The organism is Acinetobacter sp. FDAARGOS_558, from assembly GCF_003937785.1.
GTDB classification, from domain to species: domain Bacteria; phylum Pseudomonadota; class Gammaproteobacteria; order Pseudomonadales; family Moraxellaceae; genus Acinetobacter; species Acinetobacter baumannii.
The window spans coordinates 980,417-1,903,162 of the sequence record NZ_RKJH01000001.1 but is presented as its reverse complement, the minus strand read 5'-3'; the positions used below and the strand labels follow the sequence as shown (position 1 = coordinate 1,903,162).

Below are 922,746 nucleotides of genomic sequence, written 5' to 3'. Positions count from 1 at the left end.
TTCTTTTTACGAAAAGCAGAGCTATGACATTATGGTGGCAAAAATACGCAATCAATATGTTCGCTCCGGTTATTACGATGCCTACTTTGTGGAGCTAATGAAACGCTTACGTTGTATTGATGATCCGCGTTACTTTGAATGTCCAATGAGTAGATAAAATAAAAGGCAACTTAAGTTGCCTTTTATTTTGCATGAAGATTTTAAGCTTTTTTACGTTTTAAACGGCGTTTAGCTTGCTGAGAAGCCATTGCTTCAAGAGCTTCTTTTAACTCTTCATCAGTAAAGGTTGTGATGTGTTGCAACATTTGTAATGTCACTTCATCAAGCACCAACTGTGCGCCTGCTGCCATTTGACGGAAATTATCATCAAACTCGATTTGGCCTTGGTCATTCGTTCGAATGTAGTTTTGTTGAGTTAAAACTTTGATAAAGCTTTGGAACAATGCTTTGTCAAAGAATTCAGGAGAGTTAAACTCATAAAGAACTGATAAACGTTGTCCTAATAAATGACTTAATTCTTCAACTTGTTTTGCTGAAATATTGCCTGAACCACGCTGAGTGATTAAAGCTAAAGTCATGTAATAACGTTCAAGGCTTTGTTTAACAGGTGTTGCTAATACAACAAGCTGATTATGCTCTTCAGTATTTGGTGCAGAGCTAATTAAATTGCCTTCGTCATCTTGTTGAATAAGATTTGATTGAACCAATGCATCTGCATATTGCTCAATCTGTTCTTTAAGTTCGTTACTTTTCCATTTAAGGAATAGTTCGGCTTTTAAGAATGGATAAAGCGTATAGATGACATTGCTTAAATCAGCACGGCTAATTTTCCCGTTATGTTCAACAAGAGATGCAATCAATGAAGGTAAAACGAATGCATGCAAAATGTTATTACGGAAATAGGTGAGGAGAACTGCTTGGTTATCTTCAATCGCAATAATGTCACCAAGGGCATGCTGTACACGCTTAATCAATTTAAGCTTTAAGCCATAAGCAATAATTTCCTTACCAGAGAGCGGCGTCACTTCTGTACGCTGATCGTAAGGGAAATTTGATGCTAAATTGCGGTAAGCTTCAAGCTGCTTAATACAGATTTCTTCATCAAGAGTATGCTTTGGTGTTGCAAGCAAAATAATTGAGAGTAAAGAAACCGGATTAATCACTACCGCACGGTTAATATTTTCTAAAATCGCATTTGCAGAACTGTTTACTGCTTCTGAAACAGCCGGTGGCACTGGGTCATCGTTCTTTTCAATATAAACGTTCTCAGCATTATGCTGTTTAAGCAAGTCATCTAGAAAAACAGGTTCACCAAAGTTAACGTGTACTTTACCGAAAATACGTTCAATTTTTCGGAGTGTTTTTAAAATACCAAAAATAGACTCGGCTTCTTTTGGCTTACCTTGCATTTCGCCTACATAGGTTGAACCTTCCATAAGGCGCTCATAACCAATGTAAGTTGGCACAAATACAATCGGCTTGGCACGGCCACGTAAATGACTATGGACTGTCATTGCGAGCATGCCGGTTTTCGGGGGTAATAAGCGGCCTGTACGCGAACGTCCACCTTCAATAAAGTATTCAAGTGGTGTGTTGCGAGAAAGAATACTATATAAATATTCTTTAAATACAGAAGTATAAAGACCATTGCCACGGAAAGAGCGGCGAATAAAGAAGGCACCGCCACCACGTAAAAGCTGACCAACGAAAGGTAAGTTTAGGTTGTCGCCTGCAGCAATATACGGAACCATCAAGCCACGTTTATAAATCACATAAGACAGTAGTAAGTAGTCAATGTGGCTACGGTGACATGGTGTGTAAACAATTTCATAGTCTTTTGCAAGCTCTCGGACAGTACTGAAGTTATGAACTTCTACGCCGTCATAAAGCTGAGTCCATAGACGTGTTAACGCCAAATCTGCAAAACGTACTGCTGAGTGAGAATAATCAGATACGATTTCATTCACATAACCAATCGCACGACGCTCTGCTTCAAGCATGCTGATTTTACCGCGAATACTTTCGCGTCGAATGGCTTCTTGAACATCACGAGACTTTAATACCGACTGCATGACATTGCGGCGGTCTGATAAGTCAGGGCCTAAAACAACTTCACGTTGGCGATCAAGGTAGTCATTTAAAGTGCTAACAATATAAGTTGCTGGCGAAAGGTTTGGATAATGCTTCTGAGCATATTCAACGAGGTCACGTAAAGACTGTGGTTCATGGAATTCCAAATAAGATTGGCGACCATGCAAACCAATATTTACAAGCTGTTTAACTGTACTTGGAGTTGCCCATGTATCTGAGAATAACAACTTAAACCAAGAGTCTTCTTTATCTGGAGAACGACCCCATAAAACGGTTACCGGAACCAGTTCTATGTCGAGTTCAGGATTTGCTTGTAAAACTTCGATCAGTTTAATTAAACGTGGCGGAAAAGCATGAGGAGGGGGATTCAGTAGGTTATTTTCATCATTGTGTTGTAAAAATAAAACTGAAGCTTTTTCCTGATGAGTACCGATGACTAATGGATCTAGCGCTGGCTTTAAATTTAAGCGACGAGTTTCTCCATCCACCACTAAAGCATTACTGCGAGAATGATTTTGCAAGACATAGCACACTACTTTTTGGCGCTCAGTCTTTGCTTCTGTTTCTGTTGTTGCTGATACTGGTTCAGTAGGAACTTCCCCAAGAACATGTGGTGTTACCACGAGGTCAAGTAGTTTACTCGAAAGCCGACGATACATTTGACCAAACCCACTCTTGGACATAAGAACTCCTACTTCTTAAAGACAAATCCCGGCACCAAAGGCAGAGGGTAAATATTTTGCGGTATTTATTAAAAAAAACAATATGCTGTTTTCTGATAAATTATAATTCTTTTGGCATTTTTTATCGTTAAAAATCGTATTTTTAGCTGTTTTAAAGGCAATGTTTGTCAGAAGTTGACTGATTGTTCCATGTACAAATAGTTTTTTATGGCACAATAGATTCTACACATCTGTCCTTTAATACCAATTTTGCCTGCAATATGAAGGTATCTCTCATGAATGCGTTAACCCAAGAACTGGTTGAGCTGCTCACTTTAGAAAAGCTTGAAGAAAATATTTACCGTGGAATTAGCCGTAATTTGGTCGGTAAACGTGTTTTTGGAGGTCAGGTTCTCGGTCAAGCATTACGTGCTGCTTCTTACACAACTGATCGTCCTGCGCATTCTCTGCATGCCTACTTTTTATATGGTGGTGATATTAATGCTCCAATCATCTATGAAGTAGACCGTTTGCGTGATGGCAAAAGCTTTGTCAGCCGTCAAGTTCGGGCAATTCAGCATGGACGAGTTATTTTCTCGGCAATGGTGTCTTTTGCTAACCCTGAAGAAGGCTTGAACTATCAGCATCCAGAACCAGATTACCCAGCTCCTGAAGCGCTAAAATCGGAAAGTGAGTTGAAAGAAGGTATCCTGAATTTTGTACCGGAAAATGTTCGTGCAAGTTTTATGCGTGAGCGTCATGTTGAAATCCGTCCGATTGATCCAGTCAATCCATTTCAACCACAACCGGAAGCGCCTTTTAATGCGCACTATATCCGTACCCATGACCGTATTCCAAAACAGCTGGATGACATTTCATTGCATCAAGCAATTGTAGCGTTTTACTCAGACTTTACTTTGATGACAACAGCTTTAAGACCACATGGCTTAAGTTATATTTCTCCAAGTTTGCAATGTGCCAGTATTGATCATGCGATTTATTTCCATCGCCCACTTCGTGCTGATGAATGGATGCTCTATGACATGGAAGCTACAGTTAGTGCGGCTTCTCGCGGTTTAAACTTTGGCCGTATGTGGCAAAATGGCCAACTCGTATGTAGTACGGTGCAAGAGGGTTTGATGCGTTTACGGGAAATTGAAACTCAATAAATAACGATGAGCCATCTGAAAAGATGGCTTTTTTTATTTTTAATTGAAACGATGTGACAAAAAATTGCTCGAATGAAAAGCAAGCTCATGTCATATTTACAAAAGGATTGCCTACTGAAAAAAATAATGTTGATATGAACTTAAATACACAAATTCTGATTGCTGCCATTTTAGGTTTAGCCTTTGGCTTCCTACTTACCATGTATCCGGACACTGCTTTTGTAAAGCACAGTTTATATGGATTAGGTATATTAAGTAGTGTTTTTATTGGGCTACTTAAAATGTTGTTGGTGCCATTAATTTTTAGCTCCATTGTGGTTGGAGTTTCAAATTTGCAGGCAGGTGGACAATTAGGCCCAGTTTGGAAAATCACATTCTTGTGTTGTATCACCACCACCACCTTGGCCTTAATTTTAGGTATTAGCTGTGCTCATTTGTTTGAGGTCGGGCGAGGTGTAGATATTTCAATTTTTCAGGCATCTATGCAAAGCTATCAAACACCAGATAGTTTAAACCCGGCAACTTTCTTCACTAATTTTATTCAAAATACTTTAATTAACCCATTTAAAGCTTTTAGTGACGGGAATGTTTTAGCTGTCGTCGTGTTTGCTCTATTTGTGGGTGTCGCTTTAGTTCATGGTGGCGAACGTTTTAAAAGTATTCGGGTATTGAGTCATCAGTTTTTTGAAATGATGATGATGCTAGTAGGCTGGGTAATGAAATTGGCGCCGTTAGGTATTTTTGCCTTACTCGCTAAATTAATGGCTACCGAAGACATTTCAGTATTAAGCCGATTGGCGGAGTTTGCTGCTGTGGTAACAGGTACTACTATTTTTCATGGCGCTGTTGTTTTACCGCTACTGCTTTGGATTTTTGGTCGTATGAGTCCTTGGACTTTCTTCAAAGGCACACGTACAGCTTTAATTACCGCATTCGCAACGAGCTCTAGCTCTGCCACTATGCCGCTGAGTATGAAATGCGCACAGGAAAACTTGGGTGTCCGTCCTCAAACCGCGGGTTTTGTGATTCCATTGGGTACACAGCTCAACATGGATGGCACAGCTTTATATGAAGCTGCTGCCGCGCTCTTTGTGGCAAATCTAGTTGGACTAGACTTAAACCTGACACAACAAATTGTAGTGTGCCTAACCGCAATGATCGCATCACTTGGAGCACCAGGAATTCCAAGTGCGGGTATGGTTACCATGATTATGGTATTACAGTCTGTGGGTTTACCTGCCGAAGCAATTGCGATTTTACTTCCAATCGATCGTTTACTCGATACGGTAAGAACGGTTGTAAATGTGCAGGGAGATATGATGATTAGTGTGGTAGTAGATCGATATACCAAAGATAAAGATATCAGTATCTAATCTCTAAATAAAAAAGCAGGATTTATATCCTGCTTTTTTATTTTAAGCTGCTTGTAATTCAGCTCTTTTGGCTGCTGGCGACTGCGATAAATAACTTACCGCATCTTCAGTGCTACCTTCTTTAACTGGATCATACCACGGCATGAGGTAGTCAATTTGCTGAGCAATAAGCCAGATTGGGTTTGGTAAAACCTGATTATCTTTTCGGCTAATTTTATACCATTCTAGAGCAACCCAAGCTGCGAAAAATCTAGATTTGGCAGCATCAGCAAAACGTGGATCTTGCTTCATAATATGTGCAGCGCCGTCTACCCATAGTCCTAACACAAGCACAATCACCGCAAGACTTAAATAATAGCGTGGAATATAACCGCCTCCTAAATGGCGATATAAATCGAAAGCAACAGTGCGGTGTTCAATTTCTTCCGAACCATGCCATTTTACCAAGTCTACCATTTCTGGATCTGCGCCTAACTCTTCCCAGCGTTTGTTATAAAGCGCATATTTACCTAGAACACATGTCATGTGCTCAACTGTCGCGATAACACCTAAACGGAATAAATCCCATTGCTCTTGCAAGAATTGCGGAACTTCTTTGTCAAAAGGTTTATCTGCCAAAGCAGTGGTAAATAGATAATTCATAATGTCCAGATTTCTCTGGATATCAATATTGCGTGCACTTAAATATTCTTTATTGGCAGAAGTGTGGGCGTTTGCATGCATTGCTTCTTGGCGAATAAATGCTTGTACATCCTGTTTAAGTTTTTCATCAGTAATACGCGGTAAAACCTTGTTATAGAGTCGGCAGAACCAGAACTCTCCAGCAGGCAAGATATTGTTAATTTCATTAATAAAATAACTTGCAAACGGTTGGTTTGGAATCCAGTCTATAGGGGTATCTTTCCAGTCAAATTTTACCTTGCGTGGAAGAATCTTATAATCAATAGAAGAACCTAAAGCCTTATTCTTCAAAAAAGATAGCAATTTCATCATTTAGTCCTGATTTTTAACTCGATGAAGTTATGATGAGTATAAAAAAAGCCCCTACATTTGTGTTTAGCAATAGGGGCCAATTGAATATAAATTTAATAAAGAAATTGTATCTGTTTTGACGATTTACTCTTCTGCATCCTCAGCGCTCGCTTCTGGGATTGCATCAACGTCAAATTCTGGCTGTTGTTCAAGCGTAAAGTGCAATCGTCCAGCCATCACACTTGCTAGCTCTTCTAAACCTAGTTTGTTTAATGAAGAAAAAAGCTGAATCGAGAAATCAAGCTTCATTTTTTTCAGTTGTTGTTTAACTTCGAGCAAGACTTTGTTCGCTGGACCGCGGTTCAGTTTATCTGCTTTGGTTAAAAGAATATGAACAAATAAATGGCGTGAATAAGCCCACTCTAGCATCATCATGTCAAAGTGCTGTAAAGGGTGGCGAATATCCATAAGTAAAACCAAACCTTGTAAGCTTTTACGATGAATTAGATAGTTTTCTAATTCTTTTTGCCATACACGTTTCATATCTTCTGGTACGGCTGCATAACCATAACCAGGAAGGTCAACTAAGCGTTGATCTGGATTACCTAGGCTGAAAAAGTTAATCATTTGCGTGCGCCCAGGTTTTTTGGAGGCACGTGCAAGCTGTTTCTGGTTTGTTAATGCATTAATTGCGCTAGATTTTCCTGCATTTGAACGTCCGGCAAACGCAATCTCGTAGCCGCTATCTTCAACACATAGTGCCAATTTAGGAGCACTCATTAAAAATTCAGCTTGGCGTAACCAGTTTAGAGATTGCACAGCATAGGCTGTAATCGCTGGATCCGGTTTCTTTTCATAACTGATCTTTTGTTTGGGTGCGAGTCTGGCTTTGGTGTCTTTCGATTTTTCACTACGACGCATAAAAAATAACTTTTTAAATGAGAGGGCTCGCGCCTAGTATAAAGGAGCTTGGTTATTCTTGCTAATTTTCAGTAAGCTTGCTTAAAAAGATAAATAGAATTACGGGCTCTAGAGTTGTAAAAAGGCGATAGGGGAATGATCTGAAGCAGATTTTGGCTGTTGTAAAACTTCACCTAACGTATATTGATCTAAACTTTGATAAAAGCTTTCCAAAGCTTGATCAAGAATACCTTTCAAACCGCAATGGGAGCGTAAAACACAAGGTGGTGTATTGCATTCAACAATTTGGTGGTCACCTTGTAAAATTCGGACAATTGTTCCAAGTTTTAAATCTAAAGCTTTTGGATTTAATCGAATTCCACCACCTTTGCCGCGAATGGTAATAATCCACTCTTGTTTACCCATAAAATGGACGACCTTCACAAGATGATTTTGCGAAACATATAAATCTTGAGCGATTTCTGCAATCGTGTACGGCGCATCACTTGGACGAGCGACATACATTAATATTCGCAAAGCATAATCGGTAAATTTATTAAGTTGCATGATCACCAAAAACTAAAGGTTAAGAGGTTGATCATCTTAGCCTGAAAGTCTAAAGAATAAAACTTTCAGGCCAGAGCTTTTTAAGTTACAGCGTTAAAGGAGCTGAAACTTGTACTTGATCACCAACTCTATAGTGCTCAAGCAAAATGTTTGAAACAGAGAACTCTGTATGGTCTTCTTCTGGTTGAACATCAAAATGATAAGTATTGTCCTCTTGAGCCTCTGTGAACTTAAATGCTTTTGGTTGTTCAAGCTGTTGGTTAGGTACTTGAACCTTTACAGAAATAAAAGCATTTGCTGGGCTGGTGAGTACATCTTCATGATCAGTTGCCTTTAAAGTAAAGCGTTTGCCAGACTCAAGTGGGTCAATTTGCGTAATTTCAAATGAACGCCAGCCAGCCCATCCACCTTTCAAGCTTTCAAGTTGTTCATATTTTTGTTTTTCAACACCAATTAAGATATCTGCCAACTGTAAATAAGCTTGTTTCCACGCTTCAATGAGTTCTGATTCAAATGGAACATTTAAAACTTCACTAATTGAATGAAGCAAGTTGTCGCCCACAATTGCATATTGATCTGGTTGAATATCTAAGCTCACGTGTTTAGTGGTAATACGTTCAACCGCTTTGGCAAGCACCGTAGGATTCTCAATATTTTCAGCATACGCGAGTACAGCTGCTGCAAGAGCACGAGGTTGGCGCAGGCTGGTCTGATCATCAAGATTAAAAACATTTTTTAATTCTGGGTTGTTATTCAACATACGCTTATAGAAGTATGTAGTTAGAGTAACACCATGTTCACGCAATACAGGTACAGTAGATTTAACGAGTTCAATTTGTTGTGGAGTCATGGCTAGACCTTAATTATCTGGCTATATAAGATGTATTTAAAATACATCTTTAAAATAATTGTAGCAATAGCTTTTTAATAAAAACCTTAAAAAATTTAAGGGATATAAAATCCCCTAAATTAATATACTGATTTAAAAATAAATTTTATTTTCCAAATAATGAGCCGAGTAGCCCCCGTACTAATTTTTGGCCAGTACTACCACCTAAGCTGCGAGCAGCACTTTTTGCAAAAGTTCCGACAATATCTTGAGTAAGTTTAGCTCTTTCACGCGCCGCACGTTCCTCTTCTTTTTGCTGTTCACGTGCTAGACGCTCTTGTTCTTTGGCTTGTTGTTTCGCTAAGGTTTCCTGTTCTTTCGCTTGCTGTTTTGCGAGTTCTGCATCTTGTTTTTGCTGTTCCCGTTCAGCCACTTTGTTTTGGAGCATTTCATAGGCACTATCACGATCTACAGCTTGTTCATAAACCCCGGCAATAATACTTTGCGAAATTAAGGTCTGACGCTCTTCTGGAGTGATAGGCGTAAATGAAGAGTAAGGAGGCATAACCCAACCACGTTCTACAATTTGAGGTGTACCTTGTTCATCTAGACAACTAATCAGTGCTTCACCTACACCGAGCTCGGTAATTGCTTCATCTACTTTAAAATCGGGATTAGAGCGGAATGTGTCTGCTGCTGTTTTTACTGCTTTTTGATCTTTAGGAGTAAAGGCACGTAAAGCATGTTGTACACGGTTGCCGAGTTGCCCTAAAACACTTTCTGGTAAGTCGAGCGGGTTTTGGGTAATAAAATAAATTCCCACACCTTTAGAACGAATTAAACGTACAACTTGTTCAATTTTTTCTTGTAAAGCTTGACTGGCGTTGTCGAATAACAGGTGAGCTTCATCAAAGAAAAACACGAGTTTAGGTTTATCCATATCACCAACTTCTGGAAGCTGTTCAAATAATTCTGAAAGCATCCATAACAGGAAAGTAGCATATAGCTTAGGTGTATTCATGAGCTTGTCAGCCGCAAGAATATTGATATAACCATGCCCATTTGCGTCGGTTTGTATAAAGTCCAGAATATTTAAAGCTGGCTCTCCGAAAAACTGTTCTCCACCTTGGTCGGCAAGAGCAAGGAGATTACGTTGAATAGCGCCTAAGCTGGCTGGAGATAAGTTGCCATATTCGGCTTTAAACTCAGCTGCATGTTCACTTACAAAAGTGATCATGGCTTTTAAATCTTTAAAGTCGACCAGAAGTAACCCTTGGTCGTCTGCAATACGGAATACGGCAGATAAAACACCTTCTTGGGTGTCATTTAAGTTGAGTATACGTGCTAATAAAATTGGTCCAATTTCAGAAATAGTGGTTCGAATAGGGTGGCCTTGCTGACCAAATAAATCCCAGAAAACAACTGGATTGGCTGCAAATGGAACACTGTCGATCTGTAAAAGCTTTAAGCGTTCATTAAATTTATCCGAAGCTTCACCAGCTTTTGCGAGGCTTGAAACATCACCTTTTGCGTCGGCAAGAAAGACGGGAACGCCGATTCGAGAAAAACTCTCTGCGAGCACCTTTAGGGTGACTGTTTTACCTGTACCGGTCGCACCTGCAATCAGGCCGTGCCGGTTGGCAAATTGGGAAAGTAAAACAATTTCTTTTGATGTGTTGTTAATATTTTTTGCAATAACAATCGGTGTACCCATATATTTTTATCCCTTAGTGTGAGCCACTATTGATGTTGTCGTTTTACATTTGTTTCAGAGCATTTTGGATATCTTGAATTAAATCTTGTGGATCTTCTAGCCCTATACAGAAGCGAACCAACAAACCTTGTTGTAAATGTGTATTTTCAAGTTTTCTCATCATTTTTAAATCATAAAGCATGACGAGACTCACTGGTCCTCCCCAACTAAAACCAAGTTTGAATAGCTTAAGAGCATCACAAAAACGGCGTACTGCTGAAATATCATAATCAGATTTGAACACAACACTCACTAAGCCTGCACTTCTACCTGTTGAGCAAATTTCTTGCCAGTATTGATGACCAGGTGAAGCTTTATCGCTTGGATGTAGAACTTGTGCAAACTGAGGTTGTTCTTTTAACCATGTCAGTAGGGTTTTAGCATTATTTGATTGTTGCTCATACCTTAATGACATATGCGCAAGACTGCGTTGAATTTGGGCAGTATCATCACCAGATACCGAAATCCCTAAAATGGCATGCATTCGGAACAAACGGTGATGTAACTTCTCATCACGAGTTACCACACTTCCCATTAAAATATCGCCACCACCACTTGGATATTTGGTAAGCGCATGAATGGTTAAATCCACTGATAAATGCTCATCGGAAAAATCAAAAGCATTAAAGGCGAGGCCAGCTCCCCAAGTATTATCTAGTGCAGTTAAAACGCCATGTGCTTTTGCTTTTTTTACTAGCGCTTTGAGATCTGGAAATTCAAGAGTGACAGAACCTGCTGCTTCTAACCATAGCAACTTGGTTTTATCAGAAGGCTGGAAACTTGAGACATCGATCGGGTTATAAACTTGAACATTAATTCCATATTGATCTTTTAAGTAGTTTAGGTGTTCCAGATTCGGACCATATATATTGTCTGGCACCCAAACCTCATCACCTGTTGCTAACACAGCAGAATTTACGAGATTAATCGCAGATAACCCGCTTGGAGCAAGTAGGCAGTATAAACCACCCTCAATTTGAGCAATATTGTCGCCTAGTGTAAATGTCGTAGGCGTACCATGGGTGCCATAACTATAGTCATAAGGATCGGTCCAGTGACGATCAAAAAGGTGCGAAGTCGATTTAAAAATAATAGTTGATGCACGAAATAAGGGAGGTTGCACGGTTTCAATAAATTGAGGTGCTTTTCGTGGTGCATGAATGAGTTGGGTTTGGAAATTGTTATGCTTTTTCATGGGGCGCTATACTTTACATAATGAGATTAGATTAAGAGAAAACTTACTTAACTGCTAGATTTTTGATTATTTCTAAGATGTTTCGTTACTAGTGTAACATTCACTAAAACTTGGCTTTATTTTTGCAAAGATCAAACCAACATTCTAACAACAATAGGTTTAAGCGCATGAAGTCGCATTTACGTGTTCACTATTTTCAACATATTGCTGGCGAAGGTTTTGGAAGCTGCTATTCATTCTTAAAAGCACACCATGCAACGATAACAGCTACAGAGTTTTTTGCACTTCCAGTTGATCTCCCTTTGGAAATAGAAGCATTGCCACACATTGAAGATGTGGATTTGCTACTTATTATGGGGGGAACCATGAGTGTAAATGATGAGGCAAATTATCCATGGTTAAAAATAGAAAAAAGATGGATACGTCGTTATTTGGCGGCGGGAAAGCCTGCGATAGGACTTTGTCTCGGAGGGCAACTTATTGCCAATGCACTAGGAGCCGCCGTTAGTAGAAACCGTTATCAAGAATTGGGATGGTCGACCGTACAAAGGGTGCCGAATTTACCTAAAGAAAGCTTTTTATTACCAGAAAAAATAAATGTAATGCAGTGGCATAGTGAAACTTTTGAGATTCCTAAAGGTGCGATTCATTTAGCAGAGAACTCAGTTTGTCGTAACCAGATGTACCAAATTGGTTCAAATGTTCTTGGTTTTCAATTTCATCCAGAAATGACACCGAAGGTATTAAATCTTCTTTTAGAGAACGAACAAGAGCTTTCTATTTTTAAAGGTGAGTATGTCCAATCTTTAGATGAACTACATCATTGCGACATCCAAAAGTTTGAACAAGGCAATCAACTTTTAAACAGGGCAATAGAGTTCGTGGTCAATCAATAAAAATATAGAGTTGACGAGAAAAAGGATGAATTGAGCAGAAAATAGAAAAAGAGAATTGCATAAGACTTAAACAATCGTTATAATGAGCGACCCTCAAGAAGAGGGCATTTACTGCGAAGAAAGTAGTAAATGTGCATTACAGTCGTGGCATCGATCACGACCTTGGTGATTATCACTGCCTTTGACACTTACCAGATAGGTGAGATGCGTCAAAGGTGATTCTTTATATATTTGGCTTGGAGTTTACTGGTATGTCTAACCAGAGAATTCGTATCCGTCTTAAGTCTTTTGATCATCGTCTGATTGATCAATCTGCTCAAGAGATCGTAGAAACCGCTAAGCGTACCGGCGCACAAGTGTGTGGTCCAATTCCGATGCCTACTCGCATCGAACGCTTCAACGTTCTTACTTCACCGCACGTTAACAAAGATGCGCGTGACCAGTACGAAATCCGCACCTACAAACGTTTGATCGACATCGTTCAACCTACAGATAAAACTGTTGATGCATTGATGAAGTTAGATCTTGCAGCTGGTGTTGATGTTCAGATCGCTTTGGGTTAAGGCTTTCGGTTAATTAACGATTAGTTAATTAGGCCGCTTTTTTAGAGGTTTATGCACATGGCTATTGGTTTAGTCGGTCGCAAATGTGGTATGACTCGCATCTTTACAGATGCTGGTGTTTCTGTACCTGTTACAGTCATCGAAGTCGATCCAAACCGCATTACGCAAATCAAAACACTTGAAACTGATGGTTATCAAGCTGTTCAAGTAACTACTGGTGAACGTCGCGAGTCTCGCGTAACTAACGCTCAAAAAGGTCACTTCGCTAAAGCGGGTGTTGCTGCTGGTCGTTTAGTTAAAGAGTTTCGTGTTACTGAAGCTGAGCTTGAAGGCCGTGAAGTTGGCGGTACTATTGGCGTTGATTTGTTCACAGTTGGTCAAATTGTTGACGTAACTGGTCAATCAAAAGGTAAAGGTTTCCAAGGTGGTGTTAAACGTTGGAATTTCCGTACCCAAGATGCTACTCACGGTAACTCTGTTTCTCACCGTGTTTTAGGTTCTACAGGTCAAAACCAAACTCCTGGACGCGTGTTCAAAGGCAAAAAAATGGCTGGTCACTTAGGTGATGAACGCGTAACAGTACAAGGTCTTGAAATCGTATCTGTTGACACTGAACGTTCAGTTTTGGTTGTTAAGGGTGCAATTCCTGGTGCAACTGGCGGTGACGTTATCGTACGTCCTACCATCAAGGCCTGAGGGGAAATACCGTGAATTTAAAAACTGTTTCCGGCTCTGCTGTTGAATTGTCTGAAGTAGCTTTCGGACGTGAATTTAACGAAGCTCTTGTACACCAAGTTGTTACTGCTTACTTAGCAGGTGGTCGTCAAGGTACTCGTGCTCACAAATCACGTGCAGACGTTTCTGGCGGTGGTAAAAAACCATTCCGTCAAAAAGGTACTGGTCGCGCTCGTGCGGGTTCTATTCGTAGCCCAATCTGGGTTGGTGGTGGTAAAACTTTTGCTGCTCGTCCACAAGATTGGTCTCAAAAAGTAAACCGTAAAATGTATCGCGGTGCAATGCAATGTATCTTAGCTGAACTTGTTCGCCAAGATCGCCTTGTTTTAGTTGAAGAGTTTGCTGTTGCTGCTCCAAAAACTAAAGAATTGCTTGCAAAACTTAACGATTTAAATGCAGCTCGTGCTTTGATCGTTACAGATGCTGTAGATGAGAACTTATATCTTGCAGCGCGCAACCTTCCACACGTTGATGTGGTAGATGCAACTGCAATCGATCCTGTAAGCTTGATCGCGTTTGATAAAGTTGTGATGTCTGTAGCTGCTGCTAAGAAAATTGAGGTAGAACTCGGATGAACAACGAACGTATCTATCAAGTCCTAAAAGGACCAGTCTTCTCAGAAAAGGCACAAGTTTTAGGTGATACTGCTGGTGTTCAAGTATTTAAAGTAGATATCAACGCTACTAAACTTGAAATCAAAAAAGCAGTTGAAAAACTTTTTGGTGTAGAAGTTGTTAAAGTTAACACAACTATTACTAAAGGTAAGACTAAGCGCTTTGGTCGTACATTAGGACGTCGTTCTGATGTTAAAAAAGCATACGTCACCCTGAAAGCCGGCCAAGATGTTGAAATGGCTGACTTGGGCGATACCGCTGAAAGCGCAGCGGAATAAGGACGAAAATTATGCCGATTCAAAAATGTAAGCCAACGTCTCCAGGACGTCGCTTTGTAGAGAAAGTGGTTCATGACCATCTTCACAAAGGCGCGCCTTATGCACCGTTGGTAGAAGCAAAAAAACGTACTGGTGGTCGTAATAACAACGGTCACATTACTACTCGTCACGTTGGTGGTGGTCATAAGCAACATTACCGTATCGTTGACTTCAAACGTAACAAAGATGGCGTACCTGCTGTTGTAGAACGTATTGAATACGATCCAAACCGTACAGCGCATATTGCATTATTGAAATATGCTGACGGTGAGCGTCGTTATATCATTGCGCCTAAAGGCTTGCGTGCTGGTGATAAAGTACAATCTGGTAACGATGCTCCAATTCGTCCAGGTAACTGTTTACCACTTCGTAACATGCCAATCGGTTCTACACTTCATAACGTTGAACTTAAAATCGGTAAAGGTGCTCAATTAGCACGTTCTGCTGGTGCTTCTGTTCAATTGTTGGGTCGTGATGGTTCTTACGCAATCATTCGTCTTCGTTCAGGCGAAATGCGTAAAGTACACGTTGAATGCCGCGCTGTAATTGGTGAAGTTTCTAACCAAGAAAACAACCTTCGCTCATTAGGTAAAGCTGGTGCTGCACGCTGGCGTGGTGTTCGTCCTACCGTACGTGGTATGGCGATGAACCCGATTGATCACCCACACGGTGGTGGTGAAGGGCGTAACAAAGGTATTCAACCTGTAAGCCCATGGGGTCAAAAAGCTAAAGGGTACAAGACACGTACCAACAAGCGTACGACTAAGATGATTATTCGCGACCGTCGCGTCAAGTAAAGGAATCTGACTAATGCCTCGTTCTCTGAAAAAAGGCCCATTCGTCGATGCGCACTTGTTCGCTAAGGTTGAAGCGGCTGTTGCTAGTAACTCTCGCAAGCCGATCAAAACTTGGTCTCGTCGTTCGATGATCCTTCCAGACTTTGTTGGTTTAACAATTTCTGTTCACAATGGCCGTAACCACGTTCCAGTAATTGTTACTGAGCATATGGTTGGTCATAAACTCGGTGAATTCGCGCCAACTCGTACCTATCGTGGTCACGGTGTTGACAAGAAGTCTAAACGTTAATAGGTGTCATGATGGAAGTAACTGCTAAATTACGCGGTGCCGCTATCTCGGCACAAAAAGCACGTTTGGTTGCGGACTTAATCCGTGGCAAGTCTGTTGCACATGCTTTAAACATCTTGAACTTCAGCAACAAAAAAGCTGCAGTTTTAGTTAAAAAAGCATTGGAATCTGCAATTGCAAACGCTGAACACAATAACAGTTTAGATGTTGACGACCTTAAAGTTTCTACGATTTACGTTGACGAAGGCATGAGCCTTAAACGTATTATGCCACGTGCTAAAGGCCGTGCAGATCGTATTACTAAGCGTACTTGTCACATCACCGTTAAGGTAGGGGTTTGATATGGGTCAGAAGGTTCATCCAATCGGTATCCGCCTAGGTGTTGTGAAACGTCATAACGCTAACTGGTATGCGAATCCGAAACAATACGCTGAATACTTGCTTAAAGATCTTCAAGTTCGTGAGTTTTTAACTAAAAAACTTAAGAATGCGATGGTTAGCAATATTCTTATCGAACGTCCATCAGGTGCTGCTAAAGTAACAATTAGCACAGCTCGTCCTGGTATCGTAATCGGTAAAAAAGGCGAAGACATTGAAAAATTACAGCGCGAACTTACCAACATCATGGGTGTTCCAGCGCAAGTAAGCATCAACGAAATTGATCGCCCAGACTTGGACGCGCGTTTAGTTGCTGAAGCAATCGCTTCTCAATTAGAAAAACGTGTAATGTTCCGTCGTGCTATGAAGCGTGCGGTTCAAAACACTATGCGTGCTGGTGCTAAAGGTATCAAAGTTGAAGTTTCTGGCCGTTTAGGTGGTGCAGAGATCGCTCGTACAGAATGGTATCGTGAAGGTCGTGTACCTTTGCACACTCTTCGTGCGGACATCGACTATGCAACTATGCGTGCTGAAACTACTTACGGTACGATTGGTGTTAAAGTTTGGATTTTCCGTGGTGAGATTTTAGGTGGCATGAAACAAGTCATGAACCCTGCTCCTGCTGAAGAACGTCCAGCTAAACGCGGTCGTGGTCGTGGTGAAGGTCAAGAGCGTCGTGGTCGTCGCGGTGACCGTGCTGCTGACAAGGGAGAATAATCCATGTTGCAACCTAAACGTACCAAATTCCGTAAAGTGCACAAAGGCCGTAACACTGGTCTAGCACATCGTGGTAGTACAGTATCATTTGGTTCGATTGCAATTAAAGCAACTGAGCGTGGTCGTATGACTGCACGTCAGATTGAAGCTGCACGTCGTACCATTAGCCGTCGTATTAAACGTGGTGGTAAAATCTTCATTCGCGTATTCCCGGACAAACCAATTACCGAAAAACCATTAGAAGTTCGTATGGGTAACGGTAAAGGTAACGTGGAATATTGGGTTTGTGAGATCAAACCAGGTAAGATCCTGTACGAAATTGAAGGTGTGAACGAAGACTTGGCACGTGAAGCTTTTGCTTTAGCTGCTGCTAAACTTCCGTTTAAAACCACTATCGTGACTCGGACGGTAATGTAATGAAAACTAAAGATCTACGTGAAAAATCGGTAGAAGAGTTGAAAGCTTTGCTTGATGAGCAACAGCTTAACCAATTCCGTCTTCGTATGGCGAAAGCAACTGGTCAGTTGGGTAAATCGCACGAAGTGCAAGTTGCTCGTAAGACAATTGCTCGTATTAAGACACTCCTTACCGAAAAACAGGGGAACGGACAATGAGTGAAAAAACAGTCCGCACGTTAACCGGCAAAGTAGTAAGCGACAAAATGGACAAATCTATTGTTGTCCTTATCGAACGCCGCGTTCAACACCCGTTGTATGGCAAATCAATTCGCCGTTCAACTAAGTTACACGCTCATGATGAGAACAACGTTGCTAAAATTGGCGATGTTGTAACCATTAAAGAAAGCCGCCCAATTTCTAAAACTAAAGCTTGGACTTTAGTGGAAGTAGTTGAAGCAGCTGCTGAGTAATTCGACGTTCTTGTTGCATCATCGGTCAATTTCGAGTACTCTTTGAGCCTTTCGAAATTGTGACCGGTGATGCTCGGTTTTGGAGTAGGGCAATGATTCAAACCGAAACTATGCTCGACGTAGCAGACAACAGTGGTGCTCGCCGCGTACAATGTATTAAAGTACTTGGTGGTTCACATCGTCGTTATGCTTCTGTTGGCGACATTATTAAAGTTACTGTAAAAGAAGCTATTCCACGCGCACGTGTTAAAAAAGGTGACGTGATGAATGCAGTTGTAGTTCGTACTAAGTTCGGCATTCGTCGTCCAGATGGTTCTGTGATCCGTTTTGATGATAACGCTGCAGTTATTTTGAACAACAACAAAGCTCCGATTGCGACTCGTATCTTCGGACCAGTGACTCGTGAACTTCGTACTGAACAGTTCATGAAAATCATTTCATTGGCTCCTGAAGTTCTATAAGAGGCAATCATGGCTAAGATTAAAAAAGGCGATCAGGTTATCGTGATCGCAGGTAAAGAAAAAGGCAAACAGGGTACTGTTTTGTCTGTTTCTGAAGACCGCGTTAAGGTTGAAGGCCTTAACTTAGTGAAGAAGCATCAAAAGCCGAATCGTGTAACTGGCGCTGAAGGCGGTATCGTTACTCAAGAAGCTTCGCTTCATATCTCAAACGTGGCAATTTTAAATGCTACAACCCAGAAGGCTGACCGTGTTGGTTACCAAGTGATTGATGGCGTGAAAACTCGCGTTTACAAATCAACTGGTGAATCAGTGGCGGTAGCGAAGTAATAGGTTGAAAAGGCAATGGCCAGACTTAAAGCACGTTACAACGACGAACTTAAAGCGAAGTTACAAGAAGAACTTAGCATTAAGAATGTGATGGAAATTCCTCGCATCACAAAAATCACTCTTAACATGGGTGTAGGCGCAGCAGCTACTGATAAGAAATTATTAGACGGCGCTGTAGCTGACATGCAATTAATTGCTGGTCAAAAACCAGTAGTTACTCTTGCACGTAAATCTATCGCTGGTTTCAAAATCCGTGATGGTTGGCCAATTGGTTGTAAAGTTACTTTACGTGGCGACCAAATGTACGAATTCTTGGACCGTTTGATCTCTATCGCAATCCCTCGTATCCGTGACTTCCGTGGTTTCTCAGCGAAATCTTTCGACGGTCGTGGTAACTACTCAATGGGTTTGAAAGAGCAAATCGTTTTCCCTGAAATCGATTTCGACAAGATTGATCGTATTCGTGGTATGGATATTACTATTACTACGACTGCTCGCACCGATGACGAAGGCCGTGCGCTTATGCGTGCATTCGGCTTCCCGTTCAAATAAGAGGTCGATATGGCTAAGAAAGGTATGATTAATCGCGAATTGAAACGCGAAAAAACTGTTGCTAAATACGCTGCAAAACGTGCTGAATTAAAAGCTACTATTGCAAATGTAAATGCGAGCGACGAAGAACGTTTCGAAGCGATGTTAAAGTTACAAGCATTGCCACGTAATGCATCTCCGGTACGTCTTCGTAACCGTTGTGGTTTAACTGGTCGTCCTCATGGTTACTTCCGTAAGTTCGGTTTAAGCCGTAACAAATTACGTGACACAGTAATGCAAGGTGATGTGCCAGGCGTTGTTAAGGCAAGCTGGTAAGGAGCGACTAAATGAGTATGCAAGATACCGTTGCCGACATGCTAACACGTGTTCGTAACGCACAAATGGCTAAGAAACAAACTGTTTCTATGCCGTCTTCTAAGTTGAAAGTTGCTATTGCAAATGTACTTCAACAAGAAGGTTATATTTCAAACGTAGAAGTTGCTCAAGAAGAGACAAAATCTACTTTGACTATTACTTTAAAATATTTCGAAGGCAAACCAGTTATCGAAATGGTTAAGCGCGTAAGCCGTCCAGGCCTTCGCCAATACCGTGGCAAAGATAAACTTCCAAGCGTTAAGCAAGGTTTAGGTATTGCAATTGTTTCTACAAGCAAAGGCATCATGACTGATCGCGCTGCACGTGCTGCGGGCATCGGTGGTGAAGTTATTGCTTTTGTTTCTTAATAGGTGATTCCTCATGTCTCGTGTGGCTAAAGCCCCAGTAACTGTACCAAATGGTGTAACAGTTACTCAGAACGGCCGGCAGGTCGAAGTGAAAGGCAGCAAAGGTACATTGTCTTTCAACCTGCATGCGCTGGTCGAGCTAAAACAGGAAGAAGGTAAACTTCAACTTGCTCCAGCTAAAGAATCGAAAGATGCTTGGATGCAAGCTGGTACTGCTCGCGCTGTATTGAACAACCTTGTTAAAGGTGTTAGCGAAGGCTTCGAACGTAAGTTGCAGCTAGTTGGTGTTGGTTATAAAGCTGCGGTTAAAGGTACAGTTGTAAACCTTAACCTTGGTTACTCACACCCAATTGACTACGCTTTACCAGAAGGTGTAACAGCGGAAACTCCAACTGCTACTGAAATCATTTTGAAATCAGCAAACAAGCAGTTGTTAGGTCAAGTAGCGGCAGAAATCCGTGCATATCGTTCTCCTGAACCATATAAAGGTAAAGGTGTTCGTTATTCGGATGAAGTCATTCTTCGTAAAGAAGCTAAGAAGAAATAAGGCGCGAGGTTCTTATGAACGAAAAGAAACAATCCCGTTTGCGTCGTGCGAAAAGCACACGCTTGCACATCCGTGCATTGGGTGCGACTCGTTTGTGTGTAAACCGCACTCCGCGTCACATCTATGCTCAAGTTATTTCAGCAGATGGTGGCAAAGTTTTAGCGCAAGCTTCAACTTTAGATGCATCTTTACGTAGTGGTACTACTGGTAATATTGAAGCTGCGACGAAAGTTGGTGCTTTAATCGCAGAACGTGCTAAAGCAGCTGGCGTTACTAAAGTTGCATTTGACCGTTCTGGTTTTAAATATCATGGTCGTATCAAAGCCTTGGCTGATGCTGCTCGTGAAGGCGGCTTGGAGTTCTAATCATGGCAAAAGTTGAACAAAACGAAGGTCTCGTTGAAAAGCTGGTTGCCGTTGATCGTGTAGCCAAGGTTGTTAAGGGTGGTCGTATCTTCTCTTTCACAGCATTAACTGTTGTGGGCGATGGTAATGGTCGCGTAGGTTTTGGTCGTGGTAAAGCTCGTGAAGTTCCAGCTGCTATTTCTAAAGCACTTGAAGCTGCACGTCGTAACATGATCACTGTAGACCTTGCTGGTACTACTTTACAACACCCTGTGAATGCTCGTCATGGTGCAAGCCGTGTATACATGCAACCTGCTTCAGAAGGTACTGGCGTAATCGCTGGTGGTGCAATGCGTGCCGTTCTTGAAGCTGCAGGTGTACATAACGTACTTGCTAAATGTTATGGTTCTACTAACGCTGCTAACGTAGTAAACGCAACTTTTAAAGGTTTGCGTGATATGACTTCTCCTGAGAAAGTCGCTGCGAAACGTGGTAAATCAGTAGAAGAAATTCAAGGGTAATCAATCATGAAAACGATTAAAGTTACCCAGACTAAATCTTCTTCACATCGCTTGAAAAATCACAAGCTTTGCTTACAAGGTTTAGGTCTGCGTCGTATTGGTCATACTGTAGAAGTGCAAGATACGCCTTCTAACCGTGGTATGATCAACAAAGTCTACTATATGGTTAGTGTAGAGGAATAAGCCATGACTCTGCGTTTAAATGAGCTTGCACCTGCAGAAGGTGCAAAACGTGAACACCGTCGTTTAGGCCGTGGTATCGGTTCTGGCGTTGGTAAGACTGGTGGTCGTGGTATCAAAGGTCAAAAATCACGTAAAAGTGGTGGCGTTCGTCCAGGTTTCGAAGGCGGTCAAACAGCGATTTATCGTCGTTTACCTAAATTCGGTTTCACTAGCCAAATCGCTTTAAAAACTGCTGAAGTACGTTTGTCTGAGTTAAGTAAAGTGGAAGGCGACATCGTTAGCCTTGAAACTTTAAAAGCTGCGAATGTTGTTCGTCGCGATCAAATTCGCGCTCGTATCGTGCTTTCTGGTGAAATCACTCGTGCATTCACTGTTCAAGGTGTTGCATTGACTAAAGGCGCTAAAGCTGCAATTGAAGCAGCTGGCGGCAAAGTCGAGGAGTAATCTCGAGTGTCTATGTCTCCTAGTTCTTCAGGTCATGTCAACATGATGAAAGGTCAGCCATTTCACGTGAAATATCGTGAAATTATTCGCCGGATGAGTTTTCTAATCGGTGCATTGCTGGTCTTTCGACTAGGAGCGCATATTCCAGTACCAGGCATTAATAATGCTGCGTTAGAAAATTTATTTCATGCAAACCAAGGAACTATTCTTGGGCTATTCAATATGTTTTCTGGCGGTGCTTTAGAGCGAATGTCGATTCTTGCTTTGGGAATCATGCCTTATATTTCTGCATCAATTATTGTGCAGTTAATGTCTACAGTGATTCCTTCTCTCGAAGCCTTGAAAAAGGAAGGGGAGCAAGGTAAACGTAAAATTAATCAATATACGCGTCAGGGTACATTATTACTTGCAGTGGTTCAGGCAGTGGGTATGTGTGCAGGTCTTATTGGACAGGGTATTACTCTATCTAGTGGTCTTGCTTTTTATATACCTGCAGTTACATCACTTGTCGCAGGAACTATGTTCTTAATGTGGCTAGGTGAACAAATCACTGAAAGAGGTATCGGTAATGGTATCTCAATGATTATTTTTGCAGGTATTGTTGCTGGTTTGCCTAAATTAATTATGCAATCAGTATCATCTGTCGATAATGGTCAAACAAGTTTAATTGGTCTTGTTATCTTTGGTCTTTTGTCTCTTGGTGTATTGGCAGCGATTGTGTTTATTGAAAAAGCACAGCGTCGTATTCCAGTAAACTATGCACAGAAGCAGCAAGGGCGTCGTATATTTACAGCTCAGCAAACACATCTACCGTTGAAAATTAATATGGCTGGTGTGATTCCTGCGATTTTTGCGAGCTCTTTACTCTTGTTCCCAGCTAGTTTGGGTCAATGGGTAGGAAGTGCAGATCCGAATGCTGGTTTAATTAAACGTAGTTTACAAGATTTAGCTTTAGTATTGTCGCCTGGACAGCCTTTGTATTTGGTGCTCTTTGGTGCGTTAATTATCTTTTTCTGTTACTTTTATACGGCTTTAGTATTTAGCCCTAAGGAAGTATCAGAAAATCTAAAACGCAGCGGAGCTTATGTGCCTGGTATTCGCCCAGGTGAGCAAACTGCTCGTTACTTAGATCATATTCTTAATCGTTTGACGTTTATTGGTGCGATTTATATTACAGTCATTTGTTTGATGCCAATGATTCTACAAAGTTCTTTTGGTATTCCATTCTATTTGGGTGGTACCTCATTACTCATTGTAGTCGTTGTTGTTATGGACTTTATGGCTCAGCTACAAGCGCATTTAACTTCTCATCAATATGACAATCAAACATTAATGAGAAAAACGACTGCTCATCCTAAGGGATAAGCGCACTTAGAGGTTTCATCATGAAAGTACAAGCTTCTGTAAAGAAAATTTGTGGTAGCTGTAAAGTTATCCGTCGTAATGGGGTTATTCGCGTGATTTGTAGCGCAGAACCTCGTCATAAGCAGCGTCAAGGTTAATCTAATCAAGACCTGTTGATTTCAGTAGGCGAATTGGGTTAATATCCGCCCCTCAAGATTTTTGTGGGGCGGTTGATTATCTCTACTGCCTTTTTGGAGAAAAGTGAATGGCTCGTATTGCCGGTGTAAACATTCCGGATAACAAGCATGCTGTTATCTCCCTCACTTACATCTTTGGTATCGGTCGCCACACTGCTAAGAACATCTTAGCTGCAGTTGGTATTACTGAGACTACTAAGATCCGTGAGTTGGACGATGCACAGCTTGATGCGATTCGTGCAGAAGTTGCTAAGGTTCCTACCGAAGGTGACTTACGTCGCGAAATTTCCATGAACATTAAACGTTTAATGGATTTAGGTTGCTATCGTGGCCTTCGTCATCGTCGCAGCTTGCCTGTCCGTGGTCAACGCACCAAAACTAACGCACGTACCCGTAAAGGTCCGCGCAAACCGATTAAAAAGTAAGATTTCTGGAAGCTAAAAGATGGCTAAAGATACTCGCACACGCAAGAAGGTCACTCGTACCGTCTCTGAAGGTGTTGCACACATTCACGCGTCTTTTAATAACACCATTGTTACGATTACCGATCGTCAAGGTAATGCATTGGCTTGGGCCACCTCAGGTGGACAAGGCTTCCGTGGTTCACGTAAATCAACTCCGTTTGCTGCTCAGGTAGCTGCTGAAGTTGCTGGTAAAGCAGCTTTAGATTACGGTTTGAAAAACCTTGACGTCCTTGTAAAAGGTCCTGGTCCAGGTCGTGAGTCTGCGGTTCGTGCATTAGGCGCAGTGGGTTATAAGATTAACAGCATTACCGATGTGACTCCAATTCCTCACAACGGTTGCCGTCCACCTAAAAAACGTCGCGTGTAAGGAGAAACATTCATGGCTCGTTATATTGGTCCAAAATGCAAACTCTCTCGCCGCGAAGGGACAGACCTGCAACTTAAATCTGGCGTTAAACCATTTGACGTCAAAACTAAAAAAGCTAACAAAGCACCTGGTCAGCATGGTCAGGCTCGCGGTGGTAAGCAATCTGAGTATTCACTACAATTACGTGAAAAACAAAAAGTCCGTCGTATTTACGGTGTGTTAGAGCGTCAATTTAGTAACTACTATAAAGAAGCAGCTCGTGTTAAAGGCGCAACTGGTGAGAACTTGTTGAAATTGCTTGAAAGCCGTCTTGATAACGTTGTTTATCGCATGGGTTTTGGTTCTACACGTGCAGAAGCTCGTCAGTTAGTAAGTCACCGTAGCATTACTTTGAATGGTCGTCGTGTAAACATCGCATCTATTCAAGTTAAAGCTGGTGATGTAATTGCGGTTCACGAAGGTGCTAAACAACAATTGCGTATTAAAAATGCGATTGAATTGGCTGCTCAACGTGGTATTCCAGCTTGGATCGAAGTTGATCACTCTAAGCTTGAAGGTACGTTTAAAGCTGCACCAGATCGTTCTGATTTACCTGCTGAAATCAACGAAAGCTTGATTGTAGAATTGTATTCTAAATAATCCTTGAGGTAGCAATAATGACGCGTACTGCAAACGAGTTTCTAACTCCGCAAGCGATCAAGGTCGAAGCGGTAAGCGGGACCTCGGCAAAAGTGATTCTGGAACCTTTAGAGCGTGGTTTTGGCCATACTCTAGGTAATGCTTTACGTCGCATTCTATTGTCTTCTTTGCCAGGCGCTGCTGTGGTTGAAGTAGAGATAGAAGGTGTCGAGCACGAGTACAGTACTTTAGAAGGCTTGCAGCAGGACATCGTCGAGCTCTTGCTGAACCTAAAAGGATTGTCTATTAAGCTGTTCGATCAAAATGAAGCTTATTTAACATTAGAAAAACAAGGTCCTGGTGACATTACTGCTGCCGACCTTCGTTTACCTCATAATGTTGAAGTGGTTAACCCAGAACATTTAATTGGTACTTTGAGTGCTACAGGCTCATTAAAAATGCGCTTGAAAGTTTCTCAAGGTCGTGGTTATGAAACATCTGACTCTCGTTTCCCTGAAGGCGAAACACGTCCTGTAGGTCGTTTACAGTTAGATGCTTCTTATAGCCCAATTAAGCGTGTTTCTTACACCGTAGAAAATGCGCGTGTAGAACAACGTACCGATTTAGATAAACTGGTAATCGATCTTGAGACCAACGGTACGGTTGATCCTGAAGAAGCAATCCGCAAAGCGGCAACAATCTTGCAACAACAAATTGCAATTTTTGTTGATCTTCAGAAAGACCAAACTCCTGTTGCTCAAGAACCTCGTGAAGAAGTTGACCCAATCTTGCTTCGCCCAGTAGATGATCTAGAGCTTACTGTTCGTTCTGCTAACTGTTTGAAAGCAGAAAATATTTACTACATTGGTGATCTTGTTCAACGTACTGAAGTTGAGTTGTTAAAAACTCCTAACCTTGGTAAAAAATCGTTAACAGAGATCAAAGATGTTTTGGCATCGAAAGGTTTACAACTCGGTATGCGTCTTGAGAACTGGCCACCAGCTAGTCTTCGTATGGACGACCGTTTTGCCTATCGTAGCCGTTAATTAAGTAGGACTATCACCATGCGTCATCGTAATAGTGGTGTGAAATTAGGCCGTACAAGCAGCCATCGTAAAGCGATGTTCCAAAACTTGGCTAATTCTTTATTTGAACATGAGTTGATCAAAACAACTTTGCCTAAAGCTAAAGAATTACGTCGTGTTGCTGAGCCTTTAATCACTCTAGCAAAAAACGATACTGTAGCAAATCGTCGTTTAGCATTTGCTCGTACTCGTAATGCTGCAACTGTTGGTAAATTATTTACCGTACTCGGCCCTCGTTACAAAGAACGTAACGGCGGTTATCTACGTGTTCTTAAAGCGGGCTTCCGTGCTGGTGATGCAGCACCGATGGCTTACGTTGAGCTTGTAGATCGTGAAGTGAACACTTCAGCTGAATAATTGATATTATTCAAAAAAGACCGGCTTTATGCCGGTCTTTTTTATTTTCCAAAAAACATAAAATTAAAAATTTGTCCCCAAGTGACATAAAAAAACGGATAAACGGTCAAACTTGACATTGTGTATTGTCAAAATTGTGATTTAATAAAGTCATATTCTCAACAATGGGTATAAAAATAAAATGGAAAAGCAAGTTGATGTATTAATCATTGGTGCAGGCATATCAGGAATAGGAGTTGCTGCCCATTTATCTAAAAACTCTCCACAACGTCAGTTTGAAATTTTGGAGCGTCGTGAATCGTTCGGTGGAACTTGGGATCTTTTCCGCTATCCTGGTATCCGTTCTGATTCGGATATGTCTACTTTTGGTTTTAACTTTAAACCATGGCGCAAAGCCAATGTTCTCGCTGATGGTGCCTCTATTAAAGGATATCTAGGGGAAGTGATTGATGAGTTTAAGCTAAAAGAAAAAATTCATTTTGGCCATCGTGTCCTTTCTGCGAATTATGATTCTGCCTCGAAAAAGTGGCATGTTATTGTCGAGGACAATAAGAAAAAACAGCAGACTTGGGTTGCTAACTTCGTTGTAGGTTGTACTGGTTATTATAATTATGACCAAGGTTACGCGCCGACTTTCCCAAATCAAGAAGCTTTCAAAGGTCAACTCATTCATCCACAACATTGGCCGGAAAATTTGGATTATAAGGGTAAAAAAGTAGTAATTATTGGTAGTGGAGCTACAGCAATTACACTGGTGCCTGCAATGTCAAAAGGTGGAGCAGGTCATGTAACGATGTTGCAACGTTCACCAACTTATATTGCTTCTGTTCCGTCTATTGATTTCATCTATGAAAAAACTCGTAGATTTATGTCCGAAGAAGCAGCTTATAAATTTACGCGTGCTCGTAATATTGGTATGCAACGAGCAATTTATGCATTGTCTCAAAAGCATCCTAAAACAGTTCGTCGTTTACTCTTAAAAGCAATTGAAATGCAACTTAAGGGTAAAGTTGATATGAAACATTTTACACCTTCATATAACCCTTGGGATCAGCGTCTTTGCGTAGTTCCTGATGGTGATTTATTCAAAATTCTTCGTGAAGGTAAGGCGAGTGTTGAGACTGATCAAATTGAAAAATTTACTGAGACTGGTATTCAATTAAAATCAGGCAAGCATCTTGATGCCGATATTATCGTATCTGCAACAGGTTTGCAGGTTCAAATCATGGGCGGTGTGCAGGCAACTATTGATGGGGAGCCAGTTAAATCATCTGAACACATGCTTTATAACGGCGTGATGCTCAGCGATGTACCAAACATGGCGATGATTATTGGCTATGTAAATGCTTCATGGACATTAAAAGTTGATATTGCAGCAGATTATATCTGCCGTTTATTAAATTACATGGATAAGAATAATTATGATGAAGTCATTCCATCTGGTGATAAGAGCGTGATGGAAGAAGACACAGTCATGGGTAGCTTATCATCTGGTTATATTAGTCGTGCTGCTGACGTGATTCCTAAACAAGGGAAACAAGCTCCATGGCAGGTAACCAATAATTATCTTGAAGACCGAAAATCATTAAAAAATGCAAAATTTGATGATGGTGTTCTACGTTTTCATAAGCATTCAGAAGTTTCTACACGTAAACCAAAATTAGTGTCTTGATATTCGAAAATAAAAAAGGAGGCTATAAGCCTCCTTTTTATAATGAAGATTAAAGAGTTCTAGAGATTAATTCTTTCATAATTTCATTGGTGCCTGCATAAATACGGTTTGCTCGGTGATCGATATAAGCGCGTGCAATTGGATATTCCATCATATAGCCATAACCACCATGTAATTGAAGACATTCATCTACAACTTTTGAAAACATATCTGAAATTTTATATTTTGCAGCCGCTGCAGCTTCAATACTCAATTTTTCATCGAGTTGTAATTCCATACAACGATCTAAATAGGTACGGCAGAAATCTATCTCTGTTCTAAGTTCGGCAAGTTTAAAACGAGTATTTTGGAATGCTCCAATTGGTTTGCCAAATGCTTTACGATCTTTTGTATATTGAACAGTATGTGCAAATGCCGCTTCTGCCCCAGCTTGGCAGATAATAGCAACTAGCATACGCTCCCACGCTAATTCTTTCATAAGCATGATAAAGCCCATGCCTTCCATACCTAAAAGATTTTCTTTAGGAACACGAACGTTATCAAAGAAGAGTTCACAGGTATCTTGGCCTTTCATACCAATTTTGTTAAGTGGTTTGCCCTTAGTAAAACCAGCACGGTTAGCTTCGACAATAATGAGTGATAAATTGGCAGATCCTTTATCGCTATTCCCCGTTTTACAAACGACAATTGCCATATCGCATAAATAGCCATTGGTAATAAATATTTTTGAACCATTAATGACATATTCATCGCCATCAAGAACGGCTGTTGTTCGAACCGCTTGCAAGTCTGAACCTGTTCCCGGCTCGGTCATGGCAATTGCGGTAACCGTCTCACCAGTAGCCATTTTAGGGAGCCATTTCTGTTTTTGCTCTTCATTACCGAAGTTATTGATATAGTTGGCTACAATGTCGGAATGCAGTGAGAAACCTGTACTTGAGTCCATCGCATAGGCTTGTTCTTCAATAAGAATCATGCTGTATAGGCGATCGACACCTGAACCACCATATTGTTCTGGCATGGTGGTACAGAGTAAACCTAATGCACCAGCTTTATTCCAAAGATCTCGGTCAACATGTTGTTGTTTTTCATATTTTTCAATATTAGATACAACTTCTTTCTCATAGAATTTACGTACCGTTTCCCGAAAAGCTTCATGTTCTTCGCTAAATAAATGGCGAGGTAACATATTTGGAATGGGACGAATAGCACCAGATTGCATTGTATTTCTTCCTTGGTTTGGGCTGGATGTTATGAGCTAAACATAAGGGAAGCGACTATACCTAACAATGTGATGAATGCTCATTTATGGCGATGAAGTGATAAGTTTGGTCAATTTGATATTTTTAGCGAACTTTCTCATGTGATCAGGTAAACTAAGCGCACTATCAACGCAGATGGGGAAATAAATGTCTGAAGAAATGACCTTGGAAGAACGTAAAGTAATCTATCGCGCACGTCGTGGTTTAAAGGAAATTGATGTCTATTTTGACCCTTATGTGAAAAATTATTATTTAAAGGCAGACCCGGCAGAAAAAGCGTTGTTTGCTGAGTTGGTAGAACAGGAAGATCCTGATTTACTCGATTGGTTTATGGAAGTATCAGAACCACCACGTACCGAATTACGTGACTTTATCTATAAATTAAAACACTATGTTCATGGTTAATTTATTTTGCTCAACCATTTGAATTTTAAGCTGAAATATAGTCGTTTTTCGATTATATTTCAGTTTTTTATTGGCTTAAGCTTAGCAATTCTATTTTATCAATTAATGCCGTTACTATGGTGGTTAGTTGTAATCAGCTTACTATTTATAAGCTTTATTTTCTTTTTAAAGCGTCCGCAGCTTGCGCAAATTGCTTATTTAGATAAAAAACTATGGTCGCTTGCTTATCACTCACAGAACACCATTTCTCGCGTCAAAATTTTAAAAGTAATTGATTATCAGATTTTCATAGTGATCTATTTTGAAGGTCATAAAACACTAACTTCTATCATTTGGTTTGATCAAATGTCATTAGCAGAGTGGAAAAAGCTTAAAACTTTAGAAAAACTCTATTAATTGTTAGACAATTCTACATTTGTATATTTATTTAAAATTATTATTAATCAATATCTTATATTTTATTTCTTTTTGGAAAATTGAAATTGTCTAGTTAAAATACAGAAAAAACAGCAAGAAAGTTAATTGTCGGACAATTTCTCAATATGGTTACTATTCTATCGGTTAAAGTACAAACACCAACGTAAAGTGTGTCGGAGGTCTCAAATGGAGATGCCAACATGGTCGTTCTTGGTCATTGCCATAATTATGGCGGTGGTGATAGGAAGAGCAGGAACTTTACTCAGGGAACATCTTAACCGAGTTAATCTTAGCAAAGTTAAGAGACAGAGGATGCAAAGGTCATCGATCAGTCAATAGTCTAATTGGTTAATCGATTAATTTCATCAAGTGTCCAGTTTTTAACTGGGTGCGAACGTAGTAAGGAGGTCTCTCATGGAGATTTCAATGTGGATGTTTCTGTTGATTGCAGTAATTATGGCTGTAGTAGTAGGAAGAGCAGGAACTTTACTTAAGGATTATCTAGAACAACAATAATATAAGCCGTTAAAAGCTTATCCCAGTTAATAAGTAGCATGTGCTGAACCGTCGCAATGCTACTTTTTTTTGCCTAAAATTTTTGTTTCCCTGAAAAACTGTCAATTTTATCTGCTGTGAAGTGTGTCAAAGTATAAGCGCTACAATTAGAGTAATTACTCTTTTATTCAAGATATGCATCTGCTAATGTACATCTGAAAAGGAAAAAACAAATTACATCGAGGACAGGAAGATGTCTAAAGTCCAAAAAATATGCCAAGGTTTGGCGGTAAGTTTTCTTGCAGCTTCAGTTTTATCAGGTTGTTCATACGTTGTGAAGAGTGGAGCAAATGTTGCTTTAGGTTTTACTGAAAAGCACGTCGTTCCACCTATTTTGGCAATGCAAGATGCTGAAATGGTCTGTAATACTGGTAGTGCCTTAACTCCTGCAATCATGTCGACTAAGGGTATGGGTGCAGATCCAACTCGTGTTGCTGTTTTAATGTATGCGGCTTCAGGTGTATGTGCAGAAAATCAGGCTTTAGAGGCTGAATTACGTTATTTACGTGCTTCAAAAGCAGGGCAGGTAACAGAAGCTCAAGATGCACGTATTGCACAGAAGCGTTGGGCTGCAATTGCTGCTGAGCGACAATACGCAGGCTATAAGCTCTTTGCTGATCGTTGGGAATCTAAATATAAATATCATTTAGGTGATTCTTGTCCAACAATGCGTAGTGATATTGACCAAACTGTATATTTACTTGGGATGATTAGTGGCCTTCAAGCTGTGACCAACGACATTAACTCTGGCGGTTCTGTCAATGTTCCGAAAGATATTGCTGCTATTGTAGAGCGCGGTATGGTCTGCCTTGATAACCAAAAATTCTGGGGCGCACCAAATGCAACCCGTGCAGTGATCTGGACTTTATTACCAGGCGCTAATGAAGGGAAGCCTGATCCATATGAGACTTTAAAACAGTCCGTGCAAATTGGTGAACAAAAAGGTGTTCGTTTATCTCATGCATTATATGCCGTAGCTGCTCAAGCGAGTGGTGACGATGCCAAAATCCGTGATGCATTAAAAACTTATGCCGCATCTCAAGCAGATGACAAACCTGTCAATCCGAACTTTAAATTAATCGATAGTATGGCTGGTTTAATTGTGCGCGGTATTTCTGACCGTTACTGGACTGAGCATACTGGTGTTCGTACCGGTGATGACGGTATGTCTCATTTCTGGGATGAGAAAAACGAAGGCTCAGCTGAATTGGATGAGTTGTTTGATGGTGGAGCTGCATCGGAAGCCCCAGCTGACACAAAAACTGCACCTGCACAGTAAATAGATCTGAAGGAACTCACTCCTTAGGGTTACTAACTCTAGTAATCGTAAGGAGCCTGGTTTAAAAGGAGTGTGCTATGAAAGATCATGTACTCAATAAAAAAGTGCTTTTGGTCGCAGGGTGCATTTCTGTTTCTGCATGTTTACAGGTGTTTCCGGATTATTTTATCTATTGGCGTGAAAGCTTACTCGGCGAGTTCTGGCGTTTATGGACAGCGCACTGGGTACATGTCGGATGGATTCACTTTCTTTTAAATATGATGGCATTTGCGTGTTTGCCTTTCATATTTCCCCATACCAAAGTGTGGCACATTTTAAGTCTTCTTTTTCTTTTACCACCTTTTATTAGCTTGGTGTTCTATTTTTATTTGCCCAATATCGATGCATATGCCGGCCTTTCTGGTGTACTCCATGGGTTATATACCGCAGTTGCTTTGGTTTACTTGCAATACCGTAAAGAGAGGAATTTTGCATTTCTGGTCTTAGGTTTAATTGTTGCAAAGTTAATTTGGGAAAATACATTTGGGCAAACAGGAACAGCCCAGCTCATTGGTAGTCCAGTTTTAACTGAAGCTCATCTATATGGGGCGATTGGTGGTGCAATCTTTGGAGGATGCTATTGGCTCATACAAAGATTCAAATAGAAAGATTGACAATACAAACTGTTAAAAAAGTGATTTTAGTCATTCTTTATTGATAAAGTTTGATGCAAATTTGATCGTTGAATAAAGGGATTGGTAGAAGGGGGATGGACGATACCCCTGACCAAGGAAATTGCATGACTCAAAGCCTTTGTTATGAGGGATTTGAGAGAACAAAATTGGAATATTTATGCAAGAATATCAAGAAAAAAGATCTGGATTAGGTCTGCTGGGTTATATCTGGAATGAATGGATCTCAACATTCATTATCCTCATTTTACTATTGATGACGCTCATAATTGGTACCGGGGAAATGATCCACGGTCAATTATTACGTATCGGGGAACGTCTTTATGGTGACCCTGCTACAGGCATGCAATATTCATTCTTGCGTGCTGAGCCTGAAAAGCCGACTTGTGATCGACATCCGAATATTGATGCTCAAGTAAAAGAGCAGATGAAAGCAAATGCATCTGATGATTTTGCGAGCTTCTTTGGTGCTGCATCGGAAAGTGATGTCCGTGCGTCCTTACTAGCAGCACAGCAGCAATGTGAAGAAAAATATCAGGCTTACGACAAAACTATTAAATATATCGAAGCAAACCCGGGCGTACGTACTTATCGTGCGATCGAAACAGGTTTCTTTGGTATTTTTAAATTCGGTACAGAGAACCGTGCCATTTTACTGGTCTTTATGGTACTGATTTCAGCGATTACTGCATCATTGAAATATCACCATATTGGCTTGCGTAATCCAGCAACAAAAATAGATTACAAAGTGTATTCTCTATTTATGTTGATTGGTAATGCGCTACTGAGCTTCTCGGTCATTAGTCAGTATCGTTCAGTCATTAATTCCGGGGTAACACCTACTTATGAAACAGTAACGATTTACTGGATATGGATGATTCTGTTTGTTGTTCTGACCTTAATTAGTCTGTATCAACTATTTGTTTCACCTCCACCAAAACGTGAAGGCGGTAATATAGGTTTAGCCTTACTTTCTGTACCTTTATATGCCTATATGGCACTAATTACAGGTATTGTATTTACGTTCTTTATGGATTATCCAATGGGGCAAGGGATTTACCTTGGTTTATTGGTTGAGTTCTCGGGTATCTTCTTAAATCTTGCCTTATTTATTTGGGCGGGTATGTTACTCACGCAAACCCGTGTTATGGATTTGTTCTTAAATGTACTTCGTCCATGGAACTTGGCGCCAGAAACCTTAACTTGGTTAATTCTGATTGCTGCTGCTGTACCGACTGCTTATACCGGTGCTTCGGGGATTTTCGTTATCGCGGCTGGTGCGATTATTTATAAGGAAGTTTGGAACGCAGGCGCTCGCCGTCAATATGCATTAGCTGTATCTGCAATGTCCGGCTCCCTAGGGGTGGTTGTACGTCCATGTCTATTGGTCGTTCTAATTGCGATGTTGGATAGTCGTCATGTTACATCTGACGAATTATTCGGACATGGTATTTATGTCTTCTGGCTAACAGCATTTATTTTCTTGGGTGTATCTCTTTTATTGGCCGAAGAAAAGTTCCGTGTGAACTCGCCAAAAGTGGCACTACCAGGTATGGCACGAGCTTTTGTACCGGTTATTCCATATATCCTAATTACTGTAGTTGTCCTTGCATTTTATAAATATGCATTAGATACAGGAATGAATTTACTGCACCAGTGATTCTGCCACTCGTGCTTATTGCGATGATTCTGTACGATAAAATGGTTATGCCTAAAGAGGCACCAGCTTTAAATATTCATGAGGCGATTGTTCGTGAGCATGAAAAGAAATCACCGTTCTTACAGACTCATGATCCGCATAGTTCACAGTTCCGTCTTGGTTTTGGTGGTGCATTACGTTTTGCGACATCAGAAACAGTGGGACATATCGGTGCCTTAATTATTTTGATGGCATTGTCTGCAAGTGTAGGTGGTTTAATTGAACGCTCTGAAGTGGTCGAATTATTACCAACTCATTTAGGCAGTATCTATATATCACTGGCATGTATTGCACTGTTACTTGCAATTATTGGTATGTGTACAGATCCATTTGGTGCCGTAATTTTAGTGGCAGCAACTATTGCTCCTGTAGCTTACGAAAATGGTATTCATCCAATTCACTTCTGGATGATTGTATTGGTCGCATTCGAATTTGGTTATGTAACGCCGCCAGTTGCCTTGAACCATCTATTAACGCGGTTATCCGTTGGTGATGATGAGGTGAATGCTGCCGATGCAGAAGCGAAAGAGAAGTACACAAGTTTCTACTACCGATATGAACGTTGGTTATTACCAATTATTGTCTTGTTCTCATCATTGGTATTGGTAACTTATGCACCACTAATACTGAAACTATTTGGTTGGTACAAATAATTTAAATATATAAGCCGAGCAAAAACACTCTCTTTAAGAGGGTGTTTTTTATGTGGTAGTTATTTTGAACATATAAATTTTTAGTAAATAAAAAAGCTAGCTCAGAGTGAACTAGCTTTTTGCATCATATCTAGAGTTAAACAAATACTATTGTTGTTTAACTTGGGCCTCAAGAAGCTTCACTTGCTCTTCTTTTAGCTTAATAAGTTGATCTGCATCAGCATGTTGAGCTTTTAGTGTCGCTTCCTGATCTTGCAATTGACGATGAATGTCATTGAGTTTAGATACTTCTTCTTTAGCTAAAGATTCTTGAGCAGGGATTGGCTGCTTGAGCACATCTTCATTCACAAGTTGCTGTGAGTTAGCGGTTTGTGTTTGAACTACGGGTTCCGAGCTTTCAGAAGGTTTTGTAGTTTTTTCAGGAGCTGGTACCGAGGCTGGTTGTGGATCAACCATTGGCGCTGACGTTTCAGTTTTTTTGAAAAACCATTGTGCTGCGAAAAAAAGCACGACGAGAATGCTTAAGCCCCCAATTAAAATCCACAATAGTTTTGAGTTTTGTTTTCTTTGTAGTGGCATGTGTAAGACCTTTAGTCAGAACGACGAGGCTTGAACTGTATTACCCCAATTTCATCAGGTATAGCGGGCGTTTCAGGCTCATCAATATGAGTCGGACGATTTTCGCTATAACCGCATTCGATACATTCAATCCATTCGTCTTCAGCGGTGGTTAGCATGACAATCCGATCTATGGCTTCACATTTTGGACATTTAGCCCCAGCAATGAAACGTTTCTTCATCTTTATCACCCTAACCACACGATCAATTTAGGCCCATAGTTTAAGCGGTTTTGTTATCGTTCGTCCAACCTTGATGACGTAACAATGCATCAATTTTTGGCTCACGACCGCGGAAATTCACAAATGCTTCAAGAGCAGTATCTTTCCCACCCACCGCTAAAATTGCCTGACGGAATTCTTTACCCGTTTGAGTATTGAAAATACCTTCATTTTCAAAACGGTCAAAGGCATCACTTGCTAAAACTTCTGCCCATTTGTAAGAGTAGTAACCTGCTGCATAGCCGCCTGCAAAAATATGACTAAAGCTATGTTGGAAACGGTTGTAGTCGACGGTTGGAACTACCGCATATTGTTTGCGAATATCATTTAAGGTCTGCTGAATTTGCTCACTATTCAACGCAGGAGTTTTGGTGTGAATAGTTAAGTCAAATAAGGCAAATTCAAGCTGACGTAAAGTTTGCATACCAGACTGGAAGAAACGTGCATTTAATAAAGCATCAAGTAACTCTTGAGGTAAGGTCTGCTTGCTCTCAATATGCTCACTTAAAACATCAAGACTTTCTTTATCCCATGACCAGAATTCCATAAACTGACTTGGTAACTCGACTGCATCCCAAGCAACGCCGTGAGTACCTGCAACTGAGATATTATCTACTTCAGTAAGCATATGATGTAAGCCATGACCAAACTCGTGGAATAAGGTAATGACTTCATCATGGGTGAGTAAGGCTGGTTGGTTGCCTACAGGTGGAGTGAAGTTACACACCATATAGCAAATTGGTTTTTGTAAACCATGAACAGTTTGCATACGTGAGCGGAAACCACTCATCCATGCTCCACCACGTTTACCTGTACGCGCATATAAATCAAAGAAGAAGCCGCCAACAACTTCACCTTGGTCTTCTAACTCAAAATAACGTGCATCTGGATGCCAAACCGGAGCTTCACGTTCAAAAATATTAATACAATATAAACGCTGTACGATCTGGAATAATCCCTGAATCACTTTTGGTGCAGGGAAGTAAGGTTTTAAAGCTTCCTGTGATAAGTTGAACTGTCGTTGTTTAAGCTTTTCAGAATAGTAAGTGGTATCCCAAGGTTTAAGCTCCTCAATACCATCTTGTTTGGCAATAGCTTGGAGTTCGGCAACTTCCTGAAGTGCAGGGGTACGTGCATGCTCAGCTAGGTCGACCAAAAAGTCATGAACTGTTTTGACATCAGGAGCCATTTTGCTGGCAAGAGAATATTCAGCATAGTTATTAAAACCGAGTAGTTTTGCCATTTCTTGGCGAAGACTCAGGATTTCTTCCATAATTTTGCTGTTGTCAAATTCTGTTTGCTCAGACTGATCTGATGCACGTGTGACATAAGCTTTATAAAGCTCTTCTCGCAAGGCACGATCATCGGCATAGGTCATGATGGCAAAATAAGCTGGGAAATCTAAAGTTGCGACCGCTTGATCAAGCTCACGCTGTTTGCCGTACTGTTTTAATAACTCAACATTACTTTCCGGAAGGCCTTTTAATTGGTCTTCTGTCAGTGGTTTAAAATAAGCCTGTGTCGCATCAAGTACATGGTTTGAGAAGTCAGAAGAAAGCTGTGAAAGACGTGCAGAAATTTCAGCGTAACGTTTTTTCTCTTCACCCTCTAAAGCGACACCAGAAAGTTTAAAATCACGTAAAGCGAGACGGATGGCACTTTGTTGCGCAGGGCTTAGCGTTGAATAGCTCTGACTATCATGTATGAGTTGATAGGTCTGATATAACGCCGTGTGTTGGCCAAGCTGAGTGTAATATTCACTTAAAGCGGGTAATAGTGATTGATAGACTTCTCTAGTTTCAGCATTGTTCATCACAGCATTTAAATGTGACAACACTCCCCACGATTCACTGAGGTTATTTTCAAGTGCATCAATTTGTTCAAGCACGGCAAGTTGCTGGTCTGTCTCGGATGGTGCAGCCGTAAGGGTGTTTAAAAACTCTTGTCCTGCTTGGATCGCCTGTTGAATATCTTGTTTTAAATTATCTAATGTAATTTGATCAAAGCGGGGAGTAGGTAGAGTCGCTTGCTGTAAAGTCATTGCTAATAGCCACATTATTTTTTAAACATAGTATTAGATGTAGGTATTGTTAGGCAGGAAATCAAGCTTAATTTTAAAAATAAACGTTTTAAAAACATTAAGCCCCCATTTTGGGAGCTTAATCATAATTAATGCAAATACCTATAAATTAGTCAGCCTTAGACTTGGCGTTTGACTTTTTCTTTTTAGGTTTCGCTTTTTTCTTTACTTTTTCTGGTTTGGCTTCTGTTTTTGTAGAGGTTTTCTTACCAGACTTTTTACTATATGAACTTGGTTTGCCTTTTTCCTTCTTTTTACGGACAGGTTTTTCACCATCAGTTGATACAGATGGTTTACCAAAAACTTCTTCTGTTGCTTGAGTGCTTGTTTTGGTTGTGCGTGGAGCACGACTACGAACTACACGCCCAGCATGAGTAACTTGTTTAATGAGTTGGAAATCGATTTTACGCTCTTCTAGATTTACACCAGCAACTTGAATTTTAACTTCATCGCCTAAACCGAAGACTTGACCACGATTTTGTCCAATGAGGTTTTGACTAGCTTGATCGTAAATAAAGAAATCATCGCCAAGTTGGCTAATGTGAATCATGCCATCAACATAAAGATCTTTAAGAGTAACAAATAGACCAAATTCAGTTACCGCACTCACAATACCAATGAACTCATCACCTAAATGTTGTTGCATATAGTGACATTTCAACCAAGTCGTTACGCTGCGGGATGCTTCATCGGCACGGCGTTCTGTTTGAGAGAAATGTTCACCTGCATCATCTAAAGCTGCACCGGAAAGTGGGTAAGGCTTTTGTTTTAGATGAGCTTTAATTGCACGATGTAACAATAAGTCCGGGTAGCGGCGAATTGGTGAAGTGAAATGTGTATAAGCTTCATAAGCTAGACCATAGTGACCTGCATTTTTGGCACCATAGTAAGCTTGCATCATTGAGCGTAATAACACGGCGTGAATGCTTGGCGCATCAACACGGTCTTTAGTTGCCTCAATAACTTTTTGATAATCTGCCTGAGTTGGTTGGTCTGGGAAAGGTAAACCCAATAGTTTTACAAAATCTTTTACTTTTTGAATACGTGAGAATTCAGGTGCCTCATGTACACGATACAACATCGGAATATCATGTTCTAAGGCATATTCTGCTGCTGCTACATTGGCAAGCAACATACACTCTTCAATAAGCTTATGAGCATCATTACGTGTACGAGGTAAAATTTCTTTAATTCCACCTAACTCGTCAAAGGTCATATAAGTTTCAATGGTTTCAAACTCCATTGCATGACGATCAACACGTAAGTTTTTCAAAATCTGGTAAAGCTGGAAAAGTGTATTTAGCGATTTATGAATATCACGATCTTTTGGAATTGCATCAGTTGCACCTTCAAAATATTGTCCTACTTGTGTATAGGTCAAACGTGCTTTTGAATGCATGACTGCCGGATAAAATTCATAACCTGTAACACGACCCGTACGAGAAAGTTTTAGGTCACAGACCATGCATAGACGATCTACGTGTGGGTTAAGTGAGCACAATCCATTTGATAATGCTTCTGGTAGCATTGGTAAAACAAAATGTGGGAAATAAACTGAAGTGCCGCGCTCTTCAGCTTCTTCATTTAATGCCGAATCTAAACGTACATAATGGCTCACATCGGCAATTGCAACGACAACTCGGTAACCACCACCAGGACGTTTTTCCGCATATACTGCATCATCGAAATCTCGCGCATCTTCACCATCGATTGTGACAAGTGCCAAGTCTCTTAAATCAACTCGACCTTCGCGATCTTGTTCAGCAGGTTCTTTGAAACTTTCAGCTTCTTTTATAACTTCATCTGGAAATTCGTAAGGCAAACCAAACTCTAAAATGGTTTGCGGAATAATAATTTCAGTATCGGCTTTATCTGCCATAGACTGAATAATATGTGCCGTTGCAAATTCTTCCCGGGTTGGATAAGTGTCTATAGCAACACGAAGCATATCGCCGACATTTGCTTTAGCATGTTCAACCAATTCTTTTTCTAGTGGGATAGGTTGATGCTGATTTGGATTGTTAGGCTGAATAAAATATTCGCCCTCATGTACCGACAATTTACCAATTAACTGTTTTACTCGATGCTGTATAACTTCGGTAATGAAACCCCATGGTTTACCTTTGCGATCTACCGATGTCTGCCGAACACGGACCCGATCACCATTAAAGACTAAACGTAACTCGCGCTCAGGTAATAACAAATCATCTTGACCATCAATATGTGCTGTACCCAAACCTTTACTATTAATATAGACAGTTGCTTCATAGGTAGGTTGGTCTGCCACCAACTGAAACTTAAAACCATCCTTCATAAGTTGGCCATCACGAACCATAGCACTTAAGCGATGACTTAAGGCTTCAATACTTTTCTGATCTTGAATATGAAAATGGTCAACAAGTTCTGCATGAGATTGCGATGTTTGCAATTGTTCCAACGTATCTAAAATAAGAGTACGGCTTGGAATAGGATTGTCATAACGTTCAGCTTCGGCTTTTGCTTCGGGGTCAACCCAGTTTTTTGTCATGTCGTTTGGTTTCATGCTTGGCAGATAGGTTTAGCATAAGACATGCAGACCAGAACTGCACGTTCAGGTTTGCAATAATGTGTTATGCACTACTGTGTTGAAATAAAGAAATAATATCTATCTTAACAAGCGTTTGATTGAAAAAGGCGAAAAGAATACGAAAATTGTTTAAAAAATATTTAATTGAACGAAAAAACAAGAAAATTTCAGTATCATGACTTGAACAATGTAGTTTTAGTTTGTATTATGGCGGCTCGTTCCGGTGAGGTGGATGAGTGGCTGAAATCACTTCCCTGCTAAGGAAGCATACCTATTACTGGTATCGAGGGTTCGAATCCCTCTCTCACCGCCATTTACTTAATGCGCTCATAGCTCAGCTGGATAGAGCACTTGGCTACGAACTAAGGGGTCGGGAGTTCGAATCTCTCTGAGCGCACCAAGTAAAATCGAACGAATCGCTGAAAAGCACACAAGTTACGCGCTCATAGCTCAGCTGGATAGAGCACTTGGCTACGAACTAAGGGGTCGGGAGTTCGAATCTCTCTGAGCGCACCAACTTGAAGAATTAACCGCTTTTATAGCGGTTTTTTTGTATCTGCTATTTATTAATTTTTAAAAATCTAAATTTTATAACTTTTTAATTATATTAGAGATAACGATAAATGAATCTGGCTTTATTCGATTTTGATGGCACGATCACCCATAATGATACCTTCAGTTTATTCCTTAAATTTTCTTTGAGTAAAAAAACTCAAATATTAGGTGGCATCCGTCTTGCACCTTATATAGCGGGTTATAAGCTTGGGTGGGTAACGGATAAAACGATCCGTACTAAGCTCTGCCAAGTGGGATATATCGGCTATGATGCAGCTTCTTTGATATACAAAGGACAAGAGTTTGCTAAAAAAGTAATTCCTAACTGTATTCGTGAAAATGCTTTAGAACGCATTCTCTGGCATAAACAACAGGGAGATCAGGTTGTTGTTGTATCTGCTTCATTAAGTGTTTACTTGGAAAGTTGGTGTAAATCTTTAGATCTGGATGTTATCTGTAATCAACTTGAAATAGATAATGGTATTTTGACAGGTTATTTTATTGATGGTGATTGTGGTTATTTAGAAAAAGTAAATAGAATAAAAAATAAATATGACTTAACTCAATATCCTATAATCTATGCTTATGGTGATACACCTAATGATTATGCAATGTTGGAGTTAGCTCATAGAAAATATTATAAATGGCAAGAGATTAATTAATATTTAAAAATATATTAAAAAAGAAAGCCACTTATATAAAGTGGCTTTCTTTGTAATTATTAAACAGTATTGAATGAGTTTTCTAGGAAGTTATCAGTAAGTAATGATGTCGGTACGATCGTATGTGTTGTATTTGTTACGCTAGATACTGTAGAAGTTACACCACCGAGCAAGCTACCACCAGTTAATCCGCCTAGCAAATTAGAAATAACATCTAAACTGCCTTCACCAGTAACACCACCCGTTAAGCTTCCAACGATATCCGTTACGATACCGATAGGGTTGTCTGTACCGCCAGTAACACCACCAGTTAAACCGCCGAGCAGATCAGTGACTACGCCAAGCGGACTGTCGCCACCTACGCTACCAGTTAAACCGCCGAGCAGATCAGTGACTACGCCAAGCGGACTGTCGCCACCTACGCTACCAGTTAAACCGCCGAGAAGGTCAGTGACTACACCAAGCGGACTGTCGCCGCCTACGCTACCAGTTAAACCACCAAGTAAATCAGTTACTAATCCTAGTGGGCTATCTCCGCCAGTTACGCCACCAATAGTTCCTGTTACTCCACCAATGATTTCAGTTACTAAACCAGTTGCAGTTGTACCATTTGTAATAAGCGTATCGAGAATACCGGTAGCCGATTCAGTAGCGCCTTGAATATCACCGCCGACTAAATCAGAAACAACTTCAAGAGCACCATTGACTGTGTCACGAGACGTTTCGAAAGTTAATGTGCCAAGGTCTGCAATTTCAGAAACTGGATGTTCTGCTTGAGGTAATACACCAATAATAGTGTCGGCTACTGTATCAATACCAGTGTTAATAATTTCAGTTTTCAGGCTTTCAACGCCTTGAAGAATATCGATGCCGCCTTGAACAACATCGATTACTGGAGAAATAGGAGATGTACCGCCACCAATAATGCCACCGGTTACGCCGCCGATAATGTCAGTTACTACACCAAGCGGATTGTCACCACCGATACCGCCAGTAACACCGCCGATAATATCTGTAATCACTTCAAGTGGGTTGCCATCAACACCGCCAGTTACACCACCAATAATATCAGTTACTACGCCAAGAGGATTGTCACCGCCGATACCACCAGTAACACCACCGATAATATCAGTTACTACGCCAAGAGGATTGTCACCGCCGATACCGCCAGTAACACCGCCGATAATGTCAGTTACTACACCAAGAGGATTGTCACCGCCAATACCGCCAGTAACACCACCGATAATGTCAGTCACTACACCAAGAGGATTATCACCACCGATACCGCCAGTAACACCACCAATAATATCAGTTACTACGCCAAGAGGGTTATCACCGCCGATACCGCCAGTTACGCCGCCGATAGTACCTGTCACGCCACCAAGGATATCAGTCACAATACCAGTCGCTGTTGAACCATTCTGAATAAGTGTTCCTAAAATACCGGTTGCATTTTCAGTAGCGCCTTGAATATCACCACCGACTAAATCAGAAACAACTTCAAGAGCGCCGTTGACCGTGTCACGAGACGTTTCGAAAGTTAATGTGCCAAGGTCTGCAATTTCAGAAACTGGATGCTCAGCTTGAGGTAATACACCAATAATAGTGTCGGCTACTGTATCAATACCCGTGTTAATAATTTCAGTTTTTAGACTTTCAACACCTTGAAGAATATCGATACCGCCTTGAACAACATCAATAACTGGAGAAATAGGAGATGTACCGCCACCAATAATGCCACCGGTTATGCCGCCGATAATATCAGTTACTACGCCAAGAGGGTTATCACCACCAACACCACCAGTTACACCGCCAATAATATCTGTAATCACTTCAAGTGGGTTGCCATCAACACCGCCAGTTACACCACCGATAATATCTGTAATCACTTCAAGTGGGTTGCCATCAACACCACCAGTTACGCCACCAATAACATCAGTAACACTTCCAACCACACCAGTGACAATACCTGTAGCAGTTGTGCCATTTGTAATAAGCGTATCGAGAATACCGGTCGCTGATTCAGTAGCGCCTTGAATATCACCACCGACTAAATCAGAAACAACTTCAAGAGCACCATTGACTGTGTCACGAGAAGTTTCAAAAGTTAATGTGCCAAGGTCTGCAATTTCAGAAACTGGATGCTCAGCTTGAGGTAATACACCAATAACTGCATCAGCTACAGTTTCAATGCCTGTATTAATAATTTCAGTTTTTAAGCTTTCAACGCCTTGAAGAATATCAATGCCGCCTTGAACAACATCGATTACTGGAGAGAGTGGAGAAGTTCCGCCGACAACACCACCCGTTACTCCGCCGATAATGTCAGTAACAACTTCAAGAGGGTTGCCTGTAACGCCACCCGTTACGCCGCCAATAATATTGGTTACAGTATCAATTGGGTTTGTAGACCCTACAGTACCTGTTACGGTACCAACTACATTAGAAACTAAGTCTGTGGTTGTATGTGAAACTGTATCGGTTACAGTTGAAATCACATTAGAAAGTAAGCCTGTTGTTGAAACATTAGCAATGTTGATATCAGAAACATTTACATTAACAGAGGAACCTGTGTTTACTACAGGGGTTATCGATACAATATTACCCAGGTCCTGAGTAACTTTTGATATTGAAGAGACGAGATTTTTCAGTAAGAACATGGTGGTCTATTTCCTGTGTATTTATGTATTTTTAAGTAAGTATTTATATATTGCGTTACGCAATTATTGAGATATGTATCGCAATAATTAAAAATTAGTATTGTGTAGATCTCAAAAAGTGTCAATGCATATTTCTACTCAAATAAATTGATACTTATAATATTTTGACAATTAGTTATTCTTGAGATTTAGACATAAAAATAATAATTTTTTTTATAATATATTCTTTATAGATGAATACATTTTTTCTTTATTTTTTTATTATTTTTTATGAATATTAAAGCTAACTAATTTTATTTATAAAAAGACTTTTGCATAAGTAGAAATATTTTATTTATATAATCCTGACTAAAAAACTAGACTTTTGTTTCTGCCAATTTGGCCAAAATGCCCAAATTAGATACGAGAAATAGAGAACTTTAATTGAAAAAAAATATTTCAAATACATTTTATAGGCAATCATCTCGACTTTTTTGAAGCTAATCTACTTAAATATTTCATTATGGCTAAGAACTAGACGCTTGATGACAAAAAGATGAAAAATGTCTTTCTAAAATGAAAAAACTGCGTATAATGCCCTCCATCAAGTACGCGCTCATAGCTCAGCTGGATAGAGCACTTGGCTACGAACTAAGGGGTCGGGAGTTCGAATCTCTCTGAGCGCACCACTTGAAGAATTAACCGCTATATATAGCGGTTTTTTTGTGCCTGTTTTTTATAATTTTTTAATAAAGAAAGCTGGTACTTGTGATAACCAGCTTTAAAAAATCTAAATTCGAACCTATTTATTAGCCGAATGTTTTGAAGCGGCTTTCATCATCAATAAAAGCTTTTTCGCCTGCTGCGCCTTCAATAGAACCAAAAACTAGCTGAGCTCTTAGTTTCCATTCTGCTGGAATATTAAATGAGGTATTAATTTTCTCATCAATAATTGGATTGTAGTGTTGCAATGAAGCACCAATATTTTGTTCAGCTAATACATTCCAAACTGCAAATTGAGCAATGGCTGTTGAATGTTCTGACCAGATCGGAAAATTATCGGCATAAAGTTCAAATTGCTCTTGTAAGCTTTTAATAACGCTCTGGTCTTCATAAAACAGAACTGTACCTGCGCCTGCTGCAAAGCTTTGAATTTTTTGTTCTGTTCCAGATACCGCTTCAGCTGGGATAATGGTTTTTAAAACTTCTAGAACTGTATTCCAGAATTTATGATGTGATTGTCCAAATAAGATCACAGCGCGAGATGATTGAGAGTTAAAAGCTGAAGGGCTGTGTCTTATTGCTTCTTGAATTAACTTTTCAATCTCATCATTTGATTGGCTTAAGTTATTGCCAATTGCATAAATAGAGCGGCGGTTTTTAATGAGTTCTATAAAAGAGGTTTCATTTGAAGGTTCTAGCTCTTGAGCAGCTTTCAAAGCCACATCTTCTTGAGCTGTTGTTTTTTGTTTGAAGCCAAATAGTTTTGCAAAGAAAGACATGACGAATTCCACGAAAAGAGACAATAGAAGCATTCTATAAATTTAAAAATATGAAATAAGCCTTATAAATATGAATCTACGTTCTATATATGAAACGCATAAGTAGCTTGTACTAATAAAAGCTTTACAGTTAAAGCAAAAATAAAAAATCACTTTTGATTCATTTTAAAGCGTAGATGAATATGCTCTAATAGTTTCGATTTATTCAATATTGATACATTGTGATGACCGAGCAAAAAAGCGCTTTATCTTTACGTTATTATTTAAATTTAGAAGAGTCTCAAGACGGATTTGGCTTGGTGACATTCGGAAAGAAGCAATTCACACGGTTTTTGACACCTGTTATTAGTATTGCAATTATTATTTGGGGCTTATATTTAGGCTTTTCAGGTGTTGGCCGCTACTATGTTGCTTTAGGTGTTTTCTTCTTGGTTATGCAAGGTCTAATGCGCTATTGGCTTTTACCTATGATGTTTAAACGTCAATTTGTACGTTATCAATTTGGTAAGAGCGAGCAAGGAATCGATTTATATCAAGATTATTTTGAGCTCTATGCTGCTGGGCGTAAACAAGCTGTACAGTATAGTGAAGTGCAGACTTTTGCTAAAGGCAAGCTGACTTATATGCTTGAGCTTAAAAATAAAACGGTCATCATTGTACCGAAACGTGCATTTGCTCAGGCTTCAGATCAAACTATATTTGAAAATACATTTAAGAAATAAGTTATTGGAATTATTAGCCGCAACAATAAAGGAAGCTTCATGAAAACACGTCCTTCAAAAATCGTTTGTGTGGGCAGAAGTTATGCTGATCATGTAAAAGAACTGAACAATGCAATGCCAGGACGTCCGGTGTTATTTATCAAACCACCAAGTAGTTTGATTGGTTTAGATGAAGGCATTTCATGGAATCCTGCATGGGGTAGTTGTCATTTCGAATGTGAATTTGTTTTACGCATTGATCAGCCACTAAAAGGAGAAACTGATCCGCAAAAAGTATTGCAGGCTATTGGTGCAGTGACTTTAGGGTTGGATTTAACATTACGTGACTTACAAAATGAGTTAAAAGATAAAGGCCAACCTTGGGAAAGAGCAAAGGCTTTTGATGGTTCGTGTGTGCTTGCAGACTGGGTAGATGTAAGTGAAATCACGAACTGGGAAGAGACTAGATTTACTTTCCATATTAATGATGAATTACGTCAAGACGGTAATACTGCTTTGCTCATGTTTAATATTGCTTATCTTTTAGTAGATATTAATCAGGTGTTCTCACTTGAGCCAGGCGATATCATTATGACGGGTACACCCGCAGGTGTAGGGCCATTAAATGCTGGCGATCAGCTAAAAATGACTTTGAAAGGTGCTACTCAAGATTTTGTTTGGGAAACATTTGTTAAAGCATAATTTTATTTAAGTTATTAAACTTTAAACCCTATTATTAAACGGATAATAGGGTTTTTTATTATACTCAAAATTAATTTATTGATAGAGCTTTCGGAACTGGTCTGGGGTAAAACCCATCCAACGCTTAAACATATAAATAAATGCCGATGCGCTGGCATAGCCCAAATCAAAAGCGATACTTTCTATGGTTTTTCCTTGATTAAGCATGGTCATTGCTTTCATTACTTTTAATCGTTGCCTCCATTCATGTAAAGACATTCCCAACTCTTTTTGACTGTAACGTGCCAACGTTCTTTCAGTCATATTTATTCGTTCAGCTAATTCTTGCAAGGTGCTGTTATCGGCAGGGCATTGGTGTAAATCATTTAGAATTTTTGCTAAAGCTGGATGATCTGTTGAAGGTGCTAAATGGAAGAGCGCAAAAATCTGGATACTAGAGCTTCGGCTTTAATGGTGCTTTTATGTATGGTCTTAGGGCTGCAACAGGTGGTTCTGAAAATAGCAGCACCAGATATTTCGCCGATTATGCAAATTGCTTTACGTTCCGGCTTATCTGCTGTTCTAGTTTTACCTTTATTGTGGCGAGATCATTCGATTCATCTATTTTCTTATAGACAATGCAAAGCTGGCGCTCTTGTTGCTTTATTTTTTTCATTAGAATTTTATTTCGTCACCCAAGCCTTAAAGTTTACCTCTACCTCTCATACAGTAGTTTTACTGTATACCGCTCCAATTTTTGTTGCATTAGGGCTTCATTGGAAATTTCCTACTGAACGTCTGAATCGAGTGCAATGGGGTGGTATTGTTCTGGCTTTTATGGGGATCATTCTTACATTTTACCCAACAACCACAGCTACAAATGCGCCAGCTCTAGCACAAGTTTTGTTAGGCGATTTATATGCACTTATGGCTGGGCTTGCATGGGCACTCAGTACAATTATTGTTCGTTTATCTCCTTTAGCTCAAGCGCCGGCAACTCAAACATTGTTTTATCAACTATTTGGCTGTTTTGTTCTACTCTTATTAATTGCTTTTTTAACAAATCAAACAACAATTCATTTCACCACTTTAACGATCTTAAGCTTAAGCTTTCAAACTTTAATCGTATCTTTTGCAAGTTTACTATTATGGTTTTGGTTATTAAGAAATTATCTTGCATCACGATTAGGGGTATTTTCTTTTTTAACCCCGTTATTTGGTGTGTTATTTAGTATTTTATTATTAGAGGAAAAACTAGAAATTAAATTTATTTTTGGAAGTATTTTCGTGTTGTCAGGAATTGTCATCATGAGTCTAAAGCAGGGCAAAGCTAAAAGCAGCTAAGCCCTGACTTTAGTTGAATATTATTTCTCTTCAAAAATTGTTGAAAGTGGAATAGAGAGCTTTGCAGCTAAATAATCATTAGACTCTACTAAAGCTGGACCAATTTTTTCCATCCATTCGTCATCATCATGAACATTTGATACATCCTGACGTAAAGGTAATGGATAAGGCAGTGCAGTGAAGAAGCTCCAAAAGTCGACTTGAGATAAATTGCGGACCAAAACATATTCATCTTTATCGGTACGTTTAACTAGATTTTGCTCTTCTAGTAAGAGAACATAAGCAGGCCAACGACCAACTTCACCACGACCTAAAATTTCTAATGCTTCTTTATCACTTACGCTTTCACCAAGTTTTTGCTTTTTATAGAACAATTCCAAAATGTCGAGTAGCATTAAAACCGGATGTCTTTTTTGCTCTTTGCCTGAATGAAAAGCGGTAAGAGCAAAACTTACCTCGACACCAAGCAATACAATATTCCAAGATAAGAAGACCCATAATAGGAAAATAGGTACTGCTGCAAACGCACCATATATGATTTCATAACTGGTGAAATTTGACATAACAAAGCTAAATAAATTTTTGAGTGTCTCAAATAATGCAGCACTTAAGCATGCAGCAATTGCTGCTGCATATAGGGGAACTGTGCGGTTGGGAATAGTCCAATATAAAATAAAAAAACCTAAAATTGTGAGAACAAAAGAAATAAGCCAGAGTAAAAATGCGCCATCAAGTTGATAACCTGTGAAGTTATTGCTCAATAAATTCATGGAAGCAACAGTTGATGAAATAACAAATGCACTGCCTAAAATAATTGGACCAAGTGAAATAATGGTCCAGTAACGCATAAAGCCTACAATACCGCTACGGGTTTCTTTTACTCGCCATATTCGGTTAAAAACGGTTTCAATTGAAGTAAGCATTAAAACTGTTGTGACAAAGAGGAATAGCACACCAATTACAGTTAAATTACTGGACTTTTCGGTAAAAGCATTAAGAGCTTTATCAAAAGCAATCGTACTTTTAGGCAAAAAATTACTGTAGATTAAGTGCTGTAACTGTTGTCTGGCAGGTTCCAATGCCTTAATTGAAGAAATAATAACTAAAAATACCGTTAACATAGGTACAACGGCAAAAAGTGTCGTATAGGTGAGGGAGCCGGCTTGTTCACGGCAACGATCCGCTTCAAAACGCTTAATTACGAATAAAATAAATTGAAACCAGGTCTTGTTATAAAAAGGAAGCTTCTTCAAAAAACGTTCTAACATGCGTCATCTATCCCGATTTTTTTAATCATGATGTGGGTGATTGATATTCACCAGTGTATTCGGTTGAGAACACTATCGTTGATGTGGGTAAACTTTAACCTAAAGAATAAAAAAGTATTCTGAAAGTTCTGTATGTATCATCGTAACAAAAGGTAGTAAAAAGCTTTTACCGATATTTGTTACTGTGCCCTTAAAAATCAATCACCTCTAGAATTTCATAAAATTGGCTACGCCAAAAAAACAAAAAATACCGTATAGTGTTCTTTTTAACAAAATTCGTGAAACCGATGCAACCTTACATTCTTGTGCTTTATTACAGTAAATATGGTTCAACTAAAGAAATGGCGCACCTTATTGCGAATGGTGTTGAATCGGCAGGTATGAATGTAAAAATTCGCACAGTACCTAATATTGCAACAGTAGTAACAGAAGCTGAGCCAAGCATTCCTGAAGAAGGTGATATTTATTGTACTTTAGAGGAACTGGCCAATTGTGCAGGCTTAGCGCTAGGGTCTCCAACTCGCTTTGGTAATATGGCAAGCGAAATGAAATATTTTTGGGATCAGACTACAAGCCTTTGGTTAAATGGTGCTTTACATAATAAGCCAGCATGCGTTTTTACTTCTTCTGGTTCAATGCATGGTGGGCAAGAAAGTACGTTATTAACAATGTTACCTCCATTATTTCATCACGGTATGATGATTTTAGGATTACCAAACTCTATTCCGGCTTTGTCGAATACTAAAACAGGTGGGACTCCCTATGGCGCAAGCCACGTGAGTGGTCCAAGACATGATCAAAGTTTAAGCCAAGATGAAAAAATTTTATGTGAAGCACAAGGGAAGCGCTTAGGCGAAATCGTAAAAAAACTTCATTCTTAAATTTATGGCAATAAAAAAGAGCGGGTTTCCGCTCTTTTTTATTTAAACTATTTTATTCTTTTACAAAAGTTACTGTGCCATCAGCAAGTGATTGAACGCGCGCTAATGACTCAACGCGGTAACCTTTTTCAAGTAATAAATCACGGCCTGGTTGGAATGATTTTTCAATCACAATACCCACACCTACAACTTCTGCATTTGCTTGATGAATTAAGTCAATCAAACCAAGCGCAGCTTGACCATTTGCTAAGAAGTCATCAATCACTAAGGCTTTGTCGCTTGAGTTGATGTGCTTATTTGAAATGGCAATGGTACTTTCTGTCTGTTTAGTGAAACTAAACACTTTAGCGCGGTATAAATCGTCTTTTAAAGTAAGCGATTGATATTTGCGAGCAAAAATCACAGGTACACCAAGTTCTAAACCTGCCATGATTGCTGGCGCAATACCTGAAGCTTCAATGGTAATAATCTTGGTAATCCCTGCATCTTTAAAGCGAGCGGCAAATTCTTTACCAATCTGCTGCATGAGTACAGGGTCAATTTGGTGATTTAAGAAAGCGTCGACTTTCAACACTTGATCAGATAGAACGATACCTTCTGTTAAGATTTTCTGTTCTAGTGCGTGCACGGGAGAATCCTCTAGACGGATGCTTTTTAAAGCAAATGCGTATTTTAAAAAGCATCCGAAAAAATGCAAGCTTTAATTCGTTTTACCTGTATAACTTGTTAATAACAAACCATAAGATGTTTTTCCATCAATATGACTTACCTTGACTGGAAGGTAATCTAATTTCGGTGCTAGCCAGAAAATTGTGCTGCGCTCAGGTTTCTTATGTTGTAAAACAACTTTCACGGTATCGAATGTGCCATAAGAGGTCTTAATTTTCTCGTTGCCTTGTTTAACAAAACGACGATTTTCAACTTCTTTTGCATCGGCTAGAGGGTAAGACGATTTAAGTGAACCATTTTTTAAATCTTCACGAATCTGTAATTCTGCATTCAGCTCATCAAGTACACCTGCTTGCCAAGCGAATGAGCGCGCTTTATCGTCTTTTTTCGTGCTAATAGTCTTATTGCCAGGATTAAAATTAATACTCATTGTGTTGTTATGGATCAAAATTTTACTGGTACGACTAAAGCTTTGTGAACCAATTTTACCGTTTGCAAAACTAAATTTACTTGTTTCACTTGCAGAAGCGATTCCACCTGCTTTTGCTGTGAATTGATAAGTCCAATTATTGCCTTGTTGACTCAATGCACGTGTCGCTGAACCCATACCTTTATTATTGTAGGTAAACTGATAATTTGCCTGAAATGGGCTCATGGCAAGTGCATGGCTAGAGAAACCTGCAATAAGCAAAGTTGTCGAAATACCAGTTGCGATGCTGAATGATTTCAGAAATTTTGTTGCCATAAGTAAATATCCTTGTACAGACTGATAGGTCAGTGCTGATGCATCTATGACTTTTGCATATTATGCCTGTTGATCATGGAGAAAAAATCAGGATTTATGCTAAATATGTAATCTCTTTGTGTTTTTTAACAGTGAATTTCTTTAGTTCATACCGTTGTTATGCATCTTTTTGCTGTATTGGCGTAATTTCAGTGTCTCCAAGTTCATCTTCAAAATCATCATCTTGATCACGGGAAAGTAAAGCAGCGAGATTAACATTACCAAAGACAACTAATTCTGCTTCACGTACTCGTGCATAGTTGATATGAACCTTGCCTAAAGTTTCAATAATACTGGCCTTTTTAGCAAACCAACGGTTAAGGTCTAAGAAGATCAGGTCATCTTTTTCTTGGGCTACATCAAATCGCTCCAGAATCATGCCTAATGGATCTTTTTTTAGAATTTTGTGATAGTAAAAAATAGCCGCTTTTACAGCAATTTTTTGCCAGAAATTTTTATATTTAGCTTCTACAATTTGCGTGTTACTAATTTGCTCAAAAACAATAAGTTGTTGTTCTTTATTAAATTCCATCTGGATAAGTTTTAAGTCGACCGACAAAGTGGTCTCTAAACCTTTAACATGCATTGTGGCATAGAGTCTTAACCAGTCATGATAAAGATCTGCATGTAGATCATCTAAAAACTCGACATTATTAGTCACGTAGCGTTCTAAGGTCGCATTTAGAAAAGTTTGCGATAATGTAAAATCTCTTTCTTCCTCAATGAAGGCTTCAGCTTTTCGGTAGACTTTATGAAGACGTTTGACTAATGAGGAAAATAGCGTTTGCATAAAAGAACTTCCAGAAGATGATTTACTAAAGAATCCACACAATCTTTATTATGATAAAAAACAGGTTTTGATATTGCAGTGTAACAAATTTAATTGATACATTTTGACAAAATGAAAATGGATAAATATCAATATTTGAAGTGAATCACACTTTTATCCATATTTGAATATCAGTTTATGTTTTATTCGGTAATACCGTGGGGAAAAGGCATCTATATGCTTTTAAGATTATGTTGAAAAAAAGAAGTCTATCCATAGAGCCTTTTTATTATTGGTGGCAAGACCGAATCTTTATTGTCGCGATAATACTCGCAATCTTACTGCATATTTTTGTGTTGCTCATCCATTTTGCGATGCCTGCGCCGTCAGAACAATCGACTAAAGAAATTGCAATATCGATTCGTCCTACTGAAGATGTGATCAAGCATGCAGACTTCTTAGCTCAAGCCGATCAACAAGGTTCAGGGGCTTTTCGGGAAGCTCATCGGATGTCGAGTAACTCTCCAGCGCCTATGCCAAGTGATGCTTCAACAGGAGAAGCTCAGCTAGAAACTTTAGAAAAAGTGCAGCAACAAAGAGAACTTAAATTTGAAGAAAAAGTACTCATGACTGTATTGAGTTGGCAGAAACAAGCAGAGGAGAGCCAAAGAAAAAAAGCACTTGAACAATTACAAAGTCAGTTTCAGGCAAAAGCTGCCATGGTAGCGAGTCTTGAAGCTCAGTATTTACAACGTCAGCAAGATTTTAGTCGCCAACAAAAAATAAAAACAGTAGATGGTATTCAAGCCAAGAAAGATGCGTCGGCAGCTTATCTAGATAAATTTCGTGAAAAAGTAGAGCTTTATGGCAACCGTTATTATCCAGAAGAAGCGAAACAGCAACAGTTAAAAGGTGAAGTTCGCCTTATGGTAATTTTGAATGCTCAAGGGGGAATTCGTGCAATTCGTTTGCTTGAAAGCTCAGGTCATCCAGTTCTAGATGAAGCAGCAAAGGCATCGGTACGGCGTGGAGCGCCGTTTGGCCGTTTTGATGCAAATATGAAAGATATTTCGGAGCTTCGTATTATTCGTACATGGCGTTTTGATCCAGCTGAAGCTGAATTTGAAGTTCATTAATGAAAAAATGTGGATAACTTTTAGGATATCCACATTTTTAAAATGTATTAAGAAGCTGACTGCGTTCTTAATCGTGTGAGGGAATTTGATTATTCCTGATACGGGTTAGCAATATTGAGTTTAGCTAAGATTTCGATCTCTAAACCTTCCATTTCTTCAGCATCTTCATCACTTGTTTCATGGTCATAACCAAGTAAATGTAGGACCCCATGAACTAAAAGATGCGCAAAATGATTTTGTGCAGTTTTCTTTTGTTCAAAAGCCTCTTGTAATACCACTGGAATACAAATTACTAAATCACCCAACGGTAATGCGTCGAGCATTGGTAAAACTTCTTCTGGAATATCACTTGGAAACGATAGAACGTTAGTTGGCTTATCTTTCTCTCGATATTGCAAGTTAAGTTGATGGCTTTCTTCCAAATCAACACATGCGATACCAATTTCGCAATCTTCTTTATAGCCAACGTGGCGTAAAGTTGTCTCAATAATTTTTTTGAGTTGAGCTCGTTTGAGCTCTAACTCAGGAGATTGAAAGTCTTGTTGTAAACTTAAACTGATTTTCAAAATGAATCCTTAAGCATCCTGATGTTGCAAGTCTGCTGCTGTATCGTTTTCAGCAATTAATGCTTCTTGGCGTGCTTTACGTTCGGCACGTGCTTCAGCATTAAGACGCTGTTGTTCACCATCCCAACCCTCATAAGCTTCAACAATTTTTTGAACAAGTTGATGGCGTACTACATCGCGGGAATGGAAACGGGTAATATGAATTTCTTTAATGTTCTCAAGTACGCGAAGAGCGTGTGCCAAACCAGATTGTTGGCCTCGAGGTAAATCTACTTGGGTAATGTCACCTGTAATCACTGCACGAGAGCCAAAACCTAAACGGGTCAAGAACATTTTCATTTGTTCTGGTGTAGTGTTTTGAGCTTCATCCAAAATCACAAATGAATGGTTAAGAGTACGACCACGCATATAAGCAAGTGGTGCAACTTCAATCACTTGACGTTCGATTAACTTGGCGACTTTTTCGAAGCCCAGCATTTCGTAGAGGGCATCGTAAAGAGGACGTAGATATGGGTCGATTTTCTGGGTTAAATCACCAGGTAAGAAACCGAGCTTTTCTCCTGCCTCTACCGCAGGGCGGACAAGTAAAATTCGCTGGATTTCATTACGTTCTAACATGTCCACTGCGGCAGCAACTGCTAAATAAGTTTTACCTGTACCAGCAGGGCCTACACCAAAAGAAATATCGCTTTGTAAAATACGTTGTACATAGCGTTTTTGATTGGCACCACGTGGATTAATGCGACCTTTTCGAGTCTGGAAATAGACATCCATTGGCGCATCATGCTCATCCATTTCTTCGCCAACTAGTTCGAAGTTTCGTTCAGTTTGCGAAGATTGAATCAAGAGGTGTAACAGGTCAGCACTGATTTGTTGGGACGCCTCTGTTTCTTCGTAGAGTCGTTGCAATAACGCTTCGGCTCTCCCAACAGCATCTATCTCACCATCTATGTAAAAAACATCTCCACGATGAGTAATTTTGACATCTAAACGCTGTTCAATTTGCTTAAGGTGCCCATTATAGGCACCCAAGATGCTCTTTAAACGTTCCATTGAAATTTCAGGAAATGTTACGGTACGTCGAATCGCTGCAGTCAAGAGAAAACCTTTCAGTAGACTTTAGAATACCTCTACATTACGCCACGTCAGGCTCAAGATTCAAGAGTTCACCGTAAACTAAATTTAAAGTTTTAATTTCAGTAATCTCAATCTCTGCAAAACGACCAACCCACGATGCATCGCCTACAAAAGTCACTAAACGTGTATTGTCTGCTGTACCTACTAAAATATTAGGGTCTTGATCAGATACTTTTTCAATAAGTACACGTTCAATTTTGCCAAGCATTGCGTCAGTTTTTTCAATACTAGATTGCTTAATGACTTGTTGAACTTGTGCTAAACGTTCTTTTTTAACGTGTTCAGGGGTTGTATCTGGTAAGTCAGATGCTGGTGTACCTGGGCGTTTTGAGTAAACAAAGCTATAAGAATGATCAAAGTCTAAGTCTTTGATAAATTGCAATGTTTCTGCAAAATTTTCATCCGTTTCACCAGGGAAACCAATGATAAAATCGCTCGATAAATGCATATCAGGGCGTATTTTGCGTAACTTGGCAATCTTATCGATGTATACATCAATCGTGTGATTTCGCTTCATTGCTTTGAGTACATCGTTAGATCCACTTTGTACTGGCAAATGTAAGTGTGAAACCATTTGAGGTAAATCTTCATAACACTGAATAAGTTCATCAGAGAACTCAAGTGGATGTGAAGTTGTATAACGTAAACGGCCAATACCTGGAATTTCTGCAACGAGTCGTAACAATTCAGGGAAGGTACAAATGCCACCTTCGAATGTTTCGCCACGATATCCGTTCACATTTTGACCAAGCAAGCTGATTTCACGGACACCTTTTTCAGCAAGGCCTGCGATTTCTGCAAGAACATCATCAAGTGGACGTGAAACTTCTTCACCACGAGTGTATGGAACAACACAGAAAGAGCAGTATTTAGAGCAACCTTCCATAATAGAAACGAATGCTTTGAAACCTTCTACGCGTGGTTCAGGTAAGAAGTCGAATTTTTCAATATCAGGGAATGAAATATCAACGAGCTTAATTTTTTCTTTTTTCGGCTTTTCCACTTGTGCGTGATGTTGATCAAGCATTTGCGGTAAACGGTGTAAGGTTTGTGGACCAAAAATCATGTCGACATAAGGTGCACGTTTTTGAATATTGTCACCCTCTTGAGAAGCAACACATCCACCCACACCAATAACAAGATCAGGATTTTGTTCTTTTAATTTGCGCCAACGACCTAATTCACTAAATACTTTCTCTTGTGCTTTTTCACGAATAGAGCAAGTATTCATGAGCAGAATGTCTGCTTCATTAGGGTTGTTCGTTAACACATAACCATGAGAATCCCCCAAAAGGTCTGCCATACGGTGACTGTCATACTCATTCATCTGACACCCTTGAGTTTCAATATATAGTTTCTTTATTGAAACGTCAGTGGTGTGCGTTGGCTGGGTAACAGTGTTTTCTGAGGCAGCTTTGGCACCATTGGGAATGAAGGTTTGAACCGTCATGCAGGCTCCTAACAGATCGATCTAGTTAAATAATAAAATGACCCAAAACGGGTCAAACCAATCATTATAGCAGTATTTTGAGCAGAACAGATAACAATAAACTCCCATAAGCTACACATGATTTATGGAGACAAATGTCATGAATTTTAATGATGTTGAATCAGATAGTTACATAACACAACAAAAGAAAGCATGAAGAATAATTAAACTATGCCTAAAGGTGGATAGTCAGGATTTAACGCATTTATGAGACCAGGTAAAAAGAGCTCATCAAACAAGAGTCGTGTGATGAAAAATAAATATGCACATCGTAGCTGGTTAGGAGCTGTGTGTTTACTTGGTTGTTCATTATCTTATGCCGCAGAAGAACAATTTAACGATGCACTAAATGCCGCCAATAGTGGTAATACTGCATTGTTAGATCAATATCAGCTTGCAATGCAAAATGATGTGTTGGGCTACTATCCTGAATATTGGAAATTAAACACAAATTTAGGCTTTCAATCTCCGACATCAATTGTAAGCTTCGCACAGCGCTATCCACAGTCTGCTATGGCAGAAAAGCTGGCCGCGGATTATGTCGAAGAAAAAGTTAAACAAGCTGACTTTGCGTCTGCACAACCAATCTTGCCTTATGTTTCGAATCCTGACCAGGCCGAAAATTGTGCTTTAGCGCAGGTGAGAGCTAAAAGTGGTGATGCATTAGTTTTTGCTGAATATAAAGATGTATGGTTAGCCACTGAATCGCAACCAGAATCATGTATTGGACTCGGCCGTATGATGCTGTCTAGTCCATTAATGAGTACACAAGACAAGCAGCAGCGCCTGTGGGTACAGTTACGTGCAGGTTTATCTGGACAGGCGCTTGCTACAGCACAGACTTTGGGTTTGAATTTGTCTTTGGCTCAGCTCAATCAGATTCAGGCGAATCCACTGAATTACTTATGGTCAGCACCAAAAACCAATGACGTAGATTACGCCTATTTGATTTTTGCACTAGGCCGATTAGCAAATAATGATTTAGGAAATGCTTTTGCAAATGTACAGCGAGTAGCGCAAGGTACTCCAGAGAGCGTGCAAAAGTATCTCTATCGAACCGTAGCCTATATTGGTGGAACTACGGTAATGAAGAACAACTTTAACCGTGAAGTCCTTCAATATTTTGACGCAAGTTATGGCTATCCGTTAAGTCCTGAAGAAGCTGAAATTTATGCACGACAAGCTATTCGTTTTAGTGCATGGGAAAGTTTAATTCGTGCAATTGATAGTATGTCGGTTTCACAAAAACAAGAAGATCGCTGGCAGTATTGGTTAGCGCGTGCGACAGAGCAACGTGGCGATAGTAATTCTAAGAATACGGCACAACGTATTTATAAAAAATTAGCTGAAAGTGGGGATGATTATCACAACCTTCTTGCAAAAGACCGTTTAGGCGTACGATATAATCATCAGCCGTATAATGATGAGCCAACTGCAAGTGATTTACGCCGTCTAGATCAAAATATTCACTTTAATCGTGCATTTACTTTAAGACGAATTAATGCCAACCCAACCTATACTAACCGAGAGTGGAACTGGGCTGTTCGTCAAGCATATCTACAGCATGATGATGGATTACTATTAGCGGCGGCAAAACGTGCTCATGATATGGGATGGTATGACCGCGCGATTTATGCGGCAGATCGTACAACGAATAAACATAATGATACGTATCGTTATGTGACCCCGCATAAGACCAATGTCGTAAGCCATAGTTACAATGCTGGAATTGATCCTGCTTGGGCTTATGGTTTAATGCGTCAAGAAAGCCGATTTGTTACCTCGGCACGCTCTCATGTAGGTGCTGGTGGACTTATGCAAATTATGCCGGATACGGCAAAGTTGATTGCTCGCCAGATGGGAGAAACATATAATCCGGCAGCGTTAAGTGAAATGAACACCAATATTCGTTATGGGACATTTTATTTATCGATGATTCAAGGGCAGTTAAGTAATAACCCTGTTTTAGCAACGGCAGGTTATAATGCTGGGCCGAATCGGGCAAGACGTTGGCAACCTGATTACCAACCGATTGAGGCTGATCAATATACAGAAACCATTCCATTGCTTGAGACCAGAGATTATGTCAAGCATGTCATGACGAATGCGACGCATTATGGAGTGATATTAGGTCAAGGTGCTCAATCATTAATACAACGTATGAAAGTCATTCCAACGCGATCATCACCTTAGTTTTAGATGATGAATGATGGAACATTCTTTTAATTGGCATAACCAAGTTTTAATTAAATGAAATATAGAGACCTAGGACTTCAATCAATATCGCAACTTGCATGGTGGATCATCTGTGCAAGCGTTGGTTTGTTGAGTTCTGTTTTACATGCGGAACCTGTTAACGTGCAAGGTTATGTTATGCATGTACAGATGACGCCTGCTGTTTGTGCGCTAGATCCTTCTAAACAAAAGCAGCGTAAATGTCTTGAAGGATATTCGCTTACGATTACTGGTTTAATGCCTGAAACCACCAGAACTGACTGTTCAACACAAAGCTCAGCTACACTCTCACCACTGCAAGCTAAGGTGGTCGCTCGGGTGATGCCAGATAATAATGCTCGTGTGCAACTCTGGAGAAGTGTGGGTGGCTGTGTGCCTATGAATGCAAGTCAATATTTCCGTACGATTATTAACTTCGCTGAACGTTTAAAAATACCTGCTAATCTAACCAGTTCTACTAATGTGGAAATGCAGCAATCTACATTACGTCAACAATTTACCAAGCTTAATCCGAGCTTACCTCAAAATGGTATTCGCTTCACTTGTCAGCTCTCACGCTCTGATGTCGTACTAACAGAAGTTAAAGTTTGTTACACGGTAAATGGTCAATATAAGCAATGCTCAAATCACGTTGTCTCTAATTGCCCAAGTGAAATTACCATTAAAGGCAGTTATTAAGAGCAATAACCATTTCATAAAAAAATGCTGACCATACATTGAATCTATTTGTAAAGGTTAATTTGTATTTTCTATCAGACTTTTGGTGAAAATGAGTCGCTTTTACATGCATCTGCCACTTCTTTAGAGTACAATCTTTGCCGTTTATGATGATTTGGTTAAGTAGAATCGCTACTTAACCCGATTAAGGACACTCATTGGAGACAATTACATGAAGCAACCCGTTCGTGTTGCCGTGACTGGCGCTGCAGGTCAAATTGGTTACAGCTTATTATTCCGTATCGCAAGCGGTGAAATGCTAGGTAAAGATCAACCTGTTATTTTACAATTGCTTGAAGTTCCAGTTGAAAAAGCACAACAAGCGCTTAAAGGCGTAATGATGGAACTTGATGACTGTGCTTTCCCTTTATTGGCTGGCATGATCGGGACTGATGATCCTAAAGTTGCATTTAAAGATGCTGACTATGCGTTATTGGTAGGTTCTCGTCCACGTGGTCCTGGTATGGAACGTGCTGACTTGTTAAAAGTTAACGGCGAAATCTTCATTGGCCAAGGTCAAGCATTAAACGAAGTTGCTAGCCGTGACGTTAAAGTATTAGTTGTAGGTAACCCTGCAAACACGAATGCTTACATTGCGATGAAATCTGCTCCAGATCTTCCAGCGAAAAACTTCACAGCAATGTTGCGTCTTGACCACAACCGTGCGTTGACTCAAGTTGCTCAAAAAGCTGGTGTTGCTGTAGCTGACATCGAAAAATTAACAGTTTGGGGTAACCACTCTCCAACGATGTATGCTGACTACCGTTTTGCAACTGCAAATGGTGAAAGCTTAAAAGACAAGATCAACGATCCAGCTTGGAACAAAGACGTATTCCTTCCAACTGTTGGTAAACGTGGTGCTGCGATTATCGAAGCACGTGGTTTGTCTTCTGCTGCTTCTGCTGCTAACGCTGCAATCGACCATATGCGTGATTGGGCACTTGGTACAAACGGCAAGTGGGTAACTATGGGTGTTCCTTCTGACGGTTCTTATGGTATTCCTGAAGGCGTTATGTTCGGTTTCCCTGTAACAACTGAAAACGGTGAATACAAAATCGTTCAAGGTTTAGAAATCGATGAATTCAGCCGTGAGCGTATCAACTTCACTCTAAACGAGCTTGAAGAAGAACGTGCAGCAATTGCTGACATGGTAAAATAATTCATCAGTTTGATGAGTTGGAAAGCACTCTCTTGTAGGGTGCTTTTTTATATGTGTAATTTAATAAGAACACACAAAAAACAACAAGAAAATATAGGCATAGATATGCAACTCACATCTATTGTTGTTAGATTATTGAAAAGAAGCCATGGGAGAATAACAATGTTTGAACAACAACCGACATTACAACTTTTATTTGAGCAATTGGGTTTAGAGTCTGATGATGCAAGTATTGAAAATTTTATCAGAACGCATCAATTGCCGGCTGAACAGAAGTTACATGAGGCCTCTTTCTGGTCCCAAGGCCAAAGTGATTTTTTAAAAAGTCATTGGGAAAAAGATGATGAGTGGATTGTAGTTATTGATGAGCTGAATGAGCAATTACATGAAGATAGTGTAAAAAAATAACAAATAAAAAAGGCCTGTTATAGTTAACAGGCCTTTTTTATTAATAAGTTAGTGAGTTCTTAACTTAATTAAATTTTTATACCATAGTTCATGACGTACCGGATTGAATATAGGATGTTCATGAAGCAACTCAAGATCACATTGAGCAGTTGATAAATATTTTGTGAGCCAATGACGAGTTAGTGCAGACTCTTGCTGTGCTGCTGACGCATAAGCCAAGAAGAAATATATATCGCCATGTTGATGATGAGCTAGAGGTTTCAAAATTTGCTGAGCAATCAGCGCAAAGCGTTTTTCCTTATTTAACTCAAAATAAAGCATATAAGCTTTAGCTAAATGCAGCGATAGGTTTAAATACAAACTCATTGGCATTTCTTCATATTCCATACGAGCTTGTTCCAGCAAAACAATGGCTTCTTGCAAGAAGTGAATTTGTTCTTGGCGAACACGGCTTAACGTAACGAGCTGCATACGTAATTCTGCACGCTCCAAAGCAAGCTCGGGCGTATTCTCAGTTAAATAGAGTTGGTCTGTTTCACCAATTCTGGACACAATCGCTTTCGTTTCAATAGACATACGCCTTCGCCTTTTTAATCAATATCTTTTATATCGGGTCCATTTAAGAAATTTAAAGAGCTTTCTTTCAAACCCAAATTGAGTTTCCGCTACGAAGCCAAGCAGTAATAGAGAGGCGCTGCTGTTTAGAAACTAAAACCTCATGAAGCAAATTGCTCTGGAATATAACTAAGCGATTAGGCTCTGGTGTAATAATGTGCCAAATATTGTTTTTATCTTGTAAGCGTAATTGGCCACCCCAGTCATCTTGCCATTGAGGGTGTAAATAATAAACGGTAGACATAATACGATCATTTTTTTGCTGAGGATTATCTCGATGTAATGCGTAGAATTCACCTGGGTTATAACAGGCAAAATGTGCTTCTACTTCTTTAATCCCTAAAAAGAAAGCTTGATTTAGATGCTGGCAAAATGAAGTTAATGTTTCTACATGCTGCTCAGCAACAGGAAGAGATTCGTTAATCCATAAAATATGATCGCTTCGGATCGTACTCACCACACCATTTTGAATACCCGCTTCTCGAAACTCATCAAAGTGATGGCTACACTCTTTGGCAACTTGAGTATGATATTCAGCAGAATAAGCGTGGTTCACAATTGCGAAACCATGGACATTTAAGTCATCTAAAATCTGGTCCAGATTCCAGCAGTCAGGAAGCGGTTGAGAGTGCATATAACCTCATATCGATCGTAAGAAAATCAAGCAGCCTTATTTTAGATGATCACAACCTTACGAAAGAATATTTTTTTCATGTTAAACTAATCGTTGAATTGAGGAATTAAAGTCAACATGAATTACCGTCACCATTTCCATGCGGGCAACTTTGCAGATGTTATGAAGCATGTGCTTTTGCTACAGCTTCTCAACCGTTTAAATGCTAAAGATAAACCTTATCGTTATATCGATACGCATGGAGGTGCAGGAAAATATGATCTATCTCAGGCACCTGCACAAAAGTCAGGAGAATTCCTAACAGGTATTCATCGTCTTGTACAGCTTTCTGACATGGAAAAGCGCCAAGCTCCTGAAGCCATCCAGCAATACCTAAAACTTGTAGAAGAATTACGTGCTCAAGAAGGTAAGGGAAGTTATCCGGGCTCTCCGTGGTTTGCTTTGCAAGGTATGCGTGAAATTGATAAGGCTACAATATTTGAAATGCAGCGTGATGTATTTCAGCAATTACGCCATAACATTCATGATAAACGTGCAGGTTTGCATGAGCGTGATGCATATGAAGGCTTGCTTGCCGTAATTCCACCAAAGGAAAAGCGCGGTTTAGTGATGATTGATCCGCCTTACGAATTAGAGCGTAAGGATTTCCCGCAATTGGTTGAACTTTTACAAAGCGCTTATAAAAAATGGCCAACAGGTGTCTTCGCGGTTTGGTATCCAATTAAAGATCGCGCAATGATTGAACGTTTTGAAAAGAAAATGTTTAAAACTGGAATTCGCCGTCAATTAATCTGTGAAATTTGTGTTTGGCCAGATGACACACCTGTAGGTTTGAATGGTTGTGGATTATTAGTAATTAACCCACCTTGGCAGTTCTCCGAACAAGCAGATCAAGCCCTACAATGGTTATTCCCTCACTTACGTATGCAAGAAACAGGTGGTCATGCCGCTGTACGCTGGTTAGTGGGTGAGTAACAATTAATCTAAATCAATGCACATGTTTGGAATAGAAAATAATGACAAATGCGCCTAAACCAGAGCAAGATTTAACTCATAATGAACATTCTTTTGATGGGATTACGTTCGAAGTGGTTGAAGAAGAAGATAATCCGGAAGGACAAAAAGTGAAGCGCAGAGGTATTTACCTTTGGCCTAACTTAATCACGACAGCCGCTTTGTTGTCTGGTTTCTATTCCATTATCGCAAGTATGAATGGCGAATTTGCTCAAGCGATTTATGCCATTTTTCTTGCAGCATTATTTGATGGGTTAGATGGACGCGTTGCCAGAGCTATTGGTGCCCAAAGTGCTTTTGGTGAGCAATATGACTCTTTATCAGATTTGTTAGCATTTGGTGTAGCGCCAGCAATGCTAATGTATAGCTGGAGTCTACATGACTTAGGCCGTATCGGTTTGGCATGCTGTTTTGTTTATACCGCTTGTGCCGCGTTCCGTTTAGCACGATTTAATGTTCAGATTGGAGTGGTTGATAAGCGCTATTTTATTGGTATTGCTAGTCCACTCGCCGCGATTATCATTATTTCACTCGTATGGGTAGCTCGTGATTATCCGTTCATTTTTGATTTACGCGATATTGCTATTCAAACCATTAACGCGGTCATCATGGTGGTTGTAGGACTACTTATGATTTCTAATATTAAATATTATTCATTTAAGCAAATGGATCGTAAGCGTGTTCCTTTTGTAGTTATGTTGCCAGTAGTACTGATTTTTGCAGCAATCACTTATAATATTCCAATGGGTATTTTGATTGTATCAATCATCTATGCTCTATCAGGTTTTGTTACCACACTTTTAGCTAAAAAAAATAACGAGACCATCAAAACATAAAATTAGATGAGGTTCGGTATGCGTAAGTTGATAAGTGAAAAAAATCAATTACAGCAACTGAGCCTCAACTCAAATGGGGGAGTTGTCTATCAGCCCGCCAGAGGTTTTTTTAAAGTTGTCTATCAAGGCTTAATTCTTCCTAACCTGCCTGCACCACTTCGTTACTTTAATTACATTAGTCTGATCGGACAGCCTAGAATCCCTCTTTGCTATAACGCAAATGGTATTGTGACTTCTGCAGTTGATACAGCAACTGTACTGGTTAGCAATAGCTTACATAGTGTAGGGCACTTAAAAACTTATTCCATTCGACGCCAATGTCAGCTTAATCCTAGTCGGTATCAATTCGATAAAACTGATCTTATTGAGTGGCAAATCCCAAGAGTTCAGCTTAGACGAATCGATTCTGAAATGAGCTGTGATTTAATCGTCCAAACTCCTTCCGACATTTCGAATTCATCAGCATTGCAGTGGGGAATATCTGACTACTGGTCTATTTTGTGCCACTGTGAAGGTGAGATTTTATATAAAGGACAGAAATATGAGGTCAATGGATTAGGCCGATTTAAACATGCTCGAGCCTTACATTTACCTTTTTTATCTTTATGTTTTTATACCTGTCAAATTATTAATTTGAATGAAACCACTCAAGTCACACTTTCTCAAATAAGAAATCAGTGGAATATCATTCTATTTTCACGTTTAGATATTCAAGAACTAGGAAAGCAACCCCTCACGTTTACCGAAGATGTTAATTTCCACATTCACCGGGTTTATCCAAAAGTTGAAACACCGCATGGGCGAGAAATGTATTTACCACGAGAGTTTTCGTGGCAATGTAAAAAAAATGGAAAAGTTATTTTTGAACTCTATGGTGAAAGTCGTGGTGATTACAAATTTGGGTTAGCTGCTGGATACATAGGAAGTTTCCGTTATCAATTAAGTTGGAATGATCAATGTCTTCAAGGAGAAGGTGGGTATTGTGAATACATTGATTGTCGACCTTTAAGATGGCAAGAAAAGAATCAAAACGAAAAAATGCTCGATAAATTGCTACTTTTACAACCGTGTTTATATAAAAAATGAATATTTTTATCATTTTTGGGTAAAAAACGACCGCTTGATATGAAATGCTAGAAAAAGGGGTTGCAAAGGGAATGAGATGGTCTATAATGCACATCCATCGGCGGTGATGCAGATAGAAACTTGTTGAAAAACAGTTACTTGTGATTAGATTGATTGCTTTAAGTGATGAATTTGATGGTAAGTTGGTTTGGAGAATAAGTTTTAAAAATATCGAAATTACCTGTTGACTTTTAAGAGATTAAGAGTAATATAGCCGACCTAGCTTGCTGGTGACGAACTAGTAAGAAGATCATTAAGAGAATTGAAGAACAACTTGTGTGGATTTTTACTGATTGATTAATCGAAATAATTTTCATTGATTGATTGGTTTAAATTACTCGAAGTTTATTTGAGCGAAATTTAAGTCAGTAATTGATGAGCCAGAATTGGCACCTTGTCTATAAATAAGGTGCAAAATGATTTTAACTGAAGAGTTTGATCATGGCTCAGATTGAACGCTGGCGGCAGGCTTAACACATGCAAGTCGAGCGGGGGAAGGTAGCTTGCTACTGGACCTAGCGGCGGACGGGTGAGTAATGCTTAGGAATCTGCCTATTAGTGGGGGACAACATCTCGAAAGGGATGCTAATACCGCATACGTCCTACGGGAGAAAGCAGGGGATCTTCGGACCTTGCGCTAATAGATGAGCCTAAGTCGGATTAGCTAGTTGGTGGGGTAAAGGCCTACCAAGGCGACGATCTGTAGCGGGTCTGAGAGGATGATCCGCCACACTGGGACTGAGACACGGCCCAGACTCCTACGGGAGGCAGCAGTGGGGAATATTGGACAATGGGGGGAACCCTGATCCAGCCATGCCGCGTGTGTGAAGAAGGCCTTATGGTTGTAAAGCACTTTAAGCGAGGAGGAGGCTACTTTAGTTAATACCTAGAGATAGTGGACGTTACTCGCAGAATAAGCACCGGCTAACTCTGTGCCAGCAGCCGCGGTAATACAGAGGGTGCGAGCGTTAATCGGATTTACTGGGCGTAAAGCGTGCGTAGGCGGCTTATTAAGTCGGATGTGAAATCCCCGAGCTTAACTTGGGAATTGCATTCGATACTGGTGAGCTAGAGTATGGGAGAGGATGGTAGAATTCCAGGTGTAGCGGTGAAATGCGTAGAGATCTGGAGGAATACCGATGGCGAAGGCAGCCATCTGGCCTAATACTGACGCTGAGGTACGAAAGCATGGGGAGCAAACAGGATTAGATACCCTGGTAGTCCATGCCGTAAACGATGTCTACTAGCCGTTGGGGCCTTTGAGGCTTTAGTGGCGCAGCTAACGCGATAAGTAGACCGCCTGGGGAGTACGGTCGCAAGACTAAAACTCAAATGAATTGACGGGGGCCCGCACAAGCGGTGGAGCATGTGGTTTAATTCGATGCAACGCGAAGAACCTTACCTGGCCTTGACATACTAGAAACTTTCCAGAGATGGATTGGTGCCTTCGGGAATCTAGATACAGGTGCTGCATGGCTGTCGTCAGCTCGTGTCGTGAGATGTTGGGTTAAGTCCCGCAACGAGCGCAACCCTTTTCCTTACTTGCCAGCATTTCGGATGGGAACTTTAAGGATACTGCCAGTGACAAACTGGAGGAAGGCGGGGACGACGTCAAGTCATCATGGCCCTTACGGCCAGGGCTACACACGTGCTACAATGGTCGGTACAAAGGGTTGCTACACAGCGATGTGATGCTAATCTCAAAAAGCCGATCGTAGTCCGGATTGGAGTCTGCAACTCGACTCCATGAAGTCGGAATCGCTAGTAATCGCGGATCAGAATGCCGCGGTGAATACGTTCCCGGGCCTTGTACACACCGCCCGTCACACCATGGGAGTTTGTTGCACCAGAAGTAGCTAGCCTAACTGCAAAGAGGGCGGTTACCACGGTGTGGCCGATGACTGGGGTGAAGTCGTAACAAGGTAGCCGTAGGGGAACCTGCGGCTGGATCACCTCCTTAACGAAAGATTGACGATTGGTAAGAATCCACAACAAGTTGTTCTTCATAGATGTATCTGAGGGTCTGTAGCTCAGTTGGTTAGAGCACACGCTTGATAAGCGTGGGGTCACAAGTTCAAGTCTTGTCAGACCCACCATGACTTTGACTGGTTGAAGTTATAGATAAAAGATACATGATTGATGATGTAAGCTGGGGACTTAGCTTAGTTGGTAGAGCGCCTGCTTTGCACGCAGGAGGTCAGGAGTTCGACTCTCCTAGTCTCCACCAGAACTTAAGATAAGTTCGGATTACAGAAATTAGTAAATAAAGATTGAGATCTTGGTTTATTAACTTCTGTGATTTCATTATCACGGTAATTAGTGTGATCTGACGAAGACACATTAACTCATTAACAGATTGGCAAAATTGAGTCTGAAATAAATTGTTCACTCAAGAGTTTAGGTTAAGCAATTAATCTAGATGAATTGAGAACTAGCAAATTAACTGAATCAAGCGTTTTGGTATGTGAATTTAGATTGAAGCTGTACGGTGCTTAAGTGCACAGTGCTCTAAACTGAAATGTTGAAGTTACTAACTTGTAGGTAACATCGACTGTTTGGGGTTGTATAGTCAAGTAATTAAGTGCATGTGGTGGATGCCTTGGCAGTCAGAGGCGATGAAAGACGTGATAGCCTGCGAAAAGCTCCGGGGAGGCGGCAAATATCCTTTGATCCGGAGATGTCTGAATGGGGGAACCCACCTACTTTAAGGTAGGTATTGCAACATGAATACATAGTGTTGCAAGGCGAACGAGGGGAAGTGAAACATCTCAGTACCCTTAGGAAAAGAAATCAATTGAGATTCCCTCAGTAGCGGCGAGCGAACGGGGATCAGCCCATTAAGTTATGTGTGTTTTAGTGGAACGCTCTGGGAAGTGCGAACGTAGAGGGTGATATTCCCGTACACGAAAGGGCACACATAATGATGACGAGTAGGGCGAGGCACGTGAAACCTTGTCTGAATATGGGGGACCATCCTCCAAGGCTAAATACTCCTGACTGACCGATAGTGAACCAGTACCGTGAGGGAAAGGCGAAAAGAACCCCTGTGAGGGGAGTGAAATAGATCCTGAAACCGCATGCATACAAGCAGTGGGAGCACCTTCGTGGTGTGACTGCGTACCTTTTGTATAATGGGTCAGCGACTTATATTCAGTAGCGAGGTTAACCGTATAGGGGAGCCGTAGAGAAATCGAGTCTTAATAGGGCGTTTAGTTGCTGGGTATAGACCCGAAACCAGGCGATCTATCCATGAGCAGGTTGAAGGTTGGGTAACACTAACTGGAGGACCGAACCCACTGTCGTTGAAAAGCCAGGGGATGACTTGTGGATAGGGGTGAAAGGCTAATCAAGCCTGGTGATAGCTGGTTCTCCCCGAAAGCTATTTAGGTAGCGCCTCGGACGAATACCATAGGGGTAGAGCACTGTTTCGGCTAGGGGGTCATCCCGACTTACCAAACCGATGCAAACTCCGAATACCTATGAGTACTATCCGGGAGACAGACTGCGGGTGCTAACGTCCGTAGTCAAGAGGAAAACAATCCAGACCGCCAGCTAAGGCCCCAAAATCATAGTTAAGTGGGAAACGATGTGGGAAGGCATAGACAGCTAGGAGGTTGGCTTAGAAGCAGCCACCCTTTAAAGAAAGCGTAATAGCTCACTAGTCGAGTCGGCCTGCGCGGAAGATGTAACGGGGCTAAAACTATGTGCCGAAGCTGCGGATGTATACTTTGTATACGTGGTAGGGGAGCGTTCTGTAAGCCGATGAAGGTGTGTTGAGAAGCATGCTGGAGGTATCAGAAGTGCGAATGCTGACGTGAGTAACGACAAAACGGGTGAAAAACCCGTTCGCCGAAAGACCAAGGGTTCCAGTCCAACGTTAATCGGGGCTGGGTGAGTCGACCCCTAAGGCGAGGCCGAAAGGCGTAGTCGATGGGAAAATGGTTAATATTCCATTACTTCTGTGTAATGCGATGAGAGGACGGAGAAGGCTAAATCAGCCTGGCGTTGGTTGTCCAGGTGAAAGGATGTAGGCATGTATCTTAGGCAAATCCGGGGTACTCTATGCTGAGATCTGATAGCAAGCTGTACTTGTACAGCGAAGTGGTTGATGCCATGCTTCCAGGAAAAGTCTCTAAGCTTCAGTTACACAGGAATCGTACCCGAAACCGACACAGGTGGTCAGGTCGAGTAGACCAAGGCGCTTGAGAGAACTCTGCTGAAGGAACTAGGCAAAATGGTACCGTAACTTCGGGAGAAGGTACGCTGTTGTTGGTGATGGAACTCGCTTCCTGAGCTGACGACAGCCGCAGAAACCAGGCCGCTGCAACTGTTTATTAAAAACATAGCACTCTGCAAACACGAAAGTGGACGTATAGGGTGTGATGCCTGCCCGGTGCTGGAAGGTTAATTGATGGGGTTAGCGTAAGCGAAGCTCTTGATCGAAGCCCCAGTAAACGGCGGCCGTAACTATAACGGTCCTAAGGTAGCGAAATTCCTTGTCGGGTAAGTTCCGACCTGCACGAATGGCATAATGATGGCGGCGCTGTCTCCAGCAGAGGCTCAGTGAAATCGAAATCGCTGTGAAGATGCAGTGTACCCGCGGCTAGACGGAAAGACCCCGTGAACCTTTACTGCAGCTTGACACTGAACTTTGACCTTACTTGTGTAGGATAGGTGGGAGGCTTTGAAGCTGGAACGCTAGTTCCAGTGGAGCCGTCCTTGAAATACCACCCTGGTAATGTTGAGGTTCTAACTCTGTCCCGTGATCCGGGACGAGGACCGTGTCTGGTGGGTAGTTTGACTGGGGCGGTCTCCTCCTAAAGAGTAACGGAGGAGTACGAAGGTGCGCTCAGCGTGGTCGGAAATCACGCGTAGAGTATAAAGGCAAAAGCGCGCTTAACTGCGAGACCCACAAGTCGAGCAGGTACGAAAGTAGGTCTTAGTGATCCGGTGGTTCTGTATGGAAGGGCCATCGCTCAACGGATAAAAGGTACTCTGGGGATAACAGGCTGATACCGCCCAAGAGTTCATATCGACGGCGGTGTTTGGCACCTCGATGTCGGCTCATCTCATCCTGGGGCTGAAGCAGGTCCCAAGGGTATGGCTGTTCGCCATTTAAAGAGGTACGCGAGCTGGGTTTAGAACGTCGTGAGACAGTTCGGTCCCTATCTACCGTGGGCGCTGGAAATTTGAGAGGATCTGCTCCTAGTACGAGAGGACCAGAGTGGACGAACCTCTGGTGTACCGGTTGTGACGCCAGTCGCATCGCCGGGTAGCTATGTTCGGAAGGGATAACCGCTGAAAGCATCTAAGCGGGAAGCCTACCTCAAGATAAGATTTCCCTAGGACTTTATGTCCTCTAAAGAGCCGTTCGAGACTAGGACGTTGATAGGTTGGATGTGGAAGCATAGTGATATGTGAAGCTGACCAATACTAATTGCTCGTGAGGCTTGACTATACAACACCCAAGCAGTTGTATATGAAGCATCAATCGATTCTTAAATATGCAAGACAACTTGATTTAGTTATACCTCTAGCTAAAATGAACAGATAAAGTAAGATTCAATTCAGCCCAGTCTGTTACAGATTTGGAAAACGCTTCGGCATTAAATAAGACCCAAGCAAGTATCCATAAACAGTTGTGCTGGCGACCATAGCAAGAGTGAACCACCTGATCCCTTCCCGAACTCAGAAGTGAAACCTCTTAGCGCTGATGGTAGTGTGGGATTACCCATGTGAGAGTAAGTCATCGCCAGCTCATTATTCTAAACACCCCAAGCTCAAAAGAGGTTGGGGTGTTTTTTTATATGGGAAAGCAATCAATAAAGAATTATTTAAATATAGAATTACAAATCATTTTTGGATGCTTACATGGTTCTATTAGATTGAAAATTGAACTAAACGGCAGAATATTATAAAACTATAAAAATTAGAAATAGGAAAAATGAAATGGAATATAAAGGAAGTTGTCATTGTGGTCAGGTAAAGTTTGCCGCGGAAGGTGAGCTAACAGAAGCCTTATCTTGTAATTGTTCTATCTGCCAAAAGAAAGGGTCTTTACTTTGGTTCCTGCCGGCTAATCAGGTTACCGTTACTTTAGATTCTTCTGATATTTTAGCGAATTACAGTTTTAACAAGCATGTGATTAATCATTATTTCTGTAAAAATTGCGGTATTCCTCCCTATGCTCAAGGTATAGATGCCCAAGGTAATTCGATCTTTGCGATTAATGTTCGATGTATAGATGATATTGATTTAGAAAAGATAAAAATAAATTATTTTGATGGGCGTTCTGTTTAATAACTATAAGGTTTATTCAATGATGACTAAAAAACAATTAACTTCAAAACAAATAGATATGTTGCTTGAATTATTAAAAAATAGATTTGAAAAGAATATACATCGACATAAAGAAATTGATTGGACGAATGTGCGAGCTAAACTCATTAAGTCTCCAGACAAACTATGGGCATTGCAGGAAATGGAAAATACAGGAGGAGAGCCGGATGTTATTGCTTATGACCAGCAGAAAGATGAATATTTGTTTATAGATTGCTCTGTTGAGTCACCGAAAGGTCGTAGAAGCCTTTGCTATGACCGAGAGGCCTTAGAATCTAGAAAAGATCAACCTCCTAAAAATAGCGCAATAGACTTAGTCCAAGAAATAGGGGCTGAACTCCTAACAGAAGAGCAATATCACCAATTACAACAGCTCGGGGAGTTTGATCTAAAAACATCAAGCTGGCTTGCTACTCCAGAGGAAATCCGAAAATTAGGAGGAGCTCTTTTTGCGGACCGTCGCTATGGTCGAGTCTTCATCTATCACAACGGAGCCCAGTCATATTATGCAGCTCGTGGTTTTCGCTGCTGTTTAAGGGTATAGGTCTTGCGAATCAACTCGATCGTTTGGATTTGATATTTTATGCCAAGAAAATGGAGATTCTTGCAACTTTTGACTCATGGTAAACATGACAAGATATGTTCTGGAATTAAATAAAAACATCAGGACATTTCTAAAAATGCAGCTCAATCCAATTTACTATAATGAACAACATATAGCTTTTGCCGATAATGTTCGTAGATTTGTACAAAAAGAAATGACACCTTTCGTTAATGAATGGGATGAGGCTGAGACATTCCCAAGAGAACTTTATAAAAAGGCTGCCGAAATTGGATTATTGGGTCTAGGTTTTTCAGAAGAATATGGTGGTATTCCAGATGCAGATCCATTCTATTCATTACTGGCTGGTATCGAAATGGCAAAGGCGGGTTCAGGTGGGGTACATATCTCGCTCATGGTCCATACCATTGGCGCCCCTCCCATTCAGCACTTTGGGAGTGAGGAGTTAAAGGCTAGAGTTCTGCCAGGTATTATTTCCGGTGAGAAAATTTCGGCTTTAGCGATTACAGAACCTGGTGGCGGTTCAGATGTTGCTGCATTACAGACTAAAGCTGTCAGAGATGGGGATTATTATATTGTTTCGGGCGAGAAAACATTTATTACATCGGGAATTCGTGCAGACTATTATACAGTTGCAGTGCGTACTGATCCGACAAAAACGGGTGCAGAAGGCATTTCAATGTTACTCATTGATGCACATAGTGAAGGTATTACTAAAACGCCTTTGAAGAAAATGGGATGGTGGGCATCAGATACGGCACATTTGCATTTTGATCAAGTACGAGTACCTGCATCAAATCTACTTGGCAAAGAAAATGCTGGTTTTAAAGTTATTATGAATAACTTTAATATGGAGCGGTTTTTCTTGGGAGTAGTCGCTTATGGGTATGCATTAGTCTGTTATGAAGAAGCTTTAGAGTGGGCACAGCAACGTAAAACTTTTGGTAAGCGATTAATAGATCATCAAGTAGTACGCCATAAATTGGTAGATATGGCAACCCAACTGACCTCAACGCGGGCATTACTTGAAGAAACAGCATGGAAAATGACTCAGCCGAAGTTACAAGGACCTGAGTTGGTGGCGCAAATTTCAATGCTTAAAAATGTTGCGACTCGCACTATGCAATTTTGTGCTGATGCGGCTGTACAAACATTAGGTGGTATGGGCTTTATGCGAGGTACCAAGTCAGAACGTATTTACCGTGAAGTGAAGGTCAATATGATTGGCGGTGGTGCTGAAGAAATTATGAAAGATTTGATTAGTAAACAGCTTGGTTATTAATTCTTATAAGGTGGACTTTGAGCCACCTTTTTTATTTCAAAGCCATTTCCCAAACCATTTCCGTTAACTCATCAATTTTGACTTTACCCTCAGATTTATACCAAGTTACAGTCCATGAAATTGCACCGCCAATTAAGCGTCGCCAAATAAAAGCATCGTGTTTGACTTTACCTTGTGTGCGTAACTTTTCTATAACGTCGAGCCAGATTTGTTCATATTCATTACGCATTTTTAAAAGATAATCTTGCTTTTCTTTTGATAGGGCGAACCATTCGTACACCAACACAGCCATGGCTGCACCAGTATCTCCAGTAATTGAGATCAGTTCGGCTTTAATAAGAGCACGTAATTGTTGTTCTGGGTCTGTAGATTGAGTTGCTGCATCATTTAAACGGGCAAGATTATAGATAATGGTCTGTTCCATCACATGAGCGAGGATATCATCTTTACTTTTGAAATGATGAAATAAGCTTCCCGATTGGATTCCAATAAACTGAGCAAGTTCACGAACAGTGGTTTTATCATAGCCTTGCTTATGAAAAAGATAGGCAGCACCGTGCAATAAACGGCCACGTGGACTGTCATCAAAGCAGGGAATATTTGGAATCTGTTCAATTGAGGTGGCAATCATGTGCTCAGTTTGTTCCTTTATCTAAAAGTCTATAGTGGAAATTTTCACTAAATTTCATCGCATTTCAGGTTATTTGCTGAATTTGGAAGATTTGGTCAACATCACAATAACATTTTGCGCTTTACAAACCAAGCGCTTGCTTGGTAATGTTGAGGCTGATTTTTAGACAAAATAATGAGAAATAGAATGGCAAATAATCAGCAGGATGATCATCGAGTCGTAAAAATAGGGTGTGCCTCTGGGTTTTGGGGAGATACCAATACTGCCGCTTTTCAGTTAGTGCATTTGACCGATATTAATTATTTGGTTTTTGATTATTTGTCCGAGATTACCATGTCGATTATGGCAAAAGCGAAGATGGTAGAACCGAAACATGGTTACGCTTTAGATTTTGTCAGTCGTGTTATGGCACCCTTACTAAAAAAAATTGCTGAAAAAAAGATTAAAGTGATTAGTAATGCGGGTGGTGTTAATCCATTAGCTTGTCGGGATGCCTTGCAAAAAATTATTAAAGAGTATGGTCTAGATCTGAAAGTAGCTGTGGTGTTAGGTGATGATCTTTTGCCAAAACATGAGCAGCTAAAATCACAGAATATTCAAGAAATGTTTAGCGGAGAAGCGTTGCCAGAACAGGTGGCAAGCAGTAATGCTTATTTAGGCGCGGTTGCTATTCGTGACGCCTTAGACTTAGGTGCAGATATTGTGATTACGGGTCGTGTAGTTGACTCTGCTGTGGTACTTGCACCCTTACTTCATGAATATCAGTGGTCGCTCGATGATTATGACAAATTGGCACAAGGTTCGTTGGCAGGGTATGTGATTGAATGTGGAGCCCAATGTACGGGTGGTAATTTTACCGATTGGCAATTGGTACAGGGCTTCGACAACATGGGCTTTCCAGTGGTTGAAGTGAGTGAAGATGGCTCATTTGTTGTAACTAAGCCTCAAGGTACAGGTGGTCTGGTTTCTACTGCTACAGTTGCAGAGCAAATTGTTTATGAAATAGGCAATCCTCAAGCATATTTACTACCCGATGTCATTGCTGATTTCAGCCACGTGCATTTAGAGCAAGTCGGGGAGCACCGAGTTCGTGTGATGGGTGCAAAAGGACAAGCACCAACTACACAATATAAAGTCAGCGCGACTTACCCAGATGGATATCGGGTTTTAGTGAGTTTCCTCATTGCAGGACGTGAGGCACCACAAAAAGCACAAGTCATTGCTGATGCGATTTTGACTAAGTGTGAACGTGTTTTAGCAATGCGCTCAGTGCCGCCATTTAGTGAAAAGTCTGTTGAAATTTTAGGTATTGAAAGTACCTATGGCGACCATGCCCAAACATTAAATAGTCGTGAAGTTGTGGTCAAAATAGCTGTAAAACACATGTTTAAAGAAGCATGTATGTTCTTTGCATCTGAAATTGCACAAGCTTCAACAGGTATGGCTCCAGCCTTGGCAGGAATTGTTGGAGGCCGACCCAAAGCATCTCCAGTGATCAAATTATTTTCATTTTTAATTGATAAAAATCAGGTGAATGTTGAAATCGATTTTGATGGCCAACGTCACGCGGTTGAAATTCCACAAGGGGTTTCTACAGAGCAATTGCTTACATTGACGGCAGGTGAAAATGCAGTTTATCAAGGAGATGAAATTGAAGTTCCTTTGATTGAAATTGCGCATGCCCGCAGTGGTGATAAAGGCAATCATAGCAATATTGGCGTGATTGCACGTAAAGCAGACTATTTACCATGGATTCGTGCAGCACTAACTGAACAGTCTGTTGCAAGCTATATGCAACATGTCTTGGATGCTGAGAAAGGGCGAGTAATTCGTTATGAGTTACCGGGTTTAAATGCACTGAATTTTATGTTGGAGAATGCCTTAGGTGGTGGTGGTGTTGCCAGCTTACGTATTGATCCGCAAGGTAAAGCCTTTGCCCAACAGTTATTGGATATGCCTGTTAAAGTTCCGGCACATCTTTTAGAAAAATAAAATGAATGGATGAAACAAAGATGAGTTATCAATCAATATTTAGACCAGGTGCTTTCGCCAATAAAGTCATTATTGTGACAGGTGGTGGCTCAGGAATTGGACGCTGTACTGCACATGAGCTTGCAGCCCTCGGCGCTCAAGTAGTGATTACAGGACGCAAAATTGAAAAATTAGAGAAAGTAAGCCAAGAAATAATAGAAGATGGGGGCTTAGTTCATTTCATTGTTTGTGATAACCGTGAAGAAGAACAAGTGAAAAATATGATTGCCGAAGTGATTGAAAAATTCGGCAAACTCGATGGTTTGGTAAATAATGCAGGCGGGCAGTTCCCCTCAGCTTTAGAGAATATTTCGGCGAATGGTTTCGATGCAGTCGTGCGTAATAATTTACACGCAACTTTCTATCTAATGCGTGAAGCTTATAACCAATGGATGGCTAAACATGGTGGCAGTATTGTCAATATGACTGCTGATATGTGGGGCGGTATGCCGGGAATGGGACATTCTGGTGCTGCGCGTTCAGGAGTTGATAACTTAACTAAAACAGCATCGGTTGAGTGGGGCAAATCAGGCGTTCGTGTAAATGCGGTTGCACCGGGGTGGATTGTGTCATCCGGTATGGATAATTATAGCGGTGATTTTGCCAAAGTGATTATTCCAAGTCTTGCTGGCAATGTACCGCTAAAACGTATGGGAACTGAATCAGAAGTTTCATCGGCGATTTGTTATTTACTGTCCGATGCTGCGGCTTTTGTGTCAGGTGTAACTTTGCGTATTGATGGCGCTGCATCGCAAGGGACACGCATGTACCCACTAGCCGAAGCGACAAATAGTCAGTCTTATAATGGTTTCCATCGCGCGTTTATTCCTGAAATTTTTAAAAAAGATAAGACTGAGAAAGTCGAGCACAACAATAATTCAGGCTCGGAGTGAGGAATAAAAAATGACCATTCTTCAATCCGAAATTACTGTTGGTAGTGAACAGTATCAAAAGAATAAAGAGGCACTACTTGCTCAACTGAGTGAAGTCCGTGCAATTCAGCAAAAAAGCATTGATAAATCGTATGCTGCTAAACCGAAATTCGATAAAAAGGGCAAGATTCTGCCGCATGAGCGTATACGGTTATTGCTCGATGCTGATTCGCCTTTTGTCGAGCTTTGTGGTTTGGTTGGCTACAACATGCATGATGACAAGGATGGCTCCGAAGCTGGTGGTGGTGTAATTGCTGGCATTGGTTTTGTCAGTGGTGTGCGTTGTCTGGTCTCTGCAAGTAATAGCGCGATTAAAGGCGGGACCATGTCTCCTATGGGGGTACAGAAAACTTTGCGTTTGCAAAAAATTGCCTTAGAACAAAAACTCCCGCTGATTACGCTGACCGAAAGTGGCGGTGCTAACTTAAATTATGCAGCTGAAGTATTTACCTATGGTGGTATGACTTTTGCCAATCAGGCACGTTTGTCTGCAGCAGGTATTCCACAACTTGCAGTGGTACATGGGAATGCAACGGCAGGAGGAGCTTATCAACCAGGTCTTTCGGATTATGTCATTGTAGTACGCAAACAAACAGAGATGCTTCTTGCAGGTCCACCTTTACTTCTGGCTGCCACGGGTGAAGTCGCCACAGCGGAGGAATTGGGTGGGGCTGAAATGCATGCACAGGTTGCTGGAACAGCAGAATATTTGGCCGAAAATGATGCTGACGGTATTCGGCTTGCACGTGAAATTTTTGAACACCTCAACTGGAAAGAGCAAATCAAACCAGTTGATGTGACTTATAAAGAGCCTCGTTACGATACCGAGGAACTGTTGGGTGTTATTCCAAGTGATCCTAAACAACCATTTGATATGAAAGAAGTGGTTGCCCGTATTATTGACGATTCAGATTTTCTAGAATTTAAGCAGGAATATGATGATTTAACGGTATGTGGCTGGGCAAAAATTGGAGGCTTGCATATCGGTATTATTACCAATAATGGCCCGATTACGCCTCAAGGAGCAGCGAAAGCAGCTCAGTTTATTCACTTATGTGAACAGACCAACCGTCCGTTATTATTCTTACATAACACTACTGGCTTTATGGTGGGAACCGATGCCGAGCAAAATGGCATTATTAAGCATGGCTCAAAACTGATTCAAGCGGTTGCCAATTGTACTGTACCTAAAATTTCAATCGTTGTGGCAGGGTCATATGGTGCTGGTAACTACGCAATGTGTGGTCGGAGTTTATCGCCAGATTTTATTTTTGCTTGGCCGAACTCGCATGTTGCTGTAATGGGAGCTGCACAGGCCGGAAAGGTACTACGTATTGTTGCTGAAGGGAAACAAAAAGCTTCCGGGCAGGAACCGAATCCGCAAATGCTCGATTTTCTTGAGCAAAGTACAGCCATGAAATTAGAGCAGCAATCTACCGCGCTTTTCAATACGGCCATGCTACATGATGACGGCATTATTGACCCGCGAGATACCCGAAAATTACTTATTTTCCTTTTAGAAACTATTTATGAAGCACAGCAACGCGAACTAAATCCGACCCGTTTTGGTGTGTCTCGTTTTTAATCAATCTTTACCGTAATTAAAAAAATTAATAGGAACAACGCCATGAAATTTACTGCCGAACATGAAGCATTACGTCGCACAGCGCGTCAATTTGTTGAAAATGAACTGAATCCGAATATTCCGGAATGGGAAGAAGCTGGACGTTTCCCGATCCACGAAGTATTTAAAAAGATGGGTGATCTTGGCCTATTGGGGATTTGTAAGCCTGAGGAAAATGGTGGTCTGGCTTTAGATTACTCTTATAACTTAGTTGTGGCTGAAGAAATTGGACGCGCAGCTTGCGGCGGTGTGCCTTTAGCCATTGGTGTACAAACCGATATGGCAACACCTGCTTTGGCGCGTTTTGGTAGCAAAGAATTACGTGATGAGTTTTTAACACCAGCCATTGCTGGAGAATATGTTGCCTCAATTGCGGTATCGGAAGTACATGCTGGTTCGGATGTTGCTGCTATTAAAACAACTGCTAAAAAAGATGGAGATGACTATGTCATTAACGGCAGCAAGATGTGGATCACCAACTCACTACAGGCTGATTTCTTCTGTCTTTTAGCCAACACATCTGACGATAAACCTCACGTCAACAAGTCGATGATTATTGTACCGGCAAAAACTAAAGGGATTAGTTTTTCAGAGCCGTTAAATAAATTAGGGATGCGTTCAACGACCACAGCGCAGGTTTATTTAGACAATGTACGTGTACCACAGCGTAACTTGGTTGGCGTTGAAGGTATGGGCTTCATGATGCAGATGATGCAATTTCAGGAAGAGCGTTTATGGGCTTGTGCTAATGCAATTGGTGGTTTGGAAAATTTAATTCAAAAGACTATCGCCTATACCAAAGAGCGGACGACGTTTGGTCAACCACTCATTAATAACCAATATATCCATTTTCGTTTTGCCGAACTCATGACTGAAGTAGAAGCGCTTAAAGCCTTAACCTACCAAGCGTGTGAACAGCATATTGCTGGTGAAGATGTGACCAAACTGGCATCTATGGCAAAGCTCAAAGCAGGCCGTTTAAGCCGTGAAGTTGCCGATAGCTGTCTACAATATTGGGGTGGCAATGGCTTTATGTGGGATAACCCTGCATCCCAGCTATATCGTGATGGTCGTTTAGGCTCTATTGGTGGTGGAGCAGATGAGATTATGTTGGTGATTATCTGTAAGTTGATGGATATCTTGCCAAAAAAACAAAAATAAGGAATCAACCATGACACTTTCAGCATCGCTTCAAGCTTTAGATATTGATGACAGTATTCAATTAGAACAAGACGGCAGTGTTTTATATCTTTGGTTAAACCGACCAGAGAGCCGTAATGCCATGAACTTGAATATGGTCAATGCGATTCAACAAGTTTTTACTGCCATTCGTGATGATCTTTCAATTCGTGCAGTCATCTTTCGTGGTGAAGGTGGGACTTTCTGCGCAGGTGGTGATATTAAGGACATGGCTGCTTTACGCGTTGAAGCAACTAACATTGGTAGTCTACAACCTTATACTGACTTTAACCGCCGTTTTGGTGCCATGCTTGAGCAAGTTGAAGCTGCACCACAGACTGTTGTGGTCATTTTAGAAGGTGCGGTGTTAGGTGGAGGTTTTGGGCTGGCATGTGTTTCTGATGTTGCCATTAGCCGTGATAATGCGCAGTTTGGTTTACCTGAAACTGGGCTTGGTGTGATTCCTGCTCAAATTGCTCCTTTTGTGGTGAAACGTATTGGCCTGACTCAGGCACGTAGGCTGGCTTTACTCGGCATGCGTTTTGAAGGGCATACAGCACTGAGTGTCGGTGTGGTTCATCAAATTGCACATAATGAAATTGAACTTGAACAAGCTTTACAAGAAACAATTCAGCAAATTAAACGAGCAGCTCCTCAAGCTTCACGTGTGACTAAAGCACTGTTACATCGAACACTCAATGAACCTTTAAATAAGTTGCTAGATGATGCTGCACAGCAGTTTGCTCAAGCGGTTGGTAGTGCTGAAGGACAAGAAGGAACGATGGCTTTTATCCAGAAACGGTTACCAAATTGGGCCGATGAAACATAAGAGATAAGGATAAAAATAATGAAATTTTCAAAAATACTGGTTGCCAATCGTGGTGAAATTGCAGTTCGAGTTATGCAAACAGCCAAGGCAATGGGTTACCAAACCGTCGCAGTTTATTCCGATGCAGACCGTAATGCTCGCCATGTGCAAGAGGCTGATGAAGCTGTTTATATTGGTGCGTCAAAAGTATCTGAGTCATATCTTTCAATTACCAAGATAATAGACGCATGCAAAAAAACTGGGGCGGATGCAGTTCACCCCGGCTATGGTTTTTTGTCAGAAAATACTGATTTTGCTCAGGCATGTATCGACAACCAGATTACCTTTATTGGGCCTACCGCTTCTGCAATTGAGTTAATGGGCAGTAAACGCCTTTCAAAAATCGCCATGATTGAGGCGGGTGTCCCTTGTGTGCCGGGCTATGAAGGTGACCGACAAGATCTCGAATATTTAGCAACTCAAGCTGAGCAGATTGGCTTTCCAATTATGGTCAAAGCTTCTGCAGGTGGTGGCGGTCGTGGCATGCGTTTGGTACAGCAAGCATCCGCGTTGTTTGAGGCATTACAAACCGCACGTTCAGAAGCTGAAAATGCTTTTGGTTCTGGCGAGCTCATTTTAGAAAAAGAAGTTATTGCTCCGCGTCATGTCGAAATTCAGGTTTTTGGTGATACACATGGTAACTATGTGTATTTGTTTGAGCGCGATTGTTCAATCCAGCGCCGTCATCAGAAGGTTGTTGAAGAAGCTCCATGTCCGGTGATGACGCCTGGACTACGTCAGCAAATGGGTGAGGCAGCTGTAGCAGCGGCAAAAGCATGTGCTTATGTCGGGGCAGGTACAGTTGAGTTTTTGCTAGATGCATCGGGTGCATTCTACTTTTTGGAGATGAATACCCGTTTGCAGGTAGAACATCCGGTCACTGAGCTTATTACAGGGTTAGATTTAGTTGAATGGCAGTTACGTGTGGCGAATGGTGAGCAGTTACCTTTAAAGCAACAGGAATTGACCTTAAATGGACATGCTATTGAAGTGCGCTTGTATGCAGAAGACCCACGTCAGGATTTCTTACCACAAACAGGAAAAGTTTTACGCTGGAAGCCTGCAGCTTTGCCAAATGTGCGAATTGATCATGGCATGTTAGCAACTGATGAAGTCAGTCCATTTTACGATCCGATGGTAGCAAAGGTGATTGCCTATGGGAAAACCCGTGAGGATGCGATTCGCTTACTGGCTCGTGCAGTCGATGATAGTGTTTTACTTGGAGTGAATAGTAATAAACAGTTCTTGGTCAATTTACTGCGCCATCCAGTTGTTGTCGCAGGGGATACCAATACTGCATTCATCCAACAGCATTTCAAAAATGATCCGAGCTTACACTATCAAGTTTTATCTTTAGAAACCTTAGCGATTGCTGCAGCACTATTTAGCCAAAGTAAAGGTACTGCAGTGTGGCAAACTGGGCTTGGTGTGCCATTACCGTTAAAATTACAAACTGCCGATCAGCAAATTCAATTGCAGCTTTCATCTGTAAATAACACATTCACGGTAAAGTTCTGTGAACAAGTAGTTTGTATTGATGTGCTTGAGAAAACGCCAGAGCAACTAGTTTACTTAATTGATGGTGTACGTCGCCGTGTTCAATATGTATTGGATGATGATCAGCTTTATCTAGATCGGGGTAATGGCAATGTTTTGATACGCAATATGACTTACGCTGCACCAGAAGCTACCGATGTAGCGGGAGATGGCAAAATTCGAGCACCGATGGATGGGGCTGTGGTGAATATTCTGGTCAATGAAGGCGATCAAGTAGTGAAGGGACAAACATTATTGATTCTTGAAGCCATGAAAATTCAGCAACAGATTAAATCTGATGTGGATGGTGTAGTCGCTGAAATTTTAGGTCAACAAGGTCAACAAGTGAAAAAACGGCAAATGCTGTTTAGTATCCAAATTTAAGAGAAGAGCAATTGTGGTTACTAGTAATCACTATTGATTTATAGAAGATGATTATTTAAATCAAAAAAGGGAACATACGTTCCCTTTAATTATAAAAAACAAAATTATACAAGCTGTGTATACATACAATAGAGATAGCCTAAAATAGCTAAAGCAACAAGAGGAGCGATAACTTTTGACCATGCAGGAATAAAAGTTTCGATAGGTTGCTCTTCAACATGTAAATCTTCATGATGTGGTTGGGCTTGGTGAACCATTTGGTTGAACTCCTTCATTGTTGCATCCAATGATAGCTCTTCTTGTTCAACAGGTTTAGAACCAATGAGCTCTGTTAGATGGTTTGTTGACCAAACCCAATCTTCAGCTTGGCCAGATAAATGTTCAACTTGCCCTAAAATGAGCTCTTTTAAACCACTTTGGCCGAAACCACCAGTCTCATCAAGTTGATTAAGTTCTGTTAACTGTAATGCCAGAATCTCAGAAATACTTTGCTCAAGTTCAGTATTTTTTAAAACTGACTTATTGTGTTTTGACGTAGTTAGATGACGTGCAACTTCTTGAATATACAATGGATCGGCAGTTTTGATTTCATGATAAATTTTATTGTCGTCCTGACGCCATAAGCTGATTAATTTACCAAGCGTCAATATATTCACTTCGTCAATCAGCTTATTTTTCTCATTGGCTGGATATTGATTTAAAAGCTGAGGCTTTTGAATTTTTATTTGCTCAGCAAAGTATTGGACTAAATCAAATGCCATACTTTATTCCTCTAAAATTAATCTAAAATTCTTAATGTTGGCTTTTTCTTGGTTGGTTCAGATGTTTCTTGTGTTTCTGAGTCTAACTTATCTTCTACAGGCGCTACATTGGCATATTCTTCAGGGTCAAAGAATAAACCTTGTCCATTTTCACGTGCATAAATACCTAAAACTGCTTGAATAGGTACGTAAATATCTTTGGAAACGCCGCCAAAACGTGCTGAAAATGTAATCGCATCATTGCTAATGAGTAGTTGATGTATCGCATGAGGCACAATGTTTAAAACAATTTGTCCATCTTTCACAAACTGTTGTGGTACATCAGTGTGCGGTTGTGTTGCATCAACGAGTAAATAAGGTGTGAGTTGATTGTCACAAATCCATTCATAGATTGCACGAGCAAGATAAGGACGTGTAGGGGTTAATTCAATAGTTTGCTCAGACATATCACACTATTCCATATTTAATAGTTCATTGTAACGGGTTTTCTCTTGGGGCGTCATTGATTTAACAAAAGAAGGGCGGCTAAAGATACGTTTACAATACAAAAATATAGGTCGACACTGCTGCTTTGGTAAATCAATTCCCATGCTATTAAGTCTCACAAAAATTGGAGCAAGCATACAGTCCAGGATTGAAAAATTTTCGGACATAAAATAAGGGAAATGCTGAAATAAAGGGGTAAGTGATATTAAGGTGTCACGCAATTCTTTTTGTGCTTTTTGTTTTTGTTCTATATTTAACGTATCTGCATGTCTGAGCATATGATCGGCCAACTTAAACCAATCATTTTCAAGACGCCAAATATATTGGCGTTGCTCTGCACGTGCCATAGGGGCATCGGCATATAGTTTATTCTGACGATATCGATCATCTAGATACTCAGCAATGATAGGTGCTGAAAATAATTTAAGATTTTGCTCAACCAGCATTGGCAATTGATTATAAGGATTTAGGCTTGCCAGATCTTCATCTTCGTGATCAGTTACGATTAATTGATATTTAATTTGTTTTTCTGCCAATAAAAAACGGATCCAGTGTGAACGGAAATCATCAGCATGGCTGTAAAGGGTAATTCCCTGAATTGAGGTGTTTTCGACCGACATATCACAAGGTATGGTTGTGTGAATCGGTTAGAATACTAAAAATATGCGTGGAAATCACGGTGACAAAGATAGAGTTTCATATATTTATCTGTTTCAATCATCTACAAAATGAATATGCAATAAAAAAGCCTTGGGAAAACCAAGGCTTTTTGTCCGATTCGGTAAACGAATTAACGTTTAGAGAATTGAGGACGTTTACGAGCTTTACGTAAACCAAGTTTCTTACGTTCAACTTCACGAGCATCACGAGTAACGAAACCAGCTTGACGAAGAACAGGTTTTAAAGTTTCGTCAGCAGCGATAAGTGCACGAGTAATACCGTGACGGATCGCACCAGCTTGACCACCGATACCACCACCTTTAACAGTGATGTAAAGGTCATATTTTTCAGTAGCTTCTAAAAGCTCTAAAGGTTGACGAACAACCATACGAGCAGTTTCACGACCGAAATATTGCTCTAAAGTACGGTTGTTAATAACGAGTTTGCCTGTACCAGCTGACAAGAAAACACGTGCAGTTGCGGTCTTACGGCGACCTGTACCATAATTAGTAGCCATGTGCTGTATCCCTTAGATGTCCAAAACTTGTGGCTGTTGAGCAGCGTGTGGATGCTCGCTACCAGCGTACACTTTCATCTTCTTGATCATTGCATAACCAAGAGGACCTTTTGGCAACATGCCTTTAACAGCACGTTCAAAGATTTCTTCAGGTTTGTGAGCAACTAATTTTTCGAAATTAGTTTCTTTTAAACCGCCTGGGAATTCAGTGTGGCGATAGTATTTCTTGTCAAGCGCTTTGTTACCAGTCACTTGAACTTGTTCAGCATTGATAACGATGATGTAGTCACCAGTGTCAACGTGAGGAGTATAAGAAGTTTTGTGCTTACCGCGTAAACGACGTGCAATTTCAGTCGCTAAACGACCAAGAGTTTTACCTGTAGCATCAACAACGAACCAATCGTGTTGTACTTCAGCAGGCTTTGCGCTGAGAGTTTTCATTCAAACACTACCTATTATAGTTGGTTTGAGCTAGACATCGCTCAAACAAAAAGGAGACGAGATTCTAAACGAGTTTGTTGTCAATCACAAGAAAAATCCCATATAAGCTACATAATTTTATCCCTAATCCGATGAATGTAGGATATGTTAAAATAATTCAAATTTTAGAGATGTGTCGGGGGTGATTGTGCTGCCTTTATATGTCACTTCTGGTGAACCTGCCGGTATTGGTCCAGATATTTGTTTAAGTCTGGCAAAACGGGTTGATGAACGTCCTGTTGTGGTTTTGGCTGATCGAAATCTATTACAACAACGCGCTCAAAAGCTTGGTCTAGACATTAAATTTTTAGAGTATAGCGGACAAGCTGAATCGTCTTTGCAAGGCGAGCTTTATATAGAACATGTACCCCTAGAAACTATAGTCGTTGATGGACAGCTTAATGCTGCTAATGCCGCTTATGTATTAGAGCAATTACGTCGCTCAGCTGATTATGCTATGTCTGGTAAGAGCGTCGGTGTAGCCACTGCTCCTGTTCAAAAGTCGGTGATTAATGATGCAGGGATTTTATTTAGTGGACATACTGAATATTATCAAGAATTTGCAGGGGTAGAGCGTGTTGTTATGATGCTGGCAACGAAAACGTTGCGGGTGGCTCTGGCGACAACTCATTTACCATTAAGAGATGTTGCAGATGCAATTACCAAAGAACGCTTGCATCAAGTGATTGGTATTTTACTTCACGACTTAAAGACCAAATTTAAAATTAATGATCCTCGAGTCTTAGTATGTGGGTTAAATCCTCATGCAGGCGAAGATGGTTATTTGGGACGTGAAGAGATTGATACGATCAATCCGGTACTTGAGAGCTACCGATCACAGGGAGTTAAATTAAGTTTAAGTTTGCCAGCTGATACTTTATTTACGCCTGAACATCTTAAAAATGCTGACGCTGTTCTTGCGATGTACCATGATCAAGGCTTACCTGTGTTAAAATCACAGGGTTTTGGTGAAGCAATCAATATCACATTGGGCTTACCATTTATTCGGACCTCGGTCGATCATGGTACTGCTCTGTCTTTAGCTGGGACAGGATTGGCAAAAAGCTCAAGTTTAAATGTCGCTGTCGATTTAGCTTTATCCTTGGCAGCGAGTTAAATTTTTCATGTTGGAAATGTTCTATGTATCAAATTAATGCCCTAAACCCGAAAGATGAAGGGCATAAAGCTCGTAAACGTTTTGGTCAAAACTTCTTACATGATCAACGAGTCATTGCCAAAATTGTACGCTCAGTCAATCCGCGTACGGGTGATAATATTGTCGAAATTGGTCCAGGTTTAGCTGCTTTAACTTCTCCTTTAATTGGAGAATGTGATGCATTAACTGTAGTTGAATTAGACCGTGATTTAGCTGCCGGCTTACCTGAACGCGTGCCACATCCAGAACGTTTAACTATCGTAGAAGCTGATGCATTAAAATATGATTTTAGTCAGCTTGTAAAAGATGGGCGTCCATTACGCGTTGTCGGCAATTTGCCTTATAACATTTCTACACCATTACTTTTTCATCTCTTGGAATTTGGTAGCCAAGTTAAAGACATGCACTTCATGTTGCAAAAAGAAGTGGTAGAACGTATTACTGCTGAACCGAATACAAAAGAATATGGCCGTTTATCAGTCATGATCCAATATTATTGTCAGCCTACCTTTTTATTTGAAGTTCCAGCAGGCGCATTTAACCCGCCACCAAAAGTGACAAGTGCAGTATTTCGCTTAGTTCCTTACGAACAAAAACCAATTACGGCGAAAGATGAAAAAGCTTTAGCTCGCTTGGTTGCCCACGTCTTTACTCAGCGCCGTAAAACGCTAAGAAACAGTCTTAAAGGTATGTTAGCAGAAGATGGTTTCGAGAAAGCAGGAGTCGACCCAATGGCTCGTCCAGAAACTTTAACTCTTGCAGAGTTTGTGGCTTTGGCAGATCAAATGGTGGCATAAATGACTAAGCGCTATAACTATGTAATTGGAGATGTGCAAGGTTGTTTTGAGGCACTCAAAGCGCTATTAAAAGAAATACGTTTTGACCCTGATCAAGATTTTATCTGGTTTGCTGGTGACTTGGTTGCACGTGGTGAAAACTCTGTAGGTGCTCTACGTTTTATTAAAAAACTAGCTGATCGAGGGGCTGCTGCTACCGTATTAGGTAATCATGATTTAACCCTGATTGCCGGTGCTCGTGGTCTTAAGGAAATTAAAGAAAAAGATCGCACGCAGGATGTTATCGACGCCGTGGATGGTGATGATCTTATCGATTGGTTACGTAAACAGCCGTTATGTTTATTTCCAAATGAGCAAACAATACTGACGCACGCAGGTGTACCTTGTATTTGGGATGCACAAAAAACTGCTGCATTGGCAAAAGAAGTTGAGGCTATATTGGCGCATGATGATTTATCTGTGCTAGATGCATTTTTAGCTGAAATGTATGGTTCAAAACCCGATCTTTGGACAGATGATTTGACAGGCAATGAACGTTTACGCTGTATTACCAATTACTTAACTCGTATGCGTTTAACTAATGCAGAAGGGGCTTTGGAGTTTAGTTTTAAAGATACTTTAGATGCACCAATGCCAGAAGGTTATTTACCGTGGTTTGAATTTCCAAGTAAGGCTGCACAAACCCATCAAATATTTTTTGGACATTGGGCTGCTTTAGAGGGTAGAACTATTAGTGAACACATCCAAAATGTTGATGGCGGTTGTGTATGGGGTAAAAACTTAATTGCTTATCGTCTTGAAGATCAACAAGCTTTTTCTGTGAGCAACCCTGTTATGTAATAAAAAAAGCCGCTGAAGCGGCTTTTTTTATTTTTAAGATATTTATTCTAGGCGAATCCAGATCTGATTACGGCCTAAAGCAGATACCCCAAGGTAACCGCGCATATGTAGACGTTTACCATTTGCACTGAGTTTTGCTTTTAATCCGTAAACTTTACCCGTATTTGGGTCTAGAATTTTTCCACCTGTATAGGTTGAATTATCAGTTTGCTTGAGCCCGGTTGCGATATCTAAGCCTAAAATAGGCTTATTGGTATAAGGTGCAGGACAGTTATCACAAATTTCTTTTGGTGTATAACCTGGGCGCGGTGTAATTTTTACGATTTTACCTGCATAAGTACCATTTGCCTCTTTCCGTATTTCTACATGTGCTTTAGGTGTACCTGTTTTATCGTCAATCGTTTGCCAAAGACCTGTAATATCAGCTGCAAAAGTAGCTGTATTTATTCCCACTAGGAGCAAAGCTCCAACAAAAAATTTCCCCATAATCAAAAAATCCTTTTAGATTTGAAAGATCCATCTTATTTGTAATTAATAACGGGTTCAATGTTTATTTAAACTACTTTTTAATCAGTGTGTTCCAAAAGATAACATAAAGGTTGGTAGCCAAATAGCAGTAAATACACCGTTTAATGCCATGCCAAATGCCGCATAACGGCCTGCTACAGGTCCACGTTGCCAAGCCTGAGCAGTTCCAATTGCGTGTGCAGCTAAGCCTAGAGCTAAACCTGAGGCTCTTTCATCGTGTATATGCTTAAGTAAAAATGGTGAAAATGCTGCACCAATAACTCCGGATAAAATTACAATGAGAGTGACTAATGTCTCTGGAGCATGTAATAAGGTCGCGATGTTTAAAGCAATTGGGGTGGTTACTGCACGTGTAGCAAAAGCCAAAATAGTCGGCTCAGACATATGTAGTAGGTAAGCAAGACTCATTGGTAAAGCAACGGCACTAATGCTGGCAAAGCACAAAATGCCAATCACCGATTTAAGAGGTAAATCGTCATAACGCATTGCAGCCAAAGGTATAGCTAAAGCAACCGTGACATATCCTAATAAATGGCTAAATAAATCATTTACGTAAAGCCGGTATTCTTCATAGGGAACTTTCAAGATTGATAATAGCCCAATGACAATGAACATGCCGAAAACTAAAAGAGGAACTTGAGGAAAGCGGCGGTTTAATGGTTTTGCACAAAGGTAGCCAACTAAAGTGATCAAAAATCCATAAAGAATCATAAACATTTTATTCTCCTTATAACCAATGTTTTGCCATTTTTGCATAGACCCACAAGGGTATAAGGGTGCTTACTACCAAAACAAAAAGAAATAATGGAATTTCTTTACCCATATGCACCAGCATAATTAAGGAGCCTGCACAAATAGGTAAAAAAGCAAAACCACTTTCTTTCATGACTTTATTATTAGTATCGACAAGTCTTAGCGGGATTTTCTTAAATTTACGCCAAATGAGTAAAACGATAAGTAAACTAATTAAACCTACCAGATTGCCTAACTCTGGATGACCAAAAGCACGCATAACGACGACTGAGCCTTCGCGAAAACCGATAATAAGTAGTAAGGTTCCTACCCATGCTGCCCAGTCTATACTTTTGATCTTATCCATATTTTTTATCTCTAAAAGTTTACTTATCAAGTTTTAACTGATCTAGTGCTTGATTTCAAACTCTTCCAGCGGTCTTTTAAACTGACTTGCGCGTTCACCTAATATCTCATCTATAGGGAGTTTGGCTTGGCGAATTAACTGCTCAAGCTTATGAGGTGCAATTCGTATATCGATATGTAATAGCCCTTCATCGTCATAATGCTCAGATTGAATGACATTTAAAGCATAAAGTTGAGTACGCAATTTGCCATAAGCAGGTTTAAGTACCAATGAGAAGTGTTGAAGTTGTCCCATTAGACATTCTTGTACGGCTTGGCGTAGTAAATCTAGTCCTAACCCTGAGTGTGCAGATACATAAACACGATCTGGAACATGAGGCTCTGAATAAATAATTTTTGCCTCTTCGCCACTCAAATCAATTTTGTTATAAACACGAAGTACGGGTGCATCCGCTCCAATTTCCTTCAATACACCTTCAACGGCTTCAATCTGGTCAAGCATGTCATGACTACTACTATCGATGACATGTAAAAGCAGGGTAGCTTCAAGCGTTTCTTCTAAAGTTGCTTTAAATGATTCGACCAAATCATGTTGTAAGTTTCGTACGAACCCTACAGTATCTGCTAGAACCACCGTACCAATTCCATCCCATTCTAGGCGACGTAAGGTTGGATCAAGTGTTGCAAATAGTTGGTCGGCTGCATACACATCGCTTTTTGCTAGAATATTAAATAAGGTTGATTTACCCGCGTTGGTATAACCGACTAATGAAACAGTTGGGATCGAAGCTTTTTGTCTTGCAGCTCGTCCTTGCATACGGGTTTGATGGACTTTCTCTAACTTATCTTTTAACTGGGTAATACGAACACGAATGAGACGACGGTCTGTTTCGAGTTGTGATTCACCGGGACCGCGTAAACCAATACCACCTTTTTGTTGTTCAAAATCAGCAGACCAACCACGGATTAAACGGGTTGATAAATGTTTTAACTGAGCAAGTTCAACTTGTAATTTACCTTCATGGGTCCGCGCGCGCTGGGCAAAAATATCTAAGATGAGACCGGTGCGGTCAATAACGCGGCATTTTAAAATCTTTTCTAAATTACGCTCTTGGGCAGGGGTTAATGCATGATCAAAAATAACAAGACTTGCTTCTAATTCCTGAACTTGTTCTGCAATCTCATCAACTTTACCTGAACCAATAAAAAACTTAGGGTCCGGTTTATTACGTTGAACTTTAATGTGCTCAAGAATATCTGCACCAGCTGACTGTGCAAGTAGAGCAAATTCTTCGGCATCCAGATCATCTAATAATTGTACAGACACACTCACTAATATTGTGCGTTCACCGCCTTGATGCCGATCAACATATTCCACGTGGCTAAAAATCCTGAATAAGGTAAAACTTTATTCTAGAGGAAACTTGGACAAAAGGGGAAAGGGTTTACTCTTATTCTTTAGATTAACTACAGCGCATTTTATTTTTATTTGTGTCTATCACACAGCGATGCAAGTTTATTCCGAAACGTATAGAATGGCTCGAGATGGGTATAACAATGATTGATCGTTAGTGAAATTTTATGACTCAAACGCAAAGTATAGTGAATTCAACGTTAAAGAAATTTTCAAAAATAGGTTTATACGGAAAAAAAGTTACTTCAGCGACTGCGGCAATCAGTGAAGGTTTTTACTTAGTTTATCGTCATGGACTTTATAAAGATCCAAATAACCCTGTTAACACTCGATATGTTCAATATTTCTGTCGTCGTTTATGCCAAGTATTTAATCTTGAAGTTCAAGTACATGGCACAATCCCTAGAGAGCCCGCTTTATGGGTGAGTAACCATATTTCTTGGCTTGATATCGCCGTTTTAGGTTCAGGTGCACGTGTCTTCTTCTTAGCTAAAGCCGAGATAGAAAAGTGGCCTATTCTTGGCAATTTGGCGAAAGGTGGGGGCACCTTATTTATTAAACGTGGATCAGGTGACTCCATTAAAATTCGAGAGCAAATTACCGAATTTTTAAAGCAAAATATTCCGGTTTTATTTTTCCCTGAAGCGACTACTACAGATGGCCATTCTGTTAAGCGGGTTCATGGTCGTTTACTCGGAGCTGCTATCGAAGCTCAGCGTCCGGTACAGGTATGTTTAATCTGTTACGTAAACCGTCATGGTGAGTTAGATACCGTTGCACCATTTATTGGTGAGATGTCATTCGTTGAGCATATTCAACGTGTGCTAGAAATGCCGAAAGTAACAGCCCATTTACTTACACTTCCTCCTATTTCGGTAGAAGGCCATGATGTAAAAAGTTTGACTCAAGAAGTACAAGAAAAAATGGTTGAAGGATTGGCTCAATTACATAAAAAAGTACTTAAGCCAAAAAGTTAATTACATAAAACCTTCGAGTGGCAGCCATGATAGTAGTTTCATGCCTGCCTTTTGCCACCATTTCATTTCTGGTTCTTTTTTATAAATTACAGGGCCTTTTGAAGTTTCTTGTTGCCAGTAAATATGATTGTTTGGGTCGAGCTTTAATTTATAAGCATATTTGTTTAAGTTTTCATCCATCGTATGATGAATTGTTTTGGCCAGTGATGGACTATCTAAAATTACGCCAATTTCAGTATTTAAATACGCCGAACGTGGGTCAAAGTTAAATGAACCGATAAAAACCTGTTCATCTAATGCCATAAGTTTGGTGTGTAAACTTGAGCGGCTTAAACCTTTCATGTTTACTTTCGCTTTGGTTGCCAACTCATCCGTATTTTTATTTAAATCGCGTTTATCTGGAGTTGGTAAAAACTCATAAAGTTGAACGCCGTTTTTCAAAAGTTCTTTACGATATTTTCCATAAAACGCATGAACAACAGCTACGTCATTTGCTTTGAATGAGTTTGTTAAAACTCGAACTTCTACACCTTCTTTAGCAAGCGTACTTAAAATTTTAGCGCCTTGCTTTTCTGGAATAAAATAAGCCGAAATCAGGTCGACATTGCTTTCTGGTTTTTCCAAATGGTTAATCAATTGGAAATTTAAATGTTCTTCTTTTTTCGCTTTTGATCTAATTTTATCAGGTGAGTCTTTCACAACCTCTGCTTTAACCCAATCAAATTTAATATTACGGTCTAACCATTTATCAAAAGCATGTGATCTAGAGGTTAAGTCAAGGAAGTTCTGAACGGTGGCTTGTTGATAATGAGCATCAAGTTGTTGTTTTAAGCTTTCATAGCGCAAACGGTGTTGTTGAGCACTGACGATACTTTGGACTGAATATGCATATTCATGATTCCAGTAGTCATCAAAAGAATTCACGATATCATCAACGGCAGCACCAACCAACATGACATCGACGTCAGAAAATTGATAACTGTCGCTGACGTTGTAATACTGATTTGTCATATTGCGCCCACCAATAAGCGCAACCTGATTATCAGCAATAAAGCTCTTGTTATGCATACGACGATTGATACGTTTTAAGTCTAAAATCATATCCATCGCGCGATATTTGCGGAAACGGTAGGGATTAAATAATTTAACTTCAATATTTTTATGTTGAGAAAGCGCGAGTAACACGCCTTCCATCTTTTTAGCATTATTATCGTCAATTAATAAACGTACTTTAACACCACGATCAGCAGCACGAATAATTGCATGTAAAGCTAAAGCACCGACTTTATCGTTATCCCAAATATAGTATTGTAAATCTAAAGTCTTTTCGGCTTTATCAATCAGCCTTAAGCGAGCCGCGAGTGCTTCTAAGGGATCATTTAAAAGATGATAACCCGTTAAATTCGGATTTTTTTCACGTAAAGGCGTAATAATTTTTGAAAGAGAAGTTTGAGATGTATCGATATCTCGTGCGTATTGGATTGGTTCAGGGCTATGTTTGGGTAATGTGCTACAACCTGTCAAAGCCACAGCGAAACTTGAACATACGACTATAGAAGCTTTAATCAAAAAGCCTTTAGCCAGTTGATGAGTTTGAAGCTGTTTGGAATGAAAGGATTGTGCCATAATCAATACATACGATAAGGTGAGCTAGAGTATAATTCGTGCATATTGAAAGATAAATATTGAATTTGATTACTAGCAATCAATATAAGATAAGTCGAGAATCGTAATGTGGAACCCAAATTCAATCATCTTTTGTTTTTACCTTATTTTTTCAATACTTGCTCTCTGGGGAATTATTGAAGCCTGGGTTCATCAATCACGTACTGAAACGATTCATCCATTTAAAGCTTTTGTTCACTTACTTGCTTTTTATCTATCTTATCTTCTTGTTCCACTTTGGTTCTTTAATTTATACGCTGGTTGGATAGGTTATTACTCAATTCATGAAACCATTTTTATCTTTTTATTAAGCGGTATTCTCATTTACGCACGTTTTATAGAGCCACATATGGTACGTGTCGATGTTCACCAATATCGTTTAAATCCAGATCGCCATTTTGCTAAACCTGTAAAAGTCGCTTTAATTGCAGACTTACATATAGGCCTATTCTCTGGGCATGAACGTCAACTCAAAATCATTGTGAAAAAGCTTAATGAACAACAGCCAGACTTAGTAGTTGTGGCAGGAGACTGGACTTATGAGCCAGAAGATAAGCTAGTACAGGAACTGAGTGTACTTAAAGATATTAAAGCTCCAGTTTATTCAGTTCCAGGGAACCATGACGAGCAATATCCAGGTCCGCCTATTCAACAATTATTAAAAGATGCACTTCACTACAATGATGTAATGGATATTGAAGGAAAAATTGTTGAGTTTGATGAGTTCCGTTTAATCGGGATTGGTGACTTATGGGCAGGGAAAACCGATATGCGTTCAATGCCAGACTTACCTCAAGATAAACCATGGTTAATTCTTTCCCATAACCCTGATACGGTAGATATGGTCCCTAAATTACCTAATCGCCCTTTAATGTTGTCAGGTCATACACATGGAGGGCAGGTCGAACTTCCGTGGGTAACCAACTATATTATGAAAAAAGTATCAATTTTAGGCCATAAACGTGGTTTCTATTCGCATGAACACGCCGATGTATTTGTTACCGTAGGAACAGGTATGGTTGGAATACCATTAAGATTTCGTGTACCGCCTACTATTGATATTATTGAACTTGTATAAAACAAAAAAGCCAATCACAAAGGATTGGCTTTTTTATAATGAGAAATTTAAGGAATAATTACGATAGCAACACGACGATTAATTGCCCGATTTTCATTGGTTGTATTCGGGACATACGGTTGAGTTGAACCACGTCCAATAACGTAAATATTTTCCTTTTTAAAACCGTGAGTCAAGAAGAGGTTCGCAACACTTTGTGCACGTTCTTCAGATAACTTCTGGTTGTATTCAGGATTACCTACATCGTCAGTGTGACCAACGATTTTTAATTTATTCAAATCATATTTATTTAATTGATTTGCTAAACGTGTAAGCTCTGCTTCATGACTTTGTTTTAATGTTGCGTCATTAAAATCAAATAATAAGCGTTCCGGTAAACCTAGAGTCCAGCCTTCATTAGTAAGTACAAACCCCTCTTTTTTTAGCATTTTTACTTGACGATATTTCAAAGGACCAAAACTCAAGCAGCCTGCAAGCGCGATGCACAGCAATGCAATAAAGGAGAGTTTCAAAGATCTTGTATTCATAAATTAGCCTAAATTTAATTCTCTGGTTTATAAATAAACCAATGTTGCTCAGAAGTCTTAGCCTTATACATCGCTTGATCTGCTTGCATAATAAAATCTTCTGGACTAGACGCAAATTGGGATAAAGCAATCCCTACACTAAAACTGAAATAAATCGTTTGATCATTTAGATGCAAAGGTTCTTTACAGCTTTCGAGTAAATTTTCAGCAATAGATATTAAATGATCAGCATGCGTAATGGAATGCAAAATAACCGCAAATTCATCACCACCTAAACGGGCAATAAAATCTTGATGACGTAAACGCGTTTGTAACCTTTTCGCCATCTCTTTTAAAACCTCATCACCAGCTAAATGTCCGAACTGATCATTAATTGATTTGAAGTTATTGTTATCTATAAACAATAAGGCTGACTTATTATCAAAATCCTTATCTTCAAACATATCTAATAGTATTTGATAAAAATAATGTCTATTCGGTAATAGGGTCAGCTGGTCATGATGAGCTTGAAACGATAATTTACGATTTTCCTTTTGCAGCTGATTATCCCAAATCTGAATTTCTTCAAGTAACTCATTAAAAACTGTATTTAGATCTTGAAACTCTTTTATTCGGTTATAAGGAAAACGAAGGTTATAAGCTTTTTGTTCACTTACGATTTGAGCAATATTTGTGAGTGGATAAATCGCTTGCATAATTTGACGATAAGTCAAATTCACTGACCACCACAATGCACAAACAATAAACAGCATCGCAATAGCAAGGCCGACCATAATCATCTTTAAAAATTGCAATATTTTTTCAGAACTACCAAAAAGGGTGAGTTCACCTACATTCTGTTGATGATGATAAATCGTTAAATGTACCGGCTCATTTAAAAACCAGTGATCAAACCATTTCTCTAATACCGAAGTTTGACTCGACAACTTAAAACTTTGAGCAATCAGGTGATGTTCAGAGTCATAAATATGAATCGCTCGAATAGAGTGATCATTTGTGTATTCATTTAAGATTTGTTCGATCGTGATCTTATCGTTAAACACAACGGCAGGCTGAATACGCTCAAGAAGAGTATGGCTAAGTAATTGCAAATTTTGTTTTGCATAAGTTTCCATCGTAAAAACGGAAATTGATACAAATGTAAAAGAGCAAATAAAAAAAGTTATAGCAAAAATCGTAAATTGAGACTTTCTAAAAAGTGCATGTAGCGAAGTGGATTGATACAACTTAGATATCATAATCCTTACTCCGCGTTCTTAGCCAAGAGTAAAACCCTTGGATCAATATGGACCTTGGAATGGCTTAATGCATCTAAGTTAACTTTAAAAGTGGTGTAATTATTTTGATTATATAAACAAAAGATACTACCAACTTCACATTCTGGATTATTAATACTTAAAGAAAGCAAAGAACGATATGGATAATTCTGAATTAAGTTTTGCTGCTGCTGAGGTGGTGTGGTAGAGAAATAAACAGCTTGGCAATGCGATTTAGAAAAATCTTTAGCATTAACGGTTTGTACACGATAATTATAAGATAATTGTTGAATATAAGACTGGAAGGTAGAAGTAATTGATGCATTATCAATTACACAAAGAGTAGGCGTGCTTACATTCTCCCATTTGCTATAACTTAAAATAGATAAAGTGAGCACATAAAAGTTATGTTTTGAATTGGCATAAGCAGGCCCACTCGTAGCAAACACTACAAGTATGCAAAATAATACTTTCTTAGCGGAGTGCCACATGGTGAGTTAATGCCAAATCAATTGCACGAATAATCTATTCTACATGAAGTTGAATAACTAAAAAAAGTTTAATATCTCATCTAATATCCAGTGAAAAGCCTAAAAAATGTACGCTTGATATGAAATGCTAGAAAAAGGGGTTGCAAAGGGAATGAGATGGTCTATAATGCACATCCATCGGCGGTGATGCAGATAGAAACTTGTTGAAAAACAGTTACTTGTGATTAGATTGATTGCTTTAAGTGATGAATTTGATGGTAAGTTGGTTTGGAGAATAAGTTTTAAAAATATCGAAATTACCTGTTGACTTTTAAGAGATTAAGAGTAATATAGCCGACCTAGCTTGCTGGTGACGAACTAGTAAGAAGATCATTAAGAGAATTGAAGAACAACTTGTGTGGATTTTTACTGATTGATTAATCGAAATAATTTTCATTGATTGATTGGTTTAAATTACTCGAAGTTTATTTGAGCGAAATTTAAGTCAGTAATTGATGAGCCAGAATTGGCACCTTGTCTATAAATAAGGTGCAAAATGATTTTAACTGAAGAGTTTGATCATGGCTCAGATTGAACGCTGGCGGCAGGCTTAACACATGCAAGTCGAGCGGGGGAAGGTAGCTTGCTACTGGACCTAGCGGCGGACGGGTGAGTAATGCTTAGGAATCTGCCTATTAGTGGGGGACAACATCTCGAAAGGGATGCTAATACCGCATACGTCCTACGGGAGAAAGCAGGGGATCTTCGGACCTTGCGCTAATAGATGAGCCTAAGTCGGATTAGCTAGTTGGTGGGGTAAAGGCCTACCAAGGCGACGATCTGTAGCGGGTCTGAGAGGATGATCCGCCACACTGGGACTGAGACACGGCCCAGACTCCTACGGGAGGCAGCAGTGGGGAATATTGGACAATGGGGGAACCCTGATCCAGCCATGCCGCGTGTGTGAAGAAGGCCTTATGGTTGTAAAGCACTTTAAGCGAGGAGGAGGCTACTTTAGTTAATACCTAGAGATAGTGGACGTTACTCGCAGAATAAGCACCGGCTAACTCTGTGCCAGCAGCCGCGGTAATACAGAGGGTGCGAGCGTTAATCGGATTTACTGGGCGTAAAGCGTGCGTAGGCGGCTTATTAAGTCGGATGTGAAATCCCCGAGCTTAACTTGGGAATTGCATTCGATACTGGTGAGCTAGAGTATGGAGAGGATGGTAGAATTCCAGGTGTAGCGGTGAAATGCGTAGAGATCTGGAGGAATACCGATGGCGAAGGCAGCCATCTGGCCTAATACTGACGCTGAGGTACGAAAGCATGGGGAGCAAACAGGATTAGATACCCTGGTAGTCCATGCCGTAAACGATGTCTACTAGCCGTTGGGGCCTTTGAGGCTTTAGTGGCGCAGCTAACGCGATAAGTAGACCGCCTGGGGAGTACGGTCGCAAGACTAAAACTCAAATGAATTGACGGGGGCCCGCACAAGCGGTGGAGCATGTGGTTTAATTCGATGCAACGCGAAGAACCTTACCTGGCCTTGACATACTAGAAACTTTCCAGAGATGGATTGGTGCCTTCGGGAATCTAGATACAGGTGCTGCATGGCTGTCGTCAGCTCGTGTCGTGAGATGTTGGGTTAAGTCCCGCAACGAGCGCAACCCTTTTCCTTACTTGCCAGCATTTCGGATGGGAACTTTAAGGATACTGCCAGTGACAAACTGGAGGAAGGTGGGGACGACGTCAAGTCATCATGGCCCTTACGGCCAGGGCTACACACGTGCTACAATGGTCGGTACAAAGGGTTGCTACACAGCGATGTGATGCTAATCTCAAAAGCCGATCGTAGTCCGGATTGGAGTCTGCAACTCGACTCCATGAAGTCGGAATCGCTAGTAATCGCGGATCAGAATGCCGCGGTGAATACGTTCCCGGGCCTTGTACACACCGCCCGTCACACCATGGGAGTTTGTTGCACCAGAAGTAGCTAGCCTAACTGCAAAGAGGGCGGTTACCACGGTGTGGCCGATGACTGGGGTGAAGTCGTAACAAGGTAGCCGTAGGGGAACCTGCGGCTGGATCACCTCCTTAACGAAAGATTGACGATTGGTAAGAATCCACAACAAGTTGTTCTTCATAGATGTATCTGAGGGTCTGTAGCTCAGTTGGTTAGAGCACACGCTTGATAAGCGTGGGGTCACAAGTTCAAGTCTTGTCAGACCCACCATGACTTTGACTGGTTGAAGTTATAGATAAAAGATACATGATTGATGATGTAAGCTGGGGACTTAGCTTAGTTGGTAGAGCGCCTGCTTTGCACGCAGGAGGTCAGGAGTTCGACTCTCCTAGTCTCCACCAGAACTTAAGATAAGTTCGGATTACAGAAATTAGTAAATAAAGATTGAGATCTTGGTTTATTAACTTCTGTGATTTCATTATCACGGTAATTAGTGTGATCTGACGAAGACACATTAACTCATTAACAGATTGGCAAAATTGAGTCTGAAATAAATTGTTCACTCAAGAGTTTAGGTTAAGCAATTAATCTAGATGAATTGAGAACTAGCAAATTAACTGAATCAAGCGTTTTGGTATGTGAATTTAGATTGAAGCTGTACGGTGCTTAAGTGCACAGTGCTCTAAACTGAAATGTTGAAGTTACTAACTTGTAGGTAACATCGACTGTTTGGGGTTGTATAGTCAAGTAATTAAGTGCATGTGGTGGATGCCTTGGCAGTCAGAGGCGATGAAAGACGTGATAGCCTGCGAAAAGCTCCGGGGAGGCGGCAAATATCCTTTGATCCGGAGATGTCTGAATGGGGGAACCCACCTACTTTAAGGTAGGTATTGCAACATGAATACATAGTGTTGCAAGGCGAACGAGGGGAAGTGAAACATCTCAGTACCCTTAGGAAAAGAAATCAATTGAGATTCCCTCAGTAGCGGCGAGCGAACGGGGATCAGCCCATTAAGTTATGTGTGTTTTAGTGGAACGCTCTGGGAAGTGCGAACGTAGAGGGTGATATTCCCGTACACGAAAGGGCACACATAATGATGACGAGTAGGGCGAGGCACGTGAAACCTTGTCTGAATATGGGGGACCATCCTCCAAGGCTAAATACTCCTGACTGACCGATAGTGAACCAGTACCGTGAGGGAAAGGCGAAAAGAACCCCTGTGAGGGGAGTGAAATAGATCCTGAAACCGCATGCATACAAGCAGTGGGAGCACCTTCGTGGTGTGACTGCGTACCTTTTGTATAATGGGTCAGCGACTTATATTCAGTAGCGAGGTTAACCGTATAGGGGAGCCGTAGAGAAATCGAGTCTTAATAGGGCGTTTAGTTGCTGGGTATAGACCCGAAACCAGGCGATCTATCCATGAGCAGGTTGAAGGTTGGGTAACACTAACTGGAGGACCGAACCCACTGTCGTTGAAAAGCCAGGGGATGACTTGTGGATAGGGGTGAAAGGCTAATCAAGCCTGGTGATAGCTGGTTCTCCCCGAAAGCTATTTAGGTAGCGCCTCGGACGAATACCATAGGGGTAGAGCACTGTTTCGGCTAGGGGGTCATCCCGACTTACCAAACCGATGCAAACTCCGAATACCTATGAGTACTATCCGGGAGACAGACTGCGGGTGCTAACGTCCGTAGTCAAGAGGAAAACAATCCAGACCGCCAGCTAAGGCCCCAAATCATAGTTAAGTGGGAAACGATGTGGGAAGGCATAGACAGCTAGGAGGTTGGCTTAGAAGCAGCCACCCTTTAAAGAAAGCGTAATAGCTCACTAGTCGAGTCGGCCTGCGCGGAAGATGTAACGGGGCTAAAACTATGTGCCGAAGCTGCGGATGTATACTTTGTATACGTGGTAGGGGAGCGTTCTGTAAGCCGATGAAGGTGTGTTGAGAAGCATGCTGGAGGTATCAGAAGTGCGAATGCTGACGTGAGTAACGACAAAACGGGTGAAAAACCCGTTCGCCGAAAGACCAAGGGTTCCAGTCCAACGTTAATCGGGGCTGGGTGAGTCGACCCCTAAGGCGAGGCCGAAAGGCGTAGTCGATGGGAAAATGGTTAATATTCCATTACTTCTGTGTAATGCGATGAGAGGACGGAGAAGGCTAAATCAGCCTGGCGTTGGTTGTCCAGGTGAAAGGATGTAGGCATGTATCTTAGGCAAATCCGGGGTACTCTATGCTGAGATCTGATAGCAAGCTGTACTTGTACAGCGAAGTGGTTGATGCCATGCTTCCAGGAAAAGTCTCTAAGCTTCAGTTACACAGGAATCGTACCCGAAACCGACACAGGTGGTCAGGTCGAGTAGACCAAGGCGCTTGAGAGAACTCTGCTGAAGGAACTAGGCAAAATGGTACCGTAACTTCGGGAGAAGGTACGCTGTTGTTGGTGATGGAACTCGCTTCCTGAGCTGACGACAGCCGCAGAAACCAGGCCGCTGCAACTGTTTATTAAAAACATAGCACTCTGCAAACACGAAAGTGGACGTATAGGGTGTGATGCCTGCCCGGTGCTGGAAGGTTAATTGATGGGGTTAGCGTAAGCGAAGCTCTTGATCGAAGCCCCAGTAAACGGCGGCCGTAACTATAACGGTCCTAAGGTAGCGAAATTCCTTGTCGGGTAAGTTCCGACCTGCACGAATGGCATAATGATGGCGGCGCTGTCTCCAGCAGAGGCTCAGTGAAATCGAAATCGCTGTGAAGATGCAGTGTACCCGCGGCTAGACGGAAAGACCCCGTGAACCTTTACTGCAGCTTGACACTGAACTTTGACCTTACTTGTGTAGGATAGGTGGGAGGCTTTGAAGCTGGAACGCTAGTTCCAGTGGAGCCGTCCTTGAAATACCACCCTGGTAATGTTGAGGTTCTAACTCTGTCCCGTGATCCGGGACGAGGACCGTGTCTGGTGGGTAGTTTGACTGGGGCGGTCTCCTCCTAAAGAGTAACGGAGGAGTACGAAGGTGCGCTCAGCGTGGTCGGAAATCACGCGTAGAGTATAAAGGCAAAAGCGCGCTTAACTGCGAGACCCACAAGTCGAGCAGGTACGAAAGTAGGTCTTAGTGATCCGGTGGTTCTGTATGGAAGGGCCATCGCTCAACGGATAAAAGGTACTCTGGGGATAACAGGCTGATACCGCCCAAGAGTTCATATCGACGGCGGTGTTTGGCACCTCGATGTCGGCTCATCTCATCCTGGGGCTGAAGCAGGTCCCAAGGGTATGGCTGTTCGCCATTTAAAGAGGTACGCGAGCTGGGTTTAGAACGTCGTGAGACAGTTCGGTCCCTATCTACCGTGGGCGCTGGAAATTTGAGAGGATCTGCTCCTAGTACGAGAGGACCAGAGTGGACGAACCTCTGGTGTACCGGTTGTGACGCCAGTCGCATCGCCGGGTAGCTATGTTCGGAAGGGATAACCGCTGAAAGCATCTAAGCGGGAAGCCTACCTCAAGATAAGATTTCCCTAGGACTTTATGTCCTCTAAAGAGCCGTTCGAGACTAGGACGTTGATAGGTTGGATGTGGAAGCATAGTGATATGTGAAGCTGACCAATACTAATTGCTCGTGAGGCTTGACTATACAACACCCAAGCAGTTGTATATGAAGCATCAATCGATTCTTAAATATGCAAGACAACTTGATTTAGTTATACCTCTAGCTAAAATGAACAGATAAAGTAAGATTCAATTCAGCCCAGTCTGTTACAGATTTGGAAAACGCTTCGGCATTAAATAAGACCCAAGCAAGTATCCATAAACAGTTGTGCTGGCGACCATAGCAAGAGTGAACCACCTGATCCCTTCCCGAACTCAGAAGTGAAACCTCTTAGCGCTGATGGTAGTGTGGGATTACCCATGTGAGAGTAAGTCATCGCCAGCTCATTATTCTAAACACCCCAATCTCAAAAGAGGTTGGGGTGTTTTTTTATATAGAAAATCAAAATATTAAAGTGGCTAGGTAATAAAAATAAATCGTGTGTTATCTAGCTGAACAAATTTAGCCTCAGTTTAATCAAACAGAAAATTAGTACTCAAAAGAAGAAGGCTACTTGAAGTATAGAGAGCTAACTTCTCAAGAGAGTTCCGTTCTAATAATAACTATTTCAACTGTCTGCGAGCATGTTTAAGAGCAGTACGAAGGCCTTCTTCTAGTGTTGGATGATAGAAAGGTTTCTCTAAAATATCATTTAAAGTTAGCTTTTCTCCAATAATCCAGCTTAATAGATGGGCCATATGTTCTGTAGCTTCGGTAAATAACTCTGCACCAAGCAATTTCTGACTTTCCCGCTCTATATAAACTTCAATAGCACCCTTATTTTTCCCGAGTACGATAGCTCTACCTTGTCTTTCATAAGATGCTTCACCTGTAACAAAATCTACTCCATTATCTTTAAGTTGTTTATAACTTTGTCCCACAATTGCCATTTCTGGATGACTAAATACAATTCCTAAGGGAGGGAGGGTCTTAACTGAATTAAGCTGTGGATAATTTAAACAGTTATGAACAACTTTTTTGCCTTCATGGGCAGCTTCATGTTGTAAAGGCGTAGAGGTGTACGCATCACCAGCAATAAAAATTGGATAGTTATCTAATTGTTTAGTTTTTGCATTTATAGGTAGTAATTTAATATCTTTAAAAGATTTATCAATATTTTCTAGCTTTAGCGTGTCAAGTAAGCTCGAACGACCTGTTGCAGATAATACATACTCAACTTGAATAGACTTTTCTTTTTCATCAATTTTATAATTCAATATAACGCCATCAGAAGTAGACTTAACCTCATGAGGCAATGTCTCGAATAAAAAATTTAACTCTTTACTCAGTTCTTCTTGAGCGAGCTGTTGTAGCTTAGGACTAGTAAATATCCCGATTCTTTTACTACGAGCAAATATAGTGGTTTCTACACCCAAACGATGCATGGCTTGGGCAATCTCTAAGGCAATTACTCCACTTCCAATAATAGCGATAGACTTGGGTAGGGTGTTTAATTCAAATATTTGATCTGTAGTAATAAGACGATCATCTAATTCTTGTTTCCAACTTTGATCATAATTGGGTGTAGAGCCTACTGCTAAAATAAAACTTTTTGACTGATATCGTTTACCATTTACTTCAACAGTTTTTGCATCAATAAAATGAGCTTTACCCGAAATTTTATGTTCAGTGGGCCATTGTTCGACATCTTTTACTGTGGCCTTAGTAAAACGATCACGTAAGGTTCTCACATGCTCCATAACCTGATCAGTATTAATATCTGCTGAAGCACTCAGCCCAACCTCTTGAGCATTTTGTATATCATGCATACGGTTTGCAGTAGAGATTAAGACTTTACTTGGCATACATCCTACACGTGCGCAAGTGGTATCCCAAGGGCCATCATTTATAATTAAAAGATTATTAGTGTATTTTACTGCTTCTTTATAAGCGCTAATACCAGCCGTACCCGCGCCAATGATAATAAGATCGAACATTATGAATCCTAATAACTATAAATTTTTCGTATAATAAGCTACATAATAAAACTCAATGTAATTTATGTTTACAGAGTGCATCCAATATGATTACACTAATAATATAAATAATTAAAAAATCTTATACCTTTAGGAAAGATTGGGGAAATGAAAAGTATGTATAAAAAACAACTTACCTTGAAGTTGTCGGCTATTGCTGTGTCAATTATTTTAGCAAGTTGTGGCGGGGGAGGCGATGATGGCTATTACCAAAATGGTTCATCAAATAGTAACTCATCATCTGGAAGTAATAATAGTGGAGCTCAGCCAGCGGCTGCTACAGCTTTAAAGATAGAACTAGATAAATTATCAGTTGCTGCAACGAATGATACTTTAACTGTTACTGTTAGAGCTTTAGATAAGAATAAAGGCGGTGTTGCTGGTGCTAATGTCACTTTGGAATTAGATGATCCAACAAATAACGTATCTATAGAAGGCGTATCTACTCAAACTACTGATGCGGCAGGTAATGCTATATACATTATAAAAACACCAAAAACATCGAGTTCGATAAATGAGTTGGTGAAAAATGGTTTCAAATTAAAAGTCTCTACGAATAATGGTACGCTTACTCAAGAACAGACAGTGACAGTAACAGGTAGCAACAGTACTGTCGAAGCTGATACTACGAGTATTGTATTGTTTGATGCTACAAAAACCTCTCTAAATGTTAGAGGTGATCAAACAACCGTCACATTAACAGCTGTAGATGCAAATGGTGCAACTTTAGCAAACCAAGCGATTACACTTAAAGTTAGAAATTCAGTTTTAAATGGTGTCAAATTTACTCCTAATGCGACACAAACTGATGTAAATGGTCAGATCAGCTATACTTTATCTTTTAGTGAAAATCAAAGAACTTCATCATATAGTGCTGGTCAGTTCGTAACAGATGATCTTGTTTTAGAAGCAAACTTTGGCCAATCTACAAAAATTTATACTTATAAACTTGATGTGGTTAATTCTGATGTACCAGTAGCAGTAGGCGCTATTGCCGTAGCATATAATCCGACCACAATGGAAGATTCAAGTGATGGAGTCTACTACTATAAAAATATTTCAGTACAAGTGACTGATGTGGATGGTAAACCGATACCCAATCAAGATGTAGTCATGGGCGTTAATGCTCTTGCGTATTATAAGGGCCGATATGGGTTTGTTGATACTTCTAATCCAACTGATGGTAAACCAGATGAATATCTTCCTGTTATTAGAACAGCCTGTACATCACCAGTCCAAGCTGTAAATGTGAATGGGGACGTTATTAATCAATTAAAGCCGCTTAAAGAAAATTCTACAGTCCAAGTTGTATCGTATATCAACAGTGCAGGTACCGCTGCAACCAATAATAAATATACGACAGATGCAAATGGACGTTTTGATCTTAAAATTCAATATCCTAAAATTTATGCATCATGGTTAACTGTTCAGTTAACGGCTAAATCTACAGTTTCGGGAAGTTTAATTAAAGGTTCTACATCCTTAACTTTAGGTTATTTAACTAAAGATGTCAGCCTTACGGATCTTAATGGCCCAAATATGGAAAGTCCATATGGAATAGATCCAAACTGTTCAAATGGTAATTAATATAAAAAGAAGCAGCCTTTGAGCTGCTTCTTTTTTAGAGTTGTGTTCCCATACTTACCCCGACAGTAGGGCGTACTTGCATAGATGAACACGCGCTGAGAATAAGGCAGCTTACTAATAACAAAATCAATTTATTCATAAAATAACTAAGTAAATAAAAAGTGATTTAACAACTTTAGCTGAAGACTGTTTGTATATCTGTTGAATTGATGCAGTTGTATATATTTTTTTATTAAAAAAGCTCTATCTTTAAATAAAAATAGAGCTTATGAATTTATTTAATCATCTAACAAATCCATTTGTTTGGCTAATTGATAAAGATTGTTTGAACGGTTTCCAGTACGGCAGAACATGAGAACTGGTTTTGGGAGTTCATTATAGTGATTTGCAAAAGTACGAACATCAAGTTCAGTAATTTGGCCAGCTACAACAGGCTGATAAACATAATCTAGACCAGCTTGGCGTGCTGCTTCTTCAATTTGAGCACTGGTTGGTTGTTCTGGACCACCTTCCATGTCAGGACGGTTATTAATAATAGATTTAAAGCCTTTTTCTACAACTTGACCCACATGTTCTGGGCCAATTTGACCTGCGAAACCAACATTCTCTGACATTTCGTCACTCCAAAATTTAATAAAACCTCTTATGCTGTATCATAGCATTAAGCTTAACCTGAGATACAAGACACTAAAACGTTGTTCCTACATAGATAAAATTTATGTAAAAGAATAACTCTAGATTTTAAAAGGCGATCAGGATGTTTTTTGTAAATTCATTACTTCGACCATAATGCCACGGAGCACATATGCACGCTTATACGGTTGAGCCTTTATATGTTCCATGTGATCAGGAAATGATCGCAGCTGACTTTTATATTCCAAAAACAAATAATAAATCTGCGGTAATTATCATGGCACATGGTTTTGCCGGATTGCGTCAATTCAAACTCATCCAATATGCCCAGCGTTTTGCTCAAGCTGGCTATGCGGTTATTTTATTTGATTACCGATATTGGGGTGGAAGTACAGGTAAGCCCCGAGAGATGATTTCTATCAACTCTCAACTAGAAGACTGGAAGACCATGATCCAATATGCTTCTACGTGTAAATTTATAGATAACCGAAGAATTGTATTGTGGGGAACATCCTTAAGTGGGGGATATGCTTTAAGCCTAGCTTCTGAATTAAAGAATATTCAGGCCATTATGGTACAAATTCCATATGTTGATGGTGCGGAAACAGCAAAATTATATCCACTGCAGCGTTATCCCCAAGCTTTAAAGTTGTCGAGCCAAGATTATATGGGTTCAAAAATGGGCCTTAACCCTAAAAGGTTACCTGTTGTAGATCAATATAAATTGTGCTTTATGCCAACAGCAGATAGCTATTATGGTTATTTATCGATTGTGAATCCGGATTATTACTGGAGTGGAGAAGTCCCGGCACGCGTGTTTTTTAATTTGATGCGTTATCGCCCAATTCAACTTGTACGTCAAATTAATATTCCAGTTTTATTTATTGCGGCTCAGCATGATTCTTTGATTCCAATTGAGTCTAGTCGTGAAGCTGCGACTAATATTGCGCCTTTCGTGAGTTATCATGAATGGGATATGAAACATTTTGATATCTATCACGGTTCATGGTTTGAAAAAGCAGTGACGACCCAATTAGAATTTTTACATCAGCATATAGGAGTGATGTAAATGATTATTGTATGTGCATCGTGCGGTGCAAAAAATAGAGTACCAGAGGAAAAACTTACCGCTCAACCGAGTTGTGGACAATGTCATCAGCCATTACTCCCGCTTGCGCCAATTGAGTTAAATGAACAAAACTTTAGCAACTACATCACAAATAGTGATCTGCCTATTTTGATAGATTTATGGGCAGAATGGTGTGGACCTTGTAAAATGATGGCGCCACATTTTGCACAAGTTGCAAAACAAAATCCACGTGTCATTTTTGCCAAGATTAATACCGAAGAGTCTCCTCGCTTAAGCCAAGCATTTAATGTGAGAAGTATTCCTACCCTTGTATTAATGAATAAAACCACAGAAGTTGCTCGAATGAGCGGCGCATTACGCGCGCCTGAATTGCAGCAGTGGCTAGATCAACAACTTCAAACGAATTTCGGGAGCTAAGGTGTCAGAAGCTTATACCAAACCAGAAGGAATTTTATCCTTACAAACGATTGCCATGCCAGCAGATACTAACTGGAGTGGTGATGTGTTTGGTGGGTGGATCGTGTCACAAATGGACTTGGCTGGAGCAATTCACGCGGAGCGTTTTAGTCGTGGTCGCTGTGCTACGATTTCCATTAATCAGATGACCTTTTTGGTTCCGGTAAAAGTAGGCTTTGTCATTAGCTGCTATACCAAAATCCTAAAAGTGGGTAATACCTCTATTCAAATGCAAATTGAAGTTTGGGATAGCCATGATGACTCTCGTGCCCCAATTCGTATTACTGAAGGGGTCTTTACCTTTGTTGCAGTAGATGTAAAAGGCAACAAACGTCAGATTCCTGAGGAAGCGAAACAGAAATTTCTTGCCTCTCAAGAATCGTAATAAAAAAGCCCAAATTTGAATTTGGGCTTTTTTATATCTTTATTTCTTACGTTTCGGTAACCATGCCCATAACATTTGGCATTGAATCGGTTCATTACCTGCATCATCAATGACCGTAACTGGAATAACAAGTTCACCTTTCTCATGATCAGCAATATATTTTTGCTGTTCGGTAGAGAGAGTCGCTGTTGCTGTTAAACCACCTTCAACCACTTTTAAATAATCAACATGTAATGATTTGATTAATAAAATACGGTTATCTGGAATATGTAAACCCGTTAGAAAACCTGTTGCAGTTTCTGCTAAAAGTGCCATAGCCGCAGCATGGACTCCTTTAATATGGTTCTGCATATTTTTTTGATTCTCTAAGCGAACCATCACATGGTTTACATCTACTTCCAGATAGCGAATGTTTGCTGTACCCACCATTGGCACAATGCGGCCAAATGCCTTGCTCCAAAGCGTACTCCGAATACCTTTAGGGAATTTTGAAGTTGCTTTTACCAGTTTTAATAGACGATTGGATTGAGACATGGGATTACCTTAATTGGGAATGTCATGCTAAGACATTAATCTTTAAAGTTATTAAATTGTAATGGCAGACCAAATTGTTGTTCACGTAAAAAAGCCATCACTTGTTGTAAAGTGTCACGCTTTTTATCAGTTACACGGATTTTGTCGCCTTGAATAGATGATTGCACTTTGATACCACTTTCTTTAATGGCTTTATTAATTTTTTTTGCTGTATCAGAGTCAAGGCCATCTTTTAGTTTAATCACTTGTACAAAATTTTTGCCTGAAGCTGTTGCTTTCTGAGGGTCAAGCGCTTGCACATCAATTTTACGTTTATAAAAGTGATTTTCTAACATGTTATAAACTTGTTCACACTGGAAATCACTTTCTGTACTGATTTTTATCTCTTTATTTTTTTCATTTAATTCGATAGAAACATCATGACCACGGAAGTCAAAACGTGTTGCAATCTCTTTTTGGGTGTTTTGTACAGCGTGATTAACTTCAAATAACTCTAATTCAGAAACAATATCGAAAGAAGGCATAGTTTAGACCTTTACAAAGTGAAAGAATATTTGAGATGCTAAGAGGGTTTTCTTCATTTGCCAAGTGTTGTTTACATCAAAGGAGTGCACAATGATCCGTAAACAAGAAATTACAACATTTGAGTTCCCAGAAAATGCTGTTATCTGGGATGTCCGTGATTCAAGTGCTTATGCAGAAGGGCATGTTAAAGGTGCGGTAAGCCGCCCAATTAATGATTTAAATGCTGATATTTTGAACCAGGTCGCTGCGGATCAGCCGATTTATATTTTATGTGGTGGTGGTAGCAAAGCTCCTCGTGCAGCTGAGAAACTAGAAGGCTTAGATGCCTCGCGTGAATATGTCGTGCTGATGGGAGGGACGCGTGCAGCTCGTGACGCAGGTTTACCTCTAGAGCAGGGCGCATAAAAAAAGCACCTTCGGGTGCTTTTTTATTGGGACTAAATTTTCTCAAGTGCACTATTGAGATTTAAAATAAGGTTTCTTAGGTTTAACTTTCTTTTGAAAACGTTGGGCATCTAATTTCTGTAATAGGCTTTTGGGAACAGGACAAGCTTCACCTAAAATTTGGGCCACTAAAACTTCACTACAAAGCGGCGCAAATAAAAAGCCCTTTGAGCCTAAACCTGCAAAAGTAGAAATACGGCTTTCATTCTGCATTTTTCCCACAACTGGAAAATAATCTGGACTTTGAGCGCGAACTGATGCTCGTCCTTGCCATTGTTCGACTGGCGGTAATTGTTTTGCATAATGAGGAAAAACGCTGTGGATTAATTCAAAGTTATGCACATGGTCATCAAGCAGTACTTCTTGATCGTCTCGGTTTGGGTAGAAAGAAGCCCCTAGAATAAGTTCAGACGTATTCAGTTGCATACAATAACCACCATAGCTATAGGCTTCGTTTAAAGGTAAAGTTGCAAAAGAATTATCAACCCAGCTCACCTGTCCACGTATAGGTTTTAATAGCGGATAATTTTCAAATAAAGCAGCACTTTCTCTGGCGCAGCACACCACGACATGATCAGCTTCTAAAGTAGTTTCATTACCACTTTTTAATTGAACTTTATTTTCAAAAGAATCAAGTGTCGTAATATTGGCAATTTTCAGTTCAATACTTGGATGTTGCAAAATTTCAGCACGTAATTGGTGCGGAGAAACTGCTCCAGCTTCGGTCAACAAAATATGTGGATAGTCTGATTCAAGTGAGCTTGTTTGCTGCGTGACAATATCAGCAGGATATTGATCAGCAAGATCGAGAAGATCTTGTGCATTCTTTAAAGCCATTTGCTGTATTTGAATCGGGTGAAAAGCTTGAAAATTTTTATAGAAATTTAACGCATGTTGCCAGCTTAAAGTCATGAGATGCTCATGGCTTTGTTCAATTGGGCATAGTTTCGGATTAAGCAATGCCAACGGATTGCCAGAAGCACCTGATAACGGCGCTGTACGCTCAAATAGAGTGACCTGATGCCCACGTTGAGCAAATGCCCAAGCTGTGCTTAAACCTGCAATCCCAGCGCCAATTACGGCGATATGCTGCTGAGTAAAATGGAGAGTATCGCTAACTGGTTCTAATAAAATTTCTTCACTTACAGGTGCTTTCCAAACGGCTTTAAGCATTTCCCGTTTATGCCCAAAACCGCGGGGACGAGAAATATCGATTCCGTGAGCCTTTAGCCCACGTTTGAGGACACCAGCTACACTAAATGAGGCAAAGGTAGTGCCATAGTCGGAAAGCCGAACAATATTATTTAAAACATTTTGTTCCCACATGTCCGGATTACAAGAAGGCGCAAAACCATCTAGAAACCAAGCATTCACTGCCTTCGTTTTTACCATACTTGGAAAAATATCTTGTGCATCTCCTAACCATAGGTCGATGCTGAAGCGCTCTTCTGGAAAACTTAAACGATGGCAGCCTGCAAGAGGTAAGGGATATTGCTCAATAAGTTGTTTGGAAAGCGGTTTAAGTTCATCCCATACATTTAAAGCACGAATGAGATCAGCTTTGCTTAAAGGAAACTTTTCGACGCTAATTGCATGTAAATGACTGTGGTTATTTGGACGAACTTGTTGCCATAGTTGCCAGAGCGCAAGAATATTTAAACCAGTGCCAAACCCGGTTTCTCCTACACTGAAATATTCAAAATCTTGTAAATTAGCTAATCGTTCTGCTAGGTCATTGCCATTTAAAAATACATGCCGTGTTTCAAGCAGACCATTATCTTTAGAAAAATAGACATCACCAAATTGTTTGGAAATGGGAACTTCAATACCATCAATAGATTCCCAATCCAGCTCAGCAGTTTGTATACGGTTTGATTTGTTCATTCGGTTTAATAAGTCGCTCAGGATTACCACTGACGTCGACGTTTGGTGTAAACATAACTCGCAATAAAGAAGCCAAGCAGTACGCCACCTGCAAGAGTTACTGCGCCATATAAGAACATTTGAGCACTACGTTCACTTTGTAAAACTTGTACCTGAACAGACAAGTTATCGTTCTTTAGCTGCAATTCTTGGTTTTGTGCTAGCGCTTCAAGGTTTGCATGTTCTAGCTGTTTTAGACGAGATGCTTGATCTTGAACTAAAGCCTTAATTTTTGCATCTTGCTGTTGCTTGTTCTTTGCGATTTGTTCTGCTGTAAGCGGTTGTGTTGAGGTTGGTGCTGTTGTAGTCGCGGGTTTAGCTACAGTTGCAGAAGTAGGTGCTGGTTTAGCATTCTGTGTTGACGCTGCAGTTGGAGGCGTTGCTGGTGTCGCAGCAGGTTCAACTGCTCCGGCAGTTGAACATATCAAACACAAGCCAAGAAAGCTTTTGGTTGCAAGCTGCATGCGTTTACCCTTTTGGAAATGCTTTATTAAATGGTTTGACATCAACATGACTATAGATGCCTTCTTTCAAAAATGGTTCTTCTTTCAACCATTCATCTAAAGCTTCACGTGTATCAAACTCTACAATCATGGTGCTGCCATAAAAACCAGCTTGCGGGTCATTAGGGTCTTTTGGCATCGCTCCAGCAGCAACTAGACGACCTTCATCATCAAGTTTTTGCAAACGTTCGATATGTTGAGGACGTACTGCTAAACGTTTCTCTAGAGTTCCTTCGTTATCGGTACAGCTTAGAACAAAAAAAGGCATGTCATCGTATCTCTATAATCAATCCGAAATCACATTAAGCATCTGGTGACTTAAAATGTTTACGTAAAATAATGAACTGAATAATGATAAATGAAAACATGACAATCATGTCACCAAATGCAGTAAATTCGCCCCAATATTTTCCGCCATGGAATAAAAACGCAAAGAAAACATGTAAACCAGACATCACGACAAACATAGCTGCCCAAGCAAAGTTTAAATTTTTCCAACCTTTTTCGCTTAAGGCTAAAATCGGATCAAATAAACGTTGAATAAGAGGCTTACGGTCTTTACCAAACCAAGGTGAAACTAAGAAAGCACCTGCAAAAACTAGATTTAAAATAGCGGCTTTTAAGCGGATGTAAAAATCATCGCTCAACATAAGGGTAATACCACCAAAAATGACTGTCATGAACAGCACAATCCATTGCTGTTTATCTAGACGGAACTTTTGCATGATGAACAACGCACCATACACTACCAGCATTGAAATAATTAAACCGGTAGTAGCGACAAGAATATTATTATTATCAACACCGCCAGCAGACCCGATCAGTTTGAGTAAAGGATGCTGTGTATCGGCTGGATCAACTGTCTTATATAAATAAAAGAAAATAATTAATGGAACAAAGTCCAGTAGTGCTTTCATGTTAGAGTATCTGATCAGGTTTGGTGAATGGCATAGTATAAAAGATGCAAGGCATAGATTTACATACACATAGCAATATTTCTGATGGAACTTTGTCTCCGGAATTGCTAGTGCAAGCTGCTGTCGATGTGAAGTTGCATACTTTAGCGCTAACCGATCACGATACGATGGATGGATTGCAGCGTGCAAGAAATGCTGCACAACCCCATGATTTGCAAATTATTTCTGGTGTGGAGATTTCAAGCCAGTGGTCACGACCAAGCACGAAAAAAAGCTATGGCGTGCATATTGTGGCTTTAAATATGCGAGATGAAGCCCCAATTTTAGAAGCATTAGAACAACAAAAAAGAATTAGGGCACAAAGAGCAGAAGTTATTTGTGAACTATTAAAAAAGTGTATTGGCTTTGATATTTATCAAGATGTCCTCGATAAAGTTGAAAATCAACCAGACCGGATTACCAGAACCCATATTGCTAAAACCTTAGTTGAAAAGAATGTAGTAAGTCGTCCTCAACAAGCTTTTGATCGTTTTTTAAAAGAAGGGAAGCGTGCTTTTGTAAAGTTTGAAGGATTGGGTTTGAAAGAGACCATTGAGGTTATTCATAACAGTAAAGGATTTGCAGTTTTAGCTCATCCAACCCGTTATGATTTATCGGCTACAAATACCCGGTATTTGATTGAGTTATTTGCAAGTTGTGGTGGAGATGCGGTGGAGTTGCCGCCTCCAGTAGATCCTTTATCTACTCGCCAAATGATTGATCGTATGATTGACCAGCATCATTTGGCTATTTCAATTGGTAGCGATTTTCATGGTGAAAATATGCCGTGGATTAAATTAGGAAATACCCCTAAACCAACGAGTAACCAGCAAGGCATTTGGGAGCGCTTTATCTAATCGCATTTTAGAGCAAGTTGTTATCTTGAGCTTGAATTGGAGGAGGCGTGGGCTTACCAAGTGTCCCTAAAAGCTCAATTTCGATACTACGTACCATCGCATCTAAAGGTAAATCATTACTTTGCGTACCAAATGGTTCCTCAATTTCGGTACTTAAAGCATCAAGTCCTAAAAATGTATAAGCCAGAATTCCAACGAGTAAAGGCGTTGCTAAACCAAGCAAAGATCCTAAGCTAAATGGCAACATAAAACAGAAAAAATAAACAGTACGGTTAAGCAGAACTGAATAAGCAAAAGGAATAGGAGTATTTGCAATACGGTCACAGCCAGTTTGTACGACACTTAGATCTGCAACATTCTTATTCATTTGAGCATAAATAATATCTGAAATTTCCCCTTCTTTAAGCGCTTGTAATAATTCCCATTGAATAAGGCTAAGCGTATATTGCGGCGCGTTATTTTGTTGGTAAAGTTGGGTAAGTGCTTGTTGGCTCATGCCACTGGTTTGTATTAGCTCGGTGGGGTTGGCTGTTTGACGGCGTAAACGGTCACGTAACACATTGGCAAATACAATAACGTGCTGAATGACACGTTCACGGCGGGCTTGAGTTAAAATCCGGCAGTCACGGTCGAAATGTCGCGAAGTCGCAATCAGGACCCCCCATAATTTTCGGGCTTCCCACCAGCGGTCATAACATGCAGTATTCTTAAAACCTAAAAAAATAGAAAGTACGACACCAATTAAAGTAAAGCCAACTAAAGGAATTTCTGGAAAACGATAGAGGTTAATATATTCAACCCCACCAATGATTGCCGAAATCAGCATTACTACCCCTAAAGAGGGCAAAATTTTAGGTAAAATCGTCCCTCGCCAAGAGAATAAAACTTTAAAAATACTGGGCTGTTCACGAACAATCATTTTATTTTAAACGTCGCTATTTTTGTTTTGATATTCTAAGCTTAGTGAAGCTTTGTCAATATCATTGAACGGCTATTGAGGTAGGGTTGAGCAGTTGTTGTTCAGCAAATGAAAAGCTACCTTCAGGCGAGATAATAAAATGGTCCAGCAGACGAATTTCGACAAGCTGACAGGCCTGTTCAAGTTGCTGTGTGAGTTTAATATCTTCGAGAGAGGGCTGTGGGGAACCAAATGGGTGGTTATGTGCTATTACTAATTGGCAAGCGTGCTGTTGTAAGGCATAACGTAAGGTTTGATTCACTGAAACAGCGCAGTGTTGAACTGAACCAAAAAATAACTTTTTAAAATGTAGTTTTCTCAACTCGGCATCTAAGCAAAGTACGGCAAAGACTTCTTGTTTTTCACCTTTTAATTCGTAACGCAAATAATCTAGAACTAAATGAGAAGAATGAAGGCTTAGCTCAGTCTGACTAAAATGATAGTCGAGATAACGCCGTCCAAGCTCTTTTACGGCCAGTAATTGAGAATACTTGGTAGCTCCAATACCATTAAATTGAGCCAATTCATTGAAAGATGCATCAAAAACAGCGTTTAGACTACCAAACTGTTGAATCAGTAAACGTGCGAGCTCTACTGCTGAATGTTGACGTGAACCTGAGCGAAGAAAGATCGCGAGTAGTTCAGAGTCAGAAAGGCTTTGAGGGCCTTGTTGTAATAACCGTTCTCTTGGCCGTTCTTGTTCTGGCCAATTTTTAATAGAAGTATTCATATTCCCCAGCAATATTATGCTTAAAAATTTATTTTGTTTGCCCAATCAATCTTGGGTCTGCGCGTATTTAATGCTATTGTGAGCGCCACTGCAACAGAAAGGTATCCTGTTCGTGAGCTTTGATTTAAGTGTTATTCCTCATAAAAACATTGTTTTAGCTGTTACAGGTGGGATTGCTGCCTATAAGAGTGCCATTTTGGTCCGTCGTCTTAAAGATTATGGTTTTGACGTTCGGGTTGTGATGACACACGGGGCTCAAGCATTTATTACACCTCTAACCTTTCAGGCTCTTTCAGGAAATCCTGTACATACCGAGCTTTTAGACCCTGAGGCTGAAGCTGGAATGGGCCATATTGAATTGGCTCGTTGGGCTGATTTATTACTGGTTGCTCCAGCAAGCTGTGACACATTGGCTAAGTTTGCTAATGGTTTGGCAGATGACTTACTCAGTACTTTATTTTTAGCAACTAAAGCGCCTGTGTGGGTCGCTCCTGCGATGAACCAGCAAATGTGGGCTGCAAAAGCAACTCAGCGTAATTTGCAAACTCTGGTTGAAGATGGCGTGCATGTAATTATGCCAGATGCAGGGGAGCAGGCGTGCGGTGATGTAGGCTTAGGCCGTATGCCAGAACCAGAAGAAATTGCAAGGCAAGTGGCGGGTTATTTCCATCAAGCCCAACGTGCAATTGCTGAAAAATTTGGGTTGTTGGCAGGTAAGCGAGTTGTAATTACTGCCGGACCAACCCGTGAGGCGATTGACCCTGTCCGTTATATCTCAAATCATAGTACTGGAAAAATGGGCTTTGCTTTAGCTGCGGCATGTTATGCAGCAGGCGCAAAAGTTACGTTAATTGCTGGTCCCGTAAGTTTAGATACTCCAAACGGTGTTCAACGTGTAAATGTTGCTTCGGCTCGACAAATGTTAGATGTCAGTATGGAGTCGCTTGAGACTGGCTGTGACATCTTTATTGCGACGGCGGCTGTAGCTGATTATCGCGTCGCCGAAGTGGCAGAGCATAAAATTAAGAAAGCAGGGGATGAGCTGAATGTTTCCCTTGTAAAAAATCCGGATATTGTGGCAACGATTGCAGCTCAGGAAAAACGTCCATTTATGGTGGGCTTTGCTGCCGAAACGCAGAATGTTGAAGAATATGCAGCAGGGAAACTCGTTGCTAAAAAGCTAGATATGATTGCATGTAACGATGTTTCTCGTGCTGATATTGGCTTTGCTTCTGATGAAAATGCGATGACAGTATTTTTTGCTGAAAGTTACCATATGAAAAAACGTGAGTTAGAGAAAGCATCTAAGCAAGAAATTTCTCAGCAATTGGTTGAAGCTATTTCGGATGCGTTACGCCGTAAATAATTTTTGAACCAAATAAAAAAACCGCGAATAAATCGCGGTTTTTTTATAGTCTTATTTAGACAATCAAGGGATTTCATCTTCAAATTCAGGTTTGACCTGAACAATGAAGTCTTGACGGTTAAGACCACGCCATAAGGCAAATGCTGTACCGATATAAATCGAAGAGTAAGTACCGACAAAGACACCGACAAACATTGCAACAGAGAACCAGTGTAAACCATCACCACCCAAGAACATCATTGCAAGTACTACGAGCAATAAGGTCATTGAGGTATGGATGGTACGGCGTAAAGTCTCAGTTAATGCAATATCAACGATTTCACGTGGAGTTGCACCGCGAATTTTACGGAAATTTTCACGGATACGGTCTGAAACAACGATGTTATCGTTAAGCGAGAAACCAATCACCGCAAGTACCGCAGCTAAAACTGTTAGGTCAAATGGCCATTGGAATAAAGCAAATGCACCAATAATGATGATGATGTCATGGAATAAAGACATCACGGCGCCCATTGCGAGTTTGAACTCAAAGCGAATGGTGACATAGATCAACATTAGAATCAGCGCAAGTGCAACAGCGCCAGCCGAACGAACATAAAGCTCGTTACCTACCTGACCACCTACAGAGTCCACTTTATGAACTTCTGCTGCGTTGTTTGGCAATTGCACAGCTTTGGTAATCGCATTATTAAGATCTTCAACCTTAATATCTTGTACTGGCATACGGACAAGTAAGTCTTTATTACTACCTAAAGTTTGTACTACAGCATCTTTAAAACCAGCTTTATCGAGAGCCTGAATAACTTCTGCCTGATTTGCTGGCTGAGCATAGTTAAGCTCGGCTGAAACACCACCTGTAAAATCCAAACCTAAGTTAAGACCTTTGGTCGCAATAAAGAAAATGCTCGCTAAAGTAATAAGGATCGAGAAGATTGCTGCAGGTTTAGCAATCTTCATGAACGGGATGATTTTTGCATCATCCGGACGACCATATTGTTTTGAAGGCTGTTGAGTCACTTTAGTCATCATAGATCTCCTTAAATGCTCAACTTTTTCAAGTTACGGCGTTTACCATAAATGATTTGTACAATCGCACGCGTTACTGTAATTGCAGTAAACATTGAGCAAATAATACCGATCATTAATGTCACGGCGAAACCTTTAATCGGGCCAGTACCGATTGCAAACAAAATGAATGCAACAAGGAACGTTGTTAAGTTCGAGTCGAAAATGGTGTTATAGGCTCGATCATAACCCGCCACAATGGCCTGTTTAGGTGAGGCCCCCCAGAGCATTTCTTCTCGAATACGTTCACATATCAGTACGTTGGCATCGACGGCCATACCAATAGTAATGACGATACCCGCAATACCCGGTAAGGTGAGGGAAGCACCTATCCAAGACATAATGGTTAAAATCATTGCCAAGTTAAATACAAGTGCAAAGTTCGCGATTAAACCAAATAGACGGAAGAATACGACCATCCAGATTGCAACAAGCAAGAAACCGATTTGCGTTGATAGTACACCTTTATCAATGTTTTCTTGACCAAGGCTTGGACCAACAACACGCTCTTCAACGAAGTACATTGGCGCAGCTAAAGCACCGGCACGAAGCATTAACGCAAGTTCAGATGCTTCTTGAGGTGAACTTAAACCAGTAATACGGAAAGTTGAACCTAAAACGGCTTGAACAGTTGCAGCATTAATCACGACAGACTCGGTATATGGTGTACGAACTTCTGTTTGAGCACCAGTTTTTGGATCTGTAACGTAGCTAATCTTTTGTTTATTTTCGATGAACAATACCGCCATGCGTTTTCCAACTGCATTACGGGTTGCATCTGACATCAGCTTACCGCCAGCACTGTCGAGCGTAATATTTACTTCGGCACCACCAGAGTCTTGGCTAAAGCCAGAACTTGCATTTTGAACGCGTTCACCAGTCAAGATACGGTTACGTTGCAACAACAGTTGGCGACCACTATCTAAAGACTGATAAGCAAAAACTTCCGTACCCGGAGGTAACGGTTGACCATTATATTTACCCGTATATGGATCAATATATTGATCATTTAAGTCAGATACCAAACGGAATTCGAGGTTAGCAGTACGGCCTAAAACACGTTTAGCTTCTGCTGTATCTTGAACACCCGGTAATTCAACGACAATACGGTTGCTACCCTGACTTTGTACTAAAGCTTCTGCAACACCAAGTTCGTTAATACGGTTACGTAGTGTTGTTAAGTTCTGATTAACTGCATAAGCCTGAATTTCTTGACGACGTACATCAGTATAAGTGAGCTTTAAGATTGAACCTGTCGTGCTCGCTAATGCCTGTTGGGTATATTCATTACCATTACGGCGTAAAAAATCCATTGCTGCATCACGATCCGCATTGTCAGCAAACTGAACAGTGATCACATTATTATTTAACGCAAGATTGTTAAATTTAATTTTGTTTTCACGGAACTGACGACGCAAATCAGTGGCAGAGGTTTCCATACGTTGGGAAATGGCTTTGTCCATATCTACTTCAAGCAAGAAGTGGACACCACCACGTAAGTCCAAACCAAGTTTCATTGGTTTCGCCCCAATTTTTTGCAACCATTCTGGAGTTGTTGGTGCAAGGTTTAGGGCTACAACATATTGATCACCTAAGTCACGGCGTAATACTTCTTTTGCTTTCAATTGCGCTTCAGAAGAGCTGACACGCAAGAGAGCAGCATTATTTGTAAAAGTATTATCGTGGCTTGCAATATTTGCTGTTTTTAAAATTTGCTCTGCTTTTTGCACCACACTTTGATCAATTTGGGTACCAGCTTTGGCACCGGAAATTTGAACGGCGGGCTCATCCGGATATAGACTAGGCAGTGCGTATAATGTACTGACTACCAGAACAACCAGAATCAGTAAATATTTCCATGCAGGGTAACGCATTCGCTTTCTTCTTAAATGAAAAAGCCGTGCTAAAGCACGACTGTTTTATGATTAAAGGTTATTTAGAGTGCCTTCTGGTAATACAGAAATTACGCTGGCACGCTGAATTTTTACTTCTACACCACGGTTAAGTTCAACAACCGCATAGTCACCTTCAAGTTTAGTTACTTTGCCCATTAAACCGCCAGCAAAGACAACTTCGCTACCAACACCCAAGCTTTCGATTAAAGAACGGTGTTCTTTTGCACGTTTTGCTTGAGGACGCCAAATTAAGAAATAGAAGATTGCAACGAATACAACAATCATCAAAATGTTTGGTAAAAGGCCAGGGCTTTGGGCTGCTGCTGGAGCTGCATGTGCAGTAGAAATGAACAAGCTCATTTTAATTTCCTAAAGTTAAAAAATATGAGTCAGATACCTGACATAATCCTAATTCGTTTTGCAATTTACCTTGTCTTGAGGTTGAGCGCAAATCTCGCTTATTCATCGACAGGGCATGGTGGAACTTCTAATCCACGACGGGCATAAAAGTCCTGAACAAATTCATCAAAAGTGCCATTGTCTAATGCATCACGCATACCTTCAGTTAAACGTTGGTAATAACGTAAGTTATGAATGGTACCAAGCATAGACGCCAACATCTCTCCACACTTCTCAAGGTGGAACAGGTAAGCACGAGTAAAGTTCTTACAGGTATAGCAATCGCAGTGTGGGTCAAGTGGTCCTTGGTCATGACGATATTTACTATTACGAATACGTACCAGACCATCAGTGACAAAATAATGACCATTACGTGCGTTACGTGTTGGCATTACGCAGTCAAACATATCGACACCACGGCGCACCGCTTCAACGATATCTTCAGGTTTACCTACACCCATCAGGTAACGTGGTTTGTCGTGCGGCATTTTGTTTGGAAGATAATCTAAAACCTTGATCATCTCTTCTTTCGGTTCACCAACTGACAAACCGCCAATTGCGTAACCGTCAAAGCCGATTTCAAGTAAGCCATTTAAAGACTCATCACGTAAGTCTTCATACATGCCGCCTTGAATAATGCCAAATAACGCATTTTTATTTTTAAGTTCATCGTGGTGATGAGTCTTACAGCGTTTTGCCCAGCGCAAAGAAAGCTGTAATGATTTTTGTGCTTCTTCATGTGTCGCAGGATAAGGCGTACATTCATCGAAAATCATGACGATGTCAGAGTTCAATACATGCTGAATTTCCATTGAAATTTCAGGCGATAAAAAGACTTTTGAACCATCAATTGGAGAGCGGAAAGTAACACCTTCTTCCTTAATTTTACGCATAGCGCCAAGACTAAATACTTGGAAGCCGCCAGAGTCAGTCAAAATTGGCTTATTCCATTTAATAAAGTCGTGCAAGCCGCCGTGTTGCTTGATCACTTCAAGGCCCGGACGCAAATATAAATGGAAGGTATTACCTAAAATAATTTGTGCCTGAATATCTTCAATATCACGTGGCAGCATGCCTTTGACTGTACCGTAAGTCCCCACCGGCATAAAAACAGGGGTTTCAACAACACCATGTTCTAAAGTTAAACGACCACGACGGGCACGACCCGACTGACCTAATTTTTCAAACTTCATTTAAAAATCCTGAACAATAGCAAGCAATGCCTTAGGGCAGTGCAAGGGCGAAAAAACAGTTCGCTGCTAAAAAGAGGGCTATTTTCCTTGATTCTGCGACGTAGTTCTACTACTAAATGTAGCTGACTATAAAATCGGTCAAATTTCCGGTTGACCGATTGCTTTTTTACCTCGACTAAAAGTTCGGTTTATAGTCAAAATTGTCAGTAGCCAAATTATCTCGAAAAGGACGAATTGTTTTTTTAGATAAAGTCATCGTATTGATAATATTATTTGGGAACACTTCAATCTGATTATTAAATACTTCGACGTTGCGGTTAAAAATGCTGATTGCCGCGCCGACATTTTCGTTTTGTTCCTGAATATCATCCATCATTTTGCCATAGAGCGTATCTGCTTTTAGTTCAGGATAGTTTTCAACCACCACATTTAGGCTACGGATTAGCTCCTTACTCATTTTTTCAATCTGTTGTAATTGAGCAATATCAGTATGATCGACATTCAAACTTAGAATTTGCTGACGTAAAGCAGTTACTTGTTCTAAAGTTGACTTCTCGAACTGAGTATATTGATTGAGTGTGGTTTCTAGTGCTTCAAGTGTTTTTACTTTCTGGCGTTCGAAATTGGCAACCTCAGCCCAAGCGCGTTTGGTCGCATTGAAATAACGCACAATGTTATTGCGAATGTGGATGCCCCAAGCAATCAGTACAACGAAAATCCCCAAGAAAATGAATAAGCCTGTCATTTTTACTTCTCTTATTGTTATTCCCTCATTATGCCCTCTAACTTCTTATTTTTTTAATAAGTTGCCAGTTCAGCAGTACGAGAGATTTATTTAATTAAATTAAGCATGAATTGCTGAAATTTTTCATATTGCGGCATAGTCATGGTACGTAAGTGACCACGTAATGCGGGAATATCATGAATTTCACTACGTTTACTGGTGGTTTGAAAAAGATCTTGCTCACCGAGATAACATAATATTTGCTCTTCATGATGATAAATTAAATCCCCGCTAAAATGTTGAAAAAAATCATGAAGTTTTAAAGTTAGACTTGGACTCATTTCTTTAGCTAACTGGTGCTGGTCGGTTCCGAAAATACTCAGTTCTTGGTTAATGAGAATGTCGCTACTTTGCCATTCGCTTAAGTAAGGCTCAAAAAAGCGAGAATGTTGATTACTTACAGCAATACCTAAAGCTGGAATTTGAAAAATAAAAGCGCCCCATAAGTCTTTATGAATCTCTTTTACTATTTTTTTATCGCTGTTTTGGTCTTGAAGAATAGGTAAATTATTTACATAGTGGTATTTAAATAGCAGGACTTGATGATCTGTAATGCCGTCATTCCATGTTACTGAAGCAAACTCGGTAATTTCATTCGCTTCATTGCCTCGGTTAAAAAGTGGAAAGTGTTGTTTTAATTTGCTTAAGACTAAAATGGGTTGGGCTTGTATTGGAAGATAAGCTGGTAACTGCTGAAACTTTAGGCCATAACGTAAAGCAGTCATACGCTGTTCTAAATAATGAATAACTTCAGTTAAAGGTTTTTGCGGTTCATAGAGCAAATAGGCGAGGAAACCAGTTAAAAATGCCCATAATAGACTCCAAATATATTGAATATGAGGATGAAAAAAATATCCAAACAATAGCGTCGTAATACTGCAAATACTTAATAAATACGACAGGGTATTCACAAAACGAAGGTTATGATCTTCACGCCATGGATGTAATGCGTTTAAGAGTTCTTGATCTGTTTGTGACTTTTGTCCAGCATCCCAAAGTCGGGCAATATTACGAAAGACTTGTGTATTTTTTTTACGTCTTATATGAAGTGCTTGTTGTATGGTATCAATCGGCATGAAAGTAATGAGTTGATTATCATAAAGTGCTAACTCTAGATTATCTTTTAAATTGAAAGAGATAAATAGAAATACTAAGACTATTTTTATTTTAATTATAGATGCTGGGTTAAACCTCGAATTAACTTATAAGATTTAACCCAGCTTTAGTTTTTAAACTTCTAATTTATCAATCAGCATTGCATCGCCATAACTAAAGAAGCGATAGCGATCTTTAACGGCATGTTCGTAAGCAGCCAAAATATTTTCTCTATTTGACAATGCTGAAACTAACATGAGCAGGGTAGACTCAGGTAAATGGAAGTTAGTAATTAATCGGTCTACGATGCAGAACTCATAACCTGGATAAATAAAGATTTGCGTATCACCAGTCCATGCTGCGATTTTTCCGCCATGCGCTTGAGCTGCACTTTCTAAAGCACGTGTTGCAGTTGTACCGACAGCAATCACTTTATTACCGCGTGCTTTAGTTGCCAAAATTAAATCAATAGTTTCTTGAGGAACATCACACCATTCACTGTGCATGACATGATTCGTAATGTCATCAGTACGTACAGGCATAAAAGTACCTGCACCGACGTGAAGAGTCACAAACGTTTTCTTAACGCCTTTTTGGTCTAACTTTGCTAACAACTCTTCATCAAAATGCAAGCTTGCTGTTGGGGCAGCCACACTGGCAATTTTTTCTGGATTATGGAAAACCGTTTGATAGCGTTCAGTGTCAATTTCTTCTGCTTCACGATTGAAGTAAGGCGGAATAGGTAACTGACCATATTGCTCGAGTACTGGCAAAATTGGTTGTGAAAACTCAACGACAAATAAGTTTTCGTGACGGCCACGCACAATCACAGGAATATTGTCTGCACCGACAAAAAGCTCAGCCCCTGCTTTAGGTGAATTACTCGCTTTAATATGGCAATACGCTGTGGTGTGATTCAGCATACGCTCAACCAAAATTTCAATCGCCCCACCTGTGGCACGTTTTCCTTTCAGTCGAGCCTTCATGACTTTGGTATCGTTGAGTACCAATAAATCGCCTTCTTCGAACAGATCAATAATATCTGTGAACATATGATCGTGATATTGGCCCTTAGCATCTAAATGCAATAAACGCGAAGCACTACGTGTTTCGAGTGGGTAACGGGCAATAAGTTCATCGGGTAGTTCAAAGGAAAAGTCAGACAGTTGCATATTTGAGAAAAAACACCGCAAAAATTGCGCCTAGTATAAACTTTTTCGCTTTTTAATGGCTGTGCTTCTGGCCTAAATCATGAAAAATGTTTAAATGATCTAAAAGTGAACGATAATATTCACTTAGGGTTTGACAAGTTTTGCAAACGCGCTAATATACGCAACACAAACATACTTCCTCTCCCGAGGTGGTGAAATTGGTAGACGCGGCGGACTCAAAATCCGCTGTCAGAGATGACGTGTCGGTTCGAGTCCGACCCTCGGGACCAAGATTCAGAATCTTATGATTCTACGAAAACCCCTAAGCTAACGGCTTAGGGGTTTTTTGTTGGTCTAATTTTTATTGTAGAAAGTTTAGAAAAGCTTAGATACTATTACGTGTCAAGACTTTATAATAATTTTTGGGGTGTGGGATGAGTGATAGTGGATTAAGTGATAAATTTAATCAAACTTATAAATCTTTTAATAAATTATTTACATATATAGATAATTATCGTGCCTCTGAGTTTAATAGCTATGCATCAAATAGATTAATTGTTTTAGGCGACTTAAAAAAAGAAATAAATAATTTATTTGAACAGTTCCTAAAAAATAGTAGTCTTGATTCAATAAATTTTAATATTATTAATTTTTATATCAGTGATTTAGAAAATGTCGTTGAGGGTATTAGAGTAAATGAAGATCCTAGGAGAGTCGAAAAATTTTATGGAGAACTTGTTGATATAGTAGAAAAAATTCACAAAGAGTTAAGGGCGAATTATTCAAATAGAGAAATAAATAAAAAAATTGAGTATTTAGATACAAGTATTAAAGATGTAAATGAGTTAAAAGAGCAGATCAAGAATAAAGATACGCATGATATTTATGAAATAGCTGCAAATGAAAATCAGGATAGGGCTGATAATTCTAGAATGGCTTTTATAATTTTAATTATTTTTTCAATAATAATAGTTTGGTTTTGTTCAGTTACTAAAACTTATTTTGGATTAAAGGATTATGATTATTGGTTTTTTAAAGGAACTTTAATCTTAACTTCTGTGACCTTGATTACTTACTTTTTAAAGCAATCAGTTAAATATCAAAAAATTGCGGACCAATGCCGACAAACTAAAATGGAATTAGAAGCTTTTCCAAGTTTTGTTGCAAGTTTTACTACAGAGGATCCACAAATTATTGAGATTAGGAAAGAGCTTGCACTTAAATATTTTGGTAGAGAGCTTGATAATAAAACAAATGATGAAACAAGTAATATTCTGCAAGATCAAATGAAAAACACGACTGAAATGGTTAAAACAGCTATGGAAGTACTTAAAAAGACGGGGAATTCATGAAAATTTGGGAACGTTGTTACGTTGAGCAATAATAAAAAATATTAAAGTTCGATAAATTTTTTAGCCGGTTTTTGATTGTTATACTTTAGTTACTTAGATACTATTAGAGTATCTAAGTTTTATAAAATTGTTAAGAGGTATGTGGTAATGTCAGATAAAAATACTATTAATATTCATGCCGCCATTATTCATAGAATTTTAAAAGAACAAGATCAAAAGCGGGAGGATGCAACCCCACCTGTAATTAGATCAAATTTACATACCAACAATGAACAAACAGTAAAGTTAATTCAATTTTTAGATCGTGAGCTTAGTAAGTATGGTCTTGCACATTCAATTTCTTCAACATTTGAGCAAAGCACAACACTGAGCAAAAATATTAATGATTATTTGTTTAATGAGGGTGACTTACAGGTTGAAGATGATGAAAGTGAAACATTAATTGAGTTTGAGACAGAATTACAAACTAGATATAGACGATTAACTAATAAGCTTACACATGCTTTACATTATTGGATTTATAGTGAATTAAAAACTAATGGAGATCATTTGCCAATTATTTTCTATGAAGAGAATAATACTAATTTCCTTTATATGGCATTATTAAGTTTAAGGCCATCTATTACAATAAATGAATCAACTGGTGAAATTATTGATACTTCATTAATAGATACCCAAGCTTTGAAAGTTGCTTTTAAAATAGATTTAGATGCAATGAAGCTTCATTCAAATTCGGATGCAAGTATTAAACCTAGTAATTATATATCTTGGATACAAAAGGGTAATGATGATATTCCCAAATATATCCAAAAATATATTCCAATTATGTACAGTATCGATGATAAAATTTCAACTCGAAAATTAATGGACACCTTAGGAGAATATTTAGCCCAAAGTGATTTTTCCAATGAAATTTCTAGTTTAATTCATGAGGAAGTACTTACTCTTCTAAAAACAAAAGCTGCTCAGAAAAAGCCAATTAATATTATTGAAGATATTGATCCGATTATTGAAAATAAAGCTCAAGTCCATGGAGTCGACATAACAGAGAATAACTTTAAATCTTTCCGGGCAACCAATGGATATGGGGAGCATGATCTAGATGCTAGTAATATATTTTCCCCAGCAAGTGCAACATTAACAAGTTTTGAAAAATTTACTTTATCTATTGGTAATCAAAAACAAATTAAAATTTCTGGTAGAAAGGCCGATATAGAGCATACAATAGTCCTTCATGATCAAGATGAAAATACGCCTTATATTAAGGTTGATCTTAAGAAGGAAGAGTTGCCTGAAGCCCGAAAAGTTTTAAAGAAAAGAAAGCCTTATGAATCAGACAAAAGTGAGGATTGAGTCTCTACTCAAAATTAGTCATGATGTAACCTTTGATGAACAAAACATCAAAGGTTACGCTTGTCTTAAAACTGAAGAAGATCTTGCCCTTTTAAATGAGTTTAATGATGGTTTGATTGCTGATTTAAGCTGTAAGCTTGAGGTTTACAGATTTAATATTGGGGATGAAGTTAATTACACACTATCTTTATACCATACAGGTCAACAGTTCGCTTCTTATGAAAATTTTATATTACATCAAATGAATTTTACTAATAATACTATTTTATCTGATGAATATGTTATTTATGAAGAAAAATATAAAGTAGATCATGGTGAAAAAGCAATTTCTAATATTTTGAAGTTGTTTTCTGATTTTATCAAAATTTTATCAGAAAAGTACTTCTATCGTGATAATCAAATTGTCCTGTTTTCTAAAACACATTGTGAAATTAGTGTCCAACCACGTTACTATGAAAAGTATCTTGATCTTGCAAAAGTTTATAATGATTTAAGTTTAGATCAGTCATTGAAAAATTTTATAGATTGGCTATCGATTGAAAGTAGTAGTAATGACCAAGGTTTAACTAATGCTTTGGAAGTGCATAAAAGTGAACGCTATTCTATTGCTGCTTCTGAATTTGTAGATCATTTAATTACATTTGAAAAAAATGAACGCGTTTTCTCTCTGTTGAAGAATATAGACACTATTTATCAATCAACTCTTTCTAAATATTCACTATATTTGGAAGATTTTAAATATTCTAAATTCACAGATAAAATTACAAAACATTCTGAAGAATTTTTAAATAGAGTAAATAAAGTTATTTCTGACTTACAAAGTCAAATTTTGGCAATACCTCTTGCTATATCTCTTATTACTGTTTTTAAAGAAAATGAGAAGGTCAATGTTTATATATATGCTGGTTTTTTAATTTATTTAATAATGGTGTTTTATGCTTGTTGCCAACAAGCATATAATTTGATTCATATTAAAGCTCAAATTAACCAGTTTAATGAATATGCTAATTTACCTAAGGATTTATCACCAGAATGGAAAAAGGAGATTAAACCTGTTAAGACGAAAATATTCTGGCATGAATCTTTTTTAGTATTAGTAGCTTTATTTATTGGCTTTTTAATTGGTATTTGTATTATTAATATACCCTATCTATATGAAATTATTTTATTTTTAATTTCTTTGAAAACATTTTCTTTTGTATTGGTTTTTTATTCTTTTATTAAATTCTTCTTTTATTAAATTTTATTCTTTTTGAGAGTGTTATTTGTTAATAAAGCCCCATTGAAGGGGCTTGGCGTTATGCGACAAGGTATAAGAACATGGAACTACTTAAAATAATGCCCATGATCATGCCGATTAAGATTGGGTATAGCCACATTTATTGCTCCCATAGTGGAACGGTTGATTAAGTTTAAGTACGTTTTTGTTTTGGAGATCTTCTTCCTTATAAAAAGCCTTCATTTCACGGATGTATCGAGTAAATTGATAATCCAGAATCAACCAAAAAATAATGAGGGCTAAAACAAGAATAACGATGAAAAAGATTAGGAAATTTGTCATTTAAAAGTACCTTTTTGAAAGTTTTTCTTGTGTATTTTTACATTCAACACAAAGGTTTACAGAACCATAGCGCTGACGCTCAACAGGAATATTATTTCCGCATTCTTCACATTCAGTTAGGGAAGGGCGGCTAAAGTCTTTTGCTTGAACTCGAACCTGTTTAAATTGTACTTCTTAAAAATTTAAAATTAATTTTTATCTCTTTTTTAGCTAATTTTGACTTCCTATTTCTTATTACTTACAACTCTTTCTTCCAAAAAAATTGTTGTATTTTTCTAAAGCATACCCACTTTATGTATCTGAAAACCTTTAATTGAAACTTCACATTTCTATTTCGAAAAGAAAGTTGCTCTTTTAATGTACTGTGTTAAAGTTTGTAGTAGATCATAATGATTATAAGTACATTCTTCAAAAGAGCGGTTCCGACCGACAATGACAAAATCTGTGAGGCGGGCATGACACAGCGATTAGAACTACATCAGGTAGAGCAGTTAACAGCTTGTAAAATATCACTATTACTTGGATTAAATGCCGAGCAGAATTATATTGAGCAATTTTTCCGGTTTAGTCTTCGCCTGTTGAAGTGTCAAAAAGCTTTGCTTACTTTTAATCAGGAACCTTATTTTTGGCATCATTGCCCAGATGGCATGACTGCAATTTCCTTTAAACCTTCAAGACACCTAAAACAATGTTTTGCTAAACAACAGGTGATTCATCACAATCATCCTTCTTATCAAAATTTAATCAACTATTTAAAAGAGCTAAATATTGAATGTGGGCGTGCCTTAGCTGTCCATTTGGTGCAGCCTGACCAGACCTCTATGGGATTTGCAGTTTTCTTCGATGACGATGAAAATTGTTTTGAAGATGATCAAATTCAGTTGCTTCTCGATTACTGTTCTAGTTTTATGCAACAAGTCGAGTTGAAGTTTAATTATGAAGAATTAAATGAACTCTATGAGCAGCAAGTCGCACTGAACTCGAGTAAAACAAAGTTCTTTTCCATTATTTCGCATGACTTGCGGGCACCATTTCATGGCTTGTTAGGTTTCTCCGAAGTGTTAGCTAAAGAACGTGAAACACTGGATGAATCGAGTATTCAAAACATTGCCGATTATTTATACGACACTTCTCAATCGACCTATAACTTACTTGAAAGTTTGCTGACATGGGCAATGGCCGAAGGTGGTCGCTTTGTTTATCACCCAATTAATTTTAAGCTTAGACAAGTGAGCAATATTGTTTGTGATGTGCTGCATACTTTGGCTTTAAAGAAAAATATTGAATTGGTAAATGCGGTTTCCGAAGATTTAAAAATCTATGCCGATATCAATATGATGACTTCCGTGATCCAAAACTTGGTGTCAAATGCATTGAAATTTACCGATGTTGACGGTTCTGGAAAAGTGTTTATTGAAGCGAAGCAGGTGGGTGCAAATGTCGAAATCACTGTACGTGATACAGGGCTTGGCATGACTGAACAGCAAATGGCAAATTTATTTCATCCGCGTATTACAGCAAGCTTTAAAGGCACCGCTGGGGAAAAAGGTGCGGGTTTAGGTTTGAGCTTATGTAAGCGTTTTGTCGAGATTAATCAGGGGAAAATTAGTGTAACTTCCCAAAAAGGAGTGGGAACGACATTTAAAGTTTTATTACCCTCTGCTCAAGAAGTTCCTGAACATCATGTAGAACAACAAAATACATCTGAAGCAAAATTGGTTTAATCCCTTTTCCTACTACTACTTGAACTGCTATAACTAAAAAGAGAGTCTGAGGAAAAGAGCTTTTTTATATGAATGCGGAGCAGTTACAAAAAACATTGCGTGCCAGCCAATATGCTGAACAAGTTTTAGGGTTACATCAGGCTGTTTTAGAACAAGATTATCAAATAGATCAATTTGCTGCACCGCTCTCAACAGAACAAATTTACCAACTTGTAGACACCACCCTTGACGGAATTGGCGATGAAATAACGTGGATGCGTGCGCTTCGTATACTGCGCAGTCGTTTAATGTTTCGCTGGATCTGGCAAGATGCCAATCAACTGACGGATGTCGTTACACTTACTCGTGAACTTTCAGACTTTGCCGATGCAAGTATTTGTGCCGCAAAGGCTTTTGCTCGTGTTGCATTGGTTGCTAAACACGGCGAACCATTAAGTTATTCAGGCAAAGTTCAAGATTTGATTGTGGTTGCCATGGGTAAGCTTGGGGCACAGGAATTAAATCTATCAAGTGATATCGACCTGATTTTTGCCTTTGATGAGCAAGGCGAAACCAACGGTCGTAAATGTATTGATGTACAGCAGTTTTGTATTTTGTGGGGACAAAAACTTATTTATTTACTTGAACATATCACCGCAGATGGTTTTGTGTTTCGAGTAGACATGCGCTTACGGCCTTGGGGAGATGGCTCTGCATTAGCGATTAGTCATGCAGCTTTAGAAAAATATTTAAGTCAGCATGGCCGTGAATGGGAACGTTACGCATGGATTAAGGCACGCGTTGTCACTGGGGGTAAAGAAGGGCAAGACTTATTAGAAATGACACGTCCTTTTGTATTCCGCCGTTATGTCGATTACACCGCTTTTGCTGCCATGCGCGATATGAAAGCGATGATTGAGCGCGAAGTATTACGCCGGCATATTGAAGATGACATTAAACTCGGGGCAGGCGGTATACGCGAAATTGAGTTTATTGTTCAGGTGTTCCAGCTTATTTACGGCGGTTCTAAACGTGAGCTGCAAGACCGTCAATGTTTAGTTAGTCTTGAACATATTGGTGAGGCAGGCTTGTTAGAAAAACAGGCCGTACTAGAGCTTGAAGATGCTTACCTATTCTTACGCCGTGTTGAACATGCAATTCAAGCCTTGAATGATCAACAAACGCAACTATTACCAGAAGAAGCAGATTTACGACAACGCATTATAGATACTTTGGGTTTTACGAGTTGGAATGAATTTATTGATGTTCTTAACGAGAAACGCCAAAAAGTAAAAGTTCAGTTTAAGCAGCTCATTGAAGACACAAGTTCCAATGCAGCTACCGAGAACTTTGGACAGTTAGAGCAGCAGCTAGATGAAGTGTTAGATGATAATGCAAAAAATCTGATTCATGAGTTCTGGCATGGTCATGCACTTAAAAAACTTCCTTCCAATGCCGTGCAGCGTTTAAAAACATTTTGGCCCCATTTAATTGAAGCCATTTTACAGTCTGAACAACCACAAACTGCATTATTACGTTTAATGCCACTGATTGAATCAGTCATGCGTCGAACCGTCTATTTGGTAATGCTGATTGAAAGTAAAGGGGCATTACAACGCTTAGTAAAAATGGCGACAGTGAGCCCGTGGATTTGTGAAGAGTTAACGCAATATCCGGTATTGCTGGATGAGTTCTTGTCGATGGACTTTGAATTACCAAAACGTAAGGACTTGGAAGACTCATTACGTCAGCAATTACTTCGTATCGAAATTGATCAGGTTGAAGATCAAATGCGGGTACTTCGCCTGTTTAAAAAGAGTAATGTGTTAACGGTCGCTGCAAGTGATGTGTTAGCTGAAAGCCCTCTTATGAAGGTATCTGATGCTTTGACAGATATTGCAGAAGTCAGTGTTAATGCAACTCTTAATTTAGCTTATCAGACCGTAGCAAAGCGTCATGGTTACCCAAAAGATGTCGAGGGAAAACGTTGTTCACTCGATTATAAAGCTTTTGCTGTCATTGGTTATGGCAAGGTGGGTGGCATTGAACTGGGCTATGGTTCGGACTTAGATCTTGTCTTTATTCACTATCTAGATGAACAAGCCGACACGGATGGTACTAAGTCAATAACTGGTTTTGAATTTGCTATGCGTGTCGCTCAAAAGTTTATGTCTTTAATGACCACTCAAACGCTTGATGGCCGCGTTTATGAAATTGATACACGTTTAAGACCTTCAGGTGAGGCTGGTTTATTAGTGACAAGCCTGAAAGCCTATGAGCATTATCAGTTGAAAAGTGCATGGCTTTGGGAGCATCAGGCATTAGTTCGTGCGCGTTCTATTGCAGGTGATGAAGCGCTTTGCCAAAAATTTGAAATATTTCGCCGCGAGATATTGACTCAATCTAGAGATGAGGCTTATGTTCGTGAGGAAGTGCTGAAAATGCGTCAGAAAATGAAAGACCACTTAGGTTCATCTTCTGAACAAAAAAAACATGGTATTTTTCATTTAAAACAGGACGCAGGTGGTATCGTAGATATCGAATTTATGGCACAGTATGCTGTACTTGCATGGAGCGGGACGAAACCCGATCTCGCCCATTATTCTGATAATGTAAGAATATTAGAAGATGCTGCTAAAGCAGACTGCTTATCCAGTGAAGATGCCACAGCATTAATTCGAGCCTATCTTAGTGAACGTGCCGAAAGCCACCGCTTAGCCCTTGCGAATCAATCCATGCAAGTAAGCGCAGCGGACTGGCGTAGTACCCGTGCGGTCGTTTGCAATTTATGGCAAAGATTAATAGACCCAACCGCCTCGGTTGAGTTGGATAGTGAATGATTTTATAACAATTTGGAGTGTTCCATGAATTTGGCTGATCGTGATGGTTTTATTTGGCAAGATGGACAATTAATTGATTGGCGTGATGCAAAGATTCACGTTTTAACCCATACTTTACACTACAGTATGGGCGTATTTGAGGGTGTTCGTGCTTATGAAACTCCTAAAGGTACTGCAATTTTCCGTCTTCAAGACCACACAAAACGTTTGTTAAATTCAGCAAAAATTTATCAAATGAAAGTGCCGTATGATCAAGCAGCGCTTGAACAAGCACAAATCGATGTTGTTCGTGAAAATAAATTAGCTTCTTGCTATTTACGTCCACTGATCTGGATCGGTTCAGAGAAACTTGGTATTGCAGCAACAAATAACACTATTCATGCCGCTGTTGCAGCATGGGCATGGGGTGCATATCTTGGTGATGAAGCAATGGCGAAAGGTATTCGCGTTAAAACTTCATCATTTACTCACCATCATCCAAACGTGACCATGTGTAAAGCAAAAGCATCTGGTAACTACACGTTGTCAATTCTTGCTCACCAAGAAGTTGCACATTCGGGTTACGATGAAGCAATGCTTATGGACCCACAAGGTTATGTATGCCAAGGTTCTGGTGAAAACGTATTCTTGATTAAAGATGGTGTTTTACACACTCCAGATATTGCGGGTGGCGCACTTGACGGTATTACACGCCAAACAGTGATGACGATTGCTAAAGATCTTGGTTATGAAGTTGTTGAGCGTCGTATTACGCGTGACGAATTCTATATTGCCGATGAAGCATTCTTCACAGGTACTGCTGCTGAAGTAACACCAATTCGTGAATACGATGACCGTCAAATCGGTGCGGGTTGCCGTGGCCCAATTACCACTGAAATCCAAAAGACTTTCTTTGATGCAGTTCAAGGTAAAAATCCAAAATATGAACACTGGTTAACTTACGTAAAATAAGTTAATCCGTTAACATGAAAAGGCGAACGTTGGTTTCGCCTTTTTATTTTTGGGTTTGGGAGCTTTTATGCATATTGTCTATGTCTCTGATGGTAAAGCAGGGCATCGCTCACAAGCTTTAGGCTTGTTTCAGGCGATGCAAAGACAGCAGGCAAATGCAACTTTTGAAGAAGTCTCTATTAATGACTTGCCTGTTATGTCCTTAATCAAAGCGCTTTTTTCTTCAAAAAAATCTCTATTTCAACAGGCACCCGATTTTATATTTGGTGTTGGAAGTCATACGCATTTTCGTGTCTGGTTGCTCGGTAAAATTTTCAAAAAGGCTAAGACCATTATTTTAATGAAGCCAAATTTACCGACGGTTTGGTTTAATTATGCTGTGATTCCAGAGCACGACGGTATTCCTGCGAATAATCGAGTGATTGTTACGCGTGGGGCATTAAATCCCATTCGTAATGAAAAACGCCATCAAGCTTCTAGAATTTTAATTGCATTAGGTGGTTCATCAAAACGGCATCAATGGAACCAAGAAAAAGTATTATTAAGCGTGCAAAAGATTGTTGAGAATAATCCGGATGCCGAAATCATTCTAACGACTTCACGTCGAACACCAGCAGAGTTTATTGATATTTTAAGACAACAAAGTTTTGCCCAGCATTTACAAATATTTCCGGTTGAGCAAACACCTCAAGGCTGGATTTTTGAAGAGATGCAAAAAGCAGAAGCTGTATGGGTAACAGAAGATAGCGTTTCTATGGTTTTTGAAGCACTTACTGCGGGTTGTCGCGTAGGGGTCATAGCAATCGATCGGTTGAAAGACGATAGAATTACGCACTCGATTGATCAAATGATAGAATCACAACTAATTTCACAGAATACTTGTGTCGTACAGTTACCACAACCTTATGCTTTTAAAGAAGCAGACCGTGTGGCAACATATCTTTTAGCGAAAAATTAAATTTTTTATTTTGAGTAAATAAATGAAAATATTGCATATTGCAAATTTTGGCTTTAATAAACAAGGCGCACATTTTTACTGCACAGACCGTAAAATTTCTGCCGGATTAATTGAAAATGGCCATTTCGTTTATGATTTTAGTTTCCGTGACATGGCGCGAATGGGGACAATCTTTAAAACCAAAAAATTAGGGGCAAAGTGGGCCAATAAAGAAGTACTCAAGGTTGTTAATAATATTGAGCCTGATTTGGTGCTGATTGGTCATAGCGACTTGATGAGTCCAGATGTTTTAAGACAGATTAAAGAATCTTATCCCAATACTAAAATTGCATTTTGGTATGTTGACCCGCTTTATCTTGAAAACAAACTCGACTTTGTAAAAGCATTTTCACCTTATCTAGATGCTATTTTCTGCACAACAGGTGGAGAATATCTCCAAAAGTTAAAACAGCCCCATTTAAGTGTGGCTTATATGCCGAATGTGGGTCACCGCAATGTAGAAACACTACAGCAATTTTCAAACTCAAAGACTGACAAAACTTTTATTTTCTGCGGTGTTGTTTATAAAGAGCCTGAGCGCGAGAAATTCTTAAAGGATTTGGCAGAGGCTTTGCAACAAGGCCATGTAAATTATCAATATTATGGTTGTTTTGAACAGCCAGGTGTATATGGTAAGGCTTATTATAAGGTTCTATCTGAAACAAAAATGGGGCTCAATTACTCACGCCGTAATGATGTAACCTTATATAGCTCTGATCGTATTGTTCAGCTGACTGGTAATGGTTTACTTACCTTTAGCCCAAGAATTCCAGGCTTTGAGAAACTCTATACTGAGCAGGAAGTGGTTTACTTTGATGATCAGTTTGACTTGGCTAAGAAGATACAATTCTTTGATCAAAACCCAGAGCAGGCTGAAAAAATAGCGAAAGAGGGCTGGGAGAAAACGCGTAAGTCTTTCAATGCTAAACGCATCACCCAGTTTATGGTTGAAGTGACATTTAAGCAGCCCCTTTCAGAAGATTATGAATGGTCACATGAGGTTTATGCATGATGTGGTTTTTGTACGTTGCGGTAGGCCTGCTCGCACTTGCTGCACTGTTATATGTGCTGGGTAATTATACATTCTGGCTTCCGTTTCGTTCGAGTAAACTACCTCGCATTGTGATGTTACATCAGGTCACTCCTAAAGATGCTGCTTCTGGCATGAATATGCCTCCTGAAAAGTTTGAACAACTCTTAACGTTGTTAACGCGTAAAGGGGCTATCTTTTGCTTTGTTTCTGAGCTTGAACAATATCGTAATCAAAAGAATGTGGTTGCTTTAAGTTTTGATGATGGATTTATGGATAATTATCTTTATGCCTATCCACTACTCAAAAAATATAACGCGAAAGCAACTATTTATTTAGCAACGCAAATTGAAGGTATTGAAAAGCTTACTCATGAGCAAATCCATGAAATGGCTAACTCTGGTTTAATTGAATTTGGTGCGCATACTCAACATCATGTGAACTTACTTAAACTTGATGACCAAACCGCTTATGACGAAATGCTTCAGTCTAAGCGTGATGTTGAAGCATTAGTTGGGAAGTGCCCGAGTTTTGCTTATCCATTTGGTCGATTTAACGAAAAGCACCAGAAAATGGCCCAAGAAATTGGCTTTAAAAATGCAGTATCGACTCGTAAAAAAATCGAAGCATATGAAGCTGTTAACCAATTTAATATTCCACGTGTCAGCACACATGGCGCCATGAATGCTTTACAGATGCGTATCGCCCTTGCTAAAGGACGTTATAAGTTATGAATAAAATTCCATGTAGTGTTTATATTGTCACTTTAAACTGTGGTGCTTGGTTAGAGCGAACTTTACAAAGTGTCAGTGAGTTTGATGAAGTCATTATTTTAGACTCTGGCAGTACTGATAATACTTATGAAATTGCAAAGCGCTTTGAAAATACGCAAATTTCTCACCAAGATTGGCAAGGTTATGCTGGACAAAAAAGCTTGGCTTTAGCAAAGTGCCGTAATGATTGGGTGCTCAATCTAGATGGTGATGAAGTCTTATCTAATGAATTAAAACAAGAAATTGTTGAGACCATTCAACAGAACAAGCTTGATGCATTAATCACCCCAATTAATGATGTATTTTTAGGTGTTCCGAACAGTAAACATATTAAAAAACATGCAAAAGTGCGTTTTTTCCGTAGGTCTAAAGGGCATTATGACCTTGCCAATAAAGTCCATGAAAATGTGATCGTAGATGGTGAATCTCAACGTGCTCAACACGATATTTACCATTATGGTGAGTCGAGCATTTTCGTTAAGGTCGAAAAAAATAACCAATATTCCGACCTTAAAGCATTAGAGAAATTCCAAAAAGGAAAGTCTCCAAGCATTGTAAAATTGGTTTTGGTGATGCCAGTGACTTTTATGAAATCTTATTTTATTCGCCGTAGTTTCTTAAATGGTTGGCGTGGTTTCGTAAATAGTATGATTAATGCATTTTATGCATTTCTAAAAGAAGCTAAGCTTTTTGAACAGACCATGAATAAAGATAAAAATAAGTAGGCAAGCTATGAAAATTGTTCAGGTATTGGCAACTAGCGGTGGAGTTGGTGGATTAGAGCAGCACACATTTAACCTTGTTAATGAGCTTGCTTTAAACCATGAAGTACATGTGATTGCACATCCTTGCTATGTAGACAAGTTTAGCCAACAAGTACATTTTCATGCTATCGATTTTGCCCGTAGTCGTTGGAATATTTTTTTACTTTGGCAACTTAAAAATCTTATTCAGCAGATCCAACCCGCTATTGTTCATGCACAAGCAGGAAAAGCGGCTGAGCTGATTGCCCGCATTAAGCCATTTTTATCTGGTCCAAAGTTTGTAACGACTGTTCATGGTACTAAAAAGAATAAGTCTGCTTATTTAGCAGGTGATGCAGTTATTGCGGTGAGCCAAGCGCTCACGCAAGGCATTCCAGTGTCTAAAGCACACGTAGTTTATAACGGGGTATATCCTCAGCCCGTACTTACAACTGAAAATAAAGAAAAATTGCTTCAATCGATTCAAAAAGATTTTACTGAGCTAGACACAAGCAAAAAAGTTGTTATGTGTATTGGACGTCTAGAACCAGTAAAAAATATCAGCTTATTGATTGATTCGATGCAACAGATTGATGCCAATTTATGGATTGTTGGTGACGGTTCACTTCGAGCAAGTTTGGAAAAGCAAGTCAGCGAATTGAACATGCAAAATCGGGTCGCTTTCCTTGGGTTTAGAACTGATGCGCGTGATCTGGTACAACTGGCTGATATCGTGGTTTTATCATCAGATCGTGAAGGTTTTCCACTTGTTATGGTCGAGGCTTTACAGGCCGATAAAGCAATGGCTTCAACTAAAGTGAACGGTGTGATCGAGTGGTTGCCAGAGCAATATCTAGCCAAAATTGGAGATACTCAAGGTTTAGCAAAAGCGATTGAATATGCCCTTCAACCTGAGGCTCAAAATGACTTCAGCCCACTATATACAAAGGCCAAGGCTGAACTGACTGTACCAGCCATGGCTGAGCAGACGCTTAATATTTATAAAGGCCTGCTGAAAACTTAATTATTTTTTGGTGTAAGGCGGATGGCATCAAGTACCACGAAATTATCTTCGACATTAATGGTATGGCAACCATCATCAGCCTGATTCCAGTCTGGTAAAACTACTTCTAGTAATTTTTCTTCATAAGCTGCTGGACTAAGCTGAGTAATCGCTTTTAATTCGATATTGCCGCCATACCGTTTTAAAGAATCTTGGCTTGGCCGAACCAGTTGCCCTTTGTAAACAAAAGGTTTGCCCGCCATACGGAACTGCTGACTTCCTCGGCACACTGGGTTCATTGGGTGCTCTTGCCAGTTAGGATTTAAAATATCTTCGGTAAAGAACAAATCTAAACGGTCACCAAACTTTTTACAATCACGACGCGTTGAGGTAAAAAGATACCATAAGCCCTCATGATAGAAAGGGGTGCTGTCGACTGCTTCGATATTCTCTATCAGATTAGAATGTTTTTCCCATTTCAATGGAAATTCGGTACATTTCCAAAGTTCAATTGTCTTGTTGGCAGAAGTTTCTGGGATCATGTACCAAGTGTCTTCTAACTTAAATACACAAGGATAAGAAAGGTGATAGTCGAGCTTTAAGATTGTCTCTGGTGGTGTGTAGGTGCCATCTTTAAAGACTTCTAAAACAGAAAGAAAACCTACTGGATGTTGATCATCCACCTCTTCAAAGAAAATAAAATGTCGTCCATTTTCATGAGCATAAAAGCTATCGGCAAAGGTAAACTTTCTAGGAGAATGAATTTCAAAGAGAGAATCTAATTGCTCAAGTGTAGAAAAAGGTTGCTCTAACCAGCCAAAACGCATATACCAATGGGAGTCAAAAGTTTTCGCTTTTTTTGCTTGTTGGTACTTGTACCATTTTTTTTGAATCAGGCGATTTAGCATTAAATTTTACACTCGATATAACTATAATTAGATAGACTATCCCTGACTCATTTTAACATTTGAATGAAATGAAAAAATATTTAATCAGTATTGAATCTGCTAATAGTGAACGTCTAAAAAAGTTGTACTCTCAAGCAACATTTTACAAATATCACGATGAATTTAAACAATTTGGGGTTATAGGAAAAAATTTAAGTGTTAGTGAGTATTTTCAACAGGGTGTAGCAGGTAAGAAGAAACCGATGACACCGGGTGAACTTGGTTGTACCATGTCACATATTGCTGCATTAAAAGATTTTTTGAGCTCTGACGATGAATATGCCATTATTTTCGAAGATGATGTGATCGAACGTTTTGAAGTTGATTTTAATCAATTAGAAGAACAGGTCAAAAGGATAGGGCTGACTACTCCCTTATTTTTGAGTCTCGGTGGCATCCAGATGAAAATCTGTCGTAAAGTAAAAGGAAAATATCAGCCAAATTTTTTATTAGATCAGCATGTTCTAAAAGTTGATCCTTTCTTTTATGAAAATTTAGCATATGCATATGCATATATTGTAGATCGCGAGATGGCTAAAATATTAATTGATTTCCATCGCTCCCCAAGAGTTTATGATCAATGGGCTGATCTAATAATATCCAAACAATCAATTAATATTTATGTTTCATATATATTTGATCACCCTGAAATCGAAAATGAAAAAGATAAGAGTTATCTAGAAAATGAAAGAGATATGTTAACTAAAATAACAAAAAATAAATTAGACTTTGATTTTTCTTATATAGTAAAAAAAATCAAAGGTTTTTTTCTTCAGAATTACAAATTAAATACTTAACTAAATAGGCGGTTTGTTTTGAAAAAATATCTTATTAGCATTGAAGCAGATAATAGTCCAAGGTTACAAAATTTTTTTTCTCAAAGTAATTTTCAGCCATATAAGGATGACTTTAAAAAAATAGGCATCAAGGGTAAAGAGCTTACAGTAAAAGAATATTTTGACTTGGCCGTCGCTACACAAAAGCAACCATTAAGCCCAGGAGAGTTAGGTTGTACTTTATCCCATATGCAGGCACTTCGAGATTTTATTACAAGTAATGAAAAATATGCATTAGTATTAGAAGATGATGCTATTCAAATTATGGATATTGATTTAAATCAATTTAAGTCAGAAGTAGTAAATTTGAATTTACAGAGTTGCTTCTTTATGAGTTTGGGTGGTATTCAACTTAAAGTAAATGATCGTATTTATGGAAAAATTCAGCCCAAAAAAATTTATAATAAAAATATTTTAAAATTGCATCCCTATAGTATTGCTGATTTATCTTACACTTATGCTTATGTGGTAGATAAAGAAATGGCTAAAGTTCTATTAGATTATCATCATAAACCACATGTATGCGATCATTGGGATGAGTTGTATCAGTTCTATCCCAAAATTAATTTTTATGCGACATTCTTATTTGATCATCCTGAAATCATATTTCATACTCATTCCACTAGCAGTATAGAGTTAGAACGGAAACTGCTTTCAGAAAAAAGTAAAGTAGAAAGAAACATCTTCGAAAAGTTCAATCGATCCTTTAAAAAAAGGTGGTTAAAATTATTTTATGAGCAATATCGTGAATTTTAAATTAAGTGTTAAAATATAGTTAGAGTAATTTATGAAGAATTTAATTGTTGTAAGATGTGGTGATAAATCGCTGCATGAAAAATGGGTTTCAACTGAAGCAAATTATGATATTGCATTAAGTTATTTTGGAGATAATCCAAAATTTGATATAGAGAAAATTAAATTTTTTCATCCTTATAAGGGCTCAAAGTGGGAAGGGTTATATAATTTTTTTACTACTACTGACTTTTGGAAAGAATATGACGCAATATGGTTGCCAGATGATGATATAGATACAGATACACAAACTATTAATCAATTTTTTGATTTATTTCACTATTATAAATTTGATTTGGCTCAACCTTCCCTTGATGAAAGAAGTTATTATTCATGGGGAATTTTATTAAATAATAAATCATTTAAGTATCGTGAAACAAACTTTGTAGAAGTTATGATTCCTTGTTTTAATAGAAAGTCTTTTGAGTCTTTATATCTCACCTTCAAAGAAAATAAGTCAGGGTGGGGATTAGATAACTTATGGCCAAAACAATTAGGAGATTCTTCTAAAATTGGTATTATTGATGAAGTAAAAGTCTTTCATACTCGACCTGTAGGCTCTGCTGGTAATGGAGTTGGTAAACAGAGTTTTAAAAAATCGTCCCTTTTTTCAAAAGCGAAATTAACTACCCCACTCGATGAACTAAATACCCTACTAAAAAAATACGATTTGAGTCAGGAAACAATTTGTAAAGGTGGCTTAGATCAACAGAATATTTATCTAAATACTGAGAATGTTGAATTTATAAAAAAAATAATTGCTGGATGTGATAGTCGTTTATTAAACGGAACATCAATTTCTTTTGGATTAGATAAAGTTGGACTAAGTAAATGAAATTTTTAATCGTAGGATGTGGATTTACAGGTGCTGTTATTGGAAGGGAGCTTGCAGAGAAAGGACACTCTATTGTTATTATTGATCAACGGCACCATGTAGGTGGAAACTGCTATACGGAACGTGACAGTCAAACAGGAATCATGGAACATGTTTATGGGCCGCATATTTTCCATACAGATGATGAGCAAGTGTGGAAATATGTCAATTCACATGGAAATTTTAAACCCTTTACGAATAGGGTTAAGTCAATTGTAAATAATGAAGTTTATTCACTTCCAGTTAATTTACACACAATTAATCAATTTTTTAAGACTAGATTTTCTCCTGATGAAGCAAAGGAATTTATTAAAAAACAGGGAAATAGTAGTATTGTTGAGCCAGAAAATTTTGAAGAGCAAGCTTTAAAATTTATTGGCAAAGATCTATATGAAGCGTTTTTTAAAGGATATACAAAAAAGCAATGGGGACTAGAACCTAAATTATTGCCAGCAAGTATCTTGAAAAGATTACCTGTCCGATTTAATTATGATGATAACTATTTTTCACATAAGTATCAGGGAATGCCTGAAAATGGATATACCTCAATTATTGAGTCTATTTTAAATCATAATAATATCTCAGTAGAGCTAAATAAAAGTTTTTCTAAAGATTTGGTAGCTGAATATGATCATATTGTTTGGACCGGAAAATTGGATCAATGGTTCGATTATTCCGAAGGAAAGTTAAATTATCGTACTTTAAAATTTGAAAAAAATTATTCGGAGGGTGATTATCAAGGAAATGCTGTCATCAATTATGGTGATGAACATGTACCTTATACTAGAATTTCTGAACATAAACATTTTGCTCCTTGGGAAACACATGAGCAAACTATTTATTTCAAAGAATATAGTGCAGATTGTACCGATGATGATATCCCTTACTATCCTGTACGATTAGCTGATGATAAAACAGTTTTAGATAAATATTTGGCCTTGGCAAAGGTAGAAAAGAAAGTAACATTTGCTGGTCGCTTAGGAACTTATAGTTATATGGATATGGATGTGACTATCAGACAGGCTTTAGATATATCAAAAGAGCTTATTAATAAAGCTCATTCTTTTGATCATTCCTAATGATTAAAAAGGCAACATTATTTATCTAAATATTGATGTTGCCTTTAAAATTATTTATCCGCATTTCCTTTTAAGACCATATAAATCAGCGCAACAAAAATAAGTAATGCGCCGACTAAACTACTTACGCAGAAATAAAGAATACGTTGATTTGTTGTAAGGTTAAATAATTCATTCGCAAGGATATAGCGCATGAAAAACCATTGTGCGAGAGAAAATACAATCACGACTAAAGCATGTCGACGAACGTCAGGACGCATTGCCATAATCAATTACCATGGGAGAAAGAGAACAGTTATTATGCCATTTGCCTACTATCATCTCAATAGAGCCTTAATTAAGCTAATTGCATAAAAAAATTAAAATTATGGAGGAATTGTGAAGTTCTATTAACATTAATAAACCATGATTTCCTTTTTTATCGAATTTTATCTAGTAAATTACTGCATTTATTTGGATAGATGTTTAATGCAGCCGATCGATTTTGTAATGATTTGGGTGGACTCAACCGATACGAAATGGCAGCAGCAATATATATATTATAAATCCAAAGAAACAAAAACCAAGATTGATGAGCTCGTTGATCAATGTCGTTATCGTGACTGGAATAATCTTCATTACTGGTTTAGATCTGTTGAGAAATTCTGTCCTTGGGTAAGGAAAATTCATCTTGTAACCTGTGGTCATTTTCCCGAATTTTTAGTCAAAAATCATCCCAAATTAAATTTAGTTACTCATGATCAAATTATAGAACCTCATTGTTTGCCTACGTTTAATTCACATGCGATTGAAATCAATATTCATAAAATAGAAGGCTTGGCAGAACACTTTGTTTATTTTAATGATGACACCTTTATTAATAGCCCTTTAGAACCAGAGTTCTTTTTTAAAAATGGTTTACCTTGTGATGGTATTCAATTACAACCTTTGATGGTGGTGGGGGAAGAGAACTTTTTAGGCGCAGTTGCTTTGACGGATGTCGCAATTATTAATAAATATTTTGATAAGAGAAAACTCTTTCAGAGTAATCCTTCTGCACTTTTTAATCATCGATATTCGATAAGTAATAATTTGGGCAATTTTTTAAGCTTATATAATCGAAAATTCTCAAGCTTTTATAGTACTCATTTACCCCAACCGTTTCTAAAGTCGGTGTTTGAAGAAGTTTGGAGGAACGAAGAGAGCTACTTAAAAGAAGTATCAAGTCATCGATTTAGACAACCTTTAGACGTTAACCAATACCTATTTCGATTATGGCAGTTATGTTCGGCTCGTTTTTACCCAGTAAATATATTTCAGCGTGGACAGAACTTTAATTTAAGAATACAAAATCTTCCTGAAATTAATCATGTTATTAAGAATGAGCAACTTCCACAGATTTGTTTAAATGACGATGAACACGTGGTCGATTTTGAAAAATTAAAAACAGAAATTATCCAAATTTTTGAGCAAAAATTTAATACGGTTTCAAGTTTTGAGAAAAAGATAACACATTAAAATTTTCTTAATAAAAAACCCTGCAATTGCAGGGTTTTTTATTAAAGAGCAATTAAGCTTCTTTCTTTTGTTGTTCACGTAAGCGGATGCCCAAGTCACGAAGCTGGTTTGCTTCAACAGGAGCCGGTGCTTGAGTAAGTGGACATTCAGCAGTTTTCGTTTTAGGGAACGCAATAACATCACGAATTGAAGTCGCGCCAGTCATAAGCATTACTAAACGGTCAAGACCAAATGCCAAACCACCGTGAGGAGGTGCACCGTAACGAAGCGCATTGAGTAAGAAGCTGAATTTTTCTTCTGCTTCTTCATCGGAAATACCAAGCGCTTCAAAAATCGCTTTTTGCATTTCTAATGTGTAAATACGAAGTGAACCACCACCAACTTCAGTACCGTTCAATACCATGTCGTAAGCAACAGAAAGTGCTTCGCCTGGGTTGCTCTTCACGTCTTCTACGCTAGATTTAGGTAATGTGAATGGATGGTGTACAGAAGTCCATTTGCCATCGTCAGTTTCTTCAAACATTGGGAAGTCAACAACCCAAAGTGGAGCCCACTCACAAGTCGCAAGGTTCAAGTCATGACCGATCTTGACACGAAGTGCACCCATTGCATCATTTACAATTTTAGCTTTGTCCGCACCAAAGAATACGATATCACCATTTTCAGCGCCAACACGTTCAAGCAATTGCATTACGATTGGTTCGATGAATTTAACGATAGGAGATTGAAGACCTTCAATTCCTTTTTCGATTTCATTGACTTTAATGTACGCTAAGCCTTTCGCACCGTAGATACCGACAAATTTAGTGTATTCGTCAATCTGACTACGTGTTAATGAACCTGCGCCCGGTACACGAAGTGCTGCAATACGGCCTTTAGGGTCTTTAGCTGGACCTGCAAATACTTTGAACTCAACTTCTTGCATTAAGTCTGCAACATCAACGAGTTTTAACGGAATACGCAAGTCTGGTTTGTCAGATGCATAATCACGCATTGCTTCGCTATATGGCATACGGCGGAATTTTTCAAATTTTACGCCAAGCAAGTCGTTAAATAATTTAACAGTCATGCCTTCCATCAAATCCATAATATCATCGTCGTTTAAGAACGATGTTTCAATGTCGATTTGAGTGAATTCAGGCTGACGGTCAGCACGTAAGTCTTCATCACGGAAACATTTCGCGATTTGGTAGTAGCGATCAATACCACCAACCATCAACAATTGTTTGAATAATTGTGGTGATTGTGGAAGTGCATAGAAGCTACCATTTTGTACACGGCTTGGTACTAAATAGTCACGCGCACCTTCAGGGGTTGCACGAGTTAAAATCGGAGTTTCAACGTCTAAGAAACCATGATCGTCTAAATAGTTACGAATCAAGTTGGTTACTTTAGAACGGAAGCGTAAACGCTCTAACATTTCTGGACGACGGATGTCCAAGAAACGATATTTTAAACGGTGTTCTTCAGACACATTAATTGTGTCGTCATTTAATGGGAATGGTGGAGTTTCAGATGCAGCAAGAACTTCGATTTCTTTGCCTAAAACTTCGATTTGACCACTCACCATATTTGGGTTTTCAGTACCTTCATAACGGCGACGAACACGACCTGTAATTTTTAATACATATTCAGAACGTGCTTTATCTGCAGTTGCAAATGCTTCTGGAGTATCTGGGTCAATAACCACTTGAACGAGACCATCACGGTCACGCATATCAAGGAAAATAACACCGCCATGGTCACGGCGACGATGTACCCAACCGCATAATGTAACGGTCTGGTCGATTTGGGCTTCAGTTAAAGAGCCACAGTAATGAGTTCGCATCATGATGAAGATTATCCAAACTATATTGGCTGAAAAGACGGATGCGTAAACCGCGCACCGTCAAAAAAATAAGTTTTCGATTATGCCCTGTTGAATGGCATGCCACAAGAACTAGATCAAAAAACAGCTATAATTTAGCTAAAAATGAGCAATTTGGCAGCAAGTTTAGCTATTTAACCCATTCTTTGTTGTCGATCTAAAAATAAGAATAATAGACATCCCAAACTAAACGTACTTAACCAACCTTGCATAAACTCATTAATAGAGCGGCCAGTAAAATAATAGGTATCAGAATGCCAAACCTCATGGGGAATATAACGGGCATAGTCCCAAAATGAAAATAAGCCTAAAAGTGTAGATAAAGCAAATAAACACCAAGCAAAAATTTTAATTTTATAATTTACTTTCCAATGCTGTTTATGGCGCTGATAGTAATGAATACTCATCCAGCCTAAAAAAGGTAATGCCAGAGCAGAAGAACCGAGTTGAAGAAGGCGATGCAATGGATAAGGGCGGCCAAACAAGTGAACAGTTTGCGATAAAAAGTCTTGAAATATAAAAGTTCTAAAGTCTGAGTGGGTAAGCCCATCCCAAATGAGATGTGTTGCTATACCAATGAGTAGAGCAATTATGATTCCAATAAAAAAGCTAAAAAAATGTCTAAAAGAATCTAGTTTTAAATCGTGTTGGATACCAAAAAAACGGTAAACCACAGGTCGGTAAAGTAAATACCAAATGGCAGAGAATAATAGCCCTAATGCAAGGTTAGGGTAGAAAAGCCCCTTCCATTGATGAGTCAGCATACCTGATTGCATTGTAAATAAGCGGTAAAGATCGGGCGTCATACTGCCAATTGCTAAGGCGGCAATGGGTAACGTATTTCGGCTCAATTTAGCAAGTGGAGTGGCGATAACTGCATGGGAGATTGTAAAAGGCATTAGAAAAGAAAGCTTCTCACATCATCAAAAAGTTGAGTCTATCGAAACATGTCATTAGCGAATGTTTTTTATTGCAAAACAACTGAAATGTTATAATATAACAAAACAAAAGGCGTACGATTAGAGACTCACCTCATGTTGTTCTATAAAAATATTTTGACCTTATCCATTTTGGCTGCCATATCTATACCTGTATTTGCAGCAGAAAATGAAAATGTTGAGAAGTTAGAAACTATCCGCATCAAGGCGCACCCCCTTGAGCAAACTTCAAAAGATTTTGCAGTCGCTGATACTGTAGTTGACCAAAAGCATTTGACTGAAGGGGCCGCCACTATTGGGGATGCGCTCAATAGTGAGGTGGGGATTTATGCGAATCAGTTTGGGGCTGGTTCAAGTCGTCCGGTGATTCGTGGCCAAGATGGACCACGTGTTAAAGTTCTTCAAAATTCATCTGAAAATGTGGATGTCTCAACTTTGTCTCCTGATCATGCTGTAACAGTAGATCCAGTTCTTGCAAAACAAGTTGAAGTGATTCGTGGACCTTCTACTTTATTGTTTGGTGCGGGAACTGTTGGTGGTTTAGTCAACGTTATTGATAACAAGATCCCTACACAAATGCCTGAAAATGGTTATGAAGGACAAGTTGGCTTACGTTACAACACTGGAAGTGATGAAAAACTGGCGAGTGCTGGTGTAACTGTAGGGTTGGGAAGCCAAGTTGCATTACGTGTTGAGGGGTTAACACGTGATGCGAATAACTATATTGCACCAAACTATATTCATGAAGGTGAAAAAGAGCGCCGTGTAGACAATACCTTTGCACAAGGTGATTCAGTGAATGTGGGGTTGTCTTGGATTTATGATCGCGGTTATACGGGTATTTCGTATAGTAACCGTCGAGACCAGTATGGTTTACCGGGGCATAGCCATGAATATGAAACCTGTAGCGCTCATTTAACAGGTAGACCACATTTACATTGTGATGCTCATGAGCATGATCATGAAGAGGGTGAAGAGGCTCATGCCCATGAAGAACATGAGCACGAACATGGCGGCCCATGGATTGACTTAAAATCTGAGCGTTATGATTTTAAAACCGAGTTAAACGATCCATTTGCAGGCTTCCAAAAGTTACGTGCCCAAGCGAGCTATACAGATTATCAGCATGATGAAATTGAAGAAGGGACAATCGCGACTCGATTCCAAAACAAAGGTTATGATGGGCGTATTGAGTTAGTCCATAACCCTATTGCTGATTGGGAAGGGGTAATTGGTACCCAGTTAGGCCAACAAAAACTAAATTTAACTGGTGAAGAAGCATTTATGGCACCAACCACTACCAAAAAGTGGAGTGTTTTTGCTTTAGAACATAAACAATGGAAAGATGTTCATTTTGAACTTTCTGCTCGTGCAGATCAGCAAGAAATCGATGTAGATGATAACTCTAAACAAGATTTTGATGGTTCTGCTTTTTCCTATGCAGGTGCTGCCAACTGGGAGTTTGCGCCAAATTATAAGCTTTCATTTGTAGCATCACACCAAGAGCGTCTACCTCTTGCTCAAGAGTTATATGCAAATGGTGCCCATTTTGCGACCAATACTTATGAGTTAGGAAATGATCAACTCAGTAAGGAAAAATCAAATAATGTTGAGTTAGGTTTGCATTTTGATCATGACAAACTTGATTATCATCTTCATGTTTACCATAACTGGTTTGATGACTACATCTATGCGCAAACCCTTGACCGTTATAAAGACTTCCGTTTAGTTCAATACACTCAAGATAAAGCTCGTTTCTATGGTGCAGAGGGTGAAATTGGTTATCAAATTACGCCAATGTACAAGATCAGTGCTTTTGGCGATTACGTGCGCGGTAAGATTGATGCCGAGGGCAATGCTCCACGTATTCCGGCTGGGCGTTTAGGTACTAAAGTTGATGCAGATTTTGGTGACGGTTTTAGTGGTTCTGCCGAGTACTATCATGTCTTTAATCAAGATAAGATTGCGGCTTATGAAACCGAAACAGAAGGCTACAACATGCTCAATTTAGGGGTAGCATACTCTGGACAATATGGTGCAAAAACAGATTATCGCGTTTATTTAAAAGCGAATAACTTGTTAGATGACACGGTTTATCAACATGCGTCGTTCTTATCAAATATCCCGCAAGTTGGACGTAACTTTACCGTCGGTGTAGATTTTAGTTTCTAAGGCTTCAACACGAAACTAAACTTGAAAAATCAAGCCAAAAGACCTAATTTGAAACTATCAAGTTAGGTCTTTTTTATGCGTATTTTTCAGCGAATTCATCAAAAGTTAAATTGGTCAGGACGTCGTTATATGGCGGTCATACTTTGCGTTGTTGCTATTGCATATCTTGCATCGGCAATTTATCACACAGTGAAACCATTGCCGCAAGGAATTAACTTTAGTGGCAAGCTCAGACATGCCGATGTTAAATTTTTAGCCGATAAAACGTATATTGATGCGAATGGGCAACAACAGGTTGATCAGCACATCTTTGATGAAATCTTGAAAATGATTGATGAGGCAAAAACCACAATTGTGGTGGATATGTTCTTATTTAATTCAGAAGTAGGCGATTCAAAACTAAAGCAACGACCATTGATGCAAGAGCTCACTGATGCATTAGTGAGTAAAAAAAGACAAAACCCTCAAATTCAGGTTGTTATGATTACCGACCCGATTAATTCGGTATATGGTGGACTAAGCCCTGAACACTACCGTCAATTACGCCAAGCTGGTGTTGATGTCATCGAAACGAATCTGGCACCTTTACGTGCTTCTAACCCATTCTGGTCAGGGTTTTGGTACATCTGTTGCCAAAATATTGACAATAATCCAGAGAAAGGCTGGTTACCCAACCCATTTGGCGATGAAAAAATTACGCTACGTAGTTATTTGAACTTATTTAACTTTAAAGCAAACCATCGTAAAACTGTTGTCGTTGATACCGATGCGGGTTGGAAGTCATTGGTGACCTCAGCAAATCCGCATGATGGTAGTTCGCGCCATTCTAATGTGGCATTGGTGGTAAATGGAGCCACAGCTGCTGATGTACTCCAAACCGAAGCTGCTGTTGCGCAAATGTCAGGAAGTAGTTCACCATCACTTATATTAGGCGATTTTGAAAAAGACGTTAGCAAGCCTCAAGTTCAAGTGCTAACTGAAGGGGCAATCTATGAAGCCGTATTAAAATTAATTAATACGGCTAAACCTAAAGAACATCTTGATTTAAGTATGTTCTATTTGTCTGAACGTAAGATTATTAAAGCTCTAAAAAGTGCCCAAGAACGTGGCGTTATTGTTCGTGTTTTACTCGATCCAAATAAAGATGCGTTTGGTAGACAAAAGAATGGTATCCCAAACCGTCAGGTAGCTTCAGAGTTACATGCTGCTGGCATTCCAATTCGTTGGTGTGATACCCATGGTGAGCAGAACCATAGCAAAATGATCTTGAAATATAATGCTCAACAAGCTGAGTTAATTGTAGGATCTGCCAATTTTACAGCCCGTAATTTAAAAAATTATAACCTTGAAACGGATATGTTGGTCATTGGTAAAGTTCAAGATCAAGTCTTTAAAGATGCTCAGAATTACTTCAATACTTCGTGGTCAAACCTACAAGGTAGACAGATGAGCGTGGACTATGCGAAGTATGCCGATGAGTCTAAAGTGAAGTATTGGATTTATCGTTTTATGGAATGGTCAGGATTATCGACTTTTTAATTACTATCTTGAAGTTTTCCAAAAAGTAGCAAGGTGATTGGCGACATGGATGTCGCCGTTTCACTGTGTTGCATGGAAGCAACATCAGTGAAACAAAGGTTTTTGTCACTTTTGACCTCTCAAAAGTGAGGCATTAGCTTATATAAAAGACATTCAAATATTATTGTAAGTAAGGGCTGTGCCATAAGTCCGAGTTAAGCAGTAGGCGGAATCAACTGATCCAACGCTTTATCATCTAACTTCTCTATTTCACTCAAATCCGTCTTAATTTTCCACTGCGACTCATCATCTACAGGATTCGGCAAACGCGCTTCAAGCCAATCACAAACCACATCTGGAGAAAACTCAGGGTGATTACACTGAATAACCCATGATAAAAAATCTTTTGCTTCACCATTCATGTAAGGTGGTGGAGATACAGGAAAGAATAAAGTAGGTAAACGCTCATTCGTCGACAGGTAATTTAAAACATGCCCTAGTTCTTGAACGGTTTGCCATGCGAGAGGGTGTTCTACATCAATACTGAACTTAAACCACCAAGCGTGTTCGCCATCTGCTCCATGAGCCATGATACGGGCTTCTTGTACACTTGGAACTTTGCAGAAAAATTGATGAAGACGTTCAAAACTGATTTCAGACACAGCAATTGACCTAGCTTGAAAAATGCTAATGGTAGCACAGATACAGATTCTTCATATTTTCTTTATAGTCATTACAAACAATATCAATCAAAGCCATTTTATTCATGGTTTCTCCTTGACTCTCTCTTAATCTAGCTTCAGATCAAGATAAAAAGGAATACTCCATGAAAAAGCCTATTGTTCTCGTACTTTCAACATTAATGTTGGGTATGTCGGCAACTGCGATGGCCGATTCAAATCATCGTTGGGATAACTATCACGGTAAAGACCATAATCGCTATGAACAGCGTCATGATTATCGTTATGACCACCGCAATGATCATAGAGCTCCTGTTTGGTCACACTCTGAGCGTGGCAACCATTATGGCCGATATGTAGCCTTTAAGCGCGGTGATCGTATTCCTGTGGAATACCGTAATAGCCGTTATTATGTCTCAGACTGGCGTGCACATCGCTTATATGCACCGCCACGTGGATACCACTGGGTGAAGACTCCTAACCAATACTTATTGGTTGACTCGAAACATCACATTTATCGAGTTCGTTAAACGTAAAATAAAAAATGGCCCGCTTGAGGCCATTTTTTATGCCAACTCGTCATCTTGCGGTTGGGGCGTTTTTAACGAAGTAGGCGTTTTTGAATGTTTTTCTTTCATAACAGATGGGTAGTGCCAAGAAGCAAAACGGACAACTAAAATAGATAAGGCTAAAATAAGAATTGAGCCAGTAATAATGACTTGATCAAGGTCAGCTTTATGGTCATGTTGGATATCAGAAATCAGTAAACGTGTTAGGGCTGTAATGGCGACATAAATAAGAAAACGTACAGGCATATGATTGGTTTTAAAGTAAATTCCAACCATTGCCCCAAGTTCTAGGTAAATAAATAATAATAAAATATCATCGATTGATGCATATTTTTTGACGGTCAGAATTTCAAAAACGGTATGAGCAGCAGACCAAGCAATCATACAGCCTATGATAAATAAGGCTAAATAATGAAAAGCCTCAACAGCATAATGTCCAAACCGATCAAGGGTTCTTTCAAACTTTTTGGGATCAGGCATAGTAAAATCTCTTTTAATATGAGAATGTTTAGAAATTAAACAAATTTTGTGCCAATGGAAATAGTAAATACAAAATAAAAAACGCCTGATTTTTCAGGCGCTTTTATAAAAAATTTAATTACGCTTGGTTTGTAAAGTAATCTTCACTAAAGCCCATAATTAAGTCTGAACCTGCTTTGATTTTAGCAATACGTGCATCAATATCTGGCAAGATACGTTCAACAAAGTATTGAGCCAATGCAAGTTTGTTTTGGTAGAAATCACCAGACTTGTCTTTAGCAGCGGCAGCAATTTTTGCAAACATATAAGAGAAGCTGAGTAGACCCACTGCATGTAAGTAATCAACAGCAGCAGAGTTCGGGAACTCTACGTTCTCTGCAGCTTGCTCAATAATAAACTGAGTGATTGCTTCGATTTCAGTGGCAGCATCTAAAGTTGCATCTTTAATGAAGTTCAAGTCAGTGTCTAAGTCATTTGCAAAGTCACGAATTTCAGTGATGTATTCAGCAATGAATGCACCGCCACATTTAATGGTTTTACGACCAATTAAATCTTGAGATTGAACGCCGTTAGTTCCTTCGTAGATTTGAGCAATACGAAGATCACGGATACATTGTTCCATACCCCATTCACGAATATAACCGTGACCACCAAATACCATTTGAGCATCTAATGTCGCTTGGAAGGCTGTATCTGTGAGGTAAGCTTTTGCAATTGGGGTTAAAAGCGCAACACGGTCATTGGCTTTTTTCACGGCTTCTGCATCAGTTGAGAATTTAGTGATATCGAGCTGCTGGCCTACATAAACTGCAAAGGCACGAGAAGCTTCGTTGTTTGCACGTACGTTTAACAACATACGACGTACATCGCCGTGGACTAAAATGCTGTCAGCAGGTTTGCTTGGTGATTGAACACCAGCTGCACTACGACCTTGTAAACGGTCAGTCGCGTATTGAGCAGCATTTTGATATGCAAATTCAGATGCACCTAAACCTTGAATACCCATTGATAAACGTTCGTAGTTCATCATAACGAACATGGCAGCAAGGCCTTCGTTTTCTTTACCAACGAGGTAACCTTTTGCGCCATCAAAGTTCATCACACAAGTAGCAGATGCTTTGATACCCATTTTATGTTCAATTGAACCTGGGCCAACATGGTTACGTTCGCCTAAAGAACCATCTTCATTTACAAGGTATTTCGGTACGATAAATAACGAGATACCACGTGAACCAGCAGGAGCATCTGGAGTTTTAGCAAGTACTAAGTGAATGATGTTTTCTGCTAAATCGTTGTCACCGCCAGTGATGAAGATTTTAGTACCTGTAATATTATAAGTACCATCTTCATTGCGCTCGGCTTTAGTTTTGATAATACCTAAGTCAGTACCGGCATGTGGTTCAGTCAAACACATGGTACCTGACCATTCACCTGAATAAATCTTAGGTAAATACGTTTCTTTTTGTTCTTGAGATGCGTAGCTGCTTAAAGCCATACCTGCACCCACTGAAAGAAGCGGGTAGAGCATGAAAGATGGGTTAGTCGCGAATAACATTTCATCGGCAAGAACGGTAAGCATTTTTGGCATGCCTTGACCGCCCCATTCTTCATCTGCACCTAAGCCAATCCAACCACCTTCTGCATATTGACGAAATGCATCTTTAAAGCCAGCAGGAGTAAAGACTTCGCCGTTTTCGTAGCGAGCGCCTTCTTCATCACCAGTACGGTTTAATGGATGAGTCACGTTCTGAGCAAATTTAGCCATTTCTTCTAAAATTGCTTCAGCTGTTGCAGCATCTACATGAGCGAGTTTCTCATTAGCCTGCCAAAATTGTTCTGCTTTAAATACATCATTTAAGATGAATTTCATATCAGCTAAAGGAGCATTGTAAATTGGCATAATCGTTCACCTTTTTTGTGCACATCGGCCTGTGCTAGATATCCTGTAAAACGAAATGGATATTGAATTTAAAATCTAAATTTATCATTGATTTTATAAAAAAAGGACCGTCAAAACTGAGCAGTCCTTTTTTGGTTTTTAACATTGCATATCGCAACTAACTATGATTAGAAAGCGAAATGTTCAGCATCTAATGCCATCAATGGGTCTAAACCACCTGCGATAACATCTACATGAGAGCGTACACGCGGTAAAATTTTCTTGAAGTAGAAGCGAGCAGTAGTTACTTTCGCATTGTAGAAATCAACATCGGTTGTACCCGCAGCTAATTTCTCTTGTGCTACAAGCGCCATACGAGCCCATAGATAAGCTAAAGTAACGTAACCAGAGAAGTAGAGGTAATCTACAGCCGCTGCACCCACTTCATCCGGATTTTGCATTGCACGCATACCGATTTGCATAGTGAGGTCGCCCCATTCTTTGTTCAGCGCAGCAAGTGGCTCAACAAATTCTTTCATGGCAGCATTGTCTTTATTTGCTTCTACAAACTTGTGAACAATCTTAGTGAAATCACGAAGCATTGCACCTTGAGTTTGTAAAACTTTACGGCCTAACAAGTCCAGTGCCTGAATTTCAGTTGTACCTTCATACAAGCAAGCAATACGTGTATCACGTACGATTTGCTCCATGCCATGCTCAGAAATGAAGCCATGACCACCGAACACTTGAACACCGTGCTTAGCAGATTCAGAACCTGTTTCAGTTAAGAATGCTTTTGCAATTGGAGTTAATAAAGACAAGATGTTGTCAGCAAACTTACGCTCTTCTTCAGTTTCGCCTTTTTCAACGATATCTGCATATTGAGCAAGTAAGTACACAAGTGCACGACCACCTTCAGCAAACGCTTTTTGAGTTAAAAGCATGTTACGAACGGCAGGGTGAACGATAATTGGATCTGCTTCTTTTTCTGGAGCTTTAGGACCAGAAAGTGAACGCATAGCTAAACGTTCTTTCGCGTAAGTTAAAGCACCTTGGAAAGAAGACTCAGATGCAGATAAACCTTGAACCGCAGTGCCAATACGTGCTGTGTTCATGAAGGTGAACATACAGTTCAAACCACGGTTTTCAGGGCCAATTAAATAACCTTTTGCTTGGTCAAAGTTAATGACACAAGTCGCGTTACCGTGAATACCCATTTTGTGTTCGATTGAACCACAACGTACGGCATTACGTTCGCCTAGAGTTCCGTCTGCATTGACATTGAACTTAGGAACGATGAATAACGAAATCCCTTTAGTTCCTTTTGGTGCGCCTGGTAGACGAGCAAGAACGATATGGATAATGTTTTCAGCCATGTCGTGTTCACCAGCAGAGATAAAGATTTTCTCGCCAGAGATTGCATAGCTACCATCTGCATTTGGTTCTGCTTTAGTACGGATAATACCTAAGTCTGAACCTGCATGAGATTCAGTTAAACACATCGTACCTGTCCAAACACCTGAAACAAGGTTTGGTAAGTAAGTATTTTTTTGCTCTTCAGAACCGTGATGTTCTAATGTACGTACTGCACCGTGAGACAAACCAGGGTACATACCCCATGCCCAGTTAGAGCTACCTACCATTTCTGAAATTGCGATACCTAAAGAGTTAGGTAAGCCTTGACCACCGTATTGTTCTTCTGCTGATAAAGACGGGAAGCCAAGTTCGATGTATTTTTGATAAGCTTCTTTAAAGCCTGTTGGTGTAGTTACAACACCATCATTCCAAGTACAACCTTCACGGTCGCCAACTTGGTTTAAAGGAGAAAGTTCATTTTCACAGAAGTCTGCCGCAGCTTCTAAATATTGATCAACCAATTCACGGCTTACGTTACCTTGAAAGTCAGGTAATTTTGCATAGTGTTCTTCAGCATTTAATAATTCATGCAAAACGAATTGCATATCACGTAAGGGCGCTTTGTATTGTGGCATATCGGGTTCCTCAATACTGGTGAAACCAGAGTTATAATCCTAATCTACGATAATGTGCCATAAGGCACCTTGAACTATTACATCGTGCAACAACTTGCATAACTGTACAAGCACCTCGGGGCCTTTACTTTGTGACTGCAAAGTCAAGAAAAAAATACTTGAACTATGTAAGTGCTTTGAGTGTAAACACTTTTGATGAAGTTTAGATGAGACAAATAGTCAAAATCGTAAATAGTTATGTATAAACAAAAGGCGCCTTCTGGCGCCTTTTGTTTTACTGTTTTTAGAATTATTTTGCTTGAGACGCTACTGGAGCAGGGGCATTGACTGGTGGTTGAGGACGTTTTGGCTCAAAGCGGAGGTTACATGTACCTTCAAGTGTTTTATCTCCAACTTGAACATTGACAGTTTGTCCAACAGCTTTACCTTCACATGCTTTTTGAATTTGCTCAAAACGAGCTTTACGCTCTGCACGGTGTTGTTCCCATGCTGCTTTTTGTTCAGGCGTAAATTCACGGTGTTTCATACGATGGTGGTGACCATCACGTGGGCTATCTTGCATCATGCCATGTTCTGGCTTAGGTGGTTGAGTTGTTGATTGACAAGCAGCCAAACTACCCATAGTTACAATTGCTGCACTGAATAATGCAATTTTAGCCGTCATTTTCATGGTTAAAACCCTTTAATGTTTGTTTTAAGATGGCTTAAAGATTAGATAATAAAGATGAAGAAACAATGGAGAGTTTTTCTTTTCGTTGTTGGTTACAATGCAAAATATAGAGTAAAAATGAGAGAGTGCTTTTGAACGTTCTACGTGTTCCCATAGCCTTGCGGTTATTTTTAACGGTCTTGCTTACCACGCTGTTAATTGCAACTGCAAGTTTGAGTGTTCTGCACTGGACGATGCAAAAGAACTTTGCCAAATATGTAGCCGATGTTGAAATGCAAAAGCTAGATCGGCTCATTACTAATCTGGGAAATGTATATACCGTTTATCATGATTGGGGGAATGCGATTCAGGCGCAAATCTTACAAATTGAAGGAACGGCAGCACCAGATGATTATGACCGACTTTCCCAGTGGTGGTTACGCCGCCAATATGATATTGCCATTCAGCAGCATTCTTTCGATGAACACACTCTCATTAATATTTCTCCAGATGCGGGAACGGTAAATAAAAACTCTATTTTTAGTGATGAAGAACTACGTACACTTGAGCAAAACTTACCTTCGGAATATCAACCATTTGAAGGTTTAAGATTCCCGCTAAGTGCAAACCAGTTTCGTCCAAGCGATGATAAAAACAAATCAAAAAAAGGAAGCCTCAAAGACATTGAGACGCAAAATGGTAAGAAGCGTTTTATTGCTTTACCAGACCGGCTGGGCTTAAGTTCTCGTTTATCTTTATATGATGCCAAACACCAGTTCGTAGTGGGTGAACCGCCATCTTCGGATCAGATGTCTTATCGCCCGATTATGGTCAATAGTCAGGTCGTAGGTTATTTAGGTCTAAAACCAGTTTTAGATAAAGAAGATGCATTAAGTATTAATTTCTTCAGTAATCAAAAGCGCTATTTACTTTTAATTTATGCCTTAACATTACTGTCGAGTTTAGTTGCAGCACTTTTAATGGCAACTTATTTTAAAAAGCCAATTCAGCGTCTATTAAATGCAACAAATGAGTTAACAAAAGGTAATTATCAACACCAAGTTGTGATTAAACGAAATGATGAGTTAGGTGATTTATCTACTCAATTAAATCATTTAGCTGAAATTTTACATCAGCATGAAGAATCACGACGTCAATGGGTTGCAGATACCTCTCATGAATTGAAAACTCCATTGGCTGTTTTGCAAGCGCAGATTGAAGCGATGCAAGACGGTATCCGAAAGGCAACACCTGAACATCTTGATGCCATGATGCGACAAGTTTCGAGTTTAAAGAAATTGACACAAGATTTGGCAGACTTGGCTCAGGCTGATGCTCAACAACTTAAATGTTATTTGAGTTCGGTTAATCCTTGGGAAGTTATACTGCAAGAAGTCGAAAATTTCAGACCTAAACTCGAACAAGCAGGGTTAGAAATTGAGGTGGAAGGTGAAGGTGCTTCTTTATTGTTAGACCGCGATCGATTTAAACAAATTATTGTTAATTTGATTGGTAATAGTATTCGCTATACCGAAACAGGTGGAAAGATTCATATTCATACAAGTCAAACGCCTCAGGAGTGGACTTTATATGTTGATGACAGTCCATTTGGTTTAAGTGATGAGCAATTATCACGTTTAGGTGAACGTTTTTATCGTGTCGATGATTCGCGTACGCGTAGTACAGGTGGAACAGGACTAGGCTTAGCTTTATCTTGTAAAATTGCGCAGGCGCTTGGTGGTACACTCAGTTTTGAACACTCACCATTAGGTGGTTTACGTTGTGTACTGACCTTTAAAAAGCAGAGTTAAATAAAAGGAAAAATGGCCCATGAAACATATTATGTTGGTTGAGGATGAAGTCGAGTTAGCGCATCTGGTGCGTGATTATCTTGAGGCTGCTGGATTCGAAGTAAGCATGTTTCATGATGGTCAGGATGCTTACACGAGCTTTCAACAACGTAAACCTAATTTAATGATTCTGGACTTAATGGTTCCAAGAATGGATGGTTTAACGATTTGCCGTAAGGTACGTGAACAGTCAGATTTACCGATTATTATGGTGACGGCACGTACTGAAGAAATTGATCGTGTCTTGGGTCTAAACATGGGGGCAGATGATTATGTGTGCAAACCTTTTAGTCCAAAAGAACTGGTTGCTCGTGTGCAGGCCGTTTTACGCCGTTTAGAACGTAAGGCTGAGCCAGAGCAAAATGATTCTTTCCGTATTGATAAAGCACAGCAAAGAATTTGGTATCAACAAAAATCTTTAAGTTTAACGCCAACAGAATTTCGCCTACTTGAGTTATTTTTAGAACATGTGGGGCAAGTTTATTCACGTGCACAATTATTAGATCATATTAATCCGGACAGCTTTGATGTTGCCGACCGAGTTATTGATAGCCATATTAAAAACTTGCGTCGAAAAATCACGGAAGTGGCCGAAACTGGTAACCGTCATGAGTGGATTCAAGCTGTTTATGGAGTAGGTTATCGCTTCGAATATCCAGAAGAATAATTGCTTAGAAAAGTTATGCTGTGGATAACCACAATGTTATCCACAGAAAATGTGGATAAAAAATTAAGAAGAACAGCTCACCGCTACATCAGGTACATCGCTTGGTAACGGACCTAAATCTTCCGCTTTTTCCAAATCTGGTTGCCTTGTATAGGGATGGTTGAGTAGCTTGAATAAGCGGTCAACCTCACTAAAATCATCTCGTTCCGCTGCCTCAATAGCTCGCTGTGCCATATGGTTACGTAAGATATAAATTGGATTTACCTGCTGCATGTTTGCATCAAGCTCATCAATATCTTGATATTCACGGATGTTTTGATACTGCGTAAGGAATGCATCAAATTGTCGAATATCAAGGCAGTCATCACGTAAGGCTTTGTATTCTTTATTTTGAAGGCGAATGAAGCTTTGGGTGTAATCGAGCTGCTCCGCTTGCAGAATACGCAAAAAGCTTAAGCCGCATTCAGTACTGTCTTTATGAAAATGAGGAAGCCCCATTTTTTGACATAACCCAGTGGTGTAATGCTCAATAAAAGTCGGCTCAAATTCTTCTAGGCAAGCGGCCAGCGCTTCTTTGAACTGTTCTTTATGCTCAGGTTCGGCAAGTGGAATAAGATTATTTAACCAAGTCCATAAGTTCCAGTGCGCAATACTCGGCTGGTTTTGATAGGTGTAACGCCCTTGGTAATCGGAATGGTTGTTAATCCAATTTGGTCGGAAACGTTCCATAAAACCGTATGGACCAAAATCGAGTGTAGAACCCGTAATATTTAAGTTATCGGTATTCATCACACCATGAGCAAAACCGACCAGCTGCCATTTGGCGATCATAATGGCTGTATTTCTAATCACAGCTTTAGCAAAAGCTAAAATAGGTTGCTCTTCTTGTTGACATTCTGGATAGTGCCATTCAATACATTTTTGAGTGAACTCGGCCAATAGCTCAGGTGCATATTGATTGATCCATTCAAAATGGCCTAAACGGATATGACATTCAGATGTTCTAAGTAACATTGCGCCAAGTTCTAGCTTTTCACGCTGTACACCTTGAGTGGAGCTTGTAAAACCTACTGCGTGACTAGAAGCCACCCCTAAAGCATTTAAAGCATGTCCTGCTAAATATTCACGAATAACAGAGCGTAAAACTGCTCGCCCATCTCCCATACGCGAATAGGGCGTAGGGCCTGCACCTTTTAAATGTAAATCTATGGTTTGGCCTTTTTTATTAAGAATCTGCGCAATGAGTAAGCCACGTCCGTCGCCTAGTTGACCGGCCCATTGTCCAAACTGATGGCCTGCATACACCATAGCCAAAGGCGGGAATTCCGAGAAGGTACGCTGACCACTGCAAATTTCTACCCAAGCCTGTTTTTCTTCATCTGTCCATTGTAACTCTTCGGCTAAAGCTAAATTAAAGTGTCCAGCCTTTGCACCACGAAGCGGAGAAGGTTGCTGGATATGAAAAAGCTTAGGATTGAGCGATGAATAAAGCGGATTAAATTGCATAGGCTGGACTAAATATTTGAGGCAAAATTCACTATACCATAGTTAAAAACAAGCCAAAAAAATAGCACCTGCAAAGTATGGCTCTACAGGTGCTATTTCGGGATAAACACGTATTAGTCTGGTACGACGTTTGTGTTCTTTTTAATGTTACGCATTAAAGTTTCTAAACACTCACGGTGATGACTCAAACGATGTTCAAGCAATTGGAAATCAACTTTTAACTTGTGATCCATTTTGTGAATCTTTTCAGCCATTGCTGCTTTCTTTGCTTGTAACTCTTGTTCTTTGAGTTTCGCCCAGTCATTTAAAGTATGTGTAAATGCTTCATACTCTTGAGCAATACGTTGCTTCATTTGACTAATGTCGGCATTTACATCATGACCATAAATAGCCAAGTCTTGTTCAGCATATTTAAACTTCATTGCCAATTCTGCTTTTTTAATATTAAAGCTTGGAATACGACGTAGGTTCTTTGCTAAACCAATCTTAGAGCATGTCCAGATTAGCCATTTTGTTGGATCATATTGCCACCATTTCACACCATTACGATAGTCGTACTGGAAAATATGGTGATAGTTGTGGTAACCCTCACCCCAAGTTGCAATCGCTAACCAGAAGTTATCGCGTGCTGAGTTTTCATCGGTATAAGGGCGTTTACCGAACATGTGGCAAAGTGAGTTGATGAAGAATGTAACTTGATGGCTAATGATTAAACGTAATAGACCACCAAGAAGTACAACACCCCATAAATCGCCAGTTGCCCAGCCAACCAAACCTAAAATACCAACGTGAACCGCTACGACCATCAAGGCGTAGTATTTATGTTGGAACATCACCAGTTTGTCATTGAGTAAGTCTGGTGCATTTTTAAAATCTGGTTCAGATGGAGAATGATCGCGGATCATCCAACCCATATGGGCATACCAAAAGCCACGTTCAATTGAATATGGATCTTCATCTACATCGTCGACATGACGGTGATGGGTACGGTGACCAGATGCCCAAAACAGAATACTGTTTTGTACAGCAAATGTGCCGCCAATCATTAAAAGAATTTTAAGTGGTAACGACGCTTCATAAGCACGATGTGCCCAAAGACGATGGTAACCAGCAGTAATCCCCATGCTACTTAAAGCTAAAAGAAAAAATAAGCTTACCCATGCGCTTACACTAAAATCATAATAATACGCATAAATCGGGATTATGATTGCAGCAAGAATTGGTAAACCAATTAAGGTAATGCTAGCGGTCCAGTTAATTGGGGCCTTGAGTGGGGCGGAAGTCATATCCGGCAGCGCTCCTAGAAACCTTGTCATACAAGGTAAAAAGACAAATCGACATAGCAAAACCAATCTTCAAGATATATTGCTATTTTGCACATCATATTAGCACGTGCTTAGTGAGAATCACTAGCATTATTGTACAGATGTATTGAAAGAACCGTAACAGAATTAAACCATGCCTGACAACATTTCAGATAGGAGAAGTTGTGTAATGAAAATACAGCGATTGAGAAAAAAGAATAGCATTGATATTGCAAGTAAATTGCCATTGAAATGTCTTTTCATCGCAATCAGCCTTGTATTGGCAGCATGTCAAAGCACGCCGCAACCAAATAATCACAAAGGCCAAGTAAAACCAACACATCGTGTACAAACGCCAGTTGTGAAAAAGAAAGTGAGTCCAGATGGTGTTCAAGATATAGATTGGCAAATTACCCAGATAAATGGTCATAAGGCAAAATTCTTTAACCAGTGGCCGACTCTTTCATTGAACTCTACAGTCAAAACAGTAACTGGTCATACAGGATGTAATCGTGTTTTTGGACGATATACTTTTGATTTCAGCCAAAAGAAACTTGATATGGAAGTTAACGCAGGTCATTCGAGTTGTGATGGCGCGTTGGCTCAAGAAGCAGAATTGGTCGATTCTTTACAACGTATTAAACGCTTCCAGTTGGTAGGTAATACCTTATATCTACTTGATCAAAGCGGTCAGCGTTTGATTCAGGCCGAGAAAAAATAAAAGGTGGTCAGTACCACCTTTTTTATATTTAAAGAGCTTCAAGCATTGTGGTTGGAATATCTGTAATTAAGCCCTGAATATCTAAATCCCGTAGTCTTTTTGCTCTTTCTACATCGTTCACTGTCCAGACACTAATGTTCAAACCAGCTTGATGCGACAATTGAATCATTTCATCTGTTGCAAGTTGATCATGCCAGCCAATATGACAGCACCCATATTGATGAGCAAGTTCAATCGCCGTTGCTCCAACCGGAAGTTCAACTAACAATCCGCGTTTAAATTGAGAGTTGATATCACGTAAAGCGGTTAGAATTTGAAGATCAAAACTTGTGATGGTTACGACTTTCTCGAAACCTTGTAACTCAGTCTCAAGCTTTTGAACTAACTTTTCTGCTAATGCCATATCTCTTACAGCTTTAACTTCAACTTCAATATGATCAAAGTTATCAAGTAAATTTAAAACGCCTGTAAGAGTAGGGGTTGGTTCAGAGGTTGGCCAGTTAGGCCAATTTTGACGATGATCAAATGTTAATGCTTGAGCCAATGTTGATTGCTCTACAATTTGGTCGACACCTGCCGTGCGCAAAAAACTATTATCATGAATGACGACCAACTCTTGATCTTGCAGCTGACGAATATCAAATTCGACACCACGAATACCTAAATTTTTAATGTGCTGAAAACCACCTAATGTATTTTCAGGAGCTTCTCGGCGTGCACCACGATGACCAATAATGCGCATAGATTTCTATTGTCCGTTCTTTTTGATAATGATCTCTTTAAACGTAGAGATCTTTCTTAACTTAATCTATTTTTAAATCATCTCATTAATATTTTTTTGCCAAAGGACTTCTTGTCCACCTTCAGCACGCTGTAAAGCACGCGATGCGACAAATAACCAGTCAGATAGACGATTTAAAAGTTGAAGGGCAGTGGCTTGAATATTTTGATCGCGAGTTTGTACTGACATGAGCGATCGCTCTGCACGACGACAAACGGCACGGGCTTGATGGGCATAACTGCAAGATAAAGAACCAGATGGCAGAATAAATTCTTTTAGCATAGGCAAATCTTCATTCATACGGTCAATTTCTTTTTCAAGAAATTCAATACAAACGGGCTGAAGCAAATTGTAATTTGGAATACAAACTTCGCCGCCTAAGTCAAAAAGCCAGTGTTGAATCAGACTCAAGCTTTTGTCCCAATCAGCTTTATTAGCCACTTGGCTATCTGTGATTTGAGCACGAAGTACCCCAATAATGGCGTTTAGTTCATCAACATCACCCAGTGCCGCAATTCTTAGATCATCTTTAGCAACACGAGAGCCATCGCCTAAACCTGTGGTACCTGAATCGCCTGTGCGTGTATAGATTTTGCTTAAACGGTGTCCCATGATAGATATCCTGAACATAAAAAAGGGATAATGTCGGTCAGAACATTACCCCGAAACTGGAGTTAAGAAAATATTTTTATAATAAAGTTTTACTTAGTAGCTTAAGGTCACACCAGCTGACGCAAGGCGGCCACCATTTACATAGTAGTATCCTTGGTCTTGATAAGCTGTTTTATAATCCACGTCTCCAATATTTTGGATATTAGTAAACAATTTAATATGCGGATTCATATTCCAATAAGCATTAATATCTACAGTTGCGTAACCTGGATTCTTGTAATTACTATCCCAGTCTTTCGACTTTGATTTTGCAACAAGCGAAGCACTAATGCCATACACTTCATTTTGCAGACCTGTTGTTAAGGTTAATCCTTGACGAGGGCGGCGGTTTAAGTCCTGATGAGTCTCTTCATTCTCAGGTTTGACATAGCTATAAGTTGCTTTTGCAAATAGATCATCTTTCTGCCAACCAACATAAAATTCACCACCTTGGTAAGTTGCTTTATTAATATTAGTTAATTTACCAAAATTCACTGAACCGATAAGATCTTCAACTTCAGTATAGTAAGCAGATAAACCTGTTTTAAAACCTGCTGGTAGAGTTTGATCTATACCAATTTCATAAGATGTACTTTCTTCTGGTTTTAAATCTGGGTTGCCATTCCATGAGTTGAAAAGTTCATTAAGCGTTGGTGATTTAAAAGCAGTACCAATATTAGTATAGATACTTGTTTTATCTAAAAGTTGGTAACGTGCAGCAATCTGACCAACAGTATGTGAGCCATATTTTTCATTATCTTCTATACGAACACCAGCTTGAGTGTTTAATCTATCACCATTGAATTGATGTTGAAGATAATACCCTGTCGAGTCTACGTTTTCATTGTATGGTGCTCCATAAGATAGAATATCTCCATCCAATGTACGGTGGGTGGCACCAACTAAGAGTGTTTGCTGTGGTAAAAACTTCCATTTGCTATATAGCTCTACTTCCTGAGTTTTGCTATGAACAAAATCAGTAGAGTCTTTTTGATTAACTTCATCTTTGAATTGTGATAAACGAGTATTTAATTCTAAGTTATCTGTTACATTTAAACGGCTACGTAAATTGATAATCTCATTTTCGAAGTCTTGTTTAAGCAATGCACCATTAAATGTATAAGCATCATAAAGACTTGAACCTTCATTATGGCTATAGTCGACAGAAATACCGTAATCTTTCTGCTCAACACCAAACTTTGTACTAAAACCTTTTTGATCAAATGATGCTGTATCCGATGAGTTAGTTTTTTGGTTAGTTACTTTAGTTGCATCAGACTCTAAGCGTTGTCCACGAATTTGGGCATAAAAACCATCTTCATATAAATCAGCACCAATAACTGATTTATAAGTTTTATTCTCACCAATTTCACCTGTGATAAAAGCTCTATTCTTTTCAGGTGTTTTTGAAACGAGCTGAATTACTCCGCCAATGGCGTCAGTACCATAGAGAACAGAGGCAGGCCCTTTCAATACCTCAATTTGTTTAATATCTGTTGTGTCAATAAATGCAAGACTTGCTGTTCCTGAGGATGCATTATTTAATCGAATTCCATCTCGTAGCACGAGAGTATGATCAGATTCTGTACCTCGTAAATAAATTTCTGCAAGTTGTCCCATACCACCACTTTGTACCATATTGATGGAAGCATCGGTTTGTAATAATTGTGGTAAAGAAGCGATAGGAGATTGTTCGAGAACTTTTGGTTCAATAATGTTGATACGCGCCGGAACTTCACTTGCTTTTTCAGCACTTTTTGAAGCAGTCACTACAATTGGATCAAGCTGAGTTACATTCGTTGTATCTTCAGCAAAAATAACAGGTGAAAACCCCATCGCAATAGCGATAGCCCCTACCAGACGAGTAGGTTGAAAAGACTTAGACATAACATGCTCCATACATTCACCCCACGTGAATGATCGGGTAGATAGATGAAACAAGTAGGTCTCCGGACTTCAGCGCCATATTTAATTTATGGACATATTCACCTTCCCACATCACTGCAGTGGTGTAAGTCGAGAACGACTTAAAAATATGCTTTACATTGTTACCGTTGCGGGGGCAGTGCCGGACTTTCACCAGCTTCCCTAAAGCATGAATTGCTTACACTTGCTTCTATTTGAACGCAGTATAAAGTGCCGAATTACTTCGTACAATGTCATTTAAAGCAATTCCCTGAGAACTTTTACGCAAGGGGCAAAAATTGCATTACAATGGCGCTTATTTTAAGAAATGGTTGTAGTTTAAGCAGCTCATGAGCCAATCAAACCAAAAACGTACACGAGCAAAAATCTGTGGAATTACTCGCAAGCAAGATGTTCAGGCAGTAGTTGCAGCGGGAGCAGATGCGATAGGCTTTGTTTTTTTTCCGCCGAGTCCAAGAAATGTAACAGTTGAACAGGCAGAAGAATTAGCAAAACTCGTTCCGCCTTATGTACAAATGGTGGGTTTGTTTGTAAACGCGAGTGTTACTGAAATTCAGGATGTACTTGATTGTGTTCCCCTAGATGTATTACAACTACATGGCGATGAAACTCCAGAACAATGTCAGGAAATAGCGCGTCATTGTAAACGTCGCTGGTATAAAGCGATTCAGGTTAAACCTGATCTGGATGTAGTTGCTGAAATTCAAAAATATCAGGCAGCTGGTGCCAGTGCTGTATTGCTCGATGCGTGGCATCCTGAGCTTAAAGGGGGCACAGGACATCAGTTTGACTGGTCTAAATTCCCGAAACTTGATATTCCATTAATCTTGGCAGGTGGTTTAACCCCTGACAATGTCATTGACGCTATTCATACTACCGGTGCTTTTGCAGTAGATGTGAGCGGAGGCGTAGAGTCCGCAAAAGGTATAAAAGACCAACAACTCATTGAACGATTTATGCAAGGAGTCCAACGTGGATCAGCAAAATAATGTGATTGACTATACCCAATTCCCAGATGCAAATGGGCATTTCGGTATCCATGGCGGACGTTTTGTGTCAGAAACTTTAATGGCGGCATTAGAAGATTTGGAAAATCTCTATTCCCGCATGAAAAATGATGAACAGTTTTTGGCAGAATTCGACCGTGACCTCGCCTACTATGTAGGTCGTCCTAGTCCACTTTATTATGCTGAGCGATGGTCAAAAGAGTTAGGTGGTGCGCAAATTTACCTTAAACGTGAAGACTTGAACCATACAGGCTCACACAAGGTAAACAACACGATTGGTCAGGCGTTATTGGCAAAGCTTTCTGGTAAAAAACGTATTATTGCCGAAACTGGTGCAGGCCAGCATGGTGTAGCAACAGCAACCATTGCAGCACGTTTAGGTCTTGAATGTGTTGTTTATATGGGTGCTGAAGACGTTAAGCGTCAAGCGATGAACGTTTACCGTATGCGTTTGTTGGGTGCAACAGTTGTGCCTGTGCAAAGTGGCTCTAAAACATTAAAAGATGCCATGAACGAAGCGATGCGTGACTGGGTAACCAACGTTGATACGACTTACTATGTCATTGGTACAGTTGCAGGTCCGCATCCTTATCCTCAACTTGTTCGTGACTTCCAGTCAATTATTGGTCGTGAAGCGCGTAAACAGATTTTGGAGCAAGCGGGTCGCTTACCAGATGCATTAGTTGCTTGTGTTGGTGGTGGTTCAAATGCAATGGGCCTGTTCTATCCATTCCTAAACGATGCCAATGTAAAAATGTATGGTGTTGAAGCCGCTGGTTTTGGTATTGAAACTGGTAAACACTCTGCGCCGTTAAATGCGGGTCATGTGGGTGTATTACATGGTAACCGTACTTATTTAATGAGTGATGAACAGGGCCAGATTATTGAGACACACAGTATCTCGGCGGGCCTTGATTATCCGGGTGTTGGTCCTGAACATAGCTTCTTGAAAGATATGAAGCGTGTAGAGTACGTGCCGATTAATGATACAGAGGCTCTTCAAGGTTTCCGTGACTTAACCAAAATCGAAGGGATTATTCCTGCGCTTGAAAGCTCGCACGCGATGGCGTATGTCTCTAAGCTTGCACCGACGATGTCTAAAGATCAGATTATTATTGCGACTGTTTCAGGCCGTGGCGATAAAGACTTAATGACAGTTGCACGCATTGATGGCGTAGAAATGGTCGAGATGTAAGAGGATACAATGCCAAGCTTGTTTATGGTGATGTTGGGCGGGCGTCATGCACGTGCTAATACAGAAGTTCATGATGTGGTCATGGCTGTAGGAGATACTTTGGAAGAAGTTTATCCTCAACTTAAACAAGCTTGGTTTGGTGAGGCTCAAGGATTACATATTGATGCTTGGGCTAAGCTCTCAGGAGTTAGTTCTCAAGGACAGAACTATCAAATTCATTTTACAGATGCTGCTCCACAACCAGATGATTTAAAGTTATATTTAATTAATCTAGGTGGATATAATGCAAGTGAATTCGGTGAACTTCATCGTTATGAGTTTGTGGTGGCACCCAATGCGGTAGTTGCCAAACAATTAGGTAAACAATTTATAGACCGGCAGTGGCAAAAAGCACATACAGACCGGGTCATTGATATTGATGACTGTTTAGCGATAGATTGCGTGGCAGGCCGTTATATTCATTTAATAAAAGGCGATTTTGCTGCAACAATTTGGGAAAATACATATTTGACTGTGGGATAGGTCATTTGAAATCTAATATTCATATGGAAGTGGGTAAATGGATTTAATTCAAGAAAATGGACAGCCTCGTTATGGGCGTTTTGAATCTGTACCGTCCACCATTCATGTCCAACGTTATATTTATAAAACTCCTTATGGAAAAGTCCTAAAAGGCTGGCGCAAACAATTAAAATATAAGAAGTTTAAATTCTGTGGCATTCAACATAAACATTATAGTATTGGTCTGGCCATTGCAGATATTGGTTGGGTTGGACACGGTTTTTTCTATATTTATGACCATGAAACAGGGCAAGTCATTGAGTGGAATGCTATTCAGCCGTTAGGTCACAAGACTTATCTTGATGAACAGCCTTTGTTTAATCAAAGTTATTTTTCTAAATCGCCTTATCAGTTCGATATTCAGCATGCCAATGGTGTGCGATACATTCGGGTGACTAAATATGGTGAAATTTGCCTGAGCGCTCGTATTTTCTGTGCTGGAACAGATATTTTGAGCTTGTGTACACCAACAGGCATCAATGGTTGGACCTATACCCAAAAGCAGACCACTTTGGCTGTAGAGGGGATGTTCATTAATAAGCAAAATCAAGTTGTACAATTTGATGAAAAGACATTTGCATCGCTAGATGATACTTGCGGATTTTTACGTCCTGAAACAGCTTGGTTCTGGCTCTCATGTAACTTCTGGGATGAACAGGGGCGTCGTATTGGGTTAAATCTGGCCTCTGGTGTTAATGAAAGCTTTGGTAATGAAAACTGCCTATGGATTAACGGAGTTTTATTTCCGCTAACAGACGTTTTATTTGAAAAAGTAAATGATGAACTTTGGCAAATTAGTTCTCTAGATCAAAAACTTAATCTACAAGTGCATATTGGTTGGTGCCGATATGAAAATATAAACTTAAGAATGATTGGCAGTCAGTTCAATCAATGGCAAGCTAAAATTAGCGGCACGATTGAGCATGAGACAACCGATATAATCAATTGCAAAGAACAATACGGTTTACTAGAGCAACATTATGCAAAATGGTAACAAGCAGGTTATAAACCTGCTTGCCAAAATGCTTCACCCGCTGCAATAGGGTCATTTGTCTTTTCGAGTGTTTCAATCCAAACGGGATACTGACGAATAACAGGATGCTGGCTTGGATGAAAATCTTTTTTAAACCAATCCATATATTGTTTTTTCATAGCTGTTAATGTGCCATTTTTGCCAAAGAACCAAGGTAAACCTTTAAGATTCATCAAGAGCCTTTCTCTTGGACTAAAGCCATCACATTTCAACATGATATTGGTACGGTAAAGCGTAAAACCGAACATGAGTACGGTTGTTAAAACAAGCACAAAGCGACGTGTTGACTCTGGAACTTCTCCCACCTGTCTCATCACATCAAAAGCTACATCGCGGTGTTCCATCTCTTCAATCGCATGCCATGCAAACAAAGCTCGAACATAAGGATGAGCGTTTTCTAAAGTTTTTTTATGGCTATAAAAGGTTTCTGCCATTAACGCTGTTAAATGTTCAGCGGCAGCGGTCATGGCAATATTATATTGTGGTGAACGTTTTGTTAGTTCAAAGCGGAAAATCTTTTTAAGGGTGGTTGTGAACTGGTCAACAGGCATGCCTTGCTCTTTCATGAGCTGATTCATTTTGTCATGTGCAATACCGTGTTGAGCTTCTTGTTTAATAAAATCCGCAACTCGTTTTTGTAGTTCAGGGTCATCAATTTTATCGCGGAACATACGCACACATTCAATGAAGTAACGCTCTCCATCTGGAAAGGTTAAGCTGAGTGCATCAAACATACGAGTTAAAAAAGGATCATTGTTAAACCAAAAGCGAGGTGCTTCGTTTAAATGAAAATCGAGATCTTTACGAACTACTGGTTCGACCTGATAAGAAACATGTGCGTTCATCTTTTATTTCTCGCAACTATAACCTTTTCATTAGTATGTCGCGAGTGATCGGCTTTGTTTTGACAGTTATCGCCAATTTTTATACAGTTTGCGACAAAATGGCAGTAAAAAGGACGCGCCATGCAAGAATTTACTATCTCAAATGGTTACTTCTACCTTTGGAATACGTATTTAAAAGAAAAAGGAATAGATTGGCAGACACTTAATTTAAGTGAAATTCAAACACGTCAAGTCCAAAATATTTTATCTGCTTCTATAGATGCTCAATCTTCTTTAGACCTTTTTATTGAACTTTTAGAGATAACTGAAACGCGATTACATGTGACTAATTTGGCTTTAGAGATGGCAGCCTGTATTACCCCTGCCAACTTTGGGGTCTTGGGTTATATGGCGTCCAGAAGTGATACCTTAGGTCAAGTGGTAGAGTATATTGCAAAGTTTCATCGTTTGGTCATTGATGGTGCACAGGTTGTCCCTATACAAATTGAACAGGATGCCTCCAAAATTCGCCTATATTGGCCTTTGGTCGACGACAGTAATATTCTACTAAGTGAGCTGACCTTGGCTGCAATGGTACAGCTTGCTAAACAGATTGCCCCTGTACATGAGTTTCTTTTACGGCATGTAGAGTTCGTACACCGAGCGCGTGGGGCAGTAGTTCACTATCAACGTTTCTTTCAGTGCAAATTATCATTTGAGCGGCCTTACTATGCATTAACTTTTGCAAGTGAAAGTTTAAATGTTCGCCCTCAACATGCAGACCCAACTTTGGTGCAACTTTTGGTGAAACAAGCTGAAGAAGCTTTAGTTCAGCGGAAAATACATGCCGATTTAGTTCAGCAAATACATTGGATCGTACAGGAATACTTTAAGCATAAGCAGCAAGCACCCAAAATAGAAGATATTGCCATCGAGTTGAATGTTTCTGTTAGAAGCTTGCAGCGCCAATTACAGGCATTAAACACTTCATTTAAATTAATTTTAGATGCTGAGCGTATGAAACGCTGCGAGATATTGTTAAGTCAAAATGAAAGTCTGACTGCAATTGCCGACCAGTTAGGTTATTCGGATCAGTCTGCACTAGCAAGAGCATATAAAAATTTAACAGGGCAAACATTATTAACTCGAAAAAAGCAATTACAGCTCATCCAGAAAAATGCAACGAAATAGAATTTTGGATGCTTTTTTGCTCAATTTGTAAATCAATAATGGCCCAAAAATAGGAAGCTTTGATCATTGAGAAAAGTTTCAAAATATTGATAAATGTACGCCATGGGTTGTATGAATCATACAATCGAATATCGCCATAACGTTAGACCTGTTCAATGAACAAAAAATAGCGTTAAAATGCGGTGTTCTTGTATTTCTACAAACAACTCCTCAATTTTAAATAATTCAAGGAAAGCACAACCCTATGTCACGTCTTGCCACCCGTTTTGAAAAGCTGCAGTCCCAACAACGTAAAGCGCTTGTATCTTATGTCATGGCGGGTGATCCACAGCCACAAGTAACGGTGCCGTTACTTCATAAAATGGTTGCGGCAGGAGTAGACGTCATTGAGCTTGGTTTACCATTTTCAGACCCGATGGCTGATGGTCCGGTAATTGCACTTGCTGCTGAACGCGCACTTGCGGCTGGGACGAACACCTTAGATGCGCTGAACATGGTAAAAGAGTTTCGTGAGCAGGATCAGGAAACACCTGTAGTTTTAATGGGTTATCTTAATCCTGTTGAAGTGATTGGTTACGAGAAGTTTGTTTCTTATGCGAAACAATGTGGTGTAGATGGCTTATTACTTGTGGACTTACCACCGGAAGAGTCAAAAGAATTTGGTGCAATCTTGAAACAACATGATATGGACCAGATTTTCTTACTTGCACCAACTTCAACTGATCAACGTATTCAACACGTAGCGAATCAGGCAAGCGGGTTTATCTACTATGTTTCACTCAAAGGTGTAACAGGTGCAGCGACTTTGGATACTTCTGAAGCGGCTGCACGTATTGAAAAAATCAAAGGTATGACTAACGTTCCAGTTGGCGTTGGTTTCGGAATTAGTGATGCTGCTTCAGCGAAAGCGATGGGTAGTGTTGCAGATGCCGTGATTGTAGGTAGTGCTTTCGTTAAATCTTTTGCAACGTTGGCAGCTGATGAAGCTGTTGAACAGACGGTGAATAAAGTCAAGGAGCTTCGAGCAGCGCTCGATGAGTTAGTATGAATCAAGAAGTGAAATCAGGGAAAGTTCTTAGCCCTTCGACGCCATGGACACAGCGTCCAGTTCCAGGTATTGAAGTTGCAGATGAGCAACAGACTCTCAAAGCAACATTTACTGAGCCAACTATTGAGTGCCCTGAATGTCATGCTTTAGTGACACGTACAGCAATATCTTTTAATGCGTATGTATGTCCACAGTGTGACGAACACTTACGAATGAAAGCTCGCGATCGCTTAAACTGGTTCTTCGACAATGTTGTGGCTGAATTAGGTCAAGAGTTTAGCGCGAAAGACCCATTAAAGTTTGTTGATAGCAAACCGTATCCAGACCGTATGCGTGAAGCGCAAACTAAAACTGGTGAAACGGAAGCTTTAATTGCCATGCAAGGTAACTTAAATGGCGTAGATATGATTGCATGTGCTTTTGAGTTTGACTTTATGGGCGGCTCAATGGGTACTGTAGTAGGTGACCGTTTTGTTAAGGCAGCTGAACTTGCAATTGAAAAACGTCAGCCATTAATCTGCTTTGCAGCTTCTGGTGGTGCACGTATGCAAGAAGGTATGTTGTCACTTATGCAAATGGCGCGTACTTCTGCTGCAATCCAAAAATTAAAAGATGCGGGCTTACCTTATATCGTGGTGTTAACACATCCGGTATATGGCGGTGTAACAGCTTCTTTAGCAATGTTGGGTGATATCCATATTGCAGAACCTAAAGCAATGATTGGCTTTGCCGGTAAACGTGTGATTGAACAAACTGTACGTGAAACACTAGAAGAACCGTTCCAACGTGCAGAATATCTGCTTGATCATGGTGTGGTCGATCAGATTGTTCATCGTCATGCTTTACGTGATACTGTATCTCGTCTTGTATCAAAATTGATGAACTTACCTTGAAACAACAAGCTCCACTTTCAACAGACTCTTTAGATACATGGCTCAATTATTGGAGCCATGTTCACGTTACAGGGATCGATCTTGGTCTGGAACGTGTTATTCCCGTAGCAGAAAAATTAGGCGTGACTAAACCCAACGCCAAAGTTTTTACTGTTGCTGGAACAAACGGGAAAGGTTCAACCACAACAACGCTTGCGTCTATATTAAAAGCACAAGGGTACAAAGTTGGGTTGTATCAATCACCGCATATCTATCATTTTAACGAGCGAGTCAAATTAGGTGGAGTTGAAGTTGATGACCAAAGCCTGATTGATGCTTTTGTACAAGTTGATCAGGCTCGTCGCGAGTGTGATTTAAGCCTATCTTTTTTTGAAGCAACCACTTTGGCTGCTTTTGTTATTTTTAAACAGCAACAATGCGATGTATGGGTTCTTGAAGTCGGTTTAGGTGGGCGTCTTGATGTTGTCAACGTCATTGACCCTGATATCGCCGTGATTACCAATATTGGTCTTGACCATACAGATTGGTTAGGCGATACCATCGAAAAAATTGCTTTTGAAAAAGCAGGTATTATCCGACCTCATATTCCTGTCATTTTTGCAGGTGAGCAATCTTTGCCTCAAGCGATTCAAGATAAGGCAAATAGCTCACAAGCCACGCTATACGCGATTAATAGAGATTATTTTTATAAAATCGCCGATGATGGAAAACATTGGTATTTTGCAAGTGAAGGAACCACTTTAAGGTTGCCGCTTGGTATACTTGCAATCGAGAATATTGCAGGAGCAGTTGCGGCCGTATTAAATAGCGGACTTGAAATCTCGCAACTAGCGCTAGAGGAGGGCATTACAAATGCCCGCTTGGCTGGACGCTTCGAAGTGCGCCAAGTTAATGGAAAAACCATTATTTTTGATGCCGGACACAATCCTCATGGTGTTGAATTTTTGTTAAAGCAATTGCGAAATTTCTTAGAATACAATAAACAGTACACAGAAGTTGTCGCAGTATTTTCAATGCTGGCAGATAAAGATATAAAATCAGTAGTCGATTTGTTGAAACCTACTGTTTTACATTGGAAAATTGCTGAGTTGAATGTGCCGCGTGCTGCACCGATTCAGCAATTGAATGACGTCCTGCAAGGCCAGACAATACAACAATTTGGCAATATCAAAGAGGCTTTTAAATCAGCGCTTGAGCAAACAAATAACAATCAGCTGATTTTAGCCTGTGGTTCGTTTCATACTTTAGAAGCGATTTGGGAGTATTTGGAAGAATGTCAATGAATAACAAACAACGCTGGATGGGTGGCGTTGTTTTATTAGGTGGTGGTGTTTTATTGGCAGCATTACTTCTAAAAGGAAATGAAGAAATAAAACAGGTAGATGTTCAACCCCAAACTTCAACATCACCGAAATTACAAGCTAAACCAAAGCAATCAGCACAAGAAGGGCAGATGGTACAGCTACAGCCACTTGCAGTTGATGTTGAAACAGAAAAACGTCTTCTTGAAGAACAGCGCCGTTCTCGTGAAAAAGCTGTAGCAGAACAAGAGGCTCGTGCTGCCGAATTCTTGGCTATGCAACAACAGGCAGAAGCGGATGCAGCTCGTAAAGCTGCTGCTGAATATGCCGCGATTAATGCTCGCCGAGCTGCTGCACAAGAAAGTTCCGATAATATTCCTCCTGAAGTCGCGGGTAGTGAGAATAAGGCAAAAGGACAGCAAACTGATACAAAAAAGTCAGTAGATCCGGCTAAAGCGGATGCAGATAAAAAAGCTGCTGAAGCGAAACGCTTAGCTGAGGCGGATAAGAAAGCGGCTGAGGCAAAACGTCAGGCAGAAGCAGACAAGAAAGCAGCAGAGGCTAAACGCCAAGCAGAAGCAGATAAGAAAGCAGCTGAGGCAAAACGTCAGGCAGAAGCGGATAAGAAGGCAGCAGAGGCGAAGCGCCAAGCAGAAGCGGACAAAAAGGCTGCTGAAGCTAAACGTCAAGCAGAAGCAGATAAGAAAGCAGCTGAAGCGAAACGTAAGGCAGAGGCCGAGAAAAAAGCTGAAGCAGAGAAAGCACGTGAGTTGCTTGAAAATGGTGATAAAAAATGGATGGTACAGGTTGCATTGGCTGCTAACCAAGCAAATGCAGATGCTGTAGTCTCTAAATTACGTGCAAAAGGCTATAAGGTCACGACGAGCCCAACCAGTAAAGGTATCCGTATTATGGTTGGACCTGCAAAAGATAGAGATACGGCAGATACTACACGTAAGAAAATTACTTCTGACGCCAGTTTAAATATGAAGTCAGCTTGGGTGATTGACTGGGTGCCGTTAGATCAACGTAAGTCAGATTAAATTTTATTCTGAAATCTAATTAAGATGGATTCGACAGTTGCTGTTGAATCCATTTTACATTTTCAGGGGTAAATAAACGGTCAATATTCTTCCAAATAATATGATAACCATAACCCCCTTGTTTCATTTCTTTCACTGCATCATCAATTGCCCAGTTTTCAAAAATAATTCGATACATGGCGACGCTGGCCCCTGTACGGTCTGAACCATGATAGCAATGTAGTAAAACACGTTGATTATTTTGCTTGGCAAGTTGGATTTGCTGCATAACTTCTAATAAATCTTGTCGATCAATTGCCCATGTATTAATCGGAATATGAACAAGATTAAAGTTTTCATTTTTAAAGACTAAATCATCTGATGCTTTGGCTCTTAAGTTAATAATAGTCCCAATTTGATGGTGTTTTAATTCGGGAATCATGGCTGCATCGGGCTGTTCACTCCGGAAAACATCATTGCTAATTTGATAAAAATTATGAGTTTGAGAAACTAAGGTTCCCCAATCGTGAGGTCTGTGCTCATGGGCAATACTTTCGTGTTGCATACACCCTTGAAGGCTTAAACAGACCGCAAATGCAATGAGCGAAAATTTTTTCATGTTTGGTACCGCCGAAGCTCATGGGGGTCATGTGCACAAATGATCTCAATCGTTGGCTCATGTTGAGCCAGATGCTGTAATTTTTTTAGGTTAATAAGACGCTTTTCATTGTCTTCTGCAAATGTCTTTTCTAGAAGGGTAAGAGATCTTAATTTATTTGCTGGATTTAGCTCTAGGTGTGAGTAGTAAGCATCTCCACAAAATAATAACCATTGATTTTGTTGTTTTATCGCAATACCACAATGTCCGGCAGAATGGCCCAATAATGGCACCATTAAAATTTCATCTTGAAATAGGGGGAAACCTTTTACTTTTTCAAGGTTAAACCATTTTTCACCTTGTTGATACTCAACAAAGTTCCAGTACCGATGTTGTTTATATTGATTAGTTCTATAACGAAGCTTGCCTTTAAAATTAGGCAGTTGTGCAGCATTGTATTCAGTGGCTAGCACATGGACAGTGGCGTGGGGGAAGTCTGAAATTCCGCCTGCATGGTCAAAGTCGAGGTGAGACACAAAAATGTGCTGTACATCTTTAGGATGGAAACCCAGTTTCTGAATTTGTTGGATAGCACTGAACTCAAGATTCGGTTCAATTTTCCCCAACCGTTTGACTAAAGAACCAAGGCGCTGTTGCATGTGTAGATAATCTTGTAGGCCAAATCCGGTATCAATCAGTACAAGGCCTCGATCAGTTTCTACCAAAAGACAATGACAAACAATTTCAGCTTTCCAGCCTTTCTGCCCAAATAAAGGTGCACATACAGGGCACATACTGCCGCATTTTAAATGATGAATTTTATGGATCATGATTTTTGTTTTTTGCACAAACTCTTGGGAAGTTATAACTGATCTCAACAGTAAAAACCATGTGTATTCATTAATGTAAAAAAAGCCATCGGGTGAGATGGCTTTTGAGATGGAAATATTTGTTTATGTGCTTTAGTTAGTTTTCTTTGCTTTTTCTCATTATTGAATATGCCCTTTATTGGTTTTTTTAGGGAATCTTTCAGATGTTTACCTACGCACTGCGTTTGTCTTACAGGGAACCTTTCAGACGCTTGCCTACGCGCTTTGCTTGTCTTGTAGTCAACTTTTCAGATGCTTACCTACGCACTGCATTTGTCTTGCGCTTCGATTAAAGCCTTGTTAAAGGCTTTAATCTTGCTCAGGCTGTGGTGTAAGGCGCAAATAAGGTTTCACCGCAGTGTAGCCTTTAGGGAAGCGTTGTTTAATTTCCTCTTCATCTTTTAAAGAAGGGACAATGACCACATCTTCACCTTGTTGCCAGTTCGCTGGTGTAGCCACTTTATGCTTATCGGTTAATTGTAATGAATCAACAACACGTAAGACTTCATTAAAGTTACGACCAGTCGAAGCAGGGTAGGTGATGATTAAACGAACTTTTTTATTTGGGTCAATAATCACTAAAGAACGGACAGTAAGGGTTTCACTGGCATTCGGATGAATAAAACCGTATAGCTCAGATACTTTGCGGTCTTTGTCAGCAATAATTGGAAAATTGACTGTTGTATTTTGAGTTTCATTAATGTCATTAATCCAGCCTTTGTGCGACTCTACATCATCTACAGATAAAGCAATTGCTTTAACATTACGTTTTTCAAATTCATCTTTTAGTTTTGCTGTATAACCCAATTCAGTTGTACATACTGGCGTATAGTCGGCCGGGTGTGAAAATAAAATGCCCCAACTATCACCTAGAAAATCATAAAAATTAATAGTGCCTTCGCTTGATTCTTGTTGAAAATCAGGGGCTGTGTCGCCTAATCGTAATGTCATGATAAATCCTCAATTGCTTAAAATTTGTTATATGTTGAAATGACTATGCCGCAATTTATTTATTATTAAAATTATTGTTTTTATATTTTATTATGAACTTTTTATATAAGTGTAAATATATATGACCAAAACATATGAATTTATGGGCTGAATCAATGTAACTTTAAGATAAATTTGCTAAATTAGATTTCTCGGAAGTTGTGCTCAATAGATGAGCATTAATGTCGAGTTTTTAGGTGTCAGATGCTTTAAAGGGGCTTAGAAAATGGGTAAAACCATTTGTCTAATGATCAGATTTTTTTTATGGGTTTTGTGCAAACCCCTTGTACTTCAAATTTCTGACACCATAATAAACGACTGAGAAAAAATTTATTCATTTGACCAAGCAAGATTTAGAGAGTTTATCCATGTTGGCAAGTCTGATCGGAGGTATCTTCGGTACAAAAAATGAGCGTGAACTCAAACGCATGCGCAAAATTGTTGAGCAAATCAATGCGCTCGAGCCGACGATATCAGCTTTAAGCGATGCAGACTTATCTGCAAAAACTCCAGAATTCAAACAACGTTATAATAATGGCGAAAGTTTAGATAAGTTACTCCCTGAGGCGTTTGCAGTTTGTCGTGAGGCAGCAAAACGTGTAATGGGCATGCGCCACTATGATGTCCAGTTAATTGGTGGTATTACCTTACATGAAGGCAAAATTGCCGAAATGCGTACCGGTGAAGGTAAAACCCTTATGGGTACTTTAGCGTGTTACTTAAATGCATTAAGTGGTGAAGGCGTTCATGTCATTACTGTAAACGATTACTTGGCACAACGTGATGCTGAGTTAAACCGCCCTTTATTTGAATTTTTAGGTCTAAGCATTGGTACAATTTATTCAATGCAAGAACCAGCAGAAAAAGCAGCTGCCTATCTAGCTGATATTACCTATGGTACTAATAACGAATTTGGTTTTGACTACTTGCGTGACAACATGGTGTTTTCTTTAGCAGAAAAGAAACAACGTGGTTTGCACTATGCCATTATCGATGAAGTCGACTCAATCTTGATTGATGAGGCGCGTACGCCATTAATTATTTCTGGTCAAAGTGAAGATTCTTCACACCTCTATACTGCCATCAATACTATTCCACCAAAATTACGCCCGCAAAAAGAAGAAAAAGTTGCCGATGGCGGACATTTCTGGATTGATGAAAAGCAGCGTTCAGTTGAAATGACTGAAATTGGTTATGAAACTGTAGAACAAGAACTTATTCAAATGGGTTTGTTAGCGGAAGGCGAAAGCTTATATTCAGCTACAAATCTAAACCTCGTTCACCATGTTTCTGCGGCTATTCGTGCGCACTTCCTATTCCAACGCGACGTTCACTATATTATTCATGACGGTGAAGTCATTATTGTTGATGAGCATACTGGCCGTACCATGCCGGGCCGTCGTTGGTCAGAAGGCTTACACCAAGCAGTTGAAGCGAAAGAAGGTTTGGCTATTCAACCTGAAAACCAGACTTTAGCAACAACTACTTTCCAGAACTATTTCCGTCTTTATAAAAAGCTTTCAGGTATGACAGGTACTGCCGATACTGAAGCTGCGGAAATGAAAGAAATTTATGGTCTGGACGTCGTTATTATTCCGACACACCGACCTATGATTCGTAATGACCAAAACGATTTAATCTACTTAAACCGTAATGGTAAATATAACGCGATTATTCAAGAAATTATGAATATTCGTCAGCAGGGTGTTGCACCGATTCTTATTGGTACGGCAACGATTGAAGCCAGTGAAATTCTATCGTCTAAATTGAAGCAAGCTGGTATTCATCATGAAGTTTTGAACGCAAAACAACATGAGCGTGAAGCAGACATTATTGCTCAGGCAGGTAGCCCGAATGCAGTAACAATCGCAACAAACATGGCCGGTCGTGGTACAGATATTATCCTTGGGGGTAACTGGAAAGCGAAACTTGCCAAACTTGAAAATCCTACCCCTGAAGATGAAGCGCGTCTAAAAGCGCAATGGGAACAGGACCATGAAGATGTATTGCAAGCAGGTGGCTTGCACATTATTGGTTCTGAACGCCATGAATCACGCCGTATTGACAACCAGTTACGTGGTCGTGCGGGCCGTCAGGGTGACCCTGGTGTTTCTCGTTTCTATTTATCTCTTGAAGATGACCTCATGCGTATTTTCGCAGGCGACCGTGTTGTTGCCATGATGCGTGCAATGGGGCTTAAAGAAGATGAAGCGATTGAACACAAAATGGTAAGCCGTTCTATCGAAAACGCGCAGCGTAAAGTTGAAGCACGTAACTTCGATATTCGTAAAAACTTACTTAAATATGATGATGTGAATAATGAACAACGTAAGATCATTTATTCACAACGCGACGAAATCTTAGCTGAAAATACTTTACAAGAATACGTTGAAGAAATGCATCGTGAAGTAATGCAGGCGATGATTGCTAACTTTATTCCACCAGAGTCAATCCATGACCAATGGGATGTGGAAGGCTTAGAAAATGCTTTACGTATTGATTTGGGTATTGAGCTACCAGTTCAAGAATGGCTAGAACAAGATCGACGTCTTGATGAAGAAGGCTTGGTTGAACGCATCAGTGATGAAGTGATTGCGCGTTATCGTCAGCGCCGTGCACAAATGGGTGATGAATCTGCAGCAATGCTTGAGCGTCATTTCGTTTTAAATTCTCTTGATCGCCATTGGAAAGATCATTTGGCTGCAATGGATTATTTACGTCAAGGTATCCACTTACGTGGCTATGCGCAAAAAAATCCTGAGCAGGAATATAAGAAAGAAGCATTTAACTTGTTCGTGAACATGCTGGGTGTAATTAAAACTGATGTTGTAACTGATCTGTCTCGCGTACATATCCCAACACCAGAAGAGCTTGCAGAAATGGAAGCTCAACAGCAGCAACAAGCAGAAGCAATGAAGCTTTCTTTTGAACATGATGATGTGGATGGATTAACAGGTGAAGTGACCGCTTCTCAAGAAGCACTTAATGAGTCGGCTACTGAACAACAAACGTTCCCTGTACCTGAAAGTCGTAATGCTCCATGTCCATGTGGTTCTGGTTTAAAATATAAACAGTGTCACGGCAAAATTTAATTTGTGTTATAAAAAAAGCAGAACGATTGTTCTGCTTTTTTTTCGTTTGTAGTAAGCCTGTGAATAATGTTTGCAGTTTTAAGCATTAAATGCTATTTACTTCTCATCCAGAGTGTATGTTGGAAAGACAATGAAAAAAGTATTACAACCTTTATTTTTAACTGTTCTTGCTGTGCCAAGTTTTGTTTTCGCAGCAGAAACAGCTTCAGCCCCTCAAACCACAACGGTTGATAAAGTACTTGCGGCAAAAGGCCCAACTTCGGCTCAGGCTGTAGTGAAACAAGAAAATACGACGGTGATTAGCCCTCGTACAGGTATTCGTTACACATTGGGTAACACGGGTAATCGCCCAATCATTTTACAAACTGCTGCGATCGCTCCAGCAAACTCTGCAAATGTTAACCGTATTGTTGCAAGTAACCCAGCTCTATCTCCAAAGAGCCAAGAAAAAGCAAAAGTTGCATTAATTGGCGAAGCTGCTGTTGCTGGTGCGGCAGCAGTTGCAGCGAATAATGTAACTGCCCCAGCTGTACCAAACAGTGTTACACCTGCAAATCCTGCATCATTGAACTAAGTTCTATATATAAAAAAGCCGGTCAATTTTGAACCGGCTTTTTTATATCAGGGTGTTTGAAAATATTTAAATCTGATTATTTACATCTACATTTTTTGTTTCGCGTATTAATAAAAACGCGATTAATGATAAAAGTGATGCTGCTGTAAGATAATAACCAACTGCATATAAACCATATGTTTCAGCAAGTTTAGTTGCAATAAGCGGTGCAAAAGAAGCACCAAAAATACCAGCCAAGTTAAACGTTAAAGCTGAACCCGTATAACGTACTGAGGTTGGGAAAATTTCTGAAAGGACAGTACCAATTGGACCATAGGTCAAGCCCATAATTGCTAAGCCAGTACACAAGAACAAAAACACAATGAGTGTATTTCCAGACTCTAACATACTAGAGAAAAACAGTCCGAAAATTGCAGCAGCAATACATACACCAATAGAAGTAGCTTTACGGCCAAATTTTTCTGCAAAAATGGCAGAAAGAGGGATAAAGGCTGCAAAGCAAAGGGTTGCAAACAGTTGAAGTTCTAAGAACTCACCACGCGCATAGCCTAGTTTGGTTGTTCCCCAGTTAAGTGCGAATACTGTAGTTAAATAAAACACAACGAAGGTACAGATTGCTGCAATTGTACCGAGAATAAGTTTGCCCGTGTGTTTTGTCACCACTTCTTTAAATGGAATATTAACTTCTTTTTGCTTATCTAAAACCTTCTGGAAAGCAGGGGTCTCATGAAGTTTTAAACGAATGTATAAGCCAACAATAACCAAGACAGCACTTGCAATAAAAGGAATACGCCAGCCCCATTGCATGAATGCTTGCTCAGGAATAGCAGCACTTAGAAGTAAAAATGAACCAGTTGCTAAAATAAAACCGATAGGTGCGCCAAGTTGAGGGAACATGCCATACCATGCACGTTTGCCTTCAGGTGCATTTTCTGTAGCAAGTAAAACAGCACCACTCCATTCACCACCTAAGCCTAAGCCTTGTCCTAAACGGCATAAGGCGAGCAATAAAGGCGCGACAATTCCAATCTGAGCATAGGTTGGTAATAAGCCAATACATACGGTTGAGATACCCATAGTGAGTAATGCTGCCACCAATGTTGCTTTACGACCTATACGATCTCCTAAATGCCCAAATAGTGCTGCACCGATAGGACGGGCAATAAAGGCGATTGCAAAAGTTGCAAGTGATTGTAAGACTGCGGCACTACCACTACTGGCAGGGAAAAATAGGTGTGGAAAAATGATAACGGCAGCAGTTGCATAGATATAAAAGTCGAAGAACTCAATGGTTGTACCGACTAAACTTGCAAACAAAACCCGTGTTTTCGAATTGGTGGCTACTACAGGAGCAGCAGTCGCAGAGGTTGACTCCATATAAGTCCTTATATCAGTTAAAATTTATTTTTAATTTACTATTCTCTTTAAAGGCATATTTTTCTTAAAAGAATAGCGTGAAAGAACATCATCCATGACTCTTTCAGGATCACTGAATATGAGTGAAAAATGGACTAAACAACGTACCAATAGATAGCAAGAAAGTGTGCACCTGCACCTAAAAGCACAAAAATATGCCATATCGCATGGGTATATCTTACCTTTTTTAACGCGTAAAACAATGCTCCAACGGTGTAAGCTAAACCTCCAGTAATCAATAACATCAAAGTATCTTTGCTTAAATAGGTTCGCATATCATCCATTACAAAAACGGCAAGCCAACCCATAAGAACATAAGCAAGTAGCGAAATTTTATGAAAACGGTGAATAAAAACTAACTTGAAAAGTGTACCAATTGCAGCAATGCTCCAGAGCGCAATAAGTAAAATATGAGCTTTTTGTGTAGGTATAGCAATACTTAAGAACGGGGTATATGTTCCAGCAATTAAATAATAAATAGCCGTGTGATCGAGTTTTTTATACCAGTAACGTAAATTTTGTGTTTGTGCAAAATGATAGAGAGTCGAACTAGTAAACACGAGAATTAAGCTAAAAGCATATACCCATAAACCTATCCACTGGGCAGTGGAAAGATAAGATCCTTTTATAATTAAAAAGACAGAGGCAATTACTGCCATAACCACACCAGCGCCATGGCTGTAGGCATTAAAAAGTTCTTCTTTTGGGTCGTAGGTTTCTAACACCGATTTACTCATAAGTTTATTTTTTGATTAAAAATACAAATGTATAGAAATACAAAACAGTCGTAAAGTTATTTTATTTTTAATCCTATACCCTTTAAACTTTCACTTTATATGAGTCACCATTTTTTAGGTATATCAGTGTCGGTTTTCTCCTTTGAGCAAGAACAGCAATTCTTTCATGAAATCAAACAAATGCTTGATCAGCAGACTTTTGAGCGTTTGATTTTGAGCCAATATAAAGGAGAGTTGACACAGCTGGAAAAAATTACTTTCCGTGTTGTGGAGCTACATGGAAAAAAACAACTTTCCGCGCTATATCATCATACCACCCAAGATGTGACTAAAAATTATTCATTCGAAGATGGCTTAGAACAGATTGCAGCACTGATTACGCAATGCAAACAAGCGAATTTATTTTCAACGCATCAAGAAATCCAGCTTAAAAAAAATAAGAAAAAAGCCATGCTTAATATGGGTAAAAAACACAGCGTGACTACCGTTCCAACTGTACAAGCGCATGATCGTGAGAAACAGCGTTATGTACAGCAGGGTAGTGCATTTTTAAAAGAGCTTGGCATTACCGATGAGAAAGCTCAAATCATTCCAAGCATGGCTCGTAAATGGAAACAGATTAATAAATTTATCGAAATTTTTGCGAGTGCATACGAACAAATTGATGCTGAGCAAAAAGAGTTAAATATTGTCGATTTTGGTTCAGGAAAAGGTTATTTAACTTTTGCCTTGTATGATTATTTACAAGAACAACAAAAGGTTCCGCTCATTACTGGTGTAGAGCTGCGCCGTAACTTAGTGGAGTTTTGCCAGAACGTTGCAGAAAAAGTACATTTTAATCATTTAGACTTTTTTGAAGGTGACGTTCGTAGTTATCAACCGGAAAAGTTGGATGTAATGATTGCCTTACACGCGTGTGATATTGCGACTGACTTTGCTATTCATACAGGAATTCGTTTAAACGCTTCGATGATTATGTGCGCTCCGTGTTGTCATAAAGAATTACGCCCACAATTACATAGCCCAGAAGTTTTACAGCCAATGCTACAGTTTGGTATTCATGCAGGGCAGCAAGCTGAAATGCTGACCGACACTTAACGTGCATTACTTTTAAAAGCGTATGGCTACGAAACCAAAGTTTTTGAGTTTGTATCGCTTGAACACACCAGCAAAAATAAAATGATTTTGGCGACTAAACGCAAAAACGTGACACAACCTGATGCCAAGATTATGGCTCAAATTCAAGCATTGAAAGAAATGTATGGAATTAAAAAACAGACTTTGGAATTGTTATTACAAGACCAGTTGCCGATCGAAAATATTGGCTGCAAATGCTAGGAAGGTGAGTGGATGTATAAAGTTATAGCGGGTAGTTGGACGCAGTTTGAGGAAGATGCAAAATACATCCGTGAACAAGTCTTTATTCAAGAGCAAGGCATTGAGCCCAAAGATGAATGGGATGATTTCGACAGCACTGCTGTGCACTTTATGGTGTATGACAAAGAGCAGCCTATCGCTACAGCACGTTTGTTGCCACAGCATAGCGTAGGGCGTGTTGCTGTTTTAATGCTTTATCGAAAGCAGGGTATAGGTAAAATTCTAATGCAGCATATTATTGAATATGCGCGCCAACATAAATTGCCTTATTTAAAGCTTTCCGCGCAAACCTATGTGACAGCTTTTTATGAAGCTCTAGGTTTTAAAGTGCAGGGTGAGGTTTACCAAGATTGTGGTATTCCACATATTGATATGAATTTAGCGTTAAGTTGAGATTCCTTTTTAGAAATCTCAACTTTGAACTACTTCATCGCATTCCAGTTTTCGATGGCTTGTAAGCCTGTTTCCAAACCAACTTCATAACTGTAACGAAGCTTTTTCGGATTTGTCGTTAAACGCCCTGCCATATTTTTAAGAGGCGGTGGACATACCTCTAAAATTTGCTGTTCTGGGTTACTGCTACGAACAAATTCAACTGAAGCATTATAACGGGCACAGCGGTTACGCAAACTATTTGCAAAACCATAATGGTGTTTAAAAGCATATTTCGCAAGGAATTGGTCGCCTCGGCTACTGGCTTTAAAATAGTTCTTCGGACGAGTACGTAAAACTAATAGCTTTTTGACACCACTTTGCTGAGCCGCCCAGCGAACGGGTAGAGCATCTGCAACGCCGCCATCAAAGTAGGGTTCACCCATAATATCGACGGGATGACGAGTTAAAACCGGAATTGAGCTAGAAGCACGCAGTGCATTTAGCAAATTATCTTTACCAGCACGAAGATACTCAGCATGACCAGTTTTAGCATGCGTCAATACCATATAAAAATCTGGATTTTTGGCAAAAAGGCTCTGTTGATCGAGAGGATGTTCTTGCTCGCCAATTTCCCACATCCATTTTAAATCGAGTAAATCACCACCTTTAAAGAAGCGTTTGTAATCGATAAATTCAGGACGTAGTGAATGATCAATATAGAAGGTTAACGTGCGACCTTGTTGGTCTGCCAGGTAGTTAGCTACATTGGTCGAACCAGAAGATACGCCCACATATAAATCAAAAGGGTTGAACCGTTGTTGTAGAAAAGCATCAAGTACACCACTGGTAAAGGCACCACGCATGCCTCCACCTTCTACAACCAGTGCGTTGCGGGAAAAATCTGTCATTTGAAAAATATCTGATTACTGATGTGAATGCTGATGTTCTTGCATGTCCATTTCAGGCATATTGTCATGCTGAGTTTGCTGATCTGTTGATTTCTCAGCTTTTTGCTGCATTTCATGCTGTTGAGCTTTGCGCTGTGCTCTTGGCATATAGTCAGGCTCATTACTCATTGCTAAATAGAAAAAGCCAAGGAAGATCGCACTTAAAACACCGACGATTAGAACAAATTTCCAGCCTAAAATTGCTGATTCGGAAGAATTTTTATCGGACATAAGGATATCTCGAATGTGCTGTAGAAGCACAGAAATGAAGTCTATTTATAGCATATTTAGGTATAAGGCTGAAATCTTAAAGGTCATAAAGAAAAACCCATATAAATAAAATATATTTATATGGGTAAGGTTTATGCAATTTTTAAATATTCAAGAGCTCTAACTTATTGAATATTTTGCTTCTGCTCAGCTTTAGTTTTTAGTAACGTTGGGGGCGTGAAGCGCTCACCATATTTGGCAGCCAACTCTTCGGCACGTTTTTGTGCTTTATCAATCCCATATTGATTTAAGAATTGAATTGCTCCTCCCGTCCACGGAGCATAACCAATTCCAAAAATAGAACCGACATTGGCATCAATCACTGACTCTAATACCCCTTCTTCATAACAACGTAAGGTATCTAAGGCTTGTACAAACAAAATACGGTCAATCATATCTTGCTCAGAAATATCATGATCTTTTTGCCAACGGTTTAAGCCTTCCCATAAGTGTTTTTTACCATTTTCAGGATAGTCATAGAAACCTGCGCCAGCAGCTTTACCTTTACGGTTTAATTCATGAATCATGGTATGAATCACTTCATCTACTGGTGTTTTCGGTAGCTCTTTGCCTTCGGCTTGTAGGGCTTTACGTGTTTCACTTGCAACATGCTCCGTTAAAGTTAAAGACACTTCATCTTGAATCGCAAGTGGTCCCACCGGCATGCCAGCTTTCAGTGCTGCCATTTCAATACGCGCTGGATGGACGCCTTCTGCAAGTAAGCGCATACCTTCTTGAATGAAAGTACCAAACACACGACTGGTAAAGAAACCACGGCTATCATTAACAACAATCGGTGTTTTTCCAATTTGTTGTACAAAGTCGTAAGCTTTGGCAAGTGTCTCTGCGGAGGTGTTTTTACCTTTAATAATCTCAACCAACTGCATTTTGTCGACAGGACTAAAGAAATGCAGACCGATAAAAGCTTTATTATCCTTACTTGCTTGCGCTAAACCTGTAATCGGTAGGGTTGATGTGTTTGATGCCATCACACCATTAGGCGCTAGATATTGCTCGGCTTCTTGAGTGACTTTCGCTTTAAGTTCTTGGTTTTCAAATACGGCTTCAATAATCAGGTCACAACCTTGTAAGTCTTCAGCAGAAGCTGTAGCCGTAATGAGCGATAAAATCTGATCACGTTTTTCTGCCGTCATGCGGCCTTGTGAAACACGTTTATCTAGCAATTTCTGAGAATAAGCTTTGCCTTTTTCAGCATTTTCAACAGATACATCTTTAAGGATAACAGGAATGCCTTTAATTGCAGTGGCGTAGGCAATACCAGCACCCATCATGCCCGCACCCAACACGCCCACTTTAGTGGCTTGCCATTTTGCAATATCAGCAGGACGGCTAGCACCCGACTTAATTGCATTTAGGCCGTGCCAGAAAGTGCCAATCATATTTTTAGAAATTTGGCCTGTTGCTAGTTGAGTAAAGTAGCGAGACTCGATGCGCAAGGCGGTATCGACATCAACTTGAGCACCTTCAACTGCGGCAGCCATAATCGCTTCAGGAGCAGGGTAGCAGCCCTTGGTTTTGTCTTTTAGCATGGCTGGTGCAATGGCAAGAACTTGTGCAACTGCCGGAGTTTTTGGATCGCCACCCGGAATTTTATAACCCTTCACATCAAAAGGCTGTTGAGATTTTGGATTGGCTTTGATCCAAGCAATCGCTTTATCTAAAAGTTCTTGTTCATTTTCAGCTGTGTCATGAATTAAGCCTAAAGATTTTGCTTTATCGACACCGAACTGTTTGCCTTCCATTAAAAATGGGAACGCATTTTGAAGACCAAGCAGACGAACCATACGTACAATACCACCGCCGCCCGGTAGTAAACCTAAGGTAACTTCTGGTAGGCCAAATTTACTTTTCGGGTCATTGATTGCAATACGGTGATGGCAACTTAATGCGATTTCCCATCCTCCGCCCAGTGCCGTGCCATTTAATGCTGCAACAACTGGAACTCCTAGTGTTTCAATCGTTCTTAGATGACCTTTTAACTTCTCAACCATATTGAAAAAGTCAGTTGCATGCTCAGGTTGAACTTGAATCAGTTCATCTAAATCACCACCAGCAAAGAAAGTTTTTTTTGCTGAGCGAAAAATAACACCTGAAAGCTCTGTTTCTGCTTTAAGTTTCTGAGTCGCTTCATCGAGCGATTCACGGAACTCGGCATTCATGGTGTTCGCAGATTGACCAGTTGAATCAAGTGTCAAGATGACAATATTGTCGGCATTTTTTTCGTATTGAATTGCACTCATCTTTATATATCCCTAAATTTTTATACACGTTCAATAATGGTGGCAATACCCATACCACCGCCGACACAGAGCGTTGCTAAACCGCGTTTTTTATTTTGACGTTCAAGCTCATCAAGTAATGTACCCAAAATCATGGCACCAGTTGCCCCTAAGGGATGACCTAAAGCAATCGCACCGCCATTTACGTTGACTTTTTCAGCAGGCACATTGAGTTCATTTATAAAACGCATTACGACAGCTGCAAATGCTTCGTTGACTTCAAATAGGTCAATATCATCAATTGTTAAACCAGCTTTTTCCAAGGCTTTGCGTGCAGCAGGCGCAGGGCCAGTCAGCATAATGGTTGGATCAGTACCGACTAATGCAGTCGCCAAAATTTTAGCGCGTGGTTTTAAGTTTTGTTCTTTCACTGCTTTTTCTGAAGCCAGTAAAACAAGAGCTGCTCCATCGACAATACCTGATGAGTTACCGGCATGATGAACATGATTTACTTTTTGTGCTTCTGGATATTTTTGCAGGGCAACAGCATCAAAGCCCATTTGCCCCATCATTTCAAAACTTGGGTTGAGCTTTGCTAACCCTTCAAGTGTGGTATTGCCTTTAATAAATTCATCTTTTTCTAAAATCACAACACCTGAGTGATCTTTGACAGGCACAACTGATTGATCGAAATAACCATTTGCTTGAGCTGCCGCTGCTTTTTGTTGTGACTTTACGGCAAAATTATCAACATCTTCTCGGCTATAACCATCTAAGGTTGCAATGAGGTCAGCGCCGACACCTTGTGGAACAAAAGATGATTTAAGGTTGGTTTCCGGATCTAAGGCCCATGGTCCGCCATCAGAACCCATTGGGATACGTGACATTGATTCAACGCCACCAGCAACCACTAAATCTTCCCAACCAGAACGAACTTTCATGGCTGCCATGTTGACCGCTTCTAAACCTGAAGCACAAAAGCGGTTAATTTGCACACCTGCAACATCATCATTCCAGCCCGCTGCAATCGCTGCTGTTTTGGCAATATCACCGCCCTGATCACCAATTGGTGTTACGCAGCCCAGAACAATATCATCTACTTTAGATGTATCGAGTTGATGGCGTTGCTGTAATTCGTTTAATAGAGTGGTGAGTAATGTGATTGGTTTTACTTCGTAAAGAGAGCCGTCTTTTTTTCCTTTTCCGCGTGGTGTGCGAATGGCGTCAATAATATAAGCCTCGCTCATAACAGTTCCTTTTTTTATTACTTAAACTTTGTCGTGTTTTTGAGTGTACTGTTTTTAAGAGGGAGTGCAATGACGATAAGCGCACCAGTCAGGTGATGATTTTTGCCAATGGCGATACAAAAAAGCCCAAGTTGAACTTGGGCTAAATGTGAAACTAAAGAGATTTAAGAATTAATGGTAACCATGGAGCTGGCGATATAGACCGGGAGTAACACCAGTCCACTTTTTAAATGCACGGTGGAATGTACTGGTTTCACTAAAACCAACTTGCTGAGCAACATCTTCAAGTGTTAACTCAGGATTGAGTAATAAATGAATCGCAGCATCTCGGCGTAAAGCGTCTTTCACGCCCTGATAGCTTTTACCTTCGGCAGCTAGGCGGCGGCGTAAAGTTTGCGGAGATAAATACAACATTGATGCAACGTCATTGAGCGTTGGCATTTCTTCACCAATTTGGCTTTTGAGTACTTCACGAATACGTGAAGTCAACGAATTGGTGTTTTTGAATTTTACTAAAAGCTGAGCAGGGGCTGCTTTTAAGAATTCTTCTAATGTTTTTTCATCTTGGCGAATTGGCAAATCAAGATAATCAGCCGCAAAGGTTATTTCGGTACGCGGTGCGTCAAATTGCATAACCGGCGCAAAGAATAACGCGTCATATTCATCTGCATGTGCAGGACGTGGATAGCTAAAATGAACACGTTCTAATGGTAAGCGACGTTCAATCAGCCATGATGCCAATCCATGCCAGATCATGAGCATACTTTCAGTAATGAAATGATCCGGATCTAATGTTTTTGGAATGAGAGGTACTAAACGTGCTTCGTGTTTGTCACGCTCCAGCGTTACTGACCATTCATCACCAAATAATTTGTAAAATTGAGATGAAAGTTCAAGGGCTTGGCCCAAGGTTTTTGCATGAATAATCAACTGACACATAATGGCAAAAGTGCCCAAACGACGCGGTTGTACATCGAAACCAACGTGTTCGTCTTGTGTGACCATCCATAACATTTTTATAAAACGGGTATATTGTTCTGGTGAGATTCGAGCTTTAGGTTGACGTAATAGTTCCGCTTCGATACCCACATGTGAAAGTAACGTCTCGACATCCATGCCAAGGCGCTTTACGCCTGTCAAAGCCGCATTCACGAAGTGGATGCTAATCGTATCGCGACTCATATTGAATCCTTCAGTCTCTTTGATGTTCACTTTAAATTGACCTAAATGACCGTCTAAAAAAATAAATTGGCGATTTACAACAGTGTAAAAGCACTTTTTACATGTTAAATTGCCGAAATGATCAAGGTAAATGGCTGAACATGACATTGTTTTAGAATATTTGCTTAACTAATATAAAAGAAAATTCGAATAATAGTGGTTAAAAAAACGATGACGACTGCATTAAATGGACTTAAAGTTCTCGATTTCTCGACGCTCTTACCTGGACCTTTCGCCACAATGTATTTAGCCGATATGGGGGCAGAAGTCATCCATATTGAATCTCCATCACGTCCAGATCTCATTCGGATTATGCCGCCCTATGCAAATGGACAGGCGACTGCGCATAGTTATCTAAACCGAAATAAGCAGTCGATCGTTCTCGACTTAAAAGATGCTGCAAGTATTGATCTGATTAAAGCCAAAATTTCTGAATTTGATATTGTGATTGAGCAGTTTCGGCCAGATGTCATGCGCCGTTTAGGGCTGGACTATGCCACCCTTGCAGAAATTAACCCGCGTTTAATTTATTGTTCAATTACAGGTTATGGCCAAACTGGAAGTTATAAAGATCGGGCTGGGCACGACATTAATTATTTAGCTTTAGCTGGTATTGCTGGGTATAGCGGCCGACAAGATAGCGGTCCGCCACCGCTTGGTATTCAGGTTGCCGATATTGCTGGTGGTTCATTACATGCAGTCATTGCGATCTTGGCTGCTGTAGTTGAACGCAGCCGTAGCGGTATAGGTCAATATATTGATATTTCCATGACGGACTGTGTTGCAAGTCTAAATAGTATGGCAGCTTCAGCCACGCTTGCCGCACAAGTTGAACAGGCTCCCGAGCAGGGGATGCTCAATGGGGGGATTTTCTATGACTATTATATGACGCAAGATGGCCGTTATCTTTCTATCGGTAGCCTTGAACCACAATTTATGGCAGGTTTGTCTGCGGCATTAGACTTACCTGTGTTATTACAAAAAGGTGCGTCATTAGATGAGCAAGATCGACAGGAAGTTAAGCAAGCCATTCAAGAAAAAATTAAAGCCAAAACATTCAAAGAATGGCATGAAATTTTTGCAAATCTCGATGTTTGTGTAGAACCGGTATTGAGTTTAAGTGAGGCTTTAAATTCACCGTTAGCACAACAACGTGGATGGATTGTGAATGTTCCTTTGCAAAATAATACGCCAGATACAGAACCACAAATTGCATGCCCAATTAAGTTTTCACGTTCGCAAATGCGATATTCCTTTGTAGGTCAAAAACTTGGCGAAGGGCAGTGGTGAGGTTAAGGGGCTATTTCTTATACAGTATGTATTGAAATTATTATCTGAATAATCAATTGATTAACATTTTGAATAATTTCTTTACATAAAATTAGCGTAACCTTTATAAACAAAGACATAAAAGGTTCGTAAACATGAAAACGCATAAATCTTTGATGGTTTCCTGTTTATCCGTTTTATCAATTACTCTTTTTGTTCAGCATGCACAAGCTGCTGCTGCATTTGACCCAAATGGTTCTTGGATGTTGGGTGATTGGAACGGGCAACGTACAGCGTTGCAAGCACAAGGTTATGATTTTTCTTTTGGATATACCGGTGAATATGCCGGTATTTTAGATTCCAAACAAACATCTACACACGGTAGTGCTTATACAGGGCAACTTGCTTTAGGTTCTCATTTGGACCTAGGTAAAATTTTAGGGTGGCAAGATACAGAAGCTCAAATCACATTAACTTATCGTGATGGGCAATCGCTTTCTGAACATTCTCCAGCATTGGCTGGGCATCAAAGTTCTGTTCAAGAAGTGTGGGGCCGTGAACAAACTTGGCGTTTAACAGATTTATGGATCAAGAAAAAATTCCTTGATCAGAAGTTAGATGTTAAAGTGGGCCGTTTTGGTGAGGGTGAAGACTTTAATAGTTTTGACTGTGATTTCCAGAACTTGGCACTTTGTGGTTCACAAGTGGGTAACTGGGTAGGCGATCAGTGGTATAACTGGCCAGTTAGCCAATGGGCAATGCGTGTCAAATATAACTTGCAACCTGATTTATATACACAAGTGGGTGTATATGAATATAACCCTGAAAACTTGGAACGTGGCAAAGGCTTTAACCTAAGTACAGATGGTTCTCACGGTGCAATTATTCCAGCAGAAGTAGTTTGGTCACCTAAATTAGGTGTGCAAAGCATGCCTGGTGAATACCGTTTAGGTTATTACTATAGTACTGCCGATGCCAAAGAAATTGCAGATTCAACTAAAACATCTCATAAGCAAGGTGTTTGGGTAACTGCAAAACAGAAATTATTCCAGCCAGCTGATCAAACTGACCGTGGTTTAACAGGGTTTGTGAACTTGACTTTCCACGACTCAGATACCAACAAAGTTGATAACATGCAAAATATAGGCTTAGTCTATAAAGGTTTGCTGAATCAACGTCCTCAAGATGAGTTGGCACTTGGTGTTGCTCGTATCCATATCAATGATGATTGGAACGATGTTCAAGCCAAAGAATACGACACCGAATATAATACCGAGCTTTACTATGGTATTCATGCCACTAACTGGCTAACTATTCGTCCAAATGTGCAATATGTTCGTCATGTTGGTGCATTAAAAAATAGTGATAACACTTGGGTAGGCGGTATTAAGTTCTCAACTGCATTCTAAGTAATTATTCCGAAAACGGATTGTCGAGGGCTAAATCATTGATTGAAGTATCCTGACCTTCCGTTTTTTTCTTTATGCCTGAATTTTGTTTTAGACGTATTGGTGATGTCATTTTTCTATAAGTTTTTTGGCACATCTTTCCGATAAAAATGATGATTGATAAGAGGTGGTTTATGAATCAACCTTCTTCAAGATCAGGTTTAACGACTTTTACCGTAATTATTATTGGGTTATTGGCGTTATTCCTGCTAATTGGAGGTATTTGGCTCGCTACACTAGGCGGTTCAATTTACTATATTGTAGCTGGAGTCTTACTTCTCATTGTTGCATGGCAACTCTACAAGCGCGCTTCTGCTGCTTTGTGGGTTTATGCCGCATTAATGCTAGGTACTATTATCTGGAGTGTCTGGGAAGTTGGAACAGACTTTTGGGCGCTTGCACCACGTTTAGATATTTTAGGTATTCTTGGTTTATGGTTATTGGTTCCGGCTGTAACTCGTGGAATCAACAACCTTGGATCAAGTAAAGTTGCCTTATCTTCAACTTTAGCAATTGCAATCGTGTTGATGGTTTATTCTATCTTCAATGATCCGCAAGAAATTAATGGTGAAATCAAGACACCTCAACCAGAAACTGCTCAAGCCGTTCCGGGCGTTGCAGAGAGCGACTGGCCTGCTTATGGTCGTACTCAAGCTGGTGAACGTTATTCTCCATTGAAACAGATTAATGACCAGAACGTAAAAGATCTGAAAGTTGCCTGGACATTCCGTACTGGTGATTTCAAAACAGATAATGACTCTGGCGAAACAACCAATCAGGTTACACCAATTAAAATTGGTAATAACATGTTTATCTGTACGGCTCACCAGCAATTAATTGCGATTGACCCAGCTACAGGTAAGGAAAAATGGCGTTTTGATCCGAAGCTTAAAACGGATAAATCGTTCCAGCATTTAACTTGTCGTGGTGTAATGTATTACGATGCAAACAACACAACTGAATTTGCGACAAGCTTACAAACTAAAAAGTCGACTTCAACTCAATGTCCACGTAAAGTCTTTGTTCCAGTCAATGATGGACGTTTAGTTGCTGTAAATGCTGACACAGGTAAAGCATGTACTGACTTTGGTCAAAATGGTGAAGTGAATTTACAAGAATTCATGCCATATGCTTATCCAGGTGGTTATAACCCAACATCTCCAGGCGTTGTTACTGGTTCAACAGTGGTTATTGCCGGTTCGGTTACTGACAACTATTCAAATAAAGAGCCATCAGGTGTTATCCGTGGATATGACGTAAACACTGGTAAGCTTCTTTGGGTATTTGATACTGGTGCAGCAGATCCAAATGCAATGCCAGGTGAAGGTACAACCTTTGTTCATAACTCACCAAATGCTTGGGCACCTTTAGCATACGATGCCAAACTTGATATCGTTTATGTTCCAACAGGTGTAGGTACTCCAGATATCTGGGGTGGTGACCGTACCGAGTTGAAAGAACGTTATGCGAACTCTATGTTAGCGATTAACGCTTCAACAGGTAAATTGATTTGGAACTTCCAGACAACCCATCACGATTTATGGGATATGGACGTACCGTCACAACCATCTTTGGCAGATATTAAAGACAAATCTGGTAAAACTGTTCCAGCAATTTATGTCTTGACCAAAACAGGTAATGCCTTTGTTCTTGATCGTCGTAATGGTCAGCCAATTGTTCCTGTAACTGAGAAACCAGTTCCACAAACAGTTAAACGCGGACCACAGACTAAAGGTGAGCATTATTCAAAAACTCAGCCATTCTCTGATTTGAACTTGGCACCACAAGATAAATTAACTGATAAAGATATGTGGGGTGCCACTATGCTTGATCAGCTTATGTGTCGTGTGTCTTTCAAACGCCTCAATTACGATGGTATTTATACGCCACCATCTGAAAACGGTACTTTAGTTTTCCCTGGTAACTTAGGTGTGTTTGAATGGGGCGGTATGTCAGTTAACCCTGACCGTCAAGTTGCTGTAATGAACCCGATTGGTTTGCCATTCGTGAGTCGTTTAATTCCTGCTGATCCAAACCGTGCGCAAACTGCAAAAGGTGCGGGAACTGAGCAGGGTGTACAGCCAATGTATGGCGTACCTTATGGTGTTGAAATCAGCGCATTCTTATCTCCACTTGGTTTACCTTGTAAACAACCTGCTTGGGGATATGTTGCTGGCGTAGATTTGAAAACTCATGAAGTCGTTTGGAAAAAACGTATTGGTACAATTCGTGACAGTTTACCGAACTTGTTCCAGTTACCAGCTGTAAAAATTGGTGTTCCTGGTTTAGGTGGCTCTATTTCTACCGCAGGTAATGTCATGTTTGTTGGTGCAACTCAAGATAACTACATCCGTGCGTTTAACGTAACGAATGGTGAGAAACTTTGGGAAGCGCGTTTACCAGCAGGTGGACAAGCAACACCAATGACTTATGAAATTAATGGTAAACAATATGTTGTAATTATGGCCGGTGGTCATGGTTCATTTGGTACAAAAATGGGCGACTATTTAGTGGCTTATGCATTACCAGATAACAAATAAAAGTTTGCTATCAAAAAAGCCCGGATTTATCTGGGCTTTTTTTATGTCAATTTAGATTAAAGCTTATCAATAAAACCGTTATTAAATATGCAAAAAAAGCATTTTATTGATGAATAAAAGCTCGCTATGCTATCCGCCTTAATAATGAATCTACTAGCCATACGCCATGTATTTATATACCGATTTCGATCAGCAGCTGATTAATCAACGAGTTGCTCAGTTCCGCGATCAGACAGAGCGCTATTTAGCGGGCAAACTTTCTGAAGATGAATACCGCCCATTACGTTTGCAAAATGGTTTATATGTGCAACGTTATGCACCAATGCTACGTATTGCTGTGCCGTATGGCTTAATGAACTCAAAACAATTACGTAAAATTGCTGAAGTATCAACTCAATATGACCGTGGCTATGCACACGTATCTACGCGTCAAAATATTCAGCTAAACTGGCCTGCACTTGAAGATGTGCCAGAAATTTTAGCTGAACTCGCAACTGTACAAATGCATGCCATTCAAACCAGTGGTAACTGTATTCGTAACACGACTACTGACCAGTATGCAGGTGTAGTTGCAGGTGAAATTGCTGATCCACGCCCAACATGTGAATTGATTCGTCAGTGGAGTACATTCCACCCGGAATTTGCATTCTTACCACGTAAATTTAAAATTGCCGTTTCTGCACTTGAAGAAAAAGACCGTGCAGCAACAGCATTCCACGATATTGGTGTGTATATCGTGCGTAATGAAGCAGGCGAGATGGGCTACAAAATCATGGTGGGTGGTGGTTTAGGCCGTACTCCGATTATTGGTAGTGTCATTCGTGAGTTTTTACCACGTGAAGATTTAATTGCTTATTTAGAAGCAGTTTTACGTGTTTATAACTTACATGGCCGTCGTGATAACAAGTATAAGGCGCGTATCAAAATCTTGGTTAAAGCATTAACGCCTGAAGTATTTGCACAGAAAGTTGAAGCTGAATTTGAACACACACGTGAAACATTAAAAATTCAGCCAGAAATCTTGAAAAAATTAGACGAAGAGTTCACGCCGTTTGATTATCAAGATTTAGAAGATGAAGACTTTACAGCTTTATTTGCTGAGCATCCAAAATTCAAACAATGGTTCAATATCAATACGCATGCACATAAAGTAAAGGGCTATCGTATTGTTACGATCTCTTTAAAACGTGCAGGCATCGCACCGGGCGATATGACCACTGAAGAAATGAACTTCATTGCAGATCTCGCTGATAAATATACGTTTGGTGAACTTCGTACGACTCACGAACAAAACATTGCTTTAGCAGATGTACCTCAAAAAGATTTGTTCGATGTATGGCAAGCGCTTGAACAGCACAACATGGCTCGTGCGCATATCGGCTTTATTACCGATATTATTAGCTGCCCGGGTGGTGATTTCTGTTCACTTGCAAATGCGAAATCAATTCCTATTGCTGAAGCGATTACACGCCGTTTTGAAGATTTAGATAAAGTTTATGATCTTGGTCATTTAGACTTAAATATTTCTGGCTGTATGAATGCTTGTGGTCACCACCACGTGGGTAACATCGGTATTTTAGGTGTAGATAAAAAAGGTGCTGAGTTCTATCAAATTACCTTAGGTGGTAATTCAGACCATGATGCTTCAATTGGTGACATCTTAGGACCATCATTTGCAGCAGAAGCCGTGCCTGATGTCATTGAAGAAGTATTAAATACGTATCTTGATTTACGTATTGAAGGTGAGCGTTTTGTTGATACATATCGCCGTGTAGGAATTCAACCATTTAAGGAGCGTGCATATGCTTAATACAGCTCTACCTGTGCTTTATAAAGATGGCACGATTGCAGATAATACTTATCAAATCATTGCTGAAGATGGCGTGATTCCTCAAGGTGACGTTGTTTTAACAACAGCACAGCTCGATCAACTGGCGAACATTCAAGGTAAAAAAGCTTTGTATGTGACTGTAAATGATTCACCAGAAGATCATACATTCCCACTTAGTGAACTTGATGCAATCTTCATTGAGTTCGCAGGTTTCGGAGATGGGCGAGGTTATTCATTCGCTGCATTATTACGTCGCCAAGGTTTCCAAGGTGAACTACGTGCAACAGGTGATGTATTTAAGGATGTCTTAAATTATTTAAAACGTTCAGGTTTTGATAGTTTTGTCATCAAAGAAGGTAAAGATGTGCAAGAAGCTGCTGCTGGTTTGCAAGACTTTACTCATCCTTATCAAGCTTCAACAGCTGTGCCAAAAGCAAGTTATCAAACTGGTGCTTAAATAGCTTCTAAGTGAAAAGGCTGAACTCAGGTTCAGCTTTTTTTATAAATAATTTTTTAATAACTGAATTGAAGAATAAGAATGTTCGCTTTAATTTCAAAAATAAATCCTGGTGCTTGGTGGCTACTTTTTGCTATTGTGACAGATGTACTCTCAACATTTTATTCTGCTAAGGGGAATGGCTTAGTCAATAAAACAGCTCAGGGCATTGCTCTGGTTTTGTATATTATTTCTTTTGCATGCGCTGCTATTGCTTTGAAATATATGCAAGCCGGAATTTTATATGTGTTGTGGTCTGGGGTGGGGGTATTGGCGACCGCTTTTCTCGCAAAGATTTTTCTTGGGCAAAACATTGATGTCGCAGGATGGATTGGGATTGGTTTTATTACAGTCGGCTTAATGATTATTGCGCAATACTCTAATATCGATGTTTAAAGCCCTTATAGAAACACTGAGATCTCTATAAGGGCTAAAGAATTAAGTATCTAACTGGCAGTTAACCATCCATTTGACACCAAATTGATCAGTAAAAGCACCGTATAAAGCGCCCCAGAACGTTTTTTCTAGTGGCATTTCAATTTTGCCATTTACAGATAAGGCATCAAAAAGTTGCTTTGCCTTTTCTTGCTCATCTTTTTCAAGGTTAATTGCAATGTAATGATTATTGCCCTGAGTAAATACACTATTTGGTGTACAGAATTGATCAATGACATCTGATGCCATGAGTACAGTGTATTCGTTAATCGGCAGGGAAACATGAAGCACTAAATTTTTTTGAGCTTCCGATAACGTGACACCGTCATGAGGCGGCATATCGCTATAGCGGCTCAGCATGGCAAATTCACCGCCGAATACTGATTTATAAAAATTAAAAGCTTGCTCTGCCTGGCCTTGAAAATTGAGATAGTGATTGAGTTGCATTGTTATTGTCCATTGTTGTTTTCATTTAGAAGAATAAGTTAAAACGGAAAAGAGATTTTGTGGGTCATTTTTTGTAGTTTTTTCATAAAAAATCCCACCGAAGTGGGATTTTAAAAAAGGTTTTAATTAAAGAATTTCGATGGCAACAGCTGTTGCTTCCCCACCGCCGATGCAAAGAGCAGCGACACCCTTTTTACCACCAGTACGTTTAAGCGCATGAATAAGCGTAAGAATAATACGAGAGCCTGTCGATCCTACAGGATGACCAAGTGCACATGCTCCACCATGAATATTGACTTTTTCTGGATCAAGTTTGAAATCATCAATTGGACACATCGTTACCATAGCAAAAGCTTCATTAATTTCCCAAAGGTCAACGTCCTGAGCATTCCAACCTGCTTTTTTAAGTACTTTTTCAATAGCGCCAACAGGAGCAATTGTAAATTCTGAAGGATGTTGAGAATTTGACGCAGTGGCTATGATTTTTGCAAGTGGTTGTAAGCCGCGCTGTGCTGCAACTTCACTCGATGTTAAAACTAGTGCAGAAGCACCATCAGAAATTGAACTCGCGTTTGCAGCAGTAATTGTACCGTCTTTTGCAAAAGCTGGTTTAAGTGATGGGATTTTATCAATCTTGGCATTTAAAGGTTGTTCATCCTGATCGACAATGACATCACCTTTACGGGTAGAAACAGTAACAGGTACAATTTCATCTTTGAAGTAGCCTTCAGTAATCGCAGCTTGAGCACGTTTTAAAGAACGAATTGCAAAGTCATCCATTTGCTCACGAGTATAACCACGTGTATTTGCCATATCTTGAGCAAATGAACCCATTAAACGACCAGTTTCAGCATCTTCTAAGCCATCAAAGAACATATGGTCTTTAATTTCACCGTGGCCCATACGGTATCCCGCACGTGCTTTGGGTAAGACATAAGGCGCATTGGTCATCGACTCCATACCACCGGCAACTACAATTTCAGCACTTCCTGCTTTAATCATATCAGCCGCTTGCATTACCGCCTTCATACCTGAACCACAAAGCTTATTAATTGTCACAGCTCCTGTTGAATCAGGTAAACCTGCTTTACGCATGGCTTGACGAGCAGGGCCTTGCTTTAAACCCGCTGGTAGTACGCAACCCATAATGACTTCTTCGACATCTGTAGGCTGTAAACCTGCTCGTGCGATTGCTTCTTTAATTGTTACCGCTCCTAATTCAGGAGCAGTTAGTCCTGATAGTGATCCTTGAAAACCACCCATAGCAGTACGAGCACCATTAACAATTACGATGTCAGTCATTGTTGTAATCTCCGATTGTTCTTAATCTCAAAATAAGAAATGTTTAAAACCTAAGCAGTATATTGCAAAATGAAGAACGGGTTAGCTTCTGCATTAGACTGTAGAGTTCTAACAATTTTTAAGCTCTTCTAAGCGCACATGTCCCATTTTGCTAAGAATTAATTTAAAGTTTTTAAGCTGGTCATAAGAACAATAGATAAAACTGCCATTCGACTCGATGGGTAGTCCAGAACTACCTTGAAAAATAATACTATTTTGTTTTTTTCCAAAACGTTGTAATTTCATAGAACCGTAGTGATGGTTAAGATCTATAGAGGTCAATAATTCTTCATTTAAATCATGTTGTAGATTACGGTTATTATCTACAAAGCTGATTACGCGGTTATCCCAATTCGTATTGCAGACCAATTGATCAGAACTTGGACAAAGAACAACATTCTTATGCCTAATAATTGCGTCATATTTGGCTTTTTGTATATGAATTGTGAGTATACGCGGCGTATTTTTTAGTTCTACAGATGCCATAAATTGATGGTATAAAGGAATGGCTATAACTGACATAATCACAAGAATTACGAGTGTTATAGTGAGCTCAACTATAGTAAAACCAGGAGATTTAAACATTAGAAAACCTTAATATATGTATAAATAGAGCAATTTTATGTTTTCTGACAATGATTTATATTATTTTTTATAATGAGGAAACACAAAATTAAATAAGGGTTATCAGTCGGCTAGAATACTGGTAAAATCACGGCAAGCGAAACAAAGAAGTTGTTCATATTTGCTAGTTGGGTAAAAAATTACCGAATTACAACGGAAATTGTAAGTAATTTTGTCAATAATTTACTTGATTAAAATTATCAAGCACTTGGAAAGTCTATCAAGTGTTTGTATGATTCAAATGTGAATAGCTTAAAAATAATACTGGGGTAAAAAAATATCTCAGGGGCCAATAAATTTAGGCTGAGCTTGAACAACAATTGTTATCTCTGGAGGATATCCATGAAATTGAGTCGTATTGCACTTGCTACTATGCTTGTTGCTGCTCCATTAGCTGCTGCTAATGCTGGCGTAACAGTTACTCCATTACTGCTTGGTTACACTTTCCAAGACAGCCAACACAACAATGGCGGTAAAGATGGTAACTTAACTAATTCACCTGAGTTACAAGACGATTTATTCGTTGGTGCAGCTCTTGGTATCGAGTTAACTCCATGGTTAGGTTTCGAAGCTGAATATAACCAAGTTAAAGGCGACGTAGACGGCGCTTCTGCTGGTGCTGAATATAAACAAAAACAAATCAACGGTAACTTCTATGTTACTTCTGATTTAATTACTAAAAACTACGACAGCAAAATCAAGCCGTACGTATTATTAGGTGCTGGTCACTATAAATACGACTTTGATGGCGTAAACCGTGGTACACGTGGTAACTCAGAAGAAGGTACTTTAGGTAACGCTGGTGTTGGTGCTTTCTGGCGCTTAAACGATGCTTTATCTCTTCGTACTGAAGCTCGTGCTACTTATAATGCTGATGAAGAGTTCTGGAACTATACAGCTCTTGCTGGCTTAAACGTAGTTCTTGGTGGTCACTTGAAGCCTGCTGCTCCTGTAGTAGAAGTTGCTCCAGTTGAACCAACTCCAGTTGCTCCACAACCACAAGAGTTAACTGAAGACCTTAACATGGAACTTCGTGTGTTCTTTGATACTAACAAATCAAACATCAAAGACCAATACAAGCCAGAAATTGCTAAAGTTGCTGAAAAATTATCTGAATACCCTAACGCTACTGCACGTATCGAAGGTCACACAGATAACACTGGTCCACGTAAGTTGAACGAACGTTTATCTTTAGCTCGTGCTAACTCTGTTAAATCAGCTCTTGTAAACGAATACAACGTTGACGCTTCTCGTTTGTCTACTCAAGGTTTCGCTTGGGATCAACCGATTGCTGACAACAAAACTAAAGAAGGTCGTGCTATGAACCGTCGTGTATTCGCGACAATCACTGGTAGCCGTACTGTAGTAGTTCAACCTGGTCAAGAAGCGGCAGCTCCTGCAGCAGCTCAATAATTTGAGTTCTTGAACAGTAAAAAAGCGACTCGTTAGAGTCGCTTTTTTTATGGCGATTTTTAAAATATTTGGTCATTTGTAAATCTCCTGATTCATAATCTCTTCCCATCATTACTTAAAATAGTTACCAAACCCCTTTCTTCAATTGCTGTTTAGTATCTTGTCTATTTCTACGATGTTGAGCACGAGGTTTTTCTGTTTCGTGCATACCACCTTTGTGAAGTAGAGGGGATAGAGCTACTTGATTACGGACCTTAATTTTCGGCATTTCTTTAATTTTCATGTCTTAACCTTTAATACATAAAACTTGTTTAAGAGTATGAACGACTTCAATGAGATCTGCCTGATTGGCTATAACCTCATCAATATCTTTATAGGCACTTGGAATTTCATCGACTACACCACTGTCTTTACGGCATTCAATCCCTTGTGTTTGTTCAATCAAGTCCTGCTGATTAAAAAGAACTTTTGCTTTGCTTCGGCTCATTTTGCGGCCAGCTCCATGAGAACAAGAACAAAAAGATTCAGGGTTTGCTTTACCTTTAACAATATACGAGCGTGCTCCCATAGAGCCTGGAATAATTCCTAACTCATCTAAACCTGCTCTAATTGCCCCTTTTCTTGTAACAAAAAGGTTTTCACCAAAGTGTGTTTCTTGACTCACATAGTTATGGTGACAATTGATTGCTTCTTTCGTCATTTGAAAAGAAGGTAGAAGAGGGCGAATTGCTTCTAATATTAATCGCATCATTTCTTTACGATTTTCAAAAGCATATTCTTGAGCCCACTCTACTGCTTCTACATAATCATTAAAGCTTTGCGAGCCTTCAGCAAAATAACTTAAATCTTTATCAGGCACGTGCCCAAAGCGATGTTGTGCCTCTTTCTTGGCTAACTCAATAAAATAAGTACCTATGACGTTACCAAGACCTCGGCTGCCCGAATGGAGCATCACCCATACATCTTGATTTTCATCAATACATAACTCTATAAAGTGATTACCGCCGCCTAAAGTGCCCAACTGTTTTTGCCATGTTGCCTCAAACTGACGAAGCATTCGGACAAGACCCGGATGCTTTTTAATAATAGGTTCTAAGCGTTTTTCAAGTGGAATAATGCTAGAAGCTTTCGCTTTGACTTGTTTATGCAAAGCAAATCCAACCGGCACTTTCCGTTCAATGGCGTCCCGCAAGCGACTTAAGTTATCTGGAAGTTGTGAAGCTTTCAGGCTCAAACGAATAGCATTCATTCCGCAGCCAATATCTACACCCACTGCAGCAGGAATAATGGCATGTTTAGTAGGAATGACGCTGCCTACAGTTGCACCTTTTCCAACATGCACATCAGGCATAACAGCAATATGAGAATATATAAATTGCAGTTGTGCCATCTTCTTGAGTTGTTCAATACTTTCACTATCTATGTCTTGAGTGAAAATTTTAACGGGGACACCATATTGTGCCTCTTCGTTTAATATCTTTTGTATGTCCATAATTATTCTCTTATTTATTGTCCGAATAGGCATAAAAAAACCTAGCGAATGCTAGGTCTTAAATTCGAGCATTCGGACAAGTGAATTAAATTTGTACACTTGTCCGTGAGCTGACATCGTGCCAAATCGTTACTGTGTTTTACCTTGTAGTGTTGGCATGATGTTCTCCTTTTTTAAAAAGTGCCGTTGAAAATCTGAACGGCATTTTACCTGTTTTTAACTAAAGATCAAGTTTTTGACCTTTGATAAGCGCTGATTAATTACTTGAACTCAGTATTAATCTTGCTCTGGTTTTACATCCATTTGATCGTAAGGAATTAATTTAGTTTTATTTTTCCATTTATATCCAAGCCAGATTACTAAGAATAAAGGCAAGCTGATATAAGTAGAAAGTAAGCCAATCCAGTCAATTTTACCGCCTAAAACCGCTTGGTAGTTTTGTCCTAAAATAATGACAGAACAGAGGATAAAGGCAAACCAAGGTGCGAATGGGAAAAACTTAGCGCGGTATGCAAGATCTTCTAATTTATAACCTTGAGCAATATAACCTTTACGGAAACGATAATGCGAAATTGCAATACCTAACCAGACAATGAAACCACACATTCCTGACATATTGAGGAGCCAGTTAAAGACTTGCTTTTCTCCGATAAAAGTCGTTAAGAAGCAGAATGCAGCAATGAATGTAGTTGCATATAACGCATTCATTGGAACACCACGATTATCGAGTTTTGCAAACCATTTTGGTGCACGGCCTTGTTGCGCCATATCAAATAACATACGGGTAGAAGAGTACATGCCCGAGTTACCTGCTGACAAAATAGCAGTCAAAATAACTGCATTCATTAAGCTTGCAGCAAAAGCAAAACCTACTTTTTCATAAAGTAAGGTGAAAGGAGAAAGAGCAATATTTTCTGTTGCTGCTGCTTGTAATAAGTTTGGATCATCATAGGCAATTAGGGTGCCGATAATGAAGATACACAAGATATAGAATAATAAAATTCGCCAGAAAATCTGTTTAATTGCAAGCGGAATCGTCTTCTTCGGATCTTTTGATTCACCTGCTGCAACACCCACCATCTCGGTTCCCTGAAATGAGAACCCAGCAATCATGGCTACCCCAATCATGGCTTGTAAACCACCTACGAATGGTGCCTCTTTATAAGTCCAGTTGCCAAAAGTTGCTACTCCTGGTGTCAACATAATCTTAATAATCATGGCGATACCAATAATAATAAAGGCAACAATGGCAATTACTTTAACCATGGAGAACCAGAATTCACTTTCACCAAATCCTTTTACGGTCATCGCATTAATCATAAAGATAATGACGAGAAAGATGGCGCTCCAATAGAATCCGGGAACATCTGGGAACCAGAATTTCATAATAAACTGTACGGCAACGAGTTCAAACGCAACCGTAATTGCCCAGTTGTACCAGTAGTTCCAACCTAAAGCGAAACCAAAACCTTCTTCGACATAGCGGCTTCCATAGGTAAAGAAAGCACCGGATGTTGGTGTGTGTGTCGCAAGTTCACCTAAACTGGTCATTAAAAAGTAAATCATAATACCAATGAGGGAGTAGGCGAGTAACGCCCCACCTGGACCTGCATTTGCAATGGTTGACCCAGAAGCAAGGAAAAGACCTGTACCAATGGAACCACCAATGGCGATCATATTCAGATGACGAGCCCCAAGCTTACGCTGGAGTTTTTCAGGAGCATGTGTTTCGCTCATGGAGATTCCTTACATAGTTTGTTATGCACAGGCATATAACACCTTAAAGCCTTGAAGATCAGTTTTAATCTCACACTGACCAAAGTGCTTCTCAATTAAGATCGGATAGTTTAAAAAACGGTTCGCTACAATCCATAGCTCACCTGATGCCTTTAAATGTTTTTTAGCGTTCTGGCAGAGTCCTTCACTTGCATCATAGTTGGTATGAATACCCTGATGGAAGGGAGGATTACTGACAATGGCATCAAGTTCTGTTGGGGCGTCTGCAATTCCTGTAACAGGCTGCAATCTCAACTGGTCTGAACCTATTCCATTTCGACTAAAAGTCATTTCCGTTGACTGTAAAGCGAAGGCATCAATATCTAGGGCATGGATAATATTACTTGAATTTGCTTTTGCCAAATAGCAACTGATAATTCCAGCTCCACACCCGAAGTCGGCAATTCTACCTGATTTCACCTGATTTAGATAAGGGAGTAAAACGGCAGTTCCGACATCTAGATGAGTTTGGCTGAAAACGCCAGGTAAGGCACAAATGGTAAGTTCTTGCTCATTTACTTGAACAGTATAGGTTTTTAACCAGCTTTCAAGAGGTTTGATCTTTTCAGTTTTCTCAATTTTTAAATGCCATAACTGACAATGTCGAGCGCTATCAAGTTTAAGTATTTTGCCAAAGTTTTGTAGTTGTTTGGCAGCTCTCTCAACACCACCTTTTTTTTCACCTACTAAAAAAACTGATTGGTCAATTTTCAGATGGCTCATCACTACATGCAATATATAGTTTAAAAGCTCTTTTGATTTTGGAACAAAAATTATAGCCTGATCAAATTCTTGTGATGGAAACTCAACCGAGAAATGAGCTGGTGTGCCTGCATTCACAAAACCCTGATAGTCAGCATAATTCCATGTCCAGACTGATGCATCAATCTCAGTGGGTAATTGACTGACTAGGGCGTCATTCGGTGCATTAATTAACAAGACCCTACCTTTTAAATAGTCTTGTTGTCTTAATATCACTTCACTTCTAGGGTCCATGTACATCTCTCATGAAGAAGAATGCCCAGTGAAAACTGGGCAGTAATCAAAATTAAAATTGGTTATTTATGTGTTTCTGGGAGTACAACATTTAAAATTAATGCTGCAATACCGCCTGTTGCTACGCCGGAACTAAAAATATTTTTAAATAATTCTGGCAGATGCTCCAAAATTTGTGGCACTTGAGCAACACCCAAGCCTAATGCAAGTGAAATCGCAATAATTAAAAGAGCACGGCGGTCTAAATGAATTGATGAAAGAATATTAATACCTGAGGCAGCAACAGCGCCGAACATTACCATAACTGCTCCACCTAATACGGCTTGTGGAACAGCTTGTATTACACCAGCTACAGCAGGGAATAGACCTAATAAAATGAGTAAAGCAGCAATCCAGATTCCTACATAACGACTTGCTACACCAGTTAATTGGATAACACCATTATTTTGGGCAAACACAGAGCTTGGGAAAGTATTGAATAGGCCAGCAAGTAATGAATTTGCACCATTTACTAACACACCACCCTTAATACGTTGCATCCACTGAGGACCATCTACAGGTTGGTTTGATAGTTTACTGGTTGCCGTCACGTCACCAATTGCTTCTAAAGAAGTAACCAAATAAATAAATGCCATTGGAATAAATAAGCCCCATGAGAAGCTTAAGCCAAAATGCATTGGTGTCGGAATTTGAATCACGGGTGCATCTTTTAGACCAGAGAAGTCTAGATACCCCATAAAGCCGGCAAGAATGTAGCCAATCACTAAAGCAATTAAAATAGCTGAACTTTTAATCCAGACAATACGAATACGGTTTAGGACAATAATAATAGCAAGAACCGTACACGACATTATAAGGTTATCAGCACTGGCAAAAGTATGGTCCTGCATGGCTTGATAACCACCGCCCATACTAATCAAACCTTCTTTAATGAGCGTTAGACCAATCAGGAGTACCACAATACCTGTCACAAGGGGAGTAATTAGCTTTTTTACCCATGGGAGAATTTGTGATACGCCCATTTCAATAAATGAACCTGCAATCACAACACCAAAAATAGCAGCCATAACTTGATTGACTGGTGTACCTGCAGCAACCATTGCACTGCCAATACCGATAATCGGGCCAATAAAGTTAAAACTTGTACCTTGAACAATAAGTAAGCCTGCACCAAACGGACCAACTTTTTTACATTGTAAGAAAGTCGCGATTCCTGAAATGACCAAAGACATTGATAAAATCATATTGGTTTCATTTCGTGGAACGCCTAATGCTAAGCAAATTAGAAGCCCGGGGGTAACAATCGGGACAATAATTGCAAGCAAATGTTGAAAGGCTGCCAAAAAAGCCACGAACGGTTTTGGTCGGTCATCTAGCCCATAAACGAGGTCAAGACGGTCTTGTGATGGTTGATTGGACATGGGAGTAAATACGCCGCAATTTCGCAAATTGGCGCTATTCTAATCGAGATACCTATCTTTACAAAACGAAATACAGACTATTGGAAAATTTTTTTGTCAATGTCAATAAACTGTCACTACTCAAGAGTAGTGTTTTTCTGTATAATTTGCCCTCAAATTTTAGGCGTTTCGAATTTTCATGTCAGATATCAAAAATCTCCGTAATATCGCAATTATTGCGCACGTCGACCACGGGAAAACCACACTTGTCGATAAACTACTTCAGCAATCAGGTGCTCTCGGTGACCGAGCAGGCGAGATTGAGCGTGTCATGGACTCGAATGCGCTTGAAAGTGAACGTGGTATTACCATCTTAGCGAAAAATACCGCTATTACTTGGTTAGACAAACGTACAGATACAACTTATCGTATCAACATCGTGGATACCCCAGGACACGCCGACTTCGGTGGTGAGGTAGAACGTGTAATGTCGATGGTTGACTGCGTACTACTTCTTGTTGACTCACAAGAAGGCCCAATGCCACAAACTCGCTTTGTGACTCAAAAAGCCTTTGCCCGTGGTTTAAAACCAATCGTGATTATCAACAAAGTTGACAAGCCAAGTGCTCGTCCAGACTGGGTAATCGATCAAGTATTTGATTTGTTTGATAACCTTGGCGCAACTGATGAGCAACTTGATTTCCCAATCGTTTATGCATCAGGTTTACGTGGTGTAGCGGGTCCTGCTCCTGAAGAGCTTGCAGAAGACATGACTCCGTTGTTCGAAACGATTGTAGACATCGTTGAGCCACCAGCTGTTGATGTTGATGGTCCATTCCAAATGCAGATTTCATCACTTGACTATAACAGCTTCGTAGGTGTTATCGGTGTTGGTCGTATTCAACGTGGTTCTGTAAAACTAAATACTCCTGTTACTGTAATTGACAAAGAAGGCAATACACGTAACGGTCGTATCTTAAAAATCATGGGTTACCATGGTTTAGAGCGTATTGATGTTGATTCTGCATCTGCGGGCGATATCGTATGTATTACTGGTATTGATGCACTTAACATTTCTGACACGATTTGTGATCCGAAAAATGTTGAAGCATTACCACCTTTATCTGTAGATGAACCTACAGTGTCTATGACTTTCCAAGTAAACAACTCTCCGTTTGCTGGTAAAGAAGGTAAATTCGTAACTTCACGTAATATTCGTGAGCGTCTTGATCGCGAATTAATTCACAACGTAGCTTTACGTGTTGAAGATACTGACAGTCCAGACCGTTTCAAAGTATCTGGTCGTGGTGAACTTCACCTTTCAGTTTTAATTGAAAACATGCGTCGTGAAGGCTTCGAATTAGGTGTATCACGTCCGCAAGTAATCATTAAAGAAATTGATGGTGAAAAACAAGAACCTTACGAAAACGTAACGTTTGACGTTGAAGAGCAGCACCAAGGCGCTGTAATGGAACAAATGGGTCACCGTAAAGGCGAAATGACCAATATGGAAGTTGACGGTAAGGGTCGTATCCGTATTGAAGCAACTGTTCCTTCACGTGGTTTAATTGGTTTCCGTTCTGAATTCTTAACCATGACCTCTGGTACTGGTATTATGACTTCAAGCTTCTCTCACTATGGTCCTCTTAAACAAGGTACTGTTGCGAAGCGTCAAAACGGTGTGTTGATTTCTATGGTTCAAGGTACATGCTTGGGCTATGCATTATTCAGCTTACAAGACCGCGGTCGTTTATTCGCTAAGCCACAGTTAGAAGTTTACGAAGGTATGATCGTAGGTATTAACTCTCGTTCAGACGATATGGTTGTAAACCCAACTAAAGCGAAACAGTTAACTAACGTTCGTGCGTCTGGTACTGATGATGCTTTAACTTTAACACCTGCAATTGAATTCACGCTTGAACAAGCTCTTGAATTTATTGAAGATGACGAGTTAGTAGAAGTTACTCCAAAATCAATTCGTATCCGTAAGCGTTACTTGACTGAAAATGAACGTAAACGTAACCGTGATAAATAATTTTTCTTAAATGAAAAAGAAAAACCGCTAAATTCGTTTAGCGGTTTTTTATTGCTTACTGGTAAAGCTGAAAGTAAACTTAAAGTCATATTTTTCTTGTAAGCAAATATGTTGTTAAAGTGTGAAATAGCTTTCTTTTTTGGAAAAAAATATTAAATTATCAATATCATGGCGAGTACTATCTAGACGGATAAGAGGCCAGTGAAAAAAGAAAAATATGATGTGTTCCTCCCCCCTACATCTGGAGATGTTTAGATGAGTATTATTCAAGAATTTAAAGAATTTGCCATTAAAGGCAATATGATGGATTTAGCCATTGGTGTAATTATTGGTGGTGCTTTTGGCAAAATCGTAGACTCGTTAGTAAAAGATATCATCATGCCACTTATCACTGTAATTACTGGTGGTGGTGTTGATTTCTCGCAGAAATTTATCGTGTTAGGTGCAAACCCTAATAACTTACAATCTCTAGATGCCTTACAAAAAGCAGGTATCAATGTATTAACTTATGGTAACTTCCTGACCATTTTAATTAACTTCCTGATTTTGGCTTGGGTTGTGTTCTTAATGGTGAAATTATTAAACAAACTTCGCCGTGATAAGAATGAGCCAGAAGCTCCAGCTGCAACTCCAGAAGACATCCAATTATTACGTGAAATTCGTGATGAGTTGAAAAAACAAGCTTAATAAAAAGTATTTAAGTATAAAAAACGGTACCTAGTGTACCGTTTTTTATTACATAGCATTTTATACTGGACTAGAGATATTGATAAACTTGCTAAATCACAGTTAAGTTTAGCTAAGCAGATAGAACAAGGACATAAATTAATGAATCAGCTTTTTGTATATGGAACTTTATGCCCTAATAAAGCAAATGCTCATATTTTAGAGCAGATTGGTGGTAACTGGACAAAAGCGAGTGTACGAGGAGTGATTCATATTTTAGATTGGGGACCAGACAAAGGCTTAAAGGCCTTAGAATTAGATCCAGAAGCAGATTGGGTAGAAGGCTATTTGTTTAGCACAGAAAAGTTAGCAGAAAACTGGCAAATGTTAGATGATTTTGAAGGCTTTCAATACCAACGCGTGACAGCAGATATAAAATTAGAATCGGGTGAGTATGTTAAAGCCTGGACATATCAAATCAATATGCAGGCTAAAGCTCCCCACAATTACAAGTAAAATGCTGAAATCAACGTAAGCCAGTCATTCTGAATTTAACTTCTAAGAGATGATAGCCAAACTGGCTTTTGATTGGACCTTGTAATACACGTTCAGCAGCCGTAAAAACTACTTTGTCAATGACAGGCACCAATTGCCCTTTTTTGACTTCACCAAGTTCACCACCACGTTTTGCCGAATTACAGGTGGAGTATTGCTTGGCAAGTTTGGCAAAGTCAGCACCACTTTGTAGCTTCTTTTTCAGCTGTTCGGCTAAGTCTTTATCTTTGACTAAAATATGTCGGACAATTGCTGTTTGCATGTTGTCTTCCTCCAAAAAATTAAGGCTTTCTCAGCTTTTTAAGTGGTTGGCACTGTGGGCAAAATACGCTGGCACGCTGACCGAGTTTTAAGTTTTCTAATGTGGTTTCACAGTTAACACACATTTCACCGGCACGACCATAAGCGAGTAAAGTCTGTTGAAAATAACCATTTTCACCCATGGCATTGCTGTAGTCTCGTAAAGTCGAGCCGCCTAAATCAATTGCTGACTTTAAAATTCGCTTAATCTCAACAACCAGTTTCTCAATCTGTTGCATGGTTAAATCACCAGCGGGCTGTGCTGGATGAATGCCAACATTAAACAAGCTTTCAGTTGCATAGATATTGCCAACACCAACCACTACATGATTATCCATGAGTGCAATTTTTATGCCGACAGCTTTGTTTTTAAGTTTAGAAGCTAAATATTCTGCATGAAAGTCAGTACTTAAAGGCTCTGGCCCTAAAGTGTCAATGAGTTTTCCTTGAGTTTCAGGGTTAAGCCAAAGAATACAGCCAAAACGACGTGGGTCATGGTAACGTAACTGCTGATCTTCAAATTGAATAATGAGATGATCGTGTTTTCTCAATTCATCGTTTGGTTGACACAGGCGAAAACTACCTGACATTCCTAAATGCCAGAGCATTTGATCTTGTTCAAACTCTGCCAAAATATATTTTGAACGTCGATTTAACCCAATGAGACGTTGCCCAACAAGTTTCTGAACATTATCTGGTATAGGCCAGCGTAAGCTAGGATTGCGTACTTCAACACTTAGAACTTTTTGATTCAATAAGGGAAATAAACTGGTTTTGGTGGTTTCGACTTCGGGTAACTCAGGCATGCCAACTCGCAGAATTAACAGATATACTGGATTAATCAAGTATAACGTGTGGTATGTAATATTTCAGAGAATACTATGTCAGATATTTTACCATTAAGCTGGTTTCAACGAGAAACTTCGGAAGTAGCATATGATTTAATCGGCTGCGTATTATGTAAGCGACAGCCTGATGGACAAGTTATCCGCTGTACAATTAGTGAAACAGAAGCTTATTTGGGCGTTCGCGATAAAGCCTGCCATAGCTACAATGACAAACGTACCGCACGAACAGAGGTGATGTATCGCCATGGTGGTACCATTTATGTCTATTTAATTTATGGCATGTATGAAATGCTCAACATTATTACTCAAACAGAAGGTGTACCTGAAGGAGTGATGATTCGATCAGCATTTTTAAATAGTGCTTCAACTAAAAAAGAATATAAGCTTTTGGCTGGACCCGGCAAACTGACGCGTTATTTAGGCATTGATCGGACTTTAAAAGGCCAGACTTTGGGTGAAGAATCTGGACTATGGATTGAAGCAGCCACTACACAGCCAGAAGTGGTTTTAACGCCACGTATTGGAATTGATTATGCCGAGGAGGCAAAAGACTGGCCTGAACGGTATTGCTGGAAAGATCATCCATCATTAAGTCGATAATTCTCATCTGGCAAACAAATTTATATGGCAAAAAGAGCGTTCCAGATTTACAACAATGTAGACCAAATTCTATATCCAGACAAGACACTGCTTTTTGTTATCATAACTACAATATAAATAAAGGAAATAAGCATGTCCTTATTACGCTTAGACCGACTTCATTACTGTATTTTGATGAGTATGGGCTGTATTTCTAGCCCACTTGTTTGGGCCGAAGACTTAAATTCAGACGTTGCCAAATTGCCAACTTTACATGTGGAAGCGACACGTACTGACACCGGTTATTTACAAACACCAGCTTCGGTTTTCCGAATCGAGGCACCTCAAGTGGATAGTTCTTCACAAGTAAATTTAACTGAAGTTGTGAAGGGCATACCGAGTTTACAGATTCGTAACCGTGAAAATTATGCGCAAGATCTACAGCTATCTATGCGTGGTTTTGGTGCACGTTCTACGTTTGGTGTCCGTGGTATTCGTCTTTATGTGGATGGTATCCCTGCAACAATGCCAGATGGGCAGGGCCAAACATCTAATATCGACTTAAGCAGTTTAGATCATGTTGAAGTTCTAACAGGGCCTTTTTCTTCACTTTATGGAAATTCATCAGGCGGGACTATTTTAACTTCTACTAAAGAAGGGCAAGGGAAAGACTCAATTGAGCTGAGTTATTCGGGTGGTAGCCATGATAAAAGCCGAGCAGGACTTGTGCTACAAGGTGGGGCAAAAGGGGCGAATGAACCAAGTTATATTATTAGCTCATCATACTTTGATACCGACGGTTACCGCGAACATAGCGGTGCAGAAAAAGTGTTAAATAATGCAAAGCTCAGCTGGAATCTTGATGATGGTAGTAAAATCAACTGGGTAACCAACTATGTAAAAATCCACGCCGATGATCCGCAGGGTCTAACGCATGATCAGTGGAATGCAAATCCAAAGCAACAAGTTCCATTTTTAAAGCAATTTAATGTTCGTAAAGATATTGAACAAACCCAAACGGGCGTGACATGGTCTAAGCCGATTAATGACAAAAATGAACTCTATGCCATGGCATATTTAGGCAATCGTCAAGTCACACAATATCAATCTATTCCTAAGTCCACCCAAGAGGCGAGCATAAACCATGCCGGTGGAGTCATTGATTTTGAACGTAATTATTATGGCGCTGATTTCCGTTGGACGGGTAAAGAGTTACTTCCAAATACCACGCTAAGTGTCGGTGTTGCACTTGATGCAATAGATGAAGATCGTAAAGGTTTTGAAAACTTTAATTTAGTAAATGGTCAACCTTCTTATGGTGTCAAAGGTAATTTACGTCGTGATGAAGACAATACTTTATGGAATATCGATCCATATTTACAAGCTTCATGGCAGTTCTTATCTACATGGCGTTTAGACACGGGTGTTCGCTATAGCAATGTCCACTACAAATCTAAAGATAACTATTTAAGTAATGGTGATGATAGTGGTAAGACGGATTACGATAAAGTTTTACCGTCGGTCGCTTTAAGTTGGCAAATTTTACCTGAACTCATGGCCTATGTAAGTTATGCCAAAGGTTTTGAAACACCAACTTTTACTGAAATGGCATATCGACCTGATGGTCAAAGTGGTTTTAATTTTGATTTAACAGCTTCAACAAGTGATACCTATGAAACAGGTTTAAAGTCACAAAACCAACTAGGTGATTTTACTTTGGCAGTTTTCCAGACTAAAACCAAAGATGACATTGTTTCGGCCGGTAACTCAAATGGCCGATCAACGTTCCGTAATGCAGATAAAACCTTACGTGAAGGCGTAGAATTTGCATGGAATAAAAAGTTATGGCGAGACTTAACAGCTACCGCAAGCTACTCGTATTTAGATGCAACCTTTGATGCTGACATTCCAGCATTAGGAAATATTGCTCAGATTTCCTCAGGAAATGCCATACCGGGTATTGCCAAAAACCAAGCTTATGCCTCTTTGGCATGGCAGCCATCGCACGGTCTATATGGTGGTGTAGATGTACAGTATATGGACAAAGTATACGTGAATGATACCAACAGTGACGCAGCACCGAGCTACAGTGTAACTTCAGCAAATGTTGGTTATGCATGGGTAATTGGCGATTGGAAAGTCAATAGCTTTGCTCGTGTAGATAACCTCTTTGATAAAAAATATGCAGGTTCAGTGATTGTAAATGACGGTAATAGCCGCTATTTCGAACCTGCTGATGGACGTAACTGGAGTGCAGGTTTACGTGTAATTAAACAATTCTAGGAATTAAAAATGGCAAAATTATTTGAAACGGTTAATTTCGATTCACTACAACTGGTCAATAGAATTGTAATTGCCCCAATGTGCCAATATTCGGCAACAGATGAAGGCGAAATTACCTATTGGCATGAACAGCAATGGGCAAATTACGCGTTGTCTGGAGCTGGGCTATGTATTGTGGAAGCTACAGCTGTACAGGCGGAAGGTCGAATTAGTTATGCAGATCTTGGCCTTTGGAATGATCAGCAACGTGACCAGATCAAAACTTTATTGGGAAAAGTTAAAACACTTTCTCCTATGCCATTTGGAATTCAATTAGCTCATGCTGGACGTAAGGCATCTACTGAAAAGCCTTGGTTGGGTAAAGGCCAAATTGCAAAAGATCAGCCACATGGTTGGCAAACAGTTGCTCCAAGTACAAGTACTTTTTCGGTTCATGATGCAGCGCCACATGCTTTAACCATTGCCGAGATTAAACAAATTCAACAAGACTTTGCAGCTGCGGCAAAACGTGCAGTTGAAGCAGGCTTTGAGCTAATTGAGGTACATGCTGCTCATGGTTACTTGCTACACCAATTCTTATCGCCAATCGCCAATCAACGTACTGATGAATATGGTGGCTCTTTAGAAAACCGTATGCGTATGACGCTAGAGGTACTTCAGGCGATTAAACTTGCTGTTCCCGAAGGTTATCCGGTAGGGGTACGTTTATCTGCAACAGACTGGATGGATGGCAATGAGCAGTGGGATATTGAGTCTACGGTTGGTTTATCAAAAGCCTTAGAGCAGTTAGGTGCGGCCTATATTCATGTCTCTAGTGGTGGTTTACATGAGCATCAAAATATTACCATTGGAGCCGGTTACCAAGTTCCTTTCGCGGAACAGGTTAAAAAACATGTAGCTATTCCTGTGATTGCGGTAGGGCTTATTACTGACCCACAGCATGCTGAACAAATTTTAGAAAACCAGCAAGCTGATGCCATTGGTCTTGCGCGTGCAATGTTATATGACCCACGTTGGCCGTGGCATGCTGCTGCTACATTGGGTGCAAAAGTCAAAATTGCTCCTCAATATTTGCGTTGCCAACCACATGGCTTAAAACAGCTTTTTGATTCTTTTTAGTTTTTAATATTCGGGCAAATTAAGATTTGCCCGTTTTTCTTTTGAAATGAGTGAGGAAGTAGTCTGTGGTTTTTCAGGTAATTTTACCAATTTTGATTTTATTATTGATGGGGTACTGTAGTGTCCTCATTAAACTGGTAACACCTGAACAAATTAAGGCTCTGAGCGCATTTGTTATTAAAATTTCTTTACCTGCTTTTTTAATCCAATCTTTAGCCAATAAGAACTTACAAGATATTTGGCACCCTGCTTATTTTATTGCTTATGGTGGCGGCTCTTTAATCTTGTTTTTTGGGGCTTTTATCCTTTACCGCAAGTATTTTAAAAATAGCCTGACACATAGTGCAGTCATATCGATGGGCGCTTCTATGTCAAATACAGGTTTTATGGGTACAGCGATTCTAACCATGCTAATGGGGAGTCATGCTGCAATCTATATATCTTTAACCTTAATTATCGAAAATTTATTAATAGTTGCTTTAATGCTCATTTTGGCAGAAGCGGGTTTGCATCAACAGCAACAGCTTTTGCCTTTACTGAAAAAAACATTCATGAATTTACTTAAAAACCCTGTAATTATTGCAATTTTAGTTGGGATGAGTTGCATTTTGCTAGATATTCATCTGCCTTCAAAACTTGGACAAGCCTTAGAACTTTTAGGAAGAACAGCTTCGCCTCTAGCATTATTTGCTATTGGTGGCAGCTTGGTTGGTATTGGTATTACCGCCGTGAATTTCCAAAGTATATTGTTGGCTGGATTTAATGTCATCCTTATGCCTGTTGTGATTTTTGGGCTGTTCCTTTTACTGCCAAACGTGAGCCAAGAGATGTTATATGCTGGCACTTTACTTGCTGCGCTGCCAATGCCGATCGCTTTTGGTATTTTTGGTCAAGCCTACGGTTTAAATGAAAGAGCATTAACCCCCTTAATGATTAGTACCATTATTGGCTTTATGGGTGTGAGTGGGCTTATTGCCTTGTGGTGGTAAAAGAAAAGCCCCATGTGGGGCTATTGTCTCTTTACTATTTTTTAGGAGCTGGCTGCGTAGGAGCGGCGGCAGCTTGTTTATTCTTCTCAGCAATAATTTTTTCGACCGAAGCTAAAGATTCTCTAGCATTAGGAACATTTTGCTTAGCAAGCTCAGTAAAGATCTGTTTTGCTTGAGGCAAGTTCTGAGGAATGATATTGCCATTCGCCATCATGGTTGCTAAAGCCATAGATGCAGGTGCATAACCCTTTTGGGCAATTGTTTGTAAAGCTTCAATGCCTTGGCGTTTCATTAAAGGATTTTTATTTTCAACCCCTTGGCTAATATCATAAAGCGCTTTGACCTGAATAGCAGGGTAGTTTCCTTTTCTAATCAAAGGCGCTAGCTTTTGTAAAGCAATTTGGTGAGATTGAGGTTTTTTCTGTGCAAATAAAATAGTCGCTATTTTGACAGTTGCATCATCAGAACCTTGAGCTGCTGCCTTTTGAATATATTGACTGAATTTATTGCTATCTTTGGCAACACCTAATTCACCAGTCTCATAAATTTGTGCAAGCGTGTAACTCGCTTGAGCATAACCTTTATTTGAGGCATCTTCATAATATTTCAGAGCTTTGGCATTATCTTTGGCAGTGCCTTGGCCCATTTGTGTCATATAGCCTAAGTTATAGATAGCTTGAGCATTTCCTGTTTGTGCAAGACGTTGGACTTCTTGAAAAGCAGCAGGATAATTTTTTGCTGCGTATAGCTGCTCAGCCTGTTTAAATACATCGTTTTTAGCTGCAGATGTCGTAGTGTCTGCTGCAAATATTGATGAACTTGAAATGGCAATTAGACTGGCGATAAGTAATCTCTTCATTTCTTTTTAACCTTTTACTTTGTAGCTACATCATTCCATCGATGTATTAGCTCAATTCAATTTCTCATCATAAATATTGATGGGCGAAAGTAAACAGCCGATTTGTATATAAAACGATGTCTATAAAGCAAACTGTGGAGAAAAGTAATATGCCACTCTACTTAAGAGAATGGCGTATTGGATTATTTTACTGACTGTAATAATGCTTCAATCTGTTTTGCATCACTTGGTACGCCAGAGATTCTTTGACCATCTTGTAAGAACAGAGTTGGTGTGCCATCTATATTTAATTTCTGGCCTAAAGCAATATTTTTCTGAATTGGACTTGTACAGCTTTTGCTAGCCGCTGGCAATTTACGGTTAAGCATATAATTTGTCCAAGCTTCTGAAGGGTTTTTAGAGCACCAGATTTGATTAGAAACCTTTTCAGCATTTGGATGTAAGCTGGTCAGTGGATATAAGAATATATATACCGTTACGTTATCCACTCCAACCATATTTTGTTCTAGACGCTGACTGTAAGGGCAATCAGGGTCACTGAAAATATAAAGAGTACGCTCTCCTTTACCTTTGACGTATTTAATTGCCTGATTTAATGGGAGACTTTTAACATCAATTTTACCCAATTCGGCAATTCGCTCTTCTGTCATATTTTTTTGTTGTTTGATATCAACTAAATTGCCTACAAAAAAGTATTTTGCATCTTGATTGGTATAAACAATACGGCCACTTGTATAGACTTCATAAATTCCAGCGACAGGTGACTGATAGACACCTTTTACAGGGAGGTCTGGATAATTTGTCTTCAGATTTTGTTCAAGTGTTTTAACATCAGCATGAGCAGAACCGAAAAAAGCCAAACTCAACATGAGTGTAGCAAGTTTAGTTTTCATATTTTTTCTCTTAGATTACAACGTGGATTATGATGGCATAGAAAACTTAAAAAATTGATGCCCTAATTTAATGAATTCATTAGAATTTTGTATCTATAGAAAAGCCCGCAGATTTATCCACGGGCTTTTAATTTATTAAATATAATTATTGTGGTCTAGCAACATCACCACTTAAAGCTTCTGGTAAATCTAAAACTTGAAGACCTAATTCTTGAAGGGCGGCGGGTTTCGCAACAACTAAGGCAATATAACCGTCAGTAGTTTGGGTACTATTAACCACTTCTACGTCATTGTGCAGTTGAGTTGCTGGAGCAGGTGCATCACCTGTACCTTGAACTAAATGCAACCAGTGTTTTGGTTTTGCTTTAAACCAAAGGCGCGCCACAATTTCTTGACCTAAGTAACAGCCTTTATCGTAATTGACGCCTTCGCGTTGATGTAAACGTAATTCTTGTGGCTGAAACTCATGTTCAGTCGCTTGAGCAATCCATGCTTGACCTGTCATGATGGCTTGTTTTTGCCATTCGGAAATATCAGTTTCTGTAGAGCTGAACTCAGTATGGCCATTCACAACTTTTGGGAATACAGCACCTTGTTCACTTAAGGTCATTTTTGAAAAAGCACCATATTTTTTAATGTGCTTCGCGAATTCTTCAGCTTGATCTTGAGTGACAATAATGTCAAAACTTTCTGCATTATTCTTTTTTAGCCACAAGCCAAAATGGATGCGGCCTTTAAGATCACAAATGGCTGTATAGCGTGTTTCATTTTCAGCTAAACGTTCAGTATCTACAGTCACTTGGCCTTGTAAAAACTTTTGTGCATCTACACCGTTTAATGCATATGAGGAGAAAGCGAGCAGACTCATGATTAATCTCAAATTCAATATGTTTCTTTATGATTGCTGACTATTTTGCTCCATTTTTACTAAAAAATCAGCCATAGTTTTCGTAATTTACTTTTGTATAAAACAATAGGTTTAGGTCAAAAAAACACCAAAAATATACGTTAAATGAAATTCTACGGTTTAAGCTATTCAACATAATTTTTATAACTTAAATGGACTTAAAATAAGGAGAAGACAATGGCAACAGGTACAGTAAAATTACATCGAGTGTTTAAGGCACCAGCTGAACGAGTTTATCGTGCTTTTCTTGACCCAGATGCTTTAGTTAAATGGATGGCACCTCACGGTTTTACCGCAAAGGTTCATAGTTTTGATGCAAAAGTAGGGGGCTCATACAAAATGAGCTTTACCAATTTCTCAACCGGGTCAACGCATTCATTTGGAGGTACTTATGTTGAGCTCGTTCCCAATGAATTAATTCGTTATAACGACCAATTTGACGACGCAAATTTACCTGGCACGATGCAGGTCACCATTACATTAAAAACAGTATTGGTCGGCACAGAAATACACATTACCCAAGAAGGAATACCTGAAGTTATTCCTGTGGAAGCATGCTATTTAGGCTGGCAAGAGTCTTTATCTTTATTGAAGTTGTTAGTAGAAGCCGATATTCCAGATCAATAATTGTCTTTTTAATCGAGACTTAAGTAAAAAGTGAGTAGAAGAACTACTCATTTTTTTATTTTTAAACACTATCAAAAATGAACAAAATATTGAATGATCATATGAAGCTCAATGTGTTAAGCCTTCTTGTGAGATAAAGATATGGATATACAAATTAAAAGAATTTATGACGATGTAAGCGGTGATGACGGTAAGCGAATTTTAGTTGATCGACTATGGAGTCGAGGGATTAGCAAAGAAAATGCTCATTTAGATGTATGGTTAAAAGAAATAGCTCCTTCAACTGAACTTCGTAAGTGGTTTCATGCAGAGTCTGCAGAACATTGGGATGAGTTCAAACAACGTTATTTAAAAGAACTAGAAACCAACCCTGCAGTTAAAGAGTTATTAGAAATCGTTTCACATCATAAAGTCACACTTTTATATTCGGCTAAAGATGTGGAACATAACCATGCGATTATTTTAAAAGAATACTTATTAGAAAAGAGCAAAAGTTAAATATATAAATTTTTTTTTGGTAAAAGTCTTTTATTTAAAACTTTAAAAAATGAGTCATATCTCGCATAATATACTTTTTGAGATTTTTTTTATGTCTTTGCCAAACTGTCCAAAATGCCAATCAGAATATACATATCAAGACGGCGATTTATTAATTTGTCCAGAATGCTCACATGAGTGGAAAGAAGGGGAAGCTTTAGTAACTGAAGAGCAAGAAGTGATTAAAGACGCTAATGGAAACGTTTTGGCGGATGGCGATAGCGTTACTGTAATTAAAGATTTAAAAATTAAAGGTTCTTCTTCAGTTGTTAAAGTCGGAACAAAAGTAAAAAGTATTCGTTTAGTTCCAGATGCAAGTGATGGTCACAATATTGACTGTAAAATTGATGGTATTGGTCAGATGAAGTTAAAATCTGAATTTGTAAAAAAAGCTTAATTTGTTAATTTTAATTACATTTTGGTAGAGATCGCAGGTGTGATCTCTACCTTTTTACATTTCAACATCCTTATAATTTTATTACGATAATGTATAAAAAGTAGACTATTCAAAGCTTAATAGCTCATTTATATTGTCATTAAGAAGAATTAACTTTCGTCCAGAATAATAACGAAAGTCATACCCACACCAACAAAAAAACGAGGTTCATATGGCAGGATGGTACGAAATTACACAAGCGAATGATGGACAATATCGCTTTGTACTTAAGGCTGGTAATGGCGAAATTATTTTAAATAGTGAGCTATATAAAGCGAAAGCATCAGCAGTCAATGGTATTGAGTCAGTTCAAAAAAATAGTAGTGACGATGCGCGATATGATCGTTTAACTGCAAAAAATGGGAAACCTTACTTCAATTTAAAAGCTGCAAATCATCAAATTATTGGTTCAAGCCAGTTTTATGCCAGTGAAGCTTCACGAGATAAAGGCATTGAATCGGTTAAAAACAATGGATCTTCCACAACGATTAAAGACTTAACAGTTCAGGCATAAAATTAAATTAAAAAAAGCAGCTTCTAAAAGCTGCTTTTTTATTTATGTATTTATTAACGCGCTAATTTAGCTAAAAGTTCTTCTTTAGTTAAATTGCTCGCTTCAGCATCACGGCGACCTTTATATTCAAAAGTACCAGCATCAAGACCTTTTTCACCAATCACAATACGATGTGGAATACCCATTAATTCAAGGTCAGAGAATTTAACGCCCGGACGTTCGTTACGGTCATCAAGTAATACGTCAAAGCCTTGGGCTTGAAGTTCTGCATAAAGCGCTTCTGCTGCTTCAAGAGTACGTGGTGATTTGTGTGCATTCATTGGAACAATTGCGATTTCAAAAGGAGCAATCGCTTGTGGCCAAATAATTCCTTTGTCATCGTAGTTTTGTTCAATGGCAGCTGCAACTACGCGTGTCACACCAATACCATAACAGCCCATTGTTACTGTAAATGGTTTGCCATCTTCACCGAGAACTTTACATCCTAAAGCTTCAGAGTATTTAGTACCAAGTTGGAAAATATGGCCCACTTCAATACCGCGTTTAATTTGTAGTGTACCTTTACCATCTGGAGATGGGTCACCTTCAACCACATTACGTAAATCGAAAATTTCAGTAATCTGTGCATCACGTTCCCAGTTTACGCCTACAGCATGTTTGTCTGCCTCATTTGCACCAGCAATGAAGTCAGAAAGAACAGATGCAGCACGGTCAACAATTACAGTGATGCCTTTTTCAACTAAACCTTGTGGACCAGTGAAGCCAGCAGTTAAGCCAAATGCTTGAAGTTGTTCTTCTGTGGCAAACGCGAGAGGAGCGGCTACTAAAGGATGCTTCTCGGCTTTAATTTCATTCAGTTCGTGGTCACCACGTAAGAATAGGGCAACGACAGGTACATTGCCTTTCTCATCAGCAACGCCTTGAACCAATAAGGCTTTTACAGATTGTTTAGGGTCAGCATTTAAGAACTGGCAAACATCAGCAATTGTTTTTTGATTTGGTGTTTCAACCAATTTAAATTCTTGTGTAGGCGCTGCACGCTCACCCACTAAAACAGCTTCAGCCATTTCAACGTTTGCTGCATAATCAGATTCAGTTGAAAATGCAATGTCATCTTCACCACTTGCAGCTAATACGTGGAATTCATGTGAAGCTGAACCACCAATTGAACCTGTATCTGCTTGTACTGGGCGGAAATCTAAACCTAAACGAGTGAAAATACGGCTATAGGTGTCATACATCACATCATAAGTTTCTTGTAATGATTCTTGAGTTGCATGGAAAGAATAAGCATCTTTCATGATGAACTCGCGTGAACGCATTACACCAAAACGTGGGCGGATCTCATCACGGAATTTGGTTTGAATTTGATAGAAATTTACAGGAAGCTGTTTATAACTTTTTAGCTCGTTACGTGCTAAATCGGTAATCACTTCTTCATGTGTAGGACCAAGCACAAACGGATTGTCGTGACGATCTTTGAAACGTAATAATTCAGGACCATATTGTTCATAACGACCTGATTCTTCCCACAAGCTTGCGGGTTGAGTTACGGGCATGAACACTTCCATAGCACCTGAACGGTTCATTTCTTCACGAACAATGGCATCAACTTTTTTAAGCACACGTGTTCCCATCGGCAGCCATGTATATAAACCAGATGCCAATTTACGAATCATCCCCGCACGTAACATGAGCTGATGTGAAATCACTTCAGCATCGTTTGGGGTTTCTCTCAACGTTGCAAATAAAAAGCGGCTTGCGCGCATGGAAAAAGTCCTAAAAGTTAAGCGTTATAAAAACGCGGATTATACGATAGTCGCTGCATTATGACATGAATCGTCGGGTTTGACGCAGCATAAAGTTTTTCAAGTCATCCAGATAAGTGAAAATGACGGGGACAACCACAAGAGTCAATAAGGTAGAGGTAATGACACCCCCAATTACAGCATGAGCCATTGGTGCACTTTGTTCACCACCTTCACCTAGACCTAGAGCTAATGGAACCATACCCATCACCATCGCACTTGTTGTCATCAAGATTGGGCGTAAACGGGTTTTGCCTGCTTGTAAAATAGCATCATAACGACTTATCCCATCTTCCATCGCTTTTTTAATAAAGTCGATAAGCAAAATCGCGTTTTTGGTTACCAGCCCCATCAGCATAATAATGCCAATAATTGAAAATAGATTTAGGGTACTCCTAAATAAGAATAAGGCCAGGAAGACACCAATCAGGGACAATGGTAAAGATGCCATAATCGCAGCAGGGTGAATAAAACTATTAAACTGAGAACCCAACACAATATAAATAAATACAATCGAAAGGGTAATTGCCGTTAACGCATAACCCGCAGATTCAGCCATATCGGCATTTGCCCCTTGAGTATCAAAGGTATAACCAGCTGGCAATTTGAATGCTTTTTGCATTTTATCGATATCTTGACCGATATCCCCACTTGGACGTCCTGAAGTGTTTGCTTCAATTAAAACTTCACGTTCAAGGTCACGTCGGTTAATTTGCGAAGCTCCAAGTTTTTCTTGGGTTGTGGCTACGGCGCTTAATGGAACTAAAATATTTTGCCCATTTGCATTGGTTTTATTCGAGTTGAGATATAGGTTCTGTACATCTTGGGGAAGCACACGTTTATTTTCATTTAAACGGATATTCACATCATAAGTTTCGCCGTCACGATCTTCCCATGTTGTGACATTGTCACCTGCAATGAGTGGTCGAATCGCATTCGCAATTTGAGAAACAGATAAACCTAAATCACTGGCCAGTACACGGTTAATATGTACACCTAAAGTCGGTTTAGGTTCTTTTAAAGAGCTTTCTAAATCGACCACACCATCAATTTTTTCCATTTCAGCCATGAAACGATCCGAGATTTTTTGTAGTTCATTTAGATCAGATCCTTTAATAGAAATCATGATTGGCTTTTGACCACCAGACACTGAGTCTTGAGCAGCAGCGACTGAAGTCACTCGGATGCCAGCTACACTTTGTAAACGATCACGGAACTCATTGTTGAGTGTTGTCAGGTCTGCGCTACGTTCTTGTTTTGGTTTTAAGGTGATTCCTAAACCTGCATGGTTTTTACCGGAGTCGACTTCACTGTTAACCACTCCATAAGTAGAAACGACATCAGGGAATTGCCTAATAATCTGATCAACCTGATGTAATTTTGCTTGGGTATATTCTAAAGAAGAATCAACAGGGGTTTCGAACTGAATACGAATTTCACCTTTATCTGGTGTAGGTACAAATTCGGTTCCGATCATTTTTGATAAGCCTAATGCCACAACCAATGAAACAATTGCAATAATGACCGTGATGAAACGAAAGCGTAAGGCAAGCTTTAAAAGCTTTTCATAGATGTGCGTTAGGCCATCTAATAGATTAGAAATATAGTTAAAGAAACGTTGCAGTCGACTTTCTTTTTTCTTTACAGGATCTTTCCAGTGTGCGGAAAGCATTGGGTCGAGTGTAAAGCTGATGAACATGGAAATAAGAACAGCCGTACTTACAGTTACCCCAAATTGATAGAAGAAACGCCCAATTAAGCCTCCCATAAAGGCAACTGGTAAAAATACCGCCACAATGGTGAGTGTGGTTGCAAGTACTGCTAACCCAATTTCTTTAGTACCATCTAAAGCCGCGGTGACATGGTCTTTGCCGAGCTCTGTATGTCTAACAATGTTTTCCCGAACCACAATCGCATCATCAATTAATAGACCAATACTCAGTGACAGGGCCAGCAGTGTCATCATGTTAATGCTAAACCCAAATGCCCAGATGAATGTTAATGTGCCAAGTAGGGTAATCGGTAAGGTTAAACCGGTAATAACTGTAGAGCGGAAAGAACCTAAAAAGAGTAAAACGATTAAAACTGCTAAGACTGCTCCTTCAATAATGGTACGAACAACGTCTTTAATTGAAGCACGAATACCTTTAGAGCTGTCAGCGACGACTTTATAATTCAAACCCGCAGGCATTTGAGCTTTTAGCTTCTCTAAGGTCTGATAAGTCTTGTCAACAACCTGAATTACATTAGCATCGGAACTTTTTAAAATATCGACAGAAACCGCTGTTCTTCCATTATAAAAAGCACTTGATTGCAGTTCTGCTTGAGTATCTTCAACGGTTGCTACTTGTTTTAGAAAAATAGGGGAACCATTTTTATTAGCAATAACTAAATCACCAAATCCAAGAGGATGGATGACTTTTGATTGAATCTGAACAACTAGTTCAGAATTCTTTTGTTGTAAGGTTCCTGCAGGTACTTCTATATTTTCATTTTTTAGGGTGTTAATGACCTGATCAATACCAATACCATAACTTTGTAATTGTTCAGGATGAACCTTAATCCGAATTTGACGTTTAGCATCACCTAGTAAATTGACATTACCCACACCAGAAACAGTTTTAAGCTGAGGTACAATTTTTTTGTCTACATAGGAGCTTAATTGAGCCAAGCTCATGCTGTTCGATTCAAACACGACTGACATAATTGGGCTAGATGATGGATCGTAGCGTTGTACAATCGGTGTATCAATTTCATCGCGGAATTGGGCAATAACTGGAGCAATTTTGTCGCGAACATCCTGTGCTGCAATAGCCGAAGACGTATCAAGATTAAACTCTGCAATCACCATCGAAAGCCCTTCACTTGAGCGTGAAGTAATTTGTTTAATACCCGAAATGGTATTGATTTGATCTTCGAGTTTTTTGGTAATGTCCGATTCAACTGCTTCAGGTGAAGCACCCGCATATTGCGTAGTGACGACTACGAATGGGAAATCAATATTTGGAAACTCTTCCACGGTCATACGTTTCCAAGATGCTAACCCGAGTACCATTAGACTGAGCATCATCATGATGGTAAAAACGGGGTACTTCACACTAATTCGGGTAAACCACATAAGCTATTTGCTACCTTATTTATTTTTTTCGGTTGTAAGCGTCACTTTTTTATTGATATCAGAATCTTCAAACTGGATACGACTTACCTGATCTGTACTTTGTAAACCCTGAACTAAAGCGATATTTTCGTTGTATCGTTGTTCAACCACTCGAATTTTGACTTTCTGAATCGTTTGATTGCGTATTACCCATACAAAAGGATCATGTTGCAGATTTTGAATACTATCTAAAGGAATGGTTTGTCCCTGATTGCTATCATTATGCAAAATAATACCGTTAATGAACGCACCAATACTTAATGAATCAATCGCTTCTTTAGGGCTCGCAAAGAATTCAATTTGTCGGCTATCTTGATCTGCTACAGGTGAGATACGAGTCAGTATGGCATGTAATTGTTTCGAGTTACCCTGAATCTGATACTGGATAGAGCTACCTACTTTTAAGGCAGATTGTTGTTCAATAGGTAGTTTCGCTTGTATTTCTAATTGATCCGGATTAACGATTTCAAATAATGTTTGTCCAACCGAAACGGTTTGTCCCGGTTCAACTTGTCGTTTTGTAATAACACCTGAAATGGGGCTGGTAATAATACCGTCTCGATCAGCTTTTTTAGCAATATCCACATTGGCTTGTTGAGCTCTAACACTTTCAAGTTGACCTTTATAATCCACCTGACTTTGCTCAAACTCTACACGGGCAATAAAGCCTTGATTGAGTAATCTTTGTTTTCGATTCATCAAATTACGTGCAAGTTCTGCTTGTGCCTGAGCAGAAGCAAGATTAGCCTGTGCCTGAGCTAAGCGTGCAGCGTTGTCTTGATTATTTAATCTAACTAAAACTTGGCCTTTTTGTACCTTTTGACCTACATTGGCTGTAACGGCAGTCGCTGTTGCACTAACTTGGGCTTGAATAGAACTTTGTTGTACTGCACGAATAGTTCCTGTAAAAGCGGTTTGAGCGGCGAGTGAGCCTTCTTTTACAGGAATTAAATCTTGAGGAATGAGTTCAATTTTTTTAGGTTCAGATGCTGTTGTTTTTGGTACTTCTTGCTGGTTACATGCAGCTAAGATTAAACTCAGACTGATCAAGCTTAATTTAAAAAAAGTAGAAGGGGTAAGATGCGTTGTGCGCATACAGCATCATCCTGTAATTCAAATTTTATTTTGCCCCTATTCTTGATAAAGCTGTAACCTTATTCAAGCTTTTTTAAACGTTCGATAATATTTTCATAATCTTTATTGGTGCGATTATAGGTTTTCGAAAGTATTTCAAGTGTTTGTTTAACCTTATTAATATTCATAAGATTGTTTTCAATCAAGGTTTTATGTCTTTCGGGAACTTGTTCACCCTTACGAAAATATTCCATTTCTTGCCGTTTAAATAAAATTTTGTCTTGTTGTAATTGACTCAGTTGGTCCTGCTGATAATTTATTTGTTTTTTAATTGCCAATAATGCTTGGTCTCTTTTAATCGTCGCAGTTTTACTATTGCTATATGCTCTTTTTAATTTGTTATCTTCTTCTCTATATCGAGCTGATAATGCACGCTGTGAGGACTGATTTAAATCGGCTTCAGAATTATAAGGATGATTTCTTTTAATGACCTGCATATTCTGATCGAGTGCTTCATATCCATAGCGAATATGAGCCGGCGTTACGGATGTACTAATATTCGCAATACCATGCTGATCATAATAACGATACCAGACAGCTTTAGGAGCTGCATTGGCAGCCAACGTTGGGGAAGAGAAAAACAGTGCTCCGCAAGAGGCAATGCCTATAGATACAGACAAGCAGTTCCTATAAAAGGCATATTTCATCCGCTTATTCATAAAATTCCCCAAAAAAGAAAGGTAAGTCACTTATTTTTAAATAATTAATCTTAAATATATTAGTTATTATTTAACTGAATAAAAATATCGACATTATAAAAAAAATGATAATTTTTTTGAAAGTGTGATGAGGTTAAAAGTTATTGTTTATAAATGAGAAAGTAGACAAAAAGCTTTCATTGAAAATAGAAGTATAGATATGTTAAAAATGCGTATAAATCTGTAAAAACAAATTTAAGTTAAATTGCATTTATATTTTATGTTATGGGGATGGAAGATTAAATGGAAGATGCATTCCAAAATCTGAAAGTAATGGTTATTGATGACTCAAAAACTATTCGCCGTACCGCAGAAACTCTATTGCAACGCGAAGGTTGCGAAGTGATTACTGCTGTCGATGGATTTGAAGCTTTATCTAAAATTGCTGAAGCGAATCCGGATATTGTTTTTGTAGATATCATGATGCCTCGTTTAGACGGTTATCAAACTTGTGCTTTGATTAAGAACTCTCAAAATTATCAGAACATTCCCGTTATCATGCTCTCTAGTAAAGATGGTTTATTTGATCAGGCAAAAGGGCGTGTGGTAGGTTCAGATGAATACTTGACGAAACCTTTTAGCAAAGATGAATTGCTAAATGCGATTCGTAATCATGTAAGTTCATAATAAGTAATTTGAGGGCAAAAGAAATGGCACGTATTCTCATTGTTGATGACTCACCAACAGAAACTTTTCGTTTTAAAGAAATCCTAACTAAGCATGGCTATGATGTACTTGAAGCATCTAACGGTGCAGATGGTGTGACTTTGGCAAAAGCTGAGCAGCCTGACTTGGTATTAATGGATGTGGTCATGCCAGGTGTAAATGGTTTTCAGGCAACGCGCCAGATTACCCGTGATGAAGACACGAAGCATATTCCAGTGGTGATTGTGAGTACTAAAGATCAGGCAACTGACCGAGTATGGGGTAAACGTCAAGGCGCAATCGATTACTTAATCAAGCCAATCGAAGAAAAGCAATTAATTGATGTAATTAAACAATTTCTAAATTAACTCATCCATCCATAAAAACATAAATAACGGGATAAATACGCCCGTTTTATAGGATCGAGTATGGCAGCGAATGGATTTATCGAGTTACTTCGTTTGTCTAAACGGGGTAATAAGAATTACGCTTCAGTTCAAAATGAAGCACAGCGATGGTCAGGAATTGCTTTTGAAATGAGAGGGCAATACTTCGTCGCACCACTTGGGGAAGTGTCAGAAGTTATCTATCCACCGAAATATACACCAGTTCCAAATACTCAAAGTTGGGTCAAGGGATTGGCAAACATTCGTGGAAGATTACTTTCGGTATCTGATTTGGCTCATTTTATTTCAGGGCAACGGAGTTCATTTTCGTCTACCCAAAAAGTGCTGTGTATTAGCCATCATGACCAGTATGTGGGGTTGGTTGTGGATCAGGTTTTGGGGATTCAGCACTTTAATAAAAAAGGTTTTTTTTCTGAGAGTTCAGACTTAGAGGAAAACCTAAAAGAATATTGCCAAGGGTATTTTCACCAACACAATCAACATTGGCATGTCTTTTTATTTAGTCGGTTATTGCAAAACCCACACTACATGAACGCATCGACAAAATTTATAAACTAATTTTTATGCTGTGAATGAACAGCGTATTTTTCTGGGGAGAAGCTGTATGGGCTTTAAACTTAAAAAGAAAAGTGGCAATCGCGGTGCTACCGGAAAATCGAGTGTCAATTTTATTGTAAAAATCCAGTCAAAAATTGAGCAGTTTGCCAGTTTATTTGGGGAAAGTGAAAAGTCCAAGCCTATCCTTTATGCAGCGCTGTTATGTTTAGTATGTGCGTTAATTTCATTAGCTTATCTATTTTATAATGTACCTCGTCATAACCAGTTAATTCGAAGTCTTGGTGAGTTACGTCTGTTATCTCAAACCATTTCTAAACAAGCAACTGAAGCAACAGAGTCGGGTTCTCAAGAGGCAATCACAAAGCTACAGCAATCTAAAAAAGACTTTGATGAGAACTTACTTGAAATTGAAAATATTCACGGTAAGTCGACCGATGAATATCAAAAAGTTGAGAAAATATGGGGTGAGGTTTCAAAAAATATTGATTTGATTTCATCACATCAACGAGTACTTAACCAGTTATATGATACCAACATCTCGATTAGTGAAACGGTTCCAGAGATTCAGGCAGAATATAACTTGATGGTCGACCAAATGGCTCGCCAAGGTTTGCCAAGTAGTCAGGTAATTATTGCTAAAAACCAGGTATTTATTGCAGAGCGTATTTTACGTTCGATTAACTCGGTGTTAAGTGGTACGGACGGAAATGTATCAACTAGTGACTTTAGTGTCGATATTGAGACTTTTGGTACTTATTTAAATGCTGAACTGAATGGTAATGCCGAGTTAGGTGTTGATCGTATTGCTGATCCGGCTTTACGTGAATCTTTAGAAAGTATTAAGTCTGAATATGACAAAGTCTTAAAATCTGCTGCTGCAACGGTATTAAAAAATGGTAGCCAGATTGTCAATGTTCGTCAGGCTTCTTCTCAGATTTTCTCTAAATCGGATGTAATGTTGGAAAGTCTAGGACATTTATCTGATGTTGCAAGAAAGAACTGGCTCACCTTATTTTTAGGTGCTGTTCTTATTCTTTCATTAGGCGGACTAATTTTCTCTGTATTCAAGTTAATTACACTACGTAGTGTAATGGATAAGCAACGTGTTGCCCGATTACAGGAAGAATATGACCGTAACCAGAATGCGATTTTACGTTTACTTGATGAAATTGCCGACTTGGCGGATGGTGACTTACGTTCATATGCAACTGTATCTGAAGACTTTACGGGTGCCATTGCCGACTCGATTAACTTCGCAATTGACCAACTACGAGATTTGGTTTCACGAATTCATGAAACCTCTCAGGAAGTTGCACGCTATACGCAAGATACGCAAAGTATTACTAACCAGTTAGCAGAGGCATCAGAACATCAGGCGCAAGAAATTGCAGGTGCTTCTACTGCCATGAATGAAATGGCACAGTCAATTGACCAAGTATCTGCCAACGCTTCTGAATCTGCGGAAGTAGCACAGCGTTCAGTACAAATTGCATCAAATGGTGCACAAGTGGTAAATCGTTCAATTGAAGGTATGGATACTATTCGTGAGCAGATTCAGGAAACTTCTAAACGTATTAAGCGTTTAGGTGAATCTTCTCAAGAAATTGGTAACATCGTATCGCTCATTAACGATATTGCAGACCAAACGAACATCCTTGCATTAAATGCAGCAATTCAAGCATCTATGGCAGGTGAGGCTGGTCGTGGTTTCGCCGTGGTTGCCGATGAAGTACAACGTCTTGCTGAGCGCTCAGCATCTGCAACTAAACAGATCGAAACACTGGTTAAAACAATTCAGACCGATACCAACGAAGCCGTTATTTCAATGGAACAAACAACGACGGAAGTTGTACGTGGTGCGAATTTGGCAAAAGATGCGGGTATTGCACTGGATGAAATCCAAAAAGTATCGGGTGACTTGGCAAAATTGATTGCGAGCATTTCCGACGCAGCAAAACTTCAGTCAGCATCTGCGAGTCACATTGCAACTACCATGACGGTTGTACAAGAAATTACTTCGCAAACAACAACGGCAACGTTTGATACTGCTCGCTCCGTATCAGAGTTGGCGAATATGGCAGAGTCATTACGTGAGTCAGTAACGGACTTTAAATTACCAGACTAAATTGGGGGATAAGAATAGCTATTCTCATATCGCTATTCTTTTAAAAGTATGAGCAGCGCCAGATAAATATTGGGGAGATAGTTATTTTTCTGGTGTTAACTCTGTAGTTTTCCCCACTCAGGGGGTAAGCAAAAGAAGCCTTTGCTATGAAAGAAATATTAAAAACTTTAACTGAAGCAATGACGCTACCTGAAGATAGCTATTCTGAACAAGATGCTGAGTTTCTTGAGATTTTCATTGAAGAAATTGAAGAGATTTTTGTTGATTTGCAACCTTTGATAAATACATGGATGCAGTCTGAGAATATTGCTACGCTCACTGAAATTCGTCGTCATTTCCATACCTTAAAAGGTTCCGGAAGAATGATTGGCGCTAAATCTTCAGCTGAGCTTGCGTGGACAGTTGAAGATACACTCAACCGGGTAATCAACCAAAGCTTACAATTAACGCCAACTATTCAGAGCTATGTGCAGTTAGTATTTAAGTTCTATTTCCTTAAATTAGTAGATAATTTTAAGCAAAAACGAGCACATACCTTAGATTTCAGACCTCTTATTTTATTAGGCCAACAACTACAACAACAGCAAAGTTTAGAGCCAGCTTTAGAAGAGCTTTTACAACTTTCAAATACGCTTACGGCCGAAACAGTGACTGGTCTTGAGCTAGATTATATTGAACAAGATTCATTAGCCGAGCCAATCATTCAAGCTACACATACTGAAATTGAAATAAATCTAGATGAAACTTTGACCTTATTTATGGAAGAGGCGGAAGAACATTTAGCCACGATTCATCAATTCTTAGATCAAGAGTTACATCAGTACGACAGTTATAACGCTTTAATCCGCGCTTTACATACTTTGCGTGGTAGCTCTGCAATGGCACAGGTCGAAACAATTTTCGAGGCCAGTACCAAAGTTGAGCATTTATTTAAAATACTGCTGCAAGAAGAGTTATCTTCTCACTCTGAAGAAATTTTATTATTACAAGAATATCGTGAGTTTGTTCGAGATAGCTTGGAACTACTATCTAGATATAGTTCAAGTGAACAGCTCGAAGCGAGATTGCAGCAATTTAATCAATCTTGGGATGCATATGTTGAGCAGCATGGTGACCGAACAGATCCGTTAATGCCTTCTCATGGCTTGGTATCGCAATTATTACAATTAGATGTTTCTGAATTATTGGATGCAGAATTAGATTTTGAGAAGGGAATTCGTAATGAGTTTCCTGATTACCTTGAACGCCTAAGTGAACAGGCTGACTTATTACTGCAGCATACACATTCTCAAGCAATGCTGGGTTTACATGAATATACCAGCCAACTGAAAGAAAGTTATGAAGTGCTGCTTGATAAACCTGCGTTATTACAATCAGACTATATATTTGAAATTTATCAAAAAGCGCATCAACAGCTCATTCAATTATTTGATGCTTTAGCTGCTGGTCAGCGAGTCGGTGTTGTTAAGCAACATCAAAGTATTTTAGAAGAATTAAAACTTTATACGCAGTACACTCCAGACATATCAAATGACCTGCCTCAGCAGGATTCGACATCTTTTGAACCAATATCTAATATTGAACCAGAGCCAGAAGTAGTAGCTACTGTAGAGAATTTCTCAGACTCTGTAGACTGGGCGGTATTAGGTCAAAGTGTGCAGCAAGATCGACAATATATTTCATCTACACAAGTGAATCGAAATTTTGATGCTGATCTTTTAGATATCTTTCTTGAGGAAGCTGAAGAATTACTTGAGGGAATTGATACCGATCTTAATATTTGGGTAGGTGAGCAAGAAAACTTTGCAGCTCTGAACAACCTAATGCGTTATTTGCATACCTTGAAAGGGGGAGCAAATATGGTTCAGGCAACGTATCTTGGTTTGATTGCCCATGAATTAGAAAGCATCTATGAGCGTTTAATTCAAAAGCAATTAGTGGCAACTTCAGATTTAATTGATTTTATTCGTTTGGTTCAAGATGACTTGGCTGACCGTTTACAAATCATGCGTGAACAACAACTAGATTATGCAGCCCCTTACACAATTAACGCATTAAAACGAGCGGGTCAAAACTCTAACTTCCAACCTTTACCAGTGGTTGACGCATTTGATACTGAAAGTGAGATATTCTCTGAGCAAGAGGTGATATCTGAAGTAATAATAGATGAGATACCAGTAGAACTTGAGCCTGCTCTTGCAGAATTAGAAGCTCATCACGATCAGGTATTCGATACAGCGGTTACCGAGTTAGCTACTCCAGTTGAAGTGATTACCTCGGTTACATCGCAAGAGCGTGAAGTTGCAGCTGATGAACAGGACATTGAGGCTGTTGTTGAACAGACGTTCCTGGAAGAAGCTACTGAATTGTTAGAAATGGCTGAATCGCTATTAAAACAATGGTTTGAACAGCGTACAAACCGTAGTATTTTGCTTCAGCTTCAAAGGGCCGTGCACAGTTTAAAAGGTGGTGCACGGATGGTGGGTTTAGAAACCGTACAAGCAATTGCCTACCAACTAGAAAATGCTTTTGAACAATTTGCGCTACATCACTTCAATTCGAATATTTATGATCATTTATTAGAAAGTGCGATTGCATGGTTAAAAGATGCAATTTTCAACCACAATTATCAGCATTTCGATGGATTACAGCAAAGTTTAGAAAATATTCAATTCTTTGAAACTACAATCCAGATTCCGACTAAGTTAACTAGAGCGGACTTGTTTAGCTCAGAACCAGTGATGACCTTTATACAAGGTGATGGTACAGAGCCTCCATCAATGATGGGAGCGTGGGAGCAAACAGAGCGTCTGGATCAGAATAATGAAATGATCCGTGTTTCAGCCGACTTAATCGAGAAAATGATTGATTTGTCTGGTGAAAACTCCATTAACCGTTCACGAATTGAAATGGACCTAAGCCAATTTAACCATACATTGGTTGAAATGGAGTTGGCGATTCAACGGCTTGCCGATCAGTTACGTCGAATGGAAGGTGAGTTAGAAACACAGATTATTGCTAAACATGGAATTGAACATTCTCGTTATACCGACTTTGATCCGTTAGAGATGGACCAGTATTCATCTTTAAATCAATTGTCGAAATCGCTTGCTGAATCTGCATCGGACTTGGTCGACTTTAAAAATACGTTATCTGACAAAATCAGAGATACCGAAAGTTTGCTTTTACAACAATCACGAATTCAAGCGGAAATTCAAGAAGGCTTAATGCGGACACGTTTGGTCCCATTTTCGCGTTTATTGCCTCGGTTACAGCGAATTGTTCGTCAGACGTCTACAGCATTGAATAGACCTGCTGAGCTTTTCGTAAATAATACGGAAGGTGAGTTGGACCGCAACATTTTAGAACGATTAGTGACTCCGCTTGAGCATATGCTCAGAAACGCAATTGACCATGGTTTAGAGGACCGAGCGCAGCGGCAACAAGCAAATAAACCGGAAACAGGGCGTATTGAACTTAATATTCAGCGTCAAGGTACGGATGTTGTGGTTGTCTTTAGTGATGATGGTCAAGGTATTGATGTTGAAAAAGTACGTCAGAAAGCCCTCCTTGCCGGATTGATCAAGCCAGAACAAGACTTAGAACAGCAAGACATACTGCAACTCATTTTCCATCCGGGTTTAAGTACAGCAGAGCAAGTCACTCAGATTTCCGGACGTGGTGTAGGTCTTGATGTCGTGCAGAGTGATATTAAGTCTTTGGGGGGACACGTCAGCGTTGAATCCGTCTATGGGCAGGGAACAACATTTACGATTCGCGTACCGACTACAGTAGCGGTAAGTGATGCCTTAATGGTTAAAGTGGCAGATCAACAATTTGCGATTCCACTTGCTCAAATCGAACGAATTATTCGAGTGTCACCAGCCTCTTTAGAGCAGTATTTTGAAAGTCCTCAAGAACTATTTGAGTATGAAAATAAACGTTATCCATTACGTTATCTTTCAGAATTTGTTGGCAACCAACCCATACCACGTCTAAATGGCGTGATGTATTCATTACCTGTGTTAATGATTAAAGCCAATAATGGCCAAACTGTGGCACTACTTGTTGACCAGTTAATTGGCTCTCGAGCGCAAATTGTAGTGAAACCAATTGGTCAACAGTTCTCTAGCATTGGGGCAATTGCAGGCGCCACAATTTTAGGTGATGGACAGGTCTGCTTAATTTTAGACGGACAAAATATTGCGCGACAAATTCAGTCAACTCAGCGTCATAAACAACTTAGTGAAGCAATATATAGACAACGAGAGTCTGATGAACGCCCTCTCATCATGATTGTAGATGACTCAGTAACTGTGCGTAAGGTCACTTCCCGATTACTTGAACGCCAAGGCTATGATGTGGTTACGGCTAAAGATGGTGTTGACGCCATAGAGCAGCTAGAAAATATTAAGCCAGATTTGATGCTACTTGATATTGAAATGCCACGTATGGATGGTTTTGAGGTTCTCAATCTTGTACGACATCATGATATGCATCAATACATGCCAATTATTATGATTACATCCAGAACAGGCGAAAAACATCGTGAACGAGCATTCTCGTTAGGTGTAAGTCAATATATGGGTAAACCTTTCCAGGAAGAAGAGTTACTAGAGAATATCGATGCTTTACTTGTAGCGTCTGACAGTGAGGTCAAATCATGAAAGGTAGTGTAAATACATCATTGATCGCTAATATGGACCAACAAGAGCTACAGCATCTTATTACGGTTTCAACTGGTTTTATTGACGCTTATATCATTGAATGTAACGATCAGGTACCTATGCTATTGCCACAAAACATTGTGTTGTCTGCCATGGATGTAAAAAATGGCGTAAAACATATTGAATGGCATGATGTGAAGCTACCGGTCTACTCAGTACATAACGCAATTGATCAACATGCAGTCGCATTAGTGATTGAAGGGGAAGATATTAGCCAACGTTTTGCATTAATATGTAAAACTATGCCAGTTTCTACTCGTCTGCGTATTTCTGAAATTGTCGATGAAATGGATGAGCATGAGGCTGAACAACACCCAGCAGTATTTAAATATGTGCGTATGCAAGATCAACGCTACTATATACCTAACTTAGAATATATTGAAAAACTACTTGGTTTATAAAAGAAAAAGGAACTCATTTGAGTTCCTTTTTTATTTTATTGAGCTAATAAATTTTCTAAAATTTGCTCATAAATATCAGTTAATGGATCAAGATCATGTACATCAACATGTTCATTAATTTGATGGATAGTAGCGTTTAGAACACCGAGTTCTAAAACTTGTGCACCTGTTGGAGCAATGAACCGCCCATCAGATGTACCACCACTTGTTGAAAGCTCAGTCTCAGTACCAGTCACATTTAAAATAGCAGTTTGAGCTGCGTTAACTAATTCACCTACTGGAGTTAAGAATGGTAAGCCAGACAAATTCCAGACAATTTCATACTGCAAGCCATGCTTGTCTAAAATTTCATGAACACGTTGTTTAAGCTGTTCTGCTGTAACCTCGGTTGAATAACGGAAATTAAAAGTAACTTCTAAAGCACCAGGGATTACATTGGTTGCGCCAGTACCTGCATGGATATTTGAAATCTGGAATGAAGTTGCAGGGAAATACTCATTGCCATTGTCCCAAACTGTTTGGCACAACTCAGCTAACGCTGGCGATGCTTCATGAATTGGATTACGTGCCAAGTGTGGGTAAGCTACATGACCTTGTTTGCCTTGAACCTTCAATACAGCATTAAGAGAACCACGACGGCCATTCTTAACAATATCACCTAATTTATGAGTACTTGATGGTTCACCGACCAAACACCAAGTAATTTTTTCATTACGCTTTTCCAGTGTTTCGATGACTTTAACTGTACCGTTAACAGCAGGACCTTCTTCATCTGAAGTAATTAAAAAAGCAATTGAACCTTTATGGTTTGGGTGTTTTGCTACAAAACGTTCAGATGCAACTACCATTGCAGCTAATGCAGTTTTCATATCTGCTGAACCGCGACCATATAATTTGCCGTCGCGAATTTCTGGTGCAAATGGATCTGAATTCCAAGCGTCTAAACGTCCTGTTGGTACTACGTCGGTATGACCAGCAAAACAAAATACAGGGCCTTCGGTTCCACGTCGAGCCCATAAATTATCGACATCTCCAAAGCGCATAGGTTCAATATGGAAGCCAACTTTAGCTAAGCGGTTAGCCATAATAGTTTGGCAAGTATGATCAATAGGGGTAACAGAAGGCTGTTGTAGAAGTTCTAAGCTAAGCGAGAGAGTGTCTGAGTGGTTCATACCGGAAATTGCGTACTGATGAGGTGAAATATAGTCCGATATAATAGGCGAATCTCTAAGGGATGGGTATTTAAAAATAAAAAAACCTTATCGAAACGATAAGGTTTTTAAATGTTAAGCATAACTTACATTTTATTTTCAGTTTTTTGTGCGGTGTTAGTTACAGCATCACCAGCTTTAGAGACATCTTGACCAAAACCCTTGAACGTATTACAACCTGTTAAAACAAATGCCACCATTACAGATGCGACTAAAACTTTTTTCATCATTTTCTCCGTATAAATTTAATAATGAAGTAAATTTAGATTAAAAAACAAACGGAAAAAGAAACATGATTGTTTAATAGTAAAAACGTTATAAATTGTTTCTATAAGGACATGGTCTCTTGTAAAACACCGTTATTTTTGATGAGAGACGGTTTTAAGCTTAGTAAAGCAGGGTGCCTGAACATATAAAATCGGGTTTCATTAATATTTTGACAATATAGGCCATCAGTCCACCAATAAGCAGTGTTTGAACTCGCTTTTTGATGAGGACAAAGCCATTCATGTCTTTCTAAGCGGTAAAAGTCAGATTTAGGGATTTCTGTACCCCAAGTACCTAAGCGACGTTTTAAATTTACCCATTCAGGAATAGGCTGTTCTTGAGGTAAATTTAGAGGAAGATAAAGTTGTCCTTTTAAGACAGCGAAACGTTGTTGAACTTTAAACCCTAAAGCTTCTGAAAATTGAAATTGTTTGTCAGTAAAGTGGTAAAGCTTTTTACTTAAAGTATCTTGTCTATTTAAACCAATCCATTGTTCTAAATTTAATTGACCTTCACCTAGGTAATATTTTAGAGCAACTTCCCAATGTTCAATTTCTTGAGTATTTTGATTTAAAACTAAAAAATCGAGTTCACCTAAGGTTTTTGCTCCATCAATTTTTTGAATGCTATGGCCTAATAACTGATAAGGATGATATTGATCTTCTTGTAGCCAAAACCAAAGTAAATTTTCAAAACGTAAACCTAAGCGTGTGCTCTTAAGCCGAGACATAAATTGAAGTAAAGGTTCTGGTGCTTCATCAAGCTGCTTTAGGCGGGGTAAGTAATTTTGAAAATGTTGTTCCCAATTTTTATCTGTATGTAATTGAAAACTATGTCGAATAGTAAGGCTGCAGGGAAGTTGGCTAAGTAGGTTCGGGCTGGCAATTGTAAAGGCCAATTGTCTTACCATTGGGTGACTGAACTGTAACCATGGCTCAAAATAGGATGTTTTAATTGAGGCAATATTCATACGTTGAGTACTCGAAATAATTCATCCAAATTTCATGGTTAATCAACAAAACAATACCAGAAAAACACTTTATACTACGAGTAACAATAGCTTAAGGTTTATATATGCGAACATTGTTTTGGCGAACTCTGGTCGTGATTTTTATCACGCTTGGTATTATTGGAGCAATTTTACCAGGCATGCCGACAACAGTGTTTCTTATTCTGGCTGCTTGGGCGGCCTCAAAGGGATGGCCTCAGATGGATGCGTGGTTGTTAAACCACCCCAAGTATGGACCAACCCTGCGGGACTGGCGAGCAAATGGGACAGTACCGCGTAAGGCAAAGTGGATTGCAACCATTATGATGACCGCAAGTGGTATTCTGATGCTGTTTACTTCGGCGCCGTTTTGGGTCAAGGTCTTTACCGATACTACCATGCTTGTTGTTGCAATTTGGTTATGGCTACGTCCTGAGCCAAAGTTAAAAGATTGATAATATTTTAACTTTGGCGTAAGACAAGCAGTGAAACTGCGCGTAGAGTAAAGAAGATTGATAATCTTTTAATTTTGGCGCAAGACAAGCTTTCCCATAATTTTTCATTAAAGCTCAAAATAGTTGAGTTGATATAAGAGAAGAAATTCGATGTCCCAATTTAAACTTGAAGATGCAGATATTCTTATCGATTTAGCAAATCAAACTTTAAGCTTACCTAAACATAATAAGTTTTACGTGGTCTCTACTGGCAAAAATGGAATTGGGGAACAAGAAAATACGGGTAAAACCCCACGTGGATGGCATCGGGTTGCTAAGAAATTTGGTATGCAATCTCCCAAAAATGCAGTTTTTATTGCACGGCAGCCCACAAGTGAAGTTTATAGCAGTGAATTAGCCGCACAATTTCCTGAGCGAGATTGGATATTGTCACGCATTCTTTGGTTAGATGGTTTAGAAGAGGGCTTTAACAAAGGCGAAGGCCACGACACGATGCAACGTTATATCTATATTCATGGTACACCTGATAAAGAACCGATGGGGGTTCCAATGTCACATGGGTGTATTCGAATGCGTAATGAAGAAATCATTGAATTGTTTGATTTAGTCTCTGAAGACGCATTAGTTTATTTGTCTGAACAATCTTTAACCTAAAATAGGATTTTAAAGATTATTGTTTAATTAGCCGAATGATCAAAATATTAAAATAAGTGCTTAAATAAAATACAAAAAATTGTTTTTTACTTAATAATGACTTATTTTTAATCATTCATTCGCATTTTTTTGAAAAGTTGTCGAAAAGCGTTTGACACCTGTTAAAGATTCTCTATAATGCACCTCACAAACGATGAAGACGTTAAGGGCGCTTAGCTCAGTTGGTAGAGCGTCTGCCTTACAAGCAGAATGTCGGCGGTTCGATCCCGTCAGCGCCCACCAAGCCTTTACGTTAAGATCTCAAGTGCAGCGGTAGTTCAGTTGGTTAGAATACCGGCCTGTCACGCCGGGGGTCGCGGGTTCGAGCCCCGTCCGCTGCGCCACTTAAGACTTAACATCGTTTACCCCACAATTGCGATATTGTGAAAGTGCAGCGGTAGTTCAGTTGGTTAGAATACCGGCCTGTCACGCCGGGGGTCGCGGGTTCGAGCCCCGTCCGCTGCGCCACTTTTATAAAACGCTTTTGCAGGGCGCTTAGCTCAGTTGGTAGAGCGTCTGCCTTACAAGCAGAATGTCGGCGGTTCGATCCCGTCAGCGCCCACCATAATTTGTGACCATACTTTATTTTTAAAGTATTGCAAGTGCAGCGGTAGTTCAGTTGGTTAGAATACCGGCCTGTCACGCCGGGGGTCGCGGGTTCGAGCCCCGTCCGCTGCGCCATTCTCTTGATTCCCTGATCTAGAGGATGTAATGTATAAAGACTGCGATTGTTGTCTTTTTCAATCAGGGCGCTTAGCTCAGTTGGTAGAGCGTCTGCCTTACAAGCAGAATGTCGGCGGTTCGATCCCGTCAGCGCCCACCATAATTTTTTAAAATTTAAAAAATTAAATACACTAATTTATTTGGTGTTTTTTGCGTTTCTGCTCTTCCTATTTTTTATCTATCTATTTTATCTCTTTTTTAGTTAAACCTCTCTTTTCCATCCTTAATTTTTGAGTTCAGATTTTATTACTTTAAATTATTATTACTAGTGGGTTTAACTAAAGCTGCCGTGCTGGAAAGCAATAGCAGCTTTGTAAACCAAGATTAATACTCGTTTAGAAGCCAGCCACTAGCGTACGCAAAATATTCACGTAGCCAAGCGTTGTAGCGAGTAATTAAAGGTGTTTCTGCAGCGACCATATAAACCTGTGTATAGCCTTGTTTCTTTGCAATAGCTGCAGCTCGTGGTGTATGGAAGTCACTTGTAACAATTGCAATAGGTTGATTAACACTAATATGAGCTTGTTCAAGTAAAGGTTTACTATTTTTAAGATTAAGTTCTGTACTTGTGCTTTTGTCTTCAAGGATCATTCGGTCTTTTGTTATATGAAAATGTTGTTTCAAGTAGCGTGACATGACTAATGCTTCAGGTTCTTTTTCTGAAAAGTCCAAACCGCCTGTTAAAATAACCTTTGCTTGCGGTTGTGAAAGGGCAACTGGAGCTGCTGTGTCAAGACGCTTTGCAAGAATAGCTGAAGGCTCTCCATTTTCGACACCACTTCCTAAAACAATAATTGCTTTAACTGCGGGGAGATTTTGACTTGCGTCTTTATTTTCTTTAATAAAATTAAAAAAATAGCCTAAGCCAATTAACCAAATCCAGAAACACAACCACCCAAAACGCCAAAGAGTATGAAGCCGATAGTGATAGAAGAAAAACCGTTCTAAATGATAATAAAATAATGCATAAAGACAGAAGAATGCTCCTAAAACTAAAGGAACAAGTGTGCCTACATGAATTTTATTTAGAAAAGCTAGAAATAAGCCGTCCAAAAATAAAATTGAACCAATGACTGCTAAGAAAATCCGAATCCACTTACTGACTTGCATTGTGTTTAAAGCTGCAATTTAAATTGCAGACAGTGTATGCAAAATCATTCCAAATTCAATGCTGATTGTAATAAAAAGCCGAGTAAAGCATTTTGGCTATTACTCGGCTTTGTTATTTATTGATATTTAATAAACATCACGGCGATAACGGCCTTGTTGTCTTAACTCATCGACTTGTTCTTCGCCTAAAATATGAATAAGTGCTTGATCGACTCCACTTGCCATTCCATCAATACTGCCGCATACATAGAGTACTGCACCGCGTTCAATCCAGTTGATTAACTCCGCTGCATTTTGTCGGATGATATCTTGAACATAAACACGTTGTTCTTGATCACGTGAGAATGCAAGATCAAGTCGTTTTAACATTCCCATCGTTTGCCAAGCTTCAATGGTTGATGCATAGAAGAAATCATGAGCACGTTGGCGTTCACCGAAAATTAGCCAGTTTTCAGTATAGTTATGGCGAGTTCGTGTATGAAGTAAACTCATTAAACCCGCGATTCCCGTTCCATTACCAATACAAATAATCGGACGATTATCATCAATCAAATGAAAAGACTCATTGGTACGGATACGCAGTGCAACATTTTGATTAATTTCTGTATGTTGAGTCAGCCAACCTGATCCTAAACCTAAATCACCAGACTCATCATATTGTTGACGAACAACTAGACGTAATACTTGCTGAGAAGGGATGCTAGCAATGGAATATTCTCGCGTTGGTAGGGTAGGAAGTTGTTCTAGTAAATGGTCCAGATTAGCAAACGGTTCAATTTCACCAGTTAAATCTTTATTCCAAAGTGCCTTTTCAATAGAAACCTGTAGCGAGTCTACCACCGCATTTTTAAGAATGTGATGATGCTGTAAAAACTTATTAATACGCTCAGGACTGTTACCTGGTTGTATTTCAGCAATGTCCCCAGCTTGCCATACAGCTTCATGATTGGCAGTAAGTTCAAGATTGTAGGCAGGCTGACCTAGACTATTTGGATTGAGTAAATCACGTTGTTGTAATGTCCAATTATCAAACACTTTTTCGATATTAACAGCATGCAAATCTAGTTTAGTTGCTTTTACAAGTGCCTGATTCCAGTTTTGAATATCTGCCGGATTTGCATTATCTACTTCTATAATATCGAAGAGGGCTTTGGCACCATTGTTTTTAAGCCATTCATCTACTGTGTGGCCAAAACTACAATAAGTATCCGGATATTCCTTAGAGCCTAAAGCTAATACTGCATATTTGACATGTTGAAGTCTTAAATTAGTTTTTAATAACTTTTTAGCAAAATTAGAAGCTAAGTCAGGTGCTTCTCCAGTACCATAGGTGCTAATCACAAAAAGAATTTGTTCATGCTGTTGTAAATCCGCTTCAGTTAACTGTTGTATAGATTTAACCTGAACAGGTTGATGGGCTTCTTGTAAGCTTGTTGCCGTACTCCATGCGAGTTGCTCTGCAACTCCTGTCTGGGTGGCATAAGTAATTAACCAAGGTTTAGCATTTTGATCGATGTAGTGACCAGCTAAAGACTGGCGAGCCGCTTGAGTAAGTTTTTTTTGCTTACGGCGTTTAAGGTAAAGCATCCATCCGGTAACAAAGAATAAGGGCATGGCTAAAGAAGCAAGCATCGCCACAAATTGATAAACTGGTCCGAAGAAACTACCTCGGTGCACAGGTAACATACTGCTCATAATTTTTTGATTAAGTTTTTTATCTTCATAAAGCTCCATTTTTTCAATATTGGCAGTTTTATAGTTATAGACAGCTTGGTTACGTGCACGTTCATGTTGTGGCGTTGCATCTACAAAACTTAATTCAATTTTTCCATCATCTTTTTTAGGTAAGTTAACTGTTAAAGTCGAATAATCACGTCCAATCTGATTATTAAAACCACTCCAAGTTTGGTTAAGTGCGGTAATCAGTTGAGCATTATCTAGTTGAATTTTAGGCAATTGATCTTTATTTCGCCCAGATCCACCATGGCCTTGTATTTTAGGTTGTTCTACACCTAATACTTTGAACATACCACTACGCCACCAGTCATATGACCAATATAGACCTGTACATGCAAAAAGAAGATAAAAAACAATAACCCATGTACCTACAACAGCGTGTAAATCCCAAATAAAATTTCGACCTTTAAGTTTGGGCTTAACAGCAAGCCATTGACGTGCAGAGTGCTTTTTCGGCCAGCGTAAATATAATCCGCTCAAAACAAAATATATGAGCATTAGGGCACAAGCACCGGTAATTTGTTTACCGAACTCACCAGCAGTTAAGTTTCGGTGAATTTGTTGTATTAATAAAAGTAGCTTACGACCTTGTACCTCTGGTAATACCTGAGCTGTATAAGGGTTAACCATCATATTGTAGCCGCGTCGTTCGCCTTCTTTTTCAATGTTTACTACAGATGAGGCGGTAGGATCTTTGGCAATTGTAATGCTATTAATTTTAATTTCAGGCTGGATTGTTGTGAAATGCTGGTAAAGCTGAGCAGGGGTAAGCTTAGGTGAGCTTTGTGCTTGCACAACATAACTATCTGTATTTACCCATTTTAAAATTTGCTGATCATAAGAATAAATTGCGCCTGTAACACCCATAATGGATAAGATGAGGCCAGCACTAATACCCAGAAACCAATGAATTTGAAATAAAAACTTTTTAAACATGGTCGAATAATGTAAATATGATGGAGATCTTGTAACGAAGTATAGCCGAAGATTGAGTAGATAATATGGATTTTGGAGATAATATTAATTTTCATTATCATTTATTTTTAGCATAATAAAAAACCTCCTGTAAAGGAGGCTTTTTAAAGAGGTGAAATTATAAAGTTTTCGGTTCACCTACACTTTCTTTCAAATGCTTACGAATTGTATTGAAAGAAAAGTTTTTAGAGTCCATACGTTTAGGCAAGATATATGCACCTTGTTGTTCCTGACCTTTAGGGTCTTTTACTTTAAAGTTAACTAAAATAAAGTCAGGGGTGTTGTACCATTCATAGATATTTTTCCATCCGATAGTTCCAACGCCTTCTTGTAAGCCCATTTGCTGGCGCATTACGATACCGTGAGGTTGTACGCCTAAGCGAATACCCTTGATTTCCTGCACAGGAAACTCATTCATCTTACGCTTAACATACCATTCCAAACCATATTTACGGCCAAGGTAATAAAGTACTACACAGACAATGGCAACCCAGCAAATCACTGTAGAATAGTTCTTGATAAAGATAAGACCTAAAATCGCAAGGGCTAAAATTACGCCCATAATCGCCCAGATTTTTGTGCTGATTTTATTGGTGCTGCGCCAGATAAGAAGTTGTGCATTACGTTGCTCAGCTTCTGATACCTCGTAAGGAACAGGCTGAAGCGTATAAGCATATAAAGTTTTCGCGGTCATAGTGCAAATAACAAATTGTAAACTGTTTTAAGTTTAGCATTAATTGGCATAAGTCAGGAAAGGATATTATGCCAATTTCATACTAAATTCTGACTCAAATTTATAATGATGCAAGTTCGCTAGCATCATTATCCAGATCATGACTTAGCCGTTGTTTTAACATACTAAATCGATTTAACACACTGAGCATCAACGATAACTGCTGTAAAATAATGAGCGATTTTTGGTCATCTTCATCATTTTGGCTTAAGCGCTGACGTATCGTCTGTAGCATATTTTGTGCCGTAAGATCAGGCATTTCATCTCTTAACAAAGCACCTTGTATATCATCTAATGCTTGATCTAATACGTTAAGAACCGCTTGATCCTGAATCTTTTCTCGATGTGCTCCAAGTGCTGCGATATAACTTAAAAATGTATGATTGAGGCATAAAAATTCAAATATATCGGACTTACGAGTAGGGTCGAAGTCTGGCTCTGTTGCTAAAGTAGAAATAAGCGAAGCAACTTCTGCATCGGTATTATGTGCTGCTCGGCGGACAATACGGTAATTGAGGGCATGATTATGTCCTTCATGATATTGTTTTACCACTTCAGCTAAATAATTACATTGTGCTTGTAAGGAGCGTCGAATACTGCGCGGTAGACGACGGAATTTCCAGTCAGGCCAAATAAAGGTCACACCAAACCATGCTAAAGCACAACCAATTAGGGTATCAACAAACCTAGGAATAGCCGCAGCGACTGCCGAACCGTCCAGATTAAAGTTAATTAATGCCAAAATGGTAATAAAAGCGGTTGCTTGAGCATATTGCTTACTACGTAACTCGAAAAACAGTACGCCACTCAAAATTAGCATGACTAATTGTCCTTCCACAGAAGGCACTAAAAATACTATGCTAAGGCCGACAATAATCCCGACTAATGTACCCACAATACGTAAACGTAAGCGACGTTTTGTTGCGTTAAAGTTAGGTTGGCTAACAAATAAAGCTGTCAACATAATCCAGTAGCCATATTCGATATGGGTCATTTGAATAAATACATATCCAATAAAAAGAACAATCGAAACACGAATGGCATGACGGAATAGTACAGATTCAGGTGTTAGATTTTGTTTTATTCGAACAACAATATCATTCCAACCTTTTAGATCATCATCTTTAAGTTGGTTTTCAGCCTGCTTTACTTTGTCAGACTGAATATGCTGTTCCGTTTCTAAGTTGAGTAATTGTGAGTCAATAGACTTTAAGTTTCGGTATAAGGCAAAAAGAGCATTTACCCACAATAAGTCATACTGCTGATCATCTCTTAACTTTACTAAAGATAAGCGTAAATTCTCGAAACTCTGCTTAAAGCGTTTATTATGGATATAGGGTTTACGCTGTAAAATACATTCATTTAGCTCTTGGCAAGCTTTACCCTGAATTGCCAAAATGCGCTGAAACCTAAATAAAATATCACTGTGCTGGAAAATTTTAGCTAACTTTTGATAGTCGATATGGGCAGAGTCTGCACGTTCATGAATGTCTTGTGCGACAAAGTAATAATGTAGGCTACGGCGAGTACCTTTTTGTCCACGGTCACCCTTTAAACGGGTTAAAAGGGCGGTTTTAAGATCATTAAAAATCGTTATTAATTTGCCATTTTCTAATGAAAGATCAATCATGCTTTGCTGATAACTCGCAGGAGTCATATCGACATCAAACAAATTAGATTTGGCAAATAGAAAGTCGCCTAATGAAGCATAAGAGGCCGCAAGTTTATCCTGGAGCTGGCGAACCGGAAATAATAAAAAGCTAATGGTTGCAATAAGTCCGTACCATGCTGCTCCTGCAACCAAAAGCGCTGGCTGAATATACCACTGGTCAAATAAATGAACTCCCAACATGGTATAAACTGAAACAACCAGACATCCATAAGAAATTGTTGCGTAACGGCGACCTAATGACCCGAGTAAAATCCAGCCAATACAAGAGGCAATCAGCCCTAGCGCAAAAAGCATTGGATAAGGGAAAAGTAATTGTACGGAAGCTGCGGTAATGAAGAAACCAATATAGGTGTAAATCAAATTCATGATTCGCACTGAAAAGCGATCATCAATATCACTTAAACCAGCTGCGACCACACCTAAAGTGAGGGGAATTGTTGCTAATTGATGTCCTAGAAAATAAGGCACGAACGCAGTTCCTGAAAAGGCAATCAGCATCCGCACGTTATACATAAATGATGTGTTATAAGTCGCTCTTTTTAGGCGTTTAAACCAAGATTTCAAATGAAGTCCTTGCTGATCAACCTGAGTGATAAAGGATTTGCGTATTTCTACACCAATGTTGCACAAATCATACGATAGACAGTGTAAGCTTGTCTGTATGCAAATGATTGAAAAATGAAATATCGTTATGTCTGAACAAACAGCCCAGCGTCAATATTCTATTGGCTGGATTATGTTGCTCGCTTTACTCACGGCTTTAGGGCCACTATCCATTGATATGTACTTACCTGCGTTGCCTCAAATGGCCCATGATTTTGGGGTGAGTACGCAAATGGTAGCAAACACATTGCCAGCTTATTTTTTTGGTTTAGCCATTGGTCAACTGGTATATGGACCTTTAAGCGACCGTATTGGTCGAAAAAAGCCTCTTTATTTTGGGCTTGCGCTTTATGCAGTTGCAAGCTTGTTCTGCGTGCTCGCTACAAATGAATGGAGCCTAATTGCTGCCCGTATTTTACAAGCCTTAGGTGGTTGTGTGGGGGTGGTTATGGCTCGTGCTGCTATACGCGATAGATTAGATGTCCAAGGCTCGGCACAAGCTTTTTCAAGCATGATGATCGTAATGGGCTTGGCACCTATTTTGGCACCGATGATTGGGGCCTGGATATTAATCTGGTTTCCGTGGCAAGCGATTTTTATTGCGCTTTCAATTGTAGGGGCAATCTGCTGGCTATGTGTACATTTCTTTTTTAAAGAAACTTTGGCAATGGATAAGAGGCTCAAGTTATCTCTATATCAAGTGGCTACCTTATATGGTGCTATTTTCAAAGATGCAAGCTTCCGTTTACCTATGTTTGCAGGATGTTTAACAGGTGCAGCATTATTCTGTTATATCAGCTCAGCTCCAGCCGTTTTTATGGATCAATATGGCTTAAATCAGCAAGAGTTTGCTTATGTATTCGGGCTCAATGCTTTTGGCATTATGTTAATGTCATCTTTAAATAAGCACCTAACCACACGTGTTGAAATCACTAAGCGCTTAAAAGCAGGTTCAATGGTACAAGTGACAGGTGCAAGCATTGTGTTGATTGCTGGCTTAATTTCTGCAGCACCTTTATGGCTAGTAATGTTAGGACTGTTCTTAGCAATTTCAGGAATTGGTTTAACTGGACCAAATGCTATGGCTCTAGCCATGTCAAAGCAAGGTGCTCGTGCAGGAACAGCCAGTGCAATTATGGGCAGTATGCAATTTGCTTGCGGTTTATTGGGTGGAGTACTGCTTAACTTCCTTATTTGGTCTGCATCACTCAATATGGGAGTGATGATGGTGTTATTTACATTAAGTGGTTTTATTGTTGTTTTAAAAGCGATTCGACAAGCAAAAAGCCAATCACTCTCTTGATTTTAAGAGAGTGATTGGCTTGCATCTTTAATCAAGAAAAACTGCAAAATTCTCAACAGGCTCTCTAGGTGTAATAAAGGTATTCACAATATGTTCAGGGTCGGCATGACCTAGTGCAATTGCACATACCAACTCTTCATCATCTGCTGCGCCTAAAATATCTAACACTAGGGGATGAAAATGGTTCCAAGCTGCTTGAGGGCAGGTGTCTAATCCCCGAGCCTTGGCAGCGACCATGACATTTTGAATCATCATAGCGATATCCATTTTGGAACCAATTCCCATTGCTTTATTGACTGTAAAGAAAATTCCGACTGGAGCATCAAACAGTTTGAAGTTACGTAACTGCTGAGCAGCCATTTTTTCTTTTTCACCTTTTTTAATATCTAATAAACCATAGAGTCCCCAACCATTTTCACGGCGGCGGTCAATAAAAGGAGAGACCCATTTTTCAGGGTAATATGCAAAAGTTTCTTTATATTGCTCTGCAAGTTCGGGATTTTTGGAAACCTCAATCTGTGCTGCACAAACACGCTCTACCATTTCATCACGTTTATGACCTGTGACTACATAAACTTTCCATGGTTGAGTGTTGGTACCGGAAGGTGCTCGACTTGCGACTCTTAATATATCTTTAATGACTTCTGGCTCAATGGGAGTGCTTAAAAAAGCACGGACAGAATGTCGAGAGGTAATTGCTTCGTCAACAAGGCGGACTTGTTCCAAATTCATGAGTACTCCTGATCTTTTCCCTCAATATTTAATACTTTTTGAGATGCAATTTCATCTGCTGAAATTGCTGTATTTATAAGCAAAAAATATTAGAAAACAGATATCCTTATATATATGATTAATGACTTGGGTAAGACATGATGTCTGCTCAATGATAATTCGAATATGCCACTTTAGGCTTAAAATGGTAAAGTGGTGTGACTTTGATAGTCATTCAATTAAAGCCAAAATAAGGGTTGAGTAAAAATCGCTCAATTAGAAAAAAGGTATAATATGTTTAAAAACAGTACAAAACAGATGTTTTTGTATAAAAAATAATCTTAAGTTGCATAAACTTTTAATGAAAAACATACACAAAATTTTAAATTTCTGCATAATACCGACTTTTTTACGCAGGTATGATTTCTCCATACTCACGTTAGGAAAAAAGTAGTGGCTGCAAATAAAATACTTTTACAGAAAGGATTTTGTGCAGAAATGGAGAAATACACGAGGTATAAGGAGCTTTACATGAGTTTACCGCTCATCAACAAGCAGTTCATGAAACAAGGATTGGCGATTACCATTGCAACCATGAAAATGAACGTAACTCACGCAACTACTGAGCCACAAGAAATACAACAGCTTGGTACAGATCTCAATGCACTCTTCTTTAATGAAAAAGAAAAGGGCACAGATAGTCGTGTTATGACGATGGCTTGTTACAGTCTTTGAAATTTAAATCCAGTTTAGACATTCGCCCAAAAGTATATGTAAATATGCTTATTGGCTTAAATCCAGTTTTTATAACTCGATTAATTGATGGGAATCATTAAACGAGCTGATTTAGCGGTGGTCATTTGTTAGTTTCCAAGTTTGTAGCCGAGTCGATGCATTCTGTTCACCCAAATGGGAATATGTTCAGTGGTGCGATGAATTTATTTTATCTGAAGGGTGCTTTCTCTCATGTAACCTTCAAAGGCTTAGTGCTGGGCATGATGTTGCTTAAACTTGTGACGGTAATTGCTATTCAAGTGACATTAAAAGTTTTTCCTTAAATGTACTGAAGAAGTCCCTATTTTTAGGGGCTTTTTTGTTTATTGCAGTATTTTGGCTTGTGCTAATAGCACATTAGCAAGAACGTAAGCGGACCGAGTATGAATGAACAACTCAATGCCACACTGATGTCGTGGGTACAATTTTTTAATGAACCTTTATGGGATTTTCTGGTTATTTTCTTGCTGGCCGTCGGTATTTTTTATACGGTCTTAACAGGAGCAGTGCAAATTCGCATGTTCTTGCAAAGTATTCGTGTTATGAAAAGCAGCCGTACAGAAGGCGAAGATGAGCATGGCCTTACACCTTTCCAAGCGTTTGTAACAGGTCTTGCGAGCCGTGTTGGGGTGGGTAACATTGCTGGTGTGGCAATTGCGATCGCAATTGGTGGCCCAGGCGCCGTGTTCTGGATGTGGGTAACCGCTGTACTTGGTATGAGCTCTGCTTTTATCGAATCTACTCTTGCTCAACTTTTTAAGGTGAGAGACAGTAATAGCAAGCAATTCCGCGGTGGTCCAGCCTACTATATTACTCAAGGTTTACGTAGTAAAACTTTTGGTGTGATCTTCGCGTTAGCATTGATCTTTACTTATGGTTTTGTATTTAACTCAGTTCAAATCAATGCAATTGCTAATGCATCTTCACATGCTTGGGGTTGGGATAAAGCTAATCTTATTGCGCATTTAGGTGGTGTTGATTTAGAAATTTCATGGGTCGGTCTTGCTCTTGTTGTGATGGTTGCATTGGCAATCTTTGGTGGTATTAAACGTATCGCTAAATTTGCAGAGATGTTTGTTCCTTTAAAAGCAGGTCTTTATCTCTCTGTAGCGTTATATATTGCATTAAGCAACTATGCGATTTTGCCTGATGTTTTAAAACTGATTGTGACTGAAGCTTTCCACTTTAATGCTGCGGCAGGTGGTTTCTTCGGTGCTGCTGTATCAATGGCAATGATGCAAGGGATTAAGCGCGGGTTGTTCTCAAACGAAGCAGGTATGGGTTCTGCACCAAATGCGGCGGCTGCGTCTGATGTAAAACATCCTGTAAACCAAGGTTTGGTACAAATGCTTGGCGTATTCGTAGATACATTCATTGTATGTACAAGTACAGCAATCATCATTTTAGTTTCTGGTGTTTACCAAGATGCTGGTTTCGTCGGTGTTGAATTAACCCAACGTGCGCTAGAGACTCAAGTGGGGCACTGGGGAGCTGACTTCTTAGCTGTTCTATTATTCTTGTTCTGTTACTCAGCTGTATTAGGTAACTATGCTTATGCAGAAAGTAATGTACAGTTCATTAATAACAACCCGAAAGTCATGTTCATCTTCCGTATTTTTGTATTGGTGATGGTGTATTTCGGTGCAATTGGTAGTGTGCCATTAGTATGGTCAATGGCAGACTTGTTTATGGGTATTATGGCTACCATTAACTTGGTCGCAATTTTACTTTTAACACCAATGGCTCGTACTTTGTTGAAAGATTACCGAGCGCAATTGAAGCAAGGTATTAAAGAACCTGTATTTAAAATTAATAAATATCCAGAGTTGAAGAAAAAAGTCGATTCAGATATTTGGTAATTTTGTAAGAAAAGCCTCTTAGAAATAAGGGGCTTTTTTTCGGCATAATAAAAATACTTGAGTATAAAAATTAAACATGACAAATTAAATAAATTCACTACAGCATTTCACAAAACGAGCAACTAAAATTGCAATTCGAAAATTAACGTCATAGTGCAAAGATGGGCCATGAAACAGCTTAAATTGTGGGTTCTCGGACTTTCTATGGTGTTGGCCGGGTGCCAAACCACCTCACACTTATCTGCCTTAAAACCGCAAACGGCAGAGGCATACTCACGTTTCGTCGATCAGCCTTTTGCACAGCTTAAGAAGCAGCATAAGAAACCAGTAGTCGCATTAGTACTAGGTAGTGGTGGTGCACGAGGATATGCACATATTGGTGTTATTGAAGTTTTAGAACAGCATGGTATTCGTCCTGATTTCATTGTTGGAACCAGTGCAGGAAGTATTGTTGGGGCAATTTATGCGAGTGGAAAAACGCCTGATGAACTTCGCGATACTGCATTGAAAATGAAAGCTGCAGATGTTCGTGACATCAGTATTGGTTTAAAAGGTTTTTTTGATGGCAAAAAAGTTGAAGACTATGTAAATCAGCAAGTAAATAACTTGCCGCTCGAAAAAATGAAAATTCCGATGTATGTAGTGGCAACAGAGCTAAAGCATGGCACCAAAACCGTATTTAATTATGGCAATACTGGACAGGCCGTGAGAGCATCAGCCTCAATACCAAGCATGTTTGTGCCGACTAAAATTGGTAAATCTGAATATGTAGATGGCGGTTTAGTCAGTCCGGTACCTGTTGAAGTAGCCCGTGATTTAGGAGCCGATGTCATTATTGCTGTCGATATTCTGGCTCAACCCATTTATACGGAAACCTCAAATGTATGGGGACTCTTTAACCAGAATATTAATATTATGCAAGGACGTTTGGCTGCCGAAGAACTTCAATATGCAGATGTAGTAATTCAACCGGATTTAAGAGAAAAAGCACATATTTTTGATGTAAAAGGTCGTGAAGCAACCATGAAGGCAGGCATAGATGCAGCAAATGCAAAACTGTCTGATATTCAGTTTGCGATTGATGAAAAAATAGCTGAACAGAATCTATCTACTGACGGTTTAAGTGCGCAAACACAATAAATTGAAAGCAAGTATATGAAAAATTAAGTAAAAGCCCGCTAAGGGCTTTTTTGTTGAAAAATAAAAGATTTGTATGTGCTGACAAAAATTTTTGTATAGTGGAGCTATGCTGAAAACTACTCATGACACATATGAGATATTCATGCTATTTTTCAAAAAAATAATTGATTTGTAACATATTGAGGCCAGCTACTTAGATGATTCAGCAACAGGTAAAAAATGAGTTTCCAACATTAGAAGATATACATGCCGCTGCAGAGCGTTTAGATGGTTTAGTTGTTAAAACACCTTTTGTTTTTTCAGAAACCATTTCTAAAACCTTAGGGGCTGAAATGTGGCTGAAATTTGAGAATCTACAGTTTACGGCTTCGTTTAAAGAAAGAGGCGCATTAAATAAACTTTTGAGCTTATCTGAACAAGAAAAACAACATGGTGTAATTGCAGCTTCAGCTGGTAATCATGCGCAAGGGGTCGCTTATCATGCACAGCGCACAGGAGTCACGGCAACTATTGTCATGCCAAAATCGACGCCCAATGTGAAGGTGCAACGAGTACGTGAATACGGTGCGCGTGTTATTTTGCATGGCCAAGACTTTTCGGAAGCTGCTGCTGAAATGCACCGTGTGGCACAAGAAGAATCTTTAACCATTATTCATCCATTTGATGATGCTGAAATTATTGCGGGTCAAGGTACTATTGCACTCGAAATGCTGGAAGCTGTTCCTGATTTAGATATATTGGTCGTACCTATTGGAGGTGGTGGTCTCATTTCTGGTATTGCGATTGCTGCAAAAACGATAAATCCTAAAATCAAGATTATTGGAGTTCAGTCGGTTGTTTATCCAAGTATGGCGAAACTGCTTTGTAACTATCAACTCGCGGTTTCAATGGGTTCAACGGTAGCTGAAGGTATTGCGGTTAAAACTCCGGGCGAGCTGACAACACAAATTGCTAAGCATTTTGTAGATGATATTGTGGTAGTCACTGAAGATATGATTGAGGAAGCGATTGCGCTATTACTCAACATTGAAAAAACAGTGTGTGAAGGAGCTGGCGCGACTGGAATTGCTGCAATTATGTCTCGTCCCGATCTATTTTTAGGCCATAAAGTTGGTGTGGTGTTATCTGGTGGCAATATTGATACACGTGTAATGGTTTCAGTATTACAGCGTCACTTAACTCGTACTGGCCGTATGGTTCGTATTCGCGTTGAATTACCAGATAATCCGGGTGCCTTGGCGCGTCTAACAGCAATTATTGCGGAGCAGGGCGGTAATATTTACGAACTTCGACATGAACGCTTTGCCGCAACAAGCCGTGCTAAAGAAAGTGCGGTGAGTGTCGATATTGAACTAAAAAGCGCTCCAGATCTGGAACCATTAATTCAGGCTATGCAACTTGAAGGCTATATTGTTCGTAAAGAAGAGATTTAAACGTACATATGGCTGTGATATAAAAACTGTATATGGCTCTTAGGGGAGCCATATACAAAGCAATTTAAACGGATTAAATTGCATAAAGGGATGAATTTACAAAAAAACGATCAAATCCTTCAATGAAATGGGAAAAATTGACAATTCTCTAAACTTTAGCCTTCACAATTTTAAGGTTTAGGTTTTAGTATTCCTTTCATTGTAAATTTGAAGAAATAATAGGGATATCAACACTCAATGTTCAAATCATTTTTTCCATCACCACGGTATTTCTTTATATCTGCGGTTATTTGGATCGCGCTTAATATGGTGCTTTGGTATTCTGGTGGTAGTACATGGGGGAGTTTCATTGGATTCCATCAGGGTTACCATAGTGAACAATTACCAATTGGTGTTAGCCGCTTCTGGTCTCCGACTTTTATATGGTTTTATATTTGGTTCCTAGTTTCTACAGCAATTTTTGCAGGGTTTTGGAGAATTATTTCTAATCATCCATGGCAACGTTGGTCAGTTTGGGGCTCTGCTTTTATTTTATTTAACATCTGGTTTGGCGTGCAAGTCAGTGTTGCCGTTAATGCATGGTATGCACCTTTTTATAATCTTATTCAAGCAATGCTAGATCATGGTGGCGGTGATATTAATAAGCTATATAGCGGAACAGTTACTTTTCTTTTAATTGCCATGGTTGGCGTGACTTTAGCCGTGATTAATGCATTTTTTGCTAGCCATTATGTATTTCGTTGGCGTACGGCTATGAATGAATATTATACAGAGCATTGGGCGAAACTTCGCCATATTGAAGGTGCTTCACAGCGTGTGCAAGAAGACACCATGCGTTTTGCATCTGTTTTAGAAGATTTAGGCGTAAACTTCATAAAGGCAATTATGGTATTGATTGCATTTTTACCTATTCTATTTGAACTTTCTAAGCAGGTTAAAGTATTACCTATTGTCGGAGAAATTGATCATTCATTAGTATGGGCAGCAATTGTATGGGCTATTTTTGGTACAGTTCTACTCATGGTGGTTGGTATTAAATTACCCGGTCTACAATTTAATAACCAGAAGGTAGAAGCTGCTTATCGTAAAGAGTTGGTTTATGGCGAAGACTATGAAGAACGGGCACAGCCAAAGACATTAAAAGAATTATTCTCGAAAGTCAGATTTAATTATTTTCGATTATACCTTCATTATTCTTATTTTAATCTGGTTAGTATCTGGTATCTACAATTAGATATTTTATATAGCTTGGTTGTCTTATTTCCGTCTATTGCAGCAGGTAAAATGACATTAGGCTTAATTACGCAAATTAGTAATGTCTTTGATAAGGTCCGTGAATCATTCCAGTATTTAATTACTTCATGGAAAACAATCATTGAACTACTTTCAATTTATAAACGTTTAAGAACATTTGAAGATACTTTAAATTAAAAGTAATCATCATTTTTTAAGGTGCCTTGATTCAAGCCAGGGCATCTTTAAAATATTGAGTATTTAGTAAAATAACCTGTTATGTATGGCTCTTTATTTATAATTTTGATTTACATAATAAAATATATTTTTTGAAATATTATATTTTCGCGGTATAGAATTTGCTTCTGTATTGATTTTAATTTTGCTATTCGCTTAATTAATAAAAAAATAATCAATTTAAATCATTGTTTTAGATTATTAAATATTTAAATACGAGGTTAAGTCTTTGAAATCTATTTTACTTAAAAGTGCTCTTACGATTGCACTTATGTCTTCTGCTAATTTGGTACATGCGGAATTAGTAACAACTTCTCAAATCAAAAAAATATCAGGTATAGATCAACAATATATTGATTCTTCTATTAGTGAAAAGAACGATTTTTATGCTCATGTAAATGGTATTTGGTTAAAAAATACTGAAATCCCAGCTGATAAAGCAAATTGGGGAGCTTTTAATCAGCTCCGTGAGTTATCAATCAGTCAAGTACATGGGATTGTAGAAGAGCTATCTAGAAAAAAATGGGCGGATGGTAGTTTAGAACAGAAAATAGCTACTTTATATGCGAGCTTTATGGATGAAAAAGGCATTGAAAAGCAAGGTATTATCCCCCTACAAACTGAGCTACATCAAATTGATAGCTTGAAAAATAAGAAGCAAATAGCAGTTTTAATGGCCCATTTTGCTCGTATTAATGTTAATAGCCCGATTGGCTTAGGCATTGAACAGGATATGAAACAATCTACTGAAATGGTGGCTGGTTTGGAGCAAAGTGGTTTGGGTCTACCTGACCGTGATTATTATTTAAAAGATGATAAAAAATTTATCGAAACTCGTGCACAGTATTTAAAGTATATTGAAAAAACTTTATCACTTGCAGGAGATTCACAAGCTGCGCAACATGCTCAGGAAATCTTAAAACTTGAAACTCAGTTAGCACGAATACAGTGGAGCAATGTACAAAACCGTGATCTTGCAAAACGCTACAATAAATACAAACTCGCAGATTTGTATAAATTGACCCCCGCATTTGATTGGCAAGGTTATCTAACTGCAACTGAATTAAAAGGAAAAATTGATACTATTCAGGTAAATCAGCCAGATTACTTTCAGGGCTTAAATACAATTATTCAAAATACACCCTTAGATATATGGAAAGCTTATTTTAAATTGCATTTGATCAATAATTTTTCTCCATTACTAAATAGCGCTTTTGTAGATAATAAATTTGATTTTTATAACAAGACACTTCGAGATATTACTGAACAAGAAGCGCGTTGGAAGCGTGGTGTACAGCTTGTTGATAAGGTGCTGGGAGATGGTATCGGCAAACTTTATGTTGAAAAATACTTTCCTGCTGAGAAAAAACAACAGATGGAATTATTGGTTCAAAATCTGATTCGTGCTTATGACCAAAGGATTACAGAATTGGACTGGATGAGTCCTGCAACGAAAATACAAGCTCGTAAAAAGCTTTCTCACATGTCAATAAAAATCGGGTATCCAAAAAAGTGGCGTGATTATTCTGACCTGCACATCGCTAAAAATGATTTAGTTGGGAATATAATTCGCGCAAGTGAGTTTAAATATCAATATGAACTTAATAAATTAGGTAAGCCGGTTGATCGTGATGAATGGTATATGAAACCACAAACGGTGAATGCCTATTACAATCCATCATTGAATGAAATTGTATTTCCAGCAGCGATATTACAACCGCCTTTTTTTAATATAAACGCAGACGATGCAGTGAATTATGGTGGTATAGGTGCTGTGATTGGCCATGAAATTAGTCATGGCTTTGATGATCAGGGTAGCCAGTTTGATGAATTGGGCAATATGAGAAACTGGTGGAATGCTGAAGATCACCAGCGTTTTAAAGCTAAAACACAAGCGTTGATTGAACAATATAACCGTTATGAACCGATTGCTGGTTATCATGTTAATGGTGAATTGACATTAGGTGAAAATATTGCAGATAACTCTGGGTTAGCAATTGCCTATAAGGCCTATCAAATTGCATTAGGCGGTAAGCCAGCCCCTGTAATTGATGGACGGACTGGGGAGCAACGTTTTTATATGGGGTGGGCTCAAGTTTGGCGTGCGAAAACCCGCGAAGCTCAAGCGATTATCTATTTAAAAACTGATCCTCACTCTCCTGATAAAGTACGTGGTAATGGAGCTTTAATGAATCAAAAACCATTTTATGAGGCCTTTAAAATAAACGAAGATGATCAGATGTATTTACCACCAGAGAAACGGGTAACTATTTGGTAATTAAGAAAGCCCGCGAAAGCGGGTTTTTTTTATGGTTATTGATTTAATGGGTTGCGTTATAAAAATTAAGGATAGGGCCAACTAGAAACTGCTGCGACTTATCTAAGGTGACTTGAATCTCTTTATAGTTAAAAGTGTCTTCATCATCATACTTGGCAATACCATGGGTTTTATTGTTTACTTGAGGAATTTGGTAGCTAAAAAAAGCAACTTTTTTAGAGGGGTGAACAACATTGATAAGGTTTTTAGGGTCTTTAAAACCACCATATTCATTTTCAAGACTTTCTTTTAATAGTTCAGGAAAATAAAGCGTTGCATTGGGTAATCCACATCCAACGCAAAATGAAGAGTCATAAAGCTTTATCGCTTGCTTCTGATCTGGACTCATGATTAGAGCAAAACCAGTTCCATTTGCCCCTGCATTTGCTTGAACATCTTGCCAGTTACGTGGAACAAGTACTAAACCTACTTCAGGTAATGCAAGAAGCTTTAATTGCTTGGCATGTTGAGCATCAAGTTTAAAATTAAAAATACAGCTTTTAAGCGTACATTTTTCAAAACTTTTAAGCAAACCATCTTCTATTGGGTTTTGTGCCGTAACGCCATAAAAAGGGACTGCAACGCCGTTTAAAAATTTTGCCTCTCCAAGAGCATAGAATTGATTGTCTGCTTTGCGGGTTGCAGCAGAGCTATAAAATTTGGGGAAATGAGGCGTAAAGCTTTTTACTTCTGCATAAGCAGTTGAATTTAGGCTGATTAATGTTGCCCATAATAAAAAAATTAGTTTTTTCATTTTTAGAAAGTAATCAATTTAAATTTTATATAAATCTAACATATTCTTTTAAACTAGGCGGTAACTCAAAATTTAACACTGTTGTTAACTTCATAATAAAACAGACGTGTAGAGACATGAAAAAATGAAAAATATGCTTTCAATTTGTTGTTTGGCAGTAATAAGTTCTTATAGTTTTGCTCAAGATATAAAAGGTATTTCATTTTCTCACCAAGAGTGGGAAATCTCTTGCAGTAATACGGGCACCTGTAAGGCTGCAGGGTATCAAAACGAAGAAAATGGTGATAATCCAGCTTCAATTTTATTAACACGTAAAGCAGGCCCAAAACAACCTGTGCAGATTGAGTTTGCTTTGTCTGACTATGAACAAAGCATACCTGCAAACCAGCTTAAAAATATCCATTTTTATATCAATGGCAAAGATTTAGGTATGGTGGGTGTAGATGGTACTGAGCTGCCAATTATGGGTAAGCTAAACAGCTCGCAAGTCAATGCTCTACTACAGCAGTCCAAACAGAAGACTGAAATTGTATTTAAAAATGCGCAGCATAAATGGAAAATTTCCGATGCTGGGATGACTGCCGTATTATTAAAGATGGATGATTTTCAGAAGCGTATAGGGACTATTGGTGCTTTGGTTAAAAAGGGCAGCGCCAATGAAACTAAAGTACTTATGCCGGAGCCAAAACTACTTGTTAAACGTATTAAGACTTCAAACAAACCTTATTTAACTTTACAGCCTAAAAATAAACAGTACCAAGCAATACACCGTAGTTTGATGGCTGCTAAACCGAATCCGAAAGAAGACGGCTTTTGTGAAGGTATTTATGGTGGTAACAGTGATGGAGCCGAACCACAGAAAATTGAGCTATATAAACTAACCAATAAGAAAGTTCTGGCGACTACGTTGTGTTGGAGAGGCGCCTATAACGAAGGATATGGTGCTTGGGTACTAGATGAGTCTTTAAACGGAAAAGCGACGTTTGTGACTGAGTCCGCCTCAGATTTTGATAGCGGTATTATTAGTAGTGCTCAAAAGGGACGAGGCATTGGAGATTGCTGGGCAAGTGAAGAATGGGTATGGGACGGCAAGAGTTTTGTGCATACTAAGGATATGTGGACGGGTATGTGTAAAGGCTTGGCAGCAGGTGGAGTGTGGGAGCTTGATCGCATTGAATCAGTCGTAAAGTAACTATTTTGCGGTTACAGAGTCATAACAGGTAACTTTAGTGACTGTGTGATAAAAAGAACAGATTGTTTATTGGAGCTAGACCTATGTCACGTCATCTTTATGCTATTGCTCGCCGTAAGTTTTCACATCTGAGCCGTTCAATATGTGTGGCGGCGACTGTACTGGGCGCAACACAAATTGCGATGGCTGGTCCAACAGTTGATCAGCTCAGTGATTGTTTAGTTAAAGCAACAACAGCTTCAGATAAAACCACGGTGCTCCAATGGACATTTACAGCTTTAGCGGCTCATCCAGATTTAAAAGCATTTAGTAATGTAACGCCTGAGCAAAAAGATCAGTTAGATCAAAAACTGGCTCAGGTTTTACAGCGGATAATTGTAGAGCAATGTTCTACTCAGACCAAAGCTGTAATTCAGGCTGAAGGTGTGAAGGCAGTTGGGGAGGCTTTCCAACAGTTAGGTCAAAGTGCGGGTGAAGATATTGTTAAAGACCCAGCCGTTAAACAGCAGTTGCAGGGCACATTACGCTATATCGATTTAAATAAATTGGTGACAACGTTTTTAACACCAGAAATTTGGAATAAGTTGGGAATTACAAGATAAAAATCTAGTTTCCTATTTTAGTAATAAAGCCTGTTATCTAAATGCAGGCTTTATTGTATTTGGGGTGAAGAATCTTATTAGATACTAATCTTAGCGCCTAAAACTTTCACAAATTGTGCTAACCAAGCTGGATGTGCAGGCCAAGCTGGAGCAGTCACCAAATGCCCATCGGTAACGGCATCAGTTACAGCAATGTCTGCATATTGCCCACCTGCTAATTTTACTTCGGCTGCACATGCGGGATAAGCCGAGCAGAGGCGGTCTTTTAACACATCTGCCGCAGCGAGTAACTGAGCACCGTGGCATACGGCTGCAATTGGTTTTTTCACTCTATCGAATTCACGTACAATTTCGATAATACGTTCATTCATGCGTAAATACTCTGGTGCACGACCACCCGGAATGACTAGACCTACATAGTCTTCGGTATTAACGGCATCAAAATCATAGTTAATCGCGAAGTTGTGGCCACGTTTTTCGCTATAAGTTTGCTCACCTTCAAAATCATGAATAGCAGTCGCAATATGGTCGCCGTTTTTTTTATTTGGGCAAACAGCATGCACGGTATAACCTAAACCAGTTAAGAACTGGAAAGGAACCATAGTTTCATAGTCTTCAGCATAGTCACCGACCAACATTAGAATCTTTTTAGACATGATTTATCCCTCTTTTTAAAATGTAATTTATCTAAATTCTTAATTTAAATTAGCATAGTCGGTATGTCATTTTTCAGAAAAAAGCGCATTCTTTAGTCGAAGAAATTTCATAAGTGGTATAAAAAAGCCCCGATAAATCGAGGCTTTTTTGTTGAGTTAGTTAATGAAATTAACCAATCAATTTTTTCATTAATTCATTTACTTGTGCAGGGTTGGCTTTACCCTTAGAAGCTTTCATGACTTGACCAACAAGACCGTTAAAGGCTTTTTCTTTACCAGACTTGTACTCTTCAACCATTTTTTCATTGGCTGCAAGTACTTCTTTAATGATTGCTTCAATTGCACCCGTGTCAGTTTCTTGCTTTAAGCCTTTTTCCGCAATAATGTCATCGGCAGATTTACCTTCCGATTCCCACATAAAGCCAAAGACTTGTTTAGCAATTTTACCGCTAATGGTGTTGTCGATAATACGCGCAATCATGCCGCCAAGCTGTTCAGCAGAAACAGGTGAGTCTGTTAACTCTAGGCCCGCTTTGTTTAAAGCACCAGAGAATTCACCCATTACCCAGTTTGCAGCAATTTTACCTTGCTTCGCGCCACCAGCCGCAGCAACAACAGCTTCATAGAAGTCCGCCATTTCGCGTGAGAGCGTAAGTACGTGTGCGTCGTATTCAGTTACGCCAAAGTCTGCAATAAAGCGTGCACGGCGTGCTGCTGGCAACTCAGGCATAGTTGCTTTGATGGCCTCAATTTGCTCATCTGGAATAATTACTGGTAACAAGTCTGGATCAGGGAAGTAGCGGTAGTCATTCGCTTCTTCTTTAGAACGCATAGAACGCGTTTCCATTTTATTTGGATCGAACAAACGAGTTTCTTGATCAATTTCGCCGCCCCATTCCAAAATTTCCATTTGGCGTTCAATTTCAACATTGATCGCTTGCTCAATGAAACGGAATGAGTTGAGGTTTTTAAGCTCACAGCGTGTGCCAAACGGTTGTCCCGGACGACGTAAAGACACGTTACAATCCGCACGGAATGAACCTTCAGCCATGTTACCGTCAGAAATACCTAACCAACGTACTAGTGTGTGAATTGCTTTGATGTAGGCAACTGCTTCTTCAACCGAACGCATGTCCGGTTCAGAAACGATTTCAAGCAAAGGCGTACCAGCACGGTTTAAGTCAATGCCAGACATACCTTCAAATTGATCGTGCACAGACTTACCTGCATCTTCTTCAAGGTGAGCACGAGTTACGCCAATGCGTTTAGTCGTACCATCTTCAAGTTGAATATCGATATGGCCCAAGCCCACAATCGGGTTATCCATTTGGCTAATTTGGTAGCCTTTTGGAGAGTCAGGATAGAAGTAGTTTTTACGTGCAAAGACTGAAGCTTGGTCGATGTAAGCATCAATCCCTAAACCAAAACGAATTGCGAGTTCAACCACTTTTTCATTTAAAACCGGCAATACACCCGGCATCGCCAAGTCTACAAGGCTCGCTTGTGTATTTGGGTCTTGACCAAATTCAGTTGATGAACCTGAGAAAATTTTAGAATTGGTTGCAAGCTGAGTGTGAATCTCGATACCAATAACGACTTCCCAACCGTCAATCAATTTCAACTTTTGAGCTTCAGCCATTATGCATTCTCCTCAGCAATTGCCGCACGTTTGGTGTGCCAGTCAGTGTTTTGTTGGTATTGGTGAACAATCGACAACAATTGTGATTCTGACCAGTAATTACCGATTAACTGTAAACCTACTGGTAAGTTGTCTTTATCAAAACCAACAGGAGCATTAATCGCTGGCAAGCCCGCTAAGTTCACTGCGATGGTATAGATATCGCCTAAGTACATTTCAACAGGGTCTAAAGATGCACCGATTTTGTAGGCAGTTGTTGGTGCAGCAGGTGCTGCAATTACATCTACATTTTCAAAAGCTTTTAAGAAGTCTTGTTGAATTAAACGACGTACTTTTTGTGCTTTTACATAGTAAGCATCGTAATAACCCGCAGAAAGCGCGTATGTACCAATTAAAATACGGCGTTGAACTTCTGGACCGAAGCCTTCTGAACGCGAACGTTTGTAAAGATCCATCAAGTCAGCTGGGTTTTCACAGCGGTAACCGTAGCGAACACCGTCATAACGTGACAAATTAGAAGATGCTTCCGCTGGCGCGATGAGGTAATACGTTGGTACATATGCTTCAGTCATGTTGAGGTCGATTTCAACAAGCGTTGCGCCCATTTCTTCAAGCTTTTTCAAAGACTCTTCAACACGTGCTTTTACGTCCGCATCTAAACCTGCAACGTTAAAGTATTGTTTAGGAAGACCAATGCGTAAGCCTTTTACAGATGTGTTATTTAGGTTTGCAACGTAATCATCGACTTCTTTTTTAACCGAAGTTGAGTCTTTAGCATCGTGACCTGCAATTACATTCATTAGGTAAGCACAGTCTTCAGCAGAGCGAGCCATCGGACCTGCTTGGTCTAAAGAGGATGCATAAGCAATGATCCCGAAACGAGATACACGACCATAAGTTGGTTTTAAGCCTGTTAAACCACAGAAAGAAGCAGGTTGGCGAATTGAGCCACCTGTATCGGTACCTGTAGCAAATGGTGCTAAATCAGCTGCTACAGCCGCAGCAGAACCACCAGATGAACCGCCAGGAACATGGTCAAGTGCCCAAGGGTTACTCGTTGCACCTACATATGAACTCTCAGAAGTTGAGCCCATCGCAAACTCATCCATGTTTACTTTACCTAAAGTAACCAGACCAGCTGCTTTAGTTTTTTCAACAACGGTTGCATCGTAAGGTGAAATGAAGTTATCGAGCATTTTTGAACCAGCAGTGGTTTTAATACCTTTGGTACAAAAGATGTCTTTGTGGGCAAGAGGAATACCCGTTAAAGCAGTTGCATTGCCAGCTTTTAATGCGGCATCGGCAGCATCGGCTTCGCGAAGTGCCTGTTCCGGAGTAACCGTCACATAACTCTTAACTTGCGGGTCAATTTTAGCAATACGTTTTAAATAATGTTCAGTCAATTCGCGAGATGAAAACTTCGCTTGGCTTAAGCCTTCAGCAAGTTCGCGAATTGATAAGCGATGTAAATCAGTCATGAGTAAAATTTCTTTACATTCAAAATAGGGAAGATGGGTTAATTGATTAAAAGTTATTCAATCACGCGAGGAACAAGATACAAACCATCTTGAGTTGCAGGTGCAACTGCTTGGTATTCATCCCGATGATTGCTTTCAGTTACCACATCAGCACGTAAAGGTTGAGGATTGTCAAAAGGACTCTTTAAAGGTTCTACGCCTTCCGTATCAATGCCTTTTAAGGTTTCCATCATGCCTAAAATTTTATTTAGACTTTGAGCATATTCAGCAGATTGCGTATCATTGAGCGACAATCGAGCAAGATTGGCGATTGCTGAAACTGTTTGTGCATTTAAATCTGCTGAATGCTGTGCATCCGATGTAGACATAACATCACCTAATCAGTATTAAAAATTTTCAAAATATCGTGCGTTATAATAAGCGATTGACTTGTTCAAATCATCACATTTAGTTTAAAGTTGCCACCTTGCATCCACATGAAAGTTTAACTGAGAACGAACCGTGATTCTAAAACGACTAATTGGCTTGTTTTCGCCGGATCTAGCCATTGATTTAGGTACAGCAAATACACTTATTTATGCACCAGGCCGCGGCATTATATTAAATGAACCAACAGTTGTGGCAATTCGTCACAGTGGTTCACAAAAAATTGTTGCTGCTGTAGGTCTAGATGCTAAGCAAATGCTAGGCCGTACACCTGCGAATATTTCTGCAATTCGTCCAATGAAAGACGGTGTAATTGCAGATTTTGAAGTGACTGAAACCATGTTGAATCAGTTTATTGGTAAAGTTCACGAAAAACGTTTGTTCCCACCTGCACCTCGTGTAGTTGTATGTGTACCATGTAAATCAACTTTGGTCGAGCGCCGTGCAATTCGCGAAGCCGTATTTAATGCGGGTGCTCGTGATGTACGCCTAATTGAAGAGCCAATGGCTGCTGCAATTGGTGCTGGCATGCCAGTTGAACAAGCATGTGGTTCTATGGTTGTGGATGTTGGTGGTGGTACAACTGAAATTGCAATTATTTCATTGCAAGGTTGTGTCTATGCTGATTCTTTACGTATTGGTGGCGATGTATTTGATGAGCAAATTATCAATTATGTTCGTAAAGCTCACGGTTGCGTAATTGGTGAAACCACAGCTGAAATTATTAAAAAAGAAGTTGGTATGGCTGTTTCTGATGGTACGACATTAGAAATTGAAGTACGTGGCCGTAACCTTGCAGAAGGTGTACCTCGTGCAATTACCGTAACTTCTGACGAAATTACTCAAGCAATTTCTGACCCGTTACAAAGTATTGTAAGCGCGGTGAAATCTGCACTTGAACAAACTCCTCCTGAACTTTCTTCTGATATTGCTGAGCGTGGTATTGTGTTGACAGGTGGTGGGGCGTTACTTCGTAACCTTGATAAATTATTAGCTCAAGAAACTGGTTTGCCAGTTGTTGTTGCTGAAGACCCTCTTACTTGTGTAACCCGTGGTGGTGGTAAAGTATTGGAGTTCTTCGACAACCCGAACCATGACATGCTTTTCGTCGGTTAAGTTTAAGGATTAGGCGGTGCAACCGAATATTTTTTCAAGACAGCCGCCATCTTTCCGCTCGTTCATTATTGCGGTCATTACATGCTTGGTGGTGCTGTTCTTTGATTGGCGCATGCCTTATGTAATTCAGCCAGCAAGGGATGTCTTGTACGCTGCATATAATCCAATTTATGCACTTGCAAGTTATCCGGTACTGTCGAGAGAATGGCTGAATCAACAAACTAAATCTGAAACACAACTGCGCCGTGAAAACACTGCAATGCAGGCTGAGCTATTACAGGCTCAGGTCCGCTTGCAGAAGCTGTCTGAATTATCTGCTGAAAATACCCGCTTACGTGGTTTACTCGATACACCATTAATTATTGATGGTCGTATGGAAATTGCGGAAGTGATTGGGACAGATGCCGATCCGCTTCGTCACATTATCATTATCAACCGTGGTGCAATGGATCATCTTAAAGTTGGTCAAACGGTTCTGGATGATAAAGGGATTATGGGGCAAATTATCAATGTATATCCTCATAGTTCACGTGTGATGCTGCTTTCTGACAAAGAGCATTCTCTATCTGTTCGTTTAGAGCGTACAGGTATGCGTGCAATTGTCTCGGGTACTGGTGATTTAGGCCGTTTAAAAATGGAATATGTGCCAACGAGTGCAAATATTCAGGTCGGCGATAAAGTATTAAGTTCAGGCTTAGGTGAGCATTTTCCAGCAGGTTATGCCGTGGGTACGGTGGCTAAAATCCGTCGCCATAATTCAGGTGAGTTTGCTGAAATTGATGTTACACCAGCAGCACAATTAGCAACTGGTCATCATGTTGTTGTACTTTTCTCTGACTCATTAGCGAAGGAGCAACCATATGCCGATCGCTAAGTTGAAACGTGAGAAGCGTAAAGATCCATTATGGGGAATTATTCTCTCTATAATCGTGGGGTCTGTCCTCATGATCTATCCACTATCTTACGACATCTCGGGCTGGCGACCATTGTTCATGCTTATGATCATGTTGTTTTGGGTTGTGTGCCAGCCAACATGGTGTGGGGTGTGGTTCGCTTTTGGAATGGGGATTTTTACAGATCTATTGCTTGATGCACCTTTAGGATTAAATGCACTGAGTTTTGTTATTGTCACGTTTATTACCCGATTTTTAATACGCGAACGCCGTATTTTGACTTTTGGTAATTTATGGACGATTGCTACATTGGTGATTATTGCTCACTTAGCGTTTATGTGGGTGACTCAAACGATGGGGGGCATTCATTTTTCGATTGCTCGACATTGGCAACCATTGATGACAAGTATCTTAACGTGGCCTGTTGTCTATTATTGTTTAGCAAAATGGCGCATTTAGTTTTAGCTTCTAGTTCTCCGCGTCGGAGAGAGTTGTTGCAACAACTGGGCTTAAATTTTGAAATCTATAGCCCTGATATTGATGAATCTGTTCATGAAGGTGAGCTGGTTCACCAATATGTAGAGCGGTTAGCGAGAGAAAAAGCGCAAGCTGTATTAAACATTTTTCCAGATTCAGTGATTATTGCAGCAGATACGAGCCTTGGTCTGGATGGTCAGATTATTAGTAAACCTGACTCAAAGCAGCATGCCTTTGACATCTGGAAACAATTATCTGGTCGTTGGCATGATGTATTTTCCGGAATTTGTATTGCAACACAGCAACAAATCTTAAGTCAGGTGGTGCAGACCCAAGTTGAGTTTGCATCTCTAACTACGCAAGATATGGAAGATTACTGGGCCACAGGAGAACCTGTAGGGAAGGCCGGTGCATATGCAATTCAAGGAATTGCTTCACAATATATTCCCAAAATTCAAGGAAGTTATAGTAATGTGGTAGGGCTTCCTTTGTACGAATTTTCACAGTTATTCAAAAGAGTGAAGACATAAGGGGTTGTTGATAATTCTTGATTGAATTGCATTGTCGATGAACAATGGACAAAGCTACATTAACAGTCCCTCTGACTCTTTAATAAAAATTTTATAATGCTTTGAGTTTATGTATGTCAGAAGAACTACTTATTAATGTCACACCTATGGAGTGTCGGGTGGCATTAATCGAAAATGGAACTGTTAATGAGCTGTATGTTGAACGTACAGTTAAACGTGGACTTGTCGGCAATATCTACAAAGGTAAAGTTGTACGTGTGCTTCCGGGTATGCAAGCGGCCTTTGTTGATATCGGTTTATCCAGAACGGCCTTTTTGCATATTAATGATATGGTTTGGCCACGTTCACAGCCAACTCCAAATGTGTTTGAACTACTTCATCCAGGGCAGATTCTTACCGTTCAGGTGATGAAGGATATGCTCGGTACTAAAGGCGCTCGCCTGAGCACAGATCTTTCAATTCCTTCTCGCTATTTAGTTCTTATGCCATATGGTAACCATATTGGTGTTTCTCAGCGCATTGAGTCTGAAGAAGAGCGTGATCGGCTACGTAATATTATTGAGAGCATTCAGGCGGAGCATAATTTACCCGGTAGCGTAATTGTTCGTACTGCTGCTGAAGGGGTAGATGAAGCCGAAATAGCACAAGATATGTGCTACCTCAGTAAGTTATGGGAATATATTCAGCGTAAGCAAGTTGATGTGGCAGTACCTTCCTTAATTTTTGAAGAACTACCGCTGCCGCAACGAATTATCCGTGATCTGGCAAGTGAAGAAACCGCAAAGATTTATGTCGATTCGAGAGAGATTCACGGCAAACTGCGTGAGTTTGTAGATGAGTTTGTTCCGAATATGCAAAGTCGCCTGATTCATTACCCAGGTGAGCGTCCATTATTTGATCTTTACAACGTTGAAGAAGATATCCAAAAAGCATTGCAAACACGCGTTGCTTTAAAGTCTGGCGGTTATTTAATGATTGACCAGACTGAGGCGATGACCACAATAGATGTCAATACAGGCTCTTATGTTGGTGGCCGTAGCCTTGAAGACACTGTCTTTAAGACCAACATGGAAGCGACTCAGGTGATTGCGCGTCAGCTTAGACTACGAAATCTAGGCGGCATTATCATTATTGATTTTATTGACATGCAAGAAGCGATTCATCGTGAAGAAGTGATGCGTCAATTTGAAAAAATGCTTGAACGTGATCATGCCAAGACCAAAATCACACAGGTTTCTGAACTTGGTCTGGTAGAAATGACACGTAAACGTACACGTGAATCATTAGAACACTTGTTATGTGAATCGTGTCCAACGTGTCAGGGACATGGGTTTGTCAAAACTGCAGAGACAGTGTGTTACGAAATATTTCGAGAGATATTACGCTACACCCGTGCATTTGAGTCTACGAGTGGCTTTACTGTCGTTGCTCATCCATCTGTGATTGACCGATTATTAACAGCAGAAGCACCTGCAGTGGCGGATTTAGAGCATTTTATCAACAGAGTTATTAAATTTCAGGTCGAAAATTTATATACGCAAGAGCAATACGATATCATTTTAAGTTAAAGTTGTAACAAGATATCGCTTAATCCTTGTTACAACTGAAATTTTACTTTCATTCATGAATTTTAAATACTACTTACATACAGTAGCCCTAGACGTTCTCCCTATTAAACGTCTTAGCAAACAATAAGAGGTATAACCCATGAATGTAAGTGAAAACTTAATTAGCAACGGTCTTAAACATGTTTTAGAAAGCACGCCAGTCAATAGCTGCTATATGTTGAATGACCAAGGTAAAGAAGTACCAATCACAACTGCAATGATTCGTTCAGTATGTCATCAGTTACTTAACCAGTGCCGCGCAATTAAAAAATAAGGGGCCATTTTAAAGCCCCTTAATTTTTCCTAACTCGCTGAATGATGTTTCAGCTGTTTCTCTTCAATAATTTCTTCGAACCGTTGAATCTCATCTTCAAGATGCGTTAAAAGGTTTTGCATTTTAGGTAAAGCATTTCGACATGCTGTTAAACCTACTTCAAGCTTATCCAGATAGCTTGTCATTGTAATATTGAGCGCTTGCCCGTCCATGACAATAGAAGCAGGGTAGAGTGCATCTAATTTCGCACCATTCCAATAAAGCGGCTCACGTGGGCCAGGTACATTGGAAATCACTAAATTGAATGCCTGACGCTTAGGAAGCATCCCAGACATGATGTTAAGTCCAGCTGGACCATAAACAACAGCGCTATAGTTTAAAATCTCATTCGCGGTCATGCGGCTAAAGCGTTGCTTTGAATTTTGCATACTACGACGAATGATCTCGAGCCGCTCTAGAGGCTGATCTTTATGGGTTCCTAAATTTGCCAAAATCATGGTAATACGATTGCTCACGTCAGAGTCATCTGTGCGTAGGGAAGCAGGAACCATGGCAATGAGAGGCTTTTTAGGCAGGCTGTTGTGACTAATCAGATATTCACGTAATGCCCCAGAACACACAGCAAGTACGACGTCATTGATCGTTACACCAAGTGCTTTAGAAATTTTTCTAAGACGGCTTAATTCAAAAGATTGGGCTGCAAACCGACGTGAAGCACTTACACGTTGATTTAAAATTGAAACCGGAGCTTGAAAGGTGGAGACGTAATCAGGATTTTTACCCATTTCTTTAAAAATGGTTTGCGATAATTCCTGCATAACTTTAGGGGTCACTTCAAGCTGTGATTTGATACCACCTAAAATACTTTTGATCTTACTTGTGCTTGGTTTTGGTACTTTTAGGCGTTTTGTTCTTTTACTTTCTACACACCAAAGTGGAACCACATGTTTTTCTTCCGGCGTTTTTGACAATGACTTCTCAATTAAGCGCATGCCTGCAACACCATCAACCATGGCATGATGAATCTTAAAGTACATCGCGAAACGATTGCCTTCGATCCCTTCAATAATGTCACACGTCCAAAGTGGTTTTGCACGATCAATTAAAGAGCTGTGCTGCTGGGAAATATAAACCAGTAATTCACGAATTCGGCCAGGATGAGGCAAGGCAATATGGCGAAAATGGTGGTCGATATCGAACTCTTCATCTTCATCCCAAAATAGACCATTTAAACGGTTATTGAAGGGTGGAACAGGAATACTTTTAGATTGGCGAATTTCTTCTACTAAATCATGAACGAAAGTTTCAGGGGCATTTTCAGGTATTTCAAATAAAAACAATCCGCCAACATGCATCGGTTGTTGTCTTTTTTCTAGTGATAGAAAAATAAAATCAATAGGGTGTAATGGACGCATAACTCGTTGTGCCTCATGCTTTTTTCTAAGAAGCCCTTAACTGAGCTCTTATTAGAATTATAGAACCGTAAATTTAGTATATAGCGTTTATTACAGATTAAATATGACTTTGTGTACGAGATATAACTGTAAAAAAAACCACTGATTCATCAGTGGTTTTTTTATACCGAACTATTTTTTCAAGTTACCTGCATGTAAGCCACATTCTTTTTGTGTTGCTTCTTCCCACCACCAACGGCCTTCACGTTCATGTTGATTTGGAAGTACTGGACGTGTACATGGCTCACAACCAATCGAAACAAAACCACGCTCGTGTAGAGGGTTATATGGAATTTCCATCATGCGGATATAACTCCACACATCGGCGCTAGACCAGTTGGCAAGCGGATTATATTTAATGAGTTGCTTACCCGGACCAGAGAAGCCTGCATCAGCTTGTACCACTGGAATTTCAGTACGTGTACCAGGGCTCTGATCTTTACGCTGACCTGTAATCCAGCCATCTAAGGTCGCCAGTTTCTTACGTAAAGGTTGAACTTTTCGAATGCCACAGCATTCTTGATGTCCATCTTTAAAGAAACTAAATAAGCCTTTTTCATTCACCATGCTTTGCACAGCTTCCGCATCAGGGAAACAAATCTCGATATTAATATTGTAGTGCTTACGAACAGTTTCAATAAATTGATAAGTTTCAGGGTGTAGACGGCCTGTATCAAGACTAAAAACACGGAAAGGTTTACCTAAACGTGAAGCCATATCAATTAAGACTACATCTTCTGCTCCAGAGAACGAAATTGCGATCTCACCTTGTTGGCTTAATGCAAGTTCTAGAATCTCGCGCGGACTTTTAGCTGCATATTCAGCCGCGAGAGCATCAACGATATCAATAGTCGGAATAACGGTCATGGGTGTTCCTGGCAAAAGGCTTGGGCGCATTGAGTTATGAAAAATATTCTAAAGGATAGTGAATAAATTGCTTAGCACTTTAATTTCGATCCTTATGAATAAAATTGATTTGATCAATAACAACGCAAAACTGAAAATCTTAATGGTATGATACAGCAATTTTTAACCAACGTTGGAAGCATTCATGGAAATCGTATGCCTAGATCTTGAAGGAGTTTTAGTTCCTGAAATTTGGATCAATTTCGCAAAAAAAACAGGGATTAAAGAACTAGAAGCAACAACTCGTGATATTCCGGATTATGATGTTTTAATGACTCAGCGTCTGAATATCCTAAAACAACACGGTTTAGGCTTAAAAGACATCCAAGAAGTTATTGCCGAGATGGGGCCATTACCAGGTGCAAAAGAGTTTGTTGAATGGGTGAGCAATCATTTCCAATTGGTCATTCTGTCGGATACTTTCTATGAGTTTGCCCATCCTTTAATGAAACAATTAGGCTGGCCAACAATTTTCTGTCATAAATTAGAGACAGATGAAAATGGTATGATTACCGCTTATAAACTTCGCCAACCTGACCAAAAACGTGAGTCGGTTAAAGCACTACATGGTTTGAATTTCCGTGTGATTGCAGCAGGTGATTCATATAACGATACAACGATGCTTGGTGAAGCCGACCATGGTTTCTTGTTTGATGCGCCTGCAAATGTTATTGCGGAGTTTCCGCAGTTTCCTGCAATCAATGGTTATGATGCATTAAAAGAAGCAATCCGATCAGTTTCACAGCGCAATATTCCTGCTTAAGCAAGGACAAATAGATAATAAAAAAGGCGCTTATAGCGCCTTTTTTATTTAGATTAGTTTTTAAAACTTAGAATTTATAACCAAGTTTTAAACCGTAAGCGATAGCATTGTTATCAGAGAAGTCTGCAACATATTCATCGCTACCTGCTTGCGCGCCTGTTTGAGCTTTGGCATCACCCAACCAGAAGTATTTTACGCCACCAGCGATGAAAGTTTGTGGAGTAGGGCTATATTGAACACCTAAACCTACGTTCCAGTAACCTTCTGTTGGTCCTAATGTTGTTACAGGATTACCTGCACCAGAGTCCCAACCTACAGAAACATTACCAGCCCATTTATCATTAAGTTTACGGCCTACACCAGCGTTCACAGACCATTGGTCATCAGAATATTCAACTAGGTTGAAGCCATTTGGACGTCCAACAAGACCACCTACAGCTTCTGAGACTTTGCCAAATTTATATGGCTGAATTGAGAAATCTTTCCAGTTCACCCAGCGTACATTGGCAAACGCAACTGTATCAGCCATGATACCTGTTTGAAAATCAAGGTTAACAGACTGTGGTGTTGTGATTGTAGTTTTACCAGATGAATTAATTGCCTGAAGTTTAGATGCTGGAACGTCTAAACCAGTAAGTACTGAAGTAAGACCAGGGAAATTCAATAAAGATAGATTTTCATTAATATCCACTTTATGATCAATTTCAGAACGATAAGTTACAGATGCTCTAAGTGCGATTTCAGGAATCTGATAAGCTGCCCCTGCTAACCATCCAGCACCGGTAGTTTCTTTAATATCAGCATCATAACCATTATAAAGGCTATAAGCTTGACCTCGTAAACTTACATTACCTTTAACGGTTTGTAATACAGGGCCGGCATAGAAGTTAAAGTTTTTAGTTGGTTGATAACCAAATACAAAAGATAAGTTTTGTGTATCAACTTTAACTTTAGTTCCGCCATTACCTAAATAATTATTTGCCGCAGCAAGAGCGCCAGCAAGTTGTTTAAATTGAGGACTTGCTAAAACTTGACCTTTTGCTAAAGCTAAAGTTTGGTCATTAACAGGCAAACCTTTAGCTTCTAAAGCTTCTTTTGCTTTTTTAGTCACTATCCCATCAATCGCAGTGGCTGATAAAACAGAATCAGAACCTGGCTGAGAAACGAATACGTTATTACCCGAATATTCTGCATCTGCTCCAAATGGTTGATCGTAGAGTAGACCGAAAGAAAATTGGTCATTAATTTGTAATTTTAATGCAGCACTTGGGAAGTAATAGTCATTCGCCATATCGCCAATATCACGACGTGTGGCACTAGATCCAGCTTCTTTACCAGCTACATCAGGATCTAGGACAGAAATACCTGCTTCAAAGTAATTACCAGGTTGGAAGAACGCAGACATTGACTGTCCAGAGCGATCTAGAGCTGCTGCAAAAACCCCAGTTGCAGGCAGCGTTGCTAAAATCATTGCAGTGCTCAGATGTTTTAATTTCATTTTTAATCTTTCCTTGAACTTCAAGACATTTTTTTAAAAGTAACAGAGTTAAACCGTTTAAACTGTGTTGCCTTCAGTGCTTTGAATTACAAGTTTCAAAGCATTGATAACTCCATGTAACAAAAATAGCATAATTACACTAAGAGTAAATCTGTTCTATGAACTGCAGAGTACTCACTTTTTATACAAAAAATGGCAATAATGAATGAAATATGAAGGAATATTTTTGTTGTTTAATTAATTTAAATAATTGATATTTATATTTTTTATCTATTATTAAAGTTGCTTGTTTTTATGACATTTTTGTCATAAATCCAAGAAAAATGGTCAAAGATTTTTTTGTAAAAATATGAATTGATTGATTATGAAATGAGTATTAGTCATCATTTTTAATGGATAAGTCTAGTTTCTCTACACATGTATATTATTGATTCAGTTTTATATTGTTATTTGCTGGATAAAAATTGAGAGTATTTTCTTTACTATTTGGTCAAATTTTTTGAGGAATTAATTGCTGGATTTAAGCTTGCTTTATTTAAGGGATAACCGAAATAAAAAAGAATTCGGTTATCGCGCCTTTTAGATTTAAAACATAGCATTAGAGGGGATATAACTTTTCATCAAATTCTTCAAGTTTAGGAAATTTTAATGGTTCAAGTTGGTCAAGGTGAATGAGATAAGTGACATAGTCCTCAAGAATAGTTTCACGTGCTTCTTGGCTAATGTAAGGTACATGGTAGGCAATGAATGGGGGAAGAACTTCAAAGCCAGTATAAGCCAAAGTACCGCGTTGAATCGGTGATAGATAATGTTCAATTGGTCCGTGAATAGAATTTTCCCCAAACATATGTGTTCTACCACCGAGTGTTAAACAGAGCATTGCTTTTTTACCTGCCATGCCACCATGGTTGTAAAACCGCTTACCCCCATAAAAAAGTCCAGAGACAAATACACGATCAATCCAGCCTTTTAAAATTGCTGGAACAGAAGTCCAATAAAGCGGGAAGTTCAAGATTACTAGATCGGCACGGTTTATTTTGTCAATTTCTGCTTGAATATCAGGAGACAAAAGTTGTTGTTTTGTGGCATTTCGCTGTTCTAATGCATAGTTAAAATAATCAGGTTGATTGAGTTCTAAAAAATCTTCCTTAGAGGCAACAGGATTAAACTGCATTGCATATAAATCGGAAATTTCTACTTGATGGCCCAATTTTTTAAAGGTTTGCTGTGCTGTCGTTTTTAGGGAAGTTGTAAAAGACAGAGGTTCTGGATGAGCATGAACAATCAGGATATTCATAGTGTCTTTACTCTTAAAGATAAGATTAGTTTTTAGTGGAATGTCGGAGGGTTAAGTCAGTTTGTCTTAAGTGACTATGCCTGAATTTAAAAGCATGGCATAGTTCATGAACTGACAGTTTTTACCATTTAACGCCACAATTACGCTTTCTAATGGGCCGCTCATGACTCCAGAATTACCCGGAACTTATATTAATTTATTAGCTGACATCGTTAAGCGCAGAGGTATCTCTTGTGAGCAGTTTTTAGAGGGTAGTGGAGTAATACCGGAACAATTAAAAAAACCGTATTGGTATGTTGAGTTTAATACCTTAAATAACTTACTTGAGCATGCGATTCAACTCACTCATGAGCCAGCATTAGCGGGTTATTTGGCGTTGGAAATGAAAGCTTCTTGTTATGGTTCTGTCGGTATGGCAGCCATGGTATCTGCAAATCTTGGAGAGGCTTTAAAAATACTTGAACAATTTATTGGTTCACGTTGTGATGCCTTTAAACCTGAGTTAATGCAAGAGCAAGACGATGTTTACTGGTCTATTCATCAACCTTTAAAAAGTTTTCAATTAAGTTCAGATGCGACTATTTTTTTGTTGTTAGGTTTTGTTTACATCGCAAAACATCTAACAGGGTTATCTTCTTTAGGTACAGTGCAATTGAATATGCCCGAACCACTAGGTTTTTCAAAAATAAAAGATAAATTAGGCGTAAGTTGTTTATTTGAGCAAAAACATAATATTTGGATTTTTCCAAAAGAATATTTAATGCAGCCTATACTCACGGCTGACCCTATGCTGGCACCTTTACTGAAAGCCCAGTGTAAAAAAGATATTGATAAATTGAAGTTACGAAGTGGATGGAAAGCAGAAATTAGCCAAGTAATAAAAAAATTATTGATCAATAGTCAGGGGGAAATATTAAAAGTTAAGCAAGTTGCCCAAATGATGAATATGTCAGAACGTAGCCTACAGCGGTATTTGGCAATAGAGAATACAAGTTTCTCAGCATTAGTTGATTTAACTCGAAAGCAATATGCACAAGATCTTTTGCAAAATAGTTCAATGTCAATTGAAGCTGTGGCTTTAAGATTAGGCTATGCCGATACACCCCATTTCACCCGCGCTTTTAAACGCTGGATGGGTGTAACACCGAAGTATTATCAAACTCAGTTAAAACTAAAAAATTTAGAGATACGTGAATAATCAAGAAGACCACAAATTTGAAAGTGGTCTTCTAACCCTATTTTAATTTGTTAACTCTTGTTTTGATGAAAGTGTATGAATTACTTCAAAATAGCTCGGTGGAGTGGGCACATGCCCCCGTTCTCTTAATATTTTGTGCATACGCGGTAATTTAAAATATGGAACAGACGCCATTAAATGATGTTCCATATGGTAATTGACATGAATAGGGGCCACAAAGCTTCTCGCAATCCAACCTGCACGTGTGGTACGAGTATTGGTTAAAGCAGTATTGCTGGTTTGCATACCTGCATGTTCTGCCATTGAACGAATTCTTAAAAATAATGGAAATGGAGTCAAATAAGCCAAAGGCCATAACCAATAAAAACGTTGTTGACCACATGCTTTTAAAACACCATAAAGTAATAGGTTGGTTGCAATAGCGCCTGTACTGTTTTTTGCAATACTCTTTGCATAGTCAACGAAATTTTTATCACTGCGGTCTAACCAGATTTGATCATTGGCTACAGTCCATTTCATGACATCAAGGTCCATCAACACACGGCCTAAGCTAAACTTTAATCCTGTTATACCGGTTAAGTCGCGTAAGAATTTACGGGTAAGAGATTTTTTACTGACAGGAAAGCCTGCAACTAAAGAAAGATCTGGGTCATCTGGTGTAGATGTTTTTGCGTGATGACGAACATGGTGTACACGATATTTTTGTAGGTCGTTCCAGATTGGGCGGGCACATAGCCACTCTCCAACGAAATCATTTATTTTCTTATTTTTGAATAAACTTTTATGGGATGCATCGTGCATTAAAATTGCGAGGCATAACTGACGGCCAGCTAAAACAGCTAGAGCAAGCATACATGCTAATAATTTTCCCCAACTCGGTAAGTAATCCCACATCATAATTAAGCTGGCAAATGTTCCTCCAATAACAGCCCATGTGCTAGTAACGGCCCAAGCGCCATATGCATCTGAAGGTTCTGTAAGCTCTTGTATTTCTTCTCTGCTAAATAGATCGGTAACACTCACCTGTGCATTCATTTTTATTCTCCCAAATTAGAGTTTGGTATCCATATTTTATATTACAAATATAGTCATAAAAATTTAAAAAGTGAAATATTTGTTTGTAAAAAAATAAATCAGATGGCTATAAATTTAATTCCTGTTCATATATTTTTTTCCAAAGTTTTTGGCCAATTGCATCTAGTTGCTGTACATCTTGAGCAAATTGATTACGAGCAGATTCATTTACAAATGGCTCTGGTAATAATGGGTCATTCATGAGTAAGGCAATTGTTTCCCTTCCTAAAAGAAGTGCCTTGACTGCTGCATCGTTTAAAGGGGAGTGAGCATAATTTTCAAGCCAGTGCGTAATATCTCGGCTATACATTTCATAATTTTTTTCGAGTTGTTTGGTATCCCATAAAGAAAAAATTTGCTTAAGCGTTGTTGAGTCGAAATGCTGAATAATACAAATTTTTGCTTCTTTCTCTAGCCCTGCTAAAACAAGCTCATCACAGGTTTTTTCAAAGCTATAAGCTAAATTGTCTGGGCGGATATAAATACCAGTTTCCAGCTCTTTAAAACCAAATTGACGAAGTGCACGTTCCCGTTTTTTTAGTGCTGTTCGGTCTATACGGCCTAAGGTTCCTGTAAACACGGCGAGATAATGCTGCTGCCATTCTTTAGTTTGTTTAATTCCATTTTTACGATTGAGAATAACTTTCGCCCAATCTTTTGCAGACGGAGAAAGTTGATAGATTCCGCGTTCTACGCTCTGGATCATACCTTCATTTAACAAGCGTGTTGTCGCAACTCGAATACCATTTTCACTTAAGTTAAAAAGTTTAGCTGCAACCAAAATTTGTTTGATACTGAGCTGAGGATAAGCGGAAGAAAGAAAGAGGTCGATAATAAGATGACGTGCGTTAATTTTGGTATTTTTCATTCAGTCTGAATTTTTGATATGAGTTGTATTTAATTGGAATAATAACATGTTTTTTTAAGGACTTTTTAAGATGATTTTCTAAACTCATCTATTGTAAAAGACTTATCTATAACAAAAGAAAATTTGGCCATTTTTAACCAAGTTTTATCTTTTTACGATAGTTAACCTAAGTTTGTCATTATGATGTGATACATTATCGCACTTTAAATAAACTGCCTTTCACTAGAGGCAATAACCACAAATGCTAGAAATGATCTGATATTGAACATGTGTTGAGCTAAATAAAAGGCTAACTGTGGCAATAAAATAAATTTTAGATCGTTCTAGTGATTAACTAACTTTCTTTGAGCAAGTTATGGAAAATTTTGAAGTTATAAAAGCACTGTTTCTAGGCTTTGTTGAAGGCTTAACTGAATTTTTACCTATTTCGAGTACTGGTCATTTAATTTTATTTGGTCATATTATCGATTTCCATTCAGATGGTGGTCGTGTCTTTGAAGTAGTGATCCAGTTAGGTGCTATTCTGGCAGTGTGTTGGTTATATCGTCAGAAAATCATTAACTTAATCAAAGGTTTTTTTAGTGGTGATGTCGAGTCACGCCATTTTGCCATTAGTGTCTTAATTGCTTTTTTCCCGGCAGTGATTATTGGCGTTTTAGCTGTAGACTTTATTAAAAGTGTTTTATTTAGCCCAATTGTAGTTGCGATTGCTCTGATTGTCGGCGCGCTTATTATTTTCTGGGTTGAATCTAAACAATTTGAACATAAAACGGATGATGCGACCAAGATCACGTTTAAACAGGCGCTTTTAGTTGGTCTGGCTCAATGTGTTGCGATGATTCCTGGAACCTCTCGTTCTGGTGCGACAATTGTAGGTGGGATGTTTGCAGGCTTGTCTCGTAAAGCTGCAACAGAGTTTTCTTTTTTCCTTGCAATGCCGACCATGCTAGGTGCAGCGACATTTGACCTAATTAAAAATGCTGATGTGTTGACTTCAGACAATATGGTTAATATTGGAGTGGGTTTTGTTGCGGCATTTATTGCTGCTTTATTGGTTGTAAAAGCACTCGTACTCTTCGTTGAACGTCATACATTACGTGTATTTGCATGGTATCGAATTGTATTAGGTGTGATTATCCTAATTGCTGCTATGTTCTTTAACTTATCTGCTTAATAGTCAGATTAAGGATAAAAACCTAGAGAAATCTAGGTTTTTTTATGCCTAAAAATAGCTTTAACTTGCTTATTTATACAAAGTACTACCAAGAAATACTTTTTCCTTTTAGTTTGATTGATATAGTAAATCTTAAATAGCCCGTAAAAAATAAAGCAATGCAACAGAATGACTTGACGAAAAGTTTGGTAGAGGCTTTTTTGTATTTGGCTCCTCAAGAAGGGCTATATCCCACTCATATTTCAAATATCACCCTGATGAGGGTAGATCATTCCACACAGCCGGTTGCTGTATTGCAAGAGCCTTCCATTGTTTTAGTCATTCAGGGTGTAAAACGGGCTTATATCGGAAAAGATATTTTTAAGTTTCAACAAGGACAGTGTTTATTTATCTCAATTGCTATCCCTTTTGATTGCGATACCTTGGTTGAGCGTGAACCAATGCTTGCAATTGCGATTAAATTTGAACCTCAAATGATGGCTGAGCTGGCGACTAAAATGGATAAAGAGCAGCGACCACTTATAGAAGATTTTGATAACAAAGAGATAAAACTGAGCTGTGGTTTAAATATTATTGAAATGAACTCGGTTATATCTGATGTTGCTTTACGTTTGTTGAACTTACTTCGTTCCAAGCAAGATACTGCAATCTTAGGAGAGCAGGTGAAACGAGAACTTATTTATCGGGTTTTACAAGCCGGCGGTGGTGATTTTATCCAGAACCTTTCGGTTATTATGAGCCGAAGTGGAGTGATTTATACGATTTGTGAAATTATTCAAAGAGATTATTATCGTAACTTAACGGTTCAGGAGTTGGCTAAACAAGCAGGAATGAGCGTTTCGCTTTTTCATCAAGCTTTTAAGAAAGTTACCAACTATTCTCCATTACAGTACATCAAAATTACTCGGTTACATAAGGCCCGTGATCTAATCCTAAATAACCAAATGGGCGTTGCAGAAGCTGCCTATGAAGTAGGATATGTGAGTGCCTCACAGTTTAGTCGAGAGTTTAAGCGGCTGTTTGGAGTTCCACCTAAATTATCAACAAACTAAAGTAAATTAACACGTCTTAAATATAAACCAAACATGGAGCATATCAATGAATCTTCCGACAATCATGAAAATTGTTGAAATTACGGTTCCTGGCGGACCTGAGGTTTTAAAACTTCAAGATTCAAATGTTCCGGTACCTCAAGCTGATGAAGTTTTAATTGAGGTTAAAGCCGCTGGAATTAACCGCCCTGACGTCTTACAGCGTATGGGGTTATATCCAATGCCTAAAGGGGTTACTCAAATCCCTGGACTTGAAGTCGCTGGAGTAGTGGTTGCTGTGGGTGAGCAAGTGCAACAGTTTAAAGTCGGGGACAAGGTTTGTGCTTTAACCAATGGTGGCGGGTATGCAGAATACTGTGCGGTAACTGCAACTCAAGTATTGCCAATACCTGAGAATTTATCATTTACTCAAGCTGCTGCGATTCCAGAAACATTCTTTACGGTTTGGGCAAATCTTTTTGATATTGGCCGTTTAAAGAAAGATGAAACTGCCCTGATTCATGGCGGTGCAAGTGGGATCGGAACAACTGCTTTAGCTATTTGCCATGCTTTAGGGATTAAAACTTTTGCTACGGTTGGTAGTGAAGATAAAGTTGAAGCACTCTCTGAATTAACCACAGCAATTAATTATAAAACCCAAGATTTTGAGCAGGAAATTTTGAACCATACTCAAGAACAAGGTGTTGATGTTATTTTGGATATTGTGGGTGGCTCTTATTTTCAGAAAAACTTAAATCTATTAAAACGTGATGGCCGACTTGTCATTATTGGCTTTATGGGAGGTCGAATTGCAAAAGAATTTGACTTGCAGAAACTGATCTTAAAACGCGCAACGATTACAGGCTCAACGATGCGAGCGCGTAATAGCCAAGAAAAAGCACAGATCGCTCAGTCATTACATGAACATGTGTGGCCGTTATTGGCACAAGGCAAGTGTTTACCACAAATCTATAAAACCTATGCTTTTTCAGATGTACAAAGTGCTCATGCATGTATGGAGCAGGGCGACCATATTGGAAAGATCGTTTTAGACATGAATGCTTAATCTTATCTGTGACAGTTTAGGTGAATGACATGTTTGCCTAAACTGAAATTTTATAATTATTAATTGTGCCTATTTCTATATAAAAATTGCCAAATTCTATTGGCTTGTTGCACCTGTTTCTTGATCTGAATATACATTTACTAAGAAATAATAACTGTCTTAAAGCTGTTATTTCGCTCTTCAATTCTAAAGGATGGTAACCATGAATACCCCAGCATCAAATGATAAAAATCCAACTCCAGATTTAGCTGAAGATAATGCGTTCTTCCCATCACCATATTCACTGAGTCAATATACTTCTCCTAAAACAGATTACGATGGCACAACCTATCCAACGCCGTATGCGGGCAATAAAAAGGTCTTAATGATTGCAACTGATGAACGTTATATCCAGATGCAAAACGGTAAGTTCTTTTCTACCGGAAACCATCCAGTAGAAATGCTTTTGCCAATGTTCCATTTAGATAATGCCGGATTTGAAATTGATGTTGCGACACTTTCAGGTAATCCAGCCAAACTTGAAATGTGGGCAATGCCAAAGCAAGAACAGGTGGTATTAGATACTTTCCAGAAATATGCAGATAAATTAAAAAATCCGTTAAAACTTGCCGATATTTTAGAAAATGTAGTCGGTGAAAACTCTCCATATGCGGCTGTATTTATTCCGGGTGGGCATGGGGTATTAGCGAAGATTCCGCATAGCCTTGCAGTGAAGACAGTTCTTAAATGGGCAGTTGAACAAGACAAATTTATTATTACGTTATGTCATGGTCCAGCTTCGTTACTGGCTGCCGCAGTAGATGAACAGCCTGAGAATTATATTTTTAAAGATTATCAAATTTGTGTATTCCCTGACTCGTTAGATAAGGGAGCGAATATTGATATTGGTTACATGCCTGGAGCTTTACCGTGGTTAGTCGGTGAAAACCTTGAAAAACTCGGTGTGAAGATTTTGAACACTGGCATTACTGGTCAATGTCATCGAGACCGTAAATTGTTAACGGGCGATAGTCCGCTTGCTTCTAATAATTTAGGCAAACTTGCAGCTGAAACATTGTTGGCTGAAGTGAAGGATTAATTCACTAAAAGTGTGCGCCCTGCGGGACTCGAATTAATTATTTAAAATATTGTTTTTTATAATTATTTTATTTTCAATTATTTTTGATACCGTAACTCGTACCGTAAAAAGTAAAACCCTCAAACAAATAAGGCATCCTTTTTAGGATGCCATTCTGTGCTTTTCTATCCAACAGTCTATATCAGATTCAAGCCATCTCGCAATTTTTCTTTTACCCTCCCCAAATAGCATTGAAGGAGGGAAATAGCCTGTTTTCATCCAGTCATAAATAGTTGACTTTGGAAGGCTGGTTTTTAACTCAACCGCCTTCAAGTCAAGCAAACGACTTTGCTTTTCTGACATTCACCCCTCCTTACTTTCCGCTTTTCTAAAATCAGTACCTTCTGGATCTATCCCAAAATATTCACAAATTTCTGTAGCTTTTGTCGCACCTGGCCCATGTCTGGATACATGAACCCAATTCAAAACGTACTTTGGCTTTTTACTATTCATGAGAGCCATTAGATAAAGTTGCTCAAAGTTAAATTCACTCATCCCTCAGCTCCCGATTCAACATCCAACAACATGCTGCCTTCCTCTGGATATTCGGTCATCCAAAAGTAATAGCCTTTGCCACTGTGCCCATCTTCAAAAAATTTAATAGTTAGTTCAGTTTCAAGTTGATCCAAATCATTTTCACCATCTGGATTTACAAATTCGAGAAGGCTTTTTAATTGGTGACCATTAAGAGTTATGCTCATTGTTCAGCTCCCGATTCGCTTGCTGCTTCAACCATTGCCTTATATCCATTTTTACTCAGCGTCGACATCGGCGCGACTGAATATCGTTCATATGCTTGGAGCATCTTTTCAGTTGGTACTCTTGGTAAAAGAACATACCCCTCTGGCACCGCCTGAGCTTTGGCTTTTTCTAGCTCTGCTCTAAGTCTGTCAATTTCACATGCTGCATGGTGACAAATAACACGTAATTCATCTTCGTTATATTCATCTGCATGCATCATCATTAAATGACTGATTTCGGTGCCAAATTGACTATCACCATCAAAGACCCAAACAGCACCATCATCTTGCTCAAAGCGTAGATTAACTTCACTTTCCTTATTCAAATCTGTCATGCTGCTGCTCCTTAGCTCGGTCTTTTATTGAATTTGTCGAACGTTGCCATGAACTGATCAACACTGAATTGAATTGTTTTCTTGGCATTGTGCGGTTCAAATTGAGCAGCATATAAAGCCATACCAAGCCACATTACTGAGAATGTGAAAACCTTTGCTGAGTCTTTATCTTGGCTATTCATTTCATCAACCATAGGCCCAATAATTTTCTTAAAAATCTCTTCTGCGATCTGGTCAGAAGTACCGCTAATTGTGTTTAATTCGATTTGTTTCATGCTGCCACCTTTGCCTTAATGCGCTCTTGATATAACTTTGCGTAGTACTCTTGAGCATGTGGAATTTTGTCTTTGATCTTCTGGATCATTGCTTCGTCACGTTTGTAGGTGACAGTTGTTAAACGTTCTCTAAGATCGATACGCTCAACTAAATCAATTAGCTGTTCTCGGTCATCCCAATCATTTGTAAGCTCGACAGGGCAAGGGAGTAGCCAGAAATCAACCATTGCTTGTTCACAGTCGTAAAGCCACATGTAGCCTTGCATCTGCCAGTCATAACCGGCTTTCTTTGCCTTTTCTTCTGCTTCATCTTGAAAGAAGGGATGAGTACCAATATCCCAAGTACATTTAGTGTCGATGATCAACTTGTTATTTAGGTCAAGAATGTCACATTCACCAGTGATTAGTTCATTTTCCAAACGGCCTTGATGTTTTAAGTACTGACGAAAACGAACCTTGCCAGACAGGCTAATTGCAATTTCTTCAAGCGCATTACCTTTAGCCGTGTACTGGTTTCCTTTGAAAGACTTGAACGTGGTCAAGTCCTCCTTAACGATTGTTCTGATCTCAGTCTTAGCTGTATCGCTAAGAACTGAGCCTTTAGTTTTAGAGTCGCCTATAAGCTTATTTAGGCTTGAGCATCGGAATAGCTTCATAGTGCATTTACCTCAGCTATTTGTGCATTAGTAAGTGCATAGCCTTCTAATACATACTCTTTAGTAACTGCATCGGCTTTGATCTGCTCTAAGAGAACCGGGAACTCGTTGTCTGGTACAGTTGGTTTAACTTCCTGAACTTCTCCAACTTCCTTCACAGTGACATTTTTAAACCAGTCTTTAGGTGAACTCATGCCATCACGTAAGCTAGTGAAAATCTTGCGAAGCGCAACGATATTGGCTGCTGTAATAGCATCAAGACGACGCTGAATGTAATCTTCAATGTCTTTCTTGGTGACGTTAAATTGCTCAAAGGCAACAACAAGTTTTTGTACAGCTTCTGGTGAAGTATCAGCACTTGCATGGATTGTCTTTTCGCACTGATTAACAGCATCATCAATCACATCACCCGGTATTACACCTAAGATGCATGCACGTAGACGACGAGCGCCATTATTTGCAACCAATTCATAAATATCGCGTGGATCTGTTAATTTTTTAGATCCATTGCGTGTATAACGAATATGTGGAACCTGAAAAACCTTTGTTTGACGGGTATTTGTTTCAACATCCCAAGCAAATGCTTCAACCGTAGATTCGCCATTTTCAGAAGATAATTCGCGGATACCGTACTGAATATTCCCCCAATTCTGAGCAAGCATTTCTGCAAGCCGAATTGATGGACCAGTTACTGAACTACCACCACGAGCATAAGAATAAACAGCCGATTGAGCCAAGCCGGGACGCTGGCAAGCATTCATAATCCGGTCATAAGCTTCAATTGGGTTTCGTGGGAACTGCTTAGCAATAACTAAAGCAGCTTGAACCTCTGCAATTGCACGTTGACTATCAGATTGAACTGTAGACATTGCTTGAGTTGTAGGAGCAGCTACTGCAAAAGGGTTCTGTCCTGAGTGTTGCACTGGCGCATTCATAATCTTCTCCTAATTCTTTTCTACTGGGCTATTTGGGCGTTCCATCCAATATTTAACTTGGATAAGTAGAAGCTCTTCACCACTTGAGTTTGAAGTCCATAAGGTTTGCTCTTCACCGAAGTCTTCACCATTCTCACCATAAGGCCCATCGACATAATCAGTATTTAAAGTTCCTTCGTGGATGATGTCGTATTTGTCTAAAAACAGAACTCTTACGCCTTCTTCTGGTAATTACTCCTCACAACTAATCCACTCCATCACCCACCTCTCAACTCATTTCTAATTTCAGCCAATCTTTTTAACGTTTCACTTAGGTAGGCGATTTTTGTCTTAATAGAGAACTGATCACCTAGCTCTAATTGGATTTGTTCAGTACCTCGGCCCACATAACGCAAGTGAATCCAATTGCCGCCATCAGTGATGACTGTATCTTTCTCACTAGAAAGTGGGAGCAGGGCATTTACAGAATCTTTAATAAGAGCTTGAAGTCTTGATACTTCGATAATTTCAGGATGTGCATTCATGACATTCACCATGGAGCGCTTAAATGCGCTCTCTAATCCCTGATTCGATAAGATCTTTAATCTCAACTACGTCTAAACGATGAACGTAAGCTAAGACCTCGCCATCTTCGTCATAAACGCGAATGTCTTTAATCTCGTTAATTTCAACTTCACGCCAAGCTTGATAGCCGTTGCCATCAATTGAATACTGAGCATCAAAATCAACTTCTAAAGTGAACTTTTCATTTGCAGTTTGAAGTACTGCTTGTTCATTTTCAGGGTCGATTGATTCAACTTTGAAAGGAGCTGCAACCGTTACAGGTTCGTTATTAGCAGGGGTGAAGGCATAAGCAGCAGTTAGAGCACTAACTACTCCTACGAATCCCATGGATTTGACTATGTTGGCTTTTATATTCATACTTATCTCCGCATTAGATGCAAACCGCCTAGACTTCGAACCCTATGGCGGTTTTTGTTTGTCGATGAGAAGATAGTAAGGTAACTTACCAAAATGGTCAAGAGAAATGGTAATTAAAATTACTTTTTATTTTTGTTAACTTACTTTTTATTTGATAGATAAAAGAAAACCCGCACATGGCGGGTAATGAAAATTAGCTAATTTTAGCCTGCGCGCCACACCTGGCGCCCAATAACCTTAAAATTCAATCCATTTTGTTCAGTAACAATCCTATCGCGATACTTTTCATTAAAGCTATGCAGAACTAAAGAGCCATCAGCTTCTTTGAAAATCTGTTTTATCATTCCTTCACCTGCAAAGTAAATTGCATAAATCTCACCATCTATGATTTCGGTTTGAGATAAGTCGATACCCACAAGGTCCTGATCATGAATGTAATCAGCCATACTGTCGCCTTTAGCTTTAATGAGCCTTAAGCATTTAGGGTCCACCATCTTTCTTTGAAAGAACGAAGGAGGGAACGGATATTTTTCATTAATTACATCAAAATGGAATTCAATTGATTCCCCAGTACCACACGAAAAGTTAGCTTCCACAACATCAATCCATATATAACCGTTGACCTCATCAAACTCGACAACATCAGGTTCAATGATACTGTCTGTGTCAAATGAAGCTTCTTCTTTAGTAGTTAGTCCATGCTTATTAATAAAGTCTTGAATATTAAAATTAGTAAGATTTTTAGGCTCTTTACCTTTCAAGAGGTACTCTGTAGAGCTACCCAAGGCTTTGGCTAATGCCATTAAGCTTTCATGCTTAGGTACGTTTTCGTCTTTTTCCCAGTAAATAACAGAAGTTTTAGACACACCAACAAGATCAGCTAAAGCTTGTTGTGTAAGTTTTTTCCGTTTACGCAGATTTTTCAAGCGAATACCAAGCGTTTCCATTTTAATTCCACCAGCAGAACGTAAGTTATCTTACCAATTGACTTGGTAAGTTTTATGTAGTTTAATAAGGTAAGTTAAATTACTTTATGGGTAAGTTAGATGACTAAGTCAGAAGCTTTAACCCTGCTTAACTGCACTGTTACACAGTTAGCAGCGAAGTTAGGGATTTCTCACAATGCAATCAGTCAGTGGGACGAGTCAAAAATACCATTAGCACGTGAATACCAAATACGTGACCTTGCTGATGGTAAACAACCATTAAAAAGAACTGCTGCGGCATCTTAAGGAAAGTTTTATGAGTCTTGATAAAAATTCTACGCATGTGCGTTTGTCTCCCGAAAATCATCAACGAGCAAAAGTCTTAGCAAATTTCAAAGGTAAGAACTTGGCTCAGTATCTCGCTTGGCTTCTTGAAAAAGAAATCGCTGGCGAGTGGCACATTCTTAATATAGAGGCAAAAAACATGGAGCGCTTGGGATTAACAGGTTTGATAAGGGAGCTTAGTACTGAAGTCGAAATCGACGAGGGATTAGAAGGGATTACTGGGAATCAAGGGCAATAAAAAACCGCTTCCTGCGCGAACAGGTTAGCGGTCACGTTCAATCGGAGAGAACCAAATGAACTATTCAATATTAGCAGACATTGAACTAAATCGGAAGATTAGTTTGTTTCAAAAAGCGGTTGAGGCTTATGCAACAGAACGCAGTTTAAAAAACTCGGTCGCTGTAGCTGAGGCTAAAAGTAACTTGGAGCGTCATTACTATGAATCCTACAGCTTTGCGGTTCATAAGGGAGTATGAGCATGGAGTTTATGAAGGTGCGAAATATGCACGCCAATATGGCGATCTTCAAAGGCTTTACGATGCTTCAAGTGATGAATTCTTCATTGAAGAAATCAACGATGCTTATGAAGAGTTTAAGAGGAGCTTGGTATGACTAGTTTTATTTCTAATGCATTCCAGATTCCTAATGACCTAATAGATAACGGACATATGGCTAAGATGAAGGGTGCAGCTTTGCCTTGTTATCTTCTCATTGTTCGTAAAACGCGTGGCTGGAATAAACAAGCAGATAGCATCAGCCTATCTCAGTTTGTAAAAGCTACTGGATACAACAAGGATACTGTACAAAAAGGCCTATTAATTTTGGAAGAGATGGGTGTAATTATCCGCCTTGAAACTGACAAACAAATTAATGAATGGTCTCTAACTGACCAGATAATTACCACTGAAAACCATACTAAAAATTCGCCTAGCGAAAATTTAGCTATGCTAAAAAATAGTACGGAACCATACGAAAATTTAGTATCAAACCATACTAAAAATTCGCCACACAATAACAATAATAAAAACAAAGAAAAACAAGGGGTGGGTTACTCAGAAAACTTTGAGAAGTTCTGGTCTGCATATCCAACTTGTAAACGTAAATCAGACAAGTCTGGCACTTATAAAACTTTCACAAAGCATGAAGGAAGTTTTGCGATTGAAACACTTCTTTCAGTTCTTGAAAAACAAAAATCTGATGTCTCTTGGACAAAGCAGGATGGTGAGTTCATTCCATCACCTAGCGCTTGGTTAAACCAAAAACAATGGGAAAACGAGTATTGGTTTCAAGTCAATAGCCCTGTGGTAGCTCCTGATTTCTCTAATGCCCAATTGCAATATGGAGACTGGTAATGAGTACAAACATTCAAAATATGACAATTGAGCAGAGTGTGCTAGTCGCTTTGATGACAGTGAGCCATTCCCTTGAGGTTGTCGCAAATGATCTTACCGAAGAACATTTTTACGCTGGTCGTCACAAGATTATCTACAAGGCGATTGTTGAGCTTGCTAATGCTGATAAGCCATATGACTCAGTGTTTGTCTGCAAGCATCTACAAGAGCGAAACCTTCTCAATGATATTGGTGGAGAAGAGTATTTAATTGAACTTAACAGTGCGGTTGGTAGCGTACACCATTTGGAATATTTTGTTGCTGAGTTGAATAAACTTAAGCAGCATCGCGAAGTTGAAGATATTGGTCTCTCGATTGCGGAGTGCGCTAAAGATCTGACTATCACTGATGTTTACTTAGCTGCTGAGAATTTATTTAGTTCATCTAGTAATTCTATTGAGCAAAAGCAAACAGGTTTTGATTTTAACCAGGCTTTAGAAAAAACACTTGAGCGATTTGAGAAAAAGATTGCTCAGAAAGAACAAAAGGGCTTCATAGGTGTTCAGTTCAATATTCCTCATCTTGATAATCTTTTGGGAACAATTGAAAAGGGTCATTTTTGTGTAATTGGTGGTCGTCCGGGCAGTGGTAAATCAACTCTTGCTCAGATGTGTGCAATGCAAACTGCTAAGCGCTACAACATGCCAGTCTTGTTTATCTCTGCTGAGATGGATACGCCGACCCTAACCAACCGCATGATCTCGGCATTAGGTGCAATCCCGTATAACAATCTTCACAACGGTGAAATCTATGACGGGATGTTTGAGAAGCTTACTGCAACTATTGCTCAATTTAGAAACCTGCCAATTTTTATTGAAGAAAAGCAAAAGCCAACGATTGCTGAAATCCAAAGTTATGCGCGCAAAGCGAAGCGTAAGTACAAGGCTTTGGGCTGCATCATTGTTGATTATATTGGCTTAATCCGAGACCCATCTAAGAAGGATCGCGTTCAAGAAGTTGCATCAATCAGTCGTGACTTAAAAGCTATGGCAAAAGAGTTTGATTGCCCAGTAATTGCATTGGCTCAACTTAACCGTGGAGCAGAAGGACACAAGCCAGTAGCAAGTGATCTTAAGGATTCTGGACAGATTGAACAGGATGCAGACCAAATCATCATGGTTCATCCAATCCTCGAAAAAGAGACTAATGCGCCAACTGGTGTAACCGAGTTAATTATTGCCAAAAATCGTCACGGTAAGCGTGGATCTGTAAAGGTTCAGGATCGCTTAGATATTTGTCGTTTCGTAGGCATGTCATTCCCAGTGGAAGAGAGAGGTGCAGCGTGACTCTATCAGAAATTAAATTCCGATTAATCACAATCGCAGAAAAAAGAAAGCGTCCTTACTTCGACATGATTGTAGTTAGAGAAGTGTATGAGGCATTCAAAAACAACACCTACCACGAATTAAAAAATTACGTGCTTGCTGAAATGGAAGTTTCTGTTTTGAACATGGTGGAGTTAGGCAGATGAACTACAAGGAAATGATGGCATTGCGTTGTGCTTACAACCATGGATTAAAGACTGCTGAAACAAGAGCAGCTGCATGTTTGTACGTAAAACTTAGAAGAGCCGGCCTGTTAGAGCAGCTTAAAGCACAACAAGAAACTCCAGCACCTACTGCTCGAAAGAAGATTTCAGAGAGAGCCAATCCAAATGATGTAAACCAACTCGTTAATTGGATGACTTCAAAATATGGAAGGCAAGCTGCACTTGCTAGACAGCTAGGGGTTAGTGCTTGTCTGGTTGAGAGAGTTAAAAACACTGGGACATGCACACAAGAAACATTATCGCGCCTAAAGACTGCCCAGCAAAATATCATCAAATTGGAGAAGAAGAATGAGAATAAGCGAAAAAGAGTTTGAGTCAATTCAAAACAAGCGGAATAACGCACAAAAAGGCACATTACAGCGCGATAAAGGCAAAAGTGATGCGTATGTACCACTTAAGGCAAAAATAGCTGATACAAGCGAAATTAGAGCGTTTTACGAAGATGGCTTAAAAGTCATTTTGGATTGTGAAATTAAAACTGCACCACCTTCAGTAAATCACTACTGGGTAGCTTCTGGAAAAAGAAGATTTTTAAGCAATAAAGCACGTGATTTTCATGATTTGGTTCGACAAGTTGTGCCGGCTCATAAATCAACTGCACGACTCAAATTAGAAGTGACTTTTCATTTCCCTACACGTCAATGCCGAGACATCGATAACTACCTCAAAGCGACTATCGATAGCTTAGTGAAATGCGGTCTGTGTGTGGACGATGAACAGTTCGATGAGCTTCTAGTAAAGCGTGGAAATGTCATCAAAGGCGGGCTTATTAAGCTCAAGGTTAGCGAGGTTTAGGAGATGAACATGCGTGTTGATAGTACAGCTTTTACAGACGACCCTCGCGCACGCGCGCGTTTTATCGAATCTAGAAAAAAAGCCAAAGGATTCTTGCTCAAACGCCGAGGCTATAAACGCCCAGACTTCAACCGCATGATTCTAGATTTACGCAACCTTGGATGGTCACACGAAAAGATTGCATACGTCCTTGATGTGTCGGGTGGCAGCACTGTTTCTTCTTGGTCTACTGGATCCATTCCAGAGTACATCCACGGTGAGCAATTCATCATGTTGTGGCAAGAACAAACAGGCATTGAGCGCGTACCACGTGAAGGCGAATGGCAAACATATAGATATGACATTGGGCAGCTTGATCTACTTGAAACTTTAGATGTTTTCGCTGCTCAGTTAGATGAGGAATTACAACAATGAAACCAGAACAGTTTATTCGTGAGTACGGGGTGGAGAAGGCGAGAGAGGTTGTTGAAGGCATCCCAAGCAAATATATGGAGTGTTACTACTCAACATTATGCTACTGCACCAAAGCAAAAAAGTATTCAGATCGTTTTAATCCAAGAATTGAACTTGTGAACATGGCGGATCTCAAACGCTTGGTGGAGTCTATTGATTTAGTCGAATCATGGGGTGGCATTGAGGACTTAAAACTATATGACTTGTCTCATTGCAAAGATAAACCTGAATCTGCTGGATACAAGCTGCTTAAAGCAATTGCTGATTACGAATCAATATACGGAGGCGGGGATGAATAGTATCTGGTTTACGTTGTTCTTCTGCTTATGCTGCTTCATTTGGGGTTTTGCATATTCGTATGGCAGTTGGATTGAGAAAGCAACTAATGGCCAGCCTTTTGAATCGAAAGGCAAGGTCTACAAAATCATTGAATTGGATGTTGTGGAGAAAGGAGCCAGCCATGAGTGAGTTTAAAGTCGGGGATAAGGTTGTTTTGAAAAACAGTAGCCAAGACAAGGTAATGACTATTCAAGAATGCTACAAGGAATTCATTCGAGCATATTGGGATGACAAACATTATTCATTTGCTCATGAAGTTAATTTTCGTTTTGCCACCCCCGAAGAAATCGCATTAGGCCACCGCATTGATAAACCATCGGACTCGAGGGAATTAGAAACCCTAGACAAACTAGAAAACCACATCAGCCCGCTGTGTAAATCAAAGGATGTTTGAGATGGATAAGTGCAGAGAAGAATTTGAGAAACATTTTTTAAGTTTGAAATTTGCCACAGAAGGAGTTGCTCAAACTGTTCTTGACGCTTGCACCTTTGATAAAGATCAAAATGTATATCTTCCTAACATGGAATGGTTTTTACATAACGATGATCAAGAAGGTGTTGTGTATTGCAGTATGTTAAACACTTGCTACATGTCGTTTCAGAGCCGCCAGACCGAGGTAGATGAGCTGCAAAACCTATATACACAACAAGGCATAAATATGCTGAAGCTGCAAAAGCGGGTGGATGCGGCACTTAAGTTAATCGAATCATGGAATGAAATTGCTTTTGATAAAACCACTCATTGGACAGAAGGTTATGAAGAAGGCTGCTACCACTGTGCAGCGCAGTTAGAGCAAGCGCTCAAGGGGGAAGGATGAAAGACTTTGCGGTAGCAATTATCTACGGTGCAGCGCTATTCGTATCAATTAAGTATGCATGGCGTGGGTACAACGGTGAGCTTTCAACACCTGCAATTATGGAGTGGTTTGGCAGAGGATTCTTTTTTGCTTGGGGCGTGATAGCGGCAACATTAACTGTGTTTTTGATTATTCGTTTAATTACGGAGTATGTCAAATGACCACATTCAAAGAATGCAACCATATCTACCAATATTGCTGGATTTATAAAGCATACTTATGCATACATTGCGACAAGATGAGGGTTGAAGATGAACATTGAAGAGATTAAGAGGAATGCGCCAGAGGGGGCTAGCCTTTATCTTCATGGAGGAGATGGGTACTTAGATCATAAAATTATCTACTATCGCTTGGATGTGGAAGGTAAACTTACGTTTCATGCAGATTCAGAAGATATATGGCTACCTTGTCAAAATCCTAAAATAGTTCCTCAGCTTAAATTATTGTTAGATTAATCACCCAACAAACCCCAACTTAATAAAAACAACACTAGCCCTATTCACAACGAATGGGGCTTTTTCATGGCTGCTAAACGAGAAATTAAAACACCTGGTGTGACTGCTGAACCTATTCAAGAAGAAACAGTAGAACCAACACTACCTAAAACTACTGCTGAGCAGGCAGAAGAATCATTAGACGCAATCAATAGTGGTGAATCTGAGGGCGAAAAAGAGCCATCTCAAGAAGAACTATTGCGCCAAGAGTTAGAGCAGATGCGCGCTCAACTTGCCGAGCTAAAGAAGTCTACGCAAACAGAAGCGCCAAGTGCCGCTGGTGCAGCACAGCCTAAAAAACGCATTCCAGTTTTGACTGAAAAGGGCTGGTCAACTAAGGAGGCGGACTAATGTGCGGAGGCGGATTAGGGAAACTCATTTCAGCTGCGACTGACATGGTTGGGCTTACAGATACCAAAGGCGCTTCAAAAGGTTTTGATGCAGAAGCAGCAGATGCGGCCGCAAAAAACCAAGCTCAATTAGATGCAAATGCAGCAACGGCAGAGCGTCGTAAACGTAATGCTTCAACTGTTTTGGCGTCTGCTACAGACAACCAAAAGAAAACAACTTTAGGCGGCTGATATGAGTGAGCTAGTAGCAAGGTTATGCAAACGCTTAAGCGAGCTTAAAGCAGCGCGAAACCGCTTAGAACCGCATTGGTCTGAGTGCTATCGCTATGCGGCCCCTGAGCGTCAGCAATCGTTTATAGGTGATGATGTAACTGATACACGTAAGACACAACGAGCTGAGCTATTAGATTCAACACTATCAGAAGCAACGCAATTACTTGTATCAAGCATCATTTCAGGAACCACACCAGCTAATGCACTGTGGTTTAAAGCTGTGCCGAATGGTGTTGATGATCCAGCAGAGTTAACAAAAGGTGAGAAGTGGCTTGATGAAGTGTGTCAATTCATTTGGCGCAACATTCACGGGGCTAACTACGATAGTGAAATCTTTGATTTAGTTCTCGACTGTGTGGTTGCAGGTTGGGGCGTAATGTATGCGGATGTAGATCGTCATGCAGGTGGTGGCTATGTATTCCAGACATGGGATATCGGGCAATGCTATCTAGCTTCAACACGTCAAGATCAGAAAGTTGACACACTCTATCGCGAATATGAAATGACGATGGCCGCGTTAGTCAATGAGTATGGCGAAAACAAGGTCAGTGAGAAGGTCCGCAACACTTACAAGTCAAAACCAGATTGCAAGGTTAAGGTTTTGTGGGTAGTTGAGCCGCGTAAAACCGGCTACATCAAAGGTGATCGTCAGTTGATGCCAAAGGAAATGCCTTTTGCGTCATATCACGTTGAAGTTGATGAAAAAAATGTTCTTCGTGAGACGGGCTACAACGAATTTCCTTTTGTAATTCCACGCTTTAGAAAGATTCCAAATTCAGTTTATGGGACTGGTCAGGTCTCTATTGCTTTGCCCGATGCTAAAACAGCTAACAAGTTAATGCGTGACACGTTGCGTAGTGCCGAAATTTCAACTCTAGGCATGTATGCAGGGGTAGATGATGGTGTTTTCAACCCAAGAACTGTGCGTCTTGGCGGTGGGAAAATCATTGTTGTTAACAATGTGGACTCATTGAAACGCATTGATGACGGCAAAGGGTATCAAGTTGGCGTTGATTTGTTAGCTCATCTTCAAGGTGCAATCCGTAAAAAGATGATGGCAGATCAGTTGCAGCCTGCCGATGGCCCAGCAATGACAGCAACCGAAGTGCATGTCCGTGTTGACTTAATTCGTCAGCAATTAGGGCCGCTGTATGGTCGTTGGCAAGCTGAATTATTAACGCCTTTGTTAGAGCGTACTTTTGGGCTTGCTTATCGTGCAGGTGTAATTGGTGAAGCGCCAGAAGAAATGCAGGGCCGCAATCTGTCATTCAAGTTTATTTCTGCTTTGGCTCGTTCACAGCAACTAGAAGAAGTCACAGCAATTGAGCGCTTCTTAGCTGGAATGTCGAACGTAGCTCAAATAGATCCTTCAATCCTAGACAACGTAGATATGGATGCCGTAGCGCAAGTTTCGGGTATGGGCTTAGGTGTGCCTACAGCAATTCTACGTACTCAAGATCAGATCGATGCAATCCGTAAGCAGCGTCAGGAAGCACAGCAACAAGCTGCACAACAAGAACAAGAGCAGGCTCTAGCACAACCACTCGCAAATGCAGTCGGTAAAGGCCTTGAGTCTGAATTAACCAGTGAGACACGACAATGATTAATGCCCTTTTTGTAGTTGCAGTTCTGGCCTTTATTGTGGCTGCCGCATTTGCCCTAGCTTACAAAGTTAGTGGTGAGGAATGGGAAGAAAAGTATTGGGCGGAGAACCGCTTGTACTTAGATACCACCATTCAATTGGCTAAGTCACAAGAGGAATTAGAGAAAGCCAATTCACGCATTCAGCAGCTTGAAGAAAGCCTCCGCAACAAGGAACAGAAGCCCGAAGAAGTTGGAACTTTTGTTCAACATAGAGCATTGCGCCCAGCAACACCAGAGACATATCGGGTCGTGTTTGATCTTGATCTGAACGGGCAACGCATCCTTGAGCATCTGACCCAAAAGTATTGCCGCAATGCCTTCTCAAATACAGACCGTGAAACCAATTACAAGCTTGGTCAACAAAGCGTTGTGGCTGGAATCATCAATGAAATCAACAAAGCAAATGACCCAAATTACAGTGAGGTAGAGAACGATGCTTAATGAACAACAAGAGACAAACACAGAAAACGTTCAAGCAACTGAACAAACTCAAACAACACCTGTGGATACAGCAACGCCACCAGTTGAGAGCCAAACTCAAGAGCAGAAACAGCCAGAAAGTGAGACAGAAACCAAGCCAGATATTCCTGAGTCTGCGGATGCTTACAAAGTGGAGTTGGAAGGCTTTGATTTCGATGCATTCAAGTCTAATGAAGATAACAAAGCTTTTTTAGAAAGTGCTCATCAAGCTGGACTAACTAATGAGCAAATGTCGGTGGTGATGAAGGCTTATGACCAGCATACAGCCGTGCAAGTAGAAGCACTTCAACGGGATTGGGGTAACGATTACGAAGCTAACTTACGTTTCGCCAATCAAGCAATTCAAGCGGCTGGGCTTCAAGTTGCGGATGTTGATTCTCCAACATTCGGTATTCGTCTAGCTGCCTACTTTGGCAAGGCATTACAAGAAGATATGCCGCCTCAAAACACCCAACAAAGCGGTGCCGAGAACATTCAAGAATTAATCGCATCAGAGGCATACATGGATGAAAGTCATCCCGACCACAAACGTGTCACTGCCCAAGTTCAAAGTTATTACCAAAAAGCATACGGCTAGGGGGCTAACCAATGGCGAATGAAAATAAAATTACGGCAGCGTTTGTACAACAGTTTCATGACACGTACGAAGTTGCCTCAATGCAAAATGAGTCACGATTACTTAAAACAATTGTGAACCGTGGAAAAATTGTCGGTGAATCATTCACTGTAAATGATATGGGTCAAGTCGAAATGTCACCTTCTGGTGCGCGTTTTGGTAATACTAATTGGACTATTCCAGACGCTGGCGTACGTACAGCGCTTATGTCAGATTGGGATTTATTTATTCCGATTGAGAACCGTGATATTCCAAAGTTAAAGGCGCATCCAAATGACAAGTACATGAAGAACTTGGTTAGTGCCCGCAATCGTACGACAGATGACATCATTTACCAATCTCTAATTGGTAGTGTTACACGCACCACTGTAGATGATGCAGGTTCTAAAACTGTTTCTCAGGTTGCTTTACCAAACACTCAGATCATTCTTTCAAGTTTTGGACCACTGAAAAAGCAAATCATTAAGGCAAAAACCCTATTCCGAACCAATGAGTGTGACGAAAAGAATGGGGAAAAATTATATATGATCTACGATTCACATATGATGGAAATCTTCCTTAATGATACTACTCTCACCAATGCTGATTACTTGAAAATTCAGATGCTTCAAGAAGGTCAAGTAACGACAAATTGGCTTGGTGTTGAGTGGATCCCTTACGAAAAACTCAACAATGGTGCTGGCGGTGCTACAGAGCGTCGTACAGTGATGTATGCGGGAACTGCTGCACACTTTGGTGATGCAGACATTACAGGTTTTGATATTTCTACTCGTCCAGACAAGAAGAATATCAAACAGGTTGGTGGCGTTCACTCATTTGGCGCGGCTCGTGCCAATGAGAAGAAAGTGGTTGCTATCGACTTCTTAGTGTAAGTGCTTTCACCCCACTGTTAGGGCAGGCGGTGGGGTGCTTTTTATACTCAACAAAACACCTTTAAACCCCGAAGAAACTATCCAAAAAGCTTCGGGGTTTTCTTATGTCTGTATCAAAAGTCACCATTTGCAATAATGCATTGAGCATGATTGGTGGGCAGCAAATTGCCAGTTTTGAGGAAGACTCAAAATTAGCTCAAACGTGCCGTAATATTTATGATACTACGCGTTTATCAATACTGCGCTCACATCCTTGGTCATGCGCCAAAAAACGGCAAATCTTATCTCCAATCTCTACATATCCAAGCTTTGGCTATGCTCATGCCTTCCCATTGCCGAGTGATTACGTCCTGATTATTTCAGCCAATACTGAATGCTATGAAGTAGAGAATCGTCATATCTTGGCAAATGCTGAAGTAATTCACCTTGAATATGTTTTTGACAACGATAACGAGCAAACTTGGGATGCAATGTTGGTTGAAGCTATGACGTACAAAATGGCATCTAAGCTTTGTAAGCCAATCACGGGAAGTGATGCGGCTGGTCAATCAGCAGAAGCGCAATTCCAGTTTTTGATTAAGCAAGCACGTACAGTGAATGGTCAAGAGCGACCAAGCCAAGACGTTCAGTATGCAGAATCAAGTTACTATTGGGAGCGCTTCTAATGAGACAGTGGATCCTAAAAAATAATCTGAGTTCTGGTGAGTTAAGCCCGTTACTTTGGACACGCACAGACATTCAGCAATACGCAAACGGTGCTAAAAAATTACTTAATGCATTGCCTTTGGTTGAAGGTGGGGCAAAGAAAAGACCGGGCACAAAGTTCCGTTCTATTTTTGCAGGTGCATTGCGTTTAATTCCGTTTATTGCAAACTCAGAAAACACCTATTTGCTTATCCTCGGTGTGTCTTTCCTCAAGGTTTACAACCCAAGAACGTATGCAGTTGTTTATGAAACTGTGACACCTTACAACACGGCCCAAAAAGTACGTGAAGTACAGTACGCACATACTAAATACCGCATGTATTTTGTACAAGGTGATACACCTGTACAGCGCTTGCTGTGTTCTGCCGACTTTACAAACTGGCAATTTGCAGCTTTTACCTTTGGTGTGAACCCTAATGATGAGTTAGGCAGCACTCCAAACGTGGCATTGACACCATCCGGTACAGAAGTTGGAAAAGTTATTTCCTTAACTGCTTCATCATTCCCAAACTGGTCTAATACTGAGACTTACTTAACAGGTGATCGTGTAATTCACACAAGTAAAACTTGGCGTGCAACGATTGACAATAAAGGGATTGAGCCTACTGCAACTACTTCGGAATGGGAAGAAGTGACAAATGAAGCAGCTAACGTTTTTACACCTTCAAATGTAGGTTCAATTATTGAAATTAATGGTGGGCAAGTAAAAATAACTCAATATGTAGACCCTTCTCGTGTAAAAGGTGAAGTTTTAGTAAAACTAACTTCTGCTGTTCAAGCTATTGCAAAGTCTTGGGTTTTAAAAAGTATCGCATTTAGTGCTACAGCGGGTTACCCAAAGGCAGTGTGCTTCTTTAAACAGCGCTTAGTATTTGCTAATACGAAAACAAGCCCTAACCAGATGTGGTTTAGCCGGATTGGTGATGACGGCAATTTCTTAGAGACAACTGAAGATGCGGATGCGTTTAGTATTGCTTCAAGCTCCGCTCAATCTGACAATATTTTGCACCTATCACAGCGTGGTGGTGTAGTTGCATTAACTGGTGGTGCTGAGTTCTTAATTAACTCTCAAGGCCCTTTAACACCAGCTTCAGCACAGATTGATGAGCATACTTCTTATGGTGTTCAAGCAAATGTTAAGCCTTGCCGCGTGGGTAATGAGCTTCTCTTTGTTCAGCGTGGTGGTGAGCGTTTGCGTGCGATGTCATACCGTTATGAAGTTGACGGGCTTGTCTCGCCTGAATTGTCGCAAATTGCCCCGCACATACCTGAAAACCATGCTGGGATTAAAGAATTAACTTTCCAGCAGACACCAAACTCTATTGTATGGATTGTTATGGGTGATGGTGCAGTTTCAAGTATCACACTAAACCGCGATCAGGAAATGAATGCTTGGTCTCAGCACGATTTTGGTGGACAGGTTTTATCTATCTGCGCCTTGCCAACTGGTTTAGGTGAGGATCAGTGTTTCATGCTTACTAATCGTAATGGCTCTACAGTTTTGGAAGAGTTTAGCGAGTCTGCACAGAGTGATTGTGAGTTCGACATCAACGTGACTAATGGAGTTGGATCAATTTTAAATCTTGATATTCAGGTTTTAGATAATCCACTGGTTAATTTTAATAATGCGGATGGATATTTCTATTCGACTTACACAGTAAGTGGCACCAACATAAATCTATCTAACACTGATCTAACCCAAACAGTACATCTTGGCCAACCGTTTAAAACTGAAATCGACCTATTGCCACCAGACTTTAGCCAAGTACCAACAACTGCAATGTTTCATAAGATTCAGGTGCACGAAATGGCTATCTTTTTGAATGCATCGGTTGGTGGATATATCAACGGGCAGGAACTATCTACCAAGTATTACAACCAATCAGCGTTCGTAAACTTGCCTTACACTGGCTATGTGGTCGATTCATTTGTTGGATGGCAGCCGTTACATGAACTTGAGGTCAAGATAACACACGACAAACCTATGCCTTTACACATGCAAAGTATCTCTATGTTGGTATCAATTAATGAGAAATGAGATGCAAGTACGGGCAGCAAACCTAAATGATTTAGATACGCTTGTTGATTTCGGCAAGCGTCTCACTAAAGAATCGCCAATCTTTTCAAAACAAGGATTTGATGAGCAAAGCGCATCTGATCTATTCGAATATTTAATTAAAAAACATAACTCAATTTTTCTAGCCTTAGATGAATATCAAAATCCAGTTGGCACAGTCATCGGTGTTATTGAAACGGACTGGCGAACAGGGCACAAATTAGCTTTTGAACAAGGCGTTTATGTACTTCCTGAGTACCGTAAATCTAATATTGCCAAGCTTTTAGTGAACACTTTCATTGGATGGGCACAGCTTAAAAATGCTGACCGTATCCAGATCGGAACCATGACAGGCATCCATGCAGATAAAACAGTAAAACTCTATGAAAGTCTTGGCTTTAATTTGATTGGCTATGTTCTTGAGATGGAGGTTTAAGCATGTGCAAAGGTGGTGCTATTTCTTCGGGCCTTGAAGCTGTTGGCAATATCTCAAATGCGCTTATGGCAGATGCTACAGCTAAGGGTAATGCAAAAACAATTCAATCCGTCTCCAAAGTTCAAAGCAAAAAGATTAAAGAACAAGGGCAGCGAGACGCATCAAGCGCTATGGCTGCGGCCGCTGAAAATGGCTTGGATGTAAATGTAGGCGTTCCAGCATTAATCGAAGATGAGATTTTAGGGGATGCAGCATATAACGCATCAATGAATATCAGTCAGGCTGGTTATAGTGCTTCAGATGTATTGCGACAAGGAAAGATGCAGCGTAATAACTATGGCTATAAGGCTGCAAGTGATGTTATTAAAACAGCAGCTCAAGCGTATGATGGGTGGAAATAATGAAAATTCCAGTTTCACGGGGACGTGTAGAGCCTCAAGCGCAAATGCAGACTTTTACACCAAATACGGGCTTAGCTGAAATTGGTCGTTCTATTGGAGGGGCACTAGAGGCTCGCAGTGAAAAACTTAGAGAAGAACAGGATAAAACAGAAAAAGCTGATTTTGCATTACAGTCATCCAAGATTGGTGCTGATATTAGCGTTGTAGATAATGATTTACTGCTAAAAATGCAGAGTGGGGAATTAACCTACGATAATGCCGTAAAGCAAAGACAGGAAAGCCTTGAGTCAATCAAGACGCAGTATAAAAATGTGGTGCCTAAGCAGTTTGAGCAAAACTTTAATAATTACTTTGAACAGCATTCTTATCAGAGTGCATCGAAGTATCTGCCTATTGCACAAAAATCAGAACAACAACAGGCAATTGTCCAGCTCAAAGGCATGCGAGAAAACTATCTTAAAAATCCTAATGCTTCTGAAAAAGAGGTGTGGAATGGATTGTCTTTGTATGCACAGTCCAAAGGTTTACCGTTGGCTCATGTTCAGGACACTTTTAATGAATACAAAAATAACCGTGCCAGCAATGATGTAACGACTTTCTACCAGGCGAATAAGTCTGACAATGAAAAGCTGACTGAACTCTCAACTCCTGAAGCTGTTATTGCAAAACATCCTAATTTAACTCAAGAACAGGCTGTTTACTGGAGTGGTCGAACATTAACCCAGATTGACCAGAATAACCGGGCAGTTGCCTTACAGCAAAAGCAGTTAGAAGATGACGCCAAAGACGCTGTTAATGAGATGAAGGCGGATATTGAAACAGGCTTGATCCCAAGTGAAGACGTGATTAAATCCCGTTTAGCACGTGTTAAGGGTACAGGGAAAGAATCTGAGTTTGTTCAGTACAGCGGAGCTTTGGTTGAAGTACAGCAGTTCATGAGACTGGGAGCGGATGAGCGTGAAGCTTACCTCAGTAAAAAGCGTTCAGAGGCTCAAAATACGGCGCAAGATAATGCTAAAGACGTGAGCTGGAAGTTAAACCTTCTGTCTAAAACGCATGAGAATATGTTGGGCTATGAGAAAAATAATTCAGCTCTGGCGTACTCAATCAAGACTGGTCAAGATCTAACTGTAGTACCTACTCATGCAATTCTCAGTGGCAACCCTGAAGCTATTGCAGCTCTATCCAAGAACATCAAATCTATTCATGCGAACAATATATTGAACGGGACTGTAGGGTCTTTAAATCCATTCACTACCCAGCAGCAAGCTGAACTAAAACAATTCTGGGAAAAAGCTAGACCAGGGGATAAGTTGAGTTTGCTAACCAGTCTTTACAAATCCAGTGCGGGTAATGCCAATGCATCCAGAGATATGATTAGTAGCATTGCTGGCGAAAGCGGTGCATATCGATTATCTGCTTCACTTAATAATCGTGGCTTGCAAGATATTGCTGGGCAGATTATTACTGGGCAGGATCTATTGGATAAGAACTTGGTAAAAGTTGATGACAATGCCCTAAGAACCTATACCGCAACCTACTTAGCTGGCATCACTTCACCAGGTAAACCAGACTTTCAGATTTATTTGGAGTCAGTCAAAGCTAACTATGCTTATTTGGTTCAAAAGTCCGAGAAAGTAGCCGATTCAAAGGGAAGTATATTAAATAAAACCATAGATGAGGATTTGTTCAATAAAGCAATTCTAAATGTAACTGGTGGCAAGTTCACTTCAGGGGGATTTTTCGGAAGTAAATCGGTAGTACTGCGGCCTCATACCGTTAGTGAAAAGGCTTTTCGTGAGCAGCTGGAAAGCTTTAACTCTCGTAATGCCAGAACCTACGGCGGATCTGATAAAGACTTCTTCTTGGATCTGCCTTTAGAACAAGACCCTAAAAATCCATACGTCTATTACTTCAAGAATGGTACCAAGTACATCATGGATGCCACCGATAAGAAGCGTCAAACACGTTTAACATTTAAAGTGAGATGAGGTAAAGATGGATTTTTTAGCAGATGATGAATTAACGTTAAATCAAGAAGATCCTCGCTTCAAACCTAAGAGTGAACGTGGTGGATTTAGCGACGGGGCTTTGGGTGTTGTTTCTGGTGTTGCCATGGGTACCGTTGAGGCTGCCACTGCTCCAGATGCCTTAATACGGGGAGATAAGAAAGCAGCTGCATTGAGAGCGCAAAACCTTGAGATTTTTAAACCTGATGACTTGGGGGGAGTCGGTGAGTTTACTTATGGGCTTACTAAAGACTTTACCCGTATTGGATGGAACGCCGTCACTACTTTGGGGACTGGCGGTGTACCAGGCTTAGTTTTGAACTCTGGGCTATTTGGGTACCAGACCTTTGAAGCGGAGAAATCAGACTTACTGAATAAAGGGGCAGACATAAAAACTGCTCAAACTGGTGGAGCGATTAAAGGGGTTACAGATGCTTTGGGTTTTGCTATTCCTACCCATGGTGTTGCTAAATCGGTAGTAGCTGATGCTGTGGCTACTACTGCGCTGGCTACTGGAGCTGGCGTAGCTGGTGATTATCTGGAAGGTTCATTTCTTGAAAACAATGAAAATAAAAAGGTCGCTCAATACGGTGAAGCATTAAAGGAAAATGCTTTAAGTCCATCCACATTAGCAGCAAACGGCGGGATGGCACTCCTACTCAACTTGTGGGCCAATAAAGGTCGATTGAGACCTGAGCAGGTAAAAGAACACGGTAATGTTGATACGATGAATGATGCTGCTCATGTACAAGCGAACCTTGAGCATGCAGAAGGGATGAATCCTTTTAATCCAGAAAATGCAAAAGAAGCCAATTCACACTTTGATGCACTGGATAGTGCAATGGAGAGTGCATTGAATGATGAGCTGGTCAGCTTAAAAGCACCAGTGAGCGGAACACCCAAAGCAGTCGTAACCAGTACGCCAGTGGCATCAATAACAGGTACACCGAAAGCTATCGTAAGACCCGGCACTATCAATACGGATGAACATCAAGCACCAGTAATGGCGGAGCTTTTGACTAATCCTGTATTTGATAAAAAACCTTGGACAAAAACGATTGTCCAGGAAGCCTCTAAACGGGGTATCAATCCAGTAGATGCCTTAATCATTTCCCATTTAGAAACTGGTGGCACCTTCAGTACTTCAATCCAGCCAAAGGGCAGAAATGGGGAGTTGCTTTCATCGGCCACCGGCTTATTTCAGACTTTGGATAGCACCTTTGCCCGTATGGGGGGTAAGAATAAGTTTGATGGTAATGATCAAATTAAAGCGGGCCTGAACTACTACGAGCACAATGCCAAGGTTTTCCGCAGCCACTTTAACCGAGACCCTAATGGCCTAGAACTTTACTACCTGCATTTCTTTGGTGAAGGTGGTGGACCAGTCTTTTTGAAAGCCAAGGATAATGAGCTTTTTGTTGATGTGGCCACACGCTGGAGTAAAGGGAACAGTAAAAAAACTGCACGTCAAATAGCAGAAGAAATTACATCCTCTCATAAGTTTAATGGCATGACTGTTGGACAGGTAAAGGCTAAATACGAAAAGCGCTGGAATGAAATTGCGAGTCTTTATAGTGATGTTCGTGCAGATACCTCAGCAAGATCTACCGAAGTTCGAGGGAGCGAATCAGAGTTCCCACAGTTTGAGTCTGATATAGCAGCACCGCCTACTTACAAGTCCCAGTCTGATGCTGAAATTGAGGCCATGCCTTTTGTACTCAGTGCAGATGAACATAGTGTTAAATCACTTCAAGAGGAGTTTGAAGCTTTATCTTCTCCTTTGACTAAAGAGGATTTGGAATATCTGAAAGCTACGGCGCATTACCAATATTCAGATACTAATGCTTATCGAGCGCCGTATGTAGAACCACGGGTCGATCTGTCTGGAACAAGTAATAGTGCTAATCGTACTTTAGACACACTGGAATCTGACCTTTACCAACTTGAGCCAAAACAACAAGGAGTTGTTGTTGCAGATTCTGAGTCGAATATTTCAGATATCAGTACCAGAACATCCGATCCACATATTCTGCAAAACTCTATCGCTGAAGGCATAGATAGTTGGATTCCCACCAGGTCACAAAATTACCTTAAACGAGAACGCTCAGCTGAGGGTGGGGGCATCATTCAAGAACTACACAATAAGACCTCTAATACAACTTTTCAGCGGCAAGTCAATCAGGACGGCACTATTAGCCCGGTAAAGGCTACACGTAATGGCGAAGACCTGTTTGCTCATCCTGCAAATGGTAAAGCAGATAGTGCTGAACTAACTGCAGTACAGCATAAGGCTGCTCAGGCATTAGAGCGGGAGTTCTGGAAGCCAGGTAAGGTCAAAGTCGATGGTGCACCAGACTTAACCAAGTCCAGTAAAGGTGAGTACGGTTCATTCACTGACACGGCAGATGGTAGGGAAGCGGTTTCAATTCTGGAAGCAGATCCCGACATGGAAGTAACTTTTACTCGTCTGGATGAAAACGGGAATGAAGAAATTGTGACGATGTCATCCCGTGATTTACTGGACTATGTCAAAGAGCAAGAAGAAATCGCAAAAGACGAAATTCAGGCAGTGAAAGCATTGGCTAGCTGCGCATTAAGATTTGGGAGTGAAGCAGCATGAGAGCTGAATGTAGAGAACAAGTTGCAAAAGCCTTAGGCAAAAAAAGACTCAGTGCAGCTGATAGTAATCGCATTTCATCACTGTATATTCGAGCACAAAATACGTTGGCTAGAACTGATGCAGATTGGATTTTCAAAAGTCCTGCTGAGCGCGCGGAAGCCATTGCTCAGAAAACAGCTACAGATCTCGCCGTCCAGATTGCCAAGAATAATCAAAATATTGCCAGAGATGCTGTCATTAAGGCGCAGGTGCAGAACGAAATCTATAACCATCCTAAATTAAATCCGGTCCAAGCTTTAATGCGGAAGATTGCATACTTCTCGGATCAGAGTGGTATCCAGTCTATAGAGAAGCAATCCCAAGCCTTGCACAGTCGCTGGATGTCATTGGTTGCTGATGTGTTTACCAAGACACAAGAGCGCTTTGGTATGTCAGTGAACAAGGCAATGACTGATGACATTATCCGGGTCATGTTTGGTGGCAAGTCTGATAATCCAGAAATTATGGCGATGGCCAAGGAAGTAAGCACCGTCCTAGAGGAGATGCGTTTAGCCTTCAATCGGGCTGGAGGGAATATCAAAAAGCTCGATAACTTTGGCTTTATGACCTCACATGATCAGAAGAAAGTAGCCCTAACAGATCAATCAGAATGGGTGAACGATGCCTTAAACGGTTTAGATCGCAATCAGTATGTCAAAGAGACTGGTGAGCTGATGGATGAGCTGGAACTGAGGTCCATGCTTGAAGATGTCTATAAAACAATTTCAACCAACGGCGCCAACAAGGACTTATTGGTACTGAATAAGCAGGCCAAAGCAGGAGCATCACCGGTGGGCGGTCGTTCTAAGATGGCAAATCGTCACCAGGAATCACGTGCTTTGCATTTCAAGGATGGTGACGCATGGCTGGCGTATCAGAAGAAATATGGAACTTATGATGAAGCAGGGTTTCATGAAATTCTGAAAAACCATACTCACCGCATGAGTACAGAAGTGGCCATGATGCAGAACCTTGGGTCCAATCCTCGTCATACGTTTGAATCTCTATTGGATGAAGCCAAGATCAAACTGAAAGCAGATCCACAGAATGGATTGAAACATGGCGAAATTGATAAGCAGGCTCATCGAGCCATGTCGATGTACAACACTTTGGATGCCAATACCCGAGCAATTGATTCAACTCTGGGGAATGTTATGGGGGGACTTCGTGCCTTAATGGTTTCATCTAAATTAGGTAGTACCACGCTGACGACCTTTGGCGACCATGCCAGTATGAAGAAGGTCGCTAATATGCTGGGTCTGTCTTATACCAAATCCATCCTCCCTGAATACATGAAGCAACTGAAACAGGGTGCCACACGTGATGAAGCCCTACGTTTTGGGCTTGGTATCACTGAGATGGTAGGCGGTATGTCTCGCTTTGGAGATGCTGATGTGGTGAGTAGTGCCACTAAATCAGGCCGCTTTAATGCGCGTATGCAGGCCTTTGCTGCAATGACTATGAAAGTGTCAGGATTAAACGCCGTGACAGCCAGTGCTAAACGAGCGCTTAATCTGGTGCATATGAATAAGCTGGCTGAAATGACTCGTAAAACGGATTGGAAGGATCTTGGTGCGGATGATCTTAAGATCCTACAGGGGAACGGTATTACCGAACGTGATTGGCAATTATGGCAGCAGCTGGAGCCAAGTAAACGTGAAGATGGGACGGCGGTACTTTCGCAGAATGATTTTTTTAATGCACCAGATGATGTGATTAAGCAGTTTTTGCCATTGGACAAGCAGGATAGTGCGAACGCCATTGCTGACTTCCGCTATAAGGCTGCAATGAAGTATCAGACTCATATCTTCAATGAGGAGTCAGTCGCTATTATTGAAGCAGGTGTACGTGAACGTAGCATCATTAACTTGGGCGAAGCTGGTACCATCCAAGGGGAATTAGGCCGAACCTTATTTCAGTTCAAAGGCTTCCCATTGGCTTATATGTTCCGCATTGGACACCGAGCCTTTGCTCAGGGAGATATTAAGAGCCGAGTAACGTTCCTAGCTTCATTACTGGCTTATCAAACTTTAGCAGGTGCATTGATCGTTCAGACTCAAAACTTGGCAAATGGCAAAAATCCAGAGCCAGTATTCACCATCGATTTCTTTGGCAAATCTATGCTCAAAGGTGGTGGGCTTTCCTTCTTGGGCGATATTATGTCTGCGCTTTCAGATCCTACTGGTAGAAGTGCATCCGACTTTATCAGTGGCCCATTATTAGGCCAGAGCATGAAGTTGGGTATGCTGCTGACTGGTATGGGGAATAACATCATTGAAGGGAAGGAATCTACCCGTATGATGGAGGTAGCCAATACCCTAAAAAGCAATATTCCATTGCAGAATCTTTGGTACAGTAAGCTGGTCGTAGATCGAATGCTGTATTCCAAAATGCAGAATATGATTGATCCTGATTATTTACCAAGAACACAGCAGCGCCTGGAGAACCTAGGTAATAGTTACTGGTGGGATTTATCGGAATAAAATTAGGAGCTTCGGCTCCTCCTTTTTAATGGCTCTGCGGAATATGATGTGTAAATCTATTCTATAGAGCCTTTTTAATTATTAGGATGGCTTGTATAGGCAAGTAGATTAGTGCTACATACGTATACAAATCTGATTTTGAGAAGGTGATAGAGTGAAAATATACATTGGATTATTATCAATAACTTTTTGCTCCATTGTGTATTCTGGTGAAGACATAATTAGCCCAGATATACAAAAATATTTAATTCTTAATGATTCTGTATTTACCGATTATAAAAATACTAAAAATAAAATTACTTATGCTTATATTGGGTTACAGGACAATCTGTTTTGGTACATGGGGTGCTCCAAAACAATCATTAAAGGTTTGCCAACTGTAGATTGCTTAATCCTATCCAAAGATAATCGTTTTGCTATGCATGTTGCTCCAGAAGGAACGATGGTTCTTTTTTGATAGAGAAAATTTTGTTAAGTCTAATAAATATTTATTTGAAGTAAATTATCGTATAGATGGAAAGCCAATGCAGACATTGCCTAGCACCATTATTACACCTTCGGCTAAAACAAATAGTTTTATAGCGAGCTTATTAAAAGCAAATCGCTTTAACTATTCAATCAAATCAGATAATAAATATGCATCATATAAGTATGATTTGAAGGGGTTAGATTTGGTCTATGGATTAGCAAAAGAAATTGTTGAATTAAATAATTAGGAACTGATGCATGAAAAGACTACTTGGGCTAATGACATATCTATGCAGTTCTATTGTTATGGCCACTCCAATTACACTTCAACATTCTAAGACCAGCTATGTGAACTCTGGGATCTGTTCCGCAGTGGTGGATGTAACGATCCATGATTTTCTTGGAACCTATGACAAACTGTATTTAGACCTTGTGGCAAAGGATAAAGCCGGTAGAGTGCAGGGGACTTCTGAGAATGTAATAACCTACGGCGATATACAAAACCTTCAAGGTAAAGCATTTGGGAATGTCTTTATCGAATCAGAGACTATGTGCGGAGCGGGTCGCACTTGGACAGTTCAAGTTAAGCGCGCCGTCCTGGTCGCAGATGGTAAAAGAGAAGACCTACTGAAGGCTAAAAAAGTTCATATTGATGACTTCCAGCCGATGAAATTTAAAGTTAATTGAGACTCTTGTATATGCTTACTATTTTTCAATTCTATAACTGATTTACAGCTATAAATTAATAAATAAAGTTGAAAGTATTACTCACCAAAATAAATACTTATCTGATCGATTTAAGAAGGTTGTGGAGTGATGAAAAGATTTTGGGAAAAGGTAGGAAACTTTTACATTTATTCTTTATTTGCCGGACCTGTTGCCATGGTTTTCTTAATGAGTGGCGATCAAGATTATATAGTAAATAAGATTTTAACTTTTTATTTTATGGGAGTCTTGGCTTTAACAATTGTTCTTTGGCCAATCTTAGCTTTTATAGGTAGAAAGAAACGATCATAAAAATAAGGCTGCATTTGCAGCCTTATTTGTTTTTGATTAACGACCACCTGGGCGACGATCAGCTGCACGATCTCCACAAGATGAACCATCTTTAGCAGACTGCCAGCTATGGTCACATGGGCCAGCAAAAGTCATAGTTGTAGGTAAAGCTAAAATAGCTGCAAGGATTAAAGATTTCATTAAAGGTACCCCTAGTTGTTGTTTGCAAATTTGCTCACTAAGCATACATTTTAAATTATTAATATTCTATGACTACCAAAGTAGGACACCCAACAAACCCCAACCGAACCCCTTGTATATATGAACTATATGCGAGGGCTTTTTTATGCGTGATGATCAAATAGCAGAATTAGAAAAACTTCAGGAGATGATGACCGATGATATGTTGAAAATCGGGTTCGCTGCTGTTGATTTAGGTTTTGAGTCAAAAGAGGACCGAGGCGATAAGGTTTGGCTATATAAGGGGTTTAACCAATGTAGCTCAGCAGTTGCAAAGATTAGCCAAATAATTGGAATGAAACAGGGGACTATTCCGCCTGCAAGTACAGATGAAGAAACACAAAGAAAATATGAGGAAAATTTAAAAAATAAAGCCAAAGCGATTATTCAAAGTGTTAAAGCTAAGTCAAATTATAGTTAATTATGAAAGCATCTTTTGCTGAATTCTATGTTCTTTGGGATGAATACTTAGGGCGGGAAACGCCCTTATTCCACATTGAAACATGTGAATGGATGGAAAATCTATCTGATGAAGTTGATAACCTTCTCATGCTTCCACGTGGGCATAATAAATCAGGGATAGTAACTGTATTTAATGCTTGGCGCTTCTATCGTGATGTTGATGATTTAGTACTACATCAAGGAGCAACAAATATTGATGCTCTTAAGTGTAGTCGTGCAGTAGTTCGTATTCTTGCCAATCACCCACTTTGTAAACTTAATAATGTAAAGAAATCTCATGGTGGTGTTATTAAATGGTGGGTAGAAGGCTCGAGTGATGAACAGTATGGTTCTATGTATGCGCGAGGCATTTTATCAAGCGTAACTGGACAACGTGCCAAACATATCCAAAACGATGACGTAGAAGTACAGAAGAACGTAGCGACAGAAGAAAATCGAGAAAAATTAAAACATAGCCTTACAGAACAGACCCACATTTTAGTACCTGGTGGAACAAGCTTATTTATTGGAACTCCACACAGCTATGAATCTATCTATAAAGAAATGATTGAGGCGGGGGCGAACTGCTTTATTAGACGGATGTTTGAACATGAATATCGAATAGAGGGGCGAAGAGAAGCAGTTCTAAACTTCTATCCTGAATATGTTTTTAGTGGCATTCATAAATATAGTAAGTGCCTAGAAGAGAATAAGCACTACACAATAGAAAAACATGGCAATGGCTATAAAGTAACACTTCTTGATGACTATTCATTTGTTGACTTTTATGCCAAAGCACTATGGCCTGAACGCTTCACTAAACAGGAAATGACAAAACGACGTAAAAAGTGTCGAACTATCAATGAATGGGATTCACAATACCAACTACATGCTAAGCCTATTGGTGATGTTCGTCTTGATCCTGACAAGTTGATCCCATATGACTGTGAACCAACTTTAAAATATGCCAATGGCGTTGCATTAATGATGTTAGGCAATGTCAGAATTGCTTCTGCTTCTCTACGTGTTGATCCATCTGAAGGGAAGAAAGATTCAGATATCTCATCTGTTGCACTAATTCTTCATGATGAACAAGGCCGAATGTACTGGCATAGATCTATTAGCCTGAAAGGAGAAGTGGGTCCTACGGATGAATCAGGCCACAACATTATAGGTGGACAGGTCTATCAATTAGTTCAACTAATTAAAGAGTTTTACATTACTAGAGTGACGGTTGAAACAAATGGTGTAGGTGGATTTTTCCCAAGTGTTCTAAAGAGTTGCCTCAAACAACAAGGTGTTAGATGTGGTGTAACTGAAATAAAAGAAACTAAGAATAAAAACCTAAGGATTTTAGGAGCTATTGAAGGCCCATTAAATTCGGGTGTTCTATGGGCTCATGTATCAGTTTTATATGATCCAGATAAGCCAGAAGATGATAGTTTTGAAGTTCGTATTATGCGCTCATGGAATCCAGCAGTTACGAACCAGATTGATGATCCATTAGATTCATTAGCAGGTGCAATATCTGATGAACCTATACGCATAGGTAAATTACACAACAAAGATGAGTATAAAGAAACGCCTAATTGGAGAACAAACGGTGGCGTACATGAAGCCGCCTTAGATTTCGAAAATTAGGGGTAGGCTATGTCAGTGCCAGAGCAAATACCATATGTCGGATATGTCGCAAATGGACAGACGACAGAATTTCCAATTACTTTTGATCTTCATGATCCTGAGTATTTGATTGTAACAATGAATAAAGAAATTCCTGTTGTTGGGACATATGCAGTTGATATGAATGCTCTAAAAGTAGTGTTTGCAACTGCACCAACAGATGGAACACAAGTAGAACTGTATCGAGAAACAGAACTAAACCGAGATACAAATTATCAAAAATATGACAACTCATTCCGTCCTGAAGCTGTAAATTACGACTTCGATAAGATTTGGCATGTCTTACAAGAACAAGACATGATCGATGCAGAATTATTAGCGCGACTTAAAGCGGAAATTGAATGGAGACGCACGCATGACGCTAATTTTGATGAATTGGCAAAAATGCGTGATGCGCAAATATTCACAGGACTAAAGCAATATATAGATACATATATTGCAGCAACAAATCCAAATATTTTTGAAGGCATTACTGCAGGCATTGTCTTCGCTTTAGATAAAAAAAGTGTTCAAACACACTTAGAAAATATTTATCAAGAGCTTATTAAATCTAATCAAAGCATTGCCGAAGAAAAATCTCGAGCAGAAGGAGCTGAGCAAGAGTTAGAAGGCTTGATTTCTACGCAACAAGCCAATTTGAAGGCAGAAATTCAGCGCGCTATAATTTCTGAAGCAGCAATTGATGCAAAAGTTAATGCAAATGGTGTAGGCAACAGAGCTTACAAAACTTATGCAGATATGGATGCTGATAAAGCTAATATTCCTGCGAAATCAAAAGTCACAGTCACCAATGATGCTACTCCATCTAATAATGGCGACTGGCAATGGGATGGAACTACTTTTACAAAGTCAATTTTTGATCCAGTTTCACAAGCAGCGGCCGATGCAACCGCTAAAGCGAATGCAGCAGAAGCAAATGCAAAAAACTATGCAAATAATCGAATTCCATTAGATGCATATGACGCACTTGACATGCGGGAAGACATTGCAGGTTTTGTTTATGCATACACAACAAAGGATGGCCAATTAAAACTTGTAGGGATGAGTGGCGGAGTTCAAGAGAACATCAACACCCTAGTTTCACAGATTTTTTCAAGAGATGATGGTGTTTTAAATACTTTTCTTGATAAAAGTGGAAACGTAGTTGCTTATACAGATTTAAGTTCAAATCTACATGTTGCTGGTCAGATTTTTCAAGGCGGTGAATCACTATCAACCATTGTAAAAGAGACGCCAAAAAATTTAGACCGCACCGCATGTCTAGCCTATCAGTCTAGTTTGATTAGCAAATATCCACCACGTTCTGAGTTCACATCTGTAATGACTCGTGCAGAATCAAATGGTCTTCGAAACCGTATGATTTCTGCTATTAAAGTCCCGACTGGGTTGTTTATGGTTTGGCATCAACAAACTAAAGCCGAGTATGATGGTGATGGCTCAGGGTCTGCATTTTGGTGTGGTTTTGCTGATATTGATAGTAGTCAAAACATCACAATTCGAGATAAAAAACTATTTATTTACCCAGATACAGATGCGGGTATTGTTAAACATCCACATTTGGGTCGCACATCAGATAATAGAATTATTCTTGTTTATGAGAAATCAGTTGGGTATGCGGAGGCGACAGCACAGAATCCTGTAAATTACATCAGATATGTTAGATATTCATCAGATGAGGGTGTTACATGGACTGATCCTGTGGCTTTAACTTTTACTAACAATCCGCCAACAACAGCATTAAAAGCGTTAGGAACAACATCCGAAGTATTAAGACTTAAATCGGGAAGATTGATTGTCGCTCTTTATTCGACGCTGGGACAATGTGGATGTATCTATTCAGATGATGATGGCGCAACATGGAGTTATTCACAGCAATGGATACGCGAATCAAATTGGGGTACAGAGCCGTGTATTAACTTAGATAGTAATGGGCATTTGATAATGTCTATGCGCCCAATGCAATCGACACAGATGTTTGCAGGGTTTGCACGTAGTGTTGATGAGGGCAAAACTTGGCAATTAGTTCACACAAACAAGCTTGTAAGTGTCGTGAGTCAATCATTTTTGCTCTATGACGATGCACTAGGCTTGCATATCGAAAGTCACGATACTAATTCTTTAAATCAACGAACTAGATTCCGTTTATCGCTTTCTTATGATGATTGCAACACATTTCCGCTCCACTACGCACCCTTTGCTGATACTCGTTATGTTGGGTATACGCAAATAATTAAATGGACTGAAGGGGTATATCTATTAATGATGGAATATAACGATAAGTGGAGTGGTGTTAATAGTAATGAAGATTTGGGTATTCAACTTTTTACAATTTCGGAGATTATGAACAATGTCAGTCGTAATTAAATCAAATCGAGCTTCGCTCAAAAACTTTGGTACTTACGCATCACTTATCACAACTGCATCTGAAGCTTACACAGCATATAAAAATCGTGTAGAAGCAGATGGCGGAACAGTTATGAATGAGAATGCTACAATTGCAGCATTTGATTTTCTAATTAAAAATGGACTGCTTGGTGCGGCAAGAACGTGGGTGTCATCTTCATTCGGGTTAAAATTAAGTGGCTCTAATATTCTTAAAGCTTACAGTTTGAGCGGAGAAGATTTAGTATCTGTTAGTTTTGGTTCTGGTTTACTACCAACATTAAATAACGGTATAAAGTTTAATAACACTGTTTCAGACACCGTGAATGGAACAATTTTAACATCTTTAAATAAAATAGACTTGCGTGGTAAAGGAACTTTTATTGGGCATCAGCGTTTTGCTCAAGCCCCTTCAAGAAATTTTTTAACTATTGATGCAGCTTTAACATTGCACAATGGTGAACCGAATGCTTCCCCGCTACTAACTCTTCAAACCCCACTGAATAGTAACTACACGCGTTTGCGCAGGCAGGTTGGAAATAATCCAAACCAAAATAATTCAGGTTCTGCTGCTTATGCAAATATTGACTTGAATTCAAGTACACAGGCAGATGTTAGATACCAGCATAGAACATCAGAGAATATTGGGACAGGTATAGGTTATCGTGATGGTTTGGCAGTTACTCTTCCACCATTAAGCCCCGCCAACTTTGATGGATTTAAAGCTTACATTGATATTGGAGGGGCTAACTATCAAACTGGGAATTCGCCAACACGTTATTTTTCAGATACAACATTTAAGCATTTTTATATGTTTGATGAATTAACAGAAGAGCAGGTAAATGCACTTGTGAAATTAGTAATCTGATGTAGGACCATTGATGTGTGCTGAAAAAACAGGAGGTTTTAACTTGGTAAACTAAACACAAGCAACTAACTTACCCACCAAACCACCACAAGCCCTTTGCTTCAATAGCTTAGGGCTTTTTTATTGCCTAAACGAAAGGGGGAAGGCATGACTGAAAATGAATCGTATGGGTTGAGATTTGAAAAGAAAATCGACTCCATTCAGAGTGATATTCGCATGTTGTCAGATCATGTTACTCGACTGACTTTCATTAATGAAGCGCACAAAGAGACTAGCGAACAGAACAAAAAAGATATCGATACATTGGATATCAAAGTCGCCAATTTAGAAAACCGCACAGCAGCGCAAGATGGTGGAATTTCTGTGCTGCGTGTATTGCTGGGAATATTTGCAGGCATCGTATTTTCATTGTGTGCGTGGGTTGGATCTTCAATTATTCAATTAAGCCAAGACCAGTCTTTAATTAAAGAGAAAGTATCACGGTTGGAGGAAGCAAAAAGATGAACAGTGAAAATACTCGCGCATATCTAGCTTTCGCATTAGTGGGACTGATGTTTGTTTTAGTGATTGCTTTATTTTTTGTGGATATGCCGCGAGAAAACAGCAATCTGATCAATACGGCATTGGGTTTTATTGCTGGGGCTATGACAACTGCATGTGGGTTTTATTTTGGTAGCTCTGAGTTAGAGAAAAAGAAAGGTGAATCCAATGACAACTAAACCATTCTTCGATGCTGCCCGAGTAATTGCAGGCGGCAAGCTTACACAGGCGCAAGTAGACGATCTAAATAAAGTGGTCGAAAAACTTGCACCAAGTGGGAAAACGACAAGTGATGTTGGTATAGATTTAATCACAAGTTTTGAGGGAACAAGATTCAAAGCTTATGACGATGGTGTTGGAGTCTGGACCATTGGCACTGGCACCACAGTTTATCCAAATGGCGTGAAGGTTAAGCAAGGTGATACTTGCACACCTGAGCAAGCTAAGACTTACTTTAAGCATGACTTAGCCAAATTTGAAAAGACTGTAAATGAATCGGTAACTGTACCTTTAACTCAAAATCAGTTTGATGCATTAGTATCGCTGACTTACAACATTGGCTCTGGTGCTTTTAATAATTCAACCTTATTAAAGAAACTCAATAAACGTGACTATCAAGGTGCTGCTGATCAATTTCTTGTGTGGAATAAAGCGGGCGGTAAAGTTATGAAAGGTCTAGTTCGTCGCCGAGAAGCAGAGCGAGCACTCTTTTTAAAGAAGTAACTTATATGTGTAAGCGTACTAAAGTTGCAACAATCATCACATTGCTGTGCCTCCTCTTCTCAGGTTGCACAGCTCACACTATTAATAGTAATGTGAATGTCTCAATTTGTGTAAGGGCTTTATGATGCAAGTCATGATTATGGTTTCTGAATCTGGCAAGATGGAGCACACATGCAATCTTCTTGCCGAAATAAATAAAAAAGGTGAAGTCATAAAGATTTATGACCACAATGGAAACGAGCTAAAAATTAACTTTTTAAATAATGAAGTTTACTTTAATAAGACTTGGTGGCAATTCACTAAGATACAATCACTTATCTAGTTGGTAAGGTCTTGGCATAATCTGCTTTAATTTGATCACAATAATCTGCCCAGCTTTGCATCATCTCTCTTCTTTTCTCTAAATGTTTTGTCCGGTTGTATGCTCGACCATGCATATCTTTAACTTTGTGTGCTAATTGCTGTTCAATGATTTCAATAGGGTAGTTAAGTACTTCCTCTAATATTGTTCTTGCAGAAGCTCGGAAGCCATGTCCGCAAACTTGTTCAGATGTATAGCCTAACCTGCGTAATGCTTGGTTAATTGTATTTTCTGACATTGGTTTAAGTTTGCTAGTCATAGAAGGGAATACATACTCACTTTCCCCGTCAGGATCATAAGTCAGTTCCTTTATTTTCAGCAACAGTTCTTTAACTTGTCTAGGAATAGGCACAAGGTGTTGAACGCCAGTTTTATTTTTGGTTTTTGGTGGCGTATACCTCCAAAGATCAATTTCTAAGTCAATATCTGGCCACTTTGCGTAACGCAGCTCACCCGGACGAACAAATACATAAGGAGCAATTTTTAAAGCCATTTGGGTAATGAACGTGCCTTCATAAAAATCGATGTCGTAAAGTAGTTCAGCAAATTCATTCGATTCAGTCAAAGCTGATAAATGTTTTACTTTAGGTGTTTTTAAAGCACCTCTTAAATCTTGAGTTACATCTCTTTCACACCTACCAGTGGCGACACCATATCTCATGATTTGTCCGCATTTCACTTTAACTTTTTTTGCTGTCTCTAATTTTCCTTGTTTCTCATAAATACGACAGATATTTAAGACTTCAACTGGTGTGACTTTATCTATAGGTTTTTTCCCAATATTGGAGTTTATGACTTGAAGTAATCTTTTATGCCCACGGATAGTTGATTCGGCAAAATCCTGTTTTGATTCCCATTCTGCAGCAACAGCAGCAAAAGTATTTTTCTCTGAGTTTATATGTTCTTGTTCAACTCTTTTACGTTCAACTTGTGGGTCAATATTCTGAGCCAGTAAAGTTCTAGCTTCATCCCGTTTAGATCGTGCATCTGCAAGACTTACTTCTGGGTAAGAACCAAAACCAATAGTATTTCTTTTTTTTGTATACGGGCGTGAATAATCAAAACGCCAAAACTTATTTTGGTTTTTATCTATAAGTAAATAGAGACCCGAACCGTCAGATAGTTTCAGGGATTTACCATTTTCTGATTTTGCTTTCTTTATCTTTGTATCAGTAAGTGGGACAACGGTTTTAGGCATTTTTGCGGTACCATTTTTGCGGTATTTTATGAGGTACTGTATTAAGTACCGTAAAAAAACAAGAATTATCTCGGTCTATGTCGGACTATTAAAGACTATAAAAATTTAATAATCAATTATAGACAAAGGGTTCCCGTACTATTTCGGACTAACGTGTAATTTAATTTGGTGCGCCCTGCGGGACTCGAACCCACGTCGGTCGCTTAGGAGGCAACTGCTCTATCCAGTTAAGCTAAGGGCGCATAATTTTCTGATTATAAACAAAAAAGCCATTGCCGAGGCAATGACTTTTTATAGTTTTAAGTACAAGCTGTTAGATTACTGTTCTTTGGCATTGAGTACTTTAAACAAAATAAACATGAGAACGATCCAAATAGGAATCATCATCACTGATTCTTTAAAGCCCTGACTCCACATAATGTAGAGTACTACAGCAATAAAACCTAAAACCAAATAGTTACTAAACGGTGCCCAAAGTGCAGGAAAGTGAGTTTTTTGACCGAGTTTTTTCATTGCTGATTTAAACTTAAGGTGAGTCATACTGATCATCGCCCAGTTCAATACCAGTGCTCCAACAACAATGTACATTAAGTGGCTTAAAGCATCTTCTGGTACAAAGTAATTTAAAAGAACACAGCCAAAAATGAGTAATGCCGATAGCAAAACTGCTGGTACAGGTACACCTTGTTTATTTACTTTCTTGAAAATTTTTGGTGCATTGCCTTGTTGAGCTAAACCGTAAAGCATACGGCTATTTGCAAACATCCCACTGTTATAAACAGAGAGAGCGGCGGTTAAAATAATAAAGTTCAGTAAGTGTGCAGCCCAACCAATACCCATTTGACTAAAAATCATAACAAATGGACTTTTATCGAGTCCGCCTAGATCTAATTGGTTCCACGGCACTAATGAAAGTAAGATCGCTAGTGAACCGATATAGAAAATCAAGATACGGAAAACAACTTGGTTAATTGCTTTTGGAATGGTTTTTTTCGGATCTTTTGCTTCTGCCGCGGCCATACCAATCAGTTCAATACCACCAAAGGCGAACATCAAGAAAGCCAACATATAGAAGAGGCCACTAAAGCCATTTGGAAAAAATCCACCATGAGACCAAAGGTTACTAAACGAAATGCTTGAACCTACATCTGCTGTAAATAGCAAATAAAGGCCAAAAACAATCATAGAGATAACCGCAGCAACTTTAATAATAGCGAGCCAGAATTCGGACTCACCATAAAATTTGACGTTTGTTAGGTTAATTGCCGTAATCACGACAAAGAAAAATAAGACAGAAGTCCATGCTGGAATATGAGGCCACCAGTAATTAATATATTTGGCTACCGCGGTGAGTTCACTCATCGCAACCAGAACATAGAGCATCCAATAATTCCATCCAGCTAAAAATCCGGGAAATTTCCCCCAGTATTTATACGCAAAATGGCTGAACGATCCTGCAACAGGTTCTTCAACAATCATTTCTCCCAGGTGGCGCATAATTAAAAAAGCAATTAAGCCACCAATGGCATATCCTAAAATAATGGATGGTCCCGCAGATTGAATCACTTGCGCCGAGCCTAAAAATAATCCGGTACCAATTGCTCCACCCATAGCAATTAATTGGATATGTCGATTTTTTAGTCCTCGTTGAAGTGTAGAAGATTCGTTGGTCAAAGGTCTTCACTCACAATGAATAAGTAAATTATTCTAATAGATGGATTTATTTTAGCCTAGACTACAATTAAACAAGGGATGACTGTAAAGTAACCATAAAAAATATTTAAAATCATAAACTTGCTTTTAATCATGTTAAATTGGTTGAAAAATCTTCCAAAAATATATTTTTTGATAGACTTTTTTTCTTATGATTTTGCTTTATTCGGTCATTGCAGGCATGAATTGAAATTTCCAAAATAAACCCGCGTCAATACGATTGATGTATAAAAGTAGAGTGCTATCTCTTGATCATAAAACGATTTAAGATGAAGCGAATGACTAAACAAGTCTGCTTGTTTTGAGATATAAAAACACAATAGTAAGGATAACAGTTGATATGAGCTTCGTACCGCAAATTAAAATTCCAGCAACTTACATGCGTGGTGGAACCAGTAAAGGTGTATTCTTTAAACTTGATGATTTGCCGGAAAAAGCTCAAGTTGCAGGTCAAGCAAGAGATCAACTCTTGCTACGTGTCATTGGTAGCCCAGACCCTTATGGAAAACAAATTGATGGAATGGGTGGAGCGACCTCGAGTACCAGTAAAACCGTTATTCTCGCCAAAAGTACACAGCCAGATCATGATGTCGACTATTTGTTTGGGCAGGTTTCAATTGATCAAGCTTTTGTAGACTGGAGTGGTAACTGCGGTAATTTGACAGCTGCGGTTGGTTCATTTGCGATTTCAAATGGTTTGGTTGATGCCGATCGTATTCCTGAAAATGGCCTCTGTACTGTTCGAATCTGGCAAAAAAATATTCAAAAAACTATTATTGCGCATGTACCTATCACCAATGGCCAAGTTCAAGAAACCGGAGACTTTGAACTAGATGGGGTAACTTTCCCTGCCGCTGAAGTTCAAATTGAGTTTTTAGACCCTGCCGATGATGGTGAAGAGGGCGGTGATATGTTCCCGACAGGGAATGTTGTTGACCAATTAGATGTTCCAGAGATTGGTAGTTTTCAAGCCACATTTATTAATGCTGGTATTCCAACCATTTTCTTAAATGCAGAAGATTTAGGCTACGAAGGTACTGAATTACAAGATCATATTAATGGTGATGCAGCAGCATTAGCACGTTTTGAAAAAATTCGTGCCTATGGTGCAGTTCAGATGGGCTTAATTAAAGATATTTCAGAAGCAGCCGCACGTCAGCACACACCAAAAATTGCTTTTGTCTCTAAACCAAAAAATTACACAGCTTCAAGCGGTAAAAACGTTTCAGAGAAAGATGTCGACTTACTCGTTCGAGCTTTGTCGATGGGCAAACTTCACCATGCCATGATGGGAACAGCAGCGGTAGCAATTGGTACAGCGGCTGCGATTCCAGGCACTTTAGTAAATTTAGCGGCTGGTGGTGGAGAACGTGAAGCAGTACGTTTTGGACATCCATCTGGAACATTACGTGTTGGTGCCCAAGCTGAACTTACAAATGGCCAATGGGTGGTGAAAAAAGCCATTATGAGCCGTAGTGCGCGTGTGTTAATGGAAGGTTGGGTACGCATTCCGGGTGACAGTTTCTAAAAGTCATTTAAATGAAAAGCCTCTCTACCCTAGAGAGGCTTTTTTACTTCTGACATCCATAACTCATCACGCACTTTTTACAGTGAATCGTGTATGATGTAGCACATGAATGTTTCATCACATTCAATAAAATTTCTCTACTGATTTTACGAGGCGACTGTGTCATCACTCTCTCAAGTTAATGCGGATGTTTTAAAACAAGCTCAACAACGTATTCAACAAGATTTATTGACGACACTGGCTGCATTCTCAATTCCCGAACCTTTAAAAAGCGCTGTACACCATGCAGTTATGCTCGGTGGAAAACGTGTGCGCCCGGCTTTGTGTTACGCTACAGCTTCTTTACAAGATAATCCAAATTTTGCGGCTGCTCGCCGTGCTGCGGTTGCTGTTGAACTCATCCATTGTTATTCCTTAGCACATGATGACCTGCCTTGTATGGACAATGATTTGCTTCGCCGTGGTCAGCCAACGTGTCATGTTGCATTTGGTGAAGATACCGCGTTACTTGCGGGTGACATTTTACAATCGATGGCATTTGAAGTTTTAGGGAGCCGTTTGTTTGATGAACAAGGGCAGGGAACCGATGCTGCAATTGTCTTAAAGCAAATTCAAATTTTAGCTACAGCTAGTTCTAAAATGGTTTGTGGACAGGTTTTAGACTTACAAGCCGAAGCTAAGCAAATTTCTCAAGACGAACTAGAGAATATTCACCGTAATAAAACGGGTGCGCTTATTCAGGCTGCCATTATGATGGGTGCAGTGACAATTTTCTCGGGTACAGATCAGGCAATTCCAAAACTACGTCAATATGGTCAAGCAATTGGGCTGGCTTTTCAGGTCCAAGATGATATTTTGGATATTACGTCGAGCACTGAAACTTTAGGAAAAACCGCTGGTAAAGATGAACAAGTACAAAAATCGACTTATCCTGCTCTAATGGGACTAGAGCAAGCGCAGATTTATGCCAAAGAATTGCATGATCAAGCTTTCGAAGCTTTAGCGCATTTCGGTGAAAACGCAAAAGAATTAGTTGAGATTTCACAATTCCTGTTAGCTCGTACTAATTAATAAAAACATAAATCAATCTTCATACTTTTATTCATATTTAATGAATACGGGAGAAAAGAATGAATGGTGTACAGCTTCATCAACTCGCAATAGAGGCGGCGCGTAATCTCCCTTTTAGTGAGCAAACTCATCCATTTGGCCCAGAGTATGAAGTTTTTAAAATTTTAGAAAAAATGTTTATGCTGACAGTGGAAGTGTCTGGCGTAAAAATGATTAATGTCAAATGTGACCCTTATAAAAGTCAGGAATATCAGGAACTCTATCCATTTATTATTCCCGGCTATCACATGAATAAAAACACTGGATTTCGATTAAACCGCATAAAAATTTAACAAGCGATTTTCTCCGAGATTTGATTCGCGACTCTTATGACTTGGTCGTAAAAAAGCTTCCTGTGAAAGATCAGAAAAGATTAAACAACCAATAATATAAAAGAAAAACGGCGACATGATTGTCGCCGTTTTGATTTCAATGGCTTATTTGAAGCAATTAAATTAATTATGCTTTCCCATAATGCCACGAATTGTATTTAAAACATCTGCAGGTAACACAACAGTTTTAGCATTGCTTGATTTCGCCATATCTTGCATTGCTTTGACGTACTGTTCACCTAACAGGTAAGCAACAGGAATTTCTTTATCACCTACGGCACTTGTTACCATTTCAATCGCTTTTTGAGAAGCTTCTGCTAAAACAACCTGCGCTTCGGCATCACGGCGAGATGCTTCTAAACGACCATCTGCTTCTAAAATTGCAGCTTGTTTCTCACCATCAGCTTTGGTAACTGTAGCACGACGTTGACGTTCAGCAGCGGCTTGAGCTTCCATGGCAGCTTGCATGGTTGAAGATGGCTGAATATCTTGAATTTCTACTGTTTTTAAAGTGATACCCCAATCTGAAATATCATCAGAAATCGCAGCTTTTAGTTTAGCTTTAATGTGATCTCGTGAAGATAGAGCATCATCTAGATCCATTTCACCAACAATTGAACGTAGTGAAGTCTGTACAAGGTTTTGAATGGCCCATGTATAGTTTTCAATACCGTACACTGCTTTTTCAGGTGTAGTCAGATTGATATACGCCACGGCATTCATGAGTAATACAGCATTGTCACGGGTAATGACTTCTTGTGATGGAATATCAAGCACAATATCTTTAGTGGTGACTTTATAGGCCACGTCATCAATATAAGGAATAACGAAGTTAAGCCCCGGATTAAGCGTAGAATGATATTTTCCTAAACGCTGAACAATCCATTTATAACCTTGAGGAACAATGCGTACCCCTTTAAAAATGGTAACAGCAACAAAAGCCAAAAAGGCTAAAACAATAATAGTACCAACTGGCATGAAAATAACCTCTCTTTATCTTTAATGTTTATGAAGTGCTGTGGGGCTGAACAATTAAGTCATTACCCGAAATATCAATGACTCGAACCCGATCACCGACCTTAACAGGGGTGGTGCTTCGGCAGTTCCATTCATCGGCCCCTAAAATAGGCATAGGGAAACGAACAATAATTTGGTCATGAGCAAGTTCGGTCTGAATCACCATACCAATTTGCCCAATCGTCGCTTCTCGAGGTAAACCTGCTTTAGTTTTATCAATAGATAAGGGCTTGATAAATTTAAACCAGAGAAGGGTACATAGCACCGATAACACAATCCACAGCACTATTTGAGTAGTAAGGCTGATATCTGGAAATAACCAATAGAGAAAGCAAACCATTATGGCTGCAATACCAAACCAGAGAGCGGCAAAGGCAGGGAGAATCAGCTCAGAAAGAATAAGTAAGATACCCAATACAAACCAGTGCCAAGGTTCTACAACAAACTCCATAGATCTGCTCTTTTATATGTCTTTATGATGGGTAAAAGTGATTTCATATCACTTTTACCACTGTAGCAGATGATGGAGAGTGTGGATAGAAAAAAACCACCTCAATTAAAATTTAGGACGTGGCGCAGGCTTAAATGCGGCTGGAGATTTTTTGAAATTTGCAATTGCAGTTTCAATTTGGCGAATTTGACCTTGAGCAGCTTTTTCGCCTTCTAAAATAGCTTCATTACTTGATTTTAAATCGAGTGTACCTAAGTGCCCAACTTTAGGCTGAATCACCACGTTAGCTTGCTTTAACTCTTCATTAATACTTTGTTGACCCATAATATTAATGGTTTGATCAAGCAATCCCCACATATTCGCAGGTCGGTTTCCTGCCGGACGTGCAGAAATATCAACTGCAATCACAATATCAGCACCCATATCACGTGCTGTTTTGACCGGAATTGGGCTAACCAATCCGCCATCTACATATTTCTGCTTACCAATGGTTGCTGGTACAAACACATTTGGAATACTGCATGATGCACGAACAGCTTGTCCTGCATTACCTTTAATAAAGTCTGCTTTTTGGCCATTATCAAGACGAGTTGCTACCGCTGCAAAACGAATTGGGAATTTCTCAATCGGTTTATTGCCTACGTTACGGTTAACATAGTCCTGTAGCTTTTGCCCAAGAATAATACCTTGGCGATTCAGGGTTAAATCGCGGATATCAGACTCTTGCAATTTGAGCGCAAGATTTTGGAGTTGATAAGGCGTTTGTCCACTGGCATAGATACTGCCTACGAAGCTACCGGCACTTGTACCCGTAACAATTTTCGGTTTAATACCATGTGATTCTAAAACCTTGATGACACCAATATGTGAAAATCCTTTTGCTCCACCGCCACCCAATGCAAGTGCAATCACTGGTTCGCGCGCTTTAACTGAAGTGGTCGGTGTTGGTGTTTTGCTGAACTTATCACAGCCAAATAGGGCTAAAGAGATAAATCCGATACTGGCAAATTGAGCAATTTTCATCTTTGAAAAACAATCTATGGCAAGATAAATTAAGATGGCCCATCAGACCAGATTCGTTCAATTTTTGCTAGGTTTTTTTCACAAGATTTTGTAAAGGCTCTGCAAGCCAATTACGATTTTTCGGTGATATTTTTCCTTCATAACGTTCAAAAATCTTGGCGAGATCTTCATGATAATTTCCGCTTGGAGTTAAATAGCCTAAGCAGTGAATAGTCTTATGGTCATAATCAAAAGAAAACATCACAATAGGAATATTGGCTTTTGCAGCAATATGGTAAAAGCCACTCTTCATTTTTTTCGCTTTCTTACGTGTGCCTTCTGGCGCCATTCCAATCCAAATCTTGTCATACTGTTGAATAGTCGCAACGACTTGTTCAGTCAGACCATTGGCCGAGTCACGTTTTACAGGAATAACGCCCGCCCAATCTAAAACCCGTTTAAAAGGTGGCTTAAATAAACTGTCTTTACCTAGCACCGTAATTTGAATACCGAGTCCAAAAATGGCAAGAAAACCATACCAGCCATCAATATTGGAGGTGTGGGGAGAAATAATGGCTACAGCTTTAGGAAAGTTGGGAACTTCACCTTCTATAGTCCAGCCTTGTGCCAAAAAGAGTTTTTTAAATAATGCTCGACTTAAAGCATTACCACGTTGGGGAACCTGAGACGGTAGATTAGGGAAATGTTGTTCCATATTTTTAAGTTTTAAATCATCCTTTGTTTTATCTTAATCTTTTGAAATCTGCGCTTCATTGGCAAAATGTAAGACCACGCATGGTATTTCATGTTATTACCGCACAAATAAATAAAAGTAGGTATATATGTTCCGACAGCAAAATCTTTATCTTTTGCTCTTTTCCTTATATTGGGCACAAGGTTTGCCTGTAGGTTTTATGACGCATGCCTTACCTGTCATATTAAGAGCTCAAGGTGTATCTCTTGCCCATATTGGTGGTTTTGGGCTGCTCATGTTGCCTTGGTCAATCAAAATATTTTGGGCGCCGTGGGTAGATCGACATGCCATCTCGCATTTAGGTCACTATCGTAGCTGGATTTTACCTGCTCAGTTTTTGACGGTGGGTGTACTTTGTATTTTATCTTTTTTCCCTATACAAGTTTTAGATCAGCCTCTTTATCTCTTTATATTTTTTATTACACTGTTATTTATGAACTTAACAGGCGCAACTCAAGATATCGCGACCGATGCTTTAGCGGTCAATTTATTGCAACACGATCAGCAACATTGGGGAAATACTATTCAAGTTGTAGGTTCACGACTTGGTTTTATTGTAGGCGGGGGAGCCGTGTTATGGTGCCTAGACTGGTTATCATGGCAGCCGACTTTTCTATTATTAGCCGCTTTAGTCTTTATTAATACCTTACCTATTTTACTATTTAAAGAGCCATCTCATACTTCTCATTCACCTCATCAATATAGCCAACCAAGTCTAGTTACAAAGATTAAAGCTTACTTGGGGTACTTCTCTCAAAATAAGGAACTTCGTTCTTGGTTAATCGTCCTTATAACTTTTAAGGTTGCAGATGGTTTAGCCGGGCCATTACTTAAACCTTTAATGGTGGATATGGGTTTAAGTTTTACTCAGATTGGTATTTACATCACCATGCTTGGGGCTGTTGCTGCTTTATTGGGGGCACTTATTGCTGGGTGGATGTTAAAACATATTTCTAGGTCCACAGCATTAATGACTTTTTCGATATTAAAAATTATGAGTTTAGGGGGCTATGCGTATTTAGCTTATGCTTATGAACAAAAGGTAAAAATAAATGTATGGCTTATCTATGCTGTAAATGCCCTGGAAGATGCCTTTGCTGCCATGCTACTAGTTGTGATGTTAACTTTGGTTATGCATTACAGTCGAAAAAACTATGCGGGTACCGATTTTACTTTTCAGGTTTCAGTCATGGCGACAGTCAGTGGTGGTCTTTACAGCTTTAGTGGAGTCATTGCAGATGCGCTTGGTTATTTCCATTATTTGATAGCTATTGTCAGTATTGCGGTACTCTTTTTAATTCCTATTTACTTATGGAAAGCTGCCAAAACTGTATAAAAAATAATATTAAGTAGATGAAATAAAGAGACTTAAATATAACTAAGCTGCACTAAAAAATCATACTTATATTTTTAGCCAATCTTTTAAAAATGTATATTTTTGGCTATTTAAATGGCTTATTAATTGTGCCATCTTGTTTGGAAAGCAAAAGGAAGCTGCAAGGAGAGAAGTGGATGCAAATAACAAGAAAAATCATGTGAATCAAATAAGACTGGCAAAAAAATATTCATTTAGATTGGATATTAGCCTAAAGTCTAAAAAAGAATAATGAAATAATGATTTAATCATTCTATAAGATAAGAGAGTTGTGTAGGATTCGTTACAACATGAAGTTAAGGTAAAGGTTCTGTAAACCAAAAAGTAAATGCTGATTCTTTTGGACCGGAATTTTTAATCTTACCCAGCGTTAAAATTGGTTTTGATTGCGGTAATAAAATTAATGCAATCAAATTTGGAGGATGGTTGATTCTTTAGTGCTTAATGGTCACACGAGTCAACTTGGCATGGACAGGCAGCATAAAATATATTTTTAGGAGTCTTTGATGGATCTATTCCTTAATCGTAAATCGTTTGTTGTTAAAAGTTTAGCTATTACAGTAACAGCTTTAATGATGAGTGGGGCAAATGCGGCAACTTCTGATAAAGAGGAAATTCGAAAGCTTCGTCAAGAAGTTGAAGCATTAAAAGCATTAGTTCAAGAACAACGTCAAGTACAGCAACAACAGCAACAAGTACAGCAGCAACAGCAAGTACAGTTAGCTGAAGTAAAAGCGCAACCTCAACCTGTGGCAGCACCTGCTTCTCCATTAGCAGGATTTAAGTCTAAAGCTGGCGCTGATGTGAACCTTTATGGTTTTGTTCGTGGCGATGCTAACTATATTATTGAAGGTGCAGATAACGACTTTGGTGATGTAAGTAAGTCAGACGGGAAAACACATGATAAATTACGCGCGACTGCTAAAACAACACGCCTCGGTTTAGATTTTAATACACCTGTTGGAGACGACAAAGTTGGTGGTAAAATCGAAGTCGATTTTGCTGGTTCAACCACAGATTCAAATGGCTCATTGCGTATTCGCCATGCTTACTTAACCTATAACAACTGGTTATTTGGTCAAACGACTTCAAACTTCTTATCTAACCATGCACCGGAAATGATCGACTTCTCGACAAACATTGGTGGTGGTACTAAACGTGTACCTCAAGTACGCTATAACTACAAACTAGGCCCAACTACACAATTATTTGTTTCTGCTGAAAAAGGTGATAGTACTACTTCGGTAACAGGTGATAGTATTAAGTATAGCCTACCAGCATTAACTGCTAAAATCACTCAAGGCTATGCAGAAGGCAGAGGTTCTGCTTCAGCTCGTGTTCTTGTAGAAAATTATAAATCACAACTTGCTGATGATGATAAAACTGGTTGGGGCGTTGCAGTTGGTACTGACTTTAAAGTGTCTGATCCTTTAAAACTCTTTGCTGACGCATCATATGTTGTGGGTGATAATAGTTACTTGTATGGTAGTAACTCTCCATACGCAGTAGATGGGAATTCTATTGAGCAAAATGAATTTGTAGCAGTACAAGTGGGTGGAACTTATAAGATTTTACCTAACTTACGTTCTACTTTAGCGTATGGTGCTCAGTTCTCTGATGATGGCACTGATTATGCGAGATTAAATGCCTCTGCAAATGAAAAAGTTCAACAAGCATGGATCAACTTTATCTATACGCCAGTTAAACCAATTGATTTAGGCGTTGAGTATGTAAACGGTAAGCGTGATACCTTTGATGGTAAGTCTTACAAAGATAACCGTGTTGGTTTAATGGCTAAATATAGTTTCTAATAACGATTTTTAGCTAAAAATAGAAAAGACGAGGTTAAACTTAACCTCGTCTTTTTTTATTTGTTAAATTTAAAAAATAATAATGAAATAAGGCCTCTGAATTAGATCATTTTTTATTTAAGTCATTTTTAAGTTTCAATTTCTACATTAAAGCATCATAAAAAGATTGTAGTCACTCACGATGCTGAATTTTTTTTTAACATTAAGAAATAAACAGATTTCCCTGTTTATGTTTAATCTCATTATAGCCATTTGGCTAGGTGCAATTCTAAATATTGGTTTTTATCATCAAGTTCATACTTTAACTCCATATTTTGGAATAAAGGCTATTTTGTTTTTAGCTGCTACTCTCGTAATTCTTGTTGCTACCTATTATGCGGTTTTACAAATCTTAAATTGGAAATGGACTGCCAAAATCTTTGCAATTTTATTGATATTTATTGGTGGCTTTAGCTCTTATTTTGTAAACACATTGGGTGTCATTATTTCACCCGACCAAATTCAAAATATGGTGCAGACCGATGTTTCGGAAGTTACCGATCTAATCTCTTTACGCTTTGTTTTATGGACAGTTTTTTTTGTTATTTTACCCATTTTTTTAATTACTCAAGTTAAATTTAAACAAGAAAAAGTATCACGGTTGTTATTGAAGAAGGTATTTTCACTGGTAGCTTCATTTGCAGTGGTCGGTGTTTTACTTTTTACTTACTATGTCGATTTCGCTGCAATATTTCGTGAGCATCGTGATTTAAAAGGGATGATTTCACCGCAAAATAGTATTTCATCGCTTATGTCTTACTATCATAAGAAGGCTCCGAAGAAAAATCTGCCTCTTGTGATATATGGACAAGATGCTCATCAAGTTCAGCGAGTACAAAAGAACCTCCCTAAGTTAATGATACTTGTTATAGGTGAAACGGCACGTGCCGAAAGTTTCTCTCTAAATGGGTATGCAAAAAATACGAATCCGGAGCTTTCTAAACAAGATATTTTCAACTTTTCGCAAGTGAGCTCATGCGGTACGGCAACAGCGGTTTCTGTGCCATGTATGTTCTCGGGTATGCCACGTGTAGATTATGATGAGCAATTAGCTAGTCACCGCGAAGGTTTACTAGATATTGCAAAACGTGCGGGTTACCAAGTGACTTGGATTGATAATAACTCGGGTTGTAAAGGTGCATGTGATCGCGTTGAGCAATACCAGATTCCTGAAAACTTAAAGAAAAAATGGTGTAAAGATGGCGAATGTTATGATGACATTCTCATTGACAGCTTAAAGCAGTATTTGGCTACTATTGCCAAAGATGATGACCGCCCACGTTTGATTGTTTTGCATCAGGTGGGTAGTCATGGACCTGCATATTACAAGCGTGCGCCTGAGGCATATCAACCATTTAAACCGACTTGTGATACGAATGCGATACAGGGCTGTTCGCAAACCGAATTGCTAAATAGTTATGATAATACAATCGTATATACAGACCATGTATTAAGCCAAATGATTAATACTCTAAAAGAAATATCAAAATATCAGACAGGTTTATGGTATTTATCTGATCATGGCGAATCAACTGGAGAACATGGTTTATATTTACATGGTTCACCTTATGCAATCGCACCGAGCCAACAAACACATGTACCAATGATTATGTGGTTCTCTGAAAGTTGGAAACAACATAATCTTGCTCAAGTGAATTGTTTAAGCCAACAAACTAAACAAAAGTTAAGTCAGGATAATTTATTCCCAAGTTTGTTAAGTTTGCTGGATGTAAAAACTCAGGTCATCAACCCTCAACTGGACATGTTGCACTCTTGTGCCCATGTAAACTAAAGCGAGCCTAGAACATGACAAAAATCTTGATGATTGAAGATGATTTTATGATTGCAGAATCAACGATCACGTTGCTGCAATATCATCAATTTGAGGTGGAATGGGTCAATAACGGTTTAGATGGTTTGGCTCAATTGGCGAAGACTAAATTTGATCTTATTCTTTTGGATTTAGGATTGCCTATGATGGATGGTATGCAAGTTTTAAAGCAGATCCGTCAAAGAGCAGCAACACCAGTATTAATTATTTCTGCCCGAGATCAATTACAAAACCGTGTCGATGGTTTAAATTTGGGTGCAGATGATTATTTAATTAAACCTTATGAGTTTGATGAGTTGCTTGCCCGTATTCATGCATTACTACGCCGTACTGGAGTAGAAGCTCAACTTGCGAGTCAAGATCAACTATTAGAAAGTGGTGATCTGGTTTTAAATGTTGAACAGCATATTGCGACGTTTAAAGGCCAACGCATTGATTTATCAAATCGTGAATGGGCAATCTTAATTCCACTTATGACTCACCCAAATAAAATCTTTTCTAAAGCCAACTTAGAAGATAAGTTATATGATTTTGATAGTGATGTGACCAGTAATACTATTGAAGTATATGTTCACCATTTAAGAGCGAAGCTGGGTAAAGATTTTATTCGAACCATCCGAGGACTGGGCTACCGTTTGGGGCAATCATAATTTAAAATTTCGGGACTTCATAAAAGTGCATTATTCATTAAAAAAACGACTGATTTGGGGCACCTCAATTTTCAGTGTCATCTTAGGTTGTATTTTAATTTTTAGTGCTTATAAGGTTGCACTTCAAGAAGTCGATGAAATTCTAGATACTCAAATGAAGTATTTAGCGGAAAGGACAGCTGAGCACCCTTTAAAAACTGTAAGCAGTAAGTTTGATTTTCATAAAACTTACCACGAAGAAGATCTGTTTATCGATATTTGGGCTTATAAGGATCAGGCCCATTTGTCTCATCATTTACATTTGCTGGTTCCACCTGTTGAGCAAGCGGGATTTTATTCTCATAAAACCGCTCAAGGTATAGTCAGAACTTATGTTTTACCTTTGAAGGATTACCAGATTCAGGTCAGCCAGCAAGAGAGGGTTCGTGAAGCTTTCGCTTGGGAGCTTGCGGGCAGTATGTTTATTCCGTATTTAATTATTTTACCTTTTGCAATATTTGCTTTAGCAGCCATTATTCGTCGTGGTTTAAAATCAATAGATGATTTTAAAAATGAGTTAAAAGAACGCGATTCCGAAGAACTCACCCCAATTGAAGTACATGATTATCCTCAAGAGCTTTTACCTACTATTGACGAAATGAACCGTCTTTTTGAGCGCATTTCTAAAGCGCAAAATGAACAGAAGCAATTTATTGCCGATGCTGCTCATGAATTACGAACACCTGTGACTGCATTGAATTTACAAACCAAGATTTTGCTAAGCCAGTTCCCTGAGCATGAATCATTGCAAAACTTAAGCAAAGGTTTGGCACGTATTCAGCATTTGGTGACTCAGCTTTTAGCATTGGCCAAGCAAGATGTAACTTTAAGTATGGTCGAGCCTACTGGATATTTTCAACTCAATGATGTGGCATTAAATTGTGTGGAGCAGTTGGTCAACTTGGCTATGCAAAAAGAAATCGATTTAGGTTTTGTTAGAAATGAACCTATCGAAATGCATAGTATCGAACCTACTGTACATTCGATTATTTTTAATTTAATTGATAATGCAATTAAGTATACCCCGCATCAGGGTGTTATTAATATTTCAGTTTATACCGATCCAGATCACTACGCATGTATTCAAATTGAAGATAGCGGTGCAGGAATAGACCCTGAAAATTACGATAAAGTCCTTAAGCGTTTTTATCGCGTGCATCACCATCTTGAGGTGGGAAGTGGCCTAGGTTTATCTATTGTAGATCGTGCAACTCAAAGGCTTGGTGGGACTTTAACTCTCGATAAGAGCTTAGAGCTTGGCGGTCTTTCTGTATTAGTGAAATTACCTAAAGTCTTACATTTACATGAAACAAGAGCGTGATTACGTAAGTTCTTGTTTCACCTGTTTTTCGAACTCAAAACGATGAATACAAATCGCATAAAATAAAATATTTATTGCCCAAACGACCCAGCCTGTCCATAAGTTATGGCTTAGGAAATGTGCTCCTCGCATCATTTGCGCCCAACCCATCATGAAACCTAATAAAATACCGGAGAATAAATAAAAGTAAGCACGTTTAGGTTGTTCAAGACGATAAACAAAATAACCTGTCATTAAAATAAAACCTGCACTTGCATGACCGCCTGGAAAACAATGGCCATGTTTAGCGCTAAAGTCCCAAATATAGCTTCCTAAAGTATTAGGGTGAACCATATTCCAAGGGCAGGCGTGAGCAGATTGTGACTTTATTAGGCCAACTATACTGCTACCGAGCATACTGACAAAAAACATATAGCCATATTGCCAGCGATAAGGTTTTAATTTTTTTAATTTAAATGACGCAAGCCATAAACCAAAAAAGATAACATAAACGGCGGTGATGATTTGTTTTACAATTTCATGATTAAGTCTTTCAAGATACCAATTGTCCCGATTGAAAAAATGACCTGTTGAATCAATCCAAGGTTGGATGAGGTACATATCAATCTTCCCACCGACTGGAAATACAAATAGAAGAATAAAAAAACTGAAAAAAAGAAAGAGAATATTAATTTGGAAAAAAAGTTTTTGATTAGTCATTCTGATGCAATATCAATCGACAATAGGTGTGACTAATTACATAAAATTAACCTTAAATTGCTCTTAAACTATACTGGTGAAAGAAGTTCAATTTTCCATAAAAAATAAAAAAGCGACGAGTAGTATCGTCGCCTTAAGCACTTTAGAAAGTATTAAAACATACCTTCTTCAGAGTTTGCTGAGATCTTATGAATAGATAAGTCTGCACCACGGAACTCATCTTCTTGAGATAGGCGAATGCCAATGGTCGCTTTAAGAATGCCATAAACAATGAAACCGCCAGCCAGTGCAATGGCAATCGCGAGTGCTGTACCGATGAGCTGAGAGAGGAATGATACGCCGCCTAAACCACCTAGCCATTTTTGACCAAAAATACCTACGGCAATACCACCAAATGCACCGCATACACCATGTAGCGGCCAGACACCAAGAACGTCATCAACTTTGAGTTTGTTTTGAGTATAGGTGAATAGATACACGAACATAGCACCCGCTGCACCACCAATCACAAGTGCACTGACTGGATGAACAATGTCAGAACCTGCGCAAATAGCGACTAAACCCGCAAGTGGACCGTTGTGTAAGAAACCTGGGTCATTTTTCCCAATCGCATTTGCTGTAATCGTTCCGCCGACCATTGCCATAAGTGAATTAATCGCAACGAGACCGGAGATTGCATCAACACGCTGTGCACTCATCACATTAAAGCCAAACCAGCCGACAATTAAAATCCATGAGCCAAGTGCCAAAAATGGAATAGAAGAAGGTGGGTGAGCACTTACACGGCCATCTTTCTTATAACGGCCAGAACGTGCGCCCAACAATATGACAGCAGCAAGTGCAATCCAACCGCCCATAGCATGTACTACGACTGAACCGGCAAAATCATGAAAAGCTGAGCCAAAAGTTGTTTCTAACCACTTTTGCAGACCGTAGTTGCCATTCCAGACCATTCCCTCGAAGAACGGATAAACCAGTGCAACCAATGCGAGTGTGGCAATCGCTTGTGAACGCATTTTTGCGCGTTCTGCAATACCGCCAGAAATAATGGCGGGAATGGCCGCAGCAAAAGTGAGTAAAAAGAAGCAACGCATAAGGTTATAGCCATGATCACTTGATAAAACCGTACCATCATGAAAGAAGTGCTGACCATACGAAATGTAGTAGCCAACAAAGAAATATGCGATTGCGGAGAGGGCAAAGTCAGTCAGAATTTTACTAAGCGCGTTCACCTGATTTTTGTGGCGAACTGTACCAAGTTCCAAGAATGCAAAACCTGCGTGCATGGCAAGAACCAAAACTGCACCAAGTAATAAGAAAAACAGATCTACATTTTGCATAGCATGCTCGAAAAAAGTGCTAAATTCCATTTTGGAACAAATCTGGGTCTGTAAATTGCACCAAAATAGATTTAAGAAATCTAAAAACCTAAGTTTGTCGAAACAAACTCAATTGCATAAAAGTGAATATGCAATAAGCGCACCAATTTGGATTGAAATAGAGGATTTTGGCGATAAATGGTGCGTTGATTTATTCAAGATAGGGCGATAAGGGCGCTTTTTACGTTACAAGTCATCTAATATGTTGATAAATTGATCTGAAAGAGATCATTATTAAATTTTTAAAAATTATCTATATTTAATTAATGATCAGACCAAACCGATTGCGCGACTTCAATAAATGCTTTTACGGCTGGACTGATGTGTTTCTTATTTTTTACTGCAAGACCAATAGAACGTTTAAGGTTTGGTTTAAATGGGCGTTTAACTACATTTGGATAGAGTGACAGTAATTCTTTGGTAATCACCATATCAGAGACAATCGAAATCCCTAACTGGTTATGGACCATACTCACAATGCTTAGAATTTGTGAAACATAAAATTTGATATCTGGTTTGACATTAAAATTTTTTAAAATTAATTCAACCTGATGTCGACTACCTGCCATTGTCATAATGAAAGGACAATTTTCTAGCTGTGCTGGATCAATATAGAGTTGTTGGGCGAGCGGGTAACCACTCGGAACTAGGGCCACAAAACGATCTTCAATTAAGGGAAATGTATCAAAACGTTCATCTGGCATAATCAAAAAACCAACTTCGATGCGCCGTTCCAATAACCATTGAGCAACTTCTTTATCTTCGCCTTCATCAATATAAATTTCGATTTTAGGGTAGCGCTGCCGAAAGGTTTCTAAAATCTCAGGCAATAGATAAATAGAGGATGAAGCCCCAAAAGATCCAATACGTAATGTGCCTTCATTTAAACCGTGGATTGCAGCCACTTCTTTTTCTAAGGTATCGGAAATACTCAATAGCTCTTTTACATGAGTAAGAAGCTGTTGACCTGTCGTGGTGAGTTCAATATCACTTTGAGTTCTTGAAATCAGGTTAATGCCCCATTGTTGTTCTAATGATTTAAGCGCGTGGGAAACTGCCGACTGTGAAATTCCCAGCTTTTCTGCTGTAGCAGTAAAGCTTTTTAGTTCAGCAATGAGTGCAAAAATTTCAAGCTGGGTAAATGTCATGTTGTACTTATTATGAGTAAAAACTCATTTTATCATGAGTTTTCATTATCTTTAATATATGAGTAAGCCAAGGTAGTTCCCAAACTAGCAAGCCTCAACAACACTCGAGTAAAGAAATGAATAGCATTGTTTTATCTCTTTTTCCTTTAGTTGCACTAATTGCATCGGGATACTTATTTAAAAAATATCATTTTTTTAGCGATGAGTTTTGGGCTGGGGCAGAGAAGCTGAATTACTATATTCTATTTCCTGCTTTGCTTTTCAGTACGCTATCGACCGCGAAAATTGACTTACAAAGCTTGAGTGCAGCCATTATTGTGATGTTGATTGTGGTTTTGGCAGTCACCGCCTTTTTATACATCCTCCGAATATTTTGGCACATACCACCCGCACGTTTTGGTGTGCATGTACAAAGTATGGTTCGCTTTAATACCTATATTGGTTTGGCTCTAGTCACTTCGCTTTTTAAAAGTGAAGGAATGGCAATTCTGGCAATTTTATTAGCGCTTTGCATTCCGCTTGTGAATGTTATTTCGGTGCTCGCTTTAACGTCTAAAGAACACATGGCAATTAAACCTGTTTTGATTGCTCTTCTTAAAAATCCATTAATTGCATCGTGTGTAGTCGGGGCAGCAGTCAATGCACTTCACCTCCCGATTTGGGAAGGCTTTACTCAGTTTATTAAGCTTTTTTCAGTGTCGAGTTTGCCACTAGGTTTGTTATGTGTTGGCGCAGCTTAACAGTTTATGCAAATTAAAAAAGACATTGTGGTATTGGCAGCAGACACGTTTGCACGACTTTTAGCAGTTCCTGCTTTGGCTTACGCGGTCTGCATGTGGTTTGATTTACCAAGTTTGCAAACACAAATTTTAGTTATTTTCTTTGCACTACCGACTGCTTCAGCTTCCTACATTTTAACTAAGGTTTTGGGGGGTGATAGTCAGCTTATGGCAGCCGTGATTAGCTTTCAAACCTTATGTGCTGCCGTGACTTTGCCACTAGTGATTTGGTGGATTTCTTAAGATATAAATCTTTAGTCTGACTCATATTTAAAGAATGCTTGGCTACCTTCCTCATCTGATTATTGCTACACTTTTTTCTTTTTCGGGTGGATGAGTATGTCCTTTGATCTCAAAGTGAGCTTGCAGCAAAGGTCTGAACCATCTGCACAGCAGAAAAAACTGAATCGCCTGATTGATAAAATAGAACAGCAAAAAGTTAGTCTGAGCACATGGCAAAATGCACAAGCTGAGATTCAACAGTACATACGACAAAAACTGATGCCTGTATATAACGATTTACATACAGTGCTATTTCAGCAGTTAGAGCAACTTTGGAATATGTTGCATAGTCATGAGTTTTCCAAAGCAGACATACAACAACTGGATGAAAAAATTGCCCAGCTTGCACAAATATTGAAGCGCTCCAAAATGCTGTCTGCTGAACAGTTGGAGTTAGTGAAGCAGATCGATACTTTTTATCAGCAGCATGCAGGGGAATCGGTAAAAAAGAATAAAAAAGCTCAGCCAATAGAATTTGAATATGAAGAAAATGCTGATAAAGGTTCAGAGTTTGAAGAAGAATTTGAAAAGTACGCTGCTGAGCAACAACAAGCGCGGGAACAAGCTAAACAGCAAAGACAACAACAGAAACGTGAACAAGCTGAGCAAATGGCAGCGCAGTCACTCAAAACAGTATATTTAAAAATTGCCGCGATGATTCACCCAGACCGTGAGCAAGATGAAACTAAAAAATTAGAAAAAACGGAGCTGTTCCAACAGGCAAGTCAGGCTTATGAAAAGCAGGATTTGTTTTATTTACTCAAACTCCAGTTACAGCTTGAACAGAATAAAGGGCTAGGTGCTAAAGACTTATCTGCCGAGCAGTTGCGGTTTTATAAACTGGCTTTAGATGCACAAAGTCAGCAGCTTGAAAGCCAAATTGCTGAGATTTTAGATTCTTTTCAGTTAGCAAAAAACGTAAAAGCAGAGCATGTGCATATTAGTGATGTTTATAAAGCTATAGATGCTGATTGTGCTGAGTTAAAGCAGCAGGTGAAGTGGGAAAAGGAACGTTTAAAGCATATGAAAAAGGTGAGTGGGTTAGAGACGTTGTTGGGGCATGGGGCGCTTTAGTTTCTTTGGCAAACTCTCTAAAATTATTAATTAATAACACCAATAATTAACTTTCAGAATTTATATGGTGCTGTGATATTAGTAGTGATGATTTGGGGAATTTTAAAAAATTGGGGGCTATTTAATATAGCTGTAAGAAATTAGGCCTATGGGGGCCTTTTCTAGTTTTGAAGTTGAGTTTTTATGCTAAAAAAATTTTTAAGTATAATTTTAATGTTAGTAATTTATGTCTTTATTTCAATTGTAAGTTTTTTAATTGTAATAATTTTTTTAGTATGTATGGCGGATAATTTTTTTGAAGAGAGTTTAAATAAGAAAAGATTGAAAAATAGTATTTTATATGATCATAAAATCTTTCCTAATCTGACAAAATCAATATTTTTTTATCAAAGGCTAGATTCATCTGACGAAGGTTATTGGATTGTAGTCTATCCCTTAGATAATAAAACTAAAGTAAATTTTTTATCTAAAAAGCAGTTGCAAGGCCAGAAGAAAATTACCTATTCAACAGTTGAATGTATTAAGCCAACTATAAAAAAACGTTGGAAAACATTTAACTCCAACATTCATTATGTTCAACCACCTGAATTGCTAAGGGATCATGATGATTTTGAAAGACATGATTCTTTTAATGTGTATGGTTCAGAAAAAAATATTGGTTTAGTTGAACAAGTTTGCCAGCAAAATAAATTCATTATTTTAGAAGAAAGTCAGAAAAATGATCACTTATATTGGGCAATCTCTGCAAATGGAAAACTATTATTTAGTGTGTATAAAATTGATTGATATTTTTAAGACATTAAATTAATAGGTTAAGATTTTATTGAACTTATATTTTTGATCAATATTTGACTTGGTTATCTAATAGGTTTATATCAAAGCTTGAAAATATATGTCTTTCTGAACTGAGTTGTAATTATTTCCAACAAAAATCCCCTCACTAAGAGGGGATTTTTTTGAATCAAACTACTGTATTAAAGCGCAGCAATTTGCTCCATATTCGCTTTAACTTTATCTAACTGCGCAGCAAACTCAGCAAGCTTCGCTTTTTCACCTTCAACAACCGCTGCTGGTGCTTTAGATACAAAGCCTTCATTTGCAAGTTTATTTGCAATTTGATCGTGTTGCTTTTGGATTTTATCCAAGTCTTTTTGCAAACGAGCAAGCTCAGCTTTAGGATCAATTAAGCCCTTCATTGGTACAAATACCGATGCATGACCTACAACACTTGAAGAAGAAAGCGGTGGTTCTTGATCTTTACCTAAGAACTCAATACTTTCAACTTTAGCCAATGCTTTGAACAACGCTTCAATACGAGTAATTTGCTCACGTTCAGCATTAGAAATGTTTTGAAGTAATACTGGTAATAAACGCGCATTACCTAAGCCCATTTCACCGCGAATGTTACGTACTGCACCAATCAAGCCTTGAAGCCATTGCATATCTGCTTCAGCTTGTTCATTGATTTTTGCTTGCTCAGGAATAGGGTATTGAGCAGTCATAATCGTTGGGCCGCCTTGACCAAGCATTGGTGCAAGTGTTTGCCAGATTTCTTCTGTCAAATATGGCATTAATGGATGAGCCAAACGTAATGATGCTTCCATGACAGCAAGCAATACACGGCGTACTTCAGCTTTACGTTCTTCTGAAACTTCTGCATCGTTCAGAACTGGTTTAGTTAACTCAACGTACCAGTCACAGTATTCATTCCAGATAAAGTCATAAATTGCTTGAGCAGCAAGATCTAAACGATATGTTGCAAACGCTTGGTGTACAGCAGCTTCAGCTTTTTGCAGACGGCTGATAATCCATTGTTCTGGAAGTTCCCAAAGATCAGGACGAGCGTCGGTACCAACAGTTTGGCCTTCAACATTCATGAGAACGAAACGAGTTGCGTTCCAGATTTTGTTACAGAAGTTACGGTAACCTTCAACACGTTTTAAGTCGAACTTGATGTCACGACCAGTGTTTGCAAGGGCACAGAACGTGAAACGAACTGCGTCAGTACCGTAAGCATTAATGCCTTCTGGGAATTCTTTACGCGTTGATTTTTCAATCTTCGCAGCATCTTTCGGGTTCATGAGGCCAGTCGTACGTTTTGCGACTAAGCTTTCTAAATCAATACCGTCAATCAAGTCTAATGGGTCAAGAACGTTACCTTTAGACTTCGACATTTTCTGACCTTCACCATCACGTACCAAGCCGTGAACGTAAACCGTCTTAAATGGAATTTGAGATGAACCATCTTCATTTTTCATGAAGTGCATGGTCATCATGATCATGCGGGCAACCCAGAAGAAGATAATGTCAAAACCAGTCACCAACACGTCAGTCGGGTGGAAAGTTTTGAGTTCAGGCGTTTGTTCTGGCCAGCCTAAAGTTGAGAATGTCCAAAGTGCAGATGAGAACCATGTATCAAGTACGTCTTCGTCTTGTTTAAGCTCAACATCAGCCGCGATGTTATTTTTCGCGCGAACTTCTTCTTCGCTACGGCCAACATAGATGTTGCCATCAGCATCGTACCAAGCTGGAATACGGTGACCCCACCAAAGCTGACGTGAAATACACCAGTCTTGAATGTCACGCATCCATGCCATGTACATGTTGCTGTACTGCTCTGGAACAAACTTAATACGACCATCTTGAACTGCTTCAATTGCAGGCTCAGCAAGCGGCGCAATTTTTACGTACCATTGGTCAGTCAATAATGGCTCAATGATCACACCTGAACGGTCACCGCGTGGCGCTTTTAAGTCATACGGTTGGATTTGGTCTAACCAGCCTTCAGCTTCAGCTTGGGCAACTAATTTTTTACGTGCTTCAAAACGCTCTAAACCAGCGTAGTCTGCAGGTGCAGTAATTGTTTTAGAAATTTGTTCGCCAGCTTTTGCAATATATTCAAACTCACCTAAAACTTCGGCATTTTTGTTGAAGATATTGATAATTGGCAAACTATTGCGTTTACCTAACTCATAGTCGTTAAAGTCATGAGCAGGGGTGATTTTTACACAGCCAGTACCGAAGTCTTTTTCAACGTAATCGTCAGCAACGATCGGAATTAAACGACCCGTAATTGGCAATACAATATTTTTACCAACAAGGTGTGCATAACGCTCATCTTCAGGGTGAACAGCAACAGCAGTATCACCAAGTAAAGTTTCAGGACGAGTCGTTGCAACTACGAGATAATCTTTGCCATCTTGAGTTTTAACTGATTTATCTTCAAAGAAATATTTAAAGTGCCAAAGTGAACCTTTTTCTTCTTTGCTTTCTACTTCAAGGTCAGAAAGCGCAGTTTGAAGTTTAGGGTCCCAGTTTACTAGGCGCTTACCGCGGTAAATTAAACCGTCTTCGTGCAAACGAACGAAAACTTCTTTCACTGCGTTTGATAAACCTTCATCCATCGTGAAGCGTTCACGTGACCAGTCTACAGACGAACCTAAGCGACGAATTTGTTTGGTAATTGTGCCGCCAGATTGTTCTTTCCATTCCCAAACTTTTTCGATGAACTTTTCACGGCCTAAGTCGTGACGAGTAATACCTTGTAAGCCAAGTTGACGCTCAACAACCATTTGAGTTGCAATACCAGCATGGTCGGTACCCGGTTGCCACAAAGTGTTTTTACCCATCATACGGTTATAACGGGTGAGGGCATCCATAATGGCATTGTTAAAGCCATGGCCCATGTGCAAACTACCAGTGACGTTTGGTGGTGGAATCATGATACAGAATGATTCACCGTGACCAGAAGGTTTGAAGTAACCTTGTTCTTCCCACGTTTTGTACCACTTCTTTTCGATCTCGGTTGGATCGTAGGTGGTGGCAATATTTTGAGCGGTTTGAGCGTCAGTCATAGTAGCTTAGATCGAATATGCATAAAAAATTGCATCTATTGTAGCAAAAAATTGCCTCGAAATTAATGTGCTGAAAACAGATAAACGGTTTTGTATTTTTTTCAAAAAACGGTAGATTTATGAAGCATGGATCACAATTTAATCGTGTAGCGGCACGGCAGAAAAATTACAAAAGAATTGAAAAGGGATGCGACACATGAGCTACAAAGTTTTTTTAAAGATTTCCGATTCAACCTATACCCAATTTGCTTCAATTCGAGAGAAATTACATGCTGGGGTAAGAGAAAGCCAGTCGAAAGTATTGGGGGATGTTCTTTCCGATTTGTCGTGTGAAATTATTGAGCAAGTTTTCTCTGTATTGTTAAAGGATGAGCAAGACAACTCTACCATGACTCAAAAACAGCGGTATGAGTCCGAGAAAGTTCTTCAGCAAATTTTAGATACTTTCCGAAAATATATGCCTTGGTCAGTCTCTTTTTTCGGTAATGAAAGACTTTTACCTTTAGTTGATTATATGACCTCACTCATGAAAGAACGTGAGCAAGAGGTTTATATTACATACCCGATCACCCCTCAACTTGTACAACAGGCCCAAACACTGACGGAACAAATACGTGAGGGCAATATGCAAAGTGTAGAAAAAGCTTTTCAGACCTTAATTCAAATTGTGGATTTAGGTGTAACAAGCCTAGTACGTGAACCTAAAAAACGTTTAAAATTTAATTTGGTTGTCGATAAAACCCTAAATGGGGTCATTAATATGACAACGCATTTGGGCTATAAACGTTTGGAAAAATTGGGGACGCAGGTTGATCAAACGACCGCAACTCACTATATCAACCACTTTTTGGCCTTCATGCATCAAGCAGCATAATTTAAAAAGATAATAGGAAGTTAAAATGGCCAAACTTGATACTTTGCAAAATAAAGTGGTGTGGATTACGGGAGCATCTTCCGGTTTAGGTAAAGCTTTAGCTGGTGAGTTTGCTTTGCAAGGTGCTCAAGTGATTTTAACTTCGCGTCGCTTTGAAGAGTTAGAAGAAGTTCGCGTTGGTTTACTCCATCCGGATCAGCACTTGTCGGTAGTTGCAGACATTACCAATCAAGAGCAAGTTCAAGAGGCTTATGAGCAGATTTTAAAAGCAAAAGGACGAATTGACTGGCTTATTAATAATGCGGGTTTAAGTCAACGTGCTCTTATTCAAGACACCACAATGGCAACAGAACGCGCCATTATGGAAGTCGATTATTTTTCACAAGTCGCGTTAACTAAAACCGTATTACCGACCATGCTTAAACAAAAGTCTGGCCGAGTTGTATTTGTGTCGAGTGTAGCAGGGCTTTTAGGTACGCAGTACCGTGCGAGTTATTCGGCTGCTAAAGCTGCTATTCATATGTGGGCCAATAGTTTACGTGCCGAGGTTGCCGATCAGGGTGTTGAAGTTTCGGTTATTTTCCCGGGCTTTGTAAAAACTAATGTTTCGTTTAATGCGCTAAATGGTGCAGGGCAACCTCAAGGCCACCAAGATGAAGCAATCGAAAATGGACTAGAGGCCGATGTTTTTGCAGAACAGTCAGTTAAGGCTTTAATGCAAGGACAGGAATATATTGTAGTGGGCGGTACTAAAGAAAAATTAGGCGTGATGGTTTCCCGTATGTCACCGAAACTACTCTATAAAATGATCCGGAAAACAAAAGTGAAATAAAAAAAAGATTTCGCCGTGCTAAATTGATGGAAAAACCCGCATAGAAGGTTCACCATGGATCAAGACTACCATCGTATTTTAGAGGTCATTACGCGTTTTCAATTGGTTTTTGACCAGAAAAATTGGGATGCGTTTGATGAGTTGTTAGCCGATCAACTTGAGGTGGACTATTTGCAGTTTAGAGGGGAGCCTTTATGTGTGGTGTCTTGTCATGAATATAAAGGTTCACGGCAACAAGCTTTGTCACATTTGCGGCTACAGCACAATTTAAGCAATCCTCTTATTCGGATTGAACAAGACCGAGCATGGTTAGAATGTAATTATCAAATTTATCGTTTTTCGGAAAATGATTATTTTCATTCTTTTGGTCGCTATTATTTTACTTTGGCAAAACAACAGGGCATATGGAAAATTACCGGAATTTGCCAACACTTAACTAAAAATATTGGCAATCCGCGTATTCACTTTTCTGCTGTGGGGCAGGGTTAATCTTTGACTGCTGTTCCGTAGGCAAATACCTCTACCATTCCACCTTGCATACCCAGTTCGGTTGTACTCAGCCGAACTCCCATAATGTGATTGGCACCGACACTTTGAGCTTGTTGTTTTAGTCGTACAATCGCCTCGCGGCGAGCACGTTCAACAATACTTTCATAGCTGGTCAGCCGACCGCCTAAAATATTTTTTATAGAGGCCAGTACATATTTAAAGTAGTCATGCGAAATAACTACATTACTGCTAATAAAATGGCCTAACTGATCACTTGTGGCAAAACGATTGGTATCAATTCTGATATGGGCAAATTGTTGCTCTTTTTCTAGAAGTTCATTTAAATGTTTTTGTTCAATATGGCGGCCAAAAGCCCAACCAATACTGAAAAGAATGAGAAAAATAACAAGCTGAAAAATAAGATTGTCCATTTTCTACCTATGCATTAAATGGATCGGGCAGATGAGGTGCTTGAGGCTGCACAACCACTGCTGTGCCATATACGAATAACTCAGAAGCACCTTGGGCAATATTTGAGGTAGAAAAACGAATACCCACAATTGCATTGGCACCAAGTTGCTGGGCTTTTACAATCATACGTTGCATAGCCTCTTGGCGAGATTCTTCTAATAATTCGGTATAACCCGTAAGTTCACCACCTACAATATTCTTTAAACTTGCCATCAAGTCGCGACCCACATGCTTACTACGGACGGTACTTCCGTAAACAACATCCAGCTGCTTTAAAATTTGGTGGCCTGGAACACTTTCTAAATTACTTAATAACATTGTTTTTTATCAATCTAAATTTCTTTAGCTTTCAAGATAAAAAATATTCAGATGAGTTGCAATAAAAAAGCCCACCGAAGTGAGCTTTTATAAGAAAGTGATTTAAAACTTATTGCTTTTTAAGTTCAGCACTAGATGGTTGATGTACCACTGTATCTGAAGTATTTGCTTTTAAACCGCCACCTAGAGTTTTGTATAACTCGATTTGGTTGTTTAAGTTTGCTTGTTGAAGCAATAACAAACCTTGCTCAGCTGCATATGAAGAACGCTGCGCATCAAGAACTGTCAAGTAACTATCAATACCGGCACGGAAGCGGGCATTTGAAAGTGTGTAGTTGCGGTTAGTTGCTTCTACTAGACGTTGCTGAGCGGTTAAACGCTCGCCAATATTGGCACGAGTTGCAAGCGCGTCATTAACTTCACGGAACGCAGACTGAACTGATTTTTCATAATCAGACAATGCAATTTTCTGATCAGTTTCAGAAATTTTTACATTGGCACGGCGTGTACCCCAGTCAAAGATTGGTAAATCTAAGCTTGGACCAACTGACCATACAAAACCACCAGACTTAAATAGATCACTTAAGTCAGTTGATGCATAACCAGCCGAACCCGTTAAGCTAATGGTTGGGAATAAACGTGCTTTTGCAGCACCAATATTCGCACCCGCAGCGCTTAAGTTGTATTCAGCAGCTTTTACATCCGGACGGTTATTTAACAAGTCACTTGGTAAACCGGCAGTAAACACATTTTGTTGAGCAATGCGTTTTACAGGTTGTGTAGGTAACAAGTTTTGTGGAACAGGTTGGCCTACAAGCAAGTTCAACAAGTTTTGTGCTTGAGCAATTTGAGTTTTGTAGTTCGCTACATCATTACGCGCAGTTTCTACAGAAATCTGTGCTTGACGTAATGGAACTTCACTGTCGATACCTACATCAAAACGTTTTTTGTTGAGATTGTAAGAATCTAACTGTGCTTTAAGCGTTTGCTCTGCCAGTCTTAAGTTTGCTGTTGCAAACGAATAATTTAACCATGCTTGAGCAACTTGGCTAATCAGACTGATTTGAGTCGAATCACGAGCACTTTGTGTTGCAAGATAACTATCTAAAGCAGCATCTTTGAGGCTACGAACACGACCCCAGAAATCTAGCTCATAAGCAGTTACACCCAAACCTACTTGATAAGTAGAGTAGGGGTTATTCGGATCACGGCTTTGAGAAACCTGACGAATTGCACTACCACTTGCTCCGATTGTTGGAAGCTGGTTGTTCTGTGTAATCTGATATTGCTGTTGAGCACGTTCAATATTGAGCGTTGCTGTACGTAAGTCACGGTTATTGGCAAGAGCCAAATCAATCACTTCAAGCAAACGCGGGTCAGCAAAGAACTGTTTATAACCCTGTTCAGCAATAGACGTACCAGAAGCGCTGTTATATGCATAGCTTTGTGGTATATCGGTTTTCACGACTGGTTCTGGGCCGCGCATGCTTTGACAAGCTGCCAAAGCAAGCGCAAGTGCAGATACCGCAATGCTACGACCTGAAATAGACCATACTTTTTGCATCACGATTTATGCTCCTGAGTGTTTATGGTTTTTGGTTTGTACTTAAAGATACTACGAATCCACACATAGAATACAGGGATAAAGAAGATACCTAAGAACGTCGCGCTGAGTACGCCACCAAGTACACCAAAGCCTACAGAATGCTGACTTCCTGCACCGGCACCTGTTGAAAGTGCAAGTGGAAGTACACCGAAACCGAAGGCTAGGGTGGTCATGATAATTGGACGTAAACGCATTTTTGCAGCATGTAAGGTTGCATCAAGTAGATCTTCACCTTTTTCCTGCAATTCTTTTGCGAATTCAACAATCAAGATCGCATTTTTTGCAGAAAGACCGATCACCGCAATAATCGCTACCTGGAAGTAAATGTTATTTGAGAGATTTGGATCTCCTTTAATAATCATGCCCAAGTAGGTCAATACGATTGCACCAATGACACCAAGTGGTACCACAAGTAAAACCGAGAACGGAATTGACCAGCTTTCATATAGTGCAGCCAAGCAAAGGAATACGATTAACAATGAAAGTGCGTATAAGAACGGCGCTTGAGCACCAGACTCACGTTCTTCAAGTGATAAGCCTGTCCATTCATAGTCGAAACCTTGTAAGCCCATAGATGGTAACTTACCAATAATTTCCTCCATTGCTTTCATGGCATCACCAGAGCTCACGCCAGGTGCAGGTGTACCTTGAATGTTAACCGATGACACGCCGTTATAACGTTCGAGACGTGGAGAACCATACGTCCATTCGCCTGTAGCAAATGCCGAGAATGGAACCATCTCACCTTTGTTATTACGTACATACCATTTGTTTAAGTCTTCAGGCATCATACGGCTGCCCGCATCACCTTGAACATAAACTTTTTTCACACGACCACGGTCAACGAAATCGTTAATGTATGAGCCACCCCATGCAATACGCATTGTATTGTTGATTTCGGCAATACTAACGCCCATAGCACCAGCTTGAGCCTGATCTACATTAATTTGATACTGAGGAGTATCTTCCTGACCATTTGGACGCACACCTACAAGACGTTTATCTTGTGATGCCAAACCTAAAATCGTGTTACGAGCTGCAATCAGTTTCTCATGGCCTTGACCACTTGAATCTTTAAGCTGCAAGTTAAATCCGGCAGTTACACCAAGTTCAGGCATTGCTGGAAGCTGTAACGGCATAACGTATGATGCATCTTTAATGATCATATTTAATGCCATACCACGCTGAATCAATGAACCAATTTGAGTTTCTGGTGTCGTACGTTTGCTCCAGTCTTTCAACTTAACGAAGCCAATACCCGCGTTTTGACCAACACCTGTGAATGAGAAACCAGAAACAGTGAAAATAGATTCCACGGTATCTTTTTCATTCATAAAGAAGTTAGTCATGGTATCAATCACTTTACCGGTACGGTCAAGCGTTGCATTTGGTGGTAATTGTACAAGTGTCATGACCACACCCTGATCTTCTTCTGGTAAGAATGAAGACGGGAGTTTTTGAAACAAGAAGACTAAAAGGGCAACTACAACAGCATAGAGCACGCCAGAGAAGATTTTGCCTTTAAGCATGCGGCTAACACCATTTTGGTAGCTATGCGACATGCGGTCAAAACCATTGTTAAAGCTTCTAAAGAAACGCGCAAAGATATTATTGCTTGGTTCTTTATTAGGATCATGCTGTTTCAATATAGTTGCACAAAGTGCCGGTGTGAACGTCAACGCTACAATTAACGACAGAACCATTGCAGTTACAAGGGTAATCGAGAACTGGCGGTAAATTACACCTGTTGTACCACCAAAGAAAGCCATTGGTACGAATACCGCTGTCAATACGCTGGTAATACCTACTAACGCACCAGAAATCTGCTGCATTGAGCGAGAAGTGGCCGTAACCGGATCGGTATGGTCTTCACTCATCACACGTTCAACGTTTTCGACTACAACAATGGCGTCGTCGACCAGAAGACCGATTGCCAATACCATAGCGAACATGGTTAAGGTGTTAATTGAGAAGCCAAAGATATTAATGACCGCAAATGTACCTAATACAACTACTGGAACTGCAAGCGTTGGAATAATCGTTGCACGCCAGTTTTGTAAGAATAGGAACATGACAATGAATACCAAAATCACGGCTTCAATTAATGTGTGTACTACACTTTCAATTGAAAGACGGATAAATGGAGTCGTGTCATAAGCCAGTTTATCTGCAAGACCTGTTGGATAGTTCTTACGTAGTTCAGATAAACGTTGTTCAACTGCTTCGGCTGTGTCGAGTGCGTTAGCACCTGTTGCAATTTTAATTGCAAGACCAGCTGCCGGTTTACCGTTAAACTTCGAGTCGAATTGATAGTTATCCGAACCTAATTCTACGCGAGCAACATCTTTTAATCGAACCTCAGCACCTGATGCTGTGTTCTTTAAGAAGATATTTTTAAACTGTTCAGGAGTCTGCAATAAGCTTTGTGCATTTACTGTTGCGTTAAGAACTTGACCTTGTACAGCCGGAGCACCACCTAACTGACCTACAGCAACTTGCGAGTTCTGCGCTTGTAAGGCAGTTGCAATATCACTAGGAGTAAGTTGATAGCTTGTTAATTTAGCTGGATCAAGCCAGATACGCATTGCGTATGAGCCACCGAAGACCTGTACCTCACCAACACCGGCAACACGGCTAAGCGGTTCTTTAATTGACGAGTTTACGTAGTCTTTAATGTCAGAGTCTGACAGGTTGTTATCTGGTGAATAGAATGCAATAACTTGCAAGAAGCTCGCACCAGATTTAGTAACTGTTACACCTTGACGTTGTACATCTTCAGGTAAAAGCGCAGTTGCAGATTGCAATTTGTTTTGAACTTGAACCTGTGCAATATCAGGGTCAACACCTTGTTCAAAGTTTAATTGAATAGATGCCTGACCATTACCAGCACTGTTAGATGAAATATAACGTAAGCCATCAAGACCATTCATTTGTTGTTCAATGATCTGGGTTACAGTATTTTCAACTGTTTCAGCCGATGCACCAGGATAAGTCGCAGCAATCGTTACGGTTGGTGGTGCAATCGTTGGATATTGTGCAATAGGCATTTTTGTTAGCGTAAGAATACCGGCCAACATAATGACTAATGCAATCACCCACGCAAATATGGGGCGATGAATAAAAAATTGTGCCATTCAATCTACCCCTTATGCATTTGAAGCTGCTTTCTGTTCTGCTTGAGGTTTACCTGATTGAGCCGGTTTCGCAGCATTTGGTGCTGCACCTTGAGAGTTTGCTGGTTGAGCTTGATAAGGTTTTGCTGATACTTCTTGCCCTTCTTTAACTTTGGCAACACCATCAACAATGACTTTATCGCCGGCTTTTAAGCCGTTAGTCACAATCCAGTTTTGTCCTTGAACACCAGAGGTTTCAACAGGACGACTCTCAACAACCCCTTTAGCATTAACAAGCATCGCTACAGCTTGTCCTGTAGGTAAACGAGTAATGGCAGCTTGAGGAATCAGGTAAGCATTTGGAACAACGCCCTGAACAATTTGCGCAGTGGTATACATACCCGGAAGCAATAAATGATTCGGGTTAGAGAATACGGCACGTAATGTAATTGTTCCTGTATCTTGGTTTACAGAAGCGTCAGAGAAAGCAAGTTGCCCTTCGATTGGATAGGTAGAACCATCTTCAAGCTTTAATTTTACTTTCGTGTTGTTACTGTTATTTAAACTGCCTTTACTTAGTTGTTGACGTAAACGCAATAACTCAGCACTAGACTGATTAATATCAACATAGATAGGATCTAACTGTTGAATCGTTACCAACGGGTCAGTCTGGTTTGCAGTAACCAAAGCACCAGCCGTTACTGAAGAACGACCAGATTGGCCAGAAATAGGAGAGCGAATTGTAGAATAACCAAGATCTACATTTGCATTTGTTACTTGAGCCTTAGCTGCTGCAACTTGTGCTTCTGCAACATTGACTTGACCAAGTAAGTCATCATATTCCTGTTTAGACACAGCATTACTAGAAACAAGTTGTTTATAACGATTTAACTTGGTACGTAGTGAAGCTAGATTTGCCTGTTGTTGTAGGAGTGATGCTTTTGCATTTTCTAACGTTGCACGGTTCGTTCTAGAGTCGAGCTCATAAAGCGCCTGACCTTCACGAACATAGCTTCCTTCAGCAAATAAGCGTTTTAAAATCACGCCACTTGTCTGAGGACGAACTTCAGAAATTTGATATGCTGAAGTACGGCCTGAAAGCTCAACGCTTTGTTCAACACTTTGTGGTTGAGCAACAATAACACCTACTTCTGCAGGCGGCATTTTCTGAGCAGCAGCAGCTTGCTGTTTCTCATCGGAGCCTTTGCTACAACCAACAAGCGCGATACTTGTTGCTAATGCGCAAGCAGTAAGGGCTGGTGCCCAAAGCTTAGCCGACATCATTGTTCCACCTCGTTTAGATAAAATCTAAAAATATATTTGTTTTCTACTTAACCTACTTTGTGTTTGTAATAACCAGAGCCAAAGCAGTGCAATCCAAATAAAACCAATGCCCCAACCAGCGAGTACGTCTGTTGGGAAATGAACTCCTGCATATATTCTTGAAAGCCCCATACACACAAACCAAAGACAGGAGATCAAAACAATATAAGGAGAGTTAATGTTGTGCTTATGGCATAACATAATCATTGCCAGACAAGCCAGTGTTGATGCATAAACACTATGTGCACTTGGGAACGATGCACCGTAACTTTCAACAATATGATATGCCTCAGGAGGTCTAGGCCGGTTAACACACCACTTGAGCAGCCAACCCATGGTGATACTGCCAATAACTCCCAAGCTAATGAAAATAACAGCAATATATTTTTTATACCATGCTAAATATATACATACTAGAAAGGATAAAAAACATACAAAAGGCATGCCGCCTACGCGTGCAAGAAAGGTGGTTATAGTATTAAGATAATCTAAACGATGGTGACTCAATGTTTGAACGGTGAGCAAGTCCAAAGATTGAAGACTTGGTACAAAAAGACCAAGAACACCTAATCCTAAAAAAACGCAACCAATACAAAGCAATAGATAGGGCATAAACACACCTTTGCTTATTCATATAGTTTTTCACTATTGAACGCCGTTGAAAGTGTACTTGCCAGTACACTTTTTTTCAAGCCTGATAGATCATCGTAAATTCATTTTGAAATTTTTTTAACATTTGGAAAAACAATCACAACAAAATTGACGGATATCACATTTTGTGTACAAAGCAAAACATTTAGTGTTCTGCTTTTTTTCCACTATTGGCTTGGGCATTTTCTTCTAATTCTAGAGGCTGTTTCGGTGGCCAGAAGAAGTCACTTGGTCGGGTAAGAAAATGGGTCATGACCAGTTTGGCTAATGGCTTCCATTGTTCAAAGCGAACTCGACGTGCACGTAATGCCACAATAATAGTGAGTGTGAAACTCACAAATAAGTTGGTGAGACCAATACAGAGTACACCTAAAAATGAAACTATAATCAAGCCAATATCAGGACTACCATTAATAGTCATTAAACCTTGAATGAAGTTCGCTGACGCAAAGGCAATGTGACGAATATCTAGAGGTAGGCCCAAAATAAAGCCAATTGTTCCCATACTTCCTAACATTACGCCAAATAGGAAATTACCTGCGAGCGCCCCTAAATTACGTTCAATATATTCTGCAAAACGGTTCAGGCGTTCTTGTCCAAATAAGTTTCTTAAACGTCGATGTGCTTTTAAACGGGGTCCTACTTTTCTATAAACTGCCATGTTGTCGAAGTAGCCCGCAATTAGGCCAGATAAAAACAAACACACCCCAGCAATCGCTGCATGCGGAACGGCTAATGAGGTAAAAGGGTTTAGGCTATGTAATAGATAAGTTGCCTTGGTATGAGTTAATAAAGGCTCATCAAGATAGAACTGCCAAGCAAAGGTAATAAGAGCAGCACTAGGAATTGCAATCGAGATATTACCCAAAATAGCAATAAACTGAGTTCGAATAATATTGATAATAAGTGCGGCTAATTCTGCAATTTGTGCAGTTTTAGAGCCTTTACGTTGCTGAACTGTGGCTGCAAGTGCGGCAGCTGTCATTGCGGGTTGTTTTGTTGCAACAGTAAAGTGCAATACATGAATCAGAATAAAGCCAAGTGAATAGTTCATACTGAACGTAAAGGCTTGCATGAGCGGAGCCATAGTCATACGTGCAGCAAGAATTTTTAATGAGGCCATACAGGCAATAATCACACCTGCACCAGCAGCGGCTTTATACATGCCCCAAAAGCCTTTGGTGTCTGTACTTACATAGTGTTCGCCAGTACGGCTGGCATTCTCCGTGACTTGAAAGGCGATAAGCTCACTGGTCGTGCTGAGTAACGAGCGGACACTTTTTTCACTATAATGTGCTTTAGTTAAGTCTGAAATTAAGTTTCCTAAAGAAACGTAACGTCCCTCGCTATCGTCTACAACTAGATAGAGTAATAATTCAATCCGATCTAAACACTGTTCAAGTAAAGACAAAAGATAGGTCAAACTTAAACTTACACCGATTCTTTTGGTCGCTCGGCGTATTTTTAAAACGACGTCTCGACACTGCTCTAGCATTACAAATGCTTGAGAGGCATCAGGAGGTGGAAGCACAGCAATGTCGTTGCTGGAAATATCCTGTTTTTTGTACTTCTCTATAAACTCAATAATTTCACGGTTTTGTACCAAAAATGGCGATTCATATTCGGTTAATTCAGGTTGAGCATTAATAAATTCAGGATAAAGACCGATACCACTAATACGGTAAGATAAGACAGTAATTGCCTTAATCATTTCTCGCTGAATGGCATGCTTTTCATCGACATTACTGTTACTTTGCCCAATAAACCCGAACAAAGTTGCCCAATCCTTGTCATCGACATTGTTTAACCAGATTGAATCACTTTCTAAATAGAAAATTTTTCCAATCAGAATTTTTAGCTGGCTTGCATCTTCAATAAGGGGCAGAAAATGGCCGCCAAGTCTTTGCCCAAGCTGGTTCCAGAAACCATCTAAAGACAAAATACCGCTATCTGCATATAAGCTGACTTGCTTATATTGATTAATGAGGCGTAATAAAAAGGTTTGTAAAAGGGCTGGAGCGGTAGGAGTAAGTAATAGGCTATCAATAAAGGCTTGTATTTTTTGCTCTATTTCATCCGTATCTTGGGGATCGGATGGCCGTAAAGCATTGACTAGGTCAATGAGAATATTTTCGTCAATAACAGCTTGAGGGTTTTCAAGCTGTTTCTGGATTTTAAAAAAATGTTCTGAAAAATTTATATGCATAGGCAAAATAATATCTACTGTATTCGATGTAATGCAAGCCGAGTTAAATTAATCAACGCTTGACGATAAGGTGTATCAGGCAAGATTGATAAGGCTTGCAGTGCTGCTTCTGTTTCTTCTTGGGCACGGCGCTGGCAATAGTCTAAAGCACCAGACTTTTGCACAATTTCAATCACTTTAGGTAATTGGTCAACACCACCAGTCGCAATACTGCGTCTGATAATGGCATGCTCTTCACCGGTTGAATGTGCTAATGCTGAAATTAACGGTAAAGTCGGTTTACCTTCCATTAAATCATCACCAATATTTTTACCTAATGTTTCAGCATCTGAAGTGTAGTCTAAAATATCGTCAATAATCTGGAATGCATTTCCGAAATGACCTGCAAATAATCTTAAAGGTTCGCGGTAAGCTTCTTGTCCTGCCAAAATAGCCGCACCTTCGGTTGCAAGTTCAAATAAACGAGAAGTTTTCCCGTGAATAATTTTTAAATATGTTTCTTCGGTTGTATCCGGTTGATGCTGAGATTGGAGCTGTAATACCTCACCTTCAGCAATTTCACATGTACCTGTTGAGAAGTCTTTTAATAAGGTCATGTTGTTTAAATCAACCAAAAGGTCAAAAGCGCGGGCAATAAGGAAGTCACCAACCAATACGGCAGTTTGATTGTTCCATGTTGCATTTGCAGTAGGGCGACCACGGCGAAGTCCAGATTCATCAACTACATCATCATGCACTAAAGTTGCGGTATGAAGCATTTCAATGATAGCTGCCAGACGCTGTGCATTTTGCATATTGTCGAGGCCGCAAGCGCGTGCTGCAAGTAAACACATGATTGGGCGCATACGTTTGCCGCCAGCTTCAACTACATGTTTACTCACTGACATGACCAAGCCGACTTTTGAGCTAATTCCTTCATTAATCAAGTGATCCATCGCAGCAAAGTCTGTAGCAACAGGAGCGAGAATGTCTTGCTTAAAATCGATGACCATATGAAGAAAAACCCCGTATTGGTAGATAAGTGGCGTTAGTGTATCAATTAAAAGTGCATTAAACAGGGAAACAAGCAATTGATATTAATCATTTGTATGTTCATGAAGAGTTTTTTGTTCTTTATTTCGGCAAAACCATGTGTTTCCGACAAAACAATAAATTTTAATAACGTCAACATGAATACAGCTTGTTCTTGTTGCAAGTTGTGTTTGGAACTGTATTTTAAATTCCATTCAGAATCAATGAAAAGTACTAAAATCAAATTGAAGCTATTTTTATTATGTAAGAATGATGGCTTCTGTTGCTTAGTTAAAGATAAAGCACTTGTCGTTTGATCAAATTTCACTTAAAATCTGTCGCCTTGTATAACCCCAGTGGCGTTCGTTTTAAGATCGATATATCCCTTTATCGGCACGACGACACGGGCTGATTGGAGTACGTTATGTACGCAGTAATCCAAAGCGGTGGTAAACAGCACCGTGTAGTTGAGGGTGAAACCCTTAAAGTTGAATTATTGAAGGCTGAATCTGGCGCAACTATTACATTTGATGATGTATTAATGGTTGTAAACGGTGACAACATTCAAATCGGTGCTCCAGTTGTAGCTGGCGCTAAAGTAACTGCAGAAGTGATTGGTCATGGTCGTCACGACAAAATCCGCATCATCAAAATGCGTCGTCGTAAACACTACCGTAAACAACAAGGTCACCGTCAATGGTTCACTGAGTTGAAAATTACTGGTATTTCAGGCTAATCACGAGGAGTAAGAGACATGGCAACTAAAAAAGCCGGTGGATCGACGAAGAACGGTCGTGATTCAAACCCAAAAATGTTAGGTGTTAAAGTTTACGGTGGTCAAACTGTAACTGCTGGTAACATCATCGTTCGTCAACGTGGTACTGAATTCCACGCTGGTGCAAATGTTGGTATGGGCCGTGACCATACTTTATTTGCTACTGCTGACGGCGTAGTAAAATTCGAAGTGAAAGGTCAATTTGGCCGTCGCTACGTAAAAGTTGAAACTGTTTAAGTTTTAGCTTAAGAAAAAGCCCACATTTTGTGGGCTTTTTTTATGGAAATACATCAATATCGTCTTCATGATGATGAATGAAATTCTACAAACAACATGAATAACATAACAAAATATCTTATTTTCTCAATGATTAGCACAAAGTTTGTCGGTTAATATAAGTCTTGAATGAAGAGCTTGTTTAGCTGGATTAATTGAAAGGCTAGCAAGTTATCTTACAGCAACTAAAAAGGTGATGACATGAATATGCTTCGTAAAACCATGTGTGCTATTACACTCAGCGCCTCAGTGCTTGCTCCTGTAATGAGTACTACAGCGTTCGCTGCACCCGTAGCAGCACCGGAGCAACAGGCAATTGGGAACCTGGTAAATCAGTTATCAGGCTTACAGCGTTTGACTGCCGATTTTGAACAAACAACGAAAGCGAATACAAAAACTGTAGCACAGAAAAAAGGCTTAAGTGCTCAGCATATGAACCAGACATTTAAAGGTTCAATGAAAGTTGAACGTCCGGGGAAATTTTATTGGGAAACTGTAAGTCCCTCTAAGCAAACTATTGTAACAAGTGGAAAAACAGTCTGGATTTATGACCCTGATCTACAACAGGCTGTGCGCCAAAGCCTAGATGATCAGGTCGCTGATACACCTGCTTTATTACTCTCTGGTAATACTAACCAAATCATGAAGTCTTACCGGGTAACTCAGCCAGATAAATCTAAGTTATATTTCACTTTATTCCCTAAAAAAGAAGATGGAGCTTTCCAAAGCTTAACGATTAGTTTTGGTGCCAACAAAGCACCTACACTCATGGTATTACAAGATTCTTTAGGTCAAACGACTTATGTTCGTTTCAAGAATGTTAAAGTAAATGCCTCAATTCCGGCTTCAACCTTCAATTTTACGCCTCCGAAAGGTACCGATATTATTGATCAATAAGTCTGATTATTTAGAAAGCCATCTTTACGATGGCTTTCTTTTTATATATCAAGCCTAGATACATTTTTTAACCCCGTCTTAAACTTACGCTTTGTATAGTGGTAGGAGTGAGTTTACGGGGATTAACATGCAACTTTACGATAAAAAAACTATTTTCATTCTTCCAATGTTAGCTGCCATGGTTGCGGTGAGCGGTTGTCAGCCAAAATCTACGGCTAAAGATGAACAACCGGCTTCTAGTGCTTCAGTAAAAGAGCAAAAGCAAGCTGAAGTCCCTGTTATTCAAGCAAAAGTTGTTCCTGTAAAGCTGCCAAAACCTAAAGTTTGTCTTGAAGACGGCTGCACTGAATATGATTTTCAGACCGTACAAACCAATCAAAAATGGATTAATGATTATTTTACGAACCGTATAAAAAAAGCAGACCCGAATGCTTTTGCAAATTTGGCTGATAAACCTGTTGAGGTACCGGAAGGGGAGCCGAGCTCAAGTCAGAGTGCCATCTATGTCCGTTATTTAGGGCAAAATTATAACCTTGCAACCTTTGCATTCCAGACATATTCATACTCTGCGGGGGCAGCACATGGTATGTCACATCAAGAGTTTGTAAATTTTGACTTGCTAAATAAAAAGCACATTACCGTTGAAGAACTTATTAAGCCAGATGTTGAAAAACAGTTGGTTGATGCACTTTTTGATGCAAATACTAATTGGCTTCAAGAGCACAATATTAGCCGCGAAAAACTGCAATTAAGTGATAATTTCTACTATGGTGCAAATGGGATTGTTTTTGTCTATCCAATTTATGAATTAGCTTCTTATGCAGAAGGTATGTCTGAATTAACCTTGCCATATTTTGAAGCAGCTAAATATATTAAACCTGAGTATTTACCGAGTGTACCGAACTATAACTTATAAAATATAAGATCTATTCTAAGAATTGTGTGAAAGCTATTCGTTATGAAGATGATCACTATATTTTTTAGTGTTAAGGGCTTACACTATAGCCAGTTTTTTACCCATATTATGATTGATTATGATCGACCCTAAGTTACTCAGAAATAATATTGAAGTCGTTAATGCAGCTTTGGCAAAACGTGGTGTTCAGTTAGATGTTCAAGAATGGGCATCTTTAGAGACTCGTCGTAAAGACTTGCAATCAAAAACTGAAAAGTTACAGGCAGAGCGAAATGCCGGTGCTAAACAAGTGGGTCAGATTAAAAAATCCGGTGGTGATGCTTCTGAAATCATGGCACGTATGCAAGCCATTGGTGATGAAATTAAAGCTGCCGAAGTTGCTTTATCAGAGCTACAAAACGAGATTGAGCAAAAAGCGCTTAGCATTCCTAACTTGCCGGACGAATCTGTACCAGCTGGTAAAGATGAAAATGATAACGTTGAAATCTCAAAATGGGGTACACCTCGTCAGTTCGATTTTGAAATCAAAGATCATACTGATTTAGGTGAGTGGATGGGCGGACTAGAGTTTGAAACTGCCACTAAACTCACAGGCTCACGTTTTAGTGTGTTGAAGGGACCTTTAGCTCGTCTACAACGTGCTTTAACTCAGTTCATGCTCGATACCCATACTTTAAAGAATGGTTATACCGAAGCTTATGTGCCTTATTTGGTAAATGCTGATTCATTACGTGGGACAGGTCAGTTACCAAAATTTGAAGAAGATCTATTTAAACTTCAAGGTGAAAAAGAATACTACCTCATCCCTACAGCAGAAGTTCCAGTCACTAACTTTGTCCGTGATGAAATTATTGATGCAGACCGTTTACCATTAAAATATGCGGCTCATACACCATGTTTCCGTAGTGAAGCGGGTTCTTATGGTCGTGACACACGTGGTTTAATTCGTCAGCACCAATTTGACAAAGTTGAAATGGTGCAAATCGTTAAGCCTGAAACATCTATGCAGGCACTTGAAGAGCTTACTGCACATGCTGAGGGCATTTTACAGGCGCTTGGTTTGCCTTACCGCAAAATTTTGCTCTGTGGTGGTGATATGGGCTTCGGTGCGACTAAAACTTATGATTTAGAAGTTTGGGTTCCAAGTCAAAATACTTACCGTGAAATTTCAAGCTGCTCTAATATGGGTGATTTCCAGGCACGTCGTATGAAAGCACGCTACCGTATGGATCAGAAGAAGACCGAATTGGTGCACACTCTAAATGGTTCAGGCCTTGCTGTAGGGCGTACTTTACTTGCAGTAATGGAAAACTACCAACGCGAAGACGGTTCAATTGAGATTCCAGAAGTATTACGCCCATATATGGGTGGTGCAACGTTTATTGATTAAGCTTTGCATCTAAATTGTGCACGGTTTTTGCTTAAACATAGTCAGATGATTGATGTAGAGGTTTAAGGTGGATATTTTTCCAATCTCTTTGAAGTTGCAACAGCAACGTTGTCTGATTGTGGGCGGAGGGCATATTGCTTTACGCAAGGCAACCTTATTGGCTAAGGCAGGAGCAATAATTGATGTTGTTGCTCCTGCAATTGAAGATCAGCTTCTGCAATTAATTACAACAACAGGCGGCGAGCCGTTTATTGAAGCTTTTGCTGAAAAATTTTTAAGTACACCCTATCGTTTAGTTATTGCAGCGACCAATAATGCAGAAGTAAATAAAACAGTTTTTGAGCAGTGTGAAGCGCGTAATTTACTTGTAAATAGCGTCGATGATATTCCACATTGTCGTTTTATGGTGCCTGCGATTATTGATCGATCTCCATTAATTGTTTCTGTGGCTTCAAATGGAACATCTCCTGTTCTATCTCGTCAAATCCGTACGCAGTTAGAAACCTCTATTCCACATGGCATGGGCAAGTTAGCTGAGTTTTCAGGAAAATGGCGCAATCAGGTTAAAGAAAAAATTTCTAATCCAGATGAGCGCCGTATATTTTGGGAAAACTTGTATGCAAGCCCCTTAAAAGAACAAGTTTTTAATGACAATCTAGATGTTGCCGATAGCATGCTTGAACAAGCACTGCAGGAGTGGAAAGCACCTAAAGGCGAGGTTTATTTGGTGGGTGCAGGTCCAGGTGATCCTGAACTCATTACTTTAAAAGCTTTACGTTTAATGCAGCAAGCTGATGTGGTCATTTATGACCGTCTTGTTTCTGCACCTATTTTAGAATTGTGCCGTCGAGACGCAACAAAAATATATGTTGGTAAAGCGCGTTCTAACCATAGTGTTCCTCAAGAAGGTATTAATGCATTATTGGTTGACTACGCGAAAAAAGGTAAACGTGTTTGTCGTTTAAAAGGGGGAGACCCTTTTATTTTTGGCCGTGGTGGCGAAGAGATCCAAGAGTTATTCCAAGCTGGCGTCCCATTTCAAGTTGTTCCCGGTATTACTGCTGCGTCAGGTTGTTCAGCTTATGCAGGTATTCCGCTTACCCATCGTGATTATGCCCAGAGTGTCCGCTTTCTTACAGGCCATCTAAAAGAAGGTTCTCCTGAGTTACCTTGGAACGAACTGGTATACGAAAACCAGACATTAGTACTGTATATGGGGTTGGTGGGATTAGAGCGTATTTGTGAGCAGCTGATTGCGCATGGACAACGTCCAGATATGCCAGTTGCATTAATTTCAAAGGGTACGACACCTGAACAGAAGGTTGTGGTGGGGTCACTTGCTGATATTGCATCTAAAGTGACAGAACATCAAATTCATGCGCCGACACTCACAATTATTGGTGAGGTTGTACGTTTGCGTGAACAGTTACAGTGGAATTAGTAGGCTTATTGATATCTGCAAAAGAGATGTAATTATTGCCTGAGCTAACCAATAAGTAATTTAAGTGAGTAATTAAGTGATTCATGTTGTTCTATACGAGCCTGAGATTCCTGCTAATACAGGTAATATTATTCGTCTATGCGCGAATACAGGCGCTCAATTGCATTTAGTTAAGCCTTTAGGCTTTGAACTTGATGATAAAAAGCTTAAACGTGCAGGGCTTGATTATCATGAATGGGCAAGAATGCAAATTTGGGACAACATAGAGCTTTGTCTTGCGGACTTAAAAGCAAAAGGTGTTGAGCATGTTTTTCCTTTAACTACGAAAGGTTCTGCTACGCCTCATACAGTTGATTTAAATAGACCTGTGGCTTTATTGATGGGGCCAGAAACACGCGGCTTGCCTGAACATGTTCGTCTGATGTTCCCTCAAGAACAATGGATTCGTTTACCAATGGCAGAAAACTCAAGAAGTTTAAACTTATCTAATGCAACTGCCGTAATTGTATATGAAGCATGGCGTCAGCAAGGCTTTAAAAAATTAGGTTAATTTCTTAAGTTCTAAATAAAAATAAGGCCCTTAGTGGCCTTATTTTTATTCAAGCTTGTTCTAGTATCTTTTCGTCATAGATGATTTGGGCTGCTAAAACTTGCTCAATATTAGTTTCAGCCCACTCTTTTAACTGATACGCCATAGCAGCTACATTTTGCCCAAGTGGGGTGAGGGAATAATCGACACGAATAGGGGAAGTATCCTGAATTTTTCGTTCGATAAAACCGTCTCTCTCTAACATTTTTAACTTCTGAGACAAGACTTTAGGTGAAATCCCTTCAATATTTTTTTTAAGTAAGTTGAAGTGCTGAGTTTCATGCTCAAGAATATTTAAGATGAGTAAAACCCATTTGTCTGCAATTTTTTCAAAAAACAGTCGAGCAGGGCAATGTTGTTGAAAAATATTATATTTTAGACATTCATTCATCTAATTTACCCTCTCTTTTCTAAAAAAATAGGATAGTTACCAAATGGTAACTAATTGACACCTAGTATCTAAAATATATCATTAAATGGAATTTAATAAAACATAGGTTTTCTTCCATGTCTAATTCTAATATTGCGGTTGTATATTTCTCGGGTTATGGCCACACTAAAGTAGTGGCTGAAACTTTTGCTAATGAAATTAATGCTCAACTTATCCAGATTAATCAGGAAGGTAATATCACTGACCAAGATTGGGAAACATTGAATAATGCAAAAGGTATTGTGTTTGGTGCGCCGACTTATATGGGTACAGCACCATGGCAATTTAAAAAATTTGCTGATGCAACTTCAAAGGTTTGGTTCACACGTGGTTGGCAAGATAAAGTTTTTGCAGGCTTTACGAATAGTGCAAGTTTAAATGGGGATAAACAAGTTACGCTTATCCAACTGCAAACTTTAGCATCACAGCATGGTGGTATTTGGGTGAGTCTGGGCTTATTGCCAGCGAATACCAAAGATGCAACACGTGAAGATGTAAATAATTTAGGCGGTTCGGTAGGGCTTTTAGTTCAATCGCCTTCGGATGCAAGTGTAGATGAAATTCCAACAGGAGATTTGGAAACAGCTAAAGTTTATGCAAAACGTGTGCAAGCCATTGTAAATAAAATATATGGTTAATGAGTCCATAAAAAAGGCGCTTTTAAGCGCCTTTTTTATTATTCATGCTCATTATGTTGAGGAGCATTATATTTAAAGCCTTTGGTTTTATAGGCAAGATAACCTACCCCAAACACTGCCCAAGCTAAGCCAATTTGCAAAGCAAGCTTGTCAATTTCTAACCACATTAAGAACACACTAGCAAAGCCAAGCGTTGGTACAATAATGTAATTAATAATATCTTTGATAGATTTGTTTTTACCATCTCTCAGCGCGTAGCGCGAAATCACCGAGAAGTTTACAAAACTAAAAGCAGTTAAGGCTCCGAAACTAATTAAGTTAACAATATGTTCAAGGTCTAAAAAGCCAGCAGATAATGCAACTACACCAACAATAAGAATATTGTAAGTCGGAGTATGCAATCTTGGGCTAATATGACCAAACAGCTTTTTATTGATAACCCCATCACGGCCCATTACATACATTAAGCGAGATACACCAGCATGTGCTGAAATACCGGATGCCATTACTGCAACTACAGCAAAATATAAAACTAATGTTTTAAATGCAATGCTGCCAATTGCTGCAACCATAACAGGTTGTGATTCATCTAACGGTTTAAAATAGATGTTTGGGTTGCTAGGGAAATACAACTGGATAAAGTAAGTGCTTACAATAAAAATAATACCTGCAAGCAATGCTGTTGAGAAAATCGCTTTTGGAAGCGTTTTTTCAGCATCTTTAGTTTCTTCTGCAAGTGAAGATAAAGCATCAAAACCTGTAAAAGAAAAGCACAGTACTGTTGCACCACCAATCAAAGCACTAATAGAAGTCATATCATTCCAAAAAGGAGTTAATGACCATAATTCGGCTTTATCGGGATTAAGCGTACCATCAGCATATACGCCTTGGGTAAGGAGAATATATACTTGATAAACAAAGTAAAAAATAACACCAAGTTGAATAACCACAATTGTACTGTTAAAACGCGCGACAAAGCGTGCGCCAAATAAGTTAATCACAGTCATTAATGCAGTTAAGCCAATAACCCATAGCCAATTATTTACTTCTGGAAACAAAGCTCTTAAATAAATATCGGCCAAAATGATATTGACGAGTGGTGAAAGTAGATAGTCTAGCCAAGATGACCAACCCACCATAAAACCAACATTAGGGTGAATTGACTTTTGGGCGTAGGTATATGCTGATCCTGAAGAAGGATAGCGTTTGATCATGTGTCCATAACTGATCGACGTCAATAAAATTGCAACTAAGGCAAAGATATAAGAAGTAGGTACATGTCCACCACTTCGTTCTGATACTAAACCAAAAGTATCAAATAAAGTTAATGGCTGAATATAAGCTAAACCAATAATAATGATGTGCCAAAGCACAAGATTCTTTTGAAGTTTAGCTGTTGGTTTAGTCCCAGATAAGTTTGTCAACGGCGTTATCCTCATAATCGTTGATCAAGGATCAGCTTGGTGTTAAGGATCGTTTGAGACGAACGATCCCCCCTACATAAAAGATAAAGTGCGCCAATCTATCCTAAATTGATGCAAATTGTCAGTACTTTCGTGGATTTTTTAGCAAATTTTTTGCCATATTTCCAAAGAAAATGATGAATAAAAATTCATAGATATAAAAAAGGTCTGATTTATCATAAAAATCAGACCTTTAGCTTTTTGCTTTAGATATCTAAATCTTAACTTACCAAGCTTTTTGTAAGATCTCTCGTAGATCTTTTAAGCTTGCTTCTTTAGGATTATAAATAATTGAGCCATCATTTAGTGCTTTCTCTGCCACTTCATCAAGCTGTGCTTCAGTAACTTTACCTGTTTCACGTAAGGTACGTGGTAATTTGGTTAAGCTAAATAAACGATCACGCATTGCTAAAATAGTTGCGATTGCTCTGTCTGCACGCTGAGTAGCAGGAGTCTGGGCATAAATATCGGCACCTGCAAGTGGTAATAGCAACTCGCCAATTTTCTGACCATTGACTTGTTTATTGTACTCAAGCACATAAGGTAAGAATAAGTTCATGCACAGCCCGTGGGGCAGGTGAGCAACTGCACCTAATGCATGTCCTAATGAGTGTACAAGGCCTACCATCGAGTTAGAGAATGCGATACCTGCCATTGTAGAAGCTTGTGCAAGTTCTAAACGACCTTGTGAGTCATTTGGATTTTCTAAGACATTAAATAGATTTTCGCTAATTTTTTTAATACCTGCACTTGCATAGGCATCGCTAAGCGGGTTGGCTGCCATACAGGTGTATGCTTCAACACAATGTGTTAATGCATCCATGCCCGTCATTGCAGTTAAGTGAGGTGGTAAAGTTAATGTCATGCGTGGATCTAAAATCGCAGCATGTGGCATTAAGTAATATGAAGCAAATGCCAATTTAACATTCTTTTGTGTATCAGATACAACAGCAACCATGGTCACTTCAGATCCCGTACCTGATGTAGTCGGGATGACGAAAAATGGTTTTAATGGTTTTGGTAGGTTGTGTGCACCAGAATATTGAAGGAGATCATCTCCACCTTCTGATACTAAAATGTTAGTTGCTTTAGAGGTATCGATAACAGAACCACCGCCCACAGCAATAATCGCATCACATTTATTTGTACGATAAGCTTCCGCGGCAAGTCGAACAACTTCAAGACTTGAGTCTGGTGGAACATCATCAAAAACATGACCAATGACTGCATCAGTTGTGCTAAAAGCAGCTTCAATAGGGTTTAACAAGCCATTTGCACGAACACCTTTATCGGTAATGATAAGAGGGCGTTTTGCACCTAAAGTCGCAAGTTCAAACGGAATATGTTCTAAAGCAGCATTACCGGCAATGACTTTTACAGGACAAAAGAATTCGTAATATGGTTTAGCCATGTTATGCGCTCCGCTTGAAGTAAGACTTAGCTACTTTTAAATAAATATTTGCAGCTTGGTTGAATTTTTCTTTTAGGGTAAGTTCAGTTGGGTATTCTTTAACAGCGAGTGAAGCCACCAATTTCGGTAAAATGAGAGACTCCATTTTATTGAGGCAGCGGACTAAACGAATTGCTGCGGATACATCACCATCAGCAATCATACGGTCATTTGCAAAGGCTTGAGCAGTACTTTCCTGAAAAGAGAAAACCAAAAAAGCATGAGTTACATGCTTAAACGTAATGGTTAAATCAGGCTTTTTTTCCGCTCTTTTCAGCAGTTCTAATTGTTTATCTTCTGTCACTCGTGCAAAAAATGCTGGTCCATTTGGGAAGACATTCATTGAAAGTACAAAGTGAACAGGAAATTTAGACACTTCCTCTTGTATTTCACTATCTACTTGACTCGCCATGACTAAGCCTCGACCAACAACGTCCATCATGAGCTTAACGTAGGCAAGTTGCAGAGTGGGCTTTACAGCTTTTGTCGAAATCACTTGCTATCCCTTCTTAAAATTATGCAAAAGCAAATTTAGAGTAATTACTCTAATATATTTTTATTCCATCTCAAAATCATTTATTCAATTTTGACTTCTGGGTCATTAAAGTACCCAGTCGCTTTAATATACTCAATAAAGTCCTGACAAAGTTGTTCAAATGATGGATATGGAGTCACTAAATCTTGTATGCGGACCATTTCTAGCCCTGCATAACCACAAGGGTTGATGGTTTGAAAACCAGTTAGAGCACAGTCCAAGTTTAGGGCTAAACCGTGATAACTACGTCCACGGCGAATTTTGAAGCCTAATGAACCAATCTTTCTGCCATCCACATAAACGCCTGGTGCATCAGGTTTTGCATATGCTGCAATGTTATATTTCTTTAAAACATCTATCATAAATTGTTCAGCAAAACTGACCAATGTGCGTACATTCCATTTCAGTCGATTAAGGTCAAACATAAAGTAAGCGACGAGTTGACCAGGACCATGCCATGTCACTTGTCCACCACGGTCGGTTTGTACCACAGGAATGTTTGATGGAATCAGAATATGTTCTGGTTTTCCAGCCTGACCTTGAGTTAGTACTTCATGATGCTGGAGTAACCACAGCTCGTCTGCTGTATTTTCATCACGTTGATTGGTCAGGTTCTTCATCGATTCGAATTTGCTTTGATAATCTTGTAAATCGTTCCACTGACGAATAATCAAAGTGGGTTTATCAAGGCTCATTAAACATTTTCCTGTGCATGGTACTTAACAGAAGGGAAGTCTCTCAACTTTAAATTATGAGAGTATGCTTTTGATGAGTTTAAAGTATTTTGCTTAAGCGGTTCTAAATATTTGTAATTATTTCTATAAAGATTGGTATAAATAAAAATGCCATGACATTAAATTTGTCATGGCATTTTAAAATTAAAGCGCAGTTCTTATTTGCGGACAAGCAGCCAAGTCTGCATATAAAGCATGCACTTGTTCCAATTCATCAAAGCGTAATTGCGCGGTTAATGAATGGTATTTGCCTGTACGTGATTCTTGTACTTTTAACGTTGTTTGGTCAAAGTCAGGAAAATGTTTCACTAGAATATCAACGACAGCTATACGTAATTCTTCACCCGCATCGCCAATGAGTTTAATTGGATAGTCCATTGGAAATACCCAAAGGTCTTCACGGAGTTCGCGAGATGGAGTGCGGTCTAACATAAGTAACCTCATCATGTGAAACGCCTGCATCATCGCAGGCGTTTATAGCTCTTTCTATTAAATGGGGACTAGTCTCGAAATTTCAAGATTTCAAAAATTAGTCATTCTCTAGGAAAGAACGCAAGTGTTCAGAACGAGAAGGGTGACGTAATTTACGCAATGCTTTCGCTTCAATCTGACGAATACGCTCACGTGTTACATCAAACTGCTTACCTACTTCTTCTAAAGTATGATCGGTTGGCATATCAATACCAAAACGCATCTTCAATACTTTTGCTTCACGTTCAGTTAAGTTTTCTAAAACTTCACGAGTTGCTTCTTTTAAGCCTTCTGAAGTCGCAGCATCAATTGGAGAAGTGATGTTCTGGTCTTCAATAAAATCCCCAAGATGCGAATCTTCATCATCACCGATTGGAGTTTCCATTGAAATTGGCTCTTTCGCAATTTTAAGAACCTTACGAACTTTAACCTCATCCATTTCTAAGCGTTCGCCTAACTCTTCAGGAGTAGGTTCACGGCCCATTTCCTGTAATAATTGACGCGATACACGGTTAATTTTGTTAATCGTTTCAATCATGTGTACAGGAATACGAATTGTACGGGCCTGATCGGCAATAGAACGGGTAATTGCCTGACGAATCCACCAAGTCGCATAAGTTGAGAATTTATAACCACGACGATATTCAAACTTGTCTACGGCTTTCATCAAACCAATGTTCCCTTCTTGAATCAAGTCAAGGAACTGTAAACCACGATTGGTATATTTTTTCGCAATCGAAATTACCAAACGAAGGTTGGCCTCTACCATTTCTTTTTTCGCACGACGAGCTTTGGCTTCACCAATTGCCATACGTTTAGAAATATCTTTAATTTCACTAACGTTTAGGCCAAGCTCTTTTTCGATATCTGCAATTTTTTGCTGGAAGGCTAAAACATCAGGACGAACTTTTTCCAAGTGAGCCTTGATTTCAGCTGGAGCTTTAGCAATTTGTTCATCTAACCAAGCAGGATTAGATTCCTGTTTCGGGAAAGATGTACGGAACTGGTTACGGTCCATACGACCACGACGTACTGCATAACGCATAATTTCACGTTCATTGGCACGAATTTGTTCATGAGTTCCGCGAATCATTTCTGAAATGATGTCAAATAAACGTGGAGTAAATTTAAACATCATAAATACAGTTGCTAAAGACTCCAGAGCTTCATTTGCTTCAGGGCTATTACGGCCATGTTTTTCGATGACAGCTTTAGTTTGAGCCCATGCAGCTTCTAATTCAGCAAAACGAACTTTTGCAACTTCAGGGTCTGGACCTGAATCACCTTCAGAATCATCATCACCTTCAGACTCTTCTTCTTCATCGTCATCATCAAGCTTAACTTCTTTCGTTGACTTTGTAGATGATTCGTCTTCTTCCTCAAGCTCTTCAACATCTTCTAAAACTTCCGGAATATCTTCGTCAGTTTCAGGGTCTAAATAACCAGATAAGATATCGGCAAGACGGCGTTCGCCAGTTAAAAAATCATTATATTCTTTTAATACAACTTCAACAGCATTTGGCCAGTAAGCGATTGAGTTCAAGACATCACGAATGCCTTCTTCAATACGTTTAGCAATGCTGATTTCACCTTCACGGGTTAACAGTTCTACTGTACCCATTTCACGCATGTACATACGTACAGGGTCTGTCGTACGTCCAGGCTCATTTTCAACAGATGCAAGTACGGCAGCAGCTTCTTCTTCAGCAACTTCATCAGTTGCATCAGCTGATTCGCCGAACATGGTATCGTCAGATTCAGGTGCACGCTCGTGTACAGGAATACCAACGTCTTGAAGCATCTGGATGATGTCTTCAATCTGTTCGCTTTCAGTAATCGAGTCCGGCAGATGATCGTTAACCTCAGCGTAAGTTAAGTAACCTTGTTCTTTGCCTCGGCTAATCAGAGCCGCTACTTGAGAAGTAGGGGAATGCATATCGCTCATCTTTGCTTACTCTTTGTTGAATCTGTGGCAGTGAAAAACCGTGCATGATAGCACAATTTGCTTGAAATGTTTGGGCTTTGATCGGTGACCGTTAAATAAAAAATATCTTTGAATTCACGACTATTTTTTGAATATTGGGCTAAAATCATTTTTTTCAAGGTTAAATCATAGAAAAATTTGTAGAAATCTTCGCTTATCAAAAGACTGTTCTGTTTTATAAATACACAATTTTTTGGGTGAAAAAAAGTACAAATGAGCAATTAAATGAAAAAAATATAAATAAAACTTGACAAGGAAAAGTAAGACAGATAAATAGCGGCTAGACCCATTCACATTTTTTCATTATGAGGTAGTTTTAGTGTCTTCTACAGATTTTGAACTAGATGATAACTACGGCGATGATGATGATGTCGGTTTTGATGAGTCATCAGGCAAAATCAGTGCAAAAGAATCGTTGGAAAAACGTAGATTAATTGATGATCTATTGGCACAGCGCCGTTTAGAGCGTGAGTTAAAAGATTTCGATTATGATTTAGACGATGATGATCTTGATGACGAAGACTAATCAAAACTAAATAGGGCATCGTCAGCTTAAGTGCTATGCTATCGTCAATTTCTTTTTAAAGTCAGGTAACACACAATGAGTGCATTAGATTTAGACCAATTAAGTGAATATCTAGATGGAGACCACAATGAGTATGGTCTAGACTTTGCTGCAACTCATGGATTTTTGTGTGCAATTGCAGTAGGCCCTCAGTTTGACCGTTGGTTAGATGAATTGTTCGAAGGTAACCAGAAAAAGGTTCCGGCTGAAATTATTCAACAAATCAAGGTTTGGCTAGAGTCGATTCGTCAAGATTTAGCAAATGAAAATGGGATTGAATTTCCATTTGAAGTTGAAGAAGCTGACGTTGAATCAAGCCTAGGCGATTGGAGTGTAGGGTTTGTTGATGCAATGTTCTTAAACGAAGAGGCGTGGTTTGCTCCTGAGTACGAAGAACAATTGGTTGATTTGACTTTACCGATCATGGTTTTTAGTGGAATTGATGAAGAAGATCCACAGATGGAATCTTTCCGTCGCAATGGACAGTTAATGGATGAACTGGCAGAAGAAATCCCAGATAATTTGAATGAGTTATATTTGATGTACCATACTCCAAATTAATTTATTAGAAGAAATAATAAATAACGTCCTTTCTAGGGCGTTTTTTATTGTCAGAATTTATCTATATGAATTAAAAAAGGCATTTAGAAAACTAAATGCCTTTTGAAAAATTCTTTTAAATCTTATAGACGTTTACGTTTAGCGGCAGCAATTTGTGATTGGCGCATACGGAAACCAGCTTTTTGTTTTTCAGTGGTTTTATCAATACAATACAAGCAAGAAACACCATGTTCATAGCTTGGTAGCGCAGACTCTTCAGGAGTTAAAGGCCAGCCACAAGCATGACATTTAATGTTTGCACCTTCTTCAACACCATGAGTTACAGCAGTACGTCCATCAAATACGAAACATTCACCTTCCCAAAGGCTTTCATCAGGAGGAGTTTCTTCTAAATATTTAAGAATACCGCCTTTAAGGTGGTAAACCTCTTTAAAGCCCTCTTGAAGAAGTAAAGAAGTTGATTTTTCGCAGCGAATACCACCCGTACAGAACATCGCGATTTTCTTATCTTTATGTTGTTCTAACTCTTTTTTTACATATTCAGGAAATTCGCGGAAAGTTTCTGTTTTTGGATCAATCGCACCTTTGAAAGTTCCGGCTTTATATTCATAATCATTACGTGTGTCGATTAGAATCACATCATCACGTGCAATAAGCTCATTCCATTCTTTAGGATCAAGATAGTGACCCACTAAATCACGAGGTTTTACTTCAACGCCTAAAGTCACGATTTCTTTTTTAAGCTTGATTTTCATTTTACGGAAGGGTTTGTCAGAACTATGGGATTCTTTATATTCCATAGCGTTAAAACCTTCGTTTAACAAAAATTGATGAATTGTATCAATTGCTTCACGGTCCCCAGCAACAGTACCATTAATTCCTTCACCTGCTACAATCAGAGTTCCGCAAAGGTTAATTGTTTTCACTAAGTCTAAAAGACGTTGTTGAAGATCAGCTGGATCTTGAACTTCTTTAAATTGATATAGTGCTGCAACAACCCAACCCGCGGTCGCTTGCTGTTCTACAGGTGCAAGCTGTTCTACAGTAGCGTTCATGGAAAACTCCAAATGTATTAAGATAGAAATTTAAGGCGCATATTTTAGCGCGAAAATTCGTAATAAGCGAGAAAACCATAAAAAGTATATGGTTTATTTAAGGAGTCTGTTTTGAGTAGTGATCATCGAATGCTCTCTCTCACCCCATGTGCAGGGCGTTGTTCAACAGTTTTTGGTGATCAGGTATGTCGTGGTTGTCGCCGCTTTAACCATGAAGTAATTCAATGGAATACCTATACGGCAGAGCAGCGTTTAGCTGTCTGGAAGCGTTTAGATGATCAATTGGATCAGATTTTGGTACCTATGTTGCCGCAGGCGAATCTACAGCATGTAGAAGGATTTATATTAGGTAAACGTGTCAGGTTAATGGAAGGGGCGAGTAAAGGGCGTAAACTCTACCATGCCTTAAAAATATGTGAAAAGAATAAGCATTTAGCTCATGAGAGTGGTTTGGGGATTTCAGAAGCGCAAGTTAAAGAAGTATGGACTGAGTTTGAAAGACGTATTTTAGCTTTGGCTAAAGCGAGTTATGAGTTGGCTTGGTTAAGAGCTGATGGTATTAGTCATCACTTATTAAATATGTTTGAAGAAGAATAACTTTTAAAAACTTATTTATAAAAAAAGCTGCCATTAGGCAGCTTTTTTACATTAATGTTCTTTCGAATATTAACGCTTGATGTCACGTTGCACTTCACCAGTGTAAAGCTGACGAGGACGACCAATTTTGTAAGGACCGCTGTGCATTTCTAACCAGTGGCTGATCCAACCAACTGTACGTGCAAGAGCGAAGATAACAGTAAACATTTCTGTTGGGATACCAATCGCTTTAAGGATGATACCAGAGTAGAAGTCTACGTTAGGGTAAAGTTTACGTTCAACAAAGTACGGGTCGTTCAATGCAATACGTTCAAGTTCCATAGCAAGCGCTAATTGAGGATCATTGATACCTAATGCTTCAAGAACTTCGTCACAAGTTTGCTTCATCACTTTAGCACGTGGGTCGAAGTTTTTGTAAACGCGGTGACCGAAGCCCATAAGTTTAACTTCTTTGCGTTTAACTTTTTCCATGAACTCAGCAACATTTTCAACGCTACCGATTTCATCAAGCATTTTAAGAACTGCTTCGTTCGCGCCACCGTGTGCAGGACCCCAAAGAGCAGAGATACCAGCAGAGATACACGCATATGGATTCGCACCAGTAGAACCAGCAAGACGAACTGTAGAAGTAGACGCGTTTTGTTCGTGGTCAGCGTGAAGCGTAAAGATACGATCCATTGCACGAGCAAGAACAGGGTTTACTTTGTAGTCACGGTCTGCAGGAGTTGCAAACATCATGTGTAAGAAGTTTTCCGCGTAATTTAAGTCATTACGTGGATAGATGAATGGCTGACCTACAGTATATTTGTAGCTCCAAGCAGCAAGCGTTGGAATTTTAGCAATCAAACGAATCGCAGTAATTTCGCGGTGGTTGATGTCTTCAATGTCAAGGTTGTTGTGATAGAAAGCAGATAATGCGCCTACTACACCAACCATGATTGCCATAGGGTGAGCATCACGACGGAAACCATTGAAGAAACGGCTAACTTGATCATGAACCATAGTATGAGCACGAACTTTCGCATCGAACTCAACTTTTTGTTCAGCAGTTGGTAACTCGCCATTTAATAATAAATAACAAGTTTCAAGGTAGTCTGCTTGAGTCGCTAACTGGTCAATCGGGTAACCGCGGTGTAATAAAATACCTTTGTCACCATCGATAAATGTGATTTTAGACTCGCATGAAGCTGTCGCCATAAAACCAGGATCAAAAGTAAAGTGACCTGAGGCCAATACATCTTTAACGTCGATTACATCGGGACCTAATGTGCCACTGTAAATTGGTAATTCAATTTCTTTGCCATCAAGATGTAATACGGCTTTTTTGCCAGTTGCTTCAGACATTCAATAGATCTCCTGTCCTGGTGAATGATTATCTGACTCGAAATCCTAATTTTCTCATGTGCGAATCAGACGGTGTCAAAATTTGCTATAAGATTAGTGAGTACTGAAATTTTGTCAATTATACTTATGGATAAAAAATGACGTTCCCACAGAGAGTTAGTCATCAAGACCCGAGCAAAAAAAGTCAGTAAAATCACTGCATCGGGATGGTATCATAAGTCAATTCAAGAAGAACGTGCAGAAAAAAAATGAAGCGTGAGTACAATTGTAAGCAAATTTTTAAATAAAAATTAAGAATAGGGGAGCGTTATAAAATGCCAATCCGATTAAAAAAATCATAAAACTCAGGCTGTAATTTTAAATTGTGATTCAAAAATCGTCACATTATCACTATTTGATAATTCCAAAAGTTGTCTTTTTTTTAAGTTTAATTGTTTAAAAAATAGCTCATTGAACAGTCTAGAAAAAATTAAAACTCATTTTTTGTAAAAATAGTGATCATTGTTAACAGTCAAGTAGCACTTTATTTCTTTTGATATAAATACGGATAATCCCTCTTTATAGATAAAACTGAATAAAATTAGCAAGTAAGAAGAAGTTTTATTTATATTTTTGTCTTGAGTTGATGATTTATTAACTTTATCTTTAGTCTAAAATGCACTTATTTTAAATAAAACTGTAGAAAAGCAATTTTTTATAAAAGATGAGATTAAACAAGCACATGTTTTGTTTAATCTTAACTTCGGGATAGGAAAGGATGCTGTTTGGCTATGTGAATGATTCTTATTTGATGAGTTTTTGCGGAAAAGCCAAAGTCGATTGTTTGTATTTTGATATTTCGCGTTTTATAATTCAGTGTCGTTTATAGGTTAGGCATGAGCTGTGCTTGCCTAACAATGCCAGCTTTCCTTGGAATTAATTCAACAAACTCCGGTCGGAGTTTCTACCTACAGGATGCCCGCTGTGAAAAGCAACAGACCTGTCAATTTGTCCATGGGTCAGGTGTTAGCGGTAAATTTACGCTCACCCGTGGCTATTGCATCAATTTTACACCGTTTATCAGGTGTCATCGTTTTCTTATTAGTACCAGTTCTCTTATGGATTCTAGATAAATCATTATCTTCACCAGAAGGATTTGACTACGTTAAAAATGTCGTTTTTGGAAATATCCTCGTACGTTTTGTTGTGTGGGTATTTGTAGCCGGCTTGATTTTCCACTTTATTGCTGGGGTTAAGCATTTGCTTGCAGATCTAGGTTTTGCTGAAGAACTGCAAAGCGGTCGTATTGCAGCGACAATTTCATTGATCTTAACTGTGGTAGCCATTATCGCAGCCTTTGTATGGATTATGTTCTAATGAAAAGTGCTACAGGTTTAACAGGTTCAGGTTCTCGTGATTGGTTTATCCAGCGTGTAAGTGCTGTGGTATTGGCAGCTTATACTGTTGTTCTTTTTGGTTGGATCCTCTGCAAAGGCGGATTTGACTATCAACAATGGGCTGGCTTCATGATGACATTACCAATGAAGATTTTCTCTTTATTGGCAATTTTGTCGCTTATCGCACACGCATGGATTGGTATGTGGCAGGTTTTTACTGACTATGTCACTACTCGTCAAATGGGTCCTTCAGCGAAAGGTTTACGCCTTGTACTGACTACGGCTGTCATTATTGCAGTGTTTGTGTACGCAATCTGGGGTATCCAGATTTTCTGGGCGAATTGATAGGAAGATATCATGGGCGCGATAAACCCTAAAGAAGATTATTCAAATATTCAAAACCTCACTTTCGATGCTGTTATCGTTGGTGGTGGTGGTTCTGGTATGCGTGCATCTTACCAACTTGCTCAAGCAGGTTTGAAAGTTGCAGTACTTACTAAAGTTTTCCCAACACGTTCACATACAGTTGCTGCTCAGGGCGGTATTGGTGCGTCGTTAGGTAACATGCAAGAAGATAACTGGCATTTCCACTTTTACGATACAGTAAAAGGTTCTGACTGGTTAGGTGACCAAGACGCAATCGAGTTTATGTGTCGTGAGGCGCCAAAAGTTGTTTATGAACTTGAACACTTAGGTATGCCGTTTGACCGTAACGCTGATGGTACAATTTACCAACGTCCATTCGGTGGTCACTCTGCAAACTATGGTGATAAACCAGTTCCACGTGCTTGTGCTGCTGCTGACCGTACTGGTCACGCTTTATTGCACACGCTTTATCAAAGCAACGTGAAAATGGGTACTCAATTCTTCGTTGAGTGGATCGCTCTTGATTTGATCCGTAACGAAGCAGGTGATGTACTCGGTGTAACTGCAATTGACCAAGAAACTGGTAACATTGCAGTATTCCAAGCAAAAGCAACATTATTTGCAACTGGTGGTGCTGGTCGTGTTTACCGTGCATCAACAAATGCTTATATCAACACTGGTGACGGTCTTGGTATGGCTGCTCGTGCTGGTATTCCATTACAAGATATGGAATTCTGGCAATTCCACCCTACAGGTGTTGCGGGCGCAGGCGTATTGTTGACTGAAGGTTGTCGTGGTGAAGGTGCGATCCTTCGTAACAAAGACGGCGAACCATTCATGGAACGTTATGCACCAACTTTAAAAGACTTGGCTCCGCGTGACTTCGTATCACGTTCTATGGACCAAGAAATTAAAGAAGGTCGTGGTTGTGGTCCAAAAGGTGATTATATCTTGCTTGATATGACTCACTTGGGTGCTGACACAATTATGAAGCGTTTACCATCTGTATTTGAGATTGGTAAAAAATTCGCAAACGTCGACATCACTAAAGAACCAATTCCAGTAGTACCAACAATCCATTATCAAATGGGTGGTATTCCTACGAATATGCATGGTCAAGTGTGCTTACCAGAGCCTGGTACAGACAACTACACTAAACCTGTAAAAGGTTTCTATGCAATCGGTGAGTGTTCATGCGTATCAGTACATGGTGCGAACCGTTTAGGTACTAACTCACTTCTTGACTTGGTTGTATTTGGTAAGGCTGCTGGTGAGCACATTATCGATTACGTAACTAAGCATCATGGTGATGAATATGCACCGCTTCCAACAAATGTATTAGAGCAAACTTTAGCTCGTGTACGTAAATTGGATGAATCAACTTCTGGCGAAAATGCTCAAGAAGTTGCTGATGCAATTCGTGATATTGTTCAAGACCACGCAGGTGTATTCCGTACTCAAGCATTGCTTGATAAAGGTGTTAAAGAGATTCTTGCTCTTGAACCACGCGTGCGTAACATTCACTTGAAAGATAAATCTAAAGTATTTAACACTGCACGTGTTGAAGCGCTTGAAGTTGAAAACTTATATGAAGTTGCAAAAGCTACATTAATTTCAGCTGCTGCGCGTAAAGAATGTCGTGGTGCGCATACGGTAGTTGATTATGAATTACCAGCTGATCACCCAACTTATTCATACGGTCGCCGTGATGATGAGTGGATGAAACACACTTTATGGTATTCATCAGATAACCGTTTGGAATATAAGCCAGTGCGCTTCAAGCCGTTAACTGTTGATCCAATTCCACCAGCACCACGTACATTCTAATCGGGAGTATAAAGATGAGTAGAGGTACTCGTACATTCGAAATCTACCGCTATGATCCTGATAAGGATAAAGCGCCGTACATGCAAACTTTCAAGCTTGAATTGACTGATAAGCACCGTATGTTGCTTGATGCATTGCTTGCTTTGAAGGTTCAAGACGAAACGTTAACATTCCGTCGTTCTTGCCGTGAAGGTATTTGTGGTTCTGATGGTGTGAATATCAATGGTAAAAATGGTTTGGCTTGCTTGCAAAACCTTAACGATTTACCAGAGAAAATCGTAATTCGTCCATTACCTGGTTTGCCGGTTGTTAAAGATTTGGTTGTTGATATGAACCAATTCTATGATCAGTATGACAAAATTCAGCCATTCTTGATCAATAACCAACCTGCTCCACCTAAAGAGCGTTTGCAATCTCCTGAAGAGCGTGAACACTTAAATGGTTTGTATGAGTGTATTCTTTGTGCATGTTGTTCAACTTCATGCCCATCATTCTGGTGGAACCCTGATAAATTCTTGGGTCCTTCAGCGTTGTTGAATGCATATCGTTTTATTATCGACTCTCGTGATACTGCAACTGCAGAACGTTTGGCTCGTCTTGACGATCCGTTCAGTTTGTTCCGTTGTAAAGGTATTATGAACTGTGTGTCAGTATGTCCTAAAGGTTTGAATCCAACAAAAGCAATCGGTCATATCCGTAATATGTTGTTAGATCAAGCGGGTTAATTCTGCGCAAATAGAGAACGCACATCCTTGATGTGCGTTTTTTTTTAATTTTATAATACGTGTCTTATACTTTAGTCGGTAAAAGAAGGGTTTTTATATAAAGCACCATATATTAATAGATAAAATTGGATATGTATTTCGCCAATTTATAGATGGTATGTGTCAAAAAAATCAATCGTTCGTTAAGAACATGATACGATTTGCCACAAAGTTATAGGTGAAAAAAGCGTATACTAGTGAAATTAAATTAAGTGGCACGATCTTAGATCTGTGCTTAATTTTTATGGTTAAAGTCATTTTAGAAAAGTTAATTTTAAAGTTAATTTTTCTAAAAAGATTTGCAAAAAATTGCTCGGTTTTTTATCGAGTATAAGGTGAGTGATGATGCCATTGAGGGCGTTGTGATTCATTAATTACCTATGGAGTTTTCTCTCTAGGTAGTATGACGCCCCATGGTCTTGAAGACCTGTTGGGTAAGTAGTGTCATTTTTACCAATTTGACATTATGCATCATGGGTATGCTTAAAAGGCAGCCTGTAATATTTTTTGCAATAGGAAATGGGTCCACAAATGCAAGAAGTTGCTGACGCATTGCGTCTTGACACTGAACTTTCCGCTGATAGTGCAGCGTATATTGAAGAACTTTACGAGCAGTACCTGACTTCCCCAACCTCCGTCGCTGAGGACTGGCGCCAATATTTCGATAAATATCCAAAGGGTGACCAACCACACAGCGCTGTGCGTGAGCAATTCCTATTACTAGGACGTAATGCTAATCGTGTTCAACCTGTTGTACAAAGTACTGTAAGTACTGAACATGAGCGTCGTCAAATTGGCGTTTTACAACTCATTGCTGCTTATCGCAATCGCGGACATCAAAAAGCTAAGTTAGATCCGTTAGGTCTTGCTAAGCGTGAAGATATTCCTGATTTAGATCTTTCAGCACACGGTTTAACCAAATCAGATTTAGACACAGTATTCAACACAGGCAATCTTGAGATCGGTAAAAGCGAAGCAACGCTTGCTGAGATGATTGAAGCAATGGAAGCAATCTATTGTGGTTCGATCGGTGTTGAATATATGCATATCGTGGACACAAAAGAGAAACGTTGGATTCAACAACGTCTTGAAAGTGCCCGTGGTAAATTCAATTTCTCAAATGAACAAAAGAAAGGCTTCTTAGAGCGCTTAACCGCTGCTGAAGGCTTAGAAAAATATCTCGGTAATAAATACGTCGGCGCTAAACGTTTTGGTGTTGAAGGCGGCGAATCTTTTATTCCTATGGTAAATGAGATTATCCAGCGTGCTGGTGCCGTAGGTTGTAAAGAAGTTGTTATCGGTATGCCACACCGTGGTCGTTTGAACCTTCTTGTTAACATTATGGGTAAAAACCCTGCGGACTTATTTGGTGAGTTCGAAGGTAAAGCACTTCATAAGAAAGGTTCTGGTGACGTTAAATACCACCAAGGTTTCTCAAGTAATGTAATGACTCCAGGTGGTGAAGTTCACTTGGCATTGGCATTTAACCCATCTCACTTAGAAATCGTTGGTCCTGTAGTCGAAGGTTCTGTACGTGCGCGTCAAGTACGTCGTAGAGATATCGGCGGTGATGACGTATTACCAGTTATTGTTCATGGTGATGCTGCATTTGCAGGTCAGGGCGTGAACATGGAAACCTTCCAGATGTCACAAACTCGTGGCTATACGGTTGGTGGTACAGTTCATATTATTGTGAACAACCAAGTTGGTTTCACAACTTCTGATCCACGTGATGCGCGTTCGACAGAATACTGTACAGACGTTGCTAAAATGATTCAGGCTCCTATCTTCCATGTAAATGGTGATGATCCTGAAGCTGTTATCTTTGCTACTCAATTAGCACATGATTTCCGTCACGAATTCCGTAAAGATGTAGTCATCGATTTGTTCTGTTACCGTCGTCGTGGCCATAACGAAGCAGATGAGCCATCTGGTACACAACCATTGATGTATCAAGTGATTGCGAAGAAAGCAACTACTCGTACACTTTATGCTGATCAATTGGTACAAGAGAAAGTACTTGACCGTGCTGAAGCTGACCAAATGGTTGAAGATTATCGTGCTGATTTAGAAGCGGGTAATCATGTAGCGAATGCTTTGATTCTTGAACCGAACACTAAAATGTTTGTAGATTGGACTCCATATTTGGGCCATGAATATACAGACGATTGGGATACTTCATTTGACATAAACCGCCTTAAAGAATTAGGCGAGGGCATGAGTAAGCTTCCTGAAGGGTTTGTAATGCAGCGTCAGGTTCAAAAAGTAATTGAAGACCGCGTGAAAATGCAAACTGGTGAAACTCCATTGAACTGGGGTGCAGCAGAAACTTTAGCTTATGCAACTTTATTAGATGAAGACTATCTAGTTCGTATTACTGGTGAAGACGTGGGTCGTGGTACCTTCTCACACCGTCATGCAAAATTGCATAACCAAGTTGATGGTTCAACTTACATTCCTCTTTGCCATGTGAAAGAGAACCAACCACGTTTTGCGATTTATGACTCTCTTTTATCAGAAGAAGCAGTTCTTGCATTCGAATATGGTTACGCAACTACTATTCCTAAGAGCTTGATTATTTGGGAAGCACAATTTGGTGACTTCGTAAACTGTGCTCAAGTTGTGATTGACCAGTTTATTGCTTCTGGTGAGACTAAGTGGGAGCGTGTTTGTGGTTTAACAATGTTGTTACCACACGGTTTCGAGGGTCAAGGTCCAGAGCACTCTTCAGCTCGTTTAGAACGTTTCTTACAGTTATGTGCTGAAGACAACATGCAAGTGATCACTCCAACGACACCTGCACAGATTTTCCATGCATTACGTCGTCAGGCTGTACGCCCAATTCGTAAGCCATTAATCGTAATGTCACCGAAATCTTTACTTCGTCATAAACTTGCGACTTCTACTTTAGAAGAGCTAGCACATGGTTCATTCCAAACTGTAATTGACGAAATCGATCAAATTAACAAGTCAGATGTAACTCGTCTTGTACTTTGTGGCGGTAAAGTTTATTACGACTTACTCGAAAAACGTCGTGAACAAAACTTAACTAATGTTGCAATTGTACGTATTGAACAGTTGTATCCATACCCAGAGCAACGTCTTGCGGAAATCTTGGCTGCTTATCCAAATGTGAAAGAACTCGTTTGGGCGCAAGAAGAGCCGAAGAACCAAGGTGCTTGGTTGTTTATCGCACCGCGTTTATATGACGATATCTTAAAATCTGGCAAACAAATCCGTATCAGTTTTGCAGGTCGTGAAGCTTCTGCTGCACCAGCTTGTGGCTCACCGTACTTGCATGCAAAACAACAAGCTCAGCTAATTAATGATGCATTGGCAATCGAAGCTGAACAATCAGGAGATTCTCAATAATGGCAACCGAAATTAAAGCACCGGTATTCCCAGAGTCTGTTGCAGATGGAACCATCGCAACTTGGCATAAAAAGGTGGGTGAACCTGTATCACGTGATGAAGTAATCTGTGATATTGAAACCGACAAAGTTGTTTTAGAAGTTGTTGCTCCTGCAGATGGTAGCTTGGTTGCAATCATTAAAGGTGAAGGCGATACAGTTCTTTCTGACGAAGTTATTGCTCAATTCGAAGCTGGTGCTGGCGCAGCGGCTGCTGCTCCTGCGGCAGTAGAACAAGCAGTTGCTCAGACTCAAGCTGGTGCTGCTCCTGTTGTTGAGCGTAACGAAACTGTATCTGATCAAGCTCCTGCAGTACGTAAAGCGTTAACTGAATCTGGCATTGCTGCTTCTGACGTACAAGGTACTGGTCGTGGTGGTCGTATCACTAAAGAAGATGTTGCGAACCATCAAGCTAAACCAGCTGCTAACGTTACTCCATTAAGCGTTGCTGTTGGCGAACGTATCGAAAAACGCGTTCCAATGACTCGTTTACGTAAACGTGTAGCTGAGCGTCTTCTTGCAGCTACTCAAGAAACAGCAATGTTAACTACATTTAACGAAGTTAACATGAAGCCAATCATGGAATTACGTAAGCAATATAAAGATGCTTTCGAAAAACGTCATGGTGCTCGTTTAGGCTTCATGTCATTCTTCGTTAAAGCAGCAACTGAAGCGCTTAAACGCTACCCAGCTGTAAATGCTTCAATTGATGGCGATGATATCGTTTATCACGGTTACTACGACATCGGTGTTGCAGTATCTTCTGATCGTGGTCTTGTTGTACCAGTATTGCGTGATACTGACCGTATGAGCTATGCAGAAGTTGAAGCAGGTATTGCTGCTTACGCTGCTAAAGCACGTGATGGTAAATTATCTATCGAAGAAATGACTGGCGGTACTTTCACAATCACTAACGGTGGTACTTTCGGTTCATTACTTTCAACTCCAATTTTGAACCAGCCGCAAACTGGTATCTTGGGTATGCATAAAATCCAAGAACGTCCTATGGCGGTAAATGGTCAAGTTGAAATCTTGCCAATGATGTACTTAGCGCTTTCTTATGACCACCGTATGATCGATGGTAAAGAAGCTGTAGGTTTCTTGGTAGCAATCAAAGAATTGTTAGAAGAACCAGCTAAACTCATTCTTGATCTTTAATTTCTTCGAATAAATACCTACCAGGGTAGAGTAATCCTCTATCCTGGTTTATGGAGATAAAAATGTCTCAACAATTTGATCTTGTTGTCATTGGCGGTGGTCCTGGTGGTTATGAAGCTGCGATTCGCGCTGCTCAACTAGGCTTCAAAGTCGCTTGTATTGAAAAACGTATTCACAACGGTAAGCCTTCTTTAGGTGGTACTTGCTTAAACGTAGGTTGTATCCCTTCTAAAGCTTTGCTTGATTCTTCTCATCGTTATGAAGATACAGTGCATCATTTAGCTGATCACGGTATTACAACTGGTGAAGTGAATTTCGATCTTGCAAAACTTCTTGCTCGTAAAGACAAAATTGTTGACCAATTAACTGGCGGTATTGATCAATTGCTTAAAGGCAACGGTATCGAGTGGTTAAAAGGTACAGGTAAATTACTTGGTGGTAAAAAAGTTGAGTTTGTTCCACATGAAGGTGAAACTCAAATTTTAGAACCTAAATACGTAATTCTTGCGTCTGGTTCTGTGCCTGTAAATATTCCTGTAGCTCCTGTAGATCAAGATATTATTGTTGATTCAACTGGCGCATTAAACTTCCCTGAAGTACCTAAGCGTTTAGGTGTAATTGGTGCAGGTGTAATCGGTTTAGAACTTGGTTCAGTATGGCGTCGTCTTGGTGCAGAAGTTGTTGTATTTGAAGCAATGGATGCATTCTTGCCAATGGCTGATAAAGCACTTTCTAAGGAATATCAAAAAATCTTGACTAAACAAGGTTTAGATATCCGCATTGGTGCAAAAGTATCTGGTACTGAAGTAAACGGTCGTGAAGTGACTGTTAAATACACTCAAGCTGGTGAAGACAAAGAACAAACGTTTGATAAGTTAATCGTTTGTGTTGGCCGTAAAGCTTATGCAGAAGGTTTATTAGCTGAAGATTCAGGTATTAAATTAACTGAACGTGGTTTAGTTGAAGTAAATGATCACTGTGCAACTTCTGTAGAAGGTGTATATGCGATTGGTGACTTAGTACGCGGTCCAATGCTTGCTCATAAAGCAATGGAAGAGGGCGTAATGGCTGTTGAACGTATTCATGGTCATGCAGCTCAAGTAAACTATGACACAATCATTTCTGTTATCTATACACACCCTGAAGCGGCGTGGGTTGGTTTAACTGAAGAGCAAGCTAAAGAAAAAGGTCATGAAGTAAAAACTGGTCAATTCGGTTTTGCTGTAAATGGTCGTGCTTTAGCTGCTGGTGAAGGTGCAGGTTTTGTTAAGTTTGTTGCTGATGCAAAAACTGACCGTTTATTAGGTATGCATGTGATTGGGCCTGCGGCATCTGATATCGTTCACCAAGGTATGATCGCACTTGAATTTGTATCTTCTGTTGAAGATCTTCAGTTGATGACTTTTGGTCACCCAACATTCTCTGAAGTTGTTCATGAAGCTGCACTTGCTGTAGATGGTCGTGCAATTCACGCGATTCAACGTAAGCGTAAATAAAATAAAGAGCGGTCCTCCGCTCTTTTTCACATTCGATGGTGTGATTAAAAAATCATCAAGTTGATAGACGTAGACAGCAATTTGCTTATACAACATGAGAATGTTGCGCAAATTGAAGACAACAAACAAAGTTAAGTAGGTAACTAAATGAACTTACATGAGTATCAAGCTAAAGCGTTATTGAAAGAATATGGTATGCCGGTACAAGAAGGTATCTTGGCAACCAATGCAGACGAAGCAGTTGCTGCATTTGAACAGCTTGGTGGTAAATTCGCTGTAATGAAGGCGCAAGTTCATGCTGGTGGTCGTGGTAAGGCTGGTGGCGTTAAAGTTGCAAAATCTAAAGAAGATGTTATCGAATTTGCAAACAATATCATTGGTACTCGTCTTGTAACGTATCAAACAGATGCAAATGGTCAACCAGTAAACAGCATCATTGTTGCTGAAGACGTATATCCAGTTGAGCGTGAGCTTTACTTGGGCGCGGTTGTAGACCGTTCTAGCCGTCGTATTACTTTCATGGCTTCTACAGAAGGTGGTGTAGAAATCGAGAAAGTTGCGGAAGAAACTCCAGAAAAAATTATCAAAGTTGAAGTTGATCCATTAGTTGGTTTACAACCATTCCAAGCACGTGAAGTTGCGTTTGCTTTAGGTTTGAAAGACAAACAAATCGGTCAATTCGTGAAAATCATGACAGCTGCTTATCAAGCATTTGTTGAAAATGATTTCGCTTTATTTGAAATTAACCCACTTTCAGTTCGTGAAAATGGCGAAATTTTATGTGTAGATGCGAAAGTAGGTATCGACTCTAACGCGCTTTACCGTTTACCTAAAGTTGCTGCTTTACGTGATAAATCTCAAGAGAATGAGCGTGAGTTAAAAGCATCTGAATTTGATCTTAACTATGTTGCTTTAGAAGGTAACATCGGTTGTATGGTTAACGGTGCTGGTCTTGCAATGGCAACTATGGACATCATTAAACTTTATGGTGGTCAGCCTGCAAACTTCCTTGACGTTGGTGGCGGCGCAACTAAAGAGCGTGTAATCGAAGCGTTCAAAATCATTCTTGCTGATACGTCTGTACAAGGTGTTTTAATCAACATCTTCGGTGGTATCGTACGTTGTGACATGATTGCTGAAGCAATTATTGCAGCGGTTCAAGAAGTAAACGTAACTGTTCCAGTGGTTGTTCGTTTAGAAGGTAACAACGCTGAGTTAGGTGCGAAATTACTTGATGAATCTGGTTTGAAATTAATTTCTGCGAACGGTTTGTCTGATGCCGCAGAAAAAGTTGTAGCTGCAGTTAAAGCGTAAGGGGAGTATCAATCATGAGCGTATTAATTAATAAAGACACTAAAGTATTGGTACAAGGTTTTACTGGTAAAAACGGTACTTTCCACTCTGCACAAGCTTTAGACTACGGTACAAAAGTTGTTGGTGGTGTTACTCCAGGTAAAGGTGGTACAACTCACCTTGACTTACCAGTATTCAACACAATGAAAGAAGCTGTACGTGAAACAAATGCAGATGCATCTGTAATCTATGTACCAGCTCCATTCGTTTTAGACTCAATCGTTGAAGCGGTTGATTCAGGTGTTGGCCTAATCGTTGTGATCACTGAAGGTGTTCCAACAATCGACATGCTTAAAGCAAAACGTTATTTAGAAACTAACGGTAACGGTACTCGTTTAGTTGGCCCTAACTGCCCAGGCGTGATCACTCCGGGTGAATGTAAGATCGGTATTATGCCTGGTCACATCCACCAACCAGGTCGTATTGGTATTATCTCACGTTCAGGTACATTGACTTATGAAGCTGTTGCTCAAACAACTAAGCTTGGTTTAGGTCAGTCTACTTGTATCGGTATCGGTGGTGACCCGATCCCAGGTATGAACCAAATTGAAGCTCTTCAATTGTTCCAAGACGATCCAGATACTGATGCAATTATCATGATCGGTGAGATCGGTGGTACAGCGGAAGAAGAAGCTGCTGAATTCATCAAATCTAACGTGACTAAACCTGTAGTAGGTTACATCGCTGGTGTAACTGCGCCTAAAGGTAAGCGTATGGGTCACGCTGGTGCGATCATTTCTGGTGGTCAAGGTACTGCTGAAGAGAAATTCGCTGCATTTGAAAAAGCAGGTATGGCTTACACTCGTAGCCCAGCTGAGCTTGGTTCAACTATGTTGCAAGTATTAAAAGAGAAAGGTTTAGCTTAATTGCTTCCTTGAATCTTTAAAAAATACCGCATCTGAAAAATGATGCGGTATTTTTTTATATTATTGAAAGTTAAATAAAATGATGTAAGAAATAATCTGGCTAAAAAAGACAAAAAAATACGCAATGATTGGGGTGATCACTGCGTAGAACAACGAATCTGTTAAAAACAGTTTCGGCTTAAGGAGAAATGTCGTGAGGTTCATATCAACCTACTCAGGTTATAGTAGTGACGCATTCTTATTTGTTCATTAAGGTTCACGTTAATTAGTGTTACTTCACGTTAAAAGGGTAAAAGCGTGTGAATCATAATAAATATATAGAAATTCTAAAAAATTAAATTATTGAATCTAAATATAATTATAAAAAAAGCCCCGTAGGGCTTTTTTTTATTTATATCTCTAATATAAAAATTAGAACTTAAATAAGCCTAATCCATCTTTAACTTCGTCCAAAGTCTGCTGAGTAATGATTCGACATTTATCAGTACCTTGGCGTAAAACATCCATAATGTAGTCAGGATCTTTAGCAAGTTCTTCACGACGTTCACGTATAGGTGTAATTAATTCTTTTAGTACACCTTCAAGACGTTTTTTAACAGTACCATCACCAAGACCACCACGGCGGTAGTGTTCTTTTAGCTCTTCAACTTCTTCTTTATTTGGATCAAATGCATCTAAATAAGTAAATACAATGTTTCCTTCAACTTGACCCGGATCTTCGATGCGAAGATGATTTGGATCGGTATACATCGCATTTACAGCTTTTTTGATGTCTTTGTCAGAAGCATTTAAAACAATAGTATTGCCTAATGACTTAGACATTTTCGCTTTACCATCAAAACCCGGTAAACGAGCCATATTAGAAAGCAATGCTTTACATTCAGGTAAAAGGTCTTGACCAATTTGACGGTTTACACGACGCACGATTTCGTTAGTTTGCTCAATCATTGGAATTTGATCTTCGCCTACTGGTACTACAGTCGCTTTAAAAGCCGTAATATCAGCTGCCTGTGCTACAGGATAGCAAAGGAAACCGGCAGGAATGTCTCGTTCAAAACCACGCATTTGAATTTCAGATTTGATGGTTGGGTTACGTTCCAATCGAGCTACAGTTACAAAGTTAAGATATAACATTGTAAGCTCATTCAGTGCAGGCAAGCATGACTGTACACAAATTGTGGTTTTAGTTGGATCAATGCCTACCGCTAAATAGTCTAGAGCAACTTCTAAAATGTTACGGCGTACTTTATCTGGGTTATCGGCATTGTCTGTTAACGCTTGTGCATCTGCTAATAAGAGATGTTGATGATGGCTATCCTGTAGACCTACACGAGAACGCAAAGAACCGACAAAATGCCCGAGGTGAAGTTGTCCGGTTGGGCGGTCGCCTGTCAAAATAATTGGACGCTGATCAACATTACTCATTATTTATTCCACTATGGTATTGGCTTAATCAGGGATAATAAGCCCTGCAATATAAAAGATTGGCATTATTGTACGGGAAATAAAATTTTTTCGTCAGCAATTGGGTAAACTTTTCTTAAAATAATATTGTGAATTTATTCAGTAAAATTACAAAAATTGAAAAAAATCATCTTACAATAGTTTAATAAATACAAACCTGGATAAGAAATGGCAAGTGGCTTACTTTTACTACTAGATGATATTGCAACAATTTTAGATGACGTCGCCTTAATGAGCAAAATGGCAGCAAAAAAAACTGCTGGTGTTTTAGGTGATGATTTGGCTTTAAATGCACAACAGGTTACAGGTGTCCGTGCTGATCGCGAATTACCGATTGTGTGGAAAGTTGCTAAAGGCTCCTTTGTTAATAAGCTCATTTTAGTTCCTCTAGCTTTATTAATTAGCGTGATTGCTCCTTGGTTGATTAATCCTTTATTAATGCTTGGCGGGCTATTCTTATGTTATGAGGGTGTTGAAAAAGTTCTTCATACCATTACACATAAAAAAGCCTCAACCTCAGAAGAAGCACAAAAAGAGTTTGATAGTGAAGAGTTAGACTTGGCTACTTTTGAAAAAGATAAAGTGAAAGGAGCTATTCGTACAGACTTTATTTTGTCAGCTGAAATTGTGGTTATTTCTTTAGGTACTGTGGCAACTGCAACTTTAATGACTAAAGTTAGTGTCCTCAGCATTATTGCAGTTGTGATGACGATCGGCGTTTATGGTTTGGTCGGCATGATTGTTAAGATTGATGACTTGGGTCTATATTTAACAAAACAGGCTGCTTCTTTTAAACAAACTATCGGTCGCGGGCTGCTTGCATTTGCGCCACTTTTAATGAAGTTATTGTCTATCGTCGGCACTATTGCGATGTTTTTGGTAGGTGGAGGGATTATTAATCATACGATTCCTTTACTCCATCATGTCACTGAAAATACAGTTGACCATGTGGAAACTATACCTGCTGTAGGCAACATCATTGGTGCTTTAACCCCAACGCTTATTAACTTTGCAATAGGAATTGTTGCTGGTGCAATAGTATTGCTTGTTGTTAGCTTGATACAAAAAATGTGGCCAAAAGCTTCTAGTTAATCAGGCCATCTATAAAGAAGAGGGAAATTATGCGTTGGAGAGATCGTCGAGTCAGTACCAATGTTGAAGACCGTCGAGGCGGAGGCGGTGTTAGGGCAGGTGGTATTAGTATTATTGGTTTGGTTGTAGCATTTGTTGCATGGAAATTTTTTGGCGTTGACCCCCAACAAGCATATCAGGCAACGCAGCAGGTTACCGCTTCGCAACAATCAAATGCAACTGCACCCGAAAGTTTAACAGCCGAGCAAAAAGAAGCTTCTGATTTTGTTGGAACAGTATTAGCCGATACAGAGGATACGTGGACACCTATTTTTAAACAGTTAGGTAAAACTTATACGCCACCAAAATTAGTCTTGTTTAGTGGGATGATTCAGTCAGGCTGTGGTACAGCTCAGTCTGCAATGGGTCCCTTTTATTGCCCAGCAGATCAGAAGGTTTATATAGATACAGAATTCTTCAAAGATATGCGTGAGCAGATGGGAATATCTGGCGAACAAAATCAGACAGAATTATCGAGACAAGATCAGGCAGGGGACTTTGCCCAAGCTTATGTAGTTGCCCATGAAGTAGGACATCATGTTCAAACTTTGCTTGGTATCTCATCTCAAGTACAACAGGCTCGTGCACAAGTCAGTCAAAGAGAAGGTAATCAGTTATCTGTACGTCAAGAATTACAAGCTGACTGTTTAGCGGGTATCTGGGCCAATCATAATCAACAACGTACTCAGTTTTTAGAGCAGGGGGACGTTGAGGAGGCAATGGATGCCGCGCAAAAAATTGGAGATGACTACTTACAAAAACGGGCAACTGGACAGGTCGTTCCGGATAGCTTTACTCATGGTAGTAGTGAACAGCGAATGCACTGGTTCCAAGTCGGTTTAAAAACTGGTGATATTAGCCAATGCGATACTTTTAATAATTCTATCTAAATCTATAAATAAGATGAGTTTACAAGGTGTTTAAGTAGGCTCATCTTTTTAATCATCCCTCCAACATAATTAATGTTAAGAAATTTAACTAATTGATAGAATGATTAACGTAATTCGTTAAACTTGTATTCCAACTTTTTAATTGCTTGGGCACACATGAGGTGCCTATTTTCTCGTTCTGTTCAGTTCTGCTGTCTAGATTTTTTATTTGGTCATTGACCCAGAAGAAGGGTGTTCATGGGTAATTTTTTCTTATTACAAGCATTTACGGTTGTATTTGCCTTATCAATTGCGACCACCATATTTAATAAGCGTATTTTGGGCTTTCCTCAGGCTATCGGCGTACCACTTGTTTCTGCGATTTTTGTCTTCATTTTGCAATGGGGAGCCAGTCTTTTAAATGGTAATCAATTCATTACTATCAATATTCATAATATTGAGGAAGCAGTACGTCACATCGATTTCTATGATTTTTTAATTAATGGCGTTATTTGCTTTATTCTGACATCTTCAGCACTTAAATTTAAAATTTCAGATCTAAGAAGCTATTGGAAACAGATTAGTATTTTGGCCACTATTGCCTTGGTAATCTGCGCTGTATTGTTTGGTAGCTTACTTTACGGTTTCCAATTGTTAGTTGGGCATCATGTACCAATTTTGGTTCTTCTATTATTAGGTGCAGCATTAGGTGCAACAGACCCGATCGGTATTAAAGGTGTTTTAAGTTCAATTCGTGCTCCTCATCATCTCATTGTTAAATTAGAAGGAGAATCTTTATTTAACGATGCGATGTGTATTGCCTTATTTATGACATTACTGAATGTTTTACAGGGTGAACATTTTTCATTGGTTGCGACATTAGAAGCTTTGCTTTATGAAATTGTGGTAGCTGTTGGTATTGGGTGGGCATTTGGGATAGGTACCTTACGCTTATTGCGTGGTAAACACGAAATGGAATCCCTGATTTTAACAACTGCCTTACTTGCAAGCGGAGCATATTTGGTGGCTCTATTCGCCCATGCTTCCGCACCGATTGCCTGTGTAATTGGTGGTTTAATCGTCGGTAATAAATGGAAAGAAATTCGTGAAGAGCGTGAGATCAGAGAGGTTAACCATTTTTGGCATACAGTAGAAGGGATTATCAATTCATTCTTATTTACCTTAATTGGCCTTGAGTTATTTATTCTTGACTTAAACTTTAGCCTGATTTTAGGTGGAATAGTTGCTTTCTTTATTCTCCATATTTCTCGTTTTGCCGCCAACTTTATGTCTTTTGCTTTCTTCCCAACAATGCGTAAGACCAAAAGTTACAATGGTAGTTTAACTATTTTATCTTGGGGTGGTGTTCGAGGAGGGATTTCACTCGCTTTAATTTTGGCGGTCGCGAATATTCCGGCGCTGAGTCCTTATAGTAGTATTCTGATTGGATATACCTTTATTAGCGTATTGTTATCTGGTGTAGTATGTGGACTTGGCCTTCCTGCGGTAATGAATGCATTTTATTACAATCCTAATGAAGAAACGGAAGGGCTTAAAGGCTTTTATCAAAAGCTATGCCATAAAATGAATCGCCGTGGCTTTCAATATATAGTTGGAGAAGATGCATTAGGAAGAGAAACAATTACTATCTTTAACCCAGATGTTATTGTTGATCAAAAAACAGAAGACGGGATCGCAACCATGCATGATCCAAATAAGTTACAAGAAGTAAAACGTTTCGAAAGTCCAGATAATTTCTAAAAGTAAATAAAAAAATAATTTTTATTTGAATATAAAAATGAGGCTTTAGTGTAATAGTAAAATATTATCTAAGGCCATTTTTTTTCTATATATATCATTATTAATATATTTTATTTTATTGAGATATTAAAACTTGTTATATAAAAATTTAAATTAAAATAATTTTCAATGAATGTTCAATAATAAGAAACTAATTTTGTTTTATATATAAAACAGTTAATAAGCTTGTTGAATAAATTATAAGTAGAAAAATCAGATTTTTATTTATATAAAATTTGTATTAATTAATTTTTTTTCTTTGAGTACTTTAGTATTTGTTTTTTTTATTTTAAAGTGTTTAATGTAAAAATGATCACATTACTTAATGTTTTTAAGTTGTAGGTCAAAAACTCGAAAACATTAAGTAAAAAGAATTATACATAAAATCATTTAAATCAATAATATAAAAGGAATATAGATATGCCTGAGATACAAATTATTGCCAAGGATAATCATAAAACCTTGGTAACCACAGAGGGAACTTCTGCAAAACTTTCAGAAGCGTCAGTTGTGTTGGTGAAAGTGGCTGCCAGCGATGTATTGGTAGTAAATAGGGAGGGTACCAATGCAGTCATACGTCTGAAAAATGGCGAGACTATTGTTATTGAAGGCTTCTTTAGTGGAACAGCTGAGCCTAAAGATAACAGTCTGGTTTTCCAAGATGAAAATGGACAGTTGATTTGGGCAAAATTCAAAGATGCTGAAAATGATGCAGATGCGGATAGTGACGCTGACGCAGATGCTGACAGTGACGTGGAACCACAAGCACTTTTAGGTGAAGATTTACCAGCAGCTCTACCAGCAGAAGCTCCACAAGAGTTGGTATCTGATGTTATTTACCAGCCTATTTCTTCAATTGAGCCTCTACTTTATCATGATGCAGGCGTGAACCCATGGTTATGGGCTGCTATTCCACTAGTTGCAGGCGGTATTATCGCTGCAGCATCAAATCATGATAGTAATGATGATTCTTCAGCACCTGCTGACACCACTCCACCAAGTACCGATGGCGTAACTTTCTCGGTTGACCCTGTTACTTCTGATAATGTGATTAATGCATCAGAAGCATCAGGTAATGTCACCATTACAGGTGTTTTGAAAAACATTCCAGCAGATGCGGCCAACACGGCCGTTACAGTTGTTATTAATGGGGTAACTTATAATGCGACTGTAGATAAAGCAGCAGGTACATGGACAGTAAGTGTACCGGGCAGTGGCTTAGTTGCGGATGCAGATAAGACGATTGATGCCAAAGTAACGTTTACAGATGCAGCAGGTAATAGCAGCAGTGTTAACGATACACAAACTTATACACTTGATACCACTGCACCAAATGCACCAGTGATTGACCCAGTTAACGGGACAGACCCGATTACAGGTACAGCAGAACCTGGTTCAACAGTGACTGTGACTTATCCGGACGGTAGTACGAAAACTGTTGTAGCAGGACCGGATGGTACTTGGACTGTGCCAAACCCAGGCTTGAATGATGGCGATGAAGTTACAGCTGTAGCAACAGACCCTGCTGGCAATACATCAGGACCAGGAACAGCTATTGTTGATGCAGTTGCACCGACAGTAGCGCTTAACGATGTATTGACCAATGACAGTACACCAGCACTCACTGGTACAGTGAACGATCCAACAGCAACTGTGGTTGTGAATGTGGATGGTATTGACTATCCGGCAGTAAATAATGGTGACGGTACATGGACGCTTGCAGACAATACCTTGCCTGTATTAACAGACGGTCCACACACCATTACCGTGACTGCAACAGATGCAGCAGGCAATGCGGGTACAGATACAGGTGTTGTGACAGTTGATACAGCTGCTCCAAATACAGCTGGCGTTACCTTTGCGATTGATTCAGTAACAGCTGACAATGTGATTAATGCATCAGAAGCAGCAGGTAATGTCACGATTACTGGTGTTCTGAAAAACATTCCAGCAGATGCGACTAACACGGCCGTTACAGTTGTTATTAATGGGGTAACTTATAATGCAACGGTAGATAAAACAGCAGGCACGTGGACAGTAAGTGTGCCGGGCATTGGCTTGACTGCGGATGCAGATAAGACGATTGATGCCAAAGTAACGTTTACAGATGCGGCAGGTAATAGCAGCAGTGTTAACGATACACAAACATATACAATCGATACCACTGCTCCTGCAGCGCCAGTAATCGACCCAGTTAACGGGACAGACCCAATTACAGGTACAGCAGAGCCTGGTTCAACCGTAACAGTAACCTATCCTAATGGTGACACAGCAACAGTTGTAGCAGGACCCGACGGCAGTTGGTCAGTACCAAACCCTGGCCTTAATGATGGTGACGAAGTTGAGGCAATTGCTACAGATCCAGCAGGCAACCCATCTTTACCAGGTACAGCTACTGTTGATGCAGTTGGTCCAAATACCGATGGTGTTAACTTTACGGTTGATTCAGTAACAGCTGACAATGTGATTAATGCATCAGAAGCGTCAGGCAACGTTACTGTTACAGGCGTATTGAAAAACGTTCCGGCAGATGCAGCAAATACAGTGGTCACTGTTGTGATCAATGGCCAGACGTATACTGCAACTGTAGATAGCACAGCAGGCACATGGACAGTAAGCGTACCAGGTAGTGACTTAACTGCGGATGCAGATAAGACGATTGATGCTAAAGTAACGTTTACAGATGCGGCAGGTAATAGCAGCAGTGTTAACGATACACAAACATATACAATCGATACCACTGCACCTGATGCACCAGTAATTAACCCGGTTAACGGGACAGACCCGATTACAGGTACGGCAGAGCCTGGTTCAACAGTAACTGTGACTTATCCAGATGGCAGTACAACAACAGTTGTTGCAGGACCGGATGGTACTTGGACAGTACCAAATCCAGGTTTAAATGATGGCGATAAAGTTACAGCAATTGCTACAGATCCAGCAGGTAACCCATCATTACCAGGCACAGCTATTGTCGATGCAGTTGGCCCAAATACAGATGGTGTTAACTTTACGGTTGATTCAGTAACAGCTGACAATGTGATTAATGCATCAGAAGCGTCAGGCAACGTTACTGTTACAGGCGTATTGAAAAACGTTCCGGCAGATGCAGCAAATACAGTGGTCACTGTTGTGATCAATGGCCAGACGTATACTGCAACTGTAGATAGCACAGCAGGCACATGGACAGTAAGCGTACCAGGTAGTGACTTAACTGCGGATGCAGATAAGACGATTGATGCTAAAGTAACGTTTACAGATGCGGCAGGTAATAGCAGCAGTGTTAACGATACACAAACATATACAATCGATACCACTGCACCTGATGCACCAGTAATTAACCCGGTTAACGGGACAGACCCGATTACAGGTACGGCAGAGCCTGGTTCAACAGTAACTGTGACTTATCCAGATGGCAGTACAACAACAGTTGTTGCAGGACCGGATGGTACTTGGACAGTACCAAATCCAGGTTTAAATGATGGCGATAAAGTTACAGCAATTGCTACAGATCCAGCAGGTAACCCATCATTACCAGGCACAGCTATTGTCGATGCAGTTGGCCCAAATACAGATGGTGTTAACTTCACGGTTGATTCAGTAACAGCTGACAATGTGATTAATGCATCAGAAGCGTCAGGCAACGTTACTGTTACAGGCGTATTGAAAAACGTTCCGGCAGATGCAGCAAATACAGTGGTCACTGTTGTGATCAATGGCCAGACGTATACTGCAACTGTAGATAGCACAGCAGGCACATGGACAGTAAGCGTATCAGGCAGTGACTTGACTGCAGATGCAGATAAGACGATTGATGCCAAAGTAACGTTTACAGATGCGGCAGGTAATAGCAGCAGTGTTAACGATACACAAACATATACAGTTGATACGGTTGCACCAAATGCACCGGTGCTTGATCCGATCAATGCAACAGACCCAGTGAGCGGTCAGGCAGAGCCTGGTTCAACCGTGACTGTGACTTATCCTGATGGCACCACTGCAACAGTGGTGGCAGGCACAGATGGTAGCTGGTCAGTACCAAACCCAGGTAACCTGGTGGATGGCGATACAGTGACTGCAACAGCGACTGACCCTGCAGGCAACACTTCATTGCCAGGTACAGGCACAGTTTCAGCAGACATCACAGCACCTGTGGTTGCGCTGGATGATGTGTTGACGAATGACAGCACACCAGCACTTACTGGTACAGTGAACGATCCGACAGCCACTGTAGTTGTCAATGTGGATGGCGTTGACTATCCGGCAGTGAACAATGGCGACGGCACCTGGACGCTTGCAGACAATACACTTCCAACACTCGCAGACGGTCCACACACCATTACCGTGACTGCAACAGATGCAGCAGGTAACGTAGGTAACGATACTGCAATGGTGACCATTGATACGGTTGCACCAAATGCACCGGTGCTTGATCCGATCAATGCAACAGACCCAGTGAGCGGTCAGGCAGAGCCTGGTTCAACCGTGACTGTGACTTATCCTGATGGCACCACTGCAACAGTGGTGGCAGGCACAGATGGCAGCTGGTCAGTACCAAACCCAGGTAACCTGGTGGATGGCGATACAGTGACTGCAACAGCGACTGACCCTGCAGGCAACACTTCATTGCCAGGTACAGGCACAGTTTCAGCAGACATCACAGCACCTGTGGTTGCGCTGGATGATGTGTTGACGAATGACAGCACACCAGCACTTACTGGTACAGTGAACGATCCGACAGCCACTGTAGTTGTCAATGTGGATGGCGTTGACTATCCGGCAGTGAACAATGGTGACGGCACCTGGACGCTTGCAGACAATACACTTCCAACACTCGCAGACGGTCCACACACCATTACCGTGACTGCAACAGATGCAGCAGGTAACGTAGGTAACGATACTGCAGTGGTGACCATTGATACGGTTGCACCAAATGCACCGGTGCTTGATCCGATCAATGCAACAGACCCAGTGAGCGGTCAGGCAGAGCCTGGTTCAACCGTGACTGTGACTTATCCTGATGGCACCACTGCAACAGTGGTGGCAGGCACAGATGGCAGCTGGTCAGTACCAAACCCAGGTAACCTGGTGGATGGCGATACAGTGACTGCAACAGCGACTGACCCTGCAGGCAACACTTCATTGCCAGGTACAGGCACAGTTTCAGCAGACATCACAGCACCTGTGGTTGCGCTGGATGACGTGTTGACGAATGACAGCACACCAGCACTTACTGGTACAGTGAACGATCCGACAGCCACTGTAGTTGTCAATGTGGATGGCGTTGACTATCCGGCAGTGAACAATGGTGACGGCACCTGGACGCTTGCAGACAATACACTTCCAACACTCGCAGACGGTCCACACACCATTACCGTGACTGCAACAGATGCAGCAGGTAACGTAGGTAACGATACTGCAGTGGTGACCATTGATACGGTTGCACCAAATGCACCGGTGCTTGATCCGATCAATGCAACAGACCCAGTGAGCGGTCAGGCAGAGCCTGGTTCAACCGTGACTGTGACTTATCCTGATGGCACCACTGCAACAGTGGTGGCAGGCACAGATGGCAGCTGGTCAGTACCAAACCCAGGTAACCTGGTGGATGGCGATACAGTGACTGCAACAGCGACTGACCCTGCAGGCAACACTTCATTGCCAGGTACAGGCACAGTTTCAGCAGACATCACAGCACCTGTGGTTGCGCTGGATGACGTGTTGACGAATGACAGCACACCAGCACTTACTGGTACAGTGAACGATCCGACAGCCACTGTAGTTGTCAATGTGGATGGCGTTGACTATCCGGCAGTGAACAATGGTGACGGCACCTGGACGCTTGCAGACAATACACTTCCAACACTCGCAGACGGTCCACACACCATTACCGTGACTGCAACAGATGCAGCAGGTAACGTAGGTAACGATACTGCAGTGGTGACCATTGATACGGTTGCACCAAATGCACCAGTGCTTGATCCGATCAATGCAACAGACCCAGTGAGCGGTCAGGCAGAGCCTGGTTCAACCGTGACTGTGACTTATCCTGATGGCACAACTGCAACAGTGGTAGCAGGCACAGATGGCAGCTGGTCAGTACCAAACCCAGGTAACCTGGTGGATGGCGATACAGTGACTGCAACAGCGACTGACCCTGCAGGCAACACTTCATTGCCAGGTACAGGCACAGTTTCAGCAGACATCACAGCACCTGTGGTTGCGCTGGATGACGTGTTGACGAATGACAGCACACCAGCACTTACTGGTACAGTGAACGATCCGACAGCCACTGTAGTTGTCAATGTGGATGGCGTTGACTATCCGGCAGTGAACAATGGTGACGGCACCTGGACGCTTGCAGACAATACACTTCCAACACTCGCAGACGGTTCACATACCATTACCGTGACTGCAACAGATGCAGCAGGTAACGTAGGTAACGATACTGCAGTGGTGACCATTGATACGGTTGCACCAAATGCACCGGTGCTTGATCCGATCAATGCAACAGACCCAGTGAGCGGTCAGGCAGAGCCTGGTTCAACCGTGACTGTGACTTATCCTGATGGCACCACTGCAACAGTGGTGGCAGGCACAGATGGTAGCTGGTCAGTACCAAACCCAGGTAACCTGGTAGATGGCGATACAGTGACTGCAACAGCGACTGACCCTGCAGGCAACACTTCATTGCCAGGTACAGGCACAGTTTCAGCAGACATCACAGCACCTGTGGTTGCGCTGGATGATGTGTTGACGAATGACAGCACACCAGCACTTACTGGTACAGTGAACGATCCGACAGCCACTGTAGTTGTCAATGTGGATGGCGTTGACTATCCGGCAGTGAACAATGGCGACGGCACCTGGACGCTTGCAGACAATACACTTCCAACACTCGCAGACGGTCCACACACCATTACCGTGACTGCAACAGATGCAGCAGGTAACGTAGGTAACGATACTGCAGTGGTGACCATTGATACGGTTGCACCAAATGCACCGGTGCTTGATCCGATCAATGCAACAGACCCAGTGAGCGGTCAGGCAGAGCCTGGTTCAACCGTGACTGTGACTTATCCTGATGGCACCACTGCAACAGTGGTGGCAGGCACAGATGGCAGCTGGTCAGTACCAAACCCAGGTAACCTGGTGGATGGCGATACAGTGACTGCAACAGCGACTGACCCTGCAGGCAACACTTCATTGCCAGGTACAGGCACAGTTTCAGCAGACATCACAGCACCTGTGGTTGCGCTGGATGACGTGTTGACGAATGACAGCACACCAGCACTTACTGGTACAGTGAACGATCCGACAGCCACTGTAGTTGTCAATGTGGATGGCGTTGACTATCCGGCAGTGAACAATGGCGACGGCACCTGGACGCTTGCAGACAATACACTTCCAACACTCGCAGACGGTCCACACACCATTACCGTGACTGCAACAGATGCAGCAGGTAACGTAGGTAACGATACTGCAGTGGTGACCATTGATACGGTTGCACCAAATGCACCGGTGCTTGATCCGATCAATGCAACAGACCCAGTGAGCGGTCAGGCAGAGCCTGGTTCAACCGTGACTGTGACTTATCCTGATGGCACCACTGCAACAGTGGTGGCAGGCACAGATGGCAGCTGGTCAGTACCAAACCCAGGTAACCTGGTGGATGGCGATACAGTGACTGCAACAGCGACTGACCCTGCAGGCAACACTTCATTGCCAGGTACAGGCACAGTTTCAGCAGACATCACAGCACCTGTGGTTGCGCTGGATGATGTGTTGACGAATGACAGCACACCAGCACTTACTGGTACAGTGAACGATCCGACAGCCACTGTAGTTGTCAATGTGGATGGCGTTGACTATCCGGCAGTGAACAATGGTGACGGTACTTGGACGCTTGCAGACAATACACTTCCAGTGTTGGCAGATGGTCCGCATACGGTAAGTGTGACTGCAACAGATGTGGCAGGTAACGTTTCAACTCCGGTAACAGGTACAGTGACTGTTGATGCGACAGCACCAACACTTGCGATCACGACAGATGACCTTGCACTTGCGGCAGGTGAAGATGCCAACATTACCTTCACGTTCAGTGAGGCGGTTGCCGGCTTTGATGTAAGTGACATCACGGTTGTAGGCGGTACATTGACTGGCCTGACTACAACGGACAACATCACCTGGACAGCAGTGTTCACACCAGATGGTACAGGCACAGCACCAAGCATTGCCGTGGCTGATGGCAGCTACACAGATGTTGTGGGTAACCTTGGTACAGGCGATGTACTTGACGGTACAGACGGCTTTATCGTTGACCTTGTAGCACCGGTAGTAACTTTCGCGGATGTATCGACTAACGATACAACTCCTGCATTGACCGGTACGATTGATGATCCTACTGCGACAGTTGTAGTGACTGTGGATGGCGTGGATTACCCAGCAGTGAACAATGGTGACGGTACTTGGACGCTTGCAGACAATACACTTCCAGTGTTGGCAGATGGTCCGCATACGGTAAGTGTGACTGCAACAGATGTGGCAGGTAACGTTTCAACTCCGGTAACAGGTACAGTGACTGTTGATGCGACAGCACCAACACTTGCGATCACGACAGATGACCTTGCACTTGCGGCAGGTGAAGATGCCAACATTACCTTCACGTTCAGTGAGGCAGTTGCAGGCTTTGATGTAAGTGACATCACGGTTGTAGGCGGTACATTGACTGGCCTGACTACAACGGACAACATCACCTGGACAGCAGTGTTCACACCGGATGGTACAGGCACAGCACCAAGCATTGCCGTGGCTGATGGCAGCTACACAGATGTTGCAGGTAACTTGGGTACAGGCGATGTACTTGACGGTACAGACGGCTTTATCGTTGACCTTGTAGCACCGGTAGTAACTTTCGCGGATGTATCGACTAACGATACAACTCCTGCATTGACCGGTACGATTGATGATCCTACTGCGACAGTTGTAGTGACTGTGGATGGCGTGGATTACCCAGCAGTGAACAATGGTGACGGTACCTGGACGCTTGCAGATAATACACTTCCAGTGTTGGCAGATGGTCCACATACGGTAAGTGTGACTGCAACAGATGTGGCAGGTAACGTTTCAACTCCGGTAACAGGTACAGTGACTGTTGATGCGACAGCACCAACACTTGCGATCACGACAGATGACCTTGCACTTGCGGCAGGTGAAGATGCCAACATTACCTTCACGTTCAGTGAGGCGGTTGCCGGCTTTGATGTAAGTGACATCACGGTTGTAGGCGGTACATTGACTGGCCTGACTACAACGGACAACATCACCTGGACAGCAGTGTTCACACCAGATGGTACAGGCACAGCACCAAGCATTGCCGTGGCTGATGGCAGCTACACAGATGTTGTGGGTAACTTGGGTACAGGCGATGTACTTGACGGTACAGACGGCTTTATCGTTGATCTTGTAGCACCGGTAGTAACTTTCGCGGATGTATCGACTAACGATACAACTCCTGCATTGACCGGTACGATTGATGATCCTACTGCGACAGTTGTAGTGACTGTGGATGGCGTGGATTACCCAGCGGTGAACAATGGTGACGGTACCTGGACGCTTGCAGACAATATACTTCCAGTGTTGGCAGATGGTCCGCATACGGTAAGTGTGACTGCAACAGATGTGGCAGGTAACGTTTCAACTCCGGTAACAGGTACAGTGACTGTTGATGCGACAGCACCAACACTTGCGATCACGACAGATGACCTTGCACTTGCGGCAGGTGAAGATGCCAACATTACCTTCACGTTCAGTGAGGCGGTTGCCGGCTTTGATGTAAGTGACATCACGGTTGTAGGCGGTACATTGACTGGCCTGACTACAACGGACAACATCACCTGGACAGCAGTGTTCACACCAGATGGTACAGGCACAGCACCAAGCATTGCCGTGGCTGATGGCAGCTACACAGACCTTGCAGGTAACTTGGGTACAGGCGATGTACTTGATGGAACTGATGGTTTCGTTGTAGACATTGTTCCACCAACGCTTGCGATTACGACTGATGACCTTGCGCTTGCAGCAGGTGAATCAGCCAACATTACCTTCACATTCAGTGAAGCAGTTACAGGCTTTGATGTAAGTGACATCGCAGTTGTAGGTGGTACATTAGGTGCATTGACTACAATTGATAACATCACCTGGACAGCAGTGTTCACACCGGATGGTACAGGCACAGCACCAACCATCAGTGTGGCTGATAATACTTACACAGACCTTGCAGGTAACTTGGGTACAGGTGATGTACTTGATGGAACTGATGGTTTTGTTGTAGACATTGTTCCACCAACACTTGCAATTACAACTGATGATCTGGCTCTTGCAGCAGGTGAATCAGCCAACATTACCTTCACATTCAGTGAAGCAGTTACAGGCTTTGATGTAAGCGACATCGCAGTTGTAGGTGGTACATTAGGTGCATTGACTACAACTGACAACATCACCTGGACAGCAGTGTTCACACCGGATGGTACAGGCACAGCACCAAGCATCAGTGTGGCTGATAATACTTACACAGACCTTGCAGGTAACTTAGGTACAGGTGATGTACTTGATGGAACTGATGGTTTCGTTGTAGACATTATTCCACCAACGCTTGCGATTACGACTGATGACCTTGCGCTTGCAACAGGTGAAACAGCCAATATTACCTTCACGTTCAGTGAAGCAGTTACAGGCTTTGATGTAAGTGACATCGCAGTTGTAGGTGGTACATTAGGTGCATTGACTACAACTGACAACATCACCTGGACAGCAGTGTTCACACCGGATGGTACAGGCACAGCACCAAGCATCAGTGTGGCTGATAATACTTACACAGACCTTGCAGGTAACTTGGGTACAGGTGATGTACTTGATGGAACTGATGGTTTCGTTGTAGACATTGTTCCACCAACACTTGCAATTACAACTGATGATCTGGCTCTTGCAGCAGGTGAATCAGCGAACATTACCTTCACATTCAGTGAGGCAGTGGCAGGCTTTGATGCGAATGATATCACCCTAGTAGGTGGTACATTGAGTGCATTGGTTACGACTGACAACATCACCTGGACAGCAGTGTTCACACCGGATGGTACAGGCACAGCACCAAGCATCAGTGTGGCTGATAATACTTACACAGACCTTGCAGGTAACTTAGGTACAGGTGATGTACTTGATGGAACTGATGGTTTCGTTGTAGACATTGTTGCACCGGTAGTTGGTTTCACAAATGTAACTACTAATGATGATACACCACCATTGACTGGTACGATTGATGATCCTACTGCGACAGTTGTAGTGACTGTGGATGGCGTGGATTACCCAGCAACCAACAATGGTGACGGTACCTGGACGCTTGCAGACAATACACTTCCTTCATTAATCGATGGTCCGCATACCGTAAGCGTAACTGCAACCGACCCTGCGGGTAATGTATCGATTCCGGCAACTGGTACGGTAACGATTAGTTCTTCTAGTATCTTGGCCTTTGACAACACTGACCATGCAGTTCTTAGTCCGCAACCATCTCTTGTGGGTGATGATGTAAGTCTAGGTAGTACTTCTTATTTAGTACTTACATCTGTAGCAGGCTTAGACCTTCAACTTGGTGGTAATTCTCTAGGATTTACTGTCGCTGCTGGCCATGAAGGTGATGTTACTTTCCAATATAGTGGCTTAATCGACGCAGCTGTACTTTCTGATTACAAGTTAGTAGTTCAGAAGTTCAATACAACAACTAACCAATGGGAATCTATACATGGTGATGCTAATTCATCATTAATTAGCTTGCACTTGTTAGGTATTGGTACAGGAAATGTTCCTGGTGCAGTCCTTGATGGTTTAGATGCGGGTCAATACCGTGCCTTCTTAGCCTACGACGGACTGTTAGGATTAGGCGTGTTAGGCACTCTTTCTGCCACTATGGATGATTATGATTTGTCTGTAGCAGGTGGATATGAAATTGGTAATGCTGAAGGTAACGTGATTACTGATCCAGATCCAACAACAGGACAAGTCGATCAGGTAACTGCAAATACTTATGTTTCATCAGTGAATGGTCATCCGATTGATGCTGATGGAGAGACATTTGCAGGTACTTACGGAACAATTACTTTCTATCAAGATGGTAGTTATGTGTATGTACCAAATGCAGATGGTTCTGGTGTAGGTCAAACTGATGTATTCACATATACGTTAACTGACTCAGTAACTGGAGCAACAGGTCAAGCTAATCTTAATATCGTGTTTGATTCGATTCGTGCAGCGGATAACCTTGTTGAGGTTGAACTCAATCCACAATATCAATTGGTGGGTACAGAGACTGATTCAGCATTCTATGGCGTTCTATTGAATGTCGGAAATATTGTTGACCTACAACTCCTCACAGTAGATACGGTTGACTTTACTATCGCTGCTGGTCAGGAAGGGGTTGCAACGTTTAACTTCAATAGCTTGATTGGTGCATCTGCTTTAGGTGACTACAATGTTGTGTTGCAAAAATACAATGATGTGACAGGACAATGGGAAGCGGTGAATGGTACAGGTGATCGTTCATTACTGAACTTGACCTTGCTCGGTAATACGCCAACTGCGCAAATAGGTGGGCTTACAGAGGGTGAATATAGAGCATTCTTATCATTCAATGGCTTGGTAGGCGGAGCAGTAGCTGTAACATTAAACGGCAGTGTAGATGTCTATAACCCAGCGGTTATTACTGGTTACGATGTCGTAGCAGCTCATGGCAACCTAATCTCTGATCCAAATACGAATGGTGATGTTGATATCGCTACACCTAACAGTATTATCAGTGAAGTCAATGGTGTTGCAGTAAGTGCATCTCCAACTGAGATTATTGGTACTCACGGTACTTTACTCATCTATGCAAATGGTGATTATACCTACACGCCAAATGCTGATAGTGCTGGATTAGGTCAGGTTGATCAATTTACTTATACCTTGTTAGACCCAGCTTCTAATACAACTTCACAAGCTACGTTCTATGTACATCTAGATAGTAAAGTTGTGGATATGAATTGGGATGCAGCTGATCCATCACAACCTGCTACTGTAACGATTACAGCAGTGGATGACGCTGTAAATGCTGCAATTGCTGCTGAGCCTCATCTCATCGAAGATGACAGAGCATTGGGTAGTGCAACTTATCTTGCATTGTTATCGTTGGCTGGCATCAACCTACAAGCTCCTTTACCATTCGTGAATAGTACTGTGGAGTTCAATGTAGGTGCTGGTGAAACTGGAACCGCAACCTTTAAATACAGCAGTTTAATCAATGAAGGAGCGCTCGGTGATTACCAACTTGTAGTACAGAAATTCAATACTGCTACAAATCGTTGGGAATCAATTACCGGTAGCAGTGAAGCTTCTTTACTGAACTTAAGTGTATTGGGTATAGGTGTGAATGCGACACCGGGAGTGGTTGTTGAAGGGCTTGACGAAGGTCAATACCGTGCCTTTATGACATACAACGGCCTCTATGGTAAGAGTATCCTAGGTACATTGTCAGGTACGATGGATGTTTACGATCCAAACCAAATTGACTTTACTGGTTTGGCATCTGAAGGCAATGTCATTACTGGTCTTGGCGTAGGTACAAATGCTGATGCTGTAACTGGATACACAATTGTTGATTCAGTTACTGTAAACGGTGTGACTACGAATGTTGATCCAAATACTGGAACAATTATTCAGGGTCAATACGGTACGCTTCAAATATTCGCGAATGGTGATTACATCTATACGCCGAATAATACGAATGCCAACCTCGGTCTAGTCGATCACTTCACTTATACGTTGGCTGATCCTTTGGGCGGCAATATAAGTGCAAGTCTAGACTTCACTATTGGCAACAGTACGCCAGTGATTGCCGTAGACGACCTTGCTGTAGCTGTTGTTAATCCAGAATATCTGCAAATTGGTAATGATGTTGCGGTAGGTAATACTACGTATCTAGCATTATTAACATTGACTGATAATTTTGACTTCCAAGCTGGCGGCCAAAGCGTTAACTTCACTTTGACTGATGCGACATTAAATGATGTAACGTTTAACTACAGTGCGCTTATCAGCGCAAGCTTGTTAGCTGATTATGTTCTTGTGGTACAAAAATTTGATACTGCAACCAATCAATGGGTAGCTGTAAATGGCACTGGAGATGCGGACTTACTCAGTCTGGCAGCCTTTGGTGGAAATTCAGTGACATTAGAAGGTCTAGCTGCTGGTCAATATAGAGCCTATATGACTTATGCTGGTAGTGGTGTTGGAGTTAGCTTATTAGGTACATTGTCAGTTCAGAAAGATGTATTTGATGCGACAAATATCACAGGCTACAGCACTCAAGTTGCAGAAGGTAACGTTATTCATGATGTGGGCTTAAATGGACACGCAGATACTGCTTCTGGTTTTAGCACAGTAACTAGCGTTGAATTTAACGGCACAGCATTTGCGGTTAATGCGACAGGTGTCACAACCATTGTCGGTGACCACGGTACATTGTCAATTTATGCTAATGGTAACTACAGCTATCAACCAAATGGTGAGGCTGCAAGCCTTGGTCAAGTTGATCAATTTACTTATACCTTGTCAGATGGTCTAAATACATCGCAAGCGACCTTGTATCTCCATATTGATAGCGATGCAGTCGATATGACTTGGAATACAAGTGATCCATCACAACCTGCTGTCATCACAGTTACTCCTGTAGACGCGATTGATAACGTTGTTTCTGCTGGTGTAGATATCGTTCCTCAAGGCGAGCTTGGTGTAGCTGTAGGTTCTGCAACTTATCTAGCATTGGTGGGCATTACAGAGAACTTAAATGTTTCCTTGTTAGGAACACCAAGTGTTGCATTTACAATTGATGCTGGACACGAAGCTGATGTGACATTTGCATATGCTCCAGTGCTTTCATTATCATTGTTTAATGACTATAAAGTTGTATTACAGCAAAAAGGTGCTGATGGTGCTTGGCATAATATTGACGGTGGCTCAAGTACTGGCTTACTCAATATTGGTTTACTAGGTAACGGTGGAATTGGTGTTACTGTTCCAGATCTAGGCCAAGGTGAATACCGTGCATTTATGGTGTACACCGGTTTAGGAGTAGGTATCTTAGGTACAATGAGTGTAGTGAAAGATGACTTTGATTACACAGTTGCGCCTACCAATACAGCGGTTGTTGCAGATGGTAATGTATTGACTGATGACGTAACTACGTTAACTACTCAAGTTACCACTGTGACATCTGAAGTAGTGGGTGCTCTACCACAAACTGTCGGAACAGATACAGTTATAAACGGTGCATACGGTACATTGGTGATTTCTACAAATGGTCACTACACCTATACACCAAATACAACTGATCTGAGCGCGATTGGTAAAGTGGATTCATTCACTTATACAATTCGTGATGTATTAACAGGGGCAACAGATACAGCGACATTACATGTTCAGGTTGGTTCACCAGACGTAACGATCGCATGGGATGCTGCTAACCCAGCAAATGATGGCGTAGTACAATTAACTGCTAATCCTGATCATGTGGTTACAACTACAGACTTCTCAAATGCTGCTGATCTACCAGTAGATGTGGCGAGCCCTGTGGTTTCTGTAAACCTCATCGGTTCTAATTCAGTAGTGTCTGATCAGTTTGTAGTAGGAGCTGGAACTGTTGCTAATATTGATCTATCAGCGGTTTATACAGCACAACCTCTAGCAAGTTTACTACCGACAGTAAGTTATGTGATCCAAAGCTGGAATGGTACAGCATGGGTGAATACAATTTACTCAGGTTCTCAAACTGCTCTAGGAAGTGTGGCAACTATTCAAGCGGGTAGTGTTGCATTCCAAGACACTGTTGAGCATTTAGCTGCAGGTACCTACCGCGTACAATATACGCTAACAGGTGTTTCACTTGGTGCGACTTCACTAGATACAAATGTTTCTACAACGACAGTTCATCTAGATACTTATCGTTCAGATTGGATCAGCGGAAATGTGTTGGCAGGAGACAACATTGGTGGAGTAGCGGATACAGGCATCTTGTCTCATGAAGGAGCTAAACTCCAAGTTTGGGATAATGCACAAAATGCTTATGTTGATGCAGTTGGACAAACAATCAATACCGGTAACGGTGTATTGATTATGCAATCAAATGGTGAATATGAGTATCGTCCAAATGATGTGACTACAACCACACAATTGGCGTCTACTGACAGTATTAACTATAAGATTGTGTCCGTAACTGGTGGAGTTGAATCTCAATCAACCTTAACGATTGATTTAACACATACTGATTACAATCTTCTTTACACAAGTACTTCTGCGAATGACACATTCACAACAGGTACGGGTTCAGATACTGTGATTTATCAATTGTTGAATGGAACTGCTGCTACAGCTAACAATGGTGCAAATACAGGTGGTAACGGTGTAGATACTTGGACTGACTTCCATGTTGGTAATGTTGCTACAGACAAACAAGCTGATCTGATTGATATCAGAGCCTTGTTAGATGGAGATCAAACAGATGCTAATATTGGACAATATCTGAATGTCACTACAAGTGGTGGTAACACTACAATTCAGATTGACCGTGATGGATTATCAGGACTCATCCCAGGTAATAACTTCACTACATTGTTAGTCTTACAAGGTGTTACTACAACAGAGACTGAATTACTTAACAATGGTCAAATTCTCTATTAATAGATAATTGAATCATCAGAAAAAGAGAACCCTAGGGTTCTCTTTTTTAATTTTTAAACAATACTTTAACCTAGCTTTGAAAGAGTTCATGCTATGATGCATTGAGAATTTTATAGAACAACAAATAACGGATAGGGACTTAATTCGAGTGGCGGTATTTTTAGACTTCAAAAGACAGCTCAAGCTTTGGTTAGAACATATCGTTCACCATGTTTCAGACCTTCAAGAAGAAACTATTTTATTTATATCATTTGGCCCTAAAGATCACAGATGTAGCGTATGGCATAGTGAAAAAACAGTGCTTTCACAAGCAACTCTACAATTATTTGATTTTATTGATGATCAGTTTTCGCCAGATCAACTTCCAGACTACATAAAAATTGATGTTGCTTACAATTTAGAAAAGCAAAGTTGGAACAAAATAGAGCAGCAGGTTCATCACCAATTTCACAATAATCATTACCGCAGAGGTATTGGATTTGATGATTCCTGTTCGGTAGCTTTTCTGGAGCAAGAAATATATGGAAAAGCCATTATTCGGGGCTTAAGTTATGACAAGCCGAACTTTTTTGATGAAACAAATCTGAACTATGCAATTAAACAAAAATATCGTGCAACAAAGCCGGAAATTAAACTTCAGTCACTACAAGAAGTGTGGACTTTCGATACCTATGCAACTTTTTATGAAAATGGACAATTTATTAATTTAGCGAGTCGCTACGATGCAAATGGTATTAGAGCCATTGCTAGCAATAAAAAACAGCACTTTAGAGACCTCATTGAAAAAAATGCAGCGTTTTTACATAGCCAGATTCAAGAAAATGGCAAATTCATTTATGGATATTTTCCTGCTTATGATCGTGATATACGGAACTATAATACGGTACGTCACTGTACTTCGCTTTACGCGCTTTTAGAGACTTTTGAAGTACAAGATAAACCTGAATATTGGCCTAAAATTGTTGCAGCAATTCAATACGCACTTACTACTTTCTATAAAGAAAAAGACCCAATAACTGCTTTTATGATTGATGGTAAAGAAGGGGAGCTAGAAATTAAATTAGGTGCAAATGCCGCAGCTATTTTAATGTTAACGAAATATCAAGAAATCACAGGAAAAGATGATTATTTAAAATATGCAGAGAAACTTGCTCATGGTATTTTAGAATTAGTAGATCCGGATGGATTAACTACTCATGTATTAAATTATCCAAATTATGATTTAAAAGAAAAGTTCAGAATCATTTATTATGATGGAGAAGCAGCATTAGCTTTATTAAGGTTATATCAAATTAATCAGGATAAAAGATTATTAGACACAGTTAAGTTAATGTTTGAAAATTTTATTCATAAAAGATATGAAAAATATCATGATCACTGGTTAAGTTATTGTACTAATGAGCTTACAAAAATATGTCCTGAAGAAAAATATTTTATTTTTGGTTTAAATAATTATTTAAAACATTTTATTTTTATTCGAAATAGAAAAACAACATATGCCACTTTATTAGAAATGCTAATGGCAGCCTATAAAATGGTAAATCGTTTAAAAGAGCAAGGCCATAATGCACTTTTTGAACAAGCATATATGTCTGAGTTAAAAAAACTCATTACGTTTCGAGCCGAATTTCAAACCACAGGTTTTTTCTATCCGGAAATAGCCATGTATATGGCTCGACCAGATAAAATATTGCATGCTTTTTATGTACGGCATGACCGCTTTAGAGTAAGAATTGATGATCAGGAACACAACCTTTCTGGTTATATTGCCTACGTAAAAGATTTCGAAGGAGGGGAGATATGAGTTACCCTCTATTTGAAATTAAGCTGCTAGCTGCTCTTGATCATGCTCAATTTGAAGAGGCAATTTGGGCATTTGAAATTGATGGAGACATTTCTACATTATTACTGATTGATTATGCATTAGAACAATTCCATCAAAAAAAAGTTCAAGCTGATGAAGTCTATCGGGTTCCTGAACAAAAAATTAAGAAAATTGGTGAACAAAATTTAGGTCTAGAAAAAAATGAATCATATACATTTGCCGAGCTCTTACAATTCTTAATTTTTACTCAGGCAAATGATGTTAAAGATGCCTTAAGCAATATGCTGTTTGGCTCTATTGAGCAAACACAATTGATCTTGTCTAAAAGAGCAGAAGATCACCAGTTAGCTTTAAGAACACCTAATCAATTAAAAAATCTATTTTTATTGGTAAAACACATTTATAGCTATCCAGCTGAGCTGAAAAAACTTTTCTTTATTAGAAGACTTTCTTTTAAAAATAAAGTATATCAACCGATTACGCCTTTGCTTGCTCATCCGGTACTCACTTCGGTTTTATATATCTCACATACCTTTAGACAGATTTATATCACTTATTCCGAACATAACCGGAGCATTGGTTTTTTCTCTTTTCTGGATGATATTCACCGTCTGGAGCATTTGGTTCCTTACTACCATTATTTTCAAGAAAAGCAGGTCGAGGCAAAAAAATATTCTTCTCAAACAGGCATTATCAATATTCTTGGAGATACCTATTTTGGTGAAATGTATACCGAAAAGCGTAAGTCTAGAGGACAAACAGATGCCTTACAGCAATATGGATATCATTATTCATTTGAAAAAATACAGCCCTTTTTAGGTAAAAATGACATCAACATAGCTAACTTTGAAGCAGTATTTTCTTTAGAAAGTCAATCGCCGTTAAAAGATAAAAAGCCATTTGTTTTAAAAGCAGATGCTAAAAAAACATTAGAAGAATTTAAGAGTATTCATCTAAATTATTTGGTTTTGGCAAATAATCATTTGATAGATTACGGTGAGCAAGGATTAGCCTATACATTACAGCAGTTGGATCAGGCGAGTATTTCTTATATTGGCGCTGGACTGAACCAGAAAGATGCTCACAATTACTTTGAAATCACTTTTGAGACTAAGCACTATGCGATTTTTAATGGTTATTGGCATAGAGACACGGCCTATCTGGATTATGACTTTTATGCATTAGGATCAAGAAGTGGAGTAGCTTGTTTAAATGGCGTTTTACTTGAACAAATAATGCGTTATAAGCAGGCTCATCCAGAACGCAAAATTATTGTTATTTGTCATTGGGGTGTCGACTTTAAGCCTATTACAAAAGACCAAACTAAACTCGCGACTATTCTTACTCAAGCAGGAGCGGATCTGATCGTTGGTCATGGTGCTCATACTATTCAGCCAATCCAGATCATCAATCAAAAGCCTGTTGTTTTTAATATAGGCAATGCAGTGTTTAATAGTGACGGTGAATATGAACAGCAAAATGCTTTGCCATTTGGCTGTATAGCTAGACTTGATGTGGCAAAAGATATCATTCGCCTTTACCCCATTTACACCAATAATTTACAAACATTTTGGCAGCCTTATCCTGTAGATGCTGAAGACTTCTCAAAGGCCAGTATTTATATGACATCTTTACTGACCCCTGAGAATTACATGGCATCCCAAGATAAATTAGGGAGATATCTTGAAGTTAAATTTTAAGGATATTGGTTGTAAGTCGATAAAATGGTTTGCAGTTGTACAGGAGTAAACCCTAAATTTCTTAAGCCACCACTGCCTAATTTACATTCGGCACTTGTCATAATATTGGTTGGAGTACGTTTTGTAGCCTTCGGTGCACAAACATGTTTTAGACCAAATACATGCCCCATCTCATGCACACTACCAGCCTGAATATTATAATTTAGACGGTTCCAATCTAATAAAATAAAAGGTTTGCCATTATTACGAAATGCTCTGCTTGTTACATCTTCAAATTTCCATTTTGTTGAGTAGGCATCATAAATAAAAACAATGACTTCTTTACTTGCAGTGCGCTTAGGAAAACATGTATTTACACTGGCAGGAATAGTTTCAGTAGAAATGGGATAAGGCTGGTTAATTTGCTGTTTCAAATCACAATGTAACTTTGAGAACTCTTCATAAGGGATATAACGGTGTAATTTAAATTTGAAAATCTTATTATTTTTATCATCTACATAATATTTATTTAAAATCTTAATTTCCTTACGCATTTGTTGATAATTATCAAATTTTGTAGCCTGAGGAGTATTGGTAGTAAAAACAAAAGTGACGGGAACAATAGGCCGACCATCTGCAGATATGCTTGGACCTCTTTCTGAAAGCAGAGGGGGACGAGTAGTACAAGAAACACACAGTAAAGTTCCACTGATCAACAGCAATATTTTTTTCATGCGATTTTCCCTTGAGCTCATCTTAGAGTAGGTTTAATTTTATTCAAAAATTTTTATATGATATGAATAATGTCAACGTTTATGGATTCCATTTTGACAACTCAGTATGAACTACATCGACAAATTTTAGAAGTCATCGCTTTGATTCCATATGGAAAAGTTGCAACTTATGGCCAAGTTGCTCGTATGGCAGGTTTACCTAAACATGCCAGATTAGTTGGGTATGTGCTTAAGCATCTTGAGGCAGATCATCAGGTCCCTTGGTATCGTGTTATTAATTCGCAAGGTAAAATTAGCCTAAGTAAGTTTAATGAAAAGGGCGAAAATATTCAGCAGTTAAAGCTTGAAGCAGAGGGAATCTATTTATTAAATGGCAAAGTAAACTTAAAGGAATTTGCTTGGCAGCCTTAAAAGTATTTTAATAATTGCCTGCCTTGCTCCATAAGCTAGACAGGCTTTTTAGTTTTAACGAACTATTAAAACCGGGATATGACTTTCACCTAAGACCTTTTGCGCAACACTTCCTAATACAAGTTTTCGTACACCTGTGCGGCCATGAGAACCCATCACAATCAGATCAGCATTAAGCTCTTGTGCAGCTTGAATAATTTCTTCGTGAACAACAAAACCTTCAAGTAATTTGGTTTCTACACTAAGACCTTCTTGCAAAAATTGTTGCTTGGCTTGCTCTAAAATATCTAGCAAATATGTTCTAGTACGCTCAATCAATTCATTGGTTTGCCCCGTCTTAACGTAAAGGTCAGCAATAATCGGGTCAAGTGCCATAACTTGTACAACCGTAATTTTACTGTTTAATGCTTTCCCAATTTTGATTGCTTCTTTCATAGCAACCATAGAAGTTTCAGAACCGTCAATTGGTACAAGAATATGTTGATATAACATGAGTTTATTCCTTATTGTAATGATGGTTATTTATTCAATACTTTATACTTCTTTTCTTACGATTTAAATTCGAGCACGTAATCATTTGTGTTTTTTAAGCAAGAAATTCTTGCAAATATATTTTATTCGCTCTGTAATTTTTTAAGATGTGCTGTTAATGCATCTATATCATCCGTTTGTAAATATTCCCGCATTTTTAAAACTTGTTTTTCATCTAAATCATAAATTTTTAAAGCAAGTAGTTTTTCTATTTGCTCCTGAGGAAAACGGTATTTAATAATTTTTGCAGGTACGCCACCAACAATTGCATAGGGGGGGACATCTTTAGTGACCACAGCTCCAGTTGCAACAACAGCACCTTCACCGATTTTTACACCTTGCATAATCATTGCACGGCTTCCAATCCAGCAGCCATCTGCAATGATAGTGTCACCAGCGGCTAAAAAACTTCGGGTATCAAAGGGGAATGTCGATATCCAGTCTGGCCGATGAAGTTGGTTACCACCCATCATAATCACGCATTCAGCGCCAAAACAAACAAAATTACCAATATAGAGCTGATCAATTGGCTTGTCAGGAGTAGAAGGCTTGTCATGTAGATATCGCACTACACAGCGTTCAAAACCTTGATCCCAATATGCCGAGTAGTAAGAGTAATTCCCTTTAATATGGATATTTGGATTTTTCACAGTTTTGGAAATAAACTCAAATTCACACCAATGGCGGACTGGTGTGTTAATTAGAGGAGTATCCATAATTTATTATCCAAACAAAAATGAGCCAAACCATATTAAATAAAAACCCCTCATGAAGAGGGGGTCAAGTGTATTACCTTAGAGATATTCTACACTTACAACTTCGTATTCAACTTCGCCTTGAGGAGTGGTAATTTTTACTTCATCACCTTCATTTTTACCCAAAAGGCCACGTGCAATTGGCGAATTTACTGAAATTTTATTGATTTTAAAATCAGCTTCATCATCACCAACAATCTTATAAGTCTTGCGTTCTTCAGTATCAAGGTTTTCAATCGTTACCGTAACACCGAATACAACACGACCGTTTTGTTCTAAGTCTTTAACATCGATGACTTGTGCAGCACCCAATTTTCCTTCGATATCTTGGATACGGCCTTCACAGAAACCTTGCTGTTCACGAGCAGCATGATATTCTGCATTTTCTTTTAAGTCCCCATGTTCACGTGCTTCAGCAATCGCTTGAGTAATACGTGGACGTTCAACAGTTTTCAGATGTTGTAATTCTTTCTCTAAGGCGATTTTACCTTCAGGGGTCATTGGATAACGTTGCATTTCGGTCCCTCTTAAGTTGAGAAAACACAGTTAAAAAAATGAAAAAATCCCGCCACCGATAAGGTGGCGGGACTTATCGGAAAAAAATTAACCTACAGTTAAATCTTGCAAGCGGTATACATCCATTGGCAATTTCACAGCAAAGGCTTGGCAAACCGCTTCTGCGCCATTGATAGTCGTTGTGTAATACACTTTGCCTTGTAGGGCAGCACGACGAATCATTGCAGAGTCATATTGAGCTTGTTTGCCTTCAGTAGTATTGACAATAAGGTGTATTTCACCATTTTTCAAGCGGTCAACAATATGTGGACGGCCTTCAGTTACTTTATTTACAGATTCACATTCTAAACCTGCTTCTTTAAGTACCTGATATGTTCCACCTGTTGCTACAAGTTTGAAGCCATATTCAACTAATTTCTTAGCAATATCAGCGATGTATTTCTTGTCTGACTCACGAACAGATAAGAACGCATGCTTTACTTCACCTTCAGTTGGCAAGCCTGGTAAGCGGTCATTTGAGCCTAAAACAGCCTTATAGAATGCTTCACCAAAGGTTTGACCAACACCCATTACTTCACCTGTAGATTTCATCTCAGGACCAAGCATTGGGTCTACGCCAGGGAATTTTGCAAATGGGAATACTGCTTCTTTTACTGCGAAACGATTTGGAATAATTTCTTTAGTAAAACCTTGAGACTCAAGTGATTGACCCGCCATACAACGAGCAGCTACTTTTGCTAAAGATTCACCAATACATTTCGATACGAATGGAACAGTACGTGATGCACGTGGGTTTACTTCGAGAACGTAAATATCGTTGCCTTTCACTGCGAACTGAACGTTCATTAAACCAACTACACCAAGTTCTTTTGCCATCGCAATTGTTTGACGACGCATCTCATCCTGAATCTCTTTAGAAAGAGAGTAAGGAGGAATAGAACATGCAGAGTCACCTGAGTGAATACCTGCTTGTTCGATGTGTTGCATAATACCGCCAATCACGACATCTTTACCGTCAGATACGCAGTCAACATCAACTTCAGTTGCATCATCAAGGAAGTGGTCAAGAAGAACAGGTGCTTCATTAGAAGCCTGTACTGCTTCACGAAGATAACGTTTAAGCTCATCTTCGTTATAGACGATTTCCATTGCACGGCCACCTAATACATAAGATGGGCGAACAACTAATGGATAGCCAACTTTCGCAGCTTCAGAAATACCTTCTTCAGCAGATTTTACAATGCTGTTGTTTGGTTGACGAAGCTGTAAACGTTGAATCATTTGTTGGAAACGTTCACGGTCTTCTGCACGGTCAATTGCATCTGGAGATGTACCGATAATTGGAGTACCAGCTTCTTCTAAAGCACGTGCCAATTTAAGTGGAGTTTGACCACCATACTGTACGATTACGCCTTTAGGCTTCTCTGTACGTACGATTTCAAGAACGTCTTCAAGTGTTACAGGTTCGAAGTATAGACGATCAGATGTGTCATAGTCGGTAGAAACAGTTTCAGGGTTACAGTTTACCATGATTGTTTCATAACCGTCTTCACGCATTGCTAAAGCAGCGTGTACACAGCAGTAGTCAAATTCGATACCTTGACCAATACGGTTTGGACCACCACCAATAACCATGATCTTGTCACGATTTGATGGGTTAGCTTCACACTCTTCATCGTAAGTCGAGTACATATATGCTGTACCAGATTCAAACTCGGCAGCACATGTATCAACACGTTTGTATACAGGGTAAACACCCAAGTTCCAACGTTGCTTACGGAATTGCTTTTGAGAAATACCCATGAGGTTCGCAATACGAAGGTCAGATAAACCTTTACGTTTGAACGAACGGATATTTTCAGCAGTGAGATCACCAAAACCTAAAGTTTTTACTTGAGCTTCTGTGTTGACAATATCTTGAATTTGGATCAAGAACCAACGGTCAATTTTAGTTGCTTCAAATACATCATCTAAAGAGAAGCCGTGACGGAATGCATCTGCTACGTACCAAATACGTTCAGGTCCCGGAACTTTAAGCTCTTTTAGAATAGTTTCTTTTACATTTGTTGCACCAGCTTCGATTTTCTCATCGAAACCGCTTACGCCAACTTCAAGACCACGTAATGCTTTTTGTACAGATTCCTGGAAGTTACGACCAATAGCCATGACTTCACCAACAGATTTCATCTGAGTGGTTAATACAGGTTCTGCTTGTGGGAATTTCTCGAAGTTAAAACGAGGAATCTTTGTTACAACGTAATCAATTGATGGTTCAAAGCTTGCAGGAGTTACGCCACCAGTGATGTCATTTTTCAATTCATCAAGGGTGTAACCAACAGCAAGTTTGGCTGCGATTTTTGCAATTGGGAAACCAGTTGCTTTAGACGCAAGCGCAGAAGAACGAGATACACGTGGGTTCATCTCGATCACAACCATACGGCCGTCTTTCGGGTTAATACCGAACTGAACGTTAGAACCACCTGTCTCAACACCAATTTCACGAAGAACTGCAACTGAAGCATTACGCATCAATTGATATTCTTTGTCAGTTAAGGTTTGAGCCGGTGCTACAGTGATTGAGTCACCTGTGTGAACGCCCATTGGGTCGAAGTTTTCGATCGCACATACGATAATACAGTTGTCGTTTTTGTCACGAACAACTTCCATTTCGTATTCTTTCCAGCCAATTAAAGATTCATCGATCAATAATTGGTGAGTAGGAGAGAGATCGAAACCACGTTCACAAATCTCAAGGAATTCTTCGCGGTTATATGCAATACCACCGCCTGAACCACCCATAGTGAATGATGGACGGATAATTACTGGGAAACCAAAGCGAGATTGAATTTCCAATGCTTCTTCCATTGTTTCAGCAATGGCAGCTTTTGGACATTCCAAGCCGATTTTGCGCATTGCTTCATCAAACAATTTACGGTCTTCAGCTTTTTCAATTGCTTCTTTTGTTGCACCAATAAGTTCTACGCCGTATTTTTCTAATACACCATTTTCATCAAGTGCAAGTGCGCAGTTAAGTGCAGTTTGTCCACCCATAGTAGGGAGTACTGCATCTGGGCGCTCTTTTTCAATGATTTGAGCAACAGTTTGCCAAGTAATTGGCTCAATATAAGTTGCATCAGCCATTGAAGGGTCAGTCATAATGGTTGCTGGGTTAGAGTTAACCAAAATAACACGATAGCCTTCTTCACGAAGTGCTTTACATGCTTGAGCACCAGAATAGTCAAACTCACAAGCTTGACCAATGACAATTGGACCAGCACCAATAATTAAGATGCTTTTAATATCCGTACGTTTAGGCATTATTCGCTCCTTAATTACTGTTTAGATGCTTCAATAAGTTCGATGAAATGATCGAACAAAGGTGCACAATCATGTGGACCTGGGCTTGCTTCAGGGTGACCTTGGAAGCTGAAAGCTGGTTTGTCTGTACGATGAATCCCTTGTAGAGTGCCATCGAACAATGATTTATGCGTTGCTTTTAAGTTAGCCGGTAATGTTTCTGCATCTACAGCAAAACCATGGTTTTGAGATGTAATCATCACTGTACCATCTTCAAGATTTTGTACAGGGTGGTTCGCACCGTGGTGACCATGATTCATTTTTACAGTTTTTGCACCAGAAGCGAGTGCCAAGATTTGGTGTCCTAAACAGATACCAAATACAGGTAATGTTGTGGTTTCAACAATAGTTTTTACAGCTTCGATAGCGTAATCACAAGCAGCTGGGTCGCCAGGGCCGTTTGAAAGGAATACGCCATCCGGATTAAGTGCTAATACTTTTTCAGCCGGAGTTTCAGCAGGTACAACAGTGAGTTTACAACCGCGCTCTGCAAGCATACGCAAGATGTTGGTTTTGACACCATAATCGTATGCAACCACATGGTATTTTAACTCAGGTTGAGTAAAGCCTTTACCTAATACCCATGAACCTTCAGACCATTCAAAGCCTGTCGGATCACAGCACTCTTTTGCGAGGTCTAAACCATTTAAACCACCAAAAGCGCGAGCTTTAGCAATTGCTTCTTCTTCAGTAATATTTTCGCCGGCAAGGATGCAACCATTTTGTGCACCTTTATCACGTAAAATACGAGTAAGTTTACGTGTGTCAATATCAGCAATTGCGACAACATTGTGCGCTTGCAAATATTCACTTAATGATTGCTCAGAACGGAAGTTGCTATGTAATAGTGGAAGGTCACGAATAATTAAACCATTCGCCCATACTTTATGGATACGACCAGATTCAACGTCTTCTTCGTTGCAACCAGTGTTACCAATATGAGGGTAAGTTAATGTCACAATTTGTTGTGCATAACTTGGGTCAGTCAAAATTTCTTGATAGCCTGTCATGGCTGTGTTAAAAACGACTTCTCCAGTCGTACTTCCCGTTGCGCCGATTGACGTTCCTTTAAAGATCGTTCCATCTGCGAGGGCTAAAATGGCGGGGGTGCTCAAACCAAAGCTCCTGAATTTCGGCTGTAAAAAAGCGAGTAGACCTAAAAAAGATAGGCGATGTTCTAAAAAAACATGCCCCTCCTCACTGGTCTGCTCGCTTGTAACTTAACAGCGCATTATACGCATGGAACCTTAAAAAGTCTATTTATTTTCTATTAAAAAATTTAATTCATTGCTTGCTTTTAGCAAAAAAATTCATCCACTTGTCTGAAATTGATACTTTTAGCAAATTGTCTGACAATCTGGCTGCTGAAATTGTCTAATTCCTTTTATTGTAATGTTAGCTAAAAAATAAACAATACGAGGAAATAGCATGAGCGATAACCAAGTTTCAAAAGACATAGCTGAGAATACTTCATCAGTAGCAGAGACTGTAAAAACAGAAGTAGCTGAAGCTAAAGAGGCCGTAGCCAAAACGACGACTCGAGCTAAAAAAGCGGTTAGCACTAAAGCTACACAGGTAAAAGAAGTTGTAGCTGAAAAAACAGAACAGGTCAAAGAAGTGGCTCACGAAGCGACTTCGCAAGTTAAAGAAGCTATTGCAGAAACACAAGAGCAAGTAAAAGCTGTAATTAATGAGACCGAAGAAAAGATTGAAGCTGAAACACAAGAATTGAATCAGAACATTCACAATCAATTTGCTCAGATTAAACAAGATATTTTACAGCGTCTTGATGTGATTAAAGCTCAGTTCAATACTTCACAAGAAGGATTGAATGAATTAAAAAATACTTTAAAAGCTGAAATCAATGCATTAATTGAAGATCTAACCAAAGTGACTAAGGAACTTAAAGGTGACATTAGCCAAATTTCTTTAAAACACAAAGACTCTTTAACTGAAAGCTTAAAACGCACTAAAAATAATGCGGTTGAAGCTTGGAACAAAGCAAGAGATCACTAAAGATTTAGCATTAAAAGTTAATAAAAAAAGCGAGAATTAATTTCTCGCTTTTTTGTTTTTTAAAACTCATGCAGCCAATCACGTTTATTGTGAAAATCAGCATGTTTTCCACTATGCTGCATTGCATAGTACTGCATACCATCTTTTGTTTTTAAAACAGCAGTCAAACCTAGATAAAGGTTTGCCCATTTTAAGCGGTGCTGTTGCATAAACTGGCTTAAGTCAAGACTTACATTTAACCCATAGTGGGTACGTTTGAGATGATTCAATTCGATATCGTAAGCAACGAGGGGAGGCATGCTTTCCGGATAGCGATATTCTTCAAACTGGTAAGTCTGCCATGCTTGAGAAGGGGAAAGATTAATTTCCCGGTAGAAATCTTCATCATGCACGCCAATGAAAATTTCAAAACAAGTCTCTTCCCACAAAAAGTCCTGGCGAGGATGAGCTGCGACTTCTTGGGGCCAGATAATTAGTTGGTTTGGATCACGAATCCAAAAACCCACATTTAATGTATATGGGGCTTGCTGTTCAATTGCGCCAACAACAGAAACAGCATGAAAACGATCAAAAGCTGAAAGTTCGTAACTTGCCATAAGTAGTCAATAAGTTAGTTTGCTAAGTGTGCGTGACGAACAAGGTTAGATAAATGTTGATTTTGCTTAGCTGCTTTTTTATAGAGTAAAACAATTTTACCAATTTTCTGGACAGCTTCAGCACCAGTTGCTTCTACAATCGCATCAATTACTGCGGCACGAGCTTCACGGTCTTCACCAGCAATTTTTACCTTGATGAGTTCATGATCGTTTAAAGCACGAAGCGTTTCTTCAATAACAGCGTCTGTTAAGCCTTGTCCACCAATCATGACAACCGGATTAAGCACATGACCAATTTGACGTAAACGTTTACGTTCATGAATAGATAAAGCGGCCATTAAAAATACCTGATTTTAAAAACGACTTAGTATAGCAAAAAACTTAAAATCAAATGTACGAAAAACTGTATAAATAATCGATCAACATTATTGGAAAAAAACTGTAAAAGTTATTGAGATTACGTTACATCCGTACTGTAATGAGAGTAATTTTCACGTACAATGAGCAATCAGAAGTTTTTTTGATATTTAGTGAGTTATGGCAACACGCATCACCAACCAAAAATTGTCTAAAAGTAGTCGTGCGTGGATGAGGGAACATCTAGACGATCCTTTTGTAAAAAAAGCACAAAAGGAAGGATATCGTGCACGAGCAGCGTATAAACTTCTTGAAATTCAAGAAAAATATAAGTTGATCAAGCCAGGCATGACAGTGGTGGACTTGGGAGCAGCTCCTGGGAGTTGGTCACAAATCGCTGGGAAACTCGTTGGTAGTAAAGGATTGGTTATTGCTTCCGATATTTTACCTATGGATGCTTTGCCAGATGTCACTTTCTTACAAGGCGACTTCAGAGAAGAAGCTGTATTTGAAAAATTGTTAAATATTTTAAACGGAAGACAAGTAGACATTGTAATTTCTGATATGGCCCCCAATACATCAGGTAATAGGGCTGTTGATCAACCTCGACAGATTTACTTGTGTGAACTTGCTTTAGACTTTGCTCAGAAAGTCTTGGGTCCAAATGGACAGTTTGTTGTTAAAGTGTTCCAAGGCGCAGGATTTGATGAGTTTCGTAAACAAGTCGTTGATAGTTTTGATGTGTTAAAAACAGCAAAACCAGCAGCTTCTCGGGCACGATCTAAAGAAGTTTTTTTGGTTGGACAAGGGCGTAAGAAAGCATTGCAATAAAGTTTACTTGCCAAGCTCCTAAAAATTGTGCATTTTGTATCTTTTAGGTTATCCGCAAGCAAGACAATTGCTGTTTTTAAGACGATCGGCCAAGTTTGGGCATGATCAAATTAGATTGATATGGGAATAAAGCTTTGAGCGATTACTTCAAGAATGCCGTATTGTGGCTAATAATACTTGGTGTTCTGATTTTAATTTTCAGTAATATCAGTGACCGCAATAAGCCAACTGCAATGAAATATTCAGATTTTGTTGCAGCGGTGAATGCTGGCCAAATTAAGCAAGTCACGATTGACGGTTTAAATATTAGTGGTGAAAAAACTAACGGATCTCAGTTTGAAACTGTTCGTCCGCAAGTTGAAGACACTGAACTTATGCCAAGCTTAAACAAGCAAAATGTTGTTGTAGAGGGCACAGCACCACAACGTCAAGGCATTTTGATGCAACTTCTCATTGCTAGTTTCCCTGTACTGTTAATCATTTTGTTATTCATGTTCTTTATGCGTAACATGGGTGGTGGTGCAGGCGGCAAAAATGGTCCGATGAGTTTTGGTAAGTCGAAGGCAAAAATGCTTTCTGAAGACCAAATCAAAGTGACTTTTGCTGACGTTGCCGGTTGTGATGAAGCGAAACAAGAAGTTGTGGAAATTGTAGATTTCTTAAAAGATCCTGCAAAATTCAAACGCTTGGGCGCTACTATTCCACGTGGCGTGCTTATGGTTGGTCCTCCAGGTACTGGTAAAACGTTATTAGCCAAAGCAATTGCTGGTGAAGCAAAAGTTCCATTCTTTAGCATTTCTGGTTCTGACTTTGTTGAGATGTTTGTGGGTGTGGGTGCGTCCCGTGTCCGTGATATGTTTGAACAAGCAAAACGTCATGCGCCATGTATTATCTTTATTGATGAGATTGACGCAGTAGGTCGTCACCGTGGTTCAGGTACAGGTGGTGGTCATGATGAACGTGAGCAAACCTTAAACCAAATGCTCGTAGAGATGGACGGTTTTGAAGGTAATGAAGGCGTAATCGTTATTGCTGCGACTAACCGTGTTGACGTATTAGATAAAGCATTGTTACGTCCAGGCCGCTTCGACCGTCAAGTTATGGTTGGTTTACCTGACATCCGTGGTCGTGAACAAATTCTGAATGTACATTTGAAAAAATTGCCTTCAGTTACTGGTGTAGATGTTAAAGTTTTATCTCGTGGTACACCTGGTTTCTCTGGTGCTCAGTTGGCAAACCTTGTAAATGAAGCTGCTTTGTTTGCTGCTCGCCGTAATAAGAACACTGTCGATATGCATGACTTTGAAGATGCAAAAGACAAGATCTATATGGGTCCTGAACGTAAATCAATGGTTCTACGTGAAGAAGAGCGTCGTGCAACTGCTTACCATGAAGCTGGACATGCAATTGTTGCTGAGATTTTACCGGGTACTGACCCTGTGCATAAGGTAACAATTATGCCGCGTGGTTGGGCTTTAGGTGTAACTTGGCAGTTACCTGAACAAGATCAGATTAGCCACTATAAAGACAAAATGCTAAATGAAATTGCAATTTTGTTTGGTGGACGTATTGCTGAAGAAGTCTTCATTCAGCAACAATCGACTGGTGCTTCAAATGACTTCGAACGTGCTACAAAAATGGCTCGTGCGATGGTAACGAAGTACGGTATGTCTGACAAAATGGGTGTGATGGTTTACGAAGATGAAAACCAAAATGGATTCTTTGGTAACGTAGGTAGCCGTACAATTTCTGAAGCGACTCAACAACAAGTTGATCAGGAAGTACGCCGTATTTTAGATGAACAATATAAAGTTGCTCGTGATATCTTGGAAAATAATAAAGATATCGCCCATGCAATGGTTAAAGCGTTGATGGAATGGGAAACTATTGATCGTGACCAAATCCGTGACATCATGGAAGGCCGCGAACCTCAACCACCGAAAGTTTATATTGCTGAAAATCCGGTATCTGCGTTTGAGCCGCCAAAAGATGGTCCATCTACTCCGCCGCCATTACCAGCGATGAATTAAGTTAATTAATAAAGAAGCCACAGTCATGTGGCTTTTTTATTTGTCTTAACTTTGGATAAAGCTGAAAAGAAATCGACAGCATGTAAAGCTTACTTGCTAAAATAGCCGCTGATTTTGAACCGGAGCTTTTTATGCAGTTAATATCTTTACCAAAGCAGATTTTACAGTGTGGACAGCTTCAATTAGATTTATCTCAGCCCCATGTTATGGGTATCTTAAATGTCACTCCTGATTCTTTCAGTGATGGTGGTAAACATAACCAATTAGACCAAGCGGTTGATCATGCACTTAGTATGATTGAGCAAGGCGCGACTATTATTGATATTGGGGGGGAATCTACCCGACCTGGTGCTTCAGAAGTTGTAGTAGAAGAAGAAGTGCGTCGTGTAGTACCTGTGGTCGAGGCTTTATCTCACCATAACGTTATTTTGTCGATCGACACAAGTCAGCCAGAAGTTATTCGCGCAGCAAAAGCAGCAGGAGCACATATCTGGAATGATGTCCGTGCCTTAACACGTCCCAATGCTTTAAAAACTGCCGTAGAATTAGATATACCTGTAGTAATTATGCATATGCGCGGTGAACCAACGACAATGAATCAGTTGGATCAGTACACTAATGTAACACTCGATGTGATGCAAGAGTTGCAACAGCGTATTGATGAGGCTTTGGCTGCTGGGGTAAAAAAGCACAATATTATTGTTGATCCTGGATTTGGCTTTGCGAAAAATGCCCAGCAAAATTTAAAACTATTAAAAGAATTTTGGAAACTTAATGAACTTGGTTATCCAATTTTATCTGGCCTTTCTCGTAAACGTTTCATAGGTGAAGCTTTACAGGGCGCTCCTGCAGATCAACGTGCTGTGGGAAGTGTAACTGGGCATTTGCTTAGTATTGAGCAGGGAGCATCCATTGTAAGAGCGCATGATGTAAAGGAAATGCATGAAGCAATTTTAGTTTGGAAAGCGATACAGCAAGCCTAAATAATGACGTTATAAAATTGGACTTGCTCAGTGCTCATTAAAATAGAGTGGATGAGTGAGTCGGGTAAATATCTCGTGATTTTTACGAAAATATGTTATAAGCGGCAAGTTTTTGCTGTTGTGTAAACTTTTGTATGTTTGAAGACTTACTTCTCCCAATGTTTGATGATGAATATTATCCAGATATTTTGGTCGCTGAACTCAAGCAGCTTATTGAGCAATTTGCTAAAAAAGTTCAAAAACCTGCTTTAGCTGAGCAAGATATCTATCGATATGCTCATCAGACTGTAAATGAAATTAATGAAATGAAGCCACAGTTCGAAGATCTAGACTCATCGCTTGATGATAGTGCTGCTGATTATATTGCTGAGGCAATGATGATGGTGGTACAAGATGCAGGATATTTAGATCTGGAAATGGAAGAGTTGGTGATGAATCGAGAGTGGTGATTACTCTCGATTTTCAAAATTTTTGAGAGCTTCTAATAAATGACATGTCTCGTCTAAATGAACTTCGTCTATTTTCTCAATTTTTAAAATTAAATTTCCATTCTGCTGTTCATTTACTTCTGCCAATACGCTGACCCAATAGTTTTTTTGTTGCTGCTGTAGCTCTTTAAATTGAGTAAATATCTCTTGAGGGGCTTCAATTAGATAGTCATCTTGAGTAATAGAGCAGCGTACAAAGTGCCAATCATTATTTTTGAACAAGATTGTACCGTTAAATATATCTTCGGCATTTGTAAAGGGTATAAAAAAGAGTAGAGCGGATATAAATATTAATATTCTGATCATGGCATTATTTTCATCAGGAATAAAAAAACCAGCTTACGCTGGATTCTTTATGGCACCAAATTCAATAGTTGAAAATGGTGCCCGGGGCCGGACTCGAACCGGCACGCTTTGAGGGCGGGGGATTTTAAATCCCCTGTGTCTACCTATTTCACCACCCGGGCATGTGCGCAATAATAGAGGACAAGTGCGCGATTGGCAAGAGAAAAACAGAGAGTTTGCTTTATTTTCAATCAGTTCTTATCAGTATTTCTATAAATTAACCAATTTATGTCATGATTTGTTCATCAAACTGAGATCAGTTGTTCATCTTCTCTACTTAAGTTTAAGACACTCATTGCTTAAAACTTAGGTAATTTTATGTCAGAGAAAATTTCACGCCGAGAATTAATTCAAAAAAGTCTACTCGGTTTTGGGGCTTTATCTATACCTGTTGCTTTTACAGGTTGTAATGATGGCTCAGATGATGAAAGCCCAGAAATACAAGCAGATTTTCTTCATGGTGTCGCAAGCGGAGACCCACTACAAGATAAAGTTATTTTGTGGACACGAGTAACACCGACAGACTCTGGGGTGCGCTTAAAAGTTGTATGGGAAATTTCAACCGATAATCAGTTTAAACAAAATTTAAAGACGGGAATGGTTGAAACAAGCAAGACTGATGACTTTACAGTGAAAGTTGATGCAGCTGGGTTACAAGCAGATACGGTGTACTACTACCGTTTTAAATTTGGTAATAAAGTTTCACCGGTTGGGCAGACGAAAACATTACCAACATCCACCAATAAAGTGAGCTTTGCAGTATGTTCTTGTTCTAACTATCCTGCGGGTTACTTTTATGTTTATCGTGAACTGGCAAAACAGAATGTTGATGTCATTATTCACTTGGGTGACTATATTTATGAATATGGGGCAGATGGCTATGCGACAGAAGATGCAACCAAGTTAGGCCGTAATTTACCTGCCGATAATAATAAAGAAATTATTAAATTAGATGATTACCGCAAACGTTATGCGCTTTATCGTCAAGATAAAGATTTGCAAGCAGCTCATCAGCGCCATCCTTTTATTGTGATTTGGGATGACCATGAGTTGGCAAATGATGCTTGGCGTGAGGGGGCGGAAAACCATCAAAGTAATGAAGGGGCCTTTTCGGACCGTAAATTAGCTGCCCTACAGGCCTATTTTGAATGGATGCCAATTCGTCCAGTTTCTAGTACAGATCATTTAAATATTTATCGCCAGTTTAACTTTGGCTCTCTTGTTCAGTTAACCATGCTAGATACGCGTATTATTGCGCGTGATAAGCAGCTTGCATATACAGACTACATGACGGCTACAGGCTTGGATATTGCTAAGTTTCAGGCAGATTTAACTAATCCGGTGCGTACTTTGATGGGGTATACGCAAAGAGATTGGTTGGTCGATAAATTAAAGCAATCTACAGCAACATGGAATGTAGTAGGACAGCAAGTATTAATGAGTAAAATGTGGATTCCAGCTGAGTTGTTGGCGTCTTTAGGGCAAATTACTTCAGGAGGAACTTCGCCTGAGGCGCTTGCTAAGATGAATGCACAAATTACCGAGTTGGTCGCTTTAAAACTTCGTTTACAACAAAATGATCCGACATTAACAGCCCAAGAAAAAGCAAGAATTATGACGGTTGCGCCATATAATCTCGATGCTTGGGATGGTTACTATGCTGAGCGAGAGTTTGTGTACGATAAATTGGCAGAGTTTAATAAAAAGATCATTGTGTTAGCCGGTGATACACATAATGCATGGGCATCTTATTTATATAGCCAGAAAGGGAAATATGTTGGAGTTGAATTAGCGACTAGCTCTGTATCGTCTCCAGGTTTGGAAAAATATTTAAGTATTCCACTGGCTCAGCTTCAACAGTTTGAATTTGCATTTACTAAATTAATTGATGAATTGGTTTATTGTAATTTAAATCAACGAGGATATTTGTTGGTTACTCTAGATCAGGTGCAAGTTCATTCTGAGTGGAGATTTGTAGATTCAATTAAAAATGCTGAATATCAGATAGATTCAAGCCGACAAAACGATATTGTATTGGATCTGAATTTGATGCCGTTAAAACAAGGTCAAAAGACGGCTTAAAATTAAAAAAATAGAGGGTTACATAGTAGCCCTTTTTTTAAGTATAAAAAAACCAGCTTACGCTGGATTCTTTATGACACCATATTCAGTACTTGAAGATGGTGCCCGGGGCCGGACTCGAACCGGCACGCTTTGAGGGCGGGGGATTTTAAATCCCCTGTGTCTACCTATTTCACCACCCGGGCTTTACCAAATTTGGAGGCGGAGGTCGGAATCGAACCGGCGTCCACGGAGTTGCAGTCCGCTGCATGACCACTCTGCCACCCCGCCTGCATTTGGTGATGCACATATTAGCAACCTTTACAAAAAAAACAATACTGTTTTGAGCGAAGATGCACATAAAAACAACATCTAGAATAAAATTGTCGAAATTATCATGTATTATTGGCACATTAAATTCATGTCTATCTTGGAGATGTGCTGTGGCATTGGTTTTAGACGGTCGTGCATTAGCAAAGCAAATTGAAGAAAATTTGTTGGTACGTGTTGAAGCTTTAAAAGCGAAAACAGGTCGTACCCCAATTTTAGCGACTATTTTGGTTGGGGATGATGGTGCCTCTGCAACTTATGTACGTATGAAAGGGAATGCCTGCCGCCGAGTAGGTATGGATTCATTAAAAATCGAATTACCACAAGAAACCACAACAGAACAATTATTAGCTGAAATTGAAAAGCTTAATGCCAATCCAGATGTTCACGGTATTCTTTTACAGCATCCAGTTCCTGCACAAATTGATGAGCGCGCATGTTTTGATGCGATCTCTTTAGCAAAAGATGTAGATGGCGTAACTTGCCTTGGTTTTGGCCGTATGGCAATGGGTGAAGCTGCATATGGTTCAGCGACTCCTGCTGGCATTATGACGATTCTTAAAGAAAATAATATCGAAATTGCTGGCAAACACGCGGTTGTAGTTGGTCGTTCCGCAATTTTAGGTAAACCAATGGCAATGATGTTGTTACAAGCAAATGCGACAGTAACGATTTGTCATTCACGTACACAAAACTTACCTGAGCTTGTGAAACAAGCTGACATTATTGTTGGTGCTGTAGGTAAAGCTGAACTTATTCAAAAAGACTGGATTAAACAAGGTGCAGTTGTTGTAGACGCTGGTTTCCATCCGCGTGATGGCGGTGGTGTAGGCGATATTCAATTACAAGGTATTGAAGAAATTGCTTCTGCTTATACACCAGTACCGGGTGGTGTTGGTCCAATGACCATTACAACTTTGATTCGTCAAACTGTAGAAGCTGCTGAAAAAGCTTTAGGTTAATTTAATTTATTCACGGCGGCGTCCTACCGTTTAACGCAAATGTTAGGAGCTCGTATGTTACTTTTCTTTCGGGATGAGTAGCGAATGCTACGCAAGACCAAAACGGTTGCACTAATTAAAGCAGTGGAATTGAACTAACGTATTTTTAGTAACTAGCCACTATCATGCTTTAAGCTACTGTTTTAGTCTTGCTCGCGATGCAGATGATCAAATAGTAATTATAAATTGTTGAGCTTATTTATGAGCTGCACCTTTCAACTGTCCAAAGCCCCTGAACATTTACTTCAAGCCTTACATGAAGTCATTCCTCATTGTGAATTAATGGCACAACAGTTGCCAGAAACTCCAATTTCTTTATGGTTGATTCCACCTGTTTTTCCAACTGATCGATTGGATGACGAAGTTATTCGCCGTATCTGGAATGACACGCCGTATTGGATTTTCTGTTGGGCATCAGGCTTGGCGATGGCTCAGTGGATACTTGCAGAGCCGCACCATGTTAAAGATAAAATGGTGTTAGATTTCGGAGCAGGTTCTGGTGTAGTGGCAATTGCTGCAAAAATGGCAGGAGCAAAACGCGTAATCTGCTGTGATATTGATCAGGTCAGTTTAAATGCTTGCCGTGAAAATGCTTTACTTAATGATGTAGAACTCGAATATTTGGATGATTTATATAAGGCTGAACAAGTCGATGTTTTACTTGCTGCCGATGTGTTATATGACCAATGTAATCGCTTTTTCTTAGACGAATTTTTAAAATTTGCACCTGAAGTATGGGTAGCAGATAGCCGTGTTAAAAATTTTAGTCATCCAAAATATGAAAAAATTGAAGAAAGAAGTGCAACAACTTGGCCAGATCTGGATGAAGCGAAAGAATTTAGAAATGTAAGTTTTTATAAGACGCTGTAAAAACAGCGTCTTTTTTATGTTATGAACAAGTATAACGAACGACTTTTAATGTACTTGGACGTGCTTCAAGTGCTTGGCGTGTCGCATAATCTTCACCATTATTTAAGCTAGGTGTATTTGATAAGCCAAAAGAAGCGCGGGTTTCACCTAGTTGAATTCCGTAATGCTCATCTTTAGCTGGATTAGGAATTTCATTGATGCTTAAAATTGATAATTTATAAACTTTCTGAGCACCTAACACATTTTGACAAGCACGTTGCAATTTACGCTCATCAAGTTGCTGGTTACTACGACCAGCTAAAGTGTAAGCTAAAGTCGCTGAAGTTTTTGTTTGGTTTTCAATCTGGTAGCCAGTTGAACCATTATATTGTCGAGGCGTAGTCTGACATGCAGTTAAAATGAACATACTACTTAATGCCAAACATAGAATACTTTTATTCATCAGTATCGTCCTTATTTTCTTATATGAAGTATCTCATAAAATAGAAACGTTGTTGGAGCTTATTCACTAAGTTAGAGCTAACATTCACTTATGATATTAGCTCTAATTGAAGGATTTTAATGTTCTTTAATTTTTGAATGATGCTTGGTGTCTTTCATGAAGATATAAATCAGCAATGAAATGAAAATCATGATACTGACGTAAATAAAGAACCAAGATTCGTGCCCGGCTTCTTTAAAACTTAATGCAAAAAACTCGGCTGTACCACCAAATAAAGTATTCGCAATTGCATAAGGTAATGCGACACCTAAAGCTCGAATATGTGCAGGGAAAAGTTCAGCCTTCACTACAGCATTAATTGATGTGTAGCCGGTTACCATAACCAGTCCACCTAAACATAGCCAGAAAGCAGTCCAGTAGTTATGCGTGTTTGCAAGTGTATCAAACAAAATATAAGTGAATAAAACACCTGTGACCCCGAAGGCGATCATAAGCGGTTTACGGCCAATCCGATCTGATAAGGCACCTGCCAATGGCTGTAAGCACATAAAGATGAATAAGGCTAAAGTGGTAATTTGAGTAGCCTCAGGCTTGGTAAAACCAGAAGTATTCACTAAATATTTCTGTAAATAGGTGGTGTAAGTATAAAAAGCTAAAGTACCACCAGCAGTTAGGAATAATACAGTGAAGGCCTCTTTAGGATAATGTTTAAATAAAGCAAACATTCCTGATTTCGGCTGATCTGTTTCTGCTTGAGCGTTTTTAAAGGATTGAGTTTCCAATAAGCCACGACGAATACGGAACACCACAATAGCTAAAAGGGCTCCGATGAAAAACGGAACACGCCATCCCCAGTCATGTAGCTGTTCTTCGGTAAGTATCATTTGCAAGATGAGTAGTACGCATAAAGCTGTAAGCTGTCCTGCAATTAAAGTGACATATTGAAAGCTTGAGAAAAAACCACGACGATCTTTTTCTGCCATTTCACTTAAATACGTTGCACTTGCGCCATATTCACCGCCTACACTTAAGCCTTGAATTAAACGTGCAATAACCAAAAGCAATGGAGCAAATACACCAATACTTTCGTAGGAGGGTGTAACAGCAATCAGTAGCGAACCGATACACATTAAAGTAACGGAAAGTGTAAGGCCCGCTTTACGTCCTTTACGGTCAGAATAGATCCCCATAATCCATGCGCCAATGGGACGCATAAGGAAACCCACTGCAAAAATAGCTGCAGCTTGAAGAAGTTGAGCGGTTTGACTTCCTTTTGGGAAAAATGCATGAGCAAAATAGAGCGTAAATGCGGCATATACATACCAGTCGTACCATTCGACAAGGTTACCGGCAGAACCGCCCAAAATTGATTTTAGACGGGTTTTTGTATCTAAATTAGAATGTGGAGTTGTTGCGGTAGAAGGTTGATCAACCATGATTCGCTCCATGTTTCGCTTGGGTTGAATGCTAAAAAAGAGAAGATTTATTCCGTTTTTACATATTATCTACAGGAGTATTTCACTTTATTTTTTTTATGTCTGTAAAACAATGTTTATTATTTAAGCAAAGGAATAAGTTGAATATTTATGTGATTTCAAATTAGCCGATCAGCATATTTTTATCTTCTAATTTCAATATTTTTCTTATTACTTTTTTCCATGCAGTAAAAAATTGATAAAGAATGGGTAATGTTTGGACGAAGAAAGCCTATGCCACTTAAAAATAATGATATATTCCAAAGAAAATTTTAAATAAATACAGTTAGGCATGATGTTTTTGCATTATGGGCTAGATGTGTGTGGAAAATGAAAGGGACATTCAGATGTCAAATTGCCCGAAAAAATATATTGTCGCTTTTGATCAGGGAACAACAAGCTCAAGAGCAATTGTTTTAGATCATGATGCGAACGTTGTCAGTATTGCTCAAAGAGAATTTACCCAGATTTACCCTCAGCCAGGTTGGGTTGAGCATGATCCTATGGAAATTTGGGCAACTCAAAGTGCTGTATGGGTCGAAGCATTGGCTCAAGCTGGCATCAAGAGTGAACAAGTTGCGGCAATTGGAATTACAAACCAGCGGGAAACCACCATTGTCTGGGACAAAAAAACAGGAAGACCTATTTACAATGCGATTGTTTGGCAAAGCCGACAAACAACCGAAATATGCAATCAATTGTATAAAGCAGGTTGGCAAGAATATATCCGTAAGACCACCGGTTTAGTCATTGATCCATATTTCTCGGCCACAAAAATTAAATGGATTTTGGATCATGTTGAAGGCAGCCGTGAGCGTGCTGAGCGGGGAGAGTTATTATTCGGTACGGTGGACACTTGGCTCATTTGGAAACTAACTAATGGGGCCGTCCATGTCACTGATTTTACCAATGCATCTCGAACCATGCTGTTTGATATCGAAAAGCTTGAGTGGGATGAAAAGCTTTTACAAGCTTTAGACATTCCTAGAGCAATGTTGCCGGAGGTTCGTAGTTCATCTGAGGTTTATGGATATACACATACCATTAGTGGACAAGAAGTAGGGATCCCAATTGCCGGAATCGCGGGTGATCAGCAGGCTGCGCTTTTTGGTCAAATGTGTGTTGAGTCGGGACAGGCTAAAAATACCTACGGTACCGGCTGTTTTCTACTCATGAATACGGGTAAAAAGATTGTCCGTTCAGAGCATGGATTACTCACAACTATTGCCTGTGGTGCGAGTGGTGAGGTGAACTATGCTTTAGAGGGTGCCGTATTTAACGGTGGTTCTTGCGTACAGTGGTTACGTGATGAATTAAAGGTTATTAAGAATGCTAAGGATTCCGAGCTTTATGCAACACGTGTAAAGGATAATAATGGTGTATATGTAGTACCTGCTTTTACCGGATTAGGAGCACCATATTGGGACCCGACAGCACGCGGCGCAATTTTTGGTCTGACACGTGGGGCTAGTATTGAACATATTATCCGCGCAACTCTAGAGTCTATAGCCTTTCAAACTCGAGATGTTTTAGATGCCATGCAACAAGATGCAGAAGAAGAGCTTCGTACACTCCGTGTTGATGGAGGAGTAACGGAAAATAATTTCTTGATGCAATTTCAGGCCGATATTTTAACGACACCGGTAGAGCGTCCAATAATGAAAGAAACTACAGCATTGGGTGCAGCTTTCCTGGCAGGGTTGGCCACTGGTTTTTGGCAAGATCTTCATGAGTTAAGAAATAAATCTGCCATAGAAAAGGTATTTGAACCGAAAATGCCTTCTGAACAAGCTGAACTCATTTATAAAGGTTGGCTAAAAGCAGTTAAGCGTAGCCAAAATTGGGCAGAGGATTGAGCTTTTTCTTAACTAGTTGAATTCAATAGTAGGGTAGTCAATGGATAGTTAAATGCTAGAGGATGCAAAATTGATTATTCTACTTTTTTGATTGTTGTTTCATCAATTTGATGTTTTAATTTTTATAAGATCAACAATAAAAAGAACATGAGAAATGAAAGTACAACCTAATGATTATTCAAAAATATATGATATTGCTGTAATTGGTGGCGGTATTAATGGTGTTGGTATTGCCAATGATGCAGCAGGGCGCGGATTATCGGTATTTTTATGTGAAAAAGATGATTTAGCCAGCCATACCTCATCTGCTAGCAGCAAATTAATTCATGGCGGCCTACGTTATTTAGAACATAAAGAATTCAGGCTGGTCAGAGAAGCATTAGCAGAGCGTGAAGTATTGCTAGCTAAAGCACCACATATTATTAAACCCATGCGCTTTATTATGCCTCATCGACCACATTTACGCCCTGCATGGTTGATTCGTGCTGGGCTGTTTTTTTATGATCATTTGGGAAAACGAGAAAAATTATTAGGATCAAATCTCATTTATTTCAAAGAAGATAGCCCTTTAAAACCAGCGATAACACGTGGTTTTGAATATTCTGACTGTACTGTAGATGATGCGCGTCTTGTGGTGTTAAATGCACTACAAGCTAAAGAGAAAGGGGCAAAAGTCGTTACACGTACGCGTTGTGTTAAGGCTTATAGACAACAGGAGTTGTGGCATCTGGAGTTACAAAGCGGAGCTGAGTTTTATCAGATACGTGCACGAGCTTTAGTGAATGCGGCGGGACCTTGGGTTGAAGAAATTATTAGTGAAAACCTGAACTTAAGTTCACCTTATCAAATTAGGCTTATACAAGGAAGTCATATTGTTGTGCCAAAATTATATGACTGCCATAAGGCCTTTATTATGCAAAATGAAGATCGACGGATCGTTTTTGCAATTCCTTATTTAGAAAAATATACCCTCATTGGTACAACAGATCAGGAATACACAGGTGATCCACAAAAAGTAGAGATTACTGATGTGGAAATTGATTACCTTTTGACAGTGACAAATTCACATTTTAAAAAGCAGTTGACGCGAGCTGATATTGTAAGTCAGTACTCGGGTGTGCGTGCTTTATGTGATGATGAGTCGGATAATCCATCTGCAATTACACGCGACTATACTTTGGCTCTACAGGCAGAAGATAAAACTACACCATTGCTCTCAGTGTTTGGGGGCAAGATTACAACTTACCGAAAGTTAGCCGAGGCTGCTTTAGAGCATCTGGCTCCGTTTTTTAATGACATGGCAGAGGAGTGGACTGCAGATGAGCCATTACCTGGCGCCGAAAACTGGACCACACTAGATGATTTAATCAACCAGATTAAAACACGTGTAAGTGGAATTTCTGAATCACTTGCCAACCGTTGGGCTCATGCATATGGCACAAGAGTGTGGAATATGCTTAAAGAGCGAAATGCTATAGAACAATTGGGTCAACATTTTGGCCATGATTTGTTTGAGTGTGAAGTCAGATATTTGTGTGAATATGAATGGGCTCACACAGCAGAAGATATACTTTGGCGCAGATCTAAATTAGGTTTAGCATTTGATGAAAAACAGGTAAAAGTTTTAGAAGCTTATTTATCAGAACGTCGATTAAAAGACGATGCCGCATAATAAAAAAGGTCGCACATGGCGACCTTTTTTATATAGAGCAATTAGAAGCCAGTTTTTACAGCTTCAAGTAAAGCTGCTTGACGTTCTTTTAATGCTTTAGGTAAGCGTTCGCCAAGTTTATTGAATAACTCAGTGTGGCTTTCAATTTCAGTAACCCACTGGTCTTTATCTTGATTTGTGATGAGGTCAAATTGTTCTTTAGTGAACTCAGTACCTTCCCAATTCAAGTCTTCATATGTTGGAACAAAACCGATAGGTGTTTCAACAGCGTTCGCACGACCTTCACAACGATCAATGATCCACTCAAGAACACGCATGTTTTGACCGAAACCAGGCCATACGAAGTTGCCTTCAGCATCACGACGGAACCAGTTTACGTTGAAGATTTTTGGTAATTTATTGCCAGAAGCTTCAGCTTTTTCACTTACTTTCGCACCAAGGTTTAACCAGTGGTCAAAGTAGTCAGCCATGTTATAGCCAGCAAATGGAAGCATCGCGAATGGGTCACGGCGAACAATACCTTGTTGACCAACAGCAGCAGCAGTAGTTTCAGAACCCATAGTTGCCGCTTTATATACACCGTCAACCCAGTCGAAAGCTTCAGAAACTAAAGGTACTGTATCTGCACGACGACCACCGAAGATGAATGCAGAAATTGGAACACCTGCTGGGTTTTCCCAATCAGCATCGATAGATGGACATTGACCTGCTGCAACAGTGAAACGAGCATTTGGATGTGCTGCTTTTTCGCCGTTTACGTGAGGTTGACCTTTCCAGTTAGTTAAGTTTGCTGGAACTTCTTTAGAAAGACCTTCCCACCATACTTGACCATCGTCAGTTACTGCTACGTTTGTATAGATAACGTCTTTGTGAAGAGTTGCCATACAATTCGGGTTAGTTTTGGTATTTGTACCAGGTGCTACACCGAAGAAACCAGCTTCAGGGTTAATCGCATATAAACGACCATCTTCACCTGGTTTAATCCAAGCAATATCGTCACCTACAGTTTCGATCTTCCAACCTTCATAACCTGCTGGCGGAATTAACATTGCAAAGTTTGTTTTACCACAAGCAGACGGGAATGCAGCAGCGATGTAGTGTTTTTCACCTTGAGGGTTAGTTACACCAAGAATAAGCATGTGTTCAGCTAACCAACCTTGTTCGCGTCCCATGACAGAAGCGATACGAAGAGCTAAACATTTTTTACCAAGTAACGCGTTACCGCCGTAACCAGAACCGAAAGACCAGATTTCGCGAGTTTCTGGGTAATGAACGATATATTTCTCTGGGTTACAAGGCCAAGCAACATCTTTTTGACCTTCAGCAAGTGGAGCACCTACTGTATGTACGCAAGGAACAAACTCGCCATCTGTACCTAATACGTCATAAACTGCTTTACCCATACGTGCCATTTTGCGCATGCTAACAGCTACATAAGGAGAGTCAGTTAACTCGATACCAATGTGAGCAATATGGCTACCTAAAGGACCCATAGAGAAAGGAACAACGTACATGGTACGGCCTTTCATTGAACCTTCAAATAAACCATTTAATTTTTCACGCATAACAGCTGGATCTTCCCAGTTGTTTGTCGCACCAGCATCTTCTTTATTTTGAGAGCAGATGTAAGTACGATCTTCAACACGCGCAACGTCAGATGGGTCAGAATTTGCAAGATAAGAACCAGGATGTTTTTCTTGGTTTAATTTCTGCATGGTGCCGTTAGCGATCATCAAGTCGATTAGACGTTGATACTCTTCTTCGCTTCCGTCACACCATTCGATTTTTGCTGGTTTGGTTAAGTTTGCAATTTCTTCAACCCATGCTATAAGCTTAGGATGACGAACGAATTCTGGTGCGTTCACTGTGGTCATGGTGAGGCCTATTCAAAATATGTACAACGTACAAGTCATTCATTGGGATACAATGAAAGATCAAATAAAAAAGTGGCTGTATTAAAGCATAAAATCATAAAAAAAATAAGACTAAAGACTAACTAGCAGATATTTGGAGTTTTCTTTATTTTTTAATGAAAATCATATGTTTATATGTTTTTGTAAGGTTTTTGCTTTTATATTTTTATGTTATATGTATGTTATTTATCTAAATTATTTTATTTAAAATCAATAAATTATGCTTGAAAAATTTTTTTGAGAATTATTATTGATTATACAAATGAAGCTCATTCAAAATTTACATAAAGAGACTTTTAATAGGCGATTTTATATACAAAATAGAATAAAGAACTGACTTTACGATAATAAAATGCGGCCTTTGAAACCTCTTTCAATCATCTATAACGAAAAATCAGGATTTCATGCTTCAAAACATGAAGACGTCTATGAGCAGCTCATGACTGTATTTACAGAATATGGTTTTGAAATACAAGTATTTGAATTAAATGAAAATACATTATTTGATGATTTGATAAATAATGTTATTCATCGACATTCACAAAATGAAAATACAGGAGTGGTTGTTGCGGCAGGAGGAGATGGCACTTTAAATGCGGTTGCAACTAAACTTAAAAATACTTCTATTCCCATGGGAATTCTGCCTTTAGGGACTTTTAATTATGTTGCTAAAGTTTTAGAGATTCCGTTAGACCTTTTAGAGGCAGCAGAGGTTATTGCAACAGGTAAACCTAGGTCAGTACATGTAGCAGCTATTAATGATCATATTTATCTAAATAATGCCAGTTTAGGTTTATATCCTCTTTTTATCAAAAAACGCGAACTCTACAATAAATATTTAGGAAGACTGCCTTTACATGCCTATACCTCAGCTTTAGATGTTTTATTGAGAGAAAATAAATCAATGAAGCTTTCTATAACTGTAGATGGCAAGAAATACCCAGTTAAAGCGCCGCTTATTTTCTTTGGAAATAACCAATTGCAACTATGTGATATGAAGCTCAGAATTGCAGAATGTGCAGCACAGGGAAGAGTCGCTGGAGTTGTAATTACAAAAAGTGATAAGCTGAGTTTGCTGCATATGCTTTGGCAATGGGTTCAAGGTAAAGTTGAAGATGCACAAGATGTATATAGTTTTTGCGCTGATCATGTCATTGTTGAATGTGCAAAGAAAACCAAACTCACAGTGGCCTTAGATGGAGAAATCATAGAGATGAAACCTCCTTTAAATTTCACTGTAGAAAAAAATGCTTTAAATATTATGGTGCCGAATGTTACTACATCTGTCTGATTTACACTTTGGGACAGAAAAAAAAGAGTGTTTAGAGGCAATAAGAGATTTTTGTATTCAGCAACAGCCTGAAGTGATTGTTGTGAGCGGCGATATTACTCAACGCGCCAAATATGAACAATTTTTTAAATGTCGACAGTATTTAGATAGCCTCAATATTCCTTATCTTGTGGTGCCTGGTAACCACGATATACCTTTGTATCATGTCTGGAACCGTTTTTTTTCTCCATTTACCCGTTATCGATATTTTTTTGGTGAATTAGAGCCGACTTTAGAAACTGAACATTTTTATATTGTAGGCGTAAACAGTATACGTCGTCGTTATCATACGCGTGGGCATATTTCGATTGAACAAATTCAAGCTACTTATGAGCGTTTAGACAGGGGACCTAAAAATAAAATAAAGCTAGTTGTTTTTCATCAACCCTTTTATACGCCGCCTGATAATAAGCATGGAATAAAAGATTGTCCGGTTCTAGGCAAAATCGCTTTAGAAAAGTGGAGTACAACTGGTCTATTTGGAATGTTACATGGGCATCTCCATAAAACAGCTATATATGATTTAACTCAGATTTATTCTTTAAAAATAGATCATCCTATTTTTGATATACATGCAGGTACAGCAACTTCTACTCGCTTATATCATCATAATCCAAATAGCTTTAATACAATTTCAAATGAAGGAAAAATTCAGCATTATTGGTTTAATTACGATTTAAAGATTTTTCAATTAATTTAATTTATAAAAATTCTATAAGACACTTAGCTTATGAGTAGATTGATAAAATTTTATCCATTACAATGCTTAAGCTAAAAATTCTATATATGGGGAATAGGAAAACATTTTAAATGTTTTATCATTTTAAAAAATAATATTAATGCATAAAAAGATTTTGACTATATAAAAAGCCGTGCTTTTTAACTAGCTACAATATGGATTTAGTTTTTTATGTTCTTTAATAACATTTTATTAAAATGAGTCTCTATTTGTCTTAATATTTTAGAAAAACTTAATAATTATTTGAAATTTCATGGTGGAAAAATGGTACAAGTATCATTAATGGCAAATAATGCTTCAAAAAATAATACAGTTGATATTAATGTTGGCCAAACAAAAAATATTGTAATAGATCCGAAGGTAATCGCAAAAATTGATATTAATCCAGAAAGAATTGCTTCAATAACAAGAGATGGTAATAGTGCGGTTATTCATCTAAAAGATGGGACTGAAATTGTTTTAGAGAACTTTTTTATTAGTGAAAATCCACAAATTCTTTTAAATGAAGGGCAGACTTATTGGACTGCTAATTTAGCTGAAGATGCTACAGGACAGACCACTGTTAATTATTTAGAATTAAAAGAGATACCAAAATATATAGATGCTTCATCTTCTGTACCTATCTGGTCTTGGGTTGTTAGTGCTTTAGCTGGTGCAGGGACAGCTGCATTATTATCTCAGCAAGATGCCAAAGATAAAACACCTCCGGAACCAGGTAAATTGTCTTTCCAAAATCTTTTAGATTCAGGGGAGTTAACACAAGATCAGATCACGAATGATAACAAGTTTAATTTAAAACTCAGCGGACAGGAAAAGGGAAGTAGCGTAACGTATTTAATCTCTACCGATGAAGGTAAAACCTGGCAAGAGACGACATTAAATCAAAAAGATTTAGCTGACGGTATTTATCTTTATAAAGCTGTAGTGACAGACGCTGCTGGCAATACCTCGGAAACGGCTGTACAAAAAGTAGTTGTGGATACTACCGCGCCGCAAGCAGGTGAACTGACTTTATCTGACTTGAGTGATACAGGTATTTCAGCAACAGATCAGATCACGCAAGATAAAAACTTCAATTTAAAGCTTGAAGGACAGGAAAGCGGCAGCCGAGTAACATATTTAGTTTCTACCGATGAAGGAAAAACTTGGCAGGAAACCACGATAGCCCAAAAAGATTTAACTGATGGTGTTTACCAATATAAAGCTGTAGTGACAGACGCTGCTGGCAATACCTCGGAAATGGCTGTACAAAAAGTGGTTGTGGATACTACCACACCACAAGCAGGTGAACTGACTCTATCTGACTTGAATGATACAGGCGTTTCAGTAACAGATCAGATCACACAAGATAAAAACTTCAATTTAAAACTGGAAGGACAGGAAACTGGTAGCCAAGTAACATATTTAGTTTCCACTGATGAAGGAAAAACTTGGCAGGAAACCACGGTAGCCCAAAAAGATTTGGCTGACGGTATTTATCAATATAAAGCTCTAGTAATAGACATTGCAGGTAACATATCTGAAACGGCTATACAAAAAGTCGTTGTGGATACTACCGCACCGCAAGCAGGTAAACTCACTTTATCTGACTTGAATGATACAGGCGTTTCAGTAACAGATCAGATCACACAAGATAAAAACTTCAATTTAAAACTGGAAGGACAGGAAACTGGTAGCCAAGTAACATATTTAGTTTCCACTGATGAAGGAAAAACTTGGCAGGAAACCACGGTAGCCCAAAAAGATTTGGCTGACGGTATTTATCAATATAAAGCTCTAGTAATAGACATTGCAGGTAACATATCTGAAACGGCTATACAAAAAGTCGTTGTGGATACTACCGCACCGCAAGCAGGTAAACTCACTTTATCTGACTTGAATGATACAGGTGTTTCAGCCACAGATCAGATTACGCAAGATAATAGTTTTACTTTAAAGCTAGTTCAACCGATTGTGATTGGGGAACAAGCCGCTTTACTAGACCACTATGAAGTTTCAAAAGATGAAGGAAAAACTTGGCAAGAGACAACAGCTGATCAAAAAGATTTAGCTGATGGTATTTACCAATATAAAGCTATAGTGACAGACCTCGCAGGCAATATCTCAGAATCTGCTATACAAAAAGTTGTTGTAGATAATTCCTTAAATGTTGAATCAACCACAGTGATTGTAAAGCCGATTACTGAAGACAATACAATAAGTCTAGTTGAAAAAGATCAAGTTATTTCTATAAGACTTGAAATAGCTAATTTACCCACAGATTTAAATAGCTCACTGACATCAGTAAATACGACATTAGACAATGTTACTTATAACTTTCATTTTGATGAAGTCACGCAAGAATGGGTTACCGAAATTCCAGCAGAGTTTCTTTGGTCAGTAGAGCCGCAAACCAATATATCAATTGATATTAGTCTTACTGATCAAGCTGGCAATACAGCCATTATCACACATACCCAAAATTATAATGTGGATCATACTCCGAATTCACCAACCCTAGATTCACTGACTTTCAACAATATAGATGGAGCTATCATTTCAGGTAGTGCATATAAAGGAAGTAAGGTCGATATCTACAATAAAAATGGTGATTGGCTTGCAAGTACAATAACTAATGAAGAAGGTAAATTTACTTTACAAGATCTTTCAATTAACTCAAATCAAGAAGTTTACGCAGTCGCTACTTATAATGGTTATAGCAGTGAAAATTCATCAATTGGGTTAGTTACTGAAGTTCCAGCTATTAGTATTACACGAATTAGTCCAGAAGGCGTGATTAGTGGTTATGCGACTGAAGGTAGTTATTTTATTGTAAAAGATCAGAATGGAAATATTCTACAAGAATTTAATTCTAATGTATTTGATAGCTCTGGTATTACACCATTTAGTGTAATGGCATTAGGCGAAGTAAGACCATTTATTTTGTCCCTCGATCAGCCTTTAGAGGAAGGGGCTCAAATTATTATCTCTACAGATAAAGATAATATTTCAGGCCATCCACAATATATTACTGCAGACTATACTCCAGCAGTATTTTTAGAAACTCCACAATTTGATATTAGTGGTGAAACTTTATCAGTACATGTTAATGAACCTAACAGCTTTATTCGTGCATTTTCTGGAGAAGGCAATTTAATTGCTACAGGTTTTACCGATGAGCAAGGCTTTGCAAGTTTACAAGTGTTCCAATTTTTAAAAGAAGGCGAAACGGTTACTGTACAAGTAGTAGATAAAAATCAAAATACGAGTGAAACCCTAATCGAGGTTCCAAACTTTGCTTATATTCCACATGTTGAACGTATTACACAAGAAGGCTTAATTTCTGGAGTTGCTGAAGATAATAGTACGGTAATTGTACGTGATGCTGACGGCAATGAATTAGGAAAGGTTACATTAGGTGATGACAATAGTTGGAGTGACTTTAGTCATTTTAGCTTGAATGTAAACCGCCCTTTAATTGATAGAGAGAAAATTTCCGTTCAAATTATTGATAATAAAGGGTTAATGAGTCCTGAGCAAAATATCATCGTAGATCTGACTCCTCCACCTGCTCCAACGGAGTTAAATTTCAATGATGCTGGTGATTTAGTTTATGGTCATGCAGAACCTTTCTCTGAAATTTTAGTTAAAGATGGGCAAGGAAATATTCTTAATAAATGGTTTTGGAATAACTGGACCGATGAGAGTGGAAGTTTCTCAATAGAACTAGGTACATTTTTAACCAATGCTGAGACAGTTTATGTCACGGCTACCGATGTAAATGGAAATGTAAGTTTAGCAGCTCAGATACAGGCGCCTAACTATGCTTTTGCCCCCCATGTAGATAGCTTTACTTCGGATGGCGTGATAAGTGGGCAAGCTGAAAATAATAGTACTCTCACTGTTAAAGATGCCAAAGGTGACGTTGTAGCTGAAATTAAAGTTGGTGAAGATAACGGTTGGAATGGATCAAGTTATTTTAAACTCCAGCTTGATCGTCCTCTTGTCGATGGTGAGCAGTTTTTCTTATCAATTAAGGATGCACGTGGGCAAGTAAGTGCTGATACTGTAATTACCGCTGATACGGTTGCTCCTACACCAGCCAGCAATTTAGTTTTCTCAGAAGATGGTTCATATCTTACGGGTGTAGCAGAACTGAATACTACGATTCAGGTTTTTGATCATAATGGTCAGCTAGTGAATATATGGAATAACACCATTAACTCTGACGGTACATTTACTATTTACTTAGGTAGTAACAATTTACATGGAGAAGTATTCACAGTCACTGTTAAAGACCAAGCCGGAAATGTGAGTGAGGCTATTTCAATAAACGCGCCACTTGACGATATTGCACCGAATCCAATTAAAAATATTTTACTTGATGCAAATGGCCAAAACTTTACAGCACAAGCAGAAGCAAATAGTCAGATCGAAGTTTTTGATTCATTGGGTAATCAGACAGGTTGGGGTTCTACAGATAGTGCAGGTAATGCTTCTGGTTCTTTCAATCAAACTTATTTACACGGTGAGGAACTCACTTTTGTTGTTATAGATCGAGCAGGTAATCGCAGTATCGAATTTAAGCAAAATGCTTTAATTGATACCATTGCACCAAATCCGATTGAAAATATCATCTTCAACGAAAATGGCCAAAGTTTTACAGCTCAGGCAGAAGCCGGAAGTTCTATTGATGTATTAGATCAGACTGGAAATAAGATTGGTTTTGGTTACACCGATAGCTCAGGTAATGTATCTGGTTATTTTCAACAAGTTTACTTACACGGTGAGGAACTTACTTTTGTCGTGATCGATCGAGCAGGTAACCGCAGTGCAGAGGTCAAGCAGAGTGCTTTGAATGATGACGTCGCACCAAATCCGATTGAAAATATTGTATTAGATCTCAATGGCCAGAACTTTACAGCTCAGGCAGAAGCAAATAGCCAAATTGAAATCAAAAATAATAACGGTGACGTCGTAGGTTATGGATCAGCAGATAGTGCAGGTAATGTTTCAGGATATTTGTATCAAGTGCATTTACATGGCGAAGAGCTCACTTTTATTGTAGTTGACCGAGCGGGTAACCGTAGTACAGAGGTTAAGCAGAATGCCTTGATTGATGATATTGCGCCAAATCCGATTGAAAATATTATATTAGATATCAATGGTCAAAACTTTACAGCGCAAGCAGAAGCAAATACTCAAATTGAAGTTAAAAATGCTGTTGGTGAGATTGTAGGTTCAGGTTATGTGGATGGCGCTGGTAACGTGTCAGGTTATTTATATCAAGTCTATTTACATGGAGAAGAGCTCACTTTTGTTGTCGTTGACCGAGCGGGTAACCGCAGTACAGAGGTCAAGCAGAATGCCTTGATTGATAATATCGCACCAAATCCGATTGAGAATATTTTACTTGATGCGAACGGACAGAACTTTACAGCTCAGGCAGAAGCAAACACTCAAATTGAAGTCAAAAATACTGCTGGTGAAGTCATAGGATCTGGTTCAACCGATAGCATGGGTAATGTTTCTGGTTACTTCTATCAGGTCTATTTACATGGTGAAGAACTCACTTTTGTTGTAGTTGATCGAGCGGGTAACCGCAGTACAGAGGTCAAGCAGAATGCCTTGATTGATGACATTGCTCCGAATGCGATTGAAAACATTATCTTTAATGAAAATGGTCAAAACTTTACAGCGCAAGCAGAAGCAAATAGCAAAGTTGAAGTTAAAAATGCTGCGGGTGAGGTTGTAGGGTCTGGTTATGTGGATAGTGCTGGTAATGTGTCAGGTTACTTGAATCAAGTTTATTTAAAAGGTGAGGAGCTCACTTTTGTTGTGATTGATCAAGCTGGTAATCGTAGTATTGAAGTAAAACAAACAGCCTTTCTTGATAATACAGCACCGGAAAATGCGACTAATTTAGTATTTAGTGAAGATGGCTCATATCTAAGTGGTATGGCTGAGCCAAATGCGACGATTCAAATATTTGATCAGTATGGTCAATTATTAAATCAGTGGAATAATAATGTTAATTGGGACGGAACATTTAACATCTATTTAAACAGTAACTACATGCATGGAGAAGTATTTAAAGTAGTTGTAGTTGATCAGGCTGGTAATTTGAGTGGTGAGGTTACTGTAAAAGCACCGCTTGATGATATTGCTCCTGTAGCTGCAAGTGATCTGGTCTTTAATGAAGATGGTTCATTCCTTTCTGGTGTAGCTGAGCCAAATACCTTCATCCAGATTTTTGATCAAAATGGTCAGCAGATGAATACGTGGAGTCAGAGTGTAAATGCTGATGGTACATTTACTATTTTTTTCGGTACTTACAATTTACATGGTGAAGAGTTTACAGTCATTGTTAAAGACCTTGCTGGAAATGTGAGTGAAGCTGTTTCAGTTAAGGCGCCGCTTGATGATATTGCCCCAAATCCGATTAAAAATATTGTATTTGATGCAAATGGCCAAAGCTTTACGGCACAAGCAGAAGCAAATAGTCAGATTGAAATTTTTGACTCATTTGGTAGTCAGATAGGTTGGGGCTCTACCGATAGCACTGGTAATGTGACGGGTTACTTCTATCAAGTGTATTTACATGGAGAAGAATTAACGTTCGTTGTTATAGACCGAGTAGGTAACCGTAGTGATGAAATGAAGTTAAATGCTTTGATGGATACCATTGCACCAAAGCCGATTGAAAACATCATCTTTAATGAAAATGGGCAAAATTTTACAGCACAAGCAGAAGCCAATAGTTTTATTAGTGTCAAAAATGCTGCGGGTGAGTTTGTTGGCTATGGTTATGTCGATAGTACTGGTAATGTGTCCGGTCACTTCAATCAGGTTTACTTAAAAGGTGAGGAACTCACTTTTATTGTTATAGATAAAGCAGGTAATCAAAGTATTGAATATAAGCAAAATGCTTTAACTGATGATATTGCACCAAATCCGATTGAAAACATCGTCTTAAATAAAAATGGACAAAACTTTACTGCGCAAGCGGAAGCCGATAGCCAAATCGAAGTTAAAAATACTGCGGGTGAGGTCGTAGGTTCTGGTTATGTAGATAGTATTGGTAATGTGTCAGGTTCTTTTAATCAAGTCTATTTACATGGAGAAGAGCTTACTTTTGTTGTAGTTGACCGAGCAGGTAACCGCAGTACAGAGGTCAAGCAGAATGCTTTGATTGATGATATCGCACCTAATCAAATTGAGAATATTGTTTTTGATGTAAATGGTCAGTACTTTACGGGGCGTGCTGAAGCAGATACTCGAATTGAAGTACTAGATCAATTTGGCAACCGCGCTGGTTGGGGATATGTTGATAGCCAAGGTAACGTGATAGGTTATTTCAATCAGGTTTATTTACATGGAGAGGAATTAACTTTCATCGTTGTAGATATAGCTGGTAACCGAAGTGTTGAAGTTAAGCAAAATGCTTTAATTGATAATGTTGCACCAGCAGCAGCTACAAATATTACTTTAAGCTCAGATGGATTGCTTTTTGGTGAGGCTGAGCCAAATGCAACGATTGAAATTATTGATCAATATGGTGCAGTTATCACAACAACTTATGTTTGGTACGATGGCACATTTAATCAATGGATTAATCTGAGTCAATACCAGACACAAAATTTAAGTATTGTTGTCAAAGATCAAGCAGGTAACCGCAGTGAAGTTGTACATGAATTAGTACCAGTATTTACCAACTCACCAATTGCTGCAACAGAGCTAAAACTGGATATAGATGGTCATATTCTGACAGGTAAGGCGACAGTAGGAATGTCGGTTGTTGTTACATCTACTGATGGTCAGACCATTAACGGAGGGTGGAATAATGCTGTGAATGAAGATGGTAGTTTTGCTATTCAGTTAAATGATTACTATCTACAGGGACAGACATTACAAGTTCGAGTTTATGATCAGAATACGAATCAATATAGCCTAATCTCTGAAATTATTGCGCCTTTAGACAATATTGCTCCAGTAATTAATGAAGTGGTAATTAACAATGATGGTTATGGTATTACTGGGCAAACTGATTCAAAAGCAATCATTCAGGTAATGGATGCGGATGGAGATTTACGAGCAGAATTTCAAGCGGATGAGACTGGATATTTTAACGCTAGTATTTATCCACCTATATTACGTGGAGAGCAGTTATTCATCACTGCGATAGATTTAGCCAAAAATATAAGTAAGCCATTTAATATTACTTTTAATGCAGATACTAATGCACCGCCATCAGCAGAGCATATTGTGGTATCTGAAAATGGTTTTTTTATTGAGGGAACCGCTGTAGCAATTAGTACTGTGCATATTTTTGATGTGCATAGTAACCATGTTGCCACTAATGTTGCAGATGAAGCTGGAAACTTTAATATTCAGTTGTATCCACCTCTAGCGAGTGGACAAATTTTACGCATTGTTGTGGAATACAATGGGTATCAAAGTGCTTACACCGAAATTACGGCACCTATAGACACTGTCACACCAAATGCAGCAACTCAGCTTGTCTTAGAAGATGGAAATGTACTTTCAGGACAAGCGGAAGCATATTCAATTGTTAATATTTTTGATGCTAATAATAATTTGGTTGGTCAGACTAATGTTGGAAGTGATGGTGCTTTCTTAACACACCTATGGTATGAGTATTGGCATGGCGAAACATTAACGGTAAAAGTAGTTGATGCCAATCAAAATGTGAGTGTGGGGACAACGATTGTTGCTATAAATGATACGGTAGTTCCAGATGTAGTTACGCAGCTTGCTATAGATGAATGGGGTTCGCTCACAGGGAGGGTAGAAAGTTATGCTACTGTTGAGCTTACCTATCATTTTACTGACCAACCGCTTTCTGTAACGAGCACTACAGCATTGGCAAATGGAATGTTCTTTATCTATCTGGATAGAAATGCAACTTCACTTGACCTTACTGTTATTGATCGTGCTGGAAACCGTAGTGAAACCATTAGCCAAATAATTAGTGATTTACCGACTGTTATTATTGATCACTTTAAAGGTGATGCTACAGATAATACTTATAACATTGATACTATAGATGATTTTGTTCAAGAATATATTGTTGAGCCGTATGCAATATATAAAGACGTCTGGATTGATAATAGCTATATGTATTCAGATTGGGTCATTGAAGGCCATTATGAACAGATATGGTTTGTTGATGGATATTATGAATCGCAATGGGCCACAAGTGGTTATTCAACTGTACAAAATATTTATCAAAATCAAAATGGTATAACTTATATTGATAATGGCACGGCAGATAACGATTATAGTCGATATGAACAACAATATTATGATTTCGTGAATGGCCAATGGCAAGAAGGCTATGAATTAACTTATATACGTTCAGAAGAAGGATGGGTTGATACAAGTCATTATGAAGATGTTTATATTGATACAAGTCATTATGAAGAGGTTTGGGTAGATACTAGCCACTATCAAGATATTTGGGTAGAAAATAGTTATTGGGAGAGTCAACTTGTTGAATCTGGCCGTAGAGATGTGGATTTAGGCGGGCATGATAAAATTATCAGTTCTGTTAATTATAGTTTGGTTGGTTTATATCAAACAGTAAATGATCCAACGACTGTAGATTCGTTTTTGGAAAGCGGTCGTTATGTAGAAGACTTGGAGCTGGTTGGTTCTGCTCATCTAAATGCAACAGGCAATGCTTTAGATAATCTTTTAACAGGTAACTCTGGTAATAACGTTTTGAATGGGCGTGAAGGTAACGATACCTATATCACTAATGAAGGTACTGATACCATTGTGTTCCAATTGCTAAATAGCCAAGATGCAACTGGCGGGAATGGACATGACACGGTGTTAGATTTTACTTTAGGTGATATAAGAACTAACCTTCAAGCTGACAAAATCGATTTAAGTGAACTATTAATTGACTATTCTAAAGATGTAAGCGCATTAGCTAAATTTATTACTGTAGAGCAAGATGCTGGGAACACGACTATTAGTCTTGACCGAGATGGCGAAGGTACAATGTTTAATAGGGTGTCACTGTTAACTCTAAATCAAGTAAATACAACATTAGACGAATTACTAAACAATCAGCAAATTATTGTTTAATATGAATATTTAACTTTAGGAAAGAGGCTGTGAAAATAGCCTCTTTTATTTTGTGCTTTAAATTTAATAAAAACTCTTCACAACCTGTTAAAAAATGACCAAAAAAATAGAATTTTTTTTCATTTTCCCCTTGAAGCCATTTTTTTCATCCCCACAAAAGTGACATCTAAATATTTTGTTATTGCTCTGGATTAAAGCAATAACGATTAATCAAAAAGACTAAGTCTGATGGAGTTAATTATGAGCAACATTCGTCCATTACATGATCGCGTTGTGATTCGTCGCGTAGAAGAAGAAACCAAAACTGCTGGCGGTATTTTATTGCCAGGTTCTGCTGCTGAAAAACCATCTCAAGGTGAAGTAATTGCAGTAGGCAATGGTCAAATCACTGATAACGGCGTACGTGCTTTGGATGTTAAAGTTGGTGACAAGGTGTTATTTGGTACTTATGCAGGTACAACAGTTAAAGTAAATGGTGAAGAACTCTTAATCATGAAAGAGTCAGACATCTTAGCTGTATTAGAAGGCTAATCGATCCATAACTCAATTCATTATCAGATTCAGTATTTAAAAAGATTCGGAGTTTAATATGTCAGCTAAAGACGTAAAATTTGGTGATTCAGCTCGCTCAAAAATGATTGCAGGGGTAAACGTACTTGCAGATGCGGTTAAAGTGACTTTAGGTCCTAAAGGCCGTAATGTTGTGATCGACCGCTCTTTCGGCGCGCCGCACATTACTAAAGACGGTGTAACTGTTGCAAAAGAAATTTCATTAAAAGACAAGTTTGAAAACATGGGTGCTCAACTTGTTCGTGAAGTTTCAAGCAAAACTAACGACATCGCAGGTGACGGTACAACAACTGCAACTGTACTTGCTCAAGCAATTTTAAATGAAGGTATCAAATCAGTAACTGCTGGTATGAACCCAATGGATTTAAAACGCGGTATCGACATTGCAGTAAAAACTGTAGTTGAAAATATCCGTTCAATTGCTAAACCAGCTGATGATTTCAAAGCAATTGAACAAGTAGGTTCAATCTCTGCTAACTCTGATACTACTGTTGGTAAACTTATTGCTCAAGCAATGGAAAAAGTAGGTAAAGAAGGCGTAATCACTGTAGAAGAAGGTTCTGGCTTCGAAGACGCATTAGACGTTGTAGAAGGTATGCAGTTTGACCGTGGTTATATCTCTCCGTACTTTGCAAACAAACAAGATACTTTAACTGCTGAACTTGAAAATCCGTTCATTCTTCTTGTTGATAAAAAAATCAGCAACATTCGTGAATTGATTTCTGTTTTAGAAGCAGTTGCTAAAACTGGTAAACCACTTCTTATCATCGCTGAAGATGTTGAAGGTGAAGCGCTTGCAACTCTTGTTGTAAACAACATGCGCGGTATTATCAAAGTATGTGCTGTTAAAGCTCCTGGTTTCGGTGACCGTCGTAAAGCAATGCTTCAAGACATCGCGATCTTGACTGGCGCAACAGTTATTTCTGAAGAAGTTGGTATGTCTTTAGAACAAGCAACTCTTCAAGATTTAGGTACAGCGCACAAAATCACTGTTTCTAAAGAAAACACAGTTATTGTTGATGGTGCTGGTGATGCTGCTGCTATCGCTGAACGTGTTCAACAAATCCGTGCTCAAATCGAAGAATCTACTTCAGAATATGACCGTGAAAAATTACAAGAACGTGTTGCTAAGTTAGCAGGCGGTGTTGCTGTAATTAAAATCGGTGCAGCAACTGAAGTTGAAATGAAAGAGAAGAAAGACCGCGTAGACGACGCACTTCACGCAACTCGTGCAGCAGTTGAAGAAGGTGTTGTTGCTGGTGGTGGTGTTGCTCTTGTTCGCGCTGTAAATGCTCTTGAAGGCTTAAAAGGCGCTAACGAAGATCAAACAGCTGGTATCAACATTTTACGCCGTGCGATTGAAGCTCCACTTCGTCAAATCGTTGCGAATGCTGGTGATGAGCCATCTGTAGTTATCAACGCTGTTAAGAATGGTGAGGGTAACTTCGGTTACAACGCTGCAACTGGCGAATATGGTGATATGTTAGAAATGGGTATCCTTGACCCAGCTAAAGTAACTCGTTCTGCACTTGAACACGCTGCTTCTGTTGCTGGCTTAATGTTAACTACAGAATGTATGATTACTGACATTCCTGAAGACAAACCAGCTGCTCCAGATATGGGCGGTATGGGTGGTATGGGCGGAATGATGTAATAACGCATCAACGCTTTAACCCAAAAAAAATCCCTGCATTCGCAGGGATTTTTTTATTTTTCCAGTAATTTTAAGAATAAGTTAAGTTCAGAACCCTAAAATTAAAACAGGAACAGCAGCTAGAAGTTCCTCTTTTGTTACAACCATGCTTATCTATTTATAAGCATGGTTTTTTTTATCCAAATAAAATAATAAGCCAAGTTGCGACAATAATAGAAAGTGCAACAAACTGAGCGGCACTACCCATATCTTTCGCATTTTTGGAAAGTTGGTGTTTCTCGAGTGAAACTCGGTCAACCACTGCTTCAATGGCAGAGTTGAAGAGCTCAACAATGATGGCAAACAAACAGACAATAATCATCAGGGCATGTTCGCCGCGAGTTACATCAAGGAAAAAGCTGACAGGGATGAGTACAAGATTAATTAAAACAATTTGCCGAAATGCAGCTTCATTTTGGTAAGCAGCTTTAAATCCTGAAATTGAATAACTGGTAGCGTTCAAGATGCGCTTTAGGCCACTTTTACCTTTATAGGGAGAATAACTATCCATTCACTTATATTTTTGACACTTTTCATGCATTATATAGTGCAGCCCTTAAAAAAATATTAAATCTTTTTTAAAGATTTTGACTTTATAACTCCATAGAGAAGAAGAGATGAAAAAACTATTTGTAGCCTTAGGACTTATCATGGGTAGCTTGCATATAAGCTATGCAGAACCAGCTTCAGCTCAACAAGTACCCGGATATTACCATCATCAATTCGGTAATTATCGGATAACTTCTTTACTCGATGGCACTATTTATCTAGATCCTAAATTGTTTAAAAATTTAAGTCCGGCTGAAAAAACTAAAATTTTAACGAAATATGCTGCTGTAAATGAGAAGGGGATTCAGACTTCAGTAAATGCCTTTTTAGTTGATGATGGTAAAAGTTTGACGCTTGTTGACAGTGGAGCTGCGAGTTGTTTTGGTCCACAGTTGGGTTCAATTGCTAAAAATCTTGAATTAGCGGGCTATCAACTTGCCAATGTGAAAACTGTTTTATTGACCCACTTACATCCAGACCATGTGTGCGGTATTGCTCAAAATGGAAAAGCCGTATTTCCTAATGCAACGATCTATGCTCATGAGCGTGAAGCAGATTATTGGTTAAATCCAGCAAATGAAAAAACTGTACCAGCGGATAAAAAAGAAAATTATTTAGGTACTGTTAAAAACGTAAAAGCTGCACTTGCACCTTATCAAGCAAAAAAAGCATTCAAAACCTTTAAGGGTGGCGATGTTATTCAAGGTTTTGAAGTGATTAATACACAAGGGCACACACCGGGACATCATAGCTTCCGTTTGAAGAGTAAAGGGCAACAAATTGTCTTTGTTGGTGATATTGTCCACTCACATTCTTTACAGTTTGATGCTCCAAAAACTGGGGTAGATTTTGATGTAAATTCAGAGCAGGCAATTAATACTCGTTTAAAAATGTTTGCTGAAATTTCAAATAAGCAACAATGGGTAGCTGCCCCGCATTTACCGTTCCCGGGAATTGGTCATGTGTATAAAGTGAATGCTGAGCAGTATCAGTGGATTCCTTTATATTTCAATAACAGTCTTGATAAATAAAAAAAACAGGGCATTCATTGCCCTGTTTTTTTATGAAGATTGAGTTATTTTGCAGCTTTTTCAAAATTAGTGACAGCTTCACGACCGAGTGCTGGGTCATCTGTAAAGACGCCATCAACACCTGCCTTGAAATAGGCTTCAAACTCTTTTAATGCACCAGATGGACAACGTTCTGCAGGTTTATCTGAGCTGCACTTTAACGGCGCTGGTAAGAAGTTATTTTCTGGTCGGAAAGTATAAGGATGTACTTTTAAGCCAGCCGTATGTGCATCAGAAATAAACGTACTAGTTTTATAAGAGCCATCATTATTAAAGGTCAGTATGTAACCTTTACTTGGTCCTACACCATTTGCATATTTGGCAACATCTTTTAACCCTTGTGCTGTGGCTAAATCAGCATAAGTTTTAGTGTCACCAGACTCTACGAAGTCTGCTGGTCGAGATGTTTTTGAATCGTATAGCTGAATAATTTGTGCATGTTTAAGCGTTTTATGAAGATCAAGCTCCCTTTTTAAATCTTTTAGATTCTGAACTTCAAAAGACTGTAAATAGACAGGTGCAATATCACGTGTATATTTATATTTGGCTAAGGTTTTTAGAAGAGTATCTTCCATTGCCAGATTTTGATTTTTAAAATAAGTCGGATGTTTCGTCTCAATATATAAGCCTATAATTTTCCCCGTCTTTTTATAGTTAGCTTCGGCAAGCTCAATGATTTGTTCTAGAGTTGGGACAGGGTAAAGATCATTATAAGCTGTGTTGGCTGGTCGAAACTCAGGAATACGTTCACGCGCTTTAAGCTGCTGTAATTCACTTAAAGTGAAGTCTTCCGTGAACCAACCGGTTAAGTCGACGCCATCAATATTTTTTGTTTTTTTACGGTCTGCAAACTGACTTAAAGTGCTTACATTGGTTGTTCCACCAATCTCATTTTCATGGCGGGCAACCAATACGCCATCTTTTGTAGAGACTAGATCCGGTTCAATGAAATCTGCGCCGTCATCAATCGCTTTTTGATATGAAGCTAAAGTATGTTCAGGACGTAAAGCGCTAGCGCCACGGTGTCCTACTACTAAAATTTTAGGAAGTTGATATTCTGGCGTGGTTGGCGTCGTTTCAGTTTTATCGTCATCATTACAACCAACCAAGCTAATTAAACTTAAGCATAAAAGTGCTTTTCTAAACATAATTCTACTCATATTGTTTTAGTTGAAACGACTCAAGTTTCGGTGCTTTGTTTGACATGATCATGAAGAATTCATGAATTTTAAGTGACACTCGTTAACTGGTTTTTTATTGGTTTGTTGGAAATATTCAATCACGCTTTGTTTTTGTCTTAATTACATTTATTGTTTAATTCTACTTGTCTTTTTTATACCGCTCGTTGATCATCACAAGGTCTCGAAGCGGCATTTACTTCTGTTAATTAACGACATCATACCGAGCAGCCATGCTATCTAAATTTTTTATTCAACGCCCTATTTTTGCCAATGTACTGGCGATCATTGTTATGGCTTTCGGTATTTTTTCAGTCATGAATTTGCCTGTAGAACGGTATCCAGACATTGCTCCACCTAAAATTACTGTGTCAGCCAACTATAGTGGTGCAGATGCACAAACGGTTGAGCAAAGTGTTACTCAAATTTTAGAACAGCAAATACAAGGGATTGATCACTTACTCTATTTTAGTTCATCGAGTGACTCATCTGGACGTAGTCGAATCACCATAAGTTTTGATAACGGAACAAATCCGGATACTGCTCAGGTCCAAGTACAAAATAGTATTAGTGGCGTAATACGTCGCTTACCTGATGAAGTTCAACGCCAAGGTGTTACGGTAAGTAAGTCACTGGGTGACACTTTTATGGTAATTGGCTTATATGACTCGACTGGTAAAACAGGAAACATTGAGCTATCGGACTATTTAACTACGCATGTGGTAGATAACCTGAACCGTATTGAAGGGGTGGGCGAAACTGATGTATTTGGTTCACAATATGCCATGCGTATCTGGTTAAATCCTGATAAATTAAAGCAATATAATTTAATGCCAAGTGATGTAGCGAATGCAATCACCGCACAAAATACTCAGGTCGCCGCAGGGGCAATTGGTGACTTACCCGTAATTGACGGTCAATATTTAAATACAAAAGTCACAGCAGGTTCTCGCTTAAAAACAGTTGAGGATTTTAAAAATATTGTCGTGAAGTCGAATAAAACGGCGAGTTATGTGTATTTAAAAGATATTGCCAGAGTTGAGCTAGGTGCAGAAAACTATCAGTCTTTTAACACTATTAATGGCTATCCTGCCGCAGGTTTGGGTATTTCTTTATCTTCGGGTGCAAATGCAATTCAGACCTCTAAGCTCATCCACCAAACTCTAGATCAGCTTACAACGAAACTACCAGCGGGTTATAAAATCGTTTATCCACGAGATAATACGCCCTTTGTTCAAGAGTCAATTAAGGAAGTAGTAAAGACTCTGGTAGAGGCGATTATTCTGGTTATTTTGGTCATGTTCCTGTTTTTACAAAGCTGGCGTGCTACGCTCATTCCGAGTATTACCGTTCCAGTTGTAATTTTAGGAACCTTCGCTGTCTTATATGTGCTTGGTTTTAGTATTAACACCTTAACGTTATTTGCGCTGGTACTCGCGATTGGTTTGCTGGTCGATGACGCGATTGTGGTTGTAGAAAACGTTGAGCGGCTCATGCATGAACAGCACTTATCTCCTAAAGAAGCTGCTATTGAGTCGATGGGGGAAATTAGTGGTGCCTTAGTCGGGATTACGTTGGTTTTAACTGCTGTTTTTATTCCAATGTCCTTTTTAGGCGGTTCAATTGGGGTGATTTACCGTCAGTTTTCTATTACTTTAGTTGCCGCTATGGCGTTGTCGCTTATTGTTGCGCTCATTTTAACTCCGGCTTTATGTGCATTAATTTTAAAACCAAATCCTCAACCTCAGCGCTGGGCAGTATGGTTTAACCAAAAGATTGAGCAACTTAAAAATCAATATATCAAGCTTGTTCAGACGAGTATTCATTACAGTAAATCAGTTATTGTGATTTTTGTGGCTTTAATTGCCGTTTTTACGCTGTTCTATAACGGTTTAAAAAGCGGTTTTATTCCTAAAGAAGACCAAGGAATTTTAAGTGTTCAAATTAAGCTCGTAGACAGCGCACCAATTTCTCAAAGTCAGAAAATTGGTGAGCAAGTCCGCCAATATTTCTTAACTCAAGAAGATAAAAACGTAGATTTGGTTTTAATCCGCTATGGACGAAATTATTCGGGTACAGGACAAAACTTGGCACAAGGGTTTATTGCTTTAAAACCATGGGATGTCCGAACAGGAAAAGAAAACTCGGCTGAGGCTATACAAAAGCGTGCAATGAAATACTTTAGTCATTTTAATAATGCACAGATTAATGTGACTTTACCTGCCTCAGTTAATGGCTTAGGTCAAACAGATGGTCTGGATTTATGGATTCAGGATTTGAATGGACAGGGGCAAGATTTTCTAGATAGTGCCTTCCGCCAATTGCAGGCTCAAAGTAAAAATTATTCAACTTTCGAAAACTTTGATAAGCAGTCAACCAATAGTAAGGCAAATCTTAATATTAAGATTGACCAGAAACAGGCACTAGCAAATGGACTACAGCTATCGGCAATTAATAACACTTTGTCGAGCGCATGGGGCGGAACTTATGTAAATGACTTTATTGATCGGGGCCGTATTAAACGTGTCATGATTCAAGGTGATGCCGAGTTTAGATCTAAACCGGAAGATTTATATAACTGGTCTGTACGTAATGACCAAAATGAAATGGTTCCGTTTAGTTCATTTGCCAACTTTAGCTGGGGCGGTGCACCGGAACTTGTAAAACGCTATATGGGATATAGTGCTTTACAACTACAAGCAGATGTGGCGAGTGGCAGCAGTTCTGGCCAAGCGATGAAAGATGTAGAACAACTTGTTAACCAACAAAAAGATATTGGTTTAGCGTGGACAGGTTTATCTTTTGAAGAACAGAAGTCGACTAATCAGGCTGTGTGGTTATATTTAATTTCGGCTGGATTTATTTTCTTATGTTTAGCTGCTTTATATGAAAGCTTAAGTATTCCTGCCGCCGTAATGACATCTATTCCGCTTGGTGTAGGAGGAAGTGTGATTTTCTCTTATATTTTTGGTTTGCCAAATGACGTGTATTTCCAAATTGCGCTATTAACGACTATTGGTTTGTCATGTAAAAACGCCATTTTAATTGTTGAGTTCGCGGCCTTAGCGCAAGAAAAAGGTAAGAATGCCATTCAGGCAGCCTTAGAAGGTGCGAGCTTACGATTAAGACCGATTCTAATGACCTCTTTAGCCTTTGGTGCAGGCGTAATTCCACTTGTGTTTGCTCAAGGTGCTGGTGCGGTTAGTCGTCAAGAAATCGGTATTAGTATTTTAGGTGGCGTGATGTTTGGTACTGTGCTGGTTCTGTTTTTTATTCCGGTCATGTACGTATTATTACGTTCACTGTTTAAATCGAAAGCTTCAACCTAAAAGTAAACAATTTAAAAACGGGCATCAAATCAAGTATATTAAGATTAACTTTTCTTCTTATATTTGATTTTGATGCCTCAAGAAAAAAAATTAACACAGCAGCAGGTTATCGCCCTAGAACGGGATCTTGCCAAGTTCGCAACCATGATGGATAGTGCGGTCCGTATTCCTTTTACAAAGCAGGGTATTGGCGCTGATGCAGCCTTAAGTACTATTCCAATTGCCGGTGATGTTGCTGGGTTCGCATTGACCTGTTATGCCATTTATAAGGCTAAACAAATAGGTGTGCCTCAGCATAAGCTCACTCCAGTGATTAAACTTGCTGTAGTCGATGCCGTAGTCGGTTTTGTTCCAGTTGCAGGGACTATTTTCGATATTTTTATACGTCCCAGTCGAAAAGCATTAGATGTGGTGCATACGCATATACGTGAAGAATATGCGATCCAAAGTGATATTCATGTCGTTCATCCGTATTTACATGAAAAGCTCGAAAAGAAGCAACAACAGTCGGCATTCTGGCGTAACCCTGTTGTGAGTTGGTTATGGTTGCACATACCCGATTTATTAGGTGCGTTTGTACTGCTTTTAATTGGCTTAGCTGTGTGGTGGGGTGCAAGTTACCTTTGGGGACTTTATCAAACCATGTAATCAAAAAATAAAGCCTCCATTTGGAGGCTTTATTTTTACATTAAACGTTTTATGGGCAATCTAATTGGTGTAGAGCTGCCACACGTTGTTCAATTGTAGGGTGAGTTTGGAACAATGCAGCTAAACTAAAGCCTTGTTCTTTACCTTCCGCAATTGCGAACGCTTTCATTTCTTTTGGCATTTGGTCAGGTAACTCTGTTTCAGCTTGCAAACGTAATAAAGCAGAAATCATCGCTTGTTTACCAGCTAAACGCGCACCGGCTTCATCTGCACGGTATTCACGGTAACGAGAGAACCACATCACAATGGCAGAGGCAAGAATACCGAACACGATATCTAGAACCATTGTAATGATGAAATAACCCATACCTGGGGCTTCATTGTCTTGACGACCAAAGACATTACGGTCAATAAAGTCACCTACTACACGAGCAAAGAACATAACGAAGGCGTTTACTACACCTTGAATGAGTGCGAGTGTAACCATGTCACCATTTGCAACGTGGCCGATCTCGTGCGCGAGTACAGCACGTAGCTCATCTTTGTTCATACGCTCAAGTAGACCGCTTGAAACGGCAACTAAGGCATCATTTTTATTCCAGCCTGTTGCAAAGGCATTAGACTGATATGAAGGGAAGATACCAACTTCTGGCATATTAATACCAGCACGTTGAGAAAGTTCAGCGACTGTTTGCAATAACCAGCTTTCAGCTTGGTTACGAGGAGCATTTGGGTCAATCAGTTCTGTACCAGTAGTTTTCTTAGCCATCCATTTGGACATGAATAGAGAGACTAAAGAGCCCACCATACCGAACACAAAACAGATGACTAAAAGGTTGCCTAGATTTAAGCCACCCGCGCCATGGTAACTACCGACACCGAAGAGTGACAAAATAATGCCAGCTACAACCAGTACCGCGAGGTTGGTAAGCAAAAACAAACCAATCCGCATCATTGAGAAAATCCTCTTATAAATAAAATATTATCTGATTTATAAATTATAAATCACTCAGCTAATATGCGGCGCTTAGGGGAAAAATTCAAGAAAAAAATAAGGAATCAATACATTCTTTGCGATCTAAGAATGTATTTAAATTAAACAAGTTATTAGAAGGCCCCTCTGAACACGACAGTGGGGGTAATAGATCATTACAATTTTTTGACAATAGAACCCGCTAAATAAATAACCGTAAGGTATGAGGCCTTTTAAGCTTACTCAATCCGGATATGTGCAATAGCAGTTGCATTATTGGTGACATAAGTTCCTGTAGGTGCGTCTGTATATGTACCATCTGGCAATGTCACGATTTGGCGCGAGGAAGAATACTTTATAGGCTGAGCAGAGACTTGCGTCGAAGTACTGTGCGGTATGGCTGGTTGGTTTATCGCTTGGGCAGAAATACTCGAATTGCTAAAAGAAGAAAGGCCTACACCAGAAGAATATAAGTTTTGGTAGCGGCTAGTGACTCGGCGAACATAATCTTGGGTTTCACGGAATGGCGGAATACCGCCATATTTATCGACGTTTCCTTCTCCTGCATTATAAGCGGCAAGCGCCATTTGCGTATTACCGTTAAAACGTTTGAGCAGCCAACTTAAATATTTAGCACCAGCGAAGATATTTTGCTGAGGATCATAAGCGTTAGATACGTTAAAGCGACGAGCAGTAGCCGGCATAAGCTGCATTAAACCTTGGGCACCAACCGGAGAGCGGGCATTTACGTTAAAACCAGACTCGGTATGCATAACGGCTTTGATTAATCCTTCCGAAACGCCGTGCTGTTGTGCTGCCTGCTTAATAATATGATCAAAAGCATTTTTGTTTTTGCTATAGCTTGGTAGAACCGAAGCCTCTGAAGTCCCCCAGTTACTATAACTATGAATATTACTATCCGGGTAGTAGGTGACTTTTACTTTTTTGAGTGAATGGTCATAACTTTTACGGTTAGTCAGTAAAGTACTGCCGTTTTTGTCTTGGTAAATGTACATCTGACCTGCTGAAGTCGGCGTTATACCTACCGAAAAAGTGGTCATCCCCAGTAAACAAGAAAAAAGATATTGAACCGAATTTTTCATTTTATGTTATTCACAATTTTAGGGTCTCAAAACTTGTCAAAGAGTTTATCAAAAAATATTACTTAAAGAAGTTTTGTGTAATTTTTTTTATTTTGACTCTTTGAAAAAATCAAGCAGTTTTGCTCGAATGATCATCAAAAAAATTTAAAAAAAATTTTTAAAATGATTCTATTGACTTGAATAACTATTTGAAAAATAAGGGTAAAAATCATTGGTTAAAAAATGATCAATTTAAATAAAACCCTTAACAGAAGGTCAAAACAGTTTGTCAAGTATTAAGAAATCCACAATTTTATCCACAGGTTTTGTGGAAAACTGTGGAAAAGTCCAAAAAGTAAGCATTTTGCGCAAAAAATGAACTCATCGGTCAAAATAGCGCACTGCTTTTGCATCATGCCTGAGCATTATGACGACTTCAAGAATTGAAACTATTCTTTTGATGCGATTCTCATCCGAATCATATAAAATTGCGCGGTATTTTTATTTATGGGTATATCTCGTCTATGTACGCGCCAGTTGAGTCCAACGAAGGATTTAATTTTAAGCCTGAACTTCCAACAAGCTCGGCCTATTATCGTTTGCTTAAGAAGCTTCGCCGTCAAGTTGGACATGCCATCCGTGACTTCAATATGATTGAAGATGGTGACAAGGTCATGGTGTGTGTGTCTGGTGGTAAAGACAGTTATACCTTGCTCGACATTTTGTTGCAGTTCAAACGTATTGCACCAATCAATTTTGATATTGTTGCGGTTAACCTTGACCAAAAGCAGCCGGGTTTCCCTGAAGATGTCTTACCACGTTATATGGAAGAAAATAACATTCCGTATTACATTTTGGAAAAAGACACTTACAGCATTACCAAACGTTTAACTCCTGAAGGTAAAACGTACTGTGCTGTGTGTTCACGTTTACGCCGTGGTTCGCTTTATGGCTTTGCTCAAGAAATTGGTGCAACCAAAGTTGCGCTAGGGCATCACCGTGATGACATTATTGCTACTTTCTTCTTGAACTTATTCCATGGCGGTAGCTTAAAGGCAATGCCACCTAAGCTTTTATCGTCAGATAAGAAAAATATTTTGATTCGTCCTTTGGCTTATGTTGAAGAAAAGGACATTATCAAATATGCAGAGTTACGTAAGTTCCCAATTATTCCGTGTAACCTTTGTGGTTCACAAGAGAACTTACAACGTGCCATGATCAATGAAATGCTTCGTGAATGGGACAAACAGTATCCAAAACGTTTACACAGCATTTTTGGTGCGTTACAGAACGTTTCACCTTCACAACTTGCTGACCGTGATTTGTTCGATTTCGAAGTTCTTGACTCGCAGCGCGAATTAGACTTTAAAGATCCAGAAGAACTGAAAAAACGTTTAGATGTAGTGAACTTAAGCTTTGCTGCTGAATAAAACGAATTAATAAGTCAATTGAAGGCACTTTATAAACAAGTGCCTTTAATGTATCAAAATACTAAAAAATGAATGTTCCGTACAAAAAGTCATAGCTCAACCTTAAAATTACATGCTATAACAACGCTCAAGCAGAAGTGCTTCACACGATGTTGTCTGGATAGGCAACACTAGAGAAATTGAACAAATAAATTTGAGGAAGAATCATGCCTGCATTTTTAACTGATGATTGGTTTGCGACTGTCGAAAAATTAACTGCTGAAGCAGGTGATCTTAATTTGCCACCAGCTCTTGCGAATTTGGCAATTAATTTAGTAGTTACAGATGCTTCTGGAAATACCGAATTAGCGTTAGATGGGGGTAAAATCCAAAAAGGTTTGTCTTCAAATGCCAAAACTACATTAAACATGGATGCTGAAACTTTACGTAAAGTATTCCTAGAGTTTGATATGGCAGCTGCTATGCAGGCATTCATGACTGGTAAAATAAAAGTTCAAGGCGATATGTCTCAGTTAATGGCTTTACAAACAGCTAAACCAAGCCAAGAACAAAAAGATTTGTTCAAAAAAGTATTAGAGCAAACCGCTTAAACTGAAAAAGAATTCATATAAAAAGCTTACCCGAGAGGTAAGCTTTTTATTTATACAAACAATGAATTTATCAACTTTTAGATGATAAAAACTAGATATTAATTCGCGTTTGTGCCGTTTTAATGTGCTCAAGATAAGCACGTATACGAGTCACATACTGAACTGCTTGTTTGTATCGACCATTGCGAGTTTTGTTACTCTGCAAATAATTATAGAGATTAACCCATTGGTTCGGGTCTTTCCCTTGGGCTTGCAAGCGCTTTTGAATCTGGTTCACTGCACCTGGACCCATATTGTAAGCCACAAGCGCATACCAGTTGCGATCTGGGAAAGGAATATCATCATACTCACTTAACATGAGATCATAATATTTCGCACCGCCCTGAATACTCTGTGCTGGATCGTTACGGTTACTCACACCCATTGCCCGAGCTGTACTATTGGTTAACATCATTAACCCACGTACACCTGTTGGTGAAACAGACTCCGGTTTTAGGTACGATTCTTGATAACCAATCGCTGCAAGCAAATGCCAGTCTAAATCGTACTGAGCAGCGCTTTGTTTAAAGCTTGCTTTGTAAATCGGTATACGTGCACTTAAGTCACGTTGAATCGTAGACCAAGCTTCTGGTTTTACAACATTACGGTTATAAAAAGAAGCAAGTTGCTGAGTTAGACCATTTTGTTTGCTTTGACAAACAAAACCGCTTGCTGTTTGTGTAAGCGGGTCATCTGCTTGTTTAAACACCCAGCTTAGATTCGGATTTAATCCATTTTTTTGCAAATTTACGATATCACCACAACTTGCAGAAAAAGACATTAAACCTTTGTTCTCGATTGAACTTAAGCTTGCGGTTGTCATGGCAAGATTTGCTTTACCTTGCTGAACCCACTTAAGCGCCGTGGCATTATCTGTCACGATTTTGAAGTCCAACTTTACATTTAAGCTTTGTGCATAGTTACGCGCTAAGTCATAACCGAAGCCGTGTAAAAACTGGTCTTCTTTAAAAACAGTCGTTGGGCTTTCTACGGCAACCACTGTTAATGTGTTTGTGTTAACTACAGTATTGTACTGTAGGGTTTTTCCTGCATTGATACTATGAAAGGGAAAAAACATAGTACTGAGCGCAAGAACTTTCAATGGGAGAGAAGAAAATAAAGAGCTAAGGCCAAGCCTCGACCCAGAACTTGAATTACTGTGCATGTTGTCTCCGCTACAGGTAATTTATGCCCTAAAAGTCAGACAAAAAGCTGCCATAACTTCTAAAAGTTGATAAATTCAATAAGGGGTGGGCAGTCATGACGTCATTCAAAATGACATGAAATGAAAAAAGCAAACTGTGTAGAAAATCTACATAGTTTTTGAGTGGGTTAAAAAATACTCAACATTTAAGATGCGCGCATCATAATATTGATAAAAAGTATTGTCAAATTTTGTACAATTAAATATCCGATATATCATCATAACAACATGAATTTATTAAGGAAGAAAATTTATACACTTCTGATGTGAGAAAATAGGGTATAAAATGCTACATCTTGTAACCCTTATGTTGTTAATCAGTGGTTTTTAATCATGAAATCTAACTTAATCACTCGGTCAGGCCATGACAAATTAGTTGCTGAATTAAAACAACTTTGGCATGAAGAAAGACCAGAAATTACGAAAAAAGTAAATTGGGCTGCCAGCCTCGGTGACCGTAGTGAGAATGCAGATTATCAATATAACAAGCAACTCCTTAGAAAAATTGATCGACGAGTACGCTACTTAGGAAAGCGTTTAGAAGAGTTAAAAATTGTTGATTACTCACCTGAGCAAGAAGGCAAAGTTTACTTTGGTGCTTGGGTCGACATTGAAAATGAAGAAGGGGAGCAAAAAACTTTACGGATTGTCGGGGTTGATGAAATTTATGATCACCATCCTCAGCATATTTCAATTGAGTCACCTATGGCACGTGCACTCTTGAGTAAAGAAGTCGATGATGAAGTAGAAGTACACACGCCTTTGGGCAAAAAGCTGTGGTATATCAATGCAATTCGCTATGAAAAACCTAAAAATGATGAAATTTAGATAGATTTGTTTTTATTTTGAGCGTTTGAATTAAAAATTAAATAAAAGATTTGCCAACTTGCATTTTTGTTTATATTATAGCGCTCGTTGGAAGCGTGGCAGAGCGGTTTAATGCACCGGTCTTGAAAACCGACGAGGGTGTGAGTCCTCCGTGAGTTCGAATCTCACCGCTTCCGCCAAAATTCTTAAAAAGCCCTTGTTAATGACAAGGGCTTTTTTTTTATGCATATAAATTACTAAAAAAAGATCGTGTTCCCTTCTACATATTTCTAAGTATAGTCTCTCCCGTTCGAGGGTTCGTTAAAGTGACATTTTCCAGCGCCTGAATGTACCAAGAATGATTCTTCTGGGTGAGCACAGTAAGAATGAGAGTATCAATCTGATGAGGCCCTTGAGGATGAGCTACGCCCGCAGTGAGGCGGCTCCAAAAATGTGAAATACATATATCCTCACTCATAGGTATGAGGTCTATCAGCTCATTCTCTAGTGTTGAATCACGATAAATGGTTTCATGAATAGGTTGATGGATTGCAATAATTTCATCAACTCCTTTAACGTAGTGACCGAAACGGTTAACGAAAGTCGCATCTTTATCAAAAAGAGCAGCAAAGGCCTGCATATCATGCTTATTCCAAGCGGTTTGAAATGCTAAAGGTATTTCTTTTGGGTTTATTATGTGTTGACTCATACCAGCACCACTGTTTAATTCTTTAAGTCCATTTTCAAATATTATAAATAAAGATACTTCGTCATGCTTAAATGAAACAGGTAATCTTAGCTCGCCTTTCAAGAGTATCTTCGTTTTAACCCACATGGCCCACCGCACAAAATAGGATAGGTTGAGTTATGAGTAGAACGTGTAAATAACTGCTCGCTCAATCCGCTTAATGGAGTTAACTTTTTATAAAATCCAGATAAAGATATAAGTTAAAAAGAATTGATGCATACAAATTTAATATAATGTTAATAATCAAACATTATGTATAAATTTAAATAAACTCTTTTATTTTTTAAGAACTCTTTTAATAATTCAGAACTAAACAATTAAGTTTAAAATATGGAGAATTTGTATACAGGATGGCTTTTATTAGTTTAATTAAAATGAGAACTATATAAATCTTGTGAATTCTAGCTTTTTACTTCATTAGTTTTGTACGTTTTTATCTTAAAGATAATCATAAAATTAGAACAATAATATTAAATATTTGATTTTTATTTATAAATTAAAATTATAGGCTAAGGTTCTTACTGTGTTGAATAAACATCAAAACTAAAAATTTAATCTTGCTTTAAGTTCTCTTAATTAATTTATGGCCTATCTAGATTTCGTTAATGGGTCAGAAAAATAAATTATGACTTCATTTAAGCCAAATCAGAAAATTAAGAGAGTATAAAAATGAACCAGTTTGTAACGAACACGAAAAATGTAATTCGTGGAAAGTATCATCCGGAATTTTTGCAGAATGAAGTCTTAGCCGATATTTTTGCTCATACTGCACAAACTCTTCCTGATAAAACGGCTTTAATTGAAGCAGATAAAACGCTGAGTTATGGTGAGCTGTATCAGCAAGCCTTAATTATGGCTCAACATCTGGCTTTAAAAGGGGTAAAGCCAGGTCATATTGTAGGGCTATGGTTGCCGCGTGGTATTGAGCTTTTAAAAGCTCAACTGGCCATTTGTTTAAGCGGTGCAGCTTGGCTTCCTTTTGATATGGATACGCCCGCGGATCGTATTGCGGTATGTCTTGAAGATGCCGAAGCGGTGGGAATGATTACTACAGATGAATGGTATGAACATTTAGCTGAAGTGCCGCAAACAAAATGGACCAACACCGAGCTGCAAAAAACACTAAGCGAAAGTGTAAGTTTAGCGAAAACCACTCCAGATCAACCTGCCTATATTATTTATACCTCGGGTTCGACAGGTAAACCCAAAGGGATTGTGATTACTCAAAAAAATATTTGTCACTTTTTACGTAGTGAAAATAGTATTTTGGGTATTCAAGAGCAAGACAAGGTCTATCAAGGCTTTTCAGTCGCTTTTGATATGTCGTTTGAAGAGATTTGGCTTTCTTATTTGGTGGGCGCAACGTTGTGGATTGCGCCTAAATCACTTGTCAGTGACCCTGAGCGGTTATGCCAAACCTTAAAGCAGGAACAAATTACAGTACTGCACGCTGTTCCAACATTACTTGCTTTATTTCCTGAAGATGTACCTAATTTAAGAATTATTAATTTAGGTGGGGAAATGTGTCCGGATTCACTGGTTGACCGCTGGGCATTACCTCATCATCAAATGTTTAACACCTATGGACCAACCGAAACCACGGTTTCTGCAAGTCTTGAGTTATTAGAACGCGGTAAACCCGTCACCATTGGCAAGCCCTTACCAAACTACGGTATGTTGGTCATTAACTCTGAAAGAGAGTTGCTCGAGCAAGGTGAAACAGGGGAGTTATGTATTTTTGGTCCAAGTGTGGCACAAGGCTATTTAGGACGTCCTGATTTAACCGCAGATAAGTTTATTGAAAACCCTTGGGCAATGAGTGTAGAGGAAGAATTACTCTACCGTACTGGGGATTTGGCTAAAATTGATGAGTTTGGTCAAGTACACTGCTTAGGTCGTGCCGATGACCAAGTTAAAATCCGTGGTTTCCGTGTAGAGCTTGGCGAGATCGAAGCTGCGCTTTGTGATATTGACGGAATTGGTACGGCAGCCGTTATTCTTCGTCCTGAAGACGGCATTGATCAACTTATTGCGTTTATTGCACCAGAAATTGATGCAAAGCAAGCTATAGAAATTAAAGAACTACGCCATAACTTGAGTCAGCGATTACCGCCTTATATGGTGCCAAATCGTTTTGAGATTATTGAAGAAGTTCCACGTCTGTTATCTGGGAAAATTGACCGTAAGGCTTTAAAAGCAAGACCGCTCACAAGTGTGGTAGATCGCAGTGAATCTGACCAGCCACAGAACCCAGCCGAAGAAATCTTGTTTGAAATTTTGAATCGCTTGTTCCCGAACATGCCGATTAAACTCGATTCCGATTTCTTTGATGATTTAGGCGGGCATTCACTACTCGCCGCTGTTTTAATTTCAAATCTGCGTGAGCATGCGGAATATAGCCATCTGACCATTCAAAACTTATATCAAGCGAGAAGAGTAGGCGCGATTGCTGCACTCATGTTAGAGCAGCCTGAACCTACTTTATTTGATAGCCAAATTGGACAAGATAACCCTCGTAATCAGACTTATAAATGGTTATGTGGTATTGCACAGCTTGTAACTATTCCGGTTTTAATCTCGATTAATATTTTGCAGTGGTTAGCGCCATTCTTTACCTATCACTACTTTACCGGTGGAACCCGCGACAGTATCCCGTATGCGATTGCGTTGTCTTTATTGGTGTATGTCAGTGTCATTATGAGCAGTTTTGTACTGTCGATTACGGTAAAACGACTATTAATGTTAGGAATTGGCGCAGGGCGTTATCCATTATGGGGATTAACCTATTTCCGTTGGTGGCTAGCAGACCGTATTAGTAATATTTCACCTGTCTATCTCTTGTCGGGTTCGACTTTACTTAACTTATATTTGAAAGCACTTGGTGCAAAAATCGGTCACGACGTTACCATTAGTTCTGTACATATTCGTATGCCATCTTTACTGACTATTGAAGATGGCGTGAGTATCGGTTCTCAGGTGAATTTAGAAAATGCCAAAGTTGAACATGGCCACTTGGTATTAGGTTCAATTCACCTTAAACAAGACAGTTATGTAGGTTCGTATGCTGTATTAGAAGAAAATACAGTGTTAGAAAAACAGGCCCATGTAAATGCCTTAACTTCAATTGAATATGACACGGTTGTACCTGAGGGCGAAATTTGGGATGGAACACCTGCTCAGAAAATAGGGCATATAGATGAGCAAGCTAAATTGCCAGAGCGTCCTAAACTATCGTTTATACGTAAAATTGCTGAATATGGATACTATGGCGTTAGCGCATTAATTATTGCCTGTCTTTTCTTTATTCCAATTTTTCCAAGCTTCCTTTTGGTCGACTGGTTAGATGTAAATGTATTTAATATTAACCCGAACAACCATTTGCAAATCGCGCTTTATTATTTCATTTTAGCGATTCCGGCTAGTGCAATGATGATGATGATTACTGCGGTGATTTCTTCAGGTCTACGTAAAATTGCATTGCCGCGTCTTGAAACCGGAACCTATACGGTTCATGGCAGCACGTATTATCGTAAATGGTTTGCGGCCCAAATTTTAGAAACGAGCTTACAAACCTTACATGGCTTGTTTGCCACCATTTATGCGCCTACATGGTTCCGTATGCTGGGAGCAAAAGTGGGTAAAAATACCGAAATTTCTACCGCAACCGGCGTCATTCCAGAAATGCTGACTTTGGGTGAAGAAAGCTTTATTGCCGATGCGGTAATGCTGGGTGATGAAGAGATTAAAGGCGGTTGGATGTCTTTAAAAGCAACCAAAATCGGTAACCGTAGTTTTGTGGGAAATAGTGCTTATATTGCTGATGGGACAGTGTTACCAGACAATGTTTTAATTGGCGTGCAATCAAAAACACCAGATAACCGTGAAATGTATGACGGACAAACTTGGTTTGGTTCTCCGGCGTTGCTGTTACCTGCACGTGAAGCTGCTGAAAAATATCCTGACCATTTAACCTTTAAACCAAGTATTAAGCGCCGTTTAATGCGCGGGTTTATTGAAGGGCTTCGTATTGTATTGCCAGCCGCACTTGCGATTGGGGTGGGTTATATGATCGTACTAGACGTTATTGATGTGATTAATAACTACAATATTGAGACAGGACTGGTTGCATTAACGCTCGCAGGGCTGCTTTATGGTGTTGGCTGTTTCCTTATTGTTGCGCTATTAAAGTGGATTTTGATTGGTCGCTATCAACCGCGTTCGGCACCTATGTGGACCATGTTCGTATGGTTAAGTGAAGGGATTACCAGCTTATATGAATCAGTTGCGATTCCTAACTTCTTAAACTACTTAAGAGGAACGCCAATGTTGCCATTCTTCTTGCGTATTTTAGGGGTTCGTATTGGTAAAGATGTTTATATGGATACAGCTGATATTACCGAGTTCGACTGTGTCAGCATTGGTGACCGTGCCGAGTTTAATAGCTTTTCAGGCCCGCAAACTCACTTGTTTGAAGACCGTATTATGAAAATTGGGCAAGTGAACGTGGGGCATGATGTAGTGGTCAATGCGCGCAGTATTATTTTGTATAACGCAAACGTGAGCAATCATGCAGTGTTAGGTCCATTAACACTGGTCATGAAAGGTGAAAATATTCCGGCTAAATCTGCATGGATTGGTTCACCGGCTGTGCCTTGGGTTCATAAATAATACGTTGTTGAATTGAAAAAAGCCTCTATAAATAGAGGCTTTTTACTATGTGTGGTAAGCGAACTTATTTATTCAGTTGCCGTAAAAGCGTCATGGTAAGTAACTTCACCTGAGGGAATATGGTTAATGAAGCTTAAAGCTTGAAAGTATTCATTAGGCACATCAGGTAAATTTAAATCAGGGTAAGATTTAAAACCAAATCGACTGTAATAATTTGGATCACCTAATAGAACGCAACCTTTTCCGCCTAATTCTTTTAACTTTTGAAGAGCTGCATTCATTAAAAGAGAACCAATGCCAATTCCTTGTTTCTTTGGACATACAGAAATAGGGCCTAGGCCATACCAATCAGTGTCACCTGACGTAATTGTAACTGGTGAAATAGCCACATGACCTACAATTAAGTCATCTTCTATAGCAACCAAAGAAATTGTAAGTTGCTTATGTTTACGAAGGCTATTTACAATAAATTGTTCAGTGTGGCTAGAATGCTCTTCATTTAAGAACGCGGCTTTCGTCAACGCTTCGATATTTTTAATATCTTCGGGTTGTTCATCTCGAATTGTAATATTCATATTTTTCTTTCTCTTAATAAATAGCAACTTATATCAACGATTGTCTAGTTGAGGGCGGACCGTCTGGAGTCCTAACAATGTAATTTGATAAGGTTGGCTATTTTTAGACTTGATTAAACGTTTTGCTTTTAGCTTTTTAAATACATCTAAAGAACAATCAGATAGCACGAAACCTTCTCGTGTGTAGCATTCAACGAAATAGACTGTGCCTGATGCGTCACGTTGGTATTTAATATGTCCGCCTTTAGCAAGGACATGGAGAGTTCGTTGTTCGAACTTTGAAAGATTCATGTTGGAGCCTTGATAATGATCAAACGTGCAAATACAAGTGATCAGAAATATGACCACAGAAAAATTGCGACATTGATAATCAACTCAATAATAAAAATTGAGAGTGATTATCAGATGATTACTATCTCCAACATATAAACCTCTTTGAGAAGGGGGATACTTTTATTCAAAGGATATATTAACTGTATATATCACTTAATAACAAATGTTTTTTATATTCATAGACCTTTCATTTATATAAAATCAGGCAACAAAAAATTATGTATGAGTTTTAGTAAATGAAAAAAACAATTTTTAGCCTAATTTTCGCTACCTGTGCAGCTTTTTCAAATAGTATTCAAGCAGAAGAAGTTTATTATCAACAAGAAGATATCGCTTATGCTTTTGAACTAGATTCAATCGAATTTTATTTACCAAGTAAAAGTAAATTTAAAATTACTGCTACCAGAAAACTAGTTGGCGTACCCGAAACAAAGTTTTATACAGGTGATTTTGATAAAGATAATATCGCACAATTTCATATGGCTTTTGACTGTTCACATAAGACCATACAGATTTTAGACTTTATGATTGGTGATAAAAATAATGGTGAACTTAAGTACAAGAGCGATAAAAAGAGTGAAGTAATGAAAGCCACGGGTGACAATGATTTAGCTATGCTTAATTTAGTATGTGAAAATGCTAAAACTATAAAATAGTGCCTGTGAGTCATAATGATTGTTTTTTAATAAACGTACATAGAATTTTTTTGGTGACCCACCTTTGAAAAAATGAAATTAAAGATTTAACAATTATGATACCTGTACAGACATTCTCGGTTTTTGCAATTTTTCTGTTGTTTATTGCTCCATTGATTGGTGTTGTACTAACGCTAGGTTTATTAGTGAAAGCACTATTCTTTTGGCGAAATAAGGCTCAAAAGCCTGTGAGGTTTTTCTCTCAAAAAACATTATTCATTACGCTAGTGGCATTAATATGTGACCTGTGGGCAGGTTATTTATTTTATATGACTGAATCGGTAAAGTATGAGATTGCTCTTAAGCAGCATTACAAAGAACGTCGCAGCCATTTCGTTTTATCTCAAGATGCACAATATGGCGAACTGTTGATTCCTAAAGGGAGTTTAATTAGTCGTTACGATGCTTTTGACAACGGCGAGCCACAAGTACCCTTTAGCTTACGTGGATTAGAGGCTGTACGTTTTCCTCATCCTGTACAGGTTGCAGGAATGTGGGTAACTGCGATGGAGCCTCCTCGAATGGAATTGGCATGGGATCAGCATGTAGGTCCAGTTATGCGCTTTGATCCTAAGGAAGAAAATGGCTATGGTAAATGGGTTTACGATACGAAACGTCCTACCATCGCTTGTTCTCGTGGAGACATCGTGCTACTTGAAATACCACTCATTGATTATGATATTCAAAAAGAATTTGGTAAACCTGAGCCTGATGGAGCGAATGCACGTTTTCGCCCGAGTGAGTGGGGTGTTCAACAATGCGAAAAAGGTCAGGGGCCGATTAAAGTTAGTCCTGCGTATACTGGGACTGCACCAAAGAAACCTTGGTTTCAACTTTGAGATAGTTTTAGTAAATTTTTAGTTCTACATCTATTACTAATATTTTATTAAGGATTCTCAAGAATCTCTTGAAAGATGATAATCTCAAAGAGCCAAAATTAGTAAAAATAGAGAATCAAATGAGCCAATTTCCTAATGATGCAACAGGAGATACTTTAAACGAATTTAAGAAAAATGGGTTTGATCTAACAAAGCCGATGGAAATAGATTTCTTTATTGTAATTCCTTCAGAAGAGATTGGAGAAAAGATTTCTACAGAGGTTAAAAGATTAGGTTGTAAAGCCAGTGTTGAGCAAGATAATGATACTAAGGAATGGACTTGTTATTGTACGAGTACAATGATTCCATTTTATGATGACATTATAAAATTCGAAGAAGATCTAAATAATATTGCTAGTCAATATGGTGGTTATACTGATGGTTTTGGTTCCTTTGGTAATGTTTGAGTAATTTTTAATAAATTATAGGTTCAAAATTATGAAAATTAGTCAAAAGCAAATAGATGCTGTAATAGCATTAGATGGTGCTAAAAGATATAAGCATTTCATAAAAGTTATTGCCGATACGCAAGAAGTTTGGGGTTTATATAATGATGGATGGGCATTGGCTGGAACAGAGGATAATCAAAAAGTATTTCCTGTATGGCCCGCCAAAGAGTATGCCGAGTTATGTGCTGAGAATGAGTGGGAAGAATATGAAGCTGAGCTGATTTCTTTAGATGACTTCATGAATGAATTGTTGCCTACATTAAAAGATGATGAGGTATTAATAGGCATTTTTTATACTCCTTTAAATAATGGTGTAACTCCAGAGATAGAACAGGTACTAAATGATTTAGAGCTTGAATTGGAAAATTATTAGAAAGATACGATATAGCCTCCTTAAGTGAGGCTAATTTCTAAGAGCAGTTATTCTATGAAAGAAGCTCACATTGTAATGAAAGCCAATTTTTAAGATCATTCAAGAAAGTAGGCCATATCTCATTTAGTTCTAATTTAGATATACCTTCTGAAGCCAAATATAATTCATCATCATAATAATTTATAAAATTGTATAGATCTTCATCTTCAGCAAATCTAGATATCTTTATTAATATTGCAAATAAATTAGAAATGAATTCTATTGAATATCCGATAGAGGGCGTTATCTCTGTATATTTTTTTAATATTTCATAAAGAATTTTTTTCTTAAGAGTAGGTTCTACATTAGTTTCAGCAATACTAATATTATTGCAATAATCTAAGATTTCCTCATCTTTAGAGAAAAAACAAATGTCTAAAGCTAAAAGATCTGCTGGGTTTTTGTCTAATTTATCTATAGCCCATTTTTGAATGTCTTGAGCAGATTTTAAGTTTAATGTTAATTCCAGTTTGAGCTGAAACTTCTCTGCATCATTCATTTTATGTTATTCACTTCACTTAGAATTAATAGAATATACCTTATACAAAGAGACTGTTATAGGGCGGCAGTTTTCTCTATATCCCTTTTATATATTCTATTCTTGCCTAACTAAACTAATTTATCTATATAAATTTCATAGCCTTTATAAACCCCCATTTAACAATAACTATCTCATTATTTATCCTTACTTTTTAATGATCTAAATTAAAACAAATGTCATTTTGTGTGCTTGACTGCAAAAGGGCAGAGCACTATTCTTTGCCTGCTGGCCACATTGCCAGCCGGTTTTAGCAGACCGTGTATTATCTCCCGCATCAGAGCTTTTCCTTCTGAGGAATAGTCTTGTGTGGTGAACTACTCGTCCCTTTCCCGTAGCGGTAGGACGGGAGAGGGACACCTTCGGGTGTGCTAGTTTGAGATAATACTAGTCTGCTAACCCTTTCTCGTTCTGCCACCATAATTTTAATGCTTTGGCAGAACTCCCAATAAAAAGGAGTTGGCTTTGCACATCCATTATTTCTTGGCAACCTTTGCCAAACGCTATAACAACACAACTTAGTTTTTAACAAGTTTGATCGCCATGCGGCTGATTAGGCTTTAAATCGTCACGACTAAAAACTTGCAGCAACAATAAAACTTGAGATGTGCCACGCACAGTCTTTATAGGCTTTGCTGTGCCTTTTTTTCTCCCAAAAAAGTATCTCATTTACAAACAACAAGAATTTATAACGGTAAAACTATGCCAAATTTAGTTCTCCCAACACGTGCCTTATATGTTGTAAATAAAGCAATTGATCTGTTCCATCACCGTGGATTTCACCTTATTGGGGTCGACAGAATAGTGAAAGAATCAGAGATTACAAAAGCGACTTTCTATAATTATTTTCACTCTAAAGAACGACTCATTGAAATCTGCCTGATGGTGCAAAAAGAAAAGCTCCAAGAACAAGTAGTCGCAATGGTCGAATATGACTTAAGCACTCCTGTCATCGATAAACTCAAAAAGCTTTACTTTCTACATACCGATCTAGAAGGGCCGTATTACTTATTATTTAAAGCCATTTTTGAGATTAAAAATAGCTATCCCAACGCTTATCAAACCGCAGTGCGCTATAGAACATGGCTAAAAAATGAAATTTATAGCCAGCTTAGAACACTAAAACCTGATACCTCTTTTACCGATGCCAAACTATTTTTATATATGGTGGAAGGCACAATCATTCAGCTTTTAAGCTCTGGTGGGGTAGATGAAAGGGAGAGATTACTAGATTATTTTCTTGGTTTAAGTGATCTGAGCCGATCCAAAATAGAAAGTTAAGGTCAATCAAAATACATAAAAATTAAAATCGTTATTTCTATAAAAGCCCGCTGATAAGGGCTTTTATAGATTGGTTTTTCTAGCTGAGGTAGTCTCTAAGAAAGCCTGCTTGGCCAAATAGTTTTTCTCGGAATTCGGCTTCTAATTGTTCTGTTTGCATGTTTAACGGGTCAAAATTTTCTGCTCTGACATCCAGCATATCTACAAATGCTTTAGACAAAATACCGACCCGATTGATTCCACCAAAACCTAAGTAAATACCATCCTTCAACTGTTTCAAAGTGAAGTTAATATCTTTTCTTTTTAAGATTTTTATCCAATATTTAAAAATAATAGGCGGGATGAGTTTTGCAACTCTAGCTAAAGCTACTTTTCTGTTTTTGCTAGAATTTCCATCTATCGCATTTAATACATCAAACGCGACCGATTTATGCTCAAGCTCCTCGAGGGCATGCCACTCCCACAAATTTCTGCTCTCTTGCGTGGTTTTTTCTTTAATTAACGAGTCTGTGAGTAATAGGCGAGCAAGTGTGGCGGTATAGTGTTCCATCACGACTGTAGCAGCGACTTGTTCGACTGCTGAAAGTTGACGTAATTTATCCAAACGTGCTTTGGTTTGGGCTTCAATTTCGACAACTTCAGGATAGTTCGAATGGATGAGGTGATTGTTTAGCATTTTATGTTCACGGCTATGGAAAGCTTCCTGAGCAATAAAGGCTTTTATATCTTCTAAAAGTTTTTCATCCTTAATTTGATTTCGAACATTTCTGATACTTTCTATAAAAAACATTTCACCAGCGGGAAACATCGCTGAAAGTACAACGAACAAGGAAGTAACAACAGGATTTTCCTCATAATAAAAAGAGTAACTTTTATGATGATCGTATGTCAGTTCAACATTACGACGAAAAATTTTTTGATCCGATTTTAGAGCTGTATTCATTTTTTTAAACTCATCTTTATAAAATAATTGATCAAATTTTGATTTATACTAGAATTTATCAATGAATTTATACAGAAAAAAGACGGATTATTAGAAGGATAAAAAATTATGGTAACTATAAGAAAACCAAAACAAAATAGAGCAATAAATACCTTTGATTCTATAGTGGGTGCCGGATTTATATCTGTTATGAAAAATGGCTTGGACCATACAACAGTACTTAAAGTGTGTGAGATAGCAGGCGTAGGATCGGGGAGTTTTTATGAGTACTTTAAAAATAAAGAAGCCCTTTTTGTTGAGATGCAGCAGCACTTTATTGCGGAAATCTCAAAAGTTATTTATGGCGTGATTCCTGAAATTTTAGATTTAGAGATTCCTGAAGCAATCAGAACAATTTTTTTAAAAATCGGCGAGTTTTTGGCGAAAGATAATAATAAATATTTTTATTGGCTCAGTGTTTCTTCTAAATATAGTACTGAGGCAAGTCATGTAAAAGCCGTAAAAGCGATCAATGTCTTAGCCATTGAATATGCCATGAAGCATCCTGAAGTATTAAAAATCAAAAATTTAAAAATGATGGTTTATATTTTAATTCATTCAAGTATTGCTTTAACAATGAACTTTTTTACGTCTGAAAATATGGGTTTTACTTTTGAAGAGTTAGTGGACTGCTTAATTAATATTACGATGTCATACATAGAAGATGATAGAAATAAGGTCGCTTAATTTCCATTCGCCAATTTATGATTTTTAGCGTCTAAATACATGCCAAATTAAAGGCTTCCATCTATTTATCATAAAAATAACAAATAGAATGAAAGCCTAAAATTTGAATTACAACTTAGAATGTATTTTTAATAATGACATCATCGTAAGGAAGTTTGCCTACGCGCGGGTAAGGTTCAGAAGCTGATTTACCAACCGCAATCATTAAACACACCACGTGGTCTTCAGGCAAGTTAATGAGCTTTGCCATTGCATCAAAGTCAAAACCATCCATTGGACAGCTATCTAAACCATGCTCTTGAGCAAGTAACATAAGGGTTTGAGCAAAGATACCCGCACTACGCATCACTTCGTCACGTTGGGTTTGTGGGCGGTCACGGTAATACTGGTCGATTGCACCAACCATAATATCTTGAACTTCTGGAGAAGCTCCATCCCATACACGTTTAGCATCAACTTCCCATGTGTTCACTTTAGCGCATAACACAATCAGTAATGATGACTCTGTTACTTGTGGTTGGTCCCAAGCAATCGTGCGAATTTTTTGTCTTAACTCTGCATCTTCAACAATGACTGGACGCCAATGCTGCAAGTTAAAAGCGCTTGGTGCATTTGCTAAAACTTCTTGCAATAACTGCTTTTTGTCATCTTCAGAGAGTTGAAAAGCAGGGTCGAAGCGTTTAACTGCACGGCGTTTGCGGAGAGCATCAATAACATTCATAAGATTTTCCTACTTGAGAGTTGGGTAGCCGTAGTCGTTAGTTTTTATAACGTTGGGCTACTTCAGCCGAAGAGAAGTTTGGTAATAATGTCATACGCGATTTTTCAAAATTATTCCATTGATTTTCATCTTTCAGCACAGGAATTGTAATTGTTTCTTTACGGTCAAAACCAATCAGGGCTGCATCGACCAAATCATTGACGTCCATTAATGGCGGAACTTGGCTTAAATCTATACCTGAACGTTCCCAAATTTCGGTTTTAGTGGCAGAAGGTAATACAGCTTGAACGTGTACCCCATGATCTTTTAGCTCTAAATGTAAGCCTTGGCTAAAAAATTGGATGAAAGATTTACTTGCGCCATAAATGGTAGAACCAAATTCAGGCGCTAAGCCAAGCACAGAGCCTAAATTAATAATGGCGCCTTTACCTTTGCGTATAAGGGATTGCGACATTGCATGAGACAACCGCACCACCGCAGTCATATTTAAAGTTAGAAGTTTTTCAATCTCATTACGATCTTGAGTTAAAAAGTTTCCGTTCAGTGCAATCCCAGCATTATTTACCAAAATTTCAATATCAGCATCGTTTTTGAGTACATCTTCAATTTTGCGAATGTCTTGATCGTTTGATAAATCGGCTTGAATGAACTCCACCTGTACGCCGTATTTTTCTTGAAGATCTTTTGAAATTTTATCTAAACGGTTGGTGTCTCGTGCAACCAAGATTAAGTGATAGCCACGTTGAGCAAATCGATCTGCATAAACAGAACCAATTCCTGACGAAGCCCCTGTAATAAGTACTTTTGATTGAGCTGACATGTGATGTCTCCACGCTTTAATTTTTTAGATGACGGTCATAATCTAAAATATACAGGTTTTGATGTCAATCATAATCAATGTATAATAATGACGAGCAGGGTGAATAAAAGTGAGCGCACCAACATGAAAGTCAGTAAAACTCAGGTAAAAGAAAACCGAGGTAAAATTGTTGAAAAGGCGACTCAACTGTTTCGTAGCAAAGGTTACGACGGGGTAGGTATTGCCGAGTTAATGTCTAGCGCAGGCTTTACTCATGGTGGGTTTTATAAACATTTCAGCTCGAAAACAGACCTTGTTACTATTACTGCCAAATATGGTCTTGAGCAGGTTTTAAAAAGAATAGAAGGTTTAAACTTACCCCAATTTATTCAAATGTATGTGTCTCGTACACATCGGGACAACCGTGATCAGGGCTGTACCTTAACAGCGCTATCTTGTGATGCCGCAAGACAGCCCGACGAAGTAAAAGTCGAGTTTGAAGAGGGCATAGAGCAGCTTATTGAGTTCATTATGAATGAACGCGCAAAACAAGTTTCTTTAGAAACAGAAGAGCTGAGAAAGCAAGCTATTAATATTCTTGCTCAGTCAGTAGGGGCAATTGCATTGTCTCGTGCATGCCCAGACCAATCAAACCTTAGCGATGAAATCTTGGAGAGCTGTAGAGAGAGTCTTTTAAAATTAACCGATTAAGTTTTTTTTATCTTTTAAGCTAGTTTGACTAAACTGAATTAATCTCGCTATATCGACTGTTCGCTCATAAATGAGTTCTGCTGCATGTTCGCAGGCGTGTTCTAGGGTAATGGGACCATTGGCTAGTGAGAAAGCAGCGCTTACACCGTGCTCATAAAGTGCTTGGTATTCTTCCCCTAAAGTCCCAGCAATCACAATGACCGGAACATTGTGGGCTTTGGCAATTTGGCTTACCCCAAAAACGGTTTTACCGCTTAAGGTTTGTTGGTCAAATTTACCTTCACCCGTCATCACCCAATCTGCGTTAGAGATTTTATGCTCAAGCTGATTCAGTTCAGCAACAACTTTAACTCCAGCTTTAAAGTCTGCATTTAAATAACTTTTGGCGGCAAAGCCCAAACCACCAGCGGCACCAGAACCCGCTTCATCTCGTTTGTCGAAACCTAAAAGTTGTGCCGTGACATCGGCAAAATGGGCAAGGGCTGCATCGAGTAACTGGACTTGAGCAGGAGAAGCGCCTTTTTGTGGGCCAAAAATATGTGATGCGCCGTTTGGGCCACAAAGTGGATTGGTCACATCGGCAGCCAGTAAAAACCGTGTGTGCTGAATACGTGAGTCGAAATGTGTTAAATCAACTTTAGATAGGTGGCTAAGGGCAAGGCCGCCAGCGGGTAAAACGTTTTGGTTAGCATCGAGTAAAACTGCACCCAAAGCACTAAGTAAGCCTGTGCCGCCATCATTGGTCGCACTACCGCCCACAGTTAAAATAATATCTTTTGCACCCGCGTCTAAGGCATCCAAAATAAGCTGACCTGTGCCAAATGTTGTGCTGTGGCAGGCATCACGCTCAGACGGTGGAACTAACTGTATGCCGCTCGCTTGAGCCATTTCAATCATGGCAATTTTTTGTTTTTCTAACCATCCCCATTTGGCCTGAACAGGCTGACCTAATGGCCCGACTACAGTTTTTTCACGCCATTGACCCTCGCAGACTTCTAAAACAGCTTCAATGGTTCCTTCACCGCCATCTGCCATTGGGCATAAAATCGTTTCTGCATCGGGAAAAACCGCTTGCCATCCTTGGGCAATGGCTTGAGCTACCTTTAAAGCCGATAAGCTATCTTTAAATGAATCAGGGGCGATCACAACCTTCATAAATGCTCTAATGCAGATAAATTTTTAATTGTTTTATACTGCTTAATGCGAAAAAAACATAGATCAAGTCGTGTAAGTGTCAATTTTAAAAAGCTTTCAGTCGGTTAAAAATGAAACCCAATAATGTTTTTATCTGTAAAAGATAGAATTAATATCTATTTAAATCATTGTTTTGTATGTTTTTATATAAATAACGTTGTTGGCTTGAATTATTGTAATTGTAAAGAATATGGCACATATTATAAGAACGGTTGAGCCGGCTTTTAGCATAGTGGCAATAATATAAAAAGTGGACTCTACTCATGGGTAAACAGCGGGTAGCTTTGATAAAACCATAATTAAATTGTGATTTCACTGAGCCTGTTGAGTGTAAAAAAGATAAGAGGATGAAAAAGTGGATAATTCAGAAGAACAAAAGCACATACAGGAAAATAACGGTTTTGCGCGAATTGAGCCATATACTCATCCTGCTGGCGGGTGGGGCGCACTGCTCAGTGTTGCTCGAAACTTAAAGCGACAAGATATTTTAGGTAAAGGTTCAATTACCTTACTCAACATTAACCAGCCTACAGGTTTTGACTGTCCCGGCTGTGCATGGCCAGAAAAGAAAGATGCTCACGCATTTAACTTCTGTGAAAATGGTGCAAAGGCGGTTGCTTTTGAAGCGACTAGTAAAACCGTCACTCCTGAATATTTTGCAGGTCATACCGTCAGTTGGTTATCAGAACAAAGTGACTTTTTTCTAGAAGACCTAGGCCGCTTAACAGACCCAGTTCGTTATGATGCTGCAACCGATAAATATGTGCCTATTTCATGGGACGATGCCTTTAAGCTCATCGCTCAACATTTGCATGCGCTAGATCATCCAGACCAAGCGGCATTTTATACCTCGGGCCGTGCCAGTAACGAAGCAGCATTTTTATATCAATTATTTGTACGAAGCTTTGGTACAAATAACTTTCCCGACTGCTCAAACATGTGTCATGAAACCACAAGTGTTGGTTTGCTCGACTCGATTGGTTTAGGAAAAGGCACAGTCACCTTAGAAGATTTTGATTTAGCCGACGCCATTTTTAGTTTTGGGCACAACCCGGGAACCAACCATCCACGTATGTTAGGTACTTTGCGTGAAGTGTCTAAACGCGGCGGCAACATTATTGCGATTAACCCTATTAAAGAGCGAGGCCTTGAGCGTTTCCAAGACCCGCAAGCACCGCTTGAAATGATGACCAATGGCAGTACACCAATTAGCCGCTATTATTTCCAACCTAAAATTGGCGGCGACTATGCACTGATGTTAGGTATTTTAAAGCACTTACATGAGTGGGATAAAAAGGCGCTTGCCTCAGGTAAACCAAGCGTTTTTGACCGAAACTTTATTGCAGTCAATACCGTTGGTTTCGACGAAATGATTGCCGAGGTAGAAAGAACGGAGTGGGCGGATCTTTATAAGCACTCAGGTCTGTCACCTGAACATTTGGAAAAACTGGCTAAACTCTTTTTAGAGTCAGAGCGTTCAATTTTCTGTTGGGGTATGGGGATTACCCAGCATCGTCACGGAACTGCTAACGTACATATGCTGGCAAATTTATTGTTGGCGCGTGGTCAAATTGGCAGACCGGGTGCAGGGCTTTGTCCGGTTCGTGGGCACAGTAACGTGCAAGGCGACCGCACTATGGGCATTAATGAACTCCCAAGCCCGAAACTTCTCGACAATATTGACCGTGTGTTCGGTATTAAATCACCAAGAAAAAATGGATATGGTGTGGTTGAAACCATTAAAGCCATGGCCGAAGGTGATATCAAAGTCTTTATTGGTTTGGGCGGAAACTTTGCTGTTGCAACACCTGACACCGCTTATACACAAGAAGCGCTTAGAAAATGTAATTTAACCGTACATGTGGCAACCAAGTTAAATCGTAGCCACTTGGTGTGTGGTAAAGATGCGCTTATTTTGCCATGTTTAGGCCGTACCGAAATTGATGAGCAGCTTCATGGACCACAAGCTATTACAGTTGAAGACTCAATGAGTAATGTCCACTTGTCGGCAGGGCGTAATACTCCAATTTCTAAAAATATTTTGTCTGAACCCGATATTGTGGCAAGAATGGCTGAGGCCGTGCTGCCAGAGAGTCAGATTAAATGGAAATGGTACATCGAAAGCTATGACCGCATTCGTGACTCAATTGCCGATGTGTTTGATGAATTCCATGATTTTAATTTACGCGTTTATAAACCCGGCGGTTTCCATTTAGAACATCCAGCTAATCAGCACATCTGGAATACAAAGAGTGGTAAAGCGCAATTTCTGATTACGCCACTTGAAGAAGTCTATGCGGATAAAGAAAATCAGTACGCTGCCGCATATACCGAAAGTAAGGTTTATACCTTAATGACCACCCGATCTCACGACCAATACAACACCACTTTATATGGTCTGGATGATCGTTACCGTGGGGTGTTTGGTCAGCGCCGTGTGTTGTTTATGAACCAAGCCGATATTGATGAAGCGGGCTTTGAAGCAAATCAGTGGGTTGATATTGAAAGTGTTTTCTCCGACGGTGTGAAGCGTATTGTGCATAGTTTCCGTATTGTGCCGTACAACATTCCACGCGGCAGCTTAGCGGCTTACTATCCGGAAACCAATCCTTTGGTGGCCTTAAGCAGTCATGATAAATATGCCAAGATTCCGGCTTCTAAAAGTGTTCCTGTGATTTTACATCCCGGAAATGCGCCAGAGCATTTTAACTTGGCAACAGCCGTTGACCCTGAAGATGCCAATAAGAAAGTTAGCAGTCTTTAAGTGAATCTGATTTTTTTAAAATGAAATTTAAGCAAAAGGCGCTCTAAACAAGCGCCATTTTGAAGTAAAGGAAATAATTTTGACACCACATGCTTATGGGGTTGAAACATTGCCAGTACAGCGGTTTAACAAAACCGAATCTGAAAATGTCTTAGATCATATTGTGCAAGAGTACCCAATTGCCTTGGTATATAACGGTATTTCGCATGCGGTGATGATGGCGACACCGACCGATGTCGATTTATTTGCTAAAGGTTTTAGTCTCTCGGAAGGAATTTTAACCAGCTTAAAAGAGCTATATGCCCTTGATGTGCATCAAAATGAATTAGGCATTACGGTGGAAATGACCATTTCATCGAGAGCATTTACTGCCTTAAAGGAACACCGCCGTATGATGGTCGGTCGTACAGGCTGCGGTTTATGTGGAATTGAAAGCTTAGAGCAGTTTCAGTTAGACGTGCCAAAAATTACAACGCATGCATCAAAAATATGGCTTGAGCAAATTCCGAGTGCTATTTCCCATTTAAAAACTCAACAAGAAATTACTGCTTTAACGGGTGGGGCGCATGCCGCAGCGTGGGTAGTTGACGGTCAAATCGTGGCTTTATTTGAAGATGTTGGCCGCCATAACGCCTTAGACAAATTGCTCGGTTATTTAGCGCAAGAAAACTACGACACCAGTTTGGGTTTTGTGGTGATGACCAGTCGGGCAAGTTATGAACTGATACGAAAATGTGCTCAGCTCAATATTGGCTTGCTTGCTTCAATTTCAGCGCCTACCAGTATGGCCATTCAGTTAGCTAAGCAATCTGGCCTGACTTTGGCAAGCTTTTGTAGGGGCGATGGATTTGTTTTATATACGGAAATATAAAATATATCTTTTAATGTGAAAGAATTAGGGGAAAGTTCATTCGATATTCCTTTCACTTTTAAGCTAAGGTTAGTTTTTATAGATTATTATAAAATTCTAAAGGTTCAGAGTCTGTCCAAATGTCTTGGGTACAATCAATAAAAGAATGGGCAAAACGTCTAAAAAAACAAATTATTATGCTTTGGTTTGCCTCAAGGCATCCTCAAATGCCGTGGTTACCCAAAATTATTGCTGTGGTAGCGGTGGCTTATGCGTTTAGTCCAATCGACTTAATTCCAGACTTTATTCCTATTTTAGGCTTCATTGATGACGCGGTTATTTTACCCATACTCATTTGGTTAGCAGTTCGTTTTACGCCTCAGCAAGTCATTTTCGATGCTGAACAACAAGCTAAAGAATGGCTAGATGAACATGAAAAGCGGCCAAAAAACTATTTGGTTGCCGTACTTATTATTTTAATTTGGCTCACACTTGCTGTGATGGTTTACTTTTATTTTGGTGGTGGTTTGTAAGTGAACTGAGTCTTGAAACCCTGTACTAATTTAATACCCTTAACATTGTACTTTGCCACAACTCAAAGGATAATAACGTTTTTATAAGCTATGGGTTGCAGACCATGAAAATCGTCGCAGATGAAAATTTGGCGTTTACCGATTACTTTTTTTCAGAGTTTGGCGATATTCAACATAAAGCAGGGCGCACCTTAACCCATACAGACGTACAAGATGCTGAAGCTTTATTGGTTCGTTCAGTCACCGCAGTAAATGAAAGTTTAATTCAAAATACCGCCCTAAAATATGTGGGCAGTGCCACAATCGGGACCGATCATTTAGATATTCAAGCTTTAGAAAAGCATGGCATTACATGGGCCAATGCCGCAGGTTGTAATGCACAGGCGGTTGCTGAATATGTGATTACAGCTTTACTGCATTTTGATGCTAGCCTTTTAGAACAACAAGAAAAATTTACGCTAGGTATTGTGGGTCTTGGCAATGTCGGTAAGCGCTTGGCCTATATGGCTCAGTTGCTTGGTTGGAAAGTGATTGGCTTCGACCCCTATGTACAGTTAGATTCAATTGAAAATGTAAGCTTTCAAGCCTTGTTGCAACAAGCCAATGCAGTTTCAATTCATGTACCGCTGACCAAAAAAGGCGAACATGCGACATATCATTTGTTTGACGAAAAAGCTTTTGCAGCGCTTCAACCTGACACAATTTTGATTAATAGTGCACGCGGTCCGGTCGTAAAAGAAGCCGCTTTAATCGAAGACATTCAACGTACCCAGCGTAAAGTGGTACTCGATGTATTTGAGCATGAGCCAGTGATATCTGAAGAGCTTTTAAATATGTTGGCTTTGGCGACACCGCATATTGCAGGTTATAGTTTGGAAGGAAAAGCTCGTGGTACGCAAATGATTTATGAAGCGTTTTGTCAAAAATTTGGATATGACATTAATAAGCGTTTCGAAACCCAGTTACCTGCATGTGAAGACTATTTTTCAGGACATGATTTAAAAGCAGTGTTAAAGCAAAAAATATCTCAAATTTATGATATTGCTCAAGATGATGCCAACCTCCGTGCCTGTGTTAAAGAGGGCAAGGTAGAGCAAAAAGCATTTGATTTATTACGTAAGAATTATCCGCTGCGCCGTGAATGGGCAGCTCACGGGGGACCACAGGCATGAGTTTAAGTTATCAACCTACTTGTTCAATTGATGCTTTAAAGGCTCGTGCCAAGCTCTATACTCAAATCCGTCAGTTTTTTGCAGAACGTGGTGTCATGGAAGTTGAAACACCCGTGGTTTCACAAGCAGGTGTGACTGACGTACATTTAGCCTCAGTTCAGGCTTTACGTCATATCAATGGCAAATTGCAGACTCAGTATTTACAGACTTCGCCTGAATTTACCATGAAACGTTTACTGGCAAGTGGCAGCGGACCGATTTATCAAATCTGTAAGGTCTTCCGAGACGATGAGCACGGGCGCAAACACAACAGTGAATTTACCATGCTTGAATGGTACCGTCCGGGTCTGGACTTAAAAGCGTTAATGCACGAAACAGCCGATTTATTGCAAACCTGTTTGCAACATCGTTTTGGTGAAGTTCGTCCGTTTATTTTAAGTTATAAGCATGCTTTTCAGGACCGTTTAGATATTAACCCGTTGCAAGCGACTTTAAAGCAACTTAAAGACACAGCAAATCGTGTTGGGTTAAATCTCGACTTGGGCGATGACCGTTTAGCTTATATGGATTTGTTGTTTTCTCATTTTGTTGAACCGAGTTTAGGGTTTGATGCACCTGTCTTTTTAACTGACTTTCCACCAGAAATGGCGTCTTTGGCAAAAGTGAAAGTAGATGAAGATGGGGAAGAGGTCGCAGCGCGTTTTGAGGTTTATATTGAGGGCTTAGAGCTTGCCAATGCCTATGATGAATTGCTGGATTCAGACGTGTTGCGTTCTCGCTTTGAAGCAGATAATGCAGAGCGAGCTAAACAAGGACTTCATATCATGCCATTAGATGAGCACTTGTTGGCTGCGTTACCTCATATGCCTGAATGTTCAGGGATCGCTTTGGGAATTGACCGATTACTCATGGTTGCAACCGATCAACTTAAAATTGAAAAAGTCATTGCTTTTCCAGCCGAAATTGCCTGAAAACAACGAAATAAAAAAGCCACAATAATGTGGCTTTTTTATTTAGAACTTATTTAAGTTAGGCTTGTTGAATACCTGCAACAACCCAATCTTGCTGTGAACCAACAGGTTTTACAAAGTGCCAGATTTCAGTAAATGGCTGTGGCAAGCTGTTTAAATCTTCACTTACTGTACCTGTGAAACGTACGCTCACAATGTATTGACCATTTTCAGTCGCACTGTCTACAACCATTGCATTTAAGTTACTAAACTCAGCAACGTCCTGATCTTGGTTCTCCATGATGTCGTTATACATAGAGTTATAAAGTTCAGGGGTTAAGTAACGACGAATTTCTTCAATGTTACTTGCACTATTGATTGACTGAATGTGGTTAAAACGCTGACGGGCAACGCGTAAGAAAGAAGCAGGCTCACTACCATCTGGTAATTGGTTACCGCTATTCGTCGTTGCGCTACCAAAAGGAGCTTGTGTTGCTGCACCACCACCTACAGATTGGCCAAAGATATTGGTATTGTCACCTGTATTGGTTGGAGCTGCCGAGCGGCCAAATGGGTTTTGACCGCCATTGTTTGGTGCATAAGGGTTATTAGCTGCTAATTTTTTTTTTGATCCCAATTTACGGAATACAAAGAAAGCTACAGCGGCTGCAAGTAATACCCAAAGCCAGCCAGGGATACCACCTTTTTTCTCTTCTTGGGCTTGAACAGCTTGTTCATTACCCGGTTGAGTTACTTGGTGTTCAGCTGATGTTGATTTGTCATCTGCTAAAGCATTTGCTGCAACAGCACCTACGGCAGCACCAGCCACACCAGCGGCAACCATTGAACCGACACCCGGACCAGATCTCTGAGGTGCTGTAGCAGGTTGTTGAACTGGAGTCACTTGACGAGGTTGTTGATAAGACTGGCTTGAAGTAGTAGAACGTGCCATACCGTGGCTTTTACCACCACCTGCACGTTTAGCTTCAGCAAGCGGAGAAATTGCTAAAGCAGCCATTAAAATACCGGTAATCAAGCCACGCTGGTGTACTTCCATAGGAAATTCCTGTTTAAAGTTAATTTGTAATAGTATTTATGCAGGTATTTACTCTAAATTTCAACCTTAAAAGTATGTTTTTTTATGTCAATTCATCACTGAGTTGCATCGCCTCAGTCAAGGCTTCATGCAAGCGGGCAACAGCAATCACTTGTACGCCCGGAATTGCTTTTTGCGGGGCGTTACCTCTTGGTAAGATGACGTATTTAAACCCATGTTTTGCTGCTTCTTTTAAACGTTCCTGACCATTAGGTACAGGTCGGATTTCACCTGAAAGACCAACTTCACCAAAAACTGCAAGCTGCTGAGGTAAGGCTTTTGTTCGTAAACTCGAAGCACATGCAAGTAAAACAGCCAAGTCCGAACCTGTTTCGGTAATTTTTAAACCACCTACAATATTGACATACACGTCTTGTCCGGTGGTTTGTACACCACCATGACGATGCATAACAGCAAGCAGCATGTTTAAACGGTTTTGTTCAAGACCAAGTGCAACACGTCTTGGTTGTCCTTGAGCATCATCGACTAAAGCCTGAACTTCAACTAAAAGCGGGCGAGTTCCTTCACGGCTGATCATGACAATTGAACCGGGAATGGCTTCGTCATAACGACTTAAAAATATAGCAGAAGGGTTAGCCACTTCACGTAAGCCTTTATCGGTCATGCCAAATACACCAAGCTCATTGACTGCACCAAAACGGTTTTTCACTGCACGAATCATTCGATAACGTGAGTCTGATTGGCCTTCAAAGTAAAGTACGCAGTCCACCATGTGTTCTAAAACACGAGGACCTGCCAATGCACCTTCTTTGGTCACGTGACCAACAATAAATAGCGCCGTGCCACTATTTTTTGCATAACGGGTTAATAACGCAGCAGATTCACGAATTTGTGAAACCCCACCCGGCGCAGATTGAAGCGTTTCTGTGTAAAGCGTTTGGATAGAGTCCAAAATTGCGACAACAGGACGTTCTTGTTCTAAAACTTCACAAATGCGTTCGACACAAGTTTCAGCCATGACTTTTAACTGGTCTGTTGGTAGGTCAAGGCGTTGGGCGCGTAAGGCAACCTGTGACAGCGATTCCTCACCCGTAATATAAAGCGCAGAACTTTTTGCACTTGCCATGTGAGTTGCTGTTTGTAAAAGAATGGTCGATTTACCAATACCTGGGTCACCACCAATGAGTACTACAGAACCTGTTACCAAACCACCGCCAAGCACTCGGTCAAATTCACTAATGCCTGTTGGTAAACGGGTTTCATGAGAAACAGAGACTTTATTAAGCGTTGTAATATTGGCGACTTGACCCGCATAACCCCCAACTTTAGGACGTGCACGATGAGCAGTGGTGGGTTCTAGTTTGACTTCATTAAGACAATTCCATTCACCACACTCTGAACATTGACCTGCCCATTTTAGATGATCGGCACCACATTGCTCGCAACGGTAAACGGTTTTGACTTTGCTCATATTCGACTTCAGTGAGATAACTTCATAATCATTAAAAGCAGAGTATAGCAAAAAGCCCAATAGAGAACTTAATCGATATGGAATACATTTTGCTTAAGCTTCGGTGAGCAAAATTAAAGAGTAAATGTCATGTTTTAAAAATAGAGAGATAACGTAGTAGTCAGTCAAATTTCGAGAAAGTATTAGAAGCTCGAGAGGGAATTGGTAGTTAAAAAGTTGATCAATTGATATGGCTTTTTAATTTAAAAATCAAAGTAGTTCAAGTCTTAATTTTAGACTGAAAAGTGCGTTGTATTGCTAGGTTCTTGTGCGTATTATCGGATTTAATTGTATGTATCTTGAAATTATCAGCAATACAGACAAAAATTGGTTAGCTGAAAAGTTGTCAAAAAATATACATTTAAAAGATACCTGCAAATGGTGCGATATCGTCTTTTTGATTTGATTTTAGCTAACGGACTAAAAAAATTACTGGAGTGTATTCATAAAATGTCGAATCAAAATCTGAGCGACCCTCATGAACAAGGTGAGCTCCATCGTAGTCTCTCTAATCGGCATTTACAGCTGATCGCGATTGGTGGTGCCATCGGTACCGGATTATTTATGGGTTCAGGTAAAACAATTAGTCTTGCCGGACCTTCTATCTTATTTATTTATATGATTATTGGTTTGATGGTGTTTTTTGTCATGCGTGCGCTTGGCGAACTTCTTCTGTCAAATTTAACCTATAAATCATTTATTGATTTTTCTACCGATTTAATTGGCCCATGGGCTGGTTACTTCGTGGGTTGGACCTACTGGTTGTGTTGGATCACGATTGGTATCGCCGATCTGTCTGCAATTATTTATTACTTACAGTTCTTCAATAATGGCTTACCTTTCTCGCCTGTTGAAGGCGCAATGATTAGTGTTGCCGCGATTGTGTTCATTATGGGATTGAACTTATTAACAGTTCGATTGTTTGGTGAATTAGAGTTCTGGTTTGCACTTATTAAAATCCTTGCGATTATTATTTTAATTGCAGTGGGTCTGTGGATGATCTTTACAGGCTTTACGTCTACTACAGGTGAAGTCGCTTCATTTACTCATCTTTGGGCAAATGGCGGTTTCTTCCCAACAGGTGTGCATGGCTTCTTGGCTGGTTTCCAGATTGCAATTTTTGCTTTCGTGGGTGTCGAGCTTGTAGGAACAACAGCTGCGGAAACTAAAGACCCTGAGCGTAATTTGCCTAAAGCGATTAACTCAATTCCAATCCGTATCATTATTTTCTATGTATTGGCGCTACTCATTGTAATGTCAGTAACACCATGGAACAGAATTGATCCGGCGATCAGTCCATTTGTAAACCTGTTTAGTCAAGCAGGGGTAGCGGCAGCCGCAATTTTGATGAACTTGGTGGTATTGTCATCAGTCATGTCATCCATGAACAGTGGTGTATTCTCAACAAGTCGTATGTTGTTTGGTTTATCTCGTGAAGATCAGGGGCCAAAAGCTTTTGGTAAGCTGAACAGACGTGCAGTACCGGCAAATGCATTGTATTTCTCTGCTGCATGTTTATTGTTAGGTGCAGCATTACAGTATTTTGTACCAAATACAGTTGAAGCATTTACGCTTGCAACAACACTTTCAACGATTCTCTTCATCTGCGTGTGGTTGCTTATTATCTGGAGTTACATCCGTTATTACACCACGCGTCCTGAACTGCATGCCAAATCAACATTTAAATTGCCGGGTGGCTTATTTACATGTTGGATCACGATTATTTTCTTTATTGGTATGATTTACGTATTGTCTTTAGAGCCAGACACTTTTAAAGCGCTTAAAGTCAGCCCAATTTGGTTTGTTATTTTGATCATTGGTTATTTCTTCTTCTATAAACCACGTCATAAAAAATAATTAAATTTATTTGGTTATGATCAAACGCTGGCTGAAAAGCTGGCGTTTTTTATGCATATTGTTTTTCTATTCAAGTTTACTCTTTAGCCGCTTGCCTGATCACGGTATACTGCATCGAATTGTTTAAATCAGGTGCTCAGATGCGTCGTGTCATTTGCCTCATCAGTTTATTGAGCAGCAGTATTTTGCTTAGCGCTTGCGGTCAGTCAGGAGCATTGCAGCTACCTTCTGATCCAAATTATGACAAACGTGCAAAATACTTGCTCTATCGTAATAAAGAACAGAAACAAGTTGTGCAACAAGATGAACAGGCTGAACAGTCAGTCGAATCATCAGCCGCTCAACCACAAACTACATCACCTTAAGCTTTGAAATAAGGACACTTTCATGAGTTTCACCCGCATTAATGGAGTATTGCATGCAGAGCAATGTTCTCTAGAGCAGCTTGCGCAGCAATTTGGCACACCGTTATATGTTTATTCAAAAGCAGCTTTTGAAAAACATTATTTAGATATGGATCGTGCCTTTGACTTTATTGATCATCAAATCTGTTTTGCGGTGAAGTCGAACTCCAATATAGCTGTTCTTAATGTCTTGGCAAAACTTGGTGCGGGTTTTGACATTGTGTCTGGTGGTGAGCTAGCACGTGTTTTAAAAGCAGGTGGCGATGCTTCTAAAATTGTTTTTTCAGGTTTAGGTAAAACTGAAGCTGATATTGAAACGTCATTAAATGTAGGGATTGCCTGTTTTAATGTCGAGTCTTATGCAGAGTTGGACCGTATTCAAAAAGTAGCAGCTCGCCTAGGCAAAAAAGCGCCTATTTCTTTACGTGTAAATCCTGATGTCGATGCAAAAACGCATCCTTATATTTCAACAGGATTAAAAGAAAATAAATTTGGTATTCCAAGTGATGCAGTTTATGAAACTTATCAATATGCTGCATCTTTACCTAACCTTGAAATCGTAGGTATTGATTGCCACATTGGTTCACAGCTCACTGAAACTAAACCATTTGTTGATGCTTTAGACCGTGTCATTGTGATGATTGATGAGTTGAAAAAACTAGGCATTAATCTGAAACATATCGATATCGGTGGTGGTTTAGGGGTTTGTTATAAAGATGAAACACCACCAAGTGTTGAAGAATATGCAAACTCTATGAAGCCGGCTTTAGAAAAATTAGGCTTGAAAGTTTATATGGAGCCGGGTCGTAGCATCAGTGCAAATGCAGGTGTACTTTTAACCAAAGTTGATTTGCTTAAACCAACGACGCATCGTAACTTTGCGATTATTGATGCAGCAATGAATGATTTAATTCGTCCTGCTTTATATGAAGCTTGGATGGATATTCAACCTGTTGTACCACGTACAGATACCGAAGAAAAAACTTGGGATTTAGTTGGTGCAATTTGTGAGACAGGTGATTTCATTGGTAAAGACCGCTCACTCGCATTACAAGAAAATGACTTGTTGACTGTACTGGGTGCCGGGGCTTATGGTTTTGTCATGAGCTCAAATTACAACACGCGTGGCCGTGCAGCAGAAGTCATGGTATCAGGTGAAAAAAGCTATTTAATTCGTGAACGTGAAACGGTTGAGTCGCTTTGGGAAAAAGAACGTTTATTGCCTGAGGAGTAAATGAGATGTTATTAGAATTTACCAAAATGCATGGTTTAGGCAATGATTTCATGGTGGTTGATCTAATTAGCCAAAGAGCTTATTTAGATACTGCAACAATTCAACGTTTGGCAGACCGACACTTTGGTGTGGGGTTTGATCAGCTTTTAATTGTTGAACCACCAGATGTACCCGAAGCTGATTTTAAATACCGTATTTTCAATGCAGATGGTTCTGAGGTTGAGCAATGTGGTAATGGTGTGCGTTGTTTTGCCCGTTTTGTCCACGAACGTCATTTAACTAATAAAACCAACATTACCGTACAAACCAAAGCGGGTATTGTAAAGCCAGAGCTTGGGCAAAATGGTTGGGTGCGTGTAAATATGGGTTACCCAAAGTTTCTGCCAAATGAAATTCCATTTGTTGCCGAAGAGCCAGAAGCTTTATATACCCTTGAGCTGGCAAATGACCAAAACATTAGTATTGATGTTGTGAACATGGGTAACCCACACGCGGTCACTATAGTTCCAGATGTACTAACTGCTGATGTAGCTGGTATTGGTCCGCAAGTTGAATCACATAAACGTTTCCCTGAGCGCGTTAATGCTGGTTTCATGCAAGTGATTGATAACAAACATGTTCGCTTACGTGTATTTGAACGTGGTGTGGGTGAAACACTAGCGTGTGGTACAGGAGCATGTGCCGCTGCGGTAAGTGGCATGCGCCGTGGTCTACTTGCGAACTCTGTAGAAGTTGAACTTGCTGGTGGTAAGCTACAAATTGAATGGCAAGAAGGCGATGTGGTCTGGATGACTGGTCCAACAACTCATGTATATGATGGACGTTTGGATTTACGTTATTTCCAAGGTTAATCGCATGGCCTAAATAGAAGCCTCTTTTCATCTGTAAAGTGATAAAAGAGGCTTTCTTTTATATGTACAATATTTTTTGATTTTATTACCTTTTACTCAACGCCAATTTCAAAGCGAATAGAACAAAAATACTGCCCGTAATTCGGTCCATATATTTTACAAACTTGGGTTGCTTTAGATAGCGCGAAAGTGGCTGCATAGCCAGAATTAATAGACTTGACCATAACACGCCAATCACCACATGAATCATTACTAGCCCCATCACCCAAGTAACAGCCGATGCTTGCGCTGGAATGAACTGGGGAAGAAATGAAATATAAAAAATGCCAACTTTTGGATTCAGCAAGTTGCCAAAGAAACCTTTAATAAACCAATTCTCTGAAGTAGAGCGATTTGAATGATTGTCTTGTATATCTGCGAGCTGACTACGAGGTTTTAAAATCATATTTAAACCCAGCCATGCTAAATAAGCGGCGCCCATCCATTTCAATATATTGAATGCTAAGTCGGATGCCATCAGTAGGGCACCTAGACCGCATGCCACGACAATTCCCCAAGCAATACAGCCAAGACTAATTCCTAGAGCTGCTTGAAACGCTTTAGATTTTCCTTCAATTGTTGCAGTACGAATAATTAAAGTTGTATCTAAACCAGGGGTAAGGGTAAGTAAAGTAATGGCAATTAAATAAGGAATGAGTATGGTGGTCATGGTGTAAGGTCCAACGGATACTTGGTATAAAGTGTAATATATAAGTTAGATTCATTATGCTGTGCGATATCAAATTTTCCTGATTAAATAGTTTTTGGTACACTCAAAAAAATGGGCAAATAAATGGAGAGCAATTTGGATTTTGCATTACAACTGCTCTCAATGTGGTTAAAAGAAAGAAAAATTCAAAACCAGTCTGAGCATACAATTACTGCTTATGAGCGAGATGTTAGAAGCTTCCTTGAGTTTTGTGAGCTTAAAAAAGTTGATTTAAGAAATGTTGAAGCTTCAGATTTACGTGAATATTTGGCTCAACGTGTTGAGCAAAATCAGTTAAGTTCAAGTAGCATGCAACGTCATCTTACTTCTATTCGTCAGTTTATGAAGTGGGCTGAACAGGGCAAATACCTAGAAATTAATCCTACTGACGATTTTAAATTGAAACGTCAGCCTAGACCTTTACCGGGCATGATTGACATAGAAACGGTTAATCAAATTTTAGATCAACCCATGCCTGAAAAACCAATTGATCAGCAGCTTTGGTTAAGAGATAAAGCCATGTTGGAACTACTGTACTCAAGTGGTTTACGGCTCGCTGAACTGCAAGGCTTAACAATTAAAGATATTGATTTTAATCGTCAACTCGTTCGTATTACAGGTAAAGGAAATAAAACCCGTATTGTACCGTTTGGGAAAAAGGCAAAAGAAAGCTTATTGAATTGGCTAAAAATTTATAATATCTGGAAAGGCCATTTTGACCAAAATGCTTCCGTTTTCATTTCACAGCGAGGCGGTGCATTAACTCCTAGGCAAATTGAAAAGCGTGTAAAACTTCAGGCACAAAGAGCGGGTGTAAATGTCGACTTACACCCACATTTACTTCGACATTGTTTTGCTAGTCATATGTTATCAAGTAGTGGTGATTTACGCTCAGTTCAAGAAATGTTAGGTCATAGCAATTTATCGACTACTCAAATTTATACACATATTGATTTTGATCATTTGGCCCAAGTGTACGATCAGGCCCATCCACGAGCCACCAAGCATTAAGCCGCTTTAGCTGGGTTAAAAAAGCAGAATGTAGAGATCATTTGTATTTTTTTACAAATTTGTTTAAAAGAAATCGATGAAATTACCCAATTGACCATTTTGATGTTTGCCTATTTTGTCGGCATATATAGTCTAAAAACTATAAATTTTGACTCTTTTTTGAGAGTCTTATGCCTCTGACTAATAAGGTAAATAAGATAAAAAGATAATAAAAATCAATGTATAAAATAGACTTTAAAAAGAATAAAATAGGAGTTAGATATGTATAAAATTTTTTTTATGAACTGATGATTTCATTTTTTTTGCCCCGTTCCAGAAAATTGTGACTTGACCGAAATGCCAAACACATTGCAAGATAGGGTACCTAAAAAATTTTAATCGAAGAGTTAATATACTTTTCTCAACATTTACTTTTGCTAGAACAGCCGAGGATTACATGAAGGCTCTTGTTGCTGTAAAACGTGTGGTTGATGCCAACGTTAAAGTTCGTGTTAAGCCGGACAATAGTGGGGTTGACCTTACCAACGTTAAAATGTCAATTAACCCATTTTGTGAAATCGCAGTGGAAGAAGCGGTTCGCTTAAAAGAAAAAGGAACAGTATCAGAAATCGTTGTTGTTTCTATTGGTCCTAAAGAAGCTCAAGAACAAATCCGTTCTGCAATGGCTTTAGGTGCAGACCGCGGTATTTTAGTTGAAACTACTGACGAAATTGGCGCTCTAGAAGTTGCTAAAATCTTAAAAGGTGTTGTTGACGCTGAAAAACCAGAACTTATCCTTCTTGGCAAACAAGCAATTGATGATGACTCTAACCAAGTAGGTCAAATGCTTGGTGCATTATTAGGCGCTGGTCAAGGTACGTTTGCTTCTGAAGTGAAAGTGGATGGCGGTAAAGTACAAGTGACTCGTGAAATCGACGGTGGTTTACAAACTGTTGAACTTGCACTTCCTGCAATCATTACAACTGACTTGCGTTTAAACGAGCCACGTTATGCTGCATTGCCTAACATCATGAAAGCTCGTAAAAAACCGCTTGATACTAAATCTCCTGCTGATTACGGTGTTACAGCTGGTACTAAGCTTAAAACGATTAAAGTTGAAGCGCCTGCAGAACGTAAAGCTGGTGTACAAGTGAAATCTGTAGATGAGCTTGTTGAAAAATTGAAAAATGAAGCGAAAGTGATCTAATACGGAAGGATAAAATCATGAGTATTTTAGTTATCGCTGATCACAACAACCAGACACTTAACGGTGCTACTTTAAACGTTGTTGCTGCAGCTCAAAAAATCGGTGGTGATATTACTGTATTAGTTGCTGGTTCAGGCGCTCAAGCAGTTGCTGACGCTGCTGCTAAAGTTGCTGGTGTGAGCAAAGTATTACTTGCTGACAACGCTGCTTATGCAAACCAATTAGCTGAAAACGTAGCTGGCTTAGTTGCTGACTTGGCTAAAGGTTACAAATACGTTTTAGCTGCTTCTACTACAACTGGTAAGAACATTCTTCCACGTGTTGCTGCGCTTCTTGATGTAAGCATGATCACAGACATTATTTCTGTTGAATCGGCTAACACATTCAAGCGTCCAATCTACGCTGGTAACGCAATTGCAACTGTTCAATCTGACGAAGCAATCATTGTGGGTACTGTTCGTGGTACAGCATTTGATCCAGTTGCTGCGGAAGGTGGTTCAGCTGCTGTTGAAACAGTTGGCGAAGTAAAAGATGCTGGTGTTTCTAAGTTTGTATCTGAAGAAATCGTTAAACTTGATCGTCCAGAATTAACAGCTGCTCGCATCGTAGTTTCTGGTGGTCGTGGTGTAGGTTCTGGTGAGAACTACCACAAAGTACTTGACCCATTAGCTGACAAGCTTGGTGCAGCACAAGGTGCTTCACGTGCAGCAGTTGATGCAGGCTTCGTACCTAACGACTTCCAAGTTGGTCAAACTGGTAAAATCGTTGCACCTGAGCTTTACATTGCTGTAGGTATTTCTGGTGCGATCCAGCACTTGGCTGGTATGAAAGATTCTAAAGTTATTGTTGCTATCAACAAAGACGAAGAAGCGCCAATCAACAGCGTTGCTGACTACTGGTTAGTTGGTGATTTGAACGCTGTAGTGCCAGAGTTGGTATCTAAGCTTTAATCTTTATTGATTAAAGTTAAAAACCCCTAGTTTTGAACTAGGGGTTTTTTGTTTTTACAGTCTGAAGTTAGAAGTAAAAATTAGAAAATTTATGCTTTGGATGTTTGATTTTTATAAAATAAAATTCACATAGTTTTGATTAGGCATGAAGATAATGATTGCAGCTAAAAGAGTAGAATAATATGCAATTAAATTATACAAATATCACCAGATTGGCAGTGTAGATTCCGCACATTACAGAGCGCTTTTATGCTATAGTATACAGCTATATTTTTTTCGATTTTAGTTCACTTTCCGGAACTAAATTTTTTGCAAGATCAAGACATATAAACGGATAGAAATATCTATCTGTAAGAAGGAGTATGCATGAGCGTATCGGAAATCCGACCGATTGCCATTGAGGACGAACTCAAGCATTCATATTTAGATTACGCGATGAGTGTAATTGTATCTCGTGCATTGCCGGATGTGAGAGACGGTCTTAAACCTGTTCACCGTCGTGTGCTTTATGCCATGCACGAATTGGGCAATGACTATAACAAAGCCTACAAGAAATCTGCTCGTGTCGTTGGGGACGTAATCGGTAAATATCACCCGCATGGTGACTTAGCTGTTTATGAAACCATTGTTCGTATGGCTCAAGACTTTAGCTTACGTTATTTATTGGTTGATGGTCAGGGTAACTTCGGTTCGATCGATGGTGATAGCGCTGCGGCAATGCGTTATACCGAAGTCCGTATGACTAAGCTGGCACATGAGCTTCTTGCAGATTTAGAAAAAGACACAGTTGACTGGGAAGATAACTACGACGGTTCGGAACGTATCCCTGAAGTACTTCCGACACGTGTTCCAAACTTGTTAATTAACGGTGCTGCTGGTATTGCTGTAGGTATGGCAACTAACATGGCACCACACAACATGACAGAAGTTGTGAATGCTTGTTTGGCTTATGCTGACAATCCGAATATCTCGATTGAAGGATTGATGGAATACATTACTGGTCCTGACTTCCCTACAGGCGGTATTATTTACGGTAAATCAGGTATTGTTGATGCCTACCGTACCGGTAAAGGTCGTTTACACATTCGTGGTAAATACCATTTCGAAGAAGATGAAAAGACAGGTCGTACAACCATCGTCTTTACTGAAATTCCATATCAAGTAAACAAAGCAAGAGTTATTGAACGTATTGCCGAGTTAGTAAAAGAGAAAAAGCTTGAAGGTATTTCAGAACTTCGTGATGAGTCTGATAAAGAAGGTATGCGTATTGCAATTGACTTGAAACGCGGTGAAAACGCAGAAGTCGTTGTAAATAACTTATTCTTAAATACCCAGCTTGAAAACTCATTCAGCATCAACATGGTTTGTCTAGACAATGGACAACCAAAATTGATGAATCTAAAAGATATTATTGCGGCATTTATTCGTCACCGCCAAGAAGTTGTGACACGCCGTACCATGTTCGAATTACGTAAAGCACGTGAACGTGGTCATATCTTGGAAGGCTTGACAGTTGCCTTAGCCAATATTGATGAAATTATTGAAACCATCAAAACTTCTGCAAACCCTGCTGAAGCGCGTGAGCGTTTACTTGCGGGTGAGTGGGCAGGTGGTGGCGTTGTTGCACTACTTGAAAAAGCTGGTGCAATTTCTGTTCGCCCAGATGAAATTGAAGGTGAAGATCCAAATCGTCCATTTGGTTTAAGTGATTCAATTTATCGTCTGTCACCAACACAAGTAGGCGCAATTTTAGAATTACGTTTACACCGTTTAACTGGTCTTGAACAAGACAAGTTACATGCGGAATATACTGAAATTTTAGGTCAAATTGCTGAACTTACTGCAATTTTAAATGACTTCAACTTGTTAATGGGTGTTATTCGCGAAGAGTTGGCACAAGTTTTACAACAATATGGCGATGCACGTCGTACCGAAATTGTTGAATCTCGTGTTGATTTCTGCCGTGAAGATTTAATTCCAGAAGAACAAGTGGTATTAACGGTTTCGCAAACGGGCTATGCAAAAACTCAACCACTTTCAGACTATCAGGCACAGCGCCGTGGTGGACGTGGTAAGTCTGCAACCTCTATGAAAGATGATGACTTTATTCAACATCTGATTGTGGCATCGAACCACGCGACCGTACTTTGCTTTACCAACGTGGGTAAAGTGTACCGTTTGAAAGTATTTGAGGTTCCTCAAGCATCACGTGGGGCAAAAGGCCGTCCAATCGTGAACTTGTTACCTCTAGATGCAACAGAAACCGTAACTGCAATCTTGCCATTAACCGAGTTCCCGGAAAACCACTATGTGTTTATGGCGACAGCTTCTGGTACGGTTAAGCGTGTTGAGTTAGAACAATTTGCAAACATTCGTTCAAATGGTCTACGTGCTATTGAACTTAATGAAGAAGATACCTTAATTGGTGTTGCGATTACTGATGGTAATCAGCAAATCATGTTGTTCTCTAACGAAGGTAAAGCAATTCGTTTTGCTGAAACTGACGTACGTGCAATGGGTCGTACAGCGAAAGGTGTACGTGGTATGCGTGTAAGCTTTGCAAGCAGCACCTTAAGTGAAGAAGATGCAGATGTAGAAAATGATGATTCAGATGATAATGATGATTCAGCAGATTCAAGTCTAGTAAGTCGCATCGTATCGCTTGTTGTTGTGCCTGAGACAGGTGAAGTACTGTGTGCGAGTGCCAACGGCTATGGTAAACGTACTCCAGTAAATGACTTCCCGACCAAGAAACGTGGTGGTAAGGGTGTTATTGCGATCAAGACAAGTGAACGTAACGGTGAGCTAGTTGGTGCAGTTTCTATTGATGAAACCAAAGAGTTATTATTAATTTCTGATGGTGGTACGCTTGTTCGTACGCGTGCTGCAGAAGTTGCAATGACAGGCCGTAATGCTCAAGGTGTTCGTCTGATCCGTTTAAGCGAAGAAGAAACGCTTGTTGGCGTAGTTTCAATTGAAGCTGTAGAAGACGAAGAAGAACTTCTTGAAGGTGAAGTAGATACGACTGAAACTGATAGCGAAGAAGCTGTATCTAATAATGAAGATACTTCTGAAGAGTAAAACGTTTTAAAATAAAAAAGGAAGCTTCGGCTTCCTTTTTTATTTCTGATTTATTTCGAGGGATGGAAAATAAATACATCATAGTTTCTGTAATGCAAAGTTTTTACTGACGGGTCTTTAGTTGCAAAATTATGAGGTTGACTTACCACGATCAGATCTTGTTTTTGCATTAGAGCATCTTGAAGCTGCTGTTCGCTCCACAAGTACTTTTTGAGTTGCGGTTCAAATAACAAACCATCTTTAATTTCTAAAGAGGCACTATCTGAATGCACAGTATCCCATTGATTTACGATATAAACGGGCTGCTTAAGTTTTAAAAGGAATGGAACATCATAGAAATAATAATTGTAGAAAACGATTTTTGTAGATGGGGCAATGTACTCAGCAAAATCTGTTTGGCCTACATTGTTTTTGGTATCTAAAATACGAACAGCAAATGGGACTGCACTACATAGAACAATTAAACTTATAAAAATATAGGTCAAATAGTTCAATTTCTGTTTTTTATATAGCCACACTAACACAAGTGGAAGCACAATTAATAAGGCACCAATGAGATAAATAAATATGGTTTGGTTTTGGAAAAAAGGCTGATGTGCACGAATAAAATGTGGTATTGCACTAACGCCAATTCCAACAAGTACAGTAAATACAGGAATACCCCAAGTCTGCAATCTGGTTTTATTACTGCTTTCAAGAACCTTATTCATCACAAGCGCGAAGAAAATGGCAAGAGGTGGAACAGCAGGTAAAATATAGCCTGCTAGCTTAGAAGGCGGAATAGAGAAGAAAACCGTAACAGAGACAAACCACCATACAAGCAGGGCAAGTAAAGAGCATGATTTGTAATCTTTAAAAATGGTTTTTATAGACGTAAATCTACTCGCAAAAAGCCATGGTAAAAAACTGACAAATAAAATCATCAGATAAAAACACCATGGCTGTTTGTTATTAAACTCTTTTGAACTAAAACGATTAAATTGTTGATCAATAAAAAAATAGTGTAAAAATTGAGGATATTTACTTTGTACTAAGTAGAGCCACGGACTAACGATGAGTAAAAATAACAAGATAGCCAATGGATTAAGAAGAAAAGGTATTTTCTTCCATTGCTTAGTGTAAATTAACCACGGTAAAAGAATCATCCCGGGAATTAAAACCCCAATTAAACCTTTGCTTAAGAAGGCTGCTGCACCAGCGATATAACCTAAAAATAAAATAGATTTCCGTGCAGAAATGGTGAAGTCAACAAAACATAAAACACTAATGGTGATCCAAGAGGCGAGCAGTAAATCATGGTTAATATATTGGCTACTACCAAAAAAAAGCAGGTTAGTGGCTAAAATAATAACGGTAAGTTGTGCAACGCTTTCTGAAATATGCTTTTTTACGAATAAAAATAGACCGATTAGCATGAGTGTAGCGGCTAAAACGGGTACTAAACGTAACACCCATACATGCACGCCAAAAAGCTCCATAAACATAGAACTTAACCAATGTAGTAAAGGAGGCTTATGCATGAAAGGTAAACCATCGATTCGTGGAGTTAACCAGTCTCCAGATTCGAACATAGTACGGCTAATATCTCCGTAGCGACCTTCGTCTGGTACAGATAAAGGTCTAATCCAAGACAAAACAAATAGCCAAATTGGTAAGAATATTAATAAAAATTTGGAACTACGAAGCCATTGCTGCATACATAATCCTTAATGTTGGAATGCAAAAAAACGGTTAAGTAAAAAAGTCACCATAGATGTCAGAACAATTGCAGTACACACTAAGGTTGAAACAGGTACGTTAAAATAGAGGTTTGAAAGTAAAAGAAAACTTTCATTAAATAAAAACCCTAAGCCGGCAGCCAACGTGAATTTTGGGAGAGTCTGCCGATGCGTAAGATGTTGCGCTTTAAACGTAAAAACGCGGTGCCCAAAATAGCTCACCCAATAGGCGAGTAGAAAAGCGCATAAATTGGCATATTGCAGTGCAACATGTTTCTTAAATAGAAGCATGGCTACACTATAATGAGTAAGTGCTGCTGCGGTCCCTGTAGTAGTAAACCGTGCAAGCTGAAGAATATGAGTAAACATTAGAAACTAGAGAACGTATTTTCTTGGTGGGTGATTGAATGTTCCTGCTTAGTACGAGAATGTTCGGTAGAAATAATATATTTTGGGCGGTTTTTAACTTCAGCATAAATGCGGCCAATGTATTCACCTAAAATTCCAATGAATAATAATTGAATGCCACCTAATAGCGTCATACCTGCCGCAAGTGTTGCCCAGCCCGGAATGGAAATTCCCTCAATCAAAGTTTTAATGATAATCCACACTCCGTAGCTCATCGCACCTAAGGCCAGAATTGCACCTAAGTAAATACATACGCGTAAAGGTAAATCAGAAAAACCCGTTAAACCTGACATGGCCAAGTTAAAAAGAGATTTTAAGTTGAAGCTAGAACGGCCATGTTGACGTTCTTGCTCAGAAAAATTAATGCCTATACTTTTAAAGCCAACCCAAGCATATAGACCTTTCATATAACGATTTTTTTCTGGTAACTGTTTGATTGCTTCAACAACTTTTGCATCGAGTAGCCGGAAGTCTCCAGCACTTTCTGGAATATCAATAGGTGAACTTAAGTTTAAAATACGGTAATAAGCTTGGGTTAAAACACGTTTAAGCCATGATTCGGTTGTACGATTACGAATACCATAGACCATGTCATAACCATTTTTCCAAAGATTAATCATGGTTGGAATTGCTTCAAATGGATGTTGAAAATCAGCATCAATCAGTAGAGCAACTTCACCAGTCACATGGTCTAAACCAGCACTTAAAGCTGCTTCTTTGCCAAAGTTCCGTGAAAGCTCCAGCACAACTAAAGGATAATCCTCAATCATTGTTTGTAAAATTGGAATGGTATCGTCTTTACTTCCATCATCTACCACAATAATTTCATAGCTAAGATTTTGCTGTTTTAGACTATTTGCCAAAGCAGGAATAAATGTTTTTAAATTTTCTGCTTCGTTGTAGGCTGGAACAACGCAGGATAAAAAGGGTTTTATATTCATTGCATTGCCCCTAGTCTGGTGAGCTGGATACCGTATTGTTGACAATCAAGTTGGAATTGATCCGAACTGAAGTATTGATATTCTTGAATTCGGGCGTGTTGAATTGGATCTTGATCCTTTGATTGTGCAAGTGCTGGATGGCACATAATCAGTAAATGGTCTTTTGCATTCGCAAGCCAATATTGATTGAGTTGGCCATAATTGGTCAGTTTGAAATCATAGATGCCAGCAAATTGGCCATTTTGATTAAAGTGATATGTCTGGCAAGCTTTTGCCAAAGAGTTAGAACCTAATGCTGAGAGCATACGAGTTTTAAAACGGTAAGGAGGGGGATTGATCGGCTGTTGTAAATTTCGAATCCAACCCGTAAATTTTTTCTCTTTTAGTAATTGCAGCAAAATATCACGTATAAATGGAAATTGATGAATATGTTGATGACCATCTATAAAGTCAGGTTGTTTTCCTAATACTGAAACAAATAAGTCCCATTGCTCCTCAATACATTGAGTGATTAATTCGCGATTAAGACTTGCAGACCATGCTCGGACTATAAGCATAGGTAAGGGAAAAACCAGATTACCCGAAGCGAAAGCATGGGTAAGATTTAAATGTAAACCGATATCAACTCGATCACTAAACGGTTTTAATTTGGCAGCAGCAGTTTCCCATAAATCAGATTGGGTCATACATGAGGTGGCTTGAAGCGCACCTTGTTCAATAAGTTGAATAATTGCGTCAGATATTTCTGCATTCATTGCAAAGTCATCTGCGCAATAGCACACCTTTGCCATATCTAAATTCCACCATAGGGCAGGGTTACAGAATTATTCTGCTTAGCTGCTGAAAAACTATACGTTTTTAATATGGAGAAATTTCCTTAATTCCAACTTAAAGTTTTCTTAAGGTTTTATGACAATTGATGTAAATTAATTATTTGAATTTATTTAATTTTTTATAAAATTTAAGTCAATTTTTTTAAGAAATAAGCTTTAACTATAAGATTTTATAGTAAATAAAAATATAATCTGTACACTTTGATTAGCCTGTAAATAAGTTTATTTAGATACTTTTAAACGTGAATAGGCAGTAATTAAAAATATAACCCCAATAGTCGCAAGAAAAATTAATTTCGGGGCCACGACATTTAAAGGAACGCCCATTTGATTAAGTTGTACAAACATCTGTACGCCGTGTGTAGAGGGTAAACACCAAGCAAACCATTGCAACCATTCAGGCATGGCTTGATGAGGCCAGGCGGCACCAGTTAATAAGAAAAGAGGAACTGAGCTAAATACAATAATATGACCGGCACGTTCCGGCATGTCTAAAAGTGAGCCAATCAGCATACCTAGTCCAATTACACAGCTAATAAAAATAGGAACAGCGACTAGCAAACCGATAAAGTTTCCACCGTGTGGATAGTCATTGAACCACAAGGTAAAACCAAAAAGATAAAAACTTCCTAAACAACCAATTGTAAAGATACTGGCAAAAATTCCTGCAAAACGAATAGGGGTAATTTTTTCATGTTGTTCGCGGTAACTTGCAACCAGCATGGCCAGACCTAACACAATTGTTTGGTGAATAATAAGTGATGCAACTGCAGGAAAAATATAACTACCGTAGCCTGAAAGCGTATTAAATAAAGGCATTTGATGAATAGAAAGAGCAGGCTGGAAGTGTGTACGTTGTCCAAACCTTTCAATATATTCCTTTAAAGTTGCTTCAATAGAGGTGGCAAGGCCTAACCCAATTTCTTTAGTTTTTAAAAAGTTGGTTGTGCTTAAGTATAAGCCGATTCCGCCAGTTTCTCCGCGGCGTAAGCTCTGCGTTAAATTGCTTGGTAAAAGTAAAATACCATCGGCTTTTTGTTCACGAACCATTTGTTCAGCTTCAAGAAAATTACCAGTGACATCAACAATTTTAACGTGAGGGCTATTGGCTGTTTGACCAATGACTTGAGAAGTTAAAAGACTTTGTTCTTCATCAACAATGACAATTGGAATTGATTCTGCGCGCTCAGCTTTATAGGCTGTCGGATAAAAAAAGCTATAAAGAATGACGGATAAAATAAGTGTTGTGAAAACTGAACTGTTACTAACAATATCTTTAAATGTTTGAACGTAAGCCTTTAAAAATTCCTTCATGGTGTTGCTCCTTGAACCAGTTTTTTAAGCAGCAAACAACTTAAAAAGAAATAAATAAGGCAGTAGCCAATAAGTATTAAGAAAGGAGACATCGAAATGAAAAGTGGACTTCCAATCACCCATTGTTCGGTCTGGAGCTTTGCATAAGGGGTGTACGGAATAATCAATGACCAAAATTTAGTGAAAATCGGTGCATTATTTAATGGTAGAGTAACGCCTGCAAAACTTAAAGAAGATCCGCCATATACTGCAATAAAACCAAAAGTTTTACTTAAATTTTTGGTCGCGAGAATGACGGTACTACTAATTAAAGCATAAGAAAAATAAAGCAAGAACTGAGCAGCTAATAAGAAACTTAGTGAACCTGCTACAAACCAGCCTCGAATTTCAACCAGCCAAAACATCCATAACCAAGTCCAGAAACAGAAAATAAAGCTATACAGCAAATTTTTAGCCAATAAGCCTTGAATAAAACTCTCTTGGTTCACCCACTGTGTTAGTGTGCCGAGTTTAATTTCTTGTCCAATGGCAAATGCCACACAGCAACATAGTAATAAATGTAATACGGCTGGAACCATGAAGGGTTCTAAATAGAACTCATAGCTCATGCTTGGGTTATAAAGCGTTGAAATTTTGACGTGTGCTGTAGGTACATCTAAATAGGGAATATTATTTGCAAGATAATTCTGGCCAGCATAGTCTGCTAAAGCATTGAGAGTGCTGACTAACATCGCCGAGGAAATCGTATTCCCGACACTAAAAAAAGATTGGTTAAAAGCAATACTGATTTGAGCATCTTGAGCTTTCACAAAACGTTTTTCGGCACCACCCGGAATAAAAACATAACCCCATATTTTGGTTTCATTGAGTAATCTCTCGGCTTCACTTGAGCTTGTAGTAATTGTTTTTACATCGACTGTATGATTTAGTGAAAGATACTTTCCAATATTACGGCTTAGTTCACTCTGGTCTTGATCAATAATGGCAATGGGTAAATGTTCAGCTTTACCTGCATAAAACATGCTGCTAAACAAAAAAATGATAAAAGCAGGGATGAGTGTCACCATACACAAATCCCATTTATTGCTTCTTAAATAGTTTAGTTCACGTAATATGCTGGCAAACATGTTTTATTTTTCTTCTTTAATTTTAAATAGAACACTCATGCCAACTTTTAAGTCTTTGACAGGACGCTCAGGCACCAAATGTAATTTAAAACTACGAATGTCATAACCACCGGTCTGACGTGTGGTTTTAATGGTGGCAAATTCGCCTTCGGCATCAATATTTTTCACTTTAAACATCACACTTTGATTCAGCGCAGGAATGAAACCTTCCAGCGTTTTGTTTTTATAAACAGAAGCGTATTGGTTTTCACCGACATTTAAACTAACCCACAAATCATCATCTTCTAAAATGCTGACAACAGGTACACCCATAGCAACAAGTTCAGAAGGTTTGCCATAAGTTTTTGAAACTGTACCTGAAATAGGAGCGAGTAAACGAGTTTCTGCCTCAAGTGCTTGAGCTTCACTTACCGCGGCTTTTGCAATCTCAACTTGTGCATCCGCTGTAGATTTCTGCTGACTGGTACTTCCGCGCTTTGCTCGAGCATATTGTTGATAAGCTGCTTCACTTAACTCTTGAGCAGAAGTTTGTGCGGCTAACATCTCATCTCGTCTTTGACGAGAAATAACACCTTGTCTATATAAATTTTCTCCACGTTGATAAGTGGTTTTAGCAAGGTTTGCCTGTGCTTTCATACTCTGCCAATTGGCATAAAGAGTATCAATATTTTCCTGTTGAGAACCTCGGTCTACCGTAGATTGAAATGCCAAAGCTGATTGTAGGGTGGCTAAAGCTTGTTGTTTTTTAGCTTCTATTTCAGGGCTGACTAAACGAACAAGGGGCTGACCTTTGGAAATTTTCTGGCCCTCTTGCACATAAATTTCTTCAATACGGCTCGGAACCTTAGTACTGACATGAACTGTTTCAGCCTCAACTCGGCCTTGTAATTCAATAGGCTTAGGTTGATAGCTTTTCCACAAACCAAAAATGATTAATCCTAATAGAGCAATAACCACGACCGCAATAATTAGTTTAATTTTCGAATTTTTAGGAGGTTGAGAATCACTTTTACTCGTTTTTACTTTTTGAGTATTGTCGGTTTGAGTATTTTGCTGATTTTGGTTAGTTTCTGCCGTATCCGCAACTGGAGAATTTTGTTCTGAATGAGCTGAGTCTTGATTCATGTTATGTCCCCATTAGCGGATATAGTCAGTGTGTGGTTGAGTCACATAAGCTTTAAACTGGTCCATAGAACCATGGCTTTGTAATAGCGTTGCGAGCGACATGACATATTTATAAGCATTTAAAGCCATTTCTGTTTTTAAAGCACTTAATGCATTTTGTGCATCAATCACTTGAGTCGCTGTACCCATGCCTTCTCTGAAAGAAAGTTCCTGAATACGTAAGTTTTCTTGAGCTGCGCTGATATTCCTTTGTAATAGCGTATGACTTTGCTGTGCTGAATTGAGCTCGTTATAAGACTTATTCAATAATGCTTCAATCTCTTGTTTAGTTCGTTCAGTCATGAGTTCTGAAGCATAACGTTTTAACTCGGCAGCATGAATATTCTTATTTTTATCTACGCCAGAAAACAGATTGTATTTTGCCATAACACCTACAATCCAGTTTTCATTTTCATCGAGTGAATACTCACCAAAAGCGAAAAGACTCGGTTTTTTTGCTGCTTGTTGAGCCTGAATATTTGCATTTGCCAATTGAGTGTCTAACTGCATTTTTTGCACAAGGCTAGATTTTTGAGAGTAACTGCTTAAAAGAGATTCTAACGATTGGCTACGAACAGTATTTACAAAAAGAGGAGTACTTAAATCAGCATTATTTTGCTGGTGCAAAAGATTGTTTAAATTAAATTGGCTAGCATTCAGATTTGCCTGCGCATTTTGTAGAGTTCGTTCGGCATTGTTACGAGCAACTTCAAACTGCATACGTTGCCCTTTACTAATAAAACCTTGCTGTTCGAGCTTTAACGCATTGCTGTAATGTTTTTGCATTGCATTAAAGTTAAATAGACTACTTGCGACCAGTTGTTGTTGTAATTGCACATTAAAATAACTTTGTACAACTTCGAAGCGCTGGATATCTTGTTGTTGTTGGCTTGAAAGCTCGGAGCGTTGAGCCTGAATGTTAGCTATTTTTTTTGCACTAGTTGTTAACCCACCTGTGTAGAGCGGCATCACCACTGAAATAGATGGTCGGACTACTTGGTCTTCTACAGTCAAATTAGCGTAGTCAGGAAAACGGTTTATACCGTCATGTATGATTTGGTTTGAGCCTTCCTGAACTTGACCTAAAACATCTGATGGAATGACATTGTTCCACTGGGATAATTTATCATTGAGTCCTTGGCTTAAATCATTTTCAAGTTTTTGTTTAAAAGAGCCTAAGGGTACATCTGTTTCACTATGAAAAGCATATGCTCTTACATTTAAATCAACTCTGGGGAGTCCTAAACTTTTTACCGCTTCGGCTTCTAACTGAGAGGCTTGTTGTAATGCTTGGTTGGCTTGAGTGCTGTATGAGCTTTTTAAAGCCTGTTGTTCTGCTTCAGCATAACTTAAACTTTGCGCATAAATAGGCGTTGCAATTAATACTCCCAATACCAACGCAAGGTAATTGGGTTTAAACAAAAAAGGACGTTTAGACTGTCGATATTGATGTGTTGGCATTTTATATAACAATTTTTGATCATCCCTTATAGTTTAAATTTCTTGTTATTAAATTCAATTATCATATTGTTTATTATACAATTGTATAAAAGCACAAAATGATTTTGAGGTTATTTTTGCTTGATGGAAAATCATACAGCAAGTTTTTATATGTTCATCACAGTATGGGAAACTATATTCACAAGTCAAGTTGAACTTTATTTAATAAAACTTATAAAAAAATAAGTGAAAGCAATGAAATAAATAAAATAGTTATTGAAAAAATAGGCATAAACACGCCCTAGCATTGAAATATTTACTAGAGAAGCTGCTGCAACCTTAAGCAATCTGTGGTTAAATGCCTTTTTTTATTGTGTTTCACTTTTACAAGGGAAAAATCATGCGCGCGTACAATTTCTGTGCTGGTCCTGCTGCATTACCTACTGCCGTTTTAGAAAAAGCTCAACAAGAATTGTTGGATTGGCAAGGTAAGGGCCTATCCATCATGGAAATGAGTCACCGTAGTGCTGACTATGTTGCTGTTGCGGAAAAAGCTGAAGCAGATTTGCGTAAGCTCATGAATATTCCTGAAAACTATAAAGTACTATTTTTACAAGGTGGCGCGTCATTACAATTTTCAGCAATTCCTTTAAATCTGCTTGGAAAAAATAACAAAGCAGATTATATCCATACTGGCATTTGGTCTGAAAAAGCTTTAAAAGAAGCAAAACGTTATGGCGATATTAATGTTGTAGAAGCTGGTATTAAAGTAGACGGTAAGTTCGCAATTTCTGAGCAAAGCGACTGGAACTTGTCTGATGATGCAGCTTATGTCCATTATGCTGATAACGAAACAATTGGCGGTTTACAGTTTGCTAGCGTTCCTGATGTTAAAGCACCACTGGTATGTGACTTCTCATCAAGCATTTTATCTGCTCCACTTGATGTTTCGAAATTTGGTCTCATCTATGCAGGTGCGCAAAAAAATATTGGTCCTGCTGGTTTAACAATTGTTATTATCCGTGATGACTTACTGGATCAAGCTAAAGCAGAGATTCCAAGCATTTTAAAATATGCCGATCAAGCCAAGAATGGCTCTATGGTAAATACACCATCGACTTATGCTTGGTACTTGTCTGGTTTAGTATTTGAGTGGTTACTAGAGCAGGGTGGGGTAGATGCTATCCACAAAGTTAACCTTGAAAAAGCTCAGTTACTCTATGGCTATATCGATTCAAGCGACTTTTATAATAACCCGATTGCCATTCCAAATCGTTCGATTATGAATGTACCATTTACTTTGGCAGATGAAGCTTTAGAAAAGCAATTCTTGAAAGAAGCTGAAGCGAATCACTTATTGAACTTGGCAGGTCACCGCTCAGTAGGTGGTATGCGTGCAAGTATTTATAACGCTGTACCATTAGAAGGCGTTCAGGCGCTTATCCGCTTTATGGATGATTTTGCTAAACGTAATGGTTAAGTCATAAAATGAATAAAGCCCTCAAAAAGAGGGCTTTATTTTTATATAAATGATCAATTAAAAAGGCATAAAACCAAATTGATGTATCATCATTGCGGCTAAGAACATACCTAAAATGAAAAAGCAAAACGCACCAGTATCGACCCTTATACGTGGGTTACTAGTTTGAATGAGGCTGGTGGTTTGTTCAGGTATAATCTTCATTCAATAGCCTAATTTTTAAAATATTAGTGAAATTCAATTAGTTTCACTATTTTTAGCATAAATATTCGCCTGAATCCAGATATTGCCACGAATATATTCGCCAATATTAAAGTTTTTGTACAAATCATTTTTTGTAGCAATGCGCACTAATATGGCAGGAAGGTTGTCTTCTAAAACTAAAGTGACATCATAAAGGGTATATTCTGCACCCATAAATGACATTGAAGTTTTACCGACAATATTACCTTGGAACCAAGCTTCATCTTCTTGACCAAGATTTTCTCCATATAAATATGCAACCATTTTAGAAAAATCAACCGTTACAGGTTCTTGATCTTCTTTAGTTTTTGGTTGCCATTCATTAATCAGTTCTTGTAGGTTTTCGGGTGCAATCCCATTATGTTCAGTTAAAATCGCATTTAATGCACGGTGATGTTTAATTGACGCTGGATCATCTACGACAATTGTTTCTCCCGCAGGCACTGATTCTAATTCATAGGCCCATGCATTAAATTGGACTTGATAAGTTTGGGTTTTGTCATATTGGCAACGATTAACGCTAAATAAATTATCAAATGCATAAATCGTTGTACTTTTATTTAATTTTAAACTTAATACTGCTTGAGTAGCAGAGTCACAAGTAATGATGCGCTCAATTTGGGCATTATATTGATAGGGACTATCAAAACTCGGGAAGGCAGTTTTTAAAGCGCGAGGTTTTTGATTTTCAACTGCAATAATTTGATTAATGGTGACCTTCTGACCTTGTGGACCTTGAATGAGCCAAAAAGATTGATCCATTTCGTCTTCATTTTGACATAAACCCATTGGCATTACAGGAGCATCAAGCGCTAGTCCAAGCCATTTTGGTACATCTGTCTCTGGATGGGAAGTCAGTAGATTCCAATGCTCTCCATGACTACCAAAATTTTGGTCGTTTACCGTAATAACTTCTGGACTGTTTTGATTTTTCATAGGTACGATTGATGTTGGGTTTATCTCACTTGATATATTAAATCGAGGGTAATTGCTATTTTTCAAGTCAACATATGTAAATTCTCTTGTAAAAGCACGTATTTAGTTATTAAAAAGTTCTCCATCTAGCAAAACATGTGTTGTTAAGAGTGCATATAAATAATCATTAACGTATTGTTCAAATTAAATTTAAAAAACAAGTTTTATATTTAGCGCTATTCTCTAATGAAATGCATCTGTTAGACTTATATTTTTAGTGGAAATAGAGAATAACGTGCTGCCATTCAAGTTGTGGGTAGACGCAGATGCATTACCTAAAATTTTGCGTGAAGTTATTTTAAGAGCTTCGGATCGTTATCAATTAGAAGTGATTTTTGTAGCTAATCAAAATGTCGGTATTACTCCTTCAGTACGTATTAAATCTCTGCAAGTTTTAAGTGGGGCCGATCAAGCCGATCAGGAAATTGTGAATCGTATGTCTGAAAATGACATTGTCATTACGCAAGATATTCCACTCGCAGCTCAAGTTATTGAGAAAGGTGGTATTGCGATTCACCCACGTGGTGAGGTGTATACCACAGCGAACGTAAAAGCACGTTTACACTTACGTGATTTTATGGATACGCTGCGCGGCGCAGGTGTACAGACGGGTGGTCCACCACCTATTTCAGAACGTGATAAGCGCGAATTTTCAAGTGCACTCGACCAAACAATTTTAAAGCAAAAACGTAAAACTGCTTAGTGAGCCTCTTATGCCATCCCAAACCAACTTGGCTTCAACTTATGTCTTGCTTGTATTTATCTGGGCAACGACACCTTTAGCCATTGTATGGAGCGTATCTGACTTACATGTCATGTGGGCTTTACTGTTACGGTTTTATATAGCTTTGCCTCTGTCGGTTATTGTTTTACTTGTTCTAAAAACTTCTTTTCCAACTCATAAGCAAGCTTTACATAGTTATTTTGCAGGGTCTTTTAGTTTAATCGGCTCGCAAATTTTTACCTATGCTGCGACCCAATATTTAAGTTCTGGCATGATTGCTCTAATGTTCGGTCTAGCGCCCATTATGGCTGGGTTGATTGGACGTTTTGCTTTTGGTCAGCATCTTTTTAAATTGCAGTGGCTAGGTATGGCTGTTGCTGTTTGTGGACTAGCGATCATTTGTTTAAATGGTTCAAATCAACATGTGCATCCATTTGGCATTGTCTTAATGTTGGTCAGCGTTTTTGTTTATTCATTTTCTATATTTTGGGTAAAGAAAGTGAATGCCAAAATTCAACCAATGGCTCAAGCGACTGGTTCGATCTTGGTTTCTTCAATTTTGGCAAGCTGCCTTATTCCATTTATTTGGCAATATGCACCGACTCATTTACCACAAGCTAAATCTTTATTTGCATTAATTTATACAGTTCTTATGGCTTCACTTGTGGCTATGTTCTGTTACTTCAAACTTGTTCAGAATATAAAACCAACCACTTTATCGTTAACGACAGTCATTACACCAATGCTAGCAATGATCATTGGAGCTGTTTTAAACCATGAACAATTGTCGATTATGGTTTTTGTAGGAGCTTTCATTATCTTATTTGGTCTATTTCTATATTTTTATAAAGACATTCAAGCAAATCGTAATTTTGCTCAACATATTAAGTCTAAGTAGGAGAAGATGAGGGTAATTTGTTGAGCTTATTCATTAAATTGTTCTAATTCGTAGCTAAATGCATGATCAAATTGATCTCATATCTTAAGTAGTAGAAAATAGCGCAGCAATATAATATTAGGATTGTTAAGGATAGATCAGAACTTACTGATTTTTAAGCCTTAATACAGCATCTAACGATATGGCTAAATAAGAAGTGTGAATGAACACTTCTCTTTTTCCATCAATGACCTTGGATTTAGAAGGTATGTTTAAACCAATCTCACTGTATATAGGGTTGAGATATACTCGCGCTCGACGCAGTAATCATTTTATTTCTTTTATTGCATTGGTTTCGATGGTCGGTTTGACACTTGGTGTCGCTGTACTAATTACGGTACTTTCTGTAATGAACGGTTTCGACCGCGAATTAAAAAATCGTGTTTTGGGAATGGTACCGCAAGCGACAGTTTCATCGACGCAAATCCTTACGGATTGGCCTGAACTGGTTAAACGAGTTGAAAATCATCCCCACGTGACAGGAGTTGCACCTTTTACCCAATTGCAAGGTATGTTAACTGCTCAAGGGCAAGTGGCAGGTATTATGGTGACGGGTATTGACCCTAAATATGAAAAGAATGTCTCTATCATTCAAAACCATATTGTTGCCGGTAGTCTCGACTCACTTAAAAAAGGTGAATTCGGTATTGTACTTGGTAAAGACATGGCCGATTCGCTTGGCTTACGTTTAAACGATAGCGTGACATTGGTTTTACCTGAAGCGACTCCATCTCCAGCTGGTGTTGTACCTCGTTTTAAGCGCTTTAAAGTGGTGGGTATTTTCAGTGTAGGTGCTGAAGTTGACTCGATGGTTGGATACATTGCTTTATATGATGCTTCAACCTTATTGCGTTTACCTGATGGCGCTCAAGGCGTTCGTCTAAAATTAGATGACATTTTTGCCGCTCCTCAAGTTGCCGATGACATTGTGAAAAATTTGCCAAGCAATTTCTACGCAACAAACTGGACTTATACACATGGCAACTTATTTAATGCCATTCGAATGGAAAAAACATTAGTTGGTTTATTGCTCGTACTAATTATTGTAGTTGCTGCATTTAACATTGTTTCGTCTTTGGTCATGGTCGTGACTGACAAAAAATCGGACATTGCAATTTTACGTACTTTAGGTGCATCGCCATCTATGATTACTAAAATCTTTATGGTGCAAGGTACGGTTATTGGTGTGATTGGTACGGTTGCGGGTACGGTTTTAGGGGTAATTCTGGCACTTACGATCAGCGATATTATTTCTTGGTTTAATAATGTTCTCGGACTTAATCTGTTCGATGCCTATTTTGTACATTACTTACCTTCTTACTTAAGATGGCAAGACGTGACAATTATTGTGATTGTTTCTTTACTCTTAAGTTTCTTGGCAACTATTTATCCGGCGCTTCGTGCAGCCAAAGTTCAACCTGCCGAGGCATTGCGTTATGAGTAAAGTCGTTTTAGAAGCAAAAGATATTTATAAACATTTTGATGATGGTAAATCTAAGGTTGAAGTCATTAAAGGTCTCTCTTTACAAGTGGAAGCAGGGCAGTTTGTATCTATTGTCGGAGCAAGTGGTTCAGGTAAAAGTACTTTGTTGCATGTACTTGGTGGCTTAGATCAGCCGACTAAAGGACAGGTATTTTTGAATGGTCAGCGCTTTGATAATTTAGGTGAAGCGGAACGTGGCTTTCAACGTAACCAATACTTAGGTTTTGTTTACCAGTTCCACCATTTATTACCTGAATTTACTGCTCTTGAAAATGTAGCGATGCCTTTAATGCTTCGAGCAGACAGTCAATATAAGTCGGTAAAGGCACAGGCTGAATATTTGCTAGATCGAGTTGGGCTATCTCATCGTATGGACCATAAACCAGGTGAACTTTCAGGTGGTGAGCGTCAGCGTGTTGCGCTTGCTCGTGCATTAGTGACTAAGCCTGCGGTAGTACTAGCTGATGAGCCTACGGGTAACCTAGATCGTAAAACAGCAGTAGGAATTTTCGAATTGCTCACCGATCTTAAGAAAGAACTAAACATGGCAATGTTAATTGTGACCCATGATGAGCAATTAGCTCAGGCAGCAGATTCAATCTTGCATATGGAAGATGGGCTGTGGGTAAACGGTTCTTAAAAAAATGTCATTAAATCACATTGTTAAAGCCCACTGAGTTGGGCTTTAATTTTGCCCCTAAAATGATAATGACTAGATTTTTAAATGTTTAAGATTATTCTATTGGGGTGGATTGGCGGTATTGCATTGATGGGAATAGATTTCCCTTTAATCATGCAATATGAAAAAGTGGGCGAGGCTCTACTGTTACTTGCCTTTATTTTTTATCTTTATAAACGACCAATGTTCGTTGATCGACCATTTTTAAAGGCAGTGTTTTGCTTATTATGTACAACAAGTCTTTTTATGGTTGGTTACCACTATGCTGAAAAAGCACTGATTGAACGATTAGAACAAAGAGAAACGGATACCCGAAATCTCGACATTATTGTCTATATAAACCGTTTAAGTGAAGAAAAAGATAATAAGGTTCAACAAACTGCACAAGTTCTAAATCTTTCTAAAGAACCGGTGAATTGGTTGCTATATTTAAAAAGTAATAATCAAAATTTATTAAAGAATAATCAGAATCTTGAATTAGGTCACTATTATCGAATATCTGGAAAAACAAGACCTGCGCATAGTTATGCCACCCCAGGAGCTTTTGATCAGGAAAAGTGGTTTATTCAGCGAAATATTATGTCTGGTTTTAACGTGAGATATATTGAGCCTTTAAGTCTCGATGAAATCTATCGATTGGGCTATCAGCAACATTTAAAAGAACAACAGTCTTTTTCCAATAGTTTTCGTTTAAATATAGAAAAACTTCGCTTAACTTTTAGGCAAATATTAAACAGCTCATCTCTACAGCAAAAGGGTTTAATTTTAGCTTTGCTGACAGGTGATGAAAGCCTTTTATCAGATGAAACTCAACTACAGTTCAAACAATTGGGAATTAGTCATTTATTGGCGATCTCAGGCCCACATGTGCTCATTTTTGCCATTATGTTATCTTGGGCATGTCATCAATTTATCAGTCGTTATCATCCTCAAATTTACTTATGGAAACCGAAACAGGTTTTGATGGCTGTACCATGCTGCCTTGGTGTTTTAATTTATACTGCATTTGTAGGTTTCGAAATTCCTGCACTACGAACATTATTATCAGTCCTTATATTTATTGGATTTCTATTATTAAAACAACCTATTAAACCTTTTACATTACTCGTATATAGTGCAAGTCTACTGTTGCTAATGGACCCGTTTAGTGTGCTTTCTGCAGGTTTTTGGCTGTCTTATGGGGCATGTTTTATTTTATTAAGAATTTACCAAACTATAGCGCAGCTACCTGAGCAACATTTTTTGAGTCTGAGTTCAAAAATGATTTTTATGAGTAAGGTGTTAATTGAATCTCAAGGCAAAATATTTATTGCATTGAGTCCTTTAACCTTACTTTTCTTTCAACAAATTTCTTGGGTTGCTCCATTAACCAATATTATTGCCGTGCCTATTGTTGGGGGTGTTATTGTCCCTTTAAACATCATGGCTGCTTGCGCATGGTTTGTAATAAAACCATTTGGAAATATGCTTTTTCATTTCAATGATATGTTGCTCAGCATATTGCTGAGTTGTTTGGGCTTATTAGAAAAACTCTCTTTACCATTACAAGGTATAAGCTTGACGCCACTGTCTTTATTAGCGATTAGTTGTGCCATTATTATTTTATTTTTACCTAAAGGAATTCTGCCCAAAACTTGGGGAATATTATGTTGTTTACCCTTAGTTATTATGAACAAAACGAGTCAGCAAATTCAGCTTAATATTTTAGATGTTGGGCAGGGGCAGGCTATTTTTCTACAACATCCCGAACAAAACTGGTTAATTGACACAGGCGGTTCTTACGATGAAAAAATATTTAGTATTGGACAAAATGTTGTAGTGCCTTTTCTACGTCAGCAAGGCGTAAGACAACTAGATCATGTTGTGCTATCCCATCTTGATCAAGACCATAGTGGCGCGTTTCCTCTTATTCAACAAGAGATTCCTGTAAAGCAGCTTATTTCGAATGAACAATTACCAAATGATTTAAAGCAACCATTCCAATATTGCTATCAAGGGCAACAATGGCATTATCCTGAGTTAGATATTCAAATTTTATGGCCTAAAGAAAAAGATCTGGCTTTTGTTGCTTCTAATCAGAATCAATATTCTTGTGTTGTATATCTTCAATTTAAAAAAGTTGGTGGTTACCAAAATTTTCTTATTATGGGCGATGCTGGATGGGAAGCTGAATACGAGTTATTAAAAGATTATCCTAACTTGAAGATAGATGTGTTGGTGCTAGGGCATCATGGAAGTAAGCACAGTTCGGCTTATGATTTCTTGGCGACCTTAAAACCTAAACTGGCCATTGCATCGGCAGGGTTTGATAACCGTTATGGCCATCCTAGCCAACAAGTTATAGCACGTTTAAAAGCTCTACATATTCCGCTAAAAAGCACTGTGGAACAAGGAACCTTAAGTTTTGTGTTGGAAAACCACAAAATAGTTTTACATGACCGACGTTTGGATAGGCTCTGGTTGAGTAGAGGTTTTTAAAGCTTCTGCTTTGAGCCTATCTACAATTTTAAGTGCTTCTGTCGGATCGATATTATAGATATTGTCTAAAGCAGGGTTCGCTTTAAAACGTTTATAGCTCCAGTGATAGTGTTCTGGATATTGATAAATGAGTTGCTCAATCGCTTGATGGATGACATACGTTCCATCGTCCGCAGTACCCTCATAGATTTTCTCATCCATTGGCTCGATATGCATAGTAAACCCATCGTTTTCATTACGGATCGCATAAAGAAACAGAGCTTTTGCTTTAGTTTTCTGGATGAGTTTTGCGCTTAAATTACTTGAAGCAAGTGGAACACCAAAATAGTTCACCATATCTCCACCCACATTAGGGGTATGATCCGGCAAAATTACTGTCGTTTCACCTTGTTTTAATGCTTTAAAAATTTGTCTTACACCGCTTTCATCGGTAGGGACGAGATTCGCTTGTTCACGGCTACGGGCTTCTCTCACAAAACGGTCTGCATCAGCATTTTTAACGGGTTTATATAAAATGGTCATTGATGTGAATTGAGCACACCATGCATTCATGACTTCCCACGTACCAAAATGTGGAACAATAAGAACTACACCTTTTTTTGCAGCCAATGCTTCATGAAAAAAATGTTCACCTTCAATACGGTGAATGCGTGAGATATTTTTACTATTTGATGAGCCCCAAATACTTAAAAACTCAAAATATGAAGTTAATTCGTTTCTTACAGCTTTTTCTGTAATCGCTATACGCTGCTGAGGTGTTAAATACGGAAGCGCAATTCTTAAGTTAAGCTCAATACTTTTTGATGTTCTAGTAATTTTTAGAGTATTTACAAGTCCTGCTAACAGACGAGCAAGAAAACGCCCAAATTGAATGGGTTGGCGGCTAAATGTTTTGAGTAATTGATAGTTCATGCTTTTTGAATCTGGTCTAGTCATCTATAGCAGTAAGTAAGGAAGAAACAACAAGTAAAAAAAGACAAAAATATTATAAATGAAATCATATTATTTAGACAGTTTTTATCAAATCAACGTATATAATGACATCATTTCGATTGATTTGGATTGGAATTTTATGTCCGATTGGCCACCAAAACCACAAAATGAACCTATAACCCCTAAACAGAATGGACCGGAATGGCAAATCCTTGAGAAAGCTGTACTGGCTTCTGTAGAAGAACAACGCCGTAGTCGTCGCTGGGGTATATTCTTTAAAACACTTACTTTTATTTATCTATTGTTCATTATCGTCTTAATGGGCAAAGGCTGTTCGACCACTAAAGATGGCTCTACAGCAAGTAGTAGCAGTGCTCACCTTGCAGTAGTTGATATTATTGGAACTATTGATGCTTCAAGCAATCAGGCCGTGAATAGTGAAGATACAAATAAAGCGCTTAAACGTGCTTTTGAGGCATCGAATAGTAAAGCAATCGCCCTTAATATTAATTCTCCTGGCGGTTCACCTGTTCAGTCAGATGAAATCTGGCAAGAAATTCGCTATTTGAAAAAAGAACATCCTGATAAGAAAGTCTATGCGGTAATTGGCGATATGGGTGCTTCGGGTGCTTATTATATTGCTTCTGCTGCCGATGAAATTATTGTGAATCCATCAAGTTTGGTAGGTTCAATTGGTGTCATTATGCCAAACTATGGCATTACTGGTTTAGCTCAAAAACTAGGAATTGAAGACCGAACTCTTACAGCGGGGACGAATAAAGACATTTTAAGTATGACAAAACCGATTAATCCTGTACAAAGACAACATATCCAATCTGTACTCGATAATGTTCATACTCATTTTATTAACGCGGTCAAAGAAGGGCGTGGGAAACGCTTAAAATCTAATGATCCTGCTATTTTCTCTGGTCTTTTCTGGACTGGCGAGCAAGCAATTCAGTTAGGCGTAGCTGACCGTTCAGGTAACATTACAAGCTTGATGCGTGAACTGAAGCTTGATAATAAAGTTGACTACACGATTGAACGTAACCCATTACAATCCATTCTAGGGCGAATGGGATCAGAAATGGGGAAAGGTTTAAGTGAGTCGGTTGCTGAACGCTTACAAACAAGTCAGGACGCAAAACTACAATAATTTAAGCAGGATAACGGTATGTCAGTAAAACCGGTTATACACTTTGCGCATGCCAACGGCGTGCCATCTATGGTGTATCAAAAATTGTTTGATCAATTAAAAGATGAGTATGACGTAATTTATGTTCCACTCATTGGACCTGACAAACGTTATCCGATTACCAATCATTGGCCTTTTTTGGTTGATCAGGTAATTGATAGTATTGTACGTCAAGCGAAGGGGCGAAAAGTGATTGGACTGGGCCATTCGCTCGGTTCAGTTTTAACTTTAATGGCTTCTTTTAGACGGCCTGAGTTATTCTCACAAGTGATCATGTTAGATCCGCCTCTTATTTTGGGTAGATATTCTTTTGCTTTTCATATGGCAAAATTATTTAAACCCAAAATAGTTGATGATATGACACCAGCGGGTTTATCTGCACGTCGTCGCGAGCATTGGGAATCACGTGAGCAAGCAGCTGCATTGTTACGTCCAAAAGGTTTTTATAAAGACTTTGATGAAGATTGCTTTCAAGCCTACATTGACTATGCTTTGAAAGAAGACTCGGTACGTGGTGGTGTAACGTTAACTATTTCCCGTGAAGATGAAGTTGCGATTTTCCGTAAAAACCCTTCTTGGTGGTGGTTACCCATGCCAAAACCGAAAATGCCAGTACATTTAGTTGTAGGAAAAGAGAGTGCCTTCTTAAAAAGAGGTTTTCCTCAAATGGCAAAACGTAAAATGGGGATTCCATTTAGTGTAGTTGAAGGAGGGCATATGTTCCCTCTAGAGCATCCGATTGATACAGTGAATTATATTAAGGAACTTATTCACCGTAATTCACGCTAATAAAGCTTTCGCAAAAAAAGGACATGCATGCATGTCCTTTTTTAATTGACGTTAAGCAAACTTTTACCAAGATGCAAAACGGATAGGGTGTTCAAGAATTTGATTGCGGAAATAGGCTTGTCCATTTTTCCATGTGAGCTGGCCATTACATAACCACTCTGCAACTTGAGGATAAATAAAATGCTCAAGTTTATGTACACGTTCGGCCAAGGATGCAACATTGTCATGTTCTTTTACTTCAATGGCAGATTGAGCAATTGCTTGACCAGCATCAAGTTCAGAAGTCACAAAGTGAACGGTACATCCATGTAATCGATCCCCCGTATTTAATACACGTTGATGTGTATTAACGCCTTTATAGGCAGGTAATAATGAAGGATGGATATTAAGCATTTTACCTTGCCATTTGTTGACAAAGTCAGCAGTTAAAATACGCATAAAGCCAGCTAAAATAACCACGTCAGCTTGCCATGCGATAAGTTGCTGATGCATAGCTTCATCAAAATCTTCACGACTAGGAAAGTCTTTGTGAGAGATTACGGCTGTCGCGATATTGGCATTTTGAGCACGCTCTAGGGCATAAGCATCGGCTTTATTAGACAGTACACCTACAATTTGCCCTGATAGATTTGCATCTATCAAGGCTTGTAAGTTGCTGCCGTTCCCAGAGACTAGAACAGCAATTTTCATCATTCAAAGATCACACGAATTTTTTCGTCTGCACCTTCCACTGATTCAGCATTTTCTTGGATATGTCCGATTTTCCAAGCTTTTTCACCTTGAGCATTAAGCACTTCAATTGCTTTTTCTGCATCATTTGCATCAACAGCAATGACCATACCTACACCACAGTTAAAGGTACGGTACATTTCAAAACGTTCTACATTGCCTTCGCGTTGTAAAAGTTTGAATAATTCTGGCCATTCCCAAGAAGCTTCATTAATTACAGCTTGAGCACCATTTGGTAATACACGTGGTAAGTTACCTGGTAAGCCGCCACCAGTGATGTGTGCCATCGCGTGTACATCAACTTGTTTGCAAAGCTCTAGAACTGGTTTTACATAAATACGTGTTGGCTCCATTGCTACATCTGCAAGAGGGCGACCATCAATTACTTGAGTTAAGTCTACATTCTTAACATCTAAGATTTTACGTAGTAATGAATAACCATTTGAGTGAGCACCGCTTGATGCAACACCAATAAGTACATCACCAGATTTTACTTTAGAGCCATCAATAATTTTGCTTTGCTCAACTACACCTACGGCAAAACCAGCAAGATCGTAATCTTCGCCTTCATACATGCCAGGCATTTCAGCTGTTTCACCACCTACAAGTGCGCAACCTGCAAGTTCACAACCTTTACCGATACCAGTAACTACGTTTGCAGCTACATCGACATTTAAGTGACCAGTCGCATAATAGTCGAGGAAGAATAGTGGTTCTGCACCACAAACCAAAAGATCGTTTACACACATAGCGACAAGATCTTGGCCGATTGTGTCATGACGATTAAGGTTAAGTGCTAAACGTAATTTAGTACCTACACCGTCAGTTCCTGAAACCAAAACAGGTTCTTCGTAACCTTTAGGAATTTTGCATAGTGCACCAAAGCCACCAAGTCCGCCCATTACTTCTGGACGAGTTGTACGTTTAGCGACTGACTTGATACGATCGACCAGTGCGTCGCCCGCTTCAATGTCAACACCCGCATCTTTGTAGCTTAAACCGGTATTTGGGGTAGAAGTTGAGTTGCTCATAAATGAAGTCTCCGCATTGGCGGCAGATTATAACCTGAATATACGAAACTCTTATGTTATTTATGCTCGAAAATGCTATCTTTAATAAAAATATTTTTCCATTTATAACGATTAAATCAAAAAAGGCTAGATTTTATGCAAGATCGTATACTGCGCCGTATTTTCTTACTCGCAGGTATTGTATTGCTGGTATGGGTATTATACTTGCTCAAGCCTGTGGTCATCCCATTTATTGGTGCTTTTTTCCTGGCTTATTTATTTAGTCCACTAGTCGAAGTTCTAGTAAAAATTAAGATACCTCGCTGGTTGGCAATTAGTATTGTTTTTATTGGTATAGGTGTAACTTTAACCGTTGCATTATGGTATCTGGTACCACTGATCTGGAAACAACTTGTTTACGCTCGAGATAGTATTCCAGCAGGGATTCATTGGATTAATGCAGAGCTATTACCATGGATTTCTTCGACCTTCCATGTCCAGCAAATGGAAATTGATACCGATCAAATGTCCAAAGCTGTGATGGATTATGTTCAGACCAATTACAGTGCTGATAGTATTCAAGCAGTTTTATTAAAGCTTGCACAATCAGGACTTAATTTTATTCAAATTGGTGGAACAGTTGTTTTAATCCCAATTATTGCTTTTTACTTCTTATTAGACTGGGACCGTATGTTACAAAACTTACGTCGTCTCATTCCACGGCCATATGAGGCTACGACCTTACAAATCGTCCGTGAATGCCATAGCGTGTTAGGAGCATTTGTTAAAGGTCAGTTCCTTGTTATGCTTTTGCTCGGTGTAGTTTATGCAGTAGGCTTACAATTAATTGGACTAGAGGTCGGCCTAATTATTGGTATGGTGGCAGGTCTTGCCAGTATTATTCCTTATCTAGGATTTGCAGTCGGGATTATTGCAGCGGTTATTGCAAGTTTGTTCCAATTTGGAATGGACTGGACACACTTATTACTTGTTGGCGTAGTCTTTATGATTGGGCAGGCAGTAGAGGGCTATATTCTGCAGCCATTCCTACTCGGTGATAAAATTGGTCTTTCACCTGTTGCAGTTGTATTTGCTGTTTTAGCTGGGGCTCAATTGGCTGGCTTTTTAGGAATGTTAATTGCATTACCTGTGGCGGCTGTCATTGTGGTGCTCTTAAAACACCTTAGAGAAAATTATGAACGGAGTTCATTCTATGCTCCATCTTCTACATTATTAATCCAAGAGGGTAATATTGAGCAACTTCATGTAGAAACTGAAAATACTAAACTTGATCTTGAAGTTAAAAAACAGCAAGATACAGATACCCCGAATCTTTCAGATCAGAAATAATTTCAAGGCCAATTCATTATATGCGTCAACTCCAACTGGATATAGAACCTCAACTTGATGCCCGAATCAGTGATTTTTCGGGACCAGGTTGGGGGCATGTAGTGGATGCAGTGCGACAACTACATGCGGGTCTAGTAAATAGATTTTATATCTATGGTGGCGCAGGAACAGGCAAGAGCCATTTGCTTTCAGCGATTTGTGATTCTTATTTAGAGGTCGGTAAATCTGCAATTAAAGTTTCTTTGCTTGAACTTCTCGATGCTCCAATTGAGGCAATTACTTGCTTAGAGCACTATGATCTGGTGGCTTTAGATGATATTGAGTCAATTAGTGGGGTGCCTCACTGGCAAAAAGCTGTTTTTCATTTAATGAATAACCATGAAGGACAACTTGTATTTTCTTCACGTGTTGCACCGATTGAATTAAAGCTGGAGTTACCAGATTTACAATCGCGACTTACACAAGCAGTGAGTGTAAAAGTGCCGAGCGGAAGTTTATATGCTGACCGCTATGCTTTAGTCACTTCTGTAATGGCTAGACGTGGGATCCATTTTGATCAGCAGATTGTAGACTATTTACTTTTACATGGGCCTCATCAAGCTTCTATTCTATTGCAAACCGTAGCACAATTAGAAAAACTCCTTAAAGGTGAGAAGACTAAACTTTCAAATGCAACGTTAAGACAAATCTATGCTTTAATTGATGAATATCAACAATAATAATTTTCTAGCTTCTGGACTTTTAATTTATTAGCCTAAGTAAACTTTCCTTACTATAAAAATCATGAGCTATTTATTCTTTTAGCCTTGAAAAATACTTTTAAATTTTTATAAGTAAAATTTTCATATATCAATAGATCTTTAATTGTACAAATATTTAGAAAGTTCCCTATCGAAAATGACGCTATAGACCGATCAAAACATCTTGAGAAATTCTGATTCCTGTGACAAAGTACGCACAAAGGATGCGTTTGCAAAAGTGGAAACTTTGCAATATTGACAAAGAAAAATGAAAAAAATAGGTAAGGAGAAGGGTATGCTCAAACGGAGCATTGCTTTTGCATTATTGGCTGCTGCTGGGCACGCTTATTCTGCTGATATTGAAGTCACAAGTTTAGTGGATGAAGATAAAGATGATACTGTTTGTACTTTACGAGAAGCAGTACAGTTTTTGAATTATCGTGGTTCATCTAATGCAGCTGACGTTGAAAAATATGTGAATGGTTATCATGGCTGCGGAAATAAGGATGCTTCATCAAATATTATTTTACAGCGCGATAAAGAATATACGTTAAAGAGCAGAATAACGATTACGGCACCCCTTACAATTAGTACAGCAAAAAACGATTCTACTTTATTAGATGATCAACCAGGTTCTCATAACGCGACAATAAAAATGGTCGGTAAAGATCAGCTATTTAAAATTGATGATGGGAACGTTGAAAAAGCGTCTTTTTCAGTTTCTTTAAGCGATCTTAATTTACAAGGAGCTGGGTCTAACAATACCGTATTAGAAGGAGGATTAATTTATAACCATGAACAATTAACCATTCGAAATTCACGTTTGATAAATGGTTATGCAACCCGAGGAGGTGCAATTTATAATGCAGGTAATTTATCCAATACAACAAATACAGCAGGTACAGTTAGTCTTGTCAATAATTTAATCCAAAATAATAAAGCGGCTCAAGGTGGAATTTTATATAGTGAAATGCCACTTTATTTTATTACTCAATCAGTTTTACGTGATAATGAAGTCACAATAGCAGATAATGCTTTATTTTATACACAGACTAAGTTTTCCGATGAAAGTACTGGAGGGTATTTAACTTCACGGGCTATCGGTATAAGTAATAGTACAATTTTTCATAATAAAGGCGGTTTTATTGCAAATGTTCGGGATGGGATGTTTGTTAATAACATTACTATGATTAAAAATGATAAAGGATTATTTCTTGATGCGCCTCAAGGTAATGCTTCGGTTTCAAATAGTATATTAGTAGGAAATACTATTAACTGTCAGGTAAGTACGACTGATAAAGCAATTATACAAAGTAATTTGGTTACAGCAGAGTGTAATCGTAATGCTACATCGAAGCTCCCTAATATTCTTTATCCTGCTAATGAAAAATTAATTGCCGGTGATAGCGATGAAGGTACATGTGATATTACCTCTCAAACCGGGTTGTTGTGTCCTTACAATACGCCAAAAGATAGTTTTCTAGGTTTCTTTAGGCCACGCTTACTTGAAAGTTATCAATCTTTATCTGACTCTTTGATTATTAATAAAGGCCGTCTTTATAGTGATGGTTCTTCAATTGGTTTAGCAAGTTGTGAAAGATATGATCAACGCGGTAAAAACCGTAGTGGATATGATGAACTTTGTGATTTAGGTGCGATTGAATATATTTTGGATAGCCAAATTGCTCCTGTTGGCCAAGATATTAAATATGGTCAAGTTGCAAAATTTAGTATTCTGAGTTCTCTAAGTGAAGCAGATCTGGTCACTCCTACAACCTGTAAGCGTTTATTCGGTGAACGTCCTGATGGTAAAGAATGGCAACCTGGATGTCTTAAAGTTACACAAAGTACTGATACACCAACTTCTAAAGGTGTTGTTACTTTAGATCAGAATGGAAATGTAGTTTATACGCCAAATGGAAATTGGCATGGTGCGGACATTTTTAGGATTCAAGTTGTTACGAGTGTATCTCGTTTTAATGATGGCATAGAGTTTCAATATGTCACTATCCCTGCAACTGTAGTCCAAGAACCTGTATCGGGTATTGAAGATAAATCTGTGAGTACGGGTGGAGGAGGAAGCGTCGGTAGTGGATTAATTTTAGGATTATTTGGATTAATTGCATTACGCCGTTTCAAGTCATAAACAGGGATGAGGACTATGAAAAACTATCAAAAAGTACTAGGAGTACTTACTGTTATCGCAGCAATGCCTTTAATGGCTCAAACTACTATAAAAGTTACAACATTTAATGATGAAGATAATGAGAACATGAATACATGTTCTTTACGTGAAGCTATTACAGCTGCAGAAATGCGAAAATCTTATGGAGGGTGTGAGGTTCCAGCAATTGATCAAAATTATACAATTCAACTTGATGCTGGTACCTATACCTTAAATAAAGAGTTAACACCTAAAATTGCTTTAAATATTATTGGAAAAGAGGCGACAGATTGGGAGCGTAAAGGAGTTTTAACTAATGACTATCCTGCTCAAAAACCTCTTCAAACTCGTATAAATGCTGGTGGAAAATCACGAATTTTTAATACAGCTGTTTACCAACAATCGTTAACTTTAACCAATATCATTTTGGAAAATGGTAAAAGTGCTGAGCAAGGCGGAGCAATTTACGCTGGTGCTGATGTAACTTTAAAAAATAGCCAGATCTTAAACTCTCAAGCCTCTAAAGGCGGGGCAATTTATCTTGGCGGAAGTACTGCTAGTTTAACAATGAATCATTCATTAGTTCAAGGTAATGGTAAGGCTTCGACTGAAGGTAGTATTTTGGCAATGAGTTGCATGTTTAATAATTCATACAGTGGACGTATCTTTTCATTTAATTCAAATAGTTTTATTGACAATGGTGGAATAAACTCTATAAGTATTTTTGATTTTTGCGGTAGTCCTACGGCGAAATTTACTAATAATACAATTGCTAAAAATTTAGCGAGTCTTACTAATGGTAATATTATTAAATTTACTGGAGATGCTGATCCATTAAAAAATCAAACTAGTAAGTTAAGCTCATCTAGTAGTTTAACATTGCAAAATAATACAATCGTTGAGAACTCTGCATACACCACATTTTTATATGATAAATTAGGTACAAAAGAATTAAATTTTAATATATTAGCGTTTAATACAGGTTCTTATGCATGTAAATATTTATTAGGAGCAGCGGCGGCTGAAAAAGATACTGGACTAAATTTGAAATTTAATGCATTAAACTTAACTGGTAATACTCCTAAATGTGATATACCGACAGAAGTAATTTCTACAGGCAATACGAATATTGATATAAAAAATGAAGTTTTTAGTAATTTATTAGAACCTTTAAAAGAAGCTAATGAAAATAATGGTTTTTTACCAATTTACTATCCTAAAAATAATTTTTCAGCGACAGATTTAATTGATGTTGATTTGGAAAATAAGGGTACATGCCAAACTCAGGACCAACGTGGATTATCGAGATTAGTAAGTAATACGTACTATTATCAAACTCTAGAAAAGAGTAAAAATAGTTGTGATATTGGTTCAGTTGAATTAATGAAGCTTACAGCAGGTGACCTAGAAGGTTTAAGTAATATTTCATTTACAACATTATTAGAAACCTATCAAAAAAGTTACGACTTATATGATAGTTTGCTCAAAGATCCAACAACTCCATCAAATTTTATTGTTTATTATAAAGTCCGTTTAGCTGAATTTAAGGATTTACTTGATAAATTTAAGAATGACAGCGCGCATATAAATACAAAATATCGAGCTATTTATATTGATTTAAAAAACTATGGTTTTCCACTACCAACTGAAGATTCAAATCATGTATTAAAGTTTTTTAATACGACGGATTATAGTGTTAAAGCAGAGCCATTAGGTGTGGGGCAGAAAGTAGAAGATTTAACTTCAGATACTGAGACTAAGAAAAATCAAAGATGCGAATGGAATCCTACGGTACAGCAAATTCTTTTTTATCGTGTTGATGATGATATTACTTCGAGTACGACATATGAGTTTTGTAAATATACAATTACCACTAAAACAGGTGTAGAGCTTAGTAGTGGCCTAATTAAGGCGAAATTTGGAAATATAACTCCTGTTTCAGGGGATGGCACGATAACATTCAAATATTTAGCTAATGAAATTATCCCATTAAATTTACTTAAATATGCAAATGATGATGGTGATGGTCCTGTTGGTACGCTTGTTACTAAACCGAATAAACCTCCATTTTGGGTAAATGACAAAGGTGTAGAGTTACCAATTTATTTACCAAGTAAAAACTCAAAAGATGGAATTTTTACAGTAGTAAAAGCAGATCGCGAAGGTCCATGCCCTGGTAAAGATAGTAAAAATACATGTTATGGTGGCAATATCTATATTCAAGCGAAAAATGTATTTAATACCTTTAATGATACACTAACATATTATGTATATGATGCAGATGGAACTATCTCAGCTAAGGCCGGAACAATTAACTTAGTAAGTACAGCAACTACAACTGATGATTCACGTGGTGGTGGGGGTGGAAGTATTGGAATTCTTTCTATCGCATCACTACTAAGTTTAATTGCTTATAGACGTTATCGTAAGTGATGATAAAAATAAAAAAGCCTCCACTAGGAGGCTTTTTTATTTGTTAGTAACTTTTTAATTTCAAAAAAAGATAAATATTAAATACGGTTTTTAGTGCTCTAAATATTTATTTATATATTCTTCACGTATAGCAGTTCTTTCATCAGCACTTGCTTTGAGCATCCGTTGACGTAAATCATTGCGTTCTTGTGTACTCATTTTTTGCCAAGCTTCACGCATTTTTTGCTTTTCTGCATCTGGAAGCTGGTTAAACCAATCCATACGTTGTTGCAAGTTAGCACTTTGGTTGGATGGTAATTCCTTTAAGGTTTGATAACGTTTAATTACAGCTCGTTGCTCTTCTTCAGATAGAGCATTCCAAGTATCATCTACTTGCGTATTGGCATCTTTCGAAAAAATCCAGAAACGTTCGAAACCTGCAAAACTTGTTTGCAAGAAACTTAATGAACAAAGGATAAGTGCTAACTTTTTAGCTACCATGTTGAACTTTATCCTCACCCAACACCATGAGCATTTCTAAATCTTCTACCATTTGTGGCGATAATTTAGGATTTACAACGACTTGATTTTGTGGCTTATTAAGCATATCTATTGAGTTTGGTAAAATAACAAAACCAGTAATCGCTGCTGCAAGTGCAAAACCAGTCATTTTCCAGACACTATAATAAGAGGCCGGTTTTTGTTGGATATGGTCAAGCACATGATTCATCACCACTGTTTTATTTTTATGGTGATGGGCCAAACTATCGAGTTTGGATGTCACCTTTTTAGTGAAATCATCATGATTCATTGGAACCTCCCATGGGATTTAAATGCGCTAAATACTCTCTAAGTCCCTGAATTGCTCGATGATAATGGGTTTTTACACTACCTTCGGTACAGTTCATAATTTGCGCTGTAGTATGGGTATCAAAACCTTCCCACGCACGTAACATAAAAGCTTGTTGTTGACGAACAGGTAGTTTTGCAATCGCTTCCTGGATCTCTTCTATGGTCACTGCTTGATCTAGAAAATCTGCTGGATTGATTGCTTTTTCATCGACAATATCAATGATTTCTTCATCATCATTGTCTAGACTAACTTTTTTGAAAAATGAAAATGGGTTTGCCCGACGTGCTTCTTTGCGGCGCCAATCCTGAAGTTTGTTATTTAGAATAGTATAAAATAGGGGATACCATTCTTCAGTACTTCGATCGGCGTAAGACTTGTGTAAAGCAATAAATGCTTCTTGAACCAAGTCCATAGCAATGCCTTGTTGACCTTGGGTAGCACTTTCCATCATCACTAAAGCACGACCAGTAACATCTTGCATGAAAATCTTTAGGCGTTGCTCAGCCGTGCTGGCATGAGCACTAGATGCTTCCGATCGAGACTTTTTCGGTGCTAAATCCATGGAGATGGAAAATCCTGTCATTGGACGTACCCACCTTATCTTCAATATATCTCTTATATAACGTTGAAAAGAGGTGGGAGGTTGACAACAATCGGCTATTTTTTAGTAGTGTAAATGATTTTTTTCACAAATATGAGCGATGTAAAATAAATTAACGTTTTATTGGCGTTGGCGAACCATTTCAAAAAAACAAATTGATCCTGCAATGGCTACATTTAATGACTCTTGACCACCGGGCTGCGGTATAGTCACTGATTGTGCATGGTCTAAAGCATAATCACTTGCACCTTGTCCTTCATTGCCTAAAATCCAAACACATGGTTTTGAAAGGTCTTTTGAATAAAGACTAGTCGAGCGATGAGAGCTTGTAACGAAAACAGGAATATCGAATTTAGGAAGAATATCGGTCAATTGAAAGTTTTCAAAACAAGACAGGCTAAAATGTGCCCCCATACCTGCTCTTAAAACTCGTGGAGACCAAAGTGAGGCAGAGCCTTGTGTGCAAATAATCTGTTTTATATTTGCTGCTGCCGCTGAACGTAACAATGTACCTACGTTACCCGGATCTTGTACATTTTCTAGAATTAACGTATCTACGCTATAGTCAATGGTTGATGCAGTTTTCGGTAAATCGATAATAGCCAAGCAAGGAAGAGTATTACCTAAAGTACTTAAATCTTTATATAAAACTTCGCTAATAATAAAGACATGACCTTGGTGAAGTTCAATGATTTTCTTTAAATCGGGATGTTCTAAGGCTTGTTCAGTCGTAAACAACGAAAAGAGTTTTTTCTGTTGTTGTAACCAAGCTAGACAAAGGTGGGTACCTTCAAGAACTGTTTGTTGATGCTTTTTTCGGGCGCTATTGAGTTCAATTAAACCACGCAAATGTTTAATTTTTGCATTGTCTTTTGATTCTAAAAAAATAACCGCCATAAGGGAATATCCAAAAGGGCGTCATCATACTATGACGCCCTGTGTAATTTAAATTATTAATGATAGCTTGTTACACGTTCAACTTCATTCTTAGAACCGATAATCACAGGAACACGTTGATGAAGTTCTGTAGGTTCAATCTCTAGAATGCGTACACGGCCAGTAGTTGATGCGCCGCCTGCTTGTTCAATGAGCATACTCATTGGGTTGGCTTCATACATTAAACGTAAACGACCAGCTTTTTTCGGGTCTTTTAAGTCATATGGGTAAAGGAAAATACCGCCACGGCATAAAATACGGTGAACATCCCCCACCATACATGCGACCCAACGCATATTGAAGTCTTTTTCACGTACAGATGTTTTACCTGCAAGTAACTCTTCAATATATTGTTTTACTGGTTGTTCCCAATGGCGTTGATTAGATGCATTAATAGCAAATTCTTGAGTATCTGCTGATACTTGAACATTCTCTGTAGTAAGTAAGAATGTTTGAGTTTCTGGGTCTAACGTAAAGAAAGCTACACCGTTTCCAACTGTTAAAGCCATCATAGTTGATGGGCCATATAACACATAGCCAGCAGCAACTTGTTGAGTGCCTGCCTGCATGAAATCTTGTGCTTGTGTAATCGCATTTTTGGCAGGAAGAATCGAGAAGATTGTTCCGACACACATGTTGATATCAATGTTGCTTGAACCATCTAATGGATCAAATAGAACCAAGTATTCGCCGTTTTCTTGTGCTGGTGTAAAATCATCAAGTTCTTCAGATGCAAGACCACCGACGTGAGGATGGACTTTTAAAGCATCGATTAAATAGTCATTAGAAATCACATCAAGTTTTTTCTGTGTTTCACCTTGAACATTTTCGTTACCTGCGCTACCCAAAATTCCAGCCAAGGCACCTTTTTGTAAGGCTTGATCAATGGTTTTACAAGTCGCAGCAATTGTGTCGATGACTTGAGCCAACTCAGGTGTAAGATTCCCTTTTTCTTGTTGTAAAAATTGGGACAATGTGAGGTTGGACATAAAAAAACGCTCCTGTGCGCAAGCATCAAAATGAGTCAGATAAATACGTGGCATATTCTAGATGAGAATGCCGAAAAATAAAAATTATCTTACTTTATTTGTGTTGCATTTATGCTTACAAGCCCCATTTTACGTGGTATGTTGTTTGCATAACAAAGGAATGTAGATTTAGGAGAATCGAAATGACAACTAAGAAGTTTGATGCGACCCCAACAGCAGGTGAACCAATCAATTTAGAAGAAATTTCGAAAGAAAGTGTTCAGGAAGCTTGGAAAGATTATGAGGCAAAACCTGAATATAAAGCTTTTAATAAGCATGATTTGATTGAGTCAATGCAACATTCAGAAGAAGAGCAAAACAAATCTTCTTAAAGTAAGAATGTAAAAATAAACGCCCATATGTGGGCGTTTATTTTTTGGGATGTTTTATTTTAATAGAGGAGGAACCGCTTCATAGTTAATTTCAACGCGGCGGTTTTCTTTCCAAGCTGATTCATCATGGCCAGGATTAACAGGCGCTTCTTTACCATAACTTACAGCTTCAAGTTGCTGAGGATTTACACCACTGGTAATAAGATAATTCTGAACTGCTTTTGCACGGCGCTCACCCAAGGCCATGTTGTATTCGCGTGTACCGCGCTCGTCTGTATGACCAGTTAATGCAACTTTTGAGTTTGCATTTGCCATGAGGAACTGAGCATGAGCCTGAAGTGTTTGGTAATCTTCAGTAGATAAATCACTACTGTCATAATCGAAGTGGACGACGCGTTTCGCTAGGGCAGCCTTGTTTGCCTCAGTTACACCTTTTGAAGAAGCACCTGCTAGATTTTGAGCATTTAATGCAGCATCTTCACTTAAGCCTGTCGTATTTACTGTGCTTGGGTTAGTTGTACCTGTAGTTGCCGTTGTTGCTGGCTTACGACTTGCACAACCTGTCATGACAAGTGCTGCACTAAGTAGAGGAAAGGCCAAATATTTAATTGATTTCATCATCATCTCCATCAATGGAATAAAAAGTTATTTAGGTGCCCAGGCTGGTTCACGTACTTCACCTTGCTCACTCGGTAAATTCATACGGAAACGACCATCAGTGGACATGATAGACAGTAAACCACGGTTCCCTTCACGAGTTGCATAAACCACCATTTGCCCATTTGGTGAGAAACTTGGTGATTCATCTAAACTGGTTGGGGTAAGAATATTGACAATGCCTGTATTAATATCTTGGATCGCAACTTTATAGTTACTACCACTTGGTCGATGCACGAGTGCAATTTTTTTACCATCTGCACTTAAAGTGCCACGAGCATTAAATGACCCTTTAAATGTTAAGCGTTTTACTGAGCCATTCCCAAAATCATAGCGATAAATTTGAGGAGAGCCTCCACGGTCAGATGTAAAAATAAAAGCTTTTCCATCTGGTGTGTAACGCGCTTCAGTATCAATTCCCGAGTCATTTGTCATGCGTTTGACTTGGCGAGTTGATAAATCCATTTGATAAATTTCAGGGTTACCATTCATCGATGCTGTAAATAGCATTGATTTGCCATCTGGTGAAAAGCTTGGTGCACCATTTAAGCCTTTAAAACTCGTAAGTACTTCACGTGTTCCAGTAGAGAGATCTTGTAAATAAATGGCTGGACGTTTAGTTTCAAAAGAAACATAAGCAATTTTTTTAGCGTCAGGAGTCCATGCCGGAGACAAAATCGGGTCACGTGAAGAGAGAACAGTTTTCGGTTGTTCACCATCTGTATCGGCGATTTGTAAGGTATAACGTTCAGCAGGAGTGGCAGGATTACGTAATACATAAGCGATACGGCCACTAAAATCGCCTGGAATTCCGGTTAAGGCCTGATAAATAGCGTCACTTACCATATGTCCTGCTTGACGTATGCGTGAAGCAGGAACATTTAACAACTCATTCAGAAGATATTGCTGTTTTTGTACATCATAAAGTTGGTAATGGACTTCAAACCCGTCAGCTGTTTGCTTAATTTGTCCAGTAACAACATAAGGAATACCCGCAGCTTGCCAATCAGATGCTTGAATCTGGTTAATAGCGGCATTCGCAGGTAAGTTTTTTGATGAACTTGTGAAACGTCCTGAGCGGTTCAAGTCAGTTTCAACAATAGGATAAAGTCCATTGTCGTTATTAAAAGGCACAATAGCGATTTTAGGCGCCTGATCAGGTGCTTTTGCAATCTCTAAATGTAATTGAGCAAAGGCAGCTGTTGGTGCAAGAGGACTTAATGCAGTAAGTAGCGTTAAGGCTAGAAGGTGTTTGCGGCTCGTTTTCATAGGTTTAAAGTCATTGAAGGTATTTTTGTGACTGGTGATTTTGTAGCATAGTTACATGCTTCAAACTATTTAAAGCATGTAACTCTTACAAAATTATTGTGCTCTGAAAGTAGAGGTAACGCTTCGCGCTTCTCGTCTTGCATCAGGATCCGATGGCATTGGGTAGGGAGCAGATGCCTGAATTGCAGCTTTAATACTTGCATCCAATGCATCATCTCCACTTGACCGTGTAATAACAATCGAGCTAACACTACCTGAGTCAGACAGGGTAAATCTAACGCTAACAGTTTTACCACTGCTTCCTGTAGGAACATCCCAAGCACGACGAATTTTCTGCTCAAAATCACGTTTAGCCGAAGATGCAATTTTTTTAGCTTCACCTTTTTTCTGGGCAGCTTCTTCTTGAGCTTTTTTAGCAGATGCAGCTTTTTCTTCGGCCTCAATTTCGGCTTTACGTCTAGCATCTTCTGCTGCTTTTTGTTGTTTGGCTTTTGCATCAGCCTCAGCTTTACGTTTAGCGTCTTCTGCTGCTTTTTGCTGTTTAGCTTTCGCATCAGCCTCAGCTTTACGTTTAGCATCTTCAGCCGCTTTTTGCTGTTTAGATTTCGCATCAGCCTCAGCTTTACGCTTAGCATCTTCAGCTGCTTTTTGCTGCTTGGCTTTTGCATCAGCCTCAGCTTTACGTTTAGCGTCTTCTGCTGCTTTTTGCTGTTTAGCTTTCGCATCGGCCTCGGCTTTACGTTTCGCGTTATCAGCTGCTTGTTGCTTAGCCTTAGCATCTGATTCAGCTTTACGTTTGGCGTCTTCGGCAGCTTTTTGCTGTTTGGCTTTAGCATCTGCTTCGGCTTTTCGTTTAGCTTCTTGTTGTGCTTGAAGTTTAGCGTTTTCAGCTTTTTGAGCTTCACGTTTTAGTCTTGCTTCAGTCTCAGCTTTACGTTTAGCTTCCTCAGTTGCTTTTTGTCTAGCTTTCGCATCGGCCTCAGCTTTTGCATTTTGTTCGGCTTTTCGTTTTTGTTCAGCTTCAGCTCTCGCTTTAGCCTCCGCTTGACGCTTAGCTTCAGCCTGTTGCTTTTGTGCTTCCTCTAAACGTTGTTGCTCTGCAGCTTGCTTTACTTTAGCAGCTTCTTCAGCTTTACGCTTTTCCTCAGCTAATTTTGCTTGTTGTGCCTGCTCAGCTTTTTGCTTTTGAGCAGCAAGTTGTTGTGCTGTTGGAGGAGGAGGGGCGGCTGGAAGATTTTGAGGAAGAGTTTCATCCACAATCGGGCTTAGAACTTCTTCAGCCTGATTTTCTGCTACGGTTGGTTGCTCAACTTCTTTTGCCAAAGGTGGTGGTAAATCTTCTGGTTTAACTAAAACAGTGGTCAGCTTTTTTGGTTGTTCAGGTGGTTTACTCAAGCCTAAAAAAAGCAAGCCAACAATGGCAATTGCATGAACTCCAAGGGTGAAGCTCAATGCTATTGCATTTTGTTTAAAAGGAGGCTTTTGATTTTTATTCATAGCTTATTTTAAAGGCTCTGTCAGAAGGCCAACTTGAGTTAAACCTGCTTCTTGTAAACTTGCCATCAATGATACGACTTCTCCATAAGGGCGAGTCTTATCACCATTCACTAAAACTGTAAGTTGTTTATTTTCCTGCTCAGCTTGTTTTTGTGCTTCACTTAAAACAGACTCAAGTTTTTCAAGAGAAAGTGGCTCATTATCTTTGTAATCTTCATATTGAAGGTAAATATTGCCATCTTTACCAATCGTGACCATGGCTGGCATATCTTTTGATTCAATTGGATGGTTATTTGCCTGAGGTAAATCGACTTTAATACCACTGGTAATCATGGGAGCAGTCACCATGAAAATCACTAAAAGTACCAGCATTACATCGATATAAGGCACGACGTTCATGTCACTTTTTAATGGTTTTTTTATGCGCTCAAAGCGCCCTGAACGTTGAATGGCCATTATGCATCTTCCTGTGACGAACCCACAGATTGACGTTGCAATAAAGCAATCATCTCTTCGGCGAATAATGCACGATCAGAGTAGACACTTTCGCTTTTAGCCGTAAAGTGGTTAAAAGCCAATACCGCAGGAATTGCAGCAAATAGACCAATTGCAGTTGCAATAAGCGCCTCGGCAATACCTGGCGCAACTGTCGCTAACGTCACTTGGTCAACAGCAGCCAAACCAATAAAAGCATTCATGATTCCCCAAACAGTACCGAATAAACCGATATATGGGGCAACCGAACCGATACTTGCTAAAGTACCTAAACCATATTCCAGACTACCCTGATCACGACTTAAACCGACACGTAAAATACGTTCTGTTCCTTCGATCATTTGTGAGGTAGGAGCTTGGCGTTTTTTGAGTTTAAAAAACTCACTTAATCCTTGATAAAAGATATCTTCAAGGCCTGAGCGTTTTGAATTGAGTTGTGCGTTGTTGTAAAGCGTATTGAGTTCAGCACCAGACCAGAACATTTTTTGGAAATGTTCATCATCTTGGCGTGCTTTTTTATAACTCATATGTAACTTGGCAATCAGGTACCAACTAAAAATTGATGCTAACAATAAAATCAGCATGACCAACTGGACGACTGGACTTGCTTGTAAAATAAGGTCAGAAATATGCAGGGTTGATTCAATGTTTGTTGCCATAGTTACATATGCCGGTTGTTTTTTTAGTCTTGTTCCAATTCTTTACGAATAAGATCACGTATTTCTTCCGGAAGACGACGTGGCATTAGATCTTTACTTAAACATGCCAACTCAACCTCACCAGAAGCAAGCAAGATTTCACCACGATAAATATTTTGTTGCAACACAAATGACGCAGCTTTACATGAAACTACACGTGCTGTAACAGTAATTAAGTCATCCATTAAAATAGGACGCATATATTTTACGTCAATTTTATATACTACAAAGTTGTAGTCTTTTTGATGCCAGTAATGGTCAACGCCAGCAGCGCGGAGCCATTCTGTACGGGTACGTTCCATATAGCGAATGTGGTTGGCATGGTAAACAATACCACCTGCGTCCGTATCTTCAATATAAACACGAATGTTGAATTCAAAATGATTCGCCATGAGAGTATTCCGTTTTAGTTCACTATAGAGCTTTATATTTAAAATATGACTGTTGAATAAAATATCAGTTCTATCCAAAGCCATACATCTGCTTTTAAATACGGGGCAGTTTAGCAGATTGCATACTAAGTCCTATGGCACAACCTTTCAATCGCGACTGCTGTCTTTCTTCTTTAAAACGGAACACTCTATGGTGAGCATATTGTTAAGTTAAGACTGTTTCCATGCAGCCTGAACTTGTTTAGCGATATTCGGATAGTCTAAGACGAATCTTATATGTAGCTCGGTTCCTGTCTTTAAGGCCTTATCATCTACTATAAAAGAAGGGTTATGATTCGGTGCAGCTTGGCTTAAGTCTTGATTTTCAGGTGTTGCTCCTAAGAAAACAAAGAAAGAGGGCATTAATTTCCCATAATAGGCAAAATCTTCACTTGCACTTGCATTATGGTCCAAAACATGAAGATTCGAATCTCCAACAGTTTTGGCTAATGTTGGCTGGATAAGTTGAGTAAGAGCTTTATTATTCATGGTTACTGGAGCATAAGGCGCAATTTCAACTTTTGCTGTTACCTCATTAGCTTGAGCGTTATGTTCCACCAGAGCTGGTAAGCTCTTTAGGATATTTTCTCGGATCTGTTCGTTATTGGATCGAATAGTACCGATCATATTGACCTGTTCAGGAATCACATTTCCAGCTGTACCGCCTTGAATATTGCCAATACTAATAACGCCCATACCTTGGGTTAAGTCGGTTCTTCGGCTAATAAGACTTTGTAAATTATTAATCATTTGAGCTGATGCATAAATTGGATCTCTGCCTAACCAAGGGGTTGAGCCATGAACCTGTTTGCCGTTAACTTGAATCCGTAAGTGATCGGCACTGTTTAAAATAGCACCCTCTTTATAATATAGATGTCCGCTTTTCATGCCAGACATGACATGCATGCCAAAAATGGCTTCTGGTTTGTAGTCTTTAAATGCACCATCCGCAATCATTTTTCTTGAGCCGATTTGATCACCATGCGTGAAGTTATCGATATCTGCTCCACCTTCTTCAGCGGGCTGAAATACAAAAATTACAGTGCCTAATATTTTATCTTTATTGGCCGCCAATATCTTTGCTGCACCTAATAACATTGCAGTGTGCGCATCGTGTCCACAAGCATGCATCACATAAGTTTCTTTACCTTGATAAATTGCCTTTTGTTTACTGGCAAATGGCACACCACTTTTTTCTTCCATAGGTAGCGCATCCATATCTGCTCTAAGCGCAATAATAGGGCCAGGGTTACTCCCTTTTAAAATGCCGATTATCCCTGTTTTTGCATAACCTGTTTTGACTTGAATGCCATAAGACTTTAATTCTTTTTGAACCAATGCAGATGTTTTAAATTCCATATTGCCTAGTTCAGGGTACTCATGGATGTGTTGTCTTAATTGAATGACCTGATTTTCATTTTGTTGTGTAGCATCTTTTACCCAATCCGCTAGGCTCAATTGACTTATTAGGGCAAGTGGAAAAATTAAAGCAGCTTTTTTGTACATATCCTTATCCTAAAAATATTATTGTTCAGAAGATTTAATATCTAGATTTCTTATAATTCAGTTTTTAAAAATATTAAAAAATCAATAAGGTATAAAGAAAGACTTAAAAGGTATAGAGTGGCTAATTTATTGATAAGACAATTTTTATTTGAGTTAAAAAGAATAGTTAAATGAAAAAAGGAAGAGAAAATTCTCTTCCTTTGATTAGTTTTTAGGCTCAGGTGGCGTCATGCCAAACTGCAAATAAGATTGGTTGGTTGCAATGCGACCTCGTGCAGTACGCATAACATAACCTTGCTGAATTAAATAAGGTTCAATAACATCTTCAAGTGTTCCGCTATCTTCAGCCATAGCAGCTGCAAGGGCTTCAACACCAGCAGGTCCACCATCAAAACGTTCTAACAACATACTTAAATAACGTCGGTCTAAGGTATCTAAACCAGCTTTATCTACATTAAGCATATCAAGCGCACGTTGTGCCATTTCATGGTTAACTTCGCCTGTACCTTTTACTTGTGCATAGTCACGTACACGGCGTAATAAACGATTGGCAATACGCGGTGTTCCGCGTGAACGGCGTGCAACTTCTTCTGCACCCTCAACTGTAATGGGTACATCCATGAGGTTTGCAGATCGTGAGACGATGTGAGTTAAGTCTTCTACAGAATAGAATTCAAGACGTTGCACAATACCGAAACGGTCACGTAGAGGCGAGGTGAGTAAGCCGGCACGTGTGGTCGCAGCAACGAGCGTAAAAGGTGGTAAATCGAGTTTAATTGAACGAGCAGCAGGGCCTTCACCAATCATGATATCGAGTTGGTAATCTTCCATTGCCGGATACAGAATTTCTTCAATTACTGGTGAAAGACGGTGAATTTCATCAATAAATAAAACATCGCCTTCTTCAAGGTTAGTCAGCATTGCAGCCAAATCACCCGCACGCTCTAAAACAGGCCCTGAAGTGGATTTGAGATTGCCACCCATTTCACGCGCAATAATATTGGCAAGCGTGGTTTTTCCTAAGCCCGGTGGACCGAAAATCAGTGTGTGATCGAGTGCTTCACCACGACCACGAGCCGCACCGATGAAAATTTCCATTTGCTCGCGTACGACTGGTTGCCCGATATAATCGGCAAGTGAAGTCGGTCGAATAGCCCGATCAAAATGATCTTCAGGTTTTTCTGTTCCACTGATTAGACGGTCTTGCATAGGTGTGTTTACTTCATCATTGATTTAAGTGCAGCACGAATAATATCGGCTGATTCAGTGTAATCGGCTTTAACCGCCGCAACAGCTTTTTGTGCCTCAAGAGGTTTATAACCTAGTGACTGTAAGGCTGCTTCTGCTTCTGCAACAGGTGAGTTCGAAACAAATTGAATCTGAGGCAGGGCCGCCGCGCTAGAAGTTCCTTGTGCCAAAGTTTTAAAACGGTCACGAAGTTCAATCATTAAACGTTCAGCTGTTTTTTTGCCTACACCCGGAACTTTAACCAAAGTATTCACATCGTCATGTTCAATTGTGTGTACCAGCAATTCAACACTTAACGTAGAAAGAATACCTAGTGCCATTTTCGGGCCAACACCATTTACTTTTAGTAAGGTGCGGAAAATAGTTTTCTCTTGAGCATCACTAAAACCATAAAGCTGCTGAGCATCTTCACGGACGACCAAATGCGTCCATAGCGTAACTTTCTGGCCTTTTTGTAATTGGCAAAATGTTGAAAGCGGTGTATCAATTTCATAGCCCACACCATTTACATTCAGTAAGACAGTTGGGGCTTCTAGGGCAAACACTTCGCCAATTAAACATCCGATCATAGCGTAATTTCACTTATTCATAACTGTAAATCTGGTCGTTTTAAATGTATTAAAACGACACTAGCTGTATTTCTTTCTATATTAAGGCAGCTTAAAACAAGCCGATTTTATTACCTTGTAGCTCTTGAGCCAAGCTATAAGCCTGATGATCTGAAAACTTACTGATAATATCGAGTACCTGCATGATATTGCTGTAGTGGTTATTACTAAAGCGAGCACCGTACAAATTAAGAATAGACATCAAGCGCTGTTCTTTAAAGCTTAAAGATTTATGCGGCATCGTTAAGGGAACAAATGCATCAAGAATAGTTTGCAAACTTTGGTGAGCAATAATTTCTAAACCAGACTTTTGTGGGTGTTCGAAGATTTTTTCACGTGCCAGATTTTTGGCTGTTTCAATACCTGCCGCAATATCAGGCGAACAGTACTGTAAAAGACTACCTTTGAGCTGACCAGTAATAATTTCATAATGATGTTTGGCAAAAGCTGTAGTGACTTCATCAACCAGACGCTTCATAACACGACCACGCAATGCCGAAATTTTTTGTTGCCATGTACTGCTTGGAAGTGATAGCTCTTCAGGTTGACCATAATCAGCAATCAAGTTCAGAAAAATCGGTTCAACCTCTTGGTAATTCAGCATATTTAGAATAATACCATCTTCTAAATCGATGAGGGCATAGCAAATATCATCGGCAGCTTCTAACAAATAGGTAAGTGGATGACGGCAGTAGTGATATTCACCTAATTGAATAAGTCCGAGCTGCTCAGCAATTTGTTTTAAAATTTCTTTTTCAGACTGATAACAACCAAATTTCGCTCGTTGGTGTGATGGACGATCACCTTGAGAAGCTATTGTTTTTGAAAGCCAAGGATATTTTAAATAAGCGCCTAAGGTTGCGTAAGTTAAACGCATGCCTCCATCATCAGGATGATAGTCAATACGGGTTAAGAGGCGTAATCCTTGGGCGTTGCCTTCAAACTGACGGACATCGGCTTCTTCTTCGGGAGTTAACTTTTTTAAAAAATCATTATGTGAGGCATCGTCAAACCATTCACGAATTGCATATTCACCTGCATGACCGAAGGGTGGGTTACCAATGTCATGAGCAAGGCAGGCCGCTTGAATAATTGCACCGACATCGGCAGGAGAAATCCAGACAGGCAATTCATCTTTAATTTTTTCGGCTGCCAGCATGCCCATAGAACGGCCAATACAGGAAACTTCAAGCGAGTGAGTTAAACGGGTATGAATGCCATCATGCTGTGCTAAAGGATGAACTTGAGTCTTGCGGTTTAACTGACGAAAACTTTGTGAAAATATAATGCGGTCATAATCTTTATGAAATGGGCTTCGAGCCAGCTCTGTACTGCTTTTTTTACTACCTAAACGAACTGCAGATAGCAGTTCTAACCAACGCATTTGTTCCATTTATCATTATTCAAAACTATAAAGCCTGATCATGCCAAAAAAATGCTAAAAGCACTAGCTTGGTGCGACATAGTTTGTCTTAGTTCAGGTTTTATTATGTTATTGAATAAACATGAAACAATTTATTTTGAGCGAGAATGATTAAAAAAATGATTTTGAACAAAAAACACATCACTTCTTGCAGAATTAGGTTACAGAATACTGATTCTACATCTAGCTGATTTTAGCAAGACACAGTAGAATATGCGCTCTCTCTAAAGTCACATTGCGGTAAGGTTCACAAGACCTGCCCGTGGAGCCAAAATCAACATGTTTATCGTGGCCGGTGCAGCAGCACATTCTTCTTTTAAGAAAGCTCAACTATTAACACGTTTATCGTCAATTAGTTCTGTTCAATCTTTTGACAGCCAATGGGTCTATTTGTTTGATCAAGCGCTCAACGAGCAGCAACATCAATCTGCTTTGCAATTATTAAATGACGGTGAGTCTTTTGAACTTCGTCAACCTGCAAGTGATGAGATTCAGATTTTAGTAACACCACGTGTGGGTACGATTTCACCTTGGTCATCTAAAGCGACTGACATTTTCAAAAACTGTAATACTCCAGTTCACCGTTTAGAACGTGGTCTTTTATTTACCTTAAAAGGTGTTTCTGAAATTTCTAATGAAGTAAAACAAGTACTTCATGACCGTATGACTGAAACTGTTTTTGCACAAATTGAAGATGCAAAAGCACTGTTTTCAGAAACAGCACCAAAACCTTTAAATTCAATTGATATTTTAGGTCAAGGTAAAGAAGCATTAGTAAAAGCCAACAACGAATTTGGTTTTGCGTTATCTGAACAAGAAATTGATTATTTAACTGAAGCATTTACTCGACTTGGTCGCAACCCAAATGACATCGAGTTGATGATGTTTGCACAAGCAAACTCTGAACACTGTCGTCATAAAATCTTCGGTTCTGAATGGACAATTGATGGTGAAAAACAACCATTATCATTGTTCCAAATGATTAAAAACACTTATAAAGAATCTCCAACTGACGTGTTATCGGCATATAAAGATAACGCATCTGTAATTGTTGGTTATGACACGATGCGTTTTTATCCGAAAGCAGATGAAAACGGTCATTTTGTTTACAAATATAAGAGCCAAGCTGCTCACATTTTAATGAAGGTTGAAACTCACAACCACCCAACAGCAATTTCTCCATTTGCTGGCGCAGCAACAGGTTCAGGCGGTGAAATCCGTGATGAAGGTGCAACTGGTCGTGGTGGTAAACCGAAAGCAGGTTTAACAGGCTTTACAGTTTCTAACTTAAATATTCCTGGTTTTGAACAACCTTGGGAAGAAAACTACGGTAAACCTTCACGTATGGCATCGCCATTACAAATTATGATTGAAGGTCCATTAGGTGGCGCGGCATTTAACAATGAATTCGGCCGTCCTGCATTAAATGGCTATTTCCGTACTTTCGAACAAAACGTAAATGGTGAAGTGAAGGGCTTCCATAAGCCAATCATGATCGCGGGTGGTTACGGCAACATTCGTCCTGACCATGTAGAAAAAGATGCGATTCAACCGGGTGACTTGCTCATTGTATTGGGTGGCCCTGCGATGTTAATCGGTCTTGGTGGTGGCGCAGCCTCTTCTGTAGACAGCGGTACAATGGGTGAAAGCCTTGATTTCGCATCTGTACAACGTGAAAACCCAGAAATGGAACGCCGTTGTCAGGAAGTGATTGATACTTGCTGGCGTTTAGAAGACTTTAACCCAATCGTGTCTATTCATGACGTAGGTGCTGGTGGTTTATCAAATGCAATGCCTGAGCTTGTAAACGATCATGAGTTAGGTGCAGTTCTTAACCTTCGTAAGATTCCTTCATTAGAGCCGGGCATGAGCCCAATGGAAATCTGGTCAAATGAAGCACAAGAGCGTTATGTTCTTGCAATTCGTCCAGAGTCTTTAGAACAGTTCGAATCAATCTGTGCTCGTGAACGTTGTCCATTTGCCGTGTTAGGTGAAGCAACTGAAGCTCGTCACTTAACTGTTGAAGATCCATTGTTCCAAAACAACGCAGTTGATATCCCAATGCAAGTGATGCTTGGTGGTACACCGCGTATGCAACGTTCTTATGAAACAATTGAACGTAAAGGCAACGAATTTGACGCTTCAAAAGTTGATTTGAAAGATGCGATTTTCCGTGTATTGAAAAATCCTACAGTTGCGTCTAAATCATTCTTGATCACCATTGGTGACCGTTCAATTACAGGTATGGTTGCACGTGACCAAATGGTTGGTCGTTGGCAGATTCCTGTTGCAGATGCAGCAGTAACGACTACCAGCCTACAAGGCTTCACTGGTGAAGCAATGGCAATGGGTGAACGTCCACCAGTTGCATTGTTAAATCCAGCAGCGTCTGCTCGCTTGGCAGTTGCTGAAGCAATTACCAATATTGCATGTGCAAACATTGAACAAATTAGCGATATCAAACTTTCTGCAAACTGGATGGCTGCTGCTGGTCAAAAAGGTGAAGACCAAGCATTGTTTGAAGGTGTAAAAGCGATTGGTATGGAAATGTGTCCTGCTTTGGGAATTGCGATTCCTGTAGGTAAAGACTCACTTTCAATGCGTACGACTTGGAATGATAACGGTGAAGATAAAGCTGTAACATCTCCAATGACTGGTGTAATTACTGCATTTGCTCCAGTAGCTGATGTTCGTAAGACTTTAACACCTGAACTTAAGAATTTAGAAGACTCAGTACTTGTCCGTATTGATTTATCTAAAGGACAATTCCGTTTAGGTGGTTCGATTCTTGCGCAAGTATATAAAGCAATTGGTTCAGTCACTCCAGATGTTGATAGTTTTGATGATTTCAAAGCGTTCTTTGCTTTAATTCAAGACTGGAATAACCGTGGCTTGATTCAGGCTTACCATGACATCGGTGATGGTGGTTTACTCGCAACTGTAGCTGAAATGATGTTCGCTTCGCGTTTAGGTGTGGCATTAGAAAACCAAACTACTGCTGGTTTATTTGCAGAAGAAATTGGTGCCGTGGTTCAAATCAAAGGAGCTGATTGGGAGGCTTTACAAGCAGAAGTAGCTGGTTCTAGCTTAAAAGATGCAATTGCAGTAGTTGGTCGTGTAAATAATACTGATCAATTATCTGTAAATGGCTTAACTTTAGAGCGTGCAGAGTTACAACAGGCTTGGTCTGAAGTATCTCATCAGATCCAACGTTTACGTGATAACGTTGAAACTGCTGACCAAGAATTTGCTTTAATTACTGATAAATCACATCAAGGTTTGATTGCTAAACCTACATTTGATTTAAATGAACCTATCGAAGCACCGTTTATTAATAGCCGTCGTCCGAATATGGCAATCTTGCGTGAGCAGGGTGTAAATGGTCATATTGAAATGGCTGCAGCTTTCGATAAAGTTGGCTTTAACACAATTGACGTACACATGAGCGACTTACTTGCTGGTCGTGTGAGCCTAAGTGATTTCGAAGGTTTAGTGACTTGTGGCGGTTTCTCTTACGGTGACGTAATGGGTGCAGGCGGTGGCTGGGCAAAATCAGTTCTGTTCAATGCGAAGTTACGTGATCAGTTTGAGCAATTCTTCCATCGTGAAGGTACGTTTAGTTTAGGTATCTGTAATGGTTGCCAAATGTTGTCACAATTAGCGCCGCTTATTCCGGGTGCTGAACACTGGCCACGTTTCCACCGCAATATGTCAGAAGTTTTTGAAGCACGTAGCGTAAACGTTCGTGTTGAAAAATCAGTTTCTGTATTACTTGATGGTATGGAAGGTTCAATTTTACCGATTGCTGTAGCACATGGTGAAGGCCGTGCAGTTGCTAGCGAAGCTGATATTGCAAGCTTAAATGCAGCGAATCAGGTTGCATTGCGTTATGTTGACAGCCATGGTAACCCGACTCAACATTATCCATTGAACCCGAACGGTTCGCCGGAAGCGATTACTGGTGTAACATCTAAAGATGGTCGTGCAACGATTATGATGCCGCACCCTGAGCGTACTTTCCGTGCTATCCAGCATTCTTGGAAACCAGAAGAGTGGACTGAAGACGGTGCTTGGTTACGTATGTTCCGTAACGCACGTAAGTTTATTGGTTAATATAAAAATTGAAATAAGCCACCGTAAGGTGGCTTATTTGTATGTAGTACAATGTGAATAGAATAAATAGTAGAGAAGAAAAATGAAGTCAAGAATCCATTTCCGTGAGTTTGCACTTTTGATGGCATTACTCATGTCTATCGTGTCTTTTTCGATAGATGCGGTGTTGCCTGCTTTAGGTGAGGTTGGACGAGTTTTTGAATTAAAGAATAATAATCAGACCCAGTGGGTCATTATTGGTATTTTCTCCGGCATGACAATAGGTCAGTTGATTGCAGGTCCACTTTCCGATGCGATTGGACGAAAACGTATTTTATTTACCGGTATTATCATCTACTTTTTGGGAAGTTTATTGTGCTTTACCACACAAAGCTTTGAATGGTTTTTAGTAGGTCGCTTTATTCAAGGTATTGGGGTTTCAGGTCCTTATGTCGCCTCAATTTCCATTGTGCGAGATAAATACAGCGGCGCTCAAATGGCCCGTATTATGTCCTTAATCATGATGGTATTTATGGTCGCTCCAGCGATTGCACCAAGTCTGGGACAACTCATTATTCACTTCTTTGGTTGGCGTGATATTTTTGTTTTATACATGATCTATGCAACTGTCGTTGGAGCGTGGGTCGCTTTACGATTAGAAGAGACGTTACTTCCTGAAAATCGTTTACCTATGCGTTTACAAGCATTTCAAGATGGGTTCAAAGAAGTTGTAAGTAATAAAACCACCATGAGCTATTTGTTATGTGCAGGCTTTTGCTTTGGTGGATTTATTGGTTACTTAGGTACTTCTCAGCAAATTTTTATGCAGCAGTTTGGTAAAACAGGGCAAGAGTTTAGTGCTTATTTTGCTGTGCTTGCTGGTGTAATGGGCATTGCTTCATTTACCAATTCTAAAATTGTCATGAAGTTTGGTATGCGTCCAATCTGTATTTATGGCTTTCTCGGTCTGTGCTTAATTTCATTAATTTTCTTAGGGATTCAACTTATAGGTGTGACTGTAGCATTTTGGATGTTTATGCTTTATGCCTGTATTTTATTTTTATTATTTGGAACTTTATTTGGTAATTTAAACGCGATTGCAATGGAACCTATGGGACATGTAGCTGGTATGGCATCAGCTATTATTGGTGCAGCTTCGTCCGTATTGTCACTTATTCTTGCCTCTATTATTGGGCAATTATATAACGGCACACTAATTCCAATGACTTGCGGTTTTGTCATTTTATGTGGTTTAGCATTTATGATGACCGTATATGAGAACAGATATTTAAAGAAATCGAATGTTTAAAATGATCCAGAATTATGATAGCTCACTGAATTAGAAAAATTTTCTTTAAACTTAAAGTAAAGGTAAGAAAATACGTTTTTTAAGGACTTTAAGAAAATCTATAAGAGTATAGACATAAGTATATTTAACCCCTTATGCTTGGATTGCTGTTGGTTCAATTTTTGCTTTCTCTGTAACAACGATAAAAATCGGAGATCAAAATGATGAAAAACAAAAATCACATAAGAACGATGTACACAAGAGATAAAGGTTGGCGCTTATTTGGCTTGGCGCTTGCCCTACAAATACTTTTTATTGGAGCAAATTATTTAGCAATGATGAGCTGACTTTGATTTGGAGTCTTCTTAAAGGGTATGATTTAAAGCAAATTACTAGTTTTGAGTCATTCTATTCATGTTAAAGCTGATTTATTACGTACCAGAGTCACATCTTGAGTCGACTAAACAGTCTATATTTGCGGCCGGAGCAGGTGGGATAGGGAACTATGAACAATGTGCTTGGCAAGTTAAAGGGGTAGGGCAATTCAAGCCAGTTAAAGGAGCTGACCCTTATATTGGAGAGCTAGGTGAACTTGAACAAGTTGACGAATGGCGTGTTGAAACGATTGTGCTTGAAGAAAAGGCAAGTGCAGTGGCAAAAGCATTAAAGGCAAGCCATCCTTACGAAGAGCCTGCCTTTGAGTTTATTCAAATCATAGAAGTTGATTTTTAATTAAACTGTGAAAAGTCCGGTTTACGTTTTTGCATAAATGCCTGCACAGCTTCTAGCATTTCTGGTGATTGAACGCGTTGCATAAAGATTTCTGCTTCATGGTCAATACATTCAATAATCTGATCTAAATCATGTTTCATTAATGCTTTGGTTTGTTTTAATGAAGCAAGCGGTAAAGCTGTTAAGTGTTGGGCAGTTGCCTGAGCAGTGGCATAAGCATCTTCAACGATTTCATTAACTAAACCAGCTTGTACAGCAGTTTCTGCATTGAACTTTTTGGCAGTAAACAGAAGTTCAGCTGCTTTGTGATAACCAGCTTGTTTAACCAATAATTGACTTGCACCACCTTCAGGAGAAAGCCCAAGGCTAACAAAAGGAATTTGAAAGAGGGCCGTATTGTCGGCAAAAACGAGGTCTGCCTGTAATAAAATCGTAACACCAATACCAATTGCCACGCCTTTTACTGCAATAATAAGCGGCTTCGATAATCTGGCAGCAGATTTAAGGAGTACAAATGGAGGAACTTGACCTGCTGGACCAGCATTCGGATTTTGTACAAAACCCATAAAATCTTTCATGTCATTACCAGCGGTAAAGTCATGTTCGGCACCACGTAGAACGACTACTCGTACATCTTTATTTTGGTCGGCTTCATCAAGTGCTTTGGCAATCCATAAGTAAAGTTCGCCATATAATGCATTTTTTGCTTCTGGGCGATTTATGGCTAAGGTGAGTACGCCACCTTCTAAATTTGCTTGTAAATGTTGATGAGGTTGTTGAATACAGCTAAGTGTCATCGTACTATCCTTGCTTTAAACCACGTTGTTGATTTTTAGGTTCTCATTATGGCGCATATTTTTTGTAATGAGCGTAACTGGTGAGTTCATAAAAAGTGAAAAACTAATTATGTATACATTTGACTATCTCGTTTTTATAGGTCGTTTTCAGCCATTTCATTTGGCACATATGCAAACGATTGAAATTGCATTACAACAAAGTCGCTATGTGATTTTGGCTTTAGGTTCTGCCCAAATGGAACGTAATATAAAAAATCCGTTTCTTGCAATTGAACGAGAACAAATGATTTTATCTAATTTTTCATTAGATGAGCAAAAGCGCATTCGTTTTGTACATGTGGTTGATGTTTATAATGATGAGAAGTGGGTAAAACAGGTTAAATCATTAGTAAATGGTGTAATAGAACCGAACTCAAAAGTTGGTTTGATTGGCCACTTCAAAGATGAGTCATCTTATTATTTACGACTATTTCCAGAATGGGTGATGGTCGAACTTGATAGCTTGAAAGATTCGATTTCTGCCACTCCAATGCGTGAAGCCTACTATCAGGGCAAAATTAAAACGGATGCATTTCCCAAAGGCACCATTCAATTTTTGGAAGAATTCCAAAATACACCGTTATATTTACAGCTACAGCAAAAGTTTTTACAGGCAGACCATTCAAATATTGAGGAAACCGTGTCGTCTCATAAAGAATGATTCGATCTAACTAAAGAATCTCTGGTTTTTAAAAGTAGATTGAATTTTTTGATGCTTTTTTGAGTCTACTTTAAAAACCTGCAAATTGTTGTGTCCAATAGCTTCTTTGTTTAGCAGACTGGTCAGAAGCACATGCAATGGCATATTCGGTATATCTAGGGTTCATGATATTACTGCAATGCAGAGGACTGGCGATCCATTTAGCCATGACCTCATTTAAAGTTTTTTGTCCACTGGCGACATTCTCACCATTGGCTTTACTCAGCATATGATATTTTTTTAATCTCGCTCTTAAATCTAAACCTGTTGAGCCAACATGCCCAAGAAAGTTGTTATTTGCCATATCTTTAGAGTGAGCATTTGCACCTTGATATAAATTATTATTCCAGCTTAAAGGTTTAGCTGCAGAAAAATACTGCTGACCACATTGACGAGGATGTTGTCGAATTTCATTAATTGCATTAAGCACAGCTTGTCGGTAAGCAGGATTTTGTAAATCTTGGCAGCTTATTTCTATCGATGATTTTTGAACTTGTGGTGTAGAAGAGCTCAGTGTAGGAGGAGTGCTTGATGAATTAACGGAGCAGGCAGCAATAACAAGGCTACAAGGCAATAAAGTACAAACTTTTAGTAGATTCATAGCAATGCCTGAGTTCGAGTTATTTTAATATTTTTATCATACGCCAAATTAAAATAGCTGAGCAATTTATGTGCGTGTAAAAAAAGCGAGTATTCAACTCGCTTTTTTGTTACTCAAGCTTATTAAGCTGTTTGTAATGCTTTTAAATCTTCTAAAACCTGTTCAGCATGGCCGGCCGCTTTTACCTTACGGTAACTTTTAACTAAGGTTTTATTATGGAAAATAAAAGTAGAGCGTTCGATCCCCATTACTTTTTTCCCATACATATTCTTTTCTTTAATCACATCAAAGTGTTTGCAAAGTACTTCTTCTTTGTCACTAATTAAATCGATTGTTAGTGCCTGCTTTTCTGTAAAGTTTTGGTGGGCTTTTACCGAGTCGCGTGATACTCCAAAAATACGAGCACCTAAAGCATCAAATTGATCTTTTAAACAAGAAAAGCCGACAGCTTGTGTTGTACAGCCTGGCGTTGAGTCTTTAGGGTAGAAGTAAATAATCAGCCATTCATTATCGACTTCAGCCAAATTAACTTCGCCGTGTGTGGTTGGGAAAACCTGATTTGGCAGTTGAATATTCTCAGACATTTCTTATCCTTTAAAAGTTAAATTTGATCTAATTCAAGTGGTAAAAAAGCATATTCTTCATGATAAACAATATCGAGCTTTCTTACAGGAATAGCTTTGTTAAAAATTGGACCATCAATCACAGTGGTATGAAATTCACCGCCTTCTCCACATGGATCAATTCCACGGTTTTCAAGTTCCTGTATATATTCTAACGATAACACTTGACCTAAATCTTCCACCTTCATTCCGAGTTTAAGGTTTACAGTCACAACTACACTCTGAAATCCAAGTTGAATAAATTCTTCAACAACTTCACGATGGGGCCGTAGCCAGAGCGGCATTCCTAATTTAAGGCCCACTGTTTGAGTAACACGATCATGCCAACAACCATGTTCCGGCATATCTAAATCACCTGTAACCAGTACCTCAGCACCTTTTTGTTTGGCTTCATTTAGTAAGTTGATGAATTTATTTTCATAGTCATTCCAGCTAGAAGATGCCATAAATACAGGTAAGCCAATTGCTTGTGCTTGCGCCCGAATAATATCAAGTGGCATTGCATGTGAACGGGAGCGTTGTCCTTGCTCTTCTAGCATAACGATTAAACCAATTACGTTACCAGTTTGCATGGCATGATAAAGTGCAAGAGAGCTATCTTTACCTCCACTAAAGGAGACAATTGACGGTCTGTTATGTGCGTTAGTTTTCCATTGTTCTTGCATGACTTATTTCGAATGAAGAGATCGGTGTCATTTTAACAGAGCTATAAAAAAGCCTGCATAAATGCAGGCTTAATTTGGAGCAACAAAAGCTTATTTTTTAGGAGCTTGTTGTTGAGCTGCTTTCATTGCTTCTTCAGTTAATTTCTCAAGCTTAGTTGTTAACTGAGGACCGAAACATGCTTTAAGGTCACGGTTTTGCTGTTGTACAAAAGCTAAAGAGCTTGGGCTTTTCTTCGCATTGATTGTGCTTTGAATTTCCCATTTTTGTGCTTCAGTCACTTTACCTTGCGCTTCAACTTGGCAGCTACAGAATTTGCTTACTTCAGCTGAACTTAATTTACCGCCTTTTGCAGTTTGGTCTTTACAAACGTTGATTAATGCACCTTTAACGTTAGTGCTTTTATATGCTGCTTGAACTGGGTTTTCAGCTGCTTGAGCTGAACCAGCCATAAGTGCAGCTGCTGAGAATAAAGATGAAAGAATAAGATTTGATTTTAACAACTTCATAAATTTTACCTACTTATTGCGGTATATAGCGTGTTGGATCGGTAACACCAGCATCGATAAAGCCTTCTTTACGCAAACGGCAACTGTCACATTTACCACACGCACGTCCTTGAGCATCTGCTTGGTAGCAAGATACCGTTTGACTATAGTCTACGCCATGTTCAATCCCTAAACGTATAATATTCGCTTTGGATAAATGTAACAGGGGTGTTTCAAATTTAAGAGGTTTTCCTTCTACGCCAGCTTTAGTTGCTAAACGAGCCATATTGGCAAAAGCATCAATAAATTCTGGGCGACAGTCAGGATATCCTGAATAATCAACAGCATTGATGCCGATAACAATCGCTTCAGCATTGAAAACTTCTGCTGCTGCTAAGGCATAAGAGAGGAAAATTGTGTTACGTGCTGGTACATAAGTTACAGGAATACCTTCTTGTAATTGTTCTGGTACAGCAATGTTATGATCTGTAAGTGCAGACCCGCCTAAATTGGCTAAATCGATATTAATTACACGATGTTCAACACCTGCACGCTGAGCTAATGCTTTTGCAGCATCAAGTTCAGTGGTTGAGCGTTGACCATACATAAAACTAATAGCAATACATTCATAGCGCGCTTGTGCCCAAGCTAGGCAAGTGGTTGAGTCTAAGCCGCCTGAAAGTAAAACAATGGCACGAGGGCGCATATTTTTCTCCATATTCGGAATGATTTATTTTATTGAACGATTATCGACCTGATTCATCGTTCCAGAGCAGTTTATGTAACTGAAGCTGGAAACGTACAGGCAGTTTGTCGTCCAGTATCCACTGTGCCAGATCACGTGCTAAACGTGGCAGGCCAACAGCACCTTTTTCAACTGCAAAAGCAGGGGAGAACCAGACAGTACTGACTTTGGTTTGCAGTTGATATTGTTCAACTTGTTGTTTTGACCATTCATAGTCTTCACGATTACAAATCACAAATTTGATTTGGTCACGCGGTGTTAAATGGTCAAGATTACTGATGAGATTACGGTGTTCTTCACCAGAAGTTGGAGTCTTTAAGTCGAGGACTTTTGAAACACGCGGATCCACTCTTGATACATCAAGAGCGCCACTGGTTTCTAGGGAAACGTCAAAACCAGCGTCACATAAACGTTGTAATAAAATTAAGCAATTGGGTTGTGCAAGTGGTTCACCGCCTGTTACACAAATATAAGGCGTTTGATATTTTTCAGCCGTTTCAATAATGTGCTCAAGTGATAAGCGTTCGCCACCTTCAAAAGAATAAGTGGTGTCGCAATAACTACAACGTAAAGGGCAACCTGTGAGACGAATAAATACAGTCGGTAGGCCAGAGGCATTTGCTTCACCCTGCAAGGAGTAAAAAATCTCGGTAATGCGTAGACCGGACGCAGGGTCAGAGACAGGAATTGCAGAGGAACGTAAGGAAGCCATTCTAGAAATACCACACTATATAAAAAATAAAATCTCTACGATCAGTGTTGATCGTAGAGATGTTTGATCAAACTGAAATTAGTCAGCGCGTAACAAATCGTTCAAACTTGTTTTTGCACGTGTTTGTGCATCAACTTTTTTCACGATAATTGCAGCATATAAGCTGTATTTACCATCAGCTGACGGTAAGTTACCTGGTACAACAACTGAGCCAGCAGGAACACGGCCATAATGGATTTCACCAGTCTCACGATCATAAATACGTGTAGATTGACCGATATAAACACCCATAGAAATAACAGAGCCTTCTTCGACAATAACACCTTCAACGATTTCAGAACGTGCGCCGATAAAACAGTTGTCTTCAATAATGGTTGGGTTAGCTTGTAATGGTTCTAAAACACCACCGATACCAACACCACCTGATAAGTGAACGTTTTTACCGATTTGAGCACATGAACCTACAGTTGCCCATGTATCAACCATTGTGCCTTCATCTACGTAAGCACCAATGTTGACATAAGATGGCATTAACACCACATTTTTAGCTTGGAAACTACCACGACGAGCAACAGCAGGAGGAACAACACGAACACCCGCAGCTTTAAATTGCTCTTCAGTCCAACCAGAGAATTTAGTTTCAACTTTGTCGTAGAAACGAAGATCACATGACTCGATTGGTTTATTGTCATTAAGTTTAAATGATAATAAAACAGCTTTTTTTAACCATTGATGAACAACCCATTCACCATTGATTTTTTCTGCAACTCGAAGTGTACCGTTATCTAAACCAGCAATTGCTTCTTCAACAGCTTGGCGAATTTCGCTTGGGCAATCTGCTGCAGTGAAATTTGCGCGGTCTTCAAATGCTTGCTCAATGATCGTAGAAAGCTGAGACATGATCTTCCTTCCATAAAAAATTTTAAAGATTTTACACTAATTTGTGACAAGAATCTTTGAAAAAACGTGTTACGTTTAATTGAGGTATAAATGAGTTAAACCAAAATAAGCTTATTAGATAATCAAGTGTTTTTTACACAAAAATGATTTGAAAATAAAAATTTAACTCAATTTGTATCAAAAAATAACAGAAATCTAGCAGTTTTTGTATAAAAAAGAATCTATGCTCTTGAATATAATTTTTGTCACAAGCTGAATAAATTAAAAACAGAGCCTTTTCTTAAGGAGAAAACGATGAAAGTATTACGTGTTTTAGTGACAACTACAGCTTTACTTGCTGCTGGTGCTGCAATGGCGGATGAAGCTGTTGTTCATGACAGCTATGCATTCGATAAAAACCAATTAATTCCAGTAGGCGCTCGTGCTGAAGTAGGTACTACAGGTTACGGTGGTGCTTTGTTATGGCAAGCAAACCCATATGTAGGTTTAGCATTGGGTTATAACGGCGGTGACATTTCTTGGACAGATGATGTTTCAGTAAATGGCACTAAGTATGATTTAGACATGGATAATAACAATGTCTATCTAAATGCTGAAATTCGTCCTTGGGGTGCCAGCACAAATCCATGGGCTCAAGGCCTATATATAGCTGCAGGTGCGGCTTACTTAGATAATGATTATGACCTTGCTAAACGTATTGGTAATGGTGATACCTTATCAATTGATGGTAAAAACTATCAACAAGCAGTTCCTGGTCAAGAGGGCGGTGTAAGAGGTAAAATGTCTTACAAAAATGATATCGCTCCATATTTAGGTTTTGGTTTTGCTCCAAAGATTAGCAAAAACTGGGGTGTATTTGGTGAAGTAGGTGCTTACTATACTGGTAATCCAAAAGTTGAGTTAACTCAGTATAATCTTGCTCCTGTAACTGGTAACCCAACATCTGCTCAGGATGCGGTTGATAAAGAAGCAAATGAAATTCGTAACGATAATAAATACGAATGGATGCCAGTTGGTAAAGTTGGTGTAAACTTCTACTGGTAATAAATAGTAAAAAAACGAGCTTCGGCTCGTTTTTTTATATCTAAAAATAAAAGAGCTACATAAGTAGCTCTTTTATTTTGTTCTTAAACTTTATTCATCTGGATAGGCAATTTTTTTCAATGCTTTAATGTCAGCATCAGGTGAGCATAAAGAAATAAACTCATAACCATAACCACGTAATAAATGGCCTTTGCGAACAGCAATCCATGTGGTGTTGACACCAAAGATATCAGTTTTAATTTGTTTTAAACGATAGTCACGTTCTGCATCGTAAGCGACATCATTGACAATTCCAACGCCCATGCCGAGTTCAACGTAAGTTTTGATAACATCGGCATCAAGAGCAGACATTACAATATCGGCATTAATTTGTGCATCTTCAAATGCTTTATCGATCTTTGAACGACCTGTAAAACCGCCGTGATAAGTAATTAGTGGGTATTCAGATAAAGCATCAAGATCAATTTTATCGAGCTGTGTAAGTGGGTGATCTTGAGGAGTAATAATGCTGTGCTGCCATTGATAGTATGGAATGCTTGCTAAATTTTCTTCAGTTGTTAAAGACTCTGTCGCGATGCCAATATCAGCTTCACCTTGTAAAAGCATTTCTGCAATTTCGACAGGGCTTGCTTGTTGCAAAATCAAATGAACTTTTGGAAATAGTTTCTTAAATTGATTGACGATTGGTGGTAATACATAACGTGCTTGAGTATGTGTTGTTGCAATCGTTAAAGTACCTTCGTCCACTTTATTAAAGTCATCGGCAAGACGTTTAATATTTTCAGCATCTACAAGCATGCGTTCTACAATACTAAGGAGTGATTGACCGGGTTCAGTTAAACCCAGCAGACGTTTACCTTTACGGACGAAAAGTTGTACGCCTAATTCATCTTCTAAATCTTTAATATGTTTACTTACACCTGATTGAGAGGTGTATAACGCGGCAGATGCTTCCGTTAAATTAAAGTTTTGGCGTACTGTTTCTCGGATAATTCTTAATTGTTGAAAGTTCATTTACACTTTTCCTCAAAAGAGGTGAGGAACGGCTTTAAATACCGCGAGATGGCTCCTCACCAAATAATTCCTTAAGCAACTTGATCTGCAAATAGGTGAAGTTGAGATGCACTTACCCAAACAGTTTGATTTGGTTTAAATGCATGTTGTTTTGCAGCTTCACTGCTCAGAGCAATCTCAATTAAACGTCCATTACGATCTTGTAATTCCGCCACTACTTTTCCAGCAATCCAGACTTCACGTACAAAAGTTGCTTCAATTGTATTTGCCTGTGGTTGCGCATGAATATGTAACTCATCCGGACGGGCAAAAGCAATTACTTTTCCTTGCGGTGCCTGAACTGTGGTCGGTAATTCGATACGATCATTGCCAATACGGATAATACCGCTTGCATGTTCACCTTCAAAACGATTTGCTTGACCCAAGAAATCAAATACAAATGGTGTTGCAGGTTTTTCGTAAACTTCACGCGGAGAACCAATTTGTTCGACGTTACCTTTATTCATCACAATAATTTGGTCTGCTACTTCAAGTGCCTCTTCCTGGTCATGGGTTACGAAAATTGAAGTGATATGCAGCTCATCATGCAAGTTACGTAACCAGCGGCGTAATTCTTTACGGACCTTAGCATCTAGTGCACCAAATGGTTCATCAAGCAATAACACACGAGGTTCTACGGCAAGTGCACGAGCTAAGGCAATACGTTGGCGTTGACCACCAGAAAGCTGGGCTGGGTAACGGTCTGCTAAAAAGCCCAATTGAACCAAATCAAGCAGACGAGTCACACGTTTTTTAATTTCGGCTTCCGATGGGCGTGTGGCACGAGGACGGACACGTAAACCAAAGGCAATATTGTCAAATACGGTCATGTGACGGAATAAAGCATAGTGCTGAAAAACAAAACCGACCTGACGCTCACGGACATGTACATTGGTTGCATCTTCGCCTTCTAGTAAGACTTGACCACCATCTGCTGATTCTAAACCCGCAATAATACGAAGTAGCGTCGTTTTACCGCAGCCAGATGGGCCGAGTAAGGCAACCAGTTCACCCTCTGGGAAATCGAGTGAAATATTTTTAAGCGCATGGAATGCACCAAAGTGTTTTTCAATATTTTTAACTTGAATACTCATGATTTCATTCCTTACGAATCAGTTGAATGCGGTTCTGGTTTGTCTTGATGTAGTTCTAACCAGGTTTTTAAAATCAGTGTTAATAGTGCCAAGAAAGCAAGTAGTGAGGACACCGCAAAAGCTGCACTAAAGGTGTACTCGTTATATAAAATTTCGACATGTAGAGGCAGGGTATTGGTCTCACCACGGATGTGGCCGGAAACTACTGATACTGCCCCAAACTCACCCATTGCACGGGCATTACACAAAATCACGCCGTAAATCAGACCCCATTTAATGTTAGGGAGTGTGACTTTCCAAAAGGTTTGCCAACCTGATGCACCGAGTACAATCGCTGCTTCCTCTTCTTCAGTTCCTTGCGCTTCCATAAGTGGAATTAACTCACGCGCCACAAATGGAACTGTAATAAAGATGGTCGCTAAAACAATGGCAGGTACGGCATATAGAATCTTGATGTCATGTTCCATGAGCCAACCGCCTAACCAGCCTTGAGCACCGAAAATCAGTACAATCATTAAACCTGCAATAACAGGTGAAACCGAAAAAGGCATATCAATAATGGTGGTTAAAATTGCTTTACCTTTAAACTGAAATTTGGAAACAGCCCATGCAGCGGCAACACCAAATATCACATTAATCGGAACGGCAATTGCTGCGGTCAATAGTGTTAATTTCACTGCTGATAACGTATCTGGATCAATTAAAGCTTGAACATAGACTTCAAGACCTTGTTTAAATGCTTCAACAAAAACCAGAATAAGTGGCAGCATGAGGCAGCTAAGGAAAAAAATCAGTGCAATTGTAATGAGCGTATAACGTACCCAAGTTGGTTCACGTGTCGCGTCACGAGATTGCAATTTCAAGGCAAGTGCATTGCTGTCGGTATGTAGGTTCATGTGACATTTCTCCCTGTACGACGGTTTGCCCATGCTTGAAGTAAGTTAATGACAAATAAAATAATGAAAGAGAGAACCAACATCACTGCTGCAATAGTCGTTGCACCTGCATAGTCATATTCTTCGAGGCGAGAAATGATCATAAGCGGAGCAATTTCAGTTTTAAACGGCTGGTTACCTGCAATGAAAATTACAGAACCATATTCACCTACACCGCGAGCAAATGCTAAAGCAAAGCCTGTAAATAGGGCAGGGAGTAATATTGGTAAAATAATTTTGGTAATGGTCTGCCAACGATTTGCACCGAGTGCGGAAGCCGCCTCTTCAAGTTCAGTTTCAATATCGCTTAATACCGGTTGAACGGTTCGAACAATAAAAGGAATGCCGATAAACACTAAAGCTAGCGTAATCCCGATGGGGGTATATGCAACCTGAATACCAAGGGGTTCTAAATATTGACCGATCCAGCCTGTAGGCGCATAGAGTGAGGTCAACGCAATACCTGCAACTGCTGTTGGAAGTGCAAAAGGTAAGTCCACTAAGGCATCAACCAGACGCTTTCCGGGAAAGTTATAACGGACAAGGCACCAAGCTAAAAGTAGCCCGAAAACAACATTAATAAACGCCGCAATTAAGGCTGAACTAAAGCTGAGTTGAAGCGATTTTAAAATACGTTCAGAGGTTAAAATTTCCCATAGTCCGTCCCATCCGATTCCAAATGATTTGATAAAGACTGCGGCTAATGGAATAAGCACAATAAAAGAAACGTAAGCGAGGGTGAAGCCCAATGATAGGCCAAACCCAGGCAGCACTCGGGATCGCTGCGACATGATATTTCCTCAAAGAGAAAAGCCTGCTGAAACCAGTAAGCGAATAAATAAAGATAAACGGCGCGGTATAAAGCTAGGTATTAAGCAAATTTCAAAGAGAAATGTGTCTTTACCGGATCAATAGATGAGTGGCTACACATTGAGTCTTCAGGAAGTAGATGATTCAGTAAGTCAGGAAACGGACCGAAGCCTGAAGCAACATTAATATGACCGACTTGTCCAAGGTTAATCGGGGTTAATTGCCAAGATTTCGCAAGCTGTAAAGCATCAAAAAAGTCTAACCATGGATCATTTTCACTAATGAGTAGCGTTGCAGGCACATTAATTTTTAGCTGATGAAAATAATCTTTGTAGTCAGTCAAACTATGACGGGCAAATCCCGCTTCACCAAAACGTGCCGGATTTGCAGGAGCAACCAAAATCAGTTTTTTAACTTGAAGTTGTAACTCTGGATGCTCTGCTAAGGCAGCAACACTAGTTAGGCAGCCGAAACTATGCGCAACAATTTGGACTGGTGCTTGTACTGCTTGAACTGTGTTAACGAATTGCTCAATCCATTCGCTTAATACGGGTCTATCCCAGTTCTTTTGCTCAACGCGAGAACTAGACACGAGTTGACGCTGCAACCAAGATTGCCAATGTTGATGTTCACTTCCACCTACACCCGGAACAATTACAGTGTGTGTCATGTCTGTTCTCCTTATCGTTAGAACAAAGAATTACTTCTCTGCACTATTGATTTTCACGATTTGATCGAAAACACCACCATTATCAAAGTGTTGCTTTTGTACTTTTGTCCAACCGCCAAACTCTTTATCAATGGTGACAAGTTTCAATGGCTTAAATACATTGCTATATTTTTTGAGTACAGCTGCATTGCGAGGACGGTAGAAATTACGTGCTGCAATTTCTTGACCAGCAGGTGAGTACAAATAGTTGAGGTAACCTTTTGCAATAGTTAAGTTGCCTTTTTTCGCTGCATTTTTTTCAACAATTGCAACTGGTGGCTCAGCCAAAATAGATAAAGATGGCGTCACAATCTCAAACTTGCCAGGTTGTTCACGGATAGCTAAATGTGCTTCATTTTCCCAAGCCAGTAATACGTCACCAATTCCGCGTTCAGCAAATGTAGTGGTTGCACCACGGGCACCTGAATCTAAAACTTTGGTGTGTTTATAAATTTGGCGAACAAACTCTTGCGCTTTTGCATCGTTACCACCTGCTTGATGTTTTGCCCAAGCCCAAGCGGCAAGATAGTTCCAACGTGCACCACCAGAAGTTTTCGGGTTTGGCGTAATAATTTCCACGCCTGGCTTGATTAAGTCACCCCAATCTTTAATTTGTTTAGGGTTACCCTTACGAACTAAAAACACGATAGTTGATGTGTACGGAGTAGAGTTTTGCGGTAACTTTTTCTGCCAGTCTGTTGGAAGCAATTTTGCTTTTTCAGCAATTTCATCAATATCAGCAGCAAGTGCTAATGTCACAACATCTGCATTTAAGCCGTCGATTACAGCGCGGGCCTGTTTACCAGAACCACCGTGTGATTGTTTAAACTCAATATCTTGACCGGTACGCTGTTTCCAGTAAGTACCAAACTGTTTATTGAAATCTGTATATAACTCGCGAGTTGGATCGTAAGAAACGTTTAAGAATTCTTGAGCTGCAAACGATGAAACAGAAAGTAATGCAGCAATAACCCCGACTTTTAACTGAGAAAAACGCATGAGATAACCCCTCAAAAAATACGAAATGTTCAAAACATGAACGCAGAATAGCGCTAGTCTTTATTCTAAAAAAATAATAAAAAACGAATTTAATATGAAAAATATAGAAATAATAAAAATGGATAAGTTATTCTTAAATCTTGATATATAACAAGTTTCAAAAGTTTCTCTTAAATCGGTATAATTTTTTAAAATCAGTCATTTATTAATTAAATGAAAGGTGTTGTATTGTTGGGTGGTTTTAAATAAAGGACGGATTAAGCATGTGGTGTTTTAAAAATGGACAACCTGTAGAGACCATTCCTTTATTGGACCGGGCATTTCATTATGGGGATGGCTGCTTTACCACAATTCGTGTTTTTCAAAATAAGATTGAGCTTAAAGCACGGCACTGGGAACGTCTAAAACTTGCTTGCCAAAAATTATCTTTGGTTGCAGATTTTGAGTTAATCGAACAAAGTTTGCAGCATCTACAAAATCAGAATCTCGTGCTCAACGGGACTTTAAAAATTGTGATTAGCCGTGGTGAAGGCGATCGTGGCTATAGTTTGCCAAAGCATGCGGCAGATATTTATATCTGGTTTTATCCAAAAGCATTGGAGCAGTTCCAACCAGATTTTATTGAGTGTGGAGTTTTAAATCAGGCTTTAGGTTTAACCATGCCGAGTTTAGTTGGGCTTAAATCCTTAAACCGTCTTGAGCAGGTATTGCTAAAAAAAGAAGCAGATCAACAAGGCTGGGTTGAAGCTTTAGTAACTGATGTACAAGGTTATATTGTTGAAGGGGTAAGCAGTAATTGTTTTATTCGTTTAAATGATAGATGGATTACTCCGGAACTTCGCTATAATGGCGTCCACGGTGTGATGCGTGCAGAAATTTTGGCGCGTATGCAGCACTACGGAATTGCCTGTGAAGTCAGAATAATTGAGCTAGATGAAGTACCACAAATACAGAGTCTATTCTTTTGTAATGCTTTACATCCAATGCGAGTAGTTACTCAAATCAGTGAACAAATTCTAGAGTCACAGGCGTGCCTAAATTTATTTCATACTCTTAACTTGAATCAGATTCATTAATATGCCGAAGCCACCTGTGAATGCGAAAGCAAAAAATGCTAAAAAAAAGGGCAAGAAAACAGCATCTAATTTTCCAAAAAAGTTAGTGCTGATTGGCTGTTTTATCGTTTTAATTTCTATTTTTGCTATTTTATGGTCAAGTTTATTTAAAGCTTATCCTATTGAAGGGAAAAAGCAGATGCTATCGATCACATCAGGTGAGACCTATTCTGGTTTTATTGATCGCTTAGCCAAAGAAAATAAAATCCATTTCCCAATTGTACTTAAGCTTTATCAAAAGTTTATGATTCATGACAGTATGAAAGCTGGTGTATATGAGATAGAGCAGGGAATGAGCGTAAGACAAGTATTAGAAATGTTATCTGATGCTGATAATGCCCAGATGAACCGTGTTCTAGTGATTGAAGGAACAACTTTTAAGCAGCTGATTACAGCACTAAAAAACGATAAAAATGTAAAAAATACGATATTGGATTTACCAGATGACCAGATTATGAAGGCTTTAGGTATTCCTTATCATCATCCTGAAGGCCTGTTTGCACCCAACACTTATTTCTTTGCTAAAGGTGAGACCGATAAGAAAATCCTGACTGATTTATACCATCGTCAAATGAAAGCCTTAGATGCGGCTTGGGCAAAGCGGGCACCGAATTTACCTTATAAAGATAAGTATGAAGCTTTAATCATGGCTTCTATTGTTGAAAAAGAAACGAGCCTCGATAGCGAACTTACACAAGTTTCAGGGGTTTTCGTGCGCCGTTTAAAACTCGGTATGCGTTTACAGACTGATCCAACCGTAATTTATGGTATGGGTGCAAACTATAAGGGTAATATTACCCGCGAAGACTTACGTACACCAACACCATATAATACCTATACAATTAATGGGTTACCACCAACTCCAATTGCGCTGCCAAGCCAAAAAGCCATTAAGGCTGCGTTACATCCAGATGATTCAAATAACATCTATTTTGTAGCGACTGGTAATGGTGGACATAAATTTACGGCAGACTTGCAAGCACATAACCAAGCAGTGCAAGAGTATTTATCCGTGTTGAGATCGAAGAAATAAGGAAAAGAGATGTTTATTAGCTTTGAAGGCACGGAAGGGGTAGGAAAAACTACACTCATTCGAAAAATTCATCAGCATTTTGAAGAACAAGGTAAACAAGTTGTTTTAACTCGAGAGCCGGGTGGAACACCGTTAGCTGAGCAAATTCGTTCGATGCTTTTGGCAGTGAATCATGATGAAAATATGAGTCATGATACCGAACTGCTCTTAATTTATGCGGCACGAGCTCAACACTTACAACAAGTTATTTTGCCGGCATTAGAGTCTAATAAAATTGTATTAAGTGACCGTTTTACTGATGCGAGTTTTGCTTATCAATGTTCCGGTCGTGGTTTAAGCCAAGACAAATTACAGCTTTTAAACCAGAACTTCGTTTCACGCATGCCGGAGGTGACTTTCTGGTTAGATGCACCGATTGAACTTGGTATGAACCGTGCACGTGAACGTGGAGCTTTAGACCGTTTTGAACAAGAAAAGTTAAGCTTCTTTACTAAGGTTCGTGAAGGTTATGAAACCTTATGGAAAGTTGAGCCTGAGCGTATTAAACGTTTAGATGCTACACAAAGTCCAGATCAGGTGTTCGAGCAAGCTCTGCAATATTTAGCATAGGCCATGGGATTAGCCACTCTCATATTTTTTTGGGAGTGGTGAAAAATGACAAGAAATCTGGTTTTAAACGTCATAGAAAATATTGGGCAGTATTCTATGCTATTTTGAATACTGTTCTGAAATCGAAGAAAAACAAGGATGAAAAGCTCAAAAGAAGAAATTGTGGCATTTCTTGAAAAGGAATTCCCACAAAGTTTGGAACATTGCATGATTGAATCAGTCACCTCTAAAGCTGCCGTTGTTTATTATCACGTTGACCAAAGACATCAACGTCCGGGTGGTACTATATCTGGCCCGACTATGATGACTTTGGCAGACTTTGCTTTATATATTGCAATACTCGGTGAAATTGGAATTATTGGTTTAGCTGTAACCACCAATTTTAATATTAATTTCCTGAGAAAACCCGCAGGTGATCAAGACTTACGCAGTGAATGTAAGCTCATGAAAGTAGGAAAGAGCTTAGTCGTAGGTGAGGTCTGGATTTATTCAGTAGGGCAAGAGGAACCCGTGGCACATGTGACCGCGACTTACTCAATTCCACCTAGACCATAAATCTTAAGTAATAAAAAAGCACGGCATGAACCGTGCTTTTTATAAAGAGACTATTTATACACTAGTATTCACCAAAGGTTGCTCTACTGCAAAGTTTGGAGGCGTCAGAACCGTTTTACGAATCTCACTCGAAGTTTCCGGATAATCAAGTGTGTAATGTAAGCCACGTGATTCTTTACGGTGCATAGCACAACGAACAATCATTTCAGAAACAAGTACAAGATTACGCAGTTCAATCAGGTTTTTGCTGACACGATAATCTTGATAATATTCAGTAATTTCGCGCTTTAGCATTTCAATACGGTGTAAAGCACGTTCTAAACGTTTTGTGGTTCTTACAATACCAACGTAGTTCCACATGGTCGAACGTAACTCATCCCAGTTTTGTAAAATCACGACATCTTCATCTGGATTGGTTACTTGAGAATCGTCCCAAGTGGGTACTTCCAGTAATTTGAAGTTTTTATCAAACTTACTTTCGATATCTTTTGCTGCACTCATGCCATAAACGAAGCATTCAAGTAATGAGTTACTCGCCATACGGTTTGCACCATGTAAACCTGTATAAGAGGTTTCACCAATTGCATATAGACCTTCAATATCAGTCTGGCTATTTGAGTCAACCACAACACCACCACAGGTATAGTGTGCAGCCGGCACCACCGGAATCATGTCTTTAGTGATGTCGATACCTAGCTCAAGCAATCGTGCATAAAGTGTAGGGAAGTGCTCTTTAATAAAATCCGGTGATTTGTGTGTAATGTCTAACCACACATGGCGAATACCGAGACGCTTGATTTCATGGTCAATGGTACGTGCCACAATATCGCGAGGAGCCAACTCTGCACGATCGTCAAAACGTAGCATAAAACGTTCGCCATCTGGCAAACGTAAGTAAGCACCTTCACCACGCATGGCTTCAGTAATTAAGAAAGAACGTGCTTGCGGATGGTAAAGACAGGTTGGATGGAACTGGTTAAATTCCATATTGGCAACACGGCAACCTGCACGGTATGCCATCGCAATACCGTCACCAGTAGCAATATCCGGATTAGACGTATAAAGGTAAGCTTTCATTGCGCCACCGCAAGCAAGTGCGGTAAATGGGGCAAGGAAGGTATGAACTTTTTCAGTACTTTCATCTAGTGCATACAAACCAATAGCGCGATTCGCTTGATCTGTATGACCCAATTTATGCGACGTGATTAAATCAATCGCAATATAGTTTTCAAAAATAGTGATATTTTTACGTTCTTTGGCGCGTTCAACCAAAGTGGTTGAAATAGCTTTGCCAGTTGCATCAGCAGAATGAATAATACGGCGCTGCGAATGGCCACCCTCACGAGTCAAATGAAGCTGTTCATCTTCATCTAAGGTAAACTGCACACCTTGCTTTAAAAGGAAATCAACAGAAGGGCGACCGCCTTCTACAGTATGCTGGACTGCATCCATTTCACATAAATGAGCACCTGCAATCATAGTGTCATTAATGTGTTGTTGAATAGAGTCAGTTTCATCAAGCACCGCAGCAACACCACCTTGTGCATAGAAGGTACTTGCTTCAGTTAAAGCAGCTTTAGCTAAAACTGCAATATTAAAATGACTTGGTAACGATAAAGCCAGACTTAAACCAGCACCGCCACTGCCCACAATAATCACGTCAAAGTGGTGAATTGTCTGTTGATTAGGCATGTCCATTCGCATCAATTTAAAACGTCCGCTAATGACACCCCTTTTTACCTAAAAAGGCAAGAGCTTAAGCGCTCTAAGTCACAGAAAAATTGCAATTAGCTTAAAAAATTGCAATGTGTAAAATAAACGTGATGAGGATGCCTTACAAATAAACATATTGTTACGCACAATTCCAAAGCATTGTGATACAAAAGTTTTATTCTTATTCTCGTAGACCAATTGTGGGTGAGCACCGAATGAAATCTCGCTATTTACAACAAGGAATGTATGCAGCGGTATTTACAGTTGCTGCTGTTCAAGCAAATGCTGCTGTTGATTTTTCAAACCTCGTTGAACAAGTTAGTCCGGCTGTGGTGAGTGTAAACGTTGTAAAAAAAATGACTCAGGATGAACTGCTACAACAGCAAGTACCTGAAATTTTAAAACGTTTCTTTGGTAATCAGGTCATCATTCCACAGCAACAAGGTCCTCAAGAGAAAACCGCATATGGTAGTGCGTTCTTTATTAGTAAAGATGGTTATTTACTTACGAACCACCATGTAATTGAAAATGCTTCCCGCATCAGTATTACTTTAAATGACCGTCGTGAAATTGATGCAACAGTGGTCGGTAGTGATGAGCGAACAGACGTTGCATTATTAAAGGTAAACGGAACTAACTATCCTGCTTTACGCGTAGGAAATGTTGACCGTTTACGTGTAGGAGAGCCGGTTTTAGCAATTGGTTCACCATTTGGTTTTGATTATTCAGCTTCGGCAGGTATTGTCAGCGCTAAATCACGTAACATGAGCGGTGAAACCTCTGTACCATTTATTCAAACCGATGTGGCGTTGAACCCTGGTAACTCAGGTGGTCCATTGTTTAACCAAAATGGTGAAGTTGTCGGCGTGAACTCACGTATCTTTAGTGGTACGGGGGGGTATATGGGTCTGTCTTTCTCTATTCCAATTGATGTTGCGATGGATGTAGCTGAACAGCTTAAAACGAAAGGGAAAGTGACTCGTTCCTACCTAGGCGTTATGATGCAAGATATTGACCGTAACCTTGCAGATGCCTATAAATTGCCTAAACCGGAAGGTGCTCTGATTACTCAAGTTTCTCCAAATTCACCTGCACAAAAAGCAGGGCTTAGGGCTGGCGATGTTATTCTAAAATTAAATGGTGCTTCTGTACTGCGTACTAGTGATTTGCTTTATGCATTAAATAAAGTACAACCAAACCAAACTGTTCAGTTTGAAGTTTTACGCGATGATAAAACCCGAAATATCTCGGCAACACTAGCAACTGCACCGGATGAAACACCTGCTACCGGTAATCAAACCTCTGCTTCTAAAGGCCCAGTATTGGGAATGAGTATTCGTGATCTCGCTGTGCCAGAGAAAAATGCTTTAGGTATAAAAGGTGGTATTTATGTACAAGATGTCCGCCGTGGTGGATTAGCATCATTGTCAAATATCATTCCTGGCGATGTGATTATTCAGGTTAATAATACTCAAATTCTAAATAGTCAGGATTTTGCAAAAGTTGTTTCGAATTTGCCGAAAAATACAGTTGCGCGAGTTGGGATTATTCGTCAAGGACAACGAGCAATGCTTGGTTTACGTATTCAGTAAAATATTATAAAAATGAACCACCCTGAAAATGGGTGGTTTTTTATTATTTGTATTCGGCATAATGTTCGATCTAGCTAATTAAATTTTAGCTTTGAATTTAATGATTGAAGTGGGTGTTTTGTGAGCAGTATTTTCGATTTACATATTCAGGTTCAGCCACAGCATATTGATGCTTTAGGGCATGTTAACAATGTAATGTATGTCCAGTGGATGCAAGACGTCGCTGCTGCTCATGTGGAAACATTAGGGGTAGGAGTAACCAAATATCTAGAGCTAAAACATGCAATGGTTGCGGTTGAACACCATGTGCAATACCGTAAAGCTGCGTTTGAAGGTGAAGAAATTGTGCTGCGGACATGGCTAGATGATATTAATGCTCTGTATTCATTTCGTCAGTATGCCTTTTTCCGTCCTTCTGATCAGGCAATTTTGTTCGTCGGAAATACCAAATGGGCATGTATTGAAATCGCTTCAGGTCGACCTAAACGTATGTCGCCGACTTTTACACAGGCTTATAAACCTCTTGATTCAAGTATAAATCCTTTAGATTTTACTGTTTCATATGCCCGATAATCAGAAGCATTACTTGTGCTTTGAATTACCATTTTTTAAAACATAAGTACAAAGCTCATGAATTTTGGATACTTTAAAATATCCATCTGCTATAATCTCTCGCAATTTGTTAAACCGCTTTGGCTATGTATTAAAACAAGCTACATAGCACTTTATATTTTCTCAAGGTAGCCCATGGCGCAAGCTAAAAAATCCGTTGATATCAAAAATATCCGAAATTTCTCGATTATCGCTCATATTGATCATGGTAAGTCTACTTTGGCTGACCGTTTTATTCAGATGTGTGGTGGCCTGCAAGATCGTGAGATGCAAGCTCAGGTCTTGGACTCAATGGAGCTCGAGCGTGAACGTGGGATTACCATTAAAGCTGCTTCGGTGACGTTGTACTATACTCATCCAAACGGGCAGGAATATCAGCTTAACTTTATTGATACTCCGGGACACGTTGATTTCTCTTATGAAGTATCTCGTTCATTAGCTGCTTGTGAAGGTGCGTTATTAGTTGTTGATGCTGCACAAGGTGTAGAAGCACAATCAGTTGCAAACTGTTATACCGCTATTGAGCAAGGTCTCGAAGTTCTTCCAATTTTAAATAAAATTGATTTACCGCAAGCAGAGCCTGAGCGCGTTATTCACGAAATTGAAGAAATTATCGGTATTGAAGCAACCAATGCACCTACATGTTCTGCAAAAACAGGCTTAGGCGTTGAAGGTGTTTTAGAAACATTAGTTGATGTTATTCCTGCTCCAACAGGTGACCGTGAGGCTCCTTTACAGGCATTAATCATTGACTCATGGTTTGATAACTATTTAGGTGTTGTCTCTTTAGTTCGTATTAAAGATGGTCGTATCCGCAAGGGCGACAAAATGTTGGTTAAATCTACTGGTCAGACTCACATTGTTACATCGGTAGGTGTATTCAACCCTAAACATACTGAAACTGGCGTGCTTGAAGCTGGTGAAGTAGGCTTTGTTATCGCGGGTATTAAAGATATTTTTGGTGCGCCGGTAGGTGATACCATCACGCTTTCAACAACCCCTGAAGTAGCTTCACTTCCTGGTTTTAAAAAGGTTAAACCTCAGGTTTACGCAGGCCTTTTCCCAATTGATGCAAGCGATTTTGAACCATTCCGCGAAGCCTTACAAAAACTACAGATCAATGACTCGGCTTTATTCTTTGAACCTGAAAGTTCAGATGCGCTTGGTTTTGGTTTCCGTTGTGGTTTCTTGGGCATGTTGCACATGGAAATCGTACAAGAGCGTTTAGAGCGCGAGTATGACCTTGATTTGATCAGCTCAGCGCCAACGGTAGTGTATGAAGCTGTCACTAAAAAAGGCGATACGATCTATATTGATAGTCCATCTAAAATGCCGGATGGTTCTGTTGTTGAAGATTTGCGTGAGCCAATTGCAGAGTGTCATATTCTTGTACCGCAAGAGTACTTAGGTAACGTCATGACCCTATGTATTGAGCGCCGTGGTGTACAAAAAGACATGAAATTCTTAGGTAATCAAGTTTCAATTACTTTTGAAATTCCTATGGCTGAAGTGGTTATGGACTTCTTTGATAAGCTTAAATCATGTTCACGTGGTTTTGCTTCACTTGACTATAACTTTATTCGTTTTGAGAGTTCATCTTTAGTTAAGGTTGACGTGTTAATTAATGGTGAGAAGGTCGATGCGCTTGCAATGATTTGTCACCGTAATGATGCTCGTCATCGTGGTATTGCTTTAGTTGAGAAAATGAAAGATTTGATTCCACGTCAAATGTTCGATGTCGCAATTCAGGCTGCTATTGGTGCACAAATTATTGCTCGTTCGACCGTGAAGGCGATGCGTAAAAACGTTTTAGCAAAATGTTATGGCGGTGACGTGTCTCGTAAGAAGAAACTACTTGCGAAACAAAAAGAAGGTAAGAAACGTATGAAACAAGTGGGTAGTGTAGAAATCCCACAAGAAGCGTTCTTAGCTGTTTTGAAAGTAGAAAGATAAGAGAAAAGGCTGGGATGAACTTATATTCTCCCAGCCATAAAGCAAGCAGCTAGGCTGCGAGTGAGGTCATGTGGATTTTGATTTTAATTTAATTCTTGTTCCAGTTACGCTGATTTTATTTGCAGTGTGGTTGCTAGATAAGCTTGTTTTTAAACAGCGTGCAAATAAAGGGCGAGAGAACGAAAATTTTGTTATTACATGGGCCTATGACTTTTGGCCAGTTTTAGCTGTTGTGCTTGTACTTCGCTCATTTCTTTATGAACCATTTAATATTCCATCAGACTCTATGGTTCCAACTTTAGAGACTGGCGATTTTATCTTAGTTAATAAATTCGACTATGGTGTGCGTTTACCTATCGTAAATAAAAAAGTCATTGATGTAGGTGAGCCGCAACGTGGTGATGTCATCGTATTCCGTTACCCACCTCAACCAACCATTAGTTATATTAAGCGTGTAATTGGTTTACCAGGTGACCATATTGTTTACGATCATGGACAATTGATTATTAATGGTCAGAAAATTCCTAAAGTACCAACACAATTTAGTCGTGAAAAAGATGCTTTAGATACACCAACGTCTATTTATCATAAAGAAACAATTGGTGATCATACCTTTACGATGCGTGAACTCGAAGGTGTAAACGTTGCGCGTCAGGCACCATTTATCAACTATGTTGATAATGGCAAATATTCAAACCAAGACGGTTTATATTGGGAAGTAACTGTTCCGAAAGGACATTACTTTGCAATGGGGGACAACCGTGATCAAAGTGCTGACAGTCGTTTCTGGGGGTTCGTTCCTGAAGAAAATTTAACAGGCCGAGCTTTCTATGTCTGGATGCATAAAGAACCTGGTTTCCACCTGCCAAGCTTTAACCGAAATGGAAAAATAGATTAAAAACAACCATTAGGAAAAACAAAAATGCGTAAGGCACAACAGGGTACTTCGTATTTAGCAATTTTATTTGGGGTGGTTATATTTGCAATTGCGGCGAAAGCTGTACTTGCAGTTTGGCCAGCATATTGGGATGATCGTGTGATTAATAATCAGATTACAGAGCTAATGCAACAAAGCTCAGCTGATATCACACCCCAAAAGTTTATGACACAGATGGACCAACGGCTGGAAATGAACAATATTCGTGATCTCCATTTTAAGGAAATTGCTGAAGTGTTTAACGAGTCTGGTCTAATCGTCAAAAAGAAATATGAAGTAAGAAAACCTTTCTTACTAAATATTGATTTAGTTTTAACATTTGAGAAAAGTTTTGACAAAACATCAGTTCAAACTAAGTGATCCTCGCTTACTCAGTCGAATCGGTTATCAATTTAAGCAGCCCGAATTGCTACAGTTAGCTTTGACTCATCGTTCGGTGAGTCATAAGTATAACTATGAACGTCTGGAGTTTTTAGGCGATTCGTTGTTGGGGATGATCATTGCTAATTATTTATATCATGCCTATCCACATGAAAATGAGGGGCGTTTAACACGTATGCGTGCGACTTTAGTTCGCCAAGAAGCATTAGGTAAAATTGCAACCGATTTGCAACTTAGTCGGTGTTTAATATTAAGCACAGGCGAGTTGAAATCTGGTGGTCATCATCGTGAGTCAATATTAGCTGATACAGTGGAGGCTATTATTGGTGCAATTTATCTTGATAGTAGTGATCTGAACCTACTCAAAGATATTGTGTTAAAATGGTATACGCCTTATTTAGATCATATTGAGCCAACAGATCAACTCAAGGATCCAAAATCACGTTTACAAGAGTATCTACAAGCACGTAAAAAACCTCTCCCTGTTTACGAGGTTGTAGATATTCAGGGTGATGCGCCTCATCAGCACTTTAAAGTCGAATGTTTGGTAGATGGTTTATCAAAAATTCATGGTGAGGGGTCAAGTCGTCGTTTTGCCGAGCAGGCAGCAGCGGCGGAAATTTTAAAGTTATTGGAGCAATAACCTGCATGTCGATGCATTCTGATCAAATCAATCCAGATTCAAACGAAAACCAAGATCCAAACAATCTGATTGATCAATTTTTTAGTTCCAAAGGCGTTACAATTCCTTCGGATTTTAAGAGCGGATTTGTGGCGATTGTAGGACGTCCAAATGTGGGTAAATCTACCCTCATGAACCATTTATTGGGCCAAAAACTCTCTATTACTTCACGTAAACCTCAAACGACACGCCATAAAATTATCGGTATTGATTCGCGTGAAAAAATGCAAGCGGTTTATGTTGATACCCCAGGTATGCATAAGAAAGAAGTACGTGCAATCAATAAAATGATGAACCGTGCTGCGCATTCTGCATTACGTGACGTGAATTTAGTCTTATTTGTTATTGATGCCCACAAGTGGACTCAAAATGACGATTTAGTTCTTGAGAAACTCAAGAATGCTGATATGCCAGTTATTTTGGTGATTAATAAAGCTGATACTTTTGGAGATAAGAGAGAGATTCTCCCTTTAATTCAAGAACGTGCCAAACTTATGAATTTTGCTGAGATTGTTCCTGTTTCTGCACTCCGTGGAGCAAACTTAGAGCACTTAAGTGAAACGATTGAAAAATATCTTCCTTATCAGCCACCTTTGTATTCATTCGATCAAATTACGGACCGTTCAGAGCGCTTCTTGGCAAGTGAAATCATCCGTGAAAAAATCATGCGTCAGTTGGGTGAAGAGCTACCTTATGATTTAACAGTACAAATTGAATCTTTCAAAACGGAAGAGGCAACTGTTAATGAAAAAACTGGTCGTTTAAAACCAGCATGTACCTATATTGATGCAACTATTTTTGTGGATCGTCCTGGTCAAAAAGCGATTGTAATTGGTGAAAAAGGTGCCAAGCTTAAAACAATTGGCATGGATGCACGTAAAGACATGGAAAAAATGTTCGAACAAAAGATCATGCTTACCTTATGGGTTAAAGTCAAAGGTGGTTGGTCTGATGATGAACGTGCTTTAAAAAGTTTAGGATATAGTGATATCTAAAAAGTAGGGAATACTGGTATGAAAGCAATTACATCAATATTGATTATCGTTGGATGTACATTGATGTTGCAAGGTTGTGTATATAAGCTTGTAACCGTACCAGTAGGTATTGCTTATAAAACGACTAAAGGTGTAGTGAAGGGTACAGCTGCTGTTGTAGGGGCTGTAATTCCTGATGGTGATGACGACGATAAAAAAGAAAAAGAATCTGAGGAATAGTTTCTTTTTATGATGCGCAATGAAGTCCTACATGGATATATGATTCACCATCGTAAATACCGTGAAAAAAGCCATATTGTGCATCTCTTCACTCAAGAATATGGGCGGGTTGATGGTATTTTAAGACAGACTCCGCCTCCTCAATATCAGCCAATCCGGTTGCAAGCCACAGGCAAAAGTGAGCTCAAAAATTTTACAAAGCTGGAAATACTAAATCAGCCGGTTTTCTTTTTTGGCGATGCTTTTTTTGCAGGGTTTTATTTAAACGAAATTGTTCTTAGACTTTGCCCACTAGAAGAGGCAATGCCACAAACTTTTGAACAATACCAGTTAACGCTGCTTCAACTCCAGCAGCTATCTTCTCATGAAAATCCGGATTTATTTCTTAGACAGATCTTGAGACAATTTGAGCATATCTTGCTTGCAGAGCTGGGCTATGCGATTGATTTTTCAATTGATAGCTCACAAAAAGAAATTTTGCCTCAACAGTTTTATCAGTTTCAAGTGACTGAAGGATTTGCCCCCGTTGTTCAGGCAAGTCGCTCATCGTTGTCAGGAAAAGCAATTTTATCCATGCTGAATTATGAGCAGGGACAGGATTTTTCTCACGAACAATTGCAATTATTAGGTAAACTATACCGTCAAATGATTACATCGCTTTTAGGTGACCGTCCCCTAAAAAGTCGACAATTGTGGATTCAAAATACTCAAACTCAATCGTAATTAGGATTTTTTTATGGCTGCATTGCTTGGTGTAAACATAGACCATGTTGCTACTTTAAGACAGGCGCGCGGTACTGCTTACCCAGACCCTGTAGAAGCTGCTCTTATTTGTGAACAAGCGGGTGCAGAGGGGATTACTTTGCATTTGCGTGAAGATCGCAGACATATTCAAGATGATGACGTGCGCCGTATGCGTCCATTATTGAAAACACGTATGAATCTTGAAATGGCCGTAACTGATGAAATGGTTGAGTTTGCGAAAGAAATTCAACCGCAACATGTGTGTTTTGTACCAGAACGACGCCAAGAAGTTACAACAGAAGGCGGTTTAGATGTAATAGGTAACTTTGAAAAAGTTAAAGCTGCAACTCAAGCTTTAGCTGCCATTGGTTGTGATGTTTCACTCTTTATTGATGCTGATTTTGCTCAAATTGATGCAGCAATTGCTTGTGGAGCGCCTACTATTGAATTACATACTGGGGCTTATGCAGATGCAAAAACAGAGCAAGAGCAACAAGAAGAACTTGCTCGCATCGTAAAAGGTGTGGAATACGCAGCTTCAAAAGGTTTGGTTGTAAATGCTGGTCACGGTTTGAATCTGAAAAATATTGCTCCAATTGCGGCAATTTCACAAATTCATGAGTTAAATATTGGTCACTCAATTATTGCGGAAAGTGTTTTTGTTGGACTAGTACAAGCGGTGAAAGACATGAAAACAGCGATTCAGGCAGCAGGATAAGTAGTAATGTCGAGTATCAATTACGATGAATTAATGCAGCCTGTATTAGCATTTTTAGGGTGCCAAACCCCAAAAGAATGGTTGGATGAGGCCGTTAATAATTTAGACATCTTGATGCAAGATCATGCTAACTGTGAGAAAAAGGCAGCGAGTACAGCCATGAACTTGATGTTCCGCTATAGTTTTTTTACGGACCTACAAGTTAAGCTTGCCCAGCTTGTACGTGAAGAAATGCTTCACTATGAACAAGTTCTAGAATTTATGACAAAACGTGGGCAAGAGTGGAAAGGTTTGAGTGCTGGACGCTATGCAGGTGGCTTACGAAAAGAAATCCGCACATATGAACCAGAAGCTCTAATTGATGTACTCGTGATTGGGGCTTTTGTAGAAGCACGTTCATGTGAACGCTTTTATGCGCTTGCTCCGCGTGTTGATGATGAGTTAGGACGCTATTACCGTTACTTGCTTAAGTCAGAATCTCGTCATTTTGAAGACTATTTAGCACTAGCGCTTGATGTCGCAAAAACTGCCAAAATGAAAGATCCTGAAGAAGATATTCAACAGCGTATTGAACATATCCGTGAAGTTGAAAAGAATCTGATTTTGACTCCAGATGATACTTTCCGTTTTCATAGTGGTATCCCTGCATAAGCTTGGATACCTCAAGTTAAAAAGTTTACCTTTCACGGTAAACTTTTTTATTAAGTAGCTCTAACTTCTAAATAGTTTGAGCCGATATTTAAGGTTAAGTAAGGACCATTTTTTAGTTTTTTAATGCATATCATTATTTAATAAATATATTAGACCTCTTGCGAAAGTCGTTATTGCAAGTTCATCCGATTTACCAGTGCAGCGATTAAGTTAATGCGTAAACCGAATCTTTTCCGTCTATTTCGATAGCGTTCACTTAATATTCTAAATGTTTTCAATTGACTATTAATATGTTCGATCACAACTCGTATTTTTCCAATCATTTTATTGTACTTTTTCTCAACATCAAATAAGGGTAAATTCTTCTTTTTCTTTATTGGCATCAATAATTTAAAGCCATCTTGCTCTAATCCGTAGTACCCTAAATCGGTCATAACATATTTACAATGTTTGAATTTTTTAACCGTTCTTCTTGCCAATTTAATGTCATGCTGACTGCCATTCGATATATCTAGCCCTATGATTTGTTTGCTGTTCGGATGATAGATCACTTGTGCTTTTAGCGTATGTTTCTTCTTTTTACCACTGTAGAACTTACTCTGATTTTTTTTTCGGACGTTCTATTGAACATTCTGTCGCATCAATAATGACCCAGTTAAACTGTTCGTCTGCTGTGGTAATGCTTCGTTTTGGCAGAGTAAACCGTCTTGATTTCATCAATGCATCTTCAACCTTTTTAATGGTTCGATTCACATTACTTTCAGCGATATGGTAATTTGCAGCCAACTCCAATTGAGTGCTGTAATTCCGTAAGTAATTGAGTGTTAATAATAATTGATCCTCTATAGCTAAAGTATGAGGACGCCCAGATTTCTTTTTAAGTGATTCTACTTCTTTTAAAACTTCGATCATTTCACTAAAAACTGGTCGAGGTACACCAACCAAGCGCTGGAATTCAGAATCTGAAAAACGATTTAATTTCTGATATCTCATGAAATTTAGATTGAGGTGGTTTTTACTTTCGCAAGAGGTCTATTTTTTACAGATTTAAATTTCTCTTAAAATTTTTTAAAAAAACTTTTATTTTTTTAGGCTAATAATAAATATTGTGTAAATATAAAGGCTGATATGTTCATCATGAGTTCAACTGAAACAGTTGATTATTTCTAAGGATATAAGAATGTTAGCATTAGTTACAGGCGCATCAGCAGGTTTTGGTTATAGTATTTCAAAAAAACTGATTGAGTCAGGCTATAAAGTTATTGGATGTGGAAGACGCGCAGAAAAATTAGAAGAACTACAAAAACAACTTGGCGAAAATTTCTACCCACTCGTATTTGATATGATTGATACGGCAGAAAATATAAATAAGTTATTTAAAGAATTACCAAATGAATTTCAAATCGATCAAATTGACTTACTAGTGAATAATGCAGGCTTGGCATTGGGTCTAGAGCCAGCAGATAAAGCGGATTTAGATGATTGGTACACCATGATTGATACCAATGTTAAAGGACTTGTTACGGTTACCCGATTAATTTTACCAAGTATGGTAAAGAAGAAATCAGGTTTAATCATTAATATGGGTTCAATTGCAGGTACATACCCATATCCAGGTGGTAATGTATATGGGGCAACAAAAGCTTTTGTAGAGCAGTTTAGTTTAAATCTACGTGCAGATTTGGCTGGTACTGGCGTGCGAGTAACGAATATTGAACCAGGGTTGTGTGGTGGTACCGAATTTTCTCTTGTACGTTTTAAGGGAGATCAGGAGAAAGCTAACAGTCTATACGATAAGAAAAATCCAATTTTGCCGGAAGATATTGCAAATACAGTAGCATGGATCGCATCACAACCACCGCATATTAATATTAACCGTATAGAAATGATGCCAACGACTCAGACTTTTAACCCTTTAAAAGTTGTAGAAGTGGAATAATGTAATTTTAAAAAGATCTAAGCGTAGAAGGTCACCTAAGTTTAGAACTGATGATTCGATCTGGTAAATATTTGAATTATGAAAAGCAAATCCTCTACAGGCAGTAGAGGATTTTTTTATAGGTATACTGTAATAGAGAGCAATAAAAAAACCCGCTTTAATGCTGCGGGCTTTTTAGTATTTGGCTCTCCCACCTGGGCTCGAACCAGGGACCTGCGGATTAACAGTCCGTCGCTCTACCGACTGAGCTATGGGAGAATCTGCATGCGATTATAAGGAGATTTTGACAAGGGTCAAGTAAAAATCGTCATGTTTCATTCATTTTTGTGTTGTATGCTTTTTATTTGACCAGTTGAAAGGTGAGATCATAAATTACTTGCACTTTGAAAATTCAATTGCTAGATTCAAAAAAGAACAAGCGTTTGGAGTAATCCAAACAGTGTGGATTTAAACCAACTTGCCAGCACTAAAATGGCTAAATCGGAGATAAGTATGAAAACACTTACTGTTGCTTCTATTTTTTCTAATTTTGATTTTTATCAACGCAATTATCTCAATATTTTAAATCAACCAGAATCTTATTACACACCTGTAGAAGATGCATGGATCGATGCTTTTCCATTTAAAAAACAAGATTTGTACTTAGGTGACTTACTACAACTCTGGTTTAGTTCAAAATGGGATGTGCATACTTCATTGAAAGTTTTAAAGTGTTCCAAGGTATTAGATCAATCTAAACCTCTCTATATTTTCCAGCTCGAAGGAGAATTATTCCTAGGTAAAAATAAAGTTTTAGCCTGGTCTACTCAGCATCATGAATTGATAGAGCTTCAACTTAAGAATATTTGGGCACCTTATGTGGTTGCGAAAACTTGTGACCGCCCAGATATTCCTTACTTAATAAAAAAGGCAGCCGTTTAAAGCTGCCTTGGTTTTTATGGTCGAATAATCATGCAGGTTGCTGTTGCATAAGCATAAAGTTTGCCTTCTTCATCAGTAATTTTTCCTTCGGAAATACCTAAATTTTTACTTAAATTGATCACTTTACCTGTAGCAATTAAAACCTGATTTTGTGGAAGAGGGCGGCACATTTTTACATTAAGATCTATGGTTCCATAACCCACACCAGCAGGTAGCATGGTATGTACAGCGCAGCCAGTCACTGAATCTAGAACAGTTGCAGCAAAACCACCATGTACGCCACCTAAAGGATTTAAGTGATTATGATCTGCTTGTGCTTTGAAAGTTACAGATCCTTCTGAAATCTCAGTAGGTTGCATCGGAATAGTTTTGCTAATACTGGCAGGTGGAATATGACCTTCAATCATGGCTTGTAAAAATTCGAGGCCTGTCATTTCCATAGGATTTTTCATTTTTTGAGTCCTTCAATTATTAAAGTTCTAAAATGGAACTTGATGTTAAATTAGGCGTTAAATTAACTATTGTCAAGTTGAAGTGAATAGAAAGATAGGTCACTTATAGTTTATAAACTTGTAAAATTTGGTTAAGCAGAATATTTTATAACATTAAAAATATAAACTTTTTGTGGAAAATAATAATGAACGGACAGTGTTTATGTGGTGAAACAGCTTTCGAAGTTGAGTTAAAAAATCATGATGTACATGTTTGCCATTGCTCGATGTGTCGTAGACAAACCAGTGGTGTCATTATGACAGTTGATGTAGTTAAAGGTAGTTTAAAGTTTATTCAGCAAAAGCATCTTAGTGTATTTAACTCTTCTGAATGGGGTGAAAGAGGCTTTTGTAACGCTTGTGGAACAACAATTTTTTGGAGAACAAAAGATCAAAGTTACTGCAATATCAATGTGTTTTCTTTAAATGAACCAGTAAAAGACTTGAAATTAGATATGGAAATTTTTATTGATTCAAAACCTGATTTTTATAATTTTCAGAATGATACAAAAAAACTGACTGAGGCTGAGGTGGCAGCTTTATTTAATTTAGAATAATTTTAATTATAAAAAAGGCCTCAATTTTGAGGCCTTTTTTTATATTTTCAAATTATTTAGCAGCTTTTTCAGCTTCGATAGATGCAATTGCAGCATCAACGCCTTCGATTGATTCAGCAGCTTTTTTGATACGTGCTAACGCATCAACAAGTACTTCGTCAGCTGTTGCATATGAAATACGCATGAAACCACCTAAACCAAATGCATCACCAGGAACGACCGCTACGCCAGTTTCTTCAAGTAACCATTCAGAGAATTCTGTGCAAGATTTTAAGCCTTTTGCACGAATAAGAGGGCGAATGTTTGCATACGCGTAGAAAGCGCCATCAGCAGGTAAGCAAGAGATCCCTTTGATGTCGTTTAAGCCATTAACTACTAAGTCATGACGACGTTTAAACGCTTCAATCATTGGTTTTAAAACATCTTGTGGGCCATTCAACGCAGCTTCAGCAGCAACTTGCGAAATTGAAGTCGGGTTAGAAGTTGATTGAGACTGGATTTTTTTCATTGCACCAATGATTTTTGCTGGGCCGGCTGCATAGCCAATACGCCAACCTGTCATTGCATATGCTTTAGAAACACCATTTAAAACAATCGTGCGGTCATATAAATCAGGTGCAACAGTTGCAATGTTGTAGAACTCATCTTCCCAACGAATTGGTTCATACATGTCGTCAGATGCAACAAATACTTGTGGATGACGACGTAGAACTTCAGCTAAAGCTTCTAATTCAGTTTTGCTATAAATCATACCTGTTGGGTTAGATGGGCTGTTTAATACCACTAAACGAGTGTTAGGAGTAATCGCTGCTTCTAATTGTTCAGGTGTAATTTTGAAACGTTGCTCTTCGCCACATTTCACGATAACAGGCGTACCTTCAGCAATAATGACCATATCTGGATAGCTTACCCAGAATGGCGCAGGGATGATCACTTCATCACCCTTGTTTAATAATGCTAGTGCCAAGTTAAAGAAGCTTTGCTTACCGCCACAAGAAACCAAAATCTGGTTAGGTTGGTAATCAAGATTATTATCACGCTTTAATTTAGCAATAATTGCTTTTTTTAACCCAGGAGTACCATCTACAGCCGTATATTTGGTGAAACCATTATTAATCGCTTCAATTGCAGCATCTTTGATGTGTTGAGGGGTATCAAAATCTGGCTCGCCAGCACCCAAACCAATCACGTTCTTGCCAGCAGCTTTAAGCTCAGCAGCTTTGTTAGTTACAGCAAGTGTAGGGGACGGTTTGATAGCATTGACACGATCAGAAAGACGTACGTCCACGGCAATATTCCTCTTATGGGATTAAAAATAAAAAGCACACTATCTTATCGCAAAAATTAAGCAATTTGCGGATGTGGGGATTTTTAGATGTAAAAAAGTTTAATTTAGGAAAGAACTTGTTGCGGTTTTATTCAATTGAAGCTTTTTTCGAAAGAAACAAGAAAAATCCTTTATAATAAGCCGCAATCGAAATATCGAGAATGAATCATGACTGAGCAACAGCCAAAACAGAAAAAGGCTTTGGTGAAATTGCCATTTCCAATGCCGAATGAAAGTAACCAAGCAGGCGATGCTGTACACAACCAAGTACGTCCGAAACCTGAACAATATGCAGATAGAACTTGGATGCCACCGCGTGGTACTCGTCGTTCTATGGGTAAGCGCTAATTTAAATAAAAAACAGGCAATATGCCTGTTTTTTTATGGTAGAAGAATTTCTTGATAATAACTTTTTTTCTTTTGATACATATGATGATCTGCGCGTTTTAGCATATCTTCAACTTGTTCATTTTCTTTTGTTGTGGCGTGCCCAATCGCAATACTAATAGGGTGACTTGAATAATATTGATTATCTATATTAAAAAGCTCCTGAATGGTTTGCAGCATCATCAAAACATTCGCTTCATCTGCACCAGGCATTAAAATTACAAATTCGTCGCCACCGATTCGAGAAGCTGTATAAGCAGTATTCATAATTGCCTGATTTAAAATATTACCTACTCGACGTAATAAACCATCACCAATATCATGGCCAAGTTGATCATTGGTTTCCTTTAAGCCGTTCATGTCTAAAAAAATTGAAGAAACAGGGCGGATAATACTGCGATTTAAACGATTAAGCTCTTCTGTAAAAAAAGCTCGGTTATAAAGTTTAGTCAGTACATCATGCTGGCCTAAATATTCTAGATAATTTTCGGCTTTCTTTCGTGCAGTAATATCTGTAAGTGCAACCTGTACCAATCCCCAAGTCTCTTCATAACCGGGGAATACGGTAAATTGCAATAAGACATTTCTGATTTGGCCATCTAACGCATAGTTAACGGCTTCACGCTTGTGGTGAATATTTCCTTGCCAGAGTTCAATCAGCTGTTCTCTAAAAGTTTCCACCATCTCTTCGGCAAAAATTTTATGGGTATTTTTTAACAGAGTAGTTTTATCTGGTGCTTTAAATAAATCGAGAGTCGACTGATTGACGTCTAAAATTAAAATGTCTTCTATGCATTGGCGAACAAATTCAGGATGTACATCTAAAAAAGTCCTAAAGTCTTCAATTCCTAATAGCCTAAGCTGATCAATTCTATTTTTAATACGGCTAAAATCTTCAACCCAAAGCGAAGTCGGGGAGTAGATAAACATTGATTCTGCTAGGCGTCGATTTTTCTCTTCCTGACGAAGCGCATTTTGATAAGGAGTAATGTCTTCGGTGGTAATTAAAATACGGTCAAACGTAGTTTCAGAACCCGGTAAAATTGCTCCACGTAATTGTACATCAATACGTTTACCAGAGAGCGTGTAATTTATAGTGGTACTCGAGAAATGAGTTTTGCCATTCCATAACGCTTCGAGTTCATGAATATGAGCTTCAAACATTTCTTTTTTAAAAAGAAGATTTAAGTTGGCACATAACTCTTCTTGGCTTTTTGCTTCAAAAAGGTCTAATACTTTTTGGTTGACCTTAATAATTTTAATTTTATGAGCACATTCAACCACTAGATTTTCATTTTGACTTAGAAATTCATATAAGTTTTCAACCCCTTGATTTCTCCATAAGTCAAATAACTGCTTAACTTCACTAAAGTCTTCAATCCACATTGGAATTGGGGTGAGGTCAAAAATTGAAGAATCTAAAGTTTCCATGCGTTTCTTTTAAGTATTCAGTTTGTCTTAAAGTATAATGAGAAAAACTAAGATTTGGGAAAATAATCGATTTAAATCTATTAGAATAATTAAAATAAAAATATTAAATATAAGTAAAATAATGAGAAAGCAGAATTTATCTGCTTCACTCATAAAATATCAAAGTAAATTAACGGTTAATAGGGTGGTCGATATTTTTCTCGCCGCGCCATAATTTTATAAAATCTTGCTCATCAAAATCATAAAGTTCCATAAGCGCAACAATTACACTTACGAAAATCATTGCACCTTCTGAGTTACCATGAATATTAAAAATCTTACCATTGAGCTTACCTAAAATATCCCTCAATTCGTGGTCACGGCCTCTGCCATAGCGGTCACGAGGATACAATTCCTCATTAAGCACAATAAGCGCTATCGCTTTTTCAGCACGTGATAAATCCGTTTTATCTAAAGCATCTTCAAAAGATTCACTGCCGTGATTAAAGTAGAAAATAACTTCATCATTAATGAAACTTTGAACCATTTTTTGAGTGAGTGTTGGGAACTGCGAAACAGCATCTTCTTCAACATACGGTTTAAACGATTCAGGAAAAATCACATTGTGATGTATGCCTTTAAAAAGAGGAGCGATTTCGGAAACCTTATAACCTGCGATCCCACATCCTAAAGCTGTTACAAAGTATTTCATTTTAGGATGATTTTTTGCATAAACTTTAAAGTCTTCAACATAATGCTCGATTTGGGAGAGTGGCATTTGTTGGATATGTTCATTTAATGTTGGAATTGCAAAGCTCTGACCAGCCCAGCCACGTCCTACACCCTCTACAGCCCCAAAATGCTGACTGGCAACACGTGCGGCTCCACTACCATGTTGTCCAGCCATATTACTACCGAAGACAAACACGGTATCTTCAGGGAGTTCGGTTACAATACTTTCATCATGATATTGATAGGTCATGGTTATGCTTTTTATCTAATGGATAAGTCCATGTTGCAACCGTTTACAGCATTGGTCAAGTATCAAGATGCTTAATATTTTCGATATAGATTAATCTCACTATAGACTTTAAATTAGGGAAAAAATCCCCATTAATTTGCTAGACGATAAATTCAAATTTTTTATAAAGAGAGAGAACTGTGAACGAAAATCAACCTTTCGATTTGGTCACTCATTACCAGCCAGCGGGTGATCAGCCACAGGCAATTGAAAAGCTGGTGAATGGTATCGAAAAGGGTTTTCGTAATCAGTTACTGCTAGGTGTGACCGGTTCAGGTAAGACCTATACCATGGCAAATGTGATTGCCCAAACTCAGCGTCCGACGATTGTGATGGCGCATAATAAGACCTTGGCAGCCCAGCTCTATGGTGAGTTTAAAGCTTTCTTCCCAAACAATGCAGTTGAGTATTTCGTAAGTTATTACGACTACTATCAACCCGAGGCCTATGTTCCGTCGTCAGATACATTTATTGAAAAAGACGCGGCAATTAATGACCATATTGACCAGATGCGATTATCGGCAACGCGTGCTTTGTTAGAACGTCGTGATGCGATTATTGTTGCTTCTGTTTCGGCCATTTATGGTTTGGGTGACCCAAATGCTTATATGCAAATGTTATTGCATGTGGTCCAAGGTGATCGAGTAAGTCGAGACGAAATTATTCGCCGTTTGGTTGAAATGCAATATACCCGTAATGAGCTTGAATTCTTACGTGGTACGTATCGTATCCGTGGTGAAATTATTGATATTTTCCCGGCAGAATCCGACCAACATGCGATTCGTATTGAACTCTTTGATGACGAAGTAGACTCAATTCGCTGGTTTGATCCGCTTACCGGTAAAATGGTCCGCAAAGTACCACGTGTCACGATTTACCCGAAAAGCCATTATGTGACGCCAAAAGACAACCTAACACGAGCTATCGATACCATTAAGGATGAATTGCAAGACCAGCTTAAGTTCTTCCGTGAACATGACAAGTTACTCGAAGCGCAGCGTATCGAGCAACGTACTCGTTATGATTTGGAAATGATGCAGCAGTTAGGCTACACCAATGGTATCGAAAACTACTCACGTCATTTATCGGGACGACCGGCAGGTGAAGCACCACCGACTTTATTTGACTATGTACCTGAAGATGCCTTACTTATTATCGATGAGTCGCATGTAACGGTTCCTCAAATTGGCGCAATGTATAAAGGTGACCGTTCGCGTAAAGAAAACTTGGTGAATTACGGTTTCCGTTTACCAAGTGCGCTTGATAACCGCCCAATGAAATTTGAAGAGTGGGAGCGTATTGTTCCGACCACTATTTTTGTGAGTGCCACACCAGCTAGATATGAACTGGAAAAATCAGAACAAGTGGTTGAGCAGGTTGTTCGACCAACGGGCTTGATTGATCCTGAAATTGAAGTTCGTCCGGTGCTTACCCAAGTCGATGATGTTCTGTCTGAGATTAATATTCGTAAGAACTTAAATGAGCGTGTATTGGTAACGACTTTAACCAAGCGTATGGCGGAAGATTTAACTTCTTATTTAAAAGAATATGGCGTTAAGGTTGCTTATCTGCACTCGGATATTGATACAGTTGAACGTGTCAAAATTATTCATGAATTACGTACAGGTGTATTTGATGTACTAGTGGGTATTAACTTGCTGCGAGAAGGCTTAGATATGCCGGAAGTTTCTTTAGTTGCTATTTTAGATGCAGATAAAGAAGGTTTCTTACGTTCTGAGCGTTCGCTTATTCAGACGATTGGTCGTGCTGCGCGAAATGTGAAAGGTAAAGCAATTTTATATGCTGATACAATCACTGATTCTATGCGAAAGGCAATTGATGAGACAGAGCGCCGACGTGCAAAACAAATCGAGTTTAATGAGCAGCATGGTATTACGCCACGTAGTGCAGTTCGTCAGGCTGTGAAAGAAATTGATACGGGTGAAGTACTTTCTGATGATCAGATTGATGAGAAAGTACTAGAGCAGGCACAAGCACTTAGCGCAGATGAACGACATATTCTTTCTGACCCTAAATTGTTTAGTAAGCACATTACTAAGCTAGAGAAAGAAATGTTAAAGGCGTCGAAGGATTTACAATTCGAGCAAGCGGCGCGTATTCGTGATGAAATTGTTCGTTTAAAAGCGCAAATGTTGCAATAAATGGATACATAACACTACATGATTTGTTTAAAAAACAAGCTACTGTAGATATTTAAGTTATTTTGTATTCACAACAAAGAGTTGAGGGCAACAATGGCATTTCGAAATAATGTTCCGCAAGCCAGTTGGCGCTTGGCAAAAATTGCATTGGGCGGTATTGTTCTGACTGGCTTAGCTGTCGGAACATATGCCTATGCCCAGCAGAAGCCTCTACCTACAGTCGATAAGGTTGAATTAGACCGTTATTTAGGTGTGTGGTATGAAGTCGCGCGTAAACCTGCTTTTTTCCAAAAAAAATGTGCTTACAATGTATCTGCAACCTATACCTTAAATGAAAATGGAAACATAGTTGTAGATAACCGCTGCTACGATAATCAAAAGCAATTACAGCAATCTATCGGTGAGGCTTTTGTAGTTAATCCGCCGTATAACACGAAATTAAAGGTAAGCTTTTTACCCGAAGCTGTAAGATGGATTCCGATAATTCGTGGAGACTACTGGATTTTAAAGCTCGATGAAGATTACCAAACGGTTTTGGTAGGCGAACCTTCCCGAAAATATCTTTGGGTTTTATCTAGAACCCCACATCCACACAAAGAAGTGGTTGATGAATATCTAAATTATGCAAAAACATTAGGATTTGATATTCGAGATATTATTCATACCGAACATAAAGAATAAATATATGCTGCTTAAGAAAAAACCATGTTTTCGCATGGTTTTTTCTTTTTTATAGTGGATAAATCAAGTATTGTATCGCTTTATTTTTCTTAAAGTGTAAAGAGGTTAGTGATGTTAAAGGGCGTGATTTTGTCTGTCATGGCATCATTAACTTTTGGTGTTCTTTATTTTTATACCCAATTACTCGGCCAGCTTGATAGTGAACAGACTTTCGGATGGCGTATTATTGCGACTTTGCCGTTTTTAACTTTATTTATGTGGTGGAGTGGTGATTTAAGCCATATTAAAAATATATATCAACGTATTTTGGCAAAACCTTCTTTATTTCTATTACTCATTACAACATCCGTTTTAACCTCAGTGCAGTTATGGCTGTTTTTATGGGGACCTATGCATGGACGTGGTTTGCAAGTTTCTTTGGGATATTTCCTGTTACCGCTTGTTTTGGTTTTAGCGGGGAGTGTCTTATATGGAGAGAAAATATCGAAATTTCAGTGGGTCGCTATTGTCCTTGCAATTATTGGCGTAGGGCATGAGATTTTTCGACTAGGAAGTATTGCTTGGGAAACTGCTTTAGTGGCTATAGGTTATTCCGCTTATTTCTTGTTACGTAAGAAAATTAAAACGGATAATTTAGGGGGCTTTTGGTGGGACCTTCTGATTATTATGCCAGTTGCAATCTATCTGACACATACAGGGTTATTGCCATATAGTAAGTTCCTCGATCAGCCGACACTCGGATTGGTTATTGCGGGTTTAGGTGTGCTTAGTGCTATAGGCTTGGGATGTTATATATTGGCAAGCCGTTATCTACCTTTGGTTGTGTTTGGTCTGCTTGGATATCTTGAACCGGTGTTACTTGCTTTAGCATCTTTAGTGCTAGGGGAAAGCATTGGTAAAGAAGAATGGTTTACCTATCTTCCAATTTGGTGTGCCGTTTTCGTATTGGTTTTAGAAGGGGCTTTTCATCTTTACCAACAGCAGCAAAAAGCCAAAAATTTGCAATTAAATATCGAAAAATATCAAAAAAGATTAAAAAATGATGCTCACGATTAGAGCATCAAAATCTAAAAAGTAAGAAAAAGCAAAAATTTAGCGGCTTTAAACAATAAGATAATAAAAAATAATTATAGGTATTTTATGAATTTATGATGAATTTTGGGAAAATCTAGCCACTAACGTCAGCTTTTGATTCATTCTTGCCAATAATTCCATTACAATTACGGGGTTTTAAAAATCACGCCTAGATATAATTAATTAGAGGACGTATCTGTGAGCAAAGACACTATCATCGCCCTGCACGCTGAACACCAAGGCCGTTGGAAAAACCGTGAAGAAATCGCGGAACGTATGATTGCATTAATCGGTCAATTATACCGTGAAAAAAATATTGTCGTATCTGTTTACGGTCGCTCTTTAATTAACCGTTCTGTTATCCAAATTTTGAAAACTCACCGTCGTACACGTGTTGTAGATGTTGAGCTTTCTGTAGTAAATACTTTCCCAATTTTAGAAGCTTTAGCAAAAGTTGAAAATATCGGTTCTGCAGAAGTTGATATCGGTAAACTTGCAGTTGAATATAAAGAAAAAGGCGGTGATGTTGACGCTTTTGTTGCTCAAGCTGTTGAGTCAATTAAAGGTAGCGCAACTTCTGAACAACCTAAAGATGTAGTTCTTTACGGTTTTGGTCGTATTGGCCGTATCTTGGCTCGTTTAATCATTAGCCAATCAGGTTTAGGTCGTGGTTTAAGCCTTAAAGCGATTGTTGTTCGTAAGTCTTCTGACGGTGACTTGGCTAAACGTGCTTCTTTACTTCGTCGTGACTCTATTCACGGTACTTTTGCAGGTACAATTTCTGTTGATGAAGAAAACGAAGCAATTATCGCTAACGGTAACTTCATTAAAGTGATCTATGCGTCTAGCCCAAGCGAAGTAGACTATACTCAATACGGTATTGAAAACGCGCTTTTAATCGACAACACTGGTAAATGGCGTGATGCTGAAGGCCTAAGCCAACACTTGAAATGCCCAGGTGTTGCACGTGTTGTATTAACTGCACCAAGTAAAGGCGAAATGAAAAACGTTGTATTTGGTGTAAACAACTCTGACATTTTAGATGAAGACAAAATCATCTCTGCTGCAAGTTGTACAACAAATGCCATCACTCCAATTCTTAAAGTATTGGATGACAAATATAAAGTTCTTAATGGTCACGTTGAGACAGTTCACTCATTTACAAATGACCAGAACTTAATCGATAACTACCACAAAGCTGATCGCCGTGGTCGTGCTGCTACATTGAACATGGTTATTACTGAAACTGGTGCTGCTAAAGCTGTTGCTAAAGCATTGCCTGCGTTAAAAGGTAAGTTAACTGGTAACTCTGTACGTGTTCCAACACCAAACGTATCTCTTGCGATTTTAAACTTAACGCTTGATAAAGAAGTTGATCGTGAAGAAGTGAACGAATACATTCGTCAAATTTCAATCAACTCTAACCTTCAAGGTCAAATCGGTTATACCAACTCTACAGAAGTGGTATCAAGCGACTTTATCGGTTCTCGTACTGCTGGTGTATATGATGCTCAAGCAACGATTACTTCTGGTAACCGCTTAACTGCATATGTTTGGTACGATAACGAAGTAGGTTATAGCTGCCAAGTATTACGTATTGCTGAGCAAATGTGTGGCGTAAGCTATAAAAAAATTCCTGCAGAAACTAACGCTTAATCTGCTTTAACGTTAGATAAAAGAATGTGACAAAAAGACCCAGTTTAGACTGGGTTTTTTTACAACCGTACAAAATATATGCTGATTATTTTTTAGAAATCAATGAGAATACGGTTTAAGGAACAAAAAGAAATAGTAAGGGATTGGAATTGCAGCAGTTTAAAAGATTATTGATCGTCTTCTTTTTTATTATCATCGCGAATATATGTGGTGTACTTATCGCCATCTGGGTGTTTAAACATTTTAATATTTATATTCCGTTGAAAAACCAGGCAGTAGCGATCGATTTACAAGAGCCATTACAGGTGCAAGTTAAAGTAAAAGATGCTTTAAATGTCGATGTTAAAGGGCGAGTGAATGCTAATATTCCTATTAATGAGAAATTAAATATTCCTTTGACACAGACTTTAACACCACGTGTCTATTTCGATAATATGGTGCCGATTAGTACGGTTATTCCAGTTAAAGAAACTTTAAAAGTTGACCAAAGTTTGCCAATCGACACGAAAGTTCAGGTGAGAGTACTTGGTAAAGATATTACTTTGCCATTAAAAGGTAATATTCCTTTACAGTTAGATGTACCTATTGATATTCAAGTTCCACTCGATCAAAAAGTTCATTTGAAGTTTGATGCGCCAGTAAAAACGGTCTTAAAAGAAAATCTTCATATTCCATTAAATGCTCAATTAAAAACAAATATTCCAATTCAGGGAAGTTTGAATGTCCCGGTAAAAACAGCTTTAAATGCGTCGGTAGATGTAAAAAATACCTTGCCAGTTAAAATCGAGCATGGTGAGTTAAAAATACCACTATCGAGCATGAGCCTGAATCGCGTTAAATCTGGCGAAGATCACTCTTCATCTGTTCAGAACCAGACAAAATAGGTGAATGGCTTATGTTTGGCTCATTAAAAAGTATATTAATCAGTTTCTTTCTGATTATGATACTCACGGCAATCTTATTTTGGTTCTATTTAAACATACAGGCTTCAGTTGTAGTTTCAGCACATGAGTCGGATATTCGTCTACCAGAATCATTAGAAACTAAAATACATGTTGGTAATAATTTGCAGGTCCAATCGATAGGTAAATTAGACACATCTATTGATATTGACCGTCAGATTTCAGTTCCATTAAAAGGAAGATACTTGGCTGATTTAGAGTTTGAAGTCGAGACTCCAATTACAGTAAGTGTTGATTATGCGACAACATTAAAAGTCGATCAGGTGATGCCTTTAGAAACAACCACTGATTTAATTTACAAAAATAAGTTATTACCAAGGTTTCCATTAAAATTAAATATCCCGATTAAACTTGATATACCATTTCAGTTAAAACGTAGTTATACCATTCCGGTTAAAATTGCTTTTAATGGTCCGGTTTATTTTGAGTTTGATGAATCTATAAATTTGCCAATTAAACATCAGTTTAACCCAAGTTTGAACGTTAACGATGCAATGGAAATGGGGAATATCTCAAGCTTTAATGCCATTATGTATAACTCTGTTCAGCACACTAAAGCTAATTTGGACATGAAGATGGATTTACCTTTACGTAATTAATCAATAAAAATAGACCATGACTTGCTGTAGGTTTATATCCTGATAAAAAGAAATAAAATAAGCAGCAGGAAAGTAGAATTCTCTCGATTTTCTATTCGAGAATTTTCTGAAAATATGGCAGAATAGGCGGTTTTAGAGTTTTTAGAGGATTGGCAAATGCGCTTTGTTGATGAAGCAGTCATTACCGTAGAGGCTGGCGACGGTGGCAATGGCGTAGCCAGTTTTCGCCGTGAAAAATTTGTACCATTTGGTGGCCCAGATGGTGGTGATGGCGGACGTGGTGGAAGTATCTATATTCAAGCAGATGATGATACAAGTACCCTAGTCGATTACCGTTACACCCGTAAATTCCGCGCTGAGCGTGGTAAAAACGGTGCAGGTGCTAACTGTACCGGACGTGGTGGTGAAGATGTGGTTTTAAAAGTACCCGTTGGTACAACAATTGTTGATACAGATTCAGGCGATATTATTGGCGATCTGGTAGAAGACGGCCAAAGAGTCATGGTTGCAAGCGGTGGTGAAGGTGGTTTAGGAAATACTCACTTTAAATCATCAACCAACCGTGCTCCACGTAAATGTACGACAGGTACAAAAGGTGAGTTCCGTGAAATTCGCCTTGAGTTGAAAGTATTGGCAGATGTTGGCTTATTAGGTATGCCAAATGCTGGTAAATCAACATTTATTCGTGCAGTAAGTGCCGCGAAACCAAAAGTAGCAGATTATCCATTTACCACTATGGTTCCTAACCTAGGTGTAGTAGATGCTGACCGTCACCGCTCGTTTGTGATGGCAGATATTCCGGGACTTATTGAGGGTGCAGCAGAAGGTGCAGGTTTAGGTATTCGTTTCCTTAAGCATTTAGCACGTACACGTATTCTTTTGCACATTATTGATGTACAACCAATTGATGGTTCAGACCCGGCCCATAATGCTAAAGCAATTATGAATGAACTTGCCAAGTTTTCTCCTACTTTGGCGAAGTTACCAATTGTATTAGTACTTAATAAACTTGATCAGATTGCTGAAGAAAGCCGTGAAGAATGGTGTCAGCATATTCTAGATGAGTTGCAATGGACAGGTCCTGTCTTTAAGACCTCGGGTTTACTCGAAGAAGGAACCAAAGAAGTTGTTTATTACCTCATGGATCAGATTGAACAACAACGTGAACGTGAAGTTGAAGATCCTGAGTACGCAGCAGAAGTAAGAGCATTCCGTGAACAGCTTGAAGCTGAAACACGTGAACAGACCATTGCAGCGAAGGAAGCATACCGTGCTATGCGTAAGGCACAACGCCTTGAAAGCATGATGGACGATGATGATGACTTCGATGACGATGAAGACGATGGTGATGTAGAAAGCATCTACGTTCGTGACTAAAAAACCGAGGAAAACATGATAGAAGTGGTCGATGGGCAACGTAAGCTCAGTGAGTGTAAACGAATCGTTGTTAAAATCGGATCATCTTTACTCACGGCAAATGGGCAGGGTCTAGATCTGGACGCTATTTCGCATTGGGCGAAACAGATTGCAGATTTACACAATGCTGGACACGAAATTATTTTAGTGTCTTCAGGAGCTGTGGCAGAAGGTATGGTTCGTATGAAGCTTGCGAGTCGACCCACCGATCTACCCAGTCTTCAAGCATGCGCCGCAATTGGGCAGATGGGCCTAATTCATACTTGGTCTAGTGTGCTTGAAAATCATAGTATCCGAACTGCTCAGGTGTTGTTAACACATGATGATTTGGCAGACCGCCGTCGTTACTTAAATTCATGTGATGCATTGCAGAACTTGATTGATTGGCGTGTTATTCCGGTCATTAATGAAAACGATACTGTATCTACCGATGAGATTCGTTTTGGTGATAACGATACACTAGCAGCTATGGTTGCTGGTCAAGTACATGCTGATTTATTAATTATTTTAACAGATCAGCAAGGCATGTTTGACTCAGACCCACGCCATAACCCAGATGCAAAGTTGTTATCAACTGTGCGTGCCATGGACGATGTCTTATTTGAAATGGCTGGCGGTGGTGGGCTTCTTGGACGAGGTGGCATGGTCACTAAAGTTCGTGCTGCACGTTTAGCTGCCAAGTCAGGTTGTCCAACACTGATCGCTAGTGGTGAAAGCGACAATGTGTTGTCACGAGTGATGGCTGGTGAGATGTTAGGTACGTTGTTTACGACTGATAAAGACCGTATGACAGCGCATCAGCAATGGCTTGCTGCACATTTACAAACAGCGGGTCGTCTTGTAATTGATGATGGCGCAGTTGAAGCGATTAAATTGAAACATCGCAGTTTATTGCCTGTTGGGGTAAAAACTGTTGAAGGACATTTTGATCGTGGTGATGTGGTTGAATGTGTCGATAAACAAGGTAAACGTGTTGCGGTTGGGCGAGTAAATTTTAGTTCTCGTTCTGCTGAAATTATTAAAGGTCTTTCTTCAGACAAAGTTTACCAAGTACTTGGTGAAGCCCGTTCATTAGAAATGATTCATCGCGATCATATGGCAATTTACTAAGTTGTTCTAAATTAAAAAAGCTCGCATCATGCGAGCTTTTTTTGTGGGGTTAATGAGGGCAAGATTCGATCTTCACCGACCATAAAAGGATGTGTAGCAAGACTAAGCATGTCTAAATCTTCTGAGCTATTTCCATACGCATAGATTCGCTGATAATGTTTTAGAGAATATTGCTCATGTATTCTTAACTTCTTTTGCTCACTACTACAATCCGGAGTTGAGTAGTAACCTGTCATCATGCCATTTTTAATTTGAGTCTCTGTACAAATTAATTCGATATCTAGTAATTTGCAAAGTGGAGCGAGATAGATATCAATGGAGGCAGAAACTAATACCACCTGATCACCTAATAGCTGGTGTTGCTGTAATTGCGCAAAAATTTCAGGTGAAAGTGCAGAGACGAGTTCTTGTGCGTATTCTTCGCCTAGTCTTTGCAATTCAATTGCAGGAGTATCTCTGAACATGCTACGAAATAGCTTAGCACGCATCGCATGGGCTGGATAAAAGTTAAGATAATAGGCTTGAATCCATGGCAGGATTTTCAAGCCTTGCTTCACAATATGGCGTTTAGACAACGCATAAAAGATGAACCCTGTAAAACTGTCTTTACTACACAAGGTTCCATCAAAATCGAACAGGGCGAGATTTTTTATAGTCTTATTCGTTTCGCTCGTTGCATACATGTTTCATATCGTCCGTTTACGCGGGTTGCATACCAGTTAGTATTATAGTCACGACTTAGTTTAGGCCCAGAAATCACCACTTGCGGCATAATTGCATAGAGCGGCTCTTTGCCAGTTTTTGATTTATAAAGTTTAGTCAATGCAATATAAGTTTGAGTACTCTCAAACTTTTTCTCTTTTTCTAATTTTAGATCATCACGTATCTGTCTTGGTGTAACTAAAACATTATTACTAGCAAATACGGTAATTAGTTCTTTTTCTGACTCGCTTTGAGTTGCGCGTGGATCACCATCTTTTGTGTAAAGGAGTAGATCGCCATCAAGACTTATATCCTTGTCGGTGAGTTCTTTTAGCATTTTTTGAAAAGCTGCATTACGACTAGAGTACATACCAGAGTTGTAATCTGCAAAACGATAAATGGCTTTATCATAATCTGCCGGATAAACCATTAAGCGGTGAATTCCATAATATAGGCCACCATACTCGGTATATAAGTCATCGCGTAGTGCAGCAGTATTCATACTCGAGCGCTTATTTGCTTTGGCATAGTTAATATGAACTTGCATTGAACCCAGTGTAGTGATCGGATTCATTTTTTCGCCAATATCTTGTCCAACTAATTTAGCTGCGCCAGTTAAAGCACTCACGTGATAGTGTTTGGCCATAAAGTCGAAAATTTCTCGGTAAAGTAAATCAAGGTCTTTCTCGGTTTTAACTTTACGCATCTGACTCATATAGTTATTGTCAGGAGAGGGTTGGGTTCTTAGTACTTCTTCAAAGTAACCGGCAATTGTTCCACCAATGGTTTTGCCAAGCTTATCTTCAAATTTTTCATTTAAACGTGTACTGACTTCCTCAACTGCTTTTTGTCCTAATCCTGGCACTTGCGGATTAGCAACAAAATTGGATTCCTGATCAACGACCGCCACAATACTACAGACATTTTGTTTGGTTTTAGGAATGTCTAAGTCTTTCATAATGTCATCAATATCTTTAGCCCATGACTCACGGTCATGCACACGAGATGGAATGAGACGTTTGATTTGCTGGCTTTCTAATTCAGGCTCATCATTATTTGACCACCAGGCTTTATCTCCACAAGCAGCTAAACTCATGCATACGGCAACCATACCGAATGATTTAAATAAAAAACGGGAAGACAACGGTTTGTTCATGGAGAGGAGGACACCTACATAAAAAGATGAGCTGATTAAGCGGATGAAGTATACTATGCCGATCATCAATTGTATGAATATATATGTATATTGGTCCCTATCAACTGTCAAATAATTTAATTGTTGCTCCTATGGCCGGTGTAACTGACCGTCCATTTAGAACGCTGTGCAAGTATTTCGGTGCGGGTCATGCAGTCAGTGAAATGATGACTGCTGACAAGACTTTACGTATGACTAAAAAAAGTCTTTATCGTGCTAATTTTGATGGAGAGTTAGCTCCAATTTCTGCACAGATTGCTGGTTCCGATCCGGAACAGTTGGCTGAAGCGGCTCGTTACCAAGTCGCAAATGGCGCGCAAATTGTTGATATCAATATGGGATGTCCTGCAAAGAAAGTATGTAATAAATTAGCGGGTTCAGCATTATTACAAGATGAAGATTTGGTAGCTCGAATATTAGATGCAGTCGTTGCAGCAGTTGATGTTCCGGTAACTTTAAAAACCCGTTTGGGATTTTTAAATGGCCAAGAGAATATTCTACGGGTGGCTAAGCGTGCCGAAGAGGCTGGCATCGCTGCATTAGCACTACACGGCCGTACACGTGAAGATATGTATTTAAATACCGCCCGTTATGAATTGATTAAGCATGTTAAAGAATTAATCCATATTCCTGTGATTGCTAATGGTGATATTGATAGTCCTGAGAAAGCAAAATATGTACTGGACTATACTGGGGCAGATGCAATTATGATTGGGCGGGCTGCACAAGGTCGACCGTGGATTTTTCGTGAAATTGCCCATTACTTAAAAACTGGTGAACACCTTGCTGCTCCGAATATTGAAGAAGTTAAAGAAGTGCTTTTAGGGCATTTGTCTGAGTTATATCAGTTTTATGGTGAATACTCTGGTTGTCGTATTGCCCGTAAGCATATTGCTTGGTACACCAAAGGTTTACGCTCAAGTAATGAGTTTCGACAAAATATGTATAAAGTTGAAACGACTGCTGAACAAGCTTTAGTTGTTGAGAGTTATTTTAATCAATTGCTCGCTGAAGGTAATTTGATGAGTGATGTTCAGGTTGAACAGGTTAATTTATTAGATACTCACTAAAATAAAGCAACCAGTATAGAGACTGGTTGCTTGGAATTTTTATCTATTCACTGTCTAGCATTTCAACGACCAGTTGATTAACCAGATCAGGTGCTTCAAGTTCACGTATTTGTGCAACGTTACTTCCTGCCCAAAAAGCACCAAAACCGTAATCTTGGTGTTTGCTTGCAAGAGCATTTAGTTGCTTTGCTAAATCATAGGTATAAGGATATTCAGGTTGTACAGGGCGAGTAGGTGAATCAATTTTTGTATGCCAATGGTTGAGTATCCCTCGAGCAGGACGCCCAGAAAGACTGGCACTAATCTGTGTTACAGGTTTACTAAATAGGGCTTTGCGATATTCAGCAGAAGCATTTGAAGTTTGGCATTGAACAAATGCTGTCCCTAATTGGACTGCGGCTGCACCTAAGCCCAACATATGTTTGGCTTGTAAGCCAGTCATTATGCCACCTGCGGCTACAACTGGAAGTGTACAGTGCTGCACAATTAGTTGAACCAAGTCACTAGTTTTAATTGCCCCATCAAAAGTTTGGTTGAAAATCCCTCTATGTCCGCCTGCCTCAATCCCTTGGGCAATGATAATATCGATGCCCGCTGCCTCAATAGCTTGAGCTTCGATCAAATTAGTTGCCGAAACTATAGTCAAAATACCAGCCTCTTTTAAAGCTTTAATTTGATGCGGATGCGGAATACCAAAGTGAAAACTTACTGCTTTTGGCTTAGTTTCTAAAACAACATTTAAAAAATCATCATTGTCTAAAAAACTTGGATAGATACAGTGTAATTCTTGGGGCGGTTGAGCACCGAATTTTTCAAAATGAGGACGTAGGTAATCAAGCCATTGTTTTGCTTTTTCTACATTAAGCTCAGTCGATTGATGACAGAAAAAATTAACTTGAAATGGGTTTTCCGTGAGCGCTTGAGTTTTTAAAATTTGTTCACGTGCACTTTGCGGTGTGTTTGCTCCTAAGCCTAATGATCCAAGGCCTCCTTGATTTGAAACCTCGGCTGCTAATTCAGGAGTCGAGACGCCCGCCATAGGAGCCAGAAAAATTGGATGTTTGATTGCAAGTTGTTGTAATAGGCTCATTTTATTCACCTCAATTCTTTCTCTTCACCATAACGTGAAAATAGAATGAAGAGCAAATAATATTGGCTATTTAATTTTTAAATATTCAAGAGCCTTATTTTAAAAACTCTCTTATAAAGGAGTGACATTAAATAAGGAACCAATCCAGCTTGAAAAAGCCATCGCTAAAATACCCCATAAGGTAATACGTAAACTACCTTTGATTTTAGACGTGCCTGCAAAATAACTCGAAAGGGCACCTAAAATTGCTAATGCCGTGATACCTGTAATAAGCACACTTGGCATAATTAAATGCTCTGGGCTAAACAAAATGGCAAGCATGGGGAAAAATGCCCCAAATGAAAATGATGCTGCTGAGGAGAGTGCTGCTTGAATTGGGTTTGCCGCCGTATTTTCATGAATACCGATTTCATCTCGGGCATGTGCACCCAAAGCATCATGAGTCGTAAGCTGAATAGCCACCTCCTTTGCTAGTTCTTTTGAAAGTCCCCTAGAAATATAGATTTGAGTTAATTCATCCAATTCTTTTTGAGGGTATTTTTTTAATTCTTTTGCCTCAATAGCTAAATCTGATTTTTCAATATCTTCTTGAGATTTAACCGAAATATATTCTCCGGCAGCCATTGAGGTTGCGCCTGAAATGAGTCCAGCAACACAAGTGATAAATAGAGTATGTGAGCTTGCCCCACTTGCAGCCATCCCCATAATTAAGCTAGTCACTGAAATAATGCCATCATTAGCGCCTAATACTGAGGCTCTTAGCCAACCTGAGCGCTGAATGGCATGATGCTCTGTATGATGTGGAAAAGCCATGTGTTTTTCCTTGTTAATGTTTTATAAATGCTATGAAATTTTACAATTTATTGGTCAAAAAATATGTCATTATTATAGGAAATTTAGGGATAAGACAGAATAGATCAATAATAAAAATGGAGATTAAACAATTATTTTAAAACATCCTTAACCTAACTTAACGATGTAACTTATTATTTTTAATTATAATATTTATTGATCATTCCAAAGACTTGCCCTCCCTAATAAGTCTAATTTACTGTAGAGGTGAAAATGAAAAATATCAAAACAATAAACTCTATAACACATTCAATATTACTGATGGGAGCAGTGATCTCTTCTTTGGGAATGATCGGTATAAGCTCAGTTTATGCACAAGAGCAAGTCGACCCTGCATATAAGCCCGGTAACCCTATTTATGATAAATGGGATAGATTTTATAAAATTGAACAGTCTCAACCGCAAGAAGCAGAAAAAATATTAGTTGAGCTTAGTAAACTGACACCAACCGATATTAAAGTCTGGAAAAGTCTTACTTATTTACAGATTCGGCTTGAAAAAAGGGAAGAAGCTTTACAAAGCTTAAGGCAAGCAAGAAATTTAGCTCCTCAAGATGACACCTTAAAATTACAAGAAGCTTATTTGCTGAATCAGCAGAAAAAAGATCGTGAAGCATTGGTTTTATTTAAAGAGTTAAGTTCCTCGTCAGACCCTGAAATTGCTGCTAAAGCAACTCAGGCAGTTAAAAATTTAAGTGGGGGAGAAGTTAAACCATATTTTAGAGATATTTATTTTGCACCATCTTATGAGTCACGTTATGACGATGTTATTTTTCCTTTAAAAATGAGGTATGGCAAAAACATCGATAACGGGCGAGCCCAAGTATATGGCTTTCTTAATTTAAACCGCGATACTCAATCACAAGGTGGGGTCCGACCTGAAATTATTGATGAAAATGCAGCCACTTTAGGGGTGGGGGCAAATTATCAACCGTGGACTTCCATTCCTGTGCGAGCCTATGTCGAAGTTGGTGGAAGTTATGACTTGATTGATAGAAATAGAAAGCGATTTCGTGAGAGTGTTGTAGGCGGTGTAACGGGTTATCAAGAATGGTATTCACAATCAAACTGCGATCATTCACTTTGTTTAGATAATTATTTTACTGACTTATATGGCAATGTCGCGACTTATTCGAGAGAGGACTATAACGTTATTGGGGACTTACGCTTACGCACAGGTTTAAATCTCTATAAGGGTCAGAGTGGGACTGTACAGGCTTATGTGAAATTGCATGGCTTAGCGGATAGCGAAGATGAATATTACAATAATTTATTTGAATATGGCCCAGGCATTTCATGGCAGCCTTTTAATTATCAACCGATAAAACTACGGGTTGAACGTCTATATGGCAATTATTTTAAAGACGTACCGGTTAATACAAAAGATCATTACAACAATACTCGTGTAGAACTTGTTTTTTATAAGGATTTCTAATAATGAAGAAAATTTTTATTTCAATTGTATTTGGTACTCGTCCAGAGCTCATAAAGTTGGCTCCGGTAATTTTATTAGCAAAACAAGATGCACGATTTCAGGTAGAAGTTATTTTTACAGGACAACATGATGAATTAGTTCGAGATGCGATAGATTTCTTTGGGGTTGAAATTGATCATCGTCTTAAAATTATGAATGCTGGACAAAGCCTGAATCAGCTTTTAATTCATGGCTTAACGCAACTTGAAAATATCTATACAGATGGTCAAAAAAGAGATGCAATTGTTATTCAAGGTGATACTACAACCGTGTTAGCTGCTGGGCTAGTTGCATTTTCCATGAAGATTCCTGTTGCCCATGTCGAAGCGGGTTTACGTTCTTATGATTTAGATCATCCATTTCCTGAAGAAGGCAACCGCCAGTTAGTTTCTCGTATTACCAAATGGCATTTTGCCCCTACAGAACAATCAAAGCGTAACTTGTTAAATGAGCAGATTCCACCTTCATTGATTACAGTGACAGGGAATACGGTAGTCGATGCTGTGTATTTAGGAAGGAAACTCATAGCTGAAAAGACGGGTTTGAAAAATCAACTTGAGCCTTACGGAATTGAATTAAAACAAAATGATAAAGTTGTACTTATAACTGCTCACCGCCGTGAGAATTTTGGCGAAGGAATTCAGAATATTTGTAATGCTGTTGAGTATTTAGCAAAACATCATCCTGATTTACATTTTATTTGGCCTGTACATTTAAATCCTGCTGTACATAATGTAGTGCACGATAAGTTTAAAAATCATGCTCAAATTCATCTTGTGAAGCCACTCGATTATCCAAGTTTATTGGCCGTTATCGACCGCTCCACCTTTATTTTAACGGACTCTGGTGGTTTACAAGAAGAAAGCCCATCATTTAATAAGCCTGTTTTAATTTTAAGAGATACGACTGAACGCCCGGAAGTGGTAGAGGTGGGAGCAGGGGTATTGGTTGGAACAAATCAGCAGAAAATTATTGAAGAGGCTGAGAAACTTTTAACGGATTCGCAGCATTACCAAAAAATGGCTCATGTTGAAAATCCGTTTGGTGATGGACGTGCTGCCCAGCGAATATTAGATGAAATTGCCAGAACTTATAACTAGAGATCATTTATTTTGAGTTTTCTGGTTCGTTTATGGTGGCGGGTGTGCTGCCATAAACGAGTCGATACCATAGACCGACAATATAAACGGACCATCGGCCCATATAGTGGGGGCCATCAAAAATATAAATTTTTTTCCCTTCATACGCCTTAATTTGAGAGATAATTTCCCAAGGATAGGCTGCACGGAATTGACCATTTTTCTTGGTTCGAAATGCTTCTAAAACAATAACCGTTTTATCTTTTCCAAGTGTCTGTTCAAGTTGATCTAAAATACGTCTAGCTTGTTCGGGAGTTCTTACTCCGACACCTACACCATCTTGGAAAAAAACGCCTGCTTGTTGAGGAAGCCAGCTTTTAACCCATAAATCGTAGTTTTCGGGTTCACTTTCACCACTATAAACACTGACCCAAATAGGTGAGGGTAATTTTTCCAAAACATGTCCTAAGGTACTTACTCTTAGCCATGTTGGGTCGGCTTCTACTGGAAAATAATAGCCTTTTAAAGAAGCATCATTTTGTTCTTGAATAATTTGTGCAGATTTTTCTCCCAAAGCAACGACATTAGCACGCGCTTCGTGTTCATTATATTCACCTGCTAACCCCAATATAAGATTTTTAGCCCAAGGTTGCTGTTTAATTTTTTGTAAATCAATGGCTTTTTCCCATTGAGGAAGATTGGAGTTTTTCCACCAAGATTTAGATTCAACGACTGACCATTGGGGAACAAAAGTATTTATTCCTAAGTAATGCCAGTTTCCTTTAGGAGGAGTAGTATCATTGTCAGGTTGCCAGAAGATACCCTCAATAATGGGAGGTTGCCCATGATTTTTGAACAACCCCGCATAACCCACTACACTACATATAATTAAAATAATAAAAGCAGTTATTTTAATTGGTATCTGTTTTTTCATTATTACGTCGTAACCAATACCACAAGAAGATCACTATTATCATAATTGCAGAGATAATCACAACTAATAAAAAGAATGATGATTGCTGAACTAATGGCGCTTTTTGATTACCCACAATTAATTTTTGAAGAACATAAATATTGCCGTTTTCAGAAACCAGCATTTTGGTCACATTATTTGGGATTTTATGCTGTATTTTTCCCCATAAATGCATAAAGGTTTGTGCGCCGTTTTCAGAGTCTGTAATTACATCGAAGCGGTTATTGTTATAACTTACGATAAAGCCATTCGCTGCTGCAGGTGCATAAATAATATTTTGATGCATTAAGACTTGTTGCTGATAAATCTCTTTGTTCACTCTCACATTCACTGCTTGTGGAGAGGTCGGAGAGAAGCGTACTAGGTTCACTGGCATTGGTGCTTGTGTCAGCAGCATGTTTTTAGCGACTTGTCCTAAAATAATGGCAATATTTAATGCCCCGGATTGGTCATCAATTGCAATCGTTGGCTTGGTGGCCAAGGTCATTGAAAGAGCGGCAACACCATTTTTAAGTTTATGGGGAAGTTTTACCGTTGATTTGGCGGTATCAACCCAGAGTGAGCCGTGAGCATTGGGTAAACATTGAGAATTGGCAATAACCGAGTTTTCAAGTTTTAAGCTAAAGTTGGTTGTATTTGAAATTTCCTTGGCAAAGATGTTGAACTGTCGGTTTACAGGGTCGGATGCGAGATCCGCCGTTTTCATACTTCCTGCAAGTCCTCCATCAATCCATGCTGTAATATTTGAACCTTGTAATAGTCCACTTTGAATACGAAGTGCGATTTGCCCTTGTAGAATATCAGTAGGTTGCCATACTGCCGGAAAATCAAGAAATAAATTCTTTTCGGCATGATTTAGTCGAAAATCCTGAATACCTAGATCTGCAAGCGTATCAATTTTTTTAAATTGCGCCCAAGCTGGTGCTGAGATTGTAGTTGGAAAAATAGCGCTACCCGTATCAAGCTGTTGCACATAAGTTGGATTAATTAGCCCGTTAATGGCAGCGGTAAGCTCTTGTGGAGTGTGATAAGTAATAGATAGCGTCGGTACACCTTCAGCCGGTTTAGCAATTTGTACTAAGGCTCCTCCTTTGAGTGGGCTTGCCGAACGAATCACTTCAATAATAAAGTTCGTTTCAGGATTTAGATTGGTTTGGCCTGAATCAACCCATTCAATTGGCGTTACGGAGCTCCACGAACTTACTAATCGGCCCAACATAGAGGCTTCGGTAATTTCTTTACGGTTATATTTTAAGATTCCGACAAAAGGTGTAGGTCGTCTAGCCTGAGGGTTAAATAAAGCGTCCGGTAGATCTTTTAAACGGTACTCATTTCGAATAGGCGTAAAGTCGAGTTGGGAATTACTCAAATAAGTTAAGTGATCAATATCTTCTGTACAGAATGTTTCTTTTGTTTGGTTAAGCGTCGTTGGTTTTGCATATTGTTGAATAATAAAATCTAAACGGTGAAAACCACTCTGACTGGCAGGAATATTAAATTTGAATTGGCCATCACCATTAAGCGTAGTGTTATAAATGAGCTTGTCGTCATATTTGACGAGTACTGTTGTGTCATTTTCAGTTGAGTAGTCACTCGAAAACTGAATGTTTTGCCATTCAGCACCTTTTCCAATATAGAAAAAGTGAGGCTCGACTGTATATTTAGTCGAGGTACTAATATCGTCGAGTTTCCATGTATAAGCATGAGTAGACATGGCAAGCAAAAAACTGGTGCTGGCAAGGAGCACTTGAGCTGTTTGGTAAAGATCAAAAGTCTTTTTCATTTATTTTTTCTCCTTGCTACGTTCCGTTTTGTACCATTGAAGGGAGTTGCCCTGTATTTTATTTTTTAGCATGTCGAATGCGGCTTTAAACACAATAAATAAGAAGATTTGTGAGTAACTTACGTAAGATAAGACAGAATAAAAATAGAGTTCTGGTTTAACTTTTTCTAAAGAAAGCGTAAACCACATTTGTGCTACATAGAGACAAAATGAGAGTCCCCACAGTAGTGTAAATGGACCAGGAACTGAAATACCTGCAATATCAAGTAAGCCAAGCGTTAAGGTAATATGACTCCAGAATAAAGCCGGTACAAAAAGGATATAGCACATAATGTTATTTAGAATTTCAATCCCGATTGGGAATGGGGTTCTCAGTGCTACAGGTAAATATTTGCGTGTTACATAAAAATTACCTTGAGTCCAGCGTGAGCGCTGTTTAACGAATACGCTTAATGAAGGAGGATCCTGTTGCCAACCGATTGCATAGGGAACCCATTTAATTCGTTTTTGTCCGATAAAAATTCGAAAACTCATTTCTGTATCATCGACTAGCGATTTTTCATCAAAACCGCCCAAAGTCTCTAGAGCATCGCGCCAGATGACATAATTTGTTCCCATTAATGTTGATAGTTCAAAACGTTGCCAGCGTCCACCTTGAAAGATCCATTGGAAAAAGATGAATTCAATCGCAATAAAACGAGTCAAAATACTATCTTGCCAGTTACGGGTTCTGACTTTGCCATTTACCGCGACTAGCTTTTTATCGGCTAACAAGGTTTGGGCAAGTAATCGGACGCAATCGGGTTCAGGGGTACTATCGGCGTCGTAAACAACAATTAACTCACCTTTGGCATGGGGAAGACCATTATTAAGCGTTCTTGATTTACCTTTACCACCCATACCTTTGGGTACATTGACAATTTTTATGCAAGGATAAATTTTTGCGAGGTTTTCTGCGATTTCAAGGGTGTTGTCTTTGGAGCCATCATTGATCAGTAAGACTTCATAAGACTCTGCCGGATAGTCCTGTTGAGCAATGGCATGCAAAGTGTCCTCAATCACAACGCCTTCATTATAAGCAGGGATCAAAACACTTAAGACTGGCCATCTTTCTGGTATTGGTAAGTTTTGCAGCTCTTTTTCAGCCGTTTTGGAATACTTCCACGCTTGATAGCTTAACCATGCCCAAAATGCTTGTGGAATCCAAATACCTAAAAAGCCAAATAAAAACAGGATATCAATTGGAGCCATTTTTACGGACCCTCCTAATAATAGAAGAGATGAGCAGCAATAATAAAATTGCCCCCACCACTAAGGAGATCCATGAAATATAGCTACCAAATGTGCCGAGTAGATCCGGATACGTCGTTGTTAAAATCAGGTCAAGTGGAACAACAACAATGCTTAAAACAATAAATATATAACCTATAAGATTCGTACTTACATGTTCAGGAGTACTCTCATAATCAATATTATTAAAGTTCCAAGAAATGCCGAGTTGAGGATATCGAATATTAGATAGAGGTAAATCGGCAGGGGGATTAATGATAATTTCATAACCTGAAACATGACCGTTAAAACCCTTGGCCGAGTAAAATAAATGTTGGCCTTGTCTGACTTCTCTTGAGGGTAATGGTAAATTTGCTGAATTTAGCTGGATAATATAACTACCTGCTGGTTGAGAAATTAAATTTTCATCCCATCCCGTACTCACAAAAGCAGCCATTGGGCGTAAACCAATAGCGGTCGAAAAAGTTGCTTTTGCGGCAAAATATTGAGGTTGTTCAGTTTTAAAAAGCACAATAGGAATAGCACCTTGGCTTACTGCTTCTTTTAACAAGAAATAGTGAGGAAAACCGAATACTTCGTCTGGCAAGATAATTCCGGGTCTAATTCCGTTATGGATAAACTTTTGGAAACTTTCAGAGCTGATCTGATCAATTGTAAAGACAGGCCACCACGTATCTTGGTAAGGGAAAAACATTGAAAGATCACTAGTACTTTGAACCTCGGCTTTTATTTGCTCAGCTTTAATTTCGCAATGATAATATTGTCGATAGAACTGTTGTAATGTGGCATCTGGATATTGGCTAGAGGCGATTACAATTCCACAAATATTGAGAAGATTAGACATTAGCTCATCTCCTCAGGTGGAAGAGGAACAATTTTGTATTCCACCTCAAGACGCAAAGTCGTAATTTCTTTTAATTTTTTTAAGAATACAGGGTCTTCTTCTGTTTTCTGCTGGCGAATCATAATACTGTAAATATTTTCCAGATCATCATCTGCAAACTGGAAAACAATTTCGTTGGGTTCATGTTGGCTCAAAATTTTAATCATTTCATTTTGAGTTGTTTTCCAGACATCATCGCCTAACATTTCTTTAATCAGACTGCGATTAAGAATTCGAATTTCGAATACTTCATAATCTTGTACATTGTGGTGATCAAGTAATTTAAAAAAACTACGCTGAAAGTATTTTAAAGCACTTAGCGGGAAAATATCGCGGCGATAATTTCGGTCATAGCTTTGAATATCACGGTATTTCTGTACATTAATTTCAATATTGTGGCGTACAGCACTTAGAAAGAGCGGTATTAGGGGAATAATGAATAATAAAAGTAACTGACGTTCAATATGTGTTTGTGCGCCTAAGTCGAGTAAAAAGTATACGGCACCCCCAATAAAAGCGACTAAACCTACAATTAAAGACAAACCGACTTCTAAAAAAGCACCTGAAATTAAAAGAATAAGAATAAAAATCCAACTTCCTCTAAAACTCACAGGTAGCCACTCGTATGCAACCATTCCCATAAATAGATGAGCTGCGATAATCCATAAGACGAGTGTTCTACCGGGGTGCTTTTGTTGCATGTGGCCTATGCTACCTTTTTTGTAATGTTAATTTTTTTATACTTTTATAATGAAAGGTGTTGATTTGCGAAGTAGTTGTTGTTTCTGTCCTTTTTAGGTATCTATTATGTTTATTTGTAGATTAAAGCCACTGTATAGTCAAACCTTGTTATTAATTTTTCATCAAAAATAAACAGAGCAGACTCAATTGTTATCTAAATATTCTTGAAAGTTTTAATTGCTTTAAGACGTGTTTCTTTTAAATCTACTATGGGTTTTGGATAATTTAAACCAAGATCGGTTTTGCTTGAGTAGGGTTCATGAATCGTTTTATTGTCCAAATGAGCCAATTCTTTCACCCATTGGCGAATATATTCTCCCTCCGGATCAAACTTCTTTGATTGAGCAATTGGGTTGAAAATCCGAAAATAAGGTACGGCATCTGTTCCTGTTGAGGCACACCATTGCCAACCGCCATTATTTGCGGCGAGGTCACCATCAATTAAATGTTGCATAAACCATTGTTCACCAATGCGCCAATCAATCAAAAGATTTTTACATAAAAACATGGCCGTAATCATACGTACTCGATTATGCATCCAGCCTGTTTGTAAAAGTTGTCGCATCCCGGCATCAACAATAGGAATACCGGTTTGACCCGTTTGCCATGCGGTTAAATGTTCTGGATTATGGTTCCATTTAATCTTCTGAGTATCTTTCTTAAACGGGATGTGTTTAGAAACATGCGGAAAATCAAATAAAATATGTTGGTAGAACTCTCTCCAAAGAAGTTCGTCTAACCATGTTTGTTGGCCCTCATTGACTAAGTGAAAGTTGCCATGTTGATTACGAAAGAGTGCTTGTAAACACTGTCGAATAGATAAAATACCAATATTTAAATAAGGCGAAAGCTTACTTGTACCTTGTATATGAGGAAAATCGCGCTCGAGTTTATAATGACAAACCGATTCTTCAATAAATCGATCTAATTGTTCTAATGCGTATTGTTCGCCAACAGGCCATAAATCTTGCTGTTCTTTTGAGAGAGATGGGCAAAATAGTTTTTCAATTTCGTCTAAATCAATATTTTTCCCCTGTAAAAAATCTAGTGGTACTTCATTTTGTTTATTAGGGACCGGATAACATTGAGGTAAACCGCTTGTGTCGAGCTTTGTATAACAAGCTTTTTTGAATGCACTAAATACTTGATATGGTTGTTGTGATTGGTTACGGATTGAACGTAAAGGAAAAATAGTACGGTCATGGAATAAAAATAGTTCTTTGCCATGCCGATTTAAATAGTCTTGTACCGTTTTATCTCTTTTTAATTCATTTACGCCTATTTCGATATTGGCATACACGTTTTCAATATTATATTTCTTGCTGAAATCAGAAATAAAGTTTGCGATCTCTTTCCAATAGGGAATGACTTGAATAACTAGTGGAATATGCAGTGCTGCTAACTCTTTCTGAAGCGTTCTGAGTTGTCGTAAATAAAAACCTATTTTTATTGGAGCATCGGCGTGTTGTTTCCATTGCTCTGGCGATAAGATGACTAAACCGAGTGAAGGTCCTTGCTGGCTGGCGTGCCATAAAGCTGCATGATCATGTATACGCAAATCTTGGCGAAACCAAATGAGCTGATAAGCATTTGACATGCAAGTCCCTAAAAATAAATTAACTCTATGAATATTATATAAAATAAAGACATAAAAAAAGCAAAGCCGAAGCTTTGCCTTTTATTATCTTCTAAAAGAAGACTTAGTGGTGGTGACCACCTGCACCGTGTACGTGACCGTGATCTAATTCTTCTTGAGAAGCTTCACGGATTTCTACGATTTCAACTTCAAAAGTTAAATCTTGACCAGCAAGTGGGAAGTTTGCATCAACGATAACGTTGTCGCCTTCAACAGCTTTAACAGTAACGATTTGAACGCCGTCATCTGTTTGAGCTTGGAATTGCATACCTGGTTGAATGTTATCAACGCCTTGGAACATTTGAGCAGGAACTTCTTGTACTAGGTCTGGGTTGTATTCGCCATAACCTTCAGCAGCTGGTACGTTAACAGTGAATTTATCACCAACAGTCTTACCAGTTAATGCATTTTCTAAACCAGGAATGATGTTGCCTGCGCCATGCAAATAGGCAAGTGGTTCACCTTGAGATTGATCAAGTGTTTCACCCTCAGCGTTTGTTAATTTATAGTGGAATGAAACCACGTGGTTATTTGCAATTGCAGTCATGTTTTTGATCCATTCAATCAATTAAAGCGTACATCATAAAGTGAAAAATAAATTTTGTAGACTACAAAATCTCAATCTTTAACACTTTTTCTAATGCGTTTTTATCTAAATAGGGATGAACTTAAAAAATTCAACTCAATACAGCTTAATTTTTGGTCGTACTCGTCTTGTAAGTAAATCTTTCATTGTGAGTAGTCCAGCTTGAGTGTATCCGTGAATTGTTGCTTGATGTAAACGGTATAAAGATACATACATCGTTTTGGCAATATATCCTTGGACACTTACATCCCCTAGTAATTCTCCAACCGCTTTATTACGACTTAAAGACACAAGTGAACCTTTGTCGTTAAAAGTAAACATCGGTTGTGATCGACCATTTAGTCTAGCAGCCATAGCATCGACTAAAAAGCTTGCTTGTTGACTAGCAACTTGAGCGCGTGGTCCGAGAGGCGGGTGTCTTGCATCAAGTTGGCAATGCGCACAATCACCAAATGCAAATACATTAGGATCGGAATAGGTCTGCAGCGTTGCATAGACCATTAAGCGGTTAATATTGTCACGTTCGAAACCGCTAAGACTTTCAAGTACTTTTGGTGCTTTTACCCCAGCTGCCCATACCGTAATATCACTGTTGAGCTGGTTACCATTACTAAAATAGATACAGTGTTCATCAATTTTTTCAACACGGTGTTTAGTTAAAATTTCAACACCCATTTTTTGAAGCTGTTTTGCGCTATGCTCAGCTGTTTTTTCACTTAGGGCAGGGAGGATGCGTTCTGAGGCCTCAATGAGTGTAATTTTGACTTGATTCGGATGGATCTTTTTCAAACCATAGCGATAAAAGTTTTTGGTCGTTTCAATCAGTTCAGCCGCAAGTTCGACACCTGTTGCCCCCGCACCAATAATTCCAATATTTAATGTACGTTGATCGGGTTGATTTTGCGCTTCGATATATAAGTGTAAAAGATCTTGCTGGAAAATATCCGCCTGTTTACGGCTATCGAGGAAATGGCAGTTTTCACGAACACCAGGTGTATTGAAATCATTTGATACTGAACCAAGCGCTAAAACCAGCGTATCGTAACTGAGTTGTTGAATATGGGTATTTTGTTCTTTAGAGACTTGAGGGGGAATTAAATCAATTATTTTCTTATCTTTATTTACTGCTGTTAATGTTCCCAACACAAATTCATAGTGGTGTTTCTCTGCATGGGCAAAATAATTGGTTTGCTCTTCGTGAGGATTTAAAGAACCCGCCGCAATTTCATGAAGTAATGGTTTCCAGATATGAGTTAGATTTTGGTCAACCAATGTAATTTTGGCTTTACCATTTTTCCCAAAAGTTTCACCAAGTTGTGTGGCGAGTTCTAAACCACCAGCACCACCACCGACAATAACAATATGATGTAAGTTTTGGGTCATTTTTATCACCTAATTATTTTTCTATAAAAAAAGATGGCTAAATTATGCCATCTTTTCTTTATAAAATTTATTGTGCATCTGTGCACAATTTGATGTTTTTAGTGCGAATCTATAGGGTAGAGTTTTGCTGTACTGTGCTCACTTGATGAAAAGATTGAGAATAGGCTTGAGAACCACATCATAATTCTTTGGAAAATATTTGCTTCTTCAATGTGTACATCATTTTCAATTTGAAGACTGCGAATGAGCTGGTTGTTTTGATAAATTGAAACTGTTGCCAAATTCATCGCTTTCATTAACGGTGCTGTTAACTTTTGCTCATTTAACTGAATATTTACACGTGTTTGAGTTGTTTCAAGTGGAGCAATAATTTTAGGTTGTTGATTGCTATCAAGAACTTGAATACGCTGTGTAGCATAATCAAACGTATTTAAATCAATTGGTGTTGGCTCAGCATATAAAGAAGTCGTAACAATGGTTGGCTGCTTAGTTTCTACTTTAAACATTTTTAAAGTTGATTTAATAACAGGCAATTCAGCAATTAATTTTTGCTCAGGAATAACCACTTCATCACGTGTATAAGCATAAGCAAGATTCATTAATTTATCTGCAATTTCAGCACGTTTCACAGCACTTGGTGTACCTAAGACAATTACCAGTAAACGTCTTTGCGGTAAGTTCGGTGAAAATGAAGGGCGTGAAGCTGTTAGAGCCAAGTTATAACCTGCTGCTTTGGTATAGCCAGTTTTTAAGCCATCTACAGATGGATCGTATTTGAGCGCAAGGTTCGTCGCGTGGTGAAAACGTTGATTGTAGCTAAAGCTCGGCATTTTCGAATAATGTAAATATTCAGGGGTCTGGTGAATCACTGCCTGACTTAATAAGCTCAAATCATGAGCTGTCGTGTAATGATCCGGCATTGTAATGCCAGCAGGGTTACTAAAGTGCGTGTCTTTCATACCCAGCGCTTGTGCTTCTTGATTCATACGCTGTACGAAATGAGGCACATCACCAGAAATTTTTTCAGCCAAAGTCACAGCTGCATCATTTGCAGACATAACAATTAAACCAGCCAAGAGCTGATCAACTGAAATTTGCTCGCCCGCTTTGAGGTACATTTGTGATTCATCCCACTGCACCACGCTTACGACTGGTGTTGCAGTAATGACTTCGTTCAGTTTTAACTTTCCAGCCTTAATCTCTTTTAATGCAATGTAGGCCACCATCATTTTGGTTAAAGATGCTGGCGCACGTTGTACATGACTATTATGCTCAGCAATAATTTGACCAGATTGGGTATCTACAATTGTCCATGCAGCGGCTTCAACACTTTCAGGAGCAATATTAAGTAGAGCAGCATTGGTAAGAGTAGTACAGAAAATACTAAACAGCGTAAAAAGAGATAGGAAGAATTTCACTAGGTGACCTTGACGTTTACTGGCAAATACGGAACACAGATGCCCAGCATGCTATGCCTTTTTTTTGTAGAAGGCTAGTGTGAATTGTTGCCAAAAAATACATCTACGCAAGTCGATACAAAAAAGTGATAATCTAATGTGAAACCGTTCTTATTTTTAAATTGAAGAATTTATGTTGCATTATCAAATTGAGTTCGATGATTACAAACAACACCTTGTTCACGTGACAATTCGTTTTTTAGCGAATCCAAATCAGGAACTATGGTTACCAACGTGGATTCCGGGCAGTTATCTCATTCGAGAGTTTTCTAAGCACATCGAGGCAGTAAAGGCATATGATGAAGCTGGACGCATGCTCAATATTAAAAAGACTGAAAAAAATCGCTGGCGTTTATTTAACACCGATCACGAGTTAATTACTGTTGAATATGATGTTTATGCATATGATTTATCAGTACGTGGCGCTTATGTAGATCAAACGCGTTTATATATTAACCCTGCCTGTGTGTGTTTAGGCTTAGAAGGCCAAGAACAATCTGCATGTGAATTAGAAATCTTTTTGCCGGATGAATTAAAACACTTTCAGTTAGCAACAGGATTAGCTTCAAAAAGTTTAGTAAAAGGACGTTTTACTTTAAAAGCTGATCATTATGATCAACTCATTGATAGTCCATTTGAACTGGCTGATCAAACGCGTTTTAGCTTCGAAACACATGGAATTGAACATGAGTTTGTAATTTCAGGTACTCACGCTACGAATGTTGATCGTTTAAAAACGGATATTGAAAAAATTTGTGCAGCCGAAATTGATCTGTTTGGTTCAGCACCGTTTAAAAACTATACCTTCATGACCATGGCAACAGGGAATAGTTACGGTGGGCTAGAGCATTGCAATAGCACAAGTCTGATTACTCCACGAGATGATTTGCCGAAATCGAATGAACCTACTGAACCTTCGAAAGATTATCAACGTTTCTTAGGCCTATGCAGTCATGAATATTTTCATTCTTGGTTAGTAAAGTTTATCCGTCCAGAAAATTTTGCGAACTACAACCTGCATCAAGAAGGCTATACCTCACTACTGTGGATTTTTGAAGGGTTTACTTCGTATTACGATGATTTAATTTTATTACGTAGTGGCGTGATTTCCCAAAAGTCTTATTTAGATTTGTTGAAGTCACAGATTGATCGCTATTTGCAAAACCCGGGACGTTTTGTTCAAACAGTAGCAGAATCAAGTTTTGATGCTTGGATTAAATTTTATCGTCAAGATGAAAATTCGAATAATGCAGGCACGAGCTATTATAACAAAGGTGCATTAGTTGCTTTATGTTTGGATTTAGGCTTACGTTTACGTGGTTCTAGCCTTGATGCCTTAATGCGTCGATTGTATGAAAACACGCAAAACGGTGTTCAGGTTAATGAGCGTACAATTTTTGATTTATGTGAAGAGCTAACAGGCGATAGTTGGTTAGAGCAAATCAATCATTTGATTAATACTACTGAAGAGTTACCACTCGATCAGTTATTCCCTGAGTTTGGTTTAAGTTATACGCTTAAAAATGATAAGACTTTAGCTTATGGTTTAAAGCTAGCTGATAAGCCTGAAGGTGTGTTAGTACAAAATGCTCACCGTGAGGGAGCTGGTGCTAAAGCGGGTATTTCTGCTAATGATGTCATTATTGCAATTGATGGACTAAAAGCGACCACAAAACTTATTGAGAAATATGCTAAACAAAAGGGTAATTACTCAGTCTTGGCTTTCCGCCGTGATGAGTTATTGTCGTTTGAAGTTACAAGTGACAGCATAAACTTAACTGAAGTTGAACTTATTATTGAAGATCAAAGCAAAGCTGACAAATGGTTAAAAGCCTAAATAACCGTTAATTAATTTATAAAAAACCGATGTTTCGTGCATCGGTTTTTGTTTTTTCCTAACTTCAAAACATAGAAAGAGTCTTTATCTTTGAGTTTGTTTTGAATGAAAAGTATAATAATTGTCAGAACTCTGAAAGATATCTCATGTAATTTAAGACTGTTCTATACCTAAAAAGTTGGTAAAAGCGCATTTATTACCATAAGTTAGGTATAAGATTATTATCGATAGATTTGAATTATGTATTATTTCGCTGCGAAATGTCGTTATCACTGGATATTTCGTTGACTGAAAGCCAATGAGAGCCGATACTCTCAGGGTTTTATTTAAGCATATCGGTTCGTAGGCACTGGGCCAAAAGCTCGGTCCTCAAAACTCAATTCAACGGAAGGGGCTATATATGGCTGGTGAAAAGTCAACCATCATTTACACACTGACTGACGAGGCGCCATTATTGGCGACTTATTCGCTACTGCCGATCATTGAGACCTTTACTAAGCCAGCTGGTATCGAGATTGTTAAAAGTGACATCTCTGTAGCTGCACGTGTGCTCGCAGAATTCGCTGACTACCTAAGTGAAGAGCAAAAGGTATCCGACAACCTTGCTGAGCTAGGTCGTCTTACACAAGATCCAGATACTAACATTATCAAACTCCCAAATATTAGTGCCTCTGTTGCGCAATTGACAGCATGTATTAAAGAACTTCAATCTAAAGGTTATGCAATTCCTGACTATCCGGAAAACCCAGCGACTGAAGAAGAAAAAACAATCAAAGCTCGTTATGGCAAATGCCTAGGTTCAGCAGTAAACCCTGTTCTTCGTGAAGGTAACTCTGACCGTCGTGCTCCTGCTGCCGTTAAAAATTACGCTAAGAAACACCCTCACTCAATGAGCGAGTGGAAACAATGGTCGCAAACTCACGTTTCACACATGGAAGAAGGTGACTTCTACCACGGTGAAAAGTCAATGACACTTGACCGTCCACGCAATGTAAAAATGGAACTTATCACAAACAGTGGTAAGAGCATTGTTCTTAAGCCAAAAGTTGCGCTTCAAGAAGGCGAAATCATTGACTCAATGTTCATGAGCAAAAAAGCGCTTTGCGACTTCTATGAGAAACAACTTGATGACTGCCGTGAAGCAGGAATTTTATTCTCATTACACGTAAAAGCGACAATGATGAAAGTTTCACACCCGATCGTTTTCGGTCACTGTGTGAAAATCTACTATAAAGAAGCTTTCGAAAAACACGGTAAGTTGTTTGACGAATTAGGTATTAACGTAAATAACGGTATGGCTGGGTTATACGAGAAAATCGAAACTCTTCCAACCTCATTACGTGAAGAAATCATTGAAGATTTACATGCTTGCCAAGAACACCGTCCTGCACTTGCGATGGTTGACTCAGCAAAAGGCATCACTAACTTCCATTCACCTAACGACATCATCGTAGATGCTTCTATGCCTGCAATGATCCGTGCTGGTGGTAAAATGTGGGGTGCTGATGGTAAGCAATACGATGCTAAAGCAGTAATGCCAGAATCAACATTTGCCCGTATTTACCAAGAAATGATCAATTTCTGTAAATGGCATGGTAACTTTGATCCAAAAACAATGGGTACAGTACCAAACGTTGGTTTGATGGCTCAAAAAGCTGAAGAATACGGTTCTCACGACAAGACTTTTGAAATTCCTGAAGCAGGTATAGCAAACATTACTGATCTTGACACTGGTGAAGTATTATTGACTCAAAATGTTGAAGAAGGCGATATCTGGCGTATGTGTCAGGTGAAAGACGCTCCGATTCGTGACTGGGTAAAACTTGCAGTAACTCGTGCACGTAACTCAGGCATGCCTGCGATCTTCTGGCTTGACCCATACCGTCCACACGAAAATGAATTGATCAAGAAAGTACAGAAGTACTTAAAAGATCACGATACGACTGGTCTTGATATCCAGATCATGTCTCAAGTACGTGCAATGCGTTACACACTTGAGCGTGTAGTTCGTGGCCTCGATACAATTTCTGTAACCGGTAACATCTTACGTGACTACTTAACTGACTTGTTCCCAATTATGGAACTTGGTACTTCTGCGAAAATGTTGTCTATCGTTCCGCTTATGGCGGGTGGTGGCATGTACGAAACTGGTGCGGGTGGTTCAGCACCTAAACATGTACAACAACTTGTTGAAGAAAACCACTTACGTTGGGATTCGCTTGGTGAGTTCCTTGCGCTTGCAGTTTCTCTAGAAGAAATGGGTATTAAAGAAAATAATGCTCGTGCCAAGTTACTTGCGAAGACACTTGATGAAGCGACTGGTAAATTGCTTGACAATGACAAGTCTCCATCACGTCGTACAGGTGAACTTGACAACCGTGGCAGTCACTTCTATTTGTCACTTTACTGGGCAGAAGCACTTGCTGCACAGAACGAAGATGCTGAGTTGAAAGCTAAATTTGCTCCACTTGCAAAAGCATTAGCTGAAAACGAACAGAAGATCGTTGCTGAGCTTGCTCAAGTACAAGGTAAACCGGCTGATATCGGTGGTTACTATGCAGTTGACCCAGCGAAAGTAAGCGCTGTAATGCGTCCAAGTGCTACATTCAATGCAGCGCTTTCAACTGTTCAGGCTTAACTACTAATTCGTTAGTACATAGCTAAAAGCCGGTGCATAAGCACCGGCTTTTTATTTTTATAAAATAAAAGTCATTAAAAAAAGCCCACTAACGTGAGCTTTAAAACTTAAATATTTTTATCGGCTATTGCGGCTACGACCACGTGGTGCTTTGGTATTTGGACGTGTTGTACCGTTAGTCTTACGACGCGGTTTTTCACTTTCATCCATTTGCCAAATACGCTTTGTACCAGATTTTTTCGCAGAACCATCTTTGTTCTTGCGAACCATTGGCTTACCGCCAGTGCCACCCGGTTTTTTCACATATGAACGTGAACGATAAGGTTGTTCAGCCGGAACATCTTTAAAGTCTGGGTAGAGTAGAGGCTCAATTTCTTTGGTTTCGCCCGGTTGTAATCCCAATTGAACTAAGTCAATCGTACCAATTTTTGTACGAATGAGACGTAAAGTCGGAAAACCTACCGCAGAGGTCATGCGACGAACTTGGCGGTTACGACCTTCACAAATAGAGATTTCAATCCAAGATGTTGGAATGCTGGCACGGTAACGTACAGGAGGATCGCGGTCCCATAACCATTCAGGCTCACTTACCTTAATTGCTTTAGCTGGTAAAGTCATACCATCATTAAGCTCTACACCCTTACGAAGCTGCTCGAGTGCTTCTTCGGTTACATCGCCATCAACTTGAACTAAATACGTTTTGTATTTTTTATTCGCAGGGTTGGTAATGAACTGATTCAAACCACCATGATCAGTTAAGAAAACTAAACCCTCAGAGTCCATATCAAGACGGCCTGCTATGCGCAAAGTCGGGTCATCTACAAAGTCAGAGACCGTCATGTGTGCTTCGTCTTTACGAAACTGGGAGAGAACGTCATATGGTTTGTTGAGAATGACGATTTTCATAAAAAATGACTTCTTCTTTCAAATAAGCGGTAAAAACATTGAGCTATATTTAAGTGCGAAATTTGCTTATTTCCCACATAAATCTCAAAAAGGGTTAAATTCGATTAAGCTATTATGCGTTAATAAAAGTTGAAAGTATTGTTTATCGATAATTATTTTTGTTTGGTTAGTTAAATATTATAAAAGGGAGAATCTACATAATGGGTTATCAGAAGATCGTGGTTCCTGCCGACGGTGATAAAATTACAGTAAAAGCAGACCTGTCACTGAATGTACCAAATCATCCAATTATTCCTTTCATTGAGGGTGACGGTATTGGTGTAGATATTACACCGGCAATGAAAAAAGTTGTTGATGCGGCAATTTTAAAAGCCTATGGCGGCAAACGCTCTATTGAATGGATGGAAGTGTATTGCGGTGAAAAGGCCAATAAAATTTACGGTACCTATATGCCGGAAGAAACCTTTGAAGCGCTGCGTGAATTTGTAGTTTCTATTAAAGGCCCTTTAACTACACCAGTCGGTGGCGGCATTCGTTCACTCAACGTTGCACTACGCCAAGAACTGGATTTGTATGTATGTGTACGTCCTGTGCGTTGGTTCCAAGGCGTCCCTTCACCCGTTCAACATCCTGAGTTAACTGACATGGTAATTTTCCGTGAAAACTCGGAAGATATTTATGCGGGTATTGAATGGAAAGCAGATTCTGAAGAAGCTAAAAAAGTCATTAAATTCCTTCAAGAAGAAATGGGGGTCACAAAAATTCGTTTCCCTGAAGGATGTGGTATTGGTATTAAACCCGTTTCCAAAGAAGGAACACAGCGCTTAGTTCGTAAGGCCATTCAGTTTGCAATAGATAATGACAAACCTTCAGTGACTCTTGTTCATAAAGGCAACATTATGAAATATACCGAAGGTGCCTTTAAAGAATGGGGGTATGAGTTAGCGCTAGATCGTTTCGGTGGTGAATTAATCGATGGTGGCCCATGGGTTAAAATTAAGAACCCTAAAAATGGTAAAGACATCATTATTAAAGACGTGATTGCAGATGCTTTCTTGCAACAAATCTTGATGCGTCCTGCTGACTACTCTGTAATTGCAACCCTTAATTTAAATGGTGACTATATTTCCGACGCATTAGCAGCAGAAGTAGGGGGAATCGGGATTGCGCCAGGTGCGAATATTGGTGGAGCTATTGCAGTGTATGAAGCAACGCATGGCACTGCACCTAAATATGCTGGGCAAGATAAAGTCAACCCGGGTTCAATTATTCTCTCTGCTGAAATGATGCTCCGTGATATGGGGTGGACAGAAGCAGCGGACCTGATTATTAAAGGTATTTCAGGAGCGATTGCAGCTAAAACCGTAACTTACGATTTTGAGCGTTTAATGCCGGGAGCGACCTTGTTACGTTGCTCAGAATTTGGCGATGCCATAATTCAGCACATGGAAGATTAAACTTTCATAGAAAAGCCCTCAATTGAGGGCTTTTAAAGTCTTTAGATTTATAATTTTGAAAAATAATAAAAAATAAGAATATTAAACGTTAAAATTTTAGCTAAGAATTAGCCGTATAGGCCCACAATATACATGCTAATATCGTTAAACTCAGCAATATTAAGCCTTGCCCATGATGTGTTGCATACAGTGGTACATTTCCAATGGTATGCGTCATTTTGTAGTTTAGAATAGGCCGAATACAAAAGAAAAAAAGCGGTAATGATAAAATCACTGTATTACTAATTTTAATTGTATGGCGAAAATAGTAACTAAATAGTCCTATTAGGGCGGCATACAATAATGTTTTAAATAGCACCTCTCCACTGGTGTATATATCTATACCGAGATAAAAATTAAACTTCCATATCAGAAGACTAACTGTAGCAATTATTGCGATAATACCTACAACAACGGCATTTGCTGGGTTTGATACGTTGAACATTTTTAGAGTTTTTAATTGATATAAATTAATTTGCTTAAAATATATATTATAAAAACATAGAGTACAGTGACGATTTTTAACTTTATAAAACTCCCTAAAAATCCTCATTTAGACATTTTGAGACTCAAACGAGTTTGAGCTTGTTTCTTTAAATACCCATAGGGCAAAACAAAATATGATCACGATGAGTAGCCCTAAACTTTGACCATGACCTGAGAGATAAAACGGAACATCTGGGATAGTTTGAATGGCCTTGTAGTCAAGAATTGGCTCTAGCCAAAAGTATGCAAATGGAACAGCAATTAAAAATTGTGTTGTAAACTCAATATGATTACGTGTTAAAAAGCCCAAAATAGCTGCTGTGACCATATAGATAACAATCCTTACAGAGACTTCGTATGATGTTGTCATATCCAGTGCAAAGATGGTCTGACATTTAAATGCCAGTAATAAAACACCGATAAAAGCGAACATTGCCAAGAGCTTTAAAAGCTCATCAATATAATTGTTATTGCTCATGTTTTGCTCAATTTTAAGTATTAAAAATTATAAATTTTGACTGAATATAGATCAGAAAATAGCTCTCTACATTGACATAATATGACATTTTTTGTCAGTTAAGCGGTTTTAATAAGCGTACTAAAATAGTTGTTATGCGGTTTGTTCTACTGATCTATTCATTAATTTTTATTTTGACAATATACGATTATTCAATGGAAAAGCCCCTTATGTATAGGGGCTTTTTTTATTGCATAAATTCCGGATGCTTCTGGGGTTTAGAGATACCAATTTTCTTTTGATAGCTTTGGTCTAAAGCCTGAATAATGAGTACGAAAATAATCAAAAAGAGAGGAAAGAATAAAGTTTTCACGATTCGGTTTCTCCGAGAGTGTTCGGCATGGAAGAACGGATAGGAATTAAAAGGCTCAATGCAAATAACAAAACAATGCCGCCCATTAAAAACAGATGGGCATAAGACCAATGCAAGTGATGTAAAGTACTAATAACAACGCCACCTAATAACTGAGTGCTGGCAAACCCAATGGTGGTAAGGCTCCAGATTTTTTGATAACGCTGTTCATAAATCTGTAGCAGGCTATAAGAGCTAATAAATACGGTGGCAGGTGTGAGTAAACCTGTAAGAAAGGACGATAAAGTGAGCAAAGCAGTAGCATGTGAAAAAAAAGGTAGGGCAACTGCCAAGCAATAGACACCGTATAGACATTTAATTGCCTGCAAATACCCAATAAGGCGGCTTAAACAATACGCCACAAAGGCGCCAATACAACTTCCAACCCCATAAAGAACCCAAAATAAGTTTCGTTGTTGCAATGGAAAATGTAGGGTTCCCGATAAATAGTCCATCCAAAATAAAGAGTGTGGGATATATGCAAAAGCACTGCACATATAAGCAATAATAATGACCAGTCCTAAACGTGAATGTTTGAAGTTTTGTGGAGCTTGATTGGCCGTTTGAACGGACTCGGTAAGTGGGTGCCTTAATAACTGAAAAAGTACCAAACTGCCAATAATGGAAATGGCGGAAAAAATTTCCCAGACATATTGAACAGGCATATTTTTAAGTGCAGGAATAATGAGAGTGGCAGATAACACGCCTGCGCCAATACCACTAAACCCTAAAAAATTGACTTTGAGCCTTTGGCTAATTGCAATATTTTTCATGGCAAAGCTGGGCGCCAAAATCATGAGTAGGCCACCTGCGATACCTGAAATGGTGCGCCAGAGAATAAACCAAGCCAAAGGCATGTGTATAAAAGAACAGCAGAGTAGGCTTAAGCTGCCTAAAACCGCCGAAGTTATAATCAAAGCGGGGATAGATTTTTCTTTAATGCTAAACAGGGCCAATAGTGCGCCAACCAGATAGCCCAATAAATTTGCACTTCCTAAGTAGCTTGCAAAGTCGTGAGTCCATCCATATTGCACAATCATAATAGGCATGAGTGCGGTATAGGAAAATCTAAAAATACCAATTCCTAGGCAAGTCGCTAAAAAAACAAGCAGGCTCATTCGATAGAACGTAGACATGAGAAATCTCTCAATTTTTTTATTATTAAAAGCGAGTTTATTTATCATTAGAAATGATTTAATATGATATTAATTATCTTGTTTTGAGATAGTGGCATGTTGCTTAAGTCTTTAGAGTTTTTTTTAGCGGTTGCAGAGAGTGGTAGTTTTTCATTGGCTGCACAAAAAATGTGTACGGTTCAATCCAATATCACGAGCCACGTGAAAAAGCTTGAAGAAGAGTTAGGTGTGATTTTATTAAATCGTCATAACCCCGTTACATTAACCAATGCAGGACACCAGCTACATAGTTATGCTGTGCAAATGATCGCACTGCATAATAAAGCGAAGACAATCTTCCGAGAAGGTGATATTGACCCGAATGAAACTATTCGTTTGGGCAGTATGGAAACGACAGCAGCAATACGACTTCCTCAATTGCTTAATGAATGTATGCAACAACATCCGCATCTGCCGCTTGAACTTCAAACTCACCCGACAGGATATTTGTTAAATGCTGTGCAACAAGGAGAAGTCGATTGTGCTTTTGTCGCTTCTAAATATGTGATTCCAGAGCTATATAGTTTTCCGGTGTGGCAAGAACAACTGGTTTTGGTTTGCCCAAAACAACAAATTGATTTTCCCGACATTGCCACCCTCGCAAAGACTCGATTTATTGCATTTCGACAAGGATGTTCCTATCGGCATGCAATTGAGTTGTTTTTAAATGATCACAGTGTGCCACCTTCGCAAATTATGGAAATGGGCAGTCTGGATGGCATTGTAAGCTGTGTGGAATTAGGTGTCGGTTTTGCTTTATTGCCAAAGTCATATCTGAATAAAGTAGCCGATAAAGTCTCATTAAGTTGTTTTGAAATTAACACTGAATCTGCACATTTCACTACTTATTTGGTCGCTCAGCCTCCTGAAACATGGGGCAGTAATTTAAAGCAGTTTATTTGTTTTATTGAGCAACAATTTATACAGAAATGCGCTTAATTTTTATACATAAATATCTAACGTAACTTATGTTTTAAAAGTGATATATATGTATTTAAAAGTCATTTTATATTCTCATTCAGATCGGTAATGATCTGCATGCTAGAAAATTGTTGAAAAGGGTAGTTTATATAGGCCGGCTATGGTCAAATATGCCCCCTTAAAAGATGACACAAGCAATAATTTGGAGTTTGGGAATGAATATACCCTTAATCATCAATATTGTGGTTTTTGTCGGGTTAATATTTTTACTCGCCCAAACACGTAAAACGGACTGGAGCTTATCTAAAAAAGTTCTAGCTGGCTTAATTTTAGGTGTAGTGTTTGGTTTAGGACTACATTTGATTTATGGCGGTGGCCATCCGATTCTTGCTGAATCTATTAGCTGGTTTAATATTGTTGGTAACGGCTATGTAAAACTTTTACAAATGGTCGTGATGCCTTTGGTCTTTGTTTCGATTTTAGGTGCGGTAGCGAAGCTACACCAAGCTTCTTCTTTAGGAAAAATCAGCTTCTACACCATCGGGACTTTGTTATTTACCACACTCATCGCTGCGCTGGTTGGGGTATTTGTGACGAACTTGTTTGGTTTAACTGCCAAAGGTTTGGTACAAGGGGCGGCTGAAACAGCTCGACTTACTGCAATTCAGACTGACTATGTGGGTAAAGTAACAGACTTAAGTGTACCGCAATTTATTCTTTCTTTTATTCCGAGTAACCCTTTTGCTGAGTTAACGGGTGCAAATCCGACTTCAATTATTAGCGTGGTTATCTTTGCTGTCTTTTTAGGGATAGCAGCACTCAACCTAATGAAAGATGACGCAGAAAAAGGTCAACGTATTCTGACGGCTATTCAAACATTACAGTCTTGGGTAATGAAGCTTGTTCGTTTAGTGATGACGCTTACACCATATGGTGTTTTTGCCCTTATGACGAAAGTTGTGGCAAGTTCAAATGTCGCAGATATCTTGAACCTAGGTGGTTTCTTGGTGGCGTCTTATTTAGGTTTGGCGATTATGTTCGTCGTGCATGCCATTATTTTGACTCTGACCGGTGTTTCTCCACTTAAGTTCTTCAAGAAAGTTGCTCCGGTTCTAACATTCGCGTTTACGAGTCGTTCAAGTGCTGCAAGTATTCCACTGAGCATTGAAGCGCAAACTCGTCGTTTGGGTGTGCCTGAGTCTATTGCAAGTTTCTCTGCTTCTTTTGGTGCCACTATTGGACAAAATGGTTGTGCGGGTTTATATCCAGCCATGCTCGCAGTCATGGTTGCGCCAACTATGGGTATTAACACCCTAGACCCAATGTGGATTGCTTCGTTAGTGGGTATTGTGACTTTAAGTTCAATTGGCGTAGCAGGTGTTGGTGGTGGTGCAACTTTCGCAGCATTGATCGTACTTCCTGCTATGGGCTTACCTGTAACATTGGTTGCTCTTCTTATTTCAATTGAACCACTCATTGATATGGGACGTACTGCGTTAAACGTAAATGGTTCGATGACTGCTGGTGTAGTTACAAGCCAATTTATGGGGCAGACCGACAAAGCTATAATGAATAGCGAAGATGAAATTGAATTAACTCAACATCATTAAGAGTTAATATTAAACGGCTCTTCACTCTGGATGAGCCGTTTTTTTATATGTGTAACTTGCGACTGTGATGTTAATTTTTAAAAAATTGTATCTGTTTTTCTTTTAAATAATTTTCGAAAATGAGCCTATTAAGAAAGAGAGCACTAACATGAAAATGTATCAAGTCGATGCTTTTACCAAAGAGTTATTTCGTGGAAATCCGGCTGCTGTGATTGTTGAAAAAGAATGGCCAGATGCAGATTTAATGCAAAAGATAGCACTTGAAAATAACTTATCCGAGACTGCTTTTGTAAAAATTATAGACTCTGAAAATTATGAAATACGTTGGTTTACTCCAACGGTTGAGGTGGATTTTTGCGGGCATGCGACTCTTGCGAGTGCTTTCATATTATTTAAAGATTTTACTGAGAAAAAGACTCTTAATTTTCATGTACGAAACTTAGGTTTGTTTGTAGTTCATCAAGATGAAGACGGCAAAATCAGAATGGATTTCCCAATTCGTAAAGCTCAGCAAGTTGAAGATTATCCGGCTATTTTACGTCAAGCATTAACAAAACCGTTTAAAGCGGTTTATCAAAATGTTCAAGCCTACATTGTTGAATATGAGTCAGTGCAAGATGTGTTAGATGAGCAACCTGACATGAACTTACTTAAAGCCTTAGGTAAACGGACTGCAATTACAACTACAGCAATGGATGTTACAATAACTTCAAAAGCTGACGATCAATATGACTGTGTTTCTCGTTATTTTGCACCTGTCGCAGGCATTGATGAAGACCCGGTTACCGGTTCAATTCATACCGCAATAGCGCCGCTATGGGCAGAGAAACTCGCTAAAAATAATATTGTGGCCTATCAGGCTTCTAGCCGTGGAGGCGTATTGTATTGTAATGTCTTAAATCAGGAACGTATTGAAATTTCGGGATATGGCAAACTTTATATGCAAGCCGAAATTTTTCCTTAAAATATAAGGCCGTTTAAATAAACGGCTTTTTTTTCAAATCTTTACTATGAAAGTCAGCTCAAATTTCCTACTATAGTCACACAACTATTGATTTTTTATTATTCAAATTAATTGGTATTTATATGTTTATGCAGTTTAAACAACTGACTCTCTCCCTATGTATTTTTGGTTTAAGTGCTGCCTCTTTTGCACAAACAACATTAGTAAAAAGTAAGCAAAATGTTGAGGAATATAAATTAGATAATGGTTTTCGGGTAGTGCTTGCGCCGAATGACAAAGAAAATAAAATCTTTATTAATACCATTTATTTAACGGGTTCTTTAAATGATCCACAGGGTAAAAGTGGTTTAGCACATTTACTCGAACATTTAGCATTTAAAGGCACGCAAAATGTAAAAGGTGAAGAATTCCAACGCCGTTTAGATCAATATACGTTAATGACGAATGCGAGCACGGATTACTATTCAACCAAATACACCAATATTGTCCGTCCAGAAAAAACAGCACTCGATCAAGTGCTGTACCTTGAATCTGAGCGCATGGACAAATTAGTTCTACAAGAAAAATTTGTGCCTTCTGAAATTGAAATCGTAAAGCGTGAACGTGAAGTCCGTATGGATCAGCCTTTTGCTGTCTTGATGGATCAAATGTGGAAGTCGGCTTATGGTAATCAATATCTAGGTCGATTACCGATTGGTGATTTACCTGAGCTTAAGTCAATTAAAATGCCTGAGTTGAACCAGTTCTATCGCAGTTGGTATGCGCCTAATAATGCGGTCATGGTGATTTCAGGCAAGTTTGATAAAACTGATGTTTTAAAAACGATAGACCAATATTTTAGCCCAATTCCTGCAAGAGCTGTGCCTAAGCCTGTTCAAGTGCCTGTGTTAGATTCTACAAAACTCAAAAACCGTGAGTTTGTGGTGAAAAAGGGTAGTGATTTGGCCAAATTCCATATCTATATGGATGGTAAAAACACAAAAATTCAACCGGAACTGGCTTTCGCACCTATGTTGTATACCATGCAGCCAAGTGGTCATTTGTACCAAAATATGGTTGAAACAGGTGTTAGTACAGACGTTCAGGCATCAACATGGCTAGATCAAGATTTTAACGTCGTATTTTTAGGTGCTATTTATTCACCAAAAAATGACCCTAAAAAAGTTGAAAGCGCTTTACTCTCAGGAATTGAAAAGGGTAAACCTTTTACAGAGACTGAGCTAAATCGTGTAAAAAGCTTAATGAAAACGCAAGGTGAGTTAGTCAATAAAGATGCCGTTGCTTTGGGTTCGCGTCTAAGTGATTACACTGTAGCGGATGGGCAATGGGACCAATATTTTAAAGATTTAGATTCAATTGATAAAGTGAAGCTCAATGAGGTAAATCAAACCTTAAAACAGTTCCTTGTTGCAGGTCATCGTATTGATGGCGATATTTTGCCAACACCAGAAGACCAAAAGAAAGCATTACAACTCGACGCAAAAGATAAGCCTAAAACATTAGATCAAACAGATGTTAAAGCAGAGCCTTTAAAAGATCCGAAAGTTTATCAACAAGAAGTTGCCGAGTTTTTAAAAACGTCTAAGCAATATGCCGAAAGTAATGAGAAAAAGATCATTCGCGGAAAACTTAAAAATGGAATGAAGTATGCTTTATTCCCTGTAGAAACCCGTGATGATCGTACCTATGCCACCATTACTATGGATTTTGGTACTGAAAAATCTTTATTCGATAAAGGTACGGTTGTTGATTTAACTTCATATTTATTGCTTCGCGGTTCTGATAAATATAGCTTGCAAGATATTGCCGATAAATCGATTGATGCAGGTGGCGCGGCTTATGCGAGTGCCGATGGCAATGGCATGACCATTAATATTCAATCTAAAACTGAAAAGTTTGATGAGTTTTTCAAGTTTGTTCTAGAGGTCATGAAAAATCCTAAATTTGAACAATCTCAATTTGACTTAATTAAATCTCAAAGCTTATCTAGTCTTGATCGTCCTTATACGGAACCGGATGTCGTGGCAGGTTTAACATTATCTCGCTTGGTAGAAGAATACCAGCCAGGTGATTTGCGTTATCACTTTGAACCTGAGTTGGCTAAAAAACAATTAAAGAATGTGACTCAAGAACAAGTGAAAGAGCTATATCAGCATTTCTTTGCAATGAATCATGCGCAAATTGCGATTACAGGTGCATTTGATGCCCAAAAAATGAAAAAGCTATTGAATCAAGAGTTCGGAAGCTGGAATAGCAAACAACCGTATGAAAAAATCTTGATTCAGCACGTTGATTTCCCTGCTCAGCAAGTACATGTCTTATCTGAGCAGCGTGAGTTTGGTAGTTATCAAAGTGTACTTGCCTTACCAGTTGGGAAAAACCATCCTGACGCTTCTGCATTAATTTTAATGAATTACATTTTGGGTGAATCTCAAATTTCTTCACGTTTGGCTCAAGAGCTTCGTGAAAAAAATGCATTGGTATATGGTTTTGGTACTGGTTTGCAATTAGATCGAGACACGAATGTAGGTGCGTTAAGCATTAGTGCAAATTATACGGCTGGTCGCTCGGCACAAGTTTCTGCTTCAGTTCATAAGGTTCTAAATGACTTAATTACTCATGGTATTACAGAGCAGGAGCTTGCAGCAGCGAAGGCGGATATTATGAAGAAACGTGTTACTGCCTTAGAAGATGAACGTAATATCCACGGTATGTTAAATCTAGAGCTTGAGTCAGGTAAAACATTACTTGACCGTGTTAAACATGACCAAGAGTTAACAAAGTTAACGGTTGCTGATGTGAACGCAGTTATTAAAAAATATATTAAACCTTCAAATCTTGTTGAAGTTATGGCTGACCAGTATGGTCAAGCACAAAAGCAGTAAATAATTGCCAAATAAAAAGCCACATGAAGTGGCTTTTTATTTGAGTGGTAAAATATTTTAATGGTCGTGTTTGTGAATATGAAAATCTTCATTCTTACGGAAACGTAAGTAGTTATCGAACTGTTCACAATACTCATCAAAGTTATCTTCAAGCATCATTTGGAACTGTTGAAGAAGGTAAGACATCACCTGATCTTTTGCATCACGCATTTCATTACCATCTTTAAAATTATTAGCAGCCACCCATGTATTAAAACGAGCAGTTGCAAATAACATGGCTGCGCTCACTTGACCGCGAAGCTCAGCCGGGTCTGGCTTTTGGCCTTTTGGCGGGCGACAAAAATCATTTGCTTGTTTAATGAATTCATCCGCACGCTCAAAGAAAACAGCATTTAACGCTTCTTCTTCAGTAATATCTGTTGCATTAATCTTTTGAGACATGACTTATTCCCGCAAAAATAGAGCTGCTTATTATAGGCAAAGCCTTGCGGAAACAAAACCTTTGCCTTAGTCTGTAAATAGCCTAAGTATTGGGAGTTTTAATATGCAAGATGCAATTGCCGTTCAAAGTCTAAAAACAGACATTGCTTTATTACGCCAGCATATTTTTCCACCCCAATATTTGGAGCATGTAGAAGGGCTGCCAATTTATTATGGTTTGCAAGAAGAAGTTGTGGCCTATTATCAGCAATGGAAAGATTTAATAGAAAGGGCACAAGAGCTTTTTCAACCTTTTATGGAAGATGAATTACCAGATGCAATTCATTTACCAAGCCATCTAAACTTACCCTTATTCTTTTTCCATGTAGACCGAATTCGGATTAATAAAACACGCGCAAAAGAATCAAAAACTTTCCGAGGTGTTGCGAGTCTTATTGAAAAATGTGGGCAGTTTGAAACAGATCAGATATTTACCATGCAAGAATTGTTGCAAAGCGATGATACAGCAGCGCTAGTTGCACACCGTGAATTTATTGACTTACGGACGTATGTATTCCAGCATGGTCAAAGTGAATATACGCGTTCACGGTTTTATACCAATGGTATTGTGTTAGGGGTAGAGCCACACTTTAAACTCGTCGATGCTCGCGATAAACCAAGAAAACAGCGTAGTGATAGCTATAGCGATCCATTAGCAGATAACGGTGTATGGAAAGTATTTGGTAAATATAGATAAAAAGTCGCGGCATATTTGCCGCGACTTCAAGATTCTTACCAAAATGTTTTTGCCTGTTTAAATTTTTGCAAAGCTTCGGCAGATTGATTTTGTAAATAAGGTTGTTTGGCTTTAACCCATCCTAATGCAAACCAAAAATGTGGGTCGTGTTCAACCGCTTTATTAAATAGATCTTCGGCAATAAATAAGTCGTTATAAAGTCCTAAAGTATTTTGCACAGGCTGTAATTGTTTTAAAAACTGCTGAACATTTTTACGAGGATATAAGCTCGATATAAACTCAATGCAGTAACGAAGCTGTTTGGCTTTCTTGCGCGTTCTGTGCTGTTCGGTGACTTCAAGTTCAGTGAAATGATCGGCATTACTCACCACTTGATGGTGTAACTTATCTAAGCTTTTTCCTATATATTTTTTCAATTTTCCTTTGGCGTTTTGATCGTCTTCTTCTGAATAGGCAAATGCTAATAAGGCGAGTATAAGCTTAATGGTATCTGCGGATTTAAACAGTGTGGCAAGATCTTTTAATGGCTGTTCAGAGATCGGAAGTAAAAGCTCAGGTGAACCATGCTGCACAATCATAGGTAAAATTTCGGTACGAATGGCATCTTCATCTCGCGTGTCCCCAAGCTGACGGAACAGTTCGGCAATTTGCTCTTCCCACACAGGGTTTAACTCGTCTGACCATGCTGAAAAATGTTTTAGTGCACTACGTAAACGGCGTAAGCTTACGCGTGCCTGATGAATGTGCTCAGCCTCGGCAACTCCATCGGCAATTGCGGCCATGTTAGGCAAGAATTGTCCCAAACAGTTTTCTACAATTTTTTTGAGTGCCTGTTCTGCTGAAATGTCTTTATCTAAGTTCAGATTTTTTGCGTGAACAGCCGGTGAAGCAGCTTGCCCTAATGCGAGTAAATTACCGCGCTCGGCTTTACTTCTAACATCGAGCCAAAGTTCATAACGATTAATCCATTGCTGTGCAAATTGAATCAGAGTTTTAACAGCACCTTGTTTAAGTTCAAACTCAACTTCACAAATTTTACTTTGGGTAGTTGGAGTTTTTACCACACCGTCATCAAGACAGACTTCTATAGCAGTGTCATCGGCTTCAAACACATGATAAGTACGATGTACATCGGTCTCAAACTGTAAGCTTAGCTTTTCGACTTCAGAGCCTAAAGCTTGAGTAATCAAATCGGTGACGGCTTTATTGTCTTTATATAACTCAAGGTTTAAGTCAGGTTCTTGATCGCATTTTCCTAAAAAAACTTCTTCTTCGACACGATGTAAATGACTTTGGCCGGCAGCCTTAAAGGTTTGTACCCACAGATCATTTTCTTTACGTAAGCGTAAGGCCATACCATTTTTTGCAAGTAGGCGGTCTGGCGTATCGTAATACTTGGCCTGTAAATGAATATACTGTGCTTTATGTTTTTTTAAATATTGCTGGACGGTTTTTTTCTTCGATTCAGGTAACTGAAACTTAAGCTCAACTTCAACCATAACAGATCTCCCTGAATCAGGTATTTAAACTATCTTGAATAAGTATAATAGCTTAGCGCTAAAAATAATGTTTTTGATAGAGAAAGTTACAATCAAACATATGACGCTACACTTTTATTTAGGTGTACAATCAGGTGATGTTTTGATCAAATAAAAATCAGGAAGATGATCGTGAATGCACCCGTAAATTTTAATCATGAAACTCAGCCAGAGTTTGAATTACCTATTAAAAACTATCAGGAATTTTATCGTTTTTATTTAACTGAACACCGTAACATTATGAGTAGGCGCTTACATGCGGTGGGCAGTAGCATTGGTCTATACTTTTTTTCAAAAGCTATTCGTAAGAAACAGGCCAAATACGCACTCTATGGTTTAGTTTCTGGCTATGCATGTGCATGGGTTGGACATTTTATGTTTGAGAAAAATAAACCTGCCAGTTTTAAACAACCGCTTTATAGCTTTATTTCTGATTGGCGAATGCTCTCCGATGTTGCGACTGGTCGGTTAAGTTTAATTGATCGCAAGCACGATAAAATTCCAAGTTAATTTTTATTTCTATTTTTAATATACCGATTGGTACTGATAAGCCTATATCAATCGGTACTTATGATGACTTATAAATCCGTTATACTAGCGAAGTTTTTAAAAAGCGAGAGTAGAGTATGCGCGGTTTATACCTCATTACCAATGATGACCCAATCCAATTATTATTAGAAAAATTAGACGCCGCACTCGCAACCCGTCAAATCGCAATTTTACAGTACCGCCGTAAAAAAGTAGACAAAGCCGACCAGCCTGCTGAAGTCGAACAGATCAAACAGTTATGTGAAAAATATCAGGTTCCTTTTGTCATTAATGATGACCTAAAACTGGCTGCTCAGTTTGGTTTAGGTGTGCATTTAGGTCAGAGCGATGGTGAAATCACCGATGCAAAATCGCAGTTACCAGAAGGTGTCATTATTGGCCGTACTTGCTTAAACTCATTAGAACTTGCTCAAAAAGCAATTGCCGATGGCGCAACTTATGTTGCCTTTGGTGCTGTATATGCAACTGCCACTAAACCGGAAGCTGGCAATGTAGGTATAGAAGTGATTAAGCAAGCAGCAGCTCAATATGATTTACCTATTTGTGCAATTGGTGGTTTGACTGTTGAAAATTCAAAACCTGTGATTGAGGCTGGAGCTGACCTCTGTGCAGTCATTAGTGATATATTAGGTCGATCAACTGCTGAAATTCCTGCCCGTGTACAGGCGTGGGCACAATTATTTTCTTAAGCTTTCAAAATTATTTTTTAGATATTTAAGACGAGCATTTCCATGAGTTTATCTCCAAAGCAAGAACAGTTATTTAAACAAGCCAGCAAACACATTCCAGGTGGTGTGAACTCTCCGGTACGTGCCTTTAATGGCGTTGGAGGCACACCGGTTTTCATTGAGAAAGCCAAAGGTGCGTATTTGTGGGATGTAGATGGTAAGCGCTATGTAGATTATGTTGGCTCTTGGGGACCAATGATTTTGGGCCATGCTCATCCGGATATTATTAAGGCTGTGCAAACAGCAGCAGAAGATGGCTTAAGTTTTGGTGCACCAACCGTACACGAAACAACGTTGGCAGATATTATTTGTGAAATCATGCCATCTATTGAATTGGTACGTATGACCAACTCTGGTACAGAAGCGACCATGACTGCTATTCGTTTAGCACGTGGTTATACTGGCCGTGACAAAATCGTGAAGTTTGAAGGTTGTTACCACGGACACTCTGACTCATTGTTAGTAAAAGCAGGTTCTGGTTTATTAACTAAAGGTGAGGGCGAACCAACATCAAAAGGTGTACCAGCTGATTTCGCTAAACACACTTTAACACTGCCATATAACGATATTGCAGCATTAAAAGAATGCTTTGCTAAATTTGGTCATGAAATTGCAGGCGTCATTATTGAACCTGTCGCAGGTAACATGAATATGGTGAAACCAATTGAAGGTTTCTTACAAGCGATTCGTGATGTGTGTGATGAATACAATTCTGTATTTATTATTGACGAAGTAATGACAGGTTTCCGCGTTGCTTTAGGTGGTGCTCAGTCAGTTTATAACGTTAAACCTGACTTAACGACTTTGGGTAAAATTATTGGTGCGGGCTTACCTGTAGGTGCGTTTGGCGGTAAGCGTGAAATCATGGAATGCATCGCACCTTTAGGTGGTGTATACCAAGCGGGGACTTTATCTGGTAACCCACTTGCTATGCGTGCTGGTATTGAAATGTTTAAACATTTACGTCAACCGGACTTTTACAGCAAGTTATCTGCTCAACTTGAAAAGTTACTTGCAGGTTTACAAGCAGCAGCAGATGAAGCGGGTATTCCATTTAAAACTCAGCAAGCTGGCGCAATGTTTGGGCTTTACTTTACTGACCAAGAAGACATCACAAGCTTTGACTCTATGTTGGCATGTGATATTGAAGCTTTCAAAAAGTTCTTCCATGGCATGTTAAAACGTGGCGTAAACTTGGCGCCGTCTGCATTTGAAGCAGGCTTTATTTCATCTGCTCATTCTGATGAAGATATCGAGTTTACCATTCAGGCTGCAAAAGAAACCTTCGCCGAAATGAAGTAAGCAAAAAAGCCCGTTTTAAACGGGCTTTTTAATTTGAGCTATTTTTTATTTGTAGAGAACAATGTTTTATCCCTTACCTCGAAAAATCCAGTTAGCCGCAAGTACTTCAAATTGGCCTATTGAATCTACGCGAAGCATATTGCTCCTAGTCGGGCTAGATGATCTTGAAAATATATCTGATTGGGCGCATCAGCCATTAGCTGATCATATAGAAATGCTAAGTAAAAGAGCACAAGCACTCGAAATTCCGGTCATGATGATTCAGTCATCTCAACTTCAACAGGCCATGTTACAGCTTGGGCAGCACTTGTCATCAAACACTCAGGCACAGGTAATTATGGCGGGGAATTTATCACCGCTATTTAAGCAAGTCATGCAGCTTGTTTTATCCATTACCGATTATGTAGCTGTTGTAAATGATGCAATCTTGGCGAGTAGTTTAGAGCAGCATATACAATGGATTGAAAAAATAAGTTTTGACCATATTCAACATATAAACACGCAGACTTTAATGCGCTTATGGTCTTTAAGTGCGCCGTCATTACAGGTGTTGTCCGATAAAGGAATTTTATTGGCAGTTGCTGAACAGATAGGGCGACATCCAATGGAAATTCATCCCGAAATAGATTTAAGAAACTATGGTCTAGACGCTTCGGGAGTCAATTATTTGGTGGAATTATGGCGTGCTAATGGTGCGAGCCTAACTGTTGATGAGTTGATGCAAACTCCTACATTGCAACATATTATGCAGTTATTGAAGCGCTAATCGGCTTTAGCCGTAACGTGATTCATAATATTTGCAAATTCTGTCGTTAATTTACCCGAACGGCATTGTAATTCGGACGTAAGCTTTTTATTATTGCCCGCTTGTTTTTCATCTTGCCTTGGGAATACAACTTTGAGTGATTTTCTAAGTGAACATCTGATCTATCGTGATGATGATTTTATGGTGATTCATAAACCTTCGGACATCTTGAGTGTGCCAGGGAAAGGTGATTTACATGACAGCGTTTTGACAAGACTGGTGGCAATTGAACCACGAACTTTGCTCATTCACCGCCTTGACCGTGATACTTCGGGTATTTTGGTTTTTGGGTTATCTAAGCGTGGACAGAGTGCGATTGCACGCCAATTTCAAGACCGTCAAACTTCGAAAATATATGAAGCGCTAGTTGCTGGTCATTTAGAGGGTGAAGGGACAGTGGATATCCCTGTCGTCTATGATCCGAGTCGACCACCTTTACATATTGTCAATGCTTCTCATAACAAACCTGCTTTAACACATTGGCAGGTAATTGAACATTTCCAGATTCAAGGACAACCGGTTACGCGTGTCAAATTAACACCGATTACCGGACGTTCTCATCAACTCCGTGTACACATGCAATATCTGGGACATCCGATTGTAGGTGATACATTGTATGCAACACCGGAACAATTACTTGTTCCTCGTCTGTGCTTGCATGCTAAACAGTTAAGCTTTAATCATCCTGTCACAGGGGAATCATTAACTTTTAACTGTCCTGTACCGTTTTAATGTAAAAACTTTCAATGAGTAATTTTTGTAGCGAAACAATTTAATTGGTTTCTGCTGCAAAATTTTGCTTTAAAGACTACATAAAAAGATGCAAAAATAAGCTACTTTGCATCGTACAATATGTAGTGCGAACTTGAGAAAAAGGTGGAAAAATTGCAGCAGTATGCTATTGGTCAACGTTGGCTATCAGATACAGAGACTGAGCTCGGTTTAGGCGTTCTTATTGATGTAGATGAAAGATCTGTCAGCATTTTATTCCCCAAAAGTGATGAAACGCGTGTTTATGCACGCAACAATGCACCGCTTTCTCGCATCATCTTTAATGTAAATGATGAAGTTCAAGACCAAGAAGGCAATAAGTGGAATGTCGAGTCTATTGAAGACCGTCATGGTGTTTTGCGTTATAACGTGGTTCGTACTTTAGAAAATGGCGAGCAAGAACGTAAAGCGCTAAACGAAACGCGTATTGGTGCACAAATTCAATTATCAAAACCTTTAGATCGTTTGCTGGCAAGCCAGATTGATTATAAAGAGTGGTATGACCTACGCATTGAAGCAATGCTGATGCAGGCGCAAATGCAAACCAGCCCATTACGCGGCTTGGTTGGGGCGCGTGTGGGTTTAATTCCGCATCAGCTCTATATTGCACATGAAGTCGGTAAACGTTTCGCACCGCGTGTTTTACTTGCTGATGAAGTAGGTTTAGGTAAAACAATTGAAGCTGGTTTAATTATCCACCAACAGCTTAAAACCGGCCGTTCTGAACGTATCCTGATTTTAGTCCCTGATTCACTGCAATATCAGTGGATGATTGAAATGCGACGCCGTTTCAATTTGCAATTTTCTCTGTTTGATTTAACCCGTACTGCATCTATCAAAGAACATGATCCAGAACTTAACCCGTTCTTAACTGAGCAATGCATTATTGCCAGCGTCGACTTGATGGTGGACCATGATGATTTACGTGAGCAAGCATTAGAAGCTGGTTTCGATTTACTCGTCGTCGACGAAGCACATCACTTGATGTGGAGCGAAGAAGAGGGTGGTAACGATCGTTACGACTTGGTTGAAGAGCTTGCTGAAAATACGGCAGGTGTATTGTTGCTTACTGCAACGCCTGAACAGCTGGGTGTGGAAAGTCACTTTGCGCGCTTACGTTTGTTAGATCCACAGCGCTTTAGCAGTTTAGAGCGTTTCTTGGATGAAGAAGCTCAATATCAGCAAACTGCGCAAGTTGCAGAAGTGCTTATGTCGGATGAGCCTTTAACTCAAGAGCATTTAACTGCTTTAGAAGGTTTGTTGGGGCATTCAATTGAAGACCAACCTGAGCAACGTTTCAGAGCGATTCATGAGTTGTTAGACCGTCACGGCACAGGTCGTATTTTATTCCGTAATACGCGTGAAGCGATTCAAGGCTTCCCTGGCCGTGATTGCCAACCTGCGCCTTTACCTGCGCCAGCAGATTGGTCAAAAGACGGTAAATTACGCGAGCAAATGTGGCCAGAAGAAGCACAAATTGATGGCTCATGGATGCAAAATGACCCGCGTGTACCGTGGTTAATGGAAATTCTACGTAAAGAACTTAAGCATAAAAAAGTTCTTTTAATTGCCCGTAGTGGTCCTGTTGTCGAGTCTTTAGAAAGTGCGCTTCGTTTGCATGCAGGGATTCGTACAGCCATGTTCCATGAAGGTATGAGTTTGCTTGAGCGTGACCAAGCGGCTGCTTACTTTGCAGAAGAAAGCTACGGTGCTCAAATCTTACTTTGTTCAGAAATTGGTTCAGAAGGCCGTAACTTCCAGTTTGCGAGTGATTTAATTTTATTTGATTTGCCTGCAAACCCTGACGTTTTAGAACAACGTATTGGTCGCTTAGACCGTATTGGTCAAGAAAACCGTATCCAGATTCATGTACCTTACTTAATGGGCACCGCTCAAGAGCGTATGTTCCGTTGGTATAATGAAGCATTAAATATTTTCAGCAATATTTCTCCAACAGCTCAAACGCTACAAGAAAACTTTATTGTTGAATTAAAAGATTGCTTGCTTGCCGACCAAGGTCAAACATTTGAAGATTTACTCGAAGAAGTTAATGTTCAACGCCAAGCTTTAGAAGCAGAGTTACAAGCTGGTCGAGATCGTCTGCTTGAGTACAACTCATGTCGTCCTATCGTTGCACAAGAAATTGTTCAAGCGTTAGAAGACTATGATGACAACACAACGCTGCCTATGTTTGTGAAGCGTTTCATGTCTTCAACTAATATTGACTTTGATGAGCAAAGTAACGGTACAGTCATTATTCGTCCAACCGACCAGATGCAAGTGCAAGGTTTGGCATTAGACGAAGAAGGTATGACTGCGACTTTCTATCGTGACCAAGCGCAAATGCGTGAAGACGCTCAGTATCTAACTTTAGAACATCCATTTATTGAAAGTGTCATGGAAATGATCCGCACACAATCATTTGGTAGTACCAATGTTGCTGTGCTTAAGTCCAATGCATTAAAGCAAGGTTCGGTTTTACTTGAAGTCTGGTTTAAAGTTGATGTGGTGGCACCAAAATCCTTGAACTTGCCATCAAGCTTACCAAAACAACTTATTCGCGTATTGTTAAGTGAGAATGGTCAGGACTTATCTGAAAAGATTGATCCAACCATTTTAAAACCTTATTTGCATCACTTAGATGGCAATAGCTGCCGCCAAGTGGTTAAAGCCCGCCGTGAAGTGATTGAAGAGCGTTATAAACAAGCGCTTGATATTGCTAAAGAAGGTTTACCTCAGCTTCAACAGCAAGCAAAAGAGCATTATGGTAATAAATGGCAATATGAGATTGATCGTTTAACTTACTTAAAACAGTTCAACCCGAGCATTCGCCAAGACGAAATTGAGCGCTTACAGAAGTTGCAAAAAGAAGGTTTAAGCTTGCTTGATGGCTTAACCGTAACACCTGAAGCGATTCAAGTGCTTGTAGTAGTCAAACCATAAGCAATGAGTAATAAAAAAAGCGCCACACAGGCGCTTTTTTATTGAGTAAATTTTAGTTAAATCAATCTGGCATCTTTTAATTCTAGTTTTAAATAAGCATAGAAAATCGGTGCTGCAATTAAGCCACTTAAGCCAAAGATTGACTCGAAAATTAACATAGCCAATAAAATTTCCCATGCATTGGCATTAATTTTATGACCAATAATTTTGGCATTAATAAAGTATTCCAACTTGTGAACTAATACGAGGTAGAGTAGCGCAACACCTGCTAGACCGAGTGAAATTGTAAGAGCCGCAATAAAAGTTAAAGTATTTGAAATTAAATTCCCTAAAATTGGAATTAAGCCAAACATAAAGGTAAGAATGGTTAAGGTTTTGGCGAAAGGTAGGTGAACACCCCAGATCGGCAATAGTACAAAAGCAAATAATATAAAGAGCAGCGTATTAATCGCTGAAATTTTAATTTGTGCAAAAACTACATTTCTAAAAGAAATTGATAATTTTTGAATACGTTGAATCAGTAAGGATTTGAAAACAGGTTGGGGGGTACGTCGGTGAAAGCCGTGAATAGCAACCAATATACCGATAATAAGACCCATCACCATAGTCACTAGATTATGCAAAATATCGGAACTGGCATTTTTTAATGTAGTCACGTTATCTTTCATAAACGCGAATATTTCATCTTTCAGTTCTGTAACGCTATCTGGAATATAGCCCGGTAAATATTTCCCAATCTCCGCTTGTAGGTGCAGTAGTGTTTGGTCGACTTTACCGTTAATACTATGTAAACCGACTCCTTTTAAATCATAAACTACAAAGCTAATTAAACTTGTAATGAAAAAAGCAAGAAGAGAAATAGTAATAATACTTAATAAAATACTAATAAAAATGCGGGCTCTTTGACCATCAATATAACGTTCAACAATAGAGCTTAAACTAATAATAATTTCATAAATGAGAAAGCCTGCAAAAAAACTTGCTAAGAGATGCAAGGGGATAACCGAAAGCAAAAAAATGCCCATCAGAATATAGCTTGCAATCAGGCTTTGACGATTACTCAAACTTTGCATGTGAATCCCTGAATAACGTGGGGAAGTATTGATATGTATTGCTAGAATTATTTACTTATACTCTTGCATCTAAGCTGCTTCAATCTATGGTTTATATTTTTATTAATCAGCAGGCACAGGTGTATAAAAAATGGCTTGTAAAATCACAAACCATTTTATGTGGAATCTATCTTATTTTTGCTTCGTCTAGATGACGGGCACCTTCTAAAATCATTCTGATCATAATCATTGTTTGTTCTGCGACTTCCGCACGCTGATCAATAGGAAGGTCAATCACTTTGGCACCCATGTGAAAAACAAGTTGTGTAATTGCTTTTGCAACAAGTTCAGGGTGATATAGATGATTGTTATTGAGGCGTTCTAAGCGAATTAAGTCTTCTTGTAGCTCTTGCTGAAAGAAGTTGAGCTGTCGATCTACAGCGGCTTTATAAGAGGCGGAACCTGTAAAACCTTCTCGCAACAATAAACTTAAATTACCTTCATCGGCATCGAGCTGTTGCAGAAAAATTTCTACAGAACTACGAATAATGCTGTCTTGCAAAGATGCACGAAGGCGAGCTTGACGAATAATTTTACGTAATACGATACCGGCACGGTCAATGAGTGAAATAGCTAATTCATCAATGTCTTTAAAGTGACGATAAAAACTGTTTGGGGCAATACCAGCTTCTCTTGCAACTTCACGTAAGCTGAGTGAGGCAATACTTTTTTGTGGACCAATCAGGTTAAGAGCTGCCTGAAAAAGTTCTTCTTTCGTAATCGTCGCTTTTCTTCCAACAGAACGCGTTACTGTTTTTATTTCAATGACATCTTGTGATGAGGTTGTGTCATTTGGGCTCTGAGAAAGTGAGGTTTGGGTCATGTTTTTCAATATATTCTTAAACTGTCTGGATTATAGCGTTAGACAGGGAACTTGTGAAATTGTAATTAAAAGTACGAGTGTATATACAAATATATATACATGTGTATAATAATTAAAAAAGAGCGACAGAGCCCTCAGTTATGCAAGCAATCGAAAAGAGAAATTCTCTATTCAATTCATTAACACAAGCTGTATTTGACAAAAATATGGCGAACTTCTGGCTACAAAAAATAAATCCTTTATGGTCTGTGCAGCATGGACTAGTTCAAATTGTAAAAAAAGAATTCGTAGCTCATGACACTGTGAGCCTGACATTAAAATGCAACCGCTTGGTGAAAATGGGTGCGGCAGGTCAACATCATCCAGTGATTGTTGAAATTGCGGGCCGTCGTTATGAACGTACTTATAGCTTGACGCAAATTGATGCAGAGCACTTACGTTTAACAGTTAAAAAAGTTGCTGATGGTATTGTCAGTAACTGGTTTATTGCAGAAAGCAAAATTGGTGATGTTTTTGAGCTTGGGCAGCCTTATGGTGACATGCAACAAAACATTCAGACACCGAAATTAATTATGTTAGCTGCTGGTAGTGGTATTACGCCAATGTTGAGCTTAATCACAGCAATTAAGCAAAGCCAACAGTTAGAAAAAACGCAGGTTCAGCTTTTATATTGGGTCAAACAGCGTTCTGATGCTGCTTTTACAGAGTACTTTGAACAAGTGGCTGAACAAAACCCAAACTTTAGCTATCAGGTGTTTTACACACAAGAAACACCAAATGATGAACGTTTAAATGCCGAACATCTTGCACTGGTTGATGGGATTGAAAACAGCACAGTTTATGCATGTGGTCCATCGGGCTTTGTTTCAACTGTTGAACAGCTTTTTGAAAAAGCACCAACAGTACTTACTGAAGCATTTAGTTTAACTAATGAAAGTTCTGCGGATGACATTGGTTATGTGAATGTCACATTAACCCAGTCTAATAAAGTGATTGCAATTCCTAAAGGCCAATCCATTTTGGTCAGCCTTGAGCATGAAGGCCTTAAGCCGACACATGGCTGTCGTATGGGAATTTGTAATAAATGTGTTTGTAGTAAAACGCAAGGTTCTACACGTAATTTACTAAACGGTAGCCAAAATACGGAACCAAGCCAATTACTTAAAATTTGTGTGAACTCAGCACAATCCGATCTAGTTATTGATCTTTAAGAGAGAACTCTTATGAATATGCCAGTGAAAGTCGAATATTTTAAAAATCCTAAAAATCGAGATTTGACTCCAGCAGAACTTGAAGCATTTGCAAAAGAGCTTGATCAGATCAAACAAGAAGTATTGGATGATTTGGGTGAAAAAGACGCTAAATATATTCGCCGTGTCTATGCTGCTATTCGTTATAGTAGCTTTTTAGGCCGGGCTTGTTTATTTGCAGGTTGGTTCCCGCCGGCGTGGATTTTAGGTACGGGTTTATTAGGTTTCTCTAAAATTATGGAGAACATGGAGCTCGGCCATAATGTTATGCACGGTCAATATGACTGGATGAATGACCCGAAATTTAATGGTCAAACTTATGAATGGGATACTGTAGGTACCTCTGATAACTGGCGTCAAACCCATAACTATAAACATCATACTTATACCAATATTAAAGGTATTGATGATGACATTGGTTATGGCTTACTTCGCTTATTCCCTGAGCAACGTTGGAAGCCAGGGTTCTTATTGCAGCCTATTTACAGTATTCCATTTTGCTTATTGTTCCAGTGGGGCGTAGCAATTCAGAATCTTGAAATTGGGCGTGTACTTTACAAGCGTAAAACTAAGGCACAATTTTTAGAAGAGTTAAAACCGGTTAATAAAAAGATTGGCAAGCAACTCTTTAAAGATTATGTTTTCTTCCCACTTATTGCAGGGCCGGCAGCACTACCAGTATTTACAGGTAACTTAGTTGCAAATGGCCTTCGTAATATCTGGACCTTTAGTATTATTTTCTGTGGTCATTTCACGAAAGATGCTGAAGTGTTTCCAAAATCTGTTTTACAAGAAGAAAGCCGTGGACACTGGTATATGCGCCAAATTCGTGGTTCTTCTAACTTAACAGGTTCAGAAGCATTCCATATTTTGTCTGGTCACTTAAGTCATCAAATTGAACATCACTTATTCCCAGATATTCCTGCTCGTCGTTATCGCCAAATGGCTCCAAAAGTTGAGGCGGTTTGTAAGAAATATGGCTTGAACTATAACAATGCCAGCTTTGTTAAGCAGTTTGGACAAGTGGTTGGACGTATTGTGAAATATGCGTTCCCATTTAAAAAATAAGATAAAAGAGCCCTGAGAATTCAGGGCTTTTTTTATTTCTTTTTAGAAATCCACATGGTAATTGTGGCATGAAATACTTTATCTTTGTGAGTGTCGTAAATATCTACGTTGACTAAATATTCTCCAGCTTTTTCCCAGTTATAATCAGCTTCCACTGGTGTAGCAATTGCAATTAAGTCTGTTTCAGCTTTTTTTAAATATTCAACAGTCATTCCTTTTGGAATCCAGCGATGGGTAGATGGGACAGTAACTTCTGTCATTGTTCCACCCGCCAGTTCAGCCATATTACACATCGCAATCGCATGGACTGTTCCAATGTGGTTAAGCACAGAACGCTTCTTCTTAATAGAAATTTCGCAATAATTCGGTTTTAACTCAATAAAAAGAGGGGAAATACTGCCGAAATAAGGTGCTTTTAAGCACAGCATACGAGAGAAAGTCCACTTGCCTTTAGGAAAAGCAGTTACTTTATTCCAGAGCTCTAATGTGGTTGCCATAATTTGACTTCCTTTAATTTTAAAAATACAGAATATTATTCTGTTTAAGAATATAGTTCTGTTTACAAATATGCGTCAAGTCATTCAAAATATCTCCGATGACTGGTCAGAGAATACAAAATGGTATCTGCTCAAAATTTATTAGAACGCTTATATCCTGGAAGAAGAGCTGCTTTAAAACGACAAATATTATTAGATGCTTTAGATTGTTTTTTAGAGCAGGGCATTGAAACGACTAGTATTGAAATGATTCGTGCCAAATCAGAAAGTAGCGTTGGGGCGATTTATCATCATTTTAAAAATAAAGAGGGTATAGTGGCGGCCTTATTTTTTTCAGCTTTAGATGATCAAACAGCTCTGAGAGATGAATATTTAAAACAGTCCAAAACATTAAAAGATGTTGTAGAAGCTCTAATTTATAGTTATGTGGACTGGGTAAGTGAGCAACCGGAATTTGCAAAATTCTTAATTACTGCGCGTTTTAACATTATAGAGGGGGAGGAACAGCAACAACTTACACAAAAAAATAAGAGTAGAAACCAAAAGATATTTAGCTTGATTTCAAACTTTGAAGAATTTAAAGCATTTAGTTTAATTCCACATGAACTTTTGCTTTCATTAGTGATTGGTTCTACAGAGAGCTATTGTCGTGCGTGGTTATCACAACGTGTAAAAGCTGACCCCAAAGACTATAGAGAAATTCTGGCAAAAGCAGCTTGGAATTCATTACAGGATTTGCGTTTAGAACATTAATAGCGAGCAATAAAAAAAACCGCATGAAGAATGCGGTTTTAGATTGAAAAATGAATTATTTAAACTGGATTGAACCGTTTGCATTTACAGTAATTTTAGACTCACCAGCAGCCATGTCTTGAGCTGGTGCCGCTTCAGCCGCAGCGAACTTAGCTAGGCTGGCACGCATTACAGGTTGAGGAAAATAGTTATTCGTGTTCAGGTTTAGAGTGACCAAAGAATATTGGCTTTTATTCCATGCTTGAGTCAACATTTGAGCACGCTGTTGAAAGTTTTTAGACGCTTCTACCATCAATTCATTCTCAACTTTTTTACGTTGCTCATCTGAGACGCTAAAATTAATGGATTGAGTTTGAAAGCTTTGTTGTAACTCATTAATTAATTGGCTAGCAGCTTTAAAATCTTTACTTTCTAGACGAATTTCCGCGCGGCCACGCCATTCTTTTAATTTATTACTGTCATTGTCATAAATTGGATAAGTGCTTTGAGCACCAGTTTCCACTTTCACTTGTGAGTATTTACGCGAAGTTGCGAGTGCTTGGTTCATTAACTGGTTAATTTGGTTTGAAAGTTCTGCAGGCTGCTTATTGCTTTTTTCAATATATAAAGTTGCATGCATTTCATCGTTTGAAACTTGGCGAGAAGCTTCTGCTTGAACATTTACAATATTGTAGTGAAGGGCATTATCATCTTGGGCAAAAACCATAGGGCTGAGTACCGTACCAAGGAGAAGAGTAGATATTGCTAAAGTACGCATAAATTTATCCTTTAAAAATTAATATAAATTTAATTTTTTTCATTAAGAAATGTTAAACATAAGTTATGCATAACTTTTGCAGATTTTGTGGGGTATTTGTAATATTTAAATCAAGTTTTTTAATTTTTGGTAAGAATAAAATTCTTTAAAAATAAAAAACTTAGAATTAAAGTGTTTCAATGTAACTTAAAAAATCACACGAATATAAAAAAAGAATATTTTCTTTAGGTTGTCACATAGTATGATGATAATTCATCATAACTATTGGGATAATACAATTTTTCAATAAGATTAGATGAGTAAAGTACACAAAAAACGTTTTTTTTCTTGCAAAATTAGGTATCATCGCGCTCCTAGTTACAAGATATAAAATATGTGTCTTCGCTAGTTCTATAAAGCACCGAGTCAAAGGACCAAAAGTCACCAGACTTATTTCTTTCTACCCTTATCAGAGATGGTAATCCGATATGAGCGTTACTTCTGTCAACCCTGCCACTAATGCTACCAACGAATATTATTTGACTCGCCAAAGTCAAATGGAATCGAATGTTCGTAGCTATCCACGTAAATTACCGTTAGCGATAGCGAAAGCACAAGGTTGCTGGGTTACTGATGTTGAAGGTACACAGTACCTTGATTGTTTAGCTGGGGCAGGTACATTGGCTTTAGGTCATAATCATCCTGCGGTGATTCAAAGTATTCAAGACACATTGGCAAGTGGTTTGCCATTGCATACTTTAGACTTAACCACACCTTTAAAAGATGCGTTTACTGAAGCGTTGTTAGCATATTTACCAGGTGGTAAAGAAGAATATTGCTTACAGTTCTGTGGTCCTTCTGGTGCAGATGCGACTGAGGCAGCAATTAAACTTGCTAAAACTTACACTGGCCGTAGCTCAGTGATCAGTTTCTCTGGTGGTTACCATGGTATGACTCATGGTTCACTTGCAATGACTGGTAACTTAAGTGCAAAAAATGCAGTGAATGGCTTAATGCCAGGCGTACAATTCATGCCATATCCGCATGAATATCGCTGCCCACTTGGTTTAGGTGGTGAAGCTGGTGTTGACGCTTTAACTTACTATTTCGAAAACTTTATTGAAGATGTTGAAAGCGGTGTAACTAAGCCTGCTGCTGTTATTCTTGAAGCAATTCAAGGTGAAGGCGGTGTTGTTACAGCTCCAGTAAAATGGTTGCAAAAAATCCGTGAAGTGACTGAAAAGCACAACATCGTTTTAATTTTAGACGAAGTTCAAGCAGGCTTTGCTCGTTCAGGCAAAATGTTTGCATTTGAACATGCCGGTATTGAACCTGATGTCGTTGTAATGTCTAAAGCAGTAGGTGGTGGTTTACCACTTGCAGTATTAGGTATTAAGCGTAAATTTGATGCTTGGCAGCCTGCTGGTCACACTGGTACTTTCCGTGGTAACCAACTTGCTATGGGTACAGGTCTTGTTGTATTAGAAACGATCAAGGAACAAAACCTTGCTCAAAATGCACAAGAGCGTGGTGAATTCTTACAAGCTGAATTGAAAAAATTAGCTACTGAATTCCCATGTATCGGTAACGTACGTGGCCGCGGTTTAATGATTGGTGTTGAAATCGTTGACGAGCGTAAACCTGCTGACCGTATCGGTTCTCACCCTGCTGACTCTCAGTTAGCGGCTGCGATCCAGACTGCTTGCTTTAACAACAAGTTATTGCTTGAAAAAGGTGGTCGTAACGGTACAGTAATTCGTTTACTTTGCCCACTCATCATTACTCAAGAAGAGTGTGTAGAAGTAATTGCTCGCTTTAAGAAAGCAGTTGCAGAAGCATTGGTTGCAGTGCGAGGCGCGTAAGTATGGTGGATTTTGCAGAACATCGTAAAGCGTTACTCTGCAATGATGCACAATCCATTGCTGACTATGAGTCAGCAATGGGCGAAGCGGTAAAAGCCGTTTCAGCATGGTTGCAAAATGAAAAAATGTACACAGGCGGTAGCATTAAAGAGTTGCGTTCAGCAATTTCTTTCCAACCTTCAAAAGAAGGTATGGGTGTACAACAATCTCTTCAACGTATGATTGAGCTTTTCTTGAATAAAAGCTTGAAAGTACACCATCCACATTCATTAGCACATTTACACTGCCCAACCATGGTGATGAGCCAGATCGCGGAAGTGTTAATCAATGCAACTAACCAGTCTATGGACTCATGGGATCAAAGCCCGGCAGGTTCATTAATGGAAGTTCAGCTTATTGATTGGTTGCGTCAAAAAGTAGGTTATGGTTCTGGTCAGGCTGGTGTTTTCACTTCTGGCGGTACTCAATCTAACTTGATGGGTGTGTTACTTGCTCGTGACTGGTGCATTGCGAAAAACTGGAAAGACGAAAATGGTAACCCATGGTCTGTACAGCGCGACGGTATTCCAGCTGAAGCAATGAAAAACGTCAAAGTCATTTGTTCTGAAAATGCTCACTTCTCTGTGCAAAAGAACATGGCAATGATGGGGATGGGCTTCCAGTCAGTTGTAACTGTTCCTGTGAATGAAAATGCACAGATGGATGTTGATGCTCTTGAAAAAACAATGGCGCATCTTCAAGCTGAAGGTAAAGTTGTTGCTTGTGTCGTTGCGACAGCGGGTACAACCGATGCTGGTGCAATTGATCCATTGAAAAAAATCCGTGAAATTACTAATAAGTATGGTTCATGGATGCATATCGATGCTGCATGGGGCGGTGCACTGATCTTGTCAAATGACTATCGTGCAATGCTTGATGGTATTGAGTTGTCTGACTCGATTACCCTCGACTTCCATAAGCATTATTTCCAAAGCATTAGCTGTGGCGCGTTCTTGTTGAAAGATGAAGCGAACTATCGTTTCATGCACTACGAAGCTGAGTACTTGAACTCTGCTTATGATGAAGAGCATGGCGTACCTAACCTTGTGTCTAAATCATTACAAACGACTCGTCGTTTTGATGCTTTAAAATTGTGGATGACCATTGAATCACTCGGCGAAGAGCTATATGGTTCAATGATTGACCATGGTGTAAAACTGACTCGTGAAGTTGCAGATTACATCAAGGCAACTGATGGTTTAGAGCTTTTAGTTGAACCACAATTTGCTTCGGTATTGTTCCGTGTTGTTCCGGAAGGTTACCCAGTTGAGTTTATCGATAGCTTGAACCAAAACGTAGCAGATGAATTGTTTGCACGTGGTGAAGCAAATATCGGTGTAACAAAAGTTGGTAATGTACAGTCATTGAAGATGACAACATTAAGCCCTGTAGTAACTGTCGACAACGTTAAGAACCTTTTAGCTCAAGTATTGGCTGAAGCTGAACGTATTAAAGATGCGATTGCTTCTGGTAACTACGTACCACCAATCGACTAATTGAGTTGATACCCCAAAAAGCTCGGTTTATTGCCGGGCTTTTTTATTACATATTATTTTTATTAAAAGTGTGTATCAGAAGAAGGGTATATGCACAAAACATGCATATTTTCAAAAAACAAAAATAATTATGCATGATTTATGGTGAGCAAATTTCTTATTGTATTGGTATGTTCCCGATTTTTTGGTCGCATTGATATATCAATACGGCACTTGCTTTAAACCATACTACATAAAGTAAGAAGTCGTAATTACAATTAAGACAAGGAAGAAGAAATGCAACAAGCGAATATGCTTAATGAATTTAAACTTATTATTGGCGGTCAACTTTGTTCAGGTGAACAAGGTGAACTGGAAATTATTAACCCTGCTACAGGCTTAACTGCTGCACGTTGTGCAAAAGCATCAGTTGCACAAGTGAATCAAGCTGTTAGTGCAGCTAAACAGGCTTCTAAAGCTTGGCAGCTTGTCTCGCATGATGAGCGTAAATCAATTTTAAACAAGATTGCAGATGGTATTGAAAAGCACGCTGAAATGCTTGCAGAGCTGGTGGTGCTTGAACAAGGTAAACCACTCGCACTGGCACAAATGGAAGTGCAAGGTGCAATTGGCTGGACGCGTTATGCGGCTTCTATGGATTTACCGGTAGAAGTAATTGAAGACAGTGAAACTAAACGTATTGAACGCCATCGCCAACCATTGGGTGTAGTGGCTTCAATTACGCCATGGAACTGGCCACTCATGATTGCAGTTTGGCATATCATGCCTGCTTTACGTGCAGGTAATGTTGTCATTAGCAAACCTTCGGAATACACACCATTATCGACTTTACGTCTATGTGAAATCATTCAGCAAGAAGTTCCGGCAGGTGTGATCTCAATTATGGTTGGTGCTGGTGAGATTGGTGAAGCATTATCTTCTCATCCAGATGTGCAAAAAGTCGTGTTTACGGGATCAACTCGAACAGGGCAGCACATTATGGCTGGTGCAGCTCAGCAGCTAAAACACTTAACTTTAGAGCTTGGTGGTAATGATGCTGGTATTGTATTACCAGATGCAAATATCGATGAAATTGCTGCTAAGATTTTTAATATGGCGTTCTTGAATGCTGGTCAAACATGTGCAGCGTTGAAGCGTTTATATGTGCATGAAAGTCAATATGAAGCTTTATCTCAAAAGTTAGCTGATATTGCTAACGCTCAAGTTGTGGGGGATGGTATGGCATCTTCTACAACATTTGGACCAGTACAAAACCAAATGCAATATAACAAGGTAAAAGCTCTGATTACTGAAGCGATTGCACAAGGTGCAAAAGCACTTTCTGGACAACAACAGCTACCAGAGCAGGGCTACTTTATTGCATCAACTATTTTGACTGAAGTTTCTGATTCTTGCCGTGTGGTGCAAGAAGAGCAATTTGGTCCAGTGTTACCTGTTTTAAAATATACCGATATCAACGATGCTATTGCTCGTGCCAATGACAGTGAGTTTGGTTTGGGTGGTTCAATCTGGTCTTCTGATCTTAAAGCCGCACAGACCTACGCTACACAGCTTCAATGCGGAACGGTCTGGATTAATACCCATGCAGAAGTACTGCCTCATGCACCTTTTGGCGGCTGGAAAATGTCTGGCTTAGGCGCTGAGTTTGGTTTGGAAGGTTTGCTTGAAAATACGATTGGACAAACGGTCCATATTAGTAAAGTCTAAATATTAATTTTAAGGCGGATTTAGTATCCGCCTTTTTATTTTCACTTTTAAGAGTGAAAAGCTGAGTTACTTTATTGAGAGTGATGATAGCTCATGCTTTTAGGCTTGATTAAAAAATGATTCTGTTCTTTAATTTTTTTAAGAACAATGTAAGACTTTATGTGGCCTATAAAATTATAAGAAAGTAATCTTTCAGTCACAAATTGAGAAAGCTGTTCTAAATTTTCAGCAACGACTTTTAAAATAAAATCTGCATCACCACTAATTGAAAATGCATCCTGAATGTTGTCTTCAGCTTCAATCAGCTCTTGGAAAGCTTGCTGTGATTTCGCCTCGTGTGTCCTTAAGTTTATGTGAATCATCGCTGTAACTTCCAGCCCTAGCGCCTGTTGCTGGATGCGTGCCGTATAACCAAGGATCACGCCTTTTTGTTCAAGCAATTGACGTCGTCTTGAACATTGAGAAGCAGATAAACCGATTAAATCTCCAATTTCCTGATTGGTGAGTCGTCCATTCTTTTGTAGTGCCTGAATGATTTGCCAGTCGAACTTATCCATTGCATAAAATCCTTTTATGATACACAAATCATGTATTTTTATTAAAATGCGTTTTCATTATGCACGAAATCTAAAAGATAGATGAAATATTATTTTTCTATGGAATAAAAATTGGTCTCAAAGGATATAGAGCAATGTTCATAGAAATTGGTGAATTTTTAAATCTTCGTCTAAAACAAATGGGTATCCAACATCTTTTTGGTGTACCTGGTGATTTTAACCTCTCATATCTAGAACAAGTTGAAGCAGACCCACAACTCGAATTTATTGGAAATTGTAATGAATTAAATGCTGCGTATGCAGCAGACGGTTATGCACGAATTAACGGTTTTTCTGCCTTGGCAACCACTTATGGTGTAGGTGACTTAAGTGCCATTAATGGTATTGCCGGTGCCTATGCAGAAAATGTACCTCTTATTCATATCTCAGGTATTCCACCTTTACATGCAGTTCAAAAGGGCACTCTCATACACCATACGTTAGTTGATGGTAACTACGACAACATTATGAACTGTATGAAAGAGTTCACAGTTGCCCAAACTCGTTTAACTCCTGCAAATGCAGCTTCTGAAATTGACCGCGTATTGCGTCAGTGTTTCCTTGAACGCCGTCCTGTACACATCCAACTACCAGGTGATATTACTCACGTTAAAATTGAAGTGTCTGAGCGTCCACTCGACCTAAGCTACCCAGCTGTTGAACCTGAATTATTGCAAAGTGTAGTAAGCAAACTTTGTGACATTATTGAGAATGCTCAAAGTCCAGCGCTTTTAATTGATAATGAAGCCTCAGTTTTTGGTGTAACTTCACTTTTAAATGATTTGTCTCAGAAATGCTCAATTCCATTTGCAGGTATGAATACTGCAAAAAATATTATGGATGAAGGCTCACCTCGTTACATCGGAACTTATGTGGGTGGGGCAAGCCAACCGCATGTGAAAAATATCATTGAACAATCTGACTGTTTAATTGGTGTTGGCGCACGCTTTACCGATGTAGGCTCAGCTGTATTTACGCATCAAATTGAGACCAAGAACTACATCGAAATTAAATCTTATGGCTTAAATATTTTTGGTCAGGATTTTCCGGGTATTGAAATTGGACAATTACTTGTCGAGCTAAATAAAAAAGTTGCGCCACGTAAATCGTCAATACCTCTTCTTGAAAAACAACCTCAGAAAGTAATTGAAGCGCCAGCTCAACAGAAGCTTAGCCAAGATGTGCTTTGGAACTACATTTCAGGGTTCTTAAAAGAAGATGATGTGATTATTGGTGAAGTAGGGACCTCAAACTCTGCTTTGTCAGGTATCAAACTTCCTGCTACAGCTAAATATATTGCTCAGCCGCTTTGGGGTTCTATTGGTTATACCTTGCCAGCTTTGCTTGGTAGTTTGTTAGCTGCTCCTGAGCGTCGTCAAATTTTGTTTATTGGTGACGGTTCATTCCAGCTTACGGTACAAGAGCTCTCTACGATTATCCGCCATGGTTTAAAACCAATTATTTTCTTGTTGAACAATGGCGGCTACACCATTGAACGTTTAATTATGGGTGAAAACGCTGCCTATAACGACGTGCAAAACTGGAAATACACTGAAATTCCAGCGGTATTTAACGGTAAAAAAGGCCATACAACTTATGTGGTTGAGACTGCTGGACAGCTGAAGAGTGTTTTAGACAACGTTCAGCAAAATGATCAATTAACCTTTATTGAATTGAAACTACCAGCAATGGATGCACCGGTGAGTTTGAAAAAATTTGCTTCTGTGATTGCACGTTTTGACTACGGTGATCGCGGCTACGAAATTTTAAAGGAGCGTTCCCAACCCGTTAAATGTAAGGATGCAATCTCTTTTTAAATAGAAGATAGGACACGTCTTCTCAAAAATTAAATGGACTCATACTAAAGCAACTTATGTCCGAAGGTCGGTTTCTGGTCTTCGGATATGGTGCTGAATAAAGGTGTACAGGAAGTGACACCAACATTGGAGATAATGTTATGGATGCAAACAATAAGCACGAGTTAAAACAAGGCTTATCCAATCGGCATATTCAACTCATCGCACTCGGAGGGGCGATCGGAACAGGGTTATTCTTAGGACTATCACAAACAATTAAACTGGCAGGTCCTTCAATTTTATTGGGATATGCAATTGCAGGAATTATTGCCTTTTTGATTATGCGTCATTTAGGTGAAATGGTTGTTGAAGAACCAGTAAGCGGCTCTTTTAGTTATTTTGCGAACAAATACTGGGGCAAAATGGCTGGTTTTATGTCTGGCTGGAACTACTGGGTTTTGTATGTACTGGTGAGTATGGCCGAACTGAGTGCGATTGGTACTTTTATTCAGTTTTGGTGGCCAGAAATTCCGACATGGCTGACCGCTCTATTTTTCTTTATTTTAATTAACGGCATTAACTTGGTAAATGTCCGCTTTTTTGGGGAATCGGAGTTCTTATTTTCCTGCATTAAAATTGTTGCGATTTTAAGTATGATTGGCTTCGGTGCTTATCTTTTACTTTCAGGCTCAGCAGGTCCGCAAGCGGGTGTTGCAAATTTATGGCAACACGGTGGTTTCTTCCCGCATGGTATTCATGGCTTTATTATGGCTTTGGCTGTCATTATGTTTGCATTCGGTGGTCTAGAACTTATCGGTATTGCTGCGGCTGAAACGAAAAAACCTGAAACAACAATTCCAAAGGCAGTAAACCAGATTGTTTATCGCATCCTGATTTTTTATATCGGTGCAATCGGTATTCTTTTATGTCTTTATCCATGGAATATGGTGGCAGAAGGCGGTAGCCCGTTTGTCTTAATTTTCCAGTCCCTCAATAGTAATGGCGTTGCGAATGTTCTGAACTTTGTGGTCTTGATTGCTGCTATTTCGGTTTATAACAGTTGTATTTACTGTAATAGTCGTATGTTGCATGGTTTAGCAGAGCAGGGCAATGCGCCAGCAATTTTGAAAAAAGTGAACAGCCGCGGTATTCCGGTCCCTGCAGCAATTGTTTCTGCTTCAATTACAGCAGTCTGTGTAGTGGTCAACTATTTAATTCCAGGTCAAGCTTTTCAGCTCTTTATGATGTTGGTTGTGGCTGCGCTTGTTATTAACTGGCTTATGATTTCAGTCACGCATTTGAAATTTACCAAAGCAATGAAATTGCAAAAGCGTCAAACCAAATTCCAAAGTATTCTTAGCCCATGGAGTAATTATTTAACTATTAGCTTTGTATGTTTCATTCTCATTATTATGGCGATGACACCAGATATGAGACTCGCTGTTATTTTGGGGCCTATCTGGCTTGCGGTTTTAGCGATTATGTATTTCTTTAAGTATCGTAAAAAAATGGTCGCAATGCCGGAAGTACAATCAAACTAATAAGCTAAATTTACAGTGATATTGCGGTTATCTGACATAAGGCAGGTAACCGTTTTTGTTTTGTCATAATATTTTCATGTTCGGGCAAAATAATTTTTTAAAAATAAAGGTGACACGTAAAAAATTGAGAATTGTGTCAATAAAATAATTTTGTAACATCAATTCATTAAATTACTTAAGTTTTTATAATTTAAGCATAATTATAATTTTATCATTTTGAACATTTGTCATATTTCCCATTAAATCTAAATAGCAAAGGACTTATAAAATCATCTTAAATAATTGATATAAAATAGATTTAAAAATGTGACAATGAACATTATAAAAATCATGAAAGCGTCATAATACTGTAACTTATTTGTCATATTTTCTATTCACAATGCAGCTATCGAAGAGCGTACAAGCACTCAACAAAAAGTGACGTACAACCTATTGCATTAATGAGAGAGAACAGAATGCGCTTAAATCCACGTCAAATCGCAATTGCATTAGCAGTAACTGGGGCCGCTGTAACAACGACTGCAAATGCAGCTCGTGATACGATTCAAATTGCTGGTTCTTCAACTGTATTACCATTTGCCAGCGTTGTAGCTGAAGAGTTTGGTAATACATTCCCTCAATTTAAAACTCCTGTCGTAGGTTCTGGTGGTTCTTCTGCTGGTTTAAAACAGTTCTGTCAAGGTGTTGGTGACAACACAATCGACGTTGCAAACGCTTCTCGTAAAATTAAAAGCACTGAAATCGAAGCTTGTAACAAAGCTGGTGTAAAACAAATTCAAGAAATCAAAATTGGTTATGACGGTATTGTATTTGCGTCTAGCTCAAGCAAAGCAGCTTATAAATTAAAACCTTACCATGTGTTTGCTGCTTTAGCTGCACAGTTACCTTCAAAAGGTAAATTGGTTCCAAACCCTTATACAAACTGGAACCAAATTGACAAATCACTTCCTAATGAGCCTATTACGCTTGTTATTCCTGCGTCTAACCACGGTACGCGTGAAGTTTTCCAAGAAAAAATGGTTGAAGCTGGTTGCGAAGCGTATGAATACTTCAAGAGCTTAGACAAAGACGCTCAAAAGAAAGCATGTTCTACTTTCCGTAAAGACGGCCGTGTAATTGAAATTGCTGGTGACTATACAGAAACTCTAGCTCGCTTAAAAACTTCTCCAAGTGCAGTAGGCGTATTTGGTTTAAGTTTCTATGACATGAACCGTGACAAGTTACGTGTAGCGACAGTAAACAACGTAGTTCCTTCTGAGAAAACTGTGTTAAATGGTACATACCCTGTATCTCGTCCACTATACTTCTATGTAAAAGGCGAGCACTTAAAATCAGTTAAAGGTTTACCACAATACGTAGAATACTTCCTAAGCAAAAAAGCGACTGGTAAAGGTTCTAAAGCTGAGCGTGATGGTTTAATCGCGATGTCTGATGCAGAACGCGCTAAAGTTTTAGCTGACTTTAAAGCAGGTAAAACTGTTAAATAAGTTAGTTTGAATAGGGGCTGGTGATCTCAAGCGATCATCAGCCTTTTTGTCTAACACGTTTTTCCCAAATTATGACAATTGAGAAAACAGTGGAGAATACATGAATCTGCTACTTATCGGTGTGTTGTTAGCCCTTGTGGCAATTGCATATCAACTTGGGCTGAGAAAGAGCCGCCACCTAGCAGGTAAGGGAAGCAACTCGGCGACATTACATTCTCGTCCAGGTTATTATGGCGCACTGGTTGGGCTTTGGTGCGGTATCCCTGCTTTTTTAATTTTGATCATTTGGAACTTGGTTGAGCCAAGTATTTTAAATCATATTATCTTTAACAACGTACCTGCTTCTGTGACAGCTTCTCTAGATGAAGCAGCAAGAAGTGTACTTGTTGATCGAATTCAAGCGATCGCTTCTGGTTTTGGGGTAAGTGATCATCCCGCGGCTTATGAGTTGGCTGCTGCTCAGCAATATGCAAAATTTCAAACTATTGGCTCTTTTGCCAAATTTGCTGTTGTTGTCTGTGCCGCTTTGTTGGGCTTAGTGTGGGCAAAGAAAAAAATCAGCCAAGAATATCGCGCACGTAATCAAGTTGAGCGTGCAATTAATGTTGGTTTGATCTTATGTTCTGGCGTTGCAATTTTAACCACGATCGGCATTGTAATGTCGATGTTTGGTGAGGCAATGCACTTCTTCCATTTTGTAAGTCCAATCGACTTTTTCTTTGGTACAGAATGGAACCCCGGCTTTAGTACTTCAGGTAATGCAGAAGGTAGTTATGGTTTATTACCATTACTATGGGGCACGCTCATGGTCAGTGGTATTGCCTTATTAGTTGCTGTACCTGTTGGCTTAATGATTGCTATTTATTTAGCTGAGTATGCTTCGCCGTGGTTACGCTCATGGGCAAAACCTACCATTGAAGTTTTAGCGGGTATTCCAACAATCGTTTATGGTGTTTTTGCCATGATGATTATTGGGCCATTCTTTAAAGCTGCTGGTGCGTATGTTGGTATTGAAATTAATGCAACCAGTGCTTTGACTGCCGGTTTTGTAATGGGAATTATGATTATCCCATTCGTTTCATCTTTGTCTGATGACATTATTACTCAAGTTCCTCGTGCACTTCGTGATGGTTCGTTAGGACTGGGCGCAACCAAATCAGAAACGATTCGCCAAGTGGTTTTACCGGCAGCTTTACCAGGTATTACAGGGGCATTTTTATTGGCTGTTTCGCGTGCCGTAGGGGAAACCATGATTGTGGTTTTGGCAGCAGGGAACAGTCCACTTCTACATGCAAATCCGTTTGAAGCTGTTTCGACAGTTACCGTAACCATTGTAAAACAGTTAACGGGTGATACTGATTTTGCGAGCCCACAGGCCTTGGTGGCATTTGCACTGGGATTAACACTCTTTGTGATCACTTTAGGATTAAACATTGTTGCACTGTACATTGTGCGTAAATACCGTGAGCAATACGAATGAGTACATCAAATACATCGTCTCCTATGGATCAGAACGTATTTGATCCACAAGCCGCTGCTCAGGCACGTGATCGCCGTAAAAAAGTGATTGAAAAATCACTGGCTAAACGTCACCGCAAAGAAAAAGCTTTCCGCTTTGCAGGTTTGTCAGCAGTTGTTATTGGTCTTGCATTCGTTGCGCTACTGTTTGGCAGTATTTTGGCAAAAGGTTTACCGGCATTCTGGCAAACCAGTATGAATGTACCAGTCTACTTCGATCCTAAAGTAATTGATGCAGGTCCAGTGCCGGTACGTACACAAGGTGAAACACCTGCACATTACCAAGAACGTTATGTCGATTGGCAAACAAAAATGGGGATGGTCGATTGGGATAGCCTGATCGTAAATGGCATGATTGCTAAAGATCCTTCACTTGCATCACAACGCGATTATTTAAGTAGCCTTTATGCAAGTTCTGAAGCTTATCGCTTACGTGATATGGTGTTTGCTGACCCATCACTCATTGGAAAAAAAGAGAACCTAACTTTCTTGGGTGATGCCAATGTAGATGTATGGCTGAAGGGTAATATTGACCGCTCATTACCAGATGACCAGCAGCAACTTGATCCGGAAATCCGCAAGCTGGCAGATGACCTTAAAGCAAAAGGTGTACTTGAAAATACCTTTAATACCACTTTATTTAAGAATCCTGACTCTCGTAGTTCACCAGCGATTAGTGGTCTTGCAGGCGCATTCATGGGTTCATTATTCATGATGCTGATTGTGATCATTATTTCAATTCCAATCGGTGTTGCCAGCGCAATCTATCTTGAAGAATTTGCTCCAAAGAATGTCATTACAGACATTATTGAAGTCAACATTAATAACCTTGCTGCTGTACCTTCAATCGTGTTTGGTTTATTGGGTGCTGCAATCTTTATTGGTTGGATGCATTTACCGTTGTCAGCTCCTTTTGTCGGTGGTTTGGTATTAAGTTTAATGACACTACCAACAGTCATTATTACAACACGTGCTTCTTTAAAAGCTGTGCCACCTTCAATTCGACAAGCTGCCCTAGGTTTAGGTGCGTCTAAAGTACAAACCGTTTTCCATCATGTTTTACCGTTAGCATTGCCGGGCATCATGACGGGTGCAATTATTGGTGTTGCACACGCACTCGGTGAAACTGCACCTTTACTTTTAATCGGGATGAGTGCATTCGTTGCAAGTGTTCCAACCACTCCATTTGATCAAGCAACTGCTTTACCTGTCCAAGTTTATCTATGGCAGGGTAATGAGTTGCGTAACTTCTTCGAAGGCCGTACTGCTGCTGCGATTATCGTACTTCTTGCATTAATGATTGGTTTAAACAGTCTTGCAATTTGGTTACGTAAAAAGTTCGAAGTGCGTTGGTAATAGAGGATAAATCATGAATACTATTGATATTACGAATTCCTTAGAAAAGGATAAGTTAGTGAATACTGAACAATCTCAACTTACAGATACACAACTGCATCATGGCACTTCGTACGTTTCGCATTTTGAACCACACGCTTCAAAAAAGCCAAACTCAACCGAAATCAAGATCAGTGCACAAGATGCCCATGTTTATTATGGTGACTTTGAAGCGATTAAAGGCATCGATTTAGATATTTATCAAAATGAAGTAATTGCGTTTATTGGGCCATCAGGCTGCGGTAAATCGACTTTCCTGCGTACTTTAAACCGTATGAACGACACGATTGATGGCTGTCGTGTGACAGGTAAGATCACTTTAGATAACAAAAATATCTATGATCCAAATCTGGATGTTGTATTACTGCGTGCACAGGTTGGTATGGTGTTCCAAAAGCCAAATCCATTTCCTAAATCTATTTTTGATAACGTGGCATATGGTCCGAAGCTACACGGTTTAGCACGTGACAAATATGACCTAGAAGAAATTGTTGAAAATAGCTTGCGTAAAGCAGGTCTATGGGAAGAAGTGAAGGATCGGTTAAACCAACCGGGTACTGGCTTATCTGGTGGTCAGCAACAACGTTTATGTATTGCACGTACGATTGCAGTAAGTCCAGAAGTGATTTTGATGGATGAACCATGTTCTGCACTTGACCCAATCGCAACGGCAAAAGTGGAAGAGCTGATTTCTGAACTTTCTGATCAATACACAATCGTTATTGTAACGCACTCGATGCAACAAGCAGCGCGTGTTTCAGACCGTACTGCTTACTTTCATTTAGGTGATTTGATTGAAGTAAACTCTACAGAGAAAGTATTTACTCAGCCTGACCACCAATTGACAGAAGCGTACATTACTGGCCGTTTCGGTTAATTGATCGTTGTAAAAGAAAAAGAGCCTCGTGCTCTTTTTTTTATTTAATAAATGAAAATGACTCTATTTTGCAAAATCGCTATTGAATTTTAATCAAAAGAACCACATCTTAAGGCTATAAAGACAAACTTATGAGCATAGAATTTTATGTTATTCCATTTGCCTAAACTCCCTGCGGAAATACGTGTTAGTCATTTAAATGCACGTGTAAATGAACAGAGAAAAAAAATTGCACAAACCACAGCAAGTCGTTTAGAGCTTTTACAATTGGCTCAACAACTTGCAAAAGAAGCTAAAATTCGCCGTAAGAACAACCAGAAAATTTTTGTTTTAGATTTTAAAGGTGACATTCAGGCATCTGCGGTTGAAAATCTTCGTGAAGAAATCACCCTTATTTTAGCAACGGCTAAAGCTGGACGTGACCGTGTTGTGGTACGTCTTGAAAGTCCGGGTGGTATGGTTCATGGATATGGATTGGCGGCAGCTCAATTGGTTCGTTTGCGTGACGCAGGTTTTCATTTAACGATTTGTGTCGATAAGGTTGCGGCAAGTGGCGGCTACATGATGGCTTGTATTGCAAATGAAATTATTTCTGCACCGTTTGCTGTTGTGGGTTCGATTGGTGTTGTGGCTCAGGTACCAAATTTTAATCGTCTTTTAAAAGAACATAACGTGGACTTCGAACTTTACACAGCAGGACAATATAAACGTACTGTCACCATGTTTGGTGAGAATACTCCTGAAGGTAAGGCGAAGTTTGAAGAAGAGCTACAACAAACGCATGTGTTGTTTAAGCACTTTGTAGAGAAATATCGTCCACAGCTTAATGTAGACAAGGTTGCTACAGGTGAACATTGGTATGGTCAAGATGCACTTGATTTAAACCTTGTAGATAAACTACAAACTTCCGATGAGTATCTATTAGCATTGTTACCTCAGCATGATGTATATGTAATTAATACCCGTAAAAAAGCAACTTTGGGTGAAAAATTAGGCTTACAAGCAGCTCAAATGGCAGATAGCCTGATTCCGGCTGTAATGAATAAAGTGGCTGATACTTTAGCAAAAGCGAATTCAACTTTAGTTCAAATGCGCGATACTAAATTTTAATTAAGATATATTTTCAAATTAAAGAGTGCCTTTTAGGGGTGCTCTTTTTTATGCGAAAGATTAAAAGAATTTGATTTGAATTGCCGGAACGACAATTCATTTTTATAAAAAATAGATATTGAATAAAGATTCAAAAAAAATTGTTGATAAATATACTTATTGAATTGTGATAAATAAGTGATTTTGATATTTTAGGCAACAATAAAATAGCTTTTAGATGATCCATTTAAAAGATAAACATTTAAAAATATAACTGAAATTTAGGACAGGAAATAATGACAAGAATAATTGTAGCATCCAAAGAGGGTTTGGACGTTCTGCAAGATGGTCAGCTCAATAAGGTGGTTTTAAACCAACCTACTATTATTCAAATTGGTGTAAGTCAAAAAGATATCGCATCGATGGAAAAGCAGGGTGGAAGTCTAGTCATCCATTTAAAAAATGGAGAAACAATTGTCTTAGAAAATTTCTTTAATGAAGCAACGAATACAACAGAGCATTCACTCGTTTTTCCAACTGAGCAAGGAAAATTTGTTGAAGCATAATTTGATGCTCAAGGTAAGGTTATAGATTATAGAGGCTTAAATCATGTTACGGATTTGGCCTATACCAGTACCAGCCCTTTAACTGCAACAATGGCCGTTGATAATGATCCAAGCTTTTCAATGGGTAATGTACTAAAAGCAGGCTTAGCAGTTTTAGCCGCTGAAGGTTTATATCTTTGGGCATTTGATAAAGATGACAAAGATGATTCACCCAGTACTCCCGATTTAATAGCACCTGCTGCTCCTACAGCTACGCTTGCTGATGATACTGTGACAGTGACTGGCAAAACTGAAGCAAATGCAAAAATCTACATTAAAGATGCAGCAGGTAATACAGTGGCCTCAGGTGTTGCTGATGCGAGCGGAAATTACACGATTAAATTAGATAAGCCGTTAGTGAATGGGGATAAATTAAATGTTATTGCCCAAGATGCGGCTGGAAATAATTCTAAAGTTACTGTGGTAACAGGAACAAAAGATACAATTGCCCCAGATGTTCCACAAGCTCAATTGAGTGATGATGGTTCCTTAGTGACAGGTAAAGCAGAAGCAAATGCAAAAATCACTGTTTATGATGCCACTGGCAAAGTATTAGGAACTGTTTTTGCGAATAAAGATGGTATTTATTCTTTAAAACTTACTCCACCATTAACCAGTGAAGCGGGCGGTAAAGTGGTTGCCGAAGATGCTGCGGGTAACAAATCTGAGGAAGTTAAAATTATTGCGGGTAAAGATACCATACCACCAGCATCTCCTTTTGTTGAAGTAAATAAAGAAGGATCGGTAATACATGGTAAAACTGAAGCAAATGCAAAAGTTCAAATAAAAGATGCCGATGGTAAAGTGATTGGAAGTGGGACCGCCGATGCTCAAGGTGAATTTCAAATTACACTTTCACCTGCTTTAAAAGAGGCGCAAAAGGGCACAGTGGTTGTGGAAGATGCTGCTGGTAATGTATCTAAACCAGTTGAAATTACGCCAGGCTTTGACTCGATTGCACCAGATAAACCGACTGTTCAAATTAATACAGATGGTACTTCTGTAACCGGTACGGCTGAGGCAAATGCCAAAATTGAAATTAAAGATACAACAGGTAAGGTAATTGGTAGTGGAACAGCGGATGCGAATGGAAAATTTACAATTTCTATTTCACCAGCCTTAACGGATAATAAACATGCTTCGGTATCAGCTATAGATAATGCTGGAAATAAGTCTGAAGTTGTTGATATTGTAGGTACAAAAGATACAACACCACCATCAAAACCTATATTAAATAGCGTAGATGATGATGTAGGCGCTGTTAAAGGAGCTATAACGGCTGGTTCTGAAACTGACGATGCTAGACCAAAACTTACAGGCTCAGGTGAAGCAAATGCAACTCTTACGATTTATGATAATGGTGTTGCAATTGGAGTTGTGACGGTAACAAGTGGTAGATCTTGGTCATTTACATTTGATAAAGACTTAGCTCTTGGTAAGCATACTATTACTTTGACTCAAACTGATGCGGCGGGCCTTACCAGTGAGGCAAGTTCTCCTTTTACCTTTTATGTAGTTGCACCGAAAGCTGCGAGCCTGTCTGAAGCTTCAGTAGATACTTTAAGTACAGAAGGGCCATCTTTGGCAGATAGTGTTGGATTGCATACTTTAAAGGCAGCGCAAAGTACATCAACTGAGACGAATAACCCGCAGAAATCGGTTCCTTTAGATGATTTATTAAAAAGTTCTACGGCTAGTGAATCAGACCCAATCGCAAAACTTCTCTCATCAACAGCGTTAAAAACGACTCAGGCATCTGAGCCAATCGAAGTAAATGCATCAGTTGGTCAGACAACATCAAATCCTGATCATCCTTTACCTGATACAACTTCTTCGGTTTTACAAAACCTTTTAGATCAAACTTATCCAGTTGTTTAGGGTATTTGAGACAACATGTAAAAAGCGCTCAATGAGCGCTTTTTTAATTTTAATTTATTGTTTGATTTTTTGGTGTTGTGAGAAGAGCGATTAGCCCATAGAGGATTGCGCCAATTGTAGCGAGTAACATGTCTTTATGTGCATCCCACATATCACCTTGTTGCCCATTATAATTTTCAGCTTGTTCAGGTGATAGCCCGATTGCAATTACCCATTCGATCAGTTCATAAAAGACACTAGACGCCATCACAAACTGGACTACAAGTAAGAATAAAGAAAAAGGACGTGCAGTGGGTAACCATACTTGGAATACACGATAAATAAGAGGATAGAGCAAAACACCATAGGCAAGATGAACTAAACGATCATACATATTGCGGGACCAGCCCATATATTGATCTAGGTTGAAATGGAACGCCTGTTGTATCCAGTCATTGTATGGAACGTAGGAGTAGAGATAGTGAGCACCAATAATATGGATTAATAAAAACAGTAGATAAAAAGTAAAACTTAAGAAATCCAGTCCAATTTTTTTGAAAATAATAAAAAGCAGAATCACCATAAAAACAGTGCCAGCTTGATGAAGCAAATAAGCCTCAAACTCAAGTGGTTGAATACCTGAAATGATAATGGCAATAAAAAGCAGGCCAAGTGCAATATAGTGTTTAACTTTGAATTCTTTTTCGATCATTTTATAAATAAGTCTTTATTCTGATTTGTATGAGTGTAATAAAAAAGCGAAGCCTAAGCTTCGCTTTTTATAACTTTTTTAATTAGATTTTGCTAATTAATTCGTTAATTTGTTTAGCTTGTTCAGCAGCATTACCTGTGTAAGTTGCAGGTGTAAGCTCAGCTAAGCGAGCACGCTCTTCACTTGGTACTTGAGCAAGTTCGTTACCATTTACGAAGTCAACCATCATGTCACGCGTCATTGCTTGACCACGAGTTAATGCTTTTAACTTCTCATATGGTTTTTCAACATTATAACGACGCATAACTGTTTGAATTGGCTCTGCAAGAACTTCTTGAGCTTGGTCAAGATCTTCATTTAAGCGGTTTGCATTGAGTTCAAGTTTACCAATACCTTTTAAGCAAGCATCAAAAGCAATTAAGCTTTGAGCAAAACCAACACCCATGTTACGAAGTACAGTTGAGTCAGTTAAGTCACGCTGCCAGCGAGAAATTGGCAATTTTTCGCCTAAGTGAGCCAACACTGCATTTGCAATACCTAAGTTACCCTCAGAGTTTTCAAAGTCGATTGGGTTAACTTTGTGCGGCATAGTTGATGAGCCAACTTCACCTTCTTTAAGTTTTTGCTTGAAGTAACCTAAAGAGATATAACCCCATACGTCACGGTTAAAGTCGATCAAAATTGTATTGAAACGACGTAACGCGTCAAATAATTCAGCCATGTAGTCGTGTGGCTCAATTTGAGTTGTATATGGGTTAAATGTTAAACCTAAAGATTCAACAAAAGCTTGTGAATGCGCTGGCCAATCCACATTTGGATAAGCAGAAAGGTGAGCATTGTAGTTACCTACTGCACCATTGATTTTGCCTAGTAATTCAACATTTTCAAATTGTTTGATTTGGCGAGCTAAACGATATGCAACGTTCGCCATTTCTTTACCCAAAGTTGTTGGGCTAGCAGTTTGACCATGTGTACGAGACAACATCGGTTGTTCAGCATGAGTTGTAGCTAAAGCAGAGATTGCATTTAAAATTTGCTTCATGCTTGATACTAAAACCTCACGACCGTTTTTAAGCATAAGTGCATGAGACAAGTTATTGATGTCTTCTGATGTACAAGCAAAGTGAATGAACTCACCTGCATTTTGTAATTCAGCAATACCTGCAATTTTCTCTTTCAAGAAGTATTCAACTGCTTTTACGTCATGGTTAGTTGTGCGTTCAATTTCTTTAATGCGGTTCGCATCTTCTTCAGAGAAGTTGCTTACGATTGCATCTAGTGCTGCATTTGTTTCAGCTGAGAAAGGAGCAACTTCAACAATTTCCGGACGGTTAGAAAGCGCTTGTAACCAACGCACTTCCACAGTGACACGAGCATGAATTAAACCAAACTCAGAAAGAAAAGGGCGTAGCGCATCACATTTGCTGGCATAACGTCCATCTAATGGTGATAGTGCGGTTAAAGCGTTCATAACGATTCCTTAATGCTGGAATAAACATAAAACAAAAATAATCTCGTTACAGCCTTAGATAACTTGGTACTGTAAACGAGCAAGTGCTTGAATATCCTGTAGCAATTTACGTTTGCTAAAAATCATGTTCCATGAACTACCGCCGAGTTGTCGCCATAAATGGGCCATTTGTAGCCCCGTAAACAGACAAGCACGAATACGGTTGGTATGGTTGGTATCTTTAAATGCCTCAGCATTACCACGAACAAGAATACGTGGATTAATCTGTCCGGCAGTATCAACATAGGTTTGCGCCAAATTGGCTAAAATACTTGGATGTAAATAGTTATTATCAAAAAAAGAAAGCTGTTTTAAAATCTTCTGCTGCGCTTTTTCAATAATCGCCACATATTCAGGATTGCTATAGACCTTTTTCTCTAACTGCAAAAGTGACATCGCATAAGACATAGGAAGTTTTGCACTACGCATTTTAGGCAAACGAGATTTAGGCGCATTGGTAAAAGGCTGAGTGATACAATTTTCAAGAGTTTTAAGACCCAACGAAATATCAGCCAATTGATTAAAAAAATCCAACGTCTGAACAGCATTATTATTTGTTGTAGGGCGAATATTTAAACTCGCCTTTATTAATAACTCAAAATAAAAGTTACCACTTTCACCAATACTTTGCTGACCTGTCATGGCGGTCATATGCGTAAGCTGGGTCGCTTGAAATACCCCAGCCAAGGCAAGGGCACGGTTTTGGCGAACATTCAAGGCTTGTGATTGTTGAAAGGGTAACTCCACCATGCCATTCATTCCCTTAAATAAAATTTGGTGTAGGGGCGTTTGTATGGTGAATAACACCCCCGCCTAGGCAAACTTCATCCGAATAAAATACAACACTTTGGCCTGGTGTAACTGCACGTTGAGGTTCATCAAACTCAACACGAACACCATGCTCACTATTTTCATCAATAAACACTGTACAAGCTTGATCAGGCTGGCGATAGCGTGTTTTAGCGGTGCAACGTAATCCTTCAGCCGGAATATTTTGCTCGCCTGCTACCCAGTCAATGGCCTCACTCCAAAGCTGTGTACTTTGCATAAGTGGGTGATCATGTCCTTGGCCGACCACTAAACGGTTATTGGCAACATCTTTATGAAGTACAAACCATGCACCTTCTGATGCACCTTTCATACCGCCTAGACCAATACCGCCACGTTGACCGAGCGTATAGTACATCAGACCGTGATGTTCACCAACTTCTTTGCCGTTATCCAGCACAATTTTACCTGGTTGAGCGGGTAAATATTGTTTAAGGAAGTCATTAAAGCGACGTTCACCGATAAAACATATACCAGTTGAATCTTTTTTCTTCGCAGTTGCTAAGTCCAGTTCTTCAGCAATTCTACGAACTTCCGGTTTTTCAATTTCCCCTACCGGGAAGAGAGTTTTATTAATTTCACGGCCATGCACTGCATGTAAGAAATAAGTTTGGTCTTTATTGTTATCTAAACCACGTAATAAAGGTGCATATGCTTCACCTTTAGAGTTATAAGCAGTTTCAGCACGACGAGCATAATGACCTGTTGCAATAAAATCTGCACCTAAGGTCATGGCATGATCTAAAAATGCGCGAAACTTAATTTCTTTATTACATAAGATATCTGGGTTTGGAGTGCGACCGGCTGCATATTCAGCCAAGAAGTGTTCGAATACGCGGTCCCAATATTCCATAGCAAAGTTTGCAGTATGAAGTTTAATACCGATTTTATCTGCGACTGCTTGAGCATCGGCTAAATCTTCCATTGCCGTACAGTATTCCGTGCCGTCATCTTCCTCCCAGTTTTTCATGAAAAGGCCTTCAACTTGATAACCCTGTTGAAGTAAGAGCGCCGCAGAAACAGAGGAATCTACGCCACCAGACATACCGACGATGACACGTTGTTGCATAGGACTAGGCATCCAAATGAGAAGTTAATGAGGGAGAGAAAGGGTGCTCATAAATAAGAGCTAAAGGATAATGTTGTCCTTTCATGGCGTCTTCAATGGCTTTAATGACAAGAGGACTACGTGCACGGGCAGATTCTTTAAGTTCATCTAGAGTCATCCAGACAGCAGAAACAATACCTGTATCAAGTTTTGGGTCGCTTTCGACGTGGGTCACATGCGCTAAAAAGCAGAAGCGATAATAAGTACGGTCCGGAAACATAGGGGGGGTATAAGTATAAATACCAAGTAGGGCATCTATATCTATATGATGTCCTGTTTCTTCAAGCGTTTCACGGATCGCTGCTTCTGTTAGTGTTTCACCACATTCCACATGACCAGCAGGTTGATTAAACACTGTGTGTACAAAACCTTCGCTATGTTCTTCGACAAAAAGATAGCGTCCATCTTTTTCTACGACTGTAGCGACAGTGACATGGGGAGTCCATGCGGCCATAAAAAAGCACCATGAATTTAAAAGTCGTATGATACGAAATTTAGGGGTTTTTGGCTACGGTCATCTTACAAACGATAGAGCATGCGAATAACTCTATCGTTTGAAAAACTCGGTTTGTTTTAATTTATTTGATTATCTTTATGGTTATTTTGCACTTTTACATAATGTCTTGCTGAGTAAGGTAAAAATGCCAATTCTTTTTCGGTTAGAGGACGTACTTGTTGTACGGGGCTTCCAACATAAAGATAACCACTTTTTAAGACTTTACGAGGCGGAACTAAGCTTCCCGCACCAATCATCACATCATCTTCAATAACAACATCATCTAAAATAACCGTATTGATTCCGACTAGTACGCGGTTACCAATAGTACAGCCATGTAAAGTCACATGATGGCCTACTGTCACATCTTCACCAATAATAAGAGGTGAACCATTAGGCTTAGCATCATTTTTATGGCTGACATGTAGCATACAATGGTCTTGTACATTACTGTTTTTGCCAATTTGAATACTATTTACATCTCCGCGAATGACTGCAAAAGGCCACACCGAAACATTTTCGGCCAATTTAACATCACCTACAACCACGGACATTTCATCAATGTAACAGCTTGGATCAATTTGTGGGTGATGGTCTAAATAAGGACGGATGTTTTTTGCCATGAGAAGTATCAATAGAAAATTTAGTAAAAGTATAAAATAAAAAAGCACTCACGCTAATAGCATGAGTGCTTAATTCAACTATTCTAAAATTATTTAAATTTAGAATAAGTTGCTGAAGAATTGTTTGATATGGTCAATTAAACGTGCGAAGAAACCAGCTTCTTCAACAGGTTTTAAAGCAACCAATGGTTTTTCAGCAATAACTTTACCATCTAAACTTGCAACAAGCTTACCAACGACTTGACCTTTTTGAAGTGGTGCATTTAGGTTCGGTTGAACAACCAACTGAGTTTTAATGCCGTCCGCTTTGCCTTTAGGCATAGTTACATTGAAGTTTTCAGCTAAACCAACCTGAACTTCATTTTCTTTACCAAACCAAACTTTAGCTTTTGCAAGAACTTGGTTTGCAGGTTGTACATTTGCAGTTTCAAAGTTTGCAAAACCCCATGCCAATAATGCACGAGTTTGGTCAGCACGTTCAGACATGCTTGGTGTACCAAAAATAACTGAGATTAAACGCATTGGACCGCGTTTACTTGAAGTCGTTAAGCAGTAACCAGCTTCATCAGTATGGCCTGTTTTTAAGCCATCAACACTTGGGTCAGTGTAAAGTAAAGCATTACGGTTACCTTGTTTGATACCGTTAAATGTGAATTCTTTTTCAGAATAAATCGGGTAGTATTTTGAGCTGTCTTTAATAATATGTTGTGCTAAAACAGCCATATCTTTTGCAGTTGAGTAATGACCTTCAGCTGGCATACCTGTTGAGTTAATAAATTGGGTATTGGTCATTCCGATACGTTTTGCTTCTTGGTTCATCATGTGAGCAAAAGTACCTTCATTCCCAGCAATATGTTCAGCCATTGCTTTTGATGCATCATTACCTGACTGAATAATAATACCGCGAAGCATTTCTAAAACAGTTGCTGTACCATTTAATGGAACATACATACATGATTCAGAACTACTGCCTTTACACCAAGCAGATTCGTTCATACGAACCTGTTCATTTTCGGTAAGTTCACCTTTTAATAATTTTTGTTCAATGATGTAGCTTGTCATCATTTTAGTCATAGAAGCAGGAGCAAGCTTTTCATTTTCATTTTTAGAAGCGAGAATTTGTCCTGTCTCGTAATCCATTAATACATAAGACTTATTATTTAATTCTGGCGGAGCTGATAAGACAGTTGCTGCATAAGAAAAACTTGGTAAGAGGAGGAGTGCAGCAATAGCGCTTTTTCGAGTCATTCTAGGTAATTCCAATATCTTGTATGAAGCAGAAGAGCCTAGCATTTTAGGATAAAGCAAAGCCGACTTCTATGGGGGAAGTCGGCTTTTTCAAACAGTATTGTAACTAGAGAGTTTTTAACTAATTTAGTTTTGCGATTGATAAGCTTTCACGTCTTGGCAAACTAACGTATTTTGTTCGTTACCAGCAGCTTTTGCATCATTACGTGCTTCTTTTAAGACTTTCTTGAAGCTCTTGTCTTTACTACGTTTTTCTAAAGCTGCAACTGGATCGGCTTCATTTGGCAAATAGTCTTTTACAAGACGCTCATAACCTTGAGCAAATTCGGCATCTTTTTTACCAATTAAACTTGGGCAAATTTCAGAAAGTACTTGAATTGCTGCTAATTCTTCCGGTGTAGTACCTTTGGTCGGTGTAACTTCAACAACATTTTCATTTTCAGTTTTCTTTTCAGCTGTTTTTTTCTTGTCAGCAGCATAACCCACTGTTGCCATTGTCATGAGTAAAACAACAGAAAGTGATTGAACTAAGCTTTTTTTCATAAACATGGATAACCTGAAACAAAAATTTGAAATATGCCGATAGCTTAAACAATTTAAACGCTAAAAAAATGGAAAAAATGTATTGTTATGTAGGTTTTCTGCTTTATCTCAACAGAAAACCCCAAAGATAAGCTTACTGATTGAGCTAAGCTCTTAATCTTTGTAATTTACCACTTCCTCACAAAGTTCATGTTGTTCGTGGTGATCCATTTCTTTGGCAGCCTGACGTGCTTCACTTAACAGGGTTTTATATTCTGAATCATTTTGCAGCGCAGAGAAGGTGATTGATTTATTGGAATAACCACTCAGATACATTGCAATAATCTTTTGGGTATTGGTTTCAAGTTTTTTATTTGCGCCAACAAAATTAGGGCAAATTTCCTGTAAGACTTGAGTAGAGGCAATGTCATCTTTAATTAAGCTGTCAGCTTCTTGTGTTGAGATACCCTCATCAGCAAAAACCGCTTGAGTACACAATGTGATACTAATCCCCAATACTTGAAAAAAAGGAGCGAAAGTTTTCATTTTTTCACAATTTTATAATGCTATGGAGGTATAAATATATATAATTCAACAAATAATTCAATTGAGAAAACCTCTGGGTTTATTTGTCGAGAAAGATTTTTTGTGAATATTTTAATTGCCAATGATGACGGTGTCTTTGCACCAGGTATACAAGCTTTAGCTGACGCGTTAAAACCACTAGGCCGTGTTGTGGTGGTTGCTCCAGAAAGTGAAAGAAGCGGGTTTTCGAGTGCCTTAACTTTAGATCGTCCTTTACGTCCTATTCAAATTGCTGAAGATGTATGGGCTGTTAATGGAACACCAGCCGATTGTGTTTATTTATCCATGAATGGATTATTTGATTTCGAATTTGATTTGGTTGTCAGTGGGATCAATAGTGGCGCAAATTTAGGCGATGATGTTTTATATTCGGGAACTGTTGGTGCAGCCTTTGAAGGTCGTTTAATGAAACAACCTGCAATTGCGGTTTCTTTGGCTGGGCCTGATGTACGTTCATACGACCATAAAGATGATTATGCGCAAGCAGCTAAATGGGTACATGACTTTATCGCAAAAGGACTACCTGCACTGCCACCGCGACATATTTTTAATATTAATATTCCAGATGTACCTCAGCTTAAAGGTACACAAATTACTTACCAAGGCCGCCGTGCCCAATCTAAACCTATCACCAGCCATGTAGACCCTAGAGGAAGACAGGTTTACTGGATTGGTCTTGCTGGTGAGGCGGTAACTGATCCACAGCGTATTGCTAGTCAAATACAATCTGATTTTTTTGCGGTCGCGAATGGTTTTGTGAGCGTGACGCCAATTCAGATGGATGCAACAAACTATGCGGTTTTAGAAGATTTGCAGGCCAGTTTGGGGTAATAAACTGAGCCGAATGTTATAACTTTGTGAATAAAGAAAAAGAGGAACATGTTTCCTCTTACTTTTTTGGTACTCTTAGCCGAAATGATTTGTAGCATTTAGTGAGGGAGATCGATGCATTTAACTGGGCAACAAAGCAGATTGCATATTCAAAGAGACAAAATAATGAAAATTATGATGTTGTCTGTAGCTGTAGGTTTTACTGTTGCAATGGCAGGATGTGCTTCTAAACCACAAATTAATAATAGTTCTCGCTATGCAATGGCTCCTAACTATTACACAGTCCGTTCAGGTGATACTTTAAGTGGTATTGCAATGCGCTATGGTCTGGACTATCTCAGTATTGCAGAGATGAATGGTATTGCACCGCCATATCGTATTTATGTTAATCAATCATTACGATTGAAGAAATCTTCTTCACCAAGAACTGTGTCGACACAAGTCATGGCGCAACCGGAACCAATTAAGCGTCAAACAATTGCTTTACCGACAACTACTGCACCAACCACAACCACTCCACCGCCAGCAACTGTTGCGCCATCAACCAATACAACAGTGGGAGCATCTATTCCAAGCTCAAGCTTACGTTGGGTGAAACCAAATAACGGTCCGGTTATTCAAGGCTTTAATTTGGCGAATAATGTCAAAGGAATCCGTTACGGTGGTAACCAAGGTGACCCGATTTATGCGGCGGCTGATGGTCAAGTTGTATACGCAGCCGATGGTCTGAAAGAATATGGTAACTTGGTTTTAATTAAACATATTGATGGTTACATCAGTGCGTATGCCCACAATAGCAAGATGATGGTGAAGAGTGGTGACAATGTAACCGCAGGCCAAAAGATTGCTGAAATGGGGTCTTCAGGGGCATCTCGCGTTATGCTTGAGTTCCAAATTCGCCTTGACGGTAAACCGATCAACCCTGCAAATCTTTTACCAAATTAGCTAATGCATTAAATATAGGTTTCCTCGTATAATACAATTGGTTGCTTTCATTACAACAATAAGCATTTTTTATAAATTTAGAATTAGATTTGAGGAAACCTATGTTAGATCAGCTTCGTGCGATGGGTGTTTTTGCTTGTGTGGTTGAAAAAAGTTCATTTAGTGGTGCGGCACGTGAATTAGGCATTACAACAAGTGCTGTAAGTCAGCAAATCCGTTCTCTTGAAAATGAAATGGATGTAATTTTATTACATCGTTCTACGCGAAAACTTAGTTTGACTGAGGCAGGGCAGGCTTTTTTCTCAAGTTGCCAAGAAATGTTGGCAGCAGCAGAAAGAGGCAAAATCAGGATCAATGAATTGCGAGATGATTTGATTGGTGACTTGCGTATTGCAACTACCCCTGATTTAGCAGTTCAGCACATTATTCCTGCTTTATCTCACTGGATGTCTGCCCATCGTGGTCTATCTGTTCATTTTGAAGTGGGGCATCGATATATCGATTTAATCGAAGAGCGAATTGATATTGCAGTGCGCATGAGTTCTACAGCGGTAGAAGAGAGTGACTCTGTTATTCCTATGGCTTTTGTCGATCAGATTTTGGTAGCTTCTCCCAGCTATCTCAATCAAACAAGCCCGATCTTGCATCCAAATGATTTAAACAACCATGAGTTGCTTTCTATTAATGCAATGAATGATTCACGTAGTTTTAATTTTCAGCACGCTAAAACTGGTGAAAAATTAAATATCGAGATGGCAAGCCGTTTGCAAAGTAATAATTTACAAGTGGCTAAAGCGCTATGCCAGCAAGGGCATGGAATTGCCAGAATTTTATATTTAGATGCTCAAAAAGAACTAAAGAATGGTTCTTTAATTGAAATCCTTCCAGATTGGAAACTCCCAGCTTTCACTTTATATGCAGAGATTGCAAAACACGATCAACAGCCAATGAAAATTCAACGTTGTGTCGAAGCGCTTAAGCAATACTTCAGTCAGTTGGCTGGCGGAAGAGCAATGCAGATTGTTCGTTAATTTTTACCTTATTCATAAAAAAGGGCTTGTAAAAACAAGCCCTTTTTCTATGTCAGTGTTATTTTTGCTTCAGCGTAGCAACTTCCTCTTGAGTTTCTTGAGGAAGATCATCGGCTGTGAGTTCTTCATGTTTTTTAATTTTTTTCTTATTTTTCTTTTTCTTCTTTGGCTCCTCTTCAACTTCTGCGCCATCTTCGATCGCTTGCCAGTATTCAAGCTGTTCCATTACAGCAGCATAAATAGAGTGTTTGCTGTATTTGCCTTTTTTGTCGAGAGTACCAACAGGGCGAGCCATTAAAATCTCAAGTGCTTGATCAATTGTATCAATCGCATGGATATGGAATTGGCCCTCTCGTACCGCATCAATCACATCTTGACGTAGCATTAAGTGTTGCATGTTTTGGCGTGGAATAATGACACCTTGTTTGCCAGTTAGACCTTGTAGCTTACATGCATCATAGAAGCCTTCAATTTTTGCATTTACGCCACCAATTGGTTGAACTTGACCTAACTGGTTCATAGAACCAGTAATTGCCCATGACTGATCAATTGGTAACTGACTAATTGCAGAGATTAATGCAGAAAGCTCGGCAACGGTTGCACTGTCGCCGTCCACTTGGCCGTAACTTTGTTCAAAAGCCAGAGCAGCAGAAAAATGTAAAATCTGTTCACGGCCAAAGTGAGCTTTTAAGAAGCTAGACATGAGTAACACGCCTTTGGCATGCAATGAACCGCCTAGTTCTACACTACGTTCAATATCAAGAATATCGCCACCGCCTTGATAAACCGAGGCAGTTAAGCGTGAAGGTAAACCAAACTCAACATCTGCATAGTGAATGACAGAGAGGGCATTAATTTGACCTAAACGATGGCCAGAAGTTTCGATTAACTGGGTTCCACGCGATAAATCTTGCCAGTAAAGTTCTCTTAAATAGCCTAAGCGATATTGTCGGTGTTGTAGGGCAAGGTTAATGTGCTGGTCGGTTACCATCTTATCATTGGCTTTAAATGCATGATGATGCGCTTCACGAATAAGATCACCCAACGTTGAAGCATGTAACGACAATGAGCTTTGGTCTTCGGCCTGACGGCTTGAGTCAGTTAGTAATGCCGCTAGAGCACTGCGGTCAAATGGAAGCAGTTTATCGGCTTGTACATAGTCAGCAATCAGCTGCATATAAGCTTGTTCATTTTCGTCATTACGTTGTAATGTATCGGTAAAATCTGCGCGAATTTTAAATACGCTACCAAGCTCTGGTTCTACTTCTAAAATTTCATAATAAATCTCAGGCTCTGCCATCAGTACCACTTTAATATCAAGTGGAATAGCAGCAGGCTCTATCGAGATACTGCCGGTTAAAGTCAGCATATGTTCAAGAGAAGAGAGCTTGAGTTGGCCCGATTTTAATGCACGCTTTAAACCTTGCCATGCATAAGGCTGTTCGAGTAGTTGTTCAGCCTCAAGCATTAAAAAACCACCATTGGCTTGATGTAGGGCACCGGGACGAATAAGAGTGAAATCTGTAGTAATTGTACCGTTGTGGGTGAGTTGTTCTACATGACCCAGCAAGTTGTAGTGCGTTGGGAAATCTTCAAAAATAACTGGCGCACCACTGTTTGGTTTATTTGAGACAATCACATTTGCTTGATAACGCGCCGGTACGCGATTGAACATAGCAGGAGCAAAGTCATCTTCTTCTTGTTCTAAAATTAACTCAACATTGTCAATGATATCTTGAGCATACTGTTTTAAATAATCTTCAAGGCCTTTCACTTGACCATATTTATTTAAAATTAAGTCCATGCGTGGCATAACCACTTGAGTGGCGATGTCTCGATTTAAAACAGAAACTTTGTCGCGTGCGTCATCTTCTAAGTCGCCCAAATGCAGACCAAGACGCTCAAGCTTTTTATCCATATAGCGAATATTGGCTGCAATCTCAGCACGCTGTTTACTATTTAAAGCGTCAATTTCTGTTTGAGTCAGTTCTTGAACCTGATTATCTTTTAACTGTACAGGTACAAAGCCATGTTTCTCATTTCGAGAAATCAATTTTAGATCAAGTTCTTCGCCTTCTTTTGTTAATTCGACAAGTGCTTGTTGCTGTTCATCACCAGTTTCCTGACGGATTCGCTCGATACGGTTATGATAAGTCTCTGCGCTAAAACGGCGTTCAAGCTGCTTTAAAATAATTTGCCAAGTTTGATGAAGAGTTTGTTGAAACTTGATTCCTTGTCCAGCAGGGAAGCGTAGCGCAATGGGCTGACGAGCCTGTTTAAAGTTATAAACATATACCCAATCATCTGGAGTAGGCATTGTTTTGGCATGTTGTTGTAGTAAACGCTTAATCATGGTGCGTTTACCTAAGCCTGCTGTTCCTACCGCAAAAATGTTATAACCAGAGTAGGGTAAGGAAATGCCGGCTTCTACCGAAGCTTTGGCGCGGTCTTGCCCTAAAAAGTTGTTGAGCGGCTTGATGCGTTTTGTTGAGGCTGGAATATTTTCAAAATTTGGAATATGCGTAAGTTGTTCGGGTTTTAACGCTGTTTTATCTAAAGTCATTTTAATATCAGGTTGCTCAAAAGCTGAAGGAAATGCATTTATTGTGACGTTTGTGGTGTTTGTTTTAGCGAGTGATAAAGTTGAAGATGTCACTTGATCAAGTTTTTGTGTCACTGTTGATATCCAGCAAAAGAAAACGAAGGTTGAAGATTAAAGGTATACAGGTTTAGCATAAAATATCAAGCAAACTTGCCGTTTTTATCATCAAAACAAAACTTGATTGCATAAAGAATCTTGAAAGCAATTGTAAGAAGCGATTGAATAGGCGCATTTATAATTTATGGAAAATAAAAAACGAATGATTTCTGAATCGAAAGGGTGGAAAAGTTCTTTTAAAGCTTTCTTGGATCGCCGTGCAATCATTATGTTGTTTTTGGGTTTTTCATCGGGAATTCCAATTTTTCTAATTTTTTCAACTCTATCATTTTGGTTGACTGAGGCTGGAATTAACCGAAGTACTATTACAATGTTCTCTTGGGCAGCTTTGGCTTATTCATTTAAGTTTATTTGGGCGCCGCTAATAGACAAGCTACCCTTGCCATATCTAACCAGAAGAATGGGCCTAAGACGTAGTTGGTTATTGGTATCACAACTTTTGGTAATTTGTGCAATTTGTATGATGGCATTTACAAATCCATTACCCAACACATCTGATTTCGGTTCATTGTCAAATTTAACGATTATGGCAGGGGCTGCTATTTTTCTTGGGTTCTCATCAGCAACACAAGATATTATTGTGGATGCTTACCGTATCGAATTAACTGAAGACCCAAATATACAAACTGTTTTAGCTTCAACTTATAATGCAGGGTATCGCACTGCTACAATTATTACTCAATTAGGTGCACTATTATTTGCTGCATCTTTGGGAACAGCAGTTGGTAATTATATTTATGAAGCATGGCGAACCACCTATTTATTAATGGCTGGTTTGATGATTGTAGGAATTATTACAACTTTACTCATCCATGAACCTGTAGTTAAGCGCCTACAACATCATTATCATGCAAAAGATTATGTCCAGTTATTTGCAGTTTTTGTTATTTCAACCATAGTTTTTGGAATTAGTTTTTATCAAATCGGTTTAATTTTTGATTCATTTTCTATCGAAGATGCTTTTTTAAATTTTATACTTTTAGTTATTAAGTTTTTAATTAGTATATCAATTGCTGTTATTGTTATTCTGGGTTTAATTAAATTTGGTTTAATTAATAAAAAAATTGTTGTAGAAACATGGTTATCACCTTTACTAGACTTTTTTAAGCGATATGGATTAAAAGTAGCTTTAGCAATTTTATTATTAATAGGTTTCTATCGTATTTCAGATGTCGTTGCTGGGGTAATGGCTAATCTGTTTTATTTAGATTTAAATTTTGATAAAGAAGAAATTGCTTGGTTTAATAAGTTTTTTGCGATTTTCTTTGTAATATTAGGTGGATTTCTCGGAGGGATGTTAGCTCAGCGTTATAACGTCATGAAAATGATGTTGTTAGGAGCAATTTTAGCGAGCACAACTAATTTAATTTTTGTTGGTTTAGTCAAATCTGGTGCTTCTATGCAAGAGGTCCAGGTTAATATTGGCGATCAAGTATATACCGCAAACCCTGATGAGGTAGGAAACTGGTCTTTAAAATTTCCAAGTAATACTTTAACAACCCAAGCAGAAGTTTCTATTGCCTCGCAACCTCAAGGGTATATTGAACCTTTAAAAATAACTATTCCACTAAAACTATACAAAAATGAGCCAAAACCGGAGATTTATATCCAAGCTATAGGGGGCGATAATCTTGTATATAAAGATGAGTTGGCAAAAGATATAATCCTTCATGGCACTTTGCTAAATTTGCCGAAAAATAGTCAAATAAAATCTGTAAATATTTTCTTAAATCCACAAGTTAAAGTAGATGGTAAAATTAAAAATAGTGACTGGAATGCAGTTATTTCAGGGACAGAACTTGCTAAGCTTGATGCAATAAGAGTGCAGGCAAATTATGAGGTTAATGGGCAAACAAAGACTTTAGTTCAGACTCATACCTATCAAAAAAATTTATCAGAAAGCCAACCTAGATATCGTATGAGTTTATCCGATATCCCAGCGATTCCGATTGATAAAAATATTGATATCGAATTGAAAGGAAAAGTAGTTGTACCTTACAGTAAGACATGGCTTGTTATGGGAATCATATTTGATAATCTAGCTTCGGGTCTGGCAGGAGCGGTTTTTATTGCATTTCTTTCAAGTCTAACAAGTGTATCTTTTACAGCTATGCAATACGCTATTTTTAGTTCATTAATGTTATTACTGCCTAAAACTATTGGCGGATACTCAGGTACAATAGTAAATCATATTGGCTATTCTGGCTTTTTTACGGTTACGTTCTTGATGGGATTACCAATTTTACTACTTGTAATTTGGGTAAGTAAGTTATTGGCTAAACAAGCATCAGAATGAGGGTTTTCTGGAGATAAATATATGCGAATGCTTCATACAATGTTGCGAGTAGGCAATTTAGAACAATCTTTAAAGTTCTATACCGAAGTATTAGGGATGAAGTTACTTCGTAAGCGTGATTATGAAGAAGGTCGCTTTACACTGGCATTTGTTGGTTATGGCGATGAAGAAAATAATACCGTGCTTGAACTTACTCATAACTGGGATACCTCAAGTTATGATTTAGGAAATGGCTATGGTCACATTGCGATTGGTGTTGAAGATGCTTATAAAGCATGTGAAGAAATCAAAGCACGTGGCGGTAAAGTCGTTCGTGAAGCTGGCCCAATGAAGGGTGGTGTAACGGTGATTGCATTTGTTGAAGATCCGGATGGCTACAAAGTCGAGCTTATTCAACAAGACGCAAATGCTAGAAATAATTAAATAAATGACTCAGGCGCTTTAAGATTTAGGTCTTAAAAGTCTAGCTTTATTTTTATAGCCCAGTATGATGAAGGCTTGACCAAATGGTCAATTTATCAACTGGGCTTTTCTTTATCTAAAATAATCATAGGATGTGAACATGCTGAAGTTCTTGGCACTTGATCGATTTACAATTTTGTTGGTTGGCATGGTACTACTAGCAACTTTTTTTCCAGTCAGTGGTCAAGCTGCGCAGTATTTCAATACATTAACTACAGTCGCGATTGCTATTTTATTTTTCTTGCATGGTGCCAAGCTGTCTCGTGAGGCAGTCATTGAAGGTATTTTGCATTGGAAAATGCACTTACTGGTATTTGCAATTACATTCTTTATTTTTCCTGCTATTGGTTTATTGGCTAAACCTATTCTTTTACCTCTATTAGGGCAGCAGCTCTATTGGGGTTTTTTGTTTATGTGTTTCTTGCCATCTACTGTTCAGTCTTCTATTGCATTTACTTCAGTTGCAAAAGGGAATGTGGCAGGGGCGGTATGTAGCGCATCTTTCTCAAACTTGGTAGGTATGTTTATTACGCCAGTTTTAGTCAGTTTCTTTATTTTAGGACAAAGTCAGCACGGATTTGATCCTACATCTTCAATTATACAAATTACTTTGTTGCTATTAGTGCCTTTTGTTTTAGGGCAATTACTTCGTCCGTATGTTTTTCCATATATGGCAAAAGTACCAAGTATTGTAAAAGCATTTGACCAAGGTTCAATTTTGATGGTGGTCTATGGTGCATTTAGTGGGGCAGTGGTTGCGGGGCTTTGGCATCAGGTGAGTTGGAAAACCTTACTGCTTTTGACCATTGCTTGTTCTGTTTTACTCACCATTATTATGCTGCTTGCACTTTATTTACCGCGCGCTTTTGGTTTTAACCGAGCTGATCAAATTACAGTGTTCTTTTGTGGCTCAAAAAAGACCTTGGCCAGTGGTGTACCTATGGCACAAATCTTATTTATTGGCCAACCTTTAGGTATGATCGTTTTACCAATTATGATCTTTCACCAAATACAGTTAATGGTCTGTGGGGTGATTGCAAATTACTTGGCTAAATCCCAAGATTAATTCGCAAAAAAAAATTATATGGCGTATAATACTGCCCACTTGTTGTGCTTAGCTCTAACCCTTGAGGTTTCGGTGGGCCAAAAGAATGGTCTGTTGTGGTGTTGATCTGCTTGTAAAAGCTTTCCTCAATTTAATTGAGAGTGATCAATTGCGATGACAGCTTAAGCCTTTCTTCAATTAGGAGTAATCGACGATGCGCGCCGATATTCACCCAAAATATGAAAAATTAGTTGCAACTTGTTCTTGCGGTAACGTAATCGAAACTCGTTCTGCTTTAGGTAAAGAAACTATTTACCTTGACGTATGTTCAGCTTGCCACCCGTTCTACACTGGTAAACAAAAGAATGTAGACACTGGTGGTCGTATCGACAAATTCAAACAACGTTTTGCTGGTATGTCTCGCTCTATCAAGCGTTAATACTTCAAAACGAAACAAAAAACGGGCTTATGCCCGTTTTTTGTTTTTAATATACAAGACCATTATTGGTCTTGTACGTCTGTTAAGCGGTCAAGTTTTTTCTGAAAATAATCACCTTGTAGAAAGCGCGCTTCTACATTCCATGCATTGGCAAACAGGTTCATATCATTCAAGTGAGCTAATAAAATTCCAATCGGTTTTACAGTCAAATAGTTCAATATTTTTTCTTGCAAGTTATTAAGCCCTTGGTCTGAGCTTAATAGATCAGTTTTGTTGGACTGTAATTTTACAAGTTGAATATCAAGCTGCTGTAATATTGAATCGCTATACATAGAAGAAGCAAAATCTCGAATTGAAATTTCCGCACCATGTTGGCGTAAGCGAGCAATGTGTTGTTGAGCAATTGGAAGATAAGGCTGAAGAGCTTGTTCTGAAAATTGCAAAATCAGTGGGCTTTCAATTTTACTTCCGATAATAGTCAGTAGTTTGGAAATCAGCTCAGGGAATGTTTTATCTTTTAGCAAAATATCAATATTAAGGTTAATAATGAGTTTCGCTTTAGGATACTGAGCAATGAAATTATGAAGCTGTTTACACGCTTCTACCAATATCCAGCGGTCTAACTGAATTGAAAGTTCTGCATCTTCTTTAAGATCACTTAAATCATTTAAGTCATACCATTGTTCACCAGCAATAAAACCACTTGTCACTTCATAGTTATGAGTTTCTTGGTCATGCTTATCGTAAATTTGCTGGTACTTCAGATGTATTTCGCCCTGAGCTAGTTTTTGTCTTAATTGCTGGAGCAAAGAGGACTGAGGCGTATGGTCAAAATGTTCAATTGTTAAATCAAGAGGAACAGCTTCAATGCTCGGTGAAACCGTTTTTTCTACTGTTGGCATTACTTCAAGTTGAGGTGTAACTCGAGGTAAATCCTGTTTTTCAGCCTCGTTCAATAATGAGCTAAAAGAGTTCTCAGTTAAGGGCTGGTTGAGAAAAGCATAACCAAGCTTTAACTGCACTGAAAAGTTTTGCTCATTTACTTTTAACAAATGTTCTTTTTGCAAAGTTTGTAAACTCGTTAGCTGTGAGTTTAAAACTGAACTATTTTCGGCTTGTAAAATCCCGACATAACTACCCAAGTCGACTTGGAAAATCGGCATCTGTGCATGGTCTTTTAAAAAACCATGGAGCTGATTGAAATATTGCCCTAAAGTTTGCCAACCCTGTTGAAAAATTCGTTCTGGGCACTGTGCAAGTCTAAATAAAACAACGGCGTTTGCTTGGGCAGGGTGGGTCGATAAATGACGATTAATCTGCGGCCAAGCTGCACTCAACCCAACACTTTTTTCGGACGGAGCACTATTTGCTGGAGCAGTTAAAGCAACTTGATAGTCGATGGTGAGTTGTACTGCGTCTTCTTCTTGGCTTGGAATAAACTCGAGTTTTAGCGCATTATTACCAGAAATAGCCTGATGCTGACTCTGAATTTCAAAGCGTGCTTGATCGAACTGGCCTAAAGAAATTTTCTTAAACCGCTGTTTAAAAATATTTAAATCGTTGGGCTGTAAGACATCTAAAATCGGCAATCCGATAATGTCTTCTTCTTGCTGGAAACCAAAAAGATTCAAATATTCGGTATTTGCCTTAATGTGGATGCCTTCTTGAAAAATAGCAACCGCTTTATGGCTGTTGTCGACCAGTGTTTGCGTATGCGTATGAATGGTATCAAGCTCAGCCAAAAGACGTTGTTCCGTCTGTAAAAGGCGGCTGTATGATAATGCCCGAACCAAGGTAATATAGAAATAATCTAGCGGTTCTAATGGGACTACATCATAAATCCCTTTTTGAATATAGCTTTGATATTGCTGCGCTTGGTAATCATCTGGCTGTAAAAGTAATATTGGAAGCTGCGGCTGTTCTGAGGCTTGAACAAGGGAGAGAGTTTGTTCAATTTTCAAATCATAGGCGCGACCAAAAATAATGACATCCCAAGATGTATTGAGCTGCTTTTCAAAACTTTTTAAATCATCAAGTAATAAGGCATTAACTTGATAATCATTCCCCGATAATAAATTTAAAATTTGGTTATAACGTAACTGGTTATCATCAATAATGAGTAAACGTATTTCAGTACGTTTTAACCTTTTAGATAGTAAAGAGTTTCTCACTTTAATGCTTCCCATAAATCTTGGCTATTCACGGTGTTATTCTTTTTCAGCATGAACTGATCAAGCAGGTACTGTTGCTGCTCATTCAGAAGCTCAAATTGAAATTGAATAAAACTTTGAGTAATGAGTTGTGCTTTGAGTAGATACACTTTGATTTCTTCTGTCCCCAATCGTAAATGAATTGTTTGTTGCTCTCTAAAAATTTGAGACCCCGGTAAAATAAGCGTGTTTTGTATTTCTTCTAGGTTTTGAGTTTGTAGTAATAGTGCAGGGTGATAATTACGCGTATGCCGCTCTGCCTGAATATGTACAGCGCAAGGGAACATGGCTTGTGAAAGAATTTCTAAACCCAGTTCCAGACTTTTTTCTGTAGATTGCTTAATCCAGCGAATAACACCGCCACGCCACTGACCATGTAGCGTTTCCTTCACCAAAATATATTCGCCAGTTCTTAAGTTTTTAGGTGCTTCGCCGGACCATTTAATACGATAGCCATTAACACTAATATCAAGCACGGTAGTTTGATAAATGGTTTTACTCTCACGGCTTAAGCGTTGATAAGACGAGGTTTGTTGTTCTTTTTTCTCTAAATTGGATAAAACTTTCGATTCACTTTGTAAATTATAGTTATTACTCAGTTGTAGTGTTTCTTCAAAGTTTTTGGCTTTAGATAAATAAAAATGTGCGGTACTTAAGCCAAAACAGATTTGTAAAGCTGCATTATATTCGTAACGCTCATGACGGCGCTGTGCTGTGGTGCCCAAAATCGTTTGAACGTGAAACTTTAATGCGGGACTTAAATAAATCTTTTCATTTTTAGACATATATTGAGCATTTTTATGCATGGTGGCAGTGACATGCTCAAGCAAAGCTTGCGTGCTAATAAAAATACTTGGATTGAAATTTGAACTTTGTTTTTTGTTATATACAGGCGGATGATCTTTAGTTGGGTCGACCACATACTTTGTTGAAGCAGTGTCTTTTGGCAAGATCTGAATCATGCGTGCCCAGTCAAAACTACATTGAAACAGGGCCTGAATTTCTGACTGGCGAATCTGATTGGTGTTAAAAATATCTAATAAAATCAGCTGAGCATAAGCCTGCGTAATATTGGCTAGCGGATGCTGTACACCTTGAATATGATTAATATTGGTTAAATGATATTTGTATTGAACTGCTGTTTCGTAAAGCTGGTGAGCAATTAACCATTGACCTTTGACAGGTTCGCTATAGAGCATATGCTGTTGATATAAAAGATTGGTCAACTGCTGCAATGCGTGGAATGTCGCCAGAATTCGTGCGGTTTGTAAATTTTTCTTTTGTTTAAAAGAGAACAAAGAAAACTTCTGCTTTTGTAGCTGTTCGTGGCTTGTTTGCGCAATATTTAAATAAATACTGGCAAAATAACAGCGCAGAAGCATGGCCAGTTCAATAATGTGCTCGTTACGGTCAGTACTAATGACGCCTTGGTTAAAGAAGTTTTTTTCTAAACTTGCCAACACATTATTAATGGTTGGGTGAAGTGTCTGAATTAAGTCAAAGCGTAAGGTTTCACTGCAATTTAACTCATTCAGCTCCAAAATTGCTGTAAATAGCGCTTTTGAAGTATCACCCAATTGCATAATAGAAAGGGTAGTGACCCACTCATTAAGATCTTTAATGTTGGCTTCACAAAAGCTTAACCGTTCACGAGTAAGTGCGGTTTGATTGTGAAAAATGTCCGAAAGCGCATTATTCATCATCACTTATTATATAACTCAAAAAGTTGTAGCCCCAAAAAGCGGTGTTTTATTCTTTTCGCCCGCAATTTCCCTGACGAGTTTAGGAACCAAATATCCTGGTAGGCTCGCTAACACGTCTTGATATATCGCATCTATTTCAGATGGTATTAAATCAAAATGTTGTGCGCCTTTTACTTTATCTAATACATGTAAGTAATATGGCATAACGCGAGCTTCAAATAGACGATAACTTAAATCAGTTAAAGTTTGAGCAGAATCATTCACCCCTTTAAGCAATACTGCCTGATTTAGAACAGTAATGTGGTGTTCAGATAGCTGCAACAATTTTGAACAAGTAAAGTCATCGAGTTCAGAAGCATGGTTTGAGTGTACCACCAGAATAATACGCAGCCTACTGTTTTTTAATAAAGAAATAAGCTCTTCGTCGATACGGTTTGGAATGACAATTGGAACGCGTGAATGAATTCTCAGAATCTTCACTTGTTTGAGAGATGATAAACGTTCTAACCAAAGCGCTAATTTACGGTTAGAAAGCGTAAGAGGGTCACCTCCGCTTAAAATCACTTCGTTAATATCGGGGTTCGACTCGATATAATTTTTAATGTTTAGCCAATCTTCATTTTTAGGTAAATTTTCCTGATAAGGAAAGTGACGGCGGAAGCAGTAACGGCAATGGACCGCACATGCACCGGTCAAAGTCAGTAAAAAACGAGATTTATATTTATGTAAAACACCCGGTAACTGATTGGCTGCTTCTTCACCTAAAGGGTCGGTGACAAACTCAGGATGTTCCTCAAGTTCTAAATGATGTGGCAACACTTGGAGTAAAAGCGGATCAAGAGGATCTTTAGCGTTCATTTTTCCGACGAACGCACGCGGAACACGCAATTTAAACTTTTCAGAAGCCAGAATCGCCCCTGATAATAGCTGATCAGTGGATAACTCGAGCAGGTTCAACAACTCTAAAGGATCGGTAATAAGGTCACTGAGTTGTGATTGCCAGTTTTGCTCTTGGTGTAAATAGTTTATCATGCGACACGATTAAGATAATGCAACAGCGCATTATATCGCATAGTTGACTTGTTAAGTTTGGAGTGTGCCAGTCATGGCCAATTATTCTACAAATGATTTCAAGCCAGGCCTTAAGGTCATGCTTGATAGTAACCCATGTTCAATCATGGAAAACGAATACGTAAAACCGGGTAAAGGCCAAGCGTTCAACCGTGTAAAATTACGTAACCTTAAAACTGGTAAAGTTTTAGAAAAAACTTTTAAATCTGGTGATACTTTAGAAGCTGCTGACATCGTAGAAGTAGAAATGAACTACCTATACAACGATGGCGAAATGTGGCACTTCATGGACCCAGAAAGCTTCGAACAAATTGCAGCTGACAAAACTGCAATGGGTGATGCTGCTAAATGGTTAAAAGACGACTCAAATGAAACATGTACAATCATGTTATTCAACGGCGTTCCTTTAAACGTAAATGCACCTAACTTCGTTGTGTTGAAAGTTGTTGAAACTGATCCGGGCGTACGTGGTGATACTTCTGGCGGTGGCGGTAAGCCAGCTAAGCTTGAAACAGGTGCGGTTGTCCGTGTTCCGTTATTTGTTCAGCAAGAAGAAAGCGTTCGTGTAGATACTCGTACTGGTGAGTATTTAGAGCGTGCATAATAGTTAAAAAATAAACTATTATCGAAGGGATGATGTCAATCATCCCTTTTTTTATGCGAAAGTATAAGAGGAAAAAGAACAAAGGAGGAGTAGAGTCACAAGGATTGAGCAGAGAACAGTACATAACAATATAAAACTGCTGTAATTATTTATTGAGAGGTTAAGAATGGACACAATGCAAGCGAAATCTACGCTTCCCTCCAAATTGGTCTGGAGCCTAGTAGCAATTATAGGTGCTATTTCTTTCGGGATGCTGGCGCTAAGTCGTGGTGAACATGTTAATGCAGTATGGTTGGTACTGGCAGCTGCATGTGTGTATAGCATCGCATATCGATTTTATAGTCTATTTATTGCAACTAAAGTATTTGAATTAAACCCGAGACGGTTAACTCCTGCACATCGTTTAGCCGATGGCTTAGACTATGTGCCAACAAATAAGTATGTACTGTTTGGACACCACTTTGCCGCGATTGCCGGCGCAGGGCCATTAGTTGGGCCGATTTTGGCTGCACAAATGGGCTTTTTACCGGGCACCATCTGGTTATTGGTTGGTGTGGTTCTGGCGGGTGCGGTACAAGACTTTCTAGTTTTATTTATATCAACACGCCGTGATGGCCGTTCACTGGGTGAAATGGCAAAGCAGGAGCTTGGTCCTTTTGCCGGTATTGTGGTTATGTTGGGCGCACTTGGGGTAATGATTATTATCCTTGCGGTATTGGCTTTAGTTGTTGTGAAAGCACTTGCACATAGTCCGTGGGGTGTCTTTAGTATTGCAGCCACTATTCCAATTGCATTGTTCATGGGCGTTTACATGCGCTTTATTCGTCCGGGACGTATTGCAGAAGTTTCAATTATTGGCTTCGTTTTAATGATGCTGGCAATTGTGTATGGTGGACATGTTGCCGCAGATCCATATTGGGGTGAATTCTTCACTTTAACTGGAACACAGCTCACTTGGTGTCTCATCATTTATGGTTTTATCGCATCGGTACTACCGGTTTGGTTGTTATTAGCACCACGTGATTATTTATCTACTTTCCTTAAAATCGGGGTTATTCTTGGTTTGGCAGTCGGTATTGTGATTGCATTGCCTGACCTTAAAATGCCTGCTGTTACCCATTTTATTGACGGTACAGGACCGGTTTTCTCAGGTAGCTTATTCCCGTTCTTATTTATTACTATTGCCTGTGGTGCCATTTCAGGTTTCCATGCGCTGGTATCGAGTGGTACGACACCAAAACTTGTTGATAACGAAGTTAATATCCGCATGATCGGTTACGGCGGTATGCTTATGGAGTCTTTTGTCGGGATCATGGCGATGATCTGTGCGACAGTATTAGACCCAGGTGTGTACTTCGCGATTAATGCACCAGCAGCAGTGCTCGGCACAACCGTAGAATCTGCAGCGGAAGCTGTACGTAATTTAGGCTTTGTTGTTACGCCTGAAATGTTGACGGTTTTAGCTCAAGAAGTAGGTGAAAGCTCAATCCTTTCACGTACGGGTGGTGCGCCTACCTTTGCTATTGGTATGGCTCATATCATTTCTGAAATCTTTAACAGCCGTGCCATGATGGCATTCTGGTATCACTTTGCGATTTTATTTGAAGCATTGTTCATTTTAACTGCGGTAGATGCAGGAACACGTGCTTGTCGTTTTATGGTGCAAGACACGGTTGGTATTGTTATTCCGGCGGTTAAATCTTCAGGTTCATTCTTTGGTAACTTGTTAGGTACAGCCGTTGCGGTAGGTGGATGGGGCTTCTTCGTCTATCAAGGTGTGATTGACCCACTTGGCGGCGTCAACTCATTATGGCCTCTATTTGGTGTGGGTAACCAAATGCTGGCTTCGATGGCACTCATTTTGGGTACAGTGATTCTGTTCAAAATGAAAAAAGAGAAGTATGTGTGGGTGACGATCATTCCAACCATTTTCTTGTTCATTACCTGTATGACAGCAGGGTGGCAGAAGATTTTCCACGAAAACCCGAAAATCGGTTTCTTGGCTCAAGCACATAAATTCTCCGATGCGATTGCTCGTGGTGAAATTCTTAAGCCTGCAAAAACCATTGCTGAAATGCAAACTATTGTGATGTCGAACCAGATTAATGCTGCACTTTGTGGCTTCTTTATGATTGTATCGATTGTCATGATTATTGCCTCAATTGGTATTGTTCGCCGTGCTTTAGCAAGTCCAACACCGACTGTAAATGAAGCGCCTGCGGTATATACCGATCCTGAAGTGGTTACCACTCGAGGAGAATAAAGATGAATTTTAAATTTGCAAAAAATGGTACTGTCATTATTGCGAAAATCATCAAAATGACCGTGCTTTCGCAAAAAGAGATATTACTCTCTCCAAAGAACTGGTCACGTATCGCAACCTTATGGCAGCGTTTACAGCAAAGCTTCCGACTCATGGTTGGTGTGCCGGACTATCAAACGTATCTGGAGCATATGAAAGCCCATCATCCAGATTTAACACCTATGGATGCACAAACTTTCTATCGACATTGTGTTGATGCAAGATACCCATCTGCAGGTGGTACATTGAAGAAGTGCCCTTGTTAAGTTGACCTTGATATTTGGCTAAACAAAGACGGTATGTGGTTGAACCATGTACCGTTTTACTTTTTGGGAAATGAAAAAGAGTTTGCTCAAAGTCTGCTCATTTGTAGTTTTTTCACTGGTAAATCACTTGTTTTGCTTTTGAAAAATGAATATGATGCTTTCCATCTTAGGCGTATAGCTCAGTTGGTTAGAGCGCTACGTTGACATCGTAGAGGTCTCCAGTTCGAGTCTGGATATGCCTACCAAAATTTAAAGTCATATAAACTCGGATAGCTTTATATGACTGAAAAAGCCCTAGACTATAATGGTTTAGGGCTTTTTTTATTGGTTTTATAATTTAATTTCAGTTTCTGTATTAGCCTAAAAGAGCAATTTCATTTCCTAAAAGGCTGAAGCAGTCAGGAGCTTTATTCACTATTAAATGTTTTAGATAACGATAAATTCTTTATTAATAACTAAAAACTGATGAAGTACCTCCTATTTGAGGTACTTCTAGGATCTATATATGCAAAAAAAACTGCCAATACCAGATAACTTACCAAATCATTTAACGGATATTTTTTATCACATCAATATAAGTTTGCCTAAAGGCGATTTAAAAGAAACTGTCAAGTTAGATGAAGCTATAAATCAACTTAACGCAAGGGATGTATATGCTGTACAGGATTATCCTCTGCATAATTTATCTGAATATGCGGGTTGGGCTATTAATTCAGAAATAACTCAAACTGCGAGTATAGAAAGCCCTTTATTCATTGCCAATTGGTACTACTGGGGGCAACAGCTTTATAGATCTATTAATCCGTATAAATTAGACCTAAAAACTCCAAGTTTGTTAGAAATTCCTGCTTATACAAAATTACCAGAGCCTTTAGATTCGGTCATTCCTGAACAAGATGAAAGATTAGATCTTTCTGACACCGATGCTAAAAAGATTACTGGCCCTATCTCTGCCATGTATGGTGTTATTCCTAAGGGCAGTATATTTAAACAAGGCGATGTGATTCTAAAAAAAGATGAGAGGTTAACTCCTGAAAAACTAATTATCTTAAGACGGGCAGGGATCAAAGAATTAACTATTTATAAAAAACCAAAAATTCTTATTGTAAGTATGTATTCTTTTGATAAAGAAGAAATGAGTGAGGAAAGTCTGTATGTTAAAGATGTTTTGAAAACATGGGGCTATGAGCAGGTAGAAATCAAATCACTTAAACCTGAACGTTACGATGCTGCATTTAATAGTCTTAAAAAAGATAATAATTCGGCTTTAGATGAGTCATTAACGACAAGCAGGGACGATTATATAAAGTTCTTTGAAGAACAGACTATGAATTTTGATGTCATTCTTTGTTGTACATATCAAAATAGTCGTTCCGCTTTATTTCAGCTTGAGAAACTTCCGATCTTTGATCAAAGCAGTATGTCAGCTGCTTTGAATACTCGTTGTATGCCTGGTAATGAAATTAAAATTCTCAAGGGTAAAGATAGAACGCCACCTAGTCGTGAGACAGTTCAGATTTATGATGAGAACGGTAAACACAAAGGTATGCGTGTAGTCGTTACAGAAGACAAAGCGATTATTATTAACTTACCGGGTGATATCCAAGATATTGCGATTCTGATGCATGCTTTTGTGAAATATATTTTAAATAAGCACATCTCAGACTTTTTTGATCATGCTTATTTCAAAGGTAAAACGGACATAGAGATTGTTCCTGATGCAACAAATAGAAAATTGTTATGGGGTCATTACAAGGCTCACGAAAGTGGGGAATATATATTAGAAATTATTGAACAGCAGCCATATCAAATAGAGCCACCTCTTAGTGCAAATTGTATTGTAATGGTTCCGTTTCAAGAAAAAGTAATTGCCAAAGGCAATGATTTATATTTTATGAAAATAGATTGAATCTATTTTTTATGTATAACTTAATTGGGCGATGTAACCTTTAAACTTTTTTAATGGTTACACCTCCAAAACTTTACCCTATAAAACTATTACCCTAACCCCACCTTTATAAACCCTTCTTAAACAATAACTTAATCATTATTTAGCCTTACTTTTTTAATGATCTAAATTAAAACAAATGTCATTTTGTGTGCTTGACTGCAATAAATGTGAAGCTTATCCTTTGCCTGCTGGCCACATTGCCAGCCGGCTTTGACAGGCTGAATAATAACTCCCGCATCAGAGTCATTTCTTCTGAGGAATAGTCTTGTGTGGTAGCTACTCGTCCCTTTCCCGTAGCGGTAGGACGGGAGAGGGACACCTACGGGTGTGCTAGTTTGAGTTATTACTAGTCTGTCAACCTTCTTCCGTTCTGCCACCATAATTTTAATGCTTTGGCAGAACTCCCAATAAAAAGGAGTTGGCTTTGCACATCCATTATTTCTTGGCAGCCTTTGCCAAAAGCTATAACGACACTACATAAACTTTAAAGCAGTTTGAGGGCTATTAGGCCTTTCAGGCTTTAAATCGTTACAACCAAAAACTTAGCAACTATAAAACTTGAGATGTGCCAAGCACAGTCTTTATAGGCTTTGCTGTGCCTTTTTTTCTCCCAAAAAAGTATCTCATTTACAAACAACAAGAATTTATAACGGTAAAACTATGCCAAATTTAGTTCTCCCAACACGTGCCTTATACGTTGTACATAAAGCAATTGATCTGTTTCATCACCGTGGGTTCCACCTTATTGGGGTCGACAGAATAGTGAGAGAATCAGAGATTACAAAAGCGACTTTTTATAATTATTTTCACTCTAAAGAAAGGCTTATTGAAATTTGCCTGATGGTGCAAAAAGAAAAGCTCCAAGAACAAGTAGTCGCAATGGTCGAGTATGACTTAAGCACTCCCGCAATAGATAAACTCAAAAAGCTTTATGACTTACATACCGATCTAGAAGGGCCGTATTATTTATTATTTAAAGCCGTTTTTGAAATTAAAAATAGCTATCCCAACGCTTATCAAACTGCGGTGCGATATAGAACATGGCTAAAAAATGAAATTTATAGCCAGCTTAGATTGCTTAAACCCGATGCCTCTTTTACCGATGCCAAACTATTTTTATATATGGTGGAAGGCACAATCATTCAGCTTTTAAGCTCTGGTGGGGTAAGCGAGCGGGAGAGCGTGTTTGAGTGTTTTTTAAGAGGACTAATTACATGCAAATGAAAAGTTTAGGGTTGCGTCAGTAGCAGCTAAATACGAATCATAAGAAAGGGGGCTGTGCTGTATTTATCAAAAAATAACTTGTTTATTCAGCATGGCTCCTTTAAATAATGAAAGAGAAAAACAACAATGATCTCTATAGCTGTATGAGGGAGGACGTTATTTGAAGTTATTTATTGTGATATTTATTGCCATTTTTTCCAGTATTGGAATCATTTGCTTAATCGCATTACTCAGAAATTCAAAAAATTATTCACCATCGGGTGAGCATGATTATTCAGCTTCAACATATTCACCACACCACCATATTTACGATAACAGTCACCATAGTTCTCATTCATCAAATGATTGCTCATCATTTTCCGACTCAGGCGGATGTGATGGGGGCAGTAGCAGTGACTAAAAAGCCCTTTCATATAAAAGGGCTTTTAAGCAGTTTAAGGTAAATCAAACCAGATAAATTGGCTGTCTTCATTTGCATGAATCACGGCATTATCTTCAAAGACCAGAGCATCACCCGCTTTCACTTCGTACTCACCAATACGAACTTCACCTGAAATTACATGAACGTAATTTACTCGTTTTGAAGTCTCAACTGGCAGTTCACGACCTTTTTCAAGTACAGCAGATTTTACCTCTGCATCTTGGCGAATATGCATTGGTGCATTTGCGTCAGGGCCTGCAATTAAATGCCATTCGTTAGGTTGATTACGTGGGTCCAAACTAATTTGCTGATAATTTGGCTCGGCTTCTTTTACATCGGGAATAATCCAGATTTGTAATAAATGCACTGGCGTATCGGTGTTATTAATCTCACTATGAGCAACACCTGTACCGGCACTCATAAGTTGCCATTCACCTGCTTTAATCTGGCCTTCATTTCCCATGGTGTCACGGTGCGAAATTGTACCATCAAGCACACACGTTAAAATTTCCATATTGTCATGCGAGTGAGTACCGAAACCGTTGTGGGCATCGATTCGGTCATCATTAATGACTCGAAGTGCACTTACCCCCATATATTTAGGGTTATACCAGCTACCAAACGAAAAGCTATGATAAGACTCTAACCAGCCTGCTTTAACATGACCACGATCTTCACTACGATGCAAATAAGCATTCATGACTCGATCTCCTCAATTATTATTTATCTCTTGAGGAATATGTTAAACCTGTGGGGTAAAGCTAAAAATAGAGTAGATGCAACATATTGTTGCATTTTTAAGATGATTAAGATTTTTATAAATATTCGTTTTAAATTTTAGATATAAAAAAAGCCTGTATAAAGCAGGCTTTTTAAAAAGACATTATATATGAATGTCTACCTATAAGGCTTTAAAGGAAATTATAGATAGACATTGAGTTTGATTAGGCAGATAAAAACTCCGCATATTTAGAAATATCGACGTTGCCACCACTAATAATAATGCCGATACGTTTGCCTTTTAACTCATCTTTTAAGTTACGGGCAGCCGCAAATCCGAGACATCCAGTCGGTTCAACCACCATCTTCATTCTTTCAGCAAAAAACTTCATAGCGTTAATGAGTTCTTCGTCTGTGACCGTCAAAATATCATCAACTTTCTGTTGAATAATAGGAAAAGTCAATTTGCCCAAATATTGAGTTTGCGCGCCATCGGCAATGGTTGGTGGGGTATCAATATGAACAATTTCGCCTTTTCTAAAAGACATTTGCCCATCATTTCCTAGCGCAGGTTCAACGCCATATATTTTACAGTTTGGAGAAAGCTGGCGAGCAGACAGGGCAGAACCTGCCAGTAAACCGCCGCCACCTAAACATACAAACAGGTAATCTAAATCACCGACCTCATCAAATAACTCTTTAGCAGCCGTACCTTGACCTGCAATCACATGCGGATGGTCATAAGACGGAATTAATGTCAGACCATTTTTTTTGGCAATCTCTTTTCCAATTTTTTCCCGATCTTCCGTATAACGGTCAAATTCAACAATATTGCCGCCGTATTCTCGCGTTGCTGCCATTTTTGCAGCAGGTGCATCTTTAGGCATGATAATGGTTGCAGGAATACCAAGAATTTTTGATGAAAGCGCAATGGCTTGTGCATGATTTCCCGAAGAAAAAGCAACTACACCTGCTTTCTTTTGAGTCTCATTAAATTGCAAAAGTGCATTCATGGCACCACGAAATTTGAACGCGCCTACACGCTGAAAATTCTCACATTTAAAGAACACTTCTGCTTCAAATTCATTGTTCACCGTACGTGAAGTTAAAACAGGGGTTTTATTTATAAAATCTTTTATACGTTCAGCAGCGGCTGCGACATCTTCATAATTTGGAAGGGTTAAATTTTTCATAATTAAACCTGATTCTATTCAATGTTTTCGGATGCAAGATTTCGTATTGCCAAGGAAAGCACAATCTATTGACCTTGTTTAGATAAAATATATATATTTAGATAAAATGTCTAATTTATTTTTTAATTTGATAACAATGAGATATAAGATTTTGATTTACATTAAGTTTAAAATTAGATAAAAAGTCTAAATTACTGTTTGCTTGGTCAATCTAAGGTTTGAAACAGTATTAAGTCATTAGGAGAAATACATTGGGCAATCGTGATAAACATTTACTCACTCAACTTGATACTATCGCGAAAGGGTTAAGTGAAACACTAGCGCCTTTTTGTGAAGTTGTTGTCCATGACTTAACCAATCCTGAGCATGCCATACTCTCCATACACAATAATTTGTCTGGCCGAAAAGTTGGAGACCCAGCAACTGAGTTGGGGCTGGCAAGAATCATGTCTCCGGAGTTTCCAAACCTTATTACAAACTATGCTAACCAGTTTGCAGATGGTCGCCCTGCAAAAAGCACCTCGATCGGCATTAAAGATGAAGAGGGCCAGTACGTAGCCGCTTTATGTATGAATATTGATTTAACCTTATTTAGAGGGATGCAAAGCGCTTTAGAGCATTTCACTAAAATTGAAAATGACAGCATTATTGAAAATTTGGAACCGAATGGCACGGAAGCAATTCGAAGATATATCGATCAGTTTGCTTCAAAACATGCCACTACACCGCGTATGCTAAAACTCAATGAGAGAAAGCAATTAATACAAGAACTCAAGAATAATGGTTTATTAGAAATTAAAAAGGCTGTGGAAACGGTTGCCCAACATTTAGGTATATCCAGAGCCAGTGCCTATTTGTATGTAAAAGAAACTTAATTTGCTAAATCGAGGTCATCATATTCGTTTAAGGTCTTACCTTGCTGAATATGTTCCTGATAATGTTGAGCGCGCAGTTTGTCTAACTCTGAACTAGATACGCCATCTCTCCAATAGCCAGCAATGCGCACGTCATTTTTATTTAACTGTTGGTCTTCTAGAAAAAACTGGCGTAAGGCTCTTGCTTCGTTGCGTTCGCAAGCCGCCCAAATCGTAATATTTTCGTAATGTTCTAGCGCAAATGCTGCCTTTAAAAGAAGGCCTTTCTGTGACGTGTGATGTTCTTTATGGAACGAATGAATTTTGACATGCTCAAGTTCGGGTAATTGGCTAGCAATGTCTTTTTCAAAACTTTCAATGAAAATATCCGCACTTATGCCGAGTTCCCATTGCTTGAGTATTGAATATAACGCGGGTACAGCCGTATCGTCGGCAAACATGACCACATGCTTTTTGGCTGTGAAATTGGGAATGAAATGGGGGCGTGGGCCAATAAGCCCGATTTTTGTACCCACTTGAGCCGAATTAAGCCATTCCATTGCTGGGCTTAAATCTTCATGTTTAACAAAATCAATTTCGATTTGAGTATTTACAGGGTTAAATGAACGGACCGTATAGACGCGTGAAATGGGTTGTCCCTCTGGCGGATTGCTCACAATTAACCGAATTGCCAAATTGGGAGCTTGCCAAAGCTCTGGTTGTAATGTGTTGATTTTTCCTTGAATTCTTACAATAGAAGGATACGGCGTCTGAATCGAGACAATAGTCATCTCAAGTTGTTCCATATCTTGTAAATGGTCTTTTTCTTTTAGTAAGTCGCCATATTCTTGTTTCGATTTTTCTGCAATTTTTGTCATATATATATAACCCAAGCTTAATGATTACTATAGAGCGCGATAATTGATATAGATGTAATCTCTCTATGGCTACGATAACCAAGTTAGCTCTTAATGTAAATAATAATCATTATTAATTGTGTGTTTTAGACTATAGAAATAGTTCTCTAAGCAATTAAATCAAATAGCAAAAATTATTTTATTATTTTGATATTTATCATTTTTTATTAATGGCTTTTAAAAGAAAGAAATTGATATTTCTCTTAATAGTAATTGTAAATGATTATCATTTATATTATTGTGCTGGGGTATCTATTATTCAAACAAACAGCGATAAAGACGACATTTTTATAACTTTGTTTTGAATATTAGGTTGGGTGGTATTGCATAAAGAATAGGGTGAGGACCAAGATAAATGCTAAAAGATTTGAGTCAAAATTTAGGGCAAACGAATGATAAAAATAACAATGTAGAAAATTTCTTAAAGCAAATTTATGAAAATATTTTTGATCAAAATTCCAATCGAACAGCACTCATTTTTGAAGACCGTAGCATTAGTTATGCTGAGGTAGGGACTCAGGTCGCCAAAGTTATGTATGCGCTAAGAAAGCAAGACTTGGCAACAGGGTCGGTGGTGGCAATTTGTCTGAGAAAAAGTCCTGAGCATATTTATACAGCTTTAGCATGTGCGCTCACTGGCATCATTTGGCTACCCGTAGATATGGATTCTCCGCCATCGCGACTGAACTATTTATTGACGAATAGTCGGGCAGATGTTGTGGTGAGTGACTCATCCATTGCAGGTGTGCAAAACCTAAATATTAATGAAATTTTATCGGCTACAACTGAGTATGAACCGAGCTTTAATGCCGAAATTAACAGACGTCCGGCTTATTATTTATATACTTCGGGAAGTACAGGAACTCCGAAATGTGTGGTCCTAAATAATCAAGCCACAGAAAACACGCTACAACAGACGATCTCGGAATGGAAAATTACTGCTGACGATGTGATTATGGCGGTAACACCGTTTCATCATGATATGTCGGTATTTGATATATTTGCTTCAATGGCAGTGGGTGCAACTTTGGTGGTTCCATCTTTTGAGCAAAGTAAAAATGCTGTTGTCTGGGCCAATTTAGTAGATCGTTACAAGGTTACGATTTGGAGCAGTGTCCCTGCCATTGTCGATATGCTGTTCAGTGTAGCTCAAAAAGAACAACTACAGTCTTTGCGTTTAATTGCCCAAGGCGGCGACTATATCAAGCCTTCACTTATAGCGAAGTTAAGACAACAATTGCCTAACGCTCGTTTATTTTCATTAGGTGGGCCTACCGAGACCACAATTTGGAGTATATGGCATGAAATAAATGAGCAGGATCAGGAAATTATTCCTTATGGAAAAGCTTTAAAAAATAACCGTTATTTTATTTTGGATGAAAATCTGAAACCTTGCCAAATGGGCGAGGTCGGTACCATGTATATGACTGGCCTAAATTTATCTAATGGTTATTTACTTGATGGGGAAATTAATTATAAAGATTTCGTTGATATTCAAGTGAGTGAAAATGAAACTCAAACGGCTTTTCGCATGAGTGATCAAGGATATTTTAGGGAAGATGGAAATATTATTTTTGCTGGACGTGAGGAAGGTTATTTAAAAATAAAAGGTGTGAGAATCTCTGCGGCCGAGGTTGAAAATGCTTTGACGAAGAACCCGTATATCCATAACTGTGTGGTGATCAGTTGTGTACATCCAACGACTGAAACTCAAGAGTTAGTCGCCGTTTACACCCTAGAAAATAAATATAAAACTACTCGCCTAAATAGCCCCGAATTAAAGAACTTCTTAAAAATACATTTGCCGAGTTCACATATTCCTTCGAAATATTTGGCCGTTGAAACCATACCTTTGACCCGAAATGGAAAAATTGATCGTAAAGCTGTGCAAGAAATCGCTCAGGGGAAAATTTATGTATCTTCTACGTTGTCTGCAAACTCTTCTAAAGCATCGTCAGCAGTAGCTGAGGTGGGGGATTCGGTTTTATCGGTTTTCCGTGAATGCATAGCTGACAGCCAAGCTGAAAAAATGGATATTTTTTATAGAAGTGAAATATTAGATATAGGAATTCGTCCGAAACAACTCATGAGTATTGCTCAGAAACTCTCTCAAAAGCTCAATACACAAATTGATTTTTATACACTAGTTAGCTGCAAAACAATTCAGGATGTGGTGAATAAAGTAGAGCAGCAAATAAAATAGAAAAATTGAAATGTGCTTAAAAGCGGAGTTGAGTTGTTTGCTTTTAAGCACATGGTGGGTTTTAGGGTAACTAGATTTGAGCTAAGGTTGCCTTAATTTTTTCGCAAATACTTTTCACTGTTGCAGTCGGGAAGCGGTGAGCCTGATACGTAATAATCATGCTTAACTGATGCTGTCCATCAATCACATTTTCCATAATTTCAAAATGTAATCCGAACATCGATTCATCACGTTCCGGCAAAATCTGACGATAAGGAAGGTCTTGTCCCTGAGGTGTTTTGAGCGCGCCGTTTAAAGCATTATTTGAATGGATATGAATAAACACATCAAATAACAGTCCTTCATCTGCGCTCATCCCTAATGCATTTTGAATATGGTTGATTGGAATGTCTGCATAGGCCATCGAGGTATTAATCATTGTGCTGATATTGTGGAGCAATGATTGGAATGAATCTGAAGGGCTAAACTGTGTGCGATGCGCCACCATGGTCGTAAAGTAACCCACCGTATCAAAAAACTCAGGATCAGTTCGTCCAGAGGCAGAAGTACCAATCACAATATCTTTTAAATTACCTTGTTGCTGTAATGCATGGGCGATAGCAGTATAGAGAACCGCGAAAATAGAAGAGCTGTGTTGTCTCGAAAATGCGAGGAGCTTTTCATACATTTCCGGTGCAAATTTAAGTTCGAGCCATTGGACTGGAGGTTTTTCCTTTTCAGTATTTAATTCATTTTCCGAAACAGGAAGGCTTAGACCTTTGGTTGCTCCTCTTAACAGGTTAGTCCAATAATTTAGATGGTCTTGATTGATACCTTGTTTTTGCTGGAGTAAAGAAAAATCGAGAATAGATTGGGCAGGTGCCTTCCAGCTCGGTGCTTGAGCATTTGAGCGAGCAAGATAAGCATGCGCAAGGTCAGCCATAATCGTATTTAAAGACCATTCATCAATCACCATGTGGTGAACTAAAAACGATAGAGTTTGGCAACCTTTGGCATTTCGAATTAAACGAATTCTTAAGGGAAGTTCACGGGTTAAATCAAATTTATATGAAGCTTCACTTGCAAGCGTTGCATCGTGACTTTCGGCACTGTTCCAAAACCATTTGAAGTGTTTAAGTTCAGACGTAGGAACAACCTGCTGATAGGTTTGACCATTGGCGCTATTAAAAATTGTGCGTAAACCTGCATGGCGCTCAACAATATCTGTAAAGGCTTGTAAGAAAAAATCTTCATTAATTTCTTCAAGGAATTCTACGGCAAATGGTAAGTTATAAATTGGGCTAAAATCGAATGCAGAATAAGCTTGCCACAGGAAATCTTGAGCTAAAGTAAGCGGGGCTTTATCTACACTTTGTAAGGTGGTTTTTTCGGTTTTTGCAGATTTAACGAAAGCATATTGGGCTAAGTCAGCCGCAGATGGAGATTTAAAGAAATCATTAAATTGAATCTCAATTCCATGTTTATTAAGTAGGTTTCCAATAATTCGTGTTGCTAATAATGAATGGCCACCAAAATCAAAAAAGTCATCATGTTGACTCATTTCTGGTTCAGCGAGCGTATTTCGGAACTCTTCTAAAATAATTTCTGATACATAGTTTTGGTTAGCTTGTTCTGGCGCTTTTGAGGAATTTGCAGCTAGATGATTTGAGATATCAATTTCAGTCAGCACCAATGGCATATTATTTGGTGAGTTTTGTTGATAACGATTTTGTATGGCCTGAATGAAATCTGACTTTTGATAGTTTTCATCAAGAATCGGGTGGAGCGCTAAAATAAGAAAATAGTCTTGTTCAGTTTCTACGAGACTTGTAAAAAAAGGGGGATGAAATTCTGCATTCCATGCTTGCGCTTTTAAGGTAGCGACCTGTTCAAATACGTGTTCTGCATTGCTTTTTTTTACTTCTAGGCAAGCTGAATGATCATCAAATGGATATTTGTATAAATCACCTTCGTCACTAAATGTATAGCGAACATTTAAGTCAGGTGTAGTTTTAATGATGTCTTGAATTGCTTTAGTGAGCAGTTGAATGTCTAAATCTTGATTAAGTTTCCATAGATTAAAACGTCGGTTAACTTGTTCAGGCTGTTGTAATTGCAACATCCAGATATGTTCTTCGTAATCAGTAACTGAAAGGAGAGAGGGCGTTTTGGAAAATTGTTCCAACATAAATGAATCCTGGTTTATCAAATGGCTATTTTCATCAATTTTTATTTCGCAAATTTTTTACATTAGATTAAATTTCATATAATTCATAATGTTATAGATTTGCTTGTTTGCAAAAATTGACCTTTTTCTAATGAGTTGATGTCCACATGAACTGTACTGATGTAACAGTAGGGTTACATTTTACCTTTAAACATACTATAATTGATTCTCATTTACATCAAGATTATTATTTGCAAGTAGATAGTGCCAATTGAGAATGACGAATTTTTAAAATAGAAAATAAATAATAAGTGATTGATTAATATTTATTTAATTCGAAATTGGTTGGGCAAAAATAATTTAAAGATGAAAAAAACGCTCCTCGGAATAGGGCTGTGATTTTGCCTATTCAAAAGGAACTGATTCTGTTGTCTCGATAAAATTGAGGAATTTTCATGAGAATATTCAATCATGAAAGGTTGATAAGCCCATCAAATGTTGAACAAATTTTCCCTCGCTTTGGTTTGATGGGACTAAATTTGCAATTTGCATCGGCTTTATTACGCTCAAGTGGGGCATGCCACTGATGCAATTCGGCTTATTCTGTATTTTTATCATTTTATGTATTTGTTCGTTATTGCTGGGGGCTGAACAAATACAGTGGTCTACCTTATTTTCTTTTTCTCATGAGAGTTGGCTCACTCTTACAGCCAGCCGTATTCCTCGTTTAATTACTATTGTTCTTACCGGTATCGGATTGGCGGTATGTGGCGTCATCTTGCAGCACATTGTGCGTAACAAGTTTGTTGAACCGGAAACTTCGGGTGGTTTAGATGCTGCCAAACTGGGAATTTTAGTGTCGTTAACTTTAGTTCCAGTAACCAGCACGCTGAGCAAGATGATATTTGCGATCATTTTTTGTTTTATTGCCAGCTTAATTTATATCGCAATTATTCGGCGGATCCGTTTTAGAAATACGGTTTTAGTACCGGTTATTGGCTTGATGTACGGCAGTGTACTGAGTGCCTTAGCTGAGTTTTATGCCTATCGCTTTAATATTTTACAAAGTATGCAAGGGTGGCTTTTAGGAGATTTTTCAAAAATTGTCCAAGGTCACTATGAAGTTATTTACATTATTTTTCCGATTGTTGTCCTGACTTATCTTTTCGCACATCGCTTTACCGTGATTGGTATGGGTGAAGAGATGGCTTCTAGCTTGGGACTCAGTTATGCAGCTATAGCCGCCATTGGTTTAATACTGGTTGCCATTACAGTTTCGACCACAGTAATTACGGTTGGTGCTATTCCTTTTGTCGGGCTCGTGGTCCCCAATTTGGTCGCACTGAAATACGGAGAAAACTTAGCTAAAACCTTGCCCATTGTGGCTTTGGGTGGGGCGTCTCTATTACTAGTTTGCGACATTCTTGGTCGCTCCATTATTTATCCATTTGAAGTGCCAATTGGACTTACCGCAGGTGGTGTGGGGGGAATTATTTTCCTCATCCTCATTTTGAGGGAGTTCAGATAATGCGTATTACAAAGTTATGGATGATTTATCTGATTGTCATCTGCCTAGCAGTATGTTTTTTATTTTTAAACTCAGGACTAGATTTTGATTACGTCATTCCTAATCGACTTCTGCGTCTTGCCACGATTGTGATAGCCGGTATTTGCGTTGCTTTTTCCTCGATTGTTTTTCAGACATTGGTCGGTAATCGTATTTTGACCCCTTCCATTATGGGCTACGAAGCGATTTATCTCTTATGGCAAGTTTTGTTGTTGTTTTTTTGGGGAACGCATGGATTAAGCCAGTTAGGGGTAAACGGCAATTTCTTTATCTCTATCGTTTTAATGCTGCTTTATTCGTGGGTAATCCATAAGTGGTTATTGCCATATGGCAGAAATGATGTGTTTCTCCTGTTGCTTTTAGGGCTAGTCCTTACGATGGTCGTCGGGACGGTTACTCAATTTATTCAACTCAAAATTAATCCTGGTGAATTTTCTGTTTTCCAAGGCCTTAGCTATGCTTCATTTAATCGTTCTCAACCAGAAACTTTATTTTATGCCAGCGTAGCCGTAGTCATTGTTCTATTCCTTGGTAGAAAAGCACTCCCTGTTTTGGATGTTCTGGTTTTAGGGCGTGAGCAAGCGATTTCATTAGGCATTCATCATCACCGCTATGTCAGTTTCTATTTAGCCCTGATCGCTATTTTGGTTGCGGTATCTACCAGTCTGATTGGCCCGACAGTATTTATGGGCGTATTTATTGCCAACATTACTTATGCACTAGCAAGAAGTTATAAGCATAAATTAACGCTGCCCATGGGTTGTGCCATCACGATTGCCATATTTATTGCTGCTCAAATGTTAGTTGAGCACGTTTTTAATTACAAAACGACCGTCAGCATTTTGGTCAATCTCGTATGTGGCATTTATTTCCTTGCGCTGACGGTTCGTACCCGAGGTGTTGCATGATTCATGTCAAGAATATCAATAAGTCATATGGAAATAAGCCAATACTGACTGACGTAAATGTTGAATTTCCTACAGGTCAGGTGACGTCACTCATTGGACCAAATGGAGCTGGAAAATCGACTTTGCTCATGATGATGGCACGTTTAATTGAGCCGGATAAAGGCGAGATTTTTCTTAATCATCAAAATATTGCGGATATTAAAACCGCTGTTTATGCCAAGCATGTCGCGACTTTACGTCAAGCACCCAGCTTTAATTTGCGCTTAACCGTAGAAGAGCTGGTGTCATTTGGACGCTTTCCCTATAGCCGTGGTGTTTTAACCGACCAAGATCGTCAGGTGGTTGATGAAGCTATTGAGTTTCTTTCTTTAGAACCACTGCGCAAATCTTACATAGATGAAATTAGTGGTGGTCAAAGGCAAATGGCCTTTTTGGCGATGACGATCGCCCAGCAAACAGACGTACTTTTATTAGATGAACCCTTAAATAACCTTGATATGAAACATGCCGTTCAAATTATGCGTGCACTCAGACGCTTATGTGATGAACAAGGGCGCACTGTGATTTTAGTCATTCATGACATCAATTTTGCCACGAATTACTCGGACCATATTGTCGCGCTCAAGAACGGCAAGCTTCATTTCAGTGGGTTAACGGAACAAGTGATTACAGAGGCGCAATTAAATGATCTGTACGAGCTTGATTTTGAAATTACATACAGTGAGCGTGGCTGTATGTGTAATTACTTCAACTCATCTGGAGCTTGAATACATATGAACTGGAAGAAAAAGTATGGGGGAGTAGCCCTAATCATAGCGGCAGCTATCACTCTACAAGCATGTGATCAAAAAGTTGCAGATAACACTCAAGCTTCTCAGAAGCTAGCAGAACCGATTACGGTAAAACATGCACTTGGAACTACGGTGATAGATCATTTACCGCAACGCGTTGCCGTACTTGATATGAATGAAGCTGACTTTCTAGATCAACTCAATGTCCCGATTATGGGAATGCCAAAAGATTATGTTCCACACTTTTTGGAAAAATATAAAAAAGATGCACAAATTCAGGATTTGGGTGCAATTGTACAGCCCAATATGGAAAGGATATATGCATTAAAGCCAGACTTGATTTTGATGACGCCATTACACGTTAATCAGTATCAGGAACTGTCCAAAATTGCCCCGACCATTCATTACGATATCAACTTCAACAATAGCGAGAGTAATCATATTGGTCTGGTTAAAGACCATATGATGACCTTAGGAAAAATATTTAATAAAGAAGATTTAGCCCGCCAGAAAGTTTCTGAACTTGATGAACAAGTGAAGCAAGTACAAGCCGTAACGGCCAATCGCCCGGAAAGAGCATTAGTTGTTCTTCATAACAATGGGGCATTTAGTAATTTTGGTATTCAGTCACGCTATGGCTTTATTTTTAATGCCTTTGGGGTAAAGCCTGCAAGTGGTGTGGTGGATACAAGTCTACATGGGCAACCTATTTCGAGTGAATTCATCAAAAAAGCGGATCCCGATATTCTTTATATCGTGGATCGAACTGCTGTGATGGAACATCGCTCAAACATTAATGCTGCCAGTGTTGAAAATCCATTATTACGTCAAACCAAAGCATGGAAAAACGGTCGTGTCATTTTTGTCGATGCCGATGCGTGGTACACCACGGCTGCAAGCCCAACCTCACTCAAAATAGTGATGGAAGATGTGAAAAAAGGCTATCAATAAATTTTTGGGCACATCACTTAGTTAAATTTTAGAGCATAAATTTTCACTATTTTGCTATGAATTTTAAGCAGATAGTTAATAAAAAATGAATCAAAACATTAAAGGTCTTTCAATGAACAACGTTAGCTATAACCGTAATTTTAAAACTGGGAATGATCAAAGAATTAATCACCGTTCTTTTGTATTAAATGGTGTTGCATCTGCACAAATAGCCCTTCGATTAGGCTATGCATTAGGCACCGTATTTGTTCTATGTGCATCAAATACCTATGCTGCTGTTATTGATAATTCAGCAAAAACTCTAGAACAACAAACTGCTCAAACAAATGTAGCAGCTTTACCCGCAATTACCGTAAAAGCTGAACAAGATGATACTTATGCGGGGGGGCAGGTTTCGTCGAAAAGCTCAGTTGGCTTTTTAGGTAATAAAACCGTTATGGAAACCCCGTTTAATACCATTGCGTATACAGATACATATATCGCCGATAAACAGGCAAAAGATATAACAAGTGTGATTGCGAAAACAGATCCATCCGTGTTCACCAATGCGGCAAGTGGTGGCTGGAGTGAAAACTATTATATTCGTGGCTTTGAGTCGAGCCCGAGTGATATGTCTATGAATGGATTGTTTGGTATAACCCCTTATTATCGAACTTCACCTGAAATGTTTGAAAAAATAAATGTACTTAAAGGTCCTTCTGCATTACTCAATGGAATGCCACCAACAGGTTCCATTGGTGGGACAGTTGATCTCACTACCAAACGTGCAACGGATGAACCATTAACACGTTTGACTACGACATATATGTCTGACTCTCAGTTTGGTGGGCATTTAGATGTTGGACGACGATTTGGTGCGGACAAGGAATTCGGTGTGCGAGCAAATGCGGTATATCGGGATGGCTCTGGACCAGTAGAAAAACAGGATTTGAAAACTGAGTTATTTTCATTAGGAATGGATTGGCATGGTGATCGTGCACGTGTTTCGACAGATCTTTACACATCCAAAGATCGAGTGGATGGCGTAACACGAGGCATCAACCTCGGAAAAGATATCGCGATTCCGAAACCGCCGAAAGCAGATACCTTACTCAATCCAGATTGGTCTTTTGTGGACATTCAAGATAAGGGCGCCATGATACGCGGTGAATATGATCTGACCAATAACGTGATGGGGTACGCAACCTATGGACAAAGTAAAACAGAATATAAATATAATGGTGCGATGTCAGCAACTGTTTTAGATAATACTGGAACCTTCCAAACAAGTATTGGTCAACTGGCATTTAATGTTGATAAAAAGTCGGCAGATGTAGGGCTGAAAGGAAAATTTAATACAGGAGCAGTAGGACATCAATGGGTAGTCAATGCGACATATTACAAACATAATCAAGATGATTATGGGGTAAGAAATGTGGCAGGAGCTGAATGGACGACTAATCTTTATGATCCAATTTGGGGGAAAGCTGTCCCTTTTAATGCACCCCTAATATCTAATTCTGAATTGCAATTAAATAGTTACGGTTTGGCAGATACCCTATCTTTTATTGAAGATCGCTTACAGTTAACTTTAGGTGTACGTTATCAAGAGGTAGAAAGTAGTAATTTATTTGTGCCGACATCGACTTTGACTAAATATAAAAAGAATGCAACGACACCAGGCGCCGCAATTCTATTTAAAGCGACAGATAAAGTTTCGATTTATGCAAACTATATCGAGGGCTTAACCAAAGGTGATGCAGCCCCCCTTACTGCGGCAAACTATCCAACAATATTTGCACCTTACAAAACAAAGCAAACAGAATTTGGGGTGAAGTTTGATCAAGGTACATTTGCGCATACCTTGTCATTGTTTGAAATCAAAAAACCAAGTGCTTACACTGATTTAGTAACTAATATATATACGTCTGGGGGAGAGCAACGTAATCGAGGGATTGAATGGAGTTTCTTTGGCTCACCAATTGAAAATGTACGTTTGATGGGCGGTGCATCTTATATTGAACCTGAAGTGACTAAAACAGCCATCCAAAGCAATGAAGGAAATATGGCCGTAGGTGTCCCTAAAACACAAGGGAAATTAGGTGTTGAATGGGATAATGAAGTTGCACAAGGCGTTTTAACTTTATCTAGCAATGCAACCGCAGTTTCGAAACAGTATATCGATCAAGAAAATACATTGCATATTCCTGGTCGTACGCTGATAGATGTCGGTGCACGATATAAAACTTCAATCTCAAATCATCCTATTACTTTTAGAGCAGACATCAATAACTTGATGAATAAAGCCTATTGGGGAATGCCTAAACTATCGAATTTAGCTTTAGGCGCACCAAGAACGTATATGCTATCTGTATCATATGACTTTTAATTTGTTGTAATCTTCAACCGAATAAAAAAACCCGCCATCGCGGGTTTTTTTATGATATTCATATTTTATTTTGGCAAACCATAGTGCTGGAAAGAAGACTGTTTAGGAATTCGATATGCATTACGCCCCAGTAATTGATTAATAATGACTGAGTTTCGAGTTGCTCCGATCCCTAAGTCTGGAGAACCAACGCCTTGCTGAAAAATCTCGGCATTTTGAATGAAAATTCGACCTTGTCCCTGATCACAACGTAAAGCCGTAAAGTCTTCTTGAACAATACAATCATTTTTATCATCAACCGCTAAAATAGAACCTTTCATATTTTGGAACCATTCAGGCCAATCATGAACATAGCCTGTAGCTGCAACAAGGGCATCAGTTTCTAAATCGCATCGTTGGTCGAGTTGGGTATGCAAACAGGTTAAACGCAGAGAACCCGATTCAAGTTCTTCAACCGATTCAACCTCACAGCTTGTGTATAGGCTTAAGCCGGATTTTTCACCACCCACTGAACGCTCATAAAGCACATCATATATATCGCCAATGGTTGAGAAGCTAATCCCTTTATAGATCAAGCCCTGACTAGCAGCAATATCGCGGCGTTTATCTCTAGGCAGGCTTTGGAAATATTGCATATATGCAGGGGTAAAGCACTCTTGCCCAAGTTTAGAATATTCCATTGGGTGAAAGCCGGCAGAACGTGTGATCCAACGAATAGATGCACCTGCTTTTACTTGTTCTGGTGTAAGTGAATTAAATAAAGCAAGTACACATTCTGCTGCACTCTGGCCCGAGCCAATAACCGTGACCTGTTTACATTGCTTGAGTTGTTCCTGAATTTTTGCAAACTCCGCTGAATGTTTTACCAAAGGGTGTTTGCATGTTTCCAGCCATTTAGGAATTCGAGGTTTAGTTCCAATACCAATTGCCAGATTTTGGCTTATATATTTTTGTTTTTCGCCTGAGGCTGATTCACTTTCTATAATAAATTTATCCAGCTTGGCGTCATATTCCACATGGCTTACGTTTTCTCCAAATCGACAATCGGGTAATTGTTTTGAAGCCCAACGGCAATAATGGTCATATTCACGGCGTGGAATTAAAAAACTGTCGTAATAATAAAACTGATGCAAGCGATCATGTTGATGTAAATAATTAATATAGCCTAAGGGATGGCAAGGATTGGCCATAGTAACCAAGTCGGCAAAGAAAGGGACTTGTAATGTCGTACCTTGCAATAGCAACCCTTCATGCCATCGAAATTCTGGTTTACGTTCTAAAAATACGCTTTTGATTTCGGGATGATGAGACAAAAGAGCAGCTAAACCTAAGTTGAATGGCCCAATACCAATTCCGGTAATATCTATTTTTTTCATGTTTATACTTTATCTGTTTCCAAAATGATGAAAGTTCAAAATACGAATTAATGTGGTGTTAGTAGTTTCTCTACATCAGCAATATTGCGACATTGAATAAGTTGAACAGGTGAGAGCTGAATCGCGTATGTTTCATTAATACGTTTTGAAACGGCCTTTAAATGATGTGGACGTAGCCCGAGATGAGTAAAATGAGTTGAGTTGTCCACTTCCTTATTTGGCGTGTGACCTATCACTTCTAAATAAATGTCGAGTAGTTGATTTTGCTGTTTAGCATTATTTTCAAGTGGTATAGATGAATGACCGGACTCATTATTTTTAAAATATGGTCGTTTATTTTGAAGCTCACTGAAAAAATTACTGAGATCAAAATTGAATATTTCTGAATCAATAATTTGCTTGATTGCCAATTGTAGTGCATCCAAGAAATCGTCAATCATGTTGGGTGGAAATGCTTCTTGGGCATAATCAATATCGAAAATTAAAGCGCCGTCATTTCTTGTGCAAAAGCGAATATCAATTGCAACTTGAGGTGTTTGAGTAAGGCCATCTTGTTGCTGAATAGGATGAGATTCAGATAATACAGGCCATGACAAACCATTTGTAATTACAATTGGCAATACTGGAGCAGTGCCAACTTTTTCAAATAATAGTCGAGCGAGATCAACGCCTGAAAATAAAAGATGCTGTAAACCCTCTAAAACTTCAGTTTGTAAGCGGTTTACTTGTTCAGCAAATTGATCTGAAGTTTTCCACTCAACAGCAATAAACGTAGAGCTATTGGAAAATGGGCCGGCATAGAGGGGAAGTGTAGGAACAGCAACGCATAGAGATTTGTCCGTGCTCCAATGAGATAGCACTTCCAAAATAATCGCCATGATGATTGAGTTTTTAAACAGTGAATGTTTTGCGCCAATTTTAGACAACTGTTTAAATTGATCTTTTTCTATAACCAGACTGTTACGTTGGTAACGTGAAGTCGGTAAATGCTGTAAGGGTGTTTTCCACGGAAGCGTAGGAATAGCCGATAATTTAGAAAATTTTCTTTCCCAGTAAGCCATATCTGTCTGATGAACAGATAAGCTATTTTCAACTTCATTTTTTTCTATTTGTGTTTGGATATCATGTTGTTGTCCATCAAACAGCTCTAACATAAGTGAAGCTATAGATCGGCCATCTAAAATCAATGCATCAAAGCGGACAAAAATTGTTAATAGATTATTTTTTAATAAAAATACGGTGATATTCCAAGGCGACTGATTTAAATCAAATAGCTCATGCGTATAACTATTTTTATAGGACTGGATGTGGTGAGAAGCACGTTCAGGTTCCCATGTAGTTAGGTCTATTTCTTTTAAATTGACACTCACTTGATCGCTTACATATTGTACTAACCTGTTTTTATCAATATAGGTTCGCAAGCTGTCATGCCGCCGTACCATTTCTGTCAATCGTTGTCTTAATAAAACAATATCCATTGTGCCGTGATACTGCCTAAACTCTTGCATGGCAACACCACCTAAGGGAAGGGCTTGAGTTCGGCCTAATAGGTAGGCTTGCTGTAATGCATTTAATGGTTTTTGAGACGTACGATCTGACGAGGTATTTTGTGCTGAGTTTATAATTTGTGTATTCAGTTGCTCAGGATGTGCGGCAAGATTTTTAAGTAAATGAATAAAAGATTCAAATAAATTCGTGATCCATTCTTTGGGTAGAGTATCTAAACGGATGTCCCAATTAACTAAAATACCGTCATCTACATGAGCAACTTGTACATCAAGTGCAACTTGCGGCCCTTGTGAAATGACCCAATTCATTGAGCCAAAAACACGGCGGATACGTTCGGAAAGCAAATTATCGTTTTCTAAGTCGAGTGCCGCTGTAAATACCACTGGAGCAATCTGTGCACTACCATGATAACGGGACAGATCACGTAGAACATTCACACCCGAATAATGTGAATGCTCTAATAACTCAAGCATTTGATTTGCTATTTGTTTGCAGAATGCGGCTAAGGTAGTTGTCCCTTTCATGTCGACATCAAGGATGACTAGATTAGCAAAATCACCAATAGTGCCTTCGACATTTTTTAAAACTGGCTCGCGCCAAAAAGTAGGAATATTTAATCGGAAGCTGTGATCTTTGGTTGCATGACCAAGCGTATAGGCAAATAGACCTAATATCAGGTTGGTTACAGTAATATGTTGTTTTCTAGCTAGTTGTTGTAATGCTGTTCGTTCTTTTGGCGATAGCCAAGTACTTAAACGATCACTTTTTGCTGTTTTGAATTTTTGATGAATGAAAGGTAGAGACGGAGCAGGGCTAATATGAGACAGACGTTGTTTCCACCATAAGCGGTCTCGTTGGCTTAATTTTTTTAGGTCAGGGTCCGTCCGTACTTTTTGATACCAGTCAAAAAAATTAGGCGGACGGGAGAATGATATTTCTGGGTCTTCATAAAACAAAGAAAGATCTTCCATTAAATTCAAGAAGCTGGACGGATCGATAGCAATCATGTCCGTATCTACATGAAAACGAAAAATATTATTTTTAAGAACACTTACAGAAAATCTTGCAGTCTGGCCCTGACTTAAATCAAGTTTTTGATGGGTCCATTGCTCCCGTTTTTGCATGAGCATTTGCTCAATTTGATGATCGCTAAGCTTTGAAAAATCATCGACTTCTAATATCTGTTGAGTCTTCTCAGACATGATGTTTGCGATGCCATCAGCACTCAAACTTAATCTCAAAATAGGGTGTTCTTTATAAAGTCGTTGAAGTGCTAAATGTAATTTTTGTAGATCAATAAATTGACCGTCAAATTCTGCATAGAGGTGGGCAGCAACCCCACCTAAAGTTGCGTTGCCAGAGCGACCAAACCAGCAGGCCGCTTGCATCGAAGTTAATTCACACATTGAACGATAACTCGGTTGACAAATTAATCTTGTTTCAGCATCATACAAACAAATGAAAATGATTACCAGTTGCATTTGTTAATCATTTCCAATTTTGCTGTGAATATATAGCTTGTCCGTCTTAAGAGTTTTCTTTAGTCGGTATTCAAATTAAATATTTATGCCGAGATGTAAGAAAATTTACCAAGAATCAATAGCTTGATAACCATTAAATTAAATTGAATATTTAGAATGTCATGAAAAAACAGTTGATTGAGTTTGTTCGCTGGTCTCCCGAGAGAGCGCAACACTATCGAAATAAAGGTTATTGGATTGACCAACCTTTGACGCGCATTTTAACGGTAGGGGTTCAATCGCATCCGCATTCGCCGGCAATTATTTGTGGTGAACGTCAGTTGAGTTATATCGAGCTGGATCGGCTATCAACAAATTTAGCTTCTCGACTAGCTGAAAAAGGCTTGGGCAAGGGCGATACTGCTTTAGTACAACTTCCCAATGTTGCGGAGTTTTATATTGTCTTTTTTGCCTTGCTTAAAGCAGGCGTGGTTGTGCTCAATGCGCTATATAGCCATCGCCAATATGAACTAAATGCCTTTATTAAACAGATTCAACCTAAGCTTTTAATTGGTTCGCGTCAGCATGAAGTATTTAGCAATAATCAATTTATTGATTCACTTCATGATGTAAATTTAAGTCCTGAAATTATTTTGATGCTCAATCATCAAGCTACCGATTTCGGACTATTAGACTGGATTGAAACACCAGCAGAGACCTTAGTCGATTTTTCATCTACACCTGCTGATGAAGTTGCTTTCTTTCAGCTATCAGGTGGAAGTACGGGAACACCAAAACTTATTCCACGCACGCATAATGACTATGACTATAGCGTGCGAGCCAGTGCCGAGATTTGCGATTTAAACTCAAATACCCGGTTATTGTGCGCTCTGCCAGCTCCGCATAACTTTATGTTGAGTTCACCTGGTGCATTAGGTGTTTTACATGCAGGTGGATGTGTTGTGATGGCACCAAATCCTGAACCGCTCAATTGCTTCTCTATTATTCAAAGACATCAAGTCAATATGGCATCTTTAGTGCCGAGTGCTGTCATTATGTGGCTAGAAAAAGCCGCGCAATATAAAGATCAAATCCAGTCTTTAGAGTTGCTTCAAGTGGGGGGAGCAAGTTTCCCTGAATCTTTAGCCCGTCAAGTTCCTGAAATCCTCAATTGTAAATTACAACAAGTATTTGGAATGGCCGAAGGCTTGGTCAATTACACCAGACTCGATGACTCCGATGAGCAAATTTTTACGACACAAGGGCGTCCTATCAGTTCTGATGATGAAATCAAAATTGTGGATGAACAGTATAAAGAGGTTCCAGAAGGTGAAATAGGGATGCTTGCGACTCGGGGACCTTATACCTTTTGTGGTTATTATCAAAGCCCTGAACATAATTCACAGGTCTTTGATGAGGACAACTATTACTATTCGGGCGATCTCGTGCAGCGTACCCCTGATGGTAATTTACGTGTAGTAGGAAGAATTAAAGACCAGATTAACCGTGGTGGTGAAAAGATTGCTTCGGAAGAAATAGAAAAACTTATTCTTCTACATCCGGAAGTTATGCACGCAGCTTTGGTCGCAATTGTTGATGAACAATTCGGTGAAAAAAGTTGTGCCTTTATTGTTTCTCGTAATCCTGAACTTAAAGCTGTTGTGCTCAGACGCCATCTCATGGAGTTAGGTATTGCACAATACAAACTTCCAGACCAGATCAAATTAATCGAAAGTTTGCCACTGACTGCAGTCGGTAAGGTGGACAAAAAACAACTTCGCAGCATTTTAAATACATCTACAACATCTTAATAAATATTGAGCAGCATATGGCTATTTCAAAAATTTCTACTTATCTCATGCCCAAACGAGAGAGTTATCCAAATAATAAAACAGACTGGCAATTAGATCCTTCTCGAGCAGTTTTATTAATTCATGATATGCAGCGTTACTTTTTAAATTTTTACGATGCTGAAAGTGAATTAATTAAAACGGTTGTTAATCATTTAGTTCAACTAAGAAGTTGGGCACATCAGAACAATGTTCCTGTTGTCTATACAGCACAGCCTTATGAACAGCCAGCGGCAGATCGTGCATTACTGAATGCGATGTGGGGGCCGGGTTTGCCAGCCTCAACAATCGATCAGCAAAAAATTATTGATCAACTTTCTCCTGCTGAACATGACATTGTCTTAACGAAATGGCGTTATAGCGCGTTTAAACGTTCGGATTTACTTGAAAGAATGCAAAACTGGAATCGTGATCAGCTCATTATTGGCGGTGTCTATGCTCATATCGGTTGTATGGTTACGGCAATTGAAGCCTTTATGAGTGACATACAACCCTTTCTTGTTGGGGATGCAGTTGCCGATTTTTCAGAAGAAGAACATCGCTTAGCTTTGAAATATGTATCTTCACGTTGCGGTCAAGTTGTGGATACCGAATCTGTAGTGGGGCAGGTGGCAACAGGCATTACACGACCTTGGCTAGAGCAAAAGGTCCAGCAGCTTATTGAAGAAGATGAATTAGATCCAGAAGAAAACCTGATTCTTTATGGATTGGACTCATTACGAATTATGCAGTTTTCTTCGGAACTCAAAGCGCAGGGAATCAATATCAGTTTTGAAGAATTAGGACGCACACCCACTTTATCAAATTGGTGGTCATTGGTTGATGCACGGCAAAGGATTGCAGGGTAGAGGGTTGCCATCATAAGGCATACGACAAATCCTGGTCGCTAAATTTATACATAAAATTTATATCTTTGATAGCGACTCCTTAGACGACTTGTAATCGTCATATTAACGGAGCAAAAAATGATTTTATCGCCTGCTGATCAAGAGAGAATAGAGACATTCTGGAATTACTGTTTAAAACATCAATACTTCAATATTGGATATCCTGAATCTGCAGATTTTGATTATTCCGCTTTATTCCGTTTTTTCAAATTCTCTATTAATAATTGTGGTGATTGGAAAGACTATAGCAATTACGCATTGAATTCTTTTGATTTTGAGAAAGATGTGATGGCGTATTTTGCTGAAATTTTTCAAATTCCCTTTGAAGAAAGCTGGGGATACGTAACCAATGGTGGCACAGAAGGTAATATGTTTGGCTGCTATCTGGCGCGTGAGCTATTTCCTGATTCCACATTATATTACTCAAAAGATACGCATTATTCGGTGGGAAAAATCGCCAAATTATTGCAGATGAAATCTTGTGTGATCGAATCATTGGATAATGGTGAAATCGACTACGATGATTTAATCCATAAAATAAAAACCAATAAAGAAAGTCACCCCATTATTTTTGCAAATATTGGTACGACCATGACCGGCGCAATTGATGATATTGAAATGATTCAAAAGCGCTTAGCGCAAATCGGAATCATGCGCCGAGATTATTATATTCATGCCGACGCTGCCTTGAGTGGCATGATTTTACCTTTCGTTGATCATCCTCAAGCATTTACCTTTGCTCATGGCATCGACTCGATTTGTGTGTCTGGTCATAAAATGATTGGTTCACCGATTCCGTGTGGCATTGTTGTGGCCAAGCGCCAGAATGTAGAGCGTATATCGGTAGATGTGGACTATATCTCTACACGTGATCAAACCATTAGTGGTTCTCGCAATGGCCATACTGTTTTGCTGATGTGGGCAGCAATACGTAGCCAAACCAATTTACAAAGACGACAGAGAATTCAACATTGTCTAAAAATGGCCCAGTACGCGGTTGATCGCTTTCAGGCCGTTGGGATTCCTGCTTGGCGAAATCCGAATTCAATCACTGTGGTATTTCCGTGTCCTTCTGAGCACATCTGGAAAAAGCATTATCTGGCAACCTCTGGAAATAGGGCTCATTTAATTACTACGGCACATCACCGAGATACACGTCAGATTGATAGCTTAATTGACGACGTTATTTTTGATTTACAAGGTGCCTCTAAACGTACAGTTGGCTTTTAGTCATATCAACCAAGATGATTTAGACAAATCCATATTAATTTTTACAGTCTAGAAAATGATCTAAAAATATTTTGATAGGGTGGTTAGGAAGTTTTTGATGCAATTAAAGTTTTTAAAAAAATACTTTTTATATGATTTTCTTATTCATGCTTTTTTAAAGCCGAAAATGACAATTCTTGCTGGTCAATTGAAGCGAGATTTTATTTTAAGTACCGCTTTTTCTATGAAAATAAAGAGAGATAAGCATGTCTGATTTAAAGTTATCTCATATGATGACAGACTCTTCCTTGGCACCTGCACTCAAGCCAGCATTTCCTAAATTATTTGCAGGAACACTTGCTGCCGTATTTTCTGGTTTAGCCATTTTAACTGCTCTGTGGGGCATGATTCAGTTGATTGGTTATTTATCTTCTTATTGGGTGATCTTTTCAGCGGTTTTTTGGATAGTCGGGGCGGCATTGGCAGCACTAGCTTCATGGTTAGTGCATGATGCAGAGGCTGGATTTTCGGCACGATTACGTCGTCAAATTGCTCATCATTTAATTCGACTACCTAACACAACCCTATCAAAACAGGGTGACCAAAGCTTAAAACGACTGGTTTCAGACGATATTGCAACCTTGCATCATATGGTGGCACATTTACCGTCGGAAATTGCGATTTTTGCTGTAATCCCTTTGGTTTCTATTGTTTTATTAGTTGTGTTGGTTGGCCCGATGGCTCTTTGGGTATTATTACCGGGTGCAATTGCTTCACTCTATTATTTAATTATTGTTCCCCATGTATCAAAACGGGATGGCGCTGCACGTATGCAGGTCATGTTAGATATTATTGGTTCTGCTGATGATTATGCGCGCGGCATTCGTGATAATCGAATATATGGGCAACAATCAGGCGCTTTAACAGCCTATACTCAATCAGCACAAAATTTCACTCAAAATATGGTGTCTTGGGTGAGTAAAGTCGCAACACTCGCTGCTGTTGCCACGGCCTTACTACAAGCTGTTGCAACCTTTGCCATAGCCTATCTCGTGGCTTATCAATACGACAGCATGACCTTGGCTGCAACACTTTTCTTTAGTTTGGCCATCGTGACACCTTCGCTACGTTTAGGGCATGGTCTTGATTATGTCGCTGCTGGGCGGGCTGCAGCTACTCGTTTATCTGCTTTCTTAAAAGAGCCAGTACTCTCATCGGGCAATCTACAACAGATTGAGGAAGATGTAACAGTTGAAATAGTGAATGCAAGCTTTGCAATTGAAAATCAAAAAGTATTTGATCGATTAAGTTATTCATTTCCAAAAAATTCAATGACTGCAATTACAGGGCCGAGTGGAGTTGGAAAAACAACCTTACTGCGAGCACTTGCTGGGTTCGCTGTATTGCAAGAAGGTGTCGTTCAATTAGCAAAAACAGATATTTTGCAATTACATGAAAAACTAAGACATGAAAAGGTTTTGTTTATTCCACAAGGTGGAGATGTATTACCGACCACAGTAAGAGAAAACTTGTCCTTATCTGCCATTAATGTAAGTGATGAACAACTTGAGCAGGCATTGCTCAAGGCACAACTCAAAGTAGATTTAAATGCAGATGCAACTTTACTTTCAGGCGGTGAAAAACAGCGCCTAGGAATAGCGCGTGCGTTTTTATCCTCAGCTCCTATTATTTTATTAGACGAGCCAACGAGCGCACTCGACCAGACCAATGCGACAAAAATAATATTGGAATTAAACCACTTAGCTAAAAACCAGAATAGAACTATCGTCATGGTCACTCATGATCTTGCCTTAGCTGCTCATGCCGACAGCAGGTTAGTGCTTAACGGCCCAACTGATTCAGGGAAATCTTTATGAATACTGCTGCTAAATTAAATAAAGATCAGATTTTTTCGATGCTTCCTCGTGCAGCCAAACAAAAATTAATTATTGTTGGTATCGGATGGATCATTGTTGCAGCAATTGAAGCAATCGCATATACCGTATTGGCATTTGCAATTGTCAATCAATGGTCGCCAAGCTGGGTTCTCATCAGTGCAATTGCAGCAATATTAGTGACAGTTATAGTCACTCGTGCTGGCTTCCTTACTGGTGTGCGTTTAGCAGGGGACCTATTTGCTGAGTTAGGCAAATCTTTAGCTCGTGCCAAGCTCTCTTGGTTTACCAATGAACAGCGTGCTCAGATTAAAACGATTGCTGGACAGGGAATTCCTGGGTTTATGAGTATCCCTGCTCATCAATTGCAAACCTTTTTACATGCTCCATTTATGCCTTTATTTCTAACAATAGGAATAGGCATGCTTGCCGGAGCAGGCGTAGCATTTGTCGCTTTAGGCTTACTTTTACTCTCTTTATTTGCTCAATTCCTAGCACAACGTGCACTCATGCATATTGATAAAAAGCGTAATACTGCCGATTTAGCGGCTTCACAAGCAACGCTGGAATTGGTTGATCATGTTGAGTTATTACGCACAGCAGCCGGTCCTGAACGTGCGGTTCAAAGGCTGGAACATCGTTGGGAAGAGCAAGAAGAGACATTAATACGGATCAACCGTGCTGCTGCATTTGCAAGTTTTATTGCAACCTTGGCAAGTGTTTTACCCATTGCAGGGATGGCAACATATCTGATGATCGCTGGAGTCAATCATGCTGCTTTGGTATTGGCATTACTCGTCTTAATTGGACGTGCAGCAGCGCCGTTAGGTGAACTTGCTACCGCAGGGTTGCATATCAATGATTTATTTGCTGCACTACGCAACTTTAATCAGATCACCCATCCACCTGAGTTGCCTGAGCCATTACACCCTCAAATTCCTACTGGCCATCATATTTCGGTACAAGGCGTTAGCTATGCGCCAGCACTTGAAAATATATCTCTCGATATCGCATTGGGGAGCAGAGTATGGGTTACCGGACCAAGTGGTAGTGGTAAGAGTACTTTACTTGAATTGCTTACACGGTTTGATGATCCACAAATAGGAAAAATTACCCTAGGTGGTATAGCTCTTGATCAAATGAAATATGAAGATTTGGTCTCGAATATCGCTTATGTCACACAAGAACCTATTTTGTTCACAGGTACACTGGCTGAAAATATCCGTTTAGGAAAATCTGATGCAACTGATGATGAAATAGAAAAGGCTGCAAGAGATGCCGCATTAGGGGCAATGATTGACCGTAGTTCAGAAGGAATTAATCAATCGGTTGGTAAACAAGGCACCGCATTGTCTGGTGGTGAACGTCAGCGGGTCGCAATTGCCCGAGCATTACTCAAAAATGCGCCGATTTTAATACTTGATGAAGCAACCTCTGCCTTGGATGAAGAGACTGAGCAGGAAATTGTTACAACGATACGTGCTCTTTCTTCTACGGTTATTTTTGTGACGCATCGTGATTCAACCATTTGGCAACCGACTCAAACTATCAATTTAGCTTCAACTTCTGTTTAAAAAAATAGCGCAGAAATCTGATTTAAGCATTTTTTATAAAAGAAAAATGCTTAATATTTGGAGAATTCTTAAGTGAATAAACATCAATATAATATGTTCTGTTTACCGCCTGCGGGGAGTAGCGCAAGTATTTATCATCCATGGAAAAAGCAGATCTCTGACAATATTCGTATTATTCCTATTGAATATTCGGGTCATGGTATAAAAATAAATGAACCATTGATTGATGATCCTGATCTATTGGCTATGCAAATTGCCAATGAAATACAAGCTTACTCAGACACACCGTTCATTTTATTTGGACATAGTGTAGGAGGTGGCTTGATTTGGAAAGTACTCAATTATTTGAATGAAAAAACCATAATTGATCAGTTGAGATTAATTGTTATAAGTAGCCGACCTGAGCATCATTATATTCAACATATGCGGTACAAGCATGAGCTAACTGATGAAAAAATTATTGATGAATTAAAGCGATACAATAATTTTCCTGACGAAATTTTAAATAATCAGGATGCACTCACATTCTTTCTCAAAATCATTCGTAACGACTTCTATCTTAGTGATCAATTACTTAGCGAGAAGATTCATAAGACTGAGGTTCCGATTGTTGCATTTTATGGCAAACAAGATCCTGATATTCCTAACAAAAGAATGATGGACGCATGGCAACAACACGCAGAAAATTGGTTAGGAAGTATTGAGTTTGAAGGGGACCATTTCTACTTTCTCAATCCCGAGACTCGAGTGAAGGTGCTTGAAAACATTGCTGCCATCGTTGAAACATTGACTGTGAATATTGAATAAAGTCCATGCTATGAATACGAAGAAGCAGTTAAGTAGAGGGGCTAATTCATGTCTGGATGAAATAAATATTCAATATGAAAAGCTAACAGCTTTCGGGCTAGATATACATAAAGTCCAGCTCAGTGAAATCAAAGAAATACCTCAGCTTGATCATATCTATCAGGAGCTGAATATATTTCTTCCATCGAATATAAAAAGCTCACGCTTCATTCGTCAATTAGAGTTCTTGACGGGGCGCTTAGCAGCAAAATATGCATTACAACGCTTCAATTTACAAGACTCTATTGTCCATCAAGGTAAACAGGGAGAGCCCCTATGGCCCGAAGGAGTGATGGGTGGGATTAGTCATGTTGGATCAAAAAAATCATGTCATGCCATCGCATATGTTAGAAATAACACGCTTAAAGAAAAAATATTTGGAATCGATATAGAGTCTCAAAAACATCATATTTTTTTTCAAAAGAAAGATGAATTTTATGATGTTTTTCTTCATAAAAATGAGCAAGAAGAAATTGAAAAGCTACTAAGAAATCAAGCATATTTATATTTGATAATATTCTCTGCTAAAGAAAGTATCATTAAGGCATTTTATTTAAAATATAAGCAAACTATTGATTTTAAAAATATAAAATTTAAAGCACTAGATGGCGCGTTTCTTTATTTTTACCTTAGACAAGAAAGTTTAAGCGGGATAACTCTAGAGGTTAAAGTTTATTTTTTTCATACAAATAACGAGATAATTACAATTTCTTGCATTGAAAACTAAATTTGTTATTGATAATAATAATCATTTGCATTAATGTGTGTTTCAGTATTTTTATATCCTTATATTTAAAAAGAAGTACTACAGAATTTGCTTGAAAAAAATCAATGTGAGAGGTGATATACAGATGATGCAGACTCAAATATCAGTAGAGCAAAATTTAGATCATATCGGTCAAAAGAAATTTTCATGTTTTTCTACGAAGAATTATTATCTTGAGGTGAGCGAATTTATTAAAACGTTAAATACACCTGCAGCAAATACCACACTATTGAATGAAGAGATTGCAAAATGCTTTGAAGAAATTAAAAAGCAAGGCCATCAAAATCCAGTTTTAATTGGTGCTATACCTTTTGATATTACAAAGAAAAGTAGCTTAAATTTTTATGCTGATCATAAAAAAATAACACAAGCATCTTCTACAATTAACTCATTAAAAAATCGTAATAATATTGAGATAATTAATAAGTCATTACTCATTCAACGACAAAAATTTGAAGGTACAGTACAGCTAGCTTTAGATGCTTTTGAGAAAAAGAAGGTAGAAAAAGTTGTTCTCTCTCAGGCTGTTGAATATGAGTTTAACCGTCATCAAGAGCCTGAAAATTTATTGGCTGCTTTATTAAAACAAAATCCAAATGCTTATAATTTTGTGATTCCAGTAGAACATAATAATTATATTCTAGGTGCAAGTCCTGAACTGCTTTTATCAAAACAAGGTCGTATTGTAACCAGTAATCCTTTGGCCGGTTCTAGACCCAAATCTCAGATTTCCGAAAAAAATTTCGTCAGCCAACAAGAATTAAATCATTCTGAGAAAGACCAACATGAACATCGAATTGTGGTTGAAAATATTATTAGAAATTTAGCCACTCATTGTGTAGAGCTTAAGGTTTCTGAATTTCCAGATATTTTAGAAACATCAACAATGTTGCATTTATCATCAGAATTCCAAGGTATGCTCAAACAACAGGCACCGAATGCATTAAACCTTGCATTAGAATTACATCCAACACCAGCGGTTTGTGGCTCACCAACTCATGTTGCTAAGCAGTTTATTTTAGATCATGAAGGTTATGACCGACATTATTACACGGGGTTAGTCGGCTGGATGGATGCGGAGGGTAATGGTGAGTGGGTAGTGACAATTCGATGTGGTCTACTCAGTGAAAATAAAATGCGCTTATATGCTGGTGCGGGGATTGTTGAAGGGTCAGATGCTGAAGCTGAATGGCTAGAAACAGAAGCTAAAATGCAAACCATGTTAAATATTCTAAATACAAAAATTGCTGTGTAATTAGTAAACCTAGGCTGGTTTTATTTTTATAGCCAAAAACAATAACTACATATTCTACGGGGCTATGCTAAAAAATTTAATAAAAAAGCCTGCATAAAGCAGGCTTTTTTAATTAAGAGGATTATTCTAAGAATTTAACAGTTACGCCTGAACGTACTTTATTACCTAAATCGTTAGCATCCCAGTTCGTTAAACGGATACAACCGTGTGATGCAGTTTTAGAAATTAAAGACGGGTTTGGTGTACCGTGAATACCAAATGATTTTTTGCTTAAACCAATCCAGATATTACCTACAGGAGCATTTGGACCTGGTGGTAATGAAAGCGGTTTTAAGTTATTGCCTTGTACAAAGTTAGAAGGAGAGTAGCTGTACCAAGGGTTACGTGCTACACCTACTACCTTGTAAGTACCGGTCGGAGATGGCGTATCAGTACTGCCAATTGTTGCAGGAAATGACGCAATCATTTGATTACGGCTGTTAAACAGATACAACTGTTTTGCACCTTTATGCGCAATAATCAAGTGAATATCTTCTGGTAAGTCATTGCGTACATTTGGAACAATGATTTTTTCACCAACTTTTTTGAATGTCGCAGTCGGGTTAATTTTCTTTAAGAAGGCTTCATCAATATGAAACTTCTCGCCCAACATTTCACTTACGCGTGTGTAGTACAAACCTTTCATTTTTGCTTGTAAAGCATAGTCAGAAGGAATTGATTGTGCGTAAGGACCTTTTAAATCGGCATCGGTAATGGTGTATTCAATAAATGCTGGTTTGTTTTGTTTAGCAACAAGCGCATCCCAAGTCTCTTTAGTTAACTCGCCAGTAGGAGATAAACCATTCATTTGCTGGAAAGATGCAATTGCTTTTAATGTATTTTTACCGCTCATGCCATCGATAGCACCCGGTGAAGCATGTGCATTATTAAGCATAACGTGAGCGCGTGCATAAACTGGAAGTTGGCCTTTGCCAATATTTTCATACCACTCAGCGTTGTTTAAGCTATCTAATGTCCATGTAACCGCTGGCGCAGAAGTTGCTGTAGACGCAGTAGCTGTTGTGGTTTTAGCCGTAGCTACTGGTGTTGAAGCGGCAATACCTGAATCAGCATTTTGGTCTTCAGCTTTTTGTAAATTTTGTAATGTTGTTGACGCTCTATTTAGGTCATTTTGTTCTTGTGCAGTAATCTGAGTCTGAGCTTGAGCTTTTACAGTTGAAGCAGCATCTACAGCAAGCGGATCAATCGGATCTTCTACAGGAGCAGATACTTTATTAGGGTTCAGTGGTTGCTCAGTTGTTGACGCAGCCAAAGCAACATTAGCAATAATACAACTTAAACTCATAGCGAGTAATGAGCGAACAAACATGTAATTCAACCTTAAGAATTTTCATATAAGCAATAGGGAAAATCAGATCCTTTAGGCCATAAACTCACCAATCATTCATTCTTATGAATTTAATATTGGCTTATTTGAGACGCGAAGGGATATAAATAAACCCGATGTAACATGCTGCAAGTATTGCAGAAAATGTTTCTTCTTGCAGTAGACTTTTGTGTAAATATGCATTTTTTAGTAGATTGGCAAGTTTTTTGTGTGAAATTGAAATTATAAAAACACTCACCTTTTGTTATGATGCTGCCACATGAAAAAGATAGAGATCGGCAATGACGACACTTAAAAATGATCGTTTCTTACGTGCTTTATTACGTGAGCCTGTAGATACCACTCCAATATGGATGATGCGCCAAGCAGGACGTTATTTGCCTGAATATCGGGAAACACGCTCAAAAGCTGGTGACTTTCTATCTTTATGCAAAAATACAGAGTTTGCTTGTGAAGTGACTTTACAGCCTTTGCGTCGCTACGATTTAGACGCAGCAATTTTATTTTCAGATATTTTAACTATTCCAGACGCATTAGGGCTTGGACTATATTTTGAAACTGGAGAAGGTCCGAAGTTTCATAAAACGGTACGTACTGAACAAGATGTGGCTAACTTACCTAAGCTTAATGCTAAAGCCGATCTTGATTATGTGATGAACGCAGTAAGTACGATTCGTTCTGCTTTAGGTGGACAAGTTCCACTGATTGGTTTTTCGGGTAGTCCTTGGACACTGGCGACTTATATGGTTGAAGGCGGTTCAAGCAAAGAGTTCCGTTTTACCAAGCAAATGATGTATGCGCAGCCGGAAGTTTTGCATGCGTTGCTCGACCATTTAGCAGATTCAGTCATTGACTACTTAAATGCGCAAATTGATGCAGGCGCTCAGGCAATTCAAATCTTTGATAGTTGGGGTGGGGCTTTAGCACACCGTGAATATGTAGAGTTCTCTCTTAACTATATGAAGAAGATTATCGCGGGCTTACAACGTGAAAAAGATGGACGCCGTATTCCAGTGATTGTGTTCACTAAAGGTGGCGGTCAATGGTTAGAACCAATGATCACGACAGGTGCCGATGCATTAGGGCTGGACTGGACGACACCATTAAATACGGCTCGAACCACGGTGGCAGGTCGTGTTGCCCTACAAGGGAACCTTGACCCGGCTGTTTTATATGGTTCGGCGGCTTCAATTGAAAAAGCTGTAAAGGCAATGTTAGACGATGCTTACGCAAACGGTGAGAAGACCGGTTACGTTGCTAACTTAGGGCACGGTATTACCCAATGGGTAGATCCGGCGCAGCCAAAAATCTTTGTAGATACGGTACATGAATATAGTGCTAAATATCTAGGATAGTTTTTTGTGCAATATCTGTTTTTGCCTCTTCAATTTATTGGCAAGGCTGTTTCGGCAGCCTTGTTTGGTATTTTGCTTCTCATTGCTTTTGCCCTAACTGCGTCGATGGGAAGCCATGAATATATGGGCTTTTATCGTTATGATTATTTACTCATATATGCACTGATTATTCAGATATGTCTCTTATATTTAAAACTTGAATCATGGGCAGAAGCCAAAGTTATTGCTTTATTTCATGTCATGGCGATGGTCATGGAAATATTCTTGACTCATCCTGCGATTGCTTCATGGCAATATCCGCAGCCTGCGGTATTTAAAATTTTGACTGTGCCTTTATTTGCAGGCTTTATGTACTCTGCCGTAGGTAGTTTTTTTGCACGCTCAATACGCCTGCTGCAAGTTTCTTTTGAAAAACTTCCGAGTTTCGGAAGTATGCTTTTGCTCGCATTTTTCTCATATATAAATTTTATGAGTAAATTTTTTGTACCCGATATTCGCTATATTTTATTTGCCATCAGTGTTTTTATTTTTTGGAAAACAAAACTTTATTTCCAATTAAATGAGCATAAATTTAAAACACCGATGCTACCTGTATTGTTAACACTCGCTTTTCTCATCTGGATTGCTGAAAATATTAGTACTTTTTATAAAATCTGGCTCTATCCAAGTCAGGTAGAGGCTTGGCATATGGTGGGGTGGGGTAAACTTGGATCATGGTATTTATTATTGCTTTTGAGTTTAGTGTTAGTACTTAAAATATTAGGTCATCGAGATAATCAAGGTAATTGGAATTTAAGATAAATTTTTCTTTTACACTTTTTATCATATTATTTATTTTTTAATTGCTAAATGATTGGCTTATCGCTATCTTTAATATCGTGTAATAAGAATTACACATAACAATACATAAGAAACAATCAATAATGATTTTGGAGATATACATCTATGTTAAAAAAATTAGCTTTAGCTGCTTTGTTAGCAGCTGGTTCAAGTGTTGCTATGGCTGATAACGATGTAGGTTGTGGTGTGGGTACGCAAGTATGGGCTGGCCAAAAAGGAGTGGTGCCTAAAATTCTTGCTGCAACAACAAACGGTATTTTTACTAACCAATTATTAGGTATTACTTTCGGTACTTTAGGTTGCCGTCAAGGTGGAACAGTTACAGCACAAGTTGTTACTTTCACAAATGAAAATGCAGAAGCTTTAGCGCGTGACATGGCTGTAGGCCAAGGTGAAAGCCTGAATGTACTTGCTGAGTTAATGCAAATCAAACCACAAGATAAAGACCGTTTCTTCAAAGTTTCAAAAGCAAACTTTGGTGAAATCTATTCAACAAACAACCAAAACACACTTCAAGTATTAGCATCATTACAAAACGTAATGGCTAAAGACGAAGTTTTAAAAGCTTACGTATAAGTTTGAAATTGAAAACCCTGTCATTTGGCAGGGTTTTTCTTATATTTAATGATAAAAATTGATGAGCTTAATGAAATCGGTTGTTTTAATTTTTGCCTCTTTGGCAGTGAATATTGCGTATTCAGCAGAAACAAATCCATCTATTCAAAACTACTGGTCCATTGCAGAACAAAAAAAATTAGACCAAGACATTACATGGCAAAGGCTTATGTATGCCAATAAAAACCAGAAAAGTGAGGTCACTTATGCTGGCTATTTTCTATCAGAAAATGGAAAAAATAATTTAAAAGAAGAACTGAAAGCAGACATCTCGGCATTATTTATACCTACGCAAGATAACCAGTCAATTCGCTGTAAATTTCCGGCACGCAGTCAGTGGCTTATACAGCAATTAGGCATTCAAGAAAATGAATTGCCACAAGTAAAATGTTCAGAATTTGAAAACTGGATTGGGCAGATTAAGCCTTACAAAGCGACCCTAATTTACGCTACAGATTTTATGGGTAATCCAAGCTCAATGTTTGGGCATACCTTATTGCGTCTAGATCCTAAAGATCAACAGCAGTTAAACCTCGTTTCTTATGCCGTAAACTATGCAGCAACTGTGGCAGGCAATGACAACTGGTCATATGCATGGAAAGGCTTAACAGGGCAGTATCCGGGTGAATACTCACTTATGCCTTACTATCGTAAGGTAAAAGAATATGGTGATTTTGAGAGCCGTGATTTGTGGGAATATGAGTTAAATCTATCTCCAGAAGAAACGCGGTTTTTGGTGAGTCATATTTGGGAAATGCAACATGTAAGCTTCCCTTATTACTTTGTGAGTGATAATTGTGCGTATCGGTTATTAGGCTTAGTCGATTTAGTTAAACCTGAATCTCATCTACAAGAAAAGTTTAACTACGCTTCTATTCCAATGGAAACCATTAAAGCGATGCAACAACAAGGACTCACCAAAGCTCCTGTGTATCGACCTGCTTTAGAAACTCAATTATTGGCCCAAGCTCACCAGCATGGCGCATCTTTAGCTAAAATTGCTCATCAGTTAGCAATGAAGCCAATTAAAGATTCTTCGGAAACACTTAAATCATTTAGCCCATCAGATCAGGCCAAAATTCTTGAGATGGCTTATGATGATTTATATCTACAATTTATTGGTCGCAAAGTTGAAGAAAGCTTTGCTCAGCCACAGCTTAGACAGCTTTTAGCACTACGAAGTCAGATTGATTTAGACAAACAGCGCCAAGAACCTAAAAGACCATCAACCGAGCCGACTCAAGGCCATAATGCACGTAATGTCTCGCTAAAACTGGGCGAGGTGCAAGGTGACAAGTTTATCGAGATAGGTCATAGGCAGGCTTATCATGACTTAATAGATCCACAGGGCGGATACCGTGCTGGTACTCAATTATTATTTTTAAATGGTAATGCACAGTGGCGAGATGATTATTTAAAACTAGAACGTCTTGATCTGTTAGAAGTGAACTCTTATAACCCGATTCAACCATTTAAAACTCCGCTGACTTGGGGATTTAACTTAGGCTGGCGTCAGGAAGCGGTTCATGACGGCGTTTATAGTGATGAAAAGCAGCATGGCGTCGCGAGCTTTAATGCTCAGGTTGGTTACAGTCTTGCAGATTATGAGCGCAAACATATTTGCTATGGGCAGGTACAAACTTATGTCCAAGCGGGTTCAAATTTAGATAAAGGCTGGCGTGTGGGAGTAGGGCCGACATTAGGATGTATGAATCAGTGGCTTGAAAAATTTAACACTGTGGTACAAGTTGAGCTGCCATATTGGGAAGACCAAAACCAATGGAACTTACGGCTAAATACACAGTGGCAATATGCCATTAATAGTAATAATGCCATTCGCTTTAATTGGGATTATGAAAAACAAAATCATCTGGACTGGATGAAATCAAGCTTAGGATATGTTTGGTTCTTTTAAACCATATACCTATAAAAAGAGAGAAATAGATGATGACTATTTCTCTTTTTGTTTTTGGCTAAAACGGTTATTCCTTTATTGCATTTAAAACTGCATACGCTGCCTTAATGCGTTCTTCATTTGGAATACGTTTATTGGTTAACATGACTAAACCAATATTTTCTTTAGGAATAAACACCACATATGTTCCGAAACCGGTGGTTGAGCCAGTTTTATGGTACATCTTAACTGAAGGTTCTTTTGAAATAGCAGTCACTTTATTAGGTTTCATCACAATCTGTTCTGAATTACTGTCTAATAAAGTTTGTAACGTTGCCGGATAAGAAAACTCTTCCCAACCGAGTGCCTGATACATGGTATTTACTTGATAGCGACCTTGATGTGTTTCATTAATTGCACGTTGAATATCTGTCGGATATTTCTGTGGGTTCAGATTGGCATGAATAAACTTAAGCATGTCGGGTAGTGTCGATTTGACGCTATATGCTGGGGCATCGAGTGGGCCGGGGTTAACTCGAATCGGCTGATTTTCTTGGTTATAGCCAAAAGCATAGTTTTGCATTTGGGTCTTAGCTACATTTACATAGCTATGTTTTAAGCCAAGGGCCGGAAAAATTGTTTTTTCTAAGACTTGGTCGAAAGGTTTATTCATAGACAAAGCCACAACCTTTCCAAATAGGCCAATACTTGGATTTGAATATTGTCTGTATTCACCGATTGGGTTTTTAGGTTGCCAGTCTTTGAAAAAAGTTAAAACTTGTTGGTCTGTTTGTACTTCATCTGGAAACTGCAAGGCAAGGTTACCACTTGTATACGTCGCGAGTTGAAGTAAGTTAACTTGGTCAATCGATGTGTTTTTTAGTTCTTTCCAATATTTACCAGGCGTATCGTCAAAAGAGATTTTTCCTTTATTTTTTGCATATCCACCTGCTGTCGCGGTAAATAATTTACTGACAGAACCTAGCTCAAAAATGGTACTGCTATTTACGGCTTTTTTATCTTGAACAGATTGAAGACCATAATACATTTCATACTTTTTATTATTTTGAATAACACCCACAGCCATACCTGGCACATCATATTTTTCTAATAACGGTTTAAAGTTTTGATCTACCAGTTTTTTAATTTCTTGGTCTTTTGGTGTATTGCCCGCATAAATTGAGGTACTAAAAATAAAAAGCGGGGATAAAAGTAGACAAGAAATTTTTTTAAATCGCATGATTAGCTCCTCTGTACACGACAAAAATAGATAGCTCATTGAAATAATGTCACAATAATTGTTTTCTAACGACGAATACTATGACACATCTCAATGAGTTATATCTTATCTTAAACAAATCTCTAAAATGGAACAAGTCACATTTAAAGTGCTTTGCGCTCATCATGCTTGTGATTATTTTAAAGCAAACATGTAATCTTTCTTCTGCATCTAAAGCCTTGCCCATCAAGTGTTTACCACAATCATTTTATCGACGTATGCAGCGCTTCTTTGCAGGTCAGTATTTTGATTATCGTCAAATTTCTCAGTTGATTTTCAATATGTTTTCATTCGACCAAGTGCAACTGACTTTAGATAGAACCAATTGGAAATGGGGAAAACGAAATATTAATATCCTGATGCTCGCAATCGTTTATCGTGGAATAGCGATACCTATCCTTTGGACATTGCTTAATAAACGTGGAAATTCAGATACGAAAGAGCGTATTGCTTTGATTCAACGCTTTATAGCCATTTTTGGTAAAGACCGTATTGTGAATGTGTTCGCAGACAGAGAGTTTATCGGTGAGCAGTGGTTTACATGGTTAATTGAACAAGACATCAACTTCTGCATTCGTGTTAAAAAAACTTCATTGTCACCAATCATTTAGGAAAGAATCATAAAATTAGTGATTTATTTCGCCATCTTAAAGTTGGTCAAATTGAATGTCGTAAACGACGGATTTTGGTTGGTCGGGTGAAACTATATATAAGTGCACTACAGTTAGAAAATGGAGAGCTTTTACTCGTCGTTTCTCCTCAGTTTAATGCCAATGCTATTCAGGATTATGCATTACGCTGGGAAATTGAAACCTTATTCAGTTGTCTCAAAGGACGCGGGTTTAATCTTGAAAATACGCGCTTGACAGACCCTAGACGAGTGAAAAAATTGATTGCGGTGTTAGCTATAAGCTTCTGTTGGTGTTACTTAACGGGTGAATGGCAACATAATCAAAAAAAAGCGATAAAAATAAAGAAGCATGGACGACTCTCAATGAGTTTATTTCGCTATGGTTTAGACTATGTTCAAATGGCGATTCAGCGTTTAATTGGTTTTGGGAAAAAAGAAGAGTTTAAGGAAATTTTGGCAATTTTAAGAAAGCAGAATCCTGATAGGATAAGGGTTCTGTGAAATTTGTCGTGTACAGAGGATTAGCTCATAAATTATTTAAAAAGAAAGATGCCTACTTTTATAACAAAAATCACCTAATTTAATTGTTATGTTTTATAGAATTGGATTGAAGTTTATCGCGTTCAGCTATAAAAAAAGCCCAACATTGTCGGGCTTTTATTTAGGCAGTAAAAGCTATATTAGTAGCTTTCTGGTACTGCACTTAAGAATTCACGGCGCGCTTCTTTATCGGTTTTAAAATCTCCGACAAATGAAACTGTACGGGTGGTAGATTCTTGTTTACCTACACCACGCATCATCATACACATATGTGCTGAATCGATGACTACAGCGACACCGCGAGCACCAGTGACTTCTGCAACAGCTTCAGCGATTTGCTGAGTCAGGTTTTCCTGAATTTGCAAACGACGAGCAAACATCTCGGTAATACGTGCAAATTTAGATAAGCCAAGAACTTTGCCTTCTGGTAAATAGGCAACATGAACACGGCCATAGAATGGGAGAAGATGATGTTCGCAGAGCGAATAAAATTCAATATTCTTCACCAATACCATTTCATGGTTATCTGATGGGAAAACAGCATTATTGGTGACTTCTTCTAAAGTTTTACTATAGCCAGAAGTTAAATATGAAAAAGCTTTAGCCGCACGCACAGGCGTATCTTTAAGGCCGGGACGATTAAGGTCTTCACCGACGGCAGTCAGAATATTTGCGTACGATTGCTGCATTGACATAAGACGTATAAATTTACTCTATTAGACAAGCTCGGCATTGTATCAGAAACATGACCTGATGTTCATAAATCCTCGCACTATATTTATTTTGGTTTTTCCTTACGCTTGATAAAAGATGAATAAATTTCATGTTTTTTATCGTTAATAGTCAAGTGTTTGGACATGAAATGTGCGCTTAATATTGATAAGTTCTAAATGATCGCCTAATGGCATCATATTTGCACAGAAGCATTATTATAAAGCATAAGGATAAAACATGTTAGAACGTCCAATCACCTTCTTTTTCCGTGGTGGTCAGCAGCAAGTAGAAAATATAGTACCCACAATGACGGTTTTACAATTTCTGCGAGAATATACTCAAACTGGTAAGACTAGGCAGACTGGTACAAAAGAGGGATGTGCTGAGGGCGATTGTGGTGCATGTACAGTAGTGATTGGTGAGTTGGTCAATGACAACCTGCAATTACGTAGTGTGAATGCGTGTATTCAGTTTTTACCAACTTTAGATGGTAAGGCCCTATTTACAGTAGAAGACCTTCATAGCTTATTGCCAGTACCAGATGGCACACTTCATCCGGTACAACAGGCGATGGTCGATATGCATGGTTCACAATGCGGTTTTTGTACACCCGGTTTTATCATGTCGTTATGGTCAATGTATGAAAATGAACAACAGTCTCCAAGCAAAGATAAAATCAGTGATTATCTTTCTGGAAACTTATGTCGCTGTACAGGCTATCGCCCTATTTTAGATGCAGCACAAAAAGCTTATGACTATCCACGTGTTGTATTAGAACGTCAAAAAGTAATTGATGTATTAAAAGAGATCAAAGCATTACCTGCATTGCATTTGAATGATCAAAAGCAGCAATTTTTTGCACCCAAGACTTTGCAGGATTTTGCTACTTTACGTTTACAGTTGCCGCAAGCACGTATTGTTGCAGGTAGCACAGATGTCGGTTTGTGGGTCACAAAGCAGGGCCGTGATTTGGGCGATATGCTTTATATAGGTCAAGTTGAAGAGCTGAAAAAGATTGTAGTCACAGACCATGCTTTAACGATTGGGGCAAATGTAAGTTTGAGTGATGCACTCATTAAAATTTCAGATTTTTATCCCGACTTTCAAGAATTACAGCGCCGTTTTGCTTCCATGCCGATTAAAAATGCAGGAACACTAGGTGGAAATATTGCTAATGGTTCGCCTATTGGTGATTCAATGCCGGCATTAATTACGCTAGGCACACGATTGATTTTGCGTGTAGATGAGCAGACCCGTGAAATTGCTTTGGAAGACTTTTATTTAGATTATCAAAAAACAGCATTACAACTTGGTGAGTTTGTTGAGGCGATTGTTATTCCGCTTCGCGAAGGGCAGACACGTTTTAAATTTGCCAGCTATAAAATTGCCAAACGTTTTGAGCAAGATATTTCTGCGGTATGTGCAGCCATTTCTTGTGAGTTAGATAATGATGATGTCGCTCACAATGTAAGAATTGCTTTTGGTGGTATGGCAGCTATTCCCAAACGTGCAAAATATGCAGAAGCCATATTAGAAGGCCAGCAAATTACAGCAGAATTGATCGTTCAGGCACAAGAGGCATTGTCGCAAGACTATCAGCCTTTAGATGATGGACGTGCTAGCTCAGCGTATCGTTTACACGTCGCGAAAAACTGTTTAAAGCGTTTTTATGTAGAAAAAATCCTGTCTCAAACACTCACTCGTGTGAATGACCTGATTGCTATGGTGGAGATCTAATATGAATCAAACCATTGACTTAAATATTTCTAAAAAATCAGCTAAAGCAGGTGATTCGATTCCACACGAGAGCGCGCATTTACATGTGACGGGGCAGGCAACTTATATTGATGATTTACCTGAGCTTGAAAATACCATGCACCTAGCTGTCGGATTTTCAAATTGTGCCAAAGGCAAAATCAGTAAGTTTGATTTGGATGCAGTACGTCAGGCTGAAGGTGTCCATGCAGTTTTTTCGGCAAAGGATATTGAGGTTGAAAATAATTGGGGGCCGATTGTTAAAGATGACCCAATTTTTGCCGAAGAGCAGGTCGAATTTTATGGACAAGCCTTATTTATCGTTGTTGCCGAGAGTTATCAGCAAGCCCGTCAGGCAGTTCGCTTAGCAAAAATTGAGTATGTGCCCGAAACTCCGATTTTAACGATTCAAGATGCAATTAAAAAAGAATCGTGGGTGTTACCACCTGTTGAATTTAGCCATGGTGAAGTTGAGCAAGCATTTCAAAATGCAGCTCATCAACTTTCAGGTGCTATTGAGCTGGGTGGGCAAGAGCATTTTTATCTTGAAGGGCAAATTTCCTATGCGATTCCACAAGAAAATCAGAGTTTAAAAGTCTATTGCTCGACACAACATCCAACCGAAATGCAGTTACTGATTTGTCATGCACTAGGCATGAATATGCATCAGGTGAGTGTGGAAAGCCGCCGTATGGGCGGTGGTTTTGGTGGTAAAGAGTCGCAGTCGGCACAGTGGGCATGCATTGCATCTTTGGCAGCACAAAAAACAGGCCGTCCGTGTAAATTACGCTTAGATCGTGATGATGACATGAGTGCTACAGGCAAACGTCATGGTTTTGCTTATGAGTGGTCTGTGGCATTTGATGACACTGGTATCTTGCAAGGCTTAAAGGTACAACTGGCCTCAAACTGCGGTTTTTCGGCTGATCTTTCTGGACCAGTGAATGAACGTGCGATTTGCCATATTGGCAATGCCTATTATCTAAATGCAGTTGAGCTATGTAACTTACGTTGTAAAACCAATACTGTTTCCAATACGGCATATCGTGGTTTTGGTGGACCGCAAGGTATGTTTGTCATTGAAAATATTATTGATGACATTGCTCGTTATTTAGGTTGCGATCCGGTTGAAATTCGTCAGCGCAATTTCTTTGCTGAGCAGCCTGGTACCGGACGTGACCGTATGCACTATGGGGCAGAAGTCCGTGATAATGTTGCGCCAAAATTGGTAGCCGAACTATTGCAAAGTAGTGATTACGCGAAGCGTAGACAGACTATTCATGCCTTTAATCAGAACAATGACATCATTAAGCGTGGTATTGCGTTAACCCCATTAATGTTTGGTATTTCATTTAACGCTGTGCATTACAATCAGGCGGGTGCACTGGTCTACGTGTATATGGATGGCACTGTTGCGATTACGCACGGTGGTACAGAAATGGGACAGGGGCTATATACCAAAGTACGTCAGATTGCTGCACATGAGTTGGGTTTACCAATTGATAGTATTCGTTTAATTGCAACCGATACTTCTCGTGTACCAAATACTTCGGCAACTGCAGCATCGAGTGGCGCAGATCTAAACGGTAAAGCTGTTCAAAATGCCTGTATTAAAATTCGTGAGCGTCTGGCTAAACTTGCAGCCGAAATAAGTCAAAGTGAAGCTGACCAAGTCCAGTTTGAAGATAGTATGGTTTCAACAGCCAATGGCTATTCATGGACATTTCCTGACTTGGTTCAACGGGCATATATGGCACGTGTACAACTATGGGATAGTGGTTTTTATAAAACGCCAGAAATTCATTATGATCAGGTCAACCATTTAGGGCGTCCATTTTTCTATTATGCCTATGGTGCAGCGGTTAGCGAGGTCGCAATAGATACCTTAACTGGGGAAATGAAAGTATTACGTGCCGACATTTTGCATGACGTTGGGCAGTCAATTAACCCTGCAATTGATATTGGGCAAATTGAAGGCGGGTTTGTGCAAGGGATGGGATGGCTCACGACAGAAGAGTTGTATTGGCAGCCGCAGGGTCCACACGCAGGCCGATTATTTACCCATGCGCCTTCAACTTATAAAATCCCGACCAGTGTAGATATTCCTCATATTTTTAATGTCAAACTGTTCAATAATCAAAATCAGGCAGACACCATTTACCGCTCCAAAGCGGTAGGTGAACCCCCATTTATGTTGGCATTATCTGTTTTCTCTGCAATTCGTCAGGCGGTACAGGCGGCTATTCCCGAAAAAGCTCCGCTAGTGCTCAATGCTCCAGCAACTGCCGAAGAAATTTTACGTGCAATTGCTATTGGACGGGGACAAGCTTTGGCTGCTCGCCCACAGGCTAAAATGTAGAAGATTATGCAACATTTAAAATGGTGGACTGATTTTGTAGCGTGGCAAGTCGATGCTCTGCCTATAGTATTGGTCACAGTAGTCCGCGCTGATGGTTCTACACCGCGAGAGGTTGGTGCATCCATGTTGTTGCGGTTTAATTTGCAAAAGCAATGGCAGCAGTCAGATACGATCGGTGGCGGGCATTTAGAGTTTCAGGCAATTGATATTGCTAAAGCAATGTTAAAAGAAACGGAAACTTGTGTGAGGCGTATTGAACGCTTTAACCTCAGTGCTCGTTTAGGGCAGTGTTGTGGCGGAGTAATGTGGTTATTGTTTGAAAAAATATCACCCGCTACGGTCATATCGGATTTATCCGTGAGTTTGCAAGCATGGCGAGCTGGAAAGCATATATGGCGTAACGTCTCACATCAATATGCATCCACTTGGCAGACTATGGATATGGAACAACAACCAAGTTTCGAGTTTCATTCTGGCAGCAGTGAAGAATGGCAATTTGGCCAGCAGATTCAACCAAATACCATGCAAGTGCTGATTTGTGGCGCGGGGCATGTGGGTGAAGCAATTGTCCGTTGTTTATTACCTATTGGTGTGAGGGTGAAATGGATTGATCCGCGTGATGATATTTTCCCATCCGATTTACTGGAACAGGTGCAATGTTTAACTACTGATACCTTAGAAGCTGAGATTGAGCATTTTGACCGTTCAGGTGCAATTTTAATTTTAACTCATGATCATCAATTAGATTTGCAACTGTGTTTTACAGCCTTAAAACCTATGGCAAAACCATTTGCTTATGTTGGGATGATTGGCTCAAAAAGTAAAAGGGCTATTTTTGAAAAACGTATGCAGGTGCGAGGTTATACTTCGGAAACTTTGCAACGTTTGGTTTGCCCGATTGGGATAGACGGGATTTCATCAAAACAACCTGCAATGATTGCCATTGCAGTAGTTGCTCAATTATTACAGGTATTTGATGTAAAAAAATGATCCCAAAGGATCATTTTTTTTGTTCAAATTTTGGATTTTTTTCTGCACGTTTAAGCAGTACGAGAACAGCACCTGTGCCACCTTGGTTTTCAGGGGCACTTACAAATGCCAAAACATCACGATGTTGGCGTAGCCATCCATTGACATAGGTTTTTAAGACCGCTTCTGGGCCTTTACCATGCACAATTTTAATGACATTTTGATTTTCATCTTTTGCCATCTGGATGATTTGTAAAACTGCGTCACGCGCTTGTTCAATGGTACAGCCGTGTAAATCTACAGCTTCAAACCAACGCATCTTGCCTGCTTTTAAGTCTTCAAAAACCTTATGTTGAAGAGTCGCAATGCGATAGCTTAACGTTGCTTGGCTTGCGACCGGATTTAAAGCAGCTTGTGTATCTGATAGCTCGGCATGTTCAGTATCACGACCACCTTCGGCAGCTGCACGTTTCGCCAGAGTTTGTGCATCAACTTTTTTGGCACGTGGGGTTTTTACATCGGCAATATTACTATTGTTGATGGGTTTAACGCCTGCAACAGCCTGCTTAAATAGATGTGTGTCTTCCAATTCTTCAGACTCAGCCTGAGATTTTTTAGACTCAGGCTGATTTGCGATTTTGCTTGAATGAGGATTGGAGATTTGCTTTTTAAATTGCTTCAATAACTTTTGTTGCTCTTTAGAAAGCGATGAATCTTTATTACTCATATATCTTCATTAAACCGTTTGAGGTTGTCCAAAAAGGGCAGTAAAAGCTTGATCTGGACGTGGTTGTTTCATAAAACTTTCGCCAACCAAGAAACTGTGAATATCATGCTCTTGCATCATACGTACATCATCTGGTGTCGCAATACCACTTTCAGTGATCAATAAACGTGAGGCCGGAAGTAATTTTTTCAACCGAATAGTAGTATTTAAATCTACATCAAAGGTTTTTAAATTACGGTTATTTACGCCTAATAAACATTGCTCAGAAAGCTTTAAGGCACGCTCTAACTCTTCTTCGTCATGAACTTCAACCAATACATCAAGTTGATGCTCAAACGCAGTTTTAGACATTTCTTCGAGTTGCTGGTCAGACAAACAAGCAACAATTAATAAAATACAGTCAGCATGCAAAGCACGTGCTTCAACTACATTGTACGGGTCGACCAAAAAGTCTTTACGTAAAGCAGGTAGGGTACAATGATTACGGGCAATCGCAATATTTTCATCTGCACCCTGAAAGAAATCAACATCGGTCAATACCGATAAACATGCTGCTCCAGCTTGTTCATATTGCTGGGCAATTTCGGCAGGATTAAAGTCTGCGCGAATGATTCCTTTTGATGGAGATGCTTTTTTAATTTCAGCAATCACGCCCGGACGTTTATGTTGTAAAGCATTTGCAAAGCCACGCACCGGAGTCGCTGCTTTTGCAAGTTCTTCTACGTCTTGCAAATTACGTTGTTTTAAACGCGCAGCAAGTTCCTCATGTTTACGGTCAACAATTTTACCTAAAATGGTATTTTGAATATTAATCATGAGAAGTCCTTAATCTGCCTGAGATTGTTTTAATGTTTTAGTAAATTCAGCTAAAACACTCATTTTCTCTAATGCTTGCCCGCCGTAAATAATATCTTGAGCGAATGCAACAGCCTGAGCATAAGTCTTGGTAATGCCCGCTACATAAATGCCTGCGCCTGCATTAAGCGCAATCATGTTTGCAGCTTTTTCACCAATGTCAGATTTATTTTTGCTTAAAGCATCTTTAATGAGCTTTAGACTCGCCGTTGCATCTGCGACAACCAAACCATTTAATGTTTGTGACTCAATCCCGACATCTTCAGGATTAAGGGTCCATTCAGTAATTTCACCGTCTTTAAGCTCAGCAATAGTTGTCGGAGCTGCAAGACTGATTTCATCAAGACCATCTTTTGAATGGACAACCATGACATGTTCGGCACCAAGTTGTTTCATCACTTCGGCAATTGGGCGGCACAGTTCATCTGAAAACACACCAATCACAAAGCGTTTTACACCAGCTGGATTGGTCAGTGGGCCGAGTAAATTAAAAATACTTCGAATACCAAGTTCACGACGTGGGCCAGCCGCATATTTCATGGCTTTGTGGTGGTTTGGTGCAAACAAGAAACCTACACCCATTTCGCGGATACAGCGTTCGGTTTGTTGCATATCTAAATCAAGATGAATACCTGCTTGTTCAAGTAGGTCTGATGAACCTGATTTACTTGAAACGCCGCGGTTACCATGTTTTGCAATGGTTGCACCCGCTGCTGCAATCACAAAGCTAGACGCTGTAGACACGTTAAATAAATTTTGTCCATCACCGCCAGTTCCCACAATATCAACTAAATGTTTGATATCACTCACATCGATCTTGATCGCAAATTCTCGCATGACACGTGCGGCCGCTGTCATTTCGTCAATGCTTTCACCTTTCATGCGTAGGCCCATCATTAAAGCACCAATTTGTGCTTCGGTTGCCTCACCTTGCATGATGCTGCGCATAATTTCTTCCATTTGAGGCTGAGTCAAATGAATGTTCTTGGTAATGTGGTTGAGCGCCTGTTGGATATTCATAGTCATGATTTACAGCATTAATGATTAAAATTTTTAGGTGAAGTTGATCGAGTGTGGGAGGTTCGGCCTATTGCGTTCCATGATTCACTAGCTAGGGGGCTATGTTAGCAGAAAATAACCAAAGATTTTTGCTGTTCGATAAGAGTTTTAAAAATTTTGCTCAGTTAGGGTATGGGTTTGAGTCATAAACAGAATTTATTTATTGAAAAAGGTTTTAGTTTGTTGTGAGTTTTTATGATAAATAATTAACCATTTGGTATATCTTAAACATCAATATATCTAGAAAAAATGTGTATAAATCAACCAAATAAAAGTGGATATAGTAGGGCGATCTTTATTTTGTCTATTAATAAATATGTATTTAAATAACTTGAAATATGTAGGGGCTTTAAAAAATAAGCGCTCATTTATTTTTGTATTTGTTGCGCTGTTTCATCCATTAAAAAGCTATGCGCAAGAAACCGTAGAGCAAACACAAAACCAAGCTAAACCAGATAAAGTAGTTCGTGTTGCGGTGACAGGTTCTCGGATTTCAAAAGCACAAAAAGATGGCCCGACCAGTGTGACCGTCATTACCGCAGCTGATATTGAAAAACAAGGTTTTAGTAATGCATTTGACGCACTCAATAACCTGACGCAAAACACTGGTTTTGTGCAAGGTGCCGATTATGGAAATACTTTTATACCTGCAGCGAACGCCATTAGTTTGCGAGGTCTGGGACCCAATCATACTTTGACTTTAATTAATGGACATCGGGTTGCAGACTATCCTGTACCGTACGACGGTTCTGTCAATTTCGTGAACTTAGCCAATATTCCAACTGCCATTATTGACCGTATTGAAATATTAAACGGTGGCGCTTCTGCAATTTATGGTTCAGATGCAATTGCAGGTGTGGTAAATATTATTCTGAAAAAGAAAACAGACGGCACACAATTTAATATTAAGGCAGGTGGAACCAAAGAAGGTGGTGAAAATTTACGTTTACAACTAAGTGGTAGTAAAACTTTAGACAAGCTTAGTCTGGTTTATGGGGTTGAACTCAGCGGCCGTGAACCGATATGGGCAGCCGATCGGGATTTTATGAAGAGCCGAACTCGTTTGGGAGAAAAACCAGACACGATTGTGGGCCGTAAAAATGCCGATACTGGTAAATACCTTTCTATTGGTGGATGTCAGGCCTTTAATGGTTTATTTAACGGATCAGTCAATAATATTGGACAAGCAGGGGCGGACAATTGTGCCAGTGGTTTGGCACGGCCAACTTATTGGACGGTTCAGACCCAAAACCGCAGCCAAAATGGTTATCTCGGTTTAGATTATGAGTTAAATGATAAAACCCAATTATTTGCAGATTTCTTGATTGGGGCAAACCAAATTGAAAATAATACCCGTAGTCCGATATGGACTTCTTTAGCTGCAACGAGTGGTTATTTCCTAAATCAAGATTCGGGAAATTATGAAATTTGGAATCGCCGTTTTGCACCTGAAGAATTAGGTGGGGTAGAACGAATAAATAAAAAATGGAAAGAACTTTCTTCTAACTTAAATTTTGGAATTCGAGGCGATATTGGAGAGACGAGCTGGAGTTATGAAGCAGCCTATAATGGTTCCATTTATACTAGTCAGCTAAACCGCCAAGGCTTATTACGTTCGAATGTTGATGAATATTTCTTAGGTCAGCAACTTGGTACAGATGCAGATGGTATTCCTATTTATTCACCTCATTTAGATCGTTTAAGTCGACCACTCACAGCAAGTGAATTTGAAAGTATCTCGGGCACAACAAAAGAAAAAGATAAGTCGTGGGCGCAAAGTTTAACCTTAAGCGCGAATGGTGACGTATTTAAGTTACCTGCAGGAACTGCCAAACTTGCGGCTGTGGCTGAAATTGGGCGTCAAGGCTTTTCGATTAAGCCAGATCAGGCAGTGGAAAATGGTGAGTTTTATAATACGAGTTCTAGTGGAGAATATAGTGGTACTCGTACACGCCAAGCACTTGGTGCAGAATTATTCTTACCTTTAGCAAAGCCATTAAATTTAACCTTGTCCGGACGTTATGACCGTTATGCTTTGTCAGATAACAGTATTGATAAGCTAACTTTCGGTTCAGGCCTTGAGTTTAGGCCACATCCGACTTTATTGGTGCGCGGTAACTACGCGACCAGCTTTCGTGCACCAGATATGAACTACCTGTTTTTAAATAAACAAAAAGGTTATTTCGAAAAGACCACCGATTATTTACGTTGTAGCCAAACGGGACAATCTTTAGATAAATGTACCTTTAAAGATTACGCACCTGGGGCGAACTACACTTTAACCGGAAACAAAGAGCTTAAACCTGAAGAGGGTAAATCTTATGGTGCAGGTTTTGTTTGGTCGCCAACCAATAAGTTTGACATTAGCGTCGATTACTGGGATATCAAAATTGATCATCTTGTGAGAAATTTGAGTGATGACAAAATTCTACGTTTAGAAGCAGATTGTCGTTTAGGCAACCAAGATATTAACTCTGCAGCCTGTATTGATGCATTAGCACGTGTGGAGCGTAACCCTGCAAATGCAGTTGTCGACCCAAATGTGATTAAGAATATAAATATCGTTCCGATTAATGCTGCATCAGACCATACCCGCGGGGTTGATTTCACTAGCAGATGGCGCTGGAAAACAGACAGCTTTGGTAACTTTCTCTGGACGGTAAATTATAGTCGTGTACTAGAACATGAATATCAACAATCAAAAGATCACGAGAAAGATGACTACTTAAAAGATTTAAGTATTCCTGATTGGCGTGACCGTTTTAATACCAGTCTTAGCTGGAGCTTTGGTGATTGGGCATCAACAGTATTAGTTAATCGTTATGGCAAAATTCCAAATGGTAACCAAACTGCCTATTTAAGCCCAACGTATTTGGTGAACTGGAGCGGTACTTATCAAATCTCTCCAAAAGCTTCTGCTTCAATCATTATTAATAACTTGTTTGACAAAGTGAAACGAGATGACACAGGCGGTTGGCCGTATTATCCGATAGGATCATATTCACCATTCGGCCGTCAAGGTTGGTTGGAGTTTAACTATAAATTCTAAGAATGATGTATGGATGCAGCGAAGTGGTACAGCATTTGCTGCATCTTTTTATTTAAAACTACAGAGGATAAAACCCCTTATGCTGGTCAAGCCTTCATTTAAAAAAAGATTGCTACTTACAACATTATTATCTTTATCGGCAACTCAAATTTTTGCATCGAATAACAGTGAACAAATCCCGATTGGTAAATTACCCGAGTGGGTCGTACCCGAATCTTATGATTTAGATTTTAAGATTGATCCCGCACAAAAAGGCTATACCGGTAAAACTACGATTCATCTAAAACTGGCTCAAGCCACAGATCACATCTGGATTCATGGTAAGTCTTTAACGGTTAAAGATGTGAATATTACATCGGCAGAGGGCGTCAAAACCAAGGCAAAATATGAGCAAGCCTCTGAAATAGATGGGGTGAGTAAAATTAAATTTGCCAAAACCTTGCCCGCAGGACAGTATCAACTCGTTCTAGATTTTAATGCAGCGTATGACCAGCAGCTCGATGGTATTTATAAAATAGAGTTTGAGGGAAAACCTTATGTGATGACGCAAATGGAAGCAATTAGTGCACGCCAGTCATTCCCATCATTTGATGAACCACGTTTTAAAACGCCGTTTAATATTCGTTTGACGATTCCAAGCAAATATTCAGGTTTTGCCAATACTCAACAAACATCTGAGCAAACAGAGACGTCAGGTTGGAAAACGCTCAGTTTTGCACAAACCAAACCACTGCCAACTTATTTACTCGCATTGGCTGTCGGACCATGGCAATTACAAAAAGGGCCAGATATTGGGGCAACCTCATGGCGTAAACAGCCGATCCAGTTACGGGGTATTGCGCCCGATGCTAAAGCTGAAAAAATGCAGCAAGCCTTATCTGAAACGCCAGCCATTTTAAAAACTTTAGAAGATTATTTTGCCTTTGGTTATCCATTTGACAAGCTCGACTTACTTGCAGCACCAGACTTTGCTGCTGGGGCAATGGAGAACCCGGGGTTAATTACTTTTAGAGACTACTTGATGTTGCTAGATAAGGACTCGCCAGTCTCTTTTGTACAGAATTCATTTAATGTCAATGCACATGAGCTTGCACATCAATGGTTCGGTGATGTCGTCACGATGCCGTGGTGGGATGACTTGTGGCTCAATGAATCGTTTGCCACATGGATGCAAAGTAAAATCACTCAAAAATTACATCCCGAATTTAATGCTGACCTAGAACGTATTACAGACACCGCAGATGCGATGAAAAGTGACAGCTTAGTGAGTGTGCGCCGTATTCGCCAGCCTATTTTAAGTAATGCCGATATTCAAACTGCTTTTGATGGTATTACTTACCAAAAAGGTGCAGCTGTTTTAAATATGTTTGAAAACTATTTAGGTGAAGAAAAATTCAAACAAGGGGTGCGCAATTATATTAATAAGCACCAATATGGTAATGCGACAGCTAATGATTTAATTAGCGCTTTAGCAGAGCAGTCTGAGCAAAGTGAGCGCTTTACTAGAGCGATGAAAAGTTTTCTTGATCAACCAGGTGTGCCTTTAATTAACACCGCATTACAGCAAGAAGGCAATAAAGTCTTTTTAAATGTGAAGCAAAGCCGTTACTTACCTGTGGGTTCAAAAGGTGATGCAAGAAGCCTGTGGGGTGTACCATTATGTGTACGTTATGAAGTTCCAAATGCAGGTAGTAAAGTGCAATGTGAATTGGTAGACCAAGCAGAAGCCAAGATTGAACTCAAAGGTGCCAGCCTTGGCATTTGGTATATACCAAATGCAGATGCGGCAGGATACTACCAATTTAGTTTGCCACAAAAAGAATTTACTCGTCTGACTGCAGCTACAGAAAAGCTTTCTAATACTGAACAGCTGGCCTACGCCTACGCGATTTCAGCTGCATTTAACCACGGTGATATTAATTTGTTGGCTGTCGTAGATGCCGCGAAGAAATTTGCTAATTCGAATAGTCGACAAATTAGTACAGCGCTGTTTTCCCAGTTAAGTACCATTCATCGTCACGTATTAAAAACAGAAGCTGAACGTGAACATTTTAGAAAAGTTTTGGGAAATTTATATTTACCTAAATTAAATCAGTTGGGTTATGTCAGCAAAACAGGCGAATCAGCCGAAGACAGTTTATGGCGTAGTGAGTTGGTTAGATTTCTTGCTTTAGATATTCAAGTTCCTGAAGTTCGTACCCAACTGTTAAAACAGTCTGATGTTCTATTTGCTCAAAAGCAGCTTAATTTTGCGCAAGTAACACCTGAATTATTGCCAACCATTTTAGCTGTACGTGTACAAGAAAAAGGTCAACCAGCTTTTGACCGATTGTCTGGAGAGTTACAACGCGTGACTCAACCGACACAACGTCTTGCAATACTTACAGCTTTGGGTTCAGCAAACCAAGAAGCAACGCGCCAACAAGCCCGTCAGTTGATTTTAAACCCGCGTGTTAAAGTCGGTGAAGTTCGTACCGTGGTCAACTCAATCAATAATTATGGAGATGAACAAGGTGGCTTATGGTCTTGGTTTAAGGTAAATCATGACGCTGTGTTTGATCGTTTAGGTAAATCTTCAGCTGGGCGTTTCCCTGCAATGTTTAGTGGGGCAGCATGTACCCAACAACAAGCGGCACAGTTAAATGACTTTTTTGCACCTCGAACTAAAGAGTTGGTCGGGGTAGAAAGAGGATTGAAACAGACTAAAGAGCGTATTCAACTCTGCGAATCGCTGGTAGCAAAACAAGATGGGTCAATTGTGCAACAGTTAAAGTTGTAATTGATTCAGCCATAAAAAAGCCAACTGATCGTAGTTGGCTTTTTTATTAAGGGTTCTTATCGAATTACTTTAAAAACAATCTATTGACGGCTGACTTATGCATAGATGTCTAAAAAGTTTTTAAAGATTTGATGGCCATGTTGGCTCAAAATGGATTCAGGATGGAATTGTACGCCTTCAACAGGAAGTGTCTTATGTTTAACGCCCATAATTTCTTCCATTGAGCCATCTGCTTCATTGGTCCAGCATGTTACTTCAAGACAGTCAGGTAGCGTTTCCTGATCAATCACTAATGAATGATAACGAGTTGCCGAGAATGGGCTAGGAAGATTACTGAAAATACCTTTATTGCTATGGTACATATCAGATAAACGTCCGTGCATCACCGTTTTGGCTCTTACAATTTTTCCGCCAAAAGCTTGCCCAATACTTTGATGGCCTAAACACACCCCAAGCAAAGGAATTTTTCCGGCAAAATGATTAATTGCAGGAATTGAAATACCCGCCTCGCTTGGAGAGCAAGGGCCAGGACCAATCACAAGATATTTTGGTTGCCATCGTTCAATATCCTCTAATGTGACTTGATCATTGCGAACTACTTTTACTTCCTGATTCAACTCGCCAAAGTATTGAACGATGTTGTAGGTAAAAGAGTCGTAATTGTCGATCATTAGAAGCATGATGAACTTAACCTCATGATAATTAAAATATATTTAATGAGTAGTTAGAATATTACTCACATTCATACTCACTGATTAGAAAAGACTTTTTAGGTTTGAAAAAATAAGAAGCCGCTTTCTAATGGGCTAATATAGCAAAAAAAGAAGTAACCAGTTTAACTATTTCATTCGTTAGAAATTTGCAGAAAAAACGGCTTTAAAAAGTGAGGTTTTTTGAAATTATAGATAAGTACAAATAAGGCAGAATAAGCTTCTATTGTAAATAAAAAACTATTCTGCCTTGGTCATACAAGAAGATTAAATCTTACGTGTGTTATAAATCAACCAATCTAAAACATCGCCAGATAAATGTTCAGCCAGTCTTTCTTGAACAGTTTGATGATAACCATTTAACCAGTCTTTCTCTTCATCCGTTAGCATGTCAACGACAATACAATCTAAATGAATCGGGCAAAGTGTGAGCGTTTCAAACTCTAAGAAATCGCCGTAGGTTTTCTCAAACCCTGAGTGAAGTCTGTTTGCAACCAGATTTTCAATACGAATACCGTATTGTCCCTCATGGTATAAGCCCGGCTCGTTGGAAAGAATCATACCTTCACGCAACTTACTATAGGCATGAATAGGCGCGTAATAAGAAAGAACTTGTGGTCCTTCATGCACGTTAAGCGCAAAGCCTACGCCATGACCTGTACCGTGACGATAATCTAAACCATATTGCCATAACGTATGGCGACAAATTGAATCGAGTAGTGGGGCAGCTAAACCTTCTGGATAAATCGTTTTTGCCAAAGCAATATGACATTTTAAAACCAGAGTATAGTCACGTTTTTGTTGCTCTGTTGGTGTTCCTACAGGAACAACACGGGTAATATCCGTTGTTCCATCAACATACTGGCCGCCAGAGTCAATGAGTAATAGGCCATCGCCTTCAATGAATGAGTAATGTTCTTCAGTTGCACGGTAGTGAGGTAGAGCACCATTGGCATTAAAGCCGGCAATCGTTGAAAAGCTTGGGCCTATAAAACCCTCTTGTTGAGCACGGAAAGCCGTAATCTTTTCATCAATGGTGAGTTCTGAAATGCGTTGACCTTGATGAAGTGCTTTTTCTAACCAGTTGAAGAAATGGCAAAGGGCAACACCATCTTTCACCATGGCATGACGGATATGAGCAATTTCGCTTTCATGTTTACGCGATTTAAAAAGTGTACTTGGGTTGATGTCGTAGACAACCTGAATATCTTTTGCGATGGCTTGTTCATGAAAAATCGAGACTTTGGCTGAATCTAAAAGTACTGAGGCATCAGAAATATTCGATAAAAACTTAGCTGTATCTTCGTAGTCACGAATCTCAATGCCATCAGCTTTAAAAGCCTGTTGGGTAGTTAAATCAACTTTGTTACTATCAATGAATAAAACAGCCTGTTGAGCACTGATATATAAATGCGAAAGAAATACAGGGTTATATTCTACATCTTGTCCACGTGCATTTAAGACCCATGCAATATCATCTAAAGATGAAATGAAATGTCCTTCAATCGCCTTAGTTTTTAACGTTTCGCGTATTGCCTGAATTTTTTCTTTACGAGATAGGGCATTTAACCCTTCAGGCATTAAATGAATCTGCTCTAAAGGAAGTTCTGGACGATTAGACCAGATCGAGCCAATTAAATCTTGCTGTGTTTCAAGCTTAAAGCCACGTTGCTTTGCTGTATTTTCCAACGCTTTAAATTGCTGGATTGAAAGTGTTTGCCCATTTACTGAAATAACCGAACCAGCCAGTAGATTTTTCTCAATCCATGCGAGATGTGTAGAAGATTCATCACTGGTCAGTTTTTGTAATTGAAAGCCAGTTCCAGCGAGTTGTTGTTCGGCTTGTACCCAATAGCGCCCATCAGCCCAGAGTCCTGCAAAGTTTTGGGTCACAACTAAAGTGCCAACAGAGCCACTAAAACCGCTTAACCACTGCCTTGTTTTCCAATAGTCTGGTAAATATTCAGACATATGGGGATCTGCACTCATAACAACCAAAGCATCAATACTTTGATTGGTCATGAGTTCACGAAGTTTCGCTAGTTTTTCTGGAACAGTTAAGTCGTTCATATCGTTTCCAAATCAGGTTGAACTTTGTTGGTACTTTTGTCCATTAATTTATTCATTGGTTTCTTTAATAAAAATAACACGATTGCGCCAATAACCAAGGCTAATACACAGCGCATAAATAGGCTAGGTAAATGATTAATACCATCTGCCGAGACTTGCCCGCCAATTAAACCTGCCATGAGATTGCCAAGAGCTGTACCTGTAAACCATAAACCCATAATTTGACTACGTATGACATCAGGTGCAAGTTTGGTCATGGTTGATAAGCCAATTGGGCTTAAGCAAAGTTCACCTATGGTAAGAAGAAATAAAGTACCGACTAACCAAAATGGTGAAACTACTCCGCCATGAATAGCAAAATGACTGGCTAGAGACATAAGTAAAAAGCCACCTGCGGCGAATAACAACGCAATAATAAATTTGCTGATATAGCTTGGATCTTTATTCGCTTTACCTAGCTTAGCCCATAGCCAAGCCGCAACTGGAGCAAAGATAATAATAAAAAGAGCATTGATTGATTCAAACCATACAGTGGGAATCTCAAATCCGAAAACAATACGGTCCGTATAATCTTGCGCAAATAAGGTAAAAGTTGTGGGTTTTTGTTCGAAAGCTGACCAGAATAGGGCAGAGGCTGCTAATAAAACGAAGCAAATAATTATTTTAAATTTTTCATGTTGTTCTAAATTCAGGAAAAGTAGTAAATATGCAAAATAAGCAATAATCCCAATGCTAATACCTACGGTTAAATAGGTCGCGACAGCCACGGGATTGATGTGAATGATACCAAGGAAGGTTAGCGCAATAACGACTGCAACTGCGAATAAAAAGCTAAATACAATTTTAGGCGCATTTTTATTTTCTACAACAGGTTTGCTACAGCTATTAGCTTCTTGGCGTAGCTCATTAAATGTTTGGAGCCGAGGCATTGCCATAAAACGGAAAATTAATAAAGCAATTAACATCCCAATGCCACCAATACCAAAGCCTAAATGCCAGCCATGGTCTTTCGCCAAAAGCCCTGTAATAAGTGGGGCAATAAATGACCCCATGTTAATTCCCATATAGAAAATGGAAAAACCTGCATCACGTCTTGCATCATTGGCTTTATATAGTGTTCCCACGATCACGGAAATACATGTTTTAAATAATCCGGTACCTAAAACAATCAGTACTAAACCTAAGTAAAAGAAAGACTGATCAAATACAGACGTAAGGGCAATTGATAAGTGGCCTAAGGCAATAATAATTGAACCGTACCAGACAGCACGTGCTTGGCCTAACCAGTTATCGGCAACCCACCCCCCAAAAACGGTCATTAAATACATGGAGCCTGCAAATAATCCGACAATCGCTGCGGCAGTTGGTCGATCAAGTGCTAGACCACCGTCATTGACCATCGCAATCATATAAAGAACGAGTAAGGGGCGGATTCCATAATAAGAAAATCTTTCCCAAAGCTCTGTAAAAAATAGCGTTTGTAATGGTTTAGGATGGCCGAAAAAAGCTTTATCTGATTGTTCAAAGTCATATTTCATTATTCAAATCCTTGAATGCTTTTAAGTTTTTTATAAACATAACTTTTGGTTTGTTTATTTATAACAAAAATTTATGCATATAGTTTTTAGTTTTTTTTAATAATAAAAGCAAGTTTGGCCTGTATAAAAAAAGTGAATGAAAAAGAACATGAATAGTAAAATTTATTTTTTGTCGAGTAATGTGAGATCTACTATATGTGGTCTTATTAACTGCTTAGATAGCGACTAAATAGTGCGTTTATTTAGAGAAATTCATAAAAATGAAAAATAATTATTAGATTTTAACTAAAGCAGAAGGCATTTAACTGATGGTTTAAGTCATAAATTTAAGTTGCTGAAATAAACCAAAGGAACTCATTGGGGAAGATCGATGTCAAAGGAGTGATTATTTTCAAGTAATCCGATAAGAATCTCAACATTATATATAAGAAAGTATTATGATCATGGACGACTGTTAGAAATTGATGCAGCGGTTTATATCAGTGCAACAATTTTGCACTAAATTAGGGCAATAATGAGCTATTTAAATATGCCATAATTTGAAAATGTGTGAATATGGTGCATTTACACAAGCAAACAGTATAATGGGTTCAAGACAAGGGGCCTAAATCATGAATACTTATAAGTAATTCAATGTTTTAGGTAAGTCTTATAAAGTTGGTATGAGAATTGCTTAATAAATACCAGCAACTAACACGCACTCAACAAGTGCAACAAAATTTCATTGGAGCAAAATGAGCATGGCGAACAAGGTCCTTCAACTCATACAAGAAAGTGGCGCAAAATGGGTCGATTTTCGCTTTACTGATACTAAGGGTAAAGAACAGCACGTAACTTACCCAGCTGATTCTATTGATGAAGATACTTTTGAAGACGGTAAAATGTTCGATGGTTCTTCAATCGCTGGTTGGAAAGGTATTGAAGCATCTGACATGATTTTACGTCCGGATGCAGAAACTGGTTTCATCGACCCGTTCTTTGCTGAGCCAACAGTAGTTGTGACTTGTGACGTTATTGAACCTTCAACTGGTCAAGGTTATGAACGTGACCCACGTTCGATTGCTCGCCGTGCAGAAGAATACTTAAAATCTACAGGTATCGGTGATACTGCATTCTTTGGTCCAGAGCCAGAATTCTTTGTATTTGACGAAGTGAAATGGGACATCGATATGTCTGGCGCTCGTCATACATTAATCGCTGAAGAAGCTGCTTGGTCTACTGGTAAAGATTACGAGTCTGGTAACTCAGGTCACCGTCCACGTGTTAAAGGTGGTTACTTCCCAGTTCCTCCAGTTGACTCTGCACAAGATATGCGTGCAGAAATGTGTGCAAAAATTGAAGACATCATGGGCCCAGGTCGTGTAGAAGTACACCACCACGAAGTTGCTTCTTGCCAATTAGAAATTGGTGTGAGCTTCAATACGCTTGTACGTAAAGCTGACGAAGTTCAACAGTTCAAATATGCTGTTTGGAACGTTGCACATCAATATGCAAAAACAGCTACGTTTATGCCTAAACCAATGGTAGGTGATAACGGTTCTGGTATGCACGTTCACATGTCTATCTCTAAAGATGGTAAGAACTTGTTTGCTGGTGATGAATATGCAGGCCTTTCAGAAATGGCGTTGTACTTCATCGGTGGTATCATCAAGCACGCTCGTGCATTGAATGCAATCACAAACCCATCTACAAACTCATACAAGCGTTTGGTTCCTCACTTCGAAGCACCAATTATGCTTGCTTACTCAGCGCGTAACCGTTCTGCATCTATCCGTATTCCTTACGTTTCTAACCCTAAAGGTAAACGTATCGAAGCTCGTTTCCCAGACCCAATGATGAACCCGTACTTAGGTTTCGCTGCGTTGTTAATGGCTGGTATCGACGGTATCCAAAACAAGATCCATCCGGGCGAAGCTGCTGATAAGAACTTGTATGATCTTCCTCCAGAAGAAGAAGCAAAAATCCCAACAGTTGCTCATAGCCTAGATATGGCTCTTGAAGCACTTCAAGCAGATCACGAATTCTTGTTAAAAGGCGGCGTGTTCACTAAAGAAATGCTTGATGCATACATCGAACTTAAAACTGAAGATGTACGTCGTCTTAACACGACTACTCACCCAGTTGAATTCGATATGTACTACAGCCTGTAATACATACTTCATAAAAAAGCCTGCTTATGCAGGCTTTTTTATTGCTTGGAATGTTGATTGAATTCTCTACGTTTTTTATCAAAAAATTGGGGTAAACTAGGTGCGAGTTTTCATGTGAGCAGATTATGCGTAAACGACAACCAGTACTTAAGCAGGAAAAGACTTTAAATCCTGAATTGAAAACATGGTTGTATGCGTCTGGTTCTCTGACACAACAACTCACTGAGCTGGGTGGTGGGAAGTTCAGCGTAAAACCTTTCAAAGAACATTTCCAGCGTTTAACTTTTGCCGACAGTCAATGGATGAACATGCCCCATACCCACACTTCTTGGGTAAGGGAAACCTATTTATATGGCAGTGATGTAGAGCCGTGGGTGAAAGCAAAAAGTATTTTTCCCATTCAAAGTTTACAAAAAAAAGCCCGTATATTTCAGCATATTGGTTCTAAGCCAATAGGTCTTTTTTTATTTCAAAGAACAACACCACTTTGTGATCGCCGGGTTATTCGTTTACCAGAAGGCTGGACGCGACAAAGTTGCTATACTTGGCATGGATGTAAATTTATTGTTCAAGAAACATTCTTACCAGCTTTTGAAGCTTTTTTATATCAGCAGCACGACAAGGAATTACTATGACGACTGCAACAGGTACAACATGGCGTCAGCGTTTAGAAGCTTATTATTATCTATGCCGATTTGATAAGCCAATTGGTACTGAACTGGTGTTTTGGCCAACCATGTGGGCACTTTGGGTTGCATCAAAAGGAATACCGAATTTAGGTATTTTATTCGTCATGATTTTAGGCGTCATTTTTATGCGCGCTGCTGGATGTGCCATTAATGACTTTGCTGATCGTAAAGTAGATGGTCATGTAGAGCGTACAAAAACACGTCCGTTAGCAACAGGGGTTATTCGAGCCAGAGAAGCAGTGTATGTATTCTTGGGTCTTGTTTTAGCAAGTGCATGTTTGTTGTTCTTTTTGCCCATAGAAACTTTCTACTGGTCATTTGGAGCATTATTTTTAGCTTTCATTTATCCATTTATGAAACGCTATACCAACTTACCGCAAGTTTTTTTAGGAGCAGCATTTTCATGGTCAATTCCAATGGCCTTTACTGCGGTAGGTAAAACTCCGGATCTGACTTGCTGGTTGCTCTATTTTGGTAATTTAGCTTGGACAGTGGCTTATGACACTCAATATGCAATTACAGACCGTGAATATGATTTAAAGATTGGTGTGAAATCTACAGCTATTCTTTTTGGTCGATATGACATCCAGATTATTGCGCTTTTACAAGCAATAAGTCTTGTTTTGATTGGTACAGCGCTATATTTAGAAAATATCTTATTTCCTTGGGCCATTATTGCTTTAGTTGTAGTGGCATTTGATTTTGTATATCAAACAATTAAAACCAAAGACCGCAACCCTCAGGTATGTTTTTGGGCATTCCGTCACAATCGTTGGGTTGGATTAATCATTTTTCTAGGAATATTTTTAAATTTCATATAGTAAAAATGACCGTGAGGTTGAAAAGTGTTCTATGCAGAGCACTTTTTTTATGTCTTAATATTTGTGCATGAAAAATATGCGGAATAAATAACACATAAAAAGGATATTCTATGAAACGGTCAAAAATTGCTTTAGCTATAACATTATCAATTTCAGCATTATTTCTTACTGCATGTAATGACGATGATGATGATTACTTTGGAGTAAATCCTGATAAAACGTACATCTCTGAAAAAAACTATTCTCAAGATACTTTAAGTGGTGCTGCCTCTATCAAAGTGATGACCTATAACATGGAGAATGTACAAGGAAAAACAGCTCAAGCAACGGCACTTGTCATGTTTCCTAAAGTTACTCAACCTAAGGATGGTTATCGAGTAGTAGTGTGGGAACATGGAACTGTAGGTGTAGGGGATAGTTGTGCACCAAGTAATAATACAATTAATCCACGGTTTAAGATCTTAGCCGATACATTGTTGGCGGCTGGTTATGTCGTGATTGCTCCTGATTATGAAGGATTGGGCACCCGGGGAATGCATCCATATTTGAATCTATCAAGTGAGGCTAAATCAGCATTAGCTGCTGTTAAGGCAGCGAAAGATCATTATGGTAATCAGTTAAATGGTGCATGGATGTCGATTGGGCAGTCTCAAGGTGGACATGCTTCATTAGGCACAGCGGAATTTGCTAATAATGATGCTAATTACAAAGGGGCGGTTGCAGGAGCGCCAGCTTCAAGCCTCGGATATATTATTTCTACAGTTGCACCACAAGCAATTCAAGATATTCTTAAAAAAGAGCAGGCTGGTACTGTACCTGTTGGTACGGCTGTAGAAGTATATGCTGAGCTTCTTGCATATGCCGCATATACTACCGTAGGTATTACTGCGTATGAGCCTAAATTTAATTATCGTGAAATTTTCCAACAACGTTCTCAAAGTATAGCTGAGTTCGCAGAGGGGACTACAGGTGAAAATGGTGTATGTTTAACCGATTTGCATAATAAATTTGCGGATGATATTCGAGATTTCCTGGCTACTAATGCCGGTAAAACAGTTTTAGATTATCCCGGTTTAGCTGGTAATTTCCAAGAAAACCCAACTGTGAAAAAATTCTTGGTAGATAACCAACCTGCTACTAAAAAAATTAATTCACCGGTCATGATTGTTCAGGGTACTGCTGATATGGCTGTACCATATCCAGTCACGGATGCCCTGCAAAATGGTCTTAAAAAAATGGGAACTGATGTGACATTTGTACCTGTTTTAGGGGCTGCTCATACTCAAGCGATTGTATGTAGAAATGCTGAAATTTATCAATTTGTTCAATCTAAGATGCCAGCTAAAACAAATATAGTGCTTGATCCATCAGTAATAGATGCTAGTAAGAATGTTGAATGTACTGGAATAGCACAATAATTTTTTGCATTTAAGATATTCAAATTAAAAGGGTCTTAAAGAAGGCCCTTTTTTGTTATATTGTTACGCTTTCTGAAATCGATATTATTTGAGTTTGAAGAACTTATGAGCCAGCAATTTGTTGAAAAAAAATCTGTTCCTTGGTTATTAATGGGATTAGGTTTACTTATTCCTTTTCTGATTATTGGAATACTTTTTTGGGCTGCAAAAAGTGATGCTCAGAATAAGAAACAATATGAACAGCAGCGTTTAGAAATGGAAAAAAGAATAGCTGAGAAAGAAGCTGCCAATTCTGACAAGAAATAACAGTAGTTTTTAATAAATATCTTTTTGTAGCTGGCGTACACTCGGGATGTTTGTATAGCGTCTTACGATATACCCTGCCTCTATGAGCATTTGATCACGAAGACGATCTTCTTCTACTTTCTCAAGGTGAGTAGGGTCATCTAGCTCAATAATGGCTATTACTTCCATGTTTTCATCAAGCAAAACAAAATCAGTGACTTTACGGTTGAACTGACTACGGACCTTATAATCATTACTGGTTATTAATGCGCTAAAAGCCACTTGTGCTAAAACATGATAACTTGGGAAACTCTGTTTTAAGCGTATAAACATTTGAGTTTCAAAATTAGTAATAACAGGACGGGCAAAGAACTTTTGTTTTGGAAATAAATAAGGGCGTAAACAAACACGAAGAAAAATACAGGTGCTTAAGCAACCTAAAATAATAAAAAATAAGTGACTCGATTCGAACATGTGAAGACATCATACAAATAAAAACCCACTCATAAGGAGTGGGTTTTTAAGAATCTTGGCTCTCCCACCTGGGCTCGAACCAGGGACCTGCGGATTAACAGTCCGTCGCTCTACCGACTGAGCTATGGGAGAATCTGGAAAGGGATTTTAGGCAGGAAAGGGGGCGAGGTCAAGGGTTAATAATGGAATTAGTGAGAATATCTAACTGATTGGTTTAAAAATATTCGAAACATTGATTTTATTCAAAATAATAGAAAAATATTAAATGATTAGAAAAGAAAAAGCCCACAATGAATGTGGGCTTTTAGAATCTTGGCTCTCCCACCTGGGCTCGAACCAGGGACCTGCGGATTAACAGTCCGTCGCTCTACCGACTGAGCTATGGGAGATTAGTAGATGGCTCTCCAACCTGGGCTCGAACCAGGGACCTGCGGATTAACAGTCCGTCGCTCTACCGACTGAGCTATTGGAGAATCTGATGCGCATTTTATGGATGAAATCTAAAAGCGTCAATAAGAATATTAAAGAAAATGAATCGTTTGCTTGATTAATATGCTTTTGTTGTACTAAAAATAAAAAAACCACCCAAAACAGGGTGGTTTTTTATAAAGAAATAAAATTATTTCTCTACACCAGCTGGTTGGCCTGCAAGTTTTGCATTTGCATAGTCCCAGTTCACAAGGTTTTCTAAGAAAGTTGCGATGTATTTAGGACGTAAGTTGCGGAAATCGATGTAGTAAGCGTGTTCCCATACGTCAATTGTTAATACAGCAATTTGACCATGTGCAAGTGGAGTGTCTGCATTAGAAGTTTTAGTAATAGAAAGTTTACCGTTTACTTCATCAGCAACTAACCAAGCCCAACCTGAACCGAATTGAGTTGTTGCAGCAGCAGTAAATTCTTCTGCAAATTTTTCGTAGCTACCAAAAGCTTCGTCAATTTTAGCAGCGATTGCGCCAGTAGGCTTACCACCACCGTTTGGCTTCATGCTGTTCCAGTAGAAAGTGTGGTTCCAAACTTGAGCAGCATTGTTGAAAATACCAGCTTTAGATGCATCACCAGCAGTTGCTTTAATGATTTCTTCTAAAGTTTTACCTTCAAGGTCAGTACCTTTGATTAAGTTGTTTAAGTTAACAACATAGGTATTGTGATGTTTGTCGTGATGGTATTCTAAAGTTTCTTTACTGATATGTGGCGCTAAATCATCATAGCCATATGGAAGTGCAGGTAAAGTAATGGTTGTCATGTTCCTATTCCTTGCATTTGCTGGGTTATACAATTAAGTGGCTCTATTGTAAATGATTCTGGATGCAATAGGGCAGCCTTTTAAAGAACTATACACAATAAAGATCTAATTAATACGCATAACACAGATTGAAAAAAAGACTTAATTAAATCGGATTATTCAATTCAAAATATTCACTTTCAATAGCAAACTGCTTTGAAATTGCTTGTGCTAAACGTTGAACCCCATAACGTTCGGTTGCATGGTGACCACAGGCAAAATAATGAACGCCTAATTCTTTTGCTTCATAAAAATTTCGCTCACTGACTTCACCTGAAATATAAGCATCGCAATTTTGTAAAGCAGCTTTAGCAATAAAATCTTGAGCACCGCCTGTACAGAAGCCCACTTTTTGAATACTTTGTTTTTCAGCCGGTAAATGGATCACTTTAAAATCAAAACTGTTTTGTAGTTTTGCTTTAAATTCCTCTACAGAAAGCGCTTGCTCTAAATAACCAATATTACCAATTGGATGTTTCTCGGTTAGATCAAGTGGTTCTAAATTTTGTAAGTTTAGTTTTTCTGCAATAGCGATATTATTGCCCAAACTCGGATGTGCATCTAAAGGCAGATGATAAGCGACTAATGAGATATTATTTTGAATAAGTTTTTTTATACGGTTACCTCGCATACCAGTGATTGGGTACGGTTCGCCTTTCCAAAAATAACCGTGGTGTACGAGTAAGAGATCGGCATTCTGAGCAATGGCTGCATCAATTGCATCTTCAGAAGCAGTAACCGCACAAAGAATACGTTTTACTTCAGTTGAACCTTCAATTTGCAGGCCATTTGGTGCGTAATCTTTAAATTCTGCTGCTTTTAAGGTTTGGTCGCACCACTGAATAATTTCATGCAAATTTGCCATGATATTTCCTGAATTGAGTAGTAAAAGTTGCTAAAGCTATAGAAACATATTTTGTTGTGTAACTAAAGCTAGACAAATCTTTTTTGACTTTTTTATGTATATCGACATATTTAATTTAAAATGCTTAACTGAAAACTCTTTTTGTTCAATATATTAATTTAATTAAAAACTTCTTTGCGTAGAGGATATGAACGTGCGCCGCACCTTTACATGGTTACCTTGGGTGTTACTTATTATTGTAATTGCCAGTTTTATTGCATGGCAAAAATACCATCAGCCGAAACCAACTGTTGCAGTTGATGGGGTGCAAATGCCAGCTGAGAAAGTTGAGCCACTGGTTGATACTTCTCGAACGGGCGGGGTGGTGTCTTATAGTGCTGCGGTAAAAGTTGCAGCACCAGCAGTAGTTAATATTTTTACGACCCAGAAAGTTAAACAAAATCATCCTTTATTAAGTGATCCAGTATTCCGTGAATTTTTTGGAAATCAGGTTCCTGAGCAACAACAGCAAAATGAAAATAGTTTAGGTTCAGGGGTTATTGTTCGCGCCGATGGTTATATTCTCACCAATAATCATGTGATTGCTCAAGCTGACCAGATTGTGGTGGCATTACATGATGGACGTCGAGCAGAAGCTACAATTGTTGGCACCGACCCTGATACAGATTTGGCGGTTATTAAAATCGATTTAGATAAATTACCAGTATTGCCTTTTAAGCTCAGTGGTAATGAAGTTGGTGATGTTGTTTTAGCGATTGGTAACCCATTTGGCGTAGGACAAACAGTCACTCAAGGGATTATTTCAGCAACGGGTCGCTCTGATTTAGGTATTAATACCTATGAAGACTTTATTCAAACTGATGCTGCAATTAATCCAGGTAACTCAGGTGGTGCATTAATCGATGTGGCTGGTAACTTGATTGGTGTAAATACGGCGATTTTCTCACAATCGGGTGGCTCTTTAGGTATTGGCTTCGCGATTCCGGCAAAGGTTTGTCAGCAAGTATTAAACTCGATTTTAAAAGATGGTCGTGTTGTTCGTGGTTGGTTGGGTATTAGTTTACTTCCACCTACACAAGACGATGTATTGGCACCTAAGCAGCAAGTAGGTGTAGTGGTTGCTGATGTCTTAAAAAATGGTCCGGCAGATGCTGCAGGAATTAAAGTTGGAGATAAAATTGTTCAGGTGAATAATGAGCCGATCACTTCAGCTTCTCATTTAATTAATTATGTCGCTTTGCAAGCACCAAATAGCGAAATTAATGTTCTGGTTGAAAGAGAAGGCAAACAACAAAACTATGTTGTGACGGTAGGTGAGCGAAAAGCACAGAATACACAATCTCAGTATATTCCGCTTCCAAGACGTTAAAACCTAAATAAAAAAAGCCTCATTTTGAGGCTTTTTTTATTGTTGTTCATTAGGAGTGACTAAGACTTTGATACTGATTTTTAAATTCAGCTAAAGCTTCAATTCGATATTGAATAAGCATTTCACCAATTTCAGCACCCTTAATGTTCTCTGGTAAATCTTGAACTTTAATGGAGCGAACAATTTGCATGGCTTCACGCATGTATTGAGCTTGAGGATATGGACGGTCTTCTAGTCCTAATCTGCCTTTTGCATCACACTCGCAGGCTTGTACAAAAGCTTCCACTCTTTCTGGACGACGTAAAACATCTAAGCGTTGCAATAGACGCCATAAAGTACCAGGTTTCAAGGACATAATCTGATGACATTTTAAATGTTCTTTGCACACTGATAATGCCAATTGTTTGGTCTGTGTCGGAACTCTTAAACGTTCACATAATTGGGTAACTGGCTTAATTCCACGTTCTTCATGCATGATATGACGAGGAAGTTCCTCAGCTGGAGTGAGGGCCTTACCAAGATCATGTACTAAAACAGCGAAGCGTACATCAAGTGAATAGTTCGACTTACAAGCTTGCTGTAATGACATTAAAGTATGAATGCCGCAATCCACTTCAGGATGATATTCAGGACGTTGAGGCACACCGAATAAAGCATCAATCTCAGGGAAAAGATGTTTTAAAGCCCCACAGTCACGCAAAGTTTGGAAATAGATATCGGCATGATTTTCCATTAAAGCGCGTGAAGTTTCTTTCCAGACGCGCTCTGGTGTTAGTGCATCAAGTTCACCTGAATCTGCCATGGTTTGCATAAGTTGCAATGTCTCTGGCGCAATTTGAAAACCATATGGGAAATATCGGGCGGCAAAACGCGCGACTCGCAATACCCGTAAAGGGTCTTCAGCAAAAGCTTCTGAAACATGGCGCAGAATTTTATTTTCTAAGTCGTTTTGGCCACCATATGGATCATATATTTTACCATCTTGATCCATTGCAATCGCATTAATGGTTAAGTCTCGACGAATTAAGTCATCTTCTAAACTAACGGTTGTATCAGTAAAGAATTGAAACCCGTGATATCCCTGTCCAGACTTTCGTTCGGTTCGTGCAAGTGCGTATTCTTCTTTGGTTTCGGGATGAAGAAACACAGGGAAATCTTTGCCTACAGGTTGAAAACCTTGGGCGAGCATGTGTTCCGGCGTTGCACCGACCACAACATAGTCTTTTTCTTGATAGGGATGCCCAAGTAAATAATCTCGAACAGCACCGCCTACTAAATACACTTGCATGAAAAAACCTCTATTCTTCAAGCAATCATGCTACAGAATAGAGGTTTTCTCAAGTCATTAGAAAGGCTTTTCGTAAAAAGCGGTTTCTAAATTACTTTTCTTGCTGTTGAATTTCAGCAACAGTTAAAGCAGTCATATTGATAAGACGGCGAGTCGTTGCTGTCGGAGTCAAAATATGAACTGGTTTAGCAGCACCTAGCAAAATTGGACCAATTGTTACGTTGTTACCAGAAGTTGCTTTTAACAAGTTGAACGAAATATTTGCTGCATCTAGGTTCGGCATAATCAACAAGTTCGCTGAACCTTTGAAACGAGAACCAGGGAATGCAAAATGACGAATATTTTCGTCTAATGCTGCATCACCATGCATTTCACCTTCAACTTCAAGCTCTGGAGCTTGCTCAGATAAAATACGATAAACTTCACGCATTTTTTGAGCGCTTGAGTCTGTCTGGTCACTACCGAAGCTTGAATGAGAAAGTAGCGCTACGCGTGGTGTAATACCAAAGCGACGTACTTCTTCAGCCGCCAAAATAGTCATTTCAGCAAGTTGTTCAGCAGTAGGATTAGTGTTTACATAAGTATCAGCAATAAACAAGTTGCGATCTTCAAGCATTAATGCATTAAGCGTGAAGAAGTTGTTCATGCCTTCTTTAAGACCAATTACATTGCGTACGAAGTCAAGGTGAATGTTATAGCTACTGTAAGTACCACATAACATACCATCTGCTTTGCCAAACTTAACTAGAAGCGCAGCAATGAGTGTTGAACGACGGCGAGCTTCACGTTGAGCATATTCAACAGTGATGCCTTTGCGTTGCATGGTTTGATAGTAGTCTTTCCAGAACTCTTCGTATAACGGATTTTGTTCTTGATCTACAATCTCGATATTTACGCCGTGTTGTAAACGTAAGCCTAATTTTTTGATGTTTGCTTCAATGACTGCTGTACGACCAACTAAGATTGGTTTAGCTAAATCTTCATCAACTGCAATTTGAACAGCACGTAATACGCGCTCATCTTCACCTTCAGCGTATGCAATACGTTTAGGATCTGTTTTTGCTTGAGCAAAAATCGGTTTCATCAAGAATGCTGAGTTATAAACAAACTCAGAAAGTTTTTGACGATATGCAGAGAAATCTTCGATAGGACGAGTTGCAACACCTGAATCCATTGCTGCTTTAGCAACAGCAGGCGCAATTTCTAAAATCAAACGTTGATCAAGTGGACGTGGAATTAAGTAGTCACGACCAAATGAAGCAGATTTTTCACCATAAGTAGCTGCGTCAGCTTCTACGTGAGCCATACGTGCAATTGCATGTACACATGCAATTTTCATATCTTCGTTAATTGTTGTAGCACCTACGTCAAGTGCACCACGGAAGATATAAGGGAAACATAAAGCATTGTTTACTTGGTTCGGGTAGTCCGAACGACCAGTTGCCATGATTACATCTGGACGTACTTCATGTGCATGTTCAGGCAGAATTTCTGGATCCGGGTTTGCTAATGCAAAAATAATCGGATTTTCAGCCATTTGTTTCACCATATCTTTGGTGAGAATACCAGCAGCTGAAAGACCTAAGAACATATCCGCGCCAGCCATTACTTCATGTAATTGAGTCGCTTTAATGTCTTGTACATAACGTTTTTTCGATTCATCCAAGCCTTCACGTGAAGTTGTAAGAAGACCACGAGAATCGGCAACAATGATGTTTTCTTTATTTACGCCTAAAGCACAAAGTAAATCTAAACAAGAAAGGGCAGCAGCACCTGCACCTGAAGCAACGATTTTGATTTCTTCAATTTTCTTATTAACGATTTGTAGAGCATTTAATAATGCTGAACCTACAATAATACTTGTTCCGTGTTGGTCATCATGGAACACAGGAATTTTCATGCGTTCACGAAGTTTCTTCTCGATATAGAAACATTCAGGTGCTTTGATATCTTCAAGGTTAATACCGCCGAAAGTTGGTTCTAATGAAGCAACAATATCAACGATTTTATCTGGATCGTTTTCAGCAATTTCAATATCAAATACATCGACACCAGCGAACTTTTTGAACAGAACGCCTTTACCTTCCATTACCGGTTTAGAAGCTAATGGACCAATATTACCTAAACCAAGAACCGCAGTACCGTTACTGACAACAGCAACCAAGTTACCACGCGCTGTATATTTTGCAGCAGCTGAAGGATCACGTTCAATCTCTAAACATGGAGCAGCAACCCCTGGTGAATAAGCTAGAGCCAAATCTCGTTGGTTGACAAGTTGCTTACTTGGCGTGACGCTGATTTTCCCTGGATTTGGATATTCGTGGTAATTTAAAGCGGCCTGTTTTAAAGATTGATCGTCCATCTGAGTCTCTATTGATACAAAAAAGCAAACTAGTCAAGTTGCTCACAAAGGTTGGTAATTTATCTGCTTACTATGTACAAAATTATATCAAGTAACATAATAGGTAGACGAATGGCCAATAGCCTCATGGTGAGCTAAATGCTAAAGAATATAACACTACTTCTCTATTTCTCACAGTCAAAAACGCTCATTTTTGGAAAAACCAGCGCATGTAAAATAGACTGTTAAAACAATTATCAAATATGCGTATTTGTTTGTAGATATTGAAGAATCTGATTTGGATGAAGTGGACGGCTAAAGAAAAAGCCTTGTAAAAAATCACATTGCTGCTTTTGTAGATAAATAACTTGTTCTTCGGTTTCCACACCTTCTGCAACTAGCTTTAATCCCATGCTTTTACCCATCGCAATCATCGCATTCACAATTGCTTCTTGTTTTTGATCACCGATTTTCGAAACAAAGGCCCGGTCAATTTTTAAAACATCGATTGGGTATTCTGTTAAATAAGCTAGCGATGAATATCCAGTGCCAAAATCATCTAGTGCAATTGAAATATTACGTTCTTTAATGGAGTGCAATAGTTTTTTTACATTGTCAGTATTATCTAATAAAGCAGATTCCGTGATTTCTAGTTCTAAATTTGAACCATCAAGATGATATGTGTCTAAAACTTCGTCTAAATCACTGAGTAAAAGACCTCGATGAATTTGTTGAGCAACAATATTTACAGAAACTCGGACATCGGCGTAGCCTGCTTTTTTCCATTCTTGTAGCTGTTTGCCAACTTTATCTAAAACGACTTTACCAATATCGGAAATAAGGCTACTACGTTCAGCAAAAGGAATGAACATATTCGGCATAACTAACCCTTTTTCAGGATGCTGCCAGCGAATGAGTGCTTCAAAACCTTTAATCGATTTGTCATTTAAATTAATTTTTGGTTGGTAATACACCACAAATTCATCATTTTGAATGGCTTTACGCAACTCTTGTTCTAAGTCTGCTGTCTTATATGGGTTTGTAGTTTTATTACAATAATAGCTAATAGTGTTGCCACCTAAACGTTTTGCTTCCGACAAGGCTTGTTCGGCATGATTGTTGAGGTGATCAATTTGTCGGCCATGCTCAGGGAAACAAGCAACCCCAATAGAAGCTGTAATGAAATATTCTTGTTCATCAATATAAAAAGGCGCATTTAAAGCTTGTAATATATTTTGGCAATATTGCTCAATGTTGGGATGAATAGGTGATATTTCATAAATAATTGCAAAATCATCGCCGTTTAAGTAAGCCACTAAAATTGCATTGATATTGGTCAGTCGTAGTCGCTGTGCAAATTGTTTAAGTAACTCATCCCCACTATCATTATTTAGAAACTCATTAAATGCTCTAAATCTATCGATATTAATACGTATTAAAGCCAAATTTTTAAAACTATAAGATGGATTAACAAGATATTGATGTAATTGATTATAATAGTAAAAGCGGTTAGGAAGGTGAGTCAAACTATCATAGTTTTTTAAATAAGATAAATGCTGCTCTTGTCGCTTTTGGTCGGTTAAATCACGTGCAAAACCAATATAATTAATAATCTGGTTGTACTCATCTTTAACTGCATTAATATGAAGCCATAAATAGACACTTTTACCCGATGTAAACTTTTCATCAAATTGGCCCATATATTCGCCAGTTTTTAGAAGTTGCTGAGTAATGGAGTCGTGAAATTGTTGTTGCTGTAGCTTCTGATTTATTGTGATATTAAATAGCTGCTGACTTAATAATTCAGATTTTGAAAAGCCAGTTAATTTCTCATAATAGGGGTTAACTTCAATATAGTTGAGTTTTTCATCTAGAATAAAAATTCCTTCAGCTGCCTGCTCAAGCACAATCGCAGAAAGTCTCAAATGTTCTTGATCTTTTTTTTCCTGATGAATATCTCTGGTCATTCCAACCATACGTAAAGCTTTATTGGTTTTAGGATCACGGCTAATGACACGTCCTACGTCATGAATCCAACGCCAAGAACCATTACGACGTAAAATGCGGAAAGTAATATTGAAGTGATCAGATTTTCCTTCCAAGTGTTCTTTTAAACGTTCATCAAATAACTTTCGGTCATTGGGATGAATGCGCTCTAAAATTGACTTGAGGTGTAAAGGAGTATTTTGAGTTTGTTTTTGTTGATCAAAAAACGTTATTTCTAATTTTTGTTTCTCAATATCCCAATCCCACGGTCGGATACCTGCTGTTTCATGTGCAAATGCTAAATTATGATGATGGCTTTCAAGCCTCTCATTCATTTTAGTGAGGTCATATGTCCTTTCCCGAACCTTTTGTTCGAGCAAATGATTATTAAATTGAAGCTGTGCTTCAATATCTTTAGATTTATTTACTTCTTGTTGGAGCTGTACACATAACTCTTCAGCCCATTGAGTATGCTGTTCTGCTACTTGAACAAGTTGTTTATTTTTAAATAATAGTTGAGAAATTTTTTGATAGTTACGCTGAGTTGCATAAGCACAAAGTAAAGTTGCGACGAAAGCTAAATTATATGCAAAGTAAAAGGGGAGTTGGGTGATTTGAGAATGAGTAAACTGTCCAATAATGAGTGGAACTGTACTTGGAATAAAGAGTAAATAAAAATATCGAGGTTGTTGAGTTAAAAATGTAAGACCAATTATGTGGGCTGAGGTAATAAATAATGCTATGAGGATATGAACATCAGAAACAGATATTAAAGTGTCAGGAAGGGAAAAATGCAGAACAATGATATTTATTCCCATTAAAATTCCAGACGCCAAACAAATGCCTTGTAGCACTAAATCTGTTTTCTTAATGAAATGAATATCACGATAATGTGTTAATAGCTTTGGGACAAATAATAGACAAGTAAGCGTCAAAATAGTAAAGCCAATTGACCAAATAAAGTTTGTAATGTAAGAAGTAAAGTAACAAAAGAAAATAATAGCTGAAATTAGGCACAGTAAAATTAGGCTAACAAGATACCAGCGGATATATTGAATTGAGAGGCGAAGCTGCTCAATTTTTGTTTGATGCTGTAAATATTCTTCCTGAAGGCCAGACATAAGATTTTTCTATCCTATTTTTTTACATTTATACAGAAAGAATCTGATTTATCAGTGGAAAAAAATTTAAATTAATATTCATACCGTGAAAGTAAGTTAACTTTAATTGTTGATTTAATCAATGTTCAATAAGTTTATATGGATAAAAACCGATAATTTAAAATAGATAATGCTACAACAGGTGCAGTTTCAGTACGTAATACACGGTCCCCAATACACCAGTTCATAAATCCAGCTTGATTGGCTTGCGTAATTTCATTGTCACTTAAACCACCCTCAGGACCAATTAAGAGGGCTAGTTCAGGTTGTATCCCTGCCAATACATCTTTTTGTTCTTTTTCAGGAGCTAAAACAAATTTAGATACAGGAAGGTCAGATGAGTTTAACCATTCATGAAGAGAAATAGGTGCTAAAACTTCTGGAACTAAATTGAGTCCACATTGCTCACATGCTGCAATTGCAACAGCTTGCCAATGATCTAGTTTTTTTTGATCTCTGTCGTATTTTAAACGCATTTCGCAACGTTCACTGGTCAAGAGCTGAATCTTACTGACGCCAAGTTCAGTTGCTTTCTGAATGGCATAATCCATTCGGTCACCTTTACTCATGACCTGACCAAGAAGGGCTTTAAATGGGGCATTACGGTTTACAGGATTAAAATTCTCAATGGTGACAAACGCATTTTTTTTATTAATTTCGGTCAATGTCGCGAGATACTCACCACCTTGGCCATTAAATAGTATGGCTTGTTCTTGTAATTGTGCACGTAAAACACGTACCCAATGATGGAAGACTGATTCAGTTAGTTGAATTGTTGAGCCAACTGTAAGTTCAGTTTCGATAAAAAAACGATTCATTGGGTACGCCTTACAAAATTAATTTAAACCAAGGTCAACAACAAGCTGACGAGTTGGTTCGACTTGGTTCATTGAGTAGAAGTGTAAGCTTGGTGCACCACCTGCAATGAGGCGTTCGCATAGCTTAACAACAACTTCATGACCAAAAGCTTTAATACTTTCACTGTCATCGCCATAGGCTTGTAATTGCTTACGAATCCAGCGAGGAATTTCAGCGCCAGTACCATCTGCAAAGCGAATTAAATTACTTGCATTGGTAATAGGCATGATACCAGGAGCGACTGGAATGTTAATTCCAGCTTTATCCAAACGCTCTATAAAATAAAAGTATGAGTCTGGATTAAAGAAGAATTGAGTAATTCCCGCATTGGCACCAGCTTGTACTTTTTCAATAAAACGTTGGATATCTGAGTCAAGGCTTTCGGCTTGAGGATGCATTTCTGGATAAGCCGCAACTTCAATATGAAAGTGGTCGCCTGAGTGCTCACGAATAAAACGTACTAAATCTTGAGCATAAGGAAGTTCGCCAAGACCAACCTGTCCAGATGGCAAGTCGCCACGTAAAGCGACAATACGGTCAATGCCTTGAGCTTTGTATAAATCGAGTAGTTCAGCAATACGCGTCTTATCATCACCAATACAAGAAAGGTGAGGGGCAACAGGAGTGCCTTTACCATTGAAATCTTCAATAGCAGCAAGTGTGCGTTCACGAGTAGAACCACCAGCACCATAAGTAATTGAGAAAAACTCTGGATTTAATTGCTGTAATTCTTGGTGAACAATACGAAGTTTTTCAGCACCGGCATCAGTTTTTGGCGGAAAAAACTCAAAAGAAATAGGTGTACGTTTAGTCATGTCAAATCCTTGTAAACAGCGAAACATTTTTAGAAAAAAGGGCAGTCGGTTCACCGTCTGCCCTTAAGTTCTTAGTATTTGTAAGCGTCAGATTTGAATGGCCCCTCAACAGCAACGCCTAAATAATCAGCTTGCTCTTGAGTTAACTGAGTAAGTACACCACCGAAACCTGCAACCATTGCAGCAGCAACTTCTTCGTCAAGTTTCTTAGGAAGAACTTCTACACGAATTTTTGCAGCTTTTTCACTTGCAGGTAAGTCGGCAAATTTCTCTTGGAATAAGTGAATTTGACCTAAAACTTGGTTAGCAAAAGAACCGTCCATTACACGTGATGGGTGACCAGTTGCATTACCTAAGTTTACAAGGCGACCTTCAGAAAGAAGGATAAGGTAATCGTTTTCGTCTTCTGAACGATAAACTTGGTGAACTTGTGGCTTAACTTCAACCCACTTGTAACCACGTAAATAAGCTGTGTCGATTTCTGTATCGAAGTGACCGATGTTACATACAACTGCACCAGCTTTTAAGCTGTCTAACATTGCTGCATCACACACGTGGTAGTTACCAGTTGTTGTTACAACAAGGTCAGTGTTGCCAAGAAGATCGTGGTTAATATCTTCTTTTTTACCTGTTTGTACGCCGTTTTTGTATGGAGATACAACTTCATAACCATCCATACATGCTTGCATTGCACAAATTGGGTCAACTTCAGTTACACGAACGATCATACCTTCTTGACGTAAAGATTGAGCAGAACCTTTACCTACGTCACCGTAACCGATCACAAGCGCACGACGGCCAGATAAAAGCATATCTGTTGCACGTTTGATTGCGTCATTTAATGAGTGACGGCAACCATATTTGTTGTCGTTTTTAGATTTAGTAACAGAGTCATTTACGTTGATTGCAGGTACTTTTAAAGTGCCGTCTTTCCACATTTCGATAAGACGTTGAACACCTGTTGTGGTTTCTTCGGTAATACCATGAATGCGCTCTAAAAGTGCAGGATATTTTTCATGAACAAGAGCAGTTAAGTCACCGCCATCATCCAAGATCATGTTGGCATCCCAAGGTTGGCCATTTACATTGATTTGTTGTTCAAGGCACCATACATATTCTTCTTCAGTTTCACCTTTCCAAGCAAAAACTGGAATACCGCGAGCAGCAATTGCAGCAGCAGCGTGGTCTTGAGTCGAGAAGATATTACAAGATGTCCAGCGAACTTCAGCACCTAATTCAACAAGCGTTTCAATAAGAACCGCTGTTTGAATAGTCATGTGGATGCAACCAAGAATTTTTGCACCAGCAAGTGGTTTAGACGCTGCATAACGTTTACGTAAGCCGATCAAAGCTGGCATTTCTGCTTCAGCAAGTTTAATTTCTTTACGACCGTAGTCAGCAAGTGAGATGTCAGCAACTTTGTAATCTGTAAATGAAGCATTAACCGCGTTCATCAGGATCTCCTAGGAAAAAATAGTATTGATCATTCTGTTCGCGGATGCCGTTGTTGGTTAAAACGACTGTTTAACCGATCGTCGAGCCTGGCAAAATGATCTTTAGTGCCGATCATTTGTCGCAGCATCCCTCGACTAGCGAAACATTGTACTTGGAAAAGCTTTTAGTGCCAATCCAGTTTTGTTTATTATCTGCGTAATTACGACTTTAGATTTAAATTATGGCCTTAAATATTCCCGAATCTTTGGCAAACCTCGAAGCGAACTGTGGCCTTTTTGCAGTTTGGATGGTACTTCAACATCATGGAGTGCAAATTGATGTTGCTGAGCTGATTAAAGTTTGCTGCTATGACGATGAAGGAACTTATACGATTGCTTTAGCCGTTGCTTTAAAAAAGTTGGGCTTTGAGGTGTCATTTCACTCAGATCATGATCCTAACATTAGCTCAAGCGAACGCATGAGCTATAAAGAAGCAAAGGTATTAAGAATACCAACTGGGCCAGCGCTGAGCTATCAAGATATTCAAACAGAGACGCAAAATGGAAAAATGGTGATTGTGTACTACGACACTTTAGAAGGGGTAGGGAATCAGTCACTCATTTATTCTATAGATCAAAATGAAATCTGCTTTTTTGATAGTTTTGAGCCGATGTCGGCAGCAGTTTTTGAGAATCAACGTAAAGCAGAAGGTATTTGCCGTCAGGCTGTCGTGATTGGTGATCGTAATTTAAATATTCATTCGACTAAATTGAATTAAATTTAAATGAGCCAGTAAAGTGCTGGCTCATACTGAAGTTATTGTTGTTGATATTCTTGAATGACTTCTAACGCAGCCCGGAAAGCTTCCTGAGTAGCAGGGGCACCGCAATATGGCAGGCTATGCAATAAAGTTTCCTGAATTTCTTCAACTGTACAACCATTGTTGAGTGCACCACGAACATGGCCCTTGAGTTCTGTTGGTGATTTGAGTGCAGTTAACATTGCCAAAGTAATTAATGAGCGATATTTACGTGGCAGCACACCTTCACGTTGCCAAGTCGATCCCCATGCATGTTCATTAATCCAGTCTTGTAAAGGCTGGGTAAAGGGCACGGTATTTTCTTGGGCACGTTTTACAAAAGCTTCTCCCATCACTTCTGTGCGTACTTTTAATCCATTTTCGTAATCTTGCTTAGACATTAATTTCTCCTAAAAATAAAAGCGTCGAGTGACGCTTTTATGGCTGTTTATTAATTAATGCGATTCAAAAATGATTGCAATAGTGAATTAGTGGAGGCATCAGTCACACTATTTGATGAGGATTTGATAAAGGTAGGTCTTTATTTAACTTTTCATCAAAAACATCGGTAAGCATGCTATCGAATCGAATTGCGTTGTACTGCAATAATTGTTGAGCTTCGCTTTCAGAAATAAAGCCTTCTTTTATCGCTTGTGCAATATTCTCTTCAAAAGTAAGACCCGTAAACTTGCCTTTGGATTCAGCTTTCTTAAACTTATCCCAAAGCGGTTCAATGGTTCTTAACATTTGGAACGTGTGCTCTAGACGGCCAGTGACATCATTAGGCTCAGTTGAATAGTACACATGGCGTTTGAGTTGCTCTCTAAATGGATGTTCTTCCATCATGAGTTCAGCAACTTGTTGTTTTAACTCATCGTCAGGTTTTGAAATCACACGACCTAGCGGGAAACATATCCATTTGATAAATGCTGCTGGAAGCTTGGCTGGGAAGTTGTCAAATAGTCCCCAAAATGCTTCCTGAATATTCAAAAATGCTTTTTGCAGTGCTAGTTTGGCATGAAGTTGTTCAGCTTCAGTTTTTTGTCCAGCCTCATAATATTTTAAAATTGCAGTGGCAATAAACAAGTGCGCGTGAATATCTGCCAAGCGGCCTGATAGCATTTCTTTACGCTTTAGGTCTCCTGCGAGTAATCCTAGTGCCATATCGGAAACAAGTGAAAAATTGGCGCTAAAACGATTGATGGTTTTATAGTAACTTGCAGTGAATTGATCTGCTGACTGAGGCGCATCACTCGAACCACCCGTCCAACCATAAGCAAATGATCTAGCACCGCGGTTAAAGGTATAGGCTAAATGTTTAAACAACAAATCATCGAATTTTTGTACGGCATTGGCTTTGTCGTCAGACTGAAGTAATTGCAATTCTTCAAAAAGATAAGGGTGACAGCGCATTGAGCCTTGACCAAAAATCATCAATGAACGGGTTAAAATATTTGCGCCTTCTACCGTAATAGCAATTGGAATCGCTTGATAGGTGAGAGCAAGGAAATTGCGTGGCCCAAGTTGAATTGCGCGTCCTCCAGCAATATCCATTCCGTGATTAACCACTTTACGCATGGTTTCGGTTGCATAGTATTTTGCCATGGCAGTCATCACGGCAGGGGTTCCACCTTGGTTCAGACCGCACGTCACTAAATAACGGAATGCTTCAAGCATATAAGCATCGCTGGCAATTTCACTGCTTGCTTCTTGTACACCTTCAAATTTGCCGACCGAAATATTAAATTGCTGGCGAATTCTTGCAAATGCACCGACAGTGAGATAGCTCATTTCACCTGCGGCCGTGGCTAATGCGGGCAGTGAAATACCTCGGCCAACACCTAAGCATTCCATCAGCATGCGCCAGCCTTTACCGGCATTTTCTTGTCCGCCAATAATCCAGTCAATTGGAATGAATACATCTTCACCCTCTACTGTCCCATTCATGAATGGAGAGCCCGGATAATGTCGTGCACCTATTTTTATGCCTGCATGATTGGCTGGAATTAAAGCACAGGTAATCCCGTACTCAGTTTTAGTTTTATCTCCAAGTAAACCTTCGGGGTCATAAAGTTTAAATGCTAGACCGACCACTGTGGCAATTGGAGCGAGCGTAATCCAACGTTTAGAGAAATTCATGCGCAGCCCAAGAACTTGAGCACCTTCATATTCGCCATAGCAGACTACACCCGAATCTGGAATTGCACCTGCATCTGAACCTGCTTCCGGACTGGTTAAACCAAAGCATGGAATTTCTTCACCTTTAGCAAGTCCCGGTAGATATTGCTGCTTTTGCGCATCTGTACCGTAATGCATGAGTAATTCACCGGGTCCTAATGAGTTAGGAACCATACAACTCACCGCAGCAGTTAATGAACGCGAGGCAATTTTGCTCATAATGCGACTTTGAGCAAATGAGCTGAACTCTTTACCGCCAAAGGATTTTGGAATAATAAGGCCTAAGAAGCCTTTATCTTTAATGAACTGCCAAACTTCAGGAGGAAGATCTTTTAATTGATGGTGAATTTCCCATTCATCAAGCATGCTACATAGCACTTCAACTTCATTATCGATAAAACTTTGTTCTTCTGGTGAAAGTGTAGGATAGGGATATTTTTCAAATTGCGACCAATCTGGAGCCCCCATAAATAACTCTTTTTCCCACCAGCTTGTTCCTGCTTCTAAGGCTTCTTGTTCAGTGGTACTGATGCTCGGCATTGAGTTGGCCAGAGTTTTATATGCAGGTTGGGTAATTAAGTTAAACCGTAAAGGTTTAAACAAAATAATAATGCTAAGTGCAATAAGGGGGATCCCTAAAAGTAATGCCCACGGCGTTAAAATGAAAGCAGTAAGTATGGCTACAGCAATCGTAATAACACTACCAGTGACTCTATTTAGGTTAAAAAAGAAAATTGCCCATATTGCAACAAGCTGAATGACAATACTTAAAACAAAGAGTAGGAAAATCATACTTGCTCCTTGCTAGATAAGCCCTCAAGTTAGAAATAATAAAAAAGCGAGGAGAGATTTAAGGCTTAACTAGCGAATTTTTTAATGCTGTTTAAATTTGATTTTTTATGTCGCAATTGATGTATATGCTAGAGCAGGGATATATCGTGCTTTTAGGTATAAAATATTTTTGAATGAAAGTGTAATGGCTTGTTTTATCGATTTGTCAAGAAATGTTATTGATTTTCTTGTATAAATAAAAAAGCCCTCATAATCTGAAGGCCTTTTTAATACTTATGAAGTGTTAAGCTTCGATTGCTTGTACCGCAATTTTTTTCGCAGGATCTATCTTGCGACGAACTTCAGGAACAGGTTCACCATAGTATTGGCGATCAGCAAAATAGCTTGAACGAACCATTGGTGCAGACCAAATATTTCTAAAGCCAAGTTTACGGCCATGCTCTGCATAACGTTCAAATTCTTCTGGTGTTACAAAACGGTCAATTGGTGCATGCTGTTTAGAAGGCTGCAAGTATTGACCAATAGTGACATAGTCGACATCGTGAGCACGTAAGTCATCAAGCAATGCAATAACTTCTTCTTCAGTTTCACCAATACCCACCATCAATCCACATTTTGTTGGGATGTCTGGGCAATATTCTTTAAACATTTTTAATAGGTTTAAAGAGTGCTGATAATCTGAACCTGGACGCATCGCTTTATATAGACGAGGTACAGTCTCAATGTTGTGGTTAAATACGTCTGGTGGACATTCAGTCATAATGCGTAAAGCAATATCCATACGTCCACGGAAGTCTGGTACTAAAATTTCAAGTAATGTATTTGGGCTAAGTGCGCGAGCTTCTTTAATACAGTCCACAAAATGTTGTGCACCGCCGTCAAGCAAATCATCACGGTCAACCGAAGTGATTACTGCATATTTGAGCTTAAGATTGGCAATTGTCTCTGCCATGTGGCGTGGTTCATCAGGGTCCAATGCATTTGGACGACCATGCGCTACGTCACAGAAAGGGCAACGACGTGTACAAATATCACCCATGATCATGAATGTTGCTGTACCACCGCCAAAGCATTCTGGAAGGTTCGGACAAGCTGCTTCTTCACAAACGGTATGGAGTTTTTGAGCACGTAAAGTCGTTTTAATACGCTGAACTTCTTCTGGTGCCGTCATCTTGACACGAATCCAGTCAGGTTTACGCGGCACTTCAACCGTAGGTACAACTTTTACAGGAATTCTTGCGACTTTTTCTGCGCCACGAAGTTTTACACCCTGTTCAGGTTTACGGTGTTCTGACATATTTAACTTTTCCACTCGTTTATAGAGACATTGACATTGTATTATAGCGGACTTCTACAAGTAATAGCGGAAAATAACTATTCATATAATAAATGTGGCTATTCAGAAATATAGGGTTGAGAAATACATAAATTCACCGCATATTAGCCATAATTTATTATAAAATATGGTCATTCAACAGAGGAAGGAGCTTTCAATGCCACGTAAAAAAGAGGTCGTTAGTGGGAATTTCGTTAAGTACGATGCGGTAGTTCTCGGTTCTGGACCTGCAGGTGAAGGCGCGGCAATGAAGCTTGCAAAAGCTGGTAAGCGTGTTGCAATTGTAGATGTACGTGATCAACTCGGTGGTAACTGTGCACACGTAGGAACCATTCCAAGTAAAGCATTACGTCAAACAGTTTCTAGCATTATTCGCTATCAGCGTGATCCAATGTTTCAAAAAGTAGGTGAATGGAAACAGTTCACTATGAAACAGGTCTTGCGTAATGCGCACAAAGTGATTCAACAACAGGTTGATACGCATACACGCTTTTATGACCGTAACAAAATTGGTGTCTTCCACGGTCGTGCATATATTCAAGACAAAAATACAGTTTTAGTTTTTAGCCACGAAGGCATTAAAGAAACAATTATCTGTAAGCAAATCGTGATCGCGACAGGTAGTCGTCCTTATCATCCGCAAGGTCTTGATTTTGACCACCCACGCGTATTTGATTCGGACAAAATTCTTGATCTTGATTACTCAATTCAAAAAATCATTATTTACGGCGCAGGTGTTATTGGCTGTGAATATGCCTCAATCTTTATTGGTTTAGACCATAAAGTTGACTTGATCAATACTCAACAAAAACTCTTAAGTTATTTAGATGATGAAATCGCCGATGCTTTGTCTTATCACTTACGTGAACAGGGCGTGTTGATTCGTCACAATGAACAAATGGATCATCTTGAAACATTTGATGACCACGTTGTTCTACATTTACAAAGTGGTAAAAAGATTAAAGCTGATGCGATTCTTTGGTGTAATGGTCGTTCAGGTAACACAGAAGGTTTAGGTCTTGAAAATGTTGGGTTGGTACCAAATAGCCGTGGTCAACTTTCTGTAAATGATCAATATCAAACTGAAGTTGAAAACATCTATGCGGCTGGTGACGTGATTGGTTGGCCTTCACTTGCTTCGGCCGCCTATGACCAAGGGCGCTGTGCTGGTGCAAACATGAGTGGTGAAGACGCTAAGCCAGTACGTGATATCCCTACAGGTATTTATACTATTCCGGAAATCTCATCTATTGGTAAGAATGAACAGGAATTAACGGAAGAGAAAATTCCGTATGAAGTTGGTCAAGCTTCTTTCCGTCATTTGGCTCGTGCACAAATTACCGGTGATACAGTAGGTGAGTTGAAGATTCTTTTCCATCGTGACACTTTGGAAATTTTAGGTATTCACTGTTTTGGTAATAATGCTGCTGAAATTATCCACATTGGACAAGCAGTTATGCACAGCCCAAACAATACTTTGAAATATTTTGTTGAAACGACTTTTAACTATCCAACCATGGCTGAAGCATACCGTGTAGCTGCACTTAATGGTATGAATCGTTTATTTTGATTTTAAATAAGTTTTTCATAAAAAGCCCGCAAACTTGCGGGCTTTTTTATTTTTATTAGACCATATGTTTTTTATATTTTTATGACAATGTACAGAGTGATTTCAGCGTCTCATCTCTCTAGTGTGCACAAAATGCTTGATTAAAATATTCAAACAAATCAGGTGTCTGTTTCCATAAAACAATAGAAAAAACCAGAAGAGCTAAGATGAGGAAAGTCATAATTGTTTTCAAAAGTACGGCATTATGCGTCATGAATAACAGCCTCCTCATTTACAAAGAAATGTACGATTACCCCTAATATACTCAATGCGATAGAACAGAGCCAAATCGCATTGTAATTACCTGTTAAATCATGGTTAACACCGCCAAGCCAACCACCAAAGAAAGACCCGACTTGATGGGTGAAAAATACAATACCACTTAACATTGAAAGGTATTTAACACCAAACATATTTGCCACGATACCATTGGTAAGCGGAACCGTAGAAAGCCATAGAAGCCCCATGATAATACCGAAAGTATATACTGTATAAGTGCTTAGAGGTAACAATAAGAAAGCAATGATTGCGATGCCGCGGCTACCATAAAGTGCCATTAATAATTTAGGTTTCGAGAAACGATCTCCTAACCAGCCTGCGCCATAAGTCCCTACGATATTAAATAATCCGACTAAAGCAAGAAACACCGTACCTGTAGCGGCATCAAAGCCGTGGTCGATTAAATAACCTGGTAGGTGAACACCCAAAAAGACAACTTGGAAGCCACATACCAAAAAGCCTAAAGCTAACCACCAAAAAGGTTTATGTTTTCTAGCAATATTCAGTACTTGTTTAAAGGTGAGCTGAGGTTGGGCAATTGCTTTTGGGGTTTGGTTGCTTGGTCCTTTTAACATCCATGCTAGAGGCATAATAAGAGCGATTAACAGCGCACTTACCATTAAAGCTGATGACCACCCCACTGTTTTAAGTAAGAGAAGGGTAGAAGGCAGCATAATAAATTGGCCAAAAGAACCGGCTGCACTGGCAATACCCATTGCCATACTTCTTTTTTCTGGCGGAGCAGCTCGGCCTACTGCGCTAAGCAGAACTGTAAAAGAAGTTGCTGATAAAGCTAAACCAATAATAAGACCTAAGCTTAAATTCAAAATGAGTACACTTGAACTAAAAGCCATTAAGAGTAAGCCAAGGGTATAAAGTAATCCGCCGACTGTTACCACAACTTTACTGCCATATTTATCTGCAATTGCCCCAGTAAAAGGCTGAACTGCACCCCAGATTAGATTTTGCATGGCAATTGCTAGACTAAAAACATGCTGTCCCCAACCGAACTCATGACTCATCGGGACTAAATAAAGCCCAAAACCATGTCGTACACCTAGTGACAAAGCCAAAATAATGGCACTTCCAATGAGCATATAAATGAGTGATTGAGAAAACTGATGGCTTGTTTTAGTCATTGTGAGTAGAAAATTATAAGAATGTGATAAATCATTGTAGAAGATATATCGAATAATATCGATATATCTATAAAATTATTTTAAGAAAAATTAAAAAGTATCTTAGAGATTTCGGATTATTATGAAAAAGGTGAAGAAGCAAAAATCATTTGTGATTTCTGCTTCTTATCAGAATTAAGCTGCTGAATTGCGTTCAAGTAGAGCTTGTTCAAAAAGTATTTTTTCTTTTTCTTTGTGCTCGGTTGTGAAGCGAATCAAAATTACACTACAGCCTGCAACCATAACCAGTCCACCTAAAATAAATAGACAAGTTTGAATATCAAGTACGCCTTTTAGTAAGAAACCAGCTGCTACTGCGCCCACATTTCCACCTGCGCCAATAATGCCTGCGACGCCGCCTAATGCATTTCGGTCAATAAAAGGGACTAGTGCATATGTTGCTCCGCAAGCCATATGGGTAAACAATGCAAAAACTGTCATGGAAATAATTGCAAGAGCTACGACGTTCATTTGAGAGAAGAGTATTAAGAATAAACCTTCACCTAAAATCATTAGTACAAGTACTTTAGTACGTCCGTCTAAACCTTTTTTAAGTGCGACTTTATCGGAAATAATACCGCCTAATGCACGTGCAAATAAGGCAAGAAGGCCAAATATACCTGCGGTTAACCCTGCTGTTTTTAAATCCATTTTGAATTGGTCAACATAGTACATTGCGGCAACATTATGGATGAAAATTTCAATACCAAAGCAAGCACCATAAGCGAGGAATAAAATCCAGACACGGTAGTTACGAGCCGCTTGCATTAAGATTGCCATGCCACCTTTTTTACCGCTACCCACCTCAATACCTTGTGCACGAACTTCTTTAAAGTTTCCTTGAGGACAATCTTGGGTAAGTTTCCAGTAAAGAACCCCAACAATTACCATCATTACGCCTGGTACGATTAATGCAACGCGCCAACCCATAGTTTGCTCGACACCGAACATGACAATTGCACCGAGTAATAAAGGCATTAGAGCTTGTGTTGCACCACCGCCAGCATTACCCCAACCCGCAGCAGCTGCATTTGCTGTGCCTACGACATTTGGTGCAAACATGATACTGGTATGATATTGCGTAATGACAAAGCTTGCGCCAATTGCACCGATGAGTAAACGGAAGAAAAGAAAAGATTCATAGCTGTTGGCAGCGGCAACACCAAATACAGGAATACTGCCAAGTAAGAGAAGGGTGGTGTAAGTAATACGCGGACCATATTTATCACAAAGTGGTCCGACAGCAAGCCGCACTAAAATTGTAATTGCAACGGCGGCAATATTAATATTGGCAATTTGATCTTTGGTTAAGCCAAACTCACCTTTAATAACGGGCATTAATGGGGCGCAAGCAAACCATGCGAAGAAGCAGACAAAGAACGCGAGCCAAGTCATGTGGAAAGCACGCATGGCTGGGGTTGAAAAACTGAATAATTTAATTTCAGTCGCTTTTTTTGCATCTAAATTAATATTTGAAGACATACGCCGTCCCCCTGAACTGAACGAAATTTTAATTTGCACGACAAAATGAATTGTCTATTTGCATACCGATCAGAGCGGACATCTTTGGCCGTCTTGGTTTATCCATTGAATCGCCATTGATTCATCATGTCATAAATAAAGCAAAGGACGTGCCAAAAGATAATTTTTACTAAAAGGAAAATTTTAGTTTTTAATTTTATTAGGTTAGTTGTCTAACATAAAAATCATTAGAGAAAAGGAATTAAAAGAAGAGGTGATAATAAAAAATAAAGAAGGTTGAACTTCGTAAACATGATCCTAAAAAATGCTCATTTTTTTGGCATTTTGGTTTAAAAAGAAGCAATTTTAGGGGGATAAATAAAAAAGCTATAAAAGCTTAAGTAAAGCTTTTATAGCTTGTGCGCTTTTGAGATTTAGAATCGGTAACCAATACCGGCATAACCTAATATTGGATTAATTTCGATATCTGCTTTTGCATTAATTAACTCACCGTATTTGGCGTCATTGACTGTAATAGTTGTATCCGTTTTTAAGTGAGCATAAGACACAGAACCAACAGCATACCATTTGTCATTAAAGTCATAGGTGAAACCTAAAGTTGCTACGGGTGCAATGGCATCGGATGCCTCAAGATCTACTTTAGGATCACCAGAGCTAGTTTTTCTTTCTAAAGCAGCACCCGATTTACCATCTTTAATATTGACAATCATATGCCCAGCATTTACTAAGTCATTTTCAATTTCAGGATTTATTTCTAATTCATTGAAATATGCATACATTACACCTAGTCCAACATAAGGTCTGAATTTATTTACGCCAGTTTTGCCAAAGTGATATTGTAATTCAAATGCTGGTGTCCAAGCTCGAGCTGATGCCGCACTCCCATGTGCTTCAAGATCGGTAATAAAAATATTATTTTCAAGTTCCATAGAACCAAGAATTCCACCAGCAGGTTTTGCAGTAGCGGAAAAAGGTGCATAAATCTTACCTTTACCTTGTAGATCGACTTTAGGTGGAATCCCTGCTTTTACTTCTAATGAAATATTATCTGTAAAAAAGTAATTTGTCATAAGACCGAGAGTAGTTACATCATCTGCTTCTAAGCCCGTATTCTCAGCTTCCCATTGACTCAAACCGCGAATTTCGGCTGTTCCACTTAACCATGCGGGAATAGTATCAGTACCTAAACCAATAACATCAATAAGTTCTTCAAGAACGACATTACTATTACTATCGGAAATATTGTCTTGAATAGTTTTTACTTTAATATCTCCGACCTTAGATTGCTCATTTTCCTTAACAGAAGTGTTAATCCTAAAAGGCTGGGCTTTTCCTGTTGGTTTGACATATAAAGGACCAGCTGAGACTGAAAAACGTTTGAAACCATCACCATCTTTTAAACTAAAATATGGGGAAGCGGCGGAAGTGACTGTTGGCAGAGCAAATAAGGCAGCTGTCATACAAAATAATGACTTTTTCATCATAAAAGGACTCCATGTCCGAGCATTTGTTTACTGATTTTTATTGAGCCCACCATAACGCGTTTTATTGAAGTAATTGTGTATTAAAAATTAATAATTGTAATTTTTTTGAAATATTTGTTTATATTTGGAAAGTTTTATTAATAAAAAGTACAAAATGAAAAAGAAAAGGCTACATAAAGCAGCCTTTTCTTAATTTTAATTAAATTATTGATTGAAGCGTGAAAGATCTTCTTCTGGGCGAGCTGTTAATACTTCAATCCCTGTTTTAGTGACTAAAATAGTATGTTCATATTGAGCTGAAAGTTTATGGTCTTTAGTTACAACTGTCCATTTATCACCTAACAATTTAGTTTGCCAAACACCCGCATTTACCATAGGTTCAATAGTGAAAGTCATACCAGCTTCTAAACGCATGCCCGTACCAGCTTGGCCATAGTGCAACACTTGAGGTTCATCATGGAAAACGGTACCAATGCCATGACCACAATATTCACGTACTACGCTAAAACGTTCTGATTCGACATATTTTTGGATGGCATGTCCAATATCGCCTAAATACGAACCATCTCTAACTGTTGCCATTCCGCGATACATCGCTTCTTGAGCTACTTTACATAAACGATTTGCCAGAATAGAAGTTTCACCACCCACGATATACATCATGTTGGTATCGCCATGATAACCATCTTTAATGACGGTCACGTCGATGTTAAGGATATCGCCGTTTTTTAAGATTTTATTTTCAGAAGGAATACCATGACATACAACATGGTTAACCGAAGTACAGATAGAGTGTTGAAAAGCAGGGCGTCCTGGCGCACCACCGTAACCTACACAGGCCGGAATAGCGTGCTGTACATTTTCAATATGATTACGACAAATCGTATCAAGCTCGAGTGTGCTTACACCAGCTTTAATATGCGGCTTGATCATATCTAGAACTTCAGCCGCCAGTCGTCCTGCAATGCGCATTTTTTCAATTTCATCTGGAGTTTTGATTAATCGACGTGGAGCTGTATAAGTACTGTTCATGATCTCTAAAAACTTTTGGTAATTTACAAGCGTCTATGGTATAAATAGCCGCCCATTTTATCAAATGCTTTTCGTGAATATCTTTTACGAAGAATTTTGATAGGTGGAGTAAAAATCCGCACATATATCGTCACATTACTCTGGGTGCCCGTAAAAAGGTGGAGAATGCGGATATATGGAGGCCTAACCCAACTTTTAAGGTAAAGAAAATGGCAGATTACAACGTAAGCATGCGCGACCTTCTTCAAGCAGGTGCGCACTTTGGTCACCAAACTCGTTTCTGGAACCCAAAAATGCGTCAATACATTTTTGGCGCGCGTAACAAAATTCACATCATCAACCTTGAGCACACTGTTCCTGCGTTAAATGATGCTTTGAACTTCGCTAACCAATTAGCAAGCAAAAAGAACAAAGTTTTGTTCGTTGGTACAAAACGTGCTGCTTCTAACATCATCCGTGAACAAGCTCAACGCGCTGGTCAACCATACGTAGATCACCGTTGGTTAGGTGGTATGTTGACGAACTGGAAAACACTTCGCCAATCTATCAACCGTTTAAAAGATCTTCAAACTCAATCTCAAGACGGTACTTTTGCTAAGCTTACTAAACGTGAAGCTTTAGAACGTACTCGTGAGATGGAAAAACTTGAGCGCTCTTTAGGCGGCGTTAAAAACATGGGTGGTTTACCTGACGCATTATTTGTAATCGACGTTGATCACGAAGCGATTGCAATCAAAGAAGCGAAAAACTTAGGTATTCCTGTTATCGGTATCGTTGATACAAACTCTAACCCAGACAACGTAGATTACGTTATTCCTGGTAACGACGATGCGATCCGTGCAGTAACTTTATATGCTTCAGCTATGGCTGATGCAATTCTTGCTGGTAAAGAATACGCTCAATCTCAAGCGAACGCTCAAGCAAAAGGCGATGACGCTGCGAAAGACGCTTCTGAGGCTTAATGCGTTTTGACGCAGGCTTGTCATTTTTGCGACATGTAATGGTGGCAAATTAAGCGTCGAGAGTGCAAACGGCCCAGAGTTTCTTTGGGCCGTTTTTGTTGAACAGATTTATTTTCTACCGATTTTAGGAGATCAACATGACTGCAATTACTGCAAGCATGGTAAAAGAATTACGTGACCGTACTGGTCTTGCAATGATGGAATGCAAAAAAGCATTAACAGAAGCGAACGGTGACATCGAACTTGCTATTGATAACCTTCGTAAATCTGGTCAAGCTAAAGCTGCTAAAAAAGCTGGCAACATTGCTGCTGACGGTGCAATCACTATCGTTCAAGACGGTAATAAAGCGATCTTAGTTGAAGTAAACTGTCAAACTGACTTCGTTGCTAAAGACGAAAACTTCTCTAACTTTGCACACACAGTTGCTGCTGCTGCATTAGCTGCTGGCGAAACTGATGCTGCTAAAATTGCTGAATTAAAATTAGCTGATGGCCAATCAGTTGAAGAAGCTCGTATCGCGCTTGTTCAAAAAATCGGTGAAAACATCCAAGTTCGTCGTGCGAAAATCGTTGAAGGCGAACAATTGGCTATCTATAAACACGGTTTAAAAATCGGTGTTGTAGTTTCTTATACTGGTGATGCTGACACTGGTAAAGGTATTGCAATGCACGTTGCTGCATTCAACCCAGTAGCAGTAAATGCTGAAGCTGTTCCAGCTGACCTTATCGCTAAAGAGAAAGAAATTGCTGAAGCGAAAGCGTTAGAATCTGGTAAACCAGCGAACATCGTTGAGAAAATGGTAACTGGTTCTGTTGAGAAATACTTAAACGAAGTTGCTCTTGACCGTCAAATGTACGTTATCGACAACGAGAAAAAAGTTGCTGACGTATTAAAAGCAACTGGTACAAATGTTGCTAACTTCGTACGTTTCGAAGTTGGTGAAGGTATCGAGAAAAAAGCTGAACTTAGCTTTGCTGAAGAAGTTGCTGCTGCTCAAGCTGCTGCGAAGTAATTCGTATCTTCAAAAAAGGCCCCCCTATGGGGCTTTTTTTATCTCTGTTGAAAACGGAATATAAAGATGACAAATAAAAAGAATCTAGGTATTGGCGGCATAATTGTTTTATTGATTGCTGCATATTTGGGTCTGGACTTATCTGGGCATAAAAACAATCCCACACCATCATCAAGCATACCTGCGAATCAGCGTACTGAAACGACGTTTTCAAATGATGGAATAGATACCATAAAGGCTGCTTATGAACGTAGACAAAGTAACGTTCAAGTGCAGGGTAGTGGTCGAGTAAAAGCAATCTTAAGAGAAGATAATGATGGGTCGAGACACCAGAAATTTATTTTGGTATTAAAAAATGGTCTTTCAATTTTAGTAGCACATAATATTGATTTAGCACCAAAAATTGAAGATTTAAGAAAGGGTGATATTGTCGAATTTAACGGGGAATATGAATATAACGAAAAAGGTGGAGTATTACATTGGACGCATCATGATCCACAGAACCGCCATGAAAATGGTTGGCTGAAACATAATGGTCGTATTTATCAATAGAAAATAGGGTATCCATTTCCGCATAACAGCAATTTTGTTCTATGCATCTTTTTAAAACATGCTATGTTTTTTTGTAGATAAATAGATGAGATGTATATATGCACCGGGAACAGGCTGACTACTTGCATTTGCGAGAGTTGGGCGGTTTAGAATTATTAAAAGCACATTATCACCAAACACAATTTTCAAAGCATACTCATGAAGGATATTGTATTGGTGTCATTGAAGAGGGTGCACAGTCTTTTTTTAGGACGGGTCAACTACATGTTGCTCCTAAAGGTGACATTATTTTAGTTAATGCAGATGAAATTCACACAGGCTCATCTGCTGTTGAATCGGGCTGGCGTTACCGTGCAATCTATCCTACACCCGAAATGCTTGCTGAAGTAAGCCAAGATTTTTTTGAACAAGGCCATGGGGCACCTTGGTTTCCGCAAGCTGTAATTCAGGACTTGGGATTATCTCAACAACTGTGTTTATTATTTGATTTATTAGAACAAAAAGACAATTTTTTGCTTAAAGAAACCATGTATTTATCAACATTAGCCTGCTTAATGGTACGTCATGGTAAGTCAAGACACACCTTTTGCGAGTTGCCAGAAGCTTATTCAAAAGTATTAAAAGTTAAAGATTTGTTAGCTGATATGCCTGAAAAGAATTTTTCTTTGCAGGAATTGGCTGATATGGTCGGGTTAAGTGCATGGCATTTTTTAAGACAATTTAAAAAGCATGTGGGTTTACCGCCTCATGCATGGTTAGTACAGGCGCGTTTGCAAAAAGCGAGACAATTATTAAAACAAGGCGTTCAAATTGTAATGGTTGCACAGCAATGTGGTTTTTCTGATCAAAGCCATTTTAATCGTCATTTTAAAAAGGCGATGGGTGTTACACCAACCCAATATGTGGCGAGTCTTAATCTTTAAAATTTATTTGCAGTGCTAACCGCAATTTTGTTCAAGAGAAGCTGAGCTAAATACCAGAAAATCTATAAATAATAACTGTTATAGATGTCTAGGGATGAATACTCATTTAAATCAATCTATTAGATTTTCTAAAAGCCGACCACCGCATCTTTTTTTACGAGGGGCGATAGATATATTGCCACTATCTATTTCGGTTATACCATGGGCTATTTTAGCTGGATCAATGGCAATTCATGCGGGTTTATCATTTTATAAAGCACTAGCGATGTCAGGAATTGTGTTTGCTGGCGCTGCGCAATTAGTAAGTTTAAGCATGGTGATGGAAGGTGCATCGTTATTAACCATCTATGTCACTATTTTCTTTCTTACTGCTCAACATTTTATTTATGCTTTAACTTTAAGAAATGACGTTTCTATTTTACCTCTCTCAAAAAGACTAACTTTAGGGTTTCTGCTTACCGACGAATTATTTGCAGTAAGTGTTTCTAATGAGAAAAAATATCCTCAATACTTATTCGGAGCAGGTCTTTGCTTTTATTTATTTTGGGTGGTTTTTAGTTTAGTTGGTATTTTATTAGCAACGGCGCTACCTAACTTATTAAATTATCATTTGGATTTTTCCATTATTGCTATTTTTGTTGCCATGATTGTTCCTATGTGTAAAGGGAAGCCTGTAATGGCAGGTATTTTAATGACTTGTGTCAGTGGTTTTGTGCTTAAATTTTTTCATATAGAAGGTGCCATTCTAATTTCTGGTTTATTGGGGATGTTTATTGCGGTAATAGTCGAAAATAAAATGGGAGAAAAATAAAATGTCATGGCTCATGATTTTAGGACTGGCAGCTATCGTATTTTTTAATCGTTATTATTTTTTGGAACCAAACGTAAAAGTTAAATTACCAGTACTTATGAATAAAATGTTGAATTATTCAGCTCCTTGTTTATTAAGTGCTATTTGTATTCCAGTAATTTTTTTTGAAAATAATGAATTAAGAGGATTTTTAGATAATCCTTACTTATACGCAACGATATTTTGTACTGTCGTGGCTTTCTATTTTAAAAAAGTGTTACCGAGCGTTCTGCTGAGCCTAGCATTTTTTTATTTTATAAATTTTCTAATAAATCATTAAGTTAAAGCTGAATCTTTTTAGGATTCAGCTTCTTCAAAATTTATTGAGCAATCAGTTTCTTCTGACGGCTTTTCCAATGAGGTAATATCTTTGCAAGATAAGCATCCATACACCAGACCGGACCAATCAAGAGAAATTGCAAATCTTTAAAGAAAGAAGGTTTTTTGCCTTCAACTTTATGTCCATAAAATTGTCCAATCCAGGCAAACACAAAAAGAGCAATATAAAATCCTACACCTACTGGCAGAACATAAATAAGCCATGCCATCACAGCAAGTAGAGCAGCCATTGCTACCGCAAGTACAAGATCAAGCCGAGCATAAAAAATGAGTGTAAGTACTACGAGTAAAGCGGTGAGTAAGGCACTAAAGTGAGCAATAATTCCAATAATCGAAAATAAAATAGCTGGAACACATACCCAGTGAATTTTCTTATTTATCGGGTTTTGATGACTTTCACTATATTCATCAAACCATTCACCGATAGATTTCATAGACCTTGTTCTCCTTGTCTAATTTTGAGTCATTCTTTTTCTGTTTATATTTTATCCTCTCGTTATCGGGAGAGACAAGACAAGTTGTATATCGACATGTTTGTTAAATCAAGTAAACCTAAAATTTAAAGTTTATTCATTGCGGCACAAAAATGAAAAACAGCACTGAAGAAAGGGGAGGATGAGCTCAAAAATTTCAGGTTATTTATTTGTGATTTTGAGAGAGTCGAATCCTCAAAAAAACCTCATTTTCATGAAGAATGGGAAAATAATAGAAAAATACTCAACTCATCTTGTCTTAAAACGCGTTAAACAACTCTTTTTAGACTAAAGTGGTACTAGGGTAGCGGAATTATTTTAAAATGGCTGTAATCGAAAAATATGCGCAAAAATCGATAAAGAATAAATCAGTGTGTTTTTGGGTTAAAAAATAATCATTTTTGTAATGAAAAAACGAGTCTAGACACAAAATTTTTATAGGTTTTTTTTGCTCTTTTTATATTAAAAAAGCCACAACTTAACTGGTGGCTTTTTCATGAACTCGAGGAGTAATCGCTTATGAAGTAGGACCGTCTACACGCTCAATACTTACTTTAGCAGTACCAGCATTGGTAATACCAAGGCGTTTAGCTGCACCGTATGATAAATCAAGCACACGATTACCATGGAAAGGACCACGATCGTTTACTTTTACCACTACGCTTTTGCCATTGTCTTTGTTGGTGACACGGATATAACAGTTAAGCGGTAAGCTACGGTGAGCAGCAGTAAGTGCATTCATATCGAATGTTTCACCACTTGCAGTTTTACGGCCATGAAATTGACGACCATACCACGATGCCATGCCAGTTTGGCTAAACTTACGAACAGTATTTGAAGCTACTGTGTTAAGTTTTTCAATCACTGAAGGCTCATCTTCAGGGATTTCAATTTTAGCTGCGATAGCTTGACGACGGATTTGATCGCCAGAACGTTCAGTGATTGAAAGACTGTTAATGTTAGAGAAACGAGAATTAAAGTTTTGAGTATCTTTACTCAACACACGAGCAGCTAAATTTGCATTTGGACCATCTACATCGCTATTTAATGATGATGATTGCATCATTTCAGCGTGCAGTGGGGCCATGCTTAAACTAGCCGTCAGTGCAAGAATGTATTTCAGCGATAACTGCATTTATATAAACTCCTGAGAACATGCACTTTTTCATTTAGCCAAAGAGCTAAAAATTGAAGTGAACATGCCTAATTATTCACTTTTGCAATTGCTTGATTGGGGTGGATAATATTCATCGCTTACGGAGAGTGTCTAGTCTTTAACGAGAAATAGTTACAAAAAGGGCAAAAACTTACAGTTTTAGGTTAAAAAATAACCAAATATGTAACAAGGTATTTAAAATGTGTGTATTGTGATCGATTTAACAAAAATATTTATTGACTTTTACATAAACTCATCAAAAAGCTAGCCTATCGGCTAGCTACTTCTGTACCTAACAACCATACGGCAGTCGCATACATTCGGCTTTTGTTATAAGTCGTAATTACTTGAAAGTTCGGATAGGTTAAATAGTAAATTGGACCGTTATAGTCTTGTAATTGAATAACATTTACCATATCTAAGTCATCAATTTTGACTAACGGATTTAAAGGGGAAATCCCTTGGTTTTTTAGTGCACCATACGGAGTGGGCTGGGTCAAATCTTTAGCAATGATACTTTCCGGATTTGAACCTGTGTAACGAGCCATAAAACCAATAGGTTGATCGCGTTGCCAGCCTTGTTTTGCTAAGTAATTTGCGATTGAGCCAATCGCATCTTCTGCAGAGTTTCGTAGGTCGATATGACCATTACCATCAAAGTCGACCCCGTACTTACTAATGTTGCTTGGCATAAACTGCGGGAAGCCAATGGCACCTGCATAAGAACCTACAATACTATTGGTTGGATAGCCTTCTTTGTAAGTCCATGCAATGAGAGCAGCTAACTCATCACCAAAATATTCAGCACGGCGTGGGTAGCCAAAAGCTAACGTTGCAAGTGCATCACGAGTAATAAACGAGCCTTTATTGGCTCCATAACCTGTTTCAACACCTAAAATGCCTAGAATAACCGCTTGAGAGACACCAAATTGTTGTTCAGCACGATTGAGAGCATCGGCATATTGGTTTTTAAAGCGGACACCACGTTGAATAGTACCTTCGACTAAAAACATAGAGCGATAGTCGTACCAAGGCTTACTTTCACCAGGGCGAGTCATAATATTTATAATGTTTGGTAAATTTTTTGCACCATTCATAGCGGCGTCAACCTGTTCACCGCTTAAGCCATAAGTGCTCATGGCTTTTTGTTTAAAATTTAAATAGTTAGGATGAGTTACAAAATCATTGGCCTGAGCAAAATGACTTGTGCTAATAAGGCCAGTACACAAGGCAAGCACTTTTAAAGTTTTATTAACAAATTGAGACAACATATCTTTTTTAAATTCCAGATTATCGATGTGTATGAATAGACATGACTAAACCAAAAGTGGCCATTAAAGTAATAATAGCGGTACCGCCATAACTCATAAAAGGTAAGGGAACACCCACTACAGGTAAAATACCACTGACCATTCCTGCGTTTACAAATACATAAACAAAAAAAGACAAACCAAACGCGCCAGCCACTAATCGGCCATAATTGTGAAAGCTTTGTAAACCGATTTGAAATGTTCTAAAAATAATGGCCGAATAAAGAATTACTAATATAAGTACACCAATTAAACCGAATTCTTCTGAGTAAGCAGCAATAATAAAGTCAGTATGGCCTTCTGGTAAGAAGTGTAAATGTGATTGAGTACCTTCGAGGAAACCTTTACCTGAAAACCCACCAGAACCGATTGTTGTTTTGGACTGAATAATGTTCCAGCCTGTTCCTAAAGCATCCGCTTCTGGGTCAAGCAACGTTAATACCCGTTGACGTTGATAGTCGTGTAAAAGGAATTCCCATGCAATTGGAATCACAATAGCTGCACAAGCTGCTGCTGCACCGATCATGCGCCAAGATAGCCCACTCAAGAACAGTACAAAAATCCCACTTGCTAATACTAATAGTGATGTTCCTAGGTCAGGCTGTTCTGCAATAAGTAAAAATGGAACACCAATTAACATTAAAGACAAAATAACCTGCGAGAAGCTAGGAGGAAGAGGTTTACGAGCTAAAAACCATGCAACCATCATTGGCATGCCAATTTTCATAAATTCGCTGGGTTGAACACTCCCGAACCCCGGAATATCGATCCAGCGCTGCGCACCCATGCGAACTTCACCAAAAACCATAACGCCAATTAAGGAAAACAGGCCAAATAAATAAAAATAAGGTGAAAAAGCTTGATAAACCTTGGGTGGAATTTGCGCTAGGCTAATCATGACCAGAAAGCCGATACCAAAGCTCATGGCCTGTTTACTGACGAGTCCCACATCTTGTGCAGATGCACTATAAAGTACCGTTAAACCTAACAATGCATTTAGGAATAAAAATAGGCATAACCAAGGGTCAATATGAAGCTGCTGCCAGCGCGAAGGTTGCATGGCAGTACTAAGGCCATCTCGAGGAGCTTGGCGTAAAAATTTATATTGTGGACTAGGAGACATGCGGCTTTAACTAAAGGTCAATCAGTGCTTGGCGCATGCTAACATAAACCTGATTTATGACAATGTATATCAATATTTTGCAATAAAAAAACCTGGCTCTCACCAGGTTTCCGATAGACTATTTTTTATTAGTTAAAGAATAGTCCATCATGATATTCAGCCATCGCTTTTAGTTCAGTGCGATTTAAACTTGGAATGAGTTTGTCGATCGCAATATGAACTGCTTTAGTTACAGCAGCAGCGCCAATATCGGCTGCTTTACGCTTAATCATGCCTAAATCTAATGTTTTATTAAAGTCAGACATAAAATGTCTCACCATAGCATCACCGAACTGTTTATATAGTTCTGCTAATGCTGCTTTATTAATGTCATTACCCGCTTGAAGCTCGGCAAAATTATGCTTCAAATTGGTAACTAGGCCAGCATCTAAAGCTACGCCAACTTTATATTGGCCTTGCGGATCTTTAAATAAGCTTTTCTCTGAAAACTCAACTGACTGTTTAACCACATCGTTTGGCGCTTTACTGAGTAATTGCTTTAAAAGCACGGCAACTGTTGATTTGACATAACCAGCTAGTTTTTCGGCAGTATCTCTTTTTTCACTCGCTGGGAAATGTTGTACTAACTGAGTAAGTACATTTTCAATAATTTCTTCATTGAGTTGTAAAGCGATTTTGTCTCGAAGTGGATATAACGGTTCACTAGAATTTTTATTCGCAATTCCAGTCTGTATATCGTTCAATAAGCCTTCAGAAGGGGTAAAACCAAAAAACGGCATGGTGTATCCTCAAATTATTCGTTTTATTGTCGTGCCAATCGAATCGGTTTTGGCATCCATGTAAGATCCGATACTCGGCAAGGATTGATATCAAGTCCACCGCGGCGAGTATAAGTTGCATAAACCATCAGCTTTTCAGGTTGCAAATTTTGCCAAATATCGGCAAAGATTTGTTCGACACATTGTTCGTGGAAACCGTTATGCTGACGGTACGAAATAATATAGGCTAAAAGACTACGATAACAAGGTTTTTTGCCCTTAAAACGAATAAAAACTGTCCCCCAATCCGGTTGACCCGTGACTGGGCAGTTACTTCTCAAAAGATGAGAATACAGTTCAACTTCGATTTCTTCATCTGACTCATCAAGTTTTAAGAGAGTAGCATCAGGATGTTGTTCTAAACGCTCTGGCATAAGATCATCAATACAGATCCCTTGAGGTTTAGAAATCTCTAAATCATCTACTTGAAATAGGGTTAATTCAACTTTTGCACCAGCCGCGGCAGATAGATCTTTTTCAACTGTTTCAATGAATGACTGTTTAGAGTCGAACTGAGTGAAGTTAAGACTATTGAAATAAAGTTTTAATGACTTTGATTCAATCAAATTCGGTGAAGAAGCTGGCAGTGTAATTCTGCCGATAGCAACCTGTGGAATACCATGAGCATTCAACCAAGAAATTTCGAAAACGTGCCACCAATCTTTACCTTGGGTTATACCTTCGATATGAGCATATTTTTCACGAGATTGAGCACGTGCAATTGGAAATAACACATCGGGTTGATAGCTAGTTGGATATTGGGTTTCTTTGCCCAATAAAGACTGTTCGACACTCATTCACGCATTCCTGAACCACGAGCAAGTAAATAATAAGCAATTCCGTAAAGTACAGCACAGCATAATGTCACAATGATTAAAGAGAACGAAACGTTCACGTCACTATGACCTAAAATGCCGAAACGGAAAGCATTTACCATATAAACAATAGGATTAATTAAAGAAAGTTTTTGCCAAAAAGGACCAAGTGCACTAATGGCATAAAACACACCACCTAAATAGGTAAGTGGAGTAAGTACAAATGTTGGAATAATAGAAATATCATCAAATGATTTTGCGTAGACTGCATTAATAAAACCGCCTAAAGAAAATAAAACGGATGTAATTAATACTGTATATATAGTTACGAACCAGTTATGGATAAAAAGATCAGTAAAAAACATACTCATCGCGGTAACGATTGCACCAACCAAGACACCTCGACAAATACCCCCAATAACATAGCCCCATAAGATAATATGTAAGGGCACAGGGCTCATAATCAGCTCTTCAATGCTTTTTTGAAATTTCACACTAAAGAAACTCGATGATACATTGGCATAACTGTTGGTAATGACAGCCATCATGATGAGGCCAGGTACAATAAATTGCATGTAACTTACGCCACCCATTTCACCAATACGTGAGCCAACCAAATTACCGAAAATGACAAAGTATAAACTCATGGTAATTGCAGGTGGTAATAAGGTTTGTGGCCAAATGCGTAGAAATCGGCGTACTTCTTTACGAACTAGAGTCCAGAGGGCAATTTGCAGTTGGTTAAAGTTCATTTTGCCGCTCCTTCAAGATTTTTCTCGACCATTTTGACAAATAGCTCTTCAAGACGATTCGATTTATTTCGCATGCTGCGAACACGAATACCTTGTGACTCTAAAAGTTGGAATAAATCATTTAATGTATGTGCTTTATCCATTGTTACTTCTAAAGTACTACTATCAATTAAGTTGAACTTCACACCAATAATATTGAGCTGGAGTGGGGCAATAGGTTCAGCCAAATCAAAAATAAAAGACTCTTCACTCAGCTGGTTTAAGAAACTTTTCATGCTGGTATCTTCTTTAATGACACCACGGTCAATGATGGCAATTTGACGACACAACATTTCTGCTTCTTCGAGATAATGTGTCGTTAAAATAATAGAAGTACCGTTTTCGTTCATTTCAGTCAGAAAATCCCACATAGAACGGCGTAACTCAATATCTACACCTGCAGTAGGCTCATCTAAAATAAGAAGTTTAGGCTCATGCATCATGGCACGGGCAATCATAAGACGGCGTTTCATACCACCTGACAGCATACGTGCTTGTATATTACGTTTTTCCCATAGGCCCAGTTTTTCTAAATAATGTTCTGCGCGCTTTTCTGCAATCTTTCTATGGATACCGTAATAACCAGCTTGCGTTACTAAAATATCAAATGCTTTTTCAAACTGCCCAAAGTTAAATTCCTGAGGGACAACGCCAAGCTGCTGTTTTGCCAAGGATGGATGAGTGTCGAGATTATGTCCGAAAATCTCAACTGTTCCTGAGGTCTTTTTCGTGAGGGAGCTGATAATACCAATGGTTGTTGATTTGCCGGCGCCATTTGGACCTAACAACGCATAAAATTCACCTTCAGGCACAGTGAGGTTAATACCTTTTAACGCCTGAAAACCATTACGATATGTTTTGGACAAATCTCTTAAAACCAAAGCATCAGTCATGAAATTCTCACATTATGAAAGAGGGGTATATTTTGAGCGATAATGATTAATAAACCAAGTAAAATAGTCGGAATTTTATAAAATTGAGATAAATTTATGAAGTTATTATATATAAAATGGTGCGCTCGGCGCGCTCACGAAATGCAACATAAAGTAGTGTTTTAAAACAGTAAAATGTTATGTGTTGTGTGATCATACCGTATAAATTACCGTAAAAGACAAAAATGCCTAAAATTGTACCTGCACTTACAGACTCTAAAATAAAGTCTGAAATCTCAAAACATAGGAAAGATGTTGAGAAGAAAATTCTCAAGCTATCCGATGGTGGTGGATTATACCTTTTAATTGATAAGAAGGGTGGCACATCATGGAGATTTGACTATACTAGACCAATTCTTAAGAAGCGTAACACTATTTCAATTGGCCCATATCCAGAAATTACGTTAGCAATTGCTCGTCAATATCGTGAAGAGTTTAGAAGTCAAATAGCACAAAATATTGATCCGGTTGAACAGCGAAAACGTGAGGCTCAAGTTAAAAGAAGAAATTTAATTTCTACTTTTTCCGCCGTTGCGGATGAGTTCCGATTAACCGAAGAAATTACTGAAAGAACAAAACAACGTAACAAGGCTATTTGGGAAAAACTTTATTTAAGTATTGGCTCAATCCCTATTTCTGAAATTACAGCATTACAAGTCCTAGATGCCTGTAGATTGTATGAAAACCAAGGAAAATATGACTCGGCAAAACGGATGCGTTCAAAAGCCAGTCAGGTCTTTAAATATGCAATTGTACTGGGGCTTTGCCAATATAATGTAGCTGACCAGATATCAGGGATTTTAAAATCTGGTACTGTTAATCACTACGCAGCTATTACTGATGAAAAAAGACTGGGTCAACTACTTTTAGATTTATCAGAACCAAATTTAAATGGTTCTATTATAGTCTATTATGCAACTTTAATATTGCCATATGTTTTTGTTAGACCTGGTGAATTACGCTGGGCAGAATGGGATCAAATTGATTTAGATAAAGGTCTTTGGGCTTATACACCACCAAAAACCCAAAATAAAACCCACTTAGAACATGTAGTTCCTTTGGCAACACAAGTCGTTGCACATCTTAGGGAGCTTTATAAATTAACAGGTAGTCAAAGGTATGTCTTTGCTTCTATGACTAAAGGTAAACCTGTTATTAGTGAGTCAACTATTAATAAAAGGCTTAAGTCATTTGGATTTGCGAATGGTGAAACAACTGGGCACGGTTTACGTGCAACGGCTCGTACTTTATTAGATGAAGTACTTAATTATCCAATTGAACGTATTGAAATGCAGCTTGCACACCAAGTAAAAGATATGCACGGAAGAGCCTACAACCGGACGAAATATTTAAAAGAACGTACCGAAATGATGCAGGCTTGGGCAGATTATCTAGATAAATTAAGAGAAGAAGCAAGAGTTGTAGCAACACAATAAGAAAACAGGCCTTATTTTATTAAGGCCTGAATTTTATCCTTATATTTTTCCAAAAGTGATTCTGGGAACTCAACTCTTGTTGATCCACCTAACTTAACTTTTTTTAACTCGCCACTATTAAACATTCTATAAATAGTGGCCTTAGATAAGTCGGTAATTTGCATTGTTTGATTAACAGTGAATAACATTTACCCCTCCTTACTTTCCGCTTTAACTTCATCTACATATTCAATTGCATCTTTCATGCTGAGAAAGCCGCATAACTCTTCACTACAATTTTCATTTTCAAAGACTGTATATGCGAAGACGTTACTCTCATCTATTTCGATAAATAAGCCTTTGTAAATGAACCCAGTAGTCCGCTTGGAGATAAAGAGCTTTACGTCAAAATAAGCCATATCAAATTCACTCATTCCACCCAGCCTCCCAAATCTAAATAGTTTTGACTCCAATCATTAGCGCAATCAGAAATAAATGTTTCCTTTTGCAGTTCATCCATTGCATTCCAGTCATCTTCACCAATGAATTCACTAAGAGGGTAGAAATCTTCCTGAGTGGCATTTGCAATACCAATTGCCATATGAAATCGAATTTTTAAATCTTTAAATGCTTTTTCACTCATCCCTCAGCTCCCGATTCGGTTTCCAGCTTCATTGCACCTTCTTCTGGATACTCACTTATATAAACGTAGTAACCACTGCCGCTATGAGCTTCCTCAAACCAAGCAATTGTTAATTCAGTTTCTAAAAGTTCTGGATCTTTGTTTGGTGCACCAAAGTTTGCTGCTGCATATAATTGCTCACAGGTTAAGTAAATCTTTTTCTCCGGCACCGTCTGAGCTTTGGCTTTTTCTAGCCCTGCATCACGATGCTTTGCACATCTGAGCCAAGCATCCCAACGGCTATTCATGTTGCTTATTTCTTTCTGAGCAATTTCAGAAGGATTGTTTGATCTAGTCATAAACAGTTCATGCTCATGACTAAAAATAATGTCTCTTCTTCCTTTGTAATATTGGAAGGTATTTAGAAAAGCCTCTCTTTCCTTATTCAAATCTGTCATGCTGCCACCTTCAGTGTTTTTATTGCGTCATCTATAGCTTTGTTGAAGTTGCGAACATCTTGCTCTAGTGCTTCGATAGCCAAGTCTTTCGCAAACACACGAATAATGATGATCTGTAGTCCTTCTGGTAAACGTGGGTCATAGCTCACAAAGTCACACCATTCACGACGAGTACAAGCCAATTGACTAGTGATTTGAGGGATGTACTCATCTGGCACTTGCTTAGTCAGCAAGGTATTCAAATGCGTTGTAGTGTCTGGGCACTTAACTTCGATTTGACCATCTTCATTAACAAGCCCATCTGGTGAAGCCCCGAACATTTCAATGAAAGGGTGGTCAATTAAACCTGTTCCAACTACAAAGTTACCTGTCTCATTTTCATAAGCTGCAATTGCATGAGGCTCGTTGTCGATACCCCATTGCATTACTGAATTAGTTGGGATTTCCTTCTGAACGCCAGTGAGGCGCTCAGCTAGAATTGTTAAACCCAGTGCATTTAAAGCTTTACCTTTATTAGGCTTTGCATTTAAATCCTTTACACGGCTTGCTGTGACTTTGCCACAGCGTTCTGAATGCCAATCTTCACTACGCTGGAGAATGTTCATACACTTGCCCTTGTGGTTGATCAGCATGTTGTGCTGCTTCTTTCAATGACGCACTATGTTTAGTCCAGAAGTATTTTTTGCAGTCACCTTGCGGTAATTCAGCGTAGCCAGTTTGCAAAGCTTCTGTACCTTCCATGGCCAAAGCGCGCATGTTGTCTAAATGTTGCTGCTCATAAGCTTCATAACCTTGAGGAAGATCTGAACTAACGGTCTGAACGGTAGGGATATGACAATCATCAATACGACGAGCTTCGTCTTCGTCATAAATACCTGAGAATCCAAAAGCAACACGGGCACATTGAATTAAAGCCTTATGACGTAGCATCCGTTTTGGGTATTTTTTCCAAGGTTCTGAATTACCCTGACACTCGGATAAATACTCAGTCACAACAGTAGGGTGGTTGCGGTCTTTACGGAAAATCTTGCATGTGCATGATTCATCATCTTGTTCAAACTGGATGCCATCACATACAGGATTGTCATTAATAATGCGCGCCCATCCATCAATACCAACAACAGGTGTGATGCCGCCACCTTTGGCAGGGAATGCATAAATTTCTTTTGTAAAAGGGTTTAGCTTGTACTGGTTTGCAACAATTAATAGAGAGAGAAATTCATCATTTGTTGCTTTCTTAAATACTGTATTAACAAGAGTATTTGCTAACTCAGCAGGATCAACATCTTGCATATTAAAAGCTGATGCAATCTTGCTAACTTGCGACAAAACAATATTACTCATCTTCTAATCCTCAAAATTTAATAGATACGTGTGGAACTAAGCCTTTATTGATTGCTTGCAAAATCTCTTTGCTTTTTGCTTCATCAATACCCAAAGCCAATAAACCTTTAAGTGCTTCATTACAGATCTTTTTACGGTGAGCTTGGTTTGCTTGGCGCGCCTCATCTGCTTGGCGTTCAGCCTCTAGCTTTGCTGCTTGCTCAGCTTCAATACGTTTGCGTTCTGCCTCTGCTGCATGTTGTGCGCGTAATTCAGCAGCTTCTTTTTCAGCCTTTAATCGAGCTTCGCGTTGTTCTGCCTCAGCCTTTTCACGTTCTGCTTTAGCAATAGCTTCTTGCTTTTCACGTTCTACACGTTCGGCTTCTTCTTTAGCTTTACGCTCCGCTTCTAGACGGACTCTTTCAGCTGCTTCATGTGCAATACGTTCTTCGTGTTCACGTTGTAAACGTTCTTGTTCAGATTTGCGAAGACGCTCTAATTCAGCCTGTTCAGCTTCATATTTTTCACGAGCAGCTAGGGTGGTGCGTAGAAACTCCAGAGTTTCGTATTTGGCAATTTTTGCCTGTTCCTCGAATTCCTCGAAAGATGAATCAATGACAATTTCTTCAACATTTCGAATCACACCCTTTAGCCAAACACTATCTTTATCTGCAATAACGGCAGTTTTGTAGAAATTGATAGAAAGAATACTTTCTTCATGCTTCGCTACGCGGTCCTTCTCTGCCTGCTCCCAAGCATCACGTGGTGCCAAAATCTCATCGCGCAAAGAATCAAACTTCTTAACAATTGAGATTCGATCATCATCAATCACTTTGATTTGAGCTTTTTGTTCAGCTACTAATTCTCTTCCACATTTCTCAATAAGAGTTTTTGACTTACTGATTTTCAAAGCAAGCGAACCAATCGCATCACGGCCTTTCTTAGTACTTACATCTGGCACATGAGAACGAACTTCTTGAGCAATACGTTCATACAATTCATCAGTACCACCACGTTTAGCGAAAGCCGCTACAATTACGTTTTGTTCTAATACTTGTAATTCATTAACTTGTGTATTTACTGGCGCATTCATAATCTTCTCCTAATTATTTTCTACTGGTCGTTGTTCGAGTGAGTCTTTCCAGTCTTCTTTAGGCTCAGATCTATAACAAAGAACAACTTCATCAAGTTCCTTAACTAACCACTCATTGCCCCACATAAAAGGTTTAGTGGTGTAGCAACAAGTCAACCCATTTGCATCAGTTGCAGCCCAATTGGCTTCTACTGGAATGGTTGACCAATCGTATTTAGTCTCCATCACCCACCTCTCAACTCATTTCTAATTTCTGCTAATCTTTTTAACGTTTCACTTAAGTAGGCGATTTTTGTCTTAATAGAAAACTGATCACCTAGCTCTAATTGGATTTGTTCAGTACCTCGGCCCACATAACGCAAGTGAATCCAATTGCCGCCATCAGTGATGACTGTATCTTTCTCACTAGAAAGTGGGAGCAGGGCATTTACAGAATCTTTAATAAGAGCTTGAAGTCTTGATACTTCGATAATTTCAGGATGTGCATTCATGACATTCACCATGGAGCGCTTAAATGCGCTCTCTAATCCCTGATTCGATAAGATCTTTAATCTCAACTACATCCAAACGATCAACGTAAGCCAATACCTCGCCATCTTCGTCATAAACGCGAATGTCTTTAATCTCGTTAATTTCAACTTCACGCCAAGCTTGATAGCCGTTGCCATCAATTGAGTACTGAGCATCAAAATCAACTTCTAATGTGAACTTTTCATTTGCAGTTTGAAGTACTGCTTGTTCATTTTCAGGGTCGATTGATTCAACTTTGAAAGGAGCTGCAACCGTTACAGGTTCTTTGTTAGCTGGGGTAAATGCATAAGCAGCAGTTAGAGCACTAACTACTCCTACGAATCCCATGGATTTGACTATGTTGGCTTTTATGTTCATACTTATCTCCGCATTTGATGCAAACCGCCTAGACTCTGACCCCTATGGCGGTTTTTGTTTGTCGATGAGATAAATATCGCATTTCCGATATTATTAGTCAATAGGGAATCCGATATTTTTATAGAAATTCCGATTTTTTGTGTTTTAATAGACAAAAGAAAACCCACACGGGGTGGGTTGTTTGGAGTTTGTTATGGGCGAGAAAAAGCAAGAGTATGCAATTATCCCAAAGGGTAGTTGTGTAAGCATTATGGGGTGTCGCATCACCTTAGCGGAGGATACTAAGGTTGAGGGTAATCAAGCTAATATTGATTACATCCTCAAAGATCAAGAAAATTTTAACAGAGGTATTGGTGTTGTTGGTGGGGCTTTAAGTAATCAATTAAAAGAAAGTGGTCTTTAATGGATCAACTAATTTTTGCTCAACATTATAAGAAGCCCAATCATTTAGATCAATTTTAGCAACAAAAATTGTATCATCGTGATCAACATAAGATTTTAAAAAATCTCTTATCTGTGATGAAGTATAAGTGGTTTTTACAATAAATTGAGACAAGGTTGGTTTAACCCAGACCGTTCCCGACAGAGCATCGATACCCTCTTGAAGTCGAGTATAGTTTTTAATCTTATGTAGATCGTATGTAATTGAGTATGCTGCCATTTATTTTCTCCACCCGATCTGTTGTAAAGACTGTGTCGGGTTCACAGTGAGTTTATAGATATGAATAATGAAAGCAATTATCTGATAATGGCTATGAGTCTAGTAATAATAGCAACGTCACTTCCTGCAATTTACTGTAACCTCATGGTCGTTGGAATGTGTTATGGCGCAGCGCTTATACTCATTATTGCCTCCATAAAACTGAAAATAAAAAGATACAAGAATGGCGATAATTGCTAAGGTTTGAGATACAAATGCATTCGGGTGGCGTTTTATTGAATTAATCAGGAATATGAAAAAGCCAACATGGTAGGATAATAATTTAGCCGCCCAATGACGATATGGTTCTCTTACTACTGTAATAATTCCAGTTGCAGGGTTACTATCAATTAGTCCTGGATCTCCTTTGTACCAAGTCTTAATCTTTTTTACTAATTCTCCAAACATATGTTATTCTCAACTTATCAATTATCTTGTGATATTGGTGGGCGCAAAGGCTAATGCTGCCAACATTAGTCAATCCAAGACCTTCCTAAGCTTGGGTGGAAAGACCGACTTACTATCGGTCTTTTTTTATTATTTAATTTTCTGCCCCAACTTTCCTTCTTTTACCAACTGCACAACTTGCTCATTAGTAAGCACAGGAATAAAGACTTTGTCGCCAATATCTTTAGAAAGAATCTTCACTTCTTCGGCTGTTAGCACCAAAGCTTCACCATGTTTCGCAGCATCATTGATGCGAGCAATAATCTGGTTGATTGGTAGTTTTGAATTGTCCATATATCACCTAAAACCTTAATTTAACTTTTTCTAACACGCTTTGGACGTGATCCGCCTAATGGTCTAAATGCATCAATAACTAAGCCTACGAGCTCCATACCATCTTCAAATTCAATAATATTAGGATGGAAGTTGGGGTTTAATGCTTGCAAGTATTTGCGCTGGTCGCTTTCAATTACAAGCTTCTTAAAGGTTGCGTCTGAATTATTTCTAACAACGATGAGGTCATCAGCGATTAGATCGCAAACTTGATAGTTTGGATTAACTAAAATGTAGTCTCCCTCTTCATATCTAGGGGAATTACTTACTCCAACTACTCTCAAATAAAAACAACCATCTGGATCATCTGCACTAAGTGGTGGCAACCATTCATTTATTTTATTAGGATCGATAGCTTCTACTGATGTCATTGTCCCTGCCTGCACCCAAGAAAGAACGGGAATTAGTTTTTTAGTTATAGGCTCAACATTATTGTCAAACTTACTGACAATTCCTTTTTTTAGCTCTTCTGCGGTAACACCAAGTGCGGTAGCCAGCTCAAGTATAGAGCCTGTCGATTTCGCATTACCTGTCTCAAGGTCAGAAATTACAGACTGTTTGACACCTGACTTCATAGCCAGTTCTTTTTGAGTCATTTTCTTAGCTTTGCGAATTGCTTTTAAGTTTTCGCCCAAAGTAGCCATAAATTTGTCCATCGTTACTACTATCGGAATTCTGATACATATTTCAATCGGTTTGGCTATTGTATAAATATCGGAAAACCTATATATTTAATAAAAATTATCGGAGACTTCCCATGAATCAATGGCAGAAGATGATCTCTGAGTTAAGGGAAAAGGGTCTTACTCAGACATTCATAGCCACAGAAATCGGTTGCTCACAGAACTACGTTAGTGATTTAGAGCGCGGGTTATGTGGGAAACGCCTTTCATATGATCTAGGAAAAAAACTAGAAAACTTATGGAAGAAATATTGTTCAAAACAATTAACCGCTTAGGAACTAAACCATGAGCAAAGTATCAACCGAATTGAGTGCAAGGGCTAGAAATGAAGTTTCTAGAGTTTTGCAAGCCCTTGCATCAAGCAATCAAAGTCAGGTTGCTGAACAGTTGGGGATTGATCCAAGCACATTATCACGAATGAAAAATGATAGAAAATCCAATGGCTTGACTGAGCTTGAGAACTGTTTAGTGCTGTTGGACATTCTTGGATTTAAGACTGTCCTCAAGAAATATCGAATGATTAGCGAGGAAAAACTAAATGCGCTTTTTGTGATGTCAAAAGCGTGGATGGAAAGCAAACAAACAATTGACGATCTTTTTCAAGATGACATTGAAGATTTCGGCATGTGTTTTGAGCTTGGATATAAAGAAAAAGCCTGATCTCGTAAATCAGGCTTAGTGTTCAAACAAGGTGGATTAAATGAACTATTCAATATTAGCAGAAACAGTAGAGAAGGGGAACTAGATGAGTAAAACCACTTTTAAATTTATTCAGTGGTACGAATCTAAGTACCCTGAGTTTGTAAATCGATATGGAGCTTTAAAACGCTTATATGACTCTGATTTAGATAGTTTCTTCATTGAAGAAATTGATGAGCTGTATAAGGAATTTAAGCAAGGTGGTGTTGTATGAGCTTATACACCACAGGTCATCCGGTTGTAGACAAAATTGCCAGCCTCAATATTGAAGGCAATGTCATTCCTGCTAATTGGTTTAATACTTTCAAATTGGAAAATGGAAAGCCCGATACAAATGCGGTCATTTTGCTTTCAGAAATTGTTTATTGGCACCGTCCGACTATTGTCCGTGATGAAGATTCTGGGCATATCGTTTCGGTAAAGAAAAAATTCAAAGCTGATTTATTGCAACGCTCATATCAGAGTCTAGCAGATCAATTTGGGTTCTCAAGGAAGCAAGTTAAAGAAGCATTAGATCGTCTTGAAAAGTTCGGCGTGATCAAGCGTCATTTCCGCTCTGTAGATGTAAATGGTCAAAAACTTAGCAATGTTTTGTTCATTGAATTAGTTACCCATGTTCTCTTTGAAGTGACCACCCTCCTAACTTCTACGGTAGGACCCTCCTCACTTGAAAGTCATGACCTCCCACCCTACAGGGAAGACCCTCCCCACCTGGAGGGTGACACATATACAGAGAATACTACAGAGATTACTACAGATAGTAAGTTAAGCACGGCTGAGCTTGAAAAAATCTTGAAAGGGAAGAAACCATGTGAAGCTCTTGTCGCTATCGGTTTAGATCTTGAGGTTGCTAAACGATTCAATGAATACCGTAAGACCCTTAAAAAACCATTAACTCTTGATGCTGTGATCAAGCATTACCACGAAAGCTGCAATGCAGGGATTTCAACTAATGATGCAGCTCGTATTGTTTTGAGTGAATCGTGGATTGGGTTTGCTAGTCGTTACAACTGGAAGCCAGCATTTGAAACTTTGAATGGTTCTGCACAACAACAAACACCAGCAGATATGAAAAATGCTGATCTTAATTATGGAGATTGGTAATGAGTTCTGATATCCAAAATATTTCTATTGAGCAGAGTGTTCTTGTTGCACTCATGACAACAAGCAACTCACTTGAAGTAGTTGCAAACGATTTGACTGAGGAACATTTCTTCGCTGGACGACACAAAATCATTTATCGCGCCATTGTTGAGTTATCAAATGCTGATATGCCGTATGACGCAGTATTCGTTGGCAAGCATCTACAAGAAAGAAATCTGCTTAACGATATCGGCGGTGAAGAATATTTAATTCAACTTAATAGCGCTATTGGTAGTGTCCATCACCTTGAATACTTTGTCGCAGAATTAACTAAGTTAAAAAACCATCGTGAAGTTGAAGGTATTGGTTTAGCTATTGCTGGACGCGCTAAAGACTTAACAGTAAGTGACATTTACCTTGAAGCTGAGAACCTATTCAGCACTTCAAGCAGCACCTTAGAGGCTAAGCAGACTAGTTTCGATTTCAATCAAGCACTAGAAAAAACTCTTGAAAGATTCGAAAAGAAAATTGCTCAAAAAGAAGATAAGGGCTTCATAGGTGTCCAGTTCAATATTCCTCATCTTGATAACCTTCTTGGCACAATCGAGAAAGGACATTTTTGCGTAATTGGTGGTCGTCCGGGTAGTGGCAAGTCAACACTCGCGCAGATGTGTGCAATGCAAACTGCTAAGCGCTACAACATGCCTGTTTTATTTATCTCTGCTGAGATGGACACACCAACCCTAACCAACCGCATGATCTCAGCATTAGGGCATATCCCATATAACAATCTTCACAACGGGGAAATTTATGACGGGATGTTTGAAAAGCTTACTGGCACGATAGCTCAGTTCCGCAACCTTCCAATTTTTATTGAAGAGAAGCAGAAGCCAACAATTTCTGAAATCCAAAGCTATGCGCGTAAAGCAAAACGCAAATACAAGGCTATAGGCTGCATCATCGTGGACTACTTGGGTTTAATCCGTGACCCATCTAAAAAAGATCGCGTTCAAGAAGTTGCATCAATTAGCCGTGATTTAAAAGCTATGGCTAAAGAGTTTGATTGTCCAGTAATTGCATTAGCTCAACTCAACCGAGCAGCAGAAGGACATAAACCTGTTGCAAGCGACCTTAAAGACTCAGGTCAAATTGAACAGGATGCAGACCAAATTATCATGGTCCACCCATTACTCGAAAAAGAGACAAATGCACCTACAGGTGTAACTGAATTAATCATTGCTAAAAACCGTCACGGGAAGCGCGGATCTGTAAAGGTTCAGGATCGCTTAGATATTTGTCGTTTCGTAGGCATGTCATTTCCAGTGGAAGAGAGAGGTGCAGCGTGAAACATAATCTTATGTTAGGCGATTGCCTCGAGCGCATGAAGGAAATTGAAACGGGTACTGTGGATATGATCCTTTGCGATTTGCCATACGGTACCACTTGCTGCAGCTGGGATGCCGTTATTCCGTTTGAGCCACTTTGGGAACAGTACGAACGAGTAATCAAAGAGAATGGCGCGATTGTCTTATTCGCTGCGCATCCATTCACGGCAGTACTTGCAACATCAAACCTAAAGCTATTCCGCTATGAGTGGATATGGGAGAAGCCAGCAGCTACAGGATTCTTTAATGCTCAATTCCAGCCATTACGTGCACATGAAAACATTCTTGTGTTTTACAAAGCTAAACCGACATTCAACCCGATGAAAACTTTTGGGCATGAACGTAAAACAGCTAAGCGTAAAGACATTGGGTCAGAGCATTACGGCAAGCAAGTAAATATCAAATCTTATGACTCAACAGAGCGGTACCCACGTTCAGTTCAGTTATTCAGTAGTGATAAGCAAAAAGCTAATTTCCATCCAACACAGAAGCCAGTTGCTCTTTGTGAGTACTTGATTCGCACATACACAAACGAAGGCGAAACAGTTCTAGACAACACAATGGGAAGCGGTACCACTGGTGTTGCTTGTGTAAATACAGGTCGTTCATTCATTGGGATTGAGCAAGAGCAGAAGTACTTCGAAATAGCACAAGAACGTATTGCTCAAGCAGGTACCGAGAAAGACATGCAGCCTGACCTATTTGGAGAAGCGGTATGAAGCAACACAGCACAGTAGAACAATTCGAAAAAATGGCTTTGGTTTTAAAGAACTCAATTGAAAAACGTGGCAAGACTTCTATCTCGGATATTCAAGAATGGATCGGCTGTAATTATTCAAAATCAAAACGCTTCGCATTCCAATTAAGAGAAGCCGGTTATTTGCAATCTGATAATGCACGACCAATGGGACTCAAACCAACCGACAAGGCAAAACAACTATTTTGGGTGGCGATATGATCGAATTTGTAGATTACAACGCAATGATGAAGCTCCGCAGAGATTACAACCTCGGTACTCGCAATAAAGAAACAAGAGCAGCAGCGAACCTCTATGAGAAATTAAGAAAGCTGAAAATGCTAGACCAGTTTAAGCAGGAAGCCATGACAGGACATGACGGAGAACAACAATGAAACCAGAACATTTTATTCGTGAGTTTGGGGTAGAGAAGGCGCGAGAGGTTGTTGAGGGTGCGCCAGAAGGGTACAAAGGATACAACGTTGTTATTAACCAATACACAAGAGGGGTTTGGTTTAGTAGGGATGTGATGCTTTCAGACCTCAAGCGTCTCGTGGAGTCGGTTGATTTAGTAGATAGCTTAGGTGGATTAAAAGCAGCACGTTCAGAAGCTCATAAAGATTGTTTTGTATATAACCAGCCATTGCTAGCTGCTATTGCAGCATACGAATCAATATACGGAGGCGGGGATGAGTAAATATCAACAGGAAGTTGCAGTACTTCTTATCGCCAGTGCAATTCTTTATGCGGGATTTAAGACAACGTTTATCGGTGTTGTTTGTTTGATTGGGTATCTAGCGTTTGTGTGGTCGATGTTTAAAGGAGCCAGCCATGAGTGAGTTTAAAGTTGGTCAAATACTTGTTAAGCGAAATACTTTTAACCAGCCTAGCAAGTCAACTTCATTGTGGAAAGTCGTTTACGTATATACAGACGCAGTTGAGGTTGTTCCATTAAAAGATGGCAAAGAATTAAAAATGCTACAGGGTATTTATGGTTCAGCAATGTTCAATCCAGCAACCACTGAAGAAATCGCAGTAGGCCACCGCATTGACATGCCTTCTCTGCCTAAGCCAATTGGGAGCTTACAAGAGTTACATCCAGAGTTTGCAAAAGTCTTGCACGAGAACTTTCTAGAGTTGCTAGGCGACGACTTCCCCATAGAAAACCGCATCAGCCCGCTTTGTGAGGTGAAAGATCATGAGGCTAAATAAAAAACAACGCGAAGAGTTAAAACAGAAGTATGACGGCCATTGTGCCTATTGTGGTGAGTTGCTCGGTGACAAGTGGCATGCAGATCATCTAGTTGCAGTAGTCCGTGACTTAACTACAGGAAAGCCTGAAAAACCTGAAAACGATACATACGAAAACTTAATGCCAGCATGCACTGCTTGTAATCACAACAAGCGTTCATTGTCTTTAGAGTCTTGGCGCTCTCTTCTAGCGCACTATCGTGATATTCAAGTGCCTCGTGACTGCTCTCAGATACGCCACTTAATGCGCTTTGGATTGGTTGAGTTCATCCAGAAGCCTGTGACCTTTTACTTTGAATCAAAGGATGTTTGAGATGGATAAATATAAAGTTATCGCTGAAAAAATAACATATTCGTTAGATGGCTATATTGCTGATCACAATAATAGAAATTTTGGCGATGCAGATGGGTGGTTAAGACATGTAAGAAATGGATGGGAGGAATTTATTGAAGCTCATCCAGACAGCCTTAACCTTCATGAGTACTTACAGCACCATCAAGCGAAAGTGGAGGAGCTGCAACGCAGAAATCAGATGCTTAACGACAACATAAAAGAGCAAGGTCAAAAGCTCGTTTATCAAAACGAAGTGATTGAAACACAAGCTGAAAAACTGCTTGGTTTAAGAGATGAGAAAGCAGAGCTGCAAAAGCGGGTGAAATGGTTAGAAGATCGCTTAAAAGCTACGGACACATTAAGCAAAATGCGTGCTGCCGTAATCGGATCATTTAAAACCCAAGATTTTAATGCATGTACTAGAAGAAAAATGATGATCCTGAAAAGGGCAGAGCAAGCGCTCAAGGTAGGGGAAAATTGATTTTTTATGTTGAGGCAATTGGCGGCCCGGATAACGGTGAATTAATTGCAACTGAACTGGATGTCTATTTTGCTATGCCGCCTCAAGAGGAATGGGATTGGTGGTCTCAAAAAGACCCCGTTAATACTATCCTTCCTACAATTAATTATTACCGTGAAAGATGCCGTTACCATTTCTGCGGGAAGAACTACTATCGTGAATTTTTCATATGTGGTGACGATAAAAGAGTAAATGGATGTAGAGCTTTAAAAATATTGGATTCGTATTTTAACCCAGTTTTCTTGAGACCTAAAAAGGGTGGCTAATATGGGAAGAAACCAAACTAATTGGTTGTTGATTGTCTTACTTATCATGCTTGTATTTCTAGGTGTAGGTTTTTCAATATTTAACAGTATAGAAGTATGCAAAACACATGATATTTATTGGGTTAATGGTACTCAATACTCTTGTGCATGGGTTAAGTAATAGGTGCATCTATGGATAAGTGTAAACATGGTTTTGATAAAGCTTGCCTGGTGTGTGGTTTTGGCGAATTTAATGGGCGTCGAGTCTTTTATGAGTGGAAATATGAACAAGTGTATTCGAGCTTTACAAACTTACATCACGCACGAATTACTGCACCAGAAAGTTTAATTAAACTTGCTTTAGAGGCGATTAATAATGAAATCGGAATGTGTAGACAAACTGAATGTAACTTGAGCTTTGGAATCTCAAAACGTAACCAAGCTTTTGTAATCCGTGAAACTTTGCAAAATATCGAAGCCATTTTGAAAGGTGAAACAGTCGAACTTATAAAAGACAATTCAGTTCAAGTAGGCAGTAGGGTATTAGTTGATTTTTATTCGTCAAATAGAGCTGAAACGGATGGTACTCATATTCATGGTTATGGTGTAGTAGATCAGATAGATCAAGATGGTAAGTTTGTAATAGGGCATTTAGAGAAAGGGGGATTTTTCGGTTGTCCAGCAACTGATGTCAAACTTGCTATGAGTTTAGTGCCTGAAGCTATCTTAGAAGCTGAAAGACAAAGAAGTTTAAACAAATAGTAGAAGTAAATATTACTTCAGTATTTGTCGCCGTTTAAATATTTAAATTACTTAAATCTCAATGGAAACAGGGTCCCGATGAAAATGGATTGATTCGGGAACATCAAAGAAGTTGAACTGAGTAATTTTGATGAGTGAAATCATTATTGGTATTGATCCTGATCTTGAAAAATCAGGTGTTGCAATTAAAAGTGCAACACATTTGGAATTAAAAAATCTGGCATTTCATGAGGTGATTACTTTATTTGATACGAATCGCGACTTGATAAAGAAAGTAGTAATTGAAGCTGGTTGGTTAAATACGAAATCTAATTTCCGAAATATTCAAAGTCGTTTAGTTGCAGAGCGCACGGCAAAGAATGTTGGTGAGAATCATGCTACGGGTAAATTACTGGTTCAGATGGCGGAGTCAAAGGGTATTCCTGTTTTAATGATTAAACCAACTAGAACGAAATTAGATTCAGAAAGCTTTAACCGGGTGACAGGTTGGCAAGGGCGAACAAATCAAGAACAGCGAGATGCTTGTATGTTGATTTGGGCCATGAAAATTAAGAAGTGAGGTTATACAGATGGGCGTAGAAGTAACTGTTATTAATCAGTTCACACAATTTGAATGGCTAGCAAAAGGTTTAACTGCACAATCATTGGATTTCATACGTGCTGGGCATTCTACAGGTTCTAAACCGATTGATTTCCAAGACAGATTAGGTGCAATAGCTAAGATGAAAACACAACTCGAAAAGTCGATTACAGCTTTAATTATCTTTAATGGTAAATCTGAAAGTGATTATGATTATATTCGTAATTATCTTGCTCATATTATGATGAATGAAGCTGAGAAAGATAAAAAACGTGAGCCAGAACATATAGCTATTTATCACTTGTCGTGGTTAGTTGCCAGAATGGTAATTGATTTCACTTTAAATCCTGAACTTGAAAAGAACTTTACATCAATGGGGCGATTATATTATGCGGGTATTCCTGCTAATAAAATGTCTGTAGATGTGTATCGAATGACATGGAAAACATACGAGAAAATGATGCAGGCAGCTTTGGAACAGGCTATTCAGGATGCAGAAGAAACAATACGACAATACCGAAAGGATACTTACAAAGAGTTACAATCATAAAGTTTTCATTATTCTGAAAATTGACGTATAGTTTTATTAAGATGGTCGTATTTTGTTTATGGCTTATCTTTTTCTAAAGCTCATCTAATAGATGGGCTTTTTGCATTTCTATGGAGCGAAGAAAAGATGGCTTGGCTTTCAAATCAACATGCACCTACTAAACCAAATCAACTATGTATATTGGCTATTAAAGTAGATGATGAATCTTTCGACTATCTGCCAGCCATTTGGGATGTATGTAACAGTCAGGATAAACATTTTACTTTAACTGTAGATCGTCCTGATCTTGGTGACGTAATCAAATTAAATCAGGTTGATGCTTATATGATTTATCATCCTCTTACTAGTGAAGATGTAAAGTCATTTTAAAAGCTTTAGCTACATTTTCTTTGTTCAGATTCTTTTTATTACATTAGTAAATAAATAAAAACTCGGTCCCTTTTGGAACCGAGTTTTTTTGTATCGAGTAAAACTGGGGACGAAGTACTGCGGTAACAGTACCTCGACCTCCTGACAGACCTTGACTGTCAAAAGCAAGCCCAGCCTATCGTGCACACGACCGGTGAAGGCTATCAAAAATGTAAGCTTTTGCACAGGAAAATTTTTATGAAATCAAAGCCAATAATTCCATGGCAAGGTGGTAAAACCCGTTTAGCTAAGGATTTGTTGAGTAAATTCCCAGAGCATTCATGTTATGTGGAATTGTTTTGTGGTGGAGCTGCTCTATTTTTCTTAAGAGAAGACCAAGCAAAGACAGAAGTTATAAACGATCTAAATGGTGAGCTAGTAAACCTATATCGAGTTGTTCAAAATCATTTAGAAGAGTTTGTAAGGCAATTCAAATGGTGCATATCAAGCCGTCAGGTTTTTGAATGGGAAAAACTAAAAGTACCAGAAACACTAACGGATATTCAGCGAGCTGCAAGATTCTATTACCTTCAGCAACATGCGTTTGGTGGTAAGGTTTCTGGTCAAACATTTGGATACGCAACAACTGGACGCTCTTTAAATCTTTTACGGATTGAAGAAAGTTTGAGTGCAGCACATTTGCGTTTGAATGGCGTCTACATAGAAAATCTGAGTTGGGATAATTGCTTTGATAAGTATGACCGTGAGCATACTTTTTTCTATGCAGACCCTCCTTATTTAGACACGGCAGGTTACGGCATAGATTTCCCACTTGATCAATACAAATTACTTGCTGCGAAAATGAAGAGCTGCAAAGGCAAAGTAATGTTATCAATTAATGAACATGAATTGATAAGAACAATCTTTGCAGACTTTAGGATTGAAAAGACAAGTATTACTTATTCAGTCGGCCGTGACTTAAAGAGTAAGAGTAAAAAGAGTGATGAGTTGATCATCATGAATTATTAATTGAGGATTGTTTGATATGTCAATCAGAGGTTTAGCAGCAGCATTCAAAGGCTTAACAGCATCATTAATTGCTGTTGATGAACTTGAGCGTTTATTCCCGCTTACACCTTTGATTAAAACAACCCAAAAGCCTAATAAAGTCAGCCAAAAGAAGCGCCGTTTAAAAGCACGTCGTCTTGGTAAATATAGCTGACAGTAGTTTTGCCGAACATATTACGGCACATAAAACCGCATTAATTAATATTGATGCGGTTTTATTTTTTTATTCGTTATAACTTTTAGGTGATTGCAATGGCTTGTACTGGTTGTGCAAAGCGCCGTCAATGGTTGAAGGAAAGGAAAGATGAGCTCGAAAGAATCGCAAAAGCAGCAAGTATGCGGCTGCGAAAAGTTACTTCCTTTAATGGAGAAGTTATTAGAACAGACAACAATTCTGATTCAACAGAACGAACGGAAAGATAATATCGTTCTTGCTGCGATTGAACAGAATAATGAATTATTAATGCAATACCTTGATGAAGAAGAGGTAGAGAAGACAGGTTCTCATTATCTTGATTCTAAGCCTAAAACACTATGAGTTGGAGTGAATATGGCTAGGTTAAAACAGCTTAATCCTTTCAGGTTAAATACTTTAAAGACCAATGAAAGAACTATAAAACCTCAGACCAATTCATGGCGTTCTAATAAGTCATCAACGCAACGTGGTTATGGCTATAAATGGCAACAATACCGTTTAGAGTTTTTGAAATTAAATCCACTTTGTGTTTATTGTCAAAAGGAAGGTGTGGTTACGGAGGCAACAGTGGTTGACCATATCGTTCCTCATCGAGGAGATGACAAATTGTTTTGGGATACAAAGAATCATCAAGCTTTATGCAAACTTTGTCATGACAAAGTGAAGCAAAAAGAAGAGCAAACAGGGTAAATATGAAAATGCACTAAAATGGTGCTGGTGCCGTGGGGGGAGGGGAAAAGTCAGAGGGCCTTCACATTCTAGACCGCCCCCCCTTCTCATTTATAAAAAAAAATCCCGTTGAGTTAAAAGTTAAAGGAAAAAGTTAAAGGTGAAACAATGGCATTGACCGAGAAAATGAAAAAATTTGCTCGCGCCATTGTCGAGGGCAAGAGTAATAAAGAAGCAGCAATATTAGCGGGTTACGCTGAAAAATCTGCTTCACAACAGGGGTCAAAATTAAGAAATGATCCTGAAATTATTATCTTCATTGAAAAGTTAAAAGCAGAAAAAGAGGGGCGAACTTTAACTTCTGAGAAGAAAAAAGTTAAACCTACTGATAGTGGGGAAGACTGTAATCCATTAGATGAGGAGTTCCCCTATACAAAAGATGATCCACTTCAATTTTTAATTGATGTAATGAACAACAAAGACAATGAAATGTTTTTGAGGTTCAATGCGGCTAAAGCTGCTTTACCCTATACACATGGCAAAGTGGCTGATAAAGGTAAAAAAGAAACTAAAGCTGAGGCAGCAAAAAATGCTGCAAAAGCCGGTGGTAAATTTGCGACTCTACAGGCTCAAATGAAACCTAGTTAATTATCATTTTAGGTAGGAAAATTAATGGCCATTTTTGATAAAGAAATACATAGACGCGAAATAGATGCCACTTTAAGTGATACGGAACTTAAGGAAGCTATCCTTGATTATGTTTTAAAAAAGACAAATATCAAAGGCGAAGAATTTACACATCGTTGTTGGGTCAGTAGTTCAATGACATCCACAGGTTGTGAATATACTGGTCGCTGTGAAATTAAAATTGATCTAAAGAGTAAATCATGAATTTCTTAGAAGCAATTGAACAAGGTCTTCAAAAAGCAAATGATGTGGAACGTATTAGATCAGAAATAACCGAAGTATTAATGAAGTTAAATTCATCTTTGGCAAAATTTACTAATTCAGATGCTGCAGCATTTGATTTTACAAAAGACTCAATTCGTCAATTATCTCCAATAAAAATAGATTTTAATAATTTTTCGTATCCCATGAGATTGGAGTGTGGTAATCGAATTTTGCAAGCAGAAAGCTTTCGTCTTTTTGTTGAAAGTTTATATATCTGTATTCAAACAGCAACTTTTGGTGACTATGTACGAGAACAAATGATAATAACTAAATTATAATAAATATTAATTTTAAAATTTCTTAAGGAAATTTATTTATGAAAAGCCAAGATCAATCAGAAGAAATTATTAAGGGTGATTATGTCTTGGCTACAAAATGGCACGATGGTCATAGTCAAGATCATTGGTTTGTCGGTTTCTTTGTTGAAAAGGAAGGTGACCGTTATATAGTTGCTGATAGTGAAGGAAAATCAGCAAGAGGTGGCGGTTTTCGCTGCTGCAAAAAAATACATCCAGCTGTCGGAAAGTATTTGATTGATAATAGCCCTACTATATCGTCGATTAAACTAAATTTGTGGGAATATATTGAAAGTGATATTCATGCACTTGCAAAAGAAAATTACGACTATGAACATGGAAACATGACATATGATTAATAATTACATTAAAAAAGAGAATGTAACTGAAAGCTCTAAAATCATTACCCGTTTTGGCGGAGCAGATAAAATTGAAGCTGCTCTTATGAAGTGTGCTTGGGATGATGTTTACTGTTGGGAAATGGAAAAGTGGTATTCAGCTAGGTATTGGCAATACCATAAAATGTCAGTGAAATACACTGGCATAACGATGTGGGAGCTTTATTGGCTTAAAAAACAGGTAAATTAAAATAGAGTTCCTATAGGACAAGTTCAGATTAAAGATTGAAGTTTAAATCAACCGCCGGAAGGCGGTTTTTTTATGGGTGTAATTTATGAGTGCAATGCTTCCAGATTGGACAACAGCGTGTCCCGACTGGGAGAAAAGAATTGTTAGACGCGAGTCGCTCATCCCTTGTAAACCACTATTTCCTGAAGTTGCAGACCTTGCATTAAATACTTTTAAACAACTTGCGTTAGTGGACGTTGTTGGCGATTTTGAAGATGAAGAAGGGAACCCTCGACCGCCATTAATCAGCGAAGTTACTAAAGAATGGGTATATGAGTTCGTTGCTTCAATTTTTGGAGCATATGATCCTGATCGAAAACGCAGATTAATACGTGAATTTTTCTTATTAATTTCTAAGAAAAATACGAAATCAACAATTGCTGCAGCAATTATGCTGACAGCATTAATTTTGAATGACCGGCCTTCTGCTGAGTTAATTATTCTTGCTCCGACTAAAGAAGTTGCTGATAACTCCTTTGGGCCGATTCGGGACATGATTAAGGCTGATCCAGAATTAGCCTACATGATGCGTTTGAGTGAGCACACACGTACAGTGACTCATGCAGGTACTGGTGCAATTCTTAAGGTTGTTGCTGCAGATAGTGATGCTACTGCGGGTAAAAAAGCTTCTTGGATTCTTGTTGATGAACTTTGGGTATTTGGCAAGAGGGCTAATGCGGAATCAATGCTGCGTGAAGCCACAGGTGGTTTAGCATCCCGACCTGAAGGCTGCATTATTTACTTAACGACTCAATCTGATGAGATACCGGCAGGTGTATTTAAACAAAAATTAGATTATGCACGGGCTATTAGAGATGGAAGAAAAGTTAATAAACAATTTCTTCCACTAATTTATGAGTTCCCGCTCAGAATGTTAGATAAGCGGAAACATTACAATCCAGATTGGTGGTATGTCACAAACCCTAACTTGGGTGCTTCAGTTGACATGGATTTCTTACGAAATCAATGGGAACAGGTACAAGAAAACGGCGAAGAATCAATTAGAGATTTTTTAGCCAAACATCTTAATGTTGAAATTGGCATGAATTTACGTGCCGACCGTTGGGCCGGTGCAGATTTTTGGGAAAAACAAGGCAAGAAGTTTGAACTTGATTTTCTTATAAAAAAATCAGACTGCATCACAATTGGTTTTGATGGGGGTGGTCTTGATGATTTATTTGGTATGACCGTTCTTGGACGTGATGCAAAAGACAGATCAATTTGGTATCTGTGGACCAAAGCTTGGGTTCATCCAATCGCTTTGCAACGAAGAAAAGAAATTGCACCGCGATTACGAGATTTTGAAAAGCAAGGCGACTTAGTAATTGTTAAGAATATCGGTGAGGATGTAACCGAGGCGGGCGAAATTGCAAAAAAAGTATTTGATACAGGTAAGATGCCCGAAAAAGCTTTCGGATTAGATAAGTTAGGTATGCCAGCCTTGCAAGATGGTTTGATTGATGCAGGTATACCATTTGAAAGTTTATTTGCCATTCCGCAAGGCTACATGCTGTCTGGGTATGCAACTACAGCGGAGCGTAAACTGGCGGAAAAAAAACTTTTTCATGCTGATCAACCTCTAATGACTTGGTGTGTTGGTAATGCGAAGGGGAAACGATCAGGCAATGCAGTTATAATCACAAAACAGGAATCTGGGGTTTGTAAAATTGACCCTGTTATATCTATGTTTAATGCAGTTGCCCTGATGAGCTTAAACCAAGAACCGAATGGCGGACGAATGACTGATGAGCAGTTCATGGATGCCATTAGTAACCCCATAATTGTTTAGAGGTATGTATGTTAAAAAGTATTCACGATAGTTTCTTTCAATACCTCCGTAATGTTGGAAAACCACCTGAGTTATTACATGTAAAACCTGAGCTATATAATGAACTTTTACTCACTAAGAGTGGTGGAAAGTATGGTTTGGGTCAACCTCTAACACGGGACCAAGCAATGACTTTCTGTGGAAGAGAAGTGGTTCGTTGTGAAGAACTTTTAACAGAATTTGAGTGGTTCCCTAAGAAAAATTAGACATTTTCTTAACCACAGAATGAATTAATCAAAATTCCTAAGTCATGAAGCCCCTTAAAAGGGGCTTTTTTTATGGGTAAAGAAAATGAGTTTACCAGTCGTTGTTTATTTAATCTTGCTGCTTTGCGCTGCTGTTTGCTTAGTTTCTGGTGTGTATTTGTTGGTTGGGTTGGCATTCTCACTATTAGCAGCAAGTGTAGTTTTATTTGGTGCAGCGGCATTTTTAAGAAAAGGAATGGTGTAAATGAAAACGCTATTACAGACTCTTAATAGTGCAGTTGTAGCACCGCAGAATAATTCGAGACAGCAAAGTGGTGGATTAACTGACGTAAATTTTTGGACTTCTTTACTTGGGTTTTCTTCATCAAGTGGGAAAAGTGTCAGTGTTGAAACCGCATTAAAACTTGACGCCGTATGGGCATGTGTTCGATTAATCTCAGAAACCATCTCAACACTTCCACTTGTTGTTTATGAACGGCAACCAGATGGAAGTAGAAAGCCCGCAATTAATCATCCTTTGTATCCAATTTTGCGTAATCAGCCAAATATTCATATGACATCGGTTAATTACACGCAATGTTATGCGGCATCTTTATTGTTGCGTGGAAATGGATACTCGCAAATTAAGAGAAATTCAAAAAATGAAATTACAAGTTTGAATTTCCTTATGCCTGGTCGGATGCAATTAAAATTTAATGATCGTGATGACCTTATTTATTCGTATACAGATAGAAAAGGTAAGTTATTTATCATTGATCAATCCGAAATTTTACATACTCCTGCGTTCTCATTAGACGGACGAATTGGTTTGTCACCTATTCAGTACGGGGCAAATGTGTTTGGCGCTGCTATGTCAGCAGATGATGCTGCAAATAGTACGTTTAAAAATGGTCTATTACCTACGGTCGCTTTTGAAGTGGATCGTACGATGAATGATGAACAAAGAAAAGTATTCAAAAATTATGTAAAAGAAGTATCTGGTGCTTTAAATGCCGGTAAATCGCCAGTATTAGAACAAGGTGTTACAACTAAAGCGATCGGCATAAATCCTGCGGACGCTCAATTGCTTGAGTCAAGAAATTTTAACATTGAGTCGATTTGCCGTTGGTTCCGTGTACCCGGCTATTTAATTGGATATAGCAGTAAAGGGCAGACTAAATGGGGAAGTGGTATGGAACAGGAAATGCAAGGTTTTCTGACATTCACATTACGCCCATGGTTAGTTCTTATTGAACAATCTATGAACAAGTCATTACTTACACCGGCAGAAAGACTTAAATATTACGTTGAATTTTCTATTGAAGGCTTGCTTCGGGCAGATAGCAATACTCGAGCAGAGTTTTATTCCAAAATGGTCAATAACGGTATCTACACTCGAGATGAAGTCCGTGAAAAAGAGAATTTACCGAAACGCGGCGGTATCGCAGATGAGCTTACAATTCAGTCTCAAAATGTACCGATTAATGATGCTGGTAAAGATAAGTAATTTTCTAAGTAAAGGTTAAAAATATGAACAATTCTGAACACGAAACTCAAGGCCATGCGTCAGAAAGTATAGTTTTTGGCACAGACATTCATGAAGATCATAATGGCGTTGTAGTAACGCACAATGAGCAGATTCAAGTTGAGAATTCAGAAAAACGTCATGAATTAAGTCATGGTCATTATTACGATATTTTGTCTGGTGAGTTAGTTACACCAATTCAATTTCAACATGGTCCAGTTAAGGAACATGGGGTGAATGGTATAACTAGTGAAGCGCTTTTAGCCATTTTGATTCATCGGACTAAAATTTTGAACAATAACTTTCCATGTGAAGAAAATAAGCGAGCGATAACTTACATGGAAAATGCACTAGCACTTTTTGAACAGCGTACACGTGATCGACAACAACGTGGTGTTGAGGGCTTAAATCAAGCCTAAAAAATAATAAACAACTTAAGCAAGCGACCTTCGGGTCGCTTTTTTTTCGCCTGCAGAAAGGTAAATCAAATGAGTAAAAGCAATATGCCGATGGCACCGAAGGCCCTGAACAAACCAAATGTTCGGTTTGATTTGCCTGAAACTGTGCTGAGTAAGTATCAACCAAATATTAAGGCTTCTACCGAGACTGAAAACACTATCTCAATTTATGAGCAAATTGGCTACGACTATTGGGATGGGTCAGGGGTTACAGCGCAACGTATTTCAGCAGCTTTGCGTTACATCGGTGATGAAGAAGATGTAATTGTCAACATTAACTCTCCTGGTGGGGATGTATTTGAAGGTTTAGCAATTTACAACCTTCTCAGAAGTCACAAGGGCAATGTCACTGTACGTGTACTTGGGGTTGCTGCAAGTGCAGCTTCAGTAATTGCCATGGCAGGTGATGAAATTCAAATTGCCCGCGCGGGCTTCATCATGATTCACAACTGTTGGTCATGGGTGGTTGGCAATCAACACGATATGCGTGATGCCGCTGATTACCTTGCCGTTTTTGATGAATCAGCCACCGATATTTACCAAGCCCGAACAGGTTTAGACAAAAAAGAAATCACGAAACTACTTGATGCTGAATCTTGGCTTTCAGGTTCTCAAGCTATTGAGAAGGGCTTTGCTGACGATTATTTGCCAGCAGACCAAGTCATTGAAACAGAAGAAGAACCTACACAAGCAGCAATCCGCAAAGTAGATCAAATCCTCGCAAAACAACACATTCCGCGCAATGAGCGCCGAAAGCTTTTTCAAGCCATTAAAGCCGGCACGCACAACGCTGTCGCACCTAAGAGTACGCCTGACGCTACTCCACAAACCACGCACGACGCTGGTTCAAGTCATACGTTTGCCGACGGTTCGGCTTCAAAACTTTCAAACGCATTAAAGGACATCCTCCCATGACAGACAAAACTATCGAAAAAGAGTATCAACAAGTTCAAGCTGACTTGAAACAGGTAACTGATCAATTAAAGCAGCATGCAGAAAATTATGAAAAGCAAGTTAAGCAGTTTGGTGAAGCTAATACTGAAGCTAAACAAAAGGCCGATGAAGCTTTATCCAAGTACAATGATTTGAGCGCTACGATTAAAGAGTTGGAGCAAAAGCTTGATCGTCCTGCGGGTGGCGGCGGTGATGAGCCAACTAAGTCAGTTGGGCAGCAAGTTATTGATTCTGATGCTTATCAATCAATGGATAAAACATCACGTACATCTATGCGTGTGAAAATGCCACGTCAAGCAATTACAACGGCGACGGGCCCTAATGTAACCCCAGACAATCAAGGGATTGTTTTACCTCAAATGCGCCGTATGACTATTCGTGATTTGTTGGCACCGGGCCAAACAAGTAGCAATAGTATTGAATATACGGTGGAAACTGGGTTTACAAATAATGCTGCACCAGTAGCAGAGACCAACCCAAAACCATACTCTGAAATCACGTTTGAAAATAAAACAGCGAATGTACGGACAATTGCGCATTTATTTAAAGCTTCGCGCCAGATTTTAGAAGATGCACCAGCATTGCAATCATACATTGATGCTCGTGCTCGTTATGGCTTGCAGTTGGTGGAAGAACAACAATTATTGTTCGGTAATGGAACTGGACAAAACTTACTGGGTATCGTTCCACAGGCTTCAACCTTCAATGAAGATTTGATCAAAATTACGAACGCAACTCCAATTGATCGTATTCGTTACGCTTTACTACAGGCGGTACTAGCTGAATTCCCATCAACCGGTATTGTTCTTAATCCCATTGATTGGGCTGATATTCAGTTAACCAAAGATAATGAAGGTCGCTACATTATTGGTAATCCTGTAAATGGTAATGCCAATACTCTTTGGAACTTGCCTACTGTTGAAACGCAAGCGATGGTATCTGGTCAATTTTTGACAGGTGCATTCAGCCTTGCCGCTCAAATCTTTGATCGTATGGATATTGAAGTTCTTTTATCTACTGAAAATGATAAAGACTTTGAAAACAATATGGTTTCAATTCGAGCCGAAGAGCGTTTAGCACTTGCAGTTTATCGTCCAGAATCGTTCGTTACTGGATCGATTCGTAAAGCAGTTTAATTTACGTAAATCATAACAAAAGGGCTAGGTAGTACTAGCCCTTTTTTTATAAGGATAAAAAACATGTCAAAAGTAAAAGTAAAGCTCTTGAAAACATTTATGCATGATCGACAAGTTCGTGTAACTGGTGAAGTTATTGAGGTTTCACCAACTAAGGCCGAAGAATTGTCGCGTCTAAATCTTGTAAAAATTATTGAAAAAGATGAGTCACCAAATGGTGACACGTCGGTCACCATAAATAAAGAAGAGACACCTGCAAGTGATACCTCTGGTGAAGAACAAACTTCAGAAGAAACACTTGCACAAGAAGCTGGTGAAGAAGAAGTAAAAGCAAAATCAAAACGTACTCGTTCTGCTGCTGCAAAGGAATAAAACATGTCTGTGCTGACTATTAGCGAAGCTAAATCTCACCAAAAAATTGATGACGATGATGATTCAGAAATTTTGAGTAAATTAGAATCTGCTGAACTAATGGCAGCACGATTCATGGGGCGCTACTTCTATGCTAATGAAGCAGATAAAAATGCTGGTTTAGAAGAAGTAGCCAATATTTTGAACGAAGCCAAAACTAAAGCTAATCAATTTGAAGAAAATGCACGGAATGCAAATGATCAAGAAGAACGCGAATTCTATATGAATCAGGCTAAGCAAATTCTATATGAGTCACGTACTGAAGCATCTATGCGTATTAATGGTGTTGTGATTAATCCAGTGATTCGAGCAGGTGTTTTATTAACTTTTGGCTTTCTTTACGAGACGCGTGAGGCGACAGCCGAATTGCCAGTTTCTGCAGAAAATACTTTATTTCCGTTCAGAATAAATTTAGGGGTCTAAAGTGAAAGCAGGAGAACTGAGACATAGAGTTGTTATACAACGACATCAACAGAATGGACGGAATGAGGATGGTAATTTTTTGCCGGGTCAGTGGGTTGACTATAAAACTCTTTGGTCGAAAGTAACACATGTTTCAGGCAAAGATTTAATCGCTGCTCAAGCAAATAACAGCGAAATAGTAGCCAGAATAAAGTTCCGATATAGAACAGATATTGATACTACGATGCGAGTAATTCATAAGGGGATTATTTATGCGATAGACAGTCCAGCATTGGATGATGCTGGAAAAGGCAACGAATATTGCACATTCATGTTAACGGGTGGAATTGAACGATTCCCTGATTAATTCGGAGGTTGTATGTCTGTTGAAGTAAAGATAGAAGGCCTGCCTGATCTCGAAAATAAGCTAAGACAATTGGCTGATGAAAAAAAGGTAAAGAAAATTACTCGTCAAGCAGCCAGAAAGGCTATGAATATTGTTAGAAATGCTGCACGAGAGAATGCAAAAAGAGTCGATAATAAAAAAACAAGTGAAAAAATTTGGAAGAATATTTCAACTCAGGCAGGAAAAACACGTAATTCTAGAACAATAAAAATGCGTGTCGGTGTAAGAGGCGGTGCATCATTTTCAGATCCAAATCCACCTGAAACGAGTGGCGGTGATACTCGGCACTGGCGTTGGGTAGAATTTGGTAGTTCTCATCAACCAGCTATTCCATTCATGAGACCAGCTTTAGCAAATAACCTTGAGAAGGTAACTACAAAATTTTCAGAAAGTTTTAGTGAAGCTTTAAATTTAGAGTTGGCAAATTTATGAGTGATATTCCTATTTTTAGAATTTTAAATGCAAATTCAAAAATTAAAGCCCTTTTAGGGGAGGATTTGAAAGTTTATGAGGATGTTGCACCATCCGGCATTGAACCTCCATATGCAGTGTGGCAAATCATAACCGCATCTTCAGAAAATCACTTAGATTCACAAGCTAAGCTTGATCATGTGATGTACCAAGTGATTGTGTACGACACAGATGTAATAAGAGCTACAGCTATTCGAGCGGCAATTCGTTCAGTTCTTGGAGATCATAGTTATATTTTGAATTCCATGATTAACGGAAAAGAGACACAAACAAAATTATTTTCTCGTGGGTTTGACGCGAATTGGTTTGTTAAGCGCAAGACTTAAGGTGAAGTTAGAAACCTCAATCCATATTTAAATATTAATTAGAAGTAGGACCTCGCATTTGCGAGGTTTTTCGTTTTTGAACCCCGCATTCGCGGGGTTTTTTTCGCCGTAAGAAAAGAGGAGTCCACTCATGGGCGTATTAACACAAGGCACAGAAACATGGGTAAAACACGGGTCTCCTGCTGTTTTAACCAAAATTGAATGTATTACCGAATTGTCAGTTGGTGATGACAGCGTTACAGAAATCGAGACCACTTGTATGGAGGAACGAGAATCCTCCACATCTGAATATGGTTTAGTTAAACCGGGTGAAGGCAGTTTGAAAATTAATACAGACCCTGAAAATGAAACCCATGTCCTTATTTTAAATTTGGCTCAGAACAAAGCCAAAGTTGAAGTTTTTGTAGGTTGGTCTGATGGTACAGCTGCCCCCACATTGAATGGCGATATTGTAACTGTGCCACAAGGACGTTCATGGACCCAGTTCCAAGCACAATTACGGAAAGGTCCACCGATTTTTGATAAAGATTCATTAGTTAATCACACGATCCCTATGAAACGGCAGACACCAGCATTTGACACATTGAAATCTGCTTAAAAATTTAACCCCTCATAAGCCCCTTTATAGGGGCTTTTCTTTGGAATATTGAATATGAAACAGTTAAGTCCTGAACAAATTAAAAAAGGTATTTTGATTGGAAAACCAGAGAAAGTAACAGTTCAAGTTTTAGTAAATGGTGAGGAGTCTGAATTTTCAACCTATATTAAGCCATTTAACTATCAATCAGCTGTGGCTAATATGAAAGCTTACGGCGAAAATAAAGAAGCTCTTGCAGGTATTTTAGCAAGTTGTATTACCGACAAAGATGGAACACCAACATTTACAGAGGATGAAGTCCGCTTACACTTCAGTCAGGCATTAGTTGATATTATTTGGAGTAAGATTGTTGAAATTAATGTCTTGGGAAAGCAGACATTGAAATCGACGACAGAGAAGAGCTCATCATCGAAATCGCAATCGTTACAGGTAGGTCAATCGAAGAAGTTGAAACGACCTTCTCGTACAAAGAAATCCAAAAGTGGGACGCCTACCGAAGAAAACGCGGAAGCTTGAATATAGGGCTACGTGTTGAAGAGGTTATGGCGGAATTAAAGTTAATGTTTGCATCTTCAAAAGGTGTTAAAGGTTTACAAATATATGATTATCTACCACATTTTGATAAACCAGCGCCATTAACCTTTGAGCAAGAGCGATTGCTCAAAATAAAGAATAAGCCTTAATATTAAACCATCCATAGGGGTGGTTTTTTATTACCCCCTTTGTTAAATTGTTGAAAATTAATATTGGTGGGTATATGAGAAAAATTCTTTTTTTAACTTTATTAATTCCATGTTTATCTTGGGCAGCACCTAAAGGAATCACAATCGAAAAGAGTGGTTTTGATGGGACTACAGAAATAACAATGAGATCATATGGGACTTCCTCATGTGCCAAATTTGGTGGCGCTTGTTTGATGCTTGGAGCAAATTGGAAAAACAGCAATCCAGAAGAAGTAGTTTTAGAATTAAGTACGCTAAACTATTTTGCTGCGATGAGCAACCTATTGATTAATATTGATGGGGAAATAGTAAAAGCCGATCGAATCAACTTTGCACATGACTCAACACTAACTGGTAATTATAAAGAATCGTATCAACGATTTAAAATTGACAAACAAACCCTTACTAAAATTTTAAATGCTAAAAAGGTTTGGCTTAAAGTTAGTATTTCTGGTGGAAATTATCTTGAAACGAATCTAATTGATGAAGGCAAAAAAACATTAGCCTTTGACGGTCTAGCTCGATTTGAGAGTCAATTGAATTAACAAATTTTGAATATTGAAAACCTCGCAAATGCGAGGTTTTTTTTTGCTTGGAGAAAAGTATGGCTACGAACAATCTAGGAAGCCTAACCTTAGATTTAGTGACTCGAATAGGTAATTTTATTGAGCCATTAAATCAGGCTGAACGTAAAGCCAAATCTTCAGGTGAGAGTATCGCTTCTAGCTTTAATGTGGCAAGTATTGCGGCAAAAGCTTTTGGCGCAGTTTTGGCAGGAGCATCTGTTGCAGGAGTGACAGCATTCGTAACAAAAGCTATTGACGCTGGAAATGAAATTAAAAAATTAGCCCAACTTGCAAACGCAAGCACCACAGTTTTTCAATATTATGCAAAAGGTGCAGAAACAGCCGGAATTAGTATAGATAAATTTGCGGACCAGATGAAAGACATGCAAGACCGTATTGGGGAGTATCAACAAACGGCAGGTGGGCCTTTAGCTGACTTCTTTAAAAATATTGCGCCCAAAGTAGGTGTGACAATTTCTCAATTTCAAAAACTATCAGGTCCAGAAGCCTTACAGCTTTATTATAATTCCTTAGTAAAAGCAAATGTTAGTCAGAATGATATGAAATTCTACATGGAAGCTATTATTTCTGACTCTTCTATGCTTATTCCTTTGTTAGAAAATGGGGGAGCTGGATTTAAAAAATATGGAGATGCTGCGCAACGTGCAGGATCAATCATGGATGATGCAATGATAAAAAAATTATCAGAGGCAAAAGAAAATCTATGGATTATGAACCAGCAATGGCAAGGTGTTGAAGCAACCTTAATTAATGGAATTGTTCCAATTTTTAATATGGTTGCATCCAATATGGATAACATCTCGGCTGCTGCTACTGCATTAGCAACAGCTTTAGGTGTAAAACTGGCAGTTCAAGGGGCGATTTTAACTAAAGAATTTACCCTTGGTATGATTGAAGGCATCCGCTATCAGATGACACTTGCTAGAATGGCAGGGGTAACTTTGCAGACTGCGAGTGCTATGGGTGTTTTAAGAGGTGCAATGGCATTTCTAGGCGGTCCAGCAGGGTTGGGGCTACTAGCTATTCAAGGTCTCGCTGCTGGTGCAGCTTTTTTCTTTATGAAGAATAAAAGTGATGAGGCTACAGAATCCCTTAACAAACATGGTACTTCTGTCTCAGAAGTCATAAAAAAATATCAGGAATTGGATATTGCATCTCAGCGTAGACAAGTCCGTGCAGAAAAAAAATCTTTAGAAGAAATTACAGAAGAATATAACAAAGCAAATAGCACTTTAATTAGCTTAGCCATTAATATCGGGCGTTTTGACGGTTCAACTTCGGAGGCCTCAAAAAAAGCAAGTGAATTGGCGATGGCATTTAAAAAAGGTGATTTATCGGCAGGTCAATTTTCATCTGCAATAAATAACTTAACAGGCGTGTCTGAAGAATCAAAAGCAAAGATTGATGAACAGGCAGCAACTTCAATTAGATTAAGTAATGAATATGTCGCTCAGAAAAAGGTAGTCAATGCCTTATTAGAAACTACCGATAAGGCGACTGATAAACAATCTGAATTTAATAAAAAATTATTAGAAGCTGAGGCAGCATCAAAAAGAGCTCAAGCTGCGTATGCAGAATATATGAAGACATTTAATACTGATTATATGGAAAGTGCATATAAGCTAAAAATAAGACAAAAATTTGGTAATAAATATGATGAAGATGAACTGGCTGTCTTTGAGGCGTGGGCGAAAAGACATAATTATGATAGCCAGCAGATGCAGACTCCAGCAGCTTTAAATGATTTAGCTAACGCAAGACGTCTTTATGCTGTTAATAAAGAGATAAACGATTTGCAAGATAAAAAGACTAAATCAGAACAAGCAGCTACGGCAGAGGCAAAAAAACAAGCTGATTATGCAGAGAAAAATTACAAATATTCATCCTTAGAAATTGATATGCTCAAAAAAGTATCTGCACTAGCATCTCAAAATGGGTTGGACAAATTAGAAGAAAAATATGGGCTTCCAAAAAATTTATTGGCGGCTCTGATGGCCCAAGAGTCCAAAGGTGACAAAAATGCACGGAGCCCTACAGGTGCAATTGGGTATTATCAAACGACAGCAGATTATAGAAAAGATAATAAAATAAGTGTAGCTGATTCAAAAAATCTACCTGTTATCGCAGAAGTCGTCGCTAAAAATTTAGCAAAAGCCTATCAAGAATTAGGAACTTGGGAAGCTGCTATCCGTTCTCACAATGCTGGTGTGGCTGGGGCACAACGTTTTAAAGAGACTGGGACTGTAAAAGGGAACCCTGCTCGGGTGCAGGAAGTAAAGCAATTTCCTGATCTAGTAAATAAATGGTTAGTTGGCTTAAATGGGAAAACTGGCAAAGACTCAGGTTTTATACATGATGATCCAACTGAAATTTTAAAAGATATTCAGGATTTTGAGGCGGCTAGAAAAGCTACTGAGGAAGCGGCGGCAAAAGATCGAAAGTCAATACAGGAAAAATATTATTCAGATTTAGAGAGAATGGCCGCTGATAATGCTGAAGCTGTAAAATTAATTAATGAGAAATTTGCGAATGACCCAACTGAACGAGATCGATTACTCGCACTTCAGAAAAAAGCATATGAGAAAGATTTAGAAAATTATATTAAAACTCAGGATGAGAAAGTTAAAGCTACACAACAAGCGGTTCAAAATATAAAAGATAAAATTAATAAATTGAATCAAAGTGCAGCTGAATCATGGGCAAGAGCAACATTAAAACCCGATGAGCTGGCCCAATGGAATTTAAATAATGAATTGGACTCAAAACAGGCATCTTTAAATGGAGATTATCAGGATGTAAAAACCTCTATTAAGGACAATGAAGGATTGTCAGATACAGAAAAGTACCAGATGTTGCAAGATGCATATAAAGCATATTTAGATGCCAAATTATATTTGGACACGGAATATGCTTCTAAATCTAGAGAGTTACAAGATGGTTTAAATGCACAAACTCTATCTGGTTATTCTTCTTTAATGGGTGATATGTCTGGTATTGCGAAAGCATTTGGAGGTGAACAATCCAGAACATACAAGGTGTTATTCGCTATGCAAAAGGGCTTTGCTATTGCTAGTACATTGCTATCAAGTAAGGAAGCAATTAGTAAAGCATGGGCCTCAGCTGCTTTCCCTTATAACATTCCTGCCGTAGCGATGGCAGTTGCACAGACAGGTGCATTAACTCAAGCTGTTTCGGCGATAGCACCCAAAGGATTTGCAACAGGTGGGCAAATTAGAGGACCAGGGACAGGGACTAGCGACAGTATTCCTATTTGGGCATCGAACGAAGAGTTCATGATCAAAGAATCTTCTGCTAAAAAAATTGGTTTGGATAATCTAAATTATATGAACCAGACAGGTGAATTGCCTAAATCAAACACCAATCAGGTAATGGTTGCTACTTTGGCAGAGTTGCCACAAGGAGGAGATGTAATTAGCGCTCCAGTAACAGTCACTGTTACAGTAAACCCTGACGGCTCAAGTAATGTTGATTCAGCTGGGCAAGCTAAGGCTCTTGGGGATGCTTTGGGTAATGCTATTAGACAAGTAATGTTAAAAGAACTGAGACAGGGCGGAGTACTTTATAAAGCCATTAGAAGTTAAATATGATATGGAGAGTTTTCATTTAACTGAAAATTGACGTATAGTTTTAATAGAATGGTCGAATTTTATTTTTGACTAGTTTACAAAAAACCGACCCCAATAAATTGGGGTCGGTTTTTCATTTAATGATTAAGCTATAGATAGAACAGGATGTTTACCCAAAACTTTAAGGGCATCTATAACTGCATCAATCTTAGTTGTATAGCTTAAGTCGACAAGTCGTTGAACGGCTTGTCGTTGAATATGTAAACGTCGTGCGAGTTCAGATTGATTAACATTCTGTTCAAGCATCGTATTTAGCAAAAGAATTTTTGACCAAATACTTAGAGGGAGATCAATTACATGATCACCCTCTTGTATAGGGCTAGGCATAGGTATATGTCTATTATTTTCAAAATAGAAATCCATCGCCGTTATAAGTGCGTCTTTTGCTTCTTCAGTTGCTTCTTCTATAGAGTAGCCTTGTGTTAATGCTTCGGGTATATCTCTAAACTCAACAAAGTAGCAACCCGTTTTTGGGTTTAAAGTAAAAGTAGCTGGATATTGCATAATAAACTCCAAGTGAATACAGATTTGATGAAAGAACCGAGAGCTAACTCTCGATTCCTAATTGTTTTTTTATTCCCTTTACCAAGAAGTCGTCGATTTCCGTGTGTCTGGGGATTGTGCTTTGTTTATCGTTTAAGTAAACCTTGGTATGTTTACCTCCTTCTTTAAACTCAGCCCCTAGTTGACTTAGGAACTTCATCAAATCTTTACGTTTCACTTTTTCCTCTATCTGTTTAACATAGTGCTATTGTAAACATTATTGTTTACACTGTCAACAATAATGTTTACATTTTTTGATGTATTCAACTTATGGAAATACTATGAGCTTACTAAAATTTACTTGGGCACAAGATTTAGAAGGTAACTCGCAGACAAATAAATTTAATGTTTTAACCACAGCTTTTGGAGATGGTTACGAACAAAGCACAAGCGTAGGTATAAATAATCGTGCTGGTGAATGGTCGTATCAACGCACAGCGGAAGAAGCTGAAATTCTGGAAATTAAGGCATTCTTTGATCTACATAAGGGTGCTAAAGCTTTCCTATGGGATTCGCCTCTTGACGGAGAAGTAAAGGTTAAAACTGGAGAATATCAGCCAGTTTGCCTTGGGGCAGGTTACTGGCGAATTTCGACTACTTTTAAACAAGTTTTTACCCCTGAATAATTCCCTTTTTCTATTGCTCCTTTTAAGGAGCATTTTTTTTGCTTAAAGGAGCAGAATCATGACTGTTAAAACTTTAGACCTAGCAGAATCATATTTAATTGGTGAATTACGTACGCAACTAGCAGATGCACGTAGTTTTGGAAATGATCTAACTGCGGGGAAAATTGAGACATTAACGATCAATTACGATAAGTCTTCTAATTCAGTAAATATTGCTGTAGCACCCGGTGGTGGAGTGAATGGAAATATGACATTACTCGATGCAGACATTACAAAATGGACAATGCAGACAGTTTTAAATTGTAGCTATCTCTACGGCGTTAATGTGAATTCACTGATTTTAAAATATGACTTAGCCGCCAAAAAAATCAGTATTGATTACACTCCAGTTGCTGAAGCCACAGCTCAGGCTTAAGGTGCTCTTATGACTTTACAGAGTGACTTTCAAAAACTTGAACTGGATGGATTAATTCGCTTGTTTGAGTTAGATGCCAGCTCCTATGGAGTTGGCATACTAAGGTTCCATGGTCACCAACATGCGGAAAATATTATCTGGCAAGGTCAAGCATATGAGGCTATTAGTCTTGAGGTTTCGGGCTTGGAAATGAGATCGGATGGTAAAGCATCTGCGCCGACACTAACAATTGCTAATAATATTAATGGAATACAAGGTGCTATTTCTGCTTACTGCCTTCAATGTAAGGATTTTGTAGGCGCTAAAATTAAAGTTATTACTACACTTTCTAAATATCTTGATGCTGAAAATTTTCCAGATGGAAATCCAACTGCGTCTAATGAATCTAAAGAACAAATCTGGTATATCGAGCAAAAAACTTCTGAAAATGCCCAACAAGTAACATTCGAACTTTCAAATCCTATTGATTTCGAAGGGTTGAAAATTCCTGTTCGCCAAATTACCTCATTATGTCACTGGTGTATGGTCGGGAAGTATCGTGGGGAGGAATGTGGTTACACGGGCGCAGCAATGTTTACTGATAAGGATGAACCAACAGATGACCCATCATTGGATAGATGTGGTGGCCGTTTAAGTTCTTGCCGTTTGCGTTTTGGAGAGAACAAGTCCTTACCGTTCGGTGGGTTCCCTGCTTCAAGTCTTATGTGAGTTGTTTTTATGTGTAACTTTTCAGTAGGTGAAGTGGTTGAATTTTGGGTGGTAGGTCGAGCAGTTTCAGGTAATGGGATGCAAGTACAAATTCTAGAAATAGACGGAGATTGGGCTGTAGTCACTACTGGATGTGGTCAGTGGCCAGAAAAACTTTCTAACTTGAGGAAAATTTCATGAAACTTGCAGCGAAAATTAAAAAAGCAATCATGGCCCATGCTGATGAATGCTATCCACAGGAATGCTGCGGAGTAATAGTGGGCAAAGATTACATTCCTTGCCGCAATATTTCTGATAAGACAGATCAGTTTGAAATCCATCCTGAAGATTTAGCCATGGCTGAAGATCAGGGGGAAATCTTAGCTTATGTCCATTCACATCCAGATGGCACAACAAGAGCATCGGAACTGGATTTAATTCAAATTGAATTACATCAAAAGCCATGGGTTATTTGTTCTTATCCTATTCTTGATTACGCCATATATGAACCATGTGGTTATCGCGCCCCTTTAGTGGGTCGTAATTATTTTCACGGTTGGCAAGATTGCTATGCACTGATTCGTGATTTTTATAGTCGTGAATTGGGCGTAGAACTTATGGATTTCGAGCGTAAAGATGCATGGTGGGAAGATAAGGACCATCCATCACTTTACCTTGAGAATTATGAAAAAGCGGGATTCTATGAAGTAGATACGCCGCAGTATGGCGATATGCTTGTTTGTCGTGTTGGGCGTACAGAGCATCCTAATCATGCGGTAGTCTGGCTTGGGGATAATGGGCAGCTTAAATCGGAACAAACTGAGCAATGCATAGGTTCAAGTCTAATTCTTCATCATCCATATAACCGCAAATCTGTTCGGGAAATATATGGTCAACAATGGCTTGAACGCACTGTAAAAATTTTGAGGCATCGAGATGTTAAAGACCATTAAATTATATGGCGTGCTTGGGCAAAAGTTCGGTCGTGAATTTAAACTTGACGTTGCAAATACTAGAGAGGCGATGAGAGCCTTGTCGGTTCAAATTAACGGCTTTGAAAAGTTTATGTTGCGGGCACATGAGCAAGGGTTACAGTTTGCTGTTTTTCTTAAAAGTAAAAATTCAAGCAATAAGCGCGGAAAGAAAAGAGCATCAATTTACGACCATGAAACTAAGAGATTAATCACTGGGGATAACATCGGTGAAGAACAGCTTGATATGAACACCCAAGCTGAAGTTATTCACATAGTTCCTAGAGTTGTAGGGGCAGGTGGTAATGGTGCTCTACAAACTATCCTTGGTGCTGTGATGGTTGTTGTTGGGGTTGTAATGCTTTATATCCCGGGCACCCAAGCATTTGCACCATCTGTAATTGCAGCAGGTGTTGGGATGATGGTAGGCGGCATCGCAATGATGCTAATGCCTAAAATCGATAACTCTCAAGATCAAAATCAGGATGGAAACAAAGCGAATAAGGGCTTTGGCGGAGCAGTAACAACAGTAGCTCAAGGTAATCCAGTACCAGTGCTTTATGGTCAACGTGAAGTGGGTGGCTTTATTGTTAGTGCAGGCCAGTACCCAGAAGATCAGATGTAAAAGTTAATTATATTTTAGAGGCGCTTTAAGCGCCTTTTTTATTGCGCGAGATTTATTATGGCGAAGGTGATAGGCGCGAAAAAGGGCGACAACAAAGCTCGTCAACCTGTAATAGCTCCTGATTCAGCACAATCAAAAACATTTATTAAAATCTTATACGGATTGGCTGAGGGGGAAGTCGAAGGATTAGCCAACGGCAATCAATCAATTTTTCTTGAAGAAACCCCTTTGCAAGATGCAAATGGGAACCTAAGCTTTTCTAATGTAAAAGTTGATTTCCGAAAGGGTACTAACGACCAAGACTATATTGACGGATTTCCTGCAATTGAAAGCGAAACAGCTGTAGGAGTTGAATTAAAGTCTGGTATCCCTTGGGTAAGAGCTTTTAGCAATATTGATCTTGATGCAGTCAGAATTCGTTTGAAGTGGGGACCTTTACGCAGTCAAGACGCTACTACTGGGGATGTTAGCGGTTTAACTATTGAATATGCAATTGATCTTCAAACCGATGGTGGCTCATGGATAGAAGTATTAAAAACAAAAATATCAGATAAAACATCGGCCAACTATGAACGTGCACATCGTATAGATTTGCCCAAAGCTGATTCCGGCTGGATTGTACGTGTACGTCGTATCACACCCAACTCAACTTCTGAATACGTAAGTGACAAGATGTATGTTGAAGCCGTCACTGAAGTAGTTGATGCAAAATTACGTTACCCAAATACCGCCTTATTAGGACTTCAATATGATGCTGAAACTTTCGGCAATGTTGCGAAAGTTGCTGTTGATTTAAAAGGGACCTTACTTTTAGTACCTAGCAATTATAACGCTCAAACACGCCAATACATTGGCATTTGGGATGGTACTTTTAAACGTGCATATTCAAATAACCCTGCTTGGATTTATTACGACCTATGCACAAATGATCGGTACGGTTTGGGCGATCGTTTAACGCCGTTAATGATTGATAAGTGGTCGTTATACCGCCTTGCCCAATATTGTGATCAGATGGTATCTGACGGATTAGGCGGAGAAGAACCTCGCTTCACTTGTAACGTTTATCTACAAAGTGCTAGTGAAGCTTTCAGTATTTTAACAAAGTTAGCTGGTGTCTTTCGTGCGATTGCTTTCTGGGATGGTGCAAACATCCATTGTGATGCAGATATTCCACAAGATACATATTTCACATATACCCGTGCTAATGTTATTGGCGGTCAGTTTGAATATTCAGGTACACGAGCGCGTGATCGACACAATGTCGTTAAAGTTGCTTGGGATAATCCAGCTAACCACTATAAAACTGAATATGAATTTGTACGCGATGAGCAAGCAATTGCTGAATCAGGACAAGTACGTATTCTAGAATTAGATGCATGGGGATGTACTTCACGTGGACAAGCTCAGCGTGCAGGACATTGGGCATTAAAGTCAGAACAAAAAGAAACCCGTACTGTTTCCTTTAAAGTTGGTCTAGATGGCCACATCCCTTTGCCCGGTAGAGTTATTGAAATTGCAGATGAGCTTTTTGCAGGACGGGCCAATGGGGGACGTGTATCTAAAATTTCTGCTGATCTAACAAAAATTACACTTGATCGAGATGATGTTGTTGCTAAGGCTGGTGATCGTTTAGTTATTAATGGCGAAAATGGAAAAGCTCAAACTCGAATTGTTCAATCAATCTCAGGCCGTGTTGTTAAGGTAACTTTGCCATTTGATGAAAATTCAATAGCAGTACAAAACGTTTGGGTTTTGGATGCTCAAGATTTAGCGACAATGAAATTCCGTGTTATTTCAATCTCACAAGATGAAAAACACCAGTTCAGTATTACAGCACTCCAATATAACCCTCAAAAATTTGATGAAATTGATAACGGTGCATTCTTTGAAGAAGCACCTATATCAATAGTCAATCCTTCAATTCAAGAACCAGTCAAAGATGTTTTGATTACGACCGAAAGTCGTGTTGATCAAGGTATTAATGTCATCACAATGATTGTGTCATGGACACAAGCAAAAGGTGCTGTTAAGTATCTTGTTGAGTGGCGAAAAGATGATGGATCGTGGATTCGGTTACCATTAACAGGAAATAACTCAGTCGAAGTACCTGGTGTTTATTCAGGTCAATATCAAGCTCGTGTTACTGCAATTTCTGCATTCGAAGTTGCTTCATTGCCTACTTCTTCAATATTAACGGATATTACTGGTAAGCAAGGTTTACCACCTAAATTAGCTTTTATTCGAGCCACTGGAATTTTATTCGGAATGAAGTTGGACTGGGGATTTCCGCCAACTGGGGCAAAAGATACTGCTTATACCGAAATTGAAGTTTCAACTGATGGCATCAATAATATTGCTCAATTAGGGTTGTTTGCATATCCGACTACCACTACCACAATCCAAGGTTTACAACCTAATCTTAGACAGTTTTATCGCGGTCGATTAATTGACCGGATTGGCAATGTTGGTCCTTGGTCTGAATGGGTTAATGGTACGACCACAGCAGATCCAGAAGCGGTTCTTGATCTAATTTCTGGTCATATCGGAGAAACCGATCTAGCTAAAGAGCTACAAACTAAAATTGAGAATACAGTTAATGTATCTGAAGCAGCAGCACAAGCAGCTGCAAATGCACAAACTGCAGCCAGTAATGCTCAAGAAGCGTCTAAGAATGCACAAGCATCTGCTGAAGAAGCAAAGTCAGCGGCTACGGAGGCTAAGGCGGCGGCTACAGATGCACAAGTACTGGCATCAGAAGCAGAGCAAGTGGCAAATGAGGCTAGTGCGATTGCAGCTAACGCGAAGAATGCGGCTGATCAAGCAGTATCTTCAGCAATAACTGCTAACACGGCAGCAGCAGAAGCAAAAACTACTGCTAGTAATGCGAATACGACCGCAACGAATGCACAAACCGCTGCCAATGATGCAGCAGCTGCGGCATCGAAAGTGGCTTCTGATTTAACCACTTCGACAAATCAGTTAAATCAAAAGATTGCTGATGAAACTAAAGCACGCACAACTGCAATTTCTAATCTGAATGATGGTCTCACCACTGAAACCTCTCAACGCAAGTCAGAAGATGCGGCGCTGTTAAGTAATATTGAGACTTATAAATCTAGCACTAACGGCACTTTATCTAGTTTGCAAACGCAAATTAATACTAACGCAACAAACACAAGTGCTAATGCATCAAAAATTACTTCGCTGGATTCACGTTTAACTACAAATGAAGGTAAAACGGCTGAAGCAATTAATGCAGCTGCCACCGCACAACAAACTGCCAATACCGCCGTTAACAATGCGGCAGCAGCAGCTTCGGCAGTTACCGCACTAAAATCAGAGTTGAGTACAGGCAAAGGCATCAACAATATCATTGCGCCTTTTTCTGATCCGCAAGAACTATCACCTTACATTATCGGTGCGTCGAGAACTGTTGCCTTAGTAAAATCGCCAATGCGTATTAAGGGTAATGCTTATGATGTTACCTTTAATGCGGTTGCTGGCAGTATTTATTTTGGTTCCTCGTCACTAGCAACAGTCAATACTGCGGCGGCAGGTATTGTCAGTGGCGGAAAGCGTTACATGCTAAGCGCTTATTTAAAGAACCTCGATGCTACTAAACAGGCAGATGTTTACTTTACATTGCATTGGTTTAAACGCGCAGCAGACGGCACTTTCACGTCTTCTCAAAGTGTTTTATTAAATCAGTCAACTAACAACACACGAGTAACACCTTCAAACGACGGCGGTACAATTAGCTGTAAAGCTGTAGCAGCACCGCCAGATGCAGTTGCCTTTGCGGTTATCTGTTCTGGCAACGGCGTTTATAACGTCGCTGGTTCACGCATTCTCATTGACATGTTAATGCTTGAAGAGGTCGTTGGTGTCGATGTACCTGCTTCAACATGGACAGCAGGACCAACTGATTTAAGTGCTATTAAGTCCGCTCTTGACGCCAATGCTTCTGCTATTAGCAAAATCGATACCCGTGTAACAAATGCCGAAGGCACTATTTCAAGCCAAGGCAATTCAATTACGCAATTGAATAATAGCGTTACATCAATCAATGGCGAACTTACGAAGAAAGCTGATGCTACGGCTTTAAATGCCTTAACCAACCGAGTTTCGACAGCAGAAGGCACAATTTCGAGCCAAGGCAATTCAATTACGTCTTTACGTAATGATTTAAACGCAACCAATGACAAGGTTTCGTCAAAAGCGGACTCAAGCGCATTAAATTCCTTAGATTCTAAGGTTACAAGCATTGATGGAAGAGTAACTAGCAATACGAGTGCTGTGACCTCATTGCAAGGTCGTGTTTCAACCGTCGAGGCTGGACTTTCATCGAAAGCAGATGCCTCAGCATTAAGCAACTATTACACCAAGACAGAAGCCGATGCTGCTACTTCTGGCGCAATTAATAGCTTCAATAGCCAGTTAACGATCGGCGGCGTAAACGTTGTTGCGAACTCGGAGGCACCACGCACTTCAACCGCCGCAACCAATAAAGAATATTTACTGTATGAACGTAGTGCAGAACTGAAAGCGTTCTATGACGAAAATCTTGATAAGCCAATCACGATTTCATTTGAAATGAGCGTACCTGTTGTTGGTTCAGTGCAGGTGTATTCATCTAATGGGTCTGCACATACATTCGCAACAAACGTCAATGCAGTTATCGCAAATCAATTTATTAAATACGCCGTAACTGTTACTCCAAAAGCGCATACGGCAAGTACAACTGTTTCGACAATTGAGTTCTATGGAACGTATGGAACTGGTCGTATTCCGACGATTCGTAAATTACAAATTGAAGCGGGCACAAAGGCTACCGCTTGGAGTCCAAGCCCTCGTGATACAAAGGCTGCAATTGACGCCAATGCTTCTGCAATTCAAACGACCCAAACAAAAGTTGACAATATCGATGGACGTTTAACTACTGCTACTGATTCGATTACCTCTCTAGGTTCTCGAATGACGACTGCCGAAGGGAATATCACTGGCACTAATAACGCCGTGAATGGTCTTTCAACTCGTATGGCCACAGCTGAAGGAAAAATCACAAATCAAAGTGATTCAATTACATCCCTTCAAAATAGTGTTTCGTCGATTAACAGTACGTTAGCAAACAAGGCTGATTCAAGTGCCGTTAGTAACTTAACAAGTCGCGTTACGGCTGCCGAAGGGAATATCACAAGTCAAAGTGGACAGATTGCCACTTTGAACAATAGCCTCACGACGACCAATAACACCCTAAATGATGTTAATGCTTTAGCTAGACTTCTATCGCTTGGCAAACCTTTAAGAGACGACCCAACATTTAAGACAACCTCTTCGGGTGGACTTTCAGCTTATGTCTTCCCGGCAGGTACTTCTTGGGTTAAGCAAGCTAAATCAACAGATAATCCTACAGACTCTACAAGCGAAATGCTCATTAGAGCTACACAAGCATTAGGTGGGGGATGGTACCCAACAGCACCAACTCTTGTACTCACTGCAAATAAAACATTTTTAATTAAACAAATTATTAAGATGCCTGTGGGTACAAAGTTACTTGCCGTTGGGAATGCAACCGGCACTGGTGGCTACATCAAAATCCTAGGCAATGATTTAGGAACAGGTAAATTTGAAACTTACTACACCGTTGTTCAAGGTGGTACTGATGTAGCTAATACTATTCAGGGACATAACCGTGTAGTTAATGCGGCAAATCCGCCTGTGCCTTCTACAACAAGCCCTGTAGACGTAATTCTTGCATCTTATGAAGTGTTTGATGTTACTGCGGTAAATGACACGATTCCTAAAGCATATAGTGACTCTATTGCCGCTAATGCTTCTGCTATTTCTAATCTCACTAACTCAGTCACTCAACAGGGCAATACGATTACTTCTCATAGTAATTCTATTACTCAACTCAACAACAGCATCACAAGCATTAATGGTTCTCTTTCGAATAAAGCGGACGCGAGTGCATTACAGTCGTTGGATTCAAAAGTAACACTGATTGATGGGAAAGTTACTTCAAATTCATCGGCTTTAACGGCTTTACAAAGCAGCTTTGATGGGTTGCCGAATCAGGGCGTGAATTTATTGGGTCCAGAAATCTCAAATCCAGTTGAAAAACCAAATTGGATTTCAGGTCTTCCATTTGAAGTTATTCAATCGCCAGATACTGTGAATGTGCGTGCGTTCCAATTCACGATGCCAGCTAACGCCTCTAGCGGCACATACTTCAACATTGGTGGCGGTCAAGTTCCACGTCAATGGCTAACAGAAGGCACATACATTTTTAGTTTTGTTGCTAAAACTGTCGGTGGGACACCTCCATATCCGATTGATTGGGTAATGTACAACGTTAGCACTGCTCGTCAACGTTTCAATATTACAGAGACATTAACTCGTTACAGTGCGGTATTCACCGTTCCTGCTGGCGGCGCGGCAGCATGTATGCTGTTAATCGGAAACCCTACAGGCAAACCTGCGGGACAAGTTATCAATATCGAAAGAATGATGCTTGAACGGCAAGTTGGCAACAACACAACCCCTTCGGCTTGGATTGCAGGTAGCGACCCAACCGGAATGATTCTTTCAACGCAAGCCAAGGCGACTGATTTATTCAACACAGCCACTAGCCAAAACGCCGCGACTGCGGGACGCGTCACTAGCCTCGAAAGTCGCATGACGACCACAGAAGGCAATTTAAACAAAAAAGCTGATGCTTCTGCGCTTCAAAACCTCGACACGAAAGTTACGAATGTCGATGGCAAAGTAACGTCAAATACCAATGCCATTACAGCTTTAAGTTCAACTTTAAGCAACGCTACTTCAAGCATTTCAATGAATGCGGGTAATGCACAGGGCGATTGGACATTCTTTAATACGTCAGGCGAATACTCAATTGTTGCACAAGCGGATGGCCAAGCGGGTCGTGTTATTCAACTTGGAAATAATGCTGGCAATGATATTGTTTGGATGCATCCGAATAACTTCATTCCTTTTGATGCAACTAAGACATATCGACTTCGTGCGCGGTATCGCCGTCGTGCCGGAACAGGCACAATTTACCTCGGTGTCTCTCAGAAAACCCCAGACAAGGCACTATACGTAACAACAGCCAACGCATTATCGGGCGACATGGGATCTTCTAACTATGTCGTTAATGCCCACGCGCCTGCGATCGATGAATGGCAAGAAATCGTTGCGTATATCAAAGGTCGATCAGCAGGAGCGGCATCAGGTTCAGGCTCAAAAACAAGCCCACGTACTGTTTCACAACAAGCAGGCTTCATCACGCCGATGTTTATTGCAAACTATTCGGCGCAAACGGGCATTGTTGAGCTTGATTACCTAATTCTGGAAGATGCAGAGGCAATTGTTGCCAATGATGCAAATGCATCAGCGATTAGCGCTCTTGATACCAAAGTATCAGAAGTTGATGGACGCTTAACGACAGCAACAAATTCAATCACTTCGCTTAACTCTCGTATGAGTGCAGCAGAAGGGAATATCTCAGCGGCAAACTTGGCTCTAAGCGGGCTTTCGACAAGAATGACGGCTGCTGAAAATGGTTTAACAAATCAAAGCAACGCGATTACTAATTTAAGTAACAGCTTGACGGTTACAACCAATACAGCCAACGCTGCATTGCCAAAGATTCAGGGCGGCACTGGCGCAGCTAAGTTATTTAGAGGCGTGCTGGTGTGGCAACAAAACGGCGCAAATCTAACTGGCAATATCGTAATCCAAACGCCAATTACGTTCACAAATAAAATGTTCCGACTTTCACTTACTGGCTATAACTACTTGGCCGCTAAGAATGAAATTAATCTGAACATTGGGGGTTATGCATATTCGGGCACCTCTCTACTTCAACATGGTGTAGTGAATTCGGGCACCATGCCAATTCGAGTTCGCATGGGCGTCCGTAATGGCACAGTAGTCATTATTTTGACGTCCCAAGCGCCCGGTGCTTATTGGCAATATCCTAAGTTCAATATGGACGCTGAAATTGGCTATACAACTCCACCTGACAGTTGGGCCGATGGTTGGTCAGCAAGCTTCATGGCTGAGACCGATCTTGCATCTAACGGCATTTCGGCAATCATTGAGCCATCTTTGTTAGATATTTCAACAGAGATTAACGCCAATGCTTCGGCAATTAGCTCACTGTCAAATACAGTGACTCAGCAGGGTAATACTATTACTTCTCACAGTAATTCTATTACATCCTTAAATAACAGCATTACAAGCATTAATAGCTCACTTACAAATAAAGCCGATGCAAGTGCTTTAAATAACCTTTCGAATCGCGTGACAGCGGCAGAAGGAAACATTACAAGCCAAGGCAATTCTATTACAAGCTTAAATAACACGCTTACGAATAATGACTTGTCGAATCTTGTTCTCAATCCTGACTTTGTTGATCCAAAGAGTGGTTGGACAGCAGGGGTAATCGTTGATGCAACTGACGCAGCGCCAAACCCACCTTCTCCGAAGGCATTAAGACTGAATAACCGCGATAGTTATTATGGCCCATTTGTTAAGTGCAACGTCGGAGATATGTTCTATGTTTCCGCGTGGTTTGCAACGCCAAATACATCAGCAACCGCTTCTGCAGTAATTGGTTTTAATACTCGGAATAGTGCTGGTACTTATACTTGGTACACCGTAGCTGTTAAATCTACAGACAAAAATGCTTGGGGCTTAGTTGAAGGTTATTTCACCGTTCCTGCGGGTATGGTTGAAATCCGACCTTGGCTACAAGTGAGCATTGCTGCGTCAGAAGCGGCGGGTCAGCAATGGCATGTTACGAATATTCAAATTCGCAACATTACAGGTAACAAGAAGTTAGCAAGCGACTTGCAAGCAACCTCTTCTGCATTAAGTACGCTCGATTCTAAAGTTACCAACATTGATGGTCGTGTAACTTCTGCATCAAACAGCATTGTTTCTCTTAATAATAGCGTTACAAATATCAATACCGCACTTTCACAGAAAGCTGATGCTTCTGCGCTAAATTCCCTTTCTAACCGGGTAACTACTGCCGAAGGGAATATCACCAGTCAGGGTAATTCAATTACCTCATTGACTAACTCCCTAGCGGTTAGCGGAAAGGCGGGCACAAACCTTCTCATCAAGTCAAATCAAGTCGGTACATATGATGGTGTCTCTTATCCGCATCACACCTACAAACTCGGTGAAGATTGGGAAATTGGGGCTACATATACTTTAATTTGGTGTGCCGAGCACAAACGTGGGACTGGCGATACAAACTCATCACTTGCTGTATACGCAGGTGGTGGCTCACAACATCTCCAAGCAGTAGTAAATACGAATGGTAAGGTTGTCAGCAAAGTTACCTTTGTAAAAAACAGCGCAGTTGCCTCTGGCCCAATTATCCACTTCTACATGCTCAACCGTCCGACAGCCGACAAGGGTAGCGTTGGTACAGTTTATTGGGCGGTGCTTGTAAAGGGCGATGTGCTCACGACTGATGCTTGGATTCCAAGTGCCTATGATTACATCCCTGATAGCAATGCAAACGCTTCTGCTATCACTAACCTCACTAACACGGTCACACAGCAAGGTAATACTCTTACGTCTCATACGAATAGCATTACTTCGCTGAACAACAGTATCACGAGCATCAACGGCGTTTTGAATACGAAAGCCAATACTTCTGCCGTTTCTGATCTCGACAGTCGTGTTACGGATGCAGAAGGGAAGATTACTGCAAATACATCTTCAATCACTAGCCTTGCAGCAAATTTAAAAAGCACCTCAAATGGCATCACAATGTCTGCGTCAATTGATGTGGATCCAGATAGTGAATGGATTTACTGGACCAAAAACGGTGAGGTTACGAGAGCTGATGACACATCTGCACTTGGAGGCAAAGTCTATCGCTTTGGTAACAATGCTGATAACGACCATGTAAACGCAAGATCAAAAGCAAAACTTCCTTTTGATCAAAATAAAACGTACCGCATCCGTGCTAGATACCGTCGAGTCAGTGGAACGGGAACCATTTATTGTGCTGTATTTGGAATTGCAAAAGATGGCGTTTCACACGTTAATTCAAGCAATACAGTGACAACTGGCGCTGGTTCTTCTAACTACTTTGTTTCAAACCAAGCGCCTGCACTTAATGTATGGCAAGAAGTTACGGTATATGTCAAAGGTCGTGCGGCAGGGGCGGCTACAGGTGGTTGGACTTTAGATAATCCTCGTCAACTTCCAAATGCTACGGCGTTCATTAGTGTCCAATTCCTTGCAAATTACTCTAATGCCGCTGGTATTACTGAGCTTGATTACCTCATTATTGAAGATGCCGATGCGATTGCTGCCAATGATGCTACTGCCAAAGCTTTATCTTCGCTAGATACTCGTGTAACAACGGCTGAGGGCAAAATTACCTCTCAAGGTAATTCAATTACCCAGTTAAACAACAGTATCACGACTATCAATGGCACATTGTCAAGCAAAGCCGATAGCTCGGCCTTAAACAGCTTGGCTAACCGCGTATCTACAGCCGAAGGTGCAATTTCTTCTCAAGGCTCAAGCATTACCTCCTTGAATAGCTCTGTAACTGGAATCTTGAAAGATATTGAAGTGACAGATACTCGGTCAACAAATCAGCCGCCGTCATGGTATTGGTCAAATTACCCTAAACGAATTGTCCGAGAATTTAAACAGGCCTCAACGCTTGGTCTAACAGGAATGGGGACATATGTTTCGCTTGAAACATATGTTTATTATAGCGACGCTACTGGTGGACCGATTATTCAAATTGCACGCGGCACAGATTCGAAACTGACTGCCGAACGCCGAAGTACAAGTACATCAACATGGGGTACTTGGGTACAAGACATTAAGGCCATAAGTGATAGGCTTGCAAATAAGGCTGAAGCTTCAGCACTTTCATCGCTTGACTCGAAAGTGTCGGTTATTGATGGGAAAGTTTCTACACAAGCCTCAAGTATTACTACTCTGCAAACTACGGTAGGTGGTAATACGGCCTCTATTCAATCTCAACAGCAATCAATTGATGGTCTGAAAGCAAGAGCCACTTTGAAGCTGCAATCAGGCAACTTAGTCGGGGGCGTTGGCATTGAGAACGACAGTAAAACAGTTGATTTCATTATCCAAGCAAACCGATTTGCCATTGGCGCACCTTCAGACGTTACTGGAACAGTGACACCAAAATATGCATTTGCTTACCAGTCGACTCCTACAACTTTGCCAAATGGCACAGTTATTCCCGCAGGTTTGTATTTAGACAATGCCTCTATTGGCTATATTAATGCTAGCCGAATCTGGGCTGATAATTTAAGTGCAATTAGTGCTGATCTAGGGACGATTAAAGTTAAAAATGCAAATATTGAAGATGGAGCTATTGATACGCTAAAAATTAAGGATGAAGCTGTAACTGTTCCAATAGGTGTAAAAGCAATTGATGTAAAGACTATCACTACTTTTGCAGGTGGAGTTACAAGTGGACAGCCTAATAATGATTTTAATAACCACTTAGCTGCATGGGAAAACCATATAGGCACACTTTTACAAGTTACTCTGAATAGAAGTGGTGGAAAAGTTAGACTTGATGCCTCAGTAAATATTTGCACCCCAACCTTCGGGGCATTTAGTGTAAGTGATGGACGAGGTAATCCAATTGCAGCTAACGATAGGGCAATGGCTTCCTTTTATATTTCAATATATAAAAATGGGTCTTTAATTGGCAGAGGCTCTCTGGGCGCGAATATTGAGACTGGTAATATTAACGTTAATTTTAATGGTACAGCGGTTATCGTTTCAGCTATTGATGATAACAGTACTATTGGTAATGTTACCTACACACTTAAAGCAGGATTTGCTCGACAGGAGGGCGTTAATATCCCATTAAATGTGGAATCAAGAAGCAACTTTATGATTACTTCGAGAACGTTAAGTGTTATTGAAATGAAAAAGTAACAGCATCCATAGTGGTGCTTTTTTTTATGTACATTTAGTTAGTAGCACCCAATTCGGGTGCTTTTTTTATTTCTGGAGTAATGGCTATGGAGCCACTTTCAACTAGCAGTATTACTGCATTTTTAAAGTTTTATGGTGTGGCAATTGCTGTCACCTTGTCAATTTCATTAGTTGCTGCTGTCGTTTTAATGACACGAATGCCAAGGTCTCCGCAAGAATGGGCCGTGGGTTTGATTTGCACCGTTGTTTCCAGTTTATGTGGCGGTTCATTCATTATCGTGAAATGGGGTTTACATGAGTGGGTTACTGATATCTGGGGAATGATTGCCATAGGGGGGTTTTTCTTCGTTTGTGGTTTGCCCGGTTGGGCCATTGTGCGATGGACCTTTAATTTCATCGACAAACAAGAAGGGAAAACAATTTTTGAAGTTATTAAGGCTTTTAAGAAAGCCAAAGACGAAATTAAAAACAGTTAACCGCCGAAAGGCGGTTTTTTTATGTAAAGGATAGTGAAATGAATATCGAAAAATATCTTGATGAGCTAATTAAACGCGAAGGCGGTTATGTGAACAATCCAGCAGACCGTGGTGGTGCAACTAAATATGGCATCACACAAGCTGTTGCGCGTGAAAATGGCTGGAATGGCAATATGAAAGATTTGCCGCTTGAATTTGCAAAAAGTATTTATAGAAAACAATACTGGTTGGAACCGCGTTTTGATCAGGTAAATGCACTTAGTCCATCTGTTGCTGAAGAATTGTTAGACACAGGAGTGAACTGCGGTACTGGCTTTGCAAAGCCTCTTCTACAACGTGCTTTAAACCTGCTGAATAATCAGGGTAAAGCTGGTTGGCCTGATTTGAAAGTTGATGGAGTTTATGGCTCGGCCACATTGGGTGCGTTAAAAACTTATTTATCAAAACGTGGGAAGGACGGCGAGAAGGTGTTAGTACGCGTGCTCAATATCATGCAAGGTCAACGCTATATTGAAATTTGTGAACGCAATAAAAGCCAAGAGCAATTTTTTTACGGTTGGATCGCTAACCGGATCAACTAGTATGAAAATTTTCCATTGCAAGCGGACTAAATTTGCTTCATTAATTACAGTGCTGTGTATTCTGTTCTCAGGGTGCACTGCTCACACGATTAATAACAATGTAAATGTGGGAATATGTATTAAGGCCCTTTAAATGGGCTTTAATTAAATCAATATATCGTATGTTTAATAATGAGAATAATTTTGCTCAGTTTCTTTGATTTTAAAGCTTTTTGAGCAAATTTTTTCTCATTTCATACTCTCTCGAGGTTCTATCATGCAGTTAATGATTATGGTCACAGAAGTCGGAAAGCTTGAGCGTATGTGTAATTTGCTTGCGGAGATAAACAAAAGCGGTAAAGTCTTAAAAGTTTTTGACTATAACGGTAATCAATTACCAATCAATCATGATGGAACAGTAACGTTTAATGAACGTCGCTGGGAATTACCAACTAAAGTTGATCTTTACTGAGTTCTGAATAATCAATTTATTCTTATACGCTATAAATAAACAAATGGAATTCATAAATTGACATCAGTCATCGCGCATTTATCGGAAAATATACTGAGCGATGGATAACACATGAACATTATTTGAACTGCTTAAAATTATTTTTAACTCAATGTAGAACAAAATATATTCTAAGGTTTAAATGAATTTAACTGGTATAGAAAGGCTTGAAAAATAAAGTTATTAATCTTTTTACGGTATTAAATTGCGGTAGAAAGTAGATTACCGTAAAAATTACCGCAAACGTTACGGTAATTAGTGAGAATAATTGATACTATATGAGACATTATTAAATTTGCTAAATTAGGTGTCTCAATGGTTTTGAGACTAATTGAAGCTATTTGATAATTAAATTTGGTGCGCTCGGCGGGGATCGAACCCACGACCCCAGGCTTCGGAAACCTGTACTCTATCCAACTGAGCTACGAGCGCATGTGTGGGGCACATCATAGGAAAAAAACACTTGCAGGTAAAGCACGAAATACGTACCAAGTGAATTTAATGCTTAATTAAACAGCAGCTTGTTATGTTTTAGTTCTTTTGCTGAATGAGCTGAATTGAATAATTAATAGAGTGAAGCGTATGTGCCAGCTCATGAGGGGGAATCCTTGACTCTTGCAAACTGGTAATCCATTGCATTTGGCAAATTTTTAGTTCTTGAAGATTTTTAATTTGTTCTATTTTCTGAATAAGTGGTTTGGCCATAAGTCCACAGTATTGACTCAAGCTTTGCTTCATTAATTGTTGTATTTCTTCAAAAGTAAGTTGTTTAAATGGAACTACGGGTTGGATATTTTCAATATTTGAAGAATGGCATGATGATTCTAGAGAAACTTTAATTTCTCCAGTCAAATCGGCATTTTCATTTTCATCTATAGTGCTTTTTTGTTGCACTTTTACTTCTAAACTCGTGGTAGGTGATTCTGAGAGAGGTATTTGTTCAGTAAATTCTGAATCGTTTTCGCTAATAGGGGCAATAAGCTTTAAGTCAATAAGTTGTTGAATGAGTTCTGGTGGAGCAATGCGTTTTTTAAACTCGGTATTGAGAGTTTGAAAATCTTCATGATCAATTAATAGAAGTAAACGTCTTTGTTTGGCATTTAAAGCAATATTACGTTGTTGAAGCGCGACTCTTCCCAAATTGGTTCGATAAAAACCAGCCATCATTTTTCCCCAATATAAAAATGAAGCAGCCTGTTTGATTTTTTCTATCAAACAGTACTGTTCTTAATAAAATATAAATGGGGCTAACGATAAAACTCAAAAATGACAATATGATGAAGAATTTATGAATATCATCTATTTAGGCCGTTAAAATGCACTTTCTAATGCTTTACGTAGGTAAACATCCAGCTCGTCTTGGCGCAATAGCCATTGAATATAATCTTTAGGGAGTTCAGCAATAGCTGTACCTTTATGCTTGCCAAAGTTAATTGTTGTGGGAATACGTGCTTCTTCAGAAACTCGGTACAACTCTTCAATGTCTTGAATATTTAAATGATAGACAATATGCATCAAGATATTGGCAGTTAAAATAATATCCGCATCGGCACGGTGCGCGCCTTTGAGTAATTCTCGAGCTTTACTACTGCCTTGAGAAATCATATAGATCAGTGCTGAGATATTATGCGCTTCTGCATCAGGCCAGGTTTTACGTGCTAAAGCTAGCGTACAAATCGGTTTGATATGAGAAACATCTACACCGCAACGTGCAATCGCGGCAATATCATAATCAATATTGTGGCCAATAATATAAGTTGTAGTGTCTGGCAATTTAAAAGTTTTATAGTGGGGCTGATTTTCTAAATCTGATTCTAGTATATGGTGTACTGCCATAGCCGCGTAAGAGATAGGGGTCCCAACTTGATAAAGTTGATCAAACAATTTGCTTTTATCTAAGGTGAGCTTGCCTGCATTAATTTCAATTGGGGCATATGCAATTTCAATAGGCAAACCATTTAGTGTATGTGTTTCTGTATCTAAAATAATGGCTTGCATATCCGGCCCTTTAAACAATTACGAGTAATCAAGAATGTTAACAGTTGGCCTCGCACTTTAAAACCTGAAGTGAGGCTGAAAGTGGTGAGAACGACAATTTATATTAAAAATAGAAATTTTCAGGGATTGATTTTGTCGAATAGAACTTGCGGAAAATTAAGATTAGGCGTAATTGTTTTTAAGACATTAGAGAATGTTGATTAAAAAACTAAAGCACAACAAAAATGGAATTTAAGGGAAGATATGCCAATGAAAATGAAACTATTAATGACGAGCGTTCTTAGTACGAGTTTATTTTTAGTCGCTTGTGGAGGAGGGAGTAGTGATGATGGCCCAGCTACTACTAATCCATCCGGAACTCCAACCAATAATATTCAAAATCCAGTGGTTAAAGTTGAAGCCTATACAAGTACTAACTTAGGATCAGTTGCCGCAGAAAGTAGTATTTTAACTTATAAAATGTTAGGTCAAAGTGGACAAGAAGTGCAGGCAACAAGTCTAGTGTTTACACCAAACACTCCACCACCAGTCGGCGGTTGGCCCATTGTAGTCTGGGCGCATGGCACTACGGGTGTGGCAGATGTATGTGCACCAAGTAAAGCAGCTTTAGCAGACAGTACAAAAGATTTAATTAGTAAATTATTAGCAGCAGGTTATGTTGTTGTGGCACCTGATTATGAAGGTTTGGGTACCTCTGGTATACATCCTTTTTTAAATGTTAAAAGTGAGGCTTTTTCAATTACCGATGCAGTGGTTGCAGCGCGTAACTATTTATCTCAACGTAATTTATTAACTTCGAAAAAATGGGTCACTGTAGGTCATTCTCAAGGTGGGCATGCTGCATTAGGAGCTGCACAGTATGCGAGCCGTGCACAACTAGAATATAAAGGTACAGTAGCCGTAGCGCCTGCTTCTAATTTAGGTTTTATTTTAATAGCAGGCGAGCAGTCTGTTGCGAATGCAACTCTAGATAAAAAGATCTCAATGTATGCTCAACTTGACACTTATACAGCTTTAGTCACAGCTGGTATTCGCAACACACAACCCACTTTTGATTATCCACAAGTATTTACTCCACAAATTTCAAGTATTGCCCAACAAGCGGAAACAATTTGTTCTGGACCATTAGGACAGGCCTTTGGAGCGGGTATGACTCAGTATGTTACAGAACATAATGGAACACTTGACGGTTATACCCGCACACAGCCTAACTTTATGGCTGTACCGTTAGTTAAAACATTTTTAGATAAAGATTCGCAGCCGTTACAAGTAAAAGTTACGACACCAATCATTATCTATCAGGGTTTAGCAGATTCGACAGTACCTAAAGTAGCAACGGATATCTTGATATCTAATGCCACTGTCGTAGGTACTAAAATTAATAGTTATGTGACGGGTAACTGGGATCATGGGACGGCGATGAGTAGTAATGTAGATAATATTGTTGGAAATGTTCAGTCTTTACTGGCAGCTCAGTAGAGTTATTGATATTTAAAGACTTTTTAATATTATTGTAAGCTAAAATTAACGATGGATAAATTTAAAATATAAGCTTTAAACGAGCTTTTTAATTGATTTATAAACAATGGCTCATTTTTTATAAAACTTGAGCCATTTTTATTTAAAACTGAGCTAACTTCATTCTGTTTAATTATAAAGTTCATGCTACAATATGCCGCAATCTTAGCACGGCTTAAAAGCCCTAATTTATAGGACCCCCGCTAATGTTTGCCAATATTTCCATTTCTGAATTTGATCCAGAATTAGCTCAAGCAATTGCTTCTGAAGATGAGCGTCAAGAAGCACATATCGAGTTAATTGCATCTGAAAACTATTGCTCTCCTGCGGTAATGGAAGCGCAAGGATCAAAACTTACGAACAAATATGCAGAAGGTTATCCAGGCAAACGCTATTATGGCGGTTGCGAATTTGTAGATGTTATTGAGCAAATGGCGATTGACCGTGCTAAAGAACTTTTTGGTGCAGATTACGCAAACGTTCAACCACACGCTGGCTCACAAGCTAACTCTGCTGTTTATTTAGCACTTCTTAACCCAGGCGATACAGTTTTAGGTATGAGCTTGGCTCACGGTGGTCACTTGACTCACGGTGCAAAAGTTAGCTTCTCTGGTAAAACGTATAACGCTGTTCAGTATGGTCTAAATGCTGAAACTGGTGAGATTGATTACGAAGAAGTTGAACGTTTAGCATTGGAACACAAGCCACGTATGATCGTTGCTGGTTTCTCTGCTTATAGCCGTGTTGTAGATTGGCAACGTTTCCGTGACATCGCGGACAAAGTTGGTGCTTACCTTTTTGTTGATATGGCTCACGTTGCAGGTCTTGTTGCTGCTGGTGTATATCCAAACCCAGTTCAAATTGCTGACGTAACAACAACGACGACTCACAAAACACTTCGTGGTCCACGTTCTGGTTTAATCCTTGCGAAAGCGAATGAAGAAATCGAGAAAAAACTTCAATCAGCTGTATTCCCTGGTAACCAAGGTGGTCCATTAATGCATGCGATTGCTGCTAAAGCAATCTGCTTCAAAGAAGCAATGTCTGACGACTTTAAAGCTTACCAACAACAAGTTGTGAAAAATGCTCAAGCAATGGCTGAAGTATTCATCGCACGTGGTTATGATGTTGTTTCTGGTGGTACAGACAACCACTTATTCTTGTTATCTTTAATCAAACAAGACGTAACTGGTAAAGATGCAGACGCTTGGTTAGGTGCTGCTCACATTACTGTGAACAAAAACTCAGTTCCAAATGACCCACGTTCTCCATTTGTGACTTCTGGTATCCGTATCGGTACTCCGGCAGTAACAACTCGTGGTTTTGGTGAAGCTGAAGTTCGTGAACTTGCTGGTTGGATCGCTGACGTGATTGACAGCAAAGGTGACGAAAAAGTTATTGCTGATGTAAAAGCAAAAGTTGAAGCTGTTTGTGCAAAATTCCCTGTATATGCAAAATAATTTGTGTATATAAAAAAAGCGCCGTAAGGCGCTTTTTTTATTAACTACTCCAACCGCCCCCTAAAGCACGGATTAAATTGATGCTTGCAATGATTTGGCTGCCTTTCAGCTGAGCTGCTAATTGTTCTTGTTGCAAAATAGTGCGGTCAGAATCAATGACATCAAGATAGCTAATAGCACCTTCTCGATAACGTAAATGAGAAAGTTGATTGGCATGACGAGAAGAGGAGAGTGCTTGGTTTTGAGCCTGAATTTGCTGATCGAGAATTCTTTGATCAGATAAACCATTTTCAACTTCGCGAAATGCGTTTAGTACAGTTTGTCTATAGTTAGCGACGCTTTCCTCATAAGCCGCTCTTGCTTGAGCAACGCCTGCTTTACGTTGTCCACCATCAAATAAAGGTAACGACAAAATAGTACCAGCGACAGGTCCTAGTAAAAAAGTCCGACTCGACCATTTACCCAACTCGCTTAAACTTGAAGATTCATAACCTAAAGCTCCTGTAAGACTGAGTTTTGGGAAAAATGCTGCACGAGCAATCCCAATACGTGCATTATCTGCTGCCATTGCACGCTCTGCAGCCGCAATATCGGGTCGTCTTTCAAGTAAAGTTGACGGCAAACCGGCAGGGAGACGGATACTATTTGCAGTTAAAGGTTGAACAGCCAAGTTAAAGTCTGCTGGTGGTTTTCCTAATAAGACTGCAAGCGCATGTTCTGCACTGGCTCTGTTACGAGCAATATTTAGGGCAGTGGTTTGTGCTGTAGCAAGTTCGGTTTGTGCACGAGAAACATCTAATTCACTGACCAGTCCGTTTTTAAAACGAAGCTGCATTAAATCTCGTGTTTCACCTAATAATTTGATTGTACGGTTATAAATTGTCTGTTCGGTATCAAGTTGACGTATCAGAAAATAACCTTGAGCTACATCCGCTTGTAGAGCTAAAAGTGCCGACTGATATAGTGCCTCTTGTTGCTGTAGATCCGCTGTTGCTGCGTTGACACTACTTGCTACACGACCAAATAAATCGAGCTCATATGAAACATTGGCTTGAGCTCGCCATAAGGTTTGAGCCGAAGTATGTGCATTGTCATCTAAACCGAGTGAAGCTGGAGACGGCTTTTGGCGGGTTGGCCCAAATCCGGCATCAATACTTGGTAAGCGTTCAGCTTGAGCTGCCGAACGTAGTGCACGTGAAGCCTGAATATTTGCTGCCACCGCTTTTAGGTTCTGGTTGCCTGCGATAGCTTGCTGTTCAAGTTCATTCAGTTGAGTATCATTGTAAATGCGCCACCATTCACCACGAGTTTGTTGATCGGCAGGTTGGGCAATCTTCCAGTTATTATCTTCAAGTTTGGGGTCAGATTCTTTGAATTTGACTGGCACTATAACTTTTGCAGGTTGATATTCTGGGGCCAATGAGCAGCCTGCAAGGAGCAGGCTTCCCATGAGTGAGGACAACAACCAGTTTTGTTTTGATGTAATCACCAAATGTCCTCCTTAATGATCGTGTGGGCTAGCTAACGGCGCTTCATGAACTGCCGCAGAATGTAGTTTATGTTTGCTGTTGAGGGTACGAATCAGAACGTAAAAGGCCGGGGTGAGGAATAAACCAAAGAATGTTACACCGATCATACCGAAGAATACGGCAACACCCATCGCATGTCGCATTTCAGAACCTGCGCCAGTTGAAGTAACCAGTGGCACTACACCCATAATAAATGCAATAGAGGTCATTAAAATTGGGCGTAAACGTAGACGACTTGCTTCAACGGCTGCTTTAAAGGCAGTCGCACCTTGCATTTCAAGTTCCCTTGCAAATTCGACAATCAAAATAGCATTTTTACAGGCTAGCCCGACCAGTACCATTAGACCGATTTGAGTAAAGATGTTGTTATCTCCAGCTGTCAACCAGACACCTGTCAGAGCCGCTAAGATTCCCATTGGTACAATTAAGATAACTGCTAATGGTAGGGTTAAGCTTTCATACTGAGCAGCTAACACTAAGAACACGAGTAATACGCTAATAGGGAATACCCAAAGTCCAGCATTACCAGCCAAGATTTTTTGGTAAGTTAAATCTGTCCATTCAAACTTGATACCACGCGGTAGAGTTTGTGCAGCAATACGTTCAACCGCAGCTTCTGCTTGGCTAGATGAATAACCTGGGGCAGGGCCGCCGTTAATATCTGCTGATGTGTAACCGTTATAACGAACGACCATTTCAGGACCATAGGTTTGAGTTACATTCACCAATGAAGATAATGGCACCATTTGTCCGGCACTATTACGGGTTTTAAGCTGCAAAATATCTTCAGGGTTAGCACGGAAAGGCGCATCGGCTTGTGCACGAACCTGATAAACACGTCCAAAGCGGTTAAAGTCGTTAACGTACTGAGAACCTAAATAAATCTGCATAGTGTTGAAAACATCTGTCACAGCAACGCCTTGCTGTTTAGCTTTTACACGGTCCAGATCTACATTCAGTTGAGGCACGTTAATTTGATAACTTGAGAACATTGGACCAAGTTCAGGGGCTGATTGTGCTGCTTTCATAAAATTTTGAGCAGCATCGTTCAAGGCTGAATAGCCTAAGGCACCTCGGTCTTCAAGTTGCAGTTTAAAGCCGCCCATAGTACCTAAGCCCATCACTGGTGGTGGTGGGAAAACCGCGATATAGGCATCTTGAATAGCTGAATATTTCTGGTTGAGCGCACCTGCAATTGCATTTGCAGATAAGTCTTTAGCTTTACGTTCATCGAATGGCTTTAAGGTCACAAAGACAATACCAGCGCTAGAGCTGTTGGTGAAACCATTAATTGAGAGGCCAGGGAAGGCAACAGCACTTTCTACACCAGGCTGTTTAAGTGCAGTATCACTCATTTTACGGATGACTGCTTCGGTACGATCTAATGAAGCGCCGTTTGGTAATTGAGCAAAGCTAATCAAATATTGTTTGTCTTGAGCAGGAACGAAGCCACCCGGAACAATATAAGAAATCCCAACGGTTAAGCCTAACAGTGCTGCATAGACACCCATTGCTGATGCTTTATGGGAGATAACACGACTTACGCCTTTACCATAGTTGTCTGACGCACGTGTAAATACGCGGTTAAACAATGCAAAGAAACGCCCAAATACACGGTTCATAATACGTGTTAAGGCATCCGGTTTAGCATCATGTCCTTTCAGTAACAGCGCTGCCAAAGCAGGAGATAGGGTAAGCGAGTTAAATGCCGAAATAACCGTTGAAATGGCAATGGTCATGGCAAATTGTTTATAGAATTGCCCTGTTAAGCCTGTCATAAAGGCAAGAGGTACGAATACTGCAACAAGTGTTAAAGCAATGGCAATAATCGGTCCACTGACTTCTCGCATGGCACGGTAAGTCGCTTCTCTTGGGTTTAAGCCTGCTTCAATATTCCTCTCGACATTTTCGACGACCACAATCGCGTCATCGACCACAATCCCGATGGCAAGCACCATCCCGAACAGTGATAGCGCATTGATTGAGTAACCAAAAGCGAGCATGAGCGCGAATGTACCAATAATTGAAACTGGTACGGCAAGCAATGGAATGATTGAGGCACGCCATGTTTGTAAGAATAAAATAACGACCACAACAACCAGTGCAATTGCTTCAAGTAAGGTGTGAACGACCGCTTTAATACTGGCACGTACGAATTGAGTCGGGTCATAAACAATGTCGTATTTAATTGAAGATGGAAAATCTTTTGAAAGCTCCTTCATCGTGCTACGCACTTGATCGGAAACTTGTAAAGCATTCGCACCCGGAGCTTGGAAAATTGGAATTGCGACAGCTTGTTTATTATCAAGCAATGAACGTAAGCCATATTGTGAAGCTGCGAGTTCAACACGTGCAACATCACCCAATCGGGTAACCGCGCCATCAGGGGCAGTTTTTAAAATGATATCTGCAAATTCTTGTTCAGTCGTTAAGCGGCCTTGAGCATTGACTGAAAGCTGTAAAGGTGAATTACTTGGTGAGGCACCGATTGTACCCGCTGCAACCTGAATATTTTGTTCACGGATTGCATTCACAATTTCGGTCGCGGTGAGGTTACGCTGCGCTACTTTTTGCGGGTCGAGCCATACGCGCATTGCGTAGTCACCAGAACCAAATAAACCGACTTCACCTACACCCTGTAAACGTGCCAAACGGTCTTTTACGTTGAGCACCGCATAGTTACGTAAGTAGGTCATGTCATAGCGATTATCTGGGGAGGTTAGATGCACCACCATGGTTAAAGTAGGCGAGCTTTTTAGTGTGGTTACACCTAAACGCTGTACATCTTCCGGTAAACGAGGCATGGCCTGAGATACACGGTTTTGAACCAATTGTTGGGCTTTGTCTGGGTCGATACCGAGCTTAAAGTTCACCGTAATGGTTAGGTTACCGTCGCTGTTTGCTTGAGATTGCATATACAGCATGTCTTCGACGCCGTTGATTGACTCTTCGAGCGGAGAAGCAACCGTTTCAGCAATCACTTTTGGGTTTGCACCCGGATATTGGGCACGTACCACCACAGATGGTGGAACAACCTCGGGATATTCAGAAATCGGTAACTGAAATACCGAAAGGAGACCGGCGAGTAAAATCAAGACTGATAGCACACCAGCAAAGATCGGCCGATCAATAAAAAATTTAGAAATATTCATATGTGATTAACCTTTTGCCGGAGTTGATGTTTTATCTGTTGGCTGAGGTTGAGGAGGAGTAGCGCTAGCAGTGATTTGTGAATTTGGCATAGGAACGAGATGCGGTGTAACAGGGTCACCCGGACGAATCCGTTGTAAACCATTCACTACAATACGATCACCCGCTTGTAATCCACTATTTACGATTTGCAAGCCATCTTGTTGGGCACCGAGTTTTACTTCGCGGTAAGCAGTTTGATTTTTCGCATCCACTACTACGACAAAACGTTTATCTTGGTCGACACCAACCGCGGTTGGACTAATCAGAATCGCTGGGCGAGGTTGGCCTCCACCTAAACGAATTCGTGCATATAGGCCTGGTAATAAAACACCGTTTGGATTGTCAAAAGTTGCGCGAACACGGATCGTACCTGAGGTTGTATTCAGGTTGTTGTCGATTGAGTTGATTGTACCTTCGCGAGTAAAGCCTGTTTCATTGGCAAGTCCCATATAGACAGGTACTTGTGCTGAATTACGCTGATTACTGATATATTTCAGGTAAGTTTGTTCATCAACATCGAAAGATGCGTATAGGCGTGATACAGACACTAAACTTGTTAAAACCTGTGCGCCATTACCTGCAGAGACGACATTACCCACGGTCACTTCAGCTCGTGAAATCCGGCCGCTGACAGGTGCTGTAATACGGGTGTATTCTAGATTTAAACGTGCAAATTGGACAGCAGCTCTAGCGGCTTGTAGGTTAGCATTCGCTGAACGTGCATCATTTTCGGCTAAATCCAGTTCTTGGCGAGAAACAGCATTACTCTGAATGAGACGTTGAATACGCGAAAGATTGCTTGCGGTATATGTTACCTGTGCTTCAGCTGAAGCAAGCTGGGCTTTTGCACGGTTCAGTTCTGCTTCAAAAGGACGAGGGTCGATTGTGAAAAGTAAATCACCTTTTTTAACGAGGCTTCCATCTTTGAAATGTACGGCAATGAGTTTTCCTGAAACTTGAGGCCGAATATCAACTTGATCAATTGCTTCTAAACGACCGGAATATTCTTGCCAATCGGTAATGGTTTTGCTTACTACTGGGGCTACATCAACAGTAGCAGCTTGTTGGGCAGTGGTTGGTGCAGCTTTTGCATCGGCATTTTCATGTAACAACATAAAACTGCCACCGGTTGCTAAAATAGCGACAAAGATGGCAGACAGTGCAAACTGTTTGCGGGAAAATGACATGAGGTGCTCCTAGTTATTTGGATACCTGTTTTCAGACTTTTAGTTATGGTCCGTATGGGAGAAACAGGGTTTATGGAATGGACGGAGCATAAAAGTTTGTCAATCACGAATAAATATATTAAATTTGATAACACTATTCGTATTTTTATAACAATTGATGTGTTTGCACTAGAAAATGCATTAATAGGAGTGGGCGTGTGGATTTATTTCATGCCTTGAGAGTATTCAACAAAGTTGTTGAAACAAATAGTTTCAGTTTAGCAGCTGATAGTTTGGGTTTACCGCGTGCTTCTGTGACTACAACCATTCAGGCTTTAGAGAAGCATTTGCAAGTTCGATTGCTTAATCGGACAACACGAAAAATTAGCCTCACACCGGATGGCGCCGTATATTATGATCGGACAGCCCGTATTTTAGCGGATGTTGCCGATATTGAATCTTCTTTTCATGATGCAGAGCGGGGGCCAAGAGGTCAGCTTCGTATTGATGTGCCTGTGTCCATTGGCCGTCTAATTTTAATTCCAAGGCTCCGCGATTTTCATGCACGCTATCCTGATATTGATTTAGTAATTGGTCTGAACGACCGACCTGTAGACTTGGTTGGAGAAGCGGTTGATTGTGCAATTCGGGTGGGTGAATTAAAAGATTCAAGCTTAATTGCGCGTCGTATCGGAACTTTCCAGTGTGCAACAGCTGCTTCACCGATTTATTTAGAAAAATATGGCGAACCTACCTCAATTGAAGATTTGCAAAAAATCATAAAGCGATTCACTTCTTTTCAAGCCGTACCGGACGCAACTTCGATTGGGACTTTGTGGTTGATGATTTAATTAAAAGTGTGTCAGTACGTGGACGTGTTTCGGTAAATGACGGTGATGCTTATATCGACTTGGCTTTGCAAGGTTTTGGCATAATTCAAGGCCCACGTTATATGCTCACTAACCATTTAGAATCAGGTTTGTTAAAAGAGGTATTGCCTCAGTGGACGCCAGCACCGATGCCGATTTCAGCAGTTTATCTTCAAAATCGTCATTTATCGCTTAAAGTAAAAGTGTTTGTAGATTGGGTCGCTGAACTTTTTGCAGGCTGTCCATTACTTGGCGGTACAGCTTTACCTTTCGACCAGAAATGTGAATTTGCCTGTGATAAAGAAACTGGTCATGAATATACAATTCGTACTTTGGTCGAGCAGCATAATATTGCGGAAGCTTATACGCTCAAAACTTAATCTTAAAATTTGATTGATTTTTCAACATTTAATCCGTTAATACAGATCATTGCTTAGACATCTTCATAAATCCTTAACTTATGGTATAGAAATTGCTGTTATTTCAGCAGATGAGTAAGTTCGAAATACTCAAGTTTTTATCACCTTATTTGTGTTTTAAGGAGAAGCTTCAAGATGGCAAGCTTTATGAAAAAAATATTCGTTTCAACAACCTTAGTTCTGGCTGCTGTTGCGACGAATGTCCAAGCAAAGGATTGGAAGGTGATTCGTTTTGGTACTGAGTCGTCTTATGCACCGTTTGAATATAAAACACCGGATGGCAAGTTAACTGGTTTTGATGTTGATTTGGGTAATGCTATTTGTGCAAAACTTAAAGCCAAATGTGTTTGGGTTGAAAACTCTTTTGACGGGATGATTCCCGCACTTAAAGCGAAAAAATTTGATGGCATTCTTTCATCAATGACTGTTACTGATGAACGTGCAAAACAAATTTTATTTAGTAGCAAAATCTACAACACACCAACGCGTATGGTTGCAAAAAAAGGTTCACCGTTATTACCAACACCTACTTCATTAAAAGGTAAGCGTGTCGGTGTACAGCAGGGCACAATTCAAGAAACTTACGCTAAAACCTATTGGGCTCCAAAAGGTGTAAGTGTTGTCCCTTATCCAACTCAAGATTTGATTTACCAAGACATGATGTCTGGTCGTTTGGATGCAACTTTACAAGATGCAATCATGGTTGATGGCGCTTTCTTAAAACAACCGAAGGGTAAAAACTTCTCTTTTGCCGGCGGCAATGTAGTTGATGTCAAAACATTGGGTGTAGGTGCGGCTATCGGTTTACGTAAAGAAGATGCAGACTTGAAAGCGAATATTGACAAGGCACTCGCTGCAATCATTGCGGATGGTACATACAAGAAACTCGAGAAAAAATACTTCTCTTTTAGCATTTACTAATGATGTGAAAAATGTCGGCTAAGTGCCGACATTTTTAAATCTATTCTCATCTCATCAATATTAGATATTGTTTTTAAGGAGAAGATGAGTCATGTCTTTTTCTGGCTACGGGCCACTCCTTCTTAGCGGAACATGGATGACCATACAGCTTGCGCTGTTATCACTCTTGCTTTCTGTCATTATTGGCTTAATTGGTGCGAGTTCAAAACTCTCTAATATTAAAGCCTTACGTTATATTGCAACCGCCTATACCACGCTCATCCGTAGTGTGCCTGACTTAGTGATTATGCTGCTGTTATTTTATAGCTTGCAGTTGGGTCTAAACCAAATTACTGAAGCACTGCAAATGGATCAAATTGATATCAACCCATTTGTGGCTGGTGTGATTACCTTAGCGTTCATTTATGGTGCATATTTTACCGAGACCTTTCGTGGTGCATTTCAATCGGTTCCAAGGGGACAAATTGAAGCAGCAATGGCCTATGGGATGACGCCGTGGCAGGTTTTTCACCGTGTATTATTCCCTCAAATGATGCGTTTTGCATTGCCCGGTATTGGTAACAACTGGCAAGTTTTGATTAAGGCGACCGCACTGGTTTCCATTATTGGCCTGACTGATATTGTAAAAATTACGCAAGATGCGGGTAGAAGTACCATGCAACTGTTCTTTTTTAGCATCGTCGCTGCTGCCATTTATTTGGCAATTACCACAGTGTCGAACCTGATCTTAATATGGCTTGAACGTCATTATTCTGCTGGTGTGAGGAAGGGACAATTATGATTGAAATCCTTCAACAATATTGGCAGGCATACCTTTGGACCGATGGCCTACAAATGACCGGTGTCGCGATGACTGCTTGGTTATTGGTGCTTTCTATTGGTATTGGATTTGTGCTTGCTGTGCCTTTATCACTTGCACGAGTATCAGAAAATATCTGGTTGCGTGGTCCAGTTTGGTTGTTTACTTATGTTTTTCGTGGCACACCACTGTACATCCAACTACTGATTATTTACTCGGGTATTTATAGCTTTGATTATGTCCACGAGCATCAGACACTCGATGCATTCTTTCGAGAGGGCATAAATTGCACCATTTTAGCATTCGCGCTCAATACTGGTGCATATACCACTGAAATCTTCGCTGGAGCGATTCGTTCTATTCCACATGGTGAGATTGAAGCTGCCCAAGCTTTTGGTATGTCAAAATGGAAACTCTACACACGTATTATCATTCCGTCGATGTTACGCCGTGCATTGCCGTTTTACGGCAATGAAGTCATTTTAATGTTGCATGCCACAACCATTGCATTTACAGCAACAGTTCCCGACATTTTAAAAATTGCGCGTGATGTAAATGCGGCAACCTATGACACTTTCAGTGCTTTTGGAATTGCTGCGGTGTTGTATGCGGTGTTGGCTTTTATTTTGATTTGGATATTTCGTAAGTTGGAAAAACGTTGGTTGGCATTTTTAAAGCCATCGAATCATTAGGAGACATAAATGGAACAGGTTGCAAAACTAGTGATTCGCGATTTACATAAAACATTCGGCGATCATGAGGTACTTAAAGGGATATCACTTGATGCAAATGCCGGTGATGTAATTAGTATTATTGGTTCATCTGGTTCAGGTAAAAGTACCTTGCTGCGTTGTATCAACTTTTTAGAACAACCGAGCAATGGCACGATTAAGCTCAATGGTGAAAAATTACGCACGGTCTTTGATAAAAAAGGCAATTTAAAAGTGGTTGAACCAAAGCAACTACAAAAAATGCGTACCCAGCTGATGATGGTATTTCAGCACTTTAATTTATGGTCTCACATGACAGTACTGGAAAATGTCATTGAAGGGCCAATCCATGTACTTGGAGTAAAGCGTTCTGAAGCGGAAGAACGTGCGCGCAAATATCTACGTAAAGTGGGATTACCTGAAAGTGTTGAAAGTAAATATCCGGCATTTTTATCTGGTGGTCAGCAACAACGTGTAGCGATTGCTCGTGCTTTGGCTATGGAACCGGAAGTGATGTTGTTTGATGAACCAACCAGTGCGCTTGACCCAGAGTTGGTAGGTGAAGTACTAAAAGTAATGCAGGGCTTGGCTGAAGAAGGACGTACCATGATTGTGGTGACACATGAAATGGGTTTCGCGCGTCATGTATCTAATCAGGTGATTTTTTTGCATCAAGGGAAAATTGAGGAACAGGGCCATCCTGATGAAGTATTCAATAACCCGAAAAGTGAACGTTTAAAGCAATTTTTGACGGGCAGTTTAAAATAAGCTGCTGATACCGAGTATGATGAAATTTTTTAAAAGGCTTCTCAGCATACTCGGTTGCTTTTTATTATATTTTATAGATGGGTGTTTTTAGAAAACACATTAATAATCACAATGCCTGCAATCATTAAAGCTAAACCAATGCAGGCAGCCAAGTCTAAATGCTGTTTGTAAAATATCCAGCCAATTGCAGAAATTAAAATAATACCTGCGCCTGACCAAATGGCATAGGCAATCCCGATCGGAATTGTTTTGAGCGTAAGAGATAATAAATAAAAAGCAACTGCATAACCCACAACCGTAATAATAGACGGAATTGGAACAGTAAAACCTTGAGATGCTTTTAATGCTGAAGTTGCAATAACTTCACAAGCAATCGCAATTGCTAAATAAAGATAAGACATGGGAAGCTGCGCCAGAAAGGGTTTTAATCAATCTACATGAGATGTTGGTATAGTTTGACCAGTTTTAACGATTGTTCAATTTTTTTGGTACAAAAGTACCAGTAAATGGAACTAAACTGATAAATTGATTTTATCACTAGCAATATGCTCTAAACCATTTCTTCGTTTATTTAATAGCTGGTCAGCATAGTCATAAAAAGAGGATCAGCGATTTTAACTTGATCCTCTAAATGGTTTTAAAAAGAGAATGAGCCAATTAAATTCAGGCCTTTAAATTTCTCTAATAATTGTTCTTTGTTTTCAATATGCGCAGGGTCTTGTTTAATGCAATCGATTGGACAAACCGCCTTACATGTTGGTGCATCATAAAAACCTACACATTCTGTACAACGAAGTGGATCGATTTCATAAACTTTGTTGCCTTCAAAAATAGCCGTATTGGGGCATTCTGGTAAGCACATATCACAATTGATGCAGTCACTCGTAATTAAAAGTGCCATATTTAACTCGCTGAATAAGCCAATGTAGATGCAGTAATACTTTCTTTTGCATGCGGCAAATTACGTATGAGTAGGGCATAACTGATATCAACATCTTGTGAAAGTGGAATCTCAACAAAATGTCCCGAACCTTTAGCATCTGTAATTGGGTTGCCTTTTAAATCGCGCATTTCGGTTAAGTTAAAGGTGATATTGCCTTGAGGCGTCATCAGCTCAAGTGAGTCACCCACCACAAAACGGTTTTTAACTTCAATCCGAATATAATTATCGCGACGTTCTACAACCTCTCCACAAAATTGTTGGTAGTCGAAATGTGATGATCCATCAGCATAGTTTTGATATTCGCTATGTACATGCCGTCTTAAAAAGCCTTCGGTATAACCGCGATTTGCCAACCCTTCGAGTTGGGTCATTAAGCTTGGGTCAAAAGGTTTACCTGCTAAAGTATCATCAATGGCTTTTCGATAAATTTGAGCAGTACGGGCACAGTAAAAATAGGATTTAGTACGGCCTTCAATTTTGAGTGAGGCGATGCCCATTTTTGTTAAACGATCTACATGTTGTACCGCACGTAAATCTTTGGAGTTCATAAAATAGGTGCCGTGTTCATCTTCTTCGGCAGCAAACATTTCTTCATCATTACGTTGTACGAGTAAAGTTTGAACCGAGGTTGTTTCTGATTGTCCTGATGAGCAGCAAGACTTTTCTGGTGTATTTAGTTGAGTGACTGGAATTACATCGCCGTTTAAATCTTCTTGAGCTTCATGCAGTTTATAGTCCCAACGGCAAGCATTGGTACAAGCACCTTGGTTGGCATCACGCTTGTTCATATATCCAGAAAGTAAACAGCGGCCTGAGTAGGCCATGCATAGAGCGCCATGTACAAAAACTTCGAGTTCAATATCTGGTACGTGTTGCTGGATTTCTTCTATTTCTTCTAAAGATAATTCACGAGATAAAATTACACGGCTTAGGCCGTAGTCTTTCCAAAATTTAACAGTGGCCCAGTTAATAGCGTTGGCTTGAACCGATAGATGAATTTGCATTTCTGGAAAATGCTCACGTACCATCATAATTAAGCCGGGATCAGACATAATCAAAGCATCTGGCTGCATAGCCACAATCGGCTCAAGATCACGAATAAAGTTTTTTAATTTGCTGTTATGTGGCTGGATATTCACCACAACATAAAACTTTTTACCTAAAGCGTGGGCTTCATCAATTCCGATTTTTAAATTGTCATGGTCAAAAGCATTATTTCGTACACGTAAGCTATAACGTGGTTGTCCTGCATATACGGCATCTGCACCATAGGCAAATGCATAGCGCATGTTTTTAAGTGAACCTGCGGGAGAGAGAAGTTCGGTTTTCATAAAATAAAAGGCATAAAAAATATATGGTTTTATTTTATTAACTCTATATTTTCGATTCAACCTACTGAATTAGTAGGGATTTGATCTATATCTTTTTGTACAGGTAGCATATTTTTTGCTAACTCTCCTAAACGCATCAAAGCATTTAACATTTTAGGATTTAACTCAAAACAAGCTGCAATACGTAAACAATGACTAAAACGTTTATCAGCCGAGCACAAAATTCCCGGCATACATAAGATTTTTTCATCCATGGCCTGATGAAACAGTTCTAGGGTATCAATTGATTCGGGTAGCTCTAACCATAAAATAAATCCCGCTTGTGGACGACTGACTCGAGTACCGACTGGAAAATAACGACAAATATAAGATTTGATGGTGTCAATTTGTTGTTGATAGCGTTTTTTGAGCTGACGTAAATGCAGATCATATCCGCCATTTTCTAAAAAAAGTCCTAACGTTTCTGTGAGTAAAGCTGGCTCAGCAACAGTGGTTGTAAATTTAAGCTGCTGCACAATATTACGGAAGCGTCCAGCTTCTAGCCAACCAATTCGATAGTCGGGTGCCACAGTTTTCGTGTAGCTGCCACAGACCAAAACCCATCCATTTTGGTCAAATGCCTTAATGTTGGGTAGTAGAGGCTCGGTGAGTTGTAATTCGGCATACATCGCATCTTCAATAACAGGAATTTGGAACTGATTAGCGAGCTCTGCTAAACGACGTCGGTTGTTTTCAGGCATGCTAAAACCAAGAGGATTATGTCCTGTTGGAATAGTTAATATGGCTTGTACACTTTGAGATTTTAATAGTTCTTCAAGTGCGTCTAGACACATCCCTGTATGCGGCGAAGTCGGCACTTCTACAATTTTTCGTCCTAAATTCTGAAGAAGTGGATATAAGTTATGAAAAGTAGGAATCTCAAGCGCTATGCTGTCACCTGCTTGGGTGGTTGCCATAATCGCGAGACTTAAAGCCTCCATAGTGCCATGAGTCAGCACAATGTCATCTGCGGATAGAAACATACCAAGCTGTAAACTACGTCTAGCAATTTGAGTACGTAAACGTATAGAGCCGGGCGGTAAAGTATAGCTTTTAAAAATATCCGGCTGTGTTCGTAAAACCTGAGCAGTTAAACGTTTTAAGCGTTCAATCGGGTAGAAGTTTTCACCAGATGGGCAAGCTAGGGCCAAATTGATATAGTCGGGGTCCATCTGCTTTTTAACAATTTGCGCGAGAAAACAGCTAATTCCTGAAAGGGGCACTTTTTCTTCACTGATATAACGCTCCTCAAGATCTGGCAAGTTTGAAGGTGCATGACAAACATAGTAGCCAGACTGTGGGCGAACAGAAATTAAACCTTGGTCTTCAAGCTTCCGATAAGCTTCCTTTACGGTGTTAATACTAACTTGATAATGTTGGGCACAGTCTCGAATTGATGGCAACCGAGAACCCACAGGTTGCCTGCCATTCTGAATTTGAAGAGTAAGGTCATCACTCACTTTTTTATATTTGTACATATCAATTTATTAAAAAGCAAAAGCAATGGATACACTTTATAGTGATCTCATATTTAACTCAAATATTGTGATTAATTTAGATTAATGCTTTTAATGGAGGATTTAGTTTTAAGAACTGTGTCTGTTATTTTTCATATTAACTGATACTGTGACCATTAAAAATAAAACAGTAAGATCAAAAAATGGTGAGGATTTAAAGCCATATTTTAAATTACAAAATCAGTAGGAGTGGTCTATGTCTGTTGTTGCATTTAAACAAGTTGATGTTTTTACTTCACAAGCATTTAAAGGAAACCCCGTTGCGGTCATTATGGACGCCAGTACCTTAACGTCTGAGCAGATGCAAGCTATTGCGAACTGGACCAATCTTTCTGAAACCACATTTGTATTGCCAGCCACTGATTCACAAGCTGACTATCAGGTTCGAATCTTTACTCCACAAAGTGAGTTGCCGTTTGCAGGACACCCTACCATTGGTACAGCCTATGCTTTGCTTGAGGCAGGTCTAATTAAAGCGAAAGAAGGTCGGCTGGTCCAGCAGTGCGCTGCTGGTTTGGTGATGCTGACCGTGAATGACTCAAATCATATTTCCTTTGAGTTACCTAAACCTAAAATTACACCACTCGATACACTGCAAACCGAGAGATTGGCCGAGATTTTAAAATGTAAAATTAATACTCAATGGAATGCCGCATTGGTAGATGTCGGAGCCCGCTGGGTTGTATTGCAAGCTGTTAATGCTGAGGCTGTTTTGGCAAGTCAGCCTGATCTAAACGCTTTAAAGCAATTTAGTTTAGATATGAAAGTAACAGGCTCTACAATTTATGGATTTTATGAAGAAAGTAATGAGCAAAAGCGCATAGAAGTTCGTTCATTTGCTCCAGCATATGGAGTTAACGAAGATCCTGTTTGTGGTAGCGGTAATGGTAGCGTGGCATCTTTCATTCGTTACCATAGTATTTTGCCTGCACAAAATGATGTGGTGCTTTCTTCTCAGGGGCAAGCTTTAGGGCGTGAAGGACAGCTTCAACTTGAATTACATCAAGATAAAATTTTAGTGGGTGGAGCTGCTGTTACTTGTATCGACGGTACGATTAAGTTGTAAAAACAGAAATAAAAAACCGAGGACTTTGCCTCGGTTTTTTAATTAGTAAAAATCTTATTTTTCTACGAACGCACGTTCAATGACATAGTCGCCCATTTCACCCATACGAGGTGATTCAACTAAACCGTGTTGGTCAAGTAACGCAGCAACATCTTTCAAGAATGCAGGGCTACCACAAAGCATTGCGCGGTCAGTTTCACGGTTGAAACGTGGTAAACCAATTTTTTCAAATAAAGCACCAGTTTCAATTGCGGTTGTTACACGGCCTTGAGTATGGAAAGGTTCACGAGTAACGGTAGGGTAGTAAACAAGTTTGTCTTTAATACCTAATTCTTCAAAGAACTCATTGTTTGGTAATTCGTTCAAGATTAGGTCTTGATAAGCTAATTCAGAAATATAACGCGTACCGTGAACTACGATTACTTTTTCAAAGCGTTCGTAAGTTTCTGGGTCACGAATAATTGACAAGAATGGAGCAAGACCAGTACCAGAAGATAATAGATACAAGTTTTTACCAGGTAAAAGGTCATCATGAACCAATGTACCTGTTGGTTTTTTAGAAACTAAAATTTCGTCGCCAACTTGTACTTTTTGCAAAATCGAAGTTAAAGGACCGTCTTGTACTTTAATCGAGAAGAATTCTAACTCTTCTTCGTAGTTCGCACTTGCAATCGAATATGCACGCATTAACGGTTTGCCATTCACTTCAAGTCCGATCATCACGAACTGACCATTTTTAAAACGTAAGCTAGCGTCGCGTGTAGTTTTAAAACTGAAAAGGGTGTCATTCCAGTGGTGCACATGAGTAATGCGTTCAACGTTAAAAGCAGCCATTAAAGGTCTCGATCACGATTAAAAGAAAACAGGTTGCTATTCTAATCTAATTTCATTCCCGATAAACTGAATATATTTAATTGTGTTTATAAGAAAAAGTGATGATGAATTCTGTCACCCTCCCAATAGTCGGGCACATGTGCTCACCTTTTCGAGAAAAATTTGGTATTCCACGTCAGCCTAATTTGGTCAATATCGAGTCTTATATCGAAATGGTAGAACCTTATAATGACTTATTAGCTTTTGAGGGAATCGAACAATTTAGTCATCTTTGGCTCATCTGGCAGTTTCATGACAATAAAAATCAGGAGACTGCGACTAAATTCCGGCCTCAAGTTCGCCCACCACGTCTAGGGGGCAATGAAAAAATTGGTGTGTTTGCGACACGTAGTATGTATCGTCCAGCGCCTATAGGCTTATCTGTAGTACGTTTAAACAAGGTTGAAAAAGTCGGTAAATCATTAAGAGTTTATGTTACTGGCAGTGATTTATTAAATGGCACGCCAATTTTAGATATTAAGCCTTATATTCACTATTCAGATGCAATTGTTGATGCTCAAAGTGGTTATGCGCAGGCCGAACCAGAACGAAAATCGGTCTTGTGGTCTGAAAATGCATTGTCTACCCAGCAGTCTCTTTTTAAAAATAAAGAAATTAATGCACAATATCTTGATGAATTAGAAAAAGTATTGTCATTAGATCCTAGACCTGCCTATCAAGAAGACCCTGAACGAGTCTATAAAATGAAATTTTCGAATTTTGATATTCATTTTAAAGTTAATGGCAATGTCATTACAGTTGTTGATATGGTGAAAGACACATCTCTCGTGTAATAAAGCTATTTAGAACCAATGTATGTTCATCCATAGCAAGCTAATAAATATTGTCATATGCAAAATTTGGGCAGGTATGAAAGCAAGGGCATAATGCAGTCCACCAGAAATGGCAGAGTTAATGCTCTTGGCAATTGCATGAACAGCAAAGCCACCCATGAACGCGATTAATAACGAAGTCTGAGAGTTATTTGGTTCACCTTGTACAATCACTGCTGCAATAGCGGCATGTATTTCGAATAAAGAAGCAAGTAGTGTCCCCGCGATTAAGCCTGCATTGCCTAAATATAGACTTAGGCCATAAACCCCTGCCTGAATGAGCGTAAGTGTCCCAGCAATAATAATCGCTTCTTTTAAGCTGAACATTCTGGTATCGAGTTCAGATGAAGTCGTACTTAGTTCTGCCTTACGTAATAAGATGAAAGCCCATACCGCTAAAAAAGCCAATGCAATGAGTGTTGGAAATATAATGAGTTTGAACCATGCCAAACTTATACCGACGACAATAATTAAGGTTTGTACCAATGTGGAAACGCATGACATTAATGCTGCACCTGCATTTGTTTTTGCATTCGCGCGACCAGAGCGTACTTCTAAGCCTAGACTCGCGATGGTGGCAGTACTTGAAACAAAACCCGAGGCTAAAGAAGAAAGTAATAAGGCATTTTTAGAGGATAAAAGCCGCTTTGCAATATGTGCGAGGGCTTGTACAAATAAAATCAACGTCAGTAACTTTAAAATCACATGAGGGTTTAGAACGGGTCCCCAAAAAGGTTTATTGGGAACTAAGGGTAAAGCAATTAGAAGTAGAGCAAGTAAAAAAATCCCGTCGCGCAATTCCGATTCGGTAATCCATTGACTGGCAATGCCGTGCATTGATTGTTTTGCTAATAAAATAATCGTCATGATGACGGCGAGTCCCGCAGCTAACGAAATATTCCAGATACAAAGTGCCCCAATAAAGTAAGTCATAATAAAGGCAAGTTCTGTGGTGACACCGGGGTCATTTGGCTGATTTTTAAGAGATACAATACTGATCGCGCCTATAAGTAGAGCGCCTACAATCCCGATTGCGGTACCAAATAAAAAACAAACTGCTCCGAGTAAGGAACTAATTGCAAAAGAGCGAAAACCCGCGAAAGTTTTATATTCGTGTTTTAACTTACTTCGTTCGCGCTCCAGACCTACCAATAAGCCGCAGCCTAATGCAGCCGCAATAGTGGTAATAAACTCTTCAAAAGATACGGTTTGTAATGACATTGTCATTGGAAGATTCATAATACTTCCTCTTTGGTTTATTGTTATATGTAGATGTCAGCCATTTAAAAATCATGTATTCCATTTCAGTTTATGCTTTTTCTTGTATTGAGCCTAGTCTCTTTTTTAATCAAACTATCACAATAAGCATCTTTATAAATATGATCTATGACACAAAAAAATACTAAGTTGAGAATTGGATTAATTATTTGAAGTTCAAAGATATTTAAAAGCTAAACTTGGGTTTTTTATACAGGCTAAACCTAAAACTTCTCTGATATATTATAAAAATATATTGGGGAAAACACATGAATATACATGTAGAAATAGACACACATTGGTGTCTAGAACAACTATTACAAGAAGGCCGTATCACTGAACGAGATAAGTTACTTGTACAAACCACAAATAGGCAAAAAGATCAGTTGAAATGGCATCCATTACAGTGGATTGCGCATTTTAATTTAAAAGACCAACATCATGTGCAAGCACATTTAAGTTTAAACCGTCTGTGCCAATGGTTTGCAGATCGGGCGCAATTACCTTTATTTGTGATTGATCCTTTAAAGGCGGATGTGAGTGCTTTAACTCAAGTCATGTCGCAAGAGTTTGCGATCCGTAATCATATTTTAGCTGTAGAAGTCCACACGGACCGAATTGTGATAGGAACAGACCAGCCTTTTCAAACAGACTGGCTAAATAATTTAGAGAAGAGTTTAGCACCCAAAAAAATTGAACGTGTATTTCTCAACCCCGAGCAATTACAACGTTATTTACGAGAATATTATCAAGTCAGCCGAGCAGTAAACTCAGCTCAAAAAGATGCGGCTCATGACCGTGATAACAACGGTGTAGAGGCACTTTTACAACTTGGTGATAGCCAAAACCCTGATGCCAATGATCAGCATATTGTGAAATTGGTAGACTGGATTTTGCAATTTGCATTTGAACAGAGCGCCAGTGACATTCACATGGAACCGCGTAAAGACAATGGCAAAGTTCGGTTCCGTATCGATGGTGTTTTACATACCATTTATAACATGCCTTCAAATACCCTGACCGCCGTGATTTCTCGGATTAAAATTTTAGGGCGGCTAAATGTAGCAGAAAAGCGTAAACCGCAAGATGGTCGATTAAAAACACGTACGCCGAAAGGACAAGAAACCGAACTACGTCTATCTACCTTACCAACAGCGTTTGGTGAAAAACTGGTTATGCGTATTTTTGATCCAGATGTGTTAGTACGTTCCTTTCAGCAATTGGGTTTTGACCAGTCTTTATTACAACAATGGCAGCGTATTACGCAAAATAGTCACGGCATTATTTTAGTTACGGGGCCAACAGGTTCTGGTAAAACCACAACGCTATATTCTTCTTTAAAGCAGCTTGCAACCGAGCAGGTTAATGTCTGTACCATTGAAGACCCGATTGAAATGCTAGAGCCTAGTTTTAACCAAATGCAGGTCAATCATGCAATTGAACTGGGCTTTGCAGATGGTGTGCGTGCGCTTATGCGACAAGACCCAGACATTATTATGATTGGGGAAATTCGTGACCAAGATACTGCGAATATGGCCATTCAGGCTGCACTCACAGGCCACTTGGTATTATCAACTTTACATACCAATGATGCGCCGTCTAGTTTGACCCGTTTACATGATTTAGGTGTACAACCATTTTTGACTGCTGCAACAATTTTGGGTGTTCTCGCGCAGCGCTTAGTGCGTAAGCTTTGCCCAAACTGCAAACAACAAACTCATATTAATGAAGATGAATGGCAGCACCTAACATTTGACTACATTATGGAAATGCCAGAAAAAGTTTATCGGGCAGTAGGTTGTGAAGAGTGCCGGCATACGGGTTATAAAGGTCGAATCGGCATTTATGAGTTTATGCCAGTTAGTCTTGAGCTTAAGCATCTTATTAGCAGTCATGCGACATTAAATGAATTAAGAAGCCAAACTAAAAAAGAAAGTGTAGAGCCTTTAAGAATTGCAGGAGCTCGCAAAGTTCTTGAAGGTTTGACCACCTTGGAAGAGGTATTGCGGGTTGTTCCATTAAATTAAATTTTTCTTAAGATTCACCTCATCTATCGATGGTGTAATTGTTTTATTCCAAGGGTAAACCAAATAACAGAGGGTAATTTTATGAAAATGCTTAAAGTAATTTTGATGACTGCGGGTATGGCAACTGCGGGTGTGGTTGTAGCAAATACACCTGTGAATCAGGCAGCTATTGCTCCAGCGACAGTTACTACAGTGAAACAAGCTTTAGCATCAAAAGATAATACACCTGTAAAATTACATGGTCAGGTCGTAAAATCTTTAGGTGATGAAAAATATCAATTCCGCGATAAGAGCGGTAGCATTACAATTGATGTAGATGATGAGCTTTGGCAAGGACGTCCTGTTTCAGCCAATACAAATGTGACTTTAATTGGTGAAGTAGACATAGATTATAAGCCTTTAAAACGTGTAGAAATTGATGTGGACCAGGTCCAGTTCTAATAAATTAATTTCTATATTAATTCCTTTTAGCCGCATTTAAATCATGCGGCTTTGCTTTTTTTATAAAGACTTGGCAACATCCAATCAGGATATAACAGGAAAAACAGATGAGAATTTTGCTTGCAGAAGATGATCGCTCTCAAGCTGAAAGTATTCAATCATGGTTAGAATTAGACGGTTATCAAGTAGACTGGGTCGAAAGAGGTGATTATGCCCTTACAGCAATTGAGCAGCATGATTATGACTGCATTTTGCTTGATAGGGGCTTGCCCCAACTGGCTGGTGAAAAAGTTTTAACAACCATCCGCCACAAACAAAAAAACGTTCCCGTGATTTTTATTACTGCACGTGACAGTATTCATGACCGCGTAGAAGGGCTTGATTTAGGTGCAAATGATTATTTGGTTAAACCATTTAGCCTAGAAGAATTATCGGCTCGCATCCGTGCTCAATTACGTAAACAAACTCTGAATCAGCAATCGATTTTAACTTGGGGTGATTTGCAACTTGATACACAAGCGAAAGTTGTATTATGTGCTGGTAAAACTATCGATTTAACAGCAAAAGAATTTCAAATATTACGTAAACTTATGGTTCATCCTGAGCATATTATTACCCGTGATCAATTAGAAGAAGCACTTTATGCATGGGGCGAGGAAATCGAGAGTAACGCAATCGAAGTTTTTATTTACCAACTTCGAAAGAAAATCGGAAGCAGCAGTATTAAAACCATACGGGGGCTAGGCTACCGTATGGGAGACTTAAAATGAGATCAAATCGTTCATCCTTGCAGTCACAACTGGTTAAAACCACCATGTGGAGCAGTATTGTGGTGGGGCTACTGGCATTAAGTTTACTCACTATATTTTCGATTTATCACAACATGTCAGTACAAGATGAAATCATGGATGAAATTTCAGATACCTTACTGGTTTCTGACCTTTCTAAACACTCGATGAAGCAGTTTGATGAGCTGAGTGATGAGTTTGATATTCAATATGAGTTATTAGATACAGGTCAGGTGCTTACCCATTCTCATACCTATCAGCATGAACTTTTTGAAAAAGGTAATTTATCAGAAGGTTTTTCATATTTTTGGTTTGATGGCCAATTATGGCGTAGTCTGGCTGCACAACAAGAAGATTCTCAACTACAAGTTGAAGTTTTTCAGCCTATCAGTACACGCATTGAAGAGGTATTGAAAGCACTAGCTGGATATAGCGGCCTTATGGTGCTGTTCTGGTTACTACAGTGGGTTATTGTAAGTTGGCGTACCGAGCAACAATTGGCTGCGCTGAATTTACTCTCTAAACGTATTGCTCAAAAAACTGCCTCAAACTTAGAGCCAATTCAAGAACCAGATGTTATTACAGAAATTCAGCCTGTGATTGATGCTTTAAATCAGCTACTTGCAAGGCTACAAAGGGCACTGGTTGCTGAACAGCGTTTTACTGCAGATGCTTCACATGAACTACGTTCACCTTTATCAGCCATACAAATGCGTCTTCAGGTGTTGCAACGGAAATATCAGCATATTCCAGAGCTTGATCATGATTTTGAGCGTATTCAAGAAGACGTTTCAAGAAGTACAAAAATACTGGAAAATTTATTGTTACTCGCTCGCTTGGAACCTAATGAAACAGAGCAATTAGAACTCTCTAAGAGTGTCGTTGATTTAAATCATGTATTAGCTAGAGTGATAGATACAGTAAATATTGATGCACAAGCCAAACACATGGTAATTGGGACAAACATTCTGTCAAATGAAACCAAAACATTTGCAAATGAAGAGCTCATGTTTATTGCTTTTAGAAATCTATTTGATAACGCTATTCGTTATAGTCCGGCTTTGGGTGCTATTCATGTTGAGCTAAGCCAGTACCAGCAAAAGCTGAAGATTTCTATAGAAGATACTGGGAATGGTGTGGATGATGAGGTCTTAAGGCGTTTAGGACAGCGTTTTTTTCGTGTATTAGGGACAAAGCAACAAGGCTCAGGGTTAGGGTTATCAATTACTAAAAAAATTATTCAACTCCATGGTGGGGAATTACATTTTATGCATGCAAGCCAAGGTGGCTTAAAAGTTGAAGTAATACTGCCTTTTAACCGTGAAATACAAAAATAGCATGGTTGCCCATGCTATCCATTTTTTGTTTTCCCACGAATATTATTGAAACGCGAGGATCGTTCTTATTTAGTTAAAATGAGACGGTTATTGCGAGTAAGGCGTAAACGATATTCCTCGCCAGCATGCATAATTCGAATTTCACGACCTAAGGCGAATAGGTTGTTAGAATGCAGCATTGGTAAGGCATGAGCTGAATCTGTATTGCGTGTAAATAAGCTAAAAGGTGCGTTCATTTGTTGTGCTCCGTGGTATATTCTTGAACGATTTAAATGATAATCATTATCGAATAGATCTGTCAATGAGATTTTAAAGATTTTATAAATTGATAAAATTTGCTTACACTTGTGAAAAATTTTAGTGAGTAGAAAAATGCCCAAACCGATTGTCGATGTCGCAATAGCTATCTTAATTCATCGTGGAAAAATATTAGTGGGATGGCGTGGTGAACAGCAGCATCAAGGTGGAAAGCATGAGTTTCCTGGTGGAAAGGTAGAGCAGGGTGAAACGCCTGAAGAAGCCTGCCGCCGTGAAATTTATGAAGAAGTCGGTATTGGTTTAAAAGATTGGCATCAATTTGATTATATTCACCATGAATATGATGACATTATTGTCAACCTTCATTTGTTCCATAGTTATGTACCTGATGAGTTATTAAATCTTATCCATCAGCCTTGGACATGGTACACACGTGAACAGCTACTTCACCTAAACTTCCCGAAAGCTAATAAAGACATTATTAAAAGATTATATTGGCCTCATTTTATTAAAATTAGCCATACACTTACATCTGTAGAGAATAGTGATGCTTTATTATATTGGCGTATAGAAGATGAATTTGGCCCGCGAGAAGTAGAACAATTAACGGCCTTAGATGAAGGGCAACGATCAAATTTAATTATAAATGTAGATATTTGGCAGCAATTGAACCCCGAGTTAAAAAAACAGATCAAGACTGTTCATTTAAAACAATCTCAGCTCATGAGTTTACATAAAGGTGATTTAGAGGTAGGAGTACGTTTTATTGCTGCTTGTCACGATGCAGTTTCTTTACAACATGCTCAGCAAATTGGCTGTGATGCCGTTTTTGTTAGTCCTGTAAAAGTGACGGCTACTCATCCGGACGTTAGTGCATTAGGATGGGATCGTTTTGCTGATTTAATCGAGAAGTGCCAAATTCCCGTATTTGCTTTGGGAGGCATGAGTCCTGATGATTTAGCCACAGCACAACAACATGGTGCATATGGCTTGGCGGGTATTCGTAATTTTTAATAAGAAATAAAGCATTAAAAGCTAGAAAGCTTTCAATGCTTGTTGTGCTTCTTGAACAGTTTTTGGGTTATTGCGCTGTTGTCCAGCTTTTAAAATGACCAACCAAAGTTGTTTTTTCATGGCTTGACTCTGCGCAAAGCTTAAACCACGTCTTGCAAGAGACTCAGCGTTAGAATATTGCTGTTTATGATTTGCAGTTAATGCCAGAAATAAATAGGTCTCGGCTGCCTGTGGCGCTAAACGCTGTGCTTGAAGAGCGTAGCGCTCAGCCTCGGACCATTGTTGGTTTTTGTAAGCCTGCTCGGTTTTTTGCATTAAAGTTTTAAAAGCGGGTAACTGGCTTCCATCATCATTAAAGCGTTGCGGCTTTTTCTGCTGAGGAACAATCACTTGTAAACTTTTACGTTGAATTTCCGGATGATCATAAGGTGTAATTTTTACACCAGATGAGGACTCGGACTTCTTCTTTTCAGAAACAGGAGGTGTTTTCTCTTTTGGAGCTGAATGATCTGGTAAAGTTGTACAGCCGACCATAAGTACAGCACCAATATAAAAAACACCTTTCTTTAACATATCCTGTTTCCTGTTAACGCTTAGTTGTTATAACTACCACTTGAAATGATTCGTGTGTTATTCGACAGATCTTGTTCCATCTGGTTTTCACTTTCACGAATATAACTGTCGGTATTATCATCCTGAGGCTCAGGAATTGTGTTATCACTTTGTGGCGTATATGTTGGATCAACTTGATAATACGGTGCTCCACATGGCGTAGCACGATGTGGGACTGTATGCGCTAGCATTGGAATATACATGGCACCATCACAAGCTTGTGCTGATAAGTCACCCGATGCACGGTCAATCCATTGCCACTGTACAGAGTCTGGTTGACGTAAGTTTACTGGTGTCTGGCGTAATTGTTTCATCACATTAATCCATACTGGTAATGCACCAGATGAACCTGTTAAACCAGTTACTTTATTGTCATCTAAACCTAACCATACTACTGCAACATGATTACCTGAATAGCCGGCAAACCATGAGTCACGTGTATCGTTAGTCGTACCTGATTTACCCGCTAATTTTAAAGCTGGAGATAAGCTGTTATAGGCTGCACGTCCTGTACCTGATGACATGACCTGTTGTAAACCATAGTTCATGATATAACCGACAGATGGATCAATGGTTTGTTGTACGTTTAGACCATAACGATCAAGTAAACGTCCATTTGCATCTACAACAGAACGAATCGCACGAGTCGGATATTTGAAACCGCCTGTAGCAAAGTTTTCATAAATACCCAGTACTTCCATTGGTGACATATTGACTGCACCAAGGAAAATAGAAGGGTAGGCCGGGATTGTCGATTCAACACCAAATTTTCTTAAATTGTTGGTAAATGTAGATAACCCGAACTCTTGACCTAAGCGCACAGCAGAAAGGTTATAAGAATTTGCTAAGGCTTCACTTAAACTCACAATTCCATGACCACCGCCGCTATAGTTCTTCGGTGTCCAACTTTTACCGCCGTCTACTGGAACACTAATTGGAGCGTCTTCAATCTGGCTTGCCCAGTTATAACGTCCAGATTCAATTGCGCTCAAATAAATGACAGGTTTCAATAAAGAACCGACTTGGCGTTTTGCATCTAAGGCACGGTTAAAGCCGGTAAAGTCTTGCGTTGACCCGACAGCTGCAATTAATTCGCCATTTTCAGGATGGGCAATCAGTACAGCCCCTTGCAGGTTTTTCAAGCGAGCAGGGTTGCTATTAGCTAAGCGCTCTACAGAAGCTTTAAAGGCATTTTGAACTTGTGTTTGAGCAATTGGGTCCAAGGTCGTAAAAATACGTAATCCTTGATTGGTTAAATCACTTTCCTGATATTCGGTACGTAATTGACGACGCACAATATCTAAAAAGTCAGGGAATTTTGCTGGACCTAGGCTTGGTTTGCTTAGAACATTTAAAGGACGCGCAATTTCAGTTTCATACTCTGCTTGAGTTAAATACCCCATGACACGCATGTTATTTAATACTGTATCGCGACGATTTTTTGCCCCTTCGGGGTTTTTCCAAGGATTATATAAAGATGGACCTTGAACCAAACCGACTAAATAAGCTTGTTGTGCAACATTAAGCTCACGTAGTGGTAAACCGAAATAAAACTGAGAGGCCAATCCATAACCATTGATTGAATAGTTACCGTTTTGACCTAAATTCACTTCATTTAAATATGCTTCTAAAATTTCATCTTTGCTGTAATGCAACTCAATAAGTAAAGCCATTAATGCTTCATTAACTTTACGTTTAAGTGTGCGTTCAGGGGTTAGATAGAAGTTTTTGACTAACTGTTGGGTGAGGGTCGAACCACCTTGGCGACGTCCTCCAGTTACATTACTTACCAAAGCACGTGCTGTACCACGAATCGAAATACCGTGGTGATGATAAAAGTTACGGTCTTCTGTAGAAATTAAAGCTTCAATAAGTGGTTTAGGAACACTATTAAGCTTAATCAAAACGCGGTCTTCATTATGTTGAGGATAAATGCCCCCAATTAATAAAGGTTCTAAACGGGCAACTCCAGTTGAGGAAGGTTTTGTACTGCGAACTTCTACAACTTGGTCGTTTGCAAAACTCAGTTCTAAAACCTGTTCAGGCTCTACGCTGTCGCCATAGTCGAAACCACGTGTATGGACATACATGTTGCTGCCTTGAGCAACATAGGTTCCAGACTTGTCATAATTACTTGAAGTTTTGTAACCTAGTAATTTTAATTCTTGGGTGAAATTTGCTTGAGTAATTGGCGCATTATTATAAATTTCCAAAGGTCGAGCAAACACCTTGGCCGGAATGTCCCAGCGTTGTCCTTCAAATTTTTCACGTATAATATTATCTAAACGAATCAGATAGATACTAAGAGCAATAAAAGCACCAATCACCAAAATGGAAAAAATTAGCGCGAAGAAACCGATACCACGTTCAAACTTCATATAAATGAGATAAAACCCTAAACAATGCGTTAATGATGCGATAGCTTGTCATCAATTTGCAATGATAAAACTGTGAATAAATGGAAAACTTAGATTGAATTTTACAGTATCTTGTTGTTATGTTTTTTTAAATTAATCTGGTTAATGTTATGATAGCGTAGAATCGCAGCGGAGCTTACTCATTCGTGCAAATTTCACATAAGTCCTTCAGAAACGTCGGGTTAATTGGTCGACCAGATAAATCATCAGTTGTAGAAACACTATGTTTAATTCATGACCATTTGCTAAGTTTAGGCCTAAACCCCATTTTTGATCAGGAAACTGCCGAATTAGTGCCCTATGATCATGCGCAAGTCGTTAGTCGTCACTTATTAGGTGAAGTCGCTGATCTGGTGATTGTTGTAGGCGGTGACGGTTCATTGCTTCATGCAGCCAGAGCTTTAGTGCGCTACAATACGCCTGTAATCGGGATTAACCGTGGACGTTTAGGTTTTTTAACCGATATTAAGCCTTCGGAAGCTATTTTTAAGCTTGATCAGGTTTTACAAGGTCATTTCCAGCTTGATCGCCGTTTCTTGCTTGAAATGGAAGTACGTACCAATGGTGAAGTCATTTATGACGCAATTGCTTTAAATGATGTCGTACTACACTCTGGTAAGTCGGTACATATGATCGATTTTGAACTCAATATCGATGGGCAATATGTTTATCGCCAGCATAGTGATGGTTTAATTGTTTCGACACCAACCGGTTCAACTGCTTATGCTTTATCAGGTGGTGGTCCAATTTTACATCCAAGTATGGATGCTATTGCATTAGTTCCTATGCATCCCCATACATTATCTTCACGTCCGATCGTAGTTGGTGGGCAAAGTGAAATTAAAATCGTCATTCGCGAAAATCGGGTATTACCGATGGTAAGTGCAGATGGACAACATAGTGTCTCTCTCAATGTCGGTGATAGTTTGCACATCCGCAAACACCCATTTAAATTAAGTTTATTACACCCACCTGGTTATGATTTCTATATGGCTTGTCGTACCAAATTGGGTTGGAACCAAGATTTTGAATCTTTTCAAAGAGATGAATCATGAATATTGAACAAATGCTATCTGTTTTAAACCCTGAGATTGTAGAGCGTTTAAAAACAGCAGTAGAAATTGGTAAATGGCCAAATGGTGTTGCTTTAACGAAAGAACAGCGTGAAACATGTATGCAAGCTGTTATTGCTTGGGAGTTAAAGAACTTACCAGAAGAACAGCGTAGTGGTTATATTGACCGTGGTACTAAAGAAGAGGGTGAGGTTTGTGAAGATGATCATCACAAGCATGAGCCTGAATTTAAACCGATTCGTTTTGTTTAAAACTTAATAAGACAGAAAAATTATTTTTGGTTATTCCATACAGCCTTATATAGCATGTTTTTCATAAGTTATAGCATATAGGCTTTTATTACTTTTGAAGGATCAAAAGTAACCAGAAATCCTCTGTATCACTGACGATACTTCCTGTATCGCAGTGATACGGTCGACATCCATGTCGACCTTCACGATAGCATTTGTTAACTACGAATTAAGATTGCTTAAATTTCGTGTTTCCCATAATACTTTTGCTTTTTGCATCGCTTCCTCGAAATTAGAAACTACGCCCATGGTATATAACGCAATACCCATGGTTTCTGTTACGGCCATTTCCCCATATTCGTGATGCTGTTGACCAAGCCAGACAGCTTTAAAGGTTGCTAAGTCTAACTCTTCTTCAATTGGGCTACGTTCAGGTGTAAGCTTTGGCAACTCATGCTCATAGAGTTCACCATTTTTAATTCCGCAAATCAGCGTTTTCGCGTCTGGGTTTCGTTCAAATTCGCCGCCTTCGCCCTTAATAACTGCGCTATTTTGATAGCCTAAGCGAAGTGCACTATGCTGATGGGAAGTTCTGTAAGCAGGATGGAATATGGCTTGTAAGGTGGCTTTAGCGTTAAAAGGATTAATTAAACGGGCTAAAGTATGAATAGGCGAACGCAAACCCATGACATTTCTTAGAGAAATCAGTTCGCTTAAAACTGGTGAAATTACTTCTAAGGGTAGGTAAGCGAAATTTTGTTCTGCCAATTGGGTGCGAACTTCTTGTTCAGAATGACAAATTTTATAATCTAAATATTCCAAAACTTGTTCGGTATAAACCCGGTTTATGGTATGCCCGGAAGCGCCATGCATTACGATTTTATAACCGTGATGAGCAAGGGTAAGAGCCGCTAATAAGAACCAAGGATAATGTTTACGTTTACCGGCATAAGAGGACCAATCTAAGTCAACTTCTAAAGGTGCAAAATGAAGCTGGTCTTTTGTGGCTTGTACAAAACCTGCAAGTTCATCAATCGATTCTTCTTTAACACGTAGCAGCATTAAAAAAGCACCCAACTGGACGTCAAGAACTTCGCCTTTTAAAATCATAGTAAAAGCCTGATAGGCTTCTTCATAACTCAGTGAGCGAGATCCAGTTTTCCCCTTACCTAAAATACGGACATATTGAGCAAAGGGATGTTCAGCATCTTTATAAATATTACGTTTAGTATTCATGGCAATTCAAAACAGTAAAAATAAGGGGAGTAGGCAGCTCAAAATGAAATGTCTACAAGGACTTATCAATATGACATAAAAAACTGATGAAAAAATATCAAAAGTGTTTCTCATACTAAAGTCTTAAGGCTGCATGAGTATTTTTTGTGCGTATTAGCCAAAATTTTAATCGAATCGTTATTTAATTCGAGTAAACTTCATGTGCTTTTTTGAGCACTCATATCATAATTTTCTGTGATTCTCCTATATCTTCAGCTTTTTATTGAAAAAGTAAGAGGTTATTTCTAGCTACTCAAAGTAGTTAGAAACTTCAGGTATTCTCCTGTTTTAGAAAACAGTTTTTTGTTTTCATTGAGGTAGTAGGAAGGTTTTTTGTTTCTAAAAAACCGTTTCCCTTTTGCGGTGTTCATGTGAAAGGTTAGGGCTGTGTATTCGTAAAGAATAGACGTTTCATTTTGATATTTCCAACGGACTTGGAAATATAGATTGAAGTAAAGTTATGGCTAAAAAACCGATTTATAAATCACTTTATTTTCAAGTGATTATTGCGATTATTGCGGGTGTTTTGGTAGGGCATTTCTCACCAAGTACAACGCAAATTGTTAATGGTGTTGAACAACATATTCCAGGTTTAGGTGAGCAACTCAAGCCATTAGGTGATGCTTTTATTCGTTTGATTAAAATGATCATCGCACCTGTTATTTTCTGTACAGTAGTAAGTGGTATTGCTGGTATGGAAAGCATGAAGTCAGTTGGTAAAACTGGCGGTGTTGCGTTGTTATACTTCGAGATCGTTTCAACAATCGCGCTTCTGATTGGCCTTGTGGTGATTAACATTGCAAAGCCGGGCGTAGGAATGAATGTTGATCCTGCAACTCTGGACACTTCAGGTATCCAAAAATACGTCACTTCTGGTGAGTCACAATCTACCATTGATTTCTTGATGCACATCATCCCAGATACGGTGGTTGGTGCATTTGCAAATGGTGAAATCTTACAGGTCCTTCTTTTTGCAATCCTATTTGGTTTTGCGCTCCATAAGTTAGGTGATGCAGGACGCCCAGTTTTAAAGTTAATTGATCAAATTGCACACGTGTTCTTCAACATTGTGAATATGATTATGAAGCTTGCGCCAATTGGTGCATTTGGGGCAATGGCGTTTACTATCGGTAAATATGGTGTAGGTTCACTGGTACAGTTAGGCCAGCTTATTATCTGTTTCTATATTACGTGTTTACTCTTTATTTTCTTAATTTTGGGTACAATCAGCCGCATTAGTGGATTCAGTATTCTGAAAATGATTCGCCTGATTCGTGAAGAACTATTAATTGTACTGGGTACATCTTCTTCTGAATCGGTCTTACCACGCATGCTCCGTAAACTTGAAATTGCAGGTTGTGAAAAGTCGGTTGTTGGTTTAGTTATTCCAACAGGTTATTCATTTAACCTTGATGGTACGTCAATCTATTTGACTATGGCTGCAATCTTTATTGCTCAGGCAACGAATACACAGCTTGATATTCAACATCAAATTACTTTGTTGTTGGTACTCCTAATCTCATCTAAAGGTGCAGCGGGTGTAACAGGCTCTGGCTTTATTGTTATGGCAGCAACTTTATCTGCAGTAGGACATATTCCGGTAGCTGGTTTGGCATTGATTTTAGGTATTGACCGCTTCATGTCAGAAGCACGTGCTTTAACCAATCTTGTTGGTAACTCTTTGGCAACGATTGTAGTTGCAAAATGGGTGGGTGCTTTAGACAAAGATAAGCTCAATGATGCTTTAAACAACCCAGATGAAGTTGACAGAAAAATGTTGGCTCCAAAAAATCCTCAGGTTGCAGAAGGTTTAGATTAATTCAGATCTACCTATATAAAAAAGGAAGCTTTGGCTTCCTTTTTTATTGGCTGACTGAAAAGTACAGTTTAAATGAGCAGCTAAGCCATGACAGTTGTGTAAAAAATGATTAGCATGCACAGCAATGAGATTCGATAAAACAATAAAGCCGAAGGAAAATATTATGTTGGCATATGATGCAGATTTAGAATTATTCCGTGATAATTTTAAACGTTTTATGAATGAGCATATTGCTCCACATTATGACCAATGGGAACGTGAAGGAATTATGCCACGTTCAGTTTGGTCTCAACTGGGCGAAAATGGTTTTTTATGTGTGGATGTCCCAGAAGAATATGGTGGTTATGGCGTCCCAACGTATTATTCATTAATGTTAGTTGAAGAATCGGCTCGTGCTGGATTTTGCGCATTATCAACTGCTATTTCTTGTCACTCTGAGATTGCGGCGCCTTATATTTTACATATTGGGACCGAAGAACAAAAACAATACTGGTTACCGAAAATGGTAACAGGTGAAGTAGTCGGAGCAATTGGTATGACAGAACCGGGTGCCGGTTCAGACTTACAGTCAATGCGTACCAGTGCCATTTTGCAAGATGACCATTATTTGCTAAATGGTTCTAAAACGTTTATTTCAAATGGACAACATGCTGATCTTGTAGTGCTTGCAGTAAAAACCGATCCGCAAGCGCGTGCGAAAGGTGTATCGTTATTATTGGTGGATACTCACCTAGAAGGTTTCAAAAAAGGAACTAACCTCGACAAAATCGGATTGCATTCTCAAGACACATCTGAGCTATTTTTTGACAATGTTAAGGTTCCTAAAAATCAGTTACTCGGACAAGCTGGACAAGGTTTTGCTTATTTAATGCAAGAATTACCGCGCGAACGTACGGCTATCGCATCGACAGCGGTCGGCGCTATTCGTGGTGCAATTGATTTGGCAACCGCTTATGTAAAAGAACGTCATGCATTTGGTCAACCTATTTCACAGTTCCAAAATACTCGTTTTGTTTTAGCGCAAGCAAAAATTGATGAGCTTGCGACAACAGCTTTCTATGAGCGAAATGTTGCTTTATATCAAGAAGGTAAACTTGATGTTGAGACGGCTGCCGCACTGAAAAGTTTTAGTACAGATATGCAAATGAAGGTTGCGGATAACCTATTACAACTGTTTGGTGGTTATGGTTATATGACTGAATATCCAATTTCACGCTTCTTTGTAGATGCCCGTATCCAACGTATTTACGGCGGTACAAATGAAATTATGAAAGAAATCGTAGCACGTGGATTAATCGGCAAAGCTTAATAATAGTTTCAAAAAAAGCCTACCTTTGAGTAGGCTTTTTTTATTATTTAGCTGTTTTCTGCGATGGTTCATCGAATAAAGATTTACAGCTTTCTAGATTTTGGCATGAAGCAAACATAAGCGCTTTAGGTAAGCTCGCATACAAATTGGTGATATGCTGTTCAGCAGGATTATTGAAATGCCAATAAGTAAATTGGTCTGAACGCTTATTTTCTAAGACTTTAAAGAAATCGTCTTTATTAATTCTTTGATTAAACTGGGTATGTGGCCCACCTTGTTCATGTGTACCGACTGTCGTCATTAGCATTGGGAACACGGTTTGCTTTTGACTTTGCCATTGTTCTAATTCTCGAAATAACATGCCTTGATCAAACCAGAGAGAAGGACTTGCAGCAAAGTAACGCTGGAATGCAGTAGGTTTTTGAAAAAAATGATAAAGCACAAACAACCCTCCAAAAGAATGCCCATAGAGACTTTGCTGTTGGCTATTAATTGGAAATTGTTTAGCGATTTCAGGCTTAAGCTCATTATTTAAAAAAGCAATAAACTGGTCAGCACCACCATATTTATATTTACCTTGTGCTTGAAACTCGGCAGAAGGTTTTGGGGTGTAATCATAAGCGCGTTTTTGCACATCAAAGGTTTTTTGCTGAGGATAGCCCACAGCTACAATAATGAGCGGATCTAAACCTAATTTTGCAGAACCTGCTCCAATCGACTGGGCAATATTTATTGCGCTTGGAAATGTTGCATTACCATCTAATATATAAAGTACAGGATAACCATGTTGGGGTGGGGCAACAGGTGGTTTATAAATTTGAATAAGGTATTCATGTCCAGTATTTTTAGATTTGATTTGGAACTGAGCCTGATTGTTGTGAAAATCGATTTTTGATTGATTTTTTACAGGGGCTTGAGCCAAAACGGAACTACTTATTAAAAAACCTAGAAAGAAATTACAAGATAAAAGGAAAAAAGATTTAAGCATGATAAAGTTAAGAAAATATTATAAGTCAAATAATAAATGAAAATCATTATCAAATAAAGTGGTCTTATACAAAGGTTCGAGCCGGATTAATGAAAAAAGCCCATACACCCATATTGCCTAACAAATCAAAGCCGACTATTGTTATACTCTCGTTTAAAAGATGATTTTGCTGAGGCTGCCTTCCAATGATCAACGATGATCAAAACAAAACGACTTCTCTTAGTTTAGAACAAATTCGCGAAGATATTGATAGCGTAGATCAACAGATTCAAGAGTTATTAAATCGCCGCGCAAGCCTTGCTGAAGCTGTTGCGAAAGCTAAATTTGCTTCTGAAGAGAATCCTTTGTTTTATCGTCCTGAACGTGAAGCACAAGTTTTACGTAAAGTTATGGAGCGCAATCAAGGGCCTTTATCTGACGTAACTATGGCCCGTTTGTTCCGTGAAATTATGTCTGCTTGCCTTGCTTTAGAAGCTCCGCAAAGTATTGCATTTTTAGGCCCAGAAGGTACTTTTACTCAATCTGCCGTACTTAAACATTTTGGTAAAGATGCGGTTGTTCGTCCGCTACCAACTATTGATGAAGTATTCCGTGAAGTAGAAGCGGGTAGTGCGCATTACGGTGTAGTTCCGGTTGAAAACTCATCTGAAGGTATCGTAAACCATACTTTAGATTGTTTTAAAACTTCGAATTTAAATGTGATTGGTGAAGTTGAATTGCGTATTCATCATCAATTCCTTGTTTCTGAAAATACACGTAAAGATAGTATTAAGCAGATTTATGCGCATCAGCAAACTTTGGCTCAATGTCGTCAGTGGTTAGACGCACATTATCCGGGTGTTGAGCGTGTTGCCTTAAACTCAAATGCAGAAGCTGCACGCCGTATTCGCAACGAATGGCACTCAGCAGCGATTGCGTCTGATATTGCAGCAGGCATGTATAACCTTGAAATCTTGCATAGCAATATTGAAGATAATCCGGAAAATACTACTCGTTTCTTAGTGATTGGCCGTGAAAAAATTCCACAAAGTGGCAATGACAAAACATCGTTATTAATTTCAGCGCATGACCGTGCAGGTGCTTTATTAGAAATTTTAGCGCCGTTTGCAAAACATAATATCAGCTTAACGAGCATTGAAACTCGCCCAGCACTACCTGAAAAATGGGCATATGTATTCTTTATTGACTTAGAAGGTCATATCGATCAGGAAAATGTGGCTGCGGCAATCAATGAGATTCGTCCAATGGTAAAAGAACTTCGTATTTTAGGTTCTTATCCTGCTGCCGTTCTTTAATCACTCATGTTGGAATAATGACATGTATCAAGATGGGCATGTCATTATGCTTAAAAAACAAATTGCTCAAAGGTTTAAATAACGTTGAGCAAAAGCAAAGTTGAAGTTATGTCACAACCCCTATTTAAAAAAGTTGCATTTATTGGTTTAGGACTCATTGGGTCGAGTTTGGCACGGGTTATTGTTGCCGAAAAGTTGGCGACAACTATAGTGGCATCTACACGCTCACAGAAAACTTTAGAAGATGCAAAATCACTTGGCTTAATACAAGAAGGGTTTTCCGATCCTGTTGAAGCCGTGAAAGGGGCAGATTTAGTTGTTTTAGCCTTGCCAGTGCGTGCCACTCAAAAAGTGCTTGAGCAAATTAAACCTTATTTGTCAGAAACCACAATTGTAACTGATGTGGGAAGTACAAAAGGTAATGTCGTAGATGCAGCAAAAGCTGTATTTGGTGAAGATTTACCAGCAGGGTTTGTTCCCGGGCATCCTATTGCGGGAAGTGAACACACGGGTGTTCACGCAGGTAAGGTCGATCTCTTTGCAAATCACAAAGTGATTTTGACGCCATTACCAACAAGTGCAGAATGGGCAGTTGAGAAATTGATTCAACTTTGGTCAGCTGCTAAAGCTGAAGTGATATGTATGGATGTCGCCAAACATGATGAGGTTTTGGCGCATACCAGTCATTTACCGCACTTAATGGCATTTAATCTGGTCGAGCAACTTGCAAACCGTGAAGATAACCTTGATATTTTCCGTTATGCAGCTGGTGGTTTCCGTGACTTTTCACGAATTGCTGCCAGTGATCCTCAAATGTGGCATGACATTTTCTTTGCCAATAAAACAGCTATATTAAATGCTGTAGATGGCTTCGAGAAACAACTTACCGTACTTAGAAAATTGATTGAAAACGAAGATTCTCATGCATTAATGGGTTTACTCGGCCATGCTCAGGCAGCACGTCAGCATTTCAATCATATGTTAGCCAAAAAACCTTTAATGGAGAAAAATAAGGTGACACAGCAATTCAGTATCTTACCGGGAAATAAGGCTTTTAAAGGTAAATTTACCGTACCGGGTGACAAATCTGTGTCACATCGCTCCATTATGTTTGGTGCTATTGCCGAAGGCACGACTCATGTAACTGGCTTCCTTGAAGGTGAAGATGCTTTAGCAACTTTACAAGCTTTCCGTGATATGGGTGTAAGCATTGAAGGCCCTAAAAATGGTGAAGTGACCATTCATGGCGTGGGTATGTATGGCTTAAAAGCACCAGCAAGTGCCTTATATATGGGTAACTCTGGAACAAGCATGCGTTTGCTTTCAGGTATGCTTTCTGCACAAAAGTTTGATTCTGTTATGACAGGTGATGCTTCGCTCTCTAAACGTCCAATGGAGCGTATTGCTAAACCATTACGTTTAATGGGTGCGCAAATCCAAACGACAGGTGAGAAAGGTACACCACCTGTAAGCATTACTGGTGGTCAGCAATTAAAAGGTATTCAATATGATTTACCTATGGCATCTGCTCAAGTGAAATCTGGTATTTTACTAGCTGGTTTATGGGCTGAAGGTGAAACTTCGGTAACTGAGCCGGAACCAACACGTGATCATACAGAGCGTATGCTTCGTGCATTTGGCTATGATGTTAAAACTGAAGGCAATAAAATTTCCCTTGTCGGCGGCGGTAAGTTAGTGGGTACTAATATTCAAGTACCATCTGATATTTCATCTGCTGCTTTCTTCATGGTGGGCGCTGCAATTACTGAAGGTGCAGACGTTGTACTTGAAGCTGTAGGTATTAATCCAACACGTACTGGCGTAATTGAAATTTTAAAACAGATGGGTGCTGACCTGACTGTTGAAAATGAGCGGATCGCTGGTGGAGAGCCTATTGCTGATATTCATATTAAAGGTTCACGTACCCTTAAAGGTATTCATATGCCTGAAGACCAAGTACCTTTAGCAATTGATGAATTCCCAGCCTTATTTATTGCAGCGGCTTGTGCCGAAGGCCAAACAGTATTAACAGGTGCAGCAGAGCTTCGCGTGAAAGAATCTGACCGTATTCAAGTTATGGCAGATGGTTTAAAAATCATGGGCATTGATTGCACACCTACTGAAGATGGCATCATTATCGAAGGTAAAGGCAAATCTGGTGATTGGTCACCAATCTTTGCTGGTGGTGAAATTGAATCACACCATGACCACCGTATTGCGATGAGTTTTAGTATGGCAGGTCTTCGTACTTCTGGTCCGATTACAATTCACGGTACTGAGACTGTTGCTACAAGTTTCCCAACTTTTACTGAGTTGGCGAATCGTGCAGGCTTAACGATAGAAGTTAGCCAATAACTTTTTACCTGACACATTTTATAATTGCTAACACAATAGCAACGGCAGCAGCGAGCTAAAGGCTTGGCTGCTGTTTGTTTATTGCTTATGCTAAGTGCAGATAATGATAAAAGTGTTAGGACAAAGGATGAAAAAATTACAATTTATTGCCAGTTGCCCACAACATGGGGTGCTTGATCATCCACCAAATGAATGCCATATCACTCAAGAATATGTAGCGGCTTTACTGTTTAAACAATTGGGGAATTATGGTTTTGATGCACAGCATATTGTGCATGAACATGAAAAGGTGGAAGTAAGTATTGATAATCACCTTTTACCATTGTCTATTACTTGCCAGCAAACAGACCATGATGGGCATTTAATGTGTGAAATCTCTGCCAATCCTGATGAAGAACAAGACTGGTTTGAGAAAATCGAAACACAAAGTATTATTCGTCAGCTTGCACAGGCTGTTGAAAATAGCTTGAAAGCCGATCATAGCTTTTCAGCATTTGAGTGGAAAAGCTAAACATATTATTGTTAAGACTTATTTGTGAAGTACGGCTTTTTAGAAAAGTCGTACAATTTCTTTAAATTAAATATAAAAATACAAAATCTTTCCCGAAATTGCTACCTATCTTTAATGCTTTGTGTATATTGAAATTATTAAGATATTTACATAATTAGAGTGTAGTTTTTCATGACACAAGTTGATATTGCAGCATTATCTCCTCAAGTCGTTTGGCAGCATTTTCAAACACTTTGTACTATTCCTCGTCCGTCAAAGCATGAACAGCAGCTTCGTGAGTTTTTAGAAAACTGGGCCGAAAGTCGGAATTTAGAAACTTATGTAGATGAAGTAGGAAACTTGATTATCCGTAAAAATGCGACTCTGGGTAAAGAACATGTGCCTGGAGTTATTCTTCAGGGCCATTTAGATATGGTTACACAAGCCAATACTGGTACGGTACATGACTTCTTTAAAGACCCGATTCGTCCAGTTCTTGAGGATGGCTGGTTAATTGCCAAAGACACTACTTTAGGTGCTGATAATGGTATTGGGGTGGCTTTGGCATTAGCTGTTTTAGATTCAAATGATATTGCTCATGGCCCAATAGAAGTTCTCTTAACAGTCGATGAAGAAGCAGGGATGAGTGGTGCGCGGCTATTACAGGCGGGTGTACTAAAAGGAAAATGGCTATTTAATATTGATACGGAAGAGTGGGGTGAGTTGTATTTAGGGTGTGCTGGTAGTATTGATGTTGAGGTAGAGCAGCCGCTTAATTATGAGCCAATCCCTGAAAATTTGAATATTGTGAATATTCAGGTGACTGGTCTTAAAGGTGGTCACTCTGGCGTAGATATTCATTTAGGACGTGGCAATGCCAACGTTATTTTGGCTCGCTTTTTAAATCAACATTTAGCCTCACTGGGTGGGCATCTTGTTGAGTTTACAGGTGGTACGGCCCGTAATGCTTTACCGCGAGAAGCAGTGGCAACTATTGCAATTTCGCCTAATCAGTTATCAAGTCTAGAAAAGTTACTTGCTGAATATCAAGCGGCATGGAAAGAACAGCTAAAGGGTATTGATGACAACTTGCAATTAAGTATTCAATCCACTGGTGCTAAAGTGACCGAAGTGATTAATCAACAACAGCAAAATGAATGGTTGCAAGCTTTAGCAACAAGTCCTTATGGCGTTGCAAGTATGAGTCAGGTTCTATCAGATGTAGTTGAAACCTCAAATAACATTGGGGTGGTGAGACTAAATCGAGAAGGTGGAAAAGCTGTCTTAATGGTTCGTTCAATGGTGAACCAAGAAGCTCAAGATTTTGCCGAAAAAATTCAGGCCCATTTTAGCCAATTTAATATCGGCTCTACACTTACGCCGTTAGTGTCGGGTTGGACACCAAATCCAGATTCGGCTGCTCTAAAGTGCTTACAACAAGCTTATCAAAATGCATTTAATATTGAGCCAAATCTAAAAGTAATTCATGCAGGCTTAGAATGTGGGATTATTGCTGAACATTACCCACATTTACAGATGGTTTCGTTTGGACCGGATATTCAGGGGGCACATGCACCGGGTGAACGAGTCAAAGTTGATACTGTAGAGAAATGCTGGAAGCTACTGATAACCGCTTTGGCATCTGTAGAGTAATTTTTTAAGAGATAAGAAGCTCAATTATGAGCTTCTTAAACTTTTATATGGAAATGATATGTAGCTAATTCGATCTCACAACAAATATAATTTTTACTCGATTTTTAAAAGTTGTCCTGTTTCATTTAAAGTAAATTCATCAAAATCATTCGCTAAATAAAAATGACCTTTATAAAACTGGCGAACTTCTTCGGTAATAGCTTGCTGCCCAGTTTTATCCTGATGTCTAGGGCTAAAGTGTGTCAGAATTAAATTGTCTAGAGATTGCTGCTCAGCAAATTCAGCCACCATTTTTGCTGAGCTGTGCATTGGTCCTTTACCTACTTTATCTAAGACTGTTTGCAAATAAGTTGCTTCATGAATAAGTAATTGAGCATCCTTACAAGCATCGGCTAATAATTCTGGCCGATCATTATCACCACCTATAATTGCATGAATCTGCTGATTTTGAATTTTGATAAAGTCTTGAGATTTTAAAATTTGCCCTTCAAACTCTACATCGTAGCCTCGTTTTAAATGCCCCCAAATATCGCCTTTAGGTATGCCAAGCTGAGTTAAAGCTTGAATATCTATCTTCTTCTGGGTGGATTTTATATAAATACTAAATGCAAAACTCGGAACACGATGACTTAGTGGATGTGCTTGAATAAAGAGTTCATCGGTGAGCTGCTGTGGCCGAGTTGCTTCATTAACATCAATAAATTTTATTGAATAAGGCAAATGTAAGTCTGTAAGTTGAGCAGTGATTTCAAACCATTGTTGAATTTCTTTGGGCGCAATCACGATTAGGGGTTTGTTACGAGCATTCATGCCTGCACTTGCCAGTAAACCAACTAGGCCATAACAATGATCGCCGTGAACGTGTGTAATACAAATGGCAATTAAGTTTTGTAGTGAGAGTCTAGCTTGCTGAATACGATGCTGTGTACCTTCACCAGTATCAACTAAAATCCAGTCCTTATTTTTACTGTTACGAACAGCTAATCCTGAAACATTGCGTGAAAGCGTGGGTACACCTGATGATGTGCCTAAAAAGGTAAAATGAAGCATATTCTTGGAATTTTTTAGTCAAATGCGTAATTTTTATATTATAGACACTTATTAAAATTTTATAAAAATTATGGTGCATGGTAGCGACCGAGTAAAAAAATATTTAGCGCGTTTTGGATTGAGTTGGAATAATTTTCAATAATGACATGGCTTAAAAATGATGGGCATAGACTCAATCTATGCCCATCAGGTTACCGTTTATTTCATAATAATAAAACGTGTAATGATTTGGCGAAGCTGTTTTAAATAACCTGTAAAGAAGTGGTTAGCGCCCGGTAAAATCGTGATTGGATGCTTTTGTGGTTTTGCCCACTCAATTGCATCTGAAAGTAAGGTGATATCATCTTGCTCACCATGAATGAGTAGAATGTCGCCTTGAATTTCAGGAGTTTTATAGTGACGTAAGCCCACAACAGTAGCTGTTGGTAAACCACATAAAATTAACTGTACTGGCTGTAATTCAGGGCTAAGCTGCGCATGACATTTTGCTAAAACATGTGAGCCAAAACTAAAGCCACCTGCATAAAATGGCAAACCTGCATGAAGCTTACGAACATGCTCAATCACAGCTAAAATATCTTCAGTTTCTCCATGACCTTCATCATGAACACCTTCACTGCCGCCTAAACCACGGAAACTAGGACGGTAAACAATACAGCCATATTCATTAAAGATTTGGGTTAAAAGAGCAGGGACTTTATGTTGAGGAGTTCCACCTTGTAATGGGTGAGGGTGACAAACAACTGCAAAGCCTTTGATTTCACCTTCAGGGCGGTCAACAAAAAGTTCAATTTTACCTACTGGACCCTGGATGAAAATTTGCTCAGACATAGAAGAACCGCTAAATAACAATACGTAAGTGCTATTTTACCGATAGTCGTCATTGAAAACACGAGTTAGCATTAAAAAATATCTACTGTTATAGTTGGCATTAATAATAATTTTTTCAGGTTGTCTATGCTTGCTTTAATTTCTCCTGCAAAAACTTTAGATTATGAAACAGCGTTACCTACAGATGAGTTTACTCAGCCGCGCTTGTTAGAAAACTCAGCACAATTAATTGATGTTTGTCGCAAACTTTCTGCTTCGGAAATTGCGAGTCTAATGAGTGTCAGTGAAAAAATTGCCACACTTAATGCTGATCGTTTTAGAGACTGGAAGCCAGAATTTGATTTTTCAAATGCCCGTCAGGCAATTTATGCATTTAAAGGAGATGTTTATACTGGTTTAGATGCTTATCACTTAAAAGATAAAGATATTGATTTTGCTCAGCAGCATTTGCGTATGCTCTCTGGTTTATATGGTTTATTGCGTCCTTTAGATTTAATGATGCCTTATCGTTTAGAGATGGGTACTAAATTAAAAAATACGCGCGGTCACAATTTGTATGAATTTTGGGATGATATTATCACCAATCAGATTAATGAAGACTTGGCAGCAATTAAATCTGAATTGCTGGTAAATCTGGCTTCAGATGAATATTACAAATCTGTCAATGAAAAGAAAATTAAGGCTGAAATTGTGAAGCCTGTTTTCCTTGACCAGAAAAATGGCAAATATAAAGTCATTAGTTTCTATGCGAAAAAAGCACGTGGTTTAATGGCTCGTTTTATTATTGAAAACCAATTAAATAAAGCTGAGGATCTTAAAGCTTTTAATACTGAAGGTTACTACTTTGATGCTGATAACTCATCGGCAAAAGAGTTGGTGTTTAAACGTGATGAGCAATAATCCTAAGCGTGGTTAATAAATGCTGATGCAGCTTTACTTATTAAAACTGGAACTTTTTTGGTTTGAACTGCATCAGCATTATCATTTTTCTGAACCGCAGAAAATTTTAAATGAACTTATTGCTGCTTATAGTGAAAAGCAGCGAGCCTACCACACCGTACAACATTTATATGAATGTTTGAGTTTAATTGAGACGATTCAGTCCGAATTAAATGATCCATATGCTGTTGCATTGGCTCTCTGGTTCCATGATGTAGTCTACGAACCTCAAGCGCTAGATAATGAACTTAAAAGTGCCGAGTTATTTGAGCAATTAATGGCTCAAGATTTACAGCTCGATACAATGCAGAAAATAAAGCGTTGGATTCTTGCGACTCAAAAGCATGCACCAACCGGTGAAACAGATTTGCAATTTTTGTTAGATATCGATTTAGCTATTTTGGCAGCAACACCTGAACGTTTTATCCAGTATGAACAGCAAATTCAGCAGGAGTATTCTTGGGTTGATTCAGAAGTATATTCAATTAAGCGAAAAGAAGTTTTAATGAATTTTTATCAGTCTGAGCCGCTTTATCAAACTGCATATTTCCAAAAGAATTTTGAGTTAAACGCCAAGCAAAATTTAAAGAAAATATTGCAATAGCCTAAGCTGAATATAAAATTTAGATCTGTTGATTGAATAAAGTGATATAGATTTTTAATCTTTTTTGAAAAGTGAAAATGGTTACATGAGAGGAGAGAGGAACCACTGAAAAAAACAGTGATTCCTTAGAAATAAATTATTTAAAGAAATAACCTGTTTCTGGTGAACTTGCATTTGCCATGCGTTTGCGTGGCATACGCCCAGCTAAAAATGCTTCACGTCCTGCTTCAACAGCTTTCTTCATTGCAGAAGCCATCAAAATAGGATTTTGAGCCGCTGCAATCGCTGTGTTCATCAATACGCCATCACAACCAAGTTCCATCGCAATAGCAGCGTCACTTGCTGTACCAACACCTGCATCTACTAAAACCGGTACTTTGGCATTTTCTTTAATAATTGAAATGGTATGCGGGTTTAAAATACCTAGGCCTGAACCAATCAAACTACCTAAAGGCATAATTGCAACACAGCCCATACTTTCAAGTTCTTGAGCAATGATTGGGTCGTCAGAGGTATAGACCATAATCTCAAAACCATCATCAATCAAAGTGCGAGCGGCTTTTAAAGTCTCGGTTACATTTGGATATAAGGTTTTTTCATCACCCAACACTTCAAGTTTTACTAGGTTATGACCATCCAGTAGCTCGCGCGCTAGCATACACGTGCGTACTGCGCTGTCAGCATCAAAACAACCTGCAGTATTTGGTAAGATTGTATATTTTTCTGGTGGAATGACAGAAAGTAAATTCGGTTGATCTGGATTTTGTCCAATATTCACACGGCGGATTGCGACAGTTACGATTTCTGCACCACTAGCTTGAATGGCTAAATCCGTTTCATTTAAGTCTTTATATTTCCCTGTTCCTACCAATAAACGAGATTGAAAAGAACGTGAACCAATAATGAGAGGGGTGTCTTGCATGGATAACTCCGACTTAGCCGCCGCCAACAGCGTGAATAATTTCGATACGGTCATGTTGAGCAATCGTAATTTGCTCTAATTTGCTTTTAGGCACGATTTGCTGATTGTGTTCAACAGCAAAACGTTTTCCTTCAAGCGCCAGTTCCTGAATGAGTTGCAACAGGTTTTGGCTAGGCGTGTCCGTTAATTCGCCATTTAAATAAATTTGCATGATCACATTCCGATTATTTTGCGTATTTGAAAGCATTCCAAGCCAAGATTAGCCATCCAGCAATCATCAAAGCTCCACCTATTGGCGTAATTGCGCCTAATATCCGCGGTAAACCCAATGCCATGATATAAAGCGAACCACAAAAGAACAGAATGCCAATCTGAATAAGCAAGAAAGATAACTTGATTGGGAAATGAGGAAGAACCTTGCTTAAAATACCAAGCGCTAACAATCCAAGCGCATGATAAAAAAAGTAGTCGGTTGCAGTCTGCCACCAAGCAAGTTGTTCAGGGCTCGCGTGAGCTTTAAGACCATGTGCTCCAAAAGCACCCAACATGACTGCGAAAGCAAGATTAAGGGCTGAAATGGCAATCCACATAACAAAAAACGCAACTGAATAATGAAAGGCAACGTTACCATAGAATAGGTTGGCTAAACATAGCCAGATAAAACAAAAGGGCTTATCGCCCTTTTATTTTTTTCATTTTCTTTAGCTTGCAGACATTGCGACTTTAATTTTTTCCATCGCATTCTTTTCAAGCTGACGAATACGTTCGGCAGAAACATTATATTCAGCAGCAAGCTCATGGAGGGTAGATTTATCGTCATCTAACCAACGGCGCTGCAAAATATTACGTGAACGGTCATCTAGCTGGTTCATTGCGTCATGCAAAGCAGATGTACTTTGTTCTTCCCAATCCTCATTTTCTACTAAACGAGCAGGGTCATAACGATTATCTTCAAGATATAACACAGGCGCAGTGTGCGGAGTGTCATCATCGTCATCGCCTTGAGCTTCAAAAGCAGCATCATATGCTGTTAAACGACCTTCCATTTCCAAAACTTGTTCTGGAGTAACATTTAAGTCGTTTGCAATAGACTGCGCTTCTTCTAATGTGAGCTTTTTACTCGATTTTTTTAAGCTGCGTAAATTGAAGAAAAGTTTACGCTGAGCTTTGGTTGTTGCAATTTTTACAATACGCCAGTTACGAATAACATATTCGTGGATTTCTGCCTTAATCCAGTGGACGGCAAAAGATACAAGACGTACGCCCATATTTGGGTCAAAACGTTTTACGGCTTTCATTAAGCCTAAGTTACCTTCTTGAATAAGGTCACCTTGAGGTAGGCCATAACCTGCATAGCTGCGCGCAATGTGAACGACGAAGCGTAAATGCGACATTACCAGCATTTTTGCGGCATCAAGATCTTGGTCATAATAATAACGCTCAGCAAGCTCTTTTTCTTGCTCAGCCGTTAAAATAGGAATCTGATTGACAGTACTGATATATGCACCAAGGTTTACACCAGGCGCAGACAATGACAGGGGCATCAATTGATTGCTGCTGTCACTCATGAGTTCTCCTTATAGGATAGGATGGATTAACCAATAAGTTCATCTTAATTTGAATCGGCTTCATAATTAAGGAAAATTGGGTATAGAAATGTAAAATTTTATGCAGTTTCTAATCTTTTAGTTTAGCAAAGAATTATTGAGTTTCAATTAAATAGTGAAATTCTCTTTCTGAAATCTGCATGGTTTGACACGTAAAATGATGTAATTGGCAATAACGTGTTACATCAATTTCACTATGCGGGTCAGATGATTTTAATAAGAATAGTTGTTTTCCCGATAATTTTTTAAGTTCACGTTTCAACATTAATAATGGCATTGGACAAGGTTGGCCAAGGGCATTAATTTCAATAGGCGTCGTAGCGGAAGAAGTAGTGCTCATTCATCATCAAAACAACTAAAAAAATTATTTTAACAAATTTTTGTAAACACTACATAACTTTATATAAAGAACAACTAATCAATACTGATAAAAATTATTGTAATAAGCTGTTTAAAAAAACAGCTAAAAATAGGGGAAATAAATGAAAAAAATTCTATTAATTGTCATAAACCCGTGTTAAGCTCGAACCGTTTTAGGAATTACCACACAGTTAAATTGTTTTAATAACCCTATAACAAATGGATGTAACCGGAAATTGTTGATAGTTTTACAGAATGATTACAAGCTTTAAGATTATAAAAATTTTAAAACCTTGTTTGCTCTGCTGTTTGCAACACCGGAAGGTCCTTTTTTCATCATCTGAGGATTGACTTATGACAGCTCGTGAACAAGGCGTAGTAAAGTGGTTTAATGACACTAAAGGCTTTGGTTTTATTCAACGTAACGGCGGCGACGATGTATTCGTTCACTTCCGTGCAATCGTAGGTGACGGTCACCGTTCTCTACGTGACGGTCAACGTGTAGAATTTAGCGTTGTACAAGGTCAAAAAGGTTTTCAAGCTGAAAACGTTCAGCCTTTAGACTAATTCATCTTTTTGATGAATCATGGACGCTCCAATTTTTGAATTGGGGCGTTTTTGTTTATAATGATCTTCTCATTCGAGAGATTGTTTGTTAGAGCGCGTATTTATGACATCTGGTTTTGAAACCTTGAATTTACATCCGCAACTTAAAAAGGCGATTGATGCTTTAGGGTTTACTCAAATGACCCCAATTCAGCAAAAGGTTTTAAAATATACATTAGCCGGGCATGATGCAATTGGGCGAGCACAGACAGGAACAGGTAAGACTGCTGCCTTTCTGATTAGTGTAATTAATGATTTGCTCAATAATCCGGTTCAGGAGCAACGCTTCCGTGGTGAGCCCCGTGCTTTAATCTTAGCACCTACTCGTGAGTTGGCATTGCAGATTGAAAGTGATGCAAAATCTCTCACAAAATTTTCTAATTTACACCTAGTGACCCTATTAGGTGGCGTTGATTTCGATAAGCAGAAGAAGCAACTTGATGCTAATTTTGTCGATATCATGGTTGCCACACCAGGGCGTTTAATTGATTTTGTAGAACAAAAAGAAGTTTGGCTCGATCAAATTGAATTTTTAGTGATTGATGAAGCTGACCGTTTATTGGATATGGGCTTTATTCCTTCGGTAAAACGTATTGTGCGTTATTCACCACGTAAGGAACAACGACAAACCTTAATGTTCTCTGCAACATTTAGTTATGATGTCTTGAACTTGGCAAGACAGTGGTTATTTGAACCAGTAACTGTTGAAATTGAACCTGAACAAAAGACCAATAATGATGTCGAACAACGTGTTTACGTTGTGGCTAAACAGGATAAATATCGTCTTTTACAAGATATTTTACGTGAAGAGCCAATTGATAAAGTTATGATCTTTGCCAATCGCCGTGATCAGGTACGTCGTCTTTACGACCATTTGAAAAAAGATGGATACAAAGTGGGGATGCTATCTGGTGAAATTGCTCAAGATAAACGTTTAAAAATGTTGGAGCAGTTTAAGCAAGGCAAGCATAACATCATGATCGCAACCGATGTTGCTGGTCGTGGTATTCATGTAGACGGCGTATCACATGTAGTGAATTTTACATTGCCTGAGCAGTCTGATGATTATGTCCATCGTATTGGTCGTACAGGTCGTGCAGGGGCACAAGGGGTAAGTATTAGTTTCTTATCTGAAGATGATGCTTTCTATTTACCCGAAATTGAAAAAGCAATTGGTAAGAAATTGCCTCTAACCCGACTAGATGGTTATTGCTAATAAAAAATCCCAATCATTTGATTGGGATTTTTTTTGATTAATTTATTTTACAATAGAAGGTAAGCGTTGTTTGATAGTCATCATCTTTTGCTAAAGATGCATTTTTACCCGTTAAAGTACCGATGACACCCGCAGCAGCTTCTACCATTTGACCAGTCTTTTCACTTACCACATCTTTTAAAACTCCATGGTAAGACGTTTTTTCATCAACAATAACTGGCGTTGTGCTCTTAGAGCATGTTTTTTGTGCCGCAGTAACCGCATTATTCTTTGCAATTAAATTGGTTTTGCCAATTCCAGTCACTTCAAACTGATTATTTTCTTTTTGAATCGCTAAAGTGTTTTTAGGCGTGGTTGCACAAGCACCTAGTAATAAAACAACACCGCTCATTGCGCTCGCTAAAATTATTTTTTTCATAATGCACCTAAGTTAATCACCAAAAGATAGGGTTATTTGAACATAAGTTTTCTAATTGATTTTGAAGACGTTGTATGAGTTTTGATGTTTTGTATTAAAAAATGTCAAACTATGAATTCACTAAGTTTATAAGCTAGATTCAATGGTGGATTAACGGTAGATTATGCTAATCTATTTCGAATTTTTGAGTTAGATTAATATTAATGACGGATTCAGCAATACAAATAATTCACCAAAATATTCATCAGCGTCAGTCTATTGGCCAATTAGTTGAGCCAGCCCCAAATACAGATCAGTTAGAGTTGGCTTTTCAGGCAGCTTTAACAGCTCCAGATCATCATAGACTTAAGCCAACGCGTTTTGTAATTGTGTCAGGTGACCAACGTGCTGCTTTTGGTGAAGTTCTGGCAAAAGCATTGGTCGATTTGGGTGAGTCTGATCCTGCACAGCTTGAACGAGTGAAGCAACATCCTTTTCGAGCTCCGCTACTTATTTTAGCTCTTACGCAATTACAAGATCATCCGAAAGTTCCACACTTCGAACAAATTTTGAGTACAGGCGCAGCAGTACAAAATCTTTTGTTATCTTTACAAGCTCAAGGGTTCTCGACCATGTGGCGTAGTGGTGCCGTTGTCGAATCAAACTGGTTAAAACAGCATTTAGGTCTGCAACCGCATGATTTGATTTCAGGTATTATTTATGTCGGCACAGCAGCTAAAGCAATTGCTCCACGTGCAGATATTGATAGTAAAGAATTCGTAAAAGTTTGGCAGGCTTAACGTCTGTAAAAGTAAGAAATAGGATAATAAAGCATGGCTGAATTTAAGTTTACAGATTTGGTGGAACCTGTTGCGGTCGATAAAAAAACGGCATTACGTATTACCGTTTTAGGGGGCGGTAGCTTTGGTACGGCCATGGCAAATTTAGCTGCTCGTAATGGCTGCGATACCATGATCTGGATTCGTGATGCCGAAACAGCAGAAGAAATTAATAAAACCCATATTAATAAACGTTATTTACCAGACTTCACTTTAGAATCTTCATTACGTGCAGTTTCTGATCTTGAGCAAGCGGTATGTGATCGAGATATTATTTTAGTTGCAATTCCAAGCCACTCATTCCGTGACGTTTTAAAACAAATAGCGCCTTATATTACTGCACAAGCTGTGGTGTCTTTAACCAAAGGTGTTGAAGCTAAAACATTTAGCTTCATGAGTGATATTATTCGTGAAGAATTACCAGAAGTTCCGTATGGTGTGTTGTCAGGACCAAATCTTGCTAAAGAAATTATGGCAGGTATGCCTTCTGGTACTGTAATTGCAAGTGATTCTGAACTCGTCCGTTATGCCGTACAACATGCACTTCATAGTGCGTTATTCCGCGTTTTTGGTAGCGATGATGTGCATGGAGTTGAGTTAGGCGGTGCGCTTAAGAATATTTATGCCGTTGCTATGGGAATTGGAGCAGCATATAAAATTGGTGAAAATACCAAGAGTATGATTTTAACGCGTGCTTTGGCTGAAATGAGCCGTTTCGCGGTAAAACAAGGTGCAAACCCACTTACGTTCTTAGGTTTATCTGGAGTAGGTGATTTATTTGCGACTTGTAATAGTCCATTAAGCCGTAATTATCAAATTGGTTATGCGCTAGGTTCTGGTAAAACGCTTGAACAAGCGAGTAAAGAATTAGGTCAAACTGCAGAAGGTATTAACACGATTGTTCAGGTGCGTGGCAAGGCACAAGAACTAGACGTATATATGCCAATTACCAATGCTTTATATGAGGTCATTTTTGAAGGCGCTCCACCATTAAATATTGCACTTTCTCTTATGAAAAATGGACACCGTAGTGATGTTGAGTTTGTTTTACCTCATCATGAAGTCTGACGAATAAATGTCATAAATTGTGGTTATAATGCAGGAATTGTTTACAAGGAAATTTTATGCAACTGACATTAGTTCGTCATGGGGAAGCCGCTCCGCCAGTAAATGGTAATGATATTAAACGTCCCCTTACTGCGCGTGGACATGCACAGGCCGAGCAAACGGCAACCTTTTTAAAAGATATTGTAAAACCAGATATTTTTGTTGTTAGTCCTTTGCTGCGTGCTCAGGAAACGTTGGCGCATATCCAGACCTATTTTAAAGATGTGCCAGTGCTGTTATGCGACAAAATTAAGCCTGACGATGATGCAAAAGAAGCGATTGAATGGCTATCTCAAATTCCTTATGAGTCGATTGTGGTTGTTTGCCATATGAATGTGGTAGGGCATATTGCAGAGTTACTTACTCATGAAAATTTCAATCCATTTGCACTTGCTGAAGCTAGAATTTATGATCAAGCTGTTATTGCAAATGGTTTATCAACACAAAAAAATAGTTTTATACCCACAATATAATTAAAAAGGTTATTTAGCCCACATGCTGTACATATGGATGCCTGAAACCAATGGAGTTTGGCATTGGTCTAACGGAGAAAACTGGTTGCAGGCTGCAAGTCTCGATCAATTAATACAAGACTTGCAAATACATCAAGGAAAAGAAGCTACGGTCTTTTTTCCGAGTCGTCATGCTCAAATGCTTCAGCAAACGATGGCAAAGTCCCATTACAAACAGCTTGGCGCTGATGGGGTTAAATATCTACTTGAAGAGTTTGTGACTTTACCGATTGATCACATGAAAGTGGTTCACCATTTTCATGCGGATCAGTTAACTGTTTTGGGTGTTGCTCAGGGGATGGTAGAGACATGGCAACATTCTTTAGCTTTGTTACCAACCAAACTTGTAGCTTTGTTGCCAGATTTTCTAGTTTTACCTGAACCACAAGCTCAGCAAGTTATTCTGTGTAATATTGATCATCAGCTTTTGGTGCGTGAGAATAAGTGGTTAGGTAATTCCATTGATGACTTGGGGCTTTTTTTAGAGTTCCAGTCAGCCGAAACACATTATCAATATAGCGGTTTAACAGCAGAGCAACTAGAGAGCTTAGAAGCTGCCTCAAGCGCAGAGCAACGTTCTGAGTTTGTTTATCAATTTCAGCCCTTAGATAAAACTAAGCAGCATCCTTTTAATGTTTTGCCAAAATCAAAAGGGCAAGAGCGTACTTTTTCTAATTATTGGAAAGCTTGTGCCGCCGTTGTTCTAGCAATTATTGTCGTGCAGTTTAGCTATGATTTATTGCGTTGGGTAAAATTGAAAAAGGTGGCAGATCAGACTGCTGAACAGGCAATTGAGCAATATAAATATTGGTTTGGTCCATCTAGTCGTGTGACTGAACAAAATATTAAAGGACAATTCGAAAGTCATTTAAGAATGAGCCAGCAAGGTGATACCCAGGCACTTTCTCTGTTAAGCCGGGTTGGGCCTATTTTAATGCAAAGACAGATTTTAGCTCAGCAACTCAATTATGATGCTTCAATCTTAACAATGGCATTAAAAGCAAAATCAGCAGATGATTTGCAAGCTTTAACCCAACAACTTAATCAACAAGGTTTTAAAGCTGAGTTAGGTAATGTTCAAGCTGATGGTAGTGGTGCGATTGGGGTGGTGAAAATACAATAATGAAAATGTTAGCTCAGTTGCAAAACCGTTTTGATCAGTGGGTTGAACAAATTGTTCAATATTTGGATCGCTTAACTGTCCGTGAACGTATTATGGTGGTCTTTACTACTATTTTTGTTGTAGTCGTCATTGTTGGATATTCACTTTGGAAAATGCATTCCTTGGCAGAACAACAGCAAAAACGTTTAAATGATTTAAAAGATTTGATGGTGTGGATGCAGAGTAATGCAGTCACGATGAAGCCTGCCAATGAGCTTGAACTAGATAAGTCTGGAAAAATACAACGAGTAGCTCAGCAACAAGGTTTAACTGTATCTTCCCAGCAAAATGGAGAACAGTTACAAATTGTTGTAACACATCAGAATTATGCAATTTTGGCTAACTTTTTAACACAACTTGCACAGATGGGCTTAAGTATTCAAAAGATGGAAATGGTTTCTAGTGAAGGTCAGATTAAATTAACAGCGACAGTTCAATAACATATCAAAATATGCTTGTGTCAAGCATGGTGTTTTGTGCTGCCTGTGCCTATAATATGCGTACCTAAAATCAGTAGACTGTGATTGGTATGTTATATTCACTTGCTCGCCCGATGTTGTTTAGTTTAGCACCAGAGCGTGCCCATGAATTAACATTATCCATGCTTGATAAAGCGCATAAGCTAGGCATGATGCGCCAGACCGTAGAAGCAAAGCCAACTACATGTATGGGAATCGAATTTCCTAATCCGGTAGGGTTGGCAGCCGGTCTAGATAAAAATGGTGCTCATATTGATGCATTAGCTGGGTTGGGTTTCGGTTTCATTGAAATTGGTACAATTACACCTCGCCCACAATCTGGTAACCCAAAACCACGTTTATTCCGTATTCCTGAAGCTAAAGCTATTATTAACCGTATGGGTTTTAATAATGATGGCGTTGATAAGCTAATCGAGAATGTTAAAGCATCAAAATTTAGAGGCATTTTAGGGATTAATATTGGTAAAAATGCTGATACACCTGTCGAAAAAGCCGTTGATGATTATTTGATTTGTCTTGAGAAAGTTTATAACTACGCTTCATACATTACGGTTAATATTTCATCTCCAAATACTAAAAATTTGCGTAGTCTGCAAAGTGGTGATGCATTAACTGAATTATTGCAAACCTTAAAAGCACGTCAACTTGAATTGGCAGAGCAATATAATCATTATGTACCTTTAGTTCTTAAAGTCGCTCCAGACTTAACACCTGAAGATGTTGAATTTATTTCGGCACAATTATTAGATTTTAAAATTGATGGTCTTATTGTGACGAACACGACCTTATCGAGAGAAGGGGTAGAGAACCTGCCTTACGGTAATGAGTCAGGTGGTTTGTCGGGTGCACCTGTATTTGAAAAAAGTACGGAATGTTTACGTTTATTTGCTCAAACATTAAAAGGACAAATTCCTTTAATTGGTGTGGGCGGAATTTTGTCGGGTGAACAAGCTGCAGCGAAACAACAGGCTGGAGCAACGCTTGTACAAATTTATAGTGGTCTGATTTATACGGGACCAACGCTTGTGAAGCAATGTGTTGAAGCCATGACTTAATTGAACATGAACACCATTGATATCATCATTCTGATACTTTTGCTCATTGGGGGGCTAAACGGTTTGCGACAAGGATTTATAAAAGCCTTTGCGAACTTGGTAGGATGGATCTTTGCATTAATTATGGGTGCAAAATATGCTGTTCTTCTAGCTCCGTCAATGTCAGGTTTAAGTCAGGATCCGGTGGTTCAAAAGATCGCGGCTTTCGCTTTTATTGCACTTTTAATTATCGTTTTAACTTGGATCGTCACTGCATTTTTAAATGGCCTCTTGAAAAGTTTGAAGTTGGGGCCATTAAATCGTTTAGCAGGTGGTGCTTTTGGTTCGTTGAAAGGTTTATTGGTTGTTCTTATTACCATGCAGGGTGTTGGTCCTTGGGTAGAAAGTTCGCCTCATTGGAAACAATCCAAATTTATCCAGTTTTTATTGCCTTATGCACCTTTAGCGACAGAGCTTTCTAAAGATGCAGCAAGTGAGGCATTTCATCAGATAACATCTGGAGGCGGTGTAACGCGCACTTCTCCAAAACCAATGGACGAGTCGGAGGAAACAGAACTTCGACCTGACCATTCAACAAAGAATCCTTTTTATTAATTCCTAGCTTGTCTGCGAGGTTGCTATGTGTGGAGTTGTTGGTATAGCCGGTAAATCGCCAGTGAACCAAATGTTGTTTGATGCATTAACGATGTTGCAACATCGTGGGCAAGATGCAGCTGGAATAGTAACCTGCCATGAAGGCCGTCTTTTCCTTCGTAAGGATAACGGTATGGTACGTGATGTTTTTCATACTCGTCATATGAGAGCATTACTTGGTAATTACGGTATTGGTCATGTGCGCTATCCAACTGCTGGTTCTTCGAGCAGTGCGGAAGCTCAACCATTTTATGTGAACTCACCTTACGGTATTACACTTGCACATAATGGTAACTTGACGAATGCAGAAGAAATTCATGATGACCTGTTCAAAACAGATTTGCGTCACATGAATACGGACTCTGATTCAGAAGTTCTTTTAAACGTCTTTGCTCATGAGTTGCAAAAGATAGGAACTTTAAATCCTACACCGGAAGACATTTTCCATACCGTTTCGCGTGTACATGAGCGCTGCCAAGGTGCTTATGGTGTAGTGGCAATGATTACTGGTCACGGCTTAGTTGGTTTCCGTGATCCAAATGGTATCCGTCCGCTTATTTACGGTTCTCGTGTAACTGAGCAAGGCGAGATGGAATATATCATCGCATCAGAATCTGTAGCGATTACGGCGCTTGGCTTTAAAATTGAGCGCGATATTGCTCCGGGTGAAGCAATTTTCATTAACGCTGATGGTGAGTTATTTACAAAGCAATGTGCTGCAGATCCAAAATACCGTCCATGTATTTTTGAATATGTTTATTTTGCTCGTCCAGATGCAATTATTGATGGTATTTCGGTTTATAAAGCTCGCTTAAAAATGGGTGAGAAATTAGCGCATAAAATTTTGCGTGACTGGGGTGAAGACCATGATATTGACGTGGTTATCCCAATTCCAGATACAAGCCGTACCTCAGCTTTAGAGTTGGCAAATATTCTTGGCGTGAAGTTCCGTGAAGGTTTTATGAAAAATCGTTATATCGGTCGTACCTTCATTATGCCGGGTCAACAACAGCGTAAAAAATCTGTACGTCAGAAATTAAACCCTGTTGAGTTAGAGTTTAAAGGCAAGAACGTTCTGTTAGTGGATGACTCAATTGTGCGTGGTACAACGTGTAATGAGATCATTCAAATGGCGCGTGACTCAGGTGCGAAAAAAGTATACTTTGCTTCAGCTGCACCGAAAGTGATGTATCCGAACGTATATGGTATCGATATGCCTGCTAAAACTGAGCTTATTGCTTCAGAACGCAGTGTAGAAGAAATCCAAGAAATTATTGGTGCTGATCGTTTAGTATTCCAAGATTTGGAAGACTTGAAGAACGCCGTACGTACAAGTAAGGTTCCTACATTGACTGAGTTTGATTGCTCTGTTTTTGATGGTATCTATGTAACTGGTGGAATTGATGCAGACTATCTGAATAATTTGGAACAGAAGCGTAATGATTCTGCGAAAAAGAAAAAAGATGGTTATATTGATGTCAATATTGATGCAGCGTCAGTAGATTTGACGGGTATTAAAGAAGAATAGAAATAGCCGAAAAAAGCGGGTGTTTCCCGCTTTTTTCTTTTATGATGAAACTTAACAATGTAATTGGGAATATTTACATTGAAAGAAGTAAGCCACTATTTAATCGAAAATAAAAATATGGCATGGTCCATCACTATGTGTTTGGTCGCTGTGCTTTTAACTATTTTTATTTTAAATCTCATTTTAGGTTTACTTGTTCATTTTTTTGATTATAGCCAACCGATTTGGTGGCACGCTTTAAGTCCATATTTTGTTGCTCTTTTGCTTTTTATTATGGTTTGGTCTGTAGTGACCGAGCTTTATATTTTGCGTAAAGGCGGTCATTCCCTTGCTAAACAGCTTAAAGCACGTCGTTTGGTGAAAGGCGAGAGCACACCAGAAGAACATGCGGCATTAAAAATTACAGAACATTTGGCGCAAACATTTTCTCTTAACGTTCCAACTCTCTATGTTTTGCCTGACGAAGTAGGTGTAAATGCATTAACTGCAGGTTTTCACTCAAATGATATTGTCATTATTTTGACTTGGGGCGCTTTACAGAATCTGGATGAACTGGAGCTGTATGGTTTATTAGGTCATGAGTTTAACCAAATTTTATCGGGTGAAGCTGTAGAAAATACTAAATTAAAAATTTTATACAGCGGTTTAACGACTTTTAGTCAATGGGGTAGTAAACTCGCCAAGCAAGGTTTTAAACGCTATAGTCCAGGTTATAAGCATAAATTTGAAACGGTATTTGTAGCTGTCGGTGGTGTAATCTGGTTGGCAGGAAGCTTGGGTGTATTGATCACTCGTTTTATTAAATATTTAACGTTAAGTGGCCGCACATTTCGCAATGACCAAAAAACTATGCGGTTGCTAAAAAATAGTACGAATACCCAAACATTATTACGTATTTATGTTCACCATTCAGGATCACAAATTCATAGTGCTTATTCTGAATCAATCGCGCATATGTGTTTTGCAAATTCACTTAGCCCTCAAAGCTGGATGAATATTCACCCGAGCATTCGTGAACGTATTTACGAACTTAATCCAACTTTACTGCAAGATTTACAATTAGAAAATTTAAAGAAACTTCGCAATCGACCTTTATTTAGCCTTTTCCGTTCATTAGAAGAATCTGAGACTGAAATTTATATTCCGTGGTCATCACCACAACCTTTGCCATTATTGCGTCTATCTCCAATTAGTTTTGCATTAAATGATGCGATCAAGCCTTTGAGCAGCGATATCCGACGTAATAAAAAGCGTCCAGAACTTATTCAGCGTGCATTGCAAACAGCCACTGGTTCACGTGAGGTGATGGTTGCAATTTTAATGATTCGTCAATATCGAGAATTTATTCCGCAAGAAGCTCCGGTAAGCCATTCGATTGTCGATGCTTTGCTTAATCTAGATGGTCGTATTCATATTCAGATATTTCATGATGCATGTAAAAATATTGGCCATATGCCTGCAAGTATTGCGCGTCAATTTTTGACAAAACTAGCACTTATTATTCAGGAAGATGGAGAGATCGGACTGCTTGATGCGCTACTATTAGAGCGGGTCAAATATGAATTGAACTTGATGCCACTTCATTTGCCAACAGCATTTGAAGAAGTGAAACCTCAAATAGTTCGTTTAATTGATGCATTACTTCATGTGCAGCAAATTAATAGTCCAAACCAGTTGGAAGTCCGTGAGCGTATTTTGCGTTCTTTACTTAACCCAGATGAAATGCATATATATGATGAAATTTCGGATGAGCCTTTAGACTTGGCTGAAATTTTAAATGACATTGCTGGGCTTTTACTTCGTGACCGTCTAAGTATTTTGGCAATTGCTGAGATGTGTTTATGGAGTGACCGCATTATTACCCAAGATGAACTTGATGTGCTGGAGTTACTCTACTGGCGATTTGGTTTTGAGTCCGATGAAATTGTAGAGCAAATGCAGAAGAAAAATAGCGTTATGATTATTTAGGAAACATATGTGGTTTCCACTAGCGATGATTAAAAGAAAACGCTGAAAAAAAATCAGAAGCCCGTTAGAATGTGTGTAGATTAGAGGTACTGATTTAAACATGATTGGGCAGCAAAGAAATATACTGGCAACTTTAGGAATTGATATATGGATTCCTAGAACACAAGTGTGCCAAAAAAATAATGCTCATACTGTATGGCGAGATCAGATTGTTGAATCTCATACACCAATTATCGCACCTACCATAGATGTTCCTGCTTTTGAACAAAAGCCATCTAAGCCTCTGTTGCCTGAAGCGCCTAAAGTTGTAGAGCAACCTTCAATAGCAATTAGAGATGATGTTCCGCAGTCTGAAAGGATTGTTGAAAAACCTGTGATTGCTGTTGAGCAAGAGGCGATTACTCCATTCGAGTTGCAGGCTTATTGCCTTGAAAAGTGTGTAATCTTTGTTGATGTGACAGCATTAGAAAAAGAAGAAAAACAACTTTGGACAAATATACAAAAGGTTAAAGTGGGTCATTATGCTGAATTAAAATGGCCTTTTCCCTTAGGGGCATATCAAGATCAACGCGGTGTGGGTTCATATATTCAGGGTTTCTTAGATGCTGTAGCTGCAGAAAAAAAGATTTTGTGTTTAGGTAAATGTGCGTATATTCAACATGCAAATATTATTCATTTAGCTAGTTTAAAAGAAATGTTAGATAAGCCTCTTCTTAAGAAAAGATTGTGGCAACTTATGCAAGATAACAATGAGTAGTAGGGATTTACATGAAAAAGGTTGTGGTTTTTAGCCAAATTGATGAGGAAATTTTGTCACGGTTACAGCAGGATTACTATGTTGTCGTATTGAACCCTAAACTGGGTGATATCAATGAACAGATACGACAAGAAGTAGTAGATGCTGATGGCATGATTGGGGCTGGTCGTTTGCTCAATGAAAGTAATCTTTCTCCTGCCCAAAATTTAAAAATTATTTCTTCTGTGACTGTAGGTTATGACAATTATGATGTTGGTTATTTAAATCAGAAAAAAATCTGGTTAGCAAACACACCTCATGTTTTAACTGAAACGACCGCAGATCTTGCTTTTACTTTGTTATTAAGTGCAGCCAGAAAAGTTCCTTTTCTAGATCACTGGACTAAACAAGGTGAGTGGAAAAGAACAGTTGGGCCACAGCAGTTTGGTCTCGATGTTTTTGGAAAAACATTAGGTATTATTGGGCTTGGTAATATTGGTGCTGCAATTGCACGTCGTGGCTTTTATGGATTTAACATGAATATTGTTTACCATAATCGTCGCGAGAAACCTGAGTTAGCGGAACCTTTAAAAGCTCAATATCTGGGGTTGGAAGAATTATTACAACAATCTGATTTTGTAGTGACGGCTGTTGATTTAAATGCGGAATCTAAAGCTTTAATGGGCAAGGCTCAATTTGAGCTTATGCAAAAGCATGCCATATTTATTAATATTGCGCGTGGCTCAGTTGTCGATGAGCAAGCCCTAATTGAAGCATTGCAAAATGAAGTTATTTTTGCTGCTGGTTTAGACGTCTATGAGAAAGAACCTCTGCAAGAATCTGCACTTTTTAATTTGCCGAACGTTGTCACTTTGCCTCACGTAGGTTCTGCTACAGCTGAAACACGTAAGAAAATGGCAAATTTAGCTTATAAAAACTTGGTGGAAGCACTAGAGGATAAGACGCCTAGATATTTAGTGAATCCTAATTTTGTGTAAAGGATGAATAACACTTCATTGCAAATATAGTCTATTTTCAATGTTATAGTGAAAGCCTGCTCATATGATGCAAGAAACTCAAGCATTATATGAATGGGCTTTTTTGTTAGTTTAATTTTTAATAGAGAAGAACTTTTGAAATTTTTGCCAGTTATTTTAAGTTTGGCTTTTATAACAAATGCCTCTTACGCTGATCCTTTTGACTCAAAACCATCTTCTGGGCAGGTTGAAATTCCGAATATTGGTGGTGGAATAGGATTACTTGATCAACAAAAAGAAAAATTTATCGGTGAAAAAGTTTTCCGTGAAGTTCATAAACAAATGCCAGTCATACAGGATGTATGGTTGGAAGATCAGTTTTTTCAAGTTTTCTCTAATATCTTGGCTGAAACACAGCTTGGACAACCTATTGGGCTTGTGGTCATTAAAGACCCACAAATTAATGCCTTTGCTGTTCCTGGTGGTTTATTTGCATTAAATACAGGTCTTATTTCCTCGGCTCGAAATATTGATGAGATTGCTGGAGTGATGGCGCATGAGATTGCCCACGTTTCGCAGAGGCACTTTAGTCGTTCAGAAGAGGCTTTTAAAGGACAAACTCTTTTAAGCTTGGCTGGTTTGCTAGCAGGTGTGGCTTTGGCTGCTCAGGCAGGCGGGGATGCTGGAGCTGCAGTCATGTTGGGTACACAAGCAGCACTTCTTGATAAACAGCTCACTTATAGTCGTAATCAAGAGCGTGAAGCGGATCGAATTGGTATGCAATATATGTATGCCGCTGGTTATAACCCGCAAAGCATGGCGGATTATTTTGAAACGATGCATAGAGCGACGAGCCGAGTAAGTTTTTTACCAGATTTTTGGCTGACTCACCCTCTTACATCTGAACGTATGAGTGAGGCTCGCTTGAGAGCAAACCAGATGCCTAAAGTTAAAAGTCGAATATATGATGTCGATTTTGAAATTTTAAAATGGTATACCATGGTGGTTGCTGGAGAAGCTACTGAAAATCAGTTGCAAAGTCTGGCATCGCAAAAAAATCTGGCAGGCTTATTGGCTTTGTCGGCTTTCTATCTTAAACAAGGTGACTATACTCAAGCCCAAGCAACGTTGGAGCAGGCGAAATCAAGTGGTAAGCCATTAGTTGCCTTAATTCAAACAGATATTTATTTAGGCCAGAATAAACTTGATCAGGCCTATAATTCAATTGCTCCCTTGCAAATGACAATGCCTGAAAATAAAGCTTTTAGCTACAAATTGGCTGAGGTTTTATTACGTCAAGGTAAATATGCTCAAGTGCAAACTCTGGTGCAGCGTTTTATTAATAAAAATGCCCGAGATATACAAGGTTGGCAATTATTACAACAAGCCGCCAATTTAGATAAAAATTCACCATTAAGAGCTGTGAATGTATTGCGATATCGTGCTGAAGCACAGTACTGGTCTGGTAGTGAAGAGGATGCAATTAAATCGATGTTGCATGCACAACGTCTTGCAAAAGGTAATCAGGCCATGTCAGCCAGAATAGATAGTCGATTAAAGCAAATGCAAGATGAGCGACGAATGAAAATTTAAGGTCTAGGATGACTTTGGAATTTTCACAGGCATAAATATACTTAAACTTACGAGAAAGTTTAATTTAAGGATATATAAGAAGAGAGGGGGATTAAGCTAATTTAGCTTTAATTTTTGCTGAAACTTGAGCAGGATCGGCACGCCCGGCTATGATCGGACGTAGAGAATTCATCACCTTACCCATATCTTTCATGCTAGTTGCTTCTTGAGCAGCAATCGTTTGCTCAATAAGAGAATCAAGCTCTTCCTCAGTCATAGCTTCTGGTAGAAACTGAGATAAAACCTCAGCTTCGGCTTGTTCTTTACTAGCTAAATCATCACGACCAGCACCTTCGAAGGCTTTGATCGATTCTTTACGTTGTTTAATTTGCTTTTCAATGACCGCAAGAACCTGAGCGTCGTCAAGCTCTATGCGCTCATCGACTTCGATTTGCTTAATTGCTGCTTGTAGACTACGCAAAACCGTCACTGTTGCCATATCTTTGGCACGCATAGAAGTTTTTAATGCATCAGTAATCTGGTTTTTTAAAGTAGTCATAATGTTAGCAGTCAATCACAAATTAATTAGTAAAGGCGAGTAGTACGTACAGATTCGCGAGCCAATTTCTTTTGGTAGCGTTTAACTGCAGCAGCTTTTTTGCGCTTACGTTCTTGAGTTGGTTTTTCGTAGAATTCGCGTTTACGAACGTCAGCTAAAACACCAGCTTTTTCGCATGAACGTTTGAAACGACGGATAGCTACGTCAACTGGTTCGCCTTCTTTCAACTTAACTTGTGGCATGTAAAATCCTCTAGATTATGGATAAGATCAGGCACACCATTGCGCCAGATCACAAGTGAAGGTCAGTATTTTACTCATTTACAACTCATATCACAAGTCTATAATAGCGATTGCAATATTTTGACTCATATAAAAGGCAGTTTTGATGATTGTTTTAGGCTTGGAAACTTCTTGTGATGAAACAGGGTTGGCACTTTATGATAGCGAACTCGGCTTACGGGGACAGGTTCTTTATAGCCAGATAAAACTTCATGCCGAATATGGTGGTGTGGTTCCAGAGTTAGCTTCTCGTGACCATGTTCGTAAGCTTATTCCTTTAATGAATCAGCTGCTTGAACAAAGTGGTGTTAAGAAACAGGAAATTGATGCAGTCGCATATACGCGTGGCCCGGGTTTAATGGGAGCGTTAATGACCGGAGCTTTGTTTGGAAGAACTTTAGCATTTTCTTTAAATAAACCAGCAATTGGTGTTCACCACATGGAAGGCCATATGTTGGCTCCTTTGCTTTCAAGCCAACCGCCTGACTTTCCATTTGTTGCATTGCTTGTTTCAGGTGGTCATACACAATTGATGGCAGCTCATGGTATTGGTCAATATGAGCTATTAGGTGAGTCAATTGATGATGCGGCAGGTGAGGCTTTCGACAAAGTCGCAAAAATGATGAATCTGCCATATCCGGGTGGACCAAATATTGCCAAGTTGGCGTTATCTGGTGATCCTTTAGCATTTGAATTTCCACGCCCAATGCTTCATCAGGGCTTAGATTTTTCTTTTAGTGGTTTAAAGACGGCAGTTTCTGTTCAGTTGAAAAAATTGAACGGCGAAAACCGTGATGCTGATATTGCTGCTTCATTCCAAGAAGCCATTGTAGATACCTTAGTAAAAAAATCTGTAAAAGCTTTAAAGCAAACTGGTCTTAAACGTTTAGTAATTGCTGGTGGGGTAAGTGCAAATTTACGATTACGTGAACAGTTAGAAACTTCATTGGCGAAAATTAAAGCTCAGGTTTACTATGCTGAGCCTGCTTTATGTACAGATAATGGTGCAATGATTGCATTTGCAGGTTATCAGCGTTTAAAAGCAGGTCAGCATGATGGTTTAGCTGTAACGACCACACCAAGATGGCCAATGACTGAACTTACTATTCCTGAGTAAAATTATTCATCTTCAAAGGCTTGAGGATTTTCGATATCAACATATTCGATGTATCCACGGCCTTGAACTTCATTGCCAAAATAATGACCAGTAAATATATAGCTACTTGCATAACCTCGCCCATGACCATAGCGGAATGGGCAGTCAATTTCTGCCTGAATGTTTAATATAATTTGCTTTGCATCATTTCGAGCGATCCATGAAAAATATTTTGGAAGTCGCATTTTTTGCCCACTAGGTGAAACGAAGTCATCAACTTGATGCGAAATAATATCAAAGCTTACATCTGTGTAAATTTCAGCTGGCTGGTCCAGATGTCTAATATGCAGGGTGTATGCAGCTGTTTGTCCTGCAATATCGGCTTTGGTAAGAAGAAGTTGAGTGGTCTCGTTTAAATTGATAATTTGATAAGTAAAAAAATCAAGTGGCAGTTTATATGCATCAGGAATAAGTTTATTTGTAATGGAGTGAGGACCCACTGCTCGTGCATATTCGTAAGTACAAAGTCCTTGGGTTTCAATGTATTTTGCTTGATAGTTTAAAAAGCCTTTAAACTTTGCCAATAAACTAAAATGATCATAGATTGGTGTTTTTATAAACCATGAAACATGTGAAGTGATATCGATATCAAAGTCGAAATCAAACCCATCATAATGTCCATTAATATGGATGTGTGGAAATTTTCCTTGAATTAAAATTTCCTGTCCTAGTTCTATTAAGGTCCCATCTTTATTAATTTTTGTATCTTCAGGAATGATATAGGCCTTCAGTAAAGCTTGTTCCAGAGCAGCTGTGCTTGAAAAGAAAGTAGCGGTTTTTCTCGGGTTACCAGTGATGATGTCATCATGATCAAAAGCAAGTGCACCTGGTGTACCGATTAAAATCATAATATTTAAGTAACGATGCGGCTCTGGTAAAAGTGGGAAAAAGATACCGTAGTGTGTCCAGCTATAATATTTTTCGTCAATTCTTGGACGGATGATATGAGTTTGAGTAAAAGGAAGAGTTGAATATTTTTTTGCTTGGTCTAAAACGCCTTGTGCAAGTAATAAACTTTTAGCAAGCGCTTTACTTGTTGTAGAAATTTTTGGCAATTGTTTTTTCATATATAAACCTAAAGAAGGGCTATCTTTGTCTTAGGTTATGAAAAACAACTGCCAAAGCTAAGCGGTTTATAGGCCAAAGCTAAGGCTTTGCGGGACATTTTATTTAATTGTTAGACAAATCTTTTAAGGCGTTTAAACCAATCCAATGCTTAGAAAACTGATAAGCAGCTCGACCAGAGCGTTGACCCCGCATTTGGCACCAACGCAAGCTTTCAGCACGAACTTCATCATTAAAAGGCATGTTTGCTTTATCTAGATAATGCTCTACGATTTCTAAATATAAGTTTTGATCCATTGGATAAAAAGATAACCACAAACCAAAACGGTCAGATAAAGAGATCTTTTCTTCAATCGCTTCTTGCGGATGAAGCTCGGTATATTGAGGCACATCTACTTTGGTTACAGGGGTGTTTTCATGCATGAACTCAGGTAACAAGTGACGACGGTTACTGGTTGCATAAATAATAAAATTTGTTGAACCTGACTGTAAGGAACCATCTAATACGCTTTTTAAACTACGGTAATTTTCATCTTCAGCATTAAATGCTAGATCATCACAATAGACGATGTATTTTTCAGGTCGGTTTTGAATAATTTTTTGAATTTTTGGTAAGTCTGCTAAATCATCACGTTCAATTTCAATCAAACGTAATCCTTGAGGTGCATACTCCGTGAGTAAAGCACGAACAATAGAGGATTTACCCGTACCACGTGAACCCGTTAAAAGTACATCATTTGCCGGTAAGCCATTTAAAAACTGCAAAGTATTTTGAATGATCTTTTCTTTTTGTCTTTCGATGCCTTTTAAGTCATCAAGATAAATATTTTTAGGTGTATAAATAGCTTTAAGCTGCTGGTTTTCCCATCTAAAAGCAGGGGCAGTAAAATCGGTCTCTTGTTTCGGTTCAGGTAAGACCTGCTGTAACTGATTTAATACAAGTGATAAGGTTTGAACTAAATTGTCGGGTAAATCAATGGTAGCCATGGTTAATCAATCATGTTAAACAGTAATTTACTAGGATACTAACACCGAAATTTGCAAGCTGACAAAAAAGATACGATCCATGCAGTTTATCGGTTTTGCAATTGATTGAAATGTTCAGACCGCGCATAGTGTTGTCATGTCTATTCAGTAAAATCATCTGTGAAGATGAGGACGAAATATGTTTGAAAAAATACGAAGTGATATGAATCCGCATCAGGCTTACCGTATCAAAAAATTACAACGTCAGTTAGACATGGCTGAATCTTATGAAGAGTGGAAGTCTTTTGCATTAAAACTGGATGAAGAAACTGGGGCACAAGAGTGGAAGTTTGATAATAGTTCGCCTTACTTCGATGCCGAGCTCATTTCTTATCGTTACACTTTACTGAAAAGATATCGTCAGCAACATCGCACTTTAGATTTGATTTATCTTTTAAAAGAAGGGTTGACCTACGATATTGCAAATATTGGCCACCCTATGTTGTTTGCTGCCACACATGTAGGCACAAAAAAACTAATTGAAGATTATATTGAAGAAGTCAGCCAAAGCTTGGCTTACATTGCATCTAGTGAATGTATTACATTCCAAAGAAAAGAAAAAATCGAATTTTTTGAAAATTGTGAAAAAGCATATGGACAACCTGCTCTTATGTTCTCGGGGGGAGCAACCTTAGGCCTTTTTCATACCGGTGTATGTAAGGCTTTAATTGAACAAGATTTAATGCCTAAAGTCCTGTCTGGTTCAAGTGCGGGTGCCATTATGACGGGTATGTTGGGAATTTCTGCCAGTGAAGATATCCAAAACTTGCTAAATGGTGAGCAATTTTTTAGTGATGCTTTTCACTTTAGAAAACTTCGTGAACTTATAAAAGGGAATGGTGGGATTGCCGATGTTCACTATTTAAAAAAATTCTTAATTGAAAATTTAGGTGATCTTACTTTTGAAGAAGCATTCAAAAAATCAGGTTTGAATATTAATGTCGCTGTTGCGCCGTACGATGCAACTGAAAACCCTCGAATTATGAATGCGATTATGACTCCAAATGTTTTGGTTTGGAGTGCGGTATTGGCTTCTTGTGCTGTGCCAGTTTTATTTCCACCTGTGCGTTTAACCAGTAAGCGTTATGATGGTGAACATACCCCTTATATGGCAAATACTAAATGGGTAGACGGTAGTGTACGTAGCGATTTCCCACAAGAAAGAATGGCAAGACTTTATAATTTAAACTACACCATTGCCAGTCAAGTGAATCCGCATGTTGTACCGTTTATGCAAGATGATGCGCGCCGTTTCCGTAAAGACGTTTTAAGTTGGCCTGAACGAATTTTAAGACGCCAAGGTAAAGTACTTTCAATGGGGCTGATGGACTTTACACGGCAAAGATTAGGCGCGATTTCACCCGTAAGAAGACTGCTCGATCATGGATATGGCGTAGTAGGGCAGCGCTATTATGGTGATGTTAATATTATTGCCAAATATAGCTTAAAACATTATGCCTATACGCTACAAAACCCACGCCCACATTTGTTTAAACGTTTACAGCGAGAAGGTGAGCGCGCGACTTGGCCGAAAATCTCTTCTATTGAAACGCACGCGCGTATTGGTAAAACGATTCAGCACTGTTTAGAAGTTTTACGTTTTGAAGAAAAGAAACAACAGCCAGAATCTTATTATGCTGAAGCATGATTTTGCTTCTCATATAGAAAACCTAAAATGTGTGACAAAGCCTAGAAGTGAAGCTTTAGGACGGCATCTATGGACATGTATTATAGATGCTAATTCCTACTGGTTAAAATTTCATTTGCCAAATGTACATGCTCAAAGTGAGCAAGATTTTTTGCATGAATTGCAATTTTATGAAGATATTACATATAAAAAAACGAATTGGCTTTTGCCATTTAAAATTATCGAGGGCAGTGCGGTTTCTCAACAACCACAATTTCAAGGAAGAGTATTAGTTTTACCGGATACAGATTGTTGGTTTGATGATTTAGATCAAAAGCAAAATTTAAAAAATATAAATGAGAAAATCTATCTAGCACTTGTTAAATTAGCAGAGCTTCATGAGTTAGGATGGATTCATGGTGATATTAAAAAAGAACATTTTCGAAAGTTTAAGCAAGAACTTTATTTAATTGACTTTGAAAAAACACGGCTTATTTCAAGCCCTGATCCAATAACTGATGCTACACCACGGTATATGGCGCCAGAGCTATTTCATGGTGCCAATAAAACCGTTCAAAGTGATTTATATGCATTGGGAATCGTATTGTATGAATGGTTAACGCAAACTCGTTTACAAGCAAATAGTTACCATGAGTGGGCGGTATTGCACTGTCAAAAATTAAATGTGGTATTACCAAGTTCGTTCCAAATTTTCTTGCCACTACTTTCAGGCTTGTTACAAAAACAGCAGCAAAACCGGTTTTCAAATGTACATGAAGCGATAAATTGCTTAAAAGCGCTCCCAACCTGATAAAAATCATTGATCTAGTAACTGTATACAAATTACTCGGTCAGTTTTTTTGGAAAAAAAAACACTTGTCACTGTTAGATCTTATCGCTAATATACACAGCCATCGGGGGCGTGGCGAAATTGGTAGACGCACTGGATTTAGGTTCCAGCGCCGCAAGGTGTAAGAGTTCGAGTCTCTTCGCCCCCACCACTTTAAGTTAAGTCTTAAAGTTTGATCTAGATGTTAAGACATCTAGATCTCGGAAGAGGATTGGTGTAATGGTAGCATGACGGTCTCCAAAACCGTTCGTCAAGGTTCGAGTCCTTGATCCTCTGCCACATTTATTTTAAATAAATGTCCCAGATGGGGGCGTGGCGAAATTGGTAGACGCACTGGATTTAGGTTCCAGCGCCGCAAGGTGTAAGAGTTCGAGTCTCTTCGCCCCCACCATAGAAAGAAGCAAGACGATGATCTTGCTTTTTTTATGATTAAATCTGAATGGTTTAATTGTCTATAGAGGATTGGTGTAATGGTAGCATGACGGTCTCCAAAACCGTTCGTCAAGGTTCGAGTCCTTGATCCTCTGCCAAGATTCAAAAAAGCTCCTGTTACGGGAGCTTTTTTTATGTCTAGCTGATTTTTATAAATAAATTGTGATTTAAAACTAATATCTTATAAAAGTAAGATTTAAGAAAATAAGATTTATTTTACATACAGACAAATCTGTATAAAAAATGCTTCCACTTTGTTAAGGTTTTGTTAAAATAAAATTAAGTTGATATTAATCACGGTTTAATTTTATATGTTGAACTATAACAAATTTAATAAAAGTGTCTTATTCATCTGCTTATCACTAACGGGGGGCCTAAGTTTTGCTGCGGACTCGGATGATCCTATTCGTCAGAGAATTCAGGCTGACCAAACTATTCGACAACAGCAACGTGATAGTGCTTTAGAAAAACAAATTCAACCAGATGTAAACGTTAATCTAGGGCAAGAACAAAATAAGATTTCAGCTCAGCAATTACAATATTTACGTTCTAACAGTGAAACACCTTGTTTTGAAATTAAAAAAATACTTTTAGAAGGTGAAGAAGCCCATCAATTCATATCAGATTTTAATGTAATTACTACTGGCAAGAACAATATTATTGGAAGATGTTTAGGGGTAAATGGACTAAACCAAGCCCTTGATCTTGTACAAAATAAAATTATAGCAAACGGTTATGTAACAACACGAGTTTTGCTTCC

849 protein-coding genes, 30 tRNA genes, 6 rRNA genes, 13 pseudogenes and 1 riboswitch (2 of these 899 only partly in view) are annotated in these 922,746 nt (G+C 39.2%); of the genes and pseudogenes, 532 read left to right on the top strand and 366 right to left on the bottom strand.

Going from position 1 to position 922,746, the window contains the following annotated elements; all coding sequences use genetic code 11:
- Nucleotides 1-157, top strand: partial view of a putative multidrug efflux protein AdeT2 gene (gene adeT2, locus EGT34_RS09195; RefSeq protein WP_000712910.1) — the 3' end only. It extends 830 nt beyond the left edge of the window; 157 of the gene's 987 nt are visible here — the last part of the coding sequence; the start codon falls outside the window, past its left edge; it ends in the stop codon at nucleotides 155-157.
- Between the two features lie 43 nt (nucleotides 158-200).
- Here the strand turns inward: adeT2 and plsB are convergent, their stop codons facing one another.
- Nucleotides 201-2,774, bottom strand: coding sequence for a glycerol-3-phosphate 1-O-acyltransferase PlsB (plsB, locus tag EGT34_RS09190; RefSeq protein WP_000045403.1), 2,574 nt, complete (start codon nucleotides 2,772-2,774; stop codon nucleotides 201-203).
- Nucleotides 2,775-3,049: 275 nt separating this feature from the next.
- Between plsB and EGT34_RS09185 the strand changes: the two genes are divergently transcribed.
- Together EGT34_RS09185 and EGT34_RS09180 are read left to right on the top strand one after the other, a co-directional pair.
- Nucleotides 3,050-3,922 (top strand): acyl-CoA thioesterase, encoded by an 873-nt coding sequence (locus EGT34_RS09185; RefSeq protein WP_000993136.1) that lies wholly within the window; start codon nucleotides 3,050-3,052, stop codon nucleotides 3,920-3,922.
- 107 nt (nucleotides 3,923-4,029) lie between these two features.
- A complete protein-coding gene (locus EGT34_RS09180) occupies nucleotides 4,030-5,295 on the top strand; it encodes a dicarboxylate/amino acid:cation symporter (protein ID WP_002000599.1) in 1,266 nt (421 codons plus the stop codon).
- Between the two features lie 42 nt (nucleotides 5,296-5,337).
- Here the strand turns inward: EGT34_RS09180 and EGT34_RS09175 are convergent, their stop codons facing one another.
- The 7 genes and pseudogenes from EGT34_RS09175 to EGT34_RS09145 all read right to left on the bottom strand — a co-directional run bounded on the left by EGT34_RS09175 (nucleotide 5,338) and on the right by EGT34_RS09145 (nucleotide 11,511).
- Nucleotides 5,338-6,288: a metal-dependent hydrolase gene (locus EGT34_RS09175; RefSeq protein WP_012296961.1), complete on the bottom strand. Its 951-nt coding sequence runs from the start codon at nucleotides 6,286-6,288 to the stop codon at nucleotides 5,338-5,340.
- 123 nt (nucleotides 6,289-6,411) lie between these two features.
- Nucleotides 6,412-7,188, bottom strand: coding sequence for a ribosome biogenesis GTP-binding protein YihA/YsxC (gene yihA / locus EGT34_RS09170; RefSeq protein ID WP_001254455.1), 777 nt, complete (start codon nucleotides 7,186-7,188; stop codon nucleotides 6,412-6,414).
- Between the two features lie 108 nt (nucleotides 7,189-7,296).
- Nucleotides 7,297-7,734, bottom strand: coding sequence for an RrF2 family transcriptional regulator (locus tag EGT34_RS09165; protein WP_001176606.1), 438 nt, complete (start codon nucleotides 7,732-7,734; stop codon nucleotides 7,297-7,299).
- Between the two features lie 85 nt (nucleotides 7,735-7,819).
- Nucleotides 7,820-8,584: a globin domain-containing protein gene (locus tag EGT34_RS09160; protein WP_000188888.1), complete on the bottom strand. Its 765-nt coding sequence runs from the start codon at nucleotides 8,582-8,584 to the stop codon at nucleotides 7,820-7,822.
- 2 nt (nucleotides 8,585-8,586) lie between these two features.
- A pseudogene (locus EGT34_RS09155) lies at nucleotides 8,587-8,708 on the bottom strand (hypothetical protein).
- A gap of 21 nt (nucleotides 8,709-8,729) precedes the next feature.
- Entirely contained in the window at nucleotides 8,730-10,277 is a 1,548-nt protein-coding gene (locus EGT34_RS09150; protein ID WP_000537117.1) for a helicase HerA-like domain-containing protein, read from the bottom strand.
- A gap of 43 nt (nucleotides 10,278-10,320) precedes the next feature.
- Nucleotides 10,321-11,511: a PLP-dependent transferase gene (locus EGT34_RS09145; protein WP_000716508.1), complete on the bottom strand. Its 1,191-nt coding sequence runs from the start codon at nucleotides 11,509-11,511 to the stop codon at nucleotides 10,321-10,323.
- Between the two features lie 167 nt (nucleotides 11,512-11,678).
- On the opposite strand from EGT34_RS09145, the gene EGT34_RS09140 reads away from it, so the two are divergent.
- The 30 genes and pseudogenes from EGT34_RS09140 to EGT34_RS08995 all read left to right on the top strand — a co-directional run bounded on the left by EGT34_RS09140 (nucleotide 11,679) and on the right by EGT34_RS08995 (nucleotide 27,890).
- A complete protein-coding gene (locus EGT34_RS09140) occupies nucleotides 11,679-12,407 on the top strand; it encodes a type 1 glutamine amidotransferase (RefSeq protein ID WP_000835293.1) in 729 nt (242 codons plus the stop codon).
- A gap of 251 nt (nucleotides 12,408-12,658) precedes the next feature.
- Complete coding sequence (gene rpsJ / locus EGT34_RS09135; protein WP_000070912.1) at nucleotides 12,659-12,970, top strand: 30S ribosomal protein S10; 312 nt, start codon at nucleotides 12,659-12,661, stop codon at nucleotides 12,968-12,970.
- Between the two features lie 57 nt (nucleotides 12,971-13,027).
- Nucleotides 13,028-13,666 (top strand): 50S ribosomal protein L3, encoded by a 639-nt coding sequence (rplC, locus tag EGT34_RS09130; protein WP_001982642.1) that lies wholly within the window; start codon nucleotides 13,028-13,030, stop codon nucleotides 13,664-13,666.
- A gap of 11 nt (nucleotides 13,667-13,677) precedes the next feature.
- Nucleotides 13,678-14,280, top strand: coding sequence for a 50S ribosomal protein L4 (gene rplD / locus EGT34_RS09125; protein WP_001050255.1), 603 nt, complete (start codon nucleotides 13,678-13,680; stop codon nucleotides 14,278-14,280).
- The gene (rplW, locus tag EGT34_RS09120; RefSeq protein ID WP_001058538.1) at nucleotides 14,277-14,597 is read left to right on the top strand and encodes a 50S ribosomal protein L23; all 321 of its coding nucleotides are present in this window, start codon (nucleotides 14,277-14,279) and stop codon (nucleotides 14,595-14,597) included. The genes rplD and rplW overlap by 4 nt, the downstream gene beginning before the upstream one ends.
- A gap of 11 nt (nucleotides 14,598-14,608) precedes the next feature.
- Nucleotides 14,609-15,433 (top strand): 50S ribosomal protein L2, encoded by an 825-nt coding sequence (rplB, locus tag EGT34_RS09115; RefSeq protein ID WP_001122317.1) that lies wholly within the window; start codon nucleotides 14,609-14,611, stop codon nucleotides 15,431-15,433.
- 13 nt (nucleotides 15,434-15,446) lie between these two features.
- Nucleotides 15,447-15,722: a 30S ribosomal protein S19 gene (gene rpsS / locus EGT34_RS09110; protein ID WP_001138119.1), complete on the top strand. Its 276-nt coding sequence runs from the start codon at nucleotides 15,447-15,449 to the stop codon at nucleotides 15,720-15,722.
- A gap of 11 nt (nucleotides 15,723-15,733) precedes the next feature.
- Nucleotides 15,734-16,063 (top strand): 50S ribosomal protein L22, encoded by a 330-nt coding sequence (rplV, locus tag EGT34_RS09105; RefSeq protein WP_001982638.1) that lies wholly within the window; start codon nucleotides 15,734-15,736, stop codon nucleotides 16,061-16,063.
- A gap of 1 nt (nucleotide 16,064) precedes the next feature.
- Nucleotides 16,065-16,881: pseudogene (gene rpsC / locus EGT34_RS09100) on the top strand (30S ribosomal protein S3).
- On the top strand, nucleotides 16,821-17,234 hold the full coding sequence (gene rplP, locus EGT34_RS09095) for a 50S ribosomal protein L16 (protein WP_000941215.1): 414 nt from the start codon (nucleotides 16,821-16,823) through the stop codon (nucleotides 17,232-17,234). Before rpsC ends, rplP begins: the two are co-directional and overlap by 61 nt.
- Nucleotides 17,234-17,431, top strand: coding sequence for a 50S ribosomal protein L29 (rpmC, locus tag EGT34_RS09090; protein ID WP_000849928.1), 198 nt, complete (start codon nucleotides 17,234-17,236; stop codon nucleotides 17,429-17,431). Before rplP ends, rpmC begins: the two co-directional genes overlap by 1 nt.
- The gene (gene rpsQ / locus EGT34_RS09085) at nucleotides 17,428-17,685 is read left to right on the top strand and encodes a 30S ribosomal protein S17 (RefSeq protein ID WP_001291845.1); all 258 of its coding nucleotides are present in this window, start codon (nucleotides 17,428-17,430) and stop codon (nucleotides 17,683-17,685) included. The genes rpmC and rpsQ overlap by 4 nt, the downstream gene beginning before the upstream one ends.
- A gap of 92 nt (nucleotides 17,686-17,777) precedes the next feature.
- Complete coding sequence (gene rplN, locus EGT34_RS09080) at nucleotides 17,778-18,146, top strand: 50S ribosomal protein L14 (RefSeq protein WP_001982634.1); 369 nt, start codon at nucleotides 17,778-17,780, stop codon at nucleotides 18,144-18,146.
- A gap of 9 nt (nucleotides 18,147-18,155) precedes the next feature.
- Entirely contained in the window at nucleotides 18,156-18,473 is a 318-nt protein-coding gene (gene rplX, locus EGT34_RS09075) for a 50S ribosomal protein L24 (protein ID WP_001062685.1), read from the top strand.
- 15 nt (nucleotides 18,474-18,488) lie between these two features.
- Nucleotides 18,489-19,025, top strand: coding sequence for a 50S ribosomal protein L5 (gene rplE / locus EGT34_RS09070; protein ID WP_000113197.1), 537 nt, complete (start codon nucleotides 18,489-18,491; stop codon nucleotides 19,023-19,025).
- Nucleotides 19,026-19,034: 9 nt separating this feature from the next.
- Nucleotides 19,035-19,340 (top strand): 30S ribosomal protein S14, encoded by a 306-nt coding sequence (gene rpsN / locus EGT34_RS09065; RefSeq protein ID WP_001074624.1) that lies wholly within the window; start codon nucleotides 19,035-19,037, stop codon nucleotides 19,338-19,340.
- A gap of 11 nt (nucleotides 19,341-19,351) precedes the next feature.
- Nucleotides 19,352-19,747, top strand: a complete 396-nt coding sequence (gene rpsH / locus EGT34_RS09060) for a 30S ribosomal protein S8 (RefSeq protein WP_000062616.1) — start codon at nucleotides 19,352-19,354, stop codon at nucleotides 19,745-19,747.
- Between the two features lie 13 nt (nucleotides 19,748-19,760).
- Nucleotides 19,761-20,294 (top strand): 50S ribosomal protein L6, encoded by a 534-nt coding sequence (gene rplF / locus EGT34_RS09055; RefSeq protein WP_000091932.1) that lies wholly within the window; start codon nucleotides 19,761-19,763, stop codon nucleotides 20,292-20,294.
- A gap of 14 nt (nucleotides 20,295-20,308) precedes the next feature.
- On the top strand, nucleotides 20,309-20,659 hold the full coding sequence (gene rplR / locus EGT34_RS09050) for a 50S ribosomal protein L18 (protein WP_001003194.1): 351 nt from the start codon (nucleotides 20,309-20,311) through the stop codon (nucleotides 20,657-20,659).
- A gap of 2 nt (nucleotides 20,660-20,661) precedes the next feature.
- The gene (gene rpsE, locus EGT34_RS09045) at nucleotides 20,662-21,159 is read left to right on the top strand and encodes a 30S ribosomal protein S5 (protein ID WP_001141025.1); all 498 of its coding nucleotides are present in this window, start codon (nucleotides 20,662-20,664) and stop codon (nucleotides 21,157-21,159) included.
- A gap of 6 nt (nucleotides 21,160-21,165) precedes the next feature.
- Complete coding sequence (rpmD, locus tag EGT34_RS09040; protein WP_000849088.1) at nucleotides 21,166-21,342, top strand: 50S ribosomal protein L30; 177 nt, start codon at nucleotides 21,166-21,168, stop codon at nucleotides 21,340-21,342.
- 3 nt (nucleotides 21,343-21,345) lie between these two features.
- Nucleotides 21,346-21,786 carry a 50S ribosomal protein L15 gene (gene rplO, locus EGT34_RS09035; RefSeq protein WP_000175340.1) on the top strand — a complete coding sequence of 147 codons (441 nt, stop codon included), beginning with the start codon at nucleotides 21,346-21,348 and terminating at the stop codon, nucleotides 21,784-21,786.
- A gap of 45 nt (nucleotides 21,787-21,831) precedes the next feature.
- A complete protein-coding gene (secY, locus tag EGT34_RS09030) occupies nucleotides 21,832-23,151 on the top strand; it encodes a preprotein translocase subunit SecY (RefSeq protein ID WP_002000592.1) in 1,320 nt (439 codons plus the stop codon).
- A 20-nt stretch (nucleotides 23,152-23,171) separates the two neighbouring features.
- Entirely contained in the window at nucleotides 23,172-23,288 is a 117-nt protein-coding gene (rpmJ, locus tag EGT34_RS09025) for a 50S ribosomal protein L36 (protein ID WP_000867907.1), read from the top strand.
- A 107-nt stretch (nucleotides 23,289-23,395) separates the two neighbouring features.
- The gene (gene rpsM, locus EGT34_RS09020) at nucleotides 23,396-23,752 is read left to right on the top strand and encodes a 30S ribosomal protein S13 (protein WP_000090815.1); all 357 of its coding nucleotides are present in this window, start codon (nucleotides 23,396-23,398) and stop codon (nucleotides 23,750-23,752) included.
- Nucleotides 23,753-23,771: 19 nt separating this feature from the next.
- Entirely contained in the window at nucleotides 23,772-24,158 is a 387-nt protein-coding gene (gene rpsK, locus EGT34_RS09015; RefSeq protein WP_001040166.1) for a 30S ribosomal protein S11, read from the top strand.
- A gap of 12 nt (nucleotides 24,159-24,170) precedes the next feature.
- Nucleotides 24,171-24,797: a 30S ribosomal protein S4 gene (gene rpsD, locus EGT34_RS09010; protein ID WP_000135204.1), complete on the top strand. Its 627-nt coding sequence runs from the start codon at nucleotides 24,171-24,173 to the stop codon at nucleotides 24,795-24,797.
- Between the two features lie 17 nt (nucleotides 24,798-24,814).
- Entirely contained in the window at nucleotides 24,815-25,822 is a 1,008-nt protein-coding gene (locus tag EGT34_RS09005) for a DNA-directed RNA polymerase subunit alpha (RefSeq protein WP_000198631.1), read from the top strand.
- An 18-nt stretch (nucleotides 25,823-25,840) separates the two neighbouring features.
- The gene (rplQ, locus tag EGT34_RS09000; protein ID WP_001216380.1) at nucleotides 25,841-26,218 is read left to right on the top strand and encodes a 50S ribosomal protein L17; all 378 of its coding nucleotides are present in this window, start codon (nucleotides 25,841-25,843) and stop codon (nucleotides 26,216-26,218) included.
- 181 nt (nucleotides 26,219-26,399) lie between these two features.
- Nucleotides 26,400-27,890, top strand: coding sequence for a flavin-containing monooxygenase (locus tag EGT34_RS08995; RefSeq protein ID WP_000415132.1), 1,491 nt, complete (start codon nucleotides 26,400-26,402; stop codon nucleotides 27,888-27,890).
- 49 nt (nucleotides 27,891-27,939) lie between these two features.
- Here the strand turns inward: EGT34_RS08995 and EGT34_RS08990 are convergent, their stop codons facing one another.
- Entirely contained in the window at nucleotides 27,940-29,112 is a 1,173-nt protein-coding gene (locus EGT34_RS08990; RefSeq protein WP_001190558.1) for an acyl-CoA dehydrogenase family protein, read from the bottom strand.
- Between the two features lie 187 nt (nucleotides 29,113-29,299).
- Between EGT34_RS08990 and EGT34_RS08985 the strand changes: the two genes are divergently transcribed.
- The 5 genes and pseudogenes from EGT34_RS08985 (at nucleotide 29,300) to EGT34_RS08965 (ending at nucleotide 34,831) form a co-directional block, all read left to right on the top strand.
- A complete protein-coding gene (locus EGT34_RS08985) occupies nucleotides 29,300-29,557 on the top strand; it encodes a succinate dehydrogenase assembly factor 2 (protein ID WP_001288210.1) in 258 nt (85 codons plus the stop codon).
- A 6-nt stretch (nucleotides 29,558-29,563) separates the two neighbouring features.
- Nucleotides 29,564-29,953, top strand: a complete 390-nt coding sequence (locus EGT34_RS08980; protein ID WP_000931891.1) for a hypothetical protein — start codon at nucleotides 29,564-29,566, stop codon at nucleotides 29,951-29,953.
- A 769-nt stretch (nucleotides 29,954-30,722) separates the two neighbouring features.
- A complete protein-coding gene (locus EGT34_RS08975) occupies nucleotides 30,723-31,808 on the top strand; it encodes a hypothetical protein (protein WP_000049104.1) in 1,086 nt (361 codons plus the stop codon).
- A 77-nt stretch (nucleotides 31,809-31,885) separates the two neighbouring features.
- Nucleotides 31,886-32,452, top strand: a complete 567-nt coding sequence (gene rrtA / locus EGT34_RS08970) for a rhombosortase (RefSeq protein ID WP_000651536.1) — start codon at nucleotides 31,886-31,888, stop codon at nucleotides 32,450-32,452.
- Nucleotides 32,453-32,639: 187 nt separating this feature from the next.
- A pseudogene (locus tag EGT34_RS08965) lies at nucleotides 32,640-34,831 on the top strand (TRAP transporter large permease subunit).
- A 147-nt stretch (nucleotides 34,832-34,978) separates the two neighbouring features.
- On the opposite strand, the gene EGT34_RS08960 reads toward EGT34_RS08965, so the two are convergent.
- From EGT34_RS08960 to rnr, 4 genes are all read right to left on the bottom strand, one after another.
- Complete coding sequence (locus tag EGT34_RS08960) at nucleotides 34,979-35,410, bottom strand: hypothetical protein (RefSeq protein ID WP_001130989.1); 432 nt, start codon at nucleotides 35,408-35,410, stop codon at nucleotides 34,979-34,981.
- A gap of 11 nt (nucleotides 35,411-35,421) precedes the next feature.
- Entirely contained in the window at nucleotides 35,422-35,631 is a 210-nt protein-coding gene (locus EGT34_RS08955) for a YheV family putative zinc ribbon protein (RefSeq protein WP_000745518.1), read from the bottom strand.
- Nucleotides 35,632-35,671: 40 nt separating this feature from the next.
- Nucleotides 35,672-37,726 (bottom strand): M3 family metallopeptidase, encoded by a 2,055-nt coding sequence (locus tag EGT34_RS08950; RefSeq protein ID WP_024437244.1) that lies wholly within the window; start codon nucleotides 37,724-37,726, stop codon nucleotides 35,672-35,674.
- 133 nt (nucleotides 37,727-37,859) lie between these two features.
- Entirely contained in the window at nucleotides 37,860-40,277 is a 2,418-nt protein-coding gene (gene rnr / locus EGT34_RS08945; RefSeq protein WP_000165359.1) for a ribonuclease R, read from the bottom strand.
- A gap of 261 nt (nucleotides 40,278-40,538) precedes the next feature.
- Between rnr and EGT34_RS08940 the strand changes: the two genes are divergently transcribed.
- The 4 genes from EGT34_RS08940 to EGT34_RS08925 all read left to right on the top strand — a co-directional run bounded on the left by EGT34_RS08940 (nucleotide 40,539) and on the right by EGT34_RS08925 (nucleotide 41,533).
- Nucleotides 40,539-40,629, top strand: a tRNA-Ser gene (locus EGT34_RS08940).
- 10 nt (nucleotides 40,630-40,639) lie between these two features.
- A tRNA-Arg gene (locus EGT34_RS08935) sits at nucleotides 40,640-40,716 on the top strand.
- Nucleotides 40,717-40,755: 39 nt separating this feature from the next.
- Nucleotides 40,756-40,832: transfer RNA gene (locus tag EGT34_RS08930), tRNA-Arg, on the top strand.
- A 107-nt stretch (nucleotides 40,833-40,939) separates the two neighbouring features.
- Complete coding sequence (locus tag EGT34_RS08925; RefSeq protein WP_001046671.1) at nucleotides 40,940-41,533, top strand: HAD-IB family hydrolase; 594 nt, start codon at nucleotides 40,940-40,942, stop codon at nucleotides 41,531-41,533.
- A gap of 59 nt (nucleotides 41,534-41,592) precedes the next feature.
- Here EGT34_RS08925 and EGT34_RS08920 read toward each other — a convergent pair whose 3' ends face one another.
- Complete coding sequence (locus EGT34_RS08920) at nucleotides 41,593-44,193, bottom strand: beta strand repeat-containing protein (protein WP_024437245.1); 2,601 nt, start codon at nucleotides 44,191-44,193, stop codon at nucleotides 41,593-41,595.
- Nucleotides 44,194-44,784: 591 nt separating this feature from the next.
- On the opposite strand from EGT34_RS08920, the gene EGT34_RS08915 reads away from it, so the two are divergent.
- Nucleotides 44,785-44,861: transfer RNA gene (locus EGT34_RS08915), tRNA-Arg, on the top strand.
- Nucleotides 44,862-44,981: 120 nt separating this feature from the next.
- Here the strand turns inward: EGT34_RS08915 and EGT34_RS08910 are convergent.
- Nucleotides 44,982-45,674 (bottom strand): nitroreductase family protein, encoded by a 693-nt coding sequence (locus tag EGT34_RS08910; RefSeq protein WP_000007414.1) that lies wholly within the window; start codon nucleotides 45,672-45,674, stop codon nucleotides 44,982-44,984.
- 224 nt (nucleotides 45,675-45,898) lie between these two features.
- On the opposite strand from EGT34_RS08910, the gene EGT34_RS08905 reads away from it, so the two are divergent.
- Complete coding sequence (locus tag EGT34_RS08905) at nucleotides 45,899-46,396, top strand: YcxB family protein (protein ID WP_000139385.1); 498 nt, start codon at nucleotides 45,899-45,901, stop codon at nucleotides 46,394-46,396.
- A 39-nt stretch (nucleotides 46,397-46,435) separates the two neighbouring features.
- Entirely contained in the window at nucleotides 46,436-47,077 is a 642-nt protein-coding gene (locus tag EGT34_RS08900; RefSeq protein WP_000857683.1) for a fumarylacetoacetate hydrolase family protein, read from the top strand.
- A 75-nt stretch (nucleotides 47,078-47,152) separates the two neighbouring features.
- Here EGT34_RS08900 and EGT34_RS08895 read toward each other — a convergent pair.
- Nucleotides 47,153-47,479 (bottom strand): annotated as a pseudogene (locus EGT34_RS08895) (helix-turn-helix domain-containing protein); the annotation flags it as partial.
- 6 nt (nucleotides 47,480-47,485) lie between these two features.
- Between EGT34_RS08895 and EGT34_RS08890 the strand changes: the two are divergent.
- Nucleotides 47,486-48,400, top strand: a complete 915-nt coding sequence (locus EGT34_RS08890) for a DMT family transporter (RefSeq protein ID WP_000392681.1) — start codon at nucleotides 47,486-47,488, stop codon at nucleotides 48,398-48,400.
- A 20-nt stretch (nucleotides 48,401-48,420) separates the two neighbouring features.
- Here EGT34_RS08890 and EGT34_RS08885 read toward each other — a convergent pair whose 3' ends face one another.
- On the bottom strand, nucleotides 48,421-49,668 hold the full coding sequence (locus tag EGT34_RS08885; protein WP_000893466.1) for a YihY family inner membrane protein: 1,248 nt from the start codon (nucleotides 49,666-49,668) through the stop codon (nucleotides 48,421-48,423).
- A 287-nt stretch (nucleotides 49,669-49,955) separates the two neighbouring features.
- On the opposite strand from EGT34_RS08885, the gene wrbA reads away from it, so the two are divergent.
- Nucleotides 49,956-50,549, top strand: coding sequence for an NAD(P)H:quinone oxidoreductase (gene wrbA, locus EGT34_RS08880; RefSeq protein WP_001183347.1), 594 nt, complete (start codon nucleotides 49,956-49,958; stop codon nucleotides 50,547-50,549).
- A 52-nt stretch (nucleotides 50,550-50,601) separates the two neighbouring features.
- Here wrbA and EGT34_RS08875 read toward each other — a convergent pair whose 3' ends face one another.
- From EGT34_RS08875 to EGT34_RS08865, 3 genes are all read right to left on the bottom strand, one after another.
- A complete protein-coding gene (locus EGT34_RS08875) occupies nucleotides 50,602-51,177 on the bottom strand; it encodes a xanthine phosphoribosyltransferase (protein ID WP_000543071.1) in 576 nt (191 codons plus the stop codon).
- A 72-nt stretch (nucleotides 51,178-51,249) separates the two neighbouring features.
- On the bottom strand, nucleotides 51,250-51,963 hold the full coding sequence (locus EGT34_RS08870) for a DUF3108 domain-containing protein (RefSeq protein ID WP_000201544.1): 714 nt from the start codon (nucleotides 51,961-51,963) through the stop codon (nucleotides 51,250-51,252).
- Nucleotides 51,964-52,120: 157 nt separating this feature from the next.
- The gene (locus tag EGT34_RS08865) at nucleotides 52,121-52,792 is read right to left on the bottom strand and encodes a hypothetical protein (RefSeq protein WP_001193959.1); all 672 of its coding nucleotides are present in this window, start codon (nucleotides 52,790-52,792) and stop codon (nucleotides 52,121-52,123) included.
- Nucleotides 52,793-53,022: 230 nt separating this feature from the next.
- Between EGT34_RS08865 and EGT34_RS08860 the strand changes: the two genes are divergently transcribed.
- A complete protein-coding gene (locus EGT34_RS08860; protein ID WP_024437247.1) occupies nucleotides 53,023-53,907 on the top strand; it encodes an energy transducer TonB in 885 nt (294 codons plus the stop codon).
- An 89-nt stretch (nucleotides 53,908-53,996) separates the two neighbouring features.
- On the opposite strand, the gene ybeY is transcribed toward EGT34_RS08860, so the two are convergent.
- From ybeY to miaB, 3 genes are read right to left on the bottom strand one after another with little or no spacing between them, the layout of a single operon-like run.
- Nucleotides 53,997-54,473 carry an rRNA maturation RNase YbeY gene (ybeY, locus tag EGT34_RS08855; RefSeq protein WP_000703570.1) on the bottom strand — a complete coding sequence of 159 codons (477 nt, stop codon included), beginning with the start codon at nucleotides 54,471-54,473 and terminating at the stop codon, nucleotides 53,997-53,999.
- Nucleotides 54,474-54,482: 9 nt separating this feature from the next.
- Nucleotides 54,483-55,571, bottom strand: a complete 1,089-nt coding sequence (locus EGT34_RS08850; protein WP_000122983.1) for a PhoH family protein — start codon at nucleotides 55,569-55,571, stop codon at nucleotides 54,483-54,485.
- A 37-nt stretch (nucleotides 55,572-55,608) separates the two neighbouring features.
- The gene (gene miaB, locus EGT34_RS08845) at nucleotides 55,609-57,060 is read right to left on the bottom strand and encodes a tRNA (N6-isopentenyl adenosine(37)-C2)-methylthiotransferase MiaB (RefSeq protein ID WP_000218141.1); all 1,452 of its coding nucleotides are present in this window, start codon (nucleotides 57,058-57,060) and stop codon (nucleotides 55,609-55,611) included.
- A 288-nt stretch (nucleotides 57,061-57,348) separates the two neighbouring features.
- On the opposite strand from miaB, the gene EGT34_RS08840 reads away from it, so the two are divergent.
- The 4 genes from EGT34_RS08840 to EGT34_RS08825 all read left to right on the top strand — a co-directional run bounded on the left by EGT34_RS08840 (nucleotide 57,349) and on the right by EGT34_RS08825 (nucleotide 61,618).
- Nucleotides 57,349-59,292 (top strand): lytic transglycosylase domain-containing protein, encoded by a 1,944-nt coding sequence (locus EGT34_RS08840; RefSeq protein ID WP_000792526.1) that lies wholly within the window; start codon nucleotides 57,349-57,351, stop codon nucleotides 59,290-59,292.
- A gap of 57 nt (nucleotides 59,293-59,349) precedes the next feature.
- Nucleotides 59,350-60,012 carry a hypothetical protein gene (locus tag EGT34_RS08835; protein ID WP_000877281.1) on the top strand — a complete coding sequence of 221 codons (663 nt, stop codon included), beginning with the start codon at nucleotides 59,350-59,352 and terminating at the stop codon, nucleotides 60,010-60,012.
- Nucleotides 60,013-60,223: 211 nt separating this feature from the next.
- Nucleotides 60,224-61,210: a malate dehydrogenase gene (locus EGT34_RS08830; RefSeq protein WP_000813006.1), complete on the top strand. Its 987-nt coding sequence runs from the start codon at nucleotides 60,224-60,226 to the stop codon at nucleotides 61,208-61,210.
- Nucleotides 61,211-61,372: 162 nt separating this feature from the next.
- Entirely contained in the window at nucleotides 61,373-61,618 is a 246-nt protein-coding gene (locus tag EGT34_RS08825) for a DUF2789 family protein (RefSeq protein WP_000462899.1), read from the top strand.
- A 48-nt stretch (nucleotides 61,619-61,666) separates the two neighbouring features.
- On the opposite strand, the gene EGT34_RS08820 is transcribed toward EGT34_RS08825, so the two are convergent.
- A complete protein-coding gene (locus tag EGT34_RS08820; protein ID WP_000021433.1) occupies nucleotides 61,667-62,194 on the bottom strand; it encodes a hypothetical protein in 528 nt (175 codons plus the stop codon).
- Between the two features lie 67 nt (nucleotides 62,195-62,261).
- On the bottom strand, nucleotides 62,262-62,867 hold the full coding sequence (locus tag EGT34_RS08815) for a 2OG-Fe(II) oxygenase (RefSeq protein WP_000556109.1): 606 nt from the start codon (nucleotides 62,865-62,867) through the stop codon (nucleotides 62,262-62,264).
- 117 nt (nucleotides 62,868-62,984) lie between these two features.
- On the opposite strand from EGT34_RS08815, the gene EGT34_RS08810 reads away from it, so the two are divergent.
- The 11 genes and pseudogenes from EGT34_RS08810 to EGT34_RS08755 all read left to right on the top strand — a co-directional run bounded on the left by EGT34_RS08810 (nucleotide 62,985) and on the right by EGT34_RS08755 (nucleotide 74,025).
- Nucleotides 62,985-63,842, top strand: coding sequence for a 23S rRNA (adenine(2030)-N(6))-methyltransferase RlmJ (locus EGT34_RS08810; protein WP_001109438.1), 858 nt, complete (start codon nucleotides 62,985-62,987; stop codon nucleotides 63,840-63,842).
- 41 nt (nucleotides 63,843-63,883) lie between these two features.
- Entirely contained in the window at nucleotides 63,884-64,717 is an 834-nt protein-coding gene (pssA, locus tag EGT34_RS08805; protein WP_000180205.1) for a CDP-diacylglycerol--serine O-phosphatidyltransferase, read from the top strand.
- 18 nt (nucleotides 64,718-64,735) lie between these two features.
- Nucleotides 64,736-65,846, top strand: a pseudogene (locus tag EGT34_RS08800) (DUF6670 family protein).
- Nucleotides 65,847-66,265: 419 nt separating this feature from the next.
- Nucleotides 66,266-67,802 (top strand): 16S ribosomal RNA (locus tag EGT34_RS08795).
- 59 nt (nucleotides 67,803-67,861) lie between these two features.
- Nucleotides 67,862-67,938 (top strand) — tRNA-Ile (locus tag EGT34_RS08790).
- 55 nt (nucleotides 67,939-67,993) lie between these two features.
- Nucleotides 67,994-68,069 (top strand) — tRNA-Ala (locus EGT34_RS08785).
- A gap of 340 nt (nucleotides 68,070-68,409) precedes the next feature.
- Nucleotides 68,410-71,300: ribosomal RNA gene (locus EGT34_RS08780) — 23S ribosomal RNA — on the top strand.
- A gap of 185 nt (nucleotides 71,301-71,485) precedes the next feature.
- Nucleotides 71,486-71,600 (top strand): 5S ribosomal RNA (gene rrf, locus EGT34_RS08775).
- Together the 16S, 23S and 5S rRNA genes with 2 tRNA genes alongside form the textbook arrangement of a ribosomal RNA operon.
- A gap of 191 nt (nucleotides 71,601-71,791) precedes the next feature.
- Nucleotides 71,792-72,142 carry a GFA family protein gene (locus tag EGT34_RS08765; RefSeq protein ID WP_000455814.1) on the top strand — a complete coding sequence of 117 codons (351 nt, stop codon included), beginning with the start codon at nucleotides 71,792-71,794 and terminating at the stop codon, nucleotides 72,140-72,142.
- Nucleotides 72,143-72,161: 19 nt separating this feature from the next.
- Nucleotides 72,162-72,725 carry a DUF4256 domain-containing protein gene (locus EGT34_RS08760; protein ID WP_000988423.1) on the top strand — a complete coding sequence of 188 codons (564 nt, stop codon included), beginning with the start codon at nucleotides 72,162-72,164 and terminating at the stop codon, nucleotides 72,723-72,725.
- Nucleotides 72,726-72,861: 136 nt separating this feature from the next.
- Nucleotides 72,862-74,025 (top strand): acyl-CoA dehydrogenase family protein, encoded by a 1,164-nt coding sequence (locus tag EGT34_RS08755; protein WP_001176661.1) that lies wholly within the window; start codon nucleotides 72,862-72,864, stop codon nucleotides 74,023-74,025.
- Between the two features lie 31 nt (nucleotides 74,026-74,056).
- On the opposite strand, the gene EGT34_RS08750 is transcribed toward EGT34_RS08755, so the two are convergent.
- Nucleotides 74,057-74,656: a TetR/AcrR family transcriptional regulator gene (locus EGT34_RS08750; RefSeq protein ID WP_000562188.1), complete on the bottom strand. Its 600-nt coding sequence runs from the start codon at nucleotides 74,654-74,656 to the stop codon at nucleotides 74,057-74,059.
- A 186-nt stretch (nucleotides 74,657-74,842) separates the two neighbouring features.
- On the opposite strand from EGT34_RS08750, the gene EGT34_RS08745 reads away from it, so the two are divergent.
- Genes EGT34_RS08745 through EGT34_RS08720 form a run of 6 tightly spaced genes read left to right on the top strand, consistent with a single transcriptional unit; the run spans nucleotide 74,843 to nucleotide 83,210 of the window.
- The gene (locus tag EGT34_RS08745) at nucleotides 74,843-76,648 is read left to right on the top strand and encodes an acyclic terpene utilization AtuA family protein (RefSeq protein ID WP_060454605.1); all 1,806 of its coding nucleotides are present in this window, start codon (nucleotides 74,843-74,845) and stop codon (nucleotides 76,646-76,648) included.
- 20 nt (nucleotides 76,649-76,668) lie between these two features.
- Complete coding sequence (locus tag EGT34_RS08740; protein WP_000121944.1) at nucleotides 76,669-77,580, top strand: SDR family oxidoreductase; 912 nt, start codon at nucleotides 76,669-76,671, stop codon at nucleotides 77,578-77,580.
- 10 nt (nucleotides 77,581-77,590) lie between these two features.
- On the top strand, nucleotides 77,591-79,204 hold the full coding sequence (locus EGT34_RS08735; protein WP_000154086.1) for an acyl-CoA carboxylase subunit beta: 1,614 nt from the start codon (nucleotides 77,591-77,593) through the stop codon (nucleotides 79,202-79,204).
- Nucleotides 79,205-79,246: 42 nt separating this feature from the next.
- On the top strand, nucleotides 79,247-80,404 hold the full coding sequence (locus EGT34_RS08730; protein ID WP_000673025.1) for an acyl-CoA dehydrogenase family protein: 1,158 nt from the start codon (nucleotides 79,247-79,249) through the stop codon (nucleotides 80,402-80,404).
- 10 nt (nucleotides 80,405-80,414) lie between these two features.
- On the top strand, nucleotides 80,415-81,251 hold the full coding sequence (locus EGT34_RS08725; protein WP_000175515.1) for an enoyl-CoA hydratase/isomerase family protein: 837 nt from the start codon (nucleotides 80,415-80,417) through the stop codon (nucleotides 81,249-81,251).
- An 18-nt stretch (nucleotides 81,252-81,269) separates the two neighbouring features.
- Nucleotides 81,270-83,210, top strand: a complete 1,941-nt coding sequence (locus tag EGT34_RS08720) for an acetyl/propionyl/methylcrotonyl-CoA carboxylase subunit alpha (protein ID WP_000672550.1) — start codon at nucleotides 81,270-81,272, stop codon at nucleotides 83,208-83,210.
- Between the two features lie 104 nt (nucleotides 83,211-83,314).
- Here the strand turns inward: EGT34_RS08720 and EGT34_RS08715 are convergent, their stop codons facing one another.
- The 5 genes from EGT34_RS08715 to rplM form a co-directional block, all read right to left on the bottom strand.
- Nucleotides 83,315-83,971 carry a hypothetical protein gene (locus EGT34_RS08715; RefSeq protein WP_000863331.1) on the bottom strand — a complete coding sequence of 219 codons (657 nt, stop codon included), beginning with the start codon at nucleotides 83,969-83,971 and terminating at the stop codon, nucleotides 83,315-83,317.
- A gap of 17 nt (nucleotides 83,972-83,988) precedes the next feature.
- A complete protein-coding gene (locus tag EGT34_RS08710; RefSeq protein ID WP_000003705.1) occupies nucleotides 83,989-84,417 on the bottom strand; it encodes a ClpXP protease specificity-enhancing factor in 429 nt (142 codons plus the stop codon).
- Nucleotides 84,418-84,423: 6 nt separating this feature from the next.
- On the bottom strand, nucleotides 84,424-85,077 hold the full coding sequence (locus tag EGT34_RS08705; RefSeq protein ID WP_000110146.1) for a glutathione S-transferase N-terminal domain-containing protein: 654 nt from the start codon (nucleotides 85,075-85,077) through the stop codon (nucleotides 84,424-84,426).
- Between the two features lie 170 nt (nucleotides 85,078-85,247).
- On the bottom strand, nucleotides 85,248-85,634 hold the full coding sequence (rpsI, locus tag EGT34_RS08700) for a 30S ribosomal protein S9 (RefSeq protein WP_000224786.1): 387 nt from the start codon (nucleotides 85,632-85,634) through the stop codon (nucleotides 85,248-85,250).
- A gap of 12 nt (nucleotides 85,635-85,646) precedes the next feature.
- Nucleotides 85,647-86,075, bottom strand: a complete 429-nt coding sequence (gene rplM, locus EGT34_RS08695; protein WP_000854895.1) for a 50S ribosomal protein L13 — start codon at nucleotides 86,073-86,075, stop codon at nucleotides 85,647-85,649.
- Nucleotides 86,076-86,247: 172 nt separating this feature from the next.
- Between rplM and pdxA the strand changes: the two genes are divergently transcribed.
- From pdxA to EGT34_RS08680, 3 genes are read left to right on the top strand one after another with little or no spacing between them, the layout of a single operon-like run.
- Nucleotides 86,248-87,231 carry a 4-hydroxythreonine-4-phosphate dehydrogenase PdxA gene (gene pdxA / locus EGT34_RS08690; RefSeq protein WP_086242020.1) on the top strand — a complete coding sequence of 328 codons (984 nt, stop codon included), beginning with the start codon at nucleotides 86,248-86,250 and terminating at the stop codon, nucleotides 87,229-87,231.
- A 23-nt stretch (nucleotides 87,232-87,254) separates the two neighbouring features.
- Nucleotides 87,255-88,067 carry a 16S rRNA (adenine(1518)-N(6)/adenine(1519)-N(6))-dimethyltransferase RsmA gene (gene rsmA / locus EGT34_RS08685; protein ID WP_000284347.1) on the top strand — a complete coding sequence of 271 codons (813 nt, stop codon included), beginning with the start codon at nucleotides 87,255-87,257 and terminating at the stop codon, nucleotides 88,065-88,067.
- Nucleotides 88,068-88,907 carry a symmetrical bis(5'-nucleosyl)-tetraphosphatase gene (locus tag EGT34_RS08680; RefSeq protein WP_000167236.1) on the top strand — a complete coding sequence of 280 codons (840 nt, stop codon included), beginning with the start codon at nucleotides 88,068-88,070 and terminating at the stop codon, nucleotides 88,905-88,907.
- A gap of 42 nt (nucleotides 88,908-88,949) precedes the next feature.
- Here the strand turns inward: EGT34_RS08680 and EGT34_RS08675 are convergent, their stop codons facing one another.
- The 4 genes from EGT34_RS08675 to hflX form a co-directional block, all read right to left on the bottom strand.
- Nucleotides 88,950-89,393, bottom strand: coding sequence for a DUF2147 domain-containing protein (locus tag EGT34_RS08675; RefSeq protein ID WP_000514366.1), 444 nt, complete (start codon nucleotides 89,391-89,393; stop codon nucleotides 88,950-88,952).
- Between the two features lie 84 nt (nucleotides 89,394-89,477).
- Entirely contained in the window at nucleotides 89,478-90,152 is a 675-nt protein-coding gene (locus tag EGT34_RS08670; RefSeq protein WP_000480820.1) for an LrgB family protein, read from the bottom strand.
- A gap of 10 nt (nucleotides 90,153-90,162) precedes the next feature.
- Nucleotides 90,163-90,534, bottom strand: a complete 372-nt coding sequence (locus tag EGT34_RS08665; protein WP_000357904.1) for a hypothetical protein — start codon at nucleotides 90,532-90,534, stop codon at nucleotides 90,163-90,165.
- A gap of 42 nt (nucleotides 90,535-90,576) precedes the next feature.
- On the bottom strand, nucleotides 90,577-91,911 hold the full coding sequence (gene hflX / locus EGT34_RS08660; protein ID WP_000456890.1) for a ribosome rescue GTPase HflX: 1,335 nt from the start codon (nucleotides 91,909-91,911) through the stop codon (nucleotides 90,577-90,579).
- A gap of 203 nt (nucleotides 91,912-92,114) precedes the next feature.
- Between hflX and EGT34_RS08655 the strand changes: the two genes are divergently transcribed.
- Entirely contained in the window at nucleotides 92,115-92,924 is an 810-nt protein-coding gene (locus EGT34_RS08655; protein ID WP_000195147.1) for a lysophospholipid acyltransferase family protein, read from the top strand.
- On the opposite strand, the gene EGT34_RS08650 is transcribed toward EGT34_RS08655, so the two are convergent.
- Nucleotides 92,925-94,550, bottom strand: a complete 1,626-nt coding sequence (locus EGT34_RS08650) for a phospholipase D family protein (RefSeq protein WP_000079185.1) — start codon at nucleotides 94,548-94,550, stop codon at nucleotides 92,925-92,927.
- Nucleotides 94,551-94,656: 106 nt separating this feature from the next.
- Between EGT34_RS08650 and EGT34_RS08645 the strand changes: the two genes are divergently transcribed.
- Entirely contained in the window at nucleotides 94,657-95,667 is a 1,011-nt protein-coding gene (locus EGT34_RS08645; protein ID WP_000267339.1) for a metallophosphoesterase, read from the top strand.
- A 47-nt stretch (nucleotides 95,668-95,714) separates the two neighbouring features.
- On the opposite strand, the gene EGT34_RS08640 is transcribed toward EGT34_RS08645, so the two are convergent.
- From EGT34_RS08640 to EGT34_RS08630, 3 genes are read right to left on the bottom strand one after another with little or no spacing between them, the layout of a single operon-like run.
- Nucleotides 95,715-96,194: an OmpA family protein gene (locus tag EGT34_RS08640; RefSeq protein WP_001097560.1), complete on the bottom strand. Its 480-nt coding sequence runs from the start codon at nucleotides 96,192-96,194 to the stop codon at nucleotides 95,715-95,717.
- A gap of 14 nt (nucleotides 96,195-96,208) precedes the next feature.
- Nucleotides 96,209-97,432 carry a diguanylate cyclase domain-containing protein gene (locus EGT34_RS08635; RefSeq protein ID WP_002014284.1) on the bottom strand — a complete coding sequence of 408 codons (1,224 nt, stop codon included), beginning with the start codon at nucleotides 97,430-97,432 and terminating at the stop codon, nucleotides 96,209-96,211.
- Nucleotides 97,433-97,437: 5 nt separating this feature from the next.
- Nucleotides 97,438-97,941 (bottom strand): YfiR family protein, encoded by a 504-nt coding sequence (locus EGT34_RS08630; RefSeq protein WP_001985194.1) that lies wholly within the window; start codon nucleotides 97,939-97,941, stop codon nucleotides 97,438-97,440.
- A gap of 542 nt (nucleotides 97,942-98,483) precedes the next feature.
- Here EGT34_RS08630 and EGT34_RS08625 point away from each other — a divergent pair.
- The 5 genes from EGT34_RS08625 to rrf (EGT34_RS08605) all read left to right on the top strand — a co-directional run bounded on the left by EGT34_RS08625 (nucleotide 98,484) and on the right by rrf (EGT34_RS08605) (nucleotide 103,814).
- Nucleotides 98,484-100,017: ribosomal RNA gene (locus tag EGT34_RS08625) — 16S ribosomal RNA — on the top strand.
- A 59-nt stretch (nucleotides 100,018-100,076) separates the two neighbouring features.
- A tRNA-Ile gene (locus EGT34_RS08620) sits at nucleotides 100,077-100,153 on the top strand.
- A 55-nt stretch (nucleotides 100,154-100,208) separates the two neighbouring features.
- Nucleotides 100,209-100,284, top strand: a tRNA-Ala gene (locus EGT34_RS08615).
- Nucleotides 100,285-100,624: 340 nt separating this feature from the next.
- A 23S ribosomal RNA gene (locus tag EGT34_RS08610) occupies nucleotides 100,625-103,514 on the top strand.
- Nucleotides 103,515-103,699: 185 nt separating this feature from the next.
- Nucleotides 103,700-103,814 (top strand): 5S ribosomal RNA (rrf, locus tag EGT34_RS08605).
- 218 nt (nucleotides 103,815-104,032) lie between these two features.
- Here the strand turns inward: rrf (EGT34_RS08605) and EGT34_RS08600 are convergent.
- On the bottom strand, nucleotides 104,033-105,406 hold the full coding sequence (locus tag EGT34_RS08600; RefSeq protein WP_000459901.1) for a dihydrolipoyl dehydrogenase: 1,374 nt from the start codon (nucleotides 105,404-105,406) through the stop codon (nucleotides 104,033-104,035).
- A 147-nt stretch (nucleotides 105,407-105,553) separates the two neighbouring features.
- On the opposite strand from EGT34_RS08600, the gene EGT34_RS08595 reads away from it, so the two are divergent.
- Nucleotides 105,554-107,032 carry a hypothetical protein gene (locus EGT34_RS08595; RefSeq protein ID WP_000839936.1) on the top strand — a complete coding sequence of 493 codons (1,479 nt, stop codon included), beginning with the start codon at nucleotides 105,554-105,556 and terminating at the stop codon, nucleotides 107,030-107,032.
- Nucleotides 107,033-107,310: 278 nt separating this feature from the next.
- Here the strand turns inward: EGT34_RS08595 and EGT34_RS08590 are convergent, their stop codons facing one another.
- Nucleotides 107,311-107,646 carry a TIGR01244 family sulfur transferase gene (locus EGT34_RS08590; RefSeq protein WP_001293924.1) on the bottom strand — a complete coding sequence of 112 codons (336 nt, stop codon included), beginning with the start codon at nucleotides 107,644-107,646 and terminating at the stop codon, nucleotides 107,311-107,313.
- 191 nt (nucleotides 107,647-107,837) lie between these two features.
- Between EGT34_RS08590 and EGT34_RS08585 the strand changes: the two genes are divergently transcribed.
- The 3 genes from EGT34_RS08585 to EGT34_RS08575 are packed head-to-tail and all read left to right on the top strand — an operon-like array spanning nucleotide 107,838 to nucleotide 109,596.
- The gene (locus EGT34_RS08585; protein WP_000543478.1) at nucleotides 107,838-108,734 is read left to right on the top strand and encodes an alpha/beta hydrolase; all 897 of its coding nucleotides are present in this window, start codon (nucleotides 107,838-107,840) and stop codon (nucleotides 108,732-108,734) included.
- Nucleotides 108,735-109,172: a thioredoxin TrxC gene (gene trxC, locus EGT34_RS08580; protein WP_000587649.1), complete on the top strand. Its 438-nt coding sequence runs from the start codon at nucleotides 108,735-108,737 to the stop codon at nucleotides 109,170-109,172.
- A 1-nt stretch (nucleotide 109,173) separates the two neighbouring features.
- On the top strand, nucleotides 109,174-109,596 hold the full coding sequence (locus EGT34_RS08575) for an acyl-CoA thioesterase (protein ID WP_001287657.1): 423 nt from the start codon (nucleotides 109,174-109,176) through the stop codon (nucleotides 109,594-109,596).
- Nucleotides 109,597-109,635: 39 nt separating this feature from the next.
- Here EGT34_RS08575 and EGT34_RS08570 read toward each other — a convergent pair whose 3' ends face one another.
- Both EGT34_RS08570 and EGT34_RS08565 read right to left on the bottom strand, forming a co-directional pair.
- Complete coding sequence (locus tag EGT34_RS08570) at nucleotides 109,636-110,130, bottom strand: DUF4442 domain-containing protein (RefSeq protein ID WP_000083564.1); 495 nt, start codon at nucleotides 110,128-110,130, stop codon at nucleotides 109,636-109,638.
- A gap of 35 nt (nucleotides 110,131-110,165) precedes the next feature.
- Nucleotides 110,166-110,654: a YajQ family cyclic di-GMP-binding protein gene (locus tag EGT34_RS08565; RefSeq protein ID WP_001138893.1), complete on the bottom strand. Its 489-nt coding sequence runs from the start codon at nucleotides 110,652-110,654 to the stop codon at nucleotides 110,166-110,168.
- 91 nt (nucleotides 110,655-110,745) lie between these two features.
- Between EGT34_RS08565 and EGT34_RS08560 the strand changes: the two genes are divergently transcribed.
- A complete protein-coding gene (locus EGT34_RS08560; protein WP_000619820.1) occupies nucleotides 110,746-111,060 on the top strand; it encodes a rhodanese-like domain-containing protein in 315 nt (104 codons plus the stop codon).
- Nucleotides 111,061-111,111: 51 nt separating this feature from the next.
- On the opposite strand, the gene mnmC is transcribed toward EGT34_RS08560, so the two are convergent.
- From mnmC to EGT34_RS08540, 4 genes are read right to left on the bottom strand one after another with little or no spacing between them, the layout of a single operon-like run.
- Nucleotides 111,112-112,983, bottom strand: coding sequence for an FAD-dependent 5-carboxymethylaminomethyl-2-thiouridine(34) oxidoreductase MnmC (gene mnmC / locus EGT34_RS08555; RefSeq protein ID WP_001043508.1), 1,872 nt, complete (start codon nucleotides 112,981-112,983; stop codon nucleotides 111,112-111,114).
- Nucleotides 112,984-113,006: 23 nt separating this feature from the next.
- A complete protein-coding gene (locus EGT34_RS08550) occupies nucleotides 113,007-113,486 on the bottom strand; it encodes a hypothetical protein (RefSeq protein WP_001175200.1) in 480 nt (159 codons plus the stop codon).
- 4 nt (nucleotides 113,487-113,490) lie between these two features.
- Nucleotides 113,491-113,793: a YciI family protein gene (locus EGT34_RS08545; protein WP_001115787.1), complete on the bottom strand. Its 303-nt coding sequence runs from the start codon at nucleotides 113,791-113,793 to the stop codon at nucleotides 113,491-113,493.
- A gap of 34 nt (nucleotides 113,794-113,827) precedes the next feature.
- Nucleotides 113,828-114,442 carry a septation protein IspZ gene (locus tag EGT34_RS08540; RefSeq protein WP_000645707.1) on the bottom strand — a complete coding sequence of 205 codons (615 nt, stop codon included), beginning with the start codon at nucleotides 114,440-114,442 and terminating at the stop codon, nucleotides 113,828-113,830.
- A 44-nt stretch (nucleotides 114,443-114,486) separates the two neighbouring features.
- Between EGT34_RS08540 and EGT34_RS08535 the strand changes: the two genes are divergently transcribed.
- Nucleotides 114,487-115,338 carry a PHP domain-containing protein gene (locus tag EGT34_RS08535; protein WP_001161540.1) on the top strand — a complete coding sequence of 284 codons (852 nt, stop codon included), beginning with the start codon at nucleotides 114,487-114,489 and terminating at the stop codon, nucleotides 115,336-115,338.
- Nucleotides 115,339-115,345: 7 nt separating this feature from the next.
- Here EGT34_RS08535 and EGT34_RS08530 read toward each other — a convergent pair whose 3' ends face one another.
- Both EGT34_RS08530 and radC read right to left on the bottom strand, forming a co-directional pair.
- Nucleotides 115,346-116,257, bottom strand: coding sequence for a bestrophin family protein (locus tag EGT34_RS08530; protein ID WP_000637023.1), 912 nt, complete (start codon nucleotides 116,255-116,257; stop codon nucleotides 115,346-115,348).
- Nucleotides 116,258-116,318: 61 nt separating this feature from the next.
- Nucleotides 116,319-117,038 carry a RadC family protein gene (radC, locus tag EGT34_RS08525; protein ID WP_086242026.1) on the bottom strand — a complete coding sequence of 240 codons (720 nt, stop codon included), beginning with the start codon at nucleotides 117,036-117,038 and terminating at the stop codon, nucleotides 116,319-116,321.
- Nucleotides 117,039-117,138: 100 nt separating this feature from the next.
- Here radC and coaBC point away from each other — a divergent pair, with 100 nt between their 5' ends.
- Nucleotides 117,139-118,392 (top strand): bifunctional phosphopantothenoylcysteine decarboxylase/phosphopantothenate--cysteine ligase CoaBC, encoded by a 1,254-nt coding sequence (gene coaBC / locus EGT34_RS08520; protein ID WP_000006958.1) that lies wholly within the window; start codon nucleotides 117,139-117,141, stop codon nucleotides 118,390-118,392.
- Nucleotides 118,393-118,455: 63 nt separating this feature from the next.
- Here coaBC and secF read toward each other — a convergent pair whose 3' ends face one another.
- The 7 genes from secF to queA all read right to left on the bottom strand — a co-directional run bounded on the left by secF (nucleotide 118,456) and on the right by queA (nucleotide 125,995).
- Entirely contained in the window at nucleotides 118,456-119,421 is a 966-nt protein-coding gene (secF, locus tag EGT34_RS08515) for a protein translocase subunit SecF (RefSeq protein WP_001984787.1), read from the bottom strand.
- An 8-nt stretch (nucleotides 119,422-119,429) separates the two neighbouring features.
- A complete protein-coding gene (gene secD / locus EGT34_RS08510; protein WP_001270222.1) occupies nucleotides 119,430-121,331 on the bottom strand; it encodes a protein translocase subunit SecD in 1,902 nt (633 codons plus the stop codon).
- A 51-nt stretch (nucleotides 121,332-121,382) separates the two neighbouring features.
- Entirely contained in the window at nucleotides 121,383-121,712 is a 330-nt protein-coding gene (gene yajC / locus EGT34_RS08505; RefSeq protein ID WP_000051669.1) for a preprotein translocase subunit YajC, read from the bottom strand.
- Between the two features lie 98 nt (nucleotides 121,713-121,810).
- Nucleotides 121,811-122,944 (bottom strand): tRNA guanosine(34) transglycosylase Tgt, encoded by a 1,134-nt coding sequence (tgt, locus tag EGT34_RS08500; RefSeq protein ID WP_000667231.1) that lies wholly within the window; start codon nucleotides 122,942-122,944, stop codon nucleotides 121,811-121,813.
- A gap of 175 nt (nucleotides 122,945-123,119) precedes the next feature.
- Complete coding sequence (locus tag EGT34_RS08495; protein ID WP_000147160.1) at nucleotides 123,120-123,689, bottom strand: LemA family protein; 570 nt, start codon at nucleotides 123,687-123,689, stop codon at nucleotides 123,120-123,122.
- An 86-nt stretch (nucleotides 123,690-123,775) separates the two neighbouring features.
- Nucleotides 123,776-124,804, bottom strand: a complete 1,029-nt coding sequence (locus tag EGT34_RS08490) for a hypothetical protein (RefSeq protein WP_001121102.1) — start codon at nucleotides 124,802-124,804, stop codon at nucleotides 123,776-123,778.
- 153 nt (nucleotides 124,805-124,957) lie between these two features.
- Nucleotides 124,958-125,995, bottom strand: a complete 1,038-nt coding sequence (queA, locus tag EGT34_RS08485) for a tRNA preQ1(34) S-adenosylmethionine ribosyltransferase-isomerase QueA (RefSeq protein ID WP_001177138.1) — start codon at nucleotides 125,993-125,995, stop codon at nucleotides 124,958-124,960.
- Between the two features lie 182 nt (nucleotides 125,996-126,177).
- Here queA and EGT34_RS08480 point away from each other — a divergent pair.
- The 4 genes from EGT34_RS08480 (at nucleotide 126,178) to EGT34_RS08465 (ending at nucleotide 129,919) form a co-directional block, all read left to right on the top strand.
- Nucleotides 126,178-126,264, top strand: a tRNA-Leu gene (locus tag EGT34_RS08480).
- Nucleotides 126,265-126,408: 144 nt separating this feature from the next.
- On the top strand, nucleotides 126,409-127,326 hold the full coding sequence (locus EGT34_RS08475) for a hypothetical protein (protein ID WP_001284000.1): 918 nt from the start codon (nucleotides 126,409-126,411) through the stop codon (nucleotides 127,324-127,326).
- A gap of 147 nt (nucleotides 127,327-127,473) precedes the next feature.
- Complete coding sequence (locus EGT34_RS08470) at nucleotides 127,474-128,679, top strand: nucleoid-associated protein (protein ID WP_001280987.1); 1,206 nt, start codon at nucleotides 127,474-127,476, stop codon at nucleotides 128,677-128,679.
- Nucleotides 128,654-129,919 (top strand): hypothetical protein, encoded by a 1,266-nt coding sequence (locus tag EGT34_RS08465; protein ID WP_024437257.1) that lies wholly within the window; start codon nucleotides 128,654-128,656, stop codon nucleotides 129,917-129,919. Before EGT34_RS08470 ends, EGT34_RS08465 begins: the two co-directional genes overlap by 26 nt.
- 321 nt (nucleotides 129,920-130,240) lie before the next feature.
- Here EGT34_RS08465 and EGT34_RS08455 read toward each other — a convergent pair.
- Nucleotides 130,241-130,414: pseudogene (locus EGT34_RS08455) on the bottom strand (TraR/DksA C4-type zinc finger protein); the annotation flags it as partial.
- A gap of 281 nt (nucleotides 130,415-130,695) precedes the next feature.
- Here EGT34_RS08455 and EGT34_RS08450 point away from each other — a divergent pair.
- The 8 genes from EGT34_RS08450 (at nucleotide 130,696) to EGT34_RS08415 (ending at nucleotide 140,301) form a co-directional block, all read left to right on the top strand.
- Nucleotides 130,696-131,964: a sensor histidine kinase gene (locus tag EGT34_RS08450; RefSeq protein WP_000194109.1), complete on the top strand. Its 1,269-nt coding sequence runs from the start codon at nucleotides 130,696-130,698 to the stop codon at nucleotides 131,962-131,964.
- 68 nt (nucleotides 131,965-132,032) lie between these two features.
- Complete coding sequence (gene glnE / locus EGT34_RS08445; protein ID WP_000990834.1) at nucleotides 132,033-134,783, top strand: bifunctional [glutamate--ammonia ligase]-adenylyl-L-tyrosine phosphorylase/[glutamate--ammonia-ligase] adenylyltransferase; 2,751 nt, start codon at nucleotides 132,033-132,035, stop codon at nucleotides 134,781-134,783.
- 24 nt (nucleotides 134,784-134,807) lie between these two features.
- A complete protein-coding gene (locus EGT34_RS08440; protein ID WP_001046506.1) occupies nucleotides 134,808-135,734 on the top strand; it encodes a branched-chain amino acid transaminase in 927 nt (308 codons plus the stop codon).
- Between the two features lie 67 nt (nucleotides 135,735-135,801).
- Complete coding sequence (locus tag EGT34_RS08435; RefSeq protein WP_000548421.1) at nucleotides 135,802-136,692, top strand: mitochondrial fission ELM1 family protein; 891 nt, start codon at nucleotides 135,802-135,804, stop codon at nucleotides 136,690-136,692.
- A gap of 22 nt (nucleotides 136,693-136,714) precedes the next feature.
- A complete protein-coding gene (locus tag EGT34_RS08430) occupies nucleotides 136,715-137,743 on the top strand; it encodes a glycosyltransferase (protein ID WP_000697431.1) in 1,029 nt (342 codons plus the stop codon).
- A complete protein-coding gene (locus EGT34_RS08425; protein ID WP_000989967.1) occupies nucleotides 137,740-138,495 on the top strand; it encodes a polysaccharide deacetylase family protein in 756 nt (251 codons plus the stop codon). Before EGT34_RS08430 ends, EGT34_RS08425 begins: the two co-directional genes overlap by 4 nt.
- Nucleotides 138,492-139,259 carry a glycosyltransferase family 2 protein gene (locus EGT34_RS08420; RefSeq protein WP_024437256.1) on the top strand — a complete coding sequence of 256 codons (768 nt, stop codon included), beginning with the start codon at nucleotides 138,492-138,494 and terminating at the stop codon, nucleotides 139,257-139,259. The genes EGT34_RS08425 and EGT34_RS08420 overlap by 4 nt, the downstream gene beginning before the upstream one ends.
- A 7-nt stretch (nucleotides 139,260-139,266) precedes the next feature.
- A complete protein-coding gene (locus EGT34_RS08415; protein ID WP_000706926.1) occupies nucleotides 139,267-140,301 on the top strand; it encodes a glycosyltransferase in 1,035 nt (344 codons plus the stop codon).
- On the opposite strand, the gene ghy is transcribed toward EGT34_RS08415, so the two are convergent.
- Nucleotides 140,298-141,188: a glycosyl hydrolase Ghy gene (gene ghy, locus EGT34_RS08410; protein ID WP_000934705.1), complete on the bottom strand. Its 891-nt coding sequence runs from the start codon at nucleotides 141,186-141,188 to the stop codon at nucleotides 140,298-140,300. The genes EGT34_RS08415 and ghy overlap by 4 nt on opposite strands.
- Before the next feature lie 68 nt (nucleotides 141,189-141,256).
- Between ghy and EGT34_RS08405 the strand changes: the two genes are divergently transcribed.
- The 4 genes from EGT34_RS08405 to glf are packed head-to-tail and all read left to right on the top strand — an operon-like array spanning nucleotide 141,257 to nucleotide 144,808.
- Nucleotides 141,257-142,024, top strand: a complete 768-nt coding sequence (locus tag EGT34_RS08405) for a glycosyltransferase family 25 protein (RefSeq protein ID WP_000760350.1) — start codon at nucleotides 141,257-141,259, stop codon at nucleotides 142,022-142,024.
- Between the two features lie 18 nt (nucleotides 142,025-142,042).
- Nucleotides 142,043-142,819, top strand: a complete 777-nt coding sequence (locus EGT34_RS08400) for a glycosyltransferase family 25 protein (protein WP_000760349.1) — start codon at nucleotides 142,043-142,045, stop codon at nucleotides 142,817-142,819.
- A 31-nt stretch (nucleotides 142,820-142,850) separates the two neighbouring features.
- On the top strand, nucleotides 142,851-143,690 hold the full coding sequence (locus tag EGT34_RS08395; RefSeq protein ID WP_024437255.1) for a DUF707 domain-containing protein: 840 nt from the start codon (nucleotides 142,851-142,853) through the stop codon (nucleotides 143,688-143,690).
- Nucleotides 143,687-144,808: a UDP-galactopyranose mutase gene (gene glf / locus EGT34_RS08390; protein ID WP_000670279.1), complete on the top strand. Its 1,122-nt coding sequence runs from the start codon at nucleotides 143,687-143,689 to the stop codon at nucleotides 144,806-144,808. Before EGT34_RS08395 ends, glf begins: the two co-directional genes overlap by 4 nt.
- Nucleotides 144,809-144,858: 50 nt before the next feature.
- Here the strand turns inward: glf and EGT34_RS08385 are convergent, their stop codons facing one another.
- Nucleotides 144,859-145,074 (bottom strand): hypothetical protein, encoded by a 216-nt coding sequence (locus tag EGT34_RS08385; protein ID WP_001251490.1) that lies wholly within the window; start codon nucleotides 145,072-145,074, stop codon nucleotides 144,859-144,861.
- 202 nt (nucleotides 145,075-145,276) lie between these two features.
- On the opposite strand from EGT34_RS08385, the gene EGT34_RS08380 reads away from it, so the two are divergent.
- Entirely contained in the window at nucleotides 145,277-146,305 is a 1,029-nt protein-coding gene (locus tag EGT34_RS08380; RefSeq protein WP_001182445.1) for a stealth conserved region 3 domain-containing protein, read from the top strand.
- Between the two features lie 52 nt (nucleotides 146,306-146,357).
- On the opposite strand, the gene aspS is transcribed toward EGT34_RS08380, so the two are convergent.
- Both aspS and EGT34_RS08370 read right to left on the bottom strand, forming a co-directional pair.
- The gene (gene aspS, locus EGT34_RS08375; protein WP_000986451.1) at nucleotides 146,358-148,136 is read right to left on the bottom strand and encodes an aspartate--tRNA ligase; all 1,779 of its coding nucleotides are present in this window, start codon (nucleotides 148,134-148,136) and stop codon (nucleotides 146,358-146,360) included.
- Nucleotides 148,137-148,306: 170 nt separating this feature from the next.
- On the bottom strand, nucleotides 148,307-149,071 hold the full coding sequence (locus tag EGT34_RS08370) for a DUF4184 family protein (protein ID WP_001116953.1): 765 nt from the start codon (nucleotides 149,069-149,071) through the stop codon (nucleotides 148,307-148,309).
- Between the two features lie 135 nt (nucleotides 149,072-149,206).
- On the opposite strand from EGT34_RS08370, the gene znuD reads away from it, so the two are divergent.
- Together znuD and EGT34_RS08360 are read left to right on the top strand one after the other, a co-directional pair.
- Nucleotides 149,207-151,282 (top strand): zinc piracy TonB-dependent receptor ZnuD, encoded by a 2,076-nt coding sequence (znuD, locus tag EGT34_RS08365; protein ID WP_000899878.1) that lies wholly within the window; start codon nucleotides 149,207-149,209, stop codon nucleotides 151,280-151,282.
- 75 nt (nucleotides 151,283-151,357) lie between these two features.
- Nucleotides 151,358-152,821: a phospholipase D family protein gene (locus tag EGT34_RS08360; protein WP_001218070.1), complete on the top strand. Its 1,464-nt coding sequence runs from the start codon at nucleotides 151,358-151,360 to the stop codon at nucleotides 152,819-152,821.
- A gap of 194 nt (nucleotides 152,822-153,015) precedes the next feature.
- Here EGT34_RS08360 and EGT34_RS08355 read toward each other — a convergent pair whose 3' ends face one another.
- Nucleotides 153,016-153,462, bottom strand: coding sequence for a hypothetical protein (locus EGT34_RS08355; protein ID WP_001290060.1), 447 nt, complete (start codon nucleotides 153,460-153,462; stop codon nucleotides 153,016-153,018).
- Nucleotides 153,463-153,626: 164 nt separating this feature from the next.
- Here EGT34_RS08355 and EGT34_RS08350 point away from each other — a divergent pair, with 164 nt between their 5' ends.
- On the top strand, nucleotides 153,627-154,010 hold the full coding sequence (locus tag EGT34_RS08350; RefSeq protein WP_000743009.1) for an RcnB family protein: 384 nt from the start codon (nucleotides 153,627-153,629) through the stop codon (nucleotides 154,008-154,010).
- A gap of 36 nt (nucleotides 154,011-154,046) precedes the next feature.
- Here EGT34_RS08350 and EGT34_RS08345 read toward each other — a convergent pair whose 3' ends face one another.
- The 4 genes from EGT34_RS08345 to EGT34_RS08330 all read right to left on the bottom strand — a co-directional run bounded on the left by EGT34_RS08345 (nucleotide 154,047) and on the right by EGT34_RS08330 (nucleotide 159,069).
- A complete protein-coding gene (locus EGT34_RS08345) occupies nucleotides 154,047-154,529 on the bottom strand; it encodes a phosphate-starvation-inducible protein PsiE (RefSeq protein ID WP_001113293.1) in 483 nt (160 codons plus the stop codon).
- 118 nt (nucleotides 154,530-154,647) lie between these two features.
- Complete coding sequence (locus tag EGT34_RS08340; RefSeq protein ID WP_001123429.1) at nucleotides 154,648-156,429, bottom strand: acyl-CoA dehydrogenase C-terminal domain-containing protein; 1,782 nt, start codon at nucleotides 156,427-156,429, stop codon at nucleotides 154,648-154,650.
- 167 nt (nucleotides 156,430-156,596) lie between these two features.
- Nucleotides 156,597-158,399: an acyl-CoA dehydrogenase C-terminal domain-containing protein gene (locus EGT34_RS08335; protein ID WP_001136744.1), complete on the bottom strand. Its 1,803-nt coding sequence runs from the start codon at nucleotides 158,397-158,399 to the stop codon at nucleotides 156,597-156,599.
- 289 nt (nucleotides 158,400-158,688) lie between these two features.
- Complete coding sequence (locus tag EGT34_RS08330) at nucleotides 158,689-159,069, bottom strand: hypothetical protein (RefSeq protein WP_000784274.1); 381 nt, start codon at nucleotides 159,067-159,069, stop codon at nucleotides 158,689-158,691.
- Nucleotides 159,070-159,200: 131 nt separating this feature from the next.
- On the opposite strand from EGT34_RS08330, the gene baeS reads away from it, so the two are divergent.
- Nucleotides 159,201-160,859, top strand: a complete 1,659-nt coding sequence (gene baeS / locus EGT34_RS08325; protein ID WP_005119692.1) for a sensor histidine kinase efflux regulator BaeS — start codon at nucleotides 159,201-159,203, stop codon at nucleotides 160,857-160,859.
- A gap of 19 nt (nucleotides 160,860-160,878) precedes the next feature.
- Nucleotides 160,879-161,565 carry a response regulator gene (locus EGT34_RS08320; RefSeq protein ID WP_000680577.1) on the top strand — a complete coding sequence of 229 codons (687 nt, stop codon included), beginning with the start codon at nucleotides 160,879-160,881 and terminating at the stop codon, nucleotides 161,563-161,565.
- 63 nt (nucleotides 161,566-161,628) lie between these two features.
- On the opposite strand, the gene EGT34_RS08315 is transcribed toward EGT34_RS08320, so the two are convergent.
- Nucleotides 161,629-163,071, bottom strand: a complete 1,443-nt coding sequence (locus EGT34_RS08315) for a protein adenylyltransferase SelO (protein ID WP_024437253.1) — start codon at nucleotides 163,069-163,071, stop codon at nucleotides 161,629-161,631.
- 113 nt (nucleotides 163,072-163,184) lie between these two features.
- A complete protein-coding gene (locus EGT34_RS08310) occupies nucleotides 163,185-164,357 on the bottom strand; it encodes an acyl-CoA desaturase (RefSeq protein WP_000199593.1) in 1,173 nt (390 codons plus the stop codon).
- 208 nt (nucleotides 164,358-164,565) lie between these two features.
- On the opposite strand from EGT34_RS08310, the gene EGT34_RS08305 reads away from it, so the two are divergent.
- Entirely contained in the window at nucleotides 164,566-165,096 is a 531-nt protein-coding gene (locus EGT34_RS08305; RefSeq protein WP_000701698.1) for an META domain-containing protein, read from the top strand.
- Between the two features lie 28 nt (nucleotides 165,097-165,124).
- Here the strand turns inward: EGT34_RS08305 and EGT34_RS08300 are convergent, their stop codons facing one another.
- The 3 genes from EGT34_RS08300 to EGT34_RS08290 form a co-directional block, all read right to left on the bottom strand.
- Complete coding sequence (locus EGT34_RS08300) at nucleotides 165,125-165,838, bottom strand: glycerophosphodiester phosphodiesterase (protein WP_001220120.1); 714 nt, start codon at nucleotides 165,836-165,838, stop codon at nucleotides 165,125-165,127.
- Nucleotides 165,839-165,910: 72 nt separating this feature from the next.
- Entirely contained in the window at nucleotides 165,911-166,489 is a 579-nt protein-coding gene (locus EGT34_RS08295; protein WP_000509981.1) for a cob(I)yrinic acid a,c-diamide adenosyltransferase, read from the bottom strand.
- 93 nt (nucleotides 166,490-166,582) lie between these two features.
- On the bottom strand, nucleotides 166,583-168,415 hold the full coding sequence (locus tag EGT34_RS08290) for a TonB-dependent receptor plug domain-containing protein (protein WP_000045383.1): 1,833 nt from the start codon (nucleotides 168,413-168,415) through the stop codon (nucleotides 166,583-166,585).
- A 35-nt stretch (nucleotides 168,416-168,450) separates the two neighbouring features.
- Nucleotides 168,451-168,657, bottom strand: a riboswitch (cobalamin riboswitch).
- A gap of 126 nt (nucleotides 168,658-168,783) precedes the next feature.
- On the opposite strand from EGT34_RS08290, the gene EGT34_RS08285 reads away from it, so the two are divergent.
- From EGT34_RS08285 to EGT34_RS08270, 4 genes are read left to right on the top strand one after another with little or no spacing between them, the layout of a single operon-like run.
- Nucleotides 168,784-169,443: a phosphoribosylanthranilate isomerase gene (locus EGT34_RS08285; RefSeq protein WP_000083555.1), complete on the top strand. Its 660-nt coding sequence runs from the start codon at nucleotides 168,784-168,786 to the stop codon at nucleotides 169,441-169,443.
- Nucleotides 169,427-170,656, top strand: a complete 1,230-nt coding sequence (gene trpB, locus EGT34_RS08280; RefSeq protein ID WP_000372734.1) for a tryptophan synthase subunit beta — start codon at nucleotides 169,427-169,429, stop codon at nucleotides 170,654-170,656. Before EGT34_RS08285 ends, trpB begins: the two co-directional genes overlap by 17 nt.
- Nucleotides 170,657-170,665: 9 nt before the next feature.
- Nucleotides 170,666-171,178, top strand: a complete 513-nt coding sequence (locus tag EGT34_RS08275; protein ID WP_001139543.1) for a DUF1543 domain-containing protein — start codon at nucleotides 170,666-170,668, stop codon at nucleotides 171,176-171,178.
- A 37-nt stretch (nucleotides 171,179-171,215) separates the two neighbouring features.
- Nucleotides 171,216-172,211, top strand: a complete 996-nt coding sequence (locus tag EGT34_RS08270) for a DUF2804 domain-containing protein (protein WP_000364279.1) — start codon at nucleotides 171,216-171,218, stop codon at nucleotides 172,209-172,211.
- An 8-nt stretch (nucleotides 172,212-172,219) separates the two neighbouring features.
- Here the strand turns inward: EGT34_RS08270 and EGT34_RS08265 are convergent, their stop codons facing one another.
- On the bottom strand, nucleotides 172,220-173,095 hold the full coding sequence (locus EGT34_RS08265; RefSeq protein WP_000991230.1) for a metal-dependent hydrolase: 876 nt from the start codon (nucleotides 173,093-173,095) through the stop codon (nucleotides 172,220-172,222).
- 120 nt (nucleotides 173,096-173,215) lie between these two features.
- Between EGT34_RS08265 and EGT34_RS08260 the strand changes: the two genes are divergently transcribed.
- From EGT34_RS08260 to EGT34_RS08240, 5 genes are all read left to right on the top strand, one after another.
- Nucleotides 173,216-174,265 carry an AraC family transcriptional regulator gene (locus EGT34_RS08260; RefSeq protein ID WP_001155170.1) on the top strand — a complete coding sequence of 350 codons (1,050 nt, stop codon included), beginning with the start codon at nucleotides 173,216-173,218 and terminating at the stop codon, nucleotides 174,263-174,265.
- 244 nt (nucleotides 174,266-174,509) lie between these two features.
- Nucleotides 174,510-175,313 carry a tryptophan synthase subunit alpha gene (gene trpA, locus EGT34_RS08255; protein ID WP_000088559.1) on the top strand — a complete coding sequence of 268 codons (804 nt, stop codon included), beginning with the start codon at nucleotides 174,510-174,512 and terminating at the stop codon, nucleotides 175,311-175,313.
- Nucleotides 175,310-176,206, top strand: a complete 897-nt coding sequence (accD, locus tag EGT34_RS08250) for an acetyl-CoA carboxylase, carboxyltransferase subunit beta (RefSeq protein ID WP_001071168.1) — start codon at nucleotides 175,310-175,312, stop codon at nucleotides 176,204-176,206. Before trpA ends, accD begins: the two co-directional genes overlap by 4 nt.
- On the top strand, nucleotides 176,203-177,489 hold the full coding sequence (gene folC, locus EGT34_RS08245; protein ID WP_000813086.1) for a bifunctional tetrahydrofolate synthase/dihydrofolate synthase: 1,287 nt from the start codon (nucleotides 176,203-176,205) through the stop codon (nucleotides 177,487-177,489). The genes accD and folC overlap by 4 nt, the downstream gene beginning before the upstream one ends.
- The gene (locus EGT34_RS08240) at nucleotides 177,480-178,550 is read left to right on the top strand and encodes an SPOR domain-containing protein (protein ID WP_002010595.1); all 1,071 of its coding nucleotides are present in this window, start codon (nucleotides 177,480-177,482) and stop codon (nucleotides 178,548-178,550) included. Before folC ends, EGT34_RS08240 begins: the two co-directional genes overlap by 10 nt.
- Before the next feature lie 19 nt (nucleotides 178,551-178,569).
- Here the strand turns inward: EGT34_RS08240 and EGT34_RS08235 are convergent, their stop codons facing one another.
- From EGT34_RS08235 to EGT34_RS08225, 3 genes are all read right to left on the bottom strand, one after another.
- Nucleotides 178,570-179,148 carry a dual specificity protein phosphatase family protein gene (locus tag EGT34_RS08235; protein WP_000714606.1) on the bottom strand — a complete coding sequence of 193 codons (579 nt, stop codon included), beginning with the start codon at nucleotides 179,146-179,148 and terminating at the stop codon, nucleotides 178,570-178,572.
- A complete protein-coding gene (locus EGT34_RS08230) occupies nucleotides 179,145-179,957 on the bottom strand; it encodes an MBL fold metallo-hydrolase (protein WP_192898998.1) in 813 nt (270 codons plus the stop codon). Before EGT34_RS08230 ends, EGT34_RS08235 begins: the two co-directional genes overlap by 4 nt.
- Nucleotides 179,958-180,305: 348 nt before the next feature.
- Complete coding sequence (locus EGT34_RS08225; RefSeq protein ID WP_000175334.1) at nucleotides 180,306-180,947, bottom strand: peroxiredoxin; 642 nt, start codon at nucleotides 180,945-180,947, stop codon at nucleotides 180,306-180,308.
- Between the two features lie 407 nt (nucleotides 180,948-181,354).
- Here EGT34_RS08225 and secA point away from each other — a divergent pair, with 407 nt between their 5' ends.
- Nucleotides 181,355-184,078, top strand: a complete 2,724-nt coding sequence (gene secA, locus EGT34_RS08220; RefSeq protein ID WP_000881343.1) for a preprotein translocase subunit SecA — start codon at nucleotides 181,355-181,357, stop codon at nucleotides 184,076-184,078.
- Nucleotides 184,079-184,208: 130 nt separating this feature from the next.
- On the top strand, nucleotides 184,209-184,652 hold the full coding sequence (locus tag EGT34_RS08215) for a hypothetical protein (protein WP_000757179.1): 444 nt from the start codon (nucleotides 184,209-184,211) through the stop codon (nucleotides 184,650-184,652).
- Between the two features lie 66 nt (nucleotides 184,653-184,718).
- On the opposite strand, the gene EGT34_RS08210 is transcribed toward EGT34_RS08215, so the two are convergent.
- Both EGT34_RS08210 and trhA read right to left on the bottom strand, forming a co-directional pair.
- Nucleotides 184,719-186,029, bottom strand: coding sequence for an MFS transporter (locus tag EGT34_RS08210; RefSeq protein ID WP_000446411.1), 1,311 nt, complete (start codon nucleotides 186,027-186,029; stop codon nucleotides 184,719-184,721).
- A gap of 134 nt (nucleotides 186,030-186,163) precedes the next feature.
- A complete protein-coding gene (trhA, locus tag EGT34_RS08205) occupies nucleotides 186,164-186,805 on the bottom strand; it encodes a PAQR family membrane homeostasis protein TrhA (protein ID WP_031971938.1) in 642 nt (213 codons plus the stop codon).
- Between the two features lie 126 nt (nucleotides 186,806-186,931).
- Between trhA and EGT34_RS08200 the strand changes: the two are divergent.
- Together EGT34_RS08200 and EGT34_RS08195 are read left to right on the top strand one after the other, a co-directional pair.
- Nucleotides 186,932-188,143 (top strand): annotated as a pseudogene (locus EGT34_RS08200) (class I SAM-dependent methyltransferase).
- 12 nt (nucleotides 188,144-188,155) lie between these two features.
- On the top strand, nucleotides 188,156-188,575 hold the full coding sequence (locus tag EGT34_RS08195; protein ID WP_000278751.1) for a GNAT family N-acetyltransferase: 420 nt from the start codon (nucleotides 188,156-188,158) through the stop codon (nucleotides 188,573-188,575).
- Between the two features lie 29 nt (nucleotides 188,576-188,604).
- On the opposite strand, the gene EGT34_RS08190 is transcribed toward EGT34_RS08195, so the two are convergent.
- The 5 genes from EGT34_RS08190 to EGT34_RS08170 all read right to left on the bottom strand — a co-directional run bounded on the left by EGT34_RS08190 (nucleotide 188,605) and on the right by EGT34_RS08170 (nucleotide 194,443).
- A complete protein-coding gene (locus EGT34_RS08190) occupies nucleotides 188,605-189,465 on the bottom strand; it encodes a patatin-like phospholipase family protein (protein ID WP_024437252.1) in 861 nt (286 codons plus the stop codon).
- A gap of 15 nt (nucleotides 189,466-189,480) precedes the next feature.
- Nucleotides 189,481-189,735, bottom strand: a complete 255-nt coding sequence (locus EGT34_RS08185) for a hypothetical protein (protein WP_024437251.1) — start codon at nucleotides 189,733-189,735, stop codon at nucleotides 189,481-189,483.
- A gap of 164 nt (nucleotides 189,736-189,899) precedes the next feature.
- Nucleotides 189,900-192,035 carry a 3-hydroxyacyl-CoA dehydrogenase NAD-binding domain-containing protein gene (locus EGT34_RS08180; protein WP_001274339.1) on the bottom strand — a complete coding sequence of 712 codons (2,136 nt, stop codon included), beginning with the start codon at nucleotides 192,033-192,035 and terminating at the stop codon, nucleotides 189,900-189,902.
- Nucleotides 192,036-192,055: 20 nt separating this feature from the next.
- Nucleotides 192,056-193,261, bottom strand: a complete 1,206-nt coding sequence (locus EGT34_RS08175; protein WP_001287649.1) for an acetyl-CoA C-acetyltransferase — start codon at nucleotides 193,259-193,261, stop codon at nucleotides 192,056-192,058.
- A gap of 171 nt (nucleotides 193,262-193,432) precedes the next feature.
- Nucleotides 193,433-194,443, bottom strand: coding sequence for an AraC family transcriptional regulator (locus EGT34_RS08170; protein ID WP_000085721.1), 1,011 nt, complete (start codon nucleotides 194,441-194,443; stop codon nucleotides 193,433-193,435).
- Between the two features lie 210 nt (nucleotides 194,444-194,653).
- Here EGT34_RS08170 and EGT34_RS08165 point away from each other — a divergent pair, with 210 nt between their 5' ends.
- The 6 genes from EGT34_RS08165 (at nucleotide 194,654) to EGT34_RS08140 (ending at nucleotide 202,462) form a co-directional block, all read left to right on the top strand.
- Nucleotides 194,654-195,772 carry a CaiB/BaiF CoA transferase family protein gene (locus EGT34_RS08165; protein WP_000205325.1) on the top strand — a complete coding sequence of 373 codons (1,119 nt, stop codon included), beginning with the start codon at nucleotides 194,654-194,656 and terminating at the stop codon, nucleotides 195,770-195,772.
- A 155-nt stretch (nucleotides 195,773-195,927) separates the two neighbouring features.
- Nucleotides 195,928-197,160: a carbohydrate porin gene (locus tag EGT34_RS08160; RefSeq protein ID WP_086242030.1), complete on the top strand. Its 1,233-nt coding sequence runs from the start codon at nucleotides 195,928-195,930 to the stop codon at nucleotides 197,158-197,160.
- 173 nt (nucleotides 197,161-197,333) lie between these two features.
- On the top strand, nucleotides 197,334-199,739 hold the full coding sequence (locus tag EGT34_RS08155) for a glucose/quinate/shikimate family membrane-bound PQQ-dependent dehydrogenase (RefSeq protein WP_001075596.1): 2,406 nt from the start codon (nucleotides 197,334-197,336) through the stop codon (nucleotides 199,737-199,739).
- A gap of 166 nt (nucleotides 199,740-199,905) precedes the next feature.
- Nucleotides 199,906-201,549, top strand: coding sequence for a nitrite/sulfite reductase (locus tag EGT34_RS08150; RefSeq protein WP_000281764.1), 1,644 nt, complete (start codon nucleotides 199,906-199,908; stop codon nucleotides 201,547-201,549).
- Complete coding sequence (locus EGT34_RS08145) at nucleotides 201,542-202,027, top strand: DUF934 domain-containing protein (protein ID WP_000935247.1); 486 nt, start codon at nucleotides 201,542-201,544, stop codon at nucleotides 202,025-202,027. The genes EGT34_RS08150 and EGT34_RS08145 overlap by 8 nt, the downstream gene beginning before the upstream one ends.
- Before the next feature lie 81 nt (nucleotides 202,028-202,108).
- A complete protein-coding gene (locus tag EGT34_RS08140) occupies nucleotides 202,109-202,462 on the top strand; it encodes a DMT family transporter (RefSeq protein ID WP_000457786.1) in 354 nt (117 codons plus the stop codon).
- 42 nt (nucleotides 202,463-202,504) lie between these two features.
- On the opposite strand, the gene EGT34_RS08135 is transcribed toward EGT34_RS08140, so the two are convergent.
- The 3 genes from EGT34_RS08135 to EGT34_RS08125 all read right to left on the bottom strand — a co-directional run bounded on the left by EGT34_RS08135 (nucleotide 202,505) and on the right by EGT34_RS08125 (nucleotide 204,874).
- A complete protein-coding gene (locus EGT34_RS08135) occupies nucleotides 202,505-202,948 on the bottom strand; it encodes a VOC family protein (RefSeq protein WP_001176580.1) in 444 nt (147 codons plus the stop codon).
- Nucleotides 202,949-203,074: 126 nt separating this feature from the next.
- Nucleotides 203,075-204,250 carry a thiolase family protein gene (locus EGT34_RS08130; RefSeq protein WP_000129964.1) on the bottom strand — a complete coding sequence of 392 codons (1,176 nt, stop codon included), beginning with the start codon at nucleotides 204,248-204,250 and terminating at the stop codon, nucleotides 203,075-203,077.
- A 108-nt stretch (nucleotides 204,251-204,358) separates the two neighbouring features.
- Nucleotides 204,359-204,874: a GspH/FimT family pseudopilin gene (locus EGT34_RS08125; RefSeq protein ID WP_000477151.1), complete on the bottom strand. Its 516-nt coding sequence runs from the start codon at nucleotides 204,872-204,874 to the stop codon at nucleotides 204,359-204,361.
- 381 nt (nucleotides 204,875-205,255) lie between these two features.
- Here EGT34_RS08125 and omp38 point away from each other — a divergent pair, with 381 nt between their 5' ends.
- The gene (gene omp38 / locus EGT34_RS08120; RefSeq protein WP_000777880.1) at nucleotides 205,256-206,326 is read left to right on the top strand and encodes an outer membrane protein Omp38; all 1,071 of its coding nucleotides are present in this window, start codon (nucleotides 205,256-205,258) and stop codon (nucleotides 206,324-206,326) included.
- Between the two features lie 124 nt (nucleotides 206,327-206,450).
- Here omp38 and EGT34_RS21020 read toward each other — a convergent pair whose 3' ends face one another.
- The 5 genes from EGT34_RS21020 to EGT34_RS08100 all read right to left on the bottom strand — a co-directional run bounded on the left by EGT34_RS21020 (nucleotide 206,451) and on the right by EGT34_RS08100 (nucleotide 212,011).
- Nucleotides 206,451-206,609, bottom strand: a complete 159-nt coding sequence (locus EGT34_RS21020; protein WP_000692859.1) for a hypothetical protein — start codon at nucleotides 206,607-206,609, stop codon at nucleotides 206,451-206,453.
- Between the two features lie 3 nt (nucleotides 206,610-206,612).
- Nucleotides 206,613-207,818 carry an RtcB family protein gene (locus tag EGT34_RS08115; protein WP_000354412.1) on the bottom strand — a complete coding sequence of 402 codons (1,206 nt, stop codon included), beginning with the start codon at nucleotides 207,816-207,818 and terminating at the stop codon, nucleotides 206,613-206,615.
- A gap of 276 nt (nucleotides 207,819-208,094) precedes the next feature.
- Complete coding sequence (locus EGT34_RS08110) at nucleotides 208,095-209,555, bottom strand: amino acid permease (RefSeq protein WP_060454631.1); 1,461 nt, start codon at nucleotides 209,553-209,555, stop codon at nucleotides 208,095-208,097.
- A 21-nt stretch (nucleotides 209,556-209,576) separates the two neighbouring features.
- Entirely contained in the window at nucleotides 209,577-210,590 is a 1,014-nt protein-coding gene (locus EGT34_RS08105; RefSeq protein ID WP_000371525.1) for a methyltransferase, read from the bottom strand.
- Nucleotides 210,591-210,652: 62 nt separating this feature from the next.
- Complete coding sequence (locus tag EGT34_RS08100) at nucleotides 210,653-212,011, bottom strand: uracil-xanthine permease family protein (protein WP_000070856.1); 1,359 nt, start codon at nucleotides 212,009-212,011, stop codon at nucleotides 210,653-210,655.
- 178 nt (nucleotides 212,012-212,189) lie between these two features.
- Between EGT34_RS08100 and typA the strand changes: the two genes are divergently transcribed.
- From typA to EGT34_RS08085, 3 genes are all read left to right on the top strand, one after another.
- A complete protein-coding gene (gene typA / locus EGT34_RS08095) occupies nucleotides 212,190-214,025 on the top strand; it encodes a translational GTPase TypA (RefSeq protein WP_001280092.1) in 1,836 nt (611 codons plus the stop codon).
- A gap of 255 nt (nucleotides 214,026-214,280) precedes the next feature.
- Nucleotides 214,281-214,712: a large conductance mechanosensitive channel protein MscL gene (mscL, locus tag EGT34_RS08090; protein ID WP_000022555.1), complete on the top strand. Its 432-nt coding sequence runs from the start codon at nucleotides 214,281-214,283 to the stop codon at nucleotides 214,710-214,712.
- A 141-nt stretch (nucleotides 214,713-214,853) separates the two neighbouring features.
- A complete protein-coding gene (locus EGT34_RS08085; RefSeq protein WP_001984816.1) occupies nucleotides 214,854-215,207 on the top strand; it encodes a gamma-glutamylcyclotransferase family protein in 354 nt (117 codons plus the stop codon).
- A 10-nt stretch (nucleotides 215,208-215,217) separates the two neighbouring features.
- On the opposite strand, the gene EGT34_RS08080 is transcribed toward EGT34_RS08085, so the two are convergent.
- Both EGT34_RS08080 and mutM read right to left on the bottom strand, forming a co-directional pair.
- Nucleotides 215,218-215,508: a peptidylprolyl isomerase gene (locus EGT34_RS08080; RefSeq protein WP_001192454.1), complete on the bottom strand. Its 291-nt coding sequence runs from the start codon at nucleotides 215,506-215,508 to the stop codon at nucleotides 215,218-215,220.
- 19 nt (nucleotides 215,509-215,527) lie between these two features.
- Nucleotides 215,528-216,352: a bifunctional DNA-formamidopyrimidine glycosylase/DNA-(apurinic or apyrimidinic site) lyase gene (mutM, locus tag EGT34_RS08075; RefSeq protein WP_001114564.1), complete on the bottom strand. Its 825-nt coding sequence runs from the start codon at nucleotides 216,350-216,352 to the stop codon at nucleotides 215,528-215,530.
- 75 nt (nucleotides 216,353-216,427) lie between these two features.
- Here mutM and EGT34_RS08070 point away from each other — a divergent pair, with 75 nt between their 5' ends.
- From EGT34_RS08070 to EGT34_RS08055, 4 genes are all read left to right on the top strand, one after another.
- On the top strand, nucleotides 216,428-216,994 hold the full coding sequence (locus EGT34_RS08070) for a DNA-3-methyladenine glycosylase (RefSeq protein WP_001280163.1): 567 nt from the start codon (nucleotides 216,428-216,430) through the stop codon (nucleotides 216,992-216,994).
- A 132-nt stretch (nucleotides 216,995-217,126) separates the two neighbouring features.
- Entirely contained in the window at nucleotides 217,127-219,256 is a 2,130-nt protein-coding gene (locus EGT34_RS08065) for a TonB-dependent receptor family protein (RefSeq protein ID WP_000055224.1), read from the top strand.
- A gap of 9 nt (nucleotides 219,257-219,265) precedes the next feature.
- Nucleotides 219,266-220,375, top strand: a complete 1,110-nt coding sequence (locus tag EGT34_RS08060; protein WP_001096154.1) for an NADH:flavin oxidoreductase/NADH oxidase — start codon at nucleotides 219,266-219,268, stop codon at nucleotides 220,373-220,375.
- A gap of 65 nt (nucleotides 220,376-220,440) precedes the next feature.
- Nucleotides 220,441-221,364, top strand: a complete 924-nt coding sequence (locus EGT34_RS08055) for an AEC family transporter (RefSeq protein ID WP_000231853.1) — start codon at nucleotides 220,441-220,443, stop codon at nucleotides 221,362-221,364.
- Nucleotides 221,365-221,398: 34 nt separating this feature from the next.
- Here the strand turns inward: EGT34_RS08055 and EGT34_RS08050 are convergent, their stop codons facing one another.
- From EGT34_RS08050 to EGT34_RS08040, 3 genes are all read right to left on the bottom strand, one after another.
- On the bottom strand, nucleotides 221,399-222,223 hold the full coding sequence (locus EGT34_RS08050; RefSeq protein ID WP_000825959.1) for a tetratricopeptide repeat protein: 825 nt from the start codon (nucleotides 222,221-222,223) through the stop codon (nucleotides 221,399-221,401).
- Between the two features lie 182 nt (nucleotides 222,224-222,405).
- Nucleotides 222,406-223,116, bottom strand: coding sequence for a DsbC family protein (locus EGT34_RS08045; RefSeq protein ID WP_024437250.1), 711 nt, complete (start codon nucleotides 223,114-223,116; stop codon nucleotides 222,406-222,408).
- Nucleotides 223,117-223,261: 145 nt separating this feature from the next.
- Nucleotides 223,262-223,984 carry a YgfZ/GcvT domain-containing protein gene (locus EGT34_RS08040; RefSeq protein WP_000054208.1) on the bottom strand — a complete coding sequence of 241 codons (723 nt, stop codon included), beginning with the start codon at nucleotides 223,982-223,984 and terminating at the stop codon, nucleotides 223,262-223,264.
- A gap of 216 nt (nucleotides 223,985-224,200) precedes the next feature.
- On the opposite strand from EGT34_RS08040, the gene EGT34_RS08035 reads away from it, so the two are divergent.
- The 4 genes from EGT34_RS08035 (at nucleotide 224,201) to EGT34_RS08020 (ending at nucleotide 226,137) form a co-directional block, all read left to right on the top strand.
- Entirely contained in the window at nucleotides 224,201-224,650 is a 450-nt protein-coding gene (locus EGT34_RS08035) for an SRPBCC family protein (protein WP_000190594.1), read from the top strand.
- Between the two features lie 141 nt (nucleotides 224,651-224,791).
- Nucleotides 224,792-225,148 carry a DUF488 domain-containing protein gene (locus EGT34_RS08030; protein ID WP_000354385.1) on the top strand — a complete coding sequence of 119 codons (357 nt, stop codon included), beginning with the start codon at nucleotides 224,792-224,794 and terminating at the stop codon, nucleotides 225,146-225,148.
- A gap of 91 nt (nucleotides 225,149-225,239) precedes the next feature.
- Nucleotides 225,240-225,584 (top strand): zinc ribbon domain-containing protein YjdM, encoded by a 345-nt coding sequence (locus tag EGT34_RS08025; protein WP_000056785.1) that lies wholly within the window; start codon nucleotides 225,240-225,242, stop codon nucleotides 225,582-225,584.
- A gap of 211 nt (nucleotides 225,585-225,795) precedes the next feature.
- Entirely contained in the window at nucleotides 225,796-226,137 is a 342-nt protein-coding gene (locus EGT34_RS08020; protein ID WP_000929502.1) for a YegP family protein, read from the top strand.
- A 53-nt stretch (nucleotides 226,138-226,190) separates the two neighbouring features.
- Here the strand turns inward: EGT34_RS08020 and EGT34_RS08015 are convergent, their stop codons facing one another.
- From EGT34_RS08015 to EGT34_RS08000, 4 genes are read right to left on the bottom strand one after another with little or no spacing between them, the layout of a single operon-like run.
- Nucleotides 226,191-227,906, bottom strand: coding sequence for a proline--tRNA ligase (locus EGT34_RS08015; RefSeq protein WP_001202758.1), 1,716 nt, complete (start codon nucleotides 227,904-227,906; stop codon nucleotides 226,191-226,193).
- A gap of 58 nt (nucleotides 227,907-227,964) precedes the next feature.
- Nucleotides 227,965-231,063: an efflux RND transporter permease subunit gene (locus tag EGT34_RS08010; RefSeq protein WP_024437249.1), complete on the bottom strand. Its 3,099-nt coding sequence runs from the start codon at nucleotides 231,061-231,063 to the stop codon at nucleotides 227,965-227,967.
- Between the two features lie 15 nt (nucleotides 231,064-231,078).
- Nucleotides 231,079-232,197, bottom strand: coding sequence for an efflux RND transporter periplasmic adaptor subunit (locus EGT34_RS08005; protein ID WP_001260821.1), 1,119 nt, complete (start codon nucleotides 232,195-232,197; stop codon nucleotides 231,079-231,081).
- Between the two features lie 59 nt (nucleotides 232,198-232,256).
- Nucleotides 232,257-232,895 carry a hypothetical protein gene (locus EGT34_RS08000; protein ID WP_002027721.1) on the bottom strand — a complete coding sequence of 213 codons (639 nt, stop codon included), beginning with the start codon at nucleotides 232,893-232,895 and terminating at the stop codon, nucleotides 232,257-232,259.
- Between the two features lie 282 nt (nucleotides 232,896-233,177).
- Here EGT34_RS08000 and pilG point away from each other — a divergent pair, with 282 nt between their 5' ends.
- From pilG to EGT34_RS07970, 6 genes are all read left to right on the top strand, one after another.
- Nucleotides 233,178-233,561, top strand: coding sequence for a twitching motility response regulator PilG (pilG, locus tag EGT34_RS07995; RefSeq protein ID WP_000389061.1), 384 nt, complete (start codon nucleotides 233,178-233,180; stop codon nucleotides 233,559-233,561).
- A 23-nt stretch (nucleotides 233,562-233,584) separates the two neighbouring features.
- Nucleotides 233,585-233,947, top strand: coding sequence for a response regulator (locus tag EGT34_RS07990; RefSeq protein ID WP_000101096.1), 363 nt, complete (start codon nucleotides 233,585-233,587; stop codon nucleotides 233,945-233,947).
- 60 nt (nucleotides 233,948-234,007) lie between these two features.
- Entirely contained in the window at nucleotides 234,008-234,544 is a 537-nt protein-coding gene (locus EGT34_RS07985) for a chemotaxis protein CheW (RefSeq protein ID WP_125305483.1), read from the top strand.
- Nucleotides 234,545-234,590: 46 nt separating this feature from the next.
- On the top strand, nucleotides 234,591-236,669 hold the full coding sequence (locus EGT34_RS07980; protein WP_000505936.1) for a methyl-accepting chemotaxis protein: 2,079 nt from the start codon (nucleotides 234,591-234,593) through the stop codon (nucleotides 236,667-236,669).
- 146 nt (nucleotides 236,670-236,815) lie between these two features.
- Nucleotides 236,816-241,336 (top strand): Hpt domain-containing protein, encoded by a 4,521-nt coding sequence (locus EGT34_RS07975; protein WP_000658906.1) that lies wholly within the window; start codon nucleotides 236,816-236,818, stop codon nucleotides 241,334-241,336.
- Entirely contained in the window at nucleotides 241,333-241,797 is a 465-nt protein-coding gene (locus EGT34_RS07970) for a hypothetical protein (RefSeq protein ID WP_000678923.1), read from the top strand. The genes EGT34_RS07975 and EGT34_RS07970 overlap by 4 nt, the downstream gene beginning before the upstream one ends.
- Nucleotides 241,798-241,832: 35 nt before the next feature.
- On the opposite strand, the gene dapE is transcribed toward EGT34_RS07970, so the two are convergent.
- The 3 genes from dapE to EGT34_RS07955 all read right to left on the bottom strand — a co-directional run bounded on the left by dapE (nucleotide 241,833) and on the right by EGT34_RS07955 (nucleotide 244,245).
- Entirely contained in the window at nucleotides 241,833-242,969 is a 1,137-nt protein-coding gene (dapE, locus tag EGT34_RS07965) for a succinyl-diaminopimelate desuccinylase (RefSeq protein WP_001016582.1), read from the bottom strand.
- Nucleotides 242,970-243,094: 125 nt separating this feature from the next.
- Nucleotides 243,095-243,238, bottom strand: coding sequence for an entericidin A/B family lipoprotein (locus tag EGT34_RS07960; RefSeq protein WP_001984826.1), 144 nt, complete (start codon nucleotides 243,236-243,238; stop codon nucleotides 243,095-243,097).
- 98 nt (nucleotides 243,239-243,336) lie between these two features.
- Nucleotides 243,337-244,245: a DUF1853 family protein gene (locus tag EGT34_RS07955; protein ID WP_001017532.1), complete on the bottom strand. Its 909-nt coding sequence runs from the start codon at nucleotides 244,243-244,245 to the stop codon at nucleotides 243,337-243,339.
- Between the two features lie 104 nt (nucleotides 244,246-244,349).
- Here EGT34_RS07955 and EGT34_RS07950 point away from each other — a divergent pair, with 104 nt between their 5' ends.
- The 8 genes from EGT34_RS07950 (at nucleotide 244,350) to EGT34_RS07915 (ending at nucleotide 246,234) form a co-directional block, all read left to right on the top strand.
- Nucleotides 244,350-244,718 (top strand): YbaN family protein, encoded by a 369-nt coding sequence (locus EGT34_RS07950; RefSeq protein WP_001259501.1) that lies wholly within the window; start codon nucleotides 244,350-244,352, stop codon nucleotides 244,716-244,718.
- A 150-nt stretch (nucleotides 244,719-244,868) separates the two neighbouring features.
- Nucleotides 244,869-245,372, top strand: coding sequence for a cell wall-recycling L,D-carboxypeptidase ElsL (elsL, locus tag EGT34_RS07945; RefSeq protein ID WP_000077302.1), 504 nt, complete (start codon nucleotides 244,869-244,871; stop codon nucleotides 245,370-245,372).
- 206 nt (nucleotides 245,373-245,578) lie between these two features.
- A tRNA-Val gene (locus EGT34_RS07940) sits at nucleotides 245,579-245,654 on the top strand.
- 24 nt (nucleotides 245,655-245,678) lie between these two features.
- Nucleotides 245,679-245,755, top strand: a tRNA-Asp gene (locus EGT34_RS07935).
- A gap of 47 nt (nucleotides 245,756-245,802) precedes the next feature.
- Nucleotides 245,803-245,879 (top strand) — tRNA-Asp (locus tag EGT34_RS07930).
- Between the two features lie 21 nt (nucleotides 245,880-245,900).
- Nucleotides 245,901-245,976 (top strand) — tRNA-Val (locus EGT34_RS07925).
- A 39-nt stretch (nucleotides 245,977-246,015) separates the two neighbouring features.
- Nucleotides 246,016-246,092, top strand: a tRNA-Asp gene (locus tag EGT34_RS07920).
- 66 nt (nucleotides 246,093-246,158) lie between these two features.
- Nucleotides 246,159-246,234: transfer RNA gene (locus tag EGT34_RS07915), tRNA-Val, on the top strand.
- A 224-nt stretch (nucleotides 246,235-246,458) separates the two neighbouring features.
- Here the strand turns inward: EGT34_RS07915 and EGT34_RS07910 are convergent.
- The 4 genes from EGT34_RS07910 to yccS form a co-directional block, all read right to left on the bottom strand.
- The gene (locus EGT34_RS07910) at nucleotides 246,459-247,244 is read right to left on the bottom strand and encodes a YdcF family protein (RefSeq protein WP_001198160.1); all 786 of its coding nucleotides are present in this window, start codon (nucleotides 247,242-247,244) and stop codon (nucleotides 246,459-246,461) included.
- Between the two features lie 126 nt (nucleotides 247,245-247,370).
- Nucleotides 247,371-249,917: a PepSY domain-containing protein gene (locus tag EGT34_RS07905; protein ID WP_000473033.1), complete on the bottom strand. Its 2,547-nt coding sequence runs from the start codon at nucleotides 249,915-249,917 to the stop codon at nucleotides 247,371-247,373.
- A gap of 157 nt (nucleotides 249,918-250,074) precedes the next feature.
- Entirely contained in the window at nucleotides 250,075-250,650 is a 576-nt protein-coding gene (locus tag EGT34_RS07900) for an SdpI family protein (protein WP_000125649.1), read from the bottom strand.
- A gap of 100 nt (nucleotides 250,651-250,750) precedes the next feature.
- The gene (gene yccS / locus EGT34_RS07895; RefSeq protein WP_001984830.1) at nucleotides 250,751-252,925 is read right to left on the bottom strand and encodes a YccS family putative transporter; all 2,175 of its coding nucleotides are present in this window, start codon (nucleotides 252,923-252,925) and stop codon (nucleotides 250,751-250,753) included.
- A gap of 127 nt (nucleotides 252,926-253,052) precedes the next feature.
- On the opposite strand from yccS, the gene EGT34_RS07890 reads away from it, so the two are divergent.
- A complete protein-coding gene (locus tag EGT34_RS07890; RefSeq protein ID WP_000003698.1) occupies nucleotides 253,053-254,267 on the top strand; it encodes a multidrug effflux MFS transporter in 1,215 nt (404 codons plus the stop codon).
- Between the two features lie 27 nt (nucleotides 254,268-254,294).
- On the opposite strand, the gene EGT34_RS07885 is transcribed toward EGT34_RS07890, so the two are convergent.
- Complete coding sequence (locus tag EGT34_RS07885) at nucleotides 254,295-254,999, bottom strand: nitroreductase (protein ID WP_001047593.1); 705 nt, start codon at nucleotides 254,997-254,999, stop codon at nucleotides 254,295-254,297.
- Between the two features lie 510 nt (nucleotides 255,000-255,509).
- Here EGT34_RS07885 and EGT34_RS07880 point away from each other — a divergent pair.
- The 7 genes from EGT34_RS07880 to EGT34_RS07850 all read left to right on the top strand — a co-directional run bounded on the left by EGT34_RS07880 (nucleotide 255,510) and on the right by EGT34_RS07850 (nucleotide 263,932).
- Nucleotides 255,510-255,713, top strand: coding sequence for a hypothetical protein (locus EGT34_RS07880; protein WP_002010643.1), 204 nt, complete (start codon nucleotides 255,510-255,512; stop codon nucleotides 255,711-255,713).
- 182 nt (nucleotides 255,714-255,895) lie between these two features.
- A complete protein-coding gene (locus tag EGT34_RS07875; RefSeq protein ID WP_000490937.1) occupies nucleotides 255,896-256,036 on the top strand; it encodes a hypothetical protein in 141 nt (46 codons plus the stop codon).
- 99 nt (nucleotides 256,037-256,135) lie between these two features.
- Entirely contained in the window at nucleotides 256,136-257,611 is a 1,476-nt protein-coding gene (locus EGT34_RS07870; protein WP_001005337.1) for an alanine/glycine:cation symporter family protein, read from the top strand.
- Nucleotides 257,612-257,779: 168 nt separating this feature from the next.
- Complete coding sequence (locus EGT34_RS07865) at nucleotides 257,780-258,751, top strand: patatin-like phospholipase family protein (RefSeq protein WP_000811534.1); 972 nt, start codon at nucleotides 257,780-257,782, stop codon at nucleotides 258,749-258,751.
- A 197-nt stretch (nucleotides 258,752-258,948) separates the two neighbouring features.
- The gene (locus tag EGT34_RS07860) at nucleotides 258,949-260,184 is read left to right on the top strand and encodes a threonine ammonia-lyase (RefSeq protein WP_000615954.1); all 1,236 of its coding nucleotides are present in this window, start codon (nucleotides 258,949-258,951) and stop codon (nucleotides 260,182-260,184) included.
- 237 nt (nucleotides 260,185-260,421) lie between these two features.
- Nucleotides 260,422-261,615, top strand: a complete 1,194-nt coding sequence (sbmA, locus tag EGT34_RS07855) for a peptide antibiotic transporter SbmA (RefSeq protein WP_002041898.1) — start codon at nucleotides 260,422-260,424, stop codon at nucleotides 261,613-261,615.
- A 268-nt stretch (nucleotides 261,616-261,883) separates the two neighbouring features.
- Nucleotides 261,884-263,932 (top strand): M13 family metallopeptidase, encoded by a 2,049-nt coding sequence (locus EGT34_RS07850; protein ID WP_000836154.1) that lies wholly within the window; start codon nucleotides 261,884-261,886, stop codon nucleotides 263,930-263,932.
- 43 nt (nucleotides 263,933-263,975) lie between these two features.
- On the opposite strand, the gene EGT34_RS07845 is transcribed toward EGT34_RS07850, so the two are convergent.
- Nucleotides 263,976-264,725: a DUF4850 domain-containing protein gene (locus EGT34_RS07845; protein ID WP_000733295.1), complete on the bottom strand. Its 750-nt coding sequence runs from the start codon at nucleotides 264,723-264,725 to the stop codon at nucleotides 263,976-263,978.
- Between the two features lie 124 nt (nucleotides 264,726-264,849).
- Between EGT34_RS07845 and EGT34_RS07840 the strand changes: the two genes are divergently transcribed.
- Together EGT34_RS07840 and EGT34_RS07835 are read left to right on the top strand one after the other, a co-directional pair.
- Entirely contained in the window at nucleotides 264,850-265,917 is a 1,068-nt protein-coding gene (locus tag EGT34_RS07840; protein WP_000794177.1) for a DUF1176 domain-containing protein, read from the top strand.
- An 83-nt stretch (nucleotides 265,918-266,000) separates the two neighbouring features.
- A complete protein-coding gene (locus EGT34_RS07835) occupies nucleotides 266,001-266,519 on the top strand; it encodes a hypothetical protein (RefSeq protein ID WP_000086445.1) in 519 nt (172 codons plus the stop codon).
- A 77-nt stretch (nucleotides 266,520-266,596) separates the two neighbouring features.
- On the opposite strand, the gene EGT34_RS07830 is transcribed toward EGT34_RS07835, so the two are convergent.
- The 4 genes from EGT34_RS07830 to gatC form a co-directional block, all read right to left on the bottom strand.
- The gene (locus EGT34_RS07830; RefSeq protein ID WP_000037729.1) at nucleotides 266,597-267,175 is read right to left on the bottom strand and encodes a DJ-1/PfpI family protein; all 579 of its coding nucleotides are present in this window, start codon (nucleotides 267,173-267,175) and stop codon (nucleotides 266,597-266,599) included.
- Between the two features lie 169 nt (nucleotides 267,176-267,344).
- Complete coding sequence (gene gatB, locus EGT34_RS07825; RefSeq protein ID WP_000796648.1) at nucleotides 267,345-268,814, bottom strand: Asp-tRNA(Asn)/Glu-tRNA(Gln) amidotransferase subunit GatB; 1,470 nt, start codon at nucleotides 268,812-268,814, stop codon at nucleotides 267,345-267,347.
- Complete coding sequence (gene gatA / locus EGT34_RS07820) at nucleotides 268,814-270,292, bottom strand: Asp-tRNA(Asn)/Glu-tRNA(Gln) amidotransferase subunit GatA (protein ID WP_000130663.1); 1,479 nt, start codon at nucleotides 270,290-270,292, stop codon at nucleotides 268,814-268,816. The genes gatB and gatA overlap by 1 nt, the downstream gene beginning before the upstream one ends.
- Before the next feature lie 53 nt (nucleotides 270,293-270,345).
- Entirely contained in the window at nucleotides 270,346-270,660 is a 315-nt protein-coding gene (gene gatC, locus EGT34_RS07815) for an Asp-tRNA(Asn)/Glu-tRNA(Gln) amidotransferase subunit GatC (RefSeq protein WP_000107699.1), read from the bottom strand.
- A 133-nt stretch (nucleotides 270,661-270,793) separates the two neighbouring features.
- On the opposite strand from gatC, the gene EGT34_RS07810 reads away from it, so the two are divergent.
- From EGT34_RS07810 to EGT34_RS07785, 6 genes are all read left to right on the top strand, one after another.
- On the top strand, nucleotides 270,794-271,834 hold the full coding sequence (locus EGT34_RS07810) for a rod shape-determining protein (protein WP_000601379.1): 1,041 nt from the start codon (nucleotides 270,794-270,796) through the stop codon (nucleotides 271,832-271,834).
- A 16-nt stretch (nucleotides 271,835-271,850) separates the two neighbouring features.
- Nucleotides 271,851-272,708 carry a rod shape-determining protein MreC gene (mreC, locus tag EGT34_RS07805; RefSeq protein WP_001182997.1) on the top strand — a complete coding sequence of 286 codons (858 nt, stop codon included), beginning with the start codon at nucleotides 271,851-271,853 and terminating at the stop codon, nucleotides 272,706-272,708.
- On the top strand, nucleotides 272,695-273,186 hold the full coding sequence (gene mreD / locus EGT34_RS07800) for a rod shape-determining protein MreD (protein ID WP_001121008.1): 492 nt from the start codon (nucleotides 272,695-272,697) through the stop codon (nucleotides 273,184-273,186). Before mreC ends, mreD begins: the two co-directional genes overlap by 14 nt.
- Nucleotides 273,174-273,734 (top strand): Maf-like protein, encoded by a 561-nt coding sequence (locus tag EGT34_RS07795; RefSeq protein WP_000940846.1) that lies wholly within the window; start codon nucleotides 273,174-273,176, stop codon nucleotides 273,732-273,734. The genes mreD and EGT34_RS07795 overlap by 13 nt, the downstream gene beginning before the upstream one ends.
- A gap of 113 nt (nucleotides 273,735-273,847) precedes the next feature.
- The gene (rng, locus tag EGT34_RS07790) at nucleotides 273,848-275,302 is read left to right on the top strand and encodes a ribonuclease G (RefSeq protein ID WP_031975154.1); all 1,455 of its coding nucleotides are present in this window, start codon (nucleotides 273,848-273,850) and stop codon (nucleotides 275,300-275,302) included.
- A gap of 139 nt (nucleotides 275,303-275,441) precedes the next feature.
- Entirely contained in the window at nucleotides 275,442-275,615 is a 174-nt protein-coding gene (locus tag EGT34_RS07785) for a PA1571 family protein (RefSeq protein WP_001103036.1), read from the top strand.
- Between the two features lie 29 nt (nucleotides 275,616-275,644).
- On the opposite strand, the gene EGT34_RS07780 is transcribed toward EGT34_RS07785, so the two are convergent.
- Together EGT34_RS07780 and EGT34_RS07775 are read right to left on the bottom strand one after the other, a co-directional pair.
- On the bottom strand, nucleotides 275,645-277,030 hold the full coding sequence (locus tag EGT34_RS07780; RefSeq protein WP_001247579.1) for a WS/DGAT/MGAT family O-acyltransferase: 1,386 nt from the start codon (nucleotides 277,028-277,030) through the stop codon (nucleotides 275,645-275,647).
- Between the two features lie 171 nt (nucleotides 277,031-277,201).
- Complete coding sequence (locus EGT34_RS07775) at nucleotides 277,202-277,936, bottom strand: phosphoadenylyl-sulfate reductase (RefSeq protein ID WP_000216076.1); 735 nt, start codon at nucleotides 277,934-277,936, stop codon at nucleotides 277,202-277,204.
- A 184-nt stretch (nucleotides 277,937-278,120) separates the two neighbouring features.
- Here EGT34_RS07775 and thrH point away from each other — a divergent pair, with 184 nt between their 5' ends.
- A complete protein-coding gene (gene thrH, locus EGT34_RS07770; protein ID WP_000406996.1) occupies nucleotides 278,121-278,738 on the top strand; it encodes a bifunctional phosphoserine phosphatase/homoserine phosphotransferase ThrH in 618 nt (205 codons plus the stop codon).
- Nucleotides 278,739-278,805: 67 nt separating this feature from the next.
- Here the strand turns inward: thrH and EGT34_RS07765 are convergent, their stop codons facing one another.
- Together EGT34_RS07765 and EGT34_RS07760 are read right to left on the bottom strand one after the other, a co-directional pair.
- The gene (locus EGT34_RS07765) at nucleotides 278,806-280,236 is read right to left on the bottom strand and encodes an OmpP1/FadL family transporter (RefSeq protein ID WP_000768262.1); all 1,431 of its coding nucleotides are present in this window, start codon (nucleotides 280,234-280,236) and stop codon (nucleotides 278,806-278,808) included.
- Nucleotides 280,237-280,834: 598 nt separating this feature from the next.
- Complete coding sequence (locus EGT34_RS07760) at nucleotides 280,835-281,533, bottom strand: NAD(P)H-dependent oxidoreductase (protein WP_001023287.1); 699 nt, start codon at nucleotides 281,531-281,533, stop codon at nucleotides 280,835-280,837.
- A gap of 163 nt (nucleotides 281,534-281,696) precedes the next feature.
- On the opposite strand from EGT34_RS07760, the gene EGT34_RS07755 reads away from it, so the two are divergent.
- Nucleotides 281,697-282,731, top strand: coding sequence for an AraC family transcriptional regulator (locus EGT34_RS07755; protein WP_000187132.1), 1,035 nt, complete (start codon nucleotides 281,697-281,699; stop codon nucleotides 282,729-282,731).
- 42 nt (nucleotides 282,732-282,773) lie between these two features.
- Here EGT34_RS07755 and EGT34_RS07750 read toward each other — a convergent pair whose 3' ends face one another.
- Nucleotides 282,774-283,766, bottom strand: coding sequence for a fatty acid desaturase family protein (locus EGT34_RS07750; RefSeq protein ID WP_000993891.1), 993 nt, complete (start codon nucleotides 283,764-283,766; stop codon nucleotides 282,774-282,776).
- Between the two features lie 106 nt (nucleotides 283,767-283,872).
- Nucleotides 283,873-284,673 carry a PaaX family transcriptional regulator C-terminal domain-containing protein gene (locus EGT34_RS07745; RefSeq protein ID WP_000799162.1) on the bottom strand — a complete coding sequence of 267 codons (801 nt, stop codon included), beginning with the start codon at nucleotides 284,671-284,673 and terminating at the stop codon, nucleotides 283,873-283,875.
- A 355-nt stretch (nucleotides 284,674-285,028) separates the two neighbouring features.
- Between EGT34_RS07745 and EGT34_RS07740 the strand changes: the two genes are divergently transcribed.
- The 4 genes from EGT34_RS07740 to hchA all read left to right on the top strand — a co-directional run bounded on the left by EGT34_RS07740 (nucleotide 285,029) and on the right by hchA (nucleotide 289,022).
- Complete coding sequence (locus EGT34_RS07740) at nucleotides 285,029-285,847, top strand: undecaprenyl-diphosphate phosphatase (protein ID WP_000426931.1); 819 nt, start codon at nucleotides 285,029-285,031, stop codon at nucleotides 285,845-285,847.
- A gap of 158 nt (nucleotides 285,848-286,005) precedes the next feature.
- The gene (locus EGT34_RS07735) at nucleotides 286,006-286,899 is read left to right on the top strand and encodes an AraC family transcriptional regulator (RefSeq protein ID WP_024437062.1); all 894 of its coding nucleotides are present in this window, start codon (nucleotides 286,006-286,008) and stop codon (nucleotides 286,897-286,899) included.
- Between the two features lie 46 nt (nucleotides 286,900-286,945).
- Complete coding sequence (locus tag EGT34_RS07730) at nucleotides 286,946-287,944, top strand: NAD(P)H-quinone oxidoreductase (protein ID WP_001053061.1); 999 nt, start codon at nucleotides 286,946-286,948, stop codon at nucleotides 287,942-287,944.
- A gap of 202 nt (nucleotides 287,945-288,146) precedes the next feature.
- On the top strand, nucleotides 288,147-289,022 hold the full coding sequence (hchA, locus tag EGT34_RS07725) for a glyoxalase III HchA (RefSeq protein WP_024437063.1): 876 nt from the start codon (nucleotides 288,147-288,149) through the stop codon (nucleotides 289,020-289,022).
- A gap of 141 nt (nucleotides 289,023-289,163) precedes the next feature.
- Here hchA and EGT34_RS07720 read toward each other — a convergent pair whose 3' ends face one another.
- From EGT34_RS07720 to EGT34_RS07675, 10 genes are all read right to left on the bottom strand, one after another.
- Complete coding sequence (locus EGT34_RS07720) at nucleotides 289,164-289,364, bottom strand: helix-turn-helix transcriptional regulator (protein ID WP_001291525.1); 201 nt, start codon at nucleotides 289,362-289,364, stop codon at nucleotides 289,164-289,166.
- Nucleotides 289,365-289,556, bottom strand: coding sequence for a hypothetical protein (locus EGT34_RS07715; RefSeq protein WP_001288762.1), 192 nt, complete (start codon nucleotides 289,554-289,556; stop codon nucleotides 289,365-289,367).
- Nucleotides 289,553-289,762, bottom strand: a complete 210-nt coding sequence (locus tag EGT34_RS07710; RefSeq protein ID WP_000028947.1) for a hypothetical protein — start codon at nucleotides 289,760-289,762, stop codon at nucleotides 289,553-289,555. Before EGT34_RS07710 ends, EGT34_RS07715 begins: the two co-directional genes overlap by 4 nt.
- Nucleotides 289,759-290,136, bottom strand: a complete 378-nt coding sequence (locus EGT34_RS07705; protein ID WP_024437064.1) for a hypothetical protein — start codon at nucleotides 290,134-290,136, stop codon at nucleotides 289,759-289,761. Before EGT34_RS07705 ends, EGT34_RS07710 begins: the two co-directional genes overlap by 4 nt.
- 11 nt (nucleotides 290,137-290,147) lie before the next feature.
- Nucleotides 290,148-290,411, bottom strand: a complete 264-nt coding sequence (locus EGT34_RS07700) for a hypothetical protein (RefSeq protein WP_024437065.1) — start codon at nucleotides 290,409-290,411, stop codon at nucleotides 290,148-290,150.
- Nucleotides 290,408-291,067 carry a hypothetical protein gene (locus tag EGT34_RS07695; protein ID WP_024437066.1) on the bottom strand — a complete coding sequence of 220 codons (660 nt, stop codon included), beginning with the start codon at nucleotides 291,065-291,067 and terminating at the stop codon, nucleotides 290,408-290,410. Before EGT34_RS07695 ends, EGT34_RS07700 begins: the two co-directional genes overlap by 4 nt.
- Entirely contained in the window at nucleotides 291,064-292,002 is a 939-nt protein-coding gene (locus EGT34_RS07690; RefSeq protein WP_000993558.1) for a hypothetical protein, read from the bottom strand. The genes EGT34_RS07695 and EGT34_RS07690 overlap by 4 nt, the downstream gene beginning before the upstream one ends.
- A 257-nt stretch (nucleotides 292,003-292,259) precedes the next feature.
- Entirely contained in the window at nucleotides 292,260-292,526 is a 267-nt protein-coding gene (locus tag EGT34_RS07685) for a hypothetical protein (protein WP_000991219.1), read from the bottom strand.
- Between the two features lie 19 nt (nucleotides 292,527-292,545).
- A complete protein-coding gene (locus EGT34_RS07680) occupies nucleotides 292,546-292,893 on the bottom strand; it encodes a hypothetical protein (RefSeq protein WP_171068622.1) in 348 nt (115 codons plus the stop codon).
- 233 nt (nucleotides 292,894-293,126) lie between these two features.
- Nucleotides 293,127-293,870, bottom strand: coding sequence for an XRE family transcriptional regulator (locus EGT34_RS07675; RefSeq protein ID WP_031971876.1), 744 nt, complete (start codon nucleotides 293,868-293,870; stop codon nucleotides 293,127-293,129).
- Nucleotides 293,871-293,969: 99 nt separating this feature from the next.
- On the opposite strand from EGT34_RS07675, the gene EGT34_RS07670 reads away from it, so the two are divergent.
- From EGT34_RS07670 to EGT34_RS07520, 31 genes are all read left to right on the top strand, one after another.
- Nucleotides 293,970-294,155: a Cro/CI family transcriptional regulator gene (locus EGT34_RS07670; protein ID WP_024437069.1), complete on the top strand. Its 186-nt coding sequence runs from the start codon at nucleotides 293,970-293,972 to the stop codon at nucleotides 294,153-294,155.
- Nucleotides 294,156-294,165: 10 nt separating this feature from the next.
- Entirely contained in the window at nucleotides 294,166-294,432 is a 267-nt protein-coding gene (locus tag EGT34_RS07665; protein ID WP_024437070.1) for a hypothetical protein, read from the top strand.
- 55 nt (nucleotides 294,433-294,487) lie between these two features.
- Nucleotides 294,488-294,670: a hypothetical protein gene (locus EGT34_RS21245; protein ID WP_038405953.1), complete on the top strand. Its 183-nt coding sequence runs from the start codon at nucleotides 294,488-294,490 to the stop codon at nucleotides 294,668-294,670.
- On the top strand, nucleotides 294,633-294,806 hold the full coding sequence (locus EGT34_RS21015) for a hypothetical protein (RefSeq protein WP_162899104.1): 174 nt from the start codon (nucleotides 294,633-294,635) through the stop codon (nucleotides 294,804-294,806). The genes EGT34_RS21245 and EGT34_RS21015 overlap by 38 nt, the downstream gene beginning before the upstream one ends.
- Entirely contained in the window at nucleotides 294,803-295,546 is a 744-nt protein-coding gene (locus EGT34_RS07655; protein ID WP_024437071.1) for a replication protein, read from the top strand. The genes EGT34_RS21015 and EGT34_RS07655 overlap by 4 nt, the downstream gene beginning before the upstream one ends.
- Nucleotides 295,546-296,871, top strand: coding sequence for a replicative DNA helicase (locus tag EGT34_RS07650; protein ID WP_024437072.1), 1,326 nt, complete (start codon nucleotides 295,546-295,548; stop codon nucleotides 296,869-296,871). The genes EGT34_RS07655 and EGT34_RS07650 overlap by 1 nt, the downstream gene beginning before the upstream one ends.
- A 181-nt stretch (nucleotides 296,872-297,052) precedes the next feature.
- Nucleotides 297,053-297,448, top strand: coding sequence for a hypothetical protein (locus EGT34_RS07640; protein ID WP_024437281.1), 396 nt, complete (start codon nucleotides 297,053-297,055; stop codon nucleotides 297,446-297,448).
- Nucleotides 297,423-297,929, top strand: a complete 507-nt coding sequence (locus EGT34_RS07635; RefSeq protein ID WP_024437280.1) for a RusA family crossover junction endodeoxyribonuclease — start codon at nucleotides 297,423-297,425, stop codon at nucleotides 297,927-297,929. Before EGT34_RS07640 ends, EGT34_RS07635 begins: the two co-directional genes overlap by 26 nt.
- 9 nt (nucleotides 297,930-297,938) lie before the next feature.
- Nucleotides 297,939-298,343 carry a hypothetical protein gene (locus EGT34_RS07630; protein ID WP_031971942.1) on the top strand — a complete coding sequence of 135 codons (405 nt, stop codon included), beginning with the start codon at nucleotides 297,939-297,941 and terminating at the stop codon, nucleotides 298,341-298,343.
- Nucleotides 298,340-298,681 carry a hypothetical protein gene (locus tag EGT34_RS07625; protein ID WP_024437278.1) on the top strand — a complete coding sequence of 114 codons (342 nt, stop codon included), beginning with the start codon at nucleotides 298,340-298,342 and terminating at the stop codon, nucleotides 298,679-298,681. The genes EGT34_RS07630 and EGT34_RS07625 overlap by 4 nt, the downstream gene beginning before the upstream one ends.
- A gap of 161 nt (nucleotides 298,682-298,842) precedes the next feature.
- Nucleotides 298,843-299,115, top strand: coding sequence for a hypothetical protein (locus EGT34_RS07620; protein WP_024437277.1), 273 nt, complete (start codon nucleotides 298,843-298,845; stop codon nucleotides 299,113-299,115).
- A gap of 1 nt (nucleotide 299,116) precedes the next feature.
- The gene (locus EGT34_RS07615; protein WP_024437276.1) at nucleotides 299,117-299,539 is read left to right on the top strand and encodes a hypothetical protein; all 423 of its coding nucleotides are present in this window, start codon (nucleotides 299,117-299,119) and stop codon (nucleotides 299,537-299,539) included.
- Nucleotides 299,536-299,739, top strand: a complete 204-nt coding sequence (locus tag EGT34_RS07610) for a hypothetical protein (RefSeq protein ID WP_024437275.1) — start codon at nucleotides 299,536-299,538, stop codon at nucleotides 299,737-299,739. Before EGT34_RS07615 ends, EGT34_RS07610 begins: the two co-directional genes overlap by 4 nt.
- Before the next feature lie 90 nt (nucleotides 299,740-299,829).
- A complete protein-coding gene (locus EGT34_RS07605; protein WP_024437274.1) occupies nucleotides 299,830-300,033 on the top strand; it encodes a hypothetical protein in 204 nt (67 codons plus the stop codon).
- A gap of 66 nt (nucleotides 300,034-300,099) precedes the next feature.
- Complete coding sequence (locus EGT34_RS07600) at nucleotides 300,100-300,423, top strand: hypothetical protein (RefSeq protein ID WP_024437273.1); 324 nt, start codon at nucleotides 300,100-300,102, stop codon at nucleotides 300,421-300,423.
- Nucleotides 300,423-300,653: a hypothetical protein gene (locus EGT34_RS07595; RefSeq protein WP_024437272.1), complete on the top strand. Its 231-nt coding sequence runs from the start codon at nucleotides 300,423-300,425 to the stop codon at nucleotides 300,651-300,653. Before EGT34_RS07600 ends, EGT34_RS07595 begins: the two co-directional genes overlap by 1 nt.
- 1 nt (nucleotide 300,654) lies before the next feature.
- A complete protein-coding gene (locus EGT34_RS07590) occupies nucleotides 300,655-302,298 on the top strand; it encodes a portal protein (RefSeq protein ID WP_024437271.1) in 1,644 nt (547 codons plus the stop codon).
- Nucleotides 302,295-302,780 (top strand): hypothetical protein, encoded by a 486-nt coding sequence (locus EGT34_RS07585; protein ID WP_024437270.1) that lies wholly within the window; start codon nucleotides 302,295-302,297, stop codon nucleotides 302,778-302,780. Before EGT34_RS07590 ends, EGT34_RS07585 begins: the two co-directional genes overlap by 4 nt.
- On the top strand, nucleotides 302,773-303,396 hold the full coding sequence (locus EGT34_RS07580; RefSeq protein ID WP_024437269.1) for a hypothetical protein: 624 nt from the start codon (nucleotides 302,773-302,775) through the stop codon (nucleotides 303,394-303,396). The genes EGT34_RS07585 and EGT34_RS07580 overlap by 8 nt, the downstream gene beginning before the upstream one ends.
- An 11-nt stretch (nucleotides 303,397-303,407) precedes the next feature.
- Nucleotides 303,408-304,307, top strand: coding sequence for a phage capsid protein (locus EGT34_RS07575; RefSeq protein ID WP_024437268.1), 900 nt, complete (start codon nucleotides 303,408-303,410; stop codon nucleotides 304,305-304,307).
- A gap of 104 nt (nucleotides 304,308-304,411) precedes the next feature.
- Nucleotides 304,412-304,972 (top strand): hypothetical protein, encoded by a 561-nt coding sequence (locus tag EGT34_RS07570; protein ID WP_005134913.1) that lies wholly within the window; start codon nucleotides 304,412-304,414, stop codon nucleotides 304,970-304,972.
- A complete protein-coding gene (locus tag EGT34_RS07565; RefSeq protein ID WP_024437267.1) occupies nucleotides 304,972-307,050 on the top strand; it encodes a carbohydrate-binding protein in 2,079 nt (692 codons plus the stop codon). The genes EGT34_RS07570 and EGT34_RS07565 overlap by 1 nt, the downstream gene beginning before the upstream one ends.
- 1 nt (nucleotide 307,051) lies before the next feature.
- Complete coding sequence (locus tag EGT34_RS07560) at nucleotides 307,052-307,504, top strand: GNAT family N-acetyltransferase (RefSeq protein WP_001198074.1); 453 nt, start codon at nucleotides 307,052-307,054, stop codon at nucleotides 307,502-307,504.
- A 2-nt stretch (nucleotides 307,505-307,506) separates the two neighbouring features.
- The gene (locus EGT34_RS07555) at nucleotides 307,507-307,905 is read left to right on the top strand and encodes a hypothetical protein (RefSeq protein ID WP_024437266.1); all 399 of its coding nucleotides are present in this window, start codon (nucleotides 307,507-307,509) and stop codon (nucleotides 307,903-307,905) included.
- Nucleotides 307,905-309,896: a hypothetical protein gene (locus EGT34_RS07550; RefSeq protein WP_031971940.1), complete on the top strand. Its 1,992-nt coding sequence runs from the start codon at nucleotides 307,905-307,907 to the stop codon at nucleotides 309,894-309,896. The genes EGT34_RS07555 and EGT34_RS07550 overlap by 1 nt, the downstream gene beginning before the upstream one ends.
- Before the next feature lie 7 nt (nucleotides 309,897-309,903).
- Nucleotides 309,904-312,534: a hypothetical protein gene (locus tag EGT34_RS07545; RefSeq protein ID WP_024437264.1), complete on the top strand. Its 2,631-nt coding sequence runs from the start codon at nucleotides 309,904-309,906 to the stop codon at nucleotides 312,532-312,534.
- A complete protein-coding gene (locus EGT34_RS07540; RefSeq protein WP_024437263.1) occupies nucleotides 312,531-315,056 on the top strand; it encodes a hypothetical protein in 2,526 nt (841 codons plus the stop codon). Before EGT34_RS07545 ends, EGT34_RS07540 begins: the two co-directional genes overlap by 4 nt.
- A gap of 154 nt (nucleotides 315,057-315,210) precedes the next feature.
- Nucleotides 315,211-315,513 carry a hypothetical protein gene (locus EGT34_RS07535; RefSeq protein WP_024437262.1) on the top strand — a complete coding sequence of 101 codons (303 nt, stop codon included), beginning with the start codon at nucleotides 315,211-315,213 and terminating at the stop codon, nucleotides 315,511-315,513.
- A gap of 67 nt (nucleotides 315,514-315,580) precedes the next feature.
- On the top strand, nucleotides 315,581-315,772 hold the full coding sequence (locus tag EGT34_RS07530; RefSeq protein ID WP_024437261.1) for a hypothetical protein: 192 nt from the start codon (nucleotides 315,581-315,583) through the stop codon (nucleotides 315,770-315,772).
- 10 nt (nucleotides 315,773-315,782) lie between these two features.
- A complete protein-coding gene (locus EGT34_RS07525) occupies nucleotides 315,783-316,211 on the top strand; it encodes a hypothetical protein (RefSeq protein WP_024437260.1) in 429 nt (142 codons plus the stop codon).
- A gap of 129 nt (nucleotides 316,212-316,340) precedes the next feature.
- Nucleotides 316,341-316,541 carry a hypothetical protein gene (locus tag EGT34_RS07520; protein ID WP_024437259.1) on the top strand — a complete coding sequence of 67 codons (201 nt, stop codon included), beginning with the start codon at nucleotides 316,341-316,343 and terminating at the stop codon, nucleotides 316,539-316,541.
- Between the two features lie 36 nt (nucleotides 316,542-316,577).
- On the opposite strand, the gene EGT34_RS21010 is transcribed toward EGT34_RS07520, so the two are convergent.
- The gene (locus EGT34_RS21010; RefSeq protein WP_165381259.1) at nucleotides 316,578-316,721 is read right to left on the bottom strand and encodes a hypothetical protein; all 144 of its coding nucleotides are present in this window, start codon (nucleotides 316,719-316,721) and stop codon (nucleotides 316,578-316,580) included.
- Between the two features lie 145 nt (nucleotides 316,722-316,866).
- Between EGT34_RS21010 and EGT34_RS07515 the strand changes: the two genes are divergently transcribed.
- The 8 genes from EGT34_RS07515 to EGT34_RS21240 all read left to right on the top strand — a co-directional run bounded on the left by EGT34_RS07515 (nucleotide 316,867) and on the right by EGT34_RS21240 (nucleotide 323,716).
- Nucleotides 316,867-317,181: a hypothetical protein gene (locus EGT34_RS07515; protein WP_017724836.1), complete on the top strand. Its 315-nt coding sequence runs from the start codon at nucleotides 316,867-316,869 to the stop codon at nucleotides 317,179-317,181.
- A 2-nt stretch (nucleotides 317,182-317,183) separates the two neighbouring features.
- Nucleotides 317,184-318,842, top strand: a complete 1,659-nt coding sequence (gene terL / locus EGT34_RS07510; RefSeq protein WP_078216180.1) for a phage terminase large subunit — start codon at nucleotides 317,184-317,186, stop codon at nucleotides 318,840-318,842.
- A 9-nt stretch (nucleotides 318,843-318,851) separates the two neighbouring features.
- The gene (locus EGT34_RS07505) at nucleotides 318,852-321,245 is read left to right on the top strand and encodes an exo-alpha-sialidase (protein WP_024437374.1); all 2,394 of its coding nucleotides are present in this window, start codon (nucleotides 318,852-318,854) and stop codon (nucleotides 321,243-321,245) included.
- Entirely contained in the window at nucleotides 321,229-322,131 is a 903-nt protein-coding gene (locus EGT34_RS07500) for a hypothetical protein (protein ID WP_024437373.1), read from the top strand. The genes EGT34_RS07505 and EGT34_RS07500 overlap by 17 nt, the downstream gene beginning before the upstream one ends.
- 147 nt (nucleotides 322,132-322,278) lie before the next feature.
- Nucleotides 322,279-322,635, top strand: coding sequence for a hypothetical protein (locus EGT34_RS07495; RefSeq protein WP_000138205.1), 357 nt, complete (start codon nucleotides 322,279-322,281; stop codon nucleotides 322,633-322,635).
- Nucleotides 322,632-322,850 (top strand): hypothetical protein, encoded by a 219-nt coding sequence (locus tag EGT34_RS07490; protein WP_001083663.1) that lies wholly within the window; start codon nucleotides 322,632-322,634, stop codon nucleotides 322,848-322,850. Before EGT34_RS07495 ends, EGT34_RS07490 begins: the two co-directional genes overlap by 4 nt.
- On the top strand, nucleotides 322,840-323,394 hold the full coding sequence (locus EGT34_RS07485) for a lysozyme (protein WP_024437372.1): 555 nt from the start codon (nucleotides 322,840-322,842) through the stop codon (nucleotides 323,392-323,394). The genes EGT34_RS07490 and EGT34_RS07485 overlap by 11 nt, the downstream gene beginning before the upstream one ends.
- Before the next feature lie 124 nt (nucleotides 323,395-323,518).
- The gene (locus EGT34_RS21240; RefSeq protein ID WP_024437371.1) at nucleotides 323,519-323,716 is read left to right on the top strand and encodes a hypothetical protein; all 198 of its coding nucleotides are present in this window, start codon (nucleotides 323,519-323,521) and stop codon (nucleotides 323,714-323,716) included.
- Here EGT34_RS21240 and EGT34_RS07475 read toward each other — a convergent pair.
- The 3 genes from EGT34_RS07475 to EGT34_RS07465 form a co-directional block, all read right to left on the bottom strand.
- On the bottom strand, nucleotides 323,709-324,953 hold the full coding sequence (locus EGT34_RS07475) for a tyrosine-type recombinase/integrase (RefSeq protein WP_001127116.1): 1,245 nt from the start codon (nucleotides 324,951-324,953) through the stop codon (nucleotides 323,709-323,711). The genes EGT34_RS21240 and EGT34_RS07475 overlap by 8 nt on opposite strands.
- Nucleotides 324,954-325,119: 166 nt before the next feature.
- Nucleotides 325,120-325,195, bottom strand: a tRNA-Arg gene (locus tag EGT34_RS07470).
- Between the two features lie 76 nt (nucleotides 325,196-325,271).
- Nucleotides 325,272-326,627, bottom strand: coding sequence for an amino acid permease (locus tag EGT34_RS07465; RefSeq protein ID WP_002016863.1), 1,356 nt, complete (start codon nucleotides 326,625-326,627; stop codon nucleotides 325,272-325,274).
- 379 nt (nucleotides 326,628-327,006) lie between these two features.
- On the opposite strand from EGT34_RS07465, the gene prpF reads away from it, so the two are divergent.
- The 3 genes and pseudogenes from prpF (at nucleotide 327,007) to EGT34_RS07450 (ending at nucleotide 329,692) form a co-directional block, all read left to right on the top strand.
- Nucleotides 327,007-328,194 carry a 2-methylaconitate cis-trans isomerase PrpF gene (gene prpF / locus EGT34_RS07460; RefSeq protein ID WP_000011468.1) on the top strand — a complete coding sequence of 396 codons (1,188 nt, stop codon included), beginning with the start codon at nucleotides 327,007-327,009 and terminating at the stop codon, nucleotides 328,192-328,194.
- Nucleotides 328,195-328,353: 159 nt separating this feature from the next.
- Nucleotides 328,354-329,265: a polyprenyl synthetase family protein gene (locus EGT34_RS07455; protein WP_000097113.1), complete on the top strand. Its 912-nt coding sequence runs from the start codon at nucleotides 328,354-328,356 to the stop codon at nucleotides 329,263-329,265.
- Between the two features lie 59 nt (nucleotides 329,266-329,324).
- Nucleotides 329,325-329,692 (top strand): annotated as a pseudogene (locus EGT34_RS07450) (MmcQ/YjbR family DNA-binding protein).
- A gap of 67 nt (nucleotides 329,693-329,759) precedes the next feature.
- Here EGT34_RS07450 and EGT34_RS07445 read toward each other — a convergent pair.
- The 4 genes from EGT34_RS07445 to EGT34_RS07430 all read right to left on the bottom strand — a co-directional run bounded on the left by EGT34_RS07445 (nucleotide 329,760) and on the right by EGT34_RS07430 (nucleotide 332,821).
- Nucleotides 329,760-330,614 carry an SPFH domain-containing protein gene (locus EGT34_RS07445; RefSeq protein ID WP_001143941.1) on the bottom strand — a complete coding sequence of 285 codons (855 nt, stop codon included), beginning with the start codon at nucleotides 330,612-330,614 and terminating at the stop codon, nucleotides 329,760-329,762.
- Between the two features lie 28 nt (nucleotides 330,615-330,642).
- Nucleotides 330,643-331,104, bottom strand: a complete 462-nt coding sequence (locus tag EGT34_RS07440; protein ID WP_000397559.1) for an NfeD family protein — start codon at nucleotides 331,102-331,104, stop codon at nucleotides 330,643-330,645.
- 105 nt (nucleotides 331,105-331,209) lie between these two features.
- The gene (locus EGT34_RS07435) at nucleotides 331,210-332,127 is read right to left on the bottom strand and encodes a patatin-like phospholipase family protein (protein ID WP_000684973.1); all 918 of its coding nucleotides are present in this window, start codon (nucleotides 332,125-332,127) and stop codon (nucleotides 331,210-331,212) included.
- A 67-nt stretch (nucleotides 332,128-332,194) separates the two neighbouring features.
- A complete protein-coding gene (locus EGT34_RS07430; RefSeq protein WP_000434843.1) occupies nucleotides 332,195-332,821 on the bottom strand; it encodes a lysophospholipid acyltransferase family protein in 627 nt (208 codons plus the stop codon).
- Between the two features lie 127 nt (nucleotides 332,822-332,948).
- On the opposite strand from EGT34_RS07430, the gene EGT34_RS07425 reads away from it, so the two are divergent.
- The 5 genes from EGT34_RS07425 to EGT34_RS07405 all read left to right on the top strand — a co-directional run bounded on the left by EGT34_RS07425 (nucleotide 332,949) and on the right by EGT34_RS07405 (nucleotide 339,926).
- Complete coding sequence (locus EGT34_RS07425; RefSeq protein ID WP_000489712.1) at nucleotides 332,949-334,196, top strand: MFS transporter; 1,248 nt, start codon at nucleotides 332,949-332,951, stop codon at nucleotides 334,194-334,196.
- A gap of 545 nt (nucleotides 334,197-334,741) precedes the next feature.
- Entirely contained in the window at nucleotides 334,742-336,046 is a 1,305-nt protein-coding gene (locus tag EGT34_RS07420; protein WP_000362909.1) for a DcaP family trimeric outer membrane transporter, read from the top strand.
- A gap of 181 nt (nucleotides 336,047-336,227) precedes the next feature.
- Nucleotides 336,228-337,877 (top strand): phosphoethanolamine transferase, encoded by a 1,650-nt coding sequence (locus EGT34_RS07415; RefSeq protein WP_031975152.1) that lies wholly within the window; start codon nucleotides 336,228-336,230, stop codon nucleotides 337,875-337,877.
- Nucleotides 337,878-337,891: 14 nt separating this feature from the next.
- A complete protein-coding gene (locus EGT34_RS07410; protein WP_000161506.1) occupies nucleotides 337,892-338,566 on the top strand; it encodes a DNA-binding response regulator PmrA in 675 nt (224 codons plus the stop codon).
- A gap of 25 nt (nucleotides 338,567-338,591) precedes the next feature.
- On the top strand, nucleotides 338,592-339,926 hold the full coding sequence (locus tag EGT34_RS07405) for a sensor histidine kinase (protein ID WP_125305482.1): 1,335 nt from the start codon (nucleotides 338,592-338,594) through the stop codon (nucleotides 339,924-339,926).
- Here EGT34_RS07405 and EGT34_RS07400 read toward each other — a convergent pair whose 3' ends face one another.
- The 3 genes from EGT34_RS07400 to EGT34_RS07385 all read right to left on the bottom strand — a co-directional run bounded on the left by EGT34_RS07400 (nucleotide 339,927) and on the right by EGT34_RS07385 (nucleotide 343,152).
- Nucleotides 339,927-340,625, bottom strand: coding sequence for a phosphatase PAP2 family protein (locus tag EGT34_RS07400; protein ID WP_000184466.1), 699 nt, complete (start codon nucleotides 340,623-340,625; stop codon nucleotides 339,927-339,929).
- Between the two features lie 152 nt (nucleotides 340,626-340,777).
- Nucleotides 340,778-341,965: an ammonium transporter gene (locus EGT34_RS07395; RefSeq protein ID WP_024437369.1), complete on the bottom strand. Its 1,188-nt coding sequence runs from the start codon at nucleotides 341,963-341,965 to the stop codon at nucleotides 340,778-340,780.
- Nucleotides 341,966-342,267: 302 nt separating this feature from the next.
- Complete coding sequence (locus EGT34_RS07385) at nucleotides 342,268-343,152, bottom strand: LysR family transcriptional regulator (RefSeq protein WP_024437368.1); 885 nt, start codon at nucleotides 343,150-343,152, stop codon at nucleotides 342,268-342,270.
- 116 nt (nucleotides 343,153-343,268) lie between these two features.
- Here EGT34_RS07385 and EGT34_RS07380 point away from each other — a divergent pair.
- The 3 genes and pseudogenes from EGT34_RS07380 to EGT34_RS07370 all read left to right on the top strand — a co-directional run bounded on the left by EGT34_RS07380 (nucleotide 343,269) and on the right by EGT34_RS07370 (nucleotide 346,073).
- A pseudogene (locus tag EGT34_RS07380) lies at nucleotides 343,269-344,174 on the top strand (AEC family transporter).
- A gap of 96 nt (nucleotides 344,175-344,270) precedes the next feature.
- Nucleotides 344,271-345,287 (top strand): hypothetical protein, encoded by a 1,017-nt coding sequence (locus EGT34_RS07375; protein ID WP_000006934.1) that lies wholly within the window; start codon nucleotides 344,271-344,273, stop codon nucleotides 345,285-345,287.
- Nucleotides 345,288-345,470: 183 nt separating this feature from the next.
- Nucleotides 345,471-346,073, top strand: a complete 603-nt coding sequence (locus EGT34_RS07370; RefSeq protein WP_000913392.1) for a hypothetical protein — start codon at nucleotides 345,471-345,473, stop codon at nucleotides 346,071-346,073.
- A gap of 188 nt (nucleotides 346,074-346,261) precedes the next feature.
- Here the strand turns inward: EGT34_RS07370 and EGT34_RS07365 are convergent, their stop codons facing one another.
- Nucleotides 346,262-349,141 (bottom strand): valine--tRNA ligase, encoded by a 2,880-nt coding sequence (locus EGT34_RS07365; protein WP_000128724.1) that lies wholly within the window; start codon nucleotides 349,139-349,141, stop codon nucleotides 346,262-346,264.
- Between the two features lie 196 nt (nucleotides 349,142-349,337).
- Here EGT34_RS07365 and EGT34_RS07360 point away from each other — a divergent pair, with 196 nt between their 5' ends.
- From EGT34_RS07360 to EGT34_RS07350, 3 genes are read left to right on the top strand one after another with little or no spacing between them, the layout of a single operon-like run.
- On the top strand, nucleotides 349,338-350,015 hold the full coding sequence (locus tag EGT34_RS07360; protein WP_000120765.1) for a hypothetical protein: 678 nt from the start codon (nucleotides 349,338-349,340) through the stop codon (nucleotides 350,013-350,015).
- Nucleotides 350,016-350,040: 25 nt separating this feature from the next.
- Nucleotides 350,041-350,847 (top strand): SDR family NAD(P)-dependent oxidoreductase, encoded by an 807-nt coding sequence (locus EGT34_RS07355; protein WP_001086059.1) that lies wholly within the window; start codon nucleotides 350,041-350,043, stop codon nucleotides 350,845-350,847.
- A gap of 54 nt (nucleotides 350,848-350,901) precedes the next feature.
- On the top strand, nucleotides 350,902-351,336 hold the full coding sequence (locus tag EGT34_RS07350; RefSeq protein ID WP_000371760.1) for a nuclear transport factor 2 family protein: 435 nt from the start codon (nucleotides 350,902-350,904) through the stop codon (nucleotides 351,334-351,336).
- Here the strand turns inward: EGT34_RS07350 and EGT34_RS07345 are convergent.
- From EGT34_RS07345 to EGT34_RS07305, 9 genes are all read right to left on the bottom strand, one after another.
- A complete protein-coding gene (locus EGT34_RS07345) occupies nucleotides 351,333-351,767 on the bottom strand; it encodes a YbjQ family protein (protein ID WP_000369283.1) in 435 nt (144 codons plus the stop codon). The two genes, EGT34_RS07350 and EGT34_RS07345, sit on opposite strands and share 4 nt — an antisense overlap.
- A 7-nt stretch (nucleotides 351,768-351,774) precedes the next feature.
- Nucleotides 351,775-352,125 (bottom strand): YbjQ family protein, encoded by a 351-nt coding sequence (locus EGT34_RS07340; protein ID WP_000927245.1) that lies wholly within the window; start codon nucleotides 352,123-352,125, stop codon nucleotides 351,775-351,777.
- A gap of 109 nt (nucleotides 352,126-352,234) precedes the next feature.
- Nucleotides 352,235-353,689: a multidrug efflux RND transporter outer membrane channel subunit AdeK gene (gene adeK / locus EGT34_RS07335; RefSeq protein WP_001174793.1), complete on the bottom strand. Its 1,455-nt coding sequence runs from the start codon at nucleotides 353,687-353,689 to the stop codon at nucleotides 352,235-352,237.
- Nucleotides 353,689-356,865, bottom strand: a complete 3,177-nt coding sequence (gene adeJ / locus EGT34_RS07330) for a multidrug efflux RND transporter permease subunit AdeJ (protein WP_000046678.1) — start codon at nucleotides 356,863-356,865, stop codon at nucleotides 353,689-353,691. The genes adeK and adeJ overlap by 1 nt, the downstream gene beginning before the upstream one ends.
- A gap of 12 nt (nucleotides 356,866-356,877) precedes the next feature.
- Complete coding sequence (gene adeI, locus EGT34_RS07325; RefSeq protein WP_000986589.1) at nucleotides 356,878-358,128, bottom strand: multidrug efflux RND transporter periplasmic adaptor subunit AdeI; 1,251 nt, start codon at nucleotides 358,126-358,128, stop codon at nucleotides 356,878-356,880.
- Between the two features lie 24 nt (nucleotides 358,129-358,152).
- On the bottom strand, nucleotides 358,153-358,779 hold the full coding sequence (locus tag EGT34_RS07320; RefSeq protein WP_002080265.1) for a phosphatase PAP2 family protein: 627 nt from the start codon (nucleotides 358,777-358,779) through the stop codon (nucleotides 358,153-358,155).
- A 184-nt stretch (nucleotides 358,780-358,963) separates the two neighbouring features.
- Nucleotides 358,964-361,024 (bottom strand): site-specific recombinase, encoded by a 2,061-nt coding sequence (locus EGT34_RS07315; RefSeq protein WP_024437367.1) that lies wholly within the window; start codon nucleotides 361,022-361,024, stop codon nucleotides 358,964-358,966.
- Nucleotides 361,025-361,038: 14 nt separating this feature from the next.
- Nucleotides 361,039-362,016 (bottom strand): All-trans-nonaprenyl-diphosphate synthase, encoded by a 978-nt coding sequence (gene sdsA, locus EGT34_RS07310; RefSeq protein WP_000234081.1) that lies wholly within the window; start codon nucleotides 362,014-362,016, stop codon nucleotides 361,039-361,041.
- Nucleotides 362,017-362,063: 47 nt separating this feature from the next.
- Nucleotides 362,064-362,363 (bottom strand): hypothetical protein, encoded by a 300-nt coding sequence (locus tag EGT34_RS07305; RefSeq protein WP_000667116.1) that lies wholly within the window; start codon nucleotides 362,361-362,363, stop codon nucleotides 362,064-362,066.
- Nucleotides 362,364-362,459: 96 nt separating this feature from the next.
- On the opposite strand from EGT34_RS07305, the gene rplU reads away from it, so the two are divergent.
- The 7 genes from rplU (at nucleotide 362,460) to EGT34_RS07270 (ending at nucleotide 368,280) form a co-directional block, all read left to right on the top strand.
- On the top strand, nucleotides 362,460-362,771 hold the full coding sequence (rplU, locus tag EGT34_RS07300; protein WP_000271409.1) for a 50S ribosomal protein L21: 312 nt from the start codon (nucleotides 362,460-362,462) through the stop codon (nucleotides 362,769-362,771).
- A gap of 18 nt (nucleotides 362,772-362,789) precedes the next feature.
- Complete coding sequence (gene rpmA / locus EGT34_RS07295) at nucleotides 362,790-363,047, top strand: 50S ribosomal protein L27 (protein ID WP_000201632.1); 258 nt, start codon at nucleotides 362,790-362,792, stop codon at nucleotides 363,045-363,047.
- 240 nt (nucleotides 363,048-363,287) lie between these two features.
- Complete coding sequence (gene lolA, locus EGT34_RS07290; protein ID WP_001056757.1) at nucleotides 363,288-363,983, top strand: outer membrane lipoprotein chaperone LolA; 696 nt, start codon at nucleotides 363,288-363,290, stop codon at nucleotides 363,981-363,983.
- Nucleotides 363,984-364,110: 127 nt separating this feature from the next.
- A complete protein-coding gene (locus EGT34_RS07285; protein ID WP_001177773.1) occupies nucleotides 364,111-364,899 on the top strand; it encodes an RsiV family protein in 789 nt (262 codons plus the stop codon).
- 118 nt (nucleotides 364,900-365,017) lie between these two features.
- Nucleotides 365,018-366,289 (top strand): serine--tRNA ligase, encoded by a 1,272-nt coding sequence (serS, locus tag EGT34_RS07280; protein ID WP_000566834.1) that lies wholly within the window; start codon nucleotides 365,018-365,020, stop codon nucleotides 366,287-366,289.
- A gap of 67 nt (nucleotides 366,290-366,356) precedes the next feature.
- On the top strand, nucleotides 366,357-367,730 hold the full coding sequence (gene cysG / locus EGT34_RS07275) for a siroheme synthase CysG (RefSeq protein WP_000350919.1): 1,374 nt from the start codon (nucleotides 366,357-366,359) through the stop codon (nucleotides 367,728-367,730).
- Nucleotides 367,731-367,806: 76 nt separating this feature from the next.
- Nucleotides 367,807-368,280: a tRNA (cytidine(34)-2'-O)-methyltransferase gene (locus EGT34_RS07270; protein ID WP_000582207.1), complete on the top strand. Its 474-nt coding sequence runs from the start codon at nucleotides 367,807-367,809 to the stop codon at nucleotides 368,278-368,280.
- A 49-nt stretch (nucleotides 368,281-368,329) separates the two neighbouring features.
- Here EGT34_RS07270 and EGT34_RS07265 read toward each other — a convergent pair whose 3' ends face one another.
- Nucleotides 368,330-368,710: a winged helix-turn-helix transcriptional regulator gene (locus EGT34_RS07265; RefSeq protein WP_001001259.1), complete on the bottom strand. Its 381-nt coding sequence runs from the start codon at nucleotides 368,708-368,710 to the stop codon at nucleotides 368,330-368,332.
- Between the two features lie 116 nt (nucleotides 368,711-368,826).
- On the opposite strand from EGT34_RS07265, the gene EGT34_RS07260 reads away from it, so the two are divergent.
- A complete protein-coding gene (locus tag EGT34_RS07260; protein ID WP_000071880.1) occupies nucleotides 368,827-369,387 on the top strand; it encodes a flavodoxin family protein in 561 nt (186 codons plus the stop codon).
- 38 nt (nucleotides 369,388-369,425) lie between these two features.
- Here EGT34_RS07260 and EGT34_RS07255 read toward each other — a convergent pair whose 3' ends face one another.
- The 6 genes from EGT34_RS07255 to rpoD form a co-directional block, all read right to left on the bottom strand.
- Entirely contained in the window at nucleotides 369,426-370,811 is a 1,386-nt protein-coding gene (locus EGT34_RS07255; RefSeq protein ID WP_000183443.1) for an APC family permease, read from the bottom strand.
- A gap of 265 nt (nucleotides 370,812-371,076) precedes the next feature.
- Nucleotides 371,077-372,261 (bottom strand): iron-containing alcohol dehydrogenase, encoded by a 1,185-nt coding sequence (locus EGT34_RS07250; RefSeq protein ID WP_001118410.1) that lies wholly within the window; start codon nucleotides 372,259-372,261, stop codon nucleotides 371,077-371,079.
- Between the two features lies 1 nt (nucleotide 372,262).
- A complete protein-coding gene (locus EGT34_RS07245) occupies nucleotides 372,263-372,796 on the bottom strand; it encodes a hypothetical protein (protein WP_000626048.1) in 534 nt (177 codons plus the stop codon).
- An 80-nt stretch (nucleotides 372,797-372,876) separates the two neighbouring features.
- Nucleotides 372,877-373,530 (bottom strand): lipoyl(octanoyl) transferase LipB, encoded by a 654-nt coding sequence (gene lipB, locus EGT34_RS07240; protein WP_000050854.1) that lies wholly within the window; start codon nucleotides 373,528-373,530, stop codon nucleotides 372,877-372,879.
- Between the two features lie 183 nt (nucleotides 373,531-373,713).
- A complete protein-coding gene (locus EGT34_RS07235) occupies nucleotides 373,714-374,001 on the bottom strand; it encodes a YbeD family protein (RefSeq protein WP_000887099.1) in 288 nt (95 codons plus the stop codon).
- Nucleotides 374,002-374,098: 97 nt separating this feature from the next.
- Nucleotides 374,099-375,985 (bottom strand): RNA polymerase sigma factor RpoD, encoded by a 1,887-nt coding sequence (gene rpoD / locus EGT34_RS07230; RefSeq protein WP_001281941.1) that lies wholly within the window; start codon nucleotides 375,983-375,985, stop codon nucleotides 374,099-374,101.
- A gap of 358 nt (nucleotides 375,986-376,343) precedes the next feature.
- On the opposite strand from rpoD, the gene EGT34_RS07225 reads away from it, so the two are divergent.
- Both EGT34_RS07225 and EGT34_RS07220 read left to right on the top strand, forming a co-directional pair.
- Nucleotides 376,344-376,550 carry a PA3496 family putative envelope integrity protein gene (locus EGT34_RS07225; RefSeq protein WP_000099358.1) on the top strand — a complete coding sequence of 69 codons (207 nt, stop codon included), beginning with the start codon at nucleotides 376,344-376,346 and terminating at the stop codon, nucleotides 376,548-376,550.
- Nucleotides 376,551-376,625: 75 nt separating this feature from the next.
- Nucleotides 376,626-377,150, top strand: coding sequence for a YecA family protein (locus EGT34_RS07220; RefSeq protein WP_001274941.1), 525 nt, complete (start codon nucleotides 376,626-376,628; stop codon nucleotides 377,148-377,150).
- Between the two features lie 122 nt (nucleotides 377,151-377,272).
- On the opposite strand, the gene EGT34_RS07215 is transcribed toward EGT34_RS07220, so the two are convergent.
- Nucleotides 377,273-378,205 carry a rhodanese-related sulfurtransferase gene (locus EGT34_RS07215; RefSeq protein ID WP_000994655.1) on the bottom strand — a complete coding sequence of 311 codons (933 nt, stop codon included), beginning with the start codon at nucleotides 378,203-378,205 and terminating at the stop codon, nucleotides 377,273-377,275.
- Between the two features lie 111 nt (nucleotides 378,206-378,316).
- On the opposite strand from EGT34_RS07215, the gene EGT34_RS07210 reads away from it, so the two are divergent.
- Nucleotides 378,317-378,802: a DUF1289 domain-containing protein gene (locus EGT34_RS07210; protein ID WP_001981983.1), complete on the top strand. Its 486-nt coding sequence runs from the start codon at nucleotides 378,317-378,319 to the stop codon at nucleotides 378,800-378,802.
- 69 nt (nucleotides 378,803-378,871) lie between these two features.
- On the opposite strand, the gene gltA is transcribed toward EGT34_RS07210, so the two are convergent.
- A complete protein-coding gene (gene gltA, locus EGT34_RS07205; RefSeq protein WP_001287579.1) occupies nucleotides 378,872-380,146 on the bottom strand; it encodes a citrate synthase in 1,275 nt (424 codons plus the stop codon).
- Nucleotides 380,147-381,100: 954 nt separating this feature from the next.
- Between gltA and sdhC the strand changes: the two genes are divergently transcribed.
- From sdhC to sucD, 10 genes and pseudogenes are all read left to right on the top strand, one after another.
- On the top strand, nucleotides 381,101-381,502 hold the full coding sequence (gene sdhC, locus EGT34_RS07200) for a succinate dehydrogenase, cytochrome b556 subunit (protein ID WP_086242008.1): 402 nt from the start codon (nucleotides 381,101-381,103) through the stop codon (nucleotides 381,500-381,502).
- Nucleotides 381,502-381,867, top strand: a complete 366-nt coding sequence (gene sdhD, locus EGT34_RS07195) for a succinate dehydrogenase, hydrophobic membrane anchor protein (protein ID WP_000833672.1) — start codon at nucleotides 381,502-381,504, stop codon at nucleotides 381,865-381,867. The genes sdhC and sdhD overlap by 1 nt, the downstream gene beginning before the upstream one ends.
- A gap of 12 nt (nucleotides 381,868-381,879) precedes the next feature.
- A complete protein-coding gene (gene sdhA / locus EGT34_RS07190) occupies nucleotides 381,880-383,715 on the top strand; it encodes a succinate dehydrogenase flavoprotein subunit (RefSeq protein ID WP_000500957.1) in 1,836 nt (611 codons plus the stop codon).
- Between the two features lie 14 nt (nucleotides 383,716-383,729).
- Nucleotides 383,730-384,440, top strand: coding sequence for a succinate dehydrogenase iron-sulfur subunit (locus tag EGT34_RS07185; protein WP_000086385.1), 711 nt, complete (start codon nucleotides 383,730-383,732; stop codon nucleotides 384,438-384,440).
- Nucleotides 384,441-384,723: 283 nt separating this feature from the next.
- A pseudogene (locus EGT34_RS07180) lies at nucleotides 384,724-384,853 on the top strand (hypothetical protein).
- A 157-nt stretch (nucleotides 384,854-385,010) separates the two neighbouring features.
- Entirely contained in the window at nucleotides 385,011-387,851 is a 2,841-nt protein-coding gene (locus EGT34_RS07170; RefSeq protein WP_001984866.1) for a 2-oxoglutarate dehydrogenase E1 component, read from the top strand.
- Nucleotides 387,851-389,047 (top strand): 2-oxoglutarate dehydrogenase complex dihydrolipoyllysine-residue succinyltransferase, encoded by a 1,197-nt coding sequence (gene odhB / locus EGT34_RS07165; protein WP_000179879.1) that lies wholly within the window; start codon nucleotides 387,851-387,853, stop codon nucleotides 389,045-389,047. The genes EGT34_RS07170 and odhB overlap by 1 nt, the downstream gene beginning before the upstream one ends.
- Nucleotides 389,048-389,109: 62 nt before the next feature.
- Nucleotides 389,110-390,543, top strand: a complete 1,434-nt coding sequence (gene lpdA, locus EGT34_RS07160) for a dihydrolipoyl dehydrogenase (RefSeq protein ID WP_000082616.1) — start codon at nucleotides 389,110-389,112, stop codon at nucleotides 390,541-390,543.
- A 147-nt stretch (nucleotides 390,544-390,690) separates the two neighbouring features.
- Nucleotides 390,691-391,857 carry an ADP-forming succinate--CoA ligase subunit beta gene (gene sucC, locus EGT34_RS07155; RefSeq protein ID WP_001048573.1) on the top strand — a complete coding sequence of 389 codons (1,167 nt, stop codon included), beginning with the start codon at nucleotides 390,691-390,693 and terminating at the stop codon, nucleotides 391,855-391,857.
- Between the two features lie 14 nt (nucleotides 391,858-391,871).
- Entirely contained in the window at nucleotides 391,872-392,762 is an 891-nt protein-coding gene (gene sucD, locus EGT34_RS07150; RefSeq protein WP_000114637.1) for a succinate--CoA ligase subunit alpha, read from the top strand.
- Nucleotides 392,763-393,173: 411 nt separating this feature from the next.
- On the opposite strand, the gene trpS is transcribed toward sucD, so the two are convergent.
- Nucleotides 393,174-394,187, bottom strand: a complete 1,014-nt coding sequence (trpS, locus tag EGT34_RS07145) for a tryptophan--tRNA ligase (RefSeq protein ID WP_000072945.1) — start codon at nucleotides 394,185-394,187, stop codon at nucleotides 393,174-393,176.
- A gap of 207 nt (nucleotides 394,188-394,394) precedes the next feature.
- On the opposite strand from trpS, the gene EGT34_RS07140 reads away from it, so the two are divergent.
- The 6 genes from EGT34_RS07140 (at nucleotide 394,395) to EGT34_RS07115 (ending at nucleotide 418,318) form a co-directional block, all read left to right on the top strand.
- Nucleotides 394,395-395,318: a DUF808 domain-containing protein gene (locus EGT34_RS07140; protein ID WP_000146247.1), complete on the top strand. Its 924-nt coding sequence runs from the start codon at nucleotides 394,395-394,397 to the stop codon at nucleotides 395,316-395,318.
- A 29-nt stretch (nucleotides 395,319-395,347) separates the two neighbouring features.
- Nucleotides 395,348-396,247: a neutral zinc metallopeptidase gene (locus EGT34_RS07135; RefSeq protein ID WP_001267655.1), complete on the top strand. Its 900-nt coding sequence runs from the start codon at nucleotides 395,348-395,350 to the stop codon at nucleotides 396,245-396,247.
- A gap of 237 nt (nucleotides 396,248-396,484) precedes the next feature.
- On the top strand, nucleotides 396,485-397,987 hold the full coding sequence (locus EGT34_RS07130) for a cation:proton antiporter (protein WP_000526259.1): 1,503 nt from the start codon (nucleotides 396,485-396,487) through the stop codon (nucleotides 397,985-397,987).
- Between the two features lie 459 nt (nucleotides 397,988-398,446).
- Nucleotides 398,447-414,793: a BapA/Bap/LapF family large adhesin gene (locus tag EGT34_RS07125; protein ID WP_042791510.1), complete on the top strand. Its 16,347-nt coding sequence runs from the start codon at nucleotides 398,447-398,449 to the stop codon at nucleotides 414,791-414,793.
- A gap of 148 nt (nucleotides 414,794-414,941) precedes the next feature.
- A complete protein-coding gene (locus tag EGT34_RS07120) occupies nucleotides 414,942-416,597 on the top strand; it encodes a hypothetical protein (RefSeq protein WP_000257890.1) in 1,656 nt (551 codons plus the stop codon).
- A complete protein-coding gene (locus EGT34_RS07115) occupies nucleotides 416,594-418,318 on the top strand; it encodes a CapA family protein (protein WP_060454597.1) in 1,725 nt (574 codons plus the stop codon). Before EGT34_RS07120 ends, EGT34_RS07115 begins: the two co-directional genes overlap by 4 nt.
- Here EGT34_RS07115 and EGT34_RS07110 read toward each other — a convergent pair.
- Nucleotides 418,315-419,031, bottom strand: a complete 717-nt coding sequence (locus tag EGT34_RS07110; protein WP_000722324.1) for a metalloprotease — start codon at nucleotides 419,029-419,031, stop codon at nucleotides 418,315-418,317. The two genes, EGT34_RS07115 and EGT34_RS07110, sit on opposite strands and share 4 nt — an antisense overlap.
- Before the next feature lie 81 nt (nucleotides 419,032-419,112).
- On the opposite strand from EGT34_RS07110, the gene EGT34_RS07105 reads away from it, so the two are divergent.
- Nucleotides 419,113-419,442, top strand: coding sequence for an MGMT family protein (locus tag EGT34_RS07105; protein WP_005131011.1), 330 nt, complete (start codon nucleotides 419,113-419,115; stop codon nucleotides 419,440-419,442).
- A gap of 54 nt (nucleotides 419,443-419,496) precedes the next feature.
- Here the strand turns inward: EGT34_RS07105 and EGT34_RS07100 are convergent, their stop codons facing one another.
- The 5 genes from EGT34_RS07100 to carA all read right to left on the bottom strand — a co-directional run bounded on the left by EGT34_RS07100 (nucleotide 419,497) and on the right by carA (nucleotide 425,716).
- On the bottom strand, nucleotides 419,497-419,934 hold the full coding sequence (locus EGT34_RS07100) for a universal stress protein (RefSeq protein ID WP_000966781.1): 438 nt from the start codon (nucleotides 419,932-419,934) through the stop codon (nucleotides 419,497-419,499).
- 122 nt (nucleotides 419,935-420,056) lie between these two features.
- On the bottom strand, nucleotides 420,057-420,689 hold the full coding sequence (locus EGT34_RS07095) for a CatB-related O-acetyltransferase (protein ID WP_000380745.1): 633 nt from the start codon (nucleotides 420,687-420,689) through the stop codon (nucleotides 420,057-420,059).
- 78 nt (nucleotides 420,690-420,767) lie between these two features.
- Nucleotides 420,768-421,244: a transcription elongation factor GreA gene (greA, locus tag EGT34_RS07090; protein WP_001190204.1), complete on the bottom strand. Its 477-nt coding sequence runs from the start codon at nucleotides 421,242-421,244 to the stop codon at nucleotides 420,768-420,770.
- An 87-nt stretch (nucleotides 421,245-421,331) separates the two neighbouring features.
- Entirely contained in the window at nucleotides 421,332-424,562 is a 3,231-nt protein-coding gene (gene carB / locus EGT34_RS07085) for a carbamoyl-phosphate synthase large subunit (RefSeq protein ID WP_001126293.1), read from the bottom strand.
- A 14-nt stretch (nucleotides 424,563-424,576) separates the two neighbouring features.
- Nucleotides 424,577-425,716, bottom strand: coding sequence for a glutamine-hydrolyzing carbamoyl-phosphate synthase small subunit (gene carA / locus EGT34_RS07080; RefSeq protein WP_024437087.1), 1,140 nt, complete (start codon nucleotides 425,714-425,716; stop codon nucleotides 424,577-424,579).
- A gap of 313 nt (nucleotides 425,717-426,029) precedes the next feature.
- On the opposite strand from carA, the gene EGT34_RS07075 reads away from it, so the two are divergent.
- The gene (locus EGT34_RS07075; protein ID WP_001282880.1) at nucleotides 426,030-426,617 is read left to right on the top strand and encodes a hypothetical protein; all 588 of its coding nucleotides are present in this window, start codon (nucleotides 426,030-426,032) and stop codon (nucleotides 426,615-426,617) included.
- A gap of 59 nt (nucleotides 426,618-426,676) precedes the next feature.
- Here the strand turns inward: EGT34_RS07075 and EGT34_RS07070 are convergent, their stop codons facing one another.
- Both EGT34_RS07070 and yhbY read right to left on the bottom strand, forming a co-directional pair.
- Nucleotides 426,677-427,213 (bottom strand): DOMON-like domain-containing protein, encoded by a 537-nt coding sequence (locus EGT34_RS07070; protein ID WP_000179363.1) that lies wholly within the window; start codon nucleotides 427,211-427,213, stop codon nucleotides 426,677-426,679.
- Between the two features lie 14 nt (nucleotides 427,214-427,227).
- Nucleotides 427,228-427,551, bottom strand: coding sequence for a ribosome assembly RNA-binding protein YhbY (gene yhbY, locus EGT34_RS07065; protein WP_000729551.1), 324 nt, complete (start codon nucleotides 427,549-427,551; stop codon nucleotides 427,228-427,230).
- Nucleotides 427,552-427,750: 199 nt separating this feature from the next.
- Here yhbY and rlmE point away from each other — a divergent pair, with 199 nt between their 5' ends.
- The 4 genes from rlmE to EGT34_RS07045 all read left to right on the top strand — a co-directional run bounded on the left by rlmE (nucleotide 427,751) and on the right by EGT34_RS07045 (nucleotide 431,863).
- On the top strand, nucleotides 427,751-428,401 hold the full coding sequence (gene rlmE, locus EGT34_RS07060) for a 23S rRNA (uridine(2552)-2'-O)-methyltransferase RlmE (RefSeq protein ID WP_000235573.1): 651 nt from the start codon (nucleotides 427,751-427,753) through the stop codon (nucleotides 428,399-428,401).
- 134 nt (nucleotides 428,402-428,535) lie between these two features.
- A complete protein-coding gene (gene ftsH, locus EGT34_RS07055) occupies nucleotides 428,536-430,431 on the top strand; it encodes an ATP-dependent zinc metalloprotease FtsH (protein WP_001286662.1) in 1,896 nt (631 codons plus the stop codon).
- Nucleotides 430,432-430,562: 131 nt separating this feature from the next.
- Entirely contained in the window at nucleotides 430,563-431,414 is an 852-nt protein-coding gene (gene folP, locus EGT34_RS07050) for a dihydropteroate synthase (protein ID WP_001176041.1), read from the top strand.
- Nucleotides 431,415-431,548: 134 nt separating this feature from the next.
- Complete coding sequence (locus tag EGT34_RS07045; RefSeq protein WP_000461267.1) at nucleotides 431,549-431,863, top strand: DUF5713 family protein; 315 nt, start codon at nucleotides 431,549-431,551, stop codon at nucleotides 431,861-431,863.
- On the opposite strand, the gene EGT34_RS07040 is transcribed toward EGT34_RS07045, so the two are convergent.
- Both EGT34_RS07040 and EGT34_RS07035 read right to left on the bottom strand, forming a co-directional pair.
- Entirely contained in the window at nucleotides 431,864-432,208 is a 345-nt protein-coding gene (locus EGT34_RS07040; protein WP_171519074.1) for a hypothetical protein, read from the bottom strand. It lies immediately after the preceding gene.
- A 75-nt stretch (nucleotides 432,209-432,283) separates the two neighbouring features.
- Nucleotides 432,284-432,369: transfer RNA gene (locus EGT34_RS07035), tRNA-Leu, on the bottom strand.
- A 196-nt stretch (nucleotides 432,370-432,565) separates the two neighbouring features.
- Between EGT34_RS07035 and EGT34_RS07030 the strand changes: the two genes are divergently transcribed.
- Nucleotides 432,566-434,329, top strand: a complete 1,764-nt coding sequence (locus EGT34_RS07030) for an alkaline phosphatase D family protein (RefSeq protein WP_001290927.1) — start codon at nucleotides 432,566-432,568, stop codon at nucleotides 434,327-434,329.
- Nucleotides 434,330-434,428: 99 nt separating this feature from the next.
- Here the strand turns inward: EGT34_RS07030 and EGT34_RS07025 are convergent.
- Nucleotides 434,429-434,514: transfer RNA gene (locus EGT34_RS07025), tRNA-Leu, on the bottom strand.
- 11 nt (nucleotides 434,515-434,525) lie between these two features.
- Nucleotides 434,526-434,599, bottom strand: a tRNA-Cys gene (locus EGT34_RS07020).
- Between the two features lie 152 nt (nucleotides 434,600-434,751).
- On the opposite strand from EGT34_RS07020, the gene folD reads away from it, so the two are divergent.
- A complete protein-coding gene (gene folD, locus EGT34_RS07015) occupies nucleotides 434,752-435,600 on the top strand; it encodes a bifunctional methylenetetrahydrofolate dehydrogenase/methenyltetrahydrofolate cyclohydrolase FolD (RefSeq protein ID WP_001229846.1) in 849 nt (282 codons plus the stop codon).
- Nucleotides 435,601-435,840: 240 nt separating this feature from the next.
- The gene (locus EGT34_RS07010) at nucleotides 435,841-436,509 is read left to right on the top strand and encodes a class I SAM-dependent methyltransferase (protein WP_001278002.1); all 669 of its coding nucleotides are present in this window, start codon (nucleotides 435,841-435,843) and stop codon (nucleotides 436,507-436,509) included.
- Between the two features lie 19 nt (nucleotides 436,510-436,528).
- Here the strand turns inward: EGT34_RS07010 and EGT34_RS07005 are convergent, their stop codons facing one another.
- Together EGT34_RS07005 and EGT34_RS07000 are read right to left on the bottom strand one after the other, a co-directional pair.
- A complete protein-coding gene (locus tag EGT34_RS07005) occupies nucleotides 436,529-436,951 on the bottom strand; it encodes a hypothetical protein (RefSeq protein ID WP_001043188.1) in 423 nt (140 codons plus the stop codon).
- Between the two features lie 116 nt (nucleotides 436,952-437,067).
- Nucleotides 437,068-438,399 carry an MFS transporter gene (locus tag EGT34_RS07000; protein ID WP_001984607.1) on the bottom strand — a complete coding sequence of 444 codons (1,332 nt, stop codon included), beginning with the start codon at nucleotides 438,397-438,399 and terminating at the stop codon, nucleotides 437,068-437,070.
- Nucleotides 438,400-438,773: 374 nt separating this feature from the next.
- Here EGT34_RS07000 and glpK point away from each other — a divergent pair, with 374 nt between their 5' ends.
- Nucleotides 438,774-440,282: a glycerol kinase GlpK gene (glpK, locus tag EGT34_RS06995; protein WP_000063780.1), complete on the top strand. Its 1,509-nt coding sequence runs from the start codon at nucleotides 438,774-438,776 to the stop codon at nucleotides 440,280-440,282.
- A 154-nt stretch (nucleotides 440,283-440,436) separates the two neighbouring features.
- On the top strand, nucleotides 440,437-441,954 hold the full coding sequence (gene glpD, locus EGT34_RS06990) for a glycerol-3-phosphate dehydrogenase (RefSeq protein WP_000868051.1): 1,518 nt from the start codon (nucleotides 440,437-440,439) through the stop codon (nucleotides 441,952-441,954).
- A gap of 41 nt (nucleotides 441,955-441,995) precedes the next feature.
- Here the strand turns inward: glpD and EGT34_RS06985 are convergent, their stop codons facing one another.
- On the bottom strand, nucleotides 441,996-443,828 hold the full coding sequence (locus EGT34_RS06985) for a phosphoenolpyruvate carboxykinase (GTP) (protein WP_000214355.1): 1,833 nt from the start codon (nucleotides 443,826-443,828) through the stop codon (nucleotides 441,996-441,998).
- Between the two features lie 391 nt (nucleotides 443,829-444,219).
- Between EGT34_RS06985 and EGT34_RS06980 the strand changes: the two genes are divergently transcribed.
- From EGT34_RS06980 to groL, 5 genes are all read left to right on the top strand, one after another.
- Nucleotides 444,220-445,158 (top strand): diacylglycerol/lipid kinase family protein, encoded by a 939-nt coding sequence (locus tag EGT34_RS06980; protein WP_001247644.1) that lies wholly within the window; start codon nucleotides 444,220-444,222, stop codon nucleotides 445,156-445,158.
- Nucleotides 445,139-445,897, top strand: a complete 759-nt coding sequence (locus tag EGT34_RS06975; protein ID WP_000924309.1) for a metallophosphoesterase family protein — start codon at nucleotides 445,139-445,141, stop codon at nucleotides 445,895-445,897. The genes EGT34_RS06980 and EGT34_RS06975 overlap by 20 nt, the downstream gene beginning before the upstream one ends.
- Before the next feature lie 303 nt (nucleotides 445,898-446,200).
- Nucleotides 446,201-456,031, top strand: coding sequence for a biofilm-associated Ig-like repeat protein Blp1 (blp1, locus tag EGT34_RS06970; protein WP_031979539.1), 9,831 nt, complete (start codon nucleotides 446,201-446,203; stop codon nucleotides 456,029-456,031).
- Between the two features lie 240 nt (nucleotides 456,032-456,271).
- Complete coding sequence (locus EGT34_RS06965) at nucleotides 456,272-456,562, top strand: co-chaperone GroES (RefSeq protein WP_000065579.1); 291 nt, start codon at nucleotides 456,272-456,274, stop codon at nucleotides 456,560-456,562.
- A gap of 58 nt (nucleotides 456,563-456,620) precedes the next feature.
- A complete protein-coding gene (groL, locus tag EGT34_RS06960; RefSeq protein ID WP_001274623.1) occupies nucleotides 456,621-458,255 on the top strand; it encodes a chaperonin GroEL in 1,635 nt (544 codons plus the stop codon).
- 175 nt (nucleotides 458,256-458,430) lie between these two features.
- On the opposite strand, the gene EGT34_RS06955 is transcribed toward groL, so the two are convergent.
- Complete coding sequence (locus EGT34_RS06955) at nucleotides 458,431-458,805, bottom strand: diacylglycerol kinase (RefSeq protein WP_000379022.1); 375 nt, start codon at nucleotides 458,803-458,805, stop codon at nucleotides 458,431-458,433.
- A 106-nt stretch (nucleotides 458,806-458,911) separates the two neighbouring features.
- On the opposite strand from EGT34_RS06955, the gene EGT34_RS06950 reads away from it, so the two are divergent.
- Nucleotides 458,912-459,874, top strand: coding sequence for an MBL fold metallo-hydrolase (locus tag EGT34_RS06950; RefSeq protein ID WP_000732903.1), 963 nt, complete (start codon nucleotides 458,912-458,914; stop codon nucleotides 459,872-459,874).
- A gap of 44 nt (nucleotides 459,875-459,918) precedes the next feature.
- On the opposite strand, the gene EGT34_RS06945 is transcribed toward EGT34_RS06950, so the two are convergent.
- The gene (locus tag EGT34_RS06945) at nucleotides 459,919-461,061 is read right to left on the bottom strand and encodes a glycerophosphodiester phosphodiesterase (RefSeq protein ID WP_000488513.1); all 1,143 of its coding nucleotides are present in this window, start codon (nucleotides 461,059-461,061) and stop codon (nucleotides 459,919-459,921) included.
- Nucleotides 461,062-461,324: 263 nt separating this feature from the next.
- Here EGT34_RS06945 and EGT34_RS06940 point away from each other — a divergent pair, with 263 nt between their 5' ends.
- Together EGT34_RS06940 and EGT34_RS06935 are read left to right on the top strand one after the other, a co-directional pair.
- Nucleotides 461,325-464,420, top strand: a complete 3,096-nt coding sequence (locus EGT34_RS06940) for a multidrug efflux RND transporter permease subunit (RefSeq protein WP_000949245.1) — start codon at nucleotides 461,325-461,327, stop codon at nucleotides 464,418-464,420.
- A 72-nt stretch (nucleotides 464,421-464,492) separates the two neighbouring features.
- On the top strand, nucleotides 464,493-465,068 hold the full coding sequence (locus EGT34_RS06935; protein WP_001135457.1) for a DUF4112 domain-containing protein: 576 nt from the start codon (nucleotides 464,493-464,495) through the stop codon (nucleotides 465,066-465,068).
- Nucleotides 465,069-465,117: 49 nt separating this feature from the next.
- On the opposite strand, the gene htpX is transcribed toward EGT34_RS06935, so the two are convergent.
- Together htpX and EGT34_RS06925 are read right to left on the bottom strand one after the other, a co-directional pair.
- Complete coding sequence (gene htpX, locus EGT34_RS06930; protein WP_000984535.1) at nucleotides 465,118-466,023, bottom strand: protease HtpX; 906 nt, start codon at nucleotides 466,021-466,023, stop codon at nucleotides 465,118-465,120.
- 257 nt (nucleotides 466,024-466,280) lie between these two features.
- Nucleotides 466,281-467,144 carry a lytic transglycosylase domain-containing protein gene (locus EGT34_RS06925; RefSeq protein WP_000798650.1) on the bottom strand — a complete coding sequence of 288 codons (864 nt, stop codon included), beginning with the start codon at nucleotides 467,142-467,144 and terminating at the stop codon, nucleotides 466,281-466,283.
- Between the two features lie 503 nt (nucleotides 467,145-467,647).
- Here EGT34_RS06925 and ttcA point away from each other — a divergent pair.
- Together ttcA and EGT34_RS06910 are read left to right on the top strand one after the other, a co-directional pair.
- On the top strand, nucleotides 467,648-468,553 hold the full coding sequence (gene ttcA / locus EGT34_RS06915; RefSeq protein ID WP_000271249.1) for a tRNA 2-thiocytidine(32) synthetase TtcA: 906 nt from the start codon (nucleotides 467,648-467,650) through the stop codon (nucleotides 468,551-468,553).
- Between the two features lie 206 nt (nucleotides 468,554-468,759).
- A complete protein-coding gene (locus EGT34_RS06910) occupies nucleotides 468,760-469,143 on the top strand; it encodes an SCP2 sterol-binding domain-containing protein (protein WP_001110719.1) in 384 nt (127 codons plus the stop codon).
- A gap of 91 nt (nucleotides 469,144-469,234) precedes the next feature.
- Here EGT34_RS06910 and EGT34_RS06905 read toward each other — a convergent pair whose 3' ends face one another.
- Complete coding sequence (locus tag EGT34_RS06905; RefSeq protein WP_001984613.1) at nucleotides 469,235-470,347, bottom strand: transglycosylase SLT domain-containing protein; 1,113 nt, start codon at nucleotides 470,345-470,347, stop codon at nucleotides 469,235-469,237.
- A gap of 372 nt (nucleotides 470,348-470,719) precedes the next feature.
- On the opposite strand from EGT34_RS06905, the gene greB reads away from it, so the two are divergent.
- Both greB and EGT34_RS06895 read left to right on the top strand, forming a co-directional pair.
- On the top strand, nucleotides 470,720-471,214 hold the full coding sequence (greB, locus tag EGT34_RS06900) for a transcription elongation factor GreB (protein ID WP_000841361.1): 495 nt from the start codon (nucleotides 470,720-470,722) through the stop codon (nucleotides 471,212-471,214).
- An 89-nt stretch (nucleotides 471,215-471,303) separates the two neighbouring features.
- Nucleotides 471,304-471,393 (top strand) — tRNA-Ser (locus tag EGT34_RS06895).
- A gap of 80 nt (nucleotides 471,394-471,473) precedes the next feature.
- On the opposite strand, the gene EGT34_RS06890 is transcribed toward EGT34_RS06895, so the two are convergent.
- On the bottom strand, nucleotides 471,474-472,028 hold the full coding sequence (locus tag EGT34_RS06890; protein ID WP_000270077.1) for an SgcJ/EcaC family oxidoreductase: 555 nt from the start codon (nucleotides 472,026-472,028) through the stop codon (nucleotides 471,474-471,476).
- 582 nt (nucleotides 472,029-472,610) lie between these two features.
- Between EGT34_RS06890 and posA the strand changes: the two genes are divergently transcribed.
- Entirely contained in the window at nucleotides 472,611-476,609 is a 3,999-nt protein-coding gene (posA, locus tag EGT34_RS06885; RefSeq protein WP_001071466.1) for a delta-poly-L-ornithine synthetase PosA, read from the top strand.
- A 68-nt stretch (nucleotides 476,610-476,677) separates the two neighbouring features.
- On the opposite strand, the gene EGT34_RS06880 is transcribed toward posA, so the two are convergent.
- Together EGT34_RS06880 and EGT34_RS06875 are read right to left on the bottom strand one after the other, a co-directional pair.
- On the bottom strand, nucleotides 476,678-477,184 hold the full coding sequence (locus EGT34_RS06880; RefSeq protein ID WP_001027816.1) for a GNAT family N-acetyltransferase: 507 nt from the start codon (nucleotides 477,182-477,184) through the stop codon (nucleotides 476,678-476,680).
- Between the two features lie 33 nt (nucleotides 477,185-477,217).
- Entirely contained in the window at nucleotides 477,218-477,475 is a 258-nt protein-coding gene (locus tag EGT34_RS06875; RefSeq protein ID WP_001054060.1) for a YjhX family toxin, read from the bottom strand.
- A gap of 278 nt (nucleotides 477,476-477,753) precedes the next feature.
- Between EGT34_RS06875 and EGT34_RS06870 the strand changes: the two genes are divergently transcribed.
- From EGT34_RS06870 to EGT34_RS06855, 4 genes are all read left to right on the top strand, one after another.
- Nucleotides 477,754-478,173, top strand: coding sequence for a hypothetical protein (locus tag EGT34_RS06870; RefSeq protein ID WP_000750919.1), 420 nt, complete (start codon nucleotides 477,754-477,756; stop codon nucleotides 478,171-478,173).
- A gap of 137 nt (nucleotides 478,174-478,310) precedes the next feature.
- Complete coding sequence (locus EGT34_RS06865; RefSeq protein WP_086242036.1) at nucleotides 478,311-479,051, top strand: hypothetical protein; 741 nt, start codon at nucleotides 478,311-478,313, stop codon at nucleotides 479,049-479,051.
- A 68-nt stretch (nucleotides 479,052-479,119) separates the two neighbouring features.
- Nucleotides 479,120-479,497: a ribonuclease E inhibitor RraB gene (locus EGT34_RS06860; RefSeq protein WP_000650750.1), complete on the top strand. Its 378-nt coding sequence runs from the start codon at nucleotides 479,120-479,122 to the stop codon at nucleotides 479,495-479,497.
- Between the two features lie 31 nt (nucleotides 479,498-479,528).
- On the top strand, nucleotides 479,529-479,912 hold the full coding sequence (locus EGT34_RS06855; protein WP_000703840.1) for a DUF2750 domain-containing protein: 384 nt from the start codon (nucleotides 479,529-479,531) through the stop codon (nucleotides 479,910-479,912).
- A 52-nt stretch (nucleotides 479,913-479,964) separates the two neighbouring features.
- Here EGT34_RS06855 and EGT34_RS06850 read toward each other — a convergent pair whose 3' ends face one another.
- Complete coding sequence (locus tag EGT34_RS06850) at nucleotides 479,965-480,450, bottom strand: hypothetical protein (protein ID WP_000995959.1); 486 nt, start codon at nucleotides 480,448-480,450, stop codon at nucleotides 479,965-479,967.
- 741 nt (nucleotides 480,451-481,191) lie between these two features.
- Here EGT34_RS06850 and EGT34_RS06840 point away from each other — a divergent pair.
- Complete coding sequence (locus tag EGT34_RS06840; protein ID WP_001133246.1) at nucleotides 481,192-481,770, top strand: TetR/AcrR family transcriptional regulator; 579 nt, start codon at nucleotides 481,192-481,194, stop codon at nucleotides 481,768-481,770.
- Between the two features lie 79 nt (nucleotides 481,771-481,849).
- On the opposite strand, the gene EGT34_RS06835 is transcribed toward EGT34_RS06840, so the two are convergent.
- Nucleotides 481,850-482,713, bottom strand: coding sequence for a metal-dependent hydrolase (locus tag EGT34_RS06835; protein WP_001090405.1), 864 nt, complete (start codon nucleotides 482,711-482,713; stop codon nucleotides 481,850-481,852).
- 108 nt (nucleotides 482,714-482,821) lie between these two features.
- Between EGT34_RS06835 and EGT34_RS06830 the strand changes: the two genes are divergently transcribed.
- A complete protein-coding gene (locus EGT34_RS06830; RefSeq protein WP_000256447.1) occupies nucleotides 482,822-483,439 on the top strand; it encodes a TetR/AcrR family transcriptional regulator in 618 nt (205 codons plus the stop codon).
- A 115-nt stretch (nucleotides 483,440-483,554) separates the two neighbouring features.
- On the opposite strand, the gene EGT34_RS06825 is transcribed toward EGT34_RS06830, so the two are convergent.
- Together EGT34_RS06825 and EGT34_RS06820 are read right to left on the bottom strand one after the other, a co-directional pair.
- On the bottom strand, nucleotides 483,555-484,160 hold the full coding sequence (locus EGT34_RS06825; protein WP_001100700.1) for a nitroreductase family protein: 606 nt from the start codon (nucleotides 484,158-484,160) through the stop codon (nucleotides 483,555-483,557).
- 37 nt (nucleotides 484,161-484,197) lie between these two features.
- Nucleotides 484,198-484,980, bottom strand: a complete 783-nt coding sequence (locus tag EGT34_RS06820) for an SDR family NAD(P)-dependent oxidoreductase (protein WP_001276033.1) — start codon at nucleotides 484,978-484,980, stop codon at nucleotides 484,198-484,200.
- A 123-nt stretch (nucleotides 484,981-485,103) separates the two neighbouring features.
- Here EGT34_RS06820 and EGT34_RS06815 point away from each other — a divergent pair, with 123 nt between their 5' ends.
- Complete coding sequence (locus tag EGT34_RS06815) at nucleotides 485,104-485,670, top strand: TetR/AcrR family transcriptional regulator (RefSeq protein WP_000868735.1); 567 nt, start codon at nucleotides 485,104-485,106, stop codon at nucleotides 485,668-485,670.
- Here EGT34_RS06815 and EGT34_RS06810 read toward each other — a convergent pair.
- A complete protein-coding gene (locus EGT34_RS06810; RefSeq protein WP_000869492.1) occupies nucleotides 485,659-486,825 on the bottom strand; it encodes a glycerate kinase in 1,167 nt (388 codons plus the stop codon). The two genes, EGT34_RS06815 and EGT34_RS06810, sit on opposite strands and share 12 nt — an antisense overlap.
- 394 nt (nucleotides 486,826-487,219) lie before the next feature.
- On the opposite strand from EGT34_RS06810, the gene EGT34_RS06805 reads away from it, so the two are divergent.
- The 5 genes from EGT34_RS06805 to epmA all read left to right on the top strand — a co-directional run bounded on the left by EGT34_RS06805 (nucleotide 487,220) and on the right by epmA (nucleotide 493,154).
- A complete protein-coding gene (locus EGT34_RS06805; protein WP_000370439.1) occupies nucleotides 487,220-489,628 on the top strand; it encodes an FdhF/YdeP family oxidoreductase in 2,409 nt (802 codons plus the stop codon).
- Nucleotides 489,629-489,707: 79 nt separating this feature from the next.
- Entirely contained in the window at nucleotides 489,708-490,499 is a 792-nt protein-coding gene (gene fdhD, locus EGT34_RS06800) for a formate dehydrogenase accessory sulfurtransferase FdhD (protein ID WP_000187635.1), read from the top strand.
- Nucleotides 490,500-490,618: 119 nt separating this feature from the next.
- On the top strand, nucleotides 490,619-491,011 hold the full coding sequence (locus tag EGT34_RS06795; protein WP_000119199.1) for a YkvA family protein: 393 nt from the start codon (nucleotides 490,619-490,621) through the stop codon (nucleotides 491,009-491,011).
- Between the two features lie 104 nt (nucleotides 491,012-491,115).
- A complete protein-coding gene (locus tag EGT34_RS06790) occupies nucleotides 491,116-492,183 on the top strand; it encodes a 4-phosphoerythronate dehydrogenase (RefSeq protein WP_000706070.1) in 1,068 nt (355 codons plus the stop codon).
- Nucleotides 492,180-493,154, top strand: a complete 975-nt coding sequence (gene epmA / locus EGT34_RS06785) for an EF-P lysine aminoacylase EpmA (RefSeq protein WP_000059551.1) — start codon at nucleotides 492,180-492,182, stop codon at nucleotides 493,152-493,154. The genes EGT34_RS06790 and epmA overlap by 4 nt, the downstream gene beginning before the upstream one ends.
- 58 nt (nucleotides 493,155-493,212) lie before the next feature.
- On the opposite strand, the gene EGT34_RS06780 is transcribed toward epmA, so the two are convergent.
- Nucleotides 493,213-494,190 (bottom strand): Tim44 domain-containing protein, encoded by a 978-nt coding sequence (locus tag EGT34_RS06780; RefSeq protein ID WP_000451848.1) that lies wholly within the window; start codon nucleotides 494,188-494,190, stop codon nucleotides 493,213-493,215.
- Nucleotides 494,191-494,272: 82 nt separating this feature from the next.
- Nucleotides 494,273-495,661: a DNA repair protein RadA gene (radA, locus tag EGT34_RS06775; RefSeq protein WP_000048860.1), complete on the bottom strand. Its 1,389-nt coding sequence runs from the start codon at nucleotides 495,659-495,661 to the stop codon at nucleotides 494,273-494,275.
- A gap of 489 nt (nucleotides 495,662-496,150) precedes the next feature.
- Here radA and EGT34_RS06770 point away from each other — a divergent pair, with 489 nt between their 5' ends.
- The 4 genes from EGT34_RS06770 to dapF all read left to right on the top strand — a co-directional run bounded on the left by EGT34_RS06770 (nucleotide 496,151) and on the right by dapF (nucleotide 500,046).
- A complete protein-coding gene (locus tag EGT34_RS06770) occupies nucleotides 496,151-497,557 on the top strand; it encodes an amino acid permease (RefSeq protein WP_000070815.1) in 1,407 nt (468 codons plus the stop codon).
- 140 nt (nucleotides 497,558-497,697) lie between these two features.
- Nucleotides 497,698-497,922, top strand: coding sequence for an LPS translocon maturation chaperone LptM (lptM, locus tag EGT34_RS06765; protein ID WP_001255198.1), 225 nt, complete (start codon nucleotides 497,698-497,700; stop codon nucleotides 497,920-497,922).
- Nucleotides 497,923-497,944: 22 nt separating this feature from the next.
- Nucleotides 497,945-499,195 carry a diaminopimelate decarboxylase gene (lysA, locus tag EGT34_RS06760; RefSeq protein WP_000011145.1) on the top strand — a complete coding sequence of 417 codons (1,251 nt, stop codon included), beginning with the start codon at nucleotides 497,945-497,947 and terminating at the stop codon, nucleotides 499,193-499,195.
- 5 nt (nucleotides 499,196-499,200) lie between these two features.
- Nucleotides 499,201-500,046 (top strand): diaminopimelate epimerase, encoded by an 846-nt coding sequence (gene dapF / locus EGT34_RS06755; RefSeq protein ID WP_000923485.1) that lies wholly within the window; start codon nucleotides 499,201-499,203, stop codon nucleotides 500,044-500,046.
- Nucleotides 500,047-500,131: 85 nt separating this feature from the next.
- Here dapF and EGT34_RS06750 read toward each other — a convergent pair whose 3' ends face one another.
- Nucleotides 500,132-500,755: a LysE family translocator gene (locus tag EGT34_RS06750; RefSeq protein ID WP_000207640.1), complete on the bottom strand. Its 624-nt coding sequence runs from the start codon at nucleotides 500,753-500,755 to the stop codon at nucleotides 500,132-500,134.
- 162 nt (nucleotides 500,756-500,917) lie between these two features.
- On the opposite strand from EGT34_RS06750, the gene xerA reads away from it, so the two are divergent.
- The 4 genes from xerA (at nucleotide 500,918) to gyrA (ending at nucleotide 507,022) form a co-directional block, all read left to right on the top strand.
- Nucleotides 500,918-501,805 (top strand): site-specific tyrosine recombinase/integron integrase, encoded by an 888-nt coding sequence (gene xerA / locus EGT34_RS06745; protein WP_070148719.1) that lies wholly within the window; start codon nucleotides 500,918-500,920, stop codon nucleotides 501,803-501,805.
- Nucleotides 501,806-502,241: 436 nt separating this feature from the next.
- A complete protein-coding gene (locus EGT34_RS06740; RefSeq protein ID WP_000646179.1) occupies nucleotides 502,242-502,991 on the top strand; it encodes an electron transfer flavoprotein subunit beta/FixA family protein in 750 nt (249 codons plus the stop codon).
- 17 nt (nucleotides 502,992-503,008) lie between these two features.
- Nucleotides 503,009-503,941, top strand: coding sequence for an electron transfer flavoprotein subunit alpha/FixB family protein (locus tag EGT34_RS06735; RefSeq protein WP_000025985.1), 933 nt, complete (start codon nucleotides 503,009-503,011; stop codon nucleotides 503,939-503,941).
- A gap of 366 nt (nucleotides 503,942-504,307) precedes the next feature.
- Entirely contained in the window at nucleotides 504,308-507,022 is a 2,715-nt protein-coding gene (gene gyrA / locus EGT34_RS06730; RefSeq protein ID WP_000116444.1) for a DNA gyrase subunit A, read from the top strand.
- Between the two features lie 50 nt (nucleotides 507,023-507,072).
- Here the strand turns inward: gyrA and EGT34_RS06725 are convergent, their stop codons facing one another.
- The 8 genes from EGT34_RS06725 to EGT34_RS06690 all read right to left on the bottom strand — a co-directional run bounded on the left by EGT34_RS06725 (nucleotide 507,073) and on the right by EGT34_RS06690 (nucleotide 515,988).
- Nucleotides 507,073-508,719, bottom strand: coding sequence for an ArnT family glycosyltransferase (locus EGT34_RS06725; RefSeq protein ID WP_001188095.1), 1,647 nt, complete (start codon nucleotides 508,717-508,719; stop codon nucleotides 507,073-507,075).
- A gap of 9 nt (nucleotides 508,720-508,728) precedes the next feature.
- On the bottom strand, nucleotides 508,729-509,109 hold the full coding sequence (locus EGT34_RS06720; protein WP_000494034.1) for a GtrA family protein: 381 nt from the start codon (nucleotides 509,107-509,109) through the stop codon (nucleotides 508,729-508,731).
- The gene (locus EGT34_RS06715) at nucleotides 509,109-510,089 is read right to left on the bottom strand and encodes a glycosyltransferase family 2 protein (protein ID WP_001022408.1); all 981 of its coding nucleotides are present in this window, start codon (nucleotides 510,087-510,089) and stop codon (nucleotides 509,109-509,111) included. The genes EGT34_RS06720 and EGT34_RS06715 overlap by 1 nt, the downstream gene beginning before the upstream one ends.
- A complete protein-coding gene (locus EGT34_RS06710; protein ID WP_001140937.1) occupies nucleotides 510,086-510,880 on the bottom strand; it encodes a ChbG/HpnK family deacetylase in 795 nt (264 codons plus the stop codon). Before EGT34_RS06710 ends, EGT34_RS06715 begins: the two co-directional genes overlap by 4 nt.
- Before the next feature lie 264 nt (nucleotides 510,881-511,144).
- Entirely contained in the window at nucleotides 511,145-512,236 is a 1,092-nt protein-coding gene (locus tag EGT34_RS06705; protein WP_000657714.1) for an ABC transporter permease, read from the bottom strand.
- A complete protein-coding gene (locus tag EGT34_RS06700) occupies nucleotides 512,233-513,363 on the bottom strand; it encodes an ABC transporter permease (protein ID WP_322907789.1) in 1,131 nt (376 codons plus the stop codon). Before EGT34_RS06700 ends, EGT34_RS06705 begins: the two co-directional genes overlap by 4 nt.
- 3 nt (nucleotides 513,364-513,366) lie before the next feature.
- A complete protein-coding gene (locus EGT34_RS06695) occupies nucleotides 513,367-514,488 on the bottom strand; it encodes an HlyD family secretion protein (protein WP_001070877.1) in 1,122 nt (373 codons plus the stop codon).
- 12 nt (nucleotides 514,489-514,500) lie between these two features.
- A complete protein-coding gene (locus EGT34_RS06690; protein WP_001142056.1) occupies nucleotides 514,501-515,988 on the bottom strand; it encodes a TolC family protein in 1,488 nt (495 codons plus the stop codon).
- A gap of 379 nt (nucleotides 515,989-516,367) precedes the next feature.
- Between EGT34_RS06690 and serC the strand changes: the two genes are divergently transcribed.
- Complete coding sequence (gene serC / locus EGT34_RS06685) at nucleotides 516,368-517,447, top strand: 3-phosphoserine/phosphohydroxythreonine transaminase (RefSeq protein WP_001203177.1); 1,080 nt, start codon at nucleotides 516,368-516,370, stop codon at nucleotides 517,445-517,447.
- A 57-nt stretch (nucleotides 517,448-517,504) separates the two neighbouring features.
- Here serC and EGT34_RS21005 read toward each other — a convergent pair whose 3' ends face one another.
- Together EGT34_RS21005 and EGT34_RS06680 are read right to left on the bottom strand one after the other, a co-directional pair.
- Nucleotides 517,505-517,651: a hypothetical protein gene (locus EGT34_RS21005; RefSeq protein WP_000691793.1), complete on the bottom strand. Its 147-nt coding sequence runs from the start codon at nucleotides 517,649-517,651 to the stop codon at nucleotides 517,505-517,507.
- A gap of 33 nt (nucleotides 517,652-517,684) precedes the next feature.
- Nucleotides 517,685-518,626, bottom strand: coding sequence for a hypothetical protein (locus EGT34_RS06680; protein WP_000795874.1), 942 nt, complete (start codon nucleotides 518,624-518,626; stop codon nucleotides 517,685-517,687).
- 256 nt (nucleotides 518,627-518,882) lie between these two features.
- Between EGT34_RS06680 and EGT34_RS06675 the strand changes: the two genes are divergently transcribed.
- Together EGT34_RS06675 and EGT34_RS06670 are read left to right on the top strand one after the other, a co-directional pair.
- Nucleotides 518,883-519,368 (top strand): YaiI/YqxD family protein, encoded by a 486-nt coding sequence (locus EGT34_RS06675; protein ID WP_001985538.1) that lies wholly within the window; start codon nucleotides 518,883-518,885, stop codon nucleotides 519,366-519,368.
- 10 nt (nucleotides 519,369-519,378) lie between these two features.
- A complete protein-coding gene (locus EGT34_RS06670; RefSeq protein WP_001140078.1) occupies nucleotides 519,379-520,287 on the top strand; it encodes a DMT family transporter in 909 nt (302 codons plus the stop codon).
- A 29-nt stretch (nucleotides 520,288-520,316) separates the two neighbouring features.
- Here EGT34_RS06670 and EGT34_RS21535 read toward each other — a convergent pair.
- A pseudogene (locus EGT34_RS21535) lies at nucleotides 520,317-520,397 on the bottom strand (PilZ domain-containing protein); the annotation flags it as partial.
- Between the two features lie 137 nt (nucleotides 520,398-520,534).
- On the opposite strand from EGT34_RS21535, the gene EGT34_RS06665 reads away from it, so the two are divergent.
- From EGT34_RS06665 to EGT34_RS06655, 3 genes are all read left to right on the top strand, one after another.
- Complete coding sequence (locus EGT34_RS06665) at nucleotides 520,535-521,770, top strand: lipoprotein-releasing ABC transporter permease subunit (RefSeq protein ID WP_031974828.1); 1,236 nt, start codon at nucleotides 520,535-520,537, stop codon at nucleotides 521,768-521,770.
- Nucleotides 521,763-522,449, top strand: a complete 687-nt coding sequence (lolD, locus tag EGT34_RS06660; RefSeq protein ID WP_000049406.1) for a lipoprotein-releasing ABC transporter ATP-binding protein LolD — start codon at nucleotides 521,763-521,765, stop codon at nucleotides 522,447-522,449. The genes EGT34_RS06665 and lolD overlap by 8 nt, the downstream gene beginning before the upstream one ends.
- 84 nt (nucleotides 522,450-522,533) lie before the next feature.
- A complete protein-coding gene (locus EGT34_RS06655; protein WP_000472709.1) occupies nucleotides 522,534-524,966 on the top strand; it encodes a DNA internalization-related competence protein ComEC/Rec2 in 2,433 nt (810 codons plus the stop codon).
- On the opposite strand, the gene EGT34_RS06650 is transcribed toward EGT34_RS06655, so the two are convergent.
- Nucleotides 524,919-525,902 carry a lysophospholipid acyltransferase family protein gene (locus EGT34_RS06650; RefSeq protein ID WP_001984639.1) on the bottom strand — a complete coding sequence of 328 codons (984 nt, stop codon included), beginning with the start codon at nucleotides 525,900-525,902 and terminating at the stop codon, nucleotides 524,919-524,921. The genes EGT34_RS06655 and EGT34_RS06650 overlap by 48 nt on opposite strands.
- Before the next feature lie 136 nt (nucleotides 525,903-526,038).
- Between EGT34_RS06650 and sppA the strand changes: the two genes are divergently transcribed.
- Together sppA and EGT34_RS06640 are read left to right on the top strand one after the other, a co-directional pair.
- Nucleotides 526,039-527,055 carry a signal peptide peptidase SppA gene (gene sppA / locus EGT34_RS06645; protein ID WP_001286612.1) on the top strand — a complete coding sequence of 339 codons (1,017 nt, stop codon included), beginning with the start codon at nucleotides 526,039-526,041 and terminating at the stop codon, nucleotides 527,053-527,055.
- 18 nt (nucleotides 527,056-527,073) lie between these two features.
- The gene (locus tag EGT34_RS06640; RefSeq protein ID WP_000114071.1) at nucleotides 527,074-527,883 is read left to right on the top strand and encodes an alpha/beta fold hydrolase; all 810 of its coding nucleotides are present in this window, start codon (nucleotides 527,074-527,076) and stop codon (nucleotides 527,881-527,883) included.
- A 63-nt stretch (nucleotides 527,884-527,946) separates the two neighbouring features.
- Here the strand turns inward: EGT34_RS06640 and purN are convergent, their stop codons facing one another.
- Together purN and purM are read right to left on the bottom strand one after the other, a co-directional pair.
- Nucleotides 527,947-528,576, bottom strand: coding sequence for a phosphoribosylglycinamide formyltransferase (gene purN / locus EGT34_RS06635; RefSeq protein WP_000975533.1), 630 nt, complete (start codon nucleotides 528,574-528,576; stop codon nucleotides 527,947-527,949).
- A complete protein-coding gene (gene purM, locus EGT34_RS06630; protein WP_000071984.1) occupies nucleotides 528,573-529,643 on the bottom strand; it encodes a phosphoribosylformylglycinamidine cyclo-ligase in 1,071 nt (356 codons plus the stop codon). The genes purN and purM overlap by 4 nt, the downstream gene beginning before the upstream one ends.
- 135 nt (nucleotides 529,644-529,778) lie before the next feature.
- On the opposite strand from purM, the gene cxpE reads away from it, so the two are divergent.
- The 4 genes from cxpE to EGT34_RS06610 all read left to right on the top strand — a co-directional run bounded on the left by cxpE (nucleotide 529,779) and on the right by EGT34_RS06610 (nucleotide 536,309).
- Nucleotides 529,779-530,972, top strand: a complete 1,194-nt coding sequence (gene cxpE, locus EGT34_RS06625) for a chloramphenicol efflux transporter CxpE (protein WP_001153980.1) — start codon at nucleotides 529,779-529,781, stop codon at nucleotides 530,970-530,972.
- Between the two features lie 20 nt (nucleotides 530,973-530,992).
- Entirely contained in the window at nucleotides 530,993-531,691 is a 699-nt protein-coding gene (hda, locus tag EGT34_RS06620; protein WP_001249535.1) for a DnaA regulatory inactivator Hda, read from the top strand.
- Nucleotides 531,692-532,007: 316 nt separating this feature from the next.
- On the top strand, nucleotides 532,008-533,858 hold the full coding sequence (gene rbtA / locus EGT34_RS06615) for a rhombotarget A (RefSeq protein ID WP_000920010.1): 1,851 nt from the start codon (nucleotides 532,008-532,010) through the stop codon (nucleotides 533,856-533,858).
- Nucleotides 533,859-533,873: 15 nt separating this feature from the next.
- The gene (locus tag EGT34_RS06610) at nucleotides 533,874-536,309 is read left to right on the top strand and encodes a CSLREA domain-containing protein (RefSeq protein ID WP_024437349.1); all 2,436 of its coding nucleotides are present in this window, start codon (nucleotides 533,874-533,876) and stop codon (nucleotides 536,307-536,309) included.
- 90 nt (nucleotides 536,310-536,399) lie between these two features.
- On the opposite strand, the gene EGT34_RS06605 is transcribed toward EGT34_RS06610, so the two are convergent.
- The 5 genes from EGT34_RS06605 to EGT34_RS06585 all read right to left on the bottom strand — a co-directional run bounded on the left by EGT34_RS06605 (nucleotide 536,400) and on the right by EGT34_RS06585 (nucleotide 539,667).
- Entirely contained in the window at nucleotides 536,400-536,789 is a 390-nt protein-coding gene (locus EGT34_RS06605) for a DUF3106 domain-containing protein (protein WP_000225919.1), read from the bottom strand.
- Nucleotides 536,779-537,099 (bottom strand): hypothetical protein, encoded by a 321-nt coding sequence (locus EGT34_RS06600; protein WP_001015074.1) that lies wholly within the window; start codon nucleotides 537,097-537,099, stop codon nucleotides 536,779-536,781. The genes EGT34_RS06605 and EGT34_RS06600 overlap by 11 nt, the downstream gene beginning before the upstream one ends.
- The gene (locus EGT34_RS06595; RefSeq protein ID WP_000362309.1) at nucleotides 537,089-537,703 is read right to left on the bottom strand and encodes an RNA polymerase sigma factor; all 615 of its coding nucleotides are present in this window, start codon (nucleotides 537,701-537,703) and stop codon (nucleotides 537,089-537,091) included. The genes EGT34_RS06600 and EGT34_RS06595 overlap by 11 nt, the downstream gene beginning before the upstream one ends.
- Nucleotides 537,704-537,862: 159 nt before the next feature.
- Nucleotides 537,863-538,639, bottom strand: a complete 777-nt coding sequence (locus tag EGT34_RS06590; protein WP_000268345.1) for a TrmH family RNA methyltransferase — start codon at nucleotides 538,637-538,639, stop codon at nucleotides 537,863-537,865.
- Between the two features lie 56 nt (nucleotides 538,640-538,695).
- Nucleotides 538,696-539,667: a class 1 fructose-bisphosphatase gene (locus tag EGT34_RS06585; protein ID WP_002036892.1), complete on the bottom strand. Its 972-nt coding sequence runs from the start codon at nucleotides 539,665-539,667 to the stop codon at nucleotides 538,696-538,698.
- A gap of 182 nt (nucleotides 539,668-539,849) precedes the next feature.
- Here EGT34_RS06585 and EGT34_RS06580 point away from each other — a divergent pair, with 182 nt between their 5' ends.
- A complete protein-coding gene (locus EGT34_RS06580) occupies nucleotides 539,850-540,038 on the top strand; it encodes an NF038105 family protein (protein ID WP_000208542.1) in 189 nt (62 codons plus the stop codon).
- Nucleotides 540,039-540,092: 54 nt separating this feature from the next.
- Here the strand turns inward: EGT34_RS06580 and pal are convergent, their stop codons facing one another.
- From pal to EGT34_RS06530, 10 genes are all read right to left on the bottom strand, one after another.
- On the bottom strand, nucleotides 540,093-540,656 hold the full coding sequence (gene pal / locus EGT34_RS06575; RefSeq protein ID WP_000836015.1) for a peptidoglycan-associated lipoprotein Pal: 564 nt from the start codon (nucleotides 540,654-540,656) through the stop codon (nucleotides 540,093-540,095).
- A 27-nt stretch (nucleotides 540,657-540,683) separates the two neighbouring features.
- Nucleotides 540,684-541,964, bottom strand: a complete 1,281-nt coding sequence (tolB, locus tag EGT34_RS06570; RefSeq protein WP_000858386.1) for a Tol-Pal system beta propeller repeat protein TolB — start codon at nucleotides 541,962-541,964, stop codon at nucleotides 540,684-540,686.
- A 93-nt stretch (nucleotides 541,965-542,057) separates the two neighbouring features.
- Complete coding sequence (gene tolA / locus EGT34_RS06565; protein WP_001039152.1) at nucleotides 542,058-543,461, bottom strand: cell envelope integrity protein TolA; 1,404 nt, start codon at nucleotides 543,459-543,461, stop codon at nucleotides 542,058-542,060.
- Nucleotides 543,462-543,464: 3 nt separating this feature from the next.
- Entirely contained in the window at nucleotides 543,465-543,917 is a 453-nt protein-coding gene (gene tolR, locus EGT34_RS06560) for a protein TolR (protein ID WP_001007562.1), read from the bottom strand.
- Complete coding sequence (gene tolQ / locus EGT34_RS06555; protein ID WP_000224630.1) at nucleotides 543,917-544,615, bottom strand: protein TolQ; 699 nt, start codon at nucleotides 544,613-544,615, stop codon at nucleotides 543,917-543,919. The genes tolR and tolQ overlap by 1 nt, the downstream gene beginning before the upstream one ends.
- A gap of 23 nt (nucleotides 544,616-544,638) precedes the next feature.
- Nucleotides 544,639-545,046 (bottom strand): tol-pal system-associated acyl-CoA thioesterase, encoded by a 408-nt coding sequence (gene ybgC / locus EGT34_RS06550; protein WP_001273591.1) that lies wholly within the window; start codon nucleotides 545,044-545,046, stop codon nucleotides 544,639-544,641.
- Between the two features lie 210 nt (nucleotides 545,047-545,256).
- Nucleotides 545,257-546,591: a M20 family metallopeptidase gene (locus EGT34_RS06545; RefSeq protein ID WP_000276833.1), complete on the bottom strand. Its 1,335-nt coding sequence runs from the start codon at nucleotides 546,589-546,591 to the stop codon at nucleotides 545,257-545,259.
- Nucleotides 546,592-546,795: 204 nt separating this feature from the next.
- Nucleotides 546,796-547,800: a Holliday junction branch migration DNA helicase RuvB gene (gene ruvB / locus EGT34_RS06540; protein WP_001154002.1), complete on the bottom strand. Its 1,005-nt coding sequence runs from the start codon at nucleotides 547,798-547,800 to the stop codon at nucleotides 546,796-546,798.
- A gap of 8 nt (nucleotides 547,801-547,808) precedes the next feature.
- Nucleotides 547,809-548,408, bottom strand: coding sequence for a Holliday junction branch migration protein RuvA (gene ruvA, locus EGT34_RS06535; protein ID WP_000578663.1), 600 nt, complete (start codon nucleotides 548,406-548,408; stop codon nucleotides 547,809-547,811).
- A gap of 91 nt (nucleotides 548,409-548,499) precedes the next feature.
- Nucleotides 548,500-549,840 (bottom strand): deoxyguanosinetriphosphate triphosphohydrolase, encoded by a 1,341-nt coding sequence (locus EGT34_RS06530; protein ID WP_000437078.1) that lies wholly within the window; start codon nucleotides 549,838-549,840, stop codon nucleotides 548,500-548,502.
- Between the two features lie 309 nt (nucleotides 549,841-550,149).
- On the opposite strand from EGT34_RS06530, the gene purL reads away from it, so the two are divergent.
- The 4 genes from purL (at nucleotide 550,150) to EGT34_RS06515 (ending at nucleotide 555,982) form a co-directional block, all read left to right on the top strand.
- Complete coding sequence (gene purL, locus EGT34_RS06525; RefSeq protein WP_024437347.1) at nucleotides 550,150-553,983, top strand: phosphoribosylformylglycinamidine synthase; 3,834 nt, start codon at nucleotides 550,150-550,152, stop codon at nucleotides 553,981-553,983.
- Between the two features lie 82 nt (nucleotides 553,984-554,065).
- Complete coding sequence (locus EGT34_RS06520) at nucleotides 554,066-555,271, top strand: multidrug effflux MFS transporter (protein ID WP_024437346.1); 1,206 nt, start codon at nucleotides 554,066-554,068, stop codon at nucleotides 555,269-555,271.
- Between the two features lie 200 nt (nucleotides 555,272-555,471).
- Nucleotides 555,472-555,597, top strand: a complete 126-nt coding sequence (locus tag EGT34_RS21440) for a KGW motif small protein (RefSeq protein WP_000977277.1) — start codon at nucleotides 555,472-555,474, stop codon at nucleotides 555,595-555,597.
- A gap of 67 nt (nucleotides 555,598-555,664) precedes the next feature.
- Nucleotides 555,665-555,982 carry an NIF3-like protein 1 gene (locus EGT34_RS06515; protein ID WP_000916030.1) on the top strand — a complete coding sequence of 106 codons (318 nt, stop codon included), beginning with the start codon at nucleotides 555,665-555,667 and terminating at the stop codon, nucleotides 555,980-555,982.
- Here EGT34_RS06515 and EGT34_RS06510 read toward each other — a convergent pair.
- Complete coding sequence (locus tag EGT34_RS06510; RefSeq protein ID WP_000175549.1) at nucleotides 555,979-556,779, bottom strand: enoyl-CoA hydratase-related protein; 801 nt, start codon at nucleotides 556,777-556,779, stop codon at nucleotides 555,979-555,981. The two genes, EGT34_RS06515 and EGT34_RS06510, sit on opposite strands and share 4 nt — an antisense overlap.
- A 109-nt stretch (nucleotides 556,780-556,888) precedes the next feature.
- Here EGT34_RS06510 and EGT34_RS06505 point away from each other — a divergent pair, with 109 nt between their 5' ends.
- Nucleotides 556,889-557,479, top strand: coding sequence for a nicotinate-nicotinamide nucleotide adenylyltransferase (locus EGT34_RS06505; protein ID WP_001991184.1), 591 nt, complete (start codon nucleotides 556,889-556,891; stop codon nucleotides 557,477-557,479).
- Between the two features lie 70 nt (nucleotides 557,480-557,549).
- Here the strand turns inward: EGT34_RS06505 and EGT34_RS06500 are convergent, their stop codons facing one another.
- The 7 genes from EGT34_RS06500 to dapD all read right to left on the bottom strand — a co-directional run bounded on the left by EGT34_RS06500 (nucleotide 557,550) and on the right by dapD (nucleotide 562,250).
- Nucleotides 557,550-558,119 (bottom strand): CAP domain-containing protein, encoded by a 570-nt coding sequence (locus tag EGT34_RS06500; protein ID WP_001050700.1) that lies wholly within the window; start codon nucleotides 558,117-558,119, stop codon nucleotides 557,550-557,552.
- 122 nt (nucleotides 558,120-558,241) lie between these two features.
- Nucleotides 558,242-558,703 carry a peroxiredoxin gene (locus EGT34_RS06495; RefSeq protein WP_001293529.1) on the bottom strand — a complete coding sequence of 154 codons (462 nt, stop codon included), beginning with the start codon at nucleotides 558,701-558,703 and terminating at the stop codon, nucleotides 558,242-558,244.
- Between the two features lie 17 nt (nucleotides 558,704-558,720).
- Nucleotides 558,721-559,407 (bottom strand): diphthine--ammonia ligase, encoded by a 687-nt coding sequence (locus EGT34_RS06490; protein ID WP_001157855.1) that lies wholly within the window; start codon nucleotides 559,405-559,407, stop codon nucleotides 558,721-558,723.
- A gap of 90 nt (nucleotides 559,408-559,497) precedes the next feature.
- A complete protein-coding gene (locus EGT34_RS06485) occupies nucleotides 559,498-559,914 on the bottom strand; it encodes a hypothetical protein (protein WP_000771346.1) in 417 nt (138 codons plus the stop codon).
- Nucleotides 559,915-559,927: 13 nt separating this feature from the next.
- The gene (gene queC, locus EGT34_RS06480; RefSeq protein ID WP_001247780.1) at nucleotides 559,928-560,599 is read right to left on the bottom strand and encodes a 7-cyano-7-deazaguanine synthase QueC; all 672 of its coding nucleotides are present in this window, start codon (nucleotides 560,597-560,599) and stop codon (nucleotides 559,928-559,930) included.
- Between the two features lie 40 nt (nucleotides 560,600-560,639).
- Complete coding sequence (queE, locus tag EGT34_RS06475; RefSeq protein ID WP_000157724.1) at nucleotides 560,640-561,350, bottom strand: 7-carboxy-7-deazaguanine synthase QueE; 711 nt, start codon at nucleotides 561,348-561,350, stop codon at nucleotides 560,640-560,642.
- A gap of 78 nt (nucleotides 561,351-561,428) precedes the next feature.
- Complete coding sequence (dapD, locus tag EGT34_RS06470; RefSeq protein ID WP_000080867.1) at nucleotides 561,429-562,250, bottom strand: 2,3,4,5-tetrahydropyridine-2,6-dicarboxylate N-succinyltransferase; 822 nt, start codon at nucleotides 562,248-562,250, stop codon at nucleotides 561,429-561,431.
- Nucleotides 562,251-562,544: 294 nt separating this feature from the next.
- Between dapD and carO the strand changes: the two genes are divergently transcribed.
- Nucleotides 562,545-563,294: an ornithine uptake porin CarO type 1 gene (gene carO, locus EGT34_RS06465; protein ID WP_000866529.1), complete on the top strand. Its 750-nt coding sequence runs from the start codon at nucleotides 562,545-562,547 to the stop codon at nucleotides 563,292-563,294.
- A 90-nt stretch (nucleotides 563,295-563,384) separates the two neighbouring features.
- On the opposite strand, the gene EGT34_RS06460 is transcribed toward carO, so the two are convergent.
- The 6 genes from EGT34_RS06460 to EGT34_RS06435 form a co-directional block, all read right to left on the bottom strand.
- Nucleotides 563,385-564,308, bottom strand: a complete 924-nt coding sequence (locus EGT34_RS06460; protein WP_001011054.1) for a CysB family HTH-type transcriptional regulator — start codon at nucleotides 564,306-564,308, stop codon at nucleotides 563,385-563,387.
- Between the two features lie 71 nt (nucleotides 564,309-564,379).
- Nucleotides 564,380-565,441 (bottom strand): sulfate/molybdate ABC transporter ATP-binding protein, encoded by a 1,062-nt coding sequence (locus tag EGT34_RS06455; protein ID WP_000027499.1) that lies wholly within the window; start codon nucleotides 565,439-565,441, stop codon nucleotides 564,380-564,382.
- An 11-nt stretch (nucleotides 565,442-565,452) separates the two neighbouring features.
- Nucleotides 565,453-566,337 carry a sulfate ABC transporter permease subunit CysW gene (gene cysW / locus EGT34_RS06450; protein WP_001048807.1) on the bottom strand — a complete coding sequence of 295 codons (885 nt, stop codon included), beginning with the start codon at nucleotides 566,335-566,337 and terminating at the stop codon, nucleotides 565,453-565,455.
- Nucleotides 566,334-567,167, bottom strand: coding sequence for a sulfate ABC transporter permease subunit CysT (gene cysT, locus EGT34_RS06445; RefSeq protein ID WP_000083115.1), 834 nt, complete (start codon nucleotides 567,165-567,167; stop codon nucleotides 566,334-566,336). Before cysT ends, cysW begins: the two co-directional genes overlap by 4 nt.
- Nucleotides 567,168-567,247: 80 nt before the next feature.
- A complete protein-coding gene (locus tag EGT34_RS06440; protein WP_000149917.1) occupies nucleotides 567,248-567,856 on the bottom strand; it encodes an RBBP9/YdeN family alpha/beta hydrolase in 609 nt (202 codons plus the stop codon).
- Between the two features lie 30 nt (nucleotides 567,857-567,886).
- A complete protein-coding gene (locus EGT34_RS06435) occupies nucleotides 567,887-568,894 on the bottom strand; it encodes a sulfate ABC transporter substrate-binding protein (RefSeq protein ID WP_001212600.1) in 1,008 nt (335 codons plus the stop codon).
- A gap of 263 nt (nucleotides 568,895-569,157) precedes the next feature.
- Here EGT34_RS06435 and pabC point away from each other — a divergent pair, with 263 nt between their 5' ends.
- The 4 genes from pabC to EGT34_RS06415 all read left to right on the top strand — a co-directional run bounded on the left by pabC (nucleotide 569,158) and on the right by EGT34_RS06415 (nucleotide 572,206).
- Complete coding sequence (pabC, locus tag EGT34_RS06430; protein ID WP_000263425.1) at nucleotides 569,158-569,970, top strand: aminodeoxychorismate lyase; 813 nt, start codon at nucleotides 569,158-569,160, stop codon at nucleotides 569,968-569,970.
- 1 nt (nucleotide 569,971) lies between these two features.
- Complete coding sequence (mltG, locus tag EGT34_RS06425) at nucleotides 569,972-571,042, top strand: endolytic transglycosylase MltG (protein WP_001125857.1); 1,071 nt, start codon at nucleotides 569,972-569,974, stop codon at nucleotides 571,040-571,042.
- A 9-nt stretch (nucleotides 571,043-571,051) separates the two neighbouring features.
- A complete protein-coding gene (gene tmk, locus EGT34_RS06420) occupies nucleotides 571,052-571,651 on the top strand; it encodes a dTMP kinase (protein ID WP_000470765.1) in 600 nt (199 codons plus the stop codon).
- Nucleotides 571,652-571,789: 138 nt separating this feature from the next.
- A complete protein-coding gene (locus EGT34_RS06415) occupies nucleotides 571,790-572,206 on the top strand; it encodes a PaaI family thioesterase (RefSeq protein ID WP_000842534.1) in 417 nt (138 codons plus the stop codon).
- Between the two features lie 54 nt (nucleotides 572,207-572,260).
- On the opposite strand, the gene nadB is transcribed toward EGT34_RS06415, so the two are convergent.
- On the bottom strand, nucleotides 572,261-573,904 hold the full coding sequence (nadB, locus tag EGT34_RS06410) for an L-aspartate oxidase (RefSeq protein ID WP_000367530.1): 1,644 nt from the start codon (nucleotides 573,902-573,904) through the stop codon (nucleotides 572,261-572,263).
- Nucleotides 573,905-574,134: 230 nt separating this feature from the next.
- Between nadB and EGT34_RS06405 the strand changes: the two genes are divergently transcribed.
- From EGT34_RS06405 to EGT34_RS06355, 11 genes are all read left to right on the top strand, one after another.
- A complete protein-coding gene (locus EGT34_RS06405) occupies nucleotides 574,135-575,511 on the top strand; it encodes a Do family serine endopeptidase (protein ID WP_000842417.1) in 1,377 nt (458 codons plus the stop codon).
- 120 nt (nucleotides 575,512-575,631) lie between these two features.
- Entirely contained in the window at nucleotides 575,632-576,084 is a 453-nt protein-coding gene (locus EGT34_RS06400; RefSeq protein WP_000094834.1) for an acyl-CoA thioesterase, read from the top strand.
- 174 nt (nucleotides 576,085-576,258) lie between these two features.
- Nucleotides 576,259-578,076, top strand: a complete 1,818-nt coding sequence (gene lepA / locus EGT34_RS06395; RefSeq protein WP_000035781.1) for a translation elongation factor 4 — start codon at nucleotides 576,259-576,261, stop codon at nucleotides 578,074-578,076.
- A gap of 70 nt (nucleotides 578,077-578,146) precedes the next feature.
- A complete protein-coding gene (gene lepB, locus EGT34_RS06390; protein ID WP_024437344.1) occupies nucleotides 578,147-578,974 on the top strand; it encodes a signal peptidase I in 828 nt (275 codons plus the stop codon).
- A 24-nt stretch (nucleotides 578,975-578,998) separates the two neighbouring features.
- The gene (locus tag EGT34_RS06385; RefSeq protein WP_001224037.1) at nucleotides 578,999-579,373 is read left to right on the top strand and encodes a DUF4845 domain-containing protein; all 375 of its coding nucleotides are present in this window, start codon (nucleotides 578,999-579,001) and stop codon (nucleotides 579,371-579,373) included.
- Nucleotides 579,345-580,037, top strand: coding sequence for a ribonuclease III (gene rnc / locus EGT34_RS06380; protein WP_000160699.1), 693 nt, complete (start codon nucleotides 579,345-579,347; stop codon nucleotides 580,035-580,037). The genes EGT34_RS06385 and rnc overlap by 29 nt, the downstream gene beginning before the upstream one ends.
- Before the next feature lie 11 nt (nucleotides 580,038-580,048).
- Complete coding sequence (gene era / locus EGT34_RS06375) at nucleotides 580,049-581,071, top strand: GTPase Era (protein ID WP_001985518.1); 1,023 nt, start codon at nucleotides 580,049-580,051, stop codon at nucleotides 581,069-581,071.
- Between the two features lie 18 nt (nucleotides 581,072-581,089).
- Nucleotides 581,090-581,290, top strand: coding sequence for an NF038104 family lipoprotein (locus tag EGT34_RS06370; protein ID WP_000644486.1), 201 nt, complete (start codon nucleotides 581,090-581,092; stop codon nucleotides 581,288-581,290).
- Between the two features lie 9 nt (nucleotides 581,291-581,299).
- Nucleotides 581,300-582,013: a DNA repair protein RecO gene (gene recO / locus EGT34_RS06365; RefSeq protein ID WP_000985104.1), complete on the top strand. Its 714-nt coding sequence runs from the start codon at nucleotides 581,300-581,302 to the stop codon at nucleotides 582,011-582,013.
- 13 nt (nucleotides 582,014-582,026) lie between these two features.
- Entirely contained in the window at nucleotides 582,027-582,752 is a 726-nt protein-coding gene (gene pdxJ, locus EGT34_RS06360; protein ID WP_000729409.1) for a pyridoxine 5'-phosphate synthase, read from the top strand.
- Nucleotides 582,753-582,758: 6 nt separating this feature from the next.
- Complete coding sequence (locus tag EGT34_RS06355; protein ID WP_000095058.1) at nucleotides 582,759-583,403, top strand: tRNA-(ms[2]io[6]A)-hydroxylase; 645 nt, start codon at nucleotides 582,759-582,761, stop codon at nucleotides 583,401-583,403.
- Between the two features lie 170 nt (nucleotides 583,404-583,573).
- Here EGT34_RS06355 and EGT34_RS06350 read toward each other — a convergent pair.
- Nucleotides 583,574-584,396, bottom strand: a protein-coding gene (locus EGT34_RS06350) for an IS5-like element ISAba27 family transposase (protein ID WP_076611894.1) whose coding sequence is annotated in 2 segments (ribosomal slippage) — nucleotides 583,574-584,014 and nucleotides 584,016-584,396 — 822 coding nt in all. Because the reading frame shifts where the segments join, the coding sequence is not laid out codon by codon here.
- Nucleotides 584,397-584,583: 187 nt separating this feature from the next.
- Here EGT34_RS06350 and EGT34_RS06345 point away from each other — a divergent pair.
- The gene (locus tag EGT34_RS06345; protein ID WP_000880597.1) at nucleotides 584,584-585,342 is read left to right on the top strand and encodes an SDR family oxidoreductase; all 759 of its coding nucleotides are present in this window, start codon (nucleotides 584,584-584,586) and stop codon (nucleotides 585,340-585,342) included.
- A gap of 182 nt (nucleotides 585,343-585,524) precedes the next feature.
- On the opposite strand, the gene EGT34_RS06340 is transcribed toward EGT34_RS06345, so the two are convergent.
- Nucleotides 585,525-585,600, bottom strand: a tRNA-Asn gene (locus EGT34_RS06340).
- A gap of 58 nt (nucleotides 585,601-585,658) precedes the next feature.
- Here EGT34_RS06340 and EGT34_RS06335 point away from each other — a divergent pair.
- Entirely contained in the window at nucleotides 585,659-585,793 is a 135-nt protein-coding gene (locus EGT34_RS06335) for a hypothetical protein (RefSeq protein ID WP_086221454.1), read from the top strand.
- Between the two features lie 41 nt (nucleotides 585,794-585,834).
- Entirely contained in the window at nucleotides 585,835-586,263 is a 429-nt protein-coding gene (locus EGT34_RS06330; protein WP_000855165.1) for a hypothetical protein, read from the top strand.
- A gap of 14 nt (nucleotides 586,264-586,277) precedes the next feature.
- Here EGT34_RS06330 and EGT34_RS06325 read toward each other — a convergent pair whose 3' ends face one another.
- Nucleotides 586,278-586,715 carry a PaaI family thioesterase gene (locus EGT34_RS06325; RefSeq protein WP_000795395.1) on the bottom strand — a complete coding sequence of 146 codons (438 nt, stop codon included), beginning with the start codon at nucleotides 586,713-586,715 and terminating at the stop codon, nucleotides 586,278-586,280.
- A 185-nt stretch (nucleotides 586,716-586,900) separates the two neighbouring features.
- On the opposite strand from EGT34_RS06325, the gene EGT34_RS06320 reads away from it, so the two are divergent.
- A complete protein-coding gene (locus EGT34_RS06320; protein ID WP_001014252.1) occupies nucleotides 586,901-587,311 on the top strand; it encodes a GFA family protein in 411 nt (136 codons plus the stop codon).
- A 52-nt stretch (nucleotides 587,312-587,363) separates the two neighbouring features.
- Here EGT34_RS06320 and EGT34_RS06315 read toward each other — a convergent pair whose 3' ends face one another.
- A complete protein-coding gene (locus tag EGT34_RS06315) occupies nucleotides 587,364-588,599 on the bottom strand; it encodes a pyridoxal phosphate-dependent aminotransferase (RefSeq protein WP_000383205.1) in 1,236 nt (411 codons plus the stop codon).
- A gap of 207 nt (nucleotides 588,600-588,806) precedes the next feature.
- Between EGT34_RS06315 and EGT34_RS06310 the strand changes: the two genes are divergently transcribed.
- Entirely contained in the window at nucleotides 588,807-588,986 is a 180-nt protein-coding gene (locus tag EGT34_RS06310; RefSeq protein WP_000139632.1) for a hypothetical protein, read from the top strand.
- Between the two features lie 33 nt (nucleotides 588,987-589,019).
- Here the strand turns inward: EGT34_RS06310 and EGT34_RS06305 are convergent, their stop codons facing one another.
- Together EGT34_RS06305 and EGT34_RS06300 are read right to left on the bottom strand one after the other, a co-directional pair.
- Entirely contained in the window at nucleotides 589,020-590,456 is a 1,437-nt protein-coding gene (locus EGT34_RS06305) for a diguanylate cyclase domain-containing protein (protein WP_000448860.1), read from the bottom strand.
- 169 nt (nucleotides 590,457-590,625) lie between these two features.
- A complete protein-coding gene (locus tag EGT34_RS06300; RefSeq protein WP_000222202.1) occupies nucleotides 590,626-591,417 on the bottom strand; it encodes a hypothetical protein in 792 nt (263 codons plus the stop codon).
- 179 nt (nucleotides 591,418-591,596) lie between these two features.
- Between EGT34_RS06300 and uvrB the strand changes: the two genes are divergently transcribed.
- The 8 genes from uvrB (at nucleotide 591,597) to proB (ending at nucleotide 601,116) form a co-directional block, all read left to right on the top strand.
- On the top strand, nucleotides 591,597-593,618 hold the full coding sequence (uvrB, locus tag EGT34_RS06295) for an excinuclease ABC subunit UvrB (RefSeq protein WP_001004983.1): 2,022 nt from the start codon (nucleotides 591,597-591,599) through the stop codon (nucleotides 593,616-593,618).
- 93 nt (nucleotides 593,619-593,711) lie between these two features.
- A complete protein-coding gene (locus tag EGT34_RS06290) occupies nucleotides 593,712-594,299 on the top strand; it encodes a lipocalin family protein (RefSeq protein WP_000885644.1) in 588 nt (195 codons plus the stop codon).
- Nucleotides 594,300-594,407: 108 nt separating this feature from the next.
- Nucleotides 594,408-595,355, top strand: coding sequence for an EamA family transporter RarD (rarD, locus tag EGT34_RS06285; protein WP_160945244.1), 948 nt, complete (start codon nucleotides 594,408-594,410; stop codon nucleotides 595,353-595,355).
- A gap of 216 nt (nucleotides 595,356-595,571) precedes the next feature.
- Nucleotides 595,572-597,029, top strand: coding sequence for a glyceraldehyde-3-phosphate dehydrogenase (locus EGT34_RS06280; RefSeq protein WP_000031228.1), 1,458 nt, complete (start codon nucleotides 595,572-595,574; stop codon nucleotides 597,027-597,029).
- Nucleotides 597,030-597,178: 149 nt separating this feature from the next.
- Nucleotides 597,179-597,913 (top strand): hypothetical protein, encoded by a 735-nt coding sequence (locus EGT34_RS06275; protein WP_001183837.1) that lies wholly within the window; start codon nucleotides 597,179-597,181, stop codon nucleotides 597,911-597,913.
- 11 nt (nucleotides 597,914-597,924) lie between these two features.
- Complete coding sequence (locus EGT34_RS06270; RefSeq protein WP_031971883.1) at nucleotides 597,925-598,590, top strand: hypothetical protein; 666 nt, start codon at nucleotides 597,925-597,927, stop codon at nucleotides 598,588-598,590.
- A 156-nt stretch (nucleotides 598,591-598,746) separates the two neighbouring features.
- Nucleotides 598,747-599,967, top strand: a complete 1,221-nt coding sequence (gene cgtA, locus EGT34_RS06265) for an Obg family GTPase CgtA (RefSeq protein WP_001212949.1) — start codon at nucleotides 598,747-598,749, stop codon at nucleotides 599,965-599,967.
- Nucleotides 599,968-599,982: 15 nt separating this feature from the next.
- Nucleotides 599,983-601,116, top strand: coding sequence for a glutamate 5-kinase (proB, locus tag EGT34_RS06260; RefSeq protein ID WP_000573841.1), 1,134 nt, complete (start codon nucleotides 599,983-599,985; stop codon nucleotides 601,114-601,116).
- Between the two features lie 26 nt (nucleotides 601,117-601,142).
- Here proB and EGT34_RS06255 read toward each other — a convergent pair whose 3' ends face one another.
- Together EGT34_RS06255 and EGT34_RS06250 are read right to left on the bottom strand one after the other, a co-directional pair.
- Nucleotides 601,143-601,799, bottom strand: coding sequence for an HAD-IB family hydrolase (locus tag EGT34_RS06255; RefSeq protein WP_000271361.1), 657 nt, complete (start codon nucleotides 601,797-601,799; stop codon nucleotides 601,143-601,145).
- Nucleotides 601,766-602,974, bottom strand: coding sequence for a DUF1615 domain-containing protein (locus EGT34_RS06250; protein ID WP_001039857.1), 1,209 nt, complete (start codon nucleotides 602,972-602,974; stop codon nucleotides 601,766-601,768). The genes EGT34_RS06255 and EGT34_RS06250 overlap by 34 nt, the downstream gene beginning before the upstream one ends.
- Nucleotides 602,975-603,057: 83 nt before the next feature.
- Here EGT34_RS06250 and dusB point away from each other — a divergent pair, with 83 nt between their 5' ends.
- Nucleotides 603,058-604,083, top strand: coding sequence for a tRNA dihydrouridine synthase DusB (gene dusB / locus EGT34_RS06245; protein WP_000275423.1), 1,026 nt, complete (start codon nucleotides 603,058-603,060; stop codon nucleotides 604,081-604,083).
- Between the two features lie 43 nt (nucleotides 604,084-604,126).
- On the opposite strand, the gene EGT34_RS06240 is transcribed toward dusB, so the two are convergent.
- Both EGT34_RS06240 and EGT34_RS06235 read right to left on the bottom strand, forming a co-directional pair.
- Entirely contained in the window at nucleotides 604,127-605,173 is a 1,047-nt protein-coding gene (locus tag EGT34_RS06240; protein WP_000055183.1) for an NAD(P)H-dependent flavin oxidoreductase, read from the bottom strand.
- A 111-nt stretch (nucleotides 605,174-605,284) separates the two neighbouring features.
- The gene (locus EGT34_RS06235) at nucleotides 605,285-605,986 is read right to left on the bottom strand and encodes a VIT1/CCC1 transporter family protein (protein ID WP_000885361.1); all 702 of its coding nucleotides are present in this window, start codon (nucleotides 605,984-605,986) and stop codon (nucleotides 605,285-605,287) included.
- Nucleotides 605,987-606,238: 252 nt separating this feature from the next.
- Here EGT34_RS06235 and EGT34_RS06230 point away from each other — a divergent pair, with 252 nt between their 5' ends.
- Together EGT34_RS06230 and wecB are read left to right on the top strand one after the other, a co-directional pair.
- Nucleotides 606,239-607,459, top strand: coding sequence for a tetratricopeptide repeat protein (locus EGT34_RS06230; protein WP_031971885.1), 1,221 nt, complete (start codon nucleotides 606,239-606,241; stop codon nucleotides 607,457-607,459).
- Nucleotides 607,460-607,461: 2 nt separating this feature from the next.
- Nucleotides 607,462-608,598 carry a non-hydrolyzing UDP-N-acetylglucosamine 2-epimerase gene (gene wecB, locus EGT34_RS06225; protein WP_000718053.1) on the top strand — a complete coding sequence of 379 codons (1,137 nt, stop codon included), beginning with the start codon at nucleotides 607,462-607,464 and terminating at the stop codon, nucleotides 608,596-608,598.
- A 7-nt stretch (nucleotides 608,599-608,605) separates the two neighbouring features.
- On the opposite strand, the gene EGT34_RS06220 is transcribed toward wecB, so the two are convergent.
- The 9 genes from EGT34_RS06220 to EGT34_RS06180 all read right to left on the bottom strand — a co-directional run bounded on the left by EGT34_RS06220 (nucleotide 608,606) and on the right by EGT34_RS06180 (nucleotide 619,270).
- Nucleotides 608,606-609,511 carry a hypothetical protein gene (locus EGT34_RS06220; protein ID WP_000744215.1) on the bottom strand — a complete coding sequence of 302 codons (906 nt, stop codon included), beginning with the start codon at nucleotides 609,509-609,511 and terminating at the stop codon, nucleotides 608,606-608,608.
- Nucleotides 609,489-611,333, bottom strand: coding sequence for a hypothetical protein (locus EGT34_RS06215; protein ID WP_000750594.1), 1,845 nt, complete (start codon nucleotides 611,331-611,333; stop codon nucleotides 609,489-609,491). The genes EGT34_RS06220 and EGT34_RS06215 overlap by 23 nt, the downstream gene beginning before the upstream one ends.
- Nucleotides 611,334-612,584 carry a glycosyltransferase family 2 protein gene (locus EGT34_RS06210; protein ID WP_000035257.1) on the bottom strand — a complete coding sequence of 417 codons (1,251 nt, stop codon included), beginning with the start codon at nucleotides 612,582-612,584 and terminating at the stop codon, nucleotides 611,334-611,336.
- Nucleotides 612,571-613,467, bottom strand: coding sequence for a hypothetical protein (locus EGT34_RS06205; RefSeq protein ID WP_000067483.1), 897 nt, complete (start codon nucleotides 613,465-613,467; stop codon nucleotides 612,571-612,573). Before EGT34_RS06205 ends, EGT34_RS06210 begins: the two co-directional genes overlap by 14 nt.
- Nucleotides 613,467-614,207 (bottom strand): hypothetical protein, encoded by a 741-nt coding sequence (locus EGT34_RS06200; RefSeq protein WP_001186262.1) that lies wholly within the window; start codon nucleotides 614,205-614,207, stop codon nucleotides 613,467-613,469. Before EGT34_RS06200 ends, EGT34_RS06205 begins: the two co-directional genes overlap by 1 nt.
- Before the next feature lie 194 nt (nucleotides 614,208-614,401).
- Nucleotides 614,402-615,844 carry a cryptochrome/photolyase family protein gene (locus EGT34_RS06195; protein ID WP_000063718.1) on the bottom strand — a complete coding sequence of 481 codons (1,443 nt, stop codon included), beginning with the start codon at nucleotides 615,842-615,844 and terminating at the stop codon, nucleotides 614,402-614,404.
- 103 nt (nucleotides 615,845-615,947) lie between these two features.
- Entirely contained in the window at nucleotides 615,948-616,430 is a 483-nt protein-coding gene (locus EGT34_RS06190) for an FKBP-type peptidyl-prolyl cis-trans isomerase (RefSeq protein ID WP_000123995.1), read from the bottom strand.
- 135 nt (nucleotides 616,431-616,565) lie between these two features.
- On the bottom strand, nucleotides 616,566-617,852 hold the full coding sequence (locus EGT34_RS06185; RefSeq protein ID WP_000193148.1) for an NAD(P)/FAD-dependent oxidoreductase: 1,287 nt from the start codon (nucleotides 617,850-617,852) through the stop codon (nucleotides 616,566-616,568).
- A 98-nt stretch (nucleotides 617,853-617,950) separates the two neighbouring features.
- Nucleotides 617,951-619,270 carry a D-alanyl-D-alanine carboxypeptidase PBP6B gene (locus EGT34_RS06180; RefSeq protein WP_000667905.1) on the bottom strand — a complete coding sequence of 440 codons (1,320 nt, stop codon included), beginning with the start codon at nucleotides 619,268-619,270 and terminating at the stop codon, nucleotides 617,951-617,953.
- Between the two features lie 172 nt (nucleotides 619,271-619,442).
- On the opposite strand from EGT34_RS06180, the gene EGT34_RS06175 reads away from it, so the two are divergent.
- Both EGT34_RS06175 and EGT34_RS06170 read left to right on the top strand, forming a co-directional pair.
- A complete protein-coding gene (locus EGT34_RS06175; protein ID WP_000903512.1) occupies nucleotides 619,443-621,146 on the top strand; it encodes a M61 family metallopeptidase in 1,704 nt (567 codons plus the stop codon).
- Nucleotides 621,147-621,546: 400 nt separating this feature from the next.
- Entirely contained in the window at nucleotides 621,547-623,784 is a 2,238-nt protein-coding gene (locus EGT34_RS06170; protein WP_000896679.1) for an NADP-dependent isocitrate dehydrogenase, read from the top strand.
- 117 nt (nucleotides 623,785-623,901) lie between these two features.
- Here the strand turns inward: EGT34_RS06170 and EGT34_RS06165 are convergent, their stop codons facing one another.
- The gene (locus EGT34_RS06165) at nucleotides 623,902-624,690 is read right to left on the bottom strand and encodes an rRNA large subunit pseudouridine synthase E (RefSeq protein WP_000706554.1); all 789 of its coding nucleotides are present in this window, start codon (nucleotides 624,688-624,690) and stop codon (nucleotides 623,902-623,904) included.
- Between the two features lie 200 nt (nucleotides 624,691-624,890).
- Here EGT34_RS06165 and icd point away from each other — a divergent pair, with 200 nt between their 5' ends.
- On the top strand, nucleotides 624,891-626,147 hold the full coding sequence (gene icd / locus EGT34_RS06160) for an NADP-dependent isocitrate dehydrogenase (protein WP_000542119.1): 1,257 nt from the start codon (nucleotides 624,891-624,893) through the stop codon (nucleotides 626,145-626,147).
- Nucleotides 626,148-626,247: 100 nt separating this feature from the next.
- Here the strand turns inward: icd and EGT34_RS06155 are convergent, their stop codons facing one another.
- From EGT34_RS06155 to EGT34_RS06140, 4 genes are all read right to left on the bottom strand, one after another.
- Nucleotides 626,248-626,739 carry a hypothetical protein gene (locus EGT34_RS06155; RefSeq protein ID WP_001218091.1) on the bottom strand — a complete coding sequence of 164 codons (492 nt, stop codon included), beginning with the start codon at nucleotides 626,737-626,739 and terminating at the stop codon, nucleotides 626,248-626,250.
- Nucleotides 626,740-627,150 carry a hypothetical protein gene (locus EGT34_RS06150; RefSeq protein ID WP_000069677.1) on the bottom strand — a complete coding sequence of 137 codons (411 nt, stop codon included), beginning with the start codon at nucleotides 627,148-627,150 and terminating at the stop codon, nucleotides 626,740-626,742. It lies immediately after the preceding gene.
- A 226-nt stretch (nucleotides 627,151-627,376) separates the two neighbouring features.
- On the bottom strand, nucleotides 627,377-627,502 hold the full coding sequence (locus EGT34_RS06145) for a hypothetical protein (protein WP_000853581.1): 126 nt from the start codon (nucleotides 627,500-627,502) through the stop codon (nucleotides 627,377-627,379).
- Complete coding sequence (locus EGT34_RS06140; RefSeq protein WP_024437090.1) at nucleotides 627,499-628,677, bottom strand: YbfB/YjiJ family MFS transporter; 1,179 nt, start codon at nucleotides 628,675-628,677, stop codon at nucleotides 627,499-627,501. The genes EGT34_RS06145 and EGT34_RS06140 overlap by 4 nt, the downstream gene beginning before the upstream one ends.
- A 96-nt stretch (nucleotides 628,678-628,773) precedes the next feature.
- Between EGT34_RS06140 and EGT34_RS06135 the strand changes: the two genes are divergently transcribed.
- The 4 genes from EGT34_RS06135 (at nucleotide 628,774) to EGT34_RS06120 (ending at nucleotide 635,096) form a co-directional block, all read left to right on the top strand.
- Nucleotides 628,774-629,655 carry a LysR family transcriptional regulator gene (locus tag EGT34_RS06135; RefSeq protein ID WP_000925114.1) on the top strand — a complete coding sequence of 294 codons (882 nt, stop codon included), beginning with the start codon at nucleotides 628,774-628,776 and terminating at the stop codon, nucleotides 629,653-629,655.
- A gap of 197 nt (nucleotides 629,656-629,852) precedes the next feature.
- On the top strand, nucleotides 629,853-631,247 hold the full coding sequence (locus tag EGT34_RS06130; RefSeq protein ID WP_001025080.1) for an L-cystine transporter: 1,395 nt from the start codon (nucleotides 629,853-629,855) through the stop codon (nucleotides 631,245-631,247).
- Between the two features lie 148 nt (nucleotides 631,248-631,395).
- Complete coding sequence (locus EGT34_RS06125) at nucleotides 631,396-632,211, top strand: PhzF family phenazine biosynthesis protein (protein ID WP_000784942.1); 816 nt, start codon at nucleotides 631,396-631,398, stop codon at nucleotides 632,209-632,211.
- A gap of 122 nt (nucleotides 632,212-632,333) precedes the next feature.
- Nucleotides 632,334-635,096: a M16 family metallopeptidase gene (locus EGT34_RS06120; RefSeq protein ID WP_000480983.1), complete on the top strand. Its 2,763-nt coding sequence runs from the start codon at nucleotides 632,334-632,336 to the stop codon at nucleotides 635,094-635,096.
- A gap of 57 nt (nucleotides 635,097-635,153) precedes the next feature.
- Here EGT34_RS06120 and EGT34_RS06115 read toward each other — a convergent pair whose 3' ends face one another.
- The gene (locus tag EGT34_RS06115; RefSeq protein ID WP_000078675.1) at nucleotides 635,154-635,537 is read right to left on the bottom strand and encodes a DUF3144 domain-containing protein; all 384 of its coding nucleotides are present in this window, start codon (nucleotides 635,535-635,537) and stop codon (nucleotides 635,154-635,156) included.
- 103 nt (nucleotides 635,538-635,640) lie between these two features.
- On the opposite strand from EGT34_RS06115, the gene EGT34_RS06110 reads away from it, so the two are divergent.
- Entirely contained in the window at nucleotides 635,641-636,273 is a 633-nt protein-coding gene (locus EGT34_RS06110; protein ID WP_031974730.1) for a hypothetical protein, read from the top strand.
- Between the two features lie 35 nt (nucleotides 636,274-636,308).
- Here EGT34_RS06110 and EGT34_RS06105 read toward each other — a convergent pair whose 3' ends face one another.
- The gene (locus EGT34_RS06105) at nucleotides 636,309-637,772 is read right to left on the bottom strand and encodes a CYTH and CHAD domain-containing protein (protein ID WP_000230507.1); all 1,464 of its coding nucleotides are present in this window, start codon (nucleotides 637,770-637,772) and stop codon (nucleotides 636,309-636,311) included.
- Nucleotides 637,773-637,937: 165 nt separating this feature from the next.
- Between EGT34_RS06105 and EGT34_RS06100 the strand changes: the two genes are divergently transcribed.
- From EGT34_RS06100 to rapA, 6 genes are all read left to right on the top strand, one after another.
- A complete protein-coding gene (locus EGT34_RS06100) occupies nucleotides 637,938-638,321 on the top strand; it encodes a DUF962 domain-containing protein (protein ID WP_000636741.1) in 384 nt (127 codons plus the stop codon).
- A gap of 116 nt (nucleotides 638,322-638,437) precedes the next feature.
- Nucleotides 638,438-639,049: a thiamine phosphate synthase gene (gene thiE / locus EGT34_RS06095; RefSeq protein WP_001214807.1), complete on the top strand. Its 612-nt coding sequence runs from the start codon at nucleotides 638,438-638,440 to the stop codon at nucleotides 639,047-639,049.
- Between the two features lie 42 nt (nucleotides 639,050-639,091).
- Nucleotides 639,092-640,390 (top strand): glutamate-1-semialdehyde 2,1-aminomutase, encoded by a 1,299-nt coding sequence (gene hemL / locus EGT34_RS06090; RefSeq protein WP_000059229.1) that lies wholly within the window; start codon nucleotides 639,092-639,094, stop codon nucleotides 640,388-640,390.
- Nucleotides 640,391-640,451: 61 nt separating this feature from the next.
- Nucleotides 640,452-641,156 (top strand): phosphopantetheine-binding protein, encoded by a 705-nt coding sequence (locus tag EGT34_RS06085; RefSeq protein ID WP_060454525.1) that lies wholly within the window; start codon nucleotides 640,452-640,454, stop codon nucleotides 641,154-641,156.
- 132 nt (nucleotides 641,157-641,288) lie between these two features.
- Nucleotides 641,289-641,927 carry an RluA family pseudouridine synthase gene (locus EGT34_RS06080; protein WP_024437082.1) on the top strand — a complete coding sequence of 213 codons (639 nt, stop codon included), beginning with the start codon at nucleotides 641,289-641,291 and terminating at the stop codon, nucleotides 641,925-641,927.
- Nucleotides 641,928-642,071: 144 nt separating this feature from the next.
- Nucleotides 642,072-644,909 carry an RNA polymerase-associated protein RapA gene (rapA, locus tag EGT34_RS06075; protein ID WP_000413591.1) on the top strand — a complete coding sequence of 946 codons (2,838 nt, stop codon included), beginning with the start codon at nucleotides 642,072-642,074 and terminating at the stop codon, nucleotides 644,907-644,909.
- A 56-nt stretch (nucleotides 644,910-644,965) separates the two neighbouring features.
- On the opposite strand, the gene EGT34_RS06070 is transcribed toward rapA, so the two are convergent.
- Together EGT34_RS06070 and fabR are read right to left on the bottom strand one after the other, a co-directional pair.
- Entirely contained in the window at nucleotides 644,966-645,982 is a 1,017-nt protein-coding gene (locus EGT34_RS06070) for an AI-2E family transporter (RefSeq protein WP_001191208.1), read from the bottom strand.
- Nucleotides 645,983-646,148: 166 nt separating this feature from the next.
- Nucleotides 646,149-646,844 (bottom strand): HTH-type transcriptional repressor FabR, encoded by a 696-nt coding sequence (gene fabR / locus EGT34_RS06065; protein WP_000195202.1) that lies wholly within the window; start codon nucleotides 646,842-646,844, stop codon nucleotides 646,149-646,151.
- A gap of 140 nt (nucleotides 646,845-646,984) precedes the next feature.
- Here fabR and EGT34_RS06060 point away from each other — a divergent pair, with 140 nt between their 5' ends.
- Together EGT34_RS06060 and EGT34_RS06055 are read left to right on the top strand one after the other, a co-directional pair.
- Entirely contained in the window at nucleotides 646,985-648,055 is a 1,071-nt protein-coding gene (locus EGT34_RS06060; protein WP_001147894.1) for a ferredoxin reductase, read from the top strand.
- A gap of 12 nt (nucleotides 648,056-648,067) precedes the next feature.
- The gene (locus EGT34_RS06055; protein WP_001057073.1) at nucleotides 648,068-649,162 is read left to right on the top strand and encodes a fatty acid desaturase family protein; all 1,095 of its coding nucleotides are present in this window, start codon (nucleotides 648,068-648,070) and stop codon (nucleotides 649,160-649,162) included.
- Nucleotides 649,163-649,194: 32 nt separating this feature from the next.
- Here EGT34_RS06055 and EGT34_RS06050 read toward each other — a convergent pair whose 3' ends face one another.
- On the bottom strand, nucleotides 649,195-649,659 hold the full coding sequence (locus tag EGT34_RS06050) for a hotdog fold domain-containing protein (RefSeq protein WP_000246244.1): 465 nt from the start codon (nucleotides 649,657-649,659) through the stop codon (nucleotides 649,195-649,197).
- Between the two features lie 120 nt (nucleotides 649,660-649,779).
- On the opposite strand from EGT34_RS06050, the gene EGT34_RS06045 reads away from it, so the two are divergent.
- The gene (locus EGT34_RS06045; protein ID WP_000253006.1) at nucleotides 649,780-650,412 is read left to right on the top strand and encodes a TetR/AcrR family transcriptional regulator; all 633 of its coding nucleotides are present in this window, start codon (nucleotides 649,780-649,782) and stop codon (nucleotides 650,410-650,412) included.
- A gap of 55 nt (nucleotides 650,413-650,467) precedes the next feature.
- On the opposite strand, the gene EGT34_RS06040 is transcribed toward EGT34_RS06045, so the two are convergent.
- Nucleotides 650,468-651,169, bottom strand: a complete 702-nt coding sequence (locus EGT34_RS06040; RefSeq protein ID WP_001259429.1) for an SIMPL domain-containing protein — start codon at nucleotides 651,167-651,169, stop codon at nucleotides 650,468-650,470.
- A 467-nt stretch (nucleotides 651,170-651,636) separates the two neighbouring features.
- Between EGT34_RS06040 and EGT34_RS06035 the strand changes: the two genes are divergently transcribed.
- From EGT34_RS06035 to EGT34_RS06025, 3 genes are all read left to right on the top strand, one after another.
- A complete protein-coding gene (locus EGT34_RS06035) occupies nucleotides 651,637-653,010 on the top strand; it encodes a diaminobutyrate--2-oxoglutarate transaminase (RefSeq protein ID WP_000117540.1) in 1,374 nt (457 codons plus the stop codon).
- A 2-nt stretch (nucleotides 653,011-653,012) separates the two neighbouring features.
- Nucleotides 653,013-654,545 carry a pyridoxal phosphate-dependent decarboxylase family protein gene (locus EGT34_RS06030; protein ID WP_000227387.1) on the top strand — a complete coding sequence of 511 codons (1,533 nt, stop codon included), beginning with the start codon at nucleotides 653,013-653,015 and terminating at the stop codon, nucleotides 654,543-654,545.
- Nucleotides 654,546-654,821: 276 nt separating this feature from the next.
- On the top strand, nucleotides 654,822-656,252 hold the full coding sequence (locus EGT34_RS06025; RefSeq protein ID WP_024437081.1) for an aldehyde dehydrogenase family protein: 1,431 nt from the start codon (nucleotides 654,822-654,824) through the stop codon (nucleotides 656,250-656,252).
- Nucleotides 656,253-656,323: 71 nt separating this feature from the next.
- Here EGT34_RS06025 and EGT34_RS06020 read toward each other — a convergent pair whose 3' ends face one another.
- A complete protein-coding gene (locus EGT34_RS06020; RefSeq protein ID WP_000357090.1) occupies nucleotides 656,324-656,809 on the bottom strand; it encodes an Lrp/AsnC family transcriptional regulator in 486 nt (161 codons plus the stop codon).
- Between the two features lie 134 nt (nucleotides 656,810-656,943).
- Between EGT34_RS06020 and EGT34_RS06015 the strand changes: the two genes are divergently transcribed.
- The 8 genes and pseudogenes from EGT34_RS06015 to blp2 all read left to right on the top strand — a co-directional run bounded on the left by EGT34_RS06015 (nucleotide 656,944) and on the right by blp2 (nucleotide 669,034).
- Nucleotides 656,944-658,665: an alpha-keto acid decarboxylase family protein gene (locus EGT34_RS06015; protein WP_000469459.1), complete on the top strand. Its 1,722-nt coding sequence runs from the start codon at nucleotides 656,944-656,946 to the stop codon at nucleotides 658,663-658,665.
- 140 nt (nucleotides 658,666-658,805) lie between these two features.
- Nucleotides 658,806-660,185: an amino acid permease gene (locus EGT34_RS06010; RefSeq protein ID WP_000339843.1), complete on the top strand. Its 1,380-nt coding sequence runs from the start codon at nucleotides 658,806-658,808 to the stop codon at nucleotides 660,183-660,185.
- Between the two features lie 455 nt (nucleotides 660,186-660,640).
- A complete protein-coding gene (locus tag EGT34_RS06005; RefSeq protein WP_001238909.1) occupies nucleotides 660,641-661,672 on the top strand; it encodes a substrate-binding domain-containing protein in 1,032 nt (343 codons plus the stop codon).
- A 100-nt stretch (nucleotides 661,673-661,772) separates the two neighbouring features.
- Nucleotides 661,773-663,152 carry a phosphate ABC transporter permease subunit PstC gene (gene pstC / locus EGT34_RS06000; protein ID WP_024437079.1) on the top strand — a complete coding sequence of 460 codons (1,380 nt, stop codon included), beginning with the start codon at nucleotides 661,773-661,775 and terminating at the stop codon, nucleotides 663,150-663,152.
- Nucleotides 663,149-664,546, top strand: a complete 1,398-nt coding sequence (pstA, locus tag EGT34_RS05995) for a phosphate ABC transporter permease PstA (protein ID WP_000107954.1) — start codon at nucleotides 663,149-663,151, stop codon at nucleotides 664,544-664,546. The genes pstC and pstA overlap by 4 nt, the downstream gene beginning before the upstream one ends.
- Before the next feature lie 13 nt (nucleotides 664,547-664,559).
- Nucleotides 664,560-665,462, top strand: coding sequence for a phosphate ABC transporter ATP-binding protein PstB (pstB, locus tag EGT34_RS05990; RefSeq protein WP_001091973.1), 903 nt, complete (start codon nucleotides 664,560-664,562; stop codon nucleotides 665,460-665,462).
- A gap of 147 nt (nucleotides 665,463-665,609) precedes the next feature.
- On the top strand, nucleotides 665,610-666,572 hold the full coding sequence (gene sohB, locus EGT34_RS05985) for a protease SohB (protein ID WP_000897185.1): 963 nt from the start codon (nucleotides 665,610-665,612) through the stop codon (nucleotides 666,570-666,572).
- Between the two features lie 275 nt (nucleotides 666,573-666,847).
- Nucleotides 666,848-669,034 (top strand): annotated as a pseudogene (gene blp2, locus EGT34_RS05980) (Ig-like repeat protein Blp2).
- 49 nt (nucleotides 669,035-669,083) lie between these two features.
- Here blp2 and EGT34_RS05975 read toward each other — a convergent pair.
- The 9 genes from EGT34_RS05975 to EGT34_RS05935 all read right to left on the bottom strand — a co-directional run bounded on the left by EGT34_RS05975 (nucleotide 669,084) and on the right by EGT34_RS05935 (nucleotide 676,606).
- Entirely contained in the window at nucleotides 669,084-669,725 is a 642-nt protein-coding gene (locus EGT34_RS05975; protein ID WP_000570314.1) for a DUF2238 domain-containing protein, read from the bottom strand.
- Between the two features lie 82 nt (nucleotides 669,726-669,807).
- Nucleotides 669,808-671,196: an adenylosuccinate lyase gene (purB, locus tag EGT34_RS05970; RefSeq protein ID WP_000993080.1), complete on the bottom strand. Its 1,389-nt coding sequence runs from the start codon at nucleotides 671,194-671,196 to the stop codon at nucleotides 669,808-669,810.
- A 54-nt stretch (nucleotides 671,197-671,250) separates the two neighbouring features.
- Entirely contained in the window at nucleotides 671,251-671,985 is a 735-nt protein-coding gene (gene hflD, locus EGT34_RS05965; protein ID WP_000229971.1) for a high frequency lysogenization protein HflD, read from the bottom strand.
- Nucleotides 671,986-671,998: 13 nt separating this feature from the next.
- Nucleotides 671,999-673,132: a tRNA 2-thiouridine(34) synthase MnmA gene (gene mnmA / locus EGT34_RS05960; protein ID WP_001187604.1), complete on the bottom strand. Its 1,134-nt coding sequence runs from the start codon at nucleotides 673,130-673,132 to the stop codon at nucleotides 671,999-672,001.
- Between the two features lie 4 nt (nucleotides 673,133-673,136).
- Nucleotides 673,137-673,625 (bottom strand): NUDIX hydrolase, encoded by a 489-nt coding sequence (locus EGT34_RS05955; protein WP_000741964.1) that lies wholly within the window; start codon nucleotides 673,623-673,625, stop codon nucleotides 673,137-673,139.
- Nucleotides 673,626-673,744: 119 nt separating this feature from the next.
- Complete coding sequence (locus EGT34_RS05950) at nucleotides 673,745-674,290, bottom strand: gamma carbonic anhydrase family protein (RefSeq protein WP_001107199.1); 546 nt, start codon at nucleotides 674,288-674,290, stop codon at nucleotides 673,745-673,747.
- A gap of 99 nt (nucleotides 674,291-674,389) precedes the next feature.
- The gene (dacC, locus tag EGT34_RS05945) at nucleotides 674,390-675,538 is read right to left on the bottom strand and encodes a D-alanyl-D-alanine carboxypeptidase PBP5/6 (protein ID WP_000197255.1); all 1,149 of its coding nucleotides are present in this window, start codon (nucleotides 675,536-675,538) and stop codon (nucleotides 674,390-674,392) included.
- A 126-nt stretch (nucleotides 675,539-675,664) separates the two neighbouring features.
- The gene (locus tag EGT34_RS05940; RefSeq protein ID WP_000480886.1) at nucleotides 675,665-676,087 is read right to left on the bottom strand and encodes an MCR_0457 family protein; all 423 of its coding nucleotides are present in this window, start codon (nucleotides 676,085-676,087) and stop codon (nucleotides 675,665-675,667) included.
- A 147-nt stretch (nucleotides 676,088-676,234) separates the two neighbouring features.
- Entirely contained in the window at nucleotides 676,235-676,606 is a 372-nt protein-coding gene (locus EGT34_RS05935) for an MCR_0457 family protein (protein ID WP_000846419.1), read from the bottom strand.
- A gap of 102 nt (nucleotides 676,607-676,708) precedes the next feature.
- On the opposite strand from EGT34_RS05935, the gene surE reads away from it, so the two are divergent.
- The 3 genes from surE to EGT34_RS05920 all read left to right on the top strand — a co-directional run bounded on the left by surE (nucleotide 676,709) and on the right by EGT34_RS05920 (nucleotide 679,452).
- A complete protein-coding gene (surE, locus tag EGT34_RS05930) occupies nucleotides 676,709-677,476 on the top strand; it encodes a 5'/3'-nucleotidase SurE (protein ID WP_001023216.1) in 768 nt (255 codons plus the stop codon).
- 114 nt (nucleotides 677,477-677,590) lie between these two features.
- Entirely contained in the window at nucleotides 677,591-678,421 is an 831-nt protein-coding gene (locus EGT34_RS05925) for a peptidoglycan DD-metalloendopeptidase family protein (protein WP_000550750.1), read from the top strand.
- Nucleotides 678,422-678,522: 101 nt separating this feature from the next.
- Complete coding sequence (locus EGT34_RS05920; RefSeq protein ID WP_000886770.1) at nucleotides 678,523-679,452, top strand: LysR family transcriptional regulator; 930 nt, start codon at nucleotides 678,523-678,525, stop codon at nucleotides 679,450-679,452.
- Between the two features lie 58 nt (nucleotides 679,453-679,510).
- On the opposite strand, the gene EGT34_RS05915 is transcribed toward EGT34_RS05920, so the two are convergent.
- Nucleotides 679,511-682,129: a Lon protease family protein gene (locus tag EGT34_RS05915; RefSeq protein WP_000192277.1), complete on the bottom strand. Its 2,619-nt coding sequence runs from the start codon at nucleotides 682,127-682,129 to the stop codon at nucleotides 679,511-679,513.
- A gap of 166 nt (nucleotides 682,130-682,295) precedes the next feature.
- Between EGT34_RS05915 and EGT34_RS05910 the strand changes: the two genes are divergently transcribed.
- From EGT34_RS05910 to rpmE, 4 genes are all read left to right on the top strand, one after another.
- Nucleotides 682,296-684,467, top strand: a complete 2,172-nt coding sequence (locus EGT34_RS05910; protein WP_000428285.1) for an AmpG family muropeptide MFS transporter — start codon at nucleotides 682,296-682,298, stop codon at nucleotides 684,465-684,467.
- Nucleotides 684,468-684,488: 21 nt separating this feature from the next.
- Entirely contained in the window at nucleotides 684,489-684,890 is a 402-nt protein-coding gene (gene gloA / locus EGT34_RS05905; protein ID WP_001242511.1) for a lactoylglutathione lyase, read from the top strand.
- 133 nt (nucleotides 684,891-685,023) lie between these two features.
- The gene (locus EGT34_RS05900; RefSeq protein WP_001984712.1) at nucleotides 685,024-685,995 is read left to right on the top strand and encodes a bile acid:sodium symporter family protein; all 972 of its coding nucleotides are present in this window, start codon (nucleotides 685,024-685,026) and stop codon (nucleotides 685,993-685,995) included.
- A gap of 193 nt (nucleotides 685,996-686,188) precedes the next feature.
- Complete coding sequence (gene rpmE, locus EGT34_RS05895) at nucleotides 686,189-686,413, top strand: 50S ribosomal protein L31 (RefSeq protein WP_001200845.1); 225 nt, start codon at nucleotides 686,189-686,191, stop codon at nucleotides 686,411-686,413.
- A 62-nt stretch (nucleotides 686,414-686,475) separates the two neighbouring features.
- Here the strand turns inward: rpmE and EGT34_RS05890 are convergent, their stop codons facing one another.
- Genes EGT34_RS05890 through epmB form a run of 3 tightly spaced genes read right to left on the bottom strand, consistent with a single transcriptional unit; the run spans nucleotide 686,476 to nucleotide 691,358 of the window.
- Nucleotides 686,476-688,584 carry an EAL domain-containing protein gene (locus EGT34_RS05890; protein ID WP_064193685.1) on the bottom strand — a complete coding sequence of 703 codons (2,109 nt, stop codon included), beginning with the start codon at nucleotides 688,582-688,584 and terminating at the stop codon, nucleotides 686,476-686,478.
- Nucleotides 688,581-690,326, bottom strand: coding sequence for a hypothetical protein (locus tag EGT34_RS05885; protein ID WP_000981543.1), 1,746 nt, complete (start codon nucleotides 690,324-690,326; stop codon nucleotides 688,581-688,583). The genes EGT34_RS05890 and EGT34_RS05885 overlap by 4 nt, the downstream gene beginning before the upstream one ends.
- A 15-nt stretch (nucleotides 690,327-690,341) precedes the next feature.
- Nucleotides 690,342-691,358: an EF-P beta-lysylation protein EpmB gene (epmB, locus tag EGT34_RS05880; protein WP_000611579.1), complete on the bottom strand. Its 1,017-nt coding sequence runs from the start codon at nucleotides 691,356-691,358 to the stop codon at nucleotides 690,342-690,344.
- Between the two features lie 73 nt (nucleotides 691,359-691,431).
- Between epmB and efp the strand changes: the two genes are divergently transcribed.
- The 6 genes from efp to EGT34_RS05845 all read left to right on the top strand — a co-directional run bounded on the left by efp (nucleotide 691,432) and on the right by EGT34_RS05845 (nucleotide 697,744).
- On the top strand, nucleotides 691,432-692,001 hold the full coding sequence (gene efp / locus EGT34_RS05875; RefSeq protein WP_000035083.1) for an elongation factor P: 570 nt from the start codon (nucleotides 691,432-691,434) through the stop codon (nucleotides 691,999-692,001).
- 166 nt (nucleotides 692,002-692,167) lie between these two features.
- Nucleotides 692,168-694,264: a carbon starvation CstA family protein gene (locus EGT34_RS05870; protein WP_000380470.1), complete on the top strand. Its 2,097-nt coding sequence runs from the start codon at nucleotides 692,168-692,170 to the stop codon at nucleotides 694,262-694,264.
- A 2-nt stretch (nucleotides 694,265-694,266) separates the two neighbouring features.
- Nucleotides 694,267-694,569, top strand: coding sequence for a YbdD/YjiX family protein (locus tag EGT34_RS05865; protein WP_001009533.1), 303 nt, complete (start codon nucleotides 694,267-694,269; stop codon nucleotides 694,567-694,569).
- A gap of 168 nt (nucleotides 694,570-694,737) precedes the next feature.
- Nucleotides 694,738-694,814: transfer RNA gene (locus EGT34_RS05860), tRNA-Val, on the top strand.
- Between the two features lie 260 nt (nucleotides 694,815-695,074).
- Complete coding sequence (locus EGT34_RS05855) at nucleotides 695,075-696,478, top strand: hypothetical protein (RefSeq protein WP_001170035.1); 1,404 nt, start codon at nucleotides 695,075-695,077, stop codon at nucleotides 696,476-696,478.
- A gap of 702 nt (nucleotides 696,479-697,180) precedes the next feature.
- A complete protein-coding gene (locus EGT34_RS05845; RefSeq protein WP_024437078.1) occupies nucleotides 697,181-697,744 on the top strand; it encodes a TetR/AcrR family transcriptional regulator in 564 nt (187 codons plus the stop codon).
- A 434-nt stretch (nucleotides 697,745-698,178) separates the two neighbouring features.
- Here EGT34_RS05845 and EGT34_RS05840 read toward each other — a convergent pair whose 3' ends face one another.
- Both EGT34_RS05840 and EGT34_RS05835 read right to left on the bottom strand, forming a co-directional pair.
- Nucleotides 698,179-698,865 carry a pirin family protein gene (locus tag EGT34_RS05840; RefSeq protein WP_125305481.1) on the bottom strand — a complete coding sequence of 229 codons (687 nt, stop codon included), beginning with the start codon at nucleotides 698,863-698,865 and terminating at the stop codon, nucleotides 698,179-698,181.
- 244 nt (nucleotides 698,866-699,109) lie between these two features.
- Nucleotides 699,110-700,078 carry a threo-3-hydroxy-L-aspartate ammonia-lyase gene (locus EGT34_RS05835; RefSeq protein WP_000793833.1) on the bottom strand — a complete coding sequence of 323 codons (969 nt, stop codon included), beginning with the start codon at nucleotides 700,076-700,078 and terminating at the stop codon, nucleotides 699,110-699,112.
- Between the two features lie 251 nt (nucleotides 700,079-700,329).
- Between EGT34_RS05835 and EGT34_RS05830 the strand changes: the two genes are divergently transcribed.
- A complete protein-coding gene (locus EGT34_RS05830; RefSeq protein WP_000528170.1) occupies nucleotides 700,330-700,953 on the top strand; it encodes a helix-turn-helix transcriptional regulator in 624 nt (207 codons plus the stop codon).
- Here EGT34_RS05830 and bauF read toward each other — a convergent pair.
- A complete protein-coding gene (bauF, locus tag EGT34_RS05825; protein ID WP_000160894.1) occupies nucleotides 700,950-701,810 on the bottom strand; it encodes an acinetobactin utilization protein BauF in 861 nt (286 codons plus the stop codon). The genes EGT34_RS05830 and bauF overlap by 4 nt on opposite strands.
- Nucleotides 701,811-702,204: 394 nt before the next feature.
- Between bauF and basA the strand changes: the two genes are divergently transcribed.
- Complete coding sequence (basA, locus tag EGT34_RS05820; RefSeq protein ID WP_024437077.1) at nucleotides 702,205-704,052, top strand: acinetobactin non-ribosomal peptide synthetase subunit BasA; 1,848 nt, start codon at nucleotides 702,205-702,207, stop codon at nucleotides 704,050-704,052.
- Between the two features lie 70 nt (nucleotides 704,053-704,122).
- Here basA and basB read toward each other — a convergent pair whose 3' ends face one another.
- Entirely contained in the window at nucleotides 704,123-706,153 is a 2,031-nt protein-coding gene (gene basB, locus EGT34_RS05815) for an acinetobactin non-ribosomal peptide synthetase subunit BasB (RefSeq protein ID WP_079746264.1), read from the bottom strand.
- A gap of 631 nt (nucleotides 706,154-706,784) precedes the next feature.
- Here basB and bauD point away from each other — a divergent pair.
- From bauD to bauA, 5 genes are all read left to right on the top strand, one after another.
- Complete coding sequence (gene bauD / locus EGT34_RS05810) at nucleotides 706,785-707,726, top strand: ferric acinetobactin ABC transporter permease subunit BauD (protein WP_001159458.1); 942 nt, start codon at nucleotides 706,785-706,787, stop codon at nucleotides 707,724-707,726.
- Nucleotides 707,726-708,673: a ferric acinetobactin ABC transporter permease subunit BauC gene (bauC, locus tag EGT34_RS05805; RefSeq protein WP_024437076.1), complete on the top strand. Its 948-nt coding sequence runs from the start codon at nucleotides 707,726-707,728 to the stop codon at nucleotides 708,671-708,673. The genes bauD and bauC overlap by 1 nt, the downstream gene beginning before the upstream one ends.
- On the top strand, nucleotides 708,670-709,440 hold the full coding sequence (gene bauE, locus EGT34_RS05800; RefSeq protein WP_024437075.1) for a ferric acinetobactin ABC transporter ATP-binding protein BauE: 771 nt from the start codon (nucleotides 708,670-708,672) through the stop codon (nucleotides 709,438-709,440). Before bauC ends, bauE begins: the two co-directional genes overlap by 4 nt.
- Before the next feature lie 6 nt (nucleotides 709,441-709,446).
- Complete coding sequence (gene bauB, locus EGT34_RS05795) at nucleotides 709,447-710,415, top strand: siderophore-binding periplasmic lipoprotein BauB (RefSeq protein ID WP_001104123.1); 969 nt, start codon at nucleotides 709,447-709,449, stop codon at nucleotides 710,413-710,415.
- Between the two features lie 85 nt (nucleotides 710,416-710,500).
- On the top strand, nucleotides 710,501-712,783 hold the full coding sequence (bauA, locus tag EGT34_RS05790; RefSeq protein ID WP_001073028.1) for a TonB-dependent siderophore receptor BauA: 2,283 nt from the start codon (nucleotides 710,501-710,503) through the stop codon (nucleotides 712,781-712,783).
- Between the two features lie 65 nt (nucleotides 712,784-712,848).
- On the opposite strand, the gene basC is transcribed toward bauA, so the two are convergent.
- Nucleotides 712,849-714,159, bottom strand: a complete 1,311-nt coding sequence (gene basC / locus EGT34_RS05785; protein ID WP_000717761.1) for a putative histamine N-monooxygenase — start codon at nucleotides 714,157-714,159, stop codon at nucleotides 712,849-712,851.
- 47 nt (nucleotides 714,160-714,206) lie between these two features.
- Nucleotides 714,207-717,149 carry an acinetobactin non-ribosomal peptide synthetase subunit BasD gene (basD, locus tag EGT34_RS05780; RefSeq protein WP_001177739.1) on the bottom strand — a complete coding sequence of 981 codons (2,943 nt, stop codon included), beginning with the start codon at nucleotides 717,147-717,149 and terminating at the stop codon, nucleotides 714,207-714,209.
- 161 nt (nucleotides 717,150-717,310) lie between these two features.
- On the opposite strand from basD, the gene basE reads away from it, so the two are divergent.
- The 8 genes from basE to basJ all read left to right on the top strand — a co-directional run bounded on the left by basE (nucleotide 717,311) and on the right by basJ (nucleotide 727,410).
- The gene (gene basE, locus EGT34_RS05775) at nucleotides 717,311-718,939 is read left to right on the top strand and encodes a (2,3-dihydroxybenzoyl)adenylate synthase BasE (protein ID WP_031974733.1); all 1,629 of its coding nucleotides are present in this window, start codon (nucleotides 717,311-717,313) and stop codon (nucleotides 718,937-718,939) included.
- A gap of 17 nt (nucleotides 718,940-718,956) precedes the next feature.
- A complete protein-coding gene (gene basF, locus EGT34_RS05770) occupies nucleotides 718,957-719,826 on the top strand; it encodes an acinetobactin biosynthesis bifunctional isochorismatase/aryl carrier protein BasF (protein ID WP_001018271.1) in 870 nt (289 codons plus the stop codon).
- A gap of 117 nt (nucleotides 719,827-719,943) precedes the next feature.
- A complete protein-coding gene (basG, locus tag EGT34_RS05765; RefSeq protein WP_000603870.1) occupies nucleotides 719,944-721,095 on the top strand; it encodes an acinetobactin biosynthesis histidine decarboxylase BasG in 1,152 nt (383 codons plus the stop codon).
- A gap of 245 nt (nucleotides 721,096-721,340) precedes the next feature.
- Nucleotides 721,341-722,951, top strand: a complete 1,611-nt coding sequence (barA, locus tag EGT34_RS05755; RefSeq protein ID WP_031974734.1) for an acinetobactin export ABC transporter permease/ATP-binding subunit BarA — start codon at nucleotides 721,341-721,343, stop codon at nucleotides 722,949-722,951.
- Nucleotides 722,948-724,543: an acinetobactin export ABC transporter permease/ATP-binding subunit BarB gene (barB, locus tag EGT34_RS05750; protein ID WP_001090099.1), complete on the top strand. Its 1,596-nt coding sequence runs from the start codon at nucleotides 722,948-722,950 to the stop codon at nucleotides 724,541-724,543. The genes barA and barB overlap by 4 nt, the downstream gene beginning before the upstream one ends.
- A gap of 72 nt (nucleotides 724,544-724,615) precedes the next feature.
- Entirely contained in the window at nucleotides 724,616-725,350 is a 735-nt protein-coding gene (gene basH / locus EGT34_RS05745; RefSeq protein ID WP_025465847.1) for an acinetobactin biosynthesis thioesterase BasH, read from the top strand.
- Between the two features lie 10 nt (nucleotides 725,351-725,360).
- Nucleotides 725,361-726,116, top strand: a complete 756-nt coding sequence (basI, locus tag EGT34_RS05740) for an acinetobactin biosynthesis phosphopantetheinyl transferase BasI (RefSeq protein WP_002085525.1) — start codon at nucleotides 725,361-725,363, stop codon at nucleotides 726,114-726,116.
- Nucleotides 726,117-726,240: 124 nt separating this feature from the next.
- On the top strand, nucleotides 726,241-727,410 hold the full coding sequence (basJ, locus tag EGT34_RS05735; protein WP_000983824.1) for an acinetobactin biosynthesis isochorismate synthase BasJ: 1,170 nt from the start codon (nucleotides 726,241-726,243) through the stop codon (nucleotides 727,408-727,410).
- A 121-nt stretch (nucleotides 727,411-727,531) separates the two neighbouring features.
- Here basJ and EGT34_RS05730 read toward each other — a convergent pair whose 3' ends face one another.
- On the bottom strand, nucleotides 727,532-728,779 hold the full coding sequence (locus tag EGT34_RS05730; RefSeq protein WP_000498089.1) for a L,D-transpeptidase family protein: 1,248 nt from the start codon (nucleotides 728,777-728,779) through the stop codon (nucleotides 727,532-727,534).
- Between the two features lie 299 nt (nucleotides 728,780-729,078).
- Here EGT34_RS05730 and hemE point away from each other — a divergent pair, with 299 nt between their 5' ends.
- The 4 genes from hemE (at nucleotide 729,079) to EGT34_RS05710 (ending at nucleotide 733,522) form a co-directional block, all read left to right on the top strand.
- Nucleotides 729,079-730,152, top strand: a complete 1,074-nt coding sequence (hemE, locus tag EGT34_RS05725; RefSeq protein WP_000209397.1) for a uroporphyrinogen decarboxylase — start codon at nucleotides 729,079-729,081, stop codon at nucleotides 730,150-730,152.
- Between the two features lie 6 nt (nucleotides 730,153-730,158).
- Nucleotides 730,159-730,953, top strand: coding sequence for a DUF817 family protein (locus EGT34_RS05720; RefSeq protein WP_001199675.1), 795 nt, complete (start codon nucleotides 730,159-730,161; stop codon nucleotides 730,951-730,953).
- Between the two features lie 144 nt (nucleotides 730,954-731,097).
- The gene (locus EGT34_RS05715) at nucleotides 731,098-731,568 is read left to right on the top strand and encodes a DUF3015 family protein (protein ID WP_000914200.1); all 471 of its coding nucleotides are present in this window, start codon (nucleotides 731,098-731,100) and stop codon (nucleotides 731,566-731,568) included.
- Between the two features lie 61 nt (nucleotides 731,569-731,629).
- Complete coding sequence (locus EGT34_RS05710; protein WP_029574791.1) at nucleotides 731,630-733,522, top strand: DUF4105 domain-containing protein; 1,893 nt, start codon at nucleotides 731,630-731,632, stop codon at nucleotides 733,520-733,522.
- Nucleotides 733,523-733,589: 67 nt separating this feature from the next.
- Here EGT34_RS05710 and EGT34_RS05705 read toward each other — a convergent pair whose 3' ends face one another.
- Nucleotides 733,590-734,741 carry an extended-spectrum class C beta-lactamase ADC-214 gene (locus tag EGT34_RS05705; protein ID WP_060454527.1) on the bottom strand — a complete coding sequence of 384 codons (1,152 nt, stop codon included), beginning with the start codon at nucleotides 734,739-734,741 and terminating at the stop codon, nucleotides 733,590-733,592.
- Between the two features lie 80 nt (nucleotides 734,742-734,821).
- Between EGT34_RS05705 and EGT34_RS05700 the strand changes: the two genes are divergently transcribed.
- Nucleotides 734,822-735,912, top strand: a protein-coding gene (locus tag EGT34_RS05700) for an IS4-like element ISAba1 family transposase (RefSeq protein WP_085940648.1) whose coding sequence is annotated in 2 segments (ribosomal slippage) — nucleotides 734,822-735,362 and nucleotides 735,362-735,912 — 1,092 coding nt in all. Because the reading frame shifts where the segments join, the coding sequence is not laid out codon by codon here.
- A gap of 179 nt (nucleotides 735,913-736,091) precedes the next feature.
- Here the strand turns inward: EGT34_RS05700 and folE are convergent.
- A complete protein-coding gene (folE, locus tag EGT34_RS05695; protein ID WP_001187844.1) occupies nucleotides 736,092-736,640 on the bottom strand; it encodes a GTP cyclohydrolase I FolE in 549 nt (182 codons plus the stop codon).
- Nucleotides 736,641-736,902: 262 nt separating this feature from the next.
- Between folE and xdhA the strand changes: the two genes are divergently transcribed.
- From xdhA to xdhC, 3 genes are read left to right on the top strand one after another with little or no spacing between them, the layout of a single operon-like run.
- Entirely contained in the window at nucleotides 736,903-738,402 is a 1,500-nt protein-coding gene (xdhA, locus tag EGT34_RS05690) for a xanthine dehydrogenase small subunit (protein WP_031974724.1), read from the top strand.
- A gap of 1 nt (nucleotide 738,403) precedes the next feature.
- The gene (xdhB, locus tag EGT34_RS05685) at nucleotides 738,404-740,779 is read left to right on the top strand and encodes a xanthine dehydrogenase molybdopterin binding subunit (protein ID WP_031974722.1); all 2,376 of its coding nucleotides are present in this window, start codon (nucleotides 738,404-738,406) and stop codon (nucleotides 740,777-740,779) included.
- 6 nt (nucleotides 740,780-740,785) lie between these two features.
- Nucleotides 740,786-741,769, top strand: coding sequence for a xanthine dehydrogenase accessory protein XdhC (gene xdhC / locus EGT34_RS05680; protein WP_001164166.1), 984 nt, complete (start codon nucleotides 740,786-740,788; stop codon nucleotides 741,767-741,769).
- 10 nt (nucleotides 741,770-741,779) lie between these two features.
- Here the strand turns inward: xdhC and EGT34_RS05675 are convergent, their stop codons facing one another.
- From EGT34_RS05675 to trpD, 3 genes are read right to left on the bottom strand one after another with little or no spacing between them, the layout of a single operon-like run.
- A complete protein-coding gene (locus EGT34_RS05675; RefSeq protein ID WP_000066126.1) occupies nucleotides 741,780-742,475 on the bottom strand; it encodes a Smr/MutS family protein in 696 nt (231 codons plus the stop codon).
- A 9-nt stretch (nucleotides 742,476-742,484) separates the two neighbouring features.
- A complete protein-coding gene (gene trpC / locus EGT34_RS05670; RefSeq protein ID WP_000608310.1) occupies nucleotides 742,485-743,291 on the bottom strand; it encodes an indole-3-glycerol phosphate synthase TrpC in 807 nt (268 codons plus the stop codon).
- A gap of 9 nt (nucleotides 743,292-743,300) precedes the next feature.
- Nucleotides 743,301-744,350: an anthranilate phosphoribosyltransferase gene (gene trpD / locus EGT34_RS05665; protein ID WP_001982145.1), complete on the bottom strand. Its 1,050-nt coding sequence runs from the start codon at nucleotides 744,348-744,350 to the stop codon at nucleotides 743,301-743,303.
- A 355-nt stretch (nucleotides 744,351-744,705) separates the two neighbouring features.
- On the opposite strand from trpD, the gene EGT34_RS05660 reads away from it, so the two are divergent.
- Together EGT34_RS05660 and EGT34_RS05655 are read left to right on the top strand one after the other, a co-directional pair.
- Complete coding sequence (locus tag EGT34_RS05660; RefSeq protein ID WP_024437198.1) at nucleotides 744,706-747,438, top strand: TonB-dependent receptor plug domain-containing protein; 2,733 nt, start codon at nucleotides 744,706-744,708, stop codon at nucleotides 747,436-747,438.
- Between the two features lie 13 nt (nucleotides 747,439-747,451).
- On the top strand, nucleotides 747,452-750,217 hold the full coding sequence (locus EGT34_RS05655; protein WP_001189797.1) for a M1 family metallopeptidase: 2,766 nt from the start codon (nucleotides 747,452-747,454) through the stop codon (nucleotides 750,215-750,217).
- Between the two features lie 95 nt (nucleotides 750,218-750,312).
- Here the strand turns inward: EGT34_RS05655 and EGT34_RS05650 are convergent, their stop codons facing one another.
- The 3 genes from EGT34_RS05650 to EGT34_RS05640 form a co-directional block, all read right to left on the bottom strand.
- Nucleotides 750,313-750,897, bottom strand: a complete 585-nt coding sequence (locus tag EGT34_RS05650) for an anthranilate synthase component II (protein WP_000925673.1) — start codon at nucleotides 750,895-750,897, stop codon at nucleotides 750,313-750,315.
- Nucleotides 750,898-751,194: 297 nt separating this feature from the next.
- Complete coding sequence (locus tag EGT34_RS05645) at nucleotides 751,195-752,997, bottom strand: aminopeptidase P family protein (protein WP_024437196.1); 1,803 nt, start codon at nucleotides 752,995-752,997, stop codon at nucleotides 751,195-751,197.
- A complete protein-coding gene (locus tag EGT34_RS05640) occupies nucleotides 752,994-754,535 on the bottom strand; it encodes a peptide MFS transporter (RefSeq protein WP_000872625.1) in 1,542 nt (513 codons plus the stop codon). Before EGT34_RS05640 ends, EGT34_RS05645 begins: the two co-directional genes overlap by 4 nt.
- Before the next feature lie 734 nt (nucleotides 754,536-755,269).
- Here EGT34_RS05640 and glnA point away from each other — a divergent pair.
- The 5 genes from glnA to EGT34_RS05615 all read left to right on the top strand — a co-directional run bounded on the left by glnA (nucleotide 755,270) and on the right by EGT34_RS05615 (nucleotide 759,919).
- Nucleotides 755,270-756,685 (top strand): type I glutamate--ammonia ligase, encoded by a 1,416-nt coding sequence (gene glnA, locus EGT34_RS05635; protein WP_000061267.1) that lies wholly within the window; start codon nucleotides 755,270-755,272, stop codon nucleotides 756,683-756,685.
- Nucleotides 756,686-756,810: 125 nt separating this feature from the next.
- Nucleotides 756,811-757,320, top strand: coding sequence for a chorismate--pyruvate lyase family protein (locus EGT34_RS05630; protein WP_001231791.1), 510 nt, complete (start codon nucleotides 756,811-756,813; stop codon nucleotides 757,318-757,320).
- The gene (gene ubiA, locus EGT34_RS05625) at nucleotides 757,317-758,195 is read left to right on the top strand and encodes a 4-hydroxybenzoate octaprenyltransferase (RefSeq protein ID WP_000205474.1); all 879 of its coding nucleotides are present in this window, start codon (nucleotides 757,317-757,319) and stop codon (nucleotides 758,193-758,195) included. Before EGT34_RS05630 ends, ubiA begins: the two co-directional genes overlap by 4 nt.
- Nucleotides 758,196-758,305: 110 nt before the next feature.
- Complete coding sequence (locus EGT34_RS05620) at nucleotides 758,306-759,613, top strand: lipase family protein (RefSeq protein ID WP_000830582.1); 1,308 nt, start codon at nucleotides 758,306-758,308, stop codon at nucleotides 759,611-759,613.
- 105 nt (nucleotides 759,614-759,718) lie between these two features.
- Nucleotides 759,719-759,919: a hypothetical protein gene (locus EGT34_RS05615; protein WP_000082628.1), complete on the top strand. Its 201-nt coding sequence runs from the start codon at nucleotides 759,719-759,721 to the stop codon at nucleotides 759,917-759,919.
- Nucleotides 759,920-759,928: 9 nt separating this feature from the next.
- Here the strand turns inward: EGT34_RS05615 and EGT34_RS05610 are convergent, their stop codons facing one another.
- The 6 genes from EGT34_RS05610 to EGT34_RS05585 form a co-directional block, all read right to left on the bottom strand.
- Nucleotides 759,929-760,372, bottom strand: coding sequence for a DUF2726 domain-containing protein (locus EGT34_RS05610; protein WP_000464151.1), 444 nt, complete (start codon nucleotides 760,370-760,372; stop codon nucleotides 759,929-759,931).
- 56 nt (nucleotides 760,373-760,428) lie between these two features.
- Nucleotides 760,429-760,504: transfer RNA gene (locus EGT34_RS05605), tRNA-Asn, on the bottom strand.
- Between the two features lie 181 nt (nucleotides 760,505-760,685).
- Nucleotides 760,686-760,761 (bottom strand) — tRNA-Asn (locus tag EGT34_RS05600).
- Nucleotides 760,762-760,769: 8 nt separating this feature from the next.
- Nucleotides 760,770-760,845 (bottom strand) — tRNA-Asn (locus EGT34_RS05595).
- Between the two features lie 146 nt (nucleotides 760,846-760,991).
- Nucleotides 760,992-761,618, bottom strand: coding sequence for a superoxide dismutase (locus tag EGT34_RS05590; protein ID WP_000208082.1), 627 nt, complete (start codon nucleotides 761,616-761,618; stop codon nucleotides 760,992-760,994).
- A 145-nt stretch (nucleotides 761,619-761,763) separates the two neighbouring features.
- Nucleotides 761,764-762,522: a Nif3-like dinuclear metal center hexameric protein gene (locus EGT34_RS05585; RefSeq protein ID WP_001284926.1), complete on the bottom strand. Its 759-nt coding sequence runs from the start codon at nucleotides 762,520-762,522 to the stop codon at nucleotides 761,764-761,766.
- A gap of 193 nt (nucleotides 762,523-762,715) precedes the next feature.
- On the opposite strand from EGT34_RS05585, the gene EGT34_RS05580 reads away from it, so the two are divergent.
- The gene (locus EGT34_RS05580) at nucleotides 762,716-763,891 is read left to right on the top strand and encodes a S1C family serine protease (protein ID WP_001254962.1); all 1,176 of its coding nucleotides are present in this window, start codon (nucleotides 762,716-762,718) and stop codon (nucleotides 763,889-763,891) included.
- Nucleotides 763,892-763,940: 49 nt separating this feature from the next.
- On the opposite strand, the gene EGT34_RS05575 is transcribed toward EGT34_RS05580, so the two are convergent.
- From EGT34_RS05575 to ahcY, 6 genes are all read right to left on the bottom strand, one after another.
- Nucleotides 763,941-765,179, bottom strand: coding sequence for a multifunctional CCA addition/repair protein (locus EGT34_RS05575; RefSeq protein WP_001198540.1), 1,239 nt, complete (start codon nucleotides 765,177-765,179; stop codon nucleotides 763,941-763,943).
- Nucleotides 765,180-765,270: 91 nt separating this feature from the next.
- Nucleotides 765,271-767,541, bottom strand: a complete 2,271-nt coding sequence (locus tag EGT34_RS05570) for an NADP-dependent malic enzyme (protein ID WP_000342684.1) — start codon at nucleotides 767,539-767,541, stop codon at nucleotides 765,271-765,273.
- A 236-nt stretch (nucleotides 767,542-767,777) separates the two neighbouring features.
- Complete coding sequence (locus EGT34_RS05565) at nucleotides 767,778-770,627, bottom strand: putative bifunctional diguanylate cyclase/phosphodiesterase (RefSeq protein ID WP_000016038.1); 2,850 nt, start codon at nucleotides 770,625-770,627, stop codon at nucleotides 767,778-767,780.
- A 134-nt stretch (nucleotides 770,628-770,761) separates the two neighbouring features.
- On the bottom strand, nucleotides 770,762-771,484 hold the full coding sequence (locus EGT34_RS05560) for a 16S rRNA (uracil(1498)-N(3))-methyltransferase (protein ID WP_001078579.1): 723 nt from the start codon (nucleotides 771,482-771,484) through the stop codon (nucleotides 770,762-770,764).
- Between the two features lie 18 nt (nucleotides 771,485-771,502).
- Nucleotides 771,503-772,339 carry a methylenetetrahydrofolate reductase [NAD(P)H] gene (gene metF / locus EGT34_RS05555; RefSeq protein ID WP_000167013.1) on the bottom strand — a complete coding sequence of 279 codons (837 nt, stop codon included), beginning with the start codon at nucleotides 772,337-772,339 and terminating at the stop codon, nucleotides 771,503-771,505.
- 71 nt (nucleotides 772,340-772,410) lie between these two features.
- Nucleotides 772,411-773,793 (bottom strand): adenosylhomocysteinase, encoded by a 1,383-nt coding sequence (gene ahcY / locus EGT34_RS05550; protein WP_000994842.1) that lies wholly within the window; start codon nucleotides 773,791-773,793, stop codon nucleotides 772,411-772,413.
- Between the two features lie 221 nt (nucleotides 773,794-774,014).
- Between ahcY and EGT34_RS05545 the strand changes: the two genes are divergently transcribed.
- Nucleotides 774,015-774,551 carry a cysteine peptidase family C39 domain-containing protein gene (locus EGT34_RS05545; protein WP_001196982.1) on the top strand — a complete coding sequence of 179 codons (537 nt, stop codon included), beginning with the start codon at nucleotides 774,015-774,017 and terminating at the stop codon, nucleotides 774,549-774,551.
- 38 nt (nucleotides 774,552-774,589) lie between these two features.
- On the opposite strand, the gene EGT34_RS05540 is transcribed toward EGT34_RS05545, so the two are convergent.
- The 3 genes from EGT34_RS05540 to lipA all read right to left on the bottom strand — a co-directional run bounded on the left by EGT34_RS05540 (nucleotide 774,590) and on the right by lipA (nucleotide 778,839).
- Nucleotides 774,590-774,973: a carboxymuconolactone decarboxylase family protein gene (locus EGT34_RS05540; protein ID WP_000043121.1), complete on the bottom strand. Its 384-nt coding sequence runs from the start codon at nucleotides 774,971-774,973 to the stop codon at nucleotides 774,590-774,592.
- Between the two features lie 103 nt (nucleotides 774,974-775,076).
- Nucleotides 775,077-777,542 carry an acyl-CoA dehydrogenase gene (locus EGT34_RS05535; protein WP_024437195.1) on the bottom strand — a complete coding sequence of 822 codons (2,466 nt, stop codon included), beginning with the start codon at nucleotides 777,540-777,542 and terminating at the stop codon, nucleotides 775,077-775,079.
- Between the two features lie 283 nt (nucleotides 777,543-777,825).
- Entirely contained in the window at nucleotides 777,826-778,839 is a 1,014-nt protein-coding gene (lipA, locus tag EGT34_RS05530) for a lipoyl synthase (RefSeq protein WP_001289257.1), read from the bottom strand.
- Nucleotides 778,840-779,035: 196 nt separating this feature from the next.
- Between lipA and sthA the strand changes: the two genes are divergently transcribed.
- The gene (gene sthA / locus EGT34_RS05525; protein ID WP_001137505.1) at nucleotides 779,036-780,448 is read left to right on the top strand and encodes a Si-specific NAD(P)(+) transhydrogenase; all 1,413 of its coding nucleotides are present in this window, start codon (nucleotides 779,036-779,038) and stop codon (nucleotides 780,446-780,448) included.
- A 242-nt stretch (nucleotides 780,449-780,690) separates the two neighbouring features.
- Here the strand turns inward: sthA and EGT34_RS05520 are convergent, their stop codons facing one another.
- The 4 genes from EGT34_RS05520 to map form a co-directional block, all read right to left on the bottom strand.
- Nucleotides 780,691-781,905, bottom strand: coding sequence for an MFS transporter (locus tag EGT34_RS05520; protein ID WP_000169422.1), 1,215 nt, complete (start codon nucleotides 781,903-781,905; stop codon nucleotides 780,691-780,693).
- A 174-nt stretch (nucleotides 781,906-782,079) separates the two neighbouring features.
- A complete protein-coding gene (locus tag EGT34_RS05515; protein ID WP_000097620.1) occupies nucleotides 782,080-783,426 on the bottom strand; it encodes an MFS transporter in 1,347 nt (448 codons plus the stop codon).
- Nucleotides 783,427-783,839: 413 nt separating this feature from the next.
- On the bottom strand, nucleotides 783,840-784,910 hold the full coding sequence (locus EGT34_RS05510) for an OmpW/AlkL family protein (RefSeq protein ID WP_000976520.1): 1,071 nt from the start codon (nucleotides 784,908-784,910) through the stop codon (nucleotides 783,840-783,842).
- A 204-nt stretch (nucleotides 784,911-785,114) separates the two neighbouring features.
- Nucleotides 785,115-785,942 (bottom strand): type I methionyl aminopeptidase, encoded by an 828-nt coding sequence (gene map, locus EGT34_RS05505; RefSeq protein WP_001089491.1) that lies wholly within the window; start codon nucleotides 785,940-785,942, stop codon nucleotides 785,115-785,117.
- A gap of 209 nt (nucleotides 785,943-786,151) precedes the next feature.
- On the opposite strand from map, the gene rpsB reads away from it, so the two are divergent.
- From rpsB to EGT34_RS05475, 6 genes are all read left to right on the top strand, one after another.
- Nucleotides 786,152-786,904: a 30S ribosomal protein S2 gene (gene rpsB, locus EGT34_RS05500; RefSeq protein ID WP_001982118.1), complete on the top strand. Its 753-nt coding sequence runs from the start codon at nucleotides 786,152-786,154 to the stop codon at nucleotides 786,902-786,904.
- Between the two features lie 137 nt (nucleotides 786,905-787,041).
- Nucleotides 787,042-787,917 (top strand): translation elongation factor Ts, encoded by an 876-nt coding sequence (gene tsf, locus EGT34_RS05495; protein WP_000125378.1) that lies wholly within the window; start codon nucleotides 787,042-787,044, stop codon nucleotides 787,915-787,917.
- 66 nt (nucleotides 787,918-787,983) lie between these two features.
- Nucleotides 787,984-788,469: a DUF3465 domain-containing protein gene (locus tag EGT34_RS05490; RefSeq protein WP_000182512.1), complete on the top strand. Its 486-nt coding sequence runs from the start codon at nucleotides 787,984-787,986 to the stop codon at nucleotides 788,467-788,469.
- A 98-nt stretch (nucleotides 788,470-788,567) separates the two neighbouring features.
- A complete protein-coding gene (locus EGT34_RS05485; protein ID WP_000554500.1) occupies nucleotides 788,568-789,392 on the top strand; it encodes a helix-turn-helix transcriptional regulator in 825 nt (274 codons plus the stop codon).
- Nucleotides 789,393-789,486: 94 nt separating this feature from the next.
- On the top strand, nucleotides 789,487-790,203 hold the full coding sequence (locus EGT34_RS05480; RefSeq protein WP_024437194.1) for an AzlC family ABC transporter permease: 717 nt from the start codon (nucleotides 789,487-789,489) through the stop codon (nucleotides 790,201-790,203).
- A 1-nt stretch (nucleotide 790,204) separates the two neighbouring features.
- Nucleotides 790,205-790,522 carry an AzlD domain-containing protein gene (locus tag EGT34_RS05475; protein ID WP_000118659.1) on the top strand — a complete coding sequence of 106 codons (318 nt, stop codon included), beginning with the start codon at nucleotides 790,205-790,207 and terminating at the stop codon, nucleotides 790,520-790,522.
- 40 nt (nucleotides 790,523-790,562) lie between these two features.
- Here the strand turns inward: EGT34_RS05475 and EGT34_RS05470 are convergent, their stop codons facing one another.
- The 8 genes from EGT34_RS05470 to EGT34_RS05435 form a co-directional block, all read right to left on the bottom strand.
- The gene (locus EGT34_RS05470; protein WP_000835602.1) at nucleotides 790,563-791,015 is read right to left on the bottom strand and encodes a DUF962 domain-containing protein; all 453 of its coding nucleotides are present in this window, start codon (nucleotides 791,013-791,015) and stop codon (nucleotides 790,563-790,565) included.
- 556 nt (nucleotides 791,016-791,571) lie between these two features.
- The gene (locus tag EGT34_RS05465) at nucleotides 791,572-792,189 is read right to left on the bottom strand and encodes a septal ring lytic transglycosylase RlpA family protein (RefSeq protein WP_001177236.1); all 618 of its coding nucleotides are present in this window, start codon (nucleotides 792,187-792,189) and stop codon (nucleotides 791,572-791,574) included.
- A 290-nt stretch (nucleotides 792,190-792,479) separates the two neighbouring features.
- Complete coding sequence (gene mltB, locus EGT34_RS05460) at nucleotides 792,480-793,481, bottom strand: lytic murein transglycosylase B (RefSeq protein ID WP_000951088.1); 1,002 nt, start codon at nucleotides 793,479-793,481, stop codon at nucleotides 792,480-792,482.
- 19 nt (nucleotides 793,482-793,500) lie between these two features.
- Complete coding sequence (gene rodA / locus EGT34_RS05455) at nucleotides 793,501-794,643, bottom strand: rod shape-determining protein RodA (protein ID WP_125305480.1); 1,143 nt, start codon at nucleotides 794,641-794,643, stop codon at nucleotides 793,501-793,503.
- A gap of 128 nt (nucleotides 794,644-794,771) precedes the next feature.
- Nucleotides 794,772-795,422 (bottom strand): hypothetical protein, encoded by a 651-nt coding sequence (locus EGT34_RS05450; protein ID WP_001115740.1) that lies wholly within the window; start codon nucleotides 795,420-795,422, stop codon nucleotides 794,772-794,774.
- Nucleotides 795,423-795,445: 23 nt separating this feature from the next.
- The gene (gene queF, locus EGT34_RS05445; protein ID WP_000110163.1) at nucleotides 795,446-796,258 is read right to left on the bottom strand and encodes an NADPH-dependent 7-cyano-7-deazaguanine reductase QueF; all 813 of its coding nucleotides are present in this window, start codon (nucleotides 796,256-796,258) and stop codon (nucleotides 795,446-795,448) included.
- Nucleotides 796,255-797,028 carry an ABC transporter permease gene (locus EGT34_RS05440; RefSeq protein WP_001010536.1) on the bottom strand — a complete coding sequence of 258 codons (774 nt, stop codon included), beginning with the start codon at nucleotides 797,026-797,028 and terminating at the stop codon, nucleotides 796,255-796,257. Before EGT34_RS05440 ends, queF begins: the two co-directional genes overlap by 4 nt.
- Entirely contained in the window at nucleotides 797,025-797,960 is a 936-nt protein-coding gene (locus tag EGT34_RS05435) for an ABC transporter ATP-binding protein (protein ID WP_000128669.1), read from the bottom strand. The genes EGT34_RS05440 and EGT34_RS05435 overlap by 4 nt, the downstream gene beginning before the upstream one ends.
- A gap of 224 nt (nucleotides 797,961-798,184) precedes the next feature.
- On the opposite strand from EGT34_RS05435, the gene EGT34_RS05430 reads away from it, so the two are divergent.
- Nucleotides 798,185-799,435 carry a tyrosine-type recombinase/integrase gene (locus EGT34_RS05430; protein ID WP_031974721.1) on the top strand — a complete coding sequence of 417 codons (1,251 nt, stop codon included), beginning with the start codon at nucleotides 798,185-798,187 and terminating at the stop codon, nucleotides 799,433-799,435.
- Between the two features lie 11 nt (nucleotides 799,436-799,446).
- Here the strand turns inward: EGT34_RS05430 and EGT34_RS05425 are convergent, their stop codons facing one another.
- From EGT34_RS05425 to EGT34_RS05380, 10 genes are read right to left on the bottom strand one after another with little or no spacing between them, the layout of a single operon-like run.
- Nucleotides 799,447-799,623, bottom strand: coding sequence for a helix-turn-helix domain-containing protein (locus EGT34_RS05425; RefSeq protein WP_031974720.1), 177 nt, complete (start codon nucleotides 799,621-799,623; stop codon nucleotides 799,447-799,449).
- Nucleotides 799,624-799,848, bottom strand: coding sequence for a hypothetical protein (locus EGT34_RS05420; RefSeq protein ID WP_001288394.1), 225 nt, complete (start codon nucleotides 799,846-799,848; stop codon nucleotides 799,624-799,626).
- Nucleotides 799,845-800,057, bottom strand: coding sequence for a DUF7167 family protein (locus EGT34_RS05415; RefSeq protein WP_031979451.1), 213 nt, complete (start codon nucleotides 800,055-800,057; stop codon nucleotides 799,845-799,847). The genes EGT34_RS05420 and EGT34_RS05415 overlap by 4 nt, the downstream gene beginning before the upstream one ends.
- Nucleotides 800,054-800,494, bottom strand: coding sequence for a hypothetical protein (locus tag EGT34_RS05410; RefSeq protein WP_031974716.1), 441 nt, complete (start codon nucleotides 800,492-800,494; stop codon nucleotides 800,054-800,056). The genes EGT34_RS05415 and EGT34_RS05410 overlap by 4 nt, the downstream gene beginning before the upstream one ends.
- Nucleotides 800,491-801,099: a lambda exonuclease family protein gene (locus EGT34_RS05405; protein WP_031974714.1), complete on the bottom strand. Its 609-nt coding sequence runs from the start codon at nucleotides 801,097-801,099 to the stop codon at nucleotides 800,491-800,493. The genes EGT34_RS05410 and EGT34_RS05405 overlap by 4 nt, the downstream gene beginning before the upstream one ends.
- Nucleotides 801,080-801,838, bottom strand: a complete 759-nt coding sequence (bet, locus tag EGT34_RS05400) for a phage recombination protein Bet (RefSeq protein WP_000065871.1) — start codon at nucleotides 801,836-801,838, stop codon at nucleotides 801,080-801,082. The genes EGT34_RS05405 and bet overlap by 20 nt, the downstream gene beginning before the upstream one ends.
- A gap of 10 nt (nucleotides 801,839-801,848) precedes the next feature.
- Nucleotides 801,849-802,910 carry a hypothetical protein gene (locus EGT34_RS05395; RefSeq protein WP_031974712.1) on the bottom strand — a complete coding sequence of 354 codons (1,062 nt, stop codon included), beginning with the start codon at nucleotides 802,908-802,910 and terminating at the stop codon, nucleotides 801,849-801,851.
- 9 nt (nucleotides 802,911-802,919) lie between these two features.
- Complete coding sequence (locus EGT34_RS05390; protein ID WP_031974711.1) at nucleotides 802,920-803,135, bottom strand: hypothetical protein; 216 nt, start codon at nucleotides 803,133-803,135, stop codon at nucleotides 802,920-802,922.
- Nucleotides 803,135-803,401, bottom strand: coding sequence for a hypothetical protein (locus EGT34_RS05385; RefSeq protein WP_000991219.1), 267 nt, complete (start codon nucleotides 803,399-803,401; stop codon nucleotides 803,135-803,137). Before EGT34_RS05385 ends, EGT34_RS05390 begins: the two co-directional genes overlap by 1 nt.
- A gap of 19 nt (nucleotides 803,402-803,420) precedes the next feature.
- The gene (locus EGT34_RS05380; RefSeq protein WP_002064626.1) at nucleotides 803,421-803,798 is read right to left on the bottom strand and encodes a hypothetical protein; all 378 of its coding nucleotides are present in this window, start codon (nucleotides 803,796-803,798) and stop codon (nucleotides 803,421-803,423) included.
- A gap of 193 nt (nucleotides 803,799-803,991) precedes the next feature.
- On the opposite strand from EGT34_RS05380, the gene EGT34_RS21235 reads away from it, so the two are divergent.
- The gene (locus EGT34_RS21235; RefSeq protein WP_017725179.1) at nucleotides 803,992-804,201 is read left to right on the top strand and encodes a hypothetical protein; all 210 of its coding nucleotides are present in this window, start codon (nucleotides 803,992-803,994) and stop codon (nucleotides 804,199-804,201) included.
- Here EGT34_RS21235 and EGT34_RS05370 read toward each other — a convergent pair.
- The 4 genes from EGT34_RS05370 to EGT34_RS05355 all read right to left on the bottom strand — a co-directional run bounded on the left by EGT34_RS05370 (nucleotide 804,181) and on the right by EGT34_RS05355 (nucleotide 805,922).
- On the bottom strand, nucleotides 804,181-804,459 hold the full coding sequence (locus EGT34_RS05370) for a hypothetical protein (RefSeq protein ID WP_000742020.1): 279 nt from the start codon (nucleotides 804,457-804,459) through the stop codon (nucleotides 804,181-804,183). The genes EGT34_RS21235 and EGT34_RS05370 overlap by 21 nt on opposite strands.
- Before the next feature lie 117 nt (nucleotides 804,460-804,576).
- Nucleotides 804,577-804,906 carry a hypothetical protein gene (locus EGT34_RS05365; protein WP_000466648.1) on the bottom strand — a complete coding sequence of 110 codons (330 nt, stop codon included), beginning with the start codon at nucleotides 804,904-804,906 and terminating at the stop codon, nucleotides 804,577-804,579.
- 129 nt (nucleotides 804,907-805,035) lie between these two features.
- Nucleotides 805,036-805,239, bottom strand: coding sequence for a hypothetical protein (locus EGT34_RS05360; protein WP_000370476.1), 204 nt, complete (start codon nucleotides 805,237-805,239; stop codon nucleotides 805,036-805,038).
- 20 nt (nucleotides 805,240-805,259) lie between these two features.
- A complete protein-coding gene (locus tag EGT34_RS05355; RefSeq protein WP_000212391.1) occupies nucleotides 805,260-805,922 on the bottom strand; it encodes a LexA family protein in 663 nt (220 codons plus the stop codon).
- 113 nt (nucleotides 805,923-806,035) lie between these two features.
- On the opposite strand from EGT34_RS05355, the gene EGT34_RS05350 reads away from it, so the two are divergent.
- The 44 genes from EGT34_RS05350 (at nucleotide 806,036) to EGT34_RS05165 (ending at nucleotide 831,872) form a co-directional block, all read left to right on the top strand.
- The gene (locus tag EGT34_RS05350; RefSeq protein ID WP_001077694.1) at nucleotides 806,036-806,236 is read left to right on the top strand and encodes a helix-turn-helix domain-containing protein; all 201 of its coding nucleotides are present in this window, start codon (nucleotides 806,036-806,038) and stop codon (nucleotides 806,234-806,236) included.
- 10 nt (nucleotides 806,237-806,246) lie between these two features.
- Nucleotides 806,247-806,621 carry a helix-turn-helix domain-containing protein gene (locus tag EGT34_RS05345; protein WP_000049342.1) on the top strand — a complete coding sequence of 125 codons (375 nt, stop codon included), beginning with the start codon at nucleotides 806,247-806,249 and terminating at the stop codon, nucleotides 806,619-806,621.
- Between the two features lie 85 nt (nucleotides 806,622-806,706).
- Complete coding sequence (locus tag EGT34_RS21000) at nucleotides 806,707-806,874, top strand: hypothetical protein (protein WP_000047869.1); 168 nt, start codon at nucleotides 806,707-806,709, stop codon at nucleotides 806,872-806,874.
- Complete coding sequence (locus EGT34_RS05340) at nucleotides 806,871-807,764, top strand: GntR family transcriptional regulator (protein ID WP_000061204.1); 894 nt, start codon at nucleotides 806,871-806,873, stop codon at nucleotides 807,762-807,764. Before EGT34_RS21000 ends, EGT34_RS05340 begins: the two co-directional genes overlap by 4 nt.
- Nucleotides 807,764-809,089, top strand: a complete 1,326-nt coding sequence (locus tag EGT34_RS05335) for a replicative DNA helicase (protein WP_031974927.1) — start codon at nucleotides 807,764-807,766, stop codon at nucleotides 809,087-809,089. The genes EGT34_RS05340 and EGT34_RS05335 overlap by 1 nt, the downstream gene beginning before the upstream one ends.
- An 11-nt stretch (nucleotides 809,090-809,100) precedes the next feature.
- On the top strand, nucleotides 809,101-809,847 hold the full coding sequence (locus EGT34_RS05330; RefSeq protein ID WP_031974925.1) for a DNA-methyltransferase: 747 nt from the start codon (nucleotides 809,101-809,103) through the stop codon (nucleotides 809,845-809,847).
- On the top strand, nucleotides 809,844-810,086 hold the full coding sequence (locus EGT34_RS05325; RefSeq protein ID WP_031974923.1) for a hypothetical protein: 243 nt from the start codon (nucleotides 809,844-809,846) through the stop codon (nucleotides 810,084-810,086). The genes EGT34_RS05330 and EGT34_RS05325 overlap by 4 nt, the downstream gene beginning before the upstream one ends.
- Nucleotides 810,083-810,259 carry a hypothetical protein gene (locus EGT34_RS20995; protein WP_162830744.1) on the top strand — a complete coding sequence of 59 codons (177 nt, stop codon included), beginning with the start codon at nucleotides 810,083-810,085 and terminating at the stop codon, nucleotides 810,257-810,259. The genes EGT34_RS05325 and EGT34_RS20995 overlap by 4 nt, the downstream gene beginning before the upstream one ends.
- On the top strand, nucleotides 810,256-810,561 hold the full coding sequence (locus tag EGT34_RS05320; RefSeq protein ID WP_031974922.1) for a hypothetical protein: 306 nt from the start codon (nucleotides 810,256-810,258) through the stop codon (nucleotides 810,559-810,561). Before EGT34_RS20995 ends, EGT34_RS05320 begins: the two co-directional genes overlap by 4 nt.
- Nucleotides 810,554-810,703 (top strand): hypothetical protein, encoded by a 150-nt coding sequence (locus tag EGT34_RS20990; protein WP_162830745.1) that lies wholly within the window; start codon nucleotides 810,554-810,556, stop codon nucleotides 810,701-810,703. The genes EGT34_RS05320 and EGT34_RS20990 overlap by 8 nt, the downstream gene beginning before the upstream one ends.
- The gene (locus tag EGT34_RS05315; RefSeq protein ID WP_031974921.1) at nucleotides 810,696-811,076 is read left to right on the top strand and encodes a hypothetical protein; all 381 of its coding nucleotides are present in this window, start codon (nucleotides 810,696-810,698) and stop codon (nucleotides 811,074-811,076) included. The genes EGT34_RS20990 and EGT34_RS05315 overlap by 8 nt, the downstream gene beginning before the upstream one ends.
- The gene (locus EGT34_RS05310) at nucleotides 811,063-811,428 is read left to right on the top strand and encodes an HNH endonuclease (RefSeq protein ID WP_031974920.1); all 366 of its coding nucleotides are present in this window, start codon (nucleotides 811,063-811,065) and stop codon (nucleotides 811,426-811,428) included. The genes EGT34_RS05315 and EGT34_RS05310 overlap by 14 nt, the downstream gene beginning before the upstream one ends.
- Before the next feature lies 1 nt (nucleotide 811,429).
- On the top strand, nucleotides 811,430-811,930 hold the full coding sequence (locus EGT34_RS05305) for a hypothetical protein (protein ID WP_087737219.1): 501 nt from the start codon (nucleotides 811,430-811,432) through the stop codon (nucleotides 811,928-811,930).
- Nucleotides 811,927-812,235 (top strand): hypothetical protein, encoded by a 309-nt coding sequence (locus EGT34_RS05300; RefSeq protein WP_000578526.1) that lies wholly within the window; start codon nucleotides 811,927-811,929, stop codon nucleotides 812,233-812,235. Before EGT34_RS05305 ends, EGT34_RS05300 begins: the two co-directional genes overlap by 4 nt.
- A 171-nt stretch (nucleotides 812,236-812,406) precedes the next feature.
- Nucleotides 812,407-812,976: a hypothetical protein gene (locus EGT34_RS05295; RefSeq protein WP_000356485.1), complete on the top strand. Its 570-nt coding sequence runs from the start codon at nucleotides 812,407-812,409 to the stop codon at nucleotides 812,974-812,976.
- A gap of 130 nt (nucleotides 812,977-813,106) precedes the next feature.
- Nucleotides 813,107-813,535, top strand: a complete 429-nt coding sequence (locus EGT34_RS05290) for a hypothetical protein (protein WP_001289516.1) — start codon at nucleotides 813,107-813,109, stop codon at nucleotides 813,533-813,535.
- 10 nt (nucleotides 813,536-813,545) lie between these two features.
- Nucleotides 813,546-814,106, top strand: a complete 561-nt coding sequence (locus EGT34_RS05285; RefSeq protein ID WP_000537948.1) for a hypothetical protein — start codon at nucleotides 813,546-813,548, stop codon at nucleotides 814,104-814,106.
- A 126-nt stretch (nucleotides 814,107-814,232) separates the two neighbouring features.
- Nucleotides 814,233-814,475, top strand: a complete 243-nt coding sequence (locus EGT34_RS05280; RefSeq protein WP_031974917.1) for a hypothetical protein — start codon at nucleotides 814,233-814,235, stop codon at nucleotides 814,473-814,475.
- A 237-nt stretch (nucleotides 814,476-814,712) separates the two neighbouring features.
- On the top strand, nucleotides 814,713-815,483 hold the full coding sequence (locus EGT34_RS05275) for a DNA adenine methylase (RefSeq protein WP_000837654.1): 771 nt from the start codon (nucleotides 814,713-814,715) through the stop codon (nucleotides 815,481-815,483).
- A 16-nt stretch (nucleotides 815,484-815,499) separates the two neighbouring features.
- Nucleotides 815,500-815,676 (top strand): hypothetical protein, encoded by a 177-nt coding sequence (locus EGT34_RS20985; protein WP_002023317.1) that lies wholly within the window; start codon nucleotides 815,500-815,502, stop codon nucleotides 815,674-815,676.
- 150 nt (nucleotides 815,677-815,826) lie between these two features.
- On the top strand, nucleotides 815,827-816,060 hold the full coding sequence (locus tag EGT34_RS05270; RefSeq protein WP_000095427.1) for a hypothetical protein: 234 nt from the start codon (nucleotides 815,827-815,829) through the stop codon (nucleotides 816,058-816,060).
- A gap of 12 nt (nucleotides 816,061-816,072) precedes the next feature.
- Nucleotides 816,073-816,408, top strand: coding sequence for an HNH endonuclease (locus EGT34_RS05265; protein ID WP_000113205.1), 336 nt, complete (start codon nucleotides 816,073-816,075; stop codon nucleotides 816,406-816,408).
- Between the two features lie 147 nt (nucleotides 816,409-816,555).
- Entirely contained in the window at nucleotides 816,556-817,035 is a 480-nt protein-coding gene (locus tag EGT34_RS05260) for a terminase small subunit (protein WP_031974916.1), read from the top strand.
- A gap of 24 nt (nucleotides 817,036-817,059) precedes the next feature.
- On the top strand, nucleotides 817,060-817,278 hold the full coding sequence (locus tag EGT34_RS05255; protein ID WP_000963932.1) for a hypothetical protein: 219 nt from the start codon (nucleotides 817,060-817,062) through the stop codon (nucleotides 817,276-817,278).
- Complete coding sequence (locus EGT34_RS05250; RefSeq protein WP_001009895.1) at nucleotides 817,275-817,616, top strand: hypothetical protein; 342 nt, start codon at nucleotides 817,275-817,277, stop codon at nucleotides 817,614-817,616. The genes EGT34_RS05255 and EGT34_RS05250 overlap by 4 nt, the downstream gene beginning before the upstream one ends.
- Before the next feature lie 38 nt (nucleotides 817,617-817,654).
- Nucleotides 817,655-817,993 (top strand): hypothetical protein, encoded by a 339-nt coding sequence (locus EGT34_RS05245; RefSeq protein ID WP_031974915.1) that lies wholly within the window; start codon nucleotides 817,655-817,657, stop codon nucleotides 817,991-817,993.
- Nucleotides 817,986-818,222: a hypothetical protein gene (locus EGT34_RS05240; RefSeq protein WP_031974914.1), complete on the top strand. Its 237-nt coding sequence runs from the start codon at nucleotides 817,986-817,988 to the stop codon at nucleotides 818,220-818,222. Before EGT34_RS05245 ends, EGT34_RS05240 begins: the two co-directional genes overlap by 8 nt.
- Nucleotides 818,223-818,307: 85 nt before the next feature.
- On the top strand, nucleotides 818,308-820,050 hold the full coding sequence (locus tag EGT34_RS05235) for a terminase large subunit (protein ID WP_031974913.1): 1,743 nt from the start codon (nucleotides 818,308-818,310) through the stop codon (nucleotides 820,048-820,050).
- Between the two features lie 8 nt (nucleotides 820,051-820,058).
- Nucleotides 820,059-820,295, top strand: coding sequence for a hypothetical protein (locus EGT34_RS05230; RefSeq protein ID WP_000920223.1), 237 nt, complete (start codon nucleotides 820,059-820,061; stop codon nucleotides 820,293-820,295).
- Nucleotides 820,296-820,380: 85 nt separating this feature from the next.
- Complete coding sequence (locus tag EGT34_RS20980) at nucleotides 820,381-820,539, top strand: hypothetical protein (RefSeq protein ID WP_000056903.1); 159 nt, start codon at nucleotides 820,381-820,383, stop codon at nucleotides 820,537-820,539.
- A complete protein-coding gene (locus EGT34_RS05225) occupies nucleotides 820,540-821,781 on the top strand; it encodes a phage portal protein (protein ID WP_000854567.1) in 1,242 nt (413 codons plus the stop codon).
- Nucleotides 821,782-821,804: 23 nt separating this feature from the next.
- A complete protein-coding gene (locus tag EGT34_RS05220) occupies nucleotides 821,805-822,218 on the top strand; it encodes a hypothetical protein (RefSeq protein ID WP_001065557.1) in 414 nt (137 codons plus the stop codon).
- A gap of 69 nt (nucleotides 822,219-822,287) precedes the next feature.
- A complete protein-coding gene (locus EGT34_RS05215) occupies nucleotides 822,288-823,172 on the top strand; it encodes a head maturation protease, ClpP-related (protein ID WP_002127558.1) in 885 nt (294 codons plus the stop codon).
- Nucleotides 823,169-824,347, top strand: a complete 1,179-nt coding sequence (locus EGT34_RS05210) for a phage major capsid protein (RefSeq protein ID WP_000130408.1) — start codon at nucleotides 823,169-823,171, stop codon at nucleotides 824,345-824,347. Before EGT34_RS05215 ends, EGT34_RS05210 begins: the two co-directional genes overlap by 4 nt.
- Nucleotides 824,348-824,410: 63 nt before the next feature.
- Nucleotides 824,411-824,719, top strand: coding sequence for a hypothetical protein (locus EGT34_RS05205; protein ID WP_000048864.1), 309 nt, complete (start codon nucleotides 824,411-824,413; stop codon nucleotides 824,717-824,719).
- 3 nt (nucleotides 824,720-824,722) lie between these two features.
- Nucleotides 824,723-825,181 carry a head-tail connector protein gene (locus EGT34_RS05200; protein ID WP_000115106.1) on the top strand — a complete coding sequence of 153 codons (459 nt, stop codon included), beginning with the start codon at nucleotides 824,723-824,725 and terminating at the stop codon, nucleotides 825,179-825,181.
- Between the two features lies 1 nt (nucleotide 825,182).
- Nucleotides 825,183-825,527, top strand: a complete 345-nt coding sequence (locus EGT34_RS05195) for a phage head closure protein (RefSeq protein ID WP_031974912.1) — start codon at nucleotides 825,183-825,185, stop codon at nucleotides 825,525-825,527.
- Nucleotides 825,528-825,539: 12 nt separating this feature from the next.
- Complete coding sequence (locus EGT34_RS05190) at nucleotides 825,540-825,998, top strand: HK97-gp10 family putative phage morphogenesis protein (protein WP_000110203.1); 459 nt, start codon at nucleotides 825,540-825,542, stop codon at nucleotides 825,996-825,998.
- Entirely contained in the window at nucleotides 825,995-826,363 is a 369-nt protein-coding gene (gp17, locus tag EGT34_RS05185) for a tail completion protein gp17 (protein ID WP_001280225.1), read from the top strand. The genes EGT34_RS05190 and gp17 overlap by 4 nt, the downstream gene beginning before the upstream one ends.
- 130 nt (nucleotides 826,364-826,493) lie before the next feature.
- Nucleotides 826,494-826,961, top strand: a complete 468-nt coding sequence (locus EGT34_RS05180; protein ID WP_000538632.1) for a phage tail tube protein — start codon at nucleotides 826,494-826,496, stop codon at nucleotides 826,959-826,961.
- 54 nt (nucleotides 826,962-827,015) lie between these two features.
- Complete coding sequence (locus tag EGT34_RS05175; protein ID WP_000811700.1) at nucleotides 827,016-827,477, top strand: phage tail assembly chaperone family protein, TAC; 462 nt, start codon at nucleotides 827,016-827,018, stop codon at nucleotides 827,475-827,477.
- A gap of 26 nt (nucleotides 827,478-827,503) precedes the next feature.
- Complete coding sequence (locus EGT34_RS20975; RefSeq protein WP_002023327.1) at nucleotides 827,504-827,644, top strand: hypothetical protein; 141 nt, start codon at nucleotides 827,504-827,506, stop codon at nucleotides 827,642-827,644.
- Between the two features lie 74 nt (nucleotides 827,645-827,718).
- Nucleotides 827,719-828,228 carry a hypothetical protein gene (locus tag EGT34_RS05170; protein WP_001226538.1) on the top strand — a complete coding sequence of 170 codons (510 nt, stop codon included), beginning with the start codon at nucleotides 827,719-827,721 and terminating at the stop codon, nucleotides 828,226-828,228.
- 59 nt (nucleotides 828,229-828,287) lie between these two features.
- Nucleotides 828,288-831,872 carry a transglycosylase SLT domain-containing protein gene (locus tag EGT34_RS05165; RefSeq protein ID WP_000224728.1) on the top strand — a complete coding sequence of 1,195 codons (3,585 nt, stop codon included), beginning with the start codon at nucleotides 828,288-828,290 and terminating at the stop codon, nucleotides 831,870-831,872.
- A gap of 129 nt (nucleotides 831,873-832,001) precedes the next feature.
- Here the strand turns inward: EGT34_RS05165 and EGT34_RS05160 are convergent, their stop codons facing one another.
- Nucleotides 832,002-832,421, bottom strand: a complete 420-nt coding sequence (locus EGT34_RS05160; protein WP_001199908.1) for a type II toxin-antitoxin system HicB family antitoxin — start codon at nucleotides 832,419-832,421, stop codon at nucleotides 832,002-832,004.
- Nucleotides 832,422-832,464: 43 nt separating this feature from the next.
- Entirely contained in the window at nucleotides 832,465-832,620 is a 156-nt protein-coding gene (locus EGT34_RS05155) for a type II toxin-antitoxin system HicA family toxin (protein ID WP_002023329.1), read from the bottom strand.
- A gap of 121 nt (nucleotides 832,621-832,741) precedes the next feature.
- On the opposite strand from EGT34_RS05155, the gene EGT34_RS05150 reads away from it, so the two are divergent.
- From EGT34_RS05150 to EGT34_RS05110, 10 genes are all read left to right on the top strand, one after another.
- On the top strand, nucleotides 832,742-833,086 hold the full coding sequence (locus EGT34_RS05150; protein WP_000054769.1) for a phage tail protein: 345 nt from the start codon (nucleotides 832,742-832,744) through the stop codon (nucleotides 833,084-833,086).
- A 58-nt stretch (nucleotides 833,087-833,144) separates the two neighbouring features.
- A complete protein-coding gene (locus EGT34_RS05145; protein WP_000216836.1) occupies nucleotides 833,145-833,501 on the top strand; it encodes a hypothetical protein in 357 nt (118 codons plus the stop codon).
- Between the two features lie 9 nt (nucleotides 833,502-833,510).
- A complete protein-coding gene (locus tag EGT34_RS05140) occupies nucleotides 833,511-834,209 on the top strand; it encodes a phage minor tail protein L (protein ID WP_000175074.1) in 699 nt (232 codons plus the stop codon).
- A gap of 9 nt (nucleotides 834,210-834,218) precedes the next feature.
- Complete coding sequence (locus EGT34_RS20970) at nucleotides 834,219-834,389, top strand: hypothetical protein (protein ID WP_153565408.1); 171 nt, start codon at nucleotides 834,219-834,221, stop codon at nucleotides 834,387-834,389.
- Nucleotides 834,386-835,141 (top strand): C40 family peptidase, encoded by a 756-nt coding sequence (locus EGT34_RS05135; RefSeq protein ID WP_000761333.1) that lies wholly within the window; start codon nucleotides 834,386-834,388, stop codon nucleotides 835,139-835,141. Before EGT34_RS20970 ends, EGT34_RS05135 begins: the two co-directional genes overlap by 4 nt.
- Nucleotides 835,125-835,784: a tail assembly protein gene (locus EGT34_RS05130; protein ID WP_000920735.1), complete on the top strand. Its 660-nt coding sequence runs from the start codon at nucleotides 835,125-835,127 to the stop codon at nucleotides 835,782-835,784. The genes EGT34_RS05135 and EGT34_RS05130 overlap by 17 nt, the downstream gene beginning before the upstream one ends.
- A 57-nt stretch (nucleotides 835,785-835,841) precedes the next feature.
- Nucleotides 835,842-847,754, top strand: coding sequence for a phage tail protein (locus EGT34_RS05125; protein WP_104877234.1), 11,913 nt, complete (start codon nucleotides 835,842-835,844; stop codon nucleotides 847,752-847,754).
- An 86-nt stretch (nucleotides 847,755-847,840) separates the two neighbouring features.
- Nucleotides 847,841-848,230, top strand: coding sequence for a hypothetical protein (locus EGT34_RS05120; RefSeq protein WP_031974910.1), 390 nt, complete (start codon nucleotides 847,841-847,843; stop codon nucleotides 848,228-848,230).
- Between the two features lie 38 nt (nucleotides 848,231-848,268).
- The gene (locus EGT34_RS05115; protein WP_031974909.1) at nucleotides 848,269-848,811 is read left to right on the top strand and encodes a glycoside hydrolase family 108 protein; all 543 of its coding nucleotides are present in this window, start codon (nucleotides 848,269-848,271) and stop codon (nucleotides 848,809-848,811) included.
- Between the two features lie 253 nt (nucleotides 848,812-849,064).
- Nucleotides 849,065-849,262, top strand: coding sequence for a hypothetical protein (locus EGT34_RS05110; RefSeq protein WP_031974908.1), 198 nt, complete (start codon nucleotides 849,065-849,067; stop codon nucleotides 849,260-849,262).
- A 394-nt stretch (nucleotides 849,263-849,656) separates the two neighbouring features.
- On the opposite strand, the gene EGT34_RS05105 is transcribed toward EGT34_RS05110, so the two are convergent.
- The 3 genes from EGT34_RS05105 to EGT34_RS05095 all read right to left on the bottom strand — a co-directional run bounded on the left by EGT34_RS05105 (nucleotide 849,657) and on the right by EGT34_RS05095 (nucleotide 851,299).
- Nucleotides 849,657-849,733, bottom strand: a tRNA-Arg gene (locus EGT34_RS05105).
- A gap of 99 nt (nucleotides 849,734-849,832) precedes the next feature.
- On the bottom strand, nucleotides 849,833-850,468 hold the full coding sequence (locus EGT34_RS05100; RefSeq protein ID WP_160945227.1) for a hypothetical protein: 636 nt from the start codon (nucleotides 850,466-850,468) through the stop codon (nucleotides 849,833-849,835).
- Between the two features lie 144 nt (nucleotides 850,469-850,612).
- A complete protein-coding gene (locus tag EGT34_RS05095) occupies nucleotides 850,613-851,299 on the bottom strand; it encodes a putative quorum-sensing-regulated virulence factor (RefSeq protein WP_001147935.1) in 687 nt (228 codons plus the stop codon).
- Between the two features lie 249 nt (nucleotides 851,300-851,548).
- On the opposite strand from EGT34_RS05095, the gene EGT34_RS05090 reads away from it, so the two are divergent.
- Nucleotides 851,549-852,778, top strand: a complete 1,230-nt coding sequence (locus EGT34_RS05090) for an alpha/beta hydrolase (RefSeq protein WP_024437193.1) — start codon at nucleotides 851,549-851,551, stop codon at nucleotides 852,776-852,778.
- Nucleotides 852,779-852,807: 29 nt separating this feature from the next.
- On the opposite strand, the gene EGT34_RS05085 is transcribed toward EGT34_RS05090, so the two are convergent.
- Nucleotides 852,808-852,963 (bottom strand): hypothetical protein, encoded by a 156-nt coding sequence (locus EGT34_RS05085; protein ID WP_002010476.1) that lies wholly within the window; start codon nucleotides 852,961-852,963, stop codon nucleotides 852,808-852,810.
- Between the two features lie 60 nt (nucleotides 852,964-853,023).
- On the opposite strand from EGT34_RS05085, the gene glyA reads away from it, so the two are divergent.
- Nucleotides 853,024-854,277 (top strand): serine hydroxymethyltransferase, encoded by a 1,254-nt coding sequence (gene glyA, locus EGT34_RS05080; RefSeq protein ID WP_000457893.1) that lies wholly within the window; start codon nucleotides 853,024-853,026, stop codon nucleotides 854,275-854,277.
- A gap of 40 nt (nucleotides 854,278-854,317) precedes the next feature.
- Here the strand turns inward: glyA and adeH are convergent, their stop codons facing one another.
- From adeH to adeF, 3 genes are read right to left on the bottom strand one after another with little or no spacing between them, the layout of a single operon-like run.
- The gene (gene adeH, locus EGT34_RS05075) at nucleotides 854,318-855,766 is read right to left on the bottom strand and encodes a multidrug efflux RND transporter outer membrane subunit AdeH (RefSeq protein ID WP_000633136.1); all 1,449 of its coding nucleotides are present in this window, start codon (nucleotides 855,764-855,766) and stop codon (nucleotides 854,318-854,320) included.
- Between the two features lie 12 nt (nucleotides 855,767-855,778).
- The gene (gene adeG / locus EGT34_RS05070) at nucleotides 855,779-858,958 is read right to left on the bottom strand and encodes a multidrug efflux RND transporter permease subunit AdeG (protein ID WP_001027064.1); all 3,180 of its coding nucleotides are present in this window, start codon (nucleotides 858,956-858,958) and stop codon (nucleotides 855,779-855,781) included.
- Nucleotides 858,959-858,964: 6 nt separating this feature from the next.
- On the bottom strand, nucleotides 858,965-860,185 hold the full coding sequence (gene adeF / locus EGT34_RS05065; protein ID WP_000010648.1) for a multidrug efflux RND transporter periplasmic adaptor subunit AdeF: 1,221 nt from the start codon (nucleotides 860,183-860,185) through the stop codon (nucleotides 858,965-858,967).
- 197 nt (nucleotides 860,186-860,382) lie between these two features.
- Between adeF and adeL the strand changes: the two are divergent.
- From adeL to EGT34_RS05040, 5 genes and pseudogenes are all read left to right on the top strand, one after another.
- A pseudogene (adeL, locus tag EGT34_RS05060) lies at nucleotides 860,383-861,413 on the top strand (multidrug efflux transcriptional repressor AdeL).
- Between the two features lie 174 nt (nucleotides 861,414-861,587).
- Complete coding sequence (locus EGT34_RS05055) at nucleotides 861,588-862,373, top strand: ABC transporter substrate-binding protein (protein WP_000135840.1); 786 nt, start codon at nucleotides 861,588-861,590, stop codon at nucleotides 862,371-862,373.
- Between the two features lie 91 nt (nucleotides 862,374-862,464).
- The gene (locus EGT34_RS05050; protein WP_000010368.1) at nucleotides 862,465-863,154 is read left to right on the top strand and encodes an ABC transporter permease; all 690 of its coding nucleotides are present in this window, start codon (nucleotides 862,465-862,467) and stop codon (nucleotides 863,152-863,154) included.
- Nucleotides 863,151-863,864 carry an ABC transporter permease gene (locus tag EGT34_RS05045; protein WP_000569984.1) on the top strand — a complete coding sequence of 238 codons (714 nt, stop codon included), beginning with the start codon at nucleotides 863,151-863,153 and terminating at the stop codon, nucleotides 863,862-863,864. The genes EGT34_RS05050 and EGT34_RS05045 overlap by 4 nt, the downstream gene beginning before the upstream one ends.
- Before the next feature lie 9 nt (nucleotides 863,865-863,873).
- The gene (locus tag EGT34_RS05040) at nucleotides 863,874-864,650 is read left to right on the top strand and encodes an ABC transporter ATP-binding protein (protein ID WP_000438616.1); all 777 of its coding nucleotides are present in this window, start codon (nucleotides 863,874-863,876) and stop codon (nucleotides 864,648-864,650) included.
- A gap of 71 nt (nucleotides 864,651-864,721) precedes the next feature.
- Here the strand turns inward: EGT34_RS05040 and abeS are convergent, their stop codons facing one another.
- From abeS to EGT34_RS05020, 4 genes are all read right to left on the bottom strand, one after another.
- Nucleotides 864,722-865,051 (bottom strand): multidrug efflux SMR transporter AbeS, encoded by a 330-nt coding sequence (gene abeS / locus EGT34_RS05035; RefSeq protein WP_000121131.1) that lies wholly within the window; start codon nucleotides 865,049-865,051, stop codon nucleotides 864,722-864,724.
- Between the two features lie 236 nt (nucleotides 865,052-865,287).
- Nucleotides 865,288-865,551, bottom strand: coding sequence for a YfhL family 4Fe-4S dicluster ferredoxin (locus EGT34_RS05030; RefSeq protein ID WP_001196300.1), 264 nt, complete (start codon nucleotides 865,549-865,551; stop codon nucleotides 865,288-865,290).
- Between the two features lie 2 nt (nucleotides 865,552-865,553).
- The gene (gene yegQ, locus EGT34_RS05025; protein WP_000845857.1) at nucleotides 865,554-866,924 is read right to left on the bottom strand and encodes a tRNA 5-hydroxyuridine modification protein YegQ; all 1,371 of its coding nucleotides are present in this window, start codon (nucleotides 866,922-866,924) and stop codon (nucleotides 865,554-865,556) included.
- Nucleotides 866,925-866,980: 56 nt separating this feature from the next.
- Entirely contained in the window at nucleotides 866,981-868,447 is a 1,467-nt protein-coding gene (locus tag EGT34_RS05020) for a PLP-dependent aminotransferase family protein (RefSeq protein WP_086241997.1), read from the bottom strand.
- A 229-nt stretch (nucleotides 868,448-868,676) separates the two neighbouring features.
- Between EGT34_RS05020 and EGT34_RS05015 the strand changes: the two genes are divergently transcribed.
- Nucleotides 868,677-869,546, top strand: a complete 870-nt coding sequence (locus tag EGT34_RS05015) for a PhzF family phenazine biosynthesis protein (protein WP_000117598.1) — start codon at nucleotides 868,677-868,679, stop codon at nucleotides 869,544-869,546.
- A gap of 54 nt (nucleotides 869,547-869,600) precedes the next feature.
- On the opposite strand, the gene EGT34_RS05010 is transcribed toward EGT34_RS05015, so the two are convergent.
- Nucleotides 869,601-870,380: a ferredoxin--NADP reductase gene (locus EGT34_RS05010; protein ID WP_000718711.1), complete on the bottom strand. Its 780-nt coding sequence runs from the start codon at nucleotides 870,378-870,380 to the stop codon at nucleotides 869,601-869,603.
- A 104-nt stretch (nucleotides 870,381-870,484) separates the two neighbouring features.
- Here EGT34_RS05010 and tsaA point away from each other — a divergent pair, with 104 nt between their 5' ends.
- The gene (gene tsaA / locus EGT34_RS05005) at nucleotides 870,485-871,213 is read left to right on the top strand and encodes a tRNA (N6-threonylcarbamoyladenosine(37)-N6)-methyltransferase TrmO (protein ID WP_002022825.1); all 729 of its coding nucleotides are present in this window, start codon (nucleotides 870,485-870,487) and stop codon (nucleotides 871,211-871,213) included.
- Between the two features lie 9 nt (nucleotides 871,214-871,222).
- Here the strand turns inward: tsaA and EGT34_RS05000 are convergent, their stop codons facing one another.
- Entirely contained in the window at nucleotides 871,223-872,491 is a 1,269-nt protein-coding gene (locus tag EGT34_RS05000) for an MgtC/SapB family protein (RefSeq protein ID WP_001052956.1), read from the bottom strand.
- A 287-nt stretch (nucleotides 872,492-872,778) separates the two neighbouring features.
- Between EGT34_RS05000 and EGT34_RS04995 the strand changes: the two genes are divergently transcribed.
- From EGT34_RS04995 to EGT34_RS04980, 4 genes are all read left to right on the top strand, one after another.
- Nucleotides 872,779-874,536, top strand: a complete 1,758-nt coding sequence (locus EGT34_RS04995) for a GspE/PulE family protein (RefSeq protein ID WP_001020922.1) — start codon at nucleotides 872,779-872,781, stop codon at nucleotides 874,534-874,536.
- Between the two features lie 81 nt (nucleotides 874,537-874,617).
- Nucleotides 874,618-874,977: a NirD/YgiW/YdeI family stress tolerance protein gene (locus tag EGT34_RS04990; RefSeq protein WP_000783090.1), complete on the top strand. Its 360-nt coding sequence runs from the start codon at nucleotides 874,618-874,620 to the stop codon at nucleotides 874,975-874,977.
- A gap of 107 nt (nucleotides 874,978-875,084) precedes the next feature.
- Nucleotides 875,085-875,747, top strand: a complete 663-nt coding sequence (locus EGT34_RS04985) for a response regulator transcription factor (RefSeq protein WP_001221447.1) — start codon at nucleotides 875,085-875,087, stop codon at nucleotides 875,745-875,747.
- Entirely contained in the window at nucleotides 875,744-877,102 is a 1,359-nt protein-coding gene (locus tag EGT34_RS04980; RefSeq protein ID WP_001257360.1) for a sensor histidine kinase, read from the top strand. Before EGT34_RS04985 ends, EGT34_RS04980 begins: the two co-directional genes overlap by 4 nt.
- Before the next feature lie 65 nt (nucleotides 877,103-877,167).
- Here the strand turns inward: EGT34_RS04980 and hemP are convergent, their stop codons facing one another.
- Nucleotides 877,168-877,338, bottom strand: coding sequence for a hemin uptake protein HemP (gene hemP, locus EGT34_RS04975; RefSeq protein ID WP_000993415.1), 171 nt, complete (start codon nucleotides 877,336-877,338; stop codon nucleotides 877,168-877,170).
- Between the two features lie 136 nt (nucleotides 877,339-877,474).
- On the opposite strand from hemP, the gene EGT34_RS04970 reads away from it, so the two are divergent.
- Complete coding sequence (locus tag EGT34_RS04970; RefSeq protein ID WP_001125744.1) at nucleotides 877,475-878,374, top strand: NUDIX domain-containing protein; 900 nt, start codon at nucleotides 877,475-877,477, stop codon at nucleotides 878,372-878,374.
- 21 nt (nucleotides 878,375-878,395) lie between these two features.
- On the opposite strand, the gene EGT34_RS04965 is transcribed toward EGT34_RS04970, so the two are convergent.
- Both EGT34_RS04965 and mrcB read right to left on the bottom strand, forming a co-directional pair.
- A complete protein-coding gene (locus EGT34_RS04965) occupies nucleotides 878,396-878,947 on the bottom strand; it encodes a tetratricopeptide repeat protein (protein ID WP_000913439.1) in 552 nt (183 codons plus the stop codon).
- Nucleotides 878,948-878,967: 20 nt separating this feature from the next.
- Nucleotides 878,968-881,364 carry a penicillin-binding protein 1B gene (gene mrcB / locus EGT34_RS04960; RefSeq protein ID WP_000667412.1) on the bottom strand — a complete coding sequence of 799 codons (2,397 nt, stop codon included), beginning with the start codon at nucleotides 881,362-881,364 and terminating at the stop codon, nucleotides 878,968-878,970.
- A gap of 185 nt (nucleotides 881,365-881,549) precedes the next feature.
- On the opposite strand from mrcB, the gene EGT34_RS04955 reads away from it, so the two are divergent.
- Together EGT34_RS04955 and EGT34_RS04950 are read left to right on the top strand one after the other, a co-directional pair.
- Entirely contained in the window at nucleotides 881,550-882,458 is a 909-nt protein-coding gene (locus tag EGT34_RS04955) for an NAD(+) kinase (protein WP_001167242.1), read from the top strand.
- Nucleotides 882,455-882,727: a YeaC family protein gene (locus EGT34_RS04950; RefSeq protein ID WP_001019667.1), complete on the top strand. Its 273-nt coding sequence runs from the start codon at nucleotides 882,455-882,457 to the stop codon at nucleotides 882,725-882,727. Before EGT34_RS04955 ends, EGT34_RS04950 begins: the two co-directional genes overlap by 4 nt.
- A 201-nt stretch (nucleotides 882,728-882,928) precedes the next feature.
- On the opposite strand, the gene EGT34_RS04945 is transcribed toward EGT34_RS04950, so the two are convergent.
- Complete coding sequence (locus tag EGT34_RS04945; RefSeq protein WP_001093417.1) at nucleotides 882,929-883,942, bottom strand: glycosyl transferase family protein; 1,014 nt, start codon at nucleotides 883,940-883,942, stop codon at nucleotides 882,929-882,931.
- Nucleotides 883,943-884,441: 499 nt separating this feature from the next.
- On the opposite strand from EGT34_RS04945, the gene EGT34_RS04935 reads away from it, so the two are divergent.
- Both EGT34_RS04935 and EGT34_RS04930 read left to right on the top strand, forming a co-directional pair.
- Nucleotides 884,442-885,800 carry a dicarboxylate/amino acid:cation symporter gene (locus EGT34_RS04935; protein ID WP_001085436.1) on the top strand — a complete coding sequence of 453 codons (1,359 nt, stop codon included), beginning with the start codon at nucleotides 884,442-884,444 and terminating at the stop codon, nucleotides 885,798-885,800.
- A 163-nt stretch (nucleotides 885,801-885,963) separates the two neighbouring features.
- Complete coding sequence (locus EGT34_RS04930; protein WP_000881868.1) at nucleotides 885,964-887,109, top strand: acyl-CoA dehydrogenase family protein; 1,146 nt, start codon at nucleotides 885,964-885,966, stop codon at nucleotides 887,107-887,109.
- Nucleotides 887,110-887,152: 43 nt separating this feature from the next.
- Here the strand turns inward: EGT34_RS04930 and EGT34_RS04925 are convergent, their stop codons facing one another.
- Complete coding sequence (locus EGT34_RS04925) at nucleotides 887,153-888,097, bottom strand: alpha/beta hydrolase (RefSeq protein ID WP_153184110.1); 945 nt, start codon at nucleotides 888,095-888,097, stop codon at nucleotides 887,153-887,155.
- Between the two features lie 185 nt (nucleotides 888,098-888,282).
- On the opposite strand from EGT34_RS04925, the gene pheA reads away from it, so the two are divergent.
- From pheA to EGT34_RS04905, 4 genes are all read left to right on the top strand, one after another.
- Nucleotides 888,283-889,392: a prephenate dehydratase gene (gene pheA / locus EGT34_RS04920; protein WP_000606364.1), complete on the top strand. Its 1,110-nt coding sequence runs from the start codon at nucleotides 888,283-888,285 to the stop codon at nucleotides 889,390-889,392.
- A gap of 108 nt (nucleotides 889,393-889,500) precedes the next feature.
- Nucleotides 889,501-891,747, top strand: coding sequence for a bifunctional prephenate dehydrogenase/3-phosphoshikimate 1-carboxyvinyltransferase (locus EGT34_RS04915; protein WP_000082057.1), 2,247 nt, complete (start codon nucleotides 889,501-889,503; stop codon nucleotides 891,745-891,747).
- 127 nt (nucleotides 891,748-891,874) lie between these two features.
- Nucleotides 891,875-892,258: a hypothetical protein gene (locus EGT34_RS04910; protein WP_000735997.1), complete on the top strand. Its 384-nt coding sequence runs from the start codon at nucleotides 891,875-891,877 to the stop codon at nucleotides 892,256-892,258.
- Nucleotides 892,259-892,429: 171 nt separating this feature from the next.
- Complete coding sequence (locus tag EGT34_RS04905) at nucleotides 892,430-893,890, top strand: aminoacyl-histidine dipeptidase (protein WP_000195368.1); 1,461 nt, start codon at nucleotides 892,430-892,432, stop codon at nucleotides 893,888-893,890.
- A gap of 93 nt (nucleotides 893,891-893,983) precedes the next feature.
- Here the strand turns inward: EGT34_RS04905 and EGT34_RS04900 are convergent, their stop codons facing one another.
- Both EGT34_RS04900 and EGT34_RS04895 read right to left on the bottom strand, forming a co-directional pair.
- A complete protein-coding gene (locus tag EGT34_RS04900) occupies nucleotides 893,984-894,940 on the bottom strand; it encodes a ribonuclease Z (RefSeq protein ID WP_000902241.1) in 957 nt (318 codons plus the stop codon).
- A 198-nt stretch (nucleotides 894,941-895,138) separates the two neighbouring features.
- Entirely contained in the window at nucleotides 895,139-895,771 is a 633-nt protein-coding gene (locus tag EGT34_RS04895) for an alpha/beta hydrolase (RefSeq protein ID WP_000003115.1), read from the bottom strand.
- A 126-nt stretch (nucleotides 895,772-895,897) separates the two neighbouring features.
- Here EGT34_RS04895 and yaaA point away from each other — a divergent pair, with 126 nt between their 5' ends.
- A complete protein-coding gene (gene yaaA, locus EGT34_RS04890) occupies nucleotides 895,898-896,671 on the top strand; it encodes a peroxide stress protein YaaA (RefSeq protein WP_000880411.1) in 774 nt (257 codons plus the stop codon).
- Between the two features lie 19 nt (nucleotides 896,672-896,690).
- Nucleotides 896,691-897,314 carry a hypothetical protein gene (locus tag EGT34_RS04885; RefSeq protein ID WP_000928997.1) on the top strand — a complete coding sequence of 208 codons (624 nt, stop codon included), beginning with the start codon at nucleotides 896,691-896,693 and terminating at the stop codon, nucleotides 897,312-897,314.
- Between the two features lie 136 nt (nucleotides 897,315-897,450).
- Here EGT34_RS04885 and EGT34_RS04880 read toward each other — a convergent pair whose 3' ends face one another.
- The 5 genes from EGT34_RS04880 to EGT34_RS04860 all read right to left on the bottom strand — a co-directional run bounded on the left by EGT34_RS04880 (nucleotide 897,451) and on the right by EGT34_RS04860 (nucleotide 900,183).
- Complete coding sequence (locus EGT34_RS04880) at nucleotides 897,451-898,236, bottom strand: thiazole synthase (RefSeq protein ID WP_001154366.1); 786 nt, start codon at nucleotides 898,234-898,236, stop codon at nucleotides 897,451-897,453.
- Between the two features lie 13 nt (nucleotides 898,237-898,249).
- Entirely contained in the window at nucleotides 898,250-898,447 is a 198-nt protein-coding gene (gene thiS, locus EGT34_RS04875) for a sulfur carrier protein ThiS (RefSeq protein WP_001167820.1), read from the bottom strand.
- Between the two features lie 13 nt (nucleotides 898,448-898,460).
- Nucleotides 898,461-898,826 carry a DUF423 domain-containing protein gene (locus tag EGT34_RS04870; RefSeq protein WP_000264715.1) on the bottom strand — a complete coding sequence of 122 codons (366 nt, stop codon included), beginning with the start codon at nucleotides 898,824-898,826 and terminating at the stop codon, nucleotides 898,461-898,463.
- A 111-nt stretch (nucleotides 898,827-898,937) separates the two neighbouring features.
- The gene (gene rpoH, locus EGT34_RS04865; protein ID WP_001285359.1) at nucleotides 898,938-899,804 is read right to left on the bottom strand and encodes an RNA polymerase sigma factor RpoH; all 867 of its coding nucleotides are present in this window, start codon (nucleotides 899,802-899,804) and stop codon (nucleotides 898,938-898,940) included.
- Between the two features lie 133 nt (nucleotides 899,805-899,937).
- On the bottom strand, nucleotides 899,938-900,183 hold the full coding sequence (locus tag EGT34_RS04860) for a sulfurtransferase TusA family protein (RefSeq protein WP_000108398.1): 246 nt from the start codon (nucleotides 900,181-900,183) through the stop codon (nucleotides 899,938-899,940).
- A gap of 374 nt (nucleotides 900,184-900,557) precedes the next feature.
- On the opposite strand from EGT34_RS04860, the gene EGT34_RS04855 reads away from it, so the two are divergent.
- Entirely contained in the window at nucleotides 900,558-900,770 is a 213-nt protein-coding gene (locus EGT34_RS04855; RefSeq protein WP_000126912.1) for a cold-shock protein, read from the top strand.
- Between the two features lie 103 nt (nucleotides 900,771-900,873).
- The gene (gene rhlB / locus EGT34_RS04850; RefSeq protein ID WP_000200418.1) at nucleotides 900,874-902,025 is read left to right on the top strand and encodes an ATP-dependent RNA helicase RhlB; all 1,152 of its coding nucleotides are present in this window, start codon (nucleotides 900,874-900,876) and stop codon (nucleotides 902,023-902,025) included.
- A gap of 37 nt (nucleotides 902,026-902,062) precedes the next feature.
- Here rhlB and EGT34_RS04845 read toward each other — a convergent pair whose 3' ends face one another.
- Complete coding sequence (locus EGT34_RS04845; protein WP_000720482.1) at nucleotides 902,063-902,443, bottom strand: hypothetical protein; 381 nt, start codon at nucleotides 902,441-902,443, stop codon at nucleotides 902,063-902,065.
- Nucleotides 902,444-902,646: 203 nt separating this feature from the next.
- Between EGT34_RS04845 and EGT34_RS04840 the strand changes: the two genes are divergently transcribed.
- From EGT34_RS04840 to EGT34_RS04785, 12 genes are all read left to right on the top strand, one after another.
- Nucleotides 902,647-903,222 carry a nitroreductase gene (locus EGT34_RS04840; RefSeq protein ID WP_000132180.1) on the top strand — a complete coding sequence of 192 codons (576 nt, stop codon included), beginning with the start codon at nucleotides 902,647-902,649 and terminating at the stop codon, nucleotides 903,220-903,222.
- 33 nt (nucleotides 903,223-903,255) lie between these two features.
- Complete coding sequence (locus EGT34_RS04835; RefSeq protein WP_000807316.1) at nucleotides 903,256-904,329, top strand: NAD(P)H-dependent glycerol-3-phosphate dehydrogenase; 1,074 nt, start codon at nucleotides 903,256-903,258, stop codon at nucleotides 904,327-904,329.
- 56 nt (nucleotides 904,330-904,385) lie between these two features.
- Nucleotides 904,386-904,841: a SixA phosphatase family protein gene (locus EGT34_RS04830; RefSeq protein ID WP_001177595.1), complete on the top strand. Its 456-nt coding sequence runs from the start codon at nucleotides 904,386-904,388 to the stop codon at nucleotides 904,839-904,841.
- A gap of 22 nt (nucleotides 904,842-904,863) precedes the next feature.
- A complete protein-coding gene (gene gspL, locus EGT34_RS04825) occupies nucleotides 904,864-906,003 on the top strand; it encodes a type II secretion system protein GspL (RefSeq protein ID WP_001985386.1) in 1,140 nt (379 codons plus the stop codon).
- On the top strand, nucleotides 906,003-906,482 hold the full coding sequence (gene gspM, locus EGT34_RS04820; protein ID WP_000783000.1) for a type II secretion system protein GspM: 480 nt from the start codon (nucleotides 906,003-906,005) through the stop codon (nucleotides 906,480-906,482). Before gspL ends, gspM begins: the two co-directional genes overlap by 1 nt.
- Nucleotides 906,483-906,571: 89 nt before the next feature.
- Nucleotides 906,572-907,576 carry a quinone-dependent dihydroorotate dehydrogenase gene (locus EGT34_RS04815; protein WP_000966987.1) on the top strand — a complete coding sequence of 335 codons (1,005 nt, stop codon included), beginning with the start codon at nucleotides 906,572-906,574 and terminating at the stop codon, nucleotides 907,574-907,576.
- Between the two features lie 6 nt (nucleotides 907,577-907,582).
- Nucleotides 907,583-908,170 (top strand): CvpA family protein, encoded by a 588-nt coding sequence (locus EGT34_RS04810; protein ID WP_001091966.1) that lies wholly within the window; start codon nucleotides 907,583-907,585, stop codon nucleotides 908,168-908,170.
- Between the two features lie 25 nt (nucleotides 908,171-908,195).
- Nucleotides 908,196-909,737: an amidophosphoribosyltransferase gene (purF, locus tag EGT34_RS04805; RefSeq protein ID WP_000334671.1), complete on the top strand. Its 1,542-nt coding sequence runs from the start codon at nucleotides 908,196-908,198 to the stop codon at nucleotides 909,735-909,737.
- A gap of 78 nt (nucleotides 909,738-909,815) precedes the next feature.
- Nucleotides 909,816-911,705, top strand: coding sequence for a M48 family metalloprotease (locus EGT34_RS04800; protein ID WP_031971918.1), 1,890 nt, complete (start codon nucleotides 909,816-909,818; stop codon nucleotides 911,703-911,705).
- A 100-nt stretch (nucleotides 911,706-911,805) separates the two neighbouring features.
- Nucleotides 911,806-912,462: a hypothetical protein gene (locus EGT34_RS04795; protein ID WP_024437192.1), complete on the top strand. Its 657-nt coding sequence runs from the start codon at nucleotides 911,806-911,808 to the stop codon at nucleotides 912,460-912,462.
- An 11-nt stretch (nucleotides 912,463-912,473) separates the two neighbouring features.
- Entirely contained in the window at nucleotides 912,474-913,439 is a 966-nt protein-coding gene (locus EGT34_RS04790; protein ID WP_125305479.1) for a 2-hydroxyacid dehydrogenase, read from the top strand.
- A 144-nt stretch (nucleotides 913,440-913,583) separates the two neighbouring features.
- Nucleotides 913,584-915,011, top strand: coding sequence for a M48 family metalloprotease (locus EGT34_RS04785; protein ID WP_086241998.1), 1,428 nt, complete (start codon nucleotides 913,584-913,586; stop codon nucleotides 915,009-915,011).
- 91 nt (nucleotides 915,012-915,102) lie between these two features.
- On the opposite strand, the gene EGT34_RS04780 is transcribed toward EGT34_RS04785, so the two are convergent.
- Nucleotides 915,103-915,549, bottom strand: a complete 447-nt coding sequence (locus EGT34_RS04780) for a GatB/YqeY domain-containing protein (RefSeq protein ID WP_000209410.1) — start codon at nucleotides 915,547-915,549, stop codon at nucleotides 915,103-915,105.
- Nucleotides 915,550-915,575: 26 nt separating this feature from the next.
- Nucleotides 915,576-915,791, bottom strand: a complete 216-nt coding sequence (rpsU, locus tag EGT34_RS04775; RefSeq protein ID WP_001136722.1) for a 30S ribosomal protein S21 — start codon at nucleotides 915,789-915,791, stop codon at nucleotides 915,576-915,578.
- Between the two features lie 145 nt (nucleotides 915,792-915,936).
- Between rpsU and tsaD the strand changes: the two genes are divergently transcribed.
- A complete protein-coding gene (tsaD, locus tag EGT34_RS04770) occupies nucleotides 915,937-916,947 on the top strand; it encodes a tRNA (adenosine(37)-N6)-threonylcarbamoyltransferase complex transferase subunit TsaD (RefSeq protein ID WP_000636261.1) in 1,011 nt (336 codons plus the stop codon).
- A 2-nt stretch (nucleotides 916,948-916,949) separates the two neighbouring features.
- Here tsaD and EGT34_RS04765 read toward each other — a convergent pair whose 3' ends face one another.
- Entirely contained in the window at nucleotides 916,950-918,053 is a 1,104-nt protein-coding gene (locus EGT34_RS04765) for a DUF6670 family protein (RefSeq protein WP_000744448.1), read from the bottom strand.
- Between the two features lie 103 nt (nucleotides 918,054-918,156).
- Nucleotides 918,157-919,038 carry an ATP-binding protein gene (locus EGT34_RS04760; RefSeq protein ID WP_000190819.1) on the bottom strand — a complete coding sequence of 294 codons (882 nt, stop codon included), beginning with the start codon at nucleotides 919,036-919,038 and terminating at the stop codon, nucleotides 918,157-918,159.
- Between the two features lie 178 nt (nucleotides 919,039-919,216).
- Here EGT34_RS04760 and EGT34_RS04755 point away from each other — a divergent pair, with 178 nt between their 5' ends.
- The 7 genes from EGT34_RS04755 to EGT34_RS04725 all read left to right on the top strand — a co-directional run.
- Entirely contained in the window at nucleotides 919,217-920,725 is a 1,509-nt protein-coding gene (locus tag EGT34_RS04755; protein ID WP_000461855.1) for a DUF3336 domain-containing protein, read from the top strand.
- Complete coding sequence (locus EGT34_RS04750; RefSeq protein WP_000912079.1) at nucleotides 920,712-921,515, top strand: protein kinase domain-containing protein; 804 nt, start codon at nucleotides 920,712-920,714, stop codon at nucleotides 921,513-921,515. Before EGT34_RS04755 ends, EGT34_RS04750 begins: the two co-directional genes overlap by 14 nt.
- Before the next feature lie 105 nt (nucleotides 921,516-921,620).
- A tRNA-Leu gene (locus tag EGT34_RS04745) sits at nucleotides 921,621-921,705 on the top strand.
- A 54-nt stretch (nucleotides 921,706-921,759) separates the two neighbouring features.
- A tRNA-Trp gene (locus EGT34_RS04740) sits at nucleotides 921,760-921,833 on the top strand.
- Nucleotides 921,834-921,860: 27 nt separating this feature from the next.
- Nucleotides 921,861-921,945, top strand: a tRNA-Leu gene (locus tag EGT34_RS04735).
- 65 nt (nucleotides 921,946-922,010) lie between these two features.
- Nucleotides 922,011-922,084, top strand: a tRNA-Trp gene (locus tag EGT34_RS04730).
- Nucleotides 922,085-922,297: 213 nt separating this feature from the next.
- On the top strand, nucleotides 922,298-922,746 hold the 5' portion of the coding sequence (locus tag EGT34_RS04725) for a ShlB/FhaC/HecB family hemolysin secretion/activation protein (protein WP_024437189.1). 1,309 nt of this gene lie beyond the right edge of the window; only the first 449 of its 1,758 coding nucleotides appear in the window; it begins with the start codon at nucleotides 922,298-922,300; its stop codon lies off the right edge, out of view.

Excerpts from the sequence above, each read along its gene's own strand:
- purL (WP_024437347.1), top strand. The coding sequence starts at position 550,150 with ATGTTTATCGTGGCCGGTGCAGCAGCACATTCTTCTTTTAAGAAAGCT.
- EGT34_RS06070 (WP_001191208.1), bottom strand. The coding sequence starts at position 645,982 with ATGCAAAGTTTGAGTAATCGTCAAAGCCTGATTGCAAGCTATATTCTG.
- ahcY (WP_000994842.1), bottom strand. The coding sequence starts at position 773,793 with ATGAACGCGGTTAATGCTTCATTTACAGATTACAAAGTTGCTGACATC.
- EGT34_RS06820 (WP_001276033.1), bottom strand. The coding sequence starts at position 484,980 with ATGTCAGCTCAATCAAAAGTACTTATTACAGGGGCTTCGTCAGGAATT.
- EGT34_RS21015 (WP_162899104.1), top strand. The coding sequence starts at position 294,633 with ATGAATCCTACAGCTTTGCGGTTCATAAGGGAGTATGAGCATGGAGTT.
- EGT34_RS08040 (WP_000054208.1), bottom strand. The coding sequence starts at position 223,984 with ATGAGTCTGCTCGCTTTCTCCTCATATGCATTAAACGGTGTAGATGCA.
- EGT34_RS08950 (WP_024437244.1), bottom strand. The coding sequence starts at position 37,726 with ATGTGGCTATTAGCAATGACTTTACAGCAAGCGACTCTACCTACTCCC.
- glnA (WP_000061267.1), top strand. The coding sequence starts at position 755,270 with ATGAGCATGGCGAACAAGGTCCTTCAACTCATACAAGAAAGTGGCGCA.
- EGT34_RS04885 (WP_000928997.1), top strand. The coding sequence starts at position 896,691 with ATGCTGATGCAGCTTTACTTATTAAAACTGGAACTTTTTTGGTTTGAA.
- EGT34_RS06100 (WP_000636741.1), top strand. The coding sequence starts at position 637,938 with ATGATCGTGAATGCACCCGTAAATTTTAATCATGAAACTCAGCCAGAG.
- EGT34_RS08840 (WP_000792526.1), top strand. The coding sequence starts at position 57,349 with ATGAAAAATAAATATGCACATCGTAGCTGGTTAGGAGCTGTGTGTTTA.
- EGT34_RS06170 (WP_000896679.1), top strand. The coding sequence starts at position 621,547 with ATGGCTGGTGAAAAGTCAACCATCATTTACACACTGACTGACGAGGCG.
- lipB (WP_000050854.1), bottom strand. The coding sequence starts at position 373,530 with ATGAGCCTTGATAAACCCACTTTGATTATTCGTCAGTGGAACGATTTA.
- EGT34_RS06975 (WP_000924309.1), top strand. The coding sequence starts at position 445,139 with ATGTTACTACATCTGTCTGATTTACACTTTGGGACAGAAAAAAAAGAG.
- proB (WP_000573841.1), top strand. The coding sequence starts at position 599,983 with ATGATAGAAGTGGTCGATGGGCAACGTAAGCTCAGTGAGTGTAAACGA.
- rpmA (WP_000201632.1), top strand. The coding sequence starts at position 362,790 with ATGGCAACTAAAAAAGCCGGTGGATCGACGAAGAACGGTCGTGATTCA.
- EGT34_RS06330 (WP_000855165.1), top strand. The coding sequence starts at position 585,835 with ATGAAAACACTTACTGTTGCTTCTATTTTTTCTAATTTTGATTTTTAT.
- hemP (WP_000993415.1), bottom strand. The coding sequence starts at position 877,338 with ATGAACGCACCTTTTAGCTTATTTACACGCAATACAGATTCAGCTCAT.
- EGT34_RS08310 (WP_000199593.1), bottom strand. The coding sequence starts at position 164,357 with ATGACTTCCGCCCCACTCAAGGCCCCAATTAACTGGACCGCTAGCATT.
- purM (WP_000071984.1), bottom strand. The coding sequence starts at position 529,643 with ATGAGCAACTCAACTTCTACCCCAAATACCGGTTTAAGCTACAAAGAT.
- EGT34_RS05270 (WP_000095427.1), top strand. The coding sequence starts at position 815,827 with ATGAGCTCGAAAGAATCGCAAAAGCAGCAAGTATGCGGCTGCGAAAAG.
- sdhC (WP_086242008.1), top strand. The coding sequence starts at position 381,101 with ATGCCCGCTGTGAAAAGCAACAGACCTGTCAATTTGTCCATGGGTCAG.
- EGT34_RS21000 (WP_000047869.1), top strand. The coding sequence starts at position 806,707 with ATGAGTAAAACCACTTTTAAATTTATTCAGTGGTACGAATCTAAGTAC.
- recO (WP_000985104.1), top strand. The coding sequence starts at position 581,300 with ATGATGCGCAATGAAGTCCTACATGGATATATGATTCACCATCGTAAA.
- EGT34_RS06300 (WP_000222202.1), bottom strand. The coding sequence starts at position 591,417 with ATGACCTATCAATATCATGATGAAAGTATTGTAACCGAACTCCCTGAA.
- EGT34_RS21010 (WP_165381259.1), bottom strand. The coding sequence starts at position 316,721 with ATGAAATCTTTAATCCTTGCAGCTATTTTAGCTTTACCTACAACTATG.
- dusB (WP_000275423.1), top strand. The coding sequence starts at position 603,058 with ATGTATATTGGTCCCTATCAACTGTCAAATAATTTAATTGTTGCTCCT.
- EGT34_RS07130 (WP_000526259.1), top strand. The coding sequence starts at position 396,485 with ATGGGTAATTTTTTCTTATTACAAGCATTTACGGTTGTATTTGCCTTA.
- EGT34_RS05565 (WP_000016038.1), bottom strand. The coding sequence starts at position 770,627 with ATGTCTGGCCTTCAGGAAGAATATTTACAGCATCAAACAAAAATTGAG.
- blp1 (WP_031979539.1), top strand. The coding sequence starts at position 446,201 with ATGGTACAAGTATCATTAATGGCAAATAATGCTTCAAAAAATAATACA.
- EGT34_RS05125 (WP_104877234.1), top strand. The coding sequence starts at position 835,842 with ATGGCGAAGGTGATAGGCGCGAAAAAGGGCGACAACAAAGCTCGTCAA.
- EGT34_RS08295 (WP_000509981.1), bottom strand. The coding sequence starts at position 166,489 with ATGGGACACCGTTTAAGCAAAATCTATACACGCACAGGCGATTCAGGT.
- purN (WP_000975533.1), bottom strand. The coding sequence starts at position 528,576 with ATGATGAAAATTGCTGTTCTAGTCTCTGGGAACGGCAGCAACTTACAA.
- EGT34_RS08180 (WP_001274339.1), bottom strand. The coding sequence starts at position 192,035 with ATGAGTGCAATTCAATACGAAAAAAATGCCGACAATATTGTCATCTTG.
- rplF (WP_000091932.1), top strand. The coding sequence starts at position 19,761 with ATGTCTCGTGTGGCTAAAGCCCCAGTAACTGTACCAAATGGTGTAACA.
- EGT34_RS05210 (WP_000130408.1), top strand. The coding sequence starts at position 823,169 with ATGACAGACAAAACTATCGAAAAAGAGTATCAACAAGTTCAAGCTGAC.
- sthA (WP_001137505.1), top strand. The coding sequence starts at position 779,036 with ATGCCACGTAAAAAAGAGGTCGTTAGTGGGAATTTCGTTAAGTACGAT.
- EGT34_RS06610 (WP_024437349.1), top strand. The coding sequence starts at position 533,874 with ATGAAAAACTATCAAAAAGTACTAGGAGTACTTACTGTTATCGCAGCA.
- rbtA (WP_000920010.1), top strand. The coding sequence starts at position 532,008 with ATGCTCAAACGGAGCATTGCTTTTGCATTATTGGCTGCTGCTGGGCAC.
- EGT34_RS05440 (WP_001010536.1), bottom strand. The coding sequence starts at position 797,028 with ATGAACTTTAACCAACTGCAAATTGCCCTCTGGACTCTAGTTCGTAAA.
- rpsD (WP_000135204.1), top strand. The coding sequence starts at position 24,171 with ATGGCTCGTTATATTGGTCCAAAATGCAAACTCTCTCGCCGCGAAGGG.
- EGT34_RS04970 (WP_001125744.1), top strand. The coding sequence starts at position 877,475 with ATGCCCAAACCGATTGTCGATGTCGCAATAGCTATCTTAATTCATCGT.
- EGT34_RS08385 (WP_001251490.1), bottom strand. The coding sequence starts at position 145,074 with ATGGCAATGCGTCCTGACGTTCGTCGACATGCTTTAGTCGTGATTGTA.
- sucC (WP_001048573.1), top strand. The coding sequence starts at position 390,691 with ATGAACTTACATGAGTATCAAGCTAAAGCGTTATTGAAAGAATATGGT.
- EGT34_RS08765 (WP_000455814.1), top strand. The coding sequence starts at position 71,792 with ATGGAATATAAAGGAAGTTGTCATTGTGGTCAGGTAAAGTTTGCCGCG.
- EGT34_RS08140 (WP_000457786.1), top strand. The coding sequence starts at position 202,109 with ATGTTCGCTTTAATTTCAAAAATAAATCCTGGTGCTTGGTGGCTACTT.
- EGT34_RS08475 (WP_001284000.1), top strand. The coding sequence starts at position 126,409 with ATGAGTGATAGTGGATTAAGTGATAAATTTAATCAAACTTATAAATCT.
- EGT34_RS06850 (WP_000995959.1), bottom strand. The coding sequence starts at position 480,450 with ATGAATGATGCAGAGAAGTTTCAGCTCAAACTGGAATTAACATTAAAC.
- EGT34_RS07980 (WP_000505936.1), top strand. The coding sequence starts at position 234,591 with ATGGGCTTTAAACTTAAAAAGAAAAGTGGCAATCGCGGTGCTACCGGA.
- EGT34_RS06905 (WP_001984613.1), bottom strand. The coding sequence starts at position 470,347 with ATGCACAGTAATTCAAGTTCTGGGTCGAGGCTTGGCCTTAGCTCTTTA.
- EGT34_RS07740 (WP_000426931.1), top strand. The coding sequence starts at position 285,029 with ATGGAAAATTTTGAAGTTATAAAAGCACTGTTTCTAGGCTTTGTTGAA.
- EGT34_RS07475 (WP_001127116.1), bottom strand. The coding sequence starts at position 324,953 with ATGCCTAAAACCGTTGTCCCACTTACTGATACAAAGATAAAGAAAGCA.
- EGT34_RS04990 (WP_000783090.1), top strand. The coding sequence starts at position 874,618 with ATGAAAATGCTTAAAGTAATTTTGATGACTGCGGGTATGGCAACTGCG.
- EGT34_RS05130 (WP_000920735.1), top strand. The coding sequence starts at position 835,125 with ATGTTAAAGACCATTAAATTATATGGCGTGCTTGGGCAAAAGTTCGGT.
- EGT34_RS06545 (WP_000276833.1), bottom strand. The coding sequence starts at position 546,591 with ATGTACAAAAAAGCTGCTTTAATTTTTCCACTTGCCCTAATAAGTCAA.
- epmB (WP_000611579.1), bottom strand. The coding sequence starts at position 691,358 with ATGATAAACTATTTACACCAAGAGCAAAACTGGCAATCACAACTCAGT.
- EGT34_RS05290 (WP_001289516.1), top strand. The coding sequence starts at position 813,107 with ATGAGTGAAATCATTATTGGTATTGATCCTGATCTTGAAAAATCAGGT.
- EGT34_RS07370 (WP_000913392.1), top strand. The coding sequence starts at position 345,471 with ATGCTAAAAAAATTTTTAAGTATAATTTTAATGTTAGTAATTTATGTC.
- glf (WP_000670279.1), top strand. The coding sequence starts at position 143,687 with ATGAAATTTTTAATCGTAGGATGTGGATTTACAGGTGCTGTTATTGGA.
- EGT34_RS08065 (WP_000055224.1), top strand. The coding sequence starts at position 217,127 with ATGTCCTTATTACGCTTAGACCGACTTCATTACTGTATTTTGATGAGT.
- EGT34_RS04790 (WP_125305479.1), top strand. The coding sequence starts at position 912,474 with ATGAAAAAGGTTGTGGTTTTTAGCCAAATTGATGAGGAAATTTTGTCA.
- EGT34_RS05925 (WP_000550750.1), top strand. The coding sequence starts at position 677,591 with ATGCATTTAACTGGGCAACAAAGCAGATTGCATATTCAAAGAGACAAA.
- EGT34_RS05330 (WP_031974925.1), top strand. The coding sequence starts at position 809,101 with ATGTTAGGCGATTGCCTCGAGCGCATGAAGGAAATTGAAACGGGTACT.
- icd (WP_000542119.1), top strand. The coding sequence starts at position 624,891 with ATGGGTTATCAGAAGATCGTGGTTCCTGCCGACGGTGATAAAATTACA.
- bauB (WP_001104123.1), top strand. The coding sequence starts at position 709,447 with ATGAACTGGAAGAAAAAGTATGGGGGAGTAGCCCTAATCATAGCGGCA.
- EGT34_RS07785 (WP_001103036.1), top strand. The coding sequence starts at position 275,442 with ATGAATGTAAGTGAAAACTTAATTAGCAACGGTCTTAAACATGTTTTA.
- cgtA (WP_001212949.1), top strand. The coding sequence starts at position 598,747 with ATGCGCTTTGTTGATGAAGCAGTCATTACCGTAGAGGCTGGCGACGGT.
- EGT34_RS05285 (WP_000537948.1), top strand. The coding sequence starts at position 813,546 with ATGGGCGTAGAAGTAACTGTTATTAATCAGTTCACACAATTTGAATGG.
- EGT34_RS08135 (WP_001176580.1), bottom strand. The coding sequence starts at position 202,948 with ATGCAACTCAATCACTATCTCAATTTTCAAGGCCAGGCAGAGCAAGCT.
- EGT34_RS04780 (WP_000209410.1), bottom strand. The coding sequence starts at position 915,549 with ATGACTACTTTAAAAAACCAGATTACTGATGCATTAAAAACTTCTATG.
- lipA (WP_001289257.1), bottom strand. The coding sequence starts at position 778,839 with ATGTCAGAACACCGTAAACCTGAACAGGGTGTAAAACTTCGTGGCGCA.
- EGT34_RS06670 (WP_001140078.1), top strand. The coding sequence starts at position 519,379 with ATGCCATCCCAAACCAACTTGGCTTCAACTTATGTCTTGCTTGTATTT.
- EGT34_RS05420 (WP_001288394.1), bottom strand. The coding sequence starts at position 799,848 with ATGAGTGAATTTGATATGGCTTATTTTGACGTAAAGCTCTTTATCTCC.
- EGT34_RS04900 (WP_000902241.1), bottom strand. The coding sequence starts at position 894,940 with ATGCTTCATTTTACCTTTTTAGGCACATCATCAGGTGTACCCACGCTT.
- gatB (WP_000796648.1), bottom strand. The coding sequence starts at position 268,814 with ATGGCTGAAGCTCAAAAGTTGAAATTGATTGACGGTTGGGAAGTCGTT.
- EGT34_RS05100 (WP_160945227.1), bottom strand. The coding sequence starts at position 850,468 with ATGATGGCTGGTTTTTATCGAACCAATTTGGGAAGAGTCGCGCTTCAA.
- EGT34_RS08955 (WP_000745518.1), bottom strand. The coding sequence starts at position 35,631 with ATGAAGAAACGTTTCATTGCTGGGGCTAAATGTCCAAAATGTGAAGCC.
- mltG (WP_001125857.1), top strand. The coding sequence starts at position 569,972 with ATGCCGAAGCCACCTGTGAATGCGAAAGCAAAAAATGCTAAAAAAAAG.
- EGT34_RS05425 (WP_031974720.1), bottom strand. The coding sequence starts at position 799,623 with ATGTTATTCACTGTTAATCAAACAATGCAAATTACCGACTTATCTAAG.
- EGT34_RS06840 (WP_001133246.1), top strand. The coding sequence starts at position 481,192 with ATGCCAAATTTAGTTCTCCCAACACGTGCCTTATATGTTGTAAATAAA.
- EGT34_RS07840 (WP_000794177.1), top strand. The coding sequence starts at position 264,850 with ATGAAAAATATGCTTTCAATTTGTTGTTTGGCAGTAATAAGTTCTTAT.
- EGT34_RS06235 (WP_000885361.1), bottom strand. The coding sequence starts at position 605,986 with ATGGCTTTTCCACATCATACAGAGCATCATGCCATTCAGCGCTCAGGT.
- EGT34_RS05010 (WP_000718711.1), bottom strand. The coding sequence starts at position 870,380 with ATGGCTGCTTTTAACGTTGAACGCATTACTCATGTGCACCACTGGAAT.
- EGT34_RS04795 (WP_024437192.1), top strand. The coding sequence starts at position 911,806 with ATGATTGGGCAGCAAAGAAATATACTGGCAACTTTAGGAATTGATATA.
- EGT34_RS06015 (WP_000469459.1), top strand. The coding sequence starts at position 656,944 with ATGTTCATAGAAATTGGTGAATTTTTAAATCTTCGTCTAAAACAAATG.
- EGT34_RS06985 (WP_000214355.1), bottom strand. The coding sequence starts at position 443,828 with ATGACCACAGTGAACGCACCAGAATTCGTTCGTCATCCTAAGCTTATA.
- EGT34_RS04830 (WP_001177595.1), top strand. The coding sequence starts at position 904,386 with ATGCAACTGACATTAGTTCGTCATGGGGAAGCCGCTCCGCCAGTAAAT.
- EGT34_RS07345 (WP_000369283.1), bottom strand. The coding sequence starts at position 351,767 with ATGGACAATCTTATTTTTCAGCTTGTTATTTTTCTCATTCTTTTCAGT.
- EGT34_RS08265 (WP_000991230.1), bottom strand. The coding sequence starts at position 173,095 with ATGAACGCACATGTTTCTTATCAGGTCGAACCAGTAGTTCGTAAAGAT.
- bauF (WP_000160894.1), bottom strand. The coding sequence starts at position 701,810 with ATGACAAAAATTGCAGAAAAATCGAAACAAGAATATGGCGACTTACTA.
- EGT34_RS06115 (WP_000078675.1), bottom strand. The coding sequence starts at position 635,537 with ATGTCTCAAAAGATTAATGCAACAGATATTACTGAAGAAGAAGCGTTA.
- EGT34_RS07775 (WP_000216076.1), bottom strand. The coding sequence starts at position 277,936 with ATGACCGTTATTCCGACTATTGATATCGTTGATGCTCTCGCGGCTGAA.
- EGT34_RS09140 (WP_000835293.1), top strand. The coding sequence starts at position 11,679 with ATGAAGTCGCATTTACGTGTTCACTATTTTCAACATATTGCTGGCGAA.
- EGT34_RS05325 (WP_031974923.1), top strand. The coding sequence starts at position 809,844 with ATGAAGCAACACAGCACAGTAGAACAATTCGAAAAAATGGCTTTGGTT.
- EGT34_RS08910 (WP_000007414.1), bottom strand. The coding sequence starts at position 45,674 with ATGTCTTTCTTTGCAAAACTATTTGGCTTCAAACAAAAAACAACAGCT.
- thrH (WP_000406996.1), top strand. The coding sequence starts at position 278,121 with ATGGAAATCGTATGCCTAGATCTTGAAGGAGTTTTAGTTCCTGAAATT.
- adeK (WP_001174793.1), bottom strand. The coding sequence starts at position 353,689 with ATGCAAAAAGTATGGTCTATTTCAGGTCGTAGCATTGCGGTATCTGCA.
- ubiA (WP_000205474.1), top strand. The coding sequence starts at position 757,317 with ATGACGACTGCAACAGGTACAACATGGCGTCAGCGTTTAGAAGCTTAT.
- glpD (WP_000868051.1), top strand. The coding sequence starts at position 440,437 with ATGAAAGTACAACCTAATGATTATTCAAAAATATATGATATTGCTGTA.
- EGT34_RS05345 (WP_000049342.1), top strand. The coding sequence starts at position 806,247 with ATGAGCAAAGTATCAACCGAATTGAGTGCAAGGGCTAGAAATGAAGTT.
- EGT34_RS05575 (WP_001198540.1), bottom strand. The coding sequence starts at position 765,179 with ATGCAAGTGTATTTAGTAGGCGGTGCTGTTCGAGATTATTTACTTGGG.
- EGT34_RS08150 (WP_000281764.1), top strand. The coding sequence starts at position 199,906 with ATGTATTTATATACCGATTTCGATCAGCAGCTGATTAATCAACGAGTT.
- EGT34_RS08380 (WP_001182445.1), top strand. The coding sequence starts at position 145,277 with ATGCAGCCGATCGATTTTGTAATGATTTGGGTGGACTCAACCGATACG.
- EGT34_RS07445 (WP_001143941.1), bottom strand. The coding sequence starts at position 330,614 with ATGCCAGTTGGTACTATTATTGTTTTAGCCTTTTTGGCTTTTGTTGCT.
- EGT34_RS05370 (WP_000742020.1), bottom strand. The coding sequence starts at position 804,459 with ATGGCAGCATACTCAATTACATACGATCTACATAAGATTAAAAACTAT.
- EGT34_RS07630 (WP_031971942.1), top strand. The coding sequence starts at position 297,939 with ATGCGTGTTGATAGTACAGCTTTTACAGACGACCCTCGCGCACGCGCG.
- EGT34_RS05240 (WP_031974914.1), top strand. The coding sequence starts at position 817,986 with ATGATTAATAATTACATTAAAAAAGAGAATGTAACTGAAAGCTCTAAA.
- secF (WP_001984787.1), bottom strand. The coding sequence starts at position 119,421 with ATGATGACTAAAGTGACTCAACAGCCTTCAAAACAATATGGTCGTCCG.
- EGT34_RS05885 (WP_000981543.1), bottom strand. The coding sequence starts at position 690,326 with ATGATGAATAATGCGCTTTCGGACATTTTTCACAATCAAACCGCACTT.
- efp (WP_000035083.1), top strand. The coding sequence starts at position 691,432 with ATGGCCAATTATTCTACAAATGATTTCAAGCCAGGCCTTAAGGTCATG.
- EGT34_RS08470 (WP_001280987.1), top strand. The coding sequence starts at position 127,474 with ATGTCAGATAAAAATACTATTAATATTCATGCCGCCATTATTCATAGA.
- sohB (WP_000897185.1), top strand. The coding sequence starts at position 665,610 with ATGTTATTCCATTTGCCTAAACTCCCTGCGGAAATACGTGTTAGTCAT.
- tgt (WP_000667231.1), bottom strand. The coding sequence starts at position 122,944 with ATGAAGTTTGAAAAATTAGGTCAGTCGGGTCGTGCCCGTCGTGGTCGT.
- EGT34_RS07010 (WP_001278002.1), top strand. The coding sequence starts at position 435,841 with ATGAGCTGCACCTTTCAACTGTCCAAAGCCCCTGAACATTTACTTCAA.
- EGT34_RS07975 (WP_000658906.1), top strand. The coding sequence starts at position 236,816 with ATGAAAGAAATATTAAAAACTTTAACTGAAGCAATGACGCTACCTGAA.
- EGT34_RS08760 (WP_000988423.1), top strand. The coding sequence starts at position 72,162 with ATGATGACTAAAAAACAATTAACTTCAAAACAAATAGATATGTTGCTT.
- EGT34_RS06120 (WP_000480983.1), top strand. The coding sequence starts at position 632,334 with ATGTTTATGCAGTTTAAACAACTGACTCTCTCCCTATGTATTTTTGGT.
- EGT34_RS07900 (WP_000125649.1), bottom strand. The coding sequence starts at position 250,650 with ATGACCGCGAAAACTTTATATGCTTATACGCTTCAGCCTGTTCCTTAC.
- EGT34_RS21245 (WP_038405953.1), top strand. The coding sequence starts at position 294,488 with ATGAACTATTCAATATTAGCAGACATTGAACTAAATCGGAAGATTAGT.
- tolQ (WP_000224630.1), bottom strand. The coding sequence starts at position 544,615 with ATGGCAACAAACATTGAATCAACCCTGCATATTTCTGACCTTATTTTA.
- EGT34_RS08590 (WP_001293924.1), bottom strand. The coding sequence starts at position 107,646 with ATGTCAGAGAATGTTGGTTTCGCAGGTCAAATTGGCCCAGAACATGTG.
- EGT34_RS05255 (WP_000963932.1), top strand. The coding sequence starts at position 817,060 with ATGGCCATTTTTGATAAAGAAATACATAGACGCGAAATAGATGCCACT.
- glpK (WP_000063780.1), top strand. The coding sequence starts at position 438,774 with ATGTCAAATTGCCCGAAAAAATATATTGTCGCTTTTGATCAGGGAACA.
- EGT34_RS06110 (WP_031974730.1), top strand. The coding sequence starts at position 635,641 with ATGCAAGATGCAATTGCCGTTCAAAGTCTAAAAACAGACATTGCTTTA.
- EGT34_RS05340 (WP_000061204.1), top strand. The coding sequence starts at position 806,871 with ATGAGCTTATACACCACAGGTCATCCGGTTGTAGACAAAATTGCCAGC.
- queC (WP_001247780.1), bottom strand. The coding sequence starts at position 560,599 with ATGCGCCCTCGTGCCATTGTTTTACTTTCAGGCGGCTTAGACTCAACC.
- EGT34_RS07595 (WP_024437272.1), top strand. The coding sequence starts at position 300,423 with ATGTGCGGAGGCGGATTAGGGAAACTCATTTCAGCTGCGACTGACATG.
- EGT34_RS06020 (WP_000357090.1), bottom strand. The coding sequence starts at position 656,809 with ATGGATAAGTTCGACTGGCAAATCATTCAGGCACTACAAAAGAATGGA.
- EGT34_RS08680 (WP_000167236.1), top strand. The coding sequence starts at position 88,068 with ATGACTAAGCGCTATAACTATGTAATTGGAGATGTGCAAGGTTGTTTT.
- EGT34_RS07320 (WP_002080265.1), bottom strand. The coding sequence starts at position 358,779 with ATGCCCTATCTATTGCTTTGTATTGGTTGCGTTTTTTTAGGATTAGGT.
- EGT34_RS06910 (WP_001110719.1), top strand. The coding sequence starts at position 468,760 with ATGCCTGCATTTTTAACTGATGATTGGTTTGCGACTGTCGAAAAATTA.
- EGT34_RS06385 (WP_001224037.1), top strand. The coding sequence starts at position 578,999 with ATGCGTAAGGCACAACAGGGTACTTCGTATTTAGCAATTTTATTTGGG.
- hemE (WP_000209397.1), top strand. The coding sequence starts at position 729,079 with ATGACGACACTTAAAAATGATCGTTTCTTACGTGCTTTATTACGTGAG.
- yegQ (WP_000845857.1), bottom strand. The coding sequence starts at position 866,924 with ATGAAAACCGAACTTCTCTCTCCCGCAGGTTCACTTAAAAACATGCGC.
- EGT34_RS08030 (WP_000354385.1), top strand. The coding sequence starts at position 224,792 with ATGGATATACAAATTAAAAGAATTTATGACGATGTAAGCGGTGATGAC.
- EGT34_RS07565 (WP_024437267.1), top strand. The coding sequence starts at position 304,972 with ATGAGACAGTGGATCCTAAAAAATAATCTGAGTTCTGGTGAGTTAAGC.
- EGT34_RS05570 (WP_000342684.1), bottom strand. The coding sequence starts at position 767,541 with ATGGACGATCAATCTTTAAAACAGGCCGCTTTAAATTACCACGAATAT.
- EGT34_RS05845 (WP_024437078.1), top strand. The coding sequence starts at position 697,181 with ATGCCAAATTTAGTTCTCCCAACACGTGCCTTATACGTTGTACATAAA.
- EGT34_RS07005 (WP_001043188.1), bottom strand. The coding sequence starts at position 436,951 with ATGAATAAAAGTATTCTATGTTTGGCATTAAGTAGTATGTTCATTTTA.
- gltA (WP_001287579.1), bottom strand. The coding sequence starts at position 380,146 with ATGTCTGAAGCAACTGGCAAAAAAGCCGTATTACATCTTGATGGCAAA.
- EGT34_RS05645 (WP_024437196.1), bottom strand. The coding sequence starts at position 752,997 with ATGAACGACTTAACTGTTCCAGAAAAACTAGCGAAACTTCGTGAACTC.
- EGT34_RS05620 (WP_000830582.1), top strand. The coding sequence starts at position 758,306 with ATGAAACGGTCAAAAATTGCTTTAGCTATAACATTATCAATTTCAGCA.
- EGT34_RS07970 (WP_000678923.1), top strand. The coding sequence starts at position 241,333 with ATGAAAGGTAGTGTAAATACATCATTGATCGCTAATATGGACCAACAA.
- EGT34_RS06505 (WP_001991184.1), top strand. The coding sequence starts at position 556,889 with ATGTATACATTTGACTATCTCGTTTTTATAGGTCGTTTTCAGCCATTT.
- EGT34_RS07420 (WP_000362909.1), top strand. The coding sequence starts at position 334,742 with ATGGATCTATTCCTTAATCGTAAATCGTTTGTTGTTAAAAGTTTAGCT.
- EGT34_RS04950 (WP_001019667.1), top strand. The coding sequence starts at position 882,455 with ATGAATATTGAACAAATGCTATCTGTTTTAAACCCTGAGATTGTAGAG.
- EGT34_RS07890 (WP_000003698.1), top strand. The coding sequence starts at position 253,053 with ATGTCTGAACAAACAGCCCAGCGTCAATATTCTATTGGCTGGATTATG.
- EGT34_RS06605 (WP_000225919.1), bottom strand. The coding sequence starts at position 536,789 with ATGGTAGCTAAAAAGTTAGCACTTATCCTTTGTTCATTAAGTTTCTTG.
- rplP (WP_000941215.1), top strand. The coding sequence starts at position 16,821 with ATGTTGCAACCTAAACGTACCAAATTCCGTAAAGTGCACAAAGGCCGT.
- EGT34_RS06005 (WP_001238909.1), top strand. The coding sequence starts at position 660,641 with ATGCGCTTAAATCCACGTCAAATCGCAATTGCATTAGCAGTAACTGGG.
- EGT34_RS08405 (WP_000760350.1), top strand. The coding sequence starts at position 141,257 with ATGAAAAAATATTTAATCAGTATTGAATCTGCTAATAGTGAACGTCTA.
- EGT34_RS06890 (WP_000270077.1), bottom strand. The coding sequence starts at position 472,028 with ATGTGGGTTAAAACGAAGATACTCTTGAAAGGCGAGCTAAGATTACCT.
- EGT34_RS05640 (WP_000872625.1), bottom strand. The coding sequence starts at position 754,535 with ATGAAATATGACTTTGAACAATCAGATAAAGCTTTTTTCGGCCATCCT.
- abeS (WP_000121131.1), bottom strand. The coding sequence starts at position 865,051 with ATGTCTTATCTTTATTTAGCAATTGCGATTGCTTGTGAAGTTATTGCA.
- EGT34_RS08835 (WP_000877281.1), top strand. The coding sequence starts at position 59,350 with ATGAAATATAGAGACCTAGGACTTCAATCAATATCGCAACTTGCATGG.
- rpmJ (WP_000867907.1), top strand. The coding sequence starts at position 23,172 with ATGAAAGTACAAGCTTCTGTAAAGAAAATTTGTGGTAGCTGTAAAGTT.
- EGT34_RS20975 (WP_002023327.1), top strand. The coding sequence starts at position 827,504 with ATGGCGGAATTAAAGTTAATGTTTGCATCTTCAAAAGGTGTTAAAGGT.
- EGT34_RS05935 (WP_000846419.1), bottom strand. The coding sequence starts at position 676,606 with ATGAAAACTTTCGCTCCTTTTTTTCAAGTATTGGGGATTAGTATCACA.
- lepA (WP_000035781.1), top strand. The coding sequence starts at position 576,259 with ATGGCGCAAGCTAAAAAATCCGTTGATATCAAAAATATCCGAAATTTC.
- hflD (WP_000229971.1), bottom strand. The coding sequence starts at position 671,985 with ATGGTGGAGTTACCCTTTCAACAATCACAAGCCTTGAATGTTCGCCAA.
- EGT34_RS04855 (WP_000126912.1), top strand. The coding sequence starts at position 900,558 with ATGACAGCTCGTGAACAAGGCGTAGTAAAGTGGTTTAATGACACTAAA.
- gspM (WP_000783000.1), top strand. The coding sequence starts at position 906,003 with ATGAAAATGTTAGCTCAGTTGCAAAACCGTTTTGATCAGTGGGTTGAA.
- EGT34_RS06255 (WP_000271361.1), bottom strand. The coding sequence starts at position 601,799 with ATGTATGCAACGAGCGAAACGAATAAGACTATAAAAAATCTCGCCCTG.
- EGT34_RS05475 (WP_000118659.1), top strand. The coding sequence starts at position 790,205 with ATGTCATGGCTCATGATTTTAGGACTGGCAGCTATCGTATTTTTTAAT.
- EGT34_RS08645 (WP_000267339.1), top strand. The coding sequence starts at position 94,657 with ATGTGGAACCCAAATTCAATCATCTTTTGTTTTTACCTTATTTTTTCA.
- EGT34_RS06025 (WP_024437081.1), top strand. The coding sequence starts at position 654,822 with ATGCAACAAGCGAATATGCTTAATGAATTTAAACTTATTATTGGCGGT.
- EGT34_RS08125 (WP_000477151.1), bottom strand. The coding sequence starts at position 204,874 with ATGTTTAAATCTCCTGGTTTTACTATAGTTGAGCTCACTATAACACTC.
- hda (WP_001249535.1), top strand. The coding sequence starts at position 530,993 with ATGCGTCAACTCCAACTGGATATAGAACCTCAACTTGATGCCCGAATC.
- bauA (WP_001073028.1), top strand. The coding sequence starts at position 710,501 with ATGAATCAAAACATTAAAGGTCTTTCAATGAACAACGTTAGCTATAAC.
- EGT34_RS06710 (WP_001140937.1), bottom strand. The coding sequence starts at position 510,880 with ATGGCAAAGGTGTGCTATTGCGCAGATGACTTTGCAATGAATGCAGAA.
- pstB (WP_001091973.1), top strand. The coding sequence starts at position 664,560 with ATGAATACTATTGATATTACGAATTCCTTAGAAAAGGATAAGTTAGTG.
- EGT34_RS08370 (WP_001116953.1), bottom strand. The coding sequence starts at position 149,071 with ATGCCTTTTACAATCTCCCATGCAGTTATCGCCACTCCACTTGCTAAA.
- EGT34_RS06780 (WP_000451848.1), bottom strand. The coding sequence starts at position 494,190 with ATGGAAGTACACCAGCGTGGCTTGATTACCGGTATTTTAATGGCTGCT.
- EGT34_RS08430 (WP_000697431.1), top strand. The coding sequence starts at position 136,715 with ATGAAAATATTGCATATTGCAAATTTTGGCTTTAATAAACAAGGCGCA.
- rpsQ (WP_001291845.1), top strand. The coding sequence starts at position 17,428 with ATGAGTGAAAAAACAGTCCGCACGTTAACCGGCAAAGTAGTAAGCGAC.
- EGT34_RS05030 (WP_001196300.1), bottom strand. The coding sequence starts at position 865,551 with ATGGCACTTTTAATTACGAGTGACTGCATCAATTGTGATATGTGCTTA.
- EGT34_RS05245 (WP_031974915.1), top strand. The coding sequence starts at position 817,655 with ATGAAAAGCCAAGATCAATCAGAAGAAATTATTAAGGGTGATTATGTC.
- EGT34_RS08100 (WP_000070856.1), bottom strand. The coding sequence starts at position 212,011 with ATGTCCAATCAACCATCACAAGACCGTCTTGACCTCGTTTATGGGCTA.
- EGT34_RS07365 (WP_000128724.1), bottom strand. The coding sequence starts at position 349,141 with ATGACTGACGCTCAAACCGCTCAAAATATTGCCACCACCTACGATCCA.
- gp17 (WP_001280225.1), top strand. The coding sequence starts at position 825,995 with ATGAGTGATATTCCTATTTTTAGAATTTTAAATGCAAATTCAAAAATT.
- secA (WP_000881343.1), top strand. The coding sequence starts at position 181,355 with ATGTTGGCAAGTCTGATCGGAGGTATCTTCGGTACAAAAAATGAGCGT.
- EGT34_RS07125 (WP_042791510.1), top strand. The coding sequence starts at position 398,447 with ATGCCTGAGATACAAATTATTGCCAAGGATAATCATAAAACCTTGGTA.
- EGT34_RS07635 (WP_024437280.1), top strand. The coding sequence starts at position 297,423 with ATGAGAATAAGCGAAAAAGAGTTTGAGTCAATTCAAAACAAGCGGAAT.
- EGT34_RS04860 (WP_000108398.1), bottom strand. The coding sequence starts at position 900,183 with ATGAGCACTACTTCTTCCGCTACGACGCCTATTGAAATTAATGCCCTT.
- rplB (WP_001122317.1), top strand. The coding sequence starts at position 14,609 with ATGCCGATTCAAAAATGTAAGCCAACGTCTCCAGGACGTCGCTTTGTA.
- EGT34_RS06580 (WP_000208542.1), top strand. The coding sequence starts at position 539,850 with ATGACAACTAAGAAGTTTGATGCGACCCCAACAGCAGGTGAACCAATC.
- rplC (WP_001982642.1), top strand. The coding sequence starts at position 13,028 with ATGGCTATTGGTTTAGTCGGTCGCAAATGTGGTATGACTCGCATCTTT.
- EGT34_RS07115 (WP_060454597.1), top strand. The coding sequence starts at position 416,594 with ATGAGTTACCCTCTATTTGAAATTAAGCTGCTAGCTGCTCTTGATCAT.
- mrcB (WP_000667412.1), bottom strand. The coding sequence starts at position 881,364 with ATGAAGTTTGAACGTGGTATCGGTTTCTTCGCGCTAATTTTTTCCATT.
- ybgC (WP_001273591.1), bottom strand. The coding sequence starts at position 545,046 with ATGGCGAATCATTTTGAATTCAACATTCGTGTTTATATTGAAGATACG.
- EGT34_RS07835 (WP_000086445.1), top strand. The coding sequence starts at position 266,001 with ATGTCACGTCATCTTTATGCTATTGCTCGCCGTAAGTTTTCACATCTG.
- EGT34_RS08345 (WP_001113293.1), bottom strand. The coding sequence starts at position 154,529 with ATGCCTGATCCCAAAAAGTTTGAAAGAACCCTTGATCGGTTTGGACAT.
- EGT34_RS09160 (WP_000188888.1), bottom strand. The coding sequence starts at position 8,584 with ATGACTCCACAACAAATTGAACTCGTTAAATCTACTGTACCTGTATTG.
- greB (WP_000841361.1), top strand. The coding sequence starts at position 470,720 with ATGAAATCTAACTTAATCACTCGGTCAGGCCATGACAAATTAGTTGCT.
- EGT34_RS05705 (WP_060454527.1), bottom strand. The coding sequence starts at position 734,741 with ATGCGATTTAAAAAAATTTCTTGTCTACTTTTATCCCCGCTTTTTATT.
- EGT34_RS05870 (WP_000380470.1), top strand. The coding sequence starts at position 692,168 with ATGGACACAATGCAAGCGAAATCTACGCTTCCCTCCAAATTGGTCTGG.
- EGT34_RS08565 (WP_001138893.1), bottom strand. The coding sequence starts at position 110,654 with ATGCCTTCTTTCGATATTGTTTCTGAATTAGAGTTATTTGAAGTTAAT.
- EGT34_RS04965 (WP_000913439.1), bottom strand. The coding sequence starts at position 878,947 with ATGTTAAAGAAAGGTGTTTTTTATATTGGTGCTGTACTTATGGTCGGC.
- EGT34_RS04980 (WP_001257360.1), top strand. The coding sequence starts at position 875,744 with ATGAGATCAAATCGTTCATCCTTGCAGTCACAACTGGTTAAAACCACC.
- rpsE (WP_001141025.1), top strand. The coding sequence starts at position 20,662 with ATGGCAAAAGTTGAACAAAACGAAGGTCTCGTTGAAAAGCTGGTTGCC.
- purF (WP_000334671.1), top strand. The coding sequence starts at position 908,196 with ATGTGTGGAGTTGTTGGTATAGCCGGTAAATCGCCAGTGAACCAAATG.
- EGT34_RS09005 (WP_000198631.1), top strand. The coding sequence starts at position 24,815 with ATGACGCGTACTGCAAACGAGTTTCTAACTCCGCAAGCGATCAAGGTC.
- epmA (WP_000059551.1), top strand. The coding sequence starts at position 492,180 with ATGAGTTTAAGTTATCAACCTACTTGTTCAATTGATGCTTTAAAGGCT.
- EGT34_RS05120 (WP_031974910.1), top strand. The coding sequence starts at position 847,841 with ATGGAGCCACTTTCAACTAGCAGTATTACTGCATTTTTAAAGTTTTAT.
- EGT34_RS05450 (WP_001115740.1), bottom strand. The coding sequence starts at position 795,422 with ATGCCGTTTTTTGGTTTTACCCCTTCTGAAGGCTTATTGAACGATATA.
- EGT34_RS07860 (WP_000615954.1), top strand. The coding sequence starts at position 258,949 with ATGATTCAGCAACAGGTAAAAAATGAGTTTCCAACATTAGAAGATATA.
- sbmA (WP_002041898.1), top strand. The coding sequence starts at position 260,422 with ATGTTCAAATCATTTTTTCCATCACCACGGTATTTCTTTATATCTGCG.
- rplM (WP_000854895.1), bottom strand. The coding sequence starts at position 86,075 with ATGAAAACTCTCAGCGCAAAGCCTGCTGAAGTACAACACGATTGGTTC.
- typA (WP_001280092.1), top strand. The coding sequence starts at position 212,190 with ATGTCAGATATCAAAAATCTCCGTAATATCGCAATTATTGCGCACGTC.
- rodA (WP_125305480.1), bottom strand. The coding sequence starts at position 794,643 with ATGTCTCCTAGTCCACAATATAAATTTTTACGCCAAGCTCCTCGAGAT.
- EGT34_RS06770 (WP_000070815.1), top strand. The coding sequence starts at position 496,151 with ATGTCGAATCAAAATCTGAGCGACCCTCATGAACAAGGTGAGCTCCAT.
- EGT34_RS05410 (WP_031974716.1), bottom strand. The coding sequence starts at position 800,494 with ATGACAGATTTGAATAAGGAAAGAGAGGCTTTTCTAAATACCTTCCAA.
- EGT34_RS06750 (WP_000207640.1), bottom strand. The coding sequence starts at position 500,755 with ATGACCACCATACTCATTCCTTATTTAATTGCCATTACTTTACTTACC.
- EGT34_RS06325 (WP_000795395.1), bottom strand. The coding sequence starts at position 586,715 with ATGAAAAATCCTATGGAAATGACAGGCCTCGAATTTTTACAAGCCATG.
- rplX (WP_001062685.1), top strand. The coding sequence starts at position 18,156 with ATGGCTAAGATTAAAAAAGGCGATCAGGTTATCGTGATCGCAGGTAAA.
- EGT34_RS07315 (WP_024437367.1), bottom strand. The coding sequence starts at position 361,024 with ATGCATATAAATTTTTCAGAACATTTTTTTAAAATCCAGAAACAGCTT.
- EGT34_RS06045 (WP_000253006.1), top strand. The coding sequence starts at position 649,780 with ATGGTATCTGCTCAAAATTTATTAGAACGCTTATATCCTGGAAGAAGA.
- EGT34_RS08350 (WP_000743009.1), top strand. The coding sequence starts at position 153,627 with ATGAAAAAGCCTATTGTTCTCGTACTTTCAACATTAATGTTGGGTATG.
- EGT34_RS06035 (WP_000117540.1), top strand. The coding sequence starts at position 651,637 with ATGAGCGTTACTTCTGTCAACCCTGCCACTAATGCTACCAACGAATAT.
- rplQ (WP_001216380.1), top strand. The coding sequence starts at position 25,841 with ATGCGTCATCGTAATAGTGGTGTGAAATTAGGCCGTACAAGCAGCCAT.
- EGT34_RS04835 (WP_000807316.1), top strand. The coding sequence starts at position 903,256 with ATGGCTGAATTTAAGTTTACAGATTTGGTGGAACCTGTTGCGGTCGAT.
- folE (WP_001187844.1), bottom strand. The coding sequence starts at position 736,640 with ATGCAGCAATCGTACGCAAATATTCTGACTGCCGTCGGTGAAGACCTT.
- EGT34_RS08235 (WP_000714606.1), bottom strand. The coding sequence starts at position 179,148 with ATGAAAAAATTTTCGCTCATTGCATTTGCGGTCTGTTTAAGCCTTCAA.
- EGT34_RS08105 (WP_000371525.1), bottom strand. The coding sequence starts at position 210,590 with ATGGACCCTAGAAGTGAAGTGATATTAAGACAACAAGACTATTTAAAA.
- EGT34_RS05715 (WP_000914200.1), top strand. The coding sequence starts at position 731,098 with ATGTTAAAAAAATTAGCTTTAGCTGCTTTGTTAGCAGCTGGTTCAAGT.
- EGT34_RS20990 (WP_162830745.1), top strand. The coding sequence starts at position 810,554 with ATGAGTAAATATCAACAGGAAGTTGCAGTACTTCTTATCGCCAGTGCA.
- EGT34_RS08830 (WP_000813006.1), top strand. The coding sequence starts at position 60,224 with ATGAAGCAACCCGTTCGTGTTGCCGTGACTGGCGCTGCAGGTCAAATT.
- EGT34_RS04905 (WP_000195368.1), top strand. The coding sequence starts at position 892,430 with ATGACACAAGTTGATATTGCAGCATTATCTCCTCAAGTCGTTTGGCAG.
- EGT34_RS04930 (WP_000881868.1), top strand. The coding sequence starts at position 885,964 with ATGTTGGCATATGATGCAGATTTAGAATTATTCCGTGATAATTTTAAA.
- EGT34_RS04765 (WP_000744448.1), bottom strand. The coding sequence starts at position 918,053 with ATGAAAAAACAATTGCCAAAAATTTCTACAACAAGTAAAGCGCTTGCT.
- EGT34_RS09165 (WP_001176606.1), bottom strand. The coding sequence starts at position 7,734 with ATGCAACTTAATAAATTTACCGATTATGCTTTGCGAATATTAATGTAT.
- tmk (WP_000470765.1), top strand. The coding sequence starts at position 571,052 with ATGTTTATTAGCTTTGAAGGCACGGAAGGGGTAGGAAAAACTACACTC.
- EGT34_RS08395 (WP_024437255.1), top strand. The coding sequence starts at position 142,851 with ATGAAGAATTTAATTGTTGTAAGATGTGGTGATAAATCGCTGCATGAA.
- EGT34_RS08960 (WP_001130989.1), bottom strand. The coding sequence starts at position 35,410 with ATGCCACTACAAAGAAAACAAAACTCAAAACTATTGTGGATTTTAATT.
- EGT34_RS06510 (WP_000175549.1), bottom strand. The coding sequence starts at position 556,779 with ATGACACTTAGCTGTATTCAACAACCTCATCAACATTTACAAGCAAAT.
- EGT34_RS05180 (WP_000538632.1), top strand. The coding sequence starts at position 826,494 with ATGGGCGTATTAACACAAGGCACAGAAACATGGGTAAAACACGGGTCT.
- yajC (WP_000051669.1), bottom strand. The coding sequence starts at position 121,712 with ATGAGCTTGTTCATTTCTACTGCACATGCAGCTCCAGCAGCAGCCCAA.
- rrtA (WP_000651536.1), top strand. The coding sequence starts at position 31,886 with ATGAAAGATCATGTACTCAATAAAAAAGTGCTTTTGGTCGCAGGGTGC.
- EGT34_RS08495 (WP_000147160.1), bottom strand. The coding sequence starts at position 123,689 with ATGACAGGCTTATTCATTTTCTTGGGGATTTTCGTTGTACTGATTGCT.
- rpsN (WP_001074624.1), top strand. The coding sequence starts at position 19,035 with ATGGCTAAGAAAGGTATGATTAATCGCGAATTGAAACGCGAAAAAACT.
- EGT34_RS07640 (WP_024437281.1), top strand. The coding sequence starts at position 297,053 with ATGAACTACAAGGAAATGATGGCATTGCGTTGTGCTTACAACCATGGA.
- EGT34_RS06460 (WP_001011054.1), bottom strand. The coding sequence starts at position 564,308 with ATGAACTTTCAACAATTAAGAATTATCCGAGAAACAGTACGCCAAAAC.
- lpdA (WP_000082616.1), top strand. The coding sequence starts at position 389,110 with ATGTCTCAACAATTTGATCTTGTTGTCATTGGCGGTGGTCCTGGTGGT.
- EGT34_RS06215 (WP_000750594.1), bottom strand. The coding sequence starts at position 611,333 with ATGAAAAAGACTTTTGATCTTTACCAAACAGCTCAAGTGCTCCTTGCC.
- EGT34_RS08330 (WP_000784274.1), bottom strand. The coding sequence starts at position 159,069 with ATGAAAATGACGGCTAAAATTGCATTATTCAGTGCAGCAATTGTAACT.
- wecB (WP_000718053.1), top strand. The coding sequence starts at position 607,462 with ATGAAGAAAATTTTTATTTCAATTGTATTTGGTACTCGTCCAGAGCTC.
- mutM (WP_001114564.1), bottom strand. The coding sequence starts at position 216,352 with ATGCCTGAGTTACCCGAAGTCGAAACCACCAAAACCAGTTTATTTCCC.
- EGT34_RS07735 (WP_024437062.1), top strand. The coding sequence starts at position 286,006 with ATGCAACAGAATGACTTGACGAAAAGTTTGGTAGAGGCTTTTTTGTAT.
- EGT34_RS08995 (WP_000415132.1), top strand. The coding sequence starts at position 26,400 with ATGGAAAAGCAAGTTGATGTATTAATCATTGGTGCAGGCATATCAGGA.
- EGT34_RS05590 (WP_000208082.1), bottom strand. The coding sequence starts at position 761,618 with ATGACAACCATTACTTTACCTGCACTTCCATATGGCTATGATGATTTA.
- EGT34_RS05390 (WP_031974711.1), bottom strand. The coding sequence starts at position 803,135 with ATGGAGACTAAATACGATTGGTCAACCATTCCAGTAGAAGCCAATTGG.
- EGT34_RS06665 (WP_031974828.1), top strand. The coding sequence starts at position 520,535 with ATGTTTAAACCAATCTCACTGTATATAGGGTTGAGATATACTCGCGCT.
- EGT34_RS05615 (WP_000082628.1), top strand. The coding sequence starts at position 759,719 with ATGAGCCAGCAATTTGTTGAAAAAAAATCTGTTCCTTGGTTATTAATG.
- era (WP_001985518.1), top strand. The coding sequence starts at position 580,049 with ATGCATTCTGATCAAATCAATCCAGATTCAAACGAAAACCAAGATCCA.
- EGT34_RS07110 (WP_000722324.1), bottom strand. The coding sequence starts at position 419,031 with ATGAAAAAAATATTGCTGTTGATCAGTGGAACTTTACTGTGTGTTTCT.
- EGT34_RS06040 (WP_001259429.1), bottom strand. The coding sequence starts at position 651,169 with ATGCGTACTTTAGCAATATCTACTCTTCTCCTTGGTACGGTACTCAGC.
- basJ (WP_000983824.1), top strand. The coding sequence starts at position 726,241 with ATGATGCAGACTCAAATATCAGTAGAGCAAAATTTAGATCATATCGGT.
- EGT34_RS06205 (WP_000067483.1), bottom strand. The coding sequence starts at position 613,467 with ATGTCTAATCTTCTCAATATTTGTGGAATTGTAATCGCCTCTAGCCAA.
- rpoD (WP_001281941.1), bottom strand. The coding sequence starts at position 375,985 with ATGAGCGATATGCATTCCCCTACTTCTCAAGTAGCGGCTCTGATTAGC.
- elsL (WP_000077302.1), top strand. The coding sequence starts at position 244,869 with ATGTCCCAATTTAAACTTGAAGATGCAGATATTCTTATCGATTTAGCA.
- EGT34_RS07360 (WP_000120765.1), top strand. The coding sequence starts at position 349,338 with ATGAGCTACAAAGTTTTTTTAAAGATTTCCGATTCAACCTATACCCAA.
- EGT34_RS08425 (WP_000989967.1), top strand. The coding sequence starts at position 137,740 with ATGATGTGGTTTTTGTACGTTGCGGTAGGCCTGCTCGCACTTGCTGCA.
- EGT34_RS08185 (WP_024437251.1), bottom strand. The coding sequence starts at position 189,735 with ATGTCCGATAAAAATTCTTCCGAATCAGCAATTTTAGGCTGGAAATTT.
- EGT34_RS07880 (WP_002010643.1), top strand. The coding sequence starts at position 255,510 with ATGAGTTTACCGCTCATCAACAAGCAGTTCATGAAACAAGGATTGGCG.
- EGT34_RS09145 (WP_000716508.1), bottom strand. The coding sequence starts at position 11,511 with ATGAAAAAGCATAACAATTTCCAAACCCAACTCATTCATGCACCACGA.
- EGT34_RS04845 (WP_000720482.1), bottom strand. The coding sequence starts at position 902,443 with ATGAAAAAAATAATTTTAGCGAGCGCAATGAGCGGTGTTGTTTTATTA.
- EGT34_RS07410 (WP_000161506.1), top strand. The coding sequence starts at position 337,892 with ATGACAAAAATCTTGATGATTGAAGATGATTTTATGATTGCAGAATCA.
- pal (WP_000836015.1), bottom strand. The coding sequence starts at position 540,656 with ATGAAATCAATTAAATATTTGGCCTTTCCTCTACTTAGTGCAGCACTT.
- EGT34_RS07560 (WP_001198074.1), top strand. The coding sequence starts at position 307,052 with ATGCAAGTACGGGCAGCAAACCTAAATGATTTAGATACGCTTGTTGAT.
- EGT34_RS09150 (WP_000537117.1), bottom strand. The coding sequence starts at position 10,277 with ATGGGTACACCGATTGTTATTGCAAAAAATATTAACAACACATCAAAA.
- EGT34_RS08190 (WP_024437252.1), bottom strand. The coding sequence starts at position 189,465 with ATGACAGATTTTTCCCGCAACGCACTGGTTGTAGAAGGTGGAGGCATG.
- EGT34_RS05170 (WP_001226538.1), top strand. The coding sequence starts at position 827,719 with ATGAGAAAAATTCTTTTTTTAACTTTATTAATTCCATGTTTATCTTGG.
- EGT34_RS06485 (WP_000771346.1), bottom strand. The coding sequence starts at position 559,914 with ATGAAGTTGTTAAAATCAAATCTTATTCTTTCATCTTTATTCTCAGCA.
- EGT34_RS07780 (WP_001247579.1), bottom strand. The coding sequence starts at position 277,030 with ATGCGTCCATTACACCCTATTGATTTTATTTTTCTATCACTAGAAAAA.
- trhA (WP_031971938.1), bottom strand. The coding sequence starts at position 186,805 with ATGAGTAAATCGGTGTTAGAAACCTACGACCCAAAAGAAGAACTTTTT.
- EGT34_RS08130 (WP_000129964.1), bottom strand. The coding sequence starts at position 204,250 with ATGACTGACATCGTAATTGTTAATGGTGCTCGTACTGCTATGGGTGGT.
- EGT34_RS08665 (WP_000357904.1), bottom strand. The coding sequence starts at position 90,534 with ATGGATAAGATCAAAAGTATAGACTGGGCAGCATGGGTAGGAACCTTA.
- EGT34_RS08925 (WP_001046671.1), top strand. The coding sequence starts at position 40,940 with ATGAATCTGGCTTTATTCGATTTTGATGGCACGATCACCCATAATGAT.
- gatC (WP_000107699.1), bottom strand. The coding sequence starts at position 270,660 with ATGTCTACATCGGATGCACAGCATTCAGCAGATTTAAATGCACAAACA.
- tsaA (WP_002022825.1), top strand. The coding sequence starts at position 870,485 with ATGAATTCTGTCACCCTCCCAATAGTCGGGCACATGTGCTCACCTTTT.
- EGT34_RS05095 (WP_001147935.1), bottom strand. The coding sequence starts at position 851,299 with ATGCAAGCCATTATTTTAGATACAGAAACACATACACTAAATGGTTTG.
- EGT34_RS07765 (WP_000768262.1), bottom strand. The coding sequence starts at position 280,236 with ATGAAATTAAAACATCTGAGCACTGCAATGATTTTAGCAACGCTGCCT.
- EGT34_RS08550 (WP_001175200.1), bottom strand. The coding sequence starts at position 113,486 with ATGCAGCTTGCAACCAAAAGCTTTCTTGGCTTGTGTTTGATATGTTCA.
- EGT34_RS08050 (WP_000825959.1), bottom strand. The coding sequence starts at position 222,223 with ATGAAGAGATTACTTATCGCCAGTCTAATTGCCATTTCAAGTTCATCA.
- EGT34_RS06030 (WP_000227387.1), top strand. The coding sequence starts at position 653,013 with ATGGTGGATTTTGCAGAACATCGTAAAGCGTTACTCTGCAATGATGCA.
- EGT34_RS08675 (WP_000514366.1), bottom strand. The coding sequence starts at position 89,393 with ATGGGGAAATTTTTTGTTGGAGCTTTGCTCCTAGTGGGAATAAATACA.
- EGT34_RS07285 (WP_001177773.1), top strand. The coding sequence starts at position 364,111 with ATGCAACTTTACGATAAAAAAACTATTTTCATTCTTCCAATGTTAGCT.
- xdhB (WP_031974722.1), top strand. The coding sequence starts at position 738,404 with ATGAATCAAACCATTGACTTAAATATTTCTAAAAAATCAGCTAAAGCA.
- EGT34_RS05040 (WP_000438616.1), top strand. The coding sequence starts at position 863,874 with ATGGAACAGGTTGCAAAACTAGTGATTCGCGATTTACATAAAACATTC.
- EGT34_RS07385 (WP_024437368.1), bottom strand. The coding sequence starts at position 343,152 with ATGACATTTACCCAGCTTGAAATTTTTGCACTCATTGCTGAACTAAAA.
- glnE (WP_000990834.1), top strand. The coding sequence starts at position 132,033 with ATGAATGCGGAGCAGTTACAAAAAACATTGCGTGCCAGCCAATATGCT.
- rnr (WP_000165359.1), bottom strand. The coding sequence starts at position 40,277 with ATGACAAAAAACTGGGTTGACCCCGAAGCAAAAGCCGAAGCTGAACGT.
- EGT34_RS06875 (WP_001054060.1), bottom strand. The coding sequence starts at position 477,475 with ATGAATCTTTCAAAGTTCGAACAACGAACTCTCCATGTCCTTGCTAAA.
- EGT34_RS08715 (WP_000863331.1), bottom strand. The coding sequence starts at position 83,971 with ATGGCATTTGATTTAGTCCAATACTTTGCTGAGCAAATAAAAATTCAA.
- mnmA (WP_001187604.1), bottom strand. The coding sequence starts at position 673,132 with ATGCAACAACGTGTCATCGTCGGTATGTCTGGTGGCGTAGATTCCTCT.
- EGT34_RS05320 (WP_031974922.1), top strand. The coding sequence starts at position 810,256 with ATGAAACCAGAACATTTTATTCGTGAGTTTGGGGTAGAGAAGGCGCGA.
- EGT34_RS08640 (WP_001097560.1), bottom strand. The coding sequence starts at position 96,194 with ATGAATACAAGATCTTTGAAACTCTCCTTTATTGCATTGCTGTGCATC.
- EGT34_RS06650 (WP_001984639.1), bottom strand. The coding sequence starts at position 525,902 with ATGACTAGACCAGATTCAAAAAGCATGAACTATCAATTACTCAAAACA.
- EGT34_RS08360 (WP_001218070.1), top strand. The coding sequence starts at position 151,358 with ATGCGTATTTTTCAGCGAATTCATCAAAAGTTAAATTGGTCAGGACGT.
- EGT34_RS06355 (WP_000095058.1), top strand. The coding sequence starts at position 582,759 with ATGTCGAGTATCAATTACGATGAATTAATGCAGCCTGTATTAGCATTT.
- EGT34_RS06655 (WP_000472709.1), top strand. The coding sequence starts at position 522,534 with ATGTTTAAGATTATTCTATTGGGGTGGATTGGCGGTATTGCATTGATG.
- EGT34_RS08290 (WP_000045383.1), bottom strand. The coding sequence starts at position 168,415 with ATGTCTAAGTCTTTTCAACCTACTCGTCTGGTAGGGGCTATCGCTATT.
- EGT34_RS07865 (WP_000811534.1), top strand. The coding sequence starts at position 257,780 with ATGAAACAGCTTAAATTGTGGGTTCTCGGACTTTCTATGGTGTTGGCC.
- EGT34_RS08730 (WP_000673025.1), top strand. The coding sequence starts at position 79,247 with ATGAAATTTACTGCCGAACATGAAGCATTACGTCGCACAGCGCGTCAA.
- EGT34_RS08285 (WP_000083555.1), top strand. The coding sequence starts at position 168,784 with ATGAGCCAATCAAACCAAAAACGTACACGAGCAAAAATCTGTGGAATT.
- EGT34_RS08145 (WP_000935247.1), top strand. The coding sequence starts at position 201,542 with ATGCTTAATACAGCTCTACCTGTGCTTTATAAAGATGGCACGATTGCA.
- EGT34_RS06155 (WP_001218091.1), bottom strand. The coding sequence starts at position 626,739 with ATGAGGATTTTTAGGGAGTTTTATAAAGTTAAAAATCGTCACTGTACT.
- EGT34_RS06810 (WP_000869492.1), bottom strand. The coding sequence starts at position 486,825 with ATGAAGGTTGTGATCGCCCCTGATTCATTTAAAGATAGCTTATCGGCT.
- lysA (WP_000011145.1), top strand. The coding sequence starts at position 497,945 with ATGAGTTTCACCCGCATTAATGGAGTATTGCATGCAGAGCAATGTTCT.
- EGT34_RS05220 (WP_001065557.1), top strand. The coding sequence starts at position 821,805 with ATGAACAATTCTGAACACGAAACTCAAGGCCATGCGTCAGAAAGTATA.
- EGT34_RS07590 (WP_024437271.1), top strand. The coding sequence starts at position 300,655 with ATGAGTGAGCTAGTAGCAAGGTTATGCAAACGCTTAAGCGAGCTTAAA.
- rplN (WP_001982634.1), top strand. The coding sequence starts at position 17,778 with ATGATTCAAACCGAAACTATGCTCGACGTAGCAGACAACAGTGGTGCT.
- EGT34_RS06220 (WP_000744215.1), bottom strand. The coding sequence starts at position 609,511 with ATGAAAAAACAGATACCAATTAAAATAACTGCTTTTATTATTTTAATT.
- EGT34_RS04895 (WP_000003115.1), bottom strand. The coding sequence starts at position 895,771 with ATGTCTGAGCAAATTTTCATCCAGGGTCCAGTAGGTAAAATTGAACTT.
- EGT34_RS07745 (WP_000799162.1), bottom strand. The coding sequence starts at position 284,673 with ATGAAAAATACCAAAATTAACGCACGTCATCTTATTATCGACCTCTTT.
- adeF (WP_000010648.1), bottom strand. The coding sequence starts at position 860,185 with ATGTCATTTTCCCGCAAACAGTTTGCACTGTCTGCCATCTTTGTCGCT.
- EGT34_RS08865 (WP_001193959.1), bottom strand. The coding sequence starts at position 52,792 with ATGCAAACGCTATTTTCCTCATTAGTCAAACGTCTTCATAAAGTCTAC.
- EGT34_RS06835 (WP_001090405.1), bottom strand. The coding sequence starts at position 482,713 with ATGAATACAGCTCTAAAATCGGATCAAAAAATTTTTCGTCGTAATGTT.
- yhbY (WP_000729551.1), bottom strand. The coding sequence starts at position 427,551 with ATGGCCGCTTTATCTATTCATGAACGTAAACGTTTACGTCAAATTGGT.
- EGT34_RS07910 (WP_001198160.1), bottom strand. The coding sequence starts at position 247,244 with ATGCAAGTCAGTAAGTGGATTCGGATTTTCTTAGCAGTCATTGGTTCA.
- EGT34_RS05155 (WP_002023329.1), bottom strand. The coding sequence starts at position 832,620 with ATGAAGTTCCTAAGTCAACTAGGGGCTGAGTTTAAAGAAGGAGGTAAA.
- EGT34_RS07570 (WP_005134913.1), top strand. The coding sequence starts at position 304,412 with ATGTCTGTATCAAAAGTCACCATTTGCAATAATGCATTGAGCATGATT.
- EGT34_RS05955 (WP_000741964.1), bottom strand. The coding sequence starts at position 673,625 with ATGGCCGCATGGACTCCCCATGTCACTGTCGCTACAGTCGTAGAAAAA.
- EGT34_RS21440 (WP_000977277.1), top strand. The coding sequence starts at position 555,472 with ATGATGAAAAACAAAAATCACATAAGAACGATGTACACAAGAGATAAA.
- EGT34_RS07605 (WP_024437274.1), top strand. The coding sequence starts at position 299,830 with ATGAACATTGAAGAGATTAAGAGGAATGCGCCAGAGGGGGCTAGCCTT.
- EGT34_RS08225 (WP_000175334.1), bottom strand. The coding sequence starts at position 180,947 with ATGACATTACGATTAGGCGACACAGCCCCTGATTTTCAACAAGAATCA.
- htpX (WP_000984535.1), bottom strand. The coding sequence starts at position 466,023 with ATGATGCGGATTGGTTTGTTTTTGCTTACCAACCTCGCGGTACTGGTT.
- gatA (WP_000130663.1), bottom strand. The coding sequence starts at position 270,292 with ATGACTGATTTACATCGCTTATCAATTCGCGAACTTGCTGAAGGCTTA.
- pdxJ (WP_000729409.1), top strand. The coding sequence starts at position 582,027 with ATGGCTGCATTGCTTGGTGTAAACATAGACCATGTTGCTACTTTAAGA.
- EGT34_RS07395 (WP_024437369.1), bottom strand. The coding sequence starts at position 341,965 with ATGCAAAATGTAGATCTGTTTTTCTTATTACTTGGTGCAGTTTTGGTT.
- dapE (WP_001016582.1), bottom strand. The coding sequence starts at position 242,969 with ATGAACCACTCAGACACTCTCTCGCTTAGCTTAGAACTTCTACAACAG.
- EGT34_RS07095 (WP_000380745.1), bottom strand. The coding sequence starts at position 420,689 with ATGGATACTCCTCTAATTAACACACCAGTCCGCCATTGGTGTGAATTT.
- tolB (WP_000858386.1), bottom strand. The coding sequence starts at position 541,964 with ATGAAAACGAGCCGCAAACACCTTCTAGCCTTAACGCTACTTACTGCA.
- EGT34_RS05435 (WP_000128669.1), bottom strand. The coding sequence starts at position 797,960 with ATGACTGATGCTTTGGTTTTAAGAGATTTGTCCAAAACATATCGTAAT.
- EGT34_RS07135 (WP_001267655.1), top strand. The coding sequence starts at position 395,348 with ATGCGTTGGAGAGATCGTCGAGTCAGTACCAATGTTGAAGACCGTCGA.
- EGT34_RS07170 (WP_001984866.1), top strand. The coding sequence starts at position 385,011 with ATGCAAGAAGTTGCTGACGCATTGCGTCTTGACACTGAACTTTCCGCT.
- EGT34_RS05145 (WP_000216836.1), top strand. The coding sequence starts at position 833,145 with ATGACTGTTAAAACTTTAGACCTAGCAGAATCATATTTAATTGGTGAA.
- EGT34_RS04915 (WP_000082057.1), top strand. The coding sequence starts at position 889,501 with ATGTCACAACCCCTATTTAAAAAAGTTGCATTTATTGGTTTAGGACTC.
- EGT34_RS08005 (WP_001260821.1), bottom strand. The coding sequence starts at position 232,197 with ATGCGCACAACGCATCTTACCCCTTCTACTTTTTTTAAATTAAGCTTG.
- EGT34_RS06500 (WP_001050700.1), bottom strand. The coding sequence starts at position 558,119 with ATGAATCTACTAAAAGTTTGTACTTTATTGCCTTGTAGCCTTGTTATT.
- aspS (WP_000986451.1), bottom strand. The coding sequence starts at position 148,136 with ATGATGCGAACTCATTACTGTGGCTCTTTAACTGAAGCCCAAATCGAC.
- fabR (WP_000195202.1), bottom strand. The coding sequence starts at position 646,844 with ATGACCCAAACCTCACTTTCTCAGAGCCCAAATGACACAACCTCATCA.
- EGT34_RS05365 (WP_000466648.1), bottom strand. The coding sequence starts at position 804,906 with ATGTTTGGAGAATTAGTAAAAAAGATTAAGACTTGGTACAAAGGAGAT.
- EGT34_RS06585 (WP_002036892.1), bottom strand. The coding sequence starts at position 539,667 with ATGTCCAACCTCACATTGTCCCAATTTTTACAACAAGAAAAAGGGAAT.
- EGT34_RS04810 (WP_001091966.1), top strand. The coding sequence starts at position 907,583 with ATGAACACCATTGATATCATCATTCTGATACTTTTGCTCATTGGGGGG.
- rpmD (WP_000849088.1), top strand. The coding sequence starts at position 21,166 with ATGAAAACGATTAAAGTTACCCAGACTAAATCTTCTTCACATCGCTTG.
- EGT34_RS07425 (WP_000489712.1), top strand. The coding sequence starts at position 332,949 with ATGTTCCGACAGCAAAATCTTTATCTTTTGCTCTTTTCCTTATATTGG.
- posA (WP_001071466.1), top strand. The coding sequence starts at position 472,611 with ATGAACCAGTTTGTAACGAACACGAAAAATGTAATTCGTGGAAAGTAT.
- EGT34_RS08990 (WP_001190558.1), bottom strand. The coding sequence starts at position 29,112 with ATGCAATCTGGTGCTATTCGTCCCATTCCAAATATGTTACCTCGCCAT.
- adeG (WP_001027064.1), bottom strand. The coding sequence starts at position 858,958 with ATGAATATTTCTAAATTTTTTATTGATCGGCCGATCTTTGCTGGTGTG.
- EGT34_RS05200 (WP_000115106.1), top strand. The coding sequence starts at position 824,723 with ATGTCTGTGCTGACTATTAGCGAAGCTAAATCTCACCAAAAAATTGAT.
- rplO (WP_000175340.1), top strand. The coding sequence starts at position 21,346 with ATGACTCTGCGTTTAAATGAGCTTGCACCTGCAGAAGGTGCAAAACGT.
- EGT34_RS06190 (WP_000123995.1), bottom strand. The coding sequence starts at position 616,430 with ATGACTGCAATTGCAAATAACCACGTGGTTTCATTCCACTATAAATTA.
- EGT34_RS06440 (WP_000149917.1), bottom strand. The coding sequence starts at position 567,856 with ATGACACACACTGTAATTGTTCCGGGTGTAGGTGGAAGTGAACATCAA.
- EGT34_RS08230 (WP_192898998.1), bottom strand. The coding sequence starts at position 179,957 with ATGATCCATAAAATTCATCATTTAAAATGCGGCAGTATGTGCCCTGTA.
- EGT34_RS06700 (WP_322907789.1), bottom strand. The coding sequence starts at position 513,363 with ATGTTTGCCAGCATATTACGTGAACTAAACTATTTAAGAAGCAATAAA.
- EGT34_RS07670 (WP_024437069.1), top strand. The coding sequence starts at position 293,970 with ATGACTAAGTCAGAAGCTTTAACCCTGCTTAACTGCACTGTTACACAG.
- rpsS (WP_001138119.1), top strand. The coding sequence starts at position 15,447 with ATGCCTCGTTCTCTGAAAAAAGGCCCATTCGTCGATGCGCACTTGTTC.
- EGT34_RS04750 (WP_000912079.1), top strand. The coding sequence starts at position 920,712 with ATGCTGAAGCATGATTTTGCTTCTCATATAGAAAACCTAAAATGTGTG.
- EGT34_RS07040 (WP_171519074.1), bottom strand. The coding sequence starts at position 432,208 with ATGATCAGAATATTAATATTTATATCCGCTCTACTCTTTTTTATACCC.
- EGT34_RS08025 (WP_000056785.1), top strand. The coding sequence starts at position 225,240 with ATGTCTTTGCCAAACTGTCCAAAATGCCAATCAGAATATACATATCAA.
- EGT34_RS07140 (WP_000146247.1), top strand. The coding sequence starts at position 394,395 with ATGGCAAGTGGCTTACTTTTACTACTAGATGATATTGCAACAATTTTA.
- EGT34_RS06935 (WP_001135457.1), top strand. The coding sequence starts at position 464,493 with ATGCCTCAAGAAAAAAAATTAACACAGCAGCAGGTTATCGCCCTAGAA.
- EGT34_RS05085 (WP_002010476.1), bottom strand. The coding sequence starts at position 852,963 with ATGAACTTTATAATTAAACAGAATGAAGTTAGCTCAGTTTTAAATAAA.
- EGT34_RS05090 (WP_024437193.1), top strand. The coding sequence starts at position 851,549 with ATGAAAATGAAACTATTAATGACGAGCGTTCTTAGTACGAGTTTATTT.
- EGT34_RS21020 (WP_000692859.1), bottom strand. The coding sequence starts at position 206,609 with ATGAAAATTAAAGAAATGCCGAAAATTAAGGTCCGTAATCAAGTAGCT.
- mnmC (WP_001043508.1), bottom strand. The coding sequence starts at position 112,983 with ATGAACAAATCAAACCGTATACAAACTGCTGAGCTGGATTGGGAATCT.
- EGT34_RS05560 (WP_001078579.1), bottom strand. The coding sequence starts at position 771,484 with ATGAATCGTTTTTTTATCGAAACTGAACTTACAGTTGGCTCAACAATT.
- accD (WP_001071168.1), top strand. The coding sequence starts at position 175,310 with ATGAATCAAGAAGTGAAATCAGGGAAAGTTCTTAGCCCTTCGACGCCA.
- EGT34_RS07695 (WP_024437066.1), bottom strand. The coding sequence starts at position 291,067 with ATGAAGCTATTCCGATGCTCAAGCCTAAATAAGCTTATAGGCGACTCT.
- ttcA (WP_000271249.1), top strand. The coding sequence starts at position 467,648 with ATGTACGCGCCAGTTGAGTCCAACGAAGGATTTAATTTTAAGCCTGAA.
- EGT34_RS04935 (WP_001085436.1), top strand. The coding sequence starts at position 884,442 with ATGGCTAAAAAACCGATTTATAAATCACTTTATTTTCAAGTGATTATT.
- EGT34_RS06310 (WP_000139632.1), top strand. The coding sequence starts at position 588,807 with ATGACTGAGCAACAGCCAAAACAGAAAAAGGCTTTGGTGAAATTGCCA.
- EGT34_RS05380 (WP_002064626.1), bottom strand. The coding sequence starts at position 803,798 with ATGAACATAAAAGCCAACATAGTCAAATCCATGGGATTCGTAGGAGTA.
- EGT34_RS08635 (WP_002014284.1), bottom strand. The coding sequence starts at position 97,432 with ATGATATCTAAGTTGTATCAATCCACTTCGCTACATGCACTTTTTAGA.
- EGT34_RS08165 (WP_000205325.1), top strand. The coding sequence starts at position 194,654 with ATGACGACTGCATTAAATGGACTTAAAGTTCTCGATTTCTCGACGCTC.
- greA (WP_001190204.1), bottom strand. The coding sequence starts at position 421,244 with ATGCAACGTTATCCAATGACCCCTGAAGGTAAAATCGCCTTAGAGAAA.
- EGT34_RS05015 (WP_000117598.1), top strand. The coding sequence starts at position 868,677 with ATGTCTGTTGTTGCATTTAAACAAGTTGATGTTTTTACTTCACAAGCA.
- EGT34_RS07830 (WP_000037729.1), bottom strand. The coding sequence starts at position 267,175 with ATGTCTAAAAAGATTCTAATGTTGGTCGGTGACTATGCTGAAGACTAT.
- queE (WP_000157724.1), bottom strand. The coding sequence starts at position 561,350 with ATGGCTTCCTTACGTTCCTCTGCAATTCCTGTCTCTGACCCTGCGTCC.
- EGT34_RS07620 (WP_024437277.1), top strand. The coding sequence starts at position 298,843 with ATGAGTGAGTTTAAAGTCGGGGATAAGGTTGTTTTGAAAAACAGTAGC.
- cysT (WP_000083115.1), bottom strand. The coding sequence starts at position 567,167 with ATGTCGCAGCGATCCCGAGTGCTGCCTGGGTTTGGCCTATCATTGGGC.
- EGT34_RS05215 (WP_002127558.1), top strand. The coding sequence starts at position 822,288 with ATGAGTAAAAGCAATATGCCGATGGCACCGAAGGCCCTGAACAAACCA.
- EGT34_RS07960 (WP_001984826.1), bottom strand. The coding sequence starts at position 243,238 with ATGATGAAAAAAGTTTTAGTCGCATCTGTAATGGTGGCATTTGTTTTA.
- EGT34_RS05335 (WP_031974927.1), top strand. The coding sequence starts at position 807,764 with ATGAGTTCTGATATCCAAAATATTTCTATTGAGCAGAGTGTTCTTGTT.
- EGT34_RS06150 (WP_000069677.1), bottom strand. The coding sequence starts at position 627,150 with ATGAGCAATAACAATTATATTGATGAGCTTTTAAAGCTCTTGGCAATG.
- bauC (WP_024437076.1), top strand. The coding sequence starts at position 707,726 with ATGCGTATTACAAAGTTATGGATGATTTATCTGATTGTCATCTGCCTA.
- EGT34_RS07625 (WP_024437278.1), top strand. The coding sequence starts at position 298,340 with ATGAAACCAGAACAGTTTATTCGTGAGTACGGGGTGGAGAAGGCGAGA.
- EGT34_RS08530 (WP_000637023.1), bottom strand. The coding sequence starts at position 116,257 with ATGATTGTTCGTGAACAGCCCAGTATTTTTAAAGTTTTATTCTCTTGG.
- sucD (WP_000114637.1), top strand. The coding sequence starts at position 391,872 with ATGAGCGTATTAATTAATAAAGACACTAAAGTATTGGTACAAGGTTTT.
- EGT34_RS06825 (WP_001100700.1), bottom strand. The coding sequence starts at position 484,160 with ATGAATGTTATTGATGCTCTCCGCAAACGCCGTGCAGTTAAACGCTTC.
- EGT34_RS05230 (WP_000920223.1), top strand. The coding sequence starts at position 820,059 with ATGTTAAAAAGTATTCACGATAGTTTCTTTCAATACCTCCGTAATGTT.
- EGT34_RS05975 (WP_000570314.1), bottom strand. The coding sequence starts at position 669,725 with ATGATCGAAAAAGAATTCAAAGTTAAACACTATATTGCACTTGGCCTG.
- basF (WP_001018271.1), top strand. The coding sequence starts at position 718,957 with ATGGCTATTTCAAAAATTTCTACTTATCTCATGCCCAAACGAGAGAGT.
- EGT34_RS07720 (WP_001291525.1), bottom strand. The coding sequence starts at position 289,364 with ATGTCAGAAAAGCAAAGTCGTTTGCTTGACTTGAAGGCGGTTGAGTTA.
- EGT34_RS08080 (WP_001192454.1), bottom strand. The coding sequence starts at position 215,508 with ATGCAAACAGCAATTGTCCGACATATTTTAGTCAAAGATAAAGACTTA.
- dapD (WP_000080867.1), bottom strand. The coding sequence starts at position 562,250 with ATGTCTCAGCTTTCTACGATCATTGAGCAAGCATTTGAAGACCGCGCA.
- EGT34_RS06105 (WP_000230507.1), bottom strand. The coding sequence starts at position 637,772 with ATGGTTGAAGTTGAGCTTAAGTTTCAGTTACCTGAATCGAAGAAAAAA.
- EGT34_RS06600 (WP_001015074.1), bottom strand. The coding sequence starts at position 537,099 with ATGAATCATGATGATTTCACTAAAAAGGTGACATCCAAACTCGATAGT.
- EGT34_RS07555 (WP_024437266.1), top strand. The coding sequence starts at position 307,507 with ATGTGCAAAGGTGGTGCTATTTCTTCGGGCCTTGAAGCTGTTGGCAAT.
- EGT34_RS05430 (WP_031974721.1), top strand. The coding sequence starts at position 798,185 with ATGCCTAAAATTGTACCTGCACTTACAGACTCTAAAATAAAGTCTGAA.
- EGT34_RS06185 (WP_000193148.1), bottom strand. The coding sequence starts at position 617,852 with ATGACCCAAAACTTACATCATATTGTTATTGTCGGTGGTGGTGCTGGT.
- EGT34_RS05520 (WP_000169422.1), bottom strand. The coding sequence starts at position 781,905 with ATGACTAAAACAAGCCATCAGTTTTCTCAATCACTCATTTATATGCTC.
- EGT34_RS08560 (WP_000619820.1), top strand. The coding sequence starts at position 110,746 with ATGATCCGTAAACAAGAAATTACAACATTTGAGTTCCCAGAAAATGCT.
- EGT34_RS08595 (WP_000839936.1), top strand. The coding sequence starts at position 105,554 with ATGAAAAGTATGTATAAAAAACAACTTACCTTGAAGTTGTCGGCTATT.
- EGT34_RS07525 (WP_024437260.1), top strand. The coding sequence starts at position 315,783 with ATGAAAAGACTACTTGGGCTAATGACATATCTATGCAGTTCTATTGTT.
- EGT34_RS07430 (WP_000434843.1), bottom strand. The coding sequence starts at position 332,821 with ATGGAACAACATTTCCCTAATCTACCGTCTCAGGTTCCCCAACGTGGT.
- EGT34_RS07030 (WP_001290927.1), top strand. The coding sequence starts at position 432,566 with ATGTCAGAGAAAATTTCACGCCGAGAATTAATTCAAAAAAGTCTACTC.
- EGT34_RS07260 (WP_000071880.1), top strand. The coding sequence starts at position 368,827 with ATGTCTAATTCTAATATTGCGGTTGTATATTTCTCGGGTTATGGCCAC.
- EGT34_RS08260 (WP_001155170.1), top strand. The coding sequence starts at position 173,216 with ATGCAAGAATTTACTATCTCAAATGGTTACTTCTACCTTTGGAATACG.
- EGT34_RS21005 (WP_000691793.1), bottom strand. The coding sequence starts at position 517,651 with ATGAAGATTATACCTGAACAAACCACCAGCCTCATTCAAACTAGTAAC.
- EGT34_RS06305 (WP_000448860.1), bottom strand. The coding sequence starts at position 590,456 with ATGGAAACTTTAGATTCTTCAATTTTTGACCTCACCCCAATTCCAATG.
- EGT34_RS07520 (WP_024437259.1), top strand. The coding sequence starts at position 316,341 with ATGAAAAGATTTTGGGAAAAGGTAGGAAACTTTTACATTTATTCTTTA.
- EGT34_RS07950 (WP_001259501.1), top strand. The coding sequence starts at position 244,350 with ATGCGAACATTGTTTTGGCGAACTCTGGTCGTGATTTTTATCACGCTT.
- barB (WP_001090099.1), top strand. The coding sequence starts at position 722,948 with ATGAATACTGCTGCTAAATTAAATAAAGATCAGATTTTTTCGATGCTT.
- EGT34_RS05545 (WP_001196982.1), top strand. The coding sequence starts at position 774,015 with ATGGCCTTAAATATTCCCGAATCTTTGGCAAACCTCGAAGCGAACTGT.
- EGT34_RS07485 (WP_024437372.1), top strand. The coding sequence starts at position 322,840 with ATGACAACTAAACCATTCTTCGATGCTGCCCGAGTAATTGCAGGCGGC.
- EGT34_RS07650 (WP_024437072.1), top strand. The coding sequence starts at position 295,546 with ATGAGTACAAACATTCAAAATATGACAATTGAGCAGAGTGTGCTAGTC.
- EGT34_RS04910 (WP_000735997.1), top strand. The coding sequence starts at position 891,875 with ATGAAAAAATTACAATTTATTGCCAGTTGCCCACAACATGGGGTGCTT.
- EGT34_RS08725 (WP_000175515.1), top strand. The coding sequence starts at position 80,415 with ATGACACTTTCAGCATCGCTTCAAGCTTTAGATATTGATGACAGTATT.
- rpsK (WP_001040166.1), top strand. The coding sequence starts at position 23,772 with ATGGCTAAAGATACTCGCACACGCAAGAAGGTCACTCGTACCGTCTCT.
- EGT34_RS08160 (WP_086242030.1), top strand. The coding sequence starts at position 195,928 with ATGGTTTCCTGTTTATCCGTTTTATCAATTACTCTTTTTGTTCAGCAT.
- EGT34_RS08300 (WP_001220120.1), bottom strand. The coding sequence starts at position 165,838 with ATGCGCATTATTGGTCATCGTGGTGCACGCCGAGAAGCTCCTGAAAAT.
- queF (WP_000110163.1), bottom strand. The coding sequence starts at position 796,258 with ATGAGTGTCGAACAGTCTTTATTGGGCAAAGAAACCCAATATCCAACT.
- EGT34_RS07250 (WP_001118410.1), bottom strand. The coding sequence starts at position 372,261 with ATGGCTAAACCATATTACGAATTCTTTTGTCCTGTAAAAGTCATTGCC.
- EGT34_RS08315 (WP_024437253.1), bottom strand. The coding sequence starts at position 163,071 with ATGCAATTTAATCCGCTTTATTCATCGCTCAATCCTAAGCTTTTTCAT.
- ghy (WP_000934705.1), bottom strand. The coding sequence starts at position 141,188 with ATGCTAAATCGCCTGATTCAAAAAAAATGGTACAAGTACCAACAAGCA.
- EGT34_RS08820 (WP_000021433.1), bottom strand. The coding sequence starts at position 62,194 with ATGTCTATTGAAACGAAAGCGATTGTGTCCAGAATTGGTGAAACAGAC.
- EGT34_RS05540 (WP_000043121.1), bottom strand. The coding sequence starts at position 774,973 with ATGTCTAAGCAAGATTACGAAAATGGATTAAAAGTACGCACAGAAGTG.
- rplU (WP_000271409.1), top strand. The coding sequence starts at position 362,460 with ATGTACGCAGTAATCCAAAGCGGTGGTAAACAGCACCGTGTAGTTGAG.
- EGT34_RS04995 (WP_001020922.1), top strand. The coding sequence starts at position 872,779 with ATGAATATACATGTAGAAATAGACACACATTGGTGTCTAGAACAACTA.
- EGT34_RS05350 (WP_001077694.1), top strand. The coding sequence starts at position 806,036 with ATGAATCAATGGCAGAAGATGATCTCTGAGTTAAGGGAAAAGGGTCTT.
- EGT34_RS05835 (WP_000793833.1), bottom strand. The coding sequence starts at position 700,078 with ATGAAAAATTTAACCCTTCCAAATTATGAAGATGTCGCAGCCGCTGCT.
- EGT34_RS06530 (WP_000437078.1), bottom strand. The coding sequence starts at position 549,840 with ATGGAACAAATGCGTTGGTTAGAACTGCTATCTGCAGTTCGTTTAGGT.
- EGT34_RS08070 (WP_001280163.1), top strand. The coding sequence starts at position 216,428 with ATGTCAGATATTTTACCATTAAGCTGGTTTCAACGAGAAACTTCGGAA.
- EGT34_RS05175 (WP_000811700.1), top strand. The coding sequence starts at position 827,016 with ATGAAACAGTTAAGTCCTGAACAAATTAAAAAAGGTATTTTGATTGGA.
- EGT34_RS05160 (WP_001199908.1), bottom strand. The coding sequence starts at position 832,421 with ATGCAATATCCAGCTACTTTTACTTTAAACCCAAAAACGGGTTGCTAC.
- purB (WP_000993080.1), bottom strand. The coding sequence starts at position 671,196 with ATGAACGCTTTAACCGCACTATCACCATTAGATGGACGTTATGCCAGC.
- hchA (WP_024437063.1), top strand. The coding sequence starts at position 288,147 with ATGAATACCCCAGCATCAAATGATAAAAATCCAACTCCAGATTTAGCT.
- rpsI (WP_000224786.1), bottom strand. The coding sequence starts at position 85,634 with ATGGCTACTAATTATGGTACAGGTCGCCGTAAGACCGCAACTGCACGT.
- EGT34_RS05650 (WP_000925673.1), bottom strand. The coding sequence starts at position 750,897 with ATGCTTCTAATGATCGACAATTACGACTCTTTTACCTACAACATCGTT.
- EGT34_RS07685 (WP_000991219.1), bottom strand. The coding sequence starts at position 292,526 with ATGAATGCACATCCTGAAATTATCGAAGTATCAAGACTTCAAGCTCTT.
- EGT34_RS08705 (WP_000110146.1), bottom strand. The coding sequence starts at position 85,077 with ATGTCGGTCGAAAACACCTCAATTCAGGGAATTACCCTTTACAGCCAT.
- EGT34_RS08920 (WP_024437245.1), bottom strand. The coding sequence starts at position 44,193 with ATGTTCTTACTGAAAAATCTCGTCTCTTCAATATCAAAAGTTACTCAG.
- EGT34_RS07400 (WP_000184466.1), bottom strand. The coding sequence starts at position 340,625 with ATGACTAATCAAAAACTTTTTTTCCAAATTAATATTCTCTTTCTTTTT.
- EGT34_RS08155 (WP_001075596.1), top strand. The coding sequence starts at position 197,334 with ATGAATCAACCTTCTTCAAGATCAGGTTTAACGACTTTTACCGTAATT.
- EGT34_RS06270 (WP_031971883.1), top strand. The coding sequence starts at position 597,925 with ATGTTTGGCTCATTAAAAAGTATATTAATCAGTTTCTTTCTGATTATG.
- EGT34_RS08825 (WP_000462899.1), top strand. The coding sequence starts at position 61,373 with ATGTTTGAACAACAACCGACATTACAACTTTTATTTGAGCAATTGGGT.
- rplR (WP_001003194.1), top strand. The coding sequence starts at position 20,309 with ATGAACGAAAAGAAACAATCCCGTTTGCGTCGTGCGAAAAGCACACGC.
- cxpE (WP_001153980.1), top strand. The coding sequence starts at position 529,779 with ATGCAAGATCGTATACTGCGCCGTATTTTCTTACTCGCAGGTATTGTA.
- EGT34_RS07550 (WP_031971940.1), top strand. The coding sequence starts at position 307,905 with ATGAAAATTCCAGTTTCACGGGGACGTGTAGAGCCTCAAGCGCAAATG.
- EGT34_RS06085 (WP_060454525.1), top strand. The coding sequence starts at position 640,452 with ATGTTTTATCCCTTACCTCGAAAAATCCAGTTAGCCGCAAGTACTTCA.
- EGT34_RS08020 (WP_000929502.1), top strand. The coding sequence starts at position 225,796 with ATGGCAGGATGGTACGAAATTACACAAGCGAATGATGGACAATATCGC.
- EGT34_RS06125 (WP_000784942.1), top strand. The coding sequence starts at position 631,396 with ATGAAAATGTATCAAGTCGATGCTTTTACCAAAGAGTTATTTCGTGGA.
- EGT34_RS07435 (WP_000684973.1), bottom strand. The coding sequence starts at position 332,127 with ATGAAAATTGCTCAATTTGCCAGTATCGGATTTATCTCTTTAGCCCTA.
- EGT34_RS08905 (WP_000139385.1), top strand. The coding sequence starts at position 45,899 with ATGACCGAGCAAAAAAGCGCTTTATCTTTACGTTATTATTTAAATTTA.
- EGT34_RS05135 (WP_000761333.1), top strand. The coding sequence starts at position 834,386 with ATGAAACTTGCAGCGAAAATTAAAAAAGCAATCATGGCCCATGCTGAT.
- EGT34_RS05515 (WP_000097620.1), bottom strand. The coding sequence starts at position 783,426 with ATGTCTTCAAATATTAATTTAGATGCAAAAAAAGCGACTGAAATTAAA.
- EGT34_RS06060 (WP_001147894.1), top strand. The coding sequence starts at position 646,985 with ATGCAAGCAATCGAAAAGAGAAATTCTCTATTCAATTCATTAACACAA.
- miaB (WP_000218141.1), bottom strand. The coding sequence starts at position 57,060 with ATGACGGTTCAAACCTTCATTCCCAATGGTGCCAAAGCTGCCTCAGAA.
- EGT34_RS06705 (WP_000657714.1), bottom strand. The coding sequence starts at position 512,236 with ATGAAGGAATTTTTAAAGGCTTACGTTCAAACATTTAAAGATATTGTT.
- basI (WP_002085525.1), top strand. The coding sequence starts at position 725,361 with ATGAATACGAAGAAGCAGTTAAGTAGAGGGGCTAATTCATGTCTGGAT.
- EGT34_RS07990 (WP_000101096.1), top strand. The coding sequence starts at position 233,585 with ATGGCACGTATTCTCATTGTTGATGACTCACCAACAGAAACTTTTCGT.
- EGT34_RS06945 (WP_000488513.1), bottom strand. The coding sequence starts at position 461,061 with ATGTTTAGAAAAGCACTTTTATGCTTAAGTTTAATTAGCTTGGTTGGT.
- wrbA (WP_001183347.1), top strand. The coding sequence starts at position 49,956 with ATGCAACCTTACATTCTTGTGCTTTATTACAGTAAATATGGTTCAACT.
- EGT34_RS05140 (WP_000175074.1), top strand. The coding sequence starts at position 833,511 with ATGACTTTACAGAGTGACTTTCAAAAACTTGAACTGGATGGATTAATT.
- EGT34_RS06830 (WP_000256447.1), top strand. The coding sequence starts at position 482,822 with ATGGTAACTATAAGAAAACCAAAACAAAATAGAGCAATAAATACCTTT.
- EGT34_RS05630 (WP_001231791.1), top strand. The coding sequence starts at position 756,811 with ATGCGTAAACGACAACCAGTACTTAAGCAGGAAAAGACTTTAAATCCT.
- EGT34_RS04870 (WP_000264715.1), bottom strand. The coding sequence starts at position 898,826 with ATGTGGATTGCCATTTCAGCCCTTAATCTTGCTTTCGCAGTCATGTTG.
- rpsM (WP_000090815.1), top strand. The coding sequence starts at position 23,396 with ATGGCTCGTATTGCCGGTGTAAACATTCCGGATAACAAGCATGCTGTT.
- EGT34_RS07585 (WP_024437270.1), top strand. The coding sequence starts at position 302,295 with ATGATTAATGCCCTTTTTGTAGTTGCAGTTCTGGCCTTTATTGTGGCT.
- EGT34_RS06135 (WP_000925114.1), top strand. The coding sequence starts at position 628,774 with ATGTTGCTTAAGTCTTTAGAGTTTTTTTTAGCGGTTGCAGAGAGTGGT.
- trpA (WP_000088559.1), top strand. The coding sequence starts at position 174,510 with ATGTCACGTCTTGCCACCCGTTTTGAAAAGCTGCAGTCCCAACAACGT.
- trxC (WP_000587649.1), top strand. The coding sequence starts at position 108,735 with ATGATTATTGTATGTGCATCGTGCGGTGCAAAAAATAGAGTACCAGAG.
- EGT34_RS05190 (WP_000110203.1), top strand. The coding sequence starts at position 825,540 with ATGTCTGTTGAAGTAAAGATAGAAGGCCTGCCTGATCTCGAAAATAAG.
- EGT34_RS05250 (WP_001009895.1), top strand. The coding sequence starts at position 817,275 with ATGAATTTCTTAGAAGCAATTGAACAAGGTCTTCAAAAAGCAAATGAT.
- EGT34_RS09175 (WP_012296961.1), bottom strand. The coding sequence starts at position 6,288 with ATGATGAAATTGCTATCTTTTTTGAAGAATAAGGCTTTAGGTTCTTCT.
- EGT34_RS06415 (WP_000842534.1), top strand. The coding sequence starts at position 571,790 with ATGAAAAGCTCAAAAGAAGAAATTGTGGCATTTCTTGAAAAGGAATTC.
- EGT34_RS05000 (WP_001052956.1), bottom strand. The coding sequence starts at position 872,491 with ATGAATCTTCCAATGACAATGTCATTACAAACCGTATCTTTTGAAGAG.
- EGT34_RS06435 (WP_001212600.1), bottom strand. The coding sequence starts at position 568,894 with ATGCGTTTTTCTCAGTTAAAAGTCGGGGTTATTGCTGCATTACTTTCT.
- EGT34_RS07705 (WP_024437064.1), bottom strand. The coding sequence starts at position 290,136 with ATGACAGATTTGAATAAGGAAAGTGAAGTTAATCTACGCTTTGAGCAA.
- gspL (WP_001985386.1), top strand. The coding sequence starts at position 904,864 with ATGCTGTACATATGGATGCCTGAAACCAATGGAGTTTGGCATTGGTCT.
- EGT34_RS08340 (WP_001123429.1), bottom strand. The coding sequence starts at position 156,429 with ATGCCAATTTACAATGCTCCTTTAGCTGATATGAAATTCATCTTAAAT.
- EGT34_RS08870 (WP_000201544.1), bottom strand. The coding sequence starts at position 51,963 with ATGGCAACAAAATTTCTGAAATCATTCAGCATCGCAACTGGTATTTCG.
- map (WP_001089491.1), bottom strand. The coding sequence starts at position 785,942 with ATGAACAGTACTTATACAGCTCCACGTCGATTAATCAAAACTCCAGAT.
- EGT34_RS05940 (WP_000480886.1), bottom strand. The coding sequence starts at position 676,087 with ATGTTTATGAAAAAAAGCTTAGTTCAATCACTTTCTGTTGTTTTACTC.
- EGT34_RS08210 (WP_000446411.1), bottom strand. The coding sequence starts at position 186,029 with ATGGAGTCAACCTCTGCGACTGCTGCTCCTGTAGTAGCCACCAATTCG.
- sdsA (WP_000234081.1), bottom strand. The coding sequence starts at position 362,016 with ATGGTCATCGATTTTAAGCAAGACATTCTCGCTCCTGTTGCTACAGAC.
- EGT34_RS08175 (WP_001287649.1), bottom strand. The coding sequence starts at position 193,261 with ATGAGCGAGGCTTATATTATTGACGCCATTCGCACACCACGCGGAAAA.
- EGT34_RS08545 (WP_001115787.1), bottom strand. The coding sequence starts at position 113,793 with ATGCCTTTTTTTGTTCTAAGCTGTACCGATAACGAAGGAACTCTAGAG.
- EGT34_RS06250 (WP_001039857.1), bottom strand. The coding sequence starts at position 602,974 with ATGAACAAACCGTTGTCTTCCCGTTTTTTATTTAAATCATTCGGTATG.
- EGT34_RS05055 (WP_000135840.1), top strand. The coding sequence starts at position 861,588 with ATGGCAAGCTTTATGAAAAAAATATTCGTTTCAACAACCTTAGTTCTG.
- EGT34_RS08540 (WP_000645707.1), bottom strand. The coding sequence starts at position 114,442 with ATGAAAGCACTACTGGACTTTGTTCCATTAATTATTTTCTTTTATTTA.
- EGT34_RS08275 (WP_001139543.1), top strand. The coding sequence starts at position 170,666 with ATGCCAAGCTTGTTTATGGTGATGTTGGGCGGGCGTCATGCACGTGCT.
- barA (WP_031974734.1), top strand. The coding sequence starts at position 721,341 with ATGTCTGATTTAAAGTTATCTCATATGATGACAGACTCTTCCTTGGCA.
- EGT34_RS07495 (WP_000138205.1), top strand. The coding sequence starts at position 322,279 with ATGACTGAAAATGAATCGTATGGGTTGAGATTTGAAAAGAAAATCGAC.
- rplW (WP_001058538.1), top strand. The coding sequence starts at position 14,277 with ATGAACAACGAACGTATCTATCAAGTCCTAAAAGGACCAGTCTTCTCA.
- EGT34_RS05585 (WP_001284926.1), bottom strand. The coding sequence starts at position 762,522 with ATGGCAAATTTGCATGAAATTATTCAGTGGTGCGACCAAACCTTAAAA.
- EGT34_RS04985 (WP_001221447.1), top strand. The coding sequence starts at position 875,085 with ATGAGAATTTTGCTTGCAGAAGATGATCGCTCTCAAGCTGAAAGTATT.
- EGT34_RS05275 (WP_000837654.1), top strand. The coding sequence starts at position 814,713 with ATGAAATCAAAGCCAATAATTCCATGGCAAGGTGGTAAAACCCGTTTA.
- xerA (WP_070148719.1), top strand. The coding sequence starts at position 500,918 with ATGTGGTTAAAAGAAAGAAAAATTCAAAACCAGTCTGAGCATACAATT.
- mreD (WP_001121008.1), top strand. The coding sequence starts at position 272,695 with ATGCCGATCGCTAAGTTGAAACGTGAGAAGCGTAAAGATCCATTATGG.
- EGT34_RS08015 (WP_001202758.1), bottom strand. The coding sequence starts at position 227,906 with ATGCGCGCAAGCCGCTTTTTATTTGCAACGTTGAGAGAAACCCCAAAC.
- EGT34_RS07985 (WP_125305483.1), top strand. The coding sequence starts at position 234,008 with ATGGCAGCGAATGGATTTATCGAGTTACTTCGTTTGTCTAAACGGGGT.
- EGT34_RS08585 (WP_000543478.1), top strand. The coding sequence starts at position 107,838 with ATGCACGCTTATACGGTTGAGCCTTTATATGTTCCATGTGATCAGGAA.
- EGT34_RS06690 (WP_001142056.1), bottom strand. The coding sequence starts at position 515,988 with ATGCCAACACATCAATATCGACAGTCTAAACGTCCTTTTTTGTTTAAA.
- EGT34_RS05395 (WP_031974712.1), bottom strand. The coding sequence starts at position 802,910 with ATGAATGCGCCAGTAAATACACAAGTTAATGAATTACAAGTATTAGAA.
- EGT34_RS05045 (WP_000569984.1), top strand. The coding sequence starts at position 863,151 with ATGATTGAAATCCTTCAACAATATTGGCAGGCATACCTTTGGACCGAT.
- EGT34_RS05315 (WP_031974921.1), top strand. The coding sequence starts at position 810,696 with ATGAGTGAGTTTAAAGTTGGTCAAATACTTGTTAAGCGAAATACTTTT.
- rpoH (WP_001285359.1), bottom strand. The coding sequence starts at position 899,804 with ATGAGTGACAGCAGCAATCAATTGATGCCCCTGTCATTGTCTGCGCCT.
- EGT34_RS06230 (WP_031971885.1), top strand. The coding sequence starts at position 606,239 with ATGAAAAATATCAAAACAATAAACTCTATAACACATTCAATATTACTG.
- EGT34_RS07045 (WP_000461267.1), top strand. The coding sequence starts at position 431,549 with ATGTTTGAAGACTTACTTCTCCCAATGTTTGATGATGAATATTATCCA.
- EGT34_RS07490 (WP_001083663.1), top strand. The coding sequence starts at position 322,632 with ATGAACAGTGAAAATACTCGCGCATATCTAGCTTTCGCATTAGTGGGA.
- queA (WP_001177138.1), bottom strand. The coding sequence starts at position 125,995 with ATGCAACTGTCTGACTTTTCCTTTGAACTACCCGATGAACTTATTGCC.
- sdhD (WP_000833672.1), top strand. The coding sequence starts at position 381,502 with ATGAAAAGTGCTACAGGTTTAACAGGTTCAGGTTCTCGTGATTGGTTT.
- EGT34_RS06855 (WP_000703840.1), top strand. The coding sequence starts at position 479,529 with ATGAAAATTAGTCAAAAGCAAATAGATGCTGTAATAGCATTAGATGGT.
- EGT34_RS08060 (WP_001096154.1), top strand. The coding sequence starts at position 219,266 with ATGGCAAAATTATTTGAAACGGTTAATTTCGATTCACTACAACTGGTC.
- thiS (WP_001167820.1), bottom strand. The coding sequence starts at position 898,447 with ATGCAAATTTATTTAAATGGCGAATTAACGGACACGCCTAGCCAAAAC.
- EGT34_RS08045 (WP_024437250.1), bottom strand. The coding sequence starts at position 223,116 with ATGAAAACTAAACTTGCTACACTCATGTTGAGTTTGGCTTTTTTCGGT.
- bet (WP_000065871.1), bottom strand. The coding sequence starts at position 801,838 with ATGAGTAATATTGTTTTGTCGCAAGTTAGCAAGATTGCATCAGCTTTT.
- EGT34_RS08085 (WP_001984816.1), top strand. The coding sequence starts at position 214,854 with ATGAATCAGCTTTTTGTATATGGAACTTTATGCCCTAATAAAGCAAAT.
- EGT34_RS06940 (WP_000949245.1), top strand. The coding sequence starts at position 461,325 with ATGCTATCTAAATTTTTTATTCAACGCCCTATTTTTGCCAATGTACTG.
- EGT34_RS05280 (WP_031974917.1), top strand. The coding sequence starts at position 814,233 with ATGGCTTGGCTTTCAAATCAACATGCACCTACTAAACCAAATCAACTA.
- groL (WP_001274623.1), top strand. The coding sequence starts at position 456,621 with ATGTCAGCTAAAGACGTAAAATTTGGTGATTCAGCTCGCTCAAAAATG.
- pilG (WP_000389061.1), top strand. The coding sequence starts at position 233,178 with ATGGAAGATGCATTCCAAAATCTGAAAGTAATGGTTATTGATGACTCA.
- EGT34_RS08670 (WP_000480820.1), bottom strand. The coding sequence starts at position 90,152 with ATGTTTATGATTCTTTATGGATTTTTGATCACTTTAGTTGGCTACCTT.
- ruvA (WP_000578663.1), bottom strand. The coding sequence starts at position 548,408 with ATGATCGGATGTTTAATTGGCGAAGTGTTTGCCCTAGAAGCCCCAACT.
- EGT34_RS20995 (WP_162830744.1), top strand. The coding sequence starts at position 810,083 with ATGATCGAATTTGTAGATTACAACGCAATGATGAAGCTCCGCAGAGAT.
- EGT34_RS05730 (WP_000498089.1), bottom strand. The coding sequence starts at position 728,779 with ATGTTTGTTCGCTCATTACTCGCTATGAGTTTAAGTTGTATTATTGCT.
- EGT34_RS05295 (WP_000356485.1), top strand. The coding sequence starts at position 812,407 with ATGGATAAGTGTAAACATGGTTTTGATAAAGCTTGCCTGGTGTGTGGT.
- rplE (WP_000113197.1), top strand. The coding sequence starts at position 18,489 with ATGGCCAGACTTAAAGCACGTTACAACGACGAACTTAAAGCGAAGTTA.
- trpD (WP_001982145.1), bottom strand. The coding sequence starts at position 744,350 with ATGAATATCCAACAGGCGCTCAACCACATTACCAAGAACATTCATTTG.
- yihA (WP_001254455.1), bottom strand. The coding sequence starts at position 7,188 with ATGCGTCGTAGTGAAAAATCGAAAGACACCAAAGCCAGACTCGCACCC.
- EGT34_RS06490 (WP_001157855.1), bottom strand. The coding sequence starts at position 559,407 with ATGCAAGAACAATGGAAAACTAACGCACATAACAGACCGTCAATTGTC.
- EGT34_RS07415 (WP_031975152.1), top strand. The coding sequence starts at position 336,228 with ATGCTGAATTTTTTTTTAACATTAAGAAATAAACAGATTTCCCTGTTT.
- rng (WP_031975154.1), top strand. The coding sequence starts at position 273,848 with ATGTCAGAAGAACTACTTATTAATGTCACACCTATGGAGTGTCGGGTG.
- EGT34_RS07690 (WP_000993558.1), bottom strand. The coding sequence starts at position 292,002 with ATGAATGCGCCAGTGCAACACTCAGGACAGAACCCTTTTGCAGTAGCT.
- EGT34_RS06680 (WP_000795874.1), bottom strand. The coding sequence starts at position 518,626 with ATGAAAAATCAAAACAGTCCAGAAGTTATTACGGTAAACGACCAAAAT.
- rhlB (WP_000200418.1), top strand. The coding sequence starts at position 900,874 with ATGACATCTGGTTTTGAAACCTTGAATTTACATCCGCAACTTAAAAAG.
- cysW (WP_001048807.1), bottom strand. The coding sequence starts at position 566,337 with ATGAACCTACATACCGACAGCAATGCACTTGCCTTGAAATTGCAATCT.
- EGT34_RS07600 (WP_024437273.1), top strand. The coding sequence starts at position 300,100 with ATGGCTGCTAAACGAGAAATTAAAACACCTGGTGTGACTGCTGAACCT.
- EGT34_RS08630 (WP_001985194.1), bottom strand. The coding sequence starts at position 97,941 with ATGTGGCACTCCGCTAAGAAAGTATTATTTTGCATACTTGTAGTGTTT.
- pssA (WP_000180205.1), top strand. The coding sequence starts at position 63,884 with ATGACAAATGCGCCTAAACCAGAGCAAGATTTAACTCATAATGAACAT.
- EGT34_RS06725 (WP_001188095.1), bottom strand. The coding sequence starts at position 508,719 with ATGCAGCAATGGCTTCGTAGTTCCAAATTTTTATTAATATTCTTACCA.
- pstC (WP_024437079.1), top strand. The coding sequence starts at position 661,773 with ATGAATCTGCTACTTATCGGTGTGTTGTTAGCCCTTGTGGCAATTGCA.
- rpsJ (WP_000070912.1), top strand. The coding sequence starts at position 12,659 with ATGTCTAACCAGAGAATTCGTATCCGTCTTAAGTCTTTTGATCATCGT.
- tolA (WP_001039152.1), bottom strand. The coding sequence starts at position 543,461 with ATGAATAAAAATCAAAAGCCTCCTTTTAAACAAAATGCAATAGCATTG.
- EGT34_RS07675 (WP_031971876.1), bottom strand. The coding sequence starts at position 293,870 with ATGGAAACGCTTGGTATTCGCTTGAAAAATCTGCGTAAACGGAAAAAA.
- EGT34_RS05610 (WP_000464151.1), bottom strand. The coding sequence starts at position 760,372 with ATGTTCGAATCGAGTCACTTATTTTTTATTATTTTAGGTTGCTTAAGC.
- EGT34_RS07730 (WP_001053061.1), top strand. The coding sequence starts at position 286,946 with ATGAATCTTCCGACAATCATGAAAATTGTTGAAATTACGGTTCCTGGC.
- EGT34_RS06880 (WP_001027816.1), bottom strand. The coding sequence starts at position 477,184 with ATGAATATTACAATTCGAGATGAACAACCCGAAGATATTAAAAATATC.
- EGT34_RS07795 (WP_000940846.1), top strand. The coding sequence starts at position 273,174 with ATGGCGCATTTAGTTTTAGCTTCTAGTTCTCCGCGTCGGAGAGAGTTG.
- EGT34_RS07575 (WP_024437268.1), top strand. The coding sequence starts at position 303,408 with ATGGCGAATGAAAATAAAATTACGGCAGCGTTTGTACAACAGTTTCAT.
- EGT34_RS06345 (WP_000880597.1), top strand. The coding sequence starts at position 584,584 with ATGTTAGCATTAGTTACAGGCGCATCAGCAGGTTTTGGTTATAGTATT.
- terL (WP_078216180.1), top strand. The coding sequence starts at position 317,184 with ATGAAAGCATCTTTTGCTGAATTCTATGTTCTTTGGGATGAATACTTA.
- trpC (WP_000608310.1), bottom strand. The coding sequence starts at position 743,291 with ATGATTAATATTCAAAATACCATTTTAGGTAAAATTGTTGACCGTAAA.
- EGT34_RS07545 (WP_024437264.1), top strand. The coding sequence starts at position 309,904 with ATGGATTTTTTAGCAGATGATGAATTAACGTTAAATCAAGAAGATCCT.
- EGT34_RS08170 (WP_000085721.1), bottom strand. The coding sequence starts at position 194,443 with ATGAGTCGCGATACGATTAGCATCCACTTCGTGAATGCGGCTTTGACA.
- EGT34_RS06740 (WP_000646179.1), top strand. The coding sequence starts at position 502,242 with ATGAAGGCTCTTGTTGCTGTAAAACGTGTGGTTGATGCCAACGTTAAA.
- EGT34_RS08900 (WP_000857683.1), top strand. The coding sequence starts at position 46,436 with ATGAAAACACGTCCTTCAAAAATCGTTTGTGTGGGCAGAAGTTATGCT.
- bauD (WP_001159458.1), top strand. The coding sequence starts at position 706,785 with ATGCAATTCGGCTTATTCTGTATTTTTATCATTTTATGTATTTGTTCG.
- EGT34_RS08810 (WP_001109438.1), top strand. The coding sequence starts at position 62,985 with ATGAATTACCGTCACCATTTCCATGCGGGCAACTTTGCAGATGTTATG.
- EGT34_RS07075 (WP_001282880.1), top strand. The coding sequence starts at position 426,030 with ATGAGCGATAACCAAGTTTCAAAAGACATAGCTGAGAATACTTCATCA.
- pstA (WP_000107954.1), top strand. The coding sequence starts at position 663,149 with ATGAGTACATCAAATACATCGTCTCCTATGGATCAGAACGTATTTGAT.
- EGT34_RS05150 (WP_000054769.1), top strand. The coding sequence starts at position 832,742 with ATGAGCTTACTAAAATTTACTTGGGCACAAGATTTAGAAGGTAACTCG.
- EGT34_RS05115 (WP_031974909.1), top strand. The coding sequence starts at position 848,269 with ATGAATATCGAAAAATATCTTGATGAGCTAATTAAACGCGAAGGCGGT.
- EGT34_RS07500 (WP_024437373.1), top strand. The coding sequence starts at position 321,229 with ATGTCAGTCGTAATTAAATCAAATCGAGCTTCGCTCAAAAACTTTGGT.
- EGT34_RS07615 (WP_024437276.1), top strand. The coding sequence starts at position 299,117 with ATGGATAAGTGCAGAGAAGAATTTGAGAAACATTTTTTAAGTTTGAAA.
- rpmC (WP_000849928.1), top strand. The coding sequence starts at position 17,234 with ATGAAAACTAAAGATCTACGTGAAAAATCGGTAGAAGAGTTGAAAGCT.
- EGT34_RS08415 (WP_000706926.1), top strand. The coding sequence starts at position 139,267 with ATGAAAATTGTTCAGGTATTGGCAACTAGCGGTGGAGTTGGTGGATTA.
- lptM (WP_001255198.1), top strand. The coding sequence starts at position 497,698 with ATGCGTCGTGTCATTTGCCTCATCAGTTTATTGAGCAGCAGTATTTTG.
- rlmE (WP_000235573.1), top strand. The coding sequence starts at position 427,751 with ATGGCAACACGCATCACCAACCAAAAATTGTCTAAAAGTAGTCGTGCG.
- EGT34_RS08035 (WP_000190594.1), top strand. The coding sequence starts at position 224,201 with ATGGCAACAGGTACAGTAAAATTACATCGAGTGTTTAAGGCACCAGCT.
- EGT34_RS08335 (WP_001136744.1), bottom strand. The coding sequence starts at position 158,399 with ATGCCACAATACAAAGCGCCCTTACGTGATATGCAATTCGTTTTGCAT.
- EGT34_RS06240 (WP_000055183.1), bottom strand. The coding sequence starts at position 605,173 with ATGAGCCTATTACAACAACTTGCAATCAAACATCCAATTTTTCTGGCT.
- EGT34_RS06735 (WP_000025985.1), top strand. The coding sequence starts at position 503,009 with ATGAGTATTTTAGTTATCGCTGATCACAACAACCAGACACTTAACGGT.
- EGT34_RS06290 (WP_000885644.1), top strand. The coding sequence starts at position 593,712 with ATGGCATTTCGAAATAATGTTCCGCAAGCCAGTTGGCGCTTGGCAAAA.
- EGT34_RS06980 (WP_001247644.1), top strand. The coding sequence starts at position 444,220 with ATGCGGCCTTTGAAACCTCTTTCAATCATCTATAACGAAAAATCAGGA.
- mltB (WP_000951088.1), bottom strand. The coding sequence starts at position 793,481 with ATGTTGTCTCAATTTGTTAATAAAACTTTAAAAGTGCTTGCCTTGTGT.
- serS (WP_000566834.1), top strand. The coding sequence starts at position 365,018 with ATGATCGACCCTAAGTTACTCAGAAATAATATTGAAGTCGTTAATGCA.
- nadB (WP_000367530.1), bottom strand. The coding sequence starts at position 573,904 with ATGGACATGCCTAATCAACAGACAATTCACCACTTTGACGTGATTATT.
- EGT34_RS07220 (WP_001274941.1), top strand. The coding sequence starts at position 376,626 with ATGAGTGCATTAGATTTAGACCAATTAAGTGAATATCTAGATGGAGAC.
- sdhA (WP_000500957.1), top strand. The coding sequence starts at position 381,880 with ATGGGCGCGATAAACCCTAAAGAAGATTATTCAAATATTCAAAACCTC.
- EGT34_RS05310 (WP_031974920.1), top strand. The coding sequence starts at position 811,063 with ATGAGGCTAAATAAAAAACAACGCGAAGAGTTAAAACAGAAGTATGAC.
- EGT34_RS08215 (WP_000757179.1), top strand. The coding sequence starts at position 184,209 with ATGAAAAAAGTATTACAACCTTTATTTTTAACTGTTCTTGCTGTGCCA.
- gyrA (WP_000116444.1), top strand. The coding sequence starts at position 504,308 with ATGAGCGTATCGGAAATCCGACCGATTGCCATTGAGGACGAACTCAAG.
- EGT34_RS05480 (WP_024437194.1), top strand. The coding sequence starts at position 789,487 with ATGAATACTCATTTAAATCAATCTATTAGATTTTCTAAAAGCCGACCA.
- EGT34_RS05260 (WP_031974916.1), top strand. The coding sequence starts at position 816,556 with ATGGCATTGACCGAGAAAATGAAAAAATTTGCTCGCGCCATTGTCGAG.
- pabC (WP_000263425.1), top strand. The coding sequence starts at position 569,158 with ATGTGGTGTTTTAAAAATGGACAACCTGTAGAGACCATTCCTTTATTG.
- EGT34_RS08535 (WP_001161540.1), top strand. The coding sequence starts at position 114,487 with ATGCAAGGCATAGATTTACATACACATAGCAATATTTCTGATGGAACT.
- trpS (WP_000072945.1), bottom strand. The coding sequence starts at position 394,187 with ATGAGTAATGTTGATCAGCGTCCAATTATTTTGACAGGCGACCGCCCA.
- EGT34_RS08750 (WP_000562188.1), bottom strand. The coding sequence starts at position 74,656 with ATGATTGCCACCTCAATTGAACAGATTCCAAATATTCCCTGCTTTGAT.
- EGT34_RS08440 (WP_001046506.1), top strand. The coding sequence starts at position 134,808 with ATGAATTTGGCTGATCGTGATGGTTTTATTTGGCAAGATGGACAATTA.
- EGT34_RS08815 (WP_000556109.1), bottom strand. The coding sequence starts at position 62,867 with ATGCACTCTCAACCGCTTCCTGACTGCTGGAATCTGGACCAGATTTTA.
- EGT34_RS08305 (WP_000701698.1), top strand. The coding sequence starts at position 164,566 with ATGAAAATACAGCGATTGAGAAAAAAGAATAGCATTGATATTGCAAGT.
- EGT34_RS08570 (WP_000083564.1), bottom strand. The coding sequence starts at position 110,130 with ATGTCTCAATCCAATCGTCTATTAAAACTGGTAAAAGCAACTTCAAAA.
- basE (WP_031974733.1), top strand. The coding sequence starts at position 717,311 with ATGAAAAAACAGTTGATTGAGTTTGTTCGCTGGTCTCCCGAGAGAGCG.
- EGT34_RS07580 (WP_024437269.1), top strand. The coding sequence starts at position 302,773 with ATGCTTAATGAACAACAAGAGACAAACACAGAAAACGTTCAAGCAACT.
- EGT34_RS07350 (WP_000371760.1), top strand. The coding sequence starts at position 350,902 with ATGGATCAAGACTACCATCGTATTTTAGAGGTCATTACGCGTTTTCAA.
- EGT34_RS06050 (WP_000246244.1), bottom strand. The coding sequence starts at position 649,659 with ATGGCAACCACATTAGAGCTCTGGAATAAAGTAACTGCTTTTCCTAAA.
- EGT34_RS07700 (WP_024437065.1), bottom strand. The coding sequence starts at position 290,411 with ATGAAACAAATCGAATTAAACACAATTAGCGGTACTTCTGACCAGATC.
- EGT34_RS06520 (WP_024437346.1), top strand. The coding sequence starts at position 554,066 with ATGAAGTCAAGAATCCATTTCCGTGAGTTTGCACTTTTGATGGCATTA.
- hemL (WP_000059229.1), top strand. The coding sequence starts at position 639,092 with ATGAGTTTATCTCCAAAGCAAGAACAGTTATTTAAACAAGCCAGCAAA.
- adeI (WP_000986589.1), bottom strand. The coding sequence starts at position 358,128 with ATGATGTCGGCTAAGCTTTGGGCACCAGCCCTTACTGCTTGCGCATTA.
- EGT34_RS05655 (WP_001189797.1), top strand. The coding sequence starts at position 747,452 with ATGCAGCGAAGTGGTACAGCATTTGCTGCATCTTTTTATTTAAAACTA.
- dapF (WP_000923485.1), top strand. The coding sequence starts at position 499,201 with ATGTTATTAGAATTTACCAAAATGCATGGTTTAGGCAATGATTTCATG.
- EGT34_RS20980 (WP_000056903.1), top strand. The coding sequence starts at position 820,381 with ATGAGTTTACCAGTCGTTGTTTATTTAATCTTGCTGCTTTGCGCTGCT.
- EGT34_RS21235 (WP_017725179.1), top strand. The coding sequence starts at position 803,992 with ATGGGCGAGAAAAAGCAAGAGTATGCAATTATCCCAAAGGGTAGTTGT.
- EGT34_RS05950 (WP_001107199.1), bottom strand. The coding sequence starts at position 674,290 with ATGGCAAAAAACATCCGTCCTTATTTAGACCATCACCCACAAATTGAT.
- EGT34_RS08110 (WP_060454631.1), bottom strand. The coding sequence starts at position 209,555 with ATGAGCGAAACACATGCTCCTGAAAAACTCCAGCGTAAGCTTGGGGCT.
- basC (WP_000717761.1), bottom strand. The coding sequence starts at position 714,159 with ATGAAAAAAATAGATATTACCGGAATTGGTATTGGGCCATTCAACTTA.
- EGT34_RS05360 (WP_000370476.1), bottom strand. The coding sequence starts at position 805,239 with ATGGACAATTCAAAACTACCAATCAACCAGATTATTGCTCGCATCAAT.
- EGT34_RS08655 (WP_000195147.1), top strand. The coding sequence starts at position 92,115 with ATGACTCAAACGCAAAGTATAGTGAATTCAACGTTAAAGAAATTTTCA.
- rpmE (WP_001200845.1), top strand. The coding sequence starts at position 686,189 with ATGCGCGCCGATATTCACCCAAAATATGAAAAATTAGTTGCAACTTGT.
- EGT34_RS20970 (WP_153565408.1), top strand. The coding sequence starts at position 834,219 with ATGTGTAACTTTTCAGTAGGTGAAGTGGTTGAATTTTGGGTGGTAGGT.
- radA (WP_000048860.1), bottom strand. The coding sequence starts at position 495,661 with ATGAGCAAAGTCAAAACCGTTTACCGTTGCGAGCAATGTGGTGCCGAT.
- EGT34_RS05840 (WP_125305481.1), bottom strand. The coding sequence starts at position 698,865 with ATGAATGCTTATTTGCATCGTAGTGAAGATCGTGGTCATGTTAAAGCA.
- EGT34_RS05405 (WP_031974714.1), bottom strand. The coding sequence starts at position 801,099 with ATGAACATTCTCCAGCGTAGTGAAGATTGGCATTCAGAACGCTGTGGC.
- adeJ (WP_000046678.1), bottom strand. The coding sequence starts at position 356,865 with ATGGCACAATTTTTTATTCATCGCCCCATATTTGCGTGGGTGATTGCA.
- EGT34_RS07100 (WP_000966781.1), bottom strand. The coding sequence starts at position 419,934 with ATGTTATATCAACATATTCTTGTACCAATTGACGGTTCTGAAACTTCT.
- EGT34_RS07905 (WP_000473033.1), bottom strand. The coding sequence starts at position 249,917 with ATGTTTAAAAAGTTTTTATTTCAAATTCATTGGTTTCTGGGTATTAGT.
- EGT34_RS07340 (WP_000927245.1), bottom strand. The coding sequence starts at position 352,125 with ATGTTATTAAGTAATTTAGAAAGTGTTCCAGGCCACCAAATTTTAAAG.
- EGT34_RS06165 (WP_000706554.1), bottom strand. The coding sequence starts at position 624,690 with ATGAAAATCGTCATTCTCAACAAACCATATGACGTTCTCTCCCAGTTT.
- basD (WP_001177739.1), bottom strand. The coding sequence starts at position 717,149 with ATGCAACTGGTAATCATTTTCATTTGTTTGTATGATGCTGAAACAAGA.
- EGT34_RS09185 (WP_000993136.1), top strand. The coding sequence starts at position 3,050 with ATGAATGCGTTAACCCAAGAACTGGTTGAGCTGCTCACTTTAGAAAAG.
- EGT34_RS05415 (WP_031979451.1), bottom strand. The coding sequence starts at position 800,057 with ATGAGTGAAAAAGCATTTAAAGATTTAAAAATTCGATTTCATATGGCA.
- EGT34_RS07515 (WP_017724836.1), top strand. The coding sequence starts at position 316,867 with ATGCGTGATGATCAAATAGCAGAATTAGAAAAACTTCAGGAGATGATG.
- EGT34_RS07235 (WP_000887099.1), bottom strand. The coding sequence starts at position 374,001 with ATGTTAGACCGCACTCCATCTCGCGAACTCCGTGAAGACCTTTGGGTA.
- EGT34_RS05305 (WP_087737219.1), top strand. The coding sequence starts at position 811,430 with ATGGATAAATATAAAGTTATCGCTGAAAAAATAACATATTCGTTAGAT.
- EGT34_RS07265 (WP_001001259.1), bottom strand. The coding sequence starts at position 368,710 with ATGAATGAATGTCTAAAATATAATATTTTTCAACAACATTGCCCTGCT.
- EGT34_RS05465 (WP_001177236.1), bottom strand. The coding sequence starts at position 792,189 with ATGCAGTTATCGCTGAAATACATTCTTGCACTGACGGCTAGTTTAAGC.
- secY (WP_002000592.1), top strand. The coding sequence starts at position 21,832 with ATGAAAGGTCAGCCATTTCACGTGAAATATCGTGAAATTATTCGCCGG.
- EGT34_RS06590 (WP_000268345.1), bottom strand. The coding sequence starts at position 538,639 with ATGGCGGTTATTTTTTTAGAATCAAAAGACAATGCAAAAATTAAACAT.
- EGT34_RS06815 (WP_000868735.1), top strand. The coding sequence starts at position 485,104 with ATGAAAGTCAGTAAAACTCAGGTAAAAGAAAACCGAGGTAAAATTGTT.
- glyA (WP_000457893.1), top strand. The coding sequence starts at position 853,024 with ATGTTTGCCAATATTTCCATTTCTGAATTTGATCCAGAATTAGCTCAA.
- EGT34_RS05910 (WP_000428285.1), top strand. The coding sequence starts at position 682,296 with ATGGAAAATAAAAAACGAATGATTTCTGAATCGAAAGGGTGGAAAAGT.
- EGT34_RS05355 (WP_000212391.1), bottom strand. The coding sequence starts at position 805,922 with ATGGCTACTTTGGGCGAAAACTTAAAAGCAATTCGCAAAGCTAAGAAA.
- EGT34_RS05385 (WP_000991219.1), bottom strand. The coding sequence starts at position 803,401 with ATGAATGCACATCCTGAAATTATCGAAGTATCAAGACTTCAAGCTCTT.
- EGT34_RS06010 (WP_000339843.1), top strand. The coding sequence starts at position 658,806 with ATGGATGCAAACAATAAGCACGAGTTAAAACAAGGCTTATCCAATCGG.
- basB (WP_079746264.1), bottom strand. The coding sequence starts at position 706,153 with ATGTTGCAATTACAACAGCCTGAACAAGTTAACCGACGTTTTAATCTA.
- EGT34_RS07375 (WP_000006934.1), top strand. The coding sequence starts at position 344,271 with ATGTCCTTTGATCTCAAAGTGAGCTTGCAGCAAAGGTCTGAACCATCT.
- EGT34_RS05485 (WP_000554500.1), top strand. The coding sequence starts at position 788,568 with ATGCACCGGGAACAGGCTGACTACTTGCATTTGCGAGAGTTGGGCGGT.
- EGT34_RS07070 (WP_000179363.1), bottom strand. The coding sequence starts at position 427,213 with ATGGCAAGTTACGAACTTTCAGCTTTTGATCGTTTTCATGCTGTTTCT.
- EGT34_RS06950 (WP_000732903.1), top strand. The coding sequence starts at position 458,912 with ATGAAAAAACTATTTGTAGCCTTAGGACTTATCATGGGTAGCTTGCAT.
- odhB (WP_000179879.1), top strand. The coding sequence starts at position 387,851 with ATGGCAACCGAAATTAAAGCACCGGTATTCCCAGAGTCTGTTGCAGAT.
- EGT34_RS06640 (WP_000114071.1), top strand. The coding sequence starts at position 527,074 with ATGTCAGTAAAACCGGTTATACACTTTGCGCATGCCAACGGCGTGCCA.
- EGT34_RS06210 (WP_000035257.1), bottom strand. The coding sequence starts at position 612,584 with ATGGCTCCAATTGATATCCTGTTTTTATTTGGCTTTTTAGGTATTTGG.
- EGT34_RS04945 (WP_001093417.1), bottom strand. The coding sequence starts at position 883,942 with ATGAATACTAAACGTAATATTTATAAAGATGCTGAACATCCCTTTGCT.
- EGT34_RS07655 (WP_024437071.1), top strand. The coding sequence starts at position 294,803 with ATGACTAGTTTTATTTCTAATGCATTCCAGATTCCTAATGACCTAATA.
- EGT34_RS07870 (WP_001005337.1), top strand. The coding sequence starts at position 256,136 with ATGAATGAACAACTCAATGCCACACTGATGTCGTGGGTACAATTTTTT.
- mscL (WP_000022555.1), top strand. The coding sequence starts at position 214,281 with ATGAGTATTATTCAAGAATTTAAAGAATTTGCCATTAAAGGCAATATG.
- basG (WP_000603870.1), top strand. The coding sequence starts at position 719,944 with ATGATTTTATCGCCTGCTGATCAAGAGAGAATAGAGACATTCTGGAAT.
- EGT34_RS05165 (WP_000224728.1), top strand. The coding sequence starts at position 828,288 with ATGGCTACGAACAATCTAGGAAGCCTAACCTTAGATTTAGTGACTCGA.
- secD (WP_001270222.1), bottom strand. The coding sequence starts at position 121,331 with ATGCGTTACCCTGCATGGAAATATTTACTGATTCTGGTTGTTCTGGTA.
- EGT34_RS06795 (WP_000119199.1), top strand. The coding sequence starts at position 490,619 with ATGTCTTGGGTACAATCAATAAAAGAATGGGCAAAACGTCTAAAAAAA.
- EGT34_RS08745 (WP_060454605.1), top strand. The coding sequence starts at position 74,843 with ATGGCAAATAATCAGCAGGATGATCATCGAGTCGTAAAAATAGGGTGT.
- EGT34_RS05920 (WP_000886770.1), top strand. The coding sequence starts at position 678,523 with ATGTTAGATCAGCTTCGTGCGATGGGTGTTTTTGCTTGTGTGGTTGAA.
- xdhC (WP_001164166.1), top strand. The coding sequence starts at position 740,786 with ATGCAACATTTAAAATGGTGGACTGATTTTGTAGCGTGGCAAGTCGAT.
- gloA (WP_001242511.1), top strand. The coding sequence starts at position 684,489 with ATGCGAATGCTTCATACAATGTTGCGAGTAGGCAATTTAGAACAATCT.
- EGT34_RS06720 (WP_000494034.1), bottom strand. The coding sequence starts at position 509,109 with ATGTTTACTCATATTCTTCAGCTTGCACGGTTTACTACTACAGGGACC.
- EGT34_RS07105 (WP_005131011.1), top strand. The coding sequence starts at position 419,113 with ATGGATTCCATTTTGACAACTCAGTATGAACTACATCGACAAATTTTA.
- EGT34_RS07750 (WP_000993891.1), bottom strand. The coding sequence starts at position 283,766 with ATGAATGCACAGGTGAGTGTTACCGATCTATTTAGCAGAGAAGAAATA.
- EGT34_RS07355 (WP_001086059.1), top strand. The coding sequence starts at position 350,041 with ATGGCCAAACTTGATACTTTGCAAAATAAAGTGGTGTGGATTACGGGA.
- EGT34_RS06175 (WP_000903512.1), top strand. The coding sequence starts at position 619,443 with ATGTTGCATTATCAAATTGAGTTCGATGATTACAAACAACACCTTGTT.
- tsaD (WP_000636261.1), top strand. The coding sequence starts at position 915,937 with ATGATTGTTTTAGGCTTGGAAACTTCTTGTGATGAAACAGGGTTGGCA.
- EGT34_RS06140 (WP_024437090.1), bottom strand. The coding sequence starts at position 628,677 with ATGTCTACGTTCTATCGAATGAGCCTGCTTGTTTTTTTAGCGACTTGC.
- EGT34_RS05855 (WP_001170035.1), top strand. The coding sequence starts at position 695,075 with ATGCAAAAAAAACTGCCAATACCAGATAACTTACCAAATCATTTAACG.
- EGT34_RS04925 (WP_153184110.1), bottom strand. The coding sequence starts at position 888,097 with ATGCTTAAATCTTTTTTCCTTTTATCTTGTAATTTCTTTCTAGGTTTT.
- EGT34_RS08735 (WP_000154086.1), top strand. The coding sequence starts at position 77,591 with ATGACCATTCTTCAATCCGAAATTACTGTTGGTAGTGAACAGTATCAA.
- tolR (WP_001007562.1), bottom strand. The coding sequence starts at position 543,917 with ATGGCCATTCAACGTTCAGGGCGCTTTGAGCGCATAAAAAAACCATTA.
- prpF (WP_000011468.1), top strand. The coding sequence starts at position 327,007 with ATGAGCTTCGTACCGCAAATTAAAATTCCAGCAACTTACATGCGTGGT.
- EGT34_RS06695 (WP_001070877.1), bottom strand. The coding sequence starts at position 514,488 with ATGAATCAAGACTCAGCTCATTCAGAACAAAATTCTCCAGTTGCGGAT.
- EGT34_RS07885 (WP_001047593.1), bottom strand. The coding sequence starts at position 254,999 with ATGAATTTGGAACAAGTCCGCCTTGTTGACGAAGCAATTACCTCTCGA.
- EGT34_RS08740 (WP_000121944.1), top strand. The coding sequence starts at position 76,669 with ATGAGTTATCAATCAATATTTAGACCAGGTGCTTTCGCCAATAAAGTC.
- EGT34_RS08420 (WP_024437256.1), top strand. The coding sequence starts at position 138,492 with ATGAATAAAATTCCATGTAGTGTTTATATTGTCACTTTAAACTGTGGT.
- EGT34_RS06370 (WP_000644486.1), top strand. The coding sequence starts at position 581,090 with ATGAAAGCAATTACATCAATATTGATTATCGTTGGATGTACATTGATG.
- EGT34_RS05235 (WP_031974913.1), top strand. The coding sequence starts at position 818,308 with ATGAGTGCAATGCTTCCAGATTGGACAACAGCGTGTCCCGACTGGGAG.
- EGT34_RS06195 (WP_000063718.1), bottom strand. The coding sequence starts at position 615,844 with ATGTCAAATGCTTATCAGCTCATTTGGTTTCGCCAAGATTTGCGTATA.
- EGT34_RS05675 (WP_000066126.1), bottom strand. The coding sequence starts at position 742,475 with ATGAGTAATAAAGATTCATCGCTTTCTAAAGAGCAACAAAAGTTATTG.
- EGT34_RS05205 (WP_000048864.1), top strand. The coding sequence starts at position 824,411 with ATGTCAAAAGTAAAAGTAAAGCTCTTGAAAACATTTATGCATGATCGA.
- EGT34_RS07680 (WP_171068622.1), bottom strand. The coding sequence starts at position 292,893 with ATGGGATTCGTAGGAGTAGTTAGTGCTCTAACTGCTGCTTATGCCTTC.
- EGT34_RS08650 (WP_000079185.1), bottom strand. The coding sequence starts at position 94,550 with ATGGCACAATCCTTTCATTCCAAACAGCTTCAAACTCATCAACTGGCT.
- EGT34_RS08975 (WP_000049104.1), top strand. The coding sequence starts at position 30,723 with ATGTCTAAAGTCCAAAAAATATGCCAAGGTTTGGCGGTAAGTTTTCTT.
- EGT34_RS06320 (WP_001014252.1), top strand. The coding sequence starts at position 586,901 with ATGAACGGACAGTGTTTATGTGGTGAAACAGCTTTCGAAGTTGAGTTA.
- EGT34_RS06595 (WP_000362309.1), bottom strand. The coding sequence starts at position 537,703 with ATGGATTTAGCACCGAAAAAGTCTCGATCGGAAGCATCTAGTGCTCAT.
- EGT34_RS04880 (WP_001154366.1), bottom strand. The coding sequence starts at position 898,236 with ATGCAAGACACCCCTCTCATTATTGGTTCACGTTCTTTTCAATCTCGT.
- EGT34_RS08000 (WP_002027721.1), bottom strand. The coding sequence starts at position 232,895 with ATGAATAAGCGGATGAAATATGCCTTTTATAGGAACTGCTTGTCTGTA.
- EGT34_RS07540 (WP_024437263.1), top strand. The coding sequence starts at position 312,531 with ATGAGAGCTGAATGTAGAGAACAAGTTGCAAAAGCCTTAGGCAAAAAA.
- serC (WP_001203177.1), top strand. The coding sequence starts at position 516,368 with ATGCGCGCGTACAATTTCTGTGCTGGTCCTGCTGCATTACCTACTGCC.
- EGT34_RS06130 (WP_001025080.1), top strand. The coding sequence starts at position 629,853 with ATGAATATACCCTTAATCATCAATATTGTGGTTTTTGTCGGGTTAATA.
- EGT34_RS06715 (WP_001022408.1), bottom strand. The coding sequence starts at position 510,089 with ATGAATATAAAACCCTTTTTATCCTGCGTTGTTCCAGCCTACAACGAA.
- EGT34_RS07215 (WP_000994655.1), bottom strand. The coding sequence starts at position 378,205 with ATGAACGCTACTGTAGAACAGCTTGCACCTGTAGAACAGCAAGCGACC.
- EGT34_RS08240 (WP_002010595.1), top strand. The coding sequence starts at position 177,480 with ATGTCAATGAATAACAAACAACGCTGGATGGGTGGCGTTGTTTTATTA.
- EGT34_RS07955 (WP_001017532.1), bottom strand. The coding sequence starts at position 244,245 with ATGAATATTGCCTCAATTAAAACATCCTATTTTGAGCCATGGTTACAG.
- EGT34_RS05865 (WP_001009533.1), top strand. The coding sequence starts at position 694,267 with ATGAATTTTAAATTTGCAAAAAATGGTACTGTCATTATTGCGAAAATC.
- plsB (WP_000045403.1), bottom strand. The coding sequence starts at position 2,774 with ATGTCCAAGAGTGGGTTTGGTCAAATGTATCGTCGGCTTTCGAGTAAA.
- folP (WP_001176041.1), top strand. The coding sequence starts at position 430,563 with ATGCAGTTAATATCTTTACCAAAGCAGATTTTACAGTGTGGACAGCTT.
- dacC (WP_000197255.1), bottom strand. The coding sequence starts at position 675,538 with ATGACTCGAAAAAGCGCTATTGCTGCACTCCTCCTCTTACCAAGTTTT.
- rpsH (WP_000062616.1), top strand. The coding sequence starts at position 19,352 with ATGAGTATGCAAGATACCGTTGCCGACATGCTAACACGTGTTCGTAAC.
- EGT34_RS05660 (WP_024437198.1), top strand. The coding sequence starts at position 744,706 with ATGTATTTAAATAACTTGAAATATGTAGGGGCTTTAAAAAATAAGCGC.
- EGT34_RS08450 (WP_000194109.1), top strand. The coding sequence starts at position 130,696 with ATGACACAGCGATTAGAACTACATCAGGTAGAGCAGTTAACAGCTTGT.
- EGT34_RS07440 (WP_000397559.1), bottom strand. The coding sequence starts at position 331,104 with ATGGAGTTTGTTGTAGAACCTTGGCACTGGTTTGTATTGGGTATCTTA.
- EGT34_RS04815 (WP_000966987.1), top strand. The coding sequence starts at position 906,572 with ATGTTATATTCACTTGCTCGCCCGATGTTGTTTAGTTTAGCACCAGAG.
- EGT34_RS05470 (WP_000835602.1), bottom strand. The coding sequence starts at position 791,015 with ATGAAATCTATCGGTGAATGGTTTGATGAATATAGTGAAAGTCATCAA.
- EGT34_RS05535 (WP_024437195.1), bottom strand. The coding sequence starts at position 777,542 with ATGATTTTCCTACTCTTTGTTTTAAGTATTGTCATTCAGCTTGTTGCA.
- EGT34_RS04760 (WP_000190819.1), bottom strand. The coding sequence starts at position 919,038 with ATGGCTACCATTGATTTACCCGACAATTTAGTTCAAACCTTATCACTT.
- EGT34_RS06200 (WP_001186262.1), bottom strand. The coding sequence starts at position 614,207 with ATGCAACAAAAGCACCCCGGTAGAACACTCGTCTTATGGATTATCGCA.
- EGT34_RS08600 (WP_000459901.1), bottom strand. The coding sequence starts at position 105,406 with ATGTTCGATCTTATTATCATTGGCGCGGGTACGGCTGGTATTAGCGCT.
- omp38 (WP_000777880.1), top strand. The coding sequence starts at position 205,256 with ATGAAATTGAGTCGTATTGCACTTGCTACTATGCTTGTTGCTGCTCCA.
- lolD (WP_000049406.1), top strand. The coding sequence starts at position 521,763 with ATGAGTAAAGTCGTTTTAGAAGCAAAAGATATTTATAAACATTTTGAT.
- EGT34_RS07715 (WP_001288762.1), bottom strand. The coding sequence starts at position 289,556 with ATGAGTGAATTTAACTTTGAGCAACTTTATCTAATGGCTCTCATGAAT.
- pheA (WP_000606364.1), top strand. The coding sequence starts at position 888,283 with ATGATCAACGATGATCAAAACAAAACGACTTCTCTTAGTTTAGAACAA.
- rpsU (WP_001136722.1), bottom strand. The coding sequence starts at position 915,791 with ATGCCACAAGTTAAGTTGAAAGAAGGCGAACCAGTTGACGTAGCTATC.
- EGT34_RS06055 (WP_001057073.1), top strand. The coding sequence starts at position 648,068 with ATGAATATGCCAGTGAAAGTCGAATATTTTAAAAATCCTAAAAATCGA.
- yaaA (WP_000880411.1), top strand. The coding sequence starts at position 895,898 with ATGCTTGCTTTAATTTCTCCTGCAAAAACTTTAGATTATGAAACAGCG.
- EGT34_RS07505 (WP_024437374.1), top strand. The coding sequence starts at position 318,852 with ATGTCAGTGCCAGAGCAAATACCATATGTCGGATATGTCGCAAATGGA.
- EGT34_RS07530 (WP_024437261.1), top strand. The coding sequence starts at position 315,581 with ATGCAGACATTGCCTAGCACCATTATTACACCTTCGGCTAAAACAAAT.
- EGT34_RS05710 (WP_029574791.1), top strand. The coding sequence starts at position 731,630 with ATGAGCTTAATGAAATCGGTTGTTTTAATTTTTGCCTCTTTGGCAGTG.
- znuD (WP_000899878.1), top strand. The coding sequence starts at position 149,207 with ATGTTGTTCTATAAAAATATTTTGACCTTATCCATTTTGGCTGCCATA.
- EGT34_RS06495 (WP_001293529.1), bottom strand. The coding sequence starts at position 558,703 with ATGTCTGAGAATATTCAACTGCCAAATCAGGTTTTCCCAACCACACAC.
- EGT34_RS06870 (WP_000750919.1), top strand. The coding sequence starts at position 477,754 with ATGAAAAAAACAATTTTTAGCCTAATTTTCGCTACCTGTGCAGCTTTT.
- EGT34_RS08465 (WP_024437257.1), top strand. The coding sequence starts at position 128,654 with ATGAATCAGACAAAAGTGAGGATTGAGTCTCTACTCAAAATTAGTCAT.
- EGT34_RS08720 (WP_000672550.1), top strand. The coding sequence starts at position 81,270 with ATGAAATTTTCAAAAATACTGGTTGCCAATCGTGGTGAAATTGCAGTT.
- EGT34_RS06955 (WP_000379022.1), bottom strand. The coding sequence starts at position 458,805 with ATGGATAGTTATTCTCCCTATAAAGGTAAAAGTGGCCTAAAGCGCATC.
- thiE (WP_001214807.1), top strand. The coding sequence starts at position 638,438 with ATGCGCGGTTTATACCTCATTACCAATGATGACCCAATCCAATTATTA.
- EGT34_RS20985 (WP_002023317.1), top strand. The coding sequence starts at position 815,500 with ATGTCAATCAGAGGTTTAGCAGCAGCATTCAAAGGCTTAACAGCATCA.
- tsf (WP_000125378.1), top strand. The coding sequence starts at position 787,042 with ATGACTGCAATTACTGCAAGCATGGTAAAAGAATTACGTGACCGTACT.
- carO (WP_000866529.1), top strand. The coding sequence starts at position 562,545 with ATGAAAGTATTACGTGTTTTAGTGACAACTACAGCTTTACTTGCTGCT.
- rplV (WP_001982638.1), top strand. The coding sequence starts at position 15,734 with ATGGAAGTAACTGCTAAATTACGCGGTGCCGCTATCTCGGCACAAAAA.
- EGT34_RS06455 (WP_000027499.1), bottom strand. The coding sequence starts at position 565,441 with ATGAGTATTCAAGTTAAAAATATTGAAAAACACTTTGGTGCATTCCAT.
- EGT34_RS07000 (WP_001984607.1), bottom strand. The coding sequence starts at position 438,399 with ATGGAGCGAATCATGGTTGATCAACCTTCTACCGCAACAACTCCACAT.
- xdhA (WP_031974724.1), top strand. The coding sequence starts at position 736,903 with ATGTTAGAACGTCCAATCACCTTCTTTTTCCGTGGTGGTCAGCAGCAA.
- EGT34_RS07610 (WP_024437275.1), top strand. The coding sequence starts at position 299,536 with ATGAAAGACTTTGCGGTAGCAATTATCTACGGTGCAGCGCTATTCGTA.
- EGT34_RS06790 (WP_000706070.1), top strand. The coding sequence starts at position 491,116 with ATGAAAATCGTCGCAGATGAAAATTTGGCGTTTACCGATTACTTTTTT.
- EGT34_RS06405 (WP_000842417.1), top strand. The coding sequence starts at position 574,135 with ATGAAATCTCGCTATTTACAACAAGGAATGTATGCAGCGGTATTTACA.
- EGT34_RS07845 (WP_000733295.1), bottom strand. The coding sequence starts at position 264,725 with ATGAAAAAACTAATTTTTTTATTATGGGCAACATTAATCAGCCTAAAT.
- EGT34_RS05265 (WP_000113205.1), top strand. The coding sequence starts at position 816,073 with ATGGCTAGGTTAAAACAGCTTAATCCTTTCAGGTTAAATACTTTAAAG.
- EGT34_RS04755 (WP_000461855.1), top strand. The coding sequence starts at position 919,217 with ATGTTTGAAAAAATACGAAGTGATATGAATCCGCATCAGGCTTACCGT.
- EGT34_RS04840 (WP_000132180.1), top strand. The coding sequence starts at position 902,647 with ATGACGGATTCAGCAATACAAATAATTCACCAAAATATTCATCAGCGT.
- EGT34_RS05510 (WP_000976520.1), bottom strand. The coding sequence starts at position 784,910 with ATGATGAAAAAGTCATTATTTTGTATGACAGCTGCCTTATTTGCTCTG.
- EGT34_RS07755 (WP_000187132.1), top strand. The coding sequence starts at position 281,697 with ATGACTCCAGAATTACCCGGAACTTATATTAATTTATTAGCTGACATC.
- EGT34_RS08490 (WP_001121102.1), bottom strand. The coding sequence starts at position 124,804 with ATGCCGATTGATACCATACAACAAGCACTTCATATAAGACGTAAAAAA.
- EGT34_RS07665 (WP_024437070.1), top strand. The coding sequence starts at position 294,166 with ATGAGTCTTGATAAAAATTCTACGCATGTGCGTTTGTCTCCCGAAAAT.
- EGT34_RS08860 (WP_024437247.1), top strand. The coding sequence starts at position 53,023 with ATGTTGAAAAAAAGAAGTCTATCCATAGAGCCTTTTTATTATTGGTGG.
- rpsB (WP_001982118.1), top strand. The coding sequence starts at position 786,152 with ATGGCAGATTACAACGTAAGCATGCGCGACCTTCTTCAAGCAGGTGCG.
- EGT34_RS08270 (WP_000364279.1), top strand. The coding sequence starts at position 171,216 with ATGGATTTAATTCAAGAAAATGGACAGCCTCGTTATGGGCGTTTTGAA.
- EGT34_RS05490 (WP_000182512.1), top strand. The coding sequence starts at position 787,984 with ATGACAAATAAAAAGAATCTAGGTATTGGCGGCATAATTGTTTTATTG.
- EGT34_RS06965 (WP_000065579.1), top strand. The coding sequence starts at position 456,272 with ATGAGCAACATTCGTCCATTACATGATCGCGTTGTGATTCGTCGCGTA.
- EGT34_RS08710 (WP_000003705.1), bottom strand. The coding sequence starts at position 84,417 with ATGTCTGAGCAAACTATTGAATTAACCCCTACACGTCCTTATCTTGCT.
- EGT34_RS08755 (WP_001176661.1), top strand. The coding sequence starts at position 72,862 with ATGCAGCTCAATCCAATTTACTATAATGAACAACATATAGCTTTTGCC.
- EGT34_RS05225 (WP_000854567.1), top strand. The coding sequence starts at position 820,540 with ATGAAAACGCTATTACAGACTCTTAATAGTGCAGTTGTAGCACCGCAG.
- EGT34_RS21240 (WP_024437371.1), top strand. The coding sequence starts at position 323,519 with ATGCAAGTCATGATTATGGTTTCTGAATCTGGCAAGATGGAGCACACA.
- EGT34_RS05050 (WP_000010368.1), top strand. The coding sequence starts at position 862,465 with ATGTCTTTTTCTGGCTACGGGCCACTCCTTCTTAGCGGAACATGGATG.
- EGT34_RS08885 (WP_000893466.1), bottom strand. The coding sequence starts at position 49,668 with ATGTTAGAACGTTTTTTGAAGAAGCTTCCTTTTTATAACAAGACCTGG.
- ruvB (WP_001154002.1), bottom strand. The coding sequence starts at position 547,800 with ATGCAAGACCGTCTAATCAGTGGAACAGAAAAACCTGAAGATCATTTT.
- EGT34_RS06925 (WP_000798650.1), bottom strand. The coding sequence starts at position 467,144 with ATGAAAAATTCGGTTCAATATCTTTTTTCTTGTTTACTGGGGATGACC.
- EGT34_RS07710 (WP_000028947.1), bottom strand. The coding sequence starts at position 289,762 with ATGAGCATAACTCTTAATGGTCACCAATTAAAAAGCCTTCTCGAATTT.
- rsmA (WP_000284347.1), top strand. The coding sequence starts at position 87,255 with ATGTATCAAATTAATGCCCTAAACCCGAAAGATGAAGGGCATAAAGCT.
- basA (WP_024437077.1), top strand. The coding sequence starts at position 702,205 with ATGCTAAAAGATTTGAGTCAAAATTTAGGGCAAACGAATGATAAAAAT.
- lolA (WP_001056757.1), top strand. The coding sequence starts at position 363,288 with ATGAATATGCTTCGTAAAACCATGTGTGCTATTACACTCAGCGCCTCA.
- EGT34_RS08115 (WP_000354412.1), bottom strand. The coding sequence starts at position 207,818 with ATGGACATACAAAAGATATTAAACGAAGAGGCACAATATGGTGTCCCC.
- EGT34_RS08985 (WP_001288210.1), top strand. The coding sequence starts at position 29,300 with ATGTCTGAAGAAATGACCTTGGAAGAACGTAAAGTAATCTATCGCGCA.
- bauE (WP_024437075.1), top strand. The coding sequence starts at position 708,670 with ATGATTCATGTCAAGAATATCAATAAGTCATATGGAAATAAGCCAATA.
- EGT34_RS08010 (WP_024437249.1), bottom strand. The coding sequence starts at position 231,063 with ATGTGGTTTACCCGAATTAGTGTGAAGTACCCCGTTTTTACCATCATG.
- EGT34_RS08320 (WP_000680577.1), top strand. The coding sequence starts at position 160,879 with ATGAAACATATTATGTTGGTTGAGGATGAAGTCGAGTTAGCGCATCTG.
- EGT34_RS08195 (WP_000278751.1), top strand. The coding sequence starts at position 188,156 with ATGTATAAAGTTATAGCGGGTAGTTGGACGCAGTTTGAGGAAGATGCA.
- carB (WP_001126293.1), bottom strand. The coding sequence starts at position 424,562 with ATGCCTAAACGTACGGATATTAAAAGCATCTTAATTATTGGTGCTGGT.
- EGT34_RS07875 (WP_000490937.1), top strand. The coding sequence starts at position 255,896 with ATGTTCAGTGGTGCGATGAATTTATTTTATCTGAAGGGTGCTTTCTCT.
- EGT34_RS07760 (WP_001023287.1), bottom strand. The coding sequence starts at position 281,533 with ATGAATATCCTGATTGTTCATGCTCATCCAGAACCTCTGTCTTTTACA.
- EGT34_RS07185 (WP_000086385.1), top strand. The coding sequence starts at position 383,730 with ATGAGTAGAGGTACTCGTACATTCGAAATCTACCGCTATGATCCTGAT.
- EGT34_RS08435 (WP_000548421.1), top strand. The coding sequence starts at position 135,802 with ATGCATATTGTCTATGTCTCTGATGGTAAAGCAGGGCATCGCTCACAA.
- EGT34_RS06515 (WP_000916030.1), top strand. The coding sequence starts at position 555,665 with ATGTTAAAGCTGATTTATTACGTACCAGAGTCACATCTTGAGTCGACT.
- metF (WP_000167013.1), bottom strand. The coding sequence starts at position 772,339 with ATGACTAAACGTACACCTATTTCTTTTGAGTTTTTTCCGCCAAAAACT.
- sppA (WP_001286612.1), top strand. The coding sequence starts at position 526,039 with ATGTCCGATTGGCCACCAAAACCACAAAATGAACCTATAACCCCTAAA.
- EGT34_RS08890 (WP_000392681.1), top strand. The coding sequence starts at position 47,486 with ATGGAAGAGCGCAAAAATCTGGATACTAGAGCTTCGGCTTTAATGGTG.